Below are 906,045 nucleotides of genomic sequence, written 5' to 3'. Positions count from 1 at the left end.
TCATGCTCAAACCAGTTGCATGGCCAAGGTGTAGTCCAGGCTGATGATGCTCGTGACGGCACTTTCGGCGTCCGTCGCGGCACTGCCCTCGATGGCGGTCAGGAGCGAGGTGTGAGCCCGAAGTGATTGCCGGAAATAGTCATGCTCTCCAGCGCCGCCCAGCGACTTGAGCGCCAAGGCCAGGGTTAGTTCGACGATGCCGGTCACCGATCGTAGCAAGCTGTTGCCGGAACTTTCGGCGATGGCGCGATGGATTTCCAGGCTTGCCAGGCCATGACCTTCCGGACTGTGCTGGGCAATGTCCATCTGGTGCAGCCAGTACTTCATTGCGCGAACATGTTCGGCCGTGCGGCGCTGACTTGCCAGGTCGACGGCGCGAAGCTCCAAGGCCCGCCGCGTATCGAACAGGCTTTCGTAAAAACGGCGATCCGGCTTGGCATAAAAGTGCCAGGACAGAACCTGCGGATCGAAGAAATTCCAGCGGCTGACGGGCGAAACGCGCGTACCGACTTTTGGCCGCGCCTCGACCATCCCCTTGGACTCAAGCGTCTTGAGCGCCTCGCGCAGCACGGTGCGCGATACGCCATATGTTTCCATCATGACGGCGTCGCTGGCGAGAATGGAGCCAACGGGAAATCGGCCCGTGACGATGCCAAGGCCGATTTCGTTGATGACGAAGGTATGGAAATTCCGTGCAGCGGGTCGCCCGGAGAGTGAGCGAATGAGGCTGCCTGCTTCGATCATACTAAGCTTTCTCGGGCGATTCTTCTCCGGAAGCGGAGGCCGCGAATATGATGCGCTGCAAGACGATGAACAAGAATAGCAGTATGCCAATCACGATCTTGGTCCACCAACTCGATAGCGTACCATCAAAGATGATGTAGGTCTGGACGAGACCAAGCAGCATGACGCCGACAAAAGTGCCCAGGACGAAGCCGTAGCCGCCGGTGAGCAGCGTGCCTCCGATGACGACGGCGCTGATTGCGTCTAGTTCCACGCCCACCGCCGCAAGCGGATAGCCCGCCGAGGTGTAGAGCGAAAAGACGATGCCGGCCAGGGCGGCCAGCACGCTCGACAGCGTGTAAATCTGTACCGTGGTACGCGCCACCGGCACGCCCATCAGCGATGCGGAAACAGGGTTACCCCCCAGCGCGTAGACGTATGAGCCAAAGCGGGTGCGATGCGCCAACAAGGCCCCCAGCAGAAAGATGGCCACCATCAACAAGCCGATAAAGCTCAGCCGCCCGCCCCCGGGCAGCCGGATGATGAGATCGGAAATGGCGCTGTAGAAGTCGTGGTTGATTGGCACCGAATCCTGAGTGATGACCGACGCGCCGCCGCGAGCGAGGAACATACCGGCAAGGGTGACAATGAAACTAGGCACCTGGAGATAGTGAATGGCAGCGCCCATGGCTGCGCCGAATATGGCCGCGACACCCAATGCGATCGCGAAGGCGGCCAGCGGGTGAAAACCCAGCCAAGAGATAAGAACCGCCACCAGCACGCCGGTAAAGCCGATGACAGCGCCGACCGACAGGTCGATACCACCGGAAATGATGACGAAGGTCATCCCGACTGCGGCAATACCCAGAAAGGCGTTGTCGGTCAGAAAATTGCCCAGCACCCTGGTCGAAAGCATGCCCGGGAATTGCATGACGCTGAGGGCATAGGCGATGATGAAAATGACGGCGGTGGCAGCGAGCGGGCGAAGACTGCGTTTCATTTCGGTGCTGCCCGCCTCGTATCGCGCTTGAAGAAGCCGGCCGCGTTGCCGACCAGCGGCGATTGCAGCATCAGGATTAGGATGATCATGCCAGCCTTGACGATGAGGTTGAATTCCGGCCGGAAACCGGAGACCAGAATGCCGGTATTCATTGCCTGAATGATCAACGCGCCGACGACGGCCAGTGGGATCGAGAATTTGCCGCCCAGCAGCGACGTGCCGCCGATAACCACCGCGAGGATGGCGTCGAGTTCGAGCCACAGGCCCGAATTGTTGGCATCGGCGCCGCGAATGTCGGCTGCCACGACGATGCCGGCTATGGCCGCGCAGAACCCGGAAAGCGCATAGACCAGCATCAGCAGCATGCGGCTGTGAATTCCAGCCAGCGAAGCGGCCGAGCGGTTGACGCCGATTGCCTGGATAAAAAGGCCGATGGCCGTGCGCCGCACCAGGAGCGTCACAAGGATCATCAGCACCAGCGCGATCACCGCGGCCATGGGAAAGCCCAGGAACGAGCCGGTGCCGATGAAGATCAGGGCGGGATCGTTGAAGGTGACGATCGAGCCTTCGGTGATGAGTTGGGCGATGCCGCGCCCGGCCACCATCAGCACCAGCGTGGCGACGATGGGCTGGATGTCTAGCACGGCGACGAGGAAGCCGTTCCAAAGCCCGCAGGTCAAGCCGACCAGCAGTGCCGCGACCACCGCAATGGGGGTTGGGTAACCCGCCACGACCATGGTCGCGGCCACCGCGCCACAAACCGCCATGATGGCGCCCACCGACAGGTCGACGCCTTTCGTTGCAATGACGCCGGTCATGCCGATGGCGAGGATTGCCACCGGAGCGCCGCGATTGATGACGTCGATGGCGCTGCCGAAGAGCCGCCCATCCTGCCAGGAGATGCGGAAGAAGTTCGGAAAAAGGGCCCAGTTGATCAGCAGAACGGCGACCAGCGCTAGCAATTGCGGATTGGCGAGCCGCTCGAGATGGAGCCGCTTCATGCGACGGCCTCGTCTGGGTTATTGGCGATCGCCTGGACGATGATGCCGGGATTGATGTTCTTGCCACGCAGCTCGGCAACCATTTCGCGGTCGCGCATCACCACGATGCGCGAGCTGTAGGCGACGACCTCGTCGAGCTCGGAGGAAATGACCAGCATGGCCATGCCTTCGTCGCGCAGGCGATTGATGGTGCGCACGATCTCGGCGTGGGCGCCGACATCGATGCCGCGCGTCGGCTCATCGAGAATGAGAAAGGCCGGATCGGTCGCGAGCCAGCGCGACAGGATGACCTTTTGTTGGTTGCCGCCTGACAGCAGTTTGACGGGCATATCGAGCGAGGCGGCCCGGATATCCATGGCCTCCCCGAATTCGCCCGCAATCTCGAGTTGTTCGTCGCGGTTGAGCGCCTTGAACCAGCCGAGCTTGCCCTGCAGGGCAATGACGATGTTTTCGCGCACGCTTAGGTCGCCCAGAATGCCCTCGGCCTTGCGATCCTCGGGGCAAAAGCCAAATCCATGCTTGATGGCGTCGGTGGTGCGGCGGATAGCGGAGGGTTGGCCTCTCACGCTGACTGTCCCCTGATCGGAGGGGTCTGCGCCAAACATGATCCGAGCGACCTCGGTACGGCCCGAGCCGAGCAGGCCGGCAACGCCGACGACCTCGCCCTTGTGGATCGTTAGATCGAATGGCAACACGCTGCGTTTGCGGCCATAACCGCGAAATTCGAGCAGGACATCGCTGGGCGCATCGCTCGGCTCGATGTCGGTCGCGCCAGAGAAGGCAATGTCCTTGCCCAGCATCAGCCGCACCACGTCGGTACGGGTGAGGGCATCAAGCGTACGGGTCTCAATCAGGCGACCATTGCGCAGCACGGTGACGCGGTCGGAAATGGCGAAGACCTGATCGAGGAAATGGGTGATAAAGATGATGGCGAGGCCTTTGGCCTTGAGGCCGCGAATTACCTCGAACAGACGCTCGACCTCGTTGCGGTCGAGGCTCGCAGTTGGCTCGTCAAGGATCAGCACCTTGCCTGACAATTGCACGGCGCGGGCGATGGCGACAATCTGCTGAACGGCCACAGAGTGGCTGCCCAACTCGCTCGACGGATCGATTTTGAGGTCATAATTGGCCAGCAGCACTTTCGCGTCCGCTTCCATCTTGCGCACGTCGACGAAGCCAAAGCGTAGCGGCTGGTGGCCGAGGAAGAGGTTTTCTGCCACCGATCGATTGGGCAGGAGGTTGACCTCCTGATAGACGGTGCCGATGCCGAAAGCCTGCGCGTGGAGGGGATTATCCAGCGAGATCTGCACGCCATTAGCGTAGACGCCGCCGCCATCGGGCTGGTAAGCACCGGTCAGAATCTTGATGAGCGTGGATTTGCCGGCGCCGTTTTCGCCGAGAAGAGCGTGTACTTCACCCGCCCCGAGGCCGAAGTCGACATTGTCGAGCGCAACGTGGTTGCCAAAGATCTTGGTGACGCCGCGCGCTTCGAGCACATATTGATTGTCCTGCATGCCAGCCTCCCCCTAAGCCGTCGCAACCCCGCCAGCGATGTCACCCCGGCTTCGCCAGGATGACACCATGGCTGGTATGGGTCCCGCTAACTAGTAGCCCAGAGCCTTGCGAGTGTCATATTCGCCCTGCGGGTTGTCAGCGGGCGTATAGAGCTTGGACTCGGTGATGATGAACTTCTCCGGCTCGGTGCCATCAGCGAGAAATGCCGAGAGCGCCTGGAAGGCGGGGCCGGCCATGTTCGGCGTCAGCTCGACGGTAGCATTTGCTTCCCCGGCGACCATGGCTGCGAAAATGTCCGGAACGCCGTCGATCGACACAACCTTGATGTCGACACCAGGCTTGAGGCCCGCATCCTTGATTGCTTGGATAGCGCCGACGGCCATGTCGTCATTATGAGCATAGACGGCGCAAATATCGGCGCCGCCGTTTTCAGCCTTGATGAAGCCCTCCATTACTTCCTTGCCCTTAGCGCGGGTGAAGTCGCCGGTCTGGCTGCGGGCGATGACGAGGTTGGCGTGGCCGGCAATCGCCTCTTCAAAGCCCTGCTTGCGGTTGATCGCCGGCGTCGAGCCGACCGTGCCCTGCAGCTCGACGATCTTGCAGTCAGCATCACCAACCTCGGCGACGAGCCACTCGCCAGCAACGCGGCCTTCGAGTACCTGGTCCGATGCAACGGACGTCAAGTAAAGGTCCTCTGGCGCATCGACGCCGCGGTCGAGCAGCATGACCGGGATTTCGGCTTCCTTGGCTTCGGTCAGCACGTCCTCCCAACCGGTGGCGACCACCGGCGCGACCAGGATCGCGTCGACACCCTGCGCGATGAAACCGCGAATGGCCTTGATCTGGTTCTCCTGCTTCTGCTGCGCGTCGGCGAATTTGAGGTCGATGCCCAGAGCTTCGGCCTGCTGCTTGGTCACCGACGTCTCCGCAGCACGCCAGCCCGATTCAGAACCGATCTGGCTGAAGCCTATGGTCAGCCCCTGCAGGTTTTCCTGCGCCATGCTGACGGAAGTCAAAGCGGTAGCGAGGCTCGCCGCGATGGCGAGCTTGGAAATAATGGTCACGATGTCCTCCCAATGTGGCCGTCGCGGCGTGTTCACCTGCGACGATGAGGGGACGCTACATAAAGTACTATTATATGTAAAGTAGGAATGGAGCGGCGCTGAATTGACCGTTTGGTGGCCATGTCCGCGCTGCTGGGCCACTGTGCAGCGCAAGTTTCTATTGGCCGCACCCAACCTTGGCTTCGTCGTCCTCCGCTTCAGGAAGCACGATCTCAATTCGCGTGCCTTGCCCAGGGCGGGACCAGGCACGGGCCTCGCCGCCGTGAGCACGCGCTATGGCACGAACGACGGCAAGCCCCAGGCCAGAGCCACCGCCGGCGCGCGAGCGTGAATCGTCGCCGCGCCAGAAGCGTTCGAACACGCGATGCTCCTGCCCGCGTGGCAGCCCGGAGCCGAAATCCGTGCAACTCAGCACCGCCTGCGCGTTCATCGCACTGGTTTCAATGACGACGATGCCCCGGCCGCCGTAACGGCGCGCATTGTCGAGAACCGCCAAAAGGGCCTGGCGCACGCGTGCCGCATCGATCCGGACCATGACAGGCGCCAGCTTGCACTCGATCTGAAATCCCGCATCGATAAGGTCCGGGGCGATCATGTCGACGACCCTGGCGGCCTCGACGGCAAGGTCGGTGCGCACGAGATGCAGATCGAGGTGGCCGGCGGAAAACAGCCCCAGCGTTCGCAGGTCGTCGACCAGGCGCGAGAGGTCTTCCACCTGACTGGTCAAGCTACGATAGAGTTCCGGACTGGGCTCAAACACGCCGTCCGCCAAACCCTGCAGCCGGCCACGCAGCACGGTCAGTGGCGTCCGAAGCTCATGGGCTATGGCCGAATTGGAATACTGCAATTCTGCCTCGGACCGTTCTAGCTGGTCGGCCATCAGGTTGAAGTCGGCAATGAGCGTGTCGGTTTCTCCGAAGCCCTTGCCATGCCAAACAGCCCTGGCGCCCAGATCGCCCGAGGAGACGGCGCGGGCCGCCACGGCGACAGCCTCAAGCGGTCGGCTGAGGCGCTGTGCCAACCGCCATCCGGCTAGGCACGCGATCAACAAGCCGATGGCGAGCAGCACAGCCAAGACGAGATAGTCCAGCGTGCCCAAACCGTCCATGTCGATGGCCCAGGGCCATAGTCGCCAGACGATCTCGTAGATGGCGTATGACCCGCCCATCGTGACGATGAAGGACCCGACCAGGACCAGCCCCATGATGACGATGACCTGACGGTTCAGCCCAGCAGCCTTACCCATTGCCGAGCCCCAACCGATATCCGATGCCCCTCACTCCCGTCAGCAGTTCAGGCGCGCCAGCCGCCGCCAGCTTGCGACGCAAATTGCTCATGTGACTGTCCACGGTTCGATCGAGCGCATCGCCCTCGGGCAGACAGGCATCCACGAGTTCACTGCGTTCGAAGGCGCGGCGCGGCGAGCGGGCCATATGCTCCAGTAGCCGAAACTCGGTGCGCGTAAGTTGCAACATGACGGTGCCGTCCGGGAGGGACAGATAGGCCTGATACGCCGAGGGATCCACGACCAGCGTCCCCACGCGAAGAACCGGTTCCTGTGTCTGGCCCATGGTGCGGCGCAGCACAGCCTTGGCGCGCGCCACGACTTCCAGCGGGTTGAAGGGTTTGACCACATAGTCATCGGCACCGAGCCGCAGGGCATGGAGCTTGTCCAGGTCCTCGCCCAGGGCGGTGATCATGATCACCGGCGTATCGCCGCGCTGGCGTATCCAGTTCAGGATTTCGAACCCATCGGCGCCAGGCAGCTTCACGTCGAGGATCACCAAATCCGGTTTCACCCGCTGGAAATGCGCCAACCCAATGCTGCCGTCGCCTGCACTGATCGTGCGGAACCCTTCCTTGGACAGATAGGCCTGGAGGATTTCGGCGATCTCCATCTCGTCCTCGACTATGAGGACCAGGGCATTCTGCATGCTTGTCCCTCCAATCCATGCGTTTGCGGCATGACATAGCATCTCCGCTCACTGCGTAAATGGCTCGCGCCGGGTCTGCACGAAACCTGCACAAACTCTGGATGAAGCGTCGACAAAGCTACGGCAAGAAGCGCCCATTATCTTGGGAGCGCCATATGTCCGGCAAACCGACACCACTACCGGCCGTCAGCGAGCACGGCGGGCGCGAACCATCCGCCAAACCGGACTGGGCCCTGACAACGCGGGAAAGGCGCCGGGCCGTACTCAAGGCCGCCGGCCTGGAGTCTCGTCCGCGAAAATGGCTCTGGTTCCTTATCATCGCCGCCGGAGCACTAGCGGTCGGCGCTGTTGTGCTCACGGGTGACGAACCGCTGCTGGAAGCGGCGGGAGTGACTGTTTCCACCGACCAGACGGCGCCGACCACGATGCTGATACATCCGCTCGATGTGACGACCATCGTACCCAAGACCTTGCAGGAGACGCTGCGCGTCAGCGGCCCGCTGTCTCCGCGCCGGCAGGTGCAGCTCACCGCGGGCGTGGCCGGCACCCTGAAGGTTGTGAATGTGCGGCTCGGCGATCGCGTGCGGCAGGGCGATGTTCTGGTGCAGATCGATATCGAGACGTTGCGGGCCCAGCTCGAACAGCAGCGCGGCACGCTCGCCGCCAATCGGGCGCAGTTGGCCTTGGCCGAGAGCCAGCTCGATCGTTCCACCCGTCTGGCAGAGCGCGGGATCGCAACGGCGGCTACCCTGGAGACCGACCGTCGCAATCTCGAAGTCCAGCGCGCGAACCTGGCCGCGCAAGAAGCCTCCGTGGCGGCGGCGGAGATTGCGGTGCGCAACGCCACAGTCGTTGCGCCATTCGACGGTATCGTGGCTTCGCGCGACGTGGAGCCCGGCCAGATCGTTGCCAACGGCGCCAACCTGATCCAGATCGTAGATCTGGCTACCATGTCCATGGCAGCCGTCGTTCCGGTCAGCAGCAGCAGGCTGGTGGCGTCCGGCCAAACCGTAACCTTCACCATCGATGGAATGTCGGCAAATAGTCGATTTTCGGGACATGTCGAGGGCGTGAGCCCGACGACATCAGCCGGAACCCGCAATACGCCCATCTCTATCGTCGTCGAGAATCCCGAAGGCGATTTGCGCGGCGGCATGTTCGCCACCGGCCAGATCGTATTGGAGTCGGCCGAGGCGGCGCTGGCGGTGCCCACCGCAGCGATCCGCGAGGACCAGGCAGGCGCTTTCGTCCTCAAGATTGTCGAGGGGCGGCTGGAGCGGCAGGCCGTAGCCCCGGGACGCACCTGGCAGGCGAACAGCATGGTCCAGGTGCTCGACGGCCTCCGCGCCGGTGACCGGATCGTTTCGGCACCCCTCAAGGACCTCGCTCCCGGCGCCCCGGTCAGCGTGGCGGAGATATAGGCATGTTTCTCACCCGCATCAGCGTCAACCATCCGGTCTTTGCCACCATGCTCATGGTGGCGTTGGTCGTTTTCGGCATTTACTCCTTCCAGCGCCTGCCCATCGAGCAGATGCCCAATACCGATATTCCGATCGTCGCCGTGGTCGTCAGCTATCCGGGTACGTCGCCGCAGGCCGTCGAGACCGACATCGTCAAGCCCATCGAAGATGCGATGTCGACCATCAGTGGTCTCGATAAGATCCAGTCGACGGCCCAACCGGGCTCGGCCATGGTCCTCATCCAATTCAAGTTGCAGGTGAACTCCGCCACCGCCATGCAAGGTGTACGCGACCGCCTGGCCGGCATCGAGGGGAGCCTGCCCAAGGCAGCACGCAAGCCTGAAGTGTTCAGCTACGACCCTTCGTCCACACCGATCATCTCGCTGGCCGTAAGCTCGTCGAGCCGGTCATTGCAAGAGCTCACCACCATGGCGCGGGACCGCATGGTCAACCGGCTGCGAAACGTCGCCGGCGTGGGCGCTGTGACCATGGTGGGCGGCGTGCCGAGCCAAATCCAGGTCACCGTCGATCCCCAGCGCATGGAAGCCTATGCCGTCGGCATGAGCGACGTCATGAGCGCCATAGCGGCGAACAACGCCGATTTGCCGGCCGGCTCGATCAAGGAAGGCACGACGGTGCAGTCCATCCAGGTCCAGGGCAAGATCGAGAGTATCGAAGGGTTTTCCCGTATCATCGTGACCCGGCAAGGTGGGCAGCCGGTTTATCTGGCAGACGTCGCCCGCGTGTCCGAAGGCGTTTCGGAGCCTATCAGCCTGGCGTATCTCAACGGCGAGCGGGCATTGGCCATAGACGTTCTCAAGGTGCAGGGCGCCAATACGGTGCAGGTGGCGCGCGATATCCAGCAGATCGTGGCCAATCTATCGGGTGACGTTCTCCCCCAAGACGTCAGCGTGGATGTCATCGCCAATGACGCGACGCCGGTGGAGGAGTCTCTGTCGGCCGTACAGAACATGCTGTTGGAAGGCGCTATCCTCTCGGTGGTGATCGTCTTCTTGTTCCTGAACTCATGGCGCTCCACCGTCATCACCGGGCTCACCCTGCCGATCGCCCTGATCGGAACCATGGTTGCGCTCAATTTCCTGGGCTACACCCTCAACATCATGACGCTTATGGCCCTGTCGCTATCGGTGGGCATCCTCATCGACGACGCCATCGTGGTGCGCGAGAACATCACCCGACACCTCCATATGGGCAAAGGGCACCGTCGGGCGGCCTTGGAAGGCACCAAGGAGATCGGCCTGGCCGTGCTGGCAACGACGCTCTCCATCGTCGCAGTCTTCCTCCCGGTCGCCTTTATGGACGGCATGATGGGACGGTTTTTCCTGCAGTTCGGCGTCACCGTCTCCGTGGCGGTGATGCTGTCGCTGTTCGTTGCCTTCACGCTGGACCCCATGATGTCGAGCGTCTGGTACGACCCAGATGCCGAGCCCAATGCGAAGCGCGGTCCGATAGGCCGGACGGTGCAGCAGTTCGACCGGTTCTTCGAATGGGTCGCTAGCGGATACACGGCGGTTTTGCGCTGGTGCCTCAGGCACCGCGTCGCGACGCTCGTGGCCACCGTGGCGCTTTTTGCCGCCAGCTTCCTGCTCGTCCCCCGGGTCGGCGTCGAGTTCCTGCCAAGCCAGGACAATGGCACGCTCCGGGTGGAGCTGAAGACCGCGATCGGCTCGTCGCTCGACTACACCGCCGCCAAGGCCACCCAGGTGGAGGCCATGATCCGCAAATTGCCGGAAGTGGAGCGCACCTACACGACGCTCAGCGCCGGGGCGGCCGCCGCGGGCGCCAACAGTGCCAGCATCGAGGTTCGATTGGTGCCGCAGGACCATCGTACCGCATCCGCCAAGGACGTGACCGACAGCGTGCGTTCGCTGCTGGCGCAGGTGCCGGGACTTAGCGCCGTGATCAGCTCGGGCGACGGCTTTGGCGCCGGCGGCAAGCCCATTCAGATCATCGTGCAGGGACAGGATCTGGCGGTCCTGCAAGAGATCGGAGAGGACGTAGCTGTGCGCCTTGCGGCCATTGACGGCGCCGTGGACGTGGCATCCTCCCTGCGACCCGCACAACCGATAGTCGGCATCAGAATTGATCCCGAGCGCGCCAGCGCCCTTGGTGTCACGGCGCAGCAGATCAGCGCCGCCCTCGCGCCCATGCTGAATGGCGAGACCGTCACCAAGTGGACTGCGCCCGACGGCAAGACCTTCGACATGATCGTGCGGGTCGATGAAACGGCGCGCGATCGGGTCGCCTCGCTCAACAGTCTTCCGATAGCACCGGGCCCTGGCAATGCCGGGGGCCTGATTCATCTCAACCAGGTCGCCGACATCACCCGCATCGAGGGGCCAGCGGAAATTCTGCGGCAGGGGCTGGATCGGCGCGTCACCATCGACGCGAACCTCTCCAGTACCGCACCGCCGGACGTCTTCGCACAGATCTCGGCGCTGACGGCGAGCCTCGATCTTCCCGAGGGCTATCGCCTGGGAACCGGGGGTGACGCAGAAAACCTGGCGGAAACCGGCGCTTCGACCGTTTCGGCGCTGCTGCTGGCGGTGATCTTCATCTATCTGGTGCTGGCATCGCAGTTCGGCAGCTTCCTGCAGCCGCTCGCCATCATGGTTTCACTGCCGCTCTCGCTCGTGGGTGTCATCGCCGGCCTGCTGATCGGCGGCTCGACGCTCAACATGATGTCGATGATCGGTTTCATCATGCTCATGGGTCTGGTGGTGAAGAACGCAATCCTGCTGGTCGACAATGCCAACCAGCAGGTCAAGGACGGCATCAACCTGTTCGACGCCCTCGTCACCGCCGGCGCGGTTCGCTTCAGGCCGATCGTGATGACGACGCTCGCCATGATTCTTGGCATGCTGCCGCTGGCCTTGAACCTGCACCACGGCAGCAGTCAGAACGCACCGATGGCCCATGCCGTGATCGGCGGGCTGATCAGTTCGACGCTGCTAACCCTCGTCGTCGTGCCGGTCATCCTGACCTATCTCGACAGTTTCGCCCGCATCATGGCGCGCTTCATGCCGAAGCGTCCCGTCGATCACGATGCTGGCGGTGACCTTCCAGTCCACGAAGCCTGACCTCGCGATCAGCGATTTCCACTGAACGTCCATGGAAGCCGCGTCAATTCTGCACTGACGTGATGAACGCGGAGAAATGGGGGACCTCATCCGGGCCTTAGAGGGACGACGGGTCCACTACCAAGCTGTTCTTCGGCCCAGGCACGCTCAAACCCGCAACACCCTGACGGACCAGGCCCCACTACGTATCACCTCTCGATACAAAACAGCGCCATCCAGCCAAAAAGCGACAAAAAAATACCATTCCACGGACAAGCCCGTGGTAGCGTTCGTATGTCGTAAAGCACTAGCCTTCTGAGCGTGGAAGCCGGGAACAACTTGGCCCATGTCGAAACCATAGCTTCGAGGCGGTGGTCTCACGGGAGGATTGGCGTGCAACCGGATCTAGAACTCGTCCGTATCGGCGAGACAGAGTCCTTCAAGGCGTGGGAGCACGGCTATCCGTTTCACACGGTCCGCTGGCACTTCCACCCCGAGTACGAACTGCACCTGGTCTGCGCGACGTCCGGCCGATATTTCATCGGCGACTTCATCGGTCAGTTCACACCCGGCAATCTCATCCTGGTCGGGCCCAACCTGCCCCATAACTGGATCAGCGAAGTCGCGGACGAGGCCAGCGTGCCTCTGCGCAGCCGCGTGATGCAGTTTACCGAGGACTTCATTGGACGCACCATCCAATGCTTTCCGGAACTCGCGGGCACCCGTCAATTGTTCGAGCGCAGCCGCGCCGGCGTCTTGTTCAGCGCCGAGACGGCGGGCCGCGTGTCGGACTCCATGCGCAAGGTCATCCATGCGAGCGGCGCAGAGCGTGTAGCGCTGTTCCTGGGCATTGTCGCGGAACTCGAGAAGGACCGCGATGCCCAGACCCTAACCAGCCAACACTATCTGCCTGATCCATCCGGATTCATGTCGACCGGGATCAACGAGGTCCTGAGCCACATCAATGACAACCTCACCGAGGAGCTCGACGAAACCACCTTGGCGCGGCTTGCCGGCGTTACCCCATCGACGCTGTCGCGGAGCTTCAAGCGGCATACCGGCCAATCGCTGACGAAGTATGTCAACCGCCTGCGGGTGACGCTGGCCTGCCAGCTTCTGATGTCCTCCGAGTTCGGTTCGGTGACGGATGTCTGCTACGCGTCGGGCTTTAACAACGTGTCCAATTTCAACCGGCAGTTCCTGGCGCTGCGTGGCGTGACGCCCACCCAGTTCCGGCGCCTCCTGCTGGAAAACAAGAGCTTTGAGGAGGCGGCATGAAGACGCCCCCGAAGACGGCGCAGAAGGGTTGAGGCCCGCGCCGGACTGACGACCCGCCCGAAAGGCGGCACTAAAATCATCCGCGACCGCACTGACCGGCGGATCGAGACCCTGTGTCTCGATCGCAAGGGACGGTTGTTGCCAGGCGGATGGCGCGAACCCCGACAATGGCGTCGGAACAAGAATGTCTTGGAGGAGAAATGATGAACAACACCGCTATCAGAACTGCCGCCGCGCTGGCGATCTCGCTAGCCGGCGCTGTTGCCGCAAATGCCGCGACCACCGTCGCCTTCCTGATGCCCGACCAGGCATCGACCCGCTATGAGGAACACGATTGGCCGGGCTTCCAGGCCGCCATGGCCGAGCTGTGCGCCGATTGCACGCTGATCTATCAGAATGCGAATGCGGACGCCGCTCTGCAGCAGCAGCAGTTCAATTCCGTCATCGCGCAGGGCGCAACCATTGTCGTGCTCGATCCGGTCGACTCGGCGGCAGCTGCCGCTCTGGTTGAGATAGCCCACTCGCAGGACGTGAAGGTCATTGCCTATGACCGTCCCATCCCGGATCTGCCGGCGGACTACTATGTCTCGTTCGACAATGAGGGCATCGGCTACGCCATCGCCCAGTCGCTGGTCGAGCACCTCAAGGCCGAAGGCGTTGCCGCCGGTTCGGGCGTGCTCCAGGTCAACGGTTCGCCGACCGATGCGGCTGCCGGGCTGATCCGCGACGGCATCGACCGCGCTCTCGACGCTTCCGGCTACGAAACGCTGGCCGAGTTCGATACGCCCGACTGGGCCCCGCCCGCTGCCCAGGAATGGGTTGCCGGTCAGATCACCCGGTTCGGCGACCAGATCGTCGGCGTGGTGGCCGCCAATGACGGCACCGCGGGCGGCACGATAGCCGCTCTCAAGGCGGCTGGTGTCGATCCCGTTCCGCCGGTTTCCGGCAATGATGCGACGATCGCAGCCCTACAGCTGATCATCGCCGGCGACCAGTACAACACGATCTCCAAGCCGTCCGAGATCGTGGCCAAGGCCGCCGCCGAAGTTGCCGTCGCCCTGATGAACGGGGAGACGCCAGAAGCGACCCATACGCTCTACGAAACGCCGTCCCAGTTGTTCACTCCGGCCGTCGTCACTGCCGAGAACATCAAGGAACTGATCTTCGACTCCGGCATCCAGACCGCCGCCGAGATCTGCACTGGCGAGTATGCCGCCGCCTGTGGCGAACTGGGCATCCAGTAAGCGCCCATCTAGGCTCCGCCCCTTTCGACGGGCGGAGCCAATCTCTTGAGGAAGCAGCATCATGAGCGCATCGACGCAGCCGACCACAACCGAGCCCATCCTCAGACTGCGCGGCATTTCCAAGAATTTCGGCGCCGTCTCGGCCCTGGCCGATATCGAGCTCGACGTGCATCCCGGCGAGGTCGTGGCCCTGGTTGGTGACAATGGCGCGGGAAAGTCCACGCTGGTCAAAATCCTGGCCGGGGTGTTCCAGCCCAGCGCCGGAACGATCGAGTATCTCGGTTCGCCGGTCAATCTGAGCGGGCCGGGCAAGGCGCTCGAACTGGGCATAGCCACCGTCTTTCAGGACCTCGCCCTGTGCGAGAACCTCGATGTCGTCGCCAACCTGTTTCTCGGGCACGAACTGGCGCCCTGGCAGCTCGACGAGGTCAGTATGGAATTGCGGGCATGGTCGCTGTTGCGCGAGCTTGCCGCACGCATTCCGTCAGTTCGCCAACCGATCGCGTCACTGTCTGGCGGCCAGCGCCAAACCGTCGCCATCGCTCGTTCGCTGCTGCTCGAACCCAAGATCATCATGCTAGACGAGCCCACCGCGGCACTGGGCGTGGCCCAGACGGCGGAGGTGCTCAATCTTATCGAACGCGTCCGCGACCGGGGACTCGGGGTGATCATCATCAGTCACAACATGGAGGACGTGCGGGCCGTCGCCGATCGGATCGTCGTGCTGCGCCTCGGCCGGAACAATGGTGTGTTCACCGCCGAAACGTCCCACCACGAACTTGTGGCCGCCATTACCGGCGCCGCCGAAAACTCCGTAACCCGCCGTCAGCAATCGCGTGCCGAACAGGCCGCCACTCGTGAGGCCGGACTATGACCACTCCCGACCCGAACAGCTCTGCTACCCTGGACCGCGCCGATAGCCGCGTCCGTAATGACGACAGCTTTGCCGGCGCGTTCCGCGGCTTCGTCGATCGTATCCGCTCGGGCGACCTGGGCATGCTGCCGGTCATGGTGGGCCTGGTGCTCATCTCCGTGGTGTTCACGGCCCTCAATCCGGTTTTCCTGGCGCCGAACAATCTCGTCAACCTACTGTTCGACTGTGCGACCGTCGGCGTCATTTCCCTCGGCATCGTCTGCGTCCTCATGCTGGGCGAAATCGACCTTTCGGTCGGCTCCATGAGCGGGTTGGCTTCCGCCATTATCGGCGTGCTCTGGGTGAATTCAGGCATGCCGCTGGCATTGGCGATCGTCGCGGCCTTGGGCACCGGCGCGCTGGTGGGCTTCGTCTACGCAATCTTTTACACACGCCTGGGCATGCCCAGCTTCGTCGCCACGCTTGCGGGCCTATTGGCCTTGCTTGGTATGCAACTCTACCTGCTCGGCTCGACCGGCTCGATCAACCTGCCGTTCCAGTCCGATCTCGTCCGCTTCGGCCAGGTCATGATCATGCCGGATTGGATGTCCTATCCATTGGCGGTCTTGCCCGGCGCGGTTCTGGCAATCACCGGTTGGCGCACCAGTCAGCGTCGGGTCCAGGCCGGCCTGGCTCCCCTTGCGATGCGGCTGGTGATCGCCAAGGCCGTCGCCCTAACTGTCGGCCTGGGTATCGCGGTCTGGTATCTCAACCTCGGTCGCGGTCTCCCCTGGATGTTCGCCCTGTTCGTGCTGATCGCCGTCGTTCTCAATTACGGCCTGACGCGGACCAAGTGGGGCCGCTCGATGTTTGCCGTTGGCGGCAACCGCGAAGCCGCCCGCCGCGCGGGTATCAACGTCAAGCGCATCTACATGTCCGCCTTCATCCTGTGCTCGACCCTCGCCGCCGCAGGCGGCATCCTGGGGGCCTCGCGCCTGGCGTCATCCAGCCAGCAGGCCGGCACCGGCGACGTCAACCTCAACGCCATCGCTGCGGCGGTGATCGGCGGCACGAGCCTCTTCGGCGGCCGTGGCAGCGCGTGGTCGGCCGTGCTTGGGATCATCGTCATCCAGGCGATTTCCAACGGACTGACGCTGCTCAACCTCTCATCGTCGCTGCGTTACATGATTACCGGGGCGGTGCTCGCAATTGCCGTCATCGTGGACTCGTTGGCTCGTCGTAGCCGCGTCTCGCACGGTCGCGCCTGATCTCTTGGAGTATAGCAAATGACCCAGCAACTGAGCGGCAAGGTTGCCGCTGTGACTGGTGCCGCCTCTGGCATAGGCCTCGAATGTGCCCGCACCCTGCATGCGGCGGGCGCCCGGGTGGTTCTGATCGACCGTGACGCGGCCCGGCTGGACGAACTTGTGGCCGAGATCGGCGACGGCGCTTTTGCGGTGAAGGCGGATCTGTTCGACCGTACCCAGGTCGATGGCCTGAAGGACAGTATCCTCGCCGTCGCCGGCGGGCTCGATATTTTCCACGCCAATGCCGGCTCTTATGTCGGCGGGCCAGTCGTCGACGGCGATCCTGATGAATGGGAGAGGATGCTGAACCTCAACATCAACTCCACCTTCCGCGCGGTTCGATCCGTCCTACCGCATCTGGTTGCCCAGAAGTCGGGCGATGTGATCCTCACCAGCTCGATTGCCGGCCTGGTCCCGGTCGTCTGGGAGCCGATCTATACGGCCTCCAAATTCGCCGTTCAGGCGTTCGTTCATACGCTGCGTCGCCAGGTCGCCAATGATGGCGTTCGCGTCGGCGCGGTTGCACCAGGTCCGGTGGTCACCGCCCTGCTCAAGGACTGGCCGAAGGCCAAGATGGATGAGGCCCTGGCCAATGGCAGCCTCATGCAACCCAAGGAGGTGGCCGAGGCCGTGCTATTTATGGTGACACGCGCCAGAGGTGTTACGGTCCGCGACCTGGTCATCCTTCCCACAACGGTCGACCTCTGAGGGCATCCCATGACGACTGAGGCGCAGCATTTCATCGGCATCGACGTCGGCACCGGCAGCGCCCGCGCCGGCATATTCACAGCCGATGGACAGATGCTGGCCTCGGCCAAGCGGGACATCGCCATCTTCTTCGAGGACGGCGAGATCGTCGAGCAATGCAGCAACGATATCTGGCGCGCTATATGCGAGTCTGTCCGCGAGGCCCTGACCTCTAGCGGCATTTCTCCGACCGCCATCGGCGGCATCGGTGTCGATGCGACATGCTCGCTGGTCGTCATCGGCGAGGGCGGCAAGCCGTTGCCTGTCGGACCCTCCGGGGACCCAGAGCGCAACATCATCGTCTGGATGGACCACCGGGCAGTCGAGCAGGCCCGGCGCATTACGCGCCAGGGTCACGATGTGCTGCGGTATGTGGGCGGCACGATCTCACCCGAGATGGAAACGCCGAAAATCCTGTGGCTTAAGGAGAATCAGCCGGAGACGTTTCGTGCCGCCGAACACTTCTTCGACCTTGCCGACTACGTCACCTGGCGGGCCAGCGGCAGCCTGGCGCGATCCTCGTGTACGGTGACGTGCAAATGGACCTATCTCGCGCATGAGAAGCGCTGGGACCCGACCTATTTTCAGGCCATCGGTCTCGGCGAATTGGCTGATGAGGGATTTGTCCGTATCGGAACGGAGGTCGTTCCACCAGGCACCAGGATCGGCGGCCTGACGGTCGAAGCCGCTCGCGAGATGGGACTTCCGGCCGGCACGCCCGTCGGCGCAGGGCTCATCGATGCGCATGCCGGCGGGGTCGGAACGGTCGGCGCTATAGGTACGGCCGAAGAGAACATGGCCTACGTCTTTGGCACCTCTTCCTGCACCATGACGACGACGAAAAGCCCTGCCTTCGTGCCGGGAGTCTGGGGGCCATATTTCGATGCCATGATGCCGGAGCTCTGGCTCAACGAGGGCGGGCAGTCTGCTGCGGGCGCCGCCATCGACCGCCTTGTCGGTTTGCACCCCGCCAGCGGCGAGGCAAAAAAGAAAGCCTCCGAGCTGGGCCTTTCGCTGCTCGCCTACCTATCCCAGAGCGCGGTTCGCCAATCGACATCCGCTTCTCATGCGATTCGCTTGGCCGACGGCGTCCATGTCGTGCCGGAGTTCCTCGGCAACCGTGCCCCCTTCGCCAATCCCGACGCGCGCGCAGTCATCGCCGGACTGGGGATGGATCAGTCTGAAAGCAGCCTAGTCGCGCTCTATGTCGCTGGCCTGAGCGGGATCGGCTACGGGCTGCGGCAGATCATCGAAGTCCAGGCCGGGCATGGCGCGCCGGTGCGCCGGATCGTTATCAGCGGCGGCGCGGGCCAGGACGACCTGGTGCGACAGATCTTGGCGGACACATCCGGTCTGTCGGTCGTCGCCAGCGAGGCGGCGGAGCCGGTGCTACTGGGGGCGGCAATACTGGGCGCCTTGGCGGCAGGCCTCTACCCGAGCATGCCAGAAGCCATGTCGGCCATGACGCGCGCGACGACCGTCTTCGAGCCCGCCAGTCAGATCGTCGCGCTGCACGAGAGTCGATTCCGGACATTCACGCGATTGCAGCAGGCCGCCAACGCGGACGCCTGACCCCGCCTAGTTAGATAAGGTGCTCCGATATCTGCAGCGCCGCGATCGGCAAAAGCTGGGCATGTAGTGCGCGGTTTTCCACAGTCGCCCGCCCGGCCGGCGTCGAAACGCTGACCGCGGCGATCGGCCGGCGATCGGTGGCAGCAATCACCGCGCCGGTCGCAAATACATCCTGACGCCATGATGTCGTCGTGGCATAGCCGCGCGCCGCAATCTCGGCGAGCTCGCGCATGAGTTCGTCGATTGGTGGCGGCGGCGCGATGGCCACAGACTGGCTCTCGGCCTTGACCGCCTCGCGATAGATGCGCGCGACCTCGTCTTCGCCCAGGCAAGACAGTATGGCCTTGCCGGTCGCAGTTGAAAGAACAGGCGCGCGCCCGCCGAGCGGCTCGACATGGCGCACCGCATGGGGGCTTTCCAGGCGCTCGATCAGCACGATCTCGAAATCATCGAGCACCGCCAGGTGAACGGTCTCATTCGTCTCGCGCCGAAGTTTCTCCATGATGGGCAGTGCCGCCTCCCGCAGGCCAAAGTGGCTGCCGGCCTTGCGCGCTAACCGGCTGGCACGGAAGGTCAGCTCCCACTTCGTGCGCTCCCCGCCCGTGGGCCGTATCCAGGCCGCTTCATGCAGGGTCTCCAGGGCCCGCTGCACCGAGGTTTTGGGTTGCTTGAGATGGGCGGCAAGCTCGCTCACGCCCACCGGTTGCAGGTCGGCAACCGTTTCCAGAACCACTAACGCTTTTCGGACGCTGTTCATGTCTTGACTAATTCCCCCATGTCGGCGTAACTTCGTTCCGTAATTCGGCACAACGTACCAATATACGGAACGAAATACAAGTCGCTACCGCCTCACTTGCAGCAAGTGCATTAGGGGCGATTTCAAAGGAGAGGGAAATGAAATCGAGTATCCTGTCGGCGCGTCAGCTCATGGCTGGCGTCGGCCTCGTTGCGCTCGCGCTGATGGCGCAACCTGCTTTTGCCGAAGAGCCCAAGGCGGGCGGTACCTTCAAGCTGGTCGGCTCGGGCGACGTCGCCGGCTTCGATCCAGTATCGGCACGCTCGGCGTCAGTGTTTCTCCACCGCGCCCTGACCCGCACGCTGGTCGCATTCCCCACCGACGCCGATCCCAAGGTCGCGGCCCAGCCGGTGCCTGATCTGGCCGAAGCCGTGCCGTCCCCGGAGGAGGGTGGCCTGGTCTATCGGTTCACGATCCGCGAAGGCGCGATGTGGAACACCGATGAGCCCCGCCAGATCACGGCTGAGGATGCCATTCGCGGCTTCAAGCGTCTGTGCAATCCCGTGCAGCCCACCGGTACGCCCACCTATTACATCGGCATCATCAAGGGCTTTGCCGAGTTCTGCGATGGCTTTGCGCAGGTCCCGGCGGATGTCGAGTCGATCCGCAGCTATGTCGAAGGCACCCAGGTCGCCGGCCTCACCGCCGAAGACGAACGCACGCTCAAGATTACGCTCGAACGTCCGACCGCCGACTTCACCTCGATCCTGGCGCTGATTTCCTCAGCCCCGATCGCTGTCGAGATGCTCGACTACCTGCCAAACTCCCCCGAACTGCGCCGCAACTATGTCGGCTCGGGCCCCTATGTGATCGAGGACTACATCCTCAACGAACAGCTCAACCTCGTGCGCAGCACGACGTGGAATGCCGACGCCGATCCGCTGCGCAAGGCCTATGTCGACCGCATCGAAGTCGCCTTCGGCACCCCCGACGCCGGCAAGACCCAGCGCATGATCGAAGCGGGCGACATAGATGGCTATTTCGACCTGTCGATCGCCACGGCCGACCTGACCCGCATCATGGAAAACCCTGACGATCCGCAGTTGCTGCAATTCGCGGATGGCGCGGTCAATCCGATCCTGGTGCTTAATATCGCCTCGCCCAACAACAATGCTGCGCTGGCCGATATCCGCGTTCGCCAGGCGATCAATTACGCCGTCAACAAGGCCGCTATCGTCCAGGTGGGCGGTGGACCGGCCGTCAAGCAGGCCGTCGATCAAATCCTGACCGCCAATGTTATCGGCTACGAGCCCTATAGCCTCTATCCGACGCCGAACAACGAAGGCGACCCGGAAAAGGCCAAGGCGCTGCTGGCCGAGGCGGGTTTCCCCGACGGTATCGAACTCAAGTTCAGCTACGCCTCGGGCGGTCGCTACGACCTCTATTCGGCCGCCCTTGAGGCAGACCTGGCCAAAGCCGGCATCAAGCTGATCATGCAGCCGGCACCGTCGCGGACGGTCATGTCGCAAATGTACCAGAACCGCCAGGCCACCAATGCCGGAGCGTGGGACGTGGGCATGACCTCGATCCGCGCCGACTGGGTAGGCGATTCCGCCCGCACCATGATCGTGCCGATGTTCGATGGCGAGGCCTGCGAGTCCAGCACCAGCAACTGGACCTGCTACAACAATCCAGAGGTCAATACGCTGATCGATACCGCCCTGACCGCCAACGACGAGGCCGCTGCGGCCGCAGCCTGGGCGGCCGCCGACAAGGCGATCATGACCGATGCGCCCATCGTGCCGCTCATCACCGGCAAGATCTCGCTCTACGCCTCCGAGCGTATGCGCGGCACCACGGTCAACCTGCTGTTTAACAATGTCGATCCGACCCTGGTCTGGATCGCCGAGTAACTCACGGCGCGGGCGGGCCCCTCGCCCGCGCACCCCTTCCCAATTTCGGAGACTAACGTGCAATACCGCCAGATCGGAACTTCGGGGCTCAACACCTCGGTCGTATCACTGGGTTCGTACCAGACCTATTCGCGCATGGAATACCGGGACGTCGTCAACCTAGTGCGCCGCGCTGCCGATCTCGGCATCAACATGTTCGACGTCGCCCATTACCGCACCGCCCCGCACACCGAAGTGGTGCTGTCCCGCGCCCTGCGCGATGCCGGCCTCAAGCGCCAGGACATCATGATCATGGACAAGGTCTGGTGGTATGACGGCGACGACCCGACGCTGGCGCACCAGCTCAATGAATTGCTGTTCCGGCTCGATACCGACTATCTCGATGTCATCATGTGCTACGGCATGCGCCCCGGCCGCGATGATCCGGCCGAAACCGCACGCATCAATGCCGGCTTTGTCACGTCGGGCAAGGCCCGCGCCTGGGGTGGCCTGAACTGGTCGGCCAAGGACCTGCGCATCGCCTACGACACCTGCAAGGCCGAGGGCCTGCCGACGCCGCAGATCGTGCAGATCAAATACAATATTGCCCGCCGCCACATCGTCGAGGCCGAGGACTACACGGCCCTGCGGGCCGAAACCGGCATCTCGATCCATGCGTCCGATAGCCTTGAGGGCGGCATTCTGGCCGGCAATCTGGTGCGCGAGCGCGTGCTCGGTCGCGATCCCGGCAATGTGCGCGAAGAGATCATCGACCTGGTTCCGCGTCTCGCCGAAGTCGCTAAGCAGTTCGATTGCTCGATGGCACAGCTGGCGATCGCCTTCTGCATCGCCAACCCGCAGACGGCTTCACTGCTGTTTGGCGCCAGCCGCATCAGCCAGCTCGAAGACAATGTCGGCGCCGTCGCCGTTGCTGAAAAGCATGGTGCCGCCATCCGCGCTGCGCTCGCTGATTTCGGCGTTGCCGGCCATGCCTTCGACCTGCCGCCCAACCACGCCACCCCGCTCACCACGAGCTGATTGGCCTGCCGGAGCGAACCGATGTCCGATATCCCTGCCAGTGCCGGTCATCCGGCCCCCCCAGCGCTGAATACGCGGCAACGCGTGCTGCGCCAGTTGCTGCGTGACAAAGCCGCGATGGCCGCCCTGGCGGTCATCGTTCTGCTGATCCTGACGGCGGTGTTTGCGCCGGTCATCGTCATGCTGCTGGGGCACGGCCCCAACGAGCAGTTCCGCGACATCGGCCTGACCCCCGGCGGCGTTCCCTTGCCGCCGGGCTCCACCTTCCTTCTCGGCACCGACGTCGTCGGACGCGACCTGCTGGCGCGGCTCGTCGTCGGCACCCAGATCACCATCTTCGTGGCCGTCACCTGCGCCCTCACCGCCATCGCCATCGGCATCGCCGTCGGCATGCTGGCCGGCTTTCGCGGCGGGCTCATCGACACCATGCTGTCGGGCTTCGTCGACGTGGTGCTGGGACTGCCGCTGCTGATCACCGCCGTAGCGCTGGTCTCGGTCTATGGCGCCAGCTTTCCCATCATGATGGGCACCATCGTCTTCTTCACCTGGGGTCCGGTGGCCCGCGTGGTGCGCAATCTGGTCGTGGCCACCAAGGAGGGCGAATTTGTCGACGCGGCCCGCATGCTGGGCGCCAGCGACCTGCGCATCATGGTGCGCGAAATCCTGCCCAATATTGCCGGCCAGGTCATCGTCTACGGCAGCCTGCTGATCCCGCAGGTCATCGTACTTGAGGCCTCGCTGAGCTTTCTCGGCCTCGGCGTGCCGCCACCAACGGCCACGTGGGGCGGCATCATTGCCGAGAACCAGACCAACTACGCCGTAGCCTGGTGGACCATCCTGTTTCCGGCCCTGTTCCTGCTGGCCGCGACGCTGGCCTTCAACGTGCTCGGCGACGGCCTGCGTGACGCGCTCGATCCCTCCTCTGAACGCCGGACGAAGTAGACCGCCATGCTCAGATTCATTTTACGCCGCACCCTGTTCGGCTTGCTGACACTGTGGCTCATCAGTCTGGCCGTATTCGTGCTGTTCTATATGGCGACACCCGGCGATCCGGCGCTAATGTTCGCTGGTGAGTTCGCTACCGCCGACCAGATCGCCATGGTCCGCACCCGCCTCGGCCTCGATCAGCCCGTGTATATCCAATACCTGCGATACATGTGGGCACTGCTGCATTTCGATTTCGGCATGTCCTTCGTCAACCAGGAGGAAGTGCTCACCACCATCCTGCGCCGCATGCCCGCAACGATCTCGCTGGCCTTGGGTTCGGTGGCGATCTGGCTGCTGGTCGCTATTCCCGCCGGCATCTTCTCGGCCCGCCATTCCGGGCAGGCCGCCGACCGCCTGATCACCATGACGGCCCTGGCCGGCATGTCGTTCCCCACCTTCGTGGTCGGAACGCTGCTGTTCTATGTATTCTTCTTTCTGCTCACCAATGCCGGCCTGCCGCTATTCCCGTCGGGCGGCTTCGTGCCGATTACCCGCGACCCCGGCGAATGGCTGCGCCACATGCTGCTGCCCTGGGCGACGCTCGCCGTGGTCGGCGCCGGCACCTATACGCGCATTGCCCGCGGCTCGATGCTGGAAACCCTCAACCAGGACTATGTCCGCACCGCCCGTGCCAAGGGGCTGAGCGAACGCAGGGTGATGTATAAACACGCCCTGCCCCCAGCGATGACCCCGGTCATGACCCTGGTCGGCCTCGATCTCGGAGGGCTGCTAGGCGGCACCATCATCACCGAACGCATCTGGGGGCTCAACGGCGTCGGTTCGCTCGCCGTGCAGGCCGTCGAAGCTGGCGACCTGCCCGTGATCATGGGCACGGTGCTGATCGCGGCCCTGTTCGTCGTCCTCGCCAACCTCCTTGTCGATGTCCTGCAAGCCTTGCGCGACCCGCGCGTGCGTCTGGGCTGACCCATGTTTTTTGTTACGGAGTATTCCATGTCCAAGGTCTTCCCCCATTCCGGTTCCGTGGGGTCGGCATGCTGAAACGCGCATCCCTGGGCTTGATTGTCCCACCAGCCGCCGGTGCGGTTCCCCCCGACGCCGCACAGGTCTACCCGCAATTCGATTTCATCGCCGAGGGCCTTGGGCTCGCCGAGATGTCCAACGAGGGCTACGATTCCGTCGTGGACTCCGTTGGGGCGGCCGCTGAGCGGCTCGCTTCCCGGGGTGCCAGCATCGTGGCGCTCATGGGTACTTCACTGAGTTTCTATCGTGGGCCCCAGTTCAATCTGGCGCTCGAAACCGAGATCGCGACGCGGTCAAAACTGCCGTCGCTCACCATGAGCAGCGCCATGCTGGAGGCGCTGGCCCGGCTTGGAGTCAGGCGGCTGGCCGTCGCAACCGCCTATCGCAGCGACGTCAACAGCGCCTTGCGCCTGTTCCTTGAGGCTGCCGGCATCGAATTGGCTTCGCTCGAGCATCTGGGGATCGCCTCGATCGAGCAGGTGCACCAGGTTTCCGAGGCCGCAGTGACCGAGATGGGCCGGCGCGCCCTCCAGGCCGCGCCCAATGCCGAAGCGTTGCTGATCTCATGCGGCGGTCTGCCGACCCGCGCCGCGGTACGCATCCTCGAGGCCGAAACCGGCAAGCCGGTCATCTCCTCACCCCTGGCCGGACTGTGGGCCACGGTGCGACGGGCCGGTCTGGATCCGCGCGCTGCCGGAGAAGGCCGCCTGTTCGAAGCCGCTGCGAAGCTATAGGAGCCAGCATGTTCGTCTCGGTTCGTGACCTGAAGGTGCATTTCCCGGCGGAAGAAGGGCTGGTTCGGGCCGTCGATGGGCTCACATTCTCGGTCGAGCGCGGCAAGACCCTGGCCATCGTCGGGGAGTCCGGCTCGGGCAAGACCGCGGCGAGCCTGGCCATGCTTGGCCTGCATGGACCGCGCGCCCGCGTCAGCGGCGAGATCAGCATCGGTGACGCCCAGATTGTCGGGGCCGCGCCAGCCGCGCTCCGCAAATTGCGGGGCCACCGCATGGCCATGATCTTCCAGGATCCGTTGACCTCGATGCATCCTTATCACCGGGTCGGTGACCAGATCATCGAAGCCTATCGGGCCCATCATCGCGTCGGCGGCAAGGCGGCACGCGCCCGTGCCCTTGACCTGCTCGACCGGGTGGGTATGGCCGACCCGAAGCGAACCTTCGACAGCTATCCGCACGAATTGTCCGGTGGCATGCGGCAGCGGGTCATGATCGCCATGGCACTAAGCTGCGATCCGCAATTGCTGATCGCCGACGAACCAACGACCGCCCTCGACGTCACCGTCCAGGCCCAGATCCTTGATCTGCTCAAGGACCTGCAGCGCGAATTCGGCTCCGCTATCATCCTCATCACCCACGATCTCGGCGTCGTGGCCGAAATGGCCGACGACGTAGCGGTCATGTATGCGGGGCGCGCGGTCGAAACCGGCAGCGTGCGCGACGTGTTTTACCGCCCTTCGCATCCCTATACCTGGGGTCTGCTGGATTCGATGCCGCGGCTCGACCTGCATCGCGAACGCCTCACGGCCATTCCTGGCGCCCCACCCGCGCTCGCCGCATTGCCACAGGGCTGCGCCTTCCGGCAGCGGTGCGGCTTTGCGGCCCAGGTGACCGGCGACCGCTGCGCCAGTGAGGCCCCCTACGCCCATGACGTAGCGCCAAACCACGCTATTCGCTGTCACCTCTCCAAGGCTGCGCGCCAGCACGCCCGTCCCCTGCCTGCCAGCATCGAGTCTACGCCATGACCACAGCTTCCAGCTCCACGCAGCCCCCGCTGTTGACCGTCGACAATCTCAGCAAGCACTTTCCGATCGGCAAGCGCCTGTTTGGGAAGGAGCGCTCGATCCGCGCAGTGGATGGCGTCGGCTTCAGCATCGGTCGCGGCGAAACCCTGAGCCTGGTCGGCGAGTCCGGCTGCGGCAAGTCGACGACCGGCCGCATCGTCGGGCGGCTGCTGACGGCGACCAGCGGGCGTATCACTTTCGAAGGGCAGGACATTACCGGTCTGGATGGCGCAGCCTTGCGGGCTTTGCGGCGCGATATCCAGATGGTGTTTCAGGACCCCTATTCGTCGCTCAATCCGCGCCAGACCATTGGCGACATCATCGAAGCGCCCTTCGCCATTCAGAACATCGAACCGCCGGGCGGCCGGCGCAAGGCCGTGCTGGACCTCATGGCCCGGGTCGGTCTCAATCCTGAACATGTCCACCGCTACCCGCGCGAATTCTCCGGCGGCCAGCGGCAACGCATCGGCATCGCGCGAGCCCTGGCGCTCAGTCCCAAGCTGATCATCTGCGATGAGCCGGTTTCGGCACTCGATGTGTCAGTCCAGGCCCAGGTCATCAACCTCCTGCAGGATTTGCAGCGCGACCTCGGCCTGTCCTATCTGTTCATCGCCCATGATCTTTCGGTCGTTCGGCATATCTCGCGTCGTGTGGCGGTGATGTATCTGGGTCGGATCGTGGAAATCGGCGACGCCGAAACAGTCTATGCGAACCCGCGCCATCCCTATACCCAGGCGCTGATGGCATCAGCGCCACTGCCCGACCCGGATCGGGCGGCTGCGCGCCCGCGGGTCGCACTAAAGGGCGAGTTGCCCAGCCCGATGAATCCGCCACGCGGCTGCGCCTTCCATACGCGCTGCCCCATCGCTCAGGATCGCTGCCGCAGCGAAGCGCCGCTGCTCCTCCCGAGCGGTGGCGGCGCCTCGACCGCCTGTCACTTTGCGATAAGTCCGGCCATCGCCTAACGAGTGGAAGGCCCGCCCTGGCTGAACTCAGGGGGGGTCTTCCGGGCCCTCATAGGATCGACCCAGCGCAATCACGGCCTTCAGTCGATCGAGATCGCCGATTTCATTGGCCATGAGCAGCACTAGCCGGGCATTGAGCGCGTGGCTATGCGCCTCGCTCAGCCCCTCATGGGCCGACATCAACAAGCTGTAGAATTCATCCCGGCTCGCGCCCAGATTGTCATTGGTGATGTTTGCGTCGCTCATGCCGCCTCCACGCGATCCGGTGCGCCCAAGGCGCGATGCCGAGCGGCGCTCACCAGGTCGGCCGTTGGCTCAGCAAACACTGCCGCGACATGTCCATCCGGCCGGAACAGGTAGGCCAGGCCGACGCCGTAGCGCGCTTGGGCGTAGCCGCCCACGCTGGCCCGGCAGGGATAGTCCCCCTGCTGATCGATACCAAGGCGTCTGACGCCGGCCACATCCGGCAAGGCCACGGGACCAAACCCGACCAAGACGAAATCGCCCTGCACCAGCTCGACCAACCACCCGCCATCCACCAGCGGCAGGTCGAGCGCGACCGAGCCCGGTCGCAGCGGCGCCTCGCCCGGGGTCTGCAGGCCATGGCCTTCCAGCAAGCAGGGCAGCGACAGCCGGCCCGAATTGATCAACTTCTGCGCAAACGGCTGGTCATGCGCCAGTCGCAAGGTTTCACTGCGAAACAGCGCCTCGATTGGCGATTTGGGCGTCATGAAATTGGTGGCGCGGGCCGAATTCAGAATGTTCTCGGAGGAGCCATGACCGCGCTCCGCATCGTAGCTCTCGATCAGGCTGGCATCGGCCGAGCCCTCAAGCACCGCAGCCAGCTTCCAGCCCAGATTGTCAGCGTCCTGCACGCCGCCGTTGCCGCCACGCGCCCCGAATGGCGAGACCACATGCGCGCTGTCGCCACAGAAAATCACCCGTCCGTGCACGAAACGAGCCAGTTTGGCGCAGCGGAACTTGTAGACGCTGACCCAATCAAGCCGGAACGGCTTGTCGCCGACAATGGCTTGGATGCGCGGGATCACCCGCTCAGGGGTGGCTTCCAGCTTGGCGTCGACACCAGCGCTCAATTGCAGGTCGATGCGATAGATCGAATTTGGCTGCTGGTGCAGCAGCGCCGATTTGCCGGCATGGAAAGTAGGATCGAACCAGAACCAGCGTTCGGCGCGCCCTGACTCGCCAAACGGGCTTTGGTCCATCTCGATATCGGCGATCAGGAACTGCTCTTCAAAGCTCTGCCCCTCGAACTCAAGCCCCATACGCCGCCGGGTCGGTGAATTGGCGCCGTCGCAGGCCACGAGATAGTCCGCCGCCAGCCGATAGGCTCCGTCGGGCGTCGTTACTTCGATGGTGACGCCGGATGCGGTCTCCTCATGCCCAACGACCGTGTTGAGAAACCGCAGGTCGATGAGATCGGCGAACTCCCGGCAGCGTTCAACCAAGTGTTGCTCGACCAGATACTGCTGCAGATTGATGAAGGCCGGATATTTGTGTCCCTGCTCGGGCAACAGGTCGAAGGAATAGACCTCGTCGGCACCGTGAAACAGCCGTCCCACGGTCCAGGTCACGCCTTGGTCCAGCATACGCTCGCCAACGCCAAGCCTGTCGAAGATTTCGAGCGTCCGCTTGGCCCAGCAGATGGCGCGCGAGCCGACCGAAACGACATTGTTGTCATCGAGCACGGCGCATTTGATGCCGCGCTGCGCCAGATCGAGCGCCAGCGTAAGGCCAACCGGACCAGCGCCGACAATGGCAACCGGTGTCTCGCTCCTGCCGCCGTCAAGCTCAGGCGGCCGGACATAATCAAACGGCACATGTTCGTAGGCTGGCATGGTCCCCCCTGGCCGCTCTAGTTCTGCAGGGCATCCCACATGGCGAGATCGCGCTCGGCGGTCCAGATACGCGGCGTGTCGATGCCGCGCGCTTCGTCATAGGCCCGCGCCACGTTGAACGGCAGGCAGTGCTCGTAGATGGCGAAGTGGGCGAACTTCGGGTCGCAGACGGCGCGAACCGCGTCCCAGGCGTCCTTGAGCGTTCCACCCTTGGCCGCCACGCGGGCCGCAGGCTGATACGTCGAGCGGACGAAGTCGCGTGTAGCCTCGATCGCCTTGTTGACCATGGTCGGACCGATCAGCGCATCGCCACGCCCCGGCGCGATGGCATCGACCTCGAAAGCCTTGATGGCATCGAGCGTCTGGCCCCAATCGCCGAAATGGCCGTCGCCGCAATAGCAGGCCGAGTGATATTCGACGATGTCACCCGTGAACATGACATTCTGGTCCGGCACCTGGATGACGATGTCACCGGCCGTATGAGCGCGGCCCAGATGCATGAGTTCGATCCGGCGCTTGCCCAGATAGACGGTCATCGATTTGGAGAAGGTCGTGGTCGGCCAGGTCAGGCCCGGAATGCTCTCGTGACCCTCGAACAGACGTGGGAAGCGCTGGAACTCGCTGTCCCAATCCTCCTGGCCGCGTTCTTCCACCATGGCCCTAGCGCTGTCCGACATCAGCACCTGAGTGGCGCCGAAGGCGGAAGCGCCAAGAACCCGCACGGCGTGATAGTGCGTCAGGACGACGTGGCTGATCGGCTTGTCGGTGACTTCCCGAACCTTTTCGATCACCCTGTTGGCCAGGCGCGGCGTGGCCTGGGCCTCCACGACCATCACGCTGTCGTCGCCGATAATGACACCCGAATTGGGATCCCCCTCGGCGGTAAAAGCCCACACGCCCGCCCCGATCTCGGTGAACGAAACGCTCTTCTCACGCGTATCGCCCTGCGACGCGAATGCCTTGGCCATGGGGTAAAGCTCCTATTGGGGTCGTAACGGCAGCGGGACGGAAGGCAGTGCCCCCAAGCCCTTGATCGGGATATTAGTTGAAAATGTAACTAACAAGCCCGGAGTCGGCCGGTCGAGCTGGCTTGGACGCGACGAACGAAAAGGCTCGGCCCTGCGGGGCCGAGCCTGGTTTGCTCCGACTGTGTTGGCGCCTGCTACTCGGCGTCGATGAAAGCAATCGCGGCTTCCCCGGGCCTTGTGTCGGCGAAGATGTTGTAGTGGGTGGCGTTGGGAATGATGGCCAGGCGGTTGGCATTCATGCCCGACCCATCCCATAGCGCGTCCTGCAGGCCACCGCCCAGCAGCTCGAAAAAGCTGGCGACGTGGCTAGTGCGCACGGCGTCCCAGTCGGCGAACATGAGCAGGGTCGGCGCCTTGATCTGCTTGATCTCGGCAGACCAGTCGAAGTCATGCATCATCATCGCGTTGACCTGCCCGATCAGGATCGGGAAGTTGTTCACGTCGGGCGCTACGGCTGCATAGGACTCATAAAGCGGCGTGCCTTTCATGCCCTCGGCCATATCGGGCGTCATCGAGCGCATGCCCTGCTGGTTGTAATCGTGCCAGCCAGCCCACGCGTATGGCGCGGAAACGACGATCAGCTTGTCCACGACATCAGGATGCTGAATCGCCACACGCAAGGCAGTGCCTGCGCCGAGCGAATAGCCCATGAGATCTGCCTTTTCGAAACCGAGATACTGGATGGCGCCGGCAACGTCGTCGGCCATGGCCTCGTAGCTCATCGGGCGGTCGAAGGGCAACGTATGACCATGTCCCTGCAGGTCGATGGCGATAACCTGATGCCCCTCGGCCAGCAGCGCGACGTTCGGACCGAACATGTCGATTGTGGCCAGTCCACCATGCAGCAGGACGACCGGATCGCCCTCGCCATAGACGGCATAGTAGACTTCGACGCCATTGACCGGGGCGTAGCCGGATTTGGATGGGGCGGGCAACATGGCGACTCCTGGGGCGGCGGTTTGGTCGGATGGTTGGGCGAGTGCAGGCAACGCCATGAGCGGTGCCAGCGCGGCAGTCAGTGACAGGAAGGTGCGTCGCAGCATTGGTAATCTCCTCTTGCTGCCTTGACGACGAGCGGGTGGGAGAGAATTCGACACAGCTGCCCAAAATACCTGACCGGCGCGAGAAAGCGGCCAATCCCCTCTTCGTGATAGAAAGGGAACGGGCCGCTTCCGGGTGCGTCACTTCAGCGGCAGGAACAGCTCCACCACCACTTCGTGAGCCGGCACTTCCGGGATGGAGGCGAGCCGGCGCTGGCAATAGATCGGGAAGTCCCGCGCTTCCTCGCCGCTGGCTGGTAGCCAGTCCCGATAGAGGTAGAGCGCGGCAGGCTCTAGGTTGTTGCTGTTGCCGGGGTAGCGCAGCACGGCGCAGCGACCGCCGGGAATGACGCCGGCTTTCATCGGGGCATCACTCGCCGCGACGGGCTGATCGGTCCCGACGCAGAGGTCCATGCTGTAATCGGCCGCGATTGCAGGCTCCCGTTCCGAACGGAAGACCATGAAGGTCGGGTTTGTCTCGGCCGAGAGGCCCGCCGCCCTGCCCCAGGCCCTGAAGCGCTGGATGGTGTCGCCGAGCGTGGCCCGGTCGCCGCGATGCTCAATGATCGCCACCGGCGTCGGAGGCACGTCGCGGATTGCTACGTCAGTATGGTCGAAGATGATCTGCATGAGCTTGTTCCTTGCATTGTCCAAAGGCCCGAGGGCCACAAGCCACGGCTCCCAATCGGGAGATTTGCGGAACGAGGACGGCGATTGCCCGAACCGTTGCCGAAAGGCGCGGGCAAAGGCATCAGGTGCATCGTAGCCGGCATCCATCGCTATATCCGTGACACTTTGGGTGTCTGCGGAAGCCAGCTGGTTCGACGCCTGTTTCATGCGGGCCAGCTGGATATAGCGATATACCGATAGCCCGAAGGTCGCCGCAAACTGCCTATGGAAGTGAAACTTCGAGAAGGCAGCAACACGGCTGACCGTTTCCAGATCCAGGCCATCGTCAAGATGGTGGTCGATGTGATCCAGAACCCGCTGCATGCGGGCTTTGTAGTTTTGAAGTGCCGCCGTCATTCGTCTCGTTCTCCGTGACGGGCTGATCTAGCCGTCCAGGGTCACCGCATGCTCGACCGATCTTGCGGTTTAGCATGGACGCATCGGGCACGCGTATCGAGACGCAGAAACACCGAAGGGCGCTGATGCGCCCTTCGGATCCTGTCCAAGCGGCCCTGGGAGGCAGGGCCTGGCGTTGCCTGGTGGGAGGATTGCTACGAAACTGGACCGTTTCCGACACCCGGCGCGCCGGGCAGCGTTTCCGGATGAAGCTCATAGTCCTGTTGCTTGTCAGCAGGCACGAACAGGCGCTCGCGCATCATGTTGTCGACGTCCCAGTTGAACATGAAGATCGGCACGCCAGCCGGCACGTTGGCGAAGCGCTTGTTGATGATCTCGGCGCCGGGATATTGCGTCAGCCCGATGCCGTAGACATTTTCCGTGTAGAGCCGCTGATAGGCCTTCATAAGGGCAATGCGCTCGCCGGCGTCCTGGGAACTGATGAACCCGTTGACGACGTCCACCATTTCCTGCTCCCAGGGCAGCAGGTCGAGCGTACCATCAGAGCCTGCCTTGTGCGCCACAGCCGTGCGCGGGCCGGTCGGCGCCAGCGATGCGGTATTCTGCACCACCGCGATCAATTCCGACCCATTGCGGACCACGGTCCAGTCGAACTGCCCAGACGTCTGGGTCGCATCAAACTGGCTCGACGGCTTGTAGGTCGGGATCACGCGCAGGCTCAAGTGGCTAAGCTGGGCAACGACACCCTCGGCAAGCGATCTGTCGGTCTGATAATCCGCACTGGCCAGAACGGTAATTTCGACGTCCTGCCCGCCAACGTCGGCCGTATCGGCCGGGAAGTTGAGGACTCCATTGCCGTCCGTATCGACCAGGCCGATACCGGCCAATAGCGCCTTTGCTCCCTCCGGATTGTAGGGGTAGTAAACCGTCGACTCCTTGTCGTAGTAGGTCGTGCCTGCATAGAGGCCGCCCGGATAGATAGCGGTGAAAGGTCCACGTACAAGGCTGTCGCCAAGTGCCTGGCGATCGAGCGCGGAGCTGATGGCAATACGGAAATCGGCATTGCGATTGAGTTCGCGGATCGCCTGACCGCGGGCATCAGGCTCGCCCCAGCCATTGGCAGACAGGTTGGGATAGAGCGTATAGCCGATAGTACGGGCGCCGAAGGCCAGCCGTGCCGGCGCATCGGGTTCGGCCGCAGCGCGTAACGATTCAACGAAGTTCTCGGGCTGCTCCAGGGCGGAGTTGTCACCGCTGCCGGCGATCGCCTGCACGTCACGATCGGCCCAGGTGGACAGCCGGTAGTGCAGTTCATTGAGGTAAGGCAGTTGATTGCCCTGCTCGTCGACCTTCCAGAAATAGGGGTTGCGACGCATTACCACGATGTCTTCGGAGCGGTATTCCACCGGCACCCACGCACCCATGGTGGGGATGTTCAGGTATTCAGGCGGGAAGGCGTTCTTATATTCGTCATAGGTGTTGTCGGCGTTGTATTTCGGATGTTCCGGCTTGAGGATATGCGCCGGGCCCGGGCAGAACGTGCCGTAAGACATGGCATAGAGATACTGCTTGGGGAACGCTTCCTTGAACGTCCACAACAGCGTGTATTCGTCCAGCGCTTCCAGCGTCGTGCCCTCGCCGAAGGTTTCGGGCGTGGCGCCGTTGAGCGGGCTCACATTGGGATCAAGGACGTTGTCCTCCCAATAGAACATGGCGTCTTCGGACGTGAAGAGTACTCCGTCGGACCATTTGGCGCCCTTGATGAGATGCATCGTCAGTTGGTGGCCATCCTCCGACCACTCCCAGCTCTGCGCCAGGTTCGGCAGCGGCTCCAGCTCATCGGCCTTGACCTGGAATAGCGGGCCAGTGCGCGTCAGGCACTCAGACAGGCCGATGTCGATGCCGCCCCAGCCCTGGCTCTGCCCGGCGCTGTAGTTCCAGCCCTCCGGACGGCCGCCGATAACGTGGCGCATCACGTCGCCATAAACGCCGACGCCGTCCGGCATGTTGGCGGTCTTGTAGACCAGCGGTTGCTCGGGCAGGCGCTCGGCCACTGGCGGCAGTTTGCCGGATGCGACGAAGTTCTCGGTGATCCAATCAGGTTCGCGGTACTCGGCCAGCGCCTTGAACTCGAACATATCCTTGACGCCGACAAAGTTCGGCACGCTCTGCGCCTCGAATACCGGCGGGTCCGGTGGCGTGGTCGGGGTGATTGTCTCAGCCTGTGCCGCTATGGCTGAAACACTGAGCAACAGCCCGCCAATGGCGAGCCGGTTGTACTTCGAGATCATGGATCCTCCTTGATGGCGCGCTTGTTTGGATTCGAGACTACGGCCGCGCCACGGCAGAAATCTCTTGGTTTGGGCGGCAGTGCCGGAACCGAGCCGCGTGGCGTCCTGTGACGGCTACCTCCTATCGGCGCGCCAAGGGCAGCCCAAGTGCTGCACTGCAGCACTTGACATTTCAATCACCGCTATGAGTCATTGATTGACCGCAACACTAGGCGATTGGTCGCCACGCTAAAATGGACAAATCACCAATCTGGACTTTTCGATCATGACTGACCGATCGATGGCGGTTTACCGCACTGCAACCAGCAGCCCGACGCGGGCCATGCAGGTTTCGGCATTCGGCCTGCATACCATCCGCTCCCAGATCGTCGATCGCATCCTGCAATGCTACGCCGTGGTCCTGGTTGAGTCCGGGCACGGCACGTTGGTCACGGCGGTGTCGGGGCGGCACGAGGTCGTCGGCCCTGCCCTCTTCTTCCTCGTACCCGGCGTGCTCCACTCCTATGGGCCGGCACCGGGCACGGCCTGGGGTGAACGCTGGGCGCTCTTCGATGGCACGCTGGCACAGGAATTCGAAGCGGCGGAGCTAATCAAACGCGGCGCACCGCTTATGCAGGTCGATGACGTCACCGAAATGGGCCGGCTGTTCAGCACGCTGCATTCGGAAATGCTCGAGCATGGCCACTTGAGCCGCTTTGCTTCGGCAGCCACGCTGCACCGCCTCATCGTCCGCGCCGCCATCCAGCAGAGAGCCGGTGCCGCGGACAGGGCCGGCCCATCCCTCGGCGCCGCCAAGGCGATCAGGGCCCTCAAGGAGCGAGCGCTGGAAGACCTTGATCTCACGGCCCTCGCGGCCGAGTTCGACGTGTCGGCCGCCACACTCAGGCGGCATTGCTCGGAAACCTATGGCGTGCCGCCAAAGGTCCTGCAGACGCGGCTACGCCTTGATCGGGCCAAGGAACTGCTGGCCGTCACCGAGGAAACGGTGGAGGCCATTGCGCTGGCGATCGGGTTCGAAGATTCGTTCTACTTTTCGCGGGTTTTTCTCAAGCACGAGGGCTGCTCGCCCAGCGCCTTTCGCAAGTTGAACCGCCGTAGCTAGCCCTCAACAGCTGCTCCCCCTGAAGTCCCGCGCAAAACCGCTTTGCAATTCAGCCATTTGTTAGGGTTCCCCGCGTAGCCTTGAGCCTCGCATCCGGTATCGCAAATGGCTCACTCAAGCACGCACCCAGCACCCCTGTCGCGTCAGGTTACATATCTGGCCTTCCTGCTTGCAGCGGTGGTCATCGTCGTCCTGGGAAGTTTCGGCTGGTGGGCGGCGTCCCGCATTGACGACCGAGCCATTGCGCGCGAAAGCCGCTCCGTGCAGACCGGGCTTGCCGATCTTGCCAAGCGGATGCCCGTCGAGCAGGACACTTCTGCCATCTGGGACGACTCGGTCGTCAATCTGCGCGCCAATAATGACGCCTGGCTCGCTGAGAACCTGGTCGAGTGGATGAGCGAATATTTCGGCCACAGCCGGATTTACATCCTTGACCCTCAGGACCAACTCGTTCGCGCGGTTGCCGATGGCGAACGCGTCGGAGGCTCGGTCTACGAAGCAGACAAGGCCGCCATTGCGCCACTCGTGCAGTCGCTGCGGCGGCAGATGGCGGATGCGTCCGCTGGGCTGGATGACTCGACTGCGGCGATCACCGGCCTCGGCACCCAGGATCTCATTGTCCTCGGTAATGGGCAGCCGGCTCTTGTCAGCGTCAGGCCGGTTATTCCGGGCAGCGACGCAGTGCAACAGGCGCCGGGAACCGAATTTCTGCACATCTCCGCACGCTTTCTCGACCAATCGGTCGCCGACGAGATCGCGAGAAAATACGAGGTGCCGGGGCTGGCGTTCGAGCGCTCCGCGCAGACCACCGACGAGCGCATCGCCTCGCCGGTGCTCGATACGGAGGGACGCATCGTCGGCTTCTTCACCTGGATACCCGACGAGCCGGCCTTTGCGCTCATCAAGGAAACCGCGCCGGCGGTAATCGGCGGCGTCATCCTGGCGGCGCTGGCCATCGCCATGTTGCTGCGCCGCCTGCGCCGCACCTCCACCATGCTCGAACACAGCAAAGCCGAAGCCTCGTTCCTGGCCTTTCACGACCCGATGACCGGGATTCCCAACCGCTCCTTGTTCGAGGACCGGCTGGATCAGGCACTGGCCAATATGCGCCGGAACGGGTCCAGGATTGCGCTGCATTACCTGGACCTAGATCGGTTCAAGCATGTCAACGATACGCTCGGCCACCCGGCCGGCGACGAACTGATCCGCCAGGCCGCCAAGCGGCTGCTCGACCAGGTCGACGAGGTCGACACCGTGGCGCGGCTCGGCGGCGACGAGTTCGCGGTCATCCAGTTCGTGGCGATCGATACGGCTGCGGCGCTGGCCCTGAGCCAGAAGATCGTCGACGCGTTCAAGCTGCCGTTTGACATCCATGGCCACGAAGTGCGGGTCGGCGCCACTATCGGCGTCGTCGTCACTACGGACGGCGAAGCGCGGGCAGAAGACCTTATGCGTCAGGCCGACATCGCCCTCTACGACGCCAAGGAGCATGGCGGCGGGCGGCATCAGCTCTTTGCCGGCGAACTGGGTGACGCCGTCCGCGAGCGTCGCAGCCTGGAGCTGGATTTGCGCGCAGCGCTGGAGGAAGACCGGGACCTCGAGCTTGTCTATCAGCCGATCTACCATACCCGCTCGGGCAATATCGCGGGCGCGGAGGCGCTGGTACGCTGGCGTCACCCCGTGCGCGGATACATGTCGCCTGCCACCTTCATTGGTCTCGCCGAAGAGCGCGGCCTGATCGACCAGCTCGGCATGTGGGTCATGCGCAAGGCCTGCCTTTTTGCTGCGGCAAACGACATTCCCTGGGTCGCGGTCAATGTTTCGCCGGTGCAGTTCCGCGACGAGTGGTTCGCCAACCGCGTCTTCGACGTCTTGTCCGAAACGGGCCTGCCGGCCAAGCGGCTGGAGATCGAGATCACCGAGGGTCTGCTGCTGCAGAACTCACCCATGATCCAGGCCACGCTGATGCAATTGCGTAGCCGTGGCATCCGCGTCGCCCTCGACGATTTCGGCACCGGCTATTCGTCGATCAGCTACCTGCGCAGCCATGGCGTCGACAAGCTCAAGATCGACCAGTCCTTCACCGCCCAACTGGGGCTGGACCTCGAGATCGACAGCATCGTGCGGTCGATCATCGACCTCGGCCGCGCCATGCATATGGCGGTCACCGCCGAGGGCGTCGAGACCGAGGAGCAACGTCAGCTGCTCAAGGCCATGGGCTGCAACCAGCTACAGGGCTTCCTGCTGTCCCGGCCGCTGACGCCGGAGCGGATCACCGAAATCCTCGATGCCGGCAATGCAGCCACCGTACACAGCCAAGCTGCTGGCTAGACACAAAAAAAGGCCGGCGCGAGGCCGGCCTTTCCAATTCGATGCGGTACACGCTTTAGCGCTTGGCGATAACGCTCCAGAGACCTGTAACGGTCAGCGCCGCCAGAGCCATCTTGAGAATGTCCCAGACGATGAAGGGCTGGATGGCCTTGGCGAAGGCCGAGCCGACAACGTTGGCCTGGTCGATCCAGCCGGCTTGGCCGGCAAGTGCCATCAGCCAGACGAAGCCCAGCACCAGCAGCACGGCATCGGCAACGACCATGGCCGCGAACAGGGCCAGCGGCTTGCCCGAAGCGCCGCGATCGGCGGCGAAGCCGATGATGGCAGCCATGGCGAGGAAGCCGAGCAGGAAACCGCCGGTCGGGCCCATCAGATAGGGAATACCTGCCGTCGCGCCGGCGAAGACCGGCAGGCCGAGCGCGCCTTCGATGAGGTAGAGCGCCACGGTCGCGACGCCGATGCGCAGGCCAAAGGCAGCCGACAAGGCCGCGATGGCGAAGCCCTGCAGGGTCACCGGAACCGGCCATACCGGCACGTTGATCTTGGCGCAGATGGTGATGAGCAGCGTGCCGAGAACGACCGTCGCGATGGTCGATGCCAGCTTGGCAGCGTCGCCCTTGGGCTGGTAGAGGCCGAGGAGCGTGTTGGGCGTGGTCAAAGTCAGCGCCATTTCATACCTTCCATGCTTGGCGAACCGGCATCCCCTCCCGGGACACTGCTGCAGTTCGTATCGCCACTTCTTAGTCCGCCCATCCGGTGAGTGCAATGGCCGCGCCCCTCGTCTTCGATACGCAATTCGACCCACAGACGGGGCTCGCCGTGCCGGCCGCGGCGGGCTTGGTGCGTGTCACCGCGCCCAATGCCAGCGCCTATACCTTCACCGGCACCAACAGCTTTGTTATTGGCCACGAACGACTTGCGCTCGTCGATCCGGGGCCGGACGACGACGCGCACCTGGCCGCTCTCGACCGCGCCATCGGTGGCCGACCGGTCGACGCCATCCTTCTCACGCACACCCATCGCGACCACAGCGCGCTGGCGGCGCGGATGGCCCGGCGCCTTAATGCCCCGCTTTGGTTCGGCGGCCCGCATCGGCTGTCGCGTCCGCTCCGCCGATTCGAGCGCAACCCGATCCGCAATTCCTGCGACTGGGACCTGGTGCCCGACCGGACGCTGGTCGATGGCGAAACCATCGCCGCCGGCGACGCGGCGCTTTCGGTTCACACCACCCCCGGCCATTGCGCCAACCACCTGGCTTTCAGCATGGGCGACATCCTGCTCAGCGGCGACCATGTCATGGGCTGGAATTCGACGCTGGTCTCGGTGCCCGACGGATCGATGGCCGACTATTTCGCCTCGCTCGACAAGGTCATCGCGCTGCCCCAGCGGCTCTATCTGCCCGCCCATGGCGGGGCGATCGGCGATGGACCGGCATATGCCAGGGCGCTGCGGGCCCATCGCGAGATGCGCACCGAGCAGGTCGTCGCCGCCGTCCGCAATGGCGCCCGCACCGTCGCCCACATCGTCGATGCGATCTATCCGACCCAACCGCTACCGGTGAAACTGGCGGCGCGGATGACCATCACCGCCCATGTGGAATATCTTGAAGACCGGGGCCAACTGCAGGTTGCGCGGAAGCTCTTTGGCACCCGCATCACAGCTTAGACTATTCAGCCGGCGCCTCGACGTCCGTCGCCGACTCAGGCTCGGCTTCCACCGGCCGGTTGGCATTGGGATTGTCGCGCAGCAAGGTCGTCACGGCGTCGTCCAGCGCTGACAGAAAAGCCTCTATGCGCTGGCCATTGCTGCCGAAGTCATGGAGCGCATTGAGCGAGGCCGAACGCATGTCGACCGCCGAATTGGCCAGGTCGCCGGTCACGCGGATCACGACCTCCTCGCGCCAGCCAGGCAAGGTGACGATCTGGGCATTGATCTGCCCAACCGCTGCCCCCGTCGCCGGGTCGCGCTCAAGCTTTATGTCCCAACCGTTCTCATCGACCAGCCGATGCGCCAGCACGAAGGTTTGGGCCAGCCCCAGCGGATAGGTGCGTGTTTCCACATTGGGAAACACCAGTGCCATTTCCGACCGGCTCAACAGCTTTGGGGGCGGCATGGCAGCGGTGCCTGGCTCGAATACAAGCGGCATCGGCCCGCGATCCGTGGTGGCAATATCGGTGACTGCTGGATAGCGCAGTGCCAAAGCGCCATACCAAGCATAGGGCAGCAGGCAGATCAGCCCGAAAGCAAGCCCCCACAGCGCCTTGCCCCAGCCGCGGTCGCCGGTCTGCCAGAGCCGCGCTAGCGCTACCATCGAGACCAGAACGGCCAGCAGCGCCATCGCGCCCGCCACGGCGGCGGCCACCAGGAACAGGTCGCTGGTCATCAGCCGTAGGCGATGCAGCAGGACCGAGATGACGACGAGCGGCACCGCGACGCTGCCGAGGCGGCGCGCCCAGATGGCCCATTTCGATGTCCGGATCAGTATGCGCACTGCACCTCGCCCCAGCGTGCGTTGAGATTCACGTCAGGCCGCCATCACGTGAGTATCGACACACCCTCTGTGCAGAACATATCTCCAAGGTATTGCCCGAATTTGAAGATTTCGCCGAACCCGGTCATTTGCTCTTGGTCTTACCGGTTTCCGGCGCTGCTGGCGTCGTTACGCCGACGCACATCGTCTTGATGGCGAACCACTCATCGGCGGTAAAGGGCGGCTCGAGGCCGGTTGGGCGCTGCTGGCTCAGGATTTCGAGCGCTGCCTTGCGGTCGTCGGTCAGCGGATGCGTGCTGAGCAGCGCCAGTGCTCGGGCGAAATCGTCATCCGCGCCGACGCGGTTGATCAGATCGGCCAGGCCCGATGGACGAAAATCGAGCCGCTGGGCCACCTGGGCGGCATAGACGTCGGCCTGCCGCTCCGCCTCACGGGAAAAACGGGCGTCGATCATGGTCGAACCCAGACCCGCCGCTACCGAAATGCCGGTCATGTCGCCAAGAATGAAGCCGATCAGCGCACCGGTTCCGGCTGACGAGATCAACTGCTCCATGCCGTGGCGATAGGCCACGTGCCCCACTTCATGGGCCAGCACACCGGCGAATTCGTCTTGTGTCTGCGCCTGGTCGAGCAGCGCCGAGAAGAAATAGACCCGCCCGCCCGGCAGCGCGAAGGCATTGGGGACGTCGGACTTGACCACCTTGATATCGAGCGTGAACGGCGAATTGGAGCCCGCCAGTGCAGCATCGCCGAACCGGGCGAGGGCACGATTGGCAACGCTGTCCGGATCGGTGTCGCAGACTTGCAGGCCGCCGCTTTCGCCGAAGCTGGCCTCCATCTGCTCGGCGACAGTGCCGCCCAGGCTTTGCTCCCAAGCGGCCGGTACCAGACCGACGATGCGCCCGGCAAGCAACGGCACGCCATAGAGGTAGGCGCCGATGACGCCTGCCAGTGCTACCGTCGCCGTCACCGCGATGCGCACTTGGCGGCCGCGCTCCTGGCGCTGTTTGTGATGCAGCACCGGCAAGGTCGCCATAATGCGTGCTATGTCTTCCCGTCCGCGTACCACGACACGCGCACCGCCGGGCTGTCCGACGGCGCCAAGCAGCAATTCGCCCTTGCGGCCATGAATCGTGTGGAGATCATTGGAGGGCCAGCGCGCCAGTTCGGTGCCAGCCTGCGCACGGACGACCAGCGTGCCACTGTCGCCGCCGCGATGCTCATAGTCGAGCCCGACGGCATGCACAGCGGCGGTCAAGCCATCGTAGAAGCGTGCGGGTATCGCCATCAGTAGGCACCCACGTTAAGTGCGTCGGCCAGTCCTTCGCCGGCCAGCCGCTTGTCTTCGCCGCGAGCACGCACATCGCGCAGGCTGTCTATGCCCGTGATAGCGGCGCCCTTGGCCACCAGCTTCCAATAGCCCAACCCGAGGAACAGTTCGCTCATCAGGCTGAAGCCGCCCAGCACCAGCAGGTAGCCAAAGATGATCGCTGCCAGCGTGACGAAGCTACCGCGCATGTGGCTCATGAATATTTCCGGATCGAAGCCGCCGCCGGCAAAAGCGTCCGCCGCAAGCGCGCCGATAACGACGAAGCCGCCGATCCCCAGCACGATGAATGTTCCCAGCAGCGCAAAGCCGAACAGTACGTACTGCCCCAGCAAGGCGCCGGCTGAGACATGCACGGTCAGCCGGGCCTGCCCGAGCGAGACCGATGACAGCATCCGGCTCAGTTCGCGCGAATGGTAGCGGAGTATCATGCAGCCGATCAGGGCGGCGGCTATCAGCAGCGGCACAAAGCCGGCTGGCCGCATCTGGCCACCACCCAGTGCCGCGCCCCACAGCACCAGCCCGATCAGGGTGATGACCGCGACGGTCCCGTAGCTGAGATAGAAGGGACCCACCAGTTGCTTCCAGCTTCCCGCGAACGCGAATTGGCGATCGCCATACCAGCTATGGCGGTAGCGATAGCTCCAGAGGTTGGCGGCCATGAACGGATAGGCCAGGCCCGCCGTCAGCAGCACCAGCAGCGACCAGCCGAACCGCCGCCAGGCATAGCCCCAGGCGCTACCGGCCTGATCGAAGCGAATGCCGCGCCACAGCGTCCGGGACAGTCTGAAATCGCGGGCCCGATAGACGGCATAGCCGGACAGGAACCAAAGCAGGACGCCGACCCCGCCATAGCCGATCACCGCCGCAGTCGAGGATTGCGTCGAGAGGTAGAAGAACAGCCCATAGAGCGGCACGAAAATGGCCAGCGCCATGAGAAAGCCGATGAGGAGCTGGATGGCATTGCCGGTGTATTCCAGCGCGTCGCCATCGATCTCGGTATGGGACCAGTAGAAGCGCCGCTTCCACGTCGTCAGCCAGAAGCGGTACAACCCGATCGTGGGGACCAGCAGCAGGTAGCCACGCAGCAGCATGCCGCCCAGCTCTCCCCGGGTCCCGGTGAACACTACCGGCACCGGCCGCTCCTGTCCGCCATCCCAAACCATGCCACAATCCCCAAGCCTGTTGGGGTTTTAGGCGAGCCGCCTGGCATTGGGAAGCGGAGTGCGGGTCAATTTTGACCAGATCTGCCATACCCACCACGCGCCAACCTCGGGCTCGACCCGAGGGCACTTCACTTGTGGGGCGCTCAGCAAGTGCAAAGCCCTCGGGTCGAGCCCGAGGTTGGCGCGTCCGGCTGGTGTGGCGTTACGGATACAGCCTTGTGCTCACCCAACCATCCCCGCTCCGCTCGAACCGTACGCGGTCGTGCAGGCGGTACTGGCCGTCCCTCCAGAATTCCATGCTGGTGGGCACGATGCGGAAGCCCGACCAATGCTGGGGTCGCACCACCGCGTCCTCACCGATCTCGGCCGTCAAATCGGCCACCCGTGTCAGCAATTGCTGCCGGCTGGCCAATGGCCGTGACTGTTCCGACGCCGAAGATGCAATCTGGCTGCCGCGGGCACGGCTGGCGAAATAGGCGTCGGCCTCTTCCGGTGTCACGACTTCGACCGGTCCGCGGACCCGGACCTGCCGCCGCAACGACTTCCAGTGCATCACCATTGCCGCCTTCGGGTGGGCGTCGAGCTGGCCGCCCTTCATGCTTTCGAAATTGGTGAAGAAACAGAACCCGCGCGCATCCCGGGCGTTGAGCAACACCATGCGCACATCGGGCAAGCCATCGTCGTCGACAGTCGCCAGGGCCATGGCATGCGGGTCGTTGGGCTCGGCCTCCTTGGCAAGAGCGAACCATTCCTCGAATACGGCGAATGGATCGAGGTCGGCGCGATCGCCGTCATCGAAGAGGCGTTCCGTCAGAGTTTGCAGCATGGAAATCTCATCCCTTCGTCGCGACCCTGCGACCGAAATCTGGACATTGCCGGGGGTGGTCGCCATATAGGACATGAAATTTGGGCGAAGCAACGCCCCGACTCATTTGAATGGACCAAATGCGCGATCCTTACACCGTGCTTGGGGTGCCACGTTCCGCGAGCGAAAAGGACATCAAGTCCGCCTATCGCAAGCTCGCCAAGAAGTATCACCCCGACCAGAATCCTGACGACCCTACAGCGCACGGCAAGTTTGCCGAGGCGACCAATGCCTATGACCTGCTGAACGATACCGACAAGCGCGGTCAGTTCGATCGCGGCGAAATCGACGCTGATGGCAATCCCAAATTCGCCGGCTTCAATCCCGGCGGCTTTGGCGGCGCGCAGCGCGGCGGGCGGACGGCACAGGGCGGATTTTCGGCCGAGGACATCCTCAAGGAATTCATGAGCGGCTTTGGCGGCCAGCAGCGCGGCGGTGCGCGCGGCACAGCCGGCGGTCCGCAATGGGACCCATTTGCCGGCACCGCCGCAGGTGGCCAGGGCCGGTCCATGAAGGGCGACGATATCGTGGTCAACGCCACCGTGTCGCTCGAGGACGCCCACAAGGCGGCCTCCGTCCCCGTGCGCATGCCGTCAGGCAAGGTGTTGTCGGTCAAGCTTCCTGAAAAGGTCGAGGAAGGTCAGCAGATCCGCCTCAAGGGTCAGGGCTCCCCCGGCCTCGGCGAACCCGGCGATGCGCTCGTCACCGTGCGTTTCGAAAAGTCCAAGCAGTTCCGCCGTGACGGCGCCGATCTGCGCACCGACGTCGCGATCACGCTCTACGAGGCCGTGCTCGGTGCTAAGGTTCGCGTCCCTACGCTCGACGGCTCGGTCGAGCTCAACCTGCCCCCCGGCATCGACACCGCCAAGGCCCTCCGCCTCAAGGGCAAAGGGCTTTATGGCGATGGGGATTTGTACGCGAATTTGAGGGTTGTCCTACCGCCCGGCGGCGATCCCGATCTCGAAGCGCTGGCGCGGTTCATGCGGGACCAGAAGCCCTACAAGGTGCGGGACTAGCCTCCTTCACCTCTCCCTCTGGGGGAGAGGTGAAGAGGTGGTCTCCCCTATTCCCGCGGTGCCGCCGCCCGTTGCAACCGGTCGTTGATCGCCTCGCCCAGCCCCGTATCCGGCACCGGCGCCACCGCGATCACCCCTGCCCCGACAGCGTCGAGCTCATGCAGCATCGAAAACAGGTTGCGCGCCGCCTCATGCAGGTCGCCCGTCTCCGACAGATTTCGCATCATCCCGCCAAATTCGGGGGCAGTCCCAAACGCCAGATAAGCCTCGCCCTCGCGCGGTTCGGCATTGAGCCGCATCAGCGCGTTGGGCGCGTAGTGGCTCGCCAGCATGCCGGGCGCGGCAATCGCGGCATCCTTCTCGGCCACTTCCACCGGCACCCCGAACCGCCGCTCGATCTCCTCGCGCGCGATCGCTCCGGCGCGCAACTGCACTAGCCGGTCACCCTCGACGCGGATAATGGTCGACTCGACCCCAGCCCGGCATGGCCCGCCGTCCAGCACCGGCACGCGCCCGGCAAAGCCCAAGCGCACCTGATAGGCCGTCGTTGGCGATAGCCGTCCCGACGGGTTGGCCGACGGTGCCGCCAGCGGCCGGCCCACCGCCGCGATCAGCTCCAGCGCCAGCTTGTGGTCCGGAATGCGGATCGCCACGCTATCGAGCCCTGCCATAGCCACGTCCGCCAGCCCATTGCCTGGCCGTGCCGGCAGCACCAGCGTTAGCGGACCCGGCCATAGTGCCGCCACCCGACGCGCCAGTGGCGAAAACACCGCCAATGTCTCGGCCATGGCGAGATCGGCGCAGTGGATGATCAGCGGATTGAAGCGCGGCCGCCCCTTGGTTTCGTAGATGGCGAGGACGGCATCGGCGTCAGTCGCATCAGCGCCCAGGCCATAGACGGTCTCGGTGGGAAACGCGCACAGTTTGCCGTCGCGCAGCAGGGCAGCGGCGTCAGCCACATTTTTCGGTTCAGGAAGCGTTAAGTCAGCGTTCATCGTCATGGCCGTTGTTTGACAACGAGACCCTGGCGCGTCAAGACGAAGCGACCAATGTACAGGAGACGTGACCCGCGTGACCACGCTGCTCGTCAGCCAGCCGAACTTCGCCGATCACGTCACGCCCCAGGGTCACCCCGAGCGCGCCGACCGCATCCGCGCGGTCGAGGACGCGCTGTCGCGCTCGCGTTTCGACAAACTCCTGCGCCGCAATGCCCCCAGCGGCGACCTGATGCTTGCCGAATTGGTCCATAATTCCAGATACATGGCCAAACTCCGTGACGCTCGTCCTGCCGAAGGCATGGGCCAGCTCGATGGAGACACCTTCATCTCCGCCGACTCTCTGTCGGCGGTATCGACCGGCCTTGGTGGCGCTCTGGCGGCACTCGATGCGGTGCTGCTGGGCGAAGTCGACAACGCCTTCTGCGCCATCCGCCCGCCCGGGCACCATGCCGAAATCGCCAGCCCCATGGGCTTCTGCCTCATCAACACCGTCGCCATTGTCGCCCGCGAAGCCCAACGCAAATATGGCGCCGAGCGCGTCGCCATCGTCGATTTCGACGTGCATCATGGCAATGGCACCCAGGACATTTTCCAAACGGACTCAACGGTGTTCTACGCCTCGAGCCACCAGATGCCGCTCTATCCCGGCACCGGCAAGGCCAGCGAGACCGGCGTCGGCAACGTCGCCAATACCCCGCTCGCCCCCAATACCGGCGGCGAGAGCATGCGCGACGCCTATGCCAGCCGCATCATTCCGGCGCTGGTCGATTTTTCGCCCGACCTGATCCTGATCTCGGCCGGTTTCGATGCCCATGAGCGCGACCCGCTGGCCCAGCTCAATTGGCAATCGGCCGACTATGGCTGGCTCACGGGAAAGTTGATGGATGCTGCTGAGCGCACCTGCGGCAATCGCATTGTATCGCTGCTCGAAGGTGGCTATGACCTCAAGGGCTTGGCGGGCGGTGTTTCGCACCATGTCGCCATGCTGATGGATGGCGCCACCGGGCGCCTCGAAGACTAGGAAAGACCGCCATGGCCGACAATGACGATGTCAAAACCCTGAGCTTCGAAGCCGCTTTGCAGCAGCTCGAGGAAATCGTCGGCAAGCTCGAATCGGGCCGGGCACCGCTGGCCGAATCCATCGCCATCTACGAGCGCGGCGAAGCCCTCAAGGCCCATTGCGAGACGCTGTTGCGCACCGCCGAGGCCCGCATTGAAAAGATCACGCTGTCGCGCGACGGCCGGGCGACCGGCACGGAACCGCTCGACGCGTGAGCGACACACGACCTCGTGGCAGGAAACCCGCCGTGACCACCCCAAAATCCCTCCGCAACTTCCGCATCGTGCTCTGGGCCCTCGTGGTCATCGTTGCCGTCGGCGCGACCGGCCTTTATGTGTTCCGGCCGCCTGCCAGGCCCTTGGGCGTCACCGGCCAACCCTTTGCGTTGGCTTCGACCCAAGGCGGCACCTTCACGCAGGACAGTCTCAAGGGCACGCCAAGCCTCGTCTTCTTCGGCTACACTTTTTGCCCAGACGTTTGCCCCACAACCATGGCCGAAGCTACGGCCTGGCGGGCCCAACTCGGCCTGACGCCCGAGCAGCTTCGCATCATCTTCGTCACCGTAGATCCCGCCCGCGACACGCTGGAAGCGGTCAAGGGCTATGTGGAAGGCTTTGACCCCTCAATCATCGGCCTCGTTGGTGACGAGGCGCAGACCGAGGCAGCCAAGGCCGCCTTCGGCGTCGTCGGTCAGCGGGCAGAGGGTTTTGCGGAAGACGATCCCTACTACCTCGTCGATCACACGGCGCTGACCTTCCTTATCGACGGTGATGGCACATTCGAGGGCACCATTGCGTACGAAGAAGCCAAGGACACAGCTGTCGCCAAGGTGAAGCGCCTGGTCGAAGGATGAGCGGGCGCATCCGCCTCGATCTGGCGCTGGAGCAGCGCGGGCTGGTGCCATCAAGGGCCCGGGCGCGCGACGCCATCCTGCGCGGCACGGTGACCATTAACGGCGTCACCGCGCATAAGCAGAACCAGATGGTCAGCCGTGACGACAAGCTGGCGCTCAGCGATCCCGCCGCAAACTACGTCTCCCGCGCCGCCCTCAAGCTGGTTGCCGGCCTCGATGCAGGTCAGATCGACCCCGCCGACAAGATTTGTGTCGATATCGGCTCCTCCACCGGCGGCTTTACCCAAGTGTTGATGGAACGCGGCGCCCGCCGCATCTACGCGGTCGATGTCGGCCACGACCAGTTGCATGACAGGCTCAAGGGCAGCGACCGTGTCGTCAGCATGGAAGGGGTCAACGCGCGAGACCTCGACGCCGAGATGATCCCCGAGCCGATCGATTTGCTCGTCTCGGACGTGAGTTTCGTTTCCGTCACCAAGGTACTGGCAGCCCCGCTCGCCCTATGCACGCCGAAGGCCGACGCGGTGATCCTGTTCAAACCGCAGTTCGAAGTGGGGCGCCAGAACGTCGGCAAGGGTGGCATCGTGACCAGCGAAGAAGCCATCGAGACGGCCCGCGCCGAGGTGATCGCCTTCATGCAGGCTCAAGGATTCGAGCACCGTCACTCCGTGACATCACCCATCGCCGGCGGCGACGGGAACGTGGAGACGGTGCTGGTGTTTGGTAGAACCTAGCGGTCGGCATGCGGGAGAGGACAGCAATTCTGCGTCCAGCAGAATTGCTGTGAGGGGTGCTGCGCACGCCCATGCCAGAAGCGCAGAAGGACCCCTCATCCGCCCTTCGGGCACCTTCTCCGCAAGGGGAGAACGGAAGAGGCGGTTAATTCCGCTCGAAGCCCACCGCACCCTCGCGGCCGGTTTGCCCACGATGCCTTAGCGCATGGTCGGCCAGCACCAGGGCCATCATTGCCTCGCCGACCGGCACGGCGCGAATACCGACGCATGGGTCATGCCGGCCCTTGGTCACGATGTCGGTGTCTTCGTTCGCCGTCGTCACCGTCTGGCGCGGGGTGATGATCGAGGAGGTCGGCTTGACTGCAAAGCGGCAGACGATCGGATCGCCGTTGGAAATCCCACCCAGAATGCCGCCGGCATGGTTGGAAAGGAAGTACGGCTTGTCGGCACCGGACCGCATCTGGTCGGCATTTTCGATGCCGGTCAGGCTGGCCGCCTCGAAACCAGCGCCGATCTCCACCGCCTTGACCGCATTGATGCTCATCATCGCCGAGGCCAGGTCGGCACTGAGCTTGCCATAGATCGGCGCACCCCAGCCGGCCGGCACATTCTCGGCCACGACCTCGATGACTGCACCAACCGAGTTGCCGTCCTTGCGAATGCCGTCGAGATAGTCCGCCCAAAGCGCGGCGGCCGTGGCATCGGCGCAGAAGAACGGGTTCTGGTCGACCTGGTCCCAGTCGAAATTGCCGTAGTCGATCTTGTGCGGTCCCACCTGCACGAGGCTGGCGCGGATGCTCACGCCCGCCAGCACCTGTCGTGCAATCGCACCGGCGGCCACGCGCGCCGCCGTCTCGCGTGCCGAGGTCCGGCCGCCGCCGCGATAGTCGCGGATGCCGTATTTCTGGTCATAAGTGTAATCGGCGTGGCCCGGCCGGTACTTGTCGCGGATTTCCGCATAGTCCTTGGAGCGCTGGTCAGTATTCTCGATCAGCAGCGAGATCGGCGTGCCGGTGGTGCGCGGTCCATCGGTGCGCTCGTCCTCGAACACGCCAGAGAGGATTTTCACCTCGTCTGCCTCGCGCCGCTGCGTGGTATACTTCGACTGCCCTGGCTTGCGACGGTCGAGATCGCGCTGGATGATTTCGGGCGTCAGCACCAGGCCGGGCGGGCAGCCATCCACCACCACGCCAAGCGCTGGCCCGTGGCTTTCGCCCCAGGTGGTGAAGCGAAACAAAGTTCCAAATGTATTGAACGACATGGCGCAGCCCCGTGGTTGCGGGCTTTCTAGGCAGAGGGCACGACTAGGTCAATCAGCGCTACGCGCGCAGCAGCTCCATCTGCCCCGGCGTGAAGTGCATGATTGCGTCCTGCGGCGGTGCCCAGTTGATCACTTCAACGATCGGCGCGTGCTCGATCAACACACGCAGTGTGCGGGCGATACCGCCGTGGGCCACAACCACCGACGGTCCCTTGAGCACACTGGCGAATTCAGCCAGCCGCGCCTCGACGTCGCGATAGTTCTCGCCATTCTCGGGGCGGAACTCCCAATAGCTCTCGTCACGCGAGCCCGGTGCGATCGCCATATTGGCCGGCAATTGCTCGAACAACTCGCCTTCCAGCACACCGAAGGAAATCTCCATCAGCCGCACGTCGTATTTCACCTCGGGCAGGTGAATATCGAACCCGGCCCGCACCCGGTCCATAGTCTCGCGGGTGCGGCCCAGCGGAGAGGCGTGCCACTCGAATGCGTTGGGGTCGAGCCCGCGCGCCGCAAACAACGCGGCAAGCGTCTTGCCATTCTGATTGGCCTGGCCACGCCCCTTGTCGTTGAGCGGAATATCCTTGCGCCCCTGATAGCGGCGCTCGGCGTTCCATGGGGTCTCTCCATGGCGAACGAAGTAGATTTCCGGCCAGACCAAGGCTGTCATTGGTTCATTCCGCGCCGCCCCCGACGCGTCCTATCGAAAGAGTGCTATCCGCCTCGGCATCAGCCTAGTGGATTTTTCCGGTCACGCCAGCCGCAAGATCGGAAGGCAGATATGCCATTCGCAAATCGCCACGCCATCGATGCTGGAGTCCTCGACCCGGTTGTGGCACATGGCAGGCGGCCGGGGCAAGTTCACCCGGCAGCGGGTCGTCAATACGGATTGTCGCATGTCCCTTTCCGCCACCCAGATCATCTCAGAGCTCACCGCCCTACTCGGCGCCAGCGCCGTCATTGGCGAGCCGGAGCGGATGGGCAACTATCTCAACGAGCCGCGAAAGCGCTTCCACACCGGCGCCGCCGCGATCGCCCTGCCCGCTTCGGTCACGGAGGTGCAGGCGATTCTGCGCTGGGCCAATGAGAACGGCGTCGGCATCATCCCCCAAGGCGGCAATACCGGCCTCGTCGGAGCCCAGGTGCCGTGGCGCGGCGATGAGGTCATCGTGAGCCTGAGCAAGCTCGACCGCATCCGCGCCATCGACACCGCGGCCGGCACCATGACGGCCGAAGCCGGCGTCATTCTCGAAAACGCTCACAAGGCGGCGGAAGACAAGGGCAATATCTTCCCGCTCTGGCTGGCCTCGCAGGGCTCCGCGCGCATCGGCGGCCTGCTGTCGTCCAATGCCGGCGGGGTCAACGTGCTCGCCTATGGCAATGCCCGCGAGCTCACCATGGGCGTAGAGGCCGTGCTGGCCGATGGCCGGCTCTACCAAGGCCTCAACTCGCTCAAGAAAGACAATACCGGCTACGACCTCAAGGACCTGCTCGTCGGCGCCGAGGGCACGCTGGGCATCATCACCGCCGCGACGCTCAAGATCTTCCCCAAGCCGGAGGATTACGAGACGGCGCTGGTCAACATTGCCGGTCCCGAGGTGGCATTGCCACTGTTCGAACTGCTGCGCGAACGCATCGGCGGCCGGCTCAATGCCTTCGAGATCGTGCCCGCTCTCGGCCTCGATATGCAGCTGCGTCACGGCATGCTCGACCGCGACCCTACCGCAGGCCCTTCCCCCTGGTATGCGCTGATCGAAGTCTCGCGCATGCGCGGCGGCCTGCCGGGCACGCTCATGGCCGCCATCGAGGCCGCCTTCGAGTCCGGCCTCATCGACAATGCTGTCCTGGCCGAATCCCTGGCCGATCGCACCCGCATGTGGGCCTTTCGCGAGCAGATGAGCGAGGTACAGTCCCGGGAGGGCGCTTCGATCAAGCACGACGTCTCCGTGCCGATCGCCGCCGTGCCACAACTGATCGCCGAGGGCATCGCCGCCGCCGAACGCCTGGTTCCGGGCATCCGCGCCGTGCCCTTCGGCCACATGGGCGACGGCAATATCCACTTCAATTTCAGCCAGCCCGCAGGTGCCGATGGCAAGGCCTTCATGGCCCAGTCCGACGAGAAGGTGCACGAAGCGATCTATGAGATCGTGCTGCGCCTCGGCGGCTCGGTCTCGGCAGAGCACGGCATCGGCCAGTTGAAGACGGAACTGCTCCGGAAGGTGAAGGACCCCGTCGCCATCGATATGATGCGGGCGATCAAAACCGCCCTCGACCCAAAGGGCATCCTCAATCCGGGCAAGATGCTGGGCTAGTGTCCGAGGGGTGGCTCAGCCACAATTTGGTGCCGCCTTGCGCCTGCGCAGCAATGGCCCCATCTATCGGCGCATGCTGCTGGACATCACTTTTCTCGACGACGCCACAAGGCCGCCGGTGCAAAAGCTCGAAGGGTTGACCGACGAGCAGCGCGCGCCCGGCCTGCATCTGCGCATGATTCACGATCACCTGCGCACAAACATGGTCACTCTGGGTAAGCTCATCGAGCGGGCCAATCAGGGTGCGGTGACGCGCGACCAGATCGCCACCGAGACGGCCGATCTGGCGATGGTGGCCAATTACCGGCGCTTCGGCAATCTCTGCGGCCAGCACTGCGGCATCGTCAACACGCACCATTCGATCGAGGACTACGCCATCTTCCCGGCACTGGCGCAGCAGGGGGAGGCGTTCAAGGCCATCGCCGACCGGCTGCGCGCCGAGCATGTCGTCGTCCACGAATTGTTGGAACGGCTGGTGGCTGCGCTCAATGCGCTGGCTGCGGAACCCACGGCAGCCCGGTTCGAAGACGCCAAGACCGTCTATCGCGCACTCGAACGCGTACTGCTCTCCCATCTCGGCTACGAGGAAGAGGCGATGGGGGATGCGTTGGGGTATTTCGGTTTGGGTGGCTAGGGACAGCCTCCTAACCACGGATCCGTCACCCTCGGGCTTGACCCGAGGGTGACGATCTATGGAGTGCGACGCGCTCAGAACAAATCCATCTGCCGTCCACCGCCCGCGACCTTTTTCGGCCGCGGTTGCGGCTTCACCACTTCCGCTGGTTCGACCAATCCCGGATCATCATCCCGGGCCGAGTTGACCCGCGTCGACACCGGATGGAACTTCAGCGCCCCATCGGCCAGCGGCAGAGCAAGCTGATAGGCTTCACGCGCCCTGACACCACGCACATTGAGCCAGTCATCGATGGCGTCGCCCTCCAGAATCGCCGGCATGCGATCGTGGATTTCCGAAAGCTGCGGATTTGCCGCCACGGTGATGGTGGCGACGCTGTCGATTTCCTCGCCGTCCGGACCCATCCAGCTTGCATAGAGCCCGGCCAGCGCCATCGGCCGGTCGTCGCTCATGGTGATGTAGTAGGGCTGCTTGGATTTATCCGGATTGGTGTGCCACTCGTAGTAGCCGCTGGCCGGAATGATGCAGCGGCCATGCTTGAGCGCGTCACGGAAAGCCGGCTTGTCCGCCATGGTCTCCACCCGCGCGTTGACCAGCAGCGGGAATTCGCGCGGGTCCTTCACCCAGCCGGGCACCAATCCCCAACGCGCGAAATGCGCCTCGCGCCGGCCATGCGCCTCCCAGATGGCGGCAATCGGCTGCGTCGGCGCAATATTGTAGCGCGGCACCAGAGCGATCGTGTTGAAGAGCTTGAACAGCTCCTCCATCATTTCGGGTGGCAGCGTCGACGCATAGCGTCCGCACATGGGTCGTCCTTTCCGTGTCCAAACCCATTTTACCACCGGGTCAGATCAGCGAAAGCGGGAACCTCTGTTATCACCGTCGCAACTGGGCTTCCCGCCTGCGCGGGAATGACTGAGAGTGTTCCGACGAATCGCAAATGGACCCGACGTGACCGAGAACCCCAATGCCGCCAGTGTTGCCATTGTCCGCGAGGGCAAGGTGCTGCTCATCAAGCGAGCCTATGCGCCCTATCAGCACCTGTGGACCCTGCCCGGCGGGCGCCTCGATCCGGGCGAGACCATCGAGCAATGCGCCATCCGGGAGATTGCCGAGGAAGTCGGTCTCACCATCCGCAATCCGCGCCCGGTGATGGTGCAATCGCTGGGTCGCGATGGCACGTTCCAGCTTGCCGTCTTCGTCACGCGCGATTTCTCAGGGCAGATACGGGCGTCCGATGAAGTGGCCGATCACAAATGGATGGACCCTGCCGCGTTGGTGGCGCTGCGCACGACCAGCCGTCTCGATGATGTGCTTGCGAGGGCCTTCGCAGTTCTGGCGCAAAGCTGATAGACCAAACGTCATGTTGAGCCAGTTCCCACCCCTATCGTCATTGCCGGGCCTGTCCCGGCAACCCATGCTGCCGCGCATGATGGATCACCGGGACAAGCCCGGTGATGACGCAGGTTGAGGGACCGCACTATGCCCCGCGTTCAATCCCGCCTCCGCGTGCTCACGATCCTTCTCGTGCTCGCGCTCAGCGCCGGCCCGGCTTGGGCCATCGATCCGCCCTATCAGCGCCAGATGGAGCGGCTGGCCGAGATCATGGGCAGCCTCTATTTCCTGCAGCCCCTGTGCCAGGCGGGAACGACGGACTGGCGCGCCCAGATGGCCGATCTGATCGCGCTCGACGAGCCCGACGAGGATCGCCGCCAGCGCCTAGCCGGCGCGTTCAACGGCGGCTACACCGCCTTTGCGCGCTTTCACCGCGCCTGTACGCCGGCGGCCAGGGAAGCGCTGACGCGCCTGCTGGTCGAAGCGGAGCGCACCGCTCGGGATATCCATACGCGTTTTGCCGAATAGCGCAGGCAGCGCAAAAATGCTGCCTTCCGTACAATCGCGCACGACCCGTTAACCTTCGGGTTACTTCTTGCGCGCCCGCCACATTTACCCGTGCTAACCCCCATTGCATGACTTCGAGCAAAACCATGTTTGCGCCCGCCTCCGGGCACGCCGTTTTCGACCGGGAACAAGGCGAGCGGCAGCTCGCGCTTGAATATCTGGCCGACGCCTGGAATTGCGCAGAGGATGATGGCGTGCAGAGCGCGGCCCTCGCCCATGCCTCGCTGTTCGCGGCGTTAGCCACCTTCGTCAAGATGCATGGCGACGAAGCGACGGCCGATCTCATCAGTATGTTGCCCGATCGCATTCGCTCGGGCGAATACAACCTCGATCGAATCTTGCAGTAGCGATCCGGGCCTCTTCTTTCGATTATTTCCTCGCGGGCGTACTGTTTTCCAGATGGCGAGCAACCAGTGCTGCCCCCAAGGCAATAACCGCTGAGCCGAGCATCACAACCAGCAGGCCAGAGCGGGCATTTTCTTCTGTGAGAGCGGCACCCGCGACCGCTGCCACAATGGAGGCGCCTGCGACGGTGATCGCGCCGGCGAGGCCGGCGGCGGTTCCCGTATGTGTCGGGCGAACCGAAATTGCTGCGGCATTGGCGCTCGGCTGTGTCAGGCCGTTCGACACTCCAACGAACAGGCAAGGCCCGAACAATGCCAGCACGTGGGTCATGCCTGCAAAGTAAAGGATTATGCCGAACAATAGACCCGCGCAGGCCACGATCCTTCCGGCAATCAATATGGTGTTGGCCGGGAGCATGCCGGCGAGTCGGCCTGCCAGAAAACTGCCGAACATGAAGCCGCCAGTGATCGAACCCATCCAAAGCCCAAGGGCCGCTGGCGAGAGATCGAAAGCAGAAGCGGCAAGCGGCGCGCCTGATAGGAAGGCATAAAAAGCGCCGACCGAAAACGCCATGCACAGGCAATAGGCGAGGAAGCGTTTCGATCCCAACAATTCGGGATAGGCCTTATACTGCTCTACCATCGTCCTGGATGGCGAAGTGTTCGTCTCGCGCAGATCGGTCCAACACAGCGCGAAAACTGCCATACCCAAAAGCGCCAGAACGTAGAAGCTGGCCCTCCAGCCAAAAACCTGATCAAGCAGCCCACCTGCCGTGGGGCCGAGCATGGGCGCAATAGCCCACGCCATCGCCAGATAGCCGAACCTGCCCGCAGCCTGATCACTGTTGGTCCTGTCGCGGATCACTGCAAGTGCCACGCCGTAGGTTGGGGCGATCACAGCCTGCACCATCCGGCAGGCGAGGAAGGTCCAGGCATCTGGCGCCATGGCGCACCCGACCGTCGCCGCGATAAATATCGCCAGCGCCCCGAGAATGACCGGCCGGCGACCAAAACGGTCCGAAAGTGGGCCCAGAACCAGTTGAAGACATGCTGACACAATTGCATAGGCCGCCAACGAAAGCCCGATCAGCCCATAATCGACGCCAAATTCGGTAGCCATTCGGGGAAGAGATGGAAGGAAAAAGTTGATCGGCAGGATGGCAAGTGCCGACAGAAGAACCAACGTGGGGAGGCGAGGAGAAGCGGATGAACCTGGCATGATCAAAGCCGATTGCTTGTGCGGGAAGCGGGGCAATAAAAAAGCCCCGTGAGGGGCTGATTTGTCCGCGCATGGGTGCTTTCGCCTGGCAGCTATGCTGCCGTGCCCATGCGCGCGCCTACTACGACCATGCCGTTTTCGATCATCACGCGCTAATTGTTACGGCGGGGACGAATGTCCGTCAACTTGACGCAGGGGATTGAGGCAAGAAGGATGGGAGGTGTTTTCGTCGCTCGACCTGCCCCATTTCGTAGCGCTGTACAAGATTCCAGCTGATTCAGTTCAACACCAGGAGAACTACAATGCCTTTGACGCGCATCTCACTTAGGAAAGGCAAATCACCGGAATACTGTCAGACCTTGATGGAGCAAATCTATCTCGCACTGCGTGAGACTTTCGACGTTCCAGATGAGGACAGGTTCGTCACTATTTCTGAACACGGCAGTGAACATTTCGATTTCAGCGCCAACTACCTGGGCATCCAGCGAACGGACGATCTCGTCATCATTCAGATTACCGCCAACAACACGCGGACCGTGGAAAAAAAGCGGGCGCTATACGCCAAAATTGTCGAACGTTTGGTTGCTTCGCTGGGCATGCGGCCCCAGGACGTCCTAATTTCCATCGTCGAAGTCGCCAAAGAAAACTGGTCTTTTGGAAACGGCGAGGCGCAATACGCTCCAGCGGTTTAGCCAAGCGGACATTTGCCGAGAAATGTCCGCCTTGGCGACCGTTGGCCTAAGCCAATGCAGCCAGGGAACGCCTATTTGGGCAATGCCTCCAGAAACCGCATCGGCTGGCCGGTCGAAGCCGTCACCAGTTCGCCCTGCCACATTACCGTCTTGCCGCGCACGATGGTGCCGACTGGCCAGCCAGTGACCGTCACGCCGTCGTAGGGCGTCCACCCGGCCCGCGACTTGACCCAGTCATTGGTGATGGTCTCGCGACGCTTCAGATCGACAATGGTGAAATCGGCGTCGTAGCCGACCGCGATCCGGCCCTTGTTGGCAATGCCGAACAGACGGTTGGGGCCGGCGCTGGTCATGTCGACAAAGCGCGCCAGGCTCAGCTTGCCGGCGTTCACATGGTCCAGCATGGTTGGCACCAGCGTCTGCACTCCGGTCATGCCCGAATGCGATGCCGGATAGGGATGGTCCTTTTCCTCGCGCGTATGCGGCGCGTGGTCCGAGCCCAGGATATCGGCGACGCCATTGGCGACGCCGCCCCAGATGGCCTCGCGATGCTTGGCGTCGCGGACCGGCGGGTTCATCTGCGCATAGGTGCCGAGGCGGGTATAGGCGGTCTCGTCCAGCGTCAGGTGGTGCGGCGTCACCTCGACGCTGGCCACATCCTTGTGGTCGGCGAGATAGGCAATTTCTTCGCCAGTGGAAATATGCAGCACGTGGATACGCTTGCCGGTCTTGCGGGCCAGCCCCACCAGCCGCTTGGTGCAGTTGAGCGCCACTTCGGGCGAGCGCCAGATCGGATGGCTCGATGGATCGCCCGGCACCCGCAGGTGCTTGCGCTCCTCGAGCATGAATTCATCTTCGGAGTGGAACGCCGCGCGCCGCGAAATAGCGCGCAGGATGGCCTCGACGCCGTCGTCGTCGGCCACCAGCAGCGAACCGGTTGACGAGCCCATGAACACCTTGATGCCGGCACAGCCCGGCAGCTTTTCCAGCACGGGCAACTCGCCGACATTCTCGTGCGTGCCGCCGATATAGAAGGCGAAGTCGCAATGCATGCGGTTGGTGGCGCGGGCGATCTTGTCGTCAAAGGTTTCACGCGTCGTGGTCAGCGGATTGGTGTTCGGCATCTCGAAGACGCCGGTCACGCCACCCATCACCGCCGACAGCGACCCCGATTCGAGATCTTCCTTATGCGTCAGCCCTGGCTCGCGGAAATGCACCTGCGTGTCGATGACACCGGGCAGGATGTGCAAGCCCTTGCAATCGACGATCTCGGCGGCATTGTCGCCGACGGCGCCAATCGCCACGATCCGGCCGCCCTGCACCGCGATATCGGCCAGCCCTTCGCCGTCCTGATTGACCAGAGTGGCGTTCTTGAAAATCGTGTCGTACTGCGCCATGTCTTGGTCCCGCCCGTGCAATGCCTTAGCCGGGTTTACCGGACGCTCTGTCCGAGAGGCAAGTGACCATGACCATCCATCTGCGCGCCGACCGTGCCGTGTTCCGCTTTTCGGGCCCCGAGGCACACAAGCTGCTCAATGATGTGGTGACCGGTCCGATGCCCAGTGCCGATGGTCCCTCGGCGTGGTGGGCACTGCTCTCGCCGCAGGGCAAGATTATTGCCGAGGGCACTGCCGGCTGGGCCGAGGATGCGCTCTGGCTCGACGTGCATCAGTCGGTGGCAGACGACTTCTTCAAGCGCATGAAAATGTATCGCCTGCGCGCGCAGGTGGTGATCGATGATCTGCGCGAAACCCATCGCGTCGGTTACAGCGCTGGCGGGCCGGCAGGCGGCATCGCCCACCTCGACCAGCGTGGCTCGGTCAAACTCGGCTATCGGATTGTCGCCCCCGTCGCCGAAACCACCGACTGGGTGGCCGATGACGCCCCCTATCGGCGCGCGCGCGCCAAGGCGGGTATTCTTGAGCTAGGCCCCGACTTCCCAACCCTCGACGCTTTCGCCCACGATATCGGCCTCGATATTCTCGACGGCGTCGACTTCGTCAAAGGCTGCTATGTCGGCCAGGAAGTCGTCAGCCGCATGAAGCATCGCGGCACCGCTCGCCGCCGCCCGGTCATCGTCTCGGGCATCGACGCCGCCGCCGGCAGCGCAGTGACCACCGGCACGCGAGAAGCGGGTACAATTGGTGAGGTCCTCGACGGAACGGCCGTGGCCATCCTGAGGCTTGATCGGGTCACCGATCCAGCTGCCGCTACCGTCGATGGCAAACCGGTCAGCCTGGCCCTGCCCGTCTGGGCCACTTATGCCTTTGGCGAGGCCTCGCCAGAGGAATGACGTCGCGCCGGGCATGACTTTCGTCGTGCCGAGTTCAGCGAATCGACCCCAACTGCTACGCTCAGCGCTAACAGTCTGCTAACCAATTGGGGCACCATGGCACGGTCAAGTTCACGCGCCTGGCAACGTATGTTGTCGGGTCGGCGGCTCGATATTCTTGATCCATCGCCGATGGATGTCGAGCTCTCCGACATCGCACACGGCTTGGCCCGCGTGGCGCGCTGGAACGGCCAAACCATTGGCGACTATCCGTTTTCCGTCGCGCAGCATTCCGTGCTCGTGCTCGAGCTGTACCGTGCGGCCACTCCGGATTGCAGCCCGGCGGCACAGCTTCAGGCCCTGCTCCACGACGCGCCCGAATACGTCATGGGCGACATCATCTCGCCGTTCAAGGCGGCCATGGGCGGCAACTATAAGGACGTTGAAAATCGTTTATTGTCAGCGATTTACCTGCGTTTCTCGCTGCCCGCAACCATGCCCGCTGCCCTCGCCAAGCAGGTCAAGAAGGCCGACCGCGAAGCCGCCTTCTTCGAAGCGGTCCACCTCGCGGGCTTCGAAGACAGCGAGGCACGCAAGTTCTTTGGCGAACCGGTTACGCCGGCCTTTGACGTCGATGCCTTCGACCGCCTGATCCGGCCCTGGCCGACCCGCGAAGCGCATGACCGCTTCATCGACGCCTTCGAAGCGATTACGCCCTAAAGCCGGGGATATTAACCCTAACAAAGGATGAACTTTGCCCGCGTCGGGCGACTATGGTTTCTGATCCGTTAATGTGGCGCTGAGAGTCGCACCAAATCGGGACGGAAACCATGAACCTGCCGGATCGCCATCTACTGCTCGGTATGACCCTGGGTGCCCTATGCGCCACCGCGCTGGCGTTCACCGGCCCGGGCATGGTTATAGATACCTTCGCCGACGAGTTCCTCAACGAGGTTGTGGCGCCGGGCTTCGACGCCTCCAAGCTGGTGTTCTTTGAGGATCGGCCCTACGAGGTCACCCACGAAGCCTGGGTGTCGGAGGAGCCAACGTCGAGCGCTGTGGTGAAGAAGATCGAGGCCGGCAAGGTTTCATACGTGACCATCGCCACGACCGCGACGGGCACCTATTCGACCGATGCCCTGTTCTCGGATCATGTCCAGTATCCGGGCATCAGCGTCGAGGAATTGCCCGTCTATCCACGTAACCGCTTCTCCTATTGGAGCGGCGGACACTGGAACAGCTTCACCAGCAGCGTCGGCAATTCCTTCTTCAGCTACCGCTCCGGCAATACCCGCGTCACCACGTGGGGCAATATGACCTGTGTGTCGGGCAAGGGCTTTTCGGTCTGCTAGCTAGCCGAACAGCCAGCCGCGCTTGAACTTGTAGAAGACGTGCAGCCCGATCTGGGTGACCTTGGTCATGCGCGGCGCCCAGGCGGGACGGACGTAAGTGGCGTGGTAGTGTGTCGCATCGCCGACTTCGGTCAGGTAGAGCTCGCCCGCCGTATAGCGCTGGGCAATGTCTTCGGCCTGGGCCCAGGATTCGCGATCGTTGATCGTCTCGGGAATGCCGTCGCAGGCAAACGAGAACTGGCAGGAATTGCGGCGGCTCTGGTTCTGGAACACCACGCCGCAGATGGTATCGGGGTAGCGATAGTCCTTGACGCGGTTGAGCACGACCTGTGCAACGGCCACTTGCCCGCGATAGCTCTCGCCGCGCGCTTCAAAATAGATGGCTGTAGCCAGGCACCAGAGTTCCTTGTCCGATGCAGCGACGGCCTGCCCGGTGGCAAAGCCGCCCGTAACCGGCGCATTGGCGCGTGCATAGGCCAGTTGCTCCGATGCGACGACCGGCATGGGCGAGGAGGATTGCGGGGCTATGCCTGCAATGGCGTCAAGGGCTGCGGCTGTCGCGGGGTTGATCGACGCCACCGACATGCGCGGGCCGATCTCTACATCGCCGGTCGCGGGTAGCGCGATATCGGCCAGGCGCGATTGACCAAGATCGGTCGGGTCGGCGGGACCGCTGCGGAGCGAGGCAAGGCGGACACGCACCTCCTCGAAGCTGCGCGACAGGGCGAGCACATCAACCTGTGGGCGAACGCGGTCGCCCTTCTCGGCGCGGTTGGGACCGGTGAAGCTTGCGGTATCGAACAGATGATCGACCGAGCCGGTGATCACAGGATCGACGCCGGTGTAGGACAGGCTGGCAGTCACCAGGTCGACATCGGGCGGCAACATTTCGGCGAGGTCAGAGCTGGGGCCGAATGCCCCATTGGTCAATCCAGCGTAACCCAGGGCACAAAAAATCCCAACGACCAGCAGCCTGGTGAAGGGATGTCCGCGACGAACCGCTCTAGCCGGGCGCGAACGCACCACCGGCCGGTGTGGATGGACCATAAACGCTACTCAACACTACGCAACAAAACTACTGATCGGCGAAAGTGACGCTAAAATGCCGATAATCAGAATGATGTCTTATTAGGGTTAGCAGCGGGTAAACGGCGTTCTGGGCGTAGCCATGGACCAATGGTGACCAGAGCCGGGCAGAAGTGTGAATGGCGGATTTGTCGCAGGCTAGCCCGCGCAGGCGGCCCGCACCGGGGCAATGGCGGGCACGAAAGCGTCGACGCGGAAGCGGACCGACAGGGAGCGCGAGCTGACTGGCGTCACTCGTACGGTGAGGTTGGTCGCCCCTTCCAGCCCCTGCAGGAACGCCTCGGCGCCATCGGATGCGCCCATGACGATGGCAGTGTTGGTGCCATTCACCGGCAAGGTACGGCTGCGAGCGGCTTGGAGATCATATTGCAGGGTTATGCCCGCATCATTGCCAAGCGCCGACATGGTGTTGCCAGCGAATGCGAAGGCGATGGAGAGTTGGCCGCTTTCGCACGCGACAGTCATCGTCGCCGGCGCACGCCCGCTAGGCCGAGCCGGTATCAGCTGCTCGGACTCGAGCGCCGCAACGGTCGCAGCTACCGAAGGGACGCCCCCCGTACGGAAGACTGCGTCATAGCAGGTCAGGCGCTCGGCATCGCCGCTGATCGCCGCGCAGTCGGATCCGGCGGATTGGGCCAGAACGGGTGACGCGGGTGCAGCGAGCATCGGCAGCAGCGCCAAAACTGGCCATAATTTCATATCGGTTTCGTCCCATCCCTTTGCGCCAGCGGGGCCGGCTTCGTCCCCCTGCATATAGGGATCGTTACCCCCTATTTAAGCAGAAGCCTGCGCCAGCGTCAGCCGGGCGACCGGTACACGATACGGGGAGCAAGAGACATAGTCGACGCCGAGCCCGGCAAAGAATTTGAGCGACGCCGGATCGCCGGCGTGCTCGCCGCAAATGCCGATCTTGAGCTGCGGGTTCGCCGCTTTGCCGCGCTCGATGGCAATGGCGATCATCTCGCCAACCCCCTTCTCGTCGATGGTGACGAAGGGATCACGCTCATAGACACCCTTACGCTGATAGGCGGTGAGGAAGGTCGGCGCGTCGTCGCGCGATATGCCGAACGTGGTCTGGGTCAGGTCATTGGTGCCGAACGAGAAGAAGTCCACCATCTGGGCAATGTCGCCCGCTCGCAGGCAGGCTCGCGGTAGCTCGATCATGGTTCCGAACGAGAAGCGGGCCCTGTCGGTGCGCAGCAGGCCGGAATTGGCGGCGATGGTGGTGACGCGCTCGCGCACCCAGGCCACCTCACTGGCGGTGGACACGAAGGGTACCATGACCTCCACCGCCACCGGTTCATTCTGCGTTTCGCTGGCAGCGCGCACGCCGGCCATGATGGCCTGCATCTGCATCTGCAGGATTTCCGGATAGGTGATCGCCAGTCGCACGCCGCGATGCCCAAGCATCGGGTTGATCTCGGCGATGCGCTCCAGTCGCAGGCGCAGCGCCCGCACGGCGAGCCCCAGCGAAGCGGCGGTTTCCTCGATATCTTCGTCGGTACGCGGCAGGAATTCGTGCAGCGGCGGATCGAAAAGGCGCACATTCACCGGCAGGCCCTTCATCGCCGAAAACAGCGCCGAATAGTCCCCCGTCTGGAAATCCACCAGGCCATTGATGGCGCGGCTACGATCGTCTTCGTCTTCACTGAGGATCATTCGGCGCAGGGCCACCATGCGCTCTGGCGAGAAGAACATATGCTCGGAGCGCGCGAGACCAATGCCCTCAGCCCCGAAGCTGAGCGCCGTCATAGCCGACTCCACCGTCTCGGCATTGGTGCGAACGGCAATGGTCCGGCTGGCATCGGACCAGCCGAGCAGCTTACCGATGGCGCCGCCGATATGGGGCTGGGCAAGCGGCAAGGTTCCCGCATAGACCGAACCATCGCTGCCATCGATGGTCAGCCGGTCGCCTGAGCGGTACTCACGGTCGCCGATGCGGCACAGCATCTCGCCGGCATCCACCGACAGCGTCCTCACCCCCGCGACACAGGGCTTGCCGGTGATGCGGGCAATCACGCCGGCGTGGCTCGACATGCCGCCACGGGCGGTGAGGATGCCGGTTGCGGCCTTCATGCCTTCGATGTCGGCCGGCCCGGTCTCGTTGACCACCAGAATGCAGTGCTTGCCGCGCGCCCGCAGCCGCGCCGCATCTTCGGCGTTGAACACGATTGTCCCGCTCGCCGCTCCCGGCGAAACGCCGAGACCAGTCGCGATTGGTGGTGCGCCATCCACGGATTTGAGGCGCGGGTGAAGCAATTGCGCCAGCCGCGTAGGGTCGACGCGGCTCACCGCGTTCTGGGCCGACCAGACCTTGCGATTGACGCGGTCCACGGCCGCCTCGAGGTCGGCCGCGGCCGTTACCTGTGATGGCCGGGCGGACAAAAACTGAACATGCCCGCGCTTGATGGCCACGGTACAGCACATATGCCGGCCGGCCTTGGCGTCCATTAGGGCCACCAGCGCATCGATCGATTCCGGCAGCCGCGGCAGCGGCGCGCCATCCACTGGCGCCGGGCCCAGCAGGCCGGTAGTGGCATTGCGGGTCAGGAATTGCTCGATCTCGCCGTCGGCGACAGCCTGGACCAAAACGATCTGCTTGCCGCGATCATCGTCCTGGCGGCCGGTCCAGCCATGGCCGAAACCATAGCTGTCGAACGCGTTCTTGATGGCCTTGGCAAGGGGACGGGCTGGGTCGACCGAGTCTTCGGGATTGGCCGGCGCGGCGATGCCCAGCTTGGCGGGCATCAACCCCGCATTGTGGGTCGCGGCGGACGTTCGGACGGCCAGCAGCGGTGGCTGGGCATCCTTGCCCACCAGCTTGAACAGGCAGGCAACCCAATGGGTGCGCAACTTGACGTCCTTGCGCGTCCGCTCGGCCTGCAATGCTTCCCAAGCCGCCCGGGTCAGAACGATGGTGGGAACCGTCGGAAAGCCGGCTTCGCCGACTCGGAAAATCCAACGCGCCTTGCCGCTCAGCAGCTTGAGCTGGCTGGCCGACAGGTTCGCCTTCCCCATGGCCGGGGCGATCGCGAACATTTCCTGCGCCAAACTCACCGTTAAGTCCTTGCCACATTTAGGCATGCATAATGCCTGTGCGTCCATGCGACCGCAACAAGACTTGACTTGCCGCAGCGCCGAAAGCATCTGACTGATATGGAAAAGCGGCCACAACTAGACATTCTGCTGTGCGCCCCGCGCGGTTTCTGCGCCGGGGTCGATCGGGCCATTCAGATCGTCGAACTCGCGCTCGAGAAATACGGCGCGCCGGTCTATGTGCGGCATGCCATCGTGCACAATAAATATGTGGTGGACGGCTTGCGCGACAAAGGCGCGGTTTTCGTCGAGGAACTGAGCGAAATCCCCGACACCGATGCGCCTGTGGTGTTTTCCGCGCATGGCGTGCCCAAATCGGTGCCGGCCGACGCCAAGAGCCGCAACATGTTCTTCCTCGACGCAACCTGCCCGCTGGTGAGCAAGGTGCATGTCGAGGCGCAGCGGCATTTCGCCGAAGGCCACGAGATCGTGCTGATCGGTCACCGGGGGCATCCCGAGGTGGTCGGTACCATGGGGCAACTGCCGCCGGGCTCGATCAGCTTGATCGAGACCGTGGCCGACGCGATGGTGTTCGAGCCGCGCGACCCGCAAACCCTCGCCTTCGTCACCCAGACGACGCTGTCGGTCGACGACACCAAGGAAATCGTGGCGGCGCTGAAGCAGCGTTTCCCCGCCATCAACGGCCCGCACAAAGAAGACATCTGCTACGCCACGACCAACCGGCAGGAGGCCATCAAGGCTGTGGCGCCGGAGGTGGATGCGATGATCGTTGTCGGCTCCCCCAACTCATCGAATTCCCTGCGCCTGGTCGAAGTCGCCGAGCGAGCCGGTTGCAAGGTTTCCATGCTGGTCGACCGCGCCACCGACATCGACTGGTCGCGATTCGAGGGCATCCGCACCCTTGGTGTTTCCGCCGGAGCATCGGCGCCCGAGAAGCTGGTCGACGAGGTGATCGAGGCCTTTGCCCAGCGCTATGACATCAAGGTCGAGGCGCGGGTGACCGCTAAGGAGAACATCGCCTTCAACATTCCGCGCGAGCTTCGGACCATCGAAGCGGCCGTGGTGCGATGAGTCAAAGCGTCATCCTCGAAACCGATCGGCTGGTGCTGTCCACCTGGACCGATGCGGCCGTCGATGAAGTGCTGGCCATGCACAGCGACCCCGAAGTGGCGCGCTATCTAGACGTACAGGGTCGGATCTACGATCGGGCCAAGGCCGCCGAGCGGGTGGCCGGCTGGCGTCAGGAATATGCCGATAGCGGACTGGGCAAGCATCGCCTCACCCGACGGTCGGATGGTGCCTTCGTCGGTCGAGCTGGGTTCTCTCAGTTCATCAGCGGCGATCCCGAGATCGGCTACACGTTGGCGCGCGCGCATTGGGGCCAGGGCTATGCCAGCGAAATCGCCGCCGCTTTGTCGGACTGGCTGTTTGCAACGCGCGCCGACGAGAGCTTCATCGGTTTCGCCCATCGCGAAAATACCGCCTCGCGCCGTGTGCTGGAGAAGATCGGCATGCAGCCGACGCATGAGGGCACGATCGCCGAGATGCCGCACCAATTCTACATCAAACAGCGCTCCGCATGACCGACACCGTCATCATCCACACCGACGGCGCCTGTTCCGGCAATCCCGGTCCGGGCGGCTGGGGCGCCATCCTCGAATATGGCGGCCACACCAAGGAGTTGAAGGGCGGCGAAGCGCTGACCACCAACAACAAGATGGAGCTGACGGCCGCCATCGAGGCGCTCAATGCCCTCAAGCGTCCGTGCACGGTCGAGATTCATACCGATAGCCAATACGTCAAGAATGGTGTGCAGAGCTGGATGCATGGCTGGAAGAAGAACGGTTGGAAGACCGCCGACAAGAAGCCGGTCAAGAATCTCGAACTCTGGCAGGCGCTGGACGAGGCGACCAAGCGGCACCAGATCACCTGGAAATGGGTCAAGGGACATGCGGGGCACGAGCTCAATGAGCGCGCCGATCAATTGGCCAACGAGGGCATGGCCCCGTTCAAGCCCAAGCGCCGCGACGACCGGCTGATGCCACCGGTTTGAGTGCCAATATCGGCCGTCCGCACTAGACGCTCTACAATCACCAGCGCTTCCCGCGGACTTGATCCGCGGGTCACTCGCAACGCCGCACAAGCGGGCGGTGACCCGCGGATCAAGTCCGCGGGAAGCGTCGATGGCTGGGGCTGATTAAGCTAAGCTCGCTGCGGCAGCAGGCCTTTGATCGCCTTCCAGACCGGCGCGACCACATAACCGGCCACCGGGATCAATAGTGCACCCAGCGCTAGTCCGATGATGAAATCGACCAGCGCGGTAGCGAACCAGCCGGCGAAGGCCGCCATAAAGGGAAATGCCTGCTCAGCCCAATGGGCGGCCGCTTCGATGATGTGCTCGGGGCCATCAATGCCGAATTCGTAGAGGCCGTGGGCGACGATGCTGCCACCGACCCAGGTCATCGCCGCCGTTCCGACCAGGCTCAGCACCTGCATGAACCCCGGCATGGCCTTGACGATGCCGCGCCCGAAGGCGCGCCCGGCGCCGGTGCGGGCATGGGTTGCGGTCCACAGGCCGAAGTCGTCGGCTTTGACGATCAACGCGACGCCGCCATAAACCGCCACCGTGATGCCGACGGCAACCACAGCGAGGATCAGTGCCCGGGTCCAGATATCGGGCGCCTCGATCGCTGCGAGGGCGATGGTCATGATTTCGGCGGAGAGGATGAAATCGGTGCGGATGGCGCCCGATACCTTCTGTTCCTCGAGCGTCTGCGGGCTGATTGCGACCGGCTCCAGCGATGCCTCATGCGTTTCTGCATCATGCGGCGCCAGCGCGTGGAACACTTTCTCGGCGCCCTCGTAACAGAGATAGGCGCCGCCGATCATCAGCAAAGGGGTGATGGCCCAAGGCAGGAACAGGCTCAGCAGCAGCGCTGCGGGCAGCAGGAAGATAATCTTGTTCTTTATAGAGCCCCAAGCGATGCGGCCGACGATCGGCAATTCGCGGTCGGCGGAAAAACCGTCGACATAACGGGGGGTTACGGCAGCGTCGTCGATGACGGCGCCCGCCGCCTTGACGCCAGCCTTGGCGGCCTGCCCCGCAATATCGTCGAGCGACGCCGCCGCGACCTTCACCAGACCTGCGACGTCATCGAGCAGTGCGAGCAGACCGACGCTCATGGCTTTGGCTCCCTAGCCGGCAATCTTGGAGAAATCGGCGACCAGATGCATGGTGTCGCGCAAGCGAGACAGCAAATTCAATCGGTTAGCGCGCACGTCGGGGTCGGCATCGTTGACCAGAACGGCGGTGAAAAACGCATCGACCGGGGCCCGCAGGGTGGCCAATTCGGCCATGGCGCCCTTGAAATCGTCCTTGGCGACGTGATTGGAAACGGCAGCATGGACAGCGTCGACGGCAAAAGCCAGCGCGGTTTCCTCCGGCAGCTTCAGTGCATCTTGCTGCAAGCTTGCTGCATACGTTCTGCCATCCTTCTTCTCTTCTGCTGCCAGAATGTTGGTCGCGCGTTTGTAACCTGCCAGCAAATTCTGACCGTCCGCTGAGGAGAGCAGAGTCGAAAGAGCGTCGGCACGCTGAGTGATCTGCAACATGTCGTTGCTGTCGGCCGAGATAACCGCGTCGACAAGGTCATGGCGAGCGCCGGCGTCACGCAGCGACACCTTGAGACGGTCGTGGAAGAAAGCGAGCAGGTCGGCATCGACCTCGAGCGGAAAGCGCAGGCCGTTTTCGGTGATGATGCGGATCACGCCCAGTGCTGCACGGCGCAGCGCGAACGGATCTCGCGAGCCGGTGGGCTTTTCGTCGATGGCCCAGAAGCCGGTGAGCAGGTCGAGCTTGTCGGCCAGGGCCACTGCGATGGATACCGGCTCGGTTGGCACCTTGTCGGTGGGGCCGAGCGGCTTGTAATGCATCTCGACAGCGGTTGCGATGTCGGCAGGCTCGCCCTGCGCCGCCGCATAATAGCGGCCCATCAGCCCCTGCAATTCGGGAAACTCGCCAACCATACCGGTTGTGAGGTCGGCCTTGGCCAGCATCGCCGCGCGCTTGGCGCGCTCGGGATCGGCGCCGACCAGCGCCGCGATCTCGCCGGCCAGTTTGACCAGGCGCTCGACCCGGGCGAACTGGCTGCCCAGCTTGGCGTGGAACACAGTGTCTTCCAGCTTGGGCAGGCCATGCTCGAGCGGCAGGGCCAGATCGCCCTGGTAGAAGAACATCGCGTCGCTGAGGCGGGCGCGGATGACGCGCTCATTGCCCGCGGTGATCACCGCGCCGCCGTCGGTCGCGACGTTGTTGGACGTGATGATGAAATTGGGCGCCAGCTTGCCCGCGGCATCACGCAGGCAGAAACACTTCTGGTTGGCGCGGATGGTGGCGATGATCACTTCCTCGGGGAGCTTGAGGAAATCGGGGTCGAACGACCCCATCATCACCACGGGCCATTCGACGAGGCCGGCAACCTCTTCCAGCAGACCTTCATCGGCGATCACCGTCAGGCCCTGTGCAAAGGCGAGCTGCTCGGCGTCGGCGCGAATGATATCCTTGCGGCGGTCGAGATCGAGCACCACCTTGGCGCGCTCAAGCGCCGTCACATAGTCGTCGAAGCGCCGCACCTTGATGGCGTCGGGAGCGAGGAACCGGTGGCCGAACGTGGTTTGCCCGGCGGCCAGTTCGTTGGAAACGAACGGCACCACAACCGGCTCTTCGTTCTCGGCGCCGAAGGTCGCGGTGATGGCGCGCAGCGGCCGCACCCAGTTGAAGTTGCCACTACCCCAGCGCATCGACTTCGCCCAAGGGAACTCGGTCAGGATCTTGGGCAGGATGCCCGACAGCAGTTCGACTGCCTCGGCGCCCGGCTTGTTGATATGGGCTACGTAGAAATCGCCCTTTTTGGGGTCGCTCTCCACCTTGGCCTGCTCGATCGAGCTGAGGCCCGCCGAACGCAGGAAACCATCGATCGCCGGCTGCGGCGCACCGACCTTGGGGCCCTTCTTTTCCTCGCGCGTGTCCGGCGAGCGCGCGGGCAGGCCGGTCACGGTCAGCGCCAGGCGGCGCGGGGTCACGAAAGCCTTGGCGCCCTCATAGACCAGGCCCGCATCGACCAGGGCGTTGGTCACGGCTTTCTTGAGATCATCGGCGGCACGACGCTGGAAGCGGGCCGGGATTTCCTCGGAGAACAGTTCGAGCAGCAATTCGGGCATGGGACAAACCAAGTTTCAGGCGCCGATTGCCTAGCAATGGTACAGCCTAAAGTCCATGGGGCGCGCAATGTCGGCGCCCGGGGCCTGCCGCCTACCAGCCGCCGCCGCCTCCGCCGCCACCGCCACCGCCGGACGAGCCGCCACCACCGCCGCCCCCGCTGGAAAACCCCGACGAGGACGATTGCACCGGCTGCGCCGCAACCATTGCTGCGGTCATGCTGGCGGCGGCTGCGCTCACCGCGCTCGTCACGTTCGAGGCCGACTGCGAGAACGAGCCGGTGGAGCCATGGTACCAGCTCGGACTATAGCCGGAGCTGGCGTCGCTCACGGCATTGCGGGCCAGTTCGGCGTCGAAGTGATCGCTCCAGGGCTTCTCCACCCCCAGTGCGATGGCATAGGGCAGGATGCGCTCGAAACGCGAGACGGTCATTGGCGGCTCGCTTTCCATGTTGAGCCGCTCCTTCTCGGCGGTCTCGATATAGAGTTTGAAGCCGTCGATTTGGTCCATCACCTTGCGCCCCTGCACAGTCGGCGCGCGCATCACCACGGCGAAAACAATTGTTATCACGACGATGCTGATCGCCGAGATCGACGCGACATTGATCGCCGCCGACGTAAACGTATCGATCGCCAGGCCGAAAAAGTTGATGGCCATGATGAATATCCAGAGGATGATGATCGCTCGGAAAATCAGCTGGCCGGCGAGCATCTTTCTGGCGAGCCCGCCAACGCTAGCGAGCATGATGCCGGCGAAGACCGAGGCCACGAGCCAGCCGGGGTCAAGCAGCGACGAAAACACCATGGCGCCAAGCAGCGCTACGGCCAGAAGGAAGCCGAACACGGAATAGCCGGTATTGTTCCTGAACCAGAGCGCGCGATTCTCGGTTTCGATGGCGGCCGTGAACTCGCCTCGCCGCTTGGCCCATTCAGGGCCATTGGTTTTGTCGATGACCGTGGTCGGTCGGGTGCTCAAGTAGTCGAAGACGATCTTCTCGCCCGCAGGCAGGGCCTCCTCCGGCTGCTTCCCGGTCATCTTGAGCCGCAGCGAGCCGGCGGCATTGTCGATCGTCACCAGCCCTTTGACGCCAAGGTCGAAGATGGCCGAAGTCAGCGCCGTCCAGCCCGATTTCTCAAACCCCCATTTGTGCACATAGTGCACCAGCGGCGGTGAGAAACCCTTGGGCGGGTGGAAGAGCGGAATGATCACGCCCTTCTCGGGGTCGCGACCGACCCGGAACCAGGCCAGCGCGTTGTAGGCGATCGCCAGCAGGGCCGCCAGGACCGGGAGGATCACCTCGCGCAGGTCCGACAGTCGTTCGGTGAAGGCGGCAAAGCCGGTGGGAAATGCGATAATGCCTTTGTTGAAGGCCACCGCGATCGTCATCCCCTCCCCCGCGCCCAAGGCCCGGCTGGAGCGGAACGTGGCGGTGGTGTCGCTGGTCCGCTTGGTCGCAACGGCTTGCTCGGTCGAACCGACAACGCCGGTATAGCCGGCAAGCTGGGTGATGACCGCTCCGTCCGGCAGGCGCACCGTCGCCCGGGCATTGAGGATGGGGAAGATCCAGTAATTGCCGGTGGCATTCCAGTAAATCTCGTCGTGGTCGGCGAACGATCGCGCCACGCGGTCCATGGTGTAGGTGATAACGTAGCGATGCGGGCCGCGGTCGACATAGCGCTCGGGATCGCCGATCCAGATGCGCTGGAAATCGCCCATGCGCTCGACGCGATAAGTCTCGGCCTGGCCATCGCGCTGCACGTTAGTGACCTCGAGGCGCGGCCTGACCTTTCCACCATCGCTCGAGAGCAGGATGACCGGAATGTCGCGATAGATGCCGCGGCGGATTTCGTTGCCCTCGGCAGTGACCTCGATCGTCTCGGTGACGGTGGCCGAGCCATCGACGGCAATGACGATGTCACTGGTGTAGCCGCGGATTTCCTCGCGCGCCGCCGCCGGCAGGGCGAGCAGCAATCCCAGCAGCGCGGCAACGAACAGACGAACGAGGCGCATTGCCGTCAGTTGAACTTGACGTTCGGCACGGCGCGGTCGGCTTCGTTCTCGAGCTCGAAATACTCGGCCTTCTGGAAGCCGAACGGGCCGGCGATGAAATTGGAAGGCACCGACTCGACCATCACGTTGAGATTGCGGACGGCGCCATTGTAGTAGCGCCGCGCCATCTGGATTTCGTCTTCGACAGTCTGCAACGCCGCCTGAAATTCGAGGAAGGTCGTGTTGGCCTTGAGGTCGGGATAGGCCTCGGCGGTCGCGATCAGCCGGCCCAGGGCCGACGAGAGCTGGCCTTCGGCCTTGGCGCGTTCCTCGGGCGAGCCGGAAGCAGCGCTGGTCGCAGCGGCTCGGGCATTGGTCACTGCCTCGAGCGTTTCGCGCTCGTGGCTCATATAGCCCTTTACCGTCTCCATCAGATTGGGGATGAGGTCGGTGCGGCGCTTGAGCTGCACGTCGATGCCGGACCACCCCTCCTCGACCATCTGCCGGTTTTTCACCAGGCCGTTGTAGATGGCGACGGCATAGATGGCGGCAACGACGACAAGGCCAAGGATAATCCAGCCGATCATGTGCAAGCTCCCAAGGGGACCGATTTGTGGCGACATTGGCACTGCGGCCCGCCTGGCGCAATGCCGGTGGCTTGACTTAGCCATATCCCGCACTAGCTTATGGCGATGAGCAGCGTTCCCACATACTGGTTGGAAAATCCCCTCGCGGGATCGCAGCCCTAAGCATGCTCGCCGCGCTGGCGCCTGCTTAGGGTAGGCTCGCCGCGTTCAACGCGCGAACTGGCGCATCAATCCCATTCACATTTATCGGCCCGACCGGCGCGCATGTCTGCGCGACGACGGTCATATCGGAAAGTACTTCATCATGGCTGAGACCATTGCATACGACCTCAATCCCGAAATCATCCTGAGCCAGGCCGATCATCGCCTGCTCAACATCCTGGCCATGGCCGGGCTGGACCATACCCCCGACCAATCGGACAAACTGCTCTACGAACTGGAGCGCGCCCGTGTGCTCGACGACAGCGAAGTGCCCAGCGACATCGTGCGCATGGGTTCTTCCGTGCGCTATCGAACCGATGCCGGCGTGGAGCAGCAGGTAAAGCTGGTCTATCCGGCTGATGCCGATATCGCCGAGGGCCGCATTTCGGTGATGACGCCGGTCGGAACGGCCCTGATCGGGCTGCGCGCCGGCCAGTCCATCACCTGGCGCAGCCGCGACAACCGGCGGCACATGCTAACCGTGCTGTCGGTGGCGGCGGACTAGTCGTCCGCGCCGCCGCCGGAGGTTTGCAGCCAGGCCTCGCCGCAGCTCTTGGCGAGGTCGCGGATGCGCAGGATGTAGCTCTGCCGCTCGGTGACCGAGATGACACCGCGCGCATCGAGCAGGTTGAAGTTGTGGCTGGCCTTCACAACCTGCTCATAGGCCGGGATGGCCATGGTCTGGCGGTTGCCTTCTGCGCCCTTGGCAAGGATGGCGCGGCATTCGCGCTCGGCATCGGCGAAGTGGCGGAACAGGATTTCGGTGTCGGCGACCTCGAAATTGTACTTGGACTGCTCCTGCTCGTTCTGCAGGAACACGTCGCCATAGCTAACCCGGTCCTCGCCGGTCCCGCCGTTGAAGTTGAGGTCATAGACGTTCTCGACGCCCTGCACATACATGGCGAGGCGCTCGAGACCGTAGGTGATTTCCCCCGGCACTGGCGCGCATTCGAAACCCGCCACCTGCTGGAAATAGGTGAACTGGCTGACTTCCATGCCGTCGCACCAGCATTCCCAGCCCAGCCCCCAGGCGCCCAGCGTCGGGCTTTCCCAGTCGTCCTCGACAAAGCGGATGTCGTGCAGGCTGGCGTCGAGGCCGATCTCGGCCAGCGACTTGAGGTAGAGTTCCTGAATGTTCTCCGGTGACGGCTTCAGGATCACCTGGAACTGGTAATAGTGCTGCAGGCGGTTGGGGTTCTCGCCGTAGCGGCCATCCTTGGGGCGGCGGCTGGGCTGCACATAAGCAGCCTTCCACGGCTTGGGCCCAAGCGCCCGCAGGGTCGTGGCAGTATGGAACGTACCGGCGCCCATCTGCATGTCGTATGGCTGCAGGATCACGCAACCCTGCTCCGCCCAGAAGTGCTGGAGGGTCAGGATCAGGCCCTGGAACGAGTTCCGGGGGTCCATATACGATGGGCGATTGGTCATCTTGCAGTCCCTGCTAATCGGGACAAACCTCTAGTTTGACGGCCGAGGGCGGTCAACGGCGTTTGTCGTCGTCGCCCGGACGGAAGGTGCCGTCCTTGTCGCGCTTGAGGTCGATGACGCCGGGTTGCTGGCGTTCGCGCAGGTCGCGCTCGCGGCGAAGACGGCGGGCTTCGTCGTCCTCGGCCTTGAACTGCTTGGTCCAATCACGCCAAATCTTGCGTATTCCCAAATAGATAGCGATGCCGATGATGGCGAAGATCAGGACGCGCAGCAGGATTGCGGTCATCGGTCAGAGCCCCAGCCGCGCCCAGACGGCGCGGTCTTCAATGGTGGCGGCGATATCTGAGGTGAGGCCCGTGGTGGAGAAGCCGAAGCGCGGCAGGGTGAACCAGCCGCGCTTGGCTTCGATGATTTTGAGTTCAATATCAGGGCCATAGCGCGTGTGAAGCACTTCGTGGAGGTCGCCGATCGTGTCGACCAGGCCGAGTTCGACGCCGCGCAGGCCGGTCCACCACTCGCCGGTGAACAGCACGTCGTCGGCAGCCTGGAGCTTGGCGCCCCGCCGCGTTTTCACCACATCGATGAACACGTTATGAATGTCCAATTCGAACTGCTTGATGCGCTCCACGTCCGTCTGCTTTTCGGGCAGGAAGGGGTCGAGCGTCGACTTGTTAGTGCCGGCGGTGTGCACGCGCCGTTCGATGCCCAATTTCGCCAGCGTACCGACAAAGCCGAAGCCGGCCATGATTACGCCGATCGAGCCGACGATCGAGGATGGATCGACGATGATTTCGTCACCGGCCACGGCGATGAAGTATCCGCCTGATGCCGCTGCGTCCTCGACGAAGACCAGCACGGGCTTGCCGTGCTCGTTGGCAAGGTCGCGGATGCGCTTGGAGATCAGCCGGCTCTGTACGGGTGAGCCCCCGGGCGAGTTGACGATGATCGCCACCGCCGGCGCCGACTTGATGGCAAAGGCGCGCTTGAGGAGCGGCGCGACACTAGCGATGTTGAGCCGGCCCGGGCGCTGCTCGGCGGCGATGACGCCATGCAGGCGCACAACCGGGATCACCGTCCTGCCACGGCCGGTGATGCGTTGCAGCCAATTGCGCCGCGACGGAGTCGGTTCGGGCATAGCTCGTCCTCTTGTCAATCGCGGGCAGATTTAGGATGCGCTGGCGCCGATTACCAGTCGAGGCGCGCAGACCCACGAAAGATTGCATCGAATTCGGCTGCGAAGGGCCGCCCCTCGGCCTCATGAAGCGCGCGGCTTGCCAGCAGCGTCAGCGGGGCCCGCGAGCCCTTGATGCCACGAATGACGAAGCGCGTCGCCGCTGCATCGGGCCGCGGCGTCAGCGGCAGAACGGTGATAGCGCCGAAGCGTTGGCTGAAAGCGGCCAGCAGGGGCGAGAGGCTTTCGCTGGGGTAAATGAAAATGATCTCCCCTGCCCCGGCGGCGCAGCCGGCAGCGGTCTTGACCCAACGGTCGAGCGCGGCCGCATCCATGTGACGGGAGCCGGCGCGGCCGGCATTGCCGGCCAGCGTGCCGGCGCCGTCGTCGAAGAAGGGCGGATTGGCGATCACCGTCTCGAAGGCATTTTCGGCGAGGCCGGCGGCGCGACGGTCGCTGCCCGTGCCCGCCACATCGGCATGGGCGAAACCGGTGCGGTCGGCGAAGCCGTTGGTCGCGGCATTCTCGCGGGCCAAGGTCAGCATTTCGGCATTCTGGTCGGCCAGGACCGCCTTGAGGCCGGGACGATCAGCGAGCGCGACCAGCGCTGCCGTGCCGACGCCGCAACCCAGATCGAGCAGGGTTTTGCGGCCCTCGCCGACGGCGGCACCCAGCAGCACGCTATCCATTCCAGCGCGAAAACCGTAGCGGGGCTGCGACAGAGTGAGCCGCCCACCCAAAAAGGCATCGCGCGTGACAGTTTGGTGTTTTACAAAGGCATTTGGCTGGTCTAGGGACATCGCACCCGAAAAGGCCGGTTTTACGCGACCTTACATGTGTGACCATGGCGGGCTCAACCAGATTTGCCGCGGCAAACGGGGACGATAGACGGTGTCGGTTCTGACGCAGATGAAAGAGGCGCCCATCGCCAGCCCGATCGACCGGCTGCTGGCGGCAACCTCGGCCGACATGGCCAAGGTCAACACGCTGATTCTGTCGCGCGCCGATTCTCACGTCGAAATGGTCCCCGAGCTGGCGCGCTATCTCATCGAGAGCGGCGGCAAGCGCCTGCGCCCGATGCTGACGGTCGCCGCCGCCATGCTGTTCGGCAAGGGCACCGGCACCGCGATCAATTTCGCGGCGGCCGTCGAATTCATGCACAACGCCACCCTGCTCCACGACGACGTGGTCGATGAGAGCGACATGCGGCGCGGCAAGCCCGCGGCGCGCATGGTTTGGGGCAACAAGGCCTCGATCCTGGTGGGCGACTTCCTGCTCGGCCAGGCCTTCATGATGATGGTCGAGACCGGCGACATCGCCTCGCTCGGCGTGCTGTCGGCGGCATCGGCGGTCATGGCCGAGGGTGAAGTGTTCCAGCTCGCCAAGACGGGCGACCTGACCACGACGCCCGAAGACTATGCCGAGGTGATCCGCGCCAAGACCGCCGTGCTGTTCCAGGCCGCCTGCGAAGTAGGCGCCATGGCCGGCGGTTCGGACGAGGCGGGGCGCCAGGCCCTGGCCCGCTATGGGCTTGAGCTGGGCAATGCCTTCCAGCTCGTCGACGATGTGCTCGACTATGGCGGGCAATCGGGCACGCTGGGCAAGAATACCGGCGACGATCTGCGCGAAGGCAAGATGACGCTGCCTGTTATCCTTGCCCTCAACGAGGGCAGCGAGGCTGAGCGCGCCACCATCACAGCCGCGCTTGGCGACATGGACACGACGGCCGAACAGGTCGCCGAAATCGTGGCTATCATGGAACGCCACAAGACGCTGGCGCGGACACTGGACCAGGCGCATGCCCATGCCCGCGCAGCGCAGCAGGCGCTGGATGTGCTGCCGGCATCGGAGATGCGGACGCTGCTGAGCGATGTGGTCGAGTTCAGCGTGCTGCGGGCGTACTAGGGCGGACGCGTGCTGCAGCGCGCCCCGTCTCCTCGCCGTGCTCGAAATCCCTCCAATCTCAATCGTCACCCTCGGGCTTGACCCGAGGGCTCTTCACTTGATGAGCGCCCAGCAAAGGACAGAACCCTCGGGTCAAGCCCGAGGGTGACGGCCGGTAGATGTGGGCGGGCGGCGTACCCGACCTGCTAGGGCGGTGTGCGCCTAAGGCACGATCAGCGGTGCTGCCGCCACCCAATGATCCGGGTGGGCGGCCCGCATGACTTGCGCGGCCTGGTGGGCCTGGCCGCTGGAGCCGAAGAGACCGAATACCGTGGCCCCCGATCCCGACATGCGCGCCAGCATGCAGCCCTGCGTTTCGGCCAACTGCTCGACGATATCGCCGATAACCGGAACCAGCTTCACAGCAGGCGGCTGGAGGTCGTTGCGGGTTTCGGCGAGCCAGATGCCGAGTTGCGCCGGGCGGGTCAGTGGCGAGGGCAGTTCGGGCAACGGGTAATTGTCATGCGCGCGCAGCCGGCGGAAGACATCCGCTGTGGGCAGCGGAATCATGGGATTGACCAGCACGACGTGGCAGTCGGGAAAGTCAGGCAGCGGCGCCAACACCTCGCCGACGCCGCGCGCCACCAACGGGCTCGATACAAGGCAGGCCGGCACATCGGCGCCCAGGCCCGCAGCCATGTCGGAGAGATCGGAGACCGCGATCGGCTGGTTGGACAGCCCTGCCATCAGCCGAAGCGCGGCCGCGGCGTCGGCGGAGCCGCCGCCAATGCCGGCGGCGACGGGCAGGTTCTTGGTGAGACGCATGGCGAGCCCGGTCGCGACCGCATCGGGCCAGCGCGCCCGGAAAGCGGCGACGGCCCGTAGCACCAGGTTGGATTCGCCATTACCCAGACCCTTTGCGAAAGGGCCCACGATGGTCAGCGAATCGGCCGCTGATGGCACCGCTTCAATCTCGTCGGCCACGTCGGCGAAGACGACGAGGCTTTCGAGATCATGATAGCCATCCTCCCGGCGCCGCGTGACATGCAGCGCCAGGTTGATCTTGGCCGGCGCTAGCTGAACAAGCGGCTCGACCATGAAGCGTTATTGGGTCGCGTTCTCGTCGGTCAATCCGTCGGCAAGCTTGGGTGCGACGCGCTCCTTGACGTTTCCAACCTCGTCTACCGAGGCGGCCACATTCCACTGGAAGCGGGCTTCGAGCGTGCGGCCGGCCTTCCAATAGGCGTCGCCCAGGTGGTCGTTGATTTCGGCATCGTTGGGACGCAGCAGCACGGCCTGTTCGAGCGTCTTTACCGCCTCATCGATGCGACCGAGCTTGTAGAAGGCCCAACCGAGCGAATCGACCACATAGCCGTCCTGCGGCTGGGCGGCTACGGCCTTTTCAATCATTTCGAGCGCCGGCTCCAGATGCATGTCCTGGTCGATCCAGCTGTAGCCGAGATAGTTGAGCACAGCCGGCTGATCGGGATTGAGTTCCAATGCCTTGAGGAAATCGGCCTCGGCCTTGGGCCACTCCTTGGCGCGCTCATAGGCGATGCCGCGCACGTAATAGAAGCGCCAATCGGACGGGCTTTCGCCGCCGGTCAAAGCCAGCGCTTTGGTATAGGCCTCGGCCGCCTCGGGGTATTGCTCGTCGTAGCGCAGCATGTCGCCGAGCACCGAAACGGCATCGAGATCGTCAGGCTGGGTGGCGACGATATTGCCCAGGCGGCGCAACGCCTCCGGCCGATCGCCGAGTGCATCCAGATTCTGGGCAACGCGGACGATCGCGGTCGGCTTCATCGCCGAGGTCATGGGCACGGCGTCATAAATCCGATTGGCGGCGTCGTGCTGGGCGGCCGTATCGAGCAACTGGCCGAGGGCCAGAGAAATCACATCGGCCGACGGATCGAGGTAGAGCCCCATGCGCAGGAAGACCAGCGAGAGGTCGAGGCTGCCATCGCGCGCCAGGGCAACGCCGATGCCATGGAACATTTCGGCCGCGCCAACCTGAACGTTGGAGGCAAAAATGCCCGGGCGCTGGCCGGCATTGACCTGGTTCTTGACGACCGTCACGATGGGATGGGTCAACCCCTGATCTTCGAACTGCGCGATCGCGGCCTTGGCCTCGTCGAACTGCCCGGCATTGGCCAAGATGCGGGCATAAACCTCGACGATGCGCGCCACGAATGGTTCGTTGTCGAAGGCCTGCCCGGCCAACTCGATGGCCTTGTCGGTCTCGCCGGCAGCTTCAGCCATGAGAGCACGGTGGAAGACGAGAAAATCCTCGAGGCCACTTTCGGCCAGCTCATCGAGCGCGGCATCGGCGTCGTGCTTGCGGTTGTCGCCCACCAGGGCCCAGGCGCGCAGGATGGTTGCGGTGATGCCGGTAAAGCTATCCTGCCCGATGGCGCCGAGCAGGTTTTCTGCCGCCCCATAGCGGCGCTCCTTGAGCGCTTCGGTCGCCACAACCAGTTCGGCCAGCTCGTTATTGGAGTCGAGATCGAGCAGGTGCTTGGCAGTCGAGGCCGCCTGGCCGATCTGGCCATCGGCGGCAAAGGCGATGAAGGCGCGCTCGACGAGAACCGGATTGTCCCACTCGGCCTGGGCGGCCTGGTAGAAGTAGCGCGCGGCTTCGTCAGTCTTGAGGTCCTGCAGGGCCTGCTGGCCAGCCATATAGGCCCCGGTGACGCTGGTGCTGAACATGGGCAGCAGGTCGAAGGCGGCGCCCGGATCGGACTGCGCGGTCTGGACCGACTGGGCCGTCAGCGCTGCCGTGGTGGCGGCGGCTGACAGCAGCAGAGCCACAAAAGCCGGGCGCGCGAAGCGGTTCACAAGCGATGTCACGAGGTTTGGTACTCCCTTGGCCAGTGCAGGCCGTTCTGGCGGCGAAGATTGTCCGTTTTGGGACTGCGCCGCAAGGCCGCGCCACATAGCGTGATTAGCGGGCGCGTCGATACTCAATTTGTGCCGCTGGCTACATTCCCACGTAATTGGGCCCACTGCCGCCTTCGGGAGACACCCAGGTGATGTTCTGGGCCGGGTCCTTGATATCGCAGGTCTTGCAGTGGACGCAGTTGGCGGCGTGGATGCGGAACACCGGCGCCCCGCCCTCCTCGGCCATTTCGTAAACCCCTGCCGGGCAGTAAAGCGGCGCGGGCTCGCCATATTTGGGCAGGTTATCGCGCACCGGCACGGCCGGATCGGCAAGCCTCAGGTGGACCGGCTGGTCCTCGTCATGTGCCAGATTGGCGAGATAGACCGAGGAGGCGCGGTCGAAGGTCAGCTTGCCGTCGGGCCGGTCATAGCTGCGTGGCGGCAACACGCCCATGGGTTTGAGGCCCTGATAGTCCGGCTTGCTGTGATGGAGGGTTCCGAGCAGCGAGCGGCCGAGAATCGCCGAGGTCCAGAGCTCGATGCCGCCGGCCAGGGCGCCCAGTACGGTGCCGAAGCGGGTCCAGAGCGGCTTGACGTTGCGCACGCCCTGCAGCTCAGCGGAAATGCCGGTGGCCATGATGCGGGTGCCGAAATCCTTGATCAGATCGTGCTGTCGGCCCTTGCCGATGGCGTCGGCCACCGCGTCGGCAGCGCCGATACCGGAGAGGATGGCGTTGTGGATGGCCTTGAGGCGCGGCGCGTTCATGAAGCCGGCGGCGCAACCGATGAGGCCACCGCCGGGGAAGGCCAACGTGGGGATGGACTGCCAGCCGCCAGCGGTGACGGCGCGGGCGCCGTAGCTGATGCGGGTCGCGCCTTCGAGCAGGGGCGCGACGGACTTGTGGGTCTTGAAGCGCTGGAATTCGTCGAAGGGCGAAAGGGTGGGGTCCTGGTAGTCCAAATAGGTCACGAGGCCGACATAGAGCTTGCGGTCCTCGGCGTGGTAGACGAAGCCGCCGCCAGCCGTCGCATTGTCGAGGGGAAAGCCGAGATAGTGGTCGACGCGCCCGGGCCGGTGGCGCTCGGCGGGGATTTCCCACACTTCCTTGATGCCGAGGCCGTATTTCTGCGGCTCGCGGGCCAGGCCATGCGCGCCGATGATGGACTTGGCCAGCGACCCGCGCGCCCCCTCGGCGATGAGGGTGTATTTGGCTTCGAGCGCAATGCCCTCGGCAAAGCCGGGCTTGGGATTGCCGTCATGATCGCGGCCGAGGTCGCCGGTGATGATGCCGCGCACGGGGCCCTTGTCGGAGCCCAGCACATCGACGGCCGCGGTCATCGGGAAGATGTCGACGCCCAGCTCCGTCGCTTGCTCGCCCAACCAGCGGACGAGATTGCCCAGGCTGACGATGACGCCGTTCGGGGTCTTGAGCTGGGGCGGCATCAGCAGGTGGGGGAGCGCGAAATCGGCCTTGGCGGTGAGCAGGTGATAGGTATCGGTGGTCACGTCGGGCCCGACAGGCGCGCCCTTGAGGCGCCAATCGGGGATGAGTGCGTCGAGGCCGCGCGGGTCCATGACGGCCCCCGAAAGGATATGCCCGCCCACCTCGGCGGCCTTTTCGACCACGGTCACGGCAATTTCGGGATGGCGCTGCTTGAGGCGAATGGCGGCCGCCAGTCCGGATGGACCAGCCCCGACGATCACGACGTCGGTCGAAAGGGTTTCGCGCGAGCCGGCCTCTGCCATATAGGAATGCCTCGTTCGTCCGGATGCGCGGCTGGCCGCGCCAAACGGGCTGTGACATAACAGAGAACATGGCTCAAGATCGACCGCTAAATCACGACGAAATGCTCGCCGTGCTCGACTGGTATCGAGCCGCGGGCGTTGACGTTGCCGTGGGCGAGGAGCCGGTCGACCGGTTTGCGCAGCGCCCACCCGCTCGGGTCGCGCCGCCGCAGGCGGTTGCCAGCGCGCCGGCGGAGCGGCCGATTGAGGCTTTGCCGATAGGCGGCGATCCCCAGGAGGCGCGGGGCCTGGCGACGTCAGCGCGGACGCTGGACGAATTGCAGGCCATCCTGGGGCGCTATGATGGATGCGGGCTCAAGCTGCGTGCCACCCAATTGGTGTTTGCCGATGGCAATCCCGAGGCCGATATCATGTTGATCGGCGAAGCGCCGGGGGCCGAGGAAGACCGGCAGGGCAAGCCATTCGTCGGCAAATCGGGGCAATTGCTCGACCGCATGCTTGGCGCCATCGGGCTCGACCGCACCAAGGTCTATATCGCCAATACCGTACCGTGGCGGCCGCCGGGCAATCGTACCCCGACGCCAGAGGAAATGGCGCTCTGCCTGCCCTTCCTGCACCGGCAGGTGGAACTGGTGGCACCAAAAGTGGTGATGACGCTGGGCGGTCCGGCCATGCAGACGGTGTTCTCGACCACCAATGGCATCATCAAGATGCGCGGCAAGTGGAGCGCTGTTGCTATCGGCAACCATCAGGTCGACGCCATGCCGACGCTGCATCCGGCCTATCTGTTGCGCAACCCGGCTGCCAAGCAGCAGGCGTGGCAGGATTTGCTGAGCCTGCGGCTGAAGATCGAGGAACTGGGCATCGGCTAGTGCCCGTATGGGCAAAAACTTAGCTATGCCGCATTTCCAATGCGCTAATCGGGGAACGCCGCGTTATTGTCACCGTTGCGTGATTTGCAACGTTCTTCCACCCTCGCACAGCCGAAAGCGTCATGGCCTCCGTAATCAAGATCTACGCCCTGTTCCTGGGTTCCGCGCTGCTGATGTTTGGTGGCGGGTTGCAGGGTCTGTTGCTGTCGGTTCGTGGTGCGGAGGAAGAGTTTTCGCTGCTGTCGCTGGGCCTGATCGGCACCGGCTGGTCGGTGGGCTTCGTCGCCGGCTCCATCGCGGTGCCTGTTATCGTGCGCAAGGTCGGCCATATCAGGGCCTTCTCGGTGATGGCGGCCATCGGCACCATCACCATCCTGCTCAACCTCATGTGGATCAACGATATCAGCTGGATCCTGCTGCGCGCGCTCAGCGGCTTCTGTTTTGCCGGTGCGGCGATGATCGTCGAAAGCTGGCTCAACGAGGTGGCCGACAATAAGAGCCGCGGCACGATCTTTTCGATTTATGTGACCATCAACATGGCGGCATCGACGCTGGGACAGATCGCCATGTCGGTCACTGGTACGGCCGGCTATGTTCCCTTCGTGCTCGGCGCCATCAGCTTCATCTGCGCCATATTGCCCACGGCGCTCACCTCGAGCCCGCAGCCCCGGCCGCTGTCGTCGGCCAAGATCGATATCGGGCTGCTCTATCGGACATCGCCAGTCGCGGCGATCGCGGCCTTTTCGGTGGGCATGGCCAACGGCGCCTTCGGCACGCTGGCGCCGGTCTATGGCTATGAACAGGGGCTGGATGCCAGCGGCATAGCGCTGCTGTTCGCCATCGCGGCAATCCTGGGCGCGGTGGCGCAGATTCCGTTCGGTCGCCTCTCCGACCGGATCGATCGCCGCATCGTGCTGATCGGGCTTTCGGGCCTCGCCTCGGTGGTCGGCATCCTCACCGTGCTCATCAACCCCACTGCGGGCTGGATGATGTATGTGCTGTTCGCCCTCTACGGCTTTGCCGCCAACCCGATCTATGCGGTCGCGGTGGCGCATGCCAACGACTTCGCCAAGGATGGCGACTTTGCCAAGATCGCCGGCGGCATGCTGCTGATCCTGGGCGTGGGCCTCGCGATCGGCCCCGCTGTCGCCTCGCTCATCATGGGGGCGTGGTCGCCGGTCGGCCTGTTCATCGTCACCGCCGCCTTCCATGGCGCCCTCGCGGCTGCCGCCTTCATGCGCATGCGTATTCGCAAGAGCATCGACGCCGCCGACCGCGCCCCGTTCCAGCCCATGGGCGACAAGCAGGTGACGCCGGAAACTATTGTGCTCGACCCACGGGCTGATAGTGATAGCGCCGAAATGGGCCACGCCGAGGCGCCGGTCCCCGACGAGCTGGCAGAGTCACCCGAGGAGAGGCGCGATGTTCAAGACGGCACGGTTTGAAGACCGCGAATTCAGGCCGCTTTCCATTGCCGTCATCGCCGTTTCCGATACCAGAACGCTTGAGACCGACACCGGCGGCGCGCTGCTGAAGTCGCTGCTCGAGGCGGACGGCCATCGCTGCGCCGAGCGCGTCGTGGTGCGCGACGATATCCAGCTCATTCGCCAGGCGATGCAGGGCTTTGTCGCCAATCCCAGTGTCGACGTGGTGCTGACCACCGGCGGTACCGGATTTTCCGGCCGCGACGTGACACCCGAAGCGGTCGAGCCGCTGTTCGACAAGCGGATGGAAGGCTTCTCGGTGCTGTTCCATCAGTATTCGGCCACAACCGTGGGCACCAGTTCGCTGCAATCGCGCGCTACGGCGGGGCTGATCGGTACAACATTCGTGTTCTGCCTGCCCGGCTCGCGCGGCGCTTGCCGCGATGCCTGGGAGGGGATTCTGAGCCACCAGCTCGATTACCGGCACAAGCCCTGCAACTTCGTCGAACTCATGCCCCGGCTGGACGAGCGCTAGGCGCGAGGATTCGTTGGGGTTCGGCTTTTTTTGCGATGTCATCCCCGCGAACGCGGGAATGACACAGTGATGGTAGCTTGCTCTGAGCAAATCGTGAGCGCGCGAAGCTGGAGGCTTGGTTGCCACGACGTCGTGGTTCGACAAGCTCACCATGAGGTCTACTGAGTAATTCGATTGGTGGCCTAGAATTTGGGACCGATCTTGAGCACGCCGCTCTTGCGTGGCAGATCGTCGTCCAATCCGGCGAATGGGGTGCGTTGTTCCAGGGTGCGTGCCAAAGCGAACAGGTCCTGGAGGTCCGTCGCGACCTGTCGCCGGTTGGTTTTGCTCAGCCCTTTGTAGCTCTTGGCCTTGCTGAGATACCCCTTGTACCAGGCGCCGAAGCCGGCCTGCCAGATTGCGTCGGCCGACGAGAGACTCTCCCTGGCGTGGCGATAGAGCACGAGCAGGCGGCGCCACTTGTGTTCATCGAAGCTGAAAGGGCCGTTGGTGAAGGCCTTGCCGGCTTCATAGCCCCAATACATGAGCTGGCGCGATGCCTCGGGCGACATGTTGAGGTTGAGGCCGCCCTCGCCGTCGGCGAGGAAGATGCGGGCAATGCGCTCGCGCTGGCCGGTCAGCTCGGACAGCAACTGATCCTGCCAGTCCTTGGCTGAATTCAGGACATACCAGGCGAAGCCGGTGATGTCGCCGACGGCGGACATCTGGACGCCCATGCCCTGCGCCGCCGATTGTGGCACCGTCACGCGCCGGCTCAGGTTGCTGGCATAACCCAACAACTCCTCGATGCTGAAGGCAAAGGTCGGTCGCGTCGGCAGCACCGCGTCGAACATGTGGATGGGAAAGTTACTGCTGATGCCACCATCGGAGAACAGGGCCGTTTTTGGCATTGCCGGTGGCGACGAGGCGGCTCCCAGATTCTTCATGATCGAGGGGAGTTCGGTATCGACCATGCGCAACGGCACGGCGGTGAACAGTACGGGAAAGCTGAGGCTCATGCGCACGGCGACCAGCACCGGCAAGGCCGCCTCGCCAGGGAAGGGACGGGCCGCCGGATCATGCGGCCAGGAGCGGCCCGGACGGCGCGCCAGATATTGCATGACCGCGTCGGGCAGGATTTTGCGCCACTCCGCCGCGAGATAGCCCGCGGGAGCGCCCAGGCGCGGCAGTGTGTGGGGGCGGCGCATTGAAAGGTTGGTGGTGACGACCCGCAGGTCGACGCCCTTGGCGCTGAGGTCGCCGAAGGTCAGGGGCTTGCGATGCGCCGGGTCGCCGAAAGCGATGTCCTGCAGGGCGCGGTGAATCCAATCGGTGACGGCCAGCGGTCCTTCACCTTCGGTGAGACCGGTGCAGAGCCCGAAATTGTTGGTCGGCAGGGCCTGCAACATGGCCGTTGCCGGCTCGACGATTGTCGTCACTGCCCGCCGGAGCTGACCCACGACCACCCATGCCAGAGCCGCCAGGCCACCCAGCACCAAGCCTAGGACAGCGGCCAGAATCGTGGCGTAGGCCCCTGCCCCGAGCAGCCATGATGGGATCGCCAAAGCCAGGCCCCCTGCCGCTGCTGCAAGAGCGCAGGTAAGAGCCGAGCGCTGCAGCAGAGCGCGGACCCCAGGCTTGAGCACAGTATCGACGAAGCCGTTGATGCCGCCGGCCCGCACGACCTGCTTGGCCAACTCGGCGGCCGGTTTGAATGACGGGCTGGGCTGGAACAGCGACAGCAGGATATCGGGCAGCTCGTCGCAGTATTTCTTCAGCGTCAGGAACGCCTCGGGGCGGCCATTCTGCCGCCCATACTCGGCTGCGGCAGCGAAGGCTGCCGCGATCGCCCCGGCCGATGTGCCACCCAGAGAGCGGAAGCGATACTTGGTCGCGATTTCGAGGATGGCGTAGGGATAAATGATCCCGGACGTCACCCCGCCCTTCATAATCGCATCGCATTCAAGCGGCCCGGTGAGATCGAACTGATTGCGAGAATAGTCCGGTAGCACAGTTGACATCGGCGGGCCCTCCAATGGCGCCACGAAGTCTGGCACCGAAGGTCTTTTGCAGCAAGCGACCGCGGGCGCGCGGCATCTTGTTCGAAATTTCTACCACCATGTATAATATTCTTTACATGATGCCAAAAATGTTGGATACATTGGCCGTCAGAGCAGGAGTGCGTACATGTCGATGCGAGAGAGGACGTCGTGGATCGCCGTGATCACCACGCTGATCGTCTGGAGTTACTATTTCGCGGTGTTCTGGGGCGACGCGCTGTCCGGGCGCATCGATGGCACGGGGTTGCGCAACCTCTTCATCGTTTGCCTCATCATTTCGGTGGGCATCATGCTGGGGCTGGCGATCGCCCTGTCACTGAGGACACGCCAGTCGATGGATGCGCCACCCGATGAACTGGAACGTCAGATCGAGGGCAAAGCCGACAAAATCGGGTTCAAGCTGCTCGAACTCATCGTGCCGGTGGTGCTGATCACCGGGTTGCTCAATGTCGATACGATCCGCGCCGCCTATCCGGAAGATCCTGCGGGCAGCACGGCGATCATCTTCGCCAACGGCTTCCTGATGAGCATCGTGCTGGTGGAGCTGGTGCGCGAAGGGGTCAAGATCGTCATGTTCCGGATGACAGCGTGACATGGCGCCGCCGCCCATCACCAACACCATCCGCCGCCTGCGGTTCGATCATGGCGAGATGACCCAGCAGGAGCTGGCCGATCGCATCAGCATGACGCGGCAGACCGTGGCCGCGATCGAACAGAACAAATACTCGCCCTCGCTCGAGGCCGCCTTCCGCATCGCGGAGGTTTTCGGCGTCGAGATCGGCGAGGTCTTCCAGTGGAAGAAGCCTAGTACCGACTGACCGAGAGATATCGCGAACTGAACATCGGCCCCAGCTCAGTTGCGGGCCGCGGGCTGACGCATGCCTGCGAAATGGAGAAATCGAGATGAAAGCCATCGTACAGACAGCCTATGGCGCGCCGGACGTGCTGGTCATCAAGGATGTGCCGAGGCCAATGCCAAGGGAGAACGAGGTGCTGGTCAAGGTGCATGCGACCACGGTCACTTCAGGCGATGCACGCTTGCGGGCCTTCCGCATACCGGCAGCGTTCTGGCTGCCAGCGCGACTGGTCATGGGCATCACCCAGCCCAGGAAGAACGTACTGGGCTGCGAGTTCGCTGGCGAGGTGGTGGCGATTGGCCGGAACGTCACCCGCTTCAGGGTGGGCGACCGGGTATTCGGCCTCCACGTCTATGGCGCCTACGCCGAATACAAGACCGTGCCGGATAGCGCCGCGATCGCCACGATGCCGGCGCGGATGAGCTACGAGGAGGCGGCGGCCATCCCCTTTGGTGGGCTGACGGCGCTGTACTTCCTGCGCAGGGCCAATATCCAGCCCGGCCAGAAGGTGCTGGTCAATGGCGCGTCGGGCGCGGTGGGCAGCTTCGCCGTGCAATTGGCGAAGCACTTTGGCGCCCCGGTGACGGCGGTGTGCAGCGCCGCCAATGCGGCGCTGGTGCGAGACCTCGGCGCAAGCGAGGTGATCGACTACACGACAACCGACTTTGCCAAGACCGGCCGGCGTTACGATGTCATCTTCGACACGATGGACAATGTTTCGCCGCGACGGTTTCGGCAGGCGACCACGGTCAAGGGCATCCTGCTGGCTGTCGCCGGTGGCGGGGTAGCGTTCATCCGCGCGGCCCTCAGCGCGCTGGGTGGCGGACGCAAGGTCATTGCCGGCATGTCGGATGAAAGCCAGTCGGAGCTGGAAGTGTTGCGCGGCCTGTGGCTGGCCGGCGCGTTGCGGAGCACGGTCGACCGCTGCTTCGAGTTCGAAGATATAGGAAAGGCGCATGCGCTGGTCGATAGCGGACGCAAGCGCGGAGCCGTCATTGTGCATGTTGTGACGCCGGCAAAACTGGCTTTGCCCGCTCCGGCTTCGGCGGCCTAAGCCGCGCGGGCGCCGCGCTGGGGCGTTTCCTTATCGGCATCCATGACGACGACGCAGTTGCGGCCCATGGCCTTGGCCCGGTAGAGGCCGCGGTCGGCACGCTCGACGAGATCGCCGATATCGCGATCATTGACCGAAGCCAGGGCGGCGCCGATGGATACGGTCACGTGGATGGTGCCGTGTTCGGGGTGGTCGATTAGCTGATCGGCCACCCGGGCGCGGATGCGCTCGGCCAGAATGGCCGGCCCCTGCTTTTCGGTTTCGCGTAGCAACACGACGAATTCCTCACCGCCAAAGCGGGCGACCTTGTCGATCGTGCGGGCCTCGGCCTGCACGATCTGTCCGATGGAGCGGATCACGTCATCGCCGACGCTGCGGCCGTAGGTGTCGTTGATGCGCTTGAAGAAGTCGATGTCGATCACCAGCACGCCCAGCTTACGCTTGTGGCGCTTGAAATAGTTCATGGCATCGGTGCCGAACAGGCGGAAGGCGCGACGATTGAGAAGGCCGGTCAATGGGTCGGTCTCGGCCTGGGTTTGCAAGGCATTGATGTCCTCACCGAGGCGCTCGGTTCGTTCGACCAGGAGTTGCTTGTTGAGCGCAGCCTCCCGCGCTGCAGCTTCCTGCGCCGTTTCGGCGCTGCCGAGGCGGCGCAGCAGCGAGCGGATGGAGACGGAAAGCTGCGAGGCCTCGCGCGAGGAATGGTCCCGGGGAATAACGGCGCCACTATCGCGGCCGATACTGTCGATGCTGGCGGCCAGGCGCTGCAGCGGACGCGTCAACCGGCGGGACAATACCGTGGCTGCGGTGACGCCCAGGACCGCAAATGCAACGCCGATCAGGGCGATGACCAGTGTCAGTTGATTGGCCGGCGCCACCGCCAGATCCAGCGGCCGGCGCGCCACGACGATCCAGCCAAGACCGGGATAGTCGAGCTGCCCGGGCGTGACGACGGCGCCGAGCATGTGGCCGCCCTCGACATTGTCGCGGAAGGACAGGAAACCGGAGGAGCCGATGCGGGCGATGGTCGCGCTATCGATGGGCTGGCTGCCGAATTCGGGGCCCAGCAGGGCCTTGCCATCGCGGGCCAGGATCCAAATCTCAGTGGCGAGGCTCGGATCGAGCCCTTCAAGCACGATCTGCCTGATGTCGGCGGCCCAGGTCCAGTTCATATGGGCGCCGAGAACCCCGATGGTGGAACCGGCAGCATCGCGCACAGGGGTTGCGATATCGACGAAGCGGATGGGTTCGCCCCCGGAGCCCGGTGGCCGCAGAAGTTCGGACAGCAATTTGGCGTCGTGCACGTCCTGCACTGTCGGGCCGGCCGCACCGGCGGTGAACCAGGGCCGCTCGGCCACGGAGACGCCTTCGAGCAGGCCGCCTGTGGCGGCCTTGACGGTTCCGTCGGGCAGAGCGAAGCCGATCCAGGCATAGTCTGGAAGCGTGGACTGCAATTGCTCGAGCATATCGCGAGTCGCGGCCGGGTCGCCGAGCCATACCGGCTCGAGCGGGGCAAGCCGGGCGATGTTGCCGATCTCGCGAAAACGCTCGAACACGCTGGTATCGAGGCGTTGGGCGACGTTGGCGGCAACACCCACCATGGCGGATTCAACCCGCACCATCGCCTGCTGCCGCGCCACATAGGCGGCGGTGCCGGCGACGGTTGCAACCAGCGCAAGGCAGAGCAGGGCGGTGACCAGCGCCACCTGCTGGCCCAGCGTCATGCGGTCGCGCCGCTTCACAAGTCTTCGAAAGGTCGCCTCGAACATGGTCGTCCCATTCGTAATCCGCGAACAGGGTGCGCCAGCCATTGTGTTAACAAGGTTTACCGCAACCGGCAGAGTGGCAATGCCGTTAATCGCCGGTTCGAAGAACCCTTAAACTTGTTCAGATGAGGCCGCACGCGCCTCAAAGGAAAACGGCGCCGGAGGTGATCCGGCGCCGTTGGTTTTGTCTATTTGATCGTTTAGTGGCCGCCGTGGCTCATGCCAGGGCCACCTTCGGGCTTGCGGACGAAGAAGGCCGCAACCACTGCGAAGAGCGAGATGATCGCGCCCACGAAGAATGCCAGGCGGATACCGCCCGAGAGGGCCGCGATCTGGTCCAGGCCCTCGGTGGTGAGGTTGGCCGTCTGGATAGTCATGATGGCCACGAAGAGAGCAATACCCGCCGCACCCGCCACCTGCTGAACAGAACCCAGGGTGGCGCTGGCATGGGAGTAAAGTTCCATACGCACCGAGCCCATCGAGGCGGTGAACACGGGGGTGAACACCAGAGCCAGGCCGACGCTCATCGCGATATGACCCACAAGGATCGCCCAGACCTGGGTATCCTGACCGACCAGCGTCAACGCCCACATCACGCCAGCCACCAGCATGGTACCGGGGACGAGCAGCAGCGTTGGGCCGAGACGATCATAGAGCCGGCCGACCACCGGACCCATGAGGCCCATGATGAGGCCACCAGGCAGCATCAGCAGACCGGTCTGGAGGGTGTCGAGCTTCAGCACGTTCTGCAGATAGATCGGCAGCAGGATAACCGTGCCCAACAGAGCCATCATGGCGACCGCCATGAGGATGATCGCGGCGCGGTAGGTGCCGGACTCGAAGGTCCGCAGGTCGAGCAGAGCCTTATCCTGACGCTGGAGCACCAGCTGACGGGCGATGAAGATAGCCATGGCAACGACGCCAACCACGATCGGCACCCAAGCCGGAATCATCGGTGCTTCGCCAGCGTGCGACGCGCCTTCACCAAAGCTGGACAGGCCATAGACCAGGCCACCAAAGGCGAGGGCCGACAGGATGACTGAAAGCACGTCGAGCGGCGCGTAGCGGGGCGTCGAGACGTTGAGCATCTTGCGGTAGCCCAGTGCCAGGGCGCCGACGGCGATCGGCAGCACCAGGATGAACATGAATCGCCAGTCAAAGTGAGCCAGGATGAAGCCGCCAATGGTCGGGCCAATGGCAGGCGCCATCGACATGACAATGGAGATATTGCCCATGGTCTTGCCGCGGCCCTCAGGTGGCACCAGCGTCATCACGGTGGTCATCAGCAGCGGCATCATGATGGCCGTACCGGTGGCCTGAATCACGCGGCCGAAGACCAGCAGTTCGAGGCCGGGCGCCACGGCACAGATGGCCGTGCCGATGGTGAAGATCGACATGGCCAGCACGAAGATAGGCCGCGTGTTGATGCGCTGCAGCAGGAAGCCGGTGATCGGGATCACCACCGCCATGGTCAGCAGGAAGGCGGTGGTCAGCCACTGCGCGGCACTGGCCGTCACCCCCAGATCCTTCATCAGATGCGGGATGGCGACGCTCATGATGGTTTCGTTGAGAAACACCACGAAGGTGGAGACCAGCAGCAGGGCGATGACCAGCTTGTTGCGCGAAGCCGTATCGGCGTCGAGCGGCGGGCTGGCCGGAATGGCGTCGTAAGTGGTGTCAGTCATGGTATTCCCCTAGGACCCGGAAATTGCGTTGTCGCCAAGACGACGAGCAGCGTCGCTTGATTTCGACGACCACTCTGAAAAATTTCTGCGACAGCCTGTGTCAGCAGCGATATAGTTAGGTATGTACTTTAGTAATGACGGTGACCAAACGGGTCAATACTAAATTTTCCGCTTAACCAATGTGCGGGACATGCGCTTTGGCGGAAGGATCGGTGGTTTAGTCCCGGGAGCAACCGCGGTCTACCCACGAAAATGCAATCGGGGATTGCAAAATCAACCTTTTTGCCCTTCCGCCCGCGGCTGGGCATACCCATATGCCGTCCAGGCATTGGAGTGCAGTTCTTGTTTTGTTCTCATTGAACTGCTACATGTTCTCATGCGTTCAGTCGTCACGATTCGACTGTTGATGCGCGGCAGGAGAACAATGATGGCCCTCTACCAGGCCCCGTCTTTCGAAGCTCTGGAAAAACTCAGCCGCAGTCGCGACGCCGATCTGGCGCGGCGCGAGCTGCTGGATCCTGATCGCATTCGCGGTCGCGGAGCGCAGTCCAATCGCAGCGGCCGGTTCGAAAAGCAGACGCGCGAGGGCTTTGAGGACGGCTGGTCGACTGTCGAGTCGCTGCCGATCTTCGAGACGATCGAGCATATCGAACGCGCCAAGACCATCATCACCACCAATGACAGCCCAGACATCGGCTTTGAGCGCTCGATCAATGCCTATCGCGGCTGCGAGCACGGGTGCTCATATTGCTTCGCGCGACCGACCCATGCCTTTCTCGGACATTCGGCTGGCGTGGAGTTCGAGCGCGATATCTATGTGAAGGTCAATGCGATCGAGGCCCTGCGGGCGGAGATCGGGGCCAGGGGCTACAAGGTCAAGCCCATTGCCATGGGCACCAATACCGACCCGTACCAGCCGGCCGAACGCAAGCACAAGCTGACGCGCGGCATTCTCGAGGTGATGCTGGAAACCCGGCATCCAGTGATGATCACCACCAAATCGGCGCTGATCATTCGCGACCTTGATCTGCTTACCGAGCTGGCTAAGCTGGGCCTGGTCAAGGTGGCGCTGTCGATGACCTCGATGGACCATAAGCTCAGCCGCAAGATGGAACCGCGCGCATCGTCGCCGGCGCGGAGGCTGGAGGCCATCAGGCTGTTGAGTGAGGCCGGTGTGCCGGTGGCGGTATTTGCCTCGCCGATGATCCCCGCGATCAACGATATGGAACTCGAACGCATTCTCGACGCCGCCAAGGCGCAGGGGGCGGTCAGCGCCTCGATGATCCTGCTGCGGCTGCCGGGCGAGGTGCGCGACGTGTTCCGCGAATGGCTGCTGCGGCATTTCCCGGACCGGGTGCGCCATGTGCTGTCGCTGGTGCGCGATACGCGGGGCGGCAAGGATTATGACGCGCGCTGGGGCGTCCGAATGACCGGGGAAGGCCCTTATGCCACCCTGCTCCGCCAGCGCTTCGACAAGGCGCGCGAGCGCTATGGCCTCGACACCAGGCTACCGGGGCTGCGCAACGACCTGTTCATCGCACCTAAGCTGGAAGACCGGCAGATGAGTCTGTTCTAGGCGAGGGCTGAGACCTCTTGTCGGACCACGAGGTCAAGCGCGTGGAGGCCTTGGTGCCACGACCTCGTTCTTCGACAAGCTCAGGATGAGGTCTACTGGGAGAATTCTGGCTCGCTGACGGTGGCGTGGATGAAGACCAGGAGTGCTGGATCATCGTAGCTGTCGGCCGAAAGAACGGCGCCGGCGGCGCGCATGTCGGCGTCGACCAACGAAGTGCGGATGCCGATGGTGGCAAGACCGGCGCCGTTGGCCGAGGCAATACCGGTGCGGGAATCCTCGAAGGCGACGGACACGCGGGCATCAGCACCGAGGTGGCGCAGACCTTCGAGATAGGGCAGCGGATGCGGCTTGCCGTGGGCGAGTTCCTCGCCGATCACCAGCGCCTTGAAGCGGTCGCGGACGCCCAGCCCATCGAGGATGAGATCGGCATTGGCGCGTGGGGCATTGGTCACCGCCGCCATGGGCAGGCCGGCGGCATCGGCCAGATCGAGCAGTTCGAACAGGCCAGGCACGGCATGGATTTCGGTGCGAGCCAGATCGCGAAATAGCGCTTCCTTGCCGCGCATCACCGCGATCTGCTCTTCAGGCGGCAGGTCGGGGATGAAGCGGGCGGCGATGGCCTCGTTGGCCTTGCCTTGCAGCTCCAGCGCGAAGCGGGCCTTGTCGAAGTGATGGCCGAATGGCGCGAAGGTGCGGTTGAACGCTTCAAGGTGCAGCGGATCGGTATCGGCCAGCGTCCCGTCGATATCGAACAGAAGCGCAGAGCCAGGCAGGAGGATCATCGGGATTTCCGTCAGGCGATGTAAAGCGTGTGGACCCGATACCAAAAGTGCACGCCCGTCAACCGCTTGCCCGTGCTTGACCGGGTTTGGCGAATGGCGTCCAGCCCAGCGTCATGGCGGCGGCGGCGACCAAGATGGCCGCGGCGCCGAGCAGTTGCAGCGCGCCCAGGCGATGACCGAAAACAACGAAATCGACCACGATCGCGACCACCGGATAGATGAAGGAGAGCGCGCCGATGAGATGGGTCGGCAACTTCTGGATAGCGCCATAGAGCAGGATATAGACGAGCCCGGTATGGACGACGCCGATGGCGACAAGGCTGGCCCAGGTCTGGGGGCTGGTGGGTAGATCCGAAAGGCCGGCAAATGGTGCCGCCATCAGCATGCCAACGCCCACCTGGATTAGCGCGATCAGGTGCGGCGGCACGCCCGTGAGGCGTTTGGTCACCAGCGCGGCGACTGCATAGAAGAAGGCGGCGCCGAGCGCGAGCAGGATGCCCGCGAGGTAATTCGTGCCACCATCACCGGCCTTGGCATTGGCGATCAGCACCACGCCTGCAAAGGCGATACCGAGCCAGGCCAGCTTGTGCGCCGTCAGCCGTTCGCCGAGGAACAGCGCGCCGAACGCCACCAGCATGAACGGCTGGGTGTTGTAGACCGCCGTGGCGATGGAGATCGACGCCAGGGGATAGGCCGCGAATAACAGCAGCCAATTGGCGACGATGGCCACGCCGCCGAGCGCGGCCAGCAGGAACTGGCGTGGCGTGATGATATCACGCCGCAGCAATCCGAGCGCAGCGCAGGCGATCAGCAAGGGGATCGCCCCAAAGGCACAACGCCACAGCACGACATCGATGACGGGCTGGCCCGAGAATACGACGAAGGCGCCGACCGTGCCTGATATCGCCATGGCCGCTGTCATCTCGATGGTACCGCGTGTCGTGCTCATTGCTGCCTCGCTTTGCGTGCAGCGAAGATAGGCCTTCCCGGACCATCCATCCATGAGGCTTGTTAGGCGCAGGCCAAATCTGCTTTACATTGTTCGGCAGAATCTCGAATTCCCCTTGGAAACGAAAATGATCGACGAAATCGACCGACGGATTATCGAAGCACTGTCACGGGATGCGCGGCTTTCGATCAAGGAGCTGGCGCAGCGGGTGGAGCTATCGTCGCCCAGCGTGTCGGAGCGGCTGAAACGGCTTGAGGAGCGCGGCGTCATCGAAGGGTTCACGCTTGAGCTCGACAGCAGGGCGCTCGGTTACGCGCTGCAAGCGATCGTGCGGGTGAAGCCCCTACCCGGCAAGCTCCACATCGTGCAGAAACTGATCGAGGACATCCCTGAAATCACAGAATGCGACAAGGTGACGGGCGACGACTGCTTCATCGCGCGCCTGCAACTGCGTTCAATCGAACAGCTCGATCAAATCCTGGACCGGATCGCCGACAAGGCGGAAACAAGCACGGCCATCGTCAAAGCCCAGCCGGTAAAGCGCCGCCTGCCGCCGCTCTAGTATTGGGCAACCTTGCGGGCATAGGTGGCCATAAAGTCGATGGAGGCGCTGACGCCGCGCAGGGAGAGCCAGACATCCTTGCTGGTGCCGTCGCTGAGCGGCACTTTGAGCAGCAGCGAGTTGCGCTGCTTCATTTGTTCGAGCACAGCATCGCGCCTGGCCGGGTCGACCACGAAGAATTGGTTGACCGTGTTGTGGCGGGTCTCGAGATCGGTGGTGAAGTCGAAACGCTGGGGCTTCTCGCCGCCAAAGGCCAGAACCAGCGGCCGGGCGGGATCGGCCTCGACGCGGTCGGCGGCGATGGTGATGGCCACATCCAGATCGCCGGTCAGCCGATTGCGAATAATGGTGAGCTTGTAGGCCGGCAGATTGGCGCTGTTGAGCTCCTGGCTGCCGGTGCTGGCAAAGCAGGAAAAGCCGTAATAGTCGGTGGCGCTTTCGTCGATCACATCGGGACAGGCGGCAAGCCAGTCGCGGCTGTATTCTCGCCACTCGCCAAAGGGGTGATGAAACGGCTGCGCCGCGGTGGGCAGGGAAGATGCGAGGAGCATAAGAAAGGCGCTGCCGATTCTGGCGATCATTGAGTTCTCTTCTGCTGGCGCCCTCCGGCGGAACGGATTATAGCAACGCCCCCGGGCCCGGCACAGGGCTAAATCACGGAGAAGTCGTCATGAATGTCACCCAGCACAAGGGGCTCGTCATCTGCGAACTGCCGCCCGAGGGTGGCCTTCTCGGCGCGGATATGAGCGCTCCGGATGTGATCGGGGAGGCTTACGAGGCCAATCCGGACATCATCGCCGTGCCGGTCTCGCGACTGGCGCCGGGCTTTCTCGATCTCAGCAGCCGTATTGCCGGCGAAGTGTTCCAGAAGATGGAGCAATACGGGCGGCGGCTGGTGATCCTGGGCGATATCGAAGCCCGCGTCGCCGCCAGCAAGGCGCTGCATGATTTCGTCTATGAGACCAACCGGCGCGGGCATCACTTGTTCGTGCCCGATCAGGCGGCGCTGCTCGCCCGGCTGTGAACGGGTTGGCGTTGACTTGATCGGTGCGAGAGCGATGCTGGCAGCATGCTGTTCGATTCGTCCATCCAGACCGAGCCCGACTATTGCCATGAGCGCGAACTCCTCGCCCGCGGCGCACGCGTGGTTGCGGGCGTCGACGAGGCTGGGCGTGGGCCACTGGCTGGGCCAGTGGTGGTTTCGGCCGTCGTGCTCGATGCCAATGCAATCCCGCCGGGCCTCAACGATTCCAAGAAGCTGACCGAGGAGCAGCGCGAATTGCTGTTCCAGCAGGTCATCGACACGGCGCTGGCGGTATCGGTGGTGGTGGCGCCGCCTTCGATCATCCTGTCGCACAATATCCGTGGGGCAACCCTGTGGGGCATGGCGCAGGCGGCGTGCAGCCTCGGCATTCGTCCCGATCGCGTGCTGATCGATGGCCGGGACGTGCCGATGGGCCTGCCTTGCGATGGCCTGGCGCTGATCGGCGGCGACGGCCGCAGCGTCTCGATCGCGGCGGCGTCGATCGTTGCAAAGGTGACGCGCGACCGCATGTGCAGAATCATGGATTGCGACGCGCCGGGCTTCGGCTTTGCCGGGCACAAGGGCTATTCGACGCCCCAGCATATGCAGGCGCTGGTGCAGAATGGACCGTGCCGGCACCATCGCGAGGAATTCGCGCCGGTGGCCGAGGCCTGGGCCCGAGTGCGCGTGGCAGTGGCTTAGGCTTGCTGCCCAAAGCGTGGTCTCTTAACCTCCCGCTAACCCCTTGCGAACGCTCCATTAACCCTGAGCGGCTATAACGGCCTGGTTAGTCCTTTGTTAGGGTTAAGTGTATGTTGCGTACCGCGCGTACGGCCCCTGTGGCCGCTGCGGAGGAGCCTGTTCGGCTCCCTATCGATACCATCCTGGTGGGCGATTGCATCGACCACATGAATGCCCTGCCGGCCGGCTCGGTTGACCTCATATTTGCGGACCCACCGTATAACCTGCAGCTCGATCAGGGCCTCACCCGCCCGGACCAGAGCAAGGTCGATGCGGTCGATGACGACTGGGACAAGTTCGAGAGCTTTGCCCATTACGATGCCTTCACGCGCGCCTGGCTCAAGGCGGCGCGCCGCGTGCTCAAGCCCGATGGCGCCCTTTGGGTGATCGGCAGCTATCACAATATCTTCCGCGTCGGCACGGCGCTCCAGGATCTCGATTTCTGGATGCTCAACGACGTGATCTGGCGCAAAGCCAATCCGATGCCCAATTTCCGGGGCACGCGCTTCACCAATGCGCATGAAACCCTGATCTGGGCAGCGCGCAGCCAGAAGAGCCGCGTCACCTTCAATTACGAGGCCATGAAGCTGGCCAATGACGACACGCAGATGCGCAGCGACTGGCTGTTCCCCATCTGCACCGGCGCCGAGCGGCTGAAGGACGAGGATGACGGCAAGGTCCATCCGACCCAGAAGCCGGAGGCCCTGCTGTTCCGCATTCTCAATGCCACGACCAAGCCGGGCGATATCGTGCTTGACCCGTTCTTCGGCACCGGCACCACCGGCGCCGTAGCGCGCAAGCTGGGCCGCCACTTCATCGGCATCGAGCGGGAAGAAAGCTATATCAACGCAGCGCTCAAGCGCATATCGGCCATCCGGCCGGGCGTGTTCGAGGCGCTGCAATCGGTGACGCCCAAGCGCAAGGAAACGCGCATCCCCTTTGGCTCGCTCATCGAGCAGGGACTTATTGAACCGGGCACGCAACTCTTCGACTTAACGAAACGTTACTACGCCATGGTTCGTGCAGACGGCTCGCTCGTCTCGGGCACTCATCAAGGCTCCATCCACAAGGTTGGAGCTCTGGTCCAGGGCTCCGAGGCATGCAACGGGTGGACCTTCTGGCATCACGAGCAAAACGGGCAGATCAGCCCGATTGACGAACTTCGCACGGATATTCGTGCAAAACTTGATTTGCTTTCTGCCTGATCCTGACCTCCAATCATTCAGGCTCTTGAACTGGCCGCCGGTTTGCCCCGGCGGCCTCTTTGTTTCGGCGCCAAGCACACACCCTTTTAACGATATGAGCTTGTTGGCGCGCATTGTTCGCCCCGACGAAGCCGTCCGTTAACCGCCACGCGTCCACCATCCCCCCACTCTGTGACGGGCGGACCTTGTCGTGACCGTGATGATTGGCCTGAACATCGTTATTGCGGCGATCCTGGCGTTCACAGCTGCCATGTGTGCTGTCGCCAGCGTCGTGCTGCGGGGCAAGTGGCCGATGGCGTGGCTGGCTGCGGCACTGATCTGCGGCAGCGCCCAGACGCTGGTCATGACATTCGGTGCCGGCACGCCGGTCGAGCTCTTGGCCAAGGCCACGCTCGCGCCCATCGCCTGCATATTTGCCGGGCTCGGCATCAAAGCCATGAACCCGAAGGCGACGAAGGCGAGCTTGCCAGTGCTGGTGGCGGTAGGAGCGTTGACGCTGCTGGCTGTCGTATTGCAGGTCGCCGATGCGGCCTTCTTCCAGTTTGCGGTGGTGACGCAATTGGCCTGCACACTGGCGGCGACGCAGGCCGCGGTGTGGATGAGCCAGCAAATGCGCCACAACCTGCTCGATCTGCTGGTGACCGGCGGATTGGTCGTGATTGCGGCTTTCAGCGCCGTACGCATACCGCTGCTGCTGTTCTATTATGGAGCCGACGTCAGCTTTACCGAGTTCCGCCTGTCGGCGCTGGAGACGGTGCTGCTCAGCGTCTCGGGCCTGCTGGTGCCGCCGGTGATCTTCCTGCTGATTGCTCGCAACATCGCGGATACCATCAGGACCTTTCAGCACCAATCCGAGCGCGATGGCCTGACGGGCCTACTGAACCGACGTGCATTCGATGCCACGGCTGAAAGTTCAATGGGCCTGGGCGGCGCGGTCGTGTTCTGCGACATTGATGATTTCAAGCAGGTCAACGATCGCTACGGCCATCAGACCGGCGATGACGTGATCCGCACATTCGCGGCACTGCTCGCCCGCACCGGCCATCATGCCGGCCGCATTGGCGGCGAAGAATTCGCCATCCTCCTACCCGGCAAGGCCATTGGGGAAGCTCGCGACCTCGCCGAGATGATCCGCGCGCGCTTTCATGAGACGGCCCATACCGGCCTTACGGTCGAGCACAGGTTGAGTGCCAGCTTCGGCGTAGCCGTGCATGGCATCGGCGAGCCGCTGCGCGCGGCATTCACTCGAGCGGATTCGGCACTGTACCAAGCCAAGGAAACTGGCCGGAACCGGGTGGTGCTATTTGGCGACCCGGCACCGCTAGCCCTGCCGCGGCGTGGCAGGCACGCCGCCTAGGCCGCCTAATCCACGCAGCGATATCGACTCGACTATTGCTGGTTCTGCGGCAGCCCGTCGGTGATGTCATAGTAATCGCCCTTGTCGGCAACGAAGATATGCAACGACAGCTTGGTGTTGGTCGGCGTGTCGAACGCTCCCATCATGATGCCGATCCAATCGAGATGCGGCGGATCGAAGAAGAGTGACGAACCGCAGATCGAGCAGAAGCCGCGGCGCACCTTTTCGGACGAGTGATACCAGGTCAGCTTGTCCTCGCCGGTGATGGTGACGGCCGAGCGCGGCACATCGGTGCCAGCCTCATAATGCCCTGTGTGCTTGCGGCAGCGCGTGCAGTGGCAAGCATTAGGGGCGGGCAGATCACCCTCAACGGTGAAGCGCACGGCGCCACACAGACACGATCCCTCATGCATTTTCGGCTCCTTCAACGGGCGCCGCATAATGGAAACCGCGGGCGATCTAGGCAAGTCCGGCTTCGGCCAGCACCTTGCGGAACAAGGTCGGCAGGGCCTCGCCCTTGAGGGCACGCGCCTCGCCCCACCAGCCGCCGTCGAGCTTGTCCGGCTCAACTTCGGCCGACCAGACTTCCAGTTCCAGCCGGAAGTGGGTGAAGATATGGACGACCCGCCCGCGGTGTCGCCATTCGCCGCCTGCCGGGTAATCAGGGGCGGGCAGCGTTGCCGCCCAGTCGGAGCCTGGAACCTCCGTCATGCCACCCAGCAAGCCCTTTGCCGGGCGCGATTGCAGATAGACGTCGCCATCGGCGTCGAGCATCACATAGGCGTGGCCCTTGCGGATCGGACGCTCGGCCTTGGCTGCCTTGAGCGGATAAATCGTCGGGTCGCCGGCCTTGGTCGCGATGCATCCCGGCTGGATCGGGCATAGCATGCATACGGCGGCGCGGGGCGCACAAATGGTGGCACCGAGATCCATCATCGCCTGGGCGAAGTCGCCAGCGCGCGACGGTACCGAGGCTTGCAGCGCGGCGCGAAGTTCATCCTTGGCCTCGCGTACCGGAACCGGCAGCGCGTAATAGCGGGCGAGAACGCGATCGAGATTGCCATCGAGCACGGCGACGGGTTCGTCAAAACAGATCGCTGCGATGGCGGCGCTGGTATAGGCGCCCACGCCCGGCAGGGTCTGGAGCCCAACCGAGGTCTGGGGAAATATGCCATGATGATCACGCACAACGGCCTGCGCGCATGCATGCAGGTTCCGGGCACGCGCATAGTAGCCGAGGCCGGCCCATTCCTTGAGGACGCTGTCGAGGGGCGCCGCGGCGAGATCGAAGACCGTGGGCCACAGGCTGGTGAAGCGGAGGAAGTAGTTCTTCACCGCGGCCACAGTGGTCTGCTGGAGCATCACCTCGCTGAGCCAGACGCGATAGGGGTCGGGCCTGATGCCACGTGCCCGATCGGTTGGCGAGATGCGCCAGGGCAGGTCGCGGGCATGGCGATCGTACCAGGCGAGCACAGCCGGAGCGTCGATGGGCGCGGGAGCGGGGAGATGCATGGGTAATCGGATACCCCTACCCTGTCCCTCCCGACAAGGGGCAGTTCTATCTTGCTGGGGCGGCGAGGTGGGGGTACTTCATCGCCATGGCTAAGGATGAACCGCCCGAACCGAAACGCCGTAATCGGACGATGAACATTGCCGATGTGCTCGGCGGTGCGCTCGATCCGGTGCTGCGCAAACGCGGCTTTGCCAGCCGGGACATCATCACCCATTGGTCGGTGATGGCACCCAAGCCCTATGACACGGTCGCCATTCCCGACAAGCTGACCTGGCCGCGCGGTGAACGCAGCGAGGAGGGCGCGACGCTACTACTGCGCTGTGTGCCCGGGCATGCGCTGGCAATTTCACATGAGGGTGAGAAGATCGCCGCCGCGGTGAACCGCTATTTCGGCTTCGTGCTGGTGGGCGCTGTCAGATTGTCGGCCGAACCGTTCACCCCCGGTTCAGCGCGCCAGGCAGAAAACAATAACCAACCGAGCCAGAGCACAATCGCGAAGGTCGGGGCCCAAGTGGCCGATGTCGCCGATGATGATCTGAGGGAAGCGTTGCGGACACTTGGTCACGCGCTCTCCAGCAGATCGGAGCGAAAGAGCAAATAGAGCGTTCACCCAGCAGTGATGAACGTGCCCACTTGCCCACACATTTGCCCCGTGTAGTGTCGCGCACATCAAAACAGGAGCGTTAGCCGTGAAATTCAACCGCCGTGACACCCTCATTCTGGCCGCTGCCGCATCGGCTCTGAGCCTCTGCGGGGTCGCCACTGCCAGCGCCGCCGAAGGCGACATGATCGACGTTGCCAAGCTTGCTGCGCCGGCTGGCGGCTATGTGGACCATGTGCAGGGCAGCGACACCGCCCCTGTGACCGTCATCGAATATGCTTCGCCGACCTGCCCGCATTGCGCGACCTTCTCCAACGACGTGTTGCCCAGCTTCATCGAGACCTATGTCAACACCGGCAAGGTCAAGCTGATCACCCGCCCGTTCGTGCGCAACGTGCTCGACGCGGCCGTGTTCATGCTGGCCGAAGCCTCCGGCCCGACCAACTACCACAACGTGGTTTCGACCTATTTCAAGACCCAGACCACCTGGGCCACTTCGGAAACGCCGCGCGACGCGATCCTCGAAATCGCCAAGCAGCTGGGCTTTACCCAGGAAACATTCGACGCCGCATTGACGAATCAGGCGCTGTTCACCGGGATGGAAGCGGTTCGCGAGCAGGCGCTCAACGAATTCGGGCTTTCAGGTACGCCGACATTCTATGTCAACGGCAAGACACTCACTGGGGACAAGACGCTCGAGCAGCTCGCGGCTGAAATCGATCCGCTTGTGCCTGCCGATTTTGTCTCTACAGAAGCCGCTGCTCCCGCTGCCGCGCCAGCCACGGATGCAATGGCTCCTGCAGCCGACGCAATGGCGCCCGCTGCCGATGCCGTGGCTCCGGCCGAGCCGGCTGCTACGCCTGCTCAGTAATTTGGGCTTTGGCAGCGTCGCCATGGTGGCGCTGCCATGAAATTCTCCCGTCTCAAGCTGCACGGCTTCAAGTCCTTTTCCGACGAGATGACGCTGGTCATGGAGCCGGGGCTGACGGGCATTGTCGGGCCGAATGGTTGCGGCAAGTCCAATCTCGTCGAGGCCATGCGCTGGGTTATGGGCGAGAGCTCATACAAGGCCATGCGCGCTTCGGGCATGGACGATGTGATCTTTTCGGGCTCGGGTAATCGCCCGGCCCGCAATTCGGCCGAAGTCACCCTCGTACTCGACAATTCCGACCGCACGGCACCGGCTGCGCTCAACAATGCCGATGTGCTGGAAGTCACCCGCCGGATCGAGCGGGAGGCCGGCTCGGTCTACCGTGTCAATGGCAAGGAAGTCCGCGCCCGCGATGTGCAATTGCTCTTCGCCGATGCCTCCACCGGCGCCCATTCGCCGGCCATGGTGCGGCAGGGCCAGATCGGTGAGCTGATCGCCGCCAAGCCGACGGCCCGTCGGGCGCTGCTTGAAGAGGCCGCGGGCATTTCAGGGCTGCACTCGCGCCGGCACGAGGCGGAGTTGCGGCTGCGGGCGGCCGAGGGCAATCTGGAGCGCGTCGACGACATCATCGCCCAGGTCGAAACCCAGCTCGAAACGCTGAAGCGCCAGGCGCGTCTCGCCACGCGCTATCGCTCGCTTAGCGGCGATATCCGCCGGGCCGAGGCGACGCTTTATCATATCCGCTGGGTTGCAGCCCGGTTCGCCGAAAAGGAAACCGAGGCACAGCAGGCGGTGTTGATCCGCGAACTGGCCGACGCCACCCATCTCGAATTGCAGGCGCAGAAGAAGCTCGAAGCGGCCGATGCCGCATTGCAGCCGTTGCGTGATCGGGAGGCCGTCACCGGCGCGGTGCTGCAGCGCTATACGATCCATGCGGAGCAGCTTGCCGAGGAAGCGCGCCGAGCCGATCAACGCCGGGCGGAACTTGAAGACCGCATTCGACAACTGGCGGCGGACGGGACGCGCGAGCGCGAACTGGTGGCCGAGAGCGAGACAACGCTGGCGCTCTATGCCGAGGAACTGGGCAAGCTGCAGGTCGAAGGCGAAGCGGCGCAGGCCGACTTCGATCATGCGCGCCGCGAGGCTGATGCCGCGCGTGCGGAGGTCGCGACTGCCGAGGCTGATGCACGATCGGCCGCTGACACACTGGCCCAGGTGCGGGCGCGTCGCGCTCAGGCCATTCGCAGCGCGGGTGATGCAGCGGCCCGCATCCAGCGGCTAACGCAACAGGTCGCCGAGGTCGAGCACGAAGCAACCACAGTCGCCGCGAGCCTTGATGCCGACGAGACGCTGACGCTGAAGCGCGCGGCCTTGGCGGCAGCGCAGTCTGCAACCGCGGAGGCCGAGAGACTGGCGACTGTGGCCGAGGAGGCGACGGCAGGTGCGCAGACCAAGCTCGACGCTGCCCGTCCGCGCCTCGCCGAAATCGAGGCCGCGTTGAACCGACTTGAGGCCGAAGCGGCGACGCTGGCCAAGATGCTCAATGTCGGCGCCAGCCTGTGGCCGGCCATTGTCGACGAGCTGAAGGTGACGCCCGGCTATGAGACGGCGCTGGGCGCGGCACTGGGCGATGACCTTGAGGCCAGCTCGGATGCGGGTGCGCCGATGCATTGGTCGGTGCCGGTGGATCACACCGACGATGCCGCCCTGCCCCAGGCCGCCGAACCGTTGTCGCGCTATGTCACGGGCAGCGCATTGCTCAAGCGTCGGCTGGACCAGATCGGACTGATCGATGCCGCTGATGGCCCCGGCCTGATGCATGCGCTCAAGCCTGGCCAGCGGCTGGTGACCCTCGACGGGGCGCTCTGGCGCTGGGATGGGTTTGTGGCTGCGGCTGATGCACCGAGCGCCGCGGCACAACGACTGGCGCAGCGCAACCGGCTGACCGACCTTGATGAGGAAATCGCGCGCGCCAAGGGCGAACGCAATGGCTGGAAGCGTGACGTCGAGGCGCTTGGTGCAGCGCTTGATACTGCCCGGCAAGATGAGCGGGCCAAGCGGGAAAGCTGGCGCGCAGCACAGCATGCGATTGGCGCAGCACAGTCGGAAGTCGACAAGGCGCAGCGGGCCATTGGTGATCTGACCACGCGGCAATCGGCGTTGGAAGAAGCGCGTATCCGCCTGGCGTCGAGCTTGGCCGAGGCCGAGGGTATTCGCGCCGACGCCGAACGCGCGCTGGTTGAGGCTGGGACCGAAGTTGACGCAGCGCGCGTTGCCGAGGCGCGGCAGACGACGCTGTCGGCGGCCCGCGAACGGGCTGACCAGGCGCGGTTGAAACTGGGCAGCTTCGAGACGGCGGCGCGCATGCGCGAGAGCCGGATCGACCAGCTGGAGCGCGACAGCCTGAGCTGGAATCGGCGCCGCGACGGAGCAATGGCGCAGCTGTCGACGCTCGATCAGCGCAGCATGGAAGTGTCGGCGCAACTCGCTAGCATCAACGAAACACCCGATGGTTTTGCCGCGCGCCGGGCGCAGCTCGAAGACCAGATCGAGCAGGCCAAGATCGAACACAAGGCGGCTGGCGACAGCCTGAGCGTGGCCCAAACCGGATATCGCGAGGCCGACAAGGCGCTGAAAGCGGCGAGCGACATTCTCGCCAGCGCCCGGATCGAGCTGACGCGCATCGAGGAACGCGGCAAAGGCTTCATCGCCCAGCGCCAGCAGATCGAGCGGCAGATCGAGGAAATCCTCGACATTCCCGCCACCAAGACACTTGAGGCCTCCGGTATCCGTGCCGAGGATGCATTGCCGTCTGAAGCCGCCACCGAGCAGAAGGTGGAGCGTCTCAAGGCCGAGCGCGAGCGGCTTGGCGGCGTCAACCTGTCAGCGGAGAAGGAAGCTGTCGAGGTTCAGGAAAAGCTCGACCTGATGGTCAAGGATAAGGATGACCTGATCGAAGCCATCGCCAAGCTGCGTACCGGCATCCAGTCACTCAACCGCGAAGGCCGCGCCCGATTGAGCGAGGCCTTCGTCAAGGTCAATGCGCATTTCCAGGAGCTGTTCACCACTCTGTTCGGCGGTGGCACGGCCGAGCTGAGCTTTGTCGAAAGCGACGATCCGCTTGAGGCCGGCCTCGAAATCATTGCCCGCCCGCCGGGTAAGAAGCCACAGACCATGACGCTGCTGTCGGGTGGCGAGCAGGCGCTGACCGCGATGAGCCTGATCTTTGCGGTGTTCCTGACCAATCCGGCGCCGATCTGCGTACTCGACGAAGTCGATGCGCCGCTCGATGACGCCAATGTCGAGCGGTTCTGCAACCTGCTCGATTCCATGCGCCAGCGCACCAATACGCGCTTCATGGTCATCACCCACAATCCGATCACCATGAGCCGGGTGGATCGCCTGTTCGGTGTGACCATGGCAGAACGCGGCGTCAGCCAGCTGGTCTCGGTTGACTTGACCACGGCCGAGAGCTTCCGCGAAGCAAGTTAAGACGCCGCGCAGCCCGGGGCCGCGCGACGCATGGCGCTATTGGATGCTTACGCCAGCCGCCTCAATGACCGGTGCCCACCGCTTGACCTCGGCCTCAACATAGACGCCCAATTCCTCCGGCGTGGTGCCGACCACCACGGCGCCAACCTCCTGCAGTCGCGCCGCCACCGCTGGATCCTTCAGCGATGCAACGGCTGCCTCGTTGAGCTTGGCGATGACCTCCGGTGGCGTGCCGGCCGGCGCGAAAAGGGCGTTCCAGGTATTGGTCTCGTAGCCCGGCACACCCGATTCATGGATGGTGGGCAGATCGGGGAAGCTGGGCGAGCGTTCGCGCGTGGTCACAGCCAGAGCGCGCAGCGTGCCCGCCTTGATGTGCTCGCTGGCCGAGGGCAGGTTATCGAAGATGATCGGGACGGCGCCACTGATCGCGTCGACCAGCGCCGGACCCGAGCCCTGGTACGGCACGTGCACCATGTCCACGCCGGCCATGGATTTGAAGACCTCGCCCGAAAGATGCAGCGGCGTGCCATTGCCCGAGGAGGCATAGGCATAGTCCTCCGGCTTGGCCTTCAGCTCGGCAATCAGTTCTTCGACGGTTGCCGCCGGGAAAGACGGGTTGACCATCAGCACATTCGGCACGGTCAGGAGCAGCGAAATGGGCTCGAAATCGGCCACCGGATCGAAGGGCGGCGTGGCGTAGAGCGAGGCGCTGAGGGCATGGGTGGCGATGGTGCCCATGAGGATGGTGTAACCATCGGGCTCGGCGTCGGCCACAGCGGTCGCCCCCAGCGTGCCGCCGGCACCGGCCTGGTTGACCACCAGCACGGTTTGCCCGAGCTGCCCGCTCATCGCCTCGGCCATGATACGGCCCACTAGGTCAGTCGAGCCACCCGCAGCGAACGGCACGACGAGATTGATCGGTTTGTTTGGGAAATCCGACTGGGCGAGCGTCGGTGCGGCCAGGCCGATAAGGCCAGCCAGGGTAAGCATGGTCGAGGCTATGCGGTTCATTGTGGCTCCTCCACATGAGATGTCTGGCGCGTGGTTGTCTTGTCGCAACCGACGCCTGCTGAGCATCGCAAAGGGCGTGCCAACTCGCGCCCGGCGATATATTCAACAAAAACAGCGCGTTACGCAGAGCACGGCGCAAAGGTCTGGCGGATTTCCGCCGACTTTCGGCGTAGGCTGGCGAAGTTCCGCTCACTCCTGGGTAACGCGAAGCCCGTAGCGGGCGATCTTTTCGGCGAGAGTGCGACGCGGCAAGCCAAGAGCCTCGGCGGCCTTGGTGGTCGAACCACCAGCGCCCCGCAGGGCTTGCATGATGGCGTCGGCCTCAAAACGGGCGAGCCGTTCGGGCAACGTTCCGGCGACACCGATTGCGTTGGTTTCTTCCGCGAATGTTCGATTCTGGTGACGGAGCACATGGCGATCCGCCACTGCCTTGAGCTCACGCACATTGCCGCTCCAGGGGCGCATCTGTAGTTCCTGCATCGCCTCAGCGCCCAATTCGGGCTGCGGCAGGCCGAAACGCAGCGCGGCCTCCTCGCAAAACATCGAGAACAGCAACGGAATATCGGACGGCCGATCGCGGAGCGCCGGCAAGCTGACTTCTACCGTGGCCAGGCGGAAGTAGAGATCGGCGCGGAAGTCGCCGGCCTCGCTGGCGACCTTCAAATCGACTTTGGTGGCGGCCACGAAACGCACATCGATAGAGTTCGAGCGATTACCACCCAGCGGCTCCACCGTGCGCTCCTGAATGACCCGCAACACCTTGCCCTGCAGGGCCAGCGGCATGGACTCAATTTCATCGAGGAAAACCGTGCCGCCATTGGCAAAGGGAATGCGGCCGATGCGTTCGGCGATGGCCCCGGTGAACGCGCCGCGCGCATGACCGAATATCTCGCTTTCGAACATGGCCTCCGGGATGGCCGCGCAATTGATGGCAACGAACGCCCCTTTGGAGCGCGGACCCAGGTCGTGCAGGGCCCGCGCGGCGACCTCCTTGCCGGTGCCGGTTTCGCCCTGCAGCAGCACGTCCACGTCGATGGCCGCCAGCTGTTCAAGCGTCCGCCGCAGCGAGATCATCGCGGGGGAGTTGCCGACGAGGCGACTCTCCAGCTTGGAGACATCGGCGCGGGCCCGCAGCCGCTGCAATTCTCGCCCCAGCCTTCGCCGCTCCACCGCGCGATCGAGGACGGCGACCAGATGATCGGCGTCATAGGGCTTCTCGATAAAGTCATGCGCGCCTTCCCGCATGGCGGCCACTGCGGCAGCTACGTCGCCATGACCCGTCAGCAGGATCACGGGCATGTCCGTATCGATGCTCCGCAGGTGTCGCAGTAGCTGCTGGCCGTCGGTTCCAGGCATGCGCAAGTCAGTAACGACGCAATCGCAATTCGCGGTGTCGATGTCCCGTACAGCGCGCTGCGGATCGGTGAAGGTCTGGACGGTGAAACCGTTGACGCCCAACCATTCGGCTGCCGCGTCGCACAGCCGGGGTTCGTCATCGACGAAGGCGATGGTACCGCGCGTCATGCGGGAACCCGGGCGCGGTCTGCGACATAAGCGGGCAGCGTTACCGTGGCGATGGTGCCACCCTCCGGCGCTGCCTCGAACACCAGCGAGCCCGCACCCTCCTCGAGGATTAATTGCGTAATCGCCAGGCCAAGGCCCAGGCCCTCGCCCGTGGCCTTGGTGGTGAAGAACGGATCAAACATGCGCTGTCTCACTTGGTCAGAGATGCCGGCACCGCGATCGATGATCCGCAGGACCACCGAATTCTCGTCATGGCCGGTGGTAATAGCGACGACGTCGCCCCCGGCCAGGCTGGTGGCGTCGATAGCGTTGGTGAGCAGGTTGACGATGGCCTGCTCGATACGGATGGAATTGCCCGCGATGTCAGGCAAGCCACGCCCTGGCGAAAAGGTCAGGCGTACACTGCGTTCGCGCGCGCGCGGCTCCACAATGGCCATCGCCTCCTCGATCACACTCTTGCAATCTACCGGCTCGAAAGGGGCCGGATCCTGGCGCGATGAGAACGTCTTGAGGTGCTTGACCATGCGCTGCATGCGTCCCAGCAAGGCACGCGCCGAAGCCAAGGTGCGCTGAACTTCCGAGGGAGCCGAGCGCTGCGCATGCAGCCCCGCCGCGGCGACGAGACTATCCAGAGCTGAAAGTGGCTGGCTGACCTCATGCACGATAGCAGCCGACATGCGGCCGAGCGCGGCGAGTCTGGCCGCATGGATCAGGCTATCCTGTGTCTCGCGCAATACGGTTTCGGCATGGGCGCGCACTTCGACCTCATGTGCGAGGGCAGCCGTACGTTCGACGACGCGCTGTTCAAGCTCGGCATTCTGTCGCATGCGGAGTCGAGCCATCTGGCCTCGTTGCCGAACGAAAAGCATCACCGCCAAAGCCAGCAAGGAGGCCAGCGCCACAAGTCCGGCGGTCAATTGCGCTTCGTCATTGATCCTTTGCATGGGTAGCGCGGAAACCAAGGTCCAACCATCCGGCTCGATCGCGATCTGGGCCGCCATCATCGGCTGGCCGTTCTCGATGATCTGCCCGGCGCCTTCGGGGCCGAACCGATTGCCGATGGGCGGGCGTCCGGCAACCTCGATCGCGTTGTACCGTTGCTCGGCGGCGATCTCGGCCACGGCCTCTTCGTCGAGAGGATAAAGCGGGCGATAATGCCAGTCCGATGCGCCGGACAGGAAGACCACTCCGGCGCTGTCGGCTATGGCGGTGAGCTCGCCCGCCCTGCTCCAGGTTTCGGCCAGAGGCGCCATATCCACCTTGGCCACGACAACGCCAAGCGGGCGCGTGACGTCGCCGACGATCGACGACAGGAAATAGCCCGGTTTGCCGGTGGTTACGCCGACCGCATAATAGCGGCCCTCGCCAGTGGTCATGGCGTCGGAAAAGTACGGGCGGAAGTCGTAGCGGTTGCCGACGAAGCTGCCGGGCTCGTTCCAGTTGCTGGCTGCCAGGGTGAGGCCAGTCGTGTCGAGTACGTAGACCTCGTCGACACCGGACATGGCGCGAATGTTCTGCAGATAAGCATTGACCGGCGCGACATCCGACGGCTTTGCCAGCAACGATGTGACGCGTGGGTCCTGGCTGATCACGGCGGGGAGGTAGCGGAAGCGTTCGATTTCGGTTTGCACCGAGCGGAGGCTGACGGTCAGACGATCCTGCAATTCACTGGAGAGACGAACCCTGCCCCGCTCGGCGGCTACAAGCCAGCTCGCCACGCATAGGCCAATGATGGCGACGCCAACGACTGTTGCGGCCGCAAGCCACCTGATCGTGCCGCGATCCGGCAAGCGCCGCGATTGCATCCCTATATCGACCAGGTTCGAAGTCCTCCCGTCAAACCGGCTGGCAAACGTAGCATGTCCCGCCATTGCTCTGTCAAATTGGGCTCGGGGCCCGGTAGAATCCCACGGCCGGTGCCTTCACTTTGCCACAGACCATTGTGGACAGCATGCCGCACCCCTTATTCGAGCGAATTTCATATTATAATTCAACACGTTAGATGAAGAGCGCGCGTCTTGACACTCTCAGACCCCACCACTATGTTGCGCGCGACTTAGAAGGCGTCCCGGAAACACCCGGGAGAAAGCCGGCCAGGGGGAGCGCGCGGATGGCAAAACCGCAAGATACCGAAGGTCAGCCGGACAGCGCCAAAGGGGCGACGCACGATCTCGCATCGCGCATCGCCTCGGCCAAGCGGGAACGCGCAGTCGAGGACAACAGAGCCTCTGCTGACGCTTCCCCGGAGATGAGCGGTATGGCGCGCGGCATGCGCATCGGAACCGAGTTCATCGCCGCGATCCTGGTGGGTGCCGGTATCGGTTACCTCATCGATCTTGGCCTGGGGACCAGCCCCTGGGGCTTGCTCATCATGCTACTGGTGGGCTTCGCCGCTGGAATACTCAATGTCACCCGTGTGGTGGCGCAAATGAATGCCGCATCGCCTCCCCCGCCGGGGTCCGATCTTGGACCTGACGTGGAAGACGAGACAGACAAATGATGACGCTTAGAGGGTTCTATCTTGGCCGGTACTGATCCGATCCACCAATTCGTCATCCAGGACATTTTCAAGCTGTTCACCCTTGGCGGTGACGGCACCGAGGGTTCGGGCACCACTTTTGCCTTCACCAATTCATCGCTGTTCATGGTCGCGACCGTCGCGATCATCTCGCTTTACCTGATCCTGTCGACCGGCGCGAAGAGCGTGGTTCCGGGACGGGCGCAGCTGCTCAGTGAGCTCGTCTACGAATTCGTGGCCAATATGGTCAGAAGTGCCGCCGGCACTGCGGGCATGAAGTTCTTCCCGCTGGTGTTCTGCCTCTTCACCTTCATCTTCACGGCCAACATGCTCGGCATGGTGCCCTACTTCTTCACCGTCACCAGCCACATCATCGTCACCTTCGCGCTGTCGATGCTGGTCTTCCTGACCGTGGTGATCTACGGCTTCGTCAAGAACGGCCCCAAGTTCCTCAAGCTGTTCGTGCCGTCGGGCGTGCCCGGCTACATCCTCCCCATCGTGGCGCCGATCGAGTTCATCTCGTTCATGAGCCGCCCGATTTCGCTCTCTGTGCGTCTGTTCGGCAATATCCTGGCCGGTCACATCACGCTCAAAGTCTTCACCGGCTTCATCGTCACCATGAGCTCGCTGGGTTTCCTCGGCATTCTTGGTTCGGCGCTGCCGCTGATCATGGCCATTGCGCTCACTGGCCTCGAATTTCTCGTCGGTGCCGTTCAGGCTTACGTCTTCGCCGTCCTGACCTGCATGTATCTCAACGACGCGATCCACCCGTCTCACTAATCTACCAGTCACGGCGGGCTGTTCCGCCAGAACCCCCGCTAAAAGTCGCTTGAAAGGACTAAAAAAATGGAAGCTGAAGCCGCAAAGTTCATCGGTGCCGGTATTGCTTGTTTCGGTATGGCCGGTGCCGCCATTGGCGTGGCCAACATCTTCGGTAACTTCCTGTCGGGCGCCCTGCGCAACCCGTCGGCTGCTCCGAGCCAGTTCTCGAACCTGATCTTCGGCTTCGCCGTGACCGAAGCTCTGGGCATCTTCTCGTTCCTGGTTGCCCTGATCCTGCTGTTCGTCGCCTAATAGCGGCAACGCACACGATCTTCCGCAGCCGGGACATGTTCCGGCTGCGCGCACTTCTCCGGCCCTGGCCGGCTGACCGGATTTAACGGGACCTCACCTGATGGTAACGCAAGCCTACGCCCAAGAAGCGGCTGCACCGGCCGAAGAGCACGTCGAGGCGCCTGCCGCCGACGCGCATGCCGCTCCCGCGGCTCATGCCGATCCAACCGCCGATACCCATGCCACCACCGAAGCCGGTGGGCATGGCGAATCCGGCGTGTTCCCGCCGTTCGATCCGGCGACATTCCCATCGCAGCTGTTGTGGCTCGCCATTACGTTCGGCGCCCTCTATCTGCTGATGAGCAAGGTGGCCCTGCCCCGCATCGGCGGCATCCTCGAGAACCGCAAGGCCATCATCGACGCCGATCTGGCGGCCGCAGATGCCTCGCGCCAGAAGACCGACGCCGCCATCGCTGCCTATGAGGCAGCCCTGGCTGCCGCCAAGGCCAAGGCTCAGGGCATTGCCAGCGAGACCCGCGACGCGATCCAGGCCGACCTTGCTGCCAAGCGCAGCGCCGTCGAGGCCGACCTCACCGCCAAGGTGACGGCTGCCGAGGCCCGCATTTCGGCCACCAAGGCCGAAGCGCTGACCCATGTCGACGAAATCGCCACTGAAACGGCTCAGACGGTCGTAACCCAGCTGGTGGGCGATGTCTCGGCTGACAGCGTTCGCGCTGCGGTTGCCAAGGCCAAGGAGTAAGCGACAATGGAACTCGACAATAGCTTCTACGCCCTCGTCGCGCTCGTCATCTTCATTGCGATCGCGCTTTATTTCGGCATCCCGAAGATCATCGGCAAGATGCTCGACGGCCAGATCAAGAAGATCGCGGACGACCTGGCGGAAGCCAAGAAGCTGCGCGATGAGGCTGCCGCCCTGCTCGTCGAATACGAACAGAAGCGCGTTGCCGCCGAGAGCGAAGCCGAAGGCATCATTGCCGCTGCCAAGGAAGAAGCAACCCGCCTGACCGCCGAAGCCCAGGCCTCGCTGGCCGACCTCGTCGCCCGCCGCACCAAGGCCGTGGAAGACAAGATCGCCCAGGCGGAAGCCCAGGCCGTCGCCGAAGTGCGTGCCCGCTCGGCCGATGTCGCTATCGAAGCCGCCCGGCTGGTGCTGACCGACGAGATGAACCGCAAGGGCGGTTCGGTCGTCGACAGGGCGATCGCCGATGTGGGTAATCGGCTGAACTGAGGTTCGGGCAGCAAGATTTTGAAGGCGGGCCGCAAGGCCCGCCTTTTTCTTTTTGGGGGATGAATTGCCAGTCGTCTCCCTCCCTTGTGGGAGGGATCAAGGGTGGGGTGAGTCTGGCGCACCGAATTTGCGGCCCCACCCCACCCTAGCCCTCCCAATCAAGGGCAGGGAATCAGATCGTGCGTGATACGCGACCAGGGGGCGCCTCCGACGTCACCCTCATCCTCCCGAAGGGGAGAAGGGAGAAAGTCAAGTTGACCTCCCGTGGATTCTCCACCATGGTGCCCCCGACTGCGGGAGAGACTGGTTTTCTCCAGCGCCGAAGGAGCAACCGCCCCGGAAACTCTCAGGCAAACGGACCGCAGTCGGGTCAAACACTCTGGAAAGCGGATCGGTCATTCCGGTCCCACCGAAGGAGCAACCGGCGCTCAGCCGGGAAATCTCTCAGGGCAAGGACAGAGGGGGCACGGAATTCGCCGCAAGGCGAGTGCAGTCGTGTCGCCTTGTTCATTTCCCGGGATGTGTTGATGGCCGAAACCTCAGCCGAAGACCTCAAGACCACACCGCTCTTTGAGCGCCACACCGCCGCTGGCGGCCGCATGGTGCCCTTCGGCGGCTACTCACTGCCAGTGCAATACCCCTCCGGCATCATGACGGAGCACAAATGGACCCGCGAACAGGCCGGCCTGTTCGATGTGAGCCATATGGGCCCGAGCTTCCTCGCGCTGAACAACCCAAGCGGCGATGCGGAAGCCGACCACGCGGCCATCGCTGCTATCATCGAACCGCTGATCTGCGGCGACATTGCGGGTCTGAAGCCGGGTCAGGTGCGCTACACCCTGCTGCTCAACGAGACTGGTGGTGCGATCGACGACCTGATGGTTGCGCGCTCGCCGCTACATCCGGGCTCGCTCTATATAGTGGTCAATGCCGGCACCAAGGATGGCGACTTTGCCCGCATCGAGGCGGCCGCTGGCGGCAAAGCCAAGCTGACGCGCGCCGATGCCGATAATGCCCTGCTCGCGCTGCAGGGACCGGAAGCGGTCAATGTCATCGCCCATATCGCCCCGGCTGCTGCCGATCTTGGCTTCATGACCTATGGTGCCTTCCCCTGGAATGGCACGACGCTGATCATCGCCCGCTCCGGCTATACCGGCGAGGACGGCTTCGAAATTCTGGTTTCGGCCGACCACGCGCCAGCCTTCTGGGATGCCCTGCTCGCCGATACTCGTGTCAAGCCGATCGGGCTCGGCGCCCGCGACAGCCTGCGCCTTGAGGCGGGGCTGCCGCTCTACGGGCACGATCTCAACGAGACCATTTCCCCCACCGAAGCCGATCTCGGCTTTGCCGTTTCCAAGCGCCGCCGCGAGGCGGCTGACTTTCCGGGCGCTGCGCGCATTCTCGCCGAACGCGAGGGCAAGCTCAGCCGTATTCGTGTCGGCCTGATCGTCGAAGGCGCGCCGGCGCGCGAGGGCGCTGAAATCCTCGACGCATCCGGCGTGGCCATTGGCGTCGTCACCAGCGGTGGCTTCGCGCCGTCATTGGGCAAGGCCATCGCACTCGGCTTCGTGCCGCCAGAACACGCTGCACATGGCACCAAGCTGCAGGTGTCGGTGCGCGGCCGCCCCCAGGCGGCCGAGGTCGTTCCGACGCCTTTCGTGCCCCATCGTTATTTCCGTAAAGCCAAGACCAGTTGAGGGATCTGCCATGACCACCAAGTTCACCCCTGACCACGAATATATCCGCGTCGAGGGTTCGACCGGCATTGTCGGCATCACCCCCTATGCGCAGGAAGCGCTCGGCGACATCGTGTTCGTCGAACTGCCCAGCGTCGGCAAGGTGCTAAAGAAGGGCGACGAAGCCGCCGTGGTCGAGTCGGTCAAAGCCGCCTCGGAAATCTACGCGCCGGTCTCGGGCACCGTGACCGAGGTCAACGATGCGCTTTCCGGCGAGCCCGGCCTCATCAACTCCGACCCGGAAGCAGCCGGCTGGATCTACAAGATTGCTATTGCTGATGCGGGCGATCTCGACGGCCTGCTCGACGCTGCCGCCTATGCGGACCTGACCAAGTAAAGAGAGACCATGCGCTACCTTCCCCATTCCGAAGCCGAACGCGCCGAAATGCTCGGCGTTATCGGTGCGGCCAATGTCGATGCCCTGTTCAGCGCCGTCCCCGCACGCGCGCTCAAGAGCTTCGATCTCGGCCTACCCGCCCATAGCCCCGAATTCCTGGTCGAAGCGCATATGCGGGCGCTGGCCGGCAAGAACCAATCGGGTGGGGACGGTCCTTTCTTCGTCGGCGCGGGCGCTTACCGCCATCACGTGCCGGCCACGGTGGATCACCTGATCCAGCGTTCGGAATGGCTCACCGCCTATACGCCCTACCAGCCGGAAATCTCGCAGGGCACCCTGCAGATGCTGTTCGAGTTCCAGACGCAGGTGGCGAAGCTCACCGGCATGGACGTGGCCAATGCCTCGCTTTACGACGGCTCGACCGGTACGGCCGAGGCCGTGCTGATGGCGCGCCGGCTGACCCGCCGCAACAAGATCGTGCTGTCGGGAGGCCTGCATCCGCACTACCGCGACGTGGTCCGCGCCTACCTCAAGGACGATGTCGACCTTGAATGCCTCTCGGCTTCGCCGGAGGGCCAGGGCGACATCCTCGACCATATTGACGAGCAGACTGCCGCCATCGTGGTGCAGACACCGGATTTCTACGGCCATCTGCGCAATATCAAGACCGCTGCCGATGCTGCCCATGCCAAGGGCGCGCTGTTGATCGTTGTGATCACCGAAATCGTGTCGCTCGGCCTGCTCGAAGCTCCAGGTGCACTGGGTGCCGATATCGTCGTGGCTGAGGGCCAGTCGATCGGCAATGCGCTCAACTTTGGCGGCCCCTATCTTGGCCTGATGGCGACGCGGAAAGAATTCATCCGCCAGATGCCCGGCCGGCTGTGCGGCGAAACCGTTGATGCCGATGGCCAGCGCGGTTTCGTGCTGACGCTGTCGACCCGCGAGCAGCATATCCGCCGTGAGAAGGCGACCAGCAATATCTGCACCAACTCGGGCCTTTGCGCCCTGGCCTTCTCGATCCACATGGCCTTGCTTGGCGAAGCTGGTTTTACACGCCTGGCCCGCCTCAATCATGCCAGTGCCTGCAAGCTGGCGGATGCGTTGGCGGCCGTGCCCGGTGTCGAAGTGCTCAACAAGACCTTCTTCAACGAGATGACCATCCGCACGGCGCAGCCGGCGGCTGATCTGATCGAGCGCCTTGCCGCGCGCGGCATTTTGGCCGGGGTTCCGGTCAGCCGACTGGAGCCGACAAATGCGTCGATCAACAACCTGATCGTTCTCGCCGCCACCGAACTCACCACCGATGCCGATATCGCCGCGCTCTGTGCCGCTCTTTCGGAGGAACTGCAATGAGCATGAACAACCAGGGCCGTCCTACCGGCACCGGCACATCGGGCTTCGTGTCCGCCTCAGGCTCGGCTTTGCTGCCCAATGAACCGTTGCTGTTCGAAATCGGCGACACCGAGCATTCCGGTGTCGACCTGCCTGAGGTCACCATCTCGACCGACCGTCTCGGCGGCTTCGAGCGCAAGATGCCGCTCGATCTGGCTGGTCTCACCGAGCCCGAGGCGATGCGCCACTATGTGCGCCTCAGCCGCCTCAACCACTCGATCGACAGCGGCATGTATCCGCTGGGGTCGTGCACGATGAAGCACAATCCGCGCCTCAACGAGAAGATGGCGCGCCTGCCCGGTTTCGCGGACATCCATCCTCTGCAGCCGGTCTCGACCGTGCAGGGCGCGCTGGAGCTGATGAACCAGCTTAGCCATTGGTTGATGACGCTCACCAATACCGCTGCCGTAGCGCTGACGCCCAAGGCCGGCGCACATGGCGAACTGCTCGGCATGATGGCGATCAAGGCCGCGCACGAGGCGGGGCAGAGCAACCGCACCGTTGTGCTGGTGCCCGAAAGTGCCCACGGCACCAATCCGGCCACTGCTGCCTTCCTCGGCTACACCGTGAAGCCGATTCCGGCCCGCGCCGATGGCACGGTGGATGTGCAGGCGGTCAAGGACGCGCTGTCGCCCGACGTAGCGGCGATCATGCTGACCAATCCCAATACCTGCGGCCTGTTCGAACCGCAGGTCATCGAGATCGCCGAGGCCGTGCATGCGGCGGGCGCGTTCTTCTACTGCGACGGCGCTAATTTCAACGCCATTATGGGTGTCGTTCGTCCGGGCGACCTCGGCATCGACGCTATGCATATCAACCTGCACAAGACCTTCTCGACGCCGCATGGCGGTGGTGGGCCGGGTGCGGGCCCAGTGGTGCTGTCGGAGGCATTGGCGCCGTTTGCGCCGGTGCCGTTCGTGCGCAAGGCCGGTGACGGTCTCGAACTGGTCGAGCATGCCGAAGACCAGGCACTGGGCCGCATTACGGCGTTCCAGGGCCAGATGGGCATGTATGTCCGCGCGCTGACCTATATGCTCAGCCACGGCGGCGATGGTCTGGCCCAGGCGGCGCAGGATGCGGTGCTCAATGCCAACTACATCAAGGCCCGCCTCGCCCACGCCTTCTCGGTGCCGTTCGGCGATTATCCGACCATGCACGAGGCGCTGTTCGACGACACGTTCCTCGCCGGGACAGGCGTCACCACACTCGATTTCGCCAAGGCGCTGATCGATGAGGGCTTCCATCCGATGACCATGTATTTCCCGCTGGTCGTGCATGGTGCCATGCTGATCGAGCCGACCGAAAGCGAAAGCAAGCAGACTCTGGATCGCTTCTGCGACGTGATGGAAGAGCTGGCGGTCGATGCCAAGGCCGGGAATACGGAACGGTTTACCGCTGCGCCGCTGAAGGCCCCGCGGCGCCGGCTGGACGAAACGCGGGCGGCTCGCCTGCCCATCCTCAAGTGGGAACGGGCGGACGAGACGCTGAAGGCAGCCGAGTAGGCCTCGGCACAATCGAACCGGCACCTCCCCCTAACAGGGGGAGGTAGGAGGGGGGAGACATCCCGATTGGGCCATTCCACCCTCTGCTGCCGCAAGCTGACTTACCCCAGTTTCACAGCCTTCAAGCCCAGAAACAGCGGAAACTCTCCGGCTGCCCTTCGGTCTGCTTTGCTTTCGCCCTGCATCGGTAAGTCACCGATCTCCCTTATGCCCGTCAGAGCCATTCCCGCCATGCTCAGCGCGTTCACATAGGCCCCGAGTGGCCGGTGATAGCTGCGGGTGGTGCCGCTGCCGTGGCTCTGCATTGGTACGGCCAGCGGCGTGAGATAGGAGTCGAGGCGGCGGAACTTGAGCCCCCTGCCCTCATCCCAGCCCCATCCGCTTTGCCGCGGCACGCGGAAGCAGGGATGCAGCATGACGATGGCCAAGCGCCCGCCCGGCTTCAGCAGCCGAGCCGCACTCGCTATGGCCGCGTCCAGCGGGTTGATGTCCTGGATCGATAGCAGGAAGCACGCCCCGTCGAACCCACCCATTGGCAGCTCGACATGAACAGGCAGATGCGTCGCATCGCCGACCAGGAAGCGGCCACTGCGCCCGTGGATCTTGCGGGCCTCGGCGATCAGCCGCGGTGACAGATCGACGCCGACGAAGCGGGCGCCCCGTTCTGCGATCGGCGGTGCGAGAATGCCGGGGCCGCAGCCGAGGTCGGCGATATGTTCGCCTGCCTGCGGGTCGAGCATTTCGAGCAGCAGCGGCACGGCAAGGGTGCGGTGATAGCGGCTGCCATTGGTGCCGGTCCAGCCAGCATACCAGTGTGCGACGGCGTCCCAGCTCTGCGAGCGGGCGCGATTGATATTTCTCTTCATGATTGTCTCGGTGTCTCGAAAGCTGTTCGAGAGACGAGACGGCGCCGGTTTCGGAGATCGGCCCCACAGCCTTATGGCCGGAACCCCGCATGCGCACTCACGCCGGCCGCAAGGCAGCCGGATGAGACGTCATGGATCGACACCGCCCTCAGGCGGTGCGGATGCGAATGGAATAGAAAGCCGTGTTGCGCATGATGCGCTCCTTAGCCCAGTCCGGTGCCCGATGGCAACTAGCCGCGGGTGTCGAAGCCGACCCAGATGGTGATCTCTTCGCCGCCCAGATAGGGGATGGCGACGTTCTCGATGACCTTGACGAACTCGGCCGAGCGGGCCGGTGCGGCGATGGCCACCGGAATGGTGTATTTCTCGGAGAACACGGCCTGGCCATCGCGCTCGACGGCGAAACGGATGGGGGCATTGACGGAGGTCTGATTGCCCTGCGGGCCCAGCAATACGCGGCCGACAACGCCCATATTGACCGTGATCAGGCCGTTGGACACCACGCAATTGCGCGAGCTTTCATCAATCACGCCCTGATACTGCAGTGCCTTGGCGTCGCCGGTGCGGCCGCCGCCGTAGTAGAACATGGCCTCGCTGCCGGGGCGCACGCGGATGGGTGGGCACTGGGTGGCGATGGCGGGTAGCGCGTTGGTCTGGGCCTGAGCCACGGCAGCCGGGGTAGCGGTGGCATTCTGCAGCGTCTGGGTCTGGGCAGCATTGCCGCCGCCAAACAGGCCACCCATGGAGCAGCCGGCCAGCACGGCGGCGGCACCGAAAGCTGCAGACAAGCGCAGGGCCAGCGAAATTGACTTGGTCATGAACGGGTCTCCTGGACGCTAGACTAGCTATTGGCGGCTTCGAGCGCCATGAGAATGGCCGGCGCACCGCTGGCATTGACCCCAGGCGCATCCTCGACGAACACCGCCTCGGCAACGCCATTGCGGATCAGCATCGCCGACCGGGCAAAGCGCTTGCCCATACCGGAGCCCGAAAAGTCCTTGGCGAGGCCCAGAGCTTCGGCCAACTCGGCATTGCCATCAGCGATGAAATCGATCTTGCCCAGCGCGCCTGATGCCTCAGCCCAAGCCTTCATCACGTGATGGTCGTTGACCGAAACGCAGACGATGCGGTCGACGCCGGCGGCGCGCAGCTTGGCCTCATTGGCGATGAAGCCGGGCAGATGATTGACATGGCATGTAGGGGTGAAGGCGCCGGGAACGGCGAAAAGGACCACGAGCCCCTTGCCCAATACGGCATCGCTGGTGGTGTCGGTCGCGCCTTCGGCATTGACGAGTTTGATCCGCACGGACCGGATCGGACTGCCGCGTTCAATCATATGTGGAATTGCCCCATCACTCCGGCGGCCGGGCGGCCACCATTCCCTCAGTCCTCGTACGTTCGGGATATGCGGCTTTGCCCCCGCAAACAAGGCCTCAGCGGCCCTTTCCCTCGCACTCTCTATTCGGTCGGCTTCAGCATAACCGGACGCGTGACCTCGAAAGCTCCCATGCCCGTCATGAATGTGAGCTGAATGTCCTGGTTTTCCAAGTCGATTTCTTCGCCTTTGGCCAGCACGGGAATGAGGACTAGGTTTGGTTCCGGGCTTTTTTGCGGCGCGCCAAAGAGCGGTTCGCCGGTTTGGGTCGCCGCGATCAGCGAGGCGGGGTCGACATCCGGATCGCCGACATGGATGGCGAGCATACCCTCGTCGGCGCGGTACTCCACATTGCCGATCGGCTGCGGATCATCGCCCCAGGCAATCGGCGCCAGAGCCATAGCCTGCCGGATGCGCAGGCCGTTGGCGCGATCGGGCTCCGGATCGGCGAGCGCCAGCGAAAAGCGCGCCTGGGCGGGCACGCAAATATCGGAGCAGACGCCCAGAATGGCTGATAGCTCTACCGTTGCAGCACCCGGCTCGGTGCTCACCTCCACTGGCAGGACGGTGGGGCCGAAGTAGACGTAATCGAGATAGCCATCCTGCTGATCGCGCGTGGGATAGGGCCAGAGGATGGTGTGCCCGGAAATGCCGGTCGAGCTGGAGAAATCGAGCTCGGTGGGCAGGCCAGCGTCGCCGGGAACACGCCAATAGGTCTTGGTGGTGTCGGGCATGTCGATTTCGAGCCCCAGCATGGTCTTGCCATCAGGCTTGACCTGGCCGGTGCTGATCAGCCGCAGCTTGATCCCCGGAGCGACCTCCTGCCATGCCGTTTCTCCCGCAAGGGCGGCGGGCGTGGCGAGCAAAGCGACAAGGGTGATGAGAGGGCGAAGCTGCATGGGATGGCATTAGCGCAGGAGGGCGTGAAGAAATAGCTGACGAGCCATCAGGCCTTCGTGATGAGCGCATTGCTGGCCCGCGCCATCGTAACTTGCATCACCGGCAGGGCTGCCTACAATCATCGGCATGAACTCGCTCGAAGGACAATTACTCATCGCCATGCCCGACATGGACGATGACCGTTTCGCAGAAAGCGTGATCCTGCTTGTTGGCCATGGCAGCGAGGGGGCGATGGGGCTCGTCATCAACCACGAGCTGGCCAACCTGCGGTTCGCCGATATTCTCGACGAGCTCGATCTCGGCGACCCCGACGCTGTCATCCGCCTGCCCGACTCCATCCGCCAGCGCGCGGTGATGCGCGGCGGGCCGGTGGAGAAGGGACGCGGCTTCGTGCTGCATTCATCCGACTATACGAGCGGCAATAGCTATCCGGTGAACGAGAGCGTCTGCCTCACGGCAACCCTCGACATCCTCAAGGCGATGGCATTCGGACCGGCGCCAAAGGCGTCGCTGTTCGCTCTAGGTTGCTGCGGCTGGAGCCCAGGTCAACTGGAGGATGAAATCGCTCGCAATGGCTGGCTGACCGCGCCGTTCTCGAAGGAGCTGGTGTTCGAGACGCCGGTGGAGCAGCGCTATGACGCAGCGCTGGCGAGCCTGCATATTACGCGGGCATCGCTGAGCCCGGATGCGGGACACGCTTGATCCGACCACCACAGATCGTCACCCTCGGGCTTGACCCGAGGGCTCTGCACTTTCTGAACGCTGGGTAAGTGGAACACCCTCGGGTCATGCCCGAGGGTGACGATCTGTGGTTGGGGCCTATCGCGCCAGTTGCGCGGCCAAGCGCTTGCCGAAATCAGCACCGGTCATGGCGGCGCCGAAGGCGAAGCCCTGGGCATAGCGGCAATTGAGCTGGCGCAGGCGTTCGATCTCGTCGAGTGTTTCCACGCCCTCGGCGATCACCATCAGATCGAGGTCGGTAGCCAAGGCCACCACTGCCTTGATGATGGGCCCCTGGGTATGGGCGATACCATTGTCGTCGCCCATCTTCACGAAAGGCTGCGGGATTTTGATGGTGTCGAACGGGAAGCGGTGGAGGTAGCTCAGCGATGAGTGGCCGGTGCCGAAATCGTCGAGCGCGAGGCCCAGGCCTAAATTGCGCAGCGCCTGCAGCATGTAGGCCGAGTGCTCGGGATTGGTCATCACCTGGCTCTCGGTGATTTCGAGCTTGAGGTGGCGAGCAAGCTCCTTGTCCTGGCTGACAAGGTTGCGCATGTCGTTGAGCAGGGTTTCGGTCGCTAGCTGGGTCGGGGAGAGGTTGACCGAGATGAAGAATTCCTCGGGCAGACCAAAGGTCGTCATCCAGTCCTTTGCCTGTGCGGCTGATTGCTCGAAGGCCAGGCGGCCCAGTTTTTCGATCTGGCCCGAGCGCTCGGCCAGGGGCACGAATTCGTCCGGATTGACCACACCCCTGGTGGGATGAACCCAGCGCATCAGCGCTTCGGCGCCGGCCATCTGGCCGGTCTGGATATCCATGACCGGCTGGAACTGCACATGCAGTTCGCCCTGCTTCATGCCGCGTTCGAGGTCTTCCTCGCTAGCGCGATTGTAGGCCGCGATGGAACGGGCCGAGGCGCGGTAGGCCTCGATGCGATCGCCGCCCAGGCGCTTGGCGTAATACATGGCCAGCTCGGCGTCGCGCAGCACGTCGGCGGCGCTGGCGGGATTGCTGTCGTAGATGGTAACGCCGATCGAGGCGGTCAGGGTCAGGTCGCGGTCGCCGAAGTTGAACGGGGCCTTGAGCGCCTTGCGGATCTGTTCGGCGGTTTCGGCAATCTTGCCGGCGGCCTGCTCGGAGGCGAGGATGACTGCAAACTGATCGCCGGTGACGCGCGCCACGGTGTCGAGAGGCCGCATGATGCGGGCGATGCGGCGGGAAATCGCCAGCAGCACGGAATCGGCGGCGGAGTGGCCGATCCGCTCCTCGAGCTCCATGAAGCGGTCGATATCGATGAGGAACACGGCCGGCTTGGTGCCGCCCGGTGTGCGGGCGCGAACCAGGGCGCGCTCGAGCCGATCGAGGAACAGCATGCGGTTGGGCAGGCCGGTCAGGCTATCGTGCACGGCGTCATGCAACAGGCGTTCGCGGGCGGCGCGATCTTCGGTGACGTCCTGCAGGGTGCCGACGATACGGTTAACCTGGCCGTCGCCGCCGAGGACCGGCTTCACCCGCATGCGGAAGCTGCGATAGCTGCCATCGTGGCCGGCAATGCGCATATCGGCCGAGACCTTGCCGCGGCGCAGTTCGACCAGCGTATCGAAGGCGGTGCGGAAGCGGTCACGATCATCGGGATGGACGCGGTCGAGCCAGCGCTTGATGGCGCCGCGCAGGGCACCGCGCTTTTCGCCGAGGCGGGTGGCGAGTTCATCGCTGACCGAGACGCGGTCGCGCTCGATATTCCAGTCGAAGACGAAATCGCCCGAGCCGGTCAGCGCGAGGGCGCGACGCTCGACTTCCGAGAGGGTGCCGATGGACACCTGCCCTTCGGAGAAGGCGTGTTGCACAGCGGTAAAGCCGAGCAGCATGACGATGAGCACGAGACCGCCGCCGACAGCCGGCTGGGCGACGTCGTTGGAGACCTGTCCGGATACGACCAGCCAGGAATAGAACAACCAGGCGATCAGGATGATCCAGGTGGGCACCAGTAGAACGGCGCGATCATAGCCGCGCAGGGCCAGCAGGAGGATCAGGAAGAAGCCGGAGAGCCCCAGCAGGGCTAGCACCATGCGCGCAATGGTGGCGGCGATGGCGGGCTGGAAGAAAGCGAAAGCGAACAGCGCAAGGAACATGGCCGCGAGGCCCAACGCCAAGTGAATGAAGCGCAGGTGCCAGCGGTGGAGGTTCAAATAGATGAACAGGAACCCCGCTAGCGTGGTGGCTATGCCGGCCTCCGCGGCAGCGCGTAACGGTTGCATGCCGCTGGCGGGCAGGCCGAGCAAGCGGCCCAGCACACCGAAATCGATGAGCAGGTAGACCAGCACGGCCCAGGCGAACGCGGCCGTCGCCGGGAATACGCCGCGCCCCTTCACCACGAACATGATGGTCAGGAACACTGCGGCCAGCGAGGCGACGCCGAGCACCACGCCACGGAACAGGGTGAACGAGTTCACATAGTCGCGATAGGCGTTGGGCTGCCATAGATAGAGTTCGGGCAAGCTAGTGGAGGTGAGCTCGGCGACGAAGGTCACCGTGGCGCCGGGATCCAGCGTGACTTCGAAGACATCGGCCTCGCTATCGACGAGGCGCACCGGCCGGATGCCGGCGCTAGGCGTCAACGCTTTGAGGCGGTCGTCACCCAGATCGGGCTGGAAAATGCCGGAGCCCGGCAGGCGGAAAAATGGCGCGACGAGCAAGCGCTCGATCTGCTGATCGCTTTCATTGCGCAGGGCGAAAAGCGCAAAGTTTGGCGTGGTGCCCTGCTCGCTTGCCAACACTTCGATGCGGCGGATGATGCCATCCTCGCCGGGCGCCGTCGACAGCTGGACGCGGCCATCGGTGCCGGGCTGAACCTCGATGACGTCGGACAGATTGACGGCGTTGACATCCTCGGGAACCGAGATGACCTCGAAGGCGGCGGCGGGCGCGAGGATAGCCAGCGCGAACGCAAAACACATCGCGAGTGCATGAAGGTGACGCATCAGTGGCGATTATATCCTGCGGTAGGCTTCATTGTGGCAGCGCTTCGGCAGGCCGCGTAAGCGACCCGCGTGCCGAAACGGCATCCTCTTGGCGGGAGCGCCCTTTGGTAGCGGGGATTGCCGCGTGCGACAAGGTTACCGAAGTGTTGCCAATTGGCAACGACATGCAGCGGCTAGCAGGCTTGGATGGTCAGTTTGGTGCCTGAGTAGCCCGACTTCGCCACGCTATCGCAAAGTTCGCTCCACTCGCACCCGGCGCAGGCGGAGCGAATCTGACCGGTGGAAAACGCCGATCGCAGCCCGGCGAGCGTGGTTTGGTCGAGGCGGAAGGGCTGGGCGAGGTCAGTAGCCGGGCCCAGCAAGTCGGCAACGGCGAGGCGGGCAAGACGATCGCGCTCGGGTACCCTGTCATTATGGCAGTGTGGCGCATCCTCATTCAGCAACGGCGCACAGATGTCGTCCGGGCCATCGATCAGCGCGATCTGTTCGCCAGCGGCAAGCCGCGCGATGACGACTTCATAGTTGGCGACGAAGGCAGGGGTATATCCCCTGCCTATATAGGTCAGCATGCAGAGCAGATGATGTGCCCGCAGTTCGACGGTCAATGCTGGCTCTTGCCCGTGGTGCCACGATGCCATGCGAACAGGATGGCGGCGCCGAGGGCCGACTTCAGCGCGGCGCCGACGAGGAATGGTGCGACGCCGTGAATAAAGGCCTGTTCCAAGCCGATCATCGCGGCGAGCCAGGCGCCGCCCAGCAGCAGGCAGGCGAGGTTGCCGGCAAGGGCGGCAACAAAGGCAAGTACCGGCTTCTTGCCGTTCCAGCCGCGCTCAGCCAGCCAGCCAACGATCGCGCCGGCAATAGGGAAAGCGAAGAGATAGCCAGCGGTGGGGCCGGCAAAATGAGCGGCGCCCCCAGCGCCGCCGGCCAGCACCGGCAGGCCCAATGCGCCCTCAAGCAACCAGGTCACAATGGTGATGCCGCCGAGGCGCCAGCCATAGAGCGCACCGACCATGGCCACGGCAAAGGTCTGCATAGTCATCGGCACTGGCACCATCGGCACTTCGACATAAGACGACAAGGCCAGGAACAACGTGCCGAGAACGACCGCCGCAACCTGCCAGGTTAGCGAGCGATCGGCGAGTTGCAGTGGGCTGAAGCTTGAGCGGGTGGCGGTAGTGGAGTTCATTTCAGATCCTTTGAGAAATTATAGATAATTTCTGATGACGATCTATTAAACCGAAACTTGTGCCGGGCGACAAGCCCTCAACCAACGATAGCGAACACCTTGCGCATCGTGCCCGAGGCGCTGCGGACAGGCTTCTGTCCGATCCAGCGGACGTGCCGGGCGAGGACGATGGCGGCTTCATCGGCATTGCCGTCGCGAAGCGCGGCAAGAATGGCGAGATGATCGTGGTCGGTGCGAACTTCCCAGGTCGACTGCCAGGCGGCAAAGAGGAAGCGGGCGCTGACTGCGTGCAGGTCACTGATGGCCGCGAGCAGGCGCGGCATGCCGCAAGGCGCCAGCAGCGTGGTGTGAAACAGGCGGTTGGCCGCTTCCCACGAAGCCACGTCGGGCGAATTGTCGCCAGTACGCGTGATCCGCTCGGCCTCGTCCAGCACCGCGGACGTCAGGTGCGGCGCGGCATGGCGCAGGGCCAGCACCTCCAGCGCGGCCCGCATTTCGGCGACTTCCTTGACCTCAGCCAGATCGAAGGCCGCAACCCGAACGCCGCGTCGCGGCTCGCTGACGGCGAGGCCCTGCGCCTCGAGGCGGCGGAAGGCCTCCCGTACCGGCACGTGGCTGGTGCCGAACTCGGCTGCGATGTGATCCTGGCGCAGCCGGGCACCCGGCTCCAGCGATCCAGCAATGATGCGCTCAGCCAATACCTTGCTGATCCGGACGGCGATGGTGTCGTCTTTGCGCTCTGTCATGATTTTATAGATAGTTTGCGACGCAGCGATTTGTCGAGGTCCGCGATCAAACCCGGCGTCGCGCGTAACGCGCCATTTCATAGCGCTCCTTGATCAGGCCGAACAGGACGTGATCTTCCCAGCGGCCATTTATCTGGAGGTACTTCTCGGCAAAGCCTTCTTCAACGAAGCCGTTCTTTTCGAGCACACGGCGCGACGCCATATTGCCCGGCAGGAAAGCGGCGTTGATACGATGCAGGTCGAGCGTGTCGAAAACAAAGGGCAGGGTGATGGAGACGGCTTCGGTCATCAGCCCCTGGCCAGCAAAGGCCTGGCCCATCCAATAGCCGAGATTGACGAATTGGGCAGCGCGCCGGCGCACGTTGGATAGGGTAATGCCCCCTACCAGCGTTTCGCCCCGCCCCTGTTGCAGGAAGACGAAGAACGAATAATCTGTCCCCTCCTCGGCCTCTTCCCGCGCTCGCTTGACCCGGGTGGCAAAGACTTTCCGTCCGAGATCGGCATCGGTCCAGCGCGGTTCAAAGGGTCGGAGGAATTCGCGGCTGGAATGGCGTAGTTGGTACCAGGCGTCGTAGTCCTGCATCAGCGGCAGACGCAGCGACAGGCGTGGTCCGCGCAGGGCGATCAGCGGCTGGGGCGACGACCAGGGCCAGAGCACCGCTTTTGCCACTTACTTCTTGAGGTGTTCGCCGATGGCGCCCACATCGGCAAGATTACCGATCGGACCGATGCCGGCAAGCGTCGGCACTCCTTGGGTGAAGATTTGCCCTGCCACATCCTGCACACGCTGGGCGGTGATGGCGTTGATGCGGTCAACGGTCTCCTGCATCGGGATCGGGCGGCCCCAGAGGATCTGCTGGCGCGCCAACTGGCCGGCGCGGGCCGACGGACTTTCGAGCGACATCAGCAGGCCCGCGCGTATCTGATTGCGAACGCGGATAACCTCTTCCTCGGTGATGGACTCGGTGGCGCGCTTGAGTTCGTCGAGCACGACCGGCACGAGGTCCGCGACCTCTTCTTCACCGGTGGCAGCGGCGACGCCAAAGACGCCGCTATCCGCGAAGGCCCAGTGGAAGGAATAGACCGAATAGCACAGACCGCGCTTTTCGCGGACTTCTTGGAACAGGCGCGAGCTCATGCCGCCACCCAGGATCGAGGCCAGCACCTGCGCGGCGTAGAAGCCATCAGCGTTGTAGGCCCTGCCCTCGAAGCCGACGACGATATGGGCTTGTTCATGATCTGAGATCAGCCGCTCCTCGCCGCCCTGGTACTCGGCGCGCTGCGGCGCCGGGGCGCCGTTGGGCTTGAGATCGGCGAAGCGCTGGCGGGCAACCTCGACCAGTTCATCGTGATCGACATTCCCCGCGGCGGCCATCACCATGTGATCGCCCACATAGTTGCGGTTCATATACTTGCGGATAGTGTCGGGATTGAACTCACGTACCGATTCCACCGTGCCCAGAATGGTGCGGCCGATCGGCTGAGTGGGAAAGGCGGCGGCCTGGAACAGGTCGAAGACGTGATCGTCGGGATTGTCGCGTGCGGCGCCGATTTCCTGGACGATGACCTGCTTCTCGCGGGTCAGCTCGTCATCCTCGAAGCGAGAATTCTGCAAGATGTCTGACAGAATGTCCGCAGCAAGCACGACGTCTTCTTTCAGCACGCGGGCGAAATAGCCGGTGTGCTCGATGGAGGTCGCGGCGTTCAGGTCGCCACCGACATTTTCGATAGCCTCGGCGATTTCGAGCGCTGAGCGCGAGGTGGTGCCCTTGAAGGCCATGTGCTCGAGCAGGTGAGAAATGCCGTGCTCAGCCTTGCGTTCGGACCTTGCGCCCGCCTTGACCCAGACGCCCAGCGAGGCGCTTTCGAGGTGCGGCATGTCGTCGGTGAGAACCACCATGCCATTGTCCAGGGTCGTCGATCTTAGGCTCACGCGAAGTCCTCCTCAGGCCCAGCAGTCGAGCGACCGCCGGTCCCTCTAGTCCGCTAGGCAGCGCGCGTACGCGCTGAAATGAAGTCTTCGACCGCCATCTGGTCGTTGGCAAGGACGCTGAGGCGTTCCTTACGGGAATGCAGGTCGGCGAGCCAGGCCGGCAAGGCCGGTTCGATACCCGACGCCTCCAGGACTGCGGCCGGGAATTTGGCGGGATGGGCCGTGCCCAGGGTGACCATCGGGGTCGCCGATTGCGGCTGCGCCTGCGCGACGTGAACACCAACAGCAGTGTGGGGATCGAGCAGGTAGCCTGCATTCTTGAGCGTCGCCGCAATGGTGGCGCGGGTTTCCGCCTCGCCAGTCGTGCCGGCAGTGAAGTCGCGGCGGATGGCGGCGAGTGCGCCCTGTGGGACGGCAAAACCGCCGGACTGCTTGAGGCCGTCCATCATGCGCACCACGGCGCCCGCGTCACGGCCGGCACTTTCGAACAGCAGGCGTTCGAAGTTCGACGAGATCTGGATATCCATGGACGGGCTGATGGTGGGCGCGACGCCCGCCATGTCGTAGCGGCCGGTATCGATGGTGCGCCGCAGGATGTCGTTGGCGTTGGTGGCAATGATCAGCTTGTCGATCTGCAAGCCCATGGCCTTGGCACAATAGCCGGCGAAGATGTCGCCGAAATTACCCGTGGGGACGGTGAAGCTGATCGCGCGATGCGGGCTGCCCAATGATGCTGCAGCAGTGAAGTAGTAGACGATCTGCGCGACGATGCGGCCCCAATTGATGGAATTGACGCCTGAGAGGCGCACGCGGTCGCGGAATTTGTGGTTGTTGAACATCGCCTTGACCACGTTCTGGCAGTCATCGAACGTGCCTTCGAGCGCGATATTGTGCACGTTGGCATCGAGCACGGTGGTCATCTGCAGGCGCTGCACCGGCGAGGTGCGGCCGAGTGGATGCAGGATGAAGATGTCGGTGGTGTCGCGGCCGCGGAACGCTTCGATGGCGGCGGAGCCGGTATCGCCCGAGGTGGCGCCGACGATGGTTGCCTTGAGGCCGCGCTCGGCCAGGATGTGGTCCATCACCCGGCTGAGGAATTGCATGGCGACGTCCTTGAACGCCAGCGTGGGACCGTGGAACAGCTCCAGCACGAAGTGCCCTGGCGCGATTTCGACCAAAGGTGTCACCGATGGATGGCGGAACACAGTATAGGAGTCGTCTATAATCTGCTTGAGGCGCGGTGTAGCGATTTCGTCGCCAACAAAACGGCTGATGATATCGTAGGCCACGTCGGCATAGGGCCGCCCCGCGAAAGCAGCGATTTCGGCGGCGCTCACCTGGGGCCAGGTCTGGGGCACGTAGAGCCCACCATCGGAAGCAAGACCCGCAAGGACTGCGTCGGAGAAGCCGAGCACGGGCGCCTGGCCGCGCGTAGAGACAAACTGCATTCGGGGAGAGAGCCCTTTTAGAATTGTTGCAACCTAGTCAAACAGGCGGTGAACCGCAAGTTTGCCGGTTTCAACCCTTGCCAGCGGCGCGCTGGCGGGCAAACCAGAAGCCGAGCATGACCACTGCGACGACAGCAAAGCCATACCAGGTATATGCATAGCCCAGGTGGTTATTGGGGAACTCGACGACGGTTTCGCCGCCCTGGGGCAGCTCACCGGGGGCGCTGGCCGGCAGATCGACGTAGAAGGGCGCGAAGGGCGCCAGCGCCGGGTCGACAAGCGCTGCCAGCCGCTCGGGGTCACGAACCCATTCGATGCGATCAGACGTATTGGGGCCCGGCGTCATGAATCCGGCTTTTTCGCCGGGGCGCAGCAGGCCGGAAATGGTCACTTGCGCCGCATCGCCCTCTCCGTCGGTGACGGCCGCTTCCTGGAAATCCTGGGGTACGAAGCCACGATTGACGAAAACCGTACCGCCCTCGGCGAGGACAAAGGGCGTTACCACCCAATAGCCGGGGCCGGATGCCGGTCCGTTGGCATTGGCAAGACTGGTGAACACGGTCACAGTCTGATTGTAGCGGAAGGCACCCGTGAGCGAGACCGGCTGGAAATTCAGCGCTTCGAGATCGAGGGTCGACCATTCAGCCGAGGGCGGAACGGGGACCGGCTCGGCACCAAGCCGCTGGTCGACGGCGGCGATCAGCGCCTCCTTTTCGGCCAGGCGCTGCATCTGCCAGTTACCCAGCCAGACGCAGGTGGCGGCGAGCGCCAGCATCAGGACGACGAAGGTCCAGCGCATCACCGGGCTCATGCGCCTTTCGGTCATTGATGCCCCTCATGCGCGTCGTGGCGGTATTGCAGTGCGACCAGGACGCCCTTGAACGGCGGCAGGAGCGCGAGCGACAGGATCAAGGTCGCGGGGATCCACAGGATCAGGTGCACGTAGGGCGGCGGGTTGAACAGCGCGCCGACAAGCAGCGCCAGGCCGATGACGATCGGCGCAACGAGGAAGATGACGAAGATGGCGGGGCCATCGCCGCTATCGGCAAACCCGAGATCGAGGCCACATTCAGTGCAGCTTGGCGCCACCTTGAGATAGCCACGGAACAGCTTGCCCTTGCCGCAGCGCGGGCAGCGGCACAGTAGGCCGGTCAGGATGGGCGAAGGCTCGGCCACAAGGGTCTCCAAACAAATCGGGGCGCAGCTTGCCGCTGCGCCCCGTGCATAACGTCCGGGCGACCCTAGTGGTGGATCGGCACGCCCCAGGCGCCCCATACATAGATGGACGCGAACAGGAACAGCCAGACCACGTCGACGAAGTGCCAGTACCAGGCGGCAAACTCGAAGCCGAGGTGCTTTTCGGGCGTGAAGTCGCCACGATAAGCGCGCAGCAGGCACACGAACAGGAAGATGGTGCCGATCAACACGTGCAAGCCATGCAGGCCGGTGGCCATGAAGAAGGTGGCGCCATACATGCGGGCTTCTGGGCCGCCGAAGAAGAAACCGGCTTCCGTATATTCGATGTACTGCACGAAGGTGAAGATGGCACCGAGGATGACGGTCAGCCACAAGCCCCACTTCAGCCCCTCGCGATCGCCCTCGAGCAGGGCATGGTGGGCCCAGGTCACGGTGGTGCCCGAGGTCAGCAGCAGCAGGGTGTTGAACAGGGGCAGGTGGAAGGGGTCGAACAGCTCGACACCCTGCGGCGGCCAGGCGACCGTTACGGCGAGACGGGAATATTGCTCGACGTCGTCCCAGCGGAAAAAGCCGTCGAAATAGGCCCAGAAGAAGCCGAAGAAAACCATCACCTCGGAGGCGATGAACAGCATCATGCCGTAGCGGTGGTGCATCTGCACGACCGGTGTATGGAAACCCTCGTTGGATTCCTTGATCACATCGCTCCACCACGCATACATGGTGTAGAGCACACCGGCGAGGCCGATGAAGAATACGAAGGACGTCCAGTCGTGCATCCAGAAAATGGCGCCCATGGCCATGATCAGCACGGCAGCCGACATGACAAAGGGCCATGGGCTCGGTTCGACCATGTGGTAGTCGTGGTTCTTGGCTATTCCAGCCATGGTCAGCTTCCCCCGTTTTCTGAAGCGTAGAAGGTATAAGAGAGGGTGATCTCTTTGATGGTGTCGAGCTCGCGGTTATCCGCCAGCTCGGGGTCGACGAAGAACACGATCGGCATTTCGACCGTTTCACCGGCCTGCAGCGTCTGCTCGGTGAAGCAGAAGCACTCGATCTTGTTGAAATAGACGCCAGCGCGCTCGGGCGAGACGTTGAAGATGGCCGTGCCGGTTACCGGCTTGTCCGAGTGGTTGGTGGCAATGAAGTTCACCGTATCAACCGCACCGATATTGTCGGTGATCGAGGCCGCAGGGCGCACCGTCCAGTTGAGGTCATTCGACACATTGGAATCGAGCCGCACCGTCATCTGGCGGGCAATGGCGCCTTTGGGCGCGTCACCGGCGACCTGCGTGGTGCCGCCGAAACCGGTGACCTGGCAGAACAGCTGATAGAGCGGCACTGAAGCGTAGGCCAGGCCAACCATGCCGGCGGCCATGAACAAGCCGCCCAACGCCACACGCTTATTGCGGCGCGCCAGCACGGGATCGATGGGAGTGTGACTAATATCGGCCATCAAAGCGTCCGGTCGAACAGGGCCGGCCCCATCTTGACGATGGTCAGCGTGTAGAAGGTGATGGCGAAGAGTGCCAGCGCGATAGCGATAGCAATCGACCGGCGGCGGCGCAGCTTGGCGCGTACTGCTGCGACCTCGGGGGTCTCGGGCTCGACCTGGCGGATTTCGTCCGGTGCGCTCATTACATAAAGCTCCCGAAGCGAGTCAGCAGATTGTCGGTGAGGAAGGCAAAAAACACGATGAACAGGTAGCTCAGGGAATAGTTGAACAGCACCCGCGCCGCCTTGCGCATCGCGACATCTTCCTTGGTCCGCAGCAGACGCCAGGCCAAGATCAGGAACGATGCTCCGGTCACGACGGCCACCGCGGTGTAGACGCCGCCGGCAAAGCCGAGCCAGGTCGGCAGCATGGCCGAGGCAGCCACCAGCACCGTGTAGACGAAAATCTGCATCTTGGTGGAGGCTTCGCCGACGACATTGGGCATCATCGGCACGCCGGCAGCGCCGTAGTCGCTTTGCTTGTAGAGCGCCAGGGCCCAGAAGTGCGGCGGGGTCCACAGGAAGATGATCAGGAACAGGACGACGCTTTCCATCGACACCGACCCGGTGACCGCGGCCCAGCCAACGATGGGCGGGAAAGCGCCGGCAGCGCCGCCGATGACGATGTTCTGCGGCGTCGAGCGCTTGAGCCACATCGTATAGACGACGACATAGAAGAAGATGGTGAAGGCCAGTAGACCCGCCGCAACCCAATTGGTCGCAAGGCCCAACAACAGCACTGAGAATACCGAAAGCACCGAGCCAAAGATCAGGGCTTCTTCACGCGAGATGCGGCCGGCCGGAATGGGGCGGTTCTGGGTGCGGCTCATGATGGCGTCGATATCGCTATCGTACCACATGTTGAGCGCGCCCGAGGCGCCGGCGCCGATGGCAATGCAGGCGATGGCGATGACGCCGATGATCGGGTTGATACCGCCGGGCGCCACGACGAGGCCGACGATGGCGGTAAACACTACCAGTTGCATGACGCTTGGCTTCAGCAGCGCGAGGTAGTCCTCCACGCGCGCTTCGCCCGTCATGCGGGGTAGGTTTCTGCTGTCGTCGATCAGAGCCACTGGCCTTGCCTTTGTTTGCTGCGGACCGCGCGGACGCGGCCCGGATGCTTGGTCGCGCTAATTAGTGCGCGTTGGTCGAGTCAATCTTGGGCAGCGTCGTGAACTGGTGGAACGGCGGCGGTGAGCTCAGCGTCCATTCCAGCGTCGTCGCGCCAGGACCCCAGGGATTGTCACCCGCAGGGCGCTTCTTACGAGCAGCTTCCCAGGTCGCGTAGAAGAAGATCAGCATCGCGACGAAGGTGATGTAGTAGCCGACCGAGGATACACGGTTCCACATGCCGAAGGCATCCGGATAGTCGATGTAGCGGCGCGGCATGCCGGCGAGGCCGAGGAAGTGCTGCGGGAAGAAGATCAGGTTCACGCCGACAAACATGGTCCAGAAATGCAGCTTGGCCAGGAATTCGCTGTACATCCAGCCGAACATCTTGGGGTACCAGTAGTACCAGGCCGCAAAGATCGAGAACACGGCGCCCAGCGACAGCACGTAGTGGAAGTGCGCGACCACATAGTAGGTGTCGTGCAGGGCACGGTCGGCACCGGCATTGGCCAGCACCACGCCCGTCACACCGCCGACGGTGAACAGAAAGATGAAACCGATAGCCCAGAGCATGGGCGACTTGAAGGTGATGGAGCCGCCCCACATGGTAGCGATCCACGAGAAGATCTTCACGCCCGTCGGCACCGCGATGATCATGGTGGCGGCAACGAAGTAGCGCTGCACGTCGAGGCTGAGACCGGTGGTGTACATGTGGTGAGCCCACACCACGAAGCCGACGACGCCGATGGCCACCATGGCATAGGCCATCGCGAGGTAACCGAACACCGGCTTGCGGCTGAAGGTCGAGACGATGTGGCTGATGATGCCGAAGCCCGGCAGGATCATGATGTACACTTCGGGGTGGCCGAAGAACCAGAACAGGTGCTGGAACAGGATCGGATCGCCGCCGGCTTCGGGCCTAAAGAAGGCCGTGCCGAAGTTACGGTCAGTTAGCAACATGGTAATGGCGCCGGCCAGTACTGGCAGCGCCAGCAGCAGCAGGAACGCAGTCACCAGCACGGACCAGGCGAAGAGCGGCATCTTGTGCAGCGTCATGCCAGGGGCGCGCATGTTGAAGATCGTGGTGATGAGGTTGATTGCACCAAGGATCGAGCTGATACCCGCAACGTGGAGCGACAGGATGGCGAAATCCATAGCGGGACCAGGGTGGCCCGCAGGACCTCCAGAGGAAAGTGGCGGATATATGGTCCAGCCACCACCAAAGCCGAGCGCGCCTGGGCCGGCGCCTTCGAAAAACAGGCTCATCAGCAGAAGGATAAAGGCCGGCGGCAGCAGCCAGAAGGCAATATTGTTGATGCGCGGAAAAGCCGTATCGGGCGCGCCGATCATCAGCGGCGCGAAGTAGTTGGCAAAGCCACCCATGGTGGCGGGCATGACCACAAAGAACACCATGATCAGCGCATGTGCTGTGGTGAACACGTTATACATGTGCTTGCCGGCATCGAGCGAGGCGTCAAGCGGCGTCTGGTAGACGAAACTTGCCAAGCCGTGGAAAATCTGGATGCCGGGTTCCTGCAATTCCATGCGCATTACGCCGGAGAGCAAGCCTCCGATGATGCCAGTGAAAATGGCAAAGACCAGATACATCACGCCGATGTCTTTGTGATTGGTCGAATAAACCCAGCGGCGCCAGCCGGTGGGTGTATGGTGCGACGCGGCATCGTGACCAGTCGCGTGGGCTTCGAGGTGGGCGGTGGTATCGGCCATTTAGTTAAGTCCCCTGACCCTTGTTCTTACTGCACTGCCGCGAGCGTGGCATTGGCGGCAGTGTAGTCACCGCCTTCGAACGCCGCCATGAAGGCTGCGAATTCTTCCTTGGTCACCACCCGCACGGCAATCGGCATGAAGGCGTGATCCTTGCCGCAAAGCTCCGAGCACTGACCGTAGTAAATGCCGGTTTCGCGGGCGTTGAACCAAGTCTCGTTGAGGCGACCAGGAACGGCGTCGATCTTAATGCCGAAGGACGGCACGGCAAAGGCATGGATCACACCGGTCGGATCGGCAGTCACCTGCACGCGGACAGTGGTATCGACCGGCACAACCAGTTCGTTATCGACGGCGAGCAGACGCGGCTGGTTCGGCTTGACGGTCTGGACGTAGCCGTCGGCGGCGTCGCCGAGGATCACGGACGAGAAGCTCTTACCCTGGTCGACATATTCGTAGTCCCAGTACCATTGCTGGCCGGTGGCCTTGATGGTCAGAGACGCCGCCGGAACCTCGACTTCGCCGAACGAGAAGATGTTGGGGCCGAGGTACTTGCGTTCGCCATCTGGCGTGGTGAGCTGGTCGCTGAGCACGCCGAACGAGGGAATGGCGATGATGATCAGAATGACGATGGGCAGCACCGTCCAGACGATCTCGACCAGGGTATTGTGCGTGAAGGCCGCCGGGTTGGGGTTCCGCTTGGCGTTGTAGCGCCAGACGATCCACAACAGCAGCGCCAACACAAAGACCACGATCAGCGAAATGGTCCACATCAGGATGCCATCGTGGAACGCTGTAATGGAGTCCATGATCGGGGTCACAGAGCGCTGCAGATGGAACTGCCCGGGGAGCGGATGGCCCGCCGTGTAACCCGCTTCTTCCTGCGCCGTGGCCAGAGCCGGGGCCAGAGCCATTGCGGCTGCCGAAACGGCCCCCATCTTTCTCAAGAAATGCCCGGTCACCATAAACCCCCGTATCGACTTCAATTGGTGCATCCACACCGGGATTGAGAGACAAAAACAGCGGCATAGCAACGCCGCCCCGACTCAACCTCGGAGCGAAAAACTCTTCGCTGACCTAAATCACATCGCAAACGCCAAGTCCATTGCGGCAACGGCGAACGCGACTGCGTCATATTGTGCGGCAGGTGGTGGAAATACGCCTCACCCTCGCCGCACTTTGGCGACCATATTCCTTGGAATTCCGGGCCTTGGTTGACTTGAGCACAAGGCTGTCGGAAACAGGCAAAGCCCCACGCGGACGCCCGATTCGGCAGGAGAAGTGATAGAGTGAAGCGGATTTTGAAGCGTCATCTGGCCGTCGCCGGCCTGGCATTGGCAGCCCTTGCGGGCGCCGGCAGTGTCACCATGAGTCAAGGCGTGGTGCGTGCGCAGTATGGCGATTGGCAGATGAGCTGCGATACGCCGCCCGGCGCGAGCTTCGAGCAATGCGCCATCATTCAGAACGTCATGGCCGAGGATCAGCCCAATGTGGGCCTGTCGGTCATCGTGCTGCGCACCGCCGACCGCGAAGCGCGGCTGCTGCGCGTTCTGGCGCCGCTCGGCGTGCTGCTACCGAACGGGCTGGGCCTCAATGTCGACGGCAAGGATATGGGCCGCGTCGCCTTCGTGCGCTGCCTGCCCAATGGATGCGTGGCCGAGGTGGTGCTCGACGACAGCCTGATCGAAACGCTGTCGAATGGTACCGACGCCATTTTCGTTGTATTCAAGACGCCCGAGGAAGGCATCGGCATTCCGGTGTCGCTGAACGGCTTCAAGGACGGATTTGCCCAGCTCCCCTGACCGCGGAGAGTTCAATGACCGAAGAACACCGCGCCGCGCCGCGCCAACGTGTGTTGAAGGGCGGGCGCATCGTCATCAATGACGGCTTCTCGACCTTCCAATGCACCGTCCGCAACCTTTCGGACACAGGGGCACGGGTAAAGGTCGCGAGCATTGTCGGCATTCCCGATAGCTTTGAGCTGGCCATGGACGACGGCCGCAAGTTCGCCTGCACGGTGGTGTGGAAGACGGCCACCGAACTGGGCGTCAAGTTCGACTAATCCCAGAAAAAAGCCGGACAAGTGCACCAGGCACCGTCCGGCAAGTCATCAGGAAACGGGACCGGCGGCAAAACCGGCCCGGGAGATGGCACGAGCGCTCCAATGAGTGTTCGTACCAACGAGAGCGCGCCGGCTGGAGGTCAGCGCCGGCGCAATAGCGTGATTTTGAAAACGGTCAGAGGCGGGCGTTGCGGGTCCGGGCGGCATTGAGCGCGAGGCCTGCACCCTTGCGGCGAACAAGTGCCTCGGCAATATCCGCGCGGGAAATGCCCAGATCGTGGAGTTGGAAGGTGTCGAGTTCCAGCAAGGCTTTGAGCGCTACCCGACGGGTTCGTGCGGCCTGTGCCTTGGCGATCCAGCGCGCGAAAGCGGCGAGAGGATTGAGCGCGGCGGCCGCAACTGACCGCTCGCCGGGAAGCGAGAGAGCCATGATAGTCTCCAAACATGTGGTTGTGCCGAGGGAGTCGGCGGGGTTCAACACAGTCTTCTGTGCCGATGATGAGAAATTAGCGCGCTGGACATTCATTCGTCCAACAAATAGATTTCATTCGCTCTATCAATTTGAGTGATGGGAACAGTTCATGACCGCACCTCTTGACCTCGACCAATTGCAGAGCTTTTGCGCTATCGCCGATTGCGGCAGTTTCACCGAGGCCGCCCGCCGGGTGAACAAGACGCAGTCAGCGGTTTCGATGCAGATCAAACGACTTGAGGAACGCCTGGGGCAGTCGCTGCTGACGCGTGACGGCCGTAGCGTAACGCTTACGCTGCATGGCGAGGCGCTCTATGCCCGCGCTCGCAAGATGCTGCGGACCAATGCGGAAATTCTCGACCACTTCTCCGACGGCGATCTCAGCGGATCGATCCGTTTCGGGGTGCCCGATGACTACGCGGTGCGCCTGCTGCCCGTGATCCTCTCCAGCTTTCAGCGCACCCACCCCAAGATCGCAGTCGACGTGGCCTGCATGGCTTCCGAGCATCTGCTCGAGGGCATGCGCTCCGGGCGCTATGACCTCATCGTCTTCACGCAGGGTACCGAGCAGAACTACGGCGAGCTGTTCCGGACCGAGAAGATGTTCTGGGTGGCGAGCCATGGCGGCAGGGCGCTGGCCAGCGAGCCGCTCGCCATCGCTTGCGGGCCGCAATACTGCATCTGGCGCAAGGACGCGCAGGAGGCGCTCGACCGCACCAGCGTCGACTACCGCATCGCCTATACATCATCGAACGCCACGGCGATTTCGAGCGCCGTGCTGTCGGACCTGGCGGTGGGCTTTTTGCCGGAAAGTGCGCTGCAGCCCGGCATGCGGGTGGTGAATGAGGAGCGGGGCCTGCCGCGGCTGGGCGATGCCCAGATCGCTCTGATGCGGGCCAGCCACGCGTATGGCGGCATCTACGACGCCCTGGCCAACCACATCGTACATTCGATGGGCAATCTCGATACGCCGCCGCAGCTGTCCGAGGCAGCGGAGTAACACCAAGTCGGCTGACCCTTGACCTGACTCGGCATTTGTCTCACCAGAAGGCATGGCCGAAGCCCTCACCAATGCCGCCGAATTTACCGTCAGCGAGATATCGCAGGCGGTTAAGCGCGCTATCGAGGATGAGTTCGGCCATGTGCGGGTGCGCGGCGAGATTTCGGGATTTCGCGGCCAGCATTCGTCGGGGCACGCCTATTTCACGCTCAAGGACGAGAATGCGGCGATCGATGCGGTCATCTGGAAAACCAGCTATGCCCGCCTGACCTTCAAGCCGGCCGAGGGCCTGGAGGTGATCGCCACGGGACGGCTCACCACCTTTCCCCGGTCGTCGAAGTACCAGATCGTCATCGACAATATCGAGCCCGCCGGCGCCGGGGCGCTTATGGCGCTGCTGGAAGAGCGGCGGCGCAAGCTGCATGCGGAGGGCCTATTCGCGCGCGAGCGCAAGCGGCCCCTGCCCTATTTGCCGCGGGTTATCGGGGTCATAACCTCGCCCACGGGAGCGGTCATCCGCGATATCCTGCATCGGCTGGAGGATCGCTTTCCCAGCCATGTGCTGGTCTGGCCGGTGAGGGTGCAAGGCGATACCTGCGCACCGGAGGTGGTCAACGCCATCGAGAGCTTTAACGCCCTGTTGCCCAATGGTTCGATCCCGCGACCGGACCTGCTGATCGTGGCCCGCGGGGGTGGATCGATCGAGGATCTGTGGGGGTTTAACGAAGAAGCAGTCGTCCGGGCGGTAGCGGCAAGCGGTATTCCGGTCATTTCGGCTGTTGGCCACGAGACGGATACGACGCTGATCGATTACGCGGCCGACATGCGCGCGCCGACCCCGACGGCGGCGGCCGAGGCGGCCGTGCCGGTTCGTGCCGAACTCATCGCCTATGTCGACGATCTCGGCTCACGCCAGCGCCAGGGTGCGCGGCGCTTGGCGGGCAGCGCGCGTGACCGGTTGCGGGCAGCTTCTGCCGGTCTGCCGCGACCGGCCGATCTGGTCGCAACGCAGCGGCAGCGGCTCGACCATGCATCCTCGAACCTCTTGGGCAATCTGCGCCACTCGGTTCAGGTGTTGCGCGTGCGATTTGCGCGGGTGGAGCCCAAGCTCAACTCCCGCGTGTTGCAGGGGCAACGGCAGGAAGCGGCGGAGCGCTTGCGGAACCTGGCTTTGCGCTCCGATGCCGGGCTGCGTAAGACGGTCGATCGGTCGCGCCTGACCTATGATCCACGCGCCCAACGTCTTGCGATAGCCGCCGCACGTCTCGTCGAGCGCAAGCGGGCGCAACTGGAGGCCGTCGGCCCCAAGCTGGCGCCCAATGCCTTGCGGGCAGAGATCCGCCACGGGCAGGCGCAACTCGGCCCGTTGGCAACCCGGCTTTACGCCAGCATGCTGCAAGGTCTCAGCTTGCGTGGAGCCGCCCTGGCCCAGGCGGGCAAGCTGCTGACGTCGCTGAGCTACAAGAGTGTGCTGGCGCGCGGCTATGCGGTGGTCAAGGATGACGAGGGCAACCTCGTGCATGAGCGGGGGGGACTCAAGCCGGGCGCGCCCGTCTCCATCGAGTTCGCCGATGGCGAAGTGGGCGCCACCATTGCCGGTAGCCCGGTCATCAAGAAGAAACCACGTCCGCCGTCCGATGGGGGCACGCAGGAAAGCCTCTTTTGAGCGCGGGCATAGATCGCTATATCGATGGGCAAGGTTGAAGGAATATCAGCATGAACATCTTCGATAAGGGCTTTGCGCCCGCCGAGGCGGTGATCCGCTATCTCGATGGCGACTATGTCGTGCTGAAGCCCGGCAGCTTCGTGCGCTGCGCCATATCGGGCAAACCAATTCCACTCGACGAGCTGTTCTACTGGAATGTCGACCGGCAGGAGGCTTATGCCGACGCCGCGGCGGCCCATACCGCCTTCGAGCGCTTCGGCCTCGGGGCCTGAACCGTGGCGGAAGCGTCAGTCCGCCGCAGGTTTCTCTTCATTTCCAACGGGCACGGCGAAGACTGGATCGCCGCGGCTGTTGTTGCGCACCTGCCAAAAACCATCGACGTCGAAGCCTACCCGATGATCGGCGCGGGCAATGCCTATAGCGGCGTCTGCCCGATTGTCGGTCCTCGTGCGACCCTTGCGTCCGAGGGTTGGCGCAATGTCAAAGGCTCGTTGCGCCGCGACATGGCGACGGGCGGCTTCAACACAGTGCCGCCTGCCCTGAGCTTCCTGCGCAAAATCCGCGGCAAGTATGATCGCGTCGTCGTCGTCGGTGACATGACCGGCGTCATCGCCGCCTTTCTCACCGGACATCGGGGGCTCTATTATCTCGATGTCTACAAGACCGGTGCGGCCCGGCTGTATTCAGCGCCGGAACGCTGGACCGTCAAGCAGGCGTGCAAGACCGTGTTTTGCCGGGCCGACAATCTGGCGCGCTCACTCGAGCAGATGGGCGTCGATGCCCGCTCGGCCGGCAATGTGATGATGGATACCATTCCGCAGGGTGACTATGACGCCCGGCCCCGCCGCAGCCGTCCGCTTGCGGTGACGCTGCTGCCCGGCAGTCGCGCGCTGACGGCGGAGAGCCTTGCGCTGCAGGTCGACGGGTTGCGCACCCTGCCAGCCGAAATGCGTCCGGACGTGTTCCTGGCCGTTGCCGGCGGCATCAATGTGGACGAACTTGCCAAGAAGACCGGGCTGCGCCGCACGTCCATGCTCAGCGCCGAGTCCGCCGATCTGGGCGAGCTTTCGGACGGAGACCTCACCATCCACATGGCGCGCGGTGGAGCCATGGGCAATTTGCTCAGCGCGTCCGATCTCGTGCTGTCTCAGGCGGGCACCGCCACCGTGCAGGCGCTCGGACTGGGCAAGCCGGCGATTACCTTCGTCAACCCGCGAGATCGCCGGTCGCGCTTCAATGACGAACAGATGCTGTTTGGTGATGCACGCGTGGTGGTGCCGGCTGAGGTGCCGGCCATCGGCTCGGCCCTACGCAAGCTGATCAGCGACGACGATGAGCGCCGGCGCCTCGCCAATATTGGCCGCCAACGCATTGGCGGCCCTGGAGCGATGCAGGCAATATTGGATGCGCTGGTGGCTTAACGCTCGCTACTTCTTATCCGTCGTCGGATCGAGCAGGCGGTGCAGGTGCACAATGAAATAACGCGTCTGGGCGCTATCGACCGTGAGCTGGGCCTTCTGCTTCCAGGCGACCTGGGCGCTGGCATAGTTGGGATAGAGCCCAACGATATCGACCTTGTCGAGATCGGCAAACGTCACGCCTTCGATGCTCGAGAGTTCGCCGCCGATCACCAGGTGCAGCAACTGCTTGTTGGGGTCTTCTTTTTCAGCCATCGGTCAAATCCGTTCGTCGGGAGAAGAGAGTTCGGGCACTGCGGGGTCTGGATCGGCGTCGGGAGCCGGGCACCCATAGACCTTGATCAGTGCCGCATGGACGAGCGGTTTTAGGCTCATGTCGCCGAGGGCCGCAAGCGCCCCGTGGCGCACATCTCGTCTGTTAAATTGCGGGACCCCGCTGCAGACGTCTTCGAAGCCGATGCCACACTCTTCGAGGATTACGGCGGCGGCGGCAATGTCCCAGTCCTGCGAGCCACGGCGGCAGGCGACGGCGTCGAGCTTGCCGGTCGCCACCTGCACCAGCCGGTAGGCCAGCGACGGATAATAAGGTCCGCGCGTATAGTTCAGCCCCGCAGCCTGCATCTCCTGATGTACCGCTCCCGCGGCCGGGATGATGGGCGGCGCGCCGGCACGGCGGTTGCGCTTAAGCGTCTTGCCGTTGAGCCGGGCGCCCTCGCCCCGGGCGGCGTCATACATTTCGTCACGGACGGGGGCGAAAACCACGCCAGCGACCGGAATACCGTTCTCGACCACCGCCAGCGATACGGTCCAGCTATCCTCGCCGCGCAGGAAACCGCGCGTGCCGTCGATGGGGTCGACGACGAAGACGCGTTCGCAGTTCAATCGTGAAGGATTATCGGCCGTCTCTTCGCTCAGCCAGCCGTAATCGGGTCGTGCAGTGAGCAGCGAGGCAGCCAGATACCGGTCGACCAGGATGTCGGCTTCGCTTACCGGGGAGGAATTTTCCTTGTTCCAGCTCTTCACATCGCGGCGAAAGAAGCCGCTGGCAATGATCCCTGCCGCTACGGCTGAAGAGCGGAGCAGTTCGAGATCATCGCTGTATGTCGTCGCTGGAGTCGGCATGTGCCGGGCCTTTTAGGCTTGCTCCGGGTTTTGGACAAGAGCCGGGCCGCGGGGCGTCATTGGCTTGCGAAATATGGCAGGGTTAACACCCCTCAACCGAGCGCGGTTAACCGGTCCCTACCCGGTGCAATACCCTGCTAACCCTCTCGGAAAACAAGATAAACTTAACCGAACCGATTAAGGGGGCAGGTAAGGCGGCGGGGTATTGTGGAGCTACAAAAGAGAGCACCAAAAATCAGCTCTCGAAGTTGACAGGAAGGCGAATTCAAATGGTTCATGGCGTCGCGATGGAAGGATCGTCGGTCATTCTGGCATTCGGCAAGCCCAATGTGGCTGACCGCCGCTTCGTTGCCGCCAATGACAATGGCCCCAGGGATCCGGTGAAGACCGTCACCGTGCGGCGCATGCTCGAACAGAGCGGCGTGGCCATCAAGGTGAAGGTGCCGGTGACCGAATTCATCGGCGTCGCCGTGGCAACCGCCATCTCCGAAGAAGGCGTTCTGACCAGCTCGATCGAACTGGTCCATGCCGACAGCGAGCTGAACTACCGCGTCTTCGAAGAAGAGGGCAATCACAGCGTCGTGGCCGAATGGCAGAACTGGGGCAAGAAGCTGCGCCTGCCGCTGTTCATCAAGGCCGGCGACGGCAATTACATGCCCTATAGCCAGCAGGTCGACGGCGTGATGGTGGGCAATAGCGCTTCGCGCCGCAAGCTGGTTGCCGAAGCCAATCGCCGCCCGCGCTTCCTCAACCGCCGCAAGCCGGGTCAGCCCGACGCCTAACCAAGTTCACTGCTCCTCCAAAGCACGTCTAAAAGGGTTGACCGGTGGTGCGGTCAGCCCTTTTGGCGTTTTGGGCTACCAGACCCAGTCGGCCAGCAAGGCCAGGCTGAGGACTACCCCCACATAGTGGTTGCTGTAGAAGCGCACGCGCGGGTTGTCCGGGACATCGACATCGAAGGTCCAGACCTGCCAGGTGAGAAGGCCGGCGGCCGGCAGCGACAACACGGCGAAAATAATGCCCGCGCCGGCGATCGTTGCAGCGGCCAGCCACAGCAGATAAGCGCCGAAATAGAAGAAGCCGACGATGAGGCGGGCCTGGCTGCCAAACAGGAGCGCAGTGGATTTAACACCAATCAGCGCATCATCCTCCACGTCCTGCAGCGCATAAATGGTGTCGTAGGCGATCACCCACAGGATGGTGCCGAAATAGAGCAGCAGCGCCGGCAGGGCAAGGCCGCCGGTCTGGCTGCTCCAACCCACCAACGCGCCATAGGAAAAGGCGAGGCCGAGAAAAGCCTGCGGCCACCAGGTTACCCGCTTCATAAACGGGTAGATCGCCACGAGGATCAGCGACGCCACGCCGGCCCAGACAGTGAAGCGATTGAACTGGAACAGCACCACCGAGCCGAGCAATGCCTGCGCGACCAGGAAGGCCAGCGCATCGCGCGCCGTTACCTGACCCGACGGAATCGGCCGCGACCGGGTGCGCGCCACTTTCATGTCGATGTCGCGATCGACGATGTCGTTGAAGGTGCAGCCGGCGCCGCGCATGAGCGCCGCGCCGATCAGCATCAGCACCGCGCCCCACCAGTCGAAGCCGAGCGCCGGGTTGTAAACGGCCGCCAGTCCGAGACCCCAGATACAGGGCCAGAACAGCAGCCAGATGCCGATCGGCCGATCCCAGCGCGCGAGGCGCGCATAGGGTTTCAGCCAGCCGGGGGCATAGCGATCGACCCAATTGCCCGATTGGGCATCGGCGACAGTCCCGGGGTTATTGTCGGTCATGAATCGCTGCCTTTCCACACGCGCCGCACTCCCCTCGCCCCTTGCGGGAGAGGGTGGATTTTCTGCGTTCAGCGGAAAATCCGGGTGAGGGGTTTTCTCCACGCATACAGCGTTTATGGTGGCGCCCGAAACCCCTCATCCGCCCCTTCGGGGCACCTTCTCCCGCAAGGGGAGAAGGGAAAGTGCCCCGATCATGCCCCGTACCCACGCCACCCTGCCCCGCCTGTTTGTAGAACCCGATCTTACGACCGGAGGCCGGATCACGCTGGGCAAGGAGCAATCGCTTTATCTCGCGGCCGTGCTGCGGAAGACCGTTGGCGATGAGGTGGTGCTGTTCAACGGGCGCGATGGTGCATGGCTCACCCGGCTCACCAGCGATTCCAAGAAGTCCGTGGTGCTCGATCTGATAGAGCAAATCGCGCCGCAGACGCCGCGCTCCGACCTCTGGTACGGCTTTGCGCCGCTCAAGACCGAGCGGCTGGATTATGTGGTGCAGAAGGCCACCGAGATGGGCGCAGGCACGATCCAGCCGATCATCACGCGTTTTACCCAGGTCAATCGTCTCAAGCATGAGCGGCTTGCAGCCAATGCAATCGAGGCGGCCGAACAGTGCGAGGTGCTCAATGTGCCGGTCGTGGCGCCCGAAATCACGCTGGAACGCCTGCTCGATTCCTGGCCGGTGGAGCATGGCGCGCGCAGGTTGATCCTGGCGGATGAGGGGGCTGCGTCGGCTTCACCGGTCGAAATCCTCAATGAACTCAAAGGCAAACCGGTGGGAATACTGATTGGACCCGAGGGTGGCTTTTCCGATGACGAGCGCGCGAAACTGCGGGCCCTGCCCTTCGTGGTGCCTGTTAGCCTGGGGCCGCGCATCCTGCGCGCGGATACGGCGGCGGTCGCGGCGCTGGCCATCATTCAAGCGACCATCGGCGATTGGCGATAAAAGCCGATTGCTTTCGGCTTGTGCAACGCTATGTTCCGGCCAACATTGACCCCTCCATACCAGAGGACGCTTTATGGCTGGCGCCGACATCTCCCCTCCGATCGAATCCCGCGCTGACCTGATCGATGGAATGGCGCGCGGGTGCAAACCCGAGAGTGAATGGCGCATCGGCACCGAGCACGAAAAGCATGTGTTCCACACCAACCCATTGCGGCCGGTTGCCTACGAAGGTCCCGACGGCATCCGGGCGCTGCTCGATGGAGTGGCGCGCGAAACCGGCTGGGAGCCCTTCTATGATGAGGGCAATCCCATTGGCCTGTGGAGCGACGAAACCAAGGGCGGCATTTCGCTGGAGCCGGGCGGCCAGTTCGAGCTTTCCGGTGGCCCCCAGCCTGATCTGCATGCCACTGCTGCCGAGACCGCCGAGCATATGCGGGTGGCCAAGGCGGTTGCAGCGCCGCTCGATATCCACTTCCTGGGCCTTGGCGTTACGCCGATCTGGTCCGTCGCCGAAATCGAGCGGATGCCGAAGTCGCGATACGGCATCATGGCGCCCTATATGGACAAGGTGGGTACCCTCGGGACGTCGATGATGTTCCGTTCGGCCACGGTGCAGACCAATCTGGATTTTTCCAGCGAAGCCGACATGGTCAAAAAGCTGCGCGTCTCGCTGGCGCTGCAGCCGGTGGCCACGGCCCTCTTTGCCAATTCGCCCTTCGCCGATGGCCGCGACACCGGCTATCTCAGCTATCGCAGCCATATCTGGCTCAATACCGACGACGCCCGCACCGGCATGCTGCCATTCGCCTTCGAGGAAGGCTTCGGCTTCGAGCAATATGCCGACTACGCACTCGATGTGCCGATGTATTTCGTGCTTCGTGACGGCCATTACATCAACGTGGCGGGCGAGAGCTTCCGCGATTTCCTCGAAGGCAAGCTACCGCAATTGCCGGGTGAGAAGCCGACCCGCCGGGACTGGAACTACCATCTTGGCACGATTTTCCCCGAGGTGCGGCTCAAGCAATTCCTCGAAATGCGCGGCGCCGATATGGGCGACGAGAAGTCGGTGACGGCGCTATCGGCCTTCTGGACCGGGCTGCTCTACGATGAGATTTCGCTCGAGGCCGCCTATGAGATGATCAAGCCATGGACCCAGGACGAGCGCGACCATATGCGCCGCGAGGTGCCGCGGCTGGGCCTGATGACCCCGCACGATCGCTCCAACCTCTATGACGTCGCGGCGCAGGCGGTCGGCATTGCCGAAGCCGGCCTGGTTCGTCGCGACCGCCGCAACGCGCAGGGCAAGGACGAAACCATCCACCTGGCCCCGCTGGAAGAAACCATCCGCCTCGCCAAGTCGCCGGCCGAGCGCTGGCTCGACAAGTACCGTGGCGAGTGGAATGGCGATCTGACCCGGATTTTCAAGGAAGCCGAGCTGTAGGAGCTGCGCCCCTACTTCGTCTGGGCCACAAAGGTCCGCTGCCCGAGCCACACGCCACCGGCAATGAGCAGGATGGCTATCAGCAGGCCCAGCCCGGTTTCGAACGTCCCCACTTCGCCGCGGAAGATCGCGCGCACCGCATTGACGATGTGTTTGAACGGGTTGATGTCGCTGAGGATTTGCAGCCATCGCGGCGCCAAGCTCATGGGCAGCAGGATGCCCGAGAGCAGCAGGACCGGTAGCGAGACCATGTTGACCAGCGGCGCAAAGGCATCCTCGCTCTTGGTCATCAACCCCACCGAATAGCTCAGATATGAGAAGGACGCGCCGAGCAGGCCGATCATGATCAGGCCGAGCAAGACCGCGCCGAATGGCACGCGCAGCCCGAAAAACAGTGCGCAGACGATCAGGATGATAGCCTGAACCACCAGCACCACCACATCGCGCATCACTCGCCCGGTGATCAACGCAGCGCGGCTGGCCGGGGTGACCAGTTCGCGATCGATGACGCCGTAACGCCATTCGGCAATGATGCCGAAGCCGACAAAGGCGCCGCCGAATATGCCGAGCTGCACCAGGAGGCCGGGCACGAAGATCACCCAGGCATCACCGGGAGGAAAGCCGGGGGCGCTTGCCAGAGGCACGAGCAGCGGGCCGAACAGGGTGAGGTAGAGGATAGGCTGCATCACGCCGATAACCACCCAGAGCGGCTGGCGGAGCGCAAGGCGCATGGCGCGAGTAAAGACAGTCCAGGTGTCGGAAAGAAAGCTCATCTCATGGTCCTTTGAACCGGGAATTTCGTCGGTGGTCTGCCGGATATTCACTCGCGCAACGAGCGGCCGGTGAGCGTGAGGAAGACGTCATCCAGGGTCGGGCGATTGACCTCGACGCCAATGGCCTCGATGCCGGCTTTGGTGAATTCGCCCAGGAGAATGGGTAGCGCCGCGCCGCCATTGGGCACGTGGAAGCGCACGATGTGGCCGTCGATGACCGGCGCGTCCGACCCTGGCAGCATGCCAGCAACGCCGGCCGCCTCGGTGGCATCTTCGGCCCTGCGCAGGGTGAGGGTGATGGTGTCGCCCGATACCCGCCGCTTGAGTTCAGCCGATGTGCCCTCGGCAACAATCTGGCCCATGTCGATGATCAGCAAGCGGTCCGAGAGGGAGTCGGCCTCATCCATGTAGTGGGTGGTGATGAACACCGTGGTGCCCATCTCATCGCGCAATTTGCGGATGTGGGTCCAGAGATTGGCGCGGCTTTGCGGGTCGAGGCCGGTGGAGGGTTCATCGAGAAAAACCAGCTTTGGCTGGTGGATGAGACCCATCACGATATCGAGCCGCCGCCGCTGCCCGCCCGACAGGGAACCGCAGGTGCGGTCCCATACATCGGCCAGATCGAGATCAGCCAACAGCTTTCGAGCTCGCGCCTCGGCCGTGGCTTTGTCGATGCCATAGAAGCGGGCGTGGCCGGTGATTTCTTCCCCCGCGCGCGCTTCTGGGGCGGTCGAGCCGGCCTGTGACACGTAGCCGATGGACCGCCGCACTCCGATGGAATCGGTCAACAAGTCGTGACCCGCGACCACCGCACGTCCACCTGTGGGTGCGAGAAGGGTGCAGAGCATCTTGAGTGTGGTGGTCTTACCGGCGCCATTGGGACCGAGAAAACCAACTATTTCACCGGCACGCACGGTCAGATCGACGCCGCGCACTGCCTCGACGGTTTTACCTTTTGTCTTGTATGTCCTTTTGAGACCCTGTGCCTCGATCATGGATTTGCCCGCTTTGAAATTGAGCCGACCGATATCGACCCGATTGAAATCTTGTGATATTGATATCTTATGGATCAAGATATTTTAATGTCAAGAGATCATCCTGGCCTTGCCGAGGTTATGAAACTCAAGGACGTCATCCGCGCCGATCAGGTGGCGCAGGACGTGTGGGAGGACTGCCTCGCGCGCTTTATGGGCATAAATCGCACGGACAGCCGCTGCATGGATGTCATTGACAGGCATGGGAAAATTACCGCTGGCACGCTCGCCAGCGAGGCCCGACTCACCACCGGCGCAGTGACCGTTGTCGTCGATCGGCTGGAGGCGGTCGGCTATGTGGTTCGCGAGCGCGATCCGGCAGACCGCCGCAAGGTGTGGATCAGCATCACCCCGATTGCCGGCGAGATATCGTCCCGGGTGTTCGCACACTTCCAGCTTCTCACACCCTTGCTGATCTCCCGCTACTCGCCGGATCAGTTGAGCGCCATCGTCGAATTCCTGGAGGTTGGTACGCGCGTTAATCTCGAGCTCGCCACCATCCTCGAACAGCATGTCGACCGCAAAGGCACCACGCCACAGGCCCTGTTGGTGGCCGCGCGCCAGTTCGAACGCAATGGCGCGCGCCACATGAAAGCGATGATCGACGCCTTGCTCAACGGCACACCCGACAAGTAAACCTTGCCTCACGACGCCTGCTGGTGCATCACCCGGCCATCGGCGGCGGGAGGTTTTGCATGCGGGTTCTGGTGATTGGTTCGGGGGGTCGCGAGCACGCCCTGGCATGGAAAATCGCGCAATCGCCGCTGCTGACCAAGCTGTTCATCGCGCCAGGCAATGGCGGCACCGGCGAGGTGGCAGAGAACGTCGTCATCGACATCACCGACCACAAGGCAGTCACTGATTTCTGCAAGCTGATGGCCATCGACTTTGTCGTGGTCGGACCCGATGCGCAGGTGGTTGCGGGGCTGGGTGACGATGTGCGCGCCGCCGGCATCATCTGCTTCTGCCCCAGCAAGGCGGCTGGCCAGCTCGAAGGGTCGAAGGGCTTCACCAAGGCGCTGTGCGACGAGATGGATATTCCCACCGCTGCCTATGGTCGCTTCGACACTGAGGCTGCGGCGCTGGCCTATGTCTATACACAGGGTGCGCCGATCGTGATCAAGGCCGATGGCTTGGCCGCCGGCAAGGGCGTCACTGTGGCCATGAGCGTCGACGAGGCAGAGGAGGCGATCATCGACTGCTTTGCCGGGGCGTTCGGCGCCTCTGGCGCGGAAGTGGTGATCGAGGAATTCATGGAGGGCGAGGAGGTCAGCCTTTTTGTGCTCTGCGACGGCACCGATATCCTACCATTGACCACGGCACAGGACCACAAGCGGGCCTTCGATGGCGACACCGGCCCCAATACCGGTGGCATGGGCGCCTACTCCCCTGCCCCCGTCATGACCCGCGAGGTCTATGACGAGGTGCTGGAGCGCGTGATCTGGCCGACGGTCAAGGGTCTGGCGGCGCGGGGCACGCCCTATCAGGGTGTGCTTTATGCCGGGCTGATGCTGACCAGCGATGGTCCCAAGCTGGTCGAGTACAATGCGCGCTTCGGCGACCCTGAGACGCAGGTGCTGGTGATGCGGATGGAAAGCGACCTGCTGCCGTTGCTGCATGCCACGGCGACGGGAACCCTGGCTGGCCACGATGTGCGGTGGAAAGACCAGTACGCATTGACGGTCATCATGGCCACGAATGGCTATCCAGGCGACTATGGCAAGGGCTCCGAAATCCGGGGCGCCGATGCCATCGACAGCGATGAGATTCAGGTGTTCCACGCCGGAACGCGGCGGGATGGTGAACGTTTACTTGCTGCCGGCGGGCGCGTTCTCAACATCACCGCGCTCGGAGCCAACGTGGGAGAGGCGCAGAAGCGTGCTTACGCAAGCGTGGACAAGATTGTTTGGCCAGAAGGCTTTTGCCGCCGAGACATCGGCTGGCGCGAAATCGCCCGCTCGCGCATCTGAACCATTCCTCAACTTCGCTGATCTACCCTTCCGCAAGACCGTCTTTGACGAGACGCGGTCGCAACGCCCGCTGACGCCGCTGCAATTGCGCGGTAAGGCGATCGCCGACCGGCTGCGCGCGCAAGGCAGGGAGCGGGGCGCCATGCGAATGGAATCTGGACCGCGGATCGGTGTGGCCCTGGGCGGCGGTTCGGCCCGGGGGCTGACCCATATCCCCTACATCGAGGCGATGGACGAGCTGGGGCTGCGGCCGTCGGTCATTTCGGGCACATCCATCGGCGCGCTGATCGGCGCCGGCTGGGCGGCCGGCATGACCGGCAAGGAATTGCGCGAGCATTCCTATCAGGTGCTGGGCACGATGCGTGCCATCGCCACCAAGCTCTGGGCCACCCAGATTCGGGGGATTGGCGGCATACTCAAGAACGGCATTTCGATGCAGCTTGACGCAACCAGCATTGTCGATGCGTTCACGCCAACCAACTTTCCGCTCGAGTTCAAGGATCTCAAGACCCCGCTCTACGTGGTGGCGACCGATTTCCAGTCGTGGCACCAGGTGGTGTTCAATGCCGGCCTGCTGCGGCCCGCCATTGCCGGCTCCATCGCCATTCCGAGCCTGTTCAAGCCGGTGGTCTATTCCAACCACATCCTGGTCGATGGCGGCGTGGTCAATCCGCTGCCGCTTGATCAGGCCGATATCGACACCGACTTCCTGATCGGTATCGACGTCAATGGCGATCCCTCGGAGGGCATCGCCAAGACCGACCACAAGGCGCTCGATATCTGGTTCGGCTCGGCCCAGATCATGATGCATTCGCTGACAGCGCATATGATGGCGGCCTATCCGCCGGACATCTATATCCGGCCGCATGTCGCCTCGTTCGGCGCGCTAGAATTCTGGCGCGTCCGCGAAATCGTCGCCCATGCGGAGACGGAAAAAGAGCGCTTCAAACGCATCCTGGGCGACAAGGTCGAGGCCTATATCGCCGGCAAAGTGCCGGTTATCGATAGCAACTAAGGCACCAGCCTCCTGCTTGCTTGACAAACCTAAATATTTTAGGCAATAAGCTTCATGTCTTAGTATGAGCTTGTTGCCATGGTACGGGTTGGTTTGAATGTCGATCGGCTGGTGCGGGCCGGCGCCGAAATGGCGGATCGCGACGGTTTTGAGGCGGTGACGCCCTCGGCCCTGGCCAAGCTGTTCGACGTGCAGGTGGCCAGCCTTTATTCCCATGTGAGGAATGGGCAGGACCTCAAGGCGCGTGTGGCGCTGTTTGCCCTGCAGGCGCTGGCCGATGAGGCTTCCGGGGCTGTGGCCGGCCGCGCCGGCAAGGACGCGCTCGTGGCGCTCGCCGATGTGCATCGGCGTTTCGCCTCCGAGCATCCGGGCCTGTTCGCCGCCACGCGGTTTCCGCTCGACGCCGATAAGGCGGCAAATAGTGGCGGCGTCCGCTTGGCGCAGATGATGCGCGCGGTACTGCGCGGCTATGCCCTGGCCGAGCCGGACGAAACCCATGCCGTGCGGCTGCTGGGCAGTGTTTTTCTGGGGTTTTCCACCCTGGAGCTGAGCGGCAGCTTCAAACATAGCGCTCCGGCGCCGCAGGAATCGTGGCTGCGCACGCTCGACGCGCTGGACACCATCCTGCGCCACTGGCCCGGCAACCCGCCTGCTCCGGCCTGACGGCGCGCCAGCGAGCCCCCCTCTTCAACATCGGAACACGAAAATGATCAGTCAACGGCCGTGGGTCACCACGACGATCGACCATGCCTTTCTGCATGGCGCGATCGAAGTAGAACACACCTCGCATGGCCTGCTGCCGCATCGCCTGCCCGCCTGGGCGCGTGCGCAGTGGTTTGATCCGCAATTATTCATGGTGGAGGCGCAACCCTCCGGGGTCCGACTGTCGTTTCGCACCCAAGCCACGGCGATCGAACTCGATACCGTGCCGACCAAGCGCAACTACCTGGGCATGCCGCCGCGCCCGGATGGCATCTACGAGCTCTGCATCGATGGCCATCTGGCCCGCCAGGGTAGCGTGCAAGGCGGCCATATCCTGCATATCGACATGGCTAAGGGCACGATGGAAACCCAGGCAGGCGCGGCGGGCACCCTGCGCTTCGCCGACCTGCCCGAGGGTCCCAAGACCATCGAGATCTGGCTGCCGCACAACGAAACCACCGAACTGGTGGCCCTGCGAAGCGATGCACCTATCACCCCGCTGGTGGATAGCCGGCCGCGCTGGCTGCATCACGGCAGTTCGATCAGCCATGGCTCCAATGCCGATCACCCCACCGGCACCTGGGTTGCCAAGGCCGCGCGGCTGGCTGGGGTCAACCTCACAAATCTGGGTTTCGGTGGCAGCGCCCTGCTCGATCCGGCAGTGGCGCGCGTTCTGCGCGACAGCCCCGCCGACATGATCAGCGTCAAGCTGGGCATCAACCTGGTCAATACCGACCTGATGCGCCTGCGCGCCTTCGGTCCGGCCGTGCATGGCTTTCTCGACACCATCCGCGAAGGCCACGCGAGGACGCCGCTGCTGGTGATCTCGCCCATTCTTTGCCCGATCCACGAGGAAACACCCGGGCCCACCGCGCCGGATTTCGCCAATGGCGAAATGGCATTCCGCGCGGCTGGTAATGCGGCCGAGATGGGCACCGGCAAGCTGACCCTCTCAGTGATCCGCCAGGCTCTGGTCCGGATCGTCGAGCAGCGCGCCGCAACCGATCCCCATATCCACTACCTGGATGGCCGCGTCCTTTACGGCGAGGCCGATTACGCTACCCTGCCCTTGCCCGACCGGCTGCATCCCGACGCAGCTACCCATCAACTCATGGGCGAGCGTTTCGCCGACCTAGTTTTCTCACCCACCGGTCCGCTGTGCCTGAAATGACAAACCACGATGTCACCCGCTGTCGCCCCGCAACGCCTTGAAGAAGTCCCGGAGCATGGCCTCCGAGCGGCTGGCGCCGAGGCCACCGATTACTTCAGGACGGTGGTGGCAGGTGGGCTGTTCGAAGAGCCTGATGCCGTTCTCCACTGCGCCGGCTTTGGGGTCCTCGGCGGCGAAATAGACCCGCCGCAGCCGGACATGGGCGATGGCGCCGGCGCACATAGCGCAGGGCTCAAGCGTAACATAGAGGTCGCATCCATCGAGCCTGCCGGTCCCGCGATTGGCGAGCGCGGTGCGGATGGCCAGCATTTCGGCATGGGCGGTTGGGTCGTTGAGCGCCTTCATGCGATTGCGCTCGGCGGCGAGGATGGTCGCGCCCTCCATGACGACCGCGCCCACTGGGGCTTCACCACGGCTGGCCGCCTCCTGGGCGAGCGACAAGGCGAGGTCCATGGGCGATTGCTGCGTCATTGGGCCATCTAGCCCGGGACGCCGCTCTAGCTCAAGCGTCTGCCAGCGACAGAAACGCCTCGGCGGCGCGGGTGCGATGGCGTTCTTTGTGGCGCAGGATATAAAACGAGCGGCGCACCGGCGGCGTGTCGACGACACTCAGTAGGCCGGCCGCGATATGGGCCCGCGCCACGTCGCGGGATAGCAGCGTGGCCCCCAGGCCAGCCTCCACCACGCCGAGCAGCGCTTCGTTGCCTGGCAGCTCCAGCGCAATATCCGGATGCGCAACCCCGGCCCGCTGCATCATGCCGTCGAAGGCAGCGCGGGTGCCTGAACCGCTTTCGCGCACCACCCAGCGCGTCGAACCCAGATCTTCTGTCACGACCAACCGGCCGGCCCATTCATGTCGGGTACCGACCACGACAACCATTTCATCTTCGCCCAGAAGCGTGGTCGAGAGTGTTGGTCGTTCGACCAGCCACTCCACCAGGCCCAGTTCGGCGCGGCCGCTCTGGACCCCGTCGGCCACCAGATTGGTATTGGTGAAGCCCAGATCGAGCTCGACCTGCGGATAGGCACGTCGAAAGGCAACGAGACGCTGTGGCAGCCAATAGCTGGCAATGGTCTGGCTCGCCATAACAGACAGCCGTCCGCGGCGCAGGCCGGAGAGGTCATCCAGCGCGTTCTCGGCAGAACGGGCCCGGTCAAGCACGCTACGCGCTTCGGCACGAAAGGCACTACCGATCGGGTTGAGCACGATGGAGCGCCCGACCCGGTCGAATAGTTTTACACCGTGGCGGTTTTCGAGCGCAGCGATCGCCGCGCTCACCGCCGATTGGGTCATGTTGAGGGCCTCGGCGGCGCGCGTAATGTGCTGCTGGTCGGCCACTTCCAGGAAGATGCGAAGCTGCTCAAGGGTCATACCACACATTAATCGATTTTATCGATCATAACCACGAAAACGTTCCGTTGGATTGCATGATTGCGAGAGCGTAGGGCATGGCCAGGAGTTGCGCCATGTCATTTGCCCTTACGATCCCTCGCCCGCTTGCCCATCTGCCAACCGCCAGCGACGCGATCCGCCTGTTCACCCCAAACTGGTTCGCCGCCAATATGGGCACGGGTATTCTCGCGCTGCTGCTTGGCCAGTTTGACAGCCTGCCGCTCCTGCATGGCGGTGGCTTTGTCCTGTGGGCGGCCAACAGCGTGGTTTTCTCGCTGTTCGCGCTGCTGTTTGCCGGTCGCTGGCTGTGGCACTTCGATGGAGCACGGCGGATGCTCGGTCATCCGGTCATGTCGATGTCGCTAGGCTGCATTCCCATGGCACTCGCCACGATAGCCAATGGCTTTCTGATCTTTGGCATCGACGTGTTCGGCCCTATAGCAATCGGGATCGTTCAGGTCCTGTGGTGGCTGGAAATCGCACTGGCCGTCGGCTGCGGTCTTGCGGTGCCCGTGCTGATGATGACGCGGCATGATCACCGGGCCGAGGAAATGACCGGCGTCTGGCTCTTGCCGATCGTGGCGGCCGAGGTGGCTGCCGTCACCGGCGCCCTGCTGCTGCCGCATCTGCCGGCGGCCGATCAACCCGGGGTGTTGCTTGTCAGCTTCATCCTGTGGTCGTTCTCGGTGCCGCCGGCATTGGGGCTGGTGGCCTTGCTGTTCATCCGGATGATCCTGCACAAACTGCCTCAGGCCAATATGGCCGCGTCGTGCTGGTTGGCGCTCGGACCGATCGCAACCGGTGCGTTGGGGCTGCTGTTGCTCGGCGAAGCCGCGCCTGCCGCCCTCATCGGCACCAATCTAGCGCCGTTCCCAGACGTTATTGCCGGTGCCTGCCTGCTGCTGTCGGTCCTGCTCTGGGGCTATGGTGTCTGGTGGATGGGCCTCGCCGCGTTGATCACCGCGCGCTATTTCACCAACCATGTGCCGTTCAACCTTGGCTGGTGGGCCTACGTCTTCCCGCTCGGCGTGCAGACGCTCACCACCTTTCGCCTAGCGCGGATATGGGACAGCTTCGCACTCGGCGCGTTTGGCGTGAGCCTCGCCGTGGCGTTGATATTGATCTGGACCGTGGTGGCGAGCCGCACAATCGCCGGCGCCTGGCGTGGCACGCTGTTTGCGGCACCCTGCCTTGCGGATCGCTAGGGGGAGCCGGCACACAACGGCGCTGGCCCAAAGGGGCGCTATGGCAGATATATATCCGCATCGATCGCCGCCTTGAGCGCAGCGACCTGGTCGGGGGTCCAGCCGGGCGGGTCGGTCACCGCCACCCAGGCGTCGATATAGTGCCCCGGCGCATAGACATGCCCGTAACCGATGGGCGTGCTTTGAGCCAGCGCGGCATCGACGGCCAATTGCAGGAAAGTGACCACGGGATACCAATTGAGCGCTGGTGAAACGTCGGGGCCGCGCGGTTGCCGCATCCAATCGGGCTCGCGATAGAACGCTTCCGGCTCGAAGAAGACGACAGGATCGCTGGCATATTGCAGGAAGACGAGGCGCATCGGGCCCCAAGGGGCATCATCCAGCCCCAGCGCGTCGGACTGGTTGGTGAAGCGAATGCTTGTGTCGTTGCCGAAGCGCGGCAGCCATTCGGGCGTGCCGGCGACGCGATTGTCGGTGGCATATTGCCAGATGCGGCTGGAGAAAGGCGGGCCGGCCCAGAGCGCACCCTGGATGGGGTCTCCCAATATGTCGAAGATCTGCAGTGACGCCTGGGAGGCGAAGGCGCCAAGGCTGAGGCCGTGCACGTAAAGCCGCGGGCGCTGGTCGCGCGGCAGATTGGTCCAGTAGTCGTAGACGGCCGAGAACAATGCCTGGGCCGTCGTGGTGCCGTAATCGGGCTCGACGGCCAGGGAGAGAACGCTGGTCAGATAGGAATATTGCACCGCGACGGTGGCGACGTCGCCGCCATGCAGATATTCGAGCGTATCCATGGCGGCGCGATCGACCCAGCCGGTGCCCACGGGCATGACCAGCACCAGAACCGACCGATCGAACGCCCCGACCCGCTGCAATTCGGCCAATGCCAGGGCGGCGCGCGCCTCGACGGTTTCAGCCGAGCGCAGCCCGACATAGACGCGGAGCGGGGTTATGGCCGGCTTGCCTGTCATGGCGGTGATGGCAGCGGCGTCGGGGCCGCTCTGGACGTAGATGCGGGCATCGCGGCCGATGGTGCTCCAATCGATCAGCGAAGCACTGCTGCCGGTCTGATCGGGCCGTGCAGGAGCGGGATCGGTTTGCGGCACAACCTCGTCGAGCTGCTCGTAGAACCGGTCCGCAACGCGCAGCAGGCTGCGCAGCAGCACACCATCGATCAGCGTGCCACCGACAATGGCAACGATGATGAGGCTCCCCACGAGGGCTGTGCGGCTGGGCACGTAGGGCAGCAGCCAGTGCCAAACCAGGCGCACCAGCGTCACGATGCCCTTGCCGATCAGGATCAGCAGCAGGGCCACGGGGAAGGCCACAGCCGCGATGCGCAGCGTATCGGTGCTTTCGGCCGGCGGCATGCCCATCACCGCCCGCACTGAATTTTGCCAGGTCGATGTATAGCCCAGCGCGACGAGGACCAGCGCCAGGCTCGCCACGGCCGCGGCGATCGTCACCGCGCGCGAGACGCCGCCGGGTGGCATGCGCAGGCCCAGAAACACAGCCAGCCATTGCAGCGAGCTGCCAATGCCATAGCCGGCCGCGAAGCTGCACCCGGACAGAACGCCCTGGAACAGCGCCGTGCGCGGCAGCAGCGACGGCGTGAGCGATATGGCGAAGAGCGCGGTGCCGATCAATAGGCCGGGTGTCGAGAAATAGCGGCGCAGGCCGATCAGGCCGGCCGCGGCCACCTGTCGCAACCACCACCGGACTGTCGCATCTGCTGAGGAAAGGCTCATGACCCATGATTGGGGGGTGGATGTGGCCGGGTCAATCGCCTGCGGCAAAACGGGTAAACCGGGTCGGAAATGGCTGGCTCATCCCCTATATTCTTCGCTCAGGAGAATCGCCCTTGCCCATCCGTCAGCTACCCGAAGACCTAATCAACCGCATCGCCGCCGGCGAGGTGGTGGAGCGGCCCGCCAGCGTGGTCAAGGAACTGGTCGAGAACGCCATCGACGCCGGGGCGAGCCGCATCGTCGTCACCACGGCGGCAGGCGGCAAGGGGCTGATGCGTATCGAGGACGATGGCCACGGGATGGACCGGGCCGATTTGCTGCTATCGGTGGAGCGCCACGCCACGTCGAAACTGGCCGAGGACGAACTCGACGATATCCGTACGCTGGGGTTCCGGGGTGAGGCGCTGGCCTCGATCGGCTCGGTGGCCGAACTCAGCATTTCCTCGCGCCCAGCACAGGTCGAAAGCGGCTTGCGGCTCGAGGTGCAGAACGGCAGACGATCCGGTCCGGTACCGCTGGCGATGAACCGGGGCACGATCGTCGAGGTGCGCAACCTCTTTGCCAATGTGCCGGCCCGGCTCAAGTTTTTGAAGACCGACCGCGCCGAAGGGGCCGCCATCACCGATGTGCTGAAGCGCCTCGCCATGGCCAATCCGGGCGTGCATTTCGTGCTCAATGGTACCGACCGTTCGCCCTCCAACTGGCCGGCGGTGAGCGGAGCTGGAGCGTTGCAGGCCCGGCTGGCGCAGGTGATCGGCGACGATTTCGCGCAGAACGCGGTACAGCTCGGTAGCAGCCGGCACGGCGTGGTGGTGGCGGGGCTCGCCGGTCTGCCGACCTACACGCGGGCCAATTCGCTCAGCCAGTTCTACTTCGTCAATGGCCGCTCGGTGCGCGACAAGGTGCTGGTCGGCGCCATCCGCGCTGCCTATGCCGACTACACCTTTCGCGACCGCTTTCCGGTAGTGGCACTCTATGTCGCCATCGATCCCGCCGAGGTGGACGTCAATGTGCACCCGGCCAAGGCGGAGTTGCGCTTCCGCGATGCCGGGGCGGTGCGGAGCGCGGTGATCCGGGCCATCGGCGAGGCGCTGACGGCGGCCGGATTCAAGGCGTCGACGAGCGTCGCCGAGGATGTGCTCGGAGCGTTCACCGCGCCAGCCTATGAAAGTGCTGGCCCCGCCGCCAATGACCGTGCGGTATTTCAGCGGCTTTCCCCGTTTTCCGGACAGGACCGTCCAGCGAGTTACGGCAATGACAACCCGTTCTCGCCACGCTTTGGTCAACCGGTCCAAGCCGGGCTCGATGGCCTCAGCGAACCCAGTGCGCGGGTCGAGGCCTCGGCCGAAGTGGGCCCGGCCCTGATGGAATATCCGCTCGGTACGGCGCGGGCGCAGATGTTCGACAATTTCATTATCGCCCAGAATGGCGAGGGCCTACTGCTCGTCGACCAGCACGCAGCGCATGAACGGCTGGTCTATGAACGGTTCAAGGCGCAACTGGCGTCCGGACCGGTGGCGAGCCAGGCGCAGTTAATCCCGCTGGTTATCGAGCTGCCCGAGGAGGATTGCGCCCGGCTGGAAGAAGCGGCGCCGGAACTGGAGCGCTTCGGCCTCTATCTCGAGCGCTTTGGCGCGCGGGCGATAGCGGTGCGCGAGACCCCTGCCCTGCTCGGCAATTCCGATATCGATGGCCTGGTGCGAGACGTCGCCGATGGCCTCGCCGAATGGGATACCATCGCCGCCGTCAGCGACCGTATGGAAGCCATCATCGCCCGCATGGCGTGCCACGGCTCGGTACGGTCGGGAAGGCGTCTCAGGGTCGACGAGATGAACGCGCTACTGCGCGACATGGAGGCGACGCCCCATTCCGGCCAATGCATCCACGGCCGCCCGACCTATGTCGAGCTCAAGCAGAAGGACATCGAGCGGCTGTTTGGGCGGAGCCGATAATGACCAGCGGTATCCACCATGTGACGCTCATCGCCGCCGATGTTCAGGCCAATGTCGATTTCTATGTCGGCTTTCTCGGTCTGCGGCTGGTCAAGCAAACCGGCGGCTATGAAGACGCGCGCCAGTTGCATCTATTCTATGGCGACTACGCCGCGACGCCGGGTTCGCTCGTCACCTTCCTGATCTGGCAGGGTGGATCGGCCGGCCAGGCTGGGGCGGGTCAGGTCAGCGAACTGGCGCTGGCTATCGCACCGGGCTCGATCGGCTACTGGCTCGAACGCGCACTGCGCTTTCAGGTCAAGGTCGAAGGCACCGCAACCGAATTCGGCGAGCCAGTGCTGCGGTTGCGCGATCCGGATGGCGTCATGGTCAAGCTGGTGGGCGCCGATGTACCCGCGCTCGCCATGCCAGCAGGCGACATTGCTGTCGAGCATGCCATCCGTCGCATTCGGGGCGTGACGCTCCTGTCGGAGGTGCCGGAAGAAACATCTGCCTTCCTGGTCCAGTATTTTGGGTTTCGGGACAGAAAGCAGGAGGGCACGACGCAGCGGCTGGTCTCCGATATCGGCGACAGTCTCGATATTCGCGACGCGTCCGGCTTCTGGCCCGGCGCACCGGGCGCTGGCACAGCGGACCACGTGGCGCTGCGTGCTGTGGATGCGGCAGAAGTCGAGGCCGTCGAGTACGCCTTGCGGCAGCGCAATTCTAGCCTCACCAACCTTCATGATCGCAACTATTTCACCTCTCTCTATGTGCGTGAGCCGGGCGGTACCTTGATCGAGATGGCCAGCGACGGACCGGGCTTCCTGCTGGATGAAACGCTCGAAAAACTGGGCTCCACACTCTTCGTACCGCCCGACGTCCAGGAAGAGGCCGAAGACATCAAGGTCACGCTGCCCCAGTTCGGCCTGCCGGGCGAGGAACGCATGGTCTATCGCGACCTCATCTACACCCACCGCTTCCACACGCCCGAAGCCGTCGACGGCAGTACGCTGGTCCTGTTTCACGGCACCGGTGGCAGCGAAACCGATCTGATGCCGCTGGCGCATCGCGCGGCGCCACGGGCCGCCCTGTTGGGCCTGCGCGGCCGCGCCACCGAAGGCGGCACGCGCCGCTGGTTCCGGGGGCTGGCGCCCATGCTGTTTGACCAGAACGATATCCGCTTTGAAGCGACGGCGATGACGGCCTTCATGACGGAAGTCCGCACGGCCTACGGCATCAGACCCGAACAGATGGTGGGGCTGGGCTATTCCAACGGCGCCAACTTTCTTGCCGCAACGATGCTCTTGCAGCCCGATTTCGCCATCCGCCGCGCGGTGCTGCTCCGCCCCGCACCGGTACTCGATACGGTGTCCGACGCCGACCTCGCGGGAGCGGATATCCTGGTCGTGTCCGGCGAAGGGGACGCCTATCGCGGCAAGAGCGAAGCTCTCGCCGGCCTGCTGCGAGAGGCGGGCGCAACGGTGACGCTGCAGGTGATCCCAGGCGGGCACGACCTCGGCCCGAATGATGCGAGGGTGATCCGAGAGTGGCTGGCGACGCGACTGCCGCCAGCCTGATTCCTAATGGAAGGCGCTCGCTCCGTCATCGCAAACGCTGCGACGCGCTGCCGAAGACGCCAGGAAGCTATGGGATATCATTATCTCAGCGGCATCGGCGTCACTGCAGCTGCGGCATCGGCCGCCGGCTGGTTCAGGCTCGCTGCGCAGCAAGGCTACGCTCCAGCGATCACAATTTGGCTCTGGGTGCCGGAAACGGATCTCCGCGATCCGCAGCCGGTCCCAGGGCACTGCCTTTTGGGCTCGTAGCGCGGGCGCCCCGGAATTGATCCGGGGACACTCCATCGGCTACTGAAACACGCTCGCGCCCCTATCCGCCACGCCGACCAGGCTGCGGAAGCCTGCGAACAATTCCCTACCCATGCCGAAATGCTGGTCGCGCAAATCCTGCACGGCCGGGGTGCGGGAGCGGAATTCCTTTTCGTCGCCGAGGAAGGTGAGCGTGCCTTCATTGGCGTCGAGGCGGATCATGTCGCCGTCGCGGATCTTGCTGATGGCGCCGCCGTCGACAGCCTCAGGGGTCATGTGGATGGCGGCGGGCACCTTGCCCGACGCTCCGGACATACGGCCGTCGGTGACCAGCGCAACCTTGAAACCGCGGCCCTGCAGGACGCTGAGTGGCGGGGTCAAATTGTGCAGTTCGGGCATGCCGAGCGCCTTGGGGCCGGCAAAGCGCACTACGGCGATCATGTCGCCATTGAGCTCTCCAGCCTTGAACGCCGCCTGGAGGCCTTCCTGACTGTGGAACACACGGGCCGGTGCCTCGATGACTCGATGCTCTTCCTTGACCGCCGAGACCTTGATCACGGAACGACCGAGGTTGCCGCTCAGCAGCTTGAGACCACCGGATTCCTGGAATGGCGTCTTTGAACCAGTCAGCACCTTGGGCAGCGCGGATTCCTTGGGCGCTGGCTCGAAGGCGAGTTTTTCTTCGACCAGCTTGGCTTCGACGGTGTAGCCGGAAAGGCCGCCGCCCCAGACGGTATTGACGTCTTCGTGCAGATGCCCGGATTCCAGCAATTCCTGAATCAGGAAGCCCATGCCGCCGGCTGCGTGGAAGTGGTTCACGTCGGCGACGCCGTTGGGATAGACGCGGGCCAGGAGCGGGGTGGCGTCGCTGAGTTCGCTCATGTCGTCCCAGGTGACCTGGAGGCCGGCCGCGGCGGCGATGGCGATCAGGTGCATGGTGTGGTTGGTGGAACCGCCGGTAGCATGCAGGCCAACCAGGCCGTTGACGATGGCCTTTTCGTCGACGATGTGGCCGACCGGGGTGTAGTTATTGCCCAGGGCCGTCAGCGACAAAGCGCGAACCGTGGCCTCGCGGGTGAGCGCGTCGCGCAGTGGCGTGCCGGGATTGACGAAGCTGGCGCCTGGCAGGTGCAAGCCCATGATTTCCATCAGCATCTGGTTGGAATTGGCAGTGCCGTAGAAGGTGCAGGTGCCAGCCGAATGGTAGGACTTGCTTTCGGCTTCGAGCAGTTCGGCGCGACCGACCTTGCCCTCGGCATAGAGCTGGCGGACCTTGCTCTTTTCATCATTGGGGATGCCCGAGGGCATGGGGCCGGCGGGCACGAAGACGGCTGGCAGGTGGCCGAAGGTCAGGGCGCCGATGAGCAGGCCGGGGACGATCTTGTCGCAAATGCCCAGGTAAACCGCGGCGTCGAACATGTTGTGGCTGAGGGCGATGGCGGTCGACATGGCGATGACGTCGCGGGAAAACAGGCTCAGATCCATGCCCGGCTGGCCCTGGGTGACGCCGTCGCACATGGCGGGAACGCCGCCGGCGACCTGCGCCGTAGCGCCGATAGAGCGGGCGGCTTCCTTGATGATGTCAGGATAGAATTGGTAGGGCTGATGCGCGCTCAGCATGTCGTTATAGCTGGTGACGATGCCGAGATTGAGGCTCTTGCTGCCAGCAAGCTGCGCCTTTTCTGCCGGCGTGCAGGCGGCGAAGGCGTGGGCGAGGTTGCCGCAGGAGAGCACGGCACGATTGACGCCGGCTTCGCGCGCGGCATCGAGACGGCCGAGATAATCACGACGGCTATCGCGGCTGCGCGCCGCTATGCGATCGGTAACATCCTGGATGGCCTGACGGACAGACATGGGGCGGCTCCTTTGTAGCTGGAGCCCTTTCGTGGCCTAGGCGGTCAATTGGGGATCGCGAAGGGGACTATGGGCACCAGTAGACGTTTACAGCATGGCCGGACCGCAAGACGGCGCGGATGGGCATGTCCTCGATGGGACCATCACCCAAAGCCGTGTCGAGAACGGCGGCCTTTTCCTCCCCTTCGATGTGAAGGTACAACCCATCCGTGTGGAGGAGACGCGGAAGGGTAAAGGTGATACGCGGCTCGCCCGCGCCGGGCGCCCGGATGGCGATGGTCGGACCGGGCGAAGCCAGAGCTTCGGCCAGCGTGTCGCCGCCGGGGAAGAACGACGCCGTGTGCCCGTCATTGCCCATGCCGAGGACAACCGCCGCGAAGGGCTGCGGCAGATCGGCCAGCAACGCATTCGTCTTGGCAACACCGGCGATGTCGGGCTCGTCACCGCCGGAATAGAGCGGGAAGAAGCGGGCCACGGCGGCTGGGCCCTGCAACATGCGCTCGTTGACAAGCAGCGCATTGGAGCGGTCGCTGGTTTCGTCGACCCAGCGCTCGTCGACCAAGGTCACGATGACCTTGGACCAGTCGATATCCTTGGTCTTACCCAGCGACTGGAAGAATCTAGCTGGCGTCGAGCCGCCGCTGACCGCGATTGCCGCCGAGCCGCGCTCCGCGATTGCCGTCCGAATGCGCTCGGCAACGGCCTCGGCCAATTCGATGGCGAGGGTGGGCTTATCGGCGAAGGTGCGGCGTTCGATGGTCACTAGTTGTCGTCCTCATACCAGGTGCGGCCGTCTCGTTCGATCAAGGCGATGGAACCGCTAGGGCCCCAGGTGCCGGCGACATAGGATTGCGGCGGTTCGCTCGAGCGGTCCCAGGCTTCGCGGATCGGGTCGACCCACTTCCAGGCGGCTTCGAGTTCGTCGCGGCGCATGAACAGGGTCTGGTTGCCACGGATAACGTCGAGCAGCAGACGCTCATAGGCTTCCGGCGTGCGCTCGGAGAAGGTCTGGGCAAAGCTCAGGTTCAGCGGCACTTCGCGCAGGCGCATGCCGCCCGGGCCCGGGTCCTTGATCATCATCATCAGCTTGACGCCCTCGTCGGGCTGCAGGCGGATGATGAGCTTGTTGGCCTTGGGCGCGCCCTCGGCATGATCGAAGATCGAATGCGGGATCGGCTTGAACTGGATGCAGATTTCCGAGGCGCGGCTAGCCATGCGCTTGCCAGTGCGGAAGTAGAACGGCACGCCGGACCAGCGCCAGTTCTCGACCTCGGCCTTGAGCGCCACAAAGGTCTCGGTGCGGCTGCCGCGCTTTTCCTCGGGAAGCTCTTCCTGATAGCCGGCGACCGAGGTGGCCTCGGACTTCACGCCCTTATACTGGCCGCGCACGGTATTCTTGGCGACATCGCCGTTGACGATGGGGCGCAGCGCGCGCAGCACCTTGAGCTTTTCGTCGCGCAGGGCGTTGGCATCGTCGGATGCGGGTGGCTCCATGGCAACCAGGCACAGCAGTTGCAGCATGTGGTTCTGGATCATGTCGCGCAGGGCGCCGGATTCGTCGTAGTAGCCGCGCGTGCCGGCGCCGACCGATTCAGCCACGGTGAGCTGGACGTGGTCGATATGGGCAGAATTCCAGATCGGCTCGAACAGCGTATTGGCAAAGCGCAGGGCCAACAGGTTTTGCACCGTTTCTTTGCCGAGATAGTGGTCGATGCGGTAGACCTGATCTTCCTTGAAAATCTTGGCGACGCCGTCGTTGATTTCCATCGACGAGGTCAGGTCGTGCCCAAGCGGCTTCTCGATCACGACGCGGGCGTCGCGGCGATAGAGCTTCTTCTTGGACAGATATTCGGCGATCGGTTCGAACAGGTCGGGGGCGACAGCGAGATAGAAGGCGCGGATGATCTTGGGGTCATCGCGCAACGCCTTGCCGAGGTCGCCCGAGCCTTCGGGATTGCTGGCATCGACAGGAACATAGGAGAAAATCTTGACGAAGCGGTCGATGACCTTTTCGTCCTGATATTCCTTTTCGACGAACTGGGTGATGGCGTCGCGGGCCGCCTTCTGGAACTCGGCATCTGACAGCTTGGAGCGCGAGGCGCCGATAATGCGGCTCTGCTCGTCGAACTGACCATCCTTGAAGCGATGGTAGAGCGCCGGGATCAGCTTGCGCTTGGTCAGGTCACCCGTGGCGCCGAACACCACATAGTCGAAGGGCTGGACGGGAATGATACGGCTGGACACTGGGCTAGTCCCTGTTTGACGCGAGTTTCAGGCGAAGTTCTGCTTGGCGAGGATGACGGCGCCATGCAGCGGTTCGAATTTGGGCAGCGCGACGAAGTCGCCGTAGCGCTCGGTAAGGATGGGGAATAGTCGCTGACCGAAGCCGCCGACAACGGCCATGATCTCAGCGCCGTGCCGCTTGAACCAGCGGGCATAGGTGTCGATATAGCCCAGCTCGATGTCGAGCATCTTCTGAGCCACCGGGTCACCCTTTTCGAGGTAGTCGATGAAGAGCGGCATCAGCTTGCCGAATTCGGCGGGCGCCCGGCCGATCAGGGCATCATCGCACCCTTCCGAGCCATCCTCGCTGATGATGCGCAGGTTGAGCGCAGTAGCAAAGGCCCAGGCCATCACGGCCTGATTGTCGCCGCCCAGCTGGGCAATCACCGCCTTGGTGAGCGGCGAGCCTTCGACCAGCCCGTCTTCGGCTTCGACCGAATAGCGCATCAATTCGCGGCCCAGGATGGCGCCACTCATCTGGTCGCCGGTGGGAAAGCCCCAGCCGCCAGCCTGATAGCGTTTGCCCGACACGATGGACATGGCAGCCGAGCCGGTGCCGACGATGATGACGCCACCCTCGCCGCCGCCCAGGGCGCCGGCATGGGCGATATCGATATCGTCATAGACCTTGACCCCGGCGAAGGGCCACGGCCGCGCGGCAAACTCGGCGCGGGCCGAATCCATACGCCCGCCAGCCATGCCGAAGCAGGCATAGGTGTTGGCGGTTTCGGCGTAGTCGATGCCCGCAGCCTTGAACACGTCGCGCGTTCCGTCGCTGATAGCCTTAAAGGCGGGCTCGCCATCGTCGATCTGCAGATTGGAGCGGCCGTTCTTGACTTCAGCCAGCGTATTCAGATGCTCATCGGCCAGACGCACGCGGCAATTGGTACCGCCCCCATCAACGCCAAGGTAGTATCTGGTCACGCGAGGAATCTCCCGGTCTTGGGTTTGATGCGTCTCCGGACGGAAAGCCGGCATCCACTTTTGCTGGAAACGCTTTTAGACAGATTCTAGGGTCTCATTTTCGCGCGGACCATAATGCGAAAGCAGCTAAGACGAAAGTAGAATAAGGCACAAAAAACGCCTGCCAAGGGCATGCCTCGCATGGCTTGCCTGCGAAGGGCGCGCAACCCATTGCAGGTTGGCTTCATTTGTTGCCAGGCTCCGCGCGGCGGCGGGTATCAGGAGATCGGACGATGACACGACATGTGCTTGTGCTGGGCGGAGCACGCTCGGGAAAGACCGCCTTCACGGAAAGCCTCGCCATGCGCTCGGGCAGCAAGCCGGCCTATCTGGCAACGGCCGAAGCGCTTGATGCCGAAATGCGCGATCGAGTCGCCAGCCATCGGGCGGTGCGAGGCGGCCGCTTCACCACTATCGAGGAGCCGGTGGCCGTATCGGACGCGCTGCTCAAGGCGGCGAAGCATCATGACGTTATCCTCGTCGACTGCCTGACGCTGTGGATCACCAACCTGCTTGTCGCCAACGAGGATGTTTCCCAGCATGTGAGCGAGCTGGGCGCCACGCTGGTTCAGGTCAAGACCGCCAAGATCATCCTGGTCAGCAACGAGGTCGGGCTCGGCATCGTGCCCGATAATGCCATGGCCCGCACGTTCCGCGACCTGGCGGGGGCGGCGCATCAGCGGCTCGCCCAGATCTGCGACGATGTCTATTTCATCGTCGCGGGCCTGCCGATGACGCTCAAGGGCGAGGCGCCGGTGCAGACGGAGGCGCGGATACACGAGGCCTGAGGAAGGCGTCGTGCCGCGTTGAGACTGACTCGGGTCAAGCCCGAGGGTGTTCGAACCTTCAAGCCGCCAGCATCAAGAGCGCGATGGCGAGACTCAGGGCCAGCAGCACGTTGAGGGTCATGCGATAAAGTGTGATGGCGCGGGCGATGTGGTAGGGGCCGAGGCGGGTGTCGCCGTCGCCCATAGTGGGCAGGTCCACCAGTTCGCCATCATAGGTGCGCGGGCCGCCCAGCGACAGGTCTAATGCGCCGGCGAAGGCGGCTTCGGGCCAGCCGGAATTGGGCGACTTGTGCTTGCGGGCGTCACGCCTTGCTGCCTGCCAGGCTTTCGACGGACTGGCGCCGGGGACGAAGAAGCAGGCTATCGTGACCAGGACCGCCGACAGGCGGGCGGGAATGAGATTGACCAGGTCGTCGAGCTTGGCGGCGGCCCAGCCGTAGTCCCGGTAGCGCTCGTTCATATGGCCGATCATGGAATCGGCGGTGTTGATGGCCTTGTAGAGCGCGATGCCTGGCAGACCGAGCAGAACCAGCCAGAACCAGGGCGCGACGACGCCATCGGACGTGCTCTCGGCCAGGGTCTCGACGGCAGCGCGGGCGACGCCGGCCTCGTCGAGGGTATCGGGATCGCGGCCGACGATGTGGCTTACCGCCTCACGACCGGCCTGGAGCGAGGTCAGCAGGGCCGTCGACACGGCTTCCACGGCACGGCCCAGTTCCTTCTGGGCGAGGAAGGGTGTGGCAACAAGGATTTCGAGCGCCCAGCCGAGGGGCATGGAGCGCAGTGTCTGCTGCACCAGCAGGGCGATGGCCAACGTGACGATGAGCAGTACGGCCAGGGTGAAAATGCCGGCATCGCGGCGCTGGCGCGGGGTGCGTTCGCGCTTGTCGACGCCCTTTTCCATGAAGGTGATGAAGCGACCCATCCAGATCACCGGATGACCGATGAGGTCGACGAGGCGCTGCGGGTAACCGAGCCAGCGTTCAACCAGCAAAGCCAGGGGCGCAACGAAAGCCTGCATCAATCCAACCTCACCGGTTCGGCCAGAGCCATGAGCGCATCGATATCGAGGTGCTTTTCGAGATGCTCGGCCAGCGCGTCAAGGGTGGTTTCGATGCCGGCTTCGTAAGCGAGGTCGGGACTGGCGGCGTTGCCGAGATAGGCGCGCCGGAAGCCGTCGGCGACGAAGAGGCCGTGGAGGTAGGTGCCCTGCACCCGGCCATCGGGGCTGATAGCGCCTTCGTTGGCGGCGACTACGACGGTGAAGGGGCGGGCTCGGTCAGCGCCGGAGGTTACGCCCATATGCATGTGGTAGCCGGCGATGGGTTGGCCCGAGGCCAGATGGGTGGCGTTTTCGACTCGCAACTGCTTGACCGGACCGAGCACGGTCTCGACATCGAGCAGGCCCAGGCCATCGCTGACGCCAGGCGCGCCTTCGAGGCCGTCCGGATCGGCGATCGATTTGCCCAGCATCTGGTAGCCGCCACAAATGCCGAGGATCGAGCCGCCGGCGCGGTGGTGGGCGGCTATATCGATATCCCAACCATTGGCACGCAGGGCGGCGAGGTCGCTACGGGTGGCCTTGGAGCCGGGGAGGATGATCAGGTCGGCATGGCGCGGCAGGGGCAAGCCGGGCTCGACCAGGACGACGCTGACGCCCGGCTCGGCGCGGAGCGGGTCGAGGTCGTCGAAATTGGCGATGCGCGGCAGGCGGGGCACGGCGATGGTGAAGGTCCCTGCCCTATCTGCGGTGTAGTCCTCCAGCGCGAGCACGTCTTCGGCGGGGAGTTTGGCGGCGTCGGCGAACCAGGATACGGGGCCGAAGCAGGGCAGGCCGGTGCGTTCGCGGATGAAGGCGACGCCATCGGTGAAGAGGCTAGGATCGCCCTGGAACTTGTTGATCAGTGTGGCCTTGATGCGGGCAGCGTCGGCAGGATCGATGACCGCGAACGTGCCGATAAGCGAGGCGATGACGCCGCCGCGGTGGATGTCGCCGACCAGCACGACCGGCACGCCAGCCGCTTGGGCAAAGCCGAAATTGGCGAGATCATTGGCGCGCAGATTGACCTCGGAGGCGCTGCCGGCGCCTTCGACAATGACAAAATCGGCGGTGGCCGCCAATTCGTGGAAGGCCCCGAGCACCTCGGGCATCAGCTTGCCGCGCTCGGCCCAATAGGTGCGCGCCGACATGGAGGCGCGTCGCTGGCCGCGGACGACAACTTGCGAGCCGGTTTCCTGCTCGGGCTTGAGCAGGACGGGGTTCATGGCAGTGATCGGATCGCGGCGGGAGGCCCGTGCCTGCAGCGCCTGGGCGCGGCCGATCTCGCCGCCGTCCGATGTGACGGCGGCATTGTTGCTCATGTTCTGCGGCTTGAACGGCGCGACGCTGAGGCCGCGATTGCTCAAAGCGCGGCAGAGGCCGGCGACGATCAGCGACTTGCCGACATCGGACCCGGTGCCCATGAACATCAAGGATTTAGCCATGGCAGCCTTATGCCGCATCAATCACGTGGGCGTAAGACCCCATGACCCGGCCAATGACGGCGCCCATGGGTGGCATGGCCTCGCCCAGGGCGTCGGTGGCTGCGAAGAGCGGGGGGAGGCGGGACTGCTTGGCGGACGAGTAATGGAACTCATGGCCATTGAGGTGGCCCGGCCAGGGCAGGTCGCCGGACTGGATCAGGCGGCGATAGCCGAGGATGCGCTTGGGGCGATCGATGCGGGTGGTGACGGGGAGCAGGCCGGCCATGGCGTGCGCATGGCCGGATTTGTCGACCAGAGCATCGCCAAGCACCATGAAGCCACCGCACTCGCCGTAGATCAGCGCATGGCGGTCACGGGCGGCGAAAAGGCCGGATTTGAAGCGGATCGCGGCGGCCAGCTTGCCGCCATGGAGTTCGGGATAGCCGCCGGGGAGGAAGATGGCATCGGCGTCGGCGGATGGTGGTTCGTCGGCCAGGGGGGAGAAGAAGCTTAGTTCTGCGCCCATGAGCCGCCAGTCGTCGAGCAGGTGCGGATAGAGAAAGGCGAAGGCGTCGTCGCGGGCGATGGCGATGCGCTGGCCCAGGGGGGGCAGTGCGGGGGCGGTGGCTTCGACATCCGGCAGAGGGGTGGCGAGGGATAGCAGGCGGGGTAGATCGATGAAATCGCCGATGGCTTCGGCGGCGACGTCGAGGAAGGTCTCGAACGTGGCGACTTCGCCCGGCAGCACCAGGCCGAGATGGCGCTCGGGTACAACAAGCGCCGGATTGCGGGGAATGGCGCCGAGGCAGGGGATGCCGGTTCCGACCAGGGCGTCGAGCAGCATGCGCTCGTGCTTCATCGAGGCGACGCGGTTGAGGATCACGCCGGCGACGCGCACGCCGACGCGCCAATTGGCGAAGCCGGCGACCAGCGGCGCCACGGATTGGCTCTGGCGCTCGGCATCGACAACGAGCACGACCGGCAATTCGAGCATCTGCGCCAGATCGCCGGTTGAGCCGAAGCCGTCGGCAGCGCTGTCGAACAGGCCCATGACGCCTTCGACCAGTAGCAGATCGGCACCGGTAGTCTGGGTTTGGGCCAGTGTCTTGAGCCGGCGCGGGCTCATGGCCCAGGGGTCGAGGTTGACGGCGTCGCGCATGGCGGCGCGACCGAGGAAGGCCGGATCGATGTAATCGGGGCCCGTCTTGGCAGGCGCGACGATCAGTCCACGCCGGCGCAGGGCGGCGAGGATGCCGAGCGTGATGACGGTCTTGCCAGAGCCCGAGCGTGGGGCGGCGATGACGATGCCACGCGGATCAGCCAAAGACATGCCTCCGCGCTTCGGCGACATACCAATCCAGCGAGCCACGATAGGCGCTGACCGGGCCGAGGACGACGATGGCCGGGGTCGGCACGTCGCGAAGGTCGCCAGCAGCGCTCAATGTGGTCTCGATGATCGATTGCCGGGGCGTTGCGGCATGCGAGACGATGGCAACGCGGTCGCCGCCATCGCGTCCGGCGGCGAGCAGTTTGTCGGTGATCGAGCCAAGATGTTTGACCGCCATGAACATGACGATGACAGGCGCGGCATTGGCAACGGCGGCCCAATCGACGCCCTGCGGCACGGCGCCCGATTCGTCGTGGCCGGTGAGGAAGATGACGGCCTGGTTGGTATCGCGGTGGGTGATGGGAATGCCGGCATAGGCAAGGCCACCAAGCCCGGCCGAAATGCCGGGGACGATCCGGAAGGGGATGCCAGCACGGGCCAGCGCCCCGGCTTCCTCGCCACCGCGTCCGAACATGAACGGATCGCCGCCCTTGAGGCGCAACACCCGCTTGCCGGATCGGGCGAGATCGATGAGCTGGAGCGAGATATCGGTCTGCTTGGGTGAGGGCTTGCCGCCGCGCTTCCCGGCAAAGACCAGCTCGGCATGGCGGGGCGCCAGCGCCAGCAGATCGGCCGAGACCAGTGCGTCATGCACGATGACATCGGCTTGCCCCAGGGCGTGATAGGCGAGCAGCGATACGAGGCCGGGACCGCCCGGACCGGCGCCGACCAGCCAGACCGTGCCCGGTTGCAGCGCCGGAAAGTCGGCGCTGTCGAGCGCGGCGAAGTGGCCGCGAGGGCGGGGCTTGCGGATGGACCGGAACATCAGCGTGACCACCCTTGAGACGCGGCGCGCGAATAGGCACATTGGGACAAGGGAGATTGCAAAGCCTGATGAAAATCCTGATCCTTGGCGGTACCGCGGAAGCGCGGGAGTTGGCGAACCGCCTGGTGGCGATGGGCCATGACGTAACGACCTCGCTGGCGGGCCGCACGCAAGATCCGATCCTGCCCGAGGGCGGATTGCGCATGGGCCGGTTTGGTGGCATTCCGGGCCTCGCGGCCTATCTGCGCGCCGCCGGCATGCAGCGGCTCGTCGATGCTACGCATCCCTATGCCGGCCTCATATCGATCAATGCGGTCGCCGCGGCAAAGGCGGCGGGCATCCCGCTGGTGCGCTACATGCGACCGGCCTGGGAGCAGCCCACGGGGGCCGATTGGACCACGGTGGAAACCGTTGCCGAAGCCGCTGCTGCGCTGCCGCCCAATGCCGATGTGCTGCTGACCACCGGCCATAGCGGGCTCGAACATTTTCTTGAACGCGACGATTGCCAATTCGTGGTGCGAACCATCGAAACGCCTAGTGTGGAAATGCCGCGTTATGCGAGCCTGCTGCAGAAGCGGCCGCCCTACAGTCTGGCCGATGAAATCGCGCTGATGGAGCGCGAGGAAATCACTCATCTGGTGACCAAGAATTCGGGCGGCGGACAGACCTCGGCCAAGCTTGAGGCGGCGCAACGACTGGGCGTGAAGGTGATCATGATCGCGCGGCCAGTCTATGGGCCAGCGCTGGAGGTTGCCACCATCGAAGCGGCCATCGAGGCCCTGGGCCTGGGTGCCTGACCGAAAGTCGAGAGGTCGAAGGCCGGGCCGCACAGCGCAATGGCGCAAGTGGCGTAGCGCGACTTGCGCTTGCCCTGGCGCAAAGGGCCGGCCGCTGCGGCAACGGCCTCGGCGGTACCCGGTACGCCGGGGGCAAGGTCGTCATCATCGAGAAGGCGCAGCGGTACGCCGAAATGAACGGCAACACGCGCCAGGGCGCTGCTGTGTTCCTTGCGGATGTGGGAAGCGATTGCGACGACATCGGCAGGTCGGTAACCGGCGCCGAGAAGGCAGGTATCGACGAGGGCGATGATCTCGGCAACGCTGGCGGCGGTGGCGCACCCGATGCCGATCACCAGAGGCGTGGCTCGCTTGGCCGCGTGCTCGAAACTTGCCGTCATCATCGCCTCTCAAAGACCAAGAGGCAGGTTCGCTAAAGACCGTTGCAGCTCCGGGGTTGGTCCCCTGACTGGGTCGACCGCACCGGATTCTGTTTCAGTTCCTTCGTGGGAACTCTGCGCGGGACCGGTTGTAGGCGGGCGGAAGCGCGTGGTCAATCAATGGCTTGGCTTGCATGGCAGTCAGATCAAAATGCTTCTGAAAATGATTTGCAAATTCAATGACTTGCAGCGTGTTGGCGATGGCGGTATGGGCAGGTTCGCAGCGACCATCCGGGGCATGCCATGACCATTACCGCAAATCGAACGCTGGCCATTGCTGGCGCAAGCCTGGTGGTCGGGCTGATCGTCTTGGGGCTGAAGTTCCTCGCCTGGTATATTACTGGCTCGATCGCACTTTATTCGGATGCGCTGGAATCCATCGTCAATGTGGTGACGGCCGTCGTGGCGCTGATCGCGGTGCGGCTGGCGCAGAAGCCCGCCGATGCCGCCCTGCCCTATGGCTATCACAAGGCGGAGTATTTCTCTGCTGTGATCGTGGGGGTGATGATCATCGTGGCAGCGATCCTTATCCTGCGCGAGGCCTATTTCGGCTTTCTGTCACCCGAGCCTTTGGAAGCGCCGACGCAGGGGCTTATTATCAGCGCGGTCGCGACGGTCATCAACGTGGTGTGGGCGCAGGTGCTGATCCGGCATGGTCGCAAGGCGCGCTCGCCGGCCATCGAAGCGGATGGCAAGCACCTGATGACCGATGTCGTTTCCACCATTGGCGTGCTGGTTGGCCTCGGCCTCGTGATCCTAACCGGGTGGGCGGTGCTCGACGCCATTCTGGCGACGCTGGTGGCGCTCAACATCCTGTGGTCTGGCTGGGCTGTGATCCGCCAGAGTGTTGGCGGGCTGATGGATATTGCGGTGCCGCCGGATACGCAGAAGACCATTCGCGAGGTCATCGCGACCAATGCCGAGGGCGCCATCGAGGCCCATGACATTCGCACGCGGCAGGCGGGCAAGATGACGTTCATCGATTTTCACCTGGTGGTGCCGGGGGCGATGAGCGTGGATGCCGCGCATGCCATCTGCGACGCCATCGAGGGCAAACTGCGCGACGCTGTGGAGGACGTGCAGATCACCATCCATGTCGAGCCCGAGAACAAGGCCAAGCATGCCGGGATCGTGGTGCTGTAGGCTGCCGTTCGCTGGAGGCGCCAAGCGCTCCACACCCACAGCGTTTCCTCGGGCTTGACCCGAGGAGCACTCACCGCTTGTGTCGTGTGGAGGTAGGCCCTCGGGTCAAGCCCGAGGGAACGTGGTGGCTGTTGATGGATTATGCCGAAACGGCCCCGCTAGTACATCAATGTGACTTGCGGTCCTGGGGCGGCGCAGGCAGTTTTGGGCCATGCGCACACTCCTCTTCGTTCTTCTCGCCCTCTTTGCCACCCCCGCTCTCGCCCAGGGCTGGGACCACTACGAAAACGGCCGCCTCGGCTATGGCATCGACATTCCGCCGGGTTTTTCCGGCAATGGTGAGAGCGACAACGGCGATGGGCAGAGCTTCTACAGCGAGGACGGCGGCAAGGTTTTGCTCGTCTGGGGCGGCAATCTGATGGGACCATTCGAGAGCGAAGTGGCTTCGACCATCTACTCGGCCGGAGAAAGCGGCTGGAACATCGCTTATGAGGCCGTCACGCCGCGCTGGGCCAGCTTTTCGGGGGTGAAGGGCTCGCGCATATTCTACCAGCGCATGGTGATGCTGTGTGACGGGACGAGCTATGCCGCGTTCCGGGCGGAATATTCGGCCGCCGATGCCGGGGAGATGGACGCGGTGATCGAGAAGCTGGTGCTGACGCTCAAGGCCAGCGCCTGCTAGGCCGGAAACACCACGAAACCATCATCCTCATTGAAGGCAGCGTTGGCTGCAGCGATGGCAGCAGGCCAGCCGCTCCCCTGTTCGATGACCCTGTGTAACGCCAGCGCAAGCAGGACGGGCACCACCGAGCCAGTCGGATAATCACGCGGCGCGATGTAAAGCTCCGCGCCCGCAGCATGGAAGGCCCTGGCAAAATCCGGCCGGCCGCTATCGCAGGCAGTGGAAATCACAACCTTGGGCAGCGACGTCTTGAAGCCGGTCAGCAGACCCGGGGTAATCCGGTTATTGGGCAGGACAAGCGTATCCACGCCCTCGCCCATTTCCGGAAAGATCAGCCCGCCCTCGTCGCCGTGTCCGGCGATGATGGCGAGGTCGGCCGGCGTACCGAAGCAATCAAAGGCCGTGAAGAAGTCGCTCGGCTTGCCGATGGCATGCAGATGCACCTGCGCGCCGAAGTTCTCCAGCAGAGCGCGCAGCAGCAGGGCCTCGCTGACATCGTCGGTCAGAACGATCGAGACATGCATGGACTAGAACTCGATCCCTGCCTGTGCCTTCACGCCGGCACGGAAGTGGTGCTTGATCTCGGTCATTTCGGTGACCAGGTCGGCGATCTCGATCAGTTCATCCTTGGCGTTGCGGCCGGTGACGATGACGTGCTTATCGGCGGGCTTGTTGCGGAGAAATTCGACCACCTCTTCGACGGGCAGGTAATCGTAGCGCAGGACGATATTGAGCTCGTCGAGCAGCACCAGCTTGTAGGCAGGGTCAGCGATCAGGGCCTTGGCCTGCTCCCAGGCCTTGCGGGCGGCGGCGAGGTCGCGCTGGCGATCAGCGACATCCCAGGTGAAGCCTTCGCCCATGGCGTTGATGGTGACCAGTTCGGGGAATTTGTCGAGTACATCGCGCTCGCCGGTTTCCCAGACGCCCTTGACGAACTGTACCACGCCGACCTTGAAGCCATGGCCGAGGGCGCGGAACACCATGCCGAAGGCGGCGGTCGACTTGCCCTTGCCCTTGCCGGTATGGACGATCAGCAGGCCCCGCTCCAACGTCTTGGTGGCGAGGATCTTGTTCCGCGCCTCCTTCTTCTTCTTCATCTTTTCGGCGTGGTAGGCGTCGCGCTCGGCCTCGCTCATCAGGTCGGTTTTCTTGGCTGGCTTATCGGTCATGCGAGGCGCTCCGCGTGGGCGATGATGAGGCGTGCCGCTTCTGATGGCGGCAGGTCGGTGGTGTCGAGATCGAGGCGATTGGGGTGGTCGATGCGCAGTAGTTCGTGGGAGCGTCGCTTGAGCAGCGCGCCCTCGGCATCGGTCTGCTTGAGCCGCTCGGCCCGCTCGGGCGACGGGATGCGCGCCGCATGGGCCGCGTCGGAAGCCCGCAGCACGACGGGAACAAGGATGCTGCCGCGTCTGGTGGCAACGGTCTCCACCTTATCGTAGACGGCACGATCGCCCGGGTCGCTTTCGAGCAGGCAATTGGTGAGCACAAAGCTGGCTTCGAGTGGGGTCAACTCCTCGATGGCGAGCAGAGCCTGATCGCGGATGACTTCGATCATGTCCCAGACGCGCTCCGGCAAGGGCATCTTACCGTCGGTGCGGATCAGCGAGAAAATCACGTTGTTGACCAGATGGTTGTCGAACAGCCGCGCGTCAGTGATGGCGCAAAGTTCCCTGGCGATGGTGAGCTTGCCGACGCCGTAATGGCCGATGAGATAGATGATGGTGTTGTTCATTGTTCCCCCGCGAGCAGACCATAGGCGGCGTTGGATCGCGGGGTCCAGAGGCCGCGCTTGAGGGCATCGTTGAACTTGGCGATGAGCTCGTCATAGCCGTACCGATTGCTGGTGCGGATGAAGTCGCGGGTGGCGGCGTCCTCGACGAAGGCCTCGAAAGCCAGGTCGAAATGGTGGGTCTTGACCGCGCCAGTCGTCGCGGCGAAGGCGAACATGAAATCGACCGTGGCGATGATTTCGAAGGCGCCGCGATAGCCATGGCGCTGCATGCCGGCGATCCATTTGGGATTGACCACGCGGCTGCGCATGACGTGGCTGATCTCTTCCTCGAGCGTGCGGATCAGCGGGCGTTCGGGGCGGGAGTGATCGTTGTGGTAGGCGGCGGGTTTGTGGCCGGTGAGGGTTTCGGCGGCGGCTGATAGGCCGCCTTCGAACTGATAGTAGTTGTCGCTGTCGAGCAGGTCGTGTTCGCGATTATCCTGATTGTGGATGACGGCGTCGATATCGCCAAGGCGGGCGGCGAAGCGGTCGCGCTCGGGGGTGCCTGATGTCTTGGCGCCGTAGGCGTATTGGCCCCAGTCGAGGGCACGGTGGGCAAGGTCTGATTTCGTGGACCAGGCGCCGGAATCGATCATGGCGTTGAGGCCGGCGCCATAGGTGCCCGGTTTGGAGCCGAAAATGCGATGGCCGGCAGCATGCTCCGGTTGGCCCGATGCGATGAGGCCCAGGGCATCGGTGCGCATGGCGGCGGCGATGGGGTTGTCGTCGGTGGGTTCATCCAGCGCGCCGATGGCGCGGATGGCGCGATCGAACAGGGCGATCTGGGCCGGGAAGGCATCGCGGAAGAAGCCGGAAATACGCAAGGTGACATCGACGCGCGGGCGGCCGAGTTTTGCCAGCGGAATGATCTCGTAGCCGGATACGCGCAGCGAGCCGGGGTCCCAGACGGGCTTGGCGCCGATCAGCGCCATGGCCTGGGCGATATCATCGCCGCCGGTGCGCATATTGGCCGTGCCCCAGACGGAGAGGGCGACCGAGCGCAGGTGGTGGCCGTGGTCTTGCAGGTGGCGGAGGACGAGACTTTCGGCGGATCTTTTGCCGAGCTCCCAGGCCGTGGGCGTGGGCACGGCGCGGCTATCGACGGAGTAGAAGTTGCGGCCGGTGGGGAGAACGTCGAGGCGGCCGCGCGAAGGCGCGCCGGAGGGGCCGGGGCGGATGAATTTGCCATCGAGGCCGTCGAGGAGCGCTGCCATTTCGGCTGGGCCGGAGGCGGCGAGGCGGGGGCGAATGAGGGTTTCGACCGTGGTGAGGACGATACGGGTGGCGTGCCAGTGCGAGGGCGCGGTATTGGCGCCATCAACGAGGGCGGCCGCGATCGCTTCGAGGTGTTCCACGACGTCGCCTACTGTACGTGGCACCACCCCACCCTTGATCCCTCCCCATCGAGGGGAGGGAGACGACTGATCGCTCAGCGGAGCCGGATCAAGCTTCCCTCCCCCTTGTGGGGATGGAGCGAGGGTGGGGGTGGGCCCGATCCACGGCGTTGCGAGCTTGGCCGTTAGCGGGTCAAAACCCAGCTTCAGGTCATCGGCGAGGGCACGGATCAACGAGCCCTCGCCCGGTCCCTCGCCGCGCGGGACGCGGGCCAGGGCGACGATGAGGTCGCGTTCGAGGTCCCCCTGCGGGGATTGGCCGAAGACATGGAGGCCGTCGCGGATTTGGGCTTCCTTGAGGTCGCAGAGGAAGTTGTCGATTTTGATCAGCGCCTCGGTTTCGTCCGCGGGCAGGCCGATATCGCGATCCAGCCGGCTGTCACGCGTGAAGTCCAGAATACGGCGGCGCAGGTCGGCCAGGCGGCGGCGATCCATGCCGGAGGCTGCATAGTATTCGTCGAGCAGCGCCTCGAGGTCCTTGAGGGGGCCATAGGTTTCGGCGCGCGTGAGCGGCGGCACGAGGTGGTCGATGATGACGGCGCCGGTGCGGCGCTTGGCTTGGGTGCCCTCGCCGGGGTCGTTGACAATGAACGGGTAAAGGTGGGGCAGCTGGCCCCAGAGCGCGTCAGGGTAGGCGGCGGCGTCGAGTGCGGTGGCCTTGCCGGGGAGCCATTCGAGGGTGCCGTGCTTGCCGTTGTGGATCATGGCATGCGCGCCGAATTCGTGGCGGAGCCAGAGATACGCGGCGATGTAGGCGTGGGGCGGGACGAGGGCCGGGTCGTGATAGCTCAGGGTTTCGTTGAGCTGGTAGCCACGGGCGGGTTGGAGCAGAACTGCGACGTTGCCGAAGACCAGCGCCGGGAGGTGGAAAGTGTCGTTGCGCACGAAGGGATCGGTGGCGGGATGGCCCCACCGCGTGGTGACCTCGTCGCGGATTTTGGCGGGCAGCGTGGCGAAGAGTTCGGCATAGCGGTCGAGCGTCAACCGGGCGGGCGACGCACCACGCGCTGGCTCGGCGTTGGTGGGACCGGATTGGAGGGCGGCGATGAACGATGCTCCGTCTCCCGGCGCGTCGGCGACGGCGTAGCCCGCGTGCGCCAGCCCCTTTAGCATTTCCACGGTGGATTGCGGCGCGTCGTAGCCGACACCATTGGCGAGGCGGCCATCGCGGATGGGGTAGTTGGCAAGGACGAGGGCGATCCTGCGCTCTGGGCGAGGCGTTGTGCGCAGGTGGGACCAGTTCTTCGCCAGTGCGACGGCGCGCGTAATGCCCTGATGGTCGGGCGCATAGGCGGTCAGCGGGACCTGGCAGCGGTCGTGCCAGACGGCGTCGGCTTTGTGGCCGACGATGAGGCCGGCGAGACGACCATCGGCTTCCGGCATGACGAGGAACATCGCCATGTCCTTGGAGCTGAGGCCCTGGCTGTCGGCGAGCCACTGCGCTTCCGAGCGCCCGGACTGGATGAGCTGGATGACGGGGGCATCGACATCGGAGAAGGGGTTGGACTTGGCATCAAGATCGTCAATGCCCAGGGCGAAGCCGGTGAGGTTGAAGATGGCCGAGGGCGGAAAGGCCGACAGGGCATTCTGGACGAAGCGGATGCACGGGCCTTCCTTGAGGGAAGAGACGAGCAACGGTACCGGTGCGAGGCCCTGGGCTTCGAGCGCGGCGATCAGGGCTTCGATGGTGGCGGTGCCGGCGCCTTCGAGGGCGGCGCGGTAGAAGAGGATGGGGATGTAGGTTGTGCTGGCACGATGGATCGCGCGCAGGCCGGCTTCGTCGGTCATGCCGGTAGCGGGGTGCCAGAGGCCGAAGCGGGCGAAGGGCTGGGGGGCTAGGTCGTTGAGGAAGGCCCCCTGACCCGGCGGCTGCGCCGCCGACCTCTCCCCGGAGGGGCGAGGTAAGAGACGGTTGAACGTCTTGAGGATCGTATCGGCGTTGTCCGGGCCGCCGGCGATGAAGAGGCTGTGGAGCCTCGTCCAGTCGTCGGGGTGGATGGTCGAGCGCGATTGCAGGATGGGATCGGGGTTGGCATCGCCCGGGAGCAGTGCCAGCGGGATCTTCCTGTTGGCGCAGAGGGCGATCAGTTCGTCGACGCCGTACTGGAAATAGGCAGCGCCGCCGATGAGGCGGAGGACGACCAGACCCGCATGGGCGACCGTCTTTTCCAACCAGAGATCGACCGAGAGATTGTTGGAGAGGCGCAATGTGTTGGCGAGACGGAGTTCGGCCTCCCCTGCCCGATCGGCGGCGCCTGCCAGCATGGCCAGTTCGCTATCGGCGGACGAGGCAAAGACCAGCGCCCCGGGGCGCTGGTTGAGGTCGATGGCTTCGCCTTCTTGCTGGATGGCGCCGGCCTGGGCGGAGAGGAGGTGCATAAGCTAGGCAGCGACCGCCATTGCCCGCTGCAGGCTGGCCGTGATGGCAGCATGGTCGAGTGGGCTTTCGCCGATCACCACAAGCGCGGTTTCGCGAACCTCGCCGTCTTTCCATGGGCGGTCGAAATAGGCGGTGACGCGCGGACCGACGGCCTGGATGGCGAGGCGGGCGGCGGCGCCCGGGACGGCGGCGAAACCCTTGAGACGCAGCACGTCGTGGTCGCGGATGGTCTGCTCGATTATGGCGAGCAGGTCGTCCTTGCCTGATATGGCTGGGATGCGCAGCGAGAAGCTGTCGAAATCGTCGTGCTCGTGGGTTTCGCCGCCGTGTTCGAGCTCATGATGGCTGGGGCGGTTGGCGATGTCGTCTTCGCTGCTCATGCCCATGCCGAGCAAGGCGGTGATGTCGACATGGCCGTTGTGAGCATGGACCACGCCGACGCCGGGGCGCAGCTCTGCCCGGATATTCTGCTCCACCTTGGCGAGGGTCGCCGCATCCACAAGGTCCGCCTTGTTGATCACGACGAGATCGGCCGAGGAAAGCTGGTCCTCGAACAGTTCGCCGAGGGGCGTCTCGTGATCGAGCATTTCGTCCTGGCGGCGCAGGGCGTCGACCGCGGCTTCGTCGGAGGCGAAGCGGCCTTCCGCGAGCGCCGAAGCGTCGGCGACGGTGACGACGCCATCAATGGTCACCTGCGCCTTGATCTCGGGCCAGTTGAAGGCGCGGATGAGGGGCTGCGGCAAAGCGAGGCCCGAGGTTTCGATGACGATGTGATCGAATTTTTCGGGGCGGGCGAGCAGAGCCTGCATGGTGGGGATGAACTCGTCGGCCACGGTGCAGCAAATGCAGCCGTTGGAGAGTTCGACCATGTCCTCTTCCCGGCAGGTCTCGTCGCCGCAGCCGGCGAGGATATCCTTATCGACGCCCAGGTCGCCGAACTCGTTGATGATCAGCGCAATGCGCTTGCCCTTGGGGGCATGAGCCAGCAGGTGGCGCACGAGAGTGGTCTTGCCGGCGCCGAGAAAGCCGGTGATGACGGTGGTCGGGATCTTGGTCATGCGGTGGCTCCTGCAGGGGTGGTGGCACGGCTGGTGGCGAAGAGGTCGTTGAGCTTGCCGAAGACCACGCCAAGGATCAGCCAGAACACCAGCGAGGTGCCCAGGGTAACGGCGGCGAATTCGGTGGCGAGGTGGGCCGGCACGGCGCTCGATTCGTCGGGCGCGGCGGGTGCGCCGATGATGTGCGGCACAGCGACGAGCGCGATGGCGACAGCGATGGCCCAGCTGGCGCGGGTCTTGGCGAGAAGGATGAAGGCGGCGCCGGTGGCAAGGGCCGTACCGATCCACCAGGCCTGGCGCCCGACGAGGTCGGCGGCCGGCATGCCAGGCAGTTCGGGCGGCAGCCCATAGGCGGGGGCCAGCGCGAAAGTCACGAAGCCGGCGACGCCCCAGAAGAAGCCATTGCCGAAGGTGATGGGGATATTGGCGAACATGGAGACGGCGCCGATGACCAATGCGAAGCCAGCGGCGGCGAGCACGGTAGCGAGCGAGGTATAGGCCGTGCGCTCGAAACCATCCTGCGGCGCCCATTCCTCGGGTTCGGCGGCGGCGGTGGCAACGGCGTCATGCTCATGCTCTGGCATGCCGGCGGCGTGCTCGTGATCGGCAGCGACGGCCGCCTCACCGTGGCTATGACTGCCTTCACCCTCGAAGGTCTCAGCGTGAAGAATAAGCGGCGTGACGCGGAAATGCTGGAGGCCTGCGGTGACCAGGCCAGCACAAAGCGCTGCGAGAAGCGCAGCGGCAAACAAATTGCGGATCATGATTTTTCTCTCGCGCTCTGCCTAGTGGCAGGGGAAACCCATAGCGTGGCGGGTATCGTGCGCGCCGTTATGCAGGCGGAAATCGCCAGCAAAACCGGTGCCAACCAGGAGGGTCAGACCGAGAACGAGCGCCAGCGAACCGGCGATGAGGCGTTGAGAGATCGAGAGCGACTGGATGCCAGTCGAGGTTTTTGTCGTCGTATTCATGGCGGCACCCTCCGTGCGCGGAATAGATGAGCTTGACGCTCGGTTCGGGTGCCGGCAGGTCTCCTGGCTCGCGGTGGAGATAGCGCCCTCGCCTTCCCGGCTTGCGCCAGTGGCGTGATGAGGGCACGCACCGCTTACAGTTGCGGGGGCAGCCACGGTTTAGGCCCCTGATGGGTAATCCGCACCGTGTTCCCTTTTGATCCCCTTGCCACTACGGACGCGGGGAACCAACACGGGTCCAGAGTTACGCCTGCGAGGGGGTGGCGGTCAATCGCGGAAATCGGGGTGGGGATAGCCGATGGAAAGCGTATCCACCCGCACATCCATCAGGTCGAGCAAAGGGTCGGTCGACTTCACCTCAACGTCCCCATTGACCGGCATGGTGTCGACACCTTCGAGATTGGCGTGCGGGAAGAGGCCGACGGACAGGTGGCAGCCGCCGGGTAGGTTCGACAAAGCGCCGGTCCGGAAGCTGGCAAAGCCGCCATAGTCCCAACCGAAGCCGTTAAACGTAAATGCCTCGCCATTGATCGCTTCGAGTTCAGCCAGCGTCGTGCCGATATGAACGCCGCCATGGGCAAGGGCTTTGCTGGGTAGCTCGATATTGCCGGGATCGCGCAGATTGTCCTCGTCCCACCAGACGAACTGCAGGGCCTTGCGGGGATCGCCTGGAAAGACCGTAGTCGCCAGCATCTCGGTGCCCTCGGGGCCGGGCACGATGCCGGTTTCGACATTGTCGGCACCATAGATCTCGATGAGCCGGGCTTCGGAGCTATCGATGGCAAAGGCGCCTTCGCAGGCGATCTCCTCGGCGAAAGCCGGAGCCGTCAGGGCGAGTGCTACGAAAAAGGTCGCGCGGGCAAGCATGATTTCTCCTCCGATGACCAAGTTTGCGCTACCGCACGGTCATCCGCAATCAGCGACTCGCGATATGAACCAGAGCTGAAGGAGAGCAGCCATGAAACCCATCAAGTTCAGCCGTGAGGAAACCAAGGCGATCGTCGATGAGATCCGGGACTATTTCCGCAACGAACTCGACCAGGATATCGGCGCCATTCCGGCGGAAATGCTGATGATGTTCTTCGTCGACAAGATGGGGGCTTATTTCTACAACCGCGGCCTCTACGACGCGCAGGCGCTGATCCGCGAGCGGATGGATAGCCTGACCGACGACATTTTCGGGCTGGAACAACCGACCAAGCATCTGCGCTAGGAGGCGTCCTTGGGCTTCAACTTTGCCACACTGGCTCCGATTGGACTGCTGCTCGCGTCCAACGTCTTCATGACCTTTGCCTGGTATGGCCATCTCAAGTGGCCGACATCGGCGCTGTGGGCGGCGGTGCTGATCAGCTGGGGCATCGCCTTCTTCGAATATTGGCTGGCGGTCCCGGCGAACCGGATCGGCGAGGCGGTGTACTCGCCGTCCGAGCTCAAGACGATTCAGGAAGTCATTTCGTTGAGCGTGTTCGCGGTTTTCACCGTGTTCTATTTCGGCGAGAAGCTGACGGTGAACCACGGGGTGGGGTTTGCCCTCATCGCTCTCGGCGCGTTCTTCATCTTCAAGGGGCCGCTGAAGTAGGCCCCCAGGCCGGGAACGGGTCAGGCAGGCGGGCCCAGTTGTCCGGGTGGAAGCTGTTGGCGGGCACAAGGCAGGCGTCAAGGTCACGGCGAATGGCATGCTCGTCCATCGGATCGAGGCCGATAAAGACGATCTCCTGACGGCGATCACCCCAAACGGGATCGAGGTAGGGCGTCATCGAGCGGCGCCAATCGGCGTCGTCGGGCCAGCGCTGCTTGGGGACGGCCGCCCACCAGAGTCCGCGGCGCTGGGTGCGCACCAGCGCGCCGGCCTGGCTGATTTCGCCAACGTAATGCGGCCGGGTCGCCAGCCAGAAGAAACCCTTGGCGCGGACGACACCTGCCCATGAGCTCTTGATGAACTTGTCGAGCAAGGCCGGATTGAACGGACGGCGGGCGCGGTAGACAAAGGAGCGGATGCCGTATTCGAGGGTTTCGGGCACGTGATCGGAAAAGCCGTTCAGTTCCTTGAACCAGAGCGGATTGGCCTCGGCCGCTTCGAGGTTGAAAAGGCCGGTATCGAGCACGGCATCGAGCGGCACTTCAGCGAAGTCGGTTTCGATGATGCGGGCGACCGGGTTGAGCGCCTTGATGATCTGGCGGGCCGTCTCGCGATCTTGCGGCGTGGCGGTCGAGACCTTGTTGAGCACGATGACGTCAGCGAACTCGATCTGCTCGACCAAGAGGTCAACCAAAGCGCGCTCATCGTTTTCACCCATGGTCTCGCCGCGATCGCGCAGAAAATCTGACGAGGCGTAGTCTTTGAGCAGGTTGGCGCAATCGACCACGGTCACCATGGTATCGAGCCGGGTGATATCGGAGAGCGACACGCCGCGCTCATCGCGGAAATCGAAGGTGGTCGCGACCGGCAGCGGCTCGGAAATGCCGGTGGATTCGATCAGCAGGTAATCGAAGCGGCCGTCGCGGGCGAGCCGGGTCACCTCCTGCAGCAGGTCGTCGCGCAGGGTGCAGCAGATGCAGCCATTGGACATTTCCACCAGGGTTTCTTCGGTACGGCTGAGGTTGGCGCCGCCCTCGCGGACCAAAGCGGCGTCGATATTGACCTCGCTCATGTCATTGACGATGACGGCGACGCGGCGGCCCTCGCGGTTGTTCAGGATGTGATTGAGGAGCGTGGTCTTGCCGGCGCCGAGGAAGCCGGAAAGCACCGTGACCGGTAGCTTTGTCATGAAAGTCGCCTTGGGGCTGAAAGGTGAGCGGTGTCCGGCAAGGCCGGACGCCTCGATGCGTGCAATCAGTGCGCGATCATCTCGCCGACAATGTCTTCGGCGCTGAGTTCCGAGGGGTAGTAAGTCGGCCAGTTGGTCAGCTCTTCAAGGAGGGCAGCGCGATCATCGCCCCAGTAGAGGTGATAGTGGTCTGCATCCTGCGGCGCGATGGCGTGGTCACTGAACTGGATGAACTGCGGTGCCGCGTCAGCGCCCTCGGTCTTGGCGAAGATGAAGCGCACCCCACGATTGCCCTTTTCGTAGGTGAGGACTTCGTAGCCGTCATATGCATAACTGGCTGCCGCAGGCTCGCCCTCGCCATAGAAGGTGACGGTATCACCGGCAATGGTGATGCGATTGACGTCCGTCTGGTAGCCCACAGTGTAATAGGACGTGTATTCCTCGGCCGTCTTGGTGCCGGCTTCAGCCTTGTGTTCCATCACCGGGGCCAGCGTTCCATCGAGCAGCAGCGGGTAAATCGACTGCCAGTCGCCAGCCCAGTCCGCAAGGGCGCGGTCGGCAATCTGGCTGTCCTCGAAGTAGCCCTTATAGACCTGATCGTCATGAGCGTGCGCATGCGCGTCGCCTTCACCATGAACGACGCCCGAGCCACCAACCGCGACGATATTGTAGGGCGCACCCTCGAGCGCGATGCTGCGGGTTTCGGTGAAGGTGGCGATATCGATCAGGTGGATTTCGCCGGCATTGGGATCGGTCACGGCGACAACGTCGTTGGCGACGGCGATGCGGGGACGCGGCAGGCTCCATTCGCCATCCATCGAATAGGGCTCGGTGACGGTGACGGACTGCGCGATCGTGCCGGCGACGACGTCGATCTGGTTCAGCTTGCCGTCTTCGGTGAAGACGTAGGCGAATTTGGGCCGGATGGGATCGACCACGAAATGCACCCGGCGGGTCGGCAGGTCGATAAGGCGGAAGGGTTCGTCGGCGACAGGATCAATGGTGACGACCTTGTCTGGCCCGTAATTGCCAAGGAAGTATTGCAGGGCAACGCCACCAATGAGCGTGGTGGACTTGCCTTCAGGCAGGCCGGTGTAGGGCAGTAGTTCGACCTGCGGCTCGCCCGAGCCGGTGACGACAAGCAGGCCCTCAGCGCAGGCGATCAGCAGGGTATTGCCCGACGCGGCTTCACCGTGCAGGTCGGCGCAGGCGTACAGGTCGCCCACGGGCGTGCCGGATTTATCGAGGACCTGAACGCCGATGGGGAGTCCGGTCGGGTCGGCGGCGTTGGGAACAGAGACGATGGTGTAGTCGCCCCAGGGAACGGCCACGCCGTGATGGGGGGCGCCGCTATCGAACTCGGCGGTGGCAATGTCGCCGCCATCAAGCCAGTCGGCTTCGGTGACGACGCGGGTCTTGCCCTCGCCATCGAAGAACAGGGCGATCTTGCCGTTATGCTCGACAAAGTGGACCGGCTTGGTGCCGGCGACCGTGGTGTCGATGGCTGCGGGGGCGGTGATTTCGATATCGCCGTGATCGCCATGGTCGTCGATGGCGATGCCACTGTTGATGGCCGACACCTGGTTGCCTGCACCCTGTACGGCGTAGACCGCCTTGCCGGAATGAGTGACGTAGAGCGAGGCCGGACTAGCGAGTGGGAAGGTGCCGAGGGTGTCGCCGGTCGCCAGCTCGATGACGGACAGTTTCGGGGCGGCATGGTCGGACACGAAGAGGCGCCAGGCGGAGGTGGTGTCTTCGGCGAGGGCCGGGGCGCTCAGCGCGGTGGCGGCGAGCAAAGGAAGCAGGAGGCGAGCGTGCATAATGTCTCCGATATGTTAGCACGTTACGAGTGAGGTGATTTGGCTTGATGATGCGCGCCCCAGGACGCGAGGAGACCTTCCGATCATTCCGCGCGTCACCCTCGGGCTTGACCGAGGGGTCTGCATTTGTTGGGCGTGTTGAAGTATAGGGCCCTCGGGTCAAGCCCGAGGGTGACGCGCGGCGGTGCCGGCGGGGACGGCGGACGAACGCGGTCCGCCAGGGACGGCCTAGTTCAGGCAGTCCACCAGGCTGGCGGCGAGGCCACGCAGCAGGTCGGAATAGAGCGTGGGGCCCTCGGTCAGGGCGCCGCCTTCGGGGTCCAGCACGCCGGACTTGGCGCGGGTGCCTTCGGTGATGGCGCTGATGATGGTGGGCTCGAAATTGGGTTCGGCGAAGACGCAAGTGGCGCCGAGGCCGGCGACCCTGGCCTTGAGCTCATCGATGCGCGCGGCGCCGGGCAGGACGTCGGGCGTGACGGTGACCGAACCGGCCAAGGTGAGACCAAAGCGAGCTTCGAAATATTGGTAGGCATCGTGGAAGACGATGAAGGGCTTATCGGCGACTGGTGCCAGGGTGGCGGTAAGTTCGGTCTCGAGCGCATCGAGGGCGAGGATTTCGGTCGCGGCATTGGCCTCGTAGGCGGCAGCGTTTTCGGGATCGGCCTTGGCCAGGGCCGTAGCGATCTGGGTCACCATCAGCTTGGCGTTCTCGGGATCGAGCCAGAAATGCATATCGCCCTCTTCGCCATGGGCATGATCATGCTCGCCTTCATGCGCGTGATCTTCGCCTTCATGAGAGTGTGGTTCGAAGGCGCCGCCTTCGCGAACGGGCAGCAGGGTGATGCCGGGGGAATCGGCCAGCTCGACCACTGTCGCGTTGCCGGCCAGGGTTTCGAGCGCGTCGGCCAGGAACAGTTCCATTCCGTGGCCGGTCCAGAAAACCAGGTCGGCGGATTCGAGCGCGCCAGCATCGGACGGCCGCAGGGCATAGGTGTGGGGGGAGGCGGAACCCTTGACGATCAGCGTCGGCTCACCAACCCCCGCCATGACGGCGGAAACGAGCGAATGCACCGGCTTGATCGAGGCCACGACATTGGGCGCGGCCCAGGCGGTGGTGGTGAGGAGCGCACCGGCGAGCAGGGCAACAGGGGCGAGCAGTTTCATCGGCGGCCTCGTGATATGTTATGTTATTACGCTTGCGACGGTGTTATGCTATAACGTATTGAAGGGCGTCAAGGGTGGCTGTCGAGATTTCTCGACTCGAGCGCCAGACGCAGAATGTCGCCCTCCCCGCGGGAGCGCGAGACGGAGTCGATAGGTTCGATGAATGCGATTGTTCCCAGAGAGACGCTGATAACGCTCGCCAATGCCGGCGTGGCGCGTGGCGGGCGGACGCTGGTCAGCGGGGTCGACCTGACGATCGCGCGCGGCGAGATCGTAACGCTGATCGGGCCGAATGGCTCGGGCAAGTCGACGACGGCCAAGCTGGCAACCGGCGTGTTGAAGCCGACAAGCGGCAGCGTGGTGCGCAAGCCGGGCCTGCGCATCGGCTATGTGCCGCAGAAGCTCACCATCGATTGGACGCTACCACTGACGGTAGAGCGGCTGATGACGCTGACCGGGCGGTTTTCGACCAGCGACATCAGTGCGGCGCTGGAAGCGGTGGGCGCATCGCGACTGCTCAAGGCGGCGGTACAGGAATTGTCGGGTGGCGAGTTCCAGCGCGTGCTGTTTGCGCGGGCTATGATCCGCAAGCCCGATCTGCTGGTGCTGGACGAACCGGTGCAAGGCGTCGATTTTTCTGGCGAAGTGGCGCTCTACGAACTGGTCCGCCAGATCCGCGACACGACGCAGAGCGGGATATTGATGATCAGTCACGACCTGCATGTGGTGATGGCCGAGACCGATACGGTGATCTGCCTCAACGGCCATGTATGCTGCCGTGGCACGCCATCGGCGGTGAAGCGGAGCCCGGAATATCTGAAGCTGTTTGGCGAGCGGGCCGCGAGCACGCTGGCGCTCTATCAGCACCATCACGATCATGAGCACCACGACGATGGCTGCGTGCTGCCTGAGGGACATGCGCACGACCATGGCCATGATCACCACGATCACGGGAGCCATGACCATGTTCGGTGATTACTTCTCGCGTGCACTGATTGCCGGGATCGGGCTGGCCCTGGTCACGGGGCCACTGGGCTGTTTCGTCGTGTGGCGGCGCATGGCCTATTTCGGGGATACGATGGCCCATTCGGCGCTGCTGGGCGTGGCGCTGAGTATCATCCTGTCGCTGAACATGACGCTGGGCGTGTTCGCCGTGGCGGCACTGGTGGCTGGAGCACTGATTGTGCTGCAGCGGCAGGCGACGCTGTCGACCGATGCACTGCTCGGCATTCTCAGCCATTCGACCCTGGCCGTGGGCCTGGTGCTGGTGGGGTTTCTCACCACCGTGCGCATCGACCTGATGGGCTTCCTGTTCGGCGACATTCTGGCTGTGTCGGTCGAGGATATTGCCATCATCTATGGTGGGGGGATCGCGATCCTGGCCATCCTGATCCTGGCGTGGCGGCCATTGCTGGCCTCGACGGTCAGTCCCGAGCTGGCGGAAGCGGAGGGGCTGCGGCCCGAGGCGAGTCGGCTGGTGCTGATGATCCTCATGGCATCAGTCATCGCCATCGCCATGAAGCTGGTGGGCGTGCTGCTGATCACTTCGCTGCTGATCATCCCGGCGGCGACGGCGCGGCGGCTGAGCGCGACACCGGAAATGATGGCCGTGGTAGCGGCGGTGCTTGGCGCCATTGCAGTGGTGGGCGGGCTGTTCGGTTCGAGAACCTGGGATACCGCGTCGGGCCCCTCGATTGTGGTAATGGCTTTGATAGTATTCGTTGTGTCGCTGGCGGTGCCCGTCACGCGGCTGTTCGGCAGGAGAGTGCCCCATGGCGCATAGTCACGACGTTCCCAGCGACCTGACGCGCAACCAGGGCCTGGTGCTCGGAGCGCTGAACCATTCCGAGGGGCCGCTCAGCGCCTACGACATTCTCGACAAACTTAGGGCCGACGGGCTGCGGGCGCCGTTGCAGGTCTATCGGGCGCTGGACAAGCTGGTGGAGCGCGGGTTGGCGCACCGGCTGGAATCGCTCAACGCCTTCGTGGCCTGCGCGGACGAGCATTGCCATCGCAAGGGGCTGATCGCGTTCGCCATCTGCGAAGGCTGCGGCAAGGTGGATGAATTCGCCGACGCTGTCATCGAGGAGCGGCTGGGCGACTGGGCCGGGGCCAAGGGCTTCAAGGTGGAGCGGACGACGATGGAAATCCGCGGCAAGTGTGCTGAGTGTCTGGCGCTGGCGGCGTAGGCACTGCCCCCCACCCGCGGTGTTATCCCGGCCTTGAGCCGGGATCCATCCTGAGATGATTGGATGTTATCCCAGCGATCCTTGCGGCGGTATCAGGATGGGCCCCGGCTCAAGGCCGGGGTGACATCGAGTTTATGGGACGTCTAGGACTTTTCCCCAAACGTCAGAAAATGCACTGCCGCTGACCCATATTCCCGGCGATCATCCAGCGTGAATCCTGTGGGGATTTCCACCGCGGCCTCGACGCTTTCCTCGAACACGATGGTTGCCTCTTCGGCCAGCCAACCATTGGCGGCGATGCCGGCCAGCGCCTTCTCGCCCAGGCCCTGACCATAGGGCGGGTCGAGGAAGACCAGGTCGAATTTACCGAAAGTACCAGGTACCCCCAGATCCGTGGCGTCGCGGCGCAGCAGCTTGGTGATGCCCCCTGCCCCGAAGGCCTCGATGTGATCGCGGATGAGGCCGCGAGCCTCGGCGCCAGTATCCACGAACGTCACATGGGCCGCGCCGCGGGACAGGGCCTCGAAACCGAGGGCGCCGGTACCCGCGAACAGGTCGAGCACGCGGACGCCGTCGAAGACCGGACCAAGGCGAGAGGCCAGGATGTTGAACATCGACTCGCGGACGCGGTCGGCCGTCGGGCGAATGGAATCGTCCGACGGGGAGTTCAACTGCTTACCGCGGAATTTTCCGGCAACGATACGCATGGCTTAGGCCTTGGGGCGACGAGGACCGGAAGGGCGGCCAGCACCGCCGCCTGGACGCCCACCTCCGGCAGGACGGCCGCCCGAGGGCCGACCAGCGCCGGTCGGACGACCACCGGGCTTGCCTGCACCACCCGGCTTGCCATAGCCGCCGGGACGCGGGCCGCGAGCAGGTGCGGCGCCATCGCGCTTGGGCATCGGCTTGCCGTCGGCTCGCATGCGCGGCTTGCCATAGGTCTTGGCCTCGGAGCCGAATTCGTCGCGGCCCGGGCGGGTCGGACGATCGCTGCGTGCCGGGCGATCTGGACGATCCCCGTCGGCGCGGAAGCGCGCGGGCTTGTCCGAGAAATTGCGGCCGGGACGCTTGGTCTCGCCCTTGAAGGCAGCGCCTTCGCCGCGTTCACTATCGGGACGCAGGCGCGGCTCGAATGTACGAGCCGGACGTTCGGCGGCGGCTTCGCCACGACGCGGACCGCGCGGCGTGCCGGTGAACTCGCGGCCGGCGGGCGGGCGACTGCCACCCTCGGGGCGCGGGCCGCGCGGACGATCTCCGAACGACTTGCCGGCCGGCCGGTCGCCGAAGTCGCGCTTGGGGCGATCGCTGCGGTCGGCGGAAGGACGGGCACCTGCAGGGCGATCGCCATAGGGACGCTTGGGGCGATCGCCATCTTCGCGGCGCGGGCCACGAGTCTTGTCAAAGACCGGCTTGTCGCCAAAGGACTTCTTTTCATAAGGCTTCTTGGCGCCGAACGGCTTCTTGTCGCCAAAGGATTTCTTGTCGCCGAAATCCTTCTTGGCCGGTCGCTCAGGCTTTTTGCCGAAGGTCTTGGCGGGCTGGTCGTCGGGGTCACGCCAGGCGGTCGGCTTGGTATTGCGCTTCTGCACGAAGTCCTCGGGGGCGCGGCCGTCTTCATCGAAATGAATGCGGCGCGGTGGCGCCACTTCCTCGTCGTCGCGCGCCTCGACGCGTTTTGGGGCCGGCTTCTGGCTATCGAAGCGGCCAGGGCGGTCCTGGCGCGGGCGGTCCTCGCGGATTTCCGCTTCGGTCTTTTCGGCGCCGTCGGTGAAGCGGAAGCGCTGGCGGGCGATTTCGACCGTATTGGTGCCGCGGCCAGTCAGGCGATCGCGCGTGGGCTTACCGACCAGCGCTGCTGGTTCGGGCATCTCGCTGTCGAAATCGACATCGGCGGCGTCGGCGAGCTTCTTGCCGAGCTGGTCGCGCAGCATCTTGGCCTTGATGGTCTCGATGCCGCCAACGGGAATGTCGCCGAGCTGGAACGGGCCATAGCTGACACGGATCAGACGGTTCACCTCAAGGCCGAGCGCGCCGAGCACGTTCTTGACCTCGCGGTTCTTACCTTCGCGGAGAGCCATGACCAGCCAGACATTGGCGCCCTGCTCGCGCTCCAGCGTGGCTTCGATGGAGCCGTATTTGATGCCGTCGATCTCGATGCCGTCCTTGAGGCGATCAAGGGCCGCCTGAGTGACGGTGCCATGGGCGCGCACGCGATAGCGGCGCAGCCAGCCGGTAGCGGGCAGTTCGAGAACGCGCTTGAGGCCGCCATCATTGGTCAGCAGCAGCAGGCCTTCGGTATTGATATCGAGGCGGCCGACGGTGACGACACGCGGCAGGCCATGAGTTTCGAGATGTTCGAAGATGGTCTCGCGACCCTCGGGGTCCTTCTCGGTGACCACGAGGCCGGCGGGCTTGTGGTAGAGCCAGACGCGCGTGCCCTGGCGGGCGGCGAGCGGCGCGCCATCGACGATGATCTTGTCGCGGTCGGTGACATTGAAGGCCGGAGTGAGCACCTTCTTGCCGTTGACCACCACACGACCCTCGGTGATCCACACCTCGGCGTCGCGGCGGGAGCAGAGCCCGGAGCGGGCGATGACCTTGGCGAGGCGATCGCCGGTGTCGGGTTTGGCGGGGGTGTCGCTCATGTCGGCGTACTTTCTGTCATGCGGGACCCAGGTGGGCGGCGCGGAAAAGGCGAAACGGCTGGATGAGCCATCCAGCCGCTTGATGCAAGTAGCGTTGCTCAGAACTTAGTTGTTGCCGAGCTGGGTCTCTGAACTCGTCAGGCCCAATGTCGGGCCGGAGCTGAGCGATCCGGTGGCGTATGGCGTCTGTACGCCTTGGGCGCGCAGCGCCTTGCGGACGGCCTCGGGGCACTTCGGATCGTTGATGGAAACCACCTCGCCATTGCCGACGGCGCAGACCATTTCGGCGTCGCCGACGCGGGTGAAGTACTCGTCGGGCGGCAGGTAGAGCGGACGCTTGCCGTTGACGTTGACACTCATATTGGCGGCCTGCATGCGGGCGGTAAGCTGGCGGGCCTCAGCCTCAGTAAGGGGGCGACCGGAGAGCGAGCGCAGGTCCACGACCTTGGCATTACGCAGGCGCTGAATATCGGCCTCGGTCAGGTTGGCGGTATCGATCTGGACGGTGTCGCTATTGGCGGGCAACTGGGCCGCTGCCACCGTGGTGGTGGGCGCAGGCAATGCCTGGCCCGACTGCGGCAGCGCCAGCGGGGCGCGGGCCTGAGTCAGGTCTTCCTTCGGCGCTTCGCCGGGGACAAGCCCAAGGCCACGCGCCGTCGACGTCATCACTTCGCGTTCGAAGGTGCCCGCATCGGTGAGGGCATTGGTGCCTTCGACCGTGGTGCAAGCACCCAGCGCCAGAGCCAGCACGAGACCCAGCGAAGCCAACCCAGCCCGACGAGCAGCCTGCTGCCCGGTCAATCCAATGCGCATGAAACGTCCTTCAACATATCGGCGGCGCTTATAACTCATTCTGCCGCCTAAGGCCAGATTCTGGCGGCAACGTGTTCTTCGGTCATCAAGCCGCCCGTTTCCTGGCACGACCGAGCCCTATGAGGTCGGCAATCAACAGAATTACACCAGCCGTGATGGCAACGTCGGCAAGATTGAAGATGTAGAACGACCAAGTGCCCCAATGCAGGTGGAAGAAGTCGGCAACGGCGCCATAGAGCAGGCGATCGAGCGCATTGGAGAGCGCGCCGCCAATGCAGAGGGCCAATCCGGCGCGGATCAGCGCTGAATCGGCGCGCACCCACCAGACGGAAAGCGCGACGATGGCGACGAGCATGACCACGCCTAGGCCCCAGGCCGGCAGGCCATCGAGCAGGCCATAGGAAATACCGGTGTTCCAGACCAGCACATAATCGAAGAAATCGGTGACGCGCACGACTTCACCGCCGCGCCAACCGGTCATGGCAAACGGAATGTAGCTGGTGAAGATTTCGACACAGGGGGCAGCGCCGATGGCGATGCAATCGGCCGAGACCTGAAAGGCCTTGTGGGCGCGGTCGATACCGAAGGCGAGGATGGCCAGCGTGAGGGAGAGGTATACTGAGGGCTGCAGCCATGCGCGAACGGCGGCAGCCCTGTCGTTGTTCTCGGTCAAGATCTAGAACCCCGCCGCGGCGCGTTCGCGCAGAGCCTGGGCATCGCGCGGCGATACGTCGGGGAACTGCGGATCGGAGCCGACTTCGGGGAGGATTTTCCACGAGCGGGCACACCGCGAGCCTTGGGCCAGCGCTGGAACAACCGCGACGCCGGGAACGTCATCGAGCACAAAGGCATCGCTCGGCACGTCGCCCGTCGGATCGATAGCAATGGCCGAGGTGATCGAAATCTCCGCCATGTCCAGCCCCTCGATGGCCGTCGCAAACCGGGCATCGGAAATGATGACACGGGGCGCGGCTTCAAGCGAGGAGCCGATGCGCTTTTCACGGCGTTCGATTTCGAGCGCGCCGGTCACGACGCGGCGCACGGCACGAACGAGCGTCCACTTGCTGGCCAAGTCCTCGTTGAGCCATTCGGTGGGCACTTCGGGGAAGAGGCGCAGGTGGACGGACGAGCCGGCCTCCGGGTGCCGTTCCAGCCAGACCTCTTCCATGGTGAAGACCAGGATGGGCGCGAGCCAGGCGGTGAGGCAATCGAACAGGTGATTGAGCACCGTGAGCGAAGCCTTGCGCTTGACCGACGAAATCGGGTCGCAATAAAGCGCGTCCTTACGGATATCGAAGTAGAATGCCGAAAGTTCGATGTTCATGAAGTTCGTCAGCAGAGTGACGATCTTGCGGTAGTCGTATTCCTTGTAGGCGCCACGCACCTGCTCATCGAGCTGAGCCAGGCGATGCAGGATCAGCTGCTCGAGCTCGGGCATGTCGCGGAAATCGACAGCATCGCCGGGTTGGTAGTGGGCGAGATTGCCCAGCAGCCAGCGCAGCGTGTTGCGCAGCTTGCGGTAGCTGTCGACGGTAGTCTGGATGATCTCCTTGCCCAGGCGCAAATCTTCCGAATAGTCAGACGAAGCGACCCAGAGGCGCAGGATATCGGCGCCGTACTGCTTGATGACGTCCTGCGGGGCGACGGTATTGCCCAGCGACTTGCTCATCTTGCGGCCTTCGCCATCCATGGTGAAGCCGTGCGTCAACACGCTTTCATAGGGAGCGTGGCCATTGGTGGCGCAGCTTTCGAGCAGCGAGGAGTGGAACCAGCCACGATGCTGGTCGGAGCCTTCGAGATACATCGAGGCCGGGAATTTCAGATGCGGCCACTTCTGCTTGTTGCGCAGCACCCAGGAATGGGTGGTGCCACTGTCAAACCAGACGTCGAGCACGTCGGTGACCATCTCATAGTCGTCGGGGTTGCGGCCCTCACCGAGGTAACGCGCGGCGGCGCCGGGCTTGTACCAGGCGTCCGCGCCCTCTTCCTCAAAGCTCTGGGCGATGCGGTGATTGACCGTGTCGTCCTTGAGGATTTCGTTGGTGGCTTTCTCGACGAAGACAGTGATCGGCACGCCCCAGGCGCGCTGACGCGATAGCACCCAATCGGGGCGATCAGCGATCATCGAGCGCAGGCGGTTCTGCCCGGCAGCGGGATAGAACCTGGTAGCGTCGATGGCGTTGAGCGAACGGTGGCGCAGGGTATCGCCGGGCACACCCATGATGTCGCGGTCCATGTAAACGAACCACTGCGGCGTGTTGCGGAAGATCACCGGCTTCTTGGAGCGCCAGGAATGGGGATACTGATGCTTGACGCGGCCACGGGCGACCATGGCATTGCGCTCGGCAAGGGCGGCAATAACGCGGTTGTTCGCATCGCCCTTCTTGCCGTTGTCGTCGATGACGCGCGCGCCATCGAAGCCGGGGGCCTCGGAGGTGTAGAAGCCATCGTCGCCCACCACGTAGGGGATGGCGGAATCGATGTTCTTTTCGGCCAGCTTGCGGCCGGAATTCATCCAGATCTCAAAGTCGTCGAGGCCGTGACCCGGTGCGGTGTGCACGAAGCCCGTGCCAGCGTCGTCGGTGACGTGGTCGCCATCGAGCAGGGGGACATCGAAATTGTAGCCGTCGGCCAGGCCACGCAGGGGATGCTCGGCGATCGTGCCGGCCAGCATGTCCGGCTTGACCGCGAAGACCCGCTGATAAGCCTCGACCTTGGCCTTCTGCATGACTTCGGCGGCCAGGTTATCGGCCAGCACATACTGATCGCCGACGGCTGCCCAATTGCCCTCAGGCGCTTCGGTAACCCGATAAAGGCTATAGGCGACCTTGCTCGAAAACGAGATCGCGCGGTTCGCCGGAATGGTCCAGGGCGTGGTCGTCCAGATCACGACATAGGGCCGGACAACCTGGCTGCCGGTTGCCGGTTCGACGCCGCCAAACTGCTTGACCGGGAATTTCACCCAGATCGCGTCGCTCTCGTAGTCCTGGTATTCGATCTCGGCTTCGGCCAGTGCGGTGCGCTCGACGACGGACCACATGACCGGCTTGGATCCGCGATAGAGCTGGCCCGTCGTCGCGACCTTCATCAGTTCGCGGGCAATCTGGGCTTCGGCGTCGAAGCTCATGGTGAGATAGGGATTGTCCCACTCGCCAAGCACGCCGAGGCGCTTGAATTCCTCGCGCTGGATATCGACCCACTGCTCGGCAAAGGTGCGGCATTCCTGGCGGAATTCGACCACCGGAACCTCGTTCTTGTCCTTGCCCTTGGCGCGATACTGCTCTTCGATCTTCCACTCGATAGGCAGGCCATGGCAGTCCCAGCCCGGCACATAGGCCGAGTTATAGCCCAGCATCTGCATGGAGCGGGAGACGAGGTCCTTCAGCGTCTTGTTGAGCGCGTGGCCGATATGGATGTTGCCATTGGCATAGGGCGGGCCATCATGGATCGTGAACAGTGGCCGCTCCCTGGCCTGCTCGCGCTGCAGGGCGTAAATATCCATGTCTTCCCAGCGCTTGAGCCAGCCCGGCTCACGCTCGGGCAGGCCGGCGCGCATCGGGAAATTGGTCTCGGGCAGGAAAAGCGTGGCCGAATAGTCGGTTTCGGCGGCGCCCGTGGCGGTATCGGTCATGGAAACGGCAATCGCTAAAGGAGATTTGGGCGGGGTTGTAGCAAGGGCGGGCGAATGGGGCAAAGGATGATTTGCGGATCGCCCTTCCCCTGGCCGGAGGCGAAGAGCACCCGACCAATGCTAGCCGAAAAAGCCCAGCTTCATATCCAGCTCACCGAGCGGCTTTGCCTTGGCGATCAGGTCGCGGGCCTTGCGGCTGTCGCGGTCCATTGCTGCAACCAAGTCGTCGAGGCCGGCGAACACTTCCTGGCCTCGGATATGGCCGAGCAGTGCGACCGAAATGGTCTGGCCGTAAATGTCCTCGTCGAAATCGAACAGATGCGTTTCGAAGGGCGGACGCTGGTTGTTGAACATCGGCTTGCCGAATGCCGCCACGCCATCGAATAAGCGGGTGCCGAGGCGGGCGCGGACGGCATAGACGCCCTGGGCGAGCTGGAAACTGGCATGGGTCATGGTGTTGGCCGTGGGATAGCCCAGTTCCCTGCCCCGCTGGTCGCCTTTGACGACGCAGCCGTCAAAAAACCAGTGATAGCCGAGCAACCGATTGGCGGCGGCCACAGCGCCTTCGGACAGCGCGGCGCGAATGCGCGAGGAGGAGATGACCTCGTCGCCCTCATCCATCAGGTCCAGCGTTTCGACGGCAAAGCCATGCGTATCGCCGGCGGCTTTGAGGAAGCTCGGCGTACCGCGGCGCTGGCGGCCGAAATGGAAATCGGAGCCAACGATAACGCCGGTGACCCCCAGCGCGTCAACCAGAAAGCGCGAGACGAAATCCTCGGCTTCGATCTGGGAGAAGGCGCGGTCGAAATTGAGGATGGCGATAGCATCGATGCCGAAAGCCTCGGCCAGGCGCGCCTTGGCATCGCCATCGGTGAGGCGGAACATGAAGGGAGACGGCGCAAAGACGTCGCGCGGATGCGGCTCGAAGGTCAGCACCATGGCCGGCACGCCGGCCTCGGCGGCGCGGGCCTTGAGTGTGGCGATGACGCTCTGGTGGCCGCGATGGAAGCCGTCGAAATTGCCGATGGCGACATAGGCGCCACGCAGGCTGGGTGGAACGTGATCGAGATCGGCGAGGCGGATAAAGCTGGACATGGAACTACCAGGTCAGGCGCGGCAGGAAACCGGCCATGCGGGCGCGGCTGGGTGCCACGAGATCGGCAATGGCCTGCGGATCAGGTTTGCCAAAAGCATCGAGTTCGGCAGCGTGGATGGAGCCGGTGACGAATAGCAGGTCGATGCCGAACTGGGCGGCGCCAGTGGCGTCGGTGCGCACGCTATCGCCGATAGCAAGCACGCGGGACTTGTCGAGCGGACGGCCGGCGGCAACTTCAGCGAGGCGGAAGGCTTCCTCGTAGATCGGCTGATAGGGCTTACCGGCCATGAGAACCATGCCGCCCATGGCGGCGTAGAGATCGCCCAGGGCGCCACCGCAGTAGATGATCTTGTCACCATGCTCGACAACGCGGTCGGGATTGGCGCAGATCATGGGCAGCTTGCGGCTGAGCCAGAGCTTGGCGCGCTCGCGGTACATTTCGGGCGTATCGTCATCGGTATCGAGATCGGTGACGATGATCACTTCGGCCTCATCCGCGCCGGTGCGACGCACGTCGAGCCCTTCATAGAGCGAGTCATCGTCGGTCGGCGGACCGATGTGATGGATAGGCCGGCCGCGGTATTTGGCGATCATGCTCCGCGTTGCATCGCCCGATGACACAATGGCGTCATAGGCGGTGCGATCGACGCCCAAGCGGTCGAGCATCTCGATCAGCGGCGGCGAAGGGCGTGGTGCATTGGTGATGAACACCACTTTGCCGCCGGCTTTGCGGAACTCGGTCAGAGCCTCGACGGCGCTGGGAAAGGCCGCGATGCCATTATGGACGACGCCCCACACATCGCTCAGCACCGCATCGTAGCGGCCGGCAAGATCGGCGAGGCCGGAAATGGCGGGAGTGGTCATGGCAAACGTCCGATGCGGCTTGGGGGGAGCACGCCTCTATGTCGCAGGTTCGCCGAAATGATCAAGTCATGTGTTGCGGTTCAGGTAGGCCAAGCCGGCCAATAGCGGCGGCAGCAGAAGCTCAATTACGCCAAGACCAACAAAGAGCGGATGCGGCAGACCGGTCGTCAGGGCGGACAGCACACGAGTCAACCCGCCGAGGAAAAACAGCGCCATCAGGCCTTGGATGAGCCGGGCGCGGCCGGACAGATCTTGCAGGCACCACAGCAAGGCCAGCCCGAAGGCTAGGAAGAACACCGCGTAGAAGCGATGCTCGCTATCCAGCGTTGCATTACCGGGGCCTGCTCCGGGAATGGCCGCGAGGCCGAGGACGACCTGAACCAAGGAGATCAGCACAATGGCGCCGCCGGTGGCGGCGAGCAGGATAGCCAGCACGGTCTGCAACGGCCGATGGTTCATTGCTTCGCTGGGCGGCATTTGGTTAGCGTCGGCCATGACCATACCTCATCGACATGCCAACCATACGGCACCGTATGGGGCCTATCAATGTGGCGCGGCGTCGCAGTCGTTCTAGAATTCGACCCGGCGCAACTGCGGAGTCGCTGGGCGCGGGGCCTCGACCATCAGGTCGGGGCGTACGGGGCCGGGTGCAGCGACATGGGGTCCCTGAACCAGCGTTATGCCGTCTTCGAGCAGCTCAACGATCTGGCGTTCGCTGGAAATTCCGGTTGCCAGCAGGACTACCTCGAAGCGCGCGACATAGTTGGCAATGTCGGAGGCGTGGAAGTCGGTATAGACCTCGGGCTCGTCGATGAAGCGCGCGGCATCGATGCGCAGCGAACGCACGCCTTGGGCAGCCAGTTCAGCGACGTCGACCCGCAGCGACTTGACGTTGAGCAGCGAGAAACCGGCGCCCTTCTTGGCTATCGCATCGGCGATAGCGCGTTCGCCGGTGGTGAGGCTCTGCCAGTCGGCTTCGTTGATGGCAAAGATCAGCCCAGGTGCGATGGCCCTATTGGCCTCGAGCGAGACGATCAGCTGCTCGGACGAGGCCGAATCGCCAAGGGTGGCGCGAGACAATGGAATGTAGAGCGTCACCGGCTGGCCGCCGGTGCGGGCACGGCGTGCGATGGTGATGGCCTCGACCAGCCCGATACCCTCGATGTGGCGCTGCACGTCCTCACCGCCACGGCGGGGCATGAAGTCAGCTCGGTCGGCAAGATCGCCATCTTCGAGCATCAGCCGGGGCACCAGATCATAGCCCTGCGGACGGCGCTGCGGCAGCTTCACCACCGGCTGGATGTGGTAGATCAGGCGGTTTTCGGCCACGGCCTGGCGCAGCATTTCGAGCGGAATGACTGGCTCGGGTTCGCGCATAACGGCGGGCGGCGGCGGCGCGGCGGCGATCATGCGGTCGCGCCCGCTGGCCTGGGGCTTGGCGCGCTCCTCGATATCGGACACGGCCTCGGCGACCTGCCGGATGACAGTGCCGAGCACGGAAATATCGGCCTCGACGCTTTCCAGCCGCACCGCGGCATTGACGTCGGCCATGGCGTTGATGCGCTGACCCAGCACGGCGCCGGCCTGGGCGTCGGTTGCGAGCAGGCGCGACAGGTCTTCGATGGCGCGTTCGAGGCGGTTCTCTGCGCGCTGGCGCAAGCTGCGTTCGAGCAGGACGACGCAGGAGCAGCCGAAAACCACGGCGGCCAGGATCGCCTCGGCCGGCGTGAAGGTCAGCCCGAAATAGGCGGTGGCGCCAACGCCGGCCGCCGCAAGGGCAATGAACGTATAGACCAGAGCCTGCACGCGCGGGACCTCGGAACCCTCTTCAAGCGCCGGGATTCGGCCCTACCCTCTTAGCATCGCGCAAGGCACCACAAAAGCCGCGGGCCAGCTCTTCCAAGGCTTATTCAGGGATCAAGCCGCAAAGAGGTTCCAGGCGCGGGAGAAGAAGCGTCGGAACAGCACCAGCTGCGCCGCGCCGGTCGCTGCCGCCGAAGCGCCGAGGTGACCGATATCGATCGAAGGCGGATCGGAGGGTCCAGAGGGCAACCCCGCCATATGGTGACGCACGCGCTCCAGGAGCCGCTCCACTATGGCGCGCGGCATGACGCCGCCGATCACGGCTGTGTCGAACTCGATCACCGCCCGGGTATTGATGACGGCCTTGGCCAGCGCCAGACCGGCCGTATCGAGCCAGTGGCTCACCACCGGCTCCAGCGTCTGCCAATCCCAGTTGAGCGGATTGCCATCTGGGATGGCCTGGCCGATCTCTTCGAGCTGCCGGCGCAGGGCGACGATCGAAGCGACCTGGTGGACCGAGATGGGCTGGCCGGCCCCGTCCGAAACCACGATGCCACCCAGATTGGCGGCATTGCCGCTGCGGCCTTCCCACAGCTCGCCCTCGACCACGATGCCGGCGCCCACGAACGTGCCGACGCGCAAATAGGCCAGGCCGGGCGAGACCGGCAGGGCCCGGGCAATGAGCTCGGCCCAGCAGCCGGCGCTGCCGTCGTTGAACCATTCGGTGGGCAATCCAGCCTCGCGGGCGATTCGCTCGGCGAGGTTCAGTCCCTCCCAGAGCGCCTCCTGCTCGTCGGGGGCGCCAAGGCGGCAGACATACCGTTCGATGAAAGACGGGCTGGCGAGGCCGATGCCGATCAGCCGGCTGCGCTGCAGCTCGGACATGCCGGCGCGAATCGTGGCGATTTCGGCGGTGGCGGCGGCCAGGATCGTCCGGGCATCGGGCCAGGGATAGCTGCGCCGGACGCTGGCGATGGTTTTGCCCGCCATATCGAACAGCAGCACTTCCAGATGCTGCCAGCCGATTTCGACGCCGATAGCATAGGCGCCGTGCGGATTGAGAAAGAGCGGCGTTGCCGGCTGGCCGCGGCGGCCGCGCAGCACCTGCCCACGGATCACCAGACCCCGCTGTTCCAGCTCGGCAACGATGCGCGACGTGGTTTGCGGACCCAAGCCGGAGAGCCGCGCCAGATCAGCATTGGACGCGCCCGCATTGACGGCGATGAGCGTCAGCACGGCGCGCTCATTGGCGAGCCGTACACCCGACTGCGCCACGCCGCGCGCCATCGGCTCCATCTTGGGCGTCACTGAGTCCTTCCGCATGGGAAGAGTCTTAGTCGGGAGGCAACGGGGCAAGCAAGCGCAATGCCTGCACAGGTACATCCTGCAATTTGCGACAGTCGGAACGGATTATTTACCCTGTTGACCAACAATCGCTGCAAGACAAATGCGAGGACTGGCCGCATGGCGATGCACACTCGAAGCGACGGCGCGCCCAATGGACGGCTGTTGCTGGTCGACCGGGACGAGCCTCACGCGCATCTGGTGGCAGAAACGCTGACCCAGAGCCTGGGCCTGTCCGCGCGTATCACCACCGTGACGAGCGGACGGCAGGCGGCCGACCTGCTGCGTGATTCCGGCTTCGATATCGTATTGGCCGATCTTTCCAGCCTCGGCGACTTGTCCGATCGGAGCGACGACGCCGTGACGCGCCTGGTGCGGCTGGCGCAGGGTGCGCTGGTGGTGGCGCTGTCGGACGGGACCTCCGTATCGGCAGCGGTCGGCGCGATGCGCGCCGGAGCCCATGACTATGTGGCCAAGCCCATCAACGGGCCGGCCATGGTGGCGCGGATCGGCGAATTGGCGCAGCGCCACGGCAAAGGACGCACGCTCAGCATCGAAGCCCCGGTGGCCGATGGCATCAGGGATTTCGCGGGCTTTATCGGCGCATCGAGCGCCATGCAATTCGTCTACGAGCAGATCGGCCGGATCGCAGCGTCGGCGGCGCCGGTCTTCATCACCGGCGAAAGCGGCACGGGCAAGGATGTGTGTGCGGAGGCGTTGCACGCCAAGGGACCGCGTGGCGGCAAGCGCATGGTGGCCATCAATTGCGCCGCCATTCCCCGCGACCTGATGGAGAGCGAGCTGTTCGGCGTAGCGCGAGGCGCCTTTACCGGTGCCCACGAAGACCGCAAAGGCGCGGCCGAACTGGCTGATGGCGGTACGCTGTTCCTCGACGAAATCGGCGAGATGGACCTGTCGCTGCAGAGCAAGCTGCTGCGGTTCCTCCAGACCGGCACACTGAGCCGCGTGGGCGAATCGGGCGTCAGGCACGTCGATGTGCGGGTGATCTGCGCCACCAATCGCAATCCGATGCAGCTCATCGCCGACAAGAAGTTCCGCGAGGACCTGTTCTACCGGCTGCATGTTCTGCCGATCCACCTGCCGCCCCTGCGCCAGCGGCCGACCGATATCATGGTGCTGGCGCGGCATTTCCTCGAACGCTACGCGGCCGAGGAGCACAAGAGTTTTGACGGTTACTCGCCTGATGTGGCGGGGATCCTCGCCTCGGGCGACTGGCCGGGCAATGTGCGGCAATTGCAGAACCTGGTGCGCCGGCTCGTCGTGATGTTCGACGGCGGCGAGATCACGCCCGCCATGCTGGCGGCAGCCGATATCGAATCGCGCGGCATCGTGCCCGTGGCCGAGAGCCAGCCACGCACGGAGCGCCGGCCGGCCATTTTGCCGATGTGGCAGCAGGAACAACGCATCATCGAAGACGCGATCGCCAGCTTCGGCGGCAATGTCTCGCTGGCGGCGGCGGCGCTGGAGATCAGCCCATCCACCATTTATCGCAAGCGGCAGAGCTGGGCCGATATGGCGGTGGCGAGCTAGGCGTCTGACTTCCAATCGGAATCCCGGTCCCCTCCACGCCCGTCACCACCCGACTTGTTCGGGTGGTCCAGTGCGGACTGCGGGCGTGGCTGGATTGCCCGGACAAGCTGGGCAATGACGATGGAAACAAAATCGGATGCACTGAAACACGCTACGCAAGGGCCAAGTTGATGCAGCGCCCGTGGTAACGAGGGCGCGCCTAAGGCGTATTGGCTTCACGTGCCTTGACGCGGTCGAGGCCGAGATAGTGTTCGCGCAGGATCACGGCGATGCCCGAGAATACGATGATCAAGGCGCCCAGGATCATCGCGACGGTCGGGATATCGCCGAACACGGCGAAGCCGATGACAATGGTCAGCAATAGCGAGACATATTCGAACGGTGCGATGACCGACATGTCGGCATAGCGGTAGCATGAGGTCAGCAGCAATTGCCCGATTCCGCCGGCAAATCCCGCGCCGATCAGTAGCGCCGCCTGAGTGGGCGTGGGCATGACCCAGCCGAAGGGGATGGTGGCAAGCGACAGCACGCTGGCGCTGATAAAAAAGTAGATGACGATCGCCTCGGTGCGCTCGGTCTGCACGAGTTTGCGCACCTGCATCATGGCGAAGGCGGTAAGAATGGCGCCGCCGAATGCGGCCGCAGCGCCGATCGCCTCGTTGTTGCCAAGCGGCTGCCCGCTGGAGAACAGCGTCAGACGGGGCCAGAGGATGATGACGACGCCGACAAGGCCGATGACCACCGCCGTCCAGCGGAAGGCATGAACCTTCTCCTTGAGCAGGACGGCGCTGAACAGGACGATCAGCAATGGCGCGGCATAGCCGATGGCCGTCGCCTCGGGCAGCGGCAGGCGGGTGAGGGCGAAGAAGCCGAGCCCCATGGAGGATGCGCCGACAAGCGCCCTGACCACATGGCCGAGCGGGTTACGCGTATGCAGCGCCGTACGCAATTGCCGCCGCCAGAGCAGGTAAGCGACAACCGGCAGGATGGCGAAGAAGCAGCGGAAGAACACCAATTCCCCAGCGGGGATGGTTGCGGTGGCCTTGAGCAGGGTCGCCATGACGACGAAGAAGCAGACCGAGAGCACCTTGAGCGTAATGCCACGTAACGGCCCGCCCGTGTGTTGCGCGGGGCTTGCCGGGTTGGGTGGCGCTGGAGTGGTCACGGCAATCTCGTCTTTTGAGCCGCCTTAGCGGCTAGCGGATTGCTCCAGCTTTTCCTTGGCGATACGCGCAGTGGCGAACGCCTTGTGCTCGGGGCCGACGGCAGAGCCGGTCTTGATCACCTTGCCGTTGGCATCGTGAATTTCCCAATGCCAGTTGGCGTTCGGGCCGCTGCCGCCCTTGAGGCGCAGCTTGATCTGTAGGGTGCTATCTTGGGTCATGCCTGCCTTATGGCGCAGGTTCGCGCGGGGTGGAAGGGGGAAAGTTGCCCCGGTCGCTGCTAGACCTCGGAGCGGCGATACTCGATGCGGTCGCCACGAAAGGCGAGGTGATCGCGAATGGACTCAACTTGCGGGCATGGGTCGGGATAGTACCAGACTTGGTCGGGACCGTCGGCGGTGAGCGTCTTGATCGTGTAGTAGGACGCCTCTCCCATAGCGGGATTGCTCGTGCGGGTTTCGGACGCCTCAAGAATGCCGGGCTGGACGTCTTCGCGCGGCACATAGATGCGCACCGGCTCGCCAGGCTCCTCGACCTCGAGCGCCCGGAGCGAACTGGCGATTTCGGCGTCATCGAAAATGACATGCACGCGACCTGAAACCGGGGTGATCTTGATATCTTTGTCGAGACATTGACGCGTCATAATTAGCTGCTCTTGTGCGGTGGGCGATCGACAAGGATCAAACGCGCGAAGTCAAAGTCGGTTCACCCGACCTTGACTCCTCCAGGCCCCAGCCATATATCCCCGGCACCTGTTAGCACTCTACAATGACGAGTGCTAACAGCCGAAAAATTGCATTTTATATGATGCCAGAAGGAGCAATCATGGGCTTCCGTCCTCTGCACGACCGCGTGGTCGTCCGCCGTCTCGACAGCGAAGAAAAGACCAAAGGCGGGATCATCATCCCCGACACCGCCAAGGAAAAGCCCTCCGAGGGCGTGATCGTCTCCGTGGGCCCCGGCGCCCGTGACGAAAGCGGCAAGATCAATGCCCTCGACGTCAAGGCCGGCGACCGCGTGCTGTTCGGCAAGTGGAGCGGCACCGAGGTCAAGCTCAACGGCGAAGACCTGCTGATCATGAAGGAATCCGACATCATGGGCATCGTCGAAGTCTAAGCGACTTCCCTGCCCTTTCGTCGTTTCAACCATTCTTAAGGAGCGCCAACCATGGCCGCTAAAGAAGTAAAGTTCTCGACCGATGCCCGCGACAAGATGCTGCGCGGCGTCAACATCCTGGCCAATGCGGTCAAGGTGACCCTCGGCCCCAAGGGTCGTAACGTCGTTATCGAAAAGTCGTTCGGCGCCCCGCGCATCACCAAGGACGGCGTGACCGTCGCCAAGGAAATCGAACTGGAAGACAAGTTCGAGAACCTGGGCGCCCAGCTCCTGCGTTCGGTCGCTTCCAAGACCAACGACATTGCCGGTGACGGCACCACCACCGCGACCGTTCTGGGTCAGGCTATCGTTGTCGAAGGCGTCAAGGCTGTTGCCGCCGGGTTCAACCCGATGGATCTGAAGCGCGGTATCGATCTGGCTGTTGAAGAAGTCGTTGCTTCGCTCAAGGCCGCTTCGTCCAAGATCAAGTCGTCGTCCGAAGTTGCCCAGGTCGGCACCATTTCGGCCAACGGTGAATCGTCCATCGGTGACATGATTGCCGAAGCGATGCAGAAGGTCGGCAACGAGGGTGTCATCACCGTCGAAGAAGCCAAGACCGCTGAGACCGAACTCGATGTCGTTGAAGGCATGCAGTTCGACCGCGGCTACCTGTCGCCCTACTTCGTGACCAATGCCGAGAAGATGACCGCCGTTCTGGAAGATCCTGTGATCCTCCTACACGAGAAGAAGCTGTCGAACCTTCAGGCTATCCTGCCGATCCTTGAGTCGGTCGTGCAGTCGCAGCGCCCGCTGCTGATCATTGCCGAAGACATCGAAGGCGAGGCTCTCGCGACCCTCGTCGTCAACCGTCTGCGTGGCGGCCTCAAGGTTGCTGCCGTCAAGGCACCTGGCTTCGGCGACCGCCGCAAGGCCATGCTGGAAGACATCGCCATCCTGACCGGTGGTTCGGTGATCTCCGAAGATCTCGGCATCAAGCTCGAGAACGTGACCATCGACATGCTCGGCACTGCCAAGCGCGTTGAAATCACCAAGGAAAACACCACGATCGTCGACGGCGCCGGCACCCAGGAAGACATCCAGGGCCGCGTTGGCCAGATCAAGTCGCAGATCGAAGAAACCACTTCGGACTACGACAAGGAAAAGCTGCAGGAACGCCTGGCAAAGCTCGCCGGTGGCGTTGCGGTGATCAAGGTCGGCGGCTCGACGGAAGTCGAAGTCAAGGAGCGCAAGGACCGCGTCGACGACGCGCTGAACGCAACCCGCGCTGCCGTTGAAGAAGGCATCGTTGCCGGTGGTGGCGTTGCGCTGCTGCGTGCTTCGAACGCCATGACCGTCAAGGGCGCCAATGCCGACCAGGCTGCTGGTATCGCCATCGTTCGCCGCGCTCTGCAGGAGCCGGTGCGCACGATCGCCAACAATGCCGGTGCCGAAGGCTCCGTCGTCGTCGGCAAGATCCTCGAGAACAGCTCGTCGACCTTCGGCTACAATGCCGCGACCGGCGAATATGGTGATCTGATCACCATGGGCGTTATCGACCCGGTGAAGGTGGTTCGCACTGCCCTGCAGGACGCTGCTTCGGTTGCTTCGCTGCTGATCACCACCGAGGCCCTCATCGTCGAAGCCCCGAAGGAAGCTGCACCGGCAATGCCTGGCGGCGGCGGCATGGGCGGCATGGGCGGTATGGACTTCTAAGAAGTCCAACGCCCAAAATGCAAAGTGTTCGGACCGGTCAAGCCGGTCCGAATGGCGGTATGGACTTCTAAGAAGTCTTATCCAGCTTCGAGGTTCGTTTCTTCCCAGTCACGAACTTCGTGGAAAGGCGCAGTGGAAACACTGCGCCTTTTTCTTATTCCGCGCGCAATGGCGTGGCATTACAGTGCGGCAAGCGCCCATCGAGAGGATTTCATGCGGACACCAAGACGTGGCAGTGCATTCGACCAGGCAGAAGCCGCCTTCAAGGCTGTGACCAGCAAGCCGGTAGAAGCCGCACCAAAGACGATCGCCCCACCTTCGGGCAAGGAAATGGTGACGCTGCGCCTCGATCGAGCTGTTCTCGAACACTTCCAGGAGGATGGTCCCGGCTGGCAGGACCGGATCAACGCTGCTCTGCGTCAGAGCGCGGGCCTGGATAGCGCCGATAACGGCTGAACGGCTGTGGTGGCGCGCGTGGGTTCGGAGGGCGAAATGCTGCGCGTTGTTTCGCTCGACAAGACCAATCTGGCAGCAGCCGCTGCCATCGATGCCTCGTTCATGGTCAGCGAGGAAGGCGAGGTGACCCACTTCGAGGCCGGCCTACAACTGCTGCCGCGCTCCGTCACCCCGTACCGCAAAAGCTATCTCGATGCCCGCGAGGACCTCGAAGCGGCAATTTCCGACGATACACAGGCAGGCTATGTTGCACTGCTCGATGGCGTAGTGGTGGGCGTCGTGATCGTGAGCCGCGACTGGAACGGCATGGGCCTGGTCGATTGCCTTGCTGTCGATCCCAACCGTCGCGGCGCCGGCATTGGCGCGGCCCTAATCGACAAGACCAAAGCCTGGGCCAAAGCGCGTGGATTGCCGGCGGTGCGGCTCGAAACACAGAACAACAATCTCGTGGCCTGCCGTTTCTACGAACGCCAGGGGTTCGCGCTCAGGGGATTTGATGCCGATCTGTATCGTGCAGATATGCCGGGCACACGCGAAGTGGCACTGTTCTGGTACTTTTGGTTGTAGCGAGAAGCCTTCCCTATAGCACGGCTTCCCGTTCCTCCGAACCGCAACACCGGACTGGTGCACCAGGCCATTTGACAGCAACGCTGAGGCGTTTCATTTTCTTGAGGAAGCAGTGACTTGAGGGGGACTGGCATGTCCGGGCGTGTTTTGTTGGTTACGGTCGCCTTGTTGGCATTGGTCAGTACGGGCGACGCCTTTGCTCAAAAGACCAAGATCAAGGCCGATACGCCGCAGACCACTATCCACCAGCCGCAGCAACCCCAGCAGACGCCGCCGCAGCAGAGCGGCTCCGTGGACCCTGACGATATCGAACAAATTCTCGATGACGCCGACGCTGCCTACTTTGTCGATGACGGGCAGACGCCGGACTACAAGCGCGCTTTCGAACTGTACTCGCTGGCGGCAGGTGCCGGCGACCCCTATGCGATGAACCGGGTCGGCCTGATGTACGACCGCGGCGAGCATGTCGACCAGGATTTCGGTCAGGCTTTCGAGTGGTACCTGAAGGCCGCCGAAGCAGGCCTGCCCTCGGCGCAAAGCAATGTTGGGAGCATGTACAGTGCCGGCGACGGCGTACGGCAAGATTATGCCGAAGCCGTGCGCTGGTTCCGCCGGGCGGCGGAGAATGGCTATGGCTACGCCATGTATTCGCTGGGCGATATGTATCTGGGCGGAACGGGGGTCGCCAAGGACGCCGAAGAGGCAGCGGCCTGGTACCAGAAGGCCTCGGATGCAGGTGACGCCAATGGGCATTGGGCGCTTTCGCTGCGCTACCTCTATGGCGACGGCGTCGGCAAGGACAGCCAGCGTGCCGCCGAGCTGGCCTATCTGGCGCTGACCAATGGTTTGCAGGTCGCGATGGATGAGTTCAAGGAGATCGGCAGCGCCGACACCTCGCCCAATTATCGCCGCGCCATCCAGGAACTGCTCAAGCGCGACGGCTATTATGACGGCGGTATCGACGGCAGTTTCGGCCCTGGCACGCAGCGGGCCATCGAGGCCGCATTCGGATCGGCGCTCTAGCTTGAGAATAGCAGGCGCAGGGCCAGCAGGATTGAGACCACAACGACGAGTGGGCGGATAATTTTAGCGCCGTAACGGATGCCGGTGCGCGCGCCGATATAGCCGCCGATCACCTGCCCCGCTGCCATGACGATGGCGGCCGGCCAGACGACGTCTCCCGCCGGAATGAAGATGGTCAGCGCCGCCAGGTTCGAGACCAGATTCACGATCTTGGTGTTGCCCGAAGCCCGCGTGAGCCCCATGCCGAAGAGCATGACGAAGCCGATGGTGAAGAACGAGCCCGTTCCCGGCCCGAAAATGCCGTCATAGAAGCCGATGGCGAAACCCAATACCGGCACGAACAGGTGGAACGGCAGCCGGGCGGCCTTGTCGGCATCGGAGAGATTGGGCGCGAAGAGGAAATAGAGCGCAATGCCGATCAGGGCGACCGGCACGGCGATATCGAGCAGGCCGGTATCGATCTGCCGGACCACGAGCGCACCGATAAGGCTGCCGGCATAGGTCAGCGCTATGGCCGGGATCAGTGCCTTGAGCGAAACGAAACCGCGGCGCCAGTAGGTGAGCGCCGCCATGCCGGTGCCTACCACCGATTGCATCTTATTGGTGGCCAGCGCGGCGACGGGAGGCAGGCCGGCCGACAACAAAGCCGGTACCGAGATCATGCCGCCACCCCCGGCAATGGCATCGACAAAGCCGGCGAGCATGCCGACACAGGCCAGAGCCAGCAATATCAGGGGATCGAGCATCAAGGCCTAGGTCCGATCTGTGCCGGTCCGGCGCGCGCTATCGCTATCCGGCTCGGCGATGCGACGCTCGTAGATGGGAATGTTGATCATTGACGACATGAAGCCGCTCATCATCAGCTGGAAGCCACTGACCATGGCGGTCATGGCCAAGATCACGGCGCGCATGGTGCTGGTGAGGTTGAGCGGGCCGAAATCGCGCTCGGCCCACTCGCTGACACCCCAGAGCAGCGCCGCGAATCCAACCACCATGAGCAGGATCGCCACCACCAGGATGCGCTCGAGCGTCAATGCTTCGAGCAGGCGATCATAATGGTCGGAACGCGGGATGAAGCCATAGCGCGAGGCAAAGCGCCGGCCGATGACCGCGAAGGACAGCGATTGCAGCCCGACAATGATGCAGAGCGACGCCACGAGGAAGGTGTGGACGTCGAACTCGATACTGCCGATATGCACGGGGCCGGGCAGCAGCAGGCCGCCGACCACGAGGCCGATACCGAGCAACAATGCCCCCGGATAGAGGAACAGCCAGCGGGGCGAGAACAGCAGCAGGAACCGCAGATGCCGCCAGCCGTCGCGGAAGGAGCGCAGATGCGGCGGGCGCGAGCGGCCGTCCTTCTTGAGCGTCGTGGGCACCTCGCGCACGTCGAGATGGGCGAGCGTCGCCTTGACCACCATTTCGGAGGCGAATTCCATGCCTGACGTGCGCAGCTTGAGCGCCAGGATGGAGTCGCGGGCCACGCCGCGCAATCCGCAGTGGAAGTCGCGGATGGGCGTGTGGAAGAACAGACGCCCAAGGAAGCTCAGTACCGGATTGCCGATATAGCGGTGATGCCACGGCATGGCGCCGGGGCCGATGCCACCCTTGAAGCGGTTGCCCATCACCAGATCGGCGCCATCGCGCAGCGCGGCGACAAAGGCATCGAGCTGGGAGAAATCGTAGCTGTCATCGGCATCGCCCATGATGACGTAGCGCCCGCGCGCATCGGCAATGCCGCCGGCAAGGGCAGCGCCGTAACCACGCTCGCTGACGGGAACGACGCGGGCGCCATTGACCACGGCAATGTCGCGGGAACCGTCGGTGGAGCCGTTATCGGCGATGACGATTTCGCCTGAGATGCCGGAGCGGTCGAGGTATGCACGCGCCTTGGCGATACAAACCGCCAATGTCTCGGCCTCGTTGAGGCAGGGCATGAGAATGGTGAGTTCGAGCTGGTCGGCCAATTGTGGCCTCTCCCCCGGCCCAGCGGCACTTGTGCCGTGATTTGGGGATAGTGGCAATGGGTGGCTCAGTCGTCCGCGCGACCACTCCCGCCCGCTCCGTTACGGCCGGAACTATTCTCGGCCGGGCCGCGTCGCGCCTGGCGTACGCCTTCATTATTGCGCCAGAGGATATAGACGATCGCAGCCACGGCTGCCACGATCACCAGGCCTTCGTACACTTCACCGGTCATGGGTCACACTCCATCTCGGTATTGCCATCGAGGTAGAACGGCCAGGGCGCGGTAACGCTCCGTCGCCTCGCTCGTATCGATGCGAACGCGTCAACGTTTCGGTTCGAACTCGTGACCCAGACCGAGCCGGTCCATGAAGGCCGTCATCTGATCCCACTTCTTGGCGGACCAATCGGGCTTGCGCGCGGCGAACAGGCACGCCTCGCTTTGAAGCATGACGCCATCCTCGAGCACGCGCAGCCCATTGGCGGCCAGGGTCGACCCCGTGGTGGTGATGTCGACCACGATATCGGCGACGCCGGAGGCTGGGGCGGCTTCGGTGGCGCCGAGGCTTTCGACCGTGCGATATTCGGCGATGCCGGCGCGGGCAAAGTGCTGGCGCGTGATAGTGATATATTTGGTGGCGATGCGGAGCCAGCGGCCATGGCGCGAGCGGAAGTCGGAGGCAACGTCGGCCAGATCATGCAGATGGGTGACGTCGATCCAGGCGTCGGGCACGGCGACCACGACATCGGCATTGCCGAAACCAAGCTTGCTGACAGTGGAGACGCTGGATGGGCCGGTCTCGCTGGTCTCATGGATGAGATCGAGCCCGGTTACACCAAGATCGATGTTGCCGCGGATGAGTTCTCGAGCGATCTCGGAAGCCGGAAAAAAGCGCACAGTGACTTCGGGTACGCCTTCGATAGCGCCGAGATAGGAACGGGCGCCGCCGGGACGCGTGATGGTCATGCCCTTGGCGGCGAACCACTCGCGGGTCAGTTCTTCGAGACGGCCCTTGGAGGGGACGGCGAGGGTCAGACCGGTCATGAGGACGCCTCCGCTTCGAGCCGATCGACCCACACCGAGCAGCCGGAGGCGGCGATGGGCGCCACGGCGCCAAGCCGCTCGAGCAGCCGGTCATACTGACCACCCGAGGCCAGCACTTCGCCATTGGCGCCGGTCATCTCGAAGACGATGCCGGTATAATAATCGAGACGGGGCGAGAAACTGGCATCGAAGGTAACACGGGCTTCGCCCAGACCGTTGAGATGACGGCGAATGGCGCGAATGGGTGCGCCGAGCATCAGCTTGTGCCGGGCGGCGAGGGCTTCCACCTGCGTCAAAGCCTGCAGGACCGGGCCGGAAATGGCGAGATAGTCACGCAGGAGCCTGAGGGTCGCCGCGGGTACATGAGCTGCGTCCAGCGCCTGTTGTTCGAGATAGCGGTCGGCGATTTCCTGCGGCGTGCGACCTTCCGAGAGACTCAGACCGGCGGCGACCATCTGTTCGGTGACATCGTCGACCAGCGCCTTGCGGCTGGGCTGCTTGGCACGCGGCACATCGGCGGCCGCCTCAAGGCGGGACAGAAGTCGATCGAGCGCCTCGGTGTGGCCGAAGCGGTTTCGGATGCGTGGGCGCCAGGCCTCGGGCATGTCGGCCTGCACCAGCAGGGCCTCGAACAACCCGACCCCGCCCAGGCGCACCTGAGGTGCGACGCCGAAGATGGAGAGCGCGGCGCGGGCGAAGGTCAGCACCTGATCAAGCGCGATATCGCCATCTGGCTGCGCCAGCAATTCGATGCCAGCCTGATCGAACTCGGCCGGGCCGGTTTCGCGCTGGCGGAAGATGGGGCCCATATAGGAGAAGGCGGCCGGCTCGCCGACGCCATTGGCGATATAGTCGGTGACGATCGGCAGCGTGAAATCGGGACGCAGGCAGTGTTCGGCGCCGGTCGCATCGGTCGTCAGCAGCAGGCGGCGGCCGAATTCCTCACCGGCGAGATCGAAATAGGGATCAGCCGAGAGCAGCAGCGGCGGGGTGGCGCGGCAGGCGCCCTGGGCTTCGACAAGGGCTTCGAGATTGGCACGGCGGAGAGCGGCGCCGGTCATGGGAAGGACTCCAAGACCAGCGTGCGCGGAAAGACACCCCCACCCTCAATCCCTCCCCACAAGGGGGAGGGAAGCCCGTCCAGAGCAAGCCCAAGATTGTGCCACTGAACGCGGTGCCACCGCCTCCCTCCCCCTTGTGGGGAGGGATTGAGGGTGGGGTTGCCCCACGCCGTGCGTTCAGGAGCGACCATCATTGCTCGCTCAGCAGTTTCGTCACTGCGGCAACCAGGTCCTCGCGCTTCACCTCGAACTGGCCGGGCCGCGCGGCCTTCCATTCGGCGTTGTCGGTGATGGCGGCGGCGGCTTCCTTGCCGGCGATCAGGTCTTTAATTTGCAGGATGCCCTGCTCGCGCTCCTGACTGCCTTCGATGATAACAATCGGGGAATTGCGCTTGTCGGCATAGGAGACCTGCTTGCCGAAATTCTTGGTGTTGCCCAGGAACATCTCGGCACGAATGCCGGCATTGCGCAGTTCGGAGACCATAGCCTGGTAGCCGGCCATCTGCTCCTTGTCCATGACGAGGACGACGACCGGGCCTGATGGTTCGGTGGCGCCGAGATTACCGGTCAGTTTGAGGGCGTTGGCGAGGCGCGAAACGCCGATGGAAAAGCCGGTGGCCGGAACAGGTTCGCGGCGAAAGCGCGAGACGAGGCCATCGTAGCGGCCACCACCGCCAACCGAACCAAAAACGACCGGCTGGCCTTTTTCGTTCTGCACCTGGAAGGTCAGTTCGATCTCGAAGACCGGACCGGTGTAGTATTCGAGGCCACGGACAACGGAAGGGTCGAGGATAACACGACCGCCAAAGCCAGCGGCGCTGACAAGGCCGAAGATCGATGCCAGTTCCTGAACGCCCTGAAGACCGGTTTCTGAGCCACCAATGAGGCCTGCCAGCGTATTGATCGTCGAGACGACATGAGCGTTGCTGCCCTTGTCAACGCCCGCAGCCGGCGTGCCGCTGCCTATATAGGCCAGCAGCGGCTCGATCTGGGCTTCGGAGAGGCCGGCGCCCTTGGTGAAGTCGCCGCTTTCGTCCTTGCGCCCTGCCCCCAGCAACAGCTTGACGCCGTCGATACCGAACTTGTCCAACTTATCGATGGCGCGCAGCACGGTGAGCTTCTGGTCGTCGGTGGTGACGCCCGCGGTAGCCAGGACGCCGTCGAGTACCTTGCGGTTGTTGACGCGCACGACGTACTGGCCCTTGAGACCGAGCTCGTCCATGACGTCGGCCATCATCATGCACATTTCGGCGTCAGCTTCGGGACCACCCGCCCCAACGGTGTCGGCATCGAACTGCATGAACTGCCGGAAGCGACCCGGACCGGGCTTTTCGTTGCGGAAGACATAGCCCTGGCGATAGGAGCGATAGGGCTTGGGCAGGGTTTCGAAATTCTCGGCGAAATAGCGGGCAAGCGGCGCCGTCAGGTCATAGCGCAGGCTCATCCACTGCTCGTCGTCGTCCTGCAGCGAGAAGACGCCGGCATTGGGCCTGTCGGTATCGGGCAGGAACTTGCCGAGCGTTTCGGTGAACTCGAAAAGCGGGGTTTCGACCGGGTCGAAGCCGTAGCGTTCGTAAACTTTCCTGATCTTGTCGATCATGGCGCCCACTGCGGCGATTTCGCCGGGCGTGCGGTCCTCGAAGCCACGCGGCAGGCGCGGCACGATCAGCTTGGTTTTTTCGGTCATCTGGCAGTCCTTGAAGTCGGGCCGTTGTTAGCGGATCGGGGAGATTGAGACAACAGGCAGGGCAGATTGGGAGGCCGGGGTTTCCCGGCCTCCCTGACGTCACGGTCCCGGCTTCCACATTGGCGTCGGCAGGAGCCAATAGTCCGGCGGCTCAGGCCAGAACATCGACCTGGGTGCCGGTGGCAGACCCATATCGGCCCGCAGGCGAGGCGACAGGTCCGACGGGATGCGGGGACGATTCCACCAGGCGGCGAGCACGACGCGCAGAACAGTGCCGAGACCGCGCTGGTGGACCGCCTTGGCGGCATAGAATTCAAGACGCAGCAAGACGCTGCCATCTTCATGGACATTGATCGACATGGAGGTATCCGGCGGTGATCAAACCAACCGGCCTTCTGAAATGTGATGCCTCGAGTGAGGCCCGATGGGGGAGACCGCGGTTTCGCAGCCTCCCCTGACGGTTACATGCCGGGCCTCCGCAGAGGCCCCGGGATGCCCTTGTTGGCTGAGATTTCGAGCCAATGGGCGGGGGTTGCTTCCGGCGGCAAGCCGACATCGGTCCGCAAATAAGCGGGCAGGTTTGACGGCAAGCGGGGCCGGTTCCACCAGGCGCTAATCGCCGTGGCGAGAACCGCCAGAAGCCCGCGCTGGTGCACGGCGTCGGCGATGGAGAATTCGAGGCGCAGAACGATGCTGCCCTCGGGAAGGGTGTTGTAAGACATGATGGTTTCCGGGCGCGCCAAAACGCGGACCGGCCTCTGATCAGGTTAGCGGTTTGCGGATGGGCCAGAATCGCGGGCGCAGAGACCCGGTTTGGCGCATCGTGGTTTGGTGGCTTAGAAAGTGTCCGCGGCGGGCAATGCCGAGGTGGAGCTGAGGCCGAGGATCAACCTCGGGTGCAATTCCACGTATGATGGAGACCCGCGTGGAGTACGAACATGGCTGTCATGTAGCTGCCTCCTTCGGGTTGGCATTGATGGACAATGGCGTTCTAGCTCGCGATTCCGTGATCCGCAAGCCCGGATGTGGCGGGTTGTCGCACGCATCGCCGATTGTGGCGCAAAGGCAACAGCTTAGCTTGGACGCACCAGAGCCGTGCGTTCGGCCTCGACCTCGGCGCGGCAGAAACAGCCTTCGATGTGGTCGTTGACCAGGCCCATGGCCTGCATGAAGGCGTAGCAGGTGGTCGGGCCGACGAAGTTGAAGCCGCGCTTGCGCAAATCCTTGGACAAAGCGCGCGAGGCGTCCGTCTGGGCGACGAGGCGCAGCGACTCCCAACGCAAGTCGTCGGGGCGATGCTCCGGCCGGGTCTCGAAGCGCCAGAAGTAGGCGGCAAGCGAGCCGAACTCGCGCTGCAGTTCCAGTGCGCGCTTGGCATTGTTGATAGTGGCCGTGATCTTGCCGCGATGACGGATAATGCCGGCGTCGAGCAGCAGGCGCTCGATATCGGCCTCGCCCATCGCAGCGACTTTGGGGATGTCAAAGCCGTGAAACACCTCGCGGAAGCGTTCGCGCTTGCGCAGGATGGTGATCCAGGAAAGTCCCGACTGGAAGCCTTCAAGGCAGATCTTCTCGAACAGGCGTGTGTCGCTGATGACCGGACGCCCCCATTCGCGATCGTGGTAGTGCCGATAGAGCGCATCATCCCCAGCCCAAGGGCAGCGCGGCAGACCATCGGAAGCCGACTCATTTGACATCAGATACACTTTCACTAAGCCAGAGGTGGGAATGGTTATGCCAAGGCCGGGTCGATTGGAATCCGGAATGGCGATATTCAGACCTCTGACGACACCACGGCGGTACATTGATCGAGGACGCTGCCATGATCATTCCGGGACGCCTGAGAGCGCTGGTGGTGGACGACAACGCCTATGCACGGGCCATTTCGGCGGCAAGCCTCAAGAAACTTGGCGTGGGCGACGTGGTGCAGGCCGACGCCGGCGCAGCGGCCATACTGGCGCTGATGACCGAACCGTTCGACGTGATGCTGATGGATTGGTACATGCCCGATGTCAGCGGCGCGGGGCTGATGCAGGTATTGCGCGACCCCCGGTTCGGCGCGGCGCAGGCGACGCCTGTCATCCTGATGACGGCCTATGCCAGCCGGGACAATGTGGTGCGGGCCCGGGAGCTAGGCGTGAACGAGGTGCTGGTCAAGCCGTTCACCACCGACCAATTGGGCATCGCGCTGGGGCGCATCCTGGGTCAGGCGGCGCAGGCCGCGGCGGATCAATCCATCTTCCTCTAGCGGTTAGCGGTTGGCTAACCATCAATGCAAGCAATGGCTTAACCACGCCGCTTCACGGCAAATTGGCCATTGCGCCGCATAATTGCAGCGGAAATGCCGGCTTGGGGGCCGGCGGGACGCGGGCAATGACGATGACATTCAAAATCGCTGCGAGAACTGCGCTGACACTTGGTTTGGCCGGGGCAATGCTGCTGCCCGCCATGGCAGCCGGACTGCAACCGGGATGGCGCTTCGCACCACCGCCGGGCATCACGGTGACGTCGAGCCGCCCCCAGCACGCGCTGGCCTTGCAGGCCAATACCCAGGTCAACCCGGTCTATCTACGGCAGGTGGTGCAATACCCCACCAGTGAGCGCAGCGGCACAATCGTGATCGATACCGGCGCGCATTTTCTCTACTTCGTGCTCGGCGATGGTCGCGCCTTGCGCTACGGCATTGGTGTCGCCAAATCAGGTTTCGAGTGGAGCGGCACCCATCAGGTCAGCCGCAAGGCGGAGTGGCCAAGCTGGACCCCGCCAGCGGAAATGCTGCAACGCCGGCCGGAACTGCCCCGCTTCATGGAGGGCGGACCCAACAATCCGCTGGGCGCGCGCGCCCTTTATCTGGGGTCCACACTATACCGTATTCACGGCACCACCGAACCGTGGAGTATTGGTCAGAACGTGTCTTCGGGCTGCATCCGCATGACTAACGCCGATGTGATCGACCTTTACGAACGGGTCAAACTTTATACGAAGGTGGTTGTCCTTTAATAAGGAATTTACGCGACAGTCAGGGATGCCTCGAGCTGGGGCGAATACTCCATGGGTGCCGCGTCATGCATCGTCTTCTCGCACTGGTCTCGCGCTTCGGGCGCGATGAGCGCGGCGTTTTTGCTGTTATCTTCGGACTGATGGCGATCGTACTGGTCGCGCTCGGAGGCGCGGCGGTGGACTATGTAACGCTAGAACAAACGCGCAGCCGCGCACAGATCGCGCTGGACGCCGCAGTGCTGGCGCTGCAGCCCGAAATCTTCAGAACGCCGGTTAATGTTGCCGACATACGCACCAGGGCCGAGGCCCTGTTGCTGCAGCAGCTGGACGGCGAATTCGGCGTCGTGGCTTCAATGGGCAATCCGCAGGTCGACGTCGCCAACGGCCAACTGACCCTGGATGCCCAGTTGCAGGTCCCCACCACCTTCGTGGCATTGGTCGGCGTCAGTCAATTGAGCGCTCGCATTCGTTCGCAGGCGACGCGCCGGCAGCTCAACCTAGAAGTCATCATGGTGCTGGACAATTCGGGTTCCATGAGCGGCACGCGGATGAGCAACCTCAAGAGCGCGGCATGCAATGCGGTCAACATCCTGTTCTACGACAGGGACGGCATGGGTTGCGTAGAACCAGTTGGCCCACCCCGAAATCCGAACCTCCGTATTGGACTTGTGCCGTTTACAAGCTTGGTGAATATCGGCACGCAGTATGCAAATGCGGCATGGCTGGACTGGACCGGCGCATCGCAGGCGGCCAGCGGCGGCTACAGCGCCATCCTCAACTTCGACGATGACGACACAGAATCAACGCCATTCACAGGGCCTATGGATCGGCGAACCCTGTTCAGTCAGACCGGCACCAGTTGGCAGGGCTGTATTGAAGCGCGTATCGCGCCGTTCGACACGACGGACGATCCGCCCGACCTCGTGACGCGCAAGTTTATTCCGCTCTTTTCGCCCGATACCTACAACTCAAACAACAATTACCTGAGCGACACGGGCGGCACATGCAAACCGAAGACCTGCACGCAGGTCATCACCCGCAGTTGCAGTGGAAACAAAACCAACTGCAACGGGGCACAATCATACACCTACACGCAGTCGGCCGCAGGCGTCAGTACGCCTATGGGAGCCACCAGCTGCATTCCGGCCGGCGCAGCAACGCCAACGGCCACGGTTACCTACCCAAACAATAGCACCCAGGTCTCGACCCGAGTCTACAATATCCCGTTGACCAATCGGGAGTTGCAGAGTCGCCTGTGCAAATACAACGGAGTAACTGTAAACTCGTCATCCACTAACTACACCTGCCCGTCGGCCTCGCTGCTGCCGCTCACCAACGCGCCCGGCACCGTGCTGGGCCGGGTTAACGCCATGGTCGCTAGCGGCAATACAAACATTCAACAGGGCGCCGTCTGGGGCATGCATGCGTTGACTTCGGGAGAGCCGATCACAGACGCGCTGCCCGAGGAGCCAGGTCGCGTCGCGAAAATCATGATCCTGATGACCGACGGCATCAACGAGCCTTCCTTGATCACCAGCTCCTCCGATATGAACGGCAGTGTCTATTATTCCTGGGGCTTCCGCTACGACGGACGGCTGGGCCCGAATACCAACAACGCGCTGAACCCCAAGACATCGGTCGACACAGCGGCCGAGGTTACGACCGCTATGGACAACCGAACAAAAGCAGCGTGCGAGTATGCCAAGAGGCACAGAGGGATAGAGATCTACACCATCGGTTTGGGTGCTACGGCTTCTACCAAGCTCATGCTAACGGCCTGCGCGTCCAGCAGCTCACATGCGTATTTCCCGACGAACCCAACCCAGCTCAACGAGGTGTTCCGTTCAATCGCAGACAAGCTGTCAGCGCTACGACTGTCGCAATAGCCTCATCCCGGGAAAATGGATATTCCGCGTTGCACCGCCCTCTACCCGCTCGAGGGATGCCGCCGGCCGACGTTGGCGGTGTCAAGAATAGAAGGAATGGTACCGCCTCCCCGGATTGAACGGGGGACCTCTAGATCCACAATCTAGCGCTCTAACCAACTGAGCTAAGGCGGCAAATGCTCTGCGAGGGATGGCCGAACGCTCGTCCCGAAAGCGGGCGGAACATAGGTCGAGAATTGCATGATGACAAGCACCCATTTTGGGACTGTCACCAATGGTCCGCGCCTGCCTCCACGCCGGCTGTTTGACAGCTTCGGAGTGCTTGCTCACGTTTCGTAAGCGAATGGGACTTAACCATGCCGCCCGATGGCCCTTTGGGTCGCGAGCACCGCTCTGGACCCTGCGCGCCGCTCGCTATATTGAAGAAACCTTAAGGTTCCGGGGACAATTGTGCCGGAATGGCACGCCAGGTTATCGCCTCGGGAACGGAGACCACGATCCTTCATGGATGCTGACTGGATCACATCGCCAAGCGCCCGACGTGTGCTGCAGCACGCCGAGGATTCGCGCCCGGCATGGCTCTGGTCGCAGGATGGTCAATCGCTGCTGTGGCGGAACGCGGCGGCAGAGTTGTTTCTCGCCAAGCTCAAGAAGCATGGACTAAAACGAGCGCAACTTGCCACGCCGATCAAAGGTCAGGTGGCGCGGAACATTCGCCTTGGCTCGGTCGGGCGGACCAGCCTGGCTCGCATCCAGTTCATTGCCGGCGACAAACCCGCGTCGAGCACGTGCGCAACGACGCCGCTGACCTGGCAGGACGGCCAGACGGCGCTGCTGGTGGTCGGGGTCGACCCGATCGATGCGGAGGTTCTGGCAGCAGCCGCAAGCGAACGCGTACAAGACGCAGGAAGCGAACCCTCTGTCGAACCAGCAGCGGAATCGCACGCGACAACCATCGAGGCAGTCGAACCGGCGGCTGTTGACGAGGCATCGATAGAAGACCTTGCCGAGCCGGTCGCAGATGACGACAGCGCCTATCAGCGCGAACTCGAGAATTGGCGTGATGCGGACCAGGTATCGTCGCCAGCCCATCAGTTCGTGCTCGTGGATGAGCCTGAGACCAGGAATGATGTCGAGCCGCCGGCCGAGGTATCGGTGAGCCGACTCAGCCGCCTGGTCGACCGCCTCGCTGAGGATGAGGCACTCTATGCGCCGCTGACCGAGGACGACGAAGCGCCAGCGCTTGCAGCCGAAACCCTGTTCAAAGTGATTGGCCAAGGCTTTGTCGCGGAGACCGATATTGGGGGCGAGCCCGACGGCGGGGAAACCGAGGCTGAGGCGGACCTGCCGGCGCTGAGCGAGCTGGACGGCGAAGCGGATATGCTTGCTGCAGAACCGCCACTGGCTGACGAGGCCGATGTGTCGAAGCATGTCGAGCGCATGGAAGCCGCATTGGCGGCGCTGACACCCAAGCCTGCGACCGATGCGGAGTCCGTCGAGCGCGTTTCGCGTTACAATTTCGATGAACTCTCGCGCATTCTGAATGACCGCGTCGGGGACCCGGCACAGCCGGCGCAGGTGCCGGCAAGCGCCCCGGCCCAGACCGGTTCGCTGATTAATTTGGGCGGCGAAACGCTGGTACTCAACCGGCTACCGCTCGGCATTCTGGTGTTCCGCGATCAACAGGTGCTGTTCGCCAATCGGGCCATCACCGAGATGGTGGGTTATGATTCTGTAGAGAACCTGCGCGCGGCTGGTCTAGCGGCGGTGTTTCCGGCCGCTGGTCCGGAGGGCCAGGGCGCGGGTCCAGTCAATCACCTGGTGCAACGGGACGGCACGCTCGTGCCGGTGACGGCGCGGCTGCAGTCGATTTCCTGGCAAGGGCGCCCTGCCCTGATGCTGTCAGCGAGCGCCACAGAGGTGCGTACTGGCCACGAGGCGGCTGTGCAGGCGTTTGCGCAGACCTTCGCGGATGTACGGGGGGACGGCTACTTCGAGACGAACAGGGCCGGGGTGATCAGCGCCATTTCGCCAAAGGCCATGGCGTTGCTCGGGGAAAGCCAGCCGCTCGAGGGCGCGCCGCTGCTCGGCGTGACGGCGAGCGGCGAGGCGCCAGCACTGCGCGAATTTCTGGAACGGCCGGCGCGGTTTGCCGAAACAGCGCGCCCGTGCATGACGCTGCGGTCCAGTTCTGGAAAGGCCGAGATCATCCTGTTTGCGCAGGGTCAGGCCGGCGTCGTCACCGGCTATTTCGGCTTTGTGCGCGGTCGCGACATCGCCCCGGCGCGGCTCAGCGGGCCGGTGGATACCGATCCGGCCCTGCTGGCCCGGATCAGCCGCGGGGTGCGGCGGCCGCTGAACACCATTGTCGGATTTTCCGATTTGATCCGGTCGAAGGCGTTCGGCGCCCTCGACGATGAACGCTATGAAAGCTATGCCGAGGATATCACCACCGCCGGCCAGGAAATCGCGGCACTGGTGGACGAGCTGGACGATTATGCGCGCCTGCGCGACGGCCGCTATCTGCCGCAGCGCGCCAGCATCGACCTGACAGGGCTGCTGGAAAGCTGCGTCGTGCGCATCCGCCAGCAGGCGAGCAGCGCGCGCGTCATCGTCCGCAATGCCATTTCGGAGAACCTGCCCCGCATTACCGCGGACCGGGCGTCACTGGCGCAGGCCGTGCTGAACCTGATGGCGAGCGCCATCGACCAGACGCCGACTGGCGGGGCTGTAGTCATCTCAGCCCAGATCGAGGATGATGGCGGCATTGCTGTGCATGTGCGGGACAGTTCCACCAATACGATCGATATGGGGGAGCGCTTCGTGGTGTTCCGCGATGGGGTGAGCCGTGACGGGACAGCGATGACGCCGGTGCGGTCCAGCGTGGGACTGGCGCTGACGCGGTCCCTGCTCGCGGTAAATGCCTTTTCGTTGTCGATGGACCCGGCTGGCGAGCAGGGCATGCTGTTCACATTGCTGATCCCGGCCGATCTGGTCGAAAGAGCGACAACACCCGACGTCGCAGAATAATCCCGAAGTTCAGCGCGCCTTTTAGCCGCAGCGCTTAAAGTTGCTTCTCGTTGTCAGCTAATCGACTGTTTTCGTTGCACGAATGCTCCAAACATTCGAATGATTCTAGACTGTAAGTCATTGTTATTTCATGTAATTCTTGACTTTCCTGCGACCTTGCCGGAAAGCCCGTACAGGCAGGTTCACAACCTGCGCCACACGGGAGAAAACACATGACCAAGACCACGCGCCTTGCCGTCGCCCTGCTGAGTTCGGTTGTTCTGGCCGGCGTATCCGCGCCTGCCTTCGCCCAGAGCGGCGAAGTCAACATCTACAGCTATCGCGAGCAGAGCCTGTTGCAGCCGCTACTGGACAAGTTCAGCGAAGAGACCGGCATCAAAGCCAATGTGCTCTATGCCGGCGATGGTCTGCTTGAACGCGTCGCGGCTGAGGGTGAGTTGTCGCCCGCCGACGTGGTGCTGACGGTCGATATCGGCAACCTGGTTGGCGCCGAGGAGCAGGGCCTGACCCAGCCGATCACTACGCCGGACCTCGACGCCCGCGTGCCCGAGGCCTTCCGCGACGATGACGACAACTGGACGGCACTGTCGCTCCGCGCCCGCGTTTTCTACGTCTCCAAGGATCGCGTTGACGCCACGGCGCTGAGCTATGACGACATCACCAAGCCCGAGTGGAAGGGCCGCCTGTGCACCCGCCCCGGCGATCACCCTTATAACATCGGTCTGATCGCGCAGCGCATTGCCGAGCATGGCCTCGACGAGACCCGCACCTGGCTGACCGCCGTGCGCGACAACCTGGCCTATCCGCCTGCTGGCGGCGACCGCGAAGGCGTCAAGAACATCCTGGCCGGCACGTGCGATCTGTCGATCACCAACACCTATTACATGGGCGTGATGCTCAACAACGACGCCGAGCCGGAGCAGAAGGACTGGGCGAACTCGGCTCGGATCATCTATCCCGACTTCGACGGTGAGGGCACCCAGGTCAACGTCGCCGGCGGTTTCATCGCCAAATACGCGCCGAACGCCGAAAATGCCAATGCGCTGATCGCTTTCCTGCTGTCGGATGAGGCCCAGACCATCTATGCCGACACCAATTACGAGTTCCCGGTCGTGCCGTCGGTTTCGCCGTCGGAACTGACGCTGAGCTGGGGTCAGTTGAAGCCGGTCAGCACGCCGCTGGTCGATGTCGCGGCCCATCGCGCCGAGGCAGCCGCACTTGTCGACGAGCTCAAGTTCAATGAAGGTGCGCAGAACTAAGCGCATCCTTCCACAATCGCGGTAAGCGTTTGACGGTTCTCAAGACAACAAGCCAAATCAAGGCCGGCGGGGCGTTTGCCCTGCCGGTTGTTCCGCTTTTGCTGGCGGCGCTGATGGGGCTGCCGATCCTGTGGCTGGGTTGGTCGGCGCTGGCCGCGATTGGCGGCAGCAATGGCCTCGGGGCCAATATGCTGCCGACCTCGCTGCGGGCGACAGCCCTGCTGATGGCGTGGGTGGGTCTGATCACCGGTTGTACCGGCCTGGTCGCGGCCTGGCTGGTGACGCATTACGAATTTCCCTTGCGCCGGCTGCTTGACTGGGCGCTGGTACTGCCGCTGGCGGTGCCGACATATCTGGCGGCCTACAGCTATGTCGAATTCCTGGGATTTCCGGGGCCTGTCCAAAGCGCCCTGCGTGCCGTTAGCGGTGCGCAGACGCTCAGGGACTACTGGTTTCCCGACATTAGGAGCAGCTGGGGCGCGGTGATCGTGCTGTCGAGCGTGCTCTACCCCTATGTCTACGTGGCGTGCCGCGCCTTTTTCCTCATGCAGTCGGCGTCGCTCAATATCGCGGCGCGCACATTGGGTGCGGGCGGGATGCGGACCTTCTTCACCGTCACCTTGCCCCTGTCACGCCCGGCGCTGGTGGTGGGCGTGACGCTCGCCATGATGGAGGTCGTCAACGACCTGGGCGCGGTCCAGTATTTCGGCATCAATGCCATCACGGCCATCATCTATTCGACCTGGATCAATCGCTCGGATTTTGGCGGCGCGGCACAGTTGGCGGTGACGGTAGTGCTGGTCATCGCGCTACTGATCGCCGCCGAAAGCCAGGCACGGCGTAACCGGGTCTATCTGGGGCGGCGCGACAGCCGCGTGCCCCCAGCGCGCGAGGTGCTTGTCGGCAGCCGGCGCTGGCTGGCACTTGGATTTTGCCTTCTGCTGCTGGCACTAGGTTTCGGCATTCCGGTGGGGCAACTGAGCTATCTGGCATTCCGCATCATCGTGCCGGAGACGGTCAGCATGACCATTGCGGCTCTGGTGCCGACTGTTACCCTGGCCGGGCTCGGGGCAATCATTACGGTTGTGGTCGGGCTGGTCGCGGCCAAGATCGCTCATCGCTCAGGTCCGGTTTCCAGGGGCGCAATCCGGCTCGCGACGCTCGGCTATGCTATTCCGGGCACCGTGTTGGCGCTTGGCTTGCTGCAACCGCTGGGACAGGCGGACCTGTGGTTCAACCGGATGACCATGGCGCTTTCCGGATGGCGGCCGGGCCTCATCCTTTCCGGCTCGATGGCTGCCCTGCTCTATGTCTATGTGATCCGGTTCCTGGCAGTCAGCCACTCGACGCTCGACGCGGCCATCCGCAAGCGCGGCGACGCGATGCTGGATGCCGGCCGCGTGCTCGGCGCCAAGCGGCTCGAGCTGCTGCTGCGTGTCGACCTGCCGACGCTGCTGCCGGCAATCCTGAGCGCGGCGACGCTGGTTTTCGTCGAAATTGTCAAGGAACTGCCGGCGACGCTGCTCTTGCGTCCGTTGGGGATCGATACGTTGGCGACGCTGGTCTATTCTCGGGCCAATGTCGGGCTTTTTGCCCAGGCGGCACTGCCGGCGCTGTTTATCGTGCTGGCGGGGCTGGTGCCGGTCATTCTTGCTACGCGGCTCGGCGATCGTAGGAAAGAATAACAGCAGCGCCTGCTGCCATGTTAGACGCTATCTCCTATATCATCGCCGCATGGGAACCGGGGCTTCACGCGCCGGTGCGGTTGGCGCCATGGTCGCCAAACTGGGAGTTACCGAATGGGCAAGGTGTTGCAGGCGCTCGGACTGGCCGTGGCTTTGACGGGAGCAATGGCGGGGGTGGCTGCAGCGCAGCCGACCGAAGTGCGAATCGGCGTGGCGCTGGAGCCACCGGCGCTGGACCCGACGGCGGGCGCGGCTGAAGCCATCGACATCGTGGTCTATCAGAACATCTTCGAGGGGCTGACGCGCATCGATCAGAACGGCGCCGTGCAGCCCGGGCTGGCCAGCGAGTGGACCATCTCGGAGGATGGGCTCACCTATACCTTCAAGCTGCGTGATGGCGTGACCTTCCACGACGGCACCGCATTCGACGCCGAAGACGTCAAGTTCACCTTCGACCGCATTCTCGGACCCGACAGCGTCAACGCGCACAAGGAATTCTACGAGCCGATCGAAACCGTCACGGTCATCGACCCGCTGACGGTCGAGATGAAGCTCAGCCGCCCCATTGGCATGTTCCTGTTCGATCTGGGCCGCGGCGATGCGGTGATCGTGGCGCCTGAAAGTGCCGACAACAATGCCAATGAACCGATCGGCACCGGTCCCTTTGCGTTCCTGCAGTGGGACAAGGGCAGCCGGGTGATCCTTGAAGCCTATGGCCCCTATTGGGGCGAGCCGGCGCATCTGACCAAGGCGACCTATCTGTTCATCGGCGATACCGCGACGATGACCAATGCGCTTCTGGCCGGCGATGTCGACGGCACCAACAATTTCGCCACCGAAGCGCTCGCCGTGTTCGAGGGCAATCCGCAATTCAAGGTGCTGGTGGGAACGACCGAAGGCGAGACGATCCTTTCCACCAACAACAAGAAGCCGCCCTTCGACGATATCAAAGTGCGTCAAGCCATGGCGCATGCCATCGACCGGCAGGCGATCATTGACGGCGCGACCTATGGCTATGGCGTGCCGATCGGCAGCCACTTTGCCCCGCATAATCGATATTATGTCGACCTGACCGGCACCTACCCGCACGACATCGAAAAGGCCAAGGCGTTGCTGGCGGAGGCCGGCCTGCCTGATGGCTTCAGCGCGACGCTGAAGCTGCCGCCGGTCGCCTATGCGCGGCTCAGCGGGCAGATCATCGCCAGCCAGTTTGCCGAGGTCGGCATCAAGCTCGAGCTGATCAATGTGGAGTGGGCGCAGTGGCTGGAAGACGTGTATGCCAACCACGATTTCGACCTGACTGTTATCAGCCATGTCGAACCATTCGACATTGGAAATTATGCCAATCCCGACTACTACTTCGGCTATGACAATCCCGAATTCCAGGCGCTGATCGAGACGCTGAATGGCACCACCGACGACGCCAAGCGCAAGGAACTGGCCGTTCAGGCACAGACCATTCTGGCCAATGACGCGGTCAATGGCTACCTGTTCGAACTGGCGCAGACCGGTGTGTGGAATGCCAAGCTCGAAGGCATGTGGCAGAACTCGCCCATCGAGGGTCTGGTGCTGCGGGATATCCGCTGGGTGCAGTAACGCCCGGCCTGCCGGTCCCACGGCCACAAAATCTCAGTCGTCACCCTCGGGCTTGACCCGAGGGGTCTTTACTAACCAAGCGCACAGCAAGCGCAGAGCCCACGGGGCAAGCCCGAGGGTGACGCCCAGTGTTTGCGAGGTGGTCAAAGGCGGCGACCTGCGGCCCCGATCTATCTCATGATCCTCTTTACCCTCCGTCGTCTTATCGGATTTGCCGTGACGCTGCTGCTTGCGGCGCTGGTCATCTTTTACTTGCTGGACTTGCTGCCGGGCGATCCGGCGCAGTTCATCCTGGGCATCAATGCCACGCCGGAATCGGTAGCGCGCCTGCGAACGCAAATGGGGCTCGATGCGCCTGCGCATGAGCGGTTCATCGGCTGGCTCTGGGGCATGGTGCAGGGCGATTTCGGCATATCCTACACCCAGCGCGCGCCGGTCGCGCAGTTGATATGGGACAGGCTGGGCGTGACCTTGCCGCTCTCTGTGTTCGCCATGGTCATTTCGATAGTGGTAGGCCTGCCCTTGGGTATTGTCGCAGCACGCCGGCGCGGCAAGGCGCTTGATACCGGCATCATGGTGCTGGCGCAGACGGGCGTCGCCATTCCCAATTTCTGGTTCGGCATGCTGCTGACGCTGCTGTTTGCGGTGACGTTGCGCTGGCTGCCGCCGGGCGGCTTCACGCCATGGCACGAGGACAGCGTGGCGGCGTTTCGCGGCCTAATCCTGCCGAGCCTGGCGCTGGCCCTGCCCCAGGCATCAATCCTCGCCCGGGTGATGCGCACCGCGCTGGTGGACGTCACCGGGCAGGACTTCATCCGCACGGCGCGCGCCAAGGGGCTGACCATGGGCGAGGCTGTGTGGCGGCACGGCGTGCGCAACGCGCTCCTGCCGGTGCTGACCATACTCGGGTTGCAGTTTGCCTTTCTCGTCGCCGGCACGATCATCGTCGAGAATGTGTTCTACCTGCCCGGGCTGGGGCGGCTGATCTTCACCGCCATTTCCGAGCGCGACCTGATCCTGGTGCGGGGCGCGACGATCATCCTCATTATCGCGGTGACCGCGACCATGCTGCTCACCGACATTGCCTATGCCATCGTCGACCCGCGCCTGCGCGAAAGGAGTGCGCCGTGAAGCGCCTGCTCGCCCATCCGAGTCTGGTCATCGGGATAGCCGCAACGCTGGTCTTTGCGCTGCTGGGACTCGTTTCACTCGTGTGGACGCCGTTTCCGATCGAGCAGATCAATATCGGCCGCAGATTCCTTGCGCCGTCGTCCGAGCACTGGCTGGGGACGGACAATCTGGGCCGAGATATGGCCTCATTGGTGATGTCGGGCACCTTCACCAGCTTTCTGGTCGCGGCGCTGGCCGTGGTGATTGGCGCGGGAATCGGCGTACCCATCGGGCTGGCCGCTGCCGCGTGGGGCGGAGCAGTGGAATGGCTGGTGTTGCGGTTCAGTGACTTCGTCTTCGCGTTCCCCGCCATTATTGTCGCCATCCTGATCACGACGCTGGTCGGCCCAGGCTCGATCAACGCCATCGTGGCCATCGGCATATTCAACATTCCGGTGTTCGCCCGCGTAGCGCGCGGCGGCGCTTTGAGTATTGCCACGCTTGATTTCGTGGCCGCCGGGCGGCTGGCCGGCCTTGGCAATGCGATGATCGCTTATCGGCATCTGCTGCCCAACATCATGAGCCTCATCATCGTGCAGGGGACCATCCAGCTTTCGCTTGGCATTCTGGCCGAGGCAGGGCTGAGCTATGTGGGGCTTGGTACCCAACCACCAGAGACCAGCCTGGGGCTGATGTTGCGCGACGCCCAGGGACTATTCCTGATCCATCCCTGGCTGACGCTGGTGCCGGGGCTATGCATCGTCTTCATCGTCATTGCTCTGAACATCGCCGGCGACGGGCTGCGCGACGCCATCGATCCCCGCCTGCGGCAAGGGAACAGCAATGTCCTTGCTTGAAGTTTCGGGCCTGTCGGTGCGCTTTGGCGCGACCGAAGCCGTAGCAGACGTGAGCTTCACGCTGCAGCGCGGCGAGCGGTTCGGCATTATCGGGGAGAGTGGCTCGGGCAAGACCCTGACTGCTCTGGCTGTGACCGGCCTGTTGCCCGAGGGCGCACAGGTCGGCGGCAGCATCAAGATCGATGGCGAGCCCCTGCCCACGTCGGAGCGCGAGATGGCGCGGCTCCGCGGCAAGCGCGTTGGCATGGTGTTCCAGGAGCCGATGACCGCCCTCAACCCGCTGATTCGAGTCAACGACCAGATCGAAGAAGCGCTACTCCTCAACATCAATAGCGGCTCACCGCAGATCGAGACGCCTTACCTGCTCAAGGAGGTGGGGCTGGAGCTCAAGCACGGTGATCGCTTCCCCCACCAATTGTCGGGCGGACAAAGGCAGCGCGTGATGATCGCCATGGCGCTGGCGAGCCAACCGGACATTCTCATTGCCGACGAGCCGACCTCGGCGCTGGACTTGGTCACCCAACGCAAGGTGCTGGATCTGATCGCCGACATCTGTGCGCGCCGCCACATGGCGCTGCTGTTTATCAGCCATGACCTCAAAGCCGTCGCCGCCCTCTGCACGCGGGTGGCGGTGATGCATCGCGGCCGGCTGGTCGAGAGCGGCACGGCGGAAGCCGTTTTTTCGGCCCCGCAGCAGGAGTACACGCGCAAGCTGGTGGCGGCGTCACGCTTCGAGCCACGTGCACTGGCACGCCCGCCGACCGGGGAAACACTGCTGGAGGTGGACAGGGTCACCCGCGACTACCGGCATGGGGGCGGGCTGTTCTGGGCAGAAAAGCCGCTACGGGCGGTGAACGCGGCGAGCCTGACCATCGCGACGGGGGAATGCCTGGCGCTGGTGGGGCCATCGGGGTGCGGCAAGACCACGCTGGCCAAGATCATTGTGGGGCTCGACCGGGCGACGGCGGGAGAGGTGCGGCTGGCGGGCACGACCTACCACGGCTCGGACTTGCCCAAAGCGCTCCGGCGCGATGTGTCGCTGGTGTTCCAGGATCCATTCGGCAGCTTCAATCCGCGACTGACGATTGCCGCCTCACTGGGTGAACCGCTGCGACTCGAACCGGGACTGAGCGCGGAGACCATTACCGCACGGCTGGTGGAGGCCATCAAGGCGGTGGGGCTCGATCCAGGCATGCTGCAACGCTATCCGCATGAATTCTCGGGCGGGCAAAGGCAGCGCCTGGCGATTGCGCGGGCGCTGGTGACACGGCCGCGCCTGCTGGTGCTGGACGAACCCGTGTCGGCGCTCGATGTTTCGGTGCGTGGCGAGGTGCTGACGTTGCTGGCGCGGCTGCAGGCCGATTTCGGTCTGACCTATCTCATCATCAGCCACGACCTCGACATGGTGCGGGCCATGGCCGACCGGGTGCTGGTGATGGAGGCCGGCAGTATCGTCGAAGAAGGCAAGCCCGAGCAAATTTTCAGCAATCCACAGCATCGGCTGACACAGGAACTGGTGGCGGCGCGGTTGCCCGAAATCGGAACCGCGCCGCAATAGCTCGTCAGGCCAGGATGCCGATATAGGTTCCGAAGGGCTCCAGATCGATTTCACCATCGATGACCGCGGCGATGACGCCGGGGCAGCCGGCATCTGCCGGGGCCAAACCGACCGGCACGGCGAATTCAGCCGAATTCTCGCCCATGTTGAACACGCAGAGCAGGCGCTCATTGCCACCGGCGCGGATGAAAGCCAGCACGTCGCCGGTCGATTGCAGCAGTTCGATGGAGCCCTTGGCCAGCGCCGGATGCGCTTTGCGGAAGGTCAGCAGCGCCCGGTAGAATTCGAGCACCGAACCGTCCACCTTATCCTGGGTATCGACAGCGTGGAGCAGGTGCTCGGCCGGCACTGGCAGCCAGGTCTTGTTGGCGGTGGAGAAGGCGCCGTTGGCGGCGTGGGCCTGCCAGACCATCGGCGTGCGGCATCCGTCGCGGCCCTTGAACTGGGGCCAGAACTCAATGCCATAGGGATCGACGAGGTCTTCAAAGGCCAGTTCGGCCTCCTTGAGACCCAGCTCTTCACCCTGATAGAGGCAGACCGAGCCGCGCATGGCGAGGATCAGCGTGGCTGCCAGGCGCGTGAAGGCCGATTCCTGCCCATGCACGGCCCAGCGGCTGACATGCCGGACCACATCGTGGTTGGAGAAGGCGAGGCAGATCCACCCGTCGGGTGCGCCGGCCTCGGTATCGGCAATGGATTTCTTGAAGTGCTCGGCGGAAAATTCGCCGCCAAGATAGTCGAACGTATAGGCCATGTGCAGCCGATCGTCGCCCGACGTGTATTGGGCCATGACTTCGAGCTGGTGCTGGCTGTCGCCGATCTCGCCGACCGTGGTCTTGCCGGGATATTCATCCATCAAGGCGCGCAGGCGCTTCAGGAAGTCGAGGTTTTCCGGGCGCGACTTGTCGTAGAGGTGTTCCTGGAAATTGTACGGGTTCACCGCCGGAGCCGTCGAGGCATTGAAGTCTTCGGGCTTCACCACCGGATTGGACTCGAGGCCGGTGGAGTGGAAGTAGAAGTTCACCGTATCGAGGCGGAAGCCATCGACGCCGCGCTCGAGCCAGAAGCGCATGTCGCCCAGCAGGGCCTCCTGCACTTCCGGATTATGGAAGTTGAGATCGGGCTGGGAGACCAGGAAATTGTGCATGTAGTACTGCATGCGCCGGCTATCCCACTGCCAGGCGGAGCCGCCGAAGATGGAGAGCCAATTGTTGGGCGGGGTGCCATCGGGCTTGGGGTCGGCCCAGACATACCAATCGGCGCGCGGATTGGTGCGGGATTGGCGTGATTCCGCGAACCAGGAATGTTTGTCGGACGAATGGCTGATCACCTGGTCGATGATGACCTTGAGGCCCAGCGAGTGGGCTTTCTGCACCAGGCGATCGAAGTCTTCCAGAGTGCCGAAGCTGGGATCGATACCGCGATAATCGGAAACGTCGTAGCCGAAATCTTTCATCGGCGAGGTGAACACGGGCGACAACCAGATGGCGTCGACGCCCAGATCGGCCACGTAATCCAGCCGGCTGGTAATGCCCACCAGATCGCCCACGCCGTCGCCATTCTGGTCCTGGTAGGAGCGCGGATAGATCTGGTAGATCACCGCGCCGCGCCACCAATCCCTGTCAACGGCTGGTTCGGCCGTGATTTTCGGCTCGGTCATCAGGGGCGTAGCTGTCATGGCGATCTCCAGGGGCGGAATGGCACCAGTTAGCGCGGGGGCGTGGGCAGAAGCAAGGCGGTGCCGGCGCAGCGCTGCCCCGCGTCCCTCACCGGCTGTTGTGCAGCATGCCCTGGAAGGCGCGGTAGCTCGATTTGGGCGTACGCTTCTGGGTTTGGTAGTCGACATGGACCAGGCCGAAGCGCTTGTTGTAGCCTTCGGCCCATTCGTAATTGTCGAGCAACGACCATGCGAAGTAACCGCGCACATCGGCGCCCTGCTCGCGGGCAGCGAGCACGGCCTTGAGGTGCTCCTCGTAGTAGCTGACACGACGCGGGTCGTCCCCGCCCTCGACCTCGGCCATGCCGTTCTCGGTCACGTAGAGTGGGATCTTGGTGTAATCGTTGGAGACGCGAACCAGCAGTTCGCTCAGGCCCTTGGGGTAGATTTCCCAGCCCATCTCGGTCTTCTCGAGGTCACCTTTGACCTGCTCGATCGGGTTGCCATTGGTGCCGGCCTTGTAGATGCCGCGAGTATAGTAGTTGATGCCGAGCCAATCGAGCGGGCGCGAGACCACTTCCATATCGCGCTGATAGTCCTTGGGCAGGTTGTCGCCGAGCCAGTTGGTGACCACCTCGGGATATTGCCCCTTGAGCACGCCGCCGAGATACCAGCGGTTGAACAGGGCGTCGCCCAAATCCAGGGCGGCAAGGTCTTCCGGCTTATCGCTGGCGGCTTCGGACTTCTCGAGATTGAGCACTATGCCTAGGTTCTTGGCGCCGTTGGCGCGCAGGGCGTCTATGGCAGTGCCATGGGCAAAGAGAACGTGGTGCATGGCGCGGGCGGCCGCCCGAATATCACGATAGCCGGGGGCGTGAATGCCGAGGAAATGGCTGAGGAAGGCGACGCACCAGGGTTCGTTGATGGTGGCGGTGGCATCGAGACGATCGCCGAACTTCTGGGCGACGAGCGCGGCATAATCGCCGAACCAGCCGGCGATGTCGCGATTCATCCAGCCGCCTCTGTCCTGCAGGGGCGACGGCAGGTCCCAGTGATAGAGCGTGGCAAACGGCTTGATGCCGCGTTCGAGCATGCCGTCGATGAGGCGGTCGTAAAAGTCGATGCCGGCCTGGTTCACGGCGCCGGTGCCTTCCGGAATGAGCCGCGGCCAGGCGAAGGAGAAGCGGTAGCCGTCAAATCCGCCGTCGCGGATCAGGTCGAGGTCCTGCGGCCAGAGCTCGTAATGGTTGCAGGCAGTGCGGCCGGTATCGCCATTGTGGACATTGCCCGGCGTAGCCGAGAAGGTGTCCCAGATAGAGGCGCCGCGGCCATCGCCCTGCCCGCCCTCGATCTGATAGGCGGCGGTTGCAACGCCGAAGGTGAAACCGGGACCGAAATCCTTGCGTGCGATCGAAAACATGGCAGCTCCTCTGGCCGGCATTTCGCCGTGTTTGGTTAGCCAGATAACCCAGGGCGCCCGGTTATGCAATCGATTGCGGAAAGTCGATATCAGGCCTTGAGGCGCGGGGTATTGGCCAAAATCCTGCGGGCAATGGCGCGGAACGCCTGGGCCTCCGGGCCGTCCGGAAGCTCTGCCACGGGGGGCCGACCGGCGTCGGAGCCCTCGCGGATCGACATCACCAGGGGAATGGCGCCGAGGAACGGCATGCCCAGATCAGCGGCGGCCCGTTCGGCGCCGCCGCTGCCGAAAATGTCGTAGCGCTTGCCCGTATCGGGGGCGATGAAATGGCTCATATTCTCGACGAGACCCAGCAGCGGCACGCCGAGGCGGCGCAGCATGTCGATGGCCTTCTTGGCATCGATCAGCGCCAGATCCTGCGGCGTGGAGACGATGATGACACCATCGATCACGGCCTGCTGGAACAGCGAGATGTGGATGTCGCCGGTGCCGGGCGGCAGGTCAATGACCAGGATATCGAGGGTACCCCAATCGGTTTCGCGCAGAAGCTGGCGCAGGGCCGAGGTCGCCATCGGGCCGCGCCAGACGACGGCCTGATCCTTGACCAGCATGGAGCCGATCGACATGGCCTTGAGGCCGAAGGCGTCATGCGGGCTGAAGATGCCATCTTCGCGCACGGCGGGTTGGCCTTCGAGGGCCAGGAGCTTGGGAACGGAGGGGCCGTAAAGATCGGCATCGAGAATGCCGACGCGCAGGCCTTCGGCTTGCAAGGCTAGGGCAATATTGACGGCGGTGGTCGACTTGCCGACACCGCCCTTGCCCGAGCCGATGGCGATGATGTGCTTGATGCCGGGCACGGATGTCTTGCCCGGGGGCACGGGCTTGCCATGGGAGAAACTCGGCCCCGCAGGCGGCTTGCCTGACGTGAGCGACACCATGACCTTGCGGGTGCCGGCGACCTTCTGGGTGGCGGCAATGGCGGCTTCGCGCGCGGGGCCGAAGGCGGCTTCCATGCCTGGCGCGACAGCAATGGCGAAGGCCACAGCGCCTGGTGTGACGATAATTTCGGAGAGACCCGCATAGCTGGCCAGATCACCGCCACCGGGTATCTCGACGGCGGCGAGGGCGGTTTTGATGGCGGCAGCGAGTTCGGTATCGGCCATGGGCGGCTTTCGGTGGGCGCGATGGCTTGCCAACCGCCGTGTCATTCCGGCGCAGGCCGGAATCCATCCTGATACCTAGCCGCGCACCAACATCTCAGGATGGACCCCGGCCTGCGCCGGGGTGACATCGCGTGTGTGGCAGGTTCGGAGCGGTCCTTAGAGGATCGACTGACCCGTCGCTTTCCAGTCCTTGAGGAAGCCTTCGATGCCCGAATTGGTCAGCGGGTGGTTGGCCAGCTTGCGGATCACGTCGGGCGGAATGGTGGCGACATCGGCACCGGCCAGCGCGACCTGGGTCACGTGGTTGGGCGAACGGATCGAGGCAGCCAGGATTTCGGTGTCGAAGGCATAGTTGTCGTAAATCTGGCGGATGTTCTCGATCAGCTCGACGCCGTCGAGGTTGATGTCATCAAGGCGTCCCAGGAAGGGCGAGATGTAGGTCGCGCCGCACTTGGCAGCGAGCAGGGCCTGGTTGGCCGAGAAGCACAGCGTGACATTGGTCTTGACGCCGCGTTCCTTGAACGTCTTGGTGGCCTTGAGGCCGGCCAGGGTCAGCGGCAGCTTGACCACGACGTTTTCGGCCAGCTTGGACAGCACTTCGCCCTCGGCGATCATGCCGTCATACTCGAGCGAGGCGACTTCGGCCGAGACCGGGCCGGGTACGATCGAGCAGATTTCCTTGACCACTTCCTTGAAGTCGCGGCCCGATTTGGCGATCAGCGACGGATTGGTGGTGACGCCGTCGAGGAGGCCGGTCTCATAGAGCTCCTTGATGTCCTTGATTTCCGCAGTATCGACGAAGAACTTCATGGTTCCCTCCTAAATTCGTGTTCTGGCGTGGCCGCTTAGCCAAGGTGTAGCACGGCAAAGCCGCGCTGCAAGGTCATTCGGCAGTGGCTATTTGATGGCCGCGAGCATGGCATCGGCCAGTTCGCCGACGCGATCTTCCGGGATGCCGGCAACATTGATGCGACTATCACCAATCATATAGATGCCGTTGGCGGCTTTTAAATGTTCGACCACCGTGTTTTCGAGCCCCAGCAGCGAAAACATGCCGCGGTGCGCGGCAATGAAATCGAAATCCTTGGAATTCGAACGCTGGCGGATGGCCTCGCTGAGCTTTTCGCGCAGGCGGATCATGCGACCGCGCATGGTGTTGAGCTCAGTTTCCCATTCGGCGCGCAGTTCGGCGTCCTCGAGGATGGTGCGGATGATCTCGGCGCCATGATCGGGTGGCTGCGAGTAAGCTCCGCGGATGATGTTGAGGAGCTGCGAGTGCGTGACATCGGCCTGTGCCGCATCACGCGCGATGAGGATCGCTGCGCCGACACGCTCGCGGTAGAGGCCGAAATTCTTCGAGCCCGAGAAGGCGATGAGCGCTTCCGGCACGGAGGCGATCACCTTGCGCGTGCCATATGCATCCTGCTCCAGGCCATCGCCAAAGCCGAGATAGGCAAGATCGATGAAGGGCAATGCGCCAGTGCGCGCGAGGCTGGCCGCGACCTGGTCCCACTGGGCGTTGGTGAGGTTGGCGCCGGTCGGATTGTGGCAGCAGCCATGCAGCAGCACGACATCGTCCTTGCCCAATTTATCAAGTGCGGCAAGCATTTGCTCGAACTTGACGCCGCGGGTCTCGGTGTCGAAATAGGGATGCGTCTTGACCACGAGGCCGGAATTCTCGGCAATCGGATTGTGGTTGGGCCAGGTCGGATCGGAGACCCAGACATTGGTGCCGGGCCGGGCGCGATTGACCAATTGCATCAGCACCCAGAGCGAGCCGGTGCCGCCGGGGGCCTGCGCGATGCGGACCCGCGAGCGGTCAACGCTATCGGCCAGCGCGAGGTCGAGCACGGCCGCGCCGTAGCCCTTGTTGCCGGCAATGCCGAGGTAGGTCTTGGTCTTGCCTTGCGACAGAATGCGCTGCTCGGCCTTTTTGACCGAGGACATGATCGGGGTGGTGCCCTGCTCGTCCTTATAGACGCCGACACCGAGGTCGATCTTGGTGGGACGCGGATCAGCCGCGTATTCGCCCATGAGCGCCAGGATCTTGTCGCCGGGGGCCTTGGTGAGGGTCTCGAACATGTCAGGAGTCGTTCCGGTGGGAAGGCGGGATGTTTATAGGCGGCGGCGGTATTTTTGCAATGAGAAGAAAGGCGCTGAAGCGGTGTGCAAACTCAGCGTGTCACGCCCGCACGATCAAGTTCGGCAATCAATTGCGGGATGATCTGGAAGAGATCGCCAATCAGCGCCACGTCGGCCAGCTTGACCAGCGGGGCTTCGGGGTCGGTGTTGATGGCAACGATCTTCTTCGCGCCCTGGATACCGGCGACATGCTGGAGGGCGCCTGATATGCCGATGGCGATGTAGAGATCGGGGGCGATGATCTTGCCGGTCTGGCCGACCTGCCAGTCATTGGGGGCATAGCCCGCATCGACCGCAGCACGAGTAGCGCCGATGGCAGCGCCGAGCTTTTTGGCAAGCTGCTCAATGAGTTGGAAGTTCTCGGCAGAGCCGAGAGCTATGCCGCCGCCGACCACGATCTGGGCGGTAGCGAGGTCGGGCGTGTCACTTTCGGTGCGATGCGAGGCGATCAGCCTAGCGGCCGAAGCGACCGCGCCATCGATGCTCTCGATCGGAGCGGCGTTGCCTGACGCGGCGGCGCGGAAGGCCGAGGCTCTGACCGTGAGGACGTGGCGCGGTTGATTGTCGGTAACGGTCTGGATGGCGTTACCGGCATAGATCGGGCGATCGAAGCTGCCGGGGCCGTGAATGGCGACGATGTCAGTCACCGGCATCAGGTCGAGTTTGGCGGCCAACCGGGGCATCACATCCTTGCCAACGCTTCCGGCGCTCGCGACCACATACTGATAACGGACTGCCAACGTTTCGAGCAGCGTAGCGAGGCCATCTGCTACTGCATTGCCGCTTGCCACCAGTACTTTGGCGACACCCGAGAGTGTGGATGCGGACCTGGCGATGGCGGTGGCGTCATCGGCGACAACAAGCACATCGACCGGACCCAATGCGCTCACCGCGCTGACGACGCGGGCGGTGGCGGGCGAGAGGGCGCCAATATCATGATCAGCGAGGACCAGAACGCTCATCACAGCGCCTCCATTTGCGACACATCGGAGGCGATGAAGCCGGCGAGTTCTGCGACCGAGCCGACAGTCCTTCCCGCCACACGTTCAGCCGGCGGGGATACTTTTTCGATCACAAGGCGCGGGGCGAGATCGACGCCGAATTCGGTGGCGCGGCGAACAGCCAGCGGCTTGGAGCGGGCTTTCATAACCATGGGCAAAGCGGCGTTGCGCGGGGTATTGAGGCGGAGGTCGGCGGTGACGATAGCGGGCAGCGGGATGGCGATGGTTTCGCGGCCGGAATCGATCTCCCTGGTAACCTCGAGTCCCTGCCCCACGACCTTGATCTCAGACGCGAAGGTGGCCTGGGGACGATCGGTCAGCGCGGCGAGCATCTGGCCGACGTGATTGCTGTCGTCATCGACGGCTTGCTTGCCGAGCAGCACGATATCGGGATTTTCCTCAGCGACGACCTTTGCCAGCAGCTTTGATATGGCCAGGGTTTCGAGCTCGGCGTCTGTCTCGATCAGGATGCCGCGATGGGCGCCCATGGCGAGGGCGGTGAGGATGACGTCATTGGCGGTCTTGGGACCGATGGAGACGACGACGATTTCGTCGCCGTGACCGGCCGCCGAAAGCTGCACCGCCGCTTCGACGGCATGCTTGCAGAAGGGGTTCATCGACATGCGGACGCCAGTGGTCTCGACGCCTGATCCATCGGGGCGGACGCGGATGCGCACGTTGTGATCGACGACGCGCTTGATGGCGACCAGGATTTTCATCAGCAACTCCGGCAAGTTGGCGGTGTCATGACAAAAACCGGGTGTACGGGCAAGCCGCGCAGGGGGAAATTTGGGCTAGGTAGCGGGAAGAATTGAGAAAAGGGTGCTGGCGGGTCGAGCGGCGTAGCGCGCTCCTCAAACTCGATCGTCACCCTCGGGCCCGACCCGAGGGACGGCCAGTGATGGTCAGATCAATGACGGCCCCTGAGACGGAAAACCATGCTAGTGTTGACCTTACCGATTGGGACAGCGACACTGACCCAGAATCGACTGCTTCGGACCCAGACATGCCCGTTATCAACCGCATCGCCGAATTTGCCGACGAGATCGCCGGGTGGCGACAAGACTTTCATGCCCATCCCGAAATCCTGTTCGACGTGGTGCGGACGGCGGGCGTGGTGGAGCAGAAGCTGCGGGATTTCGGCTGCGACGAGGTAGTGACCGGGCTGGGCCAGACTGGTGTAGTCGGCATCATCAACGGGCGCAGCAACAAGAGTGGACGCACGATCGGACTGCGCGCCGATATGGATGCCCTGCCGGTGACCGAGAAGACCGGCAAGGACTACGCCTCGACCGTGCCCGGAAAAATGCATGCCTGCGGACATGACGGGCATACCGCCATGCTCCTGGGCGCCGCCAAATACCTGGCGGAGACACGCAATTTCGACGGGCGGATCGCGGTGATCTTCCAGCCGGCGGAAGAGGGCGGTGGTGGCGGCAAGGAAATGCTGAAAGACGGGCTGGCCGAGCGCTTCGCCATCGACGAATTCTACGGCATGCACAATTGGCCGGGCATGCCGGTGGGCCATTTCGGCATCCGCAGCGGCGGCATCATGGCGGCGACGGACCGTTTCTACATCGACATTATCGGCAAGGGCGGCCATGCGGCGCGGCCGCAGACGACGGTCGATCCGATCATCGTGGCGGCCAACATGATCGTGGGCCTGCAGAGCATCGTGTCGCGCAATGTCGATCCGCTCGCCAGCGCCGTGCTATCGGTGACGATGCTGGAGGCCGGCGAGGCCGACAATGTCATTTCGCGAACCGCCAAGATTACCGGGACGGTGCGAACGCTGGACGGGGCGGTGCAGAACTTGATCGAGCAGCGGCTGGGTGAGTTCGTGCCGCAATTCGCGGCGAGTTTCGGCGCCGAGGCGCAGATGCGCTATGCCAGGGGATATCCGGTGACGGTCAATTCGCCCGAGCAGACGGCGTTCGCGGCGACGGTGGCCGCCGAGGTTGCCGGAGCCGAGCGCGTCGATGCAGATGCCCCACCATCGATGGGCGGCGAGGATTTTTCGTTCATGCTGGAAGCGCGGCCAGGAGCCTATATCTTCCTCGGCAATGGGGACAGCAGCGAGCTCCATACCGATACATATGACTTCAACGACGCTGCCATCCCGGTGGGGACGAGCTATTGGGTGCGGCTGGCGGAGCGGGCGTTACCCGCTCAGTGATCCCCCCTTCTCCAAAGGAGTATGGCCTGCGCGCGCCGCCCAAGGGTAGGCTCGCCTGACCTTCCGTTGAACGCGTCAGGTCGTCCCTCTCGCGCATGGGGAAGGAGACGGCGATTGTGATGAGACTTATGCCCCCTCTCTCCAAGCTCTACCCACCCATCCTCACTGTCGTCATCTCCGCCATAGGTGGTGGGGTCGCGACCTTGCTCAATTTGCCGGCAAGCTGGTTGATGGGTGGGGCGCTGGCGGTGACGGGAGCGGCAATGGCGGGGCTGCCGGTGGGGCTACCGAGCTGGGCGCGGGACGTGGCGTTCGTGCTGATCGGCATGTCGATGGGCGCCAGCGTGGCGCCTGACAGCCTGAGCCTGATCGCGAGCTGGCCAGTGAGCCTGGCAGCGCTGGTGCTGGAACTGATCCTGATCACCTCGCTGACCGGCTGGATGCTGGCGCGGTACTTCAGGCTCGATCCGGGGACGGCCTATCTCAGTTCATTTCCCGGTCACCTGTCGTTCATCATGGGGATCGCCTCGGCAGGCGTGGGCGATGCGCGGCAGATCGCCATCATCCAGGTGATCCGCATCCTGATGCTGACCATCTGCGTGCCGATCGGCGCAGTGTTCCTGCCGATCGATCATTTCGACCCGCCGGTCGCCACCAGCCTGTTGACCACGTGGGAATTGCTGGCGCTGGCGGCTGGCTGCGTGGCCGCCGGACTGCTCTTTGTCAGGCTCAAGGTGCCGGCCGGCTTCGTGCTCGGTTCGATGGCGGCGGCGACTGCCGCCAAGCTGGGCGGGCTTTATACTGGCGCCATTCCGGGGCCGCTGGTGATCGTGACCTTCGTGCTGACCGGCGCGCTGATCGGGTCACGCTTCGCCGGGATCACGCGCAAGGAATTCATGACCGCGGCCAAGGGCGGCGTGATCGCCACGGCGATGACGGTGGGCATCGTGTCGCTGAATGCGTGGCTTGTGAGCCTTGTGGTCGATATGCCCTATGGGCAGATCTGGCTGGGCCTGTCGCCTGGAGCTCTCGAAGGCATGGGCGCGCTGGGCATTGCGCTGGGCTATGACACAGCGTTTATCGCGGCACACCATGTCATCCGGCTGCTGCTGCTGAGCTTCGCGATCCCGACGGTGGTCGTCTTTATCCGCCGCCGCGAAAGACGCAACGCCGGCTAACCGGCGCTTTCGGCGACGTCCTTGAGGCCTGCCAGGGTGGTGGTCCATGTGGCGCGCATGCGCTCGGCGGTTTCGGCGTCGGGGTTGTTCTCATGAGTGATGGTCAGGCGTGTGCCCGTGCTGCTGGGCGTCAGTTCATAGGTGATGGGCTGGTAGCTTTCGGGAACATCGGGCAGGCCGCCGACCGAGCTGTAGAAATCGAGGGTCAACAGCCGCGGTGCTTCGATGGCCAGGATGTCGCCACGGTCCTCATAGGGCTTGCCGTCCCATTCGCCGCGGAAGTAGACGCGGCCACCGACTTGCCAATCGGCACGCATTTCGGTGCCGAACATCCACTGCTTGACCTTGGCCGGGTCCGTCAGTGCCGACCAAACGACCGCCGGCGGGGCGACGATTTCAGTGCTGACAATGGCTGTGGTCGCGTCGGTCATGATAAGCTCCTCGTTGGACACCGAACTTAGCCTGGCGCGACCACAGCCAATTGCAAAAACCCGCAAAAACGTTCGCCGAAAAGACCGAGACGATGCCGGGTATTCTCTACCCCGAGGATGCGGCGCGCAGCTATGCGGTACGCCGGTTCGAGCCTACGGCACGACTGGCGCCGTTCGTCGAATATTACTGGATGGTCGACTGGCACCTGCCCGAGGGGCAGAGTTACGCGACCGAGCTGTTGCCACAACCTCGGCTGAACCTGGCATTCACGCTGGAGCGCGGCTGGGTCACTGGCGTGACCACGAGCCGTTACACTTACACGGTCAGCGGCTCGGCCAGCGTCGTCGGCATCATGTTCCGTCCCGGCGGCTTCCGGCCGTTTCTGGGGCACGCCGTCGCCGAATTGGTTGATCGGACGATCGAGGCCGAGACGCTGTTCCCGCGGGCAGATGCGGCCTGGCGGCAGGCCTTGCTCGCGACCAACGATCCGACAGCGATGCTCGATATGGTGGAGGCCCTGCTGGCGGGCGATGGCCTGCCCGAGATTGACGGCAATGTCGCCACGGCCAGCCGGATCGTTAGCCAGATTCAGCAGGACCGTTCGATCGTCTCGGTGGGCGCGTTGGCCGAGCGCAGCGGGCTCAGCGAGCGTACGCTGCAGCATCTGTTCCAGAATCATGTCGGGGTTCGGGCCAAGTGGGTGATCCGACTCTATCGGTTGACAGAAGCTGCCCGGCTGGCGACCGAGGAAACTGATCCGAACTGGACCCGCATTGCTCATGAGCTGGGCTATACCGATCAGGCCCATTTCAGTAACGACTTCCGCAACGTGGTTGGGCGCTCGCCGGTGGATTATATGCGCAATGCGCGTCAGTCGCCGGATGCAGGATCGCCGGCGTGAGGCCGCCACAATTGCTCGCGATAGCTAGCCGCAACAGGAGATTCTGACATGTTCATCCGGACCAGTTTCTGCGCCGCCGGCCTCGTGCTGCTGACGGCCTTCCCGGCGCAGGCCGCCTTCTGCACCGATGATCGCGGCATCGTCACCAATTTCAGCATCCAGATCGGCAAGCCGTTTACCGAGCAGGAGCTGAACGAGTTCGACCTGATGCGCCTGCGCCAGGAGGGGGTGGATGCCACCCGCGTCGAGCGCTGGAACGGCTGCATCCGCGCCTTCGTGCGCAAGCCGGAAGGCGGGGAAGAGATGCAATTCTACGATCCGAACACGTTTGAGCGCGTGCAGTAGGCATCTAGTCCTTGTAGCTGACCTTGGCCCGGGTCGACGCCGGCAGGGCGACGAAGGCGTAGCCGTTGGCACCCAGTTTCAGGGTCTTGCCAGCAAGCGCCGCGTTCTGGGACACGGGTTCGAGCTCGATGCCCGAGGCGATGCCGCTGACCGTGACTTCGCGCGGGTCAGGGGAGAGGTTGAAGACGCAGAGCAGGCTGTGGTCGCCGGCGACGCGGCGATAGGCCAGGATCGGTTCAGCGGTCTTTTCGAATTCCACGCTACCCTCGATCAGCGCCGCGTGGGCTTTTCGCCAGGCCAGGATGGTGCGGTAGAAGCCGAGCGTCGAGGTTTCGTCGCCGTTCTGCGCCGCGACATTGAGGGCCGACTGAGCCGGCTTGACCGGCAGCCAGGGCGTGCCCGAGGTGAAGCCATTGGGGGCCTCGCCCTCGTCCCACGGGATCGGCGTGCGGCAGCCGTCACGGCCCTTGTCTTCCGGCCAGAAGCGAATACCGCGCGGATCGGTGAGTTCCTCGAACAGCAGATCGGTTTCCGGCAGGCCGAGTTCTTCGCCCTGATAGAGGCAGACCGAGCCCTTGAGGCTTAGCACCAGTGCAGCGGTCTGGCGGGCGAGTTCGGCGGGTGAGCGGCTATGAGCAGCCCAGCGGGTCATATGACGCGGCACGTCATGGTTGGAAAAGCTCCAGCACGGCCAGCTATCGGGACCGGCTTTGAAGAATTGCTCGATGCGGGTGCGGAAATGGGCGGCGGTGAATTCGGGGCCGAGGAAATCGAAGCCGTAGCACATATGCAGCGTATCGCCGCCTGAAGTGTATTCGGCCATGAGCTGAACGGATTTGTGGCTGTCGCCGACCTCGCCGACCGAGGTGGTGCCGGGGAATTCGTTGAGCAGGGAGCGGACGCGGCGCAGGAAGTCGACGTTTTCCGGCTGGCTCTTGGAGTAGCGGTGCTCCTGCATGTCGTAGGGATTGACCGCGTAGGGCAGATGCTCGTGGCGCTTGTTGGGCGGGTTCGAGCGCAGCTTCCTGTCGTGAAAGTAGTAATTCACGGTATCGAGGCGGAAGCCATCGATGCCGCGCTCGAGCCAGAAGCGCATGACATCGAGCACGGCCTGCTGCACTTCGGGATTATGGAAGTTGAGGTCGGGCTGGCTGGCGAGAAAGTTGTGCAGGTAGTACTGCCCGCGCGTCGGGTTCCACTCCCAGGCGCGGCCGCCGAACACCGCCGGCCAGTTATTGGGCGGAGAGCCATCGGGGAGCGGATCGGCCCAGGCATACCAGTCGGCCTTGGCATTGGTGCGGTTGAGGCGGGATTCCTGGAACCAGGGATGCAGGTCCGAGGTGTGACTCACCACCTGATCCATGATGACCTTGAGGCCCCTGGCATGGGCCTGTTCGACCAGACTGTCGAAATCGTGCAGCGAGCCGAAAAGCGGATCGACGTCGCGATAGTCGGAGACGTCATAGCCCATATCAGCCTGGGGCGAGCGGGTGATGGGCGAGAGCCAGATACAATCGACGCCGAGGCTGACGATGTGATCGAGCCGGCGGATAATGCCGGGCAGATCGCCGATGCCGTCGCCATTGCTATCCTGAAACGAACGCGGATAGACCTGATAGATCACTCCGCCGCGCCACCACTCACCCATGCCGGTCTCCTCATTCATCGATGCCGACGCTAGCCCTTTGTGGGGCCGGAGGGAATCGCCACATGATGCAGGTAGGCCGTGCGAGAAAGGCAGGACGATGACGATATCGACAGCGTTGCTGATTGACCACAAGGACGCCATCGAGCCGCTGTCCGCGCTGTTCGAGAGCGAATGGCCCGATTGGTACAATGCGCGCGGGGCTTCGGCGCGGACCGACCTGAGCGAGCGGATGCGGCGGGACGGGTTGCCGCTGGGCATCGTGGCGCTACAGGATGGCGTGGTGGTGGGCACCTGCGCACTGACAGCGAGTTCCGGCGGGCTGGTAACCGAGCGATCGCCATGGGTCGGCGGGCTGGTGGTGATGCCGCAGGTGCGGCGGCGCGGCGTGGCCAAGGCGTTGCTGGGCCGGGCGAAGGCGGAGGCGCTGCGGCTGGGGCATCGGCGGCTCTACGCGCTCACGGCGGATGCGGTGCACCTGTTCGAACAGCAGGGGTGGACGGCGGCAGACGTGATCCTGATGAGCGGAGAGCCGCATCGGATATTCGTGATCAACAGCTGAGCGTGTCGAAAACCGATGAGCTCGCTCGTCGTCTCAGCAACGAGCACAGGAGACTCATGATGGCACAGGTATTGCGCGCAGCGGACCGGACGCCGAGCGAGAGCCGGACGATCAGATTTGAGGGCACGGCCTATGGCACGGACATCTCGTTCTTTGCCGTGGACAATGATCCGGGTCAGGGACCGGGGCTGCATGTCCATCCCTACCCCGAGACGTGGTTCGTGCAATCGGGCCGGGCGCGGATCGTGGCGGGCGAAGAGACGTTCGAGGCCGGACCAGGGGATATCGCCGTGGTGCCGGGCGGGGTACCGCACAAATTCATCAATATCGGCGATGGCCGGCTGGTGGTGTTCTGCGTGCACCAGGCTGGGACCATGGTGCAGGAGAATTTGGAGTGAGGCCTCAAAACGCTCAGTCGACCTCCCCTCCCCCTTGCAGGGAGGGGTTGGGGTGGGGGTATGCTGAGCTATGTCCAGAGACCGTTCTCGCCAACTTCGCAGAGACCAAACGCCAGCGGAGCGGCGTTTCTGGCAAATCGTCTACACGTTCAGAAAGACGGGGTTCCATTTCCGCCGGCAAGCGCAGATCGGCCCCTACTACGTGGACTTCGTCTGTCATCACGCCGCGCTTGTTGTCGAGATCGACGGCGATACGCACGGAACAGACGAGGCCATGGCCTATGATGCAAGGCGAACGACTTACCTGGCGGGGCGCGGCTATTCCGTGCTGCGATTTACCAACAATGATGTGCTTGGCAACGCGGAGGGCGTCTTTGCCGTGCTCAGCGCCGCGCTGAGAGATCGCACCCCCACCCCAACCCCTCCCCGCAAGGGGGAGGGGAGCCCGACTGAGAGTTTTGACTAAACCACAGCGCTGATCAGCGGTTCTCCGGCGAAATGGGCTTCGAGGTTGGCGACGAGCAAGGCGCCCATGGCGTCGCGAGTCTGGTTGGTGGCGCTGCCCTGGTGGGGGCTGAGGACGACGTTGTCGAGCGCGAGGAAGCCGGCGGGAACGGCAGGCTCGTTTTCGAACACGTCGAGTGCGGCGCCGCCGAGGCTGCCGGATTGCAGCAATTCGAGCATGGCCGGCTCGTCGATCAGGGTGCCACGGGCAACATTGACCAGCATGCCCTTCGGACCGAGCGCTTCGAGAACGTCGCGGCTGACGATGCGCTCGGTGCCTTTGCCGCCGGGCGCGATGATGACCAGCCAGTCGCTGTCGCGGGCCATGTCGACGAGGTTGTCGTAGTAGACATGCGGCTCGGTGGGTTGGCGCTTGCGGCCGTAATAGACGACGCGCATCTTCATGGCCTGGGCCCTGACGGCGATCTCCTTGCCGATGCGGCCGAGGCCGAGAATGCCGACGGTCTTGCCGGTCAGTTCGGAGAAGAGGCCCATATTGGCCGACGGCCACTTGCCCTGGCGGACATATTGGTCGCCCTGCGGGATGCGGCGGGCCAACGCAATCATGAGGCCGATGGTGAGCTCGGCGACGGCGTCGTTGAGCACGTTAGGCGTGTTGGTGACGCGGATATTGCGGGCCTTGGCGGTCTTGGTGTCGATATTGTCGTAGCCGACGCCGAAGCTGGCAATAATTTCGAGATTGGGCAGCGCATCCATCAGATCAGCCTGCACGCCCGAACCCGCATGGGCGCGAATGCGGGCGCCATTGGCCGCCAACCAGGCCTTGGGGTCGGCCTGCTCGTGCAGCTTGTGGACGGTATAGCGTTCGGCGAGGGCCGTCTCACAGCTATCGAGCAGCTTGCCGGTTTGCAGAATCTCGATGGCCATGGGAACTCGCAATATCTGGAAGGGGTTGGCTAGGAATAGCCGCCCCTACCATTCAAGTCGACCCGCCCTCAGCAAAAAGCCGGCGACCGGCTTGCCGCCGCCTCATAAAAGTGTAGCAATGTGAAGGCGATGGGACGAGCCGTATTACCACTCGGAGCATAATGGGCGACAAACCGCCGTTCGACGAAATGTATAATGCGGATGGCAGCGTCCGCGAACCTTATCGGGCCCTGGCCCAGTGGCTCGAAGAACAGCCGGACAAAGCGCTGACGCTGATGCAGTCGGACGCCGAGGCCATCTTCCGCAAGCTCGGTATCACCTTTGCCGTCTATGGCTCGGAGGAGGGCACCGAGAAAGTCATCCCCTTTGATGTGATACCCCGCATCATTTCGGCGATGGAATGGCGGCGGCTGAGCAAGGGGATCGAGCAACGGGTCAAGGCGCTCAACGCCTTTCTCTACGACATCTACCATCGCCAGGAGATACTGAAGGCCGGGCGGATTCCGGCCAAGCTGATCCTGCAGAACGCCGCGTTCTGCCCGGAGATGATGGGGCTGGAGCCGGCCAAGGGCGTCTATGCCCACATTATCGGCGTCGACATCGTGCGGGTCGGGCCGGACGAATTCTATGTGCTGGAAGACAATCTGCGCACGCCTTCGGGCGTCAGCTACATGCTGGAAGACCGCGAGGCGATGATGATGCTGGCGCCGGACCTGTTCCAGCGCAGCAAGGTCGCGCCGGTCGAGACCTATCCGGAAAACTTGCGGCGGACGCTGGAAAGCGTAGCGCCTGCTGGCGCGGGGTCATCGCCCAATATCGTCGTGCTGACGCCGGGCATCTACAATTCGGCCTATTTCGAACACTCGTTCCTCGCCGACCGGATGGGCGCGACGCTGTGCGAGGGGCCCGATCTCTTTGTCGATGGTGGCAAGGTCTATATGCGGACCACGACCGGGCCCGAACGGGTGGACGTGATCTACCGGCGCATCGACGACGACTATCTCGATCCGCTGACCTTCAAGCCCGAATCCATGCTGGGCGTGCCTGGGCTGTTTAATGCCTATCGAGCCGGGAATGTCACGCTGGTCAACGCGCCAGGCACGGGCATTGCCGACGACAAGGCAGTTTACACCTACGTGCCTGAGATCATCGAGTTCTATCTCGGCGAGAAGGCGCTGCTGCAGAACGTGCCGACCTATAACTGCACCGACGAGGAGCAGCGCCACTGGGTGCTCGATAATATCGGCGACCTGGTGGTGAAGGAGGTTCACGGCTCGGGCGGCTATGGCATGATGGTGGGGCCGACCTCGTCCAAGGCCATGCATGCCGAGTTCCGCCGGAAAATCGAGGCGCGACCGGACAATTACATTGTGCAGCCGACGCTGGCGTTGAGCACCTGCCCCACTTACGTGAACGCCGGCATCGCCCCGCGCCACGTGGATTTGCGGCCCTATGTGCTTATCGGTGACGAGGTGCGGATTACCCCCGGCGGCCTGACGCGCGTGGCGCTCAAGAAGGGCTCACTGGTGGTGAATTCCAGCCAGGGCGGCGGCACAAAAGATACGTGGGTGCTGGAAGATTGATGATGCAGTCGCTCTCCAGCAATCCGCGTTTGTGGCCCTACCCCCTCCCACCCTCCCCCTTCAAGGGGGCGGTGCAGGGCTACGGTTTTGACGAGATCGTACCGCAAGCTCCGGGCAGCACCTCCCCCCTTGTGGGGGAGGCTGGGAGGGGGGTGGCCACCACCCCGATCTCCCCATGAGCATGCTCGGACGCACCGCACAAAACCTGTTCTGGCTCTCCCGCTATGTCGAGCGGGCAGAAAACATGGCGCGGCTGCTGGAGGCGGGGTATCGGATGAGCCTCACCAGCCGGCGTGAAGGCGGGGCCAGCGAGCATCTGATGTCGATGATGCAGGCGGCGGAGGTCGACGAGGACTTCAACAAGAAGCACACGACGCCCGATGTCGACACGGTCGCCCATTTCATGATGTTCGACCCTGATAATCCGAGTTCGGTATTTGCGTGCCTGCAGGCGGCGCGCACCAATGCGCGCTCGGTGCGCACGGCGATTACCAGCGATATGTGGGAGAGCATCAACAGCGCCTGGCTCGAATTCAGCCAGATCAAGCCGCGCGACGTGCGTGGGGCGAAGCTCTTGGGCCTTTTGGAATGGGTCAAGCATCTCAGCCACGAGTTCCGCGGGGCGCTGCTCGGCACCATCCTGCGCGATGACGGGTTTGCGTTTCTGCAAGCCGGGAACTTCATCGAGCGGGCGGACAATACGGCCCGCATTCTCGACATGAAATATTACGTGCTGCTGCCGCGCGCCAAGATGGTGGGCGGCGATCTCGACATCCAGCAATGGACGCTGATCCTGCGGGCGGCATCCGCCCATCGCAGCTACCGGCACGTCTATCACGACCGCTACAAGGCCCATAACATCGCCGATTTCCTGATCCTGCGGCCGGAAATGCCGCGATCACTGATCTTTTGCGCCCGGTTCCTCGAACAGACGACGGAAACGCTGGCGGAGTTCTATGGCAAAAAGCAGAGCTGCAACGAGGCTGCGGGGCAGTTGCGATCGATGGTGGAGGGCACGACCATGGACACCATCTTCGCCCATGGCCTGCACGAATTCCTGACCGAGTTCATCGCCCGCAACAACCGCGTGTCGAATGCCCTATCGGAGAGCTACAACTTTTACTGATGCGTATTTCCATCCGCCATGAACTGAGCATCACACCCCCGCCCGGCACGGCCCATGCGGTGCTGCAATTGCTGTTGACGCCGCAGAGCGGGCCGACGCAGAAGGTCGAGAGCTGGAGCGTGGAAATGCCCGGCATCGGCAATGCCGGACGGTTCAGCGATGCCTATGGCAATACGGTGCATCTGGTGAACCAGAGCAAGCCCGAGGGCGTGTTGCAGATCATCGTCAAGGGCGCGGTGGAAACCACCGACAGGCATGGCGTGCTTGGCCGGCCCGGCGGCGAGCCGGTGCCGGCGCTCTATCGGCGGGTCACTGCGCTGACCAAGGCGCCGGTGGCGCTTTACGGCAAGTTTCGCGGCAGCAAGGAAAGCCGCCTCGATATCCTGCACGGGCTGATGGCACGGGTCGGGGAAACATTGGGTGTGGCCGAAGAGGGCCAGGTGCAGACGCAGATGGCCGCCGATGGCTCGCAGTCGCAAAGCCAGGGTGGCGACAGCAAGCCCCTGCCCCCGGCCAGCGACTATGCCCATGCCTTTATCGGCGCGGCGCGAGCGCTGGATATCCCGGCGCGCTACGTCACCGGGTATCTGGCCGAGGCCGAAGACGGGCAAGCCCCGTTTCATGCCTGGGCCGAGGCGTTCGACGAAGGGCTGGGCTGGATCGGCTTCGACCCTCTGCTGCAATTGTGCCCGACCGACCGGCACGTGCGGCTGGCCGCAGGACTCGATGCGCTGGGTGCGCAGCCGGTGCGCGCCGTGCCCGCCGGCGATGGAGTGAAGACGGTCGATGTGGATGTGTCACGGCACGACTAGGCATGCGCGCTAGAACAGCACGCCGAAATTGTTTGCGGTGTGGGCCGCAATGGCCGGCCATAGACTACCGGTTCGATGACGTAGCAAGCCACAGACCAGGCCGGTGAGAAAGACCGAGACCATTGTCGTCGCGTCAGACATTGCCGCCAGCAACACCCGACCCGGAAAATGGATGGCCAGGAACGCGATGGCCGTAACGCCGATGGCAATAGCGGGGCGCCAAATCTGAGCCAGCCGGGTCTGGATGGCGCCCCTGAACACCAGTTCCTCGACTGCTGCCGCGACTATGATCCAGCCAAGCTCGACGGGCGGGAGCGATGCCAACTGGCCAATGGAGCCCACAACCTGCACACGCAGCAGGTTACACCCCACCACAATTACCAACGCCAAGGCACTCCACATGCCAGCGCGGGCAGTGAAAGGGGCAAGACCAAGCCAGTTGGCCGGTTCTTGCGGGTGCTGCCACCACAGCCAGGCAATGACGGCGGCACACCAATAGAGGGTGCGGTATCAGGGTTGGGCGGCCTCGGGAACCGGGCCAAGCTGCCAAACCAGGACGACCGAAGCGATCCAGCCGGCGGCGAAAATGGTGACGAACAGGACGAGTGATCCGAGAGACCGCGCGTCGGACATATGGCAGCCCCGATGGGTATGTTGAGCGAGGACGTAAGTGCGCGCGAGCCGAGTTAAAGGGTGGAGGATGCAATGGGTTGGACCTGCTCGCATTATGTCCCGCGGGGCAGCATAACACTTAGCTCTTGTGCTTAGTTTCTTGTCATGATACTTAGCCTTATGGCACAGTATCAACACCATCTCGATGGCATTTTTCAGGCTTTGGCCGATCCGACGCGACGGGCCGTCATCGGACGATTGGGACGCGGGCCGGCAAGTGTGGGCGAGCTGGCACAGCCGTTCGACATGGCCCTGCCCTCGTTCATGAAGCACATCCACTTGCTCGAGGAAACCGGGCTGATCCGCACCCGCAAGTCCGGCCGGGTCAGGACTTGCGAGATCGACAAGGCGCGGTTCGCGGCGGTCGATGGCTGGCTTGGCGAGCAACGCGCGATCTGGGAAGGCCGGACTGACCGGCTGGAGCAGTTCGCCATCGCCGCCACCAACAAGGAGCTCAAATCATGACTTTGGACCCAGAACGCGATCTCGAAATCACGCGCACCATCAAGGCGCCGCGCTCGGCCGTATGGGCGGCATGGACCAACCCGGCCAGCTTCGAACAGTGGTGGGTTCCCGCGCCGGCACTGTGCAAGGTGGAGACCATGGATGTGCGCCCTGGCGGAGCCCTGATCACCAGGATCAGCGAAGGCGGTTCGCCCTTTGGCCCGCATCTCAGCGCCTGCTACCTGGAGATCGATCCCGGCAAACGCATCGTCTTCACCAACGCCCTGGTGGGCGGGTATCGCCCGGCCGAACAGCCCTTCATGACCGCGATCATTACGCTTGATGACCACGATCTTGGCACGGCCTACCGCGCGCTGGTGATGCATCGCAATCCGGACGACCAGAAGATGCATCGCGACCTGGGCTTCTATGACGGGTGGGGCACTGTGGCAGCACAGCTGGCCGCACTCGTCGAGAACTAGGCCAAGCCTCACCAGCAGGGTGAGGCACGAACTATTACTTATCCCAACAGCTAACTTTAGAGGCGATGATGCGCAAACTGGTTCTGGGTATGATGACGACGCTCAACGGGCGGTTGGACCAGCCCCTCGAGTGGATCGGTGGGGTCGGCGACGACCTCTATCGGCAGATCAACGCCAATGCCAAGACGTCGGATACGCTGCTGGTGGGGCGGACGACCTATGACGAAATGGTGGCCTATTGGCCTAGCGCGCTGGCCTCGGGCGAAGGCACCGACAGCAACCAGCAGATGGCGCGGCACATGCACGACACCGAGAAGCTGGTGATCTCGCGCAGCGGCTCGCGGCCGCTGGAGTGGTGGCACAATGCCCGGCAGGTCGTGGCGGAGGACGATGCGGCGCTGGTCGCGTTCATCGCCGAGCTGAAGGCGAAGCCTGGCGGCGACATCCATCTGTCCGGCGGAGCGGAGCTGGCCCGATCCATGGTTCGGCTGGGACTGGTCGACCGGTTCAACCTGTTCGTGTTTCCGACTGTGTCTCCGGGCGCCTCGTGGTTCGGAGAGCTGGCGGAGAAGCGGGACATGGTGCTGGTGGAGACGCGGGCGTTCGAAAGTGGCGTTATGGGCCTGTCGTTCGAGCCACGCGCTCCAATCGACATGGGGGCGCCGGTTCGGTTCACGGAATTGCTGACGTGAGGGCGATCGGCTAGTCGGCGGCGTAGTAGAGCTCAAGGTGCTTTGACGCTGCCGCGCCGACACCGGCGTCGGCATTGCCGGCCAGAGTCTCGAGCCTTGGTCGCATGCCCTCGACAAAGCCGCGAATTTCGGTGGCCGTCATCAACGCCAACTCGACGAAGCCGCCGCGCAGCATGCGGTCGACCAGTTCGGGCGAGAAGCTGCACAGTTCGTGCAGAAAGAAGTCGATGTCATTGCTGGGCATGTCTTCGAACGGCGGCGGCGGACCGATACGGCGTTCGAGCAGGTCCATCATCCAGAGGATAACCGTCTCGGTATCGCTCCCGCCGCCATCGGCATGGGAGGGCGACCAGAAGGGTCCGGCAATGCCGGGCCGAAGCAGTTCCTTTCCGCCGACAATCGCAAACAGGTCGGTCCGGCTGGGCGCGGTATCGTCATCGTCGCAACCGCCCAGCCTCACAGCGGCGCAGCCGCGTACCCAATCGGAGGGATGATCGAGCAGAGCCAGCCAGCTGGGCGCCGCGATGCGCCATTCCATGGGTTCGACCAAGAGAAGGCGCGTACCGACGACGAGGTTGGTGTCGAACCCCGGTGGCGGCTGGCCCTCAAGGCGATCGAACCAGGCCAGCACGATCGGCAATTGCGGTCCGGATGGGGAGCGGTAGCGCAGGTGTCGGATGAAGGCCGGCAGGATATCGGCATGGCTCAGTTGGGCTGCCTCGATCTCCTCCAGGAGCCAGGCAGCGCGATGCGCATAGTGGGTCATGTGCGGCGCGTTTGGATCGTCGCGCCGATAGCTCTCCCAGAATACCGCCGTGGCCAGGCGTTCCGCGGCGTCGGCGCGAATCCAGGATTCTGCGTGGCGGAGCCAGGCAGCGACGGCCGAGCAAAACGCGATCCGCTCGGCTGGTGTGAGCAGATGCAGCGTGGTCTGGCGCAGCTTCAGGTAGTCGTCGATATGGGCTGTCACTGAGAGCTCCGGCTAGAGGCTCAGCAGATAGAGCCAGGCCGATATGGTCAATGCCGAGGCCACCGTGGCAATCAGGATGGTATTGGCGGCGACGCTGGTACCGCGATTGTAGTAGGTGGCGAAGACGTAGACGTTGACGCCCGATGGCATGGCGGCCAGCAGGATACCATAGCGCGCGATGTCCATGGGGACGTGCAGCACCCAAATCATCAGCACATAGGCGATGGCCGGGTGGACGATGAGCTTGATCGAGGAGGCGACGAGCGCCTGCTTCCAGTTTTCGCTGAGCTTGAACTCGTAGAGTGCCCCGCCGATGCCGAAAAGGGCGGCGGGGACGACGGCCGAACTCATCATGACGAAGAAAGCCTCGGCCGGCTCGATGAGGGTGAGGCCGGAGAAATAGCCGACCATGCCGGCGATAATGCCCCAGATCAGCGGGTTGGACAGCACGCGCTTGGCCGCCACGACCAGGGTCTTGCCCAGCGGCTGGCCGTCGCGGCGCACCAATTCCATGGTCACCATGCCGATGGTCAGCAGAATAGCGCCATGCAGGCCGATGATCGACAGCGTCACCGGCAGCGCGTCGGGGCCGTAGGCGCGGGTCAGGATGGGCAGGCCGACCAGCACAGTATTGGTGAAGGTACCGGAAAAGCCGACCGACACGCCCTCGCCCGGGCGATTGCCGAAGACCTTGATGGCGATGACGATGCCGAGGACGAAGCAGATGAGGGCGCCCAGGTAGAAGGGGCCGATGATGGCGAGGTTGAAGGCCGAGCGCAGGTCGCTGGTCAGCAGCGAATGGAACAGCAGGCAGGGTGTCGCGAAATTGTTAACGAAGGCGATCAGGCTCTTGATGCCGTCGGCCGGGAAGAGACGAAAGCGCACCGCGCCATAGCCGAGCGCCATCAGTGCGAAGATGGGCGCAATAACGGTGATGATCGCAAGCATGGCCGGAAGTTCCTTGGCCGAAAGAACACCCTGCCCTACCCGCCTCATCGGGCCAGGTCAACGGCCATCTTGTATGGTAGATTGATCGATCGCTATGGCCGCCAAACCGAAACGATTTTCTTCACAAACGAAATCAAAACGCGTACAAGCGAAAGCACAACTTTGGGGGCGTATATGGCCAGTAGCGACAGTGTCGACGTCTTCGTGATTGGCGGCGGCATCAATGGCGCCAGCGTGGCGCGCGATGCGGTGGGCCGCGGCTATTCGGTGGCGCTGGCCGAAATGAACGACCTGGCCAGCGGCACCTCTTCGGCCGCGACCAAGCTGGTGCATGGCGGGCTGCGCTACCTCGAACATTACGAGTTCCGGCTGGTGCATGAAGCGCTGGCCGAGCGCGAAGTGCTGTGGGCGGAAGCACCGCATATCATCAAGCCGCTACGCTTCGTGCTGCCGCACCACAAGGGGTTGCGGCCGGCGATGGTGCTGCGGGCCGGGCTTGCCATGTATGACTATATGGGCGGGCGGCGTCTGTTGCCGCCGACCAAGACACTGGACCTGACCCGCGACGTCACCGGAAAGCCGCTGAAGCCGGGCTACCGACTGGGCTTCGAATACTCGGATTGCTGGGTCGATGATGCACGTTTCGTCGTGCTCAATGCCCGCGATGCGGCGGATAAGGGCGCGGCCGTGCATGTGCGCACCAAGGTGACGAGCGCGCGCCGCGACAACGGTGGCTGGACCGTGGAGCTCGATGGCGAGGCGGGGCGGCAGACCGTGCGGGCGAAGCTCGTGGTCAATGCCGCGGGGCCCTGGGTCGACCACGTTATCACCGGCGCTATGGGCAAGAACGGGGCGCACAATGTGCGGCTGGTCAAGGGCAGCCATATCGTGGTGCGCAAGCTCTATGACCACGACCGCTGCTACATCTTCCAGAACGCCGACGGCCGGATCATCTTCGCCATTCCCTATGAGGACGACTTCACGCTGATCGGCACGACCGACCAGGACTATACGGGCGACCCCAAGGATGTGAGAATCTCCGAGGCCGAGACCGACTACCTGCTCGCGGCGGCCAGCGAGTATTTCGCCAAGCCGGTGACATCAGACCAGATCCATTGGACCTATTCGGGCGTGCGGCCGTTGTTCGACGACGGCGCCAGCGCCGCCCAGGAGGCGACGCGCGACTATGTGCTCAAGGTCGATGGCGATGCGGCGACCGGCGCAGCGATCAACGTGTTCGGCGGCAAGCTCACCACGTCGCGGCGGCTGGCGGAATCGGTGCTGGAGAAGATCGAAGGTGTGCTCGGCAAGAAGGGTGCGGCCTGGACCAAGACCAGCCGCCTGCCCGGTGGCGGTTTCGAACCCCTGGCTTTCGAGGCAGAGGTCCGCCGGCTGGGCATGGACTATGCCGGGCTGCCGCCCGCGATGCTGCGGCGGATGATGCGGCTCTACGGCACTCAGGCACGGGTGCTGCTGGGCAATGCGCACTCGGTTGAAGAGCTTGGTCAGCACTTCGGCTGGGACCTCTATGCGGCCGAGGTGGATTACCTGGTTGCCAATGAATGGGCGCGGACGGCACAAGATGTGTTGTGGCGGCGGACAAAAATCGGCTTGCGGGTGAGTAAGGACGAGGTCGCGGCGCTGGAGGCGTATCTGGCGGGCAAAGTCTAGCGGCTCTGCCCTTCTCCCCTTCGTGGGAGAAGGTCCCCGAAGTGCGGATGAGGGGGCACTTGGCGTCTGGCATGGGATGACGAGCACCCCTCACCCTCGAAAATCCGCTGAACGCGGATTTCCTATCCCTCTCCCACAAGCGGCGAGGGGGAGATAAGCGGAAAGCTCAGTGGCGGAGACACTCATGAGCAAATACATCCTGGCGATCGATCAGGGCACCACATCCAGCCGGGCGATCGTGTTCGGTAAGGACCGGACCATTGCCGGCGTGGGGCAGAAGGAGTTCACCCAGATCTTTCCGCAAGACGGTTGGGTCGAGCATGACCCGGAGGAAATCTGGGAGTCGGTGGTCTGGGCCATCCGCAAGGCGCTCAAGGAGGCCAAGGTGGAGGCGAAAGACGTCGCCGCCATCGGCATTACCAACCAGCGTGAGACAACGCTGATCTGGGACCGGACGACGGGCAAGCCGATCCACAACGCCATCGTGTGGCAGGACCGGCGCACGGCCGCTTACTGCGCCAAGCTGAAGAAGGCCGGGCATGAGACGGCCGTCACCAAGAAGACCGGACTGCTGCTCGACCCCTATTTCAGCGGCACCAAGGTCAAGTGGCTGCTGGACAATGTGAAGGGTGCCCGCAAGCGCGCCGAGAAGGGCGAACTGGCCTTTGGGACGGTGGACAGCTTTCTGATCTGGCGGCTGACCGGCGGCAAGGTACACGCCACCGACGCCACCAATGCCGGTCGGACGCTATTGTTCGACATCGCCAAAAACCAGTGGGACAAGGGGCTGCTCGAGCTGTTCGACGTACCGGCGGCCTTGCTGCCGGAGGTGAAAGACTGTGCCGACGACTTTGGGCTGACCGAAGAAAGCCTCTTTGGCGCGACAATTCCGATCCTCGGGGTGGCAGGAGACCAGCATGCTGCAAGCATAGGGCAAGCATGCTTCCAGCCTGGCATGCTGAAATCGACCTATGGCACGGGCTGTTTCGCCCTGCTCAATACCGGCGCCGACATGGTGCGCAGCAAGAACCGGCTGCTGACCACCATCGCCTACCGGTTGGATGGAAAGACCTGCTATGCCCTTGAAGGCTCGATCTTTATTGCCGGCGCCGCGGTGCAATGGATCCGCGACGGGCTGAAACTGGTCAAGCACGCCAGCGAAACCGGGCCACTAGCGCGCACGGCCGACCCCAGCCAGAATGTCTATATGGTGCCGGCCTTTGTCGGGCTGGGCGCGCCATGGTGGGACGCCGAGGCGCGCGGGGCGATCTATGGCCTGACGCGCAATTCGGGCCCGGCCGAAATTTCAAAAGCTGCTTTGGAAGCAGTGTGTTACCAGACGCGCGACCTGCTGGAAGCCATGCGCAAGGACTGGAAGGGCGGCGGCGACACGGTGCTGCGCGTCGATGGCGGCATGGTGGCTTCGGACTGGACCATGCAGTTTCTGGCCGACGTGCTCGACGCGCCGGTCGACCGGCCGAAAATCCTTGAGACAACGGCACTGGGCGCGGCGTGGCTCGCGGGATCGAAAGCGGGTGTCTGGCCCGGGATGAAGGAGTTTGCTGCGAGCTGGGCCCGCGACGCGCAGTTCAAGCCGCAGATGGATGCGGGTGAGCGCAAGCGCAAGATCAAGGGCTGGGACGTGGCTGTGCGGCGAACGCTGACGAGCTAGGCCAGGAATTCCGCCGCAAACGCCTTCTTGCCCGCCGTGGTGAACTGCAAGGTGCGGCCGGTGCCGCGGCGCAGCCAGTCGCGGTAGAGGAACTGGTCGAGGAGGGCTGAACCCAGCGCTCCGGCAAGGTGGTGGCGACGCTCGGACCAGTCGAGGCAGTGAAGGCACACCGGTCGGCGGGCTCTTTCGAGGTCGGAGACCGGAATGCCGAAGCGTTCGAACCAGGATCGGCCATTGTCGGTTAGCGAAATCGTTTCGCCGCCGGTGACGAGGCCCTTGGCGGTAAGCGCGCCGAAAAGAGCAACGCCGGCCTCGCCGGCCAAGTGGTCGTAACAGACGCGCGCCTCGCGCAGGGCGGCGTCGTTGGGGCCGGTACGGACGCGGGTGGAACCGGTGCGCTGCGCCAGGGTCATCAACTGCTCGAGGACTTGTGCCACATCATTGCCCGACAGCCGCAGATAGCGGTGACGTCCCTGCTTCTCGGCGACCAGCAGATTGGCTTCGGTGAGCTTGGCCAGGTGGCCGCTGGCGGTCTGCAAGGTCACACCAGCCGCTTCAGCCAGTTCGCTGACGGTGAGCGCGCGACCGTCCATCAGCGCTGTAAGGATGTTGGCGCGGGCCGGATCGCCGATCAGCGCGGCGACGCTGGAGATGGCTGGGCCGTCTTTCATAGTTCGATCGTAGCCGAACCATTGCCGTCGCTCAAGCGACTAGAATAGCACCACCAGTATCGGAGAGACGACGATGATCACCTGCTTCATTCGCTACGAAATCGACCCGTTCAAGGTGGATGCCTTTGAGCATTATGCACGCAACTGGGGCGAGGCCATTCCGCGTTGTGGCGCCGACCTGATCGGATACTTTGCACCACACGAGGGGTCTGCCACGACGGCCTACGGGCTCTACAACATCGAAAGCCTTGCGGCCTACGAGGCCTATCGGGCGCGGTTGCGCGAAGATCCGCTGGGGCGCGAGAACTACGCTTTTGCCAAGCGCGAACAGTTCATCCGGCGCGAGGACCGGGTGTTCCTGCGGCTGGCTTCGGCGCCACATGCGCCGCTGGTGCAGCCGTGATCGCTGTTATTTTTGAGGTGTGGCCTGCTGATGGCGAGATGGGGCACTACCTTGATCTGGCGGCGGCGCTGCGCAAGGACCTGGAACAGATAGACGGGTTCATCTCGGTGGAGCGCTTCGAGAGTCTCACCACACCGGGCAAGCTGCTGTCGCTATCGTTCTTTCGCGACGAAGTGGCGGTGGTGGCGTGGCGCAATCGCCCCGGCCATCGCGCGACACAGGCCAAGGGTCGCGGCGGGGTGTTTGCCAATTACCGGCTGCGGGTGGCGCAGGTGTTACGCGACTACGGGCTCGATGAGCGGGACGAAGCGCCGGCCGATAGCCGGGCGGCGCATCCTTACTGAATCCAGGCCTGGAAGCTGCCGCCGGCGATCATGGCCCAGTAGAGCTTGCCGCCGGGGCCGCGCGCGACGGCGAGGCCGAATTCGGTGAATTTGGAGCTGAGCAGGGTGGAGCGATGGCCGGAGGAATTCATCCAGCCCTCGATGGCACCCTGCAGGTTGGTGTAGCCCTTGGCGACGTTTTCGCCGACGGCGCCGAGATAGCCGGCTGCGGTGACGCGCTCGCGCAGGGTGGTGCCCAGATCGTGGCTCAGCGTGTTCTTCTGCGCCATGAGGCGCGCTTGTGAACGGGCCGCATCTTCGAGGCGCGGATTGTAGGCCCAGGCCGGCGCGCCGTTGGCCGCGCGCACCGCATTGATGGCGGTGAGAATTTCAGCGTCGGTCAGGTTCTCGGGCGTGCTGGCGGCCGCCTTAGGCAGAACCGGAATGGTGGTGGAGCAGGCAGCGAGAGCCGCCGTGGCACCAATGACGAGAAAACCGCGGCGGGTGAGATCAAACATGTGGCAATCCGGAGGAATGACTTAAGCCTGGTCGTAGGCGCTGAGCAAGTGGGGCAGGCAGGCGAGCTGGCCGGAGATGGGATTGCCATCCTGCAGATCCCAACATGCCGACAGGGCGGCATGGGCCGCGGCCCAGCCTAGGATGCGCTTGCGGGGGTAGCCGAGGCGCTGGGACAGGATATCGGCGCGTGCCGCAATGCGCTTGGGGTCGGACGCGATGGCGTCGCCGCGTTCGGGATTGAGGAAGACATTGGCTACCTCATAGGCCGGATCACCGACCAGCCCCTTGGGGTCGATAGCCAGCCAGCCGCGATCGGACGACAGGATATTGTCGTGGTGCAGGTCGCCATGCAGGGGAATGATCGCGGTGGGGCGGTCGAACAGCTTGATAGCGATGCCGTTGGCGCGGGCATAGAGATCGCGGGCGGTGTAGGGCCAGACGCGGACATCGGTATCGAACAGGGCCTGGAAACGCTCGCGCAATGGCATGAGCTCCGGCTGCGCCTCGGGGCGGGGACGGTGCAGGCCGGCGACGACGCTGGCGATGGCGATGGTGGCCTCGTCGTCATGGCCGCCACGCGACGCGTCGCCCAGCGGCTTGCCGTCGAGCCATTCCATGAAGATGGTGTCGCCGTGGCTATCGAAGACGGTCGCGGCCCCCTCGCCGCCATACCAGGACATCAAGGCGGCGCCGCGGCGCTCGTCGCCCACGCCAAGGGGCTTGAGAATCTTGAGCGCAGCGAAATTGCGGCCGTTCTGCTCGACGCGAAAGATCCAGCTCGTGGCCGTTTCGGCGACGGGCGTCGACTTGGTGAGGGACCAGCGGATCATGGCGCGACTGAGCGCGGTTTCGGCGGGAGACTGATTCATCATGGCAGCCATTAGAGCAGAAGGCGCCCGCAGTTTCGACAGGCCGACCGCTCATTGCCGGAAAACTTGATGAAATGACGGCAACAACACTTCGGTAAGGTTGACGCTTGGCGGGATGGCAACCCTAAACGCAAGAGAGCCTCGACTGGCAAGGCTTCGTTACTTTTTGCAGGCGCATCATCAACTCACGCGAGAACGAGGACCTATCAGGGGAGGACCTTTCGATGACGCACCAGGCTTATGACGACCAGCGGGAACCCAACCGCCTCGCCGACATCATCGCCGCAGATGAAGTGCATCCTACCCTAGGCAAGCAGATGCTGAACGGGGTGACCGGGCTGTTGCTGCTGATGGTCACCGGCGTGGTGATCGTGCTGATGGTGTTGTGGAAGTCGCCGTAATTGATCCTACCCAGGTTGTCGCCCTCGGGCTTGACCCGAGGGCTCTTCACTTAACGAGCGCACCGTAAGTGCAGGCCCCTCGGGTCAAGCCCGAGGGTGACGGCTGGTGCAAGGGCGTCATCTCACCCACTACTTGATCCGATACGCATCCTTGGCCGCCTGGTAGCTCAGGTGCTTGGCGATGTCGCGGGCGGTTGACTTGGTGATCCGGTTTTCGCCGACCCAGCGGCCGAGGAAGCCGCAGACTTCGCGGCGCCAGACGTCGTGGCGGGCCGGGATCGACAACAGGGCGCGCGTATCGTCGTTAAAGCCGGCGAGATTGTAGAAGCCGGCTGTTTCCACCACCTGATCGAGATAGCGGCGAATGCCCTGCGGGCTATCGTGGAACCACCAGGGCGGCCCGATCATCAGGCTTGGCCAATACCCGGCCATCGGTGCCAGCTCGCGGGCATAGGTGGTTTCGTCGAGCACGAACATGATGAGGCGCAGGTTGGGCTCGTTGCCGCAGCGGCCGAGCAGGGCGCGCAGGCCGTTCACATAGTCGGTGGTGCCGGGGATGTCAGCGCCGAGATCGGGACCGCGTTCGGCAAACAGCAGCGGATCGGTGTTGCGGCGCGAACCGGCGTGCATCTGCATGACCATGCCGTCTTCCACCGACAGCAGCGCCATCTCGGTCATCATCTGGGCGCGGAAGAGCTCGGCATCGGCTGCATCGTGGCGACCGGCGAGGACCTTGTCGAGCAGCGCCTGCCTTTCGATCAAAGGCAGATCAGCGGTGTTGGCGGAGGGCACGCCGTGGTCGGTGGCGACGGCGCCGAAGCGACGGAAGTATTCGCGGCGGTTGCGGTGGGCATTGATCAGGCCCGACCAGGTGGCGACATTCTCGCCCGTCAGTTCGCCGAAGCGCTGCAGGTTATCGACGATGGCGGGGCGCGAGGGGTCGGTGACGTCATCGGGACGATAGGTGGTGCGGACGCGGCCGATCGTGCCGACGGCCTCCATCTTCTGGTGGTGGACCAGGGGATCGAGGGCGAATTCCGTGGTGGCGATGACCTCGACACGGGCCTTATCGAGCAAGGCGTGGGGCAGCAGCTCTGGCGTGGCCAAGGCAGCGTCGATGGTGTCGTAGATGGCGTCGGCCGTGGCCGGGGACAGTTCCTGCTCGATGCCGAAAGCCCATTGCAGGGAATGGTCGATCCAGGTCTTGGACGGGGTGCCGGCGAAGAGGTGGTAATTGGCGGCGAAGAGGCGCCAGGCCGCCCTGCCCTCGGCAACTGGCTTGCCATCGCGGCGCGGCACACCGAGATCGTCATAGCTCAGCCCCCGGCTGCGCAGCATGCGCAGGACATAATGGTCGGGGGTGAGGAACAGGGCGGCCGGATCGGAAAAACGGGTGTTGTTGGCAAACCAGGCCGGATCGGTATGTCCGTGCGGGCAGATCAGCGGCAGGTTGGCGACATCGGGATAAAGCTCACGCGCAATGGATTGCGCTGGCTCGGAAGCGGGGAACAAGCGGTCTGGGTGCAAATGGGTCATGGAGAGGTTTCTGCCATGATCCCAAGGCCAGATCAATAATCTTCCATACAAGATTAAACCTGTAGAATTTTATGTAAATTAACTGCGATTGATGGATCGCATTTCGCCCGGATGGGGCGCGGGACTAGGCGCTCATGGACGGGTGAGAAACAGCGCAAAGCGGCGGCCCAGGTTGATTTCCGGTTCGGCTAACCGGCGACTGAGGAGATGACCCATGGCGCATATCGAGGCGGACAATACGAGCGAACTGCAGGCCATCCAGCGACAGGCGCGGATCGGTGGCCACGTCCAGCGGGCACAGGTGATGCTGGTGGCGGCGGGCATGACGGCATTTGCCATCGTGGCCGTGGCAGCGGTGATGATGGCCACTCTTCTTTAGACAGAGCAGGCCTTACCGCTTACGGTAGCGTCGGGGGGAAGCCGGCGCGAATGCGAATACTACTCGTTGAAGACAATGAAGACCTGGGCGAGGCGATAGAGAAGCGCCTGCGCAGCGCAGGCCATTCGGTGGAATGGGTGCGCGATGGCAATGATGTGGTGCCGGCCGCCCAGGACGACGATTTCGATGCGGTCGCGCTTGATCTCATGCTGCCCAATCGCGACGGCATCAGCCTTATCGCCGAGTTGCGCCGGCACAAGTTCAGCGCCCCCATCCTGGTGATCACGGCACGCTCGGAAATCGACGACAAGGTCAGCCTGCTCGATCTTGGGGCGGACGACTATCTGGTGAAGCCCTTCGACCTGCGGGAACTCGAAGCGCGTTTGCGCGCCCTGATCCGGCGCACCGGCGGGCAGACGACGAGCACGCTGGGCGTCGGCAATCTCGAAATGGACCTGGCCGGGCTCAATGCCAGCATTGGCGGGGTATCGCTGGAACTGGGGCGGCGCGAATTCCGGCTGCTGGAAATCCTGGTCACCAATGCCGGCAAAGTGGTGCCGAAGGAGCGGCTGATGAACCAGCTGTTCAATTTCGACGAGGCGGTGTCGGTGAATGCGCTGGAACTGCATATCTCGCGGCTGCGCAAGAAGCTGGAGCCCGCCGATGTCGAGATCGGGACAGTGCGGGGCGTGGGCTATGTGGTGCGGGCGCCGCATGGGTAGTGGTCGAATTTTTCCGCTTGCACCGGGCAACACCTCCCCCTCGATGGGGGAGGCCGGGAGGGGGTGGGGCCACCCGCGCCGCGGAGAGATACCCCCACCCTGCTCGATAACGGACTTAGCTGAAGCTAAGCCCTATCTCGCTTCCCGCCCCACAAGGGGGAGGGTGGGCCCGGTGGCTGGGCAGAAGTCGCGCCATGCCAACTCCCGATAAATCCTTCTCCATTCGCCGGCGCATCGTGGCGCTGGCGTTGGCGCTGCTGCTGGCGGCGGCGGTCGTGCTGATCGTGTTCATCCGCGACTATGCCGAGCGGGCGGCGGATCGGGCGTTCGATCGGTTGCTGGCGGCGTCGGCGCTGACTATCGCGGGCGCGGTGCAGGTCGAAGACGACACCGTCATCGTCGAACTGCCCTTTGCCTCGTTCGGCATGTTTTCGGGGCGGGATCGGGTGTTCTATGCGGTCGAGGACCCGACCGGGCGGGCGGTGACGGGCTATGCGGACCTGTCGGCGGACCTGCCGGAGATGGTCGCGGCGGGCCCGGTCTTTGCCGACGCTATGTATCGCGGCGAGTTGGTACGGGTGGCAAGCGTCGGCCGGCTGACTTCGTCGGGCGGCGACGCGGATTGGGTGACCATCCATGTGGCGGAAACACAGAACGAGCGCGAGGCTCTGGCGGCGGAAATCTTGGGCAATGCCATTGTACCTGTCATTGCACTGACGTTACTGGCGGTGGCGCTGATCTGGTTCGGCATCGGCAGGATGTTCGCGCCGCTCTATCAACTGGAGCAGGAATTGCGCGGCCGGGCGCCGGACGACCTGTCGCCGCTAGATGTGCCGGTGCCGGTGGAGGTCAGCCATCTCGTCAGCGGACTCAACGCCTTCATGGCGCGGCTGGGGAGCGCAATGGAGCGCGTCACCGGGCTGGTGGCGGAAGCCGCGCATGAGGTGCGCACGCCGCTGGCCTCGTTGCGGGCGCAGGCCGAGGTGGCCATGGATGAGCAGGACCCGGAAGCCCTCCGGCGCCGGGTGGGACGCATTCACCAAGGGGCGATCCAGGCCAGCCAATTGGTCAGCCAATTGCTGATGGAGGCGACGATTTCGCACCGGCTGGAAAACCAGGAAACCGACACGACTGCATTTGGTGCGGTGGTGGAAGATGTGCGGCAGCGGCTCGACCCCGAACAGGCCGGACGGCTGGTGGTGGACCTGCCGGAAGCGGTCGCGAGCGCGCAAATTCGCGGCGACCGGGTGGCGCTGCGTGAAATGGTACGCAACCTGGTGGACAATGCGCTGGTCTATTCGGAGGGTCCCGTGGGGATCGATGGCATGGTGGCGGACGGCATGCTGACCTTCGCGGTAAGCGACCGAGGGCCGGGGATAACCGACAGCGAAAAGCCGGTGGTGCTGGAGCGCTTCAAGCGCGGCAGCGCCAGCGGCGCTAAGGTGGGATCGGGATTGGGACTATCGATCGTCAAGCGCGTGGTGGAGGCGCATCGGGGCAGCATGGTGCTGAAGGACCATGCGAAGGGCGGGCTCGTGGTCGAGATCGCGCTACCGCTGATCGGACGCAACCCGCGCGTGGAGCAGATGCGCAAGGCGCTGGGGAGCCTGGCGGTGCTGCTGGTCTGTCTGCTGCTGGTCGATCCGCGCAGTGCCCAGGCCGCCTCGACCGCCTACCCGGCGCTAGATGGCAGCGACGACACGGTGCTCACCATTGTCGGAGTGACCGATACGCCGCTGTTTGCGCAGTTCATCGCCGGGTTTCAGGCCGGGCGGCCCGATGTGACCGTGATCTACGAAGAAACGGACTCTCTGCCGCTTTACGAGCGTTATCTGACCGGCGCCATGACGCCCAAGCCGGACCTGCTGGTCAGCTCGGCCTCGGATCTGATGATCAAGCTGGCCAATGACGGCCATGCCATGGCTTATGACAGCCCCTATCTCGGCGACCTGCCCGATTGGGCGCATTGGCGCAACGAGGTCTTCGGCTTCACTTTCGAGCCGGCAGTGATCATCTACAATCCGGACCGGATCAGCGCCGAGGAAGTGCCGCGGACGCACCTGACGCTGGCGGAAATCCTGGAGACGCAGACCGACCGGTTCCGGGGCAGCATCGCAACCTACGATATCGCCCTGTCAGGCGTGGGATATTTGCTGGCTTCGCAGGACCAGGTGATCTCCTCGAACTTCTGGCGGCTGGCGGCGGCGTTTGGACGCGTGAATGCACAGTTCAGCGGCTCGAGCCCGGCCATCCTCAATGGGGTGGCGGATGGGAGCCTGGCGTTGGGCTATAACGTTCTGGGATCCTATGCCTTTGCGCGCAAGGCGGCCGGGGCGAATATCGAAATCGTGGTACCGGATGATTATGTGCTGGTGCTGACGCGCTCGATGATAATCCCGCGCGATGCGCCTTACGCCGAACTCGGCAAGGCATTCGTCGACTTTGCCCTGTCTTCGGACGGTCAGGCGATTGCCGCGGGCCAAACGGCGCTTGGATCGGTGGTGGCCGGCGTGGATGGGGAGTGGACGAGCGAGGCCATCGCGGCGCGCGGCCGTGGCGTCATTCAACCCATTCCGCTCGGTCCGGCATTGATGGTGTCGCTCGACCAGCAGAGGCGGAAGCGGTTCCTCGACACATGGAGCGAGATCGTGTCGCCAAAGCCTTGACGGGCAGAGGGGGGAGGCCAATCCATCCGCAAGGCCTGATCGAACGATGCGGCCTTCTCCGATCGGCACCTCACCATGCTGCCAGCGCATGGATAGGACAAAGGTCTTAGCCGAACCGCGAAATTTGCTGCGCTTTCGAGACAATCGCGTACTTTATTGCATCCAGCGCATAGCTGGCGTGTGCTTTTGCCCCTACCGTAACCGACCTATCGCGCCCATTTCTCTGTTCATGAAAGCGACCCGGCAATTCGGTCGGGTCCGAGAGAGGAAATGGCTATGAGCACCCCCCGCAAGTTTTTTGCGACCCTTGGCACGATCGTTGATGTGTTTGGCAGCGCCGCTGCCGCCGCGTCCGCAGTCGAGGGCGGGCGTCAGCCCAAGGCCAAGCACCTTCGGACCCTCGGGATCGACGCCGACGCTTTCCGTTCGATCGGCAAGCTCTAGTCTCCCCTGACGCGGGGCGCTGCCCTCCCTCCGGCGACCCGCGCCGAGCGGCCGACCGACGTGAGAAAGCCCGGATGCCTGAAAGGCATCCGGGCTTTTGTTTTGCCATCGCGAAGAACGTTAGTCTTCGTCGCTTGCCAGCTGACCCAGGACCTGGCCCTTGCCGCGCAGGCGGAAATAGAGCGGGACCAGCACCGCCGCCGCGGCCACGACATAGAGCACGATGGCGATAGGCGAGTGGAAGAGGATTGCCGGATCGCCCTGACTAATGGCGAGGGCACGGCGGAGCTGCTGCTCGGCCATGGGCCCCAGGATCAGGCCAACAACCACCGGGGCGATGGGGTAGCCGAAGCGGCGCAGCAGGTAGCCCAGGATGCCGAAGATCAGAAGCAACACCAGCTCGAACGAATAGCTGATGGGGCCGAGATGGCCGGACATGGCGCCATTGGCGCCCAAAGTGCCGAGCGTGGCGAACACAAGGATGCCGCCATAGAGCCACGGCTTCGGGATGGTCAGCAGCTTCACCCACAGGCCGATGAGCGGGAGATTGAGCACGATCAGCATGAAGTTGGCGACCAGCAGGCTGGCGATCAGCGCCCAGACCAGCGAGGCGTTATTGGTGAACAGCAACGGGCCGGGTTGCAGGCCAAACTGCTGGAAACCAGCCAGCATGATGGCGGCCGTCGCCGTCGTCGGCAGGCCGAGGGTCAGCAGCGGCACGAGCGTGCCAGCGGCGGAAGCGTTGTTGGCCGCTTCAGGACCCGCCACGCCCTCGATGGCGCCCTTGCCGAATTCCTCGGGGGTCTTGGCGAAGGTCTTTTCCGCGCTGTAGCTGAGGAAGCTGGCGACGTCGGCGCCGCCGGCCGGCATGGCGCCGATGGGGAAGCCGATGGCGGTGCCACGCAGCCATGGAATCCAGCTGCGCTTCCAATCATCCTTGGTCATCCAGACCGAGCCTTTGACCGCGAGGACCTCTTCCTTCACCTGGTTGCGATCGGCGGCGATCTTGAGGGTTTCGCCAATGGCGAACAGCGCCACGGCAAGCGTCGTCACCTCGATGCCGTCGAGAAGATCGGGAATGCCGAAGGCCAGGCGTGACTGGCCGGTCTGCAGGTCGATGCCGATAATGCCGAGGCCAAGCCCGATAAACAGGGCGGTGAGGCCGCGCAAAGCGCTGTCACCAAAGGCGGCGGAGACGGTGATGAAGGCCAGCACCATCAGCGCGAAATACTCGGCAGGGCCAAAAGCCAGGGCGAACTTGACCACCCAGGGCGCGACGAAGGCCAGAGCCAGCGTGGCAATAAGGCCGGCGACGAAGGAGCCGATGGCGGCGGTGGCAAGCGCCGGACCGCCCCTGCCCTTGCGCGCCATCTTGTTGCCCTCGAGCGCGGTGACGATGGAGGCGCTTTCGCCCGGCGTATTGAGCAGGATCGACGTGGTCGAGCCCCCATACATGCCACCGTAATAGATGCCGGCGAACATAATGAGCGAACCAGCCGGATCGAGCTTGTAGGTAACGGGCAGCAGCAGCGCCACGGTAAGCGCCGGGCCGATGCCGGGTAGCACGCCGACGGCGGTGCCCAGCGTCACGCCAATGAGAGCATAGATGAGGTTCTGCCATTGCAGCGCTGCAACCAGACCCTGCGCGAGAAGACCGAAGGTATCCATATCAACGGGGTCCGATCAGGGAATGAGGCGTTCGAGCGGACCGGAGGGCAGCGAGAGCTGCAGGCCCTTGGCGAAAATGAACCAGACGACGAAGGCAAAAACGATGCCCAGCGGGATCGTCTGCCACAGCGGTCCGCGGCCGAACCCCTTGGCCGTGAAGGCAAAGAGAATGCCTGTGGCGATCGCGAAGCCGGCTGACGTCAGCAGCAGCAGCTGGGCAACGAGGCCACCCAGGATCCAGAAGATCGGGACGAAATTGTCGTTATCACGCGCGGGAAAGCCGTTGCGCAGCGCCGATACAACCGTGCCGATCGCCAGGAGGATAAGGCCGCCTGCGATAATGTAGGGAAAAACCGTGGGGCCGACGCGAGCCTGAATGGGAGGCACGCGCATCTGGCTGGTCTGCCAGATGATGACGACGGCAATGGCAGCGAGGATGGCCGCTATGACAAGCGCCGCCCCATCGGGGCGGCGCGAGAGATTGGGTTCGCCTGAACTCATTGCACCAGGCCAATGTCTTTCAGGATGGCCGCGGTGGCCTCGGTGTCAGCGGCGAGCTGAGCCGTGAAGGCATCGCCGGCGAGGTAGGTGTTGACCCAACCCTTGGTCTCCAGCGTCGTCTTCCAGGCATCCGAGTTCACCATCTTTTCGATATCGGCATTGATGGCGGCCTTCTGCTCGTCTGATATGCCGGGGGCAGCAGCGACCATGCGCCAGTTCTGCACGGCGGCATCAACGCCAGCTTCCTTGAGGGTCGGGGCATCGACGCCGGGCACGCGCTCAGCGGTCGAGACGGCCAGCAGGCGGAGTTCGCCGGCATCGATCTGAGCGGAGAATTCACTCAGGCCGGAAATGCCGACAGTCACCTGACCGCCGAGCACGGCGGCAAGGGCTTCGCCACCACCCGAATAGGCGATGTAGTTCACCTTGGTCGGATCTGCGCCAACGGCCTTGGCAATGAGACCGGCTGTAATGTGGTCAGCACCACCAGCAGAGCCACCAGCCCAGGCCACTGCGCCAGGATCGGCCTTGAGCTTTGCAACGAGGTCATCAAGCGTCTGAATGTCGGATGCGGCCGGCACGACGATGGCGATGGCTTCGCCGGTGAGACGGGCGATCGGGGTCACCTGATCGAGCGTCACGGGAGAGGCGTTGGTGAGAATGGCGCCAACCATCACATAGCCGCCGACGATCAGGGCGTTGGGGTTGCCGGTCGATTCGTTGACGAACTGGGCGAGGCCGATAGTGCCGCCAGCGCCGGGAACGTTGGTGACCTGCACATTGCCCGAAATGCCATCAGCCTGAAGGGCCTCCTGCATGGAGCGGGCCGTTTGGTCCCAGCCGCCGCCGGGGGCAGCGGGGGCCATGATGGTGTAGTCGGCAGCGAAAGCGGGAACGGCCATAGCGCCAGAAATCAGCGCGGCCAAGAGCAGCTTGTTCATAAGTCCTCCCATGTCATATCCGGAACGTCTTTGCGTTCGTGACGGGGACCATAGTGCCGCTCCCTGTCACCGTCCTGTCACCAGCGATCGGCGCCGTGCAACTTTGGTCGGGCTGGATACTTCGCAACTGAGCTTGCGCCAGCACGTAGGGAATTGCAACGGGCGTTCAGGCGGTACGGCGGGCCTCGGCGCGAGCACCGGGCTTTTGCGCAAACATACTCAACAAGCGGGTGGTGTCGTCGGCTGATGCCGGGCGCGCGAAGAGATAGCCCTGCCCCAGAACGCAGCCAAGCCCAGCCAGCGTGCGCGACTGCTGCTCGGTCTCGATGCCCTCGGCCACCAGCTTCATATCCAGCTTGCGGGCGATATCGATGATGGAGCCGACAATGGCGTCGCTGGCGCCATCGGATTCGAGGCGGTCGACGAAGGACTTGTCGATCTTGATGACGTCGACGGGGAAGCTGAGCAAATGTGTCAGCGAGGCGAAGCCGGTGCCGAAATCATCGAGCGCGACCAATAGGCCACGCTTGCGCAGAGCCCCGACAGCGCGCGGTACCATCTGGTCGCTGCCGCCCATATAAACGGCCTCGTTGACCTCAAGGATGATGTGTTTGAGCGGCACGCCGGCCTTGTCGAAGGCAGCGACGATGCGCGACTCGAGGTCGCCGCGTTGGAAGTCGCCGGTGGTGACATTGACTCCGACGTGCTGGAGATCGATGCCCAGATCGAGCCAGCGACGAATGTCGGCGGCGATCTGCACCAGCATCTGCCCGGTGAGTTGATAGGCTATGCGCGGATCGGCAAGCGCCGCGTGAAACTCGCCGGCTGAGGCAATGCGCCCGTCAGGCATGCGCATGCGCGCCAGTGCTTCGAGGCCAACGATCTCGGCCGTGTCGAGCCGCACGATCGGCTGGTAATGTGGCTCGATGCGGTTCTCGCTCATGGCGAGGTCCACCGACCGTACCATGCTGGCGCGCTCCAGCATCGAGGTCCGCAGGCCCGGAGTGAAGTGATAGTAGCCACCGCGGCGCGTATCCTTGGCGTGGCTGAGAGCGAAATCCGCATTCTGCATCAGTGTCGCGCCATCGGCACCATCGCGGCCGAACAAGGCGCCGCCGATGGTAATGTGGGGATCGATGGTTTGCTCGCCGGCCTGGATGAGTCCCGCGACGGCGCCCAACACGCGGCGCGCAGCAGCGCTGAGCGCCTTGTCGGTCCGGCAATCGGGCACCAGCACGGCGAATTCATCCCCGCCCAGCCGGCAGACCGTGAAGGCCGTGTCGGCCGCAGCGATGCGCTCGGCAACGGCGCGGATGAGCATGTCGCCATAGACCTGGCCCATCGTGTCATTGATGATCTTGAGATGATCGATATCGACGAGCAGCAGGCCGAAGGGCTCGTTCATGCCGATATTGCGGATCAACAGATCGCCAAAATGCCCACGGTTGGGCAGTCCGGTGAGGCCATCAAAATAGGCGAGGCGGTAGTTCCGTTCCCGCGCCGCTTCATGCTCGATGGCGATGGCGCAAAGACGGACGCAGGTCTCGACGATGGCGCGCTCCATCTCACTGGGACCGCGGCCGGTGCGGTAGTAGAAGGCAAAGGTGGCGACGACGCGTCCTTGCTGGTCGCGGATGGGGCTGGACCAACAGGCGCGCAGGCCCAGCGGCTCTGCCAGAACCCGGTAATCGTCCCATAGCGGATCGTTGGCGATATCGGTGACCATGACCGCTTCGTTGCGGAATGCCGCTGTGCCGCAGGAGCCGGCCTGCGGCCCCGCTGCAAGTCCCTCAATGGCGCTCGAATAGGCCAGAGGCAGGCTCGGCGCGGCCAGGGGGTGCAGGTGCCCCTCGCTATCGACGGTCAGCAGGGAGCAAATGGCCTCAGGCGCTAATGCCTCAGCACGCCTGCATAGCAAATCGGCGATAGCGACCAGAGACTCGCCGCACGCCACCGCCTCCAGAACGTCCGTCTGAAGACGCAATAACAAGCCGCTTTCGCCTGCAACCATTTCGACCGCCCTTCCCTTACCCATGAGGATAGCCAGCGCGAATGAAAGCCGGGTTTGGAAGATGGAAGGACTTGCAGGTCAGCCGGTGACCAATTGTTAGGCAAGGTAACGCTGACAGCGGACCTGTGTCTCTCTTGCCGCTTGTCGCAGGACTTTGTGAAGGGGCATAGGCTAGACTCTAGAATTGCAGACTATTTGACGGCATAAGTTTAGCGAATGGATCGGGTAATGAGCAGGCGAGTATCGTGAGAGCCTTTCCTAAAATACTGGTAGCCTGCCTCCTGTCGCAGGCGATTGGCTTGAGCGCGGTGAGCGTGTCGGCCGGCGAGACCGAGCTGGCGATCCTGTCGTCGTATATCGGGGATTGGAAGGGCGAGAGCGCCCTGATCGGTGGTGACCAACCAGAGCCGTTCCGCTGCCGCCTCTCCGTCGCCAAGGGCAATCAAACCAAGGTGACCTATACCGGGCGCTGCAGCCTCGTCAGCGCCAACCTCTCTATCAGCGGCACTATCTCCTTCAACGAGGCGCGCCAGCAATATGAGGCGGCCATGAGCTCCAATGCCGGGTTCACCGGTCTGGCCATTGGCAGATTATCCGGACAGCAAATTGCCTTCGACCTTCGCGAACAGCAGAAGGATCGCTCAGGCAGCGATGTGCGGATCGGTTCGCAGATTCTGCTCGCCGATGGCAGCATTACCGTGAACTTCGAGGTCGAGTTCAATAATTCCGGCGATGTGCTGACAGCGTCCGTGCCATTTACCCAATAGGCAGACTACGAACCTATATTAATGCCGGGGCTAAATCGGCTCACGACCCATAAGGTCGAAATGGGGGAACATGGACTTTTCACCGGCCAATGACGGCGATCGGATCATCGACGCCGTGGATGTGACGTATAGCCTCGATGTGGCGTCGCGGCCCCTTCATATCCTCAAGGGCGTGTCGCTGCGTGTGGCTCCTGCCGAGGTCGTCGCGATCGTGGGCCCTTCGGGTAGTGGCAAGACCTCGTTCCTGATGCTGTTGGCCGGCCTCGAGCGCGCGACGTCGGGCCGAGTGAGCGTTCGCGGGCAAGATTTGTCGCAACTGGGGGAGGATGGCCTCGCGCGTTTCCGTCGGAAATCGCTGGGTATCGTATTCCAGAGCTTCCATCTGATTCCATCACTGACGGCCCTCGACAACGTTGCCCTGGCACTCGAAATCGCCTCTCCCGAACTAACCATGAAGGAGATCAGGGCGGCTGCCGCCGATGCTCTTGCCGCCGTGGGTCTGGGGAAGCGCCTCGATCATCGGCCGACGGCCCTGTCGGGCGGCGAACAGCAGCGCGTGGGCCTCGCCCGCGCCATGGTCACCAATCCACCATTGTTGCTGGCCGACGAGCCAACCGGCAATCTGGACCAGGAGACCGGTGCGATGGTGATGGACCTGATGTTCGACCTGGCGCGCAAGCGTAAGACCGCTGTGGTCATGATCACACACGATCCCGGCCTGGCGTCGCGCGCCGACAGGGTGCTGACCATGATGCAGGGTGAATTGACCGAAGCTGCGGCGGTACTGTGATCCGCGCGGTGTGGGCGACCATTCGTATCGGGCTACTGGATCTGCGCGGCGACATACGCCGCCTTGTGCTGCTGGTGGTCTGCCTCGCATTCGGCACCGCGCTGATCGCGGGCGTGAGCTCGGTGGGGACAAGCGTCGCCACTGCGGTTGAAGCCGGCGCGGCAGAGCTCATGGGCGGCGACCTCGAGCTGTCACGGGCGGACCGGCCAGCGACGCCCGAGGAAATGCAGATCATGTCCGCGTTCGGCGCCGTCGCGGCGGTGGTCGACACCAATCTGCGGGCGCAATCGGTGACCGGCGACGCTTTCGTCGATCTGGCGGCCATTGGTGACACATACCCGCTGCTCGGCGCCGTGCGGAGCGCACAAATGCCGGCCAACGAAGCGCTCGACAGTTTTCTCGGCGAGCGCGAAGGCGTGCCGGGAGCCCTGGTCGACCCCGTGATGCTCGACCAGCTTGGCATCGCCATTGGCGACGAATTTCAGCTTGGCGGAACGACATTTGAAGCCCGCGGCACTCTGGCCAAACTGCCCGACGCACCGGTGCGCGGCTTCCGACTTGGCCTGACGACGCTCATCACGCTGGATGGCTTTGCCACCGTCTCGGACCGCACCTCGCCCTTGCCGGGACTGGGTAGCTGGTTCCGCTACAAGATCCTCCTTGATGGACAGGACGCCGATAGTGCCAGGTCTGCGCTGGAAGCGCGGTTCGCCAGCAGCGGCTGGACAATTCGCTCGGCCCGCGATGGCCTGGGGCCGATGGTGCGGTACTACGATCTGTTCATGCGCTTCCTGGTCATTGTCGGTCTGGGTTCGCTACTGATCGGCGGTGTGAGCGTGTGGGCCGGTATGCAGGCCTACATTGCCGAACGTGCCAACGTTATCGCCATCCTGCGCAGCATGGGCGCCGAATACTGGCGGGTGTTCCTGCACTTCTTCGCCCAGGTCGCTGCGCTGGCCCTTATCGGGGTTGGTGGCGGTGTGTTGGTCGGCGGAGCGGTGGCCTATTTCATCCTGCCGCTTGTCGGAGAGGCCGTCGGCATTGGTCTGAAGCCCGCTCTCCATCTTCAGCCGCTGCTGGTGGCGGCAGGAGCCGGCTTTGCGACCGCATTCGGGTTTGCCTATTTGCCGCTGCAACAGGCGCAGGCCATCCGGCCCGTTCACCTGTTCCGCGCCAAGGGCCTCGCCGCTGCACCGACCGACTGGAGGGTGCTGTTGGCCTCCTGGCAAGTGCTGCCTTTGCTGATCATTCTCGCGGCCTTCCTGCTGCTGGCAGTGGCGATGACGGACGACGTTGTGCTGGTCGCGGCTTTCGCGGTGGCCAGTGCATTGGCGGCTCTGGTCTTTCAGCTTTTCATTGGCGGTGTGCAATGGGCGCTGCGGCACTTGCCGGAGCCACCTGCTCGCGTTATCCGTCACGCCTTGCGGGCCATTGCCAGCACCGGCTCGAATGCCGCCTCGGTCGTGGTAGCGGCTGGCATGGCGTTGACCATGCTTGTCGTCGTGCTGGTCCTGCAAGGCAATCTGCGCCAGGAGTTCCTGGGAGCCTCGTCGTTCGACGTGCCCACCTTTGTGGCCTCCGATCTTTTTCCCGACGAGGTCGATACACTTGGCGCCATGTCGGGCGCCGACCAGGACATTGCCCGGTTTGTCGCTACCCCGATGCTGCGCGGCGCGCTGACCGAGATCAACGGCATGGCGGCAGCCAGCATTCGCACGCGGGGGCCCGAGGCGACATTCCTGCTCTCGGGTGAGGTGCCGCTGACCTTCCGCTCGGAAATGCCGGCATCGTCCAAGCTGGTCGCCGGCGAATGGTGGCCGACCGACTATGCCGGTCCAGGCCTGGTATCGCTGCACCAGAGCCTGCGGTCGGGGCTCGGGGTGGATGTCGGCGATACACTGACCTTTGCCATCTTCGGCGAAACCGTCACCGCCGAGATCGCCAGCTTCCGGGACTATTCGTGGCAAGGCGGCATCGACTTCCTGGCGACATTTTCGCCCGGCGTGCTGGACCCGTTCCCAACCACGCTGTTCGCCGCGGTAACAGCCGCGCCCGGTCAGGACGAGGCGGTGGAACGCGCCCTCGCTTTGGAGTTACCCGACATCCGATTTGTCGCGATCGGCGATACTTTGGAGCAAATCACCGACGCGCTCAGCCAATTGTCGCTCGCGGCCCTGCTTGTCGGCGGGCTGGCCGTCGGCAATGGGCTGCTAGTGCTCATGGGCAGTCTCGCGACAGGCCGACGCCAGCGCGAAGCCGACACGGTCATCTGCAAGGTGCTGGGGGCCACGCGCGGCGAATTGCTGGCAACGGCCTTCGTCCAGTATTTCATCCTGGCCTTGCTAGCCGCCACCCCTGCAGCGATGCTGGGGATGGGCGTGGCGTGGATGGTCGGCCTGGTGATGCTGGACGTGGCCTTCGCCTTCGAGGCCGACATAATGCTGGTAGTGCTGGCCGTCGCCGTGGTGATAACGGCCCTGCTGGGCGCCATGACTATCGTCGGCGCCGCGTCGGCAAGACCAGCGCGATTGCTGCGCGACATGTAGCTCGCGGCAGGCGCAGCGGCGCTTCTGCTTGATGTGACGGAAGGTGTATCCCTGTTCAACCAAGGGAGGCACCGATGCAGTTCAACTTCGTCACCAAAGCCAACGAATACCTGTTTCGTCCGGAAATGGAGGCGCTCTTCCGCGCCAGGCACGTCGTTTACGCCGAGGAGTTGGCGTGGGTTCCGGTTTCAGCAGACCGGCTCGAGATCGACCCGTTCGATACCCCAGACGCGGCATACCTGATCGTCTCCGACGATTCTGGCATCGTAGCAGGCTCTCGCCTTGTGCCGACCCACTTGCCGCACCTGCTCAGCGAACGATTCCCAAATAGCTGCAATCTGTTACCATTGCCCAGAGATCCCTTCGTGGTCGAATGGACACGAGGTTTCGTCGTGCCTAGTCGTCGCGAGGGCGCAGGGCTCGTTCTCAAGGCACAATGTTGCGCAGCGGTGATGGAATATTGCCTCGATCGGAGCTACCCGCAGGTCGGCGGCATTCAGGACGCCAAGTGGCTCGCAATCTGGAAGCGCATGGGCTGGAACGTCAGTGTACACGGCGATCCAATAGACATTGACGGCGAAGCCTGGCTGCCGGCGTACTTCGATGTCAGCCGGCAGGCGCTGATAGGTGCACAAAAGTTCGGGCGCCTGACGGGTCCCGTTCTCGCGCCCTCCAATCAGAGGCCCATGGGATAGGCAGAAACGGGTCTCGCGACCGCTAAACCAATATGGCGATTGGGAAATGGTGCCCGGGACCGGAATCGAACCAGTGACACGCGGATTTTCAATCCGCTGCTCTACCAACTGAGCTACCCGGGCAAGGGGCGGAAGGGTCCGCCCGGCTCAAAGCCATCGGCCTTATAGGGGATGGGTTTTGGGCACGCAAGCAGGAAAAGGGCTTGTGGAAAAGGAGTTTGACGCTGGGGCGCCCGGTTCGTTCGTCGCCGGGCTCGGGAGGCGCGTCAGGGGCCTTGGCAGGCGCTTCCCGTGTGAGCTACTCGCACCTGCGCTTCCCAAGGCTTGGTCCAGCCCCTGCTCGCCGCTTGTGCCGTGTTGAAAGTGGCCCTCGGGTCAAGCCCGAGGGAGCGCGGTGAATGCTAATAGATTGCGCTAGCCCTAGATGTTGTCGTCTTCGTCAGCGCCGGGGATAGAATTGTCGTTGTCGCCGAGGGGCTCGTCGTCGCGGGCGGGGATGACGTAGCCGCCGGTGAGCCAGCGGTTGAGATCGACATCGGCGCAGCGCTTGGAGCAGAAGGGTTTATAGGCCTCGACAGCAGGCTTGCCGCAGATCGGGCACTTTTTGGTTGACGGCATCAGACGCCCGACAGGGTGGACTGGTTGAGCCAGTTGAAATGCACGGGGTAGCCTTCACCGGCCAGCAGCGCTGCGGTTTCGAGCAGGGGCAGGCCGACAACGCCGGAATAGGAGCCTGAAAGCTTGGCGACAAAGGCGCCAGCTATGCCCTGGATGGCGTAACCACCAGCCTTGTCGCGCCATTCGGCGCTGGCGAGGTAAGCTTCCATTTCACGAGTGGACAGCCGTTTGAAGCGAACCCGGGTTTCGACCAGCCGCTGGCGCTTGGCGCCGGAGGGGGTGAGCAGTGTCAACGCGGTAAAGACGCGATGGGCGCGGCCAGACAGCAGGCGGAGGCAATCGGTGGCCTCTTCCATGGTCTCGGCCTTGGGCAGGATGCGACGGCCCACGGCGACAACCGTATCGGCGCCCAGGACCAATGCTCCGTTGCCAAAGCCGGCGGAACGGGCCTTGTGCTGAGCGGTCAGTGCCTTGAGGTCGGCCAGACGGACGGCGAGCTTGCGCGGAAGTTCGCCCTTTTCGGGCGTTTCGTCGACATGCGCCGGCACAAGATGTTCGGGCTCGATGCCGATCTGGTTCAGCAGAGCAAGCCGACGCGGCGAGGCGGAGGCCAGGATCAAATCCGGACGGCTGGCCATAATTATGCGGGACTCCCTGCTGCAAATACGGCCCTTCGCATAGCTCAGGGCGTTCGTCGCTCAAAACGATCCACTGGATCGTTTTGACCACCCTTCGGGCGGTCGCGCCAAACCTACTTAAAGCGGTAGGTGATACGGCCCTTGGTCAGGTCATAGGGCGTCATTTCGCACAGGACCTTGTCGCCAGCCAGCACGCGGATGCGGTTCTTGCGCATGCGGCCAGCGGTGTGGGCGATGATTTCGTGCTCGTTTTCCAACTTGACGCGGAACGTCGCATTGGGGAGCAATTCAGTCACCACGCCCGGAAATTCGAGCACTTCTTCCTTCGCCATACTATCTCCTGATAAGACCCATAGGGGCATAGCTCGCCGGCCACGGGTCGGAAAGTGGCCCTTACCTACTTCAATTCAATGGATTTGTGAACCACCGGAAACCAGTGGTTCCAAGCGTTCGCGCACGCGCTTGCGCAAGCTGTCACGCAGCTCACGATAGGCCGCCAGAACCACGTCGCGATTGCCCTCGACCAGCGAGGGATCAGCCACCTGCCACGATTCGACCGCGCCGGCCTCGAGACCCTTGCGGGCCACGGCTTCGGGGGCGTCGTCGGAGAGGGTGATGACGAGGTCGAAGCGATTGGCGACGAGCTCGTCCAAGATATGGGGCGTATGGACGCTCATATCAATGCCGACCTCCTCCATCACCTCGTAGACGAACTGGTCTGCCTTGCCGCCATTGACGCCGACCGAGCGGGCAATGACACGGCCGGGAAAGGCCTGGCGGGCGAGCGCCGCGGCAATGGGCGAGCGGACGGAGTTCATCGAGCAGACGAAGAGAACCGTGGGCAGCTCGCTCTTGGATTCGTCGATGCGGCTGGCATAGGGCTGTACAGCGCAGATAAGGGTGAACAAGCGCCGCGCAGTGTTGAGATCGATGATCAGTTTGTTGTCGAGGCGGGTGCGCAACAGCTCGGCCGCCTCGTTGTGCATGCCGCGGCGCGCCATGTCGACGGTTTCGATCTGAAACGGCTGGGCCGAGCGGATGGCTTCGTAATAGGCGTCGCGGATGCGGAAATAGTCGCGGATCAGCCGGCGGAACGGGGTCAGCGACAGATAGTGCGCGGCGATGGGCTGGAAGGTCTCGGGGTGGCGCACATCGAGCACGATGGAATTGCCAGTGATCGACATGTGCAGCGCGAACGGGCCCTTGGCGGTGACGCGTGCGGGGCGGAAGCTGTTGTCTTCCAGGAGGTCATAGATGGCGATGCGCCATTCATGCACCTCGTCCGGATTGATCGAGGTGATGGTGTTGGGGTCGAGCGTGACGGTGACCAGTCGATCGGTGGCGGCTGCCCGGATCTCCGTCCCCATCGAAATGCTCACCGGTTGAGCCTGATGGAAATGGAGCGCCCGTGTCCATCGAGGGCTTCGACCTCGGCCAAGGTGACGGCAGCTTCGGCCAATGCGGCGAGCGAGGACGGATCGCAGCCCAGGATCGAGGTGCGTTTCATGAAATCGATGACGCCGAGACCGGATGCATAGCGGGCTGAACGCGCCGTGGGCAGCACATGGTTGGAGCCGCCGACATAGTCACCGATGGCTTCGGGCGTGTGGTGGCCAAGGAAGATCGCGCCGGCATGGCGAATGGCCGGAAGCAGCGACTGGGGATCATCCAGCGCCAACTCCACATGCTCGGAAGCAATGCGGTTGGCGAGGGCAGCCGCTTCGGTCAGCGAGGCCACGGTGATGATGGCGCCGAATTCGTCCCAACCCTGACGAGCGATGGTTTCCTTGGGCAATAGAGCCAGCTGGCGATCGACCTCGGCCGCCACGGCATCGGCCAGACCCTTTTCGGTGGTGGCGAGGATCGATTGGGCGCCGCCGCCATGCTCGGCCTGGGCGATGAGGTCGGCGGCAATCCAGGCCGGGTTGGCCGAACCATCGGCGATGACGAGGACCTCGGAGGGGCCGGCGATCGAGTCGATGCCGACCTGACCGAAGACCTGTCGCTTGGCGGCGGCGACGTAGGCATTGCCGGGGCCCATGATCTTGTCGACACGGCCGATGGTCTCGGTGCCGTAGGCCAGGGCCGCGATGGCCTGGGCCCCACCGATGCGATAGATTTCGGTAACGCCTGATATCTTGGCGGCGAGCAGAATGGTGGCATTGATCTGGCCGCCAGGTGTGGGCACGACCAGGGCGATGCGCCCTGCCCCGGCGAGCTTGGCGGGCACTGCGCCCATCAGGACGGTCGACGGGTACCAGGCAAGACCACCCGGCACGTAAATGCCGACGGAATCGATGGCCGTCCAGCGCGTGCCGAGGGTGACGCCGAGCGCGTCGGTATAGATGTGGTCCGCGGGCTTCTGCTTTTCGTGGTGTGCGCGGATGCGGTCATGCGCCGTCTGCAGCGCAGCACGGACCTCGCCGGTCACGCGGGCGGCGGCGCGATCAATCTCGTCCTCGCTGATCCGAAGATCGGCAGCGCTGAAATTGGTGCGATCGAACTTGTTGGTCAGTTCAACCACGGCAGCATCGCCGCGGGCGCGGACATCGGCAATGATGCCGGCGACGGTGTCGTTGACGTCCTGACTGGATTCGCGCTTGCCCCCGAGCAGGTCCCGGAACCGGTGCTCGAAGTCACTGTCGGCGGTGTCGAGGCGAATGGGCATAGAACGTCCTTGGATAGCTTAGTCGAGCGCGTGAGCGGGCTTGGCGGAGGCGGCCCAGGTGGCGCCGAGATCGGAGAGGCGCGCCTCAAGGCATTCGACGCCAAGGCGCACGGTGCCACCGCCGGCAAAGCTCAGTTCGACGATTCCGGCGGGACCATCGATCGTAGTGAAGGTAATGGCCAGCAGTTCAAGCACGCCATCGGGGGCGCTAGGGTTGAAGCCGTTGGTGACAACCGACTGCACCGCGTCAAAGTGCAGGGCGGCGCGCTTGCGGATGCCCTTGTCGCGGCGCCCCTTGCCCGATTCCCAATCGAAGCGATTCATCAGCAGTGCAAAGCGACGATCGCCGCGCGCATAGCCCATATCGGCGACGCGAACGACGGCGTCCTGCACGTGCGTGGAGATGACTTCGAGGTCCTCGATATCGAGGGCGAGGAGTTTTAGGTCGGTCATGTCTGGTCGGCCCTTGGCGTTGGAAGGACCGTATCTGGTCACCCCAACCTCGATCTACAAGTTTGACGGCGCAGGGGCAATGCGGCGACAGGAAAAAGGGCGAGCTGAAGCGCCGCCTGGGTCGCGGTTTCCTTGTAGAGCGATGGTGGCGAGGCGCTTGCCTCGATGGTTTAGTTAGTATTGAGGCAATTGCCTCGCCACCATGCCGGGTTGTCTAACGGGTCCGGTTCAGGCGCTACCAGTATTGCAGGCGCGGCTGCCGAATTTCCCCCGCACAAGGAGGGCGACCCCTCCTCCTCCGGCTATTCCCACGACCATCACTCGTCATGACTGGGCTCTGACGTGGGCAACGCGGAGGACTATGGCATGGGCGAAGGGGGCGGGGATAAGCGGGAGAGTTTGGAGTGCTCGGCTCCACCCCCTCCCAACCTCCCCCATCAGAGGGGGAGGTGCCGCCCTGCGGGTAGAACGCCATCCCGCTTCAAACACTCGATCGTCACCCTCGGGCTTGACCCGAGGGGGCTGTACTGACCGGACGCTCAGCAAGTGTAGAGCCCTCGGGTCAAGCCCGAGGGTGACGTGCGGTGGGTCTTCGACCGACCTACTCCATCCCGCATGCCTTGCCCGCCCTACCCCTTCACCTGACTCACCCCTCCTCACTCACTTCTCTGGCTCACCCCACTCATCGCCCAGCGCACTTGAAAATAACTGACCGGTCAGTTATTAATATTTCGAGACTGGAGCTTGCCATGATCGAGACAACCAAGAAATTCCGCCGACGGGCCGAGGCGCGGCCGGACGAAGTGCTGGATGCGGCGTTGGCGGTGTTTGTCGAAAAAGGGTTTGCGGCGGCCAAGGTGGACGAAGTGGCAAAGCGCGCTGGCGTGTCCAAAGGCACTGTCTATCTTTATTTTCCGTCCAAGGAAGCGCTGATCGAGGGGATCGTTCGGCGGGCGGTGGCGCCGATTGCTTTGCGCGCGCTTCCGGACCTCGAAAAATTCGAGGGCGACCCGCGCGTTCCGATCACCATGCTGATGAAAGTGCTCACCCAGACCCTGTCGCAGCCGGAAGCTGCGGCGGTGCCCAAGCTGATCCTGCGGGAGGTGATGAGCTTCCCCTCCATCGCCGCGCTGTATCGCAACGAGGTGCTCAACAAGGTGATGCCGGCCCTGATCGAATTGATCCAACGCGGTGTCGCGAGCGGCAAGCTGCGGCCGGTCGATCCGGAGTTGACGGTGCGCTCCATTATCGGGCCGGTGCTGGCGCATGTGGCGCTGGGCGAGCTCTTCGGCATCAAGCCGGCGGGGGAAGGGCTGTCGCTGGACCGGCTGATCGCCAATCACCTCGACATCCTGTTTCACGGGCTCACCCCTAGCGAGGTGCGGACATGAACGAGTTTTTCGCGGGACTGTTCGCGGTGATGATGTCGATCCTCCCCGGTGGCACAGCCGAGCATGTGGGCTATTCCGGCTATCTCGAAGCCGACTACGTCTATGTCGCGCCCGTGAGTGCGGGGCGGATTGCCGATATCGCCGTGACAGAAGGACAAACCATCGCGGCCGGCGACACCCTCTTCGCGCTGGACGATGCCCAGCAGCAGGCCCTGCTGACGGCGGCGCGGGCGCGCGTGGATTCGGCGCGGGCAACGCTCGACAATCTGGTGACGGGCAGTCGCGTACAGGAAATCGACGTGATCCGGGCTTCGCTCAACAAGGCGCAATCGGACCTGGCGCTGGCGCAGTCCAACCTCGCTCGCAGCGAGAAGCTGCTGGCGGCCGGCACCGTGCCGGAGGTGCGGGTGGAGCAGGACAGGGCCGCGCTGGCATCGGCGCAGGCGCAGGTGGACCAACTCACCGCCCAGGTTGATGTGGCCGAGCTGCCGGCGCGTAATGCGCAGCAGGTGGCGGCCGAGGCCAATGTGGCGGCGGCGGAAGCCGATGCGACGCGGGCGGCGCTCGACCTCGATGACCGACTTACACTGGCGCCGGTGGCCGGGACGGTGGACCGGCTGTTCTATTCGGCGGGCGAAATGGCGGCGGCGGGGACGCCGGTGGTCTCGATCCTGCCGGCAGGGGCGCTCAAGGCGCGGTTCTTCGTGCCGGAGGCCGACCGGGCGGCGCTGGCGATGGGCGATGTGGTGCAGGTGGGTTGCGATGGATGCAGCCCGATGAGCGCCAAGGTGACGTGGCTCGCCAGCGAGCCGCAGACAACACCGCCAGTGATATATTCGCGCGAGGAACGCGGGCGGCTGGTCTACATGATCGAGGCCGAGCTCGATGCGCCTGGCACGCTGCGGCCGGGGCAGCCGGTGACGGTGTCGCGGTGAACGGAAATGCGGTCATCGATGTGCGCGGACTGACCAAGAGGTTTGGCGACAAGCTGGTGGTGGACCATTTTGACATCAAGGTGCCGCGCGGCGCGATCTATGGCTTCCTCGGGCCCAACGGCTCGGGCAAGACAACGACGATCCGCATGCTGTGCGGGCTGCTGTTGCCGGACGCGGGGGAAGGCACCTGCCTGGGGTTCGATGTGCGGAAGGATGCCGCCGCGATCAAGATGCAGGTTGGCTACATGACGCAGAAGTTCAGCCTCTACGAGGACCTCAGCATCCGCGAAAACCTCGATTTCGTGGCGCGCATGTATGGCGTGCGGGATCGCAAAAACCGGGTCACGGCGGCGCTTGCTGACCTGGGACTGGCGGACCGCGCCGGCCAATTGGCAGGAACCCTGTCGGGCGGCTGGAAGCAGCGGCTGGCACTGGCGGCATGCCTGATCCACGATCCGCAATTGCTGCTGCTCGACGAGCCCACGGCCGGCGTCGACCCCAAGGCGCGGCGCGATTTCTGGGACGAAATCCGGCGGCTGAGCAAGGCCGGCGTCACGGTGCTGGTGTCCACCCACTACATGGACGAGGCGGTGCAGTGCGATTTCATCACTTACATCGCCTATGGCAAGAAGCTGATCGACGGGCCTTCGGCGGACATACCCAAAATGGTGGGACTGACGACCTGGCGGGTCGAGGGACCGGACCTGGCGGCGCTCGAGGCCGCGTTGGCGGGCCAGCCCGGCGTGGTGCAGATCGCCCGGTTCGGCTCGACACTGCATGTATCGGGCACCGATGCCGCGGCGTTGGAAGCGACGGTGCGGACCTTCGAGGCCAGGGGCCAGCATCGCTGGAGCCTGCAGCCGGCGGGGCTGGAAGAGGCCTTCATCTACCTGATGGCGAGGGCGCGGGACAATTTCGCGCGAGACGCGGCATGAGCCTGTTCTCGTTTTCCCGTTTCGGGGCGGTGCTGCTCAAGGAATTCATCCAGATGCGGCGTGATCGCGTCACCTTTGCCATGATGATCGGCTTGCCGATCGTGCAGCTCATGCTGTTCGGCTTCGCCATCAATGCCGATCCCCGGAACCTGCCGACGCTGGTGGAGCTCAATGATGATGGTCCCCTCGTCCGCTCGGTGCTGGCAGGCATGGAGACCTCGGGCTATTTCGATTTTCGCGGCGTAGTGCACGGGCCAGATGAGGGCGAGGACGCGCTGCGGCGCGGGGTGGCCAATTTCGTCGTGGTCATTCCCGATGATTTCGAGCGCGACGTTGTGCGGGGCCTCAGGCCGAACATTCTGGTGGCAGCCGATGCGGCAGATCCATCGGCGGTGGGCGGCGCGTCGGCGGCGCTGAGCGGGATCGTCTCGGGCGCCATGGCGCAGACGCTGACCGGGCCGCTGGCTGACATAGCCGGGTCCCCTGCCCCGTTCGGAGTCATCGTGCATCGCGAATACAATCCCGAGGGCAAGACCTCGACCAATATCGTGCCGGGGCTGCTGGCCATCATCCTCAGCATGACCATGGTGATGATCACCGCCGTGGCGATCGTGAAGGAGCGCGAACGCGGGACGATGGAGATGCTGATCTCGACACCGGTCAGACCGTTCGAGGTGATGCTGGGCAAAATCCTGCCCTATGTGCTGGTGGGCTATGTGCAGACGGCGGTGTTCCTGGTCGCCGCCTTTGCGGTGTTCGGCGTGCCGTTCGAGGGCACGTTCACGGCCTTCTTCATCGGCTTCAACCTGTTCATCCTCGGCAATCTGGCGCTGGGTTTTTTGATCTCGACGCTGGCGCGCAATCAGATGCAGGCGATGCAACTCAGCTTCTTCACCATCCTGCCGTCGATCCTGCTGTCGGGCTTCATGTTCCCGTTCGCGGGCATGCCGGGATGGGCGCAGGGTATCGGCACCGCGGTGCCGGCAACGCATTTCATCCGGCTGGTGCGCATGGTGATGCTGAAGGGTGCGGATAGCGGCGACTTGGGCGGCGAGTTCGCAGCCTTGGCGGTGATCGTCTGCGTGATCTCGATGGTGGCTATGCTGCGGTATCGGCAGACGCTGGATTAGCCAGCTTCGCGTGTTTGGCCCCACCCGCTCCCAGCCTCCCCCATCATGGGGGAGGTACAGCGCGGTGGAGTGAACTAGATCGTGCCGAACACTCAATCGGCACCTCCCCCTTTGATGAGGGAGGCTGGGAGGGGATGACCTCCGGCTGCGGGACTAGCCCGCCAGACGTTCGATCTCGGCGCCGCAGCGGGAGAGCTTGCCTTCGAGACCTTCGAAGCCGCGATCGAGGTGGTAGATGCGGTTGACGATGGTTTCGCCCTTGGCGGCGAGGCCGGCGATGACCAGCGATACCGAGGCGCGCAGATCGGTGGCCATGACCTGGGCGCCCTTGAGCTGGCCCTTGCCGTGAACGGTGGCCAGCTGGCCATCGACCGTGATGTCGGCGCCGAAGCGGGCGAGTTCGGCCACATGCATGTAACGGTTCTCGAAGATGGTCTCGCGAATATGGCTGGTGCCTGACGACATGGTCATCAGCGCCATGAATTGGGCTTGCAAATCGGTGGGGAAGCCCGGGAATGGGTCGGTTTCGACATCGACCGGCTGGATACCGTTGCCGTTGCGGTAGACACGCAGGCCTTCGGGCTCGACGGTGAGTTCGACGCCGGTGCGGGCCAGGATATCGAGCGCAGCCTGCAGATGTTCGGGACGCGCGCCCTTGAGCAGGACATTGCCGCCGGTCATGGCGGTCGCCATGGCGAAGGTGCCGGTTTCGATGCGATCTGGGATCACGTCGACGGTGGCGCCGTGCAGCTTTTCGACACCCTCGATGGTGATGGTGCGCGTGCCGATGCCCGTGATCTTGGCACCCATGGCGACGAGGCACTCGGCGACATTGGTGATCTCGGGTTCCTGGGCGGCATTCTCGAGGATCGTCGTGCCGCGGGCCAGCGAGGCCGCCATCAGCAGTGTATGGGTAGCGCCAACCGAGACCTTCGGGAAGGTAATGTGGGCGCCGACCAGGCCGCCCTTGGGCGCCTTGGCGACGACATAGCCGTCATCGATATCGATGCTGGCGCCGAGTTCCTTGAGCCCATAGAGGAAGAGATCGACCGGGCGCGTGCCGATGGCGCAACCGCCCGGCAGCGAAACGCGAGCTTCGTGGCAGCGGGCCAGTAGTGGCCCGATGACCCAGAAGCTGGCGCGCATCTTGGAGACGAGGTCGTAAGGCGCGGTGGTGTCGACGATGTCGGCGGCATGGAAGGTCATGCGCTGGCCCACGCCCTCTTCCTCGCCACGACGGCGGCCATGCACGGCGATGTCGACGCCGTGGTTTTCGAGGATGCGCTCGAGCTGCTTGACGTCGGCGAGCCGCGGCACGTTCTGCAATACCAGCGGCTCATCGGTGAGCAGCGAGGCGATCATCAGCGGCAGGGCGGCATTCTTGGCGCCCGAAATCGGGATTTCGCCGTTGAGTTCATTGCCACCGATCAAACGGATACGGTCCATTAGTCTTGTCCTATATGGCGACCCCCAAGGGGTCTTCTACCTGGGAATGGAGGTAGGCCAAGTCCTAGTTGCCACGTAAGCCAGACTCGCCGCACTCAGCGCTGGTGTGCTCTAGCACACCGGGAAGGATAGTCGCCCGAAAATGGTTTACGGTTTCTTGACCGTGACCGTTTCGGGAGCCGGTTGGGGATCGGGGGCCTGACGCTCCGAATCGGCGCGTGCCTTGGCCTGTCCCTTACGACGCTTGAGGTTCTCGCGGAGCTTTGCGGCTAATCTTTGCTCACGCTGGGCAGCTTGTTCGGTTTTGCTCATGGTGCGCGCGGAATCGGATGAACCTTCAGCAACAATAGATATTCAGCCGAGGCTGGCCTGCAAATGACGATTTCTTGCGCTTCCGGTGCTCACGTACCAACATACGCTCCGCTCCGGTTCTCAGAAATCGGCATTTTCGGCTCAGCCTGCGCGGAATCTCTGTTGTTCCTGAGCCGGTGATAGGCGTTTTTTAGCCTTGCGTCGAGCCAGACCCTATGGCAAAGGAGCCCCCGTCGCGCCGGGCAACCATGCCGCGCAAAGACAAGCTGCCGTAGCTCAGTGGTAGAGCACCCCCTTGGTAAGGGGGAGGCCGACAGTTCAATCCTGTCCGGCAGCACCAGTTTCCTCCGATATAGATATGATGTGAAGCGGCCGCCTGCGCTTGCGTTGGCATGAACTGTGCCAGAACCGAAGTTCGGGCAGCTGTCACATGATCTGTCGGATTTCGATCTGGCCTTCCCAGCCGGGCCAATGCTGCTTGTGGAGCTCGATGAAGCGCCGGGACCACATCAGTGCCTCTTCCTTGGTTGGCACATCATAGACGGCATAGCCGCCCACCAGTTCCTTGGCCTCGGCGAAAGGGCCGTCGGTGAGGATGACCTCGCCCTTGCGGAGGGTGAAGATCGCGCCCTGCGCGATGGGCATCAGCCCGCCCTGCTCGACAAGGACGCCCGCGGCATTGGCGTCGCGGGCGAGTTCGGCAATGCCTTCGAACAGTGCGGGTGGCGGATAGCTGCCCTGGGAGGAAGCAGCAGAGGTAATCATGGTCATGAATTTCATCGTCGTCTCCGTGAAGGCAATCAGGATTAGCGCCTGACCTCTGATTTGGCGACGAGCGACGAGCCCCGGTTTCGACATCGGGAGGTCGGTTTAGTGGGCAAAAATGAAGAGAGGCCCCGAAGGGCCTCTCATGAGATCATTGCGCCGGAGCCGGCTTGAGCTGGGCGGCGATGAACTTGAAGTTGCTCCACCACCACCATGGGCCTTCGTAGTAGTTGTCGGCCGATGGATAGTTGGTCCAGTAGGTCTCGTTGACCGGCACGAATTTCGACGTGCCGAACATCTCGATGGCGGGCAGGCCTTCCACCAGTTCCTTGAGGATCTCGGTGCCGAGCGGGACGATCTGCGGATCGTCGGCCGGAATGGCGCGGAGCTGGTCGATGAGGGCGCTGAGGTCGTCGTTGACGTAGCGAGCCTGGTTGGACGAGGCGGGCGTACCGTTGTCGCGGACATAGTCCTTGTGCCAGCCTTCCATGCGCACGAAGAGATCGGGCGTGATGCCGCACGAGGCGCCCCAGTAGGAACCGACTTCATAATCGCCGGTATTCTCGGCGGTGAAGAAGGCGCCAGCCTGCATCTGCTGCACCTGGGCCGGGATGCCGAACTGGGTCCATTCATTGGCCACGGCGAAGGCCAAGCGCTGGGATTGCACCTCGAAATCGGCCGGGGCGAGGATGTTGATGGTGAACGGGGTACCATCAGGCTTGAGCCACTGGCCGCCTTCATTGGTGAAGCCGGCATCGAGCAGCAGCTTGGTGGCCTGATCGGGATCGTGCTTCCACCAGCCGACGCCGAGCAGCTCGCGCAAGGCTTCGGGGTCTTCGGGAATACCCTCAACTCCCTCGGAGCGCAGCCGTTCGCCGAGGCGCACCGCATAGTCGGGGTCGAACGGCTTGTAGCCGTCTTCGAGGGCAAACTCGCTGAGCCAGGCCGACATGGGCTGATGGTAGGTATCCATCAGCACGGTGGTCGGCGGAATGGCGAGTGGGGAGGCGCGCAGCATGCCCGAGAAGGTCGCGATGCTGGCCTGTTCGGCATTGATGGCCAGCGCCAGCGCCCAACGCGTCTTGGCATCATCGAATGGTGCCTTGGACGTGTTGAAGTGCATGCCGCGTTCGCAGGGATCGTCGAGGTTGGCGTAGGGGAAGTCATTGAACCAGGCGCGAACCTTTGGGTTCTGACCACGTAGGATGTCGAGGCTCTCCGGCGAGATATCGGTCAGGATGTCGATATCGTTGGCGGCCATGGCGAGGACACGACGTTCCTCGGTGCCATAGCTGCGGAAAAGGACGTACTTGGCGGCCGGCTCGCCGATGATCTGGCCAATGTCGGTGTTCTGCCAGTCGTCGCGCTTCTCCCACAGGAACCAGGTGCCGTTGGGGTCGTGATCCTTGTACTTGTAGGCGCTGATGGTGACGGGTGGGAAGTTGGTGAAGGTCGCCGGATCTTCCTTTTCCCAGATGTGCTTGGCCACGACGTGGAACGGATTGCCGTAGATGACCGAGCCCAGCACGATTGAAAGCCGCGGCGTTGGCTTGGTGGTGGTGATCTCGACGGTGTTCTCGTCGACCTTGGTCATCGAGGCGATTTGTGCCGCATAGGCGGCGCTATAGCCCAGAGCCGGCGTGTTGCGGATCATCTGGTCGGTGAAGATCACGTCGTCGGCCGAGAAGGGCTGACCATCGCTCCAGGTCATGCCCTGGCGCAGCGGCACGGTGAAGACAGTGAAGTCCTCGTTGGCGATCGGCATTTCTGCTGCCAGGTCGGGGATCTGGGTGCCCTTGGCGGTGTCGATGTCATAGAGCAGCGCGCCGGCCATCTGGTGATAGCCGTGATTGGTGGTCACGCCCTGCTGGTACATGTTCATGTTGGTGGGGTTGCCGACGCGGGCGTTGAGCATGTCGACGATGAGCGTTTCGGCACGCGGTGTGCCGACATCGGTCATCTGCTGCGCCCAGGCCGGCGTGGCGTTGCCGCTGAGCATGGTGCCGCCCAGAGCCACCGCCATGGCGAGCGCCATCAGCGTGCTGCGGCCGCGCCGTTGCGGGGATTGAGTTGTGGTCAAAGTTTCCTCCTGTCGCGTTAAGCGTTGTTGATTTGATGGTGCGTTGACGCACTCTTGTGCCGCGCATCGGCGTAGCCGAACTTGCGGTCGATTTCGGCAAGCTCGCCCCAGCGCTCGCCAACGGTCGGGATCGCCGCCATCAGTTCGCGTGTGTAGGCTTGCTTGGGATTGTCGAGAATGTCGGTGGGGACGCCGCTTTCGACGACCTTTCCGGTATTCATGATCGAGACCTGATCGGACAGGTAATAGGCCGTCGACAGGTCATGGGTGATGTAGATGAAGGAGACACCCTGCTCCTCGACGATCTGCCGGAAGAGGTTGACGATGGACATGCGCAGCGAGGCGTCGACCATCGATACCGGCTCGTCGGCGACGATCAGCTTGGGCTTGGGGATCAGGGCCCGGGCCACGCTGATGCGCTGCAACTCGCCGCCGGAGAACTGGCGGATGAACTTGCCGCGGATGCGGTCGTAGCTCAGGCCAACGGATTTGAGGGCTGTATCGGTCGCGGCCACGGCCTCGGCGTCGTTGCGCGCAATCTTGAGATTGAGCGCGGTGCGGCGGAGGTAGAATTCGACCGGCAGGTAGGCGCTGAACGCCTCGAACGGATTCTGGAAAATCGGCTGCACCAGGCGGCGGAATTCGTGGTTGTCGATGCGGTCGCCCGACTTGCCGGAAAGCGGCCGACCAAGCAGGCTGATGCTGCCCTCGCTGGGCTCGACCAGGCGCAGGACCATGCGGGCGATGGTGGTCTTGCCTGAACCGGATTCGCCGACGATCGAAAAGACCTGCGGCTTGGCCGGCAGGGTGAACGACACGTCGTCCACCGCCTTGAAGGACTTGCCGCCAAAGAATCCGCCCTTGCGATAGGCGCGGGTGAGGTTCTTGACCTCGAGGATGGGAGCGCCGGTCATGCGGACGCTCCCACCATCTCGACGGCCCGCTTGCCGTGGAGGCGCGGCAGCGAAGCGATCAGGTTCTTGGTGTAGTCGTGCTGTGGATTGGCGAAAATTTCAGCCGTGGGCCCCTGCTCGACGATGCGGCCCTGATACATGATCACCAGTCGATCGGTGATCTGGTAGTGCACACCCAGATCGTGGGAGACGAGCACGAGGGAATTGCGCTGGCGGCGCTGGATTTCGACCATCATCAGCAGGATTTTCTTCTGCACCACCACGTCGAGCGCGGTGGTGGGTTCGTCGGCCAGGATCAGGCGCGGATTGACGAATGCCGCGATGGCGACCAGCACGCGCTGGCGCATGCCGCCGGATAGCTGGTGCGGATAGGCATCGAGCACGTTTTCCTCGAGACCGAAGCCGGCGAGGAAGTCAGCGATGCGGCGGCGCAACTCGGCGCGGCTGCCCTGCTTTTCGCGCTTGGGCAGGCCGTCGACGACCTGTTGCTCCACCTTCATCAGCGGGTTGAGCACGCTCATCGAGCCCTGTGGGATATAGCTGAGCTGGTCCCACCAGAGCGGCGCGAAGTCCTTTGACTGCGCTTCGATGACCTTGCCGGTCCGGGCGTCTTCGAAGCGGCCGGTGACGGTGCCGCTCTTGATGCGCAGGCCGGTGGAGAAATCACCGTAGACGGCGCGCATCAGGGTGGATTTGCCCGAGCCCGACTCCCCGGCAATGCCGAGGATTTCATTGTCGTTGATGGTCAGGCTGACCCCATCCACCGCTTTGATGAAGGCGGCGCCGTAGCCGATGGTGACGTTATCGACGGTGATCATACGCTCATCCTCCGTGCTGAAGACCGCATGGAGAGGCCCGACGAGACGAGGAAGAGGCCGATGAAGAGCAGGACGATGGCGACGACCGGCGAGCCGATCCACACATATTTGCCGCCAAGCAAAGCCTGATAATTGATGGCCCAATAGATCATGGTGCCGAGTGTTGCCTGCTGGGCGCTGGAAAGGCCGATGACAGCCAGCGCGCTTTCGGTCGAAATACCGACCAGCACGGTGTTGATGAAATTGGCTGCCGACCAGCCGGCGATATAGGGGAAGATGTGGCGCACGAGGATGCGCACGCTGGATTCCCCCGAGAACCAGGCGACGTTGACGAATTCACGCTCGCGCATGGTGAGCGCAACGGCGCGGACCTGGCGGGCGGGATAGGGCCAGTTGAACACCACCAGCAGCAGTCCGACGATCGGCAGGGCAAGCTGGCCACCGAACAGGGCCGCCATCAGAATCAAGATCGGGAGTGTCGGGATGCAGAGCAGTGCATCCATGAAGAACGACAGCACCCGATCAAGCCAGCCACCGGCATAGCCGGCAGCAAGGCCGAGAAAGACCCCGATGACTGTCGACAGGCCGGCGACGATCAGTCCCAGGATCAATGAATTGCGCAGCGCATAGGTCAGTAGCCAGAATACGTCCTGGCCGAGGCTGGTGGTGCCGAGCCAATAGGCAGCGCTGGGGTTCTGGTTGCGTGGCGCAGTGTACCAGACCAGCGGATCGCCGGGCGCAAACCAGGGCAGGATGGCGCCAAGGACGATGAAGATGACGACGAGAATGACGCCGAGATAGAGCCGGAATGGAGCATCGGCGAGGAATTTTGCCATGATGTCACCTGTGCCGGATGCGAGGATCGAGGAGTGGGTAGATCAGGTCGATGATCATGGTGGCGGTGGCCACGGCGATGACCGACAGGCTGATCGTCCCCATCAGCAGGTTGAAATCGCCCTGCAAGACGGCGGTGTAGATCAAGAGGCCAAGTCCTGGATAATCGAAGAGGATTTCGGTGATGAGCGAGCCGTTGAACATCAGCCCGATCTGGAGGGCCAGAAAGGTGATTTGCGGCAGGATGGCGTTTGGCAGCACATAGCGCGAGAGGATGCGGCCATCGCCCAGGCCCTTGAGCCGGGCATAGCGGACGAACTCTTCCTCCTTGAGCGCGGTGGTCTGCGCCTTGACGCTGATGACCCACCAGCCGAACACGACGATCACGATCGACATGGCCGGCAGGAACGAGTTCCAGACGACGCTGGTCACCAGCTCCCAGCTCCAGGGCGCACCACGGATGGTGGTGGTGAGCGGGAAAATCTTCCAGACGTAGGAAAAGAGGATCGAAAGCACCAGCGCCAGGATGTAGTACGGGATCGGATAGAGGCAGATCGCGATGCCTTCCATGATCCGCGAGCTCGGGCTGTTAGGCTTCCAGCCCGAGAGCAGGCCGACGAAATTGCCCAGCACCCAGGCGATCAGCGTCGAGCTGAGCAGGAGACCAAAGGTCCAGGGCAGCGCGTTCCAGATGAGCTCCATGACCGGGGTCGGGTACATGGACAGCGACGGGCCAAAATCAGCGGTGAAGACAATGCGCTTGATGAAGGCCGTGTACTGTTCCCACAGCGACCCACCCAGCCCGAAGGTATCGGCCAGCGACTGGCGCAGCGCATCGACCTGCGCCGCTTCCATGTAAGCGCCCTGCGAAGCGACTTTGGCGAGCATGGCCTCCACCGGATCGGTGGGGCCAAGCCGCGGCACGAAGAATAGAACCGTCAGCGCGAAGATGATCACGAGTGCGTAGACCACCAGCCGCCCTGCGATATAGCGGAGCAATGCCATCAGATCACTTCGAGATAATCGGCGGGAGCCAGTTCGGGGAAGGGTGCGGTCGGCAACGTCTGGTACCAGAAGGCAACCGAGGCGATGTCATCCTGCAGCGGCAGGTAGCGGCGATTCTTCTTTTCGGTGCGCCAACCCAAGGCTTGCATGGTGACGCGCAGATCGTTGTCGAACCGGATCGGGTCGAGAATGTGCCAGCGGTACATGCCGAAGCGCATCTGGCTTTGGTAGACGCCGTCGGAGCGAAGCACCTGAGGCAGGCCGGCGTAAGGGGTGGTGAACTCGCGATAGCGGCTTTCCATCGTGTCATCGACGACGCCGCCGTCGAAATTATAGGCGCCGCAGAAGTAATCCTCGGTACCGGTGCCGCAGATGGTGGGGAATTGCTGATCCCCATCCATGAAGAACTTGATTTCGCCTTCGCCCCACCAGCCGGAATTGTTGACGCCCCAGGCCATGTAGGTGCCGACGTAGTGGCCTTTACCCTTGACACCTTCGAGGATGGTGTAGTCCTGCTTGAAGGGCAGCGGGTTGGTGCGGCGGAACTGGGCGTGGAAATAGGCCGCGTCTTCCGGCACCTCGGTGAGGGCATAATTGATCTGATAGTAGATGATGCCGAAATCGTTGGGATCGCGGTTTTCGATGGTGATGCGTGCGCGCTGACGGAACGGCATCTGCCAGTAGCAGTTGAACGCGCGCCCGGGATTGACGCAGACTGCGAGCGAGGTTACCTGGGCGAAACGGTTCCAGCCCGAGCAGAAGAAGTCGCCGACCGGTGCCTCGACCGACGGATGCTCCTGATCGTCCCAATAGACCCGCAGGATCAAATCGCGCCAACGCAGGTTTGCGGTGGTCAGCCAGATCTGCTGGATGGCGCCCGGCCCCTCAATATCGGCCAGGACGCGCGTTTCACCAGGCTCGATGCGGATAGAGGGGGAGACCTTCCAGCCCTGCCCCAGGCCGCGGGCGCACTCGGCGCCGGTGCCTTCCGTGGCCATGCCGCCCTTGCCCTTTTCGCCGGTGAAATTCTCGGGCGAGATGGACCGGGTCTTGGCATCGGAGAGGCGATAGAGATTGCCAAGATTGAGATCGAGGCCGGCAAAGGGAGTGGTCATCTGAGGTTCCGTCGAAAGCGGGCAATAGCGAGCCGTTCGCAAACGCGGCGCGCGGCAGGCGGCAATGGTATGGGCACAGCAAGACCCGTTCCGACGCACGAGGCGCAGGGGCAAAGTCCGGCATGCATGAGGGCAAGGGGTCGCGGCGCGCCGCTAGGCGCTGTCGTCAATCATGTGCATCGTCTCTCTCCCGAATGGCGAAACGCGATCGGCTTAGGTGCCGATTTGAGCGTTGTGCATTCCGCGGACGCCAGGGTGTGGCTGTCCGATGTGGTCACCATAACAAGCAATTTTGGTTTTGCAAATGCATTCACAAATCAATTTGCAAATCGATTTCTAAATTGGTAGCGATCCATCCATGACGACGATTTCCAAAGTAGCCGAGCGTGCCGGCGTATCGCGAACCACGGTCTCGCATGTGCTCAACCACGCCGACCGCGTCTCGGTACATTTGCGCGAGCGCGTGTTGCAGGCGGTGGAAGAGCTTGGCTACTCGCCCAATCCGCAGGCCCAGAGCCTACGCACTGGCCGGACCAATATCGTCGCCCTGCTGATCCCCGATATCCGCAACCCGTTCTACCCCGAGCTGGTCAAGACCGCACAGTCCGACCTGGAAGCGGTCGGGCTCGATACGATGATCTTCAACTCGGACGTGCCCGGGGGCCATCCGCAGGACCACAACCGCGAGTATCTCCGCCAGATTCGCAACAAGCGCGTCGACGGGCTGATCGTCGGCGACTTTGCGCTGCATCGCATGCATGACGAGTTGCTGAAGCTCGACATGCCCACGGTGTTCATCGGCGACCTGCCCAATCATGCGGTCGACAATGTCAAGATCGACGATTTCGGCGGTGGAAGAGCCCTGGGGCGATACCTCGCCGGCAAGGGTCACCGACGCGTCGCGCATGTCACGGGACCCCGCTATTTCGCCGAGGCCATGGCGCGGGCCGCGGGCTTCGAACAGGGTCTGGCCGAACTTGGCGCACCGGCCGATCCCAGCCTGCGCTATGAGGGTACGTATCTCGCGCCATCGGGCGGTGAGGCGGTGGACTGGCTGGTCGAGAACCATCGTGACACGATGCCTACGGTGATCTTCTTCGCCAATTATCTGATGGCGACGGCCGGGCTCGCGCGGCTGTTCGACCATGGCTTGTCGGTGCCGAAAGATATCGCCGTCGCGGTGTTCGGCGATCAGCCGGAAATGCGCTATGCCCGCCCCACCCTGACCCGCGTTGGCGTGGCGCCATCGGAGCTGGCCCATCGCGCCGTGAGCATGCTGATCGAGCGCATCAACGGCAGATATGCCGGCGAGCCACGCGCCGAGGTGCTGGGCTGCACGATACGGGAATTCGACAGCGCGTGACGGGCTGCCATGCCTGTGCAGCTACCGGGGCCCATTGGTGCTGTCGCGAACGATCAGTTCGGGATCGATCATGGTGACGCGCGGTTCGGGCAACTGGTCGCCGGCCGCGATCAGCGTCAATAGCCGCTCGACAGCCAGTTCGGTCACCATGTCGACCTCGTAATTGACACTGGAAAGCGGCGTGGCGGCGTGCTCGGCGAATTCGATATTGTCGAAGCCCATGATTGCCACGTCCTGGGGTACGCGAAAATTGTTCTTCTGGGTCCAGCGCAGCGCACCCATGGCCAGCGAATCGCAGGCGGCCAGCACGGCGGTGGGCGGTTTGACGGCGTTCATCAACCGGTCCATCGCCCAGTAACCACGGATGACCGCATTGCCCGAGGGATCGGCGACCAGGCTATCGTCCGCCTCCAGCCCCGCTTCGGCCAGCGCCCGGTCATAGCCTTCGCGCTTCTCGAAATTGCCGCTCGGCTTTGCGCCATCAATGATGCCGATGCGACGGTGGCCGATGTCGATCAGGTGACGCGTGGCCTGATAGGCGCCGCGCCGCTCATCCATGCAGACCGCATCGATCCCCGCGTCGAGATCGGCGACCAGCAGCACGACGGGATAATTGTTCTGCCGCAACCGCCTGATGTGATCGAGGTCGCGGTGATTGCGCGGATAGATCAGCATGCCGTCCACCTGGCGGGACCGGAACGTCTCGATGACCTTCTTTTCGGTCGCGAGGTCATTATTAGATGTGGCGAAGAGCGTGGAATAACCGCGCTCGGCCAGTGCCAGTTCGATCGCCTGCGCCACATAGGTCAGCACCGGATTGGTGATTTCCGTCAGCACCAGTCCTATCGTCATGGTCTGCCGGCTGACCAGCGACTTGGCGACGTGGTTGGGCGCGTAGTTGAGTGCCTCGGCGGCCTGCTGGATCACCACCCGCGTATCCTCAGGGATGCGCGGGCTCTGGCGCAGGGCCAAGGAGACGGTGTTGACCGAGAACCCAGTCCGATCGGCAATGTCTTTCAAACGAACGATGGATTTGCCCATGGCCTCGACCTATTTCCGCCGTCCGCACGGCCCGTTGTGCCTAATACGCGGTTTCAGCCCGGCAACAAGAGCAGATCGAGACAGGAACGGGAAGCGCACCAGCATAGTGGCGCGCCTCCTCATTACAGAAGTCAAACGCCTTCAGCGTGCAGCCGCTTGATCGCCTGATATTGCAGGCAATCGGGATGCATCTCCATCAGCTCAATGCGATTGCCATCGGGGTCTTCCAGCCATGCCTGGCGGTTGCCGTCGAGCCCCTTGCTCGGCTCGGAGAGCAGCTTGATGCCGGTGGCCTTGATGCGCGCCACTGTGGCGTCGAGATCGTCAATGGTCCAGCACATATGGGTCATGCCATTGGTGTGCCAGCTGGCGGGCGCTCGATCATTTTCAGCACCCGGAAAAATCTCAAGATACTGCTCGTCGGTGATGCGCAGATAGACCAGCCAGGTTTCGCCGTCGTCCTTCTTGAGGCGGAGCATTTCGGGAAAGCCGAGTTTGTTGACATAGTAGTCGAGCGACTTTTCGAGGTCGATCACATTGATCGCGACGTGCCCAAGACTGGTGATGCCCTTCATTTTTCCTCCCGGCCGACATCGCGGCAATAGCTGATCGTCTCCGCCAGCGGCATGCCGGCGGACCGTCCTATGCGTCAGCATCTCTGACTTTGTAGGAACGTTAATACGCCGCAGCATTATCGCAAGCCCGAACGTTGTCAACAGCAGCAGATCAACTCAGTCCCAGTCGGGTCCCCATGCCGGATCGATGACCCGGTGACCGCGATCGGCCGCCTCAATGGCGTGGATATCCTCATCGGTCAGAACCAATTTCGTCGCCAGGAAGTTGGAACGGATGCGCTCGGCTTTGCTGGAGGTTGGGATGGCGATGTAACCCTTGGCGAACTCGAAGGCGAGGGCAACCTGTTCCGGCGTCGCGCCGTGGCGGGCCGCGATTTCCGCGATAACGGGCACCTCGCCCAGCACGCCACGCGCGATGGGGAGGTAGCAGGTCACCGAAATTCCCTTTTCTGTGCAGTAGTTTGCGAGCCTCCTGTTTTGAAGGAGCGGGTTGAGCTCGAACTGATTGTTGGCAATCGGCAGATCGCCGAGGATGGCCTGAGCCTCCTCCAACATGGCGATGGTGAAGTTGGAAACGCCGATCAGGCGGGTCAGGCCGAGGGCATGGGCCTCGGCCAATTGCTCGATATAGACCGGCAGGGGCACGGCGTTGTTCGGGAACGGCCAGTGGATCAGCGTCAAGTCAAGACGGTCCACCCTGAGGTTGTCGAGGCTTTGGCGCAGTGACGGAACCAACGCCCCGGCCCCCAGATTGCCGGTGGCAATCTTGGTGGTGATGAATACATCCGAGCGTGGCAGGCCGGATTGCCGCACGGCGGTACCGACCTCGGTTTCCGTGCCGTAATCCTGCGCCGTGTCCAGGTGGCGATAGCCGGTTTCCAGCGCGACCAGCATGGCCTCAATGCCTGAGGCGCCTTTGCGATCATAGGTGCCAAAACCCATAGCCGGTATATCATATTGATTTTTCATTATTTTCCTCCCTGCCAACGTTTCACCCGTCCAATCCCCTGATCCATCAAACGCACGAAACGGGTTTTCGTGCACGCAAAGCCTATTGACGGATGCTTTCGCTTGAACTTAGTTTAACGCTAATACAACCCGCAAGAGTTGACACGGCGAAGAGCGGAAAAATCCGCCGCGACGTGCAACGGAGAGGCGTTCATGACCTTTCGGTGGAGCCGATGGTCACCGCAACTGGCCCTCGTGCCGGCTGTCGTGGTCACGCTTACTGCCTTCATCGGCGCGATCTTCTGGACGATCTACCTGTCGCTGACGCGCAGCCGCCGCTTGCCGGAATACGAAATCGACTGGAGCGAGTGGGGGCGGCAGTATGAGCGTCTGTTCAAGGACGACGCCTGGGCGATCTCGCTCAAGAACCTGATTACGCTGGGTATCGGCAGCGCGCTCGCCATCGTCTTCGGCTTTATCCTCGCCGCCATGATCGACAAGGAGCGGCGCGGCGAGAGCATCTTCCGCACGGTGTTCCTTTATCCGCTCGCCATTTCGCTGATCGTCACCGGCGCCGCCTGGCGCTGGATTTTCAACCCGGAGTTCGGGCTCGAGCATTTCCTCCATTCCATCGGGCTCACTTGGGTCAATGCAAGCTGGCTCGCCACCGGGGAAACGGCGATGTGGGCCATTATCCTGGCCTCGGTCTGGCAGAGCTCGGGCTTCTACATGGCGCTGATGCTGGCCGGGCTCAAATCCATCAATTCTGAAATCTGGAGCGCGGCGCGACTCGATGGCGTCAGCCTCTGGCGGCTCTATCTCGAGATCATCATCCCAATGATGAAGTTCACCTTCGTCACCTGCGCCATCCTGCTCTCGCTGGGCGTGATCAAGGCATATGACGTGATCGTCGCGATGACCAATGGCGGGCCAGGGCAATCGACCTATGTGCCGGCCTATTTCACCATCCAGGCGCTCTCGGCCAAGGGCAATCTCGGCTACGCGTCCGCTGCGGCGGTGATGATGCTTGCCATCACCGCCGTCATCTTCCTGCCGCTGGTGCTGCTGACCGCCTGGCAACAAAAGCGCCGCGGGAGGGCCACGACATGAGCGAGATGACTGTCGCCCAGCGCGCCGGCGCCGAGATCGCTGTAGACCGCGCGCCATTCTTTCCGCGCAAGAAGAAGACCATTACCGGCCGCTCGATCGCCGTGCTGATCCTCCTCACCATCTGCGCCCTGTTCTTCTGCATTCCGCTCTACGTGGTGGTCGTCACCTCGTTCAAGACGATGGACCAGATCCGCGAAGGCGCCATGTTCGCGCTGCCCAATGTGTGGACGCTGGAGGCCTGGGATCATGCCTGGAACAGCGCCTGCTCGGGCATCAATTGCAATGGGCTCAAGGTCGGCTTCTGGAATTCGGTGGCTATCCTCTTTCCCTCGCTGATCCTGTCGATCGGCATCTCCATGATCACCGGCTATGCGCTGGCGCTGTGGAATGTCCGCTGGGCCGGGGCGTTCCTGTTCATCCTCTTCATCTGCGCCTTCGTGCCGTTCCAGATCATCATGTTCCCGCTCATCACCATGACGGCGACGCTGAAGATCTACGGCAGCCTGTGGGGCGTTGCGGTGATCCATGCGGTACTGGCCATGCCGGTGCTGACGCTGATCTTCCGCAATTACTACAAGGACATCCCGCAGGAGATCATGAGCGCCGCGGTGATGGATTCGGGTTCGTTCTGGAATATCTTCACCGAGATCATCCTGCCGATGAGCGGCAATATCCTGATCGTGGTGCTGATCTTGCAGATCACCTCGATCTGGAACGACTACCTGATCGGCGTGACCTTTGGCGGCATGAATGGCCAGCCGATGACGGTCAACCTCGCCAACCTCATCACCATCTCGACCGGCACCACCCGGTACAATGACAACATGGCGGCCGCCCTGCTGACCGCCATCCCACCCCTCGTCATCTACTTCTTCGTCGGCAAGCTCTTCGTCCAGGGCATTACCGCCGGCGCCATCAAGGGTTGATCGGAAGACATGCCACGCGTTCGCTTCGAGCACATCACCAAGACCTATGGCCAAGTCCGGGTCCTCGACGACCTGAACCTTGAGATCGACGACGGCGATTTCCTGGTGCTGCTGGGGCCATCGGGCTGCGGCAAGACCACATTGCTCAACCTTCTGGCCGGCCTGCTCGATGTCACCGATGGGCGGATCATGATCGGCGAGCGCGATGTGACCGACGTCGACCCCAAGGATCGGGGGCTGGCCATGGTGTTCCAATCCTACGCGCTCTATCCGACCAAGACGGTGCATGGGAACCTCAAATTCGGGCTCTCGGCCAGCAAGCTGCCACGCGAGGAGATTGATCGGCGCATTGCCTGGGCGGCGAAGCTCTTGCAGATCGAGCCGCTCCTGGATCGGAAGCCGGCACATCTCTCGGGCGGCCAGCGCCAGCGCGTCGCCATCGGCCGGGCATTGGTCAAGAATGTCGGCGTCTTCCTGTTCGACGAGCCGCTGAGCAATCTCGACGCCAAGCTGCGCACCGAGATGCGGCTTGAGATCAAGAAGCTGCACGACACGCTCAACCACACCATTGTCTACGTCACGCACGACCAGATCGAGGCCATGACCATGGCCACCAAGATCGCGGTGATGAATGGCGGTGTGATCCAGCAGTTCGGCACGCCTGACGAAATCTACGAGAAACCGGCCAACCTGTTCGTGGCCGGTTTTATTGGTTCACCGGCGATGAATCTGCGACGCGCCAAGCTGGTGGTCAGCAATGGCAAGACCGAGGCCGTGTTCGCCTCGGGCGTGCGGCTCGATGTTTCGGATTACGCCTTCATCACGCCACCGCGCAACGGAGCCGAAGTCATTGCCGGCCTGCGGCCCGAGCATTTCGAGATTGGCGAGGGCGATGGCGCCACCAGCTTCAGCGTGCCCGTGCAGTATGCCGAACGCACCGGGCCCGATGCCAGCGCCTATTTCAGCTTCGAAGACGATCTTCTTGCCCTGCGCGTCGACCCCGACATCGCGGCCCGGCTCAAGCCCGGCCAGGCGGTGTCCGTTCGGTATCTGCGGGGCAAGGCAAACCTGTTCGACGCCCAGACCGGGCAGAGACTGTAAGCGAACATCGCAAGGGAGAGAGAGATGTCGAGGACGAAACTAGCCGGACTTGCAGCCGGCCTGATGCTGAGCGTGACCTCGTTCAGCGCCATGGCGACCGATCTTGTCGTCTACCATAGCTGGTCTGCCCCGCCGGAAGTGGCGGCACTCAATGTCATCAAGGCGGGCATCGAAGCCAAGGGCCACGCCTGGACCGATATCGCCATTCCGCACGATACCGGCTCCAATGTGAACCTGATGAGCCTCGTCACCGGTGGCACGCCGCCGAACGTGTTCATGGAGTCCAATCCCGGCGTCTATCGCGACATTGCCGGCATGGGCCTCGGCTTTCCGCTGACCCAGTGGTTCACCGACAATGCCATCGTCGACAAGCTGCCGGCTGCGGTTGCCGCCTCGATCTCGGTGGATGGCGAAATCGTCAAGGTGCCGCAGGCGCTGCATATCGACGGCATGGTCTACTACAATATGGAAGTCGCCAAGGCCGCCGGCGTTGACCCAACGGCCTGGGATTCGATGGACGCCATGTTCGCCGATTTCCAGAAGGTGCGTGACGCGGGCTATGCCCCGCTGGCCGTTGGCAGCCAGCCGTTCCAGGTCGGCTATCTCATGCATGCTCTGGTGGCGGCCGTCGCCGGGCCGGATATCTACACCCGCCTCTACGGCGCAGAGGTCGACCCGGCGGCGCTTGATGACCCGGCCTTCGCCAAGACGCTGGAGACCTTGCGGCTGTTCGCCAATGAGGCAGGCCCCGAGGCGCAAAACCGGCCATGGAATGAGACCACCAACCAGGTGATCACCGGCAAGGCGCTGATGCAGATCCATGGCGACTGGATGAAGGGCGAGTGGCTGGGCGCCGGCAAGGTGGCTGGGACAGATTTCGGCTGCATCGAGATGCCCGGCGCGCAAGCGGTGGTCGTGACCGTCGACGCTTGGGGTCTGCTGGGCGGTGTGTCCGATGAGTTGAAGACGGCCGAACTCGACTTCGCCTCGGTCGTACTCGATCCGGCGGAACAGGCCAAGTTCGCGGCTGCGAAGGGCTCGACGCCGGTCCGGCTCGATGCGCCGGCCGAAAGCCTCGATGCCTGCTCCGTCGAAGTGCTGCGCATTCTCGAAGACCCGGCGCAGCAGGTACAGAACCCGCACAATACGGCCGATGCCGATTGGCAGAATTCGATCTGGGACGTGGTGTTCAACTTCTGGAGCGACCCGAACATGAGCGTCGAGGACGCCATCACCCAGATGCATGAGAACTACGAGACAATCCTGGGCTGAGCGAAGTCCCTCCCTGGGCCGGCGACCTGCACTTCGGGCCGCCGGCCTCCCTCACACTCAATTGGACCGACACAATGGACAAGCGCCTGCTTGATGAAGACGCGGTGATGCAGATCTGCTTCGTCACTGATGACGTGGTAAAATCCGCACAATGGTTCGCCGACCTGACCGGGAAGCCGGTGCCCAAGGAGGGCAAGGCGGCCGAGCCGGAAGAGGCCCAGGCGATCTATCACGGCAAGCCCGCTTCAGTCGGCTGCCGCATCATGATGTTCAAGTTCGGCAATATCGACGTTGAGTTTCTCCAGCCGGGGCCGGAAAAGAGTGCCTGGCGCGACCTGCTCGAAGAGAAGGGCCCGGGTTGCCACCACATCGCGTTCAAGACGCGTAACCTGACCAAGCGCGATGCCTATCTCGAATCCAAGGGTCACAAGCTGCTGCAGCGCGGCGAATTCGACGGCAGCCATGGACGCTATGCCTATTACGACACGGTCAAGGCGCTGGGTGTGATGGTGGAATTGCTGGAATTCGACAGCGACAAGGAAGTCCAGCTGTAAGATGCCCCAAACGCGGTGCCATCCCGGCGAAGGCGAGATCCTTCCCCGGAATGACATCTCATATTTTGACGATCCAGCGGCAGGATTGCACCATGCCCTACCCCATCGCTTACCAGCTCTATTCCTCGCGCAACTTTCCGCCGCTGGCGGCACAGTTACCGGTCCTCAAATCCATGGGTTATGAGGCCATCGAGCCATGGCTACCAGCGTACGAAGCCGATCCGGCGCTGTTCCGCCGGCAGCTCGATGATGCGGGGCTGGCCTGCTACGGTTTCCACATGCCTCTGGCCGGGCTCGTGGACGAACCGAACCGGTTCATCGATGTCGGCCTGACGCTTGGCGCGACGGTGATGATTCCGCCCTATGTAACGGTGGAAGAGCGTGAGCCGACGCCCGGTTACTGGCGTGGCCTGGGCGAGAAACTGGCGCGAGGCGCTGCAGCCGGCAAGCCGCATGGGCTCAAGGTTGCCTGGCACAATCATGATTTCGAGTATTACGCCCTGCCGGATGGCACGCGGCCGATCGACCATATCTTCGCGACCGGTGGTTCCGATGTTCTGTTCGAAATCGATTGCGGCTGGATCACGCGGGCCGGCGCCGATCCGGCGGCAGAACTCAGGCGCTATGCCGACCGGATCATCGCTATCCAACTCAAGGACACTGCACCGCTCGGTACCAAGGAAGACGATGGCTGGACGGCAACCGGCGATGGCATCATCGACTGGCAGGCGCTGGCGCCGCTGTTCGGGCAGACCAAGGCCCATCACATCGTGGCGGAACACGACAATCCGAGCGACTGGCGGAGATTTGCGCAACGCTCGATCGACTATATGCGCAGGATCGGCCTCTGATCATGCGGTGACGCACCCATGTCGGGCGGAGGCGCCAGCTTTGCTGCGCCCCCGCCCTGCGTCTAGACCGTCATCGATATCTCAAACACCCAGGCATGCTGGCCCGGCAGGTTGTCGGGGACTTCAACGCGGAGGCCATTCGCCGTCGTTTCCCAGGCCAGCTTGGCGTCGGAGCCGAGGACGCCAACTTTGCCGATGTTCTTGTCGGTTACCTGCGAAAACACGACCGCGCCTTCGGGCCTGGCCAGCACGATGCCGTACACCGAATTATCCCGGCTCGTGTAGCGGATGTCCTTGTTAGTGAAGTCCTTCTGGTTCTTCTCTGTAAAGGCGCCCTCTTCGACCACTACAGGCCCTTCACCGAAAACACGCCAAGGCCTGGTATCGTAGATCGCCGCTCCATTGACAGCGAGCCAGGCGCCAATCTCGCGCAGTAATTGCTGTTCCTCTTCGGGGATGGTGCCGTCTGGCTTGGGGCCGATGTTGAGGAGGAGGGCGCCATTCTTGGACACCACGTCTGCCAGCATCGCAATCAGAGATTGGGCGGTTCGATACTCGTGATCCCTGATGTAGCTCCAGGAGTTGAGTGAAACCGATGTGTCGGTTTGCCAGAAATCCTTGCGGATATCGCCAACCTGCCCGCGCTCGACGTCGAAGACCGCCGTGCCCGGTTCGAAGGCGTCGTACTTGTAGTTGATCGCGACCTCCCTGCCCCACTCGGCGGCGCGGTTATAGTAGAAGGCGGCGAATTTCTGCAGGTAGGGCTTGAACGCCAGGTTCTGGATCCACCAGTCAAACCAGACGATGGACGGCTGATACTTGTCGACCACCTCGCAGGTCCGCTCGAGCCATTCCTGTAGGAATTCATCGCTGGGCCTGGGATCGGTGAGATCGTGACTGTGGTCCTCGGGCCCCAGGGCGGCAGGCCCGTAGAGGCCACGGTTGGCGTCGTCTCGCACATCGGTGTCGGCGAAACGTCCTCCTTCAAAGAACCAGTAGTTTTCGGCACGGTGAGTGGAAACGCCGAGTTCCATGCCCTCTGCCCGCACGGCTTTGGCCAGGTCGCCGACGAGATCGCGCTTCGGGCCCATCTTGACCGCGGTCCAATCGGTCATCGCGCTATCGTACATGGCGAAGCCGTCATGGTGCTCTGCGACAGGAACGACAAACGTTGCGCCAGCATCCCGGAACAGCGTGGCATATGCCTGGGGGTCGAACTTTTCGAAGGTCAGATCGGGAATGAAATCCTTGTAGCCGAAGGTTTTGCGCGAACCGTAGGTTCGGAAATGGTGCCGGTATTCCGGCGTGTCCTTGAGATACATCCGGCGGGCGTACCATTCGCTGGCAAACGCGGGGACTGAGAATACGCCCCAGTGGATGAAAATGCCGAACTTGCCTGAGATGTACCAGCCGGGAACCTTGTAGTTCTTCAGCGAGGTCCAATTCGGCTGAAACGGCCCCTGCACGGACGTGTCATCTATCGTCTGGCCATACGAAGTCTGGATCGCGTCTTCCGTTATCATGACTACTCCTGCGCCGATCTCGATTGGATCGGAAGTCAATGGTGAGAGCTTTTGTCAGGCCACAATCCTGACGCCCGAGGCCTTGTCGAACAGGTGGGCGCGGCTGGTGTCAGGGCGAACATGGAAGGTCTTGCCCAGATCGATATCGGGCCGGTCGCGGAAGACAGCGGTGAGAACCTGCTGGCCGACCCGCATCTGGACATGAGTTTCGGCCCCGGTCGGCTCAATGATAACAGGTTCGGCGGCGAGGCCGCCGGGGTCGAGGAAGATATGCTCGGGACGAATGCCAAGCTGCACTGCAGTGCCCGTTGTCACTTTGGCACCGGCCGGTAGCGGCCAGGTCGTGCCGTCGGCGGTCTCGATGACCCGCGCGCCATCGCTGTCCTTCACGACGCCATCGATGAGGTTCATCGAGGGCGAACCGATAAAGGCGGCGACGAAGCTATTGGCCGGGGTGTCATAAATCTGCAGCGGGGTGCCGACCTGCTCGATATTACCAGCGCGCATGACCACGATCCGATCGGCCATGGTCATGGCTTCCATCTGGTCGTGGGTGACGTAGATCATGGTCGAGCCGAGGCGCTGATGCAGCGCCTTGATCTCGCCGCGCATCTGCACGCGGAGCTTGGCATCGAGATTGCTGAGCGGCTCATCGAACAGGAAGACCTGTGGATTCCGCACGATGGCCCGGCCCATGGCGACACGCTGGCGCTGCCCGCCGGAGAGTTGACGGGGATAGCGATCAAGGAGCGCCGATAGATCGAGAATTTCGGCCGCTCGGTCGACCATCTGGTCGATCTCGGCCTTGCTGCGGCGCGCCAGCTTGAGCGAGAAGGCCATGTTGGCGCGCACGGTCATGTGCGGATAGAGCGCGTAGCTCTGGAACACCATGGCGATATCGCGTTCCTTGGGCTCGAGGTCATTGACCACCCTGCCCCCGATCTCGATTTCGCCATCGGTGATGCTTTCGAGGCCGGCAATCATGCGCAGAAGGGTGGACTTGCCGCAGCCGGATGGGCCGACCAGCACCACGAATTCGCCGTCGCCGACCGCGGCGGTAACGCCGTGCAAGACTTGGAGCGCACCGTAGTCTTTGACAACACCGGTGATTTTGACGTTGGCCATACTCTGGCTCCCTGCGGTTTGTGGGCCTGGCGCCTAGCGCCCGCCCATGCCTGCGTTCAAGGCAATCGAGTTGTAGATGAGCTTTTGCAGCACGATGGCCAGGATCACGCCGGGGATCATTGAGAGTGCGGCGCCGGCCATGATGAAGTTCCACGCCGTGCCCTGCTGGGTCTGGAAATAGGTCAGGCCGACTGGCAGCGTGGCGTTATCGGACCCCGTCATCACGATCAGCGGCCAAAGGAAGTTGTTCCACTGACCAATGAAGGTGAAGAGCGACAATAGGCCGATGGCGGGCATCGACAGCGGCACGATGATGCTGACCAGAATACGGAGCCGAGAGGCGCCGTCGATGCGCGCGGCTTCCTCCAGCTCCAAGGGAATGGAGAGGAAGAACTGGCGCAGCAGGAACGAACCGAAGGTGCCGAAAGCGACGGGCAGGATCACGCCCTGGAAGGTGTTCACCATGCCCAGATTGTTGACGATCAGGAACAGCGGAATGATCAGCATGATGCCGGGGATCATGAGCGTTCCCAGATAGGCCATCAGCAATTGATCGCGGCCGGGGAATTTGAGCCGCGCGAAGGCGTAGCCGGAGAGGCACGAGACCACCACGGTGATGACGGTGACGCTGACCGAGACGATCATGCTGTTGAGGAAGAACCTGCCGAACGGCAGTTCCGACCAGGCCTTAGCGAAGTTGCCCCACTCATACACGTTGGGCAGGATGCGCACGGGAATGGCCAGCACTTCCGCATTGCTGCGGACGGCATTGGAGACCATCCAGAAGAACGGGAAGAGAAACAGCAGCGCCACGAGGGCCAGCGCGCCATGATTGAGAATATCCAGCGCCAGCGTGCGCTGGGCGTCGGCCTTGGCTTTTGCCCTAGTTGTCATAGTGCACCCATTTCCGCTGGAGCCAGAACTGGAAGGCGGTCAGCGCCATGATCATGGCGAACATCACCCAGGCGATGGCCGACGCGTAACCCATCTGGAAATTCTGAAAGCCGCGCTGGTAGATGGCGTAGCCCAATGTCGCCGTGGCGTTTCCCGGCCCGCCGCGGGTCATGACGTAGATCTGGTCGAAAACCTGAAGCGAGGTGATCGCCGTCATCACTGTGCCGAAGAACAGCGTCGGCGAAATCAAGGGCAGTCGGATCTTCCAGAAGCGGTCCCAGGCCGAGGCGCCATCGATGCGCGCGGCCTCGAGGTAGTTGGCGGGGACCATGTCGAGCGCGGCGTTGAACAGGACCGTGTTGTAGCCGACGCCAGCCCAGAGCGAGACGATGATGACCGCCTGCATGGCGAGGGTCTGGTCGGTGAGCATGCTCGGGATATGGATAGAGAGCGAGCTCATGACGAAGTCGAAGAACCCGTCGGGGGCAAAGATGAGCATCCAGACGATGGCGACAGCGATGCCCGGAGTGAAAGTCGGGAGGAAGAAAATCACCCGGAACCATCGCTGCCCCATCTTGAGGCTGGAAATCCAAACCGCCAGCCCCAATGAGATAATGATGTTCAGCACCAGATATTCGGCCGTGAAGAACAGCGTATTGCGCAGCACCGGCCAGAATTGCGGGTCGGCGGTGAATAGCCGCGTGTAGTTGGCGAAGCCGACGAAAGCGGGTTGGCCGAGCAGCTTCCAATTGGTGAAGCTGAGGACCACCGAGGCGATAATCGGAAAGACCAGAAAGAGCATGACGCCGATCAGGCTAGGCAGGAGGAAGAAGAACGCCGTTCTTCCCTCCCCGGCATCCAGCCGGCTCTTGCGGCGCTTGGCCGGGACGGCATTGGCTACGGCTGTTTCGTGCATGACGGCCACGGGTACGCTCCCCTCTGGCGACAATTCAGATGCCTGAATGTCAGGTTAGCACCTGGCCGGGCGGGCCGGCCAGGTGCCGCGAGACTTACGGAAGCTGGCTCTGGATGTCGGCCAGAACTGCCTCTGTCGTCGAGTCCCCGTTCAGGGCCAGCGGCATGTACTGGGTCAGCAGGTTCTCGAACTCGTTCCAGTTCTCGTTGAGGCGGAACGGCGTGGCATGCTCGAAGGAGTACTCCAGCGTTTCGCGCGTGCCGCTGATGTCCTTGGCAGCAACGTCATACCAGAAGGACTGCTCGGCCAGCCGTCCGGGCAGGGCACGGCCGGCCGAGGCCAGGATTTCTGCTGCCTTGGGGCCAGTCAGAACCTGGAGTGCTTTGTAAGCTGCTTCCTTGTTGGCGCTTGTCGCCGAGATGCCCCAGCCGGAACCGGCGGTGATGAAGCGCGATTCGCCCTCGCCACGCGGCAGCGGCGCCACGCCAACCTTGAAGTCCACCGCACCCTGGGTGGAGATCAGCGACCACGGGCCATCGATATACATCGCGGCATTGCCCGAGGCGAAGCGGCCGCTTGCTGTGGTTGCACCAGCGCCGGACGCAAAGACCGGCGAAGCCTTATCCACGGCAACCAGGTCGGCAAACTTGCCGACATCGGCGACATAGCTGGCATTGGTCAGATCGAACTGGTTGGCGTCGTTGAAGTATTCGGCGCCGAGCGAGACGGGTCCGGCAATGAAATCGAAGGCCTGAGTGGCATAGCCGTAGTTTTCGCCGCTGGTCAGCTTCTGCGCTGCCGCCTTGAAGTCATCGAAGGTCCAATCCGGCGCGGGCTCGGCCACACCGGCCTCGGCGAACTTGTCCCGGTTGTAGAAGACCAGCCACGGGCCGACGTCATAGGGCAGCGCATAGGACGTGCCGTCATGCGACAGGCCACTGATAATCGACGGTTCGAACGGAGCGAGATCGAAGCTATCCCCCTCGAAATGCGGATTGAGCGGCTCCAGGATCGAATAGAAGCTGGGCATGCGCATGGACTGCATGGCGACCAGGTCGGCAATCTGACCCGACGAGGCCAGCACCGGCAGGCGGGTCCAGTAGTCGGTCCAGCCGGAAATCTGCGGGGTCACGGTAATGTTTGGATATTCCTCAGTCACCAGCGCGGCCAGGCTTTCCCAGAGCGCGGTGTCCTTCTCGTCGCCCCACATCTGCCAGGTCAGATTGACCGGGGCATCCTGGGCCTGAACCTGGATGGCAAAGACCGAGCTGCCCACCAGGGCGGCGCCCGCCAAGATAAGAGATAGTTTCACGATAGTTCCTCCTCAGTGACTGTTGGTTTGTTGTTGGCTTTGGTTCGGCACGTTTTTCGTTTGCTCACTCCCCCGCCCGCTCCTCGCAGGGCGAGAGTTCGCGGCATTAGTCGATGGTCAGGGCCTCCAGATCGGCGATCAGAGCGATCAGGGCCAGGCGCTGCCGCTGCCAGCAATCGGCGTCATTGCCAGGCTGCAACACGGACGTCATGCGAGCGATGAAGTCGGCTGGAAGACGCGCCAGGTCCTTTGCGATCTCCAGGTTCCAGCCATCGCCGGGGTAGTAGGTACGGTTGACGGCGAAGACGACGTGAAGGATGGCGTTCACCAGCTTGCCGGTCAGGCCGACCAGAAACACCAAATCGCGGCGGGTGACCTTGCTGGCATAGTGGTAATCGGCAGCCCAGTAGCGCAGCACCTCGAGGTTCTGGTCGATGATCGACGTCCGCAACGCATCGGGATAGGTGGCGAGCTGGGCCTTCCAGCCCGCCAGGATGCCCAGCGGATCGGCGATGATCTGCTGGTGCGCCAGGTCCGTGGGGAGGTGGTAGCCCCAAATGGTCCACTCGTAGTGCTTGGGGACACCCCGGCCTTCCACCCAGGCGTCCAGGTCTGACTGGACGCTGGCATAGCGGCGGGCCCAGACACCATCCAGGCGCAGCCCCTTTGCCTCCCAACCCTGCAGAACGGCATCAAATTGCTGCCAGGCCTTGGTCTGCCTGAGCTCGGGGCCCTTGAACTGGTCGGCATAGACGCGGAAATCGTAATCCGACTGCGTATCCGACCGGCGCTTGGCCCGCGAGCCACCCAAAGACACCGCTCCGTTCCCGCTTTCGGCGAGTTCGGCAATGACCGGCGTCATCGTGGCGAACAGCTCTTCTTCGATGCTCATGCCGCACGCATCACGGATTGAGGATCAGCTCGATCACCGGCACGACCACGTCCGGCTTGATGACCGGCAGTTCGAGCGTGAGGATACCATCACCCACGGCTACGCCGATATTGGAGTCCACGTCGGCCTTTGGATCGAGCCAGTGGATCTCGCTGCCGTCATGCAGGAACTGGGCATACTTAACCTTGCCGCCCAGGCCCGGGATGTGGATGTGCCGGAAGGGCCAGGTCTGCACGTGCACATAGAGCCGGTTGCCGGACTGGGTGAACTTGCAGCCATTCGGCGCCGTGAATTCCGAAGCACCCGCGCCGTAGATGGAGCGGCCGTTGACGTGCAGCCACTCGCCATAGGTTTCGAGTGCTGCGATGGCACGCTTGTCGAAGGCACCGCGGCCGGTGGGCCCGACATTCATCAGCAGATTGCCGCCAAGCGAGACGGTGTCGATCAGGATGTTGATGAGCTGACCCGCATCCTTCCAGGTGGTTTCGTCGCGGTGATAACCCCAGGAGCCACTGAAGGTGTGGCAGACTTCCCAGCGCACCGGCTTGCCGTCGATGGTGGGAGCAACGCGCGGCGTGTACTGCTCGGGGGTCGCCAGATCCTTGGGGAAATTGCCATCGGTCGGAAGGTCGAGGCGGTCACCGACGATGATATTGGGCTGCAACTGGCGGACGAGACCAATCAGCTCTTCGCTTTCCCAATCATTGCGGCCCTTGCCGGGCATGCCGCGATATTCGCGCTTGGGATAGCTGAAATCGAACCAGATGACGGAAATCTCGCCGAAATTGGTCAGCAGTTCGGTGACCTGATTGCGCATGTATTCCGCATATTTGCGGACATCGCGGGTCTTGTTCATCTCGATCGCATCGGGGTGGTTGCGCAGCGGATGAATGCCGTCGATGGGGAAATCGGCGTGGTGCCAGTCGATCAGCGAATAGTAGAAGCCGACCTTCAGCCCCTCGGCACGGAACGCCTCGACATAGGGCTTCAACAGGTCCTTACCGTAGGGCGTATTGGTCGCCTTGTAGTCGGTGTACTGGCTATCCCAGAGCGCGAAGCCTTCGTGGTGCTTAGCCGTCAGCACCACATATTTCATGCCCGCCTCACGAGCGTGACGCGCCCATTCGCGCGGGTCATAGAGGTCGGGATTAAAGTTCTCGAAATACTTGGCGTAGTCCTCGGTCGAAATCTCCTCGCGGTGCTGCACCCATTCGTGGCGCGCCGCACCTGCATAGAGGCCGAAGTGAATGAACATGCCGAAGCGGTCATCGGTGAACCATACTTTTCCACCCGACGTGTCGACACGACCGCTGCTTACCAGAGCGCTATCCAATGCTTCCTCCATCTGCCGGCTTCGCGTCAAACACATATCGAACCGGTTCGATAGCAATCTGATTTGGGACGACTGGAGAGTCAAGTCACTTTATCTCAGCCCTCGTCATCGGAGATTTCTCTTGCAGAATGGCGAGCGAATGCTAGGTATCCAAAGGTACATTCATGGGTGCAGGCAGGCATTTGCCTGCCACCAAAGTCATAGAAGCGGTTCGACAATGTAATGGCTACAATTCGCGATGTTGCCAAACTGGCCGACGTTTCAGTCTCTACGGTGTCGCTCGCGCTGAGCAATCCGGGACGCGTGAGCCAGAAGACGCTCGAGCGAATTCGCGATGCCGTACAGACCGTTGGCTATGTAGCCGACCCCTTGGCGCAGAGCTTAGCGCGAGGGCGCAGCCGGCTGATCGGCTTTGTGGTCGGCAATGTGGGTAACCCGTTCTTTGGCGATATCCGCCGCGAGCTCGAAAACTATGCCATTGAGCACAACCACTTCGTGCTCATCACCGACTCGTCTGGCAAAATCGACCGTGAACGTGCACTGGTTGATCACCTGACGGGTCTCAAGGTCGCCGGGCTGGCGCTAGCGCCGTCCGGCCACGATCAGGATTATGTCGACTTCATCCAGGGGCTGCGCATACCGACCGTGTGCTTCGACCAGAAGGTGCATGGCATCGAGCGCGACTTCGTCGGCTCGGATAACCACCTGGCCGGGGCCATGCTAACCGAGCACCTGCTGCAACTCGGTCACCGTCGCATCGCCTTCATTGCCGGCCCGAAGCATATGAACACGGCATCGGAACGCCTGCGGGGCTTCATGGATACAATGGCCAGCGCCGGGGTGGAGGTGAACCCCAATTTCGTGGTCGATGGTCAGTTTACCCGGGGCGCCGGCTATGAGGCGGCGATGCGCCTGCTGATCCAGCCGGACCGGCCGACCGCGATATTGGGCGCCAATAATGCGGTGGCGTTAGCGGCGCTACAGGCCATGCAGGAACTGGGCTTCAACTGCCCGGAAGATATATCGCTGGCCATGATCGACGATGTGCAGTGGAGCAGCGTGATCACCCCGAGGATCACCATGGTGATCCAGGACACGATGAAGCTGGGCGGGATCATCGCGCGGCGCATCCTGTATCGCATCATGAGCCCGGAAGGTGCCGCCGACCCCGCGCAAGACTTTGTTCTGGCACCTAAATTTGTGCCGGGAACGTCCTGCAAACGGCTTAGTTGAGGAAGACCGTCACCGTATCGCCGCGCCCCTCGGCGTCGACCACGGACAGCGTTACGAAGCCCGGACCATCGGGGGACCAGGTGCTTTGGCGGGCAAATTCGGGCCGGCCGAACGGGGCGCCATTGGCGAAGAAGGTGAAGGGTGGCACGCCATTGCGGACCTTGACCATCAGGGGCGAGATATCGCCGGACGTCAGGCCCAGATCGACATCGACACCATCGCCGGGGAAGGCGATTTCGGGGGCGGCATCGCGGGCAACCAGGCCCTCATCGGGGTGGCGGAAGCGGCGCAAAGGCCCGGGAAGCTGGGTGTTTGAGGCGAAGACGACACCCGGCGGCGCCTTGGGAAGCGGGGCTTTGCGGCTGCCGAGGCGGTCGAAGGCTTCGAACAGAATGGGGGCCGCGCCGGTGATGCCGGAGAGGCCGGGAACCGGGGCGCCGTCGGGGCGGCCGACCCAGACGCCGATGACGGTTTTGCCATCAAAACCAATGGCCCAGCCGTCGCGATAGCCGTAGGAGGTGCCGGTTTTGTAAGCGATGCGGCCGGGGGAGCCGTTGAGCGGCGGCGGCACGTCGGCGAGAATATCGGACACGTACCAGGCAGAAACCGGGTCAAGCACCGACGGATTGCTGCCAGCATGCTGGTCGTCTGCTGGCGGTTTGACGCCATCATGCAGGTCTATCGGCGTGCCGGCATTGGCGATGGCAGCATAGACCGAGACCAGATCGCGCAGGCTGATGCCGACACCACCCAAACCGACGGCCAGGCTGGGCGCCGTGTTGACCGGCAGGCGCGGGTCGGCGTGGGCGCGGCGCAGGCGGGAGACCAGGCGCGCGGGACCGACGGCATCGAGGACGACGACGGCGGGGATATTGAGCGATTCCGTCAGCGCATCGTGGATGGTGACGGTGCCGCGGCTGAAGCCGTCGAAATTGACCGGGACGTAGCCGCCAAAGGCGGTGGGGCGATCTTCGATCAGGCTTTCGGGATGGGCGAGGCCGAGTTCGAAGGCTAGGCCATAGATCAGCGGCTTGAGGGTCGAGCCGGGGGAGCGTATGGCGCTGGTCATGTCGACGAAGCCGGCACTTTCGGTGGCGAGCAGGCCGGCCGAACCAACAGAGGCCAGGACTTCTCCGGTGTCGATATCTGCGGCGACGATGGCGACCGAGACCTTTGGATCGATGAGACGGGCGCGGGCGGTGCCGAGGCGTTCGAGGGCGTCCTGAAGGCGCTTGTCGATGGTCAGTTCGATGGCGCGCGCGGCGGGTTGCGCCTTCAGCGCCTGCTCGGCCATGTGAGCTGCGAGCATGGGGAAACCGCGGCGGGCCGTGGGCACCGGTTCGAGCTTGGCGGCGATGGCCTCTTCGCTGGGCAGAGCGCCCATGGCGACGAGGCGGTCCAACACCATATTGCGGCTGGCCTCGGCGGCGCGGGGGTCGCGGTCGGGGCGGCGGGCCTCGGGCGACTGTGGGAGAGCCACCAGGAGCGCCGCCTCGGCGGTGGTGAGGCGGGTTGGCTCCTTGCCGAAATAGGCGAGGCTGGCGGCGCGAATGCCTTCGATATTGCCGCCATAGGGGGCGAGGGTCAGGTAGAGGTCGAGGATCTGATCCTTGTCGAGCTCCTGCTCAAGCTGGTTGGCATGGACCATCTGGCGCAGCTTGCCCCAGACATTGCGGGTGGGCTCGCCTTCGATGAGGCGAGCGACCTGCATGGTCAGGGTGGAACCACCGGAGACGACACGACCGCCTGCCCCGACATATTGCCCGGCAGCGCGCAGCATGGAGTTCCAGGCAATGCCGCCATGGTCAGCAAAACCACGGTCTTCATAGGCGATGAGCATGGCGAGGAAACGCGGGTCGACGGCGGTGCGGTCGACCGGGAGGCGCCAGCGTCCGTCTGATGTGGTGAAGGGCCGCAGGAGCGCCCCGTCGCGGTCGGTGACGGCGACGGAGACCGGCAGCGTGGCGATGTCGGGCGTTGGAGGCAGGGTGGCGGTGATGCCCACAATGGTGGAGTTGAGCTGGATGGCGCCGGCGCAGGCGAGGACGAAGAGGGTGAAGCCGGTCAGGGTGAGCCAGCGGGTCCATGCGCGGGGTTTTGGTTCGGGCAGATCGCTCATGGATTTGGCACGAACTGGTCACGTCCACAGGGCGGCATCTCCCCCTTGATGGGGAAGGCTGGGAGGGGGTGATACGGAACCCCGATACGGGGGCTAAACAACCCCCACCCTTGATCCCTCCCCACAAGGGGGAGGGTGTCGACTGCTAAATGCAGGCGATCGCCAGTACAGAGCCCTCGGGTCAAGCCCTGACGTGACGGTTGGTGGGTGGGAGAGCATGTACTTCCTTCACCTCTCCCTTTGGGGGAGAGGTCGACCGTCTTCGGTTGGGTGAGGGGGCCTTTCCTTAACTCTGTGCAAGGGGAAGGCCCCCTCACCCGGCCTGCGGCCGACCTCTCCCCCAAAGGGAGAGGTGAGGCGGGGCGTGCCCCGCCTGCCCAATATGCCCCTGCCTCACTCATGGCCCGGTCGCGGTGACCTCGATTTGGCCGGCGGCGAGGTTTGCCCGGAACTCGGGGCGGTACATGTCTTCGACCGTGGTGCCGGGCAAAGTGAAGGTGCCTGGCGATACGGCGCGGACCAGGTAAGCCGTGGTGAACGTGCCCGCATCCGAGAAGTAGCGGAAGGCGGCGACGTATTGGTCGGTGCGCGATTCCACGTGGTTGGGCACGTCGAGGGTGAGCCAGGCGAAATCGGAGGCGCCCTCCCCGGCCGACAGTTCGGGGTTTTCGATCTCGAAGCCGGCCGGCAGCGGATCGGCGACCACATATTGCCCGGAGCCGAGATTGGTCGGACGGACGGTCAGTACGACGACCAGCCGTTCGTTCTGAGCAATCGGATCGCTTTCGGGATCGACCGGCGTGCCATCGGGCAGGAAGTATTCGCGATAGAGCGTGAACCCCTCGCTGGAGGCCTCTGGCGGGGTTGCCGGGTAACCCGTGACCGTAACCTTGGCCTCGGTGGCCGCAGTGCCAGTATTGCCGATCTCGACCGGGGCGAAACCGGCCTGCTCGTACTTGCGATAGACCTGACCCGTCAGGGCCTCGCCATCAAGGGTGATCGAGCCATCGGTGCTGGCGGCGCCGAGTGCGGCAGCGGCCAACAGCGTCCAGCTATCTTCCTGGGTGGAAGTATAGCGGGCGCGGTCGCGCAGCTTGGCCAACTGGTTGGCGAGCACCGTGAGGTCGACGCCTTCAGGCTTGAACTCAGCGGCGAGAGCCAGGACGCCAGCAGTGTCGCGCAGGCGGCTACCGTAATCGGCGCGGTAGCGGTTGGGGTTGCGTTCGGCTTCGGCGAGGCTTTCTATCGCGGCGGCGAAGGCCGTCGCGGAACGGGTGCTGTCACCATAGAGGGCGAGAGCGGCGCCAAGCTGCGCCTGAGCCAGCGGCGAACCGAAGGCGTTGAGGCGAGCTTCGAGGTAGTAGCGCAGATCGCCCATGGCGGCACGACCGGCGCGGGCCAGATCGTAGAGCGCGTAGGCGATATCCTCGCCGCCATTGTCGAAATCGGCGGCATAGGACAGCTGGTTGGTGAGGTTATCGAGAGCCATGGTCATCGCCTGCTCGGGCACCTCGTAACCCGCTGCCTTAGCGCGCAGCAGGAAGTCGGTGACGAAGCCATCGAGCCACATGTCGCCGCCATCGAATGGACCCCAGAGACCGAAGCCGCCGCCAGAAGTCTGCTTGGACAGCACACTGGCAATGGCGTCGGTGACGGTCTTGTTCAGCTCTTCGTCGCCTTCGAGGCCAATCAGCTTGGCCACGTCATTGAGATAGAGCAGCGGGAAGGCACGGCTCGAGGTCTGCTCGGCGCAACCATAGGGGTAGCGATCGAGCGAGAGCAGCAGGCCGGGCACGTCGAGGCGAGCCAAGGGGCCGATTGCCACGGTCATAGCGCCGGTATTGGCCATGTAGCTGTCGAAGAAATCGTTCCCGACAGTGATGGTTTCGCCAGCAGGAATGGGCAGCAGGCGGCTGGTGGTCACAGGCGCAGAGGTGGGACGGACCCCGAGCGTGAGCTCCTTGGTCTGCGTTTTTCCATCGGGCGCGGTGATGGTCAGCACGACGGGCCAATCGCCGATCTGCATGCCGTTTAGGGCCAGGTTGAGGGCGGTTCGGTCGCCCGTTGCCAGTTCCACATCGGTGTTTTCGGCCGGCGTGGCGATACCGTCGCCGGTGGCCAGCGACACGCCATAGGTGCCAGCAGCGCCTTCGATATTGTTGATTTCGACGAGCAAGCGGGACTCGTCGCCAACGCGCAGGAAGCGCGGCGGGCTGAGGGTGACGACGACGGGATCGCGGACGATCACATCGGCGGAGGCGTGACCCACCGCAGTGTCGCTCCAGGCCATGGCCATGACCCGGACGGTGCCGGAGAAGTCGGGCATGTCGAAGGTGATGGTGGCCTTACCCTCAGCATCGACCTGGACGATGCCTGAATGGAGGGCAACGAGGACCGAGGTGGCAGGCGGCGTGCCGGTGCGGGACGAGCCGCCGTCACCACCGGAGCGCATGGCGCCGGCGAGGCCCTGGGTGGGATCGATCAGCGAGCCATAGAGGTCGCGGATTTCCATGCCGAGCTGGCGCTGGCCGAAATACCAACCGTCGGGATCAGGCACCTTGAAGTTGGTGAGATTGAGAATGCCCAGATCGACCGCCGCGACGGCGACATAGGCGGTCTGGCCGGCGGCCAGATTGCCAAGATCAACCGTGGTGGTGAAGCTCTGGCGCGGCAGGGTGACTTCTGGTGTTTCCAGGGTCACGTCGAGCTTGCGGTCGCCGGGTTCGACATCGGCGAAGGCGAGGCCCAGAGCACGCGAGGGCATGCGCTTTTCGGCGGCGTCGGAGGCGCGATAGAGGACGGCCGTGACATAGGCGCCGGGACCCCATTCGTCGGTCACTTCGAGCGGCACGGTGGTGCCGCCTTCGGGGACTTCGACGGCCTCCATGGCGATGACGCGGTTGTCGATGACCATGACCAAAGCAGTACCGGCAAATTGCGGATCGAGCTTGAGATTGGCGGTTTCGCCAACGCGGTAAGCCGGCTTGTCGAGGGCGACCTGCAGGGTATCGGGCGTGTCGGAGCCAGCATCGGCGTAATAATAGCCGGCGTAGAATTCGTAGCTCGACGAGGTGGCGTCAGCGCCGGTGCTTTCGACCTCGACCTGGTAGAGGCCCCAATCGACATTGGCGCCTATCGTGACCGGGCCGCCATCTGGCGTGTCGACGGTACCGGTGGCGATTTCGCGATGGGTGGTGATGCCTTCCCACTTCCAGGTGCTGCCGTCGCGATACCATTGGTAGTTGGTTTCGACGCGCGAAATGGTCCAGTTGAGGCCGGTGGCGGCGACGGCTTCGCCCTCGGGCGAGACGGCGACGATGTCGAACTGCGCCTCGCTGCCCTCGGTGAGGCCCGTCGGGTCATCGAATGTCGGCTTGATGCCGATGCGGTTTGACGTAGCCAGGACTGGACGGGTGACACTGCGCTCAATGGCGCGGCCATTGGTATCCACGAGACGCAGCAGCACCTGGGCTTCGAGCGGACGCGTGGTCGCCTGCGGTTCGGGCAGGACTATCTCGGCCACGGCATTGCCGGATGCATCGGTGGTGCCGACGACGCCGAGCGGCTCACGAGTGGTTTCGATGGTGTCATCGAGACGACCGAAGGTGTAGCCGGGGAAGTCAGGCAGGCCATAGACCGGGCGGATGATGGCATCGGCCTCGATCGCCAGATCGGGCGCGGTGGCGCCGTAGAGATACTTGGCGGCGACGTCGATTTCGTTGGCGATGCCGGTTTGGAACGGACCTTCGGCGGCGGTGATATCGAAGGCCAGGCGCTCGGGCTCAAAATCTTCCACGAGGAAGCTGGTGCTCGAGAGCGCTTCGGCATTGGGATCGGAATAGAGGCGCAGGGTCCAGGAGCCGCGCATGGCTTCTTCGACCATGGGCAGGGCCGCGAAGTAGCCGCCGGCGCCCTGGTCGTTCAGCACCTGCTTGGAAGCCACGACGCCATCAGGACGCTCGACTTCAAGCGTCAGCGGCAGGTCGGACACCGCTTCTGCCCGCTCATCGCGCAGCAAAGCGGTGAGGAAGACGGTTTCGCCGGGGCGATAGACGCCGCGTTCAGTGGTGGCAAAGAGATCGAGCGGGCCCGGGGACGGGCGGCCCTCAACGCCACGATCGGTGAGATCGAAGGCGGGCTTACTGAGATCGAGGAAGGCGTAGTCGCCGTCGGCGGTCTCGGCGACCAGCAATTGTGGCGCCCTGCCCCCTTCACCACGGGCCAGGCCCGGCGCAAAAGTAGCGCGGCCTTCGGCATCGGTCGTGGTTTCGCCGAGGATTTCGTTGTTGACGGCCACAAGGCGGACGGTCGCGCCAGCGACAGGCTTGGCATCGTCGAGGCCGCGGACAAAGGCGTGGATGCCGTCATCGCCGGCAATGGTGGTGAGGCCGAGATCGGTGACGATGAACCACTGTGTGGCGATCTGGTCCCAATATTCGCTATCGTCCTTGTCCTTCACCTTGGCGGTGATGACATAGGCGCCCGCCTGCATCTCGCCGAGCGCTTCGGCAACCGGGATGGCGGTGGTGATCAGATCGTTGGGCTTGCCCTGGGCGAGGTCGACCTCGCCCTTCCAGACCTCTTCGCCGACAGAACCTGCAATGTTCTCGGCCGAGTAGCCGTCGAGGTTGCCCTGGAAGATGCCGTCACGCACGGCCGTGGCGATGGAGCGGTCACCGATGCGGTAGATCATCACTTCGGCGATTTCGGCATTAACCGAGGTGATCGGCAGACCGCCGCCGAGACCAGCGGGCATGACATAGGCATTGTTGGCAAAGCCGACGAAGGGCGAGCGATCGGGCACGTAGACGTCGAGGTCAATGTCCTTGGCGAGGGTCTCGCCATCGGAGGACGGCAGGCCGGCGCGCAGCTTGATGTTGTAGCGGCTGCCATGCAGCACACCTTCGATACAGATCTGCTCCTGTTCGGTTTCGACCGAGGCCTGCGGGGCGTTCGGCACAACAACAAAGGCGGAGAGATCGGTCGAGCCGAGCGGGCTTGAGAAGACGGCGCAGATGCGCGGCGAAGCGGCCTCGGCATCGACGACGTGATTGACGACGCGGAAGCCGTTCTGGGCCACGACATCGTCGAGATGGGCAGCAATGGCCTCGTTGGGCACCAGCTTAAGGCTGAGGCGGTAGGTGGCGATCACCTCGCGCCACATGCCGCGATACTCCATGCCATTGGCGAGCGTGGCCAATGCGTTGGCGCGGTCCTCGTCAGCGGTGGAGCGCAGGAAAGCGTTCATCGACGCAGAGATGGCGGTGCTGGCCAGATCGTAGCTATTGTCGCCTTCGGCCTGGCCGGCGACGATCTCAGCGCGCGCCAGGGCGGCCTGTGCCAAAGCCTGCCAGACGGCGCGATCATTGGCGTTGATGGCGAGAGCCTGACGATAAGCGACGATGGCGCCCACCTGATTTTCCTCGGCCACAGCCTCGTCGGCAGAGGCGACGAGATCGGCATAGGTCACCTTCGGCGGTGGCGCGTCGGTGCTGGGCAGGCCACTGGCGAAGCCCTTGGCCTCGTCGATCAGGCTTTGCGGCGGAAAGGGCAGTTCGGCCTGGCGAACGGCTTCGGTCACCGCCGGGGACGGCGCGCGGCTGACACGGCCTGAGGTGGCGCCGTTGAATTCGGTCTCCTCGCCGGCAGTACCCTTGAGGAAGCACCAGTTGGACTGGGCGTTGAAGGTAAAGGCGCGGCAGATATTGTCGTCGGCACAGGCGGCGGTGCAGGCGTCAAGGTCGACGTCCTTGACGATGGCATAGTCGAAACCCGGAAGGTCGGTGTTCTCGAGCAGGGTAATCTTCTGGTCCTGGGCGTGGGCCATGGACAGGCCGAGGCCCATAATCATCGCGGCGCCAAACCAGCGGATCGCACCAAAACCACGGAGCATGCTGCCCTCCCAAAAACTACCAGCCAAGCGCAGCATATCGCCCTCATGCGCCAGGAGAAAGCAATAGTCCCGGGTCACGATTGCGGCTGTGGTTAGCGAATTTGATGGGATAACCACTGGGGATCGGGAGGACCGCTTTTGCGGGCAGAGGCAGCGCCTTAGCCGATGCTCCGCGGAGAGCATCATCCGATCGGCCTCTGCGCAGGATCGGCGCTTTATGTATTGCAAACCCACTCTCATCCGTGGCAGTTTCGCGATCCAAGAAAACGTTTTCCCAAATTGAGAGGCAGGCCTGATGGTCACGTGTCGATCAGGACGGGAAAAGCTTTGCGCAGTCGTTCGGGACTTATCGGGGCGTTGAATGGATAGCGACGGCAGCCAGGGCAGCTATCCGGAGCGTGCCACCATCAGGGATGTGGCGCGGGCGGCGGGCGTGTCGATCGGGACGGCCTCGAAGGCGCTCAACGGCAATGGGCGACTGAAGCAAGAAACGCGCGAGAAAGTCGTCGCCGCGGCGCAGGCGCTGGGGTTCCGGCCCAATGCGATGGCGCAGAGCCTGCATCGGGCCAAGTCGATGACTGTGGGTATCCTCACGACCGACAGCTTCGGACGCTTCATCTTCCCCATCGTCGAAGCGCTGGAAGAGCGACTGGCCGAGCACGGGATTGCGGTCTTCATGTGCAATGCCACCGACGATCCGGTGCGCGAGAAGCAGCATCTCGACCAGCTACTGGGCAAGCGGATCGACGGCTTGCTGGTGACGGCACGCCGCATGGATACGCGGCCGGCCATCGCGGTGCCGGGCAAGTCGATGCCTGTCATCTATGTGTTTTCGCAGACCGATGACCCGGACGCGCTCTGCCTGCTGCCGGACGACCAGGGCGGGGCCGTTTTGGGGGTGGAGCACCTGATCAGCCTCGGCCGCAAGCGCATTGCCCATATCAGTGGGCCGGCGAGCTTTGCTGCTGTCGTGTTGCGGCACCAGGGCTATGCCGACGCGCTGGCCAAAGCCGGGCTGCCTGAGATCGATGGCTATTATCGCAACGGCGAATGGTCGGAGGCCTGGGGCCGGGAAGCGGTGGCCGAGCTGTTCGACGGCAAGGCGGAGATACCCGACGCGCTGTTCTGCGGCAATGACCAGATCGCCCGCGGCGCCACCGATGCCTTGCGCGAGCGCGGCTTGCGCGTGCCGGAGGACGTGGCGGTGGTCGGGTTCGACAATTGGGACGTGATGACCCTGGCGGCGCGGCCACCGCTCAGCAGCGTCGACATGAATTTGCGCGAACTCGGCCGGGTGGCCGGGGAGCGCCTCATCGCCATGATTGCCGGGGAGCGCCTGAGGGGCGTCGAGCGGCTGCCATGCTCATTGGTCGTGCGACAATCGTCCGACCCAACGTCAGCTAAGCCTTCTGGAGGACTTCAATGAGCCGCTATGCTCCCGTCAATTTCCCCGACGTGAAGCTTGAGGGAAAATTCTGGCATGAGCGGTTGGAAACGGTGCTGACCCGCACCATTCCCAGCCAGCACAAGAAGCTCGCCGAATATACAATCCTCGACTCGCTCAAGCTCCCCAACCCGCCGCCGCCGCTGCGCTTTCCGCGCCATGCCAATGGCTTCACGGTGCAGGTGTTCTGGGACAGCGACGTGGGCAAGTGGATCGAGGCCGCGAGCTATGCGCTGGCGCATCGGCGCGACGCCGATATCGAGGCCAAGATCGAAGCCATCGTCGACGATTTCGAGAAGGCGCAAGCGCCCGACGGCTACCTCAATTGCTGGTATCTCGGGCACGAGCCAGACAAGCGCTGGACCAACCTGCGCGACAACCATGAATTCTACAATGCCGGCCATATGCTGGAGGGCGCGATCGCCTATTTCCGGGTGACCGGGCGGCGGCGCTGGCTCGACATCATGGAGCGGTATCTCGACCACATCTATTCTGTGTTCGGCACCGGGCCGGGGCAGAAGCGGGGCTATGACGGGCACGAGGAAATCGAGCTGGCGCTGATGAAGCTCTACTACCTCACCGGCGATCGCAAACACCTCGACTTCGCTACCTACCTCATCAATGAGCGCGGAAATCCCAATCCGCACTATTTCGATATCGAGCGCGAAGCACGCGAGGGCGGTGACAGCAAGCAGCGCTATGTGCACGGCGACTATGAATATAGCCAGAGCCACAAGCCGGTGCGCGAGCAGGACAAGGTGGTCGGGCACGCGGTGCGCGCCATGTATCTCTATACCGCCATGGCCGACCTCGCGGCCGAGCTCAATGACCCGGCGCTGAAGCGCGCCTGCGAGGTGCTGTGGGACGATGTGATGGAGACCAAGATGTATGTGACGGCGGGCCTCGGGCCGTCGGCGCATAACGAGGGTTTTACCCACGATTTCGACCTGCCCAACCAGACCGCCTATGCCGAGACCTGCGCCTCGGTAGCGCTGATCTTCTGGGCGCAGCGCATGCTGCATCTCGATCTCGACGGCAAGTATGCCGACATTCTCGAACTGGCGATGTTCAATGGGGCGCTGTCGGGACTGAGCCGTGATGGCGAGCACTATTTCTATGCCAATCCGCTCGAAAGCGACGGTACGCCGACGCGCTGGGACTGGCACACCTGCCCGTGCTGCACGATGAATGTCAGCCGGCTGGTGGCGTCGGTGGGCGGATATTTTCTATCGACGGCCGACGACGGGGTGGCGTTTCACCTCTATGGCGGCATCGCCACGGAAGTGGAGATCGCTGGCGCCAAGGTGGGGCTGCGCGAGGTGTCGACCTATCCGTGGAACGGGGACATCAAAATCCATGTGGACCCGGCGGCGCCGGCCGCGTTTGACGTGAAGCTGCGCGTTCCGGGCTGGTCATCGGGGGCGAAGGTGTCGGTCAATGGCGAGGCAGTGGATGTGACCAAGGCGGTCAACGGGTATCTCACCATTCACCGGACCTGGGCCAAAGGCGACGTAGTGAGCCTCGACCTGCCGATGCCGCCGGTGCGGCTCTATGCGCATCCCGGCGTGATCATGGATGCCGGCCGCGTGGCACTGAAACGCGGGCCACTGGTTTATTGCGTCGAGGAAATCGACAATCCGGGCGGGCGGGTGCAGCGGCTCAAGCTGCCGCGCGAGGCAGAATTGCGGGCGGAGACGCGCGCGGATTTGTTCGATGGCGTGGTGACGCTCAAGGCCGACGCCCTCGCCATCAAGGAGGAGGATTGGCAGACCCTGTATCGGACTGCGCCACCGCAGGATGATGCGGCGACGATTACGGCGCTGCCGTATTACCTGTGGGCTAACAGGGGGCAGGGATCGATGGTGGTTTGGGTGCCGGAGGTGCAGTAACCGTCGAGCCTCACCCGTCGCCACACCCACTGCACGTCACCCTCGGGCTTGACCCGAGGGTGTTCCACTTGCGGACGCCCAGTAAGTGAAGAGCCCTCGGGTCAAGCCCGAGGGTGACGATCGAGTGCGTGAAGCATCGGGCGCCTCAACGACAACGAAATACCGACGCCCCTTACGGGACGCCGGCCGCAGTATCATTTGGTCATGAAATTCCCGGCGTGGTCAGATCCAGTAGGGAGCCACACCGTAATAGTCGTAGACGCGCCGACCGTTTTCGGCGGTCCAGTAATCGTCGTCGTCATTGTCGTATTTCGGCGCGCCTTCGAGCTGCGCCTTGGTGACGTCGACGCGGTAACCGCCCAGGCTCTCGTCATAGTTCAGCTTGGACCAGGGCAGCGGATAGTGGTCGTGGCCGATGCCGAGGAAGCCGCCAAAGCTCAGGACGGCGTAGGAGACCTTGCCGCTGCGCTTTTCGACCAGGATGCGCTCGATCGAGCCGATATGCTCGCCGCGCGGATCGTAGACCTTAGTGCCTTCAACCTTGTCGGAGGCGATGAGATCGTGGGTTTCCTTGACGTTGGCGTCGCCGGTACGAATATCTTCGTAAGCCATATTCGAGCTCCTCTTGGTTACGTGTGAAGGGTCAACGTCACGCGCGGGAAACAGGTTCCGGCTGAACGAAATGTGATCGGCTTCGTGGGATTTGGTTAAGGGAAGCCCGCGTATGAAAGCAGCAAGGCGAGTCGCAGCGCCGACCCACTCCTCGCTATTTTCAGTCGATTTGCGTAATGGCCCAAACCCTTAAAACCTCCCCTGCCCTTGTTGTATCGCGTCGCGGTTTCCTCGCCGGCGGCGCCAGTTTCGGCGCGCTGGCCCTGGCCGGCTGTGCCACCGTGCCGGACCCACGACCGATCGAGCCGACCTTCGATCGCGCCTATGTCGAGATGTATGCGGCGCTGCCCTATGAAAAGTTTCCAGTGCCGGCAGTCGATCTGCGGCGGCTGAAGCCAAGCCATTTCCGCCAGTATGTGGCCGACCCGACCGGCGAGCGTCCGGGCACGATCGTGGTCGATACGGCCGCCCGCTATCTCTATCTGGTGCAGGAACGTGGCCAGGCGCTGCGCTACGGCGTCGGCATCGGCCGCGAGGGCTTCACCTGGTCCGGCCGCGCCGAGATCGCCCGCAAGGCGCAGTGGCCGACCTGGACGCCGCCGCCGGAAATGGTGGCGCGTGATCCCGTCGCCGCGCCATGGGCCAATGGCATGCCCGGCGGGCTCGACAATCCGCTCGGCGCCCGCGCGCTCTATATCTTCCAGAACGGGCGCGACACCATCTATCGCCTTCACGGCACCAATGATCCGTCGACGATCGGCGAAGCCGTATCGAGCGGCTGCGTGCGCCTGATCAACCAGGACATTATCGACCTGCATGCGCGGGTGCCGGTGGGTACGCCTATCCTGGTGATGTAGGCCCGCCGGAACCGGCGCGCTGGCAGTGCATTGAGTCTCCTGAGTATCATCAGGAGGCGCACCATGGTTTTCGACAGTCTACGCGACCGCATGGGTGGGCACGCAAATCTCTCGCCCATGCAGATCGCCCATAACAGCCTGTTCACGGCCAAAGAAAAGATCGAGCTGCTCAACCAGCTGAAGGCCGAAGTGACGGGCGTGCAGCAGGAAGGCGACGAAGTGGGCTTCGATGCCGAGGAGATCGACGCTGCGATTGCCGAGATTCGTGAGGGCGTCGAGAATGGCGTCGGCACGGGCACCGTGCTGAGGGGGGATTTCTGATGGCCACCGCCCCCAAGCAACCAACGCCGACCGTGGCCGCGGTGGATAATCTGATCGACGAGAACGGCGCACGCGTCGATGTGCCCGATGGTTCGGCCATAAAGGTGGCCGGTGAGCACGAGGCGACAGTGGGCGCTACCGGCCCCACCAATTGGTGGCTCTATGGCGTCATCGGGTTGGCCATCGTCATCGCCGTGCTGTTCCTGATGCAGATGTTCCAGGGCGCGCCGGCAACAGATGTGCAGCCCGGCACGCCGACATCGGAGAGCGTGGTCGCCCCCGCAGCGCCGGCAGCGCAGTAGCCGGGCGGGACCACAAGGACCCGCTCCGGCTCAGCCTAGCGTCTGAGGTAGCTGACGCTATCGCAGAAGACGACGGCGGCGCAGACTTTCATGTCGAGCCGCTCCGGATGCGGCATGGACAACGTGGCGGGGAGGCGTGCGCCGCTTGCCGCGAGCACAGCGCCCTCCCACGTGCCATCGCTGCGCTGCACGAAATCGACACCAACCATTTTGCCGGCGAGGCTCGGCTCACCTGCTTCGGGCTGATCGGCGAGGATGGTGGCGCAGGTCGCGCGTTCGTTGGATGGGCACGCCGACATCTCGACCACGGTCTTGCGGTCGTCGGATATCCACTCACCAGCTAGCAACAGGTCGAATGCCGTGGCGGGGGATGACGAGGACAGCAGTCCCGCCAGAAGCAGCCATTTGATGTGATGGTGCATCGGCTCAGAACCTGAAATTGATGCCGGCGCGGATGGAGTGGTCGATCAGGTCCTTGGTCTGCGCCAAGCCGCCTGAGGTGAAGGCCACGTTGCCGTAGCGGGCCTGCTGATATTCGAGCTTGAGCGTGAGTTCCTCGGTGACCGCATATTCAACGCCGCCGCCGAAGACGAGACCGCCGGCATTGACGGCGCCCGAGGTGACGCCGGTTCCCGGCTCGAGGCGTGCCACGCCGTAGCCGGCCATGCCGTAGACCAGCAATTGGTCGATAGCCAGGCCAGCCCTGACCTTGGCCGCGCCGCTCCAGGTCTGCTTGAGCTGAGCGCCACCGCCCATGGCGTGGTTGTAGTCGCGGCCATAATTGGCCTCGAGCATGCCGCCGAACACCAGACTGCCGACCTGCATGTCAGCACCCAGGACCAGGCCGCCGGTGAAGGATTTCGTGCTGCCGAACAGATTGGGCAGCTTGTCGCTTTCGACGATGCCGCCATGCACGCCGGCATAGAATCCGGACCATTGCTCGACCGGAGTGAAGTAGTCAGCGCTGGATGCTGGCAGACTTTGCGCCTGCGCCACCGACGACAACAAGGCGAGCGTCAACGCGCCCGCGGCCGGGGCGGAAAGAAAAAGCTTCATGATCAAAACCTCTTGGGCCGGCCCGGCGCGCGCCGCATGGGCAGGCCGCACCGGAATCGGGCAGCGCGCAGGAGAGGTTTAGGTCAGAATATCTTATTAAACAATAAAATTATCATGATAATCATGAAATCACTCGTCCGCCGGCTCCACGAGATCGTCCGGCGAGTACTCGTAGGCGAGGATGTCTGCGGGCTGGCAATCGAGCACTCGACAGATGTGATTGAGAGTCGAAAAGCGGATAGCCCGGGCCTTGCCGGTTTTGAGGACGCTCAGATTCTGCATCGAGATGCCGATGGCCTGGGATAACTCGCCGAGGCGCATCTTGCGGCGGGCCAACATGACGTCGAGGTTGACGATAATCATGGTCGCGCTCCCCTAGATCGTCAGCTCGGCGTCTTCGGCAACGCCAGCGGCTTCGCGCAGCACGAGGCCCACGACATAGATGACGCCGGCGGCCAACAGCCCGCCCAGATCAAGATCAACCACAGCACCGTCGGTAATGCCGGCCAGCCCGATGCTGAGCAGAAACGGGAACAGCGTGGCGGTCAGGGCGGCGGCAAGGAGGGATATACCGGTAAGACGGATGGCCTTGGCGGCGGCCTGGGTCAGGATCTCGCCTTTGGCCCACAGGCCAAAAAGCCGGCGCAGGAAGTATAGCGGCAGAAGGTAGAAAGCCACCTGGAGCATGACCGTAGAGGCGACGATCACGGCGGCCCACCCCGACAGCAGCGACATATCGACCGGCTGCGGCCATCCAACCAGCACGAACTCTCCGAGGGTGCGGCTGGCGATCAGGGCCGCGAGCATTCCGAGCGGCAGCAGGACCATGACCAGGGTGAGACCCCAGCCGAAGAACCGGCTCCAGGTCTGGATAGCGGCGATGCGAACCGATGCTGGGTGGGGCATGGCGATGTCCTTCCTGAGCGATTGATCGAAAATCAATAAATCAATCACGATAAACGGGAAAGACGGAACGCACGAAAAAGGCGCGGCCCTTGGGGCCGCGCCTTTCGGCATCACGTGTGTCTGAACGGGCTTAGCCGTTGATCGGCGCGATCTGGATCTCGACGCGACGGTTCTGGGCGCGGCCCTGCTCGGTGGCGTTGCTGGCGATCGGGGACGATTCGCCCTTGCCCTCGATGTAGAAGCGGCGCTGGTCGATGCCCTGATTGGCCAGGATGGTCGCAACCGACACGGCGCGACGCTGGCTGAGGCTCAGATTGTAGGCATCGTCGCCCTGGCTGTCAGTGTGGCCATACACGTCGACGATCGACTTGTCGTACTTCTTGAGCACGAGCGCGACCGAGACCAGCGTCGAGTTGAAGCCCGGGTTCACCGTCGACTGGTCGGTGGCAAAGGTGATGTTGGACGGCATGTTGAGAACGATGTTCTGGCCAACACGGGTCACCGAAACGCCGGTGCCCTGGAGCTGAGCGCGCAGCTCGGCTTCCTGCTGGTCCATGTAATTGCCGATGGCCGCGCCGGTGAGACCACCAACGCCAGCGCCGATCAGCGCGCCAATGCGCGGATCACCGCCAACAGCCGCACCCACCAGAGCACCAGCAATAGCACCGCCACCGGTGCCGATCAGCGCGCCGCCGGTAGTGTTGGAGAGTTGGCTCTGCCCGGTATAGGGATTGGTGGTGGTGCAGGCGGTCAGCGCCAGCGTCGCCGCGAGCGCGACCAGAATCTTCGACTTCATCAGATATCCCCCTGAGGATGGTTAATGGCCCCGTTGGTGACCATTGAATACGGCAGGACGGTGGTGAACGGAAGTGCCTGAACGGGTGATGAACGAATGATCTCAGGCGCTGGCCCAGCCGCCGTCGACCACGAATTGCTGGGCCGAGATCATGGCGCTGTCGTCGGCGGCGAGAAACAGGGCCATGCGGGCGACGTCGTCGGGGTAGACATGACCAGCCAGAGCCTGGTTGGCCTCGATCTGCTTGAGGGCGGCGGCGTCGAGCCAATGGCTGAGTTGCCGCTCGGTGAGGACCGCGCCGGGGATCAGCGAGTTGACGCGAATTCCTGATTTGCCGAGTTCACGGGCCATGGCGCGGGTGAGGCCGTGCGTGGCGGCCTTGGCCGTCTCGTAGATCGGAATCCGGGGCGTCATGACCATCCAACTGATCGAGCCGGTATTGATGATGGAACCGCGCCCGGCCGCGATCATGCCTGGCGCCACGGCCTGGATGGCGAAGAAGGCGTGCTTGAGGTTGACCGCCATGCGGTCGTCCCAATAGGCGAGCGTGACCTCGGCCCAGTCGTGCCGCTGGTCGTGGGCTGCATTGTTGACGAGCACCAGCGCGTCACCATGCGCCGCTGCGAAGCCGGCAATGGCTGACTGGTAGGCTGCGGTATCGGTAACGTCGCAAGGGGTGAACTTTACGACACGACCCGCGGCGGCCAGTTCCTCCGCCAGCCGGTTGCCGGCGTCGACGGCGATATCGACGAAGCCGACCCGGGCGCCTTGCGCCGCGAAATTGCGCACCAGCGATTCACCGATGCCAGAAGCGCCGCCCGAGATGATCACGGCGGTGTCGGCGAGGCTCGGATAGCGGGCGAACTCGGTCATGGCTTTGGTCCGGAGGTTGGCGGCTGCCAATGTCATTACCGCTCCAGCATCCGCCTCGCAAGTGATCTGATGTACGTACATCATTTCTGATTTGACTGATGATCTGTCACCAGTACGACATGCGCCCGGGCTAGGCAGGCGCACCACATCGCGAAGAGCCTCTCATGCCCTATCCCCAGCTCGCGCCTGCTCAGGCGATCGCCCTGCCCGTTCCGTCTCAGGATGTCCGCAACCAGATGCTGGCGTTGGATCGGACCGAGGCCAACCATGTCGATGCCATCGCGAAGCTGGCCTGCATGAACCGGGTCGAAGCGCCGCCGGCGCCGCACCTCGCTCGGCTGCAATTTCCGTTCACCACCGTGGCGTGGAATGTGGAGCGATGCCACGTGCTGGAGCCTTCAGCGGCGCTGCTGGCCGAGCAGAAGGCGGACCTGGTGCTGTTGTCAGAGATGGACAACGGCATGTCCCGAACCGGCCAGCGCCACACGACGCGCGAGGTCGCCGCGCATCTGGACATGGCTTACGCCTATGGGGTCGAGTTCCTGGAGCTCGAACTGGGCACCGGCGTGATGTTGCCCTATTGCAAGGACCCACAGAACGACAAGGGTTTCCATGGCAACGCGATCCTGGCGCGTACCGCCCTGCAAATGCCCACAATGCTACGCCTGCCGGACCAGTTGTTCTGGTTCAACCCACAGGCCAAGGCCGCACGCGTGGGGACGCGATGTGCGATCATGGCGGTGATCGCCACAGAGCAGGGTCCGCTTTGTGCTGTGTCAGTGCACCTCGAAAATCTCGGCGACACGGCGCACCGAGCCCGCCAGGTGGAAGCGATCCTGGACGCGATCGAAGAAACCTATGGCGAGATGCCCGTCATTTTGGGCGGCGACCTCAATACCGGGCTCGCCAATGGTGGAGACTTCGAGAAGGAAGAGCTTTTCGAACTCGCGCGGCAGCGCAGCTATGTCCGCCACAGCGGAGAGATCGATCAGATGACGACGCGACCGAGTCGGTTCAGCCAGAACCCACAGGGCCTGCGCTTCAAGCTCGACTGGTTCCTGACGCGCGGCGTTAGAGTCGGGCAGTCGAGCATCATTCCGTCGCTCGGGCCGGATAACGAAGTGCTGTCCGACCACGACATGATCCGCATCGAGATCGAGGGGCTCGAATAGGCGCTACATGCCCTCGACAGAGGCCATCATCTTGTGGGGCGTGACGTCACGAGCCTCAACCTCTTCGAGCAGGCGCATGACCTTATCGACATTGGCGATGTGACGCGTTTCCATGGAGAAATTGAGCGTCACATATTCGCGGCCGGGGCAGAAGGTGCAGATGTTGGTGGCGCTGTGCCAGGCGCCGCAATAGATCGGCTCGACCATGCCATTGGTCATGGGGCCATAGGTGCGATGTGGCGGCACCAGGGTCAGCACGACATGCATGCCGCCATTGAAACGCCAGAACCGTTTACCCGGCAGGAAAGGCAATAGCCGATTGGCGCTGCGCAGCGCCTTGAACATGGCGTTCATCGTCACCTGGAACTTGGTGATATCCTTCTGCTCGATCTGGGCAACGGTGTCGTCCACGGCGCGGACATACTCCACGAAGTCCTCGATGACGGTGAACTTGGCTTCGAGCGCGCGGACGCGGAAGAAGTCGTCGTCGGCGTCGTTCCTCTTGGTATCGAGCATGGTATAGGCCGCGCCGATCACCTTCTTGCTCATAGCCTTTTCCTCGCCCTCGCCATTGAGGGCGTGGGTTACCAGGGCAAAGAGCAGCGAGCGTTGTCTGACGCCGAGCTTGTTGGCGAGGAGGCGCAACCGGTGCCGCTTGATGGCCAGCGTGCTAAAGCCCCAGGGCTTCTCCTTGGGGGCCAGCAGATTGGCGATGGCGATATAGATGAACGCAGTCATGCCGCCGCGAAATGCGCTGTGCAGACGCGATGTCCAGGGCAGCTTGTTGGCCTTGTTCGACATGGTGCCATGGCCGGCCGACTGGGAGCGCGTCAGCAGCGCCGAATCTGAGCCTTCGAGCAGCGCATGGCTCGAGCGCACCTGGATGACTGAGGCGCGCCCTTCGGCGTCGGGTCCGTCCCGGCGCACCGCCACCATGACGCGGAATAGCGGCAGGTCCTCATGCGCAAAAATGTCTGATGACTTGCCGATCCATTTGTCCGGGTAGCCATCAAAGTCATCGACCACTTCCACCGAGGTAATGGCGTCGAGCACATGCTTAGGAAAGGGCTGGCCTGGCCGGGCGCCCATATAACCGTGGGTCAGTTGCGGCGCCAGCGCGACCATTTCGGCGACCAGATTGCCCAGGCCGTCCTTGTCGAAGGTGTTGCGCGAGAAAGCGGTGAAAAAGACGGTGTCTTTACCCGCATAGAGGAACCACTGGAAGTCGGTGAACAGCGCCGTAGGATCACGACTGACAGCCGCTCGCGCCAGAGCCAGGGTCTCGGCATTATCGCCAGCGAAACTGGTAGAAGAAAAACTCTTCACGACTTTCCCCTCGATGCCCAATTGAGGCTTTTTTGTGATGCTACCCGCAGAAGGTTACCTCGGCAACAACGGCGCGGATTGGCCGTTAATTCGTGAATACCGGCATGCTCACGAAGGAGAGAGGGCCTCGCCATGGGCGTGGTGCGAGGCTCTGACGCATTGGCAAAACCGGCTTTGCAGTTTAGAACGGCTCTCAAGTTGGCGCGCGAAGGGACGGCGCGAGAATGGCTTGGAGGCGTCGCGGCGAATTGACCTATGTCAATGTGCCGGGCGCAGGACTAGGCAAAGACTGCAGGCTGAAGCGGAGCGTTTTCCGCCGGCGGGCAGTGCGCAAAGGACGTTTCGATGGACTATCGCAGTATATTCGAGGACGCGGTTGATACGCTGCGGGCGGAGAAGCGTTATCGCGTGTTCGCCGACCTCGAGCGAGTCGCCGGCCACTTCCCCCGCGCCGTCTATCGCGATGACGCCGACAACCAGCGCGAGATCACCATCTGGTGCTCCAACGACTATCTGGGCATGGGCCAGCATCCCAATGTGATCGGGGCCATGCAGGACACGGCGGGCAAGCTCGGTGTCGGCTCGGGTGGTACGCGCAATATTTCGGGCACCAATCGCCCACTGGTCGAGTTGGAGCGCTCGCTCGCCGACCTGCACCGCAAGGAAGGCGCGCTGGTCTTTACGTCGGGCTTCGTGTCCAACGAAGCGGCCATCGCCACCATTGCCCGGCTGCTGCCCGATTGCGTGATTTTCTCGGACCAGCTCAACCACGCCTCGATGATTCAGGGCGTGCGTCAATCGGGCATGGAAAAGAAGATCTTCCGCCACAATGACGTCGCCCATCTGCGCGACCTGCTGGCCGCCACCGACCGCAAGCGCCCCAAGCTGATCTGCTTTGAGTCGGTTTATTCGATGGATGGCGACATCGCACCGATCAAGGAAATCTGCGACCTGGCATCGGAGTTCGGGGCGCTGACCTATATCGACGAAGTGCACGCAGTGGGCATGTATGGTCCGCGCGGCGGCGGTATCGCCGAGCGCGAAGGCCTGATGGATCGCATCGACATCGTCGAGGGCACGCTGGCCAAGGGTTTTGGCGTGATGGGGGGCTACATTGCCGCCAACAAGGCGATCGTGGATGCGGTGCGTTCCTACGCGCCCGAATTCATCTTCACCACCTCCCTGCCCCCGGCCCTCTGCGCCGCGGCCCGCGCCTCGATCGAGCACCTCAAAACCTCGACGCATGAGCGCATCATGCATCAGCGCCAGGCGCGGCTGACCAAGGCCATCCTGGCCGATGCCGGCCTGCCGGTCATGGAGACCGAGACGCATATCGTGCCGCTGCTGGTGGGCGATGCGCGCCAGTGCAAGGCAGCGAGCGACATGCTGCTCGAAAAGCACAATATCTACATCCAGCCCATCAACTACCCGACCGTGCCCAAGGGCACCGAGCGCCTGCGCATCACCCCGACGCCGCTACATACCGACGAGTCGATTTTCGCGCTGCGACACGCGCTAGTCAGTGTGTGGACGAGCCTCGAACTGCCGCGCGAGAAGGCGGATGCGAAGATTACGGCCAGCAAGCTGACTTCGGGCGACCTGACCCTGCCAACCGTCGGCGGTTAAGCCGACAGCCTTCAGGCTGTCGGAACAGACCTGCCTCGACCGTCATTCTGGTATCAAAACAGAATGGAGGGTGAGACCATGGCTGATGATCAACGCATCTTTGGCGGAACGGGCACGGACGTGTTCGCGGGCATTCCGGTCAGCAATTTCCGAGCGTCGCTGGACTGGTACCAGCGCCTGTTCGGCACCACGCCGAGCTTCTTTCCAAACGAGACCGAAGCGGTCTGGGCCATCGGCGATCATCGTTGGGTCTACATCATCGTCGACCCGGACCGCGCCGGAGGCGCGATCCAGACGATAATGTGCAGCGATCTCGAAGGGATTATCGAGCAGATTTCCGGCCGGGGCCTCACCTTCGGCGCGGAAGAAATACCCGGAGAGGGCGTGCGCAAGGTCATGTATTATGATCCCGACGGCAACGAAATCGGCCTCGGGCGCATCCCCGCTGGATAGTACCAGTCCGGCGCTCGGGACTTGACCCCCGCGCAGCGGGACCGCAACGTTACCGAGTTGCCGCTCGCGAAGGCGAGTGCGAAGACCACCGCGAGCGAGCTGACGCTGCCGACCTTTGGTGGCTCGTTCGCCAGAGCCGGCCTGTTGCCGGCGTGGTTTCGCCATGGGAGGACCCGATGGCAGACCGGCCTGCTACGCAACAGGACATGATCAAGCTGATCGGCTTGACCATCAAGAGCCGCCGTGTGCTTGACGCCATGGCCCACGTTCCGCGCGACTGGTTCGTGCCGGAAGCGCAACAGCATCTGGCCTATGCCGACCGCGCCGTGCCGCTGGGGGACGGGCAGACTATTTCCCAGCCGCTGGTGGTCGCGACGATGCTTGAGGCCATTGCACCGCAGCCCCACCATCGCCTGCTCGAAATCGGTACCGGCTCGGGTTACGTCGCCGCGCTGTTGGGCGAACTGGGCGCGCGGGTGGTGAGCATCGAGCGCAACCACAGGCTGGCCAATGATGCCCGGCAAAGGCTCAGGGCGCTAGGCCATGCCAATGTCAGGGTGATCGAGGGTGACGGCACACTGGGCTGGCCGGATGGGGCACCCTATGACGGGATCGTCGTATCGGCCTTCGGCCCGGCAGTCCCAGAAGCGCTGCGCCAGCAGTTGGCGTTGGGCGGACGGTTGGTGATGCCGGTGGGCAGCTCGCGGGGAGAGCAACAACTCCAGTGCATGACCCGCATCGGCGACATGGCGCTTGCCACCGAGGATCTTGGACCGGTGCTGTTCGTGCCGCTAATCGGCGCCGAGGGCTGGCCCGAGCAACCGGCCACTTGACGGTCTGAGGCACAAGCCACAAACGTTGTCCCATCATCCGCCCCCATCGGGGGTTCTTCATGCGAGCGGGACGCCCATGGTTGCCGACGGAACGCTCTACCTCAGGACCGCTATGGCAGACGACGTCCCTGCCATTCGTGATCTGGTCCGTGCGGCCTATGCCAGGTGGGTGCCACTGATCGGCCGCGAGCCCCGCCCGATGCTCGCGGACTATGCCCTCGCGGTGGTGGAGCACAGGATAGACCTGCTGTGCATGGACGAACGCGGCGTCGGGTTGATCGAGACCGTGCTGCATGACGATCACCTGTGGATCGAGAACGTGGCGGTCGATCCGGCCGAGCAAGGCCGGGGGTATGGGAGACGGTTATTGGAGCATGCCGAGCAGTTGGCCTTATCGGCCGGGCGCACGGAAATCCGGCTGCTAACCAATGCCGCCTTCGCGTCCAATGTCGCGCTATATGAGCGGGTCGGTTACGACACGTTCAAAAGCGAGCCGTTCATGGGTGGCGAGACGCTTTACATGCGCAAGGTCATAGCGGCGCAGCATGGCGGGGACTATCCCTTCACGTAGCCCAGGCCTTCGACGATCTTTCCATCTCGAACGCGCATGATGTTGACGCCCCGGACCTGATCTTCCTGGCGCGCGCTCCAGCGCAGCCGCCAGCGGATGATCCCCCGATCCTCGCCGACCCAGATATCCTCCGGTTCGAAGGCAAGATCGGCGTTGGACGCGATACCCTTCCAGAATGCGAGGCACGCCACCCGTCCTTCATAGCGCGCGCCATCCGGAGCGGGCGCCGTGTTCTCAAGCACGCAGCCCTCCCCAATCAGGTCGTCGAGGTCGTTGGGGCGATGGGTCTGAAATGCGCCGTTGAAGCGCTCGAGGAGCGTGCGAATAGCGTTGCAGTCTTCGGTCATGTCTTACCTCGTTGAGGTCGGTTGATTGGTGTCATCAGGAACCGGTGCTGGGGCGCAGCGGGCTGCCGCAGGCAGCGGCGCGGGTCATTCAGGCAAGGGCGCGGCTTGACCCGGCGACTTGGCATAGGCCAGTGCTTCAACGATCTTGCCTTCGCGGGCCCGCATCAGGCTGACACCGCGCACCGAGCCGCCGTCGGCGAAGTGATATCGCCATAGGACGTTGGCCCGGTCTCCCATTACGAAGGTGTCCTCCACCTCGAAGTGGTTCGCCCGGTCCAGGGCCATGGCCCTCCAGAACGACATGTTGACATCGTAGCCTTCGTAGCGCGTGCCGTTTGGCGCCGGCTGCATGGACTCCATGACGCAGTCGGGCGCGATGAGATCGTCGAGGAGCGCCGGATTGTGCTCCTGAAACGCCCGGTTGAAACGGTGCACGATTTCAAATGTGTCACGCGGCTGCATTCTTCACTCCATAGCCAGACAGGTCTGTCTATTGACGTTGTACAGACCTGTCTGTTAGGCGTCAAGCAATGAAAAGGACAGCTATGCCAGGCGATCCCGCGACCAGCGCCGCAAGGCTCCGCTTACTCGACACCGCAACGCGGCTCTTCTATGCGGAGGGCATCCATGCCGTGGGCATCGACCGCATCATCGCAGAAGCGGGCGTGGCAAAGGCCACATTCTACAATCACTTCCCGTCGAAAGATGACCTCGTCCTCGGCTACATCGAAGCTCAGGATCGGATAGGGCGGGAGGCCGTTGCGGCGCTGCCCAAGCAGGCGCCACGCCAGATGATCGCCGCTGTAATGGCACGCATCAGCGACGCCGTCGTCATGGGAGACTACCGGGGCTGCCCATTCCTCAATGCGGCGGCCGAGTATCCCGACCCGCAAAGCCCCGTGCGGCGGGCTATTGATGCTCGCCGCGCATGGTATCACGGCGTTCTGCAGCAATTGCTGACCGAGGACGGCGATCCCACGCCGTCTCTCACGGCCTCGTTGCTTGTGGCTCTTTCGGATGGCGTGCTCGAAAGCGCCTATCTGGACGACCCCAAAGCCACTGCTGGCCTGATTTCAGAGGGGTTGTCCCGGATCCTGGTTCGGCACTAGTCCGAGTTCAGCGAGGAGACCCGCTTCTAGTGCAAAGCGGGTCCAGAAGGGCCAACTAGCTCGTCAGCACGATCCGCATCAGGTCGGCGGTGTTGCGGGCGCCAAGCTTTTCCATGACGCGGGCGCGGTGGACTTCGATGGTGCGTGGGGAAATGCCCAATTCGCGGCCGGCTTCCTTATTGGATTGGCCGTTGGTGATGAGCTGCAGCACCTCGCGCTCGCGCGGGGTGAGCTGAGAGAAGCCGCGCACTTCGACCGGCCGGCGCCCGCCATGCATGGCGCCGAGATGCACATCGCGACGCAGGGCATCGCGGATGACAGTCAGGAAATGCTCGGTGTCGATCGGCTTGCTAATGACATCGGACGCACCCAGCTTCATGGCGGTGACGGCCGCTTCGATCTGCGGATGATCGGCAAGCATGAAAACCGGCGTGCCCGTCCGCATCGCCTTGATCCGGCGCAGAAGGCTGAGGCCGCTTTCCTCGCCCACGCGCAGGTTCAGTACGACAATATCGGGTCGTCGGCGCTCAAGGCTGACGATGAAGTGGCCAGCTTCCAGCGAGAACGTCGTCTGGAAGCCCTCGAGGCGGAACAATACGCTCAGCGCCTCGCAGGTGGCCGGATCACTATCGATTATATGGATCAGTCGGTCGCGGTTCAGAAATGAATGGTAGTAAATCTCTTCGCTCATGTTGCCCTCTGCCCAGTTGGCAAATTTCGCTCAATCGCGCTCACCGTCCCCTCGGGAAGGCTTCGCCATCGTGCAACCTGCCCAAGCAGTGCCGGCGACGCAGCCCCTTCGATGAATCGCTATGGTAGTTTGCGCTAAGTGTTCTTGCCGTCGAGACGGACAACCCTTATGGCTCACTACCAATACCATAGGCTTATTTGCCTATCATCGCCCTGTCAATGACTATTTTCCTAGGAATTGATGCAAAAAAGGCCAGTCCGAAGACTGGCCTACAATCCAGTGCGGGTTAACGCGGGCTGGCGCGGAGCGCGTCGCGAATTTCGGTGAGCAGAACTTCTTCCTTGGTCGGAGCCGGCGTCGTTTCGACGGGTTCCTTGGCGGCCTCACGCTTGAGCGAATTGATGCCCTTGACCACGAGGAAGAGCACGAAAGCGATGATGGTGAACTTCACCACGGCGTTGATGAACAGACCGACATTGAGGGTGGCGACACCGGCCGCCTTGGCGGCGGCGATGGACGGCACCGGGACATTGTCGGGGTTGGACAGCACAACAAACAGGTTGGAAAAGTCGATGCCGCCGATGATGAGACCAATGATCGGCATGAAGATATCGTCGACGATCGACGATACGATGGCGCCGAATGCAGCACCGATAATCACACCGATCGCGAGATCGATCATGTTGCCCTTGATAGCGAAGTCCCGGAATTCCTTGAACATAGTAAGCCTCATTAATATCGATACGCCCTGCCCGAGGCGGCCCGCGCGACCCGCGGATGTTAAGAATTCATTAGGTCAAACGTAAAAGCAATGGTCCTAGAGTTGGTCTTGCGCAGGTTTGATCACGGGCGGATAGTCCAACCCGCACTCAGACGGTCCCGGATCGAACGCCCATGCCGACCCATCACACCCATGCGAAGGCAAGCCTGAGAGAGGCGATCGACCATATCCCGCAGGGCATTGCGGTGTTCGATGCCGGGTTGCGGCTGGTCATGTCCAACGCGCGCTACAACAGTCTGCTCGACCTGCCGGGGGCACTGACGAAGGCGGGCACGCCCCTATTCGACATTGCGCTGTTCCTGGGGGATCGCGGCGATCTGGGCGCTGGTGATGCGGCACGGCTGGCCATCGAGCGGATCAACCTGCTCACGGCATCGCCCACCACGGTAACGCAGCGCATGGGCAATGCCGGCCAGACGCTGGAGTTTCATTCGAGCCGCCTGCCCGATGGCGGACTGGTCATCAGCTTTGCCGACGTGACGGCCCGGGTGAAGGCGGAACGCGAACTTGAGCGGGTGAACCAGACACTCGAAGGGCGAGTGCAGGAGCGCACGGCGGCGCTGACGCGGGTCAATTCCGAGCTCGAAAACGCGCGGGCCAAGGCCGACGCCGCCAATCACGACAAGACGCGCTTTCTGGCCGCTGCCAGCCATGACCTGCTGCAGCCGCTCAATGCGGCGCGGCTCTATACGTCGACGCTGATTGAGCGGGCCAAGCTGACGGGTCTCGCCGACCTCGCCAATTCCATCGAGGCGTCACTGACGGCGGTGGAAGACATCATGTCGGCGCTGCTCGATATTTCGCGGATCGACAGCGGAGCGCTGAAGCCGGCACCGGCTCCGGTTGCCGCTCGCGACCTGCTCAAGAAGATCGAGGTCGAATTCGGCCCGCTGGCGCGCGAGCGCAATATTTCGCTGCGCATCGTGGCGACAGATTCCACGGTGCTGGTCGATCGCACGCTGGTGGGCCGCATCGTGCAGAACCTGGTATCCAACGCAATCAAGTACACAGTACCCGGCGGCAAGGTGCTGGTGGGGTTCCGGCGCCGGGGCAGCCGCATGCGGCTCGATGTGATCGATACCGGCATCGGGTTCAACAAGGACCAACACCGGCTGCTGTTCGCCGAATTCTCGCGGCTCGAGCGCGGCGCCAGGATGGCCCAAGGACTGGGACTGGGCCTATCGATCGTGCAGCGCCTGGTGGCGGCGCTGGGGCTGACGCTGGAGCTCGATAGCCGAGAGGGACACGGATCGCGGTTCTCCCTGTTCCTGCCGGCTACCCGAACCATCCGCGCCGCACCCGAGACTGGGCAAGCGCCGGCGGAAGTGAGCTTCGGTACACTGGAACTCAAGGTGCTGTGCGTCGACAATGAACGCGCCATCCTCGAAGCGATGGAAGGCCTGCTGACGCATTGGGGATGCGACGTGCGGACGGCGCTATCGCTGAAGCAGATCGACCGCGAGCGCTTGCTGGAGGGTTGGTATCCGGACCTGGTGCTGATGGATTATCATCTCGACCAGACATCGGGGCTCGATGCCATCGAGTGGCTGCGGCACAATCTGGGCGGTCACCTGCCGGCGGCACTGGTCACGGCGGACCGGAGTCCGGCGGTTCGAACGCTGGCGGAGGACCGTGGTATCGCCGTGGTGACCAAGCCGGTCAAACCAGCCGCGCTGCGGGCGACGATCAGCGGGCTGGCCAATCAGGGCCGCAGCCCGACCAAGCGCGCCGGCTAGATGTCGAATCCACGGCTCCCCGTTCGACCAGCTTCCGGTAAAACCAGAACCGGAGAACACTACCATGAGATATCTGTGCCTCGTCTGTTTCGACAATACGCTGATCGACACGCTGCCGCCGGGCGAGTGGGCGCAACTGGTGCGGGAATCGCAAGAGTATGACCTGGAGCTGCAGCGCAGCGGCCATTTCATCGCGGCCGAGGCGCTGAAATCGCCTGACACGGCAACCACGGTGCGCATGCGGCAGGGCCGAATGAGCGCCACCGACGGTCCGTTTGTCGAGCTCAAGGAGCAGGTCGCGGGTTTCATTCTGATCGAGGCCGCAGACCTCAACGAAGCCATGCGCATCGGCGCCAATATTCCGCTGGCCAAAATCGGCTGCGTCGAGGTGCGGCCGGTACTATGACTCAGGAGGCCGTCAAGGCCATCGAGGCCGTCTACCGGGCCGAGGCGCCGCGCGTATTGGCGACCCTGATCCGCCTGTTGGGCGGCTTCGAGCGGGCCGAGGAAGCACTGCACGACGCCTGGCTGGCTGCGCTGGATAGTTGGCCGCGCAATGGCGTGCCCGCCAATCCGCGTGCCTGGCTGGTTTCGGCGGGGCGCTTCAAGGCGATCGACCGCATCCGTCGCGAAGTGCGCCTCGATGCGGCGACGGACCAGCTGGTGCAGCAAATCGAACTGGCCGCCCTGCCCGAGGATGAGGATGCGCCCGATATCGCCGACGACCAGCTGCGGCTGATCTTTACCTGTTGCCACCCTGCCCTTTCGCCCGATGCGCAGGTAGCGCTGACCTTGCGGGAGATTTGCGGGCTGACGACCGAGGAAATCGCCGCGGCGTATCTCAGCAAGCCGGTGACAATCGCCCAGCGCATCGTGCGGGCCAAGGCCAAGATCCGGGATGCGGGCATTCCCTATGCCGTGCCGGAACCGGCGGAGCTGCCGGACCGGATCGAGACGGTACTGCAGGTGATCTATCTGGTGTTCAACGAAGGATACCTGTCTTCGTCGGACGGACCGGCGCTGCGCACCGACCTGTGCGCCGAGGCGATCCGGCTGGCGCGCCTGCTCGATACGCTGATCGACGAGCCGGAAGTGCGTGGCCTGCTGGCGCTGATGCTGCTGCATGATGCGCGGCGGGCAGCGCGGGTGGTCGATGGCGATATCGTACCGCTGGACGAGCAGGATCGCGCACTCTGGGACCAAGGGCAGATCGCTGAGGGACAGGCGCTGGTGCGCAAAGTGCTGGCGGGGCGGTTCAGCATCTATTCGCTCCAGGCGGCAATCGCCGGAGCGCATGCGGATATGCCGACGGACTGGGACCGGATCGTCGTGTTCTATGATCTGCTGTTGCGGCTCGATCCATCGCCGATCGTGCAGCTCAATCGCGCCGTAGCGGTTGCCATGCACGACGGGCCCGACGCCGGTTTGGTGCTGATCGACGCGCTGGCGGGGGAACTTGCCGATTATCGGTTGTTCCACGCCGCGCGGGCCGATCTGCTGCGGCGGCTCGGACGGGTGGATGAGGCCAGGACCGCCTACCACGCAGCGCTGGTGTTGACCGTTTTGCCGGCGGAGCGGCGCTATATCGAGCGAAGGCTGCGCGAGCTCTAGGCTGGAGCGACGAAGAGGCCGGCCTTGCGGCGTTCGAGGGCCCACCAATAGATGCCGCCGCGGGCGATGAACCAGCAATGCAGAGCCGCCCATAGGCCCCAATTACCGAAGACAGGCTGCAGGGCCAGAGCGGCGGCGAGGAACACAATCAGAGACACGACCATGCCATTGCGCATCGTCGTATTGAGCGTGGTGCCCACCAGGATGCCGTCGAAGACGAAGGCCGGCATGAAGGTAACGGTGCAGAGCGCGGCGATGGGCAGGTAGGTCAGCGCGTAGGCCTGCACCTCGACATTGGTGGTCATCAGGCCGATGACCAAGGGGCCGCTGAAGTACCAGGCCAGGCCCAGAGTCAGCGTCAGAATCAGGCCCCAGAGGAAGCTCAGGCCGTAGGCCTGGTCGAAAGCCGGGCGCCAGTTTGCGCCCACGGCCTTGCCCGTGAGCTGCTCGGCGGCCTGGGCGATGCCGTCGAGAAAGTAGGCGACGATCATCAGGAGGTTAAGCAGGACAGCATTGGCTGACAGAGCCACTTCGCCCATGCGCGAGCCTTGGGCGGCGAACCAGGCATAGGCGCCCATCAGAGCCGCCGAGCGGATCATCAGATCGCGGCTCAGGCCGAACATGCGCTGGAGCGCGGCAGCGTCCATCAGCTCGCCGGGAGCGATCCTGTGGAGCACCGCGCTGAGGCCACCGTAGTGGCGCAGCAGCAGGCCCAAGCCGACAAGTGCGGCCACCGCCTGCCCGATGACCGTGGCAATCGCCGCTCCGGGAACGCCCCAGCCGAGGCCATGCACGAACCAGATGGACAGCACGATATCGAAGCCATGCAGCAGCAATTGCAACGCCATGCCCGTCTTGGCCGAGGCGCGCCCATAGAACCAGCCCAGCAAGGCATAGTTGACCAACGAGAATGGGGCCGACCAGATGCGATACTGGAAGTAGTCGGCGAGAGCGGCTGAGGCGCCGGCCTCGGGCGCCAGCAGACTGGTCGCCAGCCAAAGGATGGGTCCACCCAGGGCAATCATCAGCAGGCCGATGCCGACCCCCAGAACGATGGCGCGGCTGACATGCAGCAGGCCGTCGCGCGGGTCCCTGGCACCAACGGATTGCGCCACGAGGCCCGCCGTACCAATGCGCAGAAAATAGGCCAGCGAGAAAATGATATCGAAGAGCAGCGCGCCCAGCACCAGGCCGCCGAGCATGCCAGCGTCACCCAACCGGCCAATGACGGTAATATCGACCAGGCCGACCAGCGGTTCGGTTATGAAGGCCACGGAGGCCGGAAGTGCGATCTTCCACACATCGGCGTGGCGCACATCAAAGGGATGCTGGGGGCGTGGGGACGTCATGGTGGGGACCGGATTCGCGGGCTGCCACTCTCTCTATCTCAGGGCGCCGTTCCGACGAAGGAAATTGCGTGGGATTTCGCTCTCCCACAATCGCTTGGCGCGATGGTGGACCGTTTGCCGATTTAGCTCGCCGTCGCGCTGCCCGCGCAAATCTTGGCGGCCTGGACCTCGACATCACGGGGATCGAGCGTGGCGCCGGCGAGTTTGACGGGATCGTCGATGTCGCGGCTGACGATCGATACGCAGCGATCGAACCCGGTTGGCCGGAGCGCCAGCGTGGCCGCGATTACACCAGCGCCGAGCAGGATCGAAAGGGCAATCACGGCAGTTCGCATGGTCTAGCGCTCCACATCCATGGTGATCACAACATCGGCGCGATCCCGCGACAAGCGTACCAGGTCATAATTCGGCAAGTCATTGCGCTCGATATGGGCGCGGTTGCGCTCTTCTGAGAACAGGCCTTCCTCGCCATGGCGCTTGAGCAGGCGGGCCTTGACGATGTCGCGCGGGACATCGACGAAAACCGCGTAGTCGAGCAGCGGTTTGACATCGGCCCAAGGTGCCTCGGCGAGCAGCAGGTAATTGCCTTCGACCACCAGAATGCGGACTTCGGTCGCAACGGCGAAGGCGTTGTCGACGACATCTTCGATCTTGCGGGAGTAGCTGGGGCCGCTAACTGCGGTGGTCGCGGTTTTCAGGGTGCGCAGGAAATCGACGAAGGCAGCGCCTTCGAAGGTGTGCGGAGCACCCTTGTAGTCGACCTGGCCCATAGCCTCGAGCTTGGCATGCTTCATGTGGAAGCCATCCATCGGCACCAATTGCGCGCTGCCGGGATGAACGGCATTGAGCATGGTCACGAGCTCGGCGGCGAGGGTGGACTTGCCGCTGCCCGGGCCTCCGGCAAGGCCGATGGCGATGCGGTGGCGGGCCTGGCTTTCCATTTCGAGGACGTGCGGAACCAGCCGCTGGAGTGCCTGCTGCGGGGTCAGTCTCAGATGCTCGGGGACCATCAGCGCGCCTTGGTGAGGCGGATGATGAGCCAGATCGGAACGACCAGCGCGGCACCGGTCAGGATATAGGCGCCAATGCTGCGGAAGGCGCCGAACCCGTCGCGCAACGCGTCGCGGAACAGGTCCACAGCGCCGCGGATAACGCTTTGCGGGCTGATGCCGAAGACACTCATGACAAAGCCGACCACCAGCGAGAGCAGCACGAGACGGATAACGACGCCGGTGGGGCTGCCACCAAAGAAGCGCTCGAGGCCCGTGCGGCGGGGCGCTTCGCTCTGGGATTGATCGGTCATGGCATGTCCTCCGGCGGCCTGTTGCGGTGCTGGGGGATCATATAGGCTGTTTTTTGATTTGCAGAAGGTGTGCCTTGCGAACTTCGTGGCCGACCACCACGCTTCCCCCCGTTATCACCGACTGGTTCGCCCGCAAGGGCTGGGCGCCGCGGGCGCACCAGCTCGACGTGCTGGAAAGCTGGAAGGCGGGAGCGTCGGCGTTGCTGATTGCGCCGACCGGGGCGGGCAAGACGCTGGCCGGTTTCCTGCCAACGCTGACCGACCTAGCGGATGGCTCGTTCGATGGGTTGCACACGCTTTACATTTCGCCGCTCAAGGCGCTGGCGGTGGACGTGCAGCGCAATCTGATGGCGCCGATCCTGGAGATGAACCTCAAGATCAAGGTGGAGACGCGGACCGGCGACACGCCCGGGCACAAGCGGGCGCGGCAGCGGTCCAACCCGCCGCAAATCCTGCTGACCACACCGGAGCAGTTGTGCCTGCTGATCGGCCATCCGCATGCCGACCTGTTCTTCGGCTCGCTCAAGCGCATCGTGCTCGACGAGTTGCACGCGCTGGTGACCTCGAAACGCGGCGAACTGCTGTCGCTGGCGCTGGCCCGGATCGCCAAGCTGGCGCCGGACCTGCAGATCACGGCGCTGAGCGCTACGGTGGCGCGACCGGACCTGCTACGTGACTGGATCGCCCAACCGGTGCCGGGGCGGGAGACGCATCTGCTGACCGCGTCGGGCGGAGCGCCGCCAGTACTCGAAATTCTGGAGACGGAGCAGCGGCTGCCGTGGGCGGGGCATTCGGCCAATTATGCCCATCGCGACCTCTATGAGATCATCAAGCAGCACAAGACCACGCTGCTGTTCGTCAACACGCGGTCGCAGGCCGAAATGCTGTTTCAGGGGCTGTGGGCGGTCAATGACGACCTGCTGCCGATCGCGCTGCATCATAGTTCGCTGTCGGTGGAGCAGCGGCGCAAGGTCGAGAGTGCGATGGTGGCCGGCGACCTCAAGGCGGTGGTCTGCACCTCGACGCTCGACCTGGGCATCGACTGGGGCGATGTGGACCTGGTGGTGCAGGTGGGGGCACCCAAGGGGTCGTCGCGCATGCTGCAGCGCATCGGCCGCGCCAACCATCGGCTCGACGAACCATCGAAAGCGGTGCTGGTGCCATCCAACCGTTTCGAGGTGCTCGAATGCGAGGCGGCGCTGGAGGCGGTGGCCGAGAACCACCAGGACAGCGAAGACCCGGTCAGCGGCGGCTATGACGTGCTGGCGCAGCACATCCTGGGCATGGCCTGCGCCGAACCGTTTGCCGCCGACGACCTCTATGACGAAATCCGGCGCGCCTGGCCCTATCGCGATATCGAGCGCGGACAGTTCGACCGGGTGCTGGATTTCGTGGCGACCGGTGGTTATGCGCTGCGCGCCTATGAACGCTATGCGCGGCTGAAGCCGACCGCGGACGGGAGGTGGCGTATCGCCAATCCGCAGGTGGCCCAGCAATACCGGCTCAATATCGGGACGATCATCGAGGAGCCGATGGTGCGGGTGCGGCTGATCCGGTCGCGAGGTCTCAAGAAGGGGCAGTCCAACAGCCCTATTGGAGCCGGTGGCCGCGTGCTGGGGGAGATGGAGGAGTATTTCTTCGGCACGCTGCTGCCGGGCGACACCTTCATGTTCGGCGGCGAGATCGTGGCGTTCGAGGGGATGAAGGACAACGAGGCGTTCGTGAGCCGGGCCCAATCGGCCAACCCCAAAATCCCCTCCTATATGGGGGGCAAGTTTCCGCTGTCGACCTATCTCGCCGAACGGGTGCGGCGAATGCTGGATACGCCCCAGAGCTGGTCGGTATTGCCCGACCAGGTCAGCGACTGGCTGCGGCTGCAACGCGACTTCTCGGTCATGCCCAGGCGCAATGACCTGCTGGTCGAGACGTTTCCGCGCGGGGCGCAAAACTACCTGGTCTGCTACCCGTTCGAAGGGCGGCTGGCGCACCAGACGCTGGGCATGCTGCTGACGCGGCGGCTGGAGCGGGCGCGGGCACGGCCACTGGGTTTCGTTGCGTCCGAATATGCGCTGGCCATTTGGGGACTGGGCGACCTTTCGGCCTTGATCAAGACGCAACGGCTTTCGCTCGACGAGCTGTTCTCGGAGGACATGCTCGGTGAGGATCTCGAGGACTGGCTCGATGAATCGGCGCTGATGAAGCGGACGTTCCGCAATTGCGCGATCATTTCGGGGCTGATCGAGCGGCGCCATCCGGGCAAGGAGAAGTCCGGCCGGCAGATCACCATGAGCAGTGATCTGATCTATGACGTGCTCTACCAGCACGAACCGGACCACATCCTGATCCAGGCGACACGGCGCGATGCGGCGCGGGGATTGCTCGATATCGAGCGGCTGGGCGACATGCTGCGGCGCATTCGCGGGCACATCGTGCACAAGCCGCTGGAGCGCATTTCGCCGCTGGCGATACCGGTCATGCTCGATATCGGCAAGGAGCCGATTTTCGGGGAGGGCCGCGAATCAGCTATGGCGGATGCTGCCGACGAATTGATGCGCGAGGCCTTGGGCCGCAGTTGAATCAGCTTCATTATCGAGCCGAGATCACGGAGACGCCGATCTTGCGCTTTGCCGGACACAATTTCGAACCCCTGCCCTCCGGCGGCCTCTACTGGCACGCCCAGCAGACGCTGCTAGTGGCGGACTTGCACCTCGAAAAGATGAGCAGCTTTGCCCGGCAGGGCCAGATGCTGCCGCCCTATGACACAGGGCTGACGCTGGCGCGGCTCGAAGCCGATATGCGCCGGACGGGGGCACAGCGGCTGGTTTCGCTCGGCGACAGCTTTCACCGCGACGAGGGCACGACGACGCTCGGTGACGCCGACCGAGCCCGGCTCGACATGATGACCGATATGGCCGAGTGGATCTGGCTATCGGGCAATCACGATCCGCGCCCGCATGCCCTGGGCGGGCAATGCCTGAGCCGCGTCGAGTTCGCCGGGTTGACGCTGACGCATGAGCCGGAGCGCGGAGCCTCGGGGCTGGTCGCGGGGCATCTGCATCCAGCGGCGCGCGTCTATATCGAAGGTCGTTCGACGCGCCGTGCCTGCTTCGTGCATGACAACCGGCTGATGATCTTGCCGGCCTATGGCTCGTCGACGGGTTCGATCAATATCCTGTCGCCGGCATTTCTGGGGCTGTTCCAGATGGCGGGGCTGGAAGTGACGATGCTGGGCAAGGACCGGACGTATCCGGTGAGCCCAAAGCGGCTGGTGCGGGGATAGCAGGGGCTCTCTCGTATACCCCCCTCCTAGCCTCCCCCTGACAGGGAGAGGGACCGCGCGGTGGACGGGCGAAATCGCATTTAAAGACTCGATCTGTTCCTCCCCTATCACGGGGAGGTTGGGTGGGGGTTTCTACCGCTTGAACAGGACGCCGCCGAGCCAGCCGGTGAACAGGGCGAGGATGACGCAGACCAGGCCGTAGAGCAGTGGGTATTGGACGGCGGACAAAGCCAGAAAGCGCTCGAAGCCGATCTTGCGCACGGCAAAGCCCTCCGACTTGCGGGCGATGATCTCGCCGTCCTTGAACACATAGGTCAGCGCCAGATAGGGGCCGGGCGGCGCATTGCTCGGCAGAGTGAGGCGCGCGGAATAGAAGCTCTCCGAGAGGAAATTGACGCCGTTCTCCTGCATGCCGAACAGGCCCTCCTCGCTCATCAGCCGGACGAGTTGCCGGCCGAAGATGGCGCCCTTCCACCAATCGCCACTATTGGCCACCAGGGTATGGGCTTCGGGCAGGATGTAGTTGGTGGTGAGGGTGGTGACGTCGGTGATGTCGGTCAGCTTGCCGCTCGACAGGACGTGGAAGTAGCTCGGGAAATTGTCGAATTCGACCTGATCGGTGTTGAGCCAGATGCCGAAATTGTGGGTCTTCTGGCGGGCGACGCGGTTCTGCGTCGGGCCAAGCACGACCACCACGACATGGAATGGGCCCTGGACGAATTTCTGGTCCGAGCCCGCGTCGGGGGCGATAGAACCGAAAAAGGTCATGCGCTCGCCATCGAAGCTCGAGGTGATTTCCACCGAGTCGTTGGAGAGCTGGGAGACCAGCCGCTCGGCCTGAACGGGCACGACGAGGATCAGCAGGACTGCGGCGAGAGCCGCCAGCGCCCTCATTTGGCCGGTCCCAGCACGGCCATGCTGAAGACATCGGCAGGCGCCAGCACCAGCGATAGGCCGAAGCGGATGGCGACGGCCAGCACCAGCAATGCCAGAAGGCCCCGCAGCTGCTCGCCGCGCAGATATTTTCCGGCCGAAGCGCCGAACTGGGCGCCAGCGGTGCCGCCGACCATCAGGCAGAAGGCCAGCATGATATCGACGCTCTGGCTCTGCACGGCGTGAAGGATGGTGGTGGCGGCCATCATGGCCACGACCTGGGCCAGCGACGTACCGATCACGACATTGCCCGGCACGCGCAACAGGTAGACCAGCGCCGGCACCATGATGAAGCCGCCGCCAATGCCCAGCAGCGAGCCAACGAAGCCAATGAACAGGCCAATGACCAGCACCGGCAGGACACTGATATAGAGCCGCGACTTCTTGAACCGGACCCGCATGGGCAGGCCGTGAATCCAGTTATGCTGATTGGGCAGGCGCTCGCGCACCACGATGCCCTTGCGCGCCTTGAGAATGGCGCGCGTACTCTCGATGAGCATGAGGACGCCGACAAAGCCGAGCAGGACGAGGAAGCCGACGGAAATGAACAAATCCAGCTGGCCGGCATCGCGCAGGATGGCGAAGGCCGCGACACCGCCAAAGGCACCGAGAATGCCCGAAAGCACCAGATACATGGCCAGATGCAGGTCTATGCCGCCGCGCCGGTAGTGACTGAGCGCCCCCGACGTGGACGCGGCCACGACCTGACCGGTGACCGAGGCCACGGCCACGGGTGCCGGCACGCCGGAGAAAATCAGCAGCGGCGTCAACAGGAAGCCGCCGCCAACGCCGAACAGACCCGACAGGAAACCGACCGCCCCTCCGATCCCCACGAGAAAGAAGAGGTTCACGGACATCTCTGCGATCGGCAGATAGATCTGCAAGACCTTGTTCCGTCAAAAAACTTGTTCCGTGCAACCCTACAGGGTCGTACGTCAACAATAGGTCAAAGGTTCCCGCTTTTCGGCGGGAACCGGACAATGTTTCGGGCTTAGGTCCGGCACCCAGGGGTGTCAAACCAAGATTTTATGTCAGACGAGCCCGTTCGTGGCCTCTCAGACGGGCTGACTGCCCAGCACCGCCAGCAGCCGCGGATTAATGGCGCCGCTTTCGCTCATGCCGGTGCTGCGCTCGAAGGTTTTGATGGCCTCGGCGGTCTTGGGCCCGGCCAGGCCGTCAGGCGTGCCAACATCGAAGCCGAGCTTGGCCAGCGCCTGCTGCACCTTGGCAACGACATCCTTGGTGGAAATCGGCTCACCCGGATCAAAGGTCGGCGACCAGGTGCCAAGCGGGGCGAAGTTGGCGGCCAGATCGATCGGCTCGGCCTTGAATGCGGCGACTTCGGCACCAACGCGGCTTACGGCATCGGCGCTCAGCGACTTGGCGATATCGTCCCGTGCCTTGCCGGCGTCGGCATCGCCACCCTGAGCGGCCAGCGAGAACCACTTGTAGGACTGCTCGAAATCCTGCTCGACGCCGAGGCCACGGGCATAGAGCATGCCCAGGTTGAACTGGCTGTCGGTCATGCCGCGGGCAGCGGCCTGCTGGAACCACTCGGCAGCGGTTTCGAACTCCTGCTCGCCCAGCACGCCACCGGCATAAAGCGCGGCCAGATTGTGCATGGCCATGCGATTGCCGGCCTCGGCACCGCGCTGGTACCAGAGCTTGGCGACTTCCATGTCCTTTTCGACGCCGGTGCCGGTCTCGTAGAGATTGCCCAAGCGGTATTGCGCCGGCACGAAGCCCTGAGCGGCGGAGCGCTCATACCACTTAGCGGCTTCGATATAGTCCTGGGTGACGGCACGTCCCTCGGTGTAGATCGCACCGATTTCGAACTGGGCTCGGGCATCGCCGTCGGCCGCTGCCTGGCGCAGTTCGAGCGGGCCCACGCCTTCGGGCGGCAGATCGAAGGTCTGCGGCACGGCCGGCGCGTCAGGAATGCTGGCGGTGGTTTCAGGCGAGACCGCATCGGCGGGTGCATCGAGCGGAGCGATTTGCGCGGCGCTGGCGTTGGCCGACAGTGCGGGCGGCATCGGCGCAACGATTGCTGCCCGGGTGAAGGTTGAGGGCACAGCCGGGTTGATCGACGCCGTGGCCGTACCGTCGATCATGTCGATGATGCGCGGCTCGGGCTTGACCAGCGATACATCGTCGGTCGCGGTGGGTTCGGCCGATGGTGCCGGAACGGCCGGTTCGGCAGCGGGCGCTGGCGCCGGCGTGGCGGCGGGCCGCCGCTGCAGCACGAGGTTGACGGCCAGCACCGAGACCAGAATGACGAGCGTGCCGAGGAGCAAAGCGCGGCGATTGCGCGCGATAAAGCTCTGCTTGACCACCGGATCGCCATCGATGCCGAAAGCGGGTGCGGTGGCTGCGGGTTCGGCCGCCTTGCCGCGCTTTTCCTTGACCGGCTTGGGGGTTTTGACAGGCTTGGCCGGTTTCTCGGCCTTGACCTCAGGGGCGACGATCTCGGCGGTGGTGGCGTCTGCTGCCGGCTGAGCCGTTGTCGATGGCCGGAAGCGCGACAGAGCCCGGCTGATGGCGGACGAACCGGTCGCGGCGGGAGCCGCGGTTTCCTGGCGGGCGCGCTGGGCCCGGCGGGCCGCGGCGACGAAAGTGCTGGTATTGTTCTGGCTAACCGGCGCGTCAACCTGAGGCGCGGCCAGCGGGGCAGCGGGAGCGAAGGGGTCGGTGCTGGTTTCGGCGAAGCTCGATTGCGGGCGCGGCGGACGCTCGACGCTGGCTACGTCGAAGGCGGGACGCTCGGCAACTGCCGGGCGAGCGGGCGCTTGGGCAGGTTGCGGCCGCGCAGCGACCTTGGCGTCGAGCGCGGTGCGTACCGGGGTCGTATCCTTGAAGCCGGGATCGACGAGCGGCGCTTCGTCGGCCGGATTGGCGGGCATGGCATCGTTGCGGACGTCAGCCTGCGGACCGGCCAGTGCGGCCAGCATGGCGTCGAGCTTTTCGGCGCGGCTTTCGGCCGGCTTCTCGGCTTTGGGAGCCGGTGCAGGGATAGCTTCGTCGAGGACGGGCTTTGCCGGCTCGGCGAGTGCGCGGTCGGACCGAGCGGTCAGGGCGGCTTCGAGGCGGGTCAGCCGCTCGGCGGTGTCCTTGCCGGCGGTATTGAGCAGGGCCGAAACGCGCTGTTCGAGCGCGCTCATGCTCTGCTGGCTGATGTCGCCGGAGGTTGTCGCTGGGGCGGTCTTGGCCACGGCGGCCGAGGTCTTCTCGGCCACCATGGTGGCGAGAGCTTCGTAGTCCGGGCCTTTACCAGCGGTCTTGATCAGGCCGGTGATCCGATCCTCGATGCTCTTGAGGCTATCGGGGCCGAACATGGCGACCGGCGCCGGGGCCTTGCGGGTCACGGCATCGCTGGTGCGTTCGGCGACCAGGGTTGCCATGGCCTCCAGATCGGTGGCGTCGGACGGGGCGGAATAGAGCCGGGCCAGACCATCGAGCTGGGAGCTGGTTTCGTCCATGCGCTGCATCAGCAGCTTGAGCTGGCTCTCGACCTCGGCGGTATCGCCGCGCTGTCCGGCCAGCGCCTCAATCTGACTTTCGATGCGATTGAAGCGAGGCTCCATGCCCGAGATGACCGCGTCGCGCAGCGCCGAAATGTCCTGCTTGAGCCCGACAACCTCGCCATTAGAGGTTTCAAAATCGCCTATGCGGGCGGCGAGGGCGTCGACCTTGGCGACAAGCTTGCCGGGGGCAGCGGTGCCGTCATTCATGGCCTGGGTGAACGCCGCCATCTCGGAGGTAAGGCGTTCGAAGTCACCCGATGCGAGGGCGACGGTCTTCTCGATCGAGTCGATGCGGTCGTAGACATTGCGCACGCTCTTTTCGATGGCGTGCATGGCAGGCGCGAGCGTCCCGGCCGCTTCGGCGACCGGCTCGGCGGCCCGGCGGTCTTCGCGAGCAATCTCGCGCTCCATCTGCTGGGCCTGGAGTTCGGCGAGCTTGCCCACGGTGGCCGAAACGTCATCAAGGCGGCCATTGATGGCGGAAAGATCGACCTTGGGTCCGGTTTCAATCAGCGCGGCCAGCGCACCGATCTGCGATTCGAGGCGCTTGACCTGGCCGGTCTCGCCGACCGCGCCGGCCAGCAGTTCCACGACATGGGTCAGTTGCTCGACCTGGCTCGCCACTTCGCGGACGCTGCCATTGCTGGAGCGCTGCGACTTGAGCTCGCCCTCAAGGCGTTCGAGGCGATTGGACAGGCCGCCGACCAGGGCGTTGAGCTCGCGGAATTCGGGTTGATCGGCGGTGCGGCGGCCGAGGCCCGCGACCGAACCGGACATCTGGCGGCCGCGGATTTCGGCAATCGCGTTGCTGAGCGCATCCTGCTCGTCGACCACATCGTCGCGCTCGCTGAAACGGTCGACCGCCCGCTTGACGGTGCGCAGCGCCTCACGGCGGCGCACCGAGGTCTCGGGGCCAACCACCTGGTCGCGCAGGTTGCGGACGCGTTGGGTCAAACCAGCCAGTGCCGGCTCGGGTTGCTCGACGCGGGCGTATCGTCCCTCGACCTGATCCAATAGCGCGACAAGTTCGCCGCGCAAGGCCTGCCATTCCCCGGGCTGCGGATCGGCGGCCGGGTCGGACAATTCCTGGAGAGGGTTAGCGCGGGCCATGAGCGGTACCTGTCGTGAAAAGACGGTCCCCTCGCGATTCAACACGAAGGTATGACGGTCACTCTTGGGAAAACATGGTAAAGAACCCGTTAAGCATTGCCGCATTATGCAAGAGCCATGGCCCCGATGAGCTGATTTTCTGGGGTTTTGACGCGGTTGAGTCGGTATCACCCCGAATGACCGCCGCCGGAGACCATCACGACCATGACCCGCCGCCGCATTATCATCGTCGACGACCACCCTCTGTTCAGGGCCGCGCTGCGGCAGACCCTGTCGGGCGGCGACGCGACGGTAAGCGTCGAGGAAGCGGGCGATCTCAACGGCCTGAGCACGGCGCTGGATGCAGATCGCGACTGCGACCTGGTGCTGCTCGATCTCAATATGCCGGGGGTGCGCGGGTTTTCGGGCCTGCTGCTGTTGCGGGCGCAGTATCCCGATATTCCCGTGATGATCATCTCGGCGGTCGAGGACAATACAGTCATCCGCCGGGCCTTCGAGCTGGGGGCCGTGGGCTATCTGCACAAATCGGTGGGACCGACGGAAATCCGTCGCGCCATCGAGACGGTGCTTTCGGGCGAGGTCTTCGTGCCCGAGGGTACGACACTGGGTGGCGACGATGCCCATACCGCGCTGATGCGGCGGCTATCGACGCTGACGCCGCAGCAGGTGCGCGTGCTGATGATGCTCAGCGACGGGCTGATGAACAAGCAGATCGCCTATGAGCTGTCGATCTCGGAAGCCACGGTCAAGGCGCATGTTTCGGCTATCCTGCAAAAGCTGGATGTCGACAGCCGCACCCAGGCGGTGATTGCAGCGGCCCGCATCGAAGACGGGCAGTTCGAGGCGCTGTTCTCGATCGGGGCGGAAAAGGCCTAGAGCGTCGCCCGTCCCGCGGCCCAATCGGCCGTCTTCGCACCCACCAGTTGCGAAATGTTGGTCTTACCCTCGGCCCGCACGGCGGCAACCAGGCCGCGCTTGATGCGGTCGAGCAGGTCGAGCCCTCCGAAGACCAGAGCCGAATAGAGCTGGATGGCGTCGGCGCCGGCCTCGAATTTGGCGAGGGCCGATTGCGGGGAGTGGATGCCCCCTACCCCGATGATCGGCAATTTGCCGACACGCTGGCGCATCTGCGCCAGGCGGATCGTGGCGAGATCGAAGAGCGGCTTGCCCGAGAGGCCGCCGGTTTCGCTGGCATTTTCCTGACCGGCGACGGCGTCACGGGTAACGGTGGTGTTGGAGACGATGAGGCCATCGAGATCGGTGGCAAGCACCACCTTGGCGATAGCGTCGAGCGCTTTTTCGTCGAGATCAGGCGCGATCTTGAGGAAGACCGGCACGCGGGTCTTGGCCTTGGCGCGGGCGGCCAGGGTTTCACCGAGGAGGCGGCGCAGGGCCTCGTCGGCCTGCAGATTGCGCAATCCGGGCGTATTGGGCGACGAGACATTGGCGGTGAGATAATCGGCGATATCGGCGAAGCGCTTCACGCCCAGCACGTAGTCGGCGACGAAATCCTCGCTGTCCTTGTTGGCGCCGATATTGACGCCCAGCGCGGCGGGAACGCGCAGGCCCTTGAGGCGCTCGAAGGCCGCCTCGTGACCCTGATTGTTGAAGCCCATGCGGTTGACCACACCCTCGGCGGGGTGGACACGGAACAGGCGCGGCTTGGGATTGCCCGATTGGGGGCGCGGCGTCACGGTGCCGATCTCGACCATGCCGAAACCCATCAGCGCCAGCGGACGCGGCACTTCGGCATTCTTGTCGAAACCGGCGGCCATGCCGACCGGGTTCTTGAGATCGAGGCCGCAGAGGGTGGTGTGGAGTTCGGCGCCATCGGGATGACTTTGCTCAGGCGCGAGGCCCAGGCGCAGGGCGGTGATGGTCGCGCCATGGGCCGTCTCCGCATCCATCTTGAGCAAGGCCTGCTGCGTGAGGCCGGACAAAGCCGGCACGCGCAGCAGCGGCGAGAGCGCGGAAAAGATCATCGAACCGCCTCGGGCAAGGTGCAGGAGCCATCGGCAGCAACGCTGAGCGGCGCTTCCCAGGCGATGGCGCTTGATGGCAGCGGCCCGCCATAGAGATGGGGGAACAATGCCCCGCCGCGCGAGGCCTCCCAGACCAGGTCGTCACCGAGATCGGCGGTGCGCACGCCGAGCAGCACGAGACCGGACTGGCCGGCAAAGTGCAGTCGCAAGGTTTCGGCCAGTTGCGCAGCGGTGGAAAAGTGCATGTAGCCATCGGCGGCGTCGATCGGCATGCCGGCAAAGGATGCCGTGCCGCGTGCGGGCGCGTAGGCTGTTTCAGTGGCAATCTTGTAGATCAGGTCGGGGGCGTTCATGGCCGGGAACCTAATCGGGGTCGCAGAAGCTCGCAAGCAGTGCCGAGAGCAGAATCGGCGTCCGCGAAGCTTTCTTCGCCGACGCCGAGACCCGTTCGGAAGCAATCAGTCGCGGCTGAACCGGATGTAAGCGGTGCCGCCAGCGGCGACTTCCACCTTTGCGGTGCCGGTAGAGAAATCGATCGGTGACACGACCTCTTCGAGCGGATTGACGGTATTGGCCGACCGGAAGCTGTGCTGGGGCATGGCGATGCTCACCGCGACAGCCTTGTCTTCCGGATTGACCAGGGTCAGGACCATGCCGTCGGCGTCCCATGCCTTGCGGACACGGCTGGTGACTTCGCTGTTTGCCGCGACCGTTATCAGCGGCGTTGCCGCTTTTTCGGTCGAGGCATAGGCGCGGACGACGACTGGGGCTGTACCGGTGGTTTCGGCGAAGGCGCGGGCGGCCGCGACGTCGAGCTGGGCCTGCGGCAGCAGGCGGAAGCGGGCCGGGATGCCACCACTTTGCGAGATGGCGAAATTGGTGTCCCAGTGATTGTTGAGCACCCAGAAGGCCAGGCTCGGTTCTTCGCCCTGGCGGCCGGAACCGACATTGCCGGTCTGGATGCCGAAGGGCTGCACCAGGGGCGCATCAGGGGCGGCAACGACCATGGCTCCGGCATCGGTGGTGATGGCGGCGAAACCTTGAATACCCACCCAGGCCTCGCAGGACAGCGGCAATTGTTCGGTCACCGGGTCGATGACGCGATCGCCCATGTCGAAGCGGATGCCGGGTGACTGTCCCGGCGCACCGAACTTCACATAGAGCGATTCCGGGGTTTCGATCGGCGTCTTGTGCGTGACGGTGTCCATTTCGACGCCCTGCCCCTGATGCGGGAGGCGGTAGGTAATCGACATCTTGTCGCCGTGGTACCAGGTCAGCGTCAGGGCGATCTCAATGCCCATCGTGTTCTGGGTGACAGCGCCGATGGTGACCGTGTCGGCGGTGCGGCGGGCATAGGCGGTGGTCTTCGGCCAGACCAGAGTTTCCATATGGCTCCAGTCGAAATTGCCGCCGAAAGTGCCGAAGCGCCGCAGGCCGGCATTTTCCAGCGTTTCGTAGACAGCCTGCCCCAGTGGATGGGCGGCAGAGACGCATTCGCGATCGGCCGCCTTGTCGCGCAGGGACTTGATGGAGCCATCGATCGGATTGACTTCGAGCCGGTAGCGTTCGTTTTCGATCCAGGTGGGGCCGGAGGCGAGACCACCGGCGGGACGTGCGGCAACCGGCTTGACCACGGCCTCGCCGTATGGGGGCAGGTCGACGGCAATGACATGGGTCGATGAAGGCTGGTCGGTGTCGCGCACCATCATGCCGGTCAGGTAATGCTCGCAGACATAGGCATCGAGAATGGTTTGCGGTGACGAGCCGGCGTGATCGCGGACCACAGGCCAGTACACCGAACGCGGCACCGAGGACGGGTTCAGCACGTAGTAGGACTGCTCCTCGGGACGCATCGGTAGGCTAACCGAGCTCAGGCCGTTATCGCCGACGCGATCGATGCGGCGCAGGCGGAAATCGCCCTCGACCTTGCCATCCACTACTTCGCGCGCCCGCTTCTGGGCTTCCTTGCGCACCGTTTCCTGGGCCAGGGCGAAACCGTTATGGGCGCGGCTGGTTTTCCAGTTGAGCTGGATGCGGCTGAACGGGGAATCGGGGCGGCTGATGGAGCAGAAGGCGCCCCAGGTATGCTCGTCATAGAGCTGGATTTCGTCGGCCGCACGGTCGAGCAGGGTCACGTCACCCTTGGCGCTGAAGGATGACAGCAGGTCAACCACCGGCAATAGCCGCTCAGCCGAGCGCGCCAGCATGGTCTCGTAGGCGGTGGAACCGACGCCGTCGACCCAGAAATCGGACCAGTCGCCGCGATGGCTTGCTACCGGCTCGGGGCTGGCCGCGACGGCTGCCCGCACCCCGTCCATGGCCTGTTCGATCGTGGCCATGCGCAGCTTGGGCGTACGACCCTCGGCATTCCAGCGTTCGACGAATTCGGAGGTGCCGCGGGTGGCGTAACCATTGTCGGGGGCGGCGATGTTGGTGATCGGAACGATGGCCGTGGGGTAAGGATACTGCGCACGTTCATCAAGCTTGCCGAGCACGCGATCGATGGTGGTCTGGGTGCGCTGGAGGTCGTTGTCGCCGAAGAAGAAGGTGTTGACGCCCACCGAATAGTGCCAGCCATGCACGGTGAACAGGTCGCGGCCCGAAGGCGACTGCCAATTGAAGACGCGCTGCATGTCGTTGAAGTGCATGCCGCGATGGGGATTGGGGCTGAGGAGGAAGCTGTCGACACCCATGTCCAGCAGCAGGTCGGTCCAGTACCAGCCGAGACCGTTGACGTCGCACTGGATGGCGACGCGGGCATCGATGCCTTCGCTTTTGAGGAAATGCAGGTGCTTGAGAGAACGGATGGCATTGGCCGGGCTGATCAACGGCGTCCAATGCACCGGCATGGCGCCGATGCCGATCAGGCCGCGCTGATGGAAGTCGCGGAAGCGATCTTGCTGCTTGCTCGAGGCATTCCGGAACCAGTCGGCGGTGATGTAGGTCACCTCGCAGGTCCAGCGGAACTTGGAGGCCTCGTCGCGATGCTGTTCCTGTTCGATCAGGTCAAGCGCATCGTCGATGATCATCCGCTGGTGGCGGAACAGGGTATCGGCGTGGTCGGTGTAGCCGATATCGGTATGGGTGTGATTGATGATCAGAAGTTCTTTGATGCTCATGGCTATGCTCTGAGGGTGACGTATTGGCGGGATGGATCAGGCGAAATTGGCTAGGACGACGGCCATCGGCGTGCCGATCGCAAGGCGTGAAACCGGGCCGGACAGTGCAGCGCTCGCGGGGTCGATGGCGAAGACGCTGACGCAGTCGGAATCCTGGTTGGCGACCAGCAGGTGACGGCCGGACGGCGACACGGTCAGATCGCGTGGCGTGCGGCCGCCAGCGTCGTGCCGGCTGGATATCGCGGGGATACCGGTTGCCGGATCGATGGCCAAGACGAGGATTTCCTCGGATAGACGCAGCGAGACGAAGAGATGCCGACCGTCGGGATGGACGACGATCCCGGCTGGTTGCAGCGCGCCGCCAGCGGGGGCGGGAATGGCGATCGAGGCCAGTTCGCGCATGACGCCCGTGGCGCCGTCGTAAGACAGAGCGACAACAGTCGGGATCAGTTCGCTGACGACATAGACAAAGCGCCCATCGGCTGAGAAGAGGAAATGCCGCGGTCCGAGCCCGGCGGGAAAGCTGACGTCCAGCGCCGGCCGGCGGACCGGTTGAGCGCCGTCCAGGGCATAGGCGACAAGCTGGTCGATACCGAGATCGGCGACAAACAGGAAGCGCCCGTCCGGAGACGGCAATACGCAATGCGCGTGGGGCGATTCCTGCCGCGCGGTATTGGGGCCGTGACCTTCATGGCGCAGGCGGAAAGAGGCGGGCTCAACCCCGGTGGCGTCAAGCGGCACAATGGCAACGCCGAAATCGGGACCAGTGGTCCGATGCCCACCATAGTTGGCAACGAAGAGAGCGGCCTTGTCGGATGAAAGGCTAGCATGACAGCCGTCGCTGCCGCCGGCCGGCTGGGTGGAGATCAGGGTCAGCACGCCTTCCGCAGCATTGACCGACAGCGCCGCGACGGCGCTTTGCCGGCCGTCGTCACAATCGGTCACCGCATAGACACGCTGCTGAGCGGGGGCGGCGACCAGCCAGGTCGAATCCTCAAGGCGCAGCGGGGCGCCAATTCTCTCAAGCGCGCCGGTCGCATCGTCGAACAGGCAGAGCGAAACACCCTCACCATTGGCCGCCGCAAAGTGTGGCGCGGGCCGCGTGAGGCTGCCGATGACAGCACATAAAGCCAAGTAAACCCCCTCCGGGATGGGCGGCGGCACCGGTTCGGATACCACCGACGTCGCAATTGACAGACCTAGTATGGTAGTACTACAAAAGCTTGGCAAGAGGCTTTCAGGGCTAAAACGTGACCACAAAAACCATCCTCATCACCGGCGCTGCCATGGGCATCGGCCGGGCCGTCGCCGAGCTGCACGCCGCGCGGGGACACAATCTCATTCTCATGGATGTCGATGGGGGTGCCCTGCAGCGCACCGCGGCTACGCTGGGCGACAATGTCGTCGTCAGCGTTGGTTCAGTGGCCGATCCGGAAGCGAGTGAACGCGCCGTGGCTGCGGGCCTGGCGCGCTTCGGCGGGCTTGACGGCCTGTCGCACAATGCCGGTATTCAGCGTTACGGCGATGTGGTCGATACCAGTCTGGCGCTGTGGAACGAAGTCATGGCGGTCAACCTGACCGGCGCCTTCCTCGTCACCAAGGCCGCCATGCCGGCGCTGCGCGCCAGTCGCGGCGCGATCGTGTTGACGGCTTCGATCCAGGGAATGGCGGCGCAGAAGGGTGCACTGGCCTATGTCGCGGCCAAGCACGGCATGCTGGGCCTCGTCGCAGGCATGGCCATGGATGAAGCCGAACGGGGCGTACGCATCAATGGCGTGGCGCCCGGTTCGGTGGATACGCCGATGCTGCGCGACGCCATAGCGCTCGATCCCGATCCGGCCGCGCTGGAGAAGGTCGTCGACGATATGCATCCGCTCGGCCGTCGCGCCCGGCCCGAAGAAATCGCGGCGGTTATCGCTTTCCTCCTGTCGGACGAGGCCTCGTTCATGACCGGCGAGACGGTGCGTGTCGATGGCGGCGTGCTGTCGCGTATCGGCGGCGCTCCCAAGGCAAAGCCGGAGGGCGGCGCATGAAGATCGTCGACATCAAGGCCACCACGATTGCCCTGCCGCTCGAGGCGCCGCTGCGCCACGCCCATGGCGCGCATTGGGGGCGGTTCATCCGCACAATTGTCGAAGTCGTCACCGATGAGGGGCTGTCGGGCTGGGGCGAACTGGGCGGCGGCGGCGAGGCGGCGGAAGCCTCCATTCGCGGGCTGCTGCCTTATCTTAGGGGTCATGACCCGCTGCAGCTGGAGCAGTTGCGCTGGAAGATCATGAACCCGGTCGCCAGCCTCTACAACAATCGTATGCAACTGCATGCGGCGATCGAAATGGCCTGCATGGACGTGGTCGGCAAGGCCAAGAATATGCGCGCCTGCGACCTGATCGGCGGCGCCTTGCGGGAGTCGATCCCGTTTGCGAGCTATCTGTTCTACCGCTATCCGGGCGAGGGCTTTGGCGGCGAAGTGAGCGCTGACGAGATCGTGGCCGAGGCGCAGCGACAGAAGCGGCTTCATGGCTTTGCCACCCACAAGCTCAAGGGTGGCGTGTTTGCGCCGGACCATGACATTGAGGTGTATTCGGCACTGAGTGACGCCTTCCCGGGCGACCGCTTCAGGCTCGACCCCAACAATGCCTGGACCGTCGAGGAGGCCATTCGCGTGGCCGAGGCGATCAAGCCCGTGCGCAACGACTACCTCGAGGATTTCTGCTTCGGACTCGATGGTATGCGCCGTCTGCGGCAGCGCGTTTCGACGCCGACGGCGACCAATGTGGTCGTGGTCAATTTCGAGCAGCTTGCCGCCAATATCCGGCAGGATGCGGTCGACGTCGTGCTCCTCGACACTACGTTCTGGGGTGGGTTGCGGCAGGCGCATCGCGCCGGACAGGTGCTGGAAGCGTTCCAGTTCGGCGCCAGCGTCCACTCGTCGGGTGAGGCCGGTATCCAGCTCGCATCGATGCTGCATCTGGGTGCGGCGCTACCCAATATGAGCTTCGCGGCGGACGCGCATTATCACCATCTGCTCGACGACATCATCGTCGGCGGCAAAATGCAGTATCGCGACGGCCATATCGATGTGCCCAAGGGCCCCGGTCTCGGCGTCGAGGTCGATCGGGACAAGCTGGCCCGATACGCCGAGTATTTCCGCGAGGTTGGCGGCTATACCTATGATCGCGATCCGCAGCGTCCGGACTGGTATTCGATCCAGCCCGAAGCGCGCTTTGCCACCCCTCAATCCTTTGCCGGAGCACGCTGATGGCCAATGTGCAATTGCGCGACATCGTCAAAGTCTATGGGGACTTCGTGGCGGTCAAAGGCGTCGATCTCGACATTGACGATGGTACGTTCTGCGTCTTCGTCGGACCTTCGGGCTGCGGGAAATCCACCATCCTGCGCATGATTGCCGGGCTCGAAACCATCTCGCATGGCGACCTGCGCATCGGCGACCGGCTGGTTAACGACCTGCCGTCGCGCGATCGCGGCATCTCGATGGTGTTCCAATCCTATGCGCTCTATCCGCATATGAGCGTGCGCGACAATCTCGGCTTCGGCCTCAAGATTGCGGGCACCTCGGCTTCCGAGATCGAGAAGCGCCGGAGTGCGGCGGCCAGCATGCTCGGCCTCGACCCCTATATGGATCGCCGCCCCTCGCAATTGTCCGGCGGGCAGCGGCAGCGCGTCGCCATCGGCCGCGCCATGGTGCGCGAGCCCGATGTGTTCCTGTTCGACGAGCCGCTGTCCAACCTCGACGCCAAGCTGCGCAATCAGACACGCGTTGAGATCAAGCGGCTGCAACGGCAGCTCGGCGCCACGGTGATCTTCGTGACGCATGACCAGGTCGAGGCGATGACGCTGGCCGACAAGATTGTCGTGCTGAGGGATGGCCAGATTGCCCAAGTCGGCACGCCGATCGAGGTGTTCGAGCGGCCGCGCAACCAGTTCGTCGCCGGCTTCATCGGTGCGCCGTCGATGAATTTCATCGATGGCGTGGTGGCCAATGCGGGTGATCGCACGGTCATTCGTGCCGGCGGTATCGACATTCCCATCATGGCCGAGCGCTTCGACCTGCCGGCCGTCGGAACCCCTGTTGTCGTCGGCATTCGCCCGGAAGACATCGTGCCGGATGGGCATGGACAGGCTCCGGCGCTGGGCGTCGACATTACCGCCCAGATTGGTTTCGCCGAAATGCTCGGCAATGAAAGCCTGCTGTTCCTCGATTTCGGCGGCACCGAAATGGTGTCCCGCATGCAGCGGCCGCGACTGGTCGAGCCGGGCGAGACGATCACGCTGCGGATCGATGGCAGCCGGGTGCATCTGTTCGACAAGCAAACTGAGAATTCGGTGCTGAAAGCCTAGCGCCGGGTAACACCATGGGAGAGAGATAACAATGAAACTGAACCTGCTGCTGGCCTCGGCCGGCTTTGTGGCGCTCGCCAGCGCCATCACCCCGACCTTCGCGCAAGACATCACCCTCAACTACGACAAGAACGGCTGGGAGGCCGGGTTCGAGGCCCTGGCGAATGGCGCAAGCACCGCGTCGGGCATCAAGATCGTGCCGCAACTGCAGACGCCGACCGATCGCTACCAGGCCTTCGTGCAATCCTCCATTGCCGGCGGCAATACCCCGCCCATGTTCACCTGGTGGAATGGCAAGCAGCTCGACAGCCTCGTCGAGACCGGACAGATCGCCGATCTCTCCGCCGCCTGGGACAAGGCGATTGCCAATGGCGACTTCTCTGAGGCCGAAAAGGCCCTGGTGAGCGTCGATGGTGTGCCCTACGCCCTGCCGCTGAACCTGGCCCGCTGGCCGGTGCTCTATCGCAAGGACGCCTTCGAAAAGGCTGGCATTGCCGCTCCCCCGCAGACCTGGGAAGAAATGCTGGATGCCGCCGAAAAGCTGAAGGCAGCCGGCTATACCCCATTCAACGCCCCCAATGTCGGCGGCTGGATGGGGCTGATCTGGTTCTCCGAACTGATGATCCGCACCGACCCGGACGCGTTTGTCGGGCTGACCGACGGTTCGGTGCCCTATAACGGCCCCGAAGTGCATCGCGCCTTCGAAATCTGGGTCGACTTCTACGAGCGCGGTTACTTCACCGACCCACGCGAACAGGATGACTCCCGCTTTTTCGTTAATGGCGACGCGGCCATGTGGCTGATCGGCGAATGGGCGGCGGGCGTGGTCGAGACCAAGGGCCTGGTGCCGGGCGAGCAATTCAGCGCCTTCATCATGCCGACGGTGACGCCGGATGTCGAAAACTCCGTCATCTTCGAGGCCGCGCCGATCGTGGTATCCAAGCAGGCCATGGAGCAGACCCCGGAACTGGCGGCAGCCGTCGACTACCTGATGTCTGCCGAGGCCGGCAACGCACTGGGCGAAGCGCAAGGCGTCTATACCGGTAATCTCAAGGCAGAGGCGCCCAATGCCATCGTCGCCGAGGTCAATGCCATCGTCGCCGCCGAACAGCCGCGCAGCATCGTGCGGTGGTGGGAGGCCGTCCCGGCTGACCTCCAGGGCGACCTCGTCTCGCAAATGGGCGCCTTCATGCTCGATCCGACGGCCGAAAATGCCGAGCAGGTCATGAACGACATGCAGACGCTCAACGCCGATTATTGGGCCAACCAGTAGTTCCCAGGGCCGGCGCCCAGCGCGCCGGCCACTTCCCTGTCCCGGCGGAGGCCACAATGACAGAAGCCCCGACATTCAAGCTGTCGCCTGCCGTGCTGGAGGAGGCCAAGCGCCGGGAGCATGCGGCCAACCGGCGGACCGGGCGAGTCGCGCTACTGTTCATCGCCCCGGCCCTGCTGATGGTGGGGATTTTCCTGCTGGCGCCGGTGGTTTTCAACGTTGTGCTGAGCTTTACCAAGTGGCAGCGCTTTTCGGGTCTCGACGAATTTGCCGGCCTCGCCAATTACCAGCGGCTGGTCGCTATCCCCTACTTTTCCGAAGCGATGATCAACACGGCCATGTGGGTCGGCGGCGCGCTCATCCTGCCCCTGGCCTTCGGGCTCGGTCTGGCGCTGCTCCTGCGCGACATTCCGTTCCAGGAGACCTTCAAGAGCCTGTTCTTCCTGCCGCGCGTGCTGGCGCCAACCGCGGTCGGCACGCTGTGGTACTATGTCTATGCCCCGCATGGCGTGATCAACACGATCTCGGTCTGGGTCACCGGCCAGCCCAATGATTTCGGCTGGCTGTTCGAGGCCAATACCATCACGCCAGCGATCATCTTCACCTTCGTCTGGCAGACGCTCGGCATCACCATGGTGCTGTTGCTGCTCGGCCTGGCGGCCATCCCCAAGGACCCGATCGAGGCGGCACGGGTCGATGGCGCTTCGTCCTGGCAGATTTTCCGCCACGTGATTTGGCCGCTGCTGCTGCCGACAGTGTTCGTGGTGACCATTCTCAATGTGGCAGCCGGCTTCACCGCCTTTGACCTGCTCTGGGTCATGGCCAATGGCTACCCGTCGCAGCGGACGCTCTCGCTGGCCGTCTACATGTATTACGAGACCTTCTCCAAGAGCAGCTGGGCCTATGGCGCTTCAATCGCCGTAGTGCTGAGCGGCATGGTGGTGATCGTCAGCTGGGCGCTGGCCAGCATGCAAAGCCGCGTCGAAGACCGCATCCGATAGCGAGACCCAAATGGCAGTCGATACCAGCGACCCAGCATTCATTGCGGCCCTGATCGAAAAGGAGAAGCGCTCCAAAAGCCTTGGCCTGCCACGGCTGGTGCCGGCGGTGTTCCTGCTACTGGTCTATCTGGTGCCGTTCTATTACCTGTTCGTCACGGTCTTCAAATCGACCGACGAGTATCTCAATTCTGGTGTACTCGACCTGCCGCGGTCGCTGTCACCATTCGTCGACAATGTGGTCCAGGCCTGGACCATGGCCGATATGGGCCGCGCGGCGTTCAATTCGTTGAGTTACGGCCTGCTCGGTGCGGCACTTGCCGTTGGCCTTGCCGCCGCCGCTGCCTTTGGCCTCACGCGGTTGCGCCTGCGCAGCGCCAATGCCTGGTTCATGCTGATCTTTGCGGGCACGCTGTTCCCATTCCAGATGTATCTGGTGCCGCTGTTCTTCGGCTATCAGCGCCTCGGGCTGATCAACAGCTGGTTCGGTATGCTGCTGATCTACACCGCCATCTGCATCCCGTTCCCGCTGCTCGTGCTGCGCAATGCCTTCAGCTCAATCGGCCGCGAAATCGATGAAGCCGCGCGCATCGAGGGTGCCAGCGAATGGCGGGTATTTCGCTCGATGATCGTGCCCAATGCCAAGGGTCCGCTGATTGCGCTATTCCTGCTGCAATTCACCTTCATCTGGAACGACCTGCTCTTTTCCTCGATCCTGGCCAACGGACCGCAGGTGCGCTCGATCATGACCGCACTGCAGTCGCTGCAGGGAACCTATGCCTCCTCGGGCCCAAATGTTGTGGTCACCGCCAGCCTGATCAGCAGCATCCCGACGGTTCTGCTATTCGTATTCCTGCGAAAGCACTTCATGTCGGGCCTGCAACTGGCCGGGAATTAGCTTCATGACGAGAGGGCGGCCTGTGAGCGCAAATGGTGGACTAGAAGAATTTCAGGCCGTGCATCGGCAGGATCGCGGCTCCATCGCCTCACAGATCTACGAACTATTGCTCCAGCGCATTCTCGATATGGAGCTCAAGCCGGCCGAAGAATTATCCGAGGCACGTCTTGCCAGCGAGATGGGGGTGTCCCGCACGCCGGTGCGCGAAGCACTGGCGCGGCTGGCGCGGCGCAATCTGGTCGACGTCTATCCGCAACGGGGTACGCTGGTATCGCCGATCAGCATCCAGCGCGTGGCCAAGGCGCGGTTCATCCGCGACGCATTGGAGCGTCCGCTGGTAAGGCTGGCGGCGGAAAACCTGACCGATGACATCGCAGCCTTGCTGGCCCGCGAGATTGCACTGCAGAAGACTTTCGCCAATCTGGGCGACGATCGCAGCTTCATGCAATCGGATGACCAGTTCCACGCGCTAATCGCCAAGGCGGCCGGATACGAGTCGATCTGGGAAGATGTGGCGGAAGCCAAGTTCCACATGGACCGCATTCGCCGGCTGTCGCTGATGAGCAAGAAGCGCATGCTGCACATTACCGATGAGCACATGGAAATCTATGACAGCATGCGGGCGCATGATGTCGCACTGGCCGAGGCCAGCATTGTTCGTCACCTGCAATCTGTATTCACCGACATCGACGTGATCCGGCGCGACCATCCGGAGTACTTCTCCAATGCCAAGCTGCCGCGGAACGATATGCCGTGAGCCAGGTGGTCCGTATCAGCAGCGCCTTCTGCAGCGCCGAAATCATTCCGCTCGGCGCCATGCTCGCCCCGGTCGAGTTCAACCTCGGCGAGAAGCGCGTGCGGCCGCTGGCTATCGCCCCTTGGGCTGACGATGCGCCGTCAGCACTCGCGACCATCCCGCCGATCCTGCGCTCGCTGCGCGGCGAGTGGCCCTGCGTCCCATTCGGCAGCGCCGAGCCGCCACCGGGATTGCCTGATGCCTGGAGGGACAGTGCCGGCAAGAGACCCGACTGGCACCAAGACAGCCATGGCTTTGGCGCCAATAACGAGTGGTCTCTGGTCGAGCAGAGCGAGCACGCGGCGGTTCTTGCGATCGACTATCCCTCGACACATCCGATTGCCCGGCTGACCCGCCACGTTTCTTGCGATCTGGGGGCGCCCAGGCTGCGTCTGCGGCTCACTGTCGAGGCGCGCGAGGATGTGGCCATGCCCGTCGGGCTGCATCCGGTATTCCGCCTGCCCGCCAATGTCGGCGGCGCACGATTGGTGCTGCCGCCGCAAACACGGTGCTGGAGTTTTCCGGTCGCAGTGGAGCCTGGCAAGACTGCTGCACAGCCGGATCAGCGGGATGTTGCGCCGGAGCATTTGCTTGGCCGCGATGGGGCGGCGTTCGACTTCCGGAACCTGCCCCTGCCAGGGAATAGCGAGGATCTGCTGCTGCTGACCAAAACCGGCGGGCAGATCACGCTTGAGAATCATGCCGAAGGGTATGCCGCCAGTCTCAACTGGGATGCCGGCGCCCTGCCCTCGTGTTCGCTGTGGCTTTCCAACCGGGGACGCGGCTTCTATCCTTGGAACAGCCGGTTCACGGCCATCGGCATCGAACCGGTGGCGGCACCCTTCGACCTTGGACCGTCATGGGCAGAGGGTGACAACCCGCTGCACCGTGCAGGTGTCCCAACCAGCGTGCGGTTGTGCCGGGGGCAGCCATGGAGCATCGAATACAGCATTGGCTGTCAGGCGCTTTAGGTGCTTTGGAGGCACGACCAAAACGTGAACAGCTCTCTTTACAAGGGGGAAAGGGGCGGATAAAAATAGGACTTAATTCCGTCGTAAGACATATTTCCTCTCCTTGAGACTTCGCCATGCTATCACACAGAGCCATATGGGACGGGATCGACGCGCTGGCGCGGCGGCACGGCCATTCGGTGTCGGCTCTTGCCAAGCTGGCGGGACTGGATGCCACGGCCTTCAACGTATCCAAACGCGTCAGCAAGGACGGTCGTGAGCGCTGGCCATCAACGGAGAGCCTGTCCAAGGTGCTCGACGCGACCGGGGAAAGCTTCGACTCATTCTGGTCAGGCGGCACGTTCTTGCAAATGGCCGAGTCCAACACCAAGCAATCGGTACCGCTGCTGGGGTTGGCGCAGGCCGGGTCGGGCGGTTTTTTCGACAGCGCCGGGTTTCCAGCTGGTCAAGGCTGGGATGAAGTCGCGTTGCCCTCGTCGGGCGAGGCGGGCATTTATGCGCTTGAGGTGCAGGGCGATTCTATGGAGCCGCTCTACCGCGAGGGCGACCGGATCGTCGTGTCGCCAACCGAGCAGGTACGGCGCGGCGATCGCGTCGTGGTCAAGACGCGGGACGGCGAGGTGATGGCCAAGATCCTGGCCCGGCAGACCAACAAGCAGATCGAACTGCATTCGCTCAATCCCGCCTATGGTCCGCGTATCATCGAAGTGACCGATGTGGAGTGGATCGCCCGCATCATCTGGGCCAGCCAGTGAGGATCACTGCGGCGACCCAGGCGGACACTGCTGATTGGGCGGCGCTGCGCCAGGCGCTGTGGCCAAGCCATGAGCCCGGCGCACATGAGGCGGATATCGCGGCATTTCTGGCCGATCCGACCGACACGATAAACCTGATCGCCCGCTTGCCGGATGGCCGCGCGGTGGGACTGGCCGAGGCAGCGCTGCGCCACGATTACGTCAATGGGTGCAAAACCTCGCCGGTGGCGTTTCTTGAGGGCATCTATGTGGCGCCGGACTCTCGCCGCCTGGGTATTGCCCGTGGGCTAGTGATGGCGGTGGAGGATTGGGCACGCGCGCAAGGCTGCACCGAATTCGCCTCGGACGCTGCTGTGGGCAATCTGGAAAGCCACCGGATGCACGACGCATTGGGCTTTAGCGAGACCCAACGCGTCGTCTATTTTCGTAAGGTGCTTGGGCCATGACGGACGCAGCAATCGACGCCAAGCGGATCGCCAGTGTGGCGCGCTGTTTCGATGCGACCGGGCGGTTGCAACGCTGGCCGTCCAAGCGGACGGACCAATTGCTGGTGCTGTGGGTGGTGTGGTCCTACCTGCCAAGCGATGTCCAGCTCAGCGAGCCGGAAGTCAGCTCCATGCTGCGCGATTGGCATGAGTACGAGGACTATGCGCTGCTGCGGCGCGAATTGTGCGATCTCGACATGATGCGGCGCACGTCGAACGGGCGTGTCTATCGCCGCGTTGAGCATGACATGCCGGCCGAGGCGCGCCTGCTGGCGGAGCGGTTTGCATCGCCGCAGGCTCGGGCATAGTGCCGCCGGTAACTGGTCGGGAACCCGCGTCGAAAAGCTGACGCGGGCGCCTGATCAGGCCGATGATTACTCGCAGCCAGCGCGCCGGAACATATCGGCGACGATGATCGGGGTGGCCGGTGTTTCGGACCAGCGTTCGCGGTCAGGCGCCGCGACCGTCAGTGCCGCAAGCGCGACGTTCTCATCCAGATTGAACGAATTGGTGCAGCGCACCGGCTTGGCGCCACGCTGCTGCGCTTCCGAAACCATGAGGCCGGTCGTTTCGCCCACGCCGGCGAGATAGGCGATCAGGGTCATGCGGGCATTCGCGTCCGTTCCGGCGCGGGACGCCATCTCGACGACCTGGGCAACCGAGATCTGCCCTTTGCTGGTGGTGGGTGCCGCCTCGGCAGCGGTGGGAACAGCAAGCAACAGCAGGGTGAGGGCGGCGGAGGGCAAAAGACGCATTTGGACGTTCCTTATGGTTCGATGCGGCCATATTCTTTTGCAGTATTTTATTATTGTCAAACGATAATTCTTGGTCTAGATGTCGATCATTCTGGAGACATGCTCATGATCGATACGAAGGCCGACCCACTGCATGCCGGGCACTTTGCCGGCTTCAGCATTCCCGTGACGTCGCGAACGGCACGCCTGTTCAACCTTCTGGCCGTCGCCGCAGTGGTGATCGCGACGGTGCTGCCGTTGGCGGTGGTGCTCTATTGGATGTTGGTCGAGCAAAGTGAGATCGTGCGGCTTAACGGCTTTGCTGCCAGCGTGCTGGCAGAATTCGACGCCTTGCAGCGGCTAGCTGCGGCGGCGATCAGCGTTGCGACCATCCTCCCACTATCCTGGGGGCTGATGCGGTTGCGAGTGTGCTTCATCGAATTCGCGCAGGGACGACCCTTCGCGGCCAGAGGCATTGCCGGCCTGCGCGATTTCGCCACCGGCATGGCGCTCGCGGCTTTGGCCAAGCTCGTCGGCTTTACCCTGCTCACGCTGGTGCTGACCTGGAATGCTCCGCCCGGCATGCGGCAGCTCGCCATTCAGTTCAATAGTGACATGCTGATTATGGGGTTGTTTGCGGCGACGGTGGCCGCATTGGGCTGGGCGATGGAAAAAGCAGCCGCCATTGCTGAAGAAAACAGCCAGTTCGTGTGACGGCATGGCGATCAGGATCAATCTCGCGGTCATGCTGGCCAAGCGCAACGCCAAGTCCAAGGACCTGGCCGAGTATATTGGCATTACCGAAGCCAATCTCAGCCTGCTCAAGCAGGGCAAGGTCAAGGGCATCCGCTTCGATACGCTGGATGCCATCTGCCGCTATCTCGAATGCCAGCCGGGCGACATCCTGGAGCATGATGCGGCCGTTGTGACGGCCGACTGATTACCTGCCACAGCAGGTATTGGTGGTGTGGCACATGTTTTCGTAGTCCATGTGCCATACCATTTTGACTTAGCCGAGAAACTTGCCAGTCAGGGCGTCAGCAATCAGCTTGCGGGTGTTGTCGACGCCGTAGAGTGCGGCAAACGAGCCGAAGCGGGGGCCGCGCTCCTGCCCGATCAGCACCTGATAGAGCATCTGGAAAAACTCCCCGGAAACGCCGGGGCCACCATTGGGGCTCTTCTTCGTGTGATCCTGGTAACGCTCGAAAGTGCGCGCCACGTCGAGAGCAGTATTCTGGATGGTTTCATTGTCGGCGTCAGCCGGCAGGGCCCCGAAGGCAGCCGACAAAGCTTCGAGCGCGCTCCGTTCGACATCATCAGGCGCGCGATAGGCCTTTTTAGCGAAATCGCGGAAATAGCGCATGGCATAGCCGACCAGTGCGTCCAGATGCGGATGCGTTTTGGCCGAGACACCGGGCGCATAGGCGGAAATATAGCCCCACATCACCTCGGGCGTTTCCGGGTTTGAGGCCGTGGCCAGGTTCAGCAACAGCGCAAAGGTGACTGGCATATCGACCTTGGGCACATTGCCGAAGTGGACATGGAATGCCGGATTTTCTACCCGCTCGGCCGCCTCCTGACGCTCGAAGGCGGCGACGAAGCTGTAATATTCGTCGACGGCGCGCGGGATGACATCGAAGTGCAGCCGCTTGGCGGTACGGGGCTTCTGGAACATGTAGAGGCCCAGGCTCTCATTGCCCGCATAGGTCAGCCATTCGTCAATGGTCAGGCCGTTGCCCTTAGACTTGGAAATCTTCTGGCCTTCGGCATCGAGGAAGAGCTCGAACACATAGTGCTCGGGCGCCTTGCCGCCGAGGATTTCGCAAATCTTGTCGTAGATATGGGCGTTGGTCTGGTGATCCTTGCCGAACATCTCGAAGTCGACGTCGAGTGCGGCCCAGCGCATGCCGAAGTCCGGCTTCCACTGCATCTTCACATGGCCGCCGGTGACCGGAACGGTGGTGTCGCGACCGTCCTCGTCCTCGAAAGTCACCGTGCCGTCCTTGGCGTTGACTTCCTTCATCGGCACGTAGAGCACGCGGCCCGAAATCGGGGAGATCGGCAGGAAGGGGCTATAGGTGGCCTGACGCTCAGCGCCGAGCGAAGGCAGCATGACCTTCATGATGTCGTCATAGCGCTCGGCGGCCCGGCGCAGCACGGTGTCAAACTTGCCGGAGCGGTAGTAATCGGTGGCGCTGGCGAACTCGTAGTCGAAGCCGAAAGTATCGAGGAACCGGCGCAGCATGGCGTTGTTGTGATCGCCGAAGCTGGCGAACTCGTTGGTCCAGGGATCAGGCACCGAGGTCAGCGGCTTTTGCAGATGCGGCTCCATGGCCTCCTTGGATGGCACATTGTCCGGAATCTTGCGCATGCCGTCGAGATCGTCGGAGAAGCAGATCAACCGGGTCGGAATCTGGTCGCGGGTGAGCAGCCGGAAAGCCGTGCGCACCATGGTGGTGCGGGCCACTTCGCCGAAGGTGCCGATATGGGGCAGGCCCGACGGACCGTAGCCGGTCTCGAACAGGGCCTCCTGCTTGCCCGATTTCTCCAGGCGCTTGACCAGTTTCCGGGCTTCCTCAAACGGCCAGGCACGGGCAGTCTGGGCAGCGTCAAAGAACGCAGGGTCGAGAACGGGCAAAGGAGCGGGCGACAAGGGTTACGCCTTTCAGGGATTGCAGGGACCGGCGTGTGTTGCATTCCCGTGCCCTTGCGTCAACGTTTCTGGGCCCTGGAAGCACCGCATTGTCGCAGACGCTTGCCAAGCAGGCGCAGCACGCCTAGCTATCGGCAGCAAAGCCAGACGGGAAACACCTCATGCCCAACGCCGCCCATGACGCGCTCATCCACCTGATGATCCTGGCCGCTTCGTCCGACAGTGCCATGACGGACAAGGAGCTGGTGCGCATCCAGACCCTGATCGGCCGGCTTCCGGTGTTCGAGGGGTTCGACAAGGCTCGCCTGACCGCGGTGGCCAATAATTGCGCCGACAAGCTCAATGGCCCTGGGGGACTCGACCAGGTGATGGACGACGCCATCGCGGCGCTGCCGGTCAAGTTGCAGGACACGGCCTATGCGGTGGCGGTGGAGGTCGCGTCGGTGGACCTCTATCTGGAGCAGGAAGAACTGCGCTTTCTCGAGCTTCTGCGCGACAAGCTCGACATCGACCGTCTGACCACGGCCGCGATCGAAGCGGCGGCACGGGCGCGGCACAGGCGGATGCCAAGCTGACCTGCGTCCACGATGGAGACCTCGCTCTATCCGCCGGTCAAGGCCTTCCTCGAGCAGGCCGGCTATGAGGTCAAGGGTGAGATCGGCGGCTGCGACCTGATCGGCCTGATCCCGGACGACCCGTCGGTCATCGTGGTCTGCGAACTGAAGCTGACCTTCAATCTCGAACTGATCCTGCAGGCGGTCGATCGGGCCGCCATCGCCGACGAGGTCTGGATCGCCGCACGGATTTCCGCCAAGGGCAAGGGCCGCGAGGCCGACACGCGTTATCGCGACCTGTGCCGGCGGCTCGGCATCGGCATGCTTGGCGTGTCCGACATGGGCGTGGTCAGCGTGATCGTCAATTCCGTCACCCCCATGCCGCGCACCAATCCCAAGCGCCGGTCGCGCCTGGTGCGCGAGCATCAGCGTCGGCGGGGCGATCCGGCGCTGGGCGGGAGCACGCGGACACCGATCATGACCGCGTATCGTCAGCAGGCACTGATCTGTGCCGAAGCGTTGTTCGATGGCCCGCTCAGGCCGAGGGACATCAAGCCCAAGGCGCCCGATGCCGGCAAAATCCTGCTTGGCAATGTCTATGGTTGGTTCGAGCGCGTGCGCAACGGGGTCTATCAGTTGACTGAGACGGGTCGCGAGGCTGTCGCGCGGCAGCGGGAATCGCGGCTGGAATTGCCTCAGTAGAAGCCTATGGGGAACCAGCGCAGGTACAATTCGTCCAGCGTACCGTTGTCCTTGAGCCTGATCAGCGCCCAATCGATAGTGTGGCGGATGGCGTCGTTGCCGGCCGGCAGCGCAATAGCAAGACCTTCGCCGAATAGGTTCGGCCGGAAATAGGGGTCGCCGGCAAAGCCGCAGCAGTTGAGGTTTTCATTGAGCCAGAACGAGGCGCGCATGGCGTCACCGAAGAAGGCGTCGGCCTGATCGTTCTGCACCGCGGCCAGAGCCTCGACCTCGCCGGCAAACGGGCTAATCGTGGCTTGCGGCAGGTAGCGCCTGACGAAGGTTTCGTGCGTGCTGCCGGTGCGGACGGCGATAGTCTTGCCGACCAGCGCATCGGGGTCGAAGCCTTCTATGTCAGCGGCGCGGGTGACGAAACGCCCCGGCAGCGCCAGATATGTGGCGGAGAAATCGAAAAGCTCGCCATTGGCGGCGGACATATCAAGGCCGGCAATCAGCGCGTCGCCCTGATTGTCGCCCAGCGCACTGGCCGCCTGCTCCCAAGGCCATGCCTGGATGGTGCAGGCGACATTGACCTCGGCGCAGATGCGCTTGGCAAGATCGATATTGAAGCCGATGAGTTCGCCGCCGGCGTCGCGAAAATTGAAGGGCGGGAAATCGGCGGTGGTCAGGAAACGGATCGCGGCCACCGGGGTGGAGCTGGGCAGCAGTTCGCGCGCGCTGGGGTCGGCGTGGTAAGGGAGGGCTTGGGCGAAGGCGGGGGTGGCGAGAAGCGATAGGGCAAGCGCCACCAGTGCGCGGCTCCACCCCCTCCTACCTCCCCCATCAGAGGGAGAGGTTTCGCTCCACTCGTTGTGCCGGATCGTATGACGAACGCTGAACGGCACCTCCCCCTCGATGGGGGAGGTCGGGAGGGGGTGGGGCAACACACGCAGCACCATGGACAGACCTAAACCTGATCCAACCCATACATCAGATCGGCGATCAGATCATCCGAGCTCTCAAGCCCGACCGACAGGCGCAGCAGGCCGGGGGTAACACCGGTTTCGAGCCGAACTTCCTCGGTGAGGCGGGCGTGGGTGGTGGTGCGCGGATGGGTAATCAGCGACTTGGCGTCGCCCAAATTGTTGGAAATCAGGATCACGGCGAGACTGTCGGACAGCGTGAAGGCCGCTTCCTGCCCACCCCTCACATCGATGGCCAATAGTGTCGAACCGCGCGTCATTTGACGCTTGGCAAGGTCATACTGGGGATGGCTGGGATGATGCGGGTAGATGACCCTCGCAACCTTGGGGTGACCGGCCAGAGCCTCGGCGACCTTTTCGGCGCTATCGGTCATCTGGCGGATGCGCAGCTCGTAGGTTTCGAGGCCCTTGAGCAGCACCCAGGCGTTGAAGGCGCTGAGCGTCGCGCCGGTCTGGCGCAGGAAGGTGTGAACGTCGCCCTCGATCAGGGCCTTCGAGCCCAGAACAATGCCGCCCAGAACCCTGCCCTGCCCGTCGATATGCTTGGTGGCCGAGTAGGTAACGAGATCGGCGCCCAGCTGCAGCGGTTTCTGGTACAGCGCGGTCGAGAAGACATTGTCGACGATGAGCTTGGCGCCATGGGCATGGGCGATATCGGCCACGGCCTGGATATCCACCAGTTCCAGCGTCGGATTGGTCGGCGTCTCGATGAACACGACTTTGGTGTTCGGGCGCATGGCGCGGGCGAAATTTTCGGGGTCGCGGCCATCGACAAGTGTCGATTCCACGCCGAACCGCGGCGCGTAATCTTCCACCACATAGCGACAGCCGCCAAACAGTGCCTGGGCGGCAACGATGTGGTCACCGGCTCGAACCTGGCTCATCACCGCGTTGGTCACCGCTGCCATGCCGGAGGCGAAGGCGCGGCCGGCCTCGGCGCCCTCGATCAGCGCCATGCGCTCCTGGAACATGTCGACGCTGGGATTGGCGAAGCGCGAGTAGTTGTGGCCGCCCGGAATCTTGTTCTGGAACAGCAGCTCGGCGTGCTCTGAACTGGGATAGGAGTATCCCGAGTTCAGGAAGATAGCTTCGCTGGTTTCGTTGAAGGGCGAGCGCTTGCCGCCGCCATGCACCATCTGGGTCGCTGCAGAATGCAGTTTCGGATCGAGCAGGGGGTTCTTTTCTCGGGACATAGGTCACGCTTTCCAACAAAAAACCGGCACGCAAACTGGCGGCCGGTTTCAAACGGTCTTTAGCAACTTGTTTTAAGTGGCTGCAAGCGACCGGCCAAATCACCACTGACTTGTGATGTAAGGCCAATTGGCTGTTGGCGTCAATTGCAGGGGTTGCTAGGGAAACTGCAGAAGCACCGCGGGAAGCGCAAGAGCATGGACAAGCAGCAGGCCTGGCCGCAGGGCGTCTTTCCGGCGCGGTTGATCGAATTGTTGCGCAGCCAGGGCTCGATCATCGCGGCGCGGCCGTTCGATGCCGACCAGGTGCAGCCTGCCAGCCTCGATCTGCGCCTTGGCGATGTCGCCTATCGTGTGCGGTCGAGTTTTTTGCCGGGACCCAGCCATTCGGTCGCCGAACGCATCGAAGCGCTCAAGCTGCACGAAATCGACCTGACCAAGGGCGCGGTGCTCGAGCGGGGCTGCGTCTATCTGGTGCCGCTGCAGGAAAGCCTCGACCTACCCGAGGCCGTCAGCGCCTCCGCCAATCCCAAGAGCTCCACCGGACGACTCGACGTGTTCACCCGCGTCATCGGCGACCGGGCCCGTGGCTTCGACCAGATGCCGGTGGGCTATGAAGGGCCGCTGTATCTCGAGGTCAGCCCCCGCACCTTCCCGGTACTGGTGCGGACCGGCTCACGGCTGAGCCAGATGCGGTTCCGCAGCGGCGACAACCGCCTGACCATTGCTGAGCACCAGGCGCTGCATGCCAGCGACACGCTGGTCTTCGACAATAGCGTGCCGGTGGGCGAGGGTGTGGCGCTGTCGATCGACCTCAAGGGCGCCGGTCGCGACGGGCTGGTCGGCTTCCGCTCCAAGCGGCACACCGCCGTGGTCGATGTCGACAGGAAGGGCGCTCTCGACGTGCTCGACTTCTGGGAGCCGCTACACAATCGAGGTCGCGAAGAGCTGATCCTCGACCCGGACGAGTTCTACATCCTGGTCAGCGACGAAGCGGTGCATGTGCCGCCCAGCCACGCCGCCGAAATGGTGCCGTTCGATCCGCTGGTGGGCGAATTCCGCGTGCATTATGCCGGCTTCTTCGATCCCGGTTTCGGCCATTCCTCGGCCGGTGGCACGGGGAGTCGCGCGGTGCTCGAAGTGCGCAGCCGCGAAGTGCCATTCCTGCTTGGGCACGGCCAGACCATTGGCCGGCTGATCTATGAGCGCCTGGCGGAAACGCCGGACCGTCTCTACGGCTCGGCGCTGGGATCGAACTACCAGGCGCAGACGCTGAAGCTGTCCAAGCACTTCAAGCCCTACCCCGGCTAGCCGGTGGCCTGCTATCCAGTTTTCGCCACATTCGCGCTTTGCGGCGTCGAACGCCGCGCGGTTGTGCACAGCCGGCGACGAAAATCGTGACTTAAATCTTTCTGTGGCACGAAAGGTTTAGATTCACGATCCGGCGCATTTTGCGGTGTCGATCGCGACCCTCACAAAATGGCCGCGTTCACACATTTAGTTTACCGGACATCCAGACGAACAATTCGTGACTGACGCTGGCCTCATGGTCAGTTGTGTGGCTCTCGATATCTGCCTGGAAGCAGTCGTTGTTTGCGTAAGATTTCCAAACTCTGTTCGGCTGCAGGATAATAACCTGCGGTCGGATCGCTTCTCTATGGCTGGAGTGCCTCCGCATGAATTTCTTAGCCCTTCTAGGCGAGCCAAGCTTCCTCAAAGGCGGCATCCGGATCGTCCACTTCATCGGACTCGCGTTGGGGCTGGGCACGGCGACTTTCCTCGATCTGCTGATGCTGCGGTTCATGGTGCGCAGCAAGGTCCGCCCCACCCATGTCCAGGCCTTCAATTTCGGCACCAAGATCGTAACGGCGGGGCTGGTAATGCTGTGGATCAGCGGTCTTGGCTTTCTCGGCTATTACGGCCTGTTCGAGGCCGACAAGCTGGCCAATCCGAAAATCTGGGCCAAGCTCAGCGTAGTGGGCGTGCTGACCGCCAACGCCGTCTATCTCCACAAGGTAGTGCTACCCATGGTGGAGCAACAGGTATCGCGCCCGCTCTTTGCTGGCTTGAGCGTGCAACAGCGCATGTTGATGCTCGTGGGCGGCGCCACTTCGGCCACGTGCTGGTATGTGCCGGTGGCGCTGGCCACGATTCCGCAGTTCAACAATTCGATCCCGGCCAACCAGATCTGGGCCTGTTTCTGTGCATTGCTGATCGCCGTCAACGCCATCGCCGTTGCCGGGCTGTTTGCTGGCAAGCTGGTATCGAGCCGCCGGCCGGCCCCGCTCAACAGCCCAATCATGGACGAACTTCGCTAGGGCATCGCACCTGGCTGCTGGGTCACGCCTGCAATAGCCACACCCGCTTGACGCCCTGCCTAAATTCCCGCATCTATCGCCCCGCAGGCGGGTGTAGCTCAATGGTAGAGCAGAAGCTTCCCAAGCTTACGACGAGGGTTCGATTCCCTTCACCCGCTCCAGAAAATCACGTAAGTGATTGATTTTTCATATCTTTTTCATTTTCTGGATTTTGGCGATGAGTCCTGCGGGGATACCTGCGGTGAGACTTGGCCTGCTCCGAACCGGTGAACACAGGCCGGAGGCACTTGCGGGGCTGCCACAAGCAATTCAGTAATATGAGCATGGTCAGAAAGCCAGTAAACGTTGGCGAACATTTAGAGCAGTTGCGGGAGCCCATAGTTAAATCGGGTGGTTTTACGCCGACCGAACGCCACTTGGCCAAGCTTGCGTCGCGTACATTTCTTGAACTTTGGTCATATCCAAGCCCATTCCGTGACCAGCTCTCTACTGGGATCACAGATGGGAAAGAAATTTGCGACCTCATGGTGGTGTGTGACCCGCACATCATCCTGTTCAGCGAGAAAAACATAAGCTGGTCAGATAAGGCGGCCGATATTGCCTGGCCTCGGTGGTTTAGGAAGGCTGTTCTCGACGCGGCAAAACAGCTGGCTGGCGCAGAAAGGTGGATCCGTGACCACCCTGATCGCATCTACTTAGACCACGCTTGTCAGCACCCTTTCCCGTTGCCGTTGCCGCCACCTGAACGCCGGAAAATTCACAGAGTCGTTGTTGCTGGTGGCGCGGCGAAGGCCTGTGTTGCTCGCTTCAACGGTGGCACCGGAAGCTTCGCCATCGATCCCGAAATTACGGGCAATCAGCATATCGATCCAGCAGGCCAGCCGTTTGTCATTGGTGACGTTCAGCCCGAAGGTGACTTCATTCATGTTCTGGACGAGGCATCGCTCGATGTTGTCATGCATGAAATGGACACCATCACCGATTTTGTTGAGTACCTAGAGAAGCGTGCCAAATTCCTGCGCTCTGGAAATTTGGCTCTTGCGCACGGCGAAGAGGATCTCATCGCTTACTACGCAACGCGCATCAACGCTGACGGTGACCACGACTTCACCGCGCCCCATGGCGGCGCCTGGTCGTCAGAAGACCGGCTGGTCATAGATGGGGACGCATACCCTAGCTTTGTGAATGATCCTCAGTACGCCGCGCGGGCCGAAGCTAACAAGCCGTCTTACTTCTGGGATTTCCTGATTGAAAATTTCACGAAGCACATGATGGGGGGCACCTCGATCGTTCTCCCCGGCTTCGAATACAAGTTGACCAATAGCGAACTGGCCGTGCGTCACATGGCGCTGGCGAACCGTTTCGAAAGGCGGAACTTTGGCAAGGCGTGCATAGGCGCCTTGGAGATTGGCCAGAAAAAGGAAACTTTCTTCCGGGCCATGATCGGAGCCGAAGGCTCAAAGGGCGCGGAGACTGGCTTCTTCTTTCTGACACTCAAATATCTTGATTGGATGGAGAAGAAGGGGGGCTATGAGCACTACCGCTTAGCTCGAACTGCCTATCTACAGATCTACGCTCAGGCGCTGCTGATGAAGCACCCCTATCTGGATAGGGTAATCGGTGTGGCGATGGAGCCGCCAAATCAGGGGAGAGGCGCTTCAGAGGATTGCGTGTATGCCGCGCAGCACGATTGGACAGACGAGCAGCGGGCTCGAAATCAGGCAGACTGCGACCGAATTGGGATCATGCAGCATCTGAAAACGCGCACGCCCCAAGAAAGCGAATTTCCGAAGGTAACACGGCCGCCAATGCATGATCTGGGTTATCCCGGCTACGGCAACCGGAAAGAACGTAGAGCTGCTGCCGCATTGAGAAGGGGGCGTCGCTAGTGCAAGCGTTTACACTGACAGGCACTTCAGGTCGCGGTTGGACAGATGACTGCGTCGCCTGCTTCGCGCGACATTCCTACAGTTCTATGCTGTTCGGCGGGCATAAGCTGCCACTGCACCAGTGGTCTTGGGCCGGTGATACCTGCGGGGGCCCCTACGGTGCTACCTAATCCGCTCCGAACCCATATTGTTCAATGGTTTCAACAGTACAGGTGAAGGGTTACGAGCCCTTCACCCGCTCCAATCCCCAGCATACTGGCTCACACCGCCCCGCCGTAACGCGCCTGGCGCCGCTTGCAAGCAGCGCCATTTGCTCCGGCGGATGTCGTTGGGCGCACTACTCCGCAGAGCCGCTATGCGGTTTTGTGATTAGCTGCTGTGCAGATTCCAAACTTGCACTTGTTTTAGGCTCCGGCATAACTACCGGCGATGCCCAATTGCGATCTGTCCATCCTGATCATCGATGAAAATCGCATCCGCGCCTCCATCATCGAGGATGGGCTGCGGGAGGGTGGGCACACCCGGGTGGCGGTGATCCATGACGTCAACGAAGTGGCCCGCACAATCCAGAGCGAGGCGCCCGATGTCATCGTCATCGACCTCGAAAATCCCAAGCGTGACACGCTGGAGCACTTCTTTTCGCTGTCGCGCGCCATTCAGCGCCCTATTGCCATGTTCGTCGATCGCTCGGATGGGGCGATGATCGAGAAGGCCGTCGAGGCCGGCGTGTCCGCCTATGTGGTGGACGGGCTCAAGAAGGAGCGCGTCAAGCCGATCCTCGACATGGCGATCTCGCGCTTCAACGCCTTCGCGCGACTGACGCGCGAGCTGGAACAGGTGCGCGGCGAACTCGAGGATCGCAAGATCATCGACCAGGCCAAAGCCATCCTGATGAAGACGCGCGGCATGAGCGAGGCGGACGCCTATGCCCTACTCCGCTCCACCGCCATGAACCAGAACCGCAGAATGGTCGACATCGCTCAAAGCCTGATCACGGCCGCGACGTTGCTTGGGCCATCGTAGGAACGCTCATGTCCACCACCCAGATCACCGCCGGCTTCCTGCCCCTACTCGACAGCATCCTGCTGGTACTGGCGCGGGAGAAGGGTTTTGCGGAAGACGAGGGACTGGGCCTGACGCTGGTGCGAGAAACCAGTTGGGCCAATATCCGCGACCGTGCCGCGCTCGGGCATTTTGATATTGCCCAGATGCTGGCGCCGATGCCGCTGGCCACCAGCCTCGGCCTCACACCTTTGGCCATGCCAATGATCGCACCCGTGGTTTTGGGCCTGGGCAATAATGCGGTAACGGTCAGCGATGCGTTGTGGCGGGCCATGGCCGACCAGGGCGCGCCAGATGACCTCGACCCGACCCTGACCGGGGCCGCGCTTGCCAAGGCGGTGCAGGCGTCACCGCGCAAGCTGCGGTTCGGTGTGGTGCATCAGACCTCGTCGCATAATTACGAATTGCGCTACTGGCTGGCGTCCAGCGGCATCGTTCCGGACCGGGATATCGAGATCGTCGTCTTGCCGCCGCCCCTGTTGCCGGATGCGCTGGGGGCCGGCGGGATTGACGGCTATTGCGTCGGCGAACCCTGGAACAGTATCGGGGTGGCAACCAAGGGCGGACATATCGCGACCGCCAAGGCGCTGATCTGGCGATCGAGTCCCGACAAAGTCGTGGGCATGCGCGAGACCTGGGCCGCCGATCATCCGGACCTGGTGGCCGCAATCATCAGGGCTGTCTATCGGGCCGGCCTCTGGTGTGCCGAACCGGACAATCGGAGCGAAGCGGCGGCGATTATGGCGGGAGCCGCCTATCTCAATGCTTCGTCCGAGATTGTCGGCCGAGCCCTGACCGGCACGCTCGATATCGGCGGCGTGTTGCGGCAGGTGCCGGACTATTACATTCCTCACGCCAGTGCCGCCAACTTCCCATGGAAGAGCCACGCTCTCTGGTATTACAGCCAGATGGTGCGCTGGGGTGAAGTGCCGGCGCGTACAGAAAACGCCGCTGTCGCCGCAGCGTGCTTCCGGCCGGACCTCTATCGGAGCGCTCTCGCCCCGCTTGGGGTGGCGGTACCTGATGACGACTACAAGATCGACGGCCTGCGCGGCAAGCCGGGCAAAATCGTCACGGGGAACGGCTCCTTGATGATGGGGGCGGACCTGTTTTTCGATGGTCAGATTTTCGACCCGAGTGCGCTGGACAGCTACATTGCCAGCCAAACGGCGCGCGGTTGATTCACATTTGAGCACACCACACACATGCGCATCTTTTAGGCATACTGGTGTAGCTTTGATCTGTCCAAATTGCGGAGGGTAAGCTATCTACCAAGGCGAAATTCGCCAAACTACTGACAATCCACAAAATTGCCGCGCAGTCACGATTTGGCACGCTTCGTGCAACGTCCTTGGCAAAGGCGCTCCTCCCAAGACGCTCCTTGAACAGTCGACGTCCAACGATGGGCGTCATCCAGGCAAAGCTGCCAACAGGTCTTCGCGCGGTCACCACTGCTGCGCTGATCCGTTGGCGGCTTTTTTGTTTTTCCGATCGGTGCAGATGGAGAACTTTATGACGACGCTGACCACCCGCCGCAGCTTTCTCAAAGCGGCCACGGCAACCGCTGCGACCCTGGTCGCAACCAGGGCGCTGTTCCCCTCGGGGGCCTTCGCCCAAAGCAATGGCCCCGAGGTTACCGGCGCCAAGCTGGGCTATATCGCACTGACCGACGCATCAGCGCTGATCATCGCGCAGGAGAAGGGGCTGTTCGCCAAGCATGGCGTGCCCGACGTACAGGTGCAAAAGCAGGCATCGTGGGGTGCAACGCGCGACAACCTCGTGCTCGGTGGGGCTGCGAACGGTATCGACGGCGCGCACATCCTGACGCCCATGCCCTACCTGATGACCGCTGGCACCGTCACTGGTGGCACGCCGGTGCCGATGTCGATCATCGCCCGGCTCAATCTCGATGCGCAGGGCATCTCGGTCAGCCAAGCCTATAAGGATTCCGGTGTCGGCGTTGACGCGTCGCCGCTCAAGCAAATCTTCGCCGAGCGCAAGGCCGCTGGCACCGAAGTCAATGTCGCCATGACCTTTCCGGGCGGCACACATGACCTGTGGATGCGGTACTGGCTTGCCGCGGGCGGCATCGATCCGAACAGCGAAGTTTCGCTGATCACCGTGCCCCCGCCGCAAATGGTCGCCAATATGAAGGTGGGCACCATGGACGCGTTCTGCGTGGGCGAGCCGTGGAACGAGCAGCTCGTCAACCAGGGCGTCGGCTTCACCGCCACCACGACGGGCGAGTTGTGGAAGGGTCACCCTGAAAAGGCGCTGAGCCTGCGCAACGACTTCGTCGAGGCCAATCCGGTGGCAACCCAGGCCATCCTGATGGCGGTTATGGAAGCGGCGCAATGGGCTGACCTCACCGAGAATAAGCAGGAGCTGGCGCAAATCCTGGGCAAACGCAGCTGGTTCAATATTCCGGCCGCCGACGTCGCCGGTCGCCTCAAGGGCGACATCAACTACGGCAATGGCCGCGTGGAGACCGCCACCGGGCTGGAAATGAAATTCTGGAAGGACCATGCGTCCTATCCGTTCAAGAGCCACGATGCCTGGTTCCTGACCGAAAACGTGCGCTGGGGCTATCTGCCGGGCACGACCGACATCACCGCATCGGTTGATGCGGTGAACCGCGAAGACATCTGGCGCGCTGCCGCTGCGGCGCTGGGCGTTGCGGCTGCCGACATTCCCGAGGGTACGTCGCGCGGGTCTGAGACCTTCTTTGACGGCAAGGTGTTCGATCCGGCCAACCCCTCGGCCTATCTCGAAAGCCTCGCCATCAAGGCAGTGGTCTAGGGCGATGACGTCTCCGTCGACACCCTCCCCCTTGTGGGGAGGGATCAAGGGTGGGGGATGGGAGCTCGAATATCGTGGCTCTCACACCCCCGCCCAGCCTCCCCCATCGAGGGGGAGGTGCCGCCCGGTGGCACGGCAAGATCGTGCGCCGACGCGAATGGGGTTTCCGAAAGGACATCGATCATGACCGCCACAGTTCAGCGCCTGCCCACGACGACCGCTCCGATGCCCACCAAAGCCGAGGTCTTCGCCCTGCCCAAACCGCCATCGCGCCCTGGCTCGTGGTCCAAGACATTCGGCACGCTTGCGGCCAACATCGTGCCGCCACTGGTGGTGATCGCGCTGGTGCTGGTGATCTGGCAAATCCTGTGTGCATCGCCGAGTGCGTCGCTGCCGTCGCCGAGCCAGGTGTGGACCGATGCCGGTGAACTGCTGATCAGCCCGTTCTTCGATTATGGGCAAGGTGATATCGGGCTCGGCCTGCGGGTGCTCACATCGCTGCAGCGTGTCGCTATCGGCTTCGGCATTGCGGCGGTGGTGGGTGTCACCATCGGCGCCGTCATCGGTCAGTCGATCTGGGCGATGCGCGGGCTCGATCCGATCTTCCAGATCCTGCGCACGGTGCCGCCGCTGGCCTGGCTGCCGCTGTCGCTGGCTGCATTCATGGATTCGGCGCCCTCGGCGATCTTCGTGATCTTCATCACCTCGGTCTGGCCGGTGATCATCAATACGGCGGTGGGCGTGCGCAACATTCCGCAGGACTACCGCAATGTGGCGCGCATCCTGCAGCTCAACCAGGCCGAGTTCTTTTTCAAGATCATGATCCCGGCCGCTGCGCCGTACATTTTCACCGGCCTCAGGATCGGCGTTGGCCTCAGCTGGCTCGCCATCGTCGCGGCGGAGATGCTGACCGGCGGCGTGGGCATCGGCTTCTTCATCTGGGATGCGTGGAACAGCTCGCGTCTCTCCGACATCATCGTGGCGCTGGTCTATATCGGGGTCGTGGGGTTCATCCTCGACCGGCTGGTAGCTGGTATCGGCGCCTTCGTCACCCGCGGCACAGCTGCGAACTGAGGAGCCAGCAATGACCTATCTCAAGATCGAAAACGTCGACAAACACTTCGACCGTGGCGGCGTACGCTCCGAGGTGCTGAAGGATGTCAGCCTCGACATCAGGCAGGGCGAGGTGATCTCGATCATCGGCCATTCCGGCTGCGGCAAGTCGACATTGCTCAACCTGATTGCCGGCCTCACCGAAGTTTCCTCGGGCGGCATCCAGTTGGAGGGGCGCGAGGTCAACGGCCCCGGGCCGGAGCGCGCCGTGGTGTTCCAGAACCATTCGCTGCTGCCCTGGCTGACCGTCTACGAGAACGTCAACCTCGCCGTCGCCAAGGTTTTCGGCAAGACCAAGACCGGCTCCGAGCGGCATGACTGGATTATGCACAATCTCGATCTGGTGCAGATGAGCCACGCCAGGGATAAGCGACCGACCGAGATTTCGGGTGGCATGAAGCAGCGCGTCGGTATTGCCCGGGCGCTGGCCATGCAGCCCAAAATCCTGCTGCTCGACGAACCCTTCGGGGCCCTCGACGCTCTGACCCGCGCGCATCTGCAGGATGCGGTCATGGACATCCAGAAGCGTCTGGGCAGCACGATGATCATGATCACCCATGATGTCGATGAGGCGGTGCTACTCAGCGACCGCATCGTGATGATGACCAATGGCCCATCGGCCCGGATCGGGGAAGTGCTCGAGGTGCCGCTGGAGCGGCCGCGCCAACGCCTCGATCTGGCGGCCGACCGGATCTACCTCAAATGCCGCGAGGCGGTGCTCAAGTTCCTCTATGAGCGCCACCGGTTCGTCGAAGCCGCCTAGGAGCCCGCAATGACCGAAAAACTCGTCATCATCGGCAATGGCATGGCCCCCGGCCGCGCCCTCGAAAAACTGTTCGAGACCGACCCGGGCCGCTACAGCGTCACCATTTTCAACGCCGAACCGCGCGTCAACTACGACCGCATCATGCTGTCGCCGGTGCTGTCGGGCGAGAAGTCGTTCGAGGACATCATCATCCATGGCGACGCCTGGTACATCGAAAACGAGATCATGCTCTACAAGGGGCACCGGATCGTCGAGATCGATCGCGACAACCGCATCGTGCGCTCCGAACAGGGCGCCAGCGCGGAATACGACAAGCTGATCATCGCCACCGGTTCTGTGCCGTTCATCATCCCGGTGCCCGGCCACAAGCTGCCGGGCGTGCTCAGCTATCGCGACCTCGATGACGTGCACGCCATGATGCTGGCCGCCAAGTCGCGCGGCCATGCGGTGGTGATTGGCGGGGGTCTCCTCGGGCTTGAGGCGGCGGCGGGCCTCATCAACCAGGGCATGACAGTCACCGTGCTCCATATCTCGCCGACGCTGATGGAACGCCAGCTCGATCCGGCGGCGGGTTACCTGCTGCAGCGCGAGCTGGAGCGGCGCGGCATCGAGGTGATTACCAAGGCCAATACCAAGGAAATCCTGGGCGACAGCCGTGTCGAGGCTGTGCTGCTGGACGACGGCACGCGTATCAAGGCGGATCTCGTTGTCATGGCCGTGGGCATTCGACCCAATGCCGGACTGGGCAAGGAAGCTGGGCTCGCGGTCAATCGCGGCATTGTCGTCAATGACCAGATGCAGACCTCGGACCCATCAATCTACGCGCTGGGTGAGTGCGCCGAGGTCGGCGGCATGTGTTACGGGCTGGTGGCGCCGCTCTATCAGCAGGCCAATATCGTGGCCGCGCATCTGGGCGGCGATCACGACGCGGCTTTCGTGCCGCAATATACCGCGACGCGCCTCAAGGTGACGGGCATCGACCTCTACTCTGCCGGTGATTTCGGCGAGGGTGAGGACCGCGAGGAAATCGTGCTGCGCGACGCGACGGCCGGCGTCTACAAGCGGCTCATCCTCAAGGACGATCGCATCATTGGCGCCGTCCTTTATGGCGAAACCGCCGATGGCCCCTGGTTCTTCGACATGCTGAAGAACCAGACCGATACACGCGAGATGCGCGATACGCTTATCTTTGGCCAGGCTTATCAGGGGGGCTCCCCGCTGGACCCTATGGCGGCCGTTGCAGCATTGCCGGATGAGGCAGAGATTTGCGGCTGCAACGGCGTATGCAAGGGCAAGATCACTGGCGCCATCGCGGCCAAGGGGCTGACCAGTCTCGATGGCGTGCGCGCCCATACCAAGGCCTCGGCCTCGTGCGGTTCGTGCACGGGGCTGGTCGAACAATTGCTGCATGCGACGCTGGGCGATGCCTATAACCCGGCCGCCGTGCAGCCCATGTGCCCCTGCACCGAGCTGGGGCATGACGATGTGCGCCGGCTGATCATCGCCAAATCGCTGAAGTCGATCCCGGCTGTCATGCAGGAGTTGGAGTGGAAGACCTCCTGCGGCTGCGCCAAGTGCCGGCCGGCGCTCAACTATTACCTCGTGGCCGATTGGCCGGGTGAATACGAAGATGACGGCCAGTCCCGCTTCATCAATGAGCGTGTGCACGCCAATATCCAGAAGGATGGCACCTATTCGGTGGTGCCGCGCATGTGGGGCGGCATGACCAATCCCAAGGAATTGCGCGCCATTGCCGATGTCGCCGAGAAGTTCGCCATCCCCGCCGTCAAGGTCACTGGCGGCCAGCGCATCGATCTCTTGGGTGTCAAGAAAGAGGACCTTCCCGCCGTTTGGGCCGATCTCAATGCCGCCGGCATGGTCTCGGGCGCCGCCTATGCCAAGGGGTTGCGGACGGTCAAGACCTGCGTCGGCTCGGACTGGTGCCGCTTTGGCACGCAGGATTCGACAGGGCTGGGCATCCGCATCGAAAAGTTCATGTGGGGCGCGTGGACCCCGGCAAAGCTCAAGCTCGCCGTCTCCGGCTGCCCGCGCAATTGCGCCGAGGCCACCTGCAAGGATATCGGGGTCATCTGCGTCGATTCCGGGTACGACATCCACTTTGCCGGCGCGGCGGGGCTCGACATCAAGGGCACGGAATTGCTGTGCCACGCCGACAGCGAGGACGAGGCGCTGGAGATTATCGTGGCGCTGACGCAGCTTTACCGCGAGCAGGGCCGCTATCTAGAACGCATCTACAAATGGGCCAAGCGCGTCGGCACGCCGTCGATAACAGCCAATGTGGTCACCGATCGCGAGAAGCGCCGGATGTACTACGAGCGCTTCGTCTATTCGCAGACGTTTGCGCAGATCGACCCGTGGGAAGAGCGCGTCAACGGCAAGGACGCCCACGAATTCGCTGCCATGGCCGAGTTCGGCATGCCCGTAGCAGCGGAGTAGAGCTATGACCAATTGGATCGAAATCGGCACCGTCGCCGCCATTCCGCGCCGTGGCGCGCGTTGCGTCAACACGCCATCAGGCAAGATCGCGGTGTTTCGTACGCAGGAAGACCAGATCTTCGCCATGGAAAACCGCTGCCCGCACAAGAACGGGCCGCTCAGCGAGGGCATCGTGCATGGCGCCTCGGTGACCTGTCCGCTGCACAATTGGGTGTTTGACCTCGAAACCGGCAAGGCCATGGGCGCCGATGAGGGTGAGGTGCGCACCTATGCGATCGACGTGGTCGATGGGCGGATTTTCATCGCTGATGAGATCATGGCGGTGGCGGCGGAGTGATGGTGCGCATGGCCCACCCCCACCCCGCTCTCGCATCCCTCCCCACAAGGGGGAGGGAAGGCAGGGGCCGCAAATCCGGCGCTATTGTGTGGATCGCGCAGTCGTCTCCCTCTCCCTTGTGGGGAGGGATCAAGGGTGGGGGTGATCTCGCAGCAACCCCGGTGTCTTCATGACCACAACCCGCACCACCTGCCCCTATTGCGGTGTCGGTTGTGGCGTCCTCGCCACGCCGCAGCCGGATGGTACCGTCGCCATATCAGGTGATCCAGATCACCCCGCAAACTATGGCCGCCTTTGCTCCAAGGGTTCGGCCTTGGGCGAGACGCTCTCGCTGGACGGCCGCCTGCTCTATCCCGAGGTCAAAGGCCAGCGCAGTAGCTGGGATGACGCCCTCGACCTGGTAGCCACGACCTTCAGCCGGGCCATCGACGAGCATGGCCCCGATTCCGTCGCCTTCTATGGCTCTGGCCAACTCCTCACCGAGGACTATTACGTCGCCAATAAGCTGATGAAGGGCTTCATCGGCTCGGGCAATATGGATACCAATTCGCGCCTTTGCATGGCCTCGTCAGTGGCCGGACACAAGCGCGCTTTCGGCTCGGATACCGTCCCCGGCAATTACGAGGATCTCGAACTGTCCGACCTGGTCGTGCTGGTCGGCAGCAATCTAGGCTGGTGCCACCCGGTGCTTTATCAGCGCATCGTCAAGGCTAAGGCCGAGCGCCCTGATATGCGGGTCGTACTGATCGATCCGCGCCGGACGGTCAGCGCCGATATCGCCGACCTGCATCTGGCAGTGCAGTCAGATGGCGATAGTGCCCTGTTTGTCGGCTTGCTCGGCTATCTCGACAGCAACGGTATCACAGCGCCGGGTTTCGTTGCAGATCACACGTCGGGTGTGGAAGCGGCGCTGCTGGTGGCGGAGGATTGGCCCGTCAGTCGGGTTGCCAGCGCCACGGGCCTGTCCGAGAAGTCAGTCGAGCTGTTCTACACCTGGTTCGGCAAGACCGAGAAGGTCGTCACCATCTATTCACAGGGCGTCAACCAGTCATCCTCGGGCACTGACAAGGTCAATGCCATCATCAACTGCCACCTGCTGACCGGCCGTATGGGCCGGCCGGGCATGGGACCGTTCTCGGTCACCGGCCAGCCCAATGCCATGGGTGGTCGCGAGGTGGGCGGGCTGGCGAACATGCTCGCCGCGCATATGGACTTCACGCCCGAAGCCATCGAGCGTGTTGGCCGCTTCTGGGGGAGCGACAGCGTTGCCAGCAAACCCGGCTTCAAAGCCGTCGAACTTTTCTCCGCCATGGCCCGTGGCGAGATCAAGGCGATCTGGATCATGGCGACCAACCCGGTCGATTCCATGCCCGAAGCGGACGCGGTTCGTGCCGCGCTGGCCACCTGCCCCTTCGTCGTCGTGTCCGACATGTCTGGTCGCACCGATACCGGTATTGTCGCTCATGTCCGCCTCCCGGCGGCCGGCTGGGGCGAAAAGGACGGCACCGTTACCAATTCGGAACGACGCATTTCGCGCCAGCGACCGTTCCTTGCGCTGCCGGGCGAGGTGCGCCCCGACTGGTGGATCATCAAGGAAGTCGGCAAGCGCATGGGTTTTGCGCAGGTGTTCGACTATGCCACCCCGGCGCAAATTTTCGCCGAGCATGTGGCGCTTTCGGCTTTCGAGAATGATGGCAGTCGGGACTTCGACCTCTCCGGCCTTTTGGGCGCGGATTATGCTACTCTGCCCCCAACGCAGTGGCCCGTCCGGAACAAGCCGGCCGCGCGAATGTTCGGCGACGGCCGTTTTTTCACGCGCGATCGCAGGGCCCGCTTCGTGCCAGTGCTGCCGCCGCCGCCCTTCGTGCCAGCGCCGGGCAGCTTTATTCTCAATACCGGCCGGGTGCGCGACCACTGGCATACGATGACACGTACCGGCAAAACCGCACGCCTATCGGCCCACTACGCCGAGCCGTTCGTTGAAATCCACCCTGATGATGCCGAGGCTCTCAATATCCGCCGCGCCACGCTGGTGCGCCTGAGCAATCGCCATGGCAGTGCTGTGGTTCGCGCGCTGGTGACGGATCGGCAGCGGCGCGGGCACCTGTTCGTGCCGATGCACTGGACCGACCACTTCGCCTCGAATGGCCGCGTGGATGCCCTGGTGACGGCCAAGGTGGACCCTCACTCGCATCAACCGGCCCTGAAGATGGCGTTGGCGCATGCCGAGCCGTTCTATACCCGCATGCACGGCTTCTTCGTCGCCCGCACGCGGCCGCTGCTCTCTGGTCTCGACTACTGGGCCACGGCTGAGGCGCCGGGCGGCATGCGGGGCGAGATCGCCATGACCAGCGAACCGACCAATTGGGACGCCTGGATCCGCGCCGCCTTCGAACTCCCGACCGACGCAAACCTGATCTCGCTGCACGATGCCCATTCCGGTCGCCGCAATGTCGCGTTGATCGAAGATGGCAGGTTGGTTTTCGCGCTCTATCTGTCACCCGACCCCGTGCTGGTGTCGCGGCAATGGGCGGTGGGTCTCTTGGCCGCCGAGAGTATCACCGGCTCGGCCGTGCTGGCCGGTCGGCCCGGCGCCGACATGCCTGATAGCGGCGCCATCGTCTGCTCCTGCTTCTCAGTGGGCATCAACACTATCACTGCCGCTGTCATCGCAAAGGGCTGCACAACCGTCGAGGCGGTGGGCGCCTATACCAAGGCCGGCACCAATTGCGGCTCCTGCCGCGCTGAAATCAGGGGGATCATCGATGCACATCGTCTCCAAGCCGCGGAGTAATGCCCGGATAACGCCGCTGGCGGTGTTGCCGTTCTTCTTCGATCTGGCCGGCAAGCGCGTCGTGGTGATGGGCGGCACCGAACCGGCCTGCTGGAAGATCGAACTCTTGGCCGCCGCCGGTGCCCATGTGGAGGTCTTCTCGCCGATTGCAGAATGGTGCGACGATCTCGTCGCTTTGGCGGAGGCCGGCGCGGTCGCCGGCAGCATCAGCCTGATCGACCGGGAGTGGACCGACGCGGACTTGTCGGGTGCCGTACTGGCGGTGGCCGATATCGAGGATGACGAGCAAGCCGTCGCCTTCACCGCCGCCGCGCGCGACGCCGGCGTGCCCTACAATGTCATCGACCGGCCCGAATTCTGCCAGTTCCAGTTCGGCTCCATCGTCAATCGCTCGCCCGTCGTCGTTGGCATTTCCACGGCCGGCGCGGCGCCAATCCTTGGGCAGGCGGTGCGCCGTCGCATCGAGACGCTGCTGCCGGCGACGCTGAGCGTCTGGGCCCAGTTGGCACAATCGGTACGCGCCAGCGTGATGGATCGGCTCGATGCCGGGCCGCAGCGACGAGCATTCTGGGAACGACTGGTCGATCGTGCCTTCGGCGATGCGGCGCCAACACCCATGGATGGCGACATGGATGCCATTGTCGCCGCGCCGGCGATGGGTCGCGTCACGCTGGTCGGCGCCGGTCCGGGCGATGCGGACTTATTGACCATCAAGGCGGTGCGGGCGCTGCAAGCGGCCGATGTCATCCTGTTCGACGACCTGGTTTCGTCTGACGTGCTGGAACTGGCCAGGCGCGAGGCCAAGCGCATACTGGTGGGCAAGCGCGCCGCCCGCGAAAGCTGCCGCCAGGACGATATCAATGCGATGATGCTGACCCTGGCGCGGCAGGGCAAGCATGTGGTTCGCCTCAAATCGGGCGATCCGATGATCTTCGGCCGTGCCGGGGAAGAGATCGAGATGCTGAAACGGCACGGCATTGCGGTGACTGTGGTGCCCGGGGTTACTGCTGCGCTGGCGCTGGCCAGCGGCCTCGGCATCTCGCTCACGCATCGGGACCATGCCCAATCGGTCCGTTTCGTCACCGGCCATTCCCGCCAGGGCGTGCTGCCAGAGACGCTGGACTGGGCAGCCCTGGCGGACCCTGTCACCACCAGTGTCTATTACATGTCGCGACGGACCATGCCACAGATTGTCCAGCATCTGCGCGACCAGGGGATGCAGGCCACTACGCCCGCGATCATTGCGGCCAATGTCGGGCGGGCCGATCAGCAGGTTTGGCGCGGCACGATCGAGCAGGCGGTGGTTGCAGTCGAGGCTTTTTCGCTGGCAGCGCCAACGATCTTTGCAGTCGGCGACGCCCTGCGGCAGCCGCGAGAGACTTTCGCCCTACCCGATGGCGTCGCGGCGAACGCCTAGCCGATCAGCGCCGCCGCCGGCAGACGCTCGCGCCTGACCTGGGCTTCGGCTGGAAGCGGACCGACGCGCCAGGCGGTGACCAAGCGGCGGTCGGCGCTAATGGCATGCTCCTTGACGAGTTCGGCCGCCACCTCGGGGTCGTCCGCAAGCACTGACATGGGCCAGGTCTGGAGCCCCAGTGCAGACAGTTCGAGCTGGCGGCGATAGAGCGAGCGGCCGGTCTGCACGGGATGCTCATTGATCGGACGATGGAACAGCAGGACAGCCATAGCGCCCAGCGTATGGCGCTCTTCCGACATTAGGCCGCCGAACACCCCAATCAGGTCGAGCACGCCGAATAGCGGCTGGCGCAGCACCATGCCGGCGCCCAATGCCTCGAAGCCCGACATGCCCATGGCTGGGGCCGAAAGGCCGTCGACGCCAAAGCGGGGATCAGATCGTGACAGGCGCATCCAGGACAGGAGTTCGTTGCGGTAGGGGGCATTGCGGTAGAAGGCGAGGCTGGTTCGCTCATTGACCCTGGAGATGACGGCCATGGCGGCGGGCTCGTGGACGAGACCGATATCGTCGTGTTGAGCTGCCCACTGCGTCAGCGACTGCGACAGTGCGATTGCGGCCGGCGCGAAGCCACGGCGCCAGGTGGTACGGCGTGACATTTCGGGCGCAAGCGGGTCGGGCGAGGCACCGCCTCGGGGCACGATACGCAGGCTATCCCCGGGCTCGAGAGCGCCGACCAGCCCGCGATTGGAGAGCGCGATCATCGTGCCTTCAAGGGCGGCGCCAACGGAGACCTCCAGGTCGCGGCCGGTGGGGTCGCCGATCTTGAGACGGCGGGTCTGGTCGGCGCTGAGGCGGATCGCTCCGTCGGGATCGAAATGCCAGCGGGTGGGCTGGGTATTGTGGACGCTGGGGGCGAGATTGGCGGTCGCGGCGATATCCAGAAGATCGGCAGGGGTGATCTTTTCCATGGAATTACAACGACTTGCGGAACAGATGCAGGCGATGCAGCGGTTTGCCGCCGAGGTAATCCATCAGACGCAGGCTGCCCTTGTTCTCGTCCCAGACCCAGGTGATACCGACCTGCTTGTAGCCGGCGGCGAGCATGGCGGGCAGCAGGTTGACGAGCATGGCGCTCATCACGCCCTTGCTGTGGAGGTCATGCCGGACCGAGGCATAGACGACCAGGGCGCGCTTGCGGCGGAACAGGTTGACGATGAAGTGCCACGGAGTCAGCCAGGACATCTGGCTGCGGGTGGCGCGGATGAAGGGGTTGAGATCTGGGATGACCAGGGCGATGGCGGCAGGCTTGCCCTCGTGGTGGATGACCGAGGTGATACGCGGATCGATGATCCATTTGAGCTCCTTGGCCTGAAACTCGAACTCTTCCGCAGTGAGCGGCACGAACATGGGATTGTCGCTGAAGCCACTGTTGAGCAGTTCGCGGGCCTCGGCCAGTCGCTGGGGGATTTCCTTGCGGGTCACGCGGGCGAAATGCCAGTCGGGCGAGCTGAGTATTTCCTGCTGGGCTGGACCTAATATGCTCAGTGGATTGAATTTTTCGAGGTCAACCTCGAAGGTCCGCATAGGGAAGTAAGCCTCGTAGCCGCTGTCGGCGAGGAGGCGGGCGATGTGGGGTGGGCTATAGACCTGGTCGACATAGGGGGTGTGTTCGAAGCCCCCGGTCATGACGCCGATCTGCTGCATGGCGGTCAGGTTGAAATTGCCGGCTATGGTGTCGAAGCCGCGCTGGCGGGCCCAGGTTTCGGCGGCATTCAGGAGGGTTTTGGCGGCTTCGGCGTCGTCGGCGACGTCGAAATAGCCGAAGTAGGCGGTGTTGGTTTTGTGCAGGGCATTGGAGGCGGGGTGGATGTGGGCGCTGATGCGGCCCACAGTTTTGCCATGCCGATGAACGGAAAATAACGCGAAATTGCCGGGCGCAGGGAAGAGCGGATTTTCGCCCACGGTGAAGAAGCGGCGAAGGTCCGATTTCATCGGCGAAACATAGGGCGTGTTCTCGCCATAGGCCTCGAAGGGGGCGGCGAAGAATGCTTCGAAGTCGCCCTCACGCAGCTCCATCGGCACGGTCCTTCCTTGTGGCAATCAGCATGGCCATGCGCTGGACCAGTCCCAGTTCGGTTTCGACCGCAGCGCGGCGACCGATAGAGGGCAATGCCGCCGCTGCAATGACCAGGGGCGTATCGCTCAGCAGGATCAGGTGGCTGGCGTCGTAGGTGGTGAAAAGACTGTCGAACTGTTGGCGGGTCTCATCAGGGATTGTGTGCAGGTCGCCGCGGCTGAGGACGGGTTTGCGGGCAAAGGTGGCGCGCAGGGCGGCGGCGTCGAAATCGGCAAGCTGTTCGCCCTCGATCAAGGTCGAACCATGCAGCGGCGAGTCGGCGGCGATCGAGGCCATGAAGCGGTGGAGATCGGTCGTATCGGCGCCGACCAGGGCCTTGAGCACGTCGTCGCGACGGCTCTCGGCAAAGGCGCGGGCGGCTTCGTTGAGCACGAGGGCGAGGATGCCGCTGCACAGCGCCATGGCGGTGACCTGGACAAAGAAGCCCCGATCCATCTGCGACATCTGGGTCGCTGCGGCGCCGATGATGGCCGCGAGCACGGCGGTGATGATGAAGGCCAGCCCGGCCTCGCGCCGGCTGGAGGTGGCGCTGGCTGGGCCGATGGCCATCCAGCAGAAGAACAGGATCGCCACGCCCGAGGCGCGGATGGGAATGACTTGTTCAAAGATGCCATAATCGCTGGCGAGGAACACGACGAGCACCGGCAGCGCGAAGCGGATGCGGGCGATGATGCGCTGTTCCTGCACGGTCAGGCTATCGTCCTTGCCTGTCAGGGCAAGCACATAGATGGCGACGAAACCGGAAAGCTGGAAGGCCAGCAGCGCATAGAGTGGAAAGGCCAGGCCGAAGCCGATAAAGGCGAAGAGGCTGAAGATGACGCCACCGATCAGCGCCGCGTATTTCAGCAGTTGCGGCGCGTGGCGGCGCTGCAGGCCTTCGAGCACGGTGAGCGAGACCAGCGGTATCCAGGCGGCAGCGAGCCGGGTGAGAGTTTCGAAGATGCCCAGACCCAGATTCCAGAACAGCAGGCGCATGGCTAGCACCAGCGACACCAGGCTCAATGCATAGACGAGGCGGCTCCTGAGGCCATCCTGGGTGGAGCGGGCGCGGATGACGGCGATAGCGGCCAGCGTGCCGGCAAGGGCAGCGGCGGAAACGACGCTATCGGCGAGGAGCGAGTGCTGGATGGTCACGCGGCGCCCGTGAGTTCGGCGATCTTGCGGCGCGCTATGGGGGTGATGATGGCGGAGAGAATGCCCGGCAGTGGCCGTTCGACCTTGCCTTCATAGGGATTGAAGAACCAGCCGCGGCAGTCGGTTTTGGTCTGCTGACCAAGGATCAGCGCGATGGTTTCGTAGGCCATCAGCATGCCTGTGGTGATGACCATGGGAGCGAAGGACATGCGCTTGCGCTTGCCCGCAGCCATTTCGCCGGCGAGCTGCATGTCGATATATTTGCGCGCCGAGGAATGGACCATGACGTGCTCGATTTCGCGCATGAAAGCCTCGCCGCGCTGCTCGGCGGTGAGGGCATTCCAGGCCGTGCCGATGGTCGGATAGTCAAGGCGTTCCTCGGGCATCGGGTCGGAGGGGCGGGTGACATAGACCGAAGGCAGTGAGGAGGCGTAGGCGTCGATCACCGGTTTTCCGGCGGCGCGTGCGGTGCGGTAGAGGAGCAGGCTGGCGGCGAGGTCATCGGTGCCGTTGATGGTCACGGCAGCGGCGGCAATGCTTTGCTCGACGTGATCGGGCCAATCGTCCTTGTAGACGGTGACCTCGATCTCGGGATTGATGGTCTTGATGATCTCGGCGGTGGCTTCGGCCTTGTGGCGATCGACGGTGTTGAGGAAGGCAAAGACCTGCCGGTTCATGTTGCCGATTTCGAAGGTGTCGATATCGGCGAGGATCAGTTTGCCGATGCCCGCGCGGGCCAGGGCGAGGATGGCCGCGCCGCCCATGCCGCCGGTGCCGCAGACGAAGACGGTGGCGTTGCGCAGTTTTTCCTGGCCCGCCGCATCGACGAAGCCAAGATTGCGGTTGGTGAATTCGGCGTAGGAGAAGCTCATGATCGGGTCCGGGGGCGCAGGCGGCCGAATTCTCTGGTGGCGTCGAGCCAGTGGATGATGGGCAGCACGGCGCGCTGCACCAGCGCCATGATGGCGGCACCCGCAACGAGGCCGAGGGCGCCCTTGGGCACCATATCGGTGAGGTAGCGCCGGGCGGCCGCCATATCGAGCTTGCCGATCTGGATCACGTCATCGCCCCTGGCGTAGTCGAGCTGGGCGGCGCAGAAGTCGTTGAACACAGGCTTGCGGTGTTTCTGGGCCACCTCGAAGGACTTCTTGAGACTGTCCGAGCCGCCGGTATAGGCATTGGTGATGACGAAGCGGTCTTCATCAAAGTCCGCCTCGGTGCCGACGCCGAAGACATAGCGATGGGCGCGCATGATCTGGCGGGCCAGCACCAGATGGCGGAACTTGCGCGGCGATTGGCTGGCGGGATCGGGATAGACCTCGGAAAAGGTCTCGGTAACCATGCCCACGACGGCGGGCACCTGCGTGACATTGGAAATCCAGATCGGGCGCCCCTGATTGCGGATGAACAGCAGGAAGCAGGTGAGGCCGTACAGCACCCAGCTCAGGCCCTTGCTGCGCTGGTCCGGGTCAACCATGACCAGACCCAGATGCAGCAGCTCGACCGGGCGGCCATCGAGTTCGAGGGGAATGACGGGCAAGGCGTTGAAGGCGATCGGCGCGCCGGTCTTGCTGTCGGTCACGAGGGTAATGAACGTGCTTTCGAGGCGAGACTTGTCACCCGAGAAGATGCCGTATTCGAGGTCCTTGTCGTTGAGGGTGCGCGAGGCGATCTGGCGCAATTGTGCGATCAATTCGGCCAGCTTGTCCGGCGCCATCCACAGGCCGGGGCGCTCGACGATGCGCATGCGACGGCCCTGACCAACGGGCAGGCCGAGATCGAGATATCGCCGCTCCATCCTGCCTGATCTGCCCCGTGCGATATGTTGACGACGATCGGTAGCACATCGGTGGTGTCGATCAATGGGCGAGGTGAACCATGACGATGGCGTGGCCGGGCGGTCCCTTCCCGTTGAGTCGGTGTTTCCTCTGTACTTGCGGCCACCCACCGGGTCATTCCGGCGAAGGCCGGAATCCATGTTCGACAGACACCGCAAACTCAGTGTCTTTGGCGATATGCGGAGATGGATCCCGGCCTTCGCCGGGATGACACCGAAGAAAAATTGCGAGATCGAGGCTTCAAAAGTGAACTGTCTAAGGGGAGAGAGGCGGCTGCCCACGCTTCACCTGTTGCGAACAAAACCGGAATAGTCTCCCCTCAGACCTTCAATTTCAGGGACCGATTCGGTGCTCGCCAGCCTCAGCTATCTCGATAAGCTCAACCCCGAGCAACGCCGTGCGGTGGAGCATGGCGTTGGGGAGATCCGACCCGGACCATTGCTGGTCATTGCCGGCGCCGGATCGGGCAAGACCAATACGCTGGCGCATCGGGTGGCGCATCTGCTGGTCAATGGCGCCGATCCGCGCCGCATCCTGCTGATGACGTTTTCGCGGCGAGCGGCCAGCGAAATGAGCCGCCGGGTCGAGCGGATCACGGCGCAGGTGATGGGCAAGAATTCGGGTGTTATCACCGATGCGCTGAGCTGGGCCGGCACGTTTCATGGCATCGGCGCGCGGCTGCTGCGCGAACATGCCATGCAACTCGGGCTCGATCCGTCCTTCACCATCCATGACCGCGAGGACTCGGCCGACCTGATGAACCTGGTGCGGCATGAACTGGGATTGAGCGAGGCCAAGAGCCGGTTTCCGACCAAGGGGACCTGCCTTGCGATCTATTCGCGCGTCGTCAATGCGCAGGGTGAGCTGGAGACGGTGCTCAAGGACACGTTTCCCTGGTGCGCTATGTGGGCGACTGAATTGCGGACCCTGTTCGGCGCTTACGTGGAGGCCAAGCAGGCGCAGAACGTGCTCGATTACGACGATCTGCTGCTCTACTGGTCCGGCATGATGGCCGAGCCGGCTATAGCGGCCGAGGTTTCTGATCGGTTCGATCATGTGCTGGTGGACGAGTACCAGGACACCAACAGGCTGCAATCATCGGTGCTGCTGGCGATGCGGCCGAACGGGCTCGGGCTGACGGTGGTGGGCGACGATGCACAGTCGATCTACTCGTTCCGCGCCGCGACGGTGCGCAATATTCTCGACTTCCCCACGGCGTTCAGCCCACCGGCCGATATCGTGACGCTCGACCGCAATTATCGCTCGACGCAGCCGATCCTGAGCGCCGCCAATGCGGTGATCGAGCTGGCCAGCGAGCGCTTCACCAAGAACCTGTGGACCGAGCGGCAATCGGACGCCAAGCCGCTGCTGGTGACGGTGCGCGATGAGGCCGACCAGGCGCGCTATGTGGTGCACAAGGTGCTGGAGGCGCGCGAGGGCGGTATGACGCTCAAGGATCAGGCCGTGCTGTTCCGCACATCGAGCCATTCCGGGCCGCTGGAGATCGAGCTGACGCGGCGGAATGTTCCGTTCGTCAAATTCGGCGGGCTTAAGTTTCTCGATGCCGCCCATATCAAGGACCTGCTTGCCATTCTGCGCTGGGCGGAAAATCCGCGCGACCGGGTGGCGGGCTTCCGGGTGCTGCAATTGCTGCCCGGTGTTGGACCCGGCACGGGGGGCAAAGTACTCGACGCCATGGCCACCGGACCCGATCCGATCTGGGCGCTGGGAGAAATTCCGGCACCGCCGCGCGCCGCCGAAGGCTGGAGCGGGCTGGTCGAGCTGATGGGGCGGCTGGGCAAGCGCGACGCGGGTTGGCCGATCGAACTGGGCTATGCGCGGCTGTGGTACGAGCCGCTGATGGAACAGGCCTATGAAGACGCGATGGTGCGGCAGGCCGATATCCTGCAGCTTGAACAGATCGCGGCGGGCTATGCCAGCCGTGAGCGCTTCCTGACCGAGCTGACGCTCGATCCGCCCGACGCGACCAGCGACCAATCCGGGGTTCCCTCGCTGGACGAGGACTACCTGATCCTCTCGACCATCCATTCGGCCAAGGGGCAGGAATGGAAGGCCGTGCATGTGCTCAATGTTGTCGATGGCTGCATGCCATCGGACCTGGGGACCGGTTCGACGCATGAGCTGGAGGAAGAGCGGCGGCTGCTTTATGTGGCGATGACGCGGGCGCGGGACGAGTTGAATCTGATCGTGCCGCAGCGGTTTTTCGTGACGCAGCAACACAAGCACGGCGACAAGCATCTCTATGCCCAGCGCACGCGCTTTATCCCACGCGTGATGGTGCCACTGTTTGAGGACATCCTGTGGCCGCCGGTGACGCCGGCTTATATCGAGGGGCTGTCGCCCGCCCCTGCCCGCATGGATATCGGGGCCCAGATGCGGGGCATGTGGAGCAAATAGCCGACCGCGAATAAAAACATTCCGATTCAGGAATGGCAAACGCTTGGATGGTATGAGTACGGACTGACCCGCTGAATGGGCCACCCGGCGCTATCCTGGCCCGGCGTGCGACATGGGGTGGTGGACTTTGGCTTCCCCCTGGCAAATCCTGGCCGGCAATCTGGCCGTCGTGGCACTGTTCGTGCTCGGCTGGGCCCATGCCCGCTATTGGCTGCGAAACATGCCACGCCCGCTGCGGTTGGTGCTTTTCGGCGCCACCATGGGCGCTGGCGCGATCGCATCCATGAGCATGGCGGTGCCCTTCGCGAGCGGTATTTTCTTCGATCTCCGCTCGGCGCTGCTGATCGTTGCTGCCTTTTTCGGCGGCCTGCCGGCAGCACTGATCAGCGCCGCGATCGCCCTGGCCTATCGCCTGGTCATGGGGGGGCCGGGGCCTGGACGGGTGTGGGCGGAATTCTGCTGACCAGTGGCGTGGGTCTGACGCTGGGGCTCATCATGCGCGGGAAGACGCAGACCGCGTGGCATATGCTGATGCTGGGCGTGGCCGCGGCTTCGGTGACGGTCCTGGCGATCGCCCTGCTGCCCCAGGACCTGATGATCAATGCCACCCGCACCGTGGCACTGCCCATCGTGGTGCTCAATATCGTGGCCACGACGCTGGCGGGCATGGTCTATCTGCAGGCCCGGCGCCTGTCGGCCGAGCGCGACCTGCTGGCGGCGGCGCTCGCACAATCGCCCGACTATGCCTATGTCAAGGACGGGCACGGCCGGTTCACCGCGGTCAACAATGCCACATTCACGCTCCATGGCTTTGCCAGCGCCGACGAGATGATCGGCAAGACCGACTTCGACCTCACCACACCCGAGCGGGCCGCTGCCCTGCTGGAGCAGGAACTGACCGTGCTGGCTTCGGGCGTCCCACTGCTCGACTTCGAGGAAGAGCTGACCAACCGAGCGGGCGAGCAATGCTGGTACTCCACCGCCAAGGTGCCGTTGCATAACAATTATGGCGAGGTGATCGGGCTTGCCGGGGTGACGCGCGACATCACTACCGAGAAGCGCCTGCAACGGGAATTGACGCAAAGCCGCGATACGCTGTCGTTTGCGCTCGAGGAAATGTCGGATGGCCTGGCCATGTTCGACAGCGGCGGTTACCTGCTGTTCTGTAACGAACAGTATCGCGACAGCTTCCCCTATAGCGGCAGTGCAAGGCAACCGGGCGCGCATATGGCTGATATCCTGCGCGTGGTGGTGGAAACGGGCGAACAGATCACCGTGCCGCGCGATAATGTGGAGGGCTGGATCGAGCAGATCGTCGCCAACCTGCATCGCGAAAGCGAGGAGGAGGTCAACCTCTTCGATGGGCGCTGGCTGCAGATTCGCACACGCCCGGCCAGCAATGGCGCGACGCTGGTGGTGGTGACCGACGTGACCCGGATCAAGCAGGCTGAGGTGGCCCTGCACTCGACCACGGACGAACTGAAGCATCTGGTGCGGACGGACGGGCTGACGGGCCTGCTCAACCGGCGGGCCTTCGACGATGTGCTCGATGGCGAAATCCGTCGCACAGGCCGGGCTGGCACGCCGCTCAGCCTGCTGCTGATCGATGTCGATCACTTCAAGGCCTTCAACGACCATTATGGCCATCCGGCCGGCGACGATTGCCTGCAGCGCCTCAGCCAGGTGCTGAAGACAAGCCTGAAGCGCCCGGCCGACACGGCGGCGCGTTATGGCGGCGAGGAATTCGCGGCGATCCTGCCCGATACGGACGAAGATGGGGCTTATCTCGTGGCCGAGAGTTTCCGCCGGGCGCTGGCCGATATCGGCATCACGCATCGTGGCGGTGACAAGGGGCATGTGACTGCCAGTGTCGGCGTCGCCACCTACATGCCGGACAATCTACGCCGCAGCGCGCCTGAACTTATCCAGGCCGCCGACGAGGCGCTCTATAGCGCCAAGGCCGCCGGGCGCGACCGGGTGTTCGGGCGGCGGGTCACCAGCGAGCAGAAGCGCTACGCCGGGCATTAGGCGCCCTGCTCAGGCGAGCATGCCGTACAATTCGTCGAGCAGGCGGGCGATGTGCATGGCGGTGTAGACGCCACCGAAATTGGTGTTGCCGACGCGGCCCAGCACCTTGCCTGCGGCGACGGCCGGCAGGCGTGGCCAGGTTGCCTGGCTGGCTGCGCGGTCGAGCCCGTCTTCGGCATGAAGAACCAGCAGGATGCCGTCGACGGCGCCCAGGATGTCGCCGAACTTCTCGGGACTGACTACGTTGCCCTCGACTGCCGGAATGGTCTTGGCCCCGAGATCGGCCATGACCTGCGGTTGCAGCAGGCTCATGTCGGCCTGCAGGTAGATGGTGCCGTCGGTCCAGGGCTGCACGACGGCGATTGACCGGGACGCGATCTGGTCGGCGCGGCGGTGCTTGATATCGGCGATCAGCGCGTCGTATTCGGCCAGGACATTGTCGGCGGCGCCATCGCGGCCGGTCCAGGTGCCAAGGCGGGCAAGGATATCCTTCCATGGCCATTTGTAGTCGGGTGGCAGCACCGGAGCGATATCCTTGAGCCGGCCAATCGGCCAATAGTCGCTGTCGGGATCGCCGACATCGGTGCAGATGATCAGGTCCGGATCGAGCGTAAGGACCTTTTCGAGATCGGGCATCTCGCCGACAAAAGCCAGGCCTTCGGGCACCGGCACCCACTGCTCCGGCGCGCCATAGGCGTGGCCGATCACCGGCAGGCCGAGCGCCAAAGCCGGCTCTAGGTCGAGACGGCTGTCGACGGCGATGACGCGCTGTGGATCGACCGGAATGTCGTAGCTGCCCAGTGAGGTGGTGATGCTGTGCATCTCCTGGGCGAGGGCAGCCTTTGGCAGCAGGCCGGTCAAGGCGAGGCCGGCAGCACCGGCGCCCAAGGCGCGTCGCGAGAGCTTGATGGGCATGAGGCGTGTCCCTGTCAGTCCGAGGTGGTTGCCGGATCGCCGTCGAGGGCGGTTGCGAGCAAGGGCGCGAAGCGGCCGGTGACGTAGTCGATGGACAGCGGGGTCTGGAACCAGAGCGCCGCAGCCAAGGGGCCTCCCGGATCGGGCCATACCGAGCGCCCTTCCTTGGCCATGCGCAGCGTCTGGTAGATCGGCAAGGCCTCGATCTCTTCGCGCGCGCCTTCCGGCCAGATGACCACATCGAGATCGGCCAGCTTGAACTGTTCGAGGCTGAGATAGATCCAGCCGGAGTCATCGGCGAGAGCATCGAGTTCGGCGGGGAAGCTGAAGCCGAGCCCGGCCAGGAAGCGCGATGTCGGCAGTTCCGAACTCCAGAGCGCGATCTGGCCATCGCGCAACGCCGCCATGGTCGCTCTCTTGCCAGCGAATTCGGGGTGGGCAGCGGCGATTGCGGCGGTATTGGCCTCGACGTCGGCGATGACCGCCTCGGCCTTGTCGGTGCCACCGGAAGTGGCGCGGTCGATCTGACGAAGCTGGTCCTGCCATGGCGTGCCCCAGAGCGGAAACTCGGCCGGCTGGGTGACGACAGGCGCGATCTGCGACAGCCGGTCATAGGCCTCGTCGCTGATGTCGGCGAAGATGGCGACGATCAGATCGGGGTCCTGGTTGAGCACCCATTCATAGTCGAGCTCGCGCGGGCCGACCGATGGCGTCGCGCCGAGCGCGGCCCGCTCATCCTCGGCCCAGGGCCAGGTGGCGTAAGGCTGTTCGCCCCACCATTCGGTAACGCCGACCGGCGCCTTGCCCAGGGCATAGAGGAAGTCCTGATCGTTGAGGCCAAGGGCAACGATGCGTTGCGGCGGCGTCTCGATGACCGTCTCTCCGTGAATATGGCTGACGGTCACGGGGAAGTTCTGCGCCGTTGCTGGCGACGCGACAAAACCTGCCCCGATCAGGAGCATGGCAAGATGCAGCGGCTTCATGGTGATCCTCTACTTCGTCTCAGGGCTGGGGTGTCGATCCGCGCGGAATGACCAGCGGGGTGTGGGCGATGGGGTCGTCGATAATGATGCAGGGCAGGCCAAACACTGCTTCGACCAGCTCGGCCGTCACGATCTCGCGCGGCGGGCCCTCGGCGATGACGGCGCCGTCGCGCATGGCGATGATGTGGCTGGCATAGCGGCAGGCGTGGTTGAGATCATGCAGCACGGCGACGATTGTCTGGCCGTCGCGGCGATTGAGGCCTTCGAGCAGTTCGAGCAGCTCGATCTGGTGGGTGATGTCGAGGAAGGTGGTTGGTTCGTCGAGCAGCAGAAGCGGGGTTTCCTGCGCCAGCACCATGGCGACCCAGACGCGCTGACGCTGGCCGCCTGAAAGCTCGTCGACAAGGCGATGGGACAGCTCGGTGACCTTGGTCGCCTCCATGGCTGATATTACGGCTGCCTCGTCTTCGCGCGACCACTGGCGCAGCAGCTTCTGGTGCGGGTAGCGGCCACGCGCGATGAGATCGGCGACGGTAATACCCTCGGGGGCAATGGAGGTTTGTGGCAGAAGGCCCAGGCGACGAGCGACTTCCTTGGCCGGATACGAGCCAATGGCCTGCCCGTCGAGTACCACCCTGCCCGCGCTTGGCTTGATCAGGCGCGACAGGGCACGCAACAAGGTGGACTTGCCGCAGGCATTGGCGCCGACGATGACGGTGAAGGAGCGGTCGGGGATGGAGACCGAGAGCTCTTTGGAGATCACTCGGTTGTCGTAGCCGATAGTGGTGCCTTCGGCGAAGAGGCGCGGCTCGCCGGCACTGAGGGCGGGATCGTGTCGGTTCATGGGCTTATCCATTATTGCCGCCGCGCTTCGCGCAGCAGCAGCCAGACGAAATAGACGCCGCCCAGGCTGACGGTGACGATGCCGACGGGCAGTTGCGTCGGCGCGAAAGCGCGTTGCGCCAGATAGTCGGCTGCGGCCAGCAACAGAGCGCCCATTGCCGCCGCCGGCAGCATGGCGACGCCGGCAGAGCCGGTGATACGTCGCGCCAGTTGCGGCGCGGCAAGCGCGACGAAACCGATTGGGCCCGCGGTCGCGGTAACCGTGGCGGTGAGCGCCACGCCGAGCACCAGCAGCGCCAATCGCGTGCGCTCGGCATTGACGCCGAGCGCGCGGGCTGCATCGTCGCCCAGCTCGAGTTGGGCCATGGGCCGGCTCATCAACAGGGCGAGCGGGATCAGCACCGCCAACACCAAGGTGGCGGGCCCCAGCCGATCGAGCCCCAACCCGTTGAGAGAGCCGGCCCCCCAGATGGCGGCAGCCATGGCCACTTCGAGCTTGGCGCGCAGCAACATCCAGGTATTGAGGGAATTGAGCATGGCGGAAACGCCGATGCCTACGATGATGAGGCGGAAGCCCTGCACGCCACGGCTATAGGCCAGGAAACAGACGAGAAGCGCGGTGAGCAAACCGCCGAGCAGTGCACCACCGGCCACCAGATAGTAGCCGCCCTGCATCAGAATGATGATGACGAGCGCACCGCTATATGCGCCGGCATCGAAGCCGATGACGTCGGGGCTGCCGAGGGGATTGCGAGTGAGCGACTGGAAGATGGCGCCGCCAATGCCCAGCGCTGCGCCCAGGACCAGCGCCAGCGCCGTGCGCGGCAGGCGCCATTCGACCACCACCATGTGGACGCGCCCTTCGGCCTGCCCGAACAGCGCCCCGACAACGTCGGGCAAGGGCACCTGATACTCGCCGCTGGCCAAAGTGATCAAGGCAATGGCGAGCGCGAGGGCAAGCAAAACCAGGCATACCGTGACCGTTCTGACATCGACACGATGGGAAAGCGCATCGCCAAACAGGCGGATGGCCCGAACGGGCCGACCGAAATCGATGGGCTTGGATTGCTCGATGAGGCTCATAGTCCGCTCACCCGGCGGCGGCGCGCCAATGCGATCAGTACCGGGGCGCCGATAAAGGCGGTCACAATGCCCACCTGCAGCTCACCCGGACGCATGACCAGGCGGCCGACGATATCGGCGGTGAGCAGCAGCACCGGCGACAGCACCACAGTAAAGACGAAAATCCAGCGCTGGTCCGGCCCGACGATCCAGCGCGCGACATGCGGGATCATGAGACCGACGAAACCGATCGGCCCGGCGGCTGCCGTCGCAGCGCCGGCCAGCAAAGTGGTCGCAACCACGACAAAGGCGCGCGTGCGGACGATGTTGGCGCCGAGGGCCGAAGCCAGATCGTCGCCCAGTGCCACGGCATTAAGTGGGCGCGCCATGGCCAGGGCGATGATAAGGCCGATGCCAATGAAGGGGGCGACGGCCCATATGGTTTCGTAACCCGGCGCCACCAGCGAGCCGGCGCCCCATTGGCGCAGGCGGTCGAAGGTGGTTGGATCGAGCAGGGTGATGCCCGAAGAAATGCCTGATAGCACCGCGCCGATGGCGACGCCGGCAAGCGTGAGGCGCACGGGGGTTGCCCCGGCGCGGCCGACGGACCCGACGGCGTAGACGGCAAGCGTGGCGACAACGGCACCGAAAAAGGCGAACCAGATATAGCCCTGGATCGAGCTGACGCCGAAAAAGCCGACGGCGATGACGACGAAGAAGGCCGAGCCGGCATTGACCCCCAATATGCCGGGATCGGCCAGGGGGTTGCGGGTCAGCGCCTGGATCAATGCGCCGGACATGCCCAGAGCGACGCCGACCAGCAGGCCAAGCACGGTGCGGGGCATGCGCAGGGCCTGGATGATGGCGTGATCGTCGCTATCATCATAGGCGAAGATGGCTTCGAAGACGGTGGAGACCGGAATATCCTTGGAGCCGATAGCGATGCTGGCGACCACGACGGCCAGCAGCACGGCGAGCGCCAGCAGCAGCCAGCCGAAGCGGGCGGCGTTGGACTGGGCCAGGCCGGGGCGCTTCTCTTCCTGCCGGGCCAGATCCTGGCTCGTCGCCGCTGTCTGTTCGTGGCTCTGGCTTATGCCAACCGCTGCGGCGGTCATCGGTGCGTTCTCCTCTCGCTAGAGCCCGAGCTTTTCCAGCGTCTGCTCATACTCGTCGCGCACTTCCTCGCGGTCGCGGTCGGAATCCCAGGCAGCATCGATCCTGGCCTTGATGGAGGGGTCGAGGGCGTCCCACTTGGCGTCCCATTCTTCGCCATTGGCAGTCCAATAGCCAACGAGTTCGTAGCGCTCGGGCGCGAGCTTGAGCTCCTGGCGGACGAATTTGCGGATGGCCCGCACCACCTTCTGCTCCCCAGCGACCCAGACATAGCCCGGCGTCGCCGGCAGGGGTACGGCGCGAACCACCTCGCCCATGCGGCTGGGGGCAACGCCATTGCCGGATCTGTGCAGCCAGGTAACGGTAGCGCCGGGATGGGCGGGCAGAACCTGCTCGTGCTCGATCTCGGCTACCTCGACAAACACCCGCGACTGCACGTGCCTGGGCGTCTGCTCCAGCAGGCGTGACAGCGCCGGCAGGCCGGTGGCGTCTGCGACCAGCAATTGCCAGACGATGTCGTCGGGCGGGGTATAGAGGCCACGCGGATTGTTGATGGTGATGCGATCGCCGGGATTGGCGCGCTGGGCCCACTCGCTGGCCAGCCCACCATCATGCACGACGAAGTCGATATCCACTTCGCCGGATTCCTGGCGGAAGCGGCGGACGGTATAGGTCGAGCAGCGGATGGCGTCCTGACCGTCGGGATAGGTCCAGCGCCCGTCCTCGGTGATGACAGGCAAATGCAGCTTGCCGGTTTTCTCGTTGGGGAAGAACAGGCGCAGATATTCATCACCGATGCCGGTGGTTTTGAACTCGGCCAGGCCGTCGCCGCCAAAGGTCAGACGCACCATGCCGGGGGTCAGATGGCTGCGGGACAGGACGGTGGCTTGGTGGAACATCTTGGTCATCCTCAGCCGTTTCAATCCACGCGGTGCTATATATTATGATCTGCCCAGTCAAGTATTGAGCGTCACCTCCTCGCGCGATGGCTGACGAGCGGCCCTTCCTGGAGCGTCAGACAAGGGCTTGTGCGGCGACTTGAACCAATAGAACGGCCGCGTCAGCAGTTCGTGAGCGGCCCGGATCGTCGCAAGGCCGATCAGCAGCCAATAGACGGGCAACAGCAGCTGAGAGGACAGCAGGTCCCTACCGCCCAACCGCACCAGGCCGAGCACGGTCATTGCCAATGCGCTGCCATAGCCCAGGCCAAGCATGGCCAGGTAGAGCAGGGTCCAAATGGCGCTGTCCATAATCGCCATGCCCGATAGCCAGCGGACGGAGAGCAGGAGCAGGAAGCTGCAATGCAGAATCGGCGCGATGATCATACCAAGCATCAGCGCCTCGAAAACCAGCATCGCGCGCAACCCCATCTCCGAGGCCAGCCGGCCGGGATCGCGATTGTGCACGACAAAGGTCTGCATCCAGCCCTTCATCCAGCGCGTGCGCTGCCCCAGCCAAGGCAGCAGGTGGGTGGGCGCCGTTTCGCGTGTTACCGAAGCCAGCATTTCTACCCGCAGCCGGCGGCGTGCCAGACGCACACCCAAATCGGCGTCCTCGGTGACGTTGTATGCGTCCCACCCGCCCAATTCCCGCAGCGCCTTGATGCGGAAATGGTTGGACGTTCCGCCCAGCGGCATGGGCAAACGCCACTGCGCCAAAGCCGGAAGCAGGACCCGAAACAATCCGGCATATTCTCCGGCAAACAAAGCCGTCAGCGGGTTTCGCCTGCCATTGTCGATCACCAAGGGCGCCTGGAGACAGACCACGTCCTCCGCGCCGCGAAAGCGCAGGGCAGCCTTCCACAATTGGTCCGGTTCTGGCAGGTCCTCGGCGTCAAAGACCACCACATACTCGCCACGGCAGAGCGGCAGTGCAAAATCGAGAGCCTTGGGCTTGGTGCGCGGCGCGGTGTCCGGCACCGCAATCAGCGAAAAGCGCGGATCACCCAGACCGGCGCGCACAGCGGCAAGGGTGTCGGTCGAGCATGCCTCGACCACGAATTTGATGTCGAGACGTTCGGCTGGATAGTCCAGCGCCTGCATTGCAGCAAACAGCTGCGGCACCATCGCCACCTCGTTGTGGAGCGGAATCAGCACAGAATATTCGGGCAATTCCTCATCGGGCGGACGATGCGTGTCCGATGGGCGACCAAGCGGGGTGAAGATGGCGGCGAGCCGGATGCATGCAGGTACGATCAGTATCAGGCAGGCCACCGGCAAGAGCCACATTTGCGCGATGAACGGAGCGGATAGCAGGCCGGATACCAGCAAAGCAAGGGCGCCCACAAAGCCGTACCGGGCCAGCTTGGTGAGTTCGAGATGGGCCGACGCATACGGCCAGCGGCGCGCCAGATTCTGCCGCGCCGCATCGATCAGCGCCGGGGCCGCAGCATCGGCCAGATATTCGCGCAAGGCCGGCTCCGGTACAAAAAACAGAAGGTTTCGAAGCCGCGGCGTCAACGCCAGCTTGTGTTTGAGCCGGATGACCTCGAAAAAACCGGGTGCGGTGAAGGCCACTTCGCGATCCAGCAGTTGGACACGAAACATCCGAACGCTGGCCAGCGCCTCCAGGGTCGTCGGTTGCACCTCCCCTTTCACCCCTTGCGGCACGCGGTCGTAGAAGGCGTAGCCGGCCCAGGCGGCCGCGCGCTGCATTACCAGGTCAGAACCCAAGCCAAGTGTGGCAGCGCAATAGAGTAGAGGGTCGACCTCGCGTTGAAGCGCAAGGTCGAGAACGCGACGGGCAGCGGCAGCGTCGGCGCAGGCGTTGCCGAGAACCGCGCGGACCAGATCGACCGCATCGGACATCGGGGCCACCTAAGGCCGGGCCGGAAAGAGCTCCACTCGTCGTCGCGATCGGAAGCGACATAGCAACATCAAAGGATTAAGCTCCGCCTGCCCGCGGATGCCGTTCATTCTCATCGCTGCCCCCCTGTCGAGCTGCCCCTCGACGAAAGCGATATTCTAGAACTGACAGCAGGATAGCTCAGTTCATAGCGATCGTGGAAGGGGGATTCTCGCTCGATACGGCGGATGTGCAAACGGCCGCCCGAGGGCGGCCGCCGCTCGCTTCAACCAATCCGGTTCAGTGCTTGGCGTCGAACTGGTGCGGATTGAAATGGTAGGCCGTGGAGCAGAACTCGCAGACCACTTCGATTTCGCCATCCACCGCCATTTCTTCGCGGTCCTCGGCGGTGAAGCTGGTGGCCAGCATGGCCTCGATGCGGTCAGCCGAGCAGGAGCAGCGCTCCACCATGGGCAGCGGCGTGAACACTCGTACTCCGGTCTCATGATAGAGCCGGAACAGCAGGCGTTCGGAGGTCAGGTCCGGATCGGCCAGTTCGAGATCGTCCAGCGTCGCCAGCAGCGTTCGGGCTTCGGTCCAGCCATTGGCCTCCTCGAAATCGGGGTCGACCATATCAGGATTGTCGAAATTGCCGTCGCCGGGCAGGTCGGCCATGTGCGAGAGGCCATGCTCGGGCAAATGCTGGATCAGCACACCGCCGGCGCGCCAATGAGGGCGATGGTCGCCGCGACGAGTGAACTCGGCCACAGCCAGGCGGACCTGGGTCGGGATCTGCTCGGACTGCATGAAATAAGTGTGCGCCACCTCTTCCAGCGAATGGCCGTCCAGCGCCACGATGCCCTGATAGCGTTCGGTATTGGGGCCCTGGTCGATGGTCATGGCCAAGTGTCCCTTGCCGAGCAGTTCGCCCGGCTTGGTGCGCCCTTCCTCGGCCGCCTTCACCAAAGCGTCGTGGTCGAAGCGGGCATAACCGCGCAGCCCATCGGGCGCGTCGAAGTCGACAACCAGCAGGTTCACCGGACCATCAGTCTGGGTCTGCATGATGAAGCGACCCTCGAATTTGAGCGAGGAGCCGACCAGCGCAGCCAGCACCACCGCCTCACCAAGCAGGCGGGCGACGGGCGCGGGATAGTTGTGGCGGCTAAGGATAGTGTCGAGCGCATCGCCCAGCCGCACGGTGCGGCCGCGGGTATCGAGCTTGTCCAGCGTGAACGGCACGACGGCGTCATCGCCGCTTTCCGGCCGGTCGAGCCCGAGGGCACTCATCAGGTTCTCGGTCATAGCAGTCGTATCCGTCGTCATTCTTCTGGCTTTCTTGAGGCTAACCCCTCAAGGCGAAACGTGCCACCGACACAATGTACAAATCACTGCGTCATTCCGCGAAAGCGGGAATCCCCCTGGTCTGCAAGGGAGATTCCCGCTTTCGCGGGAATGACGCAGTGGGCGTATCGGTTGGCATAGGCGCTGTGGGCGCCTAGTTCACGTTGACCCCAAGGGCCCAGCACAGGATGGCTTTCTGGGCATGGAGGCGGTTTTCGGCCTCGTCCCACACGACCGATTGCGGACCGTCGATTACCTCGTCGGTTACCTCATCGCCACGGTGGGCGGGCAGGTCATGCATGAACAAGGCGTTCTTATCCGCCAAGGCCATCAAATTGGGGTTCACCTGGTAGGGTTTCAAGACCCGGCGGCGCTCGGCGATATCCACGTCACCCATGGAGACCCAGGTATCGGTGATGACGAGATCGGCGCCCTCGACCGCCTCGCGCGGATCTTCGATCAGGCGCACATTAGCGCCGGCGCGACGGATATCCTCCATCAGATCCTTTTCGGGGCTGTATTCCTCGGGCGTGGCGATGGTCAGCTGGCACTCGAAGAGTTCGGCGGCATTGACCCAGGAGTGCAGCACATTGTTGCTGTCACCCACCCAGGCGACCTTGGCGCCCTTGATGTTGCCGCGGTGCTCTTCGAAGGTCATGAGGTCGGCCATGATCTGGCAGGGGTGCGCCCGGCGGGTCAGGCCATTGATGACCGGAACAGTCGCGGCCTCGGCCAGTTCGAGCAGATCGGCGTGGCTCAGGATGCGGATCATGATGGCATCGACATAGCGGCTCATCACCTTGGCGGTATCGCCCAGAGTCTCCTCGCGTGACAGCTGCATTTCCTGGCCGGACAACATGATGGTCTCGCCGCCGAGCTGGCGCATGCCGACGTCGAAGCTGACACGGGTACGGGTGGACTGCCGCTCGAAGATCATGGCCAGCACCTTGTCCTTGAGGAGCTGGGGCCGATCGCCGGCCTTGAGGCGGGCCTTGAGCGAGCCGGCGGCATTGAGCATGCCGCGAAGTTCGGAATAGTCGAAGTCGTCGATAGAAAGAAAATGCCGTGGGGTGCCGGTCGATGTCATGGGCCGGGTTCCTTTATGGGACTATGTTCAGTGAATGCGCGCGCTTTCGTCCTCCGCCCCTAGGGGCGGAGGGAACAGACCGCGTCGTCGCCGACCATAGTAGCGAACGCTCAATTTCATCTCAGCCAACCGCTGGAACCGAAGCCGTTTCAGCCTCGATGGCATCGAAGGCGGCGCCGATCTTGGCGACCGCTTCCTCGATCTCGGCTTCGGTGACGATCAGCGGCGGCAGCAGCCGCAGCACGTTGTCGCCAGCGCCGATGGCCAGCATGCGGTGATCGTCACGTAGCCGGGCGACGAAGTCGCGCACCGGCGGGGTAATCTTGATGCCCGCGAGCAGACCCTTGCCGCGCAGTTCGAGCACGTAGTCGGGGTATTTCTGCGCCAGTTGCTGCAGGTGCCAGGCAAGCTTCTGGCCCATCTGGTTGGCGTGATCGATGAAGCCTGGCGCCAGGATGCGATCGAGCACGGCATTGCCGACAGCCGTTGCCAAGGGATTGCCACCATAGGTGGAGCCGTGGGTGCCCGGGACCATCGAGGCCGCAACCTCGCCCTTGGCAAGGCACGCGCCGAGCGGGAAGCCGCCACCAATAGCCTTGGCCACGGCGACGATGTCGGGCGTGATGCCGCTCCACTCGAAGGCGAAGAAGCGGCCGGTCCGGCCATAGCCGCACTGCACCTCGTCGAGGATGAGCAGCATGCCGTTGTCGTCGCAGAGCTTGCGCAGGCCCTGCATGAACTCATTGGTCATGGCGGTGACGCCGCCTTCGCCCTGCACCGTCTCGATCAGGATGGCGCAGGTTTGTGGCCCAACGAGCGCCTTGACGGCTTCGAGGTCGCCTGGGGCGGTGTGCTTGAAGCCGGGCATGGGTGGGCCGAAGCCTTCGAGGTAGCTCGGATTACCACCGGCGGCGATGGTGCCCATGGTGCGGCCGTGGAAGGAGCCGGTGAAGGCGATGATCTCGTAGCGATCGGTCTCGCCTTTGGCCCAGAAATAGTGCCGTGCCGTCTTGATGGCGCATTCGAGCGCTTCAGCACCGGAATTGGTGAAGAAGACGGAATCCGCGAAAGTGGCCTCGACCAGCCGCTGGCCGAGCTTTTCCTGCTCGGGAATGGTGAAGACGTTGGACGTATGCCAGACCTTTTCGGCCGCCGATTTCAGCGCCGAAACGATATGGGGGTCGCCGTGACCCAGGGCGTTCACCGCGATGCCGGAATGGAAATCGAGATAATCTCGGCCATGCTGGTCGTACAGTCGCATGCCCTCGCCCCGCTCGAAAGCGAGGTCGGACCGGGCGTACGTGCCGTAGAGCGCAGACATGGATTATTCCTTCTGAATTTTCGGGGTTGAGAGGAGGCTAGGCGGCTTGCGTGACAATAGCGCCACAAAAACCAAAAACGCGCTCGTTGCGCAGCGCGTTTCTGTGGCCGAGTTAGGCCAATTTTGCCAGATAAGTCAATGATCACGGCCCAAGCCCCTGATTTGACTCAGGGATTGTTAGGGCAATTTTAACCAGTGGATTTACGGGGAAAGTCGCCCCCGACTCTTGATCCCGATTCCACCGATGGCGTAAACTCAACGTCATTGGGAACACGATATCTCGTGTGGCGGACCCACTCAACATACGACGCCTAGCGTTTGATGGTTGCCATGGCCATTTGGCAGCGCAATGAAGGATTCTGTTTTGACGATGGATTCAGGAGCACAATCGGCGGGCTGGACTGACGAGCGCGTCGAGACTTTGAAGAAGCTCTGGATGGAAGGTCTGAGCGCAAGCCAGATCGCCGGCGAGCTGGGCCAGGGCGTGACCCGCAATGCCGTGATCGGCAAGGTGCATCGCCTCAAGCTTTCGGCCCGCGCCAAGCCGACCAATTCAGCGCCGCGCGCCCGTCCGGCCGCTCGCCCCGCGCCACGCCGCGTGGCCAGCCCTTCGGCTGGCATGTCCAATATGGGTGGTGGCGCTGCCAAGGTGCGCCAGACCATGTCGCAGCCGCGCTCGATCGGCGCGACCGCGCTGGCGCATGATCCGCAGATGGAAGCCGAGCTCTATGTGGCCCCGACCGTAGCAGAGCTGTTCATTCCTGAGGACAAGCGGCTCAACCTGCTGCAGCTTAACGAGCATACCTGCAAGTGGCCGATCGGCGATCCGCTCAGCAAGGACTTCTATTTCTGCGGCCAGCATTCGCTGGAAACCGGCCCCTATTGCGAGTTCCACTCGCGCCGGGCTTATCATCAGGTCGACAAGAAGCGGCGGTAATCGTCGCAAGCAGGACTGAAAGAGGGCGCCGATGGCGCCCTTTTTGTTCGCGTGACAGTCGCTTCTATCAGATCGCCCGTCGCCCACCGCGCGTCACCGTCGGGCTTGATCGAGTTTGTGAATCGTTCGTGCTGTTGCCAATCCGATTGGCAGCGGCGAGACGGAGCATCGCGATTCCGTCTAAGGCAAAAACACGTCCACGCGCATGCCCTCGCCGGGCTTGCTCTTGATGCTCATCTGGCCGCGATGGCGGTTGACGATGTGCTTGACGATGGCGAGGCCGAGGCCGGTGCCCTTCTTCTTGCGGCTAGCGTCGGCATCGATGCGATAGAAGCGCTCGGTGAGGCGCGGCACGTGCTCGGGCTCGACGCCGGGGCCGTGATCGATGACAGTCACCTGATGCTGGAAGCCGGGGCGGCCGGACGGCGCCAGGCTCAGTTCGACGAATTTGCCACCGGCGCCGTATTTGATGGCGTTGTCGAGCAGGTTCTCGAACACTTCATAGAGCTGACTGCGGTCGCCCGTGGTGGTCGAGGGGCCCTCGAAGAGGCTGAGGCGAATTTCGACGTCGGCCGCCTTGGCCTGCATCATCAGACCCTCGCGGACTTCACGCAGCAGCCCGGCCAGATCGATGGTGCCGGTGGGGCGCACATGCTGGTGCATTTCAATGCGCGACAGGCTCAGGAGGTCGTCGATGAGCTTGCTCATGCGCTCGGCCTGGCCGCGCATGATGCCGAGGAATTTCTCGCGCGCCGCCGCATCCTTTGCCGCCGGGCCAAGCAGGGTATCGATGAAGCCGAGCAGCGAGGCGAGCGGCGTGCGTAGCTCATGGCTGGCATTGGCGATGAAATCGGAGCGCAGCGCGTCGACGCGCTTGAGTTCGGTCAGGCTCTGGAAGGTGACGATGAGCTGGCGCCCCTCGTCGGCGAACCAATCGACGCCGGGCCGCTGTAGCGGAGCGACGACCACCTTTTCCCAGGTCTCGGACGGCACGGTTTCGTGCAGCTCGATGCTGCGGCTGGCGCCGGTGCGATTGGCGGTTTCGATGGCCTGCACCAGTTCGGGATTGCGCATGGAGAAGGTCAGCGGATTGCCCGAGGTAACGGCCGGAAACTGCCGCCGGGCCGCTGCATTGGCATGCAGTACGACGCCGCGGCGATCGAGCACCAGGCAGGGATCGGTCAGCGCGTCGGCGAAGGTATTGACCGAGGTATCCGCTGCGATAACGAGCCGGGGCGTCTCCACCGTCTGGGTGACCGTGACCACGCCTGTCGGCAGCACGGCGACGCCGGCCACCACCGCCAGAAAGCCGACAATGGCGGCGACGATACCGAGATCACCAAACAACACCAGGCCGCCGAACACGCCGGCTATGCCCGCCAACAGGCTGGCCTGCGCGACCAGGCGCGACAGCACGACGTTCAGACGAGGCATAGGTTGTCGGGAGCTGGGTTCGTCCATTTTGTTTCTAGAATCAGGCCTTTGCCATGCCCCTTGCACATGGGGGCGCCTCTATAGCACGGTAGAGATGACAACGGAGCGACACCTGTGACTGATCCCTTTCACGGCTTTGATCTCGAAAATCCTGAACTCCCCAAGGCCATCAAGAAGCACGCCATGGAGTCGGGCGGCTACCCTTACGAAGATAAGCTCGATAGCGAAATCTATGAAGCACAGATGTATGCGCTGCAAAAGCAGCTCGTGCTGCTGCAGGCGCATCTGGCCAAGAGCGGCGAGCGGGTGATGATCGTGTTTGAGGGGCGCGATGCCGCCGGCAAGGGCGGCACGATCAAGACCTATCTCGAAAATCTCAACCCGCGCTACAACCTCATCGCGGCGCTGCCCAAGCCGAACGACCGGGAAAGCACGCAGTGGTATTTCCAGCGCTATGTGGATTGGCTACCGGCCGCGGGCGAGACCGTGCTGTTCGACCGTTCCTGGTATAACCGGGCCGGCGTTGAGCGGGTCATGGGCTTCTGCACGCCCGAACAGACCGAGCACTTTTTGGAAGAAGCGCCGGAGTTCGAGAAGCGGATCACGCGGGATGGCATCCACTTCTTCAAGTTCTGGCTGTCGATCGGCCGGGAGATGCAGCTCAAGCGGTTTCATGATCGCCGCCACGATCCGCTCAAGGTGTGGAAGCTGTCGCCGATCGATATCGAGGCGCTCGGCAAGTGGGACGCGTATTCGGTGGCTCGCGACGAAATGCTGAAGCGTACCGACAGCGCGCATGCGCCCTGGACGGTGATCCGCGCCAACGACAAGCGGCGCGGCCGCATCAATGTGATCCAGACCGTGCTCGAGCGGCTGGATTTTGCCGGCAAGGACAAGAAGGCAATCGGGGACATTGATCCGAAGATCGCGCTGAGCGCTGGGGATTTTCTGGCGATGAAGAAGACGGATTGAGGGCGCCGTAGGAAGAACGAACCCTGCCGCGATCACAATCGCTTCCCGCGGACTTGATCCACGGGTCTCTCTCACATGGCGCAAGCGGCGAGTGACCCGCGGATCAAGTCCGCGGGAAGCGACGGTGCGTGGGAGAGATGGGGCTACCCGGCGCGCTTACCCCCGCTCAATACTCCCCATGCGCTTGCTGGCGGTAGCCCAGCTCAGTTCCGTGGTCCGCGCTATCACCGCCTCCACCAGCGTGAACAGTGATCCATTGGCGTCCCAGGTGCGGTCCGTTTCGGTGCGGCAGGGGAGGACCAGTTTGGCGAAGCGGCTGACCGGGCTCATCCATTCGTCGGTGATGAGGACGATCTGGGCACGCCGCGCCGCCAGTTCGGCGGCAACCTCGACGAGACTGTCGTCATAGCGGCGGACGTCGAAGATGATGGCGAGATCGCCCGGTTTCACGTCGATCAATTGATCAGCCCGCGTGGCCGGCCGGCCGTCGAGGCGGCGCACACCCTGACGAACGAGCCGCAGGTGCGCCTCCATATAGCCAGCGAGGAAATCGGTGAAGCGCCCGCCGACCAGATGGCAATTGCCCTTGGCCTCGGCCAGCCGCTCGCAGACCGCCTCGAATTCGGAGGTGGGGATCAGCCCGGCCGAGCCGCGCAGATTGGCGATGGCCTGGGTCACGAAGCGATCGAGAAAATTCTCGTCGGCGCCGCCACCCGCGTGGTGCTGGCTGCGTTGGAGGGGCGACTTGGAGCGCTCTTCAAGCTCGTCGCGCAGGGCACGCTGGAAATCGGGATAGGATTTGTAGCCGAGCTGGGAGACGAAACGCAAAACGGTGGCCGAACTAGCGCCGGACTGTTGCGCGAACTCGGCGACAGGCGCCAGGCCCAGCGTCGGATAGGAACCAAGCAGGCCACGGGCGGCGCGTTTCTCGGCGGCCGTGAGCCGATGGATGGCCTCATGGATGCGCCCGGCAACCGACTTTCCCTCCATCGCGTCTTCCACATTCCTCTGAATTTATGATTTCAGCATTGACAGTTTTTGCAGTTGTGGAACTACTGTTACAGAAGTTAATCGACCATGCGTAGGGGCTAAGTGGACGTTAGCGGCGAAAAATCGGTTCTGGTCAGCAATGTACGCGGGGCTTCGCCCTTCGTGATCGTCTGCGACCACGCCAGCAACCGCATTCCGGCCAAGTATGGCGACCTGGGGCTGAGCGCCAGCGAGCGGCTGAGCCATATCGCCTGGGACCCCGGCGCACTCGCGGTAAGCCGTCACCTCTCCGAAGTGCTCGATGCGCCGCTGGTGCAGTCGACGGTCTCGCGGCTCATCATCGATTGCAACCGCGACCTCAACGCACCCGACCTGATCTGGACGCTGTCGGAGGCCACCCGGATCGCGGCCAATGAAGGTCTTGACGCCGAGGAGCGCCAATACCGGATCGACCGCTTTCACCGGCCTTATCACGCCGCGATCGAAACGCTGCTGGAGGCACGTCGTCAGGCCGGACAGGAGACAATCCTGGTGTGCATGCACTCGTTTACGCCGATCTATCATGGTGTGGCGCGGCCCTGGCCGATCGGGATGATTCACGGCGTCGACCAGCGGTTCACCCGGGCCGTGTTTGATGCACTCGCCGCCGAAGACCCGGAGATGAATCTGGGCTGGAACGAGCCCTACGCTGCGCTCAATGGCGTGACGCTGACGCTCGAAAAGCATGGCGATGGTCGCGGGCTTGACGCTACCATGATCGAAATCCGCAACGACGAAATTCTCGAACCCGCCGGGGTGGCCGCATGGTCGAACCGGCTGGCCCGTTGCCTCAACGCGGCGCGGCAGGCGCGCAAAGGGGCAATGGCAGTCTAGACCACATTGGGGCTTAACCAGGGGACGTGACTATGGCTGAGACAAAGAAGGTCGGCAGTGTCGCCTATGCGACGCGCGACAAGGACTATTTCGAGAAGCGCGGACTGCAACGCTATGCGGGCATCTGGTCACTGTGGGCGCTTGGCGTCGGCGCGGTGATCTCGGGCCACTTCTCGGGCTGGAATTTCGGCTTCATGACGGGCGGATGGGGCGGCATGCTCGTCGCCGCCGGCATCATCGCCATCATGTATCTGGGGCTGGTGTCATCGATCGCCGAAATGAGCCCGGCGCTGCCGCATACCGGCGCTGCCTATTCCTTCGCGCGCACCTCGATGGGCCCATGGGGCGGCTTCATTACCGGGTTGTTCGAGAATGTCGAATATGTCCTCACCCCGGCTGTCATCGTGACCTTCATCTCGGGCTATTTCGGCTCGATTACCGGCATGGATACGGCGCTCTATCCAATCCTGTGGATCGTGTTCTATGCCGTGTTCCTGGCGCTCAACATCTATGGCGTGGCGCTCAGCTACAAAGTGACGCTGGTCGTGACCCTGATCTCTCTGGGCGTGTTGGTGGTGTTCTGGATTTCGGCGATCACACACATGGATTTTGGTCGCTGGGCGCTCAATATCGGTGCCGGTCCGGATGGCAAGGCCGTCGAATTGCCCGAGGGCAACGGGGAATGGTTCCCCTTTGGCTGGCAAGGTGTGTTGGCGACCCTGCCCTTCGCCGTCTGGCTGTTCCTCGCGATCGAACAGGTGCCGCTGGCCGCCGAGGAATCGGTCGATCCCAAGCGTGACTTGCCGCGCGGCATCCTTCTGGCCTTCGCCACGCTGGTGCTGTCGGCCTTTATGATCGTGCTGCTCAACCCCTCGGTGATGGGCATCGGCAGCTTTGCGCTCGGTTCCTCGCTCGAACCGCTGCTCGACGGCTTCCGTGCCATCTATGGCGATGCGGGCGCAACGGTACTCGGCATCGTGGCGTTGACCGGCCTCATCGCCTCGTTCCACACAATCCTCTATGCGCAGGGCCGCCAAGTCTATTCGCTCAGCCGCGCCGGCTATTTCCCGTCGGCGCTGTCGGTGACGCACAGCGCCTACAAGACCCCGCATGTCGCGATGATTTCGGGTGCCTTGTTGGGCCTGGTCGTCATGCTGGTCATCTGGTTCGTCAATGGCGGGGGCGGCGGTGGCGAAACCCAACTGGGCGACGACATCATCGGCGTGGTGCTGCTCAACATGGCGGTGTTCGGCGCGATGCTGAGCTACATCATGCAGGCACTGAGCTTCATCATCCTGCGCCGCAACCAGCCCAATATCGAGCGGCCGTTCCGCTCGCCACTGGGCATTCCCGGCGCCGTGCTCACCATCATCATCGCAGCCGTGACGCTCTTCTACCAGTTGCAGGACCCGAACTTCTTCAAGGGCGTGATCTGGGTGGTGTTGTGGTGCGCCGTGGGGATTGCCTACTTCGCCGTTATCGGCCGCCACAAGCTGATCATGTCGCCGGAAGAAGAGTTCGCGCTAGAGCACAAGGCGTAGGCAAAGGAGGGCGCGGTGAAACACTGCGCCCTTTCTATCCACGCAGGCCGGAATCCATGCGGTGACCCATCCGGTGCTGGATGTAGCGGAGCACTCGGACATGGATCCCGGCCTTCGCCGGGATGACCCGGTGGGAATGACGACAATGAGGAGAATCCAATGCCCTACACCCTTGCTGAACTGCGCAAAGACGTCGCTGCGGGCGCCATCGACACGGTGCTCGTCGCCTTCCCCGATATGCAGGGGCGCATGATCGGCAAGCGCCTGCAGGCCGAGTTCTTCCTCGAGACGGCCAATGACGAGACGCATGGCTGCGATTATCTCCTGGCCGATGATATCGACATGGAACCGGTGCCCGGCTACGAGGCGGCCAATTGGGGCAAGGGCTACGGCGATTTCGTCATGAAGCCCGATCTCACCACGCTGATGAAAGCCACCTGGCTCGAAGGTACGGCCATCGTGCTGTGCGACCTCAGCGACCACCACCACCATGAGCCCGTCGCGCATAGTCCGCGCGCCATCCTCAAGAGGCAGCTCGATCGGCTCGCCGCCATGGGCTATACGGCCAACGCCGCGACGGAGCTCGAATTCTACCTGTTCGATGACGATTACCGCACGATCGCCCAGAAGGGCTATCGCAGCGCCCAGACTGCCGGCGACTACATTCAGGATTACCACATCTTCCAGACCACCAAGGAAGAAGGCGTGATGCGGGCGCTGCGCAAGCATCTGCAGGCATCCGGCATTCCAGTGGAAAGCTCCAAGGGCGAATGGGGCCCGGGGCAGGAAGAGATAAACGTCAAATATGCCGACGCCCTCACCATGGCCGATCGTCATGTAGTGCTCAAGAACGCCACCAAGGAAATCGCATGGGCCCAGGGCAAGGCCGTGACCTTCATGGCCAAGTGGGATTTCGGCCTCGCGGGATCATCGAGCCACATCCATATGTCGCTGGCCGACAAATCGGGCAAGCCGCTCTTCGCCGACGGCAAGGGCGATCGCGGCATGAGCCCGCTGATGCAGCATTTCATGGCCGGGCAACTGGCCTATGCCCGCGAGATCACCTATTTCCTCGCGCCCTATGTCAACAGCTACAAGCGCTTCCAGGCCGGTACCTTCGCGCCGACCAAGGCGATCTGGTCGCCGGACAATCGCACCGCCGGCTTCCGTCTCTGCGGCGAGCACAGCAAATCCATCCGCGTCGAATGCCGCATAGGCGGCGCCGATCTCAATCCCTACCTTGCCCTGGCCGCGCTGATCGCGGCCGGTATCAAGGGCATCGAGGATAAGCTGCCGCTGGAGCCGGCCTTTGTCGGCGACGCCTACACCACCAAGAAGCTGCGTGAAATTCCCAAGACCCTGCGCGAGGCCACCGATACGCTGCGCAAGTCCAAAATGCTCAAGGATGCGTTCGGCGAGGCGGTGGTGGGCCATTACGTGCATACAGCGGAGTGGGAGCAGTTCGAGTATGATCGCCGGGTGACCGACTGGGAACTCAAGCGCGGTTTTGAACGGAGCTAGACTGCGTCACGAGGAGGTTTTATCCCTCCCCACCGTCATTGCCGGGCCCGTCCCGGCAATCCATTTGATACCTCCACGCGCGGCACGATGGATTACCCGGACAAGCCGGGTAATGACGCGGTGGAGGAACTAGACCAAGAGGCCAAGAACATGACCGAGACGGTCAAAATCATCTCGCCCATCGATGGCAGCGTCTTTGCCGAGCGCCCAATGGCCTCCGCGGCCGAGATCAACAGCGCCATCACTCGCGCCAAGGCTGGTCGAGCGGCCTGGGCCGCAACGACCATTGCCGAGCGGCAGAAAATTCTGACGCATTTTGTCGATGCGCTGTTGTTGATGAACGACGAGATCGTGCCCGAGCTGGCCTGGCAGATGGGCCGCCCGATCCGTTTTGGCGGCGAGAAGCGCGGTGTCGAGGAACGCAGCCGCTACATGATCGAGCTGGCCGCCGAAGCCTTGGCGCCGTCGGTCAAGCCGGAGAAAGAGGGCTTTACCCGCTACATTACCCGTGAGGCGCTGGGCACCGTGATGGTGATCGCGCCGTGGAACTATCCGTTCCTCACGGCGGTCAATTCCATTGTGCCGGGGCTGATGGCCGGCAATTCGATCATTCTCAAGCATGCCAGCCAGACGCTGCTGGCCGGCGAGCGCTTTGCTGCCGCCGCCGAAAGCGCGGGTCTGCCGGCCGGGCTGTTCCAGAACCTCGTGCTGGGCCATGCCGATACCGAAAAGCTCATTGCTTCAGGGCAGATCGACCACATCAATTTTACCGGCTCGGTCGAAGGCGGTCGTCGCATCGAGAAGGCCGCGGCGGGCACATTTGCGACGCTCGGCCTCGAGCTCGGCGGCAAGGATCCGGCCTATGTTCGCGCTGATGCCAATCTCGACAACGCGGTCGAGAACCTGGTGGATGGCTCGTTCTTCAACTCGGGCCAGTCGTGCTGCGGCGTCGAGCGCATCTATGTACATGAAAGCGTCTATGGCAATTTCGTCGAGCGCTTCATCGAGAACGCCAAGGGCTGGACGCTGGGCAACCCGCTCGATGCCGATACTATTGTCGGCCCCATGGCGCGCGGCAACTTTGCCGACCACGTCCGCCAGCAGACCGAAGAGGCGCTGCGCGGCGGCGCGACGCGGCACCTTAATTCAAGGCATGAACTCGACAAGCCGGGCTCGCCCTATCTGGCGCCGGAGGTGCTGACCAACGTCAATCACCAGATGAGTGTGATGCGCGAAGAGAGCTTTGGCCCGGTGGTCGGCATCATGAAGGTGGCCGACGATGCCGAAGCCATCACGCTGATCAATGACAGCCCCTATGGGCTGACGGCATCGATCTGGACGGAAGACCTGGACACGGCGGCCAAGCTCGGCGGCAGCATCGAGACCGGCACGGTCTTCGCCAACAGGTGCGACTATCTCGATCCGGCGCTGGTCTGGACCGGGGTGAAGGATACCGGCAAGGGCGGCGGGCTAAGCGAGATCGGCTATGCGAACCTGACCCAGCCCAAGAGCTATCATTTGAAGCGGGTGTGAGTTTCTGGGGAACACAATCCACCCCATCGTCGTCACCACCGGGCTTGTCCCGGTGGTCTATGTCACCGCCAACGCGATCCAGCGATGGATTGCCGGGATAAGCCCGGCAATGACGGTGGTGGAAGGGCCAGCGGCCCGAGTAAGCAAGAGGCCAAAATGACCAAAGCCAACTGGAACTACCCAACCGCAGTCAAGTTCGGTCCCGGCCGTATCGCCGAGCTGCCCGAAGCGCTCAAGTCCGCTGGTATATCCCGGCCGTTGCTGGTCACCGATGCCGGGCTGGTCAACCTGCCGGTCACCCAGAACACCATCGCCTTGCTCAAGGCGGCCGGTATCCCGGTGGGAGTCTTCGCTGATGTGAAGCCCAACCCGATCTCGGCCAATGTCGAAGCCGGCATCAAGGTGCTGCGCGATGGCGGCCATGATGGCGTCATCGCCTTTGGCGGCGGGTCCGGGCTCGATGTCGGCAAGGTCATTGCCTTCATGGCCGGGCAGACAAGGCCGATGTGGGATTTCGAGGATATCGGCGACTGGTGGACCCGCGCCGATCCCAAGGGGATTTTTCCGATCGTCGCCGTGCCGACCACCGCCGGTACCGGCTCGGAAGTCGGCCGCGCCGGGGTTATCACCGACGAGACGACCCACACCAAGAAGGTCATCTTCCATCCTTTGATGATGCCCAAGGTGGTGATTGCCGATCCCGAACTGACAGTTGGCATGCCCAAATTCATCACTGTGGGCACCGGCATGGACGCACTGGCCCACTGCCTCGAGGCCTATTGCGCGCCGGGCTATCACCCGCTGGCCGATGGCATCGCGGTGGAAGGCATTCGCCTCGTCATGGAAAACCTGCCCAAGGTCCATGCCGATCCGAACGACGTCGAAGCGCGTGGCCACATGATGAGCGCCGCCGCCATGGGTGCGACGGCGTTCCAGAAGGGGCTGGGCGCGATCCATGCGCTCAGCCATCCGGTCGGGGCGCTTTATGACACGCATCACGGCATGACCAATGCCGTGTTCATGCCCTATGTACTGGCGGTCAACCGCACGGCGATCGAGGCGCGGATCGCCCGGCTGGCGGCTTATATCGGTTTGGCGCCGAGCTTTGAGGCCTTCCAGCATGCGGTGATCGGCCTGCGCATGCGGCTCGACGTGCCGCATACGCTGGCGGAATTCAAGGTCGATGGGAGCAAGCGCGATCTGATCGGGGATATGGCGATTGTCGATCCGACCGCGGGCGGCAACCCGGTGGAACTGACCAAGGACCGGGCGCTGGAGATATTTGATCGAGCGATGGAGGGGCGGGTTTAAGCAAGGATACCCCCTCCTAACCTCCCCCTGAAAAAGGGGGAGGAATCTGCGCGGCGGTCGTGGCGGTATGTTGCCAGAAACTGGATCGGTCCCTCCCCCTGTCAGGGGGAGGCTAGGAGGCGGTACCCTCTTCGACCACTTCCTTGACCGCCTCTTTCACCCCGACCTCAAACAGCTCATCGAGATGGGTCGCCACCGTCTCGCCAAACGCCTGGCTCCCCGGCAGATCGCTGCCGAACACTTCCGCCAAGCCCACCAGCCCCTCATAGAGGGCCTCGGCGTCATCCCCGGCATCGGCGGCAATGGCCATCATCCGCATGGCCAGCGGATCGCGGACGTCGATGTTTTCGCCCTTCTCGTCGATGCCGACCACGTAACGCATCCAGGCCGCGACTCCGAGGCCCAGGCGATCGAACGGCTGGCCGGATTTGAGACGGTCACGGATAGTGCCGAGCAGGCGCTGCGGCAGTTTTTGCGAGCCGTCCATGGCGATCTGCCAAGTGCGGTGCTTGAGCGCCGGATTGCGGAAGCGCTCCAGCAATTGGTCGCGATAGGCGGCGAGGTCGACGCCGGGCATGTCGAGTGTCGGCATGGCCTCTTCGGTCATCAGGCCGTGGATGAGCTTGACGAAATCGGCATCGCCCATAACGTCGGAAATGTATTCATAACCAGCAAGATAGCCGAGATAAGCCATGGTGGAGTGGCTGCCATTGAGCATGCGCAGCTTCATGCGCTCGAAGGGCTCGACGTCCTCAACCAGTTGCGCGCCGGCCTTCTCGAAGGGCGGGCGTCCCTGTGGGAAATGGTCCTCGATCACCCATTGGGTGAAGGGCTCGGTCATGATCGGCCAGGCATCTTCCATGCCGGTGAAGCCGGCAAGGGTGGCGCGGTCCGCATCGGTGGTAGAGGGCACGATGCGGTCGACCATGGTGCCGGGAAAGGCCAGCGTGCTGACATACTGTCCCAGATCTGCTGACATCATGCTGGCATATTTCTGCACAATGCGCTTCACCGTGGCGCCATTGCACGGCAGGTTATCGCAACTCATCACCGCAAACGGGGCGATGCCCGCCGCCTTGCGACGCGCCAATGCCTCGACCAGGATGCCGGGCGCCGATCGTGGTGCGGTGGGATTGGCGAGATCGTGGACGATGTCCGGGTGACGCTGATCCAGTTCGCCCGTCGCCGGATCGTGGCAATAACCCTTCTCGGTCACGGTCAGCGAGACGATGCGGATTTGCGGGCTGGCCATCAGCTCAAGCAATTCCTGGCGCTCGGTATTGGCGTCGAGCACTTTGAGGATGGAGCCGATAATGCGCGGATGGGTGCCGGAGGCGTCACGCACGGCGACGGTATAGAGACCGTCCTGTGGTTCCAGCGCCTCCTTGGTATCGGGCCGGCGCAGGCTGGCGCCGATAATGGCCCAATCGGGATTGTCCCGCAGCAGGTCGTCGACATAGACCGCCATATGGGCGCGGTGGAAGGCGCCGATGCCTAGATGCACGATGCCGGGTGTGATCTGGCTGCGGTCGTAGTTCGGCACGGCGACGCCGGCGGGGGCATTGGCGAGGATAGCGGCGCTGAGGCGCGTCATGTCAGTCTCCGGCTCAAAATCGGCGTCACCATAGGGCCTTCACAACTTGTATGGAAGATTGAATGACGCCGTGCTTTCGTCTAGCACGGCGTCATCCCCGCGAAAGCGGGAATCTCCCTATGCTGTGCGATTGCACGGGGATTCCCGCTTGCGCGGGAATGACGCGGTGGTTAAGCGAGTTCGGGGTCGGAGGATAGGATTTGGCACAGCAGCGCTTCGTCAGCATTGGTGAATGCATGATCGAAATGAGCGGCGGCGAAGACCGCAATTATCGCCTCGGCTATGCCGGCGATACGCTCAATACCGCCTGGTATATGCGCGCGCTGCTCGGCAAGGATTGGTCGGTCGACTATTTCACCGGGCTTGGCGAGGATCGCTACTCCAATGACATCAAGGCGTTTCTCGACGCCAATAATATTGGGACCAGCCATATCCGAACCGTTCCAGGTCGGCGTCCGGGCCTCTACATGATCCATCAGGACAAGGGCGATCGGCACTTCACCTATTGGCGCGATACCTCCGCTGCCAAGCTCCTCGCCGACGACAAGGATGCGCTGGCGGCGGCCGTCAAAGGCGCCAGCATGGTCTACTTCTCCGGCATTACGCTGGCGATTCTCCTGCCGCGGGCGCGCGGTCGTCTGCTCGGCGCTATCGTCAAGGCGCGCGATGCCGGTGCGCGGATCGTGTTCGATACCAATATCCGGCCGGCGCTATGGACCAGCCCGCGCGTGATGACGTCAGTACTGACCGCTGCCGCGACGCTGTGCGACGTGGTGCTGCCGACCCATACCGATGAAGCGCCGCTGTTTGGCGACAAGTCGGTCGAAGACACGGCTGACCGTTATCTCGAACTGGGGGTCGAGGAAGTGGTGGTCAAGGACGGCGCGGGGGATGCGCTGATCGCCACGGCGACCGAGCGGGTGAAGGTCGGACCCAAGCCCGGTGCCAAGGTGGTGGATGCCACTGGGGCGGGTGACAGTTTCAACGGGGCGTATCTGTCGGCGCGGTTGGCCGGGAAGTCACTTCGTGAGGCGGCCGAGGCGGCGCATCGGGTGGCTGGGGTCGTCATCGGGCAGAAGGGTGCGTTGGTCGATCCGAAGTTGTTGGTGACGTAGGCACTGCCTCTCCGCACCTGCAGTCGCTTCCTCAGGACTTGATCCCGGGGGTCTTTCGTCGCTTGTACCGTGTTGCGAATGACCCGCGGATCAGGTCCGCGGGAGCGCCAGTGGTTGGGGAAGGGCCCCTCACCCGGCGCTGCGCGCCGACCTCTCCCCCGAAGGGAGAGGTGAAGTCAAAACACCCGGTCTTTCTGCTCTTCCATATAGGCCAGTTCCTCGGCCGTGCTCTGCCGGCCCAGCGCCTTGTTGCGGAAGGGGAAGCGGCCGAACTGGGCGATGCAGTCGCGGTGGCCGGTCATGAATTTCATCATCTCTTCGCCAAACTGGGCGAAGTGCTTGCAGCCCTCCTCCTGGATCACCAGCGACTCGGCATGCATGAAGGGCATGAAGAGGAACATGCGCCGCTCCATCGGAATAGCTTCGTCGGCACCTGCGGCTATGGCCTCCTGCGCCAGCGCCACCGCCATCTTGTCCTGAGCAAAGGCCTCGGCCGAGCCGCGGTGCAATTGGCGGCTGAACTGGTCGAGCACGATGATCTCGGCCAGCCGCCCCTCGGGTGTCCTACGCCATTGCCAAGCCTCGCCGAGGGCCACCTTGGGGTGGGTTTCAGCAAATTCGACCGCAAGCGCGTGATCGAACTCGGCCTTGCCGTCGAACCAATCGTCCTTGCCGTGCTCGACGAACCAGAAGCGGATGACGTCTTCGGCGGTGCGCATGGGAAACTCCTAAACCGTGATGATCGCCTTGATCAGCCCGGTGCGGTCATGGGCCCATTTCGGCAGATTCGTGGGCACATCATCAAAGCTCGTGGCATGCGTTGCAAGCCGGTCGGTGGGCACGCTGCCATTGCGGATCGAGGCCATGACGTGGTCGAAATCTTCCTTGGTGGCGTTGCGGGAGGCGCGGATGGTCAGCTCGCGCTTGTGGATTTCAGGATCTTCCCATGCCAGCGTGCCCTTGACCACGCCGACCAACGTCAGCGCACCGCCATTGCGGCAATAGCCAACCGCCTGGTTCATGGCGGGAATGGCGCCGGTCGCATCGAATACGGCGTCGAAACCGGTCGCCATCTTGGCCTTGAACGTGGCACCGTCGCGCTCGTCCAAAGCGGCGGCGCCAAAGCCGAAGCCACGGGCCGCATCGAGCTTGTCGGTAGCGGCATCGAGAATGGTCACGTCGGCACCGGCAATGCTGGCGAAGAAGGCGACGCCGAGCCCGATCGGTCCGCCGCCGACGACCAGCACGCGCCAGCCGGGCTTGAGCTCAGTGCGTCGCACGGCGTGGGCGCCAATGGCGAGGAATTCCACCATGGCGGCGTCGCGCAGGCTGAGGCCTTCGGCGCGGTAGAGATTGACTGCCGGCATGACGATTTCCTCGGCCATGCCGCCATCGCCATGCACGCCGATGACGGTCAGCGTCTCGCAGCAATTGGTCTTGCCCTCAAGGCAGGCGGGGCATTGATAGCAGGGCAGATAGGGATTGATGACCACAGGATCGCCGTTGGCCAAGGTGTCGGCGCCATTGGCGTCGAGCACTACGCCGCTCAACTCATGGCCCATGATGCGCGGATATTGCAGGAACGGGTGCTTGCCCTCGAAGATATGATAATCCGTGCCGCAGATGCCGATATGGCGAATACCGACGCGCACCCAGCCGGGCTTGAGCGCGGGCCGTTCGATATTGATCAGCGCCAGCTCGCCCGGCGCGGCACAAGAAATAGCCCGCATGAAAGTCCTCCGATCAGGTGGGCGGAGGACTAACATGTTAGTTGAGATGAGGGAAGCGGCTGTGTGCTGAGTGACGGCCCCGCCCGCCGGACGTCACCCTCGGGCTTGACCCGAGGGGTCTTCCTCTTGCTGCGCGCCCGGCAAAGTGAAGTGCCCTCGGGTCAAGCCCGAGGGTGACGGGCAGTGGGTGCGGGACGTATCAGCCTGCCACAAGCACCCTAATCCGGTTGCCGAACGGATCTTGCGTTTCGATACCATCCTCGAGCGCCGACACCGGCGATCCAGCCGCAGCCAACCGCGTCTTGACGCCGTCGAGCGTCGGCGCATCGGCCACCACAATGGTGAACCAGCGCAGACCTGCTGACCCGGCCGATGGCAGGGCGGCATTGGGGCCGGACCAGATGTTGAAGGCGATGGTGTGGGGCATGTAGTCGAGCCCCACGTCGCCCATGCCGAACGAGCTGATCAGCAGGAAGCCGGCAAAGCCGAGCACGTCGCGGTAGAAATCCATCGCCATGTGCAAGTCATTCACATGCACATGGACGTGGCCGATGCGCGTGCCTGATGGCATGCGCGACGCGAGGACAGGGGACGGGCCCAGTTCGGCCAACAGGCCATCAAGGTCGATCGGGTCGCGACCGGAATGCGACTTACCTTCCGTGGTGACCGCATAGGTCTGGCCCTTGTCGGGATCACCCAACGTGCCGCGCCATGGCGTCTCGAAGGTGATCTCGATGCCATTGCCGTCGAGATCCCAGAGATAGATGGCTTCGCTGACCAAATGGTCGGTCGGCGAAATCCGCACATTGCGCTGCAGCGCCCGCACGGCCATCTGCGCCAGGTCGGCGCGTTGCGGCACGTGAATGGCGACGTGATAGAGGCCGATGCTGCGCGGCACGACGGGGCGCACCGCGCCCGTTTCGAGCACGATCAGCGGCTTGCCACCGGCGCCGAGCGTCAACGCGTTGCCGATCTCTTCAATGAGATCGAGCCCAACCACGTCCTGCCAGATGGCCAGCGCCTTGGCGCGGTCGGTGACGGCGACGTGGACCGGGCCGAGACTGGTGGAGAGCGGCAAGATCGGCTTGGACTTCACGTTGGTCTGGACGGATGCATCGATCACGATGGCCTCCTGAAAGCTGTTTCGGCAGTTTGCATGGGCGGGCGTGTGCTCGTCGCCATGGCGATGCCACATCCTCCATTTAGTCCCACCAGGACCCCGGCGAAATGGGCGTTCGTCGAACAGTCTGGTCGGTGACGCACCGATCACTGCACGGTCCGGGATGGATATGCGCCTCGCGCAGACCAGCAGCCCACCTTCCCCGGATTGACCTGCCGGACCCGCCAAGCCCTACTCGGGGCCATAGTTTTGACCGAACTGAGAGGCGCGTAGCCTATGCTCTATAGTCAACACCCAGGGGCCAGACCGGCCCCGGCGCAGACCCGTTTGTCGCGCCAGGTGCCCTCGTGCTGAAGGTGCTCTACCTTACGCCCAACCTGGCCGATCCGGCCGCAGCGCGCCGCATCTCGATGATGCGGACGGGCGGCGCCGAGGTTGCCGTGGCCGGTTTCATCCGCAAAGGCGCGGCCCTGCCGAGTCTCGATGCCAGCAGCGTCATGGTGCTGGGCGAAACCGAGGATGGCCGCTTCGGACAGCGCCTGGTTGCGGTCGCCAAGGCGCTGGCTGGGATAGCCGGGCGGATGCGCGATGCCGGCGTGCCGGACGTGATCATGGCGCGGAATCTGGAAATGCTGCCGCTTGCCAATCGGCTGCGCGCCATGTGGGGCGAACGGCATCCGCTGGTCTATGAATGCCTCGATATTCACCGGCTGCTGCTGCGGCGGGACATGATCGGTTATGCCATGCGCGGGGCCGAACGCTATCTGTCGGCCAAGACTTCGCTGCTGACCACCAGTTCGCCAGGATTCCTGCGCAACTATTTCGATATCTATGGCGGGCCACCGGCGCTGATCGTCGAGAACAAGGCGCCGATCGGTGATGGGGCGCGCGGGCATAACCCTGCCCTCGCCGCGCCAGACGGTCCGATACGCATCGGCTGGTTCGGCGCCTTGCGTTGCAGCCGCTCGCTCGCGGCACTGTCTGGCCTTACACAAGAGATGGATGGTCGGATCGAAGTCGTGCTGCGCGGCCGTCCGGCCCGGACCGAGTTCGACGACTTCGACGGGCAGGTCACGGCCCAGCCGCATCTGCGCTTCGCCGGGCCCTATCGCAATCCGGATGATCTTCCCGCGATCTATTCGGACGTGCACTTCTCTTGGGCCATCGACTTCTTCGAGGCCGGGCAAAACTCGGCCTGGCTGCTGCCGAACCGCCTCTATGAGGGGTGCCTACATGGTGCGATTCCGATCGCAGTTGCGGGCACCGAGACGGCCGCCTTCCTTGAGCGGCACTGCATCGGGCTTATCATCGCCGATATCGAGCCGCAGACGCTGCGCGCCGCCCTGGGCAAGCTGGACATGGCGACCGTGAAAACCATGGCCGCCCGGGTGGCCGCCCTCGATCCGGCGCTGTTTTCCTACGGGCAGGCCGATTGCCGGGCGCTGGTCTCGCGCCTTTCCAGCCTCACGTCGAATTCTCACCTGATTACGGAGGTCGCATGACAGCGCCAGACAAGACCTGCCTGATCGTGGTTCCAACCCTGAATGAGGCCCGGCATATCGGCGGGCTGATCGAGGGCCTGCTGCCCGAGGCCGAGGCGCTTGGGGCGCTGATCGTGGTCGCCGACGGCGGCAGCCGCGACGGAACGCTCGATATCGTGGCCGAGCAGGTGCGGCACAGTCCGCTGGTGCGGCTGCTGCACAATCCCAAGCGCATCCAGAGCGCCGCGATCAACCTGGCGGTGGACCGCTTCGGCGCCGATATCGACTATGTCATTCGCATCGATGCGCATGGCGCCTATCCGGCGGACTATTGCCGGGTGCTGGTGCGCGAGGCCCAGGCCAAGGACGTGGATAGCGTCGTGGTGCCGATGAAGACGGTGGGGATGAGTCTTTTCCAGCGGGCGGTAGCGACGGCGCAGAATTCGGTGGTCGGCACCGGCGGATCGGAGCATCGCACCGGGCGGGCCGGCCGCTTCGTCAGCCATGGGCATCATGCGCTGATGAGCATTCCCGCCTATCGCGCCGTTGGCGGTTATGACGAGAGCTTCCGCCACAATGAGGATGCCGAACTCGATTTTCGGCTGACCCAGGCGGGGTTTCGCATCTGGCTCACCGATGAAACGACGATGACCTACTATCCGCGCGCGTCAGTGTCGGGCCTGTCCAAGCAGTATTTCGGCTATGGGCGCGGGCGGGCGCGAAACCTGCTCAAGCACAGGATGCGGCCGCGTCTGAGGCAGATGCTGCCGCTGGCCATTGCGCCGGCGGCCGTGCTGGCGCCGCTGGCGGTGGTGCACTGGACAGCGGCGGTGCCACTGGCACTGTGGATCGCCGCCTGCCTGGGATTGGGCATGCTCGCCGCCCTGCAGCTGTCGGATCGCTACAAGCTGCCGCCACAAGGCGCGCCGCTGGTGGGGATCAGCGCCATGATCATGCAATTTTCCTGGTCGACCGGCTTCTGGCTGCATCTGGCGCAGTCGCTGTCGCCGCGGAAAGAGGCTTTGGGCACAGCATGAGCCAGCACAGCGTCGATATCTGCATCTGCACCTTCCGCCGCGCCTTCCTCGCCGAGACATTGAAGTCGGTTGCCGGGCTCGATGCCCGGGGCCTGACGATCCGCGTAGTCGTGTCGGATAATGACGAGACCCCCAGCGCACAGGGACTGGTCGAGCGGGTCGTGGTCGATTTCCCCTTTCCGGTGACCTACCTCCACAGCCCCGCCGCCAATATCTCGATTGCCCGCAATGCCTGCCTCGACGCGGCCACGGCCGAGTTCGTTGCCTTCGTGGATGATGACGAGATCGTCTCGCCCGGCTGGCTGCGGGCTCTGCTGGATACGGCTGATGAAACCGGGGCTGGCGTGGTGCTCGGGCCGGTGCGAGCGATCTATGGCCAGTCAGCGCCGCGCTGGCTGGTGGAGGGTGACTTTCATTCGACCGGGCCGGTGCTTGTCGATGGCGCCATTCGCACCGGCTATACCTGCAACGTGCTGATGCGCTGGCAGGCGCCGCTTAGCGGCTTGCGGTTCGATCTTGCGTTGGGCAAATCGGGTGGCGAGGATACCGACTTCTTCTATCGCTACAGCGATACCGGCGGCAAAATTGCCTTTGCCGGGGATGCCTGGGTCGAGGAGCCGGTGCCGGCCAATCGCGCAGCGATGAACTGGCTGCTCAGCCGACGCCTGCGTTCGGGGCAGACCCACGGAATGCGATTGCGGGGCACGGCGGGCTTGGGAATCGGCGCCGCCAGCATTGCTGCCAGCAAGGCGCTGTATTGCCTCGCCATGGCAGCGGCCACGGCCTATTCGCCGACGCGCTGGCGCAAGAATCTGCTGCGGGGGGTGTTGCACCTGGGCGTGATCGGCGGGCTGTACGGCGCCGCACAACCCGCCCTTTACGGCCAGAACAAGCCGAGTTGACCGCTGCTATTCCGCAGCGGCCTTGGTCGGTTCGGCCATCACTTCGTCCAGGCTGAGCCGTTCGAGAGCCGCCAGGAACCCGTCGCGGATGTCGGGCCGGTCCAGCGCGTAGGCGACATTGGCGGTGAGGAAACCGATCTTGGAACCGCAATCGAAGCTCTGCCCGACATATTTCACCCCGGTGAAGGGCTGGGTGTTCATCAGCGTTTGCATGGCATCGGTGAGCTGGATTTCGCCACCGGCCCCGCGCGGCTGATCGGCCAGCAGGGCGAATATCTCGGGCTGGAGAATGTAGCGGCCGGAAATGATGAGGTTGGAGGGTGCCTCTTCCGGCCTGGGCTTTTCGACCATCTGGGTGACGCGGAAGCCATTGTCAGCGCCGGCGCCACGACCGACAACGCCATAGGATGAGACCTCGGCATGCGGCACCTCCTCGATGGCGATGACGTTGCCGGCGCTTTCCTCGTAGGCGTCCATCATCTGCTTAAGGACGCCGGGCTTGCCCTTGAACAGCATGTCGGGCAGCAAGAGGGCGAAGGGATTGTCACCCACGATATCACGGGCACACCAGACGGCGTGGCCCAGGCCCAGAGGCTCCTGCTGGCGGGTGAAGCTGGTGCGGCCAGCCGAGGGCAGGTCCTTGCGCAGCTCTTCGAGCGCCCTTGTCTTGCCGCGCAGTTCGAGCGTGGTTTCCAGCTCGAACTGGCGGTCGAAGTGATCTTCGATCACGCCCTTGCTGCGGCCGGTGACGAAAACGAAATGCTCGATTCCGGCTTCGCGGGCCTCGTCAACCGCATATTGGATCAGCGGCCGGTCGACCACTGTCAGCATCTCTTTGGGTAAAGCCTTGGTGGCAGGCAGAAAACGGGTTCCCAAACCTGCAACAGGGAAAACCGCAGTCCTAACGCGCTTGGTCACGAGGATAGCTCCTTTGATCGCCGTCAGTCGAGGCATGCGACCACAACAGGCCGTCAAAGTCTATCTTTGACGTCTGCGCTCACCGCATGGCTCCGACGCGAAAAAAGACAGATGTCGTCGGCAGGATGAGAGTTCACGATCAATCACGCGCGCGGCCGCAATGCGGCACGCAGATCGATGCTGCGCATTTGTGAATGTTTGATTACAAATGTCCTCGCCGTTGCCGCGCAGATGTCCTCAGCCTCTCATATATATTTGATTTCGTAACGGCTTTATCACTGCTACGTTGATATCCAAATATTACGAGTTGGATGAAGAGCGGACCTTCGGCATGACGGTCGCCGCAATAAGCGCGCACGCAAAAGTGGTTGAAGCGATCGTGAGTTGCTGTGTCAGCGACTCGCTTTAGTTTCGGTTTACCGATACGATTGTTTATTGCTCCGTGAGGTGGGTATGGAGCGTGTTTTTAAGACCGCACTAATTGGCCTGGCTGTAGACGACCACGAGCGGACCACTTCTATGCGGGGGGATCGATGGAACAGCAGGCAGAAAAGAAGGACATCGACGTCCAGCAGACGGCCGCCCCGCAGCGTGACGCATGGGCGCGTTGGCCGACCGGACTGATTGCCATCGCGGTGCTCGCGGTTTCCTGGTTTGGAATCTACCTGCTGTGGCGCGGTATCGCACCCTTGCTCGGACTCTGAATCGCCCCAGCGCTGCTGTTTGCACCCCAAATAATGCAGCAGCCTCAAGCGGTTGAGGCGATGATGAATCGCCTATCGCGGCACTAGTCGACAATCTAGACATTTTTGAGAGGCGTCATCGTTATGACGCTGCGGCGAGCGCATAACTGCCATGCGCTCGATCTGTTGTCATGCCCGCCCATTCATGGTTCCTTGATTGCACACGAACCTACGAATAATGCCGCTATATATGGCTATTATTTAGGCACGACCGCACGCAACGCGAGAATAGGTCGAATCAATAAAGTAAAACCGAGACCGGTACGCCGGTCGATCGAGACCAGAAACGTCCTAAAGCACGCAGGTGGCTAGATGTCGGTAATCAATTACGATCTTGATGCATCAAATTCAGCGTCCGATGTTCGTACTCCCAAAGGCGGCGCAGCGAAACGTGCGTTCGATATCAGCGTCGCGACGCTGCTTTTGTTCTGCGCCATGCCCGCGATGTTCTTCATCGTAGTGATCATGTGGTCGAGCGACCGCGGCCCGGTGCTGTTCAGTCACGAGCGCATCGGCCACAAGGGGCGGCGGTTCCGCTGCCTCAAATTCCGGTCGATGGTGACCAATTCCCAGGAAGCGCTGGCGCGCCACCTCGAATTGTTCCCTCAGGCCAAGGCCGAATGGGAGGCGAGCCAGAAACTCCGCGACGACCCGCGGATCACGCGGCTTGGCGCGTTCTTGCGCGCCACCAGCCTCGACGAACTGCCTCAGCTCATCAATGTCATTCGTGGCGACATGAGCCTGGTGGGCCCGCGCCCGATCGTGCAGGATGAAGTGGTGCGCTATGCCAGCGACATCACTGCCTATGTCAGCACCCGCCCCGGCATTACCGGCCTGTGGCAGGTCAGCGGCCGCAGCGATGTGGACTATGACCGCCGCGTGCAGCTCGACGCCCAGTATGTCCGCGAATGGTCTTTCCTTGGCGACATCGTTATCATGGTCCGCACCATCAAGGTGGTCCTGCTGCGCACCGGCAGCCGGTAAGGAGGCCATGCCATGAGCTCGATCTTTTCGGTTCGCCCGCTCTTTCGCTCCCGCAATCCGGCCCGGAACTACAATACCGATCTCGATCGCCTGATGACCATCAAGCGATCGGTGGAAGCCGGCGTGGCCAGCGCCATCTCGGAACGGGATGGCCTGCAACGCCGGGTCGACCTCTATTACGCGCAGGCCACCAACCTGCTGGATAATTCGGGCGAGTTCGGCGAGCGCTCCAGCGCCGACGAAAGCTCGATCAAGCTGGCCGAACGCAATGCCGGCCAGGCAACACAGCGGATTCGCGACGTCTCCGCCCAGATCGACAAGCTGCAGCGCGTGCTGGCCGAAGTCGAAACCCTGATCGCCGAGCTACACCCGGTAACGGACGAAGCCCAGGCGGCGTCCGGCTAGCAGCCAGCCGACCCTGCATCATCGCTACACCCGCGCCGAGAGGTTCTCATGTCGAACGACCACAGCGAGGGAGGAGACGTGCCCGCCGGAATCCGACCCATCGTGTCGGTGATCATGGCGAACCACAATGGCGCCGCCTATCTCGGCGAGGCCACCGCGTCGGTGCTTGCGCAGACGCTGGACGCGATCGAGCTCATCATTGCCGACGACGCCTCGACCGACGACAGCCTCGCCATCGTGCGATCGCTCATGGCGACCGATCCCCGCATTCGGCTGGTCGCCGCACAAAGCAACGGTGGCCCGGCCCGGACGCGCAACCGAGCCCTCGATCTGGCCCGTGGCGACTGGATCGCCATTGTCGACGCCGACGACGTGATCGCGCCGCATCGGCTGGCGCGGCTGGTGGGGGCCGGCGAAGCGCGCGGCGTGGATATCGTCGCCGATGACCTGCTCTATTTCGTCGACGGCGCCGAACCGCATGCAAGGTTGCTGCAGGACGCTATCCTGGCTGGTCCCGAACAGGTCACGCCCGAGGGCTTCATTGCCGGCAAGAGCCAGGCCGGCGGTGCGGTGGCCTTCGGCTATCTCAAGCCTCTGATCCGCCGCTCGGCGCTGGCCGGACTGCGCTATGACGAAACGCTGCGGATCGGCGAGGATTACGACCTGCTGCTGCGGCTGCTGCTTGGCGGTGCCGAGCTCTGCGTCCTGCCCGAGCCGATGTACCACTACCGCCGCCACAGCCGATCGGTCTCCCATCGCCTGTCGGTCGCGACGGTGCGCGCCATGATCGAGAGCCAGGACCGGTTCGTGGCCGGGCATGGCCCCTTCCCCGCGCGGTTGGCTCTCGCCTTCGGCCAGCGCCGCGACGCCCTCGCACGGCGGCTCGATTACGAAGAACTCGTCGACGATCTGAAGGGGCGCCGGCTGGGCGCCGCGTTCGGCGCGCTGCTCAGCCAGCCCAGCCTGTTGCTCAAGCTCGCGCGCTCGCTCAATGAACGGCTGACGCGCCGCCTTTCCCCAAGCAGAAAGGTGGCCGGATGAGCCTGTATGCGCCGGCCATGGGCCCAGCACGGGCCCCGGTCATCGAGATCAATATCGCGGCCTGCCTCACGGCCATCATTCTGGGCGTGCTGCTGCTCAACCCGCTGTTTGGCGGGCTGACGGCGCTGATCTTCCTGGGCTGCGGCGCGCTGCTGATGGTCACCAATGTGGGCCATACCATCCAGTCGCTGGCCCGGTTCTGGTACCTGCTGCTGCTTCCGGCCTATTGCGCACTGTCGACGCTGTGGTCGCAGGAGCCTTCCGAGACGCTCCGTGGCTCGATCCAGCTCGGCGCCAGCCTGGCGATCGCCATCGTCATGGCCTGTCGCGTGCCGCCACGGACGCTGGTGCGCATCCTGTTCGGCGTGTTCCTCTGCGCCATGATCGCCAGCGTGCTGTTCGGCCGGGTGCGCAACTCATCGGGCGCCTGGGTCGGCATTTTCGGCAGCAAGAACGCCTTCGCCGCCATCGTCTCGGTCTTCATCCTGACCTCGGTCGCGGCTTTGGTGGACAAGCAAGGGTCGCGATTCCAGCGGCTGGCGGCCCTCACATCGCTGCTGGTGTCCGGGCCGATCCTGCTGCTGGCGCAATCGGCCGGCGCGATCATCACCCTGGTGCCCAGTGTCGGCGCCATGCTGTTGGTGCTGGGTGGGCGGTGGCTGAGCCAGTCCCAGAAGCTGGTGCTGCTCTGCGCCATCGCCATGCTGGGTGCGGTCATCGGCCTGCTGGCGGCCGGGTATTGGACCGAGCTCATGAACCTCATGCTCAATACCACCGGCAAGGACGCCACCCTGACCGGCCGGACCGACCTGTGGGCCGTGGGCATCGACGTGATCCGTGATCATCCGCTGTTCGGCGTCGGCTATCGCGCATTCTGGATCCAGGGCTATGCACCTGCCGAAATGCTGTGGGCGCAATTCGGGATCGCCAGCCGGTCCGGATTCAACTTCCACAACACCTACATCTCGAACGCCGTGGAGATCGGGCTTCTCGGCGTGGCGATGCAGTCCGCCATGCTGTTCGGCGCCTTCTTCCTGGCGCTGCGCTGGGGGCTGCGAGCGCCTTCCCCGGCCAATGCGCTATTCTGTGGCTACCTCACCAGCGCCATTTTCGGCAGTTTCGTCGAGGTGGCCGTGTTCTTCCAGTTCAGCCTGCCCTCGATCCTGGTCGTGGCGGCGCTGGTCTATGGAGTGCGAGCATCCAGACCATGACAGACCATCAGCATCTCGTGCACATCCGCACGCCGACCTATCGCCGTCCCGAAGCCCTGACCCGGGCGCTGCGCAGCATGCAGGCGCAGACCTGGAGCCACTGGGTTTGCGACGTGTTCGACGACGATCCGGATGGTTCCGGCGAGGCGGTCGTCCGCGATCTGGGCGATGCCCGCATCGCCTACCACAAGAACGCCAGGCAGCACTTCGCATCGATGAACATCGACCAGTGCTTCAGCCGCGATAACCCCCACAATGCCGACTATTTCTGCGTGGTGGAGGACGACAACTTCATTCTCGACACCTTCATCGAAGCCAATATCGCGCTCTGCCGCGCCCAAGGCGTCGAGATCGTGCTGCGCAACCAGCTCTTCGAGCATGCCAGCGGCACCGCCGACGCCTATCTTGGCACCACGGGCGTGCTGGATGACATGTTCACCGATGGTCTCTACGACCCACAAGCCTTCCGTACCTCGCTGCTGATCGGGATCGGCGTTTCCAATGGCGGCCTGTTCTGGAGCCGCCACGTCCGGAGCGAGCTGGAAATCGGCTATGACTGCACGGCGACGCTGCAGGAATATCTGCGGACCTTCTCGATCCGAGAGCCGATCTACGTGGCCATGGAACCGCTGGCGGTGTGGGCTGAGAATGCCGAGCAGACCACGCGCAATGCCGGGCTCAATACCTCCTATGTGCGGCGCGAGATGAACCTCAAACGCAATGTGCAGCGGTTGCGGCGCGCCGTGTGGGGTGAGCTCTCAGCCGAAGCCCGCCGGGCCTATCTCGACAGCACGCGTTTTGCCGCGCCGCCGGCGATACGCGCCGAAGGACTGGTGCGATCGATGATCTGGCACCGGGCCGGCGCGCCGATCGCCCCGATCGAAGCGGCGCGCCTGGGCCTGCGGGCCGGCCTCGTCGCCGCCATTGGACGATCCGATGCGGCATTGAGCGATTTCATGGCGTCCCGCCGGGCCACAGCCAAGGCGCGACCGCCGACCGGCACGGACTATCAACCCCGAGGTGCAGCATGATCCTGGAAGCAATCGACAAGCCGCAGGTGTCCGAGACCGACGCTCCAGTCGTCACCTTCATCGTCCCAGTGCGGCATCAGGATAATTCCAAGGACTGGCCGGCGCTGATCGTCCGCCTGATGCAGACGGTGCAATCGATCGCGGCCCAGACCCATGCCTCGTGGCGCGGCCTGGTGGTCGCCAATGTCGGCGCCCAGATCCCGCCGTTGCCGCGCGGCTTCGAGGTGGTGCGCGTCACCTATCCGCCCAATCAGCTGCATGATCTAGGCGCGGGCGACAAAGAGGCCATGTATGAGGCGTTCCGCCTCGACAAAGGCCGGCGCGTGCTGTCGGGCATGATCGCGGCCGGGCAGACCGGCTATTTCATGATCGTCGATGACGACGATTTCGTCAGCCGCGATATCGTGGCGCATGCCGCGCGCAATTACGGGGCGAATGGCTGGACCATCGAGAACGGTTTCATCTGGTCGGAGGGCGGACGACTCGCGTTCCTGCACTCCCATTTCGCTACGTTCTGCGGGACGTCACATGTGATCCGTTCGGACCTCTACAGTGTGCCGGCCTCGGTTGCTGAGGCCGACGAGGACTACATCAAGACCATGCTGGGCAGCCATGTGCGCATCGAGGCCATACTCGAGGCGCAGGGATTTGCGCTTGAGCCCCTGCCCTTTCCCGGCGCGATCTATCGCGTCGGACATGCCGGGGCCCACAGCAAGTCGCGCGGGATGATCCGGAATTTCGTCATCAACAAGTCGACGCTCAGATCGCCGGCCCTGCTGCTCAACAATGTGAGCAAGCTGCGTTTTGTTTCGAGGAACTTGGCCGACGCGTTTGGAATGAGTCTCTAAGCCGGTCCCGGCGGCGCGTTGTCCGGTGTGAAAGATCAGATTTTGAGTGTTAGCAGCCAGAGTACCCCGGAGCCGCATTACGGCCATCTGAAGACCGGGCGGACGCGCGCCGCGATTGTCGGCCTGCTGTGGTCGCTGCTGAGCGGCTTCGCCCCTGCCGCGATCGGCGCGCTGGTGTTTCTGGCGACGTCACGCGCCCTCGGGCCGTCCGAATTCGGCACGGTGGCGCTCGCGGCCACGATCACCACCATTGCCAGCGCGCTGGTGCCTGTGGGGTTCGGCGATGCGCTGGTACAGCGCGCCGAGATTACCCGCGACCATCTCGATACGGTGTTCTGGCTATGCTTTGGCGTCGCCGGCACGATCTATGTCGCCGTGGTGCTGGCGGCGCTGCCGCTGGCCGATGCCTTCGGCACGCCGGAACTCAGGCTGCTGATTCCGCTATTGGGGCTGAAGGTCTTCTTCGATCTGCTCGGGGCGGTGCCGAATGCGCTGCTGACACGGGCCATGGCCTTCCACAAGCTGGCGGTGCGGACCACGATGGCCTCGCTCGCCGCTGCCGCGATCTGCATAGTATTGCTGCTGCTCGACTATGGGTTGTGGGCACTGGCTTTTTCGCAGCTGGCCTCGTCGCTGATTGCGTGCCTCGCCTCAATGCTCTCGGCGCGCTGGTGGCCGCGGCTCAGCTTCAGCATGACAGCACTGCGCGAGCTGGCGCGGTTCGGCCTGTTCTCCTCGGGGCAGCGGGCATTGCAGACCATCAACCTCGAACAGGTGCTGATCGGCTCGTTACTGGGCACGTCGCTGCTGGGTCTGTTCAGCTTCGCGCGCCGCATCTTCCAGCTGGTCAGCGATCTCATCGCCAGCCCGCTCAATGCGGTGTCCTATCCGCTGCTGTCTTCGCTGCAAAAGGAGCCGGGCAAGCTGCGGGATGCCTATATCTTTGCAACGCTGGCCTCTTCGGTGTTTTCGTTCCCGCTGTTCATCGGCATGGCCGTGGTCGCCGATGACCTGATCCCGATCGCTTTCGGCGAGCACTGGGTGGATGCGGTGGGTGCCGTGCGCGCCTTTTGCGCCATGGGCCTGCTGACCAGTGTGGGGGTGCTGCAATCCTCGCTGATCCGCAGCCAGGGCCAGGCCGGCCTGTGGCTGTTCTACATGTTGGCCCGGCAGGCGATGACCATCCTCTACATCGCCTTCTTCCACAATTGGGGGCTCGACGCGCTGGTGACGGCCCTCGCCATCCAGACCTATCTGATGTGGCTGCCGGCCGTACACATGGTGATGCGGCTGCTCAACATCAGCCTCGTCTCGTATTTCAAACCCTTCGTGGCCCCTGCCCTCGCAGCCTTGGCCATGTTCGTTGCCGTCTCGGCGATCAAGGAAGCGTTGCCGGGGGATGCGGTCATTCGCCTGCTGGCCAGCATAGGCGGCGGCGCGGTGGTCTACACCGCCGTGCTGCTGTTGACGGCGCGCAGCCAGATCAACCGCATCCTGTCGGTCGTGCTCGGCCGCAAGCGCGCGGCCTGATCGTTCAGGCTCGCGCGGCCGTGACGCTGTAATCCGCGACGAAACGGTTGACCGCAGCCAGGGCCCGGTCGGTCACATCGGCGATGGCCTGGTCGGAGCTCAGCTGAGGCTCCTCTTTGGCCAGTGCCTTGAGGTGTTGCGCCGCCCGCCAGGTGAGAATCTTGTTGGGCAGCGCCGAAAGCACGCTTTCGTTGAGCCGCCCCGACCGACCGTTCTCGCCGCCGCGGCCGGTGGCGCCGACATAGAGTTCGAGGACGCTCGAGGGCTTCAAATCATGCACGCGCAGGTCGATGGATAATGCCTCGGACCAATCGAGCCACTTCATGTGATGGCCGCGATAGATGGGCTTCACCCCGATCCAGGGCGTGCGCAAGGCATCGGCGACGATGGCGCCATGCATGGCCTCGGTGATGAGCACGCGGGCACCCTTGATCTGGCCCAAAATCTTGTCGGTGGGATCGGTTGCATCGATCAGCGTGATCCCGGCGAGCTTGCAGGCCTCGGCCCAGAAGCCACGTTCGAGGCTCTCATAGTGGGGCATGAAGGCGACATCGATGCCGGGCGTCGGGGCCGGCAGGTCCATGGTGCGGAGCAGGATGGCGCTGTCGCAGATCGCCTTCTCAGCTGGCAGGCCCAGAAAGGCCGCCGTCCGCGGACCGCGCACGAAGGCGATGTTCCAGCTGCCGTCGCTGAGGTCGGGCCGGCCCATATAACCGGCATAACCCGACCCCATCACATGCTTGCGCGCGCTGGTGGGTAGGTGGTCGCCGATGATCGAGCCGATACCGACGAACAGATCGCTCTCGTCGTCATCGAGAAAGCCCTGCGGCAGGACCGATTGCCAGACGGTGGTATTCAGCTCGTCGCCGAAATTGGGCACCTTGCCCCGGAAAAACACCAGCTTCATTTGTTCCACTTCAGCCTGGGGAGGAAGCCCTGTCGGGCGGATTTTGGCGCGGTTTGTGCCATCAGCAGGTGATGGATTGCGGGAAAAGGCAGGCCTCGCCCGGCGCGGTGTAGCCGAACCAGTCGAGCTCCATCTTGAGCGGCGCGGCCGGCGGCTCGAATGGCCCCATCCAGTCGGTCAGCGTGTCGCTGCCCCAGAGGCTGAAGAACACGTTTTGTTCGTGTGTGGGGATTTCATGCGGGGCATCCATGGTGCGGATGAGCTCGCCATCGGCATAGAATTTGATGCTCTCGGGCGCCCATACAAAGGCGTAATGGATGAAATCGCTGTCGGCGGCGTGCGGCAGATCGAGGAGTCGACCAGCGCCGTTGCCCGGTGTGCCCAGCCCGCTCTTGCCGTTGACGAAGGTCCCGGTGCTGACTTTGCTGGTGTCGCGGGCGAGAACCTCGAAGTCGATCTCGTCATGCGGCTGCTTCATGGTCGGGCCGGTATAGGTGAAGAAGGCGGCGTTGAGGCCAGACCCGGCCGGGGTCTTCAGCCGCGCTTCGTAGGTGCCGTACTTGAAGGCGGTACGGGTGCGGATTTCGCCGCAGGTGTAGTTGCGTCCGGCCATCTGGCCGGGGCCGAAACCGATCTCCAGGATGCCGTTGTTCAGCTTGACGCGGTTGTCAGCCCAGCCGCAATTCTGGTGCGTGCCATTCGCCCAACCGTCCGAGGCGTACCAGCGCACGCGGTCGAAGCGGTCGAAGTCATCGAAGAAACTGGCGCCGGCCTGCTGCGTCTGCGCGGCAGCGGGCAAGGCCGACAACACCAGCAAGGCGGCGGAACTCAGCAGGGTGAGACTCGGGGCTCGGTAACCATCGGCCATGACGGGACAACTCCTGTAGGTTTACAAAATTCGGCTCACTCTTGTGGTGGCGTGATGAGCAGCACCACCTTGACGACATCTCCAGGTTGCAAGGCCGTGACGTCGGTTGCCTCCAGTTCGGCACCGTCACGGATGATGATGTATTCGTGGTCGATCAGTTCGCTCGACGAACTGGCGCCGAGCAGCACGGCGTCGGTCATCAGCGCCTGCTGGGTCGATATCTGCGTGCGCAGATCGGCGATCTGGGCGTCGACCTCCTGGCGCTCGGTTGTCAGGTCGGCGGTGCGATCGCTATCGAGCGCCAACAGGTTCCGATCGGTATCGTTGATGTCCTTCTGCGTGCGCAGGATGGCGGTGCCGATATCGAGCAGCCTGGTTTCGAGGTCGGCCACCGATTGTTCGGTTGCCGAGACCCGGGTATTGGCCGCCAGCCCGCTGTCGGCCAGCGATTGCACCCCCGCTAGGTCTTCCTTGGCGCGCGCCAGCTGGCGTTCGACGGTTTCCTGCTTTTGCTGCAGTGTCGCCAGCTCCTGATTCAGCAGCTCGGAAAACTCGGAGAGCGAGAGTTCCTGGCCGTCGGACTTGCTGGCATTGGCATCGAGCACGGCCTGTTCGACACCGATGATCGTGCTGGCGCTTTCGAGTGATGCCAGCTCCTGGGGCACTTCCACCTGCCGCTCGCCTGCCAGTTGGGCATCAAGCCGCGCCCGCGTGGCGATCAGCCGTTGCAGCTGGCCCTGCAACACGCCGTAGGAGCCCTGGGCGGAAATCAGGTCGCGGTCGCTGCGCAGCCCCGAATTGGCCGAGGTCTTCTCACCACCGGCAAGGCTCAACGCCTTGATGACGTTTAGGCCGGGGCTATAGGCGTATTCGCCGGGGGTCTGCACATCGCCGAGCACGTAGATCGGGCCGAAAGCCACGATCGCTATGGTCACGTTGGGCGGGTTGGAAAGGCCGAAATACTGGCTGAGTTCAGCGCCGAATTCGGCCGAAAGTTCGGCCGTGCTCTTGCCGGCGGCGGCTTGTTCGCCGAGGAATGGCACGGACACCGTGCCGGTTGGACCGATTGAATATTCACCACCGACCGCCGACCATTCGCGGAAGTCGCCGGCGCCGGGCAGCCATTCGACCACCTTGATGGCGATGCGGTCCGAAATACCCAGCCGATAGGGTTCGGCGGCGAAGGCGGAACTCGTTGACGCGGCGAGATGCCAGATGACGGCCAACGCGACGCCCATGCAGCGGGCGGCAAGAGCCAGTGGTTTGCGTGTCTTCACGAGATGCTCCCGTTCTGCTTTTCCGGAGTCCGCCACAGATAGGCTGGCGTGCACGGACCGCTTGCTGGTCTGCATATTCGGTGAAGCCTAGCACCAAAGTGTGGTTTGACATTCCCGCTCAGCACAACCCAGTCCTGCGTGAGAAGGGCGGCCAAAAAGGCCATCAGGTCATCAAATCCGCCTCAATTGCCGCTATGGCGCGCGGGATGGTCTCGACTCCATTGGGGACATCGAGGATGCAGACCCTGCCGGCATTGGCCAGCTCCGCGGCGCGGCGAAAGTGCAGGCCGATGGCGCTTCCGAACCCCGCCTCGCCAAAGCGCCCCATATAGGAATAGCGCATCAGCGCCTCGAGCCCGGCCTTGGGATCCAGTGGCAGAATTGCGGCGCGTTCGCTCCGCCGCAGCACGTAAAGACGGGCCAGGGGAACCGCCTCAGCGCTGAAGCCGGTGGTGAGATTGAACTGGGATTTGTCGATCGACGGATGCAGCCGCGCCTGCCGTTCGAGGCCCTCAAGGCCGATGCCGGTGGCGGCGGTTTCCCAAAGCTTGAGCTGGCTATAGGCGGGGACGATCTTCACGCCATCGGCAAAGTCGAGCGCCACCACGTCGTCGGACAATAGCGCATGCCCGGCGGCGACGATGGCGCCCACAGTGGTGGATTTGCCCGCGCCCTTGTCACCCAGAAGGCCGACGCCATGGCCTGCGATCGATGCGGCGCTGGCATGGAGCACGAAGTGGCCGCGCCGCTGCAACAGGGTCGCCATTACTGAACCGAGCAGGGGCAGAGCGACCAGAAAGTCCGACACGTCGGGATTGGGATCGACCTCGATCAGGCTGTCGCTGGCAACCAGGAAGCCGCCAACTGTTTCCCAGCCCAGATATTGCCGATCGGGCGCAAAGTCTGTGACGGCACCGGGGGCGTCCCGCAGGGGATGAGTGATCCGGGTGCGCCGGATGACGAGGTCGGTGCCATCGGCGCGGGCGGTGCGCATCTGGGGCATTTCGATGTCGGATGCGACTGTCAGTCCAAACATCTCGTAGCGGAAAACCCTATTGGGCGGCATGGCGGCTCCGAAGCCAGAGGGACAGGAAGACGCAGCGCCAGATGATGAAGAGCTCACCGGCTTCGAGCGCCATGGGCTGGGCGATCAGCCGGTCGATGGCCGCGCGCAGCCTGATGGTATCGACATAGGCGGCAATGGGGCTGTCGCCACGCGTGAGATCGGCGAGAATGCCGGCATGGTGCTTGATCAGGCCCAATCGCATTTCCGGGCCGAAGTCGATCTTGTCGCGCCGCCACTGCACCTTGGCCGGCAGCACGTCCTGCATGGCGCGGCGCAACAAGCTGCGCGTCCAGCCATTCTGCAGGATTTCGCTCGCGGGCACGCCGAGGACAAAACTCACGACGCGCCGGTCATAGAAGGGGAAGCGCAGCTCCACGCCGGCGGCCATGGCGGCGCGATCGAGGGCCTCGAAGGATTCGCCGACTTGCGGCATCGAGACATTCCAGGCATGGAGCGCGCGCTCACTGGCCTGCGCCTGCCGCAGACGCTGCTGCCAAGCGTCGTGTCGGTCGCCAGCTTCGGTGCGGGCAGCGAAGGCCGGATCGAGGAATGCCAAGGCCGTCGAAGTCGGGGGGCCCGAAGCCCCCGCTCCCATGCGGAGCATCACTCTCTGCAACCGCCTGCCGGGGCCATAACGGGCAAAATACCGAAGAAACAGGCGGTTCGGGCTCTCGCCGAACAGTTGGGCCGCGCCCTTGAGTTCGCGATAGAGGCCGAACCAGTCCCCGCCCGCTGCCAGTTCGGAAAGCCGGCCAAAACCGTGCGAAACCACCTCGTCGCCACCGTGACCATCGAGCAAAACCCGGGTGCCGACCTGGCGGGCGGCAGCGAAGAGGCGCGCCATCTTGGGTAGGCCTGGCGCAAAGAGCAGATCGCTTTGCCCGTCCGCGAGCTGGTCGAGCCCTCGCAGTGGCGCCAGGTCGTCGAAGCTGACGAAGGTTGGGTGCAGGGCATAGGCATCGAGCACCGCCTCGACATATTGCCGCTCGTCGAGGTGCGGATTGTCCTTGTAATCGAAGGAATAGGTCCGGAGCGGCTGGTCCGGACCGCCGGCGAGCTGGCGGGCGGCGACGGCTACGATCGAGGACGAATCGAGCCCGCCACTGAGCATGGCGCCGAGCGCCTCCGTGCCCCGCAGCCGCGTCGCCACCGCTTCGCCGAAACGCTCCCGGAATATCTCGACGGCCGGCCCCTCATGCGGCTCGGCGGCATCGGCCAGCGACCAATAACGCCTGATGGCAAGCCGACCATCGCGCAGGGTAAGGCTGTGGCCGGGAGGCAGGCGGTTTGCGCCGCGATAGGCCGTCAGCTCCTGCTCGACGCCAAAGCCGATAAGGAAACCGGCTAGCCGCGTCTCCTCGATTTCTCCGCCGGGAGAAACCACGCCTGAAAGTTCGGAGGCAAACAAAAACCCGTTGGCCCCGTTGGCATAGAAGAGCGGCTTGACCCCCATCTGGTCGCGCGCACAGAACAGCGTCTGGTTGGCCTTATCCCAGATGGCAAAGGCGAAATCGCCGCAGAGATAGGAGCAGCAGTCCTCGCCCCAACGCTGGTAGGCCGCCAGTACAAGCGCGGCGTCGGAGGTCGTCGCCAACCCGTCGATGTGGAGCTCTCGCGCCAGTTCGGCGCGGTTATCAAGACGGATATCGGCGACGATCGCCGTGGGCACGTCGGCCTGATCCAGATTGCTTTCGTGAAAGCCGGTGGTGTCGCGATGCGCGTGGCAGAGATAGACGTGTCCATCGGACCAATGCGCCTCGCCATCTGGGCCGCGCGGCCGGATGGCGCGCGCCTGGCGGGCAGCGATATCTGATGGAACCGAGCGCTCGCGATCGGCGAGGATCGCGCCCGCTATTCCGCTCATTTTTGCCCGCTGCCGAAACCGGCGATCGGTGCAAAGGGTGCCAGATCGCGGACTGCACCGCCAATAACGACCCTGCCATCCACCACGACCCAGGCATGAGCGGCGAGGCCATCAGGGCCATCCCGCCTGACGCCGAGCTTCAGTTCGGAGGCGACGCTGCGGCGATGTAGTAGCGCTTGTAGCGCCAGGCCCTGGGTCAGGCAACTGGCGCCCGGCACCAGGCGAGCCATGTTGCGGGTGGACCAGGCGATCTGCTCCAGGGCATCGGGTGGCAGATGCCTGGTCAGCGTCGCGGCCGGCAGGAACCCGGCCTGAACACGGGTCAGCGAGGAAAATGTGAGCCCAAGACGTATGCGGATGAGGGTGATGACCGCCTCGGCCAGAAGCGCCGGGCCTGACGGGCCGAGGGCGATAAGCTTACGGGCCGGGTGCAGGCGTGACTTCGACAAGGTCGGCCCCCACCAGCTCATGCAACAGGGTATCGACATCCCTGGCGCAATCGGCGCGCTCGACCTCATAGATCTCAAGAACGTCGTCGACGATCTGATCCAGCGTGCGCGGGGTCTGCAAGGACTGCCAGACCACGGCGCCGACTTCGGCGAGGCTGAAATACTGGTTGCTGCGCAGGTCGAGTAGCGCGGTGCCGTCACCCAGGCTGGTGGCCATCACCGTATCGTCGGAAACGGCCCGGTAGGTCGGCATATCCGCCGGCTGCATCTGGAGTGTCATCATGCCTCCATATCAGGAGAGTTCGCTGCCGGGCGCCGTGAGACGTTCGACAGCGAACGTTGTCGTCACTTACGAGAAGGTCAGGTCGCCGAAAGGCGTTCCAACCGGGAACGTCGCGTCGAGGAACGAACCGGTGGAGGAACCCTGGGTGAGGGTTTCGACCGAGCCGTGGCGAACCAGCCGAGGGGCAGTATACGTCGATTTCTTCTTCATATTCAGCTCCATTGTAATTGTGTGATCGATCAACGTGAGAGCAACACAAGCCCTCACATTGCAAAATCTGCCCATCCCCCAAAGTTCATGTCAAGGAAGGCTGCCGCTGTTTGAGGGCAGCAACTCTTGTTCATCTGCTCCCAAATCTCTCGCGCTGAAAACGTGTATTGACATTCTTCTAGGACACGTCCTTGGGCTAACCCGGATGGATGGAGAAGAGTGGTATGAATTTCACTCCCGAGCTCGACCTAGTGCTGGCGGCGCTCCGTGGCCGATTTGTGTCCGGCGCGATGTCGTCGCCGACCCGGTCCGACCCGGCCATTGTCACTGCGGCCATGCAGATCGCGGTGCGAAACAAGCTCCTGCTCTCGCTGGCGGCGCCCCTTGCAGCCGTGATGGATCAAACGCAGATTGGCTATGTGTCAGAATACAAACTGCGCACGGTCCAGATGAATTCAGCGCTTATGCGCGAATCTGCGACACTTTGGGAAGCGATATCGAAACACAATATCGAATTTATATTCATAAAAGGACCAATTCAGCAAAAATCTATATATGATGATTTCTTCTCAAGACCATGCTCTGATGTAGATATTCTTGCAAGTGGCGAGAATTATCATAAAATATACACCATTCTGTCTTCGCTCGGGTACAACACGACATCGTCGTCGCTGTGGTGGCGCATGTTCCTGGGGGAGCAGCACCTGAGCAAGGCTGGACCACCAGCGGTAACAGTGGACCTCCATTACCGGATTCAGCAACCGGGCTCACCGGCGCCGCGGAGCACGAAAAGTTACCTTGCCAATCCCGATCATACGAGCGTCCTGGGCCGGCAATTGCCGCATCTGGCGCGCGAGGATGTTCCGGTGCTGTCGGCGATCAGCATCGTCAAGGGGCTGTTCAACCGGGAATCTGTGGGTGCGCATGTCTGCGACCTATACGCCTGCGTCAAGGCTGATGCTCCACAGCAGCTTAACACATTCTTAACCCTGGCCACCCGGCAGAACCTGCGCGGGACGGCGCTATTCGCCCTGCGCATCGTATCGGCGACCTTCGGGGCGAAATACGACGTCGCGGACGAGGTCGAGGCCATGCTGCCCGATGTTTCGGGGCCCGATCTGGTGCGAATGGCGCTAACGCCGGACGACCCTGCCCTCGTCTGGCCCAAGCGTCGTGAGGTTCTCTGGCACCTGTGCCAGAGGCGTCCCCTGAACTATGCCGGGGAAGCCGCCCGGGCGCTCGCCTCGGAGGCGGCGCTGCGCCTGTTCGAGCGGCCGGGGCCGGCGGCCAAGGATTAGCGGACTGCCCGAAGGTCAGCCCACTTTCTTGATCGGAATCTGGTAGGAGCCGGCATAGGTGCCCATGAAGCGCTCGGAGCCGCCGGGTTCGCTGAAGTTCGGCAGGTCGGCGAAATCGACCTTGTTCAGCACGACGCCCTGGATATGCGAGGCCAGCACCGGTTCCTTTTCGAGGATGGAGCGGATGAGGCGGCGCGGAGTCTTACCCCAGTTCACCACGAAGACGAATGAATCTGTCCACGGCATGATGACCAGCGCATCGACCACAGGGCCGAGCGGGGGCAGATCGATGATGACGTAATCGAACTCCTTGCGCAGTTGACCGAGCAATTGCGCCATGGCGGCCGAACCGAGGAAGTCGCGGGTATGTTCGGTCGAGGCACCCGAAACAGTAGGAAGCACCGAAAGCCCCGTGGCTTCGTCCTTGTGGATGGCCTGTCGCCAAGGCAGTCCGGCCGAGACCTGCAACAGCCCATTGGTGGCGTTGGGAGCGGCAAGCTTGCTGGCCCCACGGTGGCGGAAATCGGCATCGAGCAGCAGGACCTTGGCGCCGGAACTGGCGAGCATTTCGGCAAAGGTCACCGAGACCAGGGTCTTGCCCTCATTGGGGAGAGCCGAGACCACACCCACGACCTGGCAGACATTCTTGGCGCCATTGGCATCGATCGCCAAACGCGTCGATCGCAAAGTTTCGGTGAACGCCGTCGAGGGCGCCGACGCGGTTTGCGAGATGATCAGCTTGCGGATGGTATTGTGCAGCGCGATATCGGCCCGCTCGTCCTTGGCCTTGCCCTGCCTGGTGCGGCCGCCACGCTTGCTCAGCAAGGGCAGATAGCCGATGAAGCGCAGACCCAGCTCCTTGGTGATCTGATCGCCGATGCGGAAAGAGCGCTCGCGCGTCTCGTTGAGGAAGGCGAAGAGCACACCAAAGAACAGGCCGCCCATGGTCGCGCCGATCATGGTGAAGACGGTATTGGGCGAGGCCGCTCCGCCTGGCATTTCGGCCTCGCTGATGATGCGGGCGGTCGGGATCGGGAACGACTGGCGTTGCACCAGTTCCTCATAACGCGACAAGAACGAATTATAGAGAACGGTCAGCGCCTGCGAGCGCTGCTGCAGCTCATTGAGCTGGGCGCGGTCATTGTTGAGCGACGTGGTGCGCGAGCTCTCGGCCTCGACGCTGGCCCGCAACTCCGCCTCGCGGCGCTCGGCGATGCCGACCTGGTTGCGGTAATATTCCTGCAGGGCCTGCAGCTGGACGAAAATCTCGTTGGCGACCGCGGTCAGTTCACCCCGGAGCGCAGCAACCTGCGGATGCTCGGCGCCAAACGACTGGGTGACCTCGGCAATGCGGCGCAGGATGGCCTCGCGGCGCGTACGCAGCTCGGTCACATTATCCAGATCGACGCCATCGCCAGCCAGCACAGATGCACGGCCGGCGGCCTGCTCTGGCCCCAGCGCGATGAGGGCTTCGAGCTGGGCCGACTGGGCGCGTATCTGCGCGGTCTCCGACTGTGCCAACACCAGTTGCTGGGTCAGCGATTCGACGCGATGATTGACGACGGTGGTGTCGTCCTCCAGCGACAATCCGGTCTTCTGGCGGAAGGCGCCGATGGCCTCGGTCGCCTGCTGCTGACTGACACTGAGTTCGGCCAAGCGCTGCTGCAGCCAGTCGGCGGCAGTCCGCGAAGCGTCGAGATTGGTGTTGAGCTTGTCCTGCACCAGGGCGTTCGCGTAAGCGCGGGCAATACGATAGGCCAGTTCGCGATCGGGCGAGCGGAAACCCAGATTGAGCACGAAGCTGCGGCCGACGCGCTCGATGATCACATTGCGGCGCAGCAAGCCAGCCACGATTTCAGGTGGAAGCTCGTCATAGAGCTTGTCGGGCTCCGGCGGACGACCGGTGACCATGCCCAGGCCCTGCTTAGCCAAATCGACGAGCCGTCCGGTGAAGGATGGCGGCGGATTGAGGAAGGCGGCATCGGTAGCCAGGTTTTCCATGGCCGCCACATCATTGGCGAGCCGGGTGGAGCGCAAGACCTCCATCTGGTTGAACAGATCCGTCTCGCCGGCCGCCATCGACAGGGGATTGTCCTCGTCGGCAACCACCTGGCCCGCATTGGCGTCGATCAGGATCTGGCTGAAGGCGACATAGCTTTTCGGCGAGAGACCGAGATAGAGCAGACCGAGAAGAATACCGATCGCGGTGCCCAGGCCGAGCACGAAGACCTGCCGGCGCATGGCGGTCAGTATCTTGCCGATATTGATGAACTGGGCGTCGGAGGGGATGGCGCTTTCCAGCGACGGGCGGGGCGCAGCCGACAGGCGTTCGCCATTGGCCTGGCGTAGGCGATTGGGATGCCAATCACCGGCTAGATTGTGTTCCTGCAACGTCGAACCTCCAATTGGGTCTATCCGGACACACCTCTATTCAGGCGGTGCGACCGGCCGGCATCGGCACATATCTGCTCTTGCCCATACGACTTGGCGACCGACCGGGCGTCAATTCGGCCAGCAGCGGGACAGGCCTGCATGAGGTGCATGGATGGTGATGCCCTCATTCATCGCGCCGGAACTGCAGGCGGCCCAGCTCTGCATAGCGTCCGCCGCGAGCCATCAGCTCGTCATGGACACCCCGATCGATGATCTGGCCCTTATCCAGGACCAGAATTGTGTCAGCATCCCGAATGGTGGCCAATCGGTGGGCGATAACCAGCGTGGTGCGGCCACGTTGCAGGCGCTTGAGCGCGGTCTGCACCAGTTGTTCACTACCGGCATCGAGGGCGCTGGTGGCCTCGTCGAGCAGGAGAATAGGCGCGTCCTTGAGCAGCGCGCGCGCAATGGCGAGGCGCTGGCGCTGGCCACCGGAGAGGGTGACGCCGCGCTCGCCGACGAAGGTTGCGTAGCCGTCGGGAAGCTCGGAAACGAACTCGTCGACCAGTGCCGCCGTCGCCGCCGCAACCACTTCCTGCCTCGTCGCATCGGGTCGGCCGAAGCGGATATTGTCCTCGACCGTACCGGAGAAAATGGTGGGGTCCTGCTCGACCACGGCGATGCGGCGGCGCAATTTGCCGATATCGACCTGGCGGATATCGAGCCCGTCGACGAGGACCGAACCACCATCGACATCATAGAGCCGCTGCAGCAGCGCGAAGATGGTCGACTTACCGCCGCCGGATGCGCCGACCAGCGCCGTTGTGCTGCCCGCCTCGACAGCAAAGCTGAGCTCGCTGAGCGTAGCCGCCCCCGCCTCGCCGCCATAGCGGAAGCTCACCCTACGGAACTCGACCGTGCCGAGCGGTGGCGCCGGCAGGGCGATGGGGCTCGCCGGCGATGTGATGGCCGGCGCGGTATCGAGGATTTCCACCAGCCGCTCGGTCGAGCCGGCGACCGATTGCAGGGTGCCGGCCACATCGGCCAGGCTCGCCACCGCGCCGGCGCCCATGACGCCATAGATCAGGAACTGGGTCAGCTCGCCCGTCGTAGCGGCGCCCGAGAACACGGCCTGCGCGCCCCACCACAAGACGAAGATCATGGCCAGGCTCGATAGCAGCATGAGCAGGCCGACGAGGAAGGCCCGCGTGCGCAGGCGGCTGAGTTCGGAATCAAAGCTCTCGTCGCCACGCTGGCCGTAGCGCCGCACTTCCTCGCCCTCGCGGGTGAAGCTCTTGATGGTGCGGTTGGCGCCCAGCACCTCGTTGGCCTGCGCCGAAAGGTCGGCCAGCGCATCCTGGCTGCGGCGCGACATCTTGCGGAGCCGACGGGCCAAAGCCAGCATCGGTACCAGCATCAGCGGACCGGCAATGACAACGGCGAGGGTCAGCACCGGGCTGGTGATCAGCATGAAGATGAAGGCGCCGACTATGGTCACCACCGAGCGCAGAGCCGTCGACGCGGTGGAAGAAATCGCGCCTCGCACCGCCGCCACGTCGCCATTGAGCCGGGCCGTCAATTCGCCCATGCGCTGTTTGTCGAAGAAGGCGGTGTCGAGGGTCAGCAGGTGGCTGAACATGGCGAGCCGCAGATCGGCCAGCATGCGTTCGCCCACATAGGAGACCAGATAGAGCCGTGCCCCATTGGTCACCGCGCCGACCAGACCGAAGGCGGCGATGATCAGGGCATAGCGGCTGACCATGCTCATATCCTGCGCCACGAAGCCGGTATCGATGAGGCTGCCCAGGTTGAAGGGGATGGCGAGCGACGCCAGCGCCGAGGCCAGGAGGAACAGCAGCGTCAACACCAGCCGCAGCCGGTAGCGCAGGAGGAAGGGCCAGAGGCGCCGTAGTGGCGACAACCGCTTGAGCGGCAGCGTGGGGGCCAACCCGAGGCGGGCGAGAGCCGGTTTTTCGGCGGCGACCTGATCCGTCATGCGGTCGCCGGAACGGACGATTTGGGCCGAACTACATAACACATCACGGCATCCTATTTGTCGGGACAACAACAGGTCGTCGGCGGTTCGCTGGTTAACAAAGCGTATCGCCTGACTAGAGGGCTGACCAGAAGCGCACGTCCCGCTGTTCGAATTGGAGCCATGCTCCCGACGCATGTAAAATTCGATCCCGGACGACCGTATCGGTTACCGTCGTCACACCATTTGGCCGCCGTAACCCGCTGATCCCAAGGAGACTTCCTGAACCTTGGCGAGGGCAAGGCAGAGCTCGACCATGCCCGAATCAAACGGTGTCGCCGAACCGCCACACGGCGTGGCTCGTGTTGACATATGCCGCCGAAGCTTTGCCCTTAACCGCGTCGGAAGCAATGCGAGGATATCGCCATGGCTGAGAACCCGGTCATCAAAAGTGAAATTCGTTCACTCACCGGACTGCGGGGAGCCGCCGCGGTTTTCGTGGTTTTCTACCACGCATTGCATGCCGGTCCGGCGCTTGCCGGACTGCTGCTGGGCCGGGGCTATCTCTGCGTCGACCTGTTCTTCGTGCTCAGCGGCTATGTGATGGCGCTGAACTACAAGACCCTGTTCGCCGATGGCGGCAGCTTCCCCAATTACCTCAAATTCCTCGGGCTGCGCCTTGCCCGTATCTACCCGCTCTACTTCGTCATCCTGCTGCTCACCACAGCGCTGGTCTCGGTCGGCGCGATGCCGCTCTATGACGTGCCCAACCTGATGGCAGCGTTCTGGTGGAACCTCAGCCTGATGCAGGGCTGGTCATTTGGCGCCGGCAATATCAATCTGGCGGCCTGGTCGATCAGCACCGAATGGTCGGCATACCTGCTGTTCCCCATCCTGGTCGCGGCGGTGTTTTCGGCGTCGCAGGCCCGGGCCTGGCTGATGGGTGCCCTGGCGATCATCGTGCTGATCGCCATCGCCATCGTCGCGCCGCGCATCTTCCCCGCCGGTGAGTTCGAGGGTCCACTGGCCATCTTCGGCACCCAGGATCCGCTTGCCGTGTTCCGCTGCGTCGCCGGGTTCCTGCTGGGCCTCGTGGTCTATCGCCTGCAGAATACCCAGTTCGGCGACTGGCTGGGGGCGCGACCGATCACCGGCGACCTGCTGGCCGCTTTGCTCGTCGTCTTCATCCTGGTGCCATCGACCGACATCGTCTTCGTCGTCGGCTGCGCGCTGCTGATCATGCACCTGGTCCGCTCGACGAGCGCCGTATCGACCCTGCTCGGGTCCGGCGTGGTCTATTACCTGGGCACGATTTCGTACTCGCTCTATCTGGTGCATGTGCCGGTGCTGCTAACCCTGCGCCGCTTCTTCGATACGCAGGGCTGGCCGTGGACCGCGGCGAGCCTTTTGGGCATCGTCATCTCGCTGGCCTGCGCGCCGATCGCCTACCACTTCATCGAAGTGCCCGGCCGCAAGGCGATGCGCGCGCTGCTGTCACCGCGACGGCCGGCTCGCACCTGACGCCCGATGTGACTTTCCCGGCCTCCGGTTTCGTGCTGAACTCGGCCGGAGTTTGGGAGACCACCATGAAACTGAAAAGCTTGATCGTCGCCGCGGCCATGCTGGCGAGCACTGGTGCCGCCATGGCCAATTGCTACGAAATCATCGGCTGCGACGACAGCGACTATTTCCAGCGCGCCGACCTGCGGCAGTTGAGCTGCCAATCGCTCTACGAGGTGCGCAACCTCATCTACAAGCAGAACGGCTTTTGCTTCTCGACGCAGCGGGCCAAGCAGACCTTCGGCAATGAAGGCTGTTCGATCACCAAGCAGAGCCTGGTCCGCCTCAACGCGGTGGAACGCGACAATGTCGCCACCATCGCGGCGGTCGAGAAGACCATGGGGTGTAATTAGGCACCTGCTTTGGCGGTCCGTGACGTCTCCTCACCCGTCACCACCCGGCTTGTCCGGGTGGTCCATACGATGCTGCGGCAGCGCTGGATTGCCCGGACAAGCCGGGCAATGACGATGGAACGGAGATGCGGCCGGAGGAATAACTCAGAAAAGCGCCGGGGCTCTCACCCCGGCGTTTCCGTTTTACGCGATCTTCAGGCCCTTGGTCAGCTCCAGCGCCTGCCGTTCGAACAGCCGGCGATAGATGCCACCATTGAGGTGGATAAGGGCATTGTGGTCGCCCTCCTCCACGATCTTGCCCTTGTCGAACACCAAGAGGCGATCGAGCGCTCGGACCGTCGACAGCCGGTGGGCGATGACCAGCGTGGTGCGGCCGATCATCAGCCGTTCCATGGCCTGCTGGATCTGCACCTCGCTCTCGCTGTCGAGGCTCGAAGTTGCCTCGTCGAGGATCAACACACGAGCATCGGCCAGGAAGGCTCGGGCGATGGCGACACGCTGACGCTCGCCGCCCGAAAGCTTGACACCACGCTCGCCGACCAGGGTTTCGTAGCCCTTGGGCAGGTCGAGAATGAAGTCATGCGCATTGGCCTGCTGGGCCGCCAGCTCGATCTCGGCGCGGGTGGCGTCGGGACGGGCATAGGCGATGTTTTCGGCCAGTGTCCGGTGGAACAGGATGGGCTCCTGCTGCACGATGGCGATCTGGCCGCGCAGGCCGGACTGCTTCACATCGGCGATGTTCTGCCCGTCGATGGTGATCGCGCCCGACTTCACGTCGTAGAGTCGCTGGATGAGCTTGACGAAGGTCGTCTTGCCCGAGCCCGAATGCCCGACCAGGCCCACGCGTTCGCCCGGCGCGATACGCACCGAGAAATCGCGGTACAACGGCGTCGGATGCGCACCGTACTGGAAAGTGACGTGATCGAACTTGATCTCGCCCTTGCCGATAACGATGTCGCGGGCGCCCTTGACGTCCTCGATGCCCAAGGGAGCCTTGTGCAGCAGCACCAGCTCTTCCATGTCGTTGACGGCACGCTGCAGGTTGCGGATGTCCTGACCCACTTCGCGCAGATAGCCCTGCAGAACGAAGAACATGGCCAGCACGAAGGTGATGTCGCCAGCACTTGCCGCGCCCTGCTGCCACAGCAGCAGGCCGGTGCCCAGAAGGCCGGTCTGCATCGCCACCATCATGAAGCCCTGGATGGTGCCGTTGAGCGTACCGCGCTTCCAGGTCCGCCGCGTGCGGCTATCCCACTTGCGCAGCACACCCTTGAGGCGATCCTCCTCGCGGACCTCGGCGCCAAAGGCCTTGACCACCGAGTTGCAACTCACCGCATCGGCCAGCGCGCCGCCGAGGCGCGTGTCCCAGGCATTGGCAAGGCTGGCCGCCGGCGCGACAAAGCCCATCGACAGGGTAACGGTCACCCCGATGTAGATGAGCGAGCCCAGGCCCACCACCAAGCCCATAATGGGCCAGTGCAGAGCCATGAGCACAGTCGCGCCCACCAGCATCACCACCGACGGCAAGAGAGCCACCAGCAGCAGGTCGTTGAGCGCGTCGAGCGCCCACATGCCACGGGTAATCTTGCGCACGGTGGAGCCGGCGAAGCTATTGGCGTGCCAATCGGTCGAGAAGCGCTGCACCCGGTAGAAGCCGGCATTGACGATCTCGGCCATCATCTTGAGCGTCAGCTTGATGACGCCGTTATAGATGAAGTAGCGCAGCGCGACCGCGGTAAAGCCGAGCGTCACCACCATGGCGAAGGCGCGCGCCGCCTGCGCCCAGGCAGCCTGTTCGGTGTTGGAAGCGCTGGTAATGGCGTCGACGATCTGCCCGGAAAACAGCGGAATCATCACCTCGGCCAGCGTGGCCGTGATCACGAGCGCGCAGATCAGCACGATGCGCCTGGGCTGCTCGGCCCAGTGACGGAAGGTAAAACCGAGCACGTTTCGGAACGCGTCGGCGCGGAAATCGAGTTTCTTGCGACTCATATTGGCAGCCCGGCCCCGTTATCCGGCGACCGGCCCTCAAAGAAGAGAGATGAAAGGCACAGCCGGAACGGAGGACGAATCGATCCCCGTCAGATCATTTGGGCTGTGATGGAAGAACCGCGGGCGGCTGGCCTAAAACGGCGGGCCGCGGATGGCGATGACCTAACGTCGAAAATCGCCAAGAGGGAAACCGGTGGATGTCACTGCCATTCAACGCCTCCCTAGTTTGAGATCTGAAGCGGTGGACGATTAGTAGCCAAACAGTTCGGACTTGCCAACCGGGTATTTTGATGGCCCGCGGCGGATGGTGCGGGAAAGACACATCAGCGCCCCTCCGATCGTCATCCTCGGGCTGACCCGAGAATTCTTTACTTGGCAAGCGCCGGGGAAGTGCAGAGCCCTCGGGTCAAGCCCGAGGGTGACAATCGAGTTTGGCGGCGCCTCCATCACTCCGGCGAAAACACCGTCACAGCGCTCGGCCGGATGATGAAATGGGCGGGTGTGTGGGTAACGATGTCGCCATCGGTATTGATGGGCATCGGCTCCTTGGTGCGAATATCGAACTCGGTGCTCTTGGCGGTGCGGACTTCGTCCCAGGCGCCATGTTCGCCGCGCCGGAAGGCGCCCAGCATCAGGCCAAATTTCCAGACGTCGGCCAGTTCGAGGCTGTAGAGGTCAAGGTGCCCATCCTCGATGGTGGCATCGGCATGCACGACATTACCGCCGCCATAATGCACGCCATTGCCCACCGCGATCTGCAGCGTCTTGACCGATACCGTCTCTTCGCCGCTGATGATCTGGGCGCGGAACGGCTTGGTCTTGAGGGCGACCTTGAGCGCCGCCAGCGCATAGCCCAGCTTGCCCCAGCGGCGTTTGACCTCGGGCGTCAAGCCGCGCGCCAGATCGGCGCTGAGCCCGAGGCTCGCCACGTTGAAGAAGGGGTGGCCGTTGACCTCACCGAGGTCGATGCGGCTGACATGGCCGGCCAGGATGATATCGGCGGCTCTAAGCAAGTCATCGGGAATACCCAGCGTCCGCGCCAGGTCGTTGGCGGTGCCCATCGGCATGATGCCCATGGGCAAGCCGGTTTCGAGCACGCCCTTGGCTGCCGAATTGATGGTGCCGTCGCCGCCGCAGACGATGACCAGATCCGCTTCGTGCCGGCGGCGGGCAATGTCGGCGGCGACCTCGTCCGGCGTTTCGAAGCGCTCGATTACCGTATCGATGCCGCCGGCGCCAAGCCGGGCGACCACAGGATCGAGCCCGGTCGCACCGCGGCGGGAGTTGGGATTGACCAGCATGAGGGCGCGGCGGCGAGCGAGCATGGGAACTCCGGATGGGACTACGCTTCGACATGGCCCGGCCGGGCCGGCAGCGCAAGCTTCCCAAGCATTACCATTTGGAGAGGTTGGAAATTCGGTCGCGGCGGGTGGCGTTGCGGCAGGCCCGGCGCTAACCTCCCGGCCAACCAGACTCAGAACAAGAGGCATTCGCCCATGACGATTGATCCCATCAAGCTCGACAAACTCGCCCAGGTTGCCATCAAGGTCGGCCTGCAACTGGCCGAGGGCCAGGACCTGGTCATGACCGCGCCGATGACCGCCGCGCCACTGGTGCGCCGCATCACCGAGCATGCCTACAAGGCCGGCGCGGGCGTCGTGACCACCATATATTCGGACGAGGAAAGCACCCTCGCCCGCTACAAGAACGCCAATAGCGCCAGTTTCGACAAGGCGGCGGGCTGGCTCTATTCAGGCATGGCCGAAGCGTTCAAGAACAACGCAGCGCGTCTCGCCATTGCCGGCGACAATCCGATGATGCTGGCCGGCCAGGACCCGGACAAGGTGACCCGTGCCATGCGCGCCAATTCGGCTGCCTACAAGCCGGCCCTGCAGCTGATCACCGGCTTCGACATCAACTGGAACATCGTGTCCTACCCCACCGCTTCCTGGGCCAAGCTGGTCTTTCCCGATGTCAGCGAAGAAGAAGCCGTCAGCAAGCTGGCCGACGCCATCTTCAAGGCCTCCCGCGTCGACCAGGACGATCCCATCGCTGCCTGGAAGGAGCATAATGCAAACCTGAAGAAGCGCTGGACATGGCTTAACGGCAAGGCGTTCTCGGCGCTCAAATATACCGGCCCGGGCACCGACCTCACCGTTGGTCTTGCCGATGGCCATCGCTGGAAGGGCGGCGCCTCGGAGGCAAAGAACGGCATTACCTGCAATCCCAACATCCCGACCGAAGAAGTCTTCACCACGCCGCACCGGTTGCGCGTCGACGGTCATGTCGCCGGCACCAAACCACTGAGCCACAATGGTGCGCTGATCGAGGATATGCAGGCCCGCTTCGAGGGCGGGCGGCTGGTCGAATTCAAGTCGTCCAAGAACCAGGACCTGTTCAACAAGGTGCTCGACACCGACGAGGGTGGCCGGCGCCTGGGTGAAGTGGCGCTGGTGCCCCACTCCTCGCCGATCTCGGCTTCGGGCATCCTGTTCTTCAACACGCTCTATGACGAGAATGCCTCGTGCCATATCGCGCAGGGCCAGTGCTATTCGGATTGCTTTGTCGGCGGCAAGGATCTGACGCAGGAACAGATCAACGCCCAGGGCGGCAATACGTCGAACATCCACATCGACTGGATGATCGGCTCCGACAAGATCGACATTGACGGCGTCCATGCGGATGGCAGCAGCGAGCCGGTGATGCGCCAGGGCGAGTGGGCGAACTAGGGCGCAACCGCGTCAGGAGGATAGTGCATGAAACGACTGCTACCGGTTCTCAGCCTCATCATCCTGGCGCAACCCGCTTTTGCGCAGACGGTCACCGATTCCGACTTCGTGCTCACGATCAACGAGGGCAGCAGCAATGAGGTGGTCGAAAGCACCACGCTTATCCCGCTGCTGGAGGGCGCCTGCTACGAGTGGCGGCTCAAGCTGACCAAGACCAAGGATGCGGTCGATATCACCGAGGTATTCACCCTGCCCTCGGCGCCATCTGGCTGGGGCACGCCGGGGGACAATGTCACCATTTCGGAGGATATGAAGACCGCGACGTCCACCCTCAGCCTGGTGCCGGAAGGCGGCTGGATTGGTCACGGCTGGTGCGTGGCGGAGGGCGATCCGGCCGGTGGCCACACGATCGTGGTCAAATCCGGCGACAAGGTGCTGGGCGAGTTCCCGTTCGTGGTCGAGGCGATGTAGGCCTGACAGGCGGTGTCATTCCGGCGAAGGCCGGAATCCATGCCCCAGGCTGGATGTCGGCGGCTAGCTACGGACATGGATCCCGGCCTTCGCCGGGATGACACCGCGTTCTGGACTAACCTCTGAACTCATTCTCCCGGATCGACTCCGCCTTCATCTGGATCGAGAAGCCCGGCAGCTTGGGCGGCATGTAGGCGGCGTTCCTGATGTCGCAGGGCTCGATGAAGTGCTCGTGCAGGTGATCGACATATTCGATCACGCGGCCTTCCTTGGTGCCGGATACAACCAGATAGTCGATCATGCTCAGGTGCTGCACATATTCGCACAGGCCAACGCCGCCGGCGTGTGGCCAGACCGGCAGGTTGTACTTGGCGGCCATCAGCAGCACGCTCAGCACTTCGTTCAGGCCACCGATGCGGCAGGCGTCGATCTGGACGATGTCGATAGCGCCGTCCTTGATGAACTGCTTGAACAGGATGCGGTTCTGGCACATTTCGCCAGTCGCGACCTTGACCGGGGCCACAGCATTGCGGATGGCCTTGTGGCCGGAGACGTCATCGGGGCTGGTCGGCTCCTCGATGAAATAGGGGTTGAAGCGCGAGAGCTGCTTGACCCAATCGATGCCCTGATCGACTTCCCAGACCTGGTTGGCGTCGATCATCAGGTAGCGGTCCGGCCCCATGATATCACGGACGATTTCGAGGCGGCGGATATCGTCGTCGAGATCGCGGCCGACCTTCATCTTGATGTGCTGGAAGCCTTCGGCCACCGCTTCGGTGGCAAGGCGGGTCAGCTTCTCGTTGGAGTAGCCGAGCCAGCCGGCCGAGGTGGTGTAGCACTGGTAGCCCTCGGCCTGGAGCGTGGCGATGCGTTCGGCCTTGCCGGCTTCGGCCCTGCGGAAGATCGCGAGCGCCTCATCGGGCGTGATGGCATCGGTGAGGTAGCGGAAGTCGATGATCGAGACGAGCTGCTCGGGCGTCATGTCGGCGACGAGCTGCCAGACAGGCTTGCCGGCATCCTTGCCCAGCAGATCCCAGACCGCGTTGACCACGGCGCCGGTCGCCAGATGCATGGCGCCCTTGTCGGGGCCGATCCAGCGGAGCTGGCTGTCGCCGGTCACATGGCGCCAGAAGCGACCCGGATTTTCGGCGATCCAGGCCAGGTCCAGGCCCAGCACCCGGCTTTCCAACGCCTTGATCGCCGCCACGACAACTTCGTTGCCGCGACCGATGGTGAAGGTCAGCCCATGGCCTTCATACGTGCCGTCGGTGCCGAGGATCACATAGGCGGCAGAGTAATCCGGATCGGGGTTCATCGCATCCGAGCCGTCGAGCGACTGGGAGGTGGGGAAACGCAGGTCGTGGGTGCGGAGGGAGGTGATCTTGGTCATGTTTCGTATTCCAGAAAGCCCCCTCACCCGCCCTTCGGGCACCCTCTCCCACAAGGGGAAAGGGGGGCATCGCATTGGTTCAAAGCTCGGAGTTCCCCTTCTCCCCCTTGTGGGAGAAGGTGGCGCGCAGCGCCGGATGAGGGGTCAGCCCGTCCAGCCGCCGTCGATGATGTGGACCTGTCCGGTCGTGTAGGTCGCGCCGGCCAGATAGACGGCGAGGTCGGCCACTTCTTCGGGCCGCGCGATACGGCCGATCGGCTGGCGGGCGATGAAGGCCTTCCTGGCCGCTTCGAAATCGCCAGTCGCATGCCAGCGCTCATGCAATGAGGGGCTGTCGACAGTGCCGGGGCAGATGGCGTTGATGCGGATATTGCTGGTCACGTAATCGGCGGCGACGGACTTGGTCAGGCCGACGACGGCAGCCTTGGAAATCGTATAGGCGGCGCGGTTAGGCACGCCTTTGACCGAGGAGGCAACGGTGGCCATGTTGATGATGGCACCATCCTTGCGTTCCAGCATCTGTGGCAGCACCGCCTGAATGGTACGGATCTGTGCCCGAACGTTGAGGTCGAGGGCGAAATCGAGATCCTTGTCACTCATTTCCAGCACGGTGCCAGAATGGACAACACCGGCGCAGTTGAACAGCACGTCGATATGACCGATTTCGGCCACCGCGGTTTTCACCGCATCGGCTGACAGTACATCGAGGATACGTGTCGTAACTCCGGCCATGCCGTCAAGTTCGGCCAGTTTGCCAGCATTGACGTCGGTGGCGATCACCTTGGCGCCCGCAGCGACAAAAGCTTCCACCGAAGCGCGCCCGATGCCCTGGGCAGCGGCGGTGATGAGGACGATTTTACCGTTCAGGTCAGCCATGGCTACACTCTCTTGAGAAAATCGGGCCGGACGCCAAGGTCCGGCCCGCAGTCAGGTCAGTCGTAAAGCACGGCGGCGATTTCCGGCTTTTCCATGGTCGCGGCGTCGTAGTAGTAGAAGCCGGTATCGATCACGGGCGGCAGGGTTTCGCCCTTGAGCGCGCTGACAGCGGCCTGGACCGTCTGGTAGCCGATGCCCACAGGGTTCTGGGTGATGGCGCCAGCCATGACGCCGGAGGTGATCAGGGCCTTCTGGGCTGCGCCGGAGTCGAAGCCGATGACCACGACCTGGCTGCCCAGTTCCTGCTTGCCATTGGCGACGCCGATGGCCGAGCCCTCATTGGTGCCGAAAATGCCCTTGAGATCGGGGTTGGCCAGCAGGATCGACTTGGTGATTTCAGTCGAAGCAAGCTGGTCGCCGTCGCCGTATTGCACGGTGACGATCTCGATCTTGGGATAGGCTTCCTTGATGCGGTTGACGAAGCCATCAACGCGGTCGATGCCGGTGCGGCTGGTCTGCGAGTGACCGACGACGGCAACCTTACCTTCTTCACCGATGAGGCCGGCCAGGGCATCGGCAGCCAGAGCGGCGGCGGCAACGTTGTCCGTGGTGGCAGTGGTCAGCGGAATGTCGCTATCAACGCCCGAGTCGAAGGCGATGACCGGGATATTGGCATCCTTGGCCTGCTGCAGCAGCGGCGTTGCGGCCTGGCTGTCGAGCGCGGCAAAACCGATGGCGTCGGGCTTGCGGGCAAGGGCTGCCGCCAGCAGATCGATCTGACGATCGACCTGGGTCTCATTGTCAGGACCTTCGAATGTCACGGTGACGCCGAGATCCTTGGCGGCCTGATCGGCACCGGCCTTCACGGCCTGCCAGAACTGATGCTGGAAGCCCTTGGAGATCAGGGCGATGTCGTAGTTTTCCTGGGCGAACGCGGGTGCGCTTGCGGTCAGGAGGGCCAGGGCGCTGATGGCCCCGATAAGAGTACGGCGGTTGAACATAGTTCCTCCCAGAGTGTTGAAGTCGTCGTCGGTCGTCGAACGAGGCTTGTCGCCTGCTTGGTATTGGCGCCGGGTTTGGAGCAGCGCAGCGAGATCGGCGCTAAAGACTGCGGCGCCGCAGGATATCGGCGTAGACGGCCAGGATGATGATGGTGCCGGTCACCACCGTCTGCCACTCCTGGGCCACCGAAAGGATGCGCAGGCCATTGGCCAGCACGGAAATGATGAGCGCGCCGATCAGCGTGCCGAGCACGGTGCCGCGGCCGCCGCTGAGCGAGGTGCCGCCAATGACCACGGCAGCGATGGCGTCGAGCTCGTAGCCCTGCCCCAAAGCCGGCTGCGCCGAATTGAGGCGCGAGGCGATCAGCAGTCCGGCAACGCCGCAGACCGAACCGGCCAGCGCATAGACTGCAATCTTCCAGCGATCGACATTGACGCCCGAGAGACGCACGGCCTCTTCGTTGGAGCCGAGCGCGAAGGTGTAGCGGCCGAGCGCCGTCTTGCTCAGCACGAAGCTGATGACGATGGCGACGAGGAACAGGATCAGCACGCCGTTGGGAATGGGCAGCGCGGGGATGACCGAGCCGACGAGGGAGCCGGTCGAAATCAGGCTGAAACCGGGTGTGTCGTTGAAATAGATCGGGCGGGTGCCCGAGATCACCAAAGACAGCCCCTTGAGGATCAGCATCATGCCGAGGGTGGCGATGAAGGGTGGCACCTTGAGCTTGGCAATGATGGTGCCCGAGACCAGACCCGATGCCATGCCCGCGAGGATGGCGGCAAGGACACCCAGTGGCAGCGGCAGGCCGAGGAAAGTCAGGACCACGCCGGCAATGACTGCGCAAAAGGTCATCAGCGTGCCGACCGACAGGTCGATGCCACCGGTGATGATGACCAGGGTCGCGGCAATGGCCAGCACGCCGTTCACCGACGTCGCCTGCAGAATGGCCAGCACGTTCTGGGTCTGCATGAAGTTGGGCGAGGCCAGACTGAACACAACCAGTAGGGCGATCAGCCCGGAGAAAGCCAGCAGCTTGTGATAGGCGCCCGACGAGCGGATGCCGGCTAAAAGGCCTGGTTTGGCGGGAGATGTCGTGTCGGTCATGGTGCTTCTCCGGCGTAATGTCGTGTCCGGCATGGGGCATGATTTACATCCCAATCACCGAGCGGCACCTCCCCCTCGATGGGGGAGGCTGGGAGGGGGTGCGCGAGCCCCGATATAGGGGCCAATCGACCCCCACCCTTGATCCCTCCCCACAAGGGGGAGGGTGTCGACTGAGACATCTCAACCTCAACCTGCATGGCGCACCTCCGCCACGGCGCTGGGCCGCAGTGTCGCCAGATGCATGATTTCTTCCTGGCTGGCGCCGCCGGGCAGGATGCCGGTCAGGCGGCCCTCACACATCACGGCGATGCGGTGGCTGAGGCGGAGCACTTCCGGAAGTTCAGAGGAAATCACGATAATGGCGCGGCCCTGTTCGGCCAGCGTCTGCAGCAGCTTGTAAATCTCGGACTTGGCGCCGACGTCGATGCCGCGCGTCGGCTCATCGAAAATCAGGATATCGCAATCGCGCAGCAGCCATTTGGCAATGACCACCTTTTGCTGATTGCCACCCGACAGCAGCCGGGATTCCTGGGTATCGGAAGGGGTCTTGATGGCGAGCTGGCGAATATAGCCCTGGGCCACCTCGCGCATTTCGCCCTCGCGCAACACACCGCCCGGCCCGACAAAGCGTGACAGTGAGGCCAGGGCGATATTGTTGCGCACGTCGAGGCCGGTCGCGAGGCCGAATTGCTTACGGTCTTCACTGAGATAGCCGATGCCGGCCCGCACCGCGTCCTGGGGCGAGCGGATGGAGACCTTGTTACTGTTGACGAAAATCTCGCCAGCCTCGATCGGGTCGGCGCCAAAAATGGCGCGCGCCACCTCGGTACGGCCGGCTCCCATCAGTCCGGCAAGGCCAAGGATTTCGCCCTTGCGAACCGACAGGCTCACATCGCGGATTTCCTTGCCGCGCTTCAAGCCACGCACCTCAAGCGCCACCGGCGCCTGGGACGTATCGGGAATGGTCACGGCCTCATTGGTCAGCGTGCGGCCGACCATCATCGAGATGATGGTTTCGATCGGTGTCGTCGCTGCCGGGACGGTGCCGACATATTCGCTGTCGCGCATGACCGTCACCCGATCGGCGATACGCTTGAGCTCGTCCATCTTGTGCGAGATGTAGACGATGCCGACACCCTCGGCCTTGAGCCGGTTGATGATGGCGAAGAGTTCGTTGATCTCGGCGTCGTTCAGCGCAGCGGTCGGCTCATCCATGATGAGGACGCGCGACTTGTAGGAGAGCGCCTTGGCGATCTCGACCATCTGCTGGCGCGCAATGGTCAGCCCGCCCACGGTGACGCGCGGATCGAGCTTCAGATTCATCGAGGCGAAGATGGCCTCGGCCTGGGCATTGAGCGCTCGCTCATCGAGCAGCAAGCCGCCAAGCTGGCGCGGCTCGCGGCCGATAAAAATGTTCTGTGCTGCCGTCAGGTCGCGCATCAGCGCCAGTTCCTGATGGATGATCGAAATGCCCAGATCGAGCGCCCGGCGCGGGCTACTGATCTCGACTGGTGTGCCATCGAGGCGAATTTCGCCGGCGTCTCGGGTGTAAACGCCCGACAGCACCTTCATCAGCGTCGACTTGCCAGCACCGTTCTCACCCATGAGGGCATGGACTTCGCCAGCCAACAGTTCGAACCGCGCATCGTGCAGCGCCCGGACGCCCGGGAACGACTTGTCGATACCCACCATCTCGACGAGCGGGGTCACCATGGCGACCTCGTCGGTCGCGAATGTCGGGCGGGGATAAGAAGCATCGGCTTGGACGTCCTCCGCGCATTCTTGCGATGCGCCTGCAAACAATCTATTCATAAATGAACCGACGTTGCAAGAACTAACATGTCAGTATGAAACGACATAAGCGACGGGTTGGTGACTGTCAGGGGTAACAGTCTGCTAACATTTTCGGGCAAAGGGAGGCGTTTGATGGACCCGGATGGGAATGATCGTTACCGCGCGCCGGCGCTGGACAAAGGGCTCGACATCCTCGAGCTGCTGGCCGCGACCGCCGACGGGTTGAGCCAGGCCGAGATCGCAAAATCGCTGCAGCGGTCGCCCAATGAAATCTACCGCATGCTCGACCGTTTGGTGCGTCGTGACTACGTGCGCCGCACCCCAGAAGACCGCTATGCCATCACCCTCAAACTGTTCGAGCTGGCCCATGCCAGGCCACCGCTGCACCGCCTGATCAGCCAGGCAACGCCGGTCCTGCGCCACTTCGCGCTCAAGGCCGAGCAGGCCGTGCATATGGTGATCCAGGAGCGAAACATCCTTGTCGTCGTCGCCCAGTTCGACAGCCCGGGCTATTGGAATGTGTCGGTCCGCGTCGGCAGCCGGATCGGGCTGATCAATACGGGCTCCGGCCACGTTTTCCTGGCTTTCGCGACGCCCGAGGAGCGCGAATTGATGCTGGAAGAACAGGACCTGGGAAGCCCCGAAAAGATGCCGAAAGGTCTGGTCGTGCGGCTGGAAGACGTGCGCGCGCAGGGCTACGAAATGATGCCAAGTGCCCAGGTTTCGGGGGTTTCCAACCTGTCGGTACCCATTTTCGGCCCCCTCGGTTCGGTTATCGCCGTCCTCACTTGTCCTTATACGCAACGGCTCGATAAGCTCGACGCGCCAGACATGCAGACCGCGCTGGAATTGCTGCAGCAGGCCGGCAAGGAAATCTCGCAACGCTCGACCGCCAGCGTCTGACCACCAGGAGCCCGCATGCGCATTCTCGATACGCACCTGCATCTGATCTATCCGGAAAAGTTCACCTATCCCTGGTTGGGCAACGCGCCCAAGATCAACAAGCCCTGGCCTGTCGAGGCCTATTTCGCCGAAGCTCTGCCGCTCGGGATCGAGTCGGCGCTGCATATGGAGGTCGATGTCGTCGAGACGGACGCCGTTGCCGAAAGCGAATTCGTGCTGACTTTGCCCCGTATTGCCGGGGCCATCGCAGCTTGCCGGCCCGAGCATATGAACTTCGTCGACCAGATCGAGCGACTCAGCGAGCATGCCCATATCAAGGGCGTGCGGCGCATTCTACATGAGGCGCCGGATGAGCTGAGCCAGTCGGACCTGTTCATCGAGAATCTCCGGCATCTGCCCGATTATGACCTGAGCTTCGATCTCTGCCTGCGGGCGGATCAGCTGTGGCTGGGGGCGAACCTGGCGCAGCGGGCGCCGGATGTGACCTTCATCCTCGACCATTGCGGCAACCCCGATATCAATGGTCTCGGGCTCGATCCATGGCGCGGCGCGCTCAAGGAAATCGCCAGGAACCCCAATGTGATGGCCAAGGTGTCTGGCATCGTGAACCATTGCGATCCAGGCTGGACCGCCGAGACGCTGCGACCCTATGTCGAACATGTGATCGAGACATTCGGCTGGGATCGAGTGGTCTGGGGCTCCGATCATCCAGTGGCGACGGTGACCGGCGGCACGCTGACCGACTGGGTCAATGCGGCGCGGGAGATCGTGCGCAATGCCAGCCCGGACGAACAGGCCAAGCTGTTCCACCGCAATGCCGAGCGCATCTACAAGGTCTGATTGCCGCGAAATCGCCTTGTGGATGAACGCATTCTGAAGGCTATCTTGCGCACGCCTGAACGGCGATGCACTGTTTCGACAACAAGAACCGATGGATGACAACATGGCCCAAGTCAGTGCCGATCGTATTGCCGTTTCGACCTGGTCGCTGCACCGCCTGCTCGGCACCACCTATCCACACGATCTGACCACCACCGAGATCGGGCCCATGCAGGAGACCTATGGCGAGGGCGAGGAATCGCTGCTCGGGCTGCCGTCGGTGCTGGCGAATCACGGCTATCACCGGCTGGAGATCGTGTCGTTCCACCTGCGCAGCCGCGACCCGATCTATCTGGGTGAGCTGCGCGACCAGCTTCGCATCGCCAATGTGCGCCTGCAGACGCTGCTAATCGATGCCGGCGATATCAGCCATCCCGAACACGGAGCGCGCGACACGGCGTGGGTGGCGAGCTGGATCGAGATCGCCAATGAACTGGGCGCCGAAAATGCCCGCATCATTGCCGGCAAGCAGAAGCCGACCCGCGATGCGCTCGACCGCTCGGTCAAGGCGCTAACGGCGCTAGCCCACGGCAATGCCGGCTCCTCGGTGCGGCTGGTGACGGAGAACTGGTTCAACCTGCTGGCCGAGCCGGCACATGTGCATTACCTGCTCGACAAGCTCGATGGCCGCATCGGCCTGCTCGGCGATTTCGGCAATTGGGGCGGCGCCAGCAAGTATTCCGACCTCAAGTCGATCTTCGGCCGGGCGGAACTGTGCCACGCCAAGGCCAATTTCATCGACGGCGATCTCGACGAGGCCGATTACGGGCAATGCGTGACGCTGGCCGAAGAGGCTGGCTACAAGGGGCCCTATACACTGATCTTCGACAGCGAAGTGCCGGGCGAATGGCATGGTCTGGCGACGGAACGGGATTTCATTACGTCGCGGGATGTTTGAGGCGCCACTGCTGAGCTCATCCCACCCGCGGCCTTGATCCGCGGTCTTTCGCCGCTTGTGCCGTGTTGAGAGTGACCCGCGGATCAAGTCGCGGGAAGCGATTGTGGGTGGGGATCCGTTGTGTCCTGCCCGCTCACTTTAGCGGCTGCAAATCCGCCAGCAGGGTCGGAATCAACTCGGTCACGGTGGGGTGGATGTGCATGGTGTGCATCATGGTGGTGTAGGGCGTGCCCGCGACCATCAGTTGCAGCAATGAGTGGACGATTTCGTCGCCGCCTATGCCCAGGATGGCGGCGCCCAGGATGCGCTTGGTTTCGGCATCGACCAGCACTTTCATCAGACCCTGGGTTTCGCCACGCTCCTTGGCGCGGCCGACCCTGGTCATGGGCATGATACCCATCAGCGCCTTCCTGCCCGACTTGCGCACCTCCGTCTCGCTCATGCCGATGCGGCCGAGCGGCGGATCAATGAAGAGGCCATAGACCGGGACGCGGCCGGCGGCCGAGCGCTTGCCGCCATCCATGACGTTGTCGGCGACGATCTCGAAGTCGTTGTAGGAGGTGTGAGTGAAGGCACCGCGACCATTGATGTCGCCCATGGCCCAGATGCCCTTGACCTTGGTGCGCAGGTTATCGTCGACCCGGATGAAGCCCCGCGCATCGGTCTCGATCCCGGCGGCGGCCAGGTTGAGATCGGCGCTGTTGGGTGTCCGCCCCAGTGCAAGCAGCAGGTGCGAGCCCTCGATCGAAGAACGCCGTTCGCCGGATTTGAGGGAGATCAACGCGCCGCTGCCGGCCTTGGAAACTGCCTCGACAGTGGTATCGAACAGGAACGAGACGCCCTCAACTTCGAGGATGGTGCGAATGGCCGCGGAGATGTCTTCATCCTCGCGGGGTGCGGGACGTGGCCCGCGTTCGATGATGGTCACCTTGGAGCCAAAACGCGCATACATCTGCGCGAACTCGAGGCCGATATAGCTGGCCCCGGCGATGATGAGGTGACTGGGCAGCGTGTCCACATTCATCATCGTCGTATTGGTGAGGTAAGGCGTGCTCGACAGGCCCGGCCAGTCGGGAATTGAAGCCCGGGCACCGGCATTGATGAAAATCTGTGGCGCGGTCAGCCGGCGCCCGCCGACTTCGACGGTGTCGGCAGAGACGAAGCTGCCGGACCCCTTGATGTATTCGAGCGTCGGCATGCCGCCCAGCCAATCGCTGAGGCTCTGGACCGAAGCGTTGACGACGCGGTCCTTGCGCGCCTTGACCGCCTTCATGTCGACGCCGACAGCCCCCTTGATGGTGACGCCGAAATCCTTGGCATGGCGAGCCGACCAGGCGGCGCGCGCGCTGGCCACAAGGGTCTTGGTTGGCGTGCAACCATCGTTGACGCAGGTGCCGCCGAGATGTTCACGCTCGATCAGCGCGACATGCTTATTGGCGGCCGCGAGGCGCGCGGCGAGGAACGGGCCGGATTGGCCGGCTCCTATGATGATGGCGTCGAATTGCTCGGACATGGAGGCCCCCAAATCGGTAGCAAATGTAGGACAACTATGCGCCCTGCGCCAGCCGCCCAGATGGCTGGCCCCGATTAAGGTGTTCTAAATGCTACTCGATCGGCGCCGCCGGCGTGACGCGCGGCATTCGGTTCCAGGCGTCCAAGGCTGCGATTTTGTAAGCTTCGGCGAGCGTCGGATAATTGAAGGCGTTCTCGACGAAGTAGTCGAGCGTGCCGCCCAGGTTCAGAACCGCCTGGCCGATATGGATGAGTTCGGTCGCGCCCTCGCCCACGATATGGGCGCCCAGGAGCTTGCGGTTTTCGAGCGAGAAGATGAGCTTCATCATGCCCGACTGCAGGCCCATGATGTGACCGCGCGAGGTCTCGCGGAAACGGGCAATGCCAGCCTCGTAGGGTATGCCCTGCTCGCGCACCTGCTGCTCGGTGAGGCCCACCGTCGAGATCTCGGGCACGGCATAGATGCCGTAGGGGAAGAATTCGGGCGCCGGCGGCATGGGCGCGCCACAGGCATGGAGCCCGGCAATGCGCCCCTGCTCCATCGAGGTCGAGGCCAGGGACGGCCAGCCGATGACGTCGCCGGCGGCGTAGATATTGGGCACGTTGGTCTGGAAGGTCACCGGATCGACCTTTATGCGGCCGCGATCGACGAGGGGGATGCCGCAATTCTCCAGGCCAAGGTCGGCGGTGGCGCCGGAACGGCCAGCGGCGTAGAGCAGCATGTCGGAGCGGACGCGGCGGCCATCGGCCATGATGGCGATGGTCCAGCCCTGTGCGTCGAGTTCGACGGCATCCACCTTGGCGCCGAGGCGGATGGTCATGCCGCGCTTGCGCAGGTCGTGGGTGAATTCCTCAATGATTTCCTTGTCGATGAAATCGAGAATGCTGTCGCGCGGCTCGATGATGGTGACGGGAACGTCGAGCGCCGAGAAGATGGTGGCGTATTCGAGCCCGATGACGCCAGCACCGACCACGGTGAGGCTGCGCGGCACGCGCGGCTCCGACACGAGACTATCGCTATCGAGCACCGAATGGTCGTTGAAGGGGATGTGGGCGGGACGGAACGGCGCGGTGCCGACCGCAATGATGGCGTGGCGGAAGCCGACCTTGATCTCCTCGGCATCCGGCGTGACGACGGCGATGTGGTTCGTATCGAGAAAACGTGCGCGTCCACCCATGGTGCGCACGCCATTGCGGGCGAACTGGTGCTCGAGCACCTCGATCTCGTGGTTGAGCGTCATGCGCAGGCGGGCGCCGAGATCCTTGCCCTCGATGTCCTTCTTGACCCGGTAGGAGAGGCCATAGAAGCCGCGCTCGCGCCAGCCGGACAGGTTGAGCACGGTTTCGCGCAGGGTCTTGGAGGGGATAGTGCCAGTGTGAACCGAGACACCACCGAGGCGCAGGCGGTTTTCGACGACCAGCACCGATTTGCCAAGCTTGGCCGCCTGCACGGCAGCCCGGCGCCCGGCCGGTCCGCTGCCGATGACTACGATATCGAATTGTTCCAACAGCAAGCCCCCGATTCGACGCCGACGACGCCTATCGGGCCAGTGTGACACTGCGATTGCAAACGTTGCAATCGCAGTGTGGGCAGAGCGGCTTTGCAGGGGTGTTGGGAGTCACGAGGATCGGGATAATTCCACAGCGTCATTCCCGCGAAAGCGGGAATCTGTGTTTGGACGTGGCGGAAAAGGAGATTCCCGCTCTCGCGGGAATGACGCCGTGGTGGTGGCTAATCGCCGACCAGTACCTCGTCGATGGCGGGCAGATTGTAGAACTGCCGGATGACGTCCCAGCCTTCGTCGGCGCTATCAACGATGGTGAACAGGTCGGGGTCGGTGGGCGCGATGGTGCCGGCTTCCGCCAGAGCCTCAAAATTGATCACCTTGCCCCAGAATTCGGCGCCGAACAGCAGCAGCGGTACGCGGGCCATGCGGCCGGTCTGGATCAGGGTCAGGGTTTCGAAGAATTCGTCGAGCGTGCCGAAGCCGCCGGGGAAGACCGCTACGGCCTTGGCACGCAGCAGGAAGTGGATCTTGCGCGTGGCGAAATAGTGGAAATTGAAGCTGAGGTCGGGTGTGACATAGACGTTGGGCGCCTGCTCGTGCGGCAGCACGATATTAAGCCCAATGGAGGGCGCCCCGACATCGGCGGCGCCACGATTGCCAGCCTCCATGACGCCGGGCCCGCCACCAGTGACCACGACATAGTCGCGGAAATCGAGGGCGCGCGAGGTGGCCGATGCCAGCTGGGCGAAGCGCCGCGCCTCGGTGTAGTAGCGTGAGGCCGCCTCAAGGTTCTGCTTCTGGGTTTCGTTCTTTGCGGCCCAGGCGGGCTTGCCCGGCTCGGGAATGCGGGCGCCGCCGAACAGCACCACGGTCGAATTGATGCCGCGCTCGCGCATGCGGAATTCGGGCTTGAGATATTCGAGCTGGAAGCGGATGCCGCGCGTATCCTCAGAGGTCAGGAACTCGTCGTCGGCAAAGGCGAGCCGGAAGGCGGCGGCCTGGGTCTGCGGCGTCTGCGGCGCGCGTTTGGACGCGGCGACATCCTCGACCGAGGTGCGCAAAGGTGTGGGGCGGCGTTTGGCCATGCCGGCTTCTCCATTGCATCGGAGGGCGAAGCACCGCCACAATTCCGAAACGTTCGACAGGGCATATCCAGCCGGGGCCGTTGGAGCAAGGGCAAGAGGCTTGAACCAGTTCACGAGTTTGGAAGCGCGGATCGATGCGGTTGCCCATGCCGTATTGGCGCGGCTGCCGCGCGGGCCGATTGCCGATGGCGTGGTGGAGTTCCTGGTTTTCGGGCTGAAACAGGCCTGGGCGTGCCTGTTCGGCGGACTGATGCTGGGGATGATCATCGTCACCAGGCTGTGGTGGCCCGAGGATGGGCTAGACCGCTACGATGTGTTCTTCCTCGCGGCGCTGGCGATCCAGATCGGCATGCTGGTGTTTCGGTTCGAAACCCTCAGCGAAGCCAAGGTGATCCTGATCTTCCACGTGGTCGGCACCGGAATGGAACTGTTCAAGACGGCGGCGGGATCGTGGACCTATCCCGAGGATGCACTGTTCCGGATTGGGGGCGTCCCGCTGTTTTCCGGCTTCATGTATGCCTGCGTGGGCTCCTACATGGCGCGCATCCAGCGCATTTTCGACATTCGTTTTTCGCTCTATCCGCCGGTCTGGGCGACGGTGGTGCTAGCGGTGGCGATCTACATCAACTTTTTCAGCCACCACTTCATTTTCGATTTCCGCTGGGTGCTATTCGCGGTGCTGGGCCTGCTCTACTACCGTAGTTCCATGCATTATCGCGTGTTCCGCTTCCGCCACCGCATGCCGATGCTGCTGGCGTTCCTGCTGGTGGCGCTGTTCATCTGGATCGCGGAGAATATCGGCACCTGGTCACGGGCCTGGCTTTACCCCGATCAGGCCGATGGCTGGTCGCTGGTGAGCTGGAGCAAGCTGGGCTCGTGGTACCTGCTGATGCTGATTTCGGTGGTGCTGGTGACGCTGGTGCACCCGCCCAAGGTGTACGAGCCGCCGCGCTAGTCCCGGGTCAGGTGCGGGGCCATCGCCTTGCTGCCCAATTGCATGACCCAACCGCCGATGGTTTCGAAGAGGCCTGGCGGGTCCTGGTAGCCGGCCAGCATGCGCTCGGCCAGCGCATAGCCTTCGCGCACGATGCGGCGCTCTTCGAGTGTCAAACCGATGGATGGAACGCGCATCGCGACCTCCCTGCCTTATGGTTGACGAAACCTTAACGCGGAAAGAGCCGGCCGTCCGGCATGACCTTCGTTCATGGTTTACGCCGGCGGCTTGTTGATCGGCGGGGCCTTGCCATTGTCGCATTTTATTCGCATATAGCGCCTCGGGAGGTTGGCGCGGACGTGTTCCTCGCCAACCGGGTCAGGTCCGGAAGGAAGCAGCCCCAACGAGACCTTCACGGGTCGTTGCCAGCCTCCTACTTCGCCCTATTATGGTCGGATGACCCAAGGCAGATTCCCCACACAAGCGACAGAAGGGCTCGATGGCTGACGCACCGACCTCGCCCTATCTCGTGCTTGCCCGCAAGTACCGGCCACGCGACTTCACCACGCTGGTCGGCCAGGATGCCATGGTGCAGACGCTGGGCAATGCCTTTGCGCAGAACCGCATCCACCATGCCTTCATCCTCACCGGCGTGCGCGGCGTGGGCAAGACCACGACGGCCCGCATTCTGGCGCGGGCTTTCAACTATGAAGATGCCACCGGCCCCCATCCGACGCTCGACCTGAGTGTCGAGGGCGAGCATTGCCGCGCCATTATCGAGGGGCGCCATGTCGACGTCATCGAAATGGACGCCGCCAGCAATACCGGCATCAACGATATCAGAGAGATCATCGACTCGGTCAAATACGCGCCGTCCTCGGCGCCGTACAAAGTCTATGTGATCGACGAAGTGCACATGCTGTCGACGGCCGCCTTCAACGGGCTGCTGAAGACACTGGAAGAGCCGCCGCCCTATGTGAAGTTCATTTTCGCCACCACCGAAATCCGCAAGGTGCCGGTGACGATCCTGAGCCGTTGCATGCGCTTCGATCTGCGCCGCATTACGCCCGAAATCATGACGGCGTATCTGCAGTCGATCCTGGGCCAGGAGGGTATTGAATTCGAACCCGAGGCGCTGGCGATGATCGTGCGGGCGGGCGAAGGCTCGGCGCGTGATAATCTCAGCCTGCTCGACCAGGCGATTGCGCATGGCAATGGCACCGTCACCGCGGCGACGGTCAAGGCCATGCTCGGCCTGGGTGATCGAGCCCGGATTATCGACCTGTTCGAAGAGCTGATGGGTGGTCGCATTGGCGAGGCCATCGAGACCATGCGGGCGCTCTACGATATGGGTGCCGATCCTCAGACGCTGATCGCCGACCTCGCCGATTTCACGCATCTGGTGACGCGCATCAAGGTGGTGCCAGCGGCGGCCGACGATGTGTCGCTGACGCCGGACGAGCGCAATCGTGGCGCCGAACTGGCCGGCAAGCTGCCGATGCGGGCGCTGACGCGGGCCTGGCAAATCCTGTTCAAGGGACATGACGAGGTGGCGCGGGCCAATAATGGTCTGCAGGCGGCCGAAATGGCGCTGATCCGGCTGGCCTATGCTGCCGACCTGCCAAGTCCTGACGACCTGATCGCGCGGTTGGCCAACCAGCCGGCTCCCGCACCGGCCCTGCAGCCGATGGCGCCGATCTCACGCCCCTCGGGCGGTGGTGGCGGACCGTCGGCAATGCGCGTGGAAGCACCGCGTCCGGTCATGACTGAGGCCGTTGCGGTTCAGCCAGCGGCATTGCAGGCCAGCGCTCAGCCCGCTGTCGCGCCTCAGCCAGTCGCGCAGCCAGCACTCTCCAGTGTCGGCTCGTACAAGGAGCTCATTGCTCTGGCGGGGGCCAAGCGCGACGTGCTGGTGAAGCTGGCACTCGAAGGCTCGATGCGGCCGATCTCGTTCGAGCAGGGCCGCATCGAAGTGGCGCTGGCCGACGGCGCCGATCCCGGTATTATCGCTACGCTCTCGGCGCGCCTGCAGGTGTGGACGGGCGAGCGCTGGCTCATCATGGTTTCGACCAAGCCGATCGACGGCCCCACGCTCCGCCAGGAGAAGGAAGAGCGCGCAGCGCTGGACCGCGCACAGGCCCACGACGACCCGCTGGTCAAAGCCATTCTCGACACATTTCCCGGCGCCAAGGTGGTCAACGTCAAGGTCAGGGACGACGCCGAAGCACCGGTGCAGGATGCGCCGCTCGCGCCAATTGAAGAGGACGACGAATGAAAGACATCATGGGCATGATGAAGGCCGCCAGCGAGATGAAAGGCAAGATGGAGGCCATGCAGGCCGAACTCGCCGATCTCGTGGTGGAAGGCCGTTCCGGTGGCGGCATGGTCACCGTGTCGCTGTCAGGCAAGGGCGAGCTCAAGGGGCTCAAGATCGACCCGAGCCTGTTCAAGGAAGACGATGTCGAGGTGCTCGAGGACCTGATCGTCGCCGCGCATAACGACGCCAAGATGAAGTCGGAAGCCGAGATGCAGAAGCGCATGGCGGAAGTGACGGCTGGATTGCCGATCCCGCCGGGCATGAAGTTTCCGTTTTAGATGCATTGATGGACGGTGGCCGGGAAAGGCGGATTGATGCTGGTGCGGCACTGCTCCTGTCGGCGCTGGTGGCGAGCGGGGTCATGCTGATCGGCAGCGGCCAGTGGACCCCGATGGCTTTTCTGATGGTGCCTATATTTGTCGTCTTCGGGTTGACTGCGCCGTTCTCGGGTTTCCTGGGGTCGGCGGGGTGGATACCATTCGGCCTGACAATTCTGGCGCTTGTGGCAATCTTATTGGCACTTGCGCTGATCCCCAATCGAGCCGCCCGGATCGTGTCGGTAACGGTTCTGTTCTGCTCGACGTTTTTCTGCGTCGCTCCTTTTGGACTTTTGACAGCGTAAACCATGGCTTCCGGCGGACCCGAGATTGAACAGTTGATCCAGCTCATGGCGCGCCTGCCGGGGCTGGGGCCGCGCTCGGCGCGCCGGGCGGTGCTGCAGCTGATCAAGAAGAAGGATCAGTTGATGATCCCGCTATCGGCGGCGCTGGACCGGGCCGTGGCGGCGGTGCGGACCTGCGAGGTCTGCGGCAATGTCGATACGATGAGCCCCTGCGCAATCTGTGCCGATCCCCGACGCAGCGAGAGCGGCATGCTGATCGTGGTGGAGGACGTGGCGGACCTATGGGCGTTGGAACGCGCCGGGGTGGGTGCGGTCAAGTATCACGTGCTGGGCGGGGTGCTGTCGCCGCTCGATGGCGTCGGGCCTGATGACATCAGCATTGACGACCTACTCAGGCGCGCGCCTGATTTCAAGGAGGTGGTGCTGGCGGTAAATGCCACGGTCGAGGGTCAGACGACGGCGCATTACATCACCGACCGGCTGGCCGGATCGGGCACCAAAGTGACGCGACTGGCGCACGGCGTGCCTGTCGGCGGCGAGCTGGATTATCTCGATGAGGGTACGTTGAGCCAGGCGCTGAAAGCGCGGACCGAGCTTTAGGGTCTGTGGCCGAGGTAAGTGGTGACACCTCAACCACCAGCCGTCACCCTCGGGCTTGACCCGAGGGTGTTACAGTTTTCTACAGTTTGTGAAGTGTAGAGCCCTCGGGGCAAGCCCGAGGGTGACGCGTGGTGGGTGCGGCACGGCCCAGCCTTGCCAGTGCATCACCAGGCCGAGCGTAGCGTGCCACTACGACGCACCCTAGTGCAAATCCCGCTCCGGGCGGAATTCGTCGCTGCCTTCCCAGGTTGCCTCGTCCGCGGCTTCATCTTCTTCATCGTAGAAGGCTTCGTCGCTTTCGATGGCGTGGCGCGCATCGACATCGTCGGGGGATAGCGCATCAAGGCGATCGGCCGGATCGCGCTCCAGCGGCGCTGACAGGTCGGCATAGTCCTCGCCGTCATCGGCATTGGCGATGGTGGCACTAAGTTCATCGATGGCGCGGTCGAGCTCGTCGAGCATGGCGGCCGGATCCTGCCCGCCCCAATCACCGCTTTCGCGAATGGCGCTTTCGTCGCGCAGTTCGCGCAGGCGCGCCAGACGTTCGCCGGCCGGGCGGTCATCGCCGTAAAGCAGCTCCTCGACTTCGCTCTGAGTATAGGGCTGGGCGATGCCGGGCTGATCGGCATTATCGAAATTGGTATCCTGCGGCACCATGGTGCCGTGATGGTCGTGATGTTGAGCCATTCTCGTCTCCCATGCTGGCTGATGGGACACAACGCGCGAGCGGCCATGCGGTTCGACGATCGTGATCGGCGACCTATTCCCCGGCGAGGCGCTGGGGTTCCTCGAAATCCATGGCGTCGATGCGCTCGCTTCGCTTGGTCACCTTGCCGGTCGAAATAAGGATATCGCCAATATCCCGGTTGGCCTGGGTGAAATGGGTCTGCAGCTTATTGACCCGCTCGTCGAGGCGGGCGACATCGCCGAGCAATTCGCGCACTTCCTTCTGGATCAAGTGGGCCTGCTCGCGCATGCGCACGTCGCGCAGCAGGGCCTGCACCACCTGGATCGAGAGCATGAGCAGCGCCGGTGAGACGATGACGACGCGGGCGCGGGAGGCCCGTTGGACCACATCCTCGAAATGCTCGTGCAGGTCGGCGAAGATGGATTCGGAGGGCACGAACATGAAGGCCGTATCCTGCGTTTCCCCCGGGATCAGGTATTTCTCCGAGATGGCGCGGACATGCACGGCGATGTCGGAGCGGAAGCCGGATTGAGCCTGGCGAAGCTCGTCGGGATTGCTGGCGGCGGCGAGGCGCTGCCAGCTTTCGAGCGGGAATTTGGCATCGATGACCAGCGATGGCGCATCATTGGGCATGATGATGAGGCAATCGGGGCGGTAGCCGTTGGAGAGCGTCGACTGGAACGAATAGGCGTTGGGCGCCAGCCCATCGCCCACAATGGCCTCCATGCGGCCCTGGCCGAAGGCGCCGCGGGTCTGCTTGTTGGCGAGAATGGATTGCAGCGAGACGATCTCGCTGGAGAGCGAGGTCATGGTGGATTGGGCGCGATCGATGACGGCGAGCCGTTCATGCAGCTTGTTGAGCCCTTCATCGGTCTTGGCGCGAGTCTCCTGCAGGGCCTGGCCGACGCGCTGGCTGGTGGAGTCGAGGCGTTCGTTGACCAGCCGGGCGAGGTCAGACGTGCGCGAGCCGAAAATCTCGGACATGGTCTGCATGCGGCCGGTCATTTCGGACTGCACTTGCATGAGGCTGGCTAGGTGCCGCTCCATTTCGGCGGAACGCGCCATCGCGGCTGCGGCATCTTCGGCGCGCTCGCGGCCAGCGCGCAGCGATGCGACCAGCAGAATGAGAAGCAGCACACCGGCCAGCGCAACGCCGCCGGCAATTGCAGTCGCCAGCGTTACGACAAAGTCGCCGAACACGAAGAGCACATTGTCCATCACTACCTCATAACTCGATTCGAGTGTTCGCGAAATGTTCCCATTTGGCAAGTCACAGAGTTGACCGGACGCGCGGAAATACCATATCGAGAGGCAAATCCCCTTCTGCCGGACAAATTCCCATGGCTGTACGCCCCATTCTCGTCATTCCCGATGCGCGCCTGCGGGCCGTCGCCGACCCGATCATCGAGGTCGATGACGAGATCAAGACGCTGGCCAAGGACATGCTCGACACCATGTATGACGCGCCCGGCATCGGCCTGGCTGCGCCGCAGATCGGCGTGATGAAGCGCATCGTGGTGATGGACCTGGCGCCGGAAGGCGAAACGCCGGAACCCATGGTGCTGATCAATCCCGAGATCACCCATTTCGGCGAGCAGATGCAGGTGACCGAGGAAGGGTGCCTCAGCATCCCCGAGCTCTATTACGAGGTCGAGCGACCGAACGAGGTGACGGTGAAGTACACCGACCTCGACGGCAAGGAAGTGATCAAGGAAGCCGAGGGCAAGCTTGCCGTCTGCATCCAGCATGAGCTCGATCACCTCGATGGCGTGCTCTATATCGACTATCTCAGCCGCCTTAAGCGCGACCGCGTGATCAAGAAGTTCGACAAGCAAGCCAAGCGGGCTGCGGGCTAGTTTCGCGGCGGAGAAATCCGTTGCCGTCATCACCGGGCTTGTCCCGGTGATCCATTCCGGGCTCCGATATGGATTGCCCGGACAAGCCGGGCAATGACGGCGATCTTGAGATTTCGGACATTCGCCGGGCCGAGGAGCAACAGGTATGCGCGTCATTTTCATGGGCACGCCCGAATTTTCCGTGCCGACGCTGACCGAGATCGTTTCGTCGGGGCATGAGGTCGTCGCGGTCTATACGCGGGCGCCCAAGCCGGCCGGGCGCGGGCAGGAAGAGCGCAAGTCGCCGGTGCATCTGGCGGCGGAAGGTTTCGGCATTCCGGTGTTCACGCCGCGGTCGCTCAAGGGCGAGGCCGAGCAGATCGTCTTTGCCAGTCACGGCGCCGAGCTGGCGGTGGTGGTGGCCTATGGCCTGTTGCTGCCCAAGCCAGTGCTCGACGCGCCCGAACATGGCTGCCTCAATCTGCATGGTTCGCTGCTGCCGCGCTGGCGCGGCGCGGCGCCGATCCAGCGAGCGGTGATGGCGGGTGATCGGCAGACCGGCGTCATGGTGATGCAGATGGAGGAAGGGCTCGATACCGGACCGGTTGCCGTAGGCGAGGTCATTCCTATTGGCCCTGACATGACCGCGGGCGAATTGCATGACGTGATGATGCGCGTCGGCGCTGACCTGATGGGGCGGGCGCTGGCGGCGCTGGAGCGCGGCAGCCTCGATTTCACGGCGCAGACCGAAGACGGCACGATCTATGCCAAGAAGATCGAAAAGGCCGAGGCACGCATTGACTGGTCGCTGCCGGCGCAGGATGTGCATAACCACATTCGCGGCCTGTCGCCATTTCCGGGGGCCTGGTTCGAGATTGAGCTGGGTGGCAAGCCGGTGCGGGTCAAGGCGTTGCGCTCGACCATGGGCGAAGGTGCGGGCGCGCCCGGCACGCTGCTCGACGGGCTGACCATTGCCTGCGGCGACGGCGCGGTGCGCCTGACACAGGTGCAGCGCGAGGGCAAGGGCGCCATGGATGCGGCGACCTTCCTGCGCGGGGCGGGTTCGTTGCCGGAGCGGGTGGGATAGTGGCTCCTCGTTCGCCCCATCTTCGATCGTCACCCTCGGGCTTGACCCGAGAGCCCTTCACTTTAACGCGCGTGCAGCAAGTGCAGAGCCCTCGGGTCAAGCCCGAGGGTGACGACCGGTGGGTGGGGAATAGTTGCGCGGACACCGCCGATGCCACGCTATAAGCTTACCATCGAATATGACGGAACCCCCTTCTCCGGCTGGCAGCGGCAGGCGGAGCGGGCCAGCGTGCAGCAGGCGGTGGAAGAGGCCATTTGTGGCATGTCGGGCGAGACGGTCACCCTCCAGGCGGCCGGGCGCACCGATGCGGGGGTGCACGCGCTGGGTCAGGTGGTGCATTTCGAGCTGAGCAAGGATTGGGATCCGTTCCGCATCCGTGAGGCGCTGAACTATCACCTGCGGCCGCAGCCGGTGGCGATCATTGCCGCCGAGGCCGTGGGTGAGGATTTCGAGGCGCGGTTCTCAGCCAAGGCGCGGCATTACGAGTATCGCATTCTCAACCGGCGAGCGCCGGCGGTGATCGAGCGCAACCACGTGTGGCATGTGCCGATGCCGCTCGACGCCGACGCCATGGACCATGCGGCGGGGATGATCCTCGGGACGCACGATTTCACCACCTTCCGCTCGGCGGAATGCCAGGCCAATTCGCCGATGCGGACGCTGGATCACTTCGCGGTGCGGCGCGAGCTCGACCATATCGTCATCACCGCCAGCGCCCGCAGCTTTCTGCATCATCAGGTGCGCTCGATGGTGGGATCGTTGAAGTTGGTGGGTGAAGGCAAGTGGAAGCCGGCCAAGCTGCGCGCCGTGCTGGACGCGCGCGATCGCAGCCAATGCGGCGCCATGGCGCCGTCGGCGGGCCTCTACCTGACGCGGGTCGATTACTAGCTGACGGCCGGCGGGCCGATGAGGACGGCGACGACGGCCAGCGCCAGGAACACGCCCACCGCCTGCGAGACGAACAGGATGCCGATCTGCAGCGGCGTCAACGTGACGACGAGGCGGCCGATATTGATGAAGGTGGCGATGGCCACGATCACCACCAGGATCAGCACGACAATGCCCAGGGCTCCGAGCAGGGTGGAGAGCAGCAGCAGGACCGCCGAGGCCAGGGTGACCCAGTTCGAGGCCACCATGTAGGGCACGAAGCCATCCTGCCGGCCCATCTGGCGCAGGGCGACGAAGCCGGTGCCGGCCTGGGCGAGGAACAGGGCCGCATTGACGATGATCGATTGGGTGGCGGTGCCCGGCGGCAGATTGGCGCCGATCAGCATGGGCCCGAAACCGGCCAGGCCAATGGCGATGACCACGGCAATCAGGCTGCCGATCAGTCCGCGCTGGCTGAAATCGAAATAGGACGGAGCCTGACGGTTGCCGATAACCAGTGCCACGCAGCCGCGTGCGGCAGTCATCACTTCATCGAGGAAAGTCGCGGTCGGTTGGGCCAAGGGCTTGTCTCGATGGTCAGATGGAAGAGCCGGAAAGGTCGCTCAGCATGTAGAGCGCCCAACGCATCGCGACAAGCAGGAGAACGGTCAAAACTGCAAAGGCGACGGCAACACCGGCATTCCAGGTGGTGGAAACGCGGATCAGGCGGAACAGCATATAGCCGAGCACCAGCCAGCTGAGCATGATGACCGGCCCGCCGATCATGGCGAGGATACCCTCGGCCAGCAGGAAGGCGGTGAGCGCGTAGACCCCGGGCACCAGGACGGGCAGCAGTGGCTCGTCGCCCTTGAGCGCCATGCGTGTCCCCAGGAGTGCGACGATCAGCGCCGTGAGCGGCAAGCCCAGAACGAACATTGCAGCGACGACGCCGCCGGCGCTGGGCATGCCGATGCTCATCGACGCGAAAGCTACCGCCAGGAAGGTCATGAAGACGAAGATGAACAGCGCCGTGACCAGGCCGGGGGCGGTCAGCGCGAATCGGTCGCGCCACTCGCCCTCGCCGCGCAGGATGACGATCCAGCCGGCGGCGGCATTGCTGAGGGCGGCCCAGAGCTTCATGGCGAGACTCCGAAGAAACGCAGCATGAATGCGCGATAAATTTCGGTCAGGCCGGCGAGATCTGACAGGGCGATGTGCTCGTCGGCCTTGTGCATGGAGGGGCCCACGAGACCGCATTCCACCACCGGACCATGTTGCGCAATGAATCGGGCGTCGGAGGTGCCGCCGCCGGTGGAGAATTCGGGGCTGCGGCCGGTCACGGCCTCGATGCTGGATGACAGGGTTTCGACATCGTCACTCAGCGGCGACAGGAACGACCGCGATGGCACGCCCACGATATCGAAGCTGATGGTGGCGCCTGCCGGATCGACACTGGCTATGCGGCTGCGCACCCAATCGGCGAGAGTCTGCGGGGTCCAGCGATCATTGTAGCGGATGTTGAAGCGGATGGTGCCGCTGGCCGGAATGACGTTGGAAATGGCATTGCCGACGTCGATCGAGGTGACTTCGAGATTGCTCGCCGGGAAGTGCTCGGTCTTGTCATCGATCTTTTGTGTGAGCGCGGTGACGATGCGGGCCAGCGCCGGCAGCGGATTGTTGGCCCTGTCGGGATAGGCGACATGGCCCTGCGTACCAGTGACGGTGATGGTGCCCGACAAAGAACCGCGCCGGCCAATCTTGATGCTGTCGCCGAGAAGAGCGGCGGAGCTGGGTTCGCCGACAATGGCGAAATCGAAACGATGCTGCTGTTCCTGGGCCCAGGCCATCAGCTTGTCGGTGCCGTTGATGGCGTCGGCTTCCTCGTCATTGGTGATGGCGAGCATGATTGTGCCGGCTTCGGCGGGAATGGCGGCGGCGGCGGCAACGAAGGCAGCTATGCCCGACTTCATGTCGGCGGCGCCGCGGCCATAGAGCTTGCCATCGGCCTCGCGTGGGGTGAACGGATCGGCGGTCCAGTTGGCAAGATCACCAGGCGGGACAACGTCGGTATGGCCGGCGAACAGCAGGCGACGGCCGCCCGTACCCCTGATGGCAAAGAGATTGTCGACCGGGTAGGAGCCGTCACCCTCAAAGCGGAGCCGCGTGACGGAAAAGCCGAGTTCGCGCAAGGCGCTATCCAGCACATCCAGCGCCCCGGCCTCGTCGGGGGTAACGGACGGACAGGCAATCAGCGCTTTGAGCAGGGGCAGTGCCGCCAGATCGTGCGGCCGAGCTTGATTTGAATCAGGAACATTTGCCATATCGCATTGGCAATATCAGGTGCTGGGGGACGAATGAAGGGGCGTGTCTTAGGTTACGACGCGGCAAGCGGTACGGGCCAGATTTCCGGCGATGACGGGCAGCGTTACAATTTCACCCGAGCGGACCTCAAGCCGGGCGGCGGGGTAATGGCGGGAACCGAGGTGGACTTCGACACTGTCGGCCGCCATGCCAAGGATATCTATGTGTTGTCGGTTGCGCCCTGGCAGGCCGCCTATGCTGGGCCAGTCGGTCCAGAGCTGAGCTTCTTTGGCTATTTCAAGCGGGCCATGACCACCGACTACTTCAATTTCTCGGGCCGTGCGCGGCGCAAGGAATATTGGGGCTTCTGGGTGTTCCCGCTGGTGTTCTACGCCATTATCGGCGCGGTGGCGCTGTTGAGCTTTGCGGGCCGCGATGTTGCCAACGAGGGGCCCAGCGCCCTGTTCATCGTGGCGCTGATCGCACTTGGTGTCTTTGCGCTGGGGATGATCATTCCCGGCCTCGCCGTGCAAGTCCGCCGATTGCATGACATCGGCCAGTCCGGCTGGGTGCTGTTGCTGATGATCGTGCTGTCGCTCGTACCGGGGATCAATGTCCTCGTGACCATTGGCTATGTTGTGCTCGGCTGTCTTGACCCGCAGCCGGGCGCCAACAAATACGGCCCGCCGGCGAAATAAGGACAGAATAAACCCGCCCTCCGGTTTGCCGGAGGGCGGGTTTGATCGTGCGGCCGATGCGATCAGGCGCGGGCGGTGCCCAGCGGGTTCGGACCGTATTGATTGGTTTCCGGAACGCCTTCCTGCACGCCGATTTCATAGATCATATAGATGGCGCCGAGCAGCGGGATGAGCGCAACCAGCGACCACCAGCCGGACTTGGACCGATCGTGCCAGCGCTTGGCGTAGAGCGCCAGAGCCGGGTAGATCAGGACCAGCGAGGCGATCGTCGCCAGGTAAGACAGCGGCCCCCAGATGGCGCCGAGAATGCCGCCAACGATCGCGATAGCGATATTGACGACGATCAGAACAATAACGCCAGCCCAGAACGGCTGGCGATTAATGCGCCCCTCGAAGCTCGTGAACAAATACTGCCAATCTTGATTGAACATGTGCTGACCCTCTCATCGTTGCACAAGCGCGCACGGCACGCCAAATCACCGGGACCCATCCGGTGCGGATAGTCTAGGTGACTCGCAAGTTTAACGCCAGCGGCGGCTCAGTCGCGCAGCAGTTCGTTGATGCCGGTCTTGCTGCGGGTCTGGGCGTCGACGGTCTTGACGATGACGGCGCAGTAAAGTGAAGGGCCCCAATTCTGGCCGGGCAACGCCTTGCCAGGGATGGAGCCGGAGACGACCACCGAATAGGGCGGCACCTTGCCGACATGGATTTCGCCGGTCTGGCGATCGATGACCTTGGTGGAGGCGCCAATAAAGACGCCCATAGAAATGACCGAACCTTCCCCGACCACGACGCCTTCGACCACCTCGGAGCGCGCGCCGATGAAGCAATTGTCCTCGATGATGACGGGGCCGGCCTGCAACGGCTCGAGCACGCCGCCAATGCCGACGCCGCCCGAAATATGGACGTTCTTGCCGATCTGGGCGCAGGAGCCGACGGTCACCCAGGTGTCGACCATGGTGCCTTCATCGACATAGGCGCCCAGATTGACGAAGCTGGGCATGAGGATGACGCCCTTGCCGATATGGGCCGAGCGGCGGACGATGGCGCCGGGGACCGAACGGAACCCGGCATCGCGATAATTCTTCTCGCCCCAGCCCTCGAACTTGGAGGGCACCTTGTCCCACCAGGACGAGCCCTGCGGGCCGCCTTCCATCATCTCGTTGTCGTTGAGGCGGAACGAGAGCAGCACGGCCTTCTTGAGCCACTGGTTGACCTGCCAGGCGCCATCGCGCTTTTCGGCGACGCGGGCGGTACCGCTATCGAGCAGCCAGAGCGCGGTCTCGACCGCGTCGCGGACTTCGCCCCTGGTCGACGAATTGATCTCGGCGCGGGCCTCGAAGGCGGCATCGATGGTCTGGGCGAGATCGGCGTGCGACATGGACGAGGTTCCTAAGCTAGTGCGGGCGGGACCATAGCGGGGCGGGCGGGGCTGTCAACGGGCCCGGTCAAGCGCCGGCAGTGTACCGGGTCTCGATCAGGCTTTGACTCTGGCGACAGGACGGCTAAACCGGCGCTGGATGAGATCATACGAGGAGTGGGCCGTGACGAGACGAGCAGTGAGCATTGGCGTGGCCGTGGTGCTGGCCGTATCGGCGAGCGGCATGCAAACGGTTGCCGCCAAGACCAAGGCAGCCCTCAGCGAAACCGATACCTACGCCCTCGAAATGGCCGAGAGCGCCTGCCAGAACCAGGAATTCACCTCGCTGATGCAGGCGATGGCGATTTCGGATGTGGTGCGTGCCAAATACAGCGCGCCGACCGTCGATATCGTGGAGAACGGCACTACCACCACTGTGGTGAGCGACGCTTATACCGATTTCCCGATCGGAATGCTCGATTACTACTGGATATCGGGCGCCTCAATGAAAGCCTGGGAGGCTGATCCTGCCGCCGAGATCGAGTATCTCGACATAGAGTTCAACCAGAGCCAGGCCAACCAGTGGGCGGTGGACTGGCAGGTTGTCCGCTATGATGGCAATTCGGAGGGCGGCGACGACCTCGGCGAGATCGTCGAGCGCATCGGGGAACCGGGTGTGCTGAGCTTTGAGCCCTATGACGGCTGCTGGCGGCTGATCGAGGACAGCCGCGGCCAGTATTGATTGGCCTTACCTCTCCCCCGGGGGAGAGGTGAAGATCCAGCTACTTGCTTTCGTTAGCGGGGTAGACGCCAAGCACGCGGAAATAGTCGGTGAAGAAGCCGAGTTCCTCGAAGGCATGCTGCACGCCGATATCGGAGGGGTGACCCTCGATGTCGGCGTAGAACTGGGTCGCCGTGAAGGCTCCGCCCACCATGTAGCTTTCCAGCTTGGTCATGTTGACGCCATTGGTGGCAAAGCCGCCCATGGCCTTGTAGAGCGCCGCCGGTACGTTGCGGACGCGGAAGACGAAGGTGGTCTTGACCTTGCCCCCCTGGGGCGCCTGAAGCTCGTCGCGCGAGAGCACGAGGAAGCGCGTGGTATTATGCTCGGCATCCTCGATATTGGAGGCGAGCACGCTGAGGCCGTAGATCTCGGCGGCAAAGCGCGAGGCAATGGCGGCGACGGATTTGTCGGCCTTCTGCGCGACTTCGCGGGCCGACCCAGCCGTATCGACGGCGTTGATGGTGCGGAATCCGTGGTCGGCGATGAACTTGCGGCACTGGCCGAGCGCCACCGACAGCGACTGCACAGCCTTGACGTCTTCAATGCGCGCGCCGGGCACGCCGAGCAGGTTCATCTCGACGCGCAGATAGGTTTCGCCGATGATGAACAGGCCGCTTTCCGGCAGCAGGTGATGAATATCGGTGATGCGGCCATAGAGCGAATTTTCGACCGGCACCACGGCGAAATCGGCGCGGCCGGACTGCACCGCATTGATGGTTTCCTCGAAGGTGACGCAGCCGATCGCTTCTTCGCCGGGGAACACATTGGTGGCGGCGGCGTGGCTGAAAGCGCCCGGCTCGCCCTGGAAGGCAATCTTCTTGGTCATGGTGGAGGTCCAATTCTGTCGGCGCATGGCTTTTGGCGCGCAGGCGTGTCCAAGTCAATCTGAGCGTGAAGCGGCGGGAGGCCATTCGAGCGTAGCTCTCGACCGTAGGTATCGTGGCATTCTGCCTATTTTCTCCAAGGGACGGCCGTGCCATTCGAGCGTGGCTCTCATGGCCTTCTCGCCTAAAATCGCTCCACTGGAGCGATTTGCCCTGCGGGACGGCTCGTGCCATTCGGGCATAGCCCTCATGGCCTTCTCGCCTCAAATCGCTCCACTGGAGCGATTTGCCCTGCGGGACGGCTTCGTGCCATTCGGGCATAGCCCTCATGGCCTTCTCGCCTCAAATCGCTCCACTGGAGCGATTTGCCCTGCGGGACGGCTCGAAGTGTCGCACCACGGTTTTGGACGGTTGCGCCATCCAAGCCTTGCGACTATCTTCCGCGCGCGTCGGACCGCTCCGTTGAGGCGATTTCCCTTTGGGCTATCGAAAGTTGAGCCGGGTTCGACTATCGTCCACAGGGGATGGACTGGCAGAGAGACCAAATGGATTCGTTCGAGCTTAACAAGATCATGGGCGCCGTGCTTGGCACGCTGTTGTTCGTCATGGGCGCCGGCTTTGTGGCAGAGGCCATCTACCATCCCATCGAAAATCGCGGGCCGGGCTATGACCTGCCCGAGCCGGAAGTCGCCGAAGCCGCTGGCGCCGAGGAAGCCGCACCGGCTGTGCCCCTGGGCGTGCTGCTGGCCAGCGCCAGCGCCGAGCGTGGCGCTACCGCGGTCAAGAAGTGCGCGTCCTGCCACAACTTCAACGAAGGCGGCGCCAACAAGCAGGGTCCGGGCCTTTATGGCGTTGTCGGCCGGCTCGAGGGCAGCCACGAGGGCTTTGCCTATTCCGATGGCATGCTGGCGCACAACGCCGCCGGCGACACCTGGACCTACGAGAATCTCGACCACTTCCTGACCAAGCCCAGCGACTATGTGCCGGGCACCAAGATGAACTTCGCCGGCGTGCGCACGCCGGAAGAGCGCGCCGACATCCTGGCTTACCTGCAGACGCTGTCGGCGACCCCGGTGCCGTTCCCTGCGGCCGAAGAGGCTGCCCCGGCTGACGCTGCCGCACCTGCCGAAGGCGAAGCTGCCCCGGCCGAGACCGCACCTGCGGCTGAACCGGCTGCCGCTCCCGCGGCTGAGCCTGCTGCTGCCCCTGCAGCAGAGCCTGCCGCCGCCCCCGCGGCTGAAACCGCGCCGGCTGCAACTGAGACCCCGACAACCACTCCGACCGAAACGCCGGTCGAGGGTACGCCGGCCCCCGGCGCAACCACGCCGGCACCGGCCACGAACTAGAGTCCCGCTGGATCGAGAAGAAATTGGAGCCGCGCCCGGCAATGGCGCGGCTCTTTTGTTAAGGAAGAGCCGTCGATGCTGTTGCTGCACCTGTCCGATGTCGATGAAGCGAGCTGGGCCGAAAAGCTTGGCGCGGCGCTCGCCCCCTACCCCGTGGTACGGCGCGGCGACACGTTCGATCCGGCCAATATCCGCTACATCTTCGTGTGGAAGCCAAAGCCCGAGGCCTTCGATGGGTTGAGCGGGCTCAAGGCGATCCTGTCGCTGGGGGCCGGTGTTGATGCCCTGCTCAAACATCCACGGCTACCGGATGCGCCGATCGTGCGGTTCGTCGATGAAGACCTCAGCCAGCGCATGAGCGACTATGTCGTCGCGCATGTGACCATGCATCACCGGCTCTACACGCGGTTCCGCGCCGACCAGAAGGCCAGGCGCTGGAGCCAGCTCTATCCGCCAGCCGCCTCGGAAACCACTGTCGGCATCATGGGCATGGGCGTATTGGGGCAGGACGCGGTCAGCCGGCTCAAGCCTCTGGGCTTTGACCTGCGGAGCTGGAGCCGCACGCCAAAGACCATCGAGGGCGTGGAGGGGTTTGCCGGTGCCGCGGCGTTCGATGCGTTCCTCGGCGGCACCGATATCCTGGTCAACCTGCTGCCGCTGACCCCGGACACCACGGGCATCCTCAACTACGAGACATTCGGCAAGCTGCGTCGTGACCGGCTGGATGGAGGACCGGTCATCATCAACGCGGCGCGGGGCGGGCATCAGCGCGAAGCCGACATCGTCAAGGCGCTCGGTGATGGGACGCTCGGGGCGGCGAGCCTCGACGTGTTCGAGGTGGAGCCCCTGCCCCCAAGCAGCCCGCTCTGGGATATCGAGAACTGCTATATCACCCCGCACATTGCGGCGATCAGCAACGAAAAGAGCGGCGTGGCCTATTTCACCCGCATCATCCGCGAGCATGAAGCGGGCAAGCCGCTGATCAATGTGGTGGATCGATCGAGGGGCTATTGAGGGTCAGGGCCAGGGGCTCCACTCGCTCGCTACAGCTTCAGCTCCCAGATTTCGCCCATGAGCTCCTTGCCGAAATTGTGCTCCGGCATGGTTTCGACGATCTGGAAGCCGGCGGCGGCGTAGAGCTTGCGAGCCGATTCCTGGTTGGTATGGGTCCAGAGTCGCATGCGTTCATAGCCATGCTGGCGCGCAAAGCCGACCGCTTGGGCGACCAGGGTAGTCCCGACACCCTGCCCGCGCGCCGAGGGTTCGACATAGAGCATGCGCAACTGGGCCGAGCCCGGCAGGCCATCTGATGGCATGACGAAGATCGAGCCGACGATGCGACCATCCTGCTCGGCCACCCACAGGTCCTTGGCCGGCGCTGCCGGGGCGAACTGAAACTGCGAATAGATGCCCGCGATCAGCGCCTCGAACTCGATGTTCCAGCCGAACTGCTCGTTGTAGATGAGACCCTGGCGATGGGTCAGCAGACCCAGTTCGCCCAGCCGATGGCCACGAACCACGACCGGCCCGCGTTGCAGCGCGTCGTCGCCCAGCAGCCGCCGGATCGTCCGCATGGCGTCAGCCAGTTCGCTCTTCTGACTATCGCTCAGCCGGTGGACGAGATCCGCAACCGCGTCGTCGGAACGTTGGTTGAGCCGTTCGACGATGATATCGCCATCGCTGGTCAGCGCCACGGTGTTGCTGCGGCGGTCGCCGGGCGTCGGCGACACCGAGGTCAGTCCGGCATCGACGAACTTGGCCAGCATGCGGCTGAGATAACCGCGATCCATGCGCAATTGCTTGAGCAGGTCGCGGGCCGTGGTGTGGCCGCGGGCGTCGATCTCGTAGAGCACTCGCGCCTCGGGCAGCGTCAGCGGCCCGTCGGCGAACTGCTCCTCGAGCAGACCGATCTGGCCGGTATAGAAGCGGTTGAACGCACGAATTTCAGCAATGTGTCCAGTCGCATCGGCGGCCATGATCATACCCACGTCAATTGTTGACATGGTCAACCACTTAGTTGTCAAAGTCAACTATACCGGATAGCGCTGCTTGAGCACACCGTAGACCGCGCGGATGCCCTGGTCAGTGCCACCCTGCGGCCGCGCTGGTCGCGCCTCGGGGGCCCAGCCATAGATGTCGAGATGCACCCAGGCACCAGCGTTGCTCACGAAGCGGCGCAGGAATAGCGCTGCCGTCACGGAGCCGGCAAAGCCGCCGCTGCCGGCATTGTTCACGTCGGCAATTTTGGAACTCATCATCGCGTCGTAGGGCGACCACAGCGGCATCTGCCACAAGGGATCATCGCTCGCAGCGCCGGCTGCCATCAGCGCGCGCGCGAAGTCGTCGTCGGTGGAATAGAGCGGCGGCAGGTCGGGGCCCAGAGCGACGCGAGCGGCACCAGTCAGCGTCGCCATGTCGAGCAGCAGAGCCGGGCTTTCTTCGTCGGCCAGTGCCAGCGCGTCGGCGAGGATCAGCCGGCCTTCGGCGTCAGTATTGCCGATCTCGACCGTGATGCCCTTGCGCGAGCGCAGGATGTCCCCCGGGCGGAAGGCGGCGGCGGAGATGGCGTTTTCGACGACCGGGATCAGCACCCGCAACCGCACCTTGAGCTTGGCCGAGACGATGGCGTGGGCGAGACCCAGGATGTTGGCGGCGCCACCCATATCCTTCTTCATCAGCAGCATGCCGGCGGCGGCCTTGATGTCGAGGCCGCCGGTATCGAAGGTGACGCCCTTGCCGACGAGGGTGACCTTGGGATCCCCGGCATTACCCCAGGTCAACTCGACCAGGCGCGGCGCTTCGGCACTGGCGCGGCCCACGGCATGGATCATCGGGAAATTGGCCTTGAGCAGATCGTCGCCTGCCGTGACCTTGATCTTCATCTTGCGGGCTGTGGCAAAGGCGCGGATTTCGCGCTCCAGTGCATCGGGGCCGAGATCGTTGGCGGGGGTATTGATCAGGTCGCGGGCCAGAGTGGCGGCCTCGACCAACCGATCGACCTCCCCGCCATCGGCATCCGCGGGATTGGTCAGCACCGGCGCTGGCTTGCCCTGCCGGTAGCGGTCGTAGCGATAGGCGCCAAGGCGGAAGCCGACCGCCGCCAGCGTGGGATCGCCATAGGCGCCTTCGAGCCGGTAGATGCCTTCGGCGAGCGCGGCGCCGGCCAAGCCCGCGACAAGGGCCGGACGGCCGGCATCGGCACCGGTGCCGAAGAGATAACCGGAGAGAGCGCCGCCCGCGTCAGGCAGCGCCAGGAGCCGTCCGCGCTGGCCGGAAAAGCCGTTGGCCTCGGCCCAGGCGCGCTGGGGCGTGGGGAGATTGGCCGCTGCGAGATCACCCTCGCCCACGAAGATGACGGGAAGGGTTTTGGCCTTGGACATGGCGGACTCGCACGGTTGAAAACACGAGAACTTGTAGCGGCCGACCGGCCTTGCGGCAACGGCTGCGAACCCGTCTTTAACCGGCTGTTAGGGTTAATGATTTATTGCTCGGTTGGACTGGGCCCATCGCCCGAGGAGCTGCCCGTGACGTCCGCCAACCGCCTCTACCGACCCATGCGCACCCTGCTGCTCGCCGGTGTCGCGGTTCTGGCCATCAGCGCCTGCGCCTCCAATCGCGGCAGCATGCCCTCGCCCGACTATTCCGGCATGCCGGCTGGCCAGACCCAGCAAAGCCTGGCCGAGCTCACCGCGCGCTATAAGTCCAACCCCAAGGACAAGGGCACCATCATCTATTACGCGGCAGCGCTACGCGCGGTGGGCCAGAACCAGCAGGCGGTCGCGGCGCTCGAAATGGGCATGACCTACCATCCCCGGGATGTCGATATCTCGGTGGCCTATGCCAAGGCGCTGACAGCCGATGGCCGGTTCGATCAGTCCCTGACCGTGCTCGACAATGTCATCCGGCCCGATGCGCCGGACTGGAACGCGCTGCTGGTCAAGGGCGCCACGCTCGACCAGCTGGGACGCAATGGCGAGGCGCGCCAGCTCTATGCGCAGGCGCTCACCATCGCGCCCGGCGAGGCTTCGATCGAGGCCAATCTGGGCCTCAGCTACGCCATGACCAATGAATTGCCGGCCGCCGAGCAGCACCTGCGCAGGGCCGTGCAAATGCGCGGCGCCTCCAGCCGGATCCGGCAGAACCTGGCGCTCATTGTCGGCCTGCAGGGCCGGTTCGACGAATGCCGCGCCATGTATGCCGCCGAGCTGCCACCCGATCAGGTGGAAAGCAACATGGCCTATGTCCGGGCCCTGCTGACCCAGCAGAACCGTTGGGACATGATCGAACAGGGCTAAGCCCTTAGCGCTGGTACGATCCCTCGATCACCACACCTTTGATATTGGCCTGCCCGCCCGGCGATGCGGGCGCGTTGGGATCGAACTTGATCGCGCTACAGATGGCGCTCGCGACCTCGGTCGCGGTCGACAACGCCGGATCGTTCAGGCCGAGCAGTTTGCGGATCGTGTCAGCCGTGGGCAGAAACTGGCACAGGCTCGCCGTTGCCTGCTGAAACGGGTGCTCCTGACCGGGTGAAGTTGTGCCCTGCTGTGTGGTTGTACACCCAGCCAGTAAAACTACGCATGCAACTGCCATTGCCGTTGACTTCATTTGCATCCCCTAATTGTAGTCTCCACAATCCCGTGCAATATATTTGCTCGGTGGTTTTTCGCCAACGTTTATTTGGCGGATGCATGAATTCACAATTCTGACCAAGCAACGGCGGTCAAGATGTTGAAATCGATAGCAATCCTATTCTTCCTGGCCTTATGTTTACCGACCCATGGTCATGATTTTGCTGGGCAGATGCACCATGAGGAAATGACCGGCGGAGAAGGCCTAGAGGGCGGCGAGTTGATCAACCCGTTGCGGCTGCGCGCATTGCAGGCGGCCGGCGGGCTGGAACAGGGCGATCCTGGCTATTTTCTGAGTGTAATCCGGCAGTTCGACCCCGCCGGCATGGCCACCCCCGAGCAGAACTGGCTCAAGAGCAAGCTCTGGGCGCAAAATCACATCCTGCGCGTCTGCTTCTTCGATGGCTCCAAGCAGGCGCAGGACCACGTCATGGCGCTGTTCGAGGAGATTCTGCAGCATACCAATCTGGGCGCCGGGGTCACCCTCGCCCCCTGCCCCACGCGTCCGATCGATGTGCAGATCAAGTTCGAGACCTCGTTCTGCATGGGGTATTACGGCCGCCAGGGCCGAGATGTGATGGCCCGAAACCCGAACGAGCCGACTGTTTCGCTCTGCGGTGCGGATGGCCCATCCTGGTCAACCCGGCAGAACGGCATGATCCGGCACGAGCTAATGCACACACTGGGCGCCGTACACGAGCACCAGCATCCGGACTCCAAGTGTCGCGAAGAGCTCGACTGGGAGGGGCTGCTTGCATACGCCCCCGACATCGTGGCGGACGAAGACCTGGAGAAATGGCGGGAAGCGAATTACGGCCGCATCACCGCGACCTACAGTCCCGAGGACGTTGCGGTGCTGCCGCCCGACAAGACCTCCATCATGCACTATCGGCTGGCAGGCGACATGTTCCTCGACCCAAGGACGGCCACCTGCGTGCTCAACCGGCACAATAACGAGCTGTCGCCGGGCGACATCGCCATGCTCAACGCCATGTATCCCCCAAGGAGGTAGCTATGAAGACGCGCGCTTTTGTCGTGGCCTTGTGCCTGACCTTGTCTGCCGGCGGCGGGGTCTCGGGCCAGACGGCATTCCCCGACCTCGGCCTGGACCAAAAGCCCCGAGGGCCGCGGGGGCCGCTCGGTTGCGTCATTATTCGCGCTTGCAATGAAGGTGATCCCGCCCTGCAAAGGATCCTCGACAATCTCAACACTATGAGAAGTGACAATTTGTCGTCCGAGGCGGCCGGTACGCAATCATGCTGGGACGAATTCGACTGCGCGCAGTCGCTCTATGGGTGGCATGCTGGCGTAACGGGGCTGGTAGCCAATGGCTTTATCGACAGTTCCATCTGGTCGGACGGCTTCGACGAAGTGGAACTCGAAGCCCGGGCACCGGCTATTCTTGCTTGCCTCGATATGGAGGCCTGCGGCCAGGCCATCGACGCACTCGTGCAGGAAGCTCAGGCGAGATGATGCGGCGAGACATCGCCAAACTAGCGCGACATAGGCGTCGGGAGACGGCTATGAACATACGGACTTTCAGTGCGGCTCTGTGCCTGGCATTGCTGGCAGGCGGCACGGCGCAGGGTCAAACGTCACCGCCGGAGGGGTACACCCACTGGAAGCCGATTGGGCCGCGCGGGCCGCTGACTTGCGTGCTCACGCGCGCCTGCAGCGAGCGCGACCTGACGCTCGAGAAGGTCATCGAAAATCTTAATGCAACAGCCGCCGGCGATCTGCCGCCGACACTGCTTTCGGGGGCCGGCGTGCAATCATGCGTCAGTGATCCGACCTGCGCCGCGTTGTTCAGCGGGTGGCGTGCCGGGATCATCGAACTCACACAGGCCTCCGCGACGACACCGCCGCTCTGGCCAGCAGGCGTCAACGCCGTCGAACTCAAGGTGCTTCAGACCCCCGAGGTCCTTGGCTGCCTTGGCGACGGAGCATGCTCGCTTGCGATAGAGGGCCTGGTGGAGCGGGCCAAATGAGGTGGCGGGTTGCGTTGGTCCTTGCCTGCCTGGCTGCGGCGCCACCGGTGGCAATGGCGGAGGACGCCGAGGCCCAGACCTATCTGCTGCCGGCGGGCTGCATCCTCTCGGGCACCTGCTTTAGCCAGCCCTCGTCGTGGAGGGGCGCGAGCGCTTTTTCCGGCGCTGAACTGGAGGCGGACGCGCTGGACGAGGTCGTGCTGCAGCCGCAGAGCATCGTCCGCATGCCGGCCGTACCGCAGGCGCTGATGACCAGTGTTCTCGAGGAACTCAGCAGGCCGTATGTGCCAGCGGAGACCTCGCCCGAGGACGCCTTCTCGGAGCTTCAAAAGGCGGAACTGGCGGCATTTCCCGACTACGAGCCGCCCCCGCTCCCTGAGGCGCTATGGGCGGAAATCGAGGCATACATGGCCAGCGAGCGCTACACGCTTTGCGACGCCGCGGTGGCGCGACTGGGGGCGCTGGAGGGCTCTTCGGAGACAATATCGGAAGACGAGCTAGCCTATATGGGGGCGGTGTACACCGTCTATCTCGACAATTGCCTCGGAAAGGCCAGCATCGTCGATGCCGGCATAAGCGACCGGCTGGTGCTGCTGACCAGCAGCTTCCGTACCGGCATTCCGGCGGTCTACTGTGCCGGCTTCAATATTGCGGGGCCGTATGTCCTCACCGCCAAGCATTGCCTCGTCGAGCGTCAGACCCTTGAGGATTTTGCCCAGGACTACGGCGCGGGCAATACGACGGAGCGGATCACCAACGTCAATGTACTGCCGGAATCGGTGGCGTTGGTTGCCGGCATCGCGCCCCACCGCTTCGCATTCGACATCGCGCCGGCCGATGAGGTCGAGCAGGACCTGGCGTTCAATCCCAACCTGCCGCTGACCGACCTTGTCATTCTCAAGCTGCAGGACTTCCCGGCCGGCCCCGAACCCTTTGCCACTGCGCCAACATCCTATGGCGACCGGCTGGCCATCTATGGCGGTTTTTTCTCAGCCGCAGGGATAAAGGACATGCCGAACGACGCGCTTGCGCTTGACCTGCGGTCCAGCCTGCGCGTCGACACGGCGCCTACCTGCCGGGTCTATTTCGTTGGCAATGGCTGCATCCACCATGGGTGCCAGACCTTTGCCGGCTTTAGCGGCAGCCCGATCTTCGTCGAGAAAGGGGCCGGCTGGGCGCTGGCGGGCGTGCATGCCGGATCAGCGGCGCCGGAAGCGAACCTCTGCGCCTATCCCCGCACGACCTTCTTCCCGAACTATGGCGTCGACCTGTCGGCCGCCGGTGCGATGCCCGAAATCCGCTAGAACGCCGCGCGGCCTAGCCGCCGGCCACGCCGCCCGGGCCGAAGACCTTGATCACCGCCGGCGCGATGATGACGATGAATAGCACCGGCAGGAAGAACAGGATCAGCGGCACGGTCAGCTTGGGCGGCAGGGATGCGGCCTTCTTTTCGGCCTCCATCATGCGCGTCTCGCGGCCTTCCTCGGCCATGACGCGCAGGGCCTGACCCACGGACGTACCGTAGCGGTCGGCCTGGATCAGCGCGGTCATCACCGACTTGACGCCGTCGAGCCCGGTACGGCGACCGAGATTGTCATAGGCGCGGCCGCGATCCTCGAGGAAGGACAACTCGGCGGTGGTTAGGGTCAGCTCCTCGGCCAGCTCGGCGCTCTGCTGGCCGATTTCCTTGGCGACGCGCTTGAAGGCGTGTTCCATCGACATACCGGCTTCGACACAGAGCAGCATAAGATCGAGGCAGTCGGGCCAGGCGCGCTTGATCGACATCTGGCGCTTGGTGGTGGTGTTCTTGAGCAGGACATTGGGCAGGTAAGCGCCGATGATGCCGATGCCGATGGCAATGGCCAAGTTCATGTAGAGCGGCCGCCCACCGGGGGCCAGGAACAGCACATAGATGGCGCAGAGCACGAAAACCACGATCGGGGTTGCAAAGCGCATGAACAGAAACGTGGTCAGGTGCCCCTGCCCGCGATAGCCAGCCATGGCCAGCTTGTCGACGGTGGCATCGTCCTGGAACGCCTTCTTGAGATCGAAGCGATCCACCACATTCTTCATGTAGGTCTTGGTCTCGCCGGAGCGGCGAATGGAGCGGCTGTCGGCCACGCCGCTGCCACGCAGGCGCGCCATTTCCTCGGCGCGCATCTTGTCACGTTCGAGCGCAACGCGCTTGATGCGATCCTTCATCTCGGACTTGACGATGAAGCCCGAGCCGAAGGTGAAGACCACGGCGGCAGCCGAAACGGCGGCCAGGACGGCGATGAGGAATTCGCGTTGCGCCAGCATCTCCAAGAAGTTCATCGGGCGCTCCCTAGTAGTCGAACTTGACCATGCGATTCATGATGAACACGCCAGCGGCCAGCATGACCGTGCCAATGCCCAGCCAGATATGGCCCAACGTGGTGGTGAAGAGCGGCGCCAGATAGGTTGGCGAGGTGATGCTGACCAGAATGGCGACGACAAAAGGCAGCGAGCCGATAATGCCGGCCGAGGCCTTGGCCTCGGACGACATGGCCTTGATCTTCTGCTTCATCTTCTTGCGGTTGCGCAGCACCTTGGCCAGGTTCCCCAGCGCTTCGCTGAGGTTACCGCCGGCCTGTTGCTGCACGGTGATCACCACCACGAAGAAGTTCACTTCGGGCAGCGGCACGCGATCGAGCAGCACGTTCACGGCCTCGGTCATCGACATGCCGAAGGCCTGCTGGTCGAGCACGCGGCCGAATTCGGACTTGACCGGCTCCTTGGCATCCTTGGCGACCACGCGGATGGAGTCGTTAAGCGGCAGGCCGGTCTTGACGCCACGCACGATGGCTTCGACGGCGTTTGGCAGCTCGTCGAGAAACTTGTCCTGATACTTCTTGCGCTTGCGGCTGACCCACATGCGCGGCAGCAGGTAGCCGGCAGCGACGCCGAACACCGGCGCCAGGTAGATGGGGACCTGCACGACGACCAAGAGCAGGGTGACGGCACCGCCGAAAATGATGCTGTTGCGGATAAACGCACCCGGCTTGATGGTCATGCCGGCCTGGAACAGCATCTGTGGCAGGGTCACGCGCTTCTTGGAGTGGAGCGCGTCGGTCTGCTGCTTCAGTGTGCGCTGCAAATCCTTGCGGCGCTGATCACGGTTACGGTCGGCATCCAGCGCCATGCGATTGGCCCGCACATCGCCCTGGAAGGCCTTGCGGCGCTGCTCGGCTCGCCCGCCGCCCAGTGCCGACGGCACCAGGGCGAAACCGAGCGCACCGACGAACAGCATGGCGAGAATGGCGATGACGATCGGGCCCAGCATTTAGGAATCCAGAAGTTCGCGCTGTTCAGTATTGGACTTTTCGAGCGCTTCGACGAGGTTGGCCTCCTCGTTGAAGTAGCGCGCCCGCTCGGCAAATTGCGGCTTGGTGATACCGGTCGAGCGGTGGCGGCCGACCAGCATGCCGTTCCCGTCTTCGCCCATGATATCGTAGAGGAAGATATCCTGCGTCACGATCACATCGCCTTCCATGCCGAGGATCTCGGTAATGTGGGTGATGCGGCGCGAGCCGTCACGCAGACGGGCCGCCTGCACCACGACGTCGATGGACGAGGTGATCATCTCGCGAATGGTGCGGCTGGGCAGGCTGTAGCCGCCCATGGTGATCATCGATTCGAGACGGGAAAGGGCTTCGCGCGGGCTGTTGGCGTGCAACGTGCCCATGGAACCGTCGTGACCCGTATTCATGGCCTGGAGCAGGTCGAAGCTCTCCGGGCCGCGGACTTCGCCGACGATGATGCGTTCTGGACGCATACGCAGGCAGTTCTTGATGAGATCGCGCATAGTGATCTCGCCTTCGCCCTCGAGGTTGGGCGGACGGGTTTCGAGGCGCACAACGTGCGGCTGCTGCAGCTGCAATTCGGCCGAGTCTTCGCAGGTAATGACGCGCTCGTCCTTCTCGATGAAGGCGGTGAGGCAGTTGAGCAGAGTGGTCTTGCCCGAACCCGTACCGCCAGAGATCAGCACGTTGGCGCGGACACGGCCCAGGATGCGGAGCACTTCGGCGCCTTCGGGCGAGATGGAATTGTATTTGACCAGCTGCTGGAGGGTCAGCTTGTCCTTCTTGAACTTACGAATGGTGAGCGCGGCGCCATCGATGGCCAGCGGCGGAGCGATGACGTTGACGCGTGAGCCGTCGGGGAGACGGGCGTCGCAGATGGGGGAGCTCTCATCAACGCGACGGCCGACCTGGCTCACGATGCGCTGGCAGACGTTCATCAGATGCGCATCGTCGCGAAAGCGCACATTGGTGAGGCGCACCTTGCCAGCGACTTCGATGTAGCAGCGCTGGGAACCGTTGACCATGATGTCGGCGATGTCGTCGCGCGCCAGCAGCGGCTCAAGGGGGCCATAGCCGAGCACGTCGTTACAGATGTCTTCGAGCAGGTCTTCCTGCTCGGAAATGGACATGATGATGGATTTGAGCGCTATGATCTCAGCGACGATGTCGCGGATTTCCTCGCGCGCCGCGTCCTGATCCATGGTCGCGAGCTGGCTCAGATCGATAGAGTCGATCAGGGCACTGAAAATCGCCGACTTGGTGTGAAAATACTCCTTGTCGCGCTGCGCATCGACAGGCGCGCGGACGTCAACGACCTCTTCGCCACCGCGCATGCGGGCAGCCATGGCATCGCCATCGGCGGCGCGGCGCGCTGGCGCAGCCGGCTCGGGGCGGGCGGGGGCTGCGCTCGGAATGGGGCGCGCGACTTCGCCGACGCCCGGAGTGTTGCCGCCAAAGGTTGTGCGCTTGCCAAACATGGTCGTCCTACCTCTTGAAGGGAACGGCATTCCGACCAGGCCGGAATCCGCCCTCCGCTATCATCGTCTCCGCCGGGCGTACCCGGCGCGTCTATGTCAGGCCCGCTTCTTGAGGAACGAAGGCAGCTTGAGGCCGCTCGCCTTGCCACCGACATGGGTTATCTGCCGGCCCGTCACGTGCAGGCCGATGGCGCGGTAGACCTCGTTGATCTTGTTGTTGGCGGCCACCTCGGCGATCATCTGGCCGTTGTTGGCGGCCGTGCCGAACAAGGCAGCATCGAACTGGACCTGCCCGAGCAACTGGCACTCGACCGAGTCGGCGAATTCGCCAGCATTGATCTCGGGCCGACGTGGCATGCCGGTCTTGTTGAGCACCAGGCTCGGCGCATTCTCGGTGGGCCGCAGCGCCTTGATCGTATCGGCCAGGTTCTTGGCATTGCGCAGGTTGGCCAGGTCAGGCTCGGCCACGATCACCACTTCGTCGATGGTGGCGAGGGTCTGGCGGATCCAGGCGTTCCAGGCGTGGGGGATGTCCAGCACCACAACCGGCATGGTGTTCTGGCACAGCTCCAGGATCTGCTCGAACTCGCGTTCCTCGAAATCGAAGGTGCGATCCAACGCCACGGGGGCAGCCAGCAGATTGATGTGATTGGCCGCCTTGCTCATCAGCCGATCAAGCATCGTCTGATCGAGCTTCTGATTGCTGTTGAGCGCATCGGCCAAGCCGTGCGGCGGGTCCTGGTTGAAATTGAGCCCGGCGGTGCCAAAGGCCAGATCCATGTCGAGGATCAGGCTATCCTGGCGCAAAGCCGTAGCAATCGCCCAGGCCACGTTGTGGGCCAGGGTGGAGCTGCCAGCGCCGCCCTTGGCGGAGACAAAGCCCACCGTACGACCGATGGGCGCCGCATTCTCCGAAGCGAACAGCTCGGTAATGGCCGAAACGATCTGCGAAGCCGTGGCCGGTAGCACTATGTACTCGGAAATGCCGGAACGGATCAGTTCGCGATAAAGCAGCACGTCATTGACGTGACCGAGCACTACGACGCGGGTCGAGGCGTCGCAGACCTCGGCGAGACGTTCCAGCGCCACCGGAATCTGATCGGGCGCAAGAATGGTTTCGACGATAATCAAGTTGGGCGTCGGGTTGGACTTGTACGTCTCGACCGCGCCGTCAATGCCGCCATTGTGGGTGGTCAGCGCCACCTTGGACATGCGCCGATCGTGGATAGCGCTTTCGACCAGTTGCGCCGTCTGCGAGTGCTCGCAGAAGGCCTGGATGGTGATGCGTGGCAGCAACCGGGCGCCAGCAGCGATCTCGGCCGCAGGCTCATCCGTCCGCTTTGCGTCGGGGGTGAGGAAACTCATCTAACCAATTCTCCTTCGCCGGGATGCGGTCACCCGCTCCTAGTCGAGAACAAAACCCACTGAACCCGAGATACTGCCGCGGAACTCGCCACTGCCGGCAACCCCATACATATTCTCCAGCCGCCCCAGGAAAATTGCCTCGGCATCGCTGGCAATCGTCGCGGTGTCGGTAGGTACGGGGATGGAATTGGCCGGGCTTGGTGACACGAAATATGGCGTTACCAGGATGACCAACTCGGTTTGTTCGGTTTGGAAATCGCGTGAACGGAACAGTGCGCCCAAGATCGGGATATTGCCCAAGCCAGGAAGCTGGTCGATCTGCTGGCGAGAGGCCTCCTGCAGAAGGCCACCGATGGCGAGCGTGGTGCCGGCCTGCAGTTCCACCGAGGTATTGGCCTCGCGCTTGGTTAGCGCGCCGCTGGTCTGTGGTTCGGACACCGATGTATCGACTGTCAGCGCGATCAACCCATTGGCCTTGACCACTGGCGTGAACGAAAGTTCTACGCCGTAGGGCCGGAAAATGACGGTACGGTTGCCCAATGCGTCGGTCGTTCCATAGGGAATTTCACCGCCTGCCAGGAAGTTCGCTTCCTGTCCCGAAATCGCGGTGAGCGTGGGCTGAGCCAGGACGCGCAACCCGCCGCGCGTTTCGAGCGCTCGAATGGCAGCGGTGATGTTCAGGTCGCCCAGGCCGATGCCACTGGCATTGAGGCCGTTGGAGGTGGTCAAGCCACCCAGGCCAGTCACGCTGTTGTTGAAGCCAAGGTTTACGTTGCCGACGCTCAGCGACCCAGAGAGGTTGATGCCAAACTGCTTGGCAATGTCACGCTTCACCTCGGAAACGGTGACCTGCAACATAACCTGCTGTGGCCCAATGACCTGCAATAGGCCAGCGGGATTGCTTTCGGGCTCGTCAGAAATATCGGCAGCCAAGGCGCCGGCGGTGGCCTTATCCTCGGCCGTCAGAACGGTTCCGGTCAGCACGAAGTGCGTCTTGCCATCGATGGCGCCGTCGGAGACCGAATCCACCTTGATGTTTGATCCCGGGATGACCCGCGCCAAGGTCGCCTCAAGGGCGCGCCCTATTTCGGAGGGGGGCTGGATTATGCGCAGATCCAACACGGAAATCGTGCGCCCGGCATCGTCGAGAAAGAAGACGTTTGTAGAGCCGGCTTCCACGCCCTGCAGAATTGCGCGGGTGCGTGTGCGCATGATTGCCGCCGCGACGGTGGGCTGACTGATAATGACCTCCGCAACACCGGCCGGCAGATCAATCAGCATCGATTTGTTGACCTCCAGCACCACGGCGCGGGTTGCGCCATATGCAGCGCCAGAAACCACCAGATGGGTTTCCTGAGCGATGGCGGACAGCCCGGGCGCGATGAGCGCCATGAGTGCCGCGCATGCCGGCGCTACCAGGAAGCGAAGGCCCTTGCGGGGGAGGTTGATCAAGATCTTGCTCATGCTTGTCTCCACCCTACTGGGGCAACACTTCAGGCTCGGCGGCAACCGATGCATTGGGGTCGGAATAATAGGCGGGGTCGGAACTGTTACTGCCGGGTGTGACCGTGCCCGTCGTCGCGCTGCCCGCGACCACGCTCTGCTCCTTGCCGAAGCGGAACAGGCGCACGGTCTGGTTGCTGCGCTGTTCGGCAACGGTGGTGTCGTTGAAATCGACCACCGAGCGGAGTGTCAGGGTCAACTGACCGCGCGTCGACGCGTTGATCAGGGTTTCGGCTTGGCCGGGATCAAGCTCGAGCGTGGCGATAGTGGACTGATCGAAGGTGATCGGGGTCGGTCCCGCGCCGGCCTCGGTGCCTTCAACCTGACCACCACTGGCGCCAATTTCACCGAGGCGCTTGCCGATAGCAAGAACGCGAACATTGGCGAGGATCACTTCGGACCGTTCACCTGCGGCGCCCTGTGTGGTCAGGATAACATCGACATGGTCATTGGGGACGACAAAGCCACCGGCGCTGGACACAGCGCTCACACCAACCGACACACCGCGCATGCCCTGGGCCAGTACGGCGGAGAGATAACCCTGGTCAGCGCGGACTAGTTTAGCCTCGCGAATGGGCTCGCCAGGGAAGAACTCGAAGCGGGCCACGGCGCCAGTCAGGTCGGACGGCGCTTCCGGCATCGCGGAAATGGTCACGTATTCTGGGCGAATGGCGCCTTCGGGCCAATCCTGCCATTCAACCGTCAAGGCACTGAGGCGCTCGCCAATGCCGATCGGGCCCTTGGCCACCAGAATCTGGGTCTTGGCCTCCTGGACGACCTCGGTATTGGTCACGACCTGCGGCGCCGCTGGCGGACGTCCGCCGCGGGTCACCAGAAATGCAGCCAGCCCACCGGCGACCAGTGCCACAACCAACAATATGATACGCGCCGGCTTCATGACTCACTCCGGATGACTACGGGCACGAATGCCCAGTTCGACCGGAAGAAGTCTGCACGCAAAGGGTCAAGGTTTGGTTAACCGGAACTTTGCGAGCGCAGTTAACAAGATGTAAATTTTAGCATTTTGCGGAATCGGAAGTATTTGCCACATCACGGGATATGCCAATACTTCCTTGTGTCGCAGATGGACTGGCGCTCGATCAGGCGGTGAGACGCTCGAAGAGGGCGGAATTTGAGTAGGTCAGCAGGCCCGCAATGGCCAGGGCGACGCCGTATGGAACCCCGGATTTGGGATTGTAGAGCCGCTCGAGCCAACCATAACGGGATAGCACCGGCATCAGCGGCAAACGCCGGAGGGCGAGTATAGCCAAGGTCAGCACGCCGCCCAGAACCGCGGCATAGACCAGATAGGGGAGCGTCAAACCGAAACCCAGCCACAGCGCCGTGGCCGCGGCCAGTTTGGCGTCGCCACCACCAATCCAGCGCAGGGCGAAAAGCACGAAGCCGACAGCCAGCACCGTAAGAGCGCACATGACGTGCATGGCAAATTGCTGCAGCGGCAGGTTGGTGGCGAGCGCGACAATGCAGAAGGCCGCGACCAGCAGCAGCACCAACTTGTTGGAAATCCGCATGGTCAGCAGGTCGGAGGATGCGGCGAACGCCATGCCGATTGGAAATAGCAGCAATGCCACGGTGGACATGATCGACCTCTTTCGCCACGGGACGGTCCGCCCGTCCATCCTGCTCAGTCGCGGTTAACAAAGCGCCAATAAAAACGGGAGGAGCTCTTGCTCCTCCCGTTCATTCGAAGGTCGGCTATTCTTACGGAACGGTAACGTCGAGCTGGTTGGCGATACCGTTAAACAGATTGCCCAGGTTGGTACCCAGGGCGGTTGCGGCGAGAATGATACCGACAGAAATCAGAGCGGCGATAAGGCCGTATTCGATAGCGGTCGCGCCGGACTCATCCTGCGCAAAACGTGCGAACAACTTCATTTCTAGGCTCCTTGAAACGCGTCATTGGATGACGCCATCGTTCGACACGTCACACATCGAACATTGCGCGAGGCTAGCCACGACCTCTTGAAATTGGGTTAATTGGCGTGCGGATGGACACCGAAGTCTTGCCGACTTTCAACATGATAATCAAAGGCTTAACAGAATGCGCGGCTTTCTATCCAAATCGCCGCCGCGCCGCATTAGTACGCGTTTCGGCGTACATACTTCTTGATACAAGCAAAATTTCATCCAAAACGAGCGATTACTGGCCTGCCTGTCGCAAAAGCCCGAGATAGACACCAACCCCCTCGAAACATGCTCGTTTGCTGTTTATTCACCATTCGCCCTGAAAATGTCAGGCAGTGTATCTGTACCGCCGGAACAAGCCATGCGCTCACGCCTCGCTATCGCCATCGCAGTCTGCCTGTCGCTCGGCGTAGGTCTTGCCCCGGTTCCGGCATTCGCCGTCGACGGCGCTCCGATCAATGTCAATGTGAACATGGCTCGCATCCTGCGCATCAACGCGGCGGCAGCCACGGTCATCGTCGGTAATCCCGGCATTGCCGATGTCACCATCCAGGATCCGCAGACGCTGATCCTGACCGGCAAGAGCTTCGGCCAGACCAACCTGATCGTGCTCGACACAGCAGGGAATCCCATCGCCGATACCATGATCGAAGTGGTGCAGATGCAGGCCGGTGTAATGACCGTCTATCAGGGGCAAGCTCGTACCAGCCTGGCTTGCGCGCCCGTGTGCCAGAATATCATCATGATGGGCGATGAAACGGGCTTCACGAGTTCGGCCGTTGCCTCTTCACAGATCGTGCAATCGATCAGCAACTAGGCCCTTTAACGACGCGTTAACCTCGTCTGTACTTGCTGGGCCACTACGGGCTCTTCCTAACCTTCAATTAGCCATGCCGGCGCTAGCTTCGCGCGTAGGCAAACAGAGCATGGCGCATGGCCACCCGACTTGGATCGTTGATCAGACGCGTGCTGTGGCGTCGGCGTGGCTTCGGCCGCGACGAACGCGGTGCCACGATCATCGAGTTTGGTCTGCTGGCGGTGCCGTTTTTCTCCATTCTCGGCGCCATCCTTGAGACGTCGATCATATTTTTGTCGACACAGGCGCTCGACAGCGCGGTGCAGGATGCCAGCCGGTTGGTCCGTACCGGGCAGGCGCGCAGCACGATCCTCACAGCCGATGACTTTAGGCAGGAAGTGTGCGGCCGCCTATTTGGTCTGTTCCGCGATTGTGACGGACTTTTCGTCGATGTGCAGCAGGTCAGTAATTTCGCCTCGGTCAACGTTAGCCCGCCGGTCGATCCCACCTGCGCAACGGCCTGCGAGTGGTCGCGCGGCGATGCATACCAGCCGGGTCAGGGGTCGAGTATCATGGTGGTCCAAGTCTATTACAAATGGCCGGTCATGCTGAATTTCGGCCTGGGGCTGGCCGACCTGCCAGACAGCAAACGCCTGTTCGCTGCGGTTACTGTGTTCCGCAACGAGCCTTTCACATGAGACCGGCGCACCGCTTGCGGCAAATTCTCGCGCGTTTCCGCGATACTGAAGCCGGCGTGGCCGCAGTTGAGTTCGCTCTCATCCTGCCCATCATGCTGCTGATCTATATTGGTTCTGTGGAAGCCAGCGCCCTGATCTCGGTTGACAGAAAGGTGCAGAACGTTTCTGGCGCCGTTGGCGACCTGGTCGCGCGGGCCAAGGAGAACCTGACTTTGACAGAATTGCAGGACTATGTCCGCGTCGCCGGGGGCATCATGGCGCCCTATGAACCGGCGCCCCTGCAGCAGATCGTCACCCAGGTCAGCGTCGATGAAGACGGAGTGGCCACGGTGGTGTGGTCGAGGGGCTACGAACACGAGAACCCCAAGCAATCGATCGCCCATGGGCAGGGCGACGAATACCCGCTGCCGGAGGCGATCACCGCAATCGCCAAGGAGCAGTTCGTCATCGTCGCGGAGGCGAGTTACAAATACCGGCCACTGTTCGGCATCGTGATCGATCAGGATATCCAGCTCTATCGCGAGAACTTCTACCTACCGCGCTTCGGCGGCCAGATCGCGCTCAACTAGGCGCACCTTGCGCCGGTCGAAGGTGCATGCCACAAGCCGGGCATCCTTCCTCTATCCGGCAGTTCCGATATGACCGATACGCTCGTTCCCGTGTTCGACCTTGGCGGCGTATTCGTCGACTGGAATCCGATGTACCTGTTCCGCAAGCTCTTCGACAGCGAGGAGGATGCGCAGTGGTTCCAGGACAATATCTGCACCCTGGCATGGAACCTCGAATTCGACGCCGGCGAGATCTACTCCGAGGGCGTGGCCAAGCTGATCACGCGCTTTCCCAAATACTGGCGCGAAATCCTGGCCTATGACCTGCGCTGGAAGGAAACGCTGGGCAATTTCATCCAGGGCACGATCGACATCCACGACGAGCTGATCGAGCAGGACATCCCCACCTTCGCCATTACCAATTTCTCCTGGGAGAAATGGGTGAGCTGCCTGGGCGAATGGCCGTTCCTTGAGAAGTTCGACGGGGTGATCGTGTCGGGGCTGGAGGGGCTGGTGAAACCTGATCCGCGGCTCTACCGGGTATTCTGCGAGCGCTACAGCCTCGCGCCCGAGAATTGCGTCTTCATCGACGACAGCGAGCCCAATATCGTGGCAGCGCGGAAGTTCGGGATGAAGGGGATCCATTTCAAGGATCCGGTGGCGCTGCGCAAGGAACTGATCGCGCTTGGGCTGCCGCTCAAGGCGAAGTAGGACGAAATACCAGAGAAGAGCGCCCGCGCACTCGGTCGTCACCCTCGGGCCTGACCCGAGGGCGTTTCACTTGGCGTAGGTTTGGTAATTACAGCCCCCGCGGCTCAACCCCGAGGGTGACGGCTGGCGGGACAGCGATACGTCGAGGACCGACGGGCTACTTCGTCCCGTACATGCGGTCGCCGGCGTCGCCGAGACCTGGGATAATGTAGCCCTTCTCGTTGAGGTGGCTGTCGATCGAGGCGGTGAAGACCGGGACGTCGGGGTGAGCCTCGCCGAAATTCTTGATGCCTTCGGGTGCGGCCAGCAGGCACAGGAAGCGAATATTGTTGGCGCCGCGCTCCTTGAGCTTCTCGATCGCCGCCGTCGCCGAATTGCCGGTGGCCAGCATCGGGTCGACCACGATGATCAGGCGATCTTCGAGGTTTGAGGGGGCCTTGAAGTAATATTCCACCGGCTCCAGTGTCTCGTGGTCGCGATAGATGCCGATATGGGCGACGCGGGCGGCAGGGACTAGATCGAGCATGCCGTCGAGCAGGCCATTGCCGGCGCGCAGGATCGAGGCGAAGACCAGCTTCTTGCCCTTGATGGCAGGGCTATCCATCTGCGCCATTGGCGTCTCGATGGGGATCATCTCCAGCTCGAGGTCGCGCGTGACTTCGTAGCACATCAGATGGGCGATCTCGCGCAGCAGGCGGCGGAACCCCGCTATCGAGGTCTCCTTGTTGCGCATGATGGTCAGCTTGTGCTGGATCAGCGGGTGATCGATGACGGTTACGCTGCTCATTGGGATCACCTGTGCGCTAGAGGAACGACTTGCCGTGCCGGCCGGGCGCGAGGCCGAGCCAATGGGCAATGCTCTCACCTATATCAGCGAAGGTGGGGCGAATGCCAATCTCGCCCTGCGACAGGCTTGGGGAAAAGACGAGGATCGGCACTTGTTCGCGGGTGTGATCGCTGCCGGGCCAGGTCGGATCATTACCATGATCGGCGGTCAGGACCAGCAGATCGTCATGACGCAGCTTGGCGATGATCTCGGGCAGGCGGGAATCGAAGTATTCCAGCGCTGCCGCATAGCCGGGAACGTCGCGGCGATGGCCATATTCGCTGTCGAAATCGACGAAGTTGGTCATGATGAAGGCGTTGTCCGCGGCCATTTCCATGGCGTCGAGCGTCTTGTCGAAGAGCTGCGGCAGACCGGTGCCCTTGATCTTGTGGGTCACACCATGGCCGGCATAGATGTCGGAAATCTTGCCGATGGCATAGACTTGGTTGCCGGCGGCCTGGTTGCGATCGAGCAGGGTCGGCTCAGGCGGCGAGATGGCAAAGTCGCGGCGATTGCCCGTGCGTTTGAAGCTTGCGGCATCTTCGCCGATGAACGGCCGGGCGATGACGCGGCCGATCATCAGCGGCGCGGTGAGTTCGAAGGCGATCTGGCAGATTTCGTAGAGTCGCTCGAGACCGAAATGGGTTTCGTGGGCGGCGATCTGGAACACGCTGTCGATCGACGTGTAGCAGATGGGCTTGCCCGAGCGGATCGACTCCTCACCCAGCTCAGCGATGACAGTGGTGCCGGAGGCGTGCTTGTCACCCAGAATGCCGGGGAGCTTGGCGCGAGCAATGAATTCGGCGATCAGATCGGGTGGAAAGGTCGGCTCGTTCTGCGGGAAATAGCCCCAGTCGAAGGGCACCGGTACCCCGGCGATTTCCCAATGACCGGATGGCGTGTCCTTGCCCTTGCTGACTTCGCGACCAACCCCGAAGCGGCCGCCCTTGGCGGCGGCGGACAGGCCTGGTGGCAGGGTGCCGGTCGAAAGCTGGATGGCGGCACCGATACCCAGCGCGTCCATATTGGGGACGTTGAGCGGGCCAGTGCGCAGGCCAGCGCGATCCGCCTTGCCTGCTGCGGCCCATTCGGCGATGTGGCCGAAGGTGTTGGAGCCGACATCGCCGTATTTGTCGGCGTCGGGTGCTCCGCCGATGCCGACGCTGTCGAGAATGCAGAGAATGGCGCGGGGCATGGGTTGATCCTCGTTTCTTGGCTCTGCGTCATTCCCGTGAAAGCGGGAATCTCCCTCCTGTTTGCAAGGGGGGGCCCGCTTTCACGGGAATGACGCCGTGGTTGGTTACTGGGTCGGCATCACGCGGTCCGCGATCAGTGGAAACAGCGGAGCGCTGTCACCCAGCCGGTAGGCGGATTTTAGGCGGGCTTCGGCGTCCGCCGCCGAGGCCTCGTCGCGCGCATGGATGCGGGCGATAGGCGTTCTGGCATCAACTTTGGCACCGAGGCCTGCGAGGCGATCGAAGCCAACCGTGTGGTCGATGGCATCGGTCGGCATAGTGCGGCCGCCACCGAGCGCAACGACGGCCATACCGACACCACGGGTATCGATGACCGTGATTGTCCCCTGCCCCGGGGCGAACACGTCGCGGACGATTGGCGCCGGCGTGAGGTGCTTGTCCATCTGTGTGACGAAATCGGTTGGGCCGCCAAGGGCCGAAACCATCTTGCTGAAATGCTCGGTGGCCCGGCCACTGTCGAGAGCACCGTCCACCAGCTTGCGGGCCGCTGGAACGCTGGGCGCAATGCCAGTCATGGCGGCAATCTCGGCACAGAGGGCGAGCGTCACCTCTCTCAGGCGGGCATCCTGGTGCTTGCCGGTGAGGAAATCGACGGCGTTACGCACCTCGAGCCCATTGCCGGCGGCACTGGCAAGCGGCTCGTTCATGTCTGTGATGAGGGCGCTGGTCGGCAGGCCCGCGCCGTTGGCAACGTCAACCAGGCTTCGGGCCAGATCGCGCGACTTTTCCAGCGTCGGCATGAAGGCGCCCGAGCCGGTCTTGACGTCAAGGATAAGTGCGCCGAGCCCTGCCGCAAGTTTCTTGGACAGGATCGATGCCGTGATCAGCGGGATGGACTCCACCGTCGCGGTGACGTCGCGGATGGCATAGAGCGTCTTGTCGGCGGGGGCGAGGTCAGCGGTCTGGCCGATAATGGCGCAGCCGGCCTCCTTCACCACCTTGCGAAACAAAGCGTTGTCGGGGCTCGTCGTGTAGCCGGGAATGGCATCGAACTTGTCGAGCGTGCCGCCGGTATGGCCAAGCCCGCGACCTGAAATCATCGGCACGTAGATGCCCACCGCGGCGAGGATCGGGGCCAGCATCAGGCTGACATTGTCGCCGACGCCGCCGGTTGAGTGCTTGTCGGCCACCGGGCCATCGAGGTCGGACCAGTCGAGCACGGTGCCGCTATCGCGCATGGCCACAGTCAGCGCCACACGCTCGGGCATGGTCATATCGCGGAAGTACACCGCCATGGCAAAGGCGGCGGCCTGGACCGGGGAAACGGTGCCCTCGGCGAAACCGGAAATGAAGCTTGAAATGTCAGCCGACGAAAGCGGCAGGCCATCGCGTTTGCGGGCGATGATTTCCTGGGGGAGCATGGTCATAGCGGGACACTACGACACTTCGCTACGGCAGAAAACGGTTCGTATTCATTGCTTTGCATCCTCATCCTCGGCAGCCGCGACGAAGCCGTTAACGCGGAATTGGCGCAGGGAATCCCTGGTATTGGACAGCATGCGGCTGATGAAGCGCCGCACGATGGCGGCCTCGTCAGGTGATAGCTCGGCAATGATATCGGCGTTGAGCCCGATCAGCCGTTGCCGCAAGCTGAGAAATTCGTGCTTGGCCGCCGCCGGCCCGAGCGAAAGCAGCACGCCGCGCCGATCGGTCGGATGGGGGGTGCGCCGGATCAATTCGCGCGCTTCCAGCCGGTTGAGCAGGATGGCGGTTGCACCGCTGGTCAGGCCCAAATGCTCGCCCAGGCGCTTGGGCGTGGCCGACCCTTCAGCACTGCGGATGAAATAGAGTGCGAACAGGTCAGTCTGGTTGAGGCCGGCCTGTTCGGCAACCCAGCGATAGAGTTGGCCGACTTCGGACGAGAGATCACGGATCAGTTCGTCGAGCCCTGGGGTCATATCCTGCGTCATATTCCTCACGCGCAATTTAGCTATTCAACAAAGATACTATGTTGCAAAGTGAAATGGAAGGGCATAAATCACCCTGCAAGAAGAGCAGAGGAATTTAGATATGGCACAGGTCAAGGCAATGATAGCCGCGAAAGACGGGACGACGGCCCAGAGCAACGCGAGCGCGCTCGAGAGCAACATGACCGTACTGGACAGCGCCGCAACCGCACTTGAGAGCAATGTGGCCGTGCTTGAGCGCGTCGAGGCTGCACCGCAGGCGCCGGCGCCAGAACCGGCCTTGCTTGAACCCACGGCCGCAACTGAACCGGTCGCCGATGCGGCAAAGCCAAATCCCAGCCGCCGGCGGGCCGGCAGGATTGCCTTGCTGATGCTGGTGGGCCTCGGCGCCGCCATCGCCTGGTACCCACTGTCGGACCACCACGCGCCCTATTCCGGCGGCGCGTCCATCATCGCCGATGTGACGCAGATTTCAGCCCGCGTACCCGGTCAGGTGGCGAAGGTTTCCATCTCGGACAATGCCGCGGTGAAGGCGGGGGATACGCTGTTCCAGATCGATCCAACCACCTATGAGATGGATGTAGAGCAGGCCCAGGCGCAATTGGCGCAGGTACTGAACTCTGCCGGATCGAGCTTTGCCGCTATTCCGGCTGCCGAGGCCAAGCTGCAGCAGGCACAGATCGCGCTCAACACCGCCAATGACGATCTGGACCGTGCTCAGCAATTGTTCGACAAGGGTCTGGTCCCTCCGGCAAAACTCAGCCTCGCCGAATCCAATCAGCAGTCATCGGCGCTCAATGTGCGAGCGGCTAGCGCCGAAGTCGATCGGCTGCGCATGGCGGCTGGCGCTGAGGGCGAGGACAATCCCAATGTCCGCGCTGCGCGGGCGGCCGTAGCCAAGGCCGAGTTTGCGCTGGCCAGCACGACCATCGTCGCGCCGACCGATGGCTATGTGTCCAACCTGTCGCTGACCGAGGGCCAGTTCGTCGGTGCGGGCACCGCCGCCATGACCTTCATCAACCCGGCCTCGCAGATGGTGATTGCCGATTTCCGCGAGAACCAGTTGATCAATGTCGAGCCAGGCGACAAGGCCATCGTGACCTTCGAGGCGGCACCGGGTCGGCAATTTCCGGCGACGGTGGAGAGCATTGCCTGGGGCATCAGCAGCGGCCGCGTCAGCGCCAACGGCCTGTCGCAGCCGACCACGGACACGCGCTGGTTCCCACCGGCCCGCAAGATCCCGGTGCGCGTGGTCCTCGATGACTTCGAGAGCCTGCCCGCCAATGTTCGACTCGGCTCGGAAGCCGGCGTGCTGGTTATCCCCGAAGACGGGATCATCCCCGCAATTGCCCAGACCATGCTCGGCATTGGCGGCATCCTGGCCGGTTTCAACTAGGGCATAGGCAAATGGAAGAGCTATCGCGCGTCGACCCCGACGAGGATCCCTATCTGGCGCTGCGCACAGCGTTGGCCGTCGCGATCTGCCTGCTATTGGGCGAGCCGCTGGGCATTACCCAGCCCATGCTGCCCATGGTGATGGCGATGAGCATCATGTCGAACCAGCGTGGCGCGCTCTCGGTGCGCACCTTCGCCACGCCGGTCATTCTGCCCGTCCTGGCGATCGTGACGAGCTGGATCGCAGCGTTAACGGTCAACGAGCCGCTGATCTTCGTGGTCGTCAATGTCGGGCTGGCCATAGCCGGGCTGGCGCTGATGCTGTTTCGCGGTTCGCGCGTGGGAATGATGCTGACCATATTCCCGCTGATGATGGCGATGTCGGCCCTCTACAGCGACTATGCCCTGGTGGCGATCCGCGACAGCATGGTGATGGGCGGCCTGGCGCTGGGCATTTCGGTCGTGGCGCTCAACATCCTGTTCCCGCCTCAGACCAGCCGTGTGCATATCGAAATGGTCACGCCGCTTGCAACCGATCGGCCGATGACGGCGCTGCTGATCCGCGTCGCCGTCTATGTTCCGGTGCTGATGTTCGTTTACGCCTCGGGCGACATGAACATGATGATCATCCCGATCATGCTGCTGTTCGTGGTTGCCGAGCCAGACCACGGCTCGCGCATGAACCAGGTGGTGGATCGTGGCGGCGGGACGCTGGTTGGCGCCTTCATCGCGGCGGCGGTTCTGGCCATCTATAGCCTCGTGCCGCAGATGCTGGTCATGGTGTTGCTGCTGGCCAGCGTGACCTATTGGCTGATCGACAAGATGACCACTGGCGCACGGCGGCCGCTGCTCTATCAATACATCTGCTCGACAGCGCTGGTCATGGTGCTGTCGGCCACGCAGGGCGGGCGCGACGCGCTCGAAGTGGTGCTGCAGCGCGTCGTCATGACGTCGAGCACCATGATCGGTGGGATCATCCTGCTGGCCCTGCTCGAAGCTATCTTCCTGCCGCGGCAGGAAGATAGCCCGGTGCTGGCTGCCTAGGCCCGGCGCCCGTCATTCGCCGCGCCGAAACAGGCTTCACCCCATCGTCATCACCCGGCTTGTCCGGGTGATCGATGCTTCAGCGCGTATGGAGGGGTGGATTGCCCGGACGAGCCGGGCAATGACGATCGGGGATGCGATCGCGCGGGGTAGTTCGCCCTGGGCTCCGGATCTTAGGGGCCCGCAGCTAGGCCCCGTAGGGGATCCAGACGTTCTTGACCTGTGTGGCCTTGGCGAGGAAGTAGTCACCCTCGAAGCGGCGGTCGGCCAGGTCGTAGTTCAGCCCGCGTGTGGTCCAGGTCTGCTTGACGTTGGTGATCGAGGCCTTTTCCACCATGGTGGAGGCTTCGGCGCTGCCGGCGAACCAGAGCGCATCGACGCCGTCATGCTCGGCCAGGGTCTTGGCGAGGGTGACGCTGTCGCCGGTGACGATATTGACGACGCCCGATGGCACGTCCGAGGTTTCCATGACCTGATAGAGATCGGTGATGGAGAGTGGCGACTGGCTCGATGGGACCAGCACCACCGTATTGCCCATCGCCAGAGCCGGAGCCAGTAGTGCGATCGAGCCCAGCAAGGGCCGGGCGGACGGCGCGACGATGCCCATGACGCCAAGCGGTTCGATCATGGCGGCGGCGACAGCACGGAGCGGCGGATTGTGCACGGCACCATCGTATTTGTCGGCCCAGCCGGCAAAGGCGAAGAGGCGTTCGACCGAGAGCGCTACTTCAGCGGCACCATCCTCGCCGGTCTGTGCCTTAAGGCGGGCGGCGAATTCATCGCGGCGATAGTCGAGGTTCTCGGCGAGGAAGTAGAGAATCTGGGCGCGCGTATGCGCCGATGTGGTCGACCAACCAAGCGCGGCTCGCGCAGCCTCGACGGCGTTGCGGATATCCTTGCGATTGCCCTCGCCGACTTCGCCGATCGGCTTGCCGCCAGCGCCGAGCACGGCGCGGGAATAGCCGCTATCGGGGCGGGCCTGCTTGCCGCCGATATACATCTTGGCGGTCTGGTCGAGCTGGCCGGCATCGAGCGGATTGGCGGCCTTGGCCGAGGGCAGTTTGGGGGCGGGAGCCGGCTTGAGGTCCTTCTCCCAGGCGGGCTTGAGGTAAGCCGCCATGCCTTCGCGACCACCCTCGCGGCCGAAGCCGGATTCCTTGTAGCCGCCGAAGCCGACGGCGGCGTCGAAATTGTTGGTACCGTTGATCCAGACCACGCCGGCCTTGATTTTGGGGGCGATATCGAGGGCCAGATTGATGTTCTCGCTCCAGATCGTCGCGGCGAGGCCGTATTTGGTGTTGTTGGCCAGCGCCACCGCTTCCTCGGGCGTGCGGAAGCTCATGGCGACCAGCACCGGTCCGAAGATTTCCTCGGCCACCAGTGTGTTGGCGGGGGAGACATTGGTGACAAGCGCAGGCTTGAGGAAGCAGCCGCCGCCCGGAAGGTCGCCATCGGGCTCATAAATGATGGCGCCTTCCTTGGTGCCGCGCTTCATCAGGTCGCGGATGCGCTCGACCTGCACCGGGGCGACCAGCGCGCCGATATCGACGGATTTGTCGAGCGGATCGCCGACGCGGAGCGACGCCATGCGGGTCTTGAGCTTGGCGATAAAGCGCTCCTCTACGCTCTCCTGCACCAGGAGGCGCGAGCCGGCGCAGCAGACCTGGCCCTGGTTGAACCAGATGGCGTCGACCAGGCCCTCGATGGCGCTGTCGATATCGGCGTCCTCGAAGACGATGTAGGGCGACTTGCCGCCCAGTTCGAGCGACAGCCCCTTGCCCGAGCCCGCAGTAGCCGCGCGGATGATCTTGCCGACTTCGGTCGAGCCGGTGAAGGCGATCTTGTTGATATCGGGGTGGTTGACGATGGCGGAGCCAGTATCGCCTTCGCCGGTGACGATGTTGACCACGCCCTTGGGCAGGCCGATGCGCTGGCAGATTTCAGCGAACAGCAAAGCCGTCAGCGAGGTGAACTCGGCCGGCTTGAGGATTACCGTATTGCCGGCGGCCAGAGCCGGGGCGATCTTCCAGGCCAGCATCAGCAGCGGGAAATTCCACGGGATGATCTGGCCGCAGACGCCGTAGGGCACGGCATCGGGGAATTCGCGGCTCAGGTGCTGGGCCCAGCCGGCATGGTGGTAGAAGTGGCGGGCCACGAGCGGGATGTCGATGTCGCGGCTTTCGCGGATCGGCTTGCCATTGTCCATGGTTTCGAGCACGGCGAAGAGGCGGCTGTGCTTCTGGATGGCGCGGGCAATGGCATAGAGATACTTGCCGCGCTCATAGCCGGATAGCGCGCTCCAGCCCTTGAAAGCAGCGCGTGCGGCCTTGACGGCCTTGTCGACATCCTCGGCCGTGCCATCGGTGACCTGGGCCAGCGACTTGCCATTGGCCGGATTATCCGACGAAAAGGTCTTGCCCGGCGCGGTCCACTCGCCATCGATGAAATGACCGAACTTGCGGCCATGGCTATCGAGCCAGGCATTGGCCTGCTCGGGGCCTTCCGGGGCCGGGCCGTAATCAAGCGACTGGAAGATTTGCGCGATCTTGTTCATTTCGTTCTCCTGCGCCGTGAGGCGCCCTCCCCCTCATCCGCCCTTCGGGCACCTTCTCCCACGAGGGGAGAAGGGGACGGAGCCGAGAGTCTTCAGTCGGTACCCTTCTCCCCTCGTGGGAGAAGGTGGCGCGCAGCGCCGGATGAGGGGGCGCGGAGCCCACCTCAGAAAACTCAAACCATCGGCTGGCGATAGTCGGCCGAATAGTGCCCGGTCAGCCCATGCTCCAGCTGCCGCTCGATATCGGTCAGCAGGCTACTCGCACCAAACCGGAACAGATGTGGCTGCAGCCAGTGGGTGCCCAGCTCTTCCTTCATCAGCGCCATGTAGTTGAGCGCGTCCTTAGTGTGGGCGATGCCACCGGCGGGCTTGTAGCCGATTTCGATGCCGGTTTCCTCGGCGAACCAGCGGATCATGCGGATCATGGTCAGCGACGTCACGAGGTTGGCGTTGACCTTTTCCTTGCCCGTGGAGGTCTTGATGAAATCGGCGCCGGCCATCATGCAGACTAGGCTCGCCTTGGCGATATTGGTCTGGGTGGCGAGTTCGCCCGTGCCCAGAATGGTCTTGATGTGAGCGTCGCCACAGGCCTTGCGGAAGGCCCTTACCTGATCGTAGAGCGCCTGCCAGTCGCCGCGCAAAACCATGCCGCGTTCGATGACGATGTCGATTTCCTTGGCCCCGTCGGCCACCGACATCTCGATTTCCTTGAGCTTGGTCTCGATGGGTGCAAGGCCATGTGGGAAGGCCGTCGACACGGCAGCCACCGGAATGCCGGTGCCTTCGAGCGCATTCACCGCGGTCTTGACGAAGCTATGGTAGACACAGACGGCGCCCGGCAGGATGCGTAGGCCACCGATATCGAGCTTGTCGAGAATATCCTGGCGTAGCGGATGGCGCGCCTTGGCGCAGAGGCGCTCGACGCGCCCGTCCGTATCGTCGGAATTGAGCGTCGTCAGGTCGATCAGCGTGATGGCCTTGAGCAGCCAGGCGAGCTGATAGTCCTTCTTGACCGTGCGGCGCGCGCCGATAGAGCCGGCGCGGCGTTCCAGCGCCGAGCGGTTCATGCGGACGCGTTCGACCCAATCGAGATCGAGCGGGAAGCCGGGATTGCGCTTGTGCGGAATGTGATGCTGGCTGTTGTCGACGACACGCAGGCTCATAGCTCCTCCACCAGCGCGGGTATTAGCTGTTTCAGCTTGGCCGCGCCTTGTACCGCCATGGTCTTGGTGTGCTCATGGCTGATGTTTTCGGTCGAGAGGCCCGCGCCCATATTGGTAATGGACGAGCAGGCCCAGACTTTCATTCCCAGGAAACGCCCGAGAATGACTTCGGGTGCCGTCGACATGCCAACGGCATTGGCGCCCAGCCGGATCGCCATCTGGATTTCGGCGATGGTTTCAAAGCTGGGGCCGGAATACCAGAGGTAGATGCCTTCGCCGAGCTTGATGTCCATGCGCTCGGCCAGGCCCTGTGCCTTGGCGCGCAGGTCAGGGGCATAGCAATCGACCATGTTCACAAAGCGGCGGTCGGTGGGTTCACCGATCAGCGGGTTCATGCCGGCATAGTTGATGTGATCGGAAATCAGCATCAGGTCGCCGGGGCGGAAGCGCTCATCGAGCGAGCCGGCCGAATTGGTCAGCAGCAGGGTTTGCGCGCCGAGGTCGGACATGGCTTCGAGCGCCGGGCGCATGGCGGCGGCATTGCCATGTTCGTAATAGTGCTCGCGGCCGGTGAGGACGGCGACGCGCTTGCCGCCCATGGTGCCGATCAGGAGGTCGCGACCATGGCCGGAGACGCCGGCGCCGGGAAAGCCCTTGAGTTCGGAATAGGGAATGGCGACCTTGTCGCCGAGCAGGTCGCCGATTGCCGACAGGCCCGAGCCCAGCACGATGGCGGCAGCGATCGGTTCTTTGCCCGCGATCTTCTGGATCGTCTTGGACGCTTTGGTCATTTGGGGAGAAACTCCGGGCCGAAACTATGCGGCAGCAATTGTGCAAGCGTGGTGACAAGCGGGGTGCCGTCGACGCCATGGGAGATGATCTCGACATCGAGATCAGCGAATTCGCGGATGCGCTGGCGGCAGCCGCCGCAGGGCGTAACCGGGGCCGCACCAGGTCCGGTGACGTAGATGCGGGTGATACGCTTGCCGCCGCCGGCGACCATCGCCGAAATGGCCGAGGCCTCGGCGCAATTGCCCTGCGGGTAGGCCGCATTTTCGATATTGCAGCCGGCATAGATCTTGCCGTCATCGGCCAGGATAGCGGCGCCGACATGGAAGCGCGAATAGGGCGCATAGGCCTTGGCGCGAATGGCTTCGGCGGCCTCGAACAAGGCCTGATCGGTCGACGTTTTCGCCATGATCATCGCTCTTTGGTATAGGCCACGCCGCCGGCCTTGGGGCCCACGGCCTTGCCGATGAACCCGGCCAGCAGAATGACAGTCAGCACATAGGGCAGCGCCTGGATAGCCTGCACCGGGACCACGCCGATGACCGGCAGCTCGAAATTCTGCAAACGGATCTGCAGGGCATCGAGGAAGCCGAACAGCAGGCAGGTGAACATGGCCGGCACTGGCTTCCACTTGGCGAAGATCAGCGCGGCCAGCGCGATGAAGCCCTTACCTGCCGTCATGTTATTGCCGAAGCCCGAACCCTGGGCGATCGAGAAATAGGCGCCAGCAAAGCCGCAGAGCAGGCCGGTGATCAGCACCGCTTGATAGCGCAGCTTGATCACGGAAATACCGGCCGTGTCGACGGCCTTGGGGTTTTCGCCCACGGCGCGCAAGCGCAGTCCGAAACGGGTGCGATAGAGCACATAGGCAGTGATCGGCACTGCCAGGAAGGCGATATAGACCAGCAGGTAATGGCCGGAGATCAGCTCGGCATAGATTGGCCCCAGGATCGGCACGCCGGCCAGTTCATTGGCAAAGGGCAGCGTGATCTGGGGGAAACGGCCGCCATCGCCGAGCGGCGGGGTGCGGCCGCCCTGGTGGAACCAGGTCTGGCCGAGGAAGGTGGTGAGACCGGCGGCCAGCATGTTGATGCCGACACCAGCTATGAGTTGGTTGCCCTTGAGCGAGATGGCGGCGACGCCTTGCAGGAGCGCCGTGGCCAGCGACACGCTGATACCGGCAAGCAGACCCAGCCACATCGAGCCGGTGATGGCGGCGACAGCGGCAGCGCCAAAGGCGGCGAACAGCATCTTGCCTTCGAGGCCGATGTCGAAGACGCCGGCCCGCTCGGAATAGAGCCCGGCCAGACACGCCAGCAACAGCGGCGTCGAGAGGCGGAGCGTGGCATCGAGGATGGAGAGGAGAACCGCGAAATCCATCGGTCAGCTCTCCGTCTTGGCGGTCGAAACCGCAACGGCGTCGGCCTTTTGTTCGGGCGTCAGCAGCATGAAGGTGCGCTCCAGCGCCGGACGGAAAAGACCTTCCATGGCGCCAGTGAAGAGGATGACCAGGGCCTGGATGACGACGATCATCTCGCGCGTAATGCCTGGAATGACGAACTGCAGTTCCTGCCCACCCTGATAGAGCGCGCCGAACAGCATCGCCGCCAGCGCAATACCCACGGGGTGGTTGCGCCCCATCAGCGCCACGGCAATGCCGACGAAGCCAGCGCCGGCGACATAATCGAGCACCAGGCGGTTCTGCACGCCCATGACTTCGTTGATCGCCACCATGCCGGCCAGTGCGCCGGATATGGTCATGGTGATCATGATCATCTTGGAGTTGGAAATGCCGGCATAGCGCGACGCCGTCGGATTGGCGCCGAGTACGCGCATGGCATAGCCGAACTTGGTGTGCCAGACGAGGATATAGACCCCGATCAACGCGATGACGGCGATGACGATGGAGAGGTTCACAGGCGAATAGCCGAAGAACGAGAAGAATTCGCGCAATTGCGGTACGCGGCCGCCGACCTCGATGGTCTCGGATTCCGGGGCCATGGTGGTGGCGGGCTTGAGCACGCGATTGACCATGTAGACCATCAGCGCCGCGGCGATGAAGTTGAACATGATGGTCGTGATGACCACGTGGCTGCCGCGCTTGGCCTGCAACCAGCCGGGCACGAAGGCCCAGAAACCACCCACCGCCGCCGCGGCCAGAACGGCCAGCGGCATGACAAGCAGCCAATGGGTCTGATCGAGCGCCAACGCCACGACGATAGCCCCGAGCCCGGCCACATAGGCCTGCCCGTCACCACCGATATTGAACAGCCCGGCATGGGCGGCGACCGCCACGGCAAGGCCGGTGAAGATGAAATTGGTGGCATAATAGAGCGTGTAGCCGAAGCCATCGCCATAGCCGAAGGCGCCATAGAAGATGACCTGCAGGGCATGCAGTGGGTTCTCGCCGATCATCAGCACGACGAGGCCGGAGACGAGGAAAGCCAGGAGGAGATTGATGGCGGGTAGCAGGGCCACGTCGGCCCAGCGCGGAAGGGGTCTGCGGGCGCTCATTCGGCAGCCTCTTTGTTGCCGATGCCGGCCATCATCAGGCCGAGTTCGCCCTCGGTCGCGGTAGCGGGATCAGCTTCACCGACGATGACGCCGTCGAACATGACGAGGATGCGATCGGCGAGCGAGCGGATTTCGTCAAGCTCGACGGAGACCAGCAGGATAGCCTTACCCTCGTCGCGCATCTTGATGATTTCGTTATGGATGAATTCGATGGCGCCAATATCGACGCCGCGGGTCGGCTGGCCGATGACCAGCACGTCCGGATCGCGCTCCATCTCGCGCGCCAGCACGATCTTTTGCTGGTTGCCGCCCGAGAACAGCGAGGTCTTGAGATTGATATTGGCGGGGCGCACGTCGAATAGCTTGATGTGCTCCGCGGCGGCCTGCTTGGCAGCACCGATATCGAGGAAGCCGTTCTTGCCGTATTTGGGATCGTTCTGGTAGCCCAGAATGGCGTTCTCCCATTCGGCGAAACTGGTGACGAGCCCCATGCGCTGGCGATCTTCGGGCACATGCGCCAGCCCGGCTTCGCGCGCCCTCGCCGCGCCGTCGTCGCTCCGCAGGGAAAGCGGCTGCCCATTGAGGGTCACAGTGCCCAGGAGCTGGTCGCGCATACCGGAAATGGATTCGAGCAACTCGGTCTGGCCGTTGCCGGAAACGCCGGCAATACCGACGATCTCGCCGGCCCGAACGGCAAAGCTCACATTCTTGACGCGGGGCACGCCCATGTCGTCCTTGACCACTAGATCCTTGACCTCGAGCAGGGTTTTGCCCGGATTGGCAGCGCCCTTTTCGACACGCAGCAGCACGCGGCGGCCAACCATGAGTTCGGCAATGGCTTCCGGATTGGTCTCGGATGTCTTGAGCGTAGCCACCATCTGGCCCTGGCGCATGACCGAGACATTGTCGGTGATGGCCATGATCTCGCGCAGCTTGTGGGTGATGAGGATCACCGTCTTGCCCTGCGCGCGCAGGGTTTCGAGCACGCGGAACAGGTCGTCGGCTTCCTTGGGCGTCAAGACACCAGTGGGCTCGTCGAGGATCAGCGTTTCGGCGCCGCGATAGAGGGCCTTGAGAATTTCGACCCGCTGCTGCTGGCCGACCGAGATGTCCTCGACAACCGCATCGGGGTCGACCTCGAGGTCGTATTCATGCTCGAGCCGGTCGAGCTCCTTACGGGCGCGGTCGAGGCTGGGCTTGATGAAGCCGCTATCCTCGGCGCCGAGCACGATATTCTCGAGCACGGTGAAATTGTCGACCAGCATGAAGTGTTGGTGCACCATGCCGATCCCCAGCGCCAAGGCATGGCGGCTGTCTGATATGGCATGTTCCTGACCGTTGACGCGGATGACACCGCTGTCGGCCGTGTAAAATCCGTAGAGAATGGACATGAGCGTCGACTTGCCCGCGCCGTTCTCGCCCACGATGCCGTGGATGGTGCCGCGCGCGACCTTGAGGTCGATGTCCTTATTGGCGTGAACGGCGCCAAATCGCTTGTTGATCTTCTCAAGCTCGATTGCCCAGCCGTTGGCCGGGGCGGATGCAGCGGCCGTTTCCGGCCGCTGCGGGTTCACTTTTCCCTCTTGGGGGCCATCCTGGCTCATCCGGCTTCGCTTAGAGCGGGCAGGTCGAGTCGGTGGTGTAGTCGTGCACGGTGATCGTGCCGGCCTGGATCTGAGCGGACAGCTCGTCGACCTTGGCCTTCATGTCGTCGGTGATGAGCGAGGCGTTGTTGTCGTCGAGCGCATAGCCGACGCCTTCCTGGGCCAGACCCATGACGGTGAGGCCGGGCTTGAAGGTGGCGTCGTCGCCCGCTTCGGTCAGCGCGGTCTTGACGGCGACGTCGACGCGCTTGAGCATCGAGGTCAGCACCGAGCCGGGCTGCAGGTAGTTCTGGTTGCTGTCGACACCGATCGAGAACTTGCCGGCATCCTTGGCGGCCTGCAGCACGCCGAGGCCCGAGCCACCGGCGGCGGCGAAGACAACGTCGGCGCCGGCATCGATGGCGGCCTTGGTCAGTTCACCAGCGGTCACCGGGTCATTCCAGGCAGCCGGGGTGGTGCCGGTGTAGTTTTCGATCAGCTTGATGTCCGGATTGACGGCCTTGGCGCCCTGGGCGTAGCCGCAATAGAACTTGTGGATCAGCGGAACGTCCATGCCGCCAACGAAGCCGACCGTGCCGGTTTCGGACTTGAGCGCAGCGAGCGCGCCGACGAGGAACGAGCCGGTGTGCTCATCGAAAATCACCGACTGCACGTTGGGCGCGTCGACGACGGTGTCGATCACGACGAAGTTGGTGTCGGGGAATTCCGGCGCCACGGCGGTGAGCGCGGCGGTCCAGGAGAAGCCGGCCATCACGATCGGGTTGGCACCCTGGCCAGCGAAGCGGCGCAGGGCCTGTTCGCGCTGGGCGTCATTCTGCAGCTCGAGATCGAGGAAGGAGCCGCCGGTTTCGGCCTTCCAGGCCTCGGCGCCGTTGTAGGCGGCTTCGTTGAACGACTTGTCGAACTTGCCGCCCAAATCATAGATGATCGCCGGGTCGGCGAAGGCAGCACCGGTGAGGATCGCGCTCAGCGCAACGCCGCCAGCAATGGCCTTGGTGAAGGTGGAAAATTTCATCGAATTCGTCTCCCTGTTCGCACTTGAGCGCTGGGCCTTGGCTCCAGCGGACAATCTCCGTGCGCTAACAGACGATACAATCGTGCAAACGCACCGCCTGCAAGAGGGATTCAAGGATATTTTTCCGGATGGTCAAAATTTGGCCGCTATGCCCGCGTGCTGCGCAAGCCATTGCCCAAACGACAGGCCGGCCCTCACCAATGGGCGAGAATGCCGCTGAAAACCTGCCCTAGATCGGCATCGGCGTAGAGCACGGCCAGAATCGCCATCGAGGCGATGGCGAACAGAGCCAGGGTATCGCGGGTGCGGGTGGTCATCTTGGGTTTGCTTCAAATTGACGGGGTGGCGTTGACCATTCCCTAACCCAGGAATCGGTGCGCGATTGTGATGCTTTGAGGGCAGAACGCGGTGTGGTTAAGGTCAGGTTAAGGCGGAGAGATGCAGCAACAGGGGCCAACGCATAACGCGCCTCCACCTCCCCGGGCTTGACCCGAGGGCGTTACACTTCCTGAGCTCGGCAGGTATAGGGCCCTCGGGTCAAGCCCGAGGGTGACGCACGGTTGGTGGATTGCGACCTGTGGGCACGGGAAGCAGCGCCCCTACTCCATAGGCAACGGCGTGACCTTGGCCCCCATCGCCTCACCAAACCGCTCGAAAAACCCGTCGATCACTTTCTGCGCCGAGTTGCCGATAATCGCCTTGCCCAGCCGCATGATCTGGCCGGACGCGCCACCTTTGGCCGCAAAGACCAACAACGTCTCCTCGCCGTGATCGGACAGGATGATGTCAGCCGACCCTTCGGCGAGGCCCAGCAGGCCGCCCCTGCCCTTGCCTGACAGAGTGTAGCGTTCGGCTGGCACGATGCCCGATAGCGCCAGGTCGCCCTTGAACACGGGATGCACCACGCCGAGGTTCACCTTGATCTCGAGATCGAGCGTCGTTTCGCCCGACCAATCGATGCGATGGCAGCCCGGAATGGCGGCCTTGAGCATGGCTGTGTCGTTGAGCGCAGCCCACACCGTGACGCGTGGCGCGGCAATAATATAGCGACCACCGAAATCCATCACTATGCCCTCATCGAGCGCGCTGGCGCAGCGGCCCTATTGTGGCCCGAATGCCCTTGGAAACAGATGCTTGCCACGCTTGGTTGCTCCGCTCTTTACGTGCGGCTTTTTCGCACCAATATGGTCTAAATAGTTGGGGCGCCGCGCTGTTGCAATTGTCAGCGGGTCGGCTACCAGCGATCTATAGCGCGTGAGCGATACACGGGGAGCAAACGAATGGCCAATGACGTGACCACTGCACCAGCAACCGAGGTAGCGCCAGCCGCTGTCATCGCCGAAAAGCCGTTGCAATACCTGGACAAGGCGGTCAACGCCATCCGTGACTTGGGCGTGTGGCCCGAGCAGCAGGGCGAGCAGCCTATCACCGGCCTCCTCAGCCAGATCACCGAACTCGACGAGACCCGTGTCGTCCTTATCGGCCGCACGCTCAGCCAGGCCAGCGCCTTCAACGAAGTGGTGCGCGAGCAGATCGCCGCGATGAAAATCGGCGAGCGCTACGAGGAAATCACCAAGGGCTTCGACTCGATCCGCGACGATGCCAAGGGCATGGTCGACCAGCTCAGCGACAACAAGCTCGACATGATGGAGCGCGTCTCCAATGTCTGGATGAAGGTGAGCCGTGGCGACATCGCCACCCGCTTCAACAAGATCCGCGACGTCTATCTGGACGTCACCAAGGACACCAAGGACCAGATCGACCGCGAGCAGACCATTCTCGAGGCCTATCGCGACTTCCGCGGCGCGCTCAAGCAGGCCGAAGTGATGGCCCTTGAAGTGCTGCAGACCGCCGAAAAGCGCCTGGGCGAAAAGAAGGATATCCTCACTGCCGCATCGGCCGCCGTGGCTGGTTATGCCGGCAATGTGCCGGCCGACCGGGCCCGTCTCGAAATGGATCGCGACGAGAAGCTGCGCGTGATGCAGAACGAGGAAAAGCGCTACCAGATCGCCAAGGACCTCTCGGACAATCTCACCATCTCCTACAATACGTCGGAAGTGGTGATGGCGCGCCTGATGCAGACGACCAATGCCAAGGAGCGCGTCTACCAGCAGTCGATCTCGTTCTTCTCGACCAACGAGACCGTGCTGACCGCGCTTTCGGCGTCGTTCACCGGCATGTTTGGCCTGCATGAATCGACCGAGACTCTCAACGCCATGAAGGAAGGAATGAGCAAGAGCCTCGAAACCCTCTCCGAGATCGGCGACAAGGTGCAGGAAGAAGCCGTCAAGGCCGGCTATGGCCCGACAGTGCGCGCCGATGCGGTCAAGAAACTGGTCGACTCGGTGGTCAACTTCCAGGAAAAGAGCCGTACCATCATCAACGAGATGCGCATTGCCTCGACCAAGAATTCGGCCGAGATTCGCGACGCGGTGGAAGACGGCAAGCGGCGCCTGGCGGCTCTCGCTGCCGACGGCAACGCGCTACTGCTCGAAACCAAGAACTAAGAGGCGATCGAGCCACGGGTGAGCGCCAAATATGAGTGACGTGACAGCCAAGACGGCTGCGCCCCTGGATGAAGTCATGCTGGCGATGGATGTGGTGGATACACTGCGTCATCGCCAGGACTTGGCTACGCGCGAACTCGCGGGGGTCACCCGCGAGCAGCAGCTCATCGAGAAGCTACGCGATATCTATCATCAGCAGGGCATCGAAGTGCCCGACCATATCCTCAAAGAAGGTGTGGCGGCGCTGGCCGAGAGCCGGTTCGTCTACGACCCGCCCAAGCCGGGCTTCGGCACTACGCTGGCCCGGCTCTATGTGGGCCGCAAGCGTTGGGGCAGGCCCGTGCTGGCCGCTGTTGCCATTATCGCCCTGGCGGCGGTGGGCTGGTTTGGCATCTGGCAGCCCTATCAGAGCGGACAGGCCGAGCAGGCGCGCATCGAGCTGGCCGAGGGCTTGCCGGCGCAGATGGACGCGCTCTACCAGACCATTTTCGAGGAAACCAAGGTGCAGCAGGCCGTGGTGCAGGCCGAGGCCCTGCGCACGCGCGGCAAGACCTTTGCCGCCGAAGGCAATCGCACCGGCGCCGAGGCCGCCGTCACCGACCTCACGGCTTTGCGCGACCAGCTGCGGCAGGAATATGTGCTGCAGGTGGTCAACCGATCGGGCGAGAAATCGGGGTTCTGGACTTTCCCGGAAATCAATACCGACGCGACCAACTACTATGTCGTGGTCGAAGCGCTCGACGCCGATGGCAACAAGCTGAGCCTGCCTGTTCGCAACGAAGAAAACGGGCAGACCGAGATCGTCAATGTGTGGGGCGTGCGCGTGCCCGAGGCGGTCTATGAAGCAGTATCGGCCGACAAGCTCGACGATGGGATCATCCAGGGGAGCGAGCTGGGCCGCAAGTCCGATGGGTTCCTCGATGTTGAATACAATGTGCCGGTACTCGGCGGAGCAGTAACGCGGTGGTAGTCCTATGAGCATCCGCGGACCCGAAGCCCTGGCCAGCCTAGACGAGGCGATGCGCGACATCCGCCGTGAGGAGGATGAGATCTCCAAGCGCCTGGCGCGCTCGGCCGAGCGAGTCACCAAAATCAAGGAGAGCGAAGCGGAGCTGTTCCGCCAGCTCGCCCAGTTGCGCCTCGACCCAGCTGTGCAGGGCGAGTTGGACGGCGCGATTTCGGCCGCCGAAGCCAAGGCCCGCGACATGCTCAAGACGCATGCCAAGGACCTGAGCAAGGCCGAGAAGGACGTGGCGGAAAGCGACGCGACACTGTCGCGGTTGACCGCCGAGCGGGCCGAGGCGCTAAAGCTGTTCGAGGGCCATCAGAGCGAACTCAAGGCGCTGGCCGCCAAGCTGGGCGCCTCGATCGCCCGCGAACCAGCCTTTGCCGCCAAGCGCGCACAGGCCACCGAACTGGCCGATATCGCGGCGCAATCGATGCGCAAAACCGAGCAGGCCGAAGCCGACCAGGACGATAAGGGCAAGCCCTACCGCGACGATCCGCTGTTCATGTATCTGTGGGAGGCCGGGTACGGCACGGCCAGCTACCGCGCCAATAACCTCATCCGCTATTTCGACGGCATGGTTGCCAACATAGTGGGCTTCCAGAAGGCGCGACCGAATTTCGCCATGCTCAACGAGATTCCGCTGCGGCTGCGCGAGCATGCCGAGCGACAGATCGAGATCGCCAAGGCCGCGGAGGCCGAACTCGACGCGCTCGAGACGCAGGCGATCGACGCTGCCGGCGGCAAGCCGATCCGCGAGGCCATGGAAGCGGCGCAGAAGACAATCGACGCGCTCGACGCCCAGATCGTGGCGACCGAAGACCAGCGCGACGAAACCGCCAAAACGCTCGGCACGCTGTCGCAGGGCGGCAATCCGGCTTTCGAAAGTGCGCTCGGCGAACTAGTGGTGGCGCTGGGCCGCGAGGATATCCAGACTCTCCTGGCCGAAGCGCGCCGCACCCGCACCGGGCAGGATGATACCATCGTCGCCCAGATCGACGACGCCCGCGCCCGCGCCAAGGAAGAAGACGCCGAAACAGCCGAGCAGAAGGAACGCCTCAAAACCCTCGCCGCCCGGCGCCGGGAGCTGGAGGATATCCAGTGGGAGTTCAAGAAGCAGCGCTTCGACGACCCGCGCTCGACCTTCCGCGAAGACAAGCTGGTGGGTGACCTGCTCGACGGGTTCCTGCGCGGCGGTATTTCGGCCGCATCCTATTGGGAGCAGTGGCAGCGCAGCCAGAACTGGAGCGCCGGCACATCCGACTGGGGTGGCGGGGTCGGCCTGCCAAATAATGGCCGGCAGCGTTCCAGCAGCCCCTGGCCGGACAATGGCGGCAGCACCTTCAACTGGCCCGATTCCAGCTTTGGCGGCGGCAACTCGACCAAGAGCAAACCCAGCAATGGCGGCTTCGGTGGCGGCTGGGGCCGGCCCTCGTCAGGCGGCTCCAGCGGCGGCGGCTTCTCCCGCCCACGCACCGGCTCGAGCGGCACGCGCAAGCATTCGGGGTTCAAGACGGGCGGCGGGTTTTAAGGGCGGGCTGCTCCGATCCATCCTACCCACAATCGCCTCCCGCGGACTTGATCCGCGGTCACCTTCAACACGGCACAAGTGGCGAAAGACCCGCGGATCAAGTCCGTGGGAAGCGTCGGTGAGTGGGCGGTATCAGAATCAAATCCGAGCCCTCAGTTTGCCGGGGGCTGCGCCATCAGTTCCCAGACATTGCCTTCGCTATCCTCGAAATAAGCCGAATAGCCCGATTCTGATTGCGTGCCTTCGGTGATGACCGCGCCACCGGCCACCAGCACCTTGCGCAAGATCTCATCGACTTCGGCCGGGCTGCCCGCCTGGTGGCTCAGCACGAAGCCGGGCGTGCCTGCTATGGCGACATCCTTGCCCGCGGTCTGGGCAATCTGATCGCGCGGGAACAGCACGAAGGAAAAGTCGTCGTCGAAGAAGAAGGCGACATGGTCTTCCCCTGCCCCGATCTGTTCGTCATCGATCTCGAACAGGGCGCGATAGAAGGCAAAGGCGCGCTCGAGGTCGTCGACACCGATGGTGATGATGGAAATCGATGGCTTCACGGCGGCGCTCCTTGCTGGTGCTACAACCTAGCCCAGAGCGCAGAATTATCCCACCGGGTCATTCCGGCGCAGGCCGGAATCCATGCGCAGAGGCTATGGCGAACGTTGAAGTCGGGGATGGATGCGGACATCGATCCCGGCCTGCGCCGGGACGACATCGCGGATGATCTACTCGTAGTAGACCGAAATCCGCTGGCCGCCGATCTGGTGCACCTTGATATCCATCTCATAGACGTCCGAGAGCACGGCGGGGTCGATCATCGCGGCGACGGGACCCTGATGCACGACCTTGCCGTGCTTCATCGCCACAATAGTATCGGAATACCACGAGGCGAAGTTGATGTCGTGCAGCACCAGCACCACCGTCTTGCCCAGCTCATTGGCAGCCCGGCGCAGCAGCTTCATCATGCTCATGGCATGCTTCATATCGAGATTGTTGAGCGGCTCGTCGAGCAGCACGTAGTCGGTATCCTGGCAGAGCACCATGGCGACGAAAGCCCGCTGCCGCTGACCGCCGGACAGTTCGTCGAGGAAGCGGTCGGCCAGCTCGACCAGGTTGAGATAGCCGATGGCCTCGTCGATATGGCGCTTGTCCTCGATGGTCAGCCGACCTTTGGAATAGGGATAGCGCCCGAAGCTGACGAGATCTCGCACGGTCAGCCGGGCGGTCATGTGATTGTCCTGCCGCAGGATGGACAGGCGCCGTGCCAGCACATCGCTCGGGGTCTTGGTGATGTCGAGGCCATCGACCGACACCGTGCCCTTGTCCATGCCCATCAGGCGGCTCACCATCGACAGCAATGTCGACTTGCCGGCGCCGTTGGGGCCGATGATCGAGGTGATGCCGCCGGAAGCCAGGTGCAGCGACACGCCATCGACCACGCAGCTCGCGCCATAATTCTTGGTAACGCCTTCGGCGACGATCATCGCGCAGCCCTCCGCAGGATGAGAATGATGAAGACGATGCCGCCCAGGAATTCGATGATAATCGAAAGCGCCGTGTCGAAGGCGAAGACACGTTCCAGCACGGTCTGGCCGCCGACAAGGCAGATGATCGCCAGCAAAACGGCAGCAGGCAGCACGAACTTGTGGCGGCTGCTGCCGACAAGCGAATGGGCGAGGCTTGCCACCAGCAGTCCGAAAAAGGTGATCGGCCCGACCAAAGCCGTCGATACGGCGACGAGGATCGAGACCAGGACCAGGATGATGACCACGGTACGTTTGTAGTCGACCCCCAGATTGATCGCCTGGGCCCGGCCCAGCGACAGCACGTCATAGGTGTGCATCAGGCGCAGCGCGACCACGGTCACCACGCCGACAATGATGCTCGCCGCCAGAAGAAGAGATGTATCGACGGTGGCGAAGCTGGCGAAAAAACTGTCCTGCAATACGTTGAACGCATTGGGATCGAGCAAGCGCTGCATGAACTGGCTGAGGCTGCGGAACAGAATGCCGAAGACGATACCAACCAGCACCAGCAGGGTCAGGCTGCGCTCTTCGCCAAGGAACAACCAGCGGAACAGCAGGCCCGAAAACACCACCATGACCAGGATTTCGACGGCGAACTGCGCCTGCGGATTGAGCCAGGTCAGCGCGCTGACGCCGAGGAAGAAGACGATCGCCGTTTGCAGCAGGATGTAGAGCGCGTCGAAGCCCATGATCGAGGGCGTGAGGATGCGATTGTTGGTGACGGTCTGGAACAGAACCGTCGAGACGGCCACCGAGTAGGCAACGAGGCTCAGTGCCAGCAGCTTGCGGCCACGGAAGGGGAGGATGAAGTCCCAGCTTCCCTTGGCGCCCAGCGTCATGAAGCAGACGATAGAAATGAGGGCGAGGAGACCCAGGCCCCAAAGCGCCACAGCGGGGCGCGAGAGCATCGATCTAGGCTGCATGGCGACGCGTCCGCAGCAGCAGGTAGAGGAAGATGGCGCTGCCGATCACGCCGACAACGACGCTGATCGGGATCTCGTAGGGCGCGCGCACGACGCGGCCCAGAATATCGCAGGCCAGCACGAAGCCGGCGCCCATGACGGCGACCCAAGGCACGGTGCGGCGCATATTGTCGCCGACCATCAGGCTGACGAGATTGGGAATGATGAGGCCAAGGAACGGGATCGAACCGGCCGATACCAGCACCACGGCGCTGACCAGGGACACGATGACCAGGCCCAGCACCATGACGCGCTGGTAGTTGAGGCCCAGATTGGTGGTGAAATCCTTGCCCATGCCGGCAACGGTGAAGCGGTCAGCGGCGATATAGGCGAGCACGCCGCAGGCGAGGCCGATCCACAGCAGCTCATAATTCCCGCGCAGGATGCCGGAGAAGTCGCCCATGGTCCAAGCCAGCAGCGATGGCAGGAGTTCGTAGCGATAGGCGATGAAGCTGGTGGCAGCGCCGACAATGCCGCCCAGCATGATGCCGACCAGCGGCACCAGCATGGCATCGCGCAGCGGTACGGCGCGTAGGATGCGCAGGAACAGGGCGGTTCCGGCCAGGGCAAAGGCGGCCGAAACCAGCATCTTGCCCATCAGCGGCCAACCGGGCGCCAGCAGGGTGATGACGAGAAAGCCGAGGCTGGCGGATTCGGTGGTGCCGGCCGTAGTCGGCTCAACGAAACGGTTGCGCACGATCATCTGCATGACCAGCCCGGCCACCGCCATGGCGCTGCCGGAGAGGATAATGGCGAGGGTGCGCGGAATGCGGCTGATCAGCAGCACCTGCATCGGTCGATCATCGGGATGGGACGAGAGCAATGCGCCCAGCGACACGTCACTGACCCCGACGAACAGGCTGGTCACCGCGAGGGTGATCGTCACCACGATGGCGAGGATGAGCAGGCGCACCGACCGACCTTCCGCTGATAATGCACGAAGCCCGGCCGCCTCGCGGCAGCCGGGCAAGGTTCAGTAAGGATCGGATCAGCCGTTGAGGCCGGCCAGGACCTGGTCGAGCAGCAGCATCACGCCGGAATAGCCGTGCATGGTGATGTAGGAGGCCTGCGGATCGAGGTAGACGATGTGGCCTTCCTTGGCGGCAGTGGTCTGGTTGACCAGCTCGTTATCGAGCAGAGCCGCGGCAGCGCCGGTCGATTCACCGGTACCGGCATCGCGGTCAACCACGAACAGCCAATCGGGATTGGCTTCGAGCAGGAATTCGAACGAGACGCTGTCGCCGCCGTGGTCGCCGTCCTTGACGTTTTCCATGGCCGACGGAATGCCGAGCTGGTTGTGGATCCAGGCGACGCGGCTATCGGGACCGTAGACGCCCAGATTGCCGGCATTGGTGACCAGGATCAGCGCCTTGCCCTTGCCTTCGGCTGCCGCCTTGACTTCGGCGACCTTGGCGTCGAGCGCGGCATTGAGTTCGGCCGCCTTGTCCTGCAGGCCGAACACTTCGCCCAACTTGGTCAGGTTGCCTTCGATGCCGGCGATGATGTCGGCATTGTCGATGCTGAGATCGATGGTCGGCAGGATGTCCTTGGCGGTCGCATAGGCTTCGCGCGAGCGGGCGCCGACGATGTAGAGGTCAGAACCAGAGGCGGCGATGCCTTCGAAATCGGGCTCGAACAGCGAGCCGATCTGGAGCGCATCGGCAGCGACAAAGCCCTGCAGGTAGCTCGGGGCATTGGAGGCCGGCACGCCGGCAACGGGAACGCCCAGGGCGTGGAGATTGTCGAAGGCGGCCCAGTCGGAGGTCAGCACCTTGGTCGGCACGCCCGGCAGGGTGGTCTCGCCCTGAGCGTGGGTAACGACGATTTCCTGGGCCTGCGTCAGGCTCGTCATGGCGAGCGCGCCGGCCACGAGGGCAGCAAGGAGAGCGGGAGTGCGAGTGAACTTCACGGGAGCTTCCAATCCAGATCGATGAATGGGCGCGCCACAAATATGATGACGCTTGTCCGGTTATCTAACGGTGCGGATTGGGTGAGTCAAAAGATAAGTTGACGCGATACATCACCTTTATTCTGCCCGACCGGAAGCTATTCCAGCCGGGCAGTGGTTCTCATGACTTGGCGAGCAGGTTGCGCAACTTGCCCAGCGCTACGGCGCTGTCTTCGCGATAGGCAATGGTGCCCTGGAACTCACCCTTGGCGTCGAGCAGGAAGACCGAGGCCGTGTGGTCCATGGTGTAGTCGGCGCCTTCGAGCGGAATGCGCTCATAGTGGACGCCCCAGGCCTTGGCGATCTTGTCGATCTCTTCGGGCGTGCCGGTAATGCCGGTGATGCGATCGCTGACCCAGCTCACATATTCACGCAGCACGGCGGGCGTATCACGCTCGGGGTCGACCGAGACGAAATAGGCCTTGAGGTCCTTGCCTTCGTCGCCCAGCGCCTCGAACCAACCGGTCATTTCGGCCAGCGTGGTCGGGCAGACTTCGGGGCAGTGGGTGAAGCCGAAGAACAGCGCAGTCGGCTGGCCGACGAACATGGACTGGTCCAGTGTCGCGCCGTTCTGGTCGACGAGGCTATAGACGCCCTTGCCGAAACCACCCTCGGCCGGCTGCTGCTGGCGCAGCATGACCGCGGCGGCCGCTGCCGTCAGGCCCAGGGCGACGACCGCCACCCAGAGCCCGATGCGAACAGTCTTGAGCGCAGCCATCAGTGACCCGCATGCTCGGCTGGGCCATCGGCCGCGGCGGCCATCACCGGCAGCGGCACGTCCACCGTTCCGGCCTTTTCGAAGGTCAGCGTCACGGTGACGGTTTCGCCCTCGACGAAGGGCTGGTTGAGGTCGAGGAACATGATGTGCAGGCCGCCGGGCGCCAGCTCGACGGTTTCGCCGGCCGGGATTTCGATCCCGTCGGTAAGCTGGCGCATCTTCATCACGTCGCCTTCCATCTTCATCTCGTGAATCTGGGTATCGCCGGCCACGGTCGAGGTGGCCGAGATCAGGCGGTCGGCTTCGGTGCCGGTATTCTCGATGGTCAGGAAGCCGCCACCGACCGGGGCGTTGGGCAGGGTAGCGCGGGTGAACGGCACCGAAATATTGATCGGGCCAAGATGGATGACGCCGTTATGGGCGAGGGCGGGGGTAGCGACGAGAAGGGCAACCGCAAAGGCGGCGCTGAGCAGGCGGATCATGATGATCTCCGGATAATATTGGTCTTTGTGGCCGCAATGGCCGGGTGTCAGACCAAAGCCGGAGGCGCGCGCGATCCGCGTGGCGGCACCGAAGGCGCCGGGGTGAATGCCGGGGCCGCGGCGAGTCGCGGTGCGACCAGAACGGCGCGATCGAGCGCCAACGGCACGACGTCGAGGCTTGGCTCGGCCAGGTCGTTCTTGCCGATGCCGGCGGCCGGGCATTTGGCGACGGTGACGTCGCGATCCTCGCCCGTGGCGTCGGCGGATGAGCACAGCACCCAGCCGGTTTGCAGCGTCGAATAGCCGAGTTGTTCGAAGCCGAGCTGGCTGGCCCGGGCCTGGTGCAGCGGCGCCAGAATCGTCAGCAGATAGATGGCGAGCACGGCGAAAGCCGTGCCGATCTCCCTGGTGATGCTGCGCGAACTGCTCATGGCAAATTCCTATGCCGGTTTGGCGCGGCGCTCAATGGCCGAGTTGTCGCGGTGCCCGTCTACTCCACGGCTCGTCACCCTCGGCCTAAACACTGGGCACATAAGTCTCGCTGCACAGGGCGATGAAGGCCTTGGTCGCCGCCGATACCGGGCTGGACTTGCGCCGCGCCACCAGCAATTGCCGCAGCGCCCAGCGTTCGGCGAGCGGGGCACAGACGAGGTCGGTGCCGGCCAGCAGGTGCAGGCTGGTCGAGCGCAGGAAGCCGATGCCGAAGCCGGCCTCGACCATGCGCACCAGGGCCGGAAAGCTCTCGACCCGGATGGTTTCGACCAGAGGCTTGCCGGCCGTCTTGGCGGCGTCGCCAAGCAGGCGGTCAAGCGAGCCGGCGTGATGGATGCCGACAATGGCGTGATCGAGCACGGCGGCGAAGGCGATGTCCTTGCGCGGTTGGATTTCGTTGGCCAGCGGGTGATCGGGCGGCGCCAGTACCCAGACGCGATCGTCCTCGAAGGCTTTGATGTCGAAGCGGGTGAAGTCGTAATTGTCGGAGACGATGGCGATATCGGCCCTGCCCTCGTCCAGCGCCAGCAGCGCCTTGGCGGCGCTGGTTTCCTGGATGGCGAGGTCGATGCCGACATGCTTGGCGGCGTAGCGGGCCAGCAGTTCGGGCAGGCGGCCGGTCAGCGCCGAACTGGTGCAGGCGAGCCGCAGGCTACCGCGCTGGCCGCTGCCGAAATCGGCCATGACGGCATCGAGATCGGCAATGGCCCGCAGCACGGCGCGACAGCCATCGGCATAGGCTTCACCGGCCGTGGTCAGCTTGACGCCATGGGCGGAGCGGTCGAACAGCACGACGCCCAGCCGGCTTTCGAGATCGGACACACGCCGACTCACCGCCGAGGACGCAATGCCTTCGCGCTCGGCCGCCCGGCCGATCGAGCCGGTCTCGGCCAATAGCAAAATCAGGCGCGCGGTGACGCTATCGAACGGTGCCATGCCATCTCCCCAGATGATCGGCACCATAACGATCACGCCCAGATCAGCAAGGAAATGCCGCGCGCCAGGTAGAAAATCCCGATGGCCGTGACGATCCACCGCGTCCACGCCTTGAAATTAGCATCGGTCAGCCGCTGCAACACCCAGTGGCCGGCGCTGGCTCCGCCAATGGCGAACGGTGCCGCCAGCACAATCGCGCCCCATTCGAGGGGCGTCAGCACCATGGTGGCATTCCAGTAGAACACGACCTTGGACGCATGCGAGATGACCTGCGTCGCCGCCTTGGTGGCGATGATCTTGCGGCGGTCCATCGGCGTGCGGATGAAGAAGATGTCCACCGTCGGCCCGGAAACGCCGACCGCCAGATTGAGCCCGCCCCCGACAAAGCCGCAGATGAAGGCATGGTGCGGCTTGGACGCGTCGAGCGTCAGCCAGCTTTGTGGAATCCACACCAGGATCGGCAGCAACCCGATGGCGATGCATACGGTCGCCAGATCCGGCGTGTAACGGACGATGAAGAGGATGATCCCCGCGACCAGCAGGCCGAGGCAGATGATGCCGAGAATTTTCCAATCGATGAAGGCTCGCGAGAAGAAGGCGCGCGAGCCATTGGAGATGATCTGGATGGCGCCCTGCACGGCGATGGCGGTGCCCACCGGCAGGATGGCGAGCAGGATGCCCAGCAGCACAAGCCCGCCCGCCATGCCGAAGATCCCTGACAGCGTCGAGGTGAAAAACACGGCCACCAACAAGGCGGCAGCAACCCAAATGCTCATGACCAACTCCGTCATCCCCGCAAACCTTGTGCGCCGACGTAGCGCAGCGGACTAGGACGGATTGGGCATGAGGGGGTGCCGGGAACGAAGGTTCACCGCAGCGGTTACGACCTCAAGCCCGAGGGAGCGCCGGTGGAGGATGAGTGGATTGTGCCCCTAAGCGAACCGCGGCCTTAGTCAGCAAGCGACGGGAAATACTCTTTCGCCTCTGGTGTCAGCAGTTCCGGAATCTCGCTCAGCTTGACCGTGAACAGGTCTTCGCTGCAGGCGAAGCTGACATGGGGCAGGCCTTCGATGGTGAACAGCACCTGGTCGCCCGGCACGAAACGCAGCGCCAGATTGGAGGCGATGTACTCTTCGGTTTCGCAGCCCTCGTAGGTGCCATCGGCGACCGGCTCCCAGCGCGCGATGGCATAGTCGATCAGCGACTGGCCTGCGGCCCAGAAATACTCGCCCGGCGCTTCCAGGGCCACCGCCTGATCCACGTCCGAACCATAATCGGCAATACTGCCGGTCGCGATCCAATCCTTGAACACCTTGCCAAGTGGGAAGGGCTGGCCGGTCTTCACGTCGACGATGGTGGTGTCGCTGTGATTGTTGGGATGAGCGCCGGTGCAATAGGTGCTGCCCGATTCCACCCAGTTCATCACCGTCGGGGAAAGGTAATCCAGGATGACCTGTTCGCTGTCGTAATCGCCCAGCGTTCCTGCACCCATGCCCAGCGAATACTGGTTAGCGCCAAACCCGGCATAGACCTGCGCCAGGCAGTCGAAGGCGTAGTAGTTGATCCGCGCATGCCGATTGGCCAAAGCCGCGTTGGCCGCATCAGGCGAGCTGCCATCGGCCAGCGACACGATGCGCGGGAACGGGAACTTGGTGCGCGGGTCGGTGACGTAGCGGAAGCTCGAGCCCTCGAGCGTTTCCACCGGACCCTCTTCGAGCGCCACATCCATCTTGGCGAATTCGTAGGGCGTCGTCTCGGCGTTGAATTCGCCGTCATAGGTCAGGCTGAACACACTGTCGTAAAGCCCGTAGGCACTGACCTCAGCGTCCTCGGGTAGTGCGCGGCGGCCGACCTCGGTCAACGCAATGTCGAGCACCTTGCCACCGCCAGCCGGGGTCCAGTTGCCCCGCAGAGCACCTTCTGTGTCCAGAGTTAAGGTCCATGTCGCGCCGATGGGCACCTCGAAACCGTCTCCCGCGCAGGTTTCCTCGGTACACGGCGCTTCCTCGGACAGAATGATGGAATCGTCCATCCGCTTTCCGTCACTGAGGGGGATGTCTCCACCCTTGGCCATGTAACTGTAGCGGCCGGCAACGATGTCGGCGCCCGGATCGGTCAGCTCGACCAGGATTTCATACTTGCCCAGCTTGCCCTTGTAGGTCACCGCGTCCACCGCGAAAGCGGGCGCGGTGGATAGCAGCAGGGCGGCGGCGAGGGCTAAGCGCATGGTGTGGCTCCGATTTTGTGCGGACCCTAGCAGACCACTCCGCTTTGCCTAGTCCTCGATCAGGTATTTGCCGCCCTGGCGTTGACCTGGGACACCAGCTCGTCGGGGATATCGTCGAAGCTGGCATAGTTCATGTTGTAGAGCTTGGCATAGAGCCCGCCCTTTTCCATGAGCTGGTCGTGGTTGCCGGTTTCGATTAGCTCACCGTTCTGCAGGACGATGATGCGATCAGCGCCGCGAATGGTCGCGAGGCGGTGGGCAATGACCATGCCGGTGCGGCCTTCGAGCAGGATGAGCAAGGCCTTCTGGATTTGCCGCTCGGTGTAGCTGTCGATATTGGCCGTGGCTTCATCGAGCACCAGTATCTTGGCGTCGGCCACCAGGGCGCGTGCAAAGCTCAGCAACTGGCGCTGGCCCAGCGACAGATTGGAGCCGCGCTGTTCGAGCATTGCATCATAGCCACCAGGCAGGCGCGAGATGAACTCGTGCGCGCCAACGGCTTTGGCCGCGGCGACCACATCGTCCATCGTCGCCGAGGTCTTGTTGTAGCGGATATTGTCGAAGACGCTGCCGGTGAACAGGAACGGCTCCTGCAGCACCATGGCCACCTGCTCGCCGAGCGATTGCTGGGTGATGTCGCGCACGTCGTGTCCGCCGACCAGCACGGCGCCCGATTGCACCTCGTAGAAGCGGTGCACCAGCGACATGGCCGAGGTCTTGCCCGAGCCGGTTGGCCCGACCAGAGCAACCGTCTCGCCCGGGTTGACCCTGAAGCTCACATTCTTGAGCACGGGATTTTCGGCGCGGTAGCCGAAGGTCACATCTTTGAATTCGACCGACCCATCCATGTCGCGCGTCAGGGTGACGGCGTTGGGCTTGTCGTTGATCGAGGTCGGGATATCGAGCACTTCGGTGATGCGGCGGCCCGAGGTCATGGCACGCTGCATGATCGAATATTGCATGGTCAGCGAGCGGATCGGATCGAAGAAGCGCTGGATATAGAACAGGAATGCGACGATGACGCCGATTTCGAGCCCGCCATTGAGCACCAGCGAGCCACCCACCACGACGACGATGGCCATGGCTATGCCGGTGAGGCTATCGACGATCGGCACCATGACCTGCGCATAGCGCGAGCCGGTGAGCTGGGTCAGCAGGTTGTTATAGGCCTTGTCGTCATAGAGGTCGAAATTGACCTTCTGACGATCGAGGTTCTGCACGGTACGGACGCCATTAATGCCCTCGGCCATGGCGCCTGCGGTGATCGAATTGGTCTCATGCGCCGCCCAGAAGGCGCGCTTGGCCGGCGGCAGCCAGAAGATGCGCACAATGAAGAGGATGGGCATGGTGGAGAGCGTCAGCAGGCCCAGGCGGAAATCGAGCGACAGCAGCACGACGACAATGCCGACCAGCAGCACCATGTCGCCGACCGAGATCACCGAGGTTTCCAAGAATTCCTGCATGGAATTGACGTCGCCCTGCAGGCGGCTCATCAGCCGGCCCACCTCGGTCTTGTCCATGAAGCTCAGCGACACGCGCTGGAGCTGAGCAAACATGGCGCGGCGCATGTCGAACAGCACGTTCTCGGCGACCTTACCCACTTCGGTTTCCTGCACGTAGGACGCACCGAAGTTGAACAACACGGCCACGGCGAACATGCCAACGGCCCAGAGCAGGTTGGTCGAGTTGCCGCCCTCGGTCATGCCGCTGTCGATGGCGCGGCCAATGATGAGCGGAATGGCGAGCTGGGTCGCGGTGAATACCAACACGGCGGCAACCGACAGATAGATCTTGGTGCGATAGGGGCGCACGAAGGCCCAGATGCGGCGCACCGTTTTGGGGTCATAGGCCTTGCCGAAGATTTCCTCTTCAATGCGGTGGCTGCCCACGCTGGCGCGCGGCGGGCGCTGGCCCGGAAAGGCGGCAACTTCGCGGTCTTCGTCGTCGACGGCGCTCATTGGGCCGCACTCCCGATTTCGAGGTCTTCAGTGGGGCGGGTCTGCAGGTCATAGAGCGCGCGGTAGCGGCCACCCTTGGCCAGCAGTTCGTCGTGGCTGCCCTGTTCGACGATCTTGCCACCTTCGAGGAACAGGATCGTATCGGCATGCAGGAGCGAGCTCAGGCGGTGGCTGATCACCAGCGTGACGCGATCGCTGGCATAGCGACGGATGGCGCTGCGGATGCGGTGCTCGGTACCGGCGTCGATGGCGGCGGTCGAGTCATCGAACACCATCACCGCGGGCTTGAGCACCAGGCTGCGCGCGATCGACAGGCGCTGGCGTTGGCCACCGGACAGCGAGACGCCGCGTTCGCCCACCACGGTGTCATACCCGGCGGGCAGGCCCATGATGTAATTGTGCAGTTGCGCGCTTTCGGCCGCCTTCTCGATCTTGGTTTCCTTGGACCACGGATCGCCGTAGGCGATGTTGTTTTCGATAGTGGTGGTGAAGAGGAACGAGTCCTGCTGCACCACAGCCACGGCGCGGCGCAGCGATTGCAGGCTGACATCGCTGACATCCTGCCCATCGATGGTGATCTTGCCGCCCGTTACGTCATAGAAGCGCGGGATCAGATGGGCGAGCGTCGACTTGCCGCTGCCGGGGGCGCCGACGATGCCGATGGTCTGGCCGGCCCGGGCCTCGAAGCTCACGCCGTCAAGCGTGGGATGGGTGGCGCCGGGATAGGTGAAGCGCACGTCCTCGAAGCGCAGCGTGCCTTCGGCGACCTTGAGGTCGGGCACGCCAGGCTTGTCTTCGATGCCGAGCGGCTCGTCGAGAAAGCCGAACAGGCGGTCGCCACAGATCGAGGCGCGGGCGAAGGAATTGACCATCAGGCCAAGCTGGCGCACCGGCATTTGCAGGATGGTCATGAAGGTCAGGAAGCTCGCCAGCGTGCCGACGCTCATTTCGCCCGCGATCACCTTGTTGCCGCCGACCCAGAGCACCAGGCCCATGGCGGCGAAGAACGAGAAGGTCATCGCCGAGGTATTGCGCACGCGAATGCCGACGCGCTCATGCGAGAGGTGAAGCGCTTCCTTGGACGCGCTCTCGAACTTGTCGAGCTCGAATTTTTGGCCCGAGAAAGCCCGGACCACGCGGATGCCGCCGAGGTTTTCTTCCATGACGCGGGTCAGTGCCGAAAGCTTCTCCTGCAGCACGATCCAGGTGGCGCGCAGGGTGAGCTGGGCCACCGACGAGCGCCAGGCGACGAAAGGCACGAAGCTCAGGGCGAGCAGACCGAGCAGCCAATCGGTCGACAGCAGCATGTAAGCGCCGACGCCGATCAGCACCGTGAGCAGGATGGTGCGCACGAAGCCGGTCGAAAAGAACATGCGCACGCCGTCGAGGTCCAGCAGACCCAGAGTGATCAGATCGCCGCTATGGACCTTGTCGTGATAGGAATAGGAGAGGCGCTGCACCTTGTCGTAAAAGGCCAGCCGCAGCTCGTAGCCGACATGGTGGCCGACCGATTCCGAATAATAGTTCTGCATCAGCGTGAAGAAACCGCGCGCCACCGAGACGCCGAGCAGGGTCATGGCGCTCCAGAACAGGGCTTGCTCCGCCCCTTCGGCCCCAGCGCTCAAAATACCCTGTGCCTGATCGACCGCGTGCCCGAGCAGGCGCGGAATCAGCAATTGCAGCACCGAGGCGATGATGGTCGCGGCAATTGCCGTGCCGGCCTGCCAGGGATGGCGCAGCGAATAGAGGGTTATCCGCAACAAGGGGCTTTGGCCCTTGCCGGCATGGGCAGCAGCAACGTGTGCCCGAGCATCGCCGCGTGATCGGACGCGGCCAGCCTTATCGGTGGTCAAGGAAGTATCCAGACTTCAAATATATGTGGGGTCCGAACGGGGGCGGAGCCAACCGTAGCCGCAGCTCGGACAAATCAACTCGCGCTGTCATAAAAGGCGCATTCGCCCTACCATTCAAGCCAGAAACTGAGCAAAAAACGCAAAATTTGCCACGGAATGATCGGGGTCGGCGATGAGACTCGCCTTCTCGCTGTTACATCCACCGACCGTCACCCTCGGGCTCGACCCGAGGGCTCTGCACTTACCGAACTCGGCGAAGTGAAACACCCTCGGGTCGAGCCCGAGGGTGACGGCCGGTGGTTTGTTTGGCGCGGGAGGGCGCTCGGCTCACTGCGGAGCGTTCAGTTCCGGATAGATCAGCGCAGAGCATTGCAGGTTGCTGGCGTCGAGCAGAACCTGCTCTTGCGCGCTCACCATGCCGCTATAGACGGCGTTCCACAGCTCGTTCTCCTCGATCCCCTCAAGGCCGCACTGGCAATAGGTGGTGCACATTTCCGCGCTGGTGCCGCCATCCATGCAGCTGCTCTGGCAGGCGCCGAGAAATTCGGACGTGCGCATGCCGATCTCGGGCTTGAGGATGGCCGCGGCGGGATAGACGAGGCCCAGCAGCAGGGGTTGGTGCAACAGATAGATCAGCAGGCTCCAGCGCCCCATGAAAGCCAGCACACGCGGCAGGCGGCGGCCCGGATTGATGGCCGCCAGCTGAGCCGAGAGCGGCGAGGCCAGCACCAGCCGCGTGGCGATGACACCCAGCAGCACCACGCCGAACCAGGGAAAGATCGGCACCAGGTCATTGGCCGGCGGCGGCACCTGCCAGAAGCCGATCACCGACCAGAGTTTTTCGTTGAACAGCGCATCGGAATAGAGGAACGGCAGCGCGATGACGACGATCGCAACCAGCGCTGGCAGCCAGAGCGGCGCGGCCAGGAAGGGCAGAGCCAACACGCTGAACAGCGCAATGGCATGCAGCACGCCGAAATAGACGAAGCTATCGGGGAAGGCCAAGAAGGTGGCAAGGCTGATCGCCAAAGCGCCCGCGAGCACGAAAATCCAGCGCTTCCAGAACGCGGCCCAACGAATGCCTCGGCCATGCCCCAGCACCAGGCCGACGCCGACGAGAAACAGGAATGACGCCAGGATGGAGCGGGCTATCACCACCCATTGCGGATCGTAGCCGACATCGGCTGATATGAAGCGGAAATAGCTGAGGTCCCAGCACAGGTGATAGGCCACCATAGCGATAATGGCGACGCCACGGGCGATGTCGACGATGGCGAAGCGCGGGCGGCTTGATGAGACTTCGGTCACGGGAAGGCCCCCTCACCCGCCTTGCTGCGCAAGTCGACCTCTCCCCCAAAGGGAGAGGTGGGTGCCATCCACGTCGCGCAGCGACACCTCTCCCTTTGGCGGAGAGGTCGGCCCGCGGGGCCGGGTGAGGGGGCCTTGGGTCTGCTCAACTCGCGATCCCCTTGACCACCGCAAGAAACGCCTCGCCATAGCGATCGAGCTTGGCCTGGCCGACGCCGGGCAGGTTCAGCATGTCATGCGGATGGCGCGGCTGCGCCAGCGCCATGGCCCGCAGGGTGGCGTCGTGGAAGATGACATAGGGCGGTACGCCCTGGGCCTTGGCGATGCGCGTCCGCTCTTCGCGCAAAGCCTCGAACAGCGGCAGTGCATGTTCGGGCACCGTGGCGGCGCGGGCGAGCTGGCGGCGCACCTCGACCGACTTCTTTGGCCGATCCTTGCGCAAGGTGACCACGCGCTCGCGCTTGAACACGGCGCGCGAGCCTTCGCCCAGCGTAAGCGCCCCATGATTGGCATGATCGACAACGATCAGCCCCGAGGCGGTCAGCTGCCGGATCACCGATTGCCAGACCTTGGCGTCGAGATCGGCGCCCTGCCCGAACACCGCCTGGTTCTGGTGCCCGAAGCGTTCGACCTTCTCGGTGGCCTTGCCCATCAGCACGTCGATGACATGGGCCGCGCCGAAGCGCATGCCAGTGCGGTAGATCGCGGCTAGCGCCTTGATGGCAGCTTCGGTGCCGTCCCAGCTTTCCACCGGCGACCGGCAGGTATCGCAATTGCCGCAATTGCCGGCATGGGCCTCGCCGAAATGGTTGAGGATGGCCTTGCGCCGGCACTCGGCCGTCTCGCACACACCGAGCAGGGCATTGAGCTTGCCATGTTCGAGGCGCTTGACCTCATCGGGGGCGTTGCCTTCATCGATCATGCGGCGGCGCTGCACCACATCGGCCATGCCATAGCTCATCCAGGCGTCGGCGGGCTGGCCGTCACGCCCGGCGCGGCCGGTTTCCTGGTAATAGGCCTCGATCGAGGCCGGCAGATCCATATGCGCCACATAGCGCACATCGGGCTTGTCGATACCCATGCCGAACGCCACCGTCGCCACCATGCAGATATTTTCCTCCTTGAGGAAAGCATCCTGATTGGCGCTGCGCCGCTCGGCGCTCAGGCCCGCATGATAGGGCAAAGCCGGAATGCCCTTGCCGGAGAGCCAATCGGCGGTGTCCTCGACCTTGGCGCGACTGAGGCAATAGACGATGCCGGAACTGCCCTTGTGCGCCGCGAGGAAGGCCAGTAATTGCTCGCGCGCCTTGTCGCGCTCGACGATGGAATAGGAAATGTTGGGGCGGTCAAAGCTTGACGTGAACACCTGCGCCGCATCCAGCCCCAGCCGCTCGACGATATCGGCGCGTGTGGTTGGGTCGGCCGTCGCGGTCAAAGCGATGCGCGGCACGCCGGGGAAGAGTTCGGTGAGCTTGGATAGTTCGCGATATTCCGGCCGGAAATCGTGGCCCCACTGGCTCACGCAATGGGCCTCGTCGATGGCGAAGAGCGCGATATCGATGCCCGAGAGCATATTGGCAAAACCCGGCGTCGCCACCCGCTCGGGCGCCACATAGAGCAGATCGAGCTCGCCGCGCCGCAACTGGCGGCGGACTTCGGAAGATTCTTCCGATGTCAGCGACGAATTGAGCGCCGCTGCGGCGACACCCGCCTGTTTCAGCGCCTCGACCTGATCGCGCATCAGCGCAATGAGCGGCGAGATGACCACGCCCACGCCCGGCCGGCAGATAGCCGGGATCTGGTAGCACATGGACTTGCCGGCGCCGGTGGGGAACAGCACGACCGCGTCGCCACCATCGACCAGATGATTGACCACGTCGGCCTGCTGGCCGCGGAAGCTCTTATGACCGAAGACATCGCGCAGCACGGCCAGCGGATCGCGCGGCATTGCCGTGGTTCCCGCCCCGAACAGGTCCATGCTCGATTCAAGTGTGCTCACCCCGCCCTTGGATCACAGCGGCGGGGTGAGCCGCAAGGCGGCAGAAATCACGACGCGGTGCTATCCACCGACGATCTCGCCGCGCCTGGTGAGCGGCGCGTTAGTCGGGCATTGAGCTTGCGGGGTGTCAGCCGATTTGTGGCGGTGAGACCAGCACGGGTGGGACAAAGGCTCGGCTGCCGTTTCGTTGGCCGGACCGGGAAACCGGAAAAACCAGTCCGTTCCCTATGCCACCATGTCCGGTTGACGCGCACCGGTCTCTGACAGCCAATCGCTGAGACGGAGGATGGTTCCTTCACTCTTCACCTCTCCCTCGGGGGGAGGTGAAGATGCCTTAGCGCAACGGCTTGCTCAGAAAGGGTGAGCCGCGCCGCACGAAGCGCCAGGGCGTTTCGACGCCCTTGGTGATGCCGATGCGCGGTCCGGTGGCGATGTCGTGCTCGCCGTCACGCGGCAGCAGCAAGAATGGCGGCGCGTCGAGCGGCAGGCCGTTCTGCGCGATGCTGATGCCGAGCGCCTGGCACAGCTTGCCCGGGCCGGAGCAAAGTTGCCGCGCCCCAAGGCCGCCGCGCAGCTCATGCATGCGATTGACGCCATGCATCGGCTCCAGCGCCCGGATCAATACGGCGCTGCCGGTTTGGCAGACGAAGTTGAGGCACCAATGGATGCCGTAGATCTTGTAGACATAGGCATGGCCCGGCGCGCCGAACATCACGGCATTGCGCGGCGTCGGGCCATTGAAGCTGTGCGATGCCGGATCGGTCTGATCATAGGCCTCCACCTCGACCAGCGGCCCGCCGGCACCATCGACGAGCAGCGTCACCCCGATGAGGTCACGGGCGACGTCAGTGGCGGGTCGGTCGAAGAATGTGGGAGGGAAGTGTGTCGTCATCGGTCGCAAAACAGGCCTGCGGTACTGCTACACCACCTGCGCACCACCGTCACCCCGTAGCATCGGCCCGGGGTAGCCGCGCCGATGCAGGTTGTCACAATTTGTCCTAGTCGCAGGCTGGTTTACAAACCCAGGGCCGTCAGCAGATCGGCATCCGGCACAGCTGGGCCGATGGGCTGGATGACTGACATTCCGGTTGGACTGGAATATTCCCAGATCGACCAGTTGATGCCGAAATTCTCCGCCAGCACCCGCACCGCGCGAACGTAGTTGGAGCGGTCGGCTTCGTATGTCCCCATGTGATAGTCCGGCGGCATCAGGATGGCGCCGAACTCACCCATGAACAGGCGCCGGTTGGGAATGTTGTTCATCGCCGCCCAATATGTCGCCTCCTGAACCCTGGTCACGAGCTGGCTCAGCCCCCAGTCCTGCGAAAAATACTCGGTAATCCGCGGGTTAGCTTCATCCAGGTTCATCTGCTGCTCGGTTGCGCTCAAGCCGGCGGCACTCATGTTCACCTGGGCCCAGTAAATCCAATCGGCTGGCGTAGATCCGCCGACCGGCCAGGGCAGGCCGGAATAGAAGGTGGCTGGGGCCTCGGGCCGCTGATGGGTGAAGCTATGCGGCTCGTACATGTGGAAGCTGTAGAGCAGGTTGGCATCGTCGAAGCTCGGATCGAGATCGGTCAGCCCGGTAATGCTGCCACCGCAGGCGCCGGTGGCAATCACGGTCAACTGAGTGCTGACGGCCCGAATATTGGCGACCGTGGTCGCCATGATGGTCTGCCAATCGCTGCTGCCGGTCGCATCGCAGGGGTAATAGGCCGGTTCGTTGAACGGCTCGAGCGCCACCTTGTCGACGCCGACATCCACCAGCATGTTGGCGACGTCGACGACCATGCCGCGATAGAGGGTTACCCCGGCGCTGCCGGCACCACCCGCGATAATGCTCTCGCTATAGGCCGGAACCTGGCTGACCAGATGCAGGTTGAAGACGACCTTGAGATCGGCCGCCGTGATCCGTCGGACCGCGGCTTCGAGAATATCCAGCGCCTGCTGGCGCCTCGCGCCCGTATTGGCGAGCAGCGGACCGGGATCGATGGTCAGGCGAACGAAATCAAAGCCCATAGCCTTGATGCGTACGAACTGATCGCCGGCCGGCCAATCCGTCAGCGGCCGACCGTCGGACAGCCACGCATTATAGCTTCGGTATGGCGGCCAGACATAAGATCCACCCGAGGTTACGGGCGACCAATTGAGCCATTCGTGCACATTGACGCCGCGCTTGAGCGCGATCGGTTCGGCCTGGACGGCCATCGCCATGCCCAGGACCCACAGCACTATGCATAATATTCGTTTCATCCGGCGCTCCATGTCTTGCGGAAACGTCATGGCCGAAAGCCGCCTCTGGAGGGGCGGGAGGACCTGACTGCACAGACTATAGGTGCACAGAGAAACCCGGGGATAAGCGGGGTAAGCGAGGGCGTTGGGCTCTTGGAAGCGAGCTAGATCAGCGGTCCGTCGGGGATATCAATCCACTCTCCCCCGCGCCACCACGGCCACCGTCTCGACCAGTTCCCCGCCCCGCACCAGATGCACGCGGTCGAACAGGTTGGTCACCGGGCAACAGTGATTGGGGATGATGGCGATCTGCTCGCCGATCTTGGGCCCACCATCGGCATAGGCGGACACATCCAACGTGCCGTGCTCCTCGCTCAGCCCGACGATCTTCGCCTCGGGATAGGCGGGGATATAGCCGTGCCCGACCAGTCCGAGCAGGTCGCTGGTCAGGGCCTTGCTGCCGGCATCGATGATCGCCCGGCCCGATGTCGGGTGGCTGACCACGGTCGCCAGCACGGTCAGCGCGCAATCGTCATAGCTGGCCGCGCCCGCCGCCACCTGCGAGCGGTCCATATAGATATAGGTGCCGGGCCGGTATTCGGTGGCGACGCCGGCTTCGTCGGCATGCCAGATATCGGGCGTTCCGCCCGTGGTGATGACAGGCATGGCGATTCCTGCGGCGTCGAACAGCGTCTTGGCCTCTGCCAGCCAGGCGGCGGCCGCCTTGTATTTTCCGGCCGCCGGATAGGTCATGAGGCCGTGGAATTCCAGGCCCGGTGACGCCATGATCGTCCGCGCCAGCGCCAGCGCTGCCGCCGGGGTCTGCACACCGCAGCGGCCCATGCCGGTATCGCATTCGACCAGCACGCCCAGCGGCCGGGCCGAACCGGCGAAGGTATCCGCAAGGCCGGCAACGCATTCCCCGCTATCGGCCACAACCCGGATGGTCACCCGCTCGTTCAGCGCCTTGAGCCGGGCCAGCTTGGCCGCGCCGATAATGTTGAAGGTCAGCAGCATGTCGGTGATGCCGGCATCGGCCATCACCTCGGCCTCGCCCAGCTTCTGCACGGTAATGCCCACCGCGCCCAGCTCGATCGCCCGCTTGGCGAAGCGCGGCAGCTTGTGGGTCTTGATGTGGGGCCGCAGCTTGAGGCCGTGGCCATCGGCAAAATCCTGGGCGCGCTTGAGGTTGGCCTCGACGCGGTCGATATCGATGAGCACGGCGGGGGTATCGAGTTCGGAAATAGCGGTCATTTTCCCCTCAGCACTTCATCGACGAAACGGAGATTACCGGCGGTCAGCCCGGCATCGACAGGCAAGACGGTGCCGGTAATACCCGATGCCGCGTCGGAACAGAAGAACACCGCAGCATTGGCGACTTCAGTCGGCGACACCATGCGGCCCAGCGGGTAATGCGGCAGCACGTTATCAAGCAGGGTCGGATCGGCGGCAAGGCGATGGTCCCAAGCCGGGGTGCGCACCGAGCCGGGGCAAACCACATTGGCCCGTACCCCCTCCCCGCCGCGTTCCACCGCGATCGCCTTGGCATAGGCGACGAGCCCGGCCTTGGCGGCGGAATAGGCAGGATTGCCATAGTGCGCGATGGCATTGACCGAGGAAATGAACACCAGGCTTCCGGCGCCGCGTTCGGCCATGGCCGCCACGATCGGGTCGGTCATGGCATAGGCACCATTGAGGTTGATCGCCAGCTCGGACGCCCAGACGTCGTCATCGACCTGACCCAGGTGTTCGGCACGCGAAAAGCCGGCATTGGAGACAACCGCATCGGGAACACCGAACGCCGCCAGATGGCGCTCGATGCTGGCGCGCGTTGCCTTGGGATCGGCCTGGTCGAACAGCACCTGGCCGGCGAGATCGAGCCCATCGAGCATCCCCGCCTCACGATCAGCGCCGATAACGGCGGCGCCAGCCGCACGGAAGCTGGCCACCAGCGATCGGCCAATGCCGCCACCAGCGCCGCTAATGAGAACCGTCTTGCCGTCGAGGCGGAAGGGGGAAGATGTCATGTTGTCCTGTCGGTCAGCTTTGCCACACCAAATTGCCGTGGTTGGGGGCTTTACGGCCCCTTATACGCCACGCATTCGATCTCGACCTTGCAGTCGACCATCATATGGCTCTGCACGCAGGCGCGAGCCGGCGGGTGATCACCGAAATAGCTCTTGTAGACGCCGTTGAAGCTCCAGAAGTCGCGCGGATCATCCAGCCAGACGCCGCAGCGCACCACGTGTTCGAGCCCGTAGCCGGCCTCTTCCAGGATGGCGATGAGGTTCTTGATGGTAAGGTGCGTCTCTTCGACAATGCTGCCGCGCACGATTTCGCCGTCCTTCATGGCCACCTGGCCCGAGACATAGAGCCAGCCACCGGCTTCCACGGCGCGCGCGAAAGGCAGGTTCTGGCCGCCCGCACCCGACTTCTCCGCACCATAGCGCTTGATCGGCATTGCAATACTCCTTGTCGATTTCTGAAAGCCAATTTCGTTGAGGCCGACCATATCCACTGAAAACCGGCATTTCGCCTGCAAAATGCCGTCACGAATGTAAATTTCTTACGTGATTGATCGCTTTACCCTGTGCTAGCTTGGCATCTGGGCGGCTTCCGTCCAAGCCTGTTCACTCACACTTCTTGCGAGTTCCACGTGCGCGTCTTCACCGCCGCCCTGGCGACCGAAACCAATACCTTCTCCCCCATCGCCATCGACAAGCGGGCGTTCGAGGCTTCGCTCTATGCGCGCCCGGGAGAGCACCCGGCAACCCCCACACTGTGCACCGCGCCGATCACCGTTGGCCGCGAAGTCTGCGCCCGCGAGGGCTGGACCCTGATCGAGGGCAGTGCCAGCTGGGCCGACCCGGCAGGGCTGGTGGCGCGGGCCACCTTTGAGGAACTGCGCGACGAAATTCTCGACCAGCTCCGCGCGGCCATGCCGGTCGATGCCGTCGTTCTGGGCCTGCACGGCGCCATGGTCGCCCAAGGCTATGACGATCCGGAAGGTGACCTTCTGAGCCGCGTCCGCGACATTGTCGGCCCCGATGTGCTGGTCTGTGCCGAACTCGACCCCCATAGCCACCTGACAGCCAGGCGCGTCGCTGCCGCCAATTTCTTCGTCGTCTTCAAGGAGTTTCCGCATATCGACTTTGTCGATCGGGCGCGCGACCTGTGGTCGATCGCGGTGCGGGCGCTCAAGGGCGAGATCAAGCCGGTCATGTCGGTGTTCGACTGCCGCATGATCGATGTGTTCCCCACCTCCAAGCAGCCGATGCGCGGCTTTGTCGACAAGCTCTATGCGCTCGAAAAGTCCGAGCCGGGCCTGCTGTCGCTCTCGGTCATCCATGGCTTCATGGCCGGCGACGTGCCCGAGCTGGGCACCAAGATCATCGCCGTTACCGACAACAATCCCGGCAAGGGCGCGGCTTTTGCCGAGACGCTGGGGCGCGAGCTGTTCGACATGCGCGGCACTTTCATGGTCAAGCAGGTCGACGAGAAGGTCGCTGTCGATGCTGCCCTCGCCGCACCGAAGGGCCCTGTGGTCATTGCCGACGTGTGGGACAATCCCGGCGGCGGCACGGCGGGCGATGCGACGGTCATTCTGGCCGAACTGATCGCGCGTGGCGTTACCGACGTTGCCGTTGGCACCGTCTGGGATCCGATCGCGGTGCAGATCTGCATGGCGGCTGGGGAAGGCGCCGAGATTCCGCTGCGCTTCGGCGCCAAGTCTGCGCCGCATACCGGCGACCCGATCGACAAGCTGGTAACGGTCAGGCGCCTGGTCCGAAACGCGGAAATGCGGTTCGGCGAGAGCTTCGCGCCGTTTGGCGATGCAGTGTGGATCAGCTTTGACGGGATTGATGTGATCCTCAACTCCACCCGCGCGCAGAGCTTTGATCCCAGCCTGTTTTCGGTGATGGGTATCGAGCCGACGTCGCGCAAAATCCTGCTGATCAAGTCGACCAACCACTTCTACGACTCGTTCAGCAAGATCGCTGCGGAGATCGTCTATTGCTCGGCCGGCAAGCCTTATCCCAACACCCCGGCAACCACACCCTACCGCAAGGCGCGGCGGACGATCTGGCCGATGGTGGAGAACCCCTGGGCTTAGGCATCAGCGGCGAATAGCGCAGTTCCCCCCTTCTCCCCTTGAGGGAGAGGGTGTCACGAGTCTGCATCCACCGCGCGTCACCTTCGGGCTTGACCCGAGGGCTCTGTGCTTACCCGGCGTTCAGCAAGCGAAACGCCCTCGGGCCAAACCCGAGGGTGACGATCCAGCTACTTGGCTGCGCCTAAGCTTATTCCTCAGACCAATTGCCGTACATGATCGGCATGGTGCCCACGAGCGCCTTGAACCGCGGCCAGCTTTTGCGTTCGGGCAGCGTCCAGCCGGCTTCGGCGACGGCCGAGAGGCGGGGGAATACCAGACGGTCGAAGATGGCGCGGTCGGTCATCGACTCGCTCCAGATGCAGCTCTGGACGCCGAGCAGGTGCTTGAGCCCGTTTTCGGAGAAGCCGGCGCGGGCCTCGAACTCATAGGTCTCCTGCGGGCCCGACCAGCCGGCCCAGCCGGCGCCTGGTTCGGCCCAGGCGACGCCATTGGCCATGTCGAGGTAATAGCGCTGGCCGGGCGAGACGACGATGTCGAAGCCGCGTTCGGCCAGGGCGGCGTTGATCTCGACATTGCGCCAGCCGATGACGAAGGCCTTGTCCTTATCCACGGCGTCGCCGTGCGCCGCTTCTTCCCAGCCGCCAGTGATGGCGCCCTTGGACGAGATGTAGTCGTGGACGCGGCGGATGAAGGCCGCCTGGATCAGCGCAGTGGGCGAGCCCTCGATTTCGTCGGCGCCGCCGTGATTGCCGAGCTGGTTGAACTGCTTCTCGTGCTTGCGGCGCATCTCGATGCCGCCCATCTTCTCGATCATGTCGAGAGCGAGAGGCGAGCCCGACCAGGCGGCCAACGGCACTTCGTCGGCGCCGAGGTGGAAGATGCCCGCGGGGAACAGTTCCAGCACTTCATCGACAACCTTTTCGACGAATTCGTAGACCGGTTCGTAGGCGGGGTTGAGGCTGTTATTGGGGAAGCCTTGTACCGACTGGTATTCACCGGTTTCGGCCGGATCGCGCAGATGCGGCAGTGCCTGCAGGGCGGCGTAGAAGTGGCCCGGCATGTCGATTTCCGGGATGACGGTGATAGCGAGGCTATCGGCCAGGGCGACGATCTCGCGGATAACCTGCTTGGAATAATAGCCGCCGGTCGGATGCGGGCCCGAGCCGAGCAATGGCGGCAGCGCCTTGCCATGGCCGCGCCAGGCGCCGATCTCGGTCAGTTCAGGGTAGGCGTCGATTTCGACGCGCCAGGCTTCGTCTTCGCTCAAATGCCAATGGAACTTGTTCATCTTGTTCCAGGACATGAGCTTGATCAGCCGGCTGACTTCGGCGCCGGTATAGAATTGGCGCGCCACGTCGAGATGGCAGCCGCGATAGACGAAGCCGGGCTCGTCGCTGATGGTGCCGCCGGTCGGGAACAGGAAAGTCTGCGGATACTGCTTGGCGCCGCGCAGGATGTGGCCGATGGTCACGAGGCCATAGAACATGCCCTGGCGCGTGGTGGCGGCGACGGTGGCGCTGTTCTCGGCGAAGGTGACCTCATAGGCTTCGGGACCCATGCCGGTCTTGTGCACGATGGCGACCGGCATGCCCGCTTCCGACACCGGGCGAACCAGGGCTTCGACAGGGAACAGGTCGGCGACGAGGCCGGTAAAGGCCGCGGCGGCCTTCTGCGCGTCGCTGCCTTCAGGCTTGAGCTCGATGCCGGGAGGGGCGGTGCGAGCGCCCGTGGTTGCGACCGATTTCGGCCAGGGAATGATCGAGACGGGGACCGGCGCCTTGGCCGGCACGGGGAATTTCACGGTGCCCTTGAGCAGCGGCGAATTGTGGCCCTTGCCCTTGGTGGGCGCGGTCGGCAGCGTGATGATGGTGCCATCGGCGAGCGCGACATAGCCCGAATTGGCCCCGTCGCTCCAATGGCGCAGGCCATAGGAAAGCCCGCGCGCCGTGGCCGTCCAGGTCGCACCCGGCTCGAGCACATAGCCATCGGGCGGCGCGATCAGCGAGTGGTTGGAGAGGCGCTTGAGCAGCTTGCCGTTTTCGAGCGTGGCATGCGGATCGATGCGGGCGGGGCCGGAAAAGCCGAGGGTGAAGTCCTTGAGCGGCTGGTCGCCATTATTGGTGAGCTCGATGCCGTAGCCGAGCGGCTCGCCGTCCTTGGCGGGCGTCCAGGTGGTGACGAGGGAGAGGGCAATGGTCATGAGAATGCTCTTTGTGTCGGTGGCACGCCCTCGTGGTTCGAGGCTCGTGAAGAACTCGCACCTCACCATGAGGGCTACCGCTCGCTCTGTGGCCCAGTAGCCCTCATGGTGAGGCGGGAGCATAGCGACCCTCGAACCACGAGGGCGTGACGCTGTGGCCGGTTAATCCCCCAGCGGCTGGGCGTCGTCGCCGTCTCTATTGACGACGAGCTGATGCTTGATGCGCCGCATGCTGGCGACGGCGGAGGCGCCGAGCCGGGTGGCTATGGTCTGGGCCAGCACGTCGACGGTGGCGAGAAAGGCGTAGCGGCCCGGCGTCGGCCGCAGGATGTCGCTGCTCTCGTGCCAGTTGACCGGCAGCAGGATATCGGATTGCGCCGAGACGATGGAGGCCGAGCGGGTCATGACAATGCGCGTCAGGCCATACTCGCCGGCGACGGTGAGCGTCTTGGCCAGTTGCGCATTATTGCCCGATAGCGAGAACGCGACGATGACGGTGCCCGAGGGAGCAGCGGCGGCGCGCATCATCTGCAATTGATGATCGTCGGTCGAAGCGACCTTGAGGCCGAGGCGGAACAGCCGCGTTTCGATTTCGCCGGCCATCATCGAGGACGCACCACCCGAGCCGAAGGCCAGCACGAACGAGGATTTGACCAGGCTTTCCGCGGCGCGTTCGACCGCGGCAAAGTCGAGATGCTCGAAGGTCTCGTAGATGATCGACTGGATGCCGTTGATCACGCCCTGGCTGATCTCGTGCACGCTGGACGGCCCGGCCGCCGGAGCGAAATAGCGCTGACCGACGAAGCGGGACTGGGCCAGGCGCACCTTGAAATCAGCATAGCTGTCGCAGCCCAGGCGCCGGCAGAACCGGGTAACGGTGGGCGGCGATACGTCGGCATGCGCCGCCAGGTCAACAATGCTCATCTTGAGCACGCGGTCGACATCGGCCAGCACGATTTCAGTCAGCGCGCGTTCGGAGCGGGTGAATTCGTCCTTCTCGGTCTGCAGCAGGCCGACAATGTCCAGCATTCATCCCCTCCTCAGGCGGCAGTCGCATGCGAGCAGAGCTCTTATGGCCTTCTCGGTTCGAAAGACTCCACCGGAGCCTTTCGGCGGCGATGTCGCCCACCTCGAAGCGTCTCAAATCGCTCCGCCGGAGCGATTTGTCCCTGCGGGCCGCCTCGAAGTCAGTAGACCGCCAGACCCGCCTGGTCGAAGAGGTGAACCTGATCCAGCGTGAAGCCGATCTTCACCGCTTCGCCTTCGGGCACGTTGGGATCGCCCTCGAACAGGCCAACGAAATTCTCGCCTGCCGGCAGGGTCGCGTAGCTGACGGTGTGGATGCCCAGATGTTCGACGATCTTGGGCGTCATGGTCAGGGTAAAGTCGCCCTGGCCGAGCTTGAGATGCTCGGGCCGGATGCCCAGCGTCACGGACTGGCCGGCGATCGCCTTCGACGAGCGCGGCAGGCTGATGGTACCCAGCGCGCCGAGATCGATCACGGCGGTTTCGCCATCGGCCGATGTCACGGTGCCGTTGATGAAGTTCATCTTGGGGCTGCCGATGAAGCCAGCGACGAAGAGGTTGTCGGGCTTGTGGTAAAGCTGCAGGGGCGAACCGACCTGGGCGATCTCGCCGGCGTCGAGCACCACGATCTTGTCGGCCATGGTCATGGCTTCGACCTGGTCATGGGTCACGTAGATCATGGTCGAGCCGAGGCGCTTGTGCAGTTCCATCAACTCGATGCGCATCTCGGAGCGGAGCGCGGCGTCGAGGTTGGACAGCGGTTCGTCGAACAGGAAAATCTTGGGCTGGCGCACGATGGCGCGGCCGATGGCGACGCGCTGGCGCTGGCCGCCGGACAACATGCCGGGGCGGTGCTGCAGGCGGCTTTCGAGCTGCAGCACCTTGGCCGCGGCGCCGACGCGCTTGTCGACTTCGGCCTGCGGCAGTTTTTCGACGCGCAACGGGAAGGCGATGTTCTCGAACACGGTCATGTGCGGATAGAGCGCGTAGCTCTGGAACACCATGGCGATGCCGCGCTGGACGGGCGGCAGGTCGTTGACGGTCCTGCCGCCGATGACGATCTCACCCTCGGTGACGTCCTCGAGGCCGGCGATCATGCGCAGCAGTGTGGATTTACCGCAGCCCGACGGACCCACGAACACCACGAACTCGCCTTCGGAAACCTCCAGGTCGATGCCCTTGATGATGCGGGCCTCGTTGAAGGACTTCTTGAGATGCTTGAGGCTGAGTTGCGACATGGGACGTCTCCGGTCGGCGGGGCGGCTCCCGCGGGCAGGCAATGAATGAGGGTGCCGCCGCCCCTGGTGCGGGGCGACGGCCAGGTCGGAGGACCTTACTTGTACTGCTCGAGTTCGCCGGCGGCCTTGGTGAGGGCAGCGGCAGGCTCGGCAGCGCCGGTAACAACCGACTGAACCATTTCGATGATCACGTTCTGCAGGCCGACATAGTCGGTCAGCAGAGGCTCTGGGCCACCGAATTCGATACCGTCCAGGAAGGGCGCCCAATAGGGCGTCTTGGCAACCAGTTCAGCAGTCTGGGGCTCGAGCGGACGCAGGGGGGTCAGACCCTGGGCCATTTCGGCGGCCCACTGGCGTTCGCCAGCGGTGATGAACTTGGCCAGGCTGATAGCCTGTTCCTCAACGCCGGTGCCCTTGAAGACGGCCAGCGAGTCGGTGATCAGCAGGGTGCCGGGACCCTTGGAGTCCGGGCCGCCCGGCAGCGGAGCAACGCCCCAGTTCATGCCGGCTTCTTCAGCACGAAGCGCGGCACCAACGCCGGCTTCGATCATGGCGACGCCACCATCGAGCCAGATTGCGCGAACTTCGTTCTGCTCGTAGGCGGTCGGGCCTTCTTCGGAGTAGGGCACGATGTCCTTGATCGCGGTCAGGGCAGCCAGGTTGTTCGGGCTGTCGAGCACGATGTTGCCGTCGGCGTCGATCACCTTGCCATCATTGGTGTAAACCCAATGGAGGAACTGGTGCATGGTGTTGTCGAAGGTCTTGGCGACAAGGCCATAACCGGCGGCATCGGTGTTCTCGGTGATCTGCTTGGCGAAAGCGATCTTTTCTTCCCAGGTCTTGGGCGGGGTTTCCGGATCGAGGCCAGCGGCTTCGAACAGGTCCTTGTTCCAGAACAGGGCCTTGGTGGAGAAGGCAACCGGAACGCCCCACTGGGTGCCGTCGAAGGTGACGGTGTCAGGGACGTAGTTGTAATAGGAAGCCTTCTCTTCGTCGGTCATCGGAATTGGGACGATGAGGTCGTTGAGGGCGAACTGCTTGAGGGTGCGCGAGCCGACATAGGCCAGCGAAACCGGCGTGCCAGCGGCAGCCAGCGTCGTTACCTTGTCCTGGCACTGGCCCCAGCCCACGATTTCCGGCGCGACCTTGTAGCCCGGATTTGCGGCTTCCCATTCGGCGAAGTAATCGGCATAGCCGGCGGTCAATTCGTCACCGCAGTTGATGAAGGAGATTTCCTTCACGTCCTGGGCGAACGTCGCAGGGGTCGCTGCGGCCATGGCCAGCAGCGATACCGCGAGAAGTCCGGTAGTTTTTTTCACTTTTAGTCTCCCTTGTTGCACGCCCCGAGGGGCGCCTTCCCTCGGCCGGGTTCTGGCGACCCCGACCTAGAACTCGATACACCCTTGCGGGCTTTATTGTTTCACGGCGCCAGCGGTGAGACCGGCGACGAGATAGCGCTGCAGGAACACGATGACGATCATGACCGGCAGGATACCGACGAAGGACGCTGCCATCAGCTCGTTCCACTGCACTTCCTGCTTGCCGAAGAAGGCGAAGAGCCCCACCGGCAGCGGCATGAATTCAGTCTTGGAGTTGAAGGTCAGCGCGAAGATGAACTGCTGCGCATAGGCGCCGATGAAGGTCATGATGGCGACCACAACGATACCCGGCATAGCCAGCGGCAGGATGACCCGGCGCAGGGTGTAGAGGCGCGATGCGCCATCGACCCAGGCGGCTTCGTCCAGCTCCTTGGGGATGCGCATCATGTAGGTGCGCAGCAGCCAGATGGACGACGGAATGAGGAAGGCGGCGCCCGGCACGATCATCGCCCAGTAGCTGTTGAGCAGGCCCAGCTGACGCATCAGGCGGAACAGCGGGATTAGCAGCACGGCACCCGAGAACATGTTTACGGCGAGGAACGCGCCGAGCAGCAGGCCCGAACCGCCGAACTGGAAGCGGGCGAAGGCATAGGCGGCGGGCACCACGATGCAGACGACGATCAGCGTCACCACCGACGAGATGAAGAACGAGTTGAAAATGTGCATGCCCAAAGCTGGCACCGACACCCACATGCTGAAATAGGCGTCGAACGACCCGTTCTTGGGGATGAAGCTGTAGGGCGTCGAGAACAGCTGCGCGAGTGGCTTCAGCGACACCAGGAAGCCTTCGATGAAGGGCGCCAGCACGAAGAACAGGAACACGGCCATGCCGGCATACATCAGCACGATCTCGTACCACTTGTAGCGGTCGATCATGGCCTTGGCGGAGCGGGCACGGGCCTTGGCGGCTGGCTTGACCAGCGCGGAGCTGTCGGCGGCCGCGACTTCGGTTGAGCGGGCGACGTCACTCATTTGGCTTCTCCCTGCGACAGTTTCCGGACGGCACGGAAGTAGGCGATGCAGAACAGCGACACGAAGATGCAGATGACCACGGCGCGGGCGGCGCCTTCGCCGTATTTGCGGCTGCCCATGGCAGTCTTGTAGGTGTCGATGATCATGGTCGTGGTGGTACCCGAAGGACCGCCCTGGGTCAGGATCCAGATGATGTCGAACGAATTGAACGTGGCGATCATGCTGAGCAGGCTCATGGTCAGCAAAGCCGGGATCATCAGCGGCAGCGTAATGCGGCGAAAGCGATAGAAACGGCCGGCGCCATCGGTCCAGGCAGCCTCGTAAAGGTCCTTGGGGATCGATTGCATGGCGGCCAGCATATAGATCGTGACCATCGGCACGCCGATCCACACGTCGGTGACGATGGTGGCCCAGAAGGCCGAGCTGCCCTGCGCCAGGATCGGCCATGGTCCGTCGATGAGGCCGAAATTCTGCAAGAGGCCGGAAATCATGCCGAACTGGCCGTTATACATCCAGCCCCACATGAAGATGCCGATAGCCATCGGCACGATCCAGGGTGGCATGGTGAGGATGCGGAACACGGTCTGGCCGGGGATCGCTGCATTGAGCAGCGTCGCACCCAGCACGCCGATCACCATTTTGGTGGCGACCGAGAAGAAGGTCCAGATGAAGGTCCGGACGATGACTTCGGTGAAATTGCCGGCGCCGAAAATGCGCTGGTAATTGGCCCAGCCGACGAAGTCGTAAGTCGGGCGCAGGGCGGCATTGGTGAAGCTCAACACGATGGTGTCGAACAACGGGTAGGCCACGATGATGGTAATATAGATCAGAGCCGGAGCCAGTAGGGCGAAAGCGAATAGGGAAGCGCTACGGTTTCCGGTCATCTGACTTCTCCTTAGCTCGCGCGCCCGAGGGCGGCGTCGAATTGCTGCCAGATCGGGTTCATGTCGATGACAGATCGGGTGCGCATCGCCTGGTCCATGCTGAGCGCCAGCAGACCCGCCTCAAGGGCGTCGGTCACCGAAACCGGCAGCGGCACGCCTTCGGTCATGTGCTTGAGGATATCCTCGGCCATCTGCTCGTCGGCACCGTAGTGCTGGCTCAGGCCCGATGTCTTGTAGGTCGCGTCGACCAGGCGGTCGGAGGTGCGGCTATCGGTGACGCGCAGGAAATTGCGGATGAAATCGCCTTCGGCCATGCCCTTGGCGCCCATCACGGCAAAGCGCCGGAAATCATCAGGGACATTGAGGTTGGTGTGGAAGGTTAGCGCCGCGCCGTTGGCATACTGCACGATGGAGGTCTGGTAATCGATGATGTCGCCGTCGCTGTCGAACACCTTGTCGCTACCCTGCCAGCCGCTGGGCTTGCGATGGTAGACTTCCATGTCGTTGATGCCAAGGTTCTGCGGGGCATTGGCCGGCACGAAGGTGCGGCGACCGCCGAAGCTCGACACATATTGCGGGCGGCAGCCCATGACGCCGTTATAGAGATCGAGATCGTGGCAGCACTTTTCGAGCATGAAGCTGCCCGAATAGCGCTCGTAGCGGCGCCAATCGCGCATGAAGAAAGCGCCGTGATAGGGCGGAATATGCTCCGAAGCCTCGACCGAGGTCACGTCGCCGATCAATCCCTCAGCCTGCGCCTTGCGCAGATCGACATAGAGCGGCGCATAACGCAGCACGAGCCCGACCATCAGATTGTCCGAGCCGTACTGGGCGACCAGTTTGGCCAGCTCCATCGTATCTTCGACCGACGTCACCACCGGCTTTTCAGTGAAGATCTTCATGCCGCGATCGAGACCGATGCGGATGTGCTCGAGATGCATGTGGTTGGGCGAGCCGACCATCAGCAGGTCGAGCTTCTCGCTGTCGAGCATTTCCTCCAGCGAGCCAAACTGCTTGCCGACGGAAACACCGTGTTCCTTGGTATAGGGCAGACCCGCGGGAGCGGGATCCACATAACCGGCAATCGAAAAATCATCCCGCGCAGCGGAAAATACCCGCGCCAAATAGCCGAGACGGAAACCGAGGCCGATAATGCCTACCCGCATATGATGCTCTACCCTGTTAGAGCCCGCCATCTCTTTCGGATTGGTCGGGTTTTCTGTAAACGATTTTCAAGATTAGGATCGTTCCGAAAGCAATGTCAACACGAATCCGTCACAATGACAATACCAATTTAAGCCACCCCGCAACTTTGCCTAAAGAGGCAGCATTTTGTTGAAATTCTGGGCGTTTGTACCGAGCTAAGCGGCGTTTCGGGTGTGGACAATCGCCATGGAAACAGGCAGCATGTCGCAATTGGTATTCATCTGGGCTCCACGAAAAGCACACGGATGAACCCCATCAATGAAAATATGAAACACTATTGCGGCGGCGATCCGCATTGTCGCTCACGCTGATGGACCGGTAGCAGACACCCTCCCCGGCGCCCAATCAAGTCAAAGACGCGAGACAATCATGACCAGCACCAACCCCTTTGCAAACGACCCGGACCGCAGCGCCATCTGGACCATGCTGGTGGAGCGCGACATCGCCGCCTTCGTCGCCGCCGACTGGAGCATGGTGGACGGCGACTTCATCAAGGAAGGGTTTTTGGGCATTAATGGCGGTAAGTCGGGCAATCCCGACGACTGGCGCATCAGCTTCCCGACGCTGGAGGCCTATCGCGACGACTGGATCCGCCAGGCCAGGGAAAGCCAGAAGCTCGACTATGCCGAGGACGTGCTTGATGGCATCCATCGCGCCACCAGCCTGACCGAGATCGAAATCAACGGCGACATCGCCATCGCGCACAAGAAGTTCGACGGCGAGATCAAGCTCACCGACGGCGGCAAGGACGTGCTGAACTGGCAGACGCTGTATTTCCTGCGCAAGGTGGGCGGAGAATGGAAGCTGACCGGCTTTGCCGGGTATTTGCCGTATCCGATGGGTAGGTAGGGCTAGCGCGATCTGCCTCCCTCCCCCTTGTGGGGACGGAATGAGGGTGGGGGTGAGTCACGAACTCGGTACTCTGGGCCCCACCCCACCCTAGCCCTCCCATCAAGGGGAGGGAATTGCGCTGGCGCTTGGGGTGGCACGGTGCGTGCAGCCATCACCAGCCCCCTCATCCGCCCTTCGGGCACCTTCTCCCACGAGGGGAGAAGGGGACGACTGAAGCACAGAGACGACACCGATGTTTACCCCCCAGCGCCTGACGATGCTGATCTTCTTCCTGCAGCCGATTGCGTTCGGCTCGTGGTTGCCGCGTATTCCTGATGTGCAGAACGCGCTCGGACTCGGTCCGCAGGGGCTTGCGATTGCATTGCTCGGCCTGCCCTGCGGCACGCTGCTGACCTTGCCCTTTGCCGGGCCGCTGGTCGGCAAGATCGGGCCGCGGGTGGCGATCCTGATCGGCATGGTGCTCTATTCCATCGCGGCAGTGCTGCCGGCGCTGGCGCCGAGTTCGACGCTGCTGTTCATAGCGCTGATGTTCACCGGCTCGTCGCTGTCCTTCGTCGAACTGGGCCTCAATGTGCAGGCCGACGCGGTCGAGAAGGCCACTAAGACGCACATCATGACTACCTCGCACGGCTTCTGGTCAGTCGGCATCATGACAGGCAGCCTTGTTGGCTCCGGCCTCGCCTGGCTGGGCCTGTCGCCGCAGATGGCGATCGGACTGGTGGCGGTTGTGGTACTGCCGCTGGCGCTTGTTGTCGCCAGGGCGCTGCCGGTCTTTGCGGCCGAAGCGCCCCAGAGTGAAGGGCAGCGCTCAGCCTGGGCGCTTCCGAGCTGGCCGCTGCTGGGCATCTGTTTCTTCGTCTTCGGCATTACCATGACCGAGGGCGCCATGGCCGACTGGTCGGCCATCTTCCTGCGCGACGCGCTTGGCGCGACCGGCGGCACGGTGGGGCTGGGCTATTCGGTGTTTGCCTTCATGGTGGCGACGGGCCGCTTTGGCGGCGACACGCTCAAAAAGCATTTCGGCGCGGTCAACACCGCCCGCATCTGCGGCGTGCTGGCGCTGACTGGGGCCGGGCTATTGTTCGTCGCGCCCAATACGCCGCTGGCGCTGGTCGGCTTCGGCATTATCGGGCTGGGTGTATCGGTCGGCTTCCCGCTAGCCGTCACGGCGGCCGCCGGTCTCACCGATCGCGCCGCGTCGGCCAATGTCGCCATCCTCAGCTTTGTGGCGCTGCTGGGCTTTCTCGTCGGCCCACCGGTCATCGGCTTCGTCGCCGAGCATTTCGACATGCGGCTGGGCATTGCCTGCCTCGTGCCGGTGCTGCTGATCAGCCTGCTGCTGACCGGGCGGCTGGTCACCAAGGCCAAAGCCACCCCTGATAATCCCGAAGCCGAAGTTCCCGGAGTGCTCTGATGCGCATTGCTGTCGCCGGGCTGCATACCGAATGCAGCACCTATAATCCCGTCCTCGCCCGCGAGGCCGATTTCCGCGTGCTACGCGGCCCTGCCATGCTCAAGGATGCCTATTTCGATTTCCTGACGCATTTTCCGGCCGAGTTCATCACCGTGCTGCATGCCCGCGCCATTGCCGGCGGGCCGGTGGAGCGCGCGCTCTATGATCGCTGGAAAGCGGAAATCCTCGACGGCATCAGGGCCGCGTTGCCCCTCGATGGCGTTTATCTGGCTATGCATGGCGCCATGTTCGTCCAGGGCCTGTTCGACGCCGAGGGCGACTTCATCACCGCCGTACGCAATGTGGTCGGGCCGGACGTGCTGATCTCGGCCAGCTATGACCTGCATGGCAATGTGAGCCAGGCCATCGTCGACGGGCTCGACATGTTCTCGACCTATCGCACCGCCCCGCATATCGACGTGCCCGATACGATGCGGCGCGCTGTGACCATGCTGGTGCGGGCGCTCAGCACCGGGCAACGCCCCGTCGTCGCCTGGGCCCCGGTGCCGGTGCTGCTGCCAGGTGAGCGGACCTCCACGCAAGACGAGCCGGCGCGAACCTTCTATACCCAGCTCCAGGCCGTCGAAGACCCCAGCGGCATCTGGGATGCCTCGTTTCAGGTCGGCTATGTCTGGGCCGACGAGCCGCGCTCGACCGCCTGTGCCGTGGTAACCGGCACGGATCGGGCCGCGATGACCAAGGCGGCGCAGCATCTGGCGCAGGATTACTGGAACATCCGCGACCGCTTCGTCTTCGGCACCAAGACCGGCTCGATCGAGGAATGCGTCAACTGGGCCATGACCGCTTCGACCGCCCCGGCCGTGCTGGCGGAATCGGGCGATAACCCGACCGGCGGCGGCGTTGGCGACCGCGCCGAAGTGCTGGCCGAACTCATCGCCCGCAACGCGCAGGGCGTGGTGTTTGCAGGCATTGCCGACAAGGCGGCAACCGATGCGGCCTATGCGGCAGGCGTCGGCGGAACGATCGAAACCAGTATCGGCGCCAGCCTCGATATCTCCAGCAAGCCGGTCTATGCCGAAGCCGTGGTGCAGTTCCTGCTCGAAACCGATGATCCGCGCCTGCGCGAAGCCGTGGTGCGGATCGGCGGCATCGACCTGGTGCTGACGGTGCGCCGGCGGCCGTTCCACAATATCCCTGATTTCACCCGGCTGGGGCTCGATCCGCGCACGGCCAAGATCGTAGTGGTCAAGTCTGGCTATCTGTCGCCTGATCTGGGGCCGATCGCCAATCCGAGCCTGATGGCTCTATCGCCGGGCGTGGTGGATCAGTTCGTCGAGCGGCTGGAGCGCAAGCACAAGAGCGTTCAGCAATATCCGTTCGAGAAGGATTTTGCGTGGGCGCCCGAGGTGAAGTGGAGCAAGCGGGCGGGCTGAGTTAATGCCGAGTTTGCAGTCGACACCCTCCCCCTTGTGGGGAGGGATCAAGGGTGGGGGTGGACTGGCCCCAATATCGGGGCTCTCGCACCCCCTCCCAACCTCCCCCATCGAGGGGGAGGTGCCGCTCTGTGGGTGTGGCTCGGTGGTGGCACGCAGCAACATCACGGTATCGGCAAAGCCTGCGCATTCTTGACCTGCCCTAGCGCAAAACTCGATTCGATCGACGCCACGCCCTCCAGCCGGGTCAGCTTCTGCTTGAGAAAGCTCTCATAGGCCGCGAGGTCCTTGACCACGATGCGCAGCAGATAGTCCCGCTGGCCGGTCATCAGGTAGCATTCGGCCACTTCGGGCCAGGCCATGACGGCGTTGGAGAAGCGATCGAGTTCGTCTTCGCGCTGGCGCTCCAGCTTGATCGAGGCAAAGACGGAAATCGGCAGGCCGATCTTTTCCTGATCGACCACGGCTATATAGGCCTTGATGATGCCGTCGCTCTCCAGCCGCCGCACCCGGCGGGCGCAGGGCGAGGGCGACAGACCAACGGCGGCACTGAGCTGTTCGGTGGTGGCATGGGCATTGGCCTGCAATACAGCGAGGATTTTGCGGTCGATATCGTCGAGGTCGGCTTTTGGCACGGATCGGCACTTTCGCTGTGAGCCTTGGCTGAACTAGCCAGGGATGCTCATAGCGGGAGCAAGATTGGGGCGCAATCGTGAGTGGCACCAACATTCAGTCGACACCCTCCCCTTGTGGAGAGGGATCAAGGGTGGGGGTGGGTTGACCACGATATCGTGGCTCTCGACACCCCCTCCCAGGCTCCCCCATCAAGGGGGAGGTGCCGTCCGGTGGGTGAGGTACGGTCGCGTCCTTCAGCGCCCCATCAAGCTCCGTGCCGCCGTCTCGATCGCCTTCGCATCAATCCCGAAATGCGCGTAGAGGTCGTTGACCGTGCCGGTCTGGCCGAAATGCTCGACGCCCAGCGTAATGGTGCGGTGGCCGAGCACGCTGCCCAGCCAGCCCAGCGTGGCGGGATGGGCGTCGATGGCTGTCACCAGCCCGGCGCGATACGGGATATGAGCCAGCAGCGTCTCGATATGGCTGCGCGCCTCGGCATCGCCATGCAGGCGCGCCCGCTGCGCCGCGTGCCAGCCGGCATTGAGGCGGTCGGCGGAGGTGACGGCCAGGACGGCGACATTGCGACGGTCGCCGCCGATGCGGGCGGCGGCTTCGATGGCTTCGCTGGCCAGAACTCCTTGATAGGCGATGACCACCTCGCATTGCGGCGTCGGTGGATTGAGCCAATAGGCGCCCCGGATGATGCCGTCCGACAGCGCCTTGTCGACGGTGCGGGGCGGTTGCTCGATGCCGCGGGTCGAGAGGCGCAGATAGACCGAGCCGCCGGTGACGTCGCGCGGCCAATCGGCGAGATCGGGGCGGGCATCGCCGGAGCGCTGCATATAATCAAAGGCCCAGTCCATGATGACGGAGAGTTCGTCGGCAAAGGCGGGCTCAAAGCTGGCGAGGCCATCCTGGGACATGCCGATCAGCGGCGAGGCGATGGATTGGTGCGCACCGCCCTCCCCGGCCAGCGACACGCCTGATGGCGTGGCGACGAGGAGGAAGCGCGCATCCTGATAACAGGCATAGTTGAGCGCATCGAGGCCGCGCGAAATGAAGGGATCGTACAGCGTGCCGATCGGCAGCAGGCGTTCGCCGAAGAGGGAATGGCTGAGCCCAGCGGCGCCAAGGGCGAGGAACAGGTTCATCTCGGCAATCCCGAGTTCGAGATGCTGACCCTCAGGGGTAAAACGCCATTTCTGCGCGCTGGGGATGGCTTCCTTCTGGAACACGTCGACCATTTCGCGGTTTGCATAGAGATTGCGGCGATTGACCCAGGTGCCGAGATTGGTCGAGACGGTCACGTCGGGCGAAGTGGTGATGATGCGGCGGGCCAGATCGCTGTCGGTCTTGGCGATGGCGTCGAGGATTTTGCCGAAGGCGGTCTGCGTCGAGGTGGCGCCGGTGCCGACATATTGCGGGCCGATGGTAGCAACGGCTGGCGAGTTCAGGCGGCGGGATTCTGACGTGTTGAAGGGGGCATTGGCGAGGAAGGCTTCGACGGCCTTGGGATCGGCCAGGCCCTCGAACTTGTCCCACTCATGGCCGTCGCGGACATTCATGGATTTGCGCAGGATATCGATCTGCGCCCCGGTCATCTGGCCGGCGTGATTATCCTTGTGGCCGGCCAGCGGCGTGGCCCAGCCCTTGACGGTATAGGCGATGAAGACGGTGGGCCTGTCGCTGCCGGCGGCTTCGAATTGCTCGAGCAGGCTTTGCGTGCAATGGCCGCCGAGATTGGCCATGAGTTCAGCCAGTTCGGCATCGCTGCGGCGGGCAAGGAGCGCGGTGACCGCGCCCTGGTCGCCGATCTCATCGAGCAGGCGCTCGCGCCAGGCGGCACCGCCGCGGAACATCAGCGCCGAATAGATGGCGTTGGGGGCGGCGTCGATCCAGGCCTTGAGAGCTTCTCCGCCGGGCTCGGCGAAGGCGGCGCGCTGCAGGGCGCCGTATTTGAGGGTGACGACATTCCAGTCGAAGGCGCGGAAGATGGCTTCGATGCGATCATAGAGACCTTCGCGGACGACGCCGTCGAGGCTCTGGCGGTTATAGTCGATGACCCACCAGGTATTGCGCAGGCCGTGCTTCCAGCCTTCGAGCAGGCATTCGTAGACATTGCCCTCGTCGAGCTCGGCATCGCCGACCAAAGCCACCATGCGGCCTTCGGCCCGGTCGGTGCGGGCCCAGGGCTTTGCCCGCACATAGTCCTGGATCAGCGAAGCAAAGGCGGTGAAGGCGACGCCGAGGCCGACCGAGCCGGTGGAGATGTCGACATCGTCCGTATCCTTGGTGCGGCTGGGATAGGATTGGGCGCCACCAAAGGCGCGGAAGTTCTCGAGCTTTTCGAGGCTCTGCTTGCCGAACAGATACTGGATGGCGTGGAAGACCGGCGAGGCATGCGGCTTGACCGCGACGCGATCCTCGGGCCGCAGCACGCCGAAATAGAGCGCCGCCAGGATGGCCGCCATGGATGCCGACGACGCCTGATGGCCACCGACCTTGACCCCATCCACATTGGGGCGAATGTGGTTGGCGTGGTGGATCATCCAGTTGGACAGCCACAGGGCCTTCTTGGTCAGGGCCTCGATCGTCTTGATGCGCTGCTCGTTGGCCGAGCCATTGCTCTTGGCGTTCATGTCGTCTCCCCGCTATTGAAGGCAGAGTGCACGTTCCTGCGGGAAGAATCTCGCCTATTTTGAGCGAAATTGCGGGTGAGTTGGCTGGAGGTGGGCGCTGCTGTCTTCGTTCTGAGCGAATTCAGCTAAAGAGGATCAGCCCTTCACCCCGGCCGACAGCATGATGGCCTGCGTGACGCGGCGCTGGAACAGCAGGTAGACCACGGCCACCGGCAGGCCGGCCACCACGGCCGAAGCCATCAGCTTGCCATAGACGATGCCATAGGCGTCCTTGACCTGGGTGATGCCGACGGGGACCGTCATGGTCGCTTCGCCGGTGGCGGCGAGGAAAGGCCACAGGAAGCTGTTCCAGGCACCGATAAAGGTGATGATGCCGAGAGCCGCCGTTACACCCCAGTTCATCGGCAGGTAGATCCGGAACAGGATCTTGAAGTGCCCGGCGCTATCCATCTGCGCGGCCTCGCGGAACTCCTTGGGCACCGAGTCGAAGAACTGCTTGTAGACGATGATCACCACGGGAACGATGAGCTGCGGCAAGATGATGCCGGCCCAGGTATTGAGCAGCTTGAACTGCGCCATCAAGACGAAATGGTTCACGATCAGCGCCTGCATCGGCACCATGAAGCAGGCCAGGATCAGCACATAGATCACCCGCCGTCCGGGGAAATCGAGTTGGCTCAGTGCATAGGCGCAACCGGCGGAGCTCACGATCACCAGCGCCGAGATAACGATCGAGGTGACGAACGAATTGACGTACCAGATGGCGATATTGGTGTTGGTCCAGATGTGGATATAGCTGTCGAACACGAACCGGCCGGGCCAGAGCGAATTGCTGCCGGAAATGACCTCGCCGTCGGGTTTCACCGAGGTGATGATGGCCCAGTAGATCGGAAAGAACGAGGCCAGGGCGACGACGAGGGTGAGGAGGCTCAGCGCGAGCCCGATGAGATCGATCGGCCGATCGCGCCGGCTGCGTTCGGCGGCGATGGTCTCTGTGCTGGGGATGGCTTCGGCGCTCATTTTTCACCTCGTGTGCGCAGCACCTGATATTGCAGAACCGAGAGGATGATGATCATCCCGAACAGCAGCACCGCCGCCGTCGCGGCCTCGCCGCCCTTGTTCTGCTGGAAGGCCAGCTTGTAGACGTACTGGACCAGCGTAATGGTCGCATCCTGCCGCCCGCCGATCGAGAACAGGTAGACCTGATCGAAAATCTTGAGCTGGGCGATGAGCTGGATGGTCAGCACCAGAGCGGTGATCGGCCAGATCAGCGGCCAGGTGATGCGGGTGAACTGGCGCCAGCGGCTGGCATTATCGAGCTGCGCCGCCTCGTAGATTTCAGGCGAGATATTGCGCAGGCCGGCGATGAACAGCAGAATATTGAAGCCCATCGTCCACCAGACGGTGACGAAGGCCACTGTGGGCATGAAGGCCGGAATGGTGCGGGTGAGCGACATCGGCTCGCCGCCGTTAAACGGCCGCACGAAGACCTGGGCCAGGCCATATTGCACGTCGATGATCCAGTTCCAGGTGAGGAACACCACCGAGACCGGCAGGATATAGGGCAGGAAGAAGCAGGCCAGCACCAGACCCTGCATGCCGCCCTTGAGGCGGTTCACCGCCGTGGCGATGAGCAGCGAGACCAGCGTATTGGGAATGACGGTGAGAAGCACGAAATATGCGGTGTTCCAGAACGCCTGGTGAAACAGCTTGTGGCTGAGGATCTTGACGTAATTGTCGATGCCGACCCAGTCGCCCGTGCCGATCAGCGGCGCCTTGGTGAAGCTCAGCATCACCATCTGGATGGTCGGCCACACGAACAGCACGCCATAGATGAGCACGAACGGTCCCACCAGCACCGCCGCCGTCAGCCATTCCGATCGTTTGTCCCTGAGCATGATGCGTTCCTCCTTACTGCCGCGACCACCGAACGGCACCTCCCCCTCGATGGGGGAGGCTGGGAGGGGGTGGAGCCATGCGCATCGAGCGTATGGCTACCCCCACCCTTGATCCCTCCCCACAAGGGGAGGGTATCGACTGCAAGAGCCAGGCTAAAGCTGCCCGTTCAGATCATCGCGCATCTGCGTCGCGGCATCAGCAGGCTCGATCTCACCCGTGGTGGCCGGATTGACGTAGTTGCTCCAGGCATCGCCCAGCGGCGCGGCTGGACCGGCGAGGATGGTACGCGGATCGAACACGGCCGTGTCGGCAAAGCCGGCATAGTCGGATTGCGGCTTCAACGCCTGGAATTCGGCGCTGTCGCGCACGGCGTTGAAGGCCGGGATATGGCCGGCGCCGGCCCAGTCGAGCGAGTGCTGGTCCATCCAGGCGATGACCTTGAGCACGGCGGCGCGCTTTTCGGGATCGGCTTCCTTGCCGGCATTGGCCGGGATGACGAAGGCATGCGAGTCAGACCATGCGGCCTTGGTGTCGAACAAAGTCGGCAGTTCCACCGCACCCCATTCGAACAGCTCGCCCTTGGCGTGCAGATCGACGAAGGTCGGGATTTCCCAGTTGCCCATGATGAAGAAGGGCGACTGCTGCGAGGTGAACAGCGCCAGTGCCGCCGGGCTTTCGACCTGGACCGGCGTATAGCCGCTATCGACCCAGCCCTTCACCGTCTCGATGGCGGTGGTCAGCTTGGCGAGGTCTTCATCGGTCGGGAAGAAGCCACCGGCCGCCTCGTCGAACATGACGCCGCCCATCTGGCCGAACAGCGAATAGATGGTGCGGTAGCGGTCGCCGGTCGGGGTCGACAGGCCATACTTGCCGTCCTTGGTGAACTGGGCCAATACGGCATTGAAATTGTCGAGGCCATCGAGGCCGGTCGGCAGGCCGTCCTCGCCGATGAGGCCGGCTTCGGCCAGCATGTCCTTGTTGTAGTAGAGGATCAGCCCGTGCTGATCGAAGGGCACGGCATAGCGGGTGCCGTCGACCTTGCCGGCGTCGGAAGCGGCGGCGGTGAAGTCGGCATCGGAAATGCCGGCTCCGGCCATGTCCTCGTCGGTAATTTCGCTCAGGGTGCCGCTATCGACGGCCAGCGGAATGCGGCTGAGATGATAGGTGGCGATATCGGGACCTTCCCCGATGGCCGAGGAGGTCTGCAGCTTGGTGTAGAACGGGGTGCCCCATTCGAGCGTCGTGCCCTCGATGGTGATTTCGCCCTGATGCTCGGCATTGAAGCCATCGATCAGCGCCTTCATGCGCACGCCGTCGCCGCCGGCGAGGAAGTCCCACCAGACCACGGTCTGCTGCGCCATGGCACCGGTTGCGAGCGCCATGAAGGCGGTCGAGGCCAGTGCGAGGCGTCGTAGTGAATTCTTCATTTCAGTCCTCCCATTCGGTTTTCTTGCCCTATGCGTCAGGTCGACCGGCCGGTGCGCCGCATTGAGCCGGGTAAGCGCACCGCCGGAAACTGCAACGTCGCGGTCAGGCCGCGTGGTAGGCCACCCCCTGCGCGTCAAACAGGTGCGTGCCATCGCCATCGGCGACGAGCGACACGGCGGCGCCGGTCTGGAGCTGGCTCTTGCCGACGTCCTCGGCGACGACGAGCGAGCCATCCGACAGGCGCACATGCAGCAGGGTGCGATCGCCCAGGCGCTCGACCAGTTCGATCGTGCCGGCGAAGGTCCCGTCATTGCCCGGCGCCACACGCAGCGCATCGGGGCGCACGCCAAAGGTCAGCTCGCCCTTGGGCAGGCCGGCCGTGGGGATATTGGTCTGCATCACCGAACCGCCTGCCGTGACCGTGGCGCGGCCATTCTGGTCGGCCAGCGCGGTGACCGGCAGGAAGTTCATGCTGGGCGAGCCGACAAAGGCGGCGACGAAGCGGCTGGCCGGGCGGGAATAAACCTCCATCGGCGTGCCGATCTGCTCGATCTTGCGGTTGTTCATCACCACGATGCGGTCGGCCAGGGTCATGGCCTCGATCTGGTCGTGGGTGACGAAGATCATTGTGGTCTTGAGGCGCTGATGCAGTTGCGCCAGCTCGACCCGGGTGCGGACGCGCAGGCCGGCATCGAGATTGGAGAGCGGCTCATCGAGGAGGAAGGCCTGCGGCTCGCGCACGATGGCGCGGCCAATGGCGACGCGCTGGCGCTGGCCACCCGAAAGCTGGGCTGGACGGCGATCGAGCAAAGCGGTGATTTCGAGCATGCGGGCAGCGTCGTCGACGCGCCGGGCTATGTCCGCCTTGTCGGTGCCGACATTCTGCAGGCCGAAGCTCATGTTGTCGCGCACCGTCATATGCGGATAGAGCGCGTAATTCTGGAACACCATGGCGACGCCGCGCTGGCCGGGCGGCAATTGATCGACCCTGGTATCGCCGATGTGGATCTGGCCGGCATTGACCTCTTCGAGGCCGGCAATCATGCGCAGCAGAGTGGATTTGCCGCAGCCGGAGGGCCCGAGGAAGACGATGAATTCGCCCGACTTGATGTGCATCGAGACGCTCTCGAGCACGCTCACATTGCCGTAGGACTTGCTGACCTCGGACAGGACGATATCGGCCATTGTGTTCCTCCTCGTTTGTTCGAAACCGTCAGCTCTGCGGCCAATCGGCTCCCTCTTCACCTCTCCCTTTGGGGGAGAGGTCGACGCGTAGCAGCGGGTGAGGGGGCCTTCCCCATGCACCGCCTCAAGGCCCCCTCATCCGGCTCGCGATGCGAGCCGACCTCTCCCTCAGAGGGAGAGGTGAAGAAAGGACTTCAGTCCCGATCCACCTGTAGTTCGCGCGCGGTCTGCACCACGGCATCGAACAGAGCCGCCGCTACCGGGTCGGCGCCCGGTGCTTCGCGCACCAGCCGGAAAGTCGTCGCCACCACGCCGCCGCGGCCGACGCGCTTTTCGCCGATGATGGCTGCGGCCTTGTGGACCCAGCCGACGACGATGCCGGCATGGACGTTGGAGCCGAATTCCCATGGCCGGAAGCCGGTCAGCAGGTGATGCGGCACCACGTCGGAAAAGCTCAGGTCGAAGATCGGGCCGCCCGGGATATTGGCAAAGGGGCCGTCGCGGCGGATCCAGGAGAAGCCGGCGATCCAGTCGCCGCGCCAGATGGTGCCGTCACGCTCGACCAGGCTAATGCCCGGCAGGTGCTGGTCGAGGCTGGGGCGGAATTGCTTGCCGTCAGCGATGATGCTGCGATGGGGCAGCTCGCCGTCAGGCATGTCGGTGCGCAGGTTCTTGTTGGTCGCCACGGTGCCATCGGCGAGGATGGCGTAGCGGGCGCCGGCCTTGATGGCTTCGACGTCGTCGCCATCCACGGCATGGACGAGGTGAACCTCGGCTTCAGCCGCCGGCACGACGCGATAGCCAAGGCCGGTCGCGTAAGCAGCAAGCTTGCTGTCGGCCACGGCGAGGGTCGGGAGCGCCGAAGTCTCGCGGGCGGCATAGACCGAGATATCGAGGCTGTTGCGCGCCAGTTCGCTGCCATTGGCGGTCAGGACGAAATCGAGATGCAGCACGCGATTGCCGCTGCCCTGTGGCACGGCCAGCTTGAGCGCGGTGATTGCGGTGGACACCTTGCCCTGCGCCGCAATGTCCGCTGACCCCGAGACGTCACCGCTCCAGCTCAGCTTGGCGCCTGCCGGAATGGTGAGGCCGCCGGTGGCGATGCTCACCTCGATCGGCAGCGTGGTGCCGGCATAGGCCGAATAGCGGGCCGGACGCGGGACGATGACGATATCGGTGTTGATCTGGGCAAACACGTCATGGAAGACGCGCGGGTTGCGCTCGATATCGAGCAGGCCATTGGCCTCCCAATGTACGTCGGTCAATTCGGTGATGACGTAGCCCATGATCGAGGCGTGCTGGCGCATGGTCTCGATTTCGTAGCGCAGGTTCATGAACTGGTACCATTGTACCGCCTCGATGAAGCCGTTGAACGAGCCGAAGGTGTGGTGCAGGTCGAGCGCCGCGAAGCGCTCCTCGATGCCATGCGGCAGGGCAACGCCATCGCCCCAGAGGGCACCGGTCTCGAACCAATCGGGTTCGCTGCCATCGGCACGGCGCAGCTTGGCCGGGTCGGGCAATCCCCAAACGCCGAACTCGGAAACGATGAGCGGCTCATCGCCCCGACGTTCGGCGTCTCCCAGGGAGGAGAAGGTCCAATCGGCGCCTGCGGCGAACTGGGCGGTGATATCGTCCCATTCCTGTCGCCGCTCGGGCACCGAGCGATAATAGTGGTAGTCGTTGAGGTCGGTCTTGACGTGGAAATTGGGGAAGCAGGCCGAGTTATCGACCACAAGCCGCGTCGGGTCCTTGGCCTTGAGCCAATCATAAGTGTCCTTGACCCACTGGCGATGCTCGGCATTCTCGAGCATGCGGGTGCCCCAATCCTCATTGATGATTGTCCAGGCGATGATCGAGGGATGGTTGCGGTCGCGCTTGAGGATACCGGTCATGGTATCGCGCATGCGTTGGGCGGACTTAGTGGTGAAATTGGCGACGTTGGGGATTTCGGTCCAGACGAGCAGGCCGAACCGGTCGGCGACTTCGTAATAACGTGGGTCCGGCACCTTGATGTGGCAGCGCAGCAGGTTGAGGCCGAGATGCTTGGCCTTGCGCGCCTGGTCCTCGAGGAATTCCAGTGATGGCGGGGTGTAGATGCCGTCGGGGTAGTAATCCTGGTCGAGGGCGCCGCGCATGTAGATCGGCTCGCCATTGAGCAGTAGCTGACCGCCCTTGGCCTCGATGGTGCGGAAGCCGAACGTGTGCGTGACGCGATCGGCGCCGTCGGCGAGGTCAACGACGAGGGAATAGAGGTTCGGGCTATCGGGTGACCAGAGCTTGGCGCCGGCGACGACGAGCGAGGCACTGACCTTTGCGGCGGCGGTGACGCTGGCCGAGGCGACCAGGGCGCCGTCGGCGTCGAGCACGCTGAGTTCAGCGCCCAAACCATTCGCGGCAGCGGTGAAGGCCAGATCGACATTCACCTTGCCGTCGAGGCCGGCAGTGATGACCACATCTTCAGCGCGCCTGCTGTCGCGGGCTTCGAGCGAGACGGACTGCCAGAGACCGCCAATGCGGCCATACCAGCTGATCTTGCCATGCGGCACTTCGCTGAACGGGAAGTCGGGATAGGCGCGGTGGTCGGCGCTGGGCATGGTGACCCGCACTTCGATCTGGTTCTGCGCCTTGAGCAGATTGGTGGGCAGCACGAACTCGAACGGCAGGTAGGCGCCCTCATGGGTGCCGATGGACTCGCCGTTGAGCAGCACTTCGCAGAAATAGCTGACGGCGCCGAATTTGAGCGCCAGCTCCTGACTGGCCCAGCCGTCGGGGACGGTGAAGCTGCGCTGGTAGACGGCGTGACCGCTGGTATCGACCAGATCGGAGAATTCTGCCTGCCATGGCCCCGGAACATGCGCGTCGCGCCAGGGGCCATCCTCGTGCCGGAAGCGCCAGACGCCGTCCAGCGACAGGCTGCGGCGCGACGCCTCATTCGATTCTTCGGCTCGCGCCAGACCAGTACGGCTCATCTCCACCCTCAAGCAATATTAGTAATATTATTATCACCATATGGCGACCGGATGGAGATGGCAAGGGGGGATGCAAGGCGGCAGCACAACGCCAGCATGCTGGCAGCAATCCGTTGGCTATCTGCCAGCAATTTCGAGTAAGAGAGGCGACAGATCGAATGCCATGAGGGTGCCCGAGCCAATGGAAAAACGTGCGACCATGCTGGAAGTCGGCGAACTGGCCGGCGTGTCGCAGGCCACGGTTTCGCTGGTACTCAACGGCGTACCCAATGCCCGCGTGTCCAAGGCAACCCGCCGCCGCGTGCTCGACGCCGCCGAGACCCTAGGCTACCGCCGCGGCAAGGCGCACCCGGTGCCCGAGGGTCGCAAGCGGGTCATCGGGCTCTTCATCGACGAAGTCTCGACCACCCCGTTTGCCGCGCAATTCATCGAGGGTGCGCGCGACGAGGCGGCGCTGCAGGATGTCAGCGTCGCCACCTTCTGCACCCGCTCCGACCCGGCGCTGGAACAGGCCGCGATCGACCTGCTGGTCAGCCAGAAAACCATCGGGCTGATCTATACCTCGCTGATTACGCGGCAGGTCATCGTGCCCGACATGTTCGCCGAATTGCCGCTGGTGCTGCTCAATTGCTACGAGCGCAAACTGCGCTATCCATCGGTGGTTCCCGGTGACATTGCGGGCGGCTACGTGGCGACCGAGGCCCTGCTCAGAGCGGGACACCGCCGCATCGCCCACCTGGCTGGCGAGAGCTTTATCGAGGCCTCGGTGGACCGCGAAAAGGGCTTCCGCCAGGCCATGACCGACTGGCAGGTGGAAGTGGATGAAACGCTGGTGTCGCTCGGCGGCTGGACCCTGCGGCACGGCCGCGAACGGGCGCTGGCGCTGCTGTCGCTACCACATCGACCGACAGCGGTATTCTGCTTCAACGACCGCATGGCCATTGGCTGCTATCAGGCGGCGCAATCGCTTGGTCTGCGCATTCCGCAAGACGTATCGATCATGGGATTCGACGACGAGGATTTATCGGGGTTTCTCGATCCTGGCCTATCCACCATGGTGCTGCCACATGACGAAATGGCCCGCTGGGCCGTGGCACAATTGCTCGACGGCTACGACGCCACCGACCAGGACGAGCGCATGCGCAAGATCAAGATCGAGTGCGAGTTTGTCGAGCGACAGTCGATCGGGCCGCCACGGGGGTAGTCTGCGCGCGGAGTCATTCCGGCGCAGGCCGGAATCCATATCCGTGGCGAGCCGCATAACCCAGCGCCCGGCTGGCTCCGCATGGATTCCGGCCTACGCCGGAATGACATCGTGGTTGTGGTTATGACCGCGTCACCCCTTCGGCGCCGCCACCGAGGCCCGCTCGACCAGCGGGCATTCCAGCTTGGTGATCGGGTAGCGGCCGCCGGGATGGTCGGCCATTTCCTCGATCTGTTCGATGATCCACTGGCCCATGGCCCGGTGGGGCAGGATCGATGTCGTCAGCGCCGGATGCATGTGGCGCGAGATTTCCTCGTCGTCATAGCCGATGACCGACATGTCGCGAGGGATGTCGAGACCGGCCTCCTTGAGCGCCTCGTAACAGCCGATAGCCATGCGGTCATTCTGGCAGAAAATGGCGGTTGGCCGATTGGGCAGGTCCAGCAATTGCCGGGTTGCGGCATAGCCGGCGCTCGCCGACCAGTCGCCCTCGACCACCAGTGCCGGGTCGAACGGAATATCGGCGGTGGCAAGCGCTCGACGATAGCCCTTGAGCCGATCCTGCGCCGCCTCCATCCAGATTTCGCCGGTGATGGTGGCAATGCGGCGATGGCCCTGGTCGATCACGTAGCGCGTGCTGCGCTGGCCGCCGGCAATCTCGCTGGGCACCACTGCCGGATGCGATTGGCCGGTGGTGTAGCAATTGAGCAGGAAGACCGGGATATCGAGATCCAGCAGCTCGGCGCTCAACTCGATCTCGCGCGTGAAGATGCTCATATAGACCAGCGCGGAGACCCCTTGCCCGACAAAGGCACGCACCAGCTCGGCCTCGGTCGCCGGATCGTTGAAGGTCTGCGACACCATCAGCAGATCGCCATTGGCCCGTGCCGCCACGCCGGCGCCATCGATGGCCACTGCCGCCTCGGGGCTCGCCGACATCTGATCAACCAGAAAGCCGATCTGCCGCCGCTCGCTCGGGCTGGCCACCTGCAGCCGCGCGACCGGCGCTGCGTAACCAAGCCGCCGCGCCGCGTCATAGACCCGATCGCGCGTCTGCGCCGACAATTTTATCCCCGGGGACTGATTGAGCACGAACGACACGGTGGCCTGCGAGCATCCCGCCTCACGCGCCACATCGGTCATCGTCACCCGCCGCTGACTCGTCCGCCGTACCCGCCCCCCAACGAAAGGAGCGCCGGGTTTTTCGATCTGCTTGGTCATAATTGCTGGTTCCGGAGCGGCGCGTCCAGTATTGCTAATACCAATTAGTCAATATGAGCAAGCATAAGCACGTTTGGCGATCGGGAAAGACGCGATTACACCGCAGGAATCCACGCCTGCATGTGCAGCACATTGCCGCCCAGCCTGGCAAAGGCGCGCTGACGGCAGGAGAAGACCAGTATCTGCTGGTCCTGGGACTGCTGATGCAGGGCATCGAACATGCGTTCGATCCGGTCGTCGTCGGAATAGACCAGCGCATCGTCCAGAATGACCGGCGCCGGACGGCCGTCGCGGGCCAGCAGGCGGGCAAAGGCCAGACGCGTCAGCACTGACAATTGTTCGCGCATGCCGCCGCTCAGCCGATCGACATCCTCATCCTGGCCCTTGCGCCGCACCCGGTTGGGCAGCAAGGTCTCCTCGTCGAACTCAATGGCGATGTCGTCGAATAGCAGGCCGATCAGTGGCCGCAACTCTGTCAACACCGGCTTGAGATAGAGGTCGCGGGCGGCCGAGCGCGCCGTCGCCAGGGCCTGTCGCAGGCGATCGAGTACGGCGATCTCGGTTTCCAAGGCATCGACGCTGGCCTGGGCGGCGGCCAATTGCCCCGCGGTCTCCTGCCAGACCTCTTCGATAGCGGCATCGGCGCGGCCATTGATGTGTCCGTTAAGGTCAGCCAGCGTCATGCGCAATTGGTTGACTTCCTGCACCGCCGCCTGCTGCACGGAGCGAGCCCGGCGCAAAGCGGTGTCAGCGGCGGCCAGATCATGCCCAGCGCTGCGCAGCGACGCGGCATGCGCCTCGGCCCTTTCGTGCTCCGCCAAACTGGCGGCGTTGCCCTCCGCCAGTGCCCGCTGCCGGGCCGGCCGTTCGGCGGCAGGGCCGAGCTGTGACTCGAGACTTGCGCGCTCGGCGGCGTTGGCGGCCAGCGCGGTCTCAGCATCGAGCAGAGCGTTGACCGCGAGGCCCAGAATGGGCTGGATTTCGCGTGCGGCATTGCGGGTGGCGGACACCTGCTGCTCGGACACGGCATGCGCCTGACGGGCCAGCTCCGGATCACCCTTGAGTTCCAGCGCCTCGGCATCGAGTTCGGCCAGGCGAGCGATCTCGGCTTGTAGCGGCACGAGACCGCGCGGTGCGAGGTCGGCAAGACGCTGCCGGGCCAAATCCAGTTCGCTCGTCTTGTCGCGCGCCAGCGCTTGCCGCTGCCGTGCCGCGGCCAGACTCTCCACACCCAGTGAGGCCAGCAGCGCCTTGTGCTTGGCGGCGACCTGTTCCATGGCCTGACCGGCTTGCGCTGGACGATTGGAACGCAGGGTCAGCGACCCGACACCGGCAATATCGAGCCGCGCCGCCCCGGAGAATGTGTGGTCGCGACCCGCCTCGATGGGGCGTCCGTCGAGGCTGACCTGGGCACCGGCATTAGGCGCGGGGTCCAGTCGCCAGGTCGGCAAGGTGGCATCCTGCGCCGCCTTTAGCCGGACGAGTTCGAGGTCGAGCGCCTGCAATTGCTCCAACGCCGTATCCGACAGGGCCAGGATTGCCAGCGCCGCCTCGGCTTCCTCCACCTGCAAGCGAGCGCGGTCAGCCTGCTGCAACCGGGAGCGCAATTGCTTGAGCTGCTCGGCCGCGTCGCGGGCGCGCAGGGCGGTTTCGAGGCGCGACAGCAGCTGACGATTTTCGCGCTCTTCGGTTTCGGCAAGCTGGATGGCGGCGGCAGCACGGTCATTGTCGGCGGCGGCGCTTTCGCGCCGGGCCAGCGCATCGTCGCGATGACGCTGCAGGGGAACGAGGCGCTGTTCGAGGATGTCGGCTTGCTGCGAGGCGGCGACGAATGCCTCCAGCGCCATCTGTGCCGCCTCGTGGCGGTGCCGTGCCAGTGCCGCTTCGGCCTCGGCAGCCTTGAGCGCCTCGTGGTGGGATTTGGCGGCCTCGAATGCGGCCTCGGCTGCCGTCACCGCGGCGAGGCGTGCGGCTTCCTCTTCAGGATTTTCGATCTCGGCGAGGCGGGCGCGTGTGCGTCGACGCTGGTCCAGCGCTTCGCGTAGCGTTGTGACTTCGGCCGCCAAACGCTGCTCTTCGGCAAGCAGGCGGTCCCGATCGCCGAGCGCCGTGGCATAGCGGCCGCCGGTCTTGGGCTTCAACGTTGCCGTCACCAGCTTGAAAAGCTCCTCCTCACACGCCGCAGCAATCTCGGCCATGCGCCGTCCGCCGGTGAGCGACTCGACCTCGCCCTGCACGGAGGTCAGCACGCTTTCGCGCACCCGCGTCTCGCTTTCCTCCTCGCTATTGCTGCGCCTCTCGATGCCGGTAATGCCCTGGCGCACCCAGAGCAGACCCGCCGGCCCGGCGCTGCCACCGCGGGTGAGATCGGCGATGAAAGCTTCGGCCTCATCGGCCTGGGCGATGAGACGGCCAGTATCGAGATCGGTCACGGTGGCGCGCTTGCCAGCATAGTATTGCTTGGTCAGGCGATAGTGCCCGGCATCGGTGGCGATATCGGCCTCCACCAACGGGCTGCCGCCGCTATAGGGACGCAGCAATTGCACCGGTTTGGGCGTGCCGGTATGCGGCTGGAAGAACAGGGCATGCAGCGCCTCGAAGCAGGTCGACTTACCATATTCATTGGGGGCACTCAGCACGTTGACGCCGTCGCCAATGCCTTCGATGGCGACGCCCTGCCCGCCGAAGCGCTTGACATTGTGCAGACGCAGAGCCGTCAGCTTCATGGCGCGATGGCCTCGCCATAGGTGAAGAGACGCACCAGTGCTTCGCGGGCGATATCGCGCTCACGGGCGGAGCGGGTGACGTCCGTGCTTTCGGCGAGCAATGCATCGGCCGCGTCGCGGAGAGCGCCGGCCCGATCGATTAGGTCGAGGTCGGTGCTCTCGCAGTCGGTCGCGAGATCAGTGGCATCGAGTTCGAGGTGGGCGAAATCAGGCGCCGCCTGTTCGACGGCGGCGGCGAGGGCGGCGCGACCGCTCATGCGGACACGACCGGCGGCTTCGATGCGGAGCAATGTCTGCCGCCGCAGCGACGCATCGGGCAACAGCACGGCGAGTGCGGCGGCGCCGTCGTCGGAGAGAAGCGGCAGGGGGAGTGTTTGCCAGGCGAAGCTGGCGGTATCGACGGGCGTGATATCGGGCAGAGCGCCGGGGCCAGCAACGCTCACCACTAGGGCCTGCCCCGGCTTGGCATGCTTGAAGCGATCGGGTTCGGGCGTGCCGCTATAGCGGGTGCGCTCGTTCACCGCGACCTGGCCGTGCCAGTCGCCGAGTGCCAGATAGTCGAGACGGGCCAGCGCGGCGCGGTTGGGCGCAATGACCGATGAGGCGACGGCGTCTTCGGAAAATTGCTGGATCGGGCCGTGGGCGAGACCAATGCGCAAGGTGCCGGATGGCGTCTCGGCGCTATCCATCCAGGCCGTGAGGTCGCGACCTGGCCGGCGGGTGGTGCAGGGAGCGGGCAGCAGCGCAACGCCGGGCGCGAGGGTCACGATAGCAGGTTCGGTCGCCAGCACGACGTTTGGCGGGGCTGCCGCGCGCGCAGCGTCCCAAAGCTGGTCGGCGAGCAGGCTATCGTGGTTACCCGGCAGCAGGACCCAGTTGAGGGGCGCGTGGTGCCCCATCTCGGTCAGCGCCTGACGCAGCATGGCGGGGGATGGCGTTTCGGTATCGAAGGTATCGCCGGCCAGCAGGATCGTGCTCGCGCCATGGTTGCGCGCCGCGTCGGCCAAGCGGGCGATGGCGCCGTGGCGCGCCTCGCGCAGGCGTCCGCGCAAGTCCTCCGGCAAATTGCCGAAGCGCTTGCCGATGTGGAGATCGGAGCTGTGAACGAAGCGAAACATTTGCGCCCACACAGACCTCAGAGCGGCGCCAAATGCAACCTTGGCTTTACCGTCATACGGCTGTTACGCCCGGGGGCTATTTCCGACTCATCCGAATGAGTAGCGATGGTTGGAATGCGCAGTCGAGGGCAGACGTGGGAGACCACGCGCGACAAGATCAGCGACGAGATCGCGTCAGGGCACCTGACGCCCGATGCCCGGCTGCCGTCCGAGCCTGAACTGTGCCTGCTCTATGGCGCGCGACGCCATTCGCTGCGCCGGGCGCTGGCGGCGCTGGTGGCCGAGGGCAAGCTGCGGGTGGAGCATGGCCGGGGCACGTTCGTCGAGCGCGCGCCGCTGCTGAACTATGTCATCGGGCCACGCACGCGCTTCCGCGAAAACCTGCTGTCGCAGGGGCTGACGGCGTCGGGACAGAGCCTTTCGGAAATGCAGATACCGGCCAGCACACGCGTCGCCGCGGCGCTCAAGCTCGAGCCCGGTGCGCTGGTAACGGCGCGCTCATGGCGCGGCTTTGCCAATGAGCTGCCGATCAGCCTGGGCTGGTCCTATCATGACGCGGCGCGCTTTCCCGACCTGACCGAACGACGCAAGGCCGGCGGGTCGATCACCGAAATCTACCGCAGCTATGGCATTGCCGACTACCGCCGGCAAAGCACGACCATTTTCACCCGCCTCGCCACCGAGCACGAGACATCGCTGCTGATGATGCGGCCGGGCCAATCGGTGCTGATCGTGCAGAAGACCGACGTGGACCTGAGTGGCGCGCCGATCGGCTTCTCGGAAGCGGCCTGGGCGGGTGATCGCGTGCAATTCACCTTCGAAACCGCCCCGACGGGCGCGATGGCGACCGAAAGGACCGACGATGTTCAATGAAAGCACGGGCGGCGGGCCGGACCACGCCGCGATCCTGAATGTGCTGGCGCGCGCCCGACCGGATGGGCTGAAGGCACTGGCGGAAGCAGTGCTGGATGGGCTGGGCGATATCGAAGTCGTGACCAACCGCACAGGCCTCGTGATGGTGCCGCTGCGCGACACGGTGGCGAATGTCGATTTTCACCTGGGCGAAGTGCTGGTCAGCGAGGCGCATATCACTGATGGCGGTGGGCATGTCGGCTACGGCATGGTCACTGGCCGTGATCTTGAACGCGCCATGGCGATGGCGGTGATCGACCTCAGCATCGCAGCCAACGGCGCCCACGCCGCCGTCACGACCTTCATCGATAGCGAGCGGGCTTACCTCACAGCCGAGGACGACATGCGCATGCGGCAGGTCGAGGCCACGCGCGTTGAAATGGAGACGTTCTGATGTTGACGGTTGCAGCCCCCGATCGGGCCGAAGCCCGATCCAACGCCACGTTCGAAGCGCTGATGTGGTCCATGGCGCGGCCGGGTGAAGTCCGGGCGCTGCCCGAGGCCGGACTCGGCGGCATTATCGAAGCGCTGATCGATCTCGAATGCACCGTTTTCGCCGATAGCGCTGACCTCATGGCTCGGGTCGCGCAAACCGGGGCGCGGGTGACGCGCCAGGTTGAGGAAGCCGACCATGTGTTTGTGGACACGCTGGGCGGAACGGCGTGGCTCGAAGCCCTGCGCTGCGGCAGCGCGCTCTATCCCGATGATGGCGCGACGCTGGCGATGCGGACGCGGCATGACGGCGAGTATTGGTTGCGGCTGACTGGACCGGGCGTCGAGCGGGCGCGGGAGGTGTCACTGAGCCTGCCACCGGAATTCTGGGCTTTGCGGGCGCAGCTTTGCGCCTATCCCGAGGGGTTCGACCTGTTGCTGGTCGATGACGATGCGGTCATCGGCATCCCTCGCTCGACCATGGTGGAGGTGCTCTGATGGCTTATGTTGCAACCCGTGGCGGGGAAAAGGCCATCGACCAGGCCGAACGGCTGTTCCGGCAGGACCTGGGGGCGATCGACGCCGAGCGCGTCGCCGCGATCCGCAAATCCATGCCCTATCTGATCGACCGGGTCATGGGCGAAGCCTCGCTCTATGACGAGGAGCTGGCGGCGCTGGCGCTGGCGCAGACGGGCGGCGAGCTTTCGGAGGCGGTGCTGGTATTGCGCGCCTGGCGCACGACGCAGCCGCGTATCGCCATTGCCGCGCCCGTGCAGCAGGCGGACCTGCTGACCCAGCGCCGGATTTCGGCAGCGTTCAAGGACATTCCAGGCGGCCAAATTCTCGGGCCGACGCTCGATTATTCGCACCGCGTGCTGGCCACCGATGTGCTGGAGGGAACGCCGTTCAGCCCGCCGGAGGTGGAAGCGGCTGACCGCCCTGCCCCGGCACGACAGCCGGCGCTGGCGGACTGGCAGCGGCGGCAGGGGCTGGTGGCGCCAGCGACTGAATCGGACGTTGCCGCTGAAGACATTCCAGACCTGACGCGGGAGCCGCTGCTGTTTCCGGCATCACGTGCGCATCGGCTGCAGAGCCTGGCGCGGGCGGAGACAGGTGGCGTATTGGCCCTCGGCTATGCCGCGATGCGCGGCTACGGCAATGCGCATCCAACCGTCAACGAATTGCGCCTGGCCGAAGCCGAGGTGGTGGTGCGGCATCCGCGCGGCACATCATTCTCGGCGGGTCGGGTGCGGGTGAGCCAGGCCGAGGTCACATCCAAGGAAAAGGGCGGTTATCTCGAACTGGGGTTCGCGGCGACCTTCGGCTGGAACGAGGTCAAGGTGATCGCCGCAGCGACGCTCGATCTCAACTCGGCCGAAGCGCCGGTCGGTTCGGCCGTGCACGAGGAATTCTACCTCTACCACACCGAAAGTGTCGAAGCCTCGGGCTTCTGCATCCACTTCAAGCTGCCGCACTACGTCACCTTCCAGTCGGTGCTCGACGCCATGCGTGATGCCAAGGCCAAGCAGGCGACCGCCAGCGCCGCACCGGCAGAAATCCTTCAGACGGAGCCCGCGGAATGAGCCTTTCCACTCTCACCAAGCCCTGGGCGGCGACCAGCTACGGATTCCTCGATGCGTCGGCCAAGCGCGAGCTGCGCCGCAAGATGCTCAAGGCCATCGCCGTGCCCGGCTGCCAGATGCCCTATGCCAGCCGCGAAGTGCCGATGGCGCGCGGCTGGGGCACGGGCGGCTTGCAGGTGACGCTCACGCTGGTCAATCCGGCCTCGACGATCAAGGTCATCGACCAGGGTGCCGATGACGGCGTCAACGCGGCGTCGATCCGGCGCTTCATCAGCCGGGTTTCGGGCGCTGCCGAGACCTGGGACACGCTCGACGCTTCGATTGTGCAGTCGCGCCACCGGGTGCCGGAAGAGACGATGCGGGACGACCAGATTCTCGTCTTGCAGGTGCCGAACCCGGAGCCTTTGCGCGGGGTGGAGCCCAATATCTCGATCGCGCGGCAGATGCATGCCGATGCCGATTACGGCAAGCTGTGGCTGACGCTCTATGAGCAGATCGTGCGCAAGGGACGCATCATGCAGGGCGCGGGTTATCCGAGCCTGGTCAACGGCCGGCATGTGATGACGCCGTCGCCCATTCCGCGCTGGGACGTGCCCAAGCTCAACATGGCGCGACACCTGACCTTCCTGTCGGCAGGGCGCGAGAAAAGGCTGTTCGCCGTGCCGCCGTTTACGCGGGTGGAACCGCTGGTGTTCTCGGATCGGCCCTATCTGGTCGAGGACCACGCGCATCTGGTGTGCAAGCGCTCGGGCGTCAGTGGCTTCTTCATGAACGAAATCCCGATCGAGGGCGGCGGTTCGGCGTTCGAGGTCTCCGACAGCAATCTGGGGATCAAGGCGATCCGCAAGGCCGAGGGCGAAGCGGTCGAGGTCGGCCAGACCTGGTATCGTAATGGGGAGTTCTCGGCATGAGCATCGACACAAGCGCTGCGCCGCTGGAGCGGGTGGAGCCGCAACTGACCCGCACCCAACCGCTGCTGAGCATGCGCGGCGTGTCGCGCCGCTACGGCAATGTCGCGGCCCTGCGCAATGTCGATCTCACGGTCTATCCCGGCGAGGTGATGGGTATTGTGGGTGAGAGCGGCTCAGGCAAGTCGACGCTGCTGCGCATGATGAACCTCGAAGACACGCCTGATAGTGGCGACTATCGGCTGCGCCTGCCCAACCGCGAGGATGGCAATCTGTTCGACATGGCCCGCTATGACCGGCGCATGCTGTGCGCTCGCCACATCGGCATCGTCTACCAGAACCCGCATCTGGGCCTGCTGATGAAGCATAGCTCCAGCGGCAATGTCGCTGAGCGGTTGCTGATTGCGGGCGAGCGCAGCTTTGACGTGCTGCGCGGCAAGGCGCGCGAGGCGTTGGAGGCCTCTGAGTTCCCGCTGGATCGTATGGACGCGCGGCCGATCGAGTTGTCAGGCGGCATGCAGCAGCGCGTACAACTGGCCAAGGCCATCGCGCTCGAACCGGCGCTCTTGCTGCTCGACGAACCCACGACGGGACTCGATGTCAGCGTGCAGGCACTGGTGCTCGATACGCTCAAGCGCCTCCAGCGCGACCGCAAGATCACCATGGTATTGGTGAGCCACGACCTCGGCGTGATCCGCACCATGGCCGACCGCGTACTGGTCATGCGGCATGGCGAAGTGGTGGAGCGGGGACTGGCCGACCAGGTGTTCCAGGACCCACAGCACCCCTACACCCAGCAACTCGTTCACGCCAAACTCTAGGGGCCAGCATGTCCACCGCACTACCCCTGCTGCGCGTCGAAGGACTGACCAAAACCTTCCGCATGTATCATCTCGACAGCATGCTGCATGCTTTCGAAGACATCAGCTTCGACCTGCATAAAGGCGAATTCCTGCTGCTGCGCGGGCATAATGGCGCCGGCAAATCCACCCTGCTGCGTACGCTGTGGCGCAGCTATCTGCCGGTGGCCGGGCACCTTTGGTATCAGTCGCGGCTCGGCGAGATCGATCTGGCCAATGCGGCAGACGTCGATATCGCGCTGCTGCGGCGGCAGGAGATCGGCTTTGTCACCCAGTTCCTCAATGCCCGTCCGCGCGTGGCGGCGCAGGATATCGTGGCCGAGCCGCTGTTGCTGGCCGGTCAATCGCAGGCAGAAGCGCTCGATCAGGCCCGGCACTGGCTCGACCAGTTCGGGGTGCGTCCCGAGCTTTGGCGCGCCTATCCGAGCACGTTTTCGGGCGGCGAACAGCAAAAGGTCAATCTGGCTCGGGCCCTGATTTTGCCACAGCGATTGCTCCTGCTAGACGAACCAACGGCATCGCTCGACGTCGGCGCGCGCAGCGCGCTGGTACGCCGTCTGGCCGATCTCAAATCCGCAGGCGTCGCTATTGTCGGCGTCTTCCACCATCCCGGCGACGTGGCCGACCTCATCGATCGCGAGATCGACCTGGCAACGCGCGCCATCACCGATGAAAGCGAACGGGCAGACCATGTGGCTCTCTGATTTCCGTATTGTCCTGGCCGACCGGGTCATCGAAAACGGCGCACTGCGCATCGAAGACGGCCTCATCGCCGAAATCCGCGAGGAGCCGGTCGCCGATGCGGAGATCACCGGCAACGGCCTGATCCTGATGCCGGGCATGATCGACATGCATGGCGATATGATCGAACGCGAGCTGGAGCCGCGCCCCAATGTGCGCATGCCGATGGAAATGGGCCTGCGCGATCTCGATCGCAAGCTGGCCAATTCGGGCATCACCACCGCCTACGCAGCGGTATCGTTCAGCCCGTCTTCGGCCTATGGACACATGCGGAGCTACGAATTTACCAGCGAGATGATCCGCGCGATCCGCTCGCATGCCGAGATGCTGCTGGTCGATCACCGGGTGCATGCCCGCTTCGAAGTGACCTTCCCGGCCGCGCTATCGGTGGTGAAGGAACTGATCGCGGAGGGTTCGGTCGACCTGATCTCGCTCTGCGACCACACGCCGGGCCAGGGGCAGTATCGCGACCTGGAATTGCAGGCGGCGAACATATCCAAGGCCAAGGGCATCACCATCGAGCAGGCGGCGGCCAATCTCGAGCAACGCATCCGCGAGCGCAAGGAAACGGCGGGCGACCTGACAGCGACGCTGCGGGCGATTGCTCAGTACTGCGCCCTGCACGGCGTGCCGCTCGCCAGCCATGACGACGACACGGTGGAAAAGGTCGCGCAGATGCAGAACCTGGGCGCCGCCATCAGCGAATTCCCGGTGACGCTGGAAGCGGCCCGGGAGGCCAAGGCGCGCGGCCTGGCCAATGCCATGGGCGCCCCTAATGCGCTGCGCGGTACGTCCTATTCCGGCAACCTATCGGCGCGCGATGCGCATGCCGAAGGCCTGCTCGACCTGTTGGCTGCCGACTATCACCCCTCGGCCATGTTGCCGGCCGTGCTGGTATTGGCCAAGAGCGATCCTGAGGGCCTGCCGGGGGCAGCACGGCTCGCGACTATTAATCCGGCCCAGGCGCTGGGGCTCGAAGATCGCGGTGAGATCCGCGGGGGTCTGCGCGCCGACCTGATCATCGCCGATGATCGCGGCGTCGGTCACGTGCGGGCAACGCTGAGCAAGGGTGCCGTGGTCTATTCGGATGGAAGCGTGCCTACGGCCAATAGTTTGCTGCGTCACGAGCATGTCATTCGAATGAGTTAACGCTGTCATGCGGACGAGTTAGCGTCGGCCAATCGGAAACGAACTGCCCAAAGCGGGCATTCAGGGTGGGTCATGCTTGAACTGAAGAAGATCACCAAGACGTTTGGCGACACGATCGCGGTCAACAATGTTTCTCTCAGCTTCGAGCGCGGCCAGATGGTCGGCATTATCGGACGATCGGGCGCCGGCAAGTCGACGCTGCTGCGGCTGATCAACCGGCTGACCACGCCGGGCCAGGGCAGAATTCAGTTCGAAAACACCGACGTGGGGGCACTGGCCGGGCGCGAATTGCGCGCCTGGCGGGCGCGCTGCGCCATGATCTTCCAGCAGTTCAACCTGGTGAACCGGCTCGACGTGTTGACCAATGTCTTGATCGGACGGATCGGTACTGCCGGGACGCTGCCTGTTATGTTCAAGCATTTTTCAGTACAGGACCGCGCGCTCGCCGCCATGGCGCTGGACAGGCTCGACCTGCTGCCGCAGGCACTGCAGCGCGCCGATACCCTATCGGGCGGGCAGCAGCAGCGCGTGGCCATCGCCCGCGCCCTGATCCAGAATCCCAGCATGATCCTGGCCGACGAGCCGATCGCATCGCTCGATCCGCGCAATGCGCGGCTGGTCATGGATGCGCTGCGGACCATCAACAAGCATGACAAGATCACTGTTATCTGCAACCTGCATACGCTCGACGCCGCCCGCGCCTATTGCGACCGCATCGTTGGGATGGCGCATGGGCACGTGGTTTTCGACGGATCGCCCGCCCAACTGACATCGCGGGTGATCCACGAAATCTATGGCGGCGATACTGAAAACGCCGTGGATGAAAGTCTGACGTCGACCATGGCCGCTCACATGTCGGCCAGCGCCGCCATGCAACGAGAAATGGCCGAGGCGCAGTAGCGCCGCCGCCCCTCTTACCGACAACCTGGAGCAAACCAATGTTCACTTTCGTGCGCCGCAGCGCTGCGGCCGTACTGATTTCGGTCGCCCTCATCGTCCCTGCCCTCGCCCAGGACTGGCGGGAGCAGTATCCCGAACTCACCATCGGCATTTCGTCGGGCGAGAACGAGACCGACGCCATTGCCCGCAACGAGCCCTATGCCGACTACCTCAGCCGCGAGCTGGGCGTGCCGGTCAAGATCGTGCGCGGCACCGACTATGCCGCGGTGATCGAAGCGATGCGCTCGGGCCACGTGCAGATCGCTTCGGTCGGCCCGGCTGCCTACGCCCTGGCGCGCAAGATCATGGGCGAGGCCATCGCTCCGGTTGCCATCACCCTCGATGGCGACGGCAATCGCGGTTACTATTCGGTGATCGCCGTGCGCGCTGACAGCCGCTACCAGTCGCTGGAAGACATCAAGGGCCAGTCCTTCGCCTTTGCCGACCCGAACTCGACCTCGGGCTATGCCGTTCCGTCCTACTACCTCTCGACCGAGCTGGGCACCAATGCCGACGAGTATTTCAGCGACGTGGCGTTTTCCGGCGGCCATGAGCAGAGCGTAATCGGCCTCGTCAACGGCACGTTCGAAGCGGTGGCCACCCATTGGCGCAACGAGACCGCCGGCAATATCCAGACCATGGAAAAGAAGGGCCTGATCGAAAAGGGCGCGGTGCGCATCATCTGGACCTCGCCCGTCATCCCGAACACACCTGTCATGATCCTGACGGGTCTACCGCAGGAACTGCAGGATGAATTCAAGACCGCGCTGATGGCGTTCCCGACCAAGGATCCGGAAGGCTTTGCCGCCTATACCCGCGGCGAGTCGAGCGGCTATGTCGAGGCCAAGCACGAAGACTATCTCGATGTGATCGCCATCACCGAACACAATGCCGAAGACCGTCGTCGCAACGCGGCCAACTGATTGACCTTGATGGACACGCAGGCCGCCGGCTCGCGTGTCCATCGCCTTTTGCGAGGAGTGCTTCGATGACAACGCTCGACCAGCCACAGCGCAGCAGTACAACGCGGCATGACCGCCTGACGTCGTTCGAGGCGCGCTACCAGCATGCCAAGCGCGTGCGGCACGCGTGGACGATGCTCTATGGCGTGCTGTTCCTCGCGGCACTGGTTGCTTCGGTCTCGGTCAGCGATTTCAACCTTTCCGGGTTGATGCAAGGTCTGCCCAAGGCCTGGACCTATATCGCGGGCACCATTCCCAGCCTGTCGCTGGAGACGCTGGGAGCCGATCTGGGCGAATGGTATTGGGGATTGCGGTTCTGGCTACGGCTATTGGTCGAAACCATCCTGATGGGGTTTGTCGGCACAGTGCTGGGTGGTGTGCTCGCGCTGTCGCTGTGCTTTTTCGCCTCGCGCAACCTGACGCCGAACAACGGCTTCTATTTCGTTTCCCGGCGCGTGCTCGAATTCTGCCGCACCGTTCCCGAACTGGTCTTCGCGCTCATCTTCGTGTTCGCCTTTGGCCTTGGGCCATTTGCGGGCGTGTTGGCGATCGCAGTGCATACTGCCGGCTCGCTGGGCAAGCTGTTTGCCGAGGTCAACGAGAATGTCGACCCGCGCAGCATCGAGGGTGTGCGGGCGGCAGGCGGCAACTGGCCGATGGTGATGCGACTGGCCGTGGTGCCGCAGGCGCTGCCCAATTATGCGAGCTATCTGCTGCTGCGGTTTGAAATCAATGTGCGCGGCGCTTCGGCGCTGGGCATCGTTGGGGCCGGTGGCATTGGCCAGGAGCTCTATGTCGCCATCCGCCAGTTCGAATACACCGACATTTCCGCGATCATGCTGCTGCTGATCGCCGTGGTTTCGATCATCGATATCGCGTGCGAGACCGTCCGCCATCGCATGATCGGCCAAGACCTCATTTCCGGGCATTGAACCATGCAAACCGTCACGCAAGCCGATATCGCCCGCCTCAAGAGCATCAATCCAGCGTTGCTGCGTCGGCCCTGGGGTCAGAGCGCGCGCGACTGGGGCCTGTGGCTTGTCTTCGCGGCCGTTCTGGCCTTCGGCCTCTGGTGGATCGACGCGTCGCCGCTGCGGGTGTTCGACGGGCTGTCCAAGCTTGGGATGCTGGTGCGGCTGATGCTGCCGCCGTGGCCGGGCGAGAGCTTCTTTGACTTCTGCTATGCAATCCTCGAAACGCTGGCCATGGCCTTTTTAGGCACGCTGATCGCCGCGGTGATTGCCCTGCCGCTCGGGTTCCTGGGCGCCAAGAATATCGTGCCCAATTGGCTGTTCCATTTCAGCCTGCGCCGCGTCTTCGATGGCTTTCGTGGCATTGACGGGCTGGTCTGGGCGCTGATCTTCGTGTCGGCGGTCGGCATGGGGCCATTCGCGGGCGTGCTGGCTATCGCGGTTGGCGACGTCATGGTGTTCGGCAAGCTGTTTGCCGAGGCGATCGAGAATGTCGATCGGAAATCGGTGGACGGCGTGCGCGCCGCGGGTGGCAGCGATACGCATGCGGTTCGGCTAGGCGTGTTCCCGCAAGTGCTGCCGGTCATGATCAGCCATGTGCTCTATTTCTTCGAGTCCAATGTCCGCTCGGCCACCATTCTGGGTATTGTCGGTGCGGGTGGCATCGGGCTGCAATTGTCGGATCGCATTCGCATCAACAACTGGCACGAGGCGGCCTTCATCATCCTGATGATCCTGGTCACCGTGGCGGTGATCGATGCGATCTCCATGCGCATTCGCGCCCGCATCATCAACGACAAGCCGAGTGCCTAGGCACCGAACAGCGTGCGGAAGATCAGTGGTGCGAGGAACGCGGTCGCAAGGCCATTGAGGGCCATGGCCAGGCCGGCGAAGGTGCCGGCGACCGAGTTCACCTGAAAGGCTCGGGCAGTGCCGATGCCGTGCGAGGTGAGGCCGGCAGCGAAGCCACGTGCGGCATAGTCGGTAATCCTCAGCGCGTTCATCAGCGGGGTGACGATGATAGCGCCCAGAATGCCGGTGGAGATGACGAGCACGGCTGTCAGTGCCGGTTCACCGCCGATCTCGCCAGCAATACCGACGGCAATGCCTGCCGTGACCGATTTCGGCACCAGCGCCAGGACAATCTGCTGCGCCGCGCCCAGCAGCAGGGCAATGCCGGTGGCCGAGAGCATGGCGAAGGGCGCGCCAACCGCGAGTGCGGCCAGGATTGGCAGCGCCGAGGCTCGGACCAGCTTGCGGCTGCGGTAGAGCGGCACGGCCAACGCCACAGTCGCCGGCCCGAGGATGAAATGGATGAACTGGGCGCCATCGAAATAGGTATTGTAGCTGGTGCCGGTCAGTTGCAGGACCAGGACGATCAGCACAATGGTGATGAGCACCGGATTGACCAGCGTGTGAAAGCCGCTGAGCCTGGCGAGGTATTGGGCCGCCAGGAAGACGCCGATGGTGAGCGTCAGCCACAGCAGCGGACTAGCGGCGAGATAGACCCAGAGGTCGAAGGCGGGAGAGCCGGTCATGACGGGTTCTCCTCCCGCGTGACGAGGCGGCTAACGGCCCGGAACACGAGCACGGTGACGATCAGCGTCAGCGCCGTCGAGACAACGAGCGCCGCGATAAGGGCAATGCCATTGTCGAAAATGAGCTGGTAGTGCTGCGAAATGCCGACGCCGGCGGGGACGAAGACCAGGCCCAGATTGGCGAGGAGACCATCGGCTGCCTTGGCGACGTCGCCCTGCTCGGCCTTTTCGGCCTGTTTCATCCGGCCGTGGATAGTGAGCAGCGCGAAAAGCAGGACGATGCCGATGACCGGGCCCGGAATGGGCAGTCCCAGCCCACGGGCAATCACCTCACCGGCAAGCTGGCAGGCCAACAGGACGAACAGCCCGAATAGCATCGCGACTCACAAGGGAACGTGGCGTTGAGCCATCTTGCGGCTTGGCAGGATCAGTTCAACCGGTTCTTGGCGAACTGACCGCGGGTCATGATCGCCGACATATGAGCGCCGTCGCCCTGCAACAGGGAAATGTCGCTCAGCGGATCGCCGTCGACAACCAAAAGGTCAGCGGAAGCGCCGGTAGCGATAACGCCGGCCTCACCCTCCAGCCGGCACAGCAGGGCACCGATCGTGGTGGCGGAGCGGATGATCTCAGGCGGGGTTAGCACCTTGGCGAGAAGCTCGAACTCCATGCAGTGATACTTGCGCAATTGGCCCAGCAGGTCGGAGCCGAAAGCCATGGGCAGGCCGGCATCGCGCATGATTTCGAGCGAGCGCAGACCGCCGCTGCGGACGGTTTCGATCTTGGCAAATTCGGCGGCGCCGAGACCGAGGGCTTCGCCTTCGATGGCGAGGGCATCGTAAGCGACCAAGGTGGGCACGGCGATACAGCCCTTGGCAGCAGCGGCACGAGCGGTTTCTGGCTCAATGAGGTTGCAGTGCTCGAGCGAATGCACGCCGAGTTCGACGCAGCGGCCAATGGCGCGATCGGTATAGACGTGGGCCGAGACATAGAGCCCCGCATTATCGGCTTCCTCGACCATGGCGAGGATTTCATCGCGCGAGTACTGGATGGAATGGATCGGGTCGTTGGGCGAGGATACGCCGCCATTGGCCATGACCTTGATGAAGTTGGCGCCCTCCTTGATCATGGTGCGACAGGCAGCACGCACATTGTCGACACCATCGACGATGAGGCCCATCGAACCGAGGCGATCGGAGAATATGCCCGGGCGGTCATCGGTCCGGGTGCGCAGATCGGCATGGCCGCCTGTCGTGGTCAGCCCCCTGCCGCAGATGACGAGGCGCGGTCCGGCAATGACGCCCTCGTTGACGGCCCGAACCAGGCCGTAATCGGCGCCGCCCAGATCGCGCAAAGTGGTGAAGCCCCGTAGCAGCGCCTCGTTCATCACACGGGCCGAACGCAGGGCGGCCAGCGACGACGGGGCCGTCATGTTGGACCAGAGGTCGAGCGTCTCGGCGACGACATGAACGTGGCAGTCGATGAGGCCCGGCATCAGGGTGCGGCCGCCAAGGGCGATCTCGACCGTGTCGGATGGCGCCACGACCGAGTTGCCGACGGCAACGATGCGATCACCGGTGACCAGCACATCGAGGCCGTCATAGAGAGCGCCTTCGTTCGCATCGAGAACGCGCCCACCGGTGAAGAGATAGCTCGACGTCATGCTTGGTCCTATTTGTGGTGGCAGGCGACGAGGCGGCCGTCGTCGCGCGCGGTCAGCTCGGGATCGACGCGCTTGCACAGATCCGTGGCGAGCGGGCAGCGGGTGTGGAAGGCACAGCCCGAGGGCTTCCTGGTCGCGCTCGGGATGTCGTCGTTGCTGGCGCTGAACTGGTGGCGATTGCGCGGATCGAGCGAAGGGGCCGAGCGCATCAGCAGTTCAGTATAGGGATGGGTCGGATTGGCGAAGAGCTTGGCCTTGGGCGCGATTTCGACGATGCGGCCCAGATACATGACGGCGACGCGGTGCGAGATGTATTCGACCACGCCCAGATCGTGCGAGACGGCCAGATAGGAAACGCCGAGATCGCGTTGCAGGTCACTTAGCAGGTTGAGGATCTGCGCCTGCACCGAGACGTCGAGGGCCGAAACCGGCTCGTCGCAGACGATGACGTCGGGCTTGAGCGCCAGGGCGCGGGCAATGCCGATGCGCTGGCGCTGACCACCGGAGAATTGGTGCGGGAAGTTCTCGGCCTGATCGGGCCGCAGGCCGACGCGCTCCATCAGCTCGGCGACACGATCCTTCCGCTCGGCCATGGTGCCGACCTTATGGATATCGAGCGGTGCGCGGATGATGTCGCGCACGCGCTGGCGCGGATTGAGCGACGAGAACGGGTCCTGGAACACGATCTGCATGCGGCGGCGGTAGCTCTTGAGCTGAGCGCGCCCAAAGCCGCGGATCGCCTGGCCGTCGAAATTGACCTGACCGCCGGTCGGCTTGACCAGTCCCATCAGCGCAAGGCCGGTCGTGGATTTGCCGCAGCCGCTTTCGCCAACAAGGCTCAGGGTTTCGCCGCGCCCTAGGGTGAAGCTTACGCCATCAACGGCCTTGACCGCGCCGACCTGGCGCTGGAGCACGCCGGCCCGAATGGGAAAGTGAACTTCGAGATTTTCGACGCTGAGGAGCGGTGCATTATCAGGCTGCATCATCATGCTCCCAGCAGGCGGCCCAGTGGCCGGGTCGTTTTTCTTCGAATGGCGGGCGTTCCTCTAGGCAACGGGCCGAGGCATTGGGGCAGCGCGGGGCAAAGGCGCAGCCTTTGGGCAAATCCCAGAGCGGGGGCACCGTGCCCGAAATATCGGACAGGCGATCACCTGCCTCGCTGGAAGCGCCGGGGCGCGGCACCGCGCCCATGAGCCCGATCGTATAGGGGTGGAAGGGTCGATCGAAGAGATCGAAGATGTTCGCCTCTTCGACGCGGCGGCCGGCATACATGACGATAACGCGGTCGGCGACTTCCGAGACGACGCCAAGGTCATGGGTGATGAGGATTTGCGCAGTGCCGAGGCGCTTCTGCAGGTCCGAGATCAGGCCCAGGATCTGAGCCTGGATGGTGACGTCGAGCGCCGTGGTGGGCTCGTCGGCAATGATGATCTTGGGATCACAGGCCAGCGCCAGCGCGATCATGGCGCGCTGGCGCATGCCGCCCGACAGCTCGTGCGGATACTGCCCGGCCCGACGTTCGGGATCGGGCATCTGCACCAGTTGCAGCGCTTCGATGGCGCGCTCATGTGCTTGCCGCCGACCGCACTTGCGGTGCTGGCGCACGGCCTCGGCAATCTGCTCGCCGATCTTGAGGACGGGATTGAGCGCCGTCAGTGGTTCCTGGAAGATCATGGCGATCTGCTCGCCGCGGAAATCCTCGACCTGGCGCTGGTCCATGCCGAGGAAATCCACGCCGTCGATCAGAATCTTGCCGGAGGCTACTTGGGCGGCCTCCGGCAGCAGCCGCAGCAATGACAGGGCAGTCATCGATTTACCGCAGCCGCTTTCCCCAACGATGCAGAGGGTTTCCCCGGCCCGCACCGTCAGGTTCATGTCGGAAACGACGGCGAATGAGCCGTTCGCGCCACGGATCTCGATATCGAGATCGGTGACCTGGAGAACGGGCGCCTGGTCGGCGTGCGGGAGGACACTCATCGTCGTCGTTTCCTTGCCTAGGGCAGCGCCGGCCATGCGGCGATGCCGATCCTTGCTTAGTCGGTCGCGCCTTCGAGATTGCCGACCATGTATGCGTAGTCGCCGCTCTGAACGAGGTTGCGGGTGAGGTGCTGCATGATCATCACGCCGTTGGCGAACGGGGTCTTGATCTCTTCGAGCACTTCGAAATTGTAGGGGCTGACAACGCGGCCGAGCAGCTGGTCGCCCTTGATGACCTCACCATTGGCCGGGGCCAGGGTTTCGATCCAACCGCCCTGGGCCGGGCGGATGCCGGCCAGTTCGTTGACGACAATCTGCTTGGGATTGGGCACGACGTCGCCGGGGATGACGCCTTTGGAGCGCAGCATGTTGAGCATGCCGTCGACGGTGCGCTTGATATAGGGCCGCTGGTCGACGATGCCCCCGCCGAGTTCGACCACGACGACCGGAATGTTGCGCTTGTCGATCGTTACCGACTTGGTGGTGCCGCCGAAAACGGTGCCCTGCTTGTTCTCGACCGGGCGGTAGAGCACCGTCGAACCGAAGGCGCGGGACAGCGGCTCGTCGTTCCAGATGTAGACATAGTCGACGGTCGGCCGGTCGGTGCCGCTATGCAGGTCGATATGGATGTCGATGACGTTGAAATATTGCTCGGTCAGGGCATGGGCGAGTTGCTGGCTATAGGTACCACGCGGGCTGCCGGGGAACTGGCGGTTCAGATCGACCTTGTCGATGGTGTTGAAGCGCTCATTGACCGCGAAGGCCTGCGGATTGGCGACCGGCAGCAGCAGGATGCGGCCCTTGAGCGGCATGTCCTTGAGGATATGGAACAGCTCGAGAATGGCCTGCGAGCCGGTATTTTCGTTGCCATGGATCGAGGCCGAAATGCCGATCGTGGGGCCATCTTCCTCGCCCACCAGCTCATGGATAAACAGGACGCCATCGCTGCCATCGGCATTGGTGGTGAACTTCGGACGAAGCTGGTTGATGGACTTTACCATTGCAATATTCCCTAGTTATTTGGCCTTGCCGGCCTTTGCCCCGCCGCGCGAGAGCTGGCGTGGATCGAGTACGTCCCTGAGGCCATCGCCCAGGAGGTTGAAGCCGAGCACGGTGACCATGATGGTCGCCCCGGCGATGATGGAGAGCCACGGCGCGTCGCGCATGAACTTGGTGCCGTAGGCCAGCGTCCAGCCCCAGGTGGGGGTCGGCGGCGGCAGGCCGAAGCCCAGGAAGCTCAGCGCCGATTCCGAGATGATGGCTGTACCCAGGCCGAGCGAGGCCAAGACGATGATCGGGCCCAGCGCGTTGGGCAGCACTTCCTTGAAGATGATGCGGGCCGGGCTGGCGCCGAGGGCGCGCGCCGCCTGCACATAGTTCTGCTCGCGCAGCACCAATGTGGTCGAACGGACCACGCGCGCGTATTCGGTCCAGGCCACCACAATAATGGCGAAGGACACGTTGAGCACGCCGGGGCCGAGCACTGCGACGATGGCCAGCGCCAGCACGATGGCCGGGAAGCCGAGGAAGATATCGGTGATCCGCATCAGGACCTGATCGACCCAGCCGCCGAAATAGCCGGCAACAAGGCCGACCACGGTGCCGATGACGGCTGAGCAGACCACAGAGATGATGGCGATGGTCAGCGAGATGCGGGCGCCGAAGACCAGGCGGGACCACAGGTCGCGGCCGAAATTGTCGGTGCCCAACAGATGTTCCACCGTCGGACCGGCAAAGCGATTGCGCATGTCCATCTGTTCTACGCCGTGGGTCGCCACATAGGGCGCGAAGATGGCGCAGAGAATGATGGCGAGGGAGATGACCAGCCCGACGACGAGGGAGGTATTCTGCAGGGCCTTGGGCAAACGCATGGACATCATCCGAGCCGGATGCGCGGATCGACCGCGGCATAGAGGAGGTCGACCACCAGATTGACCAGCGCAAAGACGATGGCGAAGGTCAGCACGATGCCCTGGATAAGCGGCAGGTCGCGCTGCGAGATGGCGGCGATGGTGAGTTGGCCGAGGCCAGGCCAGGCGAAGATGGATTCGGTGATGACAGCGCCGCCCAAGAGGGCTCCGAAGCGCAGCCCGATGACGCTCAGCACCGGCAACAGCGCATTGCGCAAAGCGTGGCGGACGACGACCCGACCTTTGCGCAAGCCCTTGGCATAGGCGGTGCGCACGAAGTCCTCGCGCAGCACTTCGAGCATGGAGGCACGCACCAGGCGCGAGATGATAGCGGCCGAATTGGCGGCCAGGGCCAAAGCCGGCAGCGCGATATGCGTCAGGGAATCCCAGAGCACGCCGGGTCGGCCGGTGACCGCGGCCAGCAGCGCTTCATGCAATGGGACGCCGCGGCCAATCGACGGCAGCCAGCCCAGCTGCACCGCGAATAGCAGCATCAGCAGCAAGCCCAGCCAATAGACCGGCATGGACACTCCGAGCTGGGCAAAGAGCATGGTGACGGTGTCGATCCACGAGCCCTGGCGAATGGCGGCAATGACGCCGAGCGTCAGGCCGATGATCGTCGCGAGCAACAGCGCCACGACGGCCAGTTCGATGGTGGCGCCGAGGCGGCCGAGAATGATCTCGGAGACCGGCTGGTTCTGGAAGATCGAGCGGCCCATATCGCCCTGCAGCAGTGCGGCGAAATAGTCCCAAAGCCGGATGTACCAGGGATCGTTGAGGCCCAGCGCATCACGCAAATTGGCGATGGCCTCGGGCGTAGCGTCCTGGCCGAGCAGTACCGAGGCCGGGTCGCCCGGGATCAGCAGCAGCAGGCCGAAGGTGACGACGACCATGCCGATGGCCATGGGGATGAGCAGCAGAAGCCGGCGGGCGATGTAGGCTATCATGGCGTCGGCTCCTTTCTATGCAGGTGGAGGTCAGGCAATGACAATCTCTTCGAGCTTGCGCGGGAACTTGGTCATGCTGTCGGGACCGGCATCGGTGACCAGCACGGTATCGGCGAGGCGGAAACCGCCCAGGCCGGGCACGTAGAGCGCGGGTTCGGACGAGCAGACCATGCCGGATAGGAGAATCGTGTCGTCGCCCCCTTCGACCCAGGGCGGCTCATGGAACATGACGCCCATGCCGTGGCCGACGCGGTGCAGACAGTACTGGCCCATGCCGGCATCGCGGATGAAGGCCAGCGCGCGATCATCGGCCGAGGCGCAGGTGGCGCCGGCGATGAGGCCCGCAGTGCCGATGGCCTGGGCCTCTTGCGCGATGTTGTAGAACTTTTCCTGTTCCTTGCTGGGTTCGCCCAGAATGAAGGTGCGCTCGCTTTCGGCGGCGCGGCCGCCGACACGGCACCCCAGCGACAGGATCATGCTCTCGCCGCGCTGTGGACGGTGGCCTGATGGCATGCCATGGGGAAAGGCCGAGCGCTCGCCGGAATAGACCAGCCCACCGGCAGTGCCCTGCACCAGCATGATATCGTCATGCTCGCGATACATGGTGTCGAGCGCGTGGCGGATGATGTGGGATTCGATCTCGATTTCAGTCGGCATCAGGCTGCCGGTGCGCAGGGCCTCGCCGATCAAGGCGACGCCGGCGCTGACCATGGAATCGGAGATACGGGCCGCCTCGCGCTGCAGCACCAGCTCTTCGGGACGTTTTGTAAGGCGCATATGGCCGACAATGCCGGATGGCTGCACGCGGGCATTGGGGAAGGCAGCGGCAATCTGGGGCACGCGGCCAAAGGAAATGCCGGGGGAATGGCCGATGACGCCGGTTATGTTGCCGAGGGTCCGCGCCAATACCGAGAAGGGGCGGTCGCGGCCGGGAAACTCGAAATAGACCACCAGCTCGGCCGCAACCTTCTGCTCCAGCGCGTGATGACGCTCGAGCTCAGGAACCAGCAGAAAGGCATCCGTCTGGGTCAGGGCGAAGACCACCGGACGTTCGGTGGTGTAGTGAGAAAAGCCGGTCGTGTAGATAACGTCATCATTGCTATCGAGCAGCAGCACGTCGATGCCGGTTTCGGCCATGCGGGCGCGGATGTCGCGGTGGACCGAGGCATAATAGTCGGCGCTGAGGCGCTGCGAGAAACTCATGGCGATGTCCTGGAAGTGTCGAAAGACCGGCCGGCGCAAAGCGCCGACCGGCAAGTTGACGGTCAGTCGGTAAAGCCGATGACGCCGCGGAGATTACCGCGCGGGGTGGCCTGGACTTCCACTGGAAGATCCTTGGCGTAGAACATCTGATAGCCCTGGGCTGAGATGACGTAATAGGGCAGCTCTTCGGCCAGAATGGTCGCGGCGTTCTGGTAGGCAGTGGTGCGGGCCGCCACGTCGAGGGTCGAACGGCCTTCCTGCAGCAGCGCATCGACTTCGGGATTGGAATACCCACCCCAGTTGGTCGGGCCGCCCGTGGTGAACTGGGCGAACATCAGGCGGTCAGGATCGACGATGTTGAGCCAGCCGAGCAATGCGATCTGGTGCATGCTCTTCTGCACGTAGTTGGTCGAGAATGACGGCCAGTCGGTGATCTGCGCCGTCGCCTTGACGCCGGCAGATTCGAAGATCGCCTGCAAGTACTCGACGCTCTGCACGCGGTTGGGATCTTCGCTGTGGGTCGACAGGGTCACGGCCAGATCGGCGCCATCCTTGTCGAGGATGCCGTCGGCATTGCTGTCGCTCCAGCCCAGTTCGTTGAACAGGGCGACGGCGCCTTCGATGTCGAAGGTCGGCTGCGAGATCGCGTCAGAGAAGGCCCAGGACGAGGGCAGGATGATCGAGTGGGCGACCTGGTCAACGCCCTGATAGATGTCGTTGACGATGGTGTCCTGGTCCACCAGCATGGCGAAGGCCTGCCGCATCTTGGGATCGGCCAGCAGCGGGTCCTTGGTATTGAAGTTCAGGTAATTGACGCCGAGGCCCGCCATGATGGCGTTACCGAAACGGTCGTCTGCCTTGAGACGCTCGATGTCCTGCGGCGACAATGGGGACTGGATAATATCCAGGTCGCCGGCTTCGAAGGCCTGGGCCCGGGCAGAATTGTCGCCGATGATCTTGATCGTGACCTGATCGACCTCGGGGGCGCCGCGCCAATAGGTATCGTTGGCCTCAAGTACGATTTCGCTGCCGCGGTTCCACGACACCATCTTCATCGGACCGGCACCGACCGGATTGAGGGCGATATCGGCGCCCCCCTCGACCAAGGCCTTGGAGACGATGCCGATATCGAGGTAGCTCAACAGCGGCGCGTAGGGAGCGTTCAGGGTGAACTTGACGGTCTGCGGGTCGACGGCTTCGACGGAAGCGATCGGCGTGTAAAGCGCGCGGGCCGGGGCGTTGAAGTCCGGATTGACCAGGGTGGTGAAGGTGAAGACCACGTCATCGGCGGTCAGCGGCGAGCCATCCGAAAAGGTCAGGCCTTCGCGCAGCTTGAAGATGAAGGTGGTCGGATCGGGATTTTCCCAGCTCTCGGCCAGGTCCGGAACCGCTTCCAGCGCCGGGGTGATATGGACGAGACCCGAATAGATCAGGTCGGCCGTACGCGACGCCGTGGTATCGCGGGTCAGGCGCGGGTCAAGCGTGCCGGCATCGACGTCGGCGCCGACCACGATGGCCTGGGTGTCCTGGGCCATGGTCATTGATGGCATCAGACTCAGCGCCACGATGGCGCTGGTGGTCAACAGAAAGTTCTTCATTGGCTGTTCCCTTGCTTAAACTTGCTCGGCACTCGGCTGGATCGCCGCGCCTGTCATTCCCTCGGCGACAGACCCCTCTGCGCCGGGCTCCTGCGTGATGCGCCGCTGCCGCAATGCGGTCAGATGCGGCACCAAGGTCGTATCCAGCGCACCCGGATCGGGGGCGTGGCGGTATTCGAAACACTGCACATTGCCCCGCACCAGATCGGCGATGTGATCGGCGCCGGAGGCGTAGATCACCACGTCGCATCCGCCGATGACCTCCCTGAGGTCCGGGGAGGTCGACCAGGTGACGCGGACGTCGGCAACATGGGGGGCAAATTCACGCACGCTGGGGCGCATGATGGCGATGTATTCCTGGAAGTGCGTCACAGCTGCCACCCGCATGCGCGGATCGAGTCCGGCCAGATTCTGCCGCGTGCGTTGGGATGGAATGAAGCGCAGGCCAAGCACATTGTCGGTGCCCACCAGCGCCCGCACCTCGGCCTCGCGATGCATGAAGGTCAGCACGACATCGGCGGCGAGGCAGGCATTGCGCTGCGGACCGGCGGCGCGCAGGCTTTCCAGCGTCACCAGCGTGATGCTGTCATTGGCGCCCAGCGCGGGACGTATTTGCTCGACATAGTCGCGGCCCGGGCCCTCGAAGATACAGACGAAGACGATGGTCAGCCCGACGCTGGGACGGCGCAACTGCGCTTGGGCGTTGATCATGGACACCAGCGCCATGGTCGAGACGCCCAGGGCCTCGGCCTTGCCAATGACCTTTTCGATATCGCCGCGCAGAGCATTGATCGGCTGGTCCTGATCGCCGGCGCTGTGGCGTTCGCGGGCGATAAAGGCCCCCAGTCCCTGGCGCATTTCGATCAGCCCCTCGTCGCGGAGCTGCTGATAGACCTGGCTGACCGTCATCGGCGCGATGCCGAGCTCGGCCGCCAATTGCCGTACCGACTGCAGCTTGGTGCCATAGGGCAGATCGCCAAATGCCAGCGTGTAGCTCAGCAGCCCATGTAGTTGCGTGCCCACCGGAACGGGCAGCGACTTGTCGATGCTGGAAGCGTCAATCGGGAACATGTGTGTGTTCTACCATGTCAGTACACCTCAACCGTAACAGCAGATTTTTTGAGCGCAATAGGGTATGAGGTTTTTTTGTACACTGTTTGCATTCGCTGCAAATGTGTGCAGAAATGCAGCTAAATCAGCCTGATACGGTTTCCATGACGGCCGATATCGAGCAAATCACCGTAAAATCTGGCCGCCGAGGCTTTGGCGAAATTTCTCGAAGGTGTTCTAATGGACTATATCAATCTCGGTCGTACCGGCCTCAAAATCTCGCGGCTGGCGCTCGGGTGCATGACCTTCGGTTCGTCCAAATGGGCGCCGTGGGTGCTCGATGAAGAGGCGTCTCGCCCCATCATCGAAAAGGCGGTCGATCTCGGCATCAATTTCTTCGACCTGGCGGACATGTACTCGCTAGGTGCCAGCGAAGAAGTCGTGGCGCGCGTGCTGTCGCCGCTGCCACGCCACAAGCTGGTGCTCGCCACCAAGCTCTACAATCCGATGAGCGCGGACCCCAACGACCGGGGCCTGTCGCGCAAGCATATCTTCGAGGCAGTCGACGGCAGCCTTAAGCGCCTGGGCACCGACTATATCGACCTCTACCAGTTGCATCGCTTCGACTATGAAACGCCGCTGGAAGAGACACTGGATGCGCTCAACGACGTGGTTCGGGCCGGCAAGGTACGCTATCTCGGCGCCTCCTCGATGCATGCCTGGCAGTTCATGAAGGCGCTCGGCATGCAGCGCGCCAATGGCTGGGCGCCGTTTGTGTCGATGCAGCCGCACTACAACCTGATCTATCGCGAGGAAGAGCGTGAAATGTTGCCGCTCTGCCGCGAGGAAGGCATTGGCGTGATCCCGTGGAGCCCTCTCGCCCGCGGTCGCCTGGCTGGTCGCAGCGGCGACGCTGCCGAAGCCACCACCCGCTCGCAGACCGACAAGACCGCCAGTGCGCTCTACGATCGCTCCAAGGCGCAGGACGACGCCGTGGTCGCTGCCGTGCGCCAGGTCGCGGAGCGTCATGGACGGCCGCCGGCGCAGATCGCCTATGCCTGGGTCGCCACCCGTCCCGGCATCACCGCCCCGATCGTGGGCATTTCCAAGCTGCATCAGTTCGATGATGCCGTCGCCGCGCTCGATGTGAAGCTGAGCGCCGAGGACGTGGCGCTGATGGAGGCGCCATATGAACCCAAGCCGGTCGCCGGCCACCAATAGGAGTTTTGGCCATGCTGATTGGCAATGAACTGGCAGGCCTGACGGCCGGTATCGACGCGCTCTACCGCAGCACGCCCCGCAGCGACGGCTTTCTGGACAAGGAGGGCCTGATTCCAGTCGCCATGGCCGAGGTCGAGCCGATCAGGCTGCGCGACTATGCCGAAGCCCGTGCACGGCTCGAAGCGCTGGCGGCGCGGAATGCCGCCGAGGCAGAATCCGAGTTGCGTGGTGACTACGTCGCCGAGATGATCGACTCGCTGCTGGCGCTGGTGACCACGTTCGAGGAAAAGCCGATCAGCTTTGCCGAGCGAGTCGCCCGGCAAATCCGGGTGACGACCCAGCTCGTGCCGGATAGCGAGCTGGAAGGCTACCGCCAGATCATCCGCGAGAAGCTCGATGAACTTGGCTATACCGGAGGCAGCCTCGCCGAAGATTTCAATCGCTGGGAAGCCCAGGCGCGCGTGCCCAAGGAAGCCGTTCTCGCCGAACTCAAGGCGCTGATCCTTGAGGGCCGCGAGCGGGTGACGGCGACCATGTATCCCATGTCGCATGAATGGATGGAGCCCGAGGGCGTCACGGCCGTGCCGTTCTCGGCCTATTGCGATTACCCGACACGGAAGGTGCTCCTGAACCTCGATTTTCCTTACACGCGCTTCTCCCTCAAGCATCTGGCGACGCATGAAGTGTTCCCAGGGCATCTGGTGCACATGAACCTGCGCGAACGCTATGTCGCCGAGGGCAAGATGCCGCTCGACGGCGCGCAGGTGGTGACGAGTTCGGCGAGCAGCGCACTATTCGAGGGCATCGCCGACAATGGCATGTTCTTCCTTGATTGGGTCGATGGCCCCGAGGACGAGCTGGGCGTTGCATTGCAGCGCCTGCGCAGCGCCATGCGCTGCAATGCCGCCTGGATGATGCACGCACGGGGCATGACCCTCGATGAGATCGTTCCGGTCATGGCCGACAAGGCCCTGCAGGATCCAGTGGCGGCACGCTCGCGCCTCGCCTTCCTCAGCCACAACCTGCGGGCGCCCTTCGTCTATGCCTATTACGGTGGCGACATAGCGGTGCACCAGGTCTGGAAAACCGTGCCGAAGGAGCGGCGCTCCGAGTTCTGGCACTATCTCTACGGCAACATGCATACGCCGGCGACGCTGGCGAAATACTGGGCCTAGCGCGGGATGGTTGCCCCTGTCCTCAGAGACGACTTCATGCGCCAGGTGCGCCGCGCGGACGTCACCGGCGCGGAGCTGATGCATGCGGTCGCGGCGATGATCCGCACCGATATCGGCACGAAACTGCTCACCGCATCGCTGTTCGACATGGACCGCGGAGAGATGAGTCGTGTCTATTCCGACAATCTCGATGCCTATCCACTCGCAGGGATCAAGCCGATCCCAGACAGCAAGTGGACCGATATCGTGCTCAAGCAGCACATGGTCTATGCCGCGCTCACCATCGAAGAGGTTGCCGAGATCTTCTTCGACTGGCGCCTGATCCAATCGCTGGGCTGCGAATCCAGCGCCAATATCCCGGTGGTCGTCGCCGGCAAGGCGATCGGTGCATTCAACCTGCTGCACGAGGCCGGCTACTACTCCGCCGAACGGCTGGCGCCGGTGGACGCGATCCTGCCCTATGCAACCATTGCGTTTCAGTTTCTGGCGGGGGCGCCCAGCGACGCCTAGGTGTCGCGTGGACCGGCCACGCTTTGTCACCCCGCGGAGACGTGCGGCAAAGGCGCCTCACCTGCCGGTCTCGGCGTACCGAGGCGGATGCCGACATTGATCATGCGGGCGGCGTCTTCGGCGGCGTGAGTGAGCAGCTTTTGGGCATTCTCGACGGCCTCCTCAAGACTACAGGGTCGCGCGAGGATGGGGGCAAAGGCGTCGATGCCATGGTCGAAATTGGCGGTGACGCCCTTGCCGATGGTCCCGGCCAGCGCGATCACCGGCAAGCCGGCGGCCTTGGCATGATGAGCGACCTCGGCGGGCACCTTGCCGTAGGGTGTTTGTCCGTCAAGGCTGTGGTAGCCGACGACCTCACCGGTTTGATCTCGGCGCTCACTTATCAAAGCGAGCTTTTCGGCTCTATTGCCATGGAGCCCGAAGCCATCTTGATCCAGGTAGGCGACGGAGCCGTGAGCCAGCGAGTTCCGCAGTGCGAGTATAGCGGTCATCGCCGAGAGATTGCCGCGGCGTTCTGAGCCGCCTGTTCGTTTAGTCCAGTGGCAACCTCGTCAGGAAGACCTCAAGCAAAATTGTGATGGCTGTCGTAGCCGACATATGACCACCCGTCCTCTTTGGAGAAGAACGGGCACACCTCGAGGAGCGGGCGAGTGTGAAGTCCAACCTGATGCGATCGGCCAGGTCTCGGTCCACATGCCAGTCGTCGACGCTACCTTTGGCCAGCGGATGCTGTTTCAGAATGCGCTCGGTCGGCAGAACCACGATTGGCGCCGCGAGGGAAAGCAGAAACCTCGTGGAGAGTGGTCCACCGTGAGCGCACCAAGGTGTTGGTCGTTGGCGACTACATCCCAGAGTTCATCGAGCAAGTCGAGGCATCGGTTGGGCGGGTCGAGGCTAGAATTGCGCGGATTGCCCATGGTGACGTCGTCCCTCCCCCGATCGACAAGACCGGGCCCGAGCGAAACGGTCAACAGCAGGGCGGCTTTAGAAAAGCGTTCTAAGCAGCGCGTCGATCGGGTTGCGAAGTGTGAACGCCTATGGGTGGGCCGGACGTCTGGGGCAGGCGCAGCATCCGCTCGCGTATTGCTATCACCCAATCGGCGGGGAGCGCCGGCCCGCCGATGACGCGTCCGCCGAGGCTAGGCGGGAACGTAGGTAAGCCGGATCGCATTGCCGATCCGGTCGTGGCTCACGAGGCGGAGCGGTGGCCGGGGCCCGCCGAAGTATGGCGTGCCACGACCAAGCACGACGGGGTGCAGGTAGATGCGATACTCGTCGATAAGGCCAAGTTCGGTGAGGCTACGCGCCAGGTCAGGGCCGGCGACCTCGATCTCGCCGTCATGCTCGACCTTGAGCGCGCGAATAGCCCCCTCAAGGTCACCTTCGATAAGGCTGGCGTTAGCGCCGACCGACTTCAACGTGCGTGAGACGACCCATTTCGGCTGCTTCCGCCACGCTGCCGCGAAGGCGCGTCTATCGGCATCCCACTCGGCATGATCGTCGTCCCAGTAGCTCATGATCTCGTAGATCTTGCGACCATAGAGACTGCCCGCCTGCCCTTCGGCTTCCCTGGTGAAGTGCCGGAAGAGCTCCAGGTCCGGCGCAAACTCCATATGGTCCACGTAGCCGTCGAGGGACTGGTTCATTCCAAACACAAGCTTGGCCATATTCATGTCCCTCCTCGGACGCGACATCTGGTACTGGTTGCGCTATGCAATCGCTCCAGGCTAGATTGACTGATTTCGTATCGCAACCGGTTTTTTGGACTTGGCATGAACACCCCCCGCTCGGGCTGCCCGATCAATCTGACGCTTGAGACATTGGGGGATCGCTGGAGCCTGATCGTTATCCGCGACCTGATGTTCGGCAATCGCCGTCACTTTCGCGAATTGCTGACGCAGTCGGAAGAGGGAATAGCCTCCAACATTCTGGCCGACCGGCTGGCGCGGCTGGAGGCAGCCGGATTGGTATCCCGCCGCGACGACCCAAGCCATAAGCAGAAGGTCATCTACAGCCTGACCGAAGCATCCATCGATCTGGTGCCCTTGCTGGCTCAGATAGGCGGTTGGGGCTTGCGCCACACACAGCCGTCGAAAGAGCTCTCGGTCCGCGCCAAAATCCTCGAGGACGGCGGCCCGAAATTGTGGTCTGCGTTCATGGTCGAACTCCGCCACCTCCACCTTGGTATGCCGGCACCGCAAGAATCGGTCTTCGCCAAGCTGCGGGCTGCCTATGAAGCAGCCATAGCCGATCGACAGGACTAAAGGTGAAATTGGCGCGCCCTAAGAGATTCGAACTCCTGACCCCCAGATTCGTAGTCTGGTGCTCTATCCAGCTGAGCTAAGGGCGCGCACTGCCGAGTCAACGGCGGTTCAGGTGGTGGCACAAGGGCTCTTCCGCCTGAAGCGGCGCAACCCATACATGGCCGATCTGGCATTGGCAAGCGCGCAGATGACAGTTTTTCGTCGTGACCAGGCAGAGGGCGGGAAAAGCCGGTCCGCTAACCGGCCACGCGCAGACCGGCAGGTAGGATGATATCGAAACGGGTGCCCTGGGGCTGATCGATAAACACAAGACGCCCACCGTGAGCCTCGGTGATTTCGCGGGCGATGGCGAGGCCTAGACCGGTGCCGCCGGCCCGGGCGGAGCCCTCGAAGGCAACGAAGAGATTATCGCGGGCACGGGGTGGCAAGCCGGGTCCGTTGTCGGCCACACTTATGGTCGTGGCCTCGCCGCTCTCCTCGACGCTGACCGTCACCCTGGGCTCGTCGATGGCGCTTCCGGCCGCTTCAAGAGCCTCGCGGGCATTCTTGAGCAGGTTAAGCAGGACGCGACCGAACTGGGCAGCATCGACGTTTAGCACCAGCGTCTCGGGGGCCTCATTGCCAAAGCCGATGGACGGGTGACCGGAAAGACGGGCATCGAAGGCGGCGTCGTCAAGCAATGCCTTGATACCGACCGGCGCGAGCACAGGAGGAGCGGCGGTCTCGCGACCATAATCGAGCACTGACTGGGCAAAGCCGATGGCCCTGTCCAGCGTGGTCACCAGTCTCGGTGCCAGCCGCTGCACCTTGGGGTCGTCGAGTGTCGCCACCTGATCGGAGAGCAATTGCGCCGACGTGAGGGTATTGCGCAGGTCATGATTGATCTTGGCGACGGCGAGCCCCAGGTCGGCCAGATGGCGGCGCTGGCGCAACATGGAGAAGATATCCTGCTCCATGGCGGCCAATTCGCGTTCGACAATGCCGATTTCGTCGCGTCGCGGCGACGGCGTGATGATCAGGCTGCCATTTTCGGGGGCCTGACGGAAGGCCAGCATATTCTGTGTCAGCCGCCGCACCGGGTGGATGAAAAGATAGCTGGCGAGCAGGTAAAGAGCGAGCGCGGTCGCTGCCGCGATGGCGAGCGACACGACGCCGATCTGGCGGGAATAATCGAACATATCCTGACGCAGGGGACGCTCGGGCATGAGCAGTTCGACGAGGGTCTCGTCAAGATCGCCTTCGCCCACGATGCGCAAGGTGCGCCCTGGCGGCGCCAGCAGGGTATCGAGCGCACCCATCAGCAAAGTGGTGACGTCGCGCTGCCGCGTGTCGGCGGTCACCACGATATCGGGCATGACGGGATTGGCCAGTTCGATCAACTGGCTCTGCCCCTCGCGGCGGTAGACGATGGCATGGGCCCCGGCCGAGGTCAGCAGGCGATCGGTGAGGCTACGCGGCAGGGCCATCACATCGGGTACCGCATCGAGCACACGAGCAGCCACGACACCGACGCGCAGGCGATCATCGAGCCAGTTCTGGCGAAAACTGGCAATCGATGGCAGGTAGACCACGATCTCGACCAGAAAGATCACCGCGATGATGGTAGCGATGAGCTTGATCGAAAGGCCGGAGAACCGGTGGGGCAGGACGCTGCGTTCGGCTGTCATTTCAAGCCATTATAAGGAAAGTAGCCGCTGAGGTAAGCCCCTGGATATGGGGGTCAGGGCAGTAGTTTGCGCAGGGCGGCACGACGCCGGGCCCAAGGCGTTGGCGGCTGCTGGGCGACATATTGCGCGCCCAGATCGGCCAGCATGCTGGTGGGGCTGGGATCGGGTAGCGACAGATGGGCCAGGTCGGCGGCGCTCATGCGGCGATCCATCGCGATAGCCAGCATGGCGACGATTTCGGCGGCGGCAGGGCCGATGACCGTGCCGCCCCTGATTGCGCCGTTGCGACCGACGATCAGCTTGGCGGTACCATAGGCCGTGCCGGTGGCGCGGGCAGCGTCGTTCTCCACAAAGGCGGCGCGCAGCACCAGGAAGCCGGGGCGCAGCGCTTTGAGGGTTTCCACCTCGCCGATCTGCGCAAGGGCCGGGCTGGTGGTGACAAGCCGAGGGATGCGCGCGGGGTCAGCGCCAGCGCGGCTGCCAGTCACTTGGTCGAGCACGGCATCGGCCTGGCGCGCGGCCGCCTGCGGCCGGTATTCACCAGCTGCGCCGCCGATGGCGCTGATCTTGCTGTTGGAGGTCTGACCGTTGGCGCCCAGCAGCAATTGGTCCGGACGCAGCTTGTCGCGACGCAGTTTGGCCTTTTCGAGCAGAGCCGGATCGAGATCGGGTACGCGGTTGAGCGCGAGCAGGATGTGGGAAGCGTCGAGCGCCTGCTCGCTGCCGTCGGCCCGGCGAATGGTGACGCCTGTACCCTGGTTGCGCGGCTGGATCGAGACGGCCGCCGCCTCCTCGATGATCTCTACGCCCTCATCGGCAAGGGCCCGTAGCAGGATGGCGACAATCTCGACATCGAAGCCAGCGAGCAGCGCCCCGTGTGGCACTACAGTCACGGCGGAGCCGAGGCGACGATAGGCTTGCGCCAGCTCCAGCGCCGTCGCGTCGCCGCCGATAACGACCAGGTGGCTGAGCTTGCGCATATTGTCGAGGATCGTATCCGGCGTGAAATACGGCACGGATTCGAGACCCGGCAATTCTGGGACCGCCGGTCGCGCGCCCGTCGCCAGCACGAAGCGTCGCGCCTTGACCACGCTGTCGCCGACCTTGAGCGTCTGCCGATCGACAAAAGCGGTATTGCCGACATGTACGGCGATGCCGAGCGCGGTCAGGCGTTCGGTACTGTCGCGCGGCCCGGCGGATTCGGCCACCGCGGATGCATGCTCGCTGATGGCACGGAAATTGGGCTTGGGCTCGGCATTGTCGAGCCCAAGAGCGCCGGCGGTGCGAATGAAATGGGCGCGTTCGGCGCTCGCGGCGAAGGCCGCGCGCAACAGGCTTCCCTGGCGCGGATCGCCCGCCTCGTCCGTGCCGCGGTCGACAAGTACAACATCGAGGCCGCGTTGGCGGGCCTTGATGGCAAGGCCGGTGCCGAGCGCGCCCGCACCGATGATGCAGAGATCGGGTTTGAGGATATCCGCCATTACCGCCAACGGCACGAAGAGAGTTGCAGGACTTATGGGGCGAGACGGGCGCGAAGACAACCGGGGATTGAACGCAAGGAAGTGCGCCTCGCCGCGTTGACTTGGGCCAGAGTTTTCCCTATAGACCCCACCAACCCGCACCGTGGGCGCCTGGCGCTCCTCGTGTGTCTGAAATTCCTGCTTGTGCAGAGCCAAACTAGAGGAACCGTGCCCGGCGCGGTTTGATGTCATGAAGCGTACATACCAGCCGTCCCAGCTCGTGCGTGCCCGCCGCCACGGTTTCCGTGCCCGTATGGCCACCAAGGACGGCCGCGCGATCATCAACAAGCGCCGCCGCGACGGCCGCAAGAAGCTCACGGCCTAAGGTCCGGTGGCCGGATGACGGCCAGCGACCATAAGCCTGGCGCGCTGCGCCGGCTGACCAAGCGGAGCCAGTTTCAACGAGCCGCCCGGGGCAATCGCGCCGGGCGTTCTGCGTTTGGGCTGCAGGCCATTGCCGCGCCCGCAGCGGACGAGGCTGGCATTGGTTTTACCGTCACCAAGAAGACGGGCAATTCTCCAGAACGCAATCGCATAAAACGTCGTCTTCGCGCGGCTGTGACAGCTTGCGCGCGTGACTTTCATGTAGGGCACGACTATGTGCTGGTCGGACGGCGCGATGCGCTGAGCGAACCCTTTACCAAGCTTGTGGCCGACCTGGGTGCTTTGATCGTGCGTGTGCACGCTCCCAGATCGAGTGACGAGCGACCTTCTTCCGGCCGCGGCCCACGGAAAACGAGATAATGGAAAACAATCGCAACATCATCCTGGCCATCGTGCTCAGCATGGTCGTGCTGTTCGGCTGGCAGTTCTTTGTGGCCGGGCCACAGATGGAACGCGCCCAGCAGCAGGCTCAGATTGCTGCCGAGCAGGCGCAGGCCGAAGCCGCGCTGGCCACGCCGACAACCACGGCCGCGGGTGCGGCTGCCGGAACGCCGGGCGCCGTGGCCGCCGATGGCACAGCCACCTATGCTGACCGCGCCGCTGCGATTGCCGCGACCCAGCGCGTCACCATCGACACCGCCGACCTGCATGGCTCGATCAACCTGACTGGCGCGCGCCTCGACGATCTGGAACTCAAGCAGTATCGCGAGACGGTCGATCCCGCGTCCCCCATCATTACCCTACTGACCCCGGCCGGCGCACCAAATGCCTATTTCGCCGAACAGGGCTGGGTCCCCGCCGCCGGCGCCAGCATTGCCGTTCCTGACGGACAGTCGGTCTGGGCGGTCGAAGGCGACGCCACGACGCTGACCGCGGCAACGCCAGTAACCCTGGTCTGGGACAATGGTGCGGGCCTCATCTTCCGCCGCACCTTCGCGGTTGACGAATTCTACCTCTTCACCGTCACTCAATCGGTCGAGAACACCGGCACGGGTGACGTCGCCCTGTTCCCCTATGCCCGTGTGGCACGCCATGGCACGCCCAAGGTGGCCAACTTCTTCATCCAGCACGAAGGCCCCCATGGCGTGCTGGGTTCGAACAACATGATTTCCAAGAAGTACAGCGACTTGCAGAAGGACCAGCAGGCGCGCTTCGACAATACCAGCGGCTGGCTCGGCTTCTCCGACAAGTACTGGGCCACCGCCGTCATGCCCAAGCCGGGCGTGGGCATGAATGCCCTGTTCTCGTGGAAGAATGCCGGCACCTATGACGACTACCAGACCAGTTTCGTCGAGACGACGCCGGTCGTGGTCGCACCGGGCGCCACCGCGACGCATGAAAGCTACCTGTTCGCCGGCGCCAAGGAAGAGTCCGTCATCGCCTCCTACCAGCAGCAATACGGCTTCGATCGCCTCGACCTGCTGATCGACTGGGGCTGGCTCTTCTTCATCACCAAGCCGATGTATTACCTGCTGACGTTCCTCAACGGCATTATCGGCAATTTCGGCCTCGCCGTGCTGGCGGTGACCGTTATCGTCAAGGCGATCTTCTTCCCGCTGGCCAACCGCTCCTACGCCTCCATGGCCGCCATGCGCCGCGTGCAGCCGGAGATGAAGTCGATCCAGGAGCGCCTCAAGGACGATCGTCCGGCCCAGCAGCAGGCGATGATGGAGCTCTACAAGAAAGAGAAGATCAATCCGCTGTCCGGATGTTGGCCGATCCTCATCCAGATCCCGGTCTTCTTCGCGCTCTATACCGTTATCTTTATCAGCCTCGACATGCGCCATGCGCCGTTCTTCGGCTGGATTCAGGATCTGGCGGCGCCCGATCCGACCAATATCTTCACCCTGTTCGGCCTGATCCCGTGGACGCCGACGGCGCTTCCGATCATCGGCAGCTTCCTGCATCTGGGCGTATGGCCCGTCATCATGGGCATCACCATGTGGGTGCAGATGAAGCTCAACCCGCCGCCGCCGGACCCGACCCAGGCGATGATCTTCAACTGGATGCCCGTCATCTTCACCTTCATGCTGGGCACGTTCCCCGCCGGTCTGGTGATCTACTGGGCGTGGAACAACACGCTGTCGGTGCTGCAGCAGTATTTCATCATGAAGCGCCATGGCGCCGAGGTGAACCTGTTCGGCAATATCCTCGACAGCTTCAAGCGCAAGCCCAAGGCTGCCGAGCCAACCAAGCCATAGAATTCAAGGGGCGCCCACGAGGCGCCCCTTTCGTTTCTACCAGCCCGACAGAACCAGCTTGCCGCGGGTGGTGCCGGTTTCGAGCTGGGCGTGGGCGCGGATCAAATTCTCTGCGCTGATCTTGCCCACGGTCTCGGTTGCGGTCGAGCGCAAGGTGCCGGCGTCGACCAGGCGGCTGATTTCGTCGAGCAGATGCTTCTGCTCGATCATATCGGCAGTGCCGAACATAGGCCGGGTGAACATCAGCTCCCAATGAACGGCGATGGCCTTCATCAGCAGCGGGCCGCCATTGGGCACACCAACGCCATCGATGAAGCCGATCCGTCCCTGCGGGGCAAGCAGTTCGACGAGATCGTAGAGATGGCGGTCAGGTTGGTTGGTGGCGAAGGCAAGACCGGGCTGACCAAGGCCAAGGGCGGCAATCTGCGGCGCCATGGGCTTTGAGTGATCGATGACATGATGAGCACCGAGATCGCGCACCCAGTCCGCCGTTTCGGGTCGCGAGGCCGTGGCGATGACCGTCAGATCGGTCAACTGCCGCGCCAGTTGCACGGCGATGGAGCCAACGCCGCCAGCACCGCCGACAATCAAGATCGTCGGGGCAGCGCCGGGGACCGGACGCCTGACGTCCAGGCGTTCAAACAGCATTTCCCAGGCGGTGATCGCCGTCAGCGGCAGGGCGGCCGCAGACGCGAAGTCCAGGCTATTGGGCTTGCGTCCGACGATACGTTCGTCGACCAACTGCAGCTCGGCATTGCTGCCGGAGCGGTTGAGCGATCCGGCGTAATAGACTGGGTCGCCGATCTCGTAGAGGCTGGCGTCGGGGCCCTTCCCGACCACCACGCCTGCCGCATCGAAGCCAAGAATGCGGGTCTCTCCGGCCGGTGGCGTGGCGCTGCGGCGCTGTTTGAAATCGACGGGATTGACTGAAACGGCCTCCACCCGCACCAGCAGGTCACGGCCCGTGGGCACCGGATTGGGCAGATTCAGCTCGATAAAGGCTTCGGGATGGTCGATCGGATGAGGCGCTTTGAAGCCTATGGCACGCATGGCAAACACTCTTTGCTGGTTGAAGTATGCGGTGCTAGAGGTAGCGTTACTGACGATTGCCGCAAGAATGCACAATATTCGCACATAGTGCGCATTTGGATACTACCCATGGCCCAGCTCCGAACCCCGCGCGCCGATGCGTGCCCCGTCGAGGGTGTGCTCGATCTCATCGATGGCAAATGGAAGGGCGTGGTGCTCTACCGGCTGCTGAGCGGCACATTGCGCTTCAATGAATTGCGCCGTCGTATCCCCAATGTGACGCAGCGCATGCTGACCAATCAGCTGCGCGAGCTCGAAGCGGATGGACTTATTCTCAGAGTCGTCTATCCAGAGGTCCCGCCCAAGGTCGAGTATTCGCTGACTGAACGGGGCCGCTCGCTCGAACCGGTCCTGGTCGCGCTCAAGACCTGGGGCGTCGAAAATCTGGAACGCCCCGCTCATGCAGCCTGACACCGTCGACTATTCACCCGATATCATCGAACGCGGACGTCTGCTGTTCGCGCGGCCGTTCCTGTTCATCAAGGGCTGCGTGCGCATTGCCGACCTGCCGCCGATGGACAAGGTGGAGATCGCCTTTGCCGGTCGGTCCAATGTGGGCAAGTCGAGCCTGATCAATGCGCTCTGCGGCACGTCGAGCCTGGCGCGCACGTCCAATACGCCAGGCCGCACACAGGAGCTCAATATCTTCGAAAGCCAGAGCGAAAACCTCAGGATCGTTGACATGCCCGGCTATGGCTATGCCAAGGCGCCCGAGGACAAGGTGCGGGCCTGGACCAAGCTGATCCACCAGTATCTCACCGGTCGCGCTACTCTGCGCCGCGTCTATGTGCTTGTTGATGGGCGGCACGGACCTAAGGACAATGACCTGACGGTCATGAACGAGCTCGACAAGGCCGCGGTGAGCTACCAGGTGGTACTGACCAAGGCCGACAAGCCTTCGGCCAAGGAGCTTGAGCAGGTTATCGCTGCGACAAGGACCGCCATTCTCAAGCGCCCTGCCGCCCACCCGCGTGTCATCCTGACCTCGTCAGTCAAGGGCGACGGATTGCGCGACCTGCGGACCGAAATCGCGATGCTGCTGGAGAGCTGACCGTCCTTCACCTCTCCCCCCAAAGGGAGAGGTGCTAGCGCGTGGTGCAGGTGACCCAGCGCCGGAGTACTTCCGGCAATGCGGTCAGCTTGGTGTCTAGGTCATCGGCATCCCTGAATGTCACCACGCCCCGGTCCGGCGCGGCCCACGACAGCAGCTTGTCGGGATCCTCGAAGCGGAAGAAATCGTCCGCGCCGGCCTTGGCGCCGCGATGCAGGATCAGTTGCAGCCGATCTCCGGGGTGAATGCGCATGGTGATGCGGTCGTCGTCGCCGAGCCCGAAACTCGGCGCGTTCCACTTGATGCGCTCCCTGAGCCCGGGCACCGCGTCGAGGATCGCCCGGCGCAGTGTCTCGATCTCGGCCTTGCGCGCGTGCTGCAGGCCATCGAGATAGGCGTCGACCTCCGACAGCTTTTCCGCCACAGCCATGTCAGCGCCCTCTGAAGAACTGCCCGATGTAACCGGCAACCTCACCACTATCGGACGGCTTTGCAATGGAGGCCAGTGCTGTTTCCACCACATCGTCCGGTGCTTTGCCTCGACGCATCTCGGCCAGCGCGATGGTGTAGTCGTCGGCGAATTCAGGGTGTGGCTGGAAGCTGAGGGCCGCGCCATTGCGATAGCTGAGGCCGGCATTGGGGGTGAAATCAGAGGTCAGGATCACCTCAGCCTCTTCAGGCGGTACGATGACCTGGTCCTGGTGCGAACAGGCGACAGCCAGCGCAGCGGGCGCGGCGCGCATGAAGCCGGGGCGCGTCGTGACGGCATAGGTGTGGCGCCCCAGGCCCCAGCCCTTTTCGGATTTCCGCACATCGCCACCCAGCGCGTCGGCCATGATCTGGTGGCCGAAACACACGCCAAGCATCGGCGTGCGCTTGCCATAGGCGTCGCGGATGAAGGCGCGCAAGGGATCGAGCCATGGCAGATCGTCATAAACGCCAGCGGCCGAGCCGGTGATCACGATGCCTTCGAGATCAGCCGGATCGGGACATGGCGCGCCGTCTGACACCGCCACCATGTCGTAGCTGAACCCCTGCCCCGTGCTGTCGAACATGGTCTCGAACATCCGCCGATAGGGGCCGAACTGATTGCGCAGCGGCGCAGGCACGTCGCCGGTCTGGATGATGGTGAGCTTCATGGAAATGCAGTCTGGGCTGGACTTGGACAGGCAGAGATATCGACAATGCCGGCGGCAGAATCAACTGCTTCGGTGCCACCCGTGTCCGCTCCCATCCGCATAGCCGCCGTGCAAAGCCGTATCGAGCCCGATATCCGGGCGAATGGCCGCCACATGCGGGCGCTTCTCGACGAGGCGGTTGTGCAGGGTGCGGTGGTCGCGCTGTTCCCCGAGGGCGCGCTCTCGGGCTATGCCAAGGCCCAGGTTCGCGACTGGGCAGCGCTCGATTGGACAGCGCTGGCGGAAGAGTTGGCCGCCATTTCGGCCCAGGCCGAGCGATTGGGCATCATGGCCATCGTCGGCGCGGCGCATCCGCTTGCCGGCAGGCGACCGCATAACAGCCTCTACGCCCTGCCCTCCTCGGCACGCTATGACAAGCGCATGCTCTCCAATACCGAGGTTACGGGTTGGTACACGCCAGGTCGCGATCCGATCATGATCGCGCGCGACGGTTTTTCCTTCGGTATGACCATCTGCATCGAAACGCAGTTTCCCGAACTCTTCGCCGCGTATGAGGCGCTGGGCGCCGATTGCATCCTGCACGCCACCTATGGCTTTGGCCCGATCGGCGACATCATCCTGCGAAGCCATGCGGCCACCAATTGCCTGTGGTTGGCCGTGGCCACGCCGGCCAATGCGGACGAACCGGCTTCGGGCATTATCGGGCCGGACGGAAACTGGCTGGTACGCTGTTCGTCCGGGGTGGATATCGCCGTCGCCACCCTGGACCGGGATGATCCGCAGCTCGATGTCGCCCTCAACAAGGCGCGGCCCTGGCGGCGGTTGGCGCGCGAGGGCCGCATCTATCGCGATGCGCGTCAGGCGGCGACGAACTTCAGCGAGACGCCATTGATGCAGTAGCGCAGGCCCGTCGGTTCGGGGCCATCTTCAAAGACGTGACCCTGATGGCCGCCGCAATTGGAGCAGTGGACCTCGGTGCGCGTCATGAACAGGGTGTTGTCGACGCTGGTGCCGATGGCGCCCTCGATGAAGGTATAGAAGCTGGGCCAGCCAGTGCCACTATCGAACTTGGTTTCGGATGCGAAGAGCGGCTGATCGCAGCCGGCACAGATGAAGGTACCGGCGCGGTGCTCGCCATTGAGCGGGGAGGTGAAGGGGCGTTCGGTCGCCTCGTGCCGCAACACGTCATAGGCGGTCGGATCGAGCTTGGCCTTCCATTCCTCATCGGTGAGCTTGAACGGGAAATCGCCCTCGGCGGCGAGGGGCGCGCCTGTAGGGCGCAGATAGGCGAAAGCCGCCAATGCGGTGAAAGCAGTTCCACCCAGAAGCAGGTTGCGACGATCGATCAACATTCTCTCATCCCTTTCGGCAATACCCCGCGCCCGGGACCGCAGGAGGGGGTGCGGGCGGCGGCGCGGGGCTGGTGTGACGGCCATTGTAAGACCCTGGGCAGGGCAATGGCACGTCAAGTTGTGGTGAGAGGTCGCGGGCTGCGACCCCCCTCGAAGCACCATTCGAGCTGGCGCTTCGTTTGGTTACAAGTCGGCCAGATGGTCGGCTTTGTTACATGGCAGACTTGGGGGTCAGCACGGCGTCGATCACGTGGATGACGCCGTTGGACTGGATCACGTCGGCGATGGTGACGTTGGCAACGGTGCCGTTTTCGTCGGTCACGGTGACCTTGCCGTCCTTGGCTTCGAGGGTCAGCTTGCAGCCGCCGACGGTGTCAACGACATGCTTGCCACCATCAGCTTCGACCATGCCGACGATGTCGGTCGAGAGCGCCTTGGCCGGGATCACGTGACAGGCCAGGATGGTCGAGAGCATTTCCTTGTTCTCGGGCTTCAGCAGCGTCTCCACAGTGCCAGCCGGCAGGGCGTCGAAGGCGGCATTGACGGGAGCCAGAACGGTGAACGGGCCTTCGCCCGACAGCGTCTCGACCAGGCCAGCGGCCTGCACGGCGGCAACCAGCGTGGTGTGGTCGGCCGAATTCACGGCGTTTTCGACGATGTTCTTGTCGGCGAACATGGCAGCGCCGCCCACCATCGGGTTCTCCTGAGCGAAAGCGACGCCCGAGATTGCGGAGACAGAGAGCATGGTGGCAAGAGTAAGAGCGCGGAAATTCATGATAGTGGTTCCTTCCTGTGTTTCGTTCCCCTTATCGGCGGGGACATGCGAAGGAACGGGACGCTTCAGAACGAGGTTTCGCGCAGTTTCAGCCTATATTTCGCGATTTTGGTGAAACCTTTTTTGCGCTAAAGCCGTAACGCGCGCGGTGCACCGAAAGGACGCGGTCCTGCCCCGGACCCGGAACCCGAACCAAACCGCAGCATCTCCAGCGAAGCCGGAATCCACTCTTTCAGAGGCAGCCGTGAAAGAAGAATGGATTCCCGCGTTCGCGGGAATGACGCTGTGGATATGGAAATACGCCCATGGCCTCGCCGGGAGGCCATGGGCGCGCTGAGGCCAGGCCTAGATCGGCGTTGCCGAGCCGAGCGCCACGATTGGGCCCTGGGCCACGCCGGTGGGCGAGCCGCCGGTCTGTTCGAGCGTCACGGCCAGGACCGTGCCCGGACCGATGATGGCGCTGTCGACCGGGATTTCCAGCTTGGCATTGACCGGCACGACGCCCATCGATACGGCCGGCTGGTCGCCGTTGATGTACCAAAGTTCGTAGTCATGCTCGGGTACGGCCTCGCCCTTGAGCGAGGTGATGCGCACCTGGCCATGCTCGTAGAGCGCCACGAATTCGATGCCGCTGCCCTCATGCGCCTGCAAGGCTGCGACCAGTTGCACGGCCATGCCATCGGCATCGAAGCGCGGCGTCATCAGGTTGAAGCCGATGGCCACGGCGGCAACGGCCAGCGCACCAGCAGCGATACTGCGCCAGACCATCAGCGACTCCCAGAAGCTGGCGGCCGGGCGCCCTGCCTTGATCACCTCGCCAAACGCGCGCGCCTCGATGGCGGCATAGAGGTGGGCCGGAACCGGGGTTTCTTCGTATTCGGCATTGAGCGCCGCAAAGCGCGACACCCAGAAATCGCGCTCGGCGCGCAACGCCTGGCTGTCCTCAATCAGGCGACCGACGCGGGCCTGTTCGGCGCTCGACAACAGGCCGAGCACATATTCAGCGACCAGCGCGTTGCGCCCGCCGAAATCCCCGCCAATGTCATCGCTCGTGCTCATGCCGTCAGACAATCTTTCAGTTTCAGCAGGCTGCGCCGCAGCCAGGTTCGCATCGTATTCAAAGGCACGGCGTGACGGGTGGCGAGCTCCTCATAGCTATAGCCATCGAGGTAGGCGCCGCGAACTGCATCGGCGCGATCGGGTTCGAGCGTGCCCAGGCAGTGCTCGATGCGGCCTTTCTCCTCGCTGTCCTCGGCCGCCCGTTCCGGGGTGGGGCCGCTGTCAGGGATTTCGAGCGCCACATCGATATCGTCGGAGGCCGGGCGACGGGCCCTCAGGATGTCGAGCGAATGGTTTCGCGCAACGGCAACGAGCCAGCTGATCGGGCTGGTATTGCCCGCTACGTAACGATCGGCGCGTTGCCAGATCTTCACATAGACTTCCTGGATAGCCTCTTCGGCCTCCGAACGGTCTTTCAAGATACGCAGCGTCACCCCGAAGAGTTTCGCGCTGGTCCGTTCATAGAGGGAGCGAAATGCCGCGCGATCCCGTAGCGCACAGCGCGAGATGAGGTCGGCGATGTCCTGTGAGGGAGTCGTCTGCATGGACATAGATGTAGCGTGCCTCCCGCCGCCTGCCTATCCCCGCCCTGGCCGGCGCGATGTGTGGCATTGCCCACAACGCAACAGAACGCGAAATGGATCAATGGCAAATGCCGCAGAAGCGTCTTTTCCTTTCCGCATTGATGCTCTAGACCCGTTGCGGTCTTCATCGCCCGCTCGCCAACCGATTGAGTCTTTTCCCTATGTCCGAAGAAACGCCCTCGACCGACCGGTTCAGCCACGATGCCGGCATTCTGGCGCAGGCGCTGCCCTATATGCAGCGCTACGAAGGCAAGACCGTCGTGGTGAAATACGGTGGCCACGCCATGGGCGACGCCAAGCTCGGCCAGGCCTTTGCGCGCGATATCGCGCTGCTCAAGCAGTCCAAGGTTAATCCGATCGTGGTGCATGGCGGCGGACCGCAGATCGCGTCCATGCTCAAAAATCTGGGCATCGAATCCAAATTCGAGGGCGGCCTGCGCGTGACCGATGCGCGGACGATGGAAATCGTCGAGATGGTCCTGGCCGGTTCGATCAACAAGGAAATCGTGGCGCTGATCAATGCCGAGGGTGAATGGGCCATCGGCCTTTGCGGCAAGGACGGCAACATGGTCTTCGCCAGGAAGGCCGTAAAGACCGTCAAGGACCCGACCTCCAATATCGAAAAGGTCCTCGATCTCGGTTTCGTCGGCGAGCCGGTCGAAGTCGACCGCACGCTGCTCGACCTGCTAGCCCGGTCCGAGATGATCCCCGTCATCGCCCCGGTCGCCCCGGGCCGTGATGGCAATACCTACAATATCAACGCCGATACCTTTGCCGGCGCTATCGCCGGCTCGCTCGGCGCCAAGCGCCTACTGTTCCTCACCGACGTGCCGGGCGTGCTCGACAAGAACGGCAAGCTCATTCCCGAGCTTTCCGTGCGCGAGGCCAAGGAACTGATCGCCGACGGAACGATCTCCGGCGGCATGATTCCCAAGGTCGAGACCTGTCTCGAGGCGCTCGAAAACGGCGTCGAGGGCGTCGTCATCCTCAACGGCAAATCGCCGCATGTGGTGCTGGTGGAACTGTTTACCGAGTTCGGCGCCGGAACGCTTATCGTTCGTTAAGGCGTTGACGCTTCGCTAACCATGCGCCACACCTCGGTCGATTTGACCGGTGTGTGGCGCATTTGGCATAGCTCGGTCTGGATAAGTCGTGGCAAATTTTAGCCATCAGGTTGCGGGGTTTTTTGTCATGCGTTCAGAAATGAAATTTGCGGCGGTGACCGCTATTGCGGTGCTCGGTTCGACGGCTGCCGCACAGGCTCAATCGATGGTGGCGCCAGTCGTCACCAATCAGATGTACCAGCCGATCTCCTCGACCTGGGACGGTTTCTATCTCGGCGCGCAGGGCAGCCTCGTCGCGACCAAGACGCACGAGATCGGCGGCGTGGTCGGCGTCGAGCAGCTCTTCGGCGACATTGGCGGCAGCGCCGGCGTTTTCGCCGGCTATCGCTACCAGCTGCATGATTGGTTCGTGCTCGGCATCGACGCCGAAGTGAACAATGTGGCGACCGAATATCTGTGGAACGCGGTCAACTACGGCGCCATCAAGTGGGATGCCGCCGTCCGTGCCACGCTGGGCTATCCCGTGGCGCCGAATGTGCTGGCCTATGGCACAGTGGGCTATTCCTGGGCGCATTTCGACCTCAGCCCCGGCTATGGCAATGCCGCCGCGAACTATACGGCGGGCGGCATCCAGCTTGGCCTCGGCGTCGACATGATGGTGACGCAGAACATCATGGCGCGCCTCAACGCGACCTGGACGCATTACGGCGTCAACACCGTGCCGGTGCCCGGCGGCGGTACCAGCGAGCCCAGCGACGTCGTCGTGCGCGCGGGTCTGGGGTGGAAGTTCTGATCCATTCGATATCGAATCAAAAAAGGCCGCCCATTGGGCGGCCTCTTCTTTTGTGACTAGGCTTCGACCAGCACTGGCTGCACTGGCGCTCCATGCCCCTGGCCGCCCTTGGGCCCTTTGAAGAAGGGTGCCAGGACCAGCACGAGTGCGAAGCTGGCGACCACGTACCAGAGGGCCAGGCTCGAAGCGCCGGCAAAGGCCGCATGTGGCGTGCCGCCGCTGGCAAAGACGCTGCCCAGATTGCTGAAGAATATTTCGCCGATAATGGCGACGCCGAGCGCGCCGCCGACCTGCTGGAACGCCTGCAGCGCCCCCGAACCCGCACCGGCATCGCGCGACGGCACGTTGGCCAACACGAGCTGGAACAGCGCGGAGAACCCGAGGCCAAGGCCAATACCGGCGATGAGCAAAGGTGGCAGGAAGGCCCAGTGATCGATGCTGTCGGTAACACCGGCGATGTAGAAATGCAGCCAGCCGATGCCGATAACCAGCAACGTGCCCGACGTGGCCAGCCGCGACCGCAGGTAATGCGAACCAAAGCGACCGGCAATGAACGAAGCGATCAAGACGCCGACCGAGAAGGGCGTGTTGGTCAGGCCTGATTCCAGCGGCGTAAAGTCGAACCCGCCCTGTAGCAGCAACGAAATCACCATGAACATGCCGGGGATGCCCGAGGCGAACACGGTCATGACGAAAGCGCCGAACATGAACTGGCGGTTGGTAATGAGATCGAAGTTCAGCAATTGGGGCTGACCGGCGGCGGCACGGCTACGGGTCCACAACAGGAAGAGCGACAGCAGCACGAAGCCGGCGGCTATCATGCCAAAGGCCCAGAGCGGCCAGCCATAGGTGCGGCCTTCGATGATCGGGAAGACCACCGCCAGAATGCCGAGCCCGAACAGCACGATGCCAACATAGTCGTTGCGCAGGGCCGAATGGCCCGGCAGGCGGGGGATTAGGAACCAGCCCGCGATAACGGCACCAATGCCGATCGGGATGTTGACGAGGAAGATCGGCTGCCAATCCATGCCGAAGAGATTGGCTGAAACCAGCACGCCGCCCAGGATAGGGCCGCAGACCGACGCAAGACCGGCAGACAGGCCGAACAGGGAGAAGGCCTGGCCGCGTTCATGCGGCGGGAAGGTAACAGTCGCAATGGCCAGCACCTGCGGCGTCATCATGGCGCCTGCCAGGCCCTGGATAATGCGGGCGACGATGAGAAACTCGATATTGGGCGCAAGCCCGCACAGGGCCGAGGCGGCGGTGAAGCCGGCCACGCCCCAGAGAAACAGCGTCGTACGGCCGACGATATCGCCGAGCCGGCCGAACGGCAGCAGGCCGAGGGCGAAGGCCAGGATATAGGCAGCGATTACCCATTCGATCTGGCTATCGGTCGCGCCGAGGCCATCACGCATGGACGGCAGAGCGACGTTGACGATGGTCACATCGATCAAGTTCATGAAATTGGCGATGAGCAGGACGAACAGCGCCAGCCAACGGCGCGGATCGGGAGCGGCGGGCGCTCCGGGGTTGTGTGTATGGGCGGACATCGAACTATCCTTTTGGGGGAGCTATGAAAGCGCGCTCCAGTTCGCCCAGAACCTGGTCGATAGAAGCGCGGAATGAGGTCCACTGGCGCCAATAGTCAGAAAGGGCGCCTGTGGTGATGAGTGCGGCCGCAGACGGGTCAATGTCGCGACGGAACGAACCGTCTTCGACACCGAGACGAAAGATTTCGACGAATTGCAGCCGCCAGAAGTCGTAGAGGGGCGTCATAATCGAGGCGATCGCGGGGTCACGACGGGCCCGCTCGACCATTTCGGTCAGCACGATGATGAGCTCAGGCATATCCGCGACCGTCTCGCGGAAATCATCAAACTCGAGATGCAGCATTTCCAGCGCCGTCTTGCCGGTTCGGTCGTGCCGCAGGGCCTGCGCGCGAAAGTCAGCCCGAATGCTCTCGGCGACCAGAGTGATCAGCGCCTCCTTGGAAGGCACATGATAGTGCAGCGTCGCAATGTTGATGCCGACGCGCGCCGCAATATCGCGGGTCCGCAGGCCCTCGAGCCCCTTTTCAGCGATGATCGCACGGGCCGCCAAGGCAATGGCGATGCGACGGTCCTCACCGCTTTCACGCTTGCTGGTGGGAGGAATGTCGAGGGTCATGGGCGCGCCTTTCGCACGGTGCGAAGCGCATATAGCGCAGGCCGGAAAATCAATCAATCATTTGATTGAAACAAATTGGCCATGCGCCTGACGCGGGGCTTGGCGTAGTGCCGCGCACCAGATCTAGCGCGCGATTTCGGATGACGCGAAAACACGGCGCGCCGGACGCCGATCGTGACCTTGCCTGCGAGGAGAAACGATTCGACCTGGCGGTGCGCGACTTCGGCATACCCTCATCGACATCGCGCCGGGAGGCGCGCCTATTGGTCATCGCCGAACAGCGCAAGCAGGTGGATGGGCAGCTCGACGCAGCCCAAGGCTTCCCACAGTTCGACGATGCCAGGGTGCGCGGTCCCCTGGCTCCACCCATGGGTTACGCCCTGCTGGCGCCGCCTTGCCGACCGCGCACGGTGGCGGCCACTACGCCACGGCCGAGCCGGCGCCGCTGGCCCTGGGCCTCGATTGGCTCAAGGCGCGCGGCGTCTCGCCGGACCATCTGCGTTATCTGGAAATCTCGGGGGATGAAGGCGGCGCCAGCCTGCCCGCTGGCTCGATCGTCATTATCGACACCAACCAGGTCGCGCCGAAATCAGGCGCACACTTCGCCATGGATTTCGGCGGCGAGGCACAACTGCGCCGGCTGATCCGCACGCGCAGCGGCCAGCTCGAGCTGACCCATGTCAACCCGGCCTAGCCGAGCGAGACCGTGGCCTCCGCGGACGAGGCCCCGATCATGGGCACGGCGTTGTTCCACCTGTCGGCGCAGCCGCGCTAGGCCGGCTGGGTTGCGGCAGGTGCGAGCCTGCCGGATCGAGACCGGCGCCAGATCTCGGCAAAGACCGCGACGCAGATCGCGCCGACGGTGGCCAGCACCCATAGCGACGGCTTGGGACCGAGCGCGCCGAGCGCCACCGAGAGTGCGAAGGGCGCCGCCGCGGAGAGGCACAGCCGGCCCAGGCTGATCCAGCCCAGCCGCTTGCCGAAGCCCGCTTTGCCGAACAGGGCCAGCGGCAATGTTCCCGCTACAATGCTGAACAATCCGGTCCCCAGGCCGAAGATGATCGCGAAGGCGACAGCGCCGGGCAGCGCCGGCGTGGTCAAGACCAGGACGACCAGGGCGGCGGGCATCATGGTGGCCGAGACCACGGCCAGGATCGGCGCCGGCAGCTCCTTGCCGAACGCCATGTTGATGAGGCGGCTGGCGACCTGCGCCGGTCCGAACAGCGAGGCGACCACGACGCCGCTGGCGCCCAGCCCGAGCAGACCCAGCATGGGTACGATGTGGAACAGGATGGCCGCCGATACGAAGCCGGCGAGCGAGAAGCCGATCACGACCAGGACGAAAATGACGTCACCCCCTGCCTTGGCGAGAGGCTCGATCGGCGCCGGCTCGCTGGGCCGTGCCGCGGCGATGCGGGCGAACCGCGTGAGCCACAGATGCAGCGGCAGGCAGATCAGCAGGTTGAGGCCCGCGAACAGGAAGTAGACCTGGTGCCAGTCCATGCTCTGCAGCAACCAGCTGGTCAGCGGCCAGAAGATCGTCGAGGCAAACCCCGCGATCAGCGTCAAATAGGTGATGCTCCGCTGCGCCTGGCGGCCCGTCGCCTGCGCCAGCAGGGCGAAGGCCGTCGCATAAAGCACGAAGGACGAAGCCAGTTCGACCAGAACCACGCCGGCGAGAAAGGTGTAGGCATTGCCAGCCAGGCCGCAGACCGCCAAGGCGACGGCGGCGCCGATAGACCCCACGGACAGGACGCGCGCGGCGCCATGCTTGTCGGCGAGGCCGCCGGCATAGGGAGAAATCGCGCCGCCTGCCAAAAGGGCGAGCGACATGAAGCCATAGACCCATTCCACGGCCAGCTCGAACTCGGCGGCAATACCGGGAGCGAGGATGCTAAAGCTGTAGTAGAGCGTGCCGTAGCCGATGATCTGGGTGACGCCGAGCGCCCAGATGGCCGCGGCATTGGACGTGGTGGCGGTCATGTGCTGTCAGATCGCCTTGAGGCCGACCCGCTCCTCGAGTTTGGCCGCGGCCTCTTTGCGTTCGCTGTAGCGTGAGGTGAGGTAGCCGGAGACGCCACGGTTGATCAGCGTGAACTTCACCAGCTCTTCCATGACGTCGACCACCCTATCGTAGAAGGATGACGGTTTCATGCGGCCATCCGCCTCGAACTCCTGAAAGGCCTTGGCGACAGAACTCTGGTTCGGGATGGTGACCATGCGCATCCAGCGCCCAAGGATGCGCATCTGGTTGACCGCATTGAACGACTGCGAGCCGCCCGAAACCTGCATCACTGCCAGGGTGCGCCCCTGCGTCGGCCGGATGGCGCCACCGGGCAGCGGAATCCAGTCGATCTGGGCCTTGAGCACCGAACTCATCGCCCCATGCCGTTCCGGGCTCGTCCATACTTGTCCCTCCGACCACAGCATGGCAGCGCGAAGCTCCTGCACCTTGGGATGGTCGTCGGGTGCATCGCCGGGCAGGGGCAGGCCATGGGGATGGAAGACGCGGACCTCGGCGCCGAACGCTTCCAGCAATCTTGCCGCTTCAAGCGTCAGCAGGTGGCTGTAAGAGCGCTCCCGCAGCGAGCCATAGAGCATCAGGATGCGCGGCTTGTGCTCCAGCCTTGGCGCAACGAGCCGCTCAAAATCGGGAACCTGGAAGGCGGTGGGAACGGCATTGGGCAAATCAGACACGGCGCTTCCCCTCGGTGTCGATGATGACCTCGCCGTCCTCCTTGACGAAGGGGCCGATGTCAGGGTTTTCGAGGATATCGAGCACCAGTTCGGACGGCCGGCACAGGCGCGTGCCGAGCGGCGTCACGACAAATGGCCGGTTGAGCAGGATGGGGTGGGCCTCGATGGCGTCGAGCAGCGCATCGTCGGTCAGCGACGGATCGCCCAGGCCCAGCTCGGCGAAAGGGGTGTCCTTCTGCCGGATTGCCTGGCGCAGCGAAAGGCCCGCACCCGATACCAGCGCGACGATGCGGTCACGGCTTGGCGGCGTCTTCAGGTACTCGACGACTTCTGGCTCGACGCCGCTCTGCCGGATCATGGCCAGGGTGTTGCGGGAGGTGCCGCAATCGGGGTTGTGGTAGATGGTAACGCTCATGAAGGGTCTTCCGGATTGAGGGGGAGGTCGTCGCCGGTGGACCCGGCAAGCAGCCAGGTCATCAGCGCCAGCGCCACCAGTGCGCCGGCGATCTGGGCAAGGATGAAGCCCGGCAGGTCGAGGGGACGAATGCCGGAAAAGGTATCGGTGAAGGCGCGGGCAATGGCCACGGCCGGATTGGCGAAGGACGTCGACGCCGTGAACCAATAGGCAGCGGTTATGTAGAGACCGACCAGCATCGGCACGGCCCGGCGCTCGAAGCGGAGGCCGGCAAGGATGGTGGCCACGAGTCCGAAAGCCGCGACGCCCTCGGAGAACCATTGGGCGCCACCGGTCCGGATCGTGGTCGATGCCTGCAGCAGCGGCAGCGCGAACATGGCGTGCGCCGCCACCGCGCCTAGTACTCCGCCAATGATCTGGACCATCGCGTAGAGCCCGGCCGCGTGACCAGGCAGCTCGCGGCGCAGGGCGAAGACCAGCGAGACGACAGGGTTGAAATGGGCGCCTGAAATCGGCCCCAGGGTGGTGATCAGCACCACCAGCACGGCACCGGTGGCAATGGTGTTTGCCAGCAGGGCCAGCGCGACGTCGGTGGTCAAGGTTTCGGCCATGATGCCCGAGCCCACGACGGCGGCCACAAGGAGGCCGGTGCCGAGGGCTTCGGCAACGAGACGGCGCGGCAGGTCGATCATCTAGATTGCCTTGGTGAGGAGGTCAGCGCTGGTGCAGATCGAGGCGGCTTGCCGCGTCGTCAGGATCGCGGCCGGGGCAGTGCCGCGCTCGATCCTGACGAAGCCGAGATGTTCGAAAAAGCCGGCTGCGGACGTGGTCAGCAGGTAGGCCCGCTTTCCGCCCGCCGCGCCGATTTCTCCCAGCATGGCCTCGGCCACGGCACGACCGTGCCCCTGACCGCGCCGCGCCGGCGGGACCACGACCGAGCGAAGCAAGGCATCCTCGCCATAGAGTTCGAAACCGCCATAGCCCAGCACGAGGCCGTCGCGCTCGACCCTGAAGAAGGCCCGCCCTGGATCGGCGATATCCCCGGTGGGAAGGTCCGCAGCCGCCAGGGCGGCCAGCAGGCCCTCATCGCTTGCCGCAACGGGTACCGCGGCAAACATCAGGCGACGTTCGACGACTTGGTGGTCGTGCCATCCATGGCGCCGATACCTTCGAGCTTGGAGTTGAGCGCCATGCGATCGATGCTGGCGAGCGGCAGATTGATGAAAGCGCCAATGCGGTTGCGCAGGTAGCGCAGCGCGTCCTCGAAGGCGGCGCGTTGCTTGAATTCGGGCCCTTCCACCGCGGCGGGGTCTTCGATTCCCCAGTGCGCCGTCATCGGCTGGCCGGGCCAGATCGGACAGGTTTCGCCGGCGGCGTTGTCGCAGACGGTGAAGATGAAATCCATCTTGGGGGCGCCGGGCACCGCGAATTCGTCCCAGGCTTTGGAGCGAAGGCCATCGACGGGGATACCGACCTTGGCCAGGGTCTCGAGCGTCATCGGATGCACCGCCCCTTTGGGGGTCGAGCCCGCCGAATAGGCGCGGAAGCGACCTTGACCGACATGGTTGAGAACAGCCTCGCCCAGGATGGAGCGGGCCGAATTGCCGGTGCAGAGGAACAGAACGTTATAGACACGGTCATCAGCAAGCACAGGCGGTCTCCTTCTGGGCTGGGTTACACTGATTGGCAAGGGCGGCGGCAGGCGCGCAGATCTCGGGATGACCCGAGCAGCAATCGCGCATCAGGAACTCCACCAGGGCGCCAAGCCCCTCGAAGTTCGCGGTGTAGATGATCGAGCGGGATTCACGCCGCGAGGCGATCAACCCGGCCCGCTCCAGATGGGCAAGGTGGAAGGAAGCCCCCGAGGAGGAGGCGCCAACGGCCTCGCCGACAGCACCGGCCGACAATCCGTCAGGCCCGGCCTGCACCAGAATGCGCACCATGCGGAGGCGTGTTTCCTGCGACAGCGCACCAAACGCATCGAGGGCTTGCGGTTCGTCCAATTTCATCTCAATATCTCAAGGATCATTGAATCAATGGATATCGCAACATGACCGCGCATGCAACTATCCCTTACATCGAAGTCGAATCCTCGCTGGCTGCCGTGCTGGCCCGTCTCGAGGGCCATGACCTGCTGCCGCTGGCGATCGAATATGACGGCCGGGCCGTCCAGGCCGGCTACCATGTCACCGAAGTCAAGGCCGGCTCGTTCGTGACCCTCGATTGCGGTGGCAATCCCGATGCCTGGCAGGAGACCGTCCTGCAGGTCGAGGACATCCCCGCCCAGCAGGGTCGGGCCATGATGACCGCCGGAAAATTCCGTTCGATCCTAGCGCAGGTGGACAAGAAGGTCCGTCTCGACCACGACGCGCGCCTCACCATCGAGATTGGCCGCCCCGGCGAGGCCATGCGCGTCTTCGATATCGCGGACCTGTCCATCCAGGACGACCGTGCAACGCTGGCATTGGGCGTTCGCGCCGCCATCTGCAAGCCACGCCACCGGGCCCAGCAGGCCGAGGCTGCCGCGTGCTGCTCGCCATCGGCGGCCAGCGCCGGGTGCTGCTGATCGCGCCTCACCAGTTCCACCCTCGCGAGGCCTGCCTGGCGCCAAAAGCCCGGCGCAGCGGCTGAAACCGCGAGGGTGGAACGGGCTGCCATCAGGCACCACCCCGTTCCACCCTCGCGGCGATCAAAGGCGGTTCACGCGGTCTTCAACCTACCCTCAACCCGCCCAAAACCCCATCCGAACTGACGCATCCCCCCAAATCCCGCCAAATCCCACCCATTCCCACAACCACCCGTTCCGTCGCGTTACATGTAGCGCGCGATTTCGGACGCGGACCGTGACCTGGCCTGGCCTGGCCTGGCCTGGCCTGGCCTGCGAGGAGAAGCGATTCGACCTGGCCGCGCGCGAATTCGGCATCCCTTCGTCGGGGTCTCGCCGCGAAGCACGCCTATTGGTCATCGCCGAGCAGCGCGCCGAACTGGATGCGAGGCTGGCGGCCGCCCATCGGCTACTCAGTTTGAGGATGCCTGGGCACCCGGACCTGTCGCGCCGCCAATGGGTTTCGCACTGATCGCACCGCTGCTGCCCAGGGCCCATTTTTCTGGCAGCGGCTACTACGCCACGGCGGAGCCGGCCCCTGTGGCACTGGCCAGCGACTGGCTCAAGGCGCGCGGGGTTGCCGCCGACCATCTGCGCTATCTGGAGATCACGGGCGATGAAGGCGCGGCAGCCTGCCGGCCGGCTCGCTGGTCTTCGTCGATGCCAGCCAAACCTCGCCGAAGTCAGGCATGCTCTTTGCAGTAAACTACGGCGGCGAGGCGCAGCTTCGTCGCTTGGTACGGACACGCGACGGCAGGTTCGAACTTGCCCACATCAACCCCGCCTGGCCCACCGAAATCATAGCGGAGCCCGCCGACGCACTCATCATGGGACGGGCTTTATTCCACCTTTCTGCCCGAATGCCCTGACCGGCCCATCGCCAAAAAGTGCCCCGCCGAAGCAGGGCCATTGGACAGTGCAGGGCCAGGTCGAAGGGCCTTGCAGTCGCTTTCTTCTGGTTACGCCGCGAGTTCGATGCGCAGCGGGAATGCGCCGGCGGCCAGTAAAGGGTCGAAGCCGTTGTCGAACCGGCCAAGCCTGATCAATCCCTTGGAGTAGCGATAGCCGGAATAGAACAGCGCCAGATTGCCCCATGGCGCGAAATAGCAGAGGTCGCCGGGTTGTTCGTTGCCGAATGGCCCGCTCCCGTCCTCGGTAAGTTTGCGGGGCAAGTAGGCGATCTTCTCGTTGTGGGCATAGCTGTCTATGGTCAAGTCGAGCGGGAGCATGGAGGCGAAGTCTCGCGCGGATGGATTGTCATAGAGCGTCGCGATCATCGTCGCGCCGTTGAAGGTCATCTGGATTTTCATCTCACTGGGCTCCTGACTGGCCGGGTCCCCCCAGTCCTGGGCGAGGGCGACATTGGGCAACACAGCTACGGCGAACACTCCCTTGAGGACCATGCGTCGACCGAGCAGTGGCCTTGCTTCATTCATGGAGAGGACTCCTTGGTGGGACTGGGCAATGCACCGCTACGGCGTCATGACGGGGTTCCTCGGTAACAGCCGCCGACCGCACATTGGCGGGATGGTCGGCGAAGCCACCGACAATGCTGATAGCCAGCCAATCGAAATGGGCCGCGATCCCACCGCCGAATGTGCGGTGCCACAGTTTCCTCCGGGTCATGGTTTCTGTCTGCGCGCCCGTCATGCGAATTGCTCACCGGACCGCGGCTTCAATCGTGCCGCGACGACGGCAAGGCCGGAGGACGCGCACAGCAGGACCGCGGCAAAGGCGAATGCGCTCCACCAGCCGGCGGTATCGAACAGCGCGCCGCCAATCGCAGCGCCAAGGGTGATGGCAAGCTGGATGGTGGCGACCTGCAGGCCGCCACCAGCCTCCGCATCGTTTGGCAGATACCGGCTGAGCCAAGTTCCCCAGCCAACCGGTGCAGCAGTGCCGAAAAAGCCCCATGCAACCAGCGCGATGCCGGTGACGATCGCGGAGGTTCCAAAGGCGATCAGCGCCAGCGCTAGCACGGCCATGACCAGCGGGATGGTGGCGACGATGCTGAACAGACGCGTCTCGAGTAATCGGCTGACAATGTAGGTGCCGGCGACCCCGGCCAACCCCATCAACAGCAGCAACAACGACAGGATCGAGATTGACACCTGCGTTACCGATTCAAGGAATGGCCGCAGATAGGTGAATAGCGCGAACTGGCCCATGAACAGCAACATGATCGACGCCATGCCGAGGGCGACCTGCGGGCGCGCCAGCAGCCGAAACACGTTGGGCGAACCTTCATTCCGGCGGGGTGGCAAGGACGGCAGGCGGGCCCATTGCCAACCCAGCGCCAGTAGCGCCAAGGGCACCACGAAGAAGAAGGCGCCGCGCCAGCCAATATACTCGCCGAGCAGGCTGCCAAGCGGCGCCGAGATGGTTGCAGCGATGGCATTGCCCGCGTTGAGTATAGCAAGGCCTCTGGGCACGAACTGAGACGGCAGCAGGCGCATGACGATTGCCGTCGACATGGACCAGAATCCGCCAATGGCGACGCCCAGCAAGGCGCGGCCGGCCATCAACACCGTGTAGTTCGGCGCAAATGTTACGATCGTGCCCGATAGCACCAGGCAAGCCGAGAACGACAGCAGTACGAGGCGGCGGTCCAGCCGGCGTGTGAGACCCGAAATGAACAGGCTTGTCAGCACGGCAAAGACGCCGGAGATCGAGATCGCTTGCCCCGTCTGCCCCTCGGTAACGCCAAGCTCCGCCGCGATCGGCGTGAGCAGGCTCACCGGCATGAATTCGGAGGCGATAAGCACGGCCACGCAGAGGGCCATCGAGAGGATGGCTCCCCAGGGGGCAGGGTTGCGCAACATGTGGGTGTCGGCCGAAGCCATGGTGTCTGTCATCATGGGCGGCAAGATAGGCCATTGCTTCTTCGACGATTAGACGCTGCAATCCGCAAGGACCTATCGGCCAGCGATATGAATGAAGGGATTGCCCCATGAGACGAGAAGACCTGACCGACATGCTATGGTTTCTCGCGGTGGCCGAGGAGGGCAGCTTCACCAAGGCGGCTGCCAGGCTTGGCACGTCGCAACCGACCCTCAGCCACACGATCAAGCAGCTTGAGGCGCGTATGGGTCTGCGGCTGCTGACCCGGACCACGCGCAGCGTATCGCCCACGGAGGCGGGCGAGCGGCTGTTGCGCTCGCTGGCACCCCGTATTGCCGAGCTCGAAACGGACATCGATGCATTGATGGCGATGCGGGACACGCCATCGGGGACGGTGCGGATTACCCTGTCGGACCACGCTCTGCAGAGCGTGGTCTGGCCCAAGCTCCGGCCGGTGATGGGCGCCTATCCCGATATCAAAGTGGAACTCAACAGCGACAACGGCTTCCGCAACATTGTCGAAGAACGGTTCGATGCCGGCGTGCGCCTGGGCGAAAGCCTCGACAAGGACATGATCGCCGTTCGTATTGGACCAGACTGGCGATTGGTGGCGGTTGGGTCGGCAGCATATTTTGCCATTCACGGCACGCCGCACCATCCCCAGGAACTGGTCAGCCACAATTGCATCAATCAGCGGCAGATCAGGTCGGGAGGGCTTTATGCCTGGGAGTTCGAAAAGGATGGCAGGGCCCTGAAGGTTCGCGTCGACGGCCAGTTCACCTTCAACACCTCCTACGCACAAATCGACGCGGCAGCGGAGGGTTACGGCATTGCCTACCTGCCGGAGAACCTGGTCGAAGCCGACATCGCCTCCGGTCGCCTAGTCCAGGTCCTCGATGACTGGTCGCCATTTTTCGACGGCTACTATCTCTACTACCCCAGCCGGCGACAAAACTCCCCGGCGTTTTCCATCATCGTCAACGCCTTGCGGGTCTAGGGCGACGGCCAGGCCAGAAGGCGGCTATTGCCGCCGCAGGGTAGCCAGGCGAAATGGTGCTAATGGGCCGTGCGCTCCGTTCCACCCTCTCAGTTGTGCCACGAGGTTGAAATCCCGCATTCCGGCCTCGCGGGCGGGGTGGAACACACTGACGCCACACCTCGTCCCGTTCCACCCTCTGCCGCTAAAAGACCAGTTTTTGCGCCCGTTCAACCCCGCCGAAACCCACCACCAACTCACCCGAACCGACGCATCCCCCCAAATCCCGCCTATTCCCACAGCCACCCGTTCTGTCGCGTTACACCAGAGCAAGTGAAGGAAATTACCCAGGAGGTAGGTGACAGCTCATCGTTCGGTGTCGCAATTGTTGGATGTGCCCAAGGGGACCAATCAATGCCGGAGGCATGCCGACGTGTCGTTGCGCAATTTTTACCTGATCATGAGCGTCGCGGGCACCGTCATTCCTTGGGCTTTCTTCGCTTCATTCTTTGCTTCCCATGGGCCAAACCTACCGTTCTTCATTGCCAACTTATTCGCGAACGGGGCGGCCGGCGGCTTTTCGATCGACGTCATGATATCGATCGCGGTCTTCTGGATCTGGTCGTTCGCGGACGCTGGAAAGAACCACCTGAGGCGGTGGTGGCTGGTGATCCCGGCCGGTTTTTTCGTCGGCCTGTCGCTCGCAATGCCGCTCTATTTCTACCTGCAGGCCGCGGCCAGGGACAAAGAAAACCCCAGCGCGGCACCTGCCGGCGGCTGAGGTTTCATTCATGCGTCCGAACGCGGAACAGGCTATAGACTCTCACGGAGCAGATCAGCGCCGCGTCAGTTCGATGACCGGGATCGTCTCGCGCGTGGTGCGCTCCTGATATTCGGCGAACTGAGGGAAACGCCGAGCCTGCTCTGCGTAGATTCCATCGCGTTCTTCGCCCTCCACCACACGCGCCCGAACCGGCACCCGCTCGATGGTCGTGCCGTCGCCAATCTCGATGTCGATATCGGGGTTAGCGATGAGGTTGTGCAACCAGGCGGGGTTGTTGGCCGCACCGCCGTTTGACGCGAAAATGTGCCACGGGCCGTCATTCTGCTGGCGCAGATACATGAGCGGCTGGAGCCGCTTTTGGCCAGATTTAGCGCCGATCGAATGCAACAGTAGAACCGGTGCATTCTTGAAATAGCCGCCGGGTTGGCCGCCATTCTGTTTGAAGTCGGCGATAACCTGATCGTTGAAGTCGCTCATGAGTTTGTCCTTGTCTGTGACCCGCGGAACCCATGAGGTAGGTTTCGGTTCGCCATGCGGCAAGGTCAAAACCTACTGCTGCGGGCAGCGATAGTGCTACTGCTCGTAGTAGGGCGAGGTACCGCCGAGGCTGCCATTGGTGTGCTCGATCAACAAGTTGCAGAGGCAGGCTTCGTCGGTGCAGGCGTCGCGGTCGGCAATGAAGCTGTCGTCGCGCGGTGGGTCCTCGTGATTGAGTTCGGTCCCGGTTGCGTTCTCGTAGGAATAGACCCACGCCATGTCGTCCAGCCGCCCCATGCGCCACAGGTCGCCATTCGCCTCGTAGGCGGAATCGCACATCAGCACATGGGCGGGAATGGTGGGGGCGTCGCAGCTGATATCGGACAATATGGTGGAATAGGAGAGCTCAAGCTCGGCAATGCGGCCTTGAACCGCCGACAGATCGACGCCACAGGACTGCGCGAAGGCCATCTGGGGAAAGATGACCAGGAGCAAGGTCAGGGGTAAGCGCATCGGAATTCCTATCGATGAGAAGCGTTTGGGGTCGAAGACGGCGTGAGATTAGCGCCCCGAGGTCGGATCCGGCCAGCCGGACCTGATACCGGTACATCAAAACTTGCCCCGTTTGCCGTGCACCCTGGTCGCGCCGTCCGTCCATATGCCGGATTGACAAAATCATGCGCTGGGCGTCCATCGGCGGCGCAATGCCGGAGTGCCCAAATGCAGGATTATGTCCGCCGCATCCTTACCTCATCGGTCTATGAAGCGGCCGAGGAAACCCCGCTCGAGAAGATGAACCTGCTCTCGGCGCGCCTGGGCGCCGAAGTGTTGCTCAAGCGCGAGGACATGCAGCCGGTCTTCTCCTTCAAGATCCGTGGCGCTCACAACCGCATCGCCCAGCTCACCGCCGAAGAGCGTGCGCGCGGCGTGATTTGCGCTTCGGCCGGCAACCATGCCCAGGGCGTCGCCCTGTCCGCGACCCGGCTCGGCATGCGCGCGGTCATCGTCATGCCGACCACGACACCGGTGATCAAGATCGGCGCGGTGCGGCGCCTGGGCGGGGAGGTCGTGCTGTTCGGCGACGGTTTTGACGCCGCGCGGGCCCATGCGGCCGAGTTGGCGGAGAAGCACGGCTATGTCGTCGTGCACCCGTTCGACGACCCCGATGTCATTGCCGGCCAGGGCACGATCGGCATGGAGTTGCTGCGCCAGCATCCGGGCGATATCGGCGCCATCTATGTCCCCGTGGGGGGCGGCGGGCTGGCCGCCGGCATTGCCGCCTTCGTCAAGTTTCTGCGTCCCGAGATAAGAGTTATCGGCGTCGAGCCGGAGGAGGCGGCCAGCATGAAGGCCGCGATCGCCGCAGGCCATCCGGTGGCGCTCGACCAGGTGGGGCTCTTTGCCGATGGCGTGGCCGTGCGGCAGGTGGGCGTCGAAACCTTCCGTATCTGCCGCGAACTGCTCGACGACATCGTCACTGTCACCGCCGACGAAATCTGCGCTGCGATCAAGGACATCTTCGATGATATGCGCGCCATCGCGGAGCCTGCTGGCGCACTGGCGCTGGCTGGCCTGCGCCGGCAGGTGGAGCGGGGCGAAGCGCCTGCGGGCGCGCTGATCGCCATCAATTCGGGCGCCAATGTCAATTTCGACCGGTTGCGCTATGTGGCCGAGCGCGCCGAGATCGGCGAGCGGGCCGAGGCACTGCTGGCGGTCGAAATTCCCGAAAGGCCAGGCAGCTATCGGGCCTTCATCCGCCTCCTGGGACAGCGCTCGATCACCGAGTTCAACTATCGCTTTGCCCATGGCGCAACGGCCAAGATTTTCGTCGGCGTCAAGCTGACGCGCGGTGACGCCGAGAAGCATGAAATCATCTCGCTGCTGCAGGACCATGGCCTCAAGGTCATCGACCTCACCGACAACGAAGTGGCCAAGCTCCATGTGCGCTACATGGTGGGCGGGCGGGTGAACGACCTGACCGACGAAGTGGTCTACCGCTTCCAGTTCCCCGAGCGCCCGGGCGCCCTGCTCAAATTCCTCGAAGGGCTCAATGACGAATGGAACATCTCGCTGTTCCATTACCGCAACCACGGCGCCGATTACGGACGGGTGCTGGTCGGTGTGCAGGTGCCGCAAGCGACACGTGCCGATTTCATCGCCCATATCGATGCGGTGGGTTTCCCCTATTGGGATGAGACCGCCAACCCGGCCTATCGGCAGTTTCTCGATCACGACCGCAGCGCCTGATAGGAACCGTCACAACACTGTTGCCGACGTTATGATGCAATAAACCGACAATAAATCGAACGAGCCAATTTGTGGCCAGAATCTATTGCAATTCAACGCTCAAGGGGCCATCTGCCACGGCACGCCCCCGTTCTACTTGTGGAACGCCCTGCCCCGACAATCAAACAACAATATGCCGGAGATGACGATGAGGACCACCAAGACTGCCGTGATGATGCTGCTGGCCACGACCGCAACGGTCGGCGCGATCCAGTCTGCCAGCGCTCTGGAAGCCCAGGCCTTCGTCGATCGCGTTGCCGAAGTCTACAAGACCATCGGCTACGACTTCAAATTCGGTGCGGCGACCCTTGATGGCGACACCATCACCGTCGACGGCGTGACCGTTGCCCTGATCGGTGCTCCCGAAGCGGATATGGAGCCGATGACCTTCGACACCGAGATCACCTTCTCAGGCGTCACCGAGCTGCCTGACGGTGGTTACAAGGCCGCTTCGGTCACCATTCCCGATGTCGATACCGATTTTGCCGCGGAGCCGGCCGGCCACGTCACCCTGTCCGACGTCCGCGTCGACGGTCTCTACGTTCCGGGCGGCGAGACCGTACCGGCTGTCGCGATCCTGCAGCTTTGGCAGTCCTTCAGCACCGGCGCTCTCTCGATCACCCGCGACGGCCAGGAAGTCATCGCGCTCGAATCGATGGAAGCCAGCAGCACCTTCAATCCCGAGCAGGGCAGCAGCGACCTCGTCGACCTGACCTCGGTCCTGTCGATCAATGGTATTTCGGTCGATCTCTCGACCGTCAGCGAAGAGGACCCCTCGGCTGGCGCTGTCATCGAGGCGCTTGGCCTAACCTCCATCTCCGGCGACATCACCCAGGACATGAGCTGGTCGATGGCCGATGGGCACCTGACGGTCAGTGAGTTCCTGTTCGACTTTGCCGATGTTGCCGCGCTCAATATCACCGGCGAGGTCACCGGCCTCACCCCCGATGTGCTCGATCAGATCTACGCCATGCAGGCGGCCATGGCGGAGTCCGCCGGTACCTCGGGCGAGCTGACCGAGGAACAGGCCCAGGCGCAGATGATGCAGGGCATGGCCATCATGCAGGGCGTCTCCATCGTCGGCGCCAATGTGCGCTATGACGACGCCTCGCTGGCCGGCAAGCTGCTCGACTTCTTCGCGGCCCAGTCCGGTACCGACCGCGCCGGGTTCGTGGAGGGCCTCAAGGCCAGCCTGCCGGCAATGATCGCCCAGTCCGGCGTTCCGGCGCTCAACGACGTCGTCGTGCCGCCGGTGTCTGAATTCCTGGACGACCCGCAGAGCCTCGAAGTCAAGGTTGCCCCGCCCTCGCCCACCTCGCTGCTGGTGCTGATGGCCGCCGCGGCCAACCCGGCTGGCTTGATCACGGCGCTGGGCCTGGCAGTGGAAGCCAATACCGCCGCTGAGTAACATTATCAGGGAACGGCGTTCGCGCCGTTCCCGCACTCGTTAGATGAAACCTTCAACCTTTTGAGGCATGATGGGGCGATGAACGATCTCTCGCCGCCTGCCGTCCGCAGCCTCAGCCACATCACCGATTGGGTGTTCGATCTCGACAACACCCTCTACCCGCGCACCTGCAATCTGTTCGCCCAGATCGATCTCAGGATCACCAATTATGTGATGGACCTGACCAAGCTCGAGTTCCAGGCGGCCCGCGATCTGCAGAAGACCTATTATCGCGACTTCGGCACCACGCTGAACGGTTTGATGCACCAGCACGAGGTCGACCCCGACCACTTCCTCAACACCGTGCATGCTATCGATTATTCGCCCGTCGATGCCCATCCAGACCTGGTTGACGCCATACGTGCCCTGCCCGGCCGCAAGTTCATCCTCACCAATGGCGATACCGGCCATGCCCGCGCAGTGCTGGCGCGCCTTGGCGGCGCGGACCTTTTCGAGCATGTGCACGATATCCGCGCCATGACCTACGTGCCCAAGCCGCACCGAGAAGCCTATGACGGCTTTTTCGCTCTCCACGGCATCGACCCGACCCGCGCGGTGATGTTCGACGATCTGGAAAAGAATCTGGTCGTGCCTCATGACGTTGGCATGTCGACGGTGCAGGTCGTCGCCAGCGCCGATTTCGCGCATGAGCAGGTCGAGGCGTGGGAACTGGGCCGGGCCGCCGGCCCGCATGTACATCACATCACGGACGACCTGGCGAAATTCCTGCGCGAGCGGCCGTAGCCGCCCAGCTACATGCTGTTGATATGCAGGATGTTGCCATCAGGATCCTTGAGCCAGACGGCCTTGAACTCGCCGCTGGAATGGATGCCGTCCTTATAGGCCATCCCCATGTCGGGATAATGCTCGAACGTCACGCCCCGCGAAGCCAGGTCCGCGACGATGGCCTCGATGTCGCTGGCGCCGTCCCACACGACGGCATTGGCCTTGTTGGTGCCGGCGTAGTCTGAGACATAAACCGCCAGCGTGGTCTTGCCGGTCTTGAACTCCAAGACGTTGTCGTCACCCCTGACCAGTTCCAGGCCGAGCTTGTTGGCATAGAAGTCGCGGGCCCGCGCCAGATCCTTCACAGCGACGATCGGCGCTGAATCCTTGTCCTTGAGCATATTGGCTTCCTTTCGCATCTATGGTTGCAACGCCGCAGCCGACGCCTGGTTCAATGACGCTCGGCGCCTGGCTTTACAGACACCCGGACAAGACGTATTAGCGTTATCTCCATCGGCGCCTGCCGATAGATGAGGGCGGTCGCGGAGCCGCAAAAAATCAGGGACACGATCATGGAATATCGTCGCTTGGGCAAATCTGGCCTCAAGGTCAGCGAGCTGTCGCTCGGAAGCTGGGTCACCTTCTCCAAACAGGTGGACGAAAAGGAAGCCATGGCGCTGATGGGCCTGGCCTATGACGAGGGCGTCAATTTCTTCGACAATGCCGAAGGCTACGAGGCAGGCGAATCGGAAGCCCTGATGGGCGCTGCGCTCAAGAAGCTCGCCTGGAGCCGCGACAGCTACGCCGTCTCCTCCAAGGTCTTCTGGGGCGGCACCAAGCCGACGCAGAAGGGCCTGTCGCGCAAGCACGTCACCGAAGCGGCGCATGCCGCGCTCAAGCGGCTGCAGGTCGACTATCTCGATCTCTACTTCTGCCACCGCCCCGACATCGATACTCCGATCGAGGAAACCGTCTGGGCGATGCACAACCTCATCACCCAGGGCAAGGTGCTGTATTGGGGCACGTCCGAGTGGAACGCCCAGCAGCTCACCGAGGCCTGGGCCTTCGCGCGGGCCAACAACCTCATCGGCCCGCAGATGGAGCAGCCGCAATACAACCTGTTCGTCCGCGAAAAGGTCGAGCACGACTATCTGCCGCTCTATGACCTCATGGGTCTGGGCACCACGATCTGGTCGCCCCTGGCTTCCGGCGCCCTGACCGGCAAGTATAATGACGGCATTCCAGCCGACAGCCGCATGAACCTGCCGGGCTACGAGTGGCTCAAGAAGGAATGGACCAGCGAAGCCGGCAAGGCCAAGCTCGAAAAGATCGCCCAGCTCGCCAAACTGGCCAAGGAGATCGGCCTGCCAGTGCACCACCTGGCTTTGCTCTGGTGCCTCGCCAACCCGCATGTCTCGACGGTCATCCTGGGCGCGTCCAAGAAGGCCCAGCTCGAGGACAATCTGTCGGCTCTCAAGTCCAAGGCCAAGCTGACGCCCGACGTCATCGAGAAGATCGAAGCCATCATGGGCAACAAGCCCAAGGCCTTCGAGCGGTACTAGCTGCGATTCACCCTACCCACAATCGCTGCCCGCGGACTTGATCCGCGGGTCGCCCTCAGCGCGGCACAAGTGGCCAGAGACCCCCGGATCAAGTCCGCGGGAAGCGCCGTAGGAAGCTGGATACACCTCGGCCAATCCTTACGACTCAGTAACTTCCCCCCTCCTTCGCCCACCGCTATCATGCTGGTATGACCGACCTTCCCGGGCGCCGACCGCCGCCCACGCCTGACAAGGCCCCCACGTTTCGCGAGCGCATCGACAATCTCCGTCATCTTGGACGGCTGGTGGCGCAGATCTGGCGGACCAGCCGGCCGCTGACGGCGGCCAGTATCGGATTGCGACTCGTGTCCTCGTTGCAGCCGATCGCCATGCTCTATGTGGGCAAGCTGATCATCGACGAGGTCGTGCGACTGACCGGAATCGTCCCACCCGGGCCAGGTTTCTGGGATTGGTGGAATAGCGGGGTGCTTTCCACCGTGCTCGTGTTGCTGGCGATCGAGCTGGCATTGGTCGTTGTCTCGGACCTGCTGGCCCGCGCCACTGGGCTGGTGGATTCGGTGCTTTCCGAGTTGCATTCGAATACCGTCAGCGTCGAACTCATGGCCCATGCCGCCAAGCTCGACCTGATGCACTTCGAATCGGCCGAGTATCAGGACCGGCTCGAACGGGCGCGGCGACAGGCGGCAGGGCGCAATGCGCTGCTCAGCCAGATGTTCGGCCAGGCGCAGGACATCATTACCGTCATCACCCTGGGCGCCGGCCTCTTCGTCTACGCGCCCTGGCTGATCCTGCTGCTGCCACTGTCATTCGTGCCGGCCATCTGGGGCGAAACCCGCTTCAATACGCTGGCCTATTTCATGAGCCGCTGGCGCACGCCGGAGCGGCGGGAGCTCGAATATATCCGCTATATCGGCGCCAGCGCCGAGACCGCCAAGGAGCTCAAACTGTTTGGGCTGGGCGATTTCCTCATCGGCCGCTTCAAGCAACTCGCGCACACCATCTATCTCGAAAACCGCACGCTATCGACGCAGCGCGCGGCCTGGGGCGCGCTGTTCTCGTCGATTTCGACGCTGACTTATTACGGCGCCTATGGCTTCATCGTCTGGCGGACCATTACCGGCGACTTCTCCATCGGCGACCTGGCCTTCCTCTCAGGCTCGTTCCTGCGACTCAATGGGCTGTTCCAGAAAATCCTCCTCGGCTTCACCCAGATCGCCGGGCAGTCGATGTATCTCGATGACCTGTTTTCGTTCTTCGAGATCGAGCCGACCATCCTGTCGCCAATCGATCCCAAGCCGTTCCCGCAGCCAATCCGGCAAGGCATCGTGTTTGACAATGTCGGCTTCCGCTATCCTGATGCCGAAGGCTGGGCCATCCGGCATCTGAGCTTCACCCTGCAGGCCGGCGAAACGCTGGCGCTCGTGGGCGAAAATGGCGCCGGTAAGACGACAATCGTCAAGCTCTTGACCCGGCTCTATGACCCCGACGAGGGCCGCATCACCATAGACGGGATCGACCTACGAGCGCTCGATGTCGCTGACATTCACGCCCATATCGGCGTCATCTTTCAGGATTTCATCCGCTACAGCCTCACTGCGCGGGAAAATATCGGCGTCGGTCGCATTGAGGATAGCGGCGACATGGTCCGCATCGAGGACGCCGCCGAACGCAGCCTCGCCGACGCGGTGATCGCGAAACTGCCGCTGGGCTACGACCAGCAACTCGGCCGCCTGTTCAAGAAGGGGCGCGATCTCAGCGGCGGCGAATGGCAGAAGGTGGCCATCGCCCGCGCCTATATGCGCGACGCCGACCTCATCATCCTCGACGAGCCGACAGCTGCGCTCGACGCCAAGGCGGAAGCCGAGGTGTTCAGCCGGTTCAAGAGTCTGGCTGCCGGCAAGACCGCCGTCATCATCTCGCACCGCTTCTCGACCGTGCGCATGGCCGATCGCATCCTGGTGCTCGAAAATGGCGGCATCCTCGAATCGGGTTCACATGAGGAGCTGCGGGCGCTGCGGGGCCGTTATGCAGAACTCTTCGAGCTGCAGGCCGCTGGCTATCGCTAGGCGGGGCTGGCGCGCCGTGTCGAAGCGGCCTACCTCTTGAGCCAGCAAGCCCTGAGAGACAGCACGTGACCCTTCCCAGCGACGCCCAGATCGCCGTCATCGCCGAGACCTATCGCCTGCTGGGCGACCCCACCCGCCTGCGCGTGCTGCTGGCCTGCCTGTCCGAACCGATCGCCGTCGGCGATATCGCCAAGGCCGTTGCCGCCTCGCCGTCGCTTGTCAGCCACCATCTGCGTCTGCTGCGGGCCGCGCGGCTGGTGCGGGGAACGCGGCGCAACAAACAGGTGTTTTACGAAGCAGCGGACGAGCACATCGCCCGCATGCTTGCAGACATGATCGAGCACGCCATGGAGGGCCGTAGCGACGACAGCGACACGTGACCGCACGACGACCACTCCATAAGGCTTGAAATTCAACATATGAACATGTATTCATATGAAGGTGATATGGATGGAGTACGATTGTGGCGACCGGTAGCAGGGACCAAAGCAGCCTGGCCCATGGCAATGACCATGCGGGGCACGAGCATGAAGAGCATGATCACGACCATTCAGGGCACGATCATGCCGAGCCCGGTCACAAGCACGACGATCACAGCGACCACGACCATTCCGGCCACGACCACAGCCATGCCCCCAAGGTCAGCGCCAGCAATGAGAAGTTGGTGCTGATCGGCTTCTTGCTGACTGCGGGCTTCATGGGCGCCGAAGTGGTGGGCGGGGTGCTCTCGGGTTCACTGGCCCTTATCGCCGACGCCGGCCACATGTTCACCGATGCGGCCGCTCTGCTGCTATCCTGGGCCGCCTTCCGCTTCGGCCGGCGCGCTTCGGATGGTCAGCGTACGTTTGGCTATATGCGGCTCGAAGTGGTCGCCGGCCTGATCAATGCGGTCACCCTGTTCCTGGTAGCCGGCTGGATCATCTATGAGGCGGCCCAGCGCCTGTTCAACCCATCGGAGGTGTTGGCCGGCCCGATGTTCATCGTCGCGGTGCTGGGTCTGCTGGTCAATATCGCCGTCTTCCTGATCCTGTCGCGAGGCGACAAGGAGCATGTCAATATTCGGGGTGCCTTGCTCCATGTCATGGGCGACCTGCTGGGATCAGTCGCCGCCATCACCGCCGCCATCGTCATCTGGCTGACCGGGTGGATGCCAATCGACCCGATCCTATCGGTACTGGTCTCGGTGCTGATCCTGCGCGCTGCCTGGCGCCTGTTCCGCGGCTCACTGCACATCCTGATGGAAGGCACGCCGGGTAACGTCATCATCGAGGATTTGAGCAAGGCACTGGTCGCCAAGGTGCCCGGCCTCAAGGCGGTCGGACATGTGCACGTATGGTCGATCACCTCGGGCAAGCCGGTGGCGACGCTCGAGATCGCGCTATCGCCCGGCGCCGATGCCGGCGCGGTGACACAGGCGGTCAAGGCTGCGCTGATGGCCGATTACAGTATCTCCCATTCGACCATCGAGATTGTGTGGAACGATGGTGGACCGAACTGCGCCATGGCTCCCGAGGCCATTCCCTAGCGGTGGATCGGCTCCTTTCGGTGCCAGTTGTCCAGCTTGCGCGCCCCGCTATGGGGCCGCATCGCCCACTCGATGCCATTGCCGATGACCGTGTGCACCATCGGGTTGTGATAGATCGGAAACGTCTCGTGCCCGGGCGAGAAGTAGAAGATGCGGCCCAGCCCGCGATAGAAGGTGAGGCCTGAGCGGAACACTTCGCCGCCCCTGTACCAGCTCATGAAGATGATCTCGTCAGCGGCCGGAATGTCGAAGGGCTCGCCATACATTTCGGATTGCGGAATCTCGAAGAAAGGCGGCAGGCCCTCGGCGATCGGGTGATTGGGATTGGTGACCCAGACGCGCTCGAGATCGCCCTCGGGCAGTTCGCGCCAGGCCAGGTTGCAATTGGTGCCCATCATGCGGCGGAACATCTTGGAGTGGTGGCCCGAATGCAGCACCACAAGGCCCATGCCGGCGAGGACCCGCTGCTGCACCCGGTCGATGATCTCGTCTCTGACCTCGTCATGGGCCACGTGCCCCCACCAGGTCAGCACGTCGGTACGATCGAGCAGTTCCTGGGTCAGGCCCTGTTCCGGGTCGTCTATTGAGCGCCGCTCGATGGTGAAGTCACGATCCCTAAGGCCGGCGGCTATGGCGCCGTCCATTCCATCGGGATAGATCCTGGCCACCGGGGGATCATTCTTCTCGTGGCGGCCTTCGTTCCAGATGGTCAGGCGAATAGTCACGCTCCGTCTCCTAGCAAGGCGATCAGCTTAAATGGCGGCCGACTGATTAGCGGCGCTATGATGTACACGTTTACATTTTTTCGACAAGATGCAGTCGCATTGGTTCCGGATCTTTTTGCCTGACCGTCGTTTTCGCGTTTGCGACGTATTATTCCGTGATGTACACGTTGCCGCAAATCGGAGGAGATCAGCATGGTTTTGCGACTGGGAGTCATCGGGGCCGGCCTCAAGGCGGCGGATTACGCCAAGGGCTGGGCAGCCATGGACGACGTCAGGATCGTCGCCTCGGCCGAAGTCAGCATCGTCTCGCGGCAGCGGTTCGGCGACACCTGCGAAGCCGCCGGCGCGGCGCGGCCGGCCGAGTATCCTGACGCCGATGCCATGCTGAAGGCGATGCAGGGACAGATGGACGCGGTCTATGTGTCGACCCCCCATGTCTTCCACGGCGCCAACGCTTTGGCCGTGATCGAAGCGGGCTATGACCTGCTGCTGGAAAAGCCGATGGTGACCACCGTCGATGAAGCGCTGGCGCTCGCCGAAGCCGAGAAACGCACGGGGCGGACCATTGTCATCGCCTTCCAGGGTGGCCTGTCCCCGCTTGTCCACGATACCAAGGAACGCGCTCGCCGCGGCGATTTCGGCGACCTCGTCACCGTCAACGCCTCGATCTGGGAAGGCTGGGCCAAGCAATATGCCGGGCAGTGGAAGCAGCAGCCCGAAATTTCGGGTGGCGGCTTTATGTTCGACACCGGCGCCCACATGATGAACACTGTCTGCGTGCTCGCCGATGCCGAATTCGAACGCCTCTCCGCTTTCGCCAACAATCGCGGCCTCAAGGTTGACCTCGTGACCGCCGTTGCCGCCCGTCTCAGCAACGGGGCTCTCGTGACCTTCAACGCCGCCGGTGAAGGCCCTCCGGGCTGCGCTTCGGCCATCACCGTCTTTTATTCCAAGGCGATCGTGCGCATCGATGCCTGGGGCAAGTGGCGCGAGGTGATGATCGAGGGGGTTGCCGAGCCGCGCGAAGAGATGGAAATCCGCGACACGCCGATGCACACGTTCCAAGCGGTTCGCGACGGCAGGCTGGCCAACCCGTCGACCGTCGCCAATGGCCTGCGCTTTGCCCGGCTGTGGGACGCGATCAAGGCATCGGCCTCTCGCGATGGCGAACCAATTGCGATAGAGGTTGCGGCGTCCTGATCGTGGGGCAGAAGAGGCAGCACTCGTGCGACGCAAAGGGCTGACATCGGTAGAACTGGCCAAGCTCGCCGGCGTCTCCTCGGCCACCATCTCGCGCGCCTTCTCGGCTGACTCCAGCATCAAGCCCAAGACACGCGAGCGCATCCTGGCGCTCGCCGACGAGCATGGCTTCCGGCCCAATGCCATGGCCCGCTCGCTCAACAACAGCCAATCGCGTCTTGTGGCCTTGGTGGTGAACACCGTTGCCAACCCGGCCGAAGGCGAAGGGCTTGACCAGCTCATTCACCACCTGCAGGCCCGCGAGCGCATGCCGCTGCTGCTCTGCTGCGCCAATCACGAAGATCGCAGCCAGCTCATGCGCATCGCCTCGACCTATCAGGTCGATCATGTGGTGCTCTGTTCGGACGCGGTATCGATCGACGACGCCGTCGACATCTTCCGCTCAGCGGAGCTGGTCGTCGCGTCATCGGAGCCGCTCGATGGTCGCGCCGTATCGGATGTGCGGCTCGACGCCGGTGCCGCAACGGCTGAGATCGTCGATCATCTGGTGGCGCAGGGGCGTCGGCACTTCGTCTATCTTTCAGGGCGGGCTTCGAGCCACATCGACAAACAGCGCATGGGCTGGTTCGCAACCGCGCTCAAAGCGCATGGCCTCGCTTTCGATATCGTCGAGCACGGCGACTACTCCTACGATTCAGGCTACAAGGAAGCCGCGCTCCTGTTGCGGCGCATGCGGCCCGATGTGCTGGTCTGCGCCAATGACCTGATGGCGATCGGCGTCAAGGATGCGGCCGCCCTCCTCGGCATCAACGTGCCCGGGGACCTTGCCATCGTCGGTCATGACGGGGTGGCCGTGGCGGGCTGGGACAGTCATTCCATCACCACCATCATGCCGCCGCCCGGCGAGGTGAGCGCGGCATTGGCCGACATCATCGAGCGAGGTCCGAGCGAGCCGCCGGTGCAGCGGGTGTTCGACTGCGTCGTACGCTGGGGCCGCAGCACCGGCGAAATTCCACGCCGGGGCTAGAGCGTCGCCAGTTGCCGATTGCTGATGCGGCCCAGATAGCCGTCGCGGATGACAATCTTCTGCTCCAGCGCCTCGATGACCGTTTGCGTGAAATCGGTCTTGTACATCTGCGAGAGATTGTTGAGCCCGCCGGGGGTAAACACGTTGATCTCGAGCAGCTTGTCGCCGACGATATCGAGCCCGACGAGGAACATGCCATCCTGGATGAGCTTGGGCCGCACCGTCTCGGCGATCTTGAGCATGGTCGGTGTCACTTCGATCGCCTCGGGGCTGCCACCGGCATGAATGTTGGAGCGGATTTCGCCCTTGGCCGGCGCGCGACGGAATGCGGCGTACTTGCCGTCGCGCTGTAGCGGCAGCCCATTCATCAGGAAGAAACGCACATCGCCCTCCGCTGCCTCAGGCATGAAGCCCTGAGCGATCAGATAGCCCTCGCCGCTCACCGCCTCGAAGATCTGGTTGAGGTTCGAATCCTTGGGCGAGCCGATCTTGAACACGTTCTTGCCGCCCGAGCCCTGGAGGGGTTTGAGGATCACGCCTTTCTTCTGGCTCTCGATGAAGCCCTGGATTTCCTCGATGCTCTTGGAGATCAGGGTTTCCGGCCGCACCGAGGCCGGAAAATCCTGGAAATAGAGCTTGTTCTGTGCCTGGGCCAACCCATCGGGGTCGTTGAGCACGATGACGCCGCGCTCGGCGGCCAGACGCCCGAATACCGCGCCGACATGGGCCGCCCAGGGCCGATCGGCCGCGTCCTCGGACGGATCATTGCGCAACAGCAACACATCGATCTCGGTAACATTCATGGTTTCGACCGTCGTTGCGTCGCCCTGCAAATCCTTGAACAGGGTCTCGGCCTTCTTGTAGTTGGACGCCGGCAGCGTCAGCGCTCGCACCGCCAGGCTATCATCGGGCCGCAGCACGAAGTCGCCTGGCGTCAGGTAGCAGATGTCGTGACCCCGCATGAGCGCCGCCAGCGCCAGGTGCGTGGTGGAGTAATTGGCAGTTTCGTTTTCAATGGCGTTGACGAAGAACCCGATACGCATGGGATTTTCCTAGTTTTCCGTCATCTGGACGGGTGAAATGCCGGCGCGGGCGGCCTTGAGACGCTCCGCTGCCTGATCGTGGGACAGAAATTGCGGCATGAGCCGCGGCGCCTTCAGCAGGCCGCGCGTGCTCAGTTCCTGCATGACGCCGAAATGAGCGGCGGCGATCTTGCCCATCCAGAATGGATCGAGCGAACCGCCGGCCTGCAGGTGTGCCAGCACCTCGAGTAGCCCGCGCAGATAGACCGCGTCCTTGGCGAGACCGCCGCCGCGATAGACGCGCAGGGCGAGGTTGAACGCTGTGCTTTCGGCAAAGCCCAGCTCACGAACCAGCATGCGGTAGCAATCGGGGAAGCTCGCCCCACCAAGCATGTCGGAGCAGGCGACGACACGCGCCGCTATCAGCCGAAGCCGGCCAACCGTCATGCCGCCGACCAGGTATTCGGCCAGCACCGCCAGTCCTTCCTGCACTCCCTCATAGCCGGCAAGGCCTGAGCGAAACAGCCGCAGGCCCTGCGCCGAACCATTGAAATAGGTCAGCAGATGCACGCCCACCTCGTGGCTGAGCAGCGCCTCGACCCGGCCGCGCGCCATGGTGGTACTGCGCGCGATCAGCAGCCGCCCGCCCGAGACCATCATGCCCGATGGCAGGTCGTCGCGCAGTTCGACGCTGGCCGAAAAGCCGTCATCGCTGCCCGCATACGCCTTGATCATCGCCTTGGCGCGACGCTCGACGAAGCGCACATCCGCATCGTCGCCCTCGCCGGTCCGCTTGCCGCGACCGGGCTTGGTCTCATCGAGGATAGACCGGGCCATGGCAAGCAGGCTCGGCTCGACCGGACCATAGAGCGCGCGCCCGATCTCGACGAAGCGCGGCATCTCGCGCGCCGCCAGCAGCGACAGCTGCAGATCGAGTTCCTGCTGCTTCTCGCGGTAGAGCGTGGTCAGCACAGGGTCCTCGAAATGCTCGATCGCCACCGAAAACAGCGCCCGCTTCTGACGCGCCACGTCGATGGTCAGCGGCCGATAGAGAAAGCGTGGCGGCTTCTCGAAACTCGTCGCCTTGAACTCTTCCCATGCCGCCTGGGCGTTGATCGGGGTCACAGCGAGCAGGAAATCGAAGGATTGCGCCACGTCGTCGATGGCGCGGTCGGCACGACTGACGGCATCGACGAAGGCCTTGCGGCCGAGGGCGCGATGCGTTGAGACCGCCAGACTCTTGGTCGAACCGGCAAAGGCCGCTACCGCCTGCAGGCCTGCATCGACGATGTTAGCGACCAGCCGTTCACGCAGTTCGGGATAGACGGCGTCCGATTCCGGCACCCGGTAGATCGGCGCGAAGCGTAGTGTCAGCGATGGCAGCTTGGGCAGGAGCCGCGCCAGTTTGGCAGCCGGATCGTCGGCCACTTTGGGGCGGGCGATCTGCGGCACGCGAAACTTGGTCTGTGCCTGCTCGGCGGCGGCCACGAAAGCCAGCCGAGCAGTCTGCGCGGCGCTGTCATCGCTGGCCGAGACGCTCATCTCGAAGGGTGGCAGATAGGCCGCGTCGCTGGCGAGCCGGTCGCGCTCCAGTTCGCCGATATCGAGCATGACGAAGGCGCCGAAGCGCTCGGTCATGGCTTCGGCCACCAGCTTCACGATGGCCGCTGCGGTTCCCAGATTGCGGGCCAGCAGATACGACGAATTGGCACTCACGACGTCTCGCGCCGCCGGCTCCTTGCGGCGCCCGACATGCACGACGAGGAAGGGCAATGGCCGATCGATATGCAGGCGCTCGCCGCTGCCGAAATCACGGCGGATCGGCTCCCCCGCCGCCAAGGCGGCGGCGAACTCCTCGAGCAGCTTGGCGTCAGGCGCGCTCATGCGCCACCCTCAAGGCTCGTGAGGAGCACCGGCAGCGACGCAGTGATCATGGAACGCATGGCCGTCAACGCCTCCACATCCGGCTCGCCTGTCCACTCGTCCATAAAGAACTTCTTGAACTCGATGGCGATGGCGCAGCCGGTCTTGGGAAAATTGGCGTGCACGAAGCGCGTCTGCTCGCCGCGCCCCTCGAAGGCGACGTTCTCGCGCACATCCATGTATCGTCCGCGGAAGGAAAAACCGCGCAGGCTCTCCATGAACGGGTCGAGCACATGCGCCCAGCGCGCCCGATCCATTGAGAATGTACCGATATTGACCTGCGGCGCCTCCGCCTCAGGCGTTGGCTGGGCGTCAGGACCGGCGCGGCGGTGATTGTAGCTGTGTATGTCGAGCAGCACGAAGCGCCCGTGCTCCGCGGCCAGACCTGCGAGCATCTGGCCCAGCATGGCGTAATAGGCATCGTGAATGGCCAGCGATCGACCTACCAAGTCCTCGACCGGATTTGTTGCCCAGACGTCGAGGCCCCAGGCCTGATCGGGGCGCAGATAGACGGCGCCGTCGCTGGCGCGGTTGAGGTCGATCTCGAAACGCGAGCGGTGGAAGACGACACGATTGGGCACGTCGCGGATGACATATTCGGTGAATGGGTCTTCCTCGCGCAGGCGTTGCGCGTCGTCGAGCGCCATGGCGGCTGCTACCTCGTCACGCAGGCCATGACCGTTGTGGATCGCCGTGCCGACGATCGGCGAGGCACCGCGCTCGACGGACCACAGCGCATCGGCGCGGACGGGTGCCTGCAATTCGCCCGCTGTCGGACGTATGAGGAATGGACTCTGGTTCATCTGACGCTTTGCTTGAGACCTGCGTCTGGCAGGGCCGTGCTGCGTCAACGGACGGTTGCGCCGGGCGGTTCCCTGGCCGGTTTTGCACCCTGCCTTGATATCACCGCGATCACAGTCTATATGTTGGCCATACGTTTCAGCTCAAGATAGCTGTCATAACCCCGGTTCGCCGGATTTTGGCCTCTTCCTGATTTTTGCGAGCGTGTTAGACCCGACCGGCATGTTGCTGGCTGGGAGCGACGCCCTGCCATTTGGCCGGCGTTCCAAAACCAAGGACTACAATCATGGCCTCGATCAACGGCACCGTTAAATTCTTCAACGCAACCAAGGGCTTCGGCTTCATCTCGCCAGAAGGCGGCGACAAGGACGCATTCGTCCACATTTCCGCCGTCGAGCGTTCGGGCCTCGCTGGCCTCTATGAAGGCGACAAGGTCACCTACGAACTCGAGACTGGCCGCGACGGCAAGCTCTCGGCGACAAACCTGACGCTGCTCTAAACCACAATTCGGGCCGGGCGTGCGTTGCGCGCACCCGGCCCTGCCTCCCGCACAGCGGTCGAGGCCATAACAAAAGAAGGGTCCAAGCCTAAAGGGCAGGACCGATGAGAACTCAATGACATTTATCGATTTCAACGCTCGCGCCGAGCTTTATCTCGGCAGCGACTGGCAGGTTGCTGCCGAACAGGGCCCCAAGTCGTTCCGCACGGTCGCCCAAGCCATCCGCTTCGCTTTCGAAGAAGCCGCCCCGGTCAGCCTGCACGGCGCCCGGCTGCAGATCGGCGACCGGATCTATTCCAATGACGAACTGCCCTGGCTCTATCGCAGCCCGGACTATCCGTTCCCGCGCAAGCGCCAGCGCAAGGCGATGACGCCTCGTGCCCGCCACAACACCATCGAAGAGCGGACGTAAGTCCGCTCTATCAATCCGGCCGCACCAGCACGCGCCCGTGCACCTGGCCGGACAGAATGCGCTTGGCGGCATCGGGCAAATCCTCCAGCCGCACCTCTTCGACATGGCGGGCATAGCTGGCGGAGTCGAACAGACCCGCAAGCCGTTGCCACGCAGCGACGCGCACCGGTGTCGGCTGCATGACGCTGTCGATACCGATAAGCGTCACGGCGCGCAGGATGAAGGGCAGGACGTTGGTTTCGAGTGCGATACCGCCGGCATTGCCGACGCTCGCCACGACCCCGCCATAGCGGACCTGTTTCAACAATCGGCCCAGTATGGCGCCGCCGACATTGTCGATTGCCGCCGCCCAGCGGGCGCTTTCCAGCGGCTTGGCCGCTTCGGCAAGAAAGTCGTCGCGCCGGAGAAATCCGGACGCCCCCAAAGCGCGCAGGCCAGCCTCATGCTCGGGGCGTCCGGACAAGGCCGTCACGGCGTAACCGAGCCGGCCCAATAACGAAATCGCCAGCGAACCCACGCCGCCCGAACCACCGGTCACCAGCACATCGCCATCTTCAGGCTTGAGGCCAGCCGCTTCCAGCCGCTCGATCGCCAGCATCGCGGTCAAGCCGGCCGTACCCAGCACCATTGCGTCTCGTAGCGTGAGCCCATCCGGGAGAGGCACCAGCCAGTCCGCCTTGACCCGGGCGCGCTGCGCGAAGCCGCCCCAGTGGATTTCCCCGACCCGCCAGCCGGTCAGCACCACAGACTGCCCTTCGCGATAGCGCGGATCGCTGCTGGAGCGAACCGTGCCCGAAAAATCGACACCCGCCACATGCGGATAGTTGCGCACCAACGCGCCACCGCCGGTGAGGCACAACCCATCCTTGTAGTTGAAACCAGCCCAGGCGACGTCGACTACGACGTCGCCCTCGGGCAGCGCCGCCTCGTCGATCGCCTGCACGCGCGACGACACCAAACCGGCGTCATCGCGTTCAGTCAGCAACGCACGAAAACTCATGGTCTAATCCCCGGTATCGGACAGGTCGGCACCGGCCCGTGGGCCGATCTTTCCGCCAACCTGCCCGATCTAGCGCCGGGATGCCATGCCTTCGCGCCGACCAGCCTAGGAGTGTTGCAGCGGCTTGGACTGGCTGGCGAGATAGTTGCCGAGCAGGATTGCCACGTCGGGGGTCAGTGGCCCCGCCGCGCAGGTCGCTTCAGCGTCGAGCTGGCGGCAGACACGGTTGATGGCGGAGATTGTCGCCTGACCGAGGTATCCGTTAAGCGGACCATCATAAAGTCCGGCATCGCGCAGGCCGCGCTGCAGCGCGAAAACATACGCGTTCTTGTTGCCCCAAAAGAGCATCTGGACGGTCTGCGATAGGTCCGTGCTGGCAATGCCACCGAGTGCCGCCCCGATGTCCGCCAGAGACTGCTCAGTGGCCGGCGGCAGTGCCCGCAGGGCGATCGTCTCGAAGGCCACGGCCTCAGGCGCAAGCAGGGCGGAGTTCGCATCGAGCAGCGACTGCGCTTGCGCCGGGCGCGCCTTGAGGCCCGGTCCGCCGGCACGATAAAGCTGCAGCAGCAGGCGGAGCGCCGCCGGATTGCCGTCATCCAGTTCGGCCAGCAGTGCGCTCTCCGCCATGGGACCGCCGTCGGGTCCGGCCAGCCCCATCAGATGCAGCCGGGCCCGTTCGACCACGGCGTTCGGCACCTGCGCCACGACTGCTGCATCGACCAGGTCCATGCCCTCCGCCCGGTGGTCCTGGGCCAGGGGACCGGTCGCCAGCAAGATGCCCAGACGCAGCATCGCACCGGAGTCGCCGGCTTTGGCAGCGGCAACCGAGAACAAGCGGGCATTGTCGTAGTCGGGTGGAAGGTGGCGGCCGTCGGCGTAGAGTCCGCCCAATGTGCCATTGGCCCAGGCATCACCTGCTCCAGCCGCTCGCCTGAGCAGACCAACGGCCTGGTTCACGTCCTGCGTGACGCCCTTGCCATCGAGCAACAGCAAGGCCAGGTTGACCTGGCCGACGCTCTCGCCGCTATCGGCTGCCTCCGCGAAGTAGGCGGCCGCACGGGTCGGATCAGGGGCGATGGCGCCCTTACCCGTCAGATACAAGTTTCCTAGCTTGATAGCGCCGGCTGCCAGGCCGGCATCGCGCGCGCCCTGATAGGCTGCAAGGGCAGCATCGGCATCAAGAGGCACAGTCTCGCCGGAAGCCAGAACATCTCCCAACTGTATCTTGGCCCAACCATCGCCGATGCTGGCCACGTTCTGGAGTAGCGCCAGGCCACGCGCCGGGTCGGCCTTCACCCCCTCTCCCTTGAGCAGCATCAGGCCGAACCGGCTCTTGGCACCATAGTCATCCAGCGCCGCCGCAGCCTCGAAGTATCCAGCCGCCCTTACCGTATCGGCGGCAATGGCGCCGACGCCGGTCGCGTAAAGATTGCCCAGGCTGGCGAGCGCCGCTGCATTGCCCTTTTCGGCAAGCGGCTCGAGCAGGGCCAGAGCGCGCGGCCCATCCGCATCGATCCTGTCGCCGCGTATCAACAGGTCGGCCAGGATTGTCGTGGCCCAGGCGTCGCCGGCCATTGCGGCTGCGTCAAGCAATTGCACGGCGCGAGCCATGTCGCCTGCGGACGCCCGCTCGAGCAGCATCAAGGCCAGGTAGATGCGCCCGCCGCCATCGCCCGCTGCGGCGGCGCGCTCGAAATAGTCGAGTGCAGCCGCCGGATCGGTAGCGATATGGGCCAAGCCGCGCTGATAGAGCAGACCGATGCGGGTCAGGCCCGCGGCATTGCCGCGTTCGGCGGCACGCGCGTAGTACTGCAGCGCCTTAGCTCCATCCAGCGGCAGGGTAGCACCCTCCGCATAGAGATCGGCGAGTTGCAGCATGGCCCAGGTATCGCCGCCCGCCATGACTTGATCGAGCAGATCAAGGCCACGCGCCGCATCAGCTGCCCCGCCCTGCCCCAGCACCAGCATAAAGCCCAGGCGGTTCATCGCCGCTAGATCGCCAGTTTCAGCGGCCTGCTCGAACAGCGCGCGAGCACGCGGCAAGTCGACCGCGACTGTGCCGGAACCCTTGGCATAGATATCGCCCAGTCCCACCAGCGCCGCGGCATGTCCGCCATCAGCAAAGGGTTGCAGCAGTGCCACGGCGCGGGGTCCGTTGACCGGAACACCGCCTCCTCCCTTGGCATAGAGACTGGCCAGCACCGCCACCGGCAAGACCTCGCCCTTGGCGGCGGCGGTCTCGAGCAGGTAGACGGCCCTTGCCGCAGCGCCCGGCTCGCCGCCGGCCAACAGCGCCTGGGCCAGCAATACCTGTGCTCCCACGTCATTCAAGGCCGCCGCCCGCTCCAGCAGATCGGTCGCCTTGGCTGAATCGGGGGCCACGGTCCCGATGCCCGATTGATAAATCTGGGCCAGCCGCACCATGGCAGCCGAATTGCCGGCTTCGGCCGCCCTGTCGAAATAGTCGATGGCCCGATTGGCAGGCTTGGCCTTGCCGCTGGCGAATACATCGCCCAACTGGATCAACACCCATGGGTCGCCGGCCGCGGCAAGCTCGTCGAGCAGATCAACCGCCCTGGGAATATCGACGGGAACGCCCGAACCATCGAGCAGCATCAAGGCGAGCCGGTATTTTCCATGCGCATCGCCACCGGCAGCTGCCCTCGCATAGTACCGCGCGGCGCGCTGTTTGTCGGGCCTCACCGTTCCCGCGCCGTTGGCGAAAAGATCGCCCAGGCCTGCCAGCGCCGCCGTGCTCCCCTCGGCGGCTAGTGGCACCAGCAGAGACAGGACCTTGCGGCCGTCTTCGGGAACGCCAATGCCCTGGCGATAGAGCCCAGCCAGAATATTGGTCGACCAAGCATCGCCTGTTGCCGCAGCCTGCTGCAGCAACACCGCAGCGCGACGCCAGCTTGCCGGCTGTTCCGGTTCTTCGAGGAACATCCGGGCGAGGTTTATCTTGGCGACAACGTCGCCAGCGCTTGCTGCGTCATCAAGCTGATCCATGACGCAGACGCGATCGGCCGGCGCACATTCGTGCGCTCCAGTTTGCCCATAGGCCGACACCCCAAGCCCAAGTCCCACCGCAACGACCACGGCCAACCGCAAGCCCATTTGCCCCTCCGCACAGATTTGCGGTCAGTCTGGCGAGAACAGGGTCGCGCGCATTGATGGTCGTCAACCCGAGCAAAATCCTTAGGGCAGTTGTGGCTTTGATCCAGTGCGGGCTGATCACCGGACCGCGACGTCCGCACCAAGGCTCAAGAGAGATGCGCCACACAGCGTAGGCTTGATGCTCCTTGTGTGCAGACGGTGCCACAAAGGTACCAGCGCGGCGCCCACGCTCTCGTTGAATTCGCCAGGATGCAAGGATGTACTCTCCACGACGCCCAAAGCCCATTAGATGATGGATTTTTGGAGTAACATCAGATATTGCACCAAGAACGGTGTCGCTGACGAGCGCATGCTCGGGTTGTAGTGATCAACGATGATACCCGTCGTGGTTACGAGTTGTGCACCTCACAAGCGAGGCAACTTGGCTAGTTTAGTTGGTTGAGTATGCTCACAGGTAAAGACGTACTGGGCGAACTAGGAATCAAAATTTCGGTGGTCGTGCCGATTTACAATGACGGAAGGCTAGCGCCTGCCTTCTGCGCCGAAATCCAGCGCGTGTTCGGCGGCTACCTCAACAGCGACCAGATCGGCCATCTCGTTGAGATTATTTTCGTCAATGACGGCAGCGAAAACGACTCCATCAGCGTGCTCACGGAGCTGACACGCCAATACGCGTTCGTAAGGGTCGTCGATATGTCCCGCAATTTCGGTCAGCACATCGCGATAGCCTGCGGTTTGCGCGAAGCATCAGGTAGCATCGTTTTTCGCATGAATGTCGACATGCAGGACCAACCTGCCGACATGCCGCGCTTCATAGAGGCCATGCGCAAGGATGCCAGCGATTTGGTCATCGGCGTCTATTCGGTGCGGGAAAGTCCCTGGATCAACCGGATTACGTCCAAGATTTACTACTGGCTGTTCCAGTTCCTGACAGGTTTGCCATCCCCACAGAATACGTCGCCGCTGCGGGCCATGAGCCGACGGTTCGTCGACGCCTATAACCTTTTGACGGAACGGTCACGCTTTCCGCAGGGTCTGGATCAATGGCTGGGCTTTGAACAACAATATATCCCGATACAACACCACGTGCGTGCCGACGGGAAATCGTCCTACAATTTCTGGTCCCGCCTGAAGCTGGGGCTGGAAGGGCTGCTGTATTTTTCCAACCGGCCGCTGACCTTGATCGCAAGCCTCGGGTTTTTCCTCAGTGTTGCGGGGCTGCTGCTCGGGTTCTACGTCATTTTCGCGCAGCTGTTCGGGAGCGATTTCCTGCCCGGGTTTGCGGCTTTATCCGCCATCGGCCTGATTGCGTTTGGCGTTCAGCTTGGCAGCATAGGCGTGGTTGGCCTATATGTCGCACGCATCTTCGCCGAAACACAGAATCGGCCGCTCTATCTTGTAAAGATGCGGTATGGCGCCTCGCCCGATACGTCAGAAAAGTAATCGATGCCACAAAAGCACGAATCCACGGTTATCAGCTACTCCTCGTCCGAAAGCCTGGATGTCCGGAAGGAAATCTTCCAGCGGCTGAACACCTATCCGGCGACTGACGACGAAAAGGAACGCTCGCTGGGGCTGTTCCTGCGCGGTTCGCTGCTGGCACGACTGCTTGCCATTCGTGACATCTATGTCCAGATCCTCGACCTGCCAGGCGCCATCCTCGACATTGGAACATGGAGGGGACAAACTGCGGTCGTCTGCGAAAATCTGCGCGCCATCTACGAACCCCTGCACCTCAATCGGCGCATCGTCTGCTTCGATACCTTCGAGGGCTATGTTGGCTTTTCAGACAAGGACAAGGCAACCGAGCTGCATCGTGATGGCACTTATGGTGTGGGTGGAACCGAATACGCGGATTATCTGAGCGAGCTGCTGCAATTGCACGAGCGGTCCAACGCCATGGGCCACAATTTCGGCAAACATCGCGTCATTAAGGGCGACTGCCGCCAGACAATTCCCCAGTTTTTCGAGGACAATGCCGGCGAATTCGTCTCGCTCGCCTTCTTCGATGTCAACGCTTATCAACCTTCGCTCGAAGCGTTCGAGGCGGTTTGGCCCAGGGTCGTCCCCGGCGGGATTGTTGCCTTCTGGCAGCTGACCCGCAGCGCCATTCCCGCCGAGGCAATGGTCTATGCTGAGACCATCCTGCCGCGGCTCGGGCATCAGGTGAAACGTTGCGCGACGTATCCTGGTCTGTGCTACCTCATTAAGCCGTAGTCGTCCGCCTTTCCAATCTCGAACAGGTTCTCCCAATGAAGCGCATCCTGCTTGGAAACGGCATTGTCGGCCTTTCGGCGGCTTTTGGGCTCTGCAGGACCGCCGCAAGCGACGATACGATCGTCATCGTGGGCAAGAAAAGCCGCCCCGGCGCAGCCACGCTCGCCGCCGCGGCGATGCTCAATTCCTTCGCCGAGATCGAGGTAGGCGGGCTTGAACATGCAGTGGACAGGTTCCGGTTCGAGATCAGCCGCGAGGCGACCAAGCTCTGGCCACAGTTCGAAAAGGACCTGATCGCGGCTTCCAGTATCGACTTCGACATCGGCGGCGGGCCATCCGGCGGCGGCGAGCTCGGTACGTTCATCATCAACAATACCGCAGCAGATGATCTGGACGACGCCAATTTCGACGCGATTCGCGATGCTCTTGTGGATTTCGGCGAGGCGCACCAGCTTGTCGCGCCTGGCGACATCCCCAACTACAAACCGCACCAGCGCTATCGCGCGACGCGCGCGCTCTACATAGAAAACGAAGGCTGGTACAATCCCCGCCTGGTGCTTGCGGCGTTGGAACGGGCCCTCGAATTATCCGGACGCGTGCAGTTCGTGGACGCCAGTGTTGTGCGGCTCGAGGCCAATGCAGGTGGCATTGCCTGTGCCCATCTTGATGATGGAACGGTGCTTTCCGGCGATCAGTTTCTGCTTGCCACAGGTGCGACCAGCTGGGATGTGCTCGACAGAAGCAATCTGGACCTGCAGGTCCAGCGGGTATTCTACGGCATTGGCACAAGTATCGAGATCCGCAGCCCCGACGCTCCGCTCAGCAAGGTGGTCAGGACGCCCAACCGCGGTCTTGCCTGTGGCGTCTATGCCGCGCCCTATTTTCATGGACGGGATCAGGACAATGATCGCGTGCTCATCGGGGCGAGCAACTTTATTGCGCCTACCTTGCACCTGCATGGGCGCCTCACCAGTGTCGAGGGCCTGCTCAACAGCGCGATGCGGCAGATCAATGCCGACTATTATCGCGCCGAACTGATCCGAGTAAATGTCGGCGCACGCCCGACCAGCCAGGATACCTATCCCCTGCTCGGCCCCACAGAAATTTCAAACCTGTTCATCGCCACCGGCACCAAACGCGACGGTTTCCATCTGGCTCCGCTGATCTCGGTGCTCGTCTCAAGGCTGATGACGAGTGGCGCTGTTGAAGATCGCTATAGCTGGTTTAGGCCGGATCGCGAGCCGCTGCGGACTCTTACGCGCCAACAGGCCGTTGATAAAGCCGTGCGCCACCAGATCAGCGCGGCCTACCAGCACGGCTTCGAGCCGGCGACCAACCGGATGCCCGAACAGCTGGCTCAGCAGTTCCGCGACAATGTCGAACGGCTGCACGATCAGGTCGGGGCCCGAGACTGGGGCATCCCGCCTGAGATGCTGGACATGTATCGGTATGGCCATGCCAAGGCATAGGGCGAACCAGCGATGAAGCTGCTGCTTGCCATTGCGCCAACCGTTTTGCTCGTCGTCTATGGCCAGCTCATGACCAAGTGGCGCGTGGGCATTATGGCGACGGCCCTCGGCGACGGCCGTGGTATTGTCAGCAAGCTTGTCGTCTATCTCTCGGACCCTTTGATCGTTTCAGCTTACGCCTCGTCTTTCCTCGCCTCGCTGGCCTGGGTGTTCGTCGTCGAGCGATACGAGATATCCCTGGCCTTTCCGGTCTATATCGGGCTGATCACCGCCATCGTGGCCTTGGGCGGGGCGGTGCTCTTCCAGGAGTCGCTCAACCCGCAGAAACTGCTGGCGATCGCGCTCATTGCCGTCGGCGTCATCATTGCCGCCAATGCCTAGCGCACCGGACAACTTCGACGGCTGGGTCGCCGAAATCCGGGGCATCGTTGCGGCGCGACATCCCGAGCTTTCCGAGATGTTCGACCTTTTCGCCAATGAGGCCCTGTTCGGATATGGATGGCTGCGACCCAGTCTGTCGGAGTTGTCGCGCGATGCGCATATCCTCGAAGTCGGCGGTGGGCTGACGCTGATCAGTTGCCAGTTGGCGCGCCAAGGGTATCAGGTGACGGTGGTCGAACCAATCAGCGACGGCTTTTCGAGTTTTGCCATCCTTCAAAAGCTCGTGCTGGAGCATGCCGAAAGCCAGTCCATCGCCATCCGTCTGTTGCCCTGTTGCATCGAGGATCTCAACGCCAGAAACGAGTTCGACACCGCCTTTTCCATCAACGTGATGGAGCATGTGGCCAATGTCGATGAGGCGCTTCGGAGGGTGATACTCTCACTGAAGCCAAACGGTTTTTACCGGTTCACCTGCCCTAACTACGCTTTCCCCTACGAACCGCATTTCAACCTGCCGACACTGTTTTCTAAGGCGATGACGGAACGCGCGCTTAACAGGCAAATCTTCGGTTCGGCACGCGTGGAACAACCCGCGGCTATCTGGGCATCGTTGAACTGGATCACGGTCGGCGACGTCAAGCGCATCTGCTCGACGATCAGCGGCATCAGCGTCCATTTCGGCAAGACCATGACACCGGACAGCGTTGAGCGCGTGACGACAGATCGGGCATTTGCGCGCCGCCGGGCGCCATGGATGGTGAGGCTCGCCAAGTTCATCATCGCCTCTCGGCTTCATCGCCTGGCCACGCTGCTGCCGGCAGGGGCTTTGCCGCTGATTGACTGCACGATAATCTACCGGCCCGGCCAGGCGAGTTGACCCATGCAGATTACCGACGGCGTGCGCTCGATCCTCTCGTCGCCCGCAATCTATACGCTCTTCCAGAACCTAATGGGCGCGCGGTCAGGCTGGCGCAAGATTACTGACGGCTATGTGCAGGCAAAGGCCGGTGACATCGTCCTCGATATCGGCTGCGGTCCGGCCGACGTGCTGGATTATCTGCCCCAGGTTCAATATTGGGGCTTCGATATTAGCCCGGAGTACATTGACCAGGCTAAGCGGAAGTACGGCTCGCGAGGCCAGTTCTTCTGCAAGTTCTTTGAGCGATCCGACCTGGAAATCCTGCCCAAGGCCGACATCGCCCTGCTGTCGGGCGTCCTCCATCATCTCGATGACGGCGAGGCGCACGGCTTGCTCGACTTGATCGGGCTCGCGCTCAAGCCGGGTGGCAGGCTTGTGACGGTCGATCCATGCCTGGTCCCCGGCCAAAATCCCGTGGCGCGGCTTCTTATCGAGCGAGACCGGGGCCGCAATGTGCGCGACGAGGCCGGCTACCGCGATCTGGTGCAGGGCCGTTTCTCGAGCAGCCGGGTCCAGATTGTGCACAAGGCCTGGATTCCTTATACGCATTGTTTCACCGTCAACAGGAATGCCTGAGCCTTGGACCAGCGCGAAAGAACACATCGCCGGCGCGGGATTGTGCTAGCGGGGGGAACGGGCAGTCGGCTCCTGCCGCTGACGACCGGCGTCTCCAAGCAATTGTTGCCGATCTTTGACAAGCCCCTGATCTATTACCCGCTGGCCACGCTCATGATGGCGGGCGTTCGTGAGGTATTGTTCATCACCACGCCCGAGGACCAGGGCGCGTTCCGCCGACTGCTTGGTGATGGCTCGCAATGGGGCATGCAGTTCAGTTATGCAGAGCAGGACGAGCCACGAGGTATCGCCGATGCCTATCGCATTGGTCGGCGGTTTCTCGATGGGGCGCCCAGTGTTCTGATCCTGGGCGACAATATCTTCTTCGGGCACGGGCTGCAGGCCCTCCTCAATCGCGCATCCCGCGGTGACGGCGCCACCATCTTCGCAAGCCTGGTGCGGGATCCCCAGCGCTTCGGCATTGTTGAACTCGACGCCGACAACCGCCCGCTGAGCCTTGTCGAAAAGCCCGCCGAACCGCGGTCGCGCTGGGCGGTCACCGGCCTTTACTTCCTGGATCACAGGGCATGCGACTTTGCCGATGCGGTCCAGCCATCCGTTCGTGGCGAACTGGAAATCATCTCGGTACTCGAACGGTACCTCGCCAATGGTGAACTTGGGGCAGAAACGCTGCATCGCGGTTTCGCCTGGCTAGATGCCGGTACGCATGAAAGCCTCCATCAGGCAGCCGATTTCGTGAAGACGTTACAGGACCGGCAGGGAATGCTGGTTTGCTCGCCCGAGGAGCTGGCCTATCGCAATGGCCTTATTCCGCTTGAGCAACTGGCTGCGCTGGCGCATGCGCAGCGCGCCTCCTCCTATGGGGAATCGTTGCAACTGCTGGTCCAGCAGGAGCAGCACGGTGAATGATCTGAGGTTTACCACGCCGCCAGTTCTCGGTTCGGAAATCGGCGCGATCGAGGACGCCATTCGCCGCCGCAAACTCAGTGGCGACGGTCGCTATACGGCCCTGTGCGAACAGTGGCTCGAAGCAAGACTGGGCTGTGCCCGCGCTTTGCTCACTCATTCCTGTACCGCAGCCCTGGAAATGGCTGCCCTGTTGCTCGATCTGCAGTCGGGCGACGAGGTGATCATGCCGTCGTTCACCTTTTCGTCCACGGCCAATGCCGTGGTCCTACGCGGCGCCACGCCCGTCTTCGTCGATGTCGACCCGAAGACCATGAACATGGATGTGGATCGCGTCGAACAGCTGATCACAACGGCGACCAAGGCCATTTTCGCCGTGCATTACGCTGGGCTGCCACCGGACATGGAAAAGCTGCAGGCAATAGCGAACCGCCGTAGCATTGCCCTTGTGGAAGATGCCGCCCAATCGCTCGGCTCTACCTATCGTGGCAAGCCCGCCGGCACGCATTCGAGCCTAGCCACAATCAGTTTTCACGAGACCAAGAACATTGTCTCGGGGGAAGGCGGCGCGCTGATCGTCAACGATCCCGCACTGGTTGAACGTGCGGTGATACTACGCGAGAAAGGTACCAACCGGCAGAAATTTCTCCAGGGCCTGACCGATAAATACACCTGGGTCGATGTCGGTTCATCCTACCTTCCTTCCGAGTTGATTGCAGCCTATCTGCTTGAGCAGCTCAATGCGGTTGACCGCATTACAGCAAAACGGATCGAATTGTGGGATGCCTATCATGCTGCGCTCCAGCCCGCGCTGAGGTTCGGCGCTACCTTGCAGCCCCTGCCCGACCGGAGCGCAACGCATAACGGGCACCTGTTTTACGTGCTGTTGCCCGACGCTGGGAAGCGTGCCGGATTCCTCTCGGCAATGAAGAGTGTCGGCATTCAATGCACGTTCCACTATGTCCCCCTGCACTCTTCCCCGGCTGGCCTGAAATTTGGGCGTGCGCCCGATGGATGCCCCATGACAGAGACTACGGCTGCCCGCCTTGTCCGCTTCCCCATGCACTTTGACATGACGATCAAGGACGTGGAGCGCGTCGCGGCTGCAGCTATCGACGTCCTGCGCGATATGGCGTCATGACCATGACTCCAGTTTCACGGCGGGTGCTGGTAACTGGCGGCGCCGGCTTTATTGGATCTGCCGTCTGCCGGCATTTTATTGCTCGAGGCCATCAGGTCTGCAACGTCGACAAACTGACCTATGCGGCTAATCTCGATAGCCTGGCACCCGTCGTAGATAGTCCGAATTATCAGTTCGCCCAGCTCGACATCTGCGATCGACGGGCGCTCCGCGACGTGTTTGATCGTTTTGCACCCGACGTGGTGCTGCACCTGGCGGCGGAAAGCCACGTCGACCGGTCGATCAACGATGCATCGGTTTTCATCCAGACTAACGTCGTCGGCACTGTTGCCTTGCTCGACGAGGCGCTCGACTACTGGACCAAGCGCGGAAAACCGGACGATTTTAGATTTCACCATGTCTCGACCGATGAAGTCTACGGCGATCTCCCGATCGAGGGAACTCCGTTCACTGAACAGACCCGATATCAGCCCTCGTCGCCCTATGCGGCATCAAAGGCGGCAAGCGACTTTATGGTGATGTCATGGTTTCGTACGTTCGGGCTACCAGTGGTACTATCGAACTGTTCAAACAATTACGGGGCCTATCAGAACATTGAGAAGCTGATCCCACGCATGATCGTCACGGCCTTACAGCGTCGGCCGCTGCCGATCTACGGCAACGGGTCCAACATCCGCGACTGGCTGCATGTCGACGATCATGTCGCAGCGCTTGAACTGGTCATGTCCTGGGGCCGACCGGGAGAGCGCTATAATATCGGCGGCAATAACGAGCACTCCAATCTCGACGTCGTGCGCACAATCTGCGTGTTGCTCGACCAAAAGGCCCCGCACGCAGAAGGCAGCTACCTGGACTTGATGAGCTTTGTTTCGGATAGGCCGGGACACGATTTTCGTTACGCGGTCGACGCCACCAAGGCCATTACCGAACTCGGCTGGTCCCCGCGCCATGACTTCGCCTCGGGTTTGACCGCAACCGTTGGGTGGTATCTCGCCAACGTCTGGTGGTGGTCAAAAGTGGCCAAAACCGATTGATATTGAGGTGACTGATAGGAATACCGCCGTTGACTTTGCGATCTTTTTGCTCGTGGCGATCTCATGGCTGGGGTCGAACTGGTTTGTAATATCTATTGCCAACGTGGGCGCAGAGCTGTCTGACACCGCCTACTATATGCTCAGCGTACATCAGAGCGGTGACATCCATTCGCAATCGACCCTGTTTGGCCCCGTCTGGAACCTGATCTCGCCCTTTGACACGATAATGGGCAACCGGTACCTCCTCCTAGTACTGACCCAGGTCAGCTTTGCCACGCTTGCAGTATCGAGCGCTTATGCTCTCAACACCAATGGGGCTGGCACCCTCCGATTTGTGACGTTCTGCCTGTTAGCGGCAACCGGATCACTCTCCTATTTGGTCAACTGGTTGCCGGACCCGTCCTATAACTCTATGGAAATGAGTCTGATCGCCCTCGGTATTGCCACCTTGCTCTGGATGATCAGGCTGACCACGCGAGCTAAGCAAGGCTTTTCCGTACTCGTTGCAGCCTTCGTCATCGGCCTCATCGTGGCCGCAGTAGGGCTGGTAAAGCCGACCAGTGGCGCAGTTCTGGGGCCGGTCATGGTCGTAGTGTATCTCGTTTCGGTCAGGAGCCGGCTGCATTGGAGGCTTTTCCTGGCGGCTGCAGTAGCTGCGATGCTCGGATTATTCATTGGCGTCGCGGCACTGGGTCTTGTCGGCTTCGACCCAATCCGGACGTTCAAGACGATATCAAATGGCTATAACGCCGGGATGCTGATCACGACACCCCAACTGAACGTTTGGACGTCCATGGCGGTCTATGTCAGTCACGTCGTCGAGAGTACGCACCTTTTGGGTTGGGCTTGGCTTCCATTGGCGGGATTGTTCGGCGCGCTGATCTGGAGCCTCAGGAACGCGGGGCACGTCGTCGCCAAGGGTGCCGCCAGTGTGGCCATGGGTGTCATTTTTTTAGTTGGCATCTGGGTTAATTTGAGAGACGGGGCAGACGAAAGCGCATTGATCGCTCTGCTGAACTTGCTGCTCTGCCTTATGTTTATAAGCGCCCTGACCGCGGCACGCGCTTCTGGCTCGGGCCGGACACGCAAGGCATTATTAATCGTGCTGCTCATGATAGCGGCAATCATCGCCCACACTTATGGCACAGGTAATTTCTGGTCGAACCACTTTCCGGCTCTGTACGGGTTTGGATTTGTCGCGCTCGGTGTCGACCTCTACGCGGCACGACGGCTAACCCTGTTGACTTTGGCGCCGCTAGCGCTGTCGCTCGTTCTGGCCAGCCAGTTGGTCGCGATGACAAACATCGAGCGCTTCCCATATCGGCTTGGTGGACCGATCAATTCCATGAATGTACTCGCTAGCGTTGGTCCACATGACGAACAAATGCTCGTTTCACCGCAGTTAGCGCAATTCTACGATGGCCTCGCTCAGGCACGCCCGTTGATCCGGGATTTGGTAGACCCACCGCTATTGCTGGATCTGACGGGACGCGCGCCGATGGCAAGTTATCAACTTGGGGCAAAACTGCCCCGGACCCCTTGGCTGCTCAGTGGTTATCCGGGATCGGAGGCAGTTTTCGAGCTGACGTTGGACCAGATCGAACCAGATCTCCTGCAGCGGGCCTGGATATTGTATTCGGCCGACTACGCTGCCTCGTTTCCGATCGATCTGCTAAACAAGCGCGGCCTTCACTTTCCAGATGACTACGCAGAGCTGGTCACCGTGCCGATAGACTATATCGATCACGACGCAACGCTCTATGCGCCGAAAACGTCAATGGCGACCGAAGCTATGCTGCCGGTAGCAAGATGAGCAAAGTCGCCATACTCCAATCGGCTTATATTCCCTGGCGAGGCTACTTCGACCTTATCGCGTCTGTCGACGTATTCGTGTTTCTCGACGATGTGCAGTTCACCAATCAGGATTGGCGCAATCGCAACGTGATCAAGACCGCTCAGGGACTCCGTTGGCTGACCATTCCGGTACCCAAGAAGAGTCGCATAAAACGCACCATCAATCAGATCGAGATCGAGGATACAGACTGGGGGCGCGATCACTGGAACAGGATCTCGGAGAGTTATCGCAAGGCTCGGCACTTTGAAACGATCGAACCCATCCTAAAACCGCTCTTCCAGAGTCCCGAAAGCAATCTATCCTCAAGCAACTTGGCCTTTATCCGGCATATCTGTACGTTTCTGAATATTGCGACCGAAACGCGTATTGCCACGGGCCTGTACAGTTCCACCGAGCGGTCCCAGCGGTTGCTGGACATCTGCCGGTCTGTGGGCTGTTACACATATGTGAGCGGTCCTGCGGCGAAAGACTATCTCGACGTCGAGGTGCTCAAGCGCGGCGGCGTGACTACCGAATGGTTCTCGTACGACGATCTCATGCCGTATCCGCAGTTGCACGGCGACTTTCTGAATGCCGTATCGATCGTTGATTTGCTGCTGAATTGCGGTCCAGACGCTTATCGCCACCTGCCGGCCCTTGCCCATTCATCGCGCTAGTCGTAACTGCCCGCCTTGGCCCAGAACCGCTATTCTGGGTGTGGTCCTAGGCCTAGTCGGGCAGGGACGGCTAGCGGGGCACTAAGGAGTGATGTTCGGTGTCGCTGCGAGAGGTGTCCAGCTGGGCCGTCGTATTCCTGCTACCACCCACCGGACCACGCAGGTCGCGCTTGAACCAGCGTAGGGGCAGCGGTTGCCTATAGCAACAAAGCAGCGCCCTGGGGCTCGGCAGTCCCTTGCCGCCCATGCTCGGCTGATATAGGGCTCGCACAGCGGCTCGATAGCAAGAAAGGCGATGTTGAATGATCGAGACAGGACTGAGCGGCCTATCGCTTTTTGCCCTTCTGATCGTTCTCAGCATTGTCAGCTCACTGCGGATTGCGGCCTCCCTGCCGTGGCGAGAGGATAGCCCGTCCGTGCTCGTTTTCGCCTTCGGCATTGCCACCGCGCCATTTCTGCTCGGGATGGCGTCGATCTTCGCTCTGACCTTTGCCGCAGGGCAGCATCGCCTGCTGCAACTGGCCATGGCGGGCGTTCTCGTCAGTTTGCCGTTGCTGCTGAAGCCGCGTCGTCCGACCAGCAAAGGCAATCCAGGCGAGCTCCTTGAATGGGGCGACTGGGCTTTGCTGGCTGTCTGGCTACTGCTTGCGCTGATCATGCTCGCATTGGCGGTTTTGGTGCCTTTGAGCCAGAACGATGCGCTTGAATATGCCTCAGCGGCTCGTGTCATCTACGAGCACAACTCGATCGGCAACTATCCTGTCCTCGACCCGCAAGCCAATTCCGACGGTTATTTCGGTCCCTGGACGCACCCGCCCCTTTACGTAGCGCTCATCTTTCTTACCGATGTGATGCAGGGTAATGCCGATAAGCCCGGTTTGATGAGGCTGATCTCCCCATGGTTTGCGCTATCGGGCAGTTTGATGGTGTTCGCATTGGCGAGGCCGCTTGGTCGCAAGGTCGCTCTTGCGGCAGCCATCGTCTTCCTTTCCACACCGCTGTTTTTCCTCGGCGCCGTGTCGGCGCTTCTCGACGCATTGCCGATCTCGGCCTTTGTCTTGCTGCTGGCCACAATCGTCATGATGGGAGGCGGCACGAAGTCGCGCGGCACAGCCATTGGGTTGGTACTAGCGCTGGGCCTTTGGACCCATTCGCTGGCGATCGTCTTCATTCCCCTGGCGATTGTCGGCATAGTCCTCATTCACGGTGTGCGCAACTACCGGCACTGGCTTGCAGAATTGGCAGTTGCCATTCTGATTGCCCTTCTCGCCGGCGGCGCCCACTACGTCCGCAATGTGCTCCTATTCGGCGCCCCTATCAGCGACAACCCAGCTGTCTTCGCCTTGCCGAGCCTGGCATGGGACGAGTATTTCATTATCAATCGCGGCTTGGATTCTGCCGTGGCCACACTGCAATACGGCGTTCTCAAAGGCTGGTTCGCCCTCGAGGCTTTTGGCTTCTCGTTTTGGGGCATGGCCATCGGTGCGGCAGCCTGCCTGCTGGCGATCCGAACAGGACTGGTCCGTGCGGCACTGAACGGATCGCGCACGCTAGCAGCGGCGCCCGGCCTTCTGCTAGTCCTGCTCGGGGTCCTCGTGACCTACTATGGCGGCGTTGTTGTTTCGGTACTGCTAGGCATCGACCTTATGGTCAAGAACGAACGTTACCTGCTCTCCATTCAGGGCTTGATCGCGGTTCTCTGTGCTTTCGGGTTTTTTGCCGCTACGCAGGGGCTTTCCAAGTTTTTCGGTGGCAAGATACTCGCCAATATTGCCGCAACGCTTCTGGCGTTCGTCCTCGCCGCCCAAGGAGCGCTGTTTTTCCATTATAGCCTCGTCAAGAATGGTCTCTCGCTTGGTACGGTCGGACAGGATTTCAGTACGACCCTTTCCCAACTTCCCGACTATCAGCTGACGGACTATCTGCGGAACCAGACCCCGGCCGATTCAGTGGTGTTCAGCCTCAAGCCCTCCGACATGTATTACGCGCACCGTCGCCAGATCGGCTATCTCGATCCCCGTCTGGTGCCGCTCTATGAAGCTGACACGGTGACCGACGGCGCTGGCGTCTTAGGCAATCTAGGCATCGACTATATTCATGTTCCTTCCTATGGGCTACCGCCACTCTACAACAGCGTCCTGGCCGATATTCTACGCGACCGCCGAGTGACGACGCTGCTGGTGTCCAATGGCGGAGGGCAGATTTACCAGCTTGCTGCAAGCCCTGCTGCCCTGGCCGAAGACATCGACATTACGCCCGGGGCCATACAGTGGGGCCGACAAGCACTCTTTGAGCTTGGAGGACGCAAGCGGCTTTCGGCGCTAGAGTCATCCGAGCTTGGCGTTTGGGAGGGTAATACGTCGGAGGCGACATCACCCTTTGGTCTTTTCCAGCGAAGCCTGCTGACGGCCGTGCAGACCGGAGCCCCTGATCTGGCCGCAGGCGCAATTGCGGCGACAGGGGCCTCCGAGATTGGAATCGATCTGGACGTGCACGGTCGCGGCCTGATGAGTTTGACGGCCCACCTCTACCGGGAAAACGGCGCTATGGATGCCGTGCCTCTCGGCACCTTCGAACTCAGTGCGACTTATCCAGCCAAGCACTATGCCCGTCGCCTGCTTTTGGATGACAATACTGCATCGGTGACGATCGTGTTGCAACAACAGGGCTTGTCGAGCCTGACGGTAGACAGCGCTAGCGTCACGCTCTATCGCACGGATGAGCGCGATCCATGATGATAAAACGTACGTTCGACACTATCGTAAGCGCTGCGTTGCTCGTTGCTCTCAGCTTTCCGCTTCTCGCGCTGGCCCTCCTGGTGCGTTGCAAATTGGGAAGTCCAGTGCTTTTCCGACAGGTCCGACCGGGCCTGCATGGTAAACCGTTTACAATGAACAAGTTTCGCAGCATGAGCAGCCAGCGTGGCGCCGACGGCCACTTGCTGCCCGATAGTGAGCGGTTGACGCGCTTCGGCAAGCTCCTGCGCTCCAGCAGCCTTGATGAACTGCCCGAGCTCTGGAACGTAATCCGTGGGGAGATGAGCCTGGTCGGTCCCCGGCCGCTACTGATGGAATACTTGCCACTCTATACGCCTGAACAGGCACGCCGGCATGAGGTGAGGCCAGGGATAACTGGATGGGCTCAAGTTAGTGGCCGTAACGCAATCGACTGGGAGCAGAAATTCGCACTTGATGTCTGGTACGTCGACAACAGGACATTTCTGCTCGACTTGAAGATCTTGTGGCGAACGGTGGCGAAGGTCGTTCGCCGCGAGGGCATTACGTCCGCCGACAATGCATCGGCAGAGCCTTTCAGAGGATCGCGATGAAGTCGCTCGCAATTCTTGGTGCCGGCGGCCATGGCAGGGTCATTGCCGATGTGGCGACGCAATTGGGGTGGCGTGCCTACCTTTTCGATGACGCGGTGGCACCAAATACGGTTGTTCTCGATTGGACAGTGGTCGGCGGGACGGCACAGTTTATGGCGGAGGCCAGCCACTTTGAAGGAGCGATTATCGCCATCGGCGATAACACCAAGCGCCTCTGCCTGACACGGAAGCTCATAGAGGCCGGCGGGAAGCCGGCCACACTGGCCCACCCCTCGGCAACGATCAGCGCCTATGCCTCAATAGGTCCGGGCTCTGTCGTCATGCCTCAGGCCGTTGTCATGACCGGTGTCAGGATTGGCTGCGCCGCAATCATAAATACTGCTGCATCGGTCGATCATGATTGTCTTCTTGGCGCAGGGGTTCACATTTCCCCCGGAGCCCGGCTCTGCGGCAATGTATCGATCGCGGACCTCGTATGGATTGGGGCAGGCGCAACCGTCATACCCAGCATCAGTATCGGCGCAGGCGCAATTGTCGGCGCTGGCAGCCTTGTTGCCCGATCCGTGGGAGCGAACATAACGGTTATGGGCAATCCGGCACGGCCCCGAAAAGAGAACTGACATGCTCAATACCACAATGGCCCCATGGCCGTCCTATTCGGACGAGGAAATCAGCGCGGTCACGGCGACGCTCCGATCAGGCCGGGTCAATTATTGGACGGGAGATGTGACCAGACGCTTCGAGGAGGCTTTTGCCCAATGGGCGGGCGCTGATCACGCCGTGGCTCTGGCAAACGGCACCTTAGCTCTGGACGTAGCCCTCAAGGCGCTGGGTATCGGGCCGGGTGACGAAGTCATCGTCACACCACGCACCTTCATCGCGTCGGTATCGACTGTGGTCAATGCCGGCGCCACTCCGGTATTTGCCGATGTAGACGAGCATACGCAGGGCCTTTCGGCCGCAACCATTCGTGCAGTCCTGAGCGAGCGCACAAGAGCCGTCATCTGCGTGCACCTGGGCGGTACACCCTGCGACATGGATCCCATCATGGAGCTCTCGGCTGAACGCGGATTTGCAGTCATCGAAGACTGTGCGCAGGCCCACGGCGCCGTCTACCGTGGAAAGCGGGTTGGCACTATCGGACACATCGGGGCATGGTCCTTCTGCCAGGACAAGATCATGACGACCGGCGGCGAGGGCGGGATGGTGACGACCAATAACGCCGCGCTGTGGCGAACCATGTGGTCCTACAAGGATCACGGCAAGGATTGGGATGCGGTTTACACTCGTCAGCACCCCGCCGGCTTTCGCTGGCTGCACGAGAGCTTTGGGACTAATTGGCGGATGCTCGAAATGCAGGCCGCGATCGGTCTCGTGCAGCTCGACAAAATGGCGGACTGGACGACGCGGCGGCGACAGAACGCTGCCATGATCGCCGCAAGCCTCGGCCAGTACGATGCCGTTCGTGTATCGCCCGAAGCGCCTGATACACTCGATGCGCGTTACCGCATCTACGGCTTTGTTGATCCGAACCAGCTTCGCACAGGCTGGAGCCGCGACAGGATCATCGCCGAGATTTCAGGGATGGGCATCCCCTGCTTCCAGGGCTCATGTTCCGAGGTCTACCTGGAAAAGGCATTTGACAACACACTCTGGCGCCCCACCCAGCGCTTGCCGATAGCGAGGCGGCTCGGCGAAACCGCACTTTGCTTCCTCGTTCACCCCACGCTCACTGACGACGACATTGCGCGAACCTGTCTCGCCATCGAGACCGTTTTGAACCAGGCCTTTGGCGAAAGGCCGGCGTGACGCCGGCCTTCAAACCTAGGCGGCCTTGTGCAAGCCCATGGTATCAAGGGAATTGACCTTGGTAATGGTCGAATTGAAATCCAGCCCGACCGTCTCAAGATACCATTTCAACGACGGAACGCGCGGACGATTTTCGACCAGGACCCGCTGCAAAGCCTCTTCGCGGGTGATCATGCCCTCACGAATCTGGTTGCTGCGGAATGTGTCGAATTCCGTAAAGCCCTTCGCCGTCATGTAGATGTAGTTGTAGAAGGGGGCGGTACCATCGCCGATGCGCCAGGTGCTCGGGGAGTCGGGCGACAATTCCCAGTCATACTCATCCAGCAGCACGCCATCGACCTCCTGTTCGTTCCATGCAACGCCATCGAACAAATTATAGAAGTCCCCGCGAGGCTCGAAATAATACGAGAGGAAGGCACCGAAGGTATCAGCGAGAGATGAGTTTATGTAGCGTGGGTTGGTCGTGAAACGGGACGCATAATACATCGCCAGCATTGCCTTGCGAGTGGACGAAAGATAGTCCAGTCGCGACTTTCCGAAATCCGGAGCCACTCCACAAAAGCCAGACTTGAAGTCGGTATTCTCCAGCGGATTGGCGCTCCAGATGTTGAGAGAAACGCCCGTCTGCCGCTTGAGCTGATTGAGGACAGCGAAGAAGTGCTTGTCGCCGGCCATGAACAAGGGAACCATGCCGAGATCGGGCTGCTTCAACCAAGCCGACACGTTCTTGCGGATGTTGGCGCGCTTGGCCCTTATATCGGCCGAGACGAGTATATTTTGGACGCCTAACTGGCCGCAGATCCGCGCAATATTGCGCCGCGCCAAGTCCGTCACCATGCCCCAGTCATAGGTGAAGGTGATCGGATTGAGGTTGAACTCTTTCTTGATCAGGTGCAGACCGAAGCTGCTGTCGCGCCCGCCGCTGAAAGGGACGATCACGCTGGGATTCCCGTCATTGCGGCGGTACTTTTCCAGTGACGCAATGAAGTTCGCCTTGGTCTTGTGCGCGTCCAGACCCTTATACTTGGTTTTGTAGCCGTGGCAGTAGTTGCATACGCCCTGCTCATCAAACGCAATGAAAGGGAAGGTTTCTGGCAAAATGCATTTGCTGCAACGCTTCAACTGCCCGATGCGGGCTTCGTCATAGCGGATCAGCTTTTCGTCTGCGAGTTGCGGCGCTGCCGCCGGCCTAGCCAGTTCCCCTATGTGGATTTCGCGATAGCCGGCACCCTCAGCTGGGACGATCCGGCCGACATTGCGCATGTCGATACCAACCTCATGCAAGTCGAACCGGCCGGCCGAGAGCGTCTCCAGGTCAATCTCCAGGCCGGACCCCGCCGTGAGCCATTCGATCACTGCGGCCGACCCGCGCTCATGTAGCGCCGTCTTGAGAATGTAGCGTTCCGACGCAAAGGTCAGTGTGCCCCGCTCCGAGTCGATCGCATAGTAGATGTCGCCCGTATTGGTGGCGATCACGACGAGGTTTGAACACTGCGCCGTCCAGGCGATCGAGGCGGCGCCCGAGATCTCCTGGAAGGCGGCCTGCGTCGCTTGGGTTGCGGTCGCGCCGGCCTGAACGCGCGAGGCGATCAGGGCCGCCATCACCTGGGTATCGACCTCGGCAGTGCGCTGCAGGTCAGCATGGGTCGACCAGAGATTGTCGACATTGACGATAATGCCATTGTGCACCATGGTGACATCGCCATATCGCACTGGCTGATTGTTTTCCGGGCGTTCGGCCGCACCATTGGTAACGAGGCGGGAATGGGCCACCAGCGCCAAGGGTGCGCCAGTGTTACTGTTGGCCGCGAAAGCTGGTCCGGCCGCCTCGGTATAGCCGGTATGGAACTGAGCGGTCCTGATGAACTCCGTGGCCGGCAATGCGCCTTTCAATGTCATCGCGGTTCCGTTGGCAGGCGCCGAGATATGCAGCCCGGCAGACTCCTTGCCGCGGCTTTCCGACAGTTTGTAAAGGTCTTCCAGCCATTGACGCGCATCGGCAGAGGTCACCTGGGCGCCGGGCTTGAGGAGAATACCGAAAATGCCGCACATCTATGAATTCACCTTGTTGGTCAGCATGTTCCAGCCGAAGAACCGCCGAGAGAGCATAATGAGGACGATGACCGACGCAACATAGCTTAGCCCGGTCCCCACGGCCGCGCCAGCAATGCCCATGACCGGTATGAGGACAACGTTCAGGAGCACGTTGGTCGCAACCGCAAAAAACTGCTGCAGCGTCTGGAAACCCGGATATCCCCCGGTGAGCAACAGGTTGTCGAACGGAACGTAGCACGACACCAGCGTCAGCGAGAGGAGCAGGATAATCAGGGTCGGCAATCCGGCCTGCAAGCCGCGCTCCGGAACGATATAGCCGGTCACGATCCAGTAGAAAAGCACGACAGCCAGACAAAGCACTCCCATGACGAGTGGCGCCAGGCGCTGGGAACGCCGCAGGAGGTCCTGGGCCGGCGGCCAGTCACGATCCCGCGTCGCGGCCACCAGATATGGGTTGAAGTTGACCCGCACCATGGCCAGCAGATGATAGAGCCCATCCATCAGCATGGCTGCGAAGCTGTAGATGCCGACTGCAGTGTCATCGAGGAAGAGGCCGAGCATCAGAACATCGACGCGCGTATTGATCTCGCCGAACATGCCCGCAAAAAGCGATTTTCCGCCAAACACGGCGTGCTTGCCTATCCAGGCCGGATCAATCGCAGGTTTCGGCGCCAAGCGATTGGCGACGATATAGAGCAGCGCCGCCGCCACAGTGGTGGCTTCAGCTATGAGAAAGCAGAATGAGGCATATTCGAACGCCAGCGCGCTTGCGGCTACCACTGTCGCGGTCGCTGCCACCAGAATATAGCGCATGGCCTGGAATATGGCGAAAGCCTTCATGTGCCGCAGGCCATTGAGGAAGCCGATCAGCACCTTGTTGAGCGGAAAGAGAGCAAGCCCAAAACCGGCAAAGCTGATGGCGCGTGCGGTGGGTGCGCTGAACAGGCTAGCAAAGACAGGTTCGGCCATCACGACGACCGCCGCCAGCAAAATGCCGGCGACCAGCGCCGGAATGGCACCCGACAACAGGATGCGCCCCTGCAGCTGCGGCTCTCTTTCATGGTAGGCGGCCGAGCGCAGGACGGAATAATGTATCCCGAAGGCCGCGATCTGGGAGGCGATGATGTAGACCGAATAGGCCTGGTTAAAGATCCCGAGCGCTTCGGCACCGCGCAGATAGGCGACGACGATGTTGATCAGTATTCCGCTGGCGGCCAGGATGACGAAACTGCCCATCGTCCAGGCAATGTCGCGGGTAAGCTTTGCCTCCGTCACCAGCATCTATCCCTGCTAGTGCTTCTCAATGATGCGTTTGATGTCACGGCTGGCAAGCGGCGGATTGAGATGTTTGTTGGCCTCGTAGTCGAACCACATCGCAAAGAATGTGGAATTGAAGAAGATCGAGAACGAGAACAACCAGCCCAGTATCGAGATTTCGGGTGCTACGCCGGTTGCGCTCCAGGCCCAGACAATGCGGATCAGGAATAGCATGCTGACCAGAAAGCTGAACATGCCAAAAGCGTAGAAGAACACCAGCGGATGAAAATTCCGAATGATGTACTTCTCCTTGAGCCGCCAGAAAAACAGGCGAACCAGAAGCGAGCCGATCGTGAAAATGACCTTGCGAACCTTGATGCCCGATTTCTCGCCGACATTGTAAACCGGCTCGACCGGCACATCGACAACACGCATCTCGGCGACGTTGAGCTTGACTAGCACGTCATTGGGCTGGCCATAGCGCTTATACATCTTGTCCCAGTCGATGGCATGCAGCGCCACCGAGTTGATGGCGGTGTAGCCTGTCTGGGAATCGGCCACGTGCCAATAGCCCGACGCGATCTTGGTCAGGAGCGAGAGTGCGGAATTGCCGAAGAAGCGTATTTTGGGAATCTTCTTGAAGGCTTCGCCTGTGACCAGCCGATTGCCCTTTGTATAGTCAGCACGGTCTTCCACCACCGGATCAAGCAGACCGGGTAGGTCATCCGGGTTCATCTGGGCATCGCCAGCCATGACTACGGCAATGTCGATATTGTTGTCCCGGCTCCACTTGTATCCCGTTGCGATGGCACCGCCCACGCCCTGGTTCGTCTCATGCTCGATCAGCACGATCCGGCCGGCGCCAAATGCCGAATTGGCACGCACCACTTCCGAGGTGCGGTCCTTGGACTTGTCGTTCACGATGACGATGTGATCAACGAAGGCGGGCATCGTGTCGATGACCATGTTGATCTGCGTCTCTTCGTTAAAGGCAGGCACGACAACGCTGATGGAGCGGTCCCGGTACATGGTAGTTCCTTCCTTGTGGAGGTGATTGCTAGCGTACCGCTGCGATCAGGGCACCCACGACTCGGCGTTGCGTTGCTTCGGAAATATAGGGGTGCATCGGCAGGCTCATCACGCGTTGTGCGACCTGTTCGGCATGGGCAAGTGTCCCGGAAATTCGGCACATATCCTTGTATGCCGGCTGCCAGTGGAGCGGGATGGGATAGTGAACCGCGGTTGGCACCCCTGCCGCCTTGAGCGCCTCGATGACCGCTTCGCGACCATCCACCTGAACCGTGAACTGCGCCCACACGCAATTGCGATCGCTGCGCACCACAGGCAGCGACACATTGTTGTTGCCGGCCAGCATGTCGAAATAGCGCTGCCCGGCAAGCAGGCGCTGCTCGATTTCCCAATCGAAGCGTTCCAGTTTGGCCAGCACCACGGCGCACTGGATCGTGTCCATGCGCCCGCCAACACCGATCCTTGTGTGATAGTAACGCCTCTCTTGGCCATGCACGCGGATTTCCCGCGAGGCCTCTGCAAACACGTCATCATTGCTGAAGATCGCACCGCCGTCGCCATAGCAGCCCAACGGCTTGCTCGGAAAGAAGCTGGCACAGCCAATCTGGCTGACCCCGCAACTGCGCCGGTCGCGATAGCTCGCGCCAAAGCTTTGAGCCGCGTCTTCGATAACGACGAGGCCATGCTCTGTCGCCAGGGAGTTAAGCTCGTCCATATCGGCAACCTGGCCATAGAGCGAAACCGGCATGATCGCCTTGGTCCGCTCCGTGATCGCCTGCTCGACCAACCGTATGTCAATATTGCAGGTGTCGGGCTCAACATCGACGAACACAGGGGTAGCACCGACAAGCGCGATAACTTCGGCCGTTGCTGCGAAGGTAAACGGTGAGGTGATGACCTCGTCCCCTGGGCCAATGCCCAGGGCCATCAGCGAGATTAGCAGGGCCTCTGTGCCCGATGACACCGTGATGCAATGGCTTACGCCGGCATATGCCGCGAGCTTTTTCTCAAGCTCGGCAACCTCTGGACCCATGATATACTGGCCATGGTCCAGCACGGCCTGGATTCGCGCGTTCACATTATCGCGCAGGGCGGCGTACTGACTCTTGAGGTCGATAAACTCGATTTTGTCGGTCATAATCGCGTACAGCTGTCCTTGGTGATTTCGTAGGTAATGCCAGCTTCGCTGGTCACCTTGCCCAGACCATGCAGTTGCGTGCCGGTCTCACACATCCATCCGATGCGCCGGGCCGGCACGCCGACCATAAGGGCATAGTCTGGAACGTCGCGATTGACGACAGCACCGGCGCCCACAAACGCATATGTGCCGACTGTGACTCCGCAGACAATGGTGCAGTTGGCGCCCAGAGTGGCCCCCTTGCGCACCACAGTCCGCCGGTATTCCGATTTGCGATTGATCGCCGAGCGCGGATTGTAGACATTGGTGAAAACCATGCTCGGACCGCAGAATACGTCGTCTTCAATAAGCACGGCATCATAGACCGAGACATTGTTCTGTATCTTGACGTTGTCGCCGATCTGCACGTCGTTGCCGACAAACACATTTTGCCCTAGCGAACATCCCTTGCCGATCACCGCCTGGCCGCACACATGCGTCCAGTGCCAAATGCGGCTACCATCACCCACCTGCGCACCGTCATCTATGATGGCAGTCTCGTGGATCGTTACAGACATCAATAGTCCAATGGCAGGTTGACCCGCCTACCATCGCGCGCCGACAGATAGGTTGCGATCAGCACTTCAAGCGACTTCAGCCCTTCACGGCCGTCCGTTTCAGGCTCGGCCTTGCCGCTCAGGACGTTGATGACATTGTCGTAGTAGAGCGGATGGCCGAAACCATAGACCGAGGTGGTTTCGTAGCTGGAACTTTGCACCAGCGCATCGTCGACGTGGGGTTCGGCAAACTGCCACTGCTCGATCTGGTTGACCGCGACGCCGCCGACACGGACCGTGCCCTTTTCGCCGATGATGGTGATGCTGCCTTCCAGATTTTTTGGATAAGTCAGCATGGTCACGTTCATCGAACCAAGCGCGCCCGAGCGCCATTTGACCGAAACCACACCTGTATCTTCCACTTCGATATTGCGTGCCAGCGTGGCCGTGTAGGCATGCAGGCTTTCGATCGGGCCGATCAGCCAGTCGAGAAGGTCCACATAATGGCTCGCCTGGTTCATGAAAGCGCCGCCGTCAAACTCCCAAGTGCCGCGCCAGGACGCGCTGTCGTAGTAGTCCTGTGGACGCGTCCAGAACACGTTGATGTTGACCATATAGATGCGGCCAAAACGCTTTTGGTCGACGGCGCGTTTGAGCAATTGCAGCGTCGCATTGCGCCGGTTCTGCTTGACGACGAACAGGCGAACGCCCGCCCCGTCGCATGAGCGAACCATGCGCAATCCGTCATGCCATCGCGTCGCCATCGGCTTTTCAGTGATGACATGACGCCCGCTTTGCGCGACCTCGATTGCCTGGTTCGCATGCAAGCCGCTAGGCGTGGTGAGCACCACTGCATCGGCCGTGGTGTGCTCAAGCATCGCCGACAGGCTGGTCCACGGTTTTGCGCCGGCGGCATTGGCGGCCGCTCCTGCACGATCCTCGACAATGTCGCAAACATCGACCACTTCGGCTCGATCGGAGTGCTTGGCAATCGCTGCCAGGTGATTCTCGGCGATGCGGCCGCATCCGACGACGGCGAGCTTGATTTTCCGGCCCACAATCGGCGGGGCAAACTGCTGCATGTCAGGCCTTGGTTATGTTGTGGGCCGGCGCCTGGTAGCGACCGCGGGTATCAATGACGAGGCGAGCGTGCTCACGCAGCATGTCATAGTCGACATCGTCGTGATCGGTGGCCAGCAGGACACAATCAAAACCGGCGATCGACTCAGGCGTCAGCGCAACGCTGGACAAGTCAAAGTGCGCATGGTCCCGCAACTTGGGGAATACTGGCACATGGGGATCGGAGTAGGCAACGGTAGCCCCCAAGTCCTGCAACTTCTCCATCAGCACGACGGACGGCGACTCGCGCATGTCATCGACATTTTTCTTGTAGGCGATGCCCAGCACCAGCACGGTACTGCCATTGACGGACTTCTTGCGCTGGTTCAACGCCTGGTTCAGCTTGGAAATGACATAGTCCGGCATTGCTGAGTTGATCTCGCCTGCCAATTCGATGAAGCGGGTGTTGACCCCATATTCGCGGGCTTTCCAGGTTAGGTAGAATGGGTCGATCGGGATACAGTGGCCACCCAGCCCCGGCCCCGGATAATAGGGCACGAAGCCGAAAGGCTTGGTAGCCGCCGCGCGGATGATCTCATGAATGTCCAGGCCCATGTGATCGGCAACGACCTTCATCTCATTGACCAGACCGATATTCACGGCGCGGTGAATGTTTTCGAGCAGCTTGGTCAGCTCCGCGGCCTTGGTGGAACTGACGGGCACCACGCGGTCGATGACGCCGGTGTATAGCGCTACCCCTACGGCAAGGCACGACGCGGTATGGCCCCCGCAGACCTTGGGTATTGACCGTGTGGAGAATTGTGCATTGCCAGGATCCTCGCGCTCCGGCGAATAGACGGCAAAAACGTCCTGGCCGACAGCGAAACCCCGCGCTTCGATACGCGGCACGATCTCTTCTTCCGTCGTCCCCGGATAGGTCGTGCTTTCGAGCGAAATCACCTGCCCGGCGCGGATATAGGGACCGATGGCGTCGAGGGTCGAGATCACGAAACTCATATCGGGTTCGCGATTCTTGTTGAGCGGCGTCGGGACGCAGATGATCAGCGCATCGACCTCGCTCGAACGGGATATATCGGTGGTCGCCTCAAAACCCGCCTGCACCGCTCCGGCAATGCTGGCCGCGCTGATATGCTCGATATAGCTTTCGCCGGCATCCAGACGCCGAACCTTTTCGGTATCCACGTCGAATCCGACTACCTTGAAACCGACTTCGCTGAAACGGATCGCGAGCGGAAGACCGACATAGCCCAGACCGTAAATACCGATCTTGGAGGACTTCGCTGTGAGACGGTCGAGCAGATCTGTTTCGACCTTGGCCCCGCGTTTCCCGTTATCGGCAAAATCCATTTCTTGGCCCCGTGGGATTCGATGAGATTGAGGTGCATTAATGATTGTGCCTCCAAAGCACAAGAGTCCCCCGCGAACTCATCCAACTGGTCCGTGAACTCGCTGCTGAACTGTGAGCAAAATGCATCTGAGTTGCCCGCCCCCCCCAGTTGCATTATCCGTGCGATCTCGATCACCGGTATGCCAGCGTCAGAAAAGAGATTCAGATGAGGATGGACCTGTGGCGTCGTGTTGGTCGCCTATCGCGGCGCATCAAGATCGCCGTAATGGTAAGTTTCGATCTTGCCGCCTTGTCCTTCGCACTTTGGGCCAGCTATGCGCTGAGGTATGGTCGCTGGACACCACCATCGACATTCGAGCAACTCGGTCTCCTGTTATTAGCACCCGCCATGGCCCTCGGAATTTTCTGGTGGATGGGCGGCTACCGCACGGTGCTGCGCTACATGTCCGACAAGGCATTGCTGCAACTGCTGCAGGCCCTGACCATCTCGGTCCTATGCTGGGTGGTCCTGGCTTTCCTCACCGAAATGTCGGGCCAGCGCGGCGTGCCCCGTTCAGTGCCGCTACTCTATTGGGCCCTTAGCGTGATTCTGGTGATTGGTGCCCGCTTGCTGGTGCGCTATCTCGCCTCACCTGCCGGAACCCGCGGCAAACCTGAGCGCGCCTTGCTGATCTACGGCTCCGGTGATGCTGGTGTCAAACTTGCGGGGGCACTGGCTGGCCAGTCCGTCTCGACTATCGTGGGCTTTCTCGACGACAATCCCAACTTACAAGGTCGCGTAATCGCCGGCATACCAGTGCATTCGCCCCTTGAGCTGGATGAACTGATCGCGCAACTTGATATCCGCGAGATCATCATAGCGATACCATCGCTATCGATGAGCCGACGCATGGAGATCGTCGCGCGAATCAGTCGCCCCCACGTGACGATACGAACTGTCCCCCCCCTGCTCGACTGGGTGAACGGTCAACTGGCTGGCAGCCAGGTGCGTGACATCGACCTGGATGAGTTGCTTGGAAGGTCCGAAGTGCCGCCCGAGCCTGCGCTACTCCGCGTCATGATCGAGGGGCGCAACATCTTGGTAACAGGGGCCGGCGGCTCGATCGGTTCGGAGCTCTGCCGTCTGATCGTCAAGTGGTCGCCCGCGTCTCTTGTTCTGCTCGAAGCGAACGAATTTGCACTTTACCAGATCGCTCGCGAACTTGGCGACGGAAATACACGGATTGTTCCAGTCCTTGGCTCAATCACCGACGAGCCCAGGGTCCGCGAGGCTGTCACGCATTATCGCGCTGACGTCATATTTCACGCCGCGGCGCATAAGCACGTTCCCCTCCTTGAAAGGAACGTTCTTGAAGGGGCGCGAAACAATGTGTTCGGCACCCAGACCTTAGCCCAGGTCGCCTTTGAAGCAGGTGTCAGGAGTTTTGTTCTAATCTCTTCTGATAAGGCGGTGCGCCCAACAAACGTTATGGGCGCTACCAAGCGCTGGGCCGAGTTAATCGTCTACGACTACTCCCAAAAGGCCCGGGCGGAACAAACTGGACAGAGTTTCTGCTCGGTTCGCTTCGGCAATGTCTTGGGCTCCAACGGTTCTGTCGTGCCCCTGTTTAAGGAGCAGATCGCCAAGGGCGGACCAATTACCCTCACCGATGACCGCATGACGCGCTACTTTATGTCCATTCACGAAGCCGCCGAGCTTATCGTTCAGGCTGGCGCACTTTCTGAAGGGGGCGACACATTCCTGCTCGACATGGGCGAACCGGTCCGTATTCGGGACCTTGCCGAAAACATGGTCTTCCTATCAGGCCTGCGCCTCAAAACTTCTACTGGCCGAGATGGGGACATTGAGATCGTAACGGTCGGCTCACGCCCTGGGGAAAAGCTGTTTGAAGAACTGTTTTATGATGATCTGGCAGCCGAGCCCACACGCCACTCCAAGATCAAGCGGGCTAGCATCCATCCGGCCGACCTGAACATGCAACAACACCTGACGACGCTGGGCGACGCCCTAGCACGCCGGAGCGAAGAGGACGTACGCTCGGTCCTGTTTGGGGTGATCAAAACGGAATAGTCTCGCCTCATCCAGACAACAGGAAATTGTGCAGACTTACCGCTTGATCCCAGACATTCACGCCAATAGGAGAGCATGTCTGACAAACGGAGCGATTGCATGCTGACCCGAGTCGAGAAACTGCCCCTTCGAGAGCTAGTTCTGTTTGGCTGGATGCCAAGTCGTCTCAAGCAGTGGACATATTCGCGCCGCGGCTACAAAATTGGTAGAAATGTCAAGTTTGCTTTTGGTTCAGTCGTTGTCGGCCAAGATGTAACTATCGGAGACGACGTCAAGATAGGGCTGTTGTCCATAATTGTAGGGCGGGAGATTGTGCTCTCGGATCGTGTCCAAATTGGCATGATGAGCGTCCTGATTACGGCCGTTATGACGATTGGCGAAGCAACCCGCATCAACAATCAAGTTGTCGTGGGAGGCATGCAAACGCCGCGCTCAGCATTGCACATGGGCAGTAACTGCATCCTGATGGAATGGTCGTTCATCAATACTTCCGAGCCTGTAACGATTGGTAACGATGTTGGTATAGGTGGACATTGCCTATTCTTCACTCACGGCCTCTGGCCCAACGGCTTCGACGGAAACCCAGTTCGCTTCGCACCCATCACCATTGAGGATGAAGCTTGGATAGCATGGCGTGTCACGGTATTGGCTGGGTCAAAAGTGGGACACGGGGCGATTGTCAGCGCCGATGCATGCGTGTCTGGCCGCATCGCCGCGGGCGCGCTTGCGGTGGGTAATCCTGCCAAGGCGACCAGGGAGGATTATTCCTTCCGTCGAGAGGCAACACCCAAGTTCAAAGCCGACCTGCTTAAGAAGCTGATAGTCGACTATGCCGACTGGTGCAGACACCATGGCCTCCATGCCGAGATCGACCGGGAGCAATATCCTCGGTGGATGACCATCACTGACAAGTCGAGAAGACTGCACCGCATCATCTTTGTTTGGGTGGCAGATGATTTCGCCTCGGCAATCAGAGGCAATTCCGACTTCGACCTAATGGTTTCCCTGGTGGCATTGAGGGCACAACAACGTTCTGAATTGTCCGCCGCTGACAGGTGCTGGCTCGACATAGAAAGCAGGGTTCGCTCGCGGAAAGGGTCCGCGGTCACCGATGATTTTGAAGAATTTTGCCGCCGTTTTGGACTGCGGACACTGCGCGACCCCGCCGGACAAAACCTGCATTGATCGAAACCATTCCAAGACGAGGCTGACTTGGACTTCACGCCAAGAAAATACACCGACATCATGCAATCGGCTATCGAAGCCGGCTATGATATCCATCCCCTTCACGAGTGGTATGTGAAATTACAGCAAGGGTCCAGCAGTGGGGTCATGGTTCGGCATGACGTCGATCGTCGGCCCGAAAATGCGCTGAACATGGCCCTAATCGAGCACGGCCTCGGCATTCGCAGTACCTACTATTTTCGAGTCGTCGGATCCGCCTTCGATGTCGCCAAGATCGAGGCCATCGCCAACCTTGGTCACGAAATCGGCTATCACTACGAAGATTGGTCCCTTGCGGGCGGCAATGCAGCAAGGGCCATCGAACTGTTTGAGACAAACCTCGCTCGGCTCAGGCAAATCGCCCCCATCCAATCGATCGTGATGCATGGAAGTCCGCTATCCCGGGAAAACAACATGACCCTCTGGGATCATGTTGATTTCGCCCAGTATGATGTAATCGATGGCGTGTTATCCTTCGACTATGCGAATTATATTTTCTTCACTGACAGTGGGCGCACTTTCGGCCAGTCAAAATCTAATTTGCGCGACTACCTCGGTGACGCGAAATGGGAAGCCTCGGTTCAATCTTCCGATGACGTATGTGCCTATTTGCGTAGCAGGCGGGCCCAGCTGATACAGATCAATGTGCATCCAGAACGCTGGAACGAGCCGGGTTGGAACTGGTCCCGCCAATTTGCGATCGATACCGCTGCCAATGGGGTAAAGCGCCTTCTCAGATTGGTCAGGCGCCCGGAACGAAAGCATGCGCGATAGATACGTATATCCTGCGCGCTCTGCCGTCACTCCAACTGTTCCAGTGAGGCCTCGGTCAAGGTCAGCGTGGAATTGCCGACGTGCTGGACCTCGATCCCCAGACGCCCACTTGTTGGAGATGCCAGAAACCGGCGCTCAAAACTGAAATCGGGTTTCGTATCCGATAGCACGAATTCACCCAGTCGATATGGCCGTGCGTTCCCAGACGAATTCTCGGGCACCTGATAGACAAATACCCTGACATAGCCGCGGCCGGAGAACCACATACTCAGTCGGTATTCGGCATCGGCTTCCAAGGTCGGCAAGTCGTCGTAACTCTCGCGATAAGCCAGGCCATGACCAAGCGACAAGACCGTCGTCACGTCCCTGTTTAGAATGCCCAGGGGCATGGCCATGCTGGAGGCGCCTCCAGCAGGGAGGGGCCTTTCATCCACGACTGCCGCCGAGAGATGTCGGCCTAGGAGTATGGCCTGCGGCGCGGAATACCATTGCCGCGTATCAGGCGACAAGTCGACTGTCGATACGACCAGCTTTTCGCTGTCGGTCAGGCGATAAAGCTGCACGCCCTGGTCATCAAACACCAACGTCGCCAAGTCTGGCGCTGCCAAGAGGCTTTGAAGCTGCGAGTTGTACATCGTGGGAATATAGTAGTCTGGCGCCTGAATGTAGCTGACACCGAGCCGCCGTAGCTCCGCCGCTGCCTCGTCCGCGGATATCGCCTTGTAGAACGGCACCAGTTCAGGGTCCACGAAGCTCAACATACGGCGTCCACTATAGTACATGTCGGCGGGCCGCATAGCGAGCACAACGGTGTCGGCAGGCGTGAACGCCTCCAGCCAGAGCATGGCCTGGGTGTTGGGGTTTGCCGCGAGCAACCTGCGCTCCTGGCTCTCGCCGCTTGGCTGCTGCGAGCCGGCAGGCACCCCGTAGCTCCCAAAGCGACTCCAGGGCAGATAAAGACCAAACAAGAGGTAATTGACGGTCAGCACGCATGTAAGCGCAAACAGAATCATGGCCGAAATTTCGCGAGCCCACCGCCTGGACGACGTCAGCTGTCCAAAAAGCCAGCTCAGCAAGACCCGGAAGCACTCACCGCCCAACAATGCGACAGGCGGCAGGATGATGAGAAGATAGCGATCATTCTTGATCATGATGTCCATGCCTGCCAGCGAGGACAACGTCACGCCCGCGAGGTAGATGGCGACAACATAAAGACTGGTCAGGAGGATGTTCTGGCCGGTATCGACCGCCCCAGCACCCTCGGCCAAGACGCGCCGAAACCCTGCTCTTTCTAGACCCGCCAGCGTTGCGATCAGCCCACCGGTCATCAGCCAAAATGACAGTCCGAATGAGAGTGGCGAGAACCAGCCTTTGAGGATTCCATATTGGACGACCGCCATGGGGCTGTCGATCCCGCGTGCGATACTGAAATAGTCATCCCAGGCGAGATTGGGCAGACTGAATATGAGAGGGTTGTCGCTGATCGGTGAACCGAACAGCATCACGTTGCGAATATAGGGCCACACAGCCAGGGCGCCGCAAACCAACGCGGCCGCAACAGAAGACAAGACCCCTTGCTTCCAGCGACTGGTCCCAAATTGCAGCATGAGAACGACAATGGCTATCGGCACCAGCAGAATCGCTTGTGAATGTGTCCAGAGCGAACAACCCAGTGCGCAGCCCACCAGCACACCGCGGCTCAACGCGCCACCTTCGCTGGCACCAAGCACTGCGAGCATCAGCGCCACGCCGGCGGCTGGCAGCGCATCGATCAACGAGGCGCCTGCCCCCAGGTAGAACAAGGGCGTCGAAATCAGCACCAGTGCCGCAGCCGCCCCAGCGACGGCCGATCGCATCCGGCCCAGCGTCATAACCAGCACTACCCCTGCCAGGGCAAACCATACGGTTATCAACCGCATGATGCCGGGCGTATCAGCCGTCCCCTCGAGCGCGGCAGACAGATAGATAAAGGCGGGGTAGAGCGGTGGGTGAGTAATCGGATGGTAGAATCCGATATTGCCGATCGACGGATCGAGCGCCGGATAGGTCAATATGGACCGCGTCTCGAGCAGGAGGCGAGCATACGTCGCATATTCCAGGGAATCGTTTTCGAACAGGGGTAGATTGGTCGAATAGCCAATCAGCGAGAGCGCCCATGCGCCGACAAGGACCAGGATCAACCATGAACCGACCCACCGGTCTTGCACCACAATTGCCTCCTGCCTTTTCCAGGCGGGAATGGCAAGTAGGCCAAGAAGGGCCACAATGGCATAGGCGAAACCAATGTGGTTCTCTATCGATGCTCCTGGTAGCACCGTCAGGACTACCACAGCTGCCAATCCCGCCAGGAACGGAGCCAGGCACAACCCGAAGCCGATGACGACGCCTGCCGCAACCGCACGGACCTGCCAGCGCACCATCCGTGCCAGCGATATGCCGCTGAAACTGGAGACCAAGACCAGACCGGCAAACATGGCCCAGCTCGGTGACGACGTTATCGGCATTTTCGTATTTCTTGTCCTGTGTTGCGGGGCTCTATTCTGGGAGGGGCCCTCAGTCTGCTAGATCGAGCTATCCCCCTTTACCACGCAGCCCTCCGCCGCCCCTGCTGGTCACTAACCTCTCCACAAGCGCAAACATCCCAATGATTGCGACTGCTGCGAGGCCACCATGCGACCCCAAGCTGGTGAGAAAGTCCGACAGCAGGAAATTCATCGTAGAGACTGCTGCCAGTCCACCAGCTAGCGGCAGAGCCGGCCGCCCAAGCTGTTTTGCCAGCATCATGAAAACGGCATCGAACGACACCAGCAATCCGACTACCAATGCCACGCCGGGCACGCCCAGATACGCGGGATAGGCTAGCGCGAATCCGGTTGGAGCGGTGCTGGTACTGGTGACATCGCCGCCCGAATAGATCGATCCGTAAGCCTGATATACCAGTTGGGGCATATTGATCACCTCTCCACCCATCAGGCGTCGGCCAATTGGCAGTGCCATTAGACCTGGCGCGCCATGTTCGGCCACATAAAGATAATGCCAGGCTGCCGCTTGGATAGGCACGACAAGAGCTCGATAACCGATGCTGCCGATATAGGGCAAGATACGCTCGGTCATCGGGCCATATTGGATCGACAATGCGACGGTTGCTCCGTCCACTTGTGCAACGGCCAGATAGCGCTGTCGATCACGCAGGTCATCCGCCGACACCAGATTTTGCCAGGGGTCGGCGCCGCCCAGGCTCGCCACCATGACACGTGCGTCGCCCTTCGCATCGGAGGCGGCAGCGTCGGTGCGGCAAAGCAGCGCCAGCCGTCGGGAAAGGTCGGTTATCTGCTGCCTTGATAATCCTAGAGCTTCGTCGCGCTGGAGAGAGGCGACGAGATCCATGCTCCCGGCACAGGTGTTCAGGCGCACGGTACACATCGGAAAGTCGTACGCGACGCCATTGCCGCCCGAGGGCCTTTCCCTAGCCAATTCCACTATCACCAAACAGCTCACCAGAGCCACAGCCAGGCCACAGGCCGCCAAAGCACGGGAGCGAAGCGAATTGCTCCAGCCAAGCACTGCAGCAAAGGCTACGATGAAACTGGGCACCAAATTGCCCTTGGCGCCGCCGATCAGGACAAGGCCCGCTGCAATCACGATCAGCACGAGCCACATTGCACACCGAACCGGCCTGCGCTGCCGAACAGCCTGCATCATCTGCCACAATGCCAGCGCAACCACGATCGGTGCAGCCGTATTGACCAGCGCGCCATAGGAAGTGGTCGCCAACGTTGAATTGGCGAACTTGATCGTGAACTCACGCGCAAGCATCGTCATGGCTGGATCTGCCAGCATTGCAAACAGCGCCGTGCAGTCAAACGGCATCCGCGCTAGAAACAGTCCTGCTGCGGTGCCGAGCACGACGATGGGAATGACAAAGTGCCAAGGTGTGAATGTTGCCCCGCCTACGCCCCCATTCGTCACATCAAGTCGTGGGGAAACAAAAACCCAGCCAATCAGCAGGAGCGGCGTTAAATGAATGGCGGCATAGAATAGAACGACATTGGGCAAATCGGCCGCAAAAGCGCTTGCGAATACGACCGATGGCCACTGAAACAGAAGATTAAAGAGTCCGGCAAAAAGCAACGCCGGACGGACCAGCCGCCATGGATTAACCAAGACCTGCCGCAATGCCAAGACCGCAACGAGTAGACTTAGCAGCAGGGCCGAAAAAAACAGCGGGGTGAAGTCGGGCCAGCCCAGCGGCAGTGGATAGGCGATACTAGGAATCATGAAGCGACTGTTCACCTTGCGTGGGACGCATTGCCTAGCATGAACGCCCTTCCTAGTTCAGTTGAATTGATAGTCACGACTCGCCGTGGGCATTCAGGCTAAGTCGACCACCCATTTATCTACACATGCTTCGACAGGCCTTGCCGGGCCTGCGCTGCCCCTCCAGGTGCCGCCGCAGACTGGCACGCTAGCGCCAGCGCTGGATATCAAAGACACACTGAAGTATGAGACGGCAACGAAGTGAACTGGAAGCGTGTCTTGTTCAGAGCCGATGGCGCATTGGTCCATAGAATTCTAGCCCTTTGACAAAGTTGACCACCATTACCCGCCACTATTCGGACCTCGACAAGATTATCGACCGTTGACAGTCGATTTCCTCTTTACTGCGGCGCGTCATTGCGACGCCAGCGTGGAGTTATGCTGGTGCATATCCGACAATGACTAGTCCGCGCCAACATCCAAAATATCCGCCGTAGCCACATTCCCACCGCCTAAAGACGCGCTCGGCATTAATGGACACGACAAAACGCGGGTTGCAGGCACGCAACCGCTCCACTTATCCGTCCATTTAGACTTGTTAAGGAGCATTTACCAACAACTACCGCGCTGCCCTATGCTGATATGATCCAATCAGCAACACGCTTTCGCTGGCGTTCTGTAATGGGAATGACGCAACCACGTCCTTCGATCACCCGATTACCCTGTGCATCTTCAACCCAGGTGTCAACAAAGACCCGCTTGCTCTCGACGCTATGAACTAGTGCTACCGCAGTGTAAGGAGTATCGAGGAACACTGGGGCAAGAAACTTGACTTCTTGGCTGTCCCACAGCGTCCCCAAGCCCGGCAGATCCATCCCAAAAATACCCGAAAACTTAGCGAGTGAAATGAGCCCGTGAGCAATACGCTGTCCGAAAATACTACGACTCGCATATTCATCATCGAAGTGCACCGGATTATAGTCGCCGGATAGTTCTGCGAATTTCCTCAGGTCATCGTCGGTAATGACATAATGTACATCGATCCGATCACCGACAGCGACCTCATCAATAGTTTTCGAGGCACGCGGAGCGTGCGATTCTAATTCCGTCATGTATCTATCCTCTTGGCCGTCATTCCCCGCGATCAAGCACACGCCATGCTGGTATATTAGGTACCCAACAGCAATTCAGTTCCCCACACATCAATGGACCACCAGCCCCCTGCCCCCCGTTCCGTCCGGCTTATGGCAAGTTCGCCGTCGATCGCTTTATGAACTCAATCTTACTACCACGCATTTTGGAGCTGGCTGCGAAGGGTAGGGTTTACGGAGGACTAAGTTACCGGGGCGCCGGGCTCACCGCGCGTTGGTGCGGCGCAGTAGCTGAAAGTTAAAGAGAGTTCGGCTCTTACATGTACGCGTTCTCGATCAACCACTCCAGCGCGTCCAATGCAGCCGCGGCCAGCTGCTATATGCGCCCGTAGCCTAAGCAACGTGAGAGATCAACTGCGCCGACTTCTCAAAGATGCGGTAATCGCGGGATCGAGCGCTGGTCGGTAGCGGTCTCGCTCTAGCGGCTTGCTCCTACCACGATCTCGGGAGCGGGCGAGGAAGCCGCGGCTCACGTGTCCGAAAATCTGCTTTCCGATCACGACTTGCGCGGATCTGATAGTGAGCGCGACCACCAAGGGAGAAAACCACCGGTTGCCCTTCAGATTCGACGCCGAGGCGCGCTAACCTATGGACATCGGCAGGTAGCAATGGTTGCAATTTATCGCGCCCGGCGTCACCCAAGTAGGCGGCAGCCATTCTCCAGGTTGAAAACAAAAGAAAGATTTGGCGCACCCGACAGAATTCGAATCTGTGACCTCTGCCTTCGGAGGGCAGCGCTCTATCCAGCTGAGCTACGGGTGCATCCGTAAGGCGGGGGCGGGCCCCGGCTGAACAGGGCGCAAACTAACCAAAGCGGGTGATCCGCGCAACTGGCCTTGGCAGAAGTTTTCGCGGGTGTCGGGCGCCGTAGATACTCTCCCCGCCCGAGCCAGCCCGCTGAATCACGCTCGATGCTTGCCGTGCCGTCTCATCCGGGACCTTCCAAACCAACGACCTGTTCAGCGAGGTCACGCGAAACGCTGGCCGTACCGTCCTCTATGGGCACCCGATGCCTGCCAACCAAGACCCCTCTAAGTTGTTTTCGACACCCGCGATCGTGAAGGTGCGGTGTTGATACCCGTGATCTTTGCTTTCTCCTGGTCTTTCCCGACGAATCTGCCAGGCAGGCACGCCCCAGCGAGCCGCACTTCCGGGTCGAGCCGTCCAGCCAGATCACTCAACGCTTGCCGCGTCACGCTCGCTCCGCAAGCCCTCACCGGCGCCCCGCCCCAACTCAGCCTCTTCCGCATCGACTGCGTCGCCTGCAGCGCCTTCCTGCCGACAATCTGTCCCGCAGACCACGCTCCATGCCAGCGGCGCCACTCCGCTCCTAGTCCCGCGCCAGCACGATCAGCCGGTCGCCGACGCCGTAGGTGATGATTGCGGTTTTGGATGGATTGACGACGATGCCGTTGAGGCCGTCGGGCCCGCGGAGGCGGTGATAACCGATGGCGACTTCGCCACGGGCACGCGCGGCCTCGGTTACCGTATAGAAATTGACCGGCACGCCGGGGATCACATAGTCCTCGGTGGGGCGCATGTAGATTTCCGAGCCTTCCTCGTCGAGCAGGTCCTCGAAGATGGCTGCGAGGTTCTCATTCTCCGAGGCCTGGGCCAGCATCAGGCTGACCAGCTTGTTGCTGACGACGAAATCGTCGGCGCGCGTGACCTCGGCCAGTTCGCGATTGCGGACATCCACCATCTCGCTGACCACCTTGACATGCACGCCAGCAGCTTCGGCGATCTTACGCAGATGCAGCAGGGTCACCAGCGTGCGGGTGTCGGTGGGCTGGGCGCCGAGAAGGTCGGAATAGCCAAGCACCAGCACATGGTCATAGGCGGGGATGTCGAGCGCTTCGAGATCGCTGCGGCTGGTGGTGTCGATGCGGCCATATTCCACCGTCAGATTGCTGCTGGCGATGGCGAGGCCAGCCACGGCGGCGTCGAGATCGGGGGTGTCGGCGGCGATGGTCAGCACCGAGCCGGGGGCGACATAGCGGCTGAGCTCGTAGGCGATGATCGGCGCGCGGCGGTTCCAGCCGAGCAGCAGGACGCGCTCGGGCGTCGGGCTGCGCGGCCGCGGCGCGCTGATCGCGTCCAGGTCCATGCTGATGCCCGCGGTGACGATGCGGATGGCCGCGTCGTCCTCGGCGATGATGATGGCTTTGCAGCCCTCCTCGATCAGGGTCTCCATCGGCGGGTTGAGGACTACCTGCCCGTCTGGCGAGACCAGGCCGATCAGCGTCGAGCTTTCATAGGCCATCAGGGCGTCGCCGAAGGTGTTGCCCGTGAGGCCGGGTTGCGCGGTGGTATAGATTTCGCAGCCGTCGAAATCCAGCAGCTCGGAATAGACCGCCGAGAGACCTGACTGGCGGCTCGAATGAACGACGATGCGGGCGATGAGATCGTCGGCCAACACCAGTTGCGCCTCGGCGCCGCCGACCACGCGGGCGACCTCGGCGCTGGCCGCGTCACGGATCTCGGCGGCAATGCGATAGGGCGCGGCGCGGCGGCGCGGATCGTTGACCAGCGCGAGGATGGTCTTGATCACCTGGCTGTCGGCGTCGGTCGCCGGGCCGCCCTCATGCTCGGGCGATAGCACGATGATGGAACGCGCCTGCTGTGGCGAGACCAGGGAGAGATCGTAGAGGTCGGTCGGGTCGCCGCTGCGGCAAATAACGCGGGTATTGCCCAGTTGGCGCACCTTGGCGGCAATTTCGTCTTCCATCGCCACCTTGTCACGGTCGGCCATGACCACGATGCGCGGGCGACGCCGGCTTTTGTTGGCCACCACCAGTTCAGCGATGATGTCGAAAATGGACGGACTCCAGTTGAGGATGATGGTGTGGTCTTCTTCCAGCACTGTGCTGCGCCCCTTGCGCAGCTCATCGAGCTTGGCTTCGATGCCGGACGAGAGCACGCCGATCAGCGTCGAGACGATGAAGATGCCGCCAATGGTCACTGCCAGCATGACAATGCGGAAGGCCCAACCGGCATCGCCGCCCATGGTCCCGGCATCGAGCGTGCGCATCAGCGAGGCCCACATGGCCTCGACGAAGCCGAGTGCCTCCCCACCCTCCGGGGTGATCCGCAACAGCGCAATCACCGCACCGGCGAAAATGATCACGATCAGCGACAGGACCGCCAACCAGCCGATCAGCGCGATCGGCCCGGCCGACATGGATTTGTCGAACTCATAGCGCAGGCGTTCGCCCCAGGAATGTCGCTGGTTCATTGGGTTCCCCGGCCCGTCCCCAGGGCCCTTTGGGCGCGATTGTTAGCCGAGCGCAGGGCGAAGGCAACGCAGAATCGGCGCGGCCCACAGGCGACGCCATGCAATTGCCATCAAGTTGCCCCGATTGCACCCTATCGCGCAGAACAGCGAAATCGGCTAGAGTGGCTGCATGAACACGACAATGACGACGGGCAGGACCGGGGCGGCACTTGGCGCAGCGGTCATGCTGGCTCTGGTGGTTTCAGGCTGCTCGTTGAGCTCGCTCAAGCCCGCGCCTGGCCCGGCCACCGCGGCCCTCGCCAATTTCGCAGCGCCCTCGACCCCGGCGGGGCACGTGCCCGATGCCACGGCGGTTCCTGCTGCGCCCTCGGCGCTCGGATATGCCGATAGCTCGCTCGATGGGCTCATCGCCCACTATTCCCAGCAATACAATGTGCCGGAAAGCCTGGTGCGCCGCGTCATCGTGCGCGAGAGCAACTATAATGCCGCTGCCCGCAACGGACCCTATTATGGCTTGATGCAGATCAGCCACGCCACGGCGAGCGGCATGGGTTACCAGGGCACACCCACGGGCCTGCTCGATGCGGAAACCAACCTGCGCTACGCCGTCCGTTATCTCGCGGGTGCCTACATGACCGCCAAGGGCAATCCGGACCAGGCGGTACGTTTTTATGCGCGCGGCTATTATTACGACGCCAAGCGGGCCGGCCTGCTCGAGGCGGCGGGCCTGCGCTAGTTAAGCCGCCCGCCGCATTGGCGACGGGCGCACTCAACAGAACTTACTTCAGGCGCAGCTTGATCTTGCCGGCATCGTAGGCCGACTTGCAGTCGGTCGCATCATGCATGATGTCGTCCTGGATCAGCGCCGTCGCGGTCATGCCCGAGCCGGTGAAGCGCATGTCATCGCATTCGCCGTCGTTGGAGTATTCGCCATTGTCGTCGCCGAAATCGACGGTGCCATCATCGCCAACGCCACGCAGGGTCAGCTGACCCGCATCGAAAGCGGCCTTGCAGTCGGTGGCGTCATGCAGCACGTCGTCGCTCAGCAGCGCGGTCGCGGTCATGCCGGCGCCTTCAAAGCGCGGATCGTCGCATTCCCCATCATTGGAATATTCGCCGGCGTCGTCGCCGAAGCCGACATTCTGAGCGGCAAAAGCGGGTTGGCCCGCGAGCAGCATGAGGGTGAGCAGTCCGCATACGACAGCTTTGGTCATTTTCGACGTCGCCTTTTTCTGAAATTCCAACGGTCAGCTCGGCGCGTTAGGGCGCGCCAAGCGGCTCCAGACAAGGCCTTTTGCCGGCGATTTTGTCAACTGGTGAAGGCGACGGGAGACCTAGGACGATGCGGCGGTGCGTCCAGCCAGCAACCGCGAAACCTGCGCCGCCAGGTCCGATTGCTGATAGGGCTTGGCGAGGCGCGGCAGGTCGGTGGTGGTGCCACTGGGCAAGTCGGCATAGCCGGTAGCCAGCAGGATCGGCAGGTCCGGATGCAATTCGCGCGCGCGGTTGGCCAGTTCCACGCCGGTCATGCCAGGCATGGCATAGTCAGTGATCAAGGCGTCGATCTGGCGCCCACTGCCGAGAATTTCTAGCGCCTCCTTACCGGAATAGGCCTCGAGCGCGGTGTGGCCCAGATCCTGCACCATGTCGACAGTGCTCATATTGATGAGCGCATCGTCGTCCACGACCAGGATCACCGAGGCGGCGGGAGTAATGGCTTGTTCGGGTTCCATTTCCTGAACTTCCCTGACGGGTGCGGACGAGATCGGCAGCCATAAGTCGGCGCGCGTTCCCTCACCCAATTGACTGTTGAGCTGCAGTGCGCCGCCCAGCTGAACCGCAAGCCCGTGCACCATGGACAGCCCAAGGCCTGTCCCCTTGCCAAGTTCCTTAGTCGAGAAAAATGGCTCAATTGCGCTCTTGAGCGTCTCCGCATCCATTCCTGTGCCCGTATCGGCAACGGATAGGCGCAGGTATCGGCCTGGCGACAGGACGCCTGGCGGCGCCTCGTATTGACCGAGCGAGAAGGACAGCCGCCCACCATCGGGCATGGCGTCGCGCGCGTTGACGGCGAGGTTGAGAATGGCCAGTTCGAGCTGGTTGGCGTCGACCCTGGCGGGAGGCAGGTCGGGGGCGAGGTCATATTCGACGGCGATCAGCGGCCCGATCGAGCGCTCCATCAATCCCCGCATGCCTTCCAGCAGTTGGCTGAGGTCTGTAGGCTCGGGCTTAAGGTCCTGCCGCCGCGCAAAGGCCAGTAGGCGCGACGTCAACGACGCGCCCCGTTGAGCGCCCTGCAGCGCGCCATCGATGAAGCGGCGGATCTGCGGATCGTCGGGCAGGCGCTTGCGCAGCAGCTCAAGATTGCCCTGGATGGCGGCGAGCAGGTTATTGAAGTCATGCGCCACCCCGCCGGTTAGCTGGCCGATGGTTTCCATCTTCTGGGCCTGCCGCAATTGTTCCTCGGCGCGGCGACGCTCCGTCATTTCTCGGAAGAATGCTGCGCCACCGACGATCTCGCCGTCGCCGCCACGCAGCGGGGCGTGCTGGCTTTCCAGCACCACTTGGCCACTGGCCAGCGTAGTCAGTTCGATCTCCTCGATGGGCCCCGAAATCCCGGCTAGCGCATCGCGCAGGCGGTGTTCGATGACCTCCGCCTGGCCATCGCCGATGATGCGTGCCAGCGATCGACCGATCACGGCCGGGGCCGGCAGGCCGAAAATGCGCTCCATGACAGGGTTCCAGATGGTCACCCGGAGTTCGCTGTCGTAAGCCACGATGCCGGCCGGCACGCTGGTCAGCAACAGGCCGGACAGCGCGCGTTCGCCGCGCAAAGCCTGCTGGGTGCGTTGCCGTTCGGCAGCCACCGCTTCGAGCAGCTTTTCACGTTCGGCCTCGACCGCCTTGCGGGCGGTGATATCGGAGATCACGCCCACCAGTGTCTTCGGCCGGCCCAAGCGATCGACCAGCACGCGGGCGCGCGCATCGACCCAATGCTCGGAGCCATCGGGCCAGTGCACCCGATATTCAAGCACCAGGTCGGCGCCTTTCATGGCGTCGTCAAAGGCGCGCTGCACCCGCCGCTGGTCGGATAGTACAACGGCTTCGATCATATCGGCGAAGAGCAGCGTCTCATCCGGACGCCGCCCAAAACAGGCCTTGAGCTGGTCCGAACCATCAAGCGTCAACTCGACAAGGTCGAGTTCCCACGAGCCCATGCGTCCAGCTAGCAGCGCCGTCTGCAGCCGTTGCTCGCCCTCGCGCATATGCTCGAGATTGCGCCGCGCCTCATATTGGCGCCGCCTGCCGCGCAGGGCGTTTTCCACGGCATTCAGCAACGCCGAGGGGTGGAATGGCCGTTCCAGAACGATGACGTTACCGAGCACAGCCTGCAATTGCAGGATCAGCTGGCTCTGATCAGCACCGCCGCCGCGCTGGCTGAGGATCACGAACGGAAAGTCCGACCAGGGAGGCTGCTGCTCGATCCAGCTCCGCAGGCCGGTCAGGTCGGCATATTGCAGCGCCTCGCCGGTGATGATGGCGAGGCCGGCACCCGCTTCAAGCCCATCGATCAGCTGACCGATTGTGTCGACCACGTCGGCCTGCCGCCCGACGCCAGCCAGCAACGAGGCGGCAACCAGGCCGTCCCGCCCCTTCGGCGCGAGGATCAGAGCGCGTTCCGAATTGATCACACCCGATCGTCTCCAACGACAGGGCCGAAGCGCGCATCCGCTTCGGACTCCAGCAGAGGACTGCTCGAGCCTGTATAGGTGGGAACGCCGCGCAATACACCCTGGAAATCTTCCAGCGGCTTACCGATGGAAATGCCGGTGCGTCCGATGCGATATTCGCGAATGGTGTCCTCGTGGCTGCCCGAACGCTTCTTGATCACCGAGATGGCGCGGCGCACCCGGCCGGCCGCCTCGAAATAGCGGAGCAGGACCACTGTGTCCGCCAGGTAAGTGATATCCACGGGCGACTTCATATCCCCGACCAGCCCATGCTGAGCGACTGTCACGAAGGTCGTGGCGCCCTGGCGGTTAAGATATTGCAGCAGTTCATGCATGTGCAGCAACAGCGCCTGCTCTTCCGGCATGGCCGCCTGGTAGCCGTTGAGGCTGTCGATAACGACGGTCTTGACCTGCGCCGCGTCGACCTTTCGCCGCACACGATGGGCGAATTCGCCGGGCGACAGTTCGGCCGCATCCAATTGCTCGATCAGCAGGTTGCCGCCATCCTGCAGCGCCTCCAGGTCGATGCCCATGGCCTTGGCGCGGGTGAAAAGCAGGCCCAGTTCCTCATCGAAAATGAACAGGGCGGCCTTCTCGCCGCGCTCCACCGCCGCCCGCGCAAAGTGCAGCGTCAACAGCGACTTGCCGGAGCCCGCCGGCCCGAGCACCAACGCACTGGAGCCGCGCTCCAAACCGCCTCCGAGCAGGGCATCGAGCTCGACTATGTTGCTCGTGAGCGCCGAGCGATCGAACTTGGTGCGATGCTCGCTGGCCACCAGCCGTGGAAACACGTCGACGCCGCCGCGCTTGATGGTAAAATCGTGATAGCCGCCGCGATAGGCTTGGCCGCGATACTTGATCACCCGCAGGCGGCGACGTTCCGCGCCATAGGTCGGCGCTAGCTCCTCGAGGCGCATCACGCCATGCGCGACCGAATGAACCGTCTTGTCATTGGCGTCGCTGGTGAGGTCGTCGAGCATGAGCACAGTTGCGCCATTGCGGGCGAAATAGTGCTTGAGCAATAAGATCTGCCGCCGATAGCGGAGCGAGCTCTGGGCCAGAAGCCGGATTTCGGACAAGCTGTCGAGCACGATCCGGTCGGGCTTTATCCGCTCTACCGCCTCGAACATCGCCTTGGTCGCCTCGCCCAGCTCAAGATCAGACGAGTAGAGCAGCGATTGCTGCTGCTCGCTGTCGAGCAGGCTTTCGGGCGGCGCCAGTTCGAAAATGTTGAACTTGGCGTCGATTTCCCAATCATGCGAATTGGCGGTCAGCCGCAGTTCTTCCTCGGTTTCCGACAGGGTGACATAGAGCCCCTTTTCGCCGCAGGCGTGGCCTTCGAGCAGGAATTGCAGGGCGATCGTCGTCTTGCCGGTACCGGGGCTGCCCTCGAGCAGGTAGAGGTGTCCGCGAGCCAATCCACCCACGAGGATATTGTCTAGGCCGGCAACGCCGAGCCTGGCTTTATTGTCTTCAGCTATGTCGGACATGACGCTTTCTACCGATTCTCTCAAAGTGGGGCCTTTCCGCCCCAATTCTCGCCAACGCGTGATTGACGATGCTGGTTCCCCTTCGCACAGGCCTTTTTGCTGCGGCAAAACTCCCCTAAAGTCACGCCTCGCATCCAATGGAATCGGTTTCATGCATCTGCTGCTCGTCGACGGCTCGGGCTATATTTTCCGCGCCTTCCATGCCCTGCCCCCGCTCAATCGCAAGTCGGATGGCCTGCCCGTGGGCTGTGTCCAGGGCTTCTGCAACATGCTGTGGAAGCTGATGGAGGATCTCAAGGGCGAGGATGAGCCGACCCACATGGCCGTCATCTTCGACGCCAAGGGCAAGACCTTCCGCGACGATTTCTTCGCCGAGTACAAGGCGCAGCGTCCGCCGGCGCCGCCCGAACTGGTGCCGCAATTTCCGCTCACCCGCGCCGCCACCCGCGCCTACAATATCCCCTCCATCGAAATGGAGGGCTGGGAGGCCGACGACATCATCGCCACTTATGCCGCCATGGCCCGCAAGGCCGGTGGCAAGGCGACCATTGTCTCCTCCGACAAGGACCTTATGCAGATGGTGCAGCCGGATGGCTCGATCCGCCTGCTCGATACCATCCCCCGCCCCGGGCAACCGCCGCTGCGCTGGATCGGCGTCGACGAGGTGTTCAACAAGTTCGGCGTTACGCCCGACAAGGTCATCGACGTGCAGGCTTTGTGCGGCGACAGCGTCGACAACGTGCCGGGCGTCCCCGGCATCGGCGTCAAGACGGCGGCCGAGCTGATCAACCAGTACGGCAATATCGAAAACCTGCTCGAGCATGCCGGCGAGATCAAGCAAAATGCCCGGCGCGAAAAGCTCATCGCCAATGCCGACCTGGCGCGCATTTCCAAGCGCCTCGTAACCCTCGCGCAGGACGTGCCGGTCGAGCTCGACCTCGGGGCACTGGCCCGCCAGCCGATCGAGCCGGGCAAGCTCTTCCCCTTCCTCAAGGCGATGGAGTTCGCCACCATCACCAAGCGCCTCGCCAACCTGATCGGCGCCGACCCGGATGCCTGGGCACCCGATCCGGAACTGGCCGTGGCGCCCGTCGCCCCCGTCGGCTTCAACAACGAAGCCCGCGCCGAAGCCCGTGCCGCGCGCCAGGAGGCCGAGGGCCGTGCCGGTTCACCGGTGGTGCTGCATGCCGCCGCCATGCATGAGGCCACCAAGGCCATCCCGTGGACGCCCGAGCGCTACGAAATCATCCGCGACGCCGAGCATCTGCAGCGCTGGATCGACGCCGCCTATCGCGAAGGCCTTGTCGCCACCGATGCAGAGAGCACCGGGCTCGACAATCAGACCGCCGATCTCGTCGGCCTCTCCTTCGCCACCCAGCCCGGCAATGGCGCCTACCTGCCGCTCGGGCACACCGAGGGCGAAGGCGACATTTTTGGCGGCGGTAAGGTCGAAGGGCAGATGGATATCCGTCTGGCGCTCGACATGCTGCGGCCGCTGTTTGCCGACAAGTCGATCCTCAAGATCTTCCACAATGCCAAATACGACCTGGGCCTGCTCGCTCGCTACGACATCACGGTCAACAGCTACGACGACACCCTGCTGCTGAGCTATTCGCTCGATGGCCCGCAGTTCAACACCATGAGTGAACTGGCCGATCACTGGCTGGGCGTGCCCGGCCAGTCGATCAAGGACCTGATCGGCACGGGCAAGGGCCAGAAGACCTTCGCCCAGGTGCCCATCGACGCCGCCGCGCGCTATGCGGCCGAAGACAGCGACATGACCTTGCGCCTGTGGCGCATCCTCAAGCCCCGCCTCGCCGCCGAGGGCATGACCGTGCTCTACGAAACCATCGAGCGCCCCCTGGCGCCAGTTCTCGCCCGCATGGAAGGCCGCGGCATTTCCGTCGACCGGCAAATCCTCGCCCGCCTCTCGGGCGATTTCGCCCAGCGCGCCGCCGCCCTCGAAGCCGAGGCCTACGAGTTGGCCGGCTCCAATTTCAACCTCGGCTCGCCCAAGCAGCTCGGGGAAATCCTGTTCGATCGCATGGGCCTCGAAGGCGGCACCAAGACCAAGACCGGCGCCTGGTCCACCGGCGCCGATGTGCTCGAAGACCTCGCCCTCAAAGGCGTGCCGCTGGCCCGCACCATCGTCGACTGGCGCCAGCTCACCAAGCTCATCGGCACCTATACCAATGCCCTGCCCGAATACATGAACGCCCGCACCGGCCGCGTGCACACCACCTATAGCCAGCACTCGGTGCTGACAGGGCGTCTCAGCTCCAACGATCCCAACCTGCAGAACATCCCGGTCCGTACCGAAGACGGCCGCAAGATCCGCACCGCCTTCGTTGCTGCCCCGGGCAAGATCCTGATCTCGGCCGACTACAGCCAGATCGAGCTGCGCGTCCTCGCCCATATCGCCGATATCCAGGCGCTCAAGGATGCGTTCGAGGAAGGCCTCGACATTCACGCCATGACCGCGTCGGAAATGTTCGGTGTGCCCGTCGAGGGCATGCCATCCGATGTGCGCCGCCGCGCCAAGGCGATCAATTTCGGCATCATCTACGGCATTTCCGCCTTCGGCCTCGCCAACCAGCTCGGCATCGAACGCGGCGTGGCCGGCGACTATATCAAGACCTATTTCGAGCGCTTCCCCGGCATCAAGGACTATATGGACGAGCAGCGCCGCCGGGTGAAGGTCGATGGCTATGTCACCACCATTTTCGGCCGCAAGATCAACTTCCCCAATGCCAATTCCAGCCACGCCGCCGAACGCAGCTTTGTCGAGCGCGCCTCGATCAACGCGCCAATTCAAGGCTCCGCCGCCGACATCATCCGCCGCGCCATGATCCGCATGGAGCCGGAACTGAAGAAGGCCGGCATCGAGGCCGACATGCTGCTGCAAGTGCATGACGAACTGATCTTCGAAGTGCCCGAGGGCACCGAGAACGACGCCATGCCCGCCATCAAGCGCGTCATGGAAGGCGCCGCGGAGCCCGCCGTTCGGCTCAGCGTGCCGATCCAGGTCGATGCCCATGCCGCGCATAATTGGGACGAGGCGCACTAGCGGGACCACCGCCCCGCCCCCACACCACAGATCGTCACCCTCGGGATTGACCCGAGGGCCCTCCACTTGACGATCTCGTCCCATAAATCAGCCCATTCAGGATTGCGCTCCTCAATCAGGGCCTCCTTCCACTGCCGATACCACCGCTTCAGCGTTTTCTCGCGTTGGATAGCGGTGACGATGTCTTCGCTCGCGTCGAAATACACCAGCCGCTTGATGTTGTTGGTCTTGGTGTAGCCATCGGCGAGACCTTCACGATGCTCATACACCCGGCGAACAAGGTCATTGGTCACGCCCACATAAGTGCGCCCCCGTCGCATGTCCGCAAGGATGTAGACAAATCCGCCCATGCCCCATCATCGAAAGTACAGAGCCCTCGGGTCAAGCCCGAGGGTGACGATCTGTGGTGAGCTAAAATGGTGCCCCCACCCACCGCGCGTCACCCTCGGGCTTGACCCGAGGGCTCTACACTTGCTGAACTCCGGCATGACCGAAGAAATCCCCCTCACCGGCGGCGGCCGCAATGCCGTTTCCCGCATCGGCGATGTCGTCCACCGCCAAACCGGCCCCTGGGCCAGTTCCATCCACGCCCTGCTCCGTCATCTCGAAGCCGAAGGCTTCACCGGCGCGCCACGCGTCATCGGCACCGGCTTTGACACCGAAGGCCGCGAAACGCTGAGCTTCGTCCACGGCGTCTCACTCCATCCCGGCCCCTGGCCCGATGAGGCGATGTTCAACCTCGGCAAAATGCTCGCCGATTTCCACCGCGCCAGCGCCAGCTTCGTGCCACCTGATGGCGCCGTCTGGCGCGACTGGTTCGGCCGCGATCTCGGCAGCGGACCGCGCATTATCGGCCATGGCGACCTGGGCGACTGGAACATCATCGCCCACAATCACCAGCCCGTCGGCTTCATCGATTGGGAACAGGCCGGCCCGGTCGACCCGTTGGTCGAGTTGGCCCAGCTCTGCTGGCTCAACGCCCATCTCTTCGACGATGACCTGCAACTCCGCCTCGGCCTGCCGCCCCTCGCCGCCCGCGCCCGAAAACTCCGCGCCATCGTCGACGGCTACGGCCTCGCGGCGGAGGGGCGCGCGCGCCTCGTTCCAACAATGATCGAACTGGCCATAGCCGACGCGGCCAACGAAGCGGTGGAAGTGGGGCTTACGCCGGACAGCACCGGGCCGGTCGAAGCTCTATGGGCGATGGCGTGGCGAGCACGGAGTGCTGCGTGGATGGGGCGGCATAGGGGAGTGTTGGAGGCGGCGTTGGTTTAGCGCATCTTCTCACGGAGAAGACAGAACGGACGAGTTGCCTAGCTAACTGGCCCAACGCCCAAGCTTGCATCCAGCTTAGCCTGATCGAACTCACGGCGGAGTAGGATTGGTCTAGCGGCTCGCACACCTCGGCCATACGCTAGGAATTCAAACCGCCCGAGATTTGGGATGAGCCGGGAGTGTTGATTACTATAGACGCTGTCGAGAAAATTGAGGCTGGTTTGATCCACTAAAGCATGTGTCAAGAACGTGTTGCACTGGGAGAGAACGGTTTTGCTAACGAGCGCCGTTCGTTGCGAGATGACCAGCAAACCAACTTGGAATTTTCGTCCTTGAAGAGCAATCTGGCCGATTCTGCCTACTACCCATTGTGTCTCGAAGTCGAAGCCGGCCCCTCCTGTCTCTGGGATAATTGTGTGAGCCTCTTCTAAAACAATCAGGACCTGCTTCTGACCCTTGTTCAATTTTGCCCACGCCATAATGGCAGACAAATACAGTTCCGTTATGCGTAGCGTGGCCCTTGTGCTCGTGATCTCGCCAAGCTCAAAAATAGCCAAACCGTTCTGTTCGTGCGTTAGGAAGTTTGCGATTTCCGCCGTGGTGGTCTCGCGCAGCTCATCGACGGCCTGGTCTAGAGCCTTTTTCTCCTTCTCTGCCTTGAAGGCACCGTAGTCCACTGCCCGCATCAGGTTTTCTATGGCAGCAGTTTGCTCGACGGTCGGACCGGGGTACGACGGATTCAGATCAGCTAATCTGCCGCGGTATTGACCAGTAAAATCTACGCAGAAGACTTTAACATCTTTCGCTAGCGCTTCGCGTACGATGTCCAGGGCCAGCTCTGTCTTCCCAGTACCGGTGACGCCAAGTATCGCAGTATGGTAATTAACCAACTCGTCGATCTTGGCAGCGACAAGTATGTCGGTGTTCGGCACGGAGGCCAGAGGAAACTCTCGATCGCCAAACGTCGCAGCAGGTATGGCCAAAAGCGGAGCGGTGAAGACTGGCGTGTTCATGGCTGGGAGCCAACTGTACTTCTCGAAACCACCGGCCGGTGTGTAAGAGCCAATTTGGCTCGCAACGACGATGTGGGTGCCTCGAGGATTCTGCTCGAAATTTTCCTCAGACGTTTCAGCGTCCAGTATCTGGTAAAATATCGTGCGGCCTGCAATTTGTACGAACATTACGCCGCCCTGAGACAACGCGGTTTCTGTCGCAACCTCAAAACGTATTGTACCGATGGACGAATTCTCTACCACAAAACCAACTAGAGTTGCGCCAGCCATGCCGCTATGTTGCTCAATGAATTTTGCGGTCTTTTCTTCATCGTGAGTTGAAACCACGCTCCTGGGATTGATTGGCAGCGGCTCTTGCGGTGTGCCCACGCATAGACCAGTACCCAACATCTCGCTGCCTCTCGACTGATAGAACAGTGCAACGACATACCGTTGGCTTCCATCCGCCATAGAGACCGCATGTAGACGGTTGGAGCGCCACGTATTAGTCGACGCGAGTTGAACTCGAACAATATTCGGGTCGTCAATTCTGGCCAACGTTCCTACGACCGTTCCGAGGGAAGACTTGGTTTCGAGCGCAAATGATTTCCAAATGCTTTGCAGCCGCTCGAACGGTTTGCCGATGACATAAACGGTCCAGATTATTAGCAGCCAACAGACTAGATCGTACCTTGGTTGGTACGCAGCCAGGATACTGATGACCACAGGGGGAGTTATCAGCAGCTCACCCTGTCCGAAAGCCGCTGTCAGCCGCGACGCGGCGGACCCCAGCGCGTTGGTCTCGCCCTTTGTAACGGAAAACAGCGCAACTAGTGCGGCGGACATCACCAGCAGCGAAAAGACAATTGCAGCCACGCTCATCGCCTGCAGCTCTTGCTTGAACCCTGGGACGGACGTCAGGTCCATCGTCAACAGAAGAATGAGTGTTGCCACAGTCGTTACGATGGCGTCGCGCGGGGGGACAAACCACGGCGCGGATAGCAGTGTAAGGAACCACAAAGATAGCGCGGATATGAACCAAATGCTCTCGAGTCCGCCCGTTATCATCCACTGTCCGGAGATGCCTCCAAAAATTGCGTAGGCAGACAACGCGTTGAGGAAGAGAATAAGAGTTCGTTCTCGTAATGAAGTATTCTTAGTCATCTTTGCACCCTATACGCACGGAGCACCTAGACCAACGGCATAAGGCGATACCAACCACAGAATAGCCACGCAGCCTATCGCCCATCCGGTGCTCGGCCGAGGACTTGCTGACTAATGGCCGAAAATGTCGTCGAACTGCTACCAATGGTTGGTGTTTGGCTGTGGACCGAGCGTGCCGACTGGGACCATTGGCCCCAACCAAAACCCATGCCAAGCTCCACCCATGCCGCGCAGAAAACCCCCATTCCGCCTCAAGCCCGACCATTACGCCATCGTCGCGTTCTGGGCGGTGCTGCTGGGCGAGGTCTTGCTGCCGCTGCGGCTCTTGCCACCCGCCTCGATCCACAGCGGGTCGTCGTGGTGCGGGTTTGTCCTGATCCTGGTCGGGCTGGGGCTCGAAATCACCGTAGCACGCGCCATGACCCGCGCCGGCACCACCACAAAACCCTATAAGCGCCCCACCGCGCTGGTGACGTCAGGTGCGTTCCGGTTCAGCCGCAACCCGTTCTATATCGGCATCTTGCTGTTCTTCGGCGGCATGATGCTGATGCTGAGCCTTGATTGGCTGCTGCTGGTCATGCCGCTTTACTGGCTGGCGCTCGACCGCTTGGTGGTGCCGCATGAGGAGAAGGCCCTGGCCGGGGCCTTTGGCCCCGCCTGGGACGATTATGCCGCCCGGACGCGGCGCTGGGTCTAGGCCAAACTTATCCCCGCCCGCAAAACCTCGCGCATATTGCACCCATCCCTCCACACGGGCGGCCTGCAGGCGAACAGTGGTGGAGGGCGCCGTGCCGGCTTCGCCGCCGCGCAGGTTCGAGTACTGGCCGGCGGGGACGAGCGTTCCCTGTCCGCGATCCCCGAGTACTGTCCCAAAACCGGCGCCCCGAGGCGATTGTCGTCTCATTACAAAAATGCCAGAGGCGATAACCGCCTCGGGGCTCGCCCACCCACGATAACCGCATTACAGGCGGCGCTTGCCCATGCCCGGCGGGATGACATGGCACAGGCCATGCGCATAATACCTCACGCGAATCGAGACCCCCATGACCCAGCCCCTTTTCATCATCACCGGCGCCATGGCCGCCGGAAAATCCACCGTGGCCCAGGCGCTCGCCGAGCGGTTCCCCAAATCGGTGCATCTGCGCGGCGACATGTTTCGCAAGATGATCGTCAATGGTGCGGCCGTAATGGGCCCCGAACTCGATGCCGAGGCGCGGGCGCAACTGGCGCTGCGGCAGGCCTTGGCCTGCGAGGCGGCGCGGCAGTATCACGCGGCCGGCTTTGCCGTGGTTTACCAGGATATCCTGATCGGCTCCGCGCTCACCGCCGTCGCCGGGCGGCTGGCCGATCTCAAGCCGCGCATCGTGGTGCTGGCGCCCTCGGCAGAGGTTCTGGCGCAGCGCGATCGCGACCGGGCCAAGACCGGCTATGGCGAGGGCTTTCCGCCGGATGTGCTGGCTGGAGCGCTGGCGCGCGATACGCCGCGCATCGGCCAGTGGATCGACAGTTCGGCGATGAGCCCCGAGGCGGTAGTGGACGCCGTTCTGGCCGGCTAGGACTACCGGCGCATTGCCATGCTCTGGCCCACAAGCGCCCACAATCGATCGCTACCCAAGACGCGCTAAAGCCGTTCGAGGGGAACGTTCCATGCCACACCTGTCCACGCCATCCATTCCGGCCCATCACCTGCGCCCGCGCGAGGGTGCGCTGGTCGCCCGCTTTCTCGATGCCCAGAACCAGGTCTATCCCGATGCGCTGCACGAATTGCGCGCCGGGCAGAAACGCGGCCACTGGATGTGGTTCATCTTTCCGCAGATTGCCGGGCTCGGCCACAGCGCCATGGCCGAGCGCTTCGCACTGGGCGATCTCGACGAAGCCCGGGGCTATCTCGGCCATCCGATCCTTTGCGCCCGGCTGCATGAATGCACCGAGGCCGTGCTGCTGCATGCGCCCGATGCGGCGGCGCCGCGCAGCCTGATGCAGCTTTTCGGCACGCCCGACGATCGCAAGTTTCATTCGTCGATGACACTGTTTCACCGCGCCGATCCGGATGAACCACTGTTCGCCCGGGCGCTCGAGGCGTTCTTTGGCGGGCGGGAGGATGAGGCGACGCTGATCCGGCTCTAGCGCCGGCTGATTGTCACCAGCCGGCCGGCGCCACCGGGCGGGATGTCCAGCGCGACGGTCACCGTCGCTGCGGCGACGATTTCGGGGGCGCGCTCGGCCCACTCGACCAGCACGATGGCCTGGGGATTGTCCAGCAGCCCCAGTTCATCAACCTCGCGCGGATCGCCCAGCCGATAGAGATCGGCGTGCAGCACGGGCCCCGCCGGCGTCTCATAGGGCTGCACCAGCGCGAAAGTGGGCGACGGCACTTCGAGTTGCGGGTCATCCGCCAGCGCGCGGATGATAGCGCGTGCCAGGGCTGTTTTCCCCGCTCCCAGATCCCCGTTTAAGATCACCAGATCGCCTGGCTGCAGTGACGCTGCCAGTTCGACCCCAAGGGCGGTGGTCGCAGCGTCGTCGAGCAGCAGGCGCGCCATCTACTCCGCCACGCCGGCCATGGCGCTGTCGCGCGGCAGGTTGACGATGATCTTGCTGCCACGCGGCTCGCGCTTTTCGGCGCTGATGGTGCCGCCATGCAGGTTGACGAAGGTCTTGACGATGGCCAGGCCTAGCCCGGCGCCGCGCTGGCGGCCGCCGGCCGGCGCATCGAGCCGGGTGAGGATGGCCGATTTCATCTCGTCGGTCAGGCCCGGGCCCTCGTCCTCGATGATGAACAGCATGCGCTCGGCGCGATGGCCAATGGTGAGGCGGATTTCGCCACCCGGCGGCGAGAAGCGGGCGGCGTTGCTCAGCAAGTTATACAACACCTGCACGATGCGCGTACCATCGGCGATGAAGGGCGGCAGATCGTCGTCGATATCGACCACGAGGTTGATGGGCTTTTCGCCCGATATCTCGGGGAAGGTTGCCGACAGGCCGGCCCGCGCCTTGTCGACCAGACTGGCCACGTCCTGCAGCTCGGGCCGCAGCTCGGCAATGCCGGCATCGACCGAGGCGAGGTCGAGGATGTTGTCGATCAGCACGCCCAGCGTCACCGACGAGGCGCGGATATAGTCGATATAGGCAGTCTGCCGCTCGTTGAGCGCGCCGCCTTCGGTGGCCAGCAGGTCGGCAAAGCCGATAATGTTGGTCAGCGGCGAGCGCAGTTCGTAGGACACGTTCTCGACGAAGGCGTCCTTGAGCACATCGGCGGCCACCAGGGCATCGTTGCGTTCCTTGAGCACCTTGGAATAGCTGGCGCTTTCGGTGACGTCGAGGAAGGTCATCATGGTCTGCCCGTCGGGCAGGCGAGTGATGGCGTAGTCGAGCAGGCGGCCGTCGGAGCGGTTGAGGCGCCCGGTCTGGTCGGAACGGGTCGGATTGAGGTCGATGATGCCGCGTTTGAGGTCGCGCCAGATGCTGGCGCCGTCTTCGGGGATAGCGCGGCCGCTGGCTTCGGCGATCTGGTCGATATGGGGGTTCTGCCCCAATTCGTTCATCGGCAGCTTCCACAGCGCCGAGAGCCGCGGATTGGACAGGGTCAGCCGGCCATTGGTGCCGAACACCGCCACCGCCTCGGATAGCGCGTTGATAGTCTCGCGCTGCACGTTGGAGAAAGCCTTGTTGGTGCTTTCGAGCTTGAGGCGTTCGGTGATGTCCTCGAATACATAGATCACGCCGCCACTGGTGCCGGCCGGCGCCGAGATCACCTTGATGGTGCGGCCATCGGGCAGGTGCCAGGGGTCGTTCTCGCGGGCCTCGGTTCGGCTATAGGCCTTGAGGTGTTCGTCGCGCCAGGAGTGGTAATTGACCTGGGCCGGCAGCATGCCCTCGGTGCGCAGCTTGTCGAGAATGGCACGCTCATCGAGGCCAAGCGTCAGAAAATTGGGGCTTAGGTTCCACAGATGCGCATAGGCCTGGTTGAACTGGATCAGCTCGCGCTTGGCATTGAAGATGGCGATCGGCGTCGCCAGCGTATCGATGATGCCGCTGATATGGGCGATGCTGGCGTCAGCGGGCTTGACGGCATGGTCTTCGGCTGGGCGCAGATAGCCGGCCCGCCCGCTGGCGACCGGGAATTCGACCAGCTCGAACGCGCCCTGCTTGGGCCAGGCGACGGACAGTTTGGCGGGCTTGTCGCCCGCCGCGCAGGCAACGAGATGGAGCTTGAGCTGACCCGGCTCCAACAGCTCGGGCGGCGCGTGTTCGCTGCCGGCTTTGCCGAGTGCCTTGGCCAGTTGCAGGTAGGCCTGGTTGGCGTAAACCAGCCGTTCACTGGTATCGCGGGCGAAGGCCGGCTGGGTGAGCGTGGCGAGAATGGCGCGGACGCTGGCGAGGTCACCGGCGGCCACCGCGGCCGGTATCTTGCCCTCGGCGCCGGGTTGCAGGAAGGCCGGGCGCAGGCGCAGGGCGGCGCCACCGCCCAATACCCAGCCATTGGCCCGGATCAGCCGACCATCCAGCGCGCTGAGGCTCACGGCAAAGGCGTGGCCATGCACGCGCAAATCCTCGAGCAGTCGCGCCAGCCGTTCGGCATCGGCATTGATCAGCCAGGATTGAAAATTGAGAACGCTTTCGGGCTGCCGTCCGACCGGCAAGATGGCCGAAGTCTGGCCGAGCAATTTGGGGGCGCCACCGCTGTTTTCGGTCCACAACACCGTAACCTCGCGGGTGCCGGACAACAGGGCTTCATACTCGTCGACCAGGGCGCGAAGTCCGCCGATCTGTTCGGCGGCCCGCAGCCGCGCCTTCTTGCCGTCGGCAAGCATGGTGCGCACGACGGCCATGGCGAGAAGGGCAAAGCCGCCGGCGCCAACCGCAATCGCCAACGGCGCTGCGCCGGCAAGACCGGTCGTGCCCAAACCCTGAGCAAGCGCGGGCGCCGCCGTCATCAGGGTAAGGGGGGCTGCCGCAATACCTGCGAATCCCCAATGCTTCCGGAAATGATCCGGCGCCATGCGCTGCCCTCTGCTTCTTGCTTCGCTGCCAGCCGGCTCCCCAAAGAACCGGTACGCCTGCACTCAAACGGGAAAGCCCAACGCGGAGTCCATCAGGAACCCGGCTCTTCCCGAACCGGTCGCTTGTCCCCCAGCAACCGAATCACCTCGACCATACCGGCCAGCGGAATCGGCTAAAAGAGTCTTAATGGCTGTGCTTTGCGGGCAAAAAATAGATATCGGGGATTGACGGAGAACGAAGCAGAAACGACCGGAACTCCCCCTTCGCCCAAGCAACAAAAAATGCCCGCGGCCGAAGCCGCGGGCATTGCATGCATTTTCGCTATCAGTAGCGGTATTCGCTCGACTTGAACGGCCCATTCTGGGTCACGCCGATATAGTCGGCCTGGTCCTTGGTCAGCTTGGTGAGCTTGGCGCCCAGCTTGGCCAGGTGCAGCTCGGCGACCTTCTCGTCGAGGTGCTTAGGCAGAACGTGCACCTTCTTCTCGAGCTTGTCGCCATTGGTCCACAGTTCGATCTGGGCCAGCGTCTGGTTGGAGAACGAGGCCGACATCACAAAGCTCGGGTGGCCGGTGGCATTGCCAAGGTTCACGAGGCGCCCTTCCGACAGCAGGATCAGGCGCTTGCCATCGGGCTTTTCGACCAGATCGACCTGCGGCTTCACATTGGTCCACTTGAAGTTGCGCAGGGCGGCAACCTGAATCTCGTTGTCGAAGTGGCCGATATTGCAGACTATTGCCATATCCTTGAGGTTGCGCATGTCGTCGAGCGTCAGCACATCCTTGTTGCCGGTGGCGGTGACGACGATGTCGGCGCGCGGAGCGGCGTCTTCCAGCGTCACGACCTCGAAGCCTTCCATGGCGGCCTGCAGGGCGCAGATCGGGTCGACTTCGGTCACCAGCACGCGGGCGCCGGCGCCGCGCAGCGATTCAGCCGAGCCCTTGCCCACGTCGCCATAGCCGCAAACCACGGCAACCTTGCCGGCCAGCATGACGTCAGTGCCGCGCCTTATAGCGTCGACCAGCGATTCACGGGTGCCGTACTTGTTGTCGAACTTGGACTTGGTCACCGAGTCATTGACGTTGATGGCCGGGAACGGCAGTTCGCCCTTGGCGTGCAGCTGGTAGAGGCGCATGACGCCCGTCGTGGTCTCTTCCGAAACGCCGCGGATGGCGGCGCGGATGTTCGAGAAGAAGTTCGGCGACTTGGCCAGGCGGCGCTTGATGGTGGCGAAGAAGATTTCCTCTTCCTCGTTGCCGGACTTGTCGAGAATGGAGATGTCCTTCTCGGCCTTGGCGCCGGTCAGGATGTACATGGTGGCATCGCCGCCATCGTCGAGGATCATATTGGGCGTCGAGCCCGGCCAATCCATCATGCGGTCGGTGAAGTCCCAGTATTCTTCGAGGCTTTCACCCTTGTGCGCGAAAACGGGAATGCCGGCATCGGCGATGGCCGCGGCAGCGTGATCCTGGGTCGAGAAGATGTTGCACGAGACCCAGCGCACTTCGGCGCCGAGCGCGACCAGCGTCTCGACCAGCACGGCGGTCTGGATGGTCATGTGCAGCGAGCCGGCAATGCGCGCGCCCTTGAGCGGCTGGGCCGCGGCATATTCCTCGCGGATGGCCATCAGGCCTGGCATTTCGATCTCGGCCATTTGGATTTCCTTGCGGCCAAAGGCGGCGAGGGAAATGTCCTTGACCGCGTAGTCGGTCGACTTGGTGCTCATCGGAGGCTCCGGAACGGGAATGGATTGGCGTTGACCTGCTATACGCAAGGCCAGGCTCCGGATCAACCGGGACATAAAGAAATGTTTATATCTATCTAACGATAGACCGGGTAGCGCTTCCTGAACGGCATGGCGAGAAAGCGCCACAGGGCCGAGAGGATCAGATAGCCCAGGATGAAGCCGCCACCGGCATAAAGAATGCCTTCCATGGTCACCGGAATGGCCGGCCGATAGTTCTCGAGCGTGCGCTGGCCGATATCGGTGTCGAGATAGGCAGGCAGCGACTGGAACCGTTCGGCCGGTCCGGCGCCCTCGATCCGCGCCAGGGTGGTGCTTAATTGCTCGTAGCGCTGGAACGTCGCCGTCATCGAGGTGCCGCGACCGGCCAGGAAGTCATCGTTGGAGGCATTGTAGCGCTGCAGCGCCGTAACCCGATCCAGCCCGCCCGCCACGGCGGCCCGATCGAAATCCTCGGTGATCACCCGCAACTCGTCTACCGCCCCACCCAGCCGCTGGGTGTATTGCTGGGCATATTCAGGGAACTGGCTGAGGGCGAAGGCCAGACCCAGGCCACCAATCCCGGCTACGATGCGTCGCATCCAACTGGTCTCCCGATTCCACGGAAACAATGTAGGGCGCGAAAATTGGTTTCACCATGGCGGATGAGCGCGGACCGCCAACGCACGCTCGCGCTCATAGTGCTACTAGAACGCCAGCCATAGGCCCAGGATTGCGATTGCAATCGCAGCGAGGGCCAGTCCGATCGGCATCAGGTGGCGCGAACTGACTCCGCCTATGGCGGGGCTCGCTTGCCATCCGGCCTGATTCTGCTCGATGCGCACCAGCAGGGCTGCATAGGCCTCTTCCTGCCGATTGAGGCGATAGGCAATAAAGGCAGTCATCAGTAAGGCGCCGCCGCCGCAAATCGCCAGTATTGGGCGCCAGGCGATCGGCAGATCGAGCGCGACGATCGTGCCGAGCAAGAGAGCGATCACGCCAAATGCGATCACCTCGAAAAACAGGCGCCCATAGTGAAGGCGATGTCTGGAAACGACAGCATACTGCGTGTTCGGATTGCGCTCTTCTTCCATGATTTTCTCCGCCCCTTAACACTTTAACGGCTCGCCCATAGGATATTGGCTGGACGGTTTCTTCAAGGTCGGCTCATGCGTATTGCTCTCATCAATGTGCCGCACCCTGCCATCGGCAGCCGCATTCCAAAAGAGCAGTTGCCGCCACTCGGCCTGCTCAGTGTTGGCGGCCCCCTGATCGACGACGGGCACCACGTCGAGCTTGTTGATGCCGAGTTCGGGCCGATGACCCTCCGGCAAATTGTGGCCGCCGCCACAGCCGCGAAGCCGGACCTCGTATTCTTTGGTCATTCAGGGTCATCTTCCGGCCATCCGATCATTGCGGCTACGGCCAAAGCGGTCAGCGCGGCAATCCCTTCGGCACGTATCGTCTACGGCGGTGTGCACCCCACCTACTTCCACCGCGAAATCCTGCGTGACGAGCCCTACGTTCATGCCATCGTCAAAGGTGAAGGCGAGGAAACGGCCAGGCAGCTCGTGCGCGCCTTGGCCGAAGCCACCTCGTTGGAACAGGTCGACGGTATTGCGTTTCGCCTGAACGGCCATCCCTTCGCCACGCCGGCGGCACGGGTCATCGCCGACCTCAACGCCTACAGGGTCGGCTGGGAGCTTATCGACTTTGCCAAATATAGCTATTGGGGCAACAAGCGCGCAGTGGTCGTGCAGTTCTCACGCGGCTGTCCGCATCTTTGCAACTATTGCGGCCAACGCGGCTTCTGGACGCGCTGGCGCCATCGCGACCCGGTCCTTCTGGCGCGCGAGATCGCGTGGTTGCACCGGGAGCACGGCGTCGAAGTGTTCAACTTTGCCGACGAAAACCCAAGCGCCGGACGGAAAGCCTGGACAGCGTTTCTTGAGGCGCTGATTGCCGAAAACATTTCGGTGACGCTGGTCGGCTCGACGCGCGCCGATGATATCGTGCGCGATGCCGACATCCTCCACCTCTACAAGAAAGCCGGCTTTGAGCGCTTCCTGCTGGGGATGGAGAACACCGATGAAGCTACGCTGGCGCTCATCCGCAAGGGCGGCACGACGACATCGGACCGAGAAGCCGTCCGGCTCTTGCGCCAGCACAATATCCTGTCCATGGCCACCTGGGTTTCCGGGTTCGACGATCAGACGGACGCGGATCTGTTCCGCGGACTGCGCCAGCTGATTTCATATGACCCCGATCAAATCCAGGCGCTTTACGTGACCCCGCATCGCTGGACGCCCTATTTCCGGCTCGCCCATGACCGGAAGGTCGTGCAGTTCGATCAAACGCGCTGGGATTACAAGCACCAGGTTCTGGCCATGTCGCGTATTCCGCCCTGGCGACTATTCTTGTGGGTCAAGTTTATCGAAGCGGCGGCGCAATTGCGGCCGCGCTCATTGCTCCGGCTCGCCTGGAATCCCGATCCCAAAATCCGTCACGCCATACGCTGGTACTATCGGATGGGCAGACGCGTCTGGTTCCACGAAATCTTCGGCTTCCTCTTTCGCGACCGCTACGGTCAGGACGGCAGAACAGTGGGAGACTTTCTTGGAGAGCCGCAGGATGCCGAGGAAGAAGCATCGCGCCTCGCACTGAGGCCGGTGCGGAATTGATCTAGCCGGCGCGTCGGAACGGCAGCCTACCCCGCCGTCCCCTCTACATCCTCGTCAAAGCCGTTATTGACCAGCTCCACGATGGCCTCCAGCGCCTCGCGGGCCTGTTTGCCTGACGCCTGCACCAGGATCGTGCTCCCCGGTCCAGCGCCGAGCATCATCAGGCCCATGATCGAGTTGCCGTTGACCGAGGTACCGTCCTTGATGACGCTGACCGTAGCGTCGAAGCATTCCGCCGTGCGCACGAAGCGGGCCGAGGCGCGGGCGTGCAGGCCCTTGCGGTTGACGATGGTCAATTGCTGTGCGACCGCCCGGTCGCCTCCCGCCGCGGCCTCCAATTAGCCGGCTCCGAGAATGGAATTGGCGACAGTGATGTATTTGCGGCCCGCCTCCTGCGCCAGGTTCACCGCGTCCTTGATGGTCATGTCGGCACGGACGCGGCCGAGCTTGACCAGCATGGGCAGGTTGACCCCGGCGATGACTTCCACGTCGCGGTTCTGCATCACCGAAATGGCCAGGTTGGACGGGGTGCCGCCGAACATGTCGGTGAGGATGATCACGCCGGAGCCGTCATCGGCGCGGTCGACCGCGGCCAGGATGTCGTTGCGGCGGTTTTCCATGTTGTCATCAGGGCCGATGGCAATCGTCTCGCAATGGTCCTGCGGTCCGACCACGTGTTCGAGCGCCGACTTGAACTCATTGGCAAGCGCGCCATGCGTCACCAGAACCAGACCAATCATGCAACGTCCCCAGCCTGCCGAGATGCGCCGGCGACGCGGCGCTGACGGCATTCCAGTAATTCCTGCCCCCCTGCGCAGTATCCATCGGGAACGTTGCGCAAAGCTGAACCCGACCGATAGGGCCGAGCGGCGGGCAGTCTTGCCCCGGAAGGGGCGTGATTCAAGTGGTTTTTTGTCACGGACGGGCCACCGCTGCGATCGCCTCGGTAACCAGCAGCACCTGATGGCTTACGCTGATGACGTCGGCGGAGGGCACCGGCGCGCGGGCTACACTGGTCCCGGCCAGCTCGGTGACCAATTGATCTTCCTCCAGCATGCGCACCAGGTCGGGGACCAAGTCCACGACCAGATCGAGGGTGACGAGATTCTTGTGGGCGCGCTTGACGATGCCGCGCCCGCGCAGCTCGATCAGCCCGGCCAGGGCGGCGGGCGCCTGCATGGCGAGCTGCCGGCCGGTGAGCACCAGATCGACGCGGTCATCGGAGACCAGAAACGCAGCTTCACCGCGGCTTTCCCAGCGATCGAGCAGGGTCAGCGCCAATACCGATTTGCCGGCGCCGGAAGGGCCGCGCAACAACACACCTGTGGTCCCCAGTAACAGACCCGTGCCGTGCACGTTTTTTGGCTTGCTCATGCAGCCAATCTATTTGCGGGCGCGCGGCAACACAATCGTGAACACAGCGCCGCTGCGATCCTCGCGGTTGTGGGCGCGGATCGTACCCTTGTGTGCGTCCACGATCTGCTTGGAAATCGACAGGCCCAGCCCCGAATGATCGCCGAAACTCTCGGTCTCCGGGCGGTCGGTGTAAAAGCGGTGGAAAATCTTGCCGAAGTCGCCGGTAATGCCGCGGCCCTCATCGGTCACGGTCACCGTGATGTGCTCGGGGTCGGTGGAAAGCGCCACCGTCACCACCCCGCCTTCGGGCGAGAACGACACGGCATTGTCGATGAGATTGGCAAAGACCTGGGCCAGCCGGCTTTCATGGCCGTTGACGATTGGGGTGCTCTTGCCGCTGCGCTTGACCAGCTCGACCTTGACGTCGCGGCCGGCCGCAATATCGGTCTGGATGGCGACCATGGCTGCGGCCAGCTTTTCCACGTCGACGCGCTCGGCGCTTTCGCGCGCCAGTTCGGCATCGAGCCGGCTGGCGCTGGAAATGTCGGTAATGAGCCGGTCCAGGCGTTTGACATCGTGCTGGATGATGGCGTTGAGCCGGTCCTTATCCTCCTGGCGCTTGGCCAGCGGCAGGGTTTCGACGGCCGATCGCAGCGAGGTCAGCGGGTTCTTGAGCTCGTGGGCCACGTCGGCAGCGAAGCGCTCGATGGCCTCGATGCGGTTATAGAGCCCGTCGGTCATGCGCCGCAGCGCGCCGCTCAGATGCCCGATTTCATCGGGCCGGTCAGAAAAATCGGGGATTTCGGCGCGGGCATTGCCGGCCGTCTGCACCCGCTCGGCGGCGGCCGACAGGCGCCGCATCGGGCCGGCAATGGTGCCGGCCAGCGCCAGCGACAGCACAATCTGGACGCCCGCTGCGATCATGGCGATGCGCAGGATGCCCCAGCGCTCCTGCGCCACCACGGAGTCGATATCGCCCGGCGCGGTCGACAGCAGGATGGCGCCGACCACGGCGCGCACGCGCTGCACCGGTACAGCGACCGAAACGACGAGCTGGTTCTGCGCATCGACGCGCACGAAGTCGGCCGGCGCGCCCTGCAGCGCCGAGGCAACCTCGGGATAGCGGCTGCCTTCGTCGACGCCATATTCCTGGTACTTCGGGAAATTGTCGCCCGGCACCCAGCTCAGCACCGCATTCCACCAGTCCCACAGGAAGAAATCGTCGCCCTGCTTGGTCTCGATGATCTGCCGCATCACCTCGCCGCGCGCGTAGATATTGTCGCTGTCGAGGATCATCAGCCCACCCTGATCGTAGATGCGAGCGCGGGTGCGGGTGGGGGTGATGAGGTTGCGTAGCAGCGGCGCCACGCGTTCCGGATTGATCGGAAACTCCAGCGTCGGATCGAAATAGGAGAGCGAGGACACGCTGCCATCGCCCTGCAACTCAAGCAGGCGATCCGGATTGACCGAGATGACGTCGCTATCGGCCGTCGCCGACGCGGCAATGGCCGCCGCGATGATTTCGCCCTGCACCCGCAGCGATTGCACGCGGGCGTCGATCAGGCCGGCGCGCCACTGGTTGAGGTAGAGAATGCCAACCACCAGCACCAGCAGACCCGCCAGGTTGAGCACGATGATGCGACGGGTAAGGCTCGAGAAAATCGTGAAGTCAAGAAAGCGGCTGATGGCACTCGCGATCTTGGCGAAGGGCGTCACGACCAGACGCCAGCGATTGCGCGTCGGGGCTGGTTCGACACTCTCATCCGGCGCCGGCGCGCGCCATTCGGACGCGACGTCGGGTTTGTGCTCCAGATCCGGATCGAGAATGGCCACTTGTTGTGCTTATTGCTCCTTGAAGCGATAGCCGACGCCGTAAAGCGTCTCGATCATCTCGAAGTCGTCGTCGGTCGCCTTGAACTTCTTGCGCAGGCGCTTGATGTGGCTGTCGATAGTGCGGTCGTCGACATAGACCTGGTCGTCATAGGCGGCATCCATCAGCGCATTGCGCGACTTGACCACGCCCGGACGCAGCGCCAGTGCCTGCAGGATCAGGAATTCGGTGACGGTCAGCGTTACGCGCTGGCCCTTCCAGGTGCAGGTATGGCGCTCTTCGTCCATCACCAGCGAACCGCGCTCGATCAGCGCCTTGCCGGTGCCGGGCTCGCCCGGCGAGCCGGCGGGCGCTGAGGGATCGCGCGGGGCGGAACGGCGCAGGATGGCCTTGACGCGCTCGACCAGCAGGCGCTGGCTGAACGGCTTGGTGATGAAGTCGTCGGCGCCCATCTTGAGGCCGAACAGCTCATCGATCTCCTCGTCCTTGGAGGTGAGGAAGATCACCGGCACATCGGATTTCTGGCGCAGACGGCGCAGCAGTTCCATGCCGTCCATACGCGGCATCTTGATATCGAGAATGGCCAGGTCCGGCTTGTCGGTGGTGAGACCTTCGAGACCAGAAGCGCCATCGGTATAGGTGGCGACCTGATAGCCTTCGGCCTCCAGTGTCAGCGACACGGATGTCAGAATATTGCGGTCGTCATCGACGAGGGCGATCTTGGGCATGGGCTGCCTTTCATTTCAGACGCTGAACAAACACGCGGCAACATTGGCCGTCGCGCATGCTTGCAGGCGACAATTACGCGTTAAATAAGGCGCGGCCAAGGGCAGAACAACCGGTGGTGCGACCCTTTGGCACGATGCAACTTCAGTCTTACGACAGATTTCGGGATGGTTGCAGGACGACTTCGGCCCGTATTTTCAACTCCATAGCAGGCGGCACCGTGCCGCAAGCGATGGAGTTTCGAGATGAGCGCGTTCGACCACGAAGTCCTCAGGAGCAAGATTGCCGCAAGCGCCGGTTCGGTGTCCTTGAACGACATTGCGCCCGTTCTGGTTGCCCGCTCGCTGCAGGGCGAAGAGTGCGAGCTCACTGTCGACGGCGCGGTTTCGGTGCGCACCGGCGCCTTTACCGGCCGCTCGCCCAAGGACAAGTTCATCGTCCGCGACGGGCTCACCGAGAACAGCGTTTGGTGGGACAATGCCGGGGCCATGAGCCCTGATCATTTCGATGCCCTGCTTGAGGACGCCATCGCCGCCCAGGCCGGCCTGTCGATCTTCCGGCAGGATCTGCTGGCCGGCGCCGATCCGCGTCACCAGTATGGCGTCACCGTGCTGACGCCCAGCGCCTGGCATGCCCTGTTCATCCGCAACCTGCTGATCCGCCCCGGCGAGAGCGTGGCGGCCGGCAGCAATCCGACCCCTGTCACCATCGTGCATGCGCCGCGCTTCAAGGCCGATCCGGCCCGCCATGGCAGCCGCACCGATACGGTGATCGCGCTCGATATGAGCCGCAATATCGTGGTGATCGCCGGCACGCTCTATGCTGGGGAGATCAAGAAGAGCGTGTTCTCGCTGTTCAATTTCCACGCGCCCCGCCAGGGCGTGCTGCCCATGCACTGCTCGGCCAATCTAGGCAAGGATGGTGAGGCCGCGCTGTTCTTCGGTCTGTCGGGCACCGGCAAGACCACGCTCAGCAATGACCCCAATCGGCCATTGATCGGCGACGACGAGCATGGCTGGAGCCATGACGGCGTGTTCAACCTCGAAGGCGGCTGCTACGCCAAGACCATCAAGCTCAGCCCCGAGGCCGAGCCCGAAATCTACGCCGCCACCAAACGCTTCGGCACCGTGCTTGAAAATGTCGTGCTCGATAATAGCAAGACGCCCGATTTCGACGACGTCTCGCTGACCGAGAACACGCGCGCGGCCTACCCCATCCACGTGCTGCCGGCCATTGCCAAGGGCAGCGTGGGCGGTACGCCCAAGACCGTGGTGTTCCTCACTGCCGACGCCTTCGGCGTGCTGCCGCCGATTGCGCGGTTGACGCCGGACCAGGCGGTCTACCACTTCCTCTCGGGCTACACCGCCAAGGTGGCCGGTACTGAGCGCGGCGTTACCGAACCGCAGGCGACGTTCTCGGCCTGCTTCGGCGCCCCCTTCATGCCGCTGCATCCCACGGTCTACGGCGCCATGCTGGAAGAAAAGCTGCGCAGCAGCGGCGCCTCGGCCTGGCTGATCAATACCGGCTGGACAGGCGGTGGTTATGGCGTCGGCAAGCGCATCGACATCGCCTCGACCCGGCGCCTGCTGACCGCAGCGCTCGATGGCGACCTGGATACGATCGCCATGCGCACCGATGAGTTGTTCGGCTTCCAGGTCCCGATCGCTGTGCCCGGCGTGGCCGACAAGCTGCTGACGCCCCGGCTCACCTGGGCCGACGCCGAGGCTTACGACCGCCAGGCCATCCACCTGGCAGGCCTGTTCCGCGCCAATTTCGAGAAGTTCGGCGACGCGGCGAATGCCGCCCCGGGGCCAAGGCTGGCGCAGGCGGCGGAGTAGCCAACGCCAGCGAAGGGTGGTGCTGCGCTGCTAGAGGCCGGCCCGCGCCCGACCTTTGGCAACCTCCTCCGCGTTCCCTCGGGTTTGATCCGAGGGCCACCCCGACACGGTACAAGCGGCGAAAGACCCTCGGATCAAGTCCGAGGGAAGCGCCGGTGGGTGGGGCAAAATAGCCACCCCCCCTCCACCCCGATGTTATCCCGGCGCAGGCCTGGATCCATGTCCGTGACGCGCCGCATCACCCGGCGTGGCAAAGCCCGACACACCCACCGGCCGTCACCCTCGGGCTTGACCCGAGGGCTCTACACTTTGCTGAGCGTTGGGTAAGTAAAGTGCCCTCGCGTCGGGCCCGAGGGTGATGATCGAGTGTGAGCCGTCACCCCGCCCAAATCTATCCATCTTTATCCCGGCCCAACTCGCCGGACGACCGGCACCGGGACGGATCTCCCCCATGTCGCAGCGCTTGCTGCGGCGTAGACTGACCAGCAAACCGCGCGGCTAGGCCAGCGCGGTGCCTTGGCATGTCACGATGTCGGAGAAGACCGCCTCAGTTGGGCGAGTAGAAGATATGCGAGCCGATCTGGGCGACAGCATTGTAGGTATTGGCCCAGTTCGGGCGCACTGCCGTGGTGTGGTAGTAGAGCGCCGAACCCGGCACCGCACCCACGGCCTCGCCGGTGGCGAATTCGGCATAGACGTCCTGCGCCAGCTCGGCGGAACGAACCCAGGCACGGCGTTCACCGGGGGCGTCGGTACGACCGTCGCAGGCAAAGGTGAACTGGCAGCGGTGATAGCCCTTGTCGGCATTCTGGTAGATCACGCCGCACAGAGTCGAGGGAAACTTGCCCGAGCGCGCGCGATTGACGATGACATTGGCGACAGCGAGCTGGCCGGCAGCGCTTTCGCCACGGGCCTCGTGATAGATGGCCTGCGCCAGGCAATCGCGCTCGGCATTGGCATGGTCCAGACGCTGCGTCGTGGTCTGGTAGCCGGTCTCGATATAGGCGGCCAGCATGGAGGTGTTGAGCGCCGGCTCAGCCGCTGGCGTCGGCGCAGCGAAGCTGGCAAGCGCCGAAACGGCGCTGTTGCCGCCACCGAACGAACCGCGTGCGATATAGCCCATCAGCACGTCGGTATTGAGTTCGCCGGGCGTGATTTCCTCGGTGACATTGACAGCGCGCAATGCCTGCTGGCGCTGAACGTAGTTGGCTAGCAGAGCCGGGGTCAGCGGCTGCTCACCAGGGGCGAGCGGCACAATGGTCGGGCCGATCGCCGGCTGGGCGCGCACGGCCATGAGATCGGCCGGCACCGGCAGCGGGGTCACGTCTGCAAGGCGAATAGTTTCGGCGTGAGCTGGAACGAGGGTGATGAACAGCACGAGCGCAACCGCGCACAGGGCGAGCGCATGCGATACCGCACGCACAGCGATAGCCTGCCAGGTTAGCGTCAATGCCCCGTCCTTGCCCCTGAGCCCGTCCAGCCATATCTGGCGGGCCTTCGTTGTCCGGATCCGTCGATGCGGACCCTTCCCGTCACTTCCCGGCCGGCACACTAGCCAAGCTTGCGGGTCATGGGAAGCCGAAATTTACGGCTGGTTAACCATAGCCGTTAGCTTCTTAAAGTACGGTTAATCGAGACGAAGACGGTTGAAAACCCAGGAAACAGAATGGGTTGGATGGTGGTGAAGGCCGGCTTTCCGTGATCGGTAAAAGTTTACGGACATTGTGCCGCGCCGTTGCGGTTTGCTGTGGATGCGTTGCGAGACGGAAAAAAAGCCCCGGCGGGCAACCGGGGCTTCTGCATCCGTCAGCATTTAGGCTCGTTCAGAGCTTGGGAAACGCGGCAAGCCGAACGTGGTCGAGACTTTCCATCACGGCGATGCCCAGCGCCCGGATTTCGTCGCTCGGATGCACCAGGTCAGGCACCATCACGGTCTGCATGCCCGCGGCATGGGCGGCGCGGACGCCGGCATGGCTGTCTTCGAGCGCCAGGCACTGCAGCGGGTTCATCCCCAGCCGCTTTGCCGCTGTCAGGTAGGGCTCGGGATGCGGCTTGGGATTGATCACATCGTCACGGGTGACGATGGTCTCGAACATGTCGAGCAGGCCCGCGGCGCCGAGATGGGTATGGGCATGGGGCTGACGCGAGGACGTGGCCACGGCCATCGGAATATTGCGATCGCGCAGCGTTTCCAGAAACTCGAAGGCGCCACGCTTCACCGGCACGTCATGGCTGCGGCTGCGCATCATGATGCGGCAGCGCTCGTCGAATTGCGTGTAGGGAAAGGCGACGCCATAGGCTTCCACCAGCAATTGATTGGTCCGCTCGTGGCTGGAGCCCACCATGGCGCTGTGCACGGCATCGGTCATCTCGAAGCCGAGATCGGTGCACACCTCGTAGACGATGGTCTTGAAGACGCTTTCGGTGTCGAGCAGCGTGCCGTCCATATCGAAGATGACGGCTTGGAAGGGCGCGAGGCGCAGGATGTCACTCTGGGGTTTCATCTCGCTCCATATAGGGCGATTTGTTGCGGCTCGCTAGGCGGAATGGTGAAGGGCTGGGTTGCACACGCAGGCCGCCATTATGCTAGCCTCCGACGCCATGACTCGCTTCAAACCCTCAAGCCAGCACGAGACGCTGGGCGATGCCTTCTACGATCGCGTCGCACCCGCCGATTTCCCGAAAACCGTGCTGCGTCATCGCGACCAGCGCTGGGCCCATCGCATGGGGCTCGATGATCTCACGGACGAGCAATGGTTGGCCCATTTCGGCCGGTTCGAACCCCTGCCCGGCTCGCTGCCGCAACCTCTGGCCCTGCGCTACCACGGCCACCAGTTCCGCAGTTACAATGCCGACCTCGGGGACGGCAGAGGCTTCCTGTTCGCGCAGGGCTTTGACCACAGCGATGGCCGCCTGCTCGATTTCGGCACCAAGGGTTCGGGCAAGACGCCGTGGTCGCGCGGCGGCGATGGACGGCTGACGCTCAAGGGCGGTGTACGCGAGGTTCTGGCCACCGAAATGCTGGAAGCGCTCGGCGTCTATACCTCCAAGAGCTTCTCGCTGATCGAAACCGGCGAGGCGCTGCATCGCGGCGACGAACCATCGCCCACCAGGTCCTCGGTGCTGGTCCGGCTCAGCCATAGCCATATTCGCATCGGCACCTTCCAGCGTCTGGCCTATCTCGAAGACAGTGAGAGCCTGGCGCAATTGCTCGACTATGCGATCGCCAATTATTACCCCGAACTGGCCAGCGCCCCTGACAAGCCCACCGCCTTCCTCGAAGCGGTCGTCAAAAACGTTGCCCGGCTCGGCGCGCAATGGACTGCAGCTGGGTTTGTCCACGGGGTGCTGAACACGGATAATATCAACATTACCGGTGAGAGCTTCGACTACGGTCCGTGGCGCTTCCTGCCGATCTACGACCCTGACTTCACCGCCGCCTATTTCGACGAAACCGGCCTCTATAGCTTTGGCCGTCAACCCGACACGCTCGCGTGGAACCTGACCCGCTTGGCCGAGTGCCTGCTTCCTCTGTCGAGCATCGAAAAGCTGGAGCCGGCACTCAATACCATCTGGCCGGAATTCCGCGCCGAGCTGCCGCGCCAGATGCTGCGCCGCCTCGGCCTCAAGCCGCGGGACGTGGAAACCGACAGCGCCTTCGTCACGACGCTGTTCGGCTTCCTGTCCACCAGCAAGGCGCCCTATGAGCAGTTCTTCTTCGACTGGCGTGGTGGCAGTCTCAGCGCCGAGCGCGCCGCCCGCAGTCTATCGGCGGAATACTATGCGCGGGAGGCCTTCCGCCCGGTGGCCGATGCGCTCGAACAATTCGGACCCGCGGACGACGTCAATCTCACCCACCCCTATTTCACCCGCAACACACCCCGCACCATGCTGATCGGCGAGGTCGAAGCCATCTGGGCACCCATCGCCGATCGCGATAACTGGAGCCTGTTCCAAACCACACTGGCCGAGATCGCCGAGATGCGGCAGGCCTATGGGGTTGATCCCCTCTTCACCTCCCCCTACGGGGGAGAGGTCGGCGGCGGAGCCGACGGTGAGGGGGCCTTTACTGGGTGAGGTGTTTGGCAAAGGCCCCCTTACCCGACCCAAGAGGGTCGACCTCTCCCCCAGAGAGAGGTGAAGAAGATAAAGCGCACAAATACGATGAGGAGACGTCCATGCCCCTTTACGCCCTCGATGGCATCGCCCCCGACATTCACCCCGATGTCGGCTGGATCGCCCCCACTGCCGTGCTGGTCGGCGACATCTGGGTCGGAGCCGAGGTCGGCATCTGGTTCGGCGTGGTGGCGCGCGGCGATATCGAAGCCATCCGCATCGGCGCCCGCACCAATGTGCAGGAGAACTGCGTCCTCCACACCGATACCGATTACCCGCTCGTCATCGGCGAAAATTGCACGATCGGCCACGGCGCCATCGTCCATGGCTGCACCATTGGCGACAATACCCTGATTGGCATGGGGGCCACAGTGCTCAACGGCGCCAGGATCGGCAGGAACTGTCTGATCGGCGCCGGCGCTTTGATCACCGAAAACAAAGTCATCCCCGACAATTCCATGGTGCTGGGCGCGCCGGGCAAGGTGGTGCGAGAGATCGATGCCGAGGGCGTCGAGAAACTGCGCGCCTCAGCCGACCGCTACGTGCGCAACGCGCAGCGCTTTGCCGCTGGCATGGTCGATGTCACCGCCCGCCCGACCGACTTCGATCCGGCCTGAGCCTTGCCAGTGCCCCATTCGGGGCGTAACTGAACGCCGTTCAATACGGAGTTACCCATGGCACGGCGCGCCGATCATTCGCGGGAAGAGCTGGTCGAACTGGTGATCGAGGCCGCCCGCCAGATGATCGCTACGCAGGGCGTCGACAAACTGTCGGCGCGCGCGTTGTCGGCTGCGATCGGCTATACGCCGGGCACGCTCTATAACCATTTCAAAGACCTCGACGACATCGTCACCGCGGTCAATGGCGGCACGCTCAAGGCACTCGGCGAGGCCTTTGCCGCAGCCGAACGCAGCGACGATCCGCGCCGGATGCTGCACAGTTACGCCGACGCCTTTCTCGGCTTCCTGCGTGACAATGCCAACCTCTGGAACGCGCTATTCGAATTCCGCCGCGCCGAAGGCGTGGCCGTGCCGCAATGGTATGTCGATACCATTTCCGGCCTGCTTCGCATCCTGGCCGCCTGCTTCATGCAGATCCGGCCCACCGCCAACCCGCAACAGGCCGCTCACGCGGCGCAACTGGTCTTCGCCAGTATTCACAGCGTCTCCTCGCTGCAGAATTCGGGCCGGCTGGCGCTGGTGATGGATCGCGATATCGGCGTCGTCGTCCATGACCTCATCGATATTCACATCAAGGCCTTTGCCCAGGGGTAACGAAGGTCCCATTGCCAAAATCATGGCTCCACCGACTCCTCGCCCCTTTGGGCAGTGTTCACTTGGGGCGCTTGATATTCGCGGTGTCACCCCGGCGGAGGCCGGGATCCATCCTGAGGTCGAACCAACATTCACTGTGCGTGATTCCGGCCTGCGCTGGAATGACATTCAGGGTGGGACGGCTGAACCGAAAGCGCCCAAAGTGAACACTCCCCTTCGAGAGATATGGCATCAGGCCATCGCCTGACAACTATTTTAAACGCCGTTCATTTTTTCTATTGAACGTCGTTCAGAACCTGCTACAACGAGATTGTGAACGGCGTTCAATAACGCTGTCGAGGAGACGATCCCGATGTTTAACGTACTCAAGACCCTGATGACCGGCGCCAGCGCCCGGGCCGATGAGGCGCTGACCGACCACTTCGCCATCGACCTCATCGAGCAGAAGGTCCGCGAGGCCCATGCAGGTCTCGGCGGCGCCAAGAATACGCTGGCGAGCCTCATCATCCGCCAGCGCAACGAAGAGCGGCACGTCGCCCGCCTCGACCAGGAAATCGGCGATCTCGAACGCCGCACCAGCCTGGCCCTTGCCGATGGGCAGGACGAACTGGCGGCGGAAGCTGCCGCCGCCATCGCCGAATTGACCAATGAGCGCGCCGTTCGCCAGGCCACCTGTGCCCAATTGGTTCAGCGCGTCGTGCGCACCCAGGCCTCCGTCGCCAAGGCCAATCGCCGGCTGATCGATCTGCGCCAGGGCATGATCAGCGCCCGGGCCATCGATGCCGAGCGCCGCGCCCAGCGCAGCCTCAATCGCTCGATCGGCAACAGCACCGCCATGCAGGATGCCGAGGCGCTGATCAAGCGGGTGATGAACCAGGACGATCCGCTCGAAGAGAGCGACGTGCTCGACGAAATCGACGCCGGCCTCAACGGCGCCTCGGTCCGCGACCGGCTGGCCCAGGCCGGCTATGGCGACCGCACCCGCGTCACCGGCGGCGACATCCTCGCCCGCCTCAAGGCCGCCCAAGCGCCCAAGACCAACGAATAGACCCGACTGAAACGCACCCTCACACTGGAGATTTTGAAATGAACGACAATACCAACAGCACTTACGTCGTCTTCAACGCCGCTTCCGTCATCGCCGCCGTCGCCCTGCTCTGCATCTCGCTGTGGCTGGCGCCGGTCGACCTCTCGACCAAGGGCTATTGGGGCATGGGTGTGCTCTGGCTCGGCGGCAGCCTGGTCAACCTGGTCAAGTACCGCATGGACGACCGGCAGGCCCGCGAGGCGCTGACCCGCCTTGAAAATGCCAAGAACGAAAAGCTCATCAAGGACTATGTCGTCGGCGCTGCCTGACCTCCCGCCTGATGACACGGCCCCGCGCTCTGAGCGCGGGGCTAACCTATTTCGTAGGGCACAATGGAGCGCCGATCGGCAGGGACGCTGATCGTTGCTGCTAGCGGCGGCACCGAGCGTTGCGGGCAGGCCCGGCGCTCGCAGATGCGGCAAGAGATGCCGATAGGGTTGAAGCTGGCGCGGGCGACGTCGATATCGTTGCCATAAACCGTGCGGTTGGCGTGGCTGATTTCGCAACCCAGGGCATAGGCATAGCGCCGCGTTGTGCCGTGATAGCCGCCGCTGCGCTTCTCGACCGACCAGGCCAGGCACAAATAGCGATTGCCGTCAGGCGTCTCGGCCAGTTGCCGGATAATCTCGCCCCGCGCTTCGAAGGCCCGGTGCACGTTCCACAGCGGGCAGGCGCCGCCGAAGCGGGCAAATTGCAATGCCGTCGCCGAGTGCCGCTTGGTAATTGTCCCTGCCGCATCCACCCGTGCGAAAAAGAACGGCACGCCGCGCTCCCGCGGCCGCTGCATGGTGGAGAGGCGATGGGCGACCTGTTCGAGACTGGCGCCGAACAGGTGCCCAAGCTCCTCGATATCATAGCGATGCGCCTCTGCCGCCTTGAGAAAGGCGCCGTAGGGCATTTGCAGCGCGCCAGCGAAATAATTGCTCAGCCCCATGCGCGCGATCGAGCGAGCCTCGGCGGTCTTGAAACTGGCCGCGTCTAGAAGCTGTCCCAGCAGCGTTGTCTGTTCCATGCCGGCCAGATGCCCGGCGATCTGGAAAAATTGCGTCGCCGGCTCCAGCCGCGCATTGATGGCGAGCGTCCGTGTCGAGCGGTCGTAATCCTTGATGAGATCAGGTCGCGTCGGCGCGGTCAGCACCACCCGCAGGTCATGCGCCTCGCCGCAATAGGCGATCAACCGCGCCAGCCGATCCTGACCGAACTCCCCCAGCTCGCCCGCCAGGGCCTCGGCCGCGCGATCGAGCGGATCGATATAGTTGTCGGCATAGTGGAAGAAGTCGCGCACTTCCTCATAGGCCGTCTGCATGCCCGCCTGCGGATCGCGCGTCAGCACGGCATCGACGCTGGCCAGCCGCTCATTGCTTTTGCGGTAGCTCTCGTAGAGCTGCAGCATGGCCCGCGCCATGTCAGGCGCGTTGGACGCCACGGTCTTGAGCTCCTGCAGGTTGAGCACCCCTTCGCCGAAGACCGGGTCGGCCAACGCCTCGCGCAGATCAGCCACCAGCCGGTCGGAGGCATCGGTCATCAACTCGCTGAGGTCGAGGTTGAAGCCATCGGCCAGCGCCAGCATCACCGAGGCGGTCAGTGGCCGCTGGTTGGATTCGAGCTGGTTGACGTAAGAGGCGGAAATATCAAGCCGCGCCGCCAGCTCGCCCTGGGTCAGCTTGTGCTGGTTGCGCAGCGCCCGCAAACGGGCACCGGCAAAGATCTTGCGCGCCGCCATATTCACAACTCCACAATATCACAGGTTTGAGTTTGTGTGATTGTAACAGCCGCGCTCTTTGCCGTCTTGGGCAATTGTGGGCAAGGCGCTAGTCTGACCGCAGCAAACCGGAGGTGTGCATGCAGAAAATCATCAGCATGCTGGAAGAAAAGCGCGCGCAAGCTCGGCTTGGCGGCGGGCAGCGGCGCATCGATACCCAGCATGGCAAGGGCAAGCTCACCGCGCGCGAACGTCTCGATGTGCTGCTCGATCCGGGCAGCTTTGAAGAATACGACATGTTCGTCACCCACCGGGCGGTGGATTTCGGCATGGCCGAGACCATTATTCCCGGCGACGGCGTCGTTACCGGTTGGGGCACGATCGAGGGACGGCTGGTCTATGTATTCAGCCAGGATTTCACGGTCTTCGGCGGCTCGCTCAGCGAGACCCACGCCAAAAAAATATGCAAAATCATGGACCTGGCGCTGCAGAACGGTGCGCCTGTCATCGGCCTCAATGATTCCGGCGGCGCGCGCATCCAAGAGGGTGTAGCCTCGCTGGGCGGCTATGCCGACGTATTCTGGCGCAATGTGCAGGCGTCCGGCGCGGTGCCGCAGATCTCGGTCATCATGGGCCCCTGCGCCGGTGGCGCGGTCTATTCCCCCGCCATGACCGACTTCATCTACATGGTCAAAGACACCAGCTACATGTTCGTGACCGGACCTGACGTCGTGAAAACCGTTACGAATGAGACGGTTACGCAGGAAGAACTCGGCGGCGCCTCGACCCACACCAAGATTTCCTCGGTGGCCGACGCCGCCTTCGACAACGATATCGAGACCCTGCTCGAAGTCCGGCGCCTGTTCGGCTTCCTGCCCCTCGCCGCCGGTCAGAAGCCGCCGCGCCTGCCCAGCCACGATCCGATCGACCGCGGCGATGCCAGCCTCGACACCATCATCCCCGACAGCGCCAACAAGCCCTATGACATGCGCGAGGTGATCGAGAAGGTCGCCGACGAGGGTGACTTCCTCGAAATCCAGAAGGATCACGCCGGCAATATCCTATGTGGCTTCATCCGTCTTGACGGTCATCCCGTCGGCGTCGTCGCCAACCAGCCTTTGGTGCTGGCCGGGTGCCTCGATATCAACGCCTCCAAGAAAGCCGCTCGCTTCATCCGCTTCTGCGACAGCTTTGAAATCCCCATCCTGACCTTTGTCGACGTGCCCGGCTTCCTGCCTGGCGTGGCGCAGGAATATGGCGGCATCATCAAGCATGGCGCGAAGCTCCTCTTCGCCTATGCGGAAGCCACCGTGCCGCTGGTCACCGTCATCACCCGCAAAGCCTATGGCGGCGCCTACGACGTGATGGCGAGCAAACACATCAAGGCCGACGTGAACTACGCTTGGCCCTCCGCCGAAATCGCCGTGATGGGCGCCAAGGGCGCAACGGAAATCCTCTATCGCTCGGAACTGGGTGACAAGGACAAGATCGCCCAGCGCACGGCGGACTACGAGGCACGGTTCGCCAACCCATTCGTGGCAGCCGAACGCGGCTTCATCGACGACGTGATCATGCCGCACGGCACGCGACGGCGGGTGATCCGGGCGTTCTCGACGCTGCGGCACAAGCAGCACGCCATGCCCAAGAAGAAGCACGACAACATTCCGCTGTGAGGGGGTGAGCATGGCCGACGAAAAAGACGTCTCTCGATACGATCTTGCGCCGATCATGGCCTATCTAGAGAGCTTCGGTGCCGGACGAATTTCTACCGCCAAGCAAATGATAGCTGGCACAGCGGCCCTACTATTTTTACTCGTCAACTTCGTGGGTACGGTGATCGACAAGCCGGACATTTTTTCCACCGTAGAGAAGCTAGGTGTCGCTGCTGGTCTTGTTGCAGGTCTTGCATCACTGCTGCTTGGCTTCTGGAACCTCAGGATCGAGACCAAATATCACGACCTTTCGGCGGCTCTTATGGCAGCTGTAAAGGCCAAAGACCAAGACCGGAGAGAGCTGGTCAACGCCAAGATTGTCAAGTTGGCGGCCCAGCCTCTTTTCAAATCGCGCGAACGAATTGTCATCAATTCTGTTGCTGTGTCGGTTGTCGCAAGCACAGCAGCGTTCCTTTTGATTGTGTTTTGATATGATCACCAAACTCCTCATCGCCAACCGCGGCGAAATCGCCTGCCGTGTCATCAAGACGGCCAAGCGCATGGGCATTGCTACCGTAGCGGTCTATTCCGATGCCGATCGTGAGGCCCTGCATGTGCGCATGGCCGACGAGGCAGTCCATATCGGGCCCTCATCGGCCAAGGACTCGTACCTCCAGATCGACAAGATCATCGCCGCCTGCCAGCAGACCGGCGCGCAGGCCGTCCATCCCGGCTATGGCTTCCTGTCGGAAAACCCGAAATTTGCCGAGGCGCTGGAAGCAGCCGGGATCATCTTTGTCGGGCCGCCGGTGAAAGCCATCAAGGCGATGGGCGACAAGATCACGTCCAAGAAACTGGCGGCTGAAGCGGGGGTCTCGACCGTGCCCGGCCATATGGGCCTGATCGACGACGCCGAGCACGCCGTCACGATCTCAAAGTCCATCGGCTATCCGGTCATGATCAAGGCCTCGGCCGGCGGTGGCGGCAAGGGCATGCGCATTGCCCACAATGATGCCGAGGCACGCGAGGGTTTCGAACGCTCCAAGTCCGAGGCCGCGTCGTCGTTCGGCGATGATCGCATCTTCATCGAAAAATTCGTCACCGAGCCGCGCCATATCGAAATCCAGCTCATCGGCGACCAACACGGCAACGTGCTCTATCTCAACGAGCGCGAATGCTCGATTCAGCGCCGCAACCAGAAGGTCATCGAGGAGGCGCCCTCGCCATTTCTCGACGCGGCGACGCGGCGGGCGATGGGCGAACAGGCGGTCGCGCTGGCCAAGGCGGTGGGTTACACCAGCGCGGGCACGGTGGAGTTCATCGTCGATGGCGAGCGGAACTTCTATTTCCTCGAAATGAACACGCGGCTACAGGTGGAGCATCCGGTGACCGAGCTGATCACCGGGCTCGACCTGGTGGAGCTGATGATCCGCGTGGCCAATGGCGAGGCGCTGCCGCTGACGCAGGACGAGGTGCAGCTCAACGGCTGGGCGATGGAGAGCCGGCTTTATGCCGAGGACCCCTATCGCAATTTTCTGCCCTCGACCGGGCGGCTGACGCGCTATCGTCCGCCGGAGGAATTCGCCAGCCCTGATATGGCGGTGCGCAACGATACCGGGGTGTTCGAGGGCGGGGAGATTTCCACCTTCTACGATCCGATGATCGCCAAGCTCTGCACCTGGGCGTCGACGCGGCTCGAGGCGATCGACGCCATGGCAACGGCGCTGGACAGCTTTGAGGTCGAAGGGGTAGGCAATAACCTGCCGTTCCTGTCGACGGTGATGGACCAGGAGCGGTTCCGCGAGGGGCAGCTGACGACGGGTTACATTGCCGAGGAATTTCCGGAGGGGTTCCAAGGTGCAACGCTGAACGCAACCGAGATCGAGCGTGTCGCGGCCGCAGCCGCGCTTTTGTACGGCCAAAAGCAGCTTAATCAGATCGCGCCGGAGGATAGATGGTTTAGGGGCCCGCAAACCTATTTTGCGCTGGCGATCGTGCTGGCCGGTGATCGCTTCGATCTTGTTGTCGAGTATTTAGCCGTGAATCGCCGATGGCAGGTCAGTCGCACTGACAAGAACCAGCCTGCACTCTCAGCGATGGTCACCTGGAGCGAAACGATGCGACTGGCCACGCTCACGTGGGCGGATAGGCCGGGCCGTAGATTTGTTCTCAAGGTCGAAAAGACGGCCAGCGGATACCGAATCAGGCATGGCGGTGCAGATTTCAAAGTGATGGTACTGCAGCCGCATGTCGCTGACCTGCTGCCGCTGATGCCGGTCAAGGTGCCGCCGGACATGAGCCGGTTCCTGCTGTGCCCGATGCCGGGGCAGGTGGTGCGGGTGGACGTGGTTGAGGGCGAGATCGTCGAGGACGGGCAGGTGCTGGCCGTGGTCGAGGCGATGAAGATGGAAAACGTGCTCAAGGCGCAGAAGCGGGCGCGGGTGAGCAAGGTGCATGTGTCGGCCGGTGCCGTGCTGGCGGTGGACCAGGTCATGGTCGAGTTCGAGGCGGTGTGATGAGCGACAAGCCGAACTTCGCCCATTGGGCCGCTCTCGCCCAGAAGGAACTGCGCGACGTCCCATTGTCGTCCCTCGATCGCGACTATGGCGGCATCCCCGTCCAGCCCGTCTATTTCGGTGACGATGCCGAAATCCCGGGGGCCGAGCCGTTCACCCGGGGCGTGCGAGCGACGATGTATGCCAATCGGCCCTGGACCATAAGGCAATATGCTGGGTTTTCGACGGCGCGGGAGAGTAATGCCTTCTATCGCCAGGCGCTGGAGAAGGGGCAGAAGGGGCTGTCGGTGGCCTTCGATCTGGCCACTCATCGGGGGTATGACTCAGACCATCCGCGGGTGATCGGCGATGTCGGCAAGGCGGGCGTGGCGATCGACAGCGTCGAGGACATGAAGATCCTGTTCGACGGCATTCCGCTCGATCAGATGAGTGTGAGCATGACCATGAACGGGGCGGTGATCCCCGTACTGGCGATGTTCATCGTCGCGGCGGAAGAGCAGGGGGTGAGCCAGGGTCAGCTCGAGGGGACGATCCAGAACGACATTCTCAAGGAGTTCATGGTCCGCAATACCTATATCTATCCGCCCGAGCCCAGTATGCGGATCGTCGGCGACATCATCGCCCACACGGCGCGGCACATGCCCAAGTTCAACTCGATCTCGATTTCGGGCTATCACATGCACGAGGCCGGGGCGACCGCCGTGCAGGAGCTGGCCTATACGCTGGCTGATGGCATGGAATATGTCCGCGCCGCCCAAGCCCGGGGCCTCGATATCGATGCCTTTGCCGGCCGGTTGAGCTTCTTCTTCGGCATCGGCATGAACTTCTTCCTCGAAGTCGCCAAGCTCCGCGCTGCCCGTCAGTTGTGGAGCGAAATCATGACCGGGCTGGGGGCAAAGGACGCGCGCTCCAAGATGCTGCGTACCCATTGCCAGACCTCGGGCGTTTCGCTGACAGAGCAGGACCCGCACAACAATATCGTGCGCACCACCATCGAGGCGCTGGCAGCGACTTTGGGCGGCACCCAGTCGCTGCATACCAATTCGTTCGACGAGGCTATCGCCCTGCCGACCGAATTTTCCAGCCGCATCGCCCGCAATACCCAGCTCATCCTGCAGCATGAATCGCGCATCACCGACGTCGTCGATCCCCTCGGCGGCTCCTACTATGTCGAGGCGCTGACCAGCCAATTGGTCGAGGAGGCCAAAAAGCTGATCGGCGAGGCCGAGGCGCAGGGCGGTATGACCAAGGCGGTGCAGTCCGGCGGCCCCAAGCTCGATATCGAAAAGGCCGCTGCCCTGCGGCAGGCCCGGGTCGATCGTGGCGAAGACGTGATTGTCGGGGTCAACCGATACCGGCTCGACGTCGAGGACGCCATCGATGTGCGCGAGATCGACAACGCCAAGGTGCGGGCCGAGCAGATTGCCCTGTTGCAGCGCATTCGCACCAGCCGCGATGAGGTCAAGTGCCAGCAGATGCTGGCGGGTTTGCGCGAATTCGCCGCCAAGGATGAAGGCAACCTGCTCGAAGCCGCCATAGAAGCCGCCCGCGCCCGCGCCACGCTAGGCGAAATCTCCTCGGCCATGGAAGACGTGTTCGGCCGCCACTCGGCCATCACCCGCGTCATCTCCGGCGTCTATGCCGGCGGCTATGGCGACGATCCGGAATTTTCCTCGATTGTCGGCCGTATCGATGCGTTCAAGGCCGCGCGCGGTCGCGCGCCCTCCATCTTCATCGCCAAGATGGGCCAGGACGGCCACGATCGCGGTGCCAAGGTCATCGCGTCAGCCTTTGCCGATCTGGGTTTTGTCGTCCATATGGGCGACCTGTTCGAGACCGCGCCGGAAGTCGCCGCCCATGTCGACGACCTCAAGGTGGATGCCGTCGGCGTCTCATCGCTCGCCGCCGGCCACAAGACGCTGGTACCGGAACTGATCGAAGCGCTGCGCGACCGTGAACTGGGCGACGTCACCGTCATCGTCGGCGGCGTCATCCCCGAACAGGATTACGACTTCCTGTTCGACGCCGGCGTCGCCGGCATTTTTGGGCCTGGCACCAATGTGTTGAGCGCTGCATTCTCGGTGCTGAGCCAAATCGAAGGAAGGCTGAGCAATCGATGATGGTTACTGCAATCCAAGATCCGGCGAAATTCCTGCAGAATCTTGCCGATCTGCACGATGCCGACGTCATTGCTGTATCGTACGATGTAGAAAGCCACCGCCTGGAAATTGAACTCGGCGACATTAGCTGGAACCTCACGGGTAAGGACGGGCTAGCTGAGCAATCGTGCACACTGATCTTTTCGGGTGTATCGGCCTTCGCTGTTTGTGCTGGTCAGGACAAATTCCACACCAGCATTGCTGCGACGGAGCCAGCGGTTATTTCGCGCGCCTATACAATTACCAAAAATGGTGTCACCCGCTTCGACATATGGATGACAACGAGCGAGCTTTGGTATGTCGAGTTCCTAACACTTGCGGCGCAGGCGGAAGTGACGTTCCCATGATCGGCCGCCTCAATCACATCGCCATCGCCGTACCCGACCTCGCGGTCGCCTCGGCGAAATACCGCGATCTGCTCGGCGCCCATGTCGGCCAGCCTCAACCCCTGCCGGAACACGGCGTCACCGTGGTCTTCATCGAGACCGGCAATACCAAGGTTGAACTGCTGGAACCGCTGGGCGAGGCGTCGCCCATTGCCGCCTTCCTCGCCAAGAACCCCGCTGGCGGCATGCATCACATCTGTTTCGAGGTGCCTGACATTCTGGCCGCCTCCGCCACGCTCACCGCCGGTGGAGCCCGCGTTCTCGGCGATGGCACGCCCAAGACTGGCGCTCATGGCAAGCCGGTGCTGTTCCTGCACCCGAAGGATTTCGACGGCACGCTGATCGAGCTCGAAGAGGTCTGACGCTTTCCCGCGCTTTCGTTTCGCCCTAGACTGGCGCAAAACGAAAGCGAGTCATGAGCGACACGACCGAACGGCACCAGGCTATTCTCGAATTGGCCCGGGCGCAGAACCGGGTCATGGTCGATGAGCTGTCGCTCCACTTCGGTGTGTCGGTCCAGACCATTCGCAAGGACTTGAACGCGCTTTGCGATCAGCGCCTGCTGACACGCCTGCATGGCGGCGCCACCCTGCCCTCCGGCGTCGAAAACCTTGAATACGAAGCGCGGCGCCGGATTGCGGCCGAAGCCAAGGATGCCATCGGGGCGGCGGCTGCGGCGCTGATCCCCAACGACGCCTCGCTGTTCATCAATATCGGCACCACGACCGAAGCCGTTAGCCAGGCGCTGCTCGATCACTCGGGCCTGCTGGTCGTCACCAACAATATCAATGTCGCCAACCGCATGCGGGTCTATCCGCGCTTTGAAGTGGTGATTGCCGGCGGCATCGTCCGCCCATCCGATGGCGGTATTGTCGGCGAGGCGGCGGCGGGCTTTTTCAGCCAGTTCAAGGTCGATTATGCGGTGATCGGCGCCTCGGCGCTCGACGAGGATGGGGCACTGCTCGACTACGACTATCGCGAGGTAACCGTGGCGCAGGCCATCATCGCCAATGCAAGGCATGTGATCCTGGTGGCCGATCAGGGCAAGTTCAAACGCTCGGCCCCGGTGCGCATTGCTCGCGTCGATCAGCTCGGCAGCTTTGTTACCGACTTCTGTCCGTCGGAGCGGTTCCGTGTCCTGTGCGAAGCGGCGGGTGTCAGCCTGATCGAAACGGCAGCCGTTCGTTAGGTAGACGCTAACCAAGCGGCGACCTGGCTTATGTTCTTAAGTCAAACATAAACCCCTTGAACCCCAGGATCATGCGACGCGGCCAGAAGGCTGGCGGAGACTGGTGGATCGGTGACTTCCAACTCAACCCATATGCCCGACAATCGCTTCGGCTGGCTCAAGCCAATTGTGTTGCCGGCGCTGCTCGCCCTGGCCGTGCTGATCGCTGGCGGCGTATTCCTTGACCGGCAGAGCGCGATCCTCAACGAGGAACGTATGCGCGCCAGCGTCCTGGCCGAGGTGGCTCTGATCCGCGCCAAGCTCGAAGGTAATATCAACAGCAATATCCAACTGGTCCGCGGGCTGGTTTCCACCATCTCGACCGAACCAGCGATGAACCAGGAGCGCTTTTCCGCTTTGGTCTCGAACCTGTTCGAGGAGCAGAGCCAGCTTCGGTCGATCGCCGCGGCGCCCGATCTCGTCATCACCATGACCTATCCGTTGGTGGGCAATGAGCGGGCGATTGGCCTCGACTATCGCGCCAATGACGCGCAGCGCGACGCGGTGCTGAGGGCCCGCGATAGCGGCAAGCTGGTGCTAGCCGGGCCGGTCGATCTGGTTCAAGGTGGGCGCGGCTTTGTCGGTCGTTTCCCGGTCTATACCGATACCCCGACAGGGCAGGTCTTCTGGGGCGTCATCTCGGCCGTCGTCGATGCCGGCCGCCTCTATGCCGATAGCGGCCTTCTCGATCGGTCTTCGACCATCAACATTTCCATCTCTGGCAAGGACGGCACCGGCGGCGCCGGCCGCATATTCTTTGGCGACGACCTGTCCGACCAGAACCCGGTGACGGCCGACGTAGTGCTTCCCGCGGGCTCCTGGCAGATTTCCGCCGTGCCCAATGGCGGCTGGGGCGCGGCACAGACCAATGCCTGGTTTCTGCGCATCGCGACGATCATTGCCGGGGCGCTGATCCTGGTTCCTATCGTCATTACCGGACGCCTGATGGGCGAGCGGCAGCAGCATTTCCGCGAGCTCAAGGCCCGCGAGGCCGATCTGGCGCGCCTGTCGCGCCGGCTTGGCCTGGCGCTGGATACGTCCAAGGTCGGGGTCTGGGAAATGGATACCGTCACCAGCGAGCTGGTGTGGGACGACCGCATGAATGAGCTCTATGGCCTGCCGGCGGATGGCGGGAAACGCGGTTACGAGGATTGGCGTGCAGCCCTGCATCCCGACGATTTCGCTCGCGCAGACCAGGATTTCGCCGATGGCATCCGCACCGGGCGCTACCAGTCCGAGTTTCGGGCCCTCCATCCCAATGGGGAGATACGCCACATCCGTACCATCGGCTCGGTCTATGCCGATCCGGGCAGCAATCCCAAAATCCTGGGCGTCAATTGGGACGTCACTGCCGACGCAGCCCATAGCGAGGAGCTGCGGCGCGCTAACCTTCTTACCGAGGCGCGCAATCGCGAACTCGAAATTGCCCGCGTCCGCATCGAGCACACAGCATTGCACGATAGCCTGACCGGACTGCCTAACCGCCGCTATCTGGACGAGGAACTCAAGCGCCACGCCGCGACCGGGTTCGAAAATACCGGCAGCATCGCCCTGCTGCATATGGACCTCGACCGCTTCAAGCAGATCAATGATACGCTGGGCCATGCCGCCGGCGACGCCATGCTCATCCACGCCAGCACGGTGCTACGCGCCAACTGCCGCGACGCCGACTTCGTCGCGCGCATCGGCGGTGATGAATTCGTGGTGCTGACCAGTGCCAGCGATGGCGACAATTATCTCGGCGCGCTGGCCGAGCGGGTGGTGCGCCAGATGCGCCAGCCGGCAACCTATGAGGGGCATGAATGCCGCTTCGGGGTCAGCATCGGCATTGCCGCCGAGCGCGGAGTCGCCATCGACGTCAAACGCCTGCTGATCAATGCCGATATCGCGCTCTACCGGGCCAAGGGCCGCGGCCGCAATCGCCACGAGTTTTTCTCAGACGTGCTGCAAGCCGAGGTGGTTAACACCAAACGGGTGGCCGACGAGATCCTCAATGGTCTCGAACGGGACGAATTCGTCGCCTATTACCAGCCCCAGTTCGATGCGCACACGCTCGACGTGGTCGGCGTCGAGGCCCTGGCGCGCTGGCGCCATCCGGTCCAGGGCATCAAGGCGCCGGACAGTTTCCTGCCCATCGCCGAAGAGCTCAACGTGGTCTCGACCATCGACCGCCTCATTCTCGAACAATCGCTGGCCGCGCTCGATCGTTGGGAGGCCATGGGGCTCGGGGTACCGCGCGCCTCGGTCAATGTCTCGCTGCGGCGGTTGCATGACGAAGACCTGATCACCGGCCTCAAGCAGCTCGATATCGCTCCGGGCCGCATATCGTTCGAGCTGGTGGAATCCATCTATCTCGACGAGGGCGATGCTATCGTCGGCTGGAACATCGACCAGATCAAGGATCTGGGCATCGATGTCGAGATCGACGATTTCGGCACCGGTTATGCCTCGATCGTGTCGCTGCAAAAGCTGCGCCCCAAGCGCCTCAAGATCGACCGCCAGCTGGTGCACCCGATCCTGACCGACGCGGCGCAGCGGCAATTGCTGATGTCGATCGTCGATATCGGCAAGTCGATGGGGATCGAGGTCATCGCCGAGGGCGTCGAGACGATGGAGCACGCAGCCATCTTGCGCGACCTCGGCTGCGATATCCTGCAGGGCTACGCGTTTTCGCGGCCGCTCAGCGCGACCGATCTCGAAGCGTTCCTCGGCGCGCAAAGCTGGCGCAAAGCGTCGTGACGTAGACCAACGGCCGCGCGAGACGGGTAGCGCGCCGCTCGCTGCACCACCACCGCTCGTCACCCTCGGGCCTGACCCGAAGGCTCTTCACTTGCCTAGAAAGAGAAAGTGCAATGCCCTCGGACAAGCCCGAGGGTGACGACCGCCTATTTGGCAACTTCCCCCAAACGACCGGCGAACGGGGAGCTAGCCCGCCAGCGCGACCTTCTTGGCCAGGCGCGCCTTGATGCTGTCCACGTCCGATTTCGGCGTCGCGGCAAACAGGGTCCGCGTATAGCTGTGTTGGGGATTGCCGAACACAGCATCGCGCGAGCCATGCTCGACGACGTCACCGAAATACATGACCATCACCTCATCGGCGATATAGCGCACGACGCTGAGATCGTGGCTGATAAACACATAGGTGAGCCCGAACTCGTCCTGCAAATCCTTGAGCAGATTGAGGATCTGGGCCTGGACGCTGAGGTCGAGCGCAGACACCGGCTCGTCGAGCACGAGGAAGCTCGGATTGAGCATCAGCGCGCGGGCGATGGCGATACGCTGGCGCTGGCCGCCCGAGAACATGTGCGGATAGCGATTAAAGTGCTCCGGCCCCAGGCCAACCTTGATCAACATGGCCATTGCCTTGTCGCGGCGTTCGGCGGCGTTCATGCCGGTGTTGAGCAATAGCGGCTCTGCCAGCACGTCACCGATCTTCTGGCGCGGATTGAGCGAACCGTAGGGGTTCTGGAACACGATCTGCACCTTCTGGCGCATCTCTTTGGTCACGTGATGGGAGTCGACCGGCAGGCCATCGATGAGGATTTCGCCTGAGGTCGCCGGATCGATCAGCGTGATCATGCGCGCCAGTGTCGACTTGCCACAGCCGCTTTCACCCACCACGGCCAGCGTCTTGCCCTTTTCGAGGACGAAGTTCACGTCCTTGACGGCATGCACGATCTTGGCCGGGCGCAGGAAACCACCGCCGCTGACGTAATCGCGCTTGAGGTGACGAACTTCGAGAACAGGAGCAACCATCAGTGCACTCCCGGCGCCGGTTCGAAGACGAAATCGGAAACGGTGGGCAGGCGATCACCTACCGCGTTCTCCGGCAGTGCCGACAACAGGGCGCGCGTGTAGTTGGATTTGGGGTTTTCAAACAGGGAGAGCACGTCGGCCTCCTCCATCTTATGCCCCTTGTATTGCACGATGACGCGATCGGCCGTCTCGGCCACCACGCCCATATCGTGGGTGATCATGATCAGGCCCATGCCATGCTCGGCCTGCAGCCGCACCAGCAGATCAAGGATCTGCTTCTGGATGGTCACGTCGAGCGCGGTGGTCGGCTCGTCGGCGATCAACAGCTTGGGATTGCAGGCAATGGCCATGGCGATCATGACGCGCTGGCACTGGCCGCCACTCATCTGGTGCGGATAGGCACCGAGGCGATCGGCCCCATCCTTGATGCCGACCAGGGCCAGCAGTTCGACAACGCGGTTACGGGCGGCGCGGCCCTTGAGGCCCATATGCCGCTTCAGCACTTCTTCGAGCTGGAAGCCGATCGTGAAGCACGGGTTGAGGCTCGCCACCGGCTCCTGGAAGATCATGGCAATGTCCTTGCCGATGATCCGGCGCTTCTGCTGCGCCGTCATGGCGAGCAGGTCGAGCCCTTCGAATTCCATCTTGTCGGCAGTGACGGTGGCCGTCTTGGGCAGAAGACCCATTACCGCAAGCATGGCGACGGACTTGCCGGAGCCAGATTCCCCGACAATGGCCAGGACTTCTCGCGCATCGACGGAGACGTCGATGCCATCGACGGCCTTGAACAGGCCGATGGAGGTATCGAAGGCGACGGTGAGATTCTTGATTTCAAGCAGAGCCATGGGTCTCAGCTCCTCTTGAGCTTCGGATCGAGCGCATCGCGCAATCCGTCGCCGATGAGGTTGATGGCGAGCACGGTGATCAGGATGGCCAGGCCGGGGAAGGTCACGATCCAGGGCGCGCTGGAAATGAATTCGCGACCCTTGGCCAGCATGGTGCCCCATTCGGGCGTCGGGGGCTGTGCGCCCATGCCGAGGAAGCCCAAAGCCGCCGCGTCGAGAATGGCATTGGAGAAGGAGAGCGTGGCCTGAACGATTAGAGGCCCCAGACAATTGGGCAGAATGGTTATGCCCATGAGGCGGATATGCCCTGCCCCCGCCATCTTGGCGGAGGTGACATACTCGCGGTTCTTCTCGGCCATGACCGAGGCGCGCACCAGGCGGGCAAAGTGCGGTTGCAGCACCAGCGCGATAGCGAGCATAGCGTTGAGCAGGCCGGGCCCCAGAATGGCTACCAGCACGAGCGCCAGCAGCAGGGACGGGAAGGCCAGGATGATATCCATGACGCGCATGATCACGACATCGACCCAGCCGCGGAAATAGCCGGCCAGAAGCCCCAGGACGATGCCGACGCTGGCGGCAATGGCGACGACGACAAGGCCGATGGAGAGCGAATAGCGCGCGCCATAGATCAGGCGGGACAGGATATCGCGACCAACTTCATCGGTACCAAGCAGGTAGGCCGGATTGCCGCCATTCATCCATGATGGGGGAAGTTTGTCGAAACCACGGAACTGCTGCTCGGGCACGTAGGGCGCAATCCACGGCGCGAACAGCGCCAAGAGGATGAATATGGCCACCACGGCGAGACCGATGACGGCCCCTCGATTCATCGAGAAATAGTGCCAGAACTCGGCGAAGGCGGCGCCGCGGGTACCCTTGGGAATGGTGATCGTCTTGGGGATGTCTGTCATCATCGCACCCGAATGCGCGGATTGATGACCGCGTAGAGAACATCGACGATCAGGTTGACCGCCATGATAATCAGCGCGATCAGCAGCAGCCCGCTCTGGACCACCGGATAATCGCGCTTGAGAATGGATTCGATCATCCATTTGCCGATGCCCGGCCAGGAAAAGATCGTTTCCGTCAGGATGGCGCCGGCCATCAGCGCGCCAACCTGCAGGCCGATCGTGGTGACGACCGGAATGAGGGCATTGCGCAGGGCATGCACATTGACGACGCGCTTGGGCGCAAGTCCCTTGGCGCGGGCGGTGCGCACGTAGTCCTCGCCCAGCACTTCGAGCATGGCCGATCGCGTCTGGCGGGCAATCACAGCCAGCGGAATGGTGGCGAGAACCACGGTGGGCAGGATCAGGTGGCGCAATGCCGATACGAAGGCCGCCCAATTGCCATAGATCAGGCTGTCGATCAGCATGAAGCCGGTAACGGGCCTGAAGAAGAAATTGAGCGCGATGCGGCCCGAAACCGGCGTCCAGCCGAGATAGGCCGAAAAGAACATGATCAGCAGCAGGCCCCACCAGAAGATGGGCATGGAATAACCGGTCAGGGCCACACCCATGGTGCCCTGGTCGAGCCAGGAGCCGCGCTTGACAGCAGCCAGCACGCCGGCAGGCACGCCCACGACGGTCGCCAGGATGATCGCGCAAAGCGCCAGTTCGACCGTGGCCGGGAACAGGGTCAGGAACTCGTTCAGAACCGGGCGCTTGGTGCCGAGAGACACGCCGAAGTCACCGGTCAGAACGGAGCCGAGATAATTCAGGTATTGCTGCCAGATGGGCAGATTGTAGCCAAAGGCTTCCTTCAGGATTTCGTAGCGCTCAGGCGTCACGCCGTGCTCGCCGGCCATGGCGAGGATGGGATCGCCCGGCAGCAGCCGTACAAAGGCGAAGGCGCAGATCGAGATACCGATGACGGTCGGAACGATCAGCAGCAACTTGCGGAAAATGTAGGAAATCATGGACTGGTTCTTGAGCGAAGGCGCCGGGTCGGGACCCGGCGCCTCCTAGCCTAGTTATTCGGTGACGTCGACATTGTCGAAGACGTGGTCACCCAGCGGGCTCTGGACGAAACCAGTGACGCGCTTGTTCATCGGCACGAAGACCTTCGAGTGAGCGAGGGTCAGAGCGGGCTCTTCCGCCTTGAAGATCACCTGGGCCTGTTCGTAGAGAGCCGTGCGCTCTGCCGGGTCGGCAGTGACCTTGGCCTTCTGGATCAGGTCCTCGAACTCTTCGTTGCACCAGAACGAGTAGTTGGAAACGCCGATAGCCGAGCAGGAGAACAGGGTGGCGAAGAAGTTGTCCGGATCACCATTGTCACCGGTCCAACCGATCTGGAACGGACCCTTGCGGCCTTCGGCCTTGCCGCGTTCGCGGTATTCGGTCCATTCGTAGGTCACGATATTGGCGGTGACGCCGATCGCGGCCCAGTCCGCCTGGATCATTTCAGCAACACGCTGGGCGTTGGGGTTGTACGGACGGCTGACGGGCATGGCCCAGAGGTCGGTCGTCAGTTCGGTCACACCGGCTTCAGCCAGCAGCGCCTTGGCACCTTCGACGTCATAGGTGTCGTCGGCGACAGTGTTGTTGTACGACCACATGGTGGGCGGGATCAGGTTCTTGGCGACCTGGCCAGCACCCTGGTACACGGCGTCGACGATAGCCTGCTTGTCGATTGCCATCGAGAGCGCCTTGCGCACCTTGACGTTGTCGAACGGAGCTTCGGTCACATTGTAGGACATGTAACCGATGTTGAGGCCTTCCTGCTCCAGCACCGTCAGGTTCTCATTGGCCTGCAGCATAGGAACGTCGGCCGGAGCCGGGTAGGGGATGACGTCGCATTCACCGGCGATCAGCTTCTGCGCACGCACGGACTGGTCAGGCGTGATAGCGAAGATCAGGTCGTCGATGGCGGGCTTGCCACCAAAGTAGTCCGGGTTGGCGGCATAGCGGATCACCGAGTCGAGCTGGTAGTCGACGAAGGTGAACGGACCGGTGCCGATCGGCTGGGTCGAGAGCAGTTCAGGCGTACCGGCAGCAGCGAGCTGATCGGCATATTCCTTGGAGACGATCGAGGCGAACGGCATGGCCAGGTTCGCGATCATCGGCGCATTGGGCTCGCTCAGGACGAACTTGACGGTCAGGTCGTCGACCTTGACGATTTCCTTGACGTAGCGCGGCATGTCCATGCCCTGGTAGTAGTCCCAGGTCAGGTTGGCCAGGTATGCGAAGAACGGATTGTCTTCCTTGAACTGACGCTCGAACGAGAAGAGCACGTCGTCGGCGTTGAAATCACGCGTGGGCGTGAAATAGGGCTGGGTGTGGAACTTCACGCCCGGACGCAGGTGGAAGGTGATTTCGAGACCGTCTTCGGACACGTCCCAGCTTTCAGCCAGGCCAGGTTCCACGTCGGTGCTGCCGGGCACGAAAGCGGCGAGACCGTCATACATGGTGTGCGCGGACGCGTCGAAGTCGTTACCACCGGTCGTCGGACCGGGATCGAAGTGGGCCGGAGAAGCTTCCGAGCAAAATACGAGCTGCTTTGCCTGCGCGGCGCCAGCGGCCAGCGCCAGGATGGCGGTTGCCGCCAGCAGGCTTTTCATCAATTTCATGATTGTTGTCTCCCGATTTTTTATACGCATCCAGCTTTCCGGCCGGAGCTTGGGCGCCAACAAAGCCTAGAATCCAAGGGATGGCAATGGGGGAACTTGACCATTTGGTCAATCTGATGGCGACCAGAATGCCCTTCCACAGAAATGGACGGTTTTTGAATGAACCGTTCGGCCCTGGTAATGGGCTTGACCAGCGGGCATGTGGGGTGATCCATGCTCTGATGACCCAGTCCATCGCCACCGCCGCCCTCGTCGTCGCAGATTATGATGATGCGATCACTTTCTATTGCGACGTCGTCGGGTTCGACCTCGTGGCCGATGTCGATATGGGCGGCGGCAAACGCTGGGTGCTGGTCGCGCCGCCCGGGCGCTCCGGCGCGCAATTGCTGCTCGCCAAGGCAGATGGCGAAGCGCAGCGCGCCGCCATGGGCAATCAGGGTGGCGGGCGCGTGATGTTCTTTCTCAACACCACCAATTTTCAGAAGGACCATGCCGCCATGATGGCCCGCGGCGTCAAGTTCCTCGAAGCGCCGCGGCACGAGCCCTACGGCTCGGTGGCGGTGTTCGAAGATCTTTATGGAAACAAATGGGATTTGATCGAACCCAAAAACTGACGGTCGGACTACTGGTCCTGGCTTTGTCGCTCGGCCCGGCCTGCGCCCAGGAGGCCGGATGGCATTATTCGCCGCTGCCGGGCGAGGGCGATCGGGCCACGCTGGGCTGCGCGCGAGGCTCGACGCCGGACGTCTTTGCCTGCATCGCCGTGCGCTGCGAGGATGATTTCAGCATCGGTGTCCACATCCACACCAGCCGCCCGGAAGGCAGCGCCGGTCGCTGGGCCATCACCGTCGACAAGGAGACGCGCTCCTTCGATGCCGAGGCCGCCAAACCCTACGGAGCCCAGCTGGTCGGCGATTTTTCTTGGGTGCTGGACAATCTACGCAATGGCGCCGTCGCCTATCTCGAACCTGAGGCGGGCTCGGGCATGCCGGCCAATCACATCGCGCTCGATGGATCGCTCTATGCCATCAACAGGGCGCTCGCCTATTGTGCGCCGCGTGTGGCGCCCGGCGAACCGAATGCCGGTGCAGGCGTTTAGCCAGACGACACAATTGGAGAAGCATCATGGACCGCCGCCCGCTCGGACGCAGTGAACTCGTCATCGAACCCTTGGTCTTTGGCGGCAACGTCTTCGGCTGGACGGTCGACCAGAACACCGGCTTCAAGGTGCTCGACGCCTTCGTGGACGAGGGTTTTACCGCCATCGATACCGCCGATGTCTACGGCAAGGGCAAATCCGAGACCATGATCGGGGAATGGCTCAAGGCACGTAGTAATCGCGAGGCGGTGCATATCTTCACCAAGCTTGGGTCGGAGATGGCGCCTGGCAAGAAAGGGCTCAAGGCCGCTTACGTGAAACAGGCAGTAGAAGACAGCCTGCTTCGGCTCCAGACCGACTATATCGACCTGTACCAGAGCCACCGTCCGGACCCAGACACTCCGCATGAGGAAACGCTCGAAGCCTTCGACCTGCTGATCCGATCCGGCAAAGTGCGGGTGATCGGCTCGTCCAATTTCACCCCTGATATGATCCGTGACGCCCATGAGACCGCGGTGGTCAAATCGCTGCCGCGCTACGAAACCGAGCAGCCAGAGTACAATCTCTATGACCGTTCGACCTTCGAGGGCGAATTGCAGGACCTCGCCATCAAGGAGGAGATCGGCATCATCCCCTATTTCAGCCTGGCGGCAGGTTTCCTCACCGGCAAGTATCGTTCGGACAAGGATTTTTCCAAGAGTCCGCGCGGCACGCGGATGGAGAAGTATCTCAATGCGAGGGGCTTCCGGATTCTTGATGCACTCGATGTCGTGGCCAAGCGCAACGATGCGACCCCGGCAGAGGTGTCGCTGGCTTGGCTCGTCGCGCAACCGGGCGTAACGGCGCCAATCGCTTCGGCAACCTCAGTCGAGCAGCTCAAGAGCCTCGCCAAGGGCGTCCGGCTCAAGTTGTCGGACGCGGATCTGAAGGCGCTGACCGACGCGGGGAAGTAGGGGACAGGGGTGCCCCACCTTCGATCGTCACCCTCGGCTTGACCCGAGGTCTCTACACTTGCCGGGTATGGGGAAGTGCAACGCCCTCGGGGCAAGCCCGAGGGTGACGGCGGTTAGTCCCGCGCCTCAACTTACCACTCGAAATCCGGCCCGTTCTCGCGTGCACCCATCAGGAACACGTCGCTCATCAGCCGAAGCGGGGCCGCATCGACATCGCTTTCGTGTCGATCCAGAAGGCCGGCAAAGTGGTCGTACATGGCGGCATATTCGCCATCGCCATGCTGCAGGACGAGCTGGTCATTGACGGTGAGCGAGCGCCCGCCGCCTTCGAGCTTGATGACGTCGCCCGTCCCAGTCTCGAAGCGGATGGTCCAGACTTCCCCGGATTCCTCGAGCCAGTTGAAACCGGCGGACAAGGCCGGCTTATGCATCTGGCCGGATTTGAAGCCTATCTCAACATCGACAGGGGTCTGCCGGTTGGCCGGGAAGGTCAGCTTGGCGCTTTCGACGAAGACCGGGAACGGCATGACCTTGGTGAAGATCGAGAAGGCATTGATGCCCGGATCGCAGACGCCGAACCCGCCCGGCTCCCAGACCCAGTCCTGGCCCGGATGCCATTTGCGCACGCTTTCGCGCCAGTCGATGCGGGCCGATTTGACGCCCCCCTCGGCCAGCAGCGCCTTGGTGCGGTCGACGGCAGCGTTATATTGGGAATGCCAGGTCTGGTAGAGCACGCGATCAAGCCGCCTTGCATGGGCGATCAGATCGTCGAGTTCGGAAATCGTCGTGGTCGGTGGCTTTTCCATCATCACATCCTTGCCGGCGTCGAGCGCCTCGCGGACATATTGATGGCGGATGCCGGGCGGGGTGCAGATCGATACCAGCGATACATCGGGCATGGCCGCGTAAAGCTCGCCCGGTGTCTTGAACACCGGCGCGCCATTGTGGCTGAGGCCGCGCGTCGAGACGGTGGCGGCCAGCTCGAAGTCATCGGAATTGTCGATCACCGGCAGGTGCTGGTCCTGTGCGATCTTGCCGACGCCGATAATGGCGATCCTGCGTTTGGCCATGGTGCGGCGCTCCCCGGAAAAGTCGGGCGTATAGAACAGAGGTAGGCCCAGTCTGCCAAGGGCATTTGTATGATTTTTTCTAGCGCACCAGAATTGCGCGGAAATCATTGACATTGGTGCCGGTCGGACCGGTCACCAGCAGGTCGCCTATGGCCTCGAAGGCCGAATAGGCGTCGTTGTTAGCTAATGCCGCGAGCGGGTCGATGCCGGCGCGGCGCAGGCGCATGGCTGTTCCGCCGTCGGCAAAGGCGCCGGCATTGGTTTCCGAGCCGTCGATGCCATCGGTATCGGCGGCCAGGGCGGTGATGCCGTCGCTGCCATCGATGGCGATGGCGAAGGCGAGCAGGAATTCGGCATTGCGCCCGCCCCTGCCCTTGCCGCGCAAGGTCACCGTGGTTTCGCCACCCGAGAGCAGCACAACCGGTTTGGCAAAGGGACGATTGCGCACCGCGACTTCACGCGCCATGGCGGCATGGACTTGGGCCACGTCGCGGGCCTCCCCTTCGATCGAGTCCGAGAGGATGGCGGCCTCCATGCCGTTCTGGCGGGCCAGCGCCGCCGCTGCATCGAGCGACAATGCCGCCGAGGCGATGGTCCGCACGGTATTGCCGGCGAAGGCCTGATCATCGGGACGCGGCGGCAGATTGTCCTCTCCCGCGAGCAGGCTTTGGGCATGCGGGGGCAGGTCGAGCCGGTAGAGCGTCGCATATTTGCGCGCCAGTTCGCGGCTGCCGCCGAGCGGGATGGTGGGGCCGGAGGCGACCAGGGCCGGATCGTCGCCGGGAACGTCTGAGACGACGAGCGTCGCCACCCGCGCCGGGGCGCAATGGGCAGCCAGGCGCCCGCCCTTGATGGTGGAGAACTGGTTGCGGATGAGGTTCATCACCCCGATCGGCGCGCCGGATGCCAGCAGGGTCCGGTTGATCGCCTGCTCGTCATCGAAGGTCAGCCCGGCCGCCGGAGCCGGCAGCAGGGCCGAGCCGCCACCCGAGATCAGCGCCACGACCAGGTCGTTAGGACCCAGCCCCGAAACGGTTTCAAGAATGCGGCGGGCAGCAAGAAAGCCGGCTTCGTCGGGGACGGGGTGCGCGGCCTCCACGATCTCGATGCGATCGCATGCCTCCGCATAGCCATAGCGGGTGACGACGAGCCCGGAAAGCGGGCCATCCCAGGCCTGCTCAAAGGCGCGGGCCATTTGCGCCGATGCTTTGCCGGCTCCCACCACGACCGTCCGCCCGAGGGGACGCGGCGGCAGGTTGAGCCGAACGGCCAGCGCCGGTTGAGCTTCGGCCACGGCGTGACGGAACATCTGGTCAAGCAGGTCGCGATCCATCTTACTTTTCTCTCGGCTTGCGATTCGGCGCTGGCAAGGATAGCCAGCATTGAAGCATCAGGGTGTCAAACCACCGACACACACTATCGCTAGCGGCAGGGCAAGGAGTTCCGATGACCGAACGATTCGCGATCTATTTTGCCCCTTCCGCCACCAGCAATCTGTGGGAGCGCGCCTCGACCTGGCTCGGCCGCGACGCCAGCGATGGCGACGTATTCGATGGCCCGGTGGCCGGTATCGATCGCAGCCGCCTGCTCAACCTCACGCAGTCGGCTAATCGCTACGGCTTCCACGCCACCATCAAGTCGCCCATGGCCCTGGTCGATGGCGTGACGGAGGCCACGCTACGCGATGCCCTGAGCCAGTTCGTCGCCGAGCATCGGCCGGTAGACCTCGGCAAGCCGAGGCTGGCTTCGCTCGATGGTTTTCTGGCGTTGCTGGTCGACGAAAACGAGGCGTTGCAGGATTTCGCCGCCCATGTGGTGGAGAGCTTCGACGACTTCCGCGCGCCCATGTCGATCAAGGATCGGGCCGCACGCGCCAGCAGGGGGCTCAGCGAACGGCAGATCGAGCTGCTCGATGCCTATGGCTACCCCTATGTGTTCGAGGAGTTCCGCTTTCACATGACGCTGACCGATCGCCTTGGCGCCGATGATGCGGCCGATATCGCGCAGGCGGCATCGACCTGGTTCGGGCCGGTGCTTGATGAGCCGATCCTGCTCGACCGGTTGTCACTGTTCCACGAACCCGAAGCAGGCAAGCCGTTCCGCCGTGTTGCCGACTTCAAGCTCGGAGCGGCCTGATGGCCGATACAGCCTTTCATAATGCCCGCATCGTTCTGGCCGAAGAGGTTGTCGAGGGCAGCCTCTCCGCAGTCGGCGGCGCGATCGCGGCGATCGATGACGGCGGTCAGACGGGCGAAGACTTCGAGGGCGACTACCTCATCCCCGGCCTGATCGAGCTGCATACCGATCACCTGGAAAGCCATTATCGCCCGCGCACCGGCGTGTTCTGGAATCCCATCGCGGCGCTTCACGCCCATGATGTGCAGATTGCCGGCTCCGGTATCACCACGGTGTTCGATTCGGTACGTATCGGCTCGGACCAGGACGTGCCCGATATGGGGCCGCATGTCGAAAAGCTCACCGGCGCCATCGCTCATGCCGGCGAAGCCGGCTGGCTGCGGGCTGAGCATTTCGTTCATCTGCGCTGCGAATTGCCTAGCCACGATGTGATCGAGCAGTTCGAGGCCTTCGCCGCCAATAAGCAGACCCGGCTCGCCTCAGTGATGGATCACACACCGGGGCAGCGCCAGTTTCGCTCGATCGAAGACTACAAGCGCTTCTACCGCGTCGGGCGGACGTCCGAGGAACTCGAGCAGTTCATCGTCGATCGCCAGGCCGAGCACGAGCGCTATTCGGCTGTTCACCGCGAACACATCGTGCGCCGGGCGCGCGAACTGGGTCTGGCTCTCGCCAGCCATGACGACGCCACTCTGGCCCATGTCGAACAGGCGGTGGCCGACGGCGTTGCCATCGCCGAGTTCCCCACCACGCTCGAAGCGGCCGCGGCTGCGCATGACGGGGGGCTTGCAATTTTGATGGGTGCGCCGAATGTGGTGCGCGGCAAGTCGCATTCGGGCAATATCTCGGCGACCGATCTGGTGCGGGCAGGACTATTGGACATTCTGAGTTCGGACTATGTGCCGTTTGCCTTGCTGCAGGCCGCCTTCGTGCTGCCGCAGCGGGTGGAGGGGTTTGGTCTGCCCGAAGCGCTGGCCATGGTGACGCGTAACCCGGCAATCGCCGCTGGCCTCAGCGACCGGGGCGAGATCGCCATCGGCAAACGCGCCGATCTGGTTCGCGTCCGGGTGGTGAGTGGGTTGCCGGTGATCCGCGGCGTCTGGCGACAGGGCATGAGGGTAAGCTGACACATATGGTGCGACCGCTCGGTTCACTTGTCCTGGTCGTTGGCCCTTCCGGGGTCGGCAAGGACACGCTGATCGCTGGCGCCCGTCATGCCCTCGAGAACGACAAGCGCTTCACCTTCGTGCGACGAATCGTGGCACGGCCGAGCCACGTCGAGGTCGAAGACCATGACAGCATAGACGCCGAGGCTTTCCGGCAGCTCGACGAAGCGGGACGCTTCGCCCTCTCCTGGGATGCGCATAATCTGCGCTATGCCCTGCCCCTCAGCGTCGATACCGATCTGGCGCTGGGCAAGGTCGTGGTCGCCAACGTTTCACGCCATGTGGTGGCCGAGGCGCGAGCCAAATATCCGTCCTGTGCGGTGGTGCTGATTACGGCCGAAATCTCGCTACGGGCCCAGAGGCTGATCGAGCGGGGTCGGGAAAGCCGGGACCAGATCACGGCGCGGCTGGCACGCGAGAGTGCGCCAGTGCCAGCGGGGATCGAGCCTGTCATCATCGACAATTCCGGCATGATCGCCATCGGCGTCACCGCCTTCGTCATGGCGCTGCGCGCCATCGCCGCCAACGAGTGAACCAGTCTGCTCCTGCCGCGTTTGACCTTTGGTACAAGCGTCAGGAGTTCTCATGAGCCGCAATGGATTATATGCCGTGATCGCCATTTTGCTGGTCGCGATCGCAGCCTTTGGCATCTATACTTATCAGCAGCAGAGCCGCCCCGGCATCGAGGTGCGCGTCGATGACGGAGGGATTTCGATCGATGGCAATGGATAGCGAGGAGCCGGCCCGGCGGCAGACCATTGCCACCGCGATTGCCGCCGAGCTGGAGCGCCAGGCGCTGGACGGCGCGGCGCGCATCGATGTCGACGCGCTGGCCAATGCCATCGACGACGCCCTCGAAGCCGTTGATCTGCCCATGGCGGAAGGCACGAGACCCGAAGACCTCAACGCCACCAATGATGACTAAATTGGTTGCCGACGCCTAAGCAGCGTCGGCATTGCCCTTGCGCACCGCCTCGGAGACGGCGAAATGGGCCTTCTCGACGGTCGCGAACTGCTGACCGTCGATGGCAAAAGCCGGCAGCTTCACGGCGAGAAACCGGTAGCCTTCCGCATGCGGCACGACGACGCCGAGCGGCTCACCGGCGACTTCTATGACGATTGGCTTATGGGCCTTGGCCCTGTCGAGACTGCTTTCCTGCATGGGTGGATTCTCCACTTGCGCGTCGGAACGGCCAAAGGGAGATGGGCAAAGCTTGCTCCATCCTGGCCGGCAACGCTGGGGTTCTATCGGTTGTCTGAGACGATGGTGTGACGGAGGTCACATTCGTTTCGAGTGACAGGTCCCTTGCCAGCGTTTGGCGCCTTGCAGGTGGGTGCGTACGAGGGAACAACCTGCATGGATGGTGAAGGTAGTCGAAAGAGTCATCTTCATTCCTTTCCTGCTGGTTGACGACGCGGGCTGCATCGGCAGGTACCGATGCATGCCGGCAAGATAGGCGCGTTCATTGCCGATTGCTAGCTCACAGCCGACCCAAGAATGCAGATTTCTGAAAAAAGACTGCTCGACTTTCGTCTCACGGAAGAAATCTGACTTTTCTGGTCATATTTGAGGTACGCGCGTCAATTTTGCGACCTGCGCCGGAAAGCTTGAACTGGAGCGGACAATCTGGTGATGTCCGTCTCCAACAGGCGTCACCGCGAGGAAAATCGCGGGTCGAGGGGTACGAATCAAAGTGTCAGATGATGACCGGCCGGCGAGCGACACCGCTAAGCGCGGGGTGAAGCCGTCAGGCAAGCCGACGCTCAAGACCATTGCGACGATGACCGGCTTTGCGGTCACCACGATTTCGCGCGCCCTCAACAACGCCCCGGAACTGTCGCAGGAAACGCGCGACCGTGTGCAGAAGATCGCCGCCGAGATCGGCTATCTGCCGGATCGCGCCGCATTGCGCCTCAAGACCGGCCGCACCAATGTTATTTCTCTCGTGCTTGAGCCGGACGAACAGATCTACGGCTTCGGCACGCTGATCGTGGCCGGCCTCACCGAGGCGATGCGCAACACGGCCTATCACCTGGTCATCACCCCGCTGTTTCGCAATGTCGACCCGATGGAGCCCATCAGGCACATTGTGCGCAACCGCATGGCCGACGGCGTCATCTTCTCCAAGGCCGAGAGCTTCGACGAACGCATTCGCTTTCTGCTCGACAGCGACTTTCCGTTTGTCAGCCATGGCCGCAGCCGCTGGCCCGACGCGCATCCTTCTGTCGATTTCGACAATGAGGCCTTTGCCTATGGTGCCGTGAAACGGCTGGTCAGCAAGGGCTGCAAGAAGGTCTCCATCATCCTGCCAGAAAGCTCGCTGACCTATACCGACCACCTCAAGACTGGCATGGCGCGGGCCGCTGCCGAAGCCGGCATCGCTCATGAATTCGCCGCCGACGTAACGCTGCACAGCCAGACCGACGCCATCCGCAATTATGTGACCAAGCGCTCCAAACGCCCCGATGGTCCAGATGGCTGGGTTTGCGCGTCGGAAGTGTCGGCTCTGGCGGTCATTGGTGGGCTCAACCAGGCCGGCAAGACCGTGGGACGGTCTGTCCATGTGGTCAGCAAGCAGGCCTCACAGATGTTCGCCCAGTTCCAGCCGGGGGCCGAAACCGTGTTCGAGGACTTCGTCGATGCCGGCCGCCAGCTTGGCACCCTGCTGCTGCGTCGCATCGCGCGCGAAAATGAAGACCTGCAATACCTGGCCCAGCCGCAGTTCGACTGGAAGGATTGAGGGCTAGCCCTCCAGCTCTTCCCGCAATAGTTCGAGTTCCAGCCACTGTTCCTCGGCCTCGGCGCGCTTGGCTTCGGCGGCGATCAGCGCCTTGGATTTCGCCGCAAAGCCCGCCGGGTCCTTGGCGTAGAAATTGGCATCGGTCAGCGCGGCATTGATCGCTGAGATCTCGGCCTCCAGCTTGGCGATGTCCTTGGGCAGCGTTTCCAGCGCGTGCTTTTCCTTGAAGCTCATCTTGCGCTTGGCGACGAACGGCGCAGCTGTGGGCGCCATCGCGGTCTTGCCGGGGCGGTGCACCTTGGCGGCGGCGCGGGCTTGCACCCCCTCGCCGCGCTGGATCACCATGTCGGAATAGCCGCCGGCATATTCGGTCCAGTCGCCGTTACCTTCGGCGATGATCACCGAGGTCGCGACCCGGTCGAGAAAGTCACGATCGTGGCTGACCACAATGACCGTGCCGGCATAGTCGGAGACCATCTCCTCGAGCAGGTCGAGGGTTTCGAGATCGAGGTCGTTGGTCGGCTCGTCCAGCACCAGAAAGTTGGATGGCAGCGACAATGCCCGGGCCAGGGCCACGCGCGCGCGCTCGCCGCCACTGAGCTTGCCAATGGGAGTGTTGGCCTGTTCGGGGGTGAACAGGAAGTCCTTCATATAGCCCACGACATGCTTGGGCTGGCCATTGATCTGGAGCGTATCGGAGCCGCCGCCGGTCAGCGCATCGCGCAGGCGGGTCTCGGGATCAAGCTTGGCGCGCCCCTGGTCCAGCATGGCCAGCTCCAGCGCCGAACCGAGCTTGATGGTGCCGCTATCGGGCTGGAGCAGGCCGGTCAGCATCTTGATCAGCGTGGTCTTGCCAGCGCCATTGGGTCCGACAATGCCGATGCGGTCGCCACGCAGGACGCGCGTCGAGAAGTCGCCGACAATGGTACGGCCGCCATAGCTCTTGGAGATGTTCTCGGCCTCGACAACCAGCGCGCCGGAGGTGCGGCCTTCCGAAACCTGCATATTGACCGAGCCGGTCACGCGGCGCTGCTCGCGCCGGTCCTGCCGCAGTCCGGCCAGACGCTCAAGGCGCCCGACATTGCGCTTGCGGCGAGCAGTGACGCCGTAGCGGATCCAGTGTTCCTCGCGCAGAATCTGGCGGTCGAGCTTGTGGCGGTCGCGTTCTTCTTCTTCGAGCACAGTATCGCGCCAGGCTTCGAAGGCACTAAACCCCTTGTCGAGGCGGCGCGTTACACCGCGGTCGAGCCAGACGGTGGAGCGCGTCAAATCGCTGAGGAACCGCCGGTCGTGGCTGATCAGCACCATCGCCGAGCGAAGGCTATCCAGTTCGGCCTGCAACCACTCGATAACGGGAAGATCGAGGTGGTTAGTCGGCTCGTCGAGCAGCAGTATATCGGGCTTGGGTGCAAGCACGCGCGCCAGCGCCGCGCGGCGGCCCTCGCCACCCGATAGGGTCTTGGGGTCTTCGGCGCCGGTGAGGCCCAGCGAACTCAGCAGATACTGGGCGCGATATTCATCGTCGCCCGGCCCCAGGCCCGCCTCGACATAGGCAAGCGTGGTCGCGTAGGCGCTGAGGTCGGGCTCCTGTGGCAGGTAGCGCAACGTAGCGCTGGGCTCGACGAAGCGCACGCCGCCGTCGTAGGCCACATCGCCCGAAGCAATCTTGAGCAGGGTCGACTTGCCCGAGCCATTGCGGCCGACCAGCGCAATACGCTGGCCCGGCGACACAATGAGTTCGGCGCTTTCGAGCAGCGTCGTACCGCCGAAAGTCAGGTGGATGTTCTGAAGGGAAAGCAGGGGAGCTGGGGCCATGGGCGCGGATAGAGCATAGGCGGGCGACAAAGAAAAGGCTGCTGAGCCGCCTCGGCTTTGGCGTCGCGGCCAGCGACCATCTGGTCCGCGGTCGCGAGGTGGACCGCGACGCTGGGTCCGACGCCACGCACCAAAGCCCGCATCGAGCATAGCCAGCCCGATTTTGCCGTCAGCCTCGAAGGCACGCGGAACACTGGCAAGGAGGAAAATAGGCTGGTCAGGGCGTTGAGGACCCTGACCAGCCCGGGGAGACGGTAGCAGCAAGCCCCGTCGTCTCGGCGACGGCATCCGGTCGTTTCGATCCCCTCGGACCTACCAGCGCCGCGCGATGACGGGAGAAAACCACAAGTTATTATGACTGTCAAACTCATAATAACTTGTGGTGCCGCTCGTGTGCAAAAAAGGCAAAACCCCCGGGGCGAACCGGGGGTTGAACGTCAGCGAAGCGAAGGTCGTCGCGTTAGTGCGCCGGTTCCATCACCGCTTCGAGGGCGGTGAGGCCAAGACGGTCGCGGATCGAGCGCTTCTTGCTGGCGAGATCAGCGATCGTGTAGCTGGCCAGGACGTCGAAGAACGCTCCGAGCGCCTCACGCAGTGCGCCATTGAGGTCGCACTCACCAATCAGCGGGCAATCGGCGCCGTCCTCGAAGCACTCGGCAAGAGCAAAGTTCTCTTCGGTGAGCCTGATCGTGTCGAGCAGGGTGATGTCCTTGGCGCTCTTGCCCAGCTTGATGCCGCCATGGCGGCCGCGCACCGTTGCCAGCAGGCCGTTTTCGACCAGCGGCTTGATCAGCTTGAACAGGAAGAGCTCGGAAATATTGTAGGCCCTGGCGATATCGGCAACGCGGCTGAGACCCGGATCATTGACCGCGCAATAGACCAGAGTACGGATCGCATAGTTGGATTGACGCGTCAGTCTCACTTCGGACCTTTCTCGGCACGGCCGCATGGCGCGGCGCCGGCATTTCCTGCGTCACCGAGGCCGGAAGTACCCGGGCGACGTCTCGATTCGAGTTGTTCCACCTTCATAGAACGAGCTGCAGCTTATAACCATTCTAAAATATGTCAACATAACATGATCGTGCTGTTCATATTTCTGACGCAGGTCAAGCTCTGGACACGCCCTTAAATTCTTCCTATGAATTTAAGCATCCGGAGACCGACTATCGTGAGCAAGACGATTACGCGGGCCATGCTCACCGATGCCGCCGCAAGACGCACGGGACTGAGCAGGGCCGATGTCGCAGCAATTGGCGATTCAATGTTCGCGCTGATGGGCGAAGCGCTGACGGCTGGTGAAAATGTCAAACTGACCGCGTTCGGCTCGCTGCAGGTTCGTGCGCGCGCCAAGCGGATAGGGCGCAATCCCAGGACCGGAGAGGAACACGAAATTTCGTCCCGTCATACGGTGGTATTCACACCCAGCGCGCAATTGCGTGAGGCGCTGCTCGCGGCCGGTCCCACGCTATCCGACGAGGTCGGCAAGCGTGCGTGAGAAGAAGCGGCGATAAAGCGTCAATTCCGCCGCGCCGATAGCCGGCGCCAAGGCTCCCAGATGACCCGTCAGCACCTGAGGTGCATGGTGCGCGACGGGCAGCTTGTGCAGCTCGTCGGCAACGGCGACGACCAGGCGCTCGACGATGACAGCAGGAATGATGCCGTCGATCACAACCAATCCGCTTTCGATGACTTTGGTCGTATTGAACACGACCATGGCGAGCGCGCGGGCGCTGTCGGCGATCCACTGATCGAGCACGGCGCCAAAACTCTCCCATGGCCAGTCTTCGAGATCGATGTCGTCGACCGGCATACCTGCCGCCGCAAGCTGGCGGGCCAGCGCCGCGACCGAGGCGGTGAAATGGGCTGCGTTCAGCTTGCCATCGGCGCCGGCGACCAGCATTGAGCCCAGATTGGCCGAATTGCCGGTCGGCCCTTCCCAGAGTGTTCCTTCCCCGAGGATTCCGGCGGCGATGTAGCGCGAGATGAGGAAATAGATGAAACTGGCCGGGCGCGGCTTGGGGAAGGCGATCAGCTCGCCCCAGCAGGCGGCATTGCCGTCATTGAACAGCGTAACCTCAAGCCCGGTGCTATGGACCAGCTCGGCAACAATATCGAGCTTGCTCCAGAGCTGATGCTGCTCGGGCGGCGCATCGACGAGGTCGATATTGGTGGCGATATTGGTGGGCAGCGCCACGCCCAAATCGGTCAACCGCGACCTGGCCTCGTGCGGCAGCGTCGCCATGATGGTCCGAGCCATGCCGGTGACGTCGGCCAAAATGGTCCGCGCGTCGGGATAGGCATAGGCGCGGTGCTCCCGAAGCAATACTTCGCCTTGCAGGTTGAGGAGAATCACATCGACATGGCGCCAGCCGATCTCCACACCAATCGAGTAGGCCCCCTCGGCCCGCAAATAAATAGGCGTTGCCGGCTGACCACGCCGCCCGCGCAACACCTCGCCACGCGAGATCAAACCCGCTCTCTCGATATCGGTCAGGATGGCCGACACCGTCTGTGGGGCCAGACCGGATAGACGGGCGATATCGGCGTTGGAGACACCCAGGTTGAAACCGATAACCGTCAATACGGCTCGCTCATTGGCGCGGCGCAGACCCTGGTGTTGCAGGCCGCGACCCCCAGCATCGAAAACGTCGCGGAGCGGCTCTGTCGGAGACGACATTATCAATATCCTGGTCGCCGTCTGCCGGCAGGAAAAAAGGTGCGGACGCCTGGCCTGCAGACGCAAACGATAAAACTGGAACGGAGCGCCGCAACGCGCAAATCACTGATTCGACTAAACTCTTATGTCGTGATCATGCCAAAGGGGCTCAGCCGCGCCAAGTCCCATCCGTCGCTGGTGCGACCAGATGTCTTTTCTGACTATTGGGATACTTGCCGACAGCCCGTAATACTGATCAACAAATCGGATCGCCGTTCAATATAACGATACAGTACGCAAAATAAGTGGGCAGTGATGGCGACGCTGGCCATTTGTGTGGCGAGCCCGCGTCGGTGCGGGGCGTGTGGACGAGACGCTGGGACGCCTCGTCGCTAGGCTAGCGCAGGGCGCGGCCGGCTTCGTCGAAGAGGTGAACCCCTTCGGGCGGCAGGCCGATATGGACCGTCTCGTGCAGTTGCAGGTCAGGGGCGCCGTCGAGTTTGACCGTTACCAGTTCGCCGGTCGGCAGCTCGACATAGGCCAGGGCGTATTCACCGAATTGTTCGATTACCGACAGGGTGCCGGAGAAATGCGCGCTTTCGGGACTGGCCAGGGCCATGTGCTCGGGGCGTACGCCCAAAGTGCGGGCATTGGCCAGTTGCGGATGGCTCAATGTTAACAGTCTGTTACCCGGTAAGGTCAGTCCGCTGCTGGTTGGCGTCACGGTCAGAAAGTTCATGCGCTGGCTGGCGATGAAGCCGGCAACGAAGGTATTGACCGGGTTGCGGTAGAGTTCCAACGGGGAGCCGACCTGCTCGATCTTGCCCGCGTTGAGCACCACGATGCGGTCGGCCAGAGTCATGGCCTCGACCTGATCGTGGGTTACGTAAATCATTGTGGCTGTTAGCGTATCGTGAAGCTTGGCGATTTCGATACGGGTCTGGGCGCGCAAGGACGCGTCCAGATTCGATAGAGGCTCGTCGAACAAAAACACCTGCGGATTGCGCACGATAGCCCGGCCAATGGCAACGCGCTGGCGCTGCCCGCCTGACAGCGCCTTGGGCATGCGGTCGAGGTAGTTCTCGATCTGCAGGATGCGTGCTGCCTCCCTAACCCGCTGATCCACCTCGGCTTTCGGCGTTTTGGCGAGTTTGAGGCCGAAAGCCATGTTCTCGTAGACTGTCATGTGCGGGTAGAGCGCATAAGACTGGAAGACCATGGCGATGCCACGCTGGGGCGAGGGAATGTCGTTGACGATCTTGCCCCCGATCGAGATCTCGCCGCCCGAAATGGGCTCGAGACCGGCGATCATCCGCAGCAGCGTGGACTTGCCGCAGCCGGAAGGTCCAACGAAAACAACGAATTCGCCGGACTTGATGTCGAGATCCACGCCGTGGACGACTTCCATCGTGCCATAGGATTTGCGGATACCGCGCAGCGTCACATCAGCCATGGCTTGTCTCCTCAGGTTTCGATCAGCAGCGTCGCGATCTCGAAGGGTCGCAGCGACAGCGTCACGCCATTGTCTTTGAGTTTCAATGGCTTGCTGTCGCCTTCCTCCATGAGATTGACCAGGCGGACGGACTTGACCGGGATGCCGAAGCTGATAGTGGCCTCGGCGCGGATATTGGCGTGCTCGAAGACGCGCAGCACCAAAGCGTCTGATTTTTCAGCCTTTTTGACCGTTTCCAACGTGACATTGGACTGGTCGACGCTGGCGAAACTGAAGCTAGCATATTCTTCCAGCATGCTGCCGGTTTGCTTGAGCGACCCGATCACCGCCACCGGATTGTTGAAGCGTTCGGCAGCGCGATGCACGTCGGCCAGGTCGGCGACGCCGTCATGGACGAACATGGCATAGCGGAGACGATGTTCGCCAACGTCGGCATTCGGGTCGGGGAAGGTCGAGCCGCGGACCAGGGTCAGGCGGACAGATTGCTCGAAACAGTCATAGGCGTACTTGCTGTCGTTGAGCAGGGCGACGCCGAAATCGCTTTCGCTGAGATCGACCCAGCGATGCATCGATGCTTCGAAGCGGGCCTTGTCCCAGGAGGTGTTGCGATGGGTTGGGCGCTTGACGTGGCCGAACTGGATTTCCGAGCGGATTTCCGAGGTGTTGAGATCGAAGGGGAAGAGAGCCTTGAGCACCGTGTGGCGCTCCTTCCAGTCGATGAAGGTATCGAACTCGACCTGCCGCGCGCCCGCGGCCAATGAGATGACCTGCACGACCTTGGAGGCCTGATAGTCGCGCTCGATGCGGATGGCGGCGCGATAGGGACCGGTTTCCACGACCGAGATTTTCGCCTTGGAATCGGCGAGGGGCCAGAACTGTTCCTCGAAATAGCGATCGATATCCCAGGCGTCCCATTCCATGGACTTGTCTTCATAGGCGATGAGGCGGTTGGCCTTTTCGCCCTTGGCGAGGGTCTCGCGGTTGCGGGTCTTGTCGAAGACCGAGGTGATCTCGCCCGATGTGTCGAAGCTGACCTTGAGCAGTTCGTTTTCAAGGTGTTTTTCAGACACGGAGAGGGGTGAGCTGGTATTGGCGGCGCCGCCGGGGACGATCTGCCCGCCGGTCCAGCCGAGGGGCGAGAGGTCCGATACGCTGGTGCCGAAGGCGGTCGAGCCGTCGGCACTGACAGTTTTCTGGATGGGGTGGACGCCAGCGGGCGTGGCGAGCGAATGGCCTTCCAGTGCAGTTTCGCTGCCGAGCTCGACGAAGCCCGACCGGGTCTGGCCGGTGAAGTTGAAAAGGCGCAACTGATTGGCACCCGGCTTGGCGAAGGCCTGGGCGGCAGCGTGCCACGGACCGTTCTGCGATCCCAGGGTCGAGAAGATCTGGCCGTACTCGTTGTCGCTGTCGACATAGACCTCGGGAATGGAGGTGCCGGGCAGGATGTCGTGGAACTGGTTGATGAGGACCAGTTCCCAAAACTCGGCGAGCGTATCGGTTGGATAGGCGGCGCCGGCCTGGGTCAGGGCCATGGCGCCGAGGAATTCGAGCTCGCGCAGCATGCGTTCGGCCCGGCGGTTATTGGCCTTGTTCTTGGCGACCGAGGTCAGGGTGCCGCGGTGGTACTGGAGATAGAGCTCGCCATTCCAGGTCGGGAACTTGCCTGAGTTGGCGTCCATGCGCTTGCCCAGGCGATCGAGGAAGGGAACGATGCCTTCGAGCTTGACCTTGGGTGCGCCGGGAATGCCGCGCTCCATGCGGATGCCGCGCTCGATCATGCCGCGGGTCGGGCCGCCACCGCCGTCGCCATAGCCATAGGACATGACGACTTCGTTGTTGGCCGCCTTGGGCTCGTAGCGCTTCCAGGCGCCCATGGTTTCGCTGACCGAGAGATCGCCATTATAGGTGGTGAAAATCTCCTCGCTCTCATAGCGTTGAGCGGTGATGAGCTGGGCCTTGGTGACGGTACCGTCGATGCCGCGCCAGAAGAAGGTGTCATAGGGGTGGCGATCCGTATCGTTCCAGCTCAGTTTGCTGGTGACGAAATACTTGAGGCCCGACTTTTCCATGATCTGAGGCAGGTTGGCCGAATAGCCGAAGGTGTCGGGCAGCCAGATGGTCTTGGGGTCGACGCCGAATTCCTCGATGTGGAAGCGGCGGCCACGCATGATCTGGCGCACCAGGGACTCGCCGGACGTGATGTTGACATCAGGCTCCACCCACATGGCGCCTTCGATCTCGAACTGGCCGGATTTGACACGGCCCTTCAGCCGGTCCCAAAGCTCGGGATAGTCCTTCTTGAGGAAGTCGAAGAGGACCGACTGGTTATACATGAAGACGAATTCCGGGTACTCTTCCATGAGGTTGAGCACGGTAGCGAAGCTGCGCCCGGTCTTGTCGCGGGTATGCATGACGCGCCAGAGCCAGCCGACGTCGAGGTGGGTCGAGCCGACCGCCGTGATCTGCGGCTGCACTTCTGTATCGACCAGCGCATAGACTTCGGCAGCGATCTTTTCGGCAGCGGCGAGCGAGGCGACGAAAGCTTCGGTGTGGCCGTCGCGGCGATCGAGGGCGCGCAGGGCGCGTTCGACGATGGCGAGGATGGCGTGTCGGCGCGGATCCTGCTGCTGCAGGCGAATGGCGACTTCGAGCGGGGTCTGCAGGTCGTAGTAGAGCTTTTCAGCGCGCTCATTGCGCACGAAGAATTCCACCGTGAAGCCGACCAGCGGGCGATCGAAGAAGGTGAAGGCATTGACCAGCAGGGTGTGCTTGCTGCCGGGCTTGGCCTTGCGCTCGATCACCAGCTCGGTGTGGTTGCCGTCGAGTGCCTGGGCGATCTTGCCGTCGAGATAGGCGAGGCACTGCGGATCGGTGGAGCCGGGGCGGTCCTGCCACTGGCTGGTGAATTTGAGCACCAGGGTCTGGCCGCGCGCGGCCTCGGGCACTTCGACTTCGGCGGCGAACCAGGTGTGGCCCTGCTTTTTGGCCCAGACCGAATGCGGGCCGAATTTTTCCCAAGCCTGCCACTGGTCGGCGAGAGCCTGCTCGGTCGTCACGTCCTTGCGTTGCACATGCCACTGGAACGGGGCATCGGCGATGGGAGTCAGAATCTTGTCGCCCAGATCCTTGCAGAGCCGGAGGAGCTTTCCTTCCATCTTGAGATCATCGTCCACCAGAGCAAGCTTGGACGAAAGGGGGTTGGAATACGTCATCCTTTAACTCCGACACCGGCGAACCCTGTGTTCATGTTTCGCCGCAACAAGAAATAGACGCCGACCGCCGGCGCTGCGTAGATAATCGAATAGGCCGCGAGGAACCCGTAATTGATGGCGCCCTGCTGGCCGAAAGCCGCGTAGAGCCCGACCGACATCGGGAAACCATCCTGCACGCGCGAGAAAATCAGCGGCAAGAGAAACTCGTTCCAGGCGCCGGTGAAGCTGAAGAACCAGACCACCGCCAGGCCCGCCCGCGACATGGGGAGCACGATGCGGGTGACGATCTGGAACAGGGAAGCACCCTCGACATAGGCGGCCTCTTCCAGCTCGATCGGCACGGTGTCGAAGAAGTTCTTGAGCAGCAGCAGCGTGAACGGCAGGTTCAGAATGGTCAGCGCGATGATGACGCCGAGCTGGTTGAGCAGGCCACCGCGCTGCGCCGCGAAGTAGAGCGGCACCAGAACGCCGGCCGAAGGCAGCATGCGCAGCAGCACCAACGTCCAGAGGAAAGCATTGCGGCCCGGAATGCGCAGGCGCGACAGCGGATAGGCGGCAGCAATGCCGACGACGACGCTCAGCGTAGCGGTGCCGGCGGCGATCAGCATGGAATTGAGGAATTGCCGACCGGCATTGCCGCTCATGGCCATGGCGAAATTGTCGAGGCCCACCGATTGCGGAATCGCCAGGCGGCCGACGGAAGCGGTGTCAAAGGCGTTGAGGAACAGCCAGGAGAACGGGCTGACCCAGATAACGGCCATGAAGGCCAGCGCGATGGCGGTCAGGCGCGAATGAGCGGGATTGGTTTCCATTACTTGGGCTCCCGCAACAGGCGCAGATAGAAGAGTGACAGCACGCCGACGATGAGCAGCATGGCGACCGAAATGGCGCTGCCGAAGCCGAGATTGCCGCGCGCAAAGCTCTGATTATAGAGGAACACCGCCAGCGTCGTGGACTGGGTGCCTGGTCCGCCGCCGGTCATCGCGAAGATCAGCGGGAAGTAGGTGAAGGTCCAGATGGTGATGAACAGCATATTGGTGGCGATATGCGGCCGGATGATCGGCAATTGCACCAGCCAGATGCGCTGGAACGGGGTGGCGCCATCGACCTTTGCCGCTTCGACCACTTCACGCGACACCGAATCCAGCGCCGCCGAGAACAGCAGGTAGGACCAGGCTGTGCCCTTCCAGATATTTGCGACGATGACGACGGGCAGCGCGTAGTCGTTGATGAAATTGACCGGCTGGAAGCCGAGCGGCACGATAATAAGGGAATTGATCAGCCCGGTCTGGCTTGTCGTGGCCGACCACAGGAAGGCCGCGACGATGTCGGGCAGCAGCCAGCCCAGCATGATGCAGACCTCGACCACGGTCTTGATCGAGGAATTGCTGCCGCGCAGCAAAGCCGCCAGGAGAAAACCGAGCACCGACTGGCCGACAATGGCCGAAAAGAAGACGAAAATGACAGTGGTCCAGAGGGCTTCGAGAAAGCCGCGACGGGTGAACAGGCGCTCGAAATTGTCGAGCCCAACCCAGCTCCACTCCACCGCCTTGCGACCCACCAGGGCCAGATCGGTAAAGCTGAAAGCGAAGGCCCAGGCGGTGAAATAGAGCAGCACGCAGATCAGCAGCAGCGCCGGCAGCATGCCCAAGCCGAGGACGAAAAGATTGTTGGTCAGCCAGGGGTTGGCCTGATTTTTCATGGTCACACGGGCCTATGAATTTGCTCGGCGTCATTCCGGCGAAGGCCGGAAGCCATCCTGAGATGTTGCCGGCTCGTCGATCTCAGGATGGCCCCCGGTCTGCGCCGGGTGACATCGGGAGCACGGAGAGTGATCAGACACCCGTCACGGCGGCACCCAGAGGACAATTGGGCACCGCCGCGTCGGGAGGTGTGGCTTATTCGTAGGTCATGACCTTTTCTTCGCCGAACTCGTCGACGAGGGCATCGTGGTATTCCTGGACCACGGTTTCGACATCGGCGCCGTCAAGAATGTCGGCGGTTGCCTGTTGCACCAGGGCCGAGACGGTCTGGTAGCCCGGGATGGTGTCGCGACCGGTGGTGTCGGCTGCCAGCGCCGTTGCCTTGGCGAGGTAGGCGTCTTCCATATATTCCGGGGATTCCGAAATGTCGGTGCGGACGGCCATGCGGTGGTTGGCAAGGGTCCAGGCTTTGAAGTTGTCGACGTCGAAGATAGTGGTCACCAGCTTGAAGGCCAGATCGGGATCGGCAGCCTTGGCATTGACGCCGATGGTCCAGCCACCCGAGATATTGGTCGTTGCCTTGGTGCCGGGCTCACCCGAGCCAGGCCATGGAGTCCAGCCGACCTGAGCGTCGCGCTCTTCGCGGCTTGGCAGGTTGACGCCGTTGCAATCCCACAGGCACGCGTCTTCCCACGAACCGCTGGCGATGATGCCAACCTTGTCGTCGGCCAGCGCCTGGCGCACGGCGGCGCCGACGTCGGTCGCGTAGTTGATGTCGGCCGGGGTCAGTTCGTTTTCGACATAGACCTGGTGGTAGAGCTCGAGCGTGCGGCGGATGGCCGGGCTGTCACCGATCCACTGGCCGGTTTCGCGATTGAGCAGACGGTTGCGGTCGCCTTCGGGCACGTCGGCGCCGAGCAAAGCCATGTAGAAGCCCTGCATGGTGGCCGCTTCGGCCTGCTTGGTACCGGCGGGCAGAATGAACGCATATTGGACGCCCGCATCCTTGAGCTTCTGGGCGGCGTCAAGAATGTCGGCCCAGCTCTTGGGCTCCCACGGTACAGTGATGCCGGCCTTTTCGAAATTGGACTTGTCGTACCACAGCATGCGCACGTCGGTGTCGGTGGGCAGCCCGTAGACATTGCCCTCGTAGGAGGCAACCTCAAGCAGGCCGGGCTGGTAGTACTGATACTGGTCCCAGCCGGCGCCCTGTTCGTTGAGCGGGTGCAGGTAGCCGGCCGAAGCCAGCTCGGAGACCATGAAGCTATCCATCTGCACGACATCGGCGGCCGTTCCGGCACTGAGGTCGAGTGCGATGCGCTGGTCGTAACCCTGGCCGGGCAGCTTGATGGCGTTGACGGTTTCACCGGTCTCGGCTTCGAACGCCTCGATACCCGGCTCGACCAGCGATGCCAGCCATTCGGCATACATGATCGAAACTTCGGCCCTTGCGGGGATCGCGGCGGCGGCGACCATCGACAGCACCGCTGCGGTGGTCAGCAAACTCCTCTTGAGCATCATATCTCCTCCTCTGTTGCTCGCGCCACCTCTCACCGGGGCAGCCTGCGCCAGAACCCTCATCCGGACGCGCCGAGAAAGTAAACACATCTTATGCAACGTTGCAATTCAGAATCGCATTTGGACAGGATCAATGACATATTGAGAATATTGTGCAGTAATTTCAGTTATATAGGTTCTCGAAATCGTTTTCGATGTCCGGCTTGACGCCTGTGCATCGTTGCAAAATTTCTGGGTTTGGTTTGCCGGTATCCCAGTGTAGAAACGAGGCTGGGGAACGCGGCAGAGATGAACCAGAAAACCACGATCAGCAGCAAGGGGCGGGCCACCACGGCGAACCAGCGCGTGACCTTGCGCACCATCGCGGATGTAACGGGTCTCAGCCTCTCCACCGTGTCGCTGTCATTGCGTGGCGGAACGACGCTCAAGCAGGAAACGCGGGACAAGGTCGCGGAGGCCGCCGCCGCACTGGGCTATGTGCCCGATCGCGCCGGAGTCAGGTTGCGGACCGGCAAGACCAATGTCATCGCCCTAGTGCTCGATGGATCGGGTGACTCGATCGACTTCGCACGCAAGATGATCCAAGGCATCGGCCAGTCGATCCAGGGGACGCGGTATCATATGACGGTTACGCCGGAATTCGACCGGCATCAGTCCCCCGACAATATCCGTTACATCCTGGACAATCGCACCGCCGACGGAGTGATCATCACGCATACTACGCCGCGGGATAAGCGGGTGCAGCTGATGATCGACGCGGATTTCCCCTTCGTCAGCCATGGGCGTACCGAGTTCTATACGCCCCACGCCTATCACGACTTTCATGCCGAGGTGTTCGCGACGATGGCCGTTGACCGGCTCGCCGCCAAGGGCGCCCGCAACGTGCTGCTGGCAGTGGGCGACGACAGCACGACCAATCACCACAATATCGTCACCGCGTATCACCGCGCCGCGGCCAAGGCCGGGATCAACGCCCAGATCCTCGATACCAGACTCGACGGCCTGCGCTTCCGCACCCATGCCGAAATGCGAACCCTTGGGCTTGAGCTGGCCAAGCTGGCAGATCACCCCGACGGCATCATCTGCGACAGCGAAATGTACAGCATAGCCCTGCTCAGCGGATTGCAGGAGGGCGGGCTGATGCTGGGGCGCGATGTCCATATGATCTACAAGCAGACCTCCGACATCGTGCCGACGCTGTTTCCCACTCTGGACAGTATCCGCGAGGACGTCTTCGCGGCGGGCGTGGAGCTGACGCGACTGTTGCTCAAGCGGATAGAGGGTGAGCCGGCCCAACAATTACAGACACTTGCCGAACCGATCGCGAGCTGGAGAAGCTAGGCGCAAGGCACCAAGGAGGATTTCATGCGCCTGTTGATCCTGGGAACCGGCGGGATGGCCAATAGCCACGCCAGCAATTTTGGCGCCATCGATGGCGTAACGCTGGTCGGCGGCGTCGACGTCGATGCTGGCAGGCTCGCAACGTTCTGCGCCCAGCACGGTATCGAGCGGCAATTCGGTTCGATCGAGGACGCACTGGCCTGGGGCGCATTCGACGCCGTGGCCAATGTGACGCCCGACAGTGTGCACTACCCCACCACCATGGCGGCCATCGCGGCCGGCAAGCATGTGTTCTGCGAGAAGCCGCTGGCGACCGATGCCGGCAAGGCCATGGAAATGGCCGAGGCGATGGAGCGCTCGGGCAAGGTGGGCATGGTCAACTTCACCTACCGCAATTCGCCGGCGGTGCAGAAGGGGCGCGAGCTGGTGCTATCGGGCGCGATCGGCGCGGTGCGGCATGTGGAGGCATCGCATCTGCAGAGCTGGCTGGTGGGCAATCACTGGGGCGACTGGCATACCGAGACCAAGTTCCTATGGCGGCTGAGCACAAGGCACGGCTCGAACGGCGCGCTGAGCGATATCGGCATCCACATCGTCGATTTCGCCTCCTATGGCTCAGGGCTCGACGTGGCGCATGTGTTTGGCCGGCTCAAGACCTTCGACAAGGCGCCAGGCGGTGCCATCGGCGAATATACGCTGGACGCCAATGACAGCTTCACCATGAATGTCGACTTCACCAGCGGCGCTATCGGCACCATCCAGGCCACCCGCACGGCGGCCGGGCAGATGGACCAGCTGCGGTTGCGCATCTACGGCGAGACCGGATCGGTGGAGATTATCTACGATACCGGCGCGTCGACGCTGCGGGCGTGCCTGGGCGAGGATGTGCACACGGCCACCTGGCGCGACGTGGCGTTCGAGCCGGTCGAGACCAATTACCAGCGTTTCGTGGCGGCGGTGCGGGCGGGCAAGACGCTGGAACCATCGTTCCGGCGCGCCGCCAATATTCAGAAGGTGCTCGATGCTGCCATGGCGTCCAATACCAGCAAGCGCGACGAGGCGATCTGAGTGTAACTTTCGCATGCTTCGCGCATTGTGTTGACTGAAGCTCGGAACGGATTCCGGGTGGTGATTTCCATTGACCGACACTGCCGAGAGGCGGCTTGCCGGACGACGAAATTTGCATCTGCACAAGAATTAGGCATCGGGAGAATTTTTCTTCAATTGCCAGATATTTGGACACTCATACTCAAACCCCCTCCGATTTGCCTCCACCGAGACAGCAAATAGAGGAGTTGCCAGCATGAGTTTCCCCCACTAGGTTGGATGAGGTGCCTGCGCCGCTGTCGCGGGCGCCTGATTTTCCCTGTTGAGGAGGGGTATATGTCTGGTTTTCAAACAGAGATGAGCCGGCGGCAATTGCTGGCCATGATCGGCACTGCGGCGGGCAGCGTCGCGATGTATAACGCGATGACAAGCCTGGGGTTTGCCCAGGAGTCCACCTATAGCGGTCCGATCAAGCTGGAAGGCGATCCAAAGGGGGCTTCGGTGCTCATCCTTGGCGCCGGTCTGGCGGGGATGACGGCAGCACTGGAACTGCGCGATGCAGGCTACACGGTGCAGGTTCTCGAATATCGCGAAAAGGCCGGCGGTCGCTGCTGGACCCTGCGCAGCGGCGACAAGTATGTGGAACTGGGTGGCTTCGAGCAGGACGTCAAGTTCGCCGAGGGCAATTACATCAACCCGGGCCCGTGGCGCATTCCGCACCACCATTATGGCGTGCTCGACTACTGCAAGCGGCTGGGCGTCAAGCTCGAGCCCTTCATGCAGGTCAATCACAACGCCTACCTGCACCGCACCGATGCCTTCGACGGCAAGCCGCAGCGTTTCCGCGAAATCGCGACCGACTATCGCGGCCACGTCTCCGAATTGCTGGCCAAGGTGGTCAACCAGGACGGTCTCGACGAAACGGTCACGGCCGAAGACGCCAAGCTGCTGCTGGATTCCCTCAAGACCTACGGCATGCTCGACGAGAACTATGCCTATGTGAAGGGCGACGATTCTTCGGAATTCCGTGGTTGGGAAAAAGAGCCCGGCGGCGGTGTCGATGGCAAACCGATTCCATCCGAGCCGATCGCGCTCAGCGATATCCTGCAGTCCAAGCTGTGGTCCAACCTGATCACGGGCGACTCGATCGACCACCAGGGCACGATCTTCCAGCCGGTCGGCGGCATGGACATGATCGCGCAGGGCTTCGAGAAGGTCGTGGGCGACTTGATCACCTATAACGCCAAGGTCACCAAGATCGACCAGAGCGAAACCGGGGTCACGGTCACCTATGTCGATAGCAATGGTGCCGAAGGCGAGATGACGGCTAGTGCCGACTATTGCATCTGCACCATCCCCTTCTCCATTCTCGGCCAGATCGAGCACAACTTCTCCGGCGAGATGACGGCGGTCATCGACTCGATGTCCTATGCCGGCTCGGTGAAGTTCGGCCTCGAGTTCAAGCGCCGGTTCTGGGAACAGGATGAGCGCATCTATGGCGGCATCACCTATACGAACCTGCCGATCTCGCAGATTTCGTATCCCTCGACCGACTATTTCAGCGATGGTCCGGGCGTGCTGCTGGGTGGCTATAGCTGGGGCGCGACGGCCTACCAGTTCAACGCCATGGCTCCTGAAGACCGAGTGGCCAAGGCCGTGGAATACGGTGCGCAGATCCATCCGCAATATACCGAGGAGTTCTCCAACGGTGTGTCGGTGAGCTGGCATCGCGTGCCATGGGTGCTCGGCTGCTACGGCATCTGGGCCGACAAGGAAGCTCAATATGCCACGGCTGCGGCCATGGACGGCCGGACGCTCATGGCCGGTGAGCACATCTCCTACCTGCCGGCCTGGCAGGAAGGCGCCATCCTCTCCGCCCTCGACGCCATCTCGCGCTTGCACAAGCACGTTGTTGGCGCCTGATCGCCGCTACAGAAAGGACTTTTGACATGAATTCGCTCAAAATTGCCGTAGCGGCGGCGCTCGCCTTGCTGGCTTCACCCGCACTCGCCCAATCGGATGCGTCGATGCTGTTCGCCAACCCGAGCAAGCTGACCCAAACCGACGGCAAGGACATCTACAATAATATCTGCGCCGGCTGCCATATGCCCGAAGGGCAAGGCGCCGTCGGCGCCGGCATGTATCCGGCGCTCGCCAATAACGAGAACCTGGAATCGGCCGGCTACCCCATCTACCTGATCATTCATGGTCAGAAAGGCATGCCGGCGCTTGGCGGCGTGCTGGACGACGCCCAGATCGCAGCGGTGGTCAGCTATATCCGCACCAATTTCGGCAACAGCTACGCCGAAGAAGTGACCGTGCAGGAAGTCACTGACTCCCGCTGACATTACCGGCGGCGGACCTCCGGGCCCGCTGCCCTTATCCCGCAGGAGCATAAGTTATGTTGAAGACGCTTTCTCTCGCCACGGGCCTGGCCCTGGCGCTCGCCGGCTCGGGCTTTGCCCAGGATGTGGTGCGCCACACCAATCCCGGCTCCAATTTTCCCATTGCCCGTGCCGTTGAAGTGCCCGCCGGCAAGACCGTCGTCTACCTGAGCGGCGCCGTGCCCTCGGTGACTGACGAATCCGCCGATCGCTCGACCCCGGCCGCCTATGGCGACATGCAGGCCCAGACCGTCAGCGTGCTGACCTCGATCGAAAAGTCGCTGGCTGATCTCGATCTGACCATGGGCGACGTGATCAAGATGCAGGCCTTTCTCGTGGCGCCCGAGGGGGCGCTGGACTTTGAAGGGTTCATGGCCGGCTATACCCAGTTTTTCGGCACCGAAGCGCAGCCCAATCTGCCATCGCGCTCGGTGGTGACGGTGGCCGGCCTGGTCAATCCGGGCTGGCTTGTCGAAATCGAAGTCACGGCCGTGCGGCCCTGACAAGCAGGAAGGTAGGACAATCATGAAAGCGAAACTGCTACTGGCCCTGGCCATCGTAGGCGCATCGATCGTGCCTGCTGCCGCCGCGGGCGACGCCGTTCGCGGCGAGACGGTGTTCAAGAAGTGCATGGCCTGCCACGCGGTGGGCGATGGCGCCAGGAACAAGGTCGGGCCCGTGCTCAACGGCATTGTCGGCCGTACGGCCGGCACGGGCGGCGACTACAAGTATTCGAACGCCATGGTCGAAGCCGGCGCTGGCGGGCTGGCCTGGACCGAGGACAAGCTGGCCGAATACCTTGCCGCTCCCAAGGCCATGGTGCCCGGCACCAAGATGAGCTTTGCCGGCCTCAAGGAAACGCAGGACATCGAGGACGTGATCGCGTATCTCGCGACCTTCACGGAATAAATGATTGGTGGGCGCTTGCCGCCCACCACCAAAAGCTAGAGCCGCACGGCGAGCCCCGTGCGGACGCTTTCGTCGGCCGCCAGGCAGATATTGAGCGAGGTCACGGCGTCGTTCATATGGCGCGTCAGGTCGATATCTTCGCTCACGGCGCGATAGACGAAATCCTGCTCGCGATAGCAGAGCGCGTCGTGATTGGGCTCATCGTGCATGTCCAGCCAATCATCCTTGCGGGTGAACTTGCCATCGCCGCCGAGTTCGGCGTGGTGCACGAGCAGGCGTGAGGTCTGGGTGTGGGCGTTGATGTCGTCGGACGCCGCACCTTCATCCATGACGATCGAGACCGAGCCCTTGGGCGAGATGACATCCTTCACGAAGAAGGCTGTCTCCGACATCATCGGACCCCAGCCGGCTTCGTACCAGCCCAGGCTGCCATCGTCGAACAGCACCTGGAAGTGGCCGTAATTGTACATGCCGGCGGGCAGGCCAGACGCCATGCCCAGGCCCATGCCGCGTACTTCGACCGGCTTGGCATCGGTGATCTGGCACATCACGTCGACATAGTGGACGCCGCAATCGACGATCGGCGACGTGGTCTGCATGATCGAGCGATGAATGTCCCAGGCGGCGGCGCTGGACTGCTGATTGAGATTCATGCGGAACACATAAGGTCCGCCCAGATTGCGTGCTTCCTCGATCAGCCGGGTCCAGGACGGGTGGTGGCGGAGGATATAGCCGATGACCAGCTTGCGCTTGTGCTTCTCGGCGGCGGCAACGACGCGCCGGGCGTCCTCGACGGTGGATGCCAGGGGCTTTTCGACAAACACATGCGCCCCCGCCTCCATGGCCGCCACGGCATAGTCGGCATGGGTGTTGGTGTGGGTGGCGATAGAAACGACATCGGGCTTGAACTCTGCCAGCGCGGCAGCGAAGTCGTGGCGCACCGGATAGCCAGCCAGTCCATCAGGAAGTTTCGGAGTGGAGCGATTGACGAGGCCAACGATCTCGAAGCCCGGATGATCGTGATAGGCCATGGCATGGCTGCGGCCCATCTGGCCCAAGCCAACGACCAGGACTTTCAGTTTCTTGTCGGTCATGTCTGTGGTCTCCGAAATCAAACAGCGCGGCGCTGTGCGGCGATCTGCCGAGCGCCGAAGGTGGCGAGGGCAACCGAATAAAGCGTCGGATTGGTGGCGGTCATGGTGGGAATGACGCCATTGCCGGCGACATAGAGATTGTCAAAACCCCAGACGCGGCTGTTGCGGTCGCAGACGCTGGTACCGTCGTCGCTTTCGCCCATGCGAATGGTGCCCTGGTAGTGCAGCGAGCTGCCCACCGGTTGCACGAAAGTGGCAAAGCCGGGTGCCGGCCGACCGATGACTTCTGCAACGCGCAGCGCGGTGGCCTTGGCCTCCTCGATACGGGCTTTATCGGCCTCGGAGGGCTTCCACTTGATCGAGATCGAGGGGAGGCCATGCCAATCGAGCTTGGACTCGTCGAATTCGAGGTGGTTTTCGGCATCGACATCGGAGGGGCAGAATACGCCCATGCCGATCGGCTGCCCGGTCAGCTCGGCCGGGCGCTCCATGGAATCGAGGCTGCTCGGATAGAGGGTCACCGAGAAGGGAAATTCATTGGTAGCGGGAATCCAGCTCATAGCCCGCATCGGTGGATTGGACAGCGGCGCTTCGGCGATCTGCGAGATGATGAAATGGTCGTTGATGTGGCGGCCAAGGGCAGCGGGGCGGATACCCGACGCGAAGAGCAATTGCGGCGTGTGCAGCGAATCGCAGGCGACCACCACGGTGGCGGCAGACAGGAACCAGGTTTCGTCCTCGCCAACGCGTGCCAGCTCGACGCCGGTGGCGCGACCGTCTTCATGCACCACGCGACGGCAGACGGTTTCTGATAGGATTTTGAACCGTTCCGCGGGTTCCTCGACCAGGGGGCCAAGCACGACGTCGGTGCCATGATAGGTCAGGTTGCCGGGGCCGGACGTCGCCGCCAGCGGCATGGCCTTGACCAGACGGTCCGGGCTGCGGCCGGGATTGAAGACAGCACCCAGCCGATCGCGCATGGCTATGGCAGCGGTGTCATCTGGCCGCGTGTTCTTGTTGGTACCCAGGAGCCCTTCGGCAATGGTCAGGGCCGCGTCGAACTCGTCGGCGGGAATGAAGGGCACGCGCTCGGCTTCCGACGGGGTCGGCGTGCCGGTGGACCACTTGGTGCCCATGCCGCCGACATTGGCAGCGGCAAAGCCGGTGAAGAGATTTTCGGCTGGATCGCTCTCGTTGGTGATGAAAAGGCCGGAACGGCGCAGCAGCGAAGCATCGAACCCACCGGCGCGACGGGCTTCCCATTCTTCCTTGCTGACCGAAAGGCGCGGCGTGCGATCGCCACCCTGGGCCAGCACTTCGAGCGCGGCGCGCTCGCTGAGATCAGTGATGTTGTCGAGGTGCGCGCCGGTCTTGGGCAGGATTTGCGGGCCGGCTTCCACCATCACGATGCGGGCTTCGGGCCAATCGCGACGGATGATTCGTGCATAGGCGCTACCCGTGGGGCCGCTGCCGATAATGACGACATCGGTGGATTCTACGCGCTTCATAAAATGTCCCGCCAGTATCAAAAATTGGTATGGAAATGGTATTAATGGTACTTTATTGGTACGTAAAGAGCACATTTTATGCCGTGACGGCATTCTTCCGCCGCAACGTCATGATCGAATTTTTCCTGCAGCATTTTTTGGAGCCAGCCCATGAAACTCGGCATGTCGTCCTATAGTTTCCGCCCCTTGCTTGCCGATGGCTCGCTGCAGATCGAGGGCATGTTCGATTGGATGCAGGCCCATGACGCCGAGCATCTGGAAATCGCGACATTCTCGTTCTCGCCGCCGGGACAGGAAGCGGCATACGACCTGACGACGGACACGGGCACGCTGGAGCGCGTCAAGGCGAATTCGGCGCGGACCGGCATTCCGGTTTCGGGCCTGTGCATGGCCGCGAAATTCGCCTTTGTCGATGCGGACGAGCGGCGGGCCCAGATCGAGCAGGTCAAACGCCATATCGAGCTGTGCAATCGGCTGGGCATCGGCCTGTTGCGGCATGACGTGGTGCTGTGGTCGCAGCGGTTGACCGATGCGGCGGCGTTCGAAGGCGCGTTTCCTTCCATCGTCGATGCCTGCCGGGAGATTGCGGACTTTGCCGCGGGCCACGGCGTCACCACCAGCGTCGAGGACCACGGCTTCTTCATGAATGGCAGCGGCCGCATCCAGCGCCTGCTGCATGCCGTGGGCAAGTCCAATTTCAAGTTCACCGTCGATGTCGGCAACTTCCTGTGCGTCGACGAGGATGCCGTGGTCGCCACCCGCGCCAGCCTTGGCGACGCCAGCTTCGTCCACCTCAAGGACTTCTATGTCCGGCGTACCAACCCAGGCCCGGGTTGGCTGCAGACACTGGGCGGGCAGTTCATTCGCGGCTCGGTCTTCGGCTTTGGCGACCTCGAGACCAAGATGATCCTCGAAGCCGTGGTTGCCTCGGGCTATGACGGCTTCGTCTCGCTCGAATACGAGGCCAATGAGCCGACACTGCAAGGCTGCGCCACCAGCCTCGGCAATATCCGCAGGATGCTGGCCGAGATCAAAGCGGCCTGATCAGGCGGCGGCGACGCGGTCCAGGCGCGCCTTGATGTCAGCCAGACGCTGGCGATCGCCGCCGGGGACTTCGGCCGAAGCCCAGCCCGAATAGCCTGCTGCCGACAGGGCGCGATTGACCGCGGGCCAATCGCAATCACCCTCGCCGAGCTCGACCTCGAAGCCTTTCCACGGGCCTTCGACATTCATCTTCGTCAGGCTGAATTCCTTGATGTCGACCTTGCGGATGCGCGATCCCAGCGCCTCGATCCAGTGGGCGGGGCGGCCGTAGCGCAGCACATTGCCGACATCGAAATACCAGCCGACCAGGGGGTGGTCGAATTCATCGACGAGCCGGGCGGCTTCGAGCGGGCTCAAGAGGAAATCGTTCCAGACGTTTTCCAGCGCCAGCGACACGCCGGTTGCGTCTACGTGCGGCAGGAGCTTGCCGATGCCCTCGACGGCACGCTCATAGGCGGCCTTGTAGCTGGTGTCGGCGTTGACGACGCCGGGCACCAGCAGAACGCTGTCGGCGCCATAGCGCCGGGCGTCTTCGAGGGCCGTGATGGTGGCGTCGATGCAGGCCTGGCGGATCGCCGGGTCGGGGTGGGTCAGCGGGTACTTCCAATGCAGGGAATTGACCACGCCCGGAATGGCCAGGCCGGTCTTGTCGCGTGCAGCGATGATTTCGGCGACGGGCAGGTCATTGGGCGCGTCGAGTTCGACACCATCAAAGCCGAGATCCTTGACCAGCTGGAACTTCTCCAGGATGCCGAGAGGCTCTTCGATCATGCTCCATTTGAGGCTGAGCCTGGCCATCGGGCGGCCCGGCGATTGATGATCTGTCATGAATGGGCTCCCGGCGCTAGACGATTGGGAGAGCTATGGCATTCACGTGGCTGATTGGGAAGCGCCTGGATATGACCTGCAGCGCCGTAATGCACCCACCCACGAGACGTGCGAAAGAAGAAGCCTTGGCGGAGCCGGGTGAGTTGGAAGATATGATTGACACCAGAGGTATGGCTGCGGTCACCCACGGTAAGGGGATAGTATGAAACGACTGGCGCTGTGGCTCGCCCCACTGATCGTCATCATGTTTGGAGCAGCTGCGACCGGGCAGGACAACCTGGCGGCCGATGCCAAGATCGAGGCGATCGACCGGCTGATCGTCGTTTTGGACGACGATCAATTGCGTGGTCAATTGCTCGAGCAATTGCGCAGTCTGTCATCGGCACCCGAAGCGCCGGCGGCAGAGAACGCAGCGGCGGACGGTGCGTCGGCCCCTGCCCCGACCGAGGAGGGTGCGACGACGCCGGGGCTGATCGATGCCCTGTCGGATTGGTCGACTGATCTGGTCGAACAATTGCCAACCACGACGTTCGGCATTCCGATCGACCAGAAGGCGCAGCAGGCTCAGACCCAGTTGAGCACCCGCATCGAAGCGGGGATCAAGGATGGTCAATTGCTGCAGTTTGCCGCGTGGGCCCTGCCCCTGCTGCTGGTGACGGCGCTTGCCGCTTTCGCCTTGCGGCGCGTCGGTCGCGGCCTTACCGCTGCGACAAAGCCGGTGCGAAAGCGGCGGCTTGCTGCCGGGCTGCTGCTGAAATTCGTCGCCCATGTGGTTCTGTTTATCGCGCTTGCCTCCAGCTTGGCGCTGTTCTCACCCACCGAAGTGAGCGGCAGCATGTTTCTCACCGTCGCCGCGGGCACTGTTCTGGCGATGCTGATGACCGACCTGGCCGTGGCAGGCCTGTCGGCGCTGGCCGGAATGAGAGGGGTGCGCATTGTCGTTTATTGCCAGAAGCGATTCTACCGCTGGTGGCTGCCCATCCTGATGCTGGCAATCCTCGCCGCCTTGTGCCGGGATCCGGCAACAAGGGGGGTGATCGGCTGGTCGGTTGCTGACATCGCCTCGTTTACACTCAACATGCTGGCCGCGGCGACCACCCTGATCTTCATCATGCGGTACCGGCCGGCCATTGGCCGGCTGATCTTCGGCAGAGCGTCGCAACGGTCCCCGTCCGACAATCCGCTGGTGCGTGCGATGCGGCAACTGGCCAAGCGCTGGCACTTGTTTGCCTATGCCTTTGTGGTGCTTAGCGCCGTTAGCCTGTTTTCGGGCCAGCGGGACAATGATGTGTTCACGCTGGCGCTATGGTCGTTCGGCGTCGTGCTGATTGCTCTGGTGGCGGTGTTCAGCCTGCATCGGCTGTATGGCAACCTGCTGACTGGCCGCCGCAGACAGCGCGGCGCCGTCCGGCAAGCGGTGATCGCGGGGCTGTTCAAGATTCTCCGTGTCGCCTCCGATGCTGCCATTGCCGTGGTTGCGGTCATCACGATCGTGCGGATATGGGGCTTCGATCTGGGAACCTGGCTGCTGCGCGATGGGCAGCAGCTGACGCAGCCGCTTGCCGCGGCTATCGTCTGCGCCCTGGTCTCCTGGCTGATCTGGATCGCGCTTGACGCCTGGATCGCCAGCGCCCTAACCCCGACCGACGCTTTAGGTCGGCCGCGCCAGCGGACCAACCGGGCGCAGACGCTGCTGCCGCTGCTGCGCAACGGGCTGATGATCCTGCTTCTCGCCCTGGCCGGGATTGCCGTGCTGGCCAATATCGGGGTCGACGTGACGCCGCTGATCGCCGGCGCCGGCGTGTTCGGCCTGGCCCTCAGCTTCGGCTCCCAGCAATTGGTGCAGGACGTTATCACCGGCGTCTTCATCCTGGCCGAGGATACACTGGCCATTGGCGACACGGTCAATACCGGCGATCGAAGCGGCGTGGTGGAGGGTATTTCTCTGCGCACGGTCAGGCTGCGCGATGCTGATGGCGCGCTGCATTCGGTACCGTTCTCGACCATCAAGGCGCTCAAGAACAGCTCGCGCAATTATGGGGTGTTCCGGCCACGCTACGCCGTGCCCTCCGGCGTCGACCCGCAGCGGGTGCTCGACGCCATGCGGGAAACCAGCGCCGCGCTGCGAGCGAACCCCAAATACTCCGCGGCGTTCATGGGCGATCTGCACAATCTTGGCGTCGAAGAAGTCAATGCCGGGTCGGTGATCGTTAGCGGCACGCTGCGTACGGCGCCCCTTCGGCAGTCGGAACTGGCCCGCGCCTTCAATGGCGGGTTCCTCGAAGCGCTGGCGAAGAAGGACATCGTGCTGTGAGACCGGCATTTTCGAGCCGGTTCCGCCTCGCTGGACATCTCCAGCTTGCTCGATTATGGATTGGCAACGGCCTACTGCCGTTCGCAACAGGGGACGACCCCGAGGAAGCGGTTCGATCGACAGGGGACGGCCCCAGCGAGGCATGAACCGTGTCGTCAATCCGCGAGCACATTCCAAACAGTACCATACTGAAGCTGCTGATCGCCTGGGCGGTCGTCGTTGTCTTCCTGATCGGTGGCCCCACCTGGCTGCATGATCCGATCGATCCGATCGTCGCCATCGTCTGCTTTGTCGTGATCTTCGCCATTATCCTGATGGCGGCTTTCGGGGTCGTGCACGAGGCGGATTACCTGGCGCACCAGCTCGGCGAGCCCTATGGCACGCTGATCCTGACGCTGGCCATCGTGGCGATCGAAGTCATTCTGATCGCTGCGGTGCTGCTCGGCCCGGGCGAAAATCCGACCATTGGGCGGGACTCGATCTTTGCCGTTATGATGATCATCCTCAACCTGGTGATGGGCATCTGCCTCGTCGTCGGGGGACGGCGGTTCGGCGAACAGGAATACAATTCGCAGGGCGCGCTGGCCTATGTGGCGATGACGCTGCTCTTGGCCGGTATCGGCTTGATCCTGCCCAATACGCTCAGCACCGGCGACGGTACCTTCTGGCCAGTGCAGGCGGTGGCTTTCGCAATCCTGACCATCGTTCTCTATGCTGTGTTCCTGCTCATGCAAACGCGGGGCTACAAGCGCTTCTTCGTGCAGCCCGAGGCCGGGCATCTGGCAGTACCGGTGGAGCCCATGGTCACGGGCACGCCGGTGGAGCGCAAGGAGCCGCTCGACAAGCGCGGCATCGTTATCCGGTCGATTCTGCTGGTTGCGCTCATGCTGCCCATCGTTCTGCTCGCGCATGACCTGGCGCTGATCATCGATTTTGGCATTGCCGCAGTTGGCGCGCCGGTGGCCCTGGGCGGCGTGCTGATCGCCATTATCGTGTTCACGCCGGAATCCATTACCGCGATCAAGGCGGCGATGGCCGACCAGTTGCAGCGCTCGATCAACCTGTGCCTTGGAGCCTTCGTTTCGACTGTTGGACTCACCGTTCCGGCAGTGCTGACCGTGGGCCTCGTCACCGGCAAGACCGTGGTCATGGGCGTGAGCCCGACCGAGACGGTGTTGCTGCTGTTGACGGTTGGCCTGACGGCGCTGACCTTCATGGGCCAGCGCGCCTCGGCCCTGCAGGGCACGCTGCATCTGGCGCTGTTCGCCGTATTCAGCGTGCTGCTTTTCGTAACCTGACCTGATTGCCCGCCGGCGGGACGACCCGCCGGGTACCAGGGCTTGCTTTCGGGGACGACCCCTCCATTCGAGGAGTCCCCCCATGTCCGTCGCAAACATGCTCGCCCTTGTCGGGTGCCTGCTCGGCTACATGCTCGCAGGCATCATGGTCGACTTGAGCCTTGTGAGCGGCCTTGGCGCCACGCTCGCCCTTTCCTTCATCCCATCCCTGTGTGGCCTGGTCATCGGCCTGACCGCCATGCGGCTGCACAAATAGCTCTCCCCACTACCAACGGATCCCTTCATGGCTACTGACCCCATCCATCAATTCGTCGTCGAGCCCATCTTCCCCTTGCCCCCGATCGCCGGGCAGGACCTGAGCTTCACCAATGCCTCGGCCTATATGATGCTGACGACGGCGCTGGTGGCCGGCTTCATGATCATGGCCGGACGCAAGCAGCTGATGGTGCCGACCCGGCTGCAGCTGGTGGCGGAAATGGCCTATCAGAGCATCGAGAACCTGGTCCTCGCCAGTATCGGCCGGGAGGGCATGCGGTTCTTCCCGCTGGTCTTCTCGCTGTTCAGCTTCATCCTCGTCGCCAACATGATCGGCATCTTCCCCTATGCCTTCACGGTAACCGCCCAGATCATCGTGACCGCCGCGCTGGCCCTGCTGGTTTTCGCCGTCGTCACGCTCTATGGCCTGTGGCGGCACGGGTTGAAATTCTTCCGCCTGTTCATGCCCGGCGGTATTCCAGGCTATCTGGCGCCGATCATCGTGCCGATCGAAATCGTGTCGTATATTTCACGACCGATCAGCCACTCGGTCCGCTTGTTTGCCGTGATGCTCGCCGGACACATCACGCTCAAGGTGTTCACGGGCTTCGTAGTCGATCTCAGTGGCCTCGGCGCTCTTGGCATGGTCGCCGCGATCGCCCCGATGATCATGGCGATAGGCATTGTAGCGCTCGAACTGCTGATGGCGGCCATCCAGGCCTATGTGTTCACCATGCTGACCTGCATGTATCTGAACGACGCCATCCATCCTTCGCACTAGGCTCCGGCGTGCGGCGGTTTCCGATATTTCCCGAACCACGCGCGGCATCGGTCCGCTACGAGCGGCAGGGTGGAGGTCACAGCTCCGGGGCCATAGTCCTGGCCGCCAGCACCGCATGGGCGACGTCGACGAAGCCCAGTCCAGCGGGGCGCTGGGATATCCATCGGGGTTTTGTGGTGAGATCGTCGAGCACCGTAAGGATATTGGCGACACCGAAGGCGTTTGCGAAATAGGCGAACATCGGAGCGTCGTTACGCGAGTCTCCAACGAAGGCGGTGCTGCGGGAGATGTCGTCCGGCTCCACCCCGAAACGCTGAAGCAGGCGTTCGCTCATGGTCTGCTTGTTGTATCGGCCCCGCCAGGTGTTGATATGGATCGAGCTGACGGCGACAGAGGCTCCGCCGGTGCGGATGGTGTCAGCGAGGGCATCAACATCCTGCCTGTCGTGTCCGGCAATCTCTATGGCGACATCGGCAATGCGGAAGCGCTGATCTCGCGACAGGGAGAAAGAGCCCAACAGGGGCTCAATCGCCTTGAGGTGCTCGGACTGGTGCAGAGCCTGGCTTGCCTCGCCCTCCCAAAATTCGGTTTCCACCTGTCCCCTCGCAAGTGTCATCGCAAAGGCCCCGCTTTCTCCGATGACTGCGGCCACAGGCCAGGCGCGGACGATATGCTCGCACCACCCTGCCGAACCCCCGGTCACCGGCACGACGGCAATACCGGCGGCGTGCAGGTCCCACAGGGCCTGGTAGGTCTGTGGTAAAAGCCGGCCCTCGGTAGTCAGGGTGTCGTCGATATCGGTGAAAAGGTAGCGTACGCCCTGCAATTGTTCGGGCAGGGGCGCGAGGCCGCGAAAGCTCATTCCGCCCCCTCGCCACACAGAACCACCTCAGTGCCCGCCGCGCCGAGCGCCCGTGCGGCGACGCCATCATCGTCGGGAAGGCGGTCTGTGAACAGGCAACTGATCCGGCTGAACGGCACCACCCGTACCGAGGCGTCCCGCACCCACTTGCTGACGTCGGCAGCCAGGAATTGCAGGCGGGAGTTTTCGATCAGGGTGGTCGTGGTCTGGGCCTCGCTGTAGCTGAAATCCAGGATGCCCTTTGCCGGGTCGAGAGCACCAGCGCCGATGACGGCGTAGGAGGCATAGAATTTCTCGAAGAACCTTAAGGAGTCCGCGCCGACCACGTCGCGATCGTCGTGACGCAAAATGCCCCCGGTCATGTGCACTTCGATCTGTGGAGCCTCGCTCAGGGTGAGCGCCACGTCGATATTGTTGGTCACCACGCGCAAGCCCTCGTGCTCGCGCAGCGCCGCCGCCACGAACTGCACGCTGCTGCCGATGCCCATGAACACGGTGGAGCCTGGCTCGATGGCCGTCGCGATGCGCCGAGCGATGCGTTGCTTGGCGCTGCTGTTGAGCGCGGCGCGCACGTTGACCGAGATATTGCGGTTCTCGACCGGCAGGTCGACGCCGCCATGAAAGCGGCGCGCATAGCCCATGTCGCAGAGTGCGTTGATGTCCCGGCGGATCGTCTGGGTGGTCATGTCGTAGCGCGCCGCCAGGTGCTCAATGTATTGAGCGCCCTCGGTTTCGATCAGAGCAAGAATGTCGCGTTGGCGGCTCGACAGCTTGTCCTGCCCCATGCCTGGCTACCCCAGATAGATTTTCGGGTTGTCGGTGATCACGCCCGCCAGGCCCGCTCCCCAGAAGGACATGAGTTCAACCGGATCGTTGCTGGTCCAGGCGCGAACCTTCACACCGCACGCGCGGGCCTTCTCGAGAAAGCCGACGCTAAGCGCCTTGTAGTTGAGATGGATGGTCGTGGCCGGGATCGCGGCGAGGCGTGCCTCCCAATCCGTGGGCAGTTCGGACCACAGCATGGCCATTTCCAAAGCCGGCTCCATGGCGTGCATGGCCTTGAGCGCCTCGGGGTCGAAGCTGGAAATCATGATCCGCATCTCCGGGCGGCGCTGACCGATGGCCTTGTGCACCGCCTGCACCAGTTGGTCCAGCGACTTGTGATGCTTGTGCTGTTTGATCTCCACGTTGGCGCTAAGGCCAAGCTCGCCGAGGGCGACGATAGTCTCTACGAGGGTGGATAGCCGCTCGCCCGCAAAGCCTGGGTCGAACCATGCGCCGGCATCCAGTTGGGCGATGTCGGCGCGGGTCAAGGTGCCCAGATTGCCTTTGCCCGAGGTGGTGCGGTCGACGCTGTCGTCGTGGATGACCACGAGCGTTCCGTCTGCCAGCAGGGCGACATCGAGTTCAACCCAGCGCGCGCCCTGTTCGGCGGCGGCGCGGAAGGCGGCGATCGTGTTTTCCGGTGCAACCGCGGACGCGCCGCGATGGGCCTGCACTTCGTCCCTGTCGGGACCGGGTTTGACTGGGATGGTCATGGTATCCTGGACTTTTCGATCAAACGTCGTCCGTGCGGCGGCCGGTCTGGTTGCTGAAAGGATGCATATCGGCCGCTTGGGCATGGATAGTGATATCGGCGCCTTCGGGGATGTCGGGGCGGCCGGGTACGCTGAGCACGACCGCGTGGCCAGACCCGGCAAGACGCACATGCAGATGGCTTTCCCCGCCAATGGGCTCCAGCAACTCCACCACGGCCTTGGCCGCCAGTGCAGCGCCCTGCGGTTGCTCAATGTACAATTGGTCCGGGCGGAAGCCCACCACATCCGTGTTGGCCGGCAGGTTCAGCTGGTCGAACCCTGCCGCATCGGCCAGGGCGCTGACGGGAATGAGGTTCATCGGTGGCGAGCCGATGAATCCAGCCACGAATAGCGTCGAGGGGCGGTCGTAGACTTCCGTCGGCGTGCCGATCTGTTCCACCAGCCCGCCATTCATCACCACCAGCCGGTCGGCAAGCGTCATGGCTTCCAGCTGGTCATGTGTCACGTAGAGGCTGGTTGTCTTGAGCCGGCGCTGCAGTTTGCGGATTTCCACTCGCATCTGCACACGCAGCTTGGCGTCAAGGTTGGAAAGCGGTTCGTCGAACAGGAAGGCCGCCGGCTCGCGCACGATCGCGCGGCCCATGGCGACGCGCTGGCGTTGCCCGCCCGACAGCTGACGCGGCTTGCGATCGAGCAAGGCACCGATCTCGAGGATGTCGGCCGCCTCGTTGACCCGCCGGTCGATCTCCTCGCGCGGCGTACCACGGTTCTTGAGGCCATATTCGAGATTTCCGCGCACGCTCATATGCGGATAGAGCGCATAGTTCTGGAACACCATGGCGATGTCACGCTCGGCCGGTTCAGCCTTGACCACGTCGCGCCCGGCAATCTCGATACGGCCGGATGTGACCGATTCCAGCCCGGCCACCATGCGCAGCAAGGTGGACTTGCCACAGCCAGAGGGTCCGACCAGCACGATCAGTTCGCCGTCGGCAACAGACAGATTGATGCCGCGCACGGCCGGGGTATTGCCGTAATTCTTCTGCAGCTCGACCAGATTGATGGTGGCCATGCTTATTTCTCCGTTTCGACCAGGCCTTTGACGAACAGGCGCTGCATGAAGATGACGACGAGGACGGGGGGCAACATGGCCAGCATCACGGCGGCCATGACGAAGTTCCATTGCGGCTCGGAATCGGCGGTCGCCGCGAGCCGCTTAATGCCCATGACGACGGTGTAATATTTGCTGTCGGTGGTCACCAGCAGCGGCCACAGATACTGCACCCAGCCATAGATGAAGAGGATGACAAAGAGAGCCGCGATATTGGTCCGGCTCAGGGGAAGCAGGATATCGCGAAAGAACTTCATCGGCCCGGCCCCATCCACGCGCGCGGCCTCCATGAGTTCATCGGGAACGGTGAGGAAGAACTGGCGGAACAGGAACGTCGCCGTGGCTGAGGCGATGAGCGGCAGCGTCAGCCCGACATAGGAATTGAGCAGGCCCAGATTGGCCACCACGGCGAAGGTGGGGATGATGCGCACTTCGACCGGCAGCATCAGCGTGATGAAGATGATCCAGAACGCCAGCATGCGGAACGGGAACTTGAAGAACACGATCGCGTAGGCCGAGAGCAACGAGATGGCGATCTTTCCCACTGCAATGATGATGGCGATGATCAGCGAATTGGTGAGCATGATCCACAGCGGCGGCGCGCCGGCCGTGGAGATGCCCTCGGTAAGCATCTTGCCGTAGTTCTCGATCAAATGCGGGCCAGGCAACAATGGCACCAACCCGCGCATGAAATCGCCACTGCCATGGGTGGAGGCGATGAAGGCCAGGTAGACCGGGAAGACAACGATGACGACGCCGACGATCAGCACCAGATGAGTGAGGATGGCAAGCAGGGGACGATTTTCAACCATATGCCTGGCTCCTCAATACTGCACGCGCCGCTCGATGAAGCGGAACTGCACGGCGGTGAGAACGATGACGATCAGCATCAAGACGACCGACTGGGCGGCGGAGGAGCCGATATTGAGGCCCAGGAAGCCATCGGCGTAGACCTTGTAGACGAGGATGTTCGTGGCCTGGTTGGGGCCACCCGACGTGGTTGCGTCGATGAGGCCGAAGGTATCGAACATGGCGTAGTTGATGTTCACGATCAGCAGGAAGAACGTCGTGGGCGAGAGCAGCGGGAACACGATGGTCCAGAACCGCTTGAATGGTCCGGCGCCATCGATAGCGGCTGCCTCGGTCAACGATTGCGGCACCGATTGCAGGCCGGCCACGAAGAACAGGAAATTATAGGAAATCTGTTTCCAACTGGCAGCGATGACCACGAAGATCATGGCTTGGTTGCCATCCACGCGGTGGTTCCAGGCAATGCCCATTGAGCGCAGCACATAGGGGGCAATGCCGATCGTGGGGTTGAACATGAACCACCACAGGATACCCACTACGACCGGGGCGACAGCATAGGGCCAAACCAGAAGCGTGGTATAGGCGCGATTGGAGCGCAGCACCCGGTTCACGGCCACGGCCAGGATCAGCGACAGCGTCATGGACAACAGCGTCACCGACACGGCGAACACCGCCGTCTTGCTGAGAGAATTCACATAGCCCGCCTCGGCGAAGAGGCGCGCATAGTTCTCGAACCAGATGAAGGTGGTGCGGAACCCGAATGGGTCTTCCCGCTCGAAGGACGACTTTACCGCCTGTGCCGCGGGCCAGATGAAGAAGATCAGCGTTACCGCAAGTTGCGGCGCCAGAAGGGCGTAGGGCAGCAGCTTGTTGGGAAAGATTGTGCGCTTGGTTTGCATTTGGGCCGAGAACTCCCCCGATGGTCGCGACTGAAACCGGGCGGCCATAGCCGCCCGGGAGGATCGCCCGCAACCCTGAGGTCACGAGCGACCCGGGGAGGTTCACTGATTGGCGGCTTCGAAGTCGCGCAGGATCTGGTTGCCGCGCTCGACGGCGGAGTCGAGGGCTTCCTGGGCGGTCTTGCTGCCGGCGAGCAGCGCTTCGAACTCTTCGTCGACCACCGTACGCGCCTGGGTCAGGTTGCCGAAGCGCACACCCTTGGAATTGGCGGTCGGTGTACCACGGGTAATCTGGTTGATGGCGATGTCCGAACCCGGATTGGCTTCGTAATAGCCTTGCTCCACGCCCAGATCGTACGCGGCATTGGTGATCGGCAGGTAGCCGGTCGCCTGGTGCCAGCCAGCCTGCACTTCGGGGCTCGACAGATAGGTGAAGAACTGGGCTACGCCCTTGTAGACCTCGGGGTCCTTGCCATTGAGGGCCCAGAGGGTGGCGCCACCGATGATCGAGTTCTTGGGCTCGGCGATCACGTCGTCATAGTAGGGCAGCGGCGCGAAGCCGACTTCGAAATCCTTGGCATTGTTGATCACGCCAGCACGCGAAGCCGACGAATTCATGTAGATGGCGCATTCCTGGGCGTAAAACTTGGGCGGGGCATCGGCGCCGCCTACCGGACCACCATACTGGAACAGGCCTTCGTCAGCCCATTTCTTCAGGTTTTCCCAGTGCTTGACCTGCACTTCGCCATTGAAGGTGAACTCCGTACCCAGGCCACCAAAGCCATTTTCGAGCGTGCCATAGGGCTGGTCGTGGATGGCGGAGAGGTTTTCGAGCTGCACCCAGCTCACCCAGCCGGTGGTGAAGCCGCATGGCGCCGCGCCCGATTCCATGATCTGGCGGCTCATGGTTTCGAGCTCAGCCCAGGTCTTTGGCGGCGTCTCGGGGTCGAGACCGGCTTTCTCGAACACGTCCTTGTTGTAGTACATGATCGGGGTGGACGAGTTGAACGGCATCGAGAGGATATTGCCGTCGGTATCGGAGTAATAGCCTGTGACCGGGGCGAGGAATCCCGATGGATCCCATGCTTCTCCATTGTCCGTCATCAGCGAATAGACCGGATTCACGGCACCCTTGGCGGCCATCATGGTGCCGGTGCCCACTTCGAAGACCTGGACGATGGCGGGCTGCTCATTGGCGCGGAAGGCGGCAATAGCGGCGGTCAGGGTTTCGGGGTAGGTGCCCTTGTAGCTGGGCACGACGACGAATTCGTCCTGGCTTTCGTTGAAGCCGGTAGCGATGGCCTCCAGCCGCTGGCCCAGTTCGGCATCCATGGCGTGCCACCAGGCGATTTCGGTCTGGGCAAATGCCGGGGTTGTCGCGATGATGGCGGCCAGCCCCACGGACAGCCGCAATGCGTTCTTGGACATGCTCACTCCCTTGTTATTGCACAGGACCTCCTCGCCCCGCGCTTGACGACATTTGACAGCATGAAATCTTCGTTTGCAAACGAGAAATGTTCATATGAACATTTGCGGCCCGTCGGGAGGGCGAAGTTGGACGGGTATCGACCATGCCGAAGCTGGGGTCGCTGACTGGAACTCCTGCGGACAGATGGACGAGCGGCGTTAGCGGCCTGCGCCGACAACTTTCGGGTATTGGCACAGTGGCGACGGCGGAGCCCGTCACCAACAAACCAAAAGAAATCAATATCTTGCTGCTATGCAGGGCATGGCGGAGAGAAAGGGATTCGAACCCTTGAGACGGTTACCCGCCTACACACTTTCCAGGCGTGCGCCTTCGACCACTCGGCCATCTCTCCGCATCGCCTAATCTCCGGGCTGGAACCGCCGGAGGGGCCGGCTGGTTGGCCGACGCGAGCGAGGCGCAATATACTTATCAACGCCCGGGGCGCAAGGGATCACGACACAGCGATGACGATTGTTTTTGCCGCAGGGGTATCCCATCTTGTGGGACGGGCCGTGCGCGTGGCAAAAAGAGCCGGTGCGCGGGGTAAAAAGGTAGGCCAGCCTCAATCCAACCCCGCCGGCACAGGGAATGCGGATGCGGCTTATCTTGAGACTTCTGGGCACCTGGCTGATCGCCCTGGCGCTGGTTCTGCTTGTAATCGACGGCACGAAGTCATTGGGCGCAAATGCCTTGGTCTTCTCGAGCCTCCTGGATTGGTGGGCGCAGATCCATCCACAGAGCCTCGAAGCCGTCAAAGGGTTCTTCGATAGCCGGTTTTTTGCCGACCTTCTCGATGCAGCCCTGGCCGCCGTGCTGAGCTATCCGGCATTCGCCGTGGTCGGACTGCCCGGCATTGTGCTAGCGCTGTTGGGGCGCAAGCCCAGGCGCGAGCGGTTCCTGCGCCACGACCAGATCTGAGTAACTTCTGCCCGGCCCTGGCCGAATAGTGCCGTGAAAGGAAGCAAGACATGTTCTTCAAATCCAAGCCCACGACCATACCCAGCGCTGCTGAGGCCCTGCCCGGACGCGATACGGTGATGCCGGTCGCCACAGAGCATTTCGTCAATGGCCAGGCGCTCAAGGGCCCTTATCCCGATGGCGCCGAGACCATCTATCTCGGTCTTGGCTGCTTCTGGGGAGCCGAGCGGCTGTTTTGGCAATTGCCTGGCGTCATTGTGACGGCTGTCGGCTATCAGGGCGGTTCGACGCCCAATCCCAGCTATGAAGAGGTCTGCTCGGGCCGCACGGGGCATACCGAGGCGGTGAAGGTGGTCTACGACCCCAGCAAGATCACCCTCGAGACCCTGCTCAAGACCTTCTGGGAGGAGCACAATCCGACCGAGGGCATGCGGCAGGGCAATGATGTGGGTACGCAGTATCGCTCGGCCATTTATACGACCACGCCCGAACAGGCTGAAATCGTTGAGAAAAGCCGGGCGGGCTATCAGCAGGCGCTCAGTGCGCGTGGGCTTGGCCGGATCACGACCGAGATCGCGCCGGCGGCGGAATTCTTCTATGCCGAGACCCATCACCAGCAGTATCTGGCGAAGAATCCGCGTGGTTATTGCGGGTTGCAGGGCACGGGCGTGAGCTGCCCGATTGGCGTGGGCGTCGCCGCCGAATAGGCCGCACGGCTGTCACACAGGAGTCGATCCGAGCCCTCGGATCGGCTCTTTCTATTAACGGACTGTTACCCTTGAGCGTCACCTATCCCGATATCCTGAGCCGCGAGAGCTTTGAAGCACATGCGGCGGCGTTGCCGGGCGTCACCATTGTGCATCAATGGGGCGATGCCAGCGTCGCCAAAGTGGGTGACAAGATTTTCGCGCTGCTGTCGGGGTGGTCGACGGGCGGCGAGCTGGGTCTGAGCTTCAAATGCTCGGAGCTGACATTCGCCGTGCTGTCGGAACTGGAGAATGTGCGCCCTGCCCCGTATCTGGCGCGGGCCAAGTGGGTGCAGGTGACGCCCGGAGCGCCGCTCGATGATGCCGAACTGCGCGCCTATGTAACCGAGGCGCACCGGCTGGTGGCGGCCAAGCTGACCAAGAAGGTCCGGCTGGAGCTGGGGCTGTAGGAGCCACAGCCGCCCCGCAGCATTCAGAAGCGGAGATTCCCGCTTGCGCGGGAATGACGCGGTTATGGCGCCCTATTCCGGAAGCACCGCAAAGATCTGCAGCGGGCTGTTGGGGAGGCTCACGTCGTCGAGCCAGGCGGGGAGCTGATCGGCGGCATAGAGATTGGCGAAGCTGTCTTCGGCGCGACTGGAGAGGCCGCGAAGCTCGGGCATGTCGGGGCAGATGACCACGAGGCCGATGCCGCGTGCATCCAGAATGGCGCGGGCGTCGGCAATGGGATCATTGAAGAAGCGGAAGGCGTCGCGGACGCCCTGCTGATTGCGGTGGTAGGGCGCGGCCACGACCTCGTGCGGGGTATAGAGCATGATGTGGGCGCCCAGATCGATGGGCGACATGACGCGCTCGGGCGGCAGGGCCGCCAGATCGGCGAAGGCAGCGGGCACGAGGCAGGGTTCCTTGCCGGCGCGTACGTCGGTCACTTGTTGGGCGCGGCTGGGAATAACGGCGACGATGCCGGTAACGACCAGCGCCAGGATAACCCCCGAAAAAGCCAGCCAGGAGCCGACCAGCGCCAGGATATTGCCCAGCTTCGGCGCAGCCAGATAGCGCTGGCGGACGGTGACGATGAGCCAGGCCGCTGCGGGCATGGCCGGCATGATCGAGAGGCGCGCGCCGCGCACCTGGGCGAGCATGATGAAGGCGGCGCATAGCAGAAACACCAGCAGAGCTGCCCATTCGGCACGCTCCTCGCGCACGCGCCAGAGCCGGTAGAGCACGACCAGGGTACCGAGCAGTGCGGGCACGCCGACGGCCACGGCGTAAGCGGGCAGTTCGATGATGCTCGATGTCCACGGCTTGGCCTCGACGATGCCGGCGATCCAGTTGGTCTGCAGCCATGGGTCGAGCTCGCCATAGGGCCCCCCAAGGCATTGCGGATTGAGCCAGGCAATGATGGCCATGCCGGCAAGGCCGGGAATGGCGAGCAGCAGCAATCGCTGCCAGGCAGCCCGCGCCGGCACAAAACTGGCCGCCGTGAACACCAGGGCAACAACCATGGCGACGCCGACATAGACCGGCGAGAGCACGTCGCAGGCCGCTTCAAGCCAGCGCGCCGGCGGGCGAAAGATAGCCAGGTGGACGGCCGAGCCGATTGCGAAGGCCAGGCCGAAATTGCGCATGGTCGCCGCCCTGGTGGCATCGAAGACCCAGGCGAGGCCGGCGACCAGAATGGCGGCAGCGATTGACGGTAGCGACTCGGTGGCGATGGCGAGCGCGGTGGCGGCGATGAAGCCGCAGGCAATGGCATAGCGCGGACGGCGGATGGCCTCGACACCGGTCCACGCCGTCGCCAGGGTCAGCAGGATAACGACGTTGTGGTGATCGACACGACCGGGCGTGAATTCGGCGATGATGGCCGGGCTCAAGACCGGCAGGACCAGCGCCGGCAAGACGCCTTCGGAACCGACGAGCCGCTGGGCAAAGCGGGCGCTGAGCCAGAGCAACATGGCCAGTAGCAGCATGGGCCAGGCATAGCCAGCGGCCACCAGCGCCGTATCGGCGCCCAGGAACGGGGTAAAGGCCAGGACAAATGCCGCCAGCGGGAGATCGACGAGGCGCGACCAGTGGATCTCGGCGCCGAAAGGCGTGTTGAGACGGTGGGCTGTGAGATCGTACCAGCCCTGGCCATTGATGAAGTCGCGCACCATGACCATGCGCATGGCGTCGTCGGTATCGGCGAAGAAAGGCTGACCGGCGCGGCCAAATATCGTGCGTATAACGAGTATGGCGGCGGCCACCAGGATGACAACGCCGACAAGGCGCAGGTCAGGGCCCGGGCGGGTGGAAGTCTGTCCGGTCAAAGCGATGATCCTGCGCTGGCGTTTGACGCAGCATGGACCGGGACGGGTTAAAATGGGGTGGAAGGCGCGGTCGATCCCGGCGGAGAAAATAAAACAAGTCAAGGCTTGTTTTATTTTGGCGAAGGCGTAGCTTGCCGGTCCATTTCAAGACGCACGAGTTTCAAATGTCCGATTCCACGAGCGGCAGCTGGGCCGAAATCTTTACTCCGCGCTATGCCACGGTGACGCTGATCCTGTGCCTGGGCGTGGCGCTGTTTGCCTTCAACGCCTTTCTGGCATCGGTGGCCCTGCCCACCGCAGTGCAGCAATTGGGCGGCATCGCGCTGATCTCATGGGCGCTGACGCTCTATCTGGTGTTTGCCATTATGGGCGGCGCCGGCGCGGCACTGCTCAAGCAGCGGCTGGGCTCGCGTACGGCCCTGCTGGTGTCGAGCGCGGTGTTTCTGGTCGGCACGCTGATTGCCGCCAATGCCTCGACCATGACCGAGGTGCTGATCGGGCGCTCATTCCAGGGGCTGGGCGAAGGCGTGGTGGCGGCGATCTGCTTTGCGCTGATCCCCGAACTGTTTCCCTCGCGGCTGGTGCCGAAGGTGTTCGGCATGCAGGCGGTGATCTGGGCCGTGGCGGCGTTTGGCGGCCCGGTGGGCGCGGGGTTGCTGACCGAGCTCGTCTCGTGGCGCGCCGCCTTCCTGATCAACGTGCCGCTGGTGCTGATCTTTGCGACCATGGTGATGTTCAAGGTGCCTGGTCGGGACAATGTGCCGGGGCTCAATCCGGGTTTTCCGGGCGTGCGCCTGCTGACCATCGGTGCGGGCATCATGCTGGTGGCGCTGGCGGGTATCTCGACGCCGCTGGTGGCGACGGGCCTGTTGGCGGTAGCCGCGATATTGCTGGTCGGCGCGGTAGCGCTCGATGCACGCAGCCGCGTGCGGTTGATGCCTGACGGCGCCTTCCGGCCGAACTCGACCGTGGGCAGCGGGCTCTGGGTGGTGCTGTTGATGCCGATCGCGGGTGCGACCTCGGCGGTCTATCTGGTGCTGCTGGTGCAGCAACTCTGGGGCTATGGGCCGACGCTTGCCGGCGCCGTGGGCGCGGTGATGGCTGTGGCGTGGAGCCTCTCGGCGATCACGGTGGCCAATGTGCGCCAGCGCGAAACGCGCAAGGTGCTGATCCGGACCGGACCGGCGCTGATCGCGATCGGCATGGCTGGCGTGCTGATCGGGTTGCTGGCGGGGCAGATCGTCATCGTGCTGGTGGCGCAACTGGCCATCGGGGCCGGCTTCGGCATCTCCAACGGCTATCTGAACCTGACGCTGATGGAAGCCTCCAGCGACAATGACCGCGACCGCACCTCGGCACTGCTGCCGACGACGCAATCAGCCGGCAATGCCATCGGCGCAGCGCTTGCCGGGGTGGCGGCCAATACGGCTGGTTATGCAAGCGCGGTCACCACCGACGCCATCCACCTCGCCATCATCCCGGTCTTCGTATTGGGCGCGGCCGTGGCGGGCCTGGCCTTCGTCGCGGCGCTGCGCACGACCAGCTTCATGACTACCGGCGCCACAGCATCGAGCTTCGCCGCCGAATAGGCGGCGAGGCCCCCATCACGGCATGGGGGCAAAACTATCGAGGGTGTAACCCTGAACCGACTGCTCGCTCAGCACCGGACCGGTGCAGACCAGACTGCGCTCGTCATAGCTGTTGCTGAAGCGATATTGCCTGGTCTCGGGCATTGGCGACTTAGCCTGCGTGTTAAAGCGAAGATCGAGATGGGCTGTCGTGGCGCTGTCCTCGACGACCCCAGCGCTCTCGAGCATGTGCTGCAAAGTGCCGTTTTCGACCGGCAGCGGCGCCGGATCGACGGAACGCAAGGCCTCCTCGTGGCGCGTCCGCAGCTCGGCCACGCAGTCGGCGAAGCTGGCAAAGGTCAGATCGGGCATGACGACCGGCGGCAGGCGACCACTGGCCAGTGACGGTAGTACGGTGGCCGCGACCGCAAGAGCGAGGGCCGCGCAACGCAGGCCAATGATCGATCCCGGCATGATGACACTCCACGATACGCTCCGAGGGCCATTTGTGGTTGGAGGGCGCGGGATTTCAACGTGGTCTGGCGTACCGGGTACACCAAGTGGCATACGGGTAATCAGTCGCGGCGAAAGTAAACGCCCGACAGACTTCCATTGCCGCCGCAGGACCAGGTGACATGGCCTTCGGCCACAGTATGCACCAGGCGCAAAGCTGCGCCTTCGCGCGCCAACGCGACCTGATCGATGCCGTCATTTTCAACTGTGATCGTCGCGCCGGCCGACTGGCCGTAGCCGAAGAACTCGCAGGTCCAGGCGAGCCGGTTGGGTTCGACATTGTAGGCGGTGACCTCGAAGCCACCACCGCTGGCGGCAATGATCACGCTGCCGGTGGCGCTGACCCATTCGCCCGCGAGGCCGACGGGGTCCGGGTCAAGCCCGGCCAGCATTTCGAGGCGCCCGGCGAGGCGTTCGCCCAGGGCATGGAGGCTATCGACATCGCGCGGCAGGTCATCGGCGGCGAAGGCCAGGTCGCGATGGAGGCTCTGGCGGAACACGGCTTCGTCGTGACGCAGGGCCCGGGCAGCAAGCGGATCGAGGGCCGCGGCCAGCTCGGTCAGGCGCTGGTCGGTCATCCGGCGCAGGGACGCCAGCAGCCGATCCTCGGGAATGGCCCATTCGATCACGGCTAGCATGGCGGCACAGTCGCCCCGCCGGATAGCGCAATTGAGCACATCGTCCCCGGCCAAGGCCGGCGGAGATGCCGATGCCAAAAGCGCCATCAGCAGGGCATTGCGCAGGCCGGGTTTTATCATGATCACCTCGCGGATTTGAGGTCTGGTACTAGCGGCCCGGGGCCTCATGGACTCAATATTGCCGTCGTACCGGGTACATCGTCGGCGCCAGGTTCGTGTACCGGGGCGGTAGGCGCGCTTGACGGGGCGCAGCAGAATTGGCTCAACAGTCATAATGGGATGAATTGGAGATTATCGATGCGGGCATTGGCTTTGACAACGGTGGCACTTGTGTGCGGCATGGCGGCGTCGCCGGCTCTGGCCGAGGGACTACCGTTGCCCGAAGCGGTCGATATCCCCGACACCTACGCGACCGCATTGTGTCCGGACGAAGCGGCCGGCCAGCTCGTGCTGGATCAGTACCTGGTGGCGGGCCAGTACTTTGCCGATACCACGACGTTCCTGGCGGGGCTGAAGGCGTCGGGCTGCGCCTATGACGATGGCCGGGTGGGCCCGATCACCATCGACAGCGTAATCGCGCGCAAGGTCGTGCAGGCGGGCGAGACCTTCATCCTCTACCGCGGCACCAGAGCTGATGGCACCGATGTCATCGGGCTGGTGCACGAGGAAGGCAATAACGACCACCCGCGCAACCCGCTGGAGGAATGGATCGCCTGGAACACCATGGACGGCACGATCACGGTGGCGGAGGGTGAGAGCGGCGCCTATTGGTGCCCGACGCCGGAGGCGGCCATGGGCGTGGTCGACGCCGTTGCAGCGGCTGGCGATGCCGACGCCCAGCTCGCCGCGCTGGACGTGGCCCTGTCGCGGAACGGCTGCCCGGAAGCGGTGGGAGACTTCCAGATCAGCGATGTGCTGGGCGAAACCACGATCGACCTGGGCTTCGAGGCCGAAGAGGTGTGGACGGCCCTAGCGGCCACCGACGCGACCGGGAAAACGCTGGGCCTGCTCTATGATGCGAGCCCGTTCCGCTAGGTTCTAGCGCGGCCAGGGCTGCAACTGATCGAGCCAGCGGGTGCGGCGGATGAGTTCGCCCAGTTCGCAATCGGCAAAGACCAGGTCGCTGGCTTGGCCGCCACCGGCCTCGGCGCTTGCCGCCTCGCAAATCTCGGCGCGCATTTCGAGCCAGCCCGCCTGCTCCTGCTTGAGGGCATCGGGGTGAGAAACGCGCTCCAGCGCCTCGGCATAGGCGTCGGCGAGCTTAAGATCGAGTCGGCCATATTCCGCGCCGATGCAGTCCATCATCGTGGGGTGCACACCACCGCTGGCATCAAGGCAATCGGTGTAATCGCTGGAGGTGACGACGTCCTCCGCTGGCAGTTCGAACGCGGCATAGTCGTCGACGGCCCAGGCGGGCATTGCGAGCAAGGCCAGCGACAGAATAATGGCGGCGATCTTCATGAGTGACGGTCCTGGTGTCGGGATTGGCGCACCATCACCGTAGCTCGAATGCGGCGTCAATCGGCGTTGCGCACCGGTACACCGCGCTGAACGCTAGAGCTGCTTAAGCCACGCAATGCGGCGAGCGGTTTCGATGAGCAGGCAGCTTTCGCGCACGAGGTCGTCGGCCCCTGAGGTCTCGGCTTCGCAGTATTCGCTGCCCTGCACAATCCAGGCGGTCTGGTTGCGGCCGAGTTCATTGCCATCGACGACGCGATCCATGGCGTCGGAATAGGCCGTCGCCAGCCGCGGTTGCAGTCGCTGGCGCTCGGCGACGATGCAATCCTGCATGGTGGCGGGGACCGCGCGGCTGGCGCCAATGCAGTCGTAATAGTCGCGGGTATAGACCTTGTCGACTTCGGCCGCGGGCACGTCGTAGGGCACGAGGCCGTCGATGGCGACAGCCGGCACGACGATGGCGAAAAGCAGCAGGCAGGCTAGAGCACACTCCATGCAACAGGCTTCATTACGAGTGCATCGCCGTCCGAAACTCGGACGATCCGGTACACCACTGGTTCATCGCCGGACATGACTCAAAACCCGGCTGGGTTAGACTGGCAATGAACAGGGGCGCCACCATGGACGGATTTCACAGAGGGCATTATCGCCCATCGATGGACGGATCACGCCGCCAGCCACGCGCTGGCCTTGGCGGCGGCCTGGTCGCGCGTTGCGACATTGAGCGTGCGCAGCAGGACCGAGACGTGGTTCCTGACGGTGAATGGGGAAATGGCGAGCAGGCGGCCGATCTGCTTGTTGGACTTGCGCTGCACGATCAGTTCGAGAATATCGCGCTGGCGGGACGTCAGCGGGTTGCCCGCGGGGGCGGGAACGGGCCAATCGGCGGCGACGGGCTGGATACCGGCCGCCTCGAGGCCTTCGGCATCGAGCATCACCAGGGACGCGTTTGGCATGTGGCGCTTGAGCTGCGATAATTCATTGTCGTCGAGGGCCGAAACAAGAGCCAGGACGACGCGACGGGACTGGACGGGAAGCGGATTGTACTGCACGGGGCGATCCACGGGGTTAAGAACAAGACCATGCCCAGAACGGGCACTACACCCTAGGCTGGGTGTGGCGGCCAGCCGATCGTCCATCCGACCGGTGACGTACCGGGCCGGGCGGAGCGCTGGGTGTTTTCGACGAATGGCTGGCTGGGTCGACGAACGACAGGGGATTATGGGATGACGCCATTGCATGTGACCAAGCGCGCGGCGGCTGAAATCTTCGGCACGTCGCTGGGCGGCGCAACATTCCGGCTCAGCGTCGTCTATTGGACGGTGGTGTTTCTGTCCTCGAGCGTGCTCTGGGGGTTTGTCGGCACCGATCCGTTCGACTCGGCCATGGGCAAGCTGGTGCATTACGCGCTGGCGGCGCTGATGACCTTCGGCATTACCGCCATCCTGTCCCGATTGCGGGCGCTGTCAGTGGTGTGGAAGGCGGTGCTCTGCTTCGAGCTGGCACTGGTGGCCGCACCCATCTATGTGCTGATCGACCTCGCCATCTATGCGATCTGCACCTATCCGACGCCGATCGTGTTCAGTTGGACCGAGACGGCCTACAACCTGGTCTATGGCACGTCGCTGTTCTTCGGCTGGTCGTGCCTCTACATGTCGCTGCAATACAGTTTCGAGGTGCGCGAGCAGGAGCGCCGGCTGGCGGCGGCCCGCGAAGAGGCGCTGTCGGCCCAGATGCGGGCTCTACGCTATCAGGTCAACCCGCACTTCCTGTTCAACACGCTCAATTCCATGGCCGGGCTGATCGAGGAAGGCGCCACCGACAAGGCGCGCGACATGGTGCTGTCGCTCTCGTCGTTCCTGCGCACGACGCTCGAACTCGATCCGCTGCAGGACGTGCCGCTCAAGGACGAGATCGCCTTGCAGCGCGGTTATCTCGATATCGAGCGCAACCGCTTCTCGGACCGCATGACGGTCAATATCAGCATGGCGCCCGAGGTCAGCGACGCGCTGGTGCCAAGCCTCATCCTGCAGCCGCTGGTGGAGAATGCCGTCAAGCACGGCGTGGGACGGCGACCCGGCGACGTGGAAATCCGGATCAGCGCGAGCGGTGATGCCGACAATCTGAGCCTCGTGGTCGAGAACGACATGGTGCACGGCCAGGATGCCAGCGAGGCGGCGGTGGAAGGCATGGGCATAGGGCTCAGGAATGTCGCCGAACGCATCGCGGCACGCTTCCCCGGCGCGGCCTCCTGTGTGGGCAGCATTGTCTCGCCCGGCCGCTACCGTGCCACGCTGACCATGCCGCTGCGCCTCGCATGAGTCCGCTGTCGATTTTGGTGGTCGACGACGAGCCCATAGCTCGCCGGCGACTGGTGCGGCTCTTGGCCGGGATGGAGGGACTGAGCCCGGCCATCGAGGCCAATGATGCGCCGCAAGCGATCGCGGCAATTCGTACGCATCAACCCGATGTGCTGCTGCTCGACATCCAGATGCCGGGTGGCAGTGGTTTCGACGTGCTCGACGCCATCGGCCCCGACGCTCCGGCCGTGGTGTTCGTGACGGCGTTCGACCACTATGCGCTGCGCGCCTTCGAGCGGAATGCGGTGGACTACGTGACCAAGCCGATCGAACCGGGCCGGCTGAGCCTCGCCATGGCGCGGGCGCGGGCGACGCTGGTGGCGCGCGACAGCGAAGAGCGACTGGCCGAAATGCGCAATACGGTCGCGACCCTGCGGCAAGCCCTGCGCGAGAACCAGCGGCAGATCACCCAGTTCTGGGTCAAGGCGCGGGGCGAGTTCATCGGCATCGCGGCCGAGAAGGTGACTCGCTTCCAGGCCGACAAGGATTATGTGCAGATCCATGCCAATGGCGAGAGCTACCTCTATGGCGAGAGCCTGGGTTCGCTGGAGCGGCGGCTCGACCCGGCCGATTTCGTGCGCATCCATCGCAGCGTGATCGTGCGGCGCAGCGCCATAGCGCGGGTGCGGCAAGCGCCGTTCTCTGCGCTGGTGGCTGTGCTGACCGACGGTACGGAAATCCGGGTGGGGCGGACGTTCACCAAAGCGGTGCGGGCGGAAGTCACGCAACACGGCTGACGAAAGAAAAGGGCGGCAGGGATGGCTGCCGCCCAGTTTATCAGGGAGAAAACGAATTCTTGCGCGTCACGCGCGGGGCTGGGGAACAATGCGCAGGTAGGGCTTGGGTTCCTTCCAGCCATTGGGGAACTTTTCCTTGGCGGCTTCGGCTGAAACGGACGAGGCGATGATGACGTCCTCGCCATTCTTCCAGTTCACCGGGGTGGCGACCGAGTATTTTGCGGTCAGCTGCAGGCTGTCGATGACGCGGATAACCTCATCGAAATTGCGGCCGGTGGAGGCCGGATATTCGATCTTGAGCTTCACCTTCTTGTCCGGACCGATAACGAAAACTGAGCGCACCGTCAGGGTGTTGTCAGCATTGGGATGGATCATGTCATAGAGGCGAGCGACTTCGCCCTTGGTGTCGGCCAGCAGCGGGAAATTGAGGGCGGTGCCTTGAGTTTCCTCGATGTCCTTGGCCCAGCCGCCGTGATCTTCGAGCTTGTCGACGCTGAGTCCGAGAACCTTGACGCCACGCTTTTCGAATTCGGGCTTCAGCTTGGCGGTATAGCCGAGCTCGGTGGTGCAGACCGGGGTGAAATTCTTGGGATGGCTGAACAGGACGGCCCACGAACCATCGATATAGTCATGGAAGTGGATGGGACCCTCGGTGGAGTCGACGGTAAAGTCGGGGGCGGTATCGCCAATCAGAATTGCCATGGTCTTGTCCTTTTCGGGCCCGCAAGGCCCCAACGCTCTTTGCATAGAGAATATCGTACTCCGCCCTGCCGGTTGAAGCGGCAGGGGGCGAAATCCTTTTATGTTTTGGTGCTGCGAAACGCTATGACATTCCAAGAGCTTGCCGCCCCGCAGCAAAGCTCAGGAAAACAGCGCGAGGAGCCGGGTCGGCGCATCGGGGTGCTGGACGATATAGGCCATCAGCGGCGGCAGCACGCCGAAGGCCATGGCCATGAGCGGGGTGGCGTTGCAGAACCGGGCGATCATGTAGACGATCAGAAACACACCAAAGGTAACGAGCAGGTCGAGCGCGTTCCCGGTCACCGCAGCAATCAGCCAGGCCATGTGCACCATCCCAGACGCCAGCAGGCATGGGGTGCACATTGAGGCCGGGACATTTTCATTCGGTGGCGGAATGAAAGCGAATTTGACGCAAATACGCTATTGTACGGAGGCGGGCGCCCCGTTGGTCCAGGTGACCTGTTCGCCGGCCAGGGGGATGACCGAGAGGCTCATCTTGCCACTGCCCTGCTGGATTTCGCGGGCATGCGCGAGATAGACCAGCGAATTGTTGGCCTGGTCATAGACGCGGGTGACGCGCAGCGACTTCCAGATCAGCGAGCGGCCCTCCTTGAAGATCTCCTCGCCGCCGGCGCGGGTCTGGATATCGCCAATGGTGATGGGGCCGGTAACCGAGCAATCGAGCGCGGAATAGGATGGGTCCTCGAACCAGTTGCCCTGGCTGATGCGATCGATGAAGGAGCGGTTGAAGTAGGCCAGGTGGCAGACCACGCCCGCGACTTCCGGGTCAGCGACGGCATCGATCGAAATGTCATTGCCGGTCCAATCGACGCCGACATTGCCCACTTCGCGGCTATCGCCACAGGCGGCAAGGGAGACGGCAACGGCGGCGGTCAGAGCGAGGGCGGCGAAGCGGTTCATCTGTCACTCCTTGATGGGCGGACCACAGATGGCCCGCCCCCTGCCCCAGCACAAGGGTCAGTGTCGATTTTCCCGCAGGTAGCGTTCGAGCAGGCGCACCAGCAGGGAGAGCGTAATTGTCATGGAGAGGTAGAGGAAGGCCACGACATTATAGGTTTCGAAGAACAGGAACGTGCCGGAGGAATAGACTTTGCCCAACTGGGTGATGTCCTGCACCCCGAGCGCCGAGACTAGCGCTGAGTCCTTGATCATCGAGACAAAATCGTTGGCGAGCGGCGGCAGGATGGTGCGCAGGGCTTGGGGGAAGGTGACGAGCCGGAAGCACTTCCAGCGCGACAGGCCAAGCGAACGGGCGGCTTCGAGCTGACCCCGATCGACCGCCTCGATGCCGGCGCGGAAAATCTCGGCGATGAAGGCCGAATAGCACACGGTCAGCGCCACGATAGCGCGCCAGGCGAAATCGAACTGACGAATGGTGATGGTGGTGCCGAACGGCTGCAAAAGCCAGTTGACGGCGACGACCATGGCCGGGGCCGCCACGAAGGCGACGTAGAACAGGAAGACCAGCACCGGGATGCCGCGAATGATCTCGACATAGAAGGTGGCGACTTCGCGCAGGATGCGATTGCCAGAGGTGCGGGCCAGGGCCACCAGCAGCCCGATGAGCGTGGCGGCGGTAAAGGCGACGGCGGTGACCCAGATGGTGGTGAAGATGCCGCCGCGCAGGGCGTTGAAGATCTGCGAATAGGTGCCGTTGCTGTAGATCGCCCAACCGGCCATCACGAAAAGCAGCGCAATGGTGAGGAGCCACCACGGCAGGCGGGAGAGGACGGATGGTTTGCGGGGGATATAGGTCATTGGTTGGCTTGTAGGCTCTCAGTCGGCTCCCTCCCCCTTGTGGGGAGGGATCAAGGTGGGGGTGGGCCGCAGACGCCAGGCTTGCGGATAGATACCCCCACCCGACCCCTTCGGGGCCACCCTCCCCACAAGGGGGAGGGAGGTTGACTGAGAGTTTGGGGTCCGGCAGCGCCGCCTATTGCGCGGCGTTGTACTCGTAGAACCACTTCTGCAGCAGGCTGTCCATGGTGCCGTCGGCCTTGATCTGGGCGAGAGCGGCGTTGACGGGTTCGAGCAGGTCGGAACCAGGGGTGAGGATGAAGCCAAAATCCTCGGTGCCGAGCGGACCGCCGACGACTTTGAAAGCCCCCGGATTGGCGCCGATATAGCCATTGGCCGAGGTCTGGTCCATCAACACGGTATCGACGTCGCCGGCCTGGAGCGCCGCAACCGAGGTGCCGAAGGTGTCGAACAGCTTGATGCGCGGATTGTCTTCCTTGCCGTCGAGCACGTTGTAGACGGCGACGTAGAAATTGGTGGTACCGGCCTGGGCGCCGATGAGCAGGTTCTCATCGGGCGCGAAAGTGGCTGCATCGGTGAAGCGGGTTTCGTCGGCGCGAACCAGCATCAATTGCTGGCTGGTCAGGTAGCTGTCGGAGAAATCGATGAGGTTCTTGCGCTCGTCATTGATGGTGATGCCATCCATGCCGACTTCGAACTGGCCATCCCGCACCGCCTGGATCATCACATCCCAGCTCGACAGCTGCCAATCGACCTTGGCATTGAGGCGCTTGGCGATCTCGTTGAACAGGTCGTATTCGAAGCCAATGCCCTCCCCGGTCGCCGGATCGGCAAAGTTGAGCGGCACATAGGCGTTTTCGGTGACGGCGACGATCTCGCGTCCGGCCAGATCAGGCAAGGGAACCATGTCAAGCGCCCTGGCCGAGGGCAGACCGAGCGTCAGTGTTGCCAGTGCGGCGGCGATAATCTTGGCGAAAGGCATCATGAGGCAGCAATCTCCCGGACAATGTTTGCCGGGAGATTAGACCAAGCGGTCAAGACTTGGGAATGGGGTGTTTAGCGTGCCGGCCAGCACGTGCGGTGCCCTCGGGTCAGGCCCGAGGGTGACGCGCGGTCGGTGCGGTTGGCATGGCGGGCTTCGACATGCCCGAGGGCCTAAGCCTCGTCGACCGTTTCGGCCTTGGCGGCGCGTTCCTTGATCGACTTGATGCAGTTCTTGGCGCTGGACTTGGACTTGTAGGTCTCCGAGCGCACCATGGGTTCGCCATTGGCGGCGACGAAGCGCACGAAGGTCTGGCCATCCTTGGAGGCCGCGATCTCGAAGCGGTAGCCCTTGCCCTCTTCGCCCTTGGTCATGTCGACCACTGCGGCGCCGGGCGCATTCTTCTTGATCGACTCGATGCAATTGGTGGCGCTGGCCTTGGACTTGTAGTTCTCCGACCAGACCATGGTTTCGGCATTGTAGACGAATTTGGCGATGAACTCGCCGTTCTTGGCTGATGTGATCTTGAAGCGATGTGGCATGACGCTAGCCCTCCTCAGGAGCGGCCGCGACGCAGCCGCTTTGCACAAGCCAGCTTAACGGCGTGCGCGAAGAAGGGAAGCCCTTGATATGAAGGCATTTAAGCCCGGATTTGCCGGACCGGCGGCTCACTCCGTCGGGGCGTGCCGATCGATATGGCCCAGATCACGGCCGGGATCGATATGGTCGCGCACCATCTGCTTGAGCTGCTTGACGTCAGGGAAGCCGCCATCGCGCTTGCGCTCCCAGATCAGCGCACCATCGAGCGTGATCTCGAAAATGCCGCCGGTGCCGGGCACCAGCGTCACGGCCCCCATTTCAAGGCTGAAGGTGGACAGAACTTCCTGCGCCATCCAGGCGGAGCGCAACAGCCAATTGCACTGGGTGCAATAGGTGATGGTCAGCGACGGCTTAGTCGTTTCAGTCACTCAGGCCTTCTTGCTCTTGAGCTCGGCCGGATCGACCAGCGAGGCCAGGATCTGGTCAACCAGGTCGAGATCCTGCCGCTTGCCGGCCGCCTGCTGCTGCAAATCCACTAGGTAGGAGGTGGTGTAATAGAGCCGCCGCGCCAGCATGGTGGCGATATGCAGCGAGAATTCCGGACGGCTATCGAGGAAGGTCAGCGCATCGGGGATTTCGTAGGCGGTGACGGCCGAGAGTGCCTTGACCGTGGCCGAATGCGGCATGTCGAGCAGCACGGCCATTTCGCCGAAGATGGAGCCGGGCTCATCGACATGGGTAACCTGGGTGCGCTCCCGGATGACCTCCACCTCGCCTTTTTCCAGCACATAGAGCCGGCCCAGTCGCTCGCCTTCGGGCAGCATGATGGCGCCCGGCTTGAAGCTGACCTGCTTGAGGCCTTTGCAATATTCGAGAATGTCCGCCATCTGTCACTCCGCCCCGATCGCGGCCGATGGGCGCCGCGCCGGTAACCCGAAGCCAGCAGCCAGTTTTCGACCCGATGCTCTATATCGCGCAAAGTGCGGAGCCGGTCAAAGCAAAGCCGCCCGGCGTGAACCGGGCGGCCAGTGGTGCGGCGACTGGCTGGGCTTAGTTCACCCAGACCACGGTGCGGGTCGAGGTATCGACCAGGGCCGGACGATCGCCGATATAGACGTAGGAATAGCTCGATTCCGGCACGACGCTCAGCTCGGTGCCATCGGGCAGCACATAGCCGACCACGACGTCGCCCTCGACTTCGATAGGCGCCACGGGATTGGCAATCGCGAAATCAGCCGAAGCCTGCGGCACGAGGTAGCCCGGCGACTGGACCAGGGCGCGGGTCTCAAGATCGACCACCCAGACCCGATCATTGGCGTAGATATAGCCATATTGCGGGTCACCCTCGATTGGGTAGATGGTGACATCGGCCGGGACGATGAAGCCGACATTGGCCGTGCCGTCGAAATAGATGGGCTCGACCGGATTGGCGGTGGCGTATTCGACCGTCGAGGCTTCGACGCCGGCGCCGGCGCCGATAGTGGCGCCAGCAAAGCCGCCGACGACAGCGCCGACAGGACCGCCGAGGATGCCGCCGATGACCGCGCCGGTGGCGCCGCCACCGGTCGCGCCGACAACAGCGCCGGCTTCAGCTTCGGACTGGGTGCCCACGACTTTGTCCTGAGCGAAAGCGGGCATGGCCAAGCCAAGCGAAAGTGCGGCCACGGAGGCCAGGAGTATCTTGTTCATTTTTCTTATCCTTTCACGGAGTGGCGTGAGCCACTCATTGCGGAACGCGCGGGCCTAGTTGGCCGACGCGACTAGCCGCCCCGTGTCGACAAAACGGGGCGGCTGGCTGTTCGTTCCGATGGAGACGGAAAGGAGCAGGCGGCGTGACCTATTGGCCACAGGGGCGATCAGGCCTGCCGCGTCAGGGTGACCCGCATCCAGTCGAGCCAGCGATCGGCATCATGGCGCTGCCAGAGGCCGGACAGCGTATTGCCATCACCGGCAATGTCGCCACGGAAGCGCTCGGTCGCGCCATCGATCCGCCACTGCCGCCCGTCCAGCGCCGCGGTGTAGTCGCTGACCTGGCCGGCATTGTCGTAATTGCGGGTGACGTAACTGTCGCCGTCCGTGGCCATGCCAATGATCTCCATGGATCGCACCGGCTCGCCGCCCATATGGGCCTCGACATAATGGACGAGGAAATGCCGGCCGGGCATCCAGCGGTAGATATCGGTGGCAAAAAACTCCTCGGCCTCGGCGCCATGGTCATCGAGCATGACGATGCGCGTGGACCAATGGCCGGCCAGCGCATTGAGCTGGGCTAGAGCCGCGTTGGGAAAAGTCGTGCGGTCATGTGACTCGGCCTCAAGTCGTGATGGAAGGAACGCCGTAGCGCAGGACGACGGTGTTGGAGCCCGGGAGCAGTCGGTGTTCGAGCAGTTGAAAGTCGGCGTGGCTGGTCCGTTCGAAGGCGGGGACGCCGGCGCCCAGGGTGACGGCGGCGACCAGGATGTAGATTTCGTCGACCAGTCCCGCCGTCAGCAGGTCGTTCCACAGCACGTGGCTGCCGAAAACCAGGATATCGCCGCCGTCGCCCTGCTTGAGTCTGGTGATACGCGCATGGGCCTCAGGACGGCGCACCACCTCGGTGGTGTCGCGCCACGCGTCGGCGAGCTTTTCGGGCAAGGAGTCCGAGACCACCAGCTTGGGCAGCTCGGTATTGAGCCGGGAAATCTCGCGCAGGGTTTCATGCGCCGAGGCATCGTCCTTCACGGAGGGCCAGTAGCCGCGGAACATGTCGAAGGTGGTGGCGCCGAATAGCAGGTAATCGGCCGCTCGCATGCGCTCAAGATTGTAGTCGTCGAAGCCAATGTGCATCGGCAGCACGGCGGGATTGCCGTCGGCACCGGCGCAGAAGCCATCAAGGGAAACCATGATGGAGACGATCAGTTTGCGCATGGTCAGCGCTCCTTTAGCTGGCTTGGTCGCTGATGAACGCGACTTGCTTGTCGAGACATTCGTTCCAACCGCCGACATGACTGTCGCGATCGGCTACGGTCTTGAACGGCGCCTGGTGGAAGCGCTGGGTGGTGACGCCATCGGTTTCCTCGAAGCTGATGGTGATGTCGGTGAGGCCGGAGCCGTCTTCCCAGGCGAAGGTCATGACGATCTGCTGGTTGGGAACGATCTGCTTGAACGTGCCGCCGAACCAGCTGTCGCCGTATTGCTGGGAAGCGATCAGGCCGCGGTATTGGCCGCCGACACGGAAATCGACGGTGAAGCTGGGGCAGGTGAAATCCTTGGGGCCGAACCAGCGCTTGAGCAGCTCGCCATCGGTCCAGAGGCGGAAGACGAGGGCTACGGGGGCATCGAAGCTGCGATCGATGACGAGCTCGGTATCGGCGACGGTGTCAATTCTTGCGAGCATTGGGATCTCCTTTGGTGAGGTCCTTGAGCAGGGCGTCCATCTTGTCGAAGCCCTGGTCCCAGAATTGGCGGTAGCGTTCGACCCAGGCTGCGAGGTCCTTGAGGGGGGCGCCTTCGAGCTTGACGGGGCGCCACTGGGCGGTACGGCTGCGGGAGACGAGGCCGGCTGTTTCGAGCACTTTGAGGTGGCGGGAAATGGCCGGCAGGCTGATGGCGAAGGGATCGGCCAGTTCGTTGACCGTGGCTTCGCCATGCGCCAGCCGGGCCAGGATGGCGCGGCGGGTGGGGTCGGCGAGGGCTGAAAGCGTCTGGCTCAGGGGGTCGGTTGCGGGCTGCATTTAACGTTTCCGTTAATTAACATAATTGTTAATTAGAGCGGATGGCGTTGCGAGTCAACCTTTACTATGGAGACCCGCTAGAGGCGCTTTTCGATGGCGGGGATGATGGCTTCGGGGAGGGTGTCGGGGGCGAAGCGCTGGGCGACCTGACCATCGCGGCCGATGAGGAATTTGGCAAAATTCCACTCGATATCGCCGGGATGGGCGGCCTTGAGCCAGGTATAGAGCGGGCTCTCGCCGGGACCGTTGACGTCGAGCTTGGCGAAGAGGGGGAAGCTCACGCCGTAATTGACCTGGCAGAACTGGGCGATCTCGCCGGCGCTGCCGGGCTCCTGGCCGGCAAACTGGTTGCAGGGGAAGCCGAGGATGACGAGGCCGCGGGCGCCGTAATCCTGATAGAGCTGTTCGAGCCCTTCATATTGCGGGGTGAGGCCGCATTTGCTGGCGGTGTTGACGATGAGCACCAGCCTGCCGTTGTAGTCGGCAAGGTTCTGGGGCGTGTTGTCGAGGCGGAGAAGGGTGAAGTCGGCGAGCTGGGTCATGGGCGCGACTCAGGCAGCGGGCAGGCGCAGATCGTTTTCACTGACGATGCGCTGATAGGATTCGAGCGTCGATTGCACCTTGTACTGGATCATGTGGCCTTCATAGGGCAGCAGCGCCACGATCTTGCATTCGCCGGCGCGGCGCGAACTGCTGCCATGGCTGGGCAGGAGATCGAGAGACTGGCCGACGTGGTACTTGTGCATTTGAGGGCTCCGCAGGGACCGGACCTGAGCGCCCGACCGGGTGTTTATACACGGTACGGGCGCTGACCGGGCAATAATCGGCGGCGTGCCAAAGCGCCGGACGGCGCGCGGCCTCCGGTGGCACAGAGCGAGCGGGACCCGAGGCGATGGCCGCCCCTGAGTTTTGTTTAGTGAGACGGTGATCGCCTCGGGTCGCCGGTTTTTGGAACAACACGCGGAGTCGCGGACCGGGAACGCTCGTCCCGGCCGGCCGGTGCTCGGACCTGCGCAGCGGCGAAGCCGCGCCCAGCGCCCTCCGCTACTGTTCGCCTGCAGGCCGCCCGTGCGGAGGGATGGAGCAAATTTAATCGAGCAGGCGCAGGCGGGGATAACTTTTCTGGACTTCGGCCACGATCTCGGCCACCGGCTTGCCTGATCGGGCGGCGCGGCCAGCCTCGAAGCCGCGCTGGAAATCGGCGGCACGCTGCCCATCGATGCGCTGCGCCAGCTTGTCGCGCAGATCGGCCATGTCCCGGCGCGGCGGCAGGGCAGCGGCGGGCGGCTTGAGCCGCATGATCGGCTGGCGCGGGCCCTCCACACGCCACATGCGGCAGCCGAACTGCGCATCGAAAAAGCTCCGCTGGCTCTCCCAGGCGTCGAGCATAGCGAGCGCCTGGCCCAGTTGCACGGCCAGCCCACCCAGATCGGACGCCGCCACCGGCAACCTGGTGTGACGGCCGGATTTGGGAGCAAAGGGCACGCAATCGCTGAGCAGGCCTTCGCCGGCAATGCGCAGGATTTCCGGCAGAGGCGCGGTGAGTTTTTTGGCGCCGAGGGCGAGGACATCCTTGTGCAAAGCGGTGAGGCTCAGCCACAGCGCCTCATGGCGCTCGGCCATGGCATGGGTGACCCTGGGCTCGCCGGATCTGGCGGCGGGCGCAGCTTGCGCCGCAAGCTGGCCTTGAGCGCCGGGCGCGAAAGGCGGGTGGTTGGTTTGTGTGGGCATGAAAACTCCTGTCCTTTTGGCGGAATGCCGGACAGGAGAGGGTAAGGCGGGGTGGAGGGGCGGGGATTAGTTTTGGCTGCTCATTGAGCTAACCACAAGTGCCAAAGCGACAGGTCTCCAGGCGAACTGGTGCTAGCCTGTCCCACATAGACGAAGCTCCGACCATGCACGGATTGATCAAGTGCAAGAGCGACCCCAGTGCCGGCGTCCGGCAGGTTCTGAGTTAAGTAGGGGTCAGGCGTGAGGCCCATATGGGTCGACAAGTGTGGAGCCAGCGCTGACGAGATCGAGGACCCGTCTCGAACGTACGCAATGACGATACCCTCTTTAGAGCCCCACGCGTACTCGCCGTCGATGAATCTGCGAATGCCGTTCGTGCAATAGAGCGCCACGCCCTTCGCCTTGGCTGCGTCGATCACCTTACATTCCACCACCAAGGGGAATGCGGGATGGGCCCTAGTTAATAAGATCGACAGATCTGGCCGCTTCTCCAAGTGACTTCCATCAAAGCTAACACTTTCTTTACCGCGAGCTACGCCACACACCAATTGGCCAAAGGACGAATCCGTGATGACAGCATGATTCAGCCGAGCTTCAAGCAAGGCATTGAGCTCCGCCTCATCCATCTCTGCAAGCACAGTTGCGCCTAGCTCCGCTACCAACTTTGTCCATTCGTCGCTTATGGTCTGCGCTATGGCCCTCAAATATGTCTCTGGTATCGCAGGTATGGGCAGTGACACGCCTCTCGTCAGCTGGTCGATTTGCTCTATTCGGGTATGGATCGCGGTCAATTTTTAACGGCCCCTTTTGGGGACAACAGGCCTTCCAAATGATCCCAAATTATTGCTCTAGCCACGAGCCTCGCCTGACTGCCGGACCAGTATCGCGCTTGATTGATCTTTCCGACCCAAATTTCTTCGCCACCACGATCCGGATAGATGATTTCAGTTGCGGAGATTTCATCGGCAGCATTGAGCACTTCCATCCACCTTGGCTGTTCAGGTGCAGACTTCTGTTCAACAGAATTCTTGGAGAACTGGATGCGAACGAATGCCCATGGGGATAACGGCGGACAATGTCCCTCCGAAACACGGACCGTGCGATCAAACCTTTGCGCCCATGGCGAAAGTTCCTCATTCAACTTCGTTCTAAAAATGTCTCGCTGACTGGCTGTGGTCTCACATCTTGCGGCAAGGCGATTTCGGGAGAACGGGAGGCTGAACGATAGTGTATCCGATATCGTGGCGAGGTCAGTCGTGCTTAGACCGTATAACCCGCCTACCCAGCTATTTATCTGGTCGCGTGCGCCTTCGAGCCCGGCATTGGCCGCTAGATCAAATAGCCGGGTGACTTCCTTTCGATCCAATTCGTTTAACCTGTCAAAAGGGACTATTGGGAGTCGATCGATGACAAATTTTTCGACTACTTCGCGCTCGAAGCCAAACCTCCCACTTGTAACAAGTGCGTGCCAAATTGAGATATCACTGGAAATCAAGATTGCCAGGTATCTAACCAGTATCTCTCCATCACTATGACTTGCGGCGCTATAGCCATGAAAACTCTGGTTAAAAACTAGATCTTTGTCCGAAACAACAACTACTATCCTCTCTGTACTTACCGGAGGTGACTCTCTAACGAGCAATAATGGCCCCTGAAATAATTCGACGGGACGCGGATCATGGATTCTGGTCTGGTGGAATTTCCTCAAATTTCCTGGTTCAACGAAGATTGAACCATCAGCATCCGATATCTCTGGAAACCCCTGGAGGTATGAGGCATCGACCCCCGGCAACTGGTCGGTTGACGACTTTCTTACTCGGCTGCTGGCTCGCAGGCGTTGATAGCCGTTGCCAGTAAACCGAGCTCGACCGTGATGCTCTCCAAAGGTGGAGCGCCAAAATTCCATCACTGTTGGAAGCGCCTTCTTCTGCAAGCGATCATAAACCTCCAAGTCTAGACGCCCGCCTCGGAATAGCAATTTTAGTAGTTCCGGCCTTCTTTGCACGGAATCTGAAGAAACCACCTCACTGTTAGCAACGTCTATCCGCCAAGCGCCGGCCCTGTTCAAACCCTCATCTAAATGAGGGCTTACGAACGTGAAGCCTGCTCCGACTCCCGGCACGTTGTTGCGGGCAAAGAGGAGGCAGAACGGCGCAGATATCTCAGGCCACACCCTAGTATTGCGGAGCTCAGTGCCATTAATTATGGAGGTGATATCCAGCGCTGCAAACAGCGCCGCGCGCGCCTCCGGCATTGTCTCTCCGCTTTGAAAAAGCACCCGGGCGTGCAGAGCGAATGCTATCTGCCCACCCGGGCGCGCCCACTCCATGGCACGCCAAACAAACGGCAGATCAAGCACGTCATTGGGCAAGGGAGCTGGAATTGCATGTCCGACGCGATCCTTCGCTATGTCTGCAACATGCTTTAAGATTTCCGTCCAGTTTGGAACCTTCGTGGCAGTGGCCCAAGGCGGATTGCCAATAACCAGATCATACGCCCCGCGATGCTCTTTTCCGACCTTACTACCGAGACTGCCCAATTGATCTTGGCTGACTGTGTCAGTGCCTTGAACGGCAGAGTGCCCCAAGAACTCAAGTACGCGGGGTCGTAGATCGTCAAACCGCAGCTTCCGGAGCGGCTCGGGTTCGGGATCAAGCTCGATTGAGGCTAGGTATAGGCCTAGGGCCGCAAATCTCAGTGCGGCCTCATTTATGTCAAACCCCTTAATGCATCCATACAATATGGATCGCAGCTCGCTGGTTTGCGGACGGACGCCGTCCACTCGCCACCTCTCCTGAACGAGCTGGCGGAATGCCGTCACCAAAAATACTCCGGCGCCAGCCGCTGGATCAAGAACACGCGCTTTATGTGCGATACCTTCTCGCCTGAACGCTTGGAACGTACCTCTGACGAGAAGGTCCGCGATATGGCGAGGCGTATAGTACCCGCCTTCGCGTCGCTGCTTCTTTGGGTCGTGCCTACTTAGGTAGCGTTCGTAGGCCTGGCTCAACACGCCGACTGGAATATGAGCGAAATTCAAAAGGGCCCATTTTTCTTGCCAGGGCAGCGACAGTTGCCCGTCTGGTGCGCGACGCAGGATGTCCCCCAGCACTCCGTACGCCTGCGGCGAAAGTCGATCAAATAGGCCATCAGTCAACGGCAGAAAGTCGCCATTAAAGGTGTCGTCAAGCCACTTGGATGCAGCAATAGCACTTGGCCCTTCATCGAAGGCCTCCCCAACGGGACCGTCATAGTTTGGAATTGTTTTCGATGAGATCAGGTCCCGGTCGGCGAGAAACCTGACAAACAATGCCCGGCCTACCAGCGAAATGGCGTCTTCGTCAGAAACCCCCTCGCCAATCAGTACGTCCAGAGACCCGATCAACAGCCGTAGTATGACGTCACTTATCCACCCGCGCGAGGAAGCCACGCCCGGTCGCTCATTGATCAAGTGCGGAATCGTGATCAGCCTATCCGACGCGTTTCCCACCTCCAGCGCTAGTTGCCCAGCTTCGCGCTCGTCCAAACTGATTGGAAAGATGCTGAGGCGGCCACGCGAAAAAAGCCCTAAGTATTGTGCGTCGCCACGCATCGCGAGAATTCGTCTAACGCGCTGAATGCCATCCTTATCCAGTGCCTCGCCGTCGGCGAGAAACATGAGAGGTCGATGGTTCCACTCATAAACACCAACAACCGCTGAAAGCTCAGAATCAGCTTCGCTGCGTGCTGACACTAGGGTGATATACGGCAACGCATCGGGTCCAGACCCGTCGAAGTACAAAACTGCTCCGGGATCGCCGCCGTGGCTTAGCAGTGTCTCTTCAAAAGCCGCCACCATTGATTTCCCCCGCTTCAATGATAGCTAAGAATGAAGAACATAGGAAGAACGAATGATAACCTAATCATCCCCCATCTTCAGCGCCTTGATAAACGCCTCTTGCGGAATCTCCACTGACCCGAACTGCCGCATCTTCTTCTTACCGGCTTTCTGCTTTTCCAGCAGTTTGCGTTTACGCGTCGCGTCGCCGCCATAACACTTGGCCGTCACGTCCTTGCGCATGGCGCGGACGGTTTCGCGGGCGATGATCTTGCCGCCGATGGCGGCCTGGATCGGAATGACGAACAGATGCGGCGGGATCAGCTCCTTGAGCTTTTCGCACATGATGCGGCCGCGGCTTTCGGCGACGGTGCGGTGGACCAGCATGGAGAGCGCGTCGACGGGCTCGGCGTTGACTAGAATGCTGAGCTTGACCAGGTCGCCGGGGCGGTGGTCATCGAGGTGGTAATCGAAGCTGGCATAGCCCTTCGATATGGACTTCAGGCGATCGTAGAAATCGAACACCACTTCATTGAGCGGCAGATCGTATTCCACCATGGCGCGGTTGCCGACATAGCTCAGATTGCGCTGGATGCCGCGGCGATCCTGGCAGAGCTTGAGGATCGAGCCGAGATATTCGTCGGGGGTGAGAATGGTCGCCTTGATCCAGGGCTCGCGGATTTCCTCGATCTTCATCACATCGGGCAAATCGGCCGGATTGTGCAGCATCATGCTGTCGCCATTGGTCAGCGCGATCTCGTAGACCACTGACGGCGCGGTGGCGATCAGGTCGAGATTGAACTCGCGGCTCAGGCGTTCCTGGATGATTTCGAGGTGCAGCAGCCCCAAAAAGCCGCAGCGGAAGCCGAAGCCGAGGGCGGCTGAGGTTTCCATTTCAAAGCTGAAGCTGGCGTCGTTGAGGCGCAGCTTGCCCATGGCAGCGCGCAGCTCGTCAAAGTCACTGGCATCGACGGGGAAGAGGCCGCAGAACACGACGGGCTGGGCCGGACGGAAGTCGGGCAGTGGGGTGGAAGTCGGCTTCTTGTCGTCGGTGATGGTATCGCCGACATTGGTATCGGCCACTTCCTTGATCGAGGCGGTGAAGACGCCGAGTTCGCCGGGGGTCAGTTCCTTGACTTCGACCAGCTTGGGCGTGTTGACGGCGACGCGATCGAGCTCATAGACCGCGCCCGAGGCCATCATGCGGATCTTCTGGCCCTTCTTCATGGTGCCATCGATGATGCGGACGAGAACGACGACGCCGAGATAGGTATCGTACCAGGAATCGACCAGCAGCGCCTTGAGCGGGGCATTGATATCGCCCTTGGGGGCGGGCAGGCGATGGACGATGGCTTCGAGCACGGTGTCGATGCCGACGCCGGTTTTGGCCGAGATTTCGAGGGCTTCGGAGGCGTCGATGCCGATGACGTCTTCGATCTGCTGTTTGACGCGCGGAATATCCGCGGCGGGCAGATCGACCTTGTTGAGGACGGGGACGATTTCATGGTTGGCATCGAGCGCGTGGTAGACGTTGGCGAGGGTCTGCGCCTCGACGCCCTGGGAGGCGTCGACGACCAGCAACGAGCCTTCCACCGCGGCCATGGAGCGGCTGACTTCATAGGCGAAGTCGACGTGGCCGGGGGTGTCGATGAGGTTGAGGATGTAGGTCTCGCCGTTATTGGCCTTGTAGGTCAGCCGGACGGTCTGGGCCTTGATGGTGATGCCGCGCTCGCGCTCGATATCCATCGAATCGAGCACCTGCTCCTTCATCTCGCGCAGGTCCAATCCCCCGGTCGTCTGGATCAGGCGATCGGCCAGGGTGGATTTGCCATGGTCGATATGGGCGACGATGGAGAAATTGCGGATGTGGGAAAGCGGCGTTGTCATAAGGGCGCTGATAGCAGAAGCGGGGTGGCTGAGAAAGATGGTTTAGCGCAGGTTAACAGGGGTGTTGCGGTGCCTTTTGCGGGCTGGCGCGTTACGGGTTCATGCGCACGCTCATTAAACTGCTGATCGCCCTGCCGCTGCTGGCCCATCCGGTTGCCGCGCAGGATATCTTCCAACCGCTGCAGGACATGGTCGACGAGCTGACCAATCCGCCGCCACGGCCGCCGAGAACGCCAGCGCCCAAGGCGCCGGTGGCGGTTGCGCCGGAAGCGCCGCCGGTGCCACGGCCGCGGCCGCCCAGCCTGCCGGATGTGCCCGTGGTGGAAGCGCCTGCCGTGCCTGACGCGGCGGAGGAGGCGGTGGACGAACAGGCGGTCGAGGAGCCGGTGGAGCCCGAGGTCGAGGCGAAGCCGGAGGTGGAAGCGAAGCCGGAACGGGTTTATCAGGTGGCGTGCCCGGCTGTCATTCAGGGGCTGGTGGAGGCGGAGATGGCGCCGCCGCTGAGCGAGGGGATTTGCGGGGAACAATCGCCGCTTGTGGTCACCGGGGTGCTGAGTAAGGGGCGGATGGTGCCGCTATCGTCGCCGGTGACTACCAATTGCCAAATGGCGAGCGCCCTGCCCGACTGGGTCGAGACGGTGGATGGCTATGCCGAGACCATGCTGGAAAGCCGGCTGGCGCAGGTGGATACGGGCACGAGCTATATGTGCCGCAACCGCTATAGCGCCGAGAACGGCTTTACCTCCGAGCATGGCTTTGCCAATGCGGTGGATGTGACCGGGTTCACGCTCGAGGATGGGCGCAGCATCGGGGTCGAGGGCGACTGGATGCCGGCGGCGGAGCCGGAGGGGCGGCTGCTGCGGCTGGCGCATGATGCCGCCTGCGGCGACTTCATGACGGTGCTGGGGCCGGAGGCCAATGCCGAGCATCATGACCATCTGCATCTGGACATGGGATGCCACGGGCAGAGTTGCACGACGCGGATCTGCGAATAGGGCCGGAGCGGCGTTGCCACCCCGACCCTGAAGGTTCAGCGCCGGCCGAGCGCCAGCAGCACGACAAGCGCCATGCCGGCGGCATAGGCGACCAGCGGCCAGGCGGAATCGCCCGGGAGCAGCACCACGAAGGCGGTACCGACAATGCCGACAAAGAGGCTCTGTACGCAGAAGTACAGGGCCACGGCCGATCCGGCGCGGTCGCCGAACTCGGCCAGCGCACCATTGGCGGTGACGGCGCTGGCAAAGACCATGCCTACCGCCATGACCCACATGGGCATGATGAAGCCGATGAGGGGCGGCACCGCGAAGAGTTGGCCCAGTGCAGCGAGGGCGGCACCGACCAGCAGGGTCAGCATGCCGCGCCGCAGGCTGCCAGGAATGCCCCAGCGGGTCACGAAGCTCTTGGCGAAGCGGGTGGTGACGATCATCACGATGGCGGCGGTGGAAAAGGCCAGACTGAAGCCCAGTTCGGAGAAACCGGCGCCCTCGATCAGGATCAGCGGGGCGGTGGAGAAGAAGACGAAGAACGTCCCCATCGCCGCGCTGAAACCCAAAGTATAGGTCCAGAAGGCCGGGCTGCGCAGGATCGGCAGGAAGGACAGGCGCTGCACAGCGCCCTCCGGCCGGGTTTCTGGCCAGCGCAGGCCGGCATTGAGCCCGGCAAGCACCGCCAGCATGCCGAGGACCACGAAAATGGCCCGCCAACCGAGAGTGTCGGCGATAAGCGCTCCCGCGATCGGCCCCAGGGCCGGAACGAAGGACAGCATGGCGCCGAAGAGGCTGTAGATCACGGCACCTTCAGGCCTGTCGGCATAGACATCGCGAACCGTGGCGAAGGTCGCGACCAGGACCGCCGCCGCGCCCGCCGCTTGCAGAAAACGGCAGAGCAGGAAGGGTAATGGCATTGACCCGGCCGCCAGGGCGAAGGAGGCCGCGGCAAACAGCACGGCGCCGCCCAGCAGCACCGGACGACGGCCAAAGCGATCGGACAGCGGCCCGAAGACGATCTGCCCGACGCCGAGCGTGATCATGTAGACGGTCAGCGTGAGCTGTACGAGATCGGGGCTGGTGCCCAATATGGCCGGCATGGCCGGGACGACGGGCAGGTAAATATCCATGGCCAGCGAGGCGAGGATATCGAAGGGGGCCATCAGCAGCAAAGCCGCCGGAATGGAATAGGCCCAGACAGGGTTTGGTTTCGGCATGAGAATGCATCCGCTCAAATGAGATCATCTGGCGGCGTCTGCGGATCAGCCTGGGCTGGGATTTGGTTCGACAGAACGCCGCAACAACAAAGAAGGGTTGTTGCGGCCTAGCGGTCTGACGACTTGCCGGTATCCATGTCTGCTGCTTCCCGAACGTCTGGTGCAGCCGGGACTTAGCAGACAAGACGGCTCAGCGCAATTTTCGGCTATTGGGCGGGCGCGGCTGCCGGAGCAGCGGCCGGCGCTTCAGTGCCCGGTGCGGCGGCGGCCGCAGGAGCGGCGGTCTGGGCCTGGTAGATGGCCGTGACAGCATCGACGCTCAGGCGGTCGGGGCTGCCTTCGGCGCAATCAGGCGTGGTGCGTTCGACATCGGCCTTGACCTGCGCATAGGCTTTTTCGCTGGTGGCAGGATCCATGCCGAGGCTGGTTTCGAGGCGCTTCTGGTCGGCGTCGATGCCGGCGGAGACGGCCGGTTCGATGGTGACAGTGCAGAGCTCGATGACGGCCTTGGTGGCGTAGAGGCCAGTCAGCAGATTGGCCTGCTTGGGCGTATTGTCGACGGTGGCGGTCGGGTCGACGACGATTTCGGGCGCCGTCGGCTGGACGGGAAGATTATCCTGCGCGGTAGCAGCGCCGAGACCGATGGCGAGAAAGGCGAGCGCGGCGAGAGGGCGGATCATCGAAAGCTCCATGTCGGCGGGGAATTTGCTCCCCCCTTCAAAAGCCCGATTATGGCCTCAGCACGGCGCGCGGTCGGAAAGGGGATGATGCACCGGCAGATCGGCCCAATCACGCAGGGACAGCGTATCGGGATCGGTCGGGGCGCGGTCGGCGGGGGCGAAGACTGCCAGAAGGCGGCTCAGGATTGTCAGGATGCTGGACATTTTGTGACCTCCTTCAAGGTCTGCTCGTTGGTATGGACATAGTTTTGCGCCGGTGGAGCTGCTGAAGCAATGGACAAGGTCGCGCGACGGCTTTAGAAAAACTATATGGCAAACCCATTCCCCATTCCGCTCAATGCGCTGCGCGCCATCGAGATCGTGGCCCGCCGCGGCGCGCTGGCACCGGCCGCTGAAGAACTGGGCGTGACCATAGGCGCGGTCAGCCAACACTTGCGGCGGGCCGAGGAGCGGCTGGGCATGGAATTGTTCGAGCGCACGCCGAACGGGCTGCGGCCCCTGCCCGCACTCAAGGCTGTGCTCCCGCAGCTCACGGCAGGATTTTCGGCGCTGCAGGACGGATTGACGGGTCTCAGAGGCAGCGACGAGGCGGTGCTCAACCTGACGGTGGGCAGCGTCTTTGCCTCGCGCTGGCTGATCTGGCGGATCAACAAGTTCACCACGCTCAACCGGGATATCGAGGTACGGCTCAACGTGACAGCGGCCATGCTGGACCTCAGCCGACCCGATGTCGACTGCGGCATCCGCTATGGCCACGGCAAATGGCCCGGCATTCATGCCGAGCTGGTGGGCGGCTCGGCCTATCAGCCAGTTTGCGCGCCGGTGGTGGCGGCAAGGCTGAAACGGCCGGAAGACCTGGCGCAGGTGCCGGTGATCCAGGACGAGACGACGATGCTGAGCTGGGATGCCTGGCGGGCCGAAGTGGGCCTCGACCCTGATATCAAGCTAACCGGCCCAATCTATTCGGATGCCTCGCTCGCCTTCGACGCGGCGATATCGGAGCAGGGCGTGCTGATGGCCGCCGACATGATGAGCGCCGATGCGGTGAGCGACGGGCGGCTGGTGCGGCCGTTCGAGCATTCGGTGGAGGGACCGCTGGGCTATTGGCTGGTGACGGCACAGGGAAGACGGGAAAGCCGCAAGCTGCGGGCGTTTCGGACTTGGCTGAAGGCGGAGGTGCCGGCGAGTGTGCGGGGGTATGTGTATCAGAGCCGGGGGTGATGGGGGCGGTTCGACCCCATTGCTGACATTTGGCCAACCCTGCTGATGTCCCAAAAGCTGCTGGTGCGCTGTTCTGGGCGAAGCGCCCGAGCAAGGTCAGTCTACCTCTATGCCACGACGCTTGTCGCATGCTCTTCGGTGATCACGGAAAAAGCCAGCAGCTTGCTTGGCCCAAACGTCAACGTCAGAGGGACATCTGTGGCGTCTCGGCCCCTCCCAATCAGTATCCTGCCGATGCGGGGATCGTTATTTCGAGGGTCGAACAGGAGCCACTGGCCTCCCATGAAGACCTCAATCCAAGCCGCAAAGTCCTGCGGTGCATAAGGCGGGGGCAACCCGATGTCGCTAATATAGCCCGTGCAATAGCGCGCCGGGATGTTCAGGCAACGCAGGAACGCTATGGCCAGATGGGCAAAGTCGCGGCAGACGCCGACACGTTCGTTATAAGCCTCCCACGCGGTGCGCGTAGGACGAGACTTCGAATAGTCAAACCGAAGGTGGTTATGGACAAAGTCCACCACCGACTGAACGCGGGCCAGCCCTAGCGGCACATTCCCGAAGGTTTTCCAGGCGATGTCCGTGAGCAAGTCGGTCTCGCAATAGCGGCTGCCAAGCAAGAAGTGCAGGGTCTGGGGTGGCAGAGTTTGAACCGGGATCTGCTGCGCTTCTACTGGCGCGCGGTCCCAATTACCACTGTCGCGCACTGTGCCGCGTGTCCGCAAGGTCAGAAGCCCGGCCGGTGCGAGAAGCCGGTTACACCAATTTCCCACGCTGTCGTGATACCCCACGATGGGCACAGCGGGTTCGGAAACCAGTCGATCTGGCTCCTCTAAATCCGCGGCTCGCGAAGAGTGAACATTGAGCATCGCGATGATCGGCGTCGGCTGCGCCAGCTCGAAAGTCAGGTCACAGCCTATCAGAATGCGCATCGTGTTCCCTGATCAGGCGATGGAGGGTTGATCGCGGTCGTACTGGCTCGCACGAAGAGGAAGGCCGGGCCGAAGCGCTTCTCGTACGAAGCGTGGATATCCAATGTCGAGGGAAATTGATGGCGGAACCATCCGTATCCCAAGCCGGACAAACGGCAGTATTTGTGCGGTGCTCACGGCAGGGCTCGCCGATACAGTGCCGTGCGCCTGACATGCAGCATTCCGCCGCCTGCAAAGGCGAATCCAAGAAGGCCGGAAACCAATGCCAGATGCGGTGCCAGACTGATGCCGTAGAAACTTGCAACGGCCACTAGCGCGCATGCTGCCAGCAATGCTCCGACAAGACCGTATGTGAAGAAAGAGCCATTGGGCGCTGCGTTGGTCAGCTTTTGATCGACAATCATGGTGCCACCGACCGGTCCAGTGGATAGGCCGACGCATCATAGAGTTCACGGATCTGTTCGCCGGTGAAGCGACGTTCGTCGACCTCTAGCAGGGTGCCCCTCAGAAGCTTGGTCGGCATGTCTTCAATGGCGTATCGGAGGGCTTCCGCCGCCCGTCCGAAGCGTCTGTAGGTTACCTTAGCGGACCCGCGAGCGACACGGCTTGGATAGAGATCTGCAGACGCAGCATAGTCAAAGGTGGTCACGGCTAGCCTTTTCTCGCTGCCGAAGGCAGCTGAGCTGCCCGGCGCAGGACGCAACCGGGATATCAACATTCGCAAAGTCGGTGGATCGGCAAGCGCCATTTGCTGCCGACGGACATACGGCAAGCAGCATCATCCCTACTTTCGCAATGCGTTCCTTTCAAGGCGTGGCTAGGCGAGGCATCAAGGTCGCCCACCTCCAGCGGATAGCTGGGTTCAAAGCGGCGTCTGCCGCCAAGCCATCCCTGCGGTCTTGTTCAGCGATGTGGACCACAGCTCCGCTTCCCACCGCGCGAGCCGATAAAGCCTACGCCAACTTCCGTCCTGCATCTGGGTGTCTGCGGGCTCGCCAGTCATCATGTCGATGACATGCCAGGTCCCATCCTGATGGGTGGCGAGGTGATACCGGGTTAAGCTGTCCATGAGCTAGATTAGCACCGAAATGCCTACCGTCTGCCGCAAAGATGCAACTATTGGGCGAGGCACAATGCGGCATTGGCCTTGCAGCTTGGTCGAGCGTCACGAACGGCAAACGGCTGGTCCACTTCCATCCCGACGCATACGGCTCGAAGTGATGGAAGCGCGCGCGCTGGGAAGGCAAGCTGCAATATTGTTGCGCCGATACGACCTAACGCTGGATGTTTCTGTCGCGACGCGGTGCGAGATGGTGCAGATTGCATGAAATTGCCTGCCGCGATCTGCTAGAAAGGGGCAATAGTAGCAGGACGCAGTCGATTTCGGAGACAGGTAGGGCATGGACGACGTCATTATTGTTGGCGCGGGTATTGTTGGCGTTTCGACGGCGATCCACCTGTTGCGGCGCGGGCGCGGGGTGACGCTGATCGACAGACAGGCACCCGGCCGCGAGACCTCGTTCGGCAATGCCGGGATTATCCAGCGTGAGGGTGTGCGCCCGCATGCGTTTCCGCGCGACCTGGCCATGTTGATGCAGGTGGGGCTGCACCTTTCCACGGCAGCCCGCTATGAGCCGCTGGCCCTGCCCCGGCTGGCGCCGGCGCTGCTGCGCTATTGGTGGGCGTCGTCGCCGGAGAGCTACAAGCGGGTGGTGCAGAGCTATGCGCCGCTGATCGCTCGCTCGATCATTGCCCACAAGGACCTGATGGACCAGGCGGGGCCGGATGCGGAAGCGCTGGTGAGCAAGAGCGGCTGGTTCCTGGCGTTCCGCAGCGATGAGGGGCTGAAGAAGGAAGCGGCAAAGGCACGGGCGGACAAGGAGCAATTCGGTATTAGCCACGAGGTGGTGGAATGGCCGGAGCTCAAGCGCATCGAGCCCGACCTCAAGGGTGGGCTGGCGGGCGCCGTGCACTGGACCGATCCGTGGACGGTGCGCGATCCCGGCGCGCTGGTCGGGGAATATTTCAAGCTGTTCGAAAAGCTGGGCGGCACATTTGTTTCGGGCGCGGTGACCGCGCTGGAGCAGGATGGCGATGGCTGGGCGGCAGTAGTGGATGGGACCCGCCATAGCGGTAAGGAAGCGGTGATCGCGCTGGGACCGTGGGCGCCTGATGTGCTCGACAGGCTGGGCTACCGGCTGCCGCTCTTCGTCAAGCGCGGCTATCACATGCATTACGGCACAGAGGGTGGCGCCAAGCTCAACAATCTGCTGCTCGACGCCGAGGTGGGCTATGTGATCGCGCCGATGGCACGCGGCATTCGCCTGACCACGGGCGCCGAATTTGCCATGCGCGACGCGGCGCCGACGCCGATCCAGCTCGGCAAGGCGGAAGCGGCGGCACGGCAACTGTTCCCGATCGGCGAACGACTCGATCCCGAGCCGTGGAAGGGCGCGCGGCCCTGCACGCCCGACATGATGCCCATCATCGGCAAGGCCCCCAAGCACCGTGGGCTATGGGCGGGGATCGGGCATGCGCATCACGGCTTTACGCTGGGGCCGGCGACGGGCGAATTGCTGGCGCAGGCGATGACGGGCGAAGCCACCGCGATCGACATCAAGCCGTTCGGCATGGAGCGGTTCCTGTAACGTGGCTGGCCTATCGGCGCCAGGCCTGCGATAAGCCCAATGTGGCAGATACATATCGGGCTTGGCTCCGCGGAGCCGTCAAATGGCAACAGATCGCGGTGATCGACCTGCGGGAAGTCGACGGAACCGGCAAGCGATTGCAGGCGGCCGGGCTCAAGACGCTTGGCGAAATCGAAGAGATGGAAGGCCCGGAGCTGCTGAAGCTGCCCGGGCTTGGCGTCGGCGTGATCAAGCGCGTCCGCGCCATCATCAAGAACTGCAAGGCCGTGGAGCGACGGCGACGAGCGGCCGCGGCACCAACGCGGCTGCGCGCGCCAAGGGTTTTTCCGAGCTGATGGGGACGTGAAGAGCCCTCGGGCCAGGCCCGAGGGTGACAATCTGTGACGAATTGTCAGGCTGCGTGCAGGGCGACGTAATGCGGGTTGTACATGATGCCCAGGACGTTGCCGAAGGGGTCGACCACCGAGGCGGTGACGAAGCCGGTTTCGCCGCGCTTGGTGATCGGGTCGTATTGCTTGGCGCCCAGTTCGATCAAGCGGGCGAAGGCGGTTTCGATATTGTCGACATGCCAGAGCAGGATGGAGCCGCCCGGGCCGGCCTGCATGCCTTCGGGCGCATAGCGGCGGTCGATGATGCCGAACTCGTCCTCATCGTCGCCGATGCGGAACTCGATATAGGCCGGGTTCTCGCGGCTGGGCATCTGGAAATAGGCTTCGACGCCGAACAGCTCGGCATACCAGTCGCGAGCGGCGATCATGTCATCGGCAAAATAGTTGACGGTGGCCATGCCGCGCAGGAAGTGCTTGTTGGTGGTCATTTGGTAGGTCCCTTCTTGTTGATGCACCCACAATGACCGATGGTTCGAAGCCCGTATTTCAAAAACCCGCAGAGGTTTACGAGCCGCGCGGCAGGCTTGATCCGGCGGGATTCGAGCGGCATGTGCAATTCCGCATGGAACCGCCGCCAGAGGACCTGGCACCGTTCATTGTGCATTTCTGGGTAATCCGCTGGGACAGTGCCCTTGGGCATTACGATTCAAGCGAAGTGATGCACCGGCCCTATGTCGATGTGTTTCTGTCGGCGCAGGAATCGGGGATCCAGGGCACGTTTCGCGGCAAGCGCACCTATTCGGCTGCGGGGAGCGGGCGGATCATCGGCATGCGCTTCCGGCCGGGTGCGTTCCATGCGTTCTGGCGCGGGCAAATGGCGGACCTGCAGGACAAGGTGGTGCCGCTGACGCAGGTGTTTGCCTGGGCCGACGCACCGGGCATTGCGCGGATACTGGCACGGGATGACGATGCGGCGATCGCCGAGTTGCAGGCTTTGATCCGGACAAAATTGCCGGGTCCGGACGAAACCATCGGGCTGATCAACGAGATTATCGGCGACGTCGAGACCGACGAGGCGCTGACCAGTGTGTCGGCGGTGGCGGCCGCCTATGGCAAGAGCGAGCGCTGGCTGCAACAGGTGTTTCGCGACTATCTCGGGATCGGACTCAAATGGCTATTGCAGCGCAAGCGCCTGCTGCTGGCAGCCGCGCAGATCCGGGAGAGCGATGAGCCGGACTGGGTCGGGATCGCCTATGATCTTGGCTATTCGAGCCAGCAGCATTTCATCACCGATTTCAGGACCGTGCTGGGGGAGACGCCGGTGCAGTACAAGAAGGGGCTGTTACGGTAGGTGGGCCATGCCAGATAGACTCGACAAGTCGCGCCGAACCAGCCAGAAGACTTCCAACGTACTGGGGGGAAACAGTTTTGCGCAATCTGCCGACGATCGTAATTGTAATGATGGGTTGGCTGGCTTTGGCGACCGCAAGTAATGCCTTTCCGAGAATGGAATGCGCGCTAAATGCCGATGGATCAGCGCTAACGGTTGTGGCGTCCTATCCACGTGTCGAGATCGCCAATGTCGAAATGCATAAGGGAGCATTCACCTGTCAGCAATCTTGCCTGGTCAAGGCCGCAGGTGAGCGGACTTTCTCGTCCTTCCAGTGCCAATTTCGCTTGAACCCGGACGCGCCCCAACAAGTCGTGTGCGAACAACGAGGCGCGGGCCCCGGAGCCTACGTCGATTTTCGCCATAAGGAAGGGGTTTGTGTACCGATCCGATAGGCCCAACCATGCGCACTCTCGTTTTCTATCTGCTGCTGACGCTCTTCGTAGTCCCCCTTGCCCATGCTGAGCAGCTCGGCGGATACACCAATATGACTTGGGATGCGGGGCACGGCACTCAGGTCGAGTATCTGTCGACCCGGGGCAAAGCCTATCTCTGGTATCCGGGAAACGCCGTCATCCTTGAGGGTCGTTGGAAGCGTGAAGGCACCAACATCTGCTTCGCCTATGGCGAGAACACCTACAACCCGGTGACAGGCAATCAAGGCGGCGACTGGGAATGCATGCCATCCGACCTCTACCAGGCGGCAAGCACCGAGCGGATGCAGGGTGACGTGCTCGCCTTGGCGGATCGCGCGACACCCCCGTTCAGGCTGGATCGGGCGCGGACGACGCTCAACAAACTGATCGCCCGCGCATCCCGCTGACCCGTCAGCTCATGACGGCTCGCTGCGCCTAGCGCAGCCAGCCGCTGGGGCGGGGGTGGAGTTCCATCTGGCCGTCTTTGGTGGCCTCGTCAATGGCGGCGATTTCGGACGGCGTCAGGGTCAGGTTGTTGAGGACGCCCAGATTGTCCTGAAGCTGTTCGAGGTTGCGCACGCCGATCAGGGCCGAGGTCATTTCGGGGCGGCGCAGGGCCCAGGAAAGGGCGAGCTGGACCATGGACTGGCCGCGGCTCCTGGCGATGTCGCCCAGCTTGTCGACGGCGGCGAGGACGCGGGGCTCTATGTGGCTGGGACGGAGCGAGCTGTTCGGATTTTCGCCACGAGTGCCGGATTTATCGCTGGAATTGTATTTGCCTGAGAGCACGCCCTGCGCCAGCGGCGAGAAGGCGATGATACCGATGCCCAGTTCCCCGCAGGCGTCGATGGTGTGGTCGTTCTCGATCCAGCGGTTGATCATCGAATAGCTGGGCTGGTGGATGGTGGTGGCGACGCCCATGGATTTGAGGATGGCGTGGGCTTCGCGCGTTTCCTTTTCCGGATAGCTCGAAATGCCGACATAGAGCGCCTTGCCGGAGCGCACGGCGTGGGCGAGCGCGCCCATGGTTTCTTCGAGCGGTGTTTCGGGGTCGTAGCGGTGGGAATAGAAGATATCGACATAGTCGAGGCCCATGCGCTTGAGCGACTGATCGAGGCTGGCGAGGAGATATTTGCGGGAGCCGAATTCGCCATAGGGGCCGGGCCACATATTGTAGCCGGCCTTGGTGGAGATGATCAGCTCGTCGCGATAGGGACGGAAATCGCGGGCCATGACCATGCCGAACAGCTCTTCGGAGGAGCCGGCGGGCGGGCCGTAATTGTTGGCCAGGTCGAAATGAGTGATGCCATTATCGAAGGCGTAGCCCAGGATTTCCATGGCGGTGGGGTAATCGCGGGTGCCGCCGAAATTCTGCCAAAGGCCGAGGCTGATGACCGGCAGCTTGAGGCCCGAGCGACCGGAGCGGCGGTATTGCATGGTATCATAGCGTGCCGTATCGGCCCGGTAGGGCATGGCCTGTCTCCCGATGATTTGCGGCTGGCCGCGCGTGACGCATGGCGCGACGGGTGGTATGAGCGGGCCGATGAACCGGCCGCGTATCGATATGAGCAATCTGCCCCAAGCCAATCAACCATACAAGGTGATGGCGATCTATAAGTTCGCTGACCTGCCGGATGCGGAAGCGATCCAGCCTGTGCTGGCCAAATTTTGCTGTGGGCGCGACATCAAGGGGACGCTGATCCTGGCGCCGGAGGGCATTAACGGCACGGTGGCGGGCACGGTCGCTGACATCGATGCACTGGCGGATTGGCTGTTCGAGGGGCCGGTGTTCGGCGGGCGGCTCGATGGGGCCGAGGTCAAGTATTCGACCGCGGAGGCGATGCCGTTCCTGCGCATGAAGGTCCGGCTCAAGCCTGAAATCGTGACGCTGCGCGCGCCGGAGGCCAATCCGGCCAAGAGCGTTGGCACCTATGTCGAGGCCGCGGACTGGAATGCGCTGATCGAGCGCAATGACGTGGTGCTGGTCGATACGCGCAATGACTACGAGGTGGGGCTGGGCACGTTCCAGAGGGCGCTCGATCCGGCGACCAAGAGCTTCACGGAGTTCAAGGACTATGTGGAAGAGCATCTCGACCCTCAGCGGGACAAGAAGGTGGCGATGTTCTGCACCGGCGGCATCCGCTGCGAGAAGGCGTCGAGCTACCTGCTGTCGAAGGGTTTCGAGGAGGTGTTTCACCTCAAAGGCGGGATCCTCAAATACCTCGAAGTGGTGCCGGAGGCGGAGAGCCGGTTTGCCGGGGAGTGCTTCGTGTTCGACGAGCGCGTGTCGGTGGGGCATGGGCTGATCGAGGGCGATGCGACGCTGTGCCGGGCCTGCCGGCATCCGTTGACGGCCGAGGATCGGGCGGCGCCCGGCTATGTCGAGGGCGTGAGTTGCCCGCATTGCGTTGGCGAGGCGGACAAACATGCCGCGGCGGCCGAGCGGCAGAAGCAGATGGAACTAGCACGGCAACGCGGTGCGGCGCATCTGGGGGACGACGCGGCGAAGCTGGCGGCGGAGCGCAAGGCGCAGAAGCGCGCGCAGGCCGAGGCTTCGCGGGAGCGGAACAGGGCGGGTTAAGCGTAGCGAAGAATGGATTGCCCGGACGAGCCGGGCAATGACGGTGGGGGGATGTGATGCCGCCACCGCCGTCATCACCGGGCTTGTCCCGGTGATCCATTTTCCGGCATGCTCAGGGAATGAGGGGCTACGTCTACATTCTCGCATCCAAGAAAAATGGAACTCTCTATACCGGCGTGACGTCGAATCCGTCTCGCCGGTGGTTCGAGCATCAGCATGCGCTGACGCCGGGATTTACGTCTCGATACGGCGTCAAGACGCTGGTGTGGATCGAGGAACACAATCTGGTCGTGGATGCGATCCGCCGTGAGAAAGCCATCAAGAAATATCCCAGACAGTGGAAGATCAATCTGATTGAGGCGATCAATCCGACCGACATCAGTTCGTGGCTACTCGATGCCCGGTGATGGATCACCCGGACAAGCCGGGTGATGACGGCGTGGGAAAGGTCCGCGGGGCCACACTTCCCCATTGCATTTGCCGATGGTAGCGTTGAATTTCCTTTCGATAACTCCAGCGTCATAAGCCAATCCGATGGACCTCGATCAGCTTCGCACCTTTGACCGCATTGTGCGTGAGCAGAGTTTTACCCGGGCGGCGGCCTATCTCAATATTACCCAGGCGACGGCGTCGATGCGCATTCGGGCGCTGGAATCGCTCTTGGGCGTCACGCTGTTCGTGCGGGGGCGGACGGTAACGCTGACCGATCAGGGCATGACCTTTTTGCCCTTTGCGCGGCGCATTATCGGCACGGCGCAGGAGGGGCGCGAGGCGTTGCGGCGGGTGGAGCGCGGGCGGATCGCCATTGCGTCGCTGCGGAGCCTGGTGACGCCGCTGGTGACCGAGCCGCTGCTGCGGTTTCAGGAAAAATATCCTGGCGTCGATGTGGTGGTGAACGAGGGGCGGCAGGCCCAGATCGCCGCCATGCTACACGAGCGCGATGCGGAGATGGGGATTTTGTGCTGGCCCAATCTCGATCCGCTGGTGGTGGATCTGGTACCGCTGGTAATCATGCGCGAGCGGGTGCCGCTAGTGGTGGCGCCGGAGATCGCGGCGCAATTGTCGAGCCAGCCGAGTATCGACGAGGTGTTGGCGCTGGTGCCGCGGGTGATTTCGCTGCGCTGGTGGCAGGCGGAGCCGGAAGCGGCGGCGACGCTGGTGCGGCTGGCCAAGACCAGCGTTGAACTGCCCACCGGACCCGGCCGGCGGCTGGCCGCCAAGGGCAAAGGGCTGGGCTTTTTCGTCAATTCGGCGATTGCCGATGACGTCAAGGCCGGGCGGCTGGTGGAGATCGCGCCTGTTAATTTCGAGCCGTTGCATCGCGATACCGCCATGGTGGTACGGTCGCTGGCAGCGCTCGACCGCGAGATGCTGGCCGATTTCGTGGCCGAGATCGCGCTCGAATGCGCCAATGTCGGCGTCATTCTGGAAAACCGGCTCGGCGGAGATGCGTGATGGCATATGACTTCGTCATCGCCGGGGGCGGATCGGCGGCCAGCGTGGCGGCGATGCGGCTGGTGCGCGAGTTCGGTTTCTCGGTGCTGCTGCTTGAGCGCGGACCGGCGACAACCAACCGCATCATGGCCATGCCGGCGGGTTACATGAAGTTCCTGGCGCGCGACGATTTTCTCGAAATGCACAAGACGGTGCCGCAGCCGCAATTGGGTGGGCGGGCGCCAATCGTGCCTGTCGGCAAGGCACTGGGTGGCGGCAGCGCCGTCAACGCCATGGTCTACATGCGCGGGCAGGCGGAGGACTATGACGGCTGGGCGGCGGGCTTGGGTAATAGCGGGGAATGGTCCTATCGGGACATGCTGCCGCATTTTACCGGCATCGAGGCCAATAGCCGGTTCAACGACCAGTATCACGGCATTGGCGGCAATCTGCGGGTGTCTGACCCGGGGCAGCTTTCTGAAACAACCGAGGACTTCCTGCTGGCGGCGCAAGGGCTGGGGCACGCCTACAATCCCGATTTCAACGGCGCGCGGCAGAACGGCGTCGGCATTATGCAGCATACCTATGGGCAATGGGGGCGCTACAAGGAGCGCTCGGACGCCAAGAAGGCGTTTCTCGACCCCTTGGCCGAGGACAAGCGGCTGACCATTATCACCGGGGCGCGGGTGGATCGGATCGTGGTCGAGAATGGGCGGGCGGTGGGGCTGGTCTATGAGAAGGATAGCGCCACCCACACAGTGCGGGCCGAACGCGAGGTGCTGGTGGCAGCCGGCACCTACAATAGCGCCAAGCTGATGATGCTGAGCGGCATCGGACCGGCGGAGCATTTGCGCGAACATGGCATCGCGGTGGTCGCAGACATTGCCGGCGTCGGACAGAACCTGCAGGACCACCACGAGGTACCTGTTATCGCGACCACCAAGCAGCCGTCGGGCTATTTCGGCCAGGACAAGGGCTGGAACATGGTGCGCAATGGCTTGCAGTACCTGCTGTTCAATTCTGGGCCGGTGACGACGACCGGCATCGAGGCCTGCCTGTTCTTCGACCCCGATGGCGGCGAGCGGCCGACCATCCAGCTCTATTGCGCGCCGATCGTCTATCTCGACCGCGATGTGAGCGCGGCGGAGCCGACCTGGGGCGTCACCTTCACCTCATGCCTGTTGCGGCCCAAGGCGCGCGGCACGGTGAGTTTGCGGTCGGCGAACCCAGAGGATCAGCCGCTGGTCAACTGCAACTTCTTTGGCGACCCGGACGATCTGCGGCTGACCGTCAAGGCACTGGAGACGGCGCGGGCGCTGCTCGAAACCGAGCCGTTCAAGAGCAAAATTGCCGAAGAACTGTTGCCGGGTGCTGCCGCGATGAGCGATCCGGCGGCGCTGGAGCGGTATTGCGCGCAGACGGTCAAGACCAATTACCACCCGGTGGGCACGCTGCGCATGGGGCTCGACGGCGACCCGAGCGCGGTAGTGGGACCGGACCTTAAGGTGCGGGGCATTGACGGGCTCAGGGTGATCGACTGTTCGATCATGCCGCAGATCGTATCGGGCAACACCAATGCACCGGCCATGGCCATCGGCAGCAAGGCCGCGGGATTGATCGCGGCGGAATATGCTTAGGGACGCCCGGGCGCAGCGGCGATAGTGCGTTCGACCAGATCGAGGAAAGCCGCGTCGTCGGCCAGATAGGGCGCGTAGGGCCGCACCAGGAAGAGGCCGATCAGCGCCAGGTAAATCGCCTTTGCGAGCAGGTTTGCCGCCCGTTCGTCGTAGCCGAGCGCCACCAGATCGCCGACCAGGAAATCGATGCGCGCGGCTTCGACACGGGCGAAACGTTCACCCACGACGGGGTCCTGCGCCGCCCAGGCTCGAATCGCCGTTTCCGACCGGGCCACGTTGACGCCGCGCATGAGCACCATAACGGCGTCAGCGGCGAGCCAGCGTAGCCGTTCGGCCGGATCGGCAATGTCGGCGACATGGTCGATGAGGTCGGTCGTGCCCTCGCGCTCCCAGAATTCGAGCATGGCAGCGAGCAAAGCCGGCCGGTCGGCGAAATGCCAGTAGAACGACCCCTTGGTGGTGCCCAGGCGCTTGGCCAGCCGCTCGACGCGGACGGATTCGACGCCGCCATCGGCCAGGGCTGCAAGGCCGGCAATGATCCAATCGGTCGGGGTGAGGCTGGCTTTTTCGGACACTCAATACTCCGTTCGCGACACGCTGCCGCATCCATACGTCAGCGTATGGACTCTGCGCAAGACCGGCGTAACATACGGCTCCGTATGGAACTCAAGGAGAGTATGATGACGATCCTCAATGAGACGCACGCCTTAGCTGTACGCGGCTGGACGGCGCGCCGCTACGGTCTGATGGTTGGGGTGGTGCTATCGGCGGTGGGTGGCCGGTATCACATTGCCGTGGGCACGCAGATGGTGATGGGGCCGGTCTACGAAGCCGCGCTCCCACCCAAGGTCGCCGCGATCCTCGAAGTGATGTGGTGGCAGATGGCGGCGCTGATCATCGGCGGGGGTGTCGCCATGGCGGTGGCCGCCTTCAAGGTGGAGTGGCGGCGGCCCCTGGCGTGGTTGGTGGGCGGGCACTACCTGGTGATCGCGGTGATCTGCCTGGCGATCAGCATTGTGTGGTTCGGTTCGCCGCTGGGGCTGTTCCAGTGGATGATCTTCGGTTCGCTGGGCCTGCTGCTGGTGTGGGCCGGATGGGGCCAGACGGCTCGAAACACCGGGGGTGCATGCTGATGCTGCGCTGGGCGGGATATATAATGATCGCCATGTCGCTGCTGCACTTCGTGGTGCTCGGCATGGATGCAATGCCATTGATGGGCGGCTGGGCAAGCGGAGCGCTGTGGACCATGGCGCATTGGGAGCCGGTGATCAGCCAGCCGCAGCCGCTGTTGGCCAACAATGCCGCCTTCCACGCCACGCTGGGCAGTTTTGCCGGGCCGATGCTGGTGTTCGGGGCACTGGTGGTGTGGATGGATAGGCGGGGCATCGTGCCTCCGGCTTTCCTGGGCTGGGGTCTTGGCGCCTGGGCGCTGATCGCGTCGCTGGTGATGGAGCCGAGCGGCTATCCGCTGGGCCTGATCCCCGCTGTGCTGCTGATCATGGCCAGCCGGCGCGGTCAGCGGGTCCAGAAATCGGCGAGGGCGTGACGCCATTGCTGGGTGGCGTCGAGATTGGCGCAATGGCCGCCCTCAGGCAGATGGGTGATGGTCCAGTTTGGACGCGGACCAATGCGCTTGAGGGCGGGACGCAAAGCGAGGTTGACGGCGGTGTCGCGGCCGCCAACCAGGATGTGCACGGGGCCGGGATAGCCAAGGGCATTGTCGAGTAGGTCGTAGCGTCGGACATGACTGCTGATGGCGGCGCCGACGCGCGGATCGAAGGCGCGGGCCATGGCCGCGATGGTGGGGCGGGCCGGCTTGTGGCGCGTGGTGTTGAAGGCGGTGATGGTCGAGAGCAGGCGTCGGCCCAAAGTGGCATAGAGCAGCGGGAAGACCGGGGCCACCGCCGCCGGCAGATTGAGCGCGAAGCAGGTACCGAACAACGACAGCGATTTGAAGCGCTCGGGCTGGCGCGCGACGAGGTCGAGCGCCACGATGCCGCCAAGGGAATTGCCGACCCAATGGACCGAAGTGGCGCCAGCATGGTCGAGCATGGTGGCCATATCGGTCGCGAGAGTGGGGATGGAAAAGTCGTCGGGGCGATTGGTTGATGGGGCCGAGGATTGGCCGTGACCGCGCAGATCGGGCACCAGCACGCGGTAGCCTGCAACGGCGAAATGCTTGATATCGGCGGTGAACTGGCTGCCACCGGCGGCGAGGCCGTGGCAAAGCACGATGGTCTCGCCATCGGCCGGGCCGGATTGGGTGTAGCTCAGCGTAGTGCCGTCAGGGGCGCGGTAGGTATGAGACTGCAGGCGCCCCTCCGGGGTTAGGCGTTGCCGATCAGGATGCCGGCAGCAAAGACCAGCGAGCCGCCCAGCACCACCTGCATAACAGCCCGCCAGAAGGGTGTCTGCATGTAACGGTTCTGGATGAAAGCGATGGCCCAGAGTTCCACCAGAACCACGGCGATGGCGACCGTGGTGGCCACGGCGAAATCGTGGATCAGGTAGGGCAAAGCATGGCCGAGGCCGCCAATGGCGGTCATGATGCCGGCGGCGAGGCCGCGTTTGACCGGTGAACCACGGCCGGTGAGCTTGCCGTCGTCTGAAGCGGCTTCGGTAAAGCCCATGGAAATGCCGGCGCCGATGGCGGCGGCGAGGCCGACAAGGAACGTCTGGTGAGTGTCGCCGGTAGCGAAGGCGGCGGCGAAGACCGGAGCGAGGGTCGAGACTGAGCCATCCATGAGGCCGGCCAGGCCCGGCTGCACATAGGTCAGCACGAACTGGCGGTGGTTTTCGGTTTTTTCGGTGCTGCGGCCCTCGGCGCCGAGTACGCCGGCATCGATGCGGTCGGCGGCGTCGGCATGCTTGCGCTCCTGAGCGGCAAGATCGCCGAGCAGCTTGCGGATGGTGGCGTCTGAGGTCTGCTTGGCGGCCTCCATGTAGAAGCGATAAGCGCCCTCCTCCATCTCCCAGACCTGCTGGCGCACGGCCTCGAGGGTCAGCGACTTCATCAGCCAGAGCGGCTTGCGGGTGATGAAACCCTTCACATGCTCGCGGCGGATGGGGACGAGGCGCTTACCGAAGCGCTCGACATAGAGATCCAGCAGGCGGCGGCGGTGTTCGTCCTCCTCGGCGGCCATGCCCTCGAACAAGGCAGCCGAGCCGGGATAGGCGGCGGCGAGCCGGGTGGCGAACTCGGAATAGATGCGGCCATCCTCCTCCTCGGCGGCGACGGCCAGGGACAGGATTTCACGCTCGGAGAGGCTGGCAAAGGGGCGGCGGCTATCGGGCAGAAGCGAGAACATGGACGCGTCACACTTTGGAATAGTTCTAAACAATGATTAGAACGGTTCTAAGGTGAAGGCAAGGGGTTGAGGTGGGTTGGATGGTCATAGGGGGATGACTGCACGGATCGTCACCCTCGGGCTTGACCCGAGGGTGTTGCACTTCCTGAGCCCGGCAAGTGTAGGCCCCTCGGGTCAAGCCCGAGGGTGACGGCCGGTGGGTGAGGTGTGAGTTTGGGTGTGTGCCCTGCCCTCACACCAGCATCGACTGTTGCGCGAAGATCGCGGCCATGGCGCCGCTGGAGGTGGCGAGGGTGACACTGGCCATGGGATTGGCGAGGTCGCCGGCAGCGTAGATGCCCTTGACCGAGGTTTCACGGCGATCGTCGGTCTTGAGATAGAGGCCGACCGGCGCGTCGAGAGTTTCGAGGCCCAAGGTGGTGTGCAGATTGGCGGAGGGCCGGTTGCGCGGATGGGCGAAGAGGACGTCGACGGCGAGGTTGCGGCCGGTATCGAGATTGATTGTGCTCAGATGGCCATCGCGATGGCTGATGCGTTCCAGCTTGCCGTCGATGACAGGGACGTTGCGGCGCGCGAGATCGGCGCGGGCGTCGGCGGGGATATCGTGACCATCGGCGAACAGAGTCAGCCTGTCGGTCCAGTCATGGAACAGTGAGACAGCGTGCAGCGCCTGCGACCCGGAATAGACCAGGCCCCAATGCTGGCCGGCGACTTCGAAACCATCGCAATAGGGACAGGGCACGATCGACTTGCCCCAGCAGTCGGCAAAGCCGGGAATCGTGGGCATTTGGTCGGACACGCCATAGGTCAGCAGCAAGCGCCGGGCTGTGAGCGTCTCGCCGTCATCGGTGAGCACGGAGAAGTCGTCGATCGTGCCGCCGGCGTTGTCCGCACGGGCATTGACCAGCCGCACCGTGGGATAGCGTTCGAGCTGCTGGCGGGCGGCGGAAAGGATATCGGCGGGGGCCTTGTGGTCGTGACCGAGCAGGCCGTGCGAATGGGCGGCGAAGCGGTTGCGTGGTAGGCCGGTATCGAGGACGGTGACCTTGCGACGGGCGCGACCGAGCTGGAGCGCACCGGCGAGGCCGGCAAAGCTGCCGCCGATGATGATGACGTCATCCATGGTGATGACCTTTCTGATGGGCGTGAAGGGGATTGGGGCTGGCCTGAGCAGCGATCTCGGCCAGGGAAACGCGCTCCAACCGAGCCGCCAGCAGGGCCTCGGCATCGGCGATGAACTCGCCCATGACGGCGTTGACGGATCGGACGATGCCGCACTGGATATCGCCGGCATCGCTTTCGGTGCGGATGAGCAGGCTCTCTCCCATGGCCGCATAGACCGCGCGCAGGCTGATCTCGCCGGCGGGACGCAGCAGGCGCCAGCCGCCGTCGTGGCCCTTGGTCGAGGCGACGAGGCCGGCCTCGCGCAGTTCGCCCAGCACGCGGCGCACCACCACGGGATTGGTCATGAGGCAAGTAGCCAGGGTCGCAGAGGTGATGGCCTCATTAGGCTGCTTATGCAGATGGACCAGGGCGTGAAGAGCAAGGGAGAGGCGGCTTGAGCGTTTCATGTAACTTTTATTGTTACATTATGTCAGCTTGTCAACCCGGTACGCCGAACCTGCTTTCGCCGCAAAGGCGCGATGCTATGATCGGGGCCATCGTGCGGCCAGTTTTTTCGGAGGGACCCGATATGAGAATCGCGCTTGCGATCGCAGCATTGAGCCTGAGCTTTACACCATCCGCCTTTGGCTTCGACGCGGCGACGCAGGGCATCATCGAGCGCTACAAGGCCAACAAACTGGTAGCGATGAGCGATGTCGCGACGCTGATGAGCAGCAGCGAGCGTTGGTGCTATGCCGAGGAAGCGGGCAGTTGCGGCTGGTCCGATATCTACCTCGACGTGACCGATACTGGAGCCGAATTCGAGATCGGCAATGCCTGGAGCGAGGCAGTCGATATCGCCTTTACCGATCGGGGCACGTTCAAAGACAATCGCTATATCTGCGAGACCGGCGAAGACTGGGTGCCGACTTTGCGGGCGATCAGCCGGCCCGAAGGCAAGCTGCTGGTTGGGCGCGAACTGCATGCGCTCAAGGCCGAGGTGGAAGCCACCCAAGCGGCTGATACGCTGGATTGCTTCGACTATCTCTATCGCTCATCGGATGCCGATGCGCAGACGATTACGCTGTTGCAGCGGCAATATACCGACGACGTCTACAACCCGGTCAACGACACCGAGGTGACGTTGCATTTCGACGCAGCGAATGCGGCGGCGCTGACCTGGCGCTGGTGAAAGCGGCATCGGCGTGAGCGGCGGCTTGCATTGGCTGGCGCGATAAGGTTTGTCTCCGGCGATCGCAACCGGGGCCAGACCGCATAAATGACCCAAACGAACGGCGCCATCCATATCGCGCTGACCTTTGATGACAACTTTTGGGCACCGGCCTATGCCACGATGCGCTCAGTATGCCTATTTACGCGGCGGCGCACCGACCTGGTGTTTCACCTGTGCCATCGCACATTGACACCGGAGCATCGCGCCGACCTACAGGCGATCACCGCAGAGTTTCCTGTGACTTTGCGGTGGCACGACCTCGATGGATCGACCCTGTTTCGGGACGTTGCCAAGCGCATGCCAGAGAACAAGCGGCTCAGTAATATCGTCTACGCGCGCCTGATGATCGACAGGCTGGTGGGCCCTGATGTCGAACGGGTGCTCTATCTCGATTGTGACATGCTGGTGCGCGACAATATCGAGAAACTGTTTGACATCGACATGGAAGGCAAGCCGATCGCGGCAGTACGCGACAGCATAGGGGCGTTCATCACCGGTCGGCGCGACCTAAAGGGCAATCGCGACATTTTTGACGTCGCCGACCCCTATTTCAATGCCGGCATGGTGCTGATCGACGTGCCGCAATGGCGAGCGGCCGACATTATCGGGCGGATGGAGCAAGCACTGCGCGACGGCATCATGGCACGTATCTACTACGATCAGGATTTTCTGAACCTGGTCTTCGCGCGGAACTGGCTGCAATTGAACTGGCGATGGAACACCATTGATGCGCGCCACGCCCATGAAGGCCTCGACCCAGCCATTCTGCACTATACGGGCGATACCAAGCCCTGGGGGGTGCTGGCGGGCATGCTGCAAAGCGTGGCGTTTGCTCGGCTTTACCGCCATGTGATGACAAACGAACTGTTCTACCGGTTCGCCCGCCACCGCTGGAAGCGCTGGTGGAAGAAGCGGTTGGGGCTGGGCCGGTAGCTCTGACGGGCGGGCTCGATTTTCTCACTCCACAATCGCTTGTGCCGGGTTGAGAGTGACCCGCGGATCAAATCCGCGGGAAGCGGTTGTGGGTGGGCAAGTTTTGGGGCAGTTCAGGCGAGCGCGACACCTTCGCGTCGGCACAGTTCCCAAAGCGCGCTACCCGGTTCCGGCAACGGCATATCGGCCCTGCCGCGGCGGGTGAGCTGGCTGCGCCAGAGATGGACGGTCAGCGTCTCCGGAGTGATGGCCGGATCGATGCTGGAGCCGGGCTGCATCAGCGCGGGGATGCCCTCGTAGGGGATCGGGTAAAGCGCGGTGCTGGGCAGAACCAGATGCTCGAGGCCGCGATTGCGCATGTAATAGGTTAGCGCCATCGGGCCGGTGGCGCCGTATTGCATGTCCTCGGGGGCGATGTGTTCGCCAAACAGGCGGCGGACTGCGACTTCCATGCGCCGGAAGGCTGGCAGGTGCGGCTCGAGCAAGGGCCTGTTGGCGTTGGTGAAGATGGCCAGGAGATCATCGAGCAGCGGCGCATCGGCGGGGATGTGCAACACGGCACCATTGATCGAGCCCGGGCGCTCATAGGCCATCAGGTAATCGGGCGGCCCCTCGATGGGACGGACGCAATAGACGTCGAGATCGGCATAGACGCCCCTGCCCTGCCGCAGCACGGTCATGCGGAAGTAGTCGGAGAAGACGCCCGGCGTGCCCTTGCCCTTGTAGAAAACCAGCTTGTCGCGCGGCAGGACCTCGGCCGCGTCGCGGGCAGTGGCATTGGCGGGCAGGCCATCGATGGGATCGTAGGCATAGACTTCGACCTGGTGGCCGGCGCGCAGGAAGGACGCGATGCTGAGGCGCTCCAGCCAGCTCATCGGGCCGTGCCAGAAGCTGACAATGGTCGGAAGTTCGCGGGTCATGAAAGTCCGGTGACGATGGGCCGGACTGTGCTTTAGCCCAGTCCGGTCCGATCTGCCATCCCCGCGTCAGATGCGGCCGTCGCGCAGCGAGTCGGCCAGCGGCGCCGGGCGGGTAACCGGGGTCTTGATGTCGATAGTGCGACCTTCGCGCGAGGCGGTGGCGAAGGCTTCCATGACTTCGAGGACGTGGAGGGCCAGGTCGCCATTGGCGCGGTGCGGGCGGTTGTCGAGAATGCCCTGCGCCATGTCGGCGACGCCGAGCGAGCGATAATTGCCATCGGCATAGGGCTGGGTCACCAGCACCGGCGTCCAGGTCTCGTCGCGACCGCGTTTGCGCAGTTCAACCTCGCCGCCGAAGAAGTTTGGATCGGGGACGATGAGGCTGGCCTCGGTGCCGTAGAGTTCGAGCGGCACATGCTTGTGGGCCGGGACGTCAAAGCTCATGCCGACCTGGACGATAGCACCATTGGCGAAGCCGAGTGACCCAGTGACGTGGGTATCGACCTTGACGTCCATGATCTGGCCCTGCTTGGGCTCGGACAGGACGGGGCGCTGGTTGCGCAGCCGCGAGGACATAGCTGAAACCCGGGCGACCGGGCCGAACAGGTTGACCAGATCGGTGATGTAATAGGGGCCCATATCGAGCACCGGGCCGCCGCCGATATCGTAGTAGAAAGCAGGATCGGGATGCCACGCTTCGTGGCCTGGCACCTGCATGAAGGCGGTGCCGCCGACGATCTGGCCGAGGGCGCCGCTGTCGACAACCGCACGGGCCTGCTGGTGTGAACCACCGAGGAAAGTATCTGGTGCCGAGCCGATGCGCAGGCCCGCCTTGTTGGCGGCGTCGAGCAGCGTGCGGCCCTCGGCATAGGTAATGCCCAGCGGCTTTTCGGAATAGACGTGCTTTCCGGCGGCGAGGCATTTGAGTCCCACCTCGACATGGGCGCGTGGAATGGTGAGATTGATGACAAGGGCGATCTCGGGATCGGCAAGCATGTCGTCGATGGACATGGATTTGAGGCCGAATTCGGCGGCGCGCGCCTGCGACGCCTCGGGCCGCATGTCGGCCAGCGCCTTGATATCGAGAACCGGAAAGCCGGCCATGTTTTCGTGGCCGAGAATGGCCCGCAGATAGGCCGACGAAATATTGCCGGTACCGATAAAGCCGATACCGAGGCGTTTGCCGCTCATGCGCGGATCCTCCCAGATGTACGTGCCTCAGACTATCCGGGAGGGGCGGCGACGCCAAGCGGGCAGATGAGAATCTTTGCGAAGGAGGGGCAATCCCCGGCGACGTGCCGGGGATCACGGTCGTGCTACTGGCCCTGAGCCTTGAGCCATTCCGGATCGGGTTCGATCTGGGTGATGATGTCGAGCAGGATGCCGTTGGGATCGCTGGCGATGAAGTGACGCTGGCCGAAGACCTCGTCGCGCAGCGGCTGAACGATCTCGACGCCGGCGGCCAGCATGCGGGCGTGTTCGGCGGCAGAGTCGGCCACTTCGAAACTCAGCAGCAGGCCAGAAGTGGGCTTGCGCGAGACTTCGGGGATGGTGTCGTGCTGGTAGTGGATCACGGCGAGCTCATAGACCTGATCGGCGGGCGAACGCAGGTGGACATACCAGTCGCTTGAGAACACGCGGGTGAAACCGAGGTTCTGTTCGTAGAACTGAGCCGTGGCCTCGACATCGGGCACCAGCAGCAGGGGATAGAGCGCCAGCATCTTCATCATGATCATTTCTCCTTGTGTAAGCCGAACGTTTGATACATTCTGCATGTATGTAACTTCGATCTAACATACAGGCAGCATGTATGCAACAGGAAAATAGGCGCACGCAGTCGGAGCGCCGTGCGGAAACGCGGGGAGCGCTGCTGCAGGCGGCCAGGGCCCTCTTTGCCGAGAAGGGCTATGCGGGGACGGGAACGCCGGAAATCGTGGCGGCGGCGGGGGTGACGCGCGGGGCGCTTTACCACCACTTCGCCGACAAGACGGCCCTGTTCACCGCGGTGGTGGAGCAGGAGCATGCCGATGTGGCCAAGATGATCGAGACGGCAACGCCGACCGGATCGAGCGATCCAGTATCGCTGCTGGCAGCCGGTGGCTTGGCCTTCCTCGCGGCCATGCGCGACCCTGGGCGGCGGCAGATCTTGGTGATCGACGCGCCAGCCGTGCTCGGCCGCGCGGTGCTCAACGAGATCGACATGCGGCACGGGCTCAATACGCTGATCTGCGGGCTGGAGGATGCGGTCGCCGCGGGCGCGCTGAAACCGGTGCCCGTGGTCGCCATGGCGCATCTGTTCGGCGCCATGTTCGACCGGGCGGCAACAGTGCCGGTGGAGGAGATGGATGACTATCGGCTGGCCCTGTTCGCGTTGTTGCAGGGCCTGCGGGCCTAGGGCTGTTCGAGTGCATCAAGCCGCGCCGCCAGGGTTTGGATGGCCGCGATCAGCGGGGCGATGAAAGCGTCGTAGCGCAGGCCCTGTTCGCTGTCGGGGTCGTCGGGGTCGGCCAGGATATGGCCGGCAAAGTCGCGCGGTCCCAGCACAGCCTGCACCTCCTGGGCGAGCAGCCCATAGTGGGTGCGGCGGCCGGGGCGCGATGCGCCGTCCTCATTGCCGCCAACAGACCAGCGGTATTTGACCGGATTGAGCCCCAAGATGAAATCGAGGCCGAGATCGGAGGGGGCGATATCGGTCTTTTGCCTGGCATCGGAGGTCTGGATAGTGCCGGTGGCGGCCCAGACGGCGGACCAGCGGGCGCCTGATGCGCCAAGGGTCATGGCATTATCCGTGGCGGGACGGAAGGTGGCGGCAACCGTCGCGGCACCAGTCGCGGCGTTGACGGTGAGGGCATTGACCCAGGTGGAGCCGTCGGGGCTGACCTTCAGCCGCCAGTTGTCGTCGCCGGCCAGCCCCATCTCGGCGCGCCCGGACCAGTTGGTCTGGTAGAGCAGGCTCGCGGTATCGCCCGCAGCGGCCTTGTTGATCTTGACCTGGTGGCCGTTGCCCGCATGGGTGAGCAGGGTTGCCGCCGCGGCGACGGCGAGGCGATTGGTGGCATCGGCCGTGGTGTTGATGCCCAGGCGTGGCAGGCCGGAGGCGAGCGAGGCCAGGGGTGCCCAAGCACCGGCGTCGAAAACGAGCTGGGTCTTGTCGGATTTGACGTAGATCTGCCAGCCGGGCGCGGGATCGTAGAAGCTCCAGGCGCCCGATTGCCAGGCGGCGATCTCGTCGGCGTGGCCAGCCCAGGCGCCGGTGGCGCCCGCTGGCACCAGCCAGGCCTCGCCCGGCAGGGGCGTCGTCGGCGGCGCGGTGACGGCGCGGCTTTCGACTGATGGCTGCACCAGGGCATCGAGCGCCTGGATGGCCTCGTTGTGGGTGATGTGCTTTTGCGCCTGGCCGGGCATGATGAAGGGGAGGGTCAGGCGGGGTGTGTGGTCCATGGGGTGATCTCCTTTGGCGAGGAGTATCCGGCTGAACTTTGGGGGCGGGGATAAGGGGGAGAAGTGATCCTACCACGGGACATCGCCCCCGGGCTTGACCCGAGGGTGATGCACTTGCGTAGAGCCTTCGGGTCAAGCCCGGGGGTGACGATCTGGTTTGCAGGTCAAGCGGTGACGGCCGCCGGCCTCCGCATGGTGGTCACGATGAACGTCACCACAAACGTCGCGCTCATCAGCAGGACGATGGTGGGTGCCGGGGCGCTGTCGATGAAGAAGCTGGCATAGATGCCGACGAGGGAGCTCACGACCGACACGGCGACCGCAATGAGCATCATCGGGGCGAAGCGCTTACTGATCAGGTAGGCGATGGCGCCGGGGGCGACCAGCAGGGCGATGACCAGCACGATGCCGACGGCGGTGAGGGCGGCGACGATGGTCAGCGACAGCAAGGCGAGCAGGCCATAGTGCAGCACACGAACCGGCAGGCCGATGGCGCCGGCCTGTTGCGGATCGAAGGTGAACAGCAGCAGGTCGCGCCATTTGGCTGACACGATCAACGTCACTACCAGGGCGATGATGCCGGTCTGGATCAGGTCGCCGGGCGACACGCCGAGGATGTCGCCGAAGAGGATGTGGTCGAGATGCACATCGGTCTGGATCGAGGTGTAGAGCACAATGCCGAGGCCGAAGAGGCCGGCAAAGACCACGCCCATCACAGTGTCTTCCTTGATGCGGCTGTTTTCCTTGAGATAGCCGACCGAGAGCGCGCAGCCCATGCCGGCGGCGAAGGCGCCGATGCCCAGCGGCAGGCCGACGATATAGGCCAGCACCACGCCGGGGAGCACGGCGTGGGAAATGGCGTCGCCCATCAGCGACCAGCCTTTAAGAACGAGAAAGCAAGAGAGCAAGGCCGTGGGTATGGCGACCATGACCGCGATCAGCATGGCCGAGGTCATGAACGGAAACTGGAACGGCCAGAGCGCGTAGGTGAGGAAGTCGCTCATGACGCGATCTCCGCTGCAGCCTTGCGCCGGGCGGCGAGCAGGCCGTGCTTGGGCGCGAAGATGAAGGCGAGAAGGAAGACGACGGTCTGCAGCACGACGATGACGCCGCCGGTGGCGCCATCGAGGAAGAAGGAAATGTAGGCGCCGATGGCGGAGGACAGGGTGCCGACCGCGATGGCGATGAGGATGAGTCGCGGGAAGCGGTCGGTCAGCAGATAGGCGGTGGCGCCGGGAGTCACCACCATGGCGATGACGAGGAAGGCGCCGACAGTTTGCATGGCGGCGACGGTGCAGGCGGCCAGCAGGGTGAAGAAGACCACGCGCAGCAGCGGTGGATTGAGGCCGATGGAGCGGGCATGGCTTTCGTCGAAGAAGGTGACCATCAGGTCCTTCCAGATGACGAACATCACGGCCAGCGTCACGACCGCGATAATCACCAGTTGCAGCGTATCCTCGGGCGTAACGGCCAAGATATTGCCCATGACGATGGTCTGGATGTTTACCGAGGTGGGCGACAGCGAAATCATGAACAGGCCGAGGCCGAAAAAGGCGGTGAAGATCAACCCGATGACGGCATCTTCCTTGAGCTTGGTTCGCTGGGTGAGGAACAGCATGGCCCCCGCGGCGAGCCCGCCTGAGAAGAAGGCGCCGAGCGAAAACGGCAGGCCCAGCATATAGGCACCGGCGACGCCGGGGACGATGGAGTGGCTCAGGGCATCGCCGATCAGCGACCAACCCTTGAGCATGAGGTAGGACGAGAGGAATGCACAGACGCCGCCGACAAGGGCCGAGACCCAGATGGCGTTGATCATGTAGCCATAGGAAAAAGGCTGGAGCAGCGTTTCGATCATTTGGGTTCGACCGGATCGGACTGCTTGGTGGTCATCTTGCCCTTTTCGCCGTACATGACCAGCGGTCGTTCATCGTCGGTCAGCACCGAGATGTGACGCGGATCGTCGTCATCGTGGAGGCCGGCGCCGGCGAGGACGAAATGGCGCAGCGCGCCGCCGAAGGTTTCCTCGAGCCATTCGCGGGTGAAGATTTCGCTGGTCGGGCCGGAGGCCAGGACCGTGCCCTTGACCAGCACGGTGCGGTCACAGAATTCGGGGACCGAGCCCAGGTTGTGCGTCGAGACCAGCATGACCTTGCCCTCGTCGCGCAGGTCCCGCAGCAGGGCGACAATGGCATCCTCGGTCTTGACGTCGACACCGGTAAACGGCTCGTCGAGCAGGATCACCTGCCCTTCCTGCGCCAGGGCGCGGGCGAGGAAGACGCGCTTCTTCTGCCCGCCAGAGAGCTCGCCGATCTGCCGATGGCGGAATTCGAGCATGTTCACCCGCTCGAGGGCGGAGGTGACCATGTCGTGGTCGATCTTGCGGGGGCGGCGCAGCATGCTCATGTGGCCGTAGCGACCCATCATCACCACATCCTCGACCAGCACCGGAAAGTTCCAGTCGACATCCTCGGACTGGGGGACATAGGCGACGAGATTGCGCTTCAGCGCCTGCTTGCCGGGAATGCCCAGGATCTCGACCGAGCCACCCGCCAGCGGCACGAAACCCATAATGGCCTTGAACAGGGTCGACTTGCCCGAGCCGTTGACGCCGACCAGCGCGGTGATGGAGCCGCGCGGAATGGTGAAGCTGGCATGTTTCATGGCGGTGGTGCCGTTGCGGTAAGCGACAGTAATGTCGCTGACCGCGAGGCCGGGCGTCGAGATGTCGTTCATGGCGTCAGGCCCTGTACGATGGTGGTCGTGGTGACTGAAAGCAGATCGAGGTAAGTCGGCACCGGGCCGTCGGGTTCCGACAGCGAGTCCACATAGAGCACGCCGCCATACTTAATGCCGGTTTCGCGGGCGACCTGCTCGGCGGGCTTGGAGGAAATGGTGCTCTCCGAGAAGATGGCCGGAACATTGTTGGCGCGCACTTCGTCGATCACGTGACGAACCTGCTGCGGCGTGCCCTGCTGGTCGGCATTGATGGGCCAGAGGTAGAGTTCCCTCAGGCCGAAATCGCGAGTCAGGTAGCTGAAGGCGCCCTCGGAACTGGCAAGCCAGCGGCGCTCCTCGGGAATGGCATCGAGCGCGGCCCTGATCGGGGCCACGGTCGCGGTGATCTCGGCCGAATAGGCGGCCGCATTGGCATTATAGGTCGCCTCGTTGGCCGGATCGACGGCGACGAAGGCCTTGCGGATGTTCTCGACATAAACAAGCGCGTCTGATGGCGACATCCAGGCATGCGGATTGGGTTTGCCCTCATAGGGCCCCTCGCCGATGCCCATGGGCTCGATGCCATCAGTGACAATGGCGGAGGGCACGTCGCCCAGATTAGCGAGGAACTGCTCGAACCATTGCTCGAGGTTGAGCCCGTTCCACAGGATGAGATCGGCGTCCTGGGCGGCGATCAGGTCGCCAGGGGTGGGCTGGTAATTGTGAATCTCGGCGCCGGGCTTGGTGACCGAAACGACATCGGCGGCGTCGCCAGCCACGTTCCGCGCCATATCGGCGATGATGGTGAAGGTGGTGACGGCCTTGATACGATCCTGAGCGAGAGCGGGAAACGATGCGGCCAGCGCGGCCGAAAGGGCAAGAACAGAGAACAGGCGGCGATGCATCAGCTACTCCAGATCGGGACGACACAGCATTAGTCTAGTTGCAAATCATTCGCAATAGCAAATCTACCGCGCTTTCACCGATTGAAAGAAGCTTGCGGCGCCAAGCCTCTAGGCAATGATGGCTCTGTGCTGATAGCGTTCGTCACGCGCGTCCATGACGACGCAGAGGGACGGCGGGCTGATGCGGCAGGCCCAGGATGCGAACGAGCTAGAGCAGGCACGCAGCGACGCGCGACTTCCGCGCGCCGACAAGCTTGCCACGGGCCTTATCATCCTGTTGCTGCTGTTTTTCATCGCCGGGACGGCGCTGCTGATCTGGCGATCCTACGGGGAGACCCGCGATCGCATCGGCGATCAGGCCGGCATGTCGGCCCAGGTGGTCGCCACCAATATCGAATGGGTGATGGAGAGCGCGCGGCAGGTGCTGCGGCGCGTCGACGACACCATGGGCGACGATTTCACCGCCCTGCCCGATAATGCGGCCCAGATCCTGAGCGACGCGGTGGCGACACTGCCGGGCAAGCCCAAAATCTACGTGGTCGACAGCAACGGCCAGACGCTGCTGACCACCGATCCGCAATTCCAGCCGATCGATGTCACCGACCGCGAATATTATGCCGGGGTGCGCGACGGAGCGGCCTATTTTACCGCCTCGCTGATGGTCAGCCGGCTCAATGGCGAGCAGATCTTCGCCGTCAGCAAACGGCTGGAGCGAAATGGGCAGTTCGCCGGGGCGGCCATCCTGTCGTTCAATTCGGAGCTGATGGAAAAGGTCTGGCGCTCGCTCAACCTCGACGCGAAGTCGACGGTGGGCCTGTTTCGCAGTGACGGCATGCTGGTGTCGCGGTTTCCGCTGCCCGAGGGTCCGCTCGATCTCAGCCAATATGTGCTGTTCACCGATTACCTGCCGAAAGCGTCCTCGGGTACCTATGAGGCGACCTCGCCGGCCGACGGTGTGCATCGCATTGTCGGCTATGAGACCGTGACGGGCACCAATCTGGTGGCGCTGGCCTCGCTCAGCACGGAGGCGGCGCTTGCCACCTTCTACCGCAACATCTCGTCGGGCCTTATCGTCGTGGTGCCGGTGGCGCTGGTGCTGGTCTATGCCGCCTTCGTCGTTGCGGGCCTGCTGCGGCGGCAGGCAGAGACGCGCGAGCGGCTGGCCAAGCTGGCCGAAACCAACAGCCTGCTGCTGCGTGAGGTACACCACCGCGTCAAGAACAACCTGCAATCGGTGGTGTCGCTGATCAACCTGCAAAAGGGCAATACCGAGAGCAAGCTGGCGCTGACCAACCGGATCGGCGCCATGGTGGCGGTGCATGAGCATATTTACGGTAGCGACCAGTTCGCCGATGTCGACATGGCCGGCTATGTGCCCGCCATTGTCGACAACCTGGTCTCGGCTTATGGCCGGCCGGTGGCGGTGCGCTATGACACCGTGCCGATGGTGATCGACCGCGAGCATGCCATGCCGCTGGGACTGATCATCAACGAGGTGGTGTCCAACGCGCTCAAATACGCTTTTGCGGACACGGTCGAACCGCGACTGACGATCGAGCTGAGCCTGACCGAAGGTGGGATTGGTCGCCTCAGCATTGCCGACAATGGCTGCGGGTTTGATCCGGCCAGCGCCGGCAAGGGCATGGGCAGCCGGCTGATCCTGGGGCTTAGCGCCCAGATCAGCGGCAAGGCCAGCTATGGCACGGGCGGCCCCGGCACCACGTTTACGCTGACCTTCCCGCTGGCGGCGGTCGAGGCTTAGGCCTTGACCGCGCCGCTGATGGCTATGGCGGGAACCTTGAAGCCCATGGCGATCCAGGCGATGAGCAACTTGCCGTAGAATCCGGCAGTGGCCCATGCGCCGGATGGCACGTCGTTGGGGACATTTGCGCCCTTGGGGACCATGGTGTGCAGCTCGATGGCGGGTCGCCGGCTTTCATCCCAGAGATTGCCGTAAAGGCTCAGCCAGTGGCCACCCTTGAACTCGAGAAAAACCGGGGTGTTGCAGCACGCGGTCACGACGCGGCGCGTGGAAGAGTCGGCGCCCAGGCGGAACTCGCGCAGGGTATCGGTTCCGGCGGGGAAGGTAACGCGATCCTTGCGGTAGAGGACGTAATGGGTGCCGCCATCATTCATCTGCATCGGCTGTGACACCGGCAGGGCGGCCAGCCGGCCGGCCGCCTGTTTGCAGCTATCGCAGTGGCATTCGGTGGTGATGATCGGCGTAGCGTGCAGATCCAGGTGAAAGGCACCGCAAGCGCAGGTGAGATGAGAGGTGTTCTGTTCCATGACATCGCTCCATGTGATGACTATAGAACTAGACCGTCTAGTTTGATTTTGTCAAGCGGGAGTTATGGTGGGGTGCGTAGCGGGGTGAGGAGAGGCTGGAGGGTGGCGTTGGTACGTAGCTGCGACGGCGCCGTAAGGCTGGTCGGCGAGCCTGCTTTGTATTCACGCCGGCTGCCTGGGGAATTGATGACCACCGGGTCATTACCTCTGTTTGCGGCGCCAGAAAACGGAGGCTCCCGCTTTCGCAGGACTCTGTGGCGTAGAGGCGAAATCCCAGGTCCCTCCCCCCACTGGGGAGGGGCGATAGCGGCACGGTCCGGTGGGAGGGGGCCTTAACTACAGCTTCGCAGCTGCCTCCACGATGCGCTGGCGATGGCGGGCGACGGTGTCGGCATTGACGCTCTCTGCGGCGTAGAGCGAGAGCATGTGGAAGCGGGCCTTGGGGGCGCAGGCGCCGAGCAGGGCGGTCTTTAGGACGCGGCGAACAGGCCGGCGCATCACCAGTCGATCGATCCACCAGGGCGAACCGAGCGTGGTGAGCACGAGGCAGGAGCGCAGATTGGTGAGCAGCGGCTTGATCGGCGTGCCCTGAGCAAAGGCGAGGCCGGGCGACCAGACCCGATCAAACCAACCCTTGAGGATGGCGGGGAGCGAGAACCACCAGGTGGGAAAGACCAGCACCAGCGCATCGGCGGCGGCCAAGCGCGCCTGCAGCGCCACGATGGCCGGTTCCGGCTGTGGCGTGCTGTAATAGCGGCTGCGTTCGTCGGCCGTCAGCGCCGGAGCGAAATCCTCGGCATAGAGGTCGAGCCGGTCGATCTCGGCGCCGCGCGCCGCAAGGGCGGCAATGGCCGTATCGGCGAGGTGGGCATTGAGGCTGTCGCCCAGCGGATGGGCGAGGACGACGAGGACACGCATGCTATCTCCAACGGCAATGCCGCCGCGGTTTGGGGTCGCGGCGGCACAGATGCCGGCAAGATTGGCCTGAGGTCAATTGTCGTTGACGCGGCGGCGGTACTCGCTAGCGATATAGATCACCACCAGGGCGAAAACAGCGCCGATACCGACCTGGAGCCAATCCATGTGAGAGATCAGATCGGTGGTGAAGGCCATGGCATCGAAGGGTCGGTTCGAGCCGAACCAGGCATCGGCATAGGGCGTCGCCGGCAGCGAGGCGCGATACTCGAAGAACTCCCAGCTCTTGGTCACGAAGGGATGGAAGCCGCCAAGCGTCACCCATTCCATGGTCGAAATCAGCGACGGCAGCAGCAGCGAGATCGGGATGGCCCAGCGGCCTACGGCCGTCGCCATGGCACCAACCAGGGCCATGAAGGGCAGATACCAGAGCAGGCCGCAGGCCAGCACCGCCAGGATGGCTAGGGCAACCTGACCATAGACGCCGGCGATAGAGCCGAGGAAGGCGACATTGCCGGTGCCGTTGATCAGCGTGGTGACGAAGGCGACTCCGAACAGCAGCAAGCCGCTCAACAAAGCAACGGCATAGACGACGCCGGGCAGGATGGTCAGGGCAGCGCCCAGCTTGGTGAGCAGCACCTTGAGATCGGAGACCGGCATCGACTTCCAGAACAGCATGGCATTGTTGCGCTTGTCGGCGGCGAAGCCGTCGGCGCAGTAGAAGAACAGCACTGCGATCAGATAGAGCGACCAGGCCAGGCCGAAGCCGAGGAAGCCGACCTCGTAGACCCGCATGGGGGCAACCGTCGCCATGGCGCCGGAGAAGCGCATGTCGAGGCGGCCGACGGTAAAGGCCAGGATGGTGGCGCCGAACAGGATTCCTACCAGGATCAGGGGGCCGATGAGGAAGGCACCCCTGTGTTCAATGAACTCGCGGTGGACGAGTGCGATAGACGCCTTCATTGGGCCGGCTCCGGATTGGCTGTCGGCCGCTGCATCAGGGCGACGAAAAGGTCGGACAGAGTGGGAGTCGAGAGCTTGCCGAACGGATCGAGCAGATTGCGATCGACGCCGTCGAAGATCATGACGGTCTGGCCGAAGCGGGTTTCCTCATAGACCGGGCCATAGGCACGGGCGGCAGCTTGCGCTTCGGGATCGTTGACCACGAGCTGGGTGAACTTGTCGTTCACGGTTTCCATCTGCATGTGGAGGATCAGCTCGCCATCGCGGATGAACATAATATCTGACAGCATGAACTCGATCTCATCCACCTGGTGGGTGGTGATGAGCAGGGTGCGCTCCTCGGTCATGTAGTCTTCGAGCAGCCGGCGGTAGAAGCGCTTGCGGTAGGTGATGTCGAGGCCGAGCGTGGGTTCGTCGAGCACCAACAGCTTGGCGTCGATCGCCATTACCACCGCCAGGTGAAGCTGAGCGACCATGCCCTTACTGAGGTGCTTGACCTTCATCTCCGGCTTGATGTCGGTGCCTTCGAGGAAGCTGCGCGCCTTATCCTGGCTGAAATTGGGGTGGATGTTGGAGAGCAGCGCGAAGAGCTCGCGGACCCTGAGGAAGCGCGGCAGGCTGGCCACGTCGGAAATGAAGGCAACATTCTCCATCAGCTTGGCGCGCTTGGCGAAGGGGTCTTCGCCCAGAACGCGGATGGTGCCCTCGCAATTGGTGAGGCCCAGCATAGCGTTGAGCGTCGTGGTCTTGCCGGCGCCATTGTGGCCGATCAGGCCATAGATGCGGCCGGGCGGAATGTCGAAATCGAGGCCGTGCAGGATTTCCTTGCGGCCGAACTTCTTGCGCAGGCCACGGGCGGAAACGATGGGTTCAACGGTTTGCGGCTGTGCCGCCAGCGAAAGCTCATTCATGGGTCTGCCCCTGGGTGGCAATGGAACTGGTCAGAAGGGACTTGAGATCGAGGTCGAGCGCCTTGATCTGGGCGACGATGCGCGGCCAGTCCTCTTTCAGAAACTTGTCGCGTTCATGGGCGAGCAATTCAGCTCGCGCTCCGGTTTTTACGAACATCCCTAGCCCTCTTCGTTTTTCGACTACGCCGACATCGACCAGCGCTTCGAATGCCTTGGTCACCGTCAATGGATTGACCGACAGGTCGGCCGCGATCTGCCGGACCGATGGCAAAGCCTCGCCTTCGTCAACCGAACCGCGAAGGATCATCTCGGTAAGCCGCTGCCGGATCTGTATGAAGATCGGCTGGCTGGTGTGAAAGTCATCCATGTGTTGCGCCTATGTAGTGTAGTAGTCTTGTAGCACACTAACGTAATGGGTCAAGAGGGATTCTTGACCCATGTCGTGCGGCGCCCGATTATCCGATCGAAAAGGAGGTTCTGATGACCCACCGCATTGCCGCCGGCGTCGTTCTGATTGCACTGGTGAGCGCCCCAAGCCGGGCGCAGGAGCTGGACGTGCTGCTGATGAGCCCCCCATCGGATTTTTCTATCGACTGGACCGATTGGGATGCCTGCAAGGAGGCCTCTCAAGGTCGCGGCTCGCTCGGCTGGAACCGAGACTTCGGCGGCGGCTATGGCGATAGTTTCTCGTTCTACGATGGTCGTTTCGACGCAACCGCGTCCTTGCTGGTGACGACGCGCTCCATCGATGGCATTGCGCTGGAGCAAACACGCTGGTGCTACCGGCCCGATGGCAGCCTTGCCAATATCTCCACCAGTTTTCGGGCTCCGCTGATTAACGCGACGGGCGAAGAAGGCGGCGATTATGGCCAGAGGAATGCCTGGATCACCGTAGACCCGCAAGGCAGCGTCTCTGATGTGCAGGGCTGGGTGGAGCGCGACGGCGAGGTCGTCGGCGAAGTTGGCGATCCGGCGCTACAACTGGCGCGCGGCTGCGATCCGGTTGCGCTGTATTTGCGAGTAGACGACGTGCAATTGCAGATGGAATCCGTGCTGGGTGACATCGAGGGCAATCGGCCGGAGTTGGAACCGCCCATGCTCTATGACTGGTGCAAAGCGCTCGCTGCTGGAAGCTAGCCAACCAGTACGGGATTGGAGCAGCGGACGCCATAGACGCGGACATCGGCCTCGCCAACGGCCAGGCCCAGCGCCTCGAGCAGACGATTGATGGTAAGATCAAGCGTGGGGGCCACTGGCGACAGGATGGCCTTGAGCAACACACCGAGGCTCGACAGGTTCAGACCCAGGCCAAGAATGGGCACCTGCAGGTTGAGATTGCCCAGGAGGGAACTGGTCAGGGACGAAACGACGGTGGTGGTTTTGGCGGTCTTGACCGTGCGAGCTGCGATGTCGGGGGCCGAAAAGCTCAGCGGGACCGGCGTGGTCTGGGCGACCTCGACGACCGACGAGGCCAGCACTTCTAGCAGGGTCAGGCCCAAGAGCTTCACCTCGACCAGCTTGGCGAGGCCGACGCTGGGGGTAGTATTGAAATTGCCGAAGCTTGCGGGCGTAACCTCGCCGACCATAACGCGCAGCACGCCCGGCCGGGTGAGTATGGTCGCCGTACCCGACTTGTCGATACCAGCCGGACAGGTGGCGGCGCCTACAATGGCTTCGGCATGCGCCACCTCGACATAGAGGGGCAGGCGGATGGGGGCCCCGACCAGGGCGCCGGTTCCCAAAACGGTGGCGACAACGCGCAGCCTCACCTGCGCGGTGCGCACCACCGTCCCGGATGGGCCAATGGCATACCAGGAACCACCCTGTGGCGGCTGGCCGACGGCAAGGCTGACATCGAGTCCGAGCAGGCCCGGCACGCCGGCAGTGAGCGACAGCGCCACTTGCCGGTTGCCATCGCTGAGGCCGGCACTGGCGGCGAGCAGGTCGAGCGCCGAAATACTGGTGAACAGACCCTCGGCTCCGCTGGAGCCGATATCGAAATCGCCGAACTTGCCGAGCTTGAACAGCTTGCCCAGCGGCACGACGCCATTGTGGCCGGCCACCGCGGCCAGCTTGAGCGCCGCCGTACGCTCGGCACCGGTCAGGATGCTGGCCAGCGCCGCAGCCAACTTGCCGTGATGGGCGCTCATGCCGAGCAGGTCATTATAGGTGCCAGCCGAGACGCCCAGCTCGATCGCCAGGGCATCGAGAAAGCGGAAGGCGTCGACCTTGGCGCCGACGAGCCCGTTATAGTCGAGCGCGGTCAGCGCCACGCTGGTGCCGAGCAGACTATTGAGCACGGCATTGGCGACGCCGCCGCTGAGGCTGGCGAGCCGCGAGCCGATGGAGAAGGACACTTGCGGCGTCACCGTAGCAATCGCCGTCGCGCCGATGGTGGGCGATTGCGTCCAGCTGCGGGCGAAATGCAGGGAGCCGGGTCGCTCGAACCCCACCTGGACCGCATTGAGCGGCGTCTGGCCAGGCGTGAAACGCAGCGCGGCCGCGGTGGCCGGATTGGGGTCATAGTGACCGGTGACCACGCTCAACCCGTCGGTGGAGCCTGCCGGCAACAAGCCGGCCTCGACCAGCGACGCTTCGGCGATGGCCAAAGCCTGCGCCGGATCGGAGGCGGCTGCCAAGGCCGCCAGGTCGACGCCGTTCTGGATCATCCGGCGCTCGTGATAGAGCGAGGCAGCGTCGACGGCGACGGCGCCGACCACTGCCGAGACGGCAAAGCCGAGAGCAAAGAGCACCGCGATATTGCCCCTGGCATCGCGCCGGAAACGCCTCCAGATCATAGACCGCCCCGGCGAATGGTGGAGCTATAGGCGATCTCGGCGCTGGGCAGCGGCAGCGGCGGATAGAGATTCCAGATCGGCAGCTGGGAGGCATCATAGCGCAGGGTGACGCGGTACTGGCTCGGATCGCCCGGCTTGTCGCCGATGGTGAAGCTCAGCCGGTTGCGCTCGATGAGCATGTAGTCGCCAGCATTGCCGTCGAGAAAGGTCCTGACCAAGCTATTGCGCTCGGTTTCGTTGAGTCCGGCGATCGCCGTACGGGCAGCGTCGGCCGCCAGCTGCTGAAGCGAGTGGGCGGCGCCGAAATAGATGCCGTAGGCCAGCATGCCGGTGAGCAGGAGCAGGAACACCGGTGTGAGTATGGCGAATTCGACAGCCGAGGTGCCGCTGTTATCGCGGACCCAGGCAGCGGGGGTGCGCATGACAATCCTCCTCCCGCGCAGCATGGCGCCGCCATGGCCAACGGATGATAATCGAGCGTCTAGGATCGAATCCCGATACCGGCTGGGGAGTCTACGGATCGCGCGCTACATTGGGCTTGCCGACCAAGCGCGATGGCACTACCAATGCAATACCAATCGGAGACCACTCATGCCTAAGCACCCGTTCAAGATCGAGATTTGTGTCGAAGGGATCGACGGTCTCGTTGCCGCGCAGCAAGCGGGTGCAGACCGCGTGGAGCTCTGTGCCAGCCTGCTCGAGGGCGGTTTGACGCCGAGCCTGGGTGTGGTCCGCGAGGCGCTGCGCGTCGGCACCATCCCGTTCCACGTCATCATCCGACCGCGCGGCGGCGACTTCCTCTATTCCGAGCTCGAATTCCAGAGCATGCTGGAAGACATCAAGGCGCTGCGCGACATGGGCGTGGTCGGCGTGGTGATCGGCTGCCTGACGCCCGACGGGCGGATCGACGAAGCCCGGACCAAGGCGCTGGTGGATGCCGCCCGCCCGATGAAGGTGACCTGCCACCGCGCCTTCGACATGACGCGCGACTACCGCGAAGCCATCGAAGCGCTGATCCGCTGCGGCGTCGACCGGGTGCTGACGAGCGGCCAGCGCGACACCGCGATCGAAGGCATCGACATTCTCAAGGACACCGCCGCCATTGCCGATGGCCGCATCGTCATCATGGCCTGCGGCGCACTCGATGCCGATAATATTGCTCGAGTGCGCACGGCCACCGGCGTCGACGAGATGCACTTCGCTGCGCTCAAGACCATCAAGAGCGGCATGGATTTCCGCAACCCGCATGTCGGCATGGGCGGTACCGCCATCGAGCGCGAGTATGAAATCACGCTCACCGATGTCGAGGCGGTGCGCAAGACCATCGAAGCGGCCCGCGCCGCCGCCTAAAACTCTGTGCTCTCAGGACTCTGAGCCCTTGCCTGCGGCGAGTCGCCGCAGGAAGGATGACTTTGCTGGCGTCTGATTCGGACGCTTGGGGAAGCCTCTTTGGAGTTTTGAGCGTCATGAACAAATTAATCGCGGAGTTCATCGGCACGGCGGTGCTGGTATTGTTTGGCTGCGGCTCGGTCGTGCTTGGCGGCGATGCCATCGGCCAGGTCGGTTTTTCACTGGCTTTCGGCCTCGCCATCGTCGCCATGGCCTATGGCATCGGCCCGATTTCGGGCTGCCACATCAACCCGGCGGTGAGCCTGGGCGCCTTTCTCGATAACCGCATGTCGGCAAGCGAGATGATCCAATACTGGATCGCCCAGTTTGCCGGTGCGCTGGCCGGCGCGCTTATCCTGCTGGCCATTGCCGGCAGCAATGCCAGCGGCCTTGGCGTCAATGGCTGGGGCGAAGGCTATGGCGGCGGCTACACGATGGTCGCGGCACTGATCTTCGAGATCGTCTTCACTGCCATCTTCGTCGTGGTGATCCTGGGATCGACCGGCGAGAAGTCCTCGCCGGGCTTTGCCGGCCTCGCCATCGGCCTGACCCTGGTCGCCATCCACCTGGTCGGCATCCAGGTCACCGGCGTATCGGTCAATCCGGCGCGCAGCTTCGGCCCGGCCGTGCTGGTCGGCGGCAATGCGCTGGCGCAGCTGTGGCTCTTCATCGTGGCGCCACTGGTCGGCGGCGCGATCGGGGGGTTGCTCTACCGCTTCAAGATCCTCAAGGCCTAAACACCAGGCCGCCGGAGCGATCCGGCGGCCTTTTTTTCGCTCAGGCGGGTTCCGGCAAGGCCTCGAGTTGCGGGACACGCGACGCGGCAATGATGGCAAACTGCCCGGCAAAGCCGACAACCGCTACGGCAAGACAGGCGGCAACGCCCCAATGCGCCGCGAGGAACGCGCCCAGCAGCGCACCGACCGGAGCGGCGCCGGTCGTACCCGTTGTGACCAGGGCCGACACGCGACCAAGCATGGTTTGCGGCGTCACTGACTGACGCAGCGAGATCGTGGTGATGGTCCAGATCATCGGTCCGCAGCCAAACAGAAAATAGCCCGCCGCAGCCAGGAAGCCGCTTGGTATCCAAAGCGTCAGCAGCAGCAGGCTCGCTCCCAGCAGACCGCAGAATGGTCCGATGACGATCATGGCGCCCAGAGGCATGTATCGCTCGATCAGGGGCACGGCGCTGGCGCCGACGAACATGCCGAGGCCATAGGTGCCCAGGATCAGGCCAACACCCGTGGCGCCGACGCCCAGATCGCGCACGGCATAGGCAACGAACACGGCCTGCAGGACAAACCAGGACACGTTGAAGACGATGGCGGTCATGACGATGGGGCGCAGCAAGGCGTGCCGCGAGACGAACTGCAGGCCCTCGCGCAGATCATGCAAGGGATGGCGCGGCGGCGGCAGCTCGCGCGACGGCTCAGCAATGCCGACAAGAAGGCCGGCGGCCATCAGGGCAAGCGCTGTCGCCAGGGCATAGGCGAGCGGAACTCCGGCCCAACCGACAATGGCGCCACCAATCGGCGCGCCGGCGACGAAGGCTGCGCTACGGGCCAGCTCGAGCCAGCGGTTGGCGCGGGTGAGCTGCGGCCGCGGGACCAGGGCCGGAACGAGCGCCGGGGCGGCTACGGTAAAGCACACCGTGCCCAGGGCTCCGACAAAGCCCAATGCGGCCAGCAGCGGCAAACTCAACGTGCTCGAGAAAACCAGCAGCAGGATGCAAGCGAGCGCTGCGGCGCGCAGCAATTCAGCGCCTGCCATCAGCCCCTTGCGCGAGGCGCGATCGACGATGAGGCCCGCCGGAATGGCGAAGAGCAGGAAGGGCAGCGTCTGCGCCGCCTGCAACAGTCCGGTTTCGGCCGGGCCGGCATTGAGCAGCAGCACCGCCGCCAGTGGCGCCGCGGCCAGCCCGATCTGCTCGGCGGATTGGGCCGACAGAGTAGACCAGCCCAGCCGCACGAAACCGGAGGGCAAGCGGCGGGGCGTTTCGATTTGCATTTTCTGAGGCTCCTTTGCGTCGCGCGACATTGAGCTGAAGCGGGGCTGGCGGCGACCCGGTTTCGACCGTCATGCTGCGGTCTTTCCTCCGGGCAGCGGGAGCGCTAGAAGCGGCCATGACCCGCTCGTTCCTCTTTCCGCAAGACCAGGCCGATGCCCAGACGACGCGCCTCATCGCGACGGCGGCGGAGCGCACCGGCTTCATGAAGGGCGAGCCGGGCACGGCACGTGCGGGCTGGTATCGCACCGGCGGCGACAATTCCGTTGTTCTGGCTGAGTTGCATGCCGCGCTTGTCGCGACCTATCCCAAGGCCGGGCCGGCTTTCTGGGCGGTGCGGATGTGGACCAACCTGATCTGGCAGCCGGCCTATCTGGCGGTCATTGCCGCGCACCTGCATGGCGGTGTGCCTGACCTTGCAGGGCTCACGCAGCGGCGGCGCGGCATCTATGTCGACGGCTATCGCCTGCCACCGGGGCCGCAAAGCAGCGGTCCGGTGGAGACAATGATCGACACTGCCGGCGAGCAGCTCAAGGCCATGGCGGCGCAGATGCTGATCGAGGTCAACAGCCTGGTCAAACTCAAGCCGCTACCGGCGCGGCGGCTGTTTGCCGACCGCATGCTGACGCTGATGGTCTGGTTGGGGCAGAAGCGGCACGATCTGGGACCGGACGAACTCCGCGCCTATTCGGATCGGTGGCTGGCTGTGCTGGGGCTGACCGGGCAAGGCGACCTCGAAGCCGTGGCGGTGCCGGATGGGCGGGAATTGCTGATCGTCAAGCGCAAGGGGTGCTGCCTCGACTACCTCATCGACCCGGATCGCTATTGCGCCACCTGCCCCAAGCAGGACCACGCTGTGCGGGTGGCCCGGCAGGTGAGCAATGCCCTGGCAGAGATGGGGTAGGACCTAGTCGAACACTTCGTCGGGGTAGACGCCCCAGAGCTCTTCCTGGCGCAGATAGCCGGAATAGGTGGAGGAGCGGTTCTGCTCCTGGTGGGTCGCCGTCACTTCACACCAAGTGCCGTCGCACTGCTTGATGGTCACCTTGTAGCCGGCGCCAAGACGAGCGCGCGGGGCTGCGTCATCGGACTGGCTGGCGCGCAGGGCAATCTCGCCATTGGCCATGAGTGGGGTGGCATAGCCGGCGCGCACGCCGGAGAGCAGGTTCTGATGCACCCAGCCCTCGGTGCCATCGACATCGCGAATCTTGCGCCAGGTGTCGAACTCCTGGACGATTTCGACCGGGATGCCGGATTTGAGATAGGTCCAGGCGACATCGTATTTGGTGCCGGGCCCGACACGCACATTGATGGGTTCGGAGCGGGTGGTGGCGAAGCGCGGCAGCGGCAGGCCGCTGGGGTTGTCCGATTGGGCAAAGGCCGGCGGCGCCAGCAGAGTCAGGGCTACCAGCAGCCAGCAGAGACAGCGGAAAAAGACTTGAAAATGAGGGCTGATGCCGCGGCGCCGGGTCTCGTCAAACATGACTTTGCAGAAGGAATGGAATTGCCCTATCACTAGCGCCATATCCTTAATGGTCGCTGAAGGGTGGGGTTTTCCACATGCAAGCGGCCCTCGCCCGCGGACCTGATGCCTAGCCAGAAACCCAAAATCCTCGTGACGCGGCGCCTGCCCGAAAGCATAGAGGCGCGCATGGGCACGCTGTTCGAAGCCGATGTCAACGAAGCGGATGTAACCCTCACCGGCGACGACATCATCGCCGGGCTCGAGGGCAAGGACGTGCTGGTGAGCTCGATCACCGACAAGATCGATGCCGCGCTGATCGCCCAGTTGCCGAAATCGGTGCGGATGATCGCCCAGTTCGGCAATGGCGTCGACAATATCGACATCGAAGCCGCCTGGGCCGCCGGCCTCACGGTCACCAATACGCCGAGTGTTTTGACCGAAGACACGGCCGACATGGCCATGGTGCTGATGCTGGCTTTGCCCCGACGCCTGGTCGAAGGCACGCAGATGCTGGTGCGCGACGGGGTGTGGGCCGGCTGGTCACCGACCTCGATGCTAGGCCACCGGTTGCGCGGCAAGGCGCTGGGCATTGTCGGCATGGGGCGGATCGGCACTGCGGTTGCGCAGCGCGCCAAGGCGTTCGGGCTCAATATTCACTACTTCTCGCGCAACCGGCGCCCGCCGGCGATCGAGACTCCGCTCGAGGCAACGTACTGGCCCGATCTCGACGCCATGCTTGAGGCGGTCGACATCGTGTCGCTGCACACGCCGCACACGCGCGAGACCTTCCACATCCTGTCGGCCGAGCGGATGAGACGGATGAAGCCGGGCAGCTTCGTGGTCAATGTCAGCCGACCCGAGCTGGTGGATGAGGTGGCTTTGCTCGACGAAATCGAGGCCGGGCACCTCAGCGGCGCGGCACTCGACGTGTTCGAGAACAAGCGCGGCATCGATCCGCGCCTCCTGGCGCTGGCGGAAGCCAACCGGGTGGTGCTGACGGCGCATATGGCGTCGGCGACGCTGGAAGCGCGTGTCGAAATGGGCGAGACGGTCATCGTCAATATCCGCGCCTTCATGGATGGGCACCAACCCCCGCACCGGGTTTTGCCCGAGGGCGCGCATGGCGGCGCCCGCGTGCCGCGGGGCTGATCGCCGACGGCACGCCAAGTGTTGCGCCAAATACGCATCTTTCGATTCATCGCTGGATTCCAGGGCGGCGGGTCTTGCTAACGAACCGGACTCACGCCTACTCCTCGGCTGTCGCCGCGCTCTGTGGGGGAAGCCGGCACGAACCAGCTTGGCTATCGGGTGAGGAGACCCCCGCGATGAAGATGACCCGCAGGTTTGCGTGCCTTGTGAGCGCGGTCGTGGCCACTGCGATCCTGGCAAGCCCGGCGCTAGCACAAATCCGCAGCGAACCGCCGGTTGTCGAAGAGGGCAATGCGCTCGTGCTCGACGCCATCGGCCACAAATTCTCGCTCCCGCTGCCCGACTGGCTGACCCCGGCCGAGCGCCTTTCGGGCAATGTGGCGCCGCTGGTGGAAATGACCTTCCGGTCGGATGAAAACCAGGCGCTGCTGGAGATTTACCCCAAGGGCGAAATCCAGGCGCTGTGGAAGACGCTTTACGGTGCCCGCATCACGCTCGAAGCCAGCCGCCCGCTGACCGATTACCGTCGCGCCGTGATGTTCGGCTATAGCCAGACCTGCAAGCCCGAACTCACCGGTTTCTTCCAGTTTGGCGAAGATCAGGGCGAAGACCTGGCCCCCCTCGGCTTTGTGTGCGGCGCCTATCTCGACCGGCTCGAGGGCTATGCGGGCCAGGGCGAGGTCATGATCATGGCGTTCCGCAAATCGGAGCGGGGCGTGGCCATCGTCTATCAGGAATGGCGCGGGGAGGCGTTCGACCCGTCCAAGCCCGAGACGTGGCCGGTGACCACCGAGGTGGTGGAGTCTCGCGCCCAACAGATGCAGCAGGAAGCGGCCCTGACGCTGGCGGATTGACGCGGGCGCGGCGAGGGCCTAATTCCCCGCCATGAGCAAAGACAACAAGCCAACCGGCCCGAGCCAGCGCATGCTGCGCGTAGGCGAGCTGGTGCGCCACGCACTGGCCGCCATGTTCGCGCGCGGCGATATCGAGGATGATGCGCTGCATGGCGCCGTCATCACCGTGCCCGAAGTGCGGATGACGCCGGACCTCAAGATCGCCAACGCCTATGTGATGCCGCTGGGCGGGCAGCATGCCGAGGAAATCGTCGCGGCGCTGAACCGCCACCGCAAGTTCGTGCGCGGGCGCGTGGCGCCGCAGATCAACATGAAATACGCGCCCGAAGTGCGCTTCTATGTCGACGACACGTTCGAGGAAGCGGGGCGGATCGATAGCCTGCTGCGCTCGGAAAAGGTCCGGCGTGACCTCGATGACGAGGACGGCGAAGAGTCTTGAGCGCGCCAAAACGCGTCAAACGCGCCATTTCGGGCTGGGTAGTGCTCGACAAGCCCTATGACATGACCTCGACCCAGGCAGTGGGCAAGGTGCGCTGGCTGTTCGGCGCGGCCAAGGCCGGCCATGCCGGTACGCTCGACCCGCTGGCCACAGGGATCCTGCCGATCGCGCTGGGCGAAGCGACAAAGGCCGTGCCGCAGGTGCAGGATGGGACCAAGATCTATCGCTTCGCCATCCAATGGGGCAGCGCTACCGCGACCGACGATGCCGAAGGGCCCGTAGTGGCGACCTCGGATGTGCGGCCGGACCGTGCGGCGCTGGAGGCGGTGCTGCCTGATTTCACCGGCACCATTCTGCAGCGTCCGCCGATCTATTCGGCCCTCAAGATCGATGGCGAGCGAGCCTATGACCTGGCGCGGGCGGGCGAAGCCGTGGAGCTGCAGCCGCGCGAGATCGACGTCGACGCCATTGCCGTCATCGAGCACGGGACGGATCGATCGATCCTCGAAGTAACGTGCGGCAAGGGTACCTATGTGCGCTCGCTGGCGCGCGATATTGCCGAGGCGTTGGGCACGCGCGGGCATGTGAGCATGTTGCACCGCGCGGCGGTCGGGCCGTTCCATGATGGGGATGCGCTTGATATCGACCAACTCGAAGCGTTGTCGCTGGAAGAACGGGATGCGTTGCTGAAGCCGGTGGCTGCCGGATTTATCGACCTGCCGGAGATCCGGCTCGATGCACAACAGGCCACGGCGGTGCGCCACGGCAATGCCGTATTGCTGACCGGGGCGGGTTCGCCCGTGTCGCTCGATGAATGCTGGGTCAGCTTTCGGGGTGAAGTCCTGGCGACAGGCTGGGTCGAGTTCGGCCAGTTCAAGTGCCGCCGGGTGTTCAACTAATCTTTTCAGTCGTCTCCCTCCCCTTGTGGGGAGGGATCAAGGGTGGGGGGTGGCCGCACGCTCTGCGCTTGCCGAGAGAACCCCCACCCGACCCCTTCGGGGCCACCCTCCCCACAAGGGGGAGGGAGGTCGACTGATCGCCTTGCGCATCGGCACATTCAAAAGAGGCGGAGCTTTCGCCCCGCCTTTGGCTTCCTCAGCGGAGGAAGAACACGATGATGATGATCAGCCAGATCGGCACGCCGAGCAGAAAAAGTCCGAGAGCACGAAACATGGTGTTGTCCTTTCTTTGCCTGGCCTAGAAGCGGCGGAACACGTCGGCGAAGACGGTGTTCTGATCGCGATGGTTGCCGCCCTTCTGGGCTGCCCAGAACGCACCGATGGCCGAGACCAGCAGCGAAGCCGCGAGCAGGAAGGCGCCGATGATGGTGGTGTTGCGGGCGATGCGTGCGGCCTCGATGGCCTCCTGCCGCGCCGTTTCCACATTGGCGATCACCTGGTCGACCCGGGCCTGGGCCTCTTCGGGCGCAATGCCGGTATTGGCGGCCACGACGCTGGCGAGATAAGTCCGATCTTCTTCGGCAACAGTACCGTCGCCCAATGCAGCCTGAGCGAAGATACGGCCTGCCTCACCACGTGCCGCTGCTGCGTCGACCGGCTGGGTCGAACGGAACAGGGTATCGATGAAGTAGGCATTGGGATCGAGGGCGTCGGCTGCGCCTTCCGCCACGTTCGACGCCGCCGTTGTCGCGGTTGCGGCAACCGAGCCGACCGCATTGGCCGCAGCACCGATACCGCCAACAGCGATTACGGCACCTAGAATGGCCGCGCCGGCCCATACCAGGAGCCCGTGCGCACCGTCGCGCAGATCGCTTTCATCTTCGGTGGCATCGAAGTAGCGGCGGCGCAGGCGACCAGTGATGTAGCCGCCGGCCATGAAGCTGGAAATCTGCACCCAGAGGAACCAGGATGCAGCAGCAATGCCGACGAAGATCGGGTTAGGACCGTCGCCATAGCCAAAGTCGAGGAAGTTGAGGCCGACGGCGGAGCCGAAGCTGATCAGCACCAGGCTGATGGCAGAGGCGAGGATGATGCCGGCGATAATAGCGGGCCAATCGACATACGATGACTGATCGCGATTGGCGGCGGGTTGTTCGATAACGGCGACGCCCGCGGGCGCGTCAATGGTCATTGCGGCGGCTCCTGTTGTTGTTCTTGTTGCTCTTGCCATCGGAATTCTCAGGCGAGACCGATGAACGACAGGATGGCCATGACGATGACCACGAGACCGACGAGATAAATGATGGAGTTCATGGGATTTGCCTTCTTCTGGTTGACGCAGTGCAAGGTCAACCGAAGGCGGGGCGGATTCGTTCCCACGGGAATAAAAAAGGCGGGGATCGCTCCCCGCCTTTCGCATTCTTGTGGCTTGGGGCCTAGAGCCCGTCGGTGACGACGTGGCTGAAGGCGCCTTCGGGGGCCTTGGTGATGGCCGGATTATCAGGCGACACGGCCGAGAGCAGGGTATCGACGGTCTGCTGGTAGTCGGCTTCGTCGAGCACGCCGGTGGAGCCTTCGGTCAGCTTGTTGATCTCGGTGACCTGGTAGAGCTGGTCTTCGACCGTCATGGCGCCGGTCGAGTCATTGTCGACGACGATCTGAGCGGCCTCTTCGGGGTTGGCGCGGGCATACTCCCAGCCCTTCATCGAAGCGCGGACGAACTTGGTCATCTTCTCGACGAAAGCCGGATCGGCCAGCTTCTCTTCGAGAACATAGAGACCGTCTTCGAGCATGCCGACGCCTTCGTCGCGGTAGTTGAAGACGGTCAGCTCTTCGGGGGTGATGCCGGCCTTCAGCACCTGACCATACTCGTTATAGGTCATGGTGGAGATGCAGGCGGCCTGCTTCTGGATCAGCGGATCGACGTTGAAGGCCTGCTTCAGGACTTCGACGCCCTCGGCGCCGCCTTCGGTGGAAAGGCCGAGCTTGGCCATCCAGGCATAGAACGGATACTCGTTGCCGAAGAACCAGACGCCCAGTGTCTTGCCCGGGAAATCGGCCGTGGTCTCGACGCCAGCCTCCTTGAGGCAGGTGAGCAGCAGGCCCGACTGCTTGAACGGCTGGGCGATGTTGACCAGCGGCACGCCGCGTTCGCGGGCGGCAAGGCCGGCGGCCATCCAGGTGGTGATGACATCGGCACCGCCGCCGGCAATCACCTGCTCGGGCGCGATATCGGGGCCGCCCGGCTTGATTTCGACGGTCAGGCCTTCTTCTTCATAAAAGCCCTTGGCCTGGGCGACATAGTAGCCGGCGAACTGGCCCTGGGTCACCCATTTGAGCTGCAGCGTAACGGATTCCTGTGCCCAGGCGCCGCCAAAAGCCGCCATGGTCATTGCGCCTGCAAGGGCGCCGATCAGAAGTTTCTTCATTGCCGTTTTCCCTGAGTTTGGCATGTCTATGCACCACGCACGGACGGATGCCAGAAGGTGACCCCTCGTTCGATCAGAACGATCACCCCGTAGAAGACCGAGCCCGCGACTGCCGCCACCGCGATTTCGGCCCATACCATGTCGACATTCATCCGGCCGACTTCGGTAGAGATGCGGAAGCCCATTCCGACAATGGGCGTCCCGAAGAATTCCGCTACGATTGCGCCGATCAAGGCCAGAGTCGAGTTGATCTTGAGGGCGTTGAAGATGAAGGGGCCCGCAGCGGGGAGCCTGAGCTTCAGCAGCGTCTGCCAATAACCAGCAGCATAGGTGCGCATCAGGTCGCGCTCGATGGCGCTGGATGCGTTGAGGCCCGCCACCGTGTTCACCAGCATGGGGAAGAAGGTCATGATGATGACGACGGCGGCCTTACTGGGCCAGTCGAAGCCGAACCACATGACCATGATCGGCGCGACACCGACAATGGGCAAAGCCGAGACGAAATTGCCCAGCGGCAACAGCCCGGATTTGAGGAAGGGCGAGCGATCGATCAGGATGGCGACGACAAAACCGAGGCCGCAGCCCAGCGCGTAGCCGATCAGAACGGCCTTGAGGAAGGTCTGCTGGAAATCGGCGAGCAGCGTCGGCACCGAGGCGGTAATCCGGGCCCAGATCATCGAGGGCGGCGGCAGGATGACCTGCGGCACATTGCCCGCGCGGGTGATAGCTTCCCAGGCGACAAGGATGGTCACGCCGAAGACGATCGGGATGAGGAGGCCGAGGCCGGCATTGTCCGCGAGACCGGGCGCCAGGGTCTTGCTGAGGCGCTCGACGAACAGCCAGGCAAAGAGCCAGGCCACGATGAGCGCCATCCAGAAGAACGGTGGCGCCGGCTGAAAAATACCGATGCTGGTGAGCACGGCCACCGCGCCGAGCACCGCGATAGCGCCATCGGCCCAGAGCCCGACCGGGACAAAGAAGCGGACCAGCGACAGGAAGCCCAAAGCGAGGAAAGCCTTGAGCAGCAAAGCGGTTTCGAACGGCGTGGTGAGGCTCAGGGCCAGCGCACCAGCCGCAAGACCACCGGCCACCAGGGCGAGAAAGAACTGCAACTGGCTCATGCGGGACGTGCCCCCATGGACCGATTGACGAATTTTTCCACCAGACCGACGGCGATGACGAGCAAAGCGGCCAGAATGGAGGCAGCGAACAAGGCCGCCCAGATCTGCACGGTCTGGCTGTAATAGGAGCCGGCCAGGAGGCGCGCACCGAGGCCGGCCACGGCACCGGTGGGCAATTCGCCGACAATGGCGCCGACCAGGCTGGCGGCGACACCGACCTTCAGCGAGGTGAAGAGATAGGGCATGGCGGCAGGCCAGCGCAGCTTCCAGAAGGTCTGATTGGGCGAGGCATTGTAGGTATGCATCAGATCGAGCTGGATCGCCTCCGGCGAACGCAGGCCTTTGACCATGCCTACAGCAACCGGGAAGAAGCTGAGATAGGCCGAGATGATCGCCTTGGACATCAGCCGGGCCGGATCGGTGGGAATGCCCAAAGTGCCGGTGAAGATGTTGAAGCCGATGACCACGATCAGCGGCGCCAGCGCCAGGATGGGAATGGTCTGGCTGGCAACGATCCAGGGCATCAACGAACGGTTCATCGCCTCGTTATGGACGATCATCACGGCGAGGCCGATGCCCAGCAGCGAGCCCATGAGGAAGCCGAGCGCGGTGGCCGAGAAGGTGACCCAGGCGTGGAAGATCAGGCTGCGCGGCTTGTTGGGGGCGACGAGCGCAGTGGAATTCCACAGCTCGCCAAACACCTGATGCGCGGTGGGGAGAACGGGCTTTTCCTGGTTCCAGGTGTCGAGGACGAACTGCGTGGCGGGAACATTGGTGACATCGCCACGGCGATAGACATCGTTCTGCCACTGCGCGTTCATGCCGATAGCGGCGGCGTACCAGACGAGGACGATGGCGAGCAGGACGATGATGATGGGGAAGGTGCGGGTCATTGTATCTGCCCCACCCACGAAGCCCACCCTTCTCCCCTTGCGGGAGAAGGTGCCCGAAGGGCGGATGAGGGGTTTCTTCCCACGCCTCTGGCATGGGCGAGCGCAGCACCCCTCACCCTGCAATTTCTTCTGAACGAAGAAATTGCTGTCCCTCTCCCACAAGGGGCGAGGGGGATCCGGTGGATGTGGCCAGCCACCATCACACCGTCTCCTCGTAGGAGTGCCCGGCGCGCAGCCCGTCGCGCACCCTTGCGGCTATGGCCAGAAACTCCGGCGTTTCGCGGATATCCAACGGGCGTTCGCGCGGCAGGTTGCTCTCGATCACATCGGTCACCCGCCCCGGGCGCGGTGACATGACCACGATCTTGGTCGACAGATACACCGCCTCAGGAATGGAGTGGGTGACGAAGCAGATGGTTTTCTGCGTGCGGTCCCAGAGCTTGAGCAATTCGGAATTGAGGTGGTCGCGGACGATTTCGTCGAGGGCGCCGAAGGGTTCGTCCATCAGCAGCAGGTCGGCATCGAAGGCCAGGGCGCGGGCGATGGAGGCGCGCTGCTGCATGCCGCCGGAGAGCTGCCAGGGGTATTTCTTCTCGAAACCGGAAAGGTTCACCAGATCCATGGTGCGCTTGATGCGCTCGGCCTGTTCGCTGCCGCCATAGCCCATGATTTCGAGCGGCAGCGCGATGTTCTTTTCGATGGTGCGCCAGGGATAGAGCGCCGGCGCCTGGAACACGTAGCCATAGGCACGCGCCTTGCGGGCCTGTTCCGGTGTCTGACCGTTGATGGTCAGGGTGCCCGAAGTGGGCTGTTCCAGATCGGCAATAGTGCGCAAGAAGGTGGTCTTGCCGCAGCCGGACGGGCCGATGAAGGAAACGAACTCACCCTTGTTGATGATGAGATTGACGTCGCTGAGGGCAACGACGTCACCGTCATTGGTCCTGAACGTGAGGCCGAGATGTTCGGCCGCCACTACGGCGCTGGAAGTCGTCACGGACAAAGGCAAGTGCCCCCTCTTGTTATGCTGGCCGGGCAACGGATTATCGTCGCCGTCCGGCCATGATGTTCAATGCAAGCCCCGTGCCGTTTACGGAGTGCCGGAATTATTCCCGGTCTGTCTCCGCTCCTCCCGGCAGGTGCCTCATTATTGGTCACGCTGCTCCCGTCAAACCCCCGTCGCCGGAATGCCTGACCGCTCCACCTTGCGGGGTGCGACGATCTCTTTCCACTGGCTCAGCGCGCGGTTCACAGGGTTCTTCGCTTCGCGGCCGACAAACTTGCCATGACCTGGCTCGGCCTTGACCTCGTTCTCGACGATCGAGACCTTGCCGCGGCTCAGGACAAAGCGCGGCAGGCCGGTGACTTCGAAGCCCTCGAAGACATTGTAGTCGATCACCGACTGCTGCGCGCCCGCCGAGATGGTCTTGGATCGTTTGGGGTCCCAGACCACGAGGTCCGCATCGGCGCCGACGAGAACGGCACCCTTTTTGGGGTAGAGCCCGAGGATCTTGGCAATATTGGTCGACGTCACCGCCACGAATTCGTTCATGGTCAGACGACCGGTATTGACCCCTGTCGTCCAGAGCACCGGCATGCGGTCTTCTAGACCGCCAGTGCCATTGGGAATCTTGGAGAAATTGCCGATGCCGGTGCGCTTCTGGGCGCTGGTGAAGGCGCAGTGATCGGTTGCGACCACCGAGAGCGAGCCCGCTTGCAGGCCGGCCCACAACGAATCCTGATGCAACTTGTTGCGGAAGGGCGGGGACATGACACGCCGGGCGGCATGGTCCCAATCGGGGTTGAAATACTCGCTCTCATCGAGCGTCAGGTGCTGGATCAGCGGCTCGCCATAGACGCGCATACCCTTCTGGCGGGCGCGACGGATGGCTTCGTGGGCCTGCTCGGACGAGACATGCACGACATAGAGCGGCACGCCGGCCATGTCGGCGATCATGATGGCGCGGTTGGTGGCTTCGCCCTCGACTTCGGGGGGGCGGCTATAGGCATGCGCCTCGGGGCCGTTATTGCCTTCGGCGAGGAGCTTGGCGGTCATCGCGGCGACCACGTCGCCGTTTTCAGCATGCACGAGTGGCAGGGCGCCCAAATCGGCGCAACGCTGGAATGACGAGAACATCTCGTCGTCATTGACCATCAGCGCGCCCTTATACGCCATGAAATGCTTGAAGCTGGTAATGCCGCGATCGACGACATCGGCCATTTCGTTGAAGACCTGCTCGCCCCACCAGGTGATGGCCATGTGGAAGGAATAGTCGGCATTGGCCTTGCCGGTCTTGTTGTCCCACATCTGAAGGGCTTCGAGCAGCGACTGGTTGGGATTGGGCAGGCAGAAATCGACCACCATTGTGGTGCCGCCGGCGAGGCCCGCGCGGGTGCCGGACTCGAAATCATCGGCCGAATAGGTGCCCATAAAGGGCATTTCGAGATGGGTGTGGGGGTCGATACCGCCAGGCATGACGTAGCAGCCTGATGCGTCGAGGGTTTCGTCACCGGACAGGTTGGGGCCGATCTCGACGATAATGTCGCCATCGATGAGGACATCGGCCTTGTAGGTGAGGTCTGCGGTGACGATGGTGCCGTTCTTGATGACTTTGGTCATGGTGAAATCCCCGAATTATCGTGTGGCACCTCTTCACCTCTCCCTTTGGGGGAGAGGTCGAGCTTCGCAAAGCGAAGACCGGGTGAGGGGGCCTTATTGAGGTGCTCGGCGATGGCCCAAAGCACACCATCGAGATTTGTCAGAACGTGATCGTTCCAGAAGCGGATGACTTGGTAGCCGTGCATCGAAAACTCGGTCGTCCGCCGTTCGTCGGTCGGGCTTTCAGCGTGCTGGCTGCCATCGAGTTCGACGACCAGGTCTGCCTCGCGGCAGGCAAAGTCGGCAATGTACGGTCCAACCGGTTGCTGACGAACGAACTTGAAGCCAAGCAATTGGCGGTCGCGCAAAGCTGACCAAAGCTTACGCTTCGCGTCGGTCATGTTGGTGCGAAGAGCCTTGGCGGCTTTAGCTGCGAAGCGAGTCTTGAGAACGCTCATAAGGCCCCCTCACCCGGCCCTGCGGGCCGACCTCTCCCCCAAAGGGAGAGGTGTCGCTGCGCGACTTGGCGGGTCACTCCACAATCTCCGCAGTCTCGACCACGGCGTGAAACAGCACATCCGCTCCGGCGGCGGCCCATTCGCGCGAAATCTCTTCCGCCTCGTTGTGGCTCAGGCCGTCCACGCACGGACACATGATCATGGTCGATGGCGCGACCTTATTGGTCCAGCAGGCATCGTGGCCGGCGCCGGAGATGATGTTCATGTGGCTGTAGCCGAGTTTTTCGGCGGCGGAGCGGACGCGCGCGACCAGGGTCGGATCGAAAGTGACGGGGTCGAAATGGCCGACCGCTTCCATGGCGTAGCCGACGCCGAGCTCGGCGCAGATGGCCTGGGCCTTTTCCTCGATCTGGCTGCGCATGGAATTGAGCTTGCTCAGTTCCGGTGAGCGGATGTCGACGGTGAACACCACCGTGCCAGGAAGCACGTTGCGCGAGTTCGGCGAGAACTTCACCTGGCCGACGCCACCGACGGCGCCGGGCTGGTGGTCCATGGCCACGGCCTGCACCATTTCAATGATGCGCGACATGGCGAGTCCCGCATTGACGCGCATCAGCATCGGCGTCGACCCGGTATGGGCCTCCTTGCCGGTCAAGGTGAATTCGAGCCACCACAGGCCCTGACCATGGGTAACGACGCCGATCTGCTTGTTTTCGGCTTCGAGGATCGGGCCCTGCTCGATGTGATACTCGAAATAGGCATGCATCTTGCGCTCGCCGACCGGTTCCTCGCCGACCCAGCCGATGCGCTGGAGTTCGTCGCCAAAACTCTTGCCGTCCTGATCCTTGCGGCCATAGGCGTAGTCGAGCGTGTGAATGCCGGCAAAGACGCCGGAGGCCAGCATGGCCGGGGCGAAGCGGGCACCTTCTTCGTTGGTCCAGTTGGTGACCACGATGGGATGTTTAGTCTTGATGCCCAGATCGTTCATTGACCTCACAACTTCGAGCCCGGCCAGCACGCCGAGGACGCCGTCATATTTGCCGCCGGTGGGCTGGGTATCGAGATGGCTGCCGACATAGACCGGCAGCGCATCTGGATCGGTGCCCGGGCGCGTCATGAACATGGTGCCCATCTTGTCGACCGCCATGGTCAGGCCAGCGGCCTCGCACCACTCCTGAAAGAGCGCGCGGCCCTTCTTGTCGTCGTCGGTCAGCGTCTGGCGGTTATTGCCCCCAGCAATGCCGGGGCCAATCTTGGCCATGTCCATGAGGCTGTCCCAGAGCCGATCACCGTTGATGCGAAGGTTTTCTCCTGGGGCAGACATATGGCCTAAATCCTATTTGACGCTGGGGAACGAGAATTCCGCCCCGCCCTTGATGCCGGCGGGCCAGCGGGTGGTGACGGTCTTGAGGCGAGTGTAGAAGTGGACGCCTTCGGGTCCGTAGATGGAGTGATCGCCGAACAGCGAGCGCTTCCAGCCGCCGAAGGAGTGATAGGCCACCGGGACCGGGATCGGCACGTTGATACCGACCATGCCAACTTCGATCTTGTCGGCGAATTCGCGGGCGGCGTCGCCGTCGCGGGTGAAGATGGCGGTGCCATTGCCGTATTCGTGGTCGTTGATGAGCTTGACCGCAGCGTCATAAGTGTCGGCGCGGACCACCGAGAGCACCGGCCCGAAGATCTCTTCCTTGTAGATGGTCATATCAGGCGTGACGTTGTCGAACAGCGTGCCGCCGACATAGTAGCCGCCTTCATAACCCTGCAGCGTGAAGCCGCGGCCGTCGACGACTAGATCGGCGCCCTGCTCGACGCCGCTATCGATGTAGCCGACGATCTTGTCGCGGTGCATCTTGGTGACGACCGGGCCCATTTCGGCGTCCTTGTCGGTGGCCGGGCCGATCTTGAGGCTTTCGACGCGCGGCTTGAGCTTGGCCACCAGCGCATCGCCGGTTTCCTTGCCGACCGGAACGGCCACGGAAATGGCCATGCAGCGTTCGCCGGCCGAGCCGTAGCCGGCGCCCATCAGCGCGTCGGCAACCTGGTCGAGATCGGCATCGGGCAGGATGACCATGTGGTTCTTGGCGCCACCGAGTGCCTGCACCCGCTTACCGGCCTTGGTGCCGCGCTGGTAGACATATTCGGCGATGGGGGTCGAGCCGACGAAGGACACGGCCTTGATATCGGGATGGTCGAGAATGCCATCGACCATTTCCTTGTCGCCATGGACGATGTTGAGAATGCCCTCGGGCAGGCCGGTTTCCATGAACAGGTTCCAGGCCAGCATGGAGGCGCTGGGGTCACGCTCGGAGGGCTTGAGGATGAAGGCATTGCCGCAGGCGATGGCGGCCGGATACATCCACATCGGCACCATGGCCGGGAAGTTGAACGGGGTGATACCGGCGACGACACCGAGCGGCTGGCGATCGGAATAGCTGTCAATGCTCGGGCCGACATTGCGGCTGAATTCGCCCTTGAGGAGCTGCGGAATGCCGCAGGCGAAGTCGACGCAGTCGATGCCGCGGGCGACTTCGCCCAGCGCATCGTCATGCACCTTGCCATGCTCGCGCGAGATTTCGCGGGCCAGGTCGTCGGCATATTGATCGAGCAGGGCCTTGAACTTGAACATGACGCGGGCGCGCTTCATCGGCGGGGTATTGCCCCAGGCGACCTGTGCCTTCTTGGCCGAGGCAACGGCGTCATTGAGTTCGGCGATCGTCGAGAGCGGCAGCTCGGCCGAGACTTCGCCAGTGGCCGGATTGAACACGGGCACGCGGCGACCCGAGGAGACATAGCGTTTGCCGGCGACGGCGTTCTCGATGACGTTCATTATTCGATACTCCGCAGGGCGGTGCGCACGCCGTCGATCAGTTCGCCGATCTGGGACTCAGAGACGATGAGCGGCGGGCTCATGGCGATGATGTCGCCGGTGGTGCGGATCAGATAGCCATCCTCAAAGCATTTGAGGAAGGCAGAGAAGGCGCGCTTGGTGGGCGAGCCGGCGATGGGTTCGAGCTCAATGGCGCCGACGAGGCCGATGTTTCTGACGTCGATGACATGCGGTTCGCCCTTGAGCGAGTGCAGCGCTTCCTGCCAGACCGGGGCCAGAGCCGCGCCGCGGGTGAGCAAGCCCTCGTCCTTGTAGGTTTCGAGCGTAGCGAGGCCAGCGGCCGAGGCGATCGGATTGCCCGAATAGGTATAGCCGTGGAAAAACTCGATGACGTGTTCCGGGCCCTGCATGAAGGCGTCGTGGATTTCGGAGGAAACCAGAACTGCGCCCATGGGGATGACCCCATTGGTCAGGCCCTTGGCGGTGACCATGATATCGGGCGTGACGCCAAAATAGTCGGCGCCGAACGGGGTGCCGAGGCGGCCGAAACCGGTGATGACCTCGTCGAAAATCAGCAGAATGCCGTGTTTCTTGGTGATTTCGCGCAGGCGCTTGAGATAGCCGGCCGGCGGAATCAGCACGCCGGTTGAGCCGGCGACCGGCTCGACAATGACGGCGGCAATAGTGGAGGCATCATGCAGGGTGACGATGCGCTCGAGCTCGTCGGCCAGCTCGGCGCCATATTCCGGCAGGCCCTTGGAGAAGGCATTCTTGGCAAGGTTATGGGTGTGCGGCATGTGATCGACGCCGCCAAGCAGGGAGCCGAACATCTTGCGGTTGGTGACGATACCGCCCACCGAAATGCCGCCGAAATTGACGCCGTGATAGGCGCGTTCGCGGCCGATCAGGCGCGAGCGGGCACCCTCGCCCTTTACCCGGTGATAGGCCAAGGCGACCTTGAGTGCGGTTTCGACCGATTCCGAACCGGAATTAGTGAACAGCACGTGGTTGAGGCCTTCGGGCGCGATATCGACAATGCGGTTGGCCAGTTCGAACGCCTTGGGGTGGCCCATCTGGAAGGCCGGGGCGTAGTCGAGTTCAGCCGCCTGCTTGGCGATGGCCTCGACGATCTTGGGACGAGCGTGGCCTGCGTTGACGCACCAGAGACCCGCGGTGCCGTCAAGCACCTGGCGGCCGTCGCTGGTGGTGTAGTGCATGTCCTTGGCGGCCACGAACATGCGCGGCGACTTCTTGAACTGGCGGTTGGCCGTGAACGGCATCCAGAAGGCGCTCAGATCGTTCGGCACCACGGCAGTTGAATTGGACACGAAACCCTCGCTCCCGTTGATTCTGTTCTCGGTCGTTATTTGGCACTTGACGCGGGAACGTATTGCCAAGAATTTTGACCAGTTGGAAAAATGTTAGCACTCCCAAACTTTCTAGCAAGGCGAAAATGCCGCCGACCAAAGTGAAAAGTGCCGAAGCCACGATCTCCGCCAGGCGCCAGCATAAGGCCGACGCCAAGGCTGCCGTTGCGCCGCACCCGCCGGCCAAGCTGCGGCCGCTGACTCGTATCCAGAGGGAAAAGCAAGACATCATCCTGGAAGCGGCGCTCGAAGTGTTTTCCGTGCACGGCTTTCGCGGCTCGACGATCGACCAGATCGCCGAGGTGGCGGGGATGAGCAAACCCAACCTGCTCTACTATTTTCCGCGCAAGGAAGAGATTCACCGCAGGTTGATGAGCGAATTGCTGGTGACCTGGCTGGCGCCACTGCGCGAGATGGACGCCGATGGCGACCCCTTCCCCGAGATCCGCTCCTATATCCGCCGCAAGCTCGAAATGGCGCGCGACTTTCCGCGGGAAAGCCGGCTGTTTGCCAATGAAATGCTGCAGGGCGCGCCACGGATTATCGAGATGATCGAGATCGATCTCCGCAACCTGGTCGACGAAAAGGCCAAGGTGCTGACGGGCTGGATGGATCAGGGCAAGATTGCCCGCACCGATCCCTATCACCTGATCTTCTCGATCTGGGCGACGACGCAGCACTACGCCGATTTCGACGTGCAGGTGCGGGCGGTGCTCGGACCTGCCCGCGGCGGCGAGGGGCGCTTCGAGGATGCGGCGCGCTATCTCGAGCAGCTCTTCCTGTTTGGCCTGACGCCGCGGCCACGGTAGTTAAGCAAAATTGTCGGCAAATACCGTGTGATTGTTTTATGGGCAGCGCCTAGGCTTTCGTGGCGTCCAGAGGTCTGCCATGGCAAAGCCGCGTATCGCCGTCCTGATTGATGCCGAAAATGTCGGCTGCGACATTACCCCTATCGTGCTTGAGCAATTGCGGCGGCTCGGCGTAGTGCAAACAGCGTGCGCCGTTGGCGATTTCTCCTTGCTGACGACTTGGGTACCGTATGCCCGAGACAATGGCATCGAATTGGTGATGCAGCCCAGCCTGGGCAAAGGGAAGAACTCTGCCGATATCAGGCTGACCATAGAGGCGATGGACCTCGTGCATCGCGGAAGCGTCGAGACGGTGGCGCTGGTCACTCACGACCGGGACTTCACGCCCCTGGCGCTCCGGCTGCGCGATTCAGGCGTAACGGTGATGGGCTTTGCAGAGCGAGAGCCCAATGTTGCGTTTCGCTCGGCCTGCAGCAGTTTCGAACGAGTGGGGCAGCGGTCTAAACCTGTCGCTGTAGCACCCCAGCCGGGCCTGGTGTTGTCGCCAGCAGAGATCGATACGCTGAAGGCAATCGTGGCCACAACATGCGCCGGAGGCGCGGTCCATCACCATCTCCTGACAAAAGCGATCAACTCAGCAACGCCCGAACTCGGCACCAAACTGAGCGGCAAAGGCAAATTCTTCAAAATTCTCGTTGATCACAAAATTGTCGAGCGGGTTGGCGCCGGCGACCAACAGCGCGTGCAACAGCGCGCGAGTTGACAGGCACCAATATCAGCCCGATACTTAATTCATATATTAAGTATTGGAGCAGGAAATGACGCAGCAAGTACGCGCTCACATGAGCCTCTCACTGGACGGGTTCGGCACCGGCCTCAACCAGAGCCGGCAAAGCCGTTTGGCGACATCGAGGGCGAACCCATGCATCGCTGGATGATCGAGGACGCCGAGAACAACAAGGCCGAGATCGACGCCATCACCGATTACGGCGCCTTCATCATGGGGCGGAACATGTTTGCCGCGCCTGGGCCGGACGTATGGGAAGAAGAGTGGAAAGGCTGGTGGGGACCCAACCCGCCCTATCACGCGCCGGTGTTTGTCCTGACGCACTATGCGCGGTCGCCGATCGTGATGGAGGGCGGTACGGTATTCAACTTCGTGACCGAAGGGCCGGAAGTGGCGCTGACCCGGGCCAGCGAGGCGGCCGGGGATCGGAATGTGGTCGTTGCGGGCGGCGTCAGCACGCTGCGCCACTATCTCAATGTCGGCGCCATCGACACGCTGCACCTACAGATCGCCCCGGTGCTGATCGGCGCCGGCGAGCGCCTGTGGGACGGCCTCACCGCGACGTTGGAACCGATCGGTGGCCGCCATACGAGGCTGACCACGCATCTCGATTTCCACGTGCGCGTTGCGTGAACGGGACGGCACCTCTCCCCTCGAGGAGAGGTGCAAGACTTCAGGCGGCGCGGGCAGGCTTGTCGACGGGGTGCGGGGTGCGGAAGCCGACGGCGATGCGGTTCCACACATTGATCGCACCGATCGCGATGGTGATCTTGGCGATCTGCTCGTCGGAAAAGACGTCCTTGAGCGGGGCAAAGTCGGCGTCGGGGGCCCGCGTCTGAGAGAGCAACGTCAGGGCTTCGGTCCAGCCCAGCACAGCGCGTTCCTCGGGCGTGTAGACCGGCGATTCCTGCCAGGCGGAGACGAGGTTGATCCACTGCTCGCTCATGCCGGTGTGGCGCGCTTCCTTGACATGCATATCCACGCAATAGGCGCAGCCATTGATCTGGGAGGCGCGCAGCTTGATCAGGTGGAGGATATGCGGCGGCAGGCCGCTCTGCTTAACAGACTGATCGAGGGCGATGACCGCGGCATAGGCGTCGGGAGCAGCCTTGGCGGGATTGAGACGAGCCGACATGGATATTTGTCCTTTAGGTTGAAATGGATTGCCGCCGGGCATGGCGGTCGAGAAAGGCGCAGCCGCGCGCTTCGATGGCGGCGCCCAATGGGGTTTGCGGATCAGTAGCCAGATCGGCGATGCTGATCTTGCGCAGCTCGGCCCGATAGGCCTGCTCGGCCCGGAGCATTGCGGCATTGACGCCACAAGGTGCGCGGAAGAATTGCGCGTCGAGTGGCGAGGGGCCGCGCTGGCGGATTTCGGCGCAGCGAAAGGCCGGGGCAGCACCTTCGATAGCGATGACGATATCGAGCAGGGAAATCTTGTCGGGTGCGCGCGCCAGGCGGTAGCCCCCCTTTGGTCCGGGCACTGACGATAGGATGCGTGCACCAGCCAACGCTTGCAGATGCTTGAGCAGGTAGCTGGTGGAGACGCCGTGAAATTCCGCCAGGGCGGCGGCGGCGAGCACGCTGTCCTCGCCGAGGCTGGCGAGCATCAATACGCTGTGGATGGACTGCTCGATGCCGTCGCTGAGTTTCATGGATCATACCCTATCGTGGATAATTTGTATCCATGATTCGACACCGAGTCCAGAGGCGGTCTTGCTACAAGCCCGTCTACGCCTTGACCTGACTCATCAGCGCCAGCGGGCGGCCATCGGGATCGCTGAAAAATGCCATCCATTCCTCGGTGCCATCGGCATGACGGTGGATCAGGCGCGGTGCGCCGATAAAGAGTACTCCGTGCGCCAGCAGTTCGGCATGGGTCGCGGCAATATCGGTCACCTGGAAGTAGATTACCGAATCATCGGGCAGCGGCGCGTCGCGGCGCTGCAGATAGAGCCGCGTGCCGCCGCAATCGAAGAAGGCCAGGTCGCCGAACGTATAGAGATGGGGCAGGCCCAGCACGTCGCGATACCATTGCACCGCCCGCTCGATATCGCCGACATGGCGGGAGATCTGGCCGATAGCGCCGAGGTGGACTGGATCGGACATGGACGCCCCTGGTGGTTGGACCGATGTTGTCGCGGCATGACCGCAGCCTTTGCCGCGGCCATGACACTGGTCTAGACCCGGCGGAGGCGAATTACACTCCCCCGGGCACGACCTGGCCGGCCCAAGCTGGAGTCTGCGACATCGGCTGGCGGGGCGCGGCCGGTTCTTCCCCGACAAAGTTGAAGGCACTGCCGAAACGCGACTTGGCGCGATAGAGGGCCGCATCGGCCATATCGACAAGCGCGGAGGGAAGATGCGCGGTGGCCACGGGCGGCACGATGCCGAGGCTCACACCCACCATTACGGACCGCTCATCGAGGCGGATCGGCCGCTCGACGGCGGCGATGCTTTGGCGGGCCAGTTCGGTGAGCGCAGCAATATCTGGCCGGCTGACCAGCACCATCACGAATTCGTCGCCCCCGACGCGCGCCAGCAAATCCTGCGGCTCCATCAGTGCGGCGAGGCGGCTCGCCACTTCGCGCAGCACGGTATCGCCGGCGGCGTGGCCGTAGGCATCGTTGATATCCTTGAACCGGTCCAGGTCGAGGCCAACAACGGCGAAGCGCGTCCTGGCAATGGCAAGTTCGGTCATCCGTGCATCAAGCGCCAGTCGATTGGCGAGGCCGGTCATAGCGTCACACCGCGACTGCAGGTGGGCCAGGTGACGCTGCCGCTCGATATCGCCGACGATGCGCAGTGTCCGCAACAGTACGGCCAGCACGGTCAGCAGCATGCCGGCGATGATCGGCAGGCGAATAGGCGCGAACTGAAGGAAAATCTTGTGGCCGAGCCCGGTCCGGGTCCAGACCAGATAGCTACCGCGCGGTCCCTGCCCGCCCAGGAGTGGAATGTGTTGGGTGCTCGGGCTGTCGCTGGCCTTCGTAGCGAGATGAGCATCGTGCAGCCCCGCCATCCGGCCGAGCAGGACCGCCCTGGCCTCTGTCAGGGGGCCCTCGGCCATGGTCATGGCGTCGATGGCATTGCCGGCGCGCAGCCGCTCGGCCTCGAGATCGGCGCGATCGATGCTGTTGACGACCTGCAGGGCCGTACCAATGAGCAGGGCAGCCGAAAGCAGCAGCACGCCGGCGCAAATCTGCACCAGCCGGCCGATGGTCTTGATACCCTTGTGCTCCTGCCGGGACGGCGCCGCTATCGCGTGCGTCGCACCGGACCGAGCCCCCCAATGGAAAAACATTTGCCTGCGTCCTAAGCGCGGCAAGTCTGACTCAGAAGTCATTGGGAAAGTGTTATCGACCCGCGCCGCCGGCGGCCAAATCTAGAGCGCGTCGGCGATGACCAGCAGCAAGCCGCCGACCAGGGTAATGTTGACCAGCACCAGATAGAGATGAAAATCCCGATCCTTGCCGCTGAAGCGGAAGAGGTTGTGGTAGCAGGCGGTCGCCAGCACGAGGAAGGCGATCAACACCAGCGCGCCGACGACCGTGTAGAATCCCAGGACCAGCGAGAGGCCGCCGATCCACTGCATGGCGAAGCCGGCGGCGACCAAAGCCGGCGGCATGTTCCAGCCGTAGTTGGTGGTCGAAGGAATGCGGTCGCGGAAATTGATGGTGTTGCGGAAGGCCGCAATAACGAAAAACAGGCCGAAGACGATCCGGCCGACAAGCATCAGCGTCGCAGCAGTGGTCATGGTAGTCCCTCGAAGTATCCCCGCTCCTGCGTAGCGGATCGCGGTCGGGCTTTGAAGTCTCCTGCCCGAAATTGCTGCCGCAATCGCGCCACAATTGGCCAGATTGCGCCATGGCATCGGCGAAATTGCTGACGGAACCCTGTGGTATCGCCGATTTTTGCTACTTGCGGTGGAACTGTGACCACCCGGCCACAGCGGGCAAGATGAATCCCGAGATCGCAGTATCGGGAGTGGCTCGCGCCGCAGAATCGCTCAATCGCGGATTCATTTCCTGCAATTGCGCCGATCTGTTCAGCAACAGGGCGAAAATACTGCCTGAATTGCTGCGGCATATGGGCAACAGTGATAGCAGGCAGGCCAATCATGCCGGATATGGGCACATTGTGGCCCGAGGCCTTCATTAACCAGTGGCTCACCTTAACTACGTGAGTTCACAAGCTTGATCAGAAAAGCCGTTTCCGTCGCCGCACTTGCTGCAGCTCTTCTCTCCCTCTCCACTGCAGCCTATGCCCAATGCGGCGGCGCTTCCTGGTACGGTCCTGGCTTCAATGGGAAGCGGGCCGCGTCGGGTGAAATCTTCAACGAAAACGCCATGACGGCGGCGCATCGTTCCCTTCCTTTCGGCACCAAGGTTGTTGTCACCGACCAGCGCACCGGTGCGCAAATCCAGGTCACCATCAATGATCGCGGGCCTTTCCACGGCAGCCGCATTATCGACCTCAGCAAGGCCGCAGCCACCGAACTGGGCTTCCGCAATCGCGGGACGACCTCGGTCTGCATCAGCCAGCTCTGATTTCTGAACGAAATCCAACGCATTATGAACGGGCCGCCCCCGCCGGGCGGCCCTTCTTTTTAGCGCAGGCCCAATCCCTCGATGGCGGCGAGCTGGGCGGGGTCGAGCGGACCACGGCGCTCAGCCTCCAGGGTCTGGTCGAGCTCGGCGACATTCTTTACGCCCAGCACCACGGTATCGACGCCCTCCATGCCCAGCGCATAGCGATGGGCGACGATGGCCGGGTCTTCGCCCCACTGCCGGCACAGCGCACGGTAGGACGCGGCGCGCTCGTAGTCGGGCAAGTCGTAATGCGCGTTGGGCCGGTCGATGGCCGATGTCAGGGCACCCGCCTGCACGGCACGCACCCCCATGACGCCGACGCCGGCGCTGCGGGCGGCGGCGATCACCTCGCGCGGACGGCCAGGCACACCTGTCGTGTTCATACCGCCGGGACTATCGAGCAGATTGGCGATGGCCTGGACGGCGGCAGGACGGGGACCCGAGGAGAAGGCGGCGATGGTGGTATCGGGCAGGTTGATGCCGGTAATGCCCCAGGAGCCGATGAGACCATCTGCCATCAGGCGCTCGAAGGCCGGAACTACCGCTTCGCGATAAAGGGTGAGCCCGGTGGCTCGGGCGTCGTAGGCCTGGTCATTGTCGGGATAGACGAAATCGTCCGGGCGAATTTCGTTGTGCAGCAGGAACATGTCGACGCGTTGCAGCCGCATGGCGGCAAGGCTTTTTTCGAGGGAGGCACGGAAGCGGGAATAGACCTCACCAGCAGGTGGATGACCCAGGCCATGCTTGGTGGTGACGCGGACGCCCGCTGGCAACTGGCCTTCGAAGGCCCGGCCGATCATCGCTTCGCAAATGTGGTAGCCGGGCGCGGCGTCGATGAGGTCGATGCCCTGATCGACCGCGTGGCGGAGGGTGGCGACGGCATCGTCCTCCGATGTCGCGCCCCAGACCTGGCCGATGCCGCCGCCACCAAGGGTCAGGCGGCTGACGGGGCCGAAGCTTCCGAGAGTGTTGGTTTGCATAATGGTCTTCCTAGGCTGGTTCGGTAGGGGAAAGGACAGTTTCGATCTCGGCCATGACAGCGGGTGGCAGCGGGCCGAGCTCGATGGCGTAGAGGTTTTCGCGGACCTGGGCTTCGGACTTGAAGCCGGGGATCGGCAGGGTGTGCGGTGAGCGGGCCAGGATCCAGCCGAGGGCGCCTTGCGCCGGTGTGCGCCCGCCCGTGGTCAGCAGATCGCGGATGGCTTCGACGCGAGCGAGAAATTCCGGGCGCGGCCGGCCGTCTTTGAAATGCCGCACCCAGGCATGACCGGCAGCACGCACGTCGCTACCGGCCAAGCGCGAGGCCTGGGTGAACTTGCCGGTCAGCATGCCCATGGCCAGGGGCGAGCGATTGAGGCTGGCGAGGTTTTCGCAGGCGCAGAGATCGAGCACGTCGGGGCCATCGCTGAACACGTTGAGCTCCTGCTGGATGGCGGCGAAATGCGGGAACTTGAGCATGCGGGCGGCCTTGGCCGCATCATCGGTGCTCCAGCCCCAGGCGCGGATGCGGCCTTGTTCGGCCAGCCGCTCGAGCGCTTCGCCGGCCGCGTCGGCGGCATCGTCGTCGAGGTCGCCGACATGGATCTGGTAGAGGTCGATATAGTCGGTACGCAGCCGCCGCAGCGATTGCGCGCAGGCCCAGTCGATATAGGCGGGGCTGACATCGGGGGCGAGCAGCGTCTTGGCCTTCTCGTCATAGGTGAAGCCGAACTTGGTGGCGATCACCGCCTCGGCACGCCGTCCGGCCAGGGCCTGGCCGAGCACGGTTTCGCTATGGCCGGTGCCATAGGCGTCGGCGCTGTCGAACAGGGTGCCGCCCAAATCGAGCGCCAGCTCGATGGCTCGGGTGGACTGGGCATCGTCGACATCACCCCAGCCATCGTTCTTGCCGTCGAAGAGGAAGGGGCCGCCAATGGCCCAGCAACCGAGGCCGACAGCACTGGCCTTGATGCCGGAGCGGCCGATGGTGCGACGTATGTTGAAGCTCATCATAACCTCCTAATTGCAGGCGTCGCTGGCGACGAAACATTCGATATCGGAGCGACGCGTGCCGATATCGGTCAGCAGGCGATCATCGAAATGACGCAGTTGCCGTACGGCGGCGCGGAGCTTGCGCCAGTCCCTGAATTTGCGGGTGAGGGGCTCAAACATGGGTCGGTCTCCTTGGATTTGAGGCCAAGCGCCAGCGCTGACGAAACAAACATTTCGACATTGCAAAACTGGCGGTATGTGGCTTGGCGTCTCAGCGCCGTCCTGGGGCGCTGTGACATTACTTGCACCTTTCGCCGAGTCTTCGCTATAGTCGCGATCGCAAGGCCCTTTGCAGAAATGAAAAATGGATTTTGGTTGGGACGACCTGCGACTGTTTTTGGACGTGGCGCGGCTGGGCGGATTGAGCGCCGCCACCGAAACCACGGGGGTGAGCGCGGCCACTTTGGGTCGGCGGGTGACGGCGCTGGAAAAGCAGGTCGGCGAGCCGCTGTTCCATCGCAGCCAAAGCGGCTATCGCCTGACCCAGGCGGGCGAGGACCTGCTGGCGCGCGCCGAGGATGTCGAGGCGGCGATGACCGCGCTCAAGCGCTGGAAGGAAGGCACAGCGGGCCAGCGCGTGGTGCGCCTCTCGGCGGGATCGTGGACTTCGGCCTTCGTCGCTGGGCATATCGGGCAGATCTGGACCGTCGAGGACCGGTTCGGGCTGGAGCTGGTGACGGCCAATCAGAAGGTCGATATCGGCCGGCGCAATGCCGATCTGGGCATCCGCAACCAGCGGCCCACCGAGCAGTGGCTGGCCGGGCGACTGATCGGCACCGTGGCCTATGCGATCTATTCGGGGCTGAATCTCATCAACGGCATCAAGGCCGGCTATTTCGTCGGCGTCGCAGGGGAAGGCGGGCAGACCCATTCGGCCCGCTGGATACAGGCGCGGCATGGCGACCGGATCGCGGTGCGCGGCAACGATGCGATGAGCGTGCGCGAGCTGGTGGTCAATGGTGCGGGTCTGTCGGTCTTTCCGTGTTTTGTGGGCGACAGCGACAAGCGGCTTGTGCGGGTGGCGCCGCCGATCGCCGAACTCGAAACCGATCAATGGCTGGTCAGCCATCACGAGGAGCGGCACGAACCATCGGTGCGGCAAGTCAGCGACCGCATCGCGGCGCTGATGCGCGAGCACGCGGCTTTGTTTCGTGGTGAAACGCCAAACTACTGAGCGCCTACGCAATTCGACGAGGTCGGGGCGTTAGCGCCGCTTTAGCATTCCGGCCTTAGCATGCGCGGCGGGAAGCATGAGGTCGGCGGGGCGATGAAAGCCACAGCCTTCGTGGTCGGGCCAGTGGACGGGCCGGGCGCGGCATTGACGGACCTGGCGAGGCGCCTCGATTTCGGCGCCGTGCATCCCTATGCCGGCGCGGTGCAGGCCGAAAGCCAGGCCAACCAGACCCCGATCTGCTTCTTCCTGTTCGCAGCGGTTGAGGATGTGAACACGCTGCGCGGCGTGGCCGACACGATCCGGTTTTCATCCAGCCGGCGCATCCGCTTTTCGCCGCTGATCTATTTTTCCGAAAGCCCATCGGTGGACGCGATCACGCGCTGCATCAATATGGGGTTCGACGACATCATCACCATGCCGTTCACCCGCGCCCGGGTGATGGGCCGGATCAGCCGGCAGGTCGGGCACACGCTCACCTATTACGAAACACCGGGCTATTTCGGCCCCGACCGCCGCGACCGGGTGACCGGGCCGAACCGGGCGGCGGAGACCCGGCATGGCGGTCAGTTCCGCCGGCTCGAAATCGTGCGCAACCTCCTCACCGGCGTCAATGTGATGCGCGACGACCTCTACATGCAGCCGGCCGAAAGCGCGTTTTTGTAAGCTCTTCACCTCTCCCTTGGGGGGGGAGGTCGACCCTCTTGGGTCGGGTGAGGGGACGTATCCGTGCATCGCACCCTGTAAAGGCCCCCTCACCCGTCGGCTTCGCCGCCGACCTCTCCCCCAAAGGGAGAGGTGGTGCCCTGCGTAGGCGCGGTGCTTATACACCTTCGCTGTGACCGTATTGCAACGTTGCAATAAACTCCAGAAATCGTTTCCGGCCTGCCTTTCGCGGCATCCGGATTTCGCATAGTTTCGCGCCGTTGATTTTGCGAGTCACTGCGATGAAGTTCGGCCTCGACCTGCCCCCTCAGATCAGAATCTTCGGGGCCTTTTTCATTTATTCGTTCTGCATGGGCAGCCTCTACCCGCGTATTCCGGCCATCCAGCAGGCCATGGGCGTCGGTGAGGGCGCGCTCGGCCTGGCGCTGATCGGCGCCGCCTTCGGCACGCTGATCTCTCTGACTTTTGCCGGCCCGATCATCGAGCGGATCGGCTATCGCCGCACGCTGCTGACCGCCATTCCGCTGCTGTCGGTGTTCTACGCCATTTCGGTCTGGGCCCAAGGGCCGGTGATGTTCTTCCTGCTGCTGGTGCCGGTCGGCATCACCATCGGCGCTATCGAAATCATCATCAACCTGGAGGCCGATCGCGTCGAGCACGCCATCGGGCGGCGCATCATGAACCGCGCGCATGCCTTCTGGAGCTTTGGGTTTTTCTCGGCCGGCATGGTCGGCTCGTTCGTCGCCCAGACGGGTCTGTCGCCGCAAATGCACCTGGCCATCATGATCCCGGTCGTGACCCTGGTATCCTTCATCCTGCTGGGCCGCTTCGAGCCGGCTGAGCACCGCAGCGGCGGCAGCACCGACGATGCGCCACGCTTCGCGCGCCCGACCGGTGCCATCATGGTGCTGGTGGGGGTCTGCCTTTCGGCCATGATCCTCGAAGGCGCCGGGATCGACTGGTCGGCCATCTATATGCGCGACGAATTCGGCGCCGCCCCGTTCTGGGCAGGTTTTGCCGTGGCTTTGGGTGCCGGCGCACAGGCGGTGACGCGGTTTTTCGCCGATAGCTTCGTCGATCGCTGGAGCCCGGCCGTGGTGGCGCGCGGCCTGCTCGCCGTTTCCGGCCTGGGTGCGGCGCTGGTGTTCTTCACGCCGTTGTGGTGGCTAGCCTATGTCGGCTTTGCCATGATCGGCGTCGGCACCAGCGCGCTGTTCCCGTTGGCCATGTCGGCAGCGGCGCAACGCACTGACCGGCCTGCGGCGCTCAACGTCGCCGCGCTGGCGCAGATTTCGTTCGTCGCCTTCCTGCTCGGACCGCCGCTGCTGGGCTATGTGGCCGAGCATTTCGGCATTCGCTGGGCCTTCGGCATCGGCATTCCGCTGGTGATTCTCGGCCTGTTCCTGGCCGATGCCGTGGGAACACACCGCCGGGCCAGGCAGGCGCTGGCCGAATGAGCATTATCGCACCGCAATACCGGCTCTATGCCTGCTTCTTCCTGTTCGCGCTGACCACCGGCGCGCTGATGTCGCGGCTGCCCGATATCCAGACCCATCTTGGGGTTACGGAGAGTCAGCTCGGCCTCACCATGATCGGCATGTCGATCGGATCGCTGATCTCGCTGACCTTCGGGGCGGCGGTAATCGAGCGGGTGGGCGTGCGGAGTACGGCCTTCGTCACGGTTCTCGGGCCGGCACTGCTGTTCGCACTGATCCCCTGGATGGGCGTGGCGCCTGCCGTTTTCGGCCTGTTGTTCGTCACCGGGCTTTTGTCCGGAGCGCTTGAGATCAACCTCAATGTCGAGATCGATCGGCTGGAAATGCATACCGGCAAGCGGTTCATGAACCGGGCGCACGGCTTCTGGAGCGTCGGTTTTTTCGTGACGGCGCTGCTGGGCGCGGCGATCCGGCAATCGGGCCTGTCGGTCGAGGCGCATCTGGGGCTGATGGCTGGTATCGTGGTGGTGGTCGGTGGCTTCATGAGCTGGGGCATTGTGCCGGCTCCGGCGCCGCAGCGCACCCATGCCGAGAACACCCATCGCATCGCCTTCCCGCATCTGGGCCTGCTGCCACTCTGCATTATCGGCTTTGCCGCCTTCCTCGTGGAAGGTGCCGGCATCGACTGGTCGGCCATCTATATGCGCGACGTGTTTTCGGCCGAGCCGTTCGTTGGCGGCATGGGGCTGACGCTGTTTGCCTTCTTCATGGCGGTGATGCGGCTGACGGCCGATCCGATCGTCGCCCGTTTCGGGCCACGCAACGTGGCCATGGTGCTGCTCAGCCTCGCCGGTGTCGGCGTTCTCATGGTGGGCTACGCGCCCATGCCGGAGATCGCGCTGGCCGGCTTTGCGCTGATGGGCATTGGCTGTTCGGCGGTTTATCCGCTGGCGGTGTCGGCCGCGGCTCAGCGCACCGACCGGCCGGCGGCGGTCAATGTCGCCGCACTCGGCCAGGTGAGCTTCGTCGTATTCTTCCTAGCGCCGCCGCTGCTCGGCTTCGTCGCCGAATATCTGGGCATCCGCAACTCGTACCTCATCTGCCTGCCGCTGCTGCTGGCCGGGTTCTGGGCATCAAGCTATGCCTTGGGCAATCGCAAGGTCGAGGACCCGCATGGCCTGCCGCCCGAACCGGTACCACCGCACGGCTGAGCCGACGGCCAGAATCATGTACTGACACGTTCTGACGCGCGCGCGTCAGAACGTGCGGCATGGAGCCCGTCGGGCTCCCGAAAGATCAGCAGGAAACGTCATGCGTCCGCATCACCGGATCTTCGGGGTGTTCTTCATTTTCGCGCTGTCGATGGGCGCGATGTTGTCGCGCCTGCCTGATCTGCAACGCCAGTTCGAGCTGACCGAAGGACAGCTTGGGCTGACGCTGATTGCCATGTCCTGCGGGGCGCTGGTTGGCCTTACCTTTTCGGGCCCAATGATTGCGCGCTATCCGGCACGGACCGGGATATTCGTCACCATATTCGCTGCGTCGGCGCTCTACGCGCTTGTGCCACTCATGCCGTCGGCGCTTTTCGTGGTGCCCCTGCTGTTCCTCGCCGGCATTTGCGCGGGGGCGGTGGAAATCATCGTCAATCTGGAAGCCGACAGGCTTGAAGCACAACTCGGCTACGGCATTATGAGCCGCACGCACGGCATGTGGAGCCTGGGGTTCTTTGTGACTGCGCTGATCAGCGCCAGCGTTCGTCAGCTGGGCGCGCCGGTCCAGATCCATCTGGCAGTCGCTCTGGTCGTGGTGGTGATTGCCGGCCTCGTTGTTTTCCGCGGCATCGAGAATGCGCCTCTGCGACCCAATTCCCATGCTGGGGAAACGCCGCGCATCGCCTTTCCGACCATGGGACTGGCTGCCCTCTGCCTTATCGGCGCGGCGCCATTGCTGGCCGAAGGCGCGGGGATCGACTGGTCGGCTATCTATATGCGGGACGTGTTCAGCGTCGAGCCGTTTATCGGCGGCCTCAGCGTCACCATTTTCTCGCTGTTCATGGCGATTGCCCGGCTGAGCATGGATGGCGTCGTCGACCGCCTGTCGCCGCGTATCGTGGCGGGCACGCTGTTGCTGATTGCGATTGCCGGCCTCGTGCTCGTCGCCCTGGCGCCGCATGAATATGTGGCGCTGGTCGGTTTCGCGCTGACCGGCATTGGCTGCAGCGCCGTCTATCCGCTTGCGGTTTCGGCGGCAGCGCAGCGCACCGACCGCCCCGCGGCGGTCAATGTTGCGGCGCTCGGTCAGATGTCCTTCGTCGTCTTTTTCCTCGCACCACCCCTGCTCGGCTTTGTTGCTGAGCAGTTCGGCATCCGCACCTCCTATTGGGTCGTGGTCCCCGTACTGGTCGCGGCGCTGCTGGTGATCCGGGCGTTGCCGGCGCGGATCAGCCCGGAGCTTGCGACGCGCCATGGCTGATCTGCCGCCCATTGTCGATCTGCGCCAATCGGCTACCGCTTTGCGCGTGCAGCGCGGGGTGATGCGACTGCTGCGCGAGACCTATGACATGGCCTGCTATGCCGAGGTGACCTTGCGCAGCGGGCGGCGCGCCGATGTGCTGGGCGTGGGGCCCAAGGGCGAGATCTGGATCGTCGAGATCAAGTCGAGTCTGATCGATTTTCAGGTCGACCGGAAGTGGCACGAATATCGCGAATTTTCCGACCGCTTCTTCTTCGCCAAGCCCCCGGAACTCGATGCGGCGATCTTCCCTGAAAGCGAGGGCTTGATCGTGGCCGACGGGCATGACGGCCACATCCTGCGCGATAGTCCGGATACGCCGATGGCTCCGGCGCGGCGCAAGGCGCTGATGCTCAAGCTCGCAAGGCTTGGCGCCGACCGCATCCACATTTTGATGGACCCCGGCCCCAAGTGAACTTCAGCACCCTGCGCTGGCGCATCATCGCGCTGTTCTTCGTGCATGCCGTCGCCCTGGGCGCGGTGCATACCCGTGTTCCCGATCTGCAGTTGATGCTGGGGTTGAGCGAGGCGCAGCTTGGCCTGGTGCTGATGGGCCAGCCGATCGGCGGGCTGGGCAGCTTCCTGTTTTCAAGCCAGATCATCGAGCGGTTTGGGCCGCGGCGCGTCATCCTCTGGCTGATGCCGGTGGTGACCATCGGCGCGGCCATGATCACCATCGCCCCCAACGGGGCGGTGATGTTCGCGCTGATGGCGCTCAACGGCGTCTGCTTCTCGCTGACCAATGTGGCTATCAATGTCGAGGCGGATCGGGTCGAGGCCGTCACCGGTTCGCGCGTAATGAATACCTGCCACGGCGCCTGGAGCGTCGGGTTCCTCCTGACCTCGCTGGTGGGAGCGGCTTTGCGCGGGTTCGGCGTGTCGCCCGCCATCCATCTGTGGCTGCTGGCGCCGCTGGTCATCGGCCTCGTGCTGGTGATCGTCGTGCCGATGCAGGTGACGCCCGCCCGCGAGCATGCCGGCAATGGCAAGCGCCGGTTCGCCCTGCCGACGCTGGCGACGATGAGGCTGGTGGCCTTTGGGCTGGGAGCGGCCCTGACCGAGGGGGCGGCACGCGCCTGGTCGATCATCTATCTGCGCGACAGCTTCGAGGTTGCCGCCTGGATCGAATCCATGGCCTTGCCGGCGCTGCTCGCCACCATGGCCGTGGGCCGGCTGGCCGCCGATCGCTGGATCGACCGGTTCGGACCGGTACGGAGCGCGCGCGTGCTGGCGAGCATCGCCATATCGGGCATGGTGCTGGTGGTGCTGGCGCCCAATGCCGGCCTAGCGCTTGCCGGCTTCGGCCTTGTTGGCCTGGGCATCTGCGTGCTCTATCCGCTGACGGTTTCGGCCGCGGCGCGGATCGGGGACCGCCCGGCCTCGCAGAACGTGGCGGCGACGACGCTGATCTTCCAGCTCGTCAATCTCGGCGCGCCGGGCCTAATCGGCGCGGTGGCCCAAGGCTTTGGCATTCGCATGGCGTTTGCCATGCTGATTCCGTTGCTGGTGCTGACCTGGGCGATGGCGGGGCGCTTGGTGAAGCGGGCTTAGGTCAACCAACGCCCTCAGTTTGCGACTCCACCCCCTCCTAGCCTCCCCCATCAAGGGGGAGGTACCGTTCGGCGAATTTGGCTCGATCGTGCCCTCGAGTGGAGCGGCACCTCCCCACTGATGGGGGAGGTTGGGAGCGAGCGTCCTACTCGTCGAACGCCTGGCTCTCCACCGGCGTGATCGGCGTCGCGACCTTTGGCGGGGAGGCCGGCGCTCCCAAGGCGGACAGCTCGTTCTGCAGTGCCCGCATCACCGCCAGCTTTTCGGCATCCGTCCCCGATTGCAGGCGCTGGCTGAGGCGGATGGTGAAGTCGGAGAAGGCATTGTGCCAGTCGGCATGCACCTGCACCGGGTCTATGCGCGGCGTAGCGGTCTGAACCTTGGCGCCGATGCCTGATGTGGTCAGTTCGAAATAGTCGTCGAGCAGCGGCAGGATAACCTGATCGCCACCGATGCCGAGGCCCATAATCGCGCTGCGCAGAGCGGTGCGCTCTTCGTCCTCGCCATGGGTGAGGAAGATGGCGCCGTGGGCCGGCAGACGCTCCTTGATCCATTCCATCAGCTCGGAATGATCGGCATGGGCCGAGTAATTCCCCATGGAGCGGATGGTGGCGCGGATGGGCACCAGCGTGCCATGGATGCGCGCTTCCTTGGCGCCGCTCAGGATCACATGACCCAAAGTGCCCGGCGCCTGGTATCCGACGAAGAGCACGGTGGCATTGGCGCGGATCAGGTTGTTGCGCAGATGGTGCTTGATGCGCCCGGCATCGGCCATGCCGGAAGCCGACATGATGATAGCACCACCACGGATTGTGTTGATGGCCTTGGAATCTTCCACCGCTTCGATGATGCGGAAGCGTGGATCGTTGAAGAGCTCGTCGGCGCCGAGCTCGACGTCCTCGAACATCTTGGAATATTTGCGATAGACGCCGGTGACCTTGCTGGCCAGCGGGCTATCGAGGAAGACCAGCTTGGGGTCGATCTCGCCTGATTTGATCAGGTAGCCGATGTCGTGCAGCAGCTCTTGGCTGCGCTCGACGGCGAAGGCGGGGATGACGAGATTACCGCCGCGCGCCATGGCGGCGTTGATCTCTTCCTTGAGCGCGGCGCGACGCTGCACGAGCGTGTAATCCTCGCGCTCGCGGCCGCCATAGGTGGATTCGGAGAGAATGTAGTCGAACCCGGCAGGCCCCTCGGGTTCGTTGTAGAACACCTTCTCATCAGGGCCGATATCGCCCGAGAACATCAGGCGGATCGGCTTGCCATTGCCATCCTCAACTTCGACCTCGATCGACGCCGAGCCGATGATGTGGCCGGCATTCCAGTAGCGGGCGCGCACGCCGCGGCCTGGGGTGATCCACTCGCCATACTGGCAGGTGTTGCGATGCGCCAGCGCCTCGTTGGCGTCTTCCATGGTGTAGAGCGGTTTGGCCGGCTCGTCGCCCCGGCGGCTATGCTTCTTGGTTTCGCGCTCGGCCTCGCTTTCCTGGATACCGGCGCTGTCGGGCAGCAGGTATTCGAGCAGGCCCGAGGTCGGCTCGGTCATCCACATCGGCCCGCGCCAACCTTCGCGATAGAGCTTGGGCAAGAGGCCCGCGTGATCGATGTGGGCGTGGGTGAGCAGCAGAAAGTCGATCGCTTTGGGATCGAACGGGGTCGGCTTGAGATTGAGGTCGCGAACAGACTTATTACCCTGGAACAGGCCGCAATCTACGAGGAATTGCCCGCCCGGATGCACCACGCGATAGCAGGAGCCGGTCACCGTACCCGCCGCGCCGTGGAAATGAAGGGTGACGGTCATGCGATGCTCCCAAGGTTTTTTGCAGTGTTGGTCGGAGACTAAGCCAACACTGTGTCATTGCCGAGTGGGGTTGGGCACGACAAGGCAATCGCACCAACGATTTCGTCACGCCACCGCACGTCACCTTCGGGCTTGACCCGAGGGCTCTGTACTGGCGGAACGATGACAAAGCGTAGTGCCCTCGGGTCAAGCTCGAGGGTGACGATCCGTGAAGGACGGATATCGCGCCTAGCGCGGCGCGCGCTTGGCCAGGATGCGCTGGAGCGTCCGGCGGTGCATGTTCAGGCGCCGCGCCGTCTCGGAGACGTTGCGGTCACAGAGTTCGTACACCCGCTGGATGTGTTCCCAGCGCACGCGATCGGCCGACATCGGGTTTTCCGGCGGCTCGGGCTTGTCCTCGCCGGTGGCGAGCAGGGCATTGATGACGTCGTCGGCGTCGGCGGGTTTGCTGAGATAGTCGATGGCGCCCAACTTCACAGCGGTGACGGCGGTGGCGATATTGCCGTAGCCGGTCAGCACCACGGCGCGCGCATCGGGGCGCTTGGTGTGCAGCGCCGAGACGACTTCAAGACCATTGCCGTCTTCCAGCCGTAGATCGACCACCGCATAGGCGGGGGGCTTTTCGGCGACGGCGGCGAGGCCATCGGCGACCGAGCCGGCGATGCGAACATCGAAACCGCGCCGCGCCATGGCGCGCTCAAGGCGCTGCAGAAACGCCACATCGTCGTCAACGAGGAGCAGGCTGGGGTCGGTGGCCAGAAGTTCTTCGATTGTACTCATGGGTTTCATTTAAGGGTTTGCCGAAGAAAGGTCAAAATGTGTCGCTGTCGCAGGCCGGTTAAGCGTTAGCCTCCACGGCACTCCTCGGCCAGACGATGCGCACGCGGGCATGGCCGTCGCTGGCGATGTTCTCGAAGGCCAGGCGCGCACCGGTGCGTTCGAGCAGGGTCTTGGCGATGAACACACCCAGGCCCAGGCCGCCGGGCTTGTTAGCGTCGGGACCCTGGGGATCGCGCGGGCGGCTGGTGAGATAGGGCTCGCCCAGCCGCGCGATCAGTTCGGGGGCGAAGCCGGGGCCGTCATCGGTGATCGAGACCGAGATGGCCTCGCGATCCCAGGCGGCCTCGATACGCACCGAGCTGCGGGCAAAGTCGGAGGCGTTTTCGATAAGATTGCCCAGGCCATAGAGCAGGCCGACGCTGCGCTGAAACACCGGCGCCTCGCCGGCAGCGCGTTCGTAATAGAACAGGATGGCCTTGCCGCGCCCTTCATGCGGACGGGCGACTTCGGCCAGCAGGTCCGTCAACGGCACCGCGGCGAAGGGGTCGCCGCCATCGCTACCGAGATTGCGCAGCTTGGCCAGGATGGCGCGGCAACGCGCTGCCTGCTCGATGATCAGCTCCACATCGTCGGCCAGATCGCTGGCCGGCTCGACCTCACTGCGCATTTCCTTGGCGGCCAGAGCAATGGTCGAGAGCGGCGTTCCCAATTCGTGGGCGGCAGCGGCGGCGAGGCCATCGAGGGCAGAAAGCTGCTCCTTGCGCGACAGCGCCAGCTCTGTGGCGGCCAGTGCATCGGCGATCTGGCGGGCGTCATGGGCCACGCGATTGGTATAGGCGGAGATGAAGACCACGCCGCAGACGATCGAAACCCAGATGCCGATGACATAGATGCGGTTGAACACCAGCCGTTCGCTGGGGTCCCAGGGCAGCGGCAGGTGCCAGACCGCCAGGGCCGAGGCGATGATGGCGGCCAGAAGCGCGATAAAGAAGGTGGCGCGCTGCGGCAGCGTCGTCGCCGAGACCGAAACCGGCGCCAGCAGCAGCAGCGAGAACGGATTCTGCAAACCTCCGGTCAACGCCAGGAGGCCCCCGAGCTGGCAGAGATCAAATGCCACCTGACAGGCTGCGAACAGTGATGACGGCCGATGGCCGACGCCGAAACGGACCACCAGCCAGATATTGAGCGCCGCCGACAGCGCGATGAGCGCGAAGCACTCGACCAGGGGCAGTGGAAAGCCGAGGCCGAATTGCACGAACAGCACGCCGATGGTCTGTCCAGCGACAGCCAGCCAGCGCAACAGGACCAGGGTTTGCTGACGCAAGGGCCGCCAGGTGGAGGGCAAAGGCAGGCCATCGGCCTGAATCATGGTCATGCAATGGCTTTCCAAGGACGGATTCGGGCGACGCTATGGGGATCACGACGTTTCATTTCAAGGCCAAAAAACCATAGGCACAGCATTGATCCCACCCCAGCGTGGGCCACGTATTGCTCATCGTGACTGGGAGAATGAAACCGAAATGACCACAGCAATCATCAAACCTCAATGGTCGCCACTGACCATAGCCCTCATGGTTCTGGGCTTTATCCTGTTCTGGCCCCTGGGCCTCGCCATGCTCGCCTACATCATCTGGGGCGAAAAATTCGGCGGCTCGCCCGAAAAGGCGCAAGCCTATTTCAACAAGGGCAAGGCCTGGTGCACGTCCAACAAGCCGCAGCACCGCGGCTGGCATAACAACCGGAGTTACGGCATGAGCTCGAGTGGCAATGCAGCCTTTGACGACTACCGCGCCGAACAGCTCAAGCGCCTCGACGAAGAACGCGCTCGCCTCGACGCCGAGATCGACGCCTTCCACGAATACATGGCCAACCTCAACAAGGCCAAGGATCGGGAAGAATTCGATCGCTTCATGAATGAACGCCGCGGTTCGCGCCAGGGCTATACCGAGCCCAAGCCGGACAATGGCGACCAGAACAACAACGGCTGGGGCAACAATAACGGCTAAGCCCTGGCCACTCTGACACGGGGCGCGCTACGCGCCGCCAAGCGTCTCCCTCCTGAAGCCGGTCGTTCCCAACGACTGAACTGGCGCCCCCGCAAGGGGCGCTTTTTTGTTTCACATCGACGATGTCATCCCGGCGAGGGCGGGGATCGTCCTGAGGTCTCTCCGCGTTCGCGGGTGCCCAGTCATCTCGAGATGGATTCCGGCCTTCGCCGGAATGACACGGTGGGGAGGAGTCATCGCCGCAAATTCCCGCTACAATCGTCCCCGCGATTCCCGAGACCCCATGAACCTGTTCTTCCGCGCCAAAGCCAAAATTCCGGCCAGCACCACGATCGAGATCGACGGCGCGCCGGTGATCGTGACCGTACGGGTCAATGCGCGGGCGCGGAGCTATCGGCTGTCGATCCCCCATAGCGGCGGGCCGCTACTGAGCTTGCCGCCGCATGGCAAATGGGCCGAAGCTGAGGCATTCCTGCACCGGCATCACAACTGGCTAGCAGCGCGGCTCAAGCGGGCGCCGGAGGCTACCCGTTTCGCCGATGGCGGGGTGGTGCCGCTACGCGGGGTCGATCATCGCATCATCGGCACGGGTAAGCTGCGCGGACGCGTAGAAGTGGCCGACGACGGTGGCGAGGCGGTGCTGCTGGTGCCGGGCGATCCCCAGCATCAGGCGCGCCGGCTGACCGACTGGCTCAAGGAGGAGGCGCAGGCTGACCTCGCGGCCCGCACGGCTGTTCATGCGGCGCGGCTGGGGGTGACGGTCAAGTCGGTCAAGATGCGCAGCCAGGCGAGCCGCTGGGGTTCGTGCTCGTCATCGGGCAATATCAATTACAACTGGCGGCTGGTGCTGGCGCCGCCCTTCGTGCTCGACTATGTCGCGGCCCATGAAGTGGCGCATCTGGTCGAGATGAACCATTCGGCGGCGTTCTGGGCCACGGTCAAGCGCACCCTGCCCGACATGGAACGCGGCCGCGCCTGGCTCAAGGCGCATGGCCGGCAATTGATGGCGCATGGCGGGTGAGCTCCAGCCGGCTTTCCTAAGTCCCCGGCACCCGTCATCACCCGGCTGGTCCGGGCAATCCATGGCGCCGCAAAGATGGATCACCCGGACAAGCCGGGTGATGACGCAGATTGCTGGTTTCGGCGGCGAAGCCTAGTTCTGCTCGCCGCCGAAGATCAGGTCCATCAGCGTGCGCTGGCTATTGGGATTGTCGATCGGAACGGGTTGGCCGAGATTGGCCGGCGGCTGCATCTGGGCCGGAGTGCTGGGCACCCAGACCTGCTGGCCGGTGGCCGGATCGACCACCAGAACCATGGGCTGGCCGGTGCTCGGATCGATCGGCGCCTGGCCGACGCCATTGCTCTGCGCCTGCAGCGGGAAGCCGGTGACCGGGTCGATGGCCTGGCCTGGCTGGATCACCTGGTTGCCGCCGACCACCTGCCCGACGGGCAGGCCGGTGGCGGGATCGATCTGCACCCCGTTGGCGTCGACAAGCATGCCACCGCCACCACCATTGTTGATCGGGAAGCCGGTCGCCGGGTCGATCTGCACGCCATTGGCATCATAGATGGCGCCGTTCGCCGGCAGCCCGGTATTGGGGTCGACCATCTGGCCGGTCTGGATCGGCTGGTTAGCAGCAGGTGCCGCCGTGGCGGCAACGAACTGGCCGGTCGCCGGGTCAAGGCGCATGAGCTGGCCGGTGGCCGGATCGACTGATGTCTGCACCGGCTGACCAGTGCCGGCATCGACATATTGCGTCATCGGCTGACCCGTTGCCGGATCGATCGCCACCTGACCGGTGGCCGGGTCGATGACCTGCTGGGCCACGAGCTGACCCTCATAGCTGCCGCCGGGGATCTGGGCGATCTCCTTGCCGGCATGGGCCTTGGTCATGAACTGGGACCAGATGGCGGCCGGCACGTTACCGCCCGACAGCGAAGTCTTGGTGGCATCGTCATTGCCCAGCCAGACGCCGGTGACCATGCGGGCCGTATAGCCGACGAACAGGGCGTCCTTGGAATCGTTGGTGGTGCCGGTCTTGCCGGCGATCGGCCAGCCGTCGAGATTGGCGCCCTTGCCGGTGCCCACTTCCACCGCCGTGGTCAGCATGTCGTTCATCTCGGCGAGCACATTGGGGTCAACCACCCGGCCCGGGCCGGCATTGGAGGCTTCGTAGAGCACGTCGCCTTCCTTGGACTTGATCGAGGTGATGACGTTGGGGATGACGCCCATGCCGCCATTGGCGAAGGGGGCATAGGCGCTGGTCAGCTCGAGCAGGTTCACTTCCTGCGTGCCCAGGGCGATCGATGGAACGGCAGTCAGCGGGGAGGAAATGCCCATGCGCGTTGCCACATCCACCACCGCTTCGGGGGTGACGTCGATGGCGAGGCGTGCCGAAATCGTATTGAGCGAATAGGCCAGGCCCTGGCGCAGGGTCACGGTGCCAGCATATTTGCGCGAGGCATTGCGCGGGCTCCAGCCGTTGTAGTCGAACTGCGCGTCTTCCGCTAAAGTATCGGGCGTATAGCCCTTCTCCATGGCCGCCATATAGACGAAGGGCTTGAAGGCCGAGCCGGGCTGACGCTTGGCGGTGACGGCGCGGTTATATTGGCTGGCCTGGTAATCAACGCCGCCGACCATGGCACGGATGGTGCCGTCGACATCCATGGCGACGAGAGCGCCCTGGTTGAAGTTGCGTTTGGGGCCTTCGGAGGCCACCAGTTCCTTGACGATGAACTCGGCGTCCTTCTGCATCTTCCAGTCGATGGTGGTCTGCACCACCACGTCGCTCTTGATGTCGCCGATATAGGCGGTCATCAGCGATTCCACCCAGTCGGCGACATAGTCTTCCGAGCCGGCGACGCGGGTGCGCACGCTCTGGCTGGGGTCGATTTGTGCGGCTGCGGCTTCCTCTGAGGTAATGTAACCGTCGCGCGCCATGGCGTTGAGCGACAGGCGCTGGCGCTCGATGGCGCGTTCGGGATTGGACTTGGGATTGTAGGCGGATGGCGCCGGCAGGATGCCGGCCAGCATGGCGGCCTGGCCCAGCGACAGGTTGCGCGCCGAGACGCCGAAATAGGTCTGCGCCGCGGCCTCGATACCGGTTGCGCCGGCGCCGAAATAGACGCGGTTCATATAGAGTTCGAGGATTTCTTCCTTGGTGTAGTTCTGTTCGAGCCACACCGCCAGAATGGCTTCCTGCACCTTGCGGCCCAGGGTCTGGTCCGGTGTCAGGAAGAGGTTCTTGGCCACCTGCTGGGTGATGGTGGAAGCGCCGCGGGTCACGTCGCCCGCCTGCACCGATTCGATGGCCACCGAGACCAGGCCGATCGGATCGACGCCGAAATGGTTCATGAAGCGGCGGTCTTCGCTGGCGATGATCGCGGCGGGCACATAATAGGGCAGTTCGCGATAGGTGACGGCCTCGCCGCCGGTGGCGCCGCGATTGGAGATCAGACTGCCATCGGCCGCCAGAATGCGGATATTGGGCGGACGATCGGGAATGGCCCAGGTGTTGGACGAGGGCAATTGCGCACCGTAATAGACGATGATGCCGATAACGGCGATGCCGCCCCAGAGGCAGGCGACAAAGCCCCACCACAGGATGCCCATGAGAAAGCCGCCGCTGCGCGAACGCTTCTTCTTGGCGACGGGCTTGGCCTTGCCGCGGCGCGGCGGCTTGGGTGCCTTGCCCTTGGGACCGCTGGGCGGCGCGCCGCCGGACCGCTCGTCATCGACGAAGACGCCGACCGAGTGGCCCATGGAGGGCTCGACACGCTGGCCGCCCTTACCCCGGGCGGTCGCCTGCGGCTTACCGCCCTTATTGGGCTGGGCGCCAACACGGTCATCGGCGGAAATGCGAAAATCCATCAAGCGAACCCTGAGAGAAAGCCTTTTGCCGCTTCTACCCCGTTCCACGCCAATGGGAAACAAGAGGTTAGCAGTAGGTTAAGGCCAATCCTGACCGTCTCGTGACGCGTCATCCCTTTCGGGGCGCTTGCCACGCGGCCATGAGACCCTTGTCCGGGGCAATTGTGGCCGGTTTATGTGGGGTTTGACGAGTTCAACCGGCCTGTTGCCAGGGTGTCACAGCGCGAGGGCTCGCCTAGCAGTAAAGGTTCTCGTAGGCCTTTATCGCAGCGGGGACGAAATCGGCCGCATTGCCGGTCCAGTCGCTGGTGACGGTCTCGGAATATTCTCCGGTGATGCAATCGATGACGATCTCGGAGGTGCCGACTTCCTTGCCCTCGACGACGAGTTCGAAGCTCTGCGCACCAGGATCGTCAAAGTTGTTCTGCCGGACGATAAGCTCATAGAAATAGGGCGTGTCGATATAGACGCGGAGCATTGGAACGCCCGCATCGTCCTGCGCGGGAGCAGGCAAAGCGAAGGCCACCAGTGCCATCGCGGCAGAAACAAATTTCATGACGATCCCCTCAAGCACAATTCAACGGAGCCAGCATTGTCCTGGTGATCATGGCCGGTTTATGTGGGGCTCATGAACAGCTTACGATATGCACGGGTGATTGGGCCCTGCCTAGTGGCAGCAATGACCTGGTGCCCGACGCTGCCCGCCATGGCGGATGACCGCGCGGTGCTTGACCGAGCCTTCGTGGCCGCACTCGCCACGTTCGAGCAGGCATTTCCCAAGCTTGGCGCCAGCGCCTTCGGGGTCGATACCGGCGCCTATCGCGACGCCATGAGCTTCCTGCAGTTCGATTCCGCCGTCTGGGGCGGGAGCGTGACGGTCGAGCTGCAGATCCGCGCCACGGCGACCGGCTCGTGTAGCCGGTTTGCCGCCTTCGTCCGCATTCCGCCCGAAAACGGCGTCGCCACACTGGTGCTCTGCCCGGAATTCTTCGACAGCGGCACCGATGCGCTGCGCGAGCTGACCATCCTGCACGAAATGGTGCATGTGGTCGCAGGCTCGGACGAGTGCCAGGCCATGGCCTTTGCCGCGGCGGTGGAACAGGCCTCCCATGGACGGTTCACGTCGGTCGATGCCTATTGGCAGGCCAGCGGCTGCGGGGGTTCGGCGTATCGGTTGCCGGACTAGGGCCTCGTGACCTCGCGGTGCGTTCGCCACGAGGTTGCTGCCCCACCGCACCCACCGGCGCTTCCCGTGGACTTGATCCACGGGACACCCTCAACACGGCACAGGCGAGGAGAGACCCGCGGATCAAGTCCGCGGGGAGCGATTGTGGGTTGGAGCTATCGAAGTGGCCCGGCCGGCCTCAGCGCCAACCCAATGCCGGCGCCACCTGAGTCAAAATTGCCTCGATCACATGGGCATTGTAGGCGACGCCAAGCTGGTTGGGCACGGTGAGTAGCAGGGTATCGGCCTCGGCAATCGCCTCGTCGGCCGCCAATTCTTTGATCAATTGTTCCGGCTCGGCGGCATAGCCGCGCCCGAATACGGCGCGCTTTTCGGGCTCGATATAGCCAAAGCTATCCTCTTCCCGACCACCGCCGCCGAAATAGGCGCGGTCCATATCGTTGACCAGGGCGAAGATCGAGCGGCTGACCGACACGCGTGGTTCACGGGCATGCCCAGCGTCTTTCCAGGCAGCGCGGTAGGCGCGGATCTGCTCGGCCTGCTGGATGTGGAAGGGCTTGCCGCTCTCGTCGAATTTGAGGGTCGAGCTTTGCAGGTTCATGCCGAGCCTGGCCGCCCAGACCGCCGTGGCATCGGTCGCCGCACCCCACCAGATGCGCTCGCGCAGGCCTTCGGAATGCGGTTCCAGCCGCAGCATGCCGGGAGGGTTGGGGAACATCGGGCGCGGATTGGGCTGGGCAAAACCATTGCCCTTGAGCACTTCGAGCAGTACTTCGGTCTGGCTGCGCGCCATGTCGGCATCGGTTTTGCCGTCCTCCGGCGCATAGCCGAAATAGCGATAGCCATCGATGACCTGCTCGGGCGAGCCGCGGCTGATGCCCAATTGCAGGCGGCCACCAGATATCAGATCGGCCGCGCCGGCATCCTCGGCCATGTAGAGCGGGTTCTCGTAGCGCATGTCGATGACGGCGGTGCCGATCTCGAGCTTGCTGGTTTTCGCGCCGATCGCTGCCAGCAGCGGAAACGGCGAGGCTAGTTGGCGGGCAAAATGGTGCACGCGGAAATAGGCGCCGTCGGCGCCCAATTCCTCGGCGGCGACGGCCA

Annotated in this window: 873 protein-coding genes, 7 tRNA genes, 1 other RNA gene, 7 pseudogenes and 3 riboswitches (1 of these 891 cut by a window edge); of the genes and pseudogenes, 398 read left to right on the top strand and 490 right to left on the bottom strand. The window is 63.2% G+C overall.

Features of this window, described 5'->3' with window-relative positions:
* Positions 1-6: 6 nt before the first annotated feature.
* The 7 genes from MF606_RS04970 to MF606_RS04940 all read right to left on the bottom strand — a co-directional run bounded on the left by MF606_RS04970 (position 7) and on the right by MF606_RS04940 (position 7,237).
* On the bottom strand, positions 7-744 hold the full coding sequence (locus MF606_RS04970) for a FadR/GntR family transcriptional regulator (protein ID WP_240232572.1): 738 nt from the start codon (positions 742-744) through the stop codon (positions 7-9).
* 1 nt (position 745) lies between these two features.
* Positions 746-1,723 (bottom strand): galactofuranose ABC transporter, permease protein YjfF, encoded by a 978-nt coding sequence (gene yjfF / locus MF606_RS04965; RefSeq protein ID WP_240232570.1) that lies wholly within the window; start codon positions 1,721-1,723, stop codon positions 746-748.
* Complete coding sequence (locus tag MF606_RS04960; protein ID WP_240232565.1) at positions 1,720-2,724, bottom strand: ABC transporter permease; 1,005 nt, start codon at positions 2,722-2,724, stop codon at positions 1,720-1,722. Before MF606_RS04960 ends, yjfF begins: the two co-directional genes overlap by 4 nt.
* Entirely contained in the window at positions 2,721-4,238 is a 1,518-nt protein-coding gene (locus MF606_RS04955; RefSeq protein ID WP_240232564.1) for a sugar ABC transporter ATP-binding protein, read from the bottom strand. The genes MF606_RS04960 and MF606_RS04955 overlap by 4 nt, the downstream gene beginning before the upstream one ends.
* Positions 4,239-4,328: 90 nt before the next feature.
* Positions 4,329-5,303 (bottom strand): galactofuranose ABC transporter, galactofuranose-binding protein YtfQ, encoded by a 975-nt coding sequence (gene ytfQ, locus MF606_RS04950; protein ID WP_338084411.1) that lies wholly within the window; start codon positions 5,301-5,303, stop codon positions 4,329-4,331.
* A gap of 157 nt (positions 5,304-5,460) precedes the next feature.
* Positions 5,461-6,549, bottom strand: coding sequence for a sensor histidine kinase (locus MF606_RS04945; protein ID WP_240232563.1), 1,089 nt, complete (start codon positions 6,547-6,549; stop codon positions 5,461-5,463).
* Positions 6,542-7,237, bottom strand: a complete 696-nt coding sequence (locus MF606_RS04940; RefSeq protein WP_240232558.1) for a response regulator — start codon at positions 7,235-7,237, stop codon at positions 6,542-6,544. Before MF606_RS04940 ends, MF606_RS04945 begins: the two co-directional genes overlap by 8 nt.
* A 155-nt stretch (positions 7,238-7,392) precedes the next feature.
* On the opposite strand from MF606_RS04940, the gene MF606_RS04935 reads away from it, so the two are divergent.
* The 8 genes from MF606_RS04935 (at position 7,393) to MF606_RS04900 (ending at position 18,778) form a co-directional block, all read left to right on the top strand.
* On the top strand, positions 7,393-8,658 hold the full coding sequence (locus MF606_RS04935; RefSeq protein ID WP_240232556.1) for an efflux RND transporter periplasmic adaptor subunit: 1,266 nt from the start codon (positions 7,393-7,395) through the stop codon (positions 8,656-8,658).
* A gap of 2 nt (positions 8,659-8,660) precedes the next feature.
* Complete coding sequence (locus MF606_RS04930) at positions 8,661-11,798, top strand: efflux RND transporter permease subunit (RefSeq protein WP_240232555.1); 3,138 nt, start codon at positions 8,661-8,663, stop codon at positions 11,796-11,798.
* Positions 11,799-12,170: 372 nt separating this feature from the next.
* Positions 12,171-13,055, top strand: a complete 885-nt coding sequence (locus MF606_RS04925; RefSeq protein WP_240232553.1) for a helix-turn-helix domain-containing protein — start codon at positions 12,171-12,173, stop codon at positions 13,053-13,055.
* A 200-nt stretch (positions 13,056-13,255) separates the two neighbouring features.
* A complete protein-coding gene (locus tag MF606_RS04920; RefSeq protein WP_420842240.1) occupies positions 13,256-14,299 on the top strand; it encodes an ABC transporter substrate-binding protein in 1,044 nt (347 codons plus the stop codon).
* A gap of 61 nt (positions 14,300-14,360) precedes the next feature.
* Positions 14,361-15,173, top strand: a complete 813-nt coding sequence (locus MF606_RS04915) for an ATP-binding cassette domain-containing protein (protein WP_240232547.1) — start codon at positions 14,361-14,363, stop codon at positions 15,171-15,173.
* Positions 15,170-16,420, top strand: coding sequence for a sugar ABC transporter permease (locus MF606_RS04910; RefSeq protein WP_240232545.1), 1,251 nt, complete (start codon positions 15,170-15,172; stop codon positions 16,418-16,420). The genes MF606_RS04915 and MF606_RS04910 overlap by 4 nt, the downstream gene beginning before the upstream one ends.
* Before the next feature lie 18 nt (positions 16,421-16,438).
* A complete protein-coding gene (locus MF606_RS04905) occupies positions 16,439-17,167 on the top strand; it encodes an SDR family oxidoreductase (RefSeq protein ID WP_240232544.1) in 729 nt (242 codons plus the stop codon).
* Between the two features lie 9 nt (positions 17,168-17,176).
* Positions 17,177-18,778: an FGGY-family carbohydrate kinase gene (locus MF606_RS04900; protein WP_240232542.1), complete on the top strand. Its 1,602-nt coding sequence runs from the start codon at positions 17,177-17,179 to the stop codon at positions 18,776-18,778.
* 10 nt (positions 18,779-18,788) lie between these two features.
* On the opposite strand, the gene MF606_RS04895 is transcribed toward MF606_RS04900, so the two are convergent.
* Complete coding sequence (locus MF606_RS04895) at positions 18,789-19,535, bottom strand: IclR family transcriptional regulator (RefSeq protein WP_240232540.1); 747 nt, start codon at positions 19,533-19,535, stop codon at positions 18,789-18,791.
* 137 nt (positions 19,536-19,672) lie between these two features.
* Here MF606_RS04895 and MF606_RS04890 point away from each other — a divergent pair, with 137 nt between their 5' ends.
* The 7 genes from MF606_RS04890 (at position 19,673) to MF606_RS04860 (ending at position 27,175) form a co-directional block, all read left to right on the top strand.
* Positions 19,673-21,427, top strand: a complete 1,755-nt coding sequence (locus MF606_RS04890) for an ABC transporter substrate-binding protein (RefSeq protein ID WP_240232538.1) — start codon at positions 19,673-19,675, stop codon at positions 21,425-21,427.
* Between the two features lie 57 nt (positions 21,428-21,484).
* Positions 21,485-22,444, top strand: a complete 960-nt coding sequence (locus MF606_RS04885; protein ID WP_240232534.1) for an aldo/keto reductase — start codon at positions 21,485-21,487, stop codon at positions 22,442-22,444.
* 21 nt (positions 22,445-22,465) lie between these two features.
* Positions 22,466-23,386: an ABC transporter permease gene (locus MF606_RS04880; RefSeq protein ID WP_240232532.1), complete on the top strand. Its 921-nt coding sequence runs from the start codon at positions 22,466-22,468 to the stop codon at positions 23,384-23,386.
* Positions 23,387-23,392: 6 nt separating this feature from the next.
* Positions 23,393-24,355, top strand: coding sequence for an ABC transporter permease (locus MF606_RS04875; protein WP_240232531.1), 963 nt, complete (start codon positions 23,393-23,395; stop codon positions 24,353-24,355).
* A gap of 68 nt (positions 24,356-24,423) precedes the next feature.
* On the top strand, positions 24,424-25,146 hold the full coding sequence (locus MF606_RS04870; RefSeq protein WP_240232529.1) for an arylmalonate decarboxylase: 723 nt from the start codon (positions 24,424-24,426) through the stop codon (positions 25,144-25,146).
* A gap of 8 nt (positions 25,147-25,154) precedes the next feature.
* Positions 25,155-26,171 carry an ABC transporter ATP-binding protein gene (locus MF606_RS04865; protein WP_240232528.1) on the top strand — a complete coding sequence of 339 codons (1,017 nt, stop codon included), beginning with the start codon at positions 25,155-25,157 and terminating at the stop codon, positions 26,169-26,171.
* The gene (locus tag MF606_RS04860) at positions 26,168-27,175 is read left to right on the top strand and encodes an ABC transporter ATP-binding protein (protein WP_240232527.1); all 1,008 of its coding nucleotides are present in this window, start codon (positions 26,168-26,170) and stop codon (positions 27,173-27,175) included. Before MF606_RS04865 ends, MF606_RS04860 begins: the two co-directional genes overlap by 4 nt.
* 27 nt (positions 27,176-27,202) lie before the next feature.
* Here the strand turns inward: MF606_RS04860 and MF606_RS04855 are convergent, their stop codons facing one another.
* The 6 genes from MF606_RS04855 to MF606_RS04830 all read right to left on the bottom strand — a co-directional run bounded on the left by MF606_RS04855 (position 27,203) and on the right by MF606_RS04830 (position 34,416).
* The gene (locus tag MF606_RS04855; protein ID WP_240232526.1) at positions 27,203-27,421 is read right to left on the bottom strand and encodes a DUF2783 domain-containing protein; all 219 of its coding nucleotides are present in this window, start codon (positions 27,419-27,421) and stop codon (positions 27,203-27,205) included.
* Positions 27,418-29,031 carry an FAD-dependent monooxygenase gene (locus MF606_RS04850; RefSeq protein WP_240232525.1) on the bottom strand — a complete coding sequence of 538 codons (1,614 nt, stop codon included), beginning with the start codon at positions 29,029-29,031 and terminating at the stop codon, positions 27,418-27,420. Before MF606_RS04850 ends, MF606_RS04855 begins: the two co-directional genes overlap by 4 nt.
* 17 nt (positions 29,032-29,048) lie before the next feature.
* Positions 29,049-29,999 (bottom strand): MBL fold metallo-hydrolase, encoded by a 951-nt coding sequence (locus tag MF606_RS04845; protein WP_240232524.1) that lies wholly within the window; start codon positions 29,997-29,999, stop codon positions 29,049-29,051.
* Between the two features lie 194 nt (positions 30,000-30,193).
* On the bottom strand, positions 30,194-31,102 hold the full coding sequence (locus MF606_RS04840; RefSeq protein ID WP_240232523.1) for an alpha/beta fold hydrolase: 909 nt from the start codon (positions 31,100-31,102) through the stop codon (positions 30,194-30,196).
* Positions 31,103-31,240: 138 nt separating this feature from the next.
* Positions 31,241-32,125 (bottom strand): AraC family transcriptional regulator, encoded by an 885-nt coding sequence (locus tag MF606_RS04835; protein ID WP_240232522.1) that lies wholly within the window; start codon positions 32,123-32,125, stop codon positions 31,241-31,243.
* Between the two features lie 194 nt (positions 32,126-32,319).
* Positions 32,320-34,416 carry an ABC transporter substrate-binding protein gene (locus tag MF606_RS04830; RefSeq protein WP_240232521.1) on the bottom strand — a complete coding sequence of 699 codons (2,097 nt, stop codon included), beginning with the start codon at positions 34,414-34,416 and terminating at the stop codon, positions 32,320-32,322.
* 265 nt (positions 34,417-34,681) lie between these two features.
* On the opposite strand from MF606_RS04830, the gene MF606_RS04825 reads away from it, so the two are divergent.
* Together MF606_RS04825 and MF606_RS04820 are read left to right on the top strand one after the other, a co-directional pair.
* Complete coding sequence (locus MF606_RS04825; RefSeq protein ID WP_240232520.1) at positions 34,682-35,518, top strand: helix-turn-helix domain-containing protein; 837 nt, start codon at positions 34,682-34,684, stop codon at positions 35,516-35,518.
* 105 nt (positions 35,519-35,623) lie between these two features.
* Positions 35,624-37,849: a putative bifunctional diguanylate cyclase/phosphodiesterase gene (locus MF606_RS04820; protein ID WP_240232519.1), complete on the top strand. Its 2,226-nt coding sequence runs from the start codon at positions 35,624-35,626 to the stop codon at positions 37,847-37,849.
* 55 nt (positions 37,850-37,904) lie between these two features.
* Here MF606_RS04820 and MF606_RS04815 read toward each other — a convergent pair whose 3' ends face one another.
* Positions 37,905-38,519 (bottom strand): biotin transporter BioY, encoded by a 615-nt coding sequence (locus MF606_RS04815; RefSeq protein WP_240232518.1) that lies wholly within the window; start codon positions 38,517-38,519, stop codon positions 37,905-37,907.
* 95 nt (positions 38,520-38,614) lie between these two features.
* On the opposite strand from MF606_RS04815, the gene MF606_RS04810 reads away from it, so the two are divergent.
* Positions 38,615-39,514, top strand: a complete 900-nt coding sequence (locus MF606_RS04810; RefSeq protein ID WP_240232517.1) for an MBL fold metallo-hydrolase — start codon at positions 38,615-38,617, stop codon at positions 39,512-39,514.
* A 1-nt stretch (position 39,515) separates the two neighbouring features.
* On the opposite strand, the gene MF606_RS04805 is transcribed toward MF606_RS04810, so the two are convergent.
* From MF606_RS04805 to pdxH, 4 genes are all read right to left on the bottom strand, one after another.
* The gene (locus MF606_RS04805) at positions 39,516-40,340 is read right to left on the bottom strand and encodes a DUF1499 domain-containing protein (protein WP_240232516.1); all 825 of its coding nucleotides are present in this window, start codon (positions 40,338-40,340) and stop codon (positions 39,516-39,518) included.
* A gap of 124 nt (positions 40,341-40,464) precedes the next feature.
* The gene (locus MF606_RS04800) at positions 40,465-41,628 is read right to left on the bottom strand and encodes a M48 family metallopeptidase (protein ID WP_240232515.1); all 1,164 of its coding nucleotides are present in this window, start codon (positions 41,626-41,628) and stop codon (positions 40,465-40,467) included.
* Positions 41,628-42,833, bottom strand: coding sequence for a YjgN family protein (locus MF606_RS04795; RefSeq protein WP_240232514.1), 1,206 nt, complete (start codon positions 42,831-42,833; stop codon positions 41,628-41,630). Before MF606_RS04795 ends, MF606_RS04800 begins: the two co-directional genes overlap by 1 nt.
* A 202-nt stretch (positions 42,834-43,035) precedes the next feature.
* On the bottom strand, positions 43,036-43,659 hold the full coding sequence (pdxH, locus tag MF606_RS04790) for a pyridoxamine 5'-phosphate oxidase (protein ID WP_240232513.1): 624 nt from the start codon (positions 43,657-43,659) through the stop codon (positions 43,036-43,038).
* A 119-nt stretch (positions 43,660-43,778) separates the two neighbouring features.
* On the opposite strand from pdxH, the gene MF606_RS04785 reads away from it, so the two are divergent.
* Positions 43,779-44,714, top strand: coding sequence for a DnaJ C-terminal domain-containing protein (locus tag MF606_RS04785; RefSeq protein WP_240232512.1), 936 nt, complete (start codon positions 43,779-43,781; stop codon positions 44,712-44,714).
* A gap of 47 nt (positions 44,715-44,761) precedes the next feature.
* On the opposite strand, the gene MF606_RS04780 is transcribed toward MF606_RS04785, so the two are convergent.
* Positions 44,762-45,715 carry an L-threonylcarbamoyladenylate synthase gene (locus MF606_RS04780; protein WP_420842239.1) on the bottom strand — a complete coding sequence of 318 codons (954 nt, stop codon included), beginning with the start codon at positions 45,713-45,715 and terminating at the stop codon, positions 44,762-44,764.
* Positions 45,716-45,785: 70 nt separating this feature from the next.
* On the opposite strand from MF606_RS04780, the gene MF606_RS04775 reads away from it, so the two are divergent.
* The 4 genes from MF606_RS04775 to MF606_RS04760 are packed head-to-tail and all read left to right on the top strand — an operon-like array spanning position 45,786 to position 48,359.
* On the top strand, positions 45,786-46,733 hold the full coding sequence (locus tag MF606_RS04775) for a histone deacetylase family protein (protein ID WP_240232510.1): 948 nt from the start codon (positions 45,786-45,788) through the stop codon (positions 46,731-46,733).
* Between the two features lie 11 nt (positions 46,734-46,744).
* A complete protein-coding gene (locus tag MF606_RS04770; protein ID WP_240232509.1) occupies positions 46,745-46,987 on the top strand; it encodes an exodeoxyribonuclease VII small subunit in 243 nt (80 codons plus the stop codon).
* 32 nt (positions 46,988-47,019) lie between these two features.
* A complete protein-coding gene (locus tag MF606_RS04765) occupies positions 47,020-47,625 on the top strand; it encodes an SCO family protein (RefSeq protein WP_240232508.1) in 606 nt (201 codons plus the stop codon).
* The gene (locus tag MF606_RS04760; protein ID WP_240232507.1) at positions 47,622-48,359 is read left to right on the top strand and encodes a TlyA family RNA methyltransferase; all 738 of its coding nucleotides are present in this window, start codon (positions 47,622-47,624) and stop codon (positions 48,357-48,359) included. The genes MF606_RS04765 and MF606_RS04760 overlap by 4 nt, the downstream gene beginning before the upstream one ends.
* Before the next feature lie 145 nt (positions 48,360-48,504).
* Here the strand turns inward: MF606_RS04760 and aroC are convergent, their stop codons facing one another.
* Positions 48,505-49,620 (bottom strand): chorismate synthase, encoded by a 1,116-nt coding sequence (gene aroC / locus MF606_RS04755; protein ID WP_240232506.1) that lies wholly within the window; start codon positions 49,618-49,620, stop codon positions 48,505-48,507.
* Positions 49,621-49,678: 58 nt separating this feature from the next.
* Positions 49,679-50,290, bottom strand: coding sequence for a histidine phosphatase family protein (locus MF606_RS04750; RefSeq protein ID WP_240232505.1), 612 nt, complete (start codon positions 50,288-50,290; stop codon positions 49,679-49,681).
* Between the two features lie 226 nt (positions 50,291-50,516).
* Between MF606_RS04750 and MF606_RS04745 the strand changes: the two genes are divergently transcribed.
* Positions 50,517-51,932 carry an FAD-binding oxidoreductase gene (locus MF606_RS04745; RefSeq protein ID WP_240232504.1) on the top strand — a complete coding sequence of 472 codons (1,416 nt, stop codon included), beginning with the start codon at positions 50,517-50,519 and terminating at the stop codon, positions 51,930-51,932.
* 10 nt (positions 51,933-51,942) lie between these two features.
* The gene (locus tag MF606_RS04740) at positions 51,943-52,566 is read left to right on the top strand and encodes a hemerythrin domain-containing protein (protein WP_240232503.1); all 624 of its coding nucleotides are present in this window, start codon (positions 51,943-51,945) and stop codon (positions 52,564-52,566) included.
* 74 nt (positions 52,567-52,640) lie between these two features.
* Here MF606_RS04740 and MF606_RS04735 read toward each other — a convergent pair whose 3' ends face one another.
* Entirely contained in the window at positions 52,641-53,372 is a 732-nt protein-coding gene (locus tag MF606_RS04735) for an SOS response-associated peptidase (RefSeq protein ID WP_240232502.1), read from the bottom strand.
* Between the two features lie 145 nt (positions 53,373-53,517).
* Between MF606_RS04735 and MF606_RS04730 the strand changes: the two genes are divergently transcribed.
* From MF606_RS04730 to MF606_RS04720, 3 genes are all read left to right on the top strand, one after another.
* Positions 53,518-53,916: an NUDIX hydrolase gene (locus MF606_RS04730; protein ID WP_240232501.1), complete on the top strand. Its 399-nt coding sequence runs from the start codon at positions 53,518-53,520 to the stop codon at positions 53,914-53,916.
* A 132-nt stretch (positions 53,917-54,048) separates the two neighbouring features.
* Complete coding sequence (locus MF606_RS04725; protein ID WP_240232500.1) at positions 54,049-54,429, top strand: TIGR02301 family protein; 381 nt, start codon at positions 54,049-54,051, stop codon at positions 54,427-54,429.
* Positions 54,430-54,554: 125 nt separating this feature from the next.
* Positions 54,555-54,815, top strand: a complete 261-nt coding sequence (locus MF606_RS04720) for a hypothetical protein (RefSeq protein WP_240232499.1) — start codon at positions 54,555-54,557, stop codon at positions 54,813-54,815.
* A 22-nt stretch (positions 54,816-54,837) separates the two neighbouring features.
* Here the strand turns inward: MF606_RS04720 and MF606_RS04715 are convergent, their stop codons facing one another.
* Entirely contained in the window at positions 54,838-56,031 is a 1,194-nt protein-coding gene (locus MF606_RS04715; protein ID WP_240232498.1) for a multidrug effflux MFS transporter, read from the bottom strand.
* Positions 56,032-56,333: 302 nt separating this feature from the next.
* Between MF606_RS04715 and MF606_RS04710 the strand changes: the two genes are divergently transcribed.
* Complete coding sequence (locus MF606_RS04710; protein WP_240232497.1) at positions 56,334-56,723, top strand: tautomerase family protein; 390 nt, start codon at positions 56,334-56,336, stop codon at positions 56,721-56,723.
* Positions 56,724-56,794: 71 nt separating this feature from the next.
* Here the strand turns inward: MF606_RS04710 and MF606_RS04705 are convergent, their stop codons facing one another.
* Positions 56,795-58,120, bottom strand: coding sequence for a dihydroorotase (locus tag MF606_RS04705; RefSeq protein WP_240232496.1), 1,326 nt, complete (start codon positions 58,118-58,120; stop codon positions 56,795-56,797).
* A 68-nt stretch (positions 58,121-58,188) separates the two neighbouring features.
* Between MF606_RS04705 and ygfZ the strand changes: the two genes are divergently transcribed.
* From ygfZ to MF606_RS04690, 3 genes are all read left to right on the top strand, one after another.
* Complete coding sequence (ygfZ, locus tag MF606_RS04700; protein WP_240233784.1) at positions 58,189-59,016, top strand: CAF17-like 4Fe-4S cluster assembly/insertion protein YgfZ; 828 nt, start codon at positions 58,189-58,191, stop codon at positions 59,014-59,016.
* 96 nt (positions 59,017-59,112) lie between these two features.
* Entirely contained in the window at positions 59,113-59,715 is a 603-nt protein-coding gene (locus tag MF606_RS04695) for an HD family hydrolase (protein ID WP_240232495.1), read from the top strand.
* Positions 59,716-59,825: 110 nt separating this feature from the next.
* Positions 59,826-60,347 carry a hypothetical protein gene (locus MF606_RS04690; protein ID WP_240232494.1) on the top strand — a complete coding sequence of 174 codons (522 nt, stop codon included), beginning with the start codon at positions 59,826-59,828 and terminating at the stop codon, positions 60,345-60,347.
* Here the strand turns inward: MF606_RS04690 and MF606_RS04685 are convergent, their stop codons facing one another.
* The 3 genes from MF606_RS04685 to MF606_RS04675 form a co-directional block, all read right to left on the bottom strand.
* Complete coding sequence (locus MF606_RS04685; RefSeq protein ID WP_240232493.1) at positions 60,348-61,277, bottom strand: cell wall hydrolase; 930 nt, start codon at positions 61,275-61,277, stop codon at positions 60,348-60,350.
* A 294-nt stretch (positions 61,278-61,571) separates the two neighbouring features.
* A complete protein-coding gene (locus MF606_RS04680) occupies positions 61,572-62,132 on the bottom strand; it encodes a type VI secretion protein (protein WP_240232492.1) in 561 nt (186 codons plus the stop codon).
* Between the two features lie 75 nt (positions 62,133-62,207).
* A complete protein-coding gene (locus tag MF606_RS04675; protein ID WP_240232491.1) occupies positions 62,208-64,490 on the bottom strand; it encodes a putative PEP-binding protein in 2,283 nt (760 codons plus the stop codon).
* A 99-nt stretch (positions 64,491-64,589) separates the two neighbouring features.
* Here MF606_RS04675 and ispH point away from each other — a divergent pair, with 99 nt between their 5' ends.
* Genes ispH through rnhA form a run of 3 tightly spaced genes read left to right on the top strand, consistent with a single transcriptional unit; the run spans position 64,590 to position 66,543 of the window.
* Positions 64,590-65,561 carry a 4-hydroxy-3-methylbut-2-enyl diphosphate reductase gene (gene ispH / locus MF606_RS04670; RefSeq protein WP_240232490.1) on the top strand — a complete coding sequence of 324 codons (972 nt, stop codon included), beginning with the start codon at positions 64,590-64,592 and terminating at the stop codon, positions 65,559-65,561.
* The gene (locus MF606_RS04665) at positions 65,558-66,073 is read left to right on the top strand and encodes a GNAT family N-acetyltransferase (protein ID WP_240232489.1); all 516 of its coding nucleotides are present in this window, start codon (positions 65,558-65,560) and stop codon (positions 66,071-66,073) included. The genes ispH and MF606_RS04665 overlap by 4 nt, the downstream gene beginning before the upstream one ends.
* On the top strand, positions 66,070-66,543 hold the full coding sequence (gene rnhA, locus MF606_RS04660) for a ribonuclease HI (protein WP_240232488.1): 474 nt from the start codon (positions 66,070-66,072) through the stop codon (positions 66,541-66,543). The genes MF606_RS04665 and rnhA overlap by 4 nt, the downstream gene beginning before the upstream one ends.
* A gap of 149 nt (positions 66,544-66,692) precedes the next feature.
* On the opposite strand, the gene MF606_RS04655 is transcribed toward rnhA, so the two are convergent.
* From MF606_RS04655 to MF606_RS04640, 4 genes are all read right to left on the bottom strand, one after another.
* A complete protein-coding gene (locus tag MF606_RS04655; protein WP_240232487.1) occupies positions 66,693-67,673 on the bottom strand; it encodes a DUF808 domain-containing protein in 981 nt (326 codons plus the stop codon).
* Between the two features lie 12 nt (positions 67,674-67,685).
* The gene (gene glyS / locus MF606_RS04650) at positions 67,686-69,710 is read right to left on the bottom strand and encodes a glycine--tRNA ligase subunit beta (protein WP_240232486.1); all 2,025 of its coding nucleotides are present in this window, start codon (positions 69,708-69,710) and stop codon (positions 67,686-67,688) included.
* 91 nt (positions 69,711-69,801) lie between these two features.
* Positions 69,802-71,718, bottom strand: coding sequence for a DUF2207 domain-containing protein (locus MF606_RS04645; protein WP_240232485.1), 1,917 nt, complete (start codon positions 71,716-71,718; stop codon positions 69,802-69,804).
* A gap of 5 nt (positions 71,719-71,723) precedes the next feature.
* Positions 71,724-72,284 carry a LemA family protein gene (locus MF606_RS04640; protein WP_240232484.1) on the bottom strand — a complete coding sequence of 187 codons (561 nt, stop codon included), beginning with the start codon at positions 72,282-72,284 and terminating at the stop codon, positions 71,724-71,726.
* A gap of 304 nt (positions 72,285-72,588) precedes the next feature.
* Between MF606_RS04640 and rnk the strand changes: the two genes are divergently transcribed.
* Positions 72,589-72,990, top strand: a complete 402-nt coding sequence (gene rnk / locus MF606_RS04635) for a nucleoside diphosphate kinase regulator (RefSeq protein WP_240232483.1) — start codon at positions 72,589-72,591, stop codon at positions 72,988-72,990.
* Here rnk and MF606_RS04630 read toward each other — a convergent pair.
* The 4 genes from MF606_RS04630 to MF606_RS04615 form a co-directional block, all read right to left on the bottom strand.
* Entirely contained in the window at positions 72,987-73,892 is a 906-nt protein-coding gene (locus MF606_RS04630) for a glycine--tRNA ligase subunit alpha (RefSeq protein ID WP_240233783.1), read from the bottom strand. The genes rnk and MF606_RS04630 overlap by 4 nt on opposite strands.
* A 73-nt stretch (positions 73,893-73,965) precedes the next feature.
* Positions 73,966-74,199: a hypothetical protein gene (locus tag MF606_RS04625; RefSeq protein WP_240232482.1), complete on the bottom strand. Its 234-nt coding sequence runs from the start codon at positions 74,197-74,199 to the stop codon at positions 73,966-73,968.
* A gap of 3 nt (positions 74,200-74,202) precedes the next feature.
* Entirely contained in the window at positions 74,203-75,048 is an 846-nt protein-coding gene (locus MF606_RS04620; protein ID WP_240232481.1) for a S49 family peptidase, read from the bottom strand.
* Positions 75,049-75,098: 50 nt separating this feature from the next.
* The gene (locus MF606_RS04615; RefSeq protein WP_240232480.1) at positions 75,099-75,764 is read right to left on the bottom strand and encodes a tRNA1(Val) (adenine(37)-N6)-methyltransferase; all 666 of its coding nucleotides are present in this window, start codon (positions 75,762-75,764) and stop codon (positions 75,099-75,101) included.
* 229 nt (positions 75,765-75,993) lie between these two features.
* Here MF606_RS04615 and MF606_RS04610 point away from each other — a divergent pair, with 229 nt between their 5' ends.
* Entirely contained in the window at positions 75,994-76,989 is a 996-nt protein-coding gene (locus MF606_RS04610; protein ID WP_240233782.1) for a polyprenyl synthetase family protein, read from the top strand.
* A gap of 201 nt (positions 76,990-77,190) precedes the next feature.
* Here the strand turns inward: MF606_RS04610 and MF606_RS04605 are convergent, their stop codons facing one another.
* The 3 genes from MF606_RS04605 to MF606_RS04595 form a co-directional block, all read right to left on the bottom strand.
* A complete protein-coding gene (locus MF606_RS04605) occupies positions 77,191-78,066 on the bottom strand; it encodes a 4-(cytidine 5'-diphospho)-2-C-methyl-D-erythritol kinase (RefSeq protein WP_240232479.1) in 876 nt (291 codons plus the stop codon).
* Positions 78,067-78,072: 6 nt separating this feature from the next.
* Positions 78,073-79,815: a tetratricopeptide repeat protein gene (locus tag MF606_RS04600; protein ID WP_240232478.1), complete on the bottom strand. Its 1,743-nt coding sequence runs from the start codon at positions 79,813-79,815 to the stop codon at positions 78,073-78,075.
* 130 nt (positions 79,816-79,945) lie between these two features.
* Positions 79,946-81,592, bottom strand: coding sequence for an electron transfer flavoprotein-ubiquinone oxidoreductase (locus tag MF606_RS04595; RefSeq protein WP_240232477.1), 1,647 nt, complete (start codon positions 81,590-81,592; stop codon positions 79,946-79,948).
* A gap of 68 nt (positions 81,593-81,660) precedes the next feature.
* On the opposite strand from MF606_RS04595, the gene MF606_RS04590 reads away from it, so the two are divergent.
* The 3 genes from MF606_RS04590 to moaB all read left to right on the top strand — a co-directional run bounded on the left by MF606_RS04590 (position 81,661) and on the right by moaB (position 84,423).
* Complete coding sequence (locus tag MF606_RS04590) at positions 81,661-82,464, top strand: uracil-DNA glycosylase (protein ID WP_240232476.1); 804 nt, start codon at positions 81,661-81,663, stop codon at positions 82,462-82,464.
* Between the two features lie 122 nt (positions 82,465-82,586).
* On the top strand, positions 82,587-83,909 hold the full coding sequence (locus MF606_RS04585) for an MFS transporter (RefSeq protein ID WP_240232475.1): 1,323 nt from the start codon (positions 82,587-82,589) through the stop codon (positions 83,907-83,909).
* Positions 83,887-84,423 (top strand): molybdenum cofactor biosynthesis protein B, encoded by a 537-nt coding sequence (gene moaB / locus MF606_RS04580; RefSeq protein WP_240232474.1) that lies wholly within the window; start codon positions 83,887-83,889, stop codon positions 84,421-84,423. Before MF606_RS04585 ends, moaB begins: the two co-directional genes overlap by 23 nt.
* Positions 84,424-84,605: 182 nt before the next feature.
* Here moaB and MF606_RS04575 read toward each other — a convergent pair whose 3' ends face one another.
* Positions 84,606-86,423 carry a patatin-like phospholipase domain-containing protein gene (locus MF606_RS04575; protein ID WP_240232473.1) on the bottom strand — a complete coding sequence of 606 codons (1,818 nt, stop codon included), beginning with the start codon at positions 86,421-86,423 and terminating at the stop codon, positions 84,606-84,608.
* A gap of 166 nt (positions 86,424-86,589) precedes the next feature.
* Here MF606_RS04575 and MF606_RS04570 point away from each other — a divergent pair, with 166 nt between their 5' ends.
* From MF606_RS04570 to MF606_RS04560, 3 genes are all read left to right on the top strand, one after another.
* Positions 86,590-87,054, top strand: coding sequence for a hypothetical protein (locus MF606_RS04570; protein ID WP_240232472.1), 465 nt, complete (start codon positions 86,590-86,592; stop codon positions 87,052-87,054).
* Position 87,055: 1 nt separating this feature from the next.
* Positions 87,056-87,280, top strand: a complete 225-nt coding sequence (locus tag MF606_RS04565) for a helix-turn-helix transcriptional regulator (protein WP_240232471.1) — start codon at positions 87,056-87,058, stop codon at positions 87,278-87,280.
* 85 nt (positions 87,281-87,365) lie between these two features.
* Positions 87,366-88,373, top strand: coding sequence for an NAD(P)-dependent alcohol dehydrogenase (locus MF606_RS04560; RefSeq protein ID WP_240232470.1), 1,008 nt, complete (start codon positions 87,366-87,368; stop codon positions 88,371-88,373).
* On the opposite strand, the gene MF606_RS04555 is transcribed toward MF606_RS04560, so the two are convergent.
* Both MF606_RS04555 and MF606_RS04550 read right to left on the bottom strand, forming a co-directional pair.
* Positions 88,370-90,142, bottom strand: a complete 1,773-nt coding sequence (locus MF606_RS04555; RefSeq protein WP_240232469.1) for a sensor domain-containing diguanylate cyclase — start codon at positions 90,140-90,142, stop codon at positions 88,370-88,372. The genes MF606_RS04560 and MF606_RS04555 overlap by 4 nt on opposite strands.
* Before the next feature lie 197 nt (positions 90,143-90,339).
* On the bottom strand, positions 90,340-91,824 hold the full coding sequence (locus tag MF606_RS04550) for an MDR family MFS transporter (protein ID WP_240232468.1): 1,485 nt from the start codon (positions 91,822-91,824) through the stop codon (positions 90,340-90,342).
* A 427-nt stretch (positions 91,825-92,251) separates the two neighbouring features.
* Between MF606_RS04550 and MF606_RS04545 the strand changes: the two genes are divergently transcribed.
* Positions 92,252-93,400 (top strand): PA0069 family radical SAM protein, encoded by a 1,149-nt coding sequence (locus MF606_RS04545; protein WP_240232467.1) that lies wholly within the window; start codon positions 92,252-92,254, stop codon positions 93,398-93,400.
* 92 nt (positions 93,401-93,492) lie between these two features.
* Here MF606_RS04545 and MF606_RS04540 read toward each other — a convergent pair whose 3' ends face one another.
* Positions 93,493-94,182, bottom strand: coding sequence for an HAD family hydrolase (locus tag MF606_RS04540; protein ID WP_240232466.1), 690 nt, complete (start codon positions 94,180-94,182; stop codon positions 93,493-93,495).
* Between the two features lie 58 nt (positions 94,183-94,240).
* Positions 94,241-95,131 (bottom strand): DMT family transporter, encoded by an 891-nt coding sequence (locus MF606_RS04535; protein WP_240232465.1) that lies wholly within the window; start codon positions 95,129-95,131, stop codon positions 94,241-94,243.
* Between the two features lie 127 nt (positions 95,132-95,258).
* Between MF606_RS04535 and MF606_RS04530 the strand changes: the two genes are divergently transcribed.
* The gene (locus tag MF606_RS04530; protein ID WP_240232464.1) at positions 95,259-95,693 is read left to right on the top strand and encodes an Lrp/AsnC family transcriptional regulator; all 435 of its coding nucleotides are present in this window, start codon (positions 95,259-95,261) and stop codon (positions 95,691-95,693) included.
* On the opposite strand, the gene MF606_RS04525 is transcribed toward MF606_RS04530, so the two are convergent.
* Entirely contained in the window at positions 95,690-96,274 is a 585-nt protein-coding gene (locus MF606_RS04525) for a hypothetical protein (protein ID WP_240232463.1), read from the bottom strand. The two genes, MF606_RS04530 and MF606_RS04525, sit on opposite strands and share 4 nt — an antisense overlap.
* An 89-nt stretch (positions 96,275-96,363) precedes the next feature.
* Here MF606_RS04525 and MF606_RS04520 point away from each other — a divergent pair, with 89 nt between their 5' ends.
* The 4 genes from MF606_RS04520 to MF606_RS04505 all read left to right on the top strand — a co-directional run bounded on the left by MF606_RS04520 (position 96,364) and on the right by MF606_RS04505 (position 100,020).
* On the top strand, positions 96,364-96,717 hold the full coding sequence (locus MF606_RS04520; protein WP_240232462.1) for a DUF4180 domain-containing protein: 354 nt from the start codon (positions 96,364-96,366) through the stop codon (positions 96,715-96,717).
* 45 nt (positions 96,718-96,762) lie between these two features.
* The gene (locus MF606_RS04515) at positions 96,763-97,419 is read left to right on the top strand and encodes a ribonuclease HII (protein ID WP_240232461.1); all 657 of its coding nucleotides are present in this window, start codon (positions 96,763-96,765) and stop codon (positions 97,417-97,419) included.
* A 110-nt stretch (positions 97,420-97,529) separates the two neighbouring features.
* A complete protein-coding gene (locus MF606_RS04510) occupies positions 97,530-98,663 on the top strand; it encodes a site-specific DNA-methyltransferase (RefSeq protein WP_240232460.1) in 1,134 nt (377 codons plus the stop codon).
* Positions 98,664-98,862: 199 nt separating this feature from the next.
* Entirely contained in the window at positions 98,863-100,020 is a 1,158-nt protein-coding gene (locus tag MF606_RS04505; protein ID WP_240233781.1) for a GGDEF domain-containing protein, read from the top strand.
* A gap of 32 nt (positions 100,021-100,052) precedes the next feature.
* Here the strand turns inward: MF606_RS04505 and MF606_RS04500 are convergent, their stop codons facing one another.
* Both MF606_RS04500 and MF606_RS04495 read right to left on the bottom strand, forming a co-directional pair.
* Complete coding sequence (locus MF606_RS04500; RefSeq protein WP_240232459.1) at positions 100,053-100,433, bottom strand: GFA family protein; 381 nt, start codon at positions 100,431-100,433, stop codon at positions 100,053-100,055.
* A gap of 46 nt (positions 100,434-100,479) precedes the next feature.
* Entirely contained in the window at positions 100,480-101,532 is a 1,053-nt protein-coding gene (locus MF606_RS04495) for an A/G-specific adenine glycosylase (protein WP_240232458.1), read from the bottom strand.
* A gap of 131 nt (positions 101,533-101,663) precedes the next feature.
* Here MF606_RS04495 and MF606_RS04490 point away from each other — a divergent pair, with 131 nt between their 5' ends.
* The 3 genes from MF606_RS04490 (at position 101,664) to smc (ending at position 106,497) form a co-directional block, all read left to right on the top strand.
* Positions 101,664-102,134 (top strand): DUF721 domain-containing protein, encoded by a 471-nt coding sequence (locus tag MF606_RS04490; protein ID WP_240232457.1) that lies wholly within the window; start codon positions 101,664-101,666, stop codon positions 102,132-102,134.
* An 88-nt stretch (positions 102,135-102,222) separates the two neighbouring features.
* A complete protein-coding gene (locus MF606_RS04485; RefSeq protein WP_240232456.1) occupies positions 102,223-103,005 on the top strand; it encodes a DsbA family protein in 783 nt (260 codons plus the stop codon).
* Positions 103,006-103,041: 36 nt separating this feature from the next.
* Positions 103,042-106,497 (top strand): chromosome segregation protein SMC, encoded by a 3,456-nt coding sequence (gene smc, locus MF606_RS04480; protein WP_240232455.1) that lies wholly within the window; start codon positions 103,042-103,044, stop codon positions 106,495-106,497.
* Positions 106,498-106,533: 36 nt separating this feature from the next.
* Here the strand turns inward: smc and MF606_RS04475 are convergent, their stop codons facing one another.
* The 3 genes from MF606_RS04475 to MF606_RS04465 form a co-directional block, all read right to left on the bottom strand.
* A complete protein-coding gene (locus tag MF606_RS04475) occupies positions 106,534-107,508 on the bottom strand; it encodes a Bug family tripartite tricarboxylate transporter substrate binding protein (protein ID WP_420842238.1) in 975 nt (324 codons plus the stop codon).
* 189 nt (positions 107,509-107,697) lie between these two features.
* Positions 107,698-109,032 carry a sigma-54-dependent transcriptional regulator gene (locus MF606_RS04470; RefSeq protein ID WP_240232454.1) on the bottom strand — a complete coding sequence of 445 codons (1,335 nt, stop codon included), beginning with the start codon at positions 109,030-109,032 and terminating at the stop codon, positions 107,698-107,700.
* Positions 109,029-110,837, bottom strand: coding sequence for a sensor histidine kinase (locus MF606_RS04465; protein ID WP_240232453.1), 1,809 nt, complete (start codon positions 110,835-110,837; stop codon positions 109,029-109,031). Before MF606_RS04465 ends, MF606_RS04470 begins: the two co-directional genes overlap by 4 nt.
* Positions 110,838-111,142: 305 nt before the next feature.
* On the opposite strand from MF606_RS04465, the gene MF606_RS04460 reads away from it, so the two are divergent.
* The 9 genes from MF606_RS04460 to gcvPB all read left to right on the top strand — a co-directional run bounded on the left by MF606_RS04460 (position 111,143) and on the right by gcvPB (position 118,819).
* Complete coding sequence (locus tag MF606_RS04460; protein ID WP_240232452.1) at positions 111,143-111,532, top strand: AtpZ/AtpI family protein; 390 nt, start codon at positions 111,143-111,145, stop codon at positions 111,530-111,532.
* A 21-nt stretch (positions 111,533-111,553) separates the two neighbouring features.
* A complete protein-coding gene (locus MF606_RS04455) occupies positions 111,554-112,330 on the top strand; it encodes a F0F1 ATP synthase subunit A (RefSeq protein ID WP_275693125.1) in 777 nt (258 codons plus the stop codon).
* Positions 112,331-112,396: 66 nt separating this feature from the next.
* Entirely contained in the window at positions 112,397-112,624 is a 228-nt protein-coding gene (locus MF606_RS04450; protein WP_035087599.1) for a F0F1 ATP synthase subunit C, read from the top strand.
* Positions 112,625-112,724: 100 nt separating this feature from the next.
* A complete protein-coding gene (locus tag MF606_RS04445) occupies positions 112,725-113,363 on the top strand; it encodes a F0F1 ATP synthase subunit B (RefSeq protein WP_240232451.1) in 639 nt (212 codons plus the stop codon).
* Positions 113,364-113,369: 6 nt separating this feature from the next.
* Positions 113,370-113,852 (top strand): F0F1 ATP synthase subunit B family protein, encoded by a 483-nt coding sequence (locus MF606_RS04440; protein WP_240232450.1) that lies wholly within the window; start codon positions 113,370-113,372, stop codon positions 113,850-113,852.
* A 284-nt stretch (positions 113,853-114,136) separates the two neighbouring features.
* Positions 114,137-114,224: riboswitch (glycine riboswitch) on the top strand.
* Between the two features lie 155 nt (positions 114,225-114,379).
* Positions 114,380-115,549 carry a glycine cleavage system aminomethyltransferase GcvT gene (gene gcvT / locus MF606_RS04435; RefSeq protein WP_240232449.1) on the top strand — a complete coding sequence of 390 codons (1,170 nt, stop codon included), beginning with the start codon at positions 114,380-114,382 and terminating at the stop codon, positions 115,547-115,549.
* A 10-nt stretch (positions 115,550-115,559) separates the two neighbouring features.
* Complete coding sequence (gene gcvH / locus MF606_RS04430; RefSeq protein ID WP_240232448.1) at positions 115,560-115,925, top strand: glycine cleavage system protein GcvH; 366 nt, start codon at positions 115,560-115,562, stop codon at positions 115,923-115,925.
* A gap of 9 nt (positions 115,926-115,934) precedes the next feature.
* Positions 115,935-117,278: an aminomethyl-transferring glycine dehydrogenase subunit GcvPA gene (gene gcvPA, locus MF606_RS04425; RefSeq protein WP_240232447.1), complete on the top strand. Its 1,344-nt coding sequence runs from the start codon at positions 115,935-115,937 to the stop codon at positions 117,276-117,278.
* Positions 117,275-118,819: an aminomethyl-transferring glycine dehydrogenase subunit GcvPB gene (gcvPB, locus tag MF606_RS04420; RefSeq protein ID WP_240232446.1), complete on the top strand. Its 1,545-nt coding sequence runs from the start codon at positions 117,275-117,277 to the stop codon at positions 118,817-118,819. The genes gcvPA and gcvPB overlap by 4 nt, the downstream gene beginning before the upstream one ends.
* A gap of 101 nt (positions 118,820-118,920) precedes the next feature.
* Here gcvPB and MF606_RS04415 read toward each other — a convergent pair whose 3' ends face one another.
* The 4 genes from MF606_RS04415 to MF606_RS04400 form a co-directional block, all read right to left on the bottom strand.
* The gene (locus MF606_RS04415; RefSeq protein WP_240232445.1) at positions 118,921-119,685 is read right to left on the bottom strand and encodes a class I SAM-dependent methyltransferase; all 765 of its coding nucleotides are present in this window, start codon (positions 119,683-119,685) and stop codon (positions 118,921-118,923) included.
* A 230-nt stretch (positions 119,686-119,915) separates the two neighbouring features.
* On the bottom strand, positions 119,916-120,503 hold the full coding sequence (locus MF606_RS04410; protein WP_240232444.1) for a hypothetical protein: 588 nt from the start codon (positions 120,501-120,503) through the stop codon (positions 119,916-119,918).
* Between the two features lie 23 nt (positions 120,504-120,526).
* Entirely contained in the window at positions 120,527-121,021 is a 495-nt protein-coding gene (locus MF606_RS04405) for a peroxiredoxin (protein WP_275693124.1), read from the bottom strand.
* Positions 121,022-121,143: 122 nt separating this feature from the next.
* Complete coding sequence (locus MF606_RS04400) at positions 121,144-121,959, bottom strand: protein-disulfide reductase DsbD domain-containing protein (protein WP_240232442.1); 816 nt, start codon at positions 121,957-121,959, stop codon at positions 121,144-121,146.
* Between the two features lie 127 nt (positions 121,960-122,086).
* Between MF606_RS04400 and MF606_RS04395 the strand changes: the two genes are divergently transcribed.
* Positions 122,087-122,662, top strand: coding sequence for a YqgE/AlgH family protein (locus MF606_RS04395; RefSeq protein WP_240232441.1), 576 nt, complete (start codon positions 122,087-122,089; stop codon positions 122,660-122,662).
* 117 nt (positions 122,663-122,779) lie between these two features.
* On the opposite strand, the gene MF606_RS04390 is transcribed toward MF606_RS04395, so the two are convergent.
* From MF606_RS04390 to coxB, 15 genes are all read right to left on the bottom strand, one after another.
* Positions 122,780-125,659, bottom strand: coding sequence for an EAL domain-containing protein (locus MF606_RS04390; protein ID WP_240232440.1), 2,880 nt, complete (start codon positions 125,657-125,659; stop codon positions 122,780-122,782).
* A 173-nt stretch (positions 125,660-125,832) separates the two neighbouring features.
* Positions 125,833-126,264, bottom strand: a complete 432-nt coding sequence (locus tag MF606_RS04385; RefSeq protein ID WP_240232439.1) for a DUF1284 domain-containing protein — start codon at positions 126,262-126,264, stop codon at positions 125,833-125,835.
* Positions 126,261-126,848 (bottom strand): biotin transporter BioY, encoded by a 588-nt coding sequence (locus tag MF606_RS04380; protein ID WP_240232438.1) that lies wholly within the window; start codon positions 126,846-126,848, stop codon positions 126,261-126,263. The genes MF606_RS04385 and MF606_RS04380 overlap by 4 nt, the downstream gene beginning before the upstream one ends.
* 77 nt (positions 126,849-126,925) lie before the next feature.
* On the bottom strand, positions 126,926-127,594 hold the full coding sequence (locus tag MF606_RS04375) for a GntR family transcriptional regulator (protein ID WP_240232437.1): 669 nt from the start codon (positions 127,592-127,594) through the stop codon (positions 126,926-126,928).
* Positions 127,595-127,640: 46 nt separating this feature from the next.
* On the bottom strand, positions 127,641-128,264 hold the full coding sequence (locus MF606_RS04370; RefSeq protein ID WP_240232436.1) for a GNAT family N-acetyltransferase: 624 nt from the start codon (positions 128,262-128,264) through the stop codon (positions 127,641-127,643).
* Positions 128,265-129,494 (bottom strand): M16 family metallopeptidase, encoded by a 1,230-nt coding sequence (locus tag MF606_RS04365; protein WP_338084451.1) that lies wholly within the window; start codon positions 129,492-129,494, stop codon positions 128,265-128,267. It lies immediately after the preceding gene.
* Between the two features lie 86 nt (positions 129,495-129,580).
* Positions 129,581-130,975, bottom strand: a complete 1,395-nt coding sequence (gene thrC, locus MF606_RS04360) for a threonine synthase (RefSeq protein ID WP_240232434.1) — start codon at positions 130,973-130,975, stop codon at positions 129,581-129,583.
* 70 nt (positions 130,976-131,045) lie between these two features.
* Positions 131,046-131,801 (bottom strand): SURF1 family protein, encoded by a 756-nt coding sequence (locus MF606_RS04355; protein ID WP_240232433.1) that lies wholly within the window; start codon positions 131,799-131,801, stop codon positions 131,046-131,048.
* Positions 131,798-132,151, bottom strand: coding sequence for a DUF983 domain-containing protein (locus tag MF606_RS04350; RefSeq protein ID WP_240232432.1), 354 nt, complete (start codon positions 132,149-132,151; stop codon positions 131,798-131,800). The genes MF606_RS04355 and MF606_RS04350 overlap by 4 nt, the downstream gene beginning before the upstream one ends.
* A 65-nt stretch (positions 132,152-132,216) precedes the next feature.
* Positions 132,217-133,056, bottom strand: coding sequence for a cytochrome c oxidase subunit 3 (locus MF606_RS04345; RefSeq protein ID WP_240232431.1), 840 nt, complete (start codon positions 133,054-133,056; stop codon positions 132,217-132,219).
* A gap of 2 nt (positions 133,057-133,058) precedes the next feature.
* Positions 133,059-133,625 carry a cytochrome c oxidase assembly protein gene (locus MF606_RS04340; protein ID WP_240232430.1) on the bottom strand — a complete coding sequence of 189 codons (567 nt, stop codon included), beginning with the start codon at positions 133,623-133,625 and terminating at the stop codon, positions 133,059-133,061.
* On the bottom strand, positions 133,625-133,807 hold the full coding sequence (locus MF606_RS04335) for a hypothetical protein (RefSeq protein ID WP_240232429.1): 183 nt from the start codon (positions 133,805-133,807) through the stop codon (positions 133,625-133,627). Before MF606_RS04335 ends, MF606_RS04340 begins: the two co-directional genes overlap by 1 nt.
* Complete coding sequence (locus tag MF606_RS04330) at positions 133,807-134,703, bottom strand: heme o synthase (protein WP_240233778.1); 897 nt, start codon at positions 134,701-134,703, stop codon at positions 133,807-133,809. The genes MF606_RS04335 and MF606_RS04330 overlap by 1 nt, the downstream gene beginning before the upstream one ends.
* Positions 134,704-134,800: 97 nt before the next feature.
* Positions 134,801-136,504 (bottom strand): cytochrome c oxidase subunit I, encoded by a 1,704-nt coding sequence (ctaD, locus tag MF606_RS04325; protein ID WP_240232428.1) that lies wholly within the window; start codon positions 136,502-136,504, stop codon positions 134,801-134,803.
* A 26-nt stretch (positions 136,505-136,530) separates the two neighbouring features.
* A complete protein-coding gene (gene coxB / locus MF606_RS04320; RefSeq protein ID WP_240232427.1) occupies positions 136,531-137,415 on the bottom strand; it encodes a cytochrome c oxidase subunit II in 885 nt (294 codons plus the stop codon).
* Between the two features lie 375 nt (positions 137,416-137,790).
* Between coxB and MF606_RS04315 the strand changes: the two genes are divergently transcribed.
* Both MF606_RS04315 and MF606_RS04310 read left to right on the top strand, forming a co-directional pair.
* Entirely contained in the window at positions 137,791-138,303 is a 513-nt protein-coding gene (locus tag MF606_RS04315; protein WP_240232426.1) for an invasion associated locus B family protein, read from the top strand.
* A gap of 14 nt (positions 138,304-138,317) precedes the next feature.
* Positions 138,318-138,563 (top strand): PilZ domain-containing protein, encoded by a 246-nt coding sequence (locus MF606_RS04310; protein ID WP_240232425.1) that lies wholly within the window; start codon positions 138,318-138,320, stop codon positions 138,561-138,563.
* Positions 138,564-138,738: 175 nt separating this feature from the next.
* Here the strand turns inward: MF606_RS04310 and MF606_RS04305 are convergent, their stop codons facing one another.
* The gene (locus MF606_RS04305) at positions 138,739-138,993 is read right to left on the bottom strand and encodes a YjiS-like domain-containing protein (RefSeq protein ID WP_240232424.1); all 255 of its coding nucleotides are present in this window, start codon (positions 138,991-138,993) and stop codon (positions 138,739-138,741) included.
* A 151-nt stretch (positions 138,994-139,144) separates the two neighbouring features.
* Here MF606_RS04305 and MF606_RS04300 point away from each other — a divergent pair, with 151 nt between their 5' ends.
* Genes MF606_RS04300 through MF606_RS04285 form a run of 4 tightly spaced genes read left to right on the top strand, consistent with a single transcriptional unit; the run spans position 139,145 to position 143,122 of the window.
* Complete coding sequence (locus MF606_RS04300; RefSeq protein WP_240232423.1) at positions 139,145-140,035, top strand: LysR family transcriptional regulator; 891 nt, start codon at positions 139,145-139,147, stop codon at positions 140,033-140,035.
* 52 nt (positions 140,036-140,087) lie between these two features.
* Positions 140,088-141,701 (top strand): exodeoxyribonuclease VII large subunit, encoded by a 1,614-nt coding sequence (xseA, locus tag MF606_RS04295; RefSeq protein ID WP_240232422.1) that lies wholly within the window; start codon positions 140,088-140,090, stop codon positions 141,699-141,701.
* A gap of 50 nt (positions 141,702-141,751) precedes the next feature.
* Positions 141,752-141,973 carry a DUF2093 domain-containing protein gene (locus MF606_RS04290; protein WP_240232421.1) on the top strand — a complete coding sequence of 74 codons (222 nt, stop codon included), beginning with the start codon at positions 141,752-141,754 and terminating at the stop codon, positions 141,971-141,973.
* A 3-nt stretch (positions 141,974-141,976) separates the two neighbouring features.
* Complete coding sequence (locus MF606_RS04285) at positions 141,977-143,122, top strand: glycosyltransferase family protein (protein ID WP_240232420.1); 1,146 nt, start codon at positions 141,977-141,979, stop codon at positions 143,120-143,122.
* A 6-nt stretch (positions 143,123-143,128) separates the two neighbouring features.
* Here MF606_RS04285 and MF606_RS04280 read toward each other — a convergent pair whose 3' ends face one another.
* Positions 143,129-143,374 carry a DUF4170 domain-containing protein gene (locus tag MF606_RS04280; protein WP_240232419.1) on the bottom strand — a complete coding sequence of 82 codons (246 nt, stop codon included), beginning with the start codon at positions 143,372-143,374 and terminating at the stop codon, positions 143,129-143,131.
* A 3-nt stretch (positions 143,375-143,377) separates the two neighbouring features.
* The gene (locus MF606_RS04275) at positions 143,378-144,241 is read right to left on the bottom strand and encodes a 3'(2'),5'-bisphosphate nucleotidase CysQ (protein WP_240232418.1); all 864 of its coding nucleotides are present in this window, start codon (positions 144,239-144,241) and stop codon (positions 143,378-143,380) included.
* A gap of 269 nt (positions 144,242-144,510) precedes the next feature.
* Here MF606_RS04275 and MF606_RS04270 point away from each other — a divergent pair, with 269 nt between their 5' ends.
* On the top strand, positions 144,511-145,023 hold the full coding sequence (locus MF606_RS04270) for a DUF6101 family protein (RefSeq protein WP_240232417.1): 513 nt from the start codon (positions 144,511-144,513) through the stop codon (positions 145,021-145,023).
* Positions 145,024-145,098: 75 nt separating this feature from the next.
* Here the strand turns inward: MF606_RS04270 and ubiA are convergent, their stop codons facing one another.
* Positions 145,099-146,028, bottom strand: a complete 930-nt coding sequence (ubiA, locus tag MF606_RS04265) for a 4-hydroxybenzoate octaprenyltransferase (RefSeq protein ID WP_240232416.1) — start codon at positions 146,026-146,028, stop codon at positions 145,099-145,101.
* 193 nt (positions 146,029-146,221) lie between these two features.
* Here ubiA and MF606_RS04260 point away from each other — a divergent pair, with 193 nt between their 5' ends.
* Both MF606_RS04260 and MF606_RS04255 read left to right on the top strand, forming a co-directional pair.
* Positions 146,222-146,971, top strand: coding sequence for a 16S rRNA (uracil(1498)-N(3))-methyltransferase (locus tag MF606_RS04260; protein ID WP_240232415.1), 750 nt, complete (start codon positions 146,222-146,224; stop codon positions 146,969-146,971).
* Positions 146,972-147,044: 73 nt separating this feature from the next.
* Positions 147,045-148,412 (top strand): glutamate--cysteine ligase, encoded by a 1,368-nt coding sequence (locus MF606_RS04255; RefSeq protein WP_240232414.1) that lies wholly within the window; start codon positions 147,045-147,047, stop codon positions 148,410-148,412.
* An 11-nt stretch (positions 148,413-148,423) separates the two neighbouring features.
* Here MF606_RS04255 and MF606_RS04250 read toward each other — a convergent pair whose 3' ends face one another.
* Together MF606_RS04250 and MF606_RS04245 are read right to left on the bottom strand one after the other, a co-directional pair.
* Complete coding sequence (locus MF606_RS04250) at positions 148,424-149,185, bottom strand: ABC transporter permease (protein ID WP_240232413.1); 762 nt, start codon at positions 149,183-149,185, stop codon at positions 148,424-148,426.
* A 47-nt stretch (positions 149,186-149,232) separates the two neighbouring features.
* Positions 149,233-150,099: an ATP-binding cassette domain-containing protein gene (locus MF606_RS04245; RefSeq protein WP_240233777.1), complete on the bottom strand. Its 867-nt coding sequence runs from the start codon at positions 150,097-150,099 to the stop codon at positions 149,233-149,235.
* Here MF606_RS04245 and MF606_RS04240 point away from each other — a divergent pair.
* The 6 genes from MF606_RS04240 to MF606_RS04215 all read left to right on the top strand — a co-directional run bounded on the left by MF606_RS04240 (position 149,980) and on the right by MF606_RS04215 (position 155,077).
* Positions 149,980-150,237 carry a hypothetical protein gene (locus MF606_RS04240; RefSeq protein ID WP_240233937.1) on the top strand — a complete coding sequence of 86 codons (258 nt, stop codon included), beginning with the start codon at positions 149,980-149,982 and terminating at the stop codon, positions 150,235-150,237. The two genes, MF606_RS04245 and MF606_RS04240, sit on opposite strands and share 120 nt — an antisense overlap.
* A 12-nt stretch (positions 150,238-150,249) precedes the next feature.
* Positions 150,250-150,855: a MarR family winged helix-turn-helix transcriptional regulator gene (locus tag MF606_RS04235; RefSeq protein WP_240232412.1), complete on the top strand. Its 606-nt coding sequence runs from the start codon at positions 150,250-150,252 to the stop codon at positions 150,853-150,855.
* 59 nt (positions 150,856-150,914) lie between these two features.
* On the top strand, positions 150,915-152,189 hold the full coding sequence (gene purD, locus MF606_RS04230) for a phosphoribosylamine--glycine ligase (protein WP_240232411.1): 1,275 nt from the start codon (positions 150,915-150,917) through the stop codon (positions 152,187-152,189).
* Positions 152,122-153,204, top strand: coding sequence for a patatin-like phospholipase family protein (locus MF606_RS04225; RefSeq protein ID WP_240232410.1), 1,083 nt, complete (start codon positions 152,122-152,124; stop codon positions 153,202-153,204). The genes purD and MF606_RS04225 overlap by 68 nt, the downstream gene beginning before the upstream one ends.
* 78 nt (positions 153,205-153,282) lie before the next feature.
* The gene (locus MF606_RS04220) at positions 153,283-153,867 is read left to right on the top strand and encodes a TetR/AcrR family transcriptional regulator (RefSeq protein WP_240232409.1); all 585 of its coding nucleotides are present in this window, start codon (positions 153,283-153,285) and stop codon (positions 153,865-153,867) included.
* A 43-nt stretch (positions 153,868-153,910) separates the two neighbouring features.
* A complete protein-coding gene (locus MF606_RS04215; protein ID WP_240232408.1) occupies positions 153,911-155,077 on the top strand; it encodes an SGNH/GDSL hydrolase family protein in 1,167 nt (388 codons plus the stop codon).
* Positions 155,078-155,089: 12 nt separating this feature from the next.
* Here MF606_RS04215 and MF606_RS04210 read toward each other — a convergent pair whose 3' ends face one another.
* Together MF606_RS04210 and MF606_RS04205 are read right to left on the bottom strand one after the other, a co-directional pair.
* Positions 155,090-155,548, bottom strand: coding sequence for a nucleoside deaminase (locus tag MF606_RS04210; RefSeq protein WP_240232407.1), 459 nt, complete (start codon positions 155,546-155,548; stop codon positions 155,090-155,092).
* Positions 155,549-155,579: 31 nt separating this feature from the next.
* The gene (locus tag MF606_RS04205) at positions 155,580-156,449 is read right to left on the bottom strand and encodes a LysR family transcriptional regulator (RefSeq protein ID WP_240232406.1); all 870 of its coding nucleotides are present in this window, start codon (positions 156,447-156,449) and stop codon (positions 155,580-155,582) included.
* A gap of 95 nt (positions 156,450-156,544) precedes the next feature.
* Between MF606_RS04205 and MF606_RS04200 the strand changes: the two genes are divergently transcribed.
* Complete coding sequence (locus tag MF606_RS04200) at positions 156,545-157,675, top strand: TDT family transporter (protein WP_240232405.1); 1,131 nt, start codon at positions 156,545-156,547, stop codon at positions 157,673-157,675.
* Positions 157,676-157,713: 38 nt separating this feature from the next.
* Here the strand turns inward: MF606_RS04200 and MF606_RS04195 are convergent, their stop codons facing one another.
* Positions 157,714-159,372, bottom strand: coding sequence for an alpha/beta hydrolase (locus MF606_RS04195; RefSeq protein WP_240232404.1), 1,659 nt, complete (start codon positions 159,370-159,372; stop codon positions 157,714-157,716).
* 161 nt (positions 159,373-159,533) lie between these two features.
* Here MF606_RS04195 and mutL point away from each other — a divergent pair, with 161 nt between their 5' ends.
* A complete protein-coding gene (gene mutL, locus MF606_RS04190) occupies positions 159,534-161,372 on the top strand; it encodes a DNA mismatch repair endonuclease MutL (RefSeq protein ID WP_240232403.1) in 1,839 nt (612 codons plus the stop codon).
* Complete coding sequence (locus MF606_RS04185; protein ID WP_240232402.1) at positions 161,372-162,931, top strand: VOC family protein; 1,560 nt, start codon at positions 161,372-161,374, stop codon at positions 162,929-162,931. The genes mutL and MF606_RS04185 overlap by 1 nt, the downstream gene beginning before the upstream one ends.
* Before the next feature lie 288 nt (positions 162,932-163,219).
* Here the strand turns inward: MF606_RS04185 and edd are convergent, their stop codons facing one another.
* The 4 genes from edd to MF606_RS04165 all read right to left on the bottom strand — a co-directional run bounded on the left by edd (position 163,220) and on the right by MF606_RS04165 (position 168,241).
* The gene (edd, locus tag MF606_RS04180) at positions 163,220-165,034 is read right to left on the bottom strand and encodes a phosphogluconate dehydratase (protein ID WP_240232401.1); all 1,815 of its coding nucleotides are present in this window, start codon (positions 165,032-165,034) and stop codon (positions 163,220-163,222) included.
* A gap of 67 nt (positions 165,035-165,101) precedes the next feature.
* The gene (gene pgl, locus MF606_RS04175; protein WP_240232400.1) at positions 165,102-165,797 is read right to left on the bottom strand and encodes a 6-phosphogluconolactonase; all 696 of its coding nucleotides are present in this window, start codon (positions 165,795-165,797) and stop codon (positions 165,102-165,104) included.
* Positions 165,797-167,278 carry a glucose-6-phosphate dehydrogenase gene (zwf, locus tag MF606_RS04170; protein ID WP_240232399.1) on the bottom strand — a complete coding sequence of 494 codons (1,482 nt, stop codon included), beginning with the start codon at positions 167,276-167,278 and terminating at the stop codon, positions 165,797-165,799. Before zwf ends, pgl begins: the two co-directional genes overlap by 1 nt.
* A gap of 27 nt (positions 167,279-167,305) precedes the next feature.
* Entirely contained in the window at positions 167,306-168,241 is a 936-nt protein-coding gene (locus MF606_RS04165; RefSeq protein WP_240232398.1) for a glucosamine kinase nucleotide-binding domain-containing protein, read from the bottom strand.
* A gap of 272 nt (positions 168,242-168,513) precedes the next feature.
* Between MF606_RS04165 and cobU the strand changes: the two genes are divergently transcribed.
* Positions 168,514-169,068 (top strand): bifunctional adenosylcobinamide kinase/adenosylcobinamide-phosphate guanylyltransferase, encoded by a 555-nt coding sequence (cobU, locus tag MF606_RS04160; protein ID WP_240232397.1) that lies wholly within the window; start codon positions 168,514-168,516, stop codon positions 169,066-169,068.
* 58 nt (positions 169,069-169,126) lie between these two features.
* Here the strand turns inward: cobU and cbiB are convergent, their stop codons facing one another.
* The 4 genes from cbiB to cobA are packed head-to-tail and all read right to left on the bottom strand — an operon-like array spanning position 169,127 to position 173,684.
* Positions 169,127-170,089, bottom strand: coding sequence for an adenosylcobinamide-phosphate synthase CbiB (gene cbiB / locus MF606_RS04155; RefSeq protein WP_240232396.1), 963 nt, complete (start codon positions 170,087-170,089; stop codon positions 169,127-169,129).
* Complete coding sequence (locus MF606_RS04150; RefSeq protein WP_240232395.1) at positions 170,089-171,552, bottom strand: cobyric acid synthase; 1,464 nt, start codon at positions 171,550-171,552, stop codon at positions 170,089-170,091. The genes cbiB and MF606_RS04150 overlap by 1 nt, the downstream gene beginning before the upstream one ends.
* Positions 171,553-171,559: 7 nt before the next feature.
* On the bottom strand, positions 171,560-172,861 hold the full coding sequence (locus MF606_RS04145) for a cobyrinic acid a,c-diamide synthase CobB (protein WP_240232394.1): 1,302 nt from the start codon (positions 172,859-172,861) through the stop codon (positions 171,560-171,562).
* A complete protein-coding gene (cobA, locus tag MF606_RS04140) occupies positions 172,848-173,684 on the bottom strand; it encodes a uroporphyrinogen-III C-methyltransferase (protein ID WP_240232393.1) in 837 nt (278 codons plus the stop codon). Before cobA ends, MF606_RS04145 begins: the two co-directional genes overlap by 14 nt.
* Before the next feature lie 68 nt (positions 173,685-173,752).
* Between cobA and MF606_RS04135 the strand changes: the two genes are divergently transcribed.
* Positions 173,753-174,481 carry a cobalt-precorrin-6A reductase gene (locus tag MF606_RS04135; RefSeq protein ID WP_240232392.1) on the top strand — a complete coding sequence of 243 codons (729 nt, stop codon included), beginning with the start codon at positions 173,753-173,755 and terminating at the stop codon, positions 174,479-174,481.
* Here MF606_RS04135 and MF606_RS04130 read toward each other — a convergent pair.
* Positions 174,415-174,861, bottom strand: coding sequence for a cobalamin biosynthesis protein (locus tag MF606_RS04130; protein WP_240232391.1), 447 nt, complete (start codon positions 174,859-174,861; stop codon positions 174,415-174,417). The genes MF606_RS04135 and MF606_RS04130 overlap by 67 nt on opposite strands.
* A gap of 282 nt (positions 174,862-175,143) precedes the next feature.
* On the opposite strand from MF606_RS04130, the gene MF606_RS04125 reads away from it, so the two are divergent.
* Together MF606_RS04125 and MF606_RS04120 are read left to right on the top strand one after the other, a co-directional pair.
* Positions 175,144-176,043, top strand: a complete 900-nt coding sequence (locus MF606_RS04125) for a cation diffusion facilitator family transporter (protein WP_240232390.1) — start codon at positions 175,144-175,146, stop codon at positions 176,041-176,043.
* 211 nt (positions 176,044-176,254) lie between these two features.
* Positions 176,255-176,725, top strand: a complete 471-nt coding sequence (locus tag MF606_RS04120; protein WP_240232389.1) for a hypothetical protein — start codon at positions 176,255-176,257, stop codon at positions 176,723-176,725.
* Here MF606_RS04120 and MF606_RS04115 read toward each other — a convergent pair.
* The 8 genes from MF606_RS04115 to MF606_RS04080 all read right to left on the bottom strand — a co-directional run bounded on the left by MF606_RS04115 (position 176,722) and on the right by MF606_RS04080 (position 185,166).
* Positions 176,722-177,249 (bottom strand): CHAT domain-containing protein, encoded by a 528-nt coding sequence (locus MF606_RS04115; RefSeq protein WP_240232388.1) that lies wholly within the window; start codon positions 177,247-177,249, stop codon positions 176,722-176,724. The two genes, MF606_RS04120 and MF606_RS04115, sit on opposite strands and share 4 nt — an antisense overlap.
* Before the next feature lie 3 nt (positions 177,250-177,252).
* Entirely contained in the window at positions 177,253-177,894 is a 642-nt protein-coding gene (gene cobO, locus MF606_RS04110) for a cob(I)yrinic acid a,c-diamide adenosyltransferase (protein WP_240232387.1), read from the bottom strand.
* On the bottom strand, positions 177,891-178,457 hold the full coding sequence (locus MF606_RS04105; protein WP_240232386.1) for a hypothetical protein: 567 nt from the start codon (positions 178,455-178,457) through the stop codon (positions 177,891-177,893). Before MF606_RS04105 ends, cobO begins: the two co-directional genes overlap by 4 nt.
* Positions 178,454-182,269: a cobaltochelatase subunit CobN gene (cobN, locus tag MF606_RS04100; RefSeq protein WP_240232385.1), complete on the bottom strand. Its 3,816-nt coding sequence runs from the start codon at positions 182,267-182,269 to the stop codon at positions 178,454-178,456. Before cobN ends, MF606_RS04105 begins: the two co-directional genes overlap by 4 nt.
* Before the next feature lie 3 nt (positions 182,270-182,272).
* Positions 182,273-183,328, bottom strand: a complete 1,056-nt coding sequence (gene cobW, locus MF606_RS04095; RefSeq protein ID WP_240232384.1) for a cobalamin biosynthesis protein CobW — start codon at positions 183,326-183,328, stop codon at positions 182,273-182,275.
* Positions 183,325-184,092, bottom strand: a complete 768-nt coding sequence (locus MF606_RS04090) for a CbtA family protein (protein ID WP_240232383.1) — start codon at positions 184,090-184,092, stop codon at positions 183,325-183,327. Before MF606_RS04090 ends, cobW begins: the two co-directional genes overlap by 4 nt.
* A 21-nt stretch (positions 184,093-184,113) precedes the next feature.
* Complete coding sequence (locus MF606_RS04085; RefSeq protein WP_240232382.1) at positions 184,114-184,299, bottom strand: CbtB domain-containing protein; 186 nt, start codon at positions 184,297-184,299, stop codon at positions 184,114-184,116.
* Between the two features lie 36 nt (positions 184,300-184,335).
* A riboswitch (cobalamin riboswitch) is annotated at positions 184,336-184,546 on the bottom strand.
* 20 nt (positions 184,547-184,566) lie between these two features.
* Positions 184,567-185,166 (bottom strand): hypothetical protein, encoded by a 600-nt coding sequence (locus MF606_RS04080; protein WP_240232381.1) that lies wholly within the window; start codon positions 185,164-185,166, stop codon positions 184,567-184,569.
* Positions 185,167-185,257: 91 nt separating this feature from the next.
* Between MF606_RS04080 and MF606_RS04075 the strand changes: the two genes are divergently transcribed.
* The gene (locus tag MF606_RS04075; protein WP_240232380.1) at positions 185,258-185,512 is read left to right on the top strand and encodes a DUF2164 domain-containing protein; all 255 of its coding nucleotides are present in this window, start codon (positions 185,258-185,260) and stop codon (positions 185,510-185,512) included.
* 9 nt (positions 185,513-185,521) lie between these two features.
* Positions 185,522-185,878: a DMT family protein gene (locus MF606_RS04070; RefSeq protein WP_275693123.1), complete on the top strand. Its 357-nt coding sequence runs from the start codon at positions 185,522-185,524 to the stop codon at positions 185,876-185,878.
* On the opposite strand, the gene zigA is transcribed toward MF606_RS04070, so the two are convergent.
* The 3 genes from zigA to MF606_RS04055 form a co-directional block, all read right to left on the bottom strand.
* Complete coding sequence (gene zigA / locus MF606_RS04065; RefSeq protein ID WP_240232379.1) at positions 185,859-187,067, bottom strand: zinc metallochaperone GTPase ZigA; 1,209 nt, start codon at positions 187,065-187,067, stop codon at positions 185,859-185,861. The two genes, MF606_RS04070 and zigA, sit on opposite strands and share 20 nt — an antisense overlap.
* Positions 187,068-187,132: 65 nt before the next feature.
* Complete coding sequence (aztD, locus tag MF606_RS04060; protein WP_240232378.1) at positions 187,133-188,887, bottom strand: zinc metallochaperone AztD; 1,755 nt, start codon at positions 188,885-188,887, stop codon at positions 187,133-187,135.
* A gap of 228 nt (positions 188,888-189,115) precedes the next feature.
* On the bottom strand, positions 189,116-190,051 hold the full coding sequence (locus MF606_RS04055; protein WP_240232377.1) for a zinc ABC transporter substrate-binding protein: 936 nt from the start codon (positions 190,049-190,051) through the stop codon (positions 189,116-189,118).
* A 159-nt stretch (positions 190,052-190,210) separates the two neighbouring features.
* Between MF606_RS04055 and znuC the strand changes: the two genes are divergently transcribed.
* From znuC to MF606_RS04040, 3 genes are read left to right on the top strand one after another with little or no spacing between them, the layout of a single operon-like run.
* Positions 190,211-191,026 carry a zinc ABC transporter ATP-binding protein ZnuC gene (znuC, locus tag MF606_RS04050; RefSeq protein ID WP_240232376.1) on the top strand — a complete coding sequence of 272 codons (816 nt, stop codon included), beginning with the start codon at positions 190,211-190,213 and terminating at the stop codon, positions 191,024-191,026.
* Entirely contained in the window at positions 191,016-191,834 is an 819-nt protein-coding gene (locus MF606_RS04045) for a metal ABC transporter permease (RefSeq protein WP_240233775.1), read from the top strand. The genes znuC and MF606_RS04045 overlap by 11 nt, the downstream gene beginning before the upstream one ends.
* A complete protein-coding gene (locus tag MF606_RS04040) occupies positions 191,824-192,240 on the top strand; it encodes a Fur family transcriptional regulator (protein WP_240232375.1) in 417 nt (138 codons plus the stop codon). Before MF606_RS04045 ends, MF606_RS04040 begins: the two co-directional genes overlap by 11 nt.
* A gap of 143 nt (positions 192,241-192,383) precedes the next feature.
* Here the strand turns inward: MF606_RS04040 and rsmD are convergent, their stop codons facing one another.
* From rsmD to MF606_RS03990, 10 genes are all read right to left on the bottom strand, one after another.
* Positions 192,384-192,947, bottom strand: coding sequence for a 16S rRNA (guanine(966)-N(2))-methyltransferase RsmD (rsmD, locus tag MF606_RS04035; protein ID WP_240232374.1), 564 nt, complete (start codon positions 192,945-192,947; stop codon positions 192,384-192,386).
* A 3-nt stretch (positions 192,948-192,950) separates the two neighbouring features.
* On the bottom strand, positions 192,951-194,885 hold the full coding sequence (locus MF606_RS04030) for a pseudouridine synthase (protein ID WP_240232373.1): 1,935 nt from the start codon (positions 194,883-194,885) through the stop codon (positions 192,951-192,953).
* A 105-nt stretch (positions 194,886-194,990) separates the two neighbouring features.
* Positions 194,991-195,698 carry a hypothetical protein gene (locus MF606_RS04025; protein WP_240232372.1) on the bottom strand — a complete coding sequence of 236 codons (708 nt, stop codon included), beginning with the start codon at positions 195,696-195,698 and terminating at the stop codon, positions 194,991-194,993.
* A gap of 85 nt (positions 195,699-195,783) precedes the next feature.
* Positions 195,784-196,371, bottom strand: coding sequence for a signal peptidase II (gene lspA, locus MF606_RS04020; RefSeq protein ID WP_240232371.1), 588 nt, complete (start codon positions 196,369-196,371; stop codon positions 195,784-195,786).
* 3 nt (positions 196,372-196,374) lie between these two features.
* A complete protein-coding gene (ileS, locus tag MF606_RS04015) occupies positions 196,375-199,329 on the bottom strand; it encodes an isoleucine--tRNA ligase (RefSeq protein WP_240232370.1) in 2,955 nt (984 codons plus the stop codon).
* Positions 199,330-199,449: 120 nt separating this feature from the next.
* Entirely contained in the window at positions 199,450-200,424 is a 975-nt protein-coding gene (locus MF606_RS04010) for a bifunctional riboflavin kinase/FAD synthetase (RefSeq protein WP_240232369.1), read from the bottom strand.
* Between the two features lie 4 nt (positions 200,425-200,428).
* Positions 200,429-201,289 (bottom strand): TIGR01459 family HAD-type hydrolase, encoded by an 861-nt coding sequence (locus tag MF606_RS04005; RefSeq protein WP_240232368.1) that lies wholly within the window; start codon positions 201,287-201,289, stop codon positions 200,429-200,431.
* Positions 201,290-201,355: 66 nt separating this feature from the next.
* Positions 201,356-201,790, bottom strand: a complete 435-nt coding sequence (locus MF606_RS04000) for a DUF4345 domain-containing protein (protein WP_240232367.1) — start codon at positions 201,788-201,790, stop codon at positions 201,356-201,358.
* Positions 201,791-201,859: 69 nt separating this feature from the next.
* Positions 201,860-203,095 (bottom strand): EAL domain-containing protein, encoded by a 1,236-nt coding sequence (locus MF606_RS03995; RefSeq protein WP_240232366.1) that lies wholly within the window; start codon positions 203,093-203,095, stop codon positions 201,860-201,862.
* A 111-nt stretch (positions 203,096-203,206) separates the two neighbouring features.
* Entirely contained in the window at positions 203,207-204,415 is a 1,209-nt protein-coding gene (locus tag MF606_RS03990; protein WP_240232365.1) for an ROK family transcriptional regulator, read from the bottom strand.
* A gap of 141 nt (positions 204,416-204,556) precedes the next feature.
* Between MF606_RS03990 and MF606_RS03985 the strand changes: the two genes are divergently transcribed.
* Positions 204,557-205,987: a sigma-54-dependent transcriptional regulator gene (locus MF606_RS03985; protein ID WP_240232364.1), complete on the top strand. Its 1,431-nt coding sequence runs from the start codon at positions 204,557-204,559 to the stop codon at positions 205,985-205,987.
* A gap of 199 nt (positions 205,988-206,186) precedes the next feature.
* Here MF606_RS03985 and MF606_RS03980 read toward each other — a convergent pair whose 3' ends face one another.
* Genes MF606_RS03980 through MF606_RS03970 form a run of 3 tightly spaced genes read right to left on the bottom strand, consistent with a single transcriptional unit; the run spans position 206,187 to position 207,793 of the window.
* Positions 206,187-207,152, bottom strand: coding sequence for a DMT family transporter (locus tag MF606_RS03980; protein WP_240232363.1), 966 nt, complete (start codon positions 207,150-207,152; stop codon positions 206,187-206,189).
* Between the two features lie 24 nt (positions 207,153-207,176).
* Complete coding sequence (locus tag MF606_RS03975) at positions 207,177-207,371, bottom strand: hypothetical protein (protein ID WP_240232362.1); 195 nt, start codon at positions 207,369-207,371, stop codon at positions 207,177-207,179.
* A 59-nt stretch (positions 207,372-207,430) separates the two neighbouring features.
* Positions 207,431-207,793: a DUF427 domain-containing protein gene (locus MF606_RS03970; RefSeq protein ID WP_240232361.1), complete on the bottom strand. Its 363-nt coding sequence runs from the start codon at positions 207,791-207,793 to the stop codon at positions 207,431-207,433.
* 182 nt (positions 207,794-207,975) lie between these two features.
* Here MF606_RS03970 and MF606_RS03965 point away from each other — a divergent pair, with 182 nt between their 5' ends.
* From MF606_RS03965 to MF606_RS03945, 5 genes are all read left to right on the top strand, one after another.
* On the top strand, positions 207,976-208,266 hold the full coding sequence (locus MF606_RS03965) for a co-chaperone GroES (RefSeq protein ID WP_240232360.1): 291 nt from the start codon (positions 207,976-207,978) through the stop codon (positions 208,264-208,266).
* Between the two features lie 51 nt (positions 208,267-208,317).
* Positions 208,318-209,958 (top strand): chaperonin GroEL, encoded by a 1,641-nt coding sequence (groL, locus tag MF606_RS03960; protein WP_240232359.1) that lies wholly within the window; start codon positions 208,318-208,320, stop codon positions 209,956-209,958.
* 213 nt (positions 209,959-210,171) lie between these two features.
* The gene (locus MF606_RS03955) at positions 210,172-210,414 is read left to right on the top strand and encodes a BrnA antitoxin family protein (RefSeq protein ID WP_240232358.1); all 243 of its coding nucleotides are present in this window, start codon (positions 210,172-210,174) and stop codon (positions 210,412-210,414) included.
* A 36-nt stretch (positions 210,415-210,450) separates the two neighbouring features.
* Positions 210,451-210,981, top strand: a complete 531-nt coding sequence (locus MF606_RS03950; RefSeq protein ID WP_240232357.1) for a GNAT family N-acetyltransferase — start codon at positions 210,451-210,453, stop codon at positions 210,979-210,981.
* Between the two features lie 132 nt (positions 210,982-211,113).
* Positions 211,114-212,004, top strand: a complete 891-nt coding sequence (locus MF606_RS03945; protein ID WP_240232356.1) for an SEL1-like repeat protein — start codon at positions 211,114-211,116, stop codon at positions 212,002-212,004.
* Here the strand turns inward: MF606_RS03945 and MF606_RS03940 are convergent.
* From MF606_RS03940 to MF606_RS03900, 9 genes are all read right to left on the bottom strand, one after another.
* Entirely contained in the window at positions 212,001-212,750 is a 750-nt protein-coding gene (locus MF606_RS03940) for a TSUP family transporter (protein WP_240232355.1), read from the bottom strand. The two genes, MF606_RS03945 and MF606_RS03940, sit on opposite strands and share 4 nt — an antisense overlap.
* 6 nt (positions 212,751-212,756) lie before the next feature.
* On the bottom strand, positions 212,757-213,971 hold the full coding sequence (locus tag MF606_RS03935; protein ID WP_240232354.1) for a glycosyltransferase family 2 protein: 1,215 nt from the start codon (positions 213,969-213,971) through the stop codon (positions 212,757-212,759).
* 65 nt (positions 213,972-214,036) lie between these two features.
* A complete protein-coding gene (locus tag MF606_RS03930) occupies positions 214,037-214,201 on the bottom strand; it encodes a hypothetical protein (protein WP_240232353.1) in 165 nt (54 codons plus the stop codon).
* A 90-nt stretch (positions 214,202-214,291) separates the two neighbouring features.
* Positions 214,292-215,011: an ATP phosphoribosyltransferase gene (hisG, locus tag MF606_RS03925; protein ID WP_240232352.1), complete on the bottom strand. Its 720-nt coding sequence runs from the start codon at positions 215,009-215,011 to the stop codon at positions 214,292-214,294.
* Positions 215,008-216,072, bottom strand: coding sequence for an ATP phosphoribosyltransferase regulatory subunit (locus tag MF606_RS03920; protein WP_240232351.1), 1,065 nt, complete (start codon positions 216,070-216,072; stop codon positions 215,008-215,010). The genes hisG and MF606_RS03920 overlap by 4 nt, the downstream gene beginning before the upstream one ends.
* Positions 216,073-216,262: 190 nt before the next feature.
* The gene (gene hisS / locus MF606_RS03915) at positions 216,263-217,759 is read right to left on the bottom strand and encodes a histidine--tRNA ligase (RefSeq protein WP_240232350.1); all 1,497 of its coding nucleotides are present in this window, start codon (positions 217,757-217,759) and stop codon (positions 216,263-216,265) included.
* Positions 217,760-217,858: 99 nt separating this feature from the next.
* Positions 217,859-218,119, bottom strand: coding sequence for a hypothetical protein (locus MF606_RS03910; RefSeq protein ID WP_240232349.1), 261 nt, complete (start codon positions 218,117-218,119; stop codon positions 217,859-217,861).
* Between the two features lie 101 nt (positions 218,120-218,220).
* Positions 218,221-218,481 carry a hypothetical protein gene (locus MF606_RS03905; RefSeq protein ID WP_240232348.1) on the bottom strand — a complete coding sequence of 87 codons (261 nt, stop codon included), beginning with the start codon at positions 218,479-218,481 and terminating at the stop codon, positions 218,221-218,223.
* A 351-nt stretch (positions 218,482-218,832) separates the two neighbouring features.
* Entirely contained in the window at positions 218,833-219,456 is a 624-nt protein-coding gene (locus tag MF606_RS03900) for a DNA-3-methyladenine glycosylase I (RefSeq protein ID WP_240232347.1), read from the bottom strand.
* Positions 219,457-219,581: 125 nt separating this feature from the next.
* Between MF606_RS03900 and MF606_RS03895 the strand changes: the two genes are divergently transcribed.
* The 3 genes from MF606_RS03895 (at position 219,582) to MF606_RS03885 (ending at position 222,645) form a co-directional block, all read left to right on the top strand.
* Positions 219,582-220,007 (top strand): response regulator, encoded by a 426-nt coding sequence (locus MF606_RS03895; protein WP_240232346.1) that lies wholly within the window; start codon positions 219,582-219,584, stop codon positions 220,005-220,007.
* A gap of 185 nt (positions 220,008-220,192) precedes the next feature.
* On the top strand, positions 220,193-220,759 hold the full coding sequence (locus MF606_RS03890) for a L,D-transpeptidase (RefSeq protein ID WP_420842257.1): 567 nt from the start codon (positions 220,193-220,195) through the stop codon (positions 220,757-220,759).
* Between the two features lie 65 nt (positions 220,760-220,824).
* Positions 220,825-222,645, top strand: coding sequence for a pilus assembly protein (locus MF606_RS03885; protein WP_240232344.1), 1,821 nt, complete (start codon positions 220,825-220,827; stop codon positions 222,643-222,645).
* Between the two features lie 97 nt (positions 222,646-222,742).
* Here MF606_RS03885 and MF606_RS03880 read toward each other — a convergent pair.
* A tRNA-His gene (locus MF606_RS03880) sits at positions 222,743-222,819 on the bottom strand.
* A 330-nt stretch (positions 222,820-223,149) separates the two neighbouring features.
* Between MF606_RS03880 and MF606_RS03875 the strand changes: the two genes are divergently transcribed.
* From MF606_RS03875 to MF606_RS03845, 7 genes are all read left to right on the top strand, one after another.
* Complete coding sequence (locus MF606_RS03875; RefSeq protein ID WP_240232343.1) at positions 223,150-225,675, top strand: sensor histidine kinase; 2,526 nt, start codon at positions 223,150-223,152, stop codon at positions 225,673-225,675.
* A 212-nt stretch (positions 225,676-225,887) separates the two neighbouring features.
* Positions 225,888-226,934, top strand: a complete 1,047-nt coding sequence (locus MF606_RS03870; RefSeq protein WP_240232342.1) for an extracellular solute-binding protein — start codon at positions 225,888-225,890, stop codon at positions 226,932-226,934.
* Between the two features lie 29 nt (positions 226,935-226,963).
* Entirely contained in the window at positions 226,964-228,619 is a 1,656-nt protein-coding gene (locus MF606_RS03865) for an ABC transporter permease (protein WP_240232341.1), read from the top strand.
* Positions 228,620-228,733: 114 nt separating this feature from the next.
* Positions 228,734-230,215, top strand: coding sequence for an ABC transporter substrate-binding protein (locus MF606_RS03860; RefSeq protein ID WP_240232340.1), 1,482 nt, complete (start codon positions 228,734-228,736; stop codon positions 230,213-230,215).
* A 177-nt stretch (positions 230,216-230,392) separates the two neighbouring features.
* Positions 230,393-231,346, top strand: a complete 954-nt coding sequence (locus tag MF606_RS03855) for an ABC transporter permease (RefSeq protein WP_240232339.1) — start codon at positions 230,393-230,395, stop codon at positions 231,344-231,346.
* On the top strand, positions 231,343-232,182 hold the full coding sequence (locus MF606_RS03850) for an ABC transporter permease (RefSeq protein WP_240232338.1): 840 nt from the start codon (positions 231,343-231,345) through the stop codon (positions 232,180-232,182). The genes MF606_RS03855 and MF606_RS03850 overlap by 4 nt, the downstream gene beginning before the upstream one ends.
* Positions 232,169-233,740, top strand: a complete 1,572-nt coding sequence (locus tag MF606_RS03845) for a dipeptide ABC transporter ATP-binding protein (protein ID WP_240232337.1) — start codon at positions 232,169-232,171, stop codon at positions 233,738-233,740. The genes MF606_RS03850 and MF606_RS03845 overlap by 14 nt, the downstream gene beginning before the upstream one ends.
* Before the next feature lie 4 nt (positions 233,741-233,744).
* Here the strand turns inward: MF606_RS03845 and bglA are convergent, their stop codons facing one another.
* The 7 genes from bglA to MF606_RS03810 form a co-directional block, all read right to left on the bottom strand.
* On the bottom strand, positions 233,745-235,418 hold the full coding sequence (gene bglA / locus MF606_RS03840; RefSeq protein WP_240232336.1) for a beta-galactosidase BglA: 1,674 nt from the start codon (positions 235,416-235,418) through the stop codon (positions 233,745-233,747).
* A gap of 88 nt (positions 235,419-235,506) precedes the next feature.
* Entirely contained in the window at positions 235,507-236,817 is a 1,311-nt protein-coding gene (locus MF606_RS03835) for a GH1 family beta-glucosidase (protein WP_240232335.1), read from the bottom strand.
* Between the two features lie 89 nt (positions 236,818-236,906).
* The gene (locus MF606_RS03830) at positions 236,907-237,980 is read right to left on the bottom strand and encodes an Mrp/NBP35 family ATP-binding protein (RefSeq protein WP_240232334.1); all 1,074 of its coding nucleotides are present in this window, start codon (positions 237,978-237,980) and stop codon (positions 236,907-236,909) included.
* A gap of 156 nt (positions 237,981-238,136) precedes the next feature.
* Entirely contained in the window at positions 238,137-238,790 is a 654-nt protein-coding gene (gene fsa, locus MF606_RS03825) for a fructose-6-phosphate aldolase (protein ID WP_240232333.1), read from the bottom strand.
* A gap of 87 nt (positions 238,791-238,877) precedes the next feature.
* A complete protein-coding gene (locus tag MF606_RS03820) occupies positions 238,878-240,062 on the bottom strand; it encodes an amino acid aminotransferase (protein WP_240232332.1) in 1,185 nt (394 codons plus the stop codon).
* Positions 240,063-240,154: 92 nt separating this feature from the next.
* On the bottom strand, positions 240,155-241,084 hold the full coding sequence (locus MF606_RS03815; protein WP_240232331.1) for an electron transfer flavoprotein subunit alpha/FixB family protein: 930 nt from the start codon (positions 241,082-241,084) through the stop codon (positions 240,155-240,157).
* Positions 241,084-241,842 (bottom strand): electron transfer flavoprotein subunit beta/FixA family protein, encoded by a 759-nt coding sequence (locus MF606_RS03810; protein WP_240232330.1) that lies wholly within the window; start codon positions 241,840-241,842, stop codon positions 241,084-241,086. The genes MF606_RS03815 and MF606_RS03810 overlap by 1 nt, the downstream gene beginning before the upstream one ends.
* 287 nt (positions 241,843-242,129) lie before the next feature.
* On the opposite strand from MF606_RS03810, the gene MF606_RS03805 reads away from it, so the two are divergent.
* Both MF606_RS03805 and MF606_RS03800 read left to right on the top strand, forming a co-directional pair.
* On the top strand, positions 242,130-243,299 hold the full coding sequence (locus tag MF606_RS03805; RefSeq protein WP_240232329.1) for a M20 aminoacylase family protein: 1,170 nt from the start codon (positions 242,130-242,132) through the stop codon (positions 243,297-243,299).
* Positions 243,300-243,418: 119 nt separating this feature from the next.
* Positions 243,419-244,477: an AbrB family transcriptional regulator gene (locus MF606_RS03800; RefSeq protein WP_240232328.1), complete on the top strand. Its 1,059-nt coding sequence runs from the start codon at positions 243,419-243,421 to the stop codon at positions 244,475-244,477.
* On the opposite strand, the gene MF606_RS03795 is transcribed toward MF606_RS03800, so the two are convergent.
* Positions 244,474-244,908 (bottom strand): SRPBCC family protein, encoded by a 435-nt coding sequence (locus tag MF606_RS03795; protein WP_240232327.1) that lies wholly within the window; start codon positions 244,906-244,908, stop codon positions 244,474-244,476. The two genes, MF606_RS03800 and MF606_RS03795, sit on opposite strands and share 4 nt — an antisense overlap.
* Positions 244,909-245,000: 92 nt before the next feature.
* On the opposite strand from MF606_RS03795, the gene MF606_RS03790 reads away from it, so the two are divergent.
* Positions 245,001-245,810: a helix-turn-helix domain-containing protein gene (locus MF606_RS03790; RefSeq protein ID WP_240232326.1), complete on the top strand. Its 810-nt coding sequence runs from the start codon at positions 245,001-245,003 to the stop codon at positions 245,808-245,810.
* A 48-nt stretch (positions 245,811-245,858) separates the two neighbouring features.
* Entirely contained in the window at positions 245,859-246,155 is a 297-nt protein-coding gene (locus MF606_RS03785) for a hypothetical protein (RefSeq protein ID WP_240232325.1), read from the top strand.
* Positions 246,156-246,159: 4 nt separating this feature from the next.
* On the opposite strand, the gene MF606_RS03780 is transcribed toward MF606_RS03785, so the two are convergent.
* Positions 246,160-247,803 (bottom strand): alpha-glucosidase, encoded by a 1,644-nt coding sequence (locus MF606_RS03780; protein ID WP_240232324.1) that lies wholly within the window; start codon positions 247,801-247,803, stop codon positions 246,160-246,162.
* A 97-nt stretch (positions 247,804-247,900) separates the two neighbouring features.
* Here MF606_RS03780 and MF606_RS03775 point away from each other — a divergent pair, with 97 nt between their 5' ends.
* The 3 genes from MF606_RS03775 (at position 247,901) to MF606_RS03765 (ending at position 249,226) form a co-directional block, all read left to right on the top strand.
* Positions 247,901-248,362, top strand: a complete 462-nt coding sequence (locus MF606_RS03775; protein ID WP_240232323.1) for a GNAT family N-acetyltransferase — start codon at positions 247,901-247,903, stop codon at positions 248,360-248,362.
* A 56-nt stretch (positions 248,363-248,418) separates the two neighbouring features.
* Positions 248,419-248,760 carry a cupin domain-containing protein gene (locus tag MF606_RS03770; RefSeq protein WP_240232322.1) on the top strand — a complete coding sequence of 114 codons (342 nt, stop codon included), beginning with the start codon at positions 248,419-248,421 and terminating at the stop codon, positions 248,758-248,760.
* Positions 248,761-248,830: 70 nt separating this feature from the next.
* Positions 248,831-249,226, top strand: coding sequence for an endonuclease domain-containing protein (locus MF606_RS03765; RefSeq protein ID WP_240232321.1), 396 nt, complete (start codon positions 248,831-248,833; stop codon positions 249,224-249,226).
* On the opposite strand, the gene MF606_RS03760 is transcribed toward MF606_RS03765, so the two are convergent.
* Positions 249,223-250,152, bottom strand: coding sequence for a 2-hydroxyacid dehydrogenase (locus MF606_RS03760; protein WP_240232320.1), 930 nt, complete (start codon positions 250,150-250,152; stop codon positions 249,223-249,225). The genes MF606_RS03765 and MF606_RS03760 overlap by 4 nt on opposite strands.
* Positions 250,153-250,313: 161 nt before the next feature.
* On the opposite strand from MF606_RS03760, the gene MF606_RS03755 reads away from it, so the two are divergent.
* The 3 genes from MF606_RS03755 to MF606_RS03745 all read left to right on the top strand — a co-directional run bounded on the left by MF606_RS03755 (position 250,314) and on the right by MF606_RS03745 (position 253,673).
* Positions 250,314-251,735, top strand: coding sequence for a circularly permuted type 2 ATP-grasp protein (locus MF606_RS03755; RefSeq protein ID WP_240232319.1), 1,422 nt, complete (start codon positions 250,314-250,316; stop codon positions 251,733-251,735).
* 175 nt (positions 251,736-251,910) lie between these two features.
* Entirely contained in the window at positions 251,911-252,861 is a 951-nt protein-coding gene (locus tag MF606_RS03750; protein WP_240232318.1) for an alpha-E domain-containing protein, read from the top strand.
* Positions 252,861-253,673, top strand: coding sequence for a transglutaminase family protein (locus MF606_RS03745; RefSeq protein ID WP_240232317.1), 813 nt, complete (start codon positions 252,861-252,863; stop codon positions 253,671-253,673). The genes MF606_RS03750 and MF606_RS03745 overlap by 1 nt, the downstream gene beginning before the upstream one ends.
* Before the next feature lie 9 nt (positions 253,674-253,682).
* Here MF606_RS03745 and MF606_RS03740 read toward each other — a convergent pair whose 3' ends face one another.
* Positions 253,683-254,063, bottom strand: coding sequence for a CPBP family intramembrane glutamic endopeptidase (locus tag MF606_RS03740; protein WP_240232316.1), 381 nt, complete (start codon positions 254,061-254,063; stop codon positions 253,683-253,685).
* 120 nt (positions 254,064-254,183) lie between these two features.
* The gene (locus tag MF606_RS21600) at positions 254,184-254,306 is read right to left on the bottom strand and encodes a hypothetical protein (protein ID WP_275693122.1); all 123 of its coding nucleotides are present in this window, start codon (positions 254,304-254,306) and stop codon (positions 254,184-254,186) included.
* 159 nt (positions 254,307-254,465) lie between these two features.
* On the opposite strand from MF606_RS21600, the gene MF606_RS03735 reads away from it, so the two are divergent.
* From MF606_RS03735 to MF606_RS03725, 3 genes are all read left to right on the top strand, one after another.
* On the top strand, positions 254,466-254,810 hold the full coding sequence (locus MF606_RS03735) for an ArsR/SmtB family transcription factor (protein WP_240232315.1): 345 nt from the start codon (positions 254,466-254,468) through the stop codon (positions 254,808-254,810).
* Positions 254,807-255,271 carry an SRPBCC family protein gene (locus MF606_RS03730; RefSeq protein ID WP_240232314.1) on the top strand — a complete coding sequence of 155 codons (465 nt, stop codon included), beginning with the start codon at positions 254,807-254,809 and terminating at the stop codon, positions 255,269-255,271. Before MF606_RS03735 ends, MF606_RS03730 begins: the two co-directional genes overlap by 4 nt.
* Positions 255,272-255,339: 68 nt before the next feature.
* Positions 255,340-255,963 (top strand): dihydrofolate reductase family protein, encoded by a 624-nt coding sequence (locus tag MF606_RS03725; RefSeq protein ID WP_240232313.1) that lies wholly within the window; start codon positions 255,340-255,342, stop codon positions 255,961-255,963.
* A 10-nt stretch (positions 255,964-255,973) separates the two neighbouring features.
* On the opposite strand, the gene MF606_RS03720 is transcribed toward MF606_RS03725, so the two are convergent.
* Complete coding sequence (locus MF606_RS03720) at positions 255,974-256,933, bottom strand: hypothetical protein (protein ID WP_240232312.1); 960 nt, start codon at positions 256,931-256,933, stop codon at positions 255,974-255,976.
* 12 nt (positions 256,934-256,945) lie between these two features.
* Positions 256,946-257,881, bottom strand: a complete 936-nt coding sequence (locus MF606_RS03715) for an AEC family transporter (protein ID WP_240232311.1) — start codon at positions 257,879-257,881, stop codon at positions 256,946-256,948.
* Positions 257,882-258,055: 174 nt separating this feature from the next.
* Between MF606_RS03715 and glpD the strand changes: the two genes are divergently transcribed.
* Both glpD and glpK read left to right on the top strand, forming a co-directional pair.
* Positions 258,056-259,552: a glycerol-3-phosphate dehydrogenase gene (gene glpD / locus MF606_RS03710; protein WP_240232310.1), complete on the top strand. Its 1,497-nt coding sequence runs from the start codon at positions 258,056-258,058 to the stop codon at positions 259,550-259,552.
* A 184-nt stretch (positions 259,553-259,736) separates the two neighbouring features.
* Positions 259,737-261,224, top strand: coding sequence for a glycerol kinase GlpK (glpK, locus tag MF606_RS03705; protein ID WP_240232309.1), 1,488 nt, complete (start codon positions 259,737-259,739; stop codon positions 261,222-261,224).
* Here the strand turns inward: glpK and MF606_RS03700 are convergent.
* The gene (locus tag MF606_RS03700) at positions 261,221-261,895 is read right to left on the bottom strand and encodes an ArsR/SmtB family transcription factor (RefSeq protein WP_240232308.1); all 675 of its coding nucleotides are present in this window, start codon (positions 261,893-261,895) and stop codon (positions 261,221-261,223) included. The two genes, glpK and MF606_RS03700, sit on opposite strands and share 4 nt — an antisense overlap.
* A gap of 73 nt (positions 261,896-261,968) precedes the next feature.
* On the opposite strand from MF606_RS03700, the gene MF606_RS03695 reads away from it, so the two are divergent.
* Both MF606_RS03695 and MF606_RS03690 read left to right on the top strand, forming a co-directional pair.
* Positions 261,969-262,298, top strand: coding sequence for an NIPSNAP family protein (locus MF606_RS03695; RefSeq protein ID WP_240232307.1), 330 nt, complete (start codon positions 261,969-261,971; stop codon positions 262,296-262,298).
* Positions 262,295-262,642 carry an antibiotic biosynthesis monooxygenase family protein gene (locus MF606_RS03690; RefSeq protein WP_240232306.1) on the top strand — a complete coding sequence of 116 codons (348 nt, stop codon included), beginning with the start codon at positions 262,295-262,297 and terminating at the stop codon, positions 262,640-262,642. Before MF606_RS03695 ends, MF606_RS03690 begins: the two co-directional genes overlap by 4 nt.
* On the opposite strand, the gene MF606_RS03685 is transcribed toward MF606_RS03690, so the two are convergent.
* Both MF606_RS03685 and MF606_RS03680 read right to left on the bottom strand, forming a co-directional pair.
* Positions 262,636-263,139, bottom strand: a complete 504-nt coding sequence (locus MF606_RS03685) for a CAP domain-containing protein (protein WP_240232305.1) — start codon at positions 263,137-263,139, stop codon at positions 262,636-262,638. The genes MF606_RS03690 and MF606_RS03685 overlap by 7 nt on opposite strands.
* Positions 263,140-263,160: 21 nt before the next feature.
* Complete coding sequence (locus tag MF606_RS03680) at positions 263,161-264,009, bottom strand: aminoglycoside phosphotransferase family protein (RefSeq protein ID WP_240232304.1); 849 nt, start codon at positions 264,007-264,009, stop codon at positions 263,161-263,163.
* Between the two features lie 224 nt (positions 264,010-264,233).
* On the opposite strand from MF606_RS03680, the gene MF606_RS03675 reads away from it, so the two are divergent.
* Positions 264,234-264,410 (top strand): hypothetical protein, encoded by a 177-nt coding sequence (locus MF606_RS03675; protein ID WP_240232303.1) that lies wholly within the window; start codon positions 264,234-264,236, stop codon positions 264,408-264,410.
* A 129-nt stretch (positions 264,411-264,539) separates the two neighbouring features.
* On the opposite strand, the gene uxaC is transcribed toward MF606_RS03675, so the two are convergent.
* The gene (gene uxaC, locus MF606_RS03670; RefSeq protein WP_240232302.1) at positions 264,540-265,946 is read right to left on the bottom strand and encodes a glucuronate isomerase; all 1,407 of its coding nucleotides are present in this window, start codon (positions 265,944-265,946) and stop codon (positions 264,540-264,542) included.
* Between the two features lie 214 nt (positions 265,947-266,160).
* Here uxaC and MF606_RS03665 point away from each other — a divergent pair, with 214 nt between their 5' ends.
* From MF606_RS03665 to MF606_RS03650, 4 genes are all read left to right on the top strand, one after another.
* Positions 266,161-266,325, top strand: a complete 165-nt coding sequence (locus MF606_RS03665) for a hypothetical protein (RefSeq protein ID WP_240232301.1) — start codon at positions 266,161-266,163, stop codon at positions 266,323-266,325.
* A 50-nt stretch (positions 266,326-266,375) separates the two neighbouring features.
* Positions 266,376-267,047: a response regulator transcription factor gene (locus MF606_RS03660; protein ID WP_240232300.1), complete on the top strand. Its 672-nt coding sequence runs from the start codon at positions 266,376-266,378 to the stop codon at positions 267,045-267,047.
* 194 nt (positions 267,048-267,241) lie between these two features.
* Positions 267,242-269,713, top strand: a complete 2,472-nt coding sequence (locus tag MF606_RS03655; protein WP_240232299.1) for a sensor histidine kinase — start codon at positions 267,242-267,244, stop codon at positions 269,711-269,713.
* Between the two features lie 276 nt (positions 269,714-269,989).
* Positions 269,990-270,157, top strand: a complete 168-nt coding sequence (locus tag MF606_RS03650; protein ID WP_240232298.1) for a hypothetical protein — start codon at positions 269,990-269,992, stop codon at positions 270,155-270,157.
* A gap of 120 nt (positions 270,158-270,277) precedes the next feature.
* On the opposite strand, the gene MF606_RS03645 is transcribed toward MF606_RS03650, so the two are convergent.
* The 4 genes from MF606_RS03645 to MF606_RS03630 form a co-directional block, all read right to left on the bottom strand.
* A complete protein-coding gene (locus MF606_RS03645) occupies positions 270,278-271,825 on the bottom strand; it encodes a tripartite tricarboxylate transporter permease (protein ID WP_240232297.1) in 1,548 nt (515 codons plus the stop codon).
* Between the two features lie 15 nt (positions 271,826-271,840).
* The gene (locus MF606_RS03640; protein ID WP_240232296.1) at positions 271,841-272,326 is read right to left on the bottom strand and encodes a tripartite tricarboxylate transporter TctB family protein; all 486 of its coding nucleotides are present in this window, start codon (positions 272,324-272,326) and stop codon (positions 271,841-271,843) included.
* On the bottom strand, positions 272,323-273,267 hold the full coding sequence (locus tag MF606_RS03635) for a Bug family tripartite tricarboxylate transporter substrate binding protein (RefSeq protein WP_240232295.1): 945 nt from the start codon (positions 273,265-273,267) through the stop codon (positions 272,323-272,325). The genes MF606_RS03640 and MF606_RS03635 overlap by 4 nt, the downstream gene beginning before the upstream one ends.
* Before the next feature lie 166 nt (positions 273,268-273,433).
* Positions 273,434-275,257 carry a putative bifunctional diguanylate cyclase/phosphodiesterase gene (locus MF606_RS03630; RefSeq protein WP_240232294.1) on the bottom strand — a complete coding sequence of 608 codons (1,824 nt, stop codon included), beginning with the start codon at positions 275,255-275,257 and terminating at the stop codon, positions 273,434-273,436.
* Between the two features lie 320 nt (positions 275,258-275,577).
* On the opposite strand from MF606_RS03630, the gene MF606_RS03625 reads away from it, so the two are divergent.
* From MF606_RS03625 to MF606_RS03610, 4 genes are all read left to right on the top strand, one after another.
* Complete coding sequence (locus tag MF606_RS03625) at positions 275,578-276,045, top strand: hypothetical protein (protein WP_240232293.1); 468 nt, start codon at positions 275,578-275,580, stop codon at positions 276,043-276,045.
* 70 nt (positions 276,046-276,115) lie between these two features.
* Positions 276,116-276,835, top strand: a complete 720-nt coding sequence (locus MF606_RS03620; protein WP_240232292.1) for an ABC transporter ATP-binding protein — start codon at positions 276,116-276,118, stop codon at positions 276,833-276,835.
* Positions 276,832-279,381, top strand: a complete 2,550-nt coding sequence (locus tag MF606_RS03615; protein ID WP_240232291.1) for an ABC transporter permease — start codon at positions 276,832-276,834, stop codon at positions 279,379-279,381. Before MF606_RS03620 ends, MF606_RS03615 begins: the two co-directional genes overlap by 4 nt.
* Positions 279,382-279,455: 74 nt before the next feature.
* Entirely contained in the window at positions 279,456-280,076 is a 621-nt protein-coding gene (locus MF606_RS03610; RefSeq protein WP_240232290.1) for an acyl-homoserine-lactone synthase, read from the top strand.
* 47 nt (positions 280,077-280,123) lie between these two features.
* Here the strand turns inward: MF606_RS03610 and MF606_RS03605 are convergent.
* The 8 genes and pseudogenes from MF606_RS03605 to MF606_RS03570 all read right to left on the bottom strand — a co-directional run bounded on the left by MF606_RS03605 (position 280,124) and on the right by MF606_RS03570 (position 284,453).
* Positions 280,124-280,199: transfer RNA gene (locus MF606_RS03605), tRNA-Phe, on the bottom strand.
* Positions 280,200-280,496: 297 nt separating this feature from the next.
* Positions 280,497-280,694: a DNA gyrase inhibitor YacG gene (yacG, locus tag MF606_RS03600; RefSeq protein WP_240232289.1), complete on the bottom strand. Its 198-nt coding sequence runs from the start codon at positions 280,692-280,694 to the stop codon at positions 280,497-280,499.
* Positions 280,694-281,332 (bottom strand): Maf family nucleotide pyrophosphatase, encoded by a 639-nt coding sequence (locus MF606_RS03595; protein ID WP_240232288.1) that lies wholly within the window; start codon positions 281,330-281,332, stop codon positions 280,694-280,696. Before MF606_RS03595 ends, yacG begins: the two co-directional genes overlap by 1 nt.
* A gap of 113 nt (positions 281,333-281,445) precedes the next feature.
* A complete protein-coding gene (gene infA, locus MF606_RS03590; protein WP_035082742.1) occupies positions 281,446-281,664 on the bottom strand; it encodes a translation initiation factor IF-1 in 219 nt (72 codons plus the stop codon).
* Positions 281,665-281,739: 75 nt separating this feature from the next.
* Positions 281,740-282,156, bottom strand: a pseudogene (locus MF606_RS03585) (arsenate reductase/protein-tyrosine-phosphatase family protein); the annotation flags it as partial.
* 69 nt (positions 282,157-282,225) lie between these two features.
* A pseudogene (locus tag MF606_RS03580) lies at positions 282,226-282,699 on the bottom strand (UPF0262 family protein); the annotation flags it as partial.
* An 8-nt stretch (positions 282,700-282,707) separates the two neighbouring features.
* Positions 282,708-284,000 carry a histidinol dehydrogenase gene (hisD, locus tag MF606_RS03575; RefSeq protein WP_240232287.1) on the bottom strand — a complete coding sequence of 431 codons (1,293 nt, stop codon included), beginning with the start codon at positions 283,998-284,000 and terminating at the stop codon, positions 282,708-282,710.
* An 18-nt stretch (positions 284,001-284,018) separates the two neighbouring features.
* Positions 284,019-284,453 (bottom strand): DUF2948 family protein, encoded by a 435-nt coding sequence (locus tag MF606_RS03570; protein ID WP_240232286.1) that lies wholly within the window; start codon positions 284,451-284,453, stop codon positions 284,019-284,021.
* A gap of 749 nt (positions 284,454-285,202) precedes the next feature.
* On the opposite strand from MF606_RS03570, the gene MF606_RS03565 reads away from it, so the two are divergent.
* The 4 genes from MF606_RS03565 to MF606_RS03550 are packed head-to-tail and all read left to right on the top strand — an operon-like array spanning position 285,203 to position 288,844.
* Entirely contained in the window at positions 285,203-285,844 is a 642-nt protein-coding gene (locus MF606_RS03565) for a TetR/AcrR family transcriptional regulator (RefSeq protein ID WP_240232285.1), read from the top strand.
* Positions 285,841-286,779: an HlyD family secretion protein gene (locus MF606_RS03560; protein WP_240232284.1), complete on the top strand. Its 939-nt coding sequence runs from the start codon at positions 285,841-285,843 to the stop codon at positions 286,777-286,779. The genes MF606_RS03565 and MF606_RS03560 overlap by 4 nt, the downstream gene beginning before the upstream one ends.
* Positions 286,776-287,714, top strand: a complete 939-nt coding sequence (locus MF606_RS03555) for an ABC transporter ATP-binding protein (RefSeq protein ID WP_240232283.1) — start codon at positions 286,776-286,778, stop codon at positions 287,712-287,714. Before MF606_RS03560 ends, MF606_RS03555 begins: the two co-directional genes overlap by 4 nt.
* Positions 287,711-288,844 carry an ABC transporter permease gene (locus MF606_RS03550; protein ID WP_240232282.1) on the top strand — a complete coding sequence of 378 codons (1,134 nt, stop codon included), beginning with the start codon at positions 287,711-287,713 and terminating at the stop codon, positions 288,842-288,844. The genes MF606_RS03555 and MF606_RS03550 overlap by 4 nt, the downstream gene beginning before the upstream one ends.
* Positions 288,845-288,997: 153 nt before the next feature.
* Here MF606_RS03550 and murA read toward each other — a convergent pair whose 3' ends face one another.
* Complete coding sequence (gene murA / locus MF606_RS03545; protein WP_240232281.1) at positions 288,998-290,290, bottom strand: UDP-N-acetylglucosamine 1-carboxyvinyltransferase; 1,293 nt, start codon at positions 290,288-290,290, stop codon at positions 288,998-289,000.
* Between the two features lie 577 nt (positions 290,291-290,867).
* Here murA and MF606_RS03540 point away from each other — a divergent pair.
* Positions 290,868-290,942 (top strand) — tRNA-Thr (locus MF606_RS03540).
* A gap of 86 nt (positions 290,943-291,028) precedes the next feature.
* Here the strand turns inward: MF606_RS03540 and MF606_RS03535 are convergent.
* From MF606_RS03535 to MF606_RS03505, 7 genes are all read right to left on the bottom strand, one after another.
* Positions 291,029-291,382 (bottom strand): YciI family protein, encoded by a 354-nt coding sequence (locus MF606_RS03535; protein ID WP_240232280.1) that lies wholly within the window; start codon positions 291,380-291,382, stop codon positions 291,029-291,031.
* 136 nt (positions 291,383-291,518) lie between these two features.
* Positions 291,519-293,447, bottom strand: a complete 1,929-nt coding sequence (locus MF606_RS03530) for an ABC transporter substrate-binding protein (RefSeq protein ID WP_240232279.1) — start codon at positions 293,445-293,447, stop codon at positions 291,519-291,521.
* A gap of 17 nt (positions 293,448-293,464) precedes the next feature.
* Entirely contained in the window at positions 293,465-294,361 is an 897-nt protein-coding gene (locus MF606_RS03525) for an ABC transporter ATP-binding protein (protein WP_240232278.1), read from the bottom strand.
* Positions 294,358-295,179, bottom strand: coding sequence for an ABC transporter ATP-binding protein (locus MF606_RS03520; protein WP_240232277.1), 822 nt, complete (start codon positions 295,177-295,179; stop codon positions 294,358-294,360). The genes MF606_RS03525 and MF606_RS03520 overlap by 4 nt, the downstream gene beginning before the upstream one ends.
* Positions 295,176-296,015 (bottom strand): ABC transporter permease, encoded by an 840-nt coding sequence (locus MF606_RS03515; protein WP_240232276.1) that lies wholly within the window; start codon positions 296,013-296,015, stop codon positions 295,176-295,178. The genes MF606_RS03520 and MF606_RS03515 overlap by 4 nt, the downstream gene beginning before the upstream one ends.
* A gap of 4 nt (positions 296,016-296,019) precedes the next feature.
* The gene (locus MF606_RS03510) at positions 296,020-297,018 is read right to left on the bottom strand and encodes an ABC transporter permease (RefSeq protein WP_240232275.1); all 999 of its coding nucleotides are present in this window, start codon (positions 297,016-297,018) and stop codon (positions 296,020-296,022) included.
* Positions 297,018-298,133, bottom strand: a complete 1,116-nt coding sequence (locus tag MF606_RS03505) for a glycoside hydrolase family 172 protein (protein WP_240232274.1) — start codon at positions 298,131-298,133, stop codon at positions 297,018-297,020. The genes MF606_RS03510 and MF606_RS03505 overlap by 1 nt, the downstream gene beginning before the upstream one ends.
* 358 nt (positions 298,134-298,491) lie before the next feature.
* Here MF606_RS03505 and MF606_RS03500 point away from each other — a divergent pair, with 358 nt between their 5' ends.
* Complete coding sequence (locus MF606_RS03500; protein ID WP_240232273.1) at positions 298,492-299,496, top strand: LacI family DNA-binding transcriptional regulator; 1,005 nt, start codon at positions 298,492-298,494, stop codon at positions 299,494-299,496.
* A 21-nt stretch (positions 299,497-299,517) separates the two neighbouring features.
* Here the strand turns inward: MF606_RS03500 and MF606_RS03495 are convergent, their stop codons facing one another.
* The 3 genes from MF606_RS03495 to MF606_RS03485 form a co-directional block, all read right to left on the bottom strand.
* Positions 299,518-300,537, bottom strand: a complete 1,020-nt coding sequence (locus MF606_RS03495; RefSeq protein WP_240232272.1) for a LacI family DNA-binding transcriptional regulator — start codon at positions 300,535-300,537, stop codon at positions 299,518-299,520.
* 131 nt (positions 300,538-300,668) lie between these two features.
* Positions 300,669-301,112, bottom strand: coding sequence for a VOC family protein (locus MF606_RS03490; RefSeq protein WP_240232271.1), 444 nt, complete (start codon positions 301,110-301,112; stop codon positions 300,669-300,671).
* 156 nt (positions 301,113-301,268) lie between these two features.
* Complete coding sequence (locus MF606_RS03485) at positions 301,269-302,081, bottom strand: aldo/keto reductase (protein ID WP_240232270.1); 813 nt, start codon at positions 302,079-302,081, stop codon at positions 301,269-301,271.
* Positions 302,082-302,273: 192 nt separating this feature from the next.
* On the opposite strand from MF606_RS03485, the gene MF606_RS03480 reads away from it, so the two are divergent.
* From MF606_RS03480 to MF606_RS03455, 6 genes are all read left to right on the top strand, one after another.
* Complete coding sequence (locus MF606_RS03480) at positions 302,274-303,170, top strand: carbohydrate ABC transporter permease (protein ID WP_240232269.1); 897 nt, start codon at positions 302,274-302,276, stop codon at positions 303,168-303,170.
* On the top strand, positions 303,167-304,096 hold the full coding sequence (locus tag MF606_RS03475) for a carbohydrate ABC transporter permease (protein ID WP_240232268.1): 930 nt from the start codon (positions 303,167-303,169) through the stop codon (positions 304,094-304,096). Before MF606_RS03480 ends, MF606_RS03475 begins: the two co-directional genes overlap by 4 nt.
* A gap of 9 nt (positions 304,097-304,105) precedes the next feature.
* Positions 304,106-305,197, top strand: a complete 1,092-nt coding sequence (locus MF606_RS03470; protein ID WP_240232267.1) for an ABC transporter ATP-binding protein — start codon at positions 304,106-304,108, stop codon at positions 305,195-305,197.
* A 24-nt stretch (positions 305,198-305,221) separates the two neighbouring features.
* On the top strand, positions 305,222-306,469 hold the full coding sequence (locus MF606_RS03465) for an ABC transporter substrate-binding protein (protein WP_240232266.1): 1,248 nt from the start codon (positions 305,222-305,224) through the stop codon (positions 306,467-306,469).
* 74 nt (positions 306,470-306,543) lie between these two features.
* Positions 306,544-307,023, top strand: coding sequence for a VOC family protein (locus tag MF606_RS03460; RefSeq protein WP_240232265.1), 480 nt, complete (start codon positions 306,544-306,546; stop codon positions 307,021-307,023).
* A gap of 92 nt (positions 307,024-307,115) precedes the next feature.
* Positions 307,116-307,874: a sugar phosphate isomerase/epimerase family protein gene (locus MF606_RS03455; RefSeq protein WP_240232264.1), complete on the top strand. Its 759-nt coding sequence runs from the start codon at positions 307,116-307,118 to the stop codon at positions 307,872-307,874.
* Positions 307,875-307,936: 62 nt separating this feature from the next.
* Here the strand turns inward: MF606_RS03455 and MF606_RS03450 are convergent, their stop codons facing one another.
* The 7 genes from MF606_RS03450 to MF606_RS03420 all read right to left on the bottom strand — a co-directional run bounded on the left by MF606_RS03450 (position 307,937) and on the right by MF606_RS03420 (position 315,869).
* Positions 307,937-309,397 (bottom strand): alpha-L-fucosidase, encoded by a 1,461-nt coding sequence (locus MF606_RS03450; RefSeq protein WP_240232263.1) that lies wholly within the window; start codon positions 309,395-309,397, stop codon positions 307,937-307,939.
* A gap of 54 nt (positions 309,398-309,451) precedes the next feature.
* On the bottom strand, positions 309,452-310,522 hold the full coding sequence (locus MF606_RS03445; protein WP_240232262.1) for an ABC transporter ATP-binding protein: 1,071 nt from the start codon (positions 310,520-310,522) through the stop codon (positions 309,452-309,454).
* A 33-nt stretch (positions 310,523-310,555) separates the two neighbouring features.
* Positions 310,556-311,416: a carbohydrate ABC transporter permease gene (locus tag MF606_RS03440; protein ID WP_240232261.1), complete on the bottom strand. Its 861-nt coding sequence runs from the start codon at positions 311,414-311,416 to the stop codon at positions 310,556-310,558.
* Positions 311,406-312,332 carry a carbohydrate ABC transporter permease gene (locus MF606_RS03435; RefSeq protein WP_240233773.1) on the bottom strand — a complete coding sequence of 309 codons (927 nt, stop codon included), beginning with the start codon at positions 312,330-312,332 and terminating at the stop codon, positions 311,406-311,408. The genes MF606_RS03440 and MF606_RS03435 overlap by 11 nt, the downstream gene beginning before the upstream one ends.
* A 94-nt stretch (positions 312,333-312,426) precedes the next feature.
* Positions 312,427-313,644 (bottom strand): ABC transporter substrate-binding protein, encoded by a 1,218-nt coding sequence (locus MF606_RS03430; protein WP_240232260.1) that lies wholly within the window; start codon positions 313,642-313,644, stop codon positions 312,427-312,429.
* 106 nt (positions 313,645-313,750) lie between these two features.
* Positions 313,751-314,536, bottom strand: coding sequence for a DUF4037 domain-containing protein (locus MF606_RS03425; RefSeq protein WP_240232259.1), 786 nt, complete (start codon positions 314,534-314,536; stop codon positions 313,751-313,753).
* A 10-nt stretch (positions 314,537-314,546) separates the two neighbouring features.
* Positions 314,547-315,869 carry an alpha-L-fucosidase gene (locus MF606_RS03420; RefSeq protein WP_275693121.1) on the bottom strand — a complete coding sequence of 441 codons (1,323 nt, stop codon included), beginning with the start codon at positions 315,867-315,869 and terminating at the stop codon, positions 314,547-314,549.
* A 222-nt stretch (positions 315,870-316,091) separates the two neighbouring features.
* Here MF606_RS03420 and MF606_RS03415 point away from each other — a divergent pair, with 222 nt between their 5' ends.
* Positions 316,092-317,102: a LacI family DNA-binding transcriptional regulator gene (locus MF606_RS03415; protein WP_240232258.1), complete on the top strand. Its 1,011-nt coding sequence runs from the start codon at positions 316,092-316,094 to the stop codon at positions 317,100-317,102.
* Here MF606_RS03415 and pbpC read toward each other — a convergent pair.
* Together pbpC and MF606_RS03405 are read right to left on the bottom strand one after the other, a co-directional pair.
* Positions 317,095-319,221: a penicillin-binding protein 1C gene (gene pbpC / locus MF606_RS03410; protein WP_240232257.1), complete on the bottom strand. Its 2,127-nt coding sequence runs from the start codon at positions 319,219-319,221 to the stop codon at positions 317,095-317,097. The two genes, MF606_RS03415 and pbpC, sit on opposite strands and share 8 nt — an antisense overlap.
* Before the next feature lie 397 nt (positions 319,222-319,618).
* A complete protein-coding gene (locus tag MF606_RS03405; RefSeq protein ID WP_240232256.1) occupies positions 319,619-325,114 on the bottom strand; it encodes an alpha-2-macroglobulin family protein in 5,496 nt (1,831 codons plus the stop codon).
* A gap of 361 nt (positions 325,115-325,475) precedes the next feature.
* Between MF606_RS03405 and MF606_RS03400 the strand changes: the two genes are divergently transcribed.
* Positions 325,476-326,540, top strand: coding sequence for a LacI family DNA-binding transcriptional regulator (locus MF606_RS03400; protein ID WP_240232255.1), 1,065 nt, complete (start codon positions 325,476-325,478; stop codon positions 326,538-326,540).
* Entirely contained in the window at positions 326,537-328,447 is a 1,911-nt protein-coding gene (locus MF606_RS03395; protein WP_240232254.1) for a glycoside hydrolase family 127 protein, read from the top strand. Before MF606_RS03400 ends, MF606_RS03395 begins: the two co-directional genes overlap by 4 nt.
* Positions 328,448-328,669: 222 nt before the next feature.
* Here the strand turns inward: MF606_RS03395 and MF606_RS03390 are convergent, their stop codons facing one another.
* Entirely contained in the window at positions 328,670-329,059 is a 390-nt protein-coding gene (locus MF606_RS03390) for a PRC-barrel domain-containing protein (protein WP_240232253.1), read from the bottom strand.
* Between the two features lie 176 nt (positions 329,060-329,235).
* Here MF606_RS03390 and MF606_RS03385 point away from each other — a divergent pair, with 176 nt between their 5' ends.
* From MF606_RS03385 to MF606_RS03375, 3 genes are all read left to right on the top strand, one after another.
* Positions 329,236-329,916, top strand: a complete 681-nt coding sequence (locus MF606_RS03385) for a L,D-transpeptidase (protein ID WP_240232252.1) — start codon at positions 329,236-329,238, stop codon at positions 329,914-329,916.
* Positions 329,917-329,979: 63 nt separating this feature from the next.
* Positions 329,980-330,237 (top strand): hypothetical protein, encoded by a 258-nt coding sequence (locus MF606_RS03380; RefSeq protein ID WP_240232251.1) that lies wholly within the window; start codon positions 329,980-329,982, stop codon positions 330,235-330,237.
* The gene (locus MF606_RS03375) at positions 330,237-330,539 is read left to right on the top strand and encodes a hypothetical protein (RefSeq protein WP_240232250.1); all 303 of its coding nucleotides are present in this window, start codon (positions 330,237-330,239) and stop codon (positions 330,537-330,539) included. Before MF606_RS03380 ends, MF606_RS03375 begins: the two co-directional genes overlap by 1 nt.
* Before the next feature lie 35 nt (positions 330,540-330,574).
* Here MF606_RS03375 and MF606_RS03370 read toward each other — a convergent pair whose 3' ends face one another.
* From MF606_RS03370 to MF606_RS03345, 6 genes are all read right to left on the bottom strand, one after another.
* The gene (locus tag MF606_RS03370) at positions 330,575-330,961 is read right to left on the bottom strand and encodes a hypothetical protein (protein ID WP_240232249.1); all 387 of its coding nucleotides are present in this window, start codon (positions 330,959-330,961) and stop codon (positions 330,575-330,577) included.
* 4 nt (positions 330,962-330,965) lie between these two features.
* Entirely contained in the window at positions 330,966-331,595 is a 630-nt protein-coding gene (locus tag MF606_RS03365) for an outer membrane protein (protein WP_240232248.1), read from the bottom strand.
* A gap of 129 nt (positions 331,596-331,724) precedes the next feature.
* Complete coding sequence (locus MF606_RS03360; RefSeq protein WP_240232247.1) at positions 331,725-331,958, bottom strand: helix-turn-helix domain-containing protein; 234 nt, start codon at positions 331,956-331,958, stop codon at positions 331,725-331,727.
* 12 nt (positions 331,959-331,970) lie between these two features.
* On the bottom strand, positions 331,971-332,501 hold the full coding sequence (locus MF606_RS03355) for a DUF2975 domain-containing protein (RefSeq protein WP_240232246.1): 531 nt from the start codon (positions 332,499-332,501) through the stop codon (positions 331,971-331,973).
* 130 nt (positions 332,502-332,631) lie between these two features.
* Positions 332,632-333,300, bottom strand: a complete 669-nt coding sequence (locus MF606_RS03350; protein WP_240233771.1) for a YiaD family glycine zipper/OmpA-like lipoprotein — start codon at positions 333,298-333,300, stop codon at positions 332,632-332,634.
* Positions 333,301-333,399: 99 nt separating this feature from the next.
* Positions 333,400-334,206 (bottom strand): SDR family NAD(P)-dependent oxidoreductase, encoded by an 807-nt coding sequence (locus MF606_RS03345; RefSeq protein ID WP_240232245.1) that lies wholly within the window; start codon positions 334,204-334,206, stop codon positions 333,400-333,402.
* 128 nt (positions 334,207-334,334) lie between these two features.
* Here MF606_RS03345 and MF606_RS03340 point away from each other — a divergent pair, with 128 nt between their 5' ends.
* On the top strand, positions 334,335-335,342 hold the full coding sequence (locus MF606_RS03340; RefSeq protein ID WP_240232244.1) for an endonuclease/exonuclease/phosphatase family protein: 1,008 nt from the start codon (positions 334,335-334,337) through the stop codon (positions 335,340-335,342).
* Positions 335,343-335,345: 3 nt separating this feature from the next.
* Here the strand turns inward: MF606_RS03340 and MF606_RS03335 are convergent, their stop codons facing one another.
* A complete protein-coding gene (locus MF606_RS03335) occupies positions 335,346-336,668 on the bottom strand; it encodes a hypothetical protein (protein WP_240232243.1) in 1,323 nt (440 codons plus the stop codon).
* A gap of 345 nt (positions 336,669-337,013) precedes the next feature.
* Here MF606_RS03335 and hemA point away from each other — a divergent pair, with 345 nt between their 5' ends.
* The 4 genes from hemA to MF606_RS03315 all read left to right on the top strand — a co-directional run bounded on the left by hemA (position 337,014) and on the right by MF606_RS03315 (position 340,151).
* Entirely contained in the window at positions 337,014-338,294 is a 1,281-nt protein-coding gene (gene hemA / locus MF606_RS03330) for a 5-aminolevulinate synthase (protein WP_240232242.1), read from the top strand.
* A 78-nt stretch (positions 338,295-338,372) separates the two neighbouring features.
* Complete coding sequence (locus MF606_RS03325; RefSeq protein ID WP_240232241.1) at positions 338,373-338,747, top strand: VOC family protein; 375 nt, start codon at positions 338,373-338,375, stop codon at positions 338,745-338,747.
* 176 nt (positions 338,748-338,923) lie between these two features.
* A complete protein-coding gene (locus tag MF606_RS03320; protein WP_240232240.1) occupies positions 338,924-339,580 on the top strand; it encodes a protein-L-isoaspartate(D-aspartate) O-methyltransferase in 657 nt (218 codons plus the stop codon).
* 112 nt (positions 339,581-339,692) lie between these two features.
* Positions 339,693-340,151 (top strand): GNAT family N-acetyltransferase, encoded by a 459-nt coding sequence (locus MF606_RS03315; protein ID WP_240232239.1) that lies wholly within the window; start codon positions 339,693-339,695, stop codon positions 340,149-340,151.
* Here MF606_RS03315 and MF606_RS03310 read toward each other — a convergent pair.
* Positions 340,136-340,498 (bottom strand): nuclear transport factor 2 family protein, encoded by a 363-nt coding sequence (locus MF606_RS03310; RefSeq protein ID WP_240232238.1) that lies wholly within the window; start codon positions 340,496-340,498, stop codon positions 340,136-340,138. The genes MF606_RS03315 and MF606_RS03310 overlap by 16 nt on opposite strands.
* Positions 340,499-340,582: 84 nt before the next feature.
* Positions 340,583-340,960 (bottom strand): nuclear transport factor 2 family protein, encoded by a 378-nt coding sequence (locus tag MF606_RS03305; protein WP_240232237.1) that lies wholly within the window; start codon positions 340,958-340,960, stop codon positions 340,583-340,585.
* A 68-nt stretch (positions 340,961-341,028) separates the two neighbouring features.
* Here MF606_RS03305 and MF606_RS03300 point away from each other — a divergent pair, with 68 nt between their 5' ends.
* A complete protein-coding gene (locus MF606_RS03300) occupies positions 341,029-341,607 on the top strand; it encodes a TetR/AcrR family transcriptional regulator (RefSeq protein WP_240232236.1) in 579 nt (192 codons plus the stop codon).
* Positions 341,608-341,662: 55 nt separating this feature from the next.
* On the opposite strand, the gene MF606_RS03295 is transcribed toward MF606_RS03300, so the two are convergent.
* Together MF606_RS03295 and mscL are read right to left on the bottom strand one after the other, a co-directional pair.
* Entirely contained in the window at positions 341,663-342,298 is a 636-nt protein-coding gene (locus MF606_RS03295) for a response regulator transcription factor (RefSeq protein WP_240232235.1), read from the bottom strand.
* Between the two features lie 286 nt (positions 342,299-342,584).
* Positions 342,585-343,019, bottom strand: coding sequence for a large conductance mechanosensitive channel protein MscL (gene mscL / locus MF606_RS03290; protein ID WP_240232234.1), 435 nt, complete (start codon positions 343,017-343,019; stop codon positions 342,585-342,587).
* Between the two features lie 173 nt (positions 343,020-343,192).
* Here mscL and MF606_RS03285 point away from each other — a divergent pair, with 173 nt between their 5' ends.
* The 3 genes from MF606_RS03285 (at position 343,193) to MF606_RS03275 (ending at position 346,426) form a co-directional block, all read left to right on the top strand.
* Positions 343,193-344,815: an ATP-binding response regulator gene (locus MF606_RS03285; RefSeq protein WP_240232233.1), complete on the top strand. Its 1,623-nt coding sequence runs from the start codon at positions 343,193-343,195 to the stop codon at positions 344,813-344,815.
* 64 nt (positions 344,816-344,879) lie between these two features.
* The gene (locus MF606_RS03280) at positions 344,880-345,221 is read left to right on the top strand and encodes a YciI family protein (protein WP_240232232.1); all 342 of its coding nucleotides are present in this window, start codon (positions 344,880-344,882) and stop codon (positions 345,219-345,221) included.
* Entirely contained in the window at positions 345,218-346,426 is a 1,209-nt protein-coding gene (locus MF606_RS03275) for an RNA polymerase sigma factor (RefSeq protein ID WP_240232231.1), read from the top strand. Before MF606_RS03280 ends, MF606_RS03275 begins: the two co-directional genes overlap by 4 nt.
* Here MF606_RS03275 and MF606_RS03270 read toward each other — a convergent pair.
* From MF606_RS03270 to MF606_RS03255, 4 genes are all read right to left on the bottom strand, one after another.
* Complete coding sequence (locus tag MF606_RS03270) at positions 346,423-347,775, bottom strand: MATE family efflux transporter (protein ID WP_240232230.1); 1,353 nt, start codon at positions 347,773-347,775, stop codon at positions 346,423-346,425. The genes MF606_RS03275 and MF606_RS03270 overlap by 4 nt on opposite strands.
* A gap of 122 nt (positions 347,776-347,897) precedes the next feature.
* Complete coding sequence (locus MF606_RS03265) at positions 347,898-348,110, bottom strand: hypothetical protein (protein ID WP_240232229.1); 213 nt, start codon at positions 348,108-348,110, stop codon at positions 347,898-347,900.
* Between the two features lie 3 nt (positions 348,111-348,113).
* Positions 348,114-348,785 (bottom strand): nucleoside/nucleotide kinase family protein, encoded by a 672-nt coding sequence (locus tag MF606_RS03260; RefSeq protein WP_240232228.1) that lies wholly within the window; start codon positions 348,783-348,785, stop codon positions 348,114-348,116.
* On the bottom strand, positions 348,785-349,078 hold the full coding sequence (locus tag MF606_RS03255; protein WP_240232227.1) for a DUF6460 domain-containing protein: 294 nt from the start codon (positions 349,076-349,078) through the stop codon (positions 348,785-348,787). Before MF606_RS03255 ends, MF606_RS03260 begins: the two co-directional genes overlap by 1 nt.
* 74 nt (positions 349,079-349,152) lie before the next feature.
* Between MF606_RS03255 and MF606_RS03250 the strand changes: the two genes are divergently transcribed.
* Entirely contained in the window at positions 349,153-351,654 is a 2,502-nt protein-coding gene (locus tag MF606_RS03250) for a ligase-associated DNA damage response DEXH box helicase (protein WP_240232226.1), read from the top strand.
* A gap of 41 nt (positions 351,655-351,695) precedes the next feature.
* Entirely contained in the window at positions 351,696-352,358 is a 663-nt protein-coding gene (pdeM, locus tag MF606_RS03245) for a ligase-associated DNA damage response endonuclease PdeM (RefSeq protein WP_240232225.1), read from the top strand.
* A 132-nt stretch (positions 352,359-352,490) separates the two neighbouring features.
* On the opposite strand, the gene MF606_RS03240 is transcribed toward pdeM, so the two are convergent.
* The 3 genes from MF606_RS03240 to MF606_RS03230 form a co-directional block, all read right to left on the bottom strand.
* Positions 352,491-353,252: a TIGR02186 family protein gene (locus tag MF606_RS03240; RefSeq protein WP_240232224.1), complete on the bottom strand. Its 762-nt coding sequence runs from the start codon at positions 353,250-353,252 to the stop codon at positions 352,491-352,493.
* Positions 353,249-354,175: a sulfite exporter TauE/SafE family protein gene (locus tag MF606_RS03235; RefSeq protein WP_240232223.1), complete on the bottom strand. Its 927-nt coding sequence runs from the start codon at positions 354,173-354,175 to the stop codon at positions 353,249-353,251. Before MF606_RS03235 ends, MF606_RS03240 begins: the two co-directional genes overlap by 4 nt.
* Positions 354,176-354,346: 171 nt before the next feature.
* Entirely contained in the window at positions 354,347-357,922 is a 3,576-nt protein-coding gene (locus MF606_RS03230) for a peptidoglycan-binding protein (protein WP_240232222.1), read from the bottom strand.
* 204 nt (positions 357,923-358,126) lie between these two features.
* On the opposite strand from MF606_RS03230, the gene MF606_RS03225 reads away from it, so the two are divergent.
* Positions 358,127-358,798 (top strand): response regulator, encoded by a 672-nt coding sequence (locus tag MF606_RS03225; protein WP_240232221.1) that lies wholly within the window; start codon positions 358,127-358,129, stop codon positions 358,796-358,798.
* Here MF606_RS03225 and MF606_RS03220 read toward each other — a convergent pair.
* The 4 genes from MF606_RS03220 to MF606_RS03205 form a co-directional block, all read right to left on the bottom strand.
* A complete protein-coding gene (locus tag MF606_RS03220; RefSeq protein ID WP_275693120.1) occupies positions 358,795-359,904 on the bottom strand; it encodes a quinone-dependent dihydroorotate dehydrogenase in 1,110 nt (369 codons plus the stop codon). The two genes, MF606_RS03225 and MF606_RS03220, sit on opposite strands and share 4 nt — an antisense overlap.
* Positions 359,901-360,257, bottom strand: coding sequence for a DUF952 domain-containing protein (locus MF606_RS03215; protein ID WP_240232219.1), 357 nt, complete (start codon positions 360,255-360,257; stop codon positions 359,901-359,903). The genes MF606_RS03220 and MF606_RS03215 overlap by 4 nt, the downstream gene beginning before the upstream one ends.
* Positions 360,258-360,362: 105 nt before the next feature.
* Positions 360,363-363,023 (bottom strand): glycoside hydrolase family 38 N-terminal domain-containing protein, encoded by a 2,661-nt coding sequence (locus MF606_RS03210; protein ID WP_240232217.1) that lies wholly within the window; start codon positions 363,021-363,023, stop codon positions 360,363-360,365.
* A gap of 36 nt (positions 363,024-363,059) precedes the next feature.
* Positions 363,060-364,157 (bottom strand): lactonase family protein, encoded by a 1,098-nt coding sequence (locus tag MF606_RS03205; RefSeq protein WP_240232215.1) that lies wholly within the window; start codon positions 364,155-364,157, stop codon positions 363,060-363,062.
* A gap of 116 nt (positions 364,158-364,273) precedes the next feature.
* Here MF606_RS03205 and MF606_RS03200 point away from each other — a divergent pair, with 116 nt between their 5' ends.
* The 11 genes from MF606_RS03200 to MF606_RS03150 all read left to right on the top strand — a co-directional run bounded on the left by MF606_RS03200 (position 364,274) and on the right by MF606_RS03150 (position 373,866).
* Positions 364,274-365,056: an SDR family NAD(P)-dependent oxidoreductase gene (locus MF606_RS03200; protein ID WP_240232213.1), complete on the top strand. Its 783-nt coding sequence runs from the start codon at positions 364,274-364,276 to the stop codon at positions 365,054-365,056.
* Positions 365,053-366,282: an enolase C-terminal domain-like protein gene (locus MF606_RS03195; RefSeq protein WP_240232212.1), complete on the top strand. Its 1,230-nt coding sequence runs from the start codon at positions 365,053-365,055 to the stop codon at positions 366,280-366,282. The genes MF606_RS03200 and MF606_RS03195 overlap by 4 nt, the downstream gene beginning before the upstream one ends.
* The gene (locus MF606_RS03190; protein ID WP_240232210.1) at positions 366,282-367,382 is read left to right on the top strand and encodes an ABC transporter ATP-binding protein; all 1,101 of its coding nucleotides are present in this window, start codon (positions 366,282-366,284) and stop codon (positions 367,380-367,382) included. Before MF606_RS03195 ends, MF606_RS03190 begins: the two co-directional genes overlap by 1 nt.
* Before the next feature lie 31 nt (positions 367,383-367,413).
* A complete protein-coding gene (locus MF606_RS03185) occupies positions 367,414-368,655 on the top strand; it encodes an ABC transporter substrate-binding protein (RefSeq protein ID WP_240232209.1) in 1,242 nt (413 codons plus the stop codon).
* Positions 368,656-368,711: 56 nt separating this feature from the next.
* Positions 368,712-369,656, top strand: a complete 945-nt coding sequence (locus tag MF606_RS03180) for a carbohydrate ABC transporter permease (protein ID WP_240232208.1) — start codon at positions 368,712-368,714, stop codon at positions 369,654-369,656.
* 10 nt (positions 369,657-369,666) lie between these two features.
* Complete coding sequence (locus MF606_RS03175) at positions 369,667-370,551, top strand: carbohydrate ABC transporter permease (protein WP_240232207.1); 885 nt, start codon at positions 369,667-369,669, stop codon at positions 370,549-370,551.
* A gap of 22 nt (positions 370,552-370,573) precedes the next feature.
* Positions 370,574-371,308: a GntR family transcriptional regulator gene (locus tag MF606_RS03170; RefSeq protein ID WP_240232205.1), complete on the top strand. Its 735-nt coding sequence runs from the start codon at positions 370,574-370,576 to the stop codon at positions 371,306-371,308.
* The gene (locus tag MF606_RS03165) at positions 371,305-372,318 is read left to right on the top strand and encodes an aldose epimerase family protein (RefSeq protein ID WP_240232204.1); all 1,014 of its coding nucleotides are present in this window, start codon (positions 371,305-371,307) and stop codon (positions 372,316-372,318) included. The genes MF606_RS03170 and MF606_RS03165 overlap by 4 nt, the downstream gene beginning before the upstream one ends.
* 116 nt (positions 372,319-372,434) lie before the next feature.
* Positions 372,435-373,073, top strand: coding sequence for a S24 family peptidase (locus MF606_RS03160; protein WP_240232203.1), 639 nt, complete (start codon positions 372,435-372,437; stop codon positions 373,071-373,073).
* 2 nt (positions 373,074-373,075) lie between these two features.
* On the top strand, positions 373,076-373,519 hold the full coding sequence (gene aac(6') / locus MF606_RS03155) for an aminoglycoside 6'-N-acetyltransferase (protein ID WP_420842256.1): 444 nt from the start codon (positions 373,076-373,078) through the stop codon (positions 373,517-373,519).
* Entirely contained in the window at positions 373,516-373,866 is a 351-nt protein-coding gene (locus tag MF606_RS03150) for a DUF2087 domain-containing protein (RefSeq protein WP_240232201.1), read from the top strand. Before aac(6') ends, MF606_RS03150 begins: the two co-directional genes overlap by 4 nt.
* Before the next feature lie 66 nt (positions 373,867-373,932).
* On the opposite strand, the gene MF606_RS03145 is transcribed toward MF606_RS03150, so the two are convergent.
* Positions 373,933-374,313, bottom strand: a complete 381-nt coding sequence (locus MF606_RS03145) for a chlorophyllide reductase (protein WP_240232200.1) — start codon at positions 374,311-374,313, stop codon at positions 373,933-373,935.
* Positions 374,314-374,418: 105 nt separating this feature from the next.
* On the opposite strand from MF606_RS03145, the gene MF606_RS03140 reads away from it, so the two are divergent.
* Both MF606_RS03140 and MF606_RS03135 read left to right on the top strand, forming a co-directional pair.
* Complete coding sequence (locus MF606_RS03140; protein WP_240232199.1) at positions 374,419-375,006, top strand: hypothetical protein; 588 nt, start codon at positions 374,419-374,421, stop codon at positions 375,004-375,006.
* A 4-nt stretch (positions 375,007-375,010) separates the two neighbouring features.
* A complete protein-coding gene (locus MF606_RS03135; RefSeq protein WP_240232198.1) occupies positions 375,011-375,232 on the top strand; it encodes a helix-turn-helix domain-containing protein in 222 nt (73 codons plus the stop codon).
* Between the two features lie 69 nt (positions 375,233-375,301).
* Here MF606_RS03135 and MF606_RS03130 read toward each other — a convergent pair whose 3' ends face one another.
* Positions 375,302-376,945: a lysine--tRNA ligase gene (locus MF606_RS03130; RefSeq protein ID WP_240232197.1), complete on the bottom strand. Its 1,644-nt coding sequence runs from the start codon at positions 376,943-376,945 to the stop codon at positions 375,302-375,304.
* A 161-nt stretch (positions 376,946-377,106) separates the two neighbouring features.
* Here MF606_RS03130 and MF606_RS03125 point away from each other — a divergent pair, with 161 nt between their 5' ends.
* Both MF606_RS03125 and MF606_RS03120 read left to right on the top strand, forming a co-directional pair.
* Positions 377,107-377,520, top strand: coding sequence for a tellurite resistance TerB family protein (locus MF606_RS03125; protein WP_240232196.1), 414 nt, complete (start codon positions 377,107-377,109; stop codon positions 377,518-377,520).
* 12 nt (positions 377,521-377,532) lie between these two features.
* Positions 377,533-378,201 (top strand): DUF2161 domain-containing phosphodiesterase, encoded by a 669-nt coding sequence (locus tag MF606_RS03120; protein WP_240232195.1) that lies wholly within the window; start codon positions 377,533-377,535, stop codon positions 378,199-378,201.
* Here MF606_RS03120 and MF606_RS03115 read toward each other — a convergent pair.
* Together MF606_RS03115 and metZ are read right to left on the bottom strand one after the other, a co-directional pair.
* The gene (locus MF606_RS03115; protein ID WP_240232194.1) at positions 378,195-378,989 is read right to left on the bottom strand and encodes a transporter substrate-binding domain-containing protein; all 795 of its coding nucleotides are present in this window, start codon (positions 378,987-378,989) and stop codon (positions 378,195-378,197) included. The two genes, MF606_RS03120 and MF606_RS03115, sit on opposite strands and share 7 nt — an antisense overlap.
* A 158-nt stretch (positions 378,990-379,147) precedes the next feature.
* Positions 379,148-380,356 (bottom strand): O-succinylhomoserine sulfhydrylase, encoded by a 1,209-nt coding sequence (gene metZ, locus MF606_RS03110; protein WP_240232193.1) that lies wholly within the window; start codon positions 380,354-380,356, stop codon positions 379,148-379,150.
* A 40-nt stretch (positions 380,357-380,396) separates the two neighbouring features.
* Positions 380,397-380,472: riboswitch (SAM riboswitch) on the bottom strand.
* Positions 380,473-380,551: 79 nt separating this feature from the next.
* Between metZ and MF606_RS03105 the strand changes: the two genes are divergently transcribed.
* The 13 genes from MF606_RS03105 (at position 380,552) to cysG (ending at position 397,305) form a co-directional block, all read left to right on the top strand.
* The gene (locus MF606_RS03105; RefSeq protein ID WP_240232192.1) at positions 380,552-381,664 is read left to right on the top strand and encodes a 2'-deoxycytidine 5'-triphosphate deaminase; all 1,113 of its coding nucleotides are present in this window, start codon (positions 380,552-380,554) and stop codon (positions 381,662-381,664) included.
* Between the two features lie 365 nt (positions 381,665-382,029).
* Positions 382,030-382,671 carry a hypothetical protein gene (locus MF606_RS03100; RefSeq protein WP_240232191.1) on the top strand — a complete coding sequence of 214 codons (642 nt, stop codon included), beginning with the start codon at positions 382,030-382,032 and terminating at the stop codon, positions 382,669-382,671.
* 87 nt (positions 382,672-382,758) lie between these two features.
* A tRNA-Gly gene (locus MF606_RS03095) sits at positions 382,759-382,832 on the top strand.
* Between the two features lie 156 nt (positions 382,833-382,988).
* On the top strand, positions 382,989-384,560 hold the full coding sequence (locus MF606_RS03090) for a hypothetical protein (protein WP_240232190.1): 1,572 nt from the start codon (positions 382,989-382,991) through the stop codon (positions 384,558-384,560).
* A gap of 429 nt (positions 384,561-384,989) precedes the next feature.
* Positions 384,990-385,583: an ANTAR domain-containing response regulator gene (locus tag MF606_RS03085; protein ID WP_240232189.1), complete on the top strand. Its 594-nt coding sequence runs from the start codon at positions 384,990-384,992 to the stop codon at positions 385,581-385,583.
* A gap of 8 nt (positions 385,584-385,591) precedes the next feature.
* The gene (locus MF606_RS03080; RefSeq protein WP_240232188.1) at positions 385,592-386,803 is read left to right on the top strand and encodes a CmpA/NrtA family ABC transporter substrate-binding protein; all 1,212 of its coding nucleotides are present in this window, start codon (positions 385,592-385,594) and stop codon (positions 386,801-386,803) included.
* Between the two features lie 319 nt (positions 386,804-387,122).
* Positions 387,123-388,421 (top strand): CmpA/NrtA family ABC transporter substrate-binding protein, encoded by a 1,299-nt coding sequence (locus MF606_RS03075; protein ID WP_420842237.1) that lies wholly within the window; start codon positions 387,123-387,125, stop codon positions 388,419-388,421.
* A gap of 183 nt (positions 388,422-388,604) precedes the next feature.
* A complete protein-coding gene (gene ntrB, locus MF606_RS03070) occupies positions 388,605-389,495 on the top strand; it encodes a nitrate ABC transporter permease (RefSeq protein WP_240232185.1) in 891 nt (296 codons plus the stop codon).
* Positions 389,496-389,505: 10 nt separating this feature from the next.
* Positions 389,506-390,297: an ABC transporter ATP-binding protein gene (locus tag MF606_RS03065; RefSeq protein WP_240232184.1), complete on the top strand. Its 792-nt coding sequence runs from the start codon at positions 389,506-389,508 to the stop codon at positions 390,295-390,297.
* A 9-nt stretch (positions 390,298-390,306) separates the two neighbouring features.
* Positions 390,307-392,757, top strand: a complete 2,451-nt coding sequence (gene nirB / locus MF606_RS03060; RefSeq protein ID WP_240232183.1) for a nitrite reductase large subunit NirB — start codon at positions 390,307-390,309, stop codon at positions 392,755-392,757.
* A 4-nt stretch (positions 392,758-392,761) separates the two neighbouring features.
* Positions 392,762-393,094 (top strand): nitrite reductase small subunit NirD, encoded by a 333-nt coding sequence (nirD, locus tag MF606_RS03055; RefSeq protein WP_240232182.1) that lies wholly within the window; start codon positions 392,762-392,764, stop codon positions 393,092-393,094.
* 169 nt (positions 393,095-393,263) lie between these two features.
* On the top strand, positions 393,264-395,888 hold the full coding sequence (locus MF606_RS03050; protein WP_240232180.1) for a nitrate reductase: 2,625 nt from the start codon (positions 393,264-393,266) through the stop codon (positions 395,886-395,888).
* The gene (cysG, locus tag MF606_RS03045; RefSeq protein ID WP_240232179.1) at positions 395,860-397,305 is read left to right on the top strand and encodes a siroheme synthase CysG; all 1,446 of its coding nucleotides are present in this window, start codon (positions 395,860-395,862) and stop codon (positions 397,303-397,305) included. The genes MF606_RS03050 and cysG overlap by 29 nt, the downstream gene beginning before the upstream one ends.
* On the opposite strand, the gene MF606_RS03040 is transcribed toward cysG, so the two are convergent.
* The 5 genes from MF606_RS03040 to MF606_RS03020 are packed head-to-tail and all read right to left on the bottom strand — an operon-like array spanning position 397,302 to position 402,374.
* On the bottom strand, positions 397,302-398,273 hold the full coding sequence (locus MF606_RS03040; protein WP_240232178.1) for a hypothetical protein: 972 nt from the start codon (positions 398,271-398,273) through the stop codon (positions 397,302-397,304). The two genes, cysG and MF606_RS03040, sit on opposite strands and share 4 nt — an antisense overlap.
* A 4-nt stretch (positions 398,274-398,277) precedes the next feature.
* Positions 398,278-399,381, bottom strand: a complete 1,104-nt coding sequence (locus MF606_RS03035) for a GNAT family N-acetyltransferase (RefSeq protein WP_240232177.1) — start codon at positions 399,379-399,381, stop codon at positions 398,278-398,280.
* On the bottom strand, positions 399,368-400,576 hold the full coding sequence (locus MF606_RS03030) for a hypothetical protein (RefSeq protein ID WP_240232176.1): 1,209 nt from the start codon (positions 400,574-400,576) through the stop codon (positions 399,368-399,370). Before MF606_RS03030 ends, MF606_RS03035 begins: the two co-directional genes overlap by 14 nt.
* On the bottom strand, positions 400,573-401,448 hold the full coding sequence (locus tag MF606_RS03025; RefSeq protein WP_240232175.1) for a HesA/MoeB/ThiF family protein: 876 nt from the start codon (positions 401,446-401,448) through the stop codon (positions 400,573-400,575). The genes MF606_RS03030 and MF606_RS03025 overlap by 4 nt, the downstream gene beginning before the upstream one ends.
* Positions 401,445-402,374 (bottom strand): hypothetical protein, encoded by a 930-nt coding sequence (locus tag MF606_RS03020; protein ID WP_240232174.1) that lies wholly within the window; start codon positions 402,372-402,374, stop codon positions 401,445-401,447. The genes MF606_RS03025 and MF606_RS03020 overlap by 4 nt, the downstream gene beginning before the upstream one ends.
* Positions 402,375-402,762: 388 nt before the next feature.
* On the opposite strand from MF606_RS03020, the gene MF606_RS03015 reads away from it, so the two are divergent.
* The 3 genes from MF606_RS03015 (at position 402,763) to MF606_RS03005 (ending at position 406,860) form a co-directional block, all read left to right on the top strand.
* Positions 402,763-404,832 carry an ATP-dependent helicase gene (locus MF606_RS03015; RefSeq protein ID WP_240232173.1) on the top strand — a complete coding sequence of 690 codons (2,070 nt, stop codon included), beginning with the start codon at positions 402,763-402,765 and terminating at the stop codon, positions 404,830-404,832.
* 112 nt (positions 404,833-404,944) lie between these two features.
* Positions 404,945-405,295 carry a LytS/YhcK type 5TM receptor domain-containing protein gene (locus MF606_RS03010; RefSeq protein WP_240232172.1) on the top strand — a complete coding sequence of 117 codons (351 nt, stop codon included), beginning with the start codon at positions 404,945-404,947 and terminating at the stop codon, positions 405,293-405,295.
* Positions 405,296-405,327: 32 nt separating this feature from the next.
* Positions 405,328-406,860 (top strand): sensor domain-containing diguanylate cyclase, encoded by a 1,533-nt coding sequence (locus MF606_RS03005; RefSeq protein ID WP_240232171.1) that lies wholly within the window; start codon positions 405,328-405,330, stop codon positions 406,858-406,860.
* Between the two features lie 9 nt (positions 406,861-406,869).
* On the opposite strand, the gene MF606_RS03000 is transcribed toward MF606_RS03005, so the two are convergent.
* From MF606_RS03000 to MF606_RS02955, 10 genes are all read right to left on the bottom strand, one after another.
* Positions 406,870-407,775 (bottom strand): ABC transporter substrate-binding protein, encoded by a 906-nt coding sequence (locus MF606_RS03000; protein ID WP_240232170.1) that lies wholly within the window; start codon positions 407,773-407,775, stop codon positions 406,870-406,872.
* Positions 407,776-407,789: 14 nt separating this feature from the next.
* Positions 407,790-408,758, bottom strand: a complete 969-nt coding sequence (locus MF606_RS02995) for an ABC transporter substrate-binding protein (RefSeq protein WP_240232169.1) — start codon at positions 408,756-408,758, stop codon at positions 407,790-407,792.
* Between the two features lie 19 nt (positions 408,759-408,777).
* Positions 408,778-409,602 (bottom strand): ABC transporter ATP-binding protein, encoded by an 825-nt coding sequence (locus MF606_RS02990; RefSeq protein ID WP_240232168.1) that lies wholly within the window; start codon positions 409,600-409,602, stop codon positions 408,778-408,780.
* A gap of 11 nt (positions 409,603-409,613) precedes the next feature.
* Entirely contained in the window at positions 409,614-410,684 is a 1,071-nt protein-coding gene (locus MF606_RS02985; RefSeq protein WP_240232167.1) for a FecCD family ABC transporter permease, read from the bottom strand.
* Entirely contained in the window at positions 410,681-411,778 is a 1,098-nt protein-coding gene (locus MF606_RS02980; RefSeq protein ID WP_240232166.1) for an iron chelate uptake ABC transporter family permease subunit, read from the bottom strand. The genes MF606_RS02985 and MF606_RS02980 overlap by 4 nt, the downstream gene beginning before the upstream one ends.
* Positions 411,779-411,796: 18 nt before the next feature.
* On the bottom strand, positions 411,797-412,675 hold the full coding sequence (locus MF606_RS02975) for a siderophore-interacting protein (RefSeq protein WP_240232165.1): 879 nt from the start codon (positions 412,673-412,675) through the stop codon (positions 411,797-411,799).
* A 57-nt stretch (positions 412,676-412,732) separates the two neighbouring features.
* Complete coding sequence (locus tag MF606_RS02970; RefSeq protein WP_240232164.1) at positions 412,733-414,583, bottom strand: glycosyltransferase family 2 protein; 1,851 nt, start codon at positions 414,581-414,583, stop codon at positions 412,733-412,735.
* Positions 414,584-414,860: 277 nt separating this feature from the next.
* Positions 414,861-415,862, bottom strand: coding sequence for an Hsp33 family molecular chaperone (locus tag MF606_RS02965; protein WP_240232163.1), 1,002 nt, complete (start codon positions 415,860-415,862; stop codon positions 414,861-414,863).
* Between the two features lie 193 nt (positions 415,863-416,055).
* Complete coding sequence (gene argF / locus MF606_RS02960) at positions 416,056-416,988, bottom strand: ornithine carbamoyltransferase (RefSeq protein ID WP_240232162.1); 933 nt, start codon at positions 416,986-416,988, stop codon at positions 416,056-416,058.
* Positions 416,989-417,109: 121 nt separating this feature from the next.
* A complete protein-coding gene (locus MF606_RS02955; RefSeq protein ID WP_240232161.1) occupies positions 417,110-418,309 on the bottom strand; it encodes an aspartate aminotransferase family protein in 1,200 nt (399 codons plus the stop codon).
* 370 nt (positions 418,310-418,679) lie between these two features.
* On the opposite strand from MF606_RS02955, the gene MF606_RS02950 reads away from it, so the two are divergent.
* Positions 418,680-419,246: a GcrA family cell cycle regulator gene (locus MF606_RS02950; protein ID WP_240232160.1), complete on the top strand. Its 567-nt coding sequence runs from the start codon at positions 418,680-418,682 to the stop codon at positions 419,244-419,246.
* A 180-nt stretch (positions 419,247-419,426) separates the two neighbouring features.
* On the opposite strand, the gene MF606_RS02945 is transcribed toward MF606_RS02950, so the two are convergent.
* On the bottom strand, positions 419,427-420,680 hold the full coding sequence (locus MF606_RS02945; protein ID WP_240232159.1) for an ATP-binding protein: 1,254 nt from the start codon (positions 420,678-420,680) through the stop codon (positions 419,427-419,429).
* 114 nt (positions 420,681-420,794) lie between these two features.
* Between MF606_RS02945 and ppk2 the strand changes: the two genes are divergently transcribed.
* Positions 420,795-421,652 carry a polyphosphate kinase 2 gene (gene ppk2 / locus MF606_RS02940; RefSeq protein WP_240232158.1) on the top strand — a complete coding sequence of 286 codons (858 nt, stop codon included), beginning with the start codon at positions 420,795-420,797 and terminating at the stop codon, positions 421,650-421,652.
* Positions 421,653-421,808: 156 nt separating this feature from the next.
* On the opposite strand, the gene MF606_RS02935 is transcribed toward ppk2, so the two are convergent.
* Entirely contained in the window at positions 421,809-422,642 is an 834-nt protein-coding gene (locus MF606_RS02935; protein WP_240232157.1) for a MurR/RpiR family transcriptional regulator, read from the bottom strand.
* A gap of 102 nt (positions 422,643-422,744) precedes the next feature.
* On the opposite strand from MF606_RS02935, the gene MF606_RS02930 reads away from it, so the two are divergent.
* From MF606_RS02930 to MF606_RS02910, 5 genes are all read left to right on the top strand, one after another.
* Positions 422,745-423,515, top strand: coding sequence for an N-formylglutamate amidohydrolase (locus MF606_RS02930; protein WP_240232156.1), 771 nt, complete (start codon positions 422,745-422,747; stop codon positions 423,513-423,515).
* A gap of 32 nt (positions 423,516-423,547) precedes the next feature.
* Complete coding sequence (locus MF606_RS02925; RefSeq protein ID WP_240232155.1) at positions 423,548-425,056, top strand: amino acid permease; 1,509 nt, start codon at positions 423,548-423,550, stop codon at positions 425,054-425,056.
* A gap of 159 nt (positions 425,057-425,215) precedes the next feature.
* Positions 425,216-426,577 (top strand): glutamine synthetase family protein, encoded by a 1,362-nt coding sequence (locus MF606_RS02920; protein ID WP_240232154.1) that lies wholly within the window; start codon positions 425,216-425,218, stop codon positions 426,575-426,577.
* Positions 426,578-426,727: 150 nt separating this feature from the next.
* Complete coding sequence (locus MF606_RS02915) at positions 426,728-428,110, top strand: aldehyde dehydrogenase family protein (RefSeq protein WP_240232153.1); 1,383 nt, start codon at positions 426,728-426,730, stop codon at positions 428,108-428,110.
* A gap of 156 nt (positions 428,111-428,266) precedes the next feature.
* Positions 428,267-429,421 carry an iron-containing alcohol dehydrogenase gene (locus MF606_RS02910; protein ID WP_240232152.1) on the top strand — a complete coding sequence of 385 codons (1,155 nt, stop codon included), beginning with the start codon at positions 428,267-428,269 and terminating at the stop codon, positions 429,419-429,421.
* Between the two features lie 112 nt (positions 429,422-429,533).
* On the opposite strand, the gene MF606_RS02905 is transcribed toward MF606_RS02910, so the two are convergent.
* Positions 429,534-431,015: a mannitol dehydrogenase family protein gene (locus MF606_RS02905; RefSeq protein WP_240232151.1), complete on the bottom strand. Its 1,482-nt coding sequence runs from the start codon at positions 431,013-431,015 to the stop codon at positions 429,534-429,536.
* Positions 431,016-431,215: 200 nt separating this feature from the next.
* Between MF606_RS02905 and MF606_RS02900 the strand changes: the two genes are divergently transcribed.
* Positions 431,216-432,130: a sugar kinase gene (locus MF606_RS02900; protein ID WP_275693119.1), complete on the top strand. Its 915-nt coding sequence runs from the start codon at positions 431,216-431,218 to the stop codon at positions 432,128-432,130.
* 176 nt (positions 432,131-432,306) lie between these two features.
* Here MF606_RS02900 and MF606_RS02895 read toward each other — a convergent pair whose 3' ends face one another.
* From MF606_RS02895 to MF606_RS02885, 3 genes are all read right to left on the bottom strand, one after another.
* Positions 432,307-432,849 carry a DUF924 family protein gene (locus MF606_RS02895; protein WP_240232150.1) on the bottom strand — a complete coding sequence of 181 codons (543 nt, stop codon included), beginning with the start codon at positions 432,847-432,849 and terminating at the stop codon, positions 432,307-432,309.
* A 9-nt stretch (positions 432,850-432,858) separates the two neighbouring features.
* Positions 432,859-433,860, bottom strand: a complete 1,002-nt coding sequence (locus tag MF606_RS02890) for a zinc-binding alcohol dehydrogenase family protein (RefSeq protein WP_240232149.1) — start codon at positions 433,858-433,860, stop codon at positions 432,859-432,861.
* A gap of 199 nt (positions 433,861-434,059) precedes the next feature.
* Positions 434,060-434,983, bottom strand: coding sequence for a VOC family protein (locus tag MF606_RS02885; RefSeq protein ID WP_240232148.1), 924 nt, complete (start codon positions 434,981-434,983; stop codon positions 434,060-434,062).
* A gap of 344 nt (positions 434,984-435,327) precedes the next feature.
* Between MF606_RS02885 and MF606_RS02880 the strand changes: the two genes are divergently transcribed.
* The 3 genes from MF606_RS02880 to MF606_RS02870 are packed head-to-tail and all read left to right on the top strand — an operon-like array spanning position 435,328 to position 438,400.
* Positions 435,328-436,482, top strand: a complete 1,155-nt coding sequence (locus MF606_RS02880) for a glycosyltransferase family protein (protein WP_240232147.1) — start codon at positions 435,328-435,330, stop codon at positions 436,480-436,482.
* Positions 436,479-437,498, top strand: a complete 1,020-nt coding sequence (locus tag MF606_RS02875; protein ID WP_240232146.1) for a glycosyltransferase family 2 protein — start codon at positions 436,479-436,481, stop codon at positions 437,496-437,498. The genes MF606_RS02880 and MF606_RS02875 overlap by 4 nt, the downstream gene beginning before the upstream one ends.
* Complete coding sequence (locus MF606_RS02870) at positions 437,495-438,400, top strand: glycosyltransferase family 2 protein (RefSeq protein WP_240232145.1); 906 nt, start codon at positions 437,495-437,497, stop codon at positions 438,398-438,400. The genes MF606_RS02875 and MF606_RS02870 overlap by 4 nt, the downstream gene beginning before the upstream one ends.
* Before the next feature lie 6 nt (positions 438,401-438,406).
* Here the strand turns inward: MF606_RS02870 and galU are convergent, their stop codons facing one another.
* Positions 438,407-439,318, bottom strand: a complete 912-nt coding sequence (gene galU / locus MF606_RS02865; protein ID WP_240232144.1) for a UTP--glucose-1-phosphate uridylyltransferase GalU — start codon at positions 439,316-439,318, stop codon at positions 438,407-438,409.
* 533 nt (positions 439,319-439,851) lie between these two features.
* On the opposite strand from galU, the gene MF606_RS02860 reads away from it, so the two are divergent.
* The 8 genes from MF606_RS02860 (at position 439,852) to MF606_RS02825 (ending at position 447,111) form a co-directional block, all read left to right on the top strand.
* The gene (locus MF606_RS02860) at positions 439,852-440,022 is read left to right on the top strand and encodes a hypothetical protein (protein ID WP_240232143.1); all 171 of its coding nucleotides are present in this window, start codon (positions 439,852-439,854) and stop codon (positions 440,020-440,022) included.
* A 351-nt stretch (positions 440,023-440,373) separates the two neighbouring features.
* The gene (locus MF606_RS02855) at positions 440,374-441,045 is read left to right on the top strand and encodes a sugar transferase (RefSeq protein WP_240232142.1); all 672 of its coding nucleotides are present in this window, start codon (positions 440,374-440,376) and stop codon (positions 441,043-441,045) included.
* A gap of 12 nt (positions 441,046-441,057) precedes the next feature.
* The gene (locus tag MF606_RS02850) at positions 441,058-441,450 is read left to right on the top strand and encodes a hypothetical protein (protein WP_240232141.1); all 393 of its coding nucleotides are present in this window, start codon (positions 441,058-441,060) and stop codon (positions 441,448-441,450) included.
* A 78-nt stretch (positions 441,451-441,528) separates the two neighbouring features.
* Positions 441,529-442,491 (top strand): glycosyltransferase family 2 protein, encoded by a 963-nt coding sequence (locus tag MF606_RS02845; RefSeq protein ID WP_240232140.1) that lies wholly within the window; start codon positions 441,529-441,531, stop codon positions 442,489-442,491.
* Entirely contained in the window at positions 442,488-443,702 is a 1,215-nt protein-coding gene (locus tag MF606_RS02840) for an O-antigen ligase family protein (protein WP_240232139.1), read from the top strand. The genes MF606_RS02845 and MF606_RS02840 overlap by 4 nt, the downstream gene beginning before the upstream one ends.
* Positions 443,699-444,733 carry a glycosyltransferase family 2 protein gene (locus MF606_RS02835; protein WP_240232138.1) on the top strand — a complete coding sequence of 345 codons (1,035 nt, stop codon included), beginning with the start codon at positions 443,699-443,701 and terminating at the stop codon, positions 444,731-444,733. The genes MF606_RS02840 and MF606_RS02835 overlap by 4 nt, the downstream gene beginning before the upstream one ends.
* Positions 444,730-445,581: a galactosyl transferase gene (locus MF606_RS02830; protein ID WP_240232137.1), complete on the top strand. Its 852-nt coding sequence runs from the start codon at positions 444,730-444,732 to the stop codon at positions 445,579-445,581. The genes MF606_RS02835 and MF606_RS02830 overlap by 4 nt, the downstream gene beginning before the upstream one ends.
* 42 nt (positions 445,582-445,623) lie before the next feature.
* Complete coding sequence (locus MF606_RS02825) at positions 445,624-447,111, top strand: lipopolysaccharide biosynthesis protein (protein WP_240232136.1); 1,488 nt, start codon at positions 445,624-445,626, stop codon at positions 447,109-447,111.
* A gap of 4 nt (positions 447,112-447,115) precedes the next feature.
* On the opposite strand, the gene MF606_RS02820 is transcribed toward MF606_RS02825, so the two are convergent.
* The 8 genes from MF606_RS02820 to MF606_RS02785 form a co-directional block, all read right to left on the bottom strand.
* Entirely contained in the window at positions 447,116-448,018 is a 903-nt protein-coding gene (locus MF606_RS02820; RefSeq protein WP_240232135.1) for a polysaccharide pyruvyl transferase family protein, read from the bottom strand.
* Positions 448,019-448,079: 61 nt separating this feature from the next.
* Positions 448,080-448,886 carry a family 16 glycosylhydrolase gene (locus tag MF606_RS02815; protein ID WP_240232134.1) on the bottom strand — a complete coding sequence of 269 codons (807 nt, stop codon included), beginning with the start codon at positions 448,884-448,886 and terminating at the stop codon, positions 448,080-448,082.
* Between the two features lie 35 nt (positions 448,887-448,921).
* Positions 448,922-450,163: a polysaccharide biosynthesis/export family protein gene (locus MF606_RS02810; RefSeq protein ID WP_240232133.1), complete on the bottom strand. Its 1,242-nt coding sequence runs from the start codon at positions 450,161-450,163 to the stop codon at positions 448,922-448,924.
* A 163-nt stretch (positions 450,164-450,326) separates the two neighbouring features.
* Entirely contained in the window at positions 450,327-451,229 is a 903-nt protein-coding gene (locus MF606_RS02805) for a phosphoenolpyruvate carboxykinase (ATP) (protein ID WP_240232132.1), read from the bottom strand.
* A complete protein-coding gene (locus MF606_RS02800; RefSeq protein ID WP_240232131.1) occupies positions 451,216-453,093 on the bottom strand; it encodes an asparagine synthase-related protein in 1,878 nt (625 codons plus the stop codon). The genes MF606_RS02805 and MF606_RS02800 overlap by 14 nt, the downstream gene beginning before the upstream one ends.
* Positions 453,090-453,542 (bottom strand): lasso peptide biosynthesis B2 protein, encoded by a 453-nt coding sequence (locus tag MF606_RS02795; RefSeq protein ID WP_240232130.1) that lies wholly within the window; start codon positions 453,540-453,542, stop codon positions 453,090-453,092. The genes MF606_RS02800 and MF606_RS02795 overlap by 4 nt, the downstream gene beginning before the upstream one ends.
* Positions 453,511-453,822, bottom strand: coding sequence for a PqqD family protein (locus MF606_RS02790; protein ID WP_240232129.1), 312 nt, complete (start codon positions 453,820-453,822; stop codon positions 453,511-453,513). Before MF606_RS02790 ends, MF606_RS02795 begins: the two co-directional genes overlap by 32 nt.
* Before the next feature lie 69 nt (positions 453,823-453,891).
* Positions 453,892-454,035: a lasso RiPP family leader peptide-containing protein gene (locus MF606_RS02785; protein WP_240232128.1), complete on the bottom strand. Its 144-nt coding sequence runs from the start codon at positions 454,033-454,035 to the stop codon at positions 453,892-453,894.
* Between the two features lie 224 nt (positions 454,036-454,259).
* Here MF606_RS02785 and MF606_RS02780 point away from each other — a divergent pair, with 224 nt between their 5' ends.
* Entirely contained in the window at positions 454,260-455,333 is a 1,074-nt protein-coding gene (locus MF606_RS02780; protein ID WP_240232127.1) for a nucleotidyltransferase family protein, read from the top strand.
* A gap of 15 nt (positions 455,334-455,348) precedes the next feature.
* On the opposite strand, the gene MF606_RS02775 is transcribed toward MF606_RS02780, so the two are convergent.
* Positions 455,349-457,724: an AAA family ATPase gene (locus MF606_RS02775; RefSeq protein ID WP_240232126.1), complete on the bottom strand. Its 2,376-nt coding sequence runs from the start codon at positions 457,722-457,724 to the stop codon at positions 455,349-455,351.
* Between the two features lie 166 nt (positions 457,725-457,890).
* Positions 457,891-459,702: an ABC transporter ATP-binding protein gene (locus tag MF606_RS02770; protein WP_240232125.1), complete on the bottom strand. Its 1,812-nt coding sequence runs from the start codon at positions 459,700-459,702 to the stop codon at positions 457,891-457,893.
* 405 nt (positions 459,703-460,107) lie between these two features.
* On the opposite strand from MF606_RS02770, the gene MF606_RS02765 reads away from it, so the two are divergent.
* Both MF606_RS02765 and MF606_RS02760 read left to right on the top strand, forming a co-directional pair.
* Complete coding sequence (locus MF606_RS02765; protein WP_240232124.1) at positions 460,108-461,202, top strand: acyltransferase family protein; 1,095 nt, start codon at positions 460,108-460,110, stop codon at positions 461,200-461,202.
* A gap of 65 nt (positions 461,203-461,267) precedes the next feature.
* Positions 461,268-461,594 (top strand): YARHG domain-containing protein, encoded by a 327-nt coding sequence (locus MF606_RS02760; protein WP_240232123.1) that lies wholly within the window; start codon positions 461,268-461,270, stop codon positions 461,592-461,594.
* A 183-nt stretch (positions 461,595-461,777) separates the two neighbouring features.
* Here MF606_RS02760 and MF606_RS02755 read toward each other — a convergent pair whose 3' ends face one another.
* Both MF606_RS02755 and MF606_RS02750 read right to left on the bottom strand, forming a co-directional pair.
* Positions 461,778-463,586: an ABC transporter ATP-binding protein gene (locus MF606_RS02755; RefSeq protein ID WP_240232122.1), complete on the bottom strand. Its 1,809-nt coding sequence runs from the start codon at positions 463,584-463,586 to the stop codon at positions 461,778-461,780.
* 446 nt (positions 463,587-464,032) lie between these two features.
* Entirely contained in the window at positions 464,033-464,911 is an 879-nt protein-coding gene (locus MF606_RS02750; RefSeq protein ID WP_240232121.1) for a lipid kinase, read from the bottom strand.
* A gap of 171 nt (positions 464,912-465,082) precedes the next feature.
* Between MF606_RS02750 and MF606_RS02745 the strand changes: the two genes are divergently transcribed.
* The gene (locus MF606_RS02745; protein ID WP_240232120.1) at positions 465,083-466,315 is read left to right on the top strand and encodes an aminopeptidase; all 1,233 of its coding nucleotides are present in this window, start codon (positions 465,083-465,085) and stop codon (positions 466,313-466,315) included.
* A 27-nt stretch (positions 466,316-466,342) separates the two neighbouring features.
* Positions 466,343-466,786, top strand: coding sequence for a hypothetical protein (locus MF606_RS02740; protein ID WP_240232119.1), 444 nt, complete (start codon positions 466,343-466,345; stop codon positions 466,784-466,786).
* Positions 466,787-466,901: 115 nt separating this feature from the next.
* Here MF606_RS02740 and MF606_RS02735 read toward each other — a convergent pair whose 3' ends face one another.
* From MF606_RS02735 to MF606_RS02715, 5 genes are all read right to left on the bottom strand, one after another.
* The gene (locus tag MF606_RS02735) at positions 466,902-468,176 is read right to left on the bottom strand and encodes an L-fuconate dehydratase (protein ID WP_240232118.1); all 1,275 of its coding nucleotides are present in this window, start codon (positions 468,174-468,176) and stop codon (positions 466,902-466,904) included.
* Between the two features lie 144 nt (positions 468,177-468,320).
* A complete protein-coding gene (locus MF606_RS02730; RefSeq protein ID WP_240232117.1) occupies positions 468,321-469,052 on the bottom strand; it encodes an SDR family oxidoreductase in 732 nt (243 codons plus the stop codon).
* Between the two features lie 56 nt (positions 469,053-469,108).
* Positions 469,109-470,053 (bottom strand): ABC transporter substrate-binding protein, encoded by a 945-nt coding sequence (locus MF606_RS02725; protein ID WP_240232116.1) that lies wholly within the window; start codon positions 470,051-470,053, stop codon positions 469,109-469,111.
* Positions 470,054-470,153: 100 nt separating this feature from the next.
* Positions 470,154-471,158, bottom strand: a complete 1,005-nt coding sequence (locus MF606_RS02720; RefSeq protein WP_240232115.1) for an ABC transporter permease — start codon at positions 471,156-471,158, stop codon at positions 470,154-470,156.
* 186 nt (positions 471,159-471,344) lie between these two features.
* Positions 471,345-472,871, bottom strand: a complete 1,527-nt coding sequence (locus MF606_RS02715) for a sugar ABC transporter ATP-binding protein (RefSeq protein ID WP_240232114.1) — start codon at positions 472,869-472,871, stop codon at positions 471,345-471,347.
* A 213-nt stretch (positions 472,872-473,084) separates the two neighbouring features.
* Between MF606_RS02715 and MF606_RS02710 the strand changes: the two genes are divergently transcribed.
* The 3 genes from MF606_RS02710 to MF606_RS02700 all read left to right on the top strand — a co-directional run bounded on the left by MF606_RS02710 (position 473,085) and on the right by MF606_RS02700 (position 475,632).
* On the top strand, positions 473,085-473,855 hold the full coding sequence (locus MF606_RS02710; RefSeq protein ID WP_240232113.1) for an IclR family transcriptional regulator: 771 nt from the start codon (positions 473,085-473,087) through the stop codon (positions 473,853-473,855).
* A 15-nt stretch (positions 473,856-473,870) separates the two neighbouring features.
* On the top strand, positions 473,871-474,695 hold the full coding sequence (locus MF606_RS02705; protein WP_240232112.1) for an amidohydrolase family protein: 825 nt from the start codon (positions 473,871-473,873) through the stop codon (positions 474,693-474,695).
* 103 nt (positions 474,696-474,798) lie between these two features.
* Positions 474,799-475,632 (top strand): sugar phosphate isomerase/epimerase family protein, encoded by an 834-nt coding sequence (locus MF606_RS02700; RefSeq protein WP_240232111.1) that lies wholly within the window; start codon positions 474,799-474,801, stop codon positions 475,630-475,632.
* Positions 475,633-475,765: 133 nt separating this feature from the next.
* Here the strand turns inward: MF606_RS02700 and MF606_RS02695 are convergent, their stop codons facing one another.
* The 3 genes from MF606_RS02695 to MF606_RS02685 all read right to left on the bottom strand — a co-directional run bounded on the left by MF606_RS02695 (position 475,766) and on the right by MF606_RS02685 (position 479,737).
* The gene (locus MF606_RS02695) at positions 475,766-477,145 is read right to left on the bottom strand and encodes an FAD-containing oxidoreductase (protein ID WP_240232110.1); all 1,380 of its coding nucleotides are present in this window, start codon (positions 477,143-477,145) and stop codon (positions 475,766-475,768) included.
* 91 nt (positions 477,146-477,236) lie between these two features.
* Entirely contained in the window at positions 477,237-478,652 is a 1,416-nt protein-coding gene (gene sthA / locus MF606_RS02690) for a Si-specific NAD(P)(+) transhydrogenase (RefSeq protein ID WP_240232109.1), read from the bottom strand.
* Between the two features lie 224 nt (positions 478,653-478,876).
* Complete coding sequence (locus MF606_RS02685; protein WP_240232108.1) at positions 478,877-479,737, bottom strand: LOG family protein; 861 nt, start codon at positions 479,735-479,737, stop codon at positions 478,877-478,879.
* Positions 479,738-479,837: 100 nt separating this feature from the next.
* On the opposite strand from MF606_RS02685, the gene MF606_RS02680 reads away from it, so the two are divergent.
* Entirely contained in the window at positions 479,838-480,692 is an 855-nt protein-coding gene (locus tag MF606_RS02680; protein WP_240232107.1) for a DUF817 domain-containing protein, read from the top strand.
* Here MF606_RS02680 and MF606_RS02675 read toward each other — a convergent pair.
* Positions 480,689-480,868 (bottom strand): hypothetical protein, encoded by a 180-nt coding sequence (locus tag MF606_RS02675; protein ID WP_240232106.1) that lies wholly within the window; start codon positions 480,866-480,868, stop codon positions 480,689-480,691. The two genes, MF606_RS02680 and MF606_RS02675, sit on opposite strands and share 4 nt — an antisense overlap.
* Positions 480,869-481,013: 145 nt before the next feature.
* Here MF606_RS02675 and ffs point away from each other — a divergent pair.
* The 5 genes and pseudogenes from ffs (at position 481,014) to recR (ending at position 484,210) form a co-directional block, all read left to right on the top strand.
* An RNA gene (gene ffs / locus MF606_RS02670) (signal recognition particle sRNA small type) lies at positions 481,014-481,109 on the top strand.
* Positions 481,110-481,161: 52 nt separating this feature from the next.
* Positions 481,162-482,946, top strand: a pseudogene (locus tag MF606_RS02665) (DNA polymerase III subunit gamma/tau); the annotation flags it as partial.
* Positions 482,943-483,266, top strand: coding sequence for a YbaB/EbfC family nucleoid-associated protein (locus MF606_RS02660; protein WP_240232104.1), 324 nt, complete (start codon positions 482,943-482,945; stop codon positions 483,264-483,266). The pseudogene MF606_RS02665 and the gene MF606_RS02660, both read left to right, overlap by 4 nt.
* A gap of 8 nt (positions 483,267-483,274) precedes the next feature.
* Positions 483,275-483,610 carry a hypothetical protein gene (locus MF606_RS02655; protein ID WP_240232103.1) on the top strand — a complete coding sequence of 112 codons (336 nt, stop codon included), beginning with the start codon at positions 483,275-483,277 and terminating at the stop codon, positions 483,608-483,610.
* Positions 483,611-483,613: 3 nt separating this feature from the next.
* Positions 483,614-484,210, top strand: a complete 597-nt coding sequence (gene recR / locus MF606_RS02650; RefSeq protein ID WP_240232102.1) for a recombination mediator RecR — start codon at positions 483,614-483,616, stop codon at positions 484,208-484,210.
* 201 nt (positions 484,211-484,411) lie between these two features.
* Here recR and MF606_RS02645 read toward each other — a convergent pair whose 3' ends face one another.
* Both MF606_RS02645 and MF606_RS02640 read right to left on the bottom strand, forming a co-directional pair.
* Entirely contained in the window at positions 484,412-484,897 is a 486-nt protein-coding gene (locus tag MF606_RS02645) for a hypothetical protein (RefSeq protein WP_240232101.1), read from the bottom strand.
* Between the two features lie 73 nt (positions 484,898-484,970).
* Positions 484,971-486,116 carry a DNA recombination protein RmuC gene (locus MF606_RS02640; protein ID WP_240232100.1) on the bottom strand — a complete coding sequence of 382 codons (1,146 nt, stop codon included), beginning with the start codon at positions 486,114-486,116 and terminating at the stop codon, positions 484,971-484,973.
* Positions 486,117-486,238: 122 nt separating this feature from the next.
* Here MF606_RS02640 and def point away from each other — a divergent pair, with 122 nt between their 5' ends.
* From def to truA, 3 genes are all read left to right on the top strand, one after another.
* Positions 486,239-486,754: a peptide deformylase gene (gene def, locus MF606_RS02635; RefSeq protein WP_240232099.1), complete on the top strand. Its 516-nt coding sequence runs from the start codon at positions 486,239-486,241 to the stop codon at positions 486,752-486,754.
* Between the two features lie 145 nt (positions 486,755-486,899).
* Positions 486,900-487,820: a methionyl-tRNA formyltransferase gene (gene fmt, locus MF606_RS02630; RefSeq protein ID WP_240232098.1), complete on the top strand. Its 921-nt coding sequence runs from the start codon at positions 486,900-486,902 to the stop codon at positions 487,818-487,820.
* Positions 487,821-487,970: 150 nt separating this feature from the next.
* Positions 487,971-488,708 (top strand): tRNA pseudouridine(38-40) synthase TruA, encoded by a 738-nt coding sequence (gene truA / locus MF606_RS02625; protein ID WP_240232097.1) that lies wholly within the window; start codon positions 487,971-487,973, stop codon positions 488,706-488,708.
* On the opposite strand, the gene MF606_RS02620 is transcribed toward truA, so the two are convergent.
* Genes MF606_RS02620 through dapE form a run of 3 tightly spaced genes read right to left on the bottom strand, consistent with a single transcriptional unit; the run spans position 488,705 to position 491,008 of the window.
* Entirely contained in the window at positions 488,705-489,268 is a 564-nt protein-coding gene (locus MF606_RS02620) for a hypothetical protein (RefSeq protein WP_240232096.1), read from the bottom strand. The two genes, truA and MF606_RS02620, sit on opposite strands and share 4 nt — an antisense overlap.
* Before the next feature lie 16 nt (positions 489,269-489,284).
* Positions 489,285-489,827 (bottom strand): hypothetical protein, encoded by a 543-nt coding sequence (locus MF606_RS02615; RefSeq protein WP_240232095.1) that lies wholly within the window; start codon positions 489,825-489,827, stop codon positions 489,285-489,287.
* Positions 489,824-491,008, bottom strand: a complete 1,185-nt coding sequence (gene dapE, locus MF606_RS02610) for a succinyl-diaminopimelate desuccinylase (RefSeq protein ID WP_240232094.1) — start codon at positions 491,006-491,008, stop codon at positions 489,824-489,826. Before dapE ends, MF606_RS02615 begins: the two co-directional genes overlap by 4 nt.
* A gap of 33 nt (positions 491,009-491,041) precedes the next feature.
* On the opposite strand from dapE, the gene MF606_RS02605 reads away from it, so the two are divergent.
* Entirely contained in the window at positions 491,042-491,686 is a 645-nt protein-coding gene (locus MF606_RS02605) for a DUF805 domain-containing protein (RefSeq protein WP_240232093.1), read from the top strand.
* A gap of 62 nt (positions 491,687-491,748) precedes the next feature.
* Here MF606_RS02605 and MF606_RS02600 read toward each other — a convergent pair whose 3' ends face one another.
* Together MF606_RS02600 and dapD are read right to left on the bottom strand one after the other, a co-directional pair.
* Positions 491,749-492,117: a DUF805 domain-containing protein gene (locus MF606_RS02600; RefSeq protein WP_240232092.1), complete on the bottom strand. Its 369-nt coding sequence runs from the start codon at positions 492,115-492,117 to the stop codon at positions 491,749-491,751.
* 107 nt (positions 492,118-492,224) lie between these two features.
* A complete protein-coding gene (gene dapD / locus MF606_RS02595; protein WP_240232091.1) occupies positions 492,225-493,067 on the bottom strand; it encodes a 2,3,4,5-tetrahydropyridine-2,6-dicarboxylate N-succinyltransferase in 843 nt (280 codons plus the stop codon).
* Positions 493,068-493,230: 163 nt separating this feature from the next.
* Here dapD and MF606_RS02590 point away from each other — a divergent pair, with 163 nt between their 5' ends.
* The gene (locus MF606_RS02590; protein WP_240232090.1) at positions 493,231-493,788 is read left to right on the top strand and encodes a hypothetical protein; all 558 of its coding nucleotides are present in this window, start codon (positions 493,231-493,233) and stop codon (positions 493,786-493,788) included.
* Between the two features lie 40 nt (positions 493,789-493,828).
* Here the strand turns inward: MF606_RS02590 and MF606_RS02585 are convergent, their stop codons facing one another.
* Entirely contained in the window at positions 493,829-494,656 is an 828-nt protein-coding gene (locus MF606_RS02585) for a prephenate dehydratase (RefSeq protein WP_240232089.1), read from the bottom strand.
* A 543-nt stretch (positions 494,657-495,199) separates the two neighbouring features.
* On the opposite strand from MF606_RS02585, the gene MF606_RS02580 reads away from it, so the two are divergent.
* The gene (locus tag MF606_RS02580) at positions 495,200-496,000 is read left to right on the top strand and encodes a c-type cytochrome (RefSeq protein ID WP_240232088.1); all 801 of its coding nucleotides are present in this window, start codon (positions 495,200-495,202) and stop codon (positions 495,998-496,000) included.
* Positions 496,001-496,075: 75 nt separating this feature from the next.
* A complete protein-coding gene (locus MF606_RS02575) occupies positions 496,076-497,014 on the top strand; it encodes a 2-hydroxyacid dehydrogenase (RefSeq protein ID WP_240232087.1) in 939 nt (312 codons plus the stop codon).
* A 29-nt stretch (positions 497,015-497,043) separates the two neighbouring features.
* Here MF606_RS02575 and MF606_RS02570 read toward each other — a convergent pair whose 3' ends face one another.
* On the bottom strand, positions 497,044-498,003 hold the full coding sequence (locus tag MF606_RS02570; RefSeq protein ID WP_240232086.1) for a bifunctional helix-turn-helix transcriptional regulator/GNAT family N-acetyltransferase: 960 nt from the start codon (positions 498,001-498,003) through the stop codon (positions 497,044-497,046).
* A gap of 27 nt (positions 498,004-498,030) precedes the next feature.
* Positions 498,031-499,380 carry a leucyl aminopeptidase family protein gene (locus MF606_RS02565; protein ID WP_240232085.1) on the bottom strand — a complete coding sequence of 450 codons (1,350 nt, stop codon included), beginning with the start codon at positions 499,378-499,380 and terminating at the stop codon, positions 498,031-498,033.
* A 144-nt stretch (positions 499,381-499,524) separates the two neighbouring features.
* Between MF606_RS02565 and MF606_RS02560 the strand changes: the two genes are divergently transcribed.
* The gene (locus MF606_RS02560; RefSeq protein WP_240232084.1) at positions 499,525-500,295 is read left to right on the top strand and encodes a tetratricopeptide repeat protein; all 771 of its coding nucleotides are present in this window, start codon (positions 499,525-499,527) and stop codon (positions 500,293-500,295) included.
* A gap of 4 nt (positions 500,296-500,299) precedes the next feature.
* Here the strand turns inward: MF606_RS02560 and MF606_RS02555 are convergent, their stop codons facing one another.
* Complete coding sequence (locus tag MF606_RS02555; protein ID WP_240232083.1) at positions 500,300-500,608, bottom strand: hypothetical protein; 309 nt, start codon at positions 500,606-500,608, stop codon at positions 500,300-500,302.
* A gap of 210 nt (positions 500,609-500,818) precedes the next feature.
* On the opposite strand from MF606_RS02555, the gene MF606_RS02550 reads away from it, so the two are divergent.
* From MF606_RS02550 to MF606_RS02535, 4 genes are all read left to right on the top strand, one after another.
* Positions 500,819-501,643: a zinc metalloprotease gene (locus MF606_RS02550; protein ID WP_240232082.1), complete on the top strand. Its 825-nt coding sequence runs from the start codon at positions 500,819-500,821 to the stop codon at positions 501,641-501,643.
* Between the two features lie 215 nt (positions 501,644-501,858).
* The gene (locus MF606_RS02545; protein WP_240232081.1) at positions 501,859-502,104 is read left to right on the top strand and encodes a hypothetical protein; all 246 of its coding nucleotides are present in this window, start codon (positions 501,859-501,861) and stop codon (positions 502,102-502,104) included.
* Between the two features lie 50 nt (positions 502,105-502,154).
* Positions 502,155-502,619, top strand: coding sequence for a hypothetical protein (locus MF606_RS02540; RefSeq protein WP_240232080.1), 465 nt, complete (start codon positions 502,155-502,157; stop codon positions 502,617-502,619).
* Entirely contained in the window at positions 502,616-503,923 is a 1,308-nt protein-coding gene (locus MF606_RS02535) for a trypsin-like serine peptidase (RefSeq protein WP_240232079.1), read from the top strand. The genes MF606_RS02540 and MF606_RS02535 overlap by 4 nt, the downstream gene beginning before the upstream one ends.
* A gap of 13 nt (positions 503,924-503,936) precedes the next feature.
* On the opposite strand, the gene MF606_RS02530 is transcribed toward MF606_RS02535, so the two are convergent.
* The 8 genes from MF606_RS02530 to MF606_RS02495 form a co-directional block, all read right to left on the bottom strand.
* Positions 503,937-504,935: a type II secretion system F family protein gene (locus tag MF606_RS02530; RefSeq protein ID WP_240232078.1), complete on the bottom strand. Its 999-nt coding sequence runs from the start codon at positions 504,933-504,935 to the stop codon at positions 503,937-503,939.
* Positions 504,936-504,945: 10 nt separating this feature from the next.
* A complete protein-coding gene (locus MF606_RS02525) occupies positions 504,946-505,923 on the bottom strand; it encodes a type II secretion system F family protein (RefSeq protein WP_240232077.1) in 978 nt (325 codons plus the stop codon).
* Positions 505,924-507,420, bottom strand: a complete 1,497-nt coding sequence (locus tag MF606_RS02520) for a TadA family conjugal transfer-associated ATPase (protein ID WP_240232076.1) — start codon at positions 507,418-507,420, stop codon at positions 505,924-505,926.
* Positions 507,421-507,516: 96 nt separating this feature from the next.
* Positions 507,517-508,785: a CpaE/TadZ family protein gene (locus MF606_RS02515; RefSeq protein WP_240232075.1), complete on the bottom strand. Its 1,269-nt coding sequence runs from the start codon at positions 508,783-508,785 to the stop codon at positions 507,517-507,519.
* A gap of 39 nt (positions 508,786-508,824) precedes the next feature.
* On the bottom strand, positions 508,825-510,249 hold the full coding sequence (locus tag MF606_RS02510) for a type II and III secretion system protein family protein (protein WP_240232074.1): 1,425 nt from the start codon (positions 510,247-510,249) through the stop codon (positions 508,825-508,827).
* A 13-nt stretch (positions 510,250-510,262) separates the two neighbouring features.
* A complete protein-coding gene (cpaB, locus tag MF606_RS02505; RefSeq protein ID WP_240232073.1) occupies positions 510,263-511,186 on the bottom strand; it encodes a Flp pilus assembly protein CpaB in 924 nt (307 codons plus the stop codon).
* A 202-nt stretch (positions 511,187-511,388) separates the two neighbouring features.
* Positions 511,389-511,889 carry an A24 family peptidase gene (locus MF606_RS02500; RefSeq protein ID WP_240232072.1) on the bottom strand — a complete coding sequence of 167 codons (501 nt, stop codon included), beginning with the start codon at positions 511,887-511,889 and terminating at the stop codon, positions 511,389-511,391.
* A gap of 121 nt (positions 511,890-512,010) precedes the next feature.
* Positions 512,011-512,184 (bottom strand): Flp family type IVb pilin, encoded by a 174-nt coding sequence (locus MF606_RS02495; protein WP_240232071.1) that lies wholly within the window; start codon positions 512,182-512,184, stop codon positions 512,011-512,013.
* Positions 512,185-512,575: 391 nt separating this feature from the next.
* On the opposite strand from MF606_RS02495, the gene MF606_RS02490 reads away from it, so the two are divergent.
* The 4 genes from MF606_RS02490 to MF606_RS02475 all read left to right on the top strand — a co-directional run bounded on the left by MF606_RS02490 (position 512,576) and on the right by MF606_RS02475 (position 514,967).
* Positions 512,576-513,031 (top strand): pilus assembly protein N-terminal domain-containing protein, encoded by a 456-nt coding sequence (locus MF606_RS02490; RefSeq protein ID WP_240232070.1) that lies wholly within the window; start codon positions 512,576-512,578, stop codon positions 513,029-513,031.
* Positions 513,032-513,147: 116 nt separating this feature from the next.
* Positions 513,148-513,708 carry a TadE/TadG family type IV pilus assembly protein gene (locus tag MF606_RS02485; RefSeq protein ID WP_240232069.1) on the top strand — a complete coding sequence of 187 codons (561 nt, stop codon included), beginning with the start codon at positions 513,148-513,150 and terminating at the stop codon, positions 513,706-513,708.
* Positions 513,705-514,277 carry a TadE/TadG family type IV pilus assembly protein gene (locus MF606_RS02480; RefSeq protein WP_240232068.1) on the top strand — a complete coding sequence of 191 codons (573 nt, stop codon included), beginning with the start codon at positions 513,705-513,707 and terminating at the stop codon, positions 514,275-514,277. The genes MF606_RS02485 and MF606_RS02480 overlap by 4 nt, the downstream gene beginning before the upstream one ends.
* Before the next feature lie 69 nt (positions 514,278-514,346).
* A complete protein-coding gene (locus MF606_RS02475; RefSeq protein WP_240232067.1) occupies positions 514,347-514,967 on the top strand; it encodes an HAD family hydrolase in 621 nt (206 codons plus the stop codon).
* A 157-nt stretch (positions 514,968-515,124) separates the two neighbouring features.
* Here the strand turns inward: MF606_RS02475 and upp are convergent, their stop codons facing one another.
* The 4 genes from upp to MF606_RS02455 form a co-directional block, all read right to left on the bottom strand.
* Positions 515,125-515,754 (bottom strand): uracil phosphoribosyltransferase, encoded by a 630-nt coding sequence (gene upp, locus MF606_RS02470; protein WP_240232066.1) that lies wholly within the window; start codon positions 515,752-515,754, stop codon positions 515,125-515,127.
* A gap of 16 nt (positions 515,755-515,770) precedes the next feature.
* Positions 515,771-516,988 (bottom strand): phosphopentomutase, encoded by a 1,218-nt coding sequence (locus MF606_RS02465; protein ID WP_240232065.1) that lies wholly within the window; start codon positions 516,986-516,988, stop codon positions 515,771-515,773.
* A gap of 105 nt (positions 516,989-517,093) precedes the next feature.
* Complete coding sequence (gene deoA / locus MF606_RS02460; protein ID WP_240233936.1) at positions 517,094-518,410, bottom strand: thymidine phosphorylase; 1,317 nt, start codon at positions 518,408-518,410, stop codon at positions 517,094-517,096.
* A 51-nt stretch (positions 518,411-518,461) separates the two neighbouring features.
* Positions 518,462-518,947, bottom strand: a complete 486-nt coding sequence (locus MF606_RS02455; protein ID WP_240232064.1) for a MarR family winged helix-turn-helix transcriptional regulator — start codon at positions 518,945-518,947, stop codon at positions 518,462-518,464.
* A gap of 112 nt (positions 518,948-519,059) precedes the next feature.
* Here MF606_RS02455 and MF606_RS02450 point away from each other — a divergent pair, with 112 nt between their 5' ends.
* Together MF606_RS02450 and MF606_RS02445 are read left to right on the top strand one after the other, a co-directional pair.
* Positions 519,060-520,352, top strand: coding sequence for an HlyD family secretion protein (locus tag MF606_RS02450; RefSeq protein ID WP_240232063.1), 1,293 nt, complete (start codon positions 519,060-519,062; stop codon positions 520,350-520,352).
* Positions 520,353-520,363: 11 nt separating this feature from the next.
* A complete protein-coding gene (locus MF606_RS02445; protein ID WP_240232062.1) occupies positions 520,364-521,395 on the top strand; it encodes an FUSC family protein in 1,032 nt (343 codons plus the stop codon).
* Between the two features lie 187 nt (positions 521,396-521,582).
* Here the strand turns inward: MF606_RS02445 and MF606_RS02440 are convergent, their stop codons facing one another.
* The 10 genes from MF606_RS02440 to MF606_RS02400 form a co-directional block, all read right to left on the bottom strand.
* Positions 521,583-523,949 carry an aldehyde dehydrogenase family protein gene (locus tag MF606_RS02440; RefSeq protein WP_240232061.1) on the bottom strand — a complete coding sequence of 789 codons (2,367 nt, stop codon included), beginning with the start codon at positions 523,947-523,949 and terminating at the stop codon, positions 521,583-521,585.
* A 173-nt stretch (positions 523,950-524,122) separates the two neighbouring features.
* Positions 524,123-525,112, bottom strand: a complete 990-nt coding sequence (deoC, locus tag MF606_RS02435) for a deoxyribose-phosphate aldolase (RefSeq protein WP_240232060.1) — start codon at positions 525,110-525,112, stop codon at positions 524,123-524,125.
* Positions 525,109-525,903 (bottom strand): purine-nucleoside phosphorylase, encoded by a 795-nt coding sequence (locus tag MF606_RS02430; protein ID WP_240232054.1) that lies wholly within the window; start codon positions 525,901-525,903, stop codon positions 525,109-525,111. The genes deoC and MF606_RS02430 overlap by 4 nt, the downstream gene beginning before the upstream one ends.
* Positions 525,900-526,310: a cytidine deaminase gene (locus MF606_RS02425; RefSeq protein ID WP_240232052.1), complete on the bottom strand. Its 411-nt coding sequence runs from the start codon at positions 526,308-526,310 to the stop codon at positions 525,900-525,902. Before MF606_RS02425 ends, MF606_RS02430 begins: the two co-directional genes overlap by 4 nt.
* Positions 526,311-526,312: 2 nt before the next feature.
* The gene (locus MF606_RS02420; protein ID WP_240232050.1) at positions 526,313-527,281 is read right to left on the bottom strand and encodes an ABC transporter permease; all 969 of its coding nucleotides are present in this window, start codon (positions 527,279-527,281) and stop codon (positions 526,313-526,315) included.
* 3 nt (positions 527,282-527,284) lie between these two features.
* Positions 527,285-528,415: an ABC transporter permease gene (locus MF606_RS02415; protein WP_240232048.1), complete on the bottom strand. Its 1,131-nt coding sequence runs from the start codon at positions 528,413-528,415 to the stop codon at positions 527,285-527,287.
* Entirely contained in the window at positions 528,412-529,989 is a 1,578-nt protein-coding gene (locus MF606_RS02410) for an ABC transporter ATP-binding protein (RefSeq protein ID WP_240232040.1), read from the bottom strand. The genes MF606_RS02415 and MF606_RS02410 overlap by 4 nt, the downstream gene beginning before the upstream one ends.
* Positions 529,990-530,029: 40 nt before the next feature.
* Positions 530,030-531,034: a BMP family lipoprotein gene (locus MF606_RS02405; RefSeq protein ID WP_240232038.1), complete on the bottom strand. Its 1,005-nt coding sequence runs from the start codon at positions 531,032-531,034 to the stop codon at positions 530,030-530,032.
* Between the two features lie 194 nt (positions 531,035-531,228).
* Entirely contained in the window at positions 531,229-531,351 is a 123-nt protein-coding gene (locus MF606_RS21595) for a hypothetical protein (protein ID WP_275693118.1), read from the bottom strand.
* Positions 531,352-531,633: 282 nt separating this feature from the next.
* Positions 531,634-532,098, bottom strand: a complete 465-nt coding sequence (locus MF606_RS02400) for an SRPBCC family protein (protein ID WP_240232034.1) — start codon at positions 532,096-532,098, stop codon at positions 531,634-531,636.
* 216 nt (positions 532,099-532,314) lie between these two features.
* Between MF606_RS02400 and MF606_RS02395 the strand changes: the two genes are divergently transcribed.
* Genes MF606_RS02395 through MF606_RS02385 form a run of 3 tightly spaced genes read left to right on the top strand, consistent with a single transcriptional unit; the run spans position 532,315 to position 536,078 of the window.
* On the top strand, positions 532,315-533,541 hold the full coding sequence (locus tag MF606_RS02395) for a cell surface protein (RefSeq protein WP_240232033.1): 1,227 nt from the start codon (positions 532,315-532,317) through the stop codon (positions 533,539-533,541).
* Between the two features lie 31 nt (positions 533,542-533,572).
* The gene (locus tag MF606_RS02390) at positions 533,573-534,511 is read left to right on the top strand and encodes a DUF6384 family protein (RefSeq protein ID WP_240232032.1); all 939 of its coding nucleotides are present in this window, start codon (positions 533,573-533,575) and stop codon (positions 534,509-534,511) included.
* A gap of 4 nt (positions 534,512-534,515) precedes the next feature.
* Complete coding sequence (locus MF606_RS02385; RefSeq protein ID WP_240232031.1) at positions 534,516-536,078, top strand: coiled-coil domain-containing protein; 1,563 nt, start codon at positions 534,516-534,518, stop codon at positions 536,076-536,078.
* Between the two features lie 152 nt (positions 536,079-536,230).
* On the opposite strand, the gene MF606_RS02380 is transcribed toward MF606_RS02385, so the two are convergent.
* From MF606_RS02380 to MF606_RS02285, 20 genes are all read right to left on the bottom strand, one after another.
* Positions 536,231-536,629: a VOC family protein gene (locus MF606_RS02380; protein WP_240232029.1), complete on the bottom strand. Its 399-nt coding sequence runs from the start codon at positions 536,627-536,629 to the stop codon at positions 536,231-536,233.
* Positions 536,630-536,797: 168 nt separating this feature from the next.
* Positions 536,798-537,556: an iron ABC transporter ATP-binding protein gene (locus MF606_RS02375; RefSeq protein ID WP_240232028.1), complete on the bottom strand. Its 759-nt coding sequence runs from the start codon at positions 537,554-537,556 to the stop codon at positions 536,798-536,800.
* Positions 537,553-538,506 carry an iron chelate uptake ABC transporter family permease subunit gene (locus MF606_RS02370; RefSeq protein ID WP_240233935.1) on the bottom strand — a complete coding sequence of 318 codons (954 nt, stop codon included), beginning with the start codon at positions 538,504-538,506 and terminating at the stop codon, positions 537,553-537,555. The genes MF606_RS02375 and MF606_RS02370 overlap by 4 nt, the downstream gene beginning before the upstream one ends.
* Before the next feature lie 4 nt (positions 538,507-538,510).
* A complete protein-coding gene (locus MF606_RS02365; protein WP_240232026.1) occupies positions 538,511-539,473 on the bottom strand; it encodes an ABC transporter permease in 963 nt (320 codons plus the stop codon).
* Positions 539,474-539,548: 75 nt separating this feature from the next.
* Positions 539,549-540,469, bottom strand: a complete 921-nt coding sequence (locus MF606_RS02360) for a siderophore ABC transporter substrate-binding protein (protein WP_240232024.1) — start codon at positions 540,467-540,469, stop codon at positions 539,549-539,551.
* Between the two features lie 160 nt (positions 540,470-540,629).
* Positions 540,630-541,226: an SCO family protein gene (locus tag MF606_RS02355; protein WP_240232022.1), complete on the bottom strand. Its 597-nt coding sequence runs from the start codon at positions 541,224-541,226 to the stop codon at positions 540,630-540,632.
* Positions 541,226-541,708, bottom strand: coding sequence for a copper chaperone PCu(A)C (locus MF606_RS02350; RefSeq protein WP_240232021.1), 483 nt, complete (start codon positions 541,706-541,708; stop codon positions 541,226-541,228). The genes MF606_RS02355 and MF606_RS02350 overlap by 1 nt, the downstream gene beginning before the upstream one ends.
* 47 nt (positions 541,709-541,755) lie before the next feature.
* Positions 541,756-542,139 (bottom strand): hypothetical protein, encoded by a 384-nt coding sequence (locus MF606_RS02345; RefSeq protein WP_240232019.1) that lies wholly within the window; start codon positions 542,137-542,139, stop codon positions 541,756-541,758.
* A gap of 85 nt (positions 542,140-542,224) precedes the next feature.
* A complete protein-coding gene (locus MF606_RS02340; protein WP_240232018.1) occupies positions 542,225-543,136 on the bottom strand; it encodes a LysR family transcriptional regulator in 912 nt (303 codons plus the stop codon).
* Positions 543,137-543,168: 32 nt separating this feature from the next.
* Complete coding sequence (locus tag MF606_RS02335) at positions 543,169-543,912, bottom strand: TSUP family transporter (protein WP_240232017.1); 744 nt, start codon at positions 543,910-543,912, stop codon at positions 543,169-543,171.
* A 173-nt stretch (positions 543,913-544,085) separates the two neighbouring features.
* Positions 544,086-545,363: a hypothetical protein gene (locus MF606_RS02330; protein ID WP_240232016.1), complete on the bottom strand. Its 1,278-nt coding sequence runs from the start codon at positions 545,361-545,363 to the stop codon at positions 544,086-544,088.
* Positions 545,364-545,422: 59 nt separating this feature from the next.
* Positions 545,423-547,321, bottom strand: coding sequence for an ABC transporter ATP-binding protein (locus tag MF606_RS02325; protein WP_240232015.1), 1,899 nt, complete (start codon positions 547,319-547,321; stop codon positions 545,423-545,425).
* A complete protein-coding gene (locus MF606_RS02320; protein WP_240232014.1) occupies positions 547,318-549,174 on the bottom strand; it encodes an ABC transporter ATP-binding protein in 1,857 nt (618 codons plus the stop codon). Before MF606_RS02320 ends, MF606_RS02325 begins: the two co-directional genes overlap by 4 nt.
* 327 nt (positions 549,175-549,501) lie before the next feature.
* A complete protein-coding gene (locus tag MF606_RS02315; RefSeq protein WP_240232012.1) occupies positions 549,502-550,482 on the bottom strand; it encodes a heparan-alpha-glucosaminide N-acetyltransferase in 981 nt (326 codons plus the stop codon).
* 145 nt (positions 550,483-550,627) lie between these two features.
* The gene (gene recQ / locus MF606_RS02310) at positions 550,628-552,460 is read right to left on the bottom strand and encodes a DNA helicase RecQ (RefSeq protein WP_240233934.1); all 1,833 of its coding nucleotides are present in this window, start codon (positions 552,458-552,460) and stop codon (positions 550,628-550,630) included.
* A 355-nt stretch (positions 552,461-552,815) separates the two neighbouring features.
* Entirely contained in the window at positions 552,816-553,373 is a 558-nt protein-coding gene (locus MF606_RS02305; RefSeq protein ID WP_240232010.1) for a DNA-3-methyladenine glycosylase, read from the bottom strand.
* Between the two features lie 122 nt (positions 553,374-553,495).
* Positions 553,496-554,734, bottom strand: a complete 1,239-nt coding sequence (locus tag MF606_RS02300; RefSeq protein WP_240232008.1) for a glycoside hydrolase family 5 protein — start codon at positions 554,732-554,734, stop codon at positions 553,496-553,498.
* 168 nt (positions 554,735-554,902) lie between these two features.
* Positions 554,903-555,967, bottom strand: coding sequence for a D-TA family PLP-dependent enzyme (locus MF606_RS02295; RefSeq protein WP_240232006.1), 1,065 nt, complete (start codon positions 555,965-555,967; stop codon positions 554,903-554,905).
* Positions 555,964-556,740, bottom strand: a complete 777-nt coding sequence (locus MF606_RS02290; RefSeq protein WP_240232004.1) for an SDR family oxidoreductase — start codon at positions 556,738-556,740, stop codon at positions 555,964-555,966. The genes MF606_RS02295 and MF606_RS02290 overlap by 4 nt, the downstream gene beginning before the upstream one ends.
* A gap of 50 nt (positions 556,741-556,790) precedes the next feature.
* Positions 556,791-557,174, bottom strand: a complete 384-nt coding sequence (locus MF606_RS02285; RefSeq protein WP_240232002.1) for a RidA family protein — start codon at positions 557,172-557,174, stop codon at positions 556,791-556,793.
* A 195-nt stretch (positions 557,175-557,369) separates the two neighbouring features.
* On the opposite strand from MF606_RS02285, the gene MF606_RS02280 reads away from it, so the two are divergent.
* A complete protein-coding gene (locus tag MF606_RS02280; protein ID WP_240232000.1) occupies positions 557,370-558,827 on the top strand; it encodes a M81 family metallopeptidase in 1,458 nt (485 codons plus the stop codon).
* Positions 558,828-559,014: 187 nt separating this feature from the next.
* On the opposite strand, the gene MF606_RS02275 is transcribed toward MF606_RS02280, so the two are convergent.
* The 7 genes from MF606_RS02275 to MF606_RS02245 all read right to left on the bottom strand — a co-directional run bounded on the left by MF606_RS02275 (position 559,015) and on the right by MF606_RS02245 (position 567,692).
* Positions 559,015-561,027 (bottom strand): beta-N-acetylhexosaminidase, encoded by a 2,013-nt coding sequence (locus MF606_RS02275; protein WP_240231999.1) that lies wholly within the window; start codon positions 561,025-561,027, stop codon positions 559,015-559,017.
* 162 nt (positions 561,028-561,189) lie between these two features.
* Complete coding sequence (locus tag MF606_RS02270; RefSeq protein WP_240231998.1) at positions 561,190-562,056, bottom strand: MurR/RpiR family transcriptional regulator; 867 nt, start codon at positions 562,054-562,056, stop codon at positions 561,190-561,192.
* Positions 562,057-562,214: 158 nt separating this feature from the next.
* Entirely contained in the window at positions 562,215-563,291 is a 1,077-nt protein-coding gene (locus MF606_RS02265; protein WP_240231997.1) for an ABC transporter ATP-binding protein, read from the bottom strand.
* Between the two features lie 95 nt (positions 563,292-563,386).
* Complete coding sequence (locus MF606_RS02260; RefSeq protein WP_240233933.1) at positions 563,387-564,568, bottom strand: ABC transporter substrate-binding protein; 1,182 nt, start codon at positions 564,566-564,568, stop codon at positions 563,387-563,389.
* Between the two features lie 135 nt (positions 564,569-564,703).
* A complete protein-coding gene (locus MF606_RS02255) occupies positions 564,704-565,546 on the bottom strand; it encodes a carbohydrate ABC transporter permease (RefSeq protein WP_240233932.1) in 843 nt (280 codons plus the stop codon).
* A gap of 92 nt (positions 565,547-565,638) precedes the next feature.
* On the bottom strand, positions 565,639-566,526 hold the full coding sequence (locus MF606_RS02250; RefSeq protein ID WP_240231996.1) for a carbohydrate ABC transporter permease: 888 nt from the start codon (positions 566,524-566,526) through the stop codon (positions 565,639-565,641).
* A gap of 11 nt (positions 566,527-566,537) precedes the next feature.
* The gene (locus MF606_RS02245) at positions 566,538-567,692 is read right to left on the bottom strand and encodes a Gfo/Idh/MocA family protein (RefSeq protein WP_240231995.1); all 1,155 of its coding nucleotides are present in this window, start codon (positions 567,690-567,692) and stop codon (positions 566,538-566,540) included.
* A 409-nt stretch (positions 567,693-568,101) separates the two neighbouring features.
* Between MF606_RS02245 and MF606_RS02240 the strand changes: the two genes are divergently transcribed.
* The 3 genes from MF606_RS02240 (at position 568,102) to MF606_RS02230 (ending at position 571,431) form a co-directional block, all read left to right on the top strand.
* Positions 568,102-568,581, top strand: a complete 480-nt coding sequence (locus tag MF606_RS02240; RefSeq protein ID WP_240231994.1) for a hypothetical protein — start codon at positions 568,102-568,104, stop codon at positions 568,579-568,581.
* Between the two features lie 235 nt (positions 568,582-568,816).
* Positions 568,817-569,998: an MFS transporter gene (locus MF606_RS02235; RefSeq protein ID WP_240231992.1), complete on the top strand. Its 1,182-nt coding sequence runs from the start codon at positions 568,817-568,819 to the stop codon at positions 569,996-569,998.
* The gene (locus MF606_RS02230) at positions 569,998-571,431 is read left to right on the top strand and encodes a M81 family metallopeptidase (protein WP_240231990.1); all 1,434 of its coding nucleotides are present in this window, start codon (positions 569,998-570,000) and stop codon (positions 571,429-571,431) included. The genes MF606_RS02235 and MF606_RS02230 overlap by 1 nt, the downstream gene beginning before the upstream one ends.
* A gap of 164 nt (positions 571,432-571,595) precedes the next feature.
* Here the strand turns inward: MF606_RS02230 and MF606_RS02225 are convergent, their stop codons facing one another.
* From MF606_RS02225 to MF606_RS02195, 7 genes are all read right to left on the bottom strand, one after another.
* Positions 571,596-572,066 (bottom strand): Lrp/AsnC family transcriptional regulator, encoded by a 471-nt coding sequence (locus MF606_RS02225; RefSeq protein WP_240231989.1) that lies wholly within the window; start codon positions 572,064-572,066, stop codon positions 571,596-571,598.
* Between the two features lie 234 nt (positions 572,067-572,300).
* Complete coding sequence (locus MF606_RS02220) at positions 572,301-574,685, bottom strand: transketolase-like TK C-terminal-containing protein (protein WP_240231987.1); 2,385 nt, start codon at positions 574,683-574,685, stop codon at positions 572,301-572,303.
* A gap of 135 nt (positions 574,686-574,820) precedes the next feature.
* Positions 574,821-575,705, bottom strand: coding sequence for a carbohydrate ABC transporter permease (locus MF606_RS02215; protein ID WP_240231985.1), 885 nt, complete (start codon positions 575,703-575,705; stop codon positions 574,821-574,823).
* Complete coding sequence (locus tag MF606_RS02210; protein WP_240231984.1) at positions 575,702-576,583, bottom strand: carbohydrate ABC transporter permease; 882 nt, start codon at positions 576,581-576,583, stop codon at positions 575,702-575,704. Before MF606_RS02210 ends, MF606_RS02215 begins: the two co-directional genes overlap by 4 nt.
* A gap of 153 nt (positions 576,584-576,736) precedes the next feature.
* The gene (locus MF606_RS02205) at positions 576,737-578,011 is read right to left on the bottom strand and encodes a type 2 periplasmic-binding domain-containing protein (protein WP_240231983.1); all 1,275 of its coding nucleotides are present in this window, start codon (positions 578,009-578,011) and stop codon (positions 576,737-576,739) included.
* Positions 578,012-578,114: 103 nt separating this feature from the next.
* Positions 578,115-579,197, bottom strand: a complete 1,083-nt coding sequence (locus MF606_RS02200) for an ABC transporter ATP-binding protein (protein ID WP_240231981.1) — start codon at positions 579,195-579,197, stop codon at positions 578,115-578,117.
* A 194-nt stretch (positions 579,198-579,391) separates the two neighbouring features.
* Complete coding sequence (locus tag MF606_RS02195) at positions 579,392-582,166, bottom strand: glycoside hydrolase family 2 protein (protein ID WP_240231979.1); 2,775 nt, start codon at positions 582,164-582,166, stop codon at positions 579,392-579,394.
* A 181-nt stretch (positions 582,167-582,347) separates the two neighbouring features.
* On the opposite strand from MF606_RS02195, the gene MF606_RS02190 reads away from it, so the two are divergent.
* Positions 582,348-583,370, top strand: coding sequence for a LacI family DNA-binding transcriptional regulator (locus MF606_RS02190; RefSeq protein WP_240231977.1), 1,023 nt, complete (start codon positions 582,348-582,350; stop codon positions 583,368-583,370).
* Positions 583,371-583,502: 132 nt separating this feature from the next.
* On the opposite strand, the gene MF606_RS02185 is transcribed toward MF606_RS02190, so the two are convergent.
* The 3 genes from MF606_RS02185 to MF606_RS02175 all read right to left on the bottom strand — a co-directional run bounded on the left by MF606_RS02185 (position 583,503) and on the right by MF606_RS02175 (position 588,435).
* Positions 583,503-584,591, bottom strand: a complete 1,089-nt coding sequence (locus MF606_RS02185; RefSeq protein ID WP_420842236.1) for a LacI family DNA-binding transcriptional regulator — start codon at positions 584,589-584,591, stop codon at positions 583,503-583,505.
* A gap of 95 nt (positions 584,592-584,686) precedes the next feature.
* Positions 584,687-587,317, bottom strand: coding sequence for an AAA family ATPase (locus MF606_RS02180; protein ID WP_240231976.1), 2,631 nt, complete (start codon positions 587,315-587,317; stop codon positions 584,687-584,689).
* Positions 587,314-588,435 (bottom strand): metallophosphoesterase family protein, encoded by a 1,122-nt coding sequence (locus MF606_RS02175; protein ID WP_240231975.1) that lies wholly within the window; start codon positions 588,433-588,435, stop codon positions 587,314-587,316. The genes MF606_RS02180 and MF606_RS02175 overlap by 4 nt, the downstream gene beginning before the upstream one ends.
* Positions 588,436-588,549: 114 nt before the next feature.
* Between MF606_RS02175 and phnF the strand changes: the two genes are divergently transcribed.
* From phnF to phnE (MF606_RS02115), 12 genes are all read left to right on the top strand, one after another.
* On the top strand, positions 588,550-589,308 hold the full coding sequence (gene phnF, locus MF606_RS02170) for a phosphonate metabolism transcriptional regulator PhnF (protein WP_240231974.1): 759 nt from the start codon (positions 588,550-588,552) through the stop codon (positions 589,306-589,308).
* Complete coding sequence (phnG, locus tag MF606_RS02165; protein ID WP_240231973.1) at positions 589,298-589,741, top strand: phosphonate C-P lyase system protein PhnG; 444 nt, start codon at positions 589,298-589,300, stop codon at positions 589,739-589,741. Before phnF ends, phnG begins: the two co-directional genes overlap by 11 nt.
* A complete protein-coding gene (gene phnH, locus MF606_RS02160) occupies positions 589,741-590,277 on the top strand; it encodes a phosphonate C-P lyase system protein PhnH (protein ID WP_240231972.1) in 537 nt (178 codons plus the stop codon). Before phnG ends, phnH begins: the two co-directional genes overlap by 1 nt.
* Complete coding sequence (locus tag MF606_RS02155) at positions 590,277-591,362, top strand: carbon-phosphorus lyase complex subunit PhnI (protein ID WP_240231970.1); 1,086 nt, start codon at positions 590,277-590,279, stop codon at positions 591,360-591,362. Before phnH ends, MF606_RS02155 begins: the two co-directional genes overlap by 1 nt.
* Positions 591,359-592,273, top strand: a complete 915-nt coding sequence (locus tag MF606_RS02150) for an alpha-D-ribose 1-methylphosphonate 5-phosphate C-P-lyase PhnJ (RefSeq protein WP_240231968.1) — start codon at positions 591,359-591,361, stop codon at positions 592,271-592,273. Before MF606_RS02155 ends, MF606_RS02150 begins: the two co-directional genes overlap by 4 nt.
* Positions 592,270-593,091: an ATP-binding cassette domain-containing protein gene (locus tag MF606_RS02145; RefSeq protein ID WP_240231966.1), complete on the top strand. Its 822-nt coding sequence runs from the start codon at positions 592,270-592,272 to the stop codon at positions 593,089-593,091. The genes MF606_RS02150 and MF606_RS02145 overlap by 4 nt, the downstream gene beginning before the upstream one ends.
* A gap of 8 nt (positions 593,092-593,099) precedes the next feature.
* Positions 593,100-593,834 (top strand): phosphonate C-P lyase system protein PhnL, encoded by a 735-nt coding sequence (locus MF606_RS02140; RefSeq protein ID WP_240231964.1) that lies wholly within the window; start codon positions 593,100-593,102, stop codon positions 593,832-593,834.
* Entirely contained in the window at positions 593,821-595,020 is a 1,200-nt protein-coding gene (locus tag MF606_RS02135; RefSeq protein ID WP_240231962.1) for an alpha-D-ribose 1-methylphosphonate 5-triphosphate diphosphatase, read from the top strand. Before MF606_RS02140 ends, MF606_RS02135 begins: the two co-directional genes overlap by 14 nt.
* Positions 595,021-595,092: 72 nt before the next feature.
* Positions 595,093-595,920, top strand: a complete 828-nt coding sequence (gene phnC / locus MF606_RS02130) for a phosphonate ABC transporter ATP-binding protein (RefSeq protein ID WP_240231960.1) — start codon at positions 595,093-595,095, stop codon at positions 595,918-595,920.
* A gap of 38 nt (positions 595,921-595,958) precedes the next feature.
* Positions 595,959-596,882 carry a phosphonate ABC transporter substrate-binding protein gene (phnD, locus tag MF606_RS02125; RefSeq protein WP_240231958.1) on the top strand — a complete coding sequence of 308 codons (924 nt, stop codon included), beginning with the start codon at positions 595,959-595,961 and terminating at the stop codon, positions 596,880-596,882.
* 65 nt (positions 596,883-596,947) lie between these two features.
* Positions 596,948-597,853: a phosphonate ABC transporter, permease protein PhnE gene (phnE, locus tag MF606_RS02120; protein WP_240231956.1), complete on the top strand. Its 906-nt coding sequence runs from the start codon at positions 596,948-596,950 to the stop codon at positions 597,851-597,853.
* Between the two features lie 3 nt (positions 597,854-597,856).
* On the top strand, positions 597,857-598,705 hold the full coding sequence (gene phnE, locus MF606_RS02115; protein ID WP_240231953.1) for a phosphonate ABC transporter, permease protein PhnE: 849 nt from the start codon (positions 597,857-597,859) through the stop codon (positions 598,703-598,705).
* On the opposite strand, the gene MF606_RS02110 is transcribed toward phnE (MF606_RS02115), so the two are convergent.
* From MF606_RS02110 to MF606_RS02060, 11 genes are all read right to left on the bottom strand, one after another.
* Positions 598,702-599,430 (bottom strand): LrgB family protein, encoded by a 729-nt coding sequence (locus tag MF606_RS02110; protein ID WP_240231951.1) that lies wholly within the window; start codon positions 599,428-599,430, stop codon positions 598,702-598,704. The genes phnE (MF606_RS02115) and MF606_RS02110 overlap by 4 nt on opposite strands.
* Positions 599,427-599,807: a CidA/LrgA family protein gene (locus MF606_RS02105; RefSeq protein ID WP_240231950.1), complete on the bottom strand. Its 381-nt coding sequence runs from the start codon at positions 599,805-599,807 to the stop codon at positions 599,427-599,429. The genes MF606_RS02110 and MF606_RS02105 overlap by 4 nt, the downstream gene beginning before the upstream one ends.
* 50 nt (positions 599,808-599,857) lie before the next feature.
* Positions 599,858-601,093: a metal-dependent hydrolase family protein gene (locus MF606_RS02100; protein WP_240231949.1), complete on the bottom strand. Its 1,236-nt coding sequence runs from the start codon at positions 601,091-601,093 to the stop codon at positions 599,858-599,860.
* A gap of 8 nt (positions 601,094-601,101) precedes the next feature.
* The gene (locus tag MF606_RS02095; RefSeq protein ID WP_240231948.1) at positions 601,102-602,076 is read right to left on the bottom strand and encodes an ABC transporter ATP-binding protein; all 975 of its coding nucleotides are present in this window, start codon (positions 602,074-602,076) and stop codon (positions 601,102-601,104) included.
* Positions 602,066-603,070, bottom strand: coding sequence for an ABC transporter ATP-binding protein (locus tag MF606_RS02090; protein WP_240231947.1), 1,005 nt, complete (start codon positions 603,068-603,070; stop codon positions 602,066-602,068). The genes MF606_RS02095 and MF606_RS02090 overlap by 11 nt, the downstream gene beginning before the upstream one ends.
* A gap of 56 nt (positions 603,071-603,126) precedes the next feature.
* The gene (locus tag MF606_RS02085; RefSeq protein ID WP_240231946.1) at positions 603,127-604,071 is read right to left on the bottom strand and encodes a succinylglutamate desuccinylase/aspartoacylase family protein; all 945 of its coding nucleotides are present in this window, start codon (positions 604,069-604,071) and stop codon (positions 603,127-603,129) included.
* A gap of 15 nt (positions 604,072-604,086) precedes the next feature.
* Positions 604,087-604,941 carry an ABC transporter permease gene (locus tag MF606_RS02080; protein WP_240231945.1) on the bottom strand — a complete coding sequence of 285 codons (855 nt, stop codon included), beginning with the start codon at positions 604,939-604,941 and terminating at the stop codon, positions 604,087-604,089.
* Between the two features lie 5 nt (positions 604,942-604,946).
* A complete protein-coding gene (locus MF606_RS02075) occupies positions 604,947-605,927 on the bottom strand; it encodes an ABC transporter permease (RefSeq protein ID WP_240231943.1) in 981 nt (326 codons plus the stop codon).
* A 30-nt stretch (positions 605,928-605,957) separates the two neighbouring features.
* Positions 605,958-607,130 carry a M24 family metallopeptidase gene (locus tag MF606_RS02070; protein ID WP_240231937.1) on the bottom strand — a complete coding sequence of 391 codons (1,173 nt, stop codon included), beginning with the start codon at positions 607,128-607,130 and terminating at the stop codon, positions 605,958-605,960.
* Between the two features lie 62 nt (positions 607,131-607,192).
* On the bottom strand, positions 607,193-608,728 hold the full coding sequence (locus MF606_RS02065) for an ABC transporter substrate-binding protein (RefSeq protein WP_240231935.1): 1,536 nt from the start codon (positions 608,726-608,728) through the stop codon (positions 607,193-607,195).
* A 15-nt stretch (positions 608,729-608,743) separates the two neighbouring features.
* Entirely contained in the window at positions 608,744-609,799 is a 1,056-nt protein-coding gene (locus MF606_RS02060) for a GntR family transcriptional regulator (protein ID WP_240231933.1), read from the bottom strand.
* A gap of 219 nt (positions 609,800-610,018) precedes the next feature.
* Between MF606_RS02060 and MF606_RS02055 the strand changes: the two genes are divergently transcribed.
* From MF606_RS02055 to MF606_RS02045, 3 genes are read left to right on the top strand one after another with little or no spacing between them, the layout of a single operon-like run.
* Complete coding sequence (locus MF606_RS02055) at positions 610,019-610,999, top strand: aldo/keto reductase (protein WP_240231929.1); 981 nt, start codon at positions 610,019-610,021, stop codon at positions 610,997-610,999.
* 11 nt (positions 611,000-611,010) lie between these two features.
* Positions 611,011-612,174 carry a hypothetical protein gene (locus tag MF606_RS02050; protein WP_240231927.1) on the top strand — a complete coding sequence of 388 codons (1,164 nt, stop codon included), beginning with the start codon at positions 611,011-611,013 and terminating at the stop codon, positions 612,172-612,174.
* 36 nt (positions 612,175-612,210) lie between these two features.
* The gene (locus MF606_RS02045; protein ID WP_240231926.1) at positions 612,211-612,684 is read left to right on the top strand and encodes a GAF domain-containing protein; all 474 of its coding nucleotides are present in this window, start codon (positions 612,211-612,213) and stop codon (positions 612,682-612,684) included.
* Between the two features lie 26 nt (positions 612,685-612,710).
* Here MF606_RS02045 and MF606_RS02040 read toward each other — a convergent pair whose 3' ends face one another.
* Both MF606_RS02040 and MF606_RS02035 read right to left on the bottom strand, forming a co-directional pair.
* The gene (locus tag MF606_RS02040; protein ID WP_240231925.1) at positions 612,711-613,175 is read right to left on the bottom strand and encodes a glycerate kinase; all 465 of its coding nucleotides are present in this window, start codon (positions 613,173-613,175) and stop codon (positions 612,711-612,713) included.
* Between the two features lie 648 nt (positions 613,176-613,823).
* On the bottom strand, positions 613,824-614,351 hold the full coding sequence (locus MF606_RS02035; protein WP_240231921.1) for a dihydrofolate reductase family protein: 528 nt from the start codon (positions 614,349-614,351) through the stop codon (positions 613,824-613,826).
* A 105-nt stretch (positions 614,352-614,456) separates the two neighbouring features.
* Here MF606_RS02035 and MF606_RS02030 point away from each other — a divergent pair, with 105 nt between their 5' ends.
* A complete protein-coding gene (locus MF606_RS02030; RefSeq protein ID WP_240231915.1) occupies positions 614,457-614,948 on the top strand; it encodes a winged helix-turn-helix transcriptional regulator in 492 nt (163 codons plus the stop codon).
* Between the two features lie 9 nt (positions 614,949-614,957).
* Here the strand turns inward: MF606_RS02030 and MF606_RS02025 are convergent.
* The 3 genes from MF606_RS02025 to MF606_RS02015 form a co-directional block, all read right to left on the bottom strand.
* Positions 614,958-615,034, bottom strand: a tRNA-Arg gene (locus MF606_RS02025).
* 150 nt (positions 615,035-615,184) lie between these two features.
* Positions 615,185-616,615 (bottom strand): sensor histidine kinase, encoded by a 1,431-nt coding sequence (locus tag MF606_RS02020; RefSeq protein WP_240231912.1) that lies wholly within the window; start codon positions 616,613-616,615, stop codon positions 615,185-615,187.
* A 53-nt stretch (positions 616,616-616,668) separates the two neighbouring features.
* On the bottom strand, positions 616,669-618,111 hold the full coding sequence (locus tag MF606_RS02015) for an FAD-dependent oxidoreductase (protein WP_240231911.1): 1,443 nt from the start codon (positions 618,109-618,111) through the stop codon (positions 616,669-616,671).
* Between the two features lie 214 nt (positions 618,112-618,325).
* Here MF606_RS02015 and rpmH point away from each other — a divergent pair, with 214 nt between their 5' ends.
* The 3 genes from rpmH to yidC are packed head-to-tail and all read left to right on the top strand — an operon-like array spanning position 618,326 to position 620,720.
* Positions 618,326-618,460 carry a 50S ribosomal protein L34 gene (rpmH, locus tag MF606_RS02010; RefSeq protein WP_046136922.1) on the top strand — a complete coding sequence of 45 codons (135 nt, stop codon included), beginning with the start codon at positions 618,326-618,328 and terminating at the stop codon, positions 618,458-618,460.
* A gap of 14 nt (positions 618,461-618,474) precedes the next feature.
* Positions 618,475-618,879 carry a ribonuclease P protein component gene (gene rnpA / locus MF606_RS02005; RefSeq protein WP_240231908.1) on the top strand — a complete coding sequence of 135 codons (405 nt, stop codon included), beginning with the start codon at positions 618,475-618,477 and terminating at the stop codon, positions 618,877-618,879.
* A complete protein-coding gene (yidC, locus tag MF606_RS02000) occupies positions 618,879-620,720 on the top strand; it encodes a membrane protein insertase YidC (protein WP_240231907.1) in 1,842 nt (613 codons plus the stop codon). The genes rnpA and yidC overlap by 1 nt, the downstream gene beginning before the upstream one ends.
* A 36-nt stretch (positions 620,721-620,756) precedes the next feature.
* Here yidC and MF606_RS01995 read toward each other — a convergent pair whose 3' ends face one another.
* Complete coding sequence (locus tag MF606_RS01995) at positions 620,757-621,770, bottom strand: zinc-binding alcohol dehydrogenase family protein (RefSeq protein ID WP_240231905.1); 1,014 nt, start codon at positions 621,768-621,770, stop codon at positions 620,757-620,759.
* A 108-nt stretch (positions 621,771-621,878) separates the two neighbouring features.
* Here MF606_RS01995 and MF606_RS01990 point away from each other — a divergent pair, with 108 nt between their 5' ends.
* Together MF606_RS01990 and yihA are read left to right on the top strand one after the other, a co-directional pair.
* On the top strand, positions 621,879-622,220 hold the full coding sequence (locus MF606_RS01990) for a winged helix-turn-helix transcriptional regulator (protein WP_240231903.1): 342 nt from the start codon (positions 621,879-621,881) through the stop codon (positions 622,218-622,220).
* Positions 622,210-622,860 carry a ribosome biogenesis GTP-binding protein YihA/YsxC gene (yihA, locus tag MF606_RS01985; protein ID WP_240231901.1) on the top strand — a complete coding sequence of 217 codons (651 nt, stop codon included), beginning with the start codon at positions 622,210-622,212 and terminating at the stop codon, positions 622,858-622,860. The genes MF606_RS01990 and yihA overlap by 11 nt, the downstream gene beginning before the upstream one ends.
* Positions 622,861-622,894: 34 nt before the next feature.
* Here yihA and MF606_RS01980 read toward each other — a convergent pair whose 3' ends face one another.
* Positions 622,895-623,290: a DUF1801 domain-containing protein gene (locus tag MF606_RS01980; RefSeq protein WP_240231899.1), complete on the bottom strand. Its 396-nt coding sequence runs from the start codon at positions 623,288-623,290 to the stop codon at positions 622,895-622,897.
* 1 nt (position 623,291) lies between these two features.
* Positions 623,292-623,999: a type 1 glutamine amidotransferase gene (locus tag MF606_RS01975; protein WP_240231897.1), complete on the bottom strand. Its 708-nt coding sequence runs from the start codon at positions 623,997-623,999 to the stop codon at positions 623,292-623,294.
* Between the two features lie 81 nt (positions 624,000-624,080).
* Between MF606_RS01975 and MF606_RS01970 the strand changes: the two genes are divergently transcribed.
* Complete coding sequence (locus MF606_RS01970) at positions 624,081-624,899, top strand: carbon-nitrogen hydrolase family protein (RefSeq protein WP_240231896.1); 819 nt, start codon at positions 624,081-624,083, stop codon at positions 624,897-624,899.
* Here MF606_RS01970 and msrB read toward each other — a convergent pair.
* From msrB to MF606_RS01950, 4 genes are all read right to left on the bottom strand, one after another.
* Positions 624,857-625,348 (bottom strand): peptide-methionine (R)-S-oxide reductase MsrB, encoded by a 492-nt coding sequence (gene msrB, locus MF606_RS01965; protein WP_240233930.1) that lies wholly within the window; start codon positions 625,346-625,348, stop codon positions 624,857-624,859. The genes MF606_RS01970 and msrB overlap by 43 nt on opposite strands.
* 214 nt (positions 625,349-625,562) lie before the next feature.
* On the bottom strand, positions 625,563-626,126 hold the full coding sequence (locus MF606_RS01960) for a fasciclin domain-containing protein (protein ID WP_240231895.1): 564 nt from the start codon (positions 626,124-626,126) through the stop codon (positions 625,563-625,565).
* A 345-nt stretch (positions 626,127-626,471) separates the two neighbouring features.
* The gene (locus MF606_RS01955) at positions 626,472-627,185 is read right to left on the bottom strand and encodes an anti-sigma factor (RefSeq protein ID WP_240231892.1); all 714 of its coding nucleotides are present in this window, start codon (positions 627,183-627,185) and stop codon (positions 626,472-626,474) included.
* A complete protein-coding gene (locus MF606_RS01950; protein WP_420842274.1) occupies positions 627,182-627,730 on the bottom strand; it encodes a sigma-70 family RNA polymerase sigma factor in 549 nt (182 codons plus the stop codon). The genes MF606_RS01955 and MF606_RS01950 overlap by 4 nt, the downstream gene beginning before the upstream one ends.
* 200 nt (positions 627,731-627,930) lie before the next feature.
* Here MF606_RS01950 and argB point away from each other — a divergent pair, with 200 nt between their 5' ends.
* Both argB and MF606_RS01940 read left to right on the top strand, forming a co-directional pair.
* Positions 627,931-628,833: an acetylglutamate kinase gene (gene argB, locus MF606_RS01945; RefSeq protein ID WP_240231890.1), complete on the top strand. Its 903-nt coding sequence runs from the start codon at positions 627,931-627,933 to the stop codon at positions 628,831-628,833.
* 139 nt (positions 628,834-628,972) lie between these two features.
* Positions 628,973-629,626: an outer membrane protein gene (locus MF606_RS01940; protein ID WP_240231888.1), complete on the top strand. Its 654-nt coding sequence runs from the start codon at positions 628,973-628,975 to the stop codon at positions 629,624-629,626.
* A 56-nt stretch (positions 629,627-629,682) separates the two neighbouring features.
* On the opposite strand, the gene MF606_RS01935 is transcribed toward MF606_RS01940, so the two are convergent.
* Positions 629,683-631,176, bottom strand: coding sequence for a DHA2 family efflux MFS transporter permease subunit (locus MF606_RS01935; RefSeq protein WP_240231886.1), 1,494 nt, complete (start codon positions 631,174-631,176; stop codon positions 629,683-629,685).
* Positions 631,177-631,180: 4 nt separating this feature from the next.
* On the bottom strand, positions 631,181-631,792 hold the full coding sequence (locus MF606_RS01930; protein WP_240231885.1) for a TetR/AcrR family transcriptional regulator: 612 nt from the start codon (positions 631,790-631,792) through the stop codon (positions 631,181-631,183).
* Positions 631,793-632,186: 394 nt separating this feature from the next.
* Between MF606_RS01930 and MF606_RS01925 the strand changes: the two genes are divergently transcribed.
* On the top strand, positions 632,187-632,486 hold the full coding sequence (locus MF606_RS01925) for a S24 family peptidase (protein WP_240231884.1): 300 nt from the start codon (positions 632,187-632,189) through the stop codon (positions 632,484-632,486).
* Positions 632,487-632,563: 77 nt separating this feature from the next.
* On the opposite strand, the gene arsK is transcribed toward MF606_RS01925, so the two are convergent.
* From arsK to MF606_RS01890, 7 genes are read right to left on the bottom strand one after another with little or no spacing between them, the layout of a single operon-like run.
* Positions 632,564-633,775, bottom strand: a complete 1,212-nt coding sequence (arsK, locus tag MF606_RS01920; RefSeq protein ID WP_240231883.1) for an arsenite efflux MFS transporter ArsK — start codon at positions 633,773-633,775, stop codon at positions 632,564-632,566.
* 6 nt (positions 633,776-633,781) lie between these two features.
* The gene (gene arsH / locus MF606_RS01915; RefSeq protein WP_240231881.1) at positions 633,782-634,489 is read right to left on the bottom strand and encodes an arsenical resistance protein ArsH; all 708 of its coding nucleotides are present in this window, start codon (positions 634,487-634,489) and stop codon (positions 633,782-633,784) included.
* Positions 634,482-634,904 (bottom strand): arsenate reductase (glutaredoxin), encoded by a 423-nt coding sequence (gene arsC, locus MF606_RS01910; RefSeq protein ID WP_240231880.1) that lies wholly within the window; start codon positions 634,902-634,904, stop codon positions 634,482-634,484. The genes arsH and arsC overlap by 8 nt, the downstream gene beginning before the upstream one ends.
* Positions 634,901-635,596: an aquaporin gene (locus MF606_RS01905; RefSeq protein ID WP_240231879.1), complete on the bottom strand. Its 696-nt coding sequence runs from the start codon at positions 635,594-635,596 to the stop codon at positions 634,901-634,903. Before MF606_RS01905 ends, arsC begins: the two co-directional genes overlap by 4 nt.
* Positions 635,597-636,022: an arsenic resistance N-acetyltransferase ArsN2 gene (arsN2, locus tag MF606_RS01900; protein WP_240231878.1), complete on the bottom strand. Its 426-nt coding sequence runs from the start codon at positions 636,020-636,022 to the stop codon at positions 635,597-635,599.
* A complete protein-coding gene (locus MF606_RS01895; protein WP_240231875.1) occupies positions 636,022-636,555 on the bottom strand; it encodes an arsenate reductase ArsC in 534 nt (177 codons plus the stop codon). The genes arsN2 and MF606_RS01895 overlap by 1 nt, the downstream gene beginning before the upstream one ends.
* On the bottom strand, positions 636,545-636,907 hold the full coding sequence (locus MF606_RS01890) for an ArsR/SmtB family transcription factor (protein ID WP_240233929.1): 363 nt from the start codon (positions 636,905-636,907) through the stop codon (positions 636,545-636,547). Before MF606_RS01890 ends, MF606_RS01895 begins: the two co-directional genes overlap by 11 nt.
* 47 nt (positions 636,908-636,954) lie before the next feature.
* Here MF606_RS01890 and MF606_RS01885 point away from each other — a divergent pair, with 47 nt between their 5' ends.
* The 3 genes from MF606_RS01885 (at position 636,955) to MF606_RS21705 (ending at position 638,378) form a co-directional block, all read left to right on the top strand.
* Positions 636,955-637,470, top strand: coding sequence for a DUF6428 family protein (locus MF606_RS01885; protein WP_240231873.1), 516 nt, complete (start codon positions 636,955-636,957; stop codon positions 637,468-637,470).
* A gap of 495 nt (positions 637,471-637,965) precedes the next feature.
* Positions 637,966-638,214, top strand: coding sequence for a hypothetical protein (locus tag MF606_RS01880; protein WP_240231871.1), 249 nt, complete (start codon positions 637,966-637,968; stop codon positions 638,212-638,214).
* On the top strand, positions 638,199-638,378 hold the full coding sequence (locus tag MF606_RS21705) for a hypothetical protein (protein ID WP_420842235.1): 180 nt from the start codon (positions 638,199-638,201) through the stop codon (positions 638,376-638,378). The genes MF606_RS01880 and MF606_RS21705 overlap by 16 nt, the downstream gene beginning before the upstream one ends.
* A gap of 90 nt (positions 638,379-638,468) precedes the next feature.
* Here the strand turns inward: MF606_RS21705 and MF606_RS01875 are convergent, their stop codons facing one another.
* Both MF606_RS01875 and MF606_RS01870 read right to left on the bottom strand, forming a co-directional pair.
* Positions 638,469-638,945, bottom strand: a complete 477-nt coding sequence (locus MF606_RS01875; RefSeq protein ID WP_240231869.1) for a cyclophilin-like fold protein — start codon at positions 638,943-638,945, stop codon at positions 638,469-638,471.
* A 210-nt stretch (positions 638,946-639,155) separates the two neighbouring features.
* Positions 639,156-640,352 carry an MFS transporter gene (locus MF606_RS01870; protein ID WP_420842234.1) on the bottom strand — a complete coding sequence of 399 codons (1,197 nt, stop codon included), beginning with the start codon at positions 640,350-640,352 and terminating at the stop codon, positions 639,156-639,158.
* 107 nt (positions 640,353-640,459) lie between these two features.
* On the opposite strand from MF606_RS01870, the gene MF606_RS01865 reads away from it, so the two are divergent.
* Positions 640,460-641,347: a LysR family transcriptional regulator gene (locus MF606_RS01865; protein WP_240231867.1), complete on the top strand. Its 888-nt coding sequence runs from the start codon at positions 640,460-640,462 to the stop codon at positions 641,345-641,347.
* 337 nt (positions 641,348-641,684) lie between these two features.
* Positions 641,685-642,107: a DUF2834 domain-containing protein gene (locus tag MF606_RS01860; RefSeq protein ID WP_240231865.1), complete on the top strand. Its 423-nt coding sequence runs from the start codon at positions 641,685-641,687 to the stop codon at positions 642,105-642,107.
* Between the two features lie 54 nt (positions 642,108-642,161).
* Here MF606_RS01860 and MF606_RS01855 read toward each other — a convergent pair whose 3' ends face one another.
* On the bottom strand, positions 642,162-642,587 hold the full coding sequence (locus tag MF606_RS01855; RefSeq protein WP_240231864.1) for a nitroreductase family deazaflavin-dependent oxidoreductase: 426 nt from the start codon (positions 642,585-642,587) through the stop codon (positions 642,162-642,164).
* A gap of 96 nt (positions 642,588-642,683) precedes the next feature.
* The gene (locus tag MF606_RS01850) at positions 642,684-643,100 is read right to left on the bottom strand and encodes a hypothetical protein (protein ID WP_240231863.1); all 417 of its coding nucleotides are present in this window, start codon (positions 643,098-643,100) and stop codon (positions 642,684-642,686) included.
* A 42-nt stretch (positions 643,101-643,142) separates the two neighbouring features.
* Here MF606_RS01850 and ilvA point away from each other — a divergent pair, with 42 nt between their 5' ends.
* The 3 genes from ilvA to MF606_RS01835 all read left to right on the top strand — a co-directional run bounded on the left by ilvA (position 643,143) and on the right by MF606_RS01835 (position 647,064).
* Entirely contained in the window at positions 643,143-644,834 is a 1,692-nt protein-coding gene (gene ilvA / locus MF606_RS01845) for a threonine ammonia-lyase, biosynthetic (RefSeq protein WP_420842233.1), read from the top strand.
* Positions 644,835-645,021: 187 nt separating this feature from the next.
* Positions 645,022-646,281 carry a hypothetical protein gene (locus MF606_RS01840; protein ID WP_240231861.1) on the top strand — a complete coding sequence of 420 codons (1,260 nt, stop codon included), beginning with the start codon at positions 645,022-645,024 and terminating at the stop codon, positions 646,279-646,281.
* Positions 646,282-646,359: 78 nt separating this feature from the next.
* Positions 646,360-647,064 carry a pyrimidine 5'-nucleotidase gene (locus MF606_RS01835; protein WP_240231860.1) on the top strand — a complete coding sequence of 235 codons (705 nt, stop codon included), beginning with the start codon at positions 646,360-646,362 and terminating at the stop codon, positions 647,062-647,064.
* A gap of 8 nt (positions 647,065-647,072) precedes the next feature.
* On the opposite strand, the gene MF606_RS01830 is transcribed toward MF606_RS01835, so the two are convergent.
* Positions 647,073-647,447 carry a VOC family protein gene (locus tag MF606_RS01830; protein ID WP_240231859.1) on the bottom strand — a complete coding sequence of 125 codons (375 nt, stop codon included), beginning with the start codon at positions 647,445-647,447 and terminating at the stop codon, positions 647,073-647,075.
* Between the two features lie 171 nt (positions 647,448-647,618).
* Between MF606_RS01830 and MF606_RS01825 the strand changes: the two genes are divergently transcribed.
* The 4 genes from MF606_RS01825 to MF606_RS01810 all read left to right on the top strand — a co-directional run bounded on the left by MF606_RS01825 (position 647,619) and on the right by MF606_RS01810 (position 652,199).
* Positions 647,619-648,608, top strand: coding sequence for a potassium channel beta subunit family protein (locus MF606_RS01825; RefSeq protein ID WP_240231858.1), 990 nt, complete (start codon positions 647,619-647,621; stop codon positions 648,606-648,608).
* A gap of 188 nt (positions 648,609-648,796) precedes the next feature.
* Entirely contained in the window at positions 648,797-650,674 is a 1,878-nt protein-coding gene (locus MF606_RS01820) for an ABC transporter ATP-binding protein (RefSeq protein ID WP_240231856.1), read from the top strand.
* A 65-nt stretch (positions 650,675-650,739) separates the two neighbouring features.
* Positions 650,740-651,054, top strand: a complete 315-nt coding sequence (locus MF606_RS01815) for an ArsR/SmtB family transcription factor (protein WP_240231854.1) — start codon at positions 650,740-650,742, stop codon at positions 651,052-651,054.
* 83 nt (positions 651,055-651,137) lie between these two features.
* Positions 651,138-652,199, top strand: coding sequence for a cation diffusion facilitator family transporter (locus MF606_RS01810; protein WP_240231847.1), 1,062 nt, complete (start codon positions 651,138-651,140; stop codon positions 652,197-652,199).
* Here MF606_RS01810 and MF606_RS01805 read toward each other — a convergent pair.
* A complete protein-coding gene (locus MF606_RS01805) occupies positions 652,196-652,924 on the bottom strand; it encodes a ThuA domain-containing protein (RefSeq protein ID WP_240231846.1) in 729 nt (242 codons plus the stop codon). The genes MF606_RS01810 and MF606_RS01805 overlap by 4 nt on opposite strands.
* Before the next feature lie 186 nt (positions 652,925-653,110).
* On the opposite strand from MF606_RS01805, the gene MF606_RS01800 reads away from it, so the two are divergent.
* Both MF606_RS01800 and MF606_RS01795 read left to right on the top strand, forming a co-directional pair.
* Positions 653,111-654,124, top strand: a complete 1,014-nt coding sequence (locus MF606_RS01800; protein ID WP_240233927.1) for a Gfo/Idh/MocA family protein — start codon at positions 653,111-653,113, stop codon at positions 654,122-654,124.
* Between the two features lie 25 nt (positions 654,125-654,149).
* Positions 654,150-655,151: a LacI family DNA-binding transcriptional regulator gene (locus tag MF606_RS01795; RefSeq protein ID WP_240231844.1), complete on the top strand. Its 1,002-nt coding sequence runs from the start codon at positions 654,150-654,152 to the stop codon at positions 655,149-655,151.
* Here MF606_RS01795 and MF606_RS01790 read toward each other — a convergent pair.
* From MF606_RS01790 to MF606_RS01780, 3 genes are read right to left on the bottom strand one after another with little or no spacing between them, the layout of a single operon-like run.
* Positions 655,148-656,194 carry a glutathione synthetase gene (locus tag MF606_RS01790; protein WP_240231843.1) on the bottom strand — a complete coding sequence of 349 codons (1,047 nt, stop codon included), beginning with the start codon at positions 656,192-656,194 and terminating at the stop codon, positions 655,148-655,150. The genes MF606_RS01795 and MF606_RS01790 overlap by 4 nt on opposite strands.
* Positions 656,195-656,203: 9 nt before the next feature.
* Positions 656,204-658,057: a flavohemoglobin expression-modulating QEGLA motif protein gene (locus MF606_RS01785; protein ID WP_240231841.1), complete on the bottom strand. Its 1,854-nt coding sequence runs from the start codon at positions 658,055-658,057 to the stop codon at positions 656,204-656,206.
* Entirely contained in the window at positions 658,054-658,899 is an 846-nt protein-coding gene (locus MF606_RS01780; RefSeq protein ID WP_240231835.1) for an N-formylglutamate amidohydrolase, read from the bottom strand. The genes MF606_RS01785 and MF606_RS01780 overlap by 4 nt, the downstream gene beginning before the upstream one ends.
* Before the next feature lie 284 nt (positions 658,900-659,183).
* On the opposite strand from MF606_RS01780, the gene MF606_RS01775 reads away from it, so the two are divergent.
* Together MF606_RS01775 and MF606_RS01770 are read left to right on the top strand one after the other, a co-directional pair.
* Positions 659,184-659,396, top strand: a complete 213-nt coding sequence (locus MF606_RS01775; RefSeq protein ID WP_240231834.1) for a cold-shock protein — start codon at positions 659,184-659,186, stop codon at positions 659,394-659,396.
* Positions 659,397-659,511: 115 nt separating this feature from the next.
* Positions 659,512-659,808, top strand: coding sequence for a hypothetical protein (locus MF606_RS01770; RefSeq protein ID WP_240231833.1), 297 nt, complete (start codon positions 659,512-659,514; stop codon positions 659,806-659,808).
* A 10-nt stretch (positions 659,809-659,818) separates the two neighbouring features.
* On the opposite strand, the gene MF606_RS01765 is transcribed toward MF606_RS01770, so the two are convergent.
* Both MF606_RS01765 and MF606_RS01760 read right to left on the bottom strand, forming a co-directional pair.
* Complete coding sequence (locus MF606_RS01765) at positions 659,819-660,808, bottom strand: acrylyl-CoA reductase family protein (protein WP_240231828.1); 990 nt, start codon at positions 660,806-660,808, stop codon at positions 659,819-659,821.
* 105 nt (positions 660,809-660,913) lie between these two features.
* Positions 660,914-663,922, bottom strand: coding sequence for a tetratricopeptide repeat protein (locus tag MF606_RS01760; RefSeq protein WP_240231820.1), 3,009 nt, complete (start codon positions 663,920-663,922; stop codon positions 660,914-660,916).
* 444 nt (positions 663,923-664,366) lie between these two features.
* Between MF606_RS01760 and MF606_RS01755 the strand changes: the two genes are divergently transcribed.
* The 15 genes from MF606_RS01755 (at position 664,367) to MF606_RS01685 (ending at position 680,213) form a co-directional block, all read left to right on the top strand.
* Positions 664,367-665,365, top strand: coding sequence for a glycosyltransferase family 2 protein (locus MF606_RS01755; protein ID WP_240231818.1), 999 nt, complete (start codon positions 664,367-664,369; stop codon positions 665,363-665,365).
* Between the two features lie 3 nt (positions 665,366-665,368).
* Positions 665,369-666,139: a class I SAM-dependent methyltransferase gene (locus MF606_RS01750; RefSeq protein WP_240231816.1), complete on the top strand. Its 771-nt coding sequence runs from the start codon at positions 665,369-665,371 to the stop codon at positions 666,137-666,139.
* A gap of 35 nt (positions 666,140-666,174) precedes the next feature.
* Positions 666,175-667,608, top strand: coding sequence for an NAD(P)/FAD-dependent oxidoreductase (locus MF606_RS01745; RefSeq protein ID WP_240231814.1), 1,434 nt, complete (start codon positions 666,175-666,177; stop codon positions 667,606-667,608).
* 12 nt (positions 667,609-667,620) lie between these two features.
* Positions 667,621-667,989, top strand: a complete 369-nt coding sequence (locus tag MF606_RS01740; protein ID WP_240231813.1) for a DMT family transporter — start codon at positions 667,621-667,623, stop codon at positions 667,987-667,989.
* Positions 667,990-668,065: 76 nt separating this feature from the next.
* The gene (locus MF606_RS01735; protein WP_240231812.1) at positions 668,066-668,866 is read left to right on the top strand and encodes a class I SAM-dependent methyltransferase; all 801 of its coding nucleotides are present in this window, start codon (positions 668,066-668,068) and stop codon (positions 668,864-668,866) included.
* Positions 668,867-668,869: 3 nt separating this feature from the next.
* Positions 668,870-669,484 carry a class I SAM-dependent methyltransferase gene (locus MF606_RS01730; protein ID WP_240231811.1) on the top strand — a complete coding sequence of 205 codons (615 nt, stop codon included), beginning with the start codon at positions 668,870-668,872 and terminating at the stop codon, positions 669,482-669,484.
* 3 nt (positions 669,485-669,487) lie between these two features.
* Positions 669,488-670,393: a glucose-1-phosphate thymidylyltransferase RfbA gene (gene rfbA / locus MF606_RS01725; protein WP_240231810.1), complete on the top strand. Its 906-nt coding sequence runs from the start codon at positions 669,488-669,490 to the stop codon at positions 670,391-670,393.
* Positions 670,386-671,531: a dTDP-4-amino-4,6-dideoxygalactose transaminase gene (gene rffA / locus MF606_RS01720; protein WP_240231809.1), complete on the top strand. Its 1,146-nt coding sequence runs from the start codon at positions 670,386-670,388 to the stop codon at positions 671,529-671,531. Before rfbA ends, rffA begins: the two co-directional genes overlap by 8 nt.
* A 2-nt stretch (positions 671,532-671,533) precedes the next feature.
* Positions 671,534-672,565 (top strand): dTDP-glucose 4,6-dehydratase, encoded by a 1,032-nt coding sequence (gene rfbB, locus MF606_RS01715; protein ID WP_240233926.1) that lies wholly within the window; start codon positions 671,534-671,536, stop codon positions 672,563-672,565.
* A gap of 7 nt (positions 672,566-672,572) precedes the next feature.
* The gene (locus MF606_RS01710; protein WP_240231808.1) at positions 672,573-674,378 is read left to right on the top strand and encodes a hypothetical protein; all 1,806 of its coding nucleotides are present in this window, start codon (positions 672,573-672,575) and stop codon (positions 674,376-674,378) included.
* On the top strand, positions 674,375-675,076 hold the full coding sequence (locus MF606_RS01705) for a WbqC family protein (protein ID WP_240231807.1): 702 nt from the start codon (positions 674,375-674,377) through the stop codon (positions 675,074-675,076). The genes MF606_RS01710 and MF606_RS01705 overlap by 4 nt, the downstream gene beginning before the upstream one ends.
* A 302-nt stretch (positions 675,077-675,378) precedes the next feature.
* Positions 675,379-677,811: an ArnT family glycosyltransferase gene (locus MF606_RS01700; protein ID WP_240231806.1), complete on the top strand. Its 2,433-nt coding sequence runs from the start codon at positions 675,379-675,381 to the stop codon at positions 677,809-677,811.
* The gene (locus tag MF606_RS01695) at positions 677,808-678,404 is read left to right on the top strand and encodes a sugar transferase (protein WP_240231800.1); all 597 of its coding nucleotides are present in this window, start codon (positions 677,808-677,810) and stop codon (positions 678,402-678,404) included. The genes MF606_RS01700 and MF606_RS01695 overlap by 4 nt, the downstream gene beginning before the upstream one ends.
* Positions 678,401-679,024 (top strand): acetyltransferase, encoded by a 624-nt coding sequence (locus tag MF606_RS01690; protein WP_240231796.1) that lies wholly within the window; start codon positions 678,401-678,403, stop codon positions 679,022-679,024. The genes MF606_RS01695 and MF606_RS01690 overlap by 4 nt, the downstream gene beginning before the upstream one ends.
* Positions 679,025-679,040: 16 nt before the next feature.
* The gene (locus MF606_RS01685; RefSeq protein ID WP_420842273.1) at positions 679,041-680,213 is read left to right on the top strand and encodes a DegT/DnrJ/EryC1/StrS family aminotransferase; all 1,173 of its coding nucleotides are present in this window, start codon (positions 679,041-679,043) and stop codon (positions 680,211-680,213) included.
* Positions 680,214-680,228: 15 nt separating this feature from the next.
* Here MF606_RS01685 and MF606_RS01680 read toward each other — a convergent pair whose 3' ends face one another.
* Genes MF606_RS01680 through MF606_RS01650 form a run of 7 tightly spaced genes read right to left on the bottom strand, consistent with a single transcriptional unit; the run spans position 680,229 to position 688,655 of the window.
* Positions 680,229-682,265 (bottom strand): hypothetical protein, encoded by a 2,037-nt coding sequence (locus MF606_RS01680; RefSeq protein ID WP_240231788.1) that lies wholly within the window; start codon positions 682,263-682,265, stop codon positions 680,229-680,231.
* Positions 682,266-683,543 carry an oligosaccharide flippase family protein gene (locus tag MF606_RS01675; RefSeq protein ID WP_240231787.1) on the bottom strand — a complete coding sequence of 426 codons (1,278 nt, stop codon included), beginning with the start codon at positions 683,541-683,543 and terminating at the stop codon, positions 682,266-682,268.
* A 15-nt stretch (positions 683,544-683,558) separates the two neighbouring features.
* Positions 683,559-684,554, bottom strand: a complete 996-nt coding sequence (locus tag MF606_RS01670) for a glycosyltransferase family 2 protein (protein ID WP_240231786.1) — start codon at positions 684,552-684,554, stop codon at positions 683,559-683,561.
* Between the two features lie 28 nt (positions 684,555-684,582).
* Positions 684,583-685,692, bottom strand: coding sequence for a DegT/DnrJ/EryC1/StrS family aminotransferase (locus tag MF606_RS01665; RefSeq protein WP_275693116.1), 1,110 nt, complete (start codon positions 685,690-685,692; stop codon positions 684,583-684,585).
* Positions 685,689-686,249 carry an acyltransferase gene (locus MF606_RS01660; protein ID WP_240231785.1) on the bottom strand — a complete coding sequence of 187 codons (561 nt, stop codon included), beginning with the start codon at positions 686,247-686,249 and terminating at the stop codon, positions 685,689-685,691. Before MF606_RS01660 ends, MF606_RS01665 begins: the two co-directional genes overlap by 4 nt.
* Entirely contained in the window at positions 686,249-687,310 is a 1,062-nt protein-coding gene (locus MF606_RS01655) for a Gfo/Idh/MocA family protein (protein WP_240231783.1), read from the bottom strand. The genes MF606_RS01660 and MF606_RS01655 overlap by 1 nt, the downstream gene beginning before the upstream one ends.
* A 1-nt stretch (position 687,311) precedes the next feature.
* On the bottom strand, positions 687,312-688,655 hold the full coding sequence (locus tag MF606_RS01650; protein WP_240231782.1) for a nucleotide sugar dehydrogenase: 1,344 nt from the start codon (positions 688,653-688,655) through the stop codon (positions 687,312-687,314).
* 206 nt (positions 688,656-688,861) lie between these two features.
* Between MF606_RS01650 and MF606_RS01645 the strand changes: the two genes are divergently transcribed.
* The 3 genes from MF606_RS01645 to MF606_RS01635 all read left to right on the top strand — a co-directional run bounded on the left by MF606_RS01645 (position 688,862) and on the right by MF606_RS01635 (position 692,725).
* Entirely contained in the window at positions 688,862-690,727 is a 1,866-nt protein-coding gene (locus tag MF606_RS01645) for a polysaccharide biosynthesis protein (protein ID WP_240231779.1), read from the top strand.
* A 99-nt stretch (positions 690,728-690,826) separates the two neighbouring features.
* Positions 690,827-691,912, top strand: a complete 1,086-nt coding sequence (locus tag MF606_RS01640; RefSeq protein WP_240231777.1) for a hypothetical protein — start codon at positions 690,827-690,829, stop codon at positions 691,910-691,912.
* Between the two features lie 27 nt (positions 691,913-691,939).
* Positions 691,940-692,725: a polysaccharide deacetylase family protein gene (locus tag MF606_RS01635; protein ID WP_240231775.1), complete on the top strand. Its 786-nt coding sequence runs from the start codon at positions 691,940-691,942 to the stop codon at positions 692,723-692,725.
* Between the two features lie 26 nt (positions 692,726-692,751).
* Here MF606_RS01635 and MF606_RS01630 read toward each other — a convergent pair whose 3' ends face one another.
* The 5 genes from MF606_RS01630 to MF606_RS01610 form a co-directional block, all read right to left on the bottom strand.
* The gene (locus MF606_RS01630) at positions 692,752-695,199 is read right to left on the bottom strand and encodes an ArnT family glycosyltransferase (protein ID WP_240231773.1); all 2,448 of its coding nucleotides are present in this window, start codon (positions 695,197-695,199) and stop codon (positions 692,752-692,754) included.
* Positions 695,200-695,296: 97 nt separating this feature from the next.
* Positions 695,297-697,003 carry a hypothetical protein gene (locus tag MF606_RS01625; RefSeq protein WP_240231772.1) on the bottom strand — a complete coding sequence of 569 codons (1,707 nt, stop codon included), beginning with the start codon at positions 697,001-697,003 and terminating at the stop codon, positions 695,297-695,299.
* Positions 697,004-697,614: 611 nt separating this feature from the next.
* Positions 697,615-698,094 carry a MaoC family dehydratase gene (locus tag MF606_RS01620; protein WP_240231771.1) on the bottom strand — a complete coding sequence of 160 codons (480 nt, stop codon included), beginning with the start codon at positions 698,092-698,094 and terminating at the stop codon, positions 697,615-697,617.
* A gap of 724 nt (positions 698,095-698,818) precedes the next feature.
* A tRNA-Arg gene (locus MF606_RS01615) sits at positions 698,819-698,895 on the bottom strand.
* A 568-nt stretch (positions 698,896-699,463) separates the two neighbouring features.
* The gene (locus MF606_RS01610; protein WP_240231770.1) at positions 699,464-701,368 is read right to left on the bottom strand and encodes a CASTOR/POLLUX-related putative ion channel; all 1,905 of its coding nucleotides are present in this window, start codon (positions 701,366-701,368) and stop codon (positions 699,464-699,466) included.
* A 388-nt stretch (positions 701,369-701,756) separates the two neighbouring features.
* Here MF606_RS01610 and MF606_RS01605 point away from each other — a divergent pair.
* Positions 701,757-702,104, top strand: a pseudogene (locus MF606_RS01605) (transglycosylase SLT domain-containing protein); the annotation flags it as partial.
* A gap of 43 nt (positions 702,105-702,147) precedes the next feature.
* Here MF606_RS01605 and MF606_RS01600 read toward each other — a convergent pair.
* From MF606_RS01600 to MF606_RS01590, 3 genes are all read right to left on the bottom strand, one after another.
* Complete coding sequence (locus MF606_RS01600) at positions 702,148-702,582, bottom strand: hypothetical protein (protein ID WP_240231768.1); 435 nt, start codon at positions 702,580-702,582, stop codon at positions 702,148-702,150.
* 120 nt (positions 702,583-702,702) lie between these two features.
* Positions 702,703-705,060, bottom strand: coding sequence for a hybrid sensor histidine kinase/response regulator (locus MF606_RS01595; protein ID WP_240231767.1), 2,358 nt, complete (start codon positions 705,058-705,060; stop codon positions 702,703-702,705).
* The gene (locus MF606_RS01590; RefSeq protein ID WP_240231766.1) at positions 705,057-706,589 is read right to left on the bottom strand and encodes an ATPase domain-containing protein; all 1,533 of its coding nucleotides are present in this window, start codon (positions 706,587-706,589) and stop codon (positions 705,057-705,059) included. The genes MF606_RS01595 and MF606_RS01590 overlap by 4 nt, the downstream gene beginning before the upstream one ends.
* A gap of 151 nt (positions 706,590-706,740) precedes the next feature.
* On the opposite strand from MF606_RS01590, the gene polA reads away from it, so the two are divergent.
* A complete protein-coding gene (polA, locus tag MF606_RS01585; protein ID WP_240231764.1) occupies positions 706,741-709,656 on the top strand; it encodes a DNA polymerase I in 2,916 nt (971 codons plus the stop codon).
* Positions 709,657-709,721: 65 nt separating this feature from the next.
* Here polA and MF606_RS01580 read toward each other — a convergent pair.
* Positions 709,722-710,006 (bottom strand): annotated as a pseudogene (locus MF606_RS01580) (GIY-YIG nuclease family protein); the annotation flags it as partial.
* 136 nt (positions 710,007-710,142) lie between these two features.
* Between MF606_RS01580 and MF606_RS01575 the strand changes: the two are divergent.
* Positions 710,143-710,931, top strand: coding sequence for an aminoglycoside phosphotransferase family protein (locus MF606_RS01575; protein ID WP_240231762.1), 789 nt, complete (start codon positions 710,143-710,145; stop codon positions 710,929-710,931).
* Between the two features lie 38 nt (positions 710,932-710,969).
* On the opposite strand, the gene MF606_RS01570 is transcribed toward MF606_RS01575, so the two are convergent.
* Complete coding sequence (locus tag MF606_RS01570) at positions 710,970-713,087, bottom strand: ATP-binding protein (protein ID WP_240231760.1); 2,118 nt, start codon at positions 713,085-713,087, stop codon at positions 710,970-710,972.
* 223 nt (positions 713,088-713,310) lie between these two features.
* Between MF606_RS01570 and MF606_RS01565 the strand changes: the two genes are divergently transcribed.
* The 3 genes from MF606_RS01565 to MF606_RS01555 all read left to right on the top strand — a co-directional run bounded on the left by MF606_RS01565 (position 713,311) and on the right by MF606_RS01555 (position 715,214).
* The gene (locus MF606_RS01565) at positions 713,311-713,784 is read left to right on the top strand and encodes a methyltransferase family protein (protein ID WP_240231758.1); all 474 of its coding nucleotides are present in this window, start codon (positions 713,311-713,313) and stop codon (positions 713,782-713,784) included.
* A 346-nt stretch (positions 713,785-714,130) separates the two neighbouring features.
* Positions 714,131-714,643, top strand: coding sequence for an AAA family ATPase (locus MF606_RS01560; protein ID WP_240231756.1), 513 nt, complete (start codon positions 714,131-714,133; stop codon positions 714,641-714,643).
* Between the two features lie 91 nt (positions 714,644-714,734).
* The gene (locus MF606_RS01555) at positions 714,735-715,214 is read left to right on the top strand and encodes a DUF1810 domain-containing protein (RefSeq protein WP_240231755.1); all 480 of its coding nucleotides are present in this window, start codon (positions 714,735-714,737) and stop codon (positions 715,212-715,214) included.
* On the opposite strand, the gene tsaE is transcribed toward MF606_RS01555, so the two are convergent.
* The 5 genes from tsaE to MF606_RS01530 form a co-directional block, all read right to left on the bottom strand.
* A complete protein-coding gene (tsaE, locus tag MF606_RS01550; RefSeq protein ID WP_240231752.1) occupies positions 715,211-715,630 on the bottom strand; it encodes a tRNA (adenosine(37)-N6)-threonylcarbamoyltransferase complex ATPase subunit type 1 TsaE in 420 nt (139 codons plus the stop codon). The genes MF606_RS01555 and tsaE overlap by 4 nt on opposite strands.
* On the bottom strand, positions 715,631-718,090 hold the full coding sequence (locus MF606_RS01545) for a sensor histidine kinase (protein ID WP_240231747.1): 2,460 nt from the start codon (positions 718,088-718,090) through the stop codon (positions 715,631-715,633). It abuts the gene before it with no gap.
* A 325-nt stretch (positions 718,091-718,415) separates the two neighbouring features.
* Positions 718,416-719,816: an adenosylhomocysteinase gene (gene ahcY / locus MF606_RS01540; RefSeq protein WP_240231745.1), complete on the bottom strand. Its 1,401-nt coding sequence runs from the start codon at positions 719,814-719,816 to the stop codon at positions 718,416-718,418.
* Positions 719,817-719,911: 95 nt separating this feature from the next.
* Positions 719,912-720,415, bottom strand: a complete 504-nt coding sequence (locus tag MF606_RS01535; RefSeq protein ID WP_240231744.1) for a DUF2937 family protein — start codon at positions 720,413-720,415, stop codon at positions 719,912-719,914.
* A 105-nt stretch (positions 720,416-720,520) separates the two neighbouring features.
* A complete protein-coding gene (locus tag MF606_RS01530; RefSeq protein WP_240231742.1) occupies positions 720,521-720,907 on the bottom strand; it encodes a hypothetical protein in 387 nt (128 codons plus the stop codon).
* Between the two features lie 75 nt (positions 720,908-720,982).
* Here MF606_RS01530 and bchE point away from each other — a divergent pair, with 75 nt between their 5' ends.
* Entirely contained in the window at positions 720,983-722,494 is a 1,512-nt protein-coding gene (bchE, locus tag MF606_RS01525; protein WP_240231740.1) for a magnesium-protoporphyrin IX monomethyl ester anaerobic oxidative cyclase, read from the top strand.
* Between the two features lie 26 nt (positions 722,495-722,520).
* On the opposite strand, the gene MF606_RS01520 is transcribed toward bchE, so the two are convergent.
* The 5 genes from MF606_RS01520 to MF606_RS01500 all read right to left on the bottom strand — a co-directional run bounded on the left by MF606_RS01520 (position 722,521) and on the right by MF606_RS01500 (position 726,409).
* Positions 722,521-722,832 (bottom strand): HPr family phosphocarrier protein, encoded by a 312-nt coding sequence (locus tag MF606_RS01520; RefSeq protein ID WP_240231738.1) that lies wholly within the window; start codon positions 722,830-722,832, stop codon positions 722,521-722,523.
* Positions 722,833-723,234, bottom strand: a complete 402-nt coding sequence (locus MF606_RS01515) for a PTS sugar transporter subunit IIA (protein ID WP_240231734.1) — start codon at positions 723,232-723,234, stop codon at positions 722,833-722,835.
* 175 nt (positions 723,235-723,409) lie between these two features.
* Positions 723,410-723,868 carry an HPr kinase/phosphorylase gene (locus tag MF606_RS01510; protein ID WP_240231733.1) on the bottom strand — a complete coding sequence of 153 codons (459 nt, stop codon included), beginning with the start codon at positions 723,866-723,868 and terminating at the stop codon, positions 723,410-723,412.
* Between the two features lie 9 nt (positions 723,869-723,877).
* Entirely contained in the window at positions 723,878-725,677 is a 1,800-nt protein-coding gene (locus MF606_RS01505) for a stimulus-sensing domain-containing protein (RefSeq protein ID WP_420842271.1), read from the bottom strand.
* A 15-nt stretch (positions 725,678-725,692) separates the two neighbouring features.
* Positions 725,693-726,409: a response regulator transcription factor gene (locus tag MF606_RS01500; protein WP_240231731.1), complete on the bottom strand. Its 717-nt coding sequence runs from the start codon at positions 726,407-726,409 to the stop codon at positions 725,693-725,695.
* Between the two features lie 243 nt (positions 726,410-726,652).
* On the opposite strand from MF606_RS01500, the gene pckA reads away from it, so the two are divergent.
* The gene (pckA, locus tag MF606_RS01495) at positions 726,653-728,245 is read left to right on the top strand and encodes a phosphoenolpyruvate carboxykinase (ATP) (protein ID WP_240231730.1); all 1,593 of its coding nucleotides are present in this window, start codon (positions 726,653-726,655) and stop codon (positions 728,243-728,245) included.
* Positions 728,246-728,792: 547 nt separating this feature from the next.
* Here pckA and MF606_RS01490 read toward each other — a convergent pair.
* Entirely contained in the window at positions 728,793-729,695 is a 903-nt protein-coding gene (locus tag MF606_RS01490) for a cell wall hydrolase (RefSeq protein ID WP_240231728.1), read from the bottom strand.
* A 373-nt stretch (positions 729,696-730,068) separates the two neighbouring features.
* Positions 730,069-730,749, bottom strand: coding sequence for an HAD family hydrolase (locus tag MF606_RS01485; RefSeq protein WP_240231726.1), 681 nt, complete (start codon positions 730,747-730,749; stop codon positions 730,069-730,071).
* 79 nt (positions 730,750-730,828) lie between these two features.
* On the opposite strand from MF606_RS01485, the gene MF606_RS01480 reads away from it, so the two are divergent.
* The 5 genes from MF606_RS01480 (at position 730,829) to MF606_RS01460 (ending at position 734,991) form a co-directional block, all read left to right on the top strand.
* Positions 730,829-732,322 carry a protein adenylyltransferase SelO gene (locus tag MF606_RS01480; protein WP_240231723.1) on the top strand — a complete coding sequence of 498 codons (1,494 nt, stop codon included), beginning with the start codon at positions 730,829-730,831 and terminating at the stop codon, positions 732,320-732,322.
* Positions 732,323-732,423: 101 nt separating this feature from the next.
* On the top strand, positions 732,424-732,978 hold the full coding sequence (locus tag MF606_RS01475) for a gamma carbonic anhydrase family protein (protein WP_240231721.1): 555 nt from the start codon (positions 732,424-732,426) through the stop codon (positions 732,976-732,978).
* A gap of 57 nt (positions 732,979-733,035) precedes the next feature.
* Positions 733,036-733,635: a TetR/AcrR family transcriptional regulator gene (locus MF606_RS01470; RefSeq protein ID WP_240231720.1), complete on the top strand. Its 600-nt coding sequence runs from the start codon at positions 733,036-733,038 to the stop codon at positions 733,633-733,635.
* A gap of 352 nt (positions 733,636-733,987) precedes the next feature.
* A complete protein-coding gene (locus MF606_RS01465) occupies positions 733,988-734,683 on the top strand; it encodes a PspA/IM30 family protein (protein WP_240231718.1) in 696 nt (231 codons plus the stop codon).
* A 38-nt stretch (positions 734,684-734,721) separates the two neighbouring features.
* Positions 734,722-734,991, top strand: coding sequence for a YiaA/YiaB family inner membrane protein (locus MF606_RS01460; RefSeq protein ID WP_240231717.1), 270 nt, complete (start codon positions 734,722-734,724; stop codon positions 734,989-734,991).
* 41 nt (positions 734,992-735,032) lie between these two features.
* On the opposite strand, the gene MF606_RS01455 is transcribed toward MF606_RS01460, so the two are convergent.
* On the bottom strand, positions 735,033-736,445 hold the full coding sequence (locus MF606_RS01455; RefSeq protein WP_240231716.1) for a helix-turn-helix domain-containing protein: 1,413 nt from the start codon (positions 736,443-736,445) through the stop codon (positions 735,033-735,035).
* A 119-nt stretch (positions 736,446-736,564) separates the two neighbouring features.
* On the opposite strand from MF606_RS01455, the gene MF606_RS01450 reads away from it, so the two are divergent.
* From MF606_RS01450 to MF606_RS01415, 9 genes and pseudogenes are all read left to right on the top strand, one after another.
* Positions 736,565-738,097 carry an acyl-CoA carboxylase subunit beta gene (locus MF606_RS01450; protein WP_240231710.1) on the top strand — a complete coding sequence of 511 codons (1,533 nt, stop codon included), beginning with the start codon at positions 736,565-736,567 and terminating at the stop codon, positions 738,095-738,097.
* A gap of 10 nt (positions 738,098-738,107) precedes the next feature.
* Positions 738,108-738,566, top strand: coding sequence for a hypothetical protein (locus MF606_RS01445; RefSeq protein ID WP_240231709.1), 459 nt, complete (start codon positions 738,108-738,110; stop codon positions 738,564-738,566).
* Position 738,567: 1 nt separating this feature from the next.
* Positions 738,568-739,984: pseudogene (locus MF606_RS01440) on the top strand (acetyl-CoA carboxylase biotin carboxylase subunit); the annotation flags it as partial.
* 86 nt (positions 739,985-740,070) lie between these two features.
* Positions 740,071-740,592, top strand: coding sequence for a biotin/lipoyl-containing protein (locus tag MF606_RS21700; protein ID WP_420842270.1), 522 nt, complete (start codon positions 740,071-740,073; stop codon positions 740,590-740,592).
* On the top strand, positions 740,592-742,712 hold the full coding sequence (scpA, locus tag MF606_RS01435; protein ID WP_240231707.1) for a methylmalonyl-CoA mutase: 2,121 nt from the start codon (positions 740,592-740,594) through the stop codon (positions 742,710-742,712). Before MF606_RS21700 ends, scpA begins: the two co-directional genes overlap by 1 nt.
* A complete protein-coding gene (locus MF606_RS01430; protein WP_240231705.1) occupies positions 742,709-743,098 on the top strand; it encodes a hypothetical protein in 390 nt (129 codons plus the stop codon). The genes scpA and MF606_RS01430 overlap by 4 nt, the downstream gene beginning before the upstream one ends.
* The gene (mce, locus tag MF606_RS01425; RefSeq protein ID WP_240231703.1) at positions 743,095-743,499 is read left to right on the top strand and encodes a methylmalonyl-CoA epimerase; all 405 of its coding nucleotides are present in this window, start codon (positions 743,095-743,097) and stop codon (positions 743,497-743,499) included. Before MF606_RS01430 ends, mce begins: the two co-directional genes overlap by 4 nt.
* A gap of 53 nt (positions 743,500-743,552) precedes the next feature.
* On the top strand, positions 743,553-744,326 hold the full coding sequence (locus MF606_RS01420) for a DeoR/GlpR family DNA-binding transcription regulator (RefSeq protein ID WP_240231702.1): 774 nt from the start codon (positions 743,553-743,555) through the stop codon (positions 744,324-744,326).
* 132 nt (positions 744,327-744,458) lie between these two features.
* Positions 744,459-747,104, top strand: coding sequence for a bifunctional diguanylate cyclase/phosphodiesterase (locus MF606_RS01415; protein WP_240233924.1), 2,646 nt, complete (start codon positions 744,459-744,461; stop codon positions 747,102-747,104).
* 186 nt (positions 747,105-747,290) lie between these two features.
* Here the strand turns inward: MF606_RS01415 and MF606_RS01410 are convergent, their stop codons facing one another.
* Genes MF606_RS01410 through MF606_RS01390 form a run of 5 tightly spaced genes read right to left on the bottom strand, consistent with a single transcriptional unit; the run spans position 747,291 to position 752,534 of the window.
* Positions 747,291-748,121 (bottom strand): ABC transporter ATP-binding protein, encoded by an 831-nt coding sequence (locus MF606_RS01410; protein WP_240231700.1) that lies wholly within the window; start codon positions 748,119-748,121, stop codon positions 747,291-747,293.
* Positions 748,121-748,966: an ABC transporter ATP-binding protein gene (locus tag MF606_RS01405; protein WP_240231697.1), complete on the bottom strand. Its 846-nt coding sequence runs from the start codon at positions 748,964-748,966 to the stop codon at positions 748,121-748,123. The genes MF606_RS01410 and MF606_RS01405 overlap by 1 nt, the downstream gene beginning before the upstream one ends.
* A gap of 5 nt (positions 748,967-748,971) precedes the next feature.
* Positions 748,972-749,877 carry an ABC transporter permease subunit gene (locus MF606_RS01400; RefSeq protein ID WP_240231695.1) on the bottom strand — a complete coding sequence of 302 codons (906 nt, stop codon included), beginning with the start codon at positions 749,875-749,877 and terminating at the stop codon, positions 748,972-748,974.
* The gene (locus tag MF606_RS01395) at positions 749,877-750,884 is read right to left on the bottom strand and encodes an ABC transporter permease subunit (RefSeq protein ID WP_240231693.1); all 1,008 of its coding nucleotides are present in this window, start codon (positions 750,882-750,884) and stop codon (positions 749,877-749,879) included. Before MF606_RS01395 ends, MF606_RS01400 begins: the two co-directional genes overlap by 1 nt.
* Positions 750,885-750,938: 54 nt before the next feature.
* Positions 750,939-752,534: an ABC transporter substrate-binding protein gene (locus tag MF606_RS01390; protein ID WP_275693115.1), complete on the bottom strand. Its 1,596-nt coding sequence runs from the start codon at positions 752,532-752,534 to the stop codon at positions 750,939-750,941.
* A 221-nt stretch (positions 752,535-752,755) separates the two neighbouring features.
* Between MF606_RS01390 and MF606_RS01385 the strand changes: the two genes are divergently transcribed.
* The 3 genes from MF606_RS01385 to MF606_RS01375 are packed head-to-tail and all read left to right on the top strand — an operon-like array spanning position 752,756 to position 754,586.
* Positions 752,756-753,148 (top strand): VOC family protein, encoded by a 393-nt coding sequence (locus tag MF606_RS01385; protein WP_240233923.1) that lies wholly within the window; start codon positions 752,756-752,758, stop codon positions 753,146-753,148.
* Positions 753,121-753,633 (top strand): hypothetical protein, encoded by a 513-nt coding sequence (locus MF606_RS01380; protein WP_240231690.1) that lies wholly within the window; start codon positions 753,121-753,123, stop codon positions 753,631-753,633. Before MF606_RS01385 ends, MF606_RS01380 begins: the two co-directional genes overlap by 28 nt.
* 26 nt (positions 753,634-753,659) lie before the next feature.
* Positions 753,660-754,586 carry an aldo/keto reductase gene (locus MF606_RS01375; RefSeq protein WP_240231689.1) on the top strand — a complete coding sequence of 309 codons (927 nt, stop codon included), beginning with the start codon at positions 753,660-753,662 and terminating at the stop codon, positions 754,584-754,586.
* Positions 754,587-754,717: 131 nt separating this feature from the next.
* On the opposite strand, the gene MF606_RS01370 is transcribed toward MF606_RS01375, so the two are convergent.
* Complete coding sequence (locus MF606_RS01370; protein WP_240231688.1) at positions 754,718-755,656, bottom strand: Gfo/Idh/MocA family protein; 939 nt, start codon at positions 755,654-755,656, stop codon at positions 754,718-754,720.
* Between the two features lie 79 nt (positions 755,657-755,735).
* Positions 755,736-756,989 (bottom strand): glycerate kinase type-2 family protein, encoded by a 1,254-nt coding sequence (locus tag MF606_RS01365; RefSeq protein WP_240231686.1) that lies wholly within the window; start codon positions 756,987-756,989, stop codon positions 755,736-755,738.
* 113 nt (positions 756,990-757,102) lie between these two features.
* Between MF606_RS01365 and MF606_RS01360 the strand changes: the two genes are divergently transcribed.
* Genes MF606_RS01360 through MF606_RS01340 form a run of 5 tightly spaced genes read left to right on the top strand, consistent with a single transcriptional unit; the run spans position 757,103 to position 759,883 of the window.
* Positions 757,103-757,792, top strand: a complete 690-nt coding sequence (locus tag MF606_RS01360; protein WP_240231685.1) for a DUF1045 domain-containing protein — start codon at positions 757,103-757,105, stop codon at positions 757,790-757,792.
* Positions 757,792-758,919 (top strand): alpha-D-ribose 1-methylphosphonate 5-triphosphate diphosphatase, encoded by a 1,128-nt coding sequence (locus MF606_RS01355; protein WP_240231683.1) that lies wholly within the window; start codon positions 757,792-757,794, stop codon positions 758,917-758,919. The genes MF606_RS01360 and MF606_RS01355 overlap by 1 nt, the downstream gene beginning before the upstream one ends.
* A 5-nt stretch (positions 758,920-758,924) precedes the next feature.
* Positions 758,925-759,491: a phosphonate metabolism protein/1,5-bisphosphokinase (PRPP-forming) PhnN gene (gene phnN, locus MF606_RS01350; RefSeq protein ID WP_240231681.1), complete on the top strand. Its 567-nt coding sequence runs from the start codon at positions 758,925-758,927 to the stop codon at positions 759,489-759,491.
* Positions 759,492-759,543: 52 nt separating this feature from the next.
* Positions 759,544-759,690, top strand: coding sequence for a hypothetical protein (locus MF606_RS01345; protein ID WP_240231680.1), 147 nt, complete (start codon positions 759,544-759,546; stop codon positions 759,688-759,690).
* The gene (locus tag MF606_RS01340; RefSeq protein ID WP_240231678.1) at positions 759,677-759,883 is read left to right on the top strand and encodes a hypothetical protein; all 207 of its coding nucleotides are present in this window, start codon (positions 759,677-759,679) and stop codon (positions 759,881-759,883) included. The genes MF606_RS01345 and MF606_RS01340 overlap by 14 nt, the downstream gene beginning before the upstream one ends.
* A gap of 15 nt (positions 759,884-759,898) precedes the next feature.
* Here the strand turns inward: MF606_RS01340 and MF606_RS01335 are convergent, their stop codons facing one another.
* Positions 759,899-760,120 (bottom strand): hypothetical protein, encoded by a 222-nt coding sequence (locus tag MF606_RS01335; protein WP_240231676.1) that lies wholly within the window; start codon positions 760,118-760,120, stop codon positions 759,899-759,901.
* Between the two features lie 532 nt (positions 760,121-760,652).
* Here MF606_RS01335 and MF606_RS01330 point away from each other — a divergent pair.
* Positions 760,653-761,699: a LacI family transcriptional regulator gene (locus tag MF606_RS01330; protein ID WP_240231674.1), complete on the top strand. Its 1,047-nt coding sequence runs from the start codon at positions 760,653-760,655 to the stop codon at positions 761,697-761,699.
* A 3-nt stretch (positions 761,700-761,702) separates the two neighbouring features.
* On the opposite strand, the gene MF606_RS01325 is transcribed toward MF606_RS01330, so the two are convergent.
* Positions 761,703-763,514, bottom strand: a complete 1,812-nt coding sequence (locus MF606_RS01325; protein WP_240231673.1) for an ABC-F family ATP-binding cassette domain-containing protein — start codon at positions 763,512-763,514, stop codon at positions 761,703-761,705.
* A 460-nt stretch (positions 763,515-763,974) separates the two neighbouring features.
* Positions 763,975-764,436: an iron-responsive transcriptional regulator RirA gene (gene rirA / locus MF606_RS01320; protein ID WP_240231671.1), complete on the bottom strand. Its 462-nt coding sequence runs from the start codon at positions 764,434-764,436 to the stop codon at positions 763,975-763,977.
* Between the two features lie 246 nt (positions 764,437-764,682).
* On the opposite strand from rirA, the gene MF606_RS01315 reads away from it, so the two are divergent.
* Positions 764,683-765,009 carry an integration host factor subunit alpha gene (locus MF606_RS01315; RefSeq protein WP_240231666.1) on the top strand — a complete coding sequence of 109 codons (327 nt, stop codon included), beginning with the start codon at positions 764,683-764,685 and terminating at the stop codon, positions 765,007-765,009.
* Here MF606_RS01315 and MF606_RS01310 read toward each other — a convergent pair.
* The 6 genes from MF606_RS01310 to MF606_RS01285 all read right to left on the bottom strand — a co-directional run bounded on the left by MF606_RS01310 (position 764,980) and on the right by MF606_RS01285 (position 774,059).
* The gene (locus MF606_RS01310) at positions 764,980-766,191 is read right to left on the bottom strand and encodes an ROK family transcriptional regulator (RefSeq protein ID WP_240231662.1); all 1,212 of its coding nucleotides are present in this window, start codon (positions 766,189-766,191) and stop codon (positions 764,980-764,982) included. The two genes, MF606_RS01315 and MF606_RS01310, sit on opposite strands and share 30 nt — an antisense overlap.
* Positions 766,192-766,567: 376 nt before the next feature.
* Positions 766,568-767,623 carry an ABC transporter ATP-binding protein gene (locus tag MF606_RS01305; RefSeq protein ID WP_275693114.1) on the bottom strand — a complete coding sequence of 352 codons (1,056 nt, stop codon included), beginning with the start codon at positions 767,621-767,623 and terminating at the stop codon, positions 766,568-766,570.
* 11 nt (positions 767,624-767,634) lie between these two features.
* Positions 767,635-770,835, bottom strand: coding sequence for an alpha-mannosidase (locus MF606_RS01300; RefSeq protein WP_240231661.1), 3,201 nt, complete (start codon positions 770,833-770,835; stop codon positions 767,635-767,637).
* Complete coding sequence (locus MF606_RS01295; protein WP_240231660.1) at positions 770,832-771,647, bottom strand: carbohydrate ABC transporter permease; 816 nt, start codon at positions 771,645-771,647, stop codon at positions 770,832-770,834. Before MF606_RS01295 ends, MF606_RS01300 begins: the two co-directional genes overlap by 4 nt.
* Entirely contained in the window at positions 771,647-772,537 is an 891-nt protein-coding gene (locus MF606_RS01290) for a carbohydrate ABC transporter permease (protein WP_240231659.1), read from the bottom strand. The genes MF606_RS01295 and MF606_RS01290 overlap by 1 nt, the downstream gene beginning before the upstream one ends.
* A gap of 196 nt (positions 772,538-772,733) precedes the next feature.
* Positions 772,734-774,059 carry an extracellular solute-binding protein gene (locus MF606_RS01285; RefSeq protein ID WP_240231658.1) on the bottom strand — a complete coding sequence of 442 codons (1,326 nt, stop codon included), beginning with the start codon at positions 774,057-774,059 and terminating at the stop codon, positions 772,734-772,736.
* Positions 774,060-774,344: 285 nt separating this feature from the next.
* Here MF606_RS01285 and MF606_RS01280 point away from each other — a divergent pair, with 285 nt between their 5' ends.
* From MF606_RS01280 to MF606_RS01255, 6 genes are all read left to right on the top strand, one after another.
* Complete coding sequence (locus MF606_RS01280) at positions 774,345-775,397, top strand: LacI family transcriptional regulator (RefSeq protein ID WP_240231657.1); 1,053 nt, start codon at positions 774,345-774,347, stop codon at positions 775,395-775,397.
* Positions 775,398-775,421: 24 nt separating this feature from the next.
* Entirely contained in the window at positions 775,422-776,465 is a 1,044-nt protein-coding gene (locus MF606_RS01275; RefSeq protein WP_240231656.1) for a Gfo/Idh/MocA family protein, read from the top strand.
* A gap of 315 nt (positions 776,466-776,780) precedes the next feature.
* The gene (locus MF606_RS01270) at positions 776,781-778,367 is read left to right on the top strand and encodes an NAD(P)/FAD-dependent oxidoreductase (protein WP_240231654.1); all 1,587 of its coding nucleotides are present in this window, start codon (positions 776,781-776,783) and stop codon (positions 778,365-778,367) included.
* A 26-nt stretch (positions 778,368-778,393) separates the two neighbouring features.
* Entirely contained in the window at positions 778,394-778,789 is a 396-nt protein-coding gene (locus tag MF606_RS01265; protein WP_240231652.1) for a c-type cytochrome, read from the top strand.
* A 56-nt stretch (positions 778,790-778,845) separates the two neighbouring features.
* On the top strand, positions 778,846-779,331 hold the full coding sequence (locus tag MF606_RS01260; protein ID WP_240231650.1) for a RidA family protein: 486 nt from the start codon (positions 778,846-778,848) through the stop codon (positions 779,329-779,331).
* Positions 779,332-779,353: 22 nt separating this feature from the next.
* On the top strand, positions 779,354-779,737 hold the full coding sequence (locus tag MF606_RS01255; protein ID WP_240231649.1) for a c-type cytochrome: 384 nt from the start codon (positions 779,354-779,356) through the stop codon (positions 779,735-779,737).
* A 35-nt stretch (positions 779,738-779,772) separates the two neighbouring features.
* Here MF606_RS01255 and MF606_RS01250 read toward each other — a convergent pair whose 3' ends face one another.
* Both MF606_RS01250 and MF606_RS01245 read right to left on the bottom strand, forming a co-directional pair.
* Positions 779,773-780,831 (bottom strand): Gfo/Idh/MocA family protein, encoded by a 1,059-nt coding sequence (locus tag MF606_RS01250; RefSeq protein WP_240231648.1) that lies wholly within the window; start codon positions 780,829-780,831, stop codon positions 779,773-779,775.
* 17 nt (positions 780,832-780,848) lie between these two features.
* Positions 780,849-782,339 carry a GMC oxidoreductase gene (locus tag MF606_RS01245; RefSeq protein WP_240231647.1) on the bottom strand — a complete coding sequence of 497 codons (1,491 nt, stop codon included), beginning with the start codon at positions 782,337-782,339 and terminating at the stop codon, positions 780,849-780,851.
* 150 nt (positions 782,340-782,489) lie between these two features.
* Here MF606_RS01245 and MF606_RS01240 point away from each other — a divergent pair, with 150 nt between their 5' ends.
* Positions 782,490-783,383 (top strand): sugar phosphate isomerase/epimerase family protein, encoded by an 894-nt coding sequence (locus MF606_RS01240; protein ID WP_240231646.1) that lies wholly within the window; start codon positions 782,490-782,492, stop codon positions 783,381-783,383.
* Here the strand turns inward: MF606_RS01240 and MF606_RS01235 are convergent, their stop codons facing one another.
* Positions 783,384-784,211, bottom strand: a complete 828-nt coding sequence (locus MF606_RS01235) for a sugar phosphate isomerase/epimerase family protein (protein ID WP_240231645.1) — start codon at positions 784,209-784,211, stop codon at positions 783,384-783,386.
* A gap of 202 nt (positions 784,212-784,413) precedes the next feature.
* On the opposite strand from MF606_RS01235, the gene MF606_RS01230 reads away from it, so the two are divergent.
* The 4 genes from MF606_RS01230 (at position 784,414) to MF606_RS01215 (ending at position 788,859) form a co-directional block, all read left to right on the top strand.
* A complete protein-coding gene (locus MF606_RS01230) occupies positions 784,414-786,525 on the top strand; it encodes a mechanosensitive ion channel family protein (RefSeq protein WP_240231643.1) in 2,112 nt (703 codons plus the stop codon).
* Between the two features lie 149 nt (positions 786,526-786,674).
* A complete protein-coding gene (locus tag MF606_RS01225) occupies positions 786,675-787,823 on the top strand; it encodes a calcium:cation antiporter (protein WP_240231640.1) in 1,149 nt (382 codons plus the stop codon).
* 82 nt (positions 787,824-787,905) lie between these two features.
* A complete protein-coding gene (locus tag MF606_RS01220) occupies positions 787,906-788,079 on the top strand; it encodes a hypothetical protein (RefSeq protein WP_240231638.1) in 174 nt (57 codons plus the stop codon).
* A gap of 27 nt (positions 788,080-788,106) precedes the next feature.
* Positions 788,107-788,859, top strand: a complete 753-nt coding sequence (locus tag MF606_RS01215) for a F0F1 ATP synthase subunit A (protein WP_240231635.1) — start codon at positions 788,107-788,109, stop codon at positions 788,857-788,859.
* A gap of 76 nt (positions 788,860-788,935) precedes the next feature.
* Here MF606_RS01215 and MF606_RS01210 read toward each other — a convergent pair whose 3' ends face one another.
* The 8 genes from MF606_RS01210 to MF606_RS01175 all read right to left on the bottom strand — a co-directional run bounded on the left by MF606_RS01210 (position 788,936) and on the right by MF606_RS01175 (position 795,899).
* Positions 788,936-789,721 (bottom strand): HAD-IIB family hydrolase, encoded by a 786-nt coding sequence (locus tag MF606_RS01210; protein ID WP_240231634.1) that lies wholly within the window; start codon positions 789,719-789,721, stop codon positions 788,936-788,938.
* Positions 789,718-790,506, bottom strand: a complete 789-nt coding sequence (locus MF606_RS01205) for a DeoR/GlpR family DNA-binding transcription regulator (RefSeq protein WP_240231632.1) — start codon at positions 790,504-790,506, stop codon at positions 789,718-789,720. The genes MF606_RS01210 and MF606_RS01205 overlap by 4 nt, the downstream gene beginning before the upstream one ends.
* 6 nt (positions 790,507-790,512) lie before the next feature.
* Positions 790,513-791,259, bottom strand: coding sequence for a glycerophosphodiester phosphodiesterase family protein (locus MF606_RS01200; protein WP_240231630.1), 747 nt, complete (start codon positions 791,257-791,259; stop codon positions 790,513-790,515).
* A 19-nt stretch (positions 791,260-791,278) separates the two neighbouring features.
* Entirely contained in the window at positions 791,279-792,331 is a 1,053-nt protein-coding gene (locus MF606_RS01195; protein ID WP_240231628.1) for a sn-glycerol-3-phosphate import ATP-binding protein UgpC, read from the bottom strand.
* Positions 792,332-792,333: 2 nt separating this feature from the next.
* Positions 792,334-793,182 (bottom strand): sn-glycerol-3-phosphate ABC transporter permease UgpE, encoded by an 849-nt coding sequence (ugpE, locus tag MF606_RS01190; protein ID WP_240231627.1) that lies wholly within the window; start codon positions 793,180-793,182, stop codon positions 792,334-792,336.
* Positions 793,183-793,194: 12 nt separating this feature from the next.
* Complete coding sequence (gene ugpA / locus MF606_RS01185) at positions 793,195-794,079, bottom strand: sn-glycerol-3-phosphate ABC transporter permease UgpA (RefSeq protein WP_240231626.1); 885 nt, start codon at positions 794,077-794,079, stop codon at positions 793,195-793,197.
* A 102-nt stretch (positions 794,080-794,181) separates the two neighbouring features.
* Positions 794,182-795,507, bottom strand: a complete 1,326-nt coding sequence (gene ugpB / locus MF606_RS01180) for a sn-glycerol-3-phosphate ABC transporter substrate-binding protein UgpB (RefSeq protein WP_240231624.1) — start codon at positions 795,505-795,507, stop codon at positions 794,182-794,184.
* A gap of 302 nt (positions 795,508-795,809) precedes the next feature.
* Positions 795,810-795,899 (bottom strand) — tRNA-Ser (locus tag MF606_RS01175).
* A 242-nt stretch (positions 795,900-796,141) separates the two neighbouring features.
* Between MF606_RS01175 and MF606_RS01170 the strand changes: the two genes are divergently transcribed.
* The 3 genes from MF606_RS01170 (at position 796,142) to MF606_RS01160 (ending at position 797,621) form a co-directional block, all read left to right on the top strand.
* Positions 796,142-796,465: a hypothetical protein gene (locus tag MF606_RS01170; protein ID WP_240231623.1), complete on the top strand. Its 324-nt coding sequence runs from the start codon at positions 796,142-796,144 to the stop codon at positions 796,463-796,465.
* Positions 796,466-796,515: 50 nt separating this feature from the next.
* Positions 796,516-797,172 carry a peptide-methionine (S)-S-oxide reductase MsrA gene (gene msrA, locus MF606_RS01165; RefSeq protein ID WP_240231622.1) on the top strand — a complete coding sequence of 219 codons (657 nt, stop codon included), beginning with the start codon at positions 796,516-796,518 and terminating at the stop codon, positions 797,170-797,172.
* Between the two features lie 71 nt (positions 797,173-797,243).
* On the top strand, positions 797,244-797,621 hold the full coding sequence (locus MF606_RS01160; RefSeq protein ID WP_338084396.1) for an MmcQ/YjbR family DNA-binding protein: 378 nt from the start codon (positions 797,244-797,246) through the stop codon (positions 797,619-797,621).
* Between the two features lie 72 nt (positions 797,622-797,693).
* On the opposite strand, the gene MF606_RS01155 is transcribed toward MF606_RS01160, so the two are convergent.
* Complete coding sequence (locus MF606_RS01155) at positions 797,694-799,481, bottom strand: hypothetical protein (protein WP_240231620.1); 1,788 nt, start codon at positions 799,479-799,481, stop codon at positions 797,694-797,696.
* Between the two features lie 164 nt (positions 799,482-799,645).
* Here MF606_RS01155 and MF606_RS01150 point away from each other — a divergent pair, with 164 nt between their 5' ends.
* Positions 799,646-801,070 (top strand): MFS transporter, encoded by a 1,425-nt coding sequence (locus MF606_RS01150; RefSeq protein ID WP_240231618.1) that lies wholly within the window; start codon positions 799,646-799,648, stop codon positions 801,068-801,070.
* A gap of 15 nt (positions 801,071-801,085) precedes the next feature.
* Here the strand turns inward: MF606_RS01150 and MF606_RS01145 are convergent, their stop codons facing one another.
* Together MF606_RS01145 and MF606_RS01140 are read right to left on the bottom strand one after the other, a co-directional pair.
* Positions 801,086-801,523, bottom strand: coding sequence for a hypothetical protein (locus tag MF606_RS01145; protein ID WP_240231616.1), 438 nt, complete (start codon positions 801,521-801,523; stop codon positions 801,086-801,088).
* Positions 801,524-801,624: 101 nt separating this feature from the next.
* The gene (locus tag MF606_RS01140; RefSeq protein ID WP_240231614.1) at positions 801,625-802,320 is read right to left on the bottom strand and encodes a hypothetical protein; all 696 of its coding nucleotides are present in this window, start codon (positions 802,318-802,320) and stop codon (positions 801,625-801,627) included.
* Between the two features lie 177 nt (positions 802,321-802,497).
* Between MF606_RS01140 and MF606_RS01135 the strand changes: the two genes are divergently transcribed.
* Positions 802,498-803,235, top strand: coding sequence for a hypothetical protein (locus MF606_RS01135; protein WP_240231612.1), 738 nt, complete (start codon positions 802,498-802,500; stop codon positions 803,233-803,235).
* 3 nt (positions 803,236-803,238) lie between these two features.
* Here the strand turns inward: MF606_RS01135 and MF606_RS01130 are convergent, their stop codons facing one another.
* The 3 genes from MF606_RS01130 to MF606_RS01120 form a co-directional block, all read right to left on the bottom strand.
* Complete coding sequence (locus MF606_RS01130; RefSeq protein ID WP_240231610.1) at positions 803,239-803,661, bottom strand: lysozyme inhibitor LprI family protein; 423 nt, start codon at positions 803,659-803,661, stop codon at positions 803,239-803,241.
* A gap of 93 nt (positions 803,662-803,754) precedes the next feature.
* Positions 803,755-804,153, bottom strand: coding sequence for a lysozyme inhibitor LprI family protein (locus MF606_RS01125; RefSeq protein ID WP_240231609.1), 399 nt, complete (start codon positions 804,151-804,153; stop codon positions 803,755-803,757).
* 170 nt (positions 804,154-804,323) lie between these two features.
* Positions 804,324-804,710 (bottom strand): helix-turn-helix transcriptional regulator, encoded by a 387-nt coding sequence (locus MF606_RS01120; protein ID WP_240231608.1) that lies wholly within the window; start codon positions 804,708-804,710, stop codon positions 804,324-804,326.
* A 174-nt stretch (positions 804,711-804,884) separates the two neighbouring features.
* Here MF606_RS01120 and MF606_RS01115 point away from each other — a divergent pair, with 174 nt between their 5' ends.
* Together MF606_RS01115 and MF606_RS01110 are read left to right on the top strand one after the other, a co-directional pair.
* Positions 804,885-805,979, top strand: coding sequence for a sensor histidine kinase (locus MF606_RS01115; protein ID WP_240231607.1), 1,095 nt, complete (start codon positions 804,885-804,887; stop codon positions 805,977-805,979).
* Complete coding sequence (locus MF606_RS01110; protein ID WP_240231606.1) at positions 805,976-806,755, top strand: LytR/AlgR family response regulator transcription factor; 780 nt, start codon at positions 805,976-805,978, stop codon at positions 806,753-806,755. Before MF606_RS01115 ends, MF606_RS01110 begins: the two co-directional genes overlap by 4 nt.
* A 66-nt stretch (positions 806,756-806,821) precedes the next feature.
* On the opposite strand, the gene MF606_RS01105 is transcribed toward MF606_RS01110, so the two are convergent.
* From MF606_RS01105 to lepA, 19 genes and pseudogenes are all read right to left on the bottom strand, one after another.
* Positions 806,822-807,457 carry a peroxiredoxin gene (locus MF606_RS01105; protein ID WP_240231605.1) on the bottom strand — a complete coding sequence of 212 codons (636 nt, stop codon included), beginning with the start codon at positions 807,455-807,457 and terminating at the stop codon, positions 806,822-806,824.
* A gap of 159 nt (positions 807,458-807,616) precedes the next feature.
* Positions 807,617-807,820, bottom strand: coding sequence for a hypothetical protein (locus MF606_RS01100; protein ID WP_240231604.1), 204 nt, complete (start codon positions 807,818-807,820; stop codon positions 807,617-807,619).
* Positions 807,821-807,916: 96 nt separating this feature from the next.
* Positions 807,917-808,417, bottom strand: a complete 501-nt coding sequence (locus tag MF606_RS01095) for a CreA family protein (RefSeq protein WP_240231602.1) — start codon at positions 808,415-808,417, stop codon at positions 807,917-807,919.
* A 57-nt stretch (positions 808,418-808,474) separates the two neighbouring features.
* Positions 808,475-809,275 (bottom strand): amino acid ABC transporter permease, encoded by an 801-nt coding sequence (locus MF606_RS01090; RefSeq protein ID WP_240231600.1) that lies wholly within the window; start codon positions 809,273-809,275, stop codon positions 808,475-808,477.
* 175 nt (positions 809,276-809,450) lie between these two features.
* Positions 809,451-810,257: a transporter substrate-binding domain-containing protein gene (locus tag MF606_RS01085; RefSeq protein ID WP_240233920.1), complete on the bottom strand. Its 807-nt coding sequence runs from the start codon at positions 810,255-810,257 to the stop codon at positions 809,451-809,453.
* 173 nt (positions 810,258-810,430) lie between these two features.
* A complete protein-coding gene (locus MF606_RS21695) occupies positions 810,431-810,799 on the bottom strand; it encodes a YegP family protein (RefSeq protein WP_240231599.1) in 369 nt (122 codons plus the stop codon).
* A gap of 126 nt (positions 810,800-810,925) precedes the next feature.
* Complete coding sequence (locus MF606_RS01075; RefSeq protein WP_240231598.1) at positions 810,926-811,225, bottom strand: Rdx family protein; 300 nt, start codon at positions 811,223-811,225, stop codon at positions 810,926-810,928.
* A complete protein-coding gene (locus tag MF606_RS01070; protein ID WP_240231597.1) occupies positions 811,226-811,684 on the bottom strand; it encodes a Crp/Fnr family transcriptional regulator in 459 nt (152 codons plus the stop codon). It lies immediately after the preceding gene.
* Between the two features lie 163 nt (positions 811,685-811,847).
* Positions 811,848-812,486: a DUF1236 domain-containing protein gene (locus MF606_RS01065; RefSeq protein ID WP_240231596.1), complete on the bottom strand. Its 639-nt coding sequence runs from the start codon at positions 812,484-812,486 to the stop codon at positions 811,848-811,850.
* 167 nt (positions 812,487-812,653) lie between these two features.
* Positions 812,654-813,058, bottom strand: a pseudogene (locus tag MF606_RS01060) (DUF1579 family protein); the annotation flags it as partial.
* A 52-nt stretch (positions 813,059-813,110) separates the two neighbouring features.
* Positions 813,111-813,704 carry a dihydrofolate reductase family protein gene (locus MF606_RS01055; protein WP_240231594.1) on the bottom strand — a complete coding sequence of 198 codons (594 nt, stop codon included), beginning with the start codon at positions 813,702-813,704 and terminating at the stop codon, positions 813,111-813,113.
* A 13-nt stretch (positions 813,705-813,717) separates the two neighbouring features.
* Entirely contained in the window at positions 813,718-814,173 is a 456-nt protein-coding gene (locus MF606_RS01050; protein WP_240231593.1) for an SRPBCC family protein, read from the bottom strand.
* Positions 814,157-814,510, bottom strand: a complete 354-nt coding sequence (locus MF606_RS01045) for an ArsR/SmtB family transcription factor (protein ID WP_240231592.1) — start codon at positions 814,508-814,510, stop codon at positions 814,157-814,159. Before MF606_RS01045 ends, MF606_RS01050 begins: the two co-directional genes overlap by 17 nt.
* A gap of 77 nt (positions 814,511-814,587) precedes the next feature.
* Positions 814,588-815,052 carry a glutathione peroxidase gene (locus MF606_RS01040; protein WP_240231591.1) on the bottom strand — a complete coding sequence of 155 codons (465 nt, stop codon included), beginning with the start codon at positions 815,050-815,052 and terminating at the stop codon, positions 814,588-814,590.
* 9 nt (positions 815,053-815,061) lie between these two features.
* Entirely contained in the window at positions 815,062-815,256 is a 195-nt protein-coding gene (locus tag MF606_RS01035) for a hypothetical protein (RefSeq protein ID WP_240231590.1), read from the bottom strand.
* A 343-nt stretch (positions 815,257-815,599) separates the two neighbouring features.
* Positions 815,600-816,241 carry a hypothetical protein gene (locus tag MF606_RS01030; protein WP_240231589.1) on the bottom strand — a complete coding sequence of 214 codons (642 nt, stop codon included), beginning with the start codon at positions 816,239-816,241 and terminating at the stop codon, positions 815,600-815,602.
* A gap of 80 nt (positions 816,242-816,321) precedes the next feature.
* Positions 816,322-817,032: a hypothetical protein gene (locus tag MF606_RS01025; protein WP_240231588.1), complete on the bottom strand. Its 711-nt coding sequence runs from the start codon at positions 817,030-817,032 to the stop codon at positions 816,322-816,324.
* Complete coding sequence (locus MF606_RS01020; protein ID WP_240231587.1) at positions 817,029-820,079, bottom strand: HsdM family class I SAM-dependent methyltransferase; 3,051 nt, start codon at positions 820,077-820,079, stop codon at positions 817,029-817,031. Before MF606_RS01020 ends, MF606_RS01025 begins: the two co-directional genes overlap by 4 nt.
* A 60-nt stretch (positions 820,080-820,139) precedes the next feature.
* Positions 820,140-821,945 carry a translation elongation factor 4 gene (lepA, locus tag MF606_RS01015; RefSeq protein ID WP_240231586.1) on the bottom strand — a complete coding sequence of 602 codons (1,806 nt, stop codon included), beginning with the start codon at positions 821,943-821,945 and terminating at the stop codon, positions 820,140-820,142.
* Positions 821,946-822,046: 101 nt separating this feature from the next.
* Here lepA and MF606_RS01010 point away from each other — a divergent pair, with 101 nt between their 5' ends.
* The gene (locus MF606_RS01010) at positions 822,047-822,940 is read left to right on the top strand and encodes an extensin-like domain-containing protein (RefSeq protein ID WP_240231585.1); all 894 of its coding nucleotides are present in this window, start codon (positions 822,047-822,049) and stop codon (positions 822,938-822,940) included.
* Between the two features lie 35 nt (positions 822,941-822,975).
* Here the strand turns inward: MF606_RS01010 and cml are convergent, their stop codons facing one another.
* The 3 genes from cml to MF606_RS00995 all read right to left on the bottom strand — a co-directional run bounded on the left by cml (position 822,976) and on the right by MF606_RS00995 (position 825,032).
* Entirely contained in the window at positions 822,976-824,148 is a 1,173-nt protein-coding gene (gene cml, locus MF606_RS01005) for a CmlA/FloR family chloramphenicol efflux MFS transporter (RefSeq protein ID WP_240231584.1), read from the bottom strand.
* A gap of 206 nt (positions 824,149-824,354) precedes the next feature.
* Positions 824,355-824,828: a hypothetical protein gene (locus tag MF606_RS01000; RefSeq protein WP_240231583.1), complete on the bottom strand. Its 474-nt coding sequence runs from the start codon at positions 824,826-824,828 to the stop codon at positions 824,355-824,357.
* Between the two features lie 57 nt (positions 824,829-824,885).
* Complete coding sequence (locus tag MF606_RS00995; RefSeq protein WP_240231582.1) at positions 824,886-825,032, bottom strand: hypothetical protein; 147 nt, start codon at positions 825,030-825,032, stop codon at positions 824,886-824,888.
* A 105-nt stretch (positions 825,033-825,137) separates the two neighbouring features.
* On the opposite strand from MF606_RS00995, the gene MF606_RS00990 reads away from it, so the two are divergent.
* Complete coding sequence (locus tag MF606_RS00990; protein WP_240231581.1) at positions 825,138-826,049, top strand: LysR substrate-binding domain-containing protein; 912 nt, start codon at positions 825,138-825,140, stop codon at positions 826,047-826,049.
* 107 nt (positions 826,050-826,156) lie between these two features.
* Here the strand turns inward: MF606_RS00990 and MF606_RS00985 are convergent, their stop codons facing one another.
* From MF606_RS00985 to MF606_RS21590, 3 genes are all read right to left on the bottom strand, one after another.
* Entirely contained in the window at positions 826,157-826,978 is an 822-nt protein-coding gene (locus MF606_RS00985) for a transglutaminase-like domain-containing protein (RefSeq protein WP_240231580.1), read from the bottom strand.
* Positions 826,979-827,151: 173 nt separating this feature from the next.
* Complete coding sequence (locus tag MF606_RS00980; protein ID WP_240231579.1) at positions 827,152-827,382, bottom strand: hypothetical protein; 231 nt, start codon at positions 827,380-827,382, stop codon at positions 827,152-827,154.
* The gene (locus tag MF606_RS21590; protein WP_275693113.1) at positions 827,379-827,501 is read right to left on the bottom strand and encodes a hypothetical protein; all 123 of its coding nucleotides are present in this window, start codon (positions 827,499-827,501) and stop codon (positions 827,379-827,381) included. Before MF606_RS21590 ends, MF606_RS00980 begins: the two co-directional genes overlap by 4 nt.
* An 877-nt stretch (positions 827,502-828,378) precedes the next feature.
* On the opposite strand from MF606_RS21590, the gene MF606_RS00975 reads away from it, so the two are divergent.
* Together MF606_RS00975 and MF606_RS00970 are read left to right on the top strand one after the other, a co-directional pair.
* The gene (locus MF606_RS00975; RefSeq protein ID WP_240231578.1) at positions 828,379-829,626 is read left to right on the top strand and encodes an NAD(P)/FAD-dependent oxidoreductase; all 1,248 of its coding nucleotides are present in this window, start codon (positions 828,379-828,381) and stop codon (positions 829,624-829,626) included.
* Positions 829,627-829,724: 98 nt separating this feature from the next.
* Positions 829,725-829,961, top strand: coding sequence for a hypothetical protein (locus tag MF606_RS00970; protein WP_240231577.1), 237 nt, complete (start codon positions 829,725-829,727; stop codon positions 829,959-829,961).
* A gap of 56 nt (positions 829,962-830,017) precedes the next feature.
* On the opposite strand, the gene MF606_RS00965 is transcribed toward MF606_RS00970, so the two are convergent.
* Positions 830,018-830,443 carry a VOC family protein gene (locus MF606_RS00965; RefSeq protein ID WP_240231576.1) on the bottom strand — a complete coding sequence of 142 codons (426 nt, stop codon included), beginning with the start codon at positions 830,441-830,443 and terminating at the stop codon, positions 830,018-830,020.
* A gap of 32 nt (positions 830,444-830,475) precedes the next feature.
* On the opposite strand from MF606_RS00965, the gene MF606_RS00960 reads away from it, so the two are divergent.
* Together MF606_RS00960 and MF606_RS00955 are read left to right on the top strand one after the other, a co-directional pair.
* Positions 830,476-831,306 carry a helix-turn-helix domain-containing protein gene (locus MF606_RS00960; protein WP_240231575.1) on the top strand — a complete coding sequence of 277 codons (831 nt, stop codon included), beginning with the start codon at positions 830,476-830,478 and terminating at the stop codon, positions 831,304-831,306.
* A 442-nt stretch (positions 831,307-831,748) separates the two neighbouring features.
* Positions 831,749-832,168, top strand: a complete 420-nt coding sequence (locus MF606_RS00955) for a hypothetical protein (RefSeq protein WP_240231574.1) — start codon at positions 831,749-831,751, stop codon at positions 832,166-832,168.
* Between the two features lie 28 nt (positions 832,169-832,196).
* Here the strand turns inward: MF606_RS00955 and MF606_RS00950 are convergent, their stop codons facing one another.
* A complete protein-coding gene (locus MF606_RS00950; protein ID WP_240231573.1) occupies positions 832,197-833,234 on the bottom strand; it encodes an aldo/keto reductase in 1,038 nt (345 codons plus the stop codon).
* A 70-nt stretch (positions 833,235-833,304) separates the two neighbouring features.
* Between MF606_RS00950 and trhO the strand changes: the two genes are divergently transcribed.
* From trhO to MF606_RS00930, 4 genes are all read left to right on the top strand, one after another.
* Positions 833,305-834,342 carry an oxygen-dependent tRNA uridine(34) hydroxylase TrhO gene (gene trhO / locus MF606_RS00945; RefSeq protein ID WP_240231572.1) on the top strand — a complete coding sequence of 346 codons (1,038 nt, stop codon included), beginning with the start codon at positions 833,305-833,307 and terminating at the stop codon, positions 834,340-834,342.
* Between the two features lie 119 nt (positions 834,343-834,461).
* A complete protein-coding gene (locus tag MF606_RS00940; RefSeq protein ID WP_240231571.1) occupies positions 834,462-834,749 on the top strand; it encodes a GIY-YIG nuclease family protein in 288 nt (95 codons plus the stop codon).
* Between the two features lie 127 nt (positions 834,750-834,876).
* Positions 834,877-835,797: a LysR family transcriptional regulator gene (locus MF606_RS00935; protein ID WP_240231570.1), complete on the top strand. Its 921-nt coding sequence runs from the start codon at positions 834,877-834,879 to the stop codon at positions 835,795-835,797.
* Positions 835,797-837,413, top strand: coding sequence for a GMC family oxidoreductase (locus MF606_RS00930; RefSeq protein ID WP_240231569.1), 1,617 nt, complete (start codon positions 835,797-835,799; stop codon positions 837,411-837,413). Before MF606_RS00935 ends, MF606_RS00930 begins: the two co-directional genes overlap by 1 nt.
* On the opposite strand, the gene MF606_RS00925 is transcribed toward MF606_RS00930, so the two are convergent.
* The gene (locus MF606_RS00925; protein WP_240231568.1) at positions 837,410-837,988 is read right to left on the bottom strand and encodes a TetR/AcrR family transcriptional regulator; all 579 of its coding nucleotides are present in this window, start codon (positions 837,986-837,988) and stop codon (positions 837,410-837,412) included. The two genes, MF606_RS00930 and MF606_RS00925, sit on opposite strands and share 4 nt — an antisense overlap.
* A 105-nt stretch (positions 837,989-838,093) precedes the next feature.
* On the opposite strand from MF606_RS00925, the gene MF606_RS00920 reads away from it, so the two are divergent.
* Positions 838,094-838,546, top strand: a complete 453-nt coding sequence (locus MF606_RS00920) for a hypothetical protein (RefSeq protein ID WP_240231567.1) — start codon at positions 838,094-838,096, stop codon at positions 838,544-838,546.
* 23 nt (positions 838,547-838,569) lie between these two features.
* On the top strand, positions 838,570-838,959 hold the full coding sequence (locus MF606_RS00915; RefSeq protein ID WP_240231566.1) for a hypothetical protein: 390 nt from the start codon (positions 838,570-838,572) through the stop codon (positions 838,957-838,959).
* Here the strand turns inward: MF606_RS00915 and MF606_RS00910 are convergent.
* The 4 genes from MF606_RS00910 to MF606_RS00895 form a co-directional block, all read right to left on the bottom strand.
* Complete coding sequence (locus MF606_RS00910; RefSeq protein WP_240231565.1) at positions 838,929-839,645, bottom strand: alpha/beta fold hydrolase; 717 nt, start codon at positions 839,643-839,645, stop codon at positions 838,929-838,931. The genes MF606_RS00915 and MF606_RS00910 overlap by 31 nt on opposite strands.
* A gap of 95 nt (positions 839,646-839,740) precedes the next feature.
* On the bottom strand, positions 839,741-840,721 hold the full coding sequence (gene mbfA / locus MF606_RS00905) for an iron exporter MbfA (protein ID WP_240231564.1): 981 nt from the start codon (positions 840,719-840,721) through the stop codon (positions 839,741-839,743).
* A gap of 232 nt (positions 840,722-840,953) precedes the next feature.
* Positions 840,954-841,844 carry an NAD(P)/FAD-dependent oxidoreductase gene (locus MF606_RS00900; protein WP_240231563.1) on the bottom strand — a complete coding sequence of 297 codons (891 nt, stop codon included), beginning with the start codon at positions 841,842-841,844 and terminating at the stop codon, positions 840,954-840,956.
* A complete protein-coding gene (locus MF606_RS00895; protein WP_240231562.1) occupies positions 841,837-842,292 on the bottom strand; it encodes an RrF2 family transcriptional regulator in 456 nt (151 codons plus the stop codon). The genes MF606_RS00900 and MF606_RS00895 overlap by 8 nt, the downstream gene beginning before the upstream one ends.
* A gap of 122 nt (positions 842,293-842,414) precedes the next feature.
* Here MF606_RS00895 and MF606_RS00890 point away from each other — a divergent pair, with 122 nt between their 5' ends.
* Together MF606_RS00890 and MF606_RS00885 are read left to right on the top strand one after the other, a co-directional pair.
* Positions 842,415-843,017: a hypothetical protein gene (locus tag MF606_RS00890; protein WP_240231561.1), complete on the top strand. Its 603-nt coding sequence runs from the start codon at positions 842,415-842,417 to the stop codon at positions 843,015-843,017.
* A gap of 87 nt (positions 843,018-843,104) precedes the next feature.
* Positions 843,105-843,992, top strand: coding sequence for a glycosyltransferase family 8 protein (locus MF606_RS00885; protein WP_240231560.1), 888 nt, complete (start codon positions 843,105-843,107; stop codon positions 843,990-843,992).
* Positions 843,993-844,105: 113 nt separating this feature from the next.
* Here the strand turns inward: MF606_RS00885 and MF606_RS00880 are convergent, their stop codons facing one another.
* The 3 genes from MF606_RS00880 to MF606_RS00870 all read right to left on the bottom strand — a co-directional run bounded on the left by MF606_RS00880 (position 844,106) and on the right by MF606_RS00870 (position 846,642).
* Positions 844,106-844,912 (bottom strand): hypothetical protein, encoded by an 807-nt coding sequence (locus MF606_RS00880; protein WP_240231559.1) that lies wholly within the window; start codon positions 844,910-844,912, stop codon positions 844,106-844,108.
* Positions 844,913-844,978: 66 nt separating this feature from the next.
* A complete protein-coding gene (locus tag MF606_RS00875; RefSeq protein WP_240231558.1) occupies positions 844,979-846,103 on the bottom strand; it encodes a Gfo/Idh/MocA family protein in 1,125 nt (374 codons plus the stop codon).
* Between the two features lie 125 nt (positions 846,104-846,228).
* Entirely contained in the window at positions 846,229-846,642 is a 414-nt protein-coding gene (locus MF606_RS00870; protein ID WP_240231557.1) for a VOC family protein, read from the bottom strand.
* 80 nt (positions 846,643-846,722) lie between these two features.
* Here MF606_RS00870 and MF606_RS00865 point away from each other — a divergent pair, with 80 nt between their 5' ends.
* Positions 846,723-847,307, top strand: coding sequence for a TetR/AcrR family transcriptional regulator (locus MF606_RS00865; RefSeq protein WP_240231556.1), 585 nt, complete (start codon positions 846,723-846,725; stop codon positions 847,305-847,307).
* Here the strand turns inward: MF606_RS00865 and MF606_RS00860 are convergent.
* From MF606_RS00860 to MF606_RS00840, 5 genes are all read right to left on the bottom strand, one after another.
* A complete protein-coding gene (locus MF606_RS00860; protein ID WP_240231555.1) occupies positions 847,304-848,353 on the bottom strand; it encodes a DUF2793 domain-containing protein in 1,050 nt (349 codons plus the stop codon). The genes MF606_RS00865 and MF606_RS00860 overlap by 4 nt on opposite strands.
* Positions 848,354-848,517: 164 nt before the next feature.
* Complete coding sequence (locus MF606_RS00855) at positions 848,518-849,357, bottom strand: metal ABC transporter permease (RefSeq protein ID WP_240231554.1); 840 nt, start codon at positions 849,355-849,357, stop codon at positions 848,518-848,520.
* A complete protein-coding gene (locus MF606_RS00850) occupies positions 849,354-850,208 on the bottom strand; it encodes a metal ABC transporter permease (protein WP_240231553.1) in 855 nt (284 codons plus the stop codon). The genes MF606_RS00855 and MF606_RS00850 overlap by 4 nt, the downstream gene beginning before the upstream one ends.
* Entirely contained in the window at positions 850,205-851,086 is an 882-nt protein-coding gene (locus tag MF606_RS00845) for a manganese/iron ABC transporter ATP-binding protein (protein ID WP_240231552.1), read from the bottom strand. Before MF606_RS00845 ends, MF606_RS00850 begins: the two co-directional genes overlap by 4 nt.
* Positions 851,083-851,973: a metal ABC transporter substrate-binding protein gene (locus tag MF606_RS00840; protein WP_240231551.1), complete on the bottom strand. Its 891-nt coding sequence runs from the start codon at positions 851,971-851,973 to the stop codon at positions 851,083-851,085. The genes MF606_RS00845 and MF606_RS00840 overlap by 4 nt, the downstream gene beginning before the upstream one ends.
* A gap of 154 nt (positions 851,974-852,127) precedes the next feature.
* Between MF606_RS00840 and MF606_RS00835 the strand changes: the two genes are divergently transcribed.
* Positions 852,128-853,735, top strand: a complete 1,608-nt coding sequence (locus MF606_RS00835) for a sensor histidine kinase (RefSeq protein ID WP_240231550.1) — start codon at positions 852,128-852,130, stop codon at positions 853,733-853,735.
* Here the strand turns inward: MF606_RS00835 and MF606_RS00830 are convergent.
* The 5 genes from MF606_RS00830 to MF606_RS00810 form a co-directional block, all read right to left on the bottom strand.
* Positions 853,732-854,262, bottom strand: coding sequence for a GFA family protein (locus MF606_RS00830; RefSeq protein ID WP_240231549.1), 531 nt, complete (start codon positions 854,260-854,262; stop codon positions 853,732-853,734). The genes MF606_RS00835 and MF606_RS00830 overlap by 4 nt on opposite strands.
* A gap of 336 nt (positions 854,263-854,598) precedes the next feature.
* Positions 854,599-855,180, bottom strand: coding sequence for an NAD(P)H-dependent oxidoreductase (locus MF606_RS00825; RefSeq protein ID WP_240231548.1), 582 nt, complete (start codon positions 855,178-855,180; stop codon positions 854,599-854,601).
* Positions 855,181-855,252: 72 nt separating this feature from the next.
* Positions 855,253-856,140 (bottom strand): hypothetical protein, encoded by an 888-nt coding sequence (locus MF606_RS00820; protein WP_240231547.1) that lies wholly within the window; start codon positions 856,138-856,140, stop codon positions 855,253-855,255.
* Positions 856,137-857,051 carry an ABC transporter ATP-binding protein gene (locus MF606_RS00815; RefSeq protein WP_240231546.1) on the bottom strand — a complete coding sequence of 305 codons (915 nt, stop codon included), beginning with the start codon at positions 857,049-857,051 and terminating at the stop codon, positions 856,137-856,139. Before MF606_RS00815 ends, MF606_RS00820 begins: the two co-directional genes overlap by 4 nt.
* Positions 857,044-857,418 carry a GntR family transcriptional regulator gene (locus MF606_RS00810; protein WP_240231545.1) on the bottom strand — a complete coding sequence of 125 codons (375 nt, stop codon included), beginning with the start codon at positions 857,416-857,418 and terminating at the stop codon, positions 857,044-857,046. The genes MF606_RS00815 and MF606_RS00810 overlap by 8 nt, the downstream gene beginning before the upstream one ends.
* 113 nt (positions 857,419-857,531) lie before the next feature.
* On the opposite strand from MF606_RS00810, the gene MF606_RS00805 reads away from it, so the two are divergent.
* Complete coding sequence (locus tag MF606_RS00805) at positions 857,532-858,188, top strand: hypothetical protein (RefSeq protein ID WP_240231544.1); 657 nt, start codon at positions 857,532-857,534, stop codon at positions 858,186-858,188.
* Here MF606_RS00805 and MF606_RS00800 read toward each other — a convergent pair.
* Both MF606_RS00800 and MF606_RS00795 read right to left on the bottom strand, forming a co-directional pair.
* Positions 858,185-859,849, bottom strand: coding sequence for a TadG family pilus assembly protein (locus MF606_RS00800; RefSeq protein WP_240231543.1), 1,665 nt, complete (start codon positions 859,847-859,849; stop codon positions 858,185-858,187). The two genes, MF606_RS00805 and MF606_RS00800, sit on opposite strands and share 4 nt — an antisense overlap.
* The gene (locus tag MF606_RS00795) at positions 859,846-860,271 is read right to left on the bottom strand and encodes a TadE family protein (protein ID WP_240231542.1); all 426 of its coding nucleotides are present in this window, start codon (positions 860,269-860,271) and stop codon (positions 859,846-859,848) included. Before MF606_RS00795 ends, MF606_RS00800 begins: the two co-directional genes overlap by 4 nt.
* Before the next feature lie 169 nt (positions 860,272-860,440).
* Here MF606_RS00795 and MF606_RS00790 point away from each other — a divergent pair, with 169 nt between their 5' ends.
* Both MF606_RS00790 and MF606_RS00785 read left to right on the top strand, forming a co-directional pair.
* Complete coding sequence (locus tag MF606_RS00790; protein ID WP_240231541.1) at positions 860,441-861,199, top strand: copper homeostasis protein CutC; 759 nt, start codon at positions 860,441-860,443, stop codon at positions 861,197-861,199.
* 116 nt (positions 861,200-861,315) lie between these two features.
* Entirely contained in the window at positions 861,316-861,975 is a 660-nt protein-coding gene (locus MF606_RS00785; protein WP_240231540.1) for an aquaporin, read from the top strand.
* A gap of 40 nt (positions 861,976-862,015) precedes the next feature.
* Here MF606_RS00785 and MF606_RS00780 read toward each other — a convergent pair whose 3' ends face one another.
* Positions 862,016-863,245, bottom strand: coding sequence for an MFS transporter (locus MF606_RS00780; RefSeq protein ID WP_240231539.1), 1,230 nt, complete (start codon positions 863,243-863,245; stop codon positions 862,016-862,018).
* A 116-nt stretch (positions 863,246-863,361) separates the two neighbouring features.
* On the opposite strand from MF606_RS00780, the gene MF606_RS00775 reads away from it, so the two are divergent.
* On the top strand, positions 863,362-864,147 hold the full coding sequence (locus MF606_RS00775) for a siderophore ferric iron reductase (RefSeq protein WP_240231538.1): 786 nt from the start codon (positions 863,362-863,364) through the stop codon (positions 864,145-864,147).
* A 3-nt stretch (positions 864,148-864,150) separates the two neighbouring features.
* On the opposite strand, the gene MF606_RS00770 is transcribed toward MF606_RS00775, so the two are convergent.
* Complete coding sequence (locus MF606_RS00770; protein ID WP_240231537.1) at positions 864,151-864,726, bottom strand: SH3 domain-containing protein; 576 nt, start codon at positions 864,724-864,726, stop codon at positions 864,151-864,153.
* A 105-nt stretch (positions 864,727-864,831) separates the two neighbouring features.
* Here MF606_RS00770 and MF606_RS00765 point away from each other — a divergent pair, with 105 nt between their 5' ends.
* The 4 genes from MF606_RS00765 (at position 864,832) to truB (ending at position 868,049) form a co-directional block, all read left to right on the top strand.
* Positions 864,832-865,857: a 2-hydroxyacid dehydrogenase gene (locus MF606_RS00765; RefSeq protein ID WP_240231536.1), complete on the top strand. Its 1,026-nt coding sequence runs from the start codon at positions 864,832-864,834 to the stop codon at positions 865,855-865,857.
* 218 nt (positions 865,858-866,075) lie between these two features.
* Positions 866,076-866,711, top strand: coding sequence for a hypothetical protein (locus tag MF606_RS00760; protein WP_240231534.1), 636 nt, complete (start codon positions 866,076-866,078; stop codon positions 866,709-866,711).
* Between the two features lie 31 nt (positions 866,712-866,742).
* Complete coding sequence (gene rbfA, locus MF606_RS00755) at positions 866,743-867,150, top strand: 30S ribosome-binding factor RbfA (RefSeq protein ID WP_240231532.1); 408 nt, start codon at positions 866,743-866,745, stop codon at positions 867,148-867,150.
* On the top strand, positions 867,147-868,049 hold the full coding sequence (truB, locus tag MF606_RS00750) for a tRNA pseudouridine(55) synthase TruB (protein WP_240231530.1): 903 nt from the start codon (positions 867,147-867,149) through the stop codon (positions 868,047-868,049). The genes rbfA and truB overlap by 4 nt, the downstream gene beginning before the upstream one ends.
* A gap of 298 nt (positions 868,050-868,347) precedes the next feature.
* Here truB and MF606_RS00745 read toward each other — a convergent pair whose 3' ends face one another.
* The 10 genes from MF606_RS00745 to aptA all read right to left on the bottom strand — a co-directional run bounded on the left by MF606_RS00745 (position 868,348) and on the right by aptA (position 879,704).
* Positions 868,348-869,241 carry a 6TM ABC transporter family protein gene (locus MF606_RS00745; protein ID WP_240231528.1) on the bottom strand — a complete coding sequence of 298 codons (894 nt, stop codon included), beginning with the start codon at positions 869,239-869,241 and terminating at the stop codon, positions 868,348-868,350.
* Between the two features lie 244 nt (positions 869,242-869,485).
* The gene (locus MF606_RS00740; RefSeq protein ID WP_240231526.1) at positions 869,486-870,478 is read right to left on the bottom strand and encodes an ABC transporter substrate-binding protein; all 993 of its coding nucleotides are present in this window, start codon (positions 870,476-870,478) and stop codon (positions 869,486-869,488) included.
* Positions 870,479-870,504: 26 nt separating this feature from the next.
* Positions 870,505-871,599, bottom strand: coding sequence for an ABC transporter permease (locus MF606_RS00735; protein ID WP_420842232.1), 1,095 nt, complete (start codon positions 871,597-871,599; stop codon positions 870,505-870,507).
* A complete protein-coding gene (locus tag MF606_RS00730; protein WP_240231524.1) occupies positions 871,596-872,492 on the bottom strand; it encodes an ABC transporter permease in 897 nt (298 codons plus the stop codon). The genes MF606_RS00735 and MF606_RS00730 overlap by 4 nt, the downstream gene beginning before the upstream one ends.
* A 199-nt stretch (positions 872,493-872,691) precedes the next feature.
* A complete protein-coding gene (locus MF606_RS00725; RefSeq protein WP_240233918.1) occupies positions 872,692-873,486 on the bottom strand; it encodes an ABC transporter ATP-binding protein in 795 nt (264 codons plus the stop codon).
* Between the two features lie 171 nt (positions 873,487-873,657).
* Positions 873,658-875,109, bottom strand: coding sequence for a dihydropyrimidinase (gene hydA / locus MF606_RS00720; protein WP_240231522.1), 1,452 nt, complete (start codon positions 875,107-875,109; stop codon positions 873,658-873,660).
* A complete protein-coding gene (locus MF606_RS00715; protein ID WP_240231520.1) occupies positions 875,106-875,546 on the bottom strand; it encodes an endonuclease domain-containing protein in 441 nt (146 codons plus the stop codon). The genes hydA and MF606_RS00715 overlap by 4 nt, the downstream gene beginning before the upstream one ends.
* 73 nt (positions 875,547-875,619) lie before the next feature.
* A complete protein-coding gene (locus MF606_RS00710) occupies positions 875,620-876,870 on the bottom strand; it encodes a Zn-dependent hydrolase (protein ID WP_240231519.1) in 1,251 nt (416 codons plus the stop codon).
* Positions 876,871-876,882: 12 nt separating this feature from the next.
* Complete coding sequence (locus tag MF606_RS00705; protein WP_240231517.1) at positions 876,883-878,376, bottom strand: CoA-acylating methylmalonate-semialdehyde dehydrogenase; 1,494 nt, start codon at positions 878,374-878,376, stop codon at positions 876,883-876,885.
* Positions 878,376-879,704: an omega-aminotransferase AptA gene (gene aptA, locus MF606_RS00700; RefSeq protein ID WP_476728694.1), complete on the bottom strand. Its 1,329-nt coding sequence runs from the start codon at positions 879,702-879,704 to the stop codon at positions 878,376-878,378. Before aptA ends, MF606_RS00705 begins: the two co-directional genes overlap by 1 nt.
* 125 nt (positions 879,705-879,829) lie before the next feature.
* Here aptA and MF606_RS00695 point away from each other — a divergent pair, with 125 nt between their 5' ends.
* The 3 genes from MF606_RS00695 to MF606_RS00685 all read left to right on the top strand — a co-directional run bounded on the left by MF606_RS00695 (position 879,830) and on the right by MF606_RS00685 (position 881,972).
* The gene (locus MF606_RS00695) at positions 879,830-880,552 is read left to right on the top strand and encodes a TetR family transcriptional regulator C-terminal domain-containing protein (RefSeq protein ID WP_240231516.1); all 723 of its coding nucleotides are present in this window, start codon (positions 879,830-879,832) and stop codon (positions 880,550-880,552) included.
* Positions 880,553-880,631: 79 nt separating this feature from the next.
* On the top strand, positions 880,632-881,315 hold the full coding sequence (locus tag MF606_RS00690) for an NYN domain-containing protein (protein WP_240231514.1): 684 nt from the start codon (positions 880,632-880,634) through the stop codon (positions 881,313-881,315).
* Positions 881,316-881,474: 159 nt separating this feature from the next.
* Positions 881,475-881,972 (top strand): dihydrofolate reductase family protein, encoded by a 498-nt coding sequence (locus tag MF606_RS00685; protein WP_240231512.1) that lies wholly within the window; start codon positions 881,475-881,477, stop codon positions 881,970-881,972.
* 40 nt (positions 881,973-882,012) lie between these two features.
* On the opposite strand, the gene MF606_RS00680 is transcribed toward MF606_RS00685, so the two are convergent.
* From MF606_RS00680 to MF606_RS00660, 5 genes are all read right to left on the bottom strand, one after another.
* On the bottom strand, positions 882,013-882,474 hold the full coding sequence (locus MF606_RS00680; RefSeq protein WP_240231511.1) for a carboxymuconolactone decarboxylase family protein: 462 nt from the start codon (positions 882,472-882,474) through the stop codon (positions 882,013-882,015).
* 13 nt (positions 882,475-882,487) lie between these two features.
* Positions 882,488-882,994 carry an RrF2 family transcriptional regulator gene (locus tag MF606_RS00675; RefSeq protein ID WP_240231510.1) on the bottom strand — a complete coding sequence of 169 codons (507 nt, stop codon included), beginning with the start codon at positions 882,992-882,994 and terminating at the stop codon, positions 882,488-882,490.
* A gap of 76 nt (positions 882,995-883,070) precedes the next feature.
* The gene (locus MF606_RS00670) at positions 883,071-883,448 is read right to left on the bottom strand and encodes a VOC family protein (protein ID WP_240231509.1); all 378 of its coding nucleotides are present in this window, start codon (positions 883,446-883,448) and stop codon (positions 883,071-883,073) included.
* Between the two features lie 91 nt (positions 883,449-883,539).
* Complete coding sequence (locus MF606_RS00665) at positions 883,540-884,643, bottom strand: GGDEF domain-containing protein (RefSeq protein ID WP_240231508.1); 1,104 nt, start codon at positions 884,641-884,643, stop codon at positions 883,540-883,542.
* 81 nt (positions 884,644-884,724) lie between these two features.
* Positions 884,725-885,096, bottom strand: coding sequence for a DoxX family protein (locus MF606_RS00660; protein WP_240231507.1), 372 nt, complete (start codon positions 885,094-885,096; stop codon positions 884,725-884,727).
* A gap of 439 nt (positions 885,097-885,535) precedes the next feature.
* On the opposite strand from MF606_RS00660, the gene MF606_RS00655 reads away from it, so the two are divergent.
* Positions 885,536-885,889, top strand: a complete 354-nt coding sequence (locus MF606_RS00655) for a septal ring lytic transglycosylase RlpA family protein (RefSeq protein ID WP_240231506.1) — start codon at positions 885,536-885,538, stop codon at positions 885,887-885,889.
* A 59-nt stretch (positions 885,890-885,948) separates the two neighbouring features.
* Here MF606_RS00655 and MF606_RS00650 read toward each other — a convergent pair whose 3' ends face one another.
* From MF606_RS00650 to MF606_RS00640, 3 genes are read right to left on the bottom strand one after another with little or no spacing between them, the layout of a single operon-like run.
* Positions 885,949-886,911, bottom strand: a complete 963-nt coding sequence (locus MF606_RS00650; protein ID WP_240231505.1) for an aldo/keto reductase — start codon at positions 886,909-886,911, stop codon at positions 885,949-885,951.
* 10 nt (positions 886,912-886,921) lie between these two features.
* Complete coding sequence (locus MF606_RS00645) at positions 886,922-887,920, bottom strand: aldo/keto reductase (protein WP_420842231.1); 999 nt, start codon at positions 887,918-887,920, stop codon at positions 886,922-886,924.
* 9 nt (positions 887,921-887,929) lie between these two features.
* Positions 887,930-888,082 (bottom strand): DUF1127 domain-containing protein, encoded by a 153-nt coding sequence (locus tag MF606_RS00640; protein WP_240231502.1) that lies wholly within the window; start codon positions 888,080-888,082, stop codon positions 887,930-887,932.
* Positions 888,083-888,266: 184 nt separating this feature from the next.
* Between MF606_RS00640 and MF606_RS00635 the strand changes: the two genes are divergently transcribed.
* From MF606_RS00635 to MF606_RS00605, 7 genes are all read left to right on the top strand, one after another.
* Positions 888,267-889,136: a LysR family transcriptional regulator gene (locus tag MF606_RS00635; protein ID WP_240231501.1), complete on the top strand. Its 870-nt coding sequence runs from the start codon at positions 888,267-888,269 to the stop codon at positions 889,134-889,136.
* A gap of 93 nt (positions 889,137-889,229) precedes the next feature.
* The gene (locus MF606_RS00630) at positions 889,230-889,799 is read left to right on the top strand and encodes a response regulator (RefSeq protein WP_240231500.1); all 570 of its coding nucleotides are present in this window, start codon (positions 889,230-889,232) and stop codon (positions 889,797-889,799) included.
* A gap of 281 nt (positions 889,800-890,080) precedes the next feature.
* Complete coding sequence (locus MF606_RS00625; RefSeq protein ID WP_240231499.1) at positions 890,081-891,256, top strand: MFS transporter; 1,176 nt, start codon at positions 890,081-890,083, stop codon at positions 891,254-891,256.
* On the top strand, positions 891,253-892,446 hold the full coding sequence (locus tag MF606_RS00620) for an MFS transporter (RefSeq protein ID WP_240231498.1): 1,194 nt from the start codon (positions 891,253-891,255) through the stop codon (positions 892,444-892,446). Before MF606_RS00625 ends, MF606_RS00620 begins: the two co-directional genes overlap by 4 nt.
* A gap of 100 nt (positions 892,447-892,546) precedes the next feature.
* Entirely contained in the window at positions 892,547-893,707 is a 1,161-nt protein-coding gene (locus tag MF606_RS00615) for an MFS transporter (protein WP_240231497.1), read from the top strand.
* A complete protein-coding gene (locus tag MF606_RS00610; RefSeq protein WP_240231495.1) occupies positions 893,700-894,161 on the top strand; it encodes an MmcB family DNA repair protein in 462 nt (153 codons plus the stop codon). Before MF606_RS00615 ends, MF606_RS00610 begins: the two co-directional genes overlap by 8 nt.
* On the top strand, positions 894,158-895,297 hold the full coding sequence (locus tag MF606_RS00605; RefSeq protein ID WP_240231494.1) for an MFS transporter: 1,140 nt from the start codon (positions 894,158-894,160) through the stop codon (positions 895,295-895,297). Before MF606_RS00610 ends, MF606_RS00605 begins: the two co-directional genes overlap by 4 nt.
* Positions 895,298-895,442: 145 nt before the next feature.
* On the opposite strand, the gene MF606_RS00600 is transcribed toward MF606_RS00605, so the two are convergent.
* From MF606_RS00600 to MF606_RS00590, 3 genes are all read right to left on the bottom strand, one after another.
* Entirely contained in the window at positions 895,443-897,098 is a 1,656-nt protein-coding gene (locus tag MF606_RS00600; RefSeq protein ID WP_240231493.1) for an MBL fold metallo-hydrolase RNA specificity domain-containing protein, read from the bottom strand.
* 228 nt (positions 897,099-897,326) lie between these two features.
* Entirely contained in the window at positions 897,327-897,878 is a 552-nt protein-coding gene (locus MF606_RS00595) for an ActR/PrrA/RegA family redox response regulator transcription factor (RefSeq protein WP_240231492.1), read from the bottom strand.
* A gap of 58 nt (positions 897,879-897,936) precedes the next feature.
* Positions 897,937-899,253: an ActS/PrrB/RegB family redox-sensitive histidine kinase gene (locus tag MF606_RS00590; RefSeq protein ID WP_240231491.1), complete on the bottom strand. Its 1,317-nt coding sequence runs from the start codon at positions 899,251-899,253 to the stop codon at positions 897,937-897,939.
* A 145-nt stretch (positions 899,254-899,398) separates the two neighbouring features.
* On the opposite strand from MF606_RS00590, the gene MF606_RS00585 reads away from it, so the two are divergent.
* Together MF606_RS00585 and MF606_RS00580 are read left to right on the top strand one after the other, a co-directional pair.
* Complete coding sequence (locus tag MF606_RS00585; RefSeq protein ID WP_240231490.1) at positions 899,399-899,884, top strand: DUF2852 domain-containing protein; 486 nt, start codon at positions 899,399-899,401, stop codon at positions 899,882-899,884.
* A gap of 283 nt (positions 899,885-900,167) precedes the next feature.
* The gene (locus MF606_RS00580; protein WP_240231489.1) at positions 900,168-900,905 is read left to right on the top strand and encodes a M48 family metallopeptidase; all 738 of its coding nucleotides are present in this window, start codon (positions 900,168-900,170) and stop codon (positions 900,903-900,905) included.
* 132 nt (positions 900,906-901,037) lie between these two features.
* On the opposite strand, the gene MF606_RS00575 is transcribed toward MF606_RS00580, so the two are convergent.
* Together MF606_RS00575 and MF606_RS00570 are read right to left on the bottom strand one after the other, a co-directional pair.
* Entirely contained in the window at positions 901,038-903,755 is a 2,718-nt protein-coding gene (locus MF606_RS00575) for a PBP1A family penicillin-binding protein (protein ID WP_240231487.1), read from the bottom strand.
* Between the two features lie 235 nt (positions 903,756-903,990).
* Positions 903,991-904,311, bottom strand: coding sequence for a hypothetical protein (locus tag MF606_RS00570; RefSeq protein WP_240231486.1), 321 nt, complete (start codon positions 904,309-904,311; stop codon positions 903,991-903,993).
* Between the two features lie 123 nt (positions 904,312-904,434).
* Between MF606_RS00570 and MF606_RS00565 the strand changes: the two genes are divergently transcribed.
* Positions 904,435-904,941, top strand: a complete 507-nt coding sequence (locus MF606_RS00565; RefSeq protein ID WP_240231485.1) for a hypothetical protein — start codon at positions 904,435-904,437, stop codon at positions 904,939-904,941.
* 178 nt (positions 904,942-905,119) lie between these two features.
* Here the strand turns inward: MF606_RS00565 and MF606_RS00560 are convergent, their stop codons facing one another.
* On the bottom strand, positions 905,120-906,045 hold the 3' portion of the coding sequence (locus MF606_RS00560; RefSeq protein WP_240231484.1) for an LLM class flavin-dependent oxidoreductase. Its footprint extends 97 nt past the window's final position; the window shows 926 of its 1,023 coding nt (coding positions 98-1,023); its start codon lies off the right edge, out of view; it ends in the stop codon at positions 905,120-905,122.

Source organism: Devosia lacusdianchii (assembly GCF_022429625.1).
Classification (GTDB): Bacteria; Pseudomonadota; Alphaproteobacteria; order Rhizobiales; family Devosiaceae; genus Devosia; species Devosia lacusdianchii.
The sequence above is the reverse complement of the archived record's forward strand: the minus strand, read 5'-3'. Positions and strand labels throughout refer to the sequence as shown.

What these genes read in the sequence shown, in the direction of transcription:
- MF606_RS04970 (WP_240232572.1), bottom strand. Translation starts at nt 744, where the DNA reads ATGATCGAAGCAGGCAGCCTCATTCGCTCACTCTCCGGGCGACCCGCT.
- yjfF (WP_240232570.1), bottom strand. Translation starts at nt 1,723, where the DNA reads ATGAAACGCAGTCTTCGCCCGCTCGCTGCCACCGCCGTCATTTTCATC.
- MF606_RS04960 (WP_240232565.1), bottom strand. Translation starts at nt 2,724, where the DNA reads ATGAAGCGGCTCCATCTCGAGCGGCTCGCCAATCCGCAATTGCTAGCG.
- MF606_RS04955 (WP_240232564.1), bottom strand. Translation starts at nt 4,238, where the DNA reads ATGCAGGACAATCAATATGTGCTCGAAGCGCGCGGCGTCACCAAGATC.
- MF606_RS04945 (WP_240232563.1), bottom strand. Translation starts at nt 6,549, where the DNA reads ATGGGTAAGGCTGCTGGGCTGAACCGTCAGGTCATCGTCATCATGGGG.
- MF606_RS04940 (WP_240232558.1), bottom strand. Translation starts at nt 7,237, where the DNA reads ATGCAGAATGCCCTGGTCCTCATAGTCGAGGACGAGATGGAGATCGCC.
- MF606_RS04935 (WP_240232556.1), top strand. Translation starts at nt 7,393, where the DNA reads ATGTCCGGCAAACCGACACCACTACCGGCCGTCAGCGAGCACGGCGGG.
- MF606_RS04930 (WP_240232555.1), top strand. Translation starts at nt 8,661, where the DNA reads ATGTTTCTCACCCGCATCAGCGTCAACCATCCGGTCTTTGCCACCATG.
- MF606_RS04920 (WP_420842240.1), top strand. Translation starts at nt 13,256, where the DNA reads ATGATGAACAACACCGCTATCAGAACTGCCGCCGCGCTGGCGATCTCG.
- MF606_RS04915 (WP_240232547.1), top strand. Translation starts at nt 14,361, where the DNA reads ATGAGCGCATCGACGCAGCCGACCACAACCGAGCCCATCCTCAGACTG.
- MF606_RS04910 (WP_240232545.1), top strand. Translation starts at nt 15,170, where the DNA reads ATGACCACTCCCGACCCGAACAGCTCTGCTACCCTGGACCGCGCCGAT.
- MF606_RS04905 (WP_240232544.1), top strand. Translation starts at nt 16,439, where the DNA reads ATGACCCAGCAACTGAGCGGCAAGGTTGCCGCTGTGACTGGTGCCGCC.
- MF606_RS04900 (WP_240232542.1), top strand. Translation starts at nt 17,177, where the DNA reads ATGACGACTGAGGCGCAGCATTTCATCGGCATCGACGTCGGCACCGGC.
- MF606_RS04895 (WP_240232540.1), bottom strand. Translation starts at nt 19,535, where the DNA reads ATGAACAGCGTCCGAAAAGCGTTAGTGGTTCTGGAAACGGTTGCCGAC.
- MF606_RS04890 (WP_240232538.1), top strand. Translation starts at nt 19,673, where the DNA reads ATGAAATCGAGTATCCTGTCGGCGCGTCAGCTCATGGCTGGCGTCGGC.
- MF606_RS04880 (WP_240232532.1), top strand. Translation starts at nt 22,466, where the DNA reads ATGTCCGATATCCCTGCCAGTGCCGGTCATCCGGCCCCCCCAGCGCTG.
- MF606_RS04875 (WP_240232531.1), top strand. Translation starts at nt 23,393, where the DNA reads ATGCTCAGATTCATTTTACGCCGCACCCTGTTCGGCTTGCTGACACTG.
- MF606_RS04870 (WP_240232529.1), top strand. Translation starts at nt 24,424, where the DNA reads ATGCTGAAACGCGCATCCCTGGGCTTGATTGTCCCACCAGCCGCCGGT.
- MF606_RS04865 (WP_240232528.1), top strand. Translation starts at nt 25,155, where the DNA reads ATGTTCGTCTCGGTTCGTGACCTGAAGGTGCATTTCCCGGCGGAAGAA.
- MF606_RS04860 (WP_240232527.1), top strand. Translation starts at nt 26,168, where the DNA reads ATGACCACAGCTTCCAGCTCCACGCAGCCCCCGCTGTTGACCGTCGAC.
- MF606_RS04855 (WP_240232526.1), bottom strand. Translation starts at nt 27,421, where the DNA reads ATGAGCGACGCAAACATCACCAATGACAATCTGGGCGCGAGCCGGGAT.
- MF606_RS04850 (WP_240232525.1), bottom strand. Translation starts at nt 29,031, where the DNA reads ATGCCAGCCTACGAACATGTGCCGTTTGATTATGTCCGGCCGCCTGAG.
- MF606_RS04845 (WP_240232524.1), bottom strand. Translation starts at nt 29,999, where the DNA reads ATGGCCAAGGCATTCGCGTCGCAGGGCGATACGCGTGAGAAGAGCGTT.
- MF606_RS04840 (WP_240232523.1), bottom strand. Translation starts at nt 31,102, where the DNA reads ATGCTGCGACGCACCTTCCTGTCACTGACTGCCGCGCTGGCACCGCTC.
- MF606_RS04835 (WP_240232522.1), bottom strand. Translation starts at nt 32,125, where the DNA reads ATGACGGCGGCACTTCAAAACTACAAAGCCCGCATGCAGCGGGTTCTG.
- MF606_RS04830 (WP_240232521.1), bottom strand. Translation starts at nt 34,416, where the DNA reads ATGATCTCGAAGTACAACCGGCTCGCCATTGGCGGGCTGTTGCTCAGT.
- MF606_RS04825 (WP_240232520.1), top strand. Translation starts at nt 34,682, where the DNA reads ATGACTGACCGATCGATGGCGGTTTACCGCACTGCAACCAGCAGCCCG.
- MF606_RS04820 (WP_240232519.1), top strand. Translation starts at nt 35,624, where the DNA reads ATGGCTCACTCAAGCACGCACCCAGCACCCCTGTCGCGTCAGGTTACA.
- MF606_RS04815 (WP_240232518.1), bottom strand. Translation starts at nt 38,519, where the DNA reads ATGGCGCTGACTTTGACCACGCCCAACACGCTCCTCGGCCTCTACCAG.
- MF606_RS04810 (WP_240232517.1), top strand. Translation starts at nt 38,615, where the DNA reads ATGGCCGCGCCCCTCGTCTTCGATACGCAATTCGACCCACAGACGGGG.
- MF606_RS04800 (WP_240232515.1), bottom strand. Translation starts at nt 41,628, where the DNA reads ATGGCGATACCCGCACGCTTCTACGATGGCTTGACCGCCGCTGTGCAT.
- MF606_RS04795 (WP_240232514.1), bottom strand. Translation starts at nt 42,833, where the DNA reads ATGGTTTGGGATGGCGGACAGGAGCGGCCGGTGCCGGTAGTGTTCACC.
- pdxH (WP_240232513.1), bottom strand. Translation starts at nt 43,659, where the DNA reads ATGCTGCAAACTCTGACGGAACGCCTCTTCGATGACGGCGATCGCGCC.
- MF606_RS04785 (WP_240232512.1), top strand. Translation starts at nt 43,779, where the DNA reads ATGCGCGATCCTTACACCGTGCTTGGGGTGCCACGTTCCGCGAGCGAA.
- MF606_RS04780 (WP_420842239.1), bottom strand. Translation starts at nt 45,715, where the DNA reads ATGACGATGAACGCTGACTTAACGCTTCCTGAACCGAAAAATGTGGCT.
- MF606_RS04770 (WP_240232509.1), top strand. Translation starts at nt 46,745, where the DNA reads ATGGCCGACAATGACGATGTCAAAACCCTGAGCTTCGAAGCCGCTTTG.
- MF606_RS04760 (WP_240232507.1), top strand. Translation starts at nt 47,622, where the DNA reads ATGAGCGGGCGCATCCGCCTCGATCTGGCGCTGGAGCAGCGCGGGCTG.
- aroC (WP_240232506.1), bottom strand. Translation starts at nt 49,620, where the DNA reads ATGTCGTTCAATACATTTGGAACTTTGTTTCGCTTCACCACCTGGGGC.
- MF606_RS04750 (WP_240232505.1), bottom strand. Translation starts at nt 50,290, where the DNA reads ATGACAGCCTTGGTCTGGCCGGAAATCTACTTCGTTCGCCATGGAGAG.
- MF606_RS04745 (WP_240232504.1), top strand. Translation starts at nt 50,517, where the DNA reads ATGTCCCTTTCCGCCACCCAGATCATCTCAGAGCTCACCGCCCTACTC.
- MF606_RS04735 (WP_240232502.1), bottom strand. Translation starts at nt 53,372, where the DNA reads ATGTGCGGACGCTATGCGTCGACGCTGCCACCCGAAATGATGGAGGAG.
- MF606_RS04725 (WP_240232500.1), top strand. Translation starts at nt 54,049, where the DNA reads ATGCCCCGCGTTCAATCCCGCCTCCGCGTGCTCACGATCCTTCTCGTG.
- MF606_RS04720 (WP_240232499.1), top strand. Translation starts at nt 54,555, where the DNA reads ATGTTTGCGCCCGCCTCCGGGCACGCCGTTTTCGACCGGGAACAAGGC.
- MF606_RS04715 (WP_240232498.1), bottom strand. Translation starts at nt 56,031, where the DNA reads ATGCCAGGTTCATCCGCTTCTCCTCGCCTCCCCACGTTGGTTCTTCTG.
- MF606_RS04710 (WP_240232497.1), top strand. Translation starts at nt 56,334, where the DNA reads ATGCCTTTGACGCGCATCTCACTTAGGAAAGGCAAATCACCGGAATAC.
- MF606_RS04705 (WP_240232496.1), bottom strand. Translation starts at nt 58,120, where the DNA reads ATGGCGCAGTACGACACGATTTTCAAGAACGCCACTCTGGTCAATCAG.
- ygfZ (WP_240233784.1), top strand. Translation starts at nt 58,189, where the DNA reads ATGACCATCCATCTGCGCGCCGACCGTGCCGTGTTCCGCTTTTCGGGC.
- MF606_RS04695 (WP_240232495.1), top strand. Translation starts at nt 59,113, where the DNA reads ATGGCACGGTCAAGTTCACGCGCCTGGCAACGTATGTTGTCGGGTCGG.
- MF606_RS04690 (WP_240232494.1), top strand. Translation starts at nt 59,826, where the DNA reads ATGAACCTGCCGGATCGCCATCTACTGCTCGGTATGACCCTGGGTGCC.
- MF606_RS04680 (WP_240232492.1), bottom strand. Translation starts at nt 62,132, where the DNA reads ATGAAATTATGGCCAGTTTTGGCGCTGCTGCCGATGCTCGCTGCACCC.
- ispH (WP_240232490.1), top strand. Translation starts at nt 64,590, where the DNA reads ATGGAAAAGCGGCCACAACTAGACATTCTGCTGTGCGCCCCGCGCGGT.
- MF606_RS04665 (WP_240232489.1), top strand. Translation starts at nt 65,558, where the DNA reads ATGAGTCAAAGCGTCATCCTCGAAACCGATCGGCTGGTGCTGTCCACC.
- rnhA (WP_240232488.1), top strand. Translation starts at nt 66,070, where the DNA reads ATGACCGACACCGTCATCATCCACACCGACGGCGCCTGTTCCGGCAAT.
- MF606_RS04655 (WP_240232487.1), bottom strand. Translation starts at nt 67,673, where the DNA reads ATGAGCGTCGGTCTGCTCGCACTGCTCGATGACGTCGCAGGTCTGGTG.
- glyS (WP_240232486.1), bottom strand. Translation starts at nt 69,710, where the DNA reads ATGCCCGAATTGCTGCTCGAACTGTTCTCCGAGGAAATCCCGGCCCGC.
- MF606_RS04645 (WP_240232485.1), bottom strand. Translation starts at nt 71,718, where the DNA reads ATGCGCCTCGTTCGTCTGTTCGTTGCCGCGCTGCTGGGATTGCTGCTC.
- MF606_RS04640 (WP_240232484.1), bottom strand. Translation starts at nt 72,284, where the DNA reads ATGATCGGCTGGATTATCCTTGGCCTTGTCGTCGTTGCCGCCATCTAT.
- rnk (WP_240232483.1), top strand. Translation starts at nt 72,589, where the DNA reads ATGGCTGAGACCATTGCATACGACCTCAATCCCGAAATCATCCTGAGC.
- MF606_RS04630 (WP_240233783.1), bottom strand. Translation starts at nt 73,892, where the DNA reads ATGGACCCCCGGAACTCGTTCCAGGGCCTGATCCTGACCCTCCAGCAC.
- MF606_RS04625 (WP_240232482.1), bottom strand. Translation starts at nt 74,199, where the DNA reads ATGACCGCAATCCTGCTGCGCGTCCTGATCTTCGCCATCATCGGCATC.
- MF606_RS04620 (WP_240232481.1), bottom strand. Translation starts at nt 75,048, where the DNA reads ATGCCCGAACCGACTCCGTCGCGGCGCAATTGGCTGCAACGCATCACC.
- MF606_RS04610 (WP_240233782.1), top strand. Translation starts at nt 75,994, where the DNA reads ATGAAAGAGGCGCCCATCGCCAGCCCGATCGACCGGCTGCTGGCGGCA.
- MF606_RS04605 (WP_240232479.1), bottom strand. Translation starts at nt 78,066, where the DNA reads ATGGTCGAGCCGCTTGTTCAGCTAGCGCCGGCCAAGATCAACCTGGCG.
- MF606_RS04595 (WP_240232477.1), bottom strand. Translation starts at nt 81,592, where the DNA reads ATGGCAGAGGCCGGCTCGCGCGAAACCCTTTCGACCGACGTCGTGATC.
- MF606_RS04590 (WP_240232476.1), top strand. Translation starts at nt 81,661, where the DNA reads ATGGCTCAAGATCGACCGCTAAATCACGACGAAATGCTCGCCGTGCTC.
- MF606_RS04585 (WP_240232475.1), top strand. Translation starts at nt 82,587, where the DNA reads ATGGCCTCCGTAATCAAGATCTACGCCCTGTTCCTGGGTTCCGCGCTG.
- moaB (WP_240232474.1), top strand. Translation starts at nt 83,887, where the DNA reads ATGTTCAAGACGGCACGGTTTGAAGACCGCGAATTCAGGCCGCTTTCC.
- MF606_RS04575 (WP_240232473.1), bottom strand. Translation starts at nt 86,423, where the DNA reads ATGTCAACTGTGCTACCGGACTATTCTCGCAATCAGTTCGATCTCACC.
- MF606_RS04570 (WP_240232472.1), top strand. Translation starts at nt 86,590, where the DNA reads ATGTCGATGCGAGAGAGGACGTCGTGGATCGCCGTGATCACCACGCTG.
- MF606_RS04565 (WP_240232471.1), top strand. Translation starts at nt 87,056, where the DNA reads ATGGCGCCGCCGCCCATCACCAACACCATCCGCCGCCTGCGGTTCGAT.
- MF606_RS04560 (WP_240232470.1), top strand. Translation starts at nt 87,366, where the DNA reads ATGAAAGCCATCGTACAGACAGCCTATGGCGCGCCGGACGTGCTGGTC.
- MF606_RS04555 (WP_240232469.1), bottom strand. Translation starts at nt 90,142, where the DNA reads ATGTTCGAGGCGACCTTTCGAAGACTTGTGAAGCGGCGCGACCGCATG.
- MF606_RS04550 (WP_240232468.1), bottom strand. Translation starts at nt 91,824, where the DNA reads ATGACTGACACCACTTACGACGCCATTCCGGCCAGCCCGCCGCTCGAC.
- MF606_RS04545 (WP_240232467.1), top strand. Translation starts at nt 92,252, where the DNA reads ATGGCCCTCTACCAGGCCCCGTCTTTCGAAGCTCTGGAAAAACTCAGC.
- MF606_RS04540 (WP_240232466.1), bottom strand. Translation starts at nt 94,182, where the DNA reads ATGATCCTCCTGCCTGGCTCTGCGCTTCTGTTCGATATCGACGGGACG.
- MF606_RS04535 (WP_240232465.1), bottom strand. Translation starts at nt 95,131, where the DNA reads ATGAGCACGACACGCGGTACCATCGAGATGACAGCGGCCATGGCGATA.
- MF606_RS04530 (WP_240232464.1), top strand. Translation starts at nt 95,259, where the DNA reads ATGATCGACGAAATCGACCGACGGATTATCGAAGCACTGTCACGGGAT.
- MF606_RS04525 (WP_240232463.1), bottom strand. Translation starts at nt 96,274, where the DNA reads ATGATCGCCAGAATCGGCAGCGCCTTTCTTATGCTCCTCGCATCTTCC.
- MF606_RS04520 (WP_240232462.1), top strand. Translation starts at nt 96,364, where the DNA reads ATGAATGTCACCCAGCACAAGGGGCTCGTCATCTGCGAACTGCCGCCC.
- MF606_RS04515 (WP_240232461.1), top strand. Translation starts at nt 96,763, where the DNA reads ATGCTGTTCGATTCGTCCATCCAGACCGAGCCCGACTATTGCCATGAG.
- MF606_RS04510 (WP_240232460.1), top strand. Translation starts at nt 97,530, where the DNA reads ATGTTGCGTACCGCGCGTACGGCCCCTGTGGCCGCTGCGGAGGAGCCT.
- MF606_RS04505 (WP_240233781.1), top strand. Translation starts at nt 98,863, where the DNA reads ATGATTGGCCTGAACATCGTTATTGCGGCGATCCTGGCGTTCACAGCT.
- MF606_RS04500 (WP_240232459.1), bottom strand. Translation starts at nt 100,433, where the DNA reads ATGCATGAGGGATCGTGTCTGTGTGGCGCCGTGCGCTTCACCGTTGAG.
- MF606_RS04495 (WP_240232458.1), bottom strand. Translation starts at nt 101,532, where the DNA reads ATGCATCTCCCCGCTCCCGCGCCCATCGACGCTCCGGCTGTGCTCGCC.
- MF606_RS04490 (WP_240232457.1), top strand. Translation starts at nt 101,664, where the DNA reads ATGAACATTGCCGATGTGCTCGGCGGTGCGCTCGATCCGGTGCTGCGC.
- smc (WP_240232455.1), top strand. Translation starts at nt 103,042, where the DNA reads ATGAAATTCTCCCGTCTCAAGCTGCACGGCTTCAAGTCCTTTTCCGAC.
- MF606_RS04475 (WP_420842238.1), bottom strand. Translation starts at nt 107,508, where the DNA reads ATGAACCGCATAGCCTCGACCATGCTTACCCTGGCTGGCCTTATCGGC.
- MF606_RS04470 (WP_240232454.1), bottom strand. Translation starts at nt 109,032, where the DNA reads ATGACGCGCGGTACCATCGCCTTCGTCGATGACGAACCCCGGCTGTGC.
- MF606_RS04465 (WP_240232453.1), bottom strand. Translation starts at nt 110,837, where the DNA reads ATGCAATCGCGGCGCTTGCCGGATCGCGGCACGATCAGGTGGCTTGCG.
- MF606_RS04460 (WP_240232452.1), top strand. Translation starts at nt 111,143, where the DNA reads ATGGCAAAACCGCAAGATACCGAAGGTCAGCCGGACAGCGCCAAAGGG.
- MF606_RS04450 (WP_035087599.1), top strand. Translation starts at nt 112,397, where the DNA reads ATGGAAGCTGAAGCCGCAAAGTTCATCGGTGCCGGTATTGCTTGTTTC.
- MF606_RS04445 (WP_240232451.1), top strand. Translation starts at nt 112,725, where the DNA reads ATGGTAACGCAAGCCTACGCCCAAGAAGCGGCTGCACCGGCCGAAGAG.
- MF606_RS04440 (WP_240232450.1), top strand. Translation starts at nt 113,370, where the DNA reads ATGGAACTCGACAATAGCTTCTACGCCCTCGTCGCGCTCGTCATCTTC.
- gcvT (WP_240232449.1), top strand. Translation starts at nt 114,380, where the DNA reads ATGGCCGAAACCTCAGCCGAAGACCTCAAGACCACACCGCTCTTTGAG.
- gcvH (WP_240232448.1), top strand. Translation starts at nt 115,560, where the DNA reads ATGACCACCAAGTTCACCCCTGACCACGAATATATCCGCGTCGAGGGT.
- gcvPA (WP_240232447.1), top strand. Translation starts at nt 115,935, where the DNA reads ATGCGCTACCTTCCCCATTCCGAAGCCGAACGCGCCGAAATGCTCGGC.
- gcvPB (WP_240232446.1), top strand. Translation starts at nt 117,275, where the DNA reads ATGAGCATGAACAACCAGGGCCGTCCTACCGGCACCGGCACATCGGGC.
- MF606_RS04415 (WP_240232445.1), bottom strand. Translation starts at nt 119,685, where the DNA reads ATGAAGAGAAATATCAATCGCGCCCGCTCGCAGAGCTGGGACGCCGTC.
- MF606_RS04410 (WP_240232444.1), bottom strand. Translation starts at nt 120,503, where the DNA reads ATGACCAAGTCAATTTCGCTGGCCCTGCGCTTGTCTGCAGCTTTCGGT.
- MF606_RS04405 (WP_275693124.1), bottom strand. Translation starts at nt 121,021, where the DNA reads ATGATTGAACGCGGCAGTCCGATCCGGTCCGTGCGGATCAAACTCGTC.
- MF606_RS04400 (WP_240232442.1), bottom strand. Translation starts at nt 121,959, where the DNA reads ATGCAGCTTCGCCCTCTCATCACCCTTGTCGCTTTGCTCGCCACGCCC.
- MF606_RS04395 (WP_240232441.1), top strand. Translation starts at nt 122,087, where the DNA reads ATGAACTCGCTCGAAGGACAATTACTCATCGCCATGCCCGACATGGAC.
- MF606_RS04390 (WP_240232440.1), bottom strand. Translation starts at nt 125,659, where the DNA reads ATGCGTCACCTTCATGCACTCGCGATGTGTTTTGCGTTCGCGCTGGCT.
- MF606_RS04380 (WP_240232438.1), bottom strand. Translation starts at nt 126,848, where the DNA reads ATGAACTCCACTACCGCCACCCGCTCAAGCTTCAGCCCACTGCAACTC.
- MF606_RS04375 (WP_240232437.1), bottom strand. Translation starts at nt 127,594, where the DNA reads ATGACAGAGCGCAAAGACGACACCATCGCCGTCCGGATCAGCAAGGTA.
- MF606_RS04365 (WP_338084451.1), bottom strand. Translation starts at nt 129,494, where the DNA reads ATGGTGGTTCTCACCGACGACATGCCGCACCTCGAAAGCGCCTCGCTG.
- thrC (WP_240232434.1), bottom strand. Translation starts at nt 130,975, where the DNA reads ATGCAGTTTGTCTCTACGCGCGGCCAGGCGCCCGTGCTCGGCTTCTCC.
- MF606_RS04355 (WP_240232433.1), bottom strand. Translation starts at nt 131,801, where the DNA reads ATGACCGAAAGGCGCATGAGCCCGGTGATGCGCTGGACCTTCGTCGTC.
- MF606_RS04345 (WP_240232431.1), bottom strand. Translation starts at nt 133,056, where the DNA reads ATGGCTGGAATAGCCAAGAACCACGACTACCACATGGTCGAACCGAGC.
- MF606_RS04340 (WP_240232430.1), bottom strand. Translation starts at nt 133,625, where the DNA reads ATGGCCGATATTAGTCACACTCCCATCGATCCCGTGCTGGCGCGCCGC.
- MF606_RS04335 (WP_240232429.1), bottom strand. Translation starts at nt 133,807, where the DNA reads ATGAGCGCACCGGACGAAATCCGCCAGGTCGAGCCCGAGACCCCCGAG.
- MF606_RS04330 (WP_240233778.1), bottom strand. Translation starts at nt 134,703, where the DNA reads ATGACGGGCGAAGCGCGCGTGGAGGACTACCTCGCGCTGCTGAAGCCA.
- ctaD (WP_240232428.1), bottom strand. Translation starts at nt 136,504, where the DNA reads ATGGCCGATACCACCGCCCACCTCGAAGCCCACGCGACTGGTCACGAT.
- coxB (WP_240232427.1), bottom strand. Translation starts at nt 137,415, where the DNA reads ATGGCTCTGGCCCCGGCTCTGGCCACGGCGCAGGAAGAAGCGGGTTAC.
- MF606_RS04310 (WP_240232425.1), top strand. Translation starts at nt 138,318, where the DNA reads ATGACCGAAGAACACCGCGCCGCGCCGCGCCAACGTGTGTTGAAGGGC.
- MF606_RS04305 (WP_240232424.1), bottom strand. Translation starts at nt 138,993, where the DNA reads ATGGCTCTCTCGCTTCCCGGCGAGCGGTCAGTTGCGGCCGCCGCGCTC.
- MF606_RS04300 (WP_240232423.1), top strand. Translation starts at nt 139,145, where the DNA reads ATGACCGCACCTCTTGACCTCGACCAATTGCAGAGCTTTTGCGCTATC.
- xseA (WP_240232422.1), top strand. Translation starts at nt 140,088, where the DNA reads ATGGCCGAAGCCCTCACCAATGCCGCCGAATTTACCGTCAGCGAGATA.
- MF606_RS04290 (WP_240232421.1), top strand. Translation starts at nt 141,752, where the DNA reads ATGAACATCTTCGATAAGGGCTTTGCGCCCGCCGAGGCGGTGATCCGC.
- MF606_RS04280 (WP_240232419.1), bottom strand. Translation starts at nt 143,374, where the DNA reads ATGGCTGAAAAAGAAGACCCCAACAAGCAGTTGCTGCACCTGGTGATC.
- MF606_RS04275 (WP_240232418.1), bottom strand. Translation starts at nt 144,241, where the DNA reads ATGCCGACTCCAGCGACGACATACAGCGATGATCTCGAACTGCTCCGC.
- MF606_RS04270 (WP_240232417.1), top strand. Translation starts at nt 144,511, where the DNA reads ATGGTTCATGGCGTCGCGATGGAAGGATCGTCGGTCATTCTGGCATTC.
- ubiA (WP_240232416.1), bottom strand. Translation starts at nt 146,028, where the DNA reads ATGACCGACAATAACCCCGGGACTGTCGCCGATGCCCAATCGGGCAAT.
- MF606_RS04260 (WP_240232415.1), top strand. Translation starts at nt 146,222, where the DNA reads ATGCCCCGTACCCACGCCACCCTGCCCCGCCTGTTTGTAGAACCCGAT.
- MF606_RS04255 (WP_240232414.1), top strand. Translation starts at nt 147,045, where the DNA reads ATGGCTGGCGCCGACATCTCCCCTCCGATCGAATCCCGCGCTGACCTG.
- MF606_RS04250 (WP_240232413.1), bottom strand. Translation starts at nt 149,185, where the DNA reads ATGAGCTTTCTTTCCGACACCTGGACTGTCTTTACTCGCGCCATGCGC.
- MF606_RS04235 (WP_240232412.1), top strand. Translation starts at nt 150,250, where the DNA reads ATGGATCAAGATATTTTAATGTCAAGAGATCATCCTGGCCTTGCCGAG.
- purD (WP_240232411.1), top strand. Translation starts at nt 150,915, where the DNA reads ATGCGGGTTCTGGTGATTGGTTCGGGGGGTCGCGAGCACGCCCTGGCA.
- MF606_RS04220 (WP_240232409.1), top strand. Translation starts at nt 153,283, where the DNA reads ATGGTACGGGTTGGTTTGAATGTCGATCGGCTGGTGCGGGCCGGCGCC.
- MF606_RS04215 (WP_240232408.1), top strand. Translation starts at nt 153,911, where the DNA reads ATGATCAGTCAACGGCCGTGGGTCACCACGACGATCGACCATGCCTTT.
- MF606_RS04210 (WP_240232407.1), bottom strand. Translation starts at nt 155,548, where the DNA reads ATGACGCAGCAATCGCCCATGGACCTCGCCTTGTCGCTCGCCCAGGAG.
- MF606_RS04205 (WP_240232406.1), bottom strand. Translation starts at nt 156,449, where the DNA reads ATGACCCTTGAGCAGCTTCGCATCTTCCTGGAAGTGGCCGACCAGCAG.
- MF606_RS04200 (WP_240232405.1), top strand. Translation starts at nt 156,545, where the DNA reads ATGTCATTTGCCCTTACGATCCCTCGCCCGCTTGCCCATCTGCCAACC.
- MF606_RS04185 (WP_240232402.1), top strand. Translation starts at nt 161,372, where the DNA reads ATGACCAGCGGTATCCACCATGTGACGCTCATCGCCGCCGATGTTCAG.
- edd (WP_240232401.1), bottom strand. Translation starts at nt 165,034, where the DNA reads ATGTCTGTCCGTCAGGCCATCCAGGATGTTACCGATCGCATAGCGGCG.
- cobU (WP_240232397.1), top strand. Translation starts at nt 168,514, where the DNA reads ATGACACGACATGTGCTTGTGCTGGGCGGAGCACGCTCGGGAAAGACC.
- cbiB (WP_240232396.1), bottom strand. Translation starts at nt 170,089, where the DNA reads ATGCAGGCTTTCGTTGCGCCCCTGGCTTTGCTGGTTGAACGCTGGCTC.
- MF606_RS04150 (WP_240232395.1), bottom strand. Translation starts at nt 171,552, where the DNA reads ATGGCTAAATCCTTGATGTTCATGGGCACCGGGTCCGATGTCGGCAAG.
- MF606_RS04145 (WP_240232394.1), bottom strand. Translation starts at nt 172,861, where the DNA reads ATGTCTTTGGCTGATCCGCGTGGCATCGTCATCGCCGCCCCACGCTCG.
- cobA (WP_240232393.1), bottom strand. Translation starts at nt 173,684, where the DNA reads ATGTTCCGGTCCATCCGCAAGCCCCGCCCTCGCGGCCACTTCGCCGCG.
- MF606_RS04135 (WP_240232392.1), top strand. Translation starts at nt 173,753, where the DNA reads ATGAAAATCCTGATCCTTGGCGGTACCGCGGAAGCGCGGGAGTTGGCG.
- MF606_RS04130 (WP_240232391.1), bottom strand. Translation starts at nt 174,861, where the DNA reads ATGACGGCAAGTTTCGAGCACGCGGCCAAGCGAGCCACGCCTCTGGTG.
- MF606_RS04125 (WP_240232390.1), top strand. Translation starts at nt 175,144, where the DNA reads ATGACCATTACCGCAAATCGAACGCTGGCCATTGCTGGCGCAAGCCTG.
- MF606_RS04120 (WP_240232389.1), top strand. Translation starts at nt 176,255, where the DNA reads ATGCGCACACTCCTCTTCGTTCTTCTCGCCCTCTTTGCCACCCCCGCT.
- MF606_RS04115 (WP_240232388.1), bottom strand. Translation starts at nt 177,249, where the DNA reads ATGCATGTCTCGATCGTTCTGACCGACGATGTCAGCGAGGCCCTGCTG.
- cobO (WP_240232387.1), bottom strand. Translation starts at nt 177,894, where the DNA reads ATGACCGATAAGCCAGCCAAGAAAACCGACCTGATGAGCGAGGCCGAG.
- MF606_RS04105 (WP_240232386.1), bottom strand. Translation starts at nt 178,457, where the DNA reads ATGAACAACACCATCATCTATCTCATCGGCCATTACGGCGTCGGCAAG.
- cobN (WP_240232385.1), bottom strand. Translation starts at nt 182,269, where the DNA reads ATGCACCTCCTCTCCGCCCAGGCCGGCGCCATCCAGCAAGAAGGCGAA.
- cobW (WP_240232384.1), bottom strand. Translation starts at nt 183,328, where the DNA reads ATGACCAAGATCCCGACCACCGTCATCACCGGCTTTCTCGGCGCCGGC.
- MF606_RS04090 (WP_240232383.1), bottom strand. Translation starts at nt 184,092, where the DNA reads ATGATCCGCAATTTGTTTGCCGCTGCGCTTCTCGCAGCGCTTTGTGCT.
- MF606_RS04085 (WP_240232382.1), bottom strand. Translation starts at nt 184,299, where the DNA reads ATGAATACGACGACAAAAACCTCGACTGGCATCCAGTCGCTCTCGATC.
- MF606_RS04080 (WP_240232381.1), bottom strand. Translation starts at nt 185,166, where the DNA reads ATGCTTGCCCGCGCGACCTTTTTCGTAGCACTCGCCCTGACGGCTCCG.
- MF606_RS04075 (WP_240232380.1), top strand. Translation starts at nt 185,258, where the DNA reads ATGAAACCCATCAAGTTCAGCCGTGAGGAAACCAAGGCGATCGTCGAT.
- zigA (WP_240232379.1), bottom strand. Translation starts at nt 187,067, where the DNA reads ATGACAAAGCTACCGGTCACGGTGCTTTCCGGCTTCCTCGGCGCCGGC.
- aztD (WP_240232378.1), bottom strand. Translation starts at nt 188,887, where the DNA reads ATGCACGCTCGCCTCCTGCTTCCTTTGCTCGCCGCCACCGCGCTGAGC.
- MF606_RS04055 (WP_240232377.1), bottom strand. Translation starts at nt 190,051, where the DNA reads ATGAAACTGCTCGCCCCTGTTGCCCTGCTCGCCGGTGCGCTCCTCACC.
- znuC (WP_240232376.1), top strand. Translation starts at nt 190,211, where the DNA reads ATGAATGCGATTGTTCCCAGAGAGACGCTGATAACGCTCGCCAATGCC.
- MF606_RS04045 (WP_240233775.1), top strand. Translation starts at nt 191,016, where the DNA reads ATGTTCGGTGATTACTTCTCGCGTGCACTGATTGCCGGGATCGGGCTG.
- MF606_RS04040 (WP_240232375.1), top strand. Translation starts at nt 191,824, where the DNA reads ATGGCGCATAGTCACGACGTTCCCAGCGACCTGACGCGCAACCAGGGC.
- rsmD (WP_240232374.1), bottom strand. Translation starts at nt 192,947, where the DNA reads ATGCGTATCGTTGCCGGAAAATTCCGCGGTAAGCAGTTGAACTCCCCG.
- MF606_RS04030 (WP_240232373.1), bottom strand. Translation starts at nt 194,885, where the DNA reads ATGAGCGACACCCCCGCCAAACCCGACACCGGCGATCGCCTCGCCAAG.
- MF606_RS04025 (WP_240232372.1), bottom strand. Translation starts at nt 195,698, where the DNA reads ATGCGCATTGGATTGACCGGGCAGCAGGCTGCTCGTCGGGCTGGGTTG.
- ileS (WP_240232370.1), bottom strand. Translation starts at nt 199,329, where the DNA reads ATGACCGATACCGCCACGGGCGCCGCCGAAACCGACTATTCGGCCACG.
- MF606_RS04010 (WP_240232369.1), bottom strand. Translation starts at nt 200,424, where the DNA reads ATGTCCAGCTTTATCCGCCTCGCCGATCTCGATCACGTTCCACCCAGC.
- MF606_RS04005 (WP_240232368.1), bottom strand. Translation starts at nt 201,289, where the DNA reads ATGACCACTCCCGCCATTTCCGGCCTCGCCGATCTTGCCGGCCGCTAC.
- MF606_RS04000 (WP_240232367.1), bottom strand. Translation starts at nt 201,790, where the DNA reads ATGGTCATGGCCGACGCTAACCAAATGCCGCCCAGCGAAGCAATGAAC.
- MF606_RS03990 (WP_240232365.1), bottom strand. Translation starts at nt 204,415, where the DNA reads ATGCGGAAGGACTCAGTGACGCCCAAGATGGAGCCGATGGCGCGCGGC.
- MF606_RS03985 (WP_240232364.1), top strand. Translation starts at nt 204,557, where the DNA reads ATGGCGATGCACACTCGAAGCGACGGCGCGCCCAATGGACGGCTGTTG.
- MF606_RS03975 (WP_240232362.1), bottom strand. Translation starts at nt 207,371, where the DNA reads ATGACCCAAGATAGCACCCTACAGATCAAGCTGCGCCTCAAGGGCGGC.
- MF606_RS03970 (WP_240232361.1), bottom strand. Translation starts at nt 207,793, where the DNA reads ATGACGCGTCAATGTCTCGACAAAGATATCAAGATCACCCCGGTTTCA.
- MF606_RS03965 (WP_240232360.1), top strand. Translation starts at nt 207,976, where the DNA reads ATGGGCTTCCGTCCTCTGCACGACCGCGTGGTCGTCCGCCGTCTCGAC.
- groL (WP_240232359.1), top strand. Translation starts at nt 208,318, where the DNA reads ATGGCCGCTAAAGAAGTAAAGTTCTCGACCGATGCCCGCGACAAGATG.
- MF606_RS03955 (WP_240232358.1), top strand. Translation starts at nt 210,172, where the DNA reads ATGCGGACACCAAGACGTGGCAGTGCATTCGACCAGGCAGAAGCCGCC.
- MF606_RS03950 (WP_240232357.1), top strand. Translation starts at nt 210,451, where the DNA reads ATGCTGCGCGTTGTTTCGCTCGACAAGACCAATCTGGCAGCAGCCGCT.
- MF606_RS03945 (WP_240232356.1), top strand. Translation starts at nt 211,114, where the DNA reads ATGTCCGGGCGTGTTTTGTTGGTTACGGTCGCCTTGTTGGCATTGGTC.
- MF606_RS03940 (WP_240232355.1), bottom strand. Translation starts at nt 212,750, where the DNA reads ATGCTCGATCCCCTGATATTGCTGGCTCTGGCCTGTGTCGGCATGCTC.
- MF606_RS03930 (WP_240232353.1), bottom strand. Translation starts at nt 214,201, where the DNA reads ATGACCGGTGAAGTGTACGAAGGCCTGGTGATCGTGGCAGCCGTGGCT.
- hisG (WP_240232352.1), bottom strand. Translation starts at nt 215,011, where the DNA reads ATGACCGGTCTGACCCTCGCCGTCCCCTCCAAGGGCCGTCTCGAAGAA.
- MF606_RS03920 (WP_240232351.1), bottom strand. Translation starts at nt 216,072, where the DNA reads ATGACCGGCGCCGCTCTCCGCCGTGCCAATCTCGAAGCCCTTGTCGAA.
- hisS (WP_240232350.1), bottom strand. Translation starts at nt 217,759, where the DNA reads ATGACCGAAAAAACCAAGCTGATCGTGCCGCGCCTGCCGCGTGGCTTC.
- MF606_RS03910 (WP_240232349.1), bottom strand. Translation starts at nt 218,119, where the DNA reads ATGTCGATCAATGTCCATGAAGATGGCAGCGTCTTGCTGCGTCTTGAA.
- MF606_RS03905 (WP_240232348.1), bottom strand. Translation starts at nt 218,481, where the DNA reads ATGTCTTACAACACCCTTCCCGAGGGCAGCATCGTTCTGCGCCTCGAA.
- MF606_RS03900 (WP_240232347.1), bottom strand. Translation starts at nt 219,456, where the DNA reads ATGTCAAATGAGTCGGCTTCCGATGGTCTGCCGCGCTGCCCTTGGGCT.
- MF606_RS03895 (WP_240232346.1), top strand. Translation starts at nt 219,582, where the DNA reads ATGATCATTCCGGGACGCCTGAGAGCGCTGGTGGTGGACGACAACGCC.
- MF606_RS03890 (WP_420842257.1), top strand. Translation starts at nt 220,193, where the DNA reads ATGCTGCTGCCCGCCATGGCAGCCGGACTGCAACCGGGATGGCGCTTC.
- MF606_RS03885 (WP_240232344.1), top strand. Translation starts at nt 220,825, where the DNA reads ATGCATCGTCTTCTCGCACTGGTCTCGCGCTTCGGGCGCGATGAGCGC.
- MF606_RS03875 (WP_240232343.1), top strand. Translation starts at nt 223,150, where the DNA reads ATGGATGCTGACTGGATCACATCGCCAAGCGCCCGACGTGTGCTGCAG.
- MF606_RS03870 (WP_240232342.1), top strand. Translation starts at nt 225,888, where the DNA reads ATGACCAAGACCACGCGCCTTGCCGTCGCCCTGCTGAGTTCGGTTGTT.
- MF606_RS03860 (WP_240232340.1), top strand. Translation starts at nt 228,734, where the DNA reads ATGGGCAAGGTGTTGCAGGCGCTCGGACTGGCCGTGGCTTTGACGGGA.
- MF606_RS03855 (WP_240232339.1), top strand. Translation starts at nt 230,393, where the DNA reads ATGATCCTCTTTACCCTCCGTCGTCTTATCGGATTTGCCGTGACGCTG.
- MF606_RS03845 (WP_240232337.1), top strand. Translation starts at nt 232,169, where the DNA reads ATGTCCTTGCTTGAAGTTTCGGGCCTGTCGGTGCGCTTTGGCGCGACC.
- bglA (WP_240232336.1), bottom strand. Translation starts at nt 235,418, where the DNA reads ATGACAGCTACGCCCCTGATGACCGAGCCGAAAATCACGGCCGAACCA.
- MF606_RS03835 (WP_240232335.1), bottom strand. Translation starts at nt 236,817, where the DNA reads ATGTTTTCGATCGCACGCAAGGATTTCGGTCCCGGTTTCACCTTCGGC.
- MF606_RS03830 (WP_240232334.1), bottom strand. Translation starts at nt 237,980, where the DNA reads ATGGCCGATACCGAACTCGCTGCCGCCATCAAAACCGCCCTCGCCGCC.
- fsa (WP_240232333.1), bottom strand. Translation starts at nt 238,790, where the DNA reads ATGAAGTTCTTCGTCGATACTGCGGAAATCAAGGACATCAAGGAGCTC.
- MF606_RS03820 (WP_240232332.1), bottom strand. Translation starts at nt 240,062, where the DNA reads ATGTTCGAGACCCTCACCAAGGCCCCCGGCGACAAGATCCTGGCGCTC.
- MF606_RS03815 (WP_240232331.1), bottom strand. Translation starts at nt 241,084, where the DNA reads ATGAGCGTTCTGGTCCTCGCTGATCATGATATTGGCGCCCTCTCGCCC.
- MF606_RS03810 (WP_240232330.1), bottom strand. Translation starts at nt 241,842, where the DNA reads ATGAAAATCCTGGTCGCCATCAAGCGCGTCGTCGATCACAACGTGCGC.
- MF606_RS03805 (WP_240232329.1), top strand. Translation starts at nt 242,130, where the DNA reads ATGCCCGTTATCAACCGCATCGCCGAATTTGCCGACGAGATCGCCGGG.
- MF606_RS03800 (WP_240232328.1), top strand. Translation starts at nt 243,419, where the DNA reads ATGAGACTTATGCCCCCTCTCTCCAAGCTCTACCCACCCATCCTCACT.
- MF606_RS03795 (WP_240232327.1), bottom strand. Translation starts at nt 244,908, where the DNA reads ATGACCGACGCGACCACAGCCATTGTCAGCACTGAAATCGTCGCCCCG.
- MF606_RS03790 (WP_240232326.1), top strand. Translation starts at nt 245,001, where the DNA reads ATGCCGGGTATTCTCTACCCCGAGGATGCGGCGCGCAGCTATGCGGTA.
- MF606_RS03785 (WP_240232325.1), top strand. Translation starts at nt 245,859, where the DNA reads ATGTTCATCCGGACCAGTTTCTGCGCCGCCGGCCTCGTGCTGCTGACG.
- MF606_RS03780 (WP_240232324.1), bottom strand. Translation starts at nt 247,803, where the DNA reads ATGGGTGAGTGGTGGCGCGGCGGAGTGATCTATCAGGTCTATCCGCGT.
- MF606_RS03775 (WP_240232323.1), top strand. Translation starts at nt 247,901, where the DNA reads ATGACGATATCGACAGCGTTGCTGATTGACCACAAGGACGCCATCGAG.
- MF606_RS03770 (WP_240232322.1), top strand. Translation starts at nt 248,419, where the DNA reads ATGATGGCACAGGTATTGCGCGCAGCGGACCGGACGCCGAGCGAGAGC.
- MF606_RS03765 (WP_240232321.1), top strand. Translation starts at nt 248,831, where the DNA reads ATGTCCAGAGACCGTTCTCGCCAACTTCGCAGAGACCAAACGCCAGCG.
- MF606_RS03760 (WP_240232320.1), bottom strand. Translation starts at nt 250,152, where the DNA reads ATGGCCATCGAGATTCTGCAAACCGGCAAGCTGCTCGATAGCTGTGAG.
- MF606_RS03755 (WP_240232319.1), top strand. Translation starts at nt 250,314, where the DNA reads ATGGGCGACAAACCGCCGTTCGACGAAATGTATAATGCGGATGGCAGC.
- MF606_RS03750 (WP_240232318.1), top strand. Translation starts at nt 251,911, where the DNA reads ATGAGCATGCTCGGACGCACCGCACAAAACCTGTTCTGGCTCTCCCGC.
- MF606_RS03745 (WP_240232317.1), top strand. Translation starts at nt 252,861, where the DNA reads ATGCGTATTTCCATCCGCCATGAACTGAGCATCACACCCCCGCCCGGC.
- MF606_RS21600 (WP_275693122.1), bottom strand. Translation starts at nt 254,306, where the DNA reads ATGTCCGACGCGCGGTCTCTCGGATCACTCGTCCTGTTCGTCACCATT.
- MF606_RS03735 (WP_240232315.1), top strand. Translation starts at nt 254,466, where the DNA reads ATGGCACAGTATCAACACCATCTCGATGGCATTTTTCAGGCTTTGGCC.
- MF606_RS03730 (WP_240232314.1), top strand. Translation starts at nt 254,807, where the DNA reads ATGACTTTGGACCCAGAACGCGATCTCGAAATCACGCGCACCATCAAG.
- MF606_RS03725 (WP_240232313.1), top strand. Translation starts at nt 255,340, where the DNA reads ATGCGCAAACTGGTTCTGGGTATGATGACGACGCTCAACGGGCGGTTG.
- MF606_RS03715 (WP_240232311.1), bottom strand. Translation starts at nt 257,881, where the DNA reads ATGCTTGCGATCATCACCGTTATTGCGCCCATCTTCGCACTGATGGCG.
- glpD (WP_240232310.1), top strand. Translation starts at nt 258,056, where the DNA reads ATGGCCAGTAGCGACAGTGTCGACGTCTTCGTGATTGGCGGCGGCATC.
- glpK (WP_240232309.1), top strand. Translation starts at nt 259,737, where the DNA reads ATGAGCAAATACATCCTGGCGATCGATCAGGGCACCACATCCAGCCGG.
- MF606_RS03700 (WP_240232308.1), bottom strand. Translation starts at nt 261,895, where the DNA reads ATGAAAGACGGCCCAGCCATCTCCAGCGTCGCCGCGCTGATCGGCGAT.
- MF606_RS03695 (WP_240232307.1), top strand. Translation starts at nt 261,969, where the DNA reads ATGATCACCTGCTTCATTCGCTACGAAATCGACCCGTTCAAGGTGGAT.
- MF606_RS03685 (WP_240232305.1), bottom strand. Translation starts at nt 263,139, where the DNA reads ATGTTTGATCTCACCCGCCGCGGTTTTCTCGTCATTGGTGCCACGGCG.
- MF606_RS03680 (WP_240232304.1), bottom strand. Translation starts at nt 264,009, where the DNA reads ATGAATCAGTCTCCCGCCGAAACCGCGCTCAGTCGCGCCATGATCCGC.
- MF606_RS03675 (WP_240232303.1), top strand. Translation starts at nt 264,234, where the DNA reads ATGACGCACCAGGCTTATGACGACCAGCGGGAACCCAACCGCCTCGCC.
- uxaC (WP_240232302.1), bottom strand. Translation starts at nt 265,946, where the DNA reads ATGACCCATTTGCACCCAGACCGCTTGTTCCCCGCTTCCGAGCCAGCG.
- MF606_RS03665 (WP_240232301.1), top strand. Translation starts at nt 266,161, where the DNA reads ATGGCGCATATCGAGGCGGACAATACGAGCGAACTGCAGGCCATCCAG.
- MF606_RS03660 (WP_240232300.1), top strand. Translation starts at nt 266,376, where the DNA reads ATGCGAATACTACTCGTTGAAGACAATGAAGACCTGGGCGAGGCGATA.
- MF606_RS03655 (WP_240232299.1), top strand. Translation starts at nt 267,242, where the DNA reads ATGCCAACTCCCGATAAATCCTTCTCCATTCGCCGGCGCATCGTGGCG.
- MF606_RS03650 (WP_240232298.1), top strand. Translation starts at nt 269,990, where the DNA reads ATGAGCACCCCCCGCAAGTTTTTTGCGACCCTTGGCACGATCGTTGAT.
- MF606_RS03645 (WP_240232297.1), bottom strand. Translation starts at nt 271,825, where the DNA reads ATGGATACCTTCGGTCTTCTCGCGCAGGGTCTGGTTGCAGCGCTGCAA.
- MF606_RS03640 (WP_240232296.1), bottom strand. Translation starts at nt 272,326, where the DNA reads ATGAGTTCAGGCGAACCCAATCTCTCGCGCCGCCCCGATGGGGCGGCG.
- MF606_RS03635 (WP_240232295.1), bottom strand. Translation starts at nt 273,267, where the DNA reads ATGAACAAGCTGCTCTTGGCCGCGCTGATTTCTGGCGCTATGGCCGTT.
- MF606_RS03620 (WP_240232292.1), top strand. Translation starts at nt 276,116, where the DNA reads ATGGACTTTTCACCGGCCAATGACGGCGATCGGATCATCGACGCCGTG.
- MF606_RS03610 (WP_240232290.1), top strand. Translation starts at nt 279,456, where the DNA reads ATGCAGTTCAACTTCGTCACCAAAGCCAACGAATACCTGTTTCGTCCG.
- yacG (WP_240232289.1), bottom strand. Translation starts at nt 280,694, where the DNA reads ATGCCGTCAACCAAAAAGTGCCCGATCTGCGGCAAGCCTGCTGTCGAG.
- MF606_RS03595 (WP_240232288.1), bottom strand. Translation starts at nt 281,332, where the DNA reads ATGGCCAGCCGTCCGGATTTGATCCTGGCCTCCGCCTCGCCGCGTCGG.
- infA (WP_035082742.1), bottom strand. Translation starts at nt 281,664, where the DNA reads ATGGCGAAGGAAGAAGTGCTCGAATTTCCGGGCGTGGTGACTGAATTG.
- hisD (WP_240232287.1), bottom strand. Translation starts at nt 284,000, where the DNA reads ATGCCCATTCGCCTCGACACCGCCGACAGTGACTTCGAGCACCGGTTC.
- MF606_RS03570 (WP_240232286.1), bottom strand. Translation starts at nt 284,453, where the DNA reads ATGACCGACCTAAAACTCCTCGCCCTCGATATCGAGGACCTCGAAGTC.
- MF606_RS03565 (WP_240232285.1), top strand. Translation starts at nt 285,203, where the DNA reads ATGATCGAGACAACCAAGAAATTCCGCCGACGGGCCGAGGCGCGGCCG.
- MF606_RS03560 (WP_240232284.1), top strand. Translation starts at nt 285,841, where the DNA reads ATGAACGAGTTTTTCGCGGGACTGTTCGCGGTGATGATGTCGATCCTC.
- MF606_RS03550 (WP_240232282.1), top strand. Translation starts at nt 287,711, where the DNA reads ATGAGCCTGTTCTCGTTTTCCCGTTTCGGGGCGGTGCTGCTCAAGGAA.
- murA (WP_240232281.1), bottom strand. Translation starts at nt 290,290, where the DNA reads ATGGACCGTATCCGTTTGATCGGTGGCAATGAACTCAACGGCGAAATC.
- MF606_RS03535 (WP_240232280.1), bottom strand. Translation starts at nt 291,382, where the DNA reads ATGAAATTCATGACCATGATTACCTCTGCTGCTTCCTCCCAGGGCAGC.
- MF606_RS03525 (WP_240232278.1), bottom strand. Translation starts at nt 294,361, where the DNA reads ATGACCGGCGCTCCCATCCTCGAGGTCAAGAACCTCACCCGCGCCTAT.
- MF606_RS03520 (WP_240232277.1), bottom strand. Translation starts at nt 295,179, where the DNA reads ATGATCACCGTCGATAACGTCACCATCGGCTACGGCGCCGCCTTCATC.
- MF606_RS03515 (WP_240232276.1), bottom strand. Translation starts at nt 296,015, where the DNA reads ATGGCAAAATTCCTCGCCGATGCTCCATTCCGGCTCTATCTCGGCGTC.
- MF606_RS03510 (WP_240232275.1), bottom strand. Translation starts at nt 297,018, where the DNA reads ATGGCATTGCTCCGCTATATCGCAGGGCGGCTGGTGGTCTACGCACTC.
- MF606_RS03505 (WP_240232274.1), bottom strand. Translation starts at nt 298,133, where the DNA reads ATGACCACTCCCTTTGCCGGCCTCGATCTCAATCTTGGCAATCTCTAT.
- MF606_RS03500 (WP_240232273.1), top strand. Translation starts at nt 298,492, where the DNA reads ATGACGACGATTTCCAAAGTAGCCGAGCGTGCCGGCGTATCGCGAACC.
- MF606_RS03495 (WP_240232272.1), bottom strand. Translation starts at nt 300,537, where the DNA reads ATGGGCAAATCCATCGTTCGTTTGAAAGACATTGCCGATCGGACTGGG.
- MF606_RS03490 (WP_240232271.1), bottom strand. Translation starts at nt 301,112, where the DNA reads ATGAAGGGCATCACCAGTCTTGGGCACGTCGCGATCAATGTGATCGAC.
- MF606_RS03485 (WP_240232270.1), bottom strand. Translation starts at nt 302,081, where the DNA reads ATGAAAAATCAATATGATATACCGGCTATGGGTTTTGGCACCTATGAT.
- MF606_RS03480 (WP_240232269.1), top strand. Translation starts at nt 302,274, where the DNA reads ATGACCTTTCGGTGGAGCCGATGGTCACCGCAACTGGCCCTCGTGCCG.
- MF606_RS03475 (WP_240232268.1), top strand. Translation starts at nt 303,167, where the DNA reads ATGAGCGAGATGACTGTCGCCCAGCGCGCCGGCGCCGAGATCGCTGTA.
- MF606_RS03470 (WP_240232267.1), top strand. Translation starts at nt 304,106, where the DNA reads ATGCCACGCGTTCGCTTCGAGCACATCACCAAGACCTATGGCCAAGTC.
- MF606_RS03465 (WP_240232266.1), top strand. Translation starts at nt 305,222, where the DNA reads ATGTCGAGGACGAAACTAGCCGGACTTGCAGCCGGCCTGATGCTGAGC.
- MF606_RS03460 (WP_240232265.1), top strand. Translation starts at nt 306,544, where the DNA reads ATGGACAAGCGCCTGCTTGATGAAGACGCGGTGATGCAGATCTGCTTC.
- MF606_RS03455 (WP_240232264.1), top strand. Translation starts at nt 307,116, where the DNA reads ATGCCCTACCCCATCGCTTACCAGCTCTATTCCTCGCGCAACTTTCCG.
- MF606_RS03450 (WP_240232263.1), bottom strand. Translation starts at nt 309,397, where the DNA reads ATGATAACGGAAGACGCGATCCAGACTTCGTATGGCCAGACGATAGAT.
- MF606_RS03445 (WP_240232262.1), bottom strand. Translation starts at nt 310,522, where the DNA reads ATGGCCAACGTCAAAATCACCGGTGTTGTCAAAGACTACGGTGCGCTC.
- MF606_RS03440 (WP_240232261.1), bottom strand. Translation starts at nt 311,416, where the DNA reads ATGACAACTAGGGCAAAAGCCAAGGCCGACGCCCAGCGCACGCTGGCG.
- MF606_RS03435 (WP_240233773.1), bottom strand. Translation starts at nt 312,332, where the DNA reads ATGCACGAAACAGCCGTAGCCAATGCCGTCCCGGCCAAGCGCCGCAAG.
- MF606_RS03425 (WP_240232259.1), bottom strand. Translation starts at nt 314,536, where the DNA reads ATGAGCATCGAAGAAGAGCTGTTCGCCACGATGACGCCGGTCATTGCC.
- MF606_RS03415 (WP_240232258.1), top strand. Translation starts at nt 316,092, where the DNA reads ATGGCTACAATTCGCGATGTTGCCAAACTGGCCGACGTTTCAGTCTCT.
- pbpC (WP_240232257.1), bottom strand. Translation starts at nt 319,221, where the DNA reads ATGAGCGATCTGCCCGAACCAAAACCCCGCGCATGGACCCGCTGGCTC.
- MF606_RS03405 (WP_240232256.1), bottom strand. Translation starts at nt 325,114, where the DNA reads ATGCTCCGTGGTTTTGGTGCGATCCGCTGGTTTGGCGCCGCGATGATT.
- MF606_RS03400 (WP_240232255.1), top strand. Translation starts at nt 325,476, where the DNA reads ATGGATAGCGACGGCAGCCAGGGCAGCTATCCGGAGCGTGCCACCATC.
- MF606_RS03395 (WP_240232254.1), top strand. Translation starts at nt 326,537, where the DNA reads ATGAGCCGCTATGCTCCCGTCAATTTCCCCGACGTGAAGCTTGAGGGA.
- MF606_RS03390 (WP_240232253.1), bottom strand. Translation starts at nt 329,059, where the DNA reads ATGGCTTACGAAGATATTCGTACCGGCGACGCCAACGTCAAGGAAACC.
- MF606_RS03385 (WP_240232252.1), top strand. Translation starts at nt 329,236, where the DNA reads ATGGCCCAAACCCTTAAAACCTCCCCTGCCCTTGTTGTATCGCGTCGC.
- MF606_RS03380 (WP_240232251.1), top strand. Translation starts at nt 329,980, where the DNA reads ATGGTTTTCGACAGTCTACGCGACCGCATGGGTGGGCACGCAAATCTC.
- MF606_RS03375 (WP_240232250.1), top strand. Translation starts at nt 330,237, where the DNA reads ATGGCCACCGCCCCCAAGCAACCAACGCCGACCGTGGCCGCGGTGGAT.
- MF606_RS03370 (WP_240232249.1), bottom strand. Translation starts at nt 330,961, where the DNA reads ATGCACCATCACATCAAATGGCTGCTTCTGGCGGGACTGCTGTCCTCG.
- MF606_RS03365 (WP_240232248.1), bottom strand. Translation starts at nt 331,595, where the DNA reads ATGAAGCTTTTTCTTTCCGCCCCGGCCGCGGGCGCGTTGACGCTCGCC.
- MF606_RS03360 (WP_240232247.1), bottom strand. Translation starts at nt 331,958, where the DNA reads ATGATTATCGTCAACCTCGACGTCATGTTGGCCCGCCGCAAGATGCGC.
- MF606_RS03355 (WP_240232246.1), bottom strand. Translation starts at nt 332,501, where the DNA reads ATGCCCCACCCAGCATCGGTTCGCATCGCCGCTATCCAGACCTGGAGC.
- MF606_RS03345 (WP_240232245.1), bottom strand. Translation starts at nt 334,206, where the DNA reads ATGACATTGGCAGCCGCCAACCTCCGGACCAAAGCCATGACCGAGTTC.
- MF606_RS03340 (WP_240232244.1), top strand. Translation starts at nt 334,335, where the DNA reads ATGCCCTATCCCCAGCTCGCGCCTGCTCAGGCGATCGCCCTGCCCGTT.
- hemA (WP_240232242.1), top strand. Translation starts at nt 337,014, where the DNA reads ATGGACTATCGCAGTATATTCGAGGACGCGGTTGATACGCTGCGGGCG.
- MF606_RS03325 (WP_240232241.1), top strand. Translation starts at nt 338,373, where the DNA reads ATGGCTGATGATCAACGCATCTTTGGCGGAACGGGCACGGACGTGTTC.
- MF606_RS03320 (WP_240232240.1), top strand. Translation starts at nt 338,924, where the DNA reads ATGGCAGACCGGCCTGCTACGCAACAGGACATGATCAAGCTGATCGGC.
- MF606_RS03315 (WP_240232239.1), top strand. Translation starts at nt 339,693, where the DNA reads ATGGCAGACGACGTCCCTGCCATTCGTGATCTGGTCCGTGCGGCCTAT.
- MF606_RS03310 (WP_240232238.1), bottom strand. Translation starts at nt 340,498, where the DNA reads ATGACCGAAGACTGCAACGCTATTCGCACGCTCCTCGAGCGCTTCAAC.
- MF606_RS03305 (WP_240232237.1), bottom strand. Translation starts at nt 340,960, where the DNA reads ATGCAGCCGCGTGACACATTTGAAATCGTGCACCGTTTCAACCGGGCG.
- MF606_RS03300 (WP_240232236.1), top strand. Translation starts at nt 341,029, where the DNA reads ATGAAAAGGACAGCTATGCCAGGCGATCCCGCGACCAGCGCCGCAAGG.
- MF606_RS03295 (WP_240232235.1), bottom strand. Translation starts at nt 342,298, where the DNA reads ATGAGCGAAGAGATTTACTACCATTCATTTCTGAACCGCGACCGACTG.
- mscL (WP_240232234.1), bottom strand. Translation starts at nt 343,019, where the DNA reads ATGTTCAAGGAATTCCGGGACTTCGCTATCAAGGGCAACATGATCGAT.
- MF606_RS03285 (WP_240232233.1), top strand. Translation starts at nt 343,193, where the DNA reads ATGCCGACCCATCACACCCATGCGAAGGCAAGCCTGAGAGAGGCGATC.
- MF606_RS03280 (WP_240232232.1), top strand. Translation starts at nt 344,880, where the DNA reads ATGAGATATCTGTGCCTCGTCTGTTTCGACAATACGCTGATCGACACG.
- MF606_RS03275 (WP_240232231.1), top strand. Translation starts at nt 345,218, where the DNA reads ATGACTCAGGAGGCCGTCAAGGCCATCGAGGCCGTCTACCGGGCCGAG.
- MF606_RS03270 (WP_240232230.1), bottom strand. Translation starts at nt 347,775, where the DNA reads ATGACGTCCCCACGCCCCCAGCATCCCTTTGATGTGCGCCACGCCGAT.
- MF606_RS03265 (WP_240232229.1), bottom strand. Translation starts at nt 348,110, where the DNA reads ATGCGAACTGCCGTGATTGCCCTTTCGATCCTGCTCGGCGCTGGTGTA.
- MF606_RS03260 (WP_240232228.1), bottom strand. Translation starts at nt 348,785, where the DNA reads ATGGTCCCCGAGCATCTGAGACTGACCCCGCAGCAGGCACTCCAGCGG.
- MF606_RS03255 (WP_240232227.1), bottom strand. Translation starts at nt 349,078, where the DNA reads ATGACCGATCAATCCCAGAGCGAAGCGCCCCGCCGCACGGGCCTCGAG.
- MF606_RS03240 (WP_240232224.1), bottom strand. Translation starts at nt 353,252, where the DNA reads ATGAGGGCGCTGGCGGCTCTCGCCGCAGTCCTGCTGATCCTCGTCGTG.
- MF606_RS03230 (WP_240232222.1), bottom strand. Translation starts at nt 357,922, where the DNA reads ATGGCCCGCGCTAACCCTCTCCAGGAATTGTCCGACCCGGCCGCCGAT.
- MF606_RS03225 (WP_240232221.1), top strand. Translation starts at nt 358,127, where the DNA reads ATGACCCGCCGCCGCATTATCATCGTCGACGACCACCCTCTGTTCAGG.
- MF606_RS03220 (WP_275693120.1), bottom strand. Translation starts at nt 359,904, where the DNA reads ATGATCTTTTCCGCGCTCTCGCCGCTGCTGCGCGTGCCGGCTTTGTCC.
- MF606_RS03215 (WP_240232219.1), bottom strand. Translation starts at nt 360,257, where the DNA reads ATGAACGCCCCCGACCTGATCTACAAGATTGCCACTGAAACAGCCTAC.
- MF606_RS03210 (WP_240232217.1), bottom strand. Translation starts at nt 363,023, where the DNA reads ATGAGCATCAAAGAACTTCTGATCATCAATCACACCCATACCGATATC.
- MF606_RS03195 (WP_240232212.1), top strand. Translation starts at nt 365,053, where the DNA reads ATGAAGATCGTCGACATCAAGGCCACCACGATTGCCCTGCCGCTCGAG.
- MF606_RS03190 (WP_240232210.1), top strand. Translation starts at nt 366,282, where the DNA reads ATGGCCAATGTGCAATTGCGCGACATCGTCAAAGTCTATGGGGACTTC.
- MF606_RS03185 (WP_240232209.1), top strand. Translation starts at nt 367,414, where the DNA reads ATGAAACTGAACCTGCTGCTGGCCTCGGCCGGCTTTGTGGCGCTCGCC.
- MF606_RS03180 (WP_240232208.1), top strand. Translation starts at nt 368,712, where the DNA reads ATGACAGAAGCCCCGACATTCAAGCTGTCGCCTGCCGTGCTGGAGGAG.
- MF606_RS03175 (WP_240232207.1), top strand. Translation starts at nt 369,667, where the DNA reads ATGGCAGTCGATACCAGCGACCCAGCATTCATTGCGGCCCTGATCGAA.
- MF606_RS03160 (WP_240232203.1), top strand. Translation starts at nt 372,435, where the DNA reads ATGCTATCACACAGAGCCATATGGGACGGGATCGACGCGCTGGCGCGG.
- MF606_RS03150 (WP_240232201.1), top strand. Translation starts at nt 373,516, where the DNA reads ATGACGGACGCAGCAATCGACGCCAAGCGGATCGCCAGTGTGGCGCGC.
- MF606_RS03145 (WP_240232200.1), bottom strand. Translation starts at nt 374,313, where the DNA reads ATGCGTCTTTTGCCCTCCGCCGCCCTCACCCTGCTGTTGCTTGCTGTT.
- MF606_RS03140 (WP_240232199.1), top strand. Translation starts at nt 374,419, where the DNA reads ATGATCGATACGAAGGCCGACCCACTGCATGCCGGGCACTTTGCCGGC.
- MF606_RS03135 (WP_240232198.1), top strand. Translation starts at nt 375,011, where the DNA reads ATGGCGATCAGGATCAATCTCGCGGTCATGCTGGCCAAGCGCAACGCC.
- MF606_RS03125 (WP_240232196.1), top strand. Translation starts at nt 377,107, where the DNA reads ATGCCCAACGCCGCCCATGACGCGCTCATCCACCTGATGATCCTGGCC.
- MF606_RS03120 (WP_240232195.1), top strand. Translation starts at nt 377,533, where the DNA reads ATGGAGACCTCGCTCTATCCGCCGGTCAAGGCCTTCCTCGAGCAGGCC.
- metZ (WP_240232193.1), bottom strand. Translation starts at nt 380,356, where the DNA reads ATGTCCCGAGAAAAGAACCCCCTGCTCGATCCGAAACTGCATTCTGCA.
- MF606_RS03105 (WP_240232192.1), top strand. Translation starts at nt 380,552, where the DNA reads ATGGACAAGCAGCAGGCCTGGCCGCAGGGCGTCTTTCCGGCGCGGTTG.
- MF606_RS03100 (WP_240232191.1), top strand. Translation starts at nt 382,030, where the DNA reads ATGAATTTCTTAGCCCTTCTAGGCGAGCCAAGCTTCCTCAAAGGCGGC.
- MF606_RS03090 (WP_240232190.1), top strand. Translation starts at nt 382,989, where the DNA reads ATGAGCATGGTCAGAAAGCCAGTAAACGTTGGCGAACATTTAGAGCAG.
- MF606_RS03085 (WP_240232189.1), top strand. Translation starts at nt 384,990, where the DNA reads ATGCCCAATTGCGATCTGTCCATCCTGATCATCGATGAAAATCGCATC.
- MF606_RS03080 (WP_240232188.1), top strand. Translation starts at nt 385,592, where the DNA reads ATGTCCACCACCCAGATCACCGCCGGCTTCCTGCCCCTACTCGACAGC.
- MF606_RS03075 (WP_420842237.1), top strand. Translation starts at nt 387,123, where the DNA reads ATGGAGAACTTTATGACGACGCTGACCACCCGCCGCAGCTTTCTCAAA.
- ntrB (WP_240232185.1), top strand. Translation starts at nt 388,605, where the DNA reads ATGACCGCCACAGTTCAGCGCCTGCCCACGACGACCGCTCCGATGCCC.
- MF606_RS03065 (WP_240232184.1), top strand. Translation starts at nt 389,506, where the DNA reads ATGACCTATCTCAAGATCGAAAACGTCGACAAACACTTCGACCGTGGC.
- nirB (WP_240232183.1), top strand. Translation starts at nt 390,307, where the DNA reads ATGACCGAAAAACTCGTCATCATCGGCAATGGCATGGCCCCCGGCCGC.
- nirD (WP_240232182.1), top strand. Translation starts at nt 392,762, where the DNA reads ATGACCAATTGGATCGAAATCGGCACCGTCGCCGCCATTCCGCGCCGT.
- MF606_RS03050 (WP_240232180.1), top strand. Translation starts at nt 393,264, where the DNA reads ATGACCACAACCCGCACCACCTGCCCCTATTGCGGTGTCGGTTGTGGC.
- cysG (WP_240232179.1), top strand. Translation starts at nt 395,860, where the DNA reads ATGCACATCGTCTCCAAGCCGCGGAGTAATGCCCGGATAACGCCGCTG.
- MF606_RS03040 (WP_240232178.1), bottom strand. Translation starts at nt 398,273, where the DNA reads ATGGAAAAGATCACCCCTGCCGATCTTCTGGATATCGCCGCGACCGCC.
- MF606_RS03035 (WP_240232177.1), bottom strand. Translation starts at nt 399,381, where the DNA reads ATGGAGCTGCGTGAGGGCGACTTCGAAGCATTCTTCGCCGCCCCCTTC.
- MF606_RS03025 (WP_240232175.1), bottom strand. Translation starts at nt 401,448, where the DNA reads ATGAGCTTCTCCTACGCCGAATTCACCAACCGCAATCTTGGCTTCGTC.
- MF606_RS03020 (WP_240232174.1), bottom strand. Translation starts at nt 402,374, where the DNA reads ATGGAGCGGCGATATCTCGATCTCGGCCTGCCCGTTGGTCAGGGCCGT.
- MF606_RS03010 (WP_240232172.1), top strand. Translation starts at nt 404,945, where the DNA reads ATGGGGTGGTGGACTTTGGCTTCCCCCTGGCAAATCCTGGCCGGCAAT.
- MF606_RS03005 (WP_240232171.1), top strand. Translation starts at nt 405,328, where the DNA reads ATGCGCGGGAAGACGCAGACCGCGTGGCATATGCTGATGCTGGGCGTG.
- MF606_RS03000 (WP_240232170.1), bottom strand. Translation starts at nt 407,775, where the DNA reads ATGCCCATCAAGCTCTCGCGACGCGCCTTGGGCGCCGGTGCTGCCGGC.
- MF606_RS02995 (WP_240232169.1), bottom strand. Translation starts at nt 408,758, where the DNA reads ATGAAGCCGCTGCATCTTGCCATGCTCCTGATCGGGGCAGGTTTTGTC.
- MF606_RS02990 (WP_240232168.1), bottom strand. Translation starts at nt 409,602, where the DNA reads ATGAACCGACACGATCCCGCCCTCAGTGCCGGCGAGCCGCGCCTCTTC.
- MF606_RS02985 (WP_240232167.1), bottom strand. Translation starts at nt 410,684, where the DNA reads ATGAGCCTCATCGAGCAATCCAAGCCCATCGATTTCGGTCGGCCCGTT.
- MF606_RS02980 (WP_240232166.1), bottom strand. Translation starts at nt 411,778, where the DNA reads ATGACCGCCGCAGCGGTTGGCATAAGCCAGAGCCACGAACAGACAGCG.
- MF606_RS02975 (WP_240232165.1), bottom strand. Translation starts at nt 412,675, where the DNA reads ATGTTCCACCAAGCCACCGTCCTGTCCCGCAGCCATCTGACCCCCGGC.
- MF606_RS02970 (WP_240232164.1), bottom strand. Translation starts at nt 414,583, where the DNA reads ATGTCCGATGCGGTCGATCTGGTCCGCGCGGTTCTCGGCAACGCCTGC.
- MF606_RS02965 (WP_240232163.1), bottom strand. Translation starts at nt 415,862, where the DNA reads ATGACCGAGAACCTGATGAGTGCCCTCGGGCTCGACCGGCCGGAAAGC.
- argF (WP_240232162.1), bottom strand. Translation starts at nt 416,988, where the DNA reads ATGACATCGACCGGCACCCCACGGCATTTTCTTTCTATCGACGACTTC.
- MF606_RS02955 (WP_240232161.1), bottom strand. Translation starts at nt 418,309, where the DNA reads ATGTCTGCGCTCTACGGCACGTACGCCCGGTCCGACCTCGCTTTCGAG.
- MF606_RS02950 (WP_240232160.1), top strand. Translation starts at nt 418,680, where the DNA reads ATGGATTCAGGAGCACAATCGGCGGGCTGGACTGACGAGCGCGTCGAG.
- MF606_RS02945 (WP_240232159.1), bottom strand. Translation starts at nt 420,680, where the DNA reads ATGCCTCGTCTGAACGTCGTGCTGTCGCGCCTGGTCGCGCAGGCCAGC.
- MF606_RS02935 (WP_240232157.1), bottom strand. Translation starts at nt 422,642, where the DNA reads ATGGAGGGAAAGTCGGTTGCCGGGCGCATCCATGAGGCCATCCATCGG.
- MF606_RS02925 (WP_240232155.1), top strand. Translation starts at nt 423,548, where the DNA reads ATGGCTGAGACAAAGAAGGTCGGCAGTGTCGCCTATGCGACGCGCGAC.
- MF606_RS02920 (WP_240232154.1), top strand. Translation starts at nt 425,216, where the DNA reads ATGCCCTACACCCTTGCTGAACTGCGCAAAGACGTCGCTGCGGGCGCC.
- MF606_RS02915 (WP_240232153.1), top strand. Translation starts at nt 426,728, where the DNA reads ATGACCGAGACGGTCAAAATCATCTCGCCCATCGATGGCAGCGTCTTT.
- MF606_RS02910 (WP_240232152.1), top strand. Translation starts at nt 428,267, where the DNA reads ATGACCAAAGCCAACTGGAACTACCCAACCGCAGTCAAGTTCGGTCCC.
- MF606_RS02905 (WP_240232151.1), bottom strand. Translation starts at nt 431,015, where the DNA reads ATGACGCGCCTCAGCGCCGCTATCCTCGCCAATGCCCCCGCCGGCGTC.
- MF606_RS02895 (WP_240232150.1), bottom strand. Translation starts at nt 432,849, where the DNA reads ATGCGCACCGCCGAAGACGTCATCCGCTTCTGGTTCGTCGAGCACGGC.
- MF606_RS02890 (WP_240232149.1), bottom strand. Translation starts at nt 433,860, where the DNA reads ATGCGGGCTATTTCTTGTGCCGCGCCGGGCGAGCTGGCGCTGATCAAT.
- MF606_RS02875 (WP_240232146.1), top strand. Translation starts at nt 436,479, where the DNA reads ATGACAGCGCCAGACAAGACCTGCCTGATCGTGGTTCCAACCCTGAAT.
- MF606_RS02870 (WP_240232145.1), top strand. Translation starts at nt 437,495, where the DNA reads ATGAGCCAGCACAGCGTCGATATCTGCATCTGCACCTTCCGCCGCGCC.
- MF606_RS02860 (WP_240232143.1), top strand. Translation starts at nt 439,852, where the DNA reads ATGGAACAGCAGGCAGAAAAGAAGGACATCGACGTCCAGCAGACGGCC.
- MF606_RS02855 (WP_240232142.1), top strand. Translation starts at nt 440,374, where the DNA reads ATGTCGGTAATCAATTACGATCTTGATGCATCAAATTCAGCGTCCGAT.
- MF606_RS02850 (WP_240232141.1), top strand. Translation starts at nt 441,058, where the DNA reads ATGAGCTCGATCTTTTCGGTTCGCCCGCTCTTTCGCTCCCGCAATCCG.
- MF606_RS02840 (WP_240232139.1), top strand. Translation starts at nt 442,488, where the DNA reads ATGAGCCTGTATGCGCCGGCCATGGGCCCAGCACGGGCCCCGGTCATC.
- MF606_RS02835 (WP_240232138.1), top strand. Translation starts at nt 443,699, where the DNA reads ATGACAGACCATCAGCATCTCGTGCACATCCGCACGCCGACCTATCGC.
- MF606_RS02830 (WP_240232137.1), top strand. Translation starts at nt 444,730, where the DNA reads ATGATCCTGGAAGCAATCGACAAGCCGCAGGTGTCCGAGACCGACGCT.
- MF606_RS02820 (WP_240232135.1), bottom strand. Translation starts at nt 448,018, where the DNA reads ATGAAGCTGGTGTTTTTCCGGGGCAAGGTGCCCAATTTCGGCGACGAG.
- MF606_RS02815 (WP_240232134.1), bottom strand. Translation starts at nt 448,886, where the DNA reads ATGGCCGATGGTTACCGAGCCCCGAGTCTCACCCTGCTGAGTTCCGCC.
- MF606_RS02805 (WP_240232132.1), bottom strand. Translation starts at nt 451,229, where the DNA reads ATGCCGCCCAATAGGGTTTTCCGCTACGAGATGTTTGGACTGACAGTC.
- MF606_RS02800 (WP_240232131.1), bottom strand. Translation starts at nt 453,093, where the DNA reads ATGAGCGGAATAGCGGGCGCGATCCTCGCCGATCGCGAGCGCTCGGTT.
- MF606_RS02790 (WP_240232129.1), bottom strand. Translation starts at nt 453,822, where the DNA reads ATGACACTCCAGATGCAGCCGGCGGATATGCCGACCTACCGGGCCGTT.
- MF606_RS02785 (WP_240232128.1), bottom strand. Translation starts at nt 454,035, where the DNA reads ATGAAGAAGAAATCGACGTATACTGCCCCTCGGCTGGTTCGCCACGGC.
- MF606_RS02780 (WP_240232127.1), top strand. Translation starts at nt 454,260, where the DNA reads ATGAATTTCACTCCCGAGCTCGACCTAGTGCTGGCGGCGCTCCGTGGC.
- MF606_RS02770 (WP_240232125.1), bottom strand. Translation starts at nt 459,702, where the DNA reads ATGACGGATCAGGTCGCCGCCGAAAAACCGGCTCTCGCCCGCCTCGGG.
- MF606_RS02765 (WP_240232124.1), top strand. Translation starts at nt 460,108, where the DNA reads ATGGCTGAGAACCCGGTCATCAAAAGTGAAATTCGTTCACTCACCGGA.
- MF606_RS02760 (WP_240232123.1), top strand. Translation starts at nt 461,268, where the DNA reads ATGAAACTGAAAAGCTTGATCGTCGCCGCGGCCATGCTGGCGAGCACT.
- MF606_RS02755 (WP_240232122.1), bottom strand. Translation starts at nt 463,586, where the DNA reads ATGAGTCGCAAGAAACTCGATTTCCGCGCCGACGCGTTCCGAAACGTG.
- MF606_RS02750 (WP_240232121.1), bottom strand. Translation starts at nt 464,911, where the DNA reads ATGCTCGCTCGCCGCCGCGCCCTCATGCTGGTCAATCCCAACTCCCGC.
- MF606_RS02745 (WP_240232120.1), top strand. Translation starts at nt 465,083, where the DNA reads ATGACGATTGATCCCATCAAGCTCGACAAACTCGCCCAGGTTGCCATC.
- MF606_RS02740 (WP_240232119.1), top strand. Translation starts at nt 466,343, where the DNA reads ATGAAACGACTGCTACCGGTTCTCAGCCTCATCATCCTGGCGCAACCC.
- MF606_RS02735 (WP_240232118.1), bottom strand. Translation starts at nt 468,176, where the DNA reads ATGACCAAGATCACCTCCCTCCGCACCCACGACCTGCGTTTCCCCACC.
- MF606_RS02730 (WP_240232117.1), bottom strand. Translation starts at nt 469,052, where the DNA reads ATGGCTGACCTGAACGGTAAAATCGTCCTCATCACCGCCGCTGCCCAG.
- MF606_RS02725 (WP_240232116.1), bottom strand. Translation starts at nt 470,053, where the DNA reads ATGTTCAACCGCCGTACTCTTATCGGGGCCATCAGCGCCCTGGCCCTC.
- MF606_RS02720 (WP_240232115.1), bottom strand. Translation starts at nt 471,158, where the DNA reads ATGACCGACACGACATCTCCCGCCAAACCAGGCCTTTTAGCCGGCATC.
- MF606_RS02715 (WP_240232114.1), bottom strand. Translation starts at nt 472,871, where the DNA reads ATGGTGACCCCGCTCGTCGAGATGGTGGGTATCGACAAGTCGTTCCCG.
- MF606_RS02710 (WP_240232113.1), top strand. Translation starts at nt 473,085, where the DNA reads ATGGACCCGGATGGGAATGATCGTTACCGCGCGCCGGCGCTGGACAAA.
- MF606_RS02705 (WP_240232112.1), top strand. Translation starts at nt 473,871, where the DNA reads ATGCGCATTCTCGATACGCACCTGCATCTGATCTATCCGGAAAAGTTC.
- MF606_RS02700 (WP_240232111.1), top strand. Translation starts at nt 474,799, where the DNA reads ATGGCCCAAGTCAGTGCCGATCGTATTGCCGTTTCGACCTGGTCGCTG.
- MF606_RS02695 (WP_240232110.1), bottom strand. Translation starts at nt 477,145, where the DNA reads ATGTCCGAGCAATTCGACGCCATCATCATAGGAGCCGGCCAATCCGGC.
- MF606_RS02685 (WP_240232108.1), bottom strand. Translation starts at nt 479,737, where the DNA reads ATGGCCAAACGCCGCCCCACACCTTTGCGCACCTCGGTCGAGGATGTC.
- MF606_RS02675 (WP_240232106.1), bottom strand. Translation starts at nt 480,868, where the DNA reads ATGCGCGTTCCATCCATCGGTTTGACACTCGAAGAGCGCCGCATCGTG.
- MF606_RS02660 (WP_240232104.1), top strand. Translation starts at nt 482,943, where the DNA reads ATGAAAGACATCATGGGCATGATGAAGGCCGCCAGCGAGATGAAAGGC.
- MF606_RS02655 (WP_240232103.1), top strand. Translation starts at nt 483,275, where the DNA reads ATGGACGGTGGCCGGGAAAGGCGGATTGATGCTGGTGCGGCACTGCTC.
- recR (WP_240232102.1), top strand. Translation starts at nt 483,614, where the DNA reads ATGGCTTCCGGCGGACCCGAGATTGAACAGTTGATCCAGCTCATGGCG.
- MF606_RS02645 (WP_240232101.1), bottom strand. Translation starts at nt 484,897, where the DNA reads ATGGCTCAACATCACGACCATCACGGCACCATGGTGCCGCAGGATACC.
- MF606_RS02640 (WP_240232100.1), bottom strand. Translation starts at nt 486,116, where the DNA reads ATGGACAATGTGCTCTTCGTGTTCGGCGACTTTGTCGTAACGCTGGCG.
- def (WP_240232099.1), top strand. Translation starts at nt 486,239, where the DNA reads ATGGCTGTACGCCCCATTCTCGTCATTCCCGATGCGCGCCTGCGGGCC.
- fmt (WP_240232098.1), top strand. Translation starts at nt 486,900, where the DNA reads ATGCGCGTCATTTTCATGGGCACGCCCGAATTTTCCGTGCCGACGCTG.
- truA (WP_240232097.1), top strand. Translation starts at nt 487,971, where the DNA reads ATGCCACGCTATAAGCTTACCATCGAATATGACGGAACCCCCTTCTCC.
- MF606_RS02615 (WP_240232095.1), bottom strand. Translation starts at nt 489,827, where the DNA reads ATGAAGCTCTGGGCCGCCCTCAGCAATGCCGCCGCCGGCTGGATCGTC.
- dapE (WP_240232094.1), bottom strand. Translation starts at nt 491,008, where the DNA reads ATGGCAAATGTTCCTGATTCAAATCAAGCTCGGCCGCACGATCTGGCG.
- MF606_RS02605 (WP_240232093.1), top strand. Translation starts at nt 491,042, where the DNA reads ATGAAGGGGCGTGTCTTAGGTTACGACGCGGCAAGCGGTACGGGCCAG.
- MF606_RS02600 (WP_240232092.1), bottom strand. Translation starts at nt 492,117, where the DNA reads ATGTTCAATCAAGATTGGCAGTATTTGTTCACGAGCTTCGAGGGGCGC.
- dapD (WP_240232091.1), bottom strand. Translation starts at nt 493,067, where the DNA reads ATGTCGCACGCCGATCTCGCCCAGACCATCGATGCCGCCTTCGAGGCC.
- MF606_RS02585 (WP_240232089.1), bottom strand. Translation starts at nt 494,656, where the DNA reads ATGACCAAGAAGATTGCCTTCCAGGGCGAGCCGGGCGCTTTCAGCCAC.
- MF606_RS02580 (WP_240232088.1), top strand. Translation starts at nt 495,200, where the DNA reads ATGGATTCGTTCGAGCTTAACAAGATCATGGGCGCCGTGCTTGGCACG.
- MF606_RS02575 (WP_240232087.1), top strand. Translation starts at nt 496,076, where the DNA reads ATGCTGTTGCTGCACCTGTCCGATGTCGATGAAGCGAGCTGGGCCGAA.
- MF606_RS02570 (WP_240232086.1), bottom strand. Translation starts at nt 498,003, where the DNA reads ATGTCAACAATTGACGTGGGTATGATCATGGCCGCCGATGCGACTGGA.
- MF606_RS02565 (WP_240232085.1), bottom strand. Translation starts at nt 499,380, where the DNA reads ATGTCCAAGGCCAAAACCCTTCCCGTCATCTTCGTGGGCGAGGGTGAT.
- MF606_RS02555 (WP_240232083.1), bottom strand. Translation starts at nt 500,608, where the DNA reads ATGAAGTCAACGGCAATGGCAGTTGCATGCGTAGTTTTACTGGCTGGG.
- MF606_RS02550 (WP_240232082.1), top strand. Translation starts at nt 500,819, where the DNA reads ATGACCGGCGGAGAAGGCCTAGAGGGCGGCGAGTTGATCAACCCGTTG.
- MF606_RS02540 (WP_240232080.1), top strand. Translation starts at nt 502,155, where the DNA reads ATGAACATACGGACTTTCAGTGCGGCTCTGTGCCTGGCATTGCTGGCA.
- MF606_RS02535 (WP_240232079.1), top strand. Translation starts at nt 502,616, where the DNA reads ATGAGGTGGCGGGTTGCGTTGGTCCTTGCCTGCCTGGCTGCGGCGCCA.
- MF606_RS02530 (WP_240232078.1), bottom strand. Translation starts at nt 504,935, where the DNA reads ATGAACTTCTTGGAGATGCTGGCGCAACGCGAATTCCTCATCGCCGTC.
- MF606_RS02525 (WP_240232077.1), bottom strand. Translation starts at nt 505,923, where the DNA reads ATGCTGGGCCCGATCGTCATCGCCATTCTCGCCATGCTGTTCGTCGGT.
- MF606_RS02520 (WP_240232076.1), bottom strand. Translation starts at nt 507,420, where the DNA reads ATGTTTGGCAAGCGCACAACCTTTGGCGGCAACACTCCGGGCGTCGGC.
- MF606_RS02515 (WP_240232075.1), bottom strand. Translation starts at nt 508,785, where the DNA reads ATGAGTTTCCTCACCCCCGACGCAAAGCGGACGGATGAGCCTGCGGCC.
- MF606_RS02510 (WP_240232074.1), bottom strand. Translation starts at nt 510,249, where the DNA reads ATGAGCAAGATCTTGATCAACCTCCCCCGCAAGGGCCTTCGCTTCCTG.
- cpaB (WP_240232073.1), bottom strand. Translation starts at nt 511,186, where the DNA reads ATGAAGCCGGCGCGTATCATATTGTTGGTTGTGGCACTGGTCGCCGGT.
- MF606_RS02500 (WP_240232072.1), bottom strand. Translation starts at nt 511,889, where the DNA reads ATGTCCACCGTGGCATTGCTGCTATTTCCAATCGGCATGGCGTTCGCC.
- MF606_RS02495 (WP_240232071.1), bottom strand. Translation starts at nt 512,184, where the DNA reads ATGAAGTTGTTCGCACGTTTTGCGCAGGATGAGTCCGGCGCGACCGCT.
- MF606_RS02490 (WP_240232070.1), top strand. Translation starts at nt 512,576, where the DNA reads ATGCGCTCACGCCTCGCTATCGCCATCGCAGTCTGCCTGTCGCTCGGC.
- MF606_RS02485 (WP_240232069.1), top strand. Translation starts at nt 513,148, where the DNA reads ATGGCCACCCGACTTGGATCGTTGATCAGACGCGTGCTGTGGCGTCGG.
- MF606_RS02480 (WP_240232068.1), top strand. Translation starts at nt 513,705, where the DNA reads ATGAGACCGGCGCACCGCTTGCGGCAAATTCTCGCGCGTTTCCGCGAT.
- MF606_RS02475 (WP_240232067.1), top strand. Translation starts at nt 514,347, where the DNA reads ATGACCGATACGCTCGTTCCCGTGTTCGACCTTGGCGGCGTATTCGTC.
- upp (WP_240232066.1), bottom strand. Translation starts at nt 515,754, where the DNA reads ATGAGCAGCGTAACCGTCATCGATCACCCGCTGATCCAGCACAAGCTG.
- MF606_RS02465 (WP_240232065.1), bottom strand. Translation starts at nt 516,988, where the DNA reads ATGCCCCGCGCCATTCTCTGCATTCTCGACAGCGTCGGCATCGGCGGA.
- deoA (WP_240233936.1), bottom strand. Translation starts at nt 518,410, where the DNA reads ATGCTCCCCCAGGAAATCATCGCCCGCAAACGCGATGGCCTGCCGCTT.
- MF606_RS02455 (WP_240232064.1), bottom strand. Translation starts at nt 518,947, where the DNA reads ATGACCCCAGGGCTCGACGAACTGATCCGTGATCTCTCGTCCGAAGTC.
- MF606_RS02450 (WP_240232063.1), top strand. Translation starts at nt 519,060, where the DNA reads ATGGCACAGGTCAAGGCAATGATAGCCGCGAAAGACGGGACGACGGCC.
- MF606_RS02445 (WP_240232062.1), top strand. Translation starts at nt 520,364, where the DNA reads ATGGAAGAGCTATCGCGCGTCGACCCCGACGAGGATCCCTATCTGGCG.
- MF606_RS02440 (WP_240232061.1), bottom strand. Translation starts at nt 523,949, where the DNA reads ATGAACAAGATCGCGCAAATCTTCCAGTCGCTTGATTACGGCCCGGCC.
- deoC (WP_240232060.1), bottom strand. Translation starts at nt 525,112, where the DNA reads ATGAGCCTGCGTGTCGTCGACAACAGCCAGCATCACATTCCGCACAAG.
- MF606_RS02430 (WP_240232054.1), bottom strand. Translation starts at nt 525,903, where the DNA reads ATGACCAAAGCGTCCAAGACGATCCAGAAGATCGCGGGCAAAGAACCG.
- MF606_RS02425 (WP_240232052.1), bottom strand. Translation starts at nt 526,310, where the DNA reads ATGGCGAAAACGTCGACCGATCAGGCCTTGTTCGAGGCCGCCGAAGCC.
- MF606_RS02420 (WP_240232050.1), bottom strand. Translation starts at nt 527,281, where the DNA reads ATGGATTTCGCGGTTCTCCTCTCCATCCTCGATGCCACGCTCCGCCTC.
- MF606_RS02415 (WP_240232048.1), bottom strand. Translation starts at nt 528,415, where the DNA reads ATGAGCGCCCGCAGACCCCTTCCGCGCTGGGCCGACGTGGCCCTGCTA.
- MF606_RS02405 (WP_240232038.1), bottom strand. Translation starts at nt 531,034, where the DNA reads ATGAAATTTTCCACCTTCACCAAGGCCATTGCTGGCGGCGTTGCGCTG.
- MF606_RS21595 (WP_275693118.1), bottom strand. Translation starts at nt 531,351, where the DNA reads ATGACCACCCGCACCCGCGATACCCTGGCTCTGTTCGCCATCGCCTCG.
- MF606_RS02400 (WP_240232034.1), bottom strand. Translation starts at nt 532,098, where the DNA reads ATGGATTTCGGTGGTCGCTATATTATTGCCGCGCCACGCGTCACGGTG.
- MF606_RS02395 (WP_240232033.1), top strand. Translation starts at nt 532,315, where the DNA reads ATGGCCAATGACGTGACCACTGCACCAGCAACCGAGGTAGCGCCAGCC.
- MF606_RS02390 (WP_240232032.1), top strand. Translation starts at nt 533,573, where the DNA reads ATGAGTGACGTGACAGCCAAGACGGCTGCGCCCCTGGATGAAGTCATG.
- MF606_RS02385 (WP_240232031.1), top strand. Translation starts at nt 534,516, where the DNA reads ATGAGCATCCGCGGACCCGAAGCCCTGGCCAGCCTAGACGAGGCGATG.
- MF606_RS02375 (WP_240232028.1), bottom strand. Translation starts at nt 537,556, where the DNA reads ATGATCGTCGCCGAAGGCGTTACCAAGAATTATGGCGCGAGCTGCGTG.
- MF606_RS02370 (WP_240233935.1), bottom strand. Translation starts at nt 538,506, where the DNA reads ATGCTCTCGCGCCCCGCTGTGGCGCTTTGGGGCCTGGGTCTCCTCGCC.
- MF606_RS02355 (WP_240232022.1), bottom strand. Translation starts at nt 541,226, where the DNA reads ATGGCTGCGCTCAAGACTGTTCGCATCGGGCTCTGGGTGGCGGTCGTC.
- MF606_RS02350 (WP_240232021.1), bottom strand. Translation starts at nt 541,708, where the DNA reads ATGATCCGCCTGCTCAGCGCCGCCTTTGCGGTTGCCCTTCTCGTCGCT.
- MF606_RS02345 (WP_240232019.1), bottom strand. Translation starts at nt 542,139, where the DNA reads ATGAGCAGTTCGCGCAGCATCACCAGGGAGATCGGCACGGCTTTCGCC.
- MF606_RS02340 (WP_240232018.1), bottom strand. Translation starts at nt 543,136, where the DNA reads ATGGCACCGTTCGATAGCGTCACCGCGCGCCTGATTTTGCTATTGGCC.
- MF606_RS02335 (WP_240232017.1), bottom strand. Translation starts at nt 543,912, where the DNA reads ATGAGCATTTGGGTTGCTGCCGCCTTGTTGGTGGCCGTGTTTTTCACC.
- MF606_RS02330 (WP_240232016.1), bottom strand. Translation starts at nt 545,363, where the DNA reads ATGCGCTTAGCCCTCGCCGCCGCCCTGCTGCTATCCACCGCGCCCGCT.
- MF606_RS02325 (WP_240232015.1), bottom strand. Translation starts at nt 547,321, where the DNA reads ATGAGCGCCGTCGACGACGAAGACCGCGAAGTTGCCGCCTTTCCGGGC.
- recQ (WP_240233934.1), bottom strand. Translation starts at nt 552,460, where the DNA reads ATGGACCTGTTCGGGGCGGGAACCACGGCAATGCCGCGCGATCCGCTG.
- MF606_RS02305 (WP_240232010.1), bottom strand. Translation starts at nt 553,373, where the DNA reads ATGACGACACACTTCCCTCCCACATTCTTCGACCGACCCGCCACTGAC.
- MF606_RS02300 (WP_240232008.1), bottom strand. Translation starts at nt 554,734, where the DNA reads ATGAAACGAATATTATGCATAGTGCTGTGGGTCCTGGGCATGGCGATG.
- MF606_RS02295 (WP_240232006.1), bottom strand. Translation starts at nt 555,967, where the DNA reads ATGACCGCTATTTCCGAACTCGATACCCCCGCCGTGCTCATCGATATC.
- MF606_RS02290 (WP_240232004.1), bottom strand. Translation starts at nt 556,740, where the DNA reads ATGACATCTTCCCCCTTCCGCCTCGACGGCAAGACGGTTCTCATTAGC.
- MF606_RS02285 (WP_240232002.1), bottom strand. Translation starts at nt 557,174, where the DNA reads ATGCCGATCAAGCGCTATGGTGCGGAGAAGTCGGGTGCGGGCGGCCAG.
- MF606_RS02275 (WP_240231999.1), bottom strand. Translation starts at nt 561,027, where the DNA reads ATGACCATTGCCCTCTCCCTCGTCACCACCTGGACGCCCGCCAAGGAC.
- MF606_RS02270 (WP_240231998.1), bottom strand. Translation starts at nt 562,056, where the DNA reads ATGCTGGACATTGTCGGCCTGCTGCAGACCGAGAAGGACGAATTCACC.
- MF606_RS02265 (WP_240231997.1), bottom strand. Translation starts at nt 563,291, where the DNA reads ATGTCGCAACTCAGCCTCAAGCATCTCAAGAAGTCCTTCAACGAGGCC.
- MF606_RS02260 (WP_240233933.1), bottom strand. Translation starts at nt 564,568, where the DNA reads ATGGCCGCAGCGACCCCTGCGACGTTCGCCCAGGACGTGAAGGAAATC.
- MF606_RS02255 (WP_240233932.1), bottom strand. Translation starts at nt 565,546, where the DNA reads ATGATCGACCGCTACAAGTGGTACGAGATCGTGCTGATGTATGCCGGC.
- MF606_RS02250 (WP_240231996.1), bottom strand. Translation starts at nt 566,526, where the DNA reads ATGACCGGAAACCGTAGCGCTTCCCTATTCGCTTTCGCCCTACTGGCT.
- MF606_RS02245 (WP_240231995.1), bottom strand. Translation starts at nt 567,692, where the DNA reads ATGCGGGTAGGCATTATCGGCCTCGGTTTCCGTCTCGGCTATTTGGCG.
- MF606_RS02240 (WP_240231994.1), top strand. Translation starts at nt 568,102, where the DNA reads ATGACCAGCACCAACCCCTTTGCAAACGACCCGGACCGCAGCGCCATC.
- MF606_RS02235 (WP_240231992.1), top strand. Translation starts at nt 568,817, where the DNA reads ATGTTTACCCCCCAGCGCCTGACGATGCTGATCTTCTTCCTGCAGCCG.
- MF606_RS02230 (WP_240231990.1), top strand. Translation starts at nt 569,998, where the DNA reads ATGCGCATTGCTGTCGCCGGGCTGCATACCGAATGCAGCACCTATAAT.
- MF606_RS02220 (WP_240231987.1), bottom strand. Translation starts at nt 574,685, where the DNA reads ATGAACGCCAAGAGCAATGGCTCGGCCAACGAGCAGCGCATCAAGACG.
- MF606_RS02215 (WP_240231985.1), bottom strand. Translation starts at nt 575,705, where the DNA reads ATGAGCGCCGAAGCCATCCCCAGCACAGAGACCATCGCCGCCGAACGC.
- MF606_RS02210 (WP_240231984.1), bottom strand. Translation starts at nt 576,583, where the DNA reads ATGCTCAGGGACAAACGATCGGAATGGCTGACGGCGGCGGTGCTGGTG.
- MF606_RS02205 (WP_240231983.1), bottom strand. Translation starts at nt 578,011, where the DNA reads ATGAAGAATTCACTACGACGCCTCGCACTGGCCTCGACCGCCTTCATG.
- MF606_RS02200 (WP_240231981.1), bottom strand. Translation starts at nt 579,197, where the DNA reads ATGGCCGATATCGTCCTGTCCGAGGTCAGCAAGTCCTACGGCAATGTG.
- MF606_RS02195 (WP_240231979.1), bottom strand. Translation starts at nt 582,166, where the DNA reads ATGAGCCGTACTGGTCTGGCGCGAGCCGAAGAATCGAATGAGGCGTCG.
- MF606_RS02190 (WP_240231977.1), top strand. Translation starts at nt 582,348, where the DNA reads ATGGAAAAACGTGCGACCATGCTGGAAGTCGGCGAACTGGCCGGCGTG.
- MF606_RS02185 (WP_420842236.1), bottom strand. Translation starts at nt 584,591, where the DNA reads ATGACCAAGCAGATCGAAAAACCCGGCGCTCCTTTCGTTGGGGGGCGG.
- MF606_RS02180 (WP_240231976.1), bottom strand. Translation starts at nt 587,317, where the DNA reads ATGAAGCTGACGGCTCTGCGTCTGCACAATGTCAAGCGCTTCGGCGGG.
- MF606_RS02175 (WP_240231975.1), bottom strand. Translation starts at nt 588,435, where the DNA reads ATGTTTCGCTTCGTTCACAGCTCCGATCTCCACATCGGCAAGCGCTTC.
- phnF (WP_240231974.1), top strand. Translation starts at nt 588,550, where the DNA reads ATGCGCAGTCGAGGGCAGACGTGGGAGACCACGCGCGACAAGATCAGC.
- phnG (WP_240231973.1), top strand. Translation starts at nt 589,298, where the DNA reads ATGTTCAATGAAAGCACGGGCGGCGGGCCGGACCACGCCGCGATCCTG.
- phnH (WP_240231972.1), top strand. Translation starts at nt 589,741, where the DNA reads ATGTTGACGGTTGCAGCCCCCGATCGGGCCGAAGCCCGATCCAACGCC.
- MF606_RS02155 (WP_240231970.1), top strand. Translation starts at nt 590,277, where the DNA reads ATGGCTTATGTTGCAACCCGTGGCGGGGAAAAGGCCATCGACCAGGCC.
- MF606_RS02150 (WP_240231968.1), top strand. Translation starts at nt 591,359, where the DNA reads ATGAGCCTTTCCACTCTCACCAAGCCCTGGGCGGCGACCAGCTACGGA.
- MF606_RS02145 (WP_240231966.1), top strand. Translation starts at nt 592,270, where the DNA reads ATGAGCATCGACACAAGCGCTGCGCCGCTGGAGCGGGTGGAGCCGCAA.
- MF606_RS02140 (WP_240231964.1), top strand. Translation starts at nt 593,100, where the DNA reads ATGTCCACCGCACTACCCCTGCTGCGCGTCGAAGGACTGACCAAAACC.
- MF606_RS02135 (WP_240231962.1), top strand. Translation starts at nt 593,821, where the DNA reads ATGTGGCTCTCTGATTTCCGTATTGTCCTGGCCGACCGGGTCATCGAA.
- phnC (WP_240231960.1), top strand. Translation starts at nt 595,093, where the DNA reads ATGCTTGAACTGAAGAAGATCACCAAGACGTTTGGCGACACGATCGCG.
- phnD (WP_240231958.1), top strand. Translation starts at nt 595,959, where the DNA reads ATGTTCACTTTCGTGCGCCGCAGCGCTGCGGCCGTACTGATTTCGGTC.
- phnE (WP_240231956.1), top strand. Translation starts at nt 596,948, where the DNA reads ATGACAACGCTCGACCAGCCACAGCGCAGCAGTACAACGCGGCATGAC.
- phnE (WP_240231953.1), top strand. Translation starts at nt 597,857, where the DNA reads ATGCAAACCGTCACGCAAGCCGATATCGCCCGCCTCAAGAGCATCAAT.
- MF606_RS02110 (WP_240231951.1), bottom strand. Translation starts at nt 599,430, where the DNA reads ATGACCGGCTCTCCCGCCTTCGACCTCTGGGTCTATCTCGCCGCTAGT.
- MF606_RS02105 (WP_240231950.1), bottom strand. Translation starts at nt 599,807, where the DNA reads ATGCTATTCGGGCTGTTCGTCCTGTTGGCCTGCCAGCTTGCCGGTGAG.
- MF606_RS02100 (WP_240231949.1), bottom strand. Translation starts at nt 601,093, where the DNA reads ATGACGTCGAGCTATCTCTTCACCGGTGGGCGCGTTCTCGATGCGAAC.
- MF606_RS02095 (WP_240231948.1), bottom strand. Translation starts at nt 602,076, where the DNA reads ATGCAGCCTGATAATGCACCGCTCCTCAGCGTCGAAAATCTCGAAGTT.
- MF606_RS02090 (WP_240231947.1), bottom strand. Translation starts at nt 603,070, where the DNA reads ATGAGTGTCCTCCCGCACGCCGACCAGGCGCCCGTTCTCCAGGTCACC.
- MF606_RS02085 (WP_240231946.1), bottom strand. Translation starts at nt 604,071, where the DNA reads ATGGTAAAGTCCATCAACCAGCTTCGTCCGAAGTTCACCACCAATGCC.
- MF606_RS02080 (WP_240231945.1), bottom strand. Translation starts at nt 604,941, where the DNA reads ATGCGTTTGCCCAAGGCCCTGCAGAATACCTCCCTCGTCGTCGGGCTG.
- MF606_RS02075 (WP_240231943.1), bottom strand. Translation starts at nt 605,927, where the DNA reads ATGATAGCCTACATCGCCCGCCGGCTTCTGCTGCTCATCCCCATGGCC.
- MF606_RS02070 (WP_240231937.1), bottom strand. Translation starts at nt 607,130, where the DNA reads ATGAGTTTCTCGCAGCGCCTCAGCGCCGACTATTATGCCTCGGTCCAC.
- MF606_RS02065 (WP_240231935.1), bottom strand. Translation starts at nt 608,728, where the DNA reads ATGAAGAACTTTCTGTTGACCACCAGCGCCATCGTGGCGCTGAGTCTG.
- MF606_RS02060 (WP_240231933.1), bottom strand. Translation starts at nt 609,799, where the DNA reads ATGTTCCCGATTGACGCTTCCAGCATCGACAAGTCGCTGCCCGTTCCG.
- MF606_RS02055 (WP_240231929.1), top strand. Translation starts at nt 610,019, where the DNA reads ATGGACTATATCAATCTCGGTCGTACCGGCCTCAAAATCTCGCGGCTG.
- MF606_RS02050 (WP_240231927.1), top strand. Translation starts at nt 611,011, where the DNA reads ATGCTGATTGGCAATGAACTGGCAGGCCTGACGGCCGGTATCGACGCG.
- MF606_RS02045 (WP_240231926.1), top strand. Translation starts at nt 612,211, where the DNA reads ATGCGCCAGGTGCGCCGCGCGGACGTCACCGGCGCGGAGCTGATGCAT.
- MF606_RS02040 (WP_240231925.1), bottom strand. Translation starts at nt 613,175, where the DNA reads ATGACCGCTATACTCGCACTGCGGAACTCGCTGGCTCACGGCTCCGTC.
- MF606_RS02035 (WP_240231921.1), bottom strand. Translation starts at nt 614,351, where the DNA reads ATGGCCAAGCTTGTGTTTGGAATGAACCAGTCCCTCGACGGCTACGTG.
- MF606_RS02030 (WP_240231915.1), top strand. Translation starts at nt 614,457, where the DNA reads ATGAACACCCCCCGCTCGGGCTGCCCGATCAATCTGACGCTTGAGACA.
- MF606_RS02020 (WP_240231912.1), bottom strand. Translation starts at nt 616,615, where the DNA reads ATGACAGCCGAACGCAGCGTCCTGCCCCACCGGTTCTCCGGCCTTTCG.
- rpmH (WP_046136922.1), top strand. Translation starts at nt 618,326, where the DNA reads ATGAAGCGTACATACCAGCCGTCCCAGCTCGTGCGTGCCCGCCGCCAC.
- rnpA (WP_240231908.1), top strand. Translation starts at nt 618,475, where the DNA reads ATGACGGCCAGCGACCATAAGCCTGGCGCGCTGCGCCGGCTGACCAAG.
- yidC (WP_240231907.1), top strand. Translation starts at nt 618,879, where the DNA reads ATGGAAAACAATCGCAACATCATCCTGGCCATCGTGCTCAGCATGGTC.
- MF606_RS01995 (WP_240231905.1), bottom strand. Translation starts at nt 621,770, where the DNA reads ATGCGTGCCATAGGCTTCAAAGCGCCTCATCCGATCGACCATCCCGAA.
- MF606_RS01990 (WP_240231903.1), top strand. Translation starts at nt 621,879, where the DNA reads ATGGCCCAGCTCCGAACCCCGCGCGCCGATGCGTGCCCCGTCGAGGGT.
- yihA (WP_240231901.1), top strand. Translation starts at nt 622,210, where the DNA reads ATGCAGCCTGACACCGTCGACTATTCACCCGATATCATCGAACGCGGA.
- MF606_RS01980 (WP_240231899.1), bottom strand. Translation starts at nt 623,290, where the DNA reads ATGGCTGTGGCGGAAAAGCTGTCGGAGGTCGACGCCTATCTCGATGGC.
- MF606_RS01975 (WP_240231897.1), bottom strand. Translation starts at nt 623,999, where the DNA reads ATGAAGCTCACCATCATCCAGACCGGCGACGTGCCTGCGCCGCTGCGC.
- MF606_RS01960 (WP_240231895.1), bottom strand. Translation starts at nt 626,126, where the DNA reads ATGAATTTCCGCGCTCTTACTCTTGCCACCATGCTCTCTGTCTCCGCA.
- MF606_RS01955 (WP_240231892.1), bottom strand. Translation starts at nt 627,185, where the DNA reads ATGAGCACGAGCGATGACATTGGCGGGGATTTCGGCGGGCGCAACGCG.
- MF606_RS01950 (WP_420842274.1), bottom strand. Translation starts at nt 627,730, where the DNA reads ATGCAGACGACTCCCTCACAGGACATCGCCGACCTCATCTCGCGCTGT.
- argB (WP_240231890.1), top strand. Translation starts at nt 627,931, where the DNA reads ATGTCCGAAGAAACGCCCTCGACCGACCGGTTCAGCCACGATGCCGGC.
- MF606_RS01940 (WP_240231888.1), top strand. Translation starts at nt 628,973, where the DNA reads ATGAAATTTGCGGCGGTGACCGCTATTGCGGTGCTCGGTTCGACGGCT.
- MF606_RS01935 (WP_240231886.1), bottom strand. Translation starts at nt 631,176, where the DNA reads ATGTCCGCCCATACACACAACCCCGGAGCGCCCGCCGCTCCCGATCCG.
- MF606_RS01930 (WP_240231885.1), bottom strand. Translation starts at nt 631,792, where the DNA reads ATGACCCTCGACATTCCTCCCACCAGCAAGCGTGAAAGCGGTGAGGAC.
- arsK (WP_240231883.1), bottom strand. Translation starts at nt 633,775, where the DNA reads ATGACCGCCACCACGTCCAATGCCGCGGCCATCTGGGCGCTCGGCGTC.
- arsC (WP_240231880.1), bottom strand. Translation starts at nt 634,904, where the DNA reads ATGAGCGTTACCATCTACCACAACCCCGATTGCGGCACCTCCCGCAAC.
- MF606_RS01905 (WP_240231879.1), bottom strand. Translation starts at nt 635,596, where the DNA reads ATGATCGACCTGCCGCGCCGTCTCGTTGCCGAAGCCCTCGGCACCGGC.
- arsN2 (WP_240231878.1), bottom strand. Translation starts at nt 636,022, where the DNA reads ATGTTTGCCGCGGTACCCGTTGCGGCAAGCGATGAGGGCCTGCTGGCC.
- MF606_RS01885 (WP_240231873.1), top strand. Translation starts at nt 636,955, where the DNA reads ATGACCGCGCATGCAACTATCCCTTACATCGAAGTCGAATCCTCGCTG.
- MF606_RS01880 (WP_240231871.1), top strand. Translation starts at nt 637,966, where the DNA reads ATGGGTTTCGCACTGATCGCACCGCTGCTGCCCAGGGCCCATTTTTCT.
- MF606_RS21705 (WP_420842235.1), top strand. Translation starts at nt 638,199, where the DNA reads ATGCTCTTTGCAGTAAACTACGGCGGCGAGGCGCAGCTTCGTCGCTTG.
- MF606_RS01875 (WP_240231869.1), bottom strand. Translation starts at nt 638,945, where the DNA reads ATGAATGAAGCAAGGCCACTGCTCGGTCGACGCATGGTCCTCAAGGGA.
- MF606_RS01870 (WP_420842234.1), bottom strand. Translation starts at nt 640,352, where the DNA reads ATGGCTTCGGCCGACACCCACATGTTGCGCAACCCTGCCCCCTGGGGA.
- MF606_RS01865 (WP_240231867.1), top strand. Translation starts at nt 640,460, where the DNA reads ATGAGACGAGAAGACCTGACCGACATGCTATGGTTTCTCGCGGTGGCC.
- MF606_RS01855 (WP_240231864.1), bottom strand. Translation starts at nt 642,587, where the DNA reads ATGAGCGACTTCAACGATCAGGTTATCGCCGACTTCAAACAGAATGGC.
- MF606_RS01850 (WP_240231863.1), bottom strand. Translation starts at nt 643,100, where the DNA reads ATGCGCTTACCCCTGACCTTGCTCCTGGTCATCTTTCCCCAGATGGCC.
- MF606_RS01840 (WP_240231861.1), top strand. Translation starts at nt 645,022, where the DNA reads ATGAGGACCACCAAGACTGCCGTGATGATGCTGCTGGCCACGACCGCA.
- MF606_RS01835 (WP_240231860.1), top strand. Translation starts at nt 646,360, where the DNA reads ATGAACGATCTCTCGCCGCCTGCCGTCCGCAGCCTCAGCCACATCACC.
- MF606_RS01830 (WP_240231859.1), bottom strand. Translation starts at nt 647,447, where the DNA reads ATGCTCAAGGACAAGGATTCAGCGCCGATCGTCGCTGTGAAGGATCTG.
- MF606_RS01825 (WP_240231858.1), top strand. Translation starts at nt 647,619, where the DNA reads ATGGAATATCGTCGCTTGGGCAAATCTGGCCTCAAGGTCAGCGAGCTG.
- MF606_RS01820 (WP_240231856.1), top strand. Translation starts at nt 648,797, where the DNA reads ATGACCGACCTTCCCGGGCGCCGACCGCCGCCCACGCCTGACAAGGCC.
- MF606_RS01790 (WP_240231843.1), bottom strand. Translation starts at nt 656,194, where the DNA reads ATGCGTATCGGGTTCTTCGTCAACGCCATTGAAAACGAAACTGCCAAT.
- MF606_RS01785 (WP_240231841.1), bottom strand. Translation starts at nt 658,057, where the DNA reads ATGAGCGCGCCTGACGCCAAGCTGCTCGAGGAGTTCGCCGCCGCCTTG.
- MF606_RS01780 (WP_240231835.1), bottom strand. Translation starts at nt 658,899, where the DNA reads ATGAACCAGAGTCCATTCCTCATACGTCCGACAGCGGGCGAATTGCAG.
- MF606_RS01775 (WP_240231834.1), top strand. Translation starts at nt 659,184, where the DNA reads ATGGCCTCGATCAACGGCACCGTTAAATTCTTCAACGCAACCAAGGGC.
- MF606_RS01770 (WP_240231833.1), top strand. Translation starts at nt 659,512, where the DNA reads ATGACATTTATCGATTTCAACGCTCGCGCCGAGCTTTATCTCGGCAGC.
- MF606_RS01765 (WP_240231828.1), bottom strand. Translation starts at nt 660,808, where the DNA reads ATGAGTTTTCGTGCGTTGCTGACTGAACGCGATGACGCCGGTTTGGTG.
- MF606_RS01760 (WP_240231820.1), bottom strand. Translation starts at nt 663,922, where the DNA reads ATGGGCTTGCGGTTGGCCGTGGTCGTTGCGGTGGGACTTGGGCTTGGG.
- MF606_RS01755 (WP_240231818.1), top strand. Translation starts at nt 664,367, where the DNA reads ATGCTCACAGGTAAAGACGTACTGGGCGAACTAGGAATCAAAATTTCG.
- MF606_RS01750 (WP_240231816.1), top strand. Translation starts at nt 665,369, where the DNA reads ATGCCACAAAAGCACGAATCCACGGTTATCAGCTACTCCTCGTCCGAA.
- MF606_RS01745 (WP_240231814.1), top strand. Translation starts at nt 666,175, where the DNA reads ATGAAGCGCATCCTGCTTGGAAACGGCATTGTCGGCCTTTCGGCGGCT.
- MF606_RS01740 (WP_240231813.1), top strand. Translation starts at nt 667,621, where the DNA reads ATGAAGCTGCTGCTTGCCATTGCGCCAACCGTTTTGCTCGTCGTCTAT.
- MF606_RS01735 (WP_240231812.1), top strand. Translation starts at nt 668,066, where the DNA reads ATGTTCGACCTTTTCGCCAATGAGGCCCTGTTCGGATATGGATGGCTG.
- MF606_RS01730 (WP_240231811.1), top strand. Translation starts at nt 668,870, where the DNA reads ATGCAGATTACCGACGGCGTGCGCTCGATCCTCTCGTCGCCCGCAATC.
- rfbB (WP_240233926.1), top strand. Translation starts at nt 671,534, where the DNA reads ATGACTCCAGTTTCACGGCGGGTGCTGGTAACTGGCGGCGCCGGCTTT.
- MF606_RS01705 (WP_240231807.1), top strand. Translation starts at nt 674,375, where the DNA reads ATGAGCAAAGTCGCCATACTCCAATCGGCTTATATTCCCTGGCGAGGC.
- MF606_RS01700 (WP_240231806.1), top strand. Translation starts at nt 675,379, where the DNA reads ATGATCGAGACAGGACTGAGCGGCCTATCGCTTTTTGCCCTTCTGATC.
- MF606_RS01695 (WP_240231800.1), top strand. Translation starts at nt 677,808, where the DNA reads ATGATGATAAAACGTACGTTCGACACTATCGTAAGCGCTGCGTTGCTC.
- MF606_RS01690 (WP_240231796.1), top strand. Translation starts at nt 678,401, where the DNA reads ATGAAGTCGCTCGCAATTCTTGGTGCCGGCGGCCATGGCAGGGTCATT.
- MF606_RS01685 (WP_420842273.1), top strand. Translation starts at nt 679,041, where the DNA reads ATGGCCCCATGGCCGTCCTATTCGGACGAGGAAATCAGCGCGGTCACG.
- MF606_RS01680 (WP_240231788.1), bottom strand. Translation starts at nt 682,265, where the DNA reads ATGTGCGGCATTTTCGGTATTCTCCTCAAGCCCGGCGCCCAGGTGACC.
- MF606_RS01670 (WP_240231786.1), bottom strand. Translation starts at nt 684,554, where the DNA reads ATGTACCGGGACCGCTCCATCAGCGTTGTCGTGCCTGCCTTTAACGAA.
- MF606_RS01665 (WP_275693116.1), bottom strand. Translation starts at nt 685,692, where the DNA reads ATGACCGACAAAATCGAGTTTATCGACCTCAAGAGTCAGTACGCCGCC.
- MF606_RS01660 (WP_240231785.1), bottom strand. Translation starts at nt 686,249, where the DNA reads ATGTCTGTAACGATCCACGAGACTGCCATCATAGATGACGGTGCGCAG.
- MF606_RS01655 (WP_240231783.1), bottom strand. Translation starts at nt 687,310, where the DNA reads ATGCAGCAGTTTGCCCCGCCGATTGTGGGCCGGAAAATCAAGCTCGCC.
- MF606_RS01650 (WP_240231782.1), bottom strand. Translation starts at nt 688,655, where the DNA reads ATGGATTTTGCCGATAACGGGAAACGCGGGGCCAAGGTCGAAACAGAT.
- MF606_RS01645 (WP_240231779.1), top strand. Translation starts at nt 688,862, where the DNA reads ATGAGGATGGACCTGTGGCGTCGTGTTGGTCGCCTATCGCGGCGCATC.
- MF606_RS01640 (WP_240231777.1), top strand. Translation starts at nt 690,827, where the DNA reads ATGCTGACCCGAGTCGAGAAACTGCCCCTTCGAGAGCTAGTTCTGTTT.
- MF606_RS01630 (WP_240231773.1), bottom strand. Translation starts at nt 695,199, where the DNA reads ATGTTTGCCGGTCTGGTCTTGGTCTCCAGTTTCAGCGGCATATCGCTG.
- MF606_RS01625 (WP_240231772.1), bottom strand. Translation starts at nt 697,003, where the DNA reads ATGATTCCTAGTATCGCCTATCCACTGCCGCTGGGCTGGCCCGACTTC.
- MF606_RS01620 (WP_240231771.1), bottom strand. Translation starts at nt 698,094, where the DNA reads ATGACGGAATTAGAATCGCACGCTCCGCGTGCCTCGAAAACTATTGAT.
- MF606_RS01610 (WP_240231770.1), bottom strand. Translation starts at nt 701,368, where the DNA reads ATGAACCAGCGACATTCCTGGGGCGAACGCCTGCGCTATGAGTTCGAC.
- MF606_RS01600 (WP_240231768.1), bottom strand. Translation starts at nt 702,582, where the DNA reads ATGACCAAAGCTGTCGTATGCGGACTGCTCACCCTCATGCTGCTCGCG.
- MF606_RS01590 (WP_240231766.1), bottom strand. Translation starts at nt 706,589, where the DNA reads ATGTCCGACATAGCTGAAGACAATAAAGCCAGGCTCGGCGTTGCCGGC.
- polA (WP_240231764.1), top strand. Translation starts at nt 706,741, where the DNA reads ATGCATCTGCTGCTCGTCGACGGCTCGGGCTATATTTTCCGCGCCTTC.
- MF606_RS01575 (WP_240231762.1), top strand. Translation starts at nt 710,143, where the DNA reads ATGACCGAAGAAATCCCCCTCACCGGCGGCGGCCGCAATGCCGTTTCC.
- MF606_RS01570 (WP_240231760.1), bottom strand. Translation starts at nt 713,087, where the DNA reads ATGACTAAGAATACTTCATTACGAGAACGAACTCTTATTCTCTTCCTC.
- MF606_RS01565 (WP_240231758.1), top strand. Translation starts at nt 713,311, where the DNA reads ATGCCGCGCAGAAAACCCCCATTCCGCCTCAAGCCCGACCATTACGCC.
- MF606_RS01560 (WP_240231756.1), top strand. Translation starts at nt 714,131, where the DNA reads ATGACCCAGCCCCTTTTCATCATCACCGGCGCCATGGCCGCCGGAAAA.
- MF606_RS01555 (WP_240231755.1), top strand. Translation starts at nt 714,735, where the DNA reads ATGCCACACCTGTCCACGCCATCCATTCCGGCCCATCACCTGCGCCCG.
- tsaE (WP_240231752.1), bottom strand. Translation starts at nt 715,630, where the DNA reads ATGGCGCGCCTGCTGCTCGACGACGCTGCGACCACCGCCCTTGGGGTC.
- MF606_RS01545 (WP_240231747.1), bottom strand. Translation starts at nt 718,090, where the DNA reads ATGGCGCCGGATCATTTCCGGAAGCATTGGGGATTCGCAGGTATTGCG.
- ahcY (WP_240231745.1), bottom strand. Translation starts at nt 719,816, where the DNA reads ATGAGCACCAAGTCGACCGACTACGCGGTCAAGGACATTTCCCTCGCC.
- MF606_RS01535 (WP_240231744.1), bottom strand. Translation starts at nt 720,415, where the DNA reads ATGCGACGCATCGTAGCCGGGATTGGTGGCCTGGGTCTGGCCTTCGCC.
- MF606_RS01530 (WP_240231742.1), bottom strand. Translation starts at nt 720,907, where the DNA reads ATGGAAGAAGAGCGCAATCCGAACACGCAGTATGCTGTCGTTTCCAGA.
- bchE (WP_240231740.1), top strand. Translation starts at nt 720,983, where the DNA reads ATGCGTATTGCTCTCATCAATGTGCCGCACCCTGCCATCGGCAGCCGC.
- MF606_RS01515 (WP_240231734.1), bottom strand. Translation starts at nt 723,234, where the DNA reads ATGATTGGTCTGGTTCTGGTGACGCATGGCGCGCTTGCCAATGAGTTC.
- MF606_RS01510 (WP_240231733.1), bottom strand. Translation starts at nt 723,868, where the DNA reads ATGAGCAAGCCAAAAAACGTGCACGGCACGGGTCTGTTACTGGGGACC.
- MF606_RS01500 (WP_240231731.1), bottom strand. Translation starts at nt 726,409, where the DNA reads ATGCCCAAGATCGCCCTCGTCGATGACGACCGCAATATTCTGACATCC.
- pckA (WP_240231730.1), top strand. Translation starts at nt 726,653, where the DNA reads ATGAGCGCGTTCGACCACGAAGTCCTCAGGAGCAAGATTGCCGCAAGC.
- MF606_RS01485 (WP_240231726.1), bottom strand. Translation starts at nt 730,749, where the DNA reads ATGAAACCCCAGAGTGACATCCTGCGCCTCGCGCCCTTCCAAGCCGTC.
- MF606_RS01480 (WP_240231723.1), top strand. Translation starts at nt 730,829, where the DNA reads ATGCTAGCCTCCGACGCCATGACTCGCTTCAAACCCTCAAGCCAGCAC.
- MF606_RS01475 (WP_240231721.1), top strand. Translation starts at nt 732,424, where the DNA reads ATGCCCCTTTACGCCCTCGATGGCATCGCCCCCGACATTCACCCCGAT.
- MF606_RS01470 (WP_240231720.1), top strand. Translation starts at nt 733,036, where the DNA reads ATGGCACGGCGCGCCGATCATTCGCGGGAAGAGCTGGTCGAACTGGTG.
- MF606_RS01465 (WP_240231718.1), top strand. Translation starts at nt 733,988, where the DNA reads ATGTTTAACGTACTCAAGACCCTGATGACCGGCGCCAGCGCCCGGGCC.
- MF606_RS01460 (WP_240231717.1), top strand. Translation starts at nt 734,722, where the DNA reads ATGAACGACAATACCAACAGCACTTACGTCGTCTTCAACGCCGCTTCC.
- MF606_RS01455 (WP_240231716.1), bottom strand. Translation starts at nt 736,445, where the DNA reads ATGGCGGCGCGCAAGATCTTTGCCGGTGCCCGTTTGCGGGCGCTGCGC.
- MF606_RS01450 (WP_240231710.1), top strand. Translation starts at nt 736,565, where the DNA reads ATGCAGAAAATCATCAGCATGCTGGAAGAAAAGCGCGCGCAAGCTCGG.
- MF606_RS01445 (WP_240231709.1), top strand. Translation starts at nt 738,108, where the DNA reads ATGGCCGACGAAAAAGACGTCTCTCGATACGATCTTGCGCCGATCATG.
- scpA (WP_240231707.1), top strand. Translation starts at nt 740,592, where the DNA reads ATGAGCGACAAGCCGAACTTCGCCCATTGGGCCGCTCTCGCCCAGAAG.
- MF606_RS01430 (WP_240231705.1), top strand. Translation starts at nt 742,709, where the DNA reads ATGATGGTTACTGCAATCCAAGATCCGGCGAAATTCCTGCAGAATCTT.
- mce (WP_240231703.1), top strand. Translation starts at nt 743,095, where the DNA reads ATGATCGGCCGCCTCAATCACATCGCCATCGCCGTACCCGACCTCGCG.
- MF606_RS01420 (WP_240231702.1), top strand. Translation starts at nt 743,553, where the DNA reads ATGAGCGACACGACCGAACGGCACCAGGCTATTCTCGAATTGGCCCGG.
- MF606_RS01415 (WP_240233924.1), top strand. Translation starts at nt 744,459, where the DNA reads ATGCCCGACAATCGCTTCGGCTGGCTCAAGCCAATTGTGTTGCCGGCG.
- MF606_RS01410 (WP_240231700.1), bottom strand. Translation starts at nt 748,121, where the DNA reads ATGGTTGCTCCTGTTCTCGAAGTTCGTCACCTCAAGCGCGATTACGTC.
- MF606_RS01405 (WP_240231697.1), bottom strand. Translation starts at nt 748,966, where the DNA reads ATGGCTCTGCTTGAAATCAAGAATCTCACCGTCGCCTTCGATACCTCC.
- MF606_RS01400 (WP_240231695.1), bottom strand. Translation starts at nt 749,877, where the DNA reads ATGACAGACATCCCCAAGACGATCACCATTCCCAAGGGTACCCGCGGC.
- MF606_RS01395 (WP_240231693.1), bottom strand. Translation starts at nt 750,884, where the DNA reads ATGATTTCCTACATTTTCCGCAAGTTGCTGCTGATCGTTCCGACCGTC.
- MF606_RS01390 (WP_275693115.1), bottom strand. Translation starts at nt 752,534, where the DNA reads ATGAAATTGATGAAAAGCCTGCTGGCGGCAACCGCCATCCTGGCGCTG.
- MF606_RS01385 (WP_240233923.1), top strand. Translation starts at nt 752,756, where the DNA reads ATGACCCAGTCCATCGCCACCGCCGCCCTCGTCGTCGCAGATTATGAT.
- MF606_RS01380 (WP_240231690.1), top strand. Translation starts at nt 753,121, where the DNA reads ATGGGATTTGATCGAACCCAAAAACTGACGGTCGGACTACTGGTCCTG.
- MF606_RS01375 (WP_240231689.1), top strand. Translation starts at nt 753,660, where the DNA reads ATGGACCGCCGCCCGCTCGGACGCAGTGAACTCGTCATCGAACCCTTG.
- MF606_RS01370 (WP_240231688.1), bottom strand. Translation starts at nt 755,656, where the DNA reads ATGGCCAAACGCAGGATCGCCATTATCGGCGTCGGCAAGATCGCACAG.
- MF606_RS01365 (WP_240231686.1), bottom strand. Translation starts at nt 756,989, where the DNA reads ATGGATCGCGACCTGCTTGACCAGATGTTCCGTCACGCCGTGGCCGAA.
- MF606_RS01360 (WP_240231685.1), top strand. Translation starts at nt 757,103, where the DNA reads ATGACCGAACGATTCGCGATCTATTTTGCCCCTTCCGCCACCAGCAAT.
- MF606_RS01355 (WP_240231683.1), top strand. Translation starts at nt 757,792, where the DNA reads ATGGCCGATACAGCCTTTCATAATGCCCGCATCGTTCTGGCCGAAGAG.
- phnN (WP_240231681.1), top strand. Translation starts at nt 758,925, where the DNA reads ATGGTGCGACCGCTCGGTTCACTTGTCCTGGTCGTTGGCCCTTCCGGG.
- MF606_RS01345 (WP_240231680.1), top strand. Translation starts at nt 759,544, where the DNA reads ATGAGCCGCAATGGATTATATGCCGTGATCGCCATTTTGCTGGTCGCG.
- MF606_RS01340 (WP_240231678.1), top strand. Translation starts at nt 759,677, where the DNA reads ATGGCAATGGATAGCGAGGAGCCGGCCCGGCGGCAGACCATTGCCACC.
- MF606_RS01335 (WP_240231676.1), bottom strand. Translation starts at nt 760,120, where the DNA reads ATGCAGGAAAGCAGTCTCGACAGGGCCAAGGCCCATAAGCCAATCGTC.
- MF606_RS01325 (WP_240231673.1), bottom strand. Translation starts at nt 763,514, where the DNA reads ATGGCCCCAGCTCCCCTGCTTTCCCTTCAGAACATCCACCTGACTTTC.
- MF606_RS01310 (WP_240231662.1), bottom strand. Translation starts at nt 766,191, where the DNA reads ATGTCGTCTCCGACAGAGCCGCTCCGCGACGTTTTCGATGCTGGGGGT.
- MF606_RS01305 (WP_275693114.1), bottom strand. Translation starts at nt 767,623, where the DNA reads ATGGCTGATGTGACGCTGCGCGGTATCCGCAAATCCTATGGCACGATG.
- MF606_RS01300 (WP_240231661.1), bottom strand. Translation starts at nt 770,835, where the DNA reads ATGACGTATTCCAACCCCCTTTCGTCCAAGCTTGCTCTGGTGGACGAT.
- MF606_RS01295 (WP_240231660.1), bottom strand. Translation starts at nt 771,647, where the DNA reads ATGGAAACCAATCCCGCTCATTCGCGCCTGACCGCCATCGCGCTGGCC.
- MF606_RS01290 (WP_240231659.1), bottom strand. Translation starts at nt 772,537, where the DNA reads ATGAAAAATCAGGCCAACCCCTGGCTGACCAACAATCTTTTCGTCCTC.
- MF606_RS01285 (WP_240231658.1), bottom strand. Translation starts at nt 774,059, where the DNA reads ATGATGCTCAAGAGGAGTTTGCTGACCACCGCAGCGGTGCTGTCGATG.
- MF606_RS01280 (WP_240231657.1), top strand. Translation starts at nt 774,345, where the DNA reads ATGAACCAGAAAACCACGATCAGCAGCAAGGGGCGGGCCACCACGGCG.
- MF606_RS01275 (WP_240231656.1), top strand. Translation starts at nt 775,422, where the DNA reads ATGCGCCTGTTGATCCTGGGAACCGGCGGGATGGCCAATAGCCACGCC.
- MF606_RS01270 (WP_240231654.1), top strand. Translation starts at nt 776,781, where the DNA reads ATGTCTGGTTTTCAAACAGAGATGAGCCGGCGGCAATTGCTGGCCATG.
- MF606_RS01265 (WP_240231652.1), top strand. Translation starts at nt 778,394, where the DNA reads ATGAATTCGCTCAAAATTGCCGTAGCGGCGGCGCTCGCCTTGCTGGCT.
- MF606_RS01260 (WP_240231650.1), top strand. Translation starts at nt 778,846, where the DNA reads ATGTTGAAGACGCTTTCTCTCGCCACGGGCCTGGCCCTGGCGCTCGCC.
- MF606_RS01255 (WP_240231649.1), top strand. Translation starts at nt 779,354, where the DNA reads ATGAAAGCGAAACTGCTACTGGCCCTGGCCATCGTAGGCGCATCGATC.
- MF606_RS01250 (WP_240231648.1), bottom strand. Translation starts at nt 780,831, where the DNA reads ATGACCGACAAGAAACTGAAAGTCCTGGTCGTTGGCTTGGGCCAGATG.
- MF606_RS01245 (WP_240231647.1), bottom strand. Translation starts at nt 782,339, where the DNA reads ATGAAGCGCGTAGAATCCACCGATGTCGTCATTATCGGCAGCGGCCCC.
- MF606_RS01240 (WP_240231646.1), top strand. Translation starts at nt 782,490, where the DNA reads ATGAAACTCGGCATGTCGTCCTATAGTTTCCGCCCCTTGCTTGCCGAT.
- MF606_RS01235 (WP_240231645.1), bottom strand. Translation starts at nt 784,211, where the DNA reads ATGACAGATCATCAATCGCCGGGCCGCCCGATGGCCAGGCTCAGCCTC.
- MF606_RS01230 (WP_240231643.1), top strand. Translation starts at nt 784,414, where the DNA reads ATGAAACGACTGGCGCTGTGGCTCGCCCCACTGATCGTCATCATGTTT.
- MF606_RS01220 (WP_240231638.1), top strand. Translation starts at nt 787,906, where the DNA reads ATGTCCGTCGCAAACATGCTCGCCCTTGTCGGGTGCCTGCTCGGCTAC.
- MF606_RS01215 (WP_240231635.1), top strand. Translation starts at nt 788,107, where the DNA reads ATGGCTACTGACCCCATCCATCAATTCGTCGTCGAGCCCATCTTCCCC.
- MF606_RS01210 (WP_240231634.1), bottom strand. Translation starts at nt 789,721, where the DNA reads ATGAGCTTTCGCGGCCTCGCGCCCCTGCCCGAACAATTGCAGGGCGTA.
- MF606_RS01205 (WP_240231632.1), bottom strand. Translation starts at nt 790,506, where the DNA reads ATGGGGCAGGACAAGCTGTCGAGCCGCCAACGCGACATTCTTGCTCTG.
- MF606_RS01200 (WP_240231630.1), bottom strand. Translation starts at nt 791,259, where the DNA reads ATGACCATCCCAGTCAAACCCGGTCCCGACAGGGACGAAGTGCAGGCC.
- MF606_RS01195 (WP_240231628.1), bottom strand. Translation starts at nt 792,331, where the DNA reads ATGGCCACCATCAATCTGGTCGAGCTGCAGAAGAATTACGGCAATACC.
- ugpE (WP_240231627.1), bottom strand. Translation starts at nt 793,182, where the DNA reads ATGGTTGAAAATCGTCCCCTGCTTGCCATCCTCACTCATCTGGTGCTG.
- ugpA (WP_240231626.1), bottom strand. Translation starts at nt 794,079, where the DNA reads ATGCAAACCAAGCGCACAATCTTTCCCAACAAGCTGCTGCCCTACGCC.
- ugpB (WP_240231624.1), bottom strand. Translation starts at nt 795,507, where the DNA reads ATGTCCAAGAACGCATTGCGGCTGTCCGTGGGGCTGGCCGCCATCATC.
- MF606_RS01170 (WP_240231623.1), top strand. Translation starts at nt 796,142, where the DNA reads ATGCGGCTTATCTTGAGACTTCTGGGCACCTGGCTGATCGCCCTGGCG.
- msrA (WP_240231622.1), top strand. Translation starts at nt 796,516, where the DNA reads ATGTTCTTCAAATCCAAGCCCACGACCATACCCAGCGCTGCTGAGGCC.
- MF606_RS01150 (WP_240231618.1), top strand. Translation starts at nt 799,646, where the DNA reads ATGTCCGATTCCACGAGCGGCAGCTGGGCCGAAATCTTTACTCCGCGC.
- MF606_RS01145 (WP_240231616.1), bottom strand. Translation starts at nt 801,523, where the DNA reads ATGCCGGGATCGATCATTGGCCTGCGTTGCGCGGCCCTCGCTCTTGCG.
- MF606_RS01140 (WP_240231614.1), bottom strand. Translation starts at nt 802,320, where the DNA reads ATGATAAAACCCGGCCTGCGCAATGCCCTGCTGATGGCGCTTTTGGCA.
- MF606_RS01135 (WP_240231612.1), top strand. Translation starts at nt 802,498, where the DNA reads ATGCGGGCATTGGCTTTGACAACGGTGGCACTTGTGTGCGGCATGGCG.
- MF606_RS01130 (WP_240231610.1), bottom strand. Translation starts at nt 803,661, where the DNA reads ATGAAGATCGCCGCCATTATTCTGTCGCTGGCCTTGCTCGCAATGCCC.
- MF606_RS01125 (WP_240231609.1), bottom strand. Translation starts at nt 804,153, where the DNA reads ATGGAGTGTGCTCTAGCCTGCCTGCTGCTTTTCGCCATCGTCGTGCCG.
- MF606_RS01115 (WP_240231607.1), top strand. Translation starts at nt 804,885, where the DNA reads ATGACGCCATTGCATGTGACCAAGCGCGCGGCGGCTGAAATCTTCGGC.
- MF606_RS01110 (WP_240231606.1), top strand. Translation starts at nt 805,976, where the DNA reads ATGAGTCCGCTGTCGATTTTGGTGGTCGACGACGAGCCCATAGCTCGC.
- MF606_RS01105 (WP_240231605.1), bottom strand. Translation starts at nt 807,457, where the DNA reads ATGGCAATTCTGATTGGCGATACCGCCCCCGACTTTACCGTCGACTCC.
- MF606_RS01100 (WP_240231604.1), bottom strand. Translation starts at nt 807,820, where the DNA reads ATGGCCTGGCTGATTGCTGCGGTGACCGGGAACGCGCTCGACCTGCTC.
- MF606_RS01095 (WP_240231602.1), bottom strand. Translation starts at nt 808,417, where the DNA reads ATGAACCGCTTCGCCGCCCTCGCTCTGACCGCCGCCGTTGCCGTCTCC.
- MF606_RS01090 (WP_240231600.1), bottom strand. Translation starts at nt 809,275, where the DNA reads ATGACCTATATCCCCCGCAAACCATCCGTCCTCTCCCGCCTGCCGTGG.
- MF606_RS01085 (WP_240233920.1), bottom strand. Translation starts at nt 810,257, where the DNA reads ATGCCTTTCGCCAAGATTATCGCCGCCGCACTGGCAACACTGACGCTC.
- MF606_RS21695 (WP_240231599.1), bottom strand. Translation starts at nt 810,799, where the DNA reads ATGCCACATCGCTTCAAGATCACATCAGCCAAGAACGGCGAGTTCATC.
- MF606_RS01070 (WP_240231597.1), bottom strand. Translation starts at nt 811,684, where the DNA reads ATGGCGGACATTCTCGAATATTGCAAAGGCCTCAAGCAGGTCAGCTTC.
- MF606_RS01065 (WP_240231596.1), bottom strand. Translation starts at nt 812,486, where the DNA reads ATGAACAAGATACTCCTGGCCTCCGTGGCCGCACTTTCGCTTGGCTTG.
- MF606_RS01055 (WP_240231594.1), bottom strand. Translation starts at nt 813,704, where the DNA reads ATGCGCAAACTGATCGTCTCCATCATGGTTTCCCTTGATGGCTTCTGC.
- MF606_RS01050 (WP_240231593.1), bottom strand. Translation starts at nt 814,173, where the DNA reads ATGCTCGCAAGAATTGACACCGTCGCCGATACCGAGCTCGTCATCGAT.
- MF606_RS01045 (WP_240231592.1), bottom strand. Translation starts at nt 814,510, where the DNA reads ATGCAGCCCGCAACCGACCCCCTGAGCCAGACGCTTTCAGCCCTCGCC.
- MF606_RS01040 (WP_240231591.1), bottom strand. Translation starts at nt 815,052, where the DNA reads ATGACCCAGCTCGCCGACTTCACCCTTCTCCGCCTCGACAACACGCCC.
- MF606_RS01035 (WP_240231590.1), bottom strand. Translation starts at nt 815,256, where the DNA reads ATGCACAAGTACCACGTCGGCCAGTCTCTCGATCTCCTGCCCAGCCAT.
- MF606_RS01030 (WP_240231589.1), bottom strand. Translation starts at nt 816,241, where the DNA reads ATGCCCACACAAACCAACCACCCGCCTTTCGCGCCCGGCGCTCAAGGC.
- MF606_RS01020 (WP_240231587.1), bottom strand. Translation starts at nt 820,079, where the DNA reads ATGGTGGCGGCTTTTGAAGAGACACTGCTAAGCCACGGCGGCGATCCC.
- lepA (WP_240231586.1), bottom strand. Translation starts at nt 821,945, where the DNA reads ATGACAACGCCGCTTTCCCACATCCGCAATTTCTCCATCGTCGCCCAT.
- MF606_RS01010 (WP_240231585.1), top strand. Translation starts at nt 822,047, where the DNA reads ATGCGCACGCTCATTAAACTGCTGATCGCCCTGCCGCTGCTGGCCCAT.
- cml (WP_240231584.1), bottom strand. Translation starts at nt 824,148, where the DNA reads ATGCCGAAACCAAACCCTGTCTGGGCCTATTCCATTCCGGCGGCTTTG.
- MF606_RS01000 (WP_240231583.1), bottom strand. Translation starts at nt 824,828, where the DNA reads ATGATCCGCCCTCTCGCCGCGCTCGCCTTTCTCGCCATCGGTCTCGGC.
- MF606_RS00995 (WP_240231582.1), bottom strand. Translation starts at nt 825,032, where the DNA reads ATGTCCAGCATCCTGACAATCCTGAGCCGCCTTCTGGCAGTCTTCGCC.
- MF606_RS00990 (WP_240231581.1), top strand. Translation starts at nt 825,138, where the DNA reads ATGGCAAACCCATTCCCCATTCCGCTCAATGCGCTGCGCGCCATCGAG.
- MF606_RS00985 (WP_240231580.1), bottom strand. Translation starts at nt 826,978, where the DNA reads ATGCGCATTCTGATAGGCTGTGACCTGACTTTCGAGCTGGCGCAGCCG.
- MF606_RS00980 (WP_240231579.1), bottom strand. Translation starts at nt 827,382, where the DNA reads ATGATTGTCGATCAAAAGCTGACCAACGCAGCGCCCAATGGCTCTTTC.
- MF606_RS21590 (WP_275693113.1), bottom strand. Translation starts at nt 827,501, where the DNA reads ATGCCGACCAAGCTTCTGAGGGGCACCCTGCTAGAGGTCGACGAACGT.
- MF606_RS00975 (WP_240231578.1), top strand. Translation starts at nt 828,379, where the DNA reads ATGGACGACGTCATTATTGTTGGCGCGGGTATTGTTGGCGTTTCGACG.
- MF606_RS00965 (WP_240231576.1), bottom strand. Translation starts at nt 830,443, where the DNA reads ATGACCACCAACAAGCACTTCCTGCGCGGCATGGCCACCGTCAACTAT.
- MF606_RS00960 (WP_240231575.1), top strand. Translation starts at nt 830,476, where the DNA reads ATGACCGATGGTTCGAAGCCCGTATTTCAAAAACCCGCAGAGGTTTAC.
- MF606_RS00955 (WP_240231574.1), top strand. Translation starts at nt 831,749, where the DNA reads ATGCGCACTCTCGTTTTCTATCTGCTGCTGACGCTCTTCGTAGTCCCC.
- MF606_RS00950 (WP_240231573.1), bottom strand. Translation starts at nt 833,234, where the DNA reads ATGCCCTACCGGGCCGATACGGCACGCTATGATACCATGCAATACCGC.
- trhO (WP_240231572.1), top strand. Translation starts at nt 833,305, where the DNA reads ATGAACCGGCCGCGTATCGATATGAGCAATCTGCCCCAAGCCAATCAA.
- MF606_RS00940 (WP_240231571.1), top strand. Translation starts at nt 834,462, where the DNA reads ATGAGGGGCTACGTCTACATTCTCGCATCCAAGAAAAATGGAACTCTC.
- MF606_RS00935 (WP_240231570.1), top strand. Translation starts at nt 834,877, where the DNA reads ATGGACCTCGATCAGCTTCGCACCTTTGACCGCATTGTGCGTGAGCAG.
- MF606_RS00930 (WP_240231569.1), top strand. Translation starts at nt 835,797, where the DNA reads ATGGCATATGACTTCGTCATCGCCGGGGGCGGATCGGCGGCCAGCGTG.
- MF606_RS00920 (WP_240231567.1), top strand. Translation starts at nt 838,094, where the DNA reads ATGACGATCCTCAATGAGACGCACGCCTTAGCTGTACGCGGCTGGACG.
- MF606_RS00915 (WP_240231566.1), top strand. Translation starts at nt 838,570, where the DNA reads ATGATCGCCATGTCGCTGCTGCACTTCGTGGTGCTCGGCATGGATGCA.
- mbfA (WP_240231564.1), bottom strand. Translation starts at nt 840,721, where the DNA reads ATGTTCTCGCTTCTGCCCGATAGCCGCCGCCCCTTTGCCAGCCTCTCC.
- MF606_RS00900 (WP_240231563.1), bottom strand. Translation starts at nt 841,844, where the DNA reads ATGGATGACGTCATCATCATCGGCGGCAGCTTTGCCGGCCTCGCCGGT.
- MF606_RS00895 (WP_240231562.1), bottom strand. Translation starts at nt 842,292, where the DNA reads ATGAAACGCTCAAGCCGCCTCTCCCTTGCTCTTCACGCCCTGGTCCAT.
- MF606_RS00890 (WP_240231561.1), top strand. Translation starts at nt 842,415, where the DNA reads ATGAGAATCGCGCTTGCGATCGCAGCATTGAGCCTGAGCTTTACACCA.
- MF606_RS00885 (WP_240231560.1), top strand. Translation starts at nt 843,105, where the DNA reads ATGACCCAAACGAACGGCGCCATCCATATCGCGCTGACCTTTGATGAC.
- MF606_RS00880 (WP_240231559.1), bottom strand. Translation starts at nt 844,912, where the DNA reads ATGACCCGCGAACTTCCGACCATTGTCAGCTTCTGGCACGGCCCGATG.
- MF606_RS00875 (WP_240231558.1), bottom strand. Translation starts at nt 846,103, where the DNA reads ATGAGCGGCAAACGCCTCGGTATCGGCTTTATCGGTACCGGCAATATT.
- MF606_RS00870 (WP_240231557.1), bottom strand. Translation starts at nt 846,642, where the DNA reads ATGATGAAGATGCTGGCGCTCTATCCCCTGCTGCTGGTGCCCGATGTC.
- MF606_RS00865 (WP_240231556.1), top strand. Translation starts at nt 846,723, where the DNA reads ATGCAACAGGAAAATAGGCGCACGCAGTCGGAGCGCCGTGCGGAAACG.
- MF606_RS00860 (WP_240231555.1), bottom strand. Translation starts at nt 848,353, where the DNA reads ATGGACCACACACCCCGCCTGACCCTCCCCTTCATCATGCCCGGCCAG.
- MF606_RS00855 (WP_240231554.1), bottom strand. Translation starts at nt 849,357, where the DNA reads ATGAGCGACTTCCTCACCTACGCGCTCTGGCCGTTCCAGTTTCCGTTC.
- MF606_RS00850 (WP_240231553.1), bottom strand. Translation starts at nt 850,208, where the DNA reads ATGATCGAAACGCTGCTCCAGCCTTTTTCCTATGGCTACATGATCAAC.
- MF606_RS00845 (WP_240231552.1), bottom strand. Translation starts at nt 851,086, where the DNA reads ATGAACGACATCTCGACGCCCGGCCTCGCGGTCAGCGACATTACTGTC.
- MF606_RS00840 (WP_240231551.1), bottom strand. Translation starts at nt 851,973, where the DNA reads ATGCATCGCCGCCTGTTCTCTGTTCTTGCCCTTTCGGCCGCGCTGGCC.
- MF606_RS00835 (WP_240231550.1), top strand. Translation starts at nt 852,128, where the DNA reads ATGACGACGCAGAGGGACGGCGGGCTGATGCGGCAGGCCCAGGATGCG.
- MF606_RS00830 (WP_240231549.1), bottom strand. Translation starts at nt 854,262, where the DNA reads ATGGAACAGAACACCTCTCATCTCACCTGCGCTTGCGGTGCCTTTCAC.
- MF606_RS00825 (WP_240231548.1), bottom strand. Translation starts at nt 855,180, where the DNA reads ATGCGTGTCCTCGTCGTCCTCGCCCATCCGCTGGGCGACAGCCTCAAT.
- MF606_RS00820 (WP_240231547.1), bottom strand. Translation starts at nt 856,140, where the DNA reads ATGAAGGCGTCTATCGCACTCGTCCACCGCGAGTTCATTGAACACAGG.
- MF606_RS00815 (WP_240231546.1), bottom strand. Translation starts at nt 857,051, where the DNA reads ATGAATGAGCTTTCGCTGGCGGCACAGCCGCAAACCGTTGAACCCATC.
- MF606_RS00810 (WP_240231545.1), bottom strand. Translation starts at nt 857,418, where the DNA reads ATGGATGACTTTCACACCAGCCAGCCGATCTTCATACAGATCCGGCAG.
- MF606_RS00805 (WP_240231544.1), top strand. Translation starts at nt 857,532, where the DNA reads ATGACCCACCGCATTGCCGCCGGCGTCGTTCTGATTGCACTGGTGAGC.
- MF606_RS00800 (WP_240231543.1), bottom strand. Translation starts at nt 859,849, where the DNA reads ATGATCTGGAGGCGTTTCCGGCGCGATGCCAGGGGCAATATCGCGGTG.
- MF606_RS00795 (WP_240231542.1), bottom strand. Translation starts at nt 860,271, where the DNA reads ATGCGCACCCCCGCTGCCTGGGTCCGCGATAACAGCGGCACCTCGGCT.
- MF606_RS00790 (WP_240231541.1), top strand. Translation starts at nt 860,441, where the DNA reads ATGCCTAAGCACCCGTTCAAGATCGAGATTTGTGTCGAAGGGATCGAC.
- MF606_RS00785 (WP_240231540.1), top strand. Translation starts at nt 861,316, where the DNA reads ATGAACAAATTAATCGCGGAGTTCATCGGCACGGCGGTGCTGGTATTG.
- MF606_RS00780 (WP_240231539.1), bottom strand. Translation starts at nt 863,245, where the DNA reads ATGCAAATCGAAACGCCCCGCCGCTTGCCCTCCGGTTTCGTGCGGCTG.
- MF606_RS00775 (WP_240231538.1), top strand. Translation starts at nt 863,362, where the DNA reads ATGACCCGCTCGTTCCTCTTTCCGCAAGACCAGGCCGATGCCCAGACG.
- MF606_RS00770 (WP_240231537.1), bottom strand. Translation starts at nt 864,726, where the DNA reads ATGTTTGACGAGACCCGGCGCCGCGGCATCAGCCCTCATTTTCAAGTC.
- MF606_RS00765 (WP_240231536.1), top strand. Translation starts at nt 864,832, where the DNA reads ATGCCTAGCCAGAAACCCAAAATCCTCGTGACGCGGCGCCTGCCCGAA.
- rbfA (WP_240231532.1), top strand. Translation starts at nt 866,743, where the DNA reads ATGAGCAAAGACAACAAGCCAACCGGCCCGAGCCAGCGCATGCTGCGC.
- MF606_RS00745 (WP_240231528.1), bottom strand. Translation starts at nt 869,241, where the DNA reads ATGACCATTGACGCGCCCGCGGGCGTCGCCGTTATCGAACAACCCGCC.
- MF606_RS00740 (WP_240231526.1), bottom strand. Translation starts at nt 870,478, where the DNA reads ATGAAGAAACTTCTGATCGGCGCCCTTGCAGGCGCAATGACCATGGCG.
- MF606_RS00735 (WP_420842232.1), bottom strand. Translation starts at nt 871,599, where the DNA reads ATGAGCCAGTTGCAGTTCTTTCTCGCCCTGGTGGCCGGTGGTCTTGCG.
- MF606_RS00730 (WP_240231524.1), bottom strand. Translation starts at nt 872,492, where the DNA reads ATGACCCGCACCTTCCCCATCATCATCGTCCTGCTCGCCATCGTCCTC.
- hydA (WP_240231522.1), bottom strand. Translation starts at nt 875,109, where the DNA reads ATGACCAAAGTCATCAAGAACGGCACCATCGTCACCGCAGACCTCACC.
- MF606_RS00715 (WP_240231520.1), bottom strand. Translation starts at nt 875,546, where the DNA reads ATGAGCGTTCTCAAGACTCGCTTCGCAGCTAAAGCCGCCAAGGCTCTT.
- MF606_RS00710 (WP_240231519.1), bottom strand. Translation starts at nt 876,870, where the DNA reads ATGTCTGCCCCAGGAGAAAACCTTCGCATCAACGGTGATCGGCTCTGG.
- MF606_RS00705 (WP_240231517.1), bottom strand. Translation starts at nt 878,376, where the DNA reads ATGAACGTCATCGAGAACGCCGTCGCCGGCAAACGCTATGTCTCCTCG.
- MF606_RS00695 (WP_240231516.1), top strand. Translation starts at nt 879,830, where the DNA reads ATGCCGCCGACCAAAGTGAAAAGTGCCGAAGCCACGATCTCCGCCAGG.
- MF606_RS00690 (WP_240231514.1), top strand. Translation starts at nt 880,632, where the DNA reads ATGGCAAAGCCGCGTATCGCCGTCCTGATTGATGCCGAAAATGTCGGC.
- MF606_RS00685 (WP_240231512.1), top strand. Translation starts at nt 881,475, where the DNA reads ATGCATCGCTGGATGATCGAGGACGCCGAGAACAACAAGGCCGAGATC.
- MF606_RS00680 (WP_240231511.1), bottom strand. Translation starts at nt 882,474, where the DNA reads ATGTCGGCTCGTCTCAATCCCGCCAAGGCTGCTCCCGACGCCTATGCC.
- MF606_RS00675 (WP_240231510.1), bottom strand. Translation starts at nt 882,994, where the DNA reads ATGAAACTCAGCGACGGCATCGAGCAGTCCATCCACAGCGTATTGATG.
- MF606_RS00670 (WP_240231509.1), bottom strand. Translation starts at nt 883,448, where the DNA reads ATGTCCGATCCAGTCCACCTCGGCGCTATCGGCCAGATCTCCCGCCAT.
- MF606_RS00665 (WP_240231508.1), bottom strand. Translation starts at nt 884,643, where the DNA reads ATGTTTTTCCATTGGGGGGCTCGGTCCGGTGCGACGCACGCGATAGCG.
- MF606_RS00660 (WP_240231507.1), bottom strand. Translation starts at nt 885,096, where the DNA reads ATGACCACTGCTGCGACGCTGATGCTTGTCGGCCGGATCGTCTTCGGC.
- MF606_RS00650 (WP_240231505.1), bottom strand. Translation starts at nt 886,911, where the DNA reads ATGCAAACCAACACTCTCGGAAGCTTCGGCCCCGTCAGCCGCCTGACC.
- MF606_RS00645 (WP_420842231.1), bottom strand. Translation starts at nt 887,920, where the DNA reads ATGAGCTTCAACATACGTCGCACCATCGGCCGCTCCGGCATCAAGGCC.
- MF606_RS00640 (WP_240231502.1), bottom strand. Translation starts at nt 888,082, where the DNA reads ATGTTTGAGCCCCTCACCCGCAAATTCAGGGACTGGCGCAAGCTCCGC.
- MF606_RS00635 (WP_240231501.1), top strand. Translation starts at nt 888,267, where the DNA reads ATGGATTTTGGTTGGGACGACCTGCGACTGTTTTTGGACGTGGCGCGG.
- MF606_RS00630 (WP_240231500.1), top strand. Translation starts at nt 889,230, where the DNA reads ATGAAAGCCACAGCCTTCGTGGTCGGGCCAGTGGACGGGCCGGGCGCG.
- MF606_RS00625 (WP_240231499.1), top strand. Translation starts at nt 890,081, where the DNA reads ATGAAGTTCGGCCTCGACCTGCCCCCTCAGATCAGAATCTTCGGGGCC.
- MF606_RS00620 (WP_240231498.1), top strand. Translation starts at nt 891,253, where the DNA reads ATGAGCATTATCGCACCGCAATACCGGCTCTATGCCTGCTTCTTCCTG.
- MF606_RS00615 (WP_240231497.1), top strand. Translation starts at nt 892,547, where the DNA reads ATGCGTCCGCATCACCGGATCTTCGGGGTGTTCTTCATTTTCGCGCTG.
- MF606_RS00610 (WP_240231495.1), top strand. Translation starts at nt 893,700, where the DNA reads ATGGCTGATCTGCCGCCCATTGTCGATCTGCGCCAATCGGCTACCGCT.
- MF606_RS00600 (WP_240231493.1), bottom strand. Translation starts at nt 897,098, where the DNA reads ATGACCGTCACCCTTCATTTCCACGGCGCGGCGGGTACGGTGACCGGC.
- MF606_RS00595 (WP_240231492.1), bottom strand. Translation starts at nt 897,878, where the DNA reads ATGAGTACAATCGAAGAACTTCTGGCCACCGACCCCAGCCTGCTCCTC.
- MF606_RS00590 (WP_240231491.1), bottom strand. Translation starts at nt 899,253, where the DNA reads ATGACCATGATTCAGGCCGATGGCCTGCCTTTGCCCTCCACCTGGCGG.
- MF606_RS00585 (WP_240231490.1), top strand. Translation starts at nt 899,399, where the DNA reads ATGACCACAGCAATCATCAAACCTCAATGGTCGCCACTGACCATAGCC.
- MF606_RS00580 (WP_240231489.1), top strand. Translation starts at nt 900,168, where the DNA reads ATGAACCTGTTCTTCCGCGCCAAAGCCAAAATTCCGGCCAGCACCACG.
- MF606_RS00575 (WP_240231487.1), bottom strand. Translation starts at nt 903,755, where the DNA reads ATGGATTTTCGCATTTCCGCCGATGACCGTGTTGGCGCCCAGCCCAAT.
- MF606_RS00570 (WP_240231486.1), bottom strand. Translation starts at nt 904,311, where the DNA reads ATGAAATTTGTTTCTGCCGCGATGGCACTGGTGGCCTTCGCTTTGCCT.
- MF606_RS00565 (WP_240231485.1), top strand. Translation starts at nt 904,435, where the DNA reads ATGACCTGGTGCCCGACGCTGCCCGCCATGGCGGATGACCGCGCGGTG.